This window comes from Streptomyces griseomycini (assembly GCF_014203535.1).
Lineage (GTDB): Bacteria > Actinomycetota > Actinomycetes > Streptomycetales > Streptomycetaceae > Streptomyces > Streptomyces griseomycini.
Map to the genome: position 1 here is coordinate 55,829 of NZ_JACHJI010000001.1, position 912,623 is coordinate 968,451.

805 protein-coding genes, 9 tRNA genes, 1 other RNA gene, 13 pseudogenes and 4 riboswitches (2 of these 832 running past the window's edge) are annotated in these 912,623 nt (G+C 73.2%); of the genes and pseudogenes, 370 read left to right on the forward strand and 458 right to left on the reverse strand.

The genetic code is table 11. From position 1 onward, the window contains the following. A protein-coding gene (locus FHS37_RS00275) for a class II aldolase/adducin family protein (protein ID WP_184816922.1) crosses the window boundary here: on the reverse strand, positions 1-190 show its beginning. The gene continues 548 nt to the left of window position 1, outside the view; the window shows 190 of its 738 coding nt (coding positions 1-190); it begins with the start codon at positions 188-190; its stop codon lies off the left edge, out of view. Positions 191-802: 612 nt separating this feature from the next. Between FHS37_RS00275 and FHS37_RS00280 the strand changes: the two genes are divergently transcribed. The 9 genes from FHS37_RS00280 to cobI all read left to right on the forward strand — a co-directional run bounded on the left by FHS37_RS00280 (position 803) and on the right by cobI (position 13,585). After that, the gene (locus tag FHS37_RS00280) at positions 803-2,035 is read left to right on the forward strand and encodes an inorganic phosphate transporter (protein ID WP_184816923.1); all 1,233 of its coding nucleotides are present in this window, start codon (positions 803-805) and stop codon (positions 2,033-2,035) included. A gap of 31 nt (positions 2,036-2,066) precedes the next feature. Further along, complete coding sequence (locus FHS37_RS00285; protein ID WP_184763609.1) at positions 2,067-2,288, forward strand: hypothetical protein; 222 nt, start codon at positions 2,067-2,069, stop codon at positions 2,286-2,288. Positions 2,289-2,462: 174 nt separating this feature from the next. Further along, positions 2,463-2,603: riboswitch (cobalamin riboswitch) on the forward strand. Positions 2,604-2,722: 119 nt separating this feature from the next. Continuing rightward, a complete protein-coding gene (locus FHS37_RS00290) occupies positions 2,723-3,664 on the forward strand; it encodes a cobalamin biosynthesis protein (RefSeq protein WP_184816924.1) in 942 nt (313 codons plus the stop codon). After that, complete coding sequence (locus tag FHS37_RS00295) at positions 3,661-5,172, forward strand: cobyric acid synthase (protein WP_184816925.1); 1,512 nt, start codon at positions 3,661-3,663, stop codon at positions 5,170-5,172. Before FHS37_RS00290 ends, FHS37_RS00295 begins: the two co-directional genes overlap by 4 nt. Beyond that, positions 5,169-8,822, forward strand: a complete 3,654-nt coding sequence (gene cobN / locus FHS37_RS00300; protein WP_184816926.1) for a cobaltochelatase subunit CobN — start codon at positions 5,169-5,171, stop codon at positions 8,820-8,822. The genes FHS37_RS00295 and cobN overlap by 4 nt, the downstream gene beginning before the upstream one ends. Then, the gene (locus FHS37_RS00305; protein WP_184816927.1) at positions 8,819-10,825 is read left to right on the forward strand and encodes a putative cobaltochelatase; all 2,007 of its coding nucleotides are present in this window, start codon (positions 8,819-8,821) and stop codon (positions 10,823-10,825) included. Before cobN ends, FHS37_RS00305 begins: the two co-directional genes overlap by 4 nt. Further along, complete coding sequence (cobO, locus tag FHS37_RS00310) at positions 10,825-11,424, forward strand: cob(I)yrinic acid a,c-diamide adenosyltransferase (protein ID WP_184816928.1); 600 nt, start codon at positions 10,825-10,827, stop codon at positions 11,422-11,424. The genes FHS37_RS00305 and cobO overlap by 1 nt, the downstream gene beginning before the upstream one ends. Beyond that, positions 11,418-12,857: a cobyrinic acid a,c-diamide synthase CobB gene (locus FHS37_RS00315; protein ID WP_184816929.1), complete on the forward strand. Its 1,440-nt coding sequence runs from the start codon at positions 11,418-11,420 to the stop codon at positions 12,855-12,857. The genes cobO and FHS37_RS00315 overlap by 7 nt, the downstream gene beginning before the upstream one ends. After that, positions 12,854-13,585, forward strand: coding sequence for a precorrin-2 C(20)-methyltransferase (gene cobI, locus FHS37_RS00320; RefSeq protein WP_184816930.1), 732 nt, complete (start codon positions 12,854-12,856; stop codon positions 13,583-13,585). The genes FHS37_RS00315 and cobI overlap by 4 nt, the downstream gene beginning before the upstream one ends. Positions 13,586-13,626: 41 nt before the next feature. Here cobI and FHS37_RS00325 read toward each other — a convergent pair whose 3' ends face one another. Further along, complete coding sequence (locus FHS37_RS00325) at positions 13,627-14,355, reverse strand: ZIP family metal transporter (protein WP_184816931.1); 729 nt, start codon at positions 14,353-14,355, stop codon at positions 13,627-13,629. 121 nt (positions 14,356-14,476) lie between these two features. Between FHS37_RS00325 and cobM the strand changes: the two genes are divergently transcribed. From cobM to cobC, 6 genes are read left to right on the forward strand one after another with little or no spacing between them, the layout of a single operon-like run. Then, complete coding sequence (cobM, locus tag FHS37_RS00330; RefSeq protein ID WP_184816932.1) at positions 14,477-15,295, forward strand: precorrin-4 C(11)-methyltransferase; 819 nt, start codon at positions 14,477-14,479, stop codon at positions 15,293-15,295. Further along, positions 15,292-16,527: a precorrin-6y C5,15-methyltransferase (decarboxylating) subunit CbiE gene (gene cbiE / locus FHS37_RS00335; protein WP_184816933.1), complete on the forward strand. Its 1,236-nt coding sequence runs from the start codon at positions 15,292-15,294 to the stop codon at positions 16,525-16,527. The genes cobM and cbiE overlap by 4 nt, the downstream gene beginning before the upstream one ends. Next, positions 16,524-18,248, forward strand: coding sequence for a precorrin-3B C(17)-methyltransferase (gene cobJ / locus FHS37_RS00340; RefSeq protein WP_184816934.1), 1,725 nt, complete (start codon positions 16,524-16,526; stop codon positions 18,246-18,248). The genes cbiE and cobJ overlap by 4 nt, the downstream gene beginning before the upstream one ends. After that, positions 18,245-18,832: a precorrin-8X methylmutase gene (locus FHS37_RS00345; RefSeq protein WP_184816935.1), complete on the forward strand. Its 588-nt coding sequence runs from the start codon at positions 18,245-18,247 to the stop codon at positions 18,830-18,832. The genes cobJ and FHS37_RS00345 overlap by 4 nt, the downstream gene beginning before the upstream one ends. Continuing rightward, positions 18,829-19,746, forward strand: coding sequence for a sirohydrochlorin chelatase (locus FHS37_RS00350; protein ID WP_184816936.1), 918 nt, complete (start codon positions 18,829-18,831; stop codon positions 19,744-19,746). Before FHS37_RS00345 ends, FHS37_RS00350 begins: the two co-directional genes overlap by 4 nt. Then, positions 19,718-20,803, forward strand: a complete 1,086-nt coding sequence (cobC, locus tag FHS37_RS00355) for an Rv2231c family histidinol phosphate aminotransferase CobC (protein ID WP_184816937.1) — start codon at positions 19,718-19,720, stop codon at positions 20,801-20,803. Before FHS37_RS00350 ends, cobC begins: the two co-directional genes overlap by 29 nt. Before the next feature lie 400 nt (positions 20,804-21,203). Here the strand turns inward: cobC and FHS37_RS00360 are convergent, their stop codons facing one another. Continuing rightward, positions 21,204-22,136 carry an SCO1860 family LAETG-anchored protein gene (locus FHS37_RS00360; protein ID WP_184816938.1) on the reverse strand — a complete coding sequence of 311 codons (933 nt, stop codon included), beginning with the start codon at positions 22,134-22,136 and terminating at the stop codon, positions 21,204-21,206. A gap of 178 nt (positions 22,137-22,314) precedes the next feature. After that, on the reverse strand, positions 22,315-23,406 hold the full coding sequence (locus FHS37_RS00365; RefSeq protein ID WP_184816939.1) for an amidohydrolase family protein: 1,092 nt from the start codon (positions 23,404-23,406) through the stop codon (positions 22,315-22,317). Between the two features lie 143 nt (positions 23,407-23,549). Here FHS37_RS00365 and FHS37_RS00370 point away from each other — a divergent pair, with 143 nt between their 5' ends. The 6 genes from FHS37_RS00370 (at position 23,550) to thpD (ending at position 28,698) form a co-directional block, all read left to right on the forward strand. Then, positions 23,550-24,650: a pyridoxal-phosphate-dependent aminotransferase family protein gene (locus FHS37_RS00370; protein WP_184816940.1), complete on the forward strand. Its 1,101-nt coding sequence runs from the start codon at positions 23,550-23,552 to the stop codon at positions 24,648-24,650. A gap of 108 nt (positions 24,651-24,758) precedes the next feature. Further along, the gene (locus tag FHS37_RS00375; RefSeq protein ID WP_184816941.1) at positions 24,759-25,142 is read left to right on the forward strand and encodes a mycothiol transferase; all 384 of its coding nucleotides are present in this window, start codon (positions 24,759-24,761) and stop codon (positions 25,140-25,142) included. A gap of 330 nt (positions 25,143-25,472) precedes the next feature. Next, the gene (gene ectA, locus FHS37_RS00380; protein ID WP_184816942.1) at positions 25,473-25,979 is read left to right on the forward strand and encodes a diaminobutyrate acetyltransferase; all 507 of its coding nucleotides are present in this window, start codon (positions 25,473-25,475) and stop codon (positions 25,977-25,979) included. A gap of 67 nt (positions 25,980-26,046) precedes the next feature. Continuing rightward, positions 26,047-27,318: a diaminobutyrate--2-oxoglutarate transaminase gene (gene ectB, locus FHS37_RS00385; protein WP_184816943.1), complete on the forward strand. Its 1,272-nt coding sequence runs from the start codon at positions 26,047-26,049 to the stop codon at positions 27,316-27,318. 62 nt (positions 27,319-27,380) lie between these two features. Next, positions 27,381-27,779 carry an ectoine synthase gene (locus FHS37_RS00390; protein ID WP_184816944.1) on the forward strand — a complete coding sequence of 133 codons (399 nt, stop codon included), beginning with the start codon at positions 27,381-27,383 and terminating at the stop codon, positions 27,777-27,779. Positions 27,780-27,786: 7 nt separating this feature from the next. After that, positions 27,787-28,698 carry an ectoine hydroxylase gene (gene thpD, locus FHS37_RS00395; RefSeq protein WP_184816945.1) on the forward strand — a complete coding sequence of 304 codons (912 nt, stop codon included), beginning with the start codon at positions 27,787-27,789 and terminating at the stop codon, positions 28,696-28,698. An 89-nt stretch (positions 28,699-28,787) separates the two neighbouring features. On the opposite strand, the gene FHS37_RS00400 is transcribed toward thpD, so the two are convergent. From FHS37_RS00400 to FHS37_RS00420, 5 genes are all read right to left on the reverse strand, one after another. After that, entirely contained in the window at positions 28,788-29,840 is a 1,053-nt protein-coding gene (locus FHS37_RS00400; protein ID WP_184816946.1) for an aminotransferase class V-fold PLP-dependent enzyme, read from the reverse strand. A gap of 96 nt (positions 29,841-29,936) precedes the next feature. Beyond that, complete coding sequence (locus FHS37_RS00405) at positions 29,937-30,692, reverse strand: DsbA family oxidoreductase (RefSeq protein ID WP_184816947.1); 756 nt, start codon at positions 30,690-30,692, stop codon at positions 29,937-29,939. An 88-nt stretch (positions 30,693-30,780) separates the two neighbouring features. Beyond that, positions 30,781-31,287 carry a GNAT family N-acetyltransferase gene (locus FHS37_RS00410; protein ID WP_229890069.1) on the reverse strand — a complete coding sequence of 169 codons (507 nt, stop codon included), beginning with the start codon at positions 31,285-31,287 and terminating at the stop codon, positions 30,781-30,783. 43 nt (positions 31,288-31,330) lie between these two features. Beyond that, a complete protein-coding gene (locus FHS37_RS00415; protein WP_184816948.1) occupies positions 31,331-31,939 on the reverse strand; it encodes a DUF1349 domain-containing protein in 609 nt (202 codons plus the stop codon). A 92-nt stretch (positions 31,940-32,031) separates the two neighbouring features. Continuing rightward, positions 32,032-33,561 (reverse strand): aldehyde dehydrogenase (NADP(+)), encoded by a 1,530-nt coding sequence (locus tag FHS37_RS00420; RefSeq protein ID WP_184816949.1) that lies wholly within the window; start codon positions 33,559-33,561, stop codon positions 32,032-32,034. 142 nt (positions 33,562-33,703) lie between these two features. On the opposite strand from FHS37_RS00420, the gene FHS37_RS00425 reads away from it, so the two are divergent. From FHS37_RS00425 to FHS37_RS00465, 9 genes are all read left to right on the forward strand, one after another. After that, positions 33,704-34,477, forward strand: a complete 774-nt coding sequence (locus FHS37_RS00425; protein ID WP_184816950.1) for an IclR family transcriptional regulator — start codon at positions 33,704-33,706, stop codon at positions 34,475-34,477. A gap of 29 nt (positions 34,478-34,506) precedes the next feature. Next, entirely contained in the window at positions 34,507-34,980 is a 474-nt protein-coding gene (locus FHS37_RS00430) for a GNAT family N-acetyltransferase (protein WP_184816951.1), read from the forward strand. Positions 34,981-35,063: 83 nt separating this feature from the next. Next, positions 35,064-36,098, forward strand: a complete 1,035-nt coding sequence (locus FHS37_RS00435) for a hypothetical protein (protein WP_184816952.1) — start codon at positions 35,064-35,066, stop codon at positions 36,096-36,098. Continuing rightward, a complete protein-coding gene (locus tag FHS37_RS00440) occupies positions 36,095-37,375 on the forward strand; it encodes a sensor histidine kinase (protein WP_184816953.1) in 1,281 nt (426 codons plus the stop codon). The genes FHS37_RS00435 and FHS37_RS00440 overlap by 4 nt, the downstream gene beginning before the upstream one ends. Continuing rightward, positions 37,372-38,034, forward strand: a complete 663-nt coding sequence (locus FHS37_RS00445; protein ID WP_184816954.1) for a response regulator transcription factor — start codon at positions 37,372-37,374, stop codon at positions 38,032-38,034. The genes FHS37_RS00440 and FHS37_RS00445 overlap by 4 nt, the downstream gene beginning before the upstream one ends. A gap of 89 nt (positions 38,035-38,123) precedes the next feature. Further along, positions 38,124-39,581, forward strand: a complete 1,458-nt coding sequence (locus FHS37_RS00450) for a peptidoglycan D,D-transpeptidase FtsI family protein (RefSeq protein ID WP_184816955.1) — start codon at positions 38,124-38,126, stop codon at positions 39,579-39,581. A 262-nt stretch (positions 39,582-39,843) separates the two neighbouring features. Then, positions 39,844-40,449, forward strand: a complete 606-nt coding sequence (locus FHS37_RS00455) for a SigE family RNA polymerase sigma factor (protein ID WP_184816956.1) — start codon at positions 39,844-39,846, stop codon at positions 40,447-40,449. Beyond that, a complete protein-coding gene (locus FHS37_RS00460; protein WP_184816957.1) occupies positions 40,446-41,333 on the forward strand; it encodes a hypothetical protein in 888 nt (295 codons plus the stop codon). The genes FHS37_RS00455 and FHS37_RS00460 overlap by 4 nt, the downstream gene beginning before the upstream one ends. 84 nt (positions 41,334-41,417) lie before the next feature. After that, positions 41,418-42,248 carry a pectate lyase gene (locus FHS37_RS00465; RefSeq protein WP_184816958.1) on the forward strand — a complete coding sequence of 277 codons (831 nt, stop codon included), beginning with the start codon at positions 41,418-41,420 and terminating at the stop codon, positions 42,246-42,248. 363 nt (positions 42,249-42,611) lie between these two features. Here FHS37_RS00465 and FHS37_RS00470 read toward each other — a convergent pair whose 3' ends face one another. The 17 genes and pseudogenes from FHS37_RS00470 to FHS37_RS00550 form a co-directional block, all read right to left on the reverse strand. Beyond that, complete coding sequence (locus FHS37_RS00470) at positions 42,612-43,676, reverse strand: dienelactone hydrolase family protein (protein ID WP_184816959.1); 1,065 nt, start codon at positions 43,674-43,676, stop codon at positions 42,612-42,614. Continuing rightward, positions 43,660-44,787, reverse strand: a complete 1,128-nt coding sequence (locus FHS37_RS00475) for a pectinesterase family protein (RefSeq protein ID WP_184816960.1) — start codon at positions 44,785-44,787, stop codon at positions 43,660-43,662. Before FHS37_RS00475 ends, FHS37_RS00470 begins: the two co-directional genes overlap by 17 nt. Positions 44,788-44,882: 95 nt before the next feature. After that, on the reverse strand, positions 44,883-46,226 hold the full coding sequence (locus FHS37_RS00480) for a pectate lyase family protein (RefSeq protein WP_184816961.1): 1,344 nt from the start codon (positions 46,224-46,226) through the stop codon (positions 44,883-44,885). Positions 46,227-46,259: 33 nt separating this feature from the next. Then, a complete protein-coding gene (locus tag FHS37_RS00485; protein WP_184816962.1) occupies positions 46,260-47,057 on the reverse strand; it encodes a rhamnogalacturonan acetylesterase in 798 nt (265 codons plus the stop codon). A gap of 144 nt (positions 47,058-47,201) precedes the next feature. Beyond that, positions 47,202-48,563, reverse strand: a complete 1,362-nt coding sequence (locus tag FHS37_RS00490; protein WP_184816963.1) for an ABC transporter substrate-binding protein — start codon at positions 48,561-48,563, stop codon at positions 47,202-47,204. 89 nt (positions 48,564-48,652) lie between these two features. Next, a pseudogene (locus FHS37_RS00495) lies at positions 48,653-49,705 on the reverse strand (pectate lyase family protein); the annotation flags it as partial. A gap of 33 nt (positions 49,706-49,738) precedes the next feature. Further along, a complete protein-coding gene (locus tag FHS37_RS00500; RefSeq protein WP_184816965.1) occupies positions 49,739-51,259 on the reverse strand; it encodes a glycoside hydrolase family 43 protein in 1,521 nt (506 codons plus the stop codon). Next, a complete protein-coding gene (locus FHS37_RS00505) occupies positions 51,256-52,101 on the reverse strand; it encodes a DUF6807 domain-containing protein (RefSeq protein ID WP_184816966.1) in 846 nt (281 codons plus the stop codon). The genes FHS37_RS00500 and FHS37_RS00505 overlap by 4 nt, the downstream gene beginning before the upstream one ends. Then, entirely contained in the window at positions 52,098-53,291 is a 1,194-nt protein-coding gene (locus FHS37_RS00510) for a Gfo/Idh/MocA family protein (protein WP_184816967.1), read from the reverse strand. The genes FHS37_RS00505 and FHS37_RS00510 overlap by 4 nt, the downstream gene beginning before the upstream one ends. After that, positions 53,288-54,187 carry a carbohydrate ABC transporter permease gene (locus FHS37_RS00515; RefSeq protein ID WP_184816968.1) on the reverse strand — a complete coding sequence of 300 codons (900 nt, stop codon included), beginning with the start codon at positions 54,185-54,187 and terminating at the stop codon, positions 53,288-53,290. Before FHS37_RS00515 ends, FHS37_RS00510 begins: the two co-directional genes overlap by 4 nt. Then, positions 54,184-55,116 (reverse strand): carbohydrate ABC transporter permease, encoded by a 933-nt coding sequence (locus FHS37_RS00520; RefSeq protein ID WP_184816969.1) that lies wholly within the window; start codon positions 55,114-55,116, stop codon positions 54,184-54,186. The genes FHS37_RS00515 and FHS37_RS00520 overlap by 4 nt, the downstream gene beginning before the upstream one ends. Positions 55,117-55,212: 96 nt before the next feature. Then, a complete protein-coding gene (gene araD, locus FHS37_RS00525; RefSeq protein WP_184816970.1) occupies positions 55,213-56,952 on the reverse strand; it encodes an L-arabinonate dehydratase in 1,740 nt (579 codons plus the stop codon). Continuing rightward, positions 56,949-57,857: a dihydrodipicolinate synthase family protein gene (locus FHS37_RS00530; protein WP_184816971.1), complete on the reverse strand. Its 909-nt coding sequence runs from the start codon at positions 57,855-57,857 to the stop codon at positions 56,949-56,951. The genes araD and FHS37_RS00530 overlap by 4 nt, the downstream gene beginning before the upstream one ends. After that, positions 57,854-58,558 carry a GntR family transcriptional regulator gene (locus FHS37_RS00535; RefSeq protein ID WP_184816972.1) on the reverse strand — a complete coding sequence of 235 codons (705 nt, stop codon included), beginning with the start codon at positions 58,556-58,558 and terminating at the stop codon, positions 57,854-57,856. Before FHS37_RS00535 ends, FHS37_RS00530 begins: the two co-directional genes overlap by 4 nt. Before the next feature lie 135 nt (positions 58,559-58,693). Next, positions 58,694-59,446 (reverse strand): MBL fold metallo-hydrolase, encoded by a 753-nt coding sequence (locus FHS37_RS00540; RefSeq protein WP_184816973.1) that lies wholly within the window; start codon positions 59,444-59,446, stop codon positions 58,694-58,696. A gap of 83 nt (positions 59,447-59,529) precedes the next feature. Continuing rightward, complete coding sequence (locus FHS37_RS00545; protein WP_184816974.1) at positions 59,530-60,123, reverse strand: TIGR03086 family metal-binding protein; 594 nt, start codon at positions 60,121-60,123, stop codon at positions 59,530-59,532. Between the two features lie 86 nt (positions 60,124-60,209). Beyond that, a complete protein-coding gene (locus tag FHS37_RS00550) occupies positions 60,210-60,644 on the reverse strand; it encodes a VOC family protein (protein WP_184816975.1) in 435 nt (144 codons plus the stop codon). A 175-nt stretch (positions 60,645-60,819) separates the two neighbouring features. Between FHS37_RS00550 and FHS37_RS00555 the strand changes: the two genes are divergently transcribed. After that, entirely contained in the window at positions 60,820-62,046 is a 1,227-nt protein-coding gene (locus FHS37_RS00555; RefSeq protein ID WP_184816976.1) for an MFS transporter, read from the forward strand. A gap of 26 nt (positions 62,047-62,072) precedes the next feature. Here FHS37_RS00555 and FHS37_RS00560 read toward each other — a convergent pair whose 3' ends face one another. Together FHS37_RS00560 and FHS37_RS00565 are read right to left on the reverse strand one after the other, a co-directional pair. Then, the gene (locus tag FHS37_RS00560) at positions 62,073-63,236 is read right to left on the reverse strand and encodes a hypothetical protein (protein ID WP_184816977.1); all 1,164 of its coding nucleotides are present in this window, start codon (positions 63,234-63,236) and stop codon (positions 62,073-62,075) included. After that, positions 63,233-64,174 carry a 5-dehydro-4-deoxyglucarate dehydratase gene (locus FHS37_RS00565; RefSeq protein WP_229890068.1) on the reverse strand — a complete coding sequence of 314 codons (942 nt, stop codon included), beginning with the start codon at positions 64,172-64,174 and terminating at the stop codon, positions 63,233-63,235. The genes FHS37_RS00560 and FHS37_RS00565 overlap by 4 nt, the downstream gene beginning before the upstream one ends. Positions 64,175-64,430: 256 nt before the next feature. Between FHS37_RS00565 and FHS37_RS00570 the strand changes: the two genes are divergently transcribed. From FHS37_RS00570 to FHS37_RS00600, 8 genes and pseudogenes are all read left to right on the forward strand, one after another. After that, complete coding sequence (locus tag FHS37_RS00570; RefSeq protein WP_184816979.1) at positions 64,431-65,240, forward strand: NAD-dependent epimerase/dehydratase family protein; 810 nt, start codon at positions 64,431-64,433, stop codon at positions 65,238-65,240. A 307-nt stretch (positions 65,241-65,547) separates the two neighbouring features. Next, positions 65,548-66,318 (forward strand): DeoR/GlpR family DNA-binding transcription regulator, encoded by a 771-nt coding sequence (locus FHS37_RS00575; RefSeq protein ID WP_184816980.1) that lies wholly within the window; start codon positions 65,548-65,550, stop codon positions 66,316-66,318. Between the two features lie 137 nt (positions 66,319-66,455). Beyond that, on the forward strand, positions 66,456-67,829 hold the full coding sequence (locus tag FHS37_RS00580; RefSeq protein ID WP_184816981.1) for an ABC transporter substrate-binding protein: 1,374 nt from the start codon (positions 66,456-66,458) through the stop codon (positions 67,827-67,829). Further along, positions 67,826-68,767, forward strand: coding sequence for a carbohydrate ABC transporter permease (locus FHS37_RS00585; protein ID WP_184816982.1), 942 nt, complete (start codon positions 67,826-67,828; stop codon positions 68,765-68,767). The genes FHS37_RS00580 and FHS37_RS00585 overlap by 4 nt, the downstream gene beginning before the upstream one ends. Then, positions 68,764-69,615, forward strand: a complete 852-nt coding sequence (locus FHS37_RS00590) for a carbohydrate ABC transporter permease (RefSeq protein WP_184816983.1) — start codon at positions 68,764-68,766, stop codon at positions 69,613-69,615. The genes FHS37_RS00585 and FHS37_RS00590 overlap by 4 nt, the downstream gene beginning before the upstream one ends. Further along, complete coding sequence (locus tag FHS37_RS00595) at positions 69,612-70,601, forward strand: zinc-dependent alcohol dehydrogenase family protein (RefSeq protein WP_184816984.1); 990 nt, start codon at positions 69,612-69,614, stop codon at positions 70,599-70,601. Before FHS37_RS00590 ends, FHS37_RS00595 begins: the two co-directional genes overlap by 4 nt. A 128-nt stretch (positions 70,602-70,729) precedes the next feature. Then, positions 70,730-70,993: pseudogene (locus FHS37_RS40950) on the forward strand (hypothetical protein); the annotation flags it as partial. Between the two features lie 88 nt (positions 70,994-71,081). Continuing rightward, positions 71,082-72,284 carry a TerD family protein gene (locus tag FHS37_RS00600; RefSeq protein ID WP_184817680.1) on the forward strand — a complete coding sequence of 401 codons (1,203 nt, stop codon included), beginning with the start codon at positions 71,082-71,084 and terminating at the stop codon, positions 72,282-72,284. A 49-nt stretch (positions 72,285-72,333) separates the two neighbouring features. Here FHS37_RS00600 and FHS37_RS00605 read toward each other — a convergent pair whose 3' ends face one another. The 3 genes from FHS37_RS00605 to FHS37_RS00615 form a co-directional block, all read right to left on the reverse strand. Continuing rightward, positions 72,334-73,917, reverse strand: coding sequence for a TROVE domain-containing protein (locus tag FHS37_RS00605; protein ID WP_184816985.1), 1,584 nt, complete (start codon positions 73,915-73,917; stop codon positions 72,334-72,336). A 490-nt stretch (positions 73,918-74,407) separates the two neighbouring features. Then, the gene (locus FHS37_RS00610) at positions 74,408-75,865 is read right to left on the reverse strand and encodes an alkaline phosphatase PhoX (RefSeq protein ID WP_184816986.1); all 1,458 of its coding nucleotides are present in this window, start codon (positions 75,863-75,865) and stop codon (positions 74,408-74,410) included. 266 nt (positions 75,866-76,131) lie between these two features. Beyond that, a complete protein-coding gene (locus tag FHS37_RS00615; protein WP_184816987.1) occupies positions 76,132-77,568 on the reverse strand; it encodes a hypothetical protein in 1,437 nt (478 codons plus the stop codon). A 303-nt stretch (positions 77,569-77,871) separates the two neighbouring features. Between FHS37_RS00615 and FHS37_RS00620 the strand changes: the two genes are divergently transcribed. Next, complete coding sequence (locus FHS37_RS00620; protein WP_184816988.1) at positions 77,872-79,701, forward strand: DUF8508 domain-containing protein; 1,830 nt, start codon at positions 77,872-77,874, stop codon at positions 79,699-79,701. Here the strand turns inward: FHS37_RS00620 and FHS37_RS00625 are convergent. From FHS37_RS00625 to FHS37_RS00635, 3 genes are all read right to left on the reverse strand, one after another. Continuing rightward, on the reverse strand, positions 79,698-80,420 hold the full coding sequence (locus FHS37_RS00625) for an antibiotic biosynthesis monooxygenase (protein ID WP_184816989.1): 723 nt from the start codon (positions 80,418-80,420) through the stop codon (positions 79,698-79,700). The two genes, FHS37_RS00620 and FHS37_RS00625, sit on opposite strands and share 4 nt — an antisense overlap. A gap of 88 nt (positions 80,421-80,508) precedes the next feature. Continuing rightward, on the reverse strand, positions 80,509-80,871 hold the full coding sequence (locus FHS37_RS00630; RefSeq protein ID WP_184816990.1) for a DUF3618 domain-containing protein: 363 nt from the start codon (positions 80,869-80,871) through the stop codon (positions 80,509-80,511). Beyond that, positions 80,868-81,287 (reverse strand): phage holin family protein, encoded by a 420-nt coding sequence (locus tag FHS37_RS00635; RefSeq protein ID WP_184816991.1) that lies wholly within the window; start codon positions 81,285-81,287, stop codon positions 80,868-80,870. Before FHS37_RS00635 ends, FHS37_RS00630 begins: the two co-directional genes overlap by 4 nt. Positions 81,288-81,458: 171 nt before the next feature. On the opposite strand from FHS37_RS00635, the gene dapA reads away from it, so the two are divergent. After that, positions 81,459-82,397, forward strand: a complete 939-nt coding sequence (gene dapA, locus FHS37_RS00640) for a 4-hydroxy-tetrahydrodipicolinate synthase (RefSeq protein ID WP_184816992.1) — start codon at positions 81,459-81,461, stop codon at positions 82,395-82,397. Positions 82,398-82,455: 58 nt separating this feature from the next. Here dapA and FHS37_RS00645 read toward each other — a convergent pair whose 3' ends face one another. The 14 genes from FHS37_RS00645 to FHS37_RS00710 all read right to left on the reverse strand — a co-directional run bounded on the left by FHS37_RS00645 (position 82,456) and on the right by FHS37_RS00710 (position 93,368). Beyond that, entirely contained in the window at positions 82,456-83,694 is a 1,239-nt protein-coding gene (locus tag FHS37_RS00645; protein ID WP_184816993.1) for a WD40 repeat domain-containing protein, read from the reverse strand. Beyond that, positions 83,691-84,248, reverse strand: a complete 558-nt coding sequence (locus tag FHS37_RS00650; protein ID WP_184816994.1) for a SigE family RNA polymerase sigma factor — start codon at positions 84,246-84,248, stop codon at positions 83,691-83,693. Before FHS37_RS00650 ends, FHS37_RS00645 begins: the two co-directional genes overlap by 4 nt. Before the next feature lie 196 nt (positions 84,249-84,444). After that, positions 84,445-84,684, reverse strand: a complete 240-nt coding sequence (locus FHS37_RS00655; RefSeq protein ID WP_184816995.1) for a hypothetical protein — start codon at positions 84,682-84,684, stop codon at positions 84,445-84,447. Between the two features lie 135 nt (positions 84,685-84,819). Then, a complete protein-coding gene (gene dapD / locus FHS37_RS00660) occupies positions 84,820-85,809 on the reverse strand; it encodes a 2,3,4,5-tetrahydropyridine-2,6-dicarboxylate N-succinyltransferase (RefSeq protein WP_184816996.1) in 990 nt (329 codons plus the stop codon). Between the two features lie 84 nt (positions 85,810-85,893). Beyond that, positions 85,894-86,436 carry a TetR/AcrR family transcriptional regulator gene (locus tag FHS37_RS00665; RefSeq protein ID WP_184816997.1) on the reverse strand — a complete coding sequence of 181 codons (543 nt, stop codon included), beginning with the start codon at positions 86,434-86,436 and terminating at the stop codon, positions 85,894-85,896. Next, positions 86,436-86,756 carry a DMT family transporter gene (locus FHS37_RS00670; protein ID WP_184816998.1) on the reverse strand — a complete coding sequence of 107 codons (321 nt, stop codon included), beginning with the start codon at positions 86,754-86,756 and terminating at the stop codon, positions 86,436-86,438. Before FHS37_RS00670 ends, FHS37_RS00665 begins: the two co-directional genes overlap by 1 nt. Positions 86,757-86,843: 87 nt before the next feature. Then, positions 86,844-87,176 (reverse strand): metal-sulfur cluster assembly factor, encoded by a 333-nt coding sequence (locus tag FHS37_RS00675; RefSeq protein ID WP_073942328.1) that lies wholly within the window; start codon positions 87,174-87,176, stop codon positions 86,844-86,846. Beyond that, positions 87,173-87,643 carry a Fe-S cluster assembly sulfur transfer protein SufU gene (gene sufU / locus FHS37_RS00680; RefSeq protein ID WP_184816999.1) on the reverse strand — a complete coding sequence of 157 codons (471 nt, stop codon included), beginning with the start codon at positions 87,641-87,643 and terminating at the stop codon, positions 87,173-87,175. Before sufU ends, FHS37_RS00675 begins: the two co-directional genes overlap by 4 nt. Before the next feature lie 11 nt (positions 87,644-87,654). Then, positions 87,655-88,911, reverse strand: coding sequence for a cysteine desulfurase (locus tag FHS37_RS00685; RefSeq protein WP_184817000.1), 1,257 nt, complete (start codon positions 88,909-88,911; stop codon positions 87,655-87,657). Next, the gene (sufC, locus tag FHS37_RS00690) at positions 88,908-89,672 is read right to left on the reverse strand and encodes a Fe-S cluster assembly ATPase SufC (protein ID WP_184817001.1); all 765 of its coding nucleotides are present in this window, start codon (positions 89,670-89,672) and stop codon (positions 88,908-88,910) included. The genes FHS37_RS00685 and sufC overlap by 4 nt, the downstream gene beginning before the upstream one ends. A gap of 7 nt (positions 89,673-89,679) precedes the next feature. Next, complete coding sequence (locus FHS37_RS00695; RefSeq protein ID WP_184817002.1) at positions 89,680-89,997, reverse strand: non-heme iron oxygenase ferredoxin subunit; 318 nt, start codon at positions 89,995-89,997, stop codon at positions 89,680-89,682. Continuing rightward, entirely contained in the window at positions 89,994-91,178 is a 1,185-nt protein-coding gene (gene sufD, locus FHS37_RS00700; RefSeq protein ID WP_184817003.1) for a Fe-S cluster assembly protein SufD, read from the reverse strand. Before sufD ends, FHS37_RS00695 begins: the two co-directional genes overlap by 4 nt. Before the next feature lie 58 nt (positions 91,179-91,236). After that, the gene (gene sufB, locus FHS37_RS00705) at positions 91,237-92,658 is read right to left on the reverse strand and encodes a Fe-S cluster assembly protein SufB (protein ID WP_184817004.1); all 1,422 of its coding nucleotides are present in this window, start codon (positions 92,656-92,658) and stop codon (positions 91,237-91,239) included. Then, entirely contained in the window at positions 92,655-93,368 is a 714-nt protein-coding gene (locus tag FHS37_RS00710; RefSeq protein WP_184817005.1) for a helix-turn-helix transcriptional regulator, read from the reverse strand. The genes sufB and FHS37_RS00710 overlap by 4 nt, the downstream gene beginning before the upstream one ends. 161 nt (positions 93,369-93,529) lie before the next feature. Between FHS37_RS00710 and FHS37_RS00715 the strand changes: the two genes are divergently transcribed. From FHS37_RS00715 to FHS37_RS00730, 4 genes are read left to right on the forward strand one after another with little or no spacing between them, the layout of a single operon-like run. Next, complete coding sequence (locus FHS37_RS00715; RefSeq protein WP_184817006.1) at positions 93,530-94,342, forward strand: AAC(3) family N-acetyltransferase; 813 nt, start codon at positions 93,530-93,532, stop codon at positions 94,340-94,342. 31 nt (positions 94,343-94,373) lie between these two features. Then, the gene (locus FHS37_RS00720) at positions 94,374-95,297 is read left to right on the forward strand and encodes an ABC transporter ATP-binding protein (RefSeq protein WP_184817007.1); all 924 of its coding nucleotides are present in this window, start codon (positions 94,374-94,376) and stop codon (positions 95,295-95,297) included. After that, entirely contained in the window at positions 95,294-96,064 is a 771-nt protein-coding gene (locus FHS37_RS00725; RefSeq protein WP_184817008.1) for an ABC transporter permease, read from the forward strand. The genes FHS37_RS00720 and FHS37_RS00725 overlap by 4 nt, the downstream gene beginning before the upstream one ends. Before the next feature lie 58 nt (positions 96,065-96,122). Next, positions 96,123-97,154: a COX15/CtaA family protein gene (locus tag FHS37_RS00730; RefSeq protein ID WP_375372287.1), complete on the forward strand. Its 1,032-nt coding sequence runs from the start codon at positions 96,123-96,125 to the stop codon at positions 97,152-97,154. Here FHS37_RS00730 and FHS37_RS00735 read toward each other — a convergent pair. From FHS37_RS00735 to FHS37_RS00750, 4 genes are all read right to left on the reverse strand, one after another. Continuing rightward, on the reverse strand, positions 97,109-97,846 hold the full coding sequence (locus FHS37_RS00735; protein WP_184817010.1) for a nucleotidyltransferase domain-containing protein: 738 nt from the start codon (positions 97,844-97,846) through the stop codon (positions 97,109-97,111). The two genes, FHS37_RS00730 and FHS37_RS00735, sit on opposite strands and share 46 nt — an antisense overlap. Positions 97,847-97,864: 18 nt before the next feature. Then, a complete protein-coding gene (locus tag FHS37_RS00740; protein ID WP_184817011.1) occupies positions 97,865-98,971 on the reverse strand; it encodes an amidohydrolase family protein in 1,107 nt (368 codons plus the stop codon). A 79-nt stretch (positions 98,972-99,050) separates the two neighbouring features. Then, positions 99,051-99,383: a hypothetical protein gene (locus FHS37_RS00745; protein ID WP_184817012.1), complete on the reverse strand. Its 333-nt coding sequence runs from the start codon at positions 99,381-99,383 to the stop codon at positions 99,051-99,053. A 93-nt stretch (positions 99,384-99,476) separates the two neighbouring features. Then, entirely contained in the window at positions 99,477-100,394 is a 918-nt protein-coding gene (locus FHS37_RS00750) for a heme o synthase (RefSeq protein WP_184817013.1), read from the reverse strand. A gap of 374 nt (positions 100,395-100,768) precedes the next feature. Between FHS37_RS00750 and tkt the strand changes: the two genes are divergently transcribed. From tkt to pgl, 5 genes are read left to right on the forward strand one after another with little or no spacing between them, the layout of a single operon-like run. After that, the gene (gene tkt, locus FHS37_RS00755) at positions 100,769-102,856 is read left to right on the forward strand and encodes a transketolase (RefSeq protein WP_184817014.1); all 2,088 of its coding nucleotides are present in this window, start codon (positions 100,769-100,771) and stop codon (positions 102,854-102,856) included. Between the two features lie 34 nt (positions 102,857-102,890). Next, the gene (gene tal, locus FHS37_RS00760; protein WP_184817015.1) at positions 102,891-104,009 is read left to right on the forward strand and encodes a transaldolase; all 1,119 of its coding nucleotides are present in this window, start codon (positions 102,891-102,893) and stop codon (positions 104,007-104,009) included. 4 nt (positions 104,010-104,013) lie between these two features. Further along, positions 104,014-105,537 (forward strand): glucose-6-phosphate dehydrogenase, encoded by a 1,524-nt coding sequence (gene zwf, locus FHS37_RS00765; protein WP_184817016.1) that lies wholly within the window; start codon positions 104,014-104,016, stop codon positions 105,535-105,537. Then, positions 105,534-106,631, forward strand: coding sequence for a glucose-6-phosphate dehydrogenase assembly protein OpcA (gene opcA, locus FHS37_RS00770; RefSeq protein ID WP_184817017.1), 1,098 nt, complete (start codon positions 105,534-105,536; stop codon positions 106,629-106,631). Before zwf ends, opcA begins: the two co-directional genes overlap by 4 nt. After that, positions 106,628-107,413: a 6-phosphogluconolactonase gene (gene pgl, locus FHS37_RS00775; protein WP_184817018.1), complete on the forward strand. Its 786-nt coding sequence runs from the start codon at positions 106,628-106,630 to the stop codon at positions 107,411-107,413. Before opcA ends, pgl begins: the two co-directional genes overlap by 4 nt. Positions 107,414-107,480: 67 nt before the next feature. On the opposite strand, the gene FHS37_RS00780 is transcribed toward pgl, so the two are convergent. The 5 genes from FHS37_RS00780 to FHS37_RS00800 all read right to left on the reverse strand — a co-directional run bounded on the left by FHS37_RS00780 (position 107,481) and on the right by FHS37_RS00800 (position 114,178). Further along, positions 107,481-108,320 (reverse strand): carbohydrate ABC transporter permease, encoded by an 840-nt coding sequence (locus FHS37_RS00780; RefSeq protein WP_184817019.1) that lies wholly within the window; start codon positions 108,318-108,320, stop codon positions 107,481-107,483. Further along, complete coding sequence (locus tag FHS37_RS00785) at positions 108,317-109,681, reverse strand: ABC transporter permease (RefSeq protein WP_184817020.1); 1,365 nt, start codon at positions 109,679-109,681, stop codon at positions 108,317-108,319. Before FHS37_RS00785 ends, FHS37_RS00780 begins: the two co-directional genes overlap by 4 nt. Before the next feature lie 5 nt (positions 109,682-109,686). Beyond that, complete coding sequence (locus FHS37_RS00790) at positions 109,687-111,015, reverse strand: ABC transporter substrate-binding protein (protein WP_184817021.1); 1,329 nt, start codon at positions 111,013-111,015, stop codon at positions 109,687-109,689. 53 nt (positions 111,016-111,068) lie between these two features. Next, complete coding sequence (locus tag FHS37_RS00795; RefSeq protein WP_184817681.1) at positions 111,069-112,691, reverse strand: glycoside hydrolase family 13 protein; 1,623 nt, start codon at positions 112,689-112,691, stop codon at positions 111,069-111,071. A gap of 215 nt (positions 112,692-112,906) precedes the next feature. Beyond that, the gene (locus tag FHS37_RS00800) at positions 112,907-114,178 is read right to left on the reverse strand and encodes an ABC transporter substrate-binding protein (protein ID WP_184817022.1); all 1,272 of its coding nucleotides are present in this window, start codon (positions 114,176-114,178) and stop codon (positions 112,907-112,909) included. Between the two features lie 127 nt (positions 114,179-114,305). On the opposite strand from FHS37_RS00800, the gene FHS37_RS00805 reads away from it, so the two are divergent. The 3 genes from FHS37_RS00805 to FHS37_RS00815 are packed head-to-tail and all read left to right on the forward strand — an operon-like array spanning position 114,306 to position 117,895. Then, positions 114,306-114,821 (forward strand): PadR family transcriptional regulator, encoded by a 516-nt coding sequence (locus FHS37_RS00805; protein WP_184817023.1) that lies wholly within the window; start codon positions 114,306-114,308, stop codon positions 114,819-114,821. Then, positions 114,818-115,567, forward strand: coding sequence for an ABC transporter ATP-binding protein (locus tag FHS37_RS00810; RefSeq protein WP_184817024.1), 750 nt, complete (start codon positions 114,818-114,820; stop codon positions 115,565-115,567). The genes FHS37_RS00805 and FHS37_RS00810 overlap by 4 nt, the downstream gene beginning before the upstream one ends. 45 nt (positions 115,568-115,612) lie before the next feature. Beyond that, positions 115,613-117,895 (forward strand): ABC transporter permease, encoded by a 2,283-nt coding sequence (locus FHS37_RS00815; RefSeq protein ID WP_184817025.1) that lies wholly within the window; start codon positions 115,613-115,615, stop codon positions 117,893-117,895. Between the two features lie 12 nt (positions 117,896-117,907). On the opposite strand, the gene FHS37_RS00820 is transcribed toward FHS37_RS00815, so the two are convergent. From FHS37_RS00820 to uvrC, 12 genes are all read right to left on the reverse strand, one after another. Further along, complete coding sequence (locus FHS37_RS00820; protein ID WP_184817026.1) at positions 117,908-118,864, reverse strand: hypothetical protein; 957 nt, start codon at positions 118,862-118,864, stop codon at positions 117,908-117,910. A gap of 89 nt (positions 118,865-118,953) precedes the next feature. Continuing rightward, positions 118,954-120,606: a glucose-6-phosphate isomerase gene (gene pgi / locus FHS37_RS00825; protein WP_184817027.1), complete on the reverse strand. Its 1,653-nt coding sequence runs from the start codon at positions 120,604-120,606 to the stop codon at positions 118,954-118,956. 251 nt (positions 120,607-120,857) lie between these two features. After that, the gene (locus FHS37_RS00830) at positions 120,858-121,145 is read right to left on the reverse strand and encodes an RNA polymerase-binding protein RbpA (RefSeq protein ID WP_206316995.1); all 288 of its coding nucleotides are present in this window, start codon (positions 121,143-121,145) and stop codon (positions 120,858-120,860) included. Between the two features lie 268 nt (positions 121,146-121,413). Further along, entirely contained in the window at positions 121,414-121,644 is a 231-nt protein-coding gene (gene secG, locus FHS37_RS00835; protein WP_016826779.1) for a preprotein translocase subunit SecG, read from the reverse strand. Positions 121,645-121,769: 125 nt separating this feature from the next. Then, a complete protein-coding gene (gene tpiA, locus FHS37_RS00840) occupies positions 121,770-122,546 on the reverse strand; it encodes a triose-phosphate isomerase (RefSeq protein WP_184817028.1) in 777 nt (258 codons plus the stop codon). 5 nt (positions 122,547-122,551) lie between these two features. Beyond that, complete coding sequence (locus FHS37_RS00845; RefSeq protein WP_184817029.1) at positions 122,552-123,763, reverse strand: phosphoglycerate kinase; 1,212 nt, start codon at positions 123,761-123,763, stop codon at positions 122,552-122,554. Between the two features lie 146 nt (positions 123,764-123,909). After that, positions 123,910-124,917, reverse strand: a complete 1,008-nt coding sequence (gene gap / locus FHS37_RS00850) for a type I glyceraldehyde-3-phosphate dehydrogenase (protein ID WP_184817030.1) — start codon at positions 124,915-124,917, stop codon at positions 123,910-123,912. A gap of 229 nt (positions 124,918-125,146) precedes the next feature. Then, positions 125,147-128,101, reverse strand: a complete 2,955-nt coding sequence (locus tag FHS37_RS00855; protein ID WP_184817031.1) for a M14 family metallopeptidase — start codon at positions 128,099-128,101, stop codon at positions 125,147-125,149. Positions 128,102-128,257: 156 nt separating this feature from the next. Next, positions 128,258-129,247 (reverse strand): DNA-binding protein WhiA, encoded by a 990-nt coding sequence (gene whiA / locus FHS37_RS00860; RefSeq protein ID WP_184817032.1) that lies wholly within the window; start codon positions 129,245-129,247, stop codon positions 128,258-128,260. Then, a complete protein-coding gene (locus tag FHS37_RS00865; RefSeq protein ID WP_184817033.1) occupies positions 129,238-130,305 on the reverse strand; it encodes a gluconeogenesis factor YvcK family protein in 1,068 nt (355 codons plus the stop codon). Before FHS37_RS00865 ends, whiA begins: the two co-directional genes overlap by 10 nt. Next, a complete protein-coding gene (gene rapZ / locus FHS37_RS00870) occupies positions 130,302-131,306 on the reverse strand; it encodes an RNase adapter RapZ (RefSeq protein WP_184817034.1) in 1,005 nt (334 codons plus the stop codon). The genes FHS37_RS00865 and rapZ overlap by 4 nt, the downstream gene beginning before the upstream one ends. Continuing rightward, positions 131,303-133,405: an excinuclease ABC subunit UvrC gene (uvrC, locus tag FHS37_RS00875; protein WP_184817035.1), complete on the reverse strand. Its 2,103-nt coding sequence runs from the start codon at positions 133,403-133,405 to the stop codon at positions 131,303-131,305. Before uvrC ends, rapZ begins: the two co-directional genes overlap by 4 nt. Before the next feature lie 321 nt (positions 133,406-133,726). Between uvrC and FHS37_RS00880 the strand changes: the two genes are divergently transcribed. Both FHS37_RS00880 and FHS37_RS00885 read left to right on the forward strand, forming a co-directional pair. Further along, positions 133,727-133,891, forward strand: a complete 165-nt coding sequence (locus tag FHS37_RS00880) for a hypothetical protein (protein ID WP_184817036.1) — start codon at positions 133,727-133,729, stop codon at positions 133,889-133,891. Positions 133,892-134,168: 277 nt separating this feature from the next. After that, entirely contained in the window at positions 134,169-135,116 is a 948-nt protein-coding gene (locus FHS37_RS00885) for a hypothetical protein (protein ID WP_184817037.1), read from the forward strand. Positions 135,117-135,188: 72 nt separating this feature from the next. Here the strand turns inward: FHS37_RS00885 and FHS37_RS00890 are convergent, their stop codons facing one another. Beyond that, on the reverse strand, positions 135,189-135,608 hold the full coding sequence (locus tag FHS37_RS00890) for a Rieske (2Fe-2S) protein (protein WP_184817038.1): 420 nt from the start codon (positions 135,606-135,608) through the stop codon (positions 135,189-135,191). Positions 135,609-135,807: 199 nt separating this feature from the next. On the opposite strand from FHS37_RS00890, the gene FHS37_RS00895 reads away from it, so the two are divergent. Both FHS37_RS00895 and FHS37_RS00900 read left to right on the forward strand, forming a co-directional pair. Continuing rightward, positions 135,808-136,881, forward strand: a complete 1,074-nt coding sequence (locus FHS37_RS00895) for a LacI family DNA-binding transcriptional regulator (protein WP_184817039.1) — start codon at positions 135,808-135,810, stop codon at positions 136,879-136,881. Then, positions 136,862-137,776 (forward strand): carbohydrate kinase family protein, encoded by a 915-nt coding sequence (locus FHS37_RS00900; protein WP_184817040.1) that lies wholly within the window; start codon positions 136,862-136,864, stop codon positions 137,774-137,776. The genes FHS37_RS00895 and FHS37_RS00900 overlap by 20 nt, the downstream gene beginning before the upstream one ends. A gap of 13 nt (positions 137,777-137,789) precedes the next feature. Here FHS37_RS00900 and FHS37_RS00905 read toward each other — a convergent pair whose 3' ends face one another. Further along, positions 137,790-138,668 carry a helix-turn-helix domain-containing protein gene (locus FHS37_RS00905; RefSeq protein WP_184817041.1) on the reverse strand — a complete coding sequence of 293 codons (879 nt, stop codon included), beginning with the start codon at positions 138,666-138,668 and terminating at the stop codon, positions 137,790-137,792. A 101-nt stretch (positions 138,669-138,769) separates the two neighbouring features. Here FHS37_RS00905 and FHS37_RS00910 point away from each other — a divergent pair, with 101 nt between their 5' ends. Then, positions 138,770-139,345 carry a YceI family protein gene (locus FHS37_RS00910; RefSeq protein ID WP_184817042.1) on the forward strand — a complete coding sequence of 192 codons (576 nt, stop codon included), beginning with the start codon at positions 138,770-138,772 and terminating at the stop codon, positions 139,343-139,345. 95 nt (positions 139,346-139,440) lie between these two features. On the opposite strand, the gene uvrA is transcribed toward FHS37_RS00910, so the two are convergent. Next, on the reverse strand, positions 139,441-142,467 hold the full coding sequence (uvrA, locus tag FHS37_RS00915; RefSeq protein ID WP_184817043.1) for an excinuclease ABC subunit UvrA: 3,027 nt from the start codon (positions 142,465-142,467) through the stop codon (positions 139,441-139,443). 223 nt (positions 142,468-142,690) lie between these two features. On the opposite strand from uvrA, the gene FHS37_RS00920 reads away from it, so the two are divergent. Both FHS37_RS00920 and FHS37_RS00925 read left to right on the forward strand, forming a co-directional pair. Continuing rightward, positions 142,691-143,440 carry a maleylpyruvate isomerase family mycothiol-dependent enzyme gene (locus FHS37_RS00920; RefSeq protein WP_184817044.1) on the forward strand — a complete coding sequence of 250 codons (750 nt, stop codon included), beginning with the start codon at positions 142,691-142,693 and terminating at the stop codon, positions 143,438-143,440. A gap of 10 nt (positions 143,441-143,450) precedes the next feature. Continuing rightward, positions 143,451-144,107 (forward strand): MBL fold metallo-hydrolase, encoded by a 657-nt coding sequence (locus FHS37_RS00925; RefSeq protein WP_184817045.1) that lies wholly within the window; start codon positions 143,451-143,453, stop codon positions 144,105-144,107. A gap of 177 nt (positions 144,108-144,284) precedes the next feature. Here the strand turns inward: FHS37_RS00925 and aroQ are convergent, their stop codons facing one another. Continuing rightward, positions 144,285-144,758: a type II 3-dehydroquinate dehydratase gene (gene aroQ / locus FHS37_RS00930; protein WP_184817046.1), complete on the reverse strand. Its 474-nt coding sequence runs from the start codon at positions 144,756-144,758 to the stop codon at positions 144,285-144,287. Positions 144,759-144,863: 105 nt separating this feature from the next. Here aroQ and FHS37_RS00935 point away from each other — a divergent pair, with 105 nt between their 5' ends. Then, positions 144,864-145,910, forward strand: a complete 1,047-nt coding sequence (locus FHS37_RS00935) for a S66 family peptidase (protein WP_184817047.1) — start codon at positions 144,864-144,866, stop codon at positions 145,908-145,910. A gap of 7 nt (positions 145,911-145,917) precedes the next feature. On the opposite strand, the gene FHS37_RS00940 is transcribed toward FHS37_RS00935, so the two are convergent. The 6 genes from FHS37_RS00940 to FHS37_RS00965 form a co-directional block, all read right to left on the reverse strand. Next, on the reverse strand, positions 145,918-147,033 hold the full coding sequence (locus FHS37_RS00940; RefSeq protein WP_184817048.1) for a calcium:cation antiporter: 1,116 nt from the start codon (positions 147,031-147,033) through the stop codon (positions 145,918-145,920). Between the two features lie 292 nt (positions 147,034-147,325). After that, positions 147,326-148,327, reverse strand: a complete 1,002-nt coding sequence (locus tag FHS37_RS00945; protein WP_184817049.1) for a TerC family protein — start codon at positions 148,325-148,327, stop codon at positions 147,326-147,328. A gap of 288 nt (positions 148,328-148,615) precedes the next feature. After that, positions 148,616-150,625, reverse strand: coding sequence for a TerD family protein (locus FHS37_RS00950; protein ID WP_184817050.1), 2,010 nt, complete (start codon positions 150,623-150,625; stop codon positions 148,616-148,618). An 88-nt stretch (positions 150,626-150,713) separates the two neighbouring features. Continuing rightward, positions 150,714-151,292, reverse strand: a complete 579-nt coding sequence (locus FHS37_RS00955; protein WP_159531622.1) for a TerD family protein — start codon at positions 151,290-151,292, stop codon at positions 150,714-150,716. A gap of 194 nt (positions 151,293-151,486) precedes the next feature. After that, positions 151,487-153,628, reverse strand: a complete 2,142-nt coding sequence (gene uvrB, locus FHS37_RS00960; RefSeq protein ID WP_184817051.1) for an excinuclease ABC subunit UvrB — start codon at positions 153,626-153,628, stop codon at positions 151,487-151,489. Positions 153,629-153,668: 40 nt separating this feature from the next. After that, positions 153,669-154,532 (reverse strand): MHYT domain-containing protein, encoded by an 864-nt coding sequence (locus FHS37_RS00965; protein ID WP_184817052.1) that lies wholly within the window; start codon positions 154,530-154,532, stop codon positions 153,669-153,671. 280 nt (positions 154,533-154,812) lie between these two features. Between FHS37_RS00965 and FHS37_RS00970 the strand changes: the two genes are divergently transcribed. Beyond that, positions 154,813-155,685, forward strand: coding sequence for a glycerophosphodiester phosphodiesterase (locus FHS37_RS00970; RefSeq protein ID WP_184817053.1), 873 nt, complete (start codon positions 154,813-154,815; stop codon positions 155,683-155,685). 83 nt (positions 155,686-155,768) lie between these two features. Further along, positions 155,769-156,323, forward strand: coding sequence for a methylated-DNA--[protein]-cysteine S-methyltransferase (locus FHS37_RS00975; protein WP_184817054.1), 555 nt, complete (start codon positions 155,769-155,771; stop codon positions 156,321-156,323). A gap of 26 nt (positions 156,324-156,349) precedes the next feature. Here FHS37_RS00975 and FHS37_RS00980 read toward each other — a convergent pair whose 3' ends face one another. Beyond that, positions 156,350-156,778: a VOC family protein gene (locus FHS37_RS00980; RefSeq protein WP_184817055.1), complete on the reverse strand. Its 429-nt coding sequence runs from the start codon at positions 156,776-156,778 to the stop codon at positions 156,350-156,352. Positions 156,779-156,879: 101 nt separating this feature from the next. On the opposite strand from FHS37_RS00980, the gene FHS37_RS00985 reads away from it, so the two are divergent. The 3 genes from FHS37_RS00985 to FHS37_RS00995 all read left to right on the forward strand — a co-directional run bounded on the left by FHS37_RS00985 (position 156,880) and on the right by FHS37_RS00995 (position 160,165). Continuing rightward, a complete protein-coding gene (locus tag FHS37_RS00985; RefSeq protein ID WP_184817056.1) occupies positions 156,880-157,791 on the forward strand; it encodes a pseudouridine-5'-phosphate glycosidase in 912 nt (303 codons plus the stop codon). Further along, on the forward strand, positions 157,773-158,705 hold the full coding sequence (locus FHS37_RS00990) for a carbohydrate kinase family protein (protein ID WP_184817057.1): 933 nt from the start codon (positions 157,773-157,775) through the stop codon (positions 158,703-158,705). Before FHS37_RS00985 ends, FHS37_RS00990 begins: the two co-directional genes overlap by 19 nt. A gap of 332 nt (positions 158,706-159,037) precedes the next feature. Continuing rightward, complete coding sequence (locus tag FHS37_RS00995) at positions 159,038-160,165, forward strand: magnesium and cobalt transport protein CorA (RefSeq protein ID WP_184817058.1); 1,128 nt, start codon at positions 159,038-159,040, stop codon at positions 160,163-160,165. Between the two features lie 52 nt (positions 160,166-160,217). Here FHS37_RS00995 and FHS37_RS01000 read toward each other — a convergent pair whose 3' ends face one another. Beyond that, positions 160,218-160,646: a CBS domain-containing protein gene (locus FHS37_RS01000; RefSeq protein ID WP_184817059.1), complete on the reverse strand. Its 429-nt coding sequence runs from the start codon at positions 160,644-160,646 to the stop codon at positions 160,218-160,220. Positions 160,647-160,770: 124 nt separating this feature from the next. Next, positions 160,771-161,412: a nucleoside/nucleotide kinase family protein gene (locus tag FHS37_RS01005; RefSeq protein ID WP_184817060.1), complete on the reverse strand. Its 642-nt coding sequence runs from the start codon at positions 161,410-161,412 to the stop codon at positions 160,771-160,773. Between the two features lie 107 nt (positions 161,413-161,519). On the opposite strand from FHS37_RS01005, the gene FHS37_RS01010 reads away from it, so the two are divergent. The 3 genes from FHS37_RS01010 (at position 161,520) to FHS37_RS01020 (ending at position 164,491) form a co-directional block, all read left to right on the forward strand. Then, the gene (locus FHS37_RS01010; protein WP_184817061.1) at positions 161,520-162,218 is read left to right on the forward strand and encodes a DUF2293 domain-containing protein; all 699 of its coding nucleotides are present in this window, start codon (positions 161,520-161,522) and stop codon (positions 162,216-162,218) included. Between the two features lie 168 nt (positions 162,219-162,386). Continuing rightward, entirely contained in the window at positions 162,387-162,866 is a 480-nt protein-coding gene (locus FHS37_RS01015; protein ID WP_184817062.1) for an anthrone oxygenase family protein, read from the forward strand. A gap of 134 nt (positions 162,867-163,000) precedes the next feature. Continuing rightward, a complete protein-coding gene (locus tag FHS37_RS01020; protein WP_184817063.1) occupies positions 163,001-164,491 on the forward strand; it encodes a glutamate synthase subunit beta in 1,491 nt (496 codons plus the stop codon). Between the two features lie 117 nt (positions 164,492-164,608). Here FHS37_RS01020 and FHS37_RS01025 read toward each other — a convergent pair whose 3' ends face one another. From FHS37_RS01025 to FHS37_RS01035, 3 genes are all read right to left on the reverse strand, one after another. Then, complete coding sequence (locus FHS37_RS01025) at positions 164,609-165,412, reverse strand: SAM-dependent methyltransferase (protein ID WP_229889722.1); 804 nt, start codon at positions 165,410-165,412, stop codon at positions 164,609-164,611. A 91-nt stretch (positions 165,413-165,503) separates the two neighbouring features. Next, a complete protein-coding gene (locus FHS37_RS01030) occupies positions 165,504-165,788 on the reverse strand; it encodes a DUF397 domain-containing protein (protein WP_184817064.1) in 285 nt (94 codons plus the stop codon). After that, positions 165,789-166,649, reverse strand: coding sequence for a Sco1979 family transcriptional regulator (locus FHS37_RS01035; RefSeq protein ID WP_184817065.1), 861 nt, complete (start codon positions 166,647-166,649; stop codon positions 165,789-165,791). Positions 166,650-166,874: 225 nt separating this feature from the next. Here FHS37_RS01035 and FHS37_RS01040 point away from each other — a divergent pair, with 225 nt between their 5' ends. The 3 genes and pseudogenes from FHS37_RS01040 to FHS37_RS01050 form a co-directional block, all read left to right on the forward strand. Then, positions 166,875-167,549 carry an ATP-binding protein gene (locus FHS37_RS01040; protein WP_184817066.1) on the forward strand — a complete coding sequence of 225 codons (675 nt, stop codon included), beginning with the start codon at positions 166,875-166,877 and terminating at the stop codon, positions 167,547-167,549. After that, complete coding sequence (locus FHS37_RS01045) at positions 167,546-167,989, forward strand: hypothetical protein (RefSeq protein ID WP_184817067.1); 444 nt, start codon at positions 167,546-167,548, stop codon at positions 167,987-167,989. The genes FHS37_RS01040 and FHS37_RS01045 overlap by 4 nt, the downstream gene beginning before the upstream one ends. Positions 167,990-168,493: 504 nt before the next feature. Next, positions 168,494-168,886, forward strand: a pseudogene (locus FHS37_RS01050) (ATP-binding cassette domain-containing protein); the annotation flags it as partial. 26 nt (positions 168,887-168,912) lie between these two features. Here FHS37_RS01050 and FHS37_RS39045 read toward each other — a convergent pair. The 5 genes and pseudogenes from FHS37_RS39045 to FHS37_RS01070 form a co-directional block, all read right to left on the reverse strand. Beyond that, positions 168,913-169,098: a DUF8839 family protein gene (locus FHS37_RS39045; protein ID WP_229889729.1), complete on the reverse strand. Its 186-nt coding sequence runs from the start codon at positions 169,096-169,098 to the stop codon at positions 168,913-168,915. Positions 169,099-169,254: 156 nt separating this feature from the next. Continuing rightward, positions 169,255-169,944: a DUF899 domain-containing protein gene (locus FHS37_RS01055; RefSeq protein WP_184817068.1), complete on the reverse strand. Its 690-nt coding sequence runs from the start codon at positions 169,942-169,944 to the stop codon at positions 169,255-169,257. A gap of 84 nt (positions 169,945-170,028) precedes the next feature. Continuing rightward, positions 170,029-171,408, reverse strand: a complete 1,380-nt coding sequence (locus FHS37_RS01060; protein ID WP_184817069.1) for an amidohydrolase — start codon at positions 171,406-171,408, stop codon at positions 170,029-170,031. 4 nt (positions 171,409-171,412) lie between these two features. After that, positions 171,413-173,377 (reverse strand): FUSC family protein, encoded by a 1,965-nt coding sequence (locus FHS37_RS01065; protein ID WP_184817070.1) that lies wholly within the window; start codon positions 173,375-173,377, stop codon positions 171,413-171,415. A 259-nt stretch (positions 173,378-173,636) separates the two neighbouring features. Beyond that, positions 173,637-175,152: pseudogene (locus FHS37_RS01070) on the reverse strand (hypothetical protein); the annotation flags it as partial. Positions 175,153-175,364: 212 nt separating this feature from the next. On the opposite strand from FHS37_RS01070, the gene FHS37_RS01075 reads away from it, so the two are divergent. Further along, positions 175,365-176,321: an expansin EXLX1 family cellulose-binding protein gene (locus FHS37_RS01075; protein ID WP_184817071.1), complete on the forward strand. Its 957-nt coding sequence runs from the start codon at positions 175,365-175,367 to the stop codon at positions 176,319-176,321. 76 nt (positions 176,322-176,397) lie between these two features. Here the strand turns inward: FHS37_RS01075 and FHS37_RS01080 are convergent, their stop codons facing one another. Then, positions 176,398-177,183, reverse strand: a complete 786-nt coding sequence (locus tag FHS37_RS01080) for a nucleotidyltransferase domain-containing protein (protein WP_184817072.1) — start codon at positions 177,181-177,183, stop codon at positions 176,398-176,400. A gap of 159 nt (positions 177,184-177,342) precedes the next feature. Here FHS37_RS01080 and FHS37_RS01085 point away from each other — a divergent pair, with 159 nt between their 5' ends. Continuing rightward, the gene (locus FHS37_RS01085; RefSeq protein ID WP_184817683.1) at positions 177,343-177,762 is read left to right on the forward strand and encodes a RidA family protein; all 420 of its coding nucleotides are present in this window, start codon (positions 177,343-177,345) and stop codon (positions 177,760-177,762) included. Continuing rightward, on the forward strand, positions 177,759-178,226 hold the full coding sequence (locus FHS37_RS01090; RefSeq protein ID WP_184817073.1) for a GNAT family N-acetyltransferase: 468 nt from the start codon (positions 177,759-177,761) through the stop codon (positions 178,224-178,226). Before FHS37_RS01085 ends, FHS37_RS01090 begins: the two co-directional genes overlap by 4 nt. Before the next feature lie 58 nt (positions 178,227-178,284). Here the strand turns inward: FHS37_RS01090 and pip are convergent, their stop codons facing one another. After that, entirely contained in the window at positions 178,285-179,250 is a 966-nt protein-coding gene (gene pip / locus FHS37_RS01095) for a prolyl aminopeptidase (protein ID WP_184817074.1), read from the reverse strand. A 36-nt stretch (positions 179,251-179,286) separates the two neighbouring features. Further along, positions 179,287-180,003, reverse strand: a complete 717-nt coding sequence (locus FHS37_RS01100) for a uracil-DNA glycosylase (protein ID WP_184817075.1) — start codon at positions 180,001-180,003, stop codon at positions 179,287-179,289. 68 nt (positions 180,004-180,071) lie between these two features. Here FHS37_RS01100 and FHS37_RS01105 point away from each other — a divergent pair, with 68 nt between their 5' ends. Together FHS37_RS01105 and FHS37_RS01110 are read left to right on the forward strand one after the other, a co-directional pair. Continuing rightward, on the forward strand, positions 180,072-180,686 hold the full coding sequence (locus FHS37_RS01105) for a hypothetical protein (RefSeq protein ID WP_229889721.1): 615 nt from the start codon (positions 180,072-180,074) through the stop codon (positions 180,684-180,686). Positions 180,687-180,696: 10 nt separating this feature from the next. Then, on the forward strand, positions 180,697-181,431 hold the full coding sequence (locus FHS37_RS01110) for an Hsp15 family ribosome-associated heat shock protein (RefSeq protein WP_184817077.1): 735 nt from the start codon (positions 180,697-180,699) through the stop codon (positions 181,429-181,431). 88 nt (positions 181,432-181,519) lie between these two features. On the opposite strand, the gene FHS37_RS01115 is transcribed toward FHS37_RS01110, so the two are convergent. Together FHS37_RS01115 and FHS37_RS01120 are read right to left on the reverse strand one after the other, a co-directional pair. Next, entirely contained in the window at positions 181,520-182,002 is a 483-nt protein-coding gene (locus FHS37_RS01115; RefSeq protein ID WP_184817078.1) for a DoxX family protein, read from the reverse strand. A 93-nt stretch (positions 182,003-182,095) separates the two neighbouring features. Continuing rightward, complete coding sequence (locus FHS37_RS01120) at positions 182,096-182,794, reverse strand: class I SAM-dependent methyltransferase (protein ID WP_184817079.1); 699 nt, start codon at positions 182,792-182,794, stop codon at positions 182,096-182,098. 116 nt (positions 182,795-182,910) lie between these two features. Between FHS37_RS01120 and FHS37_RS01125 the strand changes: the two genes are divergently transcribed. Further along, positions 182,911-183,186: a DUF6343 family protein gene (locus FHS37_RS01125; protein ID WP_184817080.1), complete on the forward strand. Its 276-nt coding sequence runs from the start codon at positions 182,911-182,913 to the stop codon at positions 183,184-183,186. A 42-nt stretch (positions 183,187-183,228) separates the two neighbouring features. On the opposite strand, the gene FHS37_RS01130 is transcribed toward FHS37_RS01125, so the two are convergent. The 4 genes from FHS37_RS01130 to rpsA all read right to left on the reverse strand — a co-directional run bounded on the left by FHS37_RS01130 (position 183,229) and on the right by rpsA (position 187,037). Next, on the reverse strand, positions 183,229-183,609 hold the full coding sequence (locus FHS37_RS01130) for a tetratricopeptide repeat protein (protein ID WP_159531688.1): 381 nt from the start codon (positions 183,607-183,609) through the stop codon (positions 183,229-183,231). 49 nt (positions 183,610-183,658) lie between these two features. After that, a complete protein-coding gene (coaE, locus tag FHS37_RS01135; protein ID WP_184817081.1) occupies positions 183,659-184,279 on the reverse strand; it encodes a dephospho-CoA kinase in 621 nt (206 codons plus the stop codon). A gap of 65 nt (positions 184,280-184,344) precedes the next feature. Then, positions 184,345-185,283, reverse strand: a complete 939-nt coding sequence (locus FHS37_RS01140; protein ID WP_184817082.1) for a PAC2 family protein — start codon at positions 185,281-185,283, stop codon at positions 184,345-184,347. Positions 185,284-185,543: 260 nt separating this feature from the next. Then, a complete protein-coding gene (rpsA, locus tag FHS37_RS01145) occupies positions 185,544-187,037 on the reverse strand; it encodes a 30S ribosomal protein S1 (RefSeq protein WP_184817083.1) in 1,494 nt (497 codons plus the stop codon). 338 nt (positions 187,038-187,375) lie between these two features. On the opposite strand from rpsA, the gene FHS37_RS01150 reads away from it, so the two are divergent. Both FHS37_RS01150 and hrpB read left to right on the forward strand, forming a co-directional pair. Continuing rightward, positions 187,376-188,239 (forward strand): class I SAM-dependent methyltransferase, encoded by an 864-nt coding sequence (locus tag FHS37_RS01150; RefSeq protein WP_229889719.1) that lies wholly within the window; start codon positions 187,376-187,378, stop codon positions 188,237-188,239. Between the two features lie 4 nt (positions 188,240-188,243). After that, entirely contained in the window at positions 188,244-190,826 is a 2,583-nt protein-coding gene (gene hrpB, locus FHS37_RS01155) for an ATP-dependent helicase HrpB (protein ID WP_184817084.1), read from the forward strand. A gap of 100 nt (positions 190,827-190,926) precedes the next feature. On the opposite strand, the gene FHS37_RS01160 is transcribed toward hrpB, so the two are convergent. Further along, entirely contained in the window at positions 190,927-192,708 is a 1,782-nt protein-coding gene (locus FHS37_RS01160) for a lytic transglycosylase domain-containing protein (RefSeq protein WP_184817085.1), read from the reverse strand. A 330-nt stretch (positions 192,709-193,038) separates the two neighbouring features. Here FHS37_RS01160 and FHS37_RS01165 point away from each other — a divergent pair, with 330 nt between their 5' ends. Beyond that, positions 193,039-193,899, forward strand: a complete 861-nt coding sequence (locus tag FHS37_RS01165; RefSeq protein ID WP_184817086.1) for a DUF4184 family protein — start codon at positions 193,039-193,041, stop codon at positions 193,897-193,899. Here the strand turns inward: FHS37_RS01165 and FHS37_RS01170 are convergent. The 3 genes from FHS37_RS01170 to polA form a co-directional block, all read right to left on the reverse strand. Beyond that, positions 193,817-194,281, reverse strand: a complete 465-nt coding sequence (locus tag FHS37_RS01170) for a hypothetical protein (RefSeq protein WP_184817087.1) — start codon at positions 194,279-194,281, stop codon at positions 193,817-193,819. The two genes, FHS37_RS01165 and FHS37_RS01170, sit on opposite strands and share 83 nt — an antisense overlap. Before the next feature lie 114 nt (positions 194,282-194,395). Next, the gene (locus tag FHS37_RS40425) at positions 194,396-194,527 is read right to left on the reverse strand and encodes a hypothetical protein (RefSeq protein ID WP_268254575.1); all 132 of its coding nucleotides are present in this window, start codon (positions 194,525-194,527) and stop codon (positions 194,396-194,398) included. Positions 194,528-194,637: 110 nt separating this feature from the next. Next, a complete protein-coding gene (gene polA / locus FHS37_RS01175) occupies positions 194,638-197,364 on the reverse strand; it encodes a DNA polymerase I (protein WP_184817088.1) in 2,727 nt (908 codons plus the stop codon). Between the two features lie 670 nt (positions 197,365-198,034). Here polA and FHS37_RS01180 point away from each other — a divergent pair. The 9 genes from FHS37_RS01180 (at position 198,035) to FHS37_RS01215 (ending at position 208,021) form a co-directional block, all read left to right on the forward strand. Further along, on the forward strand, positions 198,035-200,314 hold the full coding sequence (locus tag FHS37_RS01180; protein ID WP_184817089.1) for an FdhF/YdeP family oxidoreductase: 2,280 nt from the start codon (positions 198,035-198,037) through the stop codon (positions 200,312-200,314). A gap of 52 nt (positions 200,315-200,366) precedes the next feature. Then, positions 200,367-200,849 carry a PaaI family thioesterase gene (locus FHS37_RS01185; RefSeq protein WP_184817090.1) on the forward strand — a complete coding sequence of 161 codons (483 nt, stop codon included), beginning with the start codon at positions 200,367-200,369 and terminating at the stop codon, positions 200,847-200,849. A 90-nt stretch (positions 200,850-200,939) separates the two neighbouring features. Next, a complete protein-coding gene (locus FHS37_RS01190) occupies positions 200,940-201,374 on the forward strand; it encodes a hypothetical protein (protein WP_184817091.1) in 435 nt (144 codons plus the stop codon). Continuing rightward, a complete protein-coding gene (locus FHS37_RS39050; protein WP_229889718.1) occupies positions 201,371-201,973 on the forward strand; it encodes a Tat pathway signal sequence domain protein in 603 nt (200 codons plus the stop codon). Before FHS37_RS01190 ends, FHS37_RS39050 begins: the two co-directional genes overlap by 4 nt. A 288-nt stretch (positions 201,974-202,261) precedes the next feature. After that, positions 202,262-203,494, forward strand: coding sequence for a branched-chain amino acid ABC transporter substrate-binding protein (locus FHS37_RS01195; protein ID WP_184817092.1), 1,233 nt, complete (start codon positions 202,262-202,264; stop codon positions 203,492-203,494). Between the two features lie 114 nt (positions 203,495-203,608). Continuing rightward, the gene (locus tag FHS37_RS01200) at positions 203,609-204,541 is read left to right on the forward strand and encodes a branched-chain amino acid ABC transporter permease (protein ID WP_184817093.1); all 933 of its coding nucleotides are present in this window, start codon (positions 203,609-203,611) and stop codon (positions 204,539-204,541) included. A gap of 5 nt (positions 204,542-204,546) precedes the next feature. Next, on the forward strand, positions 204,547-206,373 hold the full coding sequence (locus FHS37_RS01205; RefSeq protein WP_184817094.1) for a branched-chain amino acid ABC transporter permease: 1,827 nt from the start codon (positions 204,547-204,549) through the stop codon (positions 206,371-206,373). 5 nt (positions 206,374-206,378) lie between these two features. Beyond that, the gene (locus tag FHS37_RS01210; RefSeq protein WP_184817095.1) at positions 206,379-207,308 is read left to right on the forward strand and encodes an ABC transporter ATP-binding protein; all 930 of its coding nucleotides are present in this window, start codon (positions 206,379-206,381) and stop codon (positions 207,306-207,308) included. Next, complete coding sequence (locus FHS37_RS01215; protein WP_184817096.1) at positions 207,305-208,021, forward strand: ABC transporter ATP-binding protein; 717 nt, start codon at positions 207,305-207,307, stop codon at positions 208,019-208,021. Before FHS37_RS01210 ends, FHS37_RS01215 begins: the two co-directional genes overlap by 4 nt. A 77-nt stretch (positions 208,022-208,098) precedes the next feature. Here FHS37_RS01215 and FHS37_RS01220 read toward each other — a convergent pair whose 3' ends face one another. Then, positions 208,099-208,755 (reverse strand): ANTAR domain-containing response regulator, encoded by a 657-nt coding sequence (locus tag FHS37_RS01220; protein ID WP_184817097.1) that lies wholly within the window; start codon positions 208,753-208,755, stop codon positions 208,099-208,101. A 105-nt stretch (positions 208,756-208,860) separates the two neighbouring features. Here FHS37_RS01220 and FHS37_RS01225 point away from each other — a divergent pair. Continuing rightward, positions 208,861-208,933, forward strand: a tRNA-Leu gene (locus FHS37_RS01225). 83 nt (positions 208,934-209,016) lie between these two features. On the opposite strand, the gene pyk is transcribed toward FHS37_RS01225, so the two are convergent. After that, complete coding sequence (gene pyk / locus FHS37_RS01230) at positions 209,017-210,441, reverse strand: pyruvate kinase (protein WP_184817098.1); 1,425 nt, start codon at positions 210,439-210,441, stop codon at positions 209,017-209,019. A gap of 255 nt (positions 210,442-210,696) precedes the next feature. Here pyk and FHS37_RS01235 point away from each other — a divergent pair, with 255 nt between their 5' ends. Then, positions 210,697-212,499 carry a bifunctional metallophosphatase/5'-nucleotidase gene (locus tag FHS37_RS01235; RefSeq protein ID WP_184817099.1) on the forward strand — a complete coding sequence of 601 codons (1,803 nt, stop codon included), beginning with the start codon at positions 210,697-210,699 and terminating at the stop codon, positions 212,497-212,499. A 45-nt stretch (positions 212,500-212,544) separates the two neighbouring features. On the opposite strand, the gene FHS37_RS01240 is transcribed toward FHS37_RS01235, so the two are convergent. The 5 genes from FHS37_RS01240 to FHS37_RS01260 all read right to left on the reverse strand — a co-directional run bounded on the left by FHS37_RS01240 (position 212,545) and on the right by FHS37_RS01260 (position 219,129). Then, a complete protein-coding gene (locus FHS37_RS01240; RefSeq protein ID WP_184817100.1) occupies positions 212,545-213,960 on the reverse strand; it encodes a lysine N(6)-hydroxylase/L-ornithine N(5)-oxygenase family protein in 1,416 nt (471 codons plus the stop codon). Beyond that, positions 213,957-215,339, reverse strand: a complete 1,383-nt coding sequence (locus FHS37_RS01245; protein WP_184817101.1) for a pyridoxal phosphate-dependent decarboxylase family protein — start codon at positions 215,337-215,339, stop codon at positions 213,957-213,959. Before FHS37_RS01245 ends, FHS37_RS01240 begins: the two co-directional genes overlap by 4 nt. A 202-nt stretch (positions 215,340-215,541) precedes the next feature. After that, a complete protein-coding gene (gene pepN / locus FHS37_RS01250; RefSeq protein WP_184817102.1) occupies positions 215,542-218,046 on the reverse strand; it encodes an aminopeptidase N in 2,505 nt (834 codons plus the stop codon). A 49-nt stretch (positions 218,047-218,095) separates the two neighbouring features. After that, entirely contained in the window at positions 218,096-218,638 is a 543-nt protein-coding gene (locus tag FHS37_RS01255) for a response regulator (RefSeq protein ID WP_184817103.1), read from the reverse strand. A gap of 113 nt (positions 218,639-218,751) precedes the next feature. After that, positions 218,752-219,129 carry a chorismate mutase gene (locus tag FHS37_RS01260; RefSeq protein ID WP_184817104.1) on the reverse strand — a complete coding sequence of 126 codons (378 nt, stop codon included), beginning with the start codon at positions 219,127-219,129 and terminating at the stop codon, positions 218,752-218,754. An 86-nt stretch (positions 219,130-219,215) separates the two neighbouring features. Here FHS37_RS01260 and FHS37_RS01265 point away from each other — a divergent pair, with 86 nt between their 5' ends. Together FHS37_RS01265 and FHS37_RS01270 are read left to right on the forward strand one after the other, a co-directional pair. After that, complete coding sequence (locus FHS37_RS01265; RefSeq protein ID WP_184817105.1) at positions 219,216-220,124, forward strand: hypothetical protein; 909 nt, start codon at positions 219,216-219,218, stop codon at positions 220,122-220,124. Positions 220,125-220,221: 97 nt separating this feature from the next. Then, positions 220,222-220,863, forward strand: coding sequence for an SIMPL domain-containing protein (locus tag FHS37_RS01270; protein ID WP_184817106.1), 642 nt, complete (start codon positions 220,222-220,224; stop codon positions 220,861-220,863). 29 nt (positions 220,864-220,892) lie between these two features. On the opposite strand, the gene FHS37_RS01275 is transcribed toward FHS37_RS01270, so the two are convergent. Next, positions 220,893-221,615: a vWA domain-containing protein gene (locus FHS37_RS01275; protein WP_184817107.1), complete on the reverse strand. Its 723-nt coding sequence runs from the start codon at positions 221,613-221,615 to the stop codon at positions 220,893-220,895. 165 nt (positions 221,616-221,780) lie between these two features. On the opposite strand from FHS37_RS01275, the gene FHS37_RS01280 reads away from it, so the two are divergent. Together FHS37_RS01280 and FHS37_RS01285 are read left to right on the forward strand one after the other, a co-directional pair. After that, complete coding sequence (locus FHS37_RS01280) at positions 221,781-222,710, forward strand: rhomboid family intramembrane serine protease (RefSeq protein ID WP_184817108.1); 930 nt, start codon at positions 221,781-221,783, stop codon at positions 222,708-222,710. Continuing rightward, positions 222,707-223,615, forward strand: a pseudogene (locus FHS37_RS01285) (chitosanase). The gene FHS37_RS01280 and the pseudogene FHS37_RS01285 overlap by 4 nt, the downstream one beginning before the upstream one ends. 112 nt (positions 223,616-223,727) lie before the next feature. On the opposite strand, the gene FHS37_RS01290 reads toward FHS37_RS01285, so the two are convergent. The 3 genes from FHS37_RS01290 to FHS37_RS01300 all read right to left on the reverse strand — a co-directional run bounded on the left by FHS37_RS01290 (position 223,728) and on the right by FHS37_RS01300 (position 230,888). Next, positions 223,728-225,191 carry a glutamate synthase subunit beta gene (locus tag FHS37_RS01290; RefSeq protein ID WP_184817109.1) on the reverse strand — a complete coding sequence of 488 codons (1,464 nt, stop codon included), beginning with the start codon at positions 225,189-225,191 and terminating at the stop codon, positions 223,728-223,730. Beyond that, entirely contained in the window at positions 225,184-229,782 is a 4,599-nt protein-coding gene (gltB, locus tag FHS37_RS01295; RefSeq protein WP_184817110.1) for a glutamate synthase large subunit, read from the reverse strand. Before gltB ends, FHS37_RS01290 begins: the two co-directional genes overlap by 8 nt. Positions 229,783-230,156: 374 nt before the next feature. Then, complete coding sequence (locus FHS37_RS01300) at positions 230,157-230,888, reverse strand: VIT1/CCC1 transporter family protein (RefSeq protein ID WP_184817111.1); 732 nt, start codon at positions 230,886-230,888, stop codon at positions 230,157-230,159. Positions 230,889-231,169: 281 nt separating this feature from the next. Between FHS37_RS01300 and FHS37_RS01305 the strand changes: the two genes are divergently transcribed. From FHS37_RS01305 to FHS37_RS01330, 6 genes are read left to right on the forward strand one after another with little or no spacing between them, the layout of a single operon-like run. Beyond that, on the forward strand, positions 231,170-232,243 hold the full coding sequence (locus tag FHS37_RS01305) for an ADP-ribosylglycohydrolase family protein (RefSeq protein WP_184817112.1): 1,074 nt from the start codon (positions 231,170-231,172) through the stop codon (positions 232,241-232,243). Further along, entirely contained in the window at positions 232,240-233,538 is a 1,299-nt protein-coding gene (locus tag FHS37_RS01310) for an ADP-ribosylglycohydrolase family protein (protein WP_184817113.1), read from the forward strand. The genes FHS37_RS01305 and FHS37_RS01310 overlap by 4 nt, the downstream gene beginning before the upstream one ends. A 7-nt stretch (positions 233,539-233,545) precedes the next feature. Further along, positions 233,546-234,733 carry an ADP-ribosylglycohydrolase family protein gene (locus tag FHS37_RS01315; protein WP_184817114.1) on the forward strand — a complete coding sequence of 396 codons (1,188 nt, stop codon included), beginning with the start codon at positions 233,546-233,548 and terminating at the stop codon, positions 234,731-234,733. After that, complete coding sequence (locus FHS37_RS01320) at positions 234,721-236,088, forward strand: ADP-ribosylglycohydrolase family protein (RefSeq protein WP_184817115.1); 1,368 nt, start codon at positions 234,721-234,723, stop codon at positions 236,086-236,088. Before FHS37_RS01315 ends, FHS37_RS01320 begins: the two co-directional genes overlap by 13 nt. Further along, on the forward strand, positions 236,085-237,320 hold the full coding sequence (locus FHS37_RS01325) for a CaiB/BaiF CoA transferase family protein (protein WP_184817116.1): 1,236 nt from the start codon (positions 236,085-236,087) through the stop codon (positions 237,318-237,320). The genes FHS37_RS01320 and FHS37_RS01325 overlap by 4 nt, the downstream gene beginning before the upstream one ends. Next, complete coding sequence (locus tag FHS37_RS01330; RefSeq protein WP_184817117.1) at positions 237,317-238,147, forward strand: HpcH/HpaI aldolase/citrate lyase family protein; 831 nt, start codon at positions 237,317-237,319, stop codon at positions 238,145-238,147. The genes FHS37_RS01325 and FHS37_RS01330 overlap by 4 nt, the downstream gene beginning before the upstream one ends. Before the next feature lie 70 nt (positions 238,148-238,217). On the opposite strand, the gene lgt is transcribed toward FHS37_RS01330, so the two are convergent. The 11 genes from lgt to hisI all read right to left on the reverse strand — a co-directional run bounded on the left by lgt (position 238,218) and on the right by hisI (position 247,192). Next, the gene (gene lgt / locus FHS37_RS01335; RefSeq protein ID WP_184817118.1) at positions 238,218-239,228 is read right to left on the reverse strand and encodes a prolipoprotein diacylglyceryl transferase; all 1,011 of its coding nucleotides are present in this window, start codon (positions 239,226-239,228) and stop codon (positions 238,218-238,220) included. Between the two features lie 117 nt (positions 239,229-239,345). Continuing rightward, positions 239,346-240,122, reverse strand: a complete 777-nt coding sequence (locus FHS37_RS01340) for a DsbA family protein (protein WP_184817119.1) — start codon at positions 240,120-240,122, stop codon at positions 239,346-239,348. Positions 240,123-240,197: 75 nt separating this feature from the next. Next, the gene (trpA, locus tag FHS37_RS01345; RefSeq protein WP_184817120.1) at positions 240,198-241,067 is read right to left on the reverse strand and encodes a tryptophan synthase subunit alpha; all 870 of its coding nucleotides are present in this window, start codon (positions 241,065-241,067) and stop codon (positions 240,198-240,200) included. Further along, entirely contained in the window at positions 241,064-242,350 is a 1,287-nt protein-coding gene (trpB, locus tag FHS37_RS01350; protein ID WP_184817121.1) for a tryptophan synthase subunit beta, read from the reverse strand. Before trpB ends, trpA begins: the two co-directional genes overlap by 4 nt. 113 nt (positions 242,351-242,463) lie before the next feature. After that, positions 242,464-242,658: a tryptophan biosynthesis modulator TrpM gene (gene trpM, locus FHS37_RS01355; RefSeq protein ID WP_184817122.1), complete on the reverse strand. Its 195-nt coding sequence runs from the start codon at positions 242,656-242,658 to the stop codon at positions 242,464-242,466. A 20-nt stretch (positions 242,659-242,678) separates the two neighbouring features. Then, a complete protein-coding gene (trpC, locus tag FHS37_RS01360) occupies positions 242,679-243,488 on the reverse strand; it encodes an indole-3-glycerol phosphate synthase TrpC (protein ID WP_184817123.1) in 810 nt (269 codons plus the stop codon). 124 nt (positions 243,489-243,612) lie between these two features. After that, positions 243,613-244,062 carry a DUF2752 domain-containing protein gene (locus FHS37_RS01365; protein WP_184817124.1) on the reverse strand — a complete coding sequence of 150 codons (450 nt, stop codon included), beginning with the start codon at positions 244,060-244,062 and terminating at the stop codon, positions 243,613-243,615. A gap of 75 nt (positions 244,063-244,137) precedes the next feature. After that, positions 244,138-244,389, reverse strand: a complete 252-nt coding sequence (locus tag FHS37_RS01370) for an HGxxPAAW family protein (RefSeq protein ID WP_184817125.1) — start codon at positions 244,387-244,389, stop codon at positions 244,138-244,140. 222 nt (positions 244,390-244,611) lie between these two features. Then, the gene (locus FHS37_RS01375) at positions 244,612-245,253 is read right to left on the reverse strand and encodes a TIGR02234 family membrane protein (RefSeq protein ID WP_184817126.1); all 642 of its coding nucleotides are present in this window, start codon (positions 245,251-245,253) and stop codon (positions 244,612-244,614) included. Between the two features lie 41 nt (positions 245,254-245,294). After that, on the reverse strand, positions 245,295-246,788 hold the full coding sequence (locus FHS37_RS01380) for an anthranilate synthase component I (RefSeq protein ID WP_184817127.1): 1,494 nt from the start codon (positions 246,786-246,788) through the stop codon (positions 245,295-245,297). Between the two features lie 11 nt (positions 246,789-246,799). Then, positions 246,800-247,192: a phosphoribosyl-AMP cyclohydrolase gene (hisI, locus tag FHS37_RS01385; RefSeq protein ID WP_184817128.1), complete on the reverse strand. Its 393-nt coding sequence runs from the start codon at positions 247,190-247,192 to the stop codon at positions 246,800-246,802. Positions 247,193-247,275: 83 nt separating this feature from the next. Between hisI and FHS37_RS01390 the strand changes: the two genes are divergently transcribed. Further along, the gene (locus tag FHS37_RS01390) at positions 247,276-247,911 is read left to right on the forward strand and encodes a TIGR03085 family metal-binding protein (protein WP_184817129.1); all 636 of its coding nucleotides are present in this window, start codon (positions 247,276-247,278) and stop codon (positions 247,909-247,911) included. 16 nt (positions 247,912-247,927) lie between these two features. On the opposite strand, the gene hisF is transcribed toward FHS37_RS01390, so the two are convergent. From hisF to hisD, 8 genes are read right to left on the reverse strand one after another with little or no spacing between them, the layout of a single operon-like run. After that, positions 247,928-248,683, reverse strand: coding sequence for an imidazole glycerol phosphate synthase subunit HisF (gene hisF / locus FHS37_RS01395; RefSeq protein ID WP_184817130.1), 756 nt, complete (start codon positions 248,681-248,683; stop codon positions 247,928-247,930). After that, complete coding sequence (locus FHS37_RS01400) at positions 248,680-249,084, reverse strand: Rid family hydrolase (protein ID WP_184817131.1); 405 nt, start codon at positions 249,082-249,084, stop codon at positions 248,680-248,682. Before FHS37_RS01400 ends, hisF begins: the two co-directional genes overlap by 4 nt. Next, complete coding sequence (gene priA / locus FHS37_RS01405) at positions 249,081-249,806, reverse strand: bifunctional 1-(5-phosphoribosyl)-5-((5-phosphoribosylamino)methylideneamino)imidazole-4-carboxamide isomerase/phosphoribosylanthranilate isomerase PriA (protein ID WP_184817132.1); 726 nt, start codon at positions 249,804-249,806, stop codon at positions 249,081-249,083. Before priA ends, FHS37_RS01400 begins: the two co-directional genes overlap by 4 nt. 4 nt (positions 249,807-249,810) lie before the next feature. Next, positions 249,811-250,452 (reverse strand): imidazole glycerol phosphate synthase subunit HisH, encoded by a 642-nt coding sequence (gene hisH / locus FHS37_RS01410; protein ID WP_184817133.1) that lies wholly within the window; start codon positions 250,450-250,452, stop codon positions 249,811-249,813. A 4-nt stretch (positions 250,453-250,456) separates the two neighbouring features. Beyond that, the gene (locus FHS37_RS01415) at positions 250,457-250,615 is read right to left on the reverse strand and encodes a CG2302 family histidine operon protein (protein WP_167530123.1); all 159 of its coding nucleotides are present in this window, start codon (positions 250,613-250,615) and stop codon (positions 250,457-250,459) included. 2 nt (positions 250,616-250,617) lie between these two features. Then, the gene (gene hisB / locus FHS37_RS01420) at positions 250,618-251,211 is read right to left on the reverse strand and encodes an imidazoleglycerol-phosphate dehydratase HisB (RefSeq protein ID WP_184817134.1); all 594 of its coding nucleotides are present in this window, start codon (positions 251,209-251,211) and stop codon (positions 250,618-250,620) included. After that, positions 251,208-252,317, reverse strand: coding sequence for a histidinol-phosphate transaminase (locus FHS37_RS01425; RefSeq protein ID WP_184817135.1), 1,110 nt, complete (start codon positions 252,315-252,317; stop codon positions 251,208-251,210). The genes hisB and FHS37_RS01425 overlap by 4 nt, the downstream gene beginning before the upstream one ends. Next, positions 252,314-253,639 carry a histidinol dehydrogenase gene (gene hisD, locus FHS37_RS01430; RefSeq protein ID WP_184817136.1) on the reverse strand — a complete coding sequence of 442 codons (1,326 nt, stop codon included), beginning with the start codon at positions 253,637-253,639 and terminating at the stop codon, positions 252,314-252,316. Before hisD ends, FHS37_RS01425 begins: the two co-directional genes overlap by 4 nt. Before the next feature lie 191 nt (positions 253,640-253,830). On the opposite strand from hisD, the gene FHS37_RS01435 reads away from it, so the two are divergent. The 4 genes from FHS37_RS01435 (at position 253,831) to ybaK (ending at position 257,915) form a co-directional block, all read left to right on the forward strand. Continuing rightward, the gene (locus FHS37_RS01435; protein ID WP_184817137.1) at positions 253,831-255,408 is read left to right on the forward strand and encodes an oxidoreductase; all 1,578 of its coding nucleotides are present in this window, start codon (positions 253,831-253,833) and stop codon (positions 255,406-255,408) included. A 164-nt stretch (positions 255,409-255,572) separates the two neighbouring features. Next, entirely contained in the window at positions 255,573-256,625 is a 1,053-nt protein-coding gene (locus FHS37_RS01440) for a hypothetical protein (protein WP_184817138.1), read from the forward strand. Between the two features lie 11 nt (positions 256,626-256,636). After that, the gene (locus tag FHS37_RS01445; protein WP_184817139.1) at positions 256,637-257,377 is read left to right on the forward strand and encodes an LON peptidase substrate-binding domain-containing protein; all 741 of its coding nucleotides are present in this window, start codon (positions 256,637-256,639) and stop codon (positions 257,375-257,377) included. 28 nt (positions 257,378-257,405) lie between these two features. After that, on the forward strand, positions 257,406-257,915 hold the full coding sequence (gene ybaK, locus FHS37_RS01450) for a Cys-tRNA(Pro) deacylase (RefSeq protein ID WP_184817140.1): 510 nt from the start codon (positions 257,406-257,408) through the stop codon (positions 257,913-257,915). Positions 257,916-258,293: 378 nt separating this feature from the next. Here the strand turns inward: ybaK and FHS37_RS01455 are convergent, their stop codons facing one another. The 4 genes from FHS37_RS01455 to FHS37_RS01470 form a co-directional block, all read right to left on the reverse strand. Beyond that, positions 258,294-259,019 carry an AAA family ATPase gene (locus tag FHS37_RS01455; RefSeq protein WP_184817141.1) on the reverse strand — a complete coding sequence of 242 codons (726 nt, stop codon included), beginning with the start codon at positions 259,017-259,019 and terminating at the stop codon, positions 258,294-258,296. Between the two features lie 34 nt (positions 259,020-259,053). Beyond that, complete coding sequence (locus FHS37_RS01460; RefSeq protein ID WP_184817142.1) at positions 259,054-259,875, reverse strand: ABC transporter permease; 822 nt, start codon at positions 259,873-259,875, stop codon at positions 259,054-259,056. Positions 259,876-259,961: 86 nt separating this feature from the next. Continuing rightward, entirely contained in the window at positions 259,962-260,936 is a 975-nt protein-coding gene (locus FHS37_RS01465; RefSeq protein ID WP_184817685.1) for an ABC transporter ATP-binding protein, read from the reverse strand. 223 nt (positions 260,937-261,159) lie between these two features. Next, the gene (locus FHS37_RS01470) at positions 261,160-262,368 is read right to left on the reverse strand and encodes an NYN domain-containing protein (RefSeq protein WP_184817143.1); all 1,209 of its coding nucleotides are present in this window, start codon (positions 262,366-262,368) and stop codon (positions 261,160-261,162) included. Positions 262,369-262,590: 222 nt separating this feature from the next. On the opposite strand from FHS37_RS01470, the gene FHS37_RS01475 reads away from it, so the two are divergent. Continuing rightward, a complete protein-coding gene (locus FHS37_RS01475; RefSeq protein ID WP_184817144.1) occupies positions 262,591-262,758 on the forward strand; it encodes a hypothetical protein in 168 nt (55 codons plus the stop codon). Between the two features lie 119 nt (positions 262,759-262,877). Here FHS37_RS01475 and dnaE read toward each other — a convergent pair whose 3' ends face one another. Next, positions 262,878-266,417 (reverse strand): DNA polymerase III subunit alpha, encoded by a 3,540-nt coding sequence (gene dnaE, locus FHS37_RS01480; protein WP_184817145.1) that lies wholly within the window; start codon positions 266,415-266,417, stop codon positions 262,878-262,880. Positions 266,418-266,677: 260 nt separating this feature from the next. On the opposite strand from dnaE, the gene FHS37_RS01485 reads away from it, so the two are divergent. The 5 genes and pseudogenes from FHS37_RS01485 to FHS37_RS01505 all read left to right on the forward strand — a co-directional run. Continuing rightward, the gene (locus FHS37_RS01485; protein WP_184817146.1) at positions 266,678-268,027 is read left to right on the forward strand and encodes a DUF2252 domain-containing protein; all 1,350 of its coding nucleotides are present in this window, start codon (positions 266,678-266,680) and stop codon (positions 268,025-268,027) included. A 67-nt stretch (positions 268,028-268,094) separates the two neighbouring features. Next, entirely contained in the window at positions 268,095-268,805 is a 711-nt protein-coding gene (locus FHS37_RS01490; protein ID WP_184817147.1) for a hypothetical protein, read from the forward strand. Positions 268,806-268,904: 99 nt separating this feature from the next. After that, positions 268,905-269,717 carry a DsbA family protein gene (locus FHS37_RS01495; RefSeq protein ID WP_184817148.1) on the forward strand — a complete coding sequence of 271 codons (813 nt, stop codon included), beginning with the start codon at positions 268,905-268,907 and terminating at the stop codon, positions 269,715-269,717. Positions 269,718-269,807: 90 nt separating this feature from the next. After that, positions 269,808-271,490 carry an alkaline phosphatase D family protein gene (locus FHS37_RS01500; protein ID WP_184817149.1) on the forward strand — a complete coding sequence of 561 codons (1,683 nt, stop codon included), beginning with the start codon at positions 269,808-269,810 and terminating at the stop codon, positions 271,488-271,490. A gap of 149 nt (positions 271,491-271,639) precedes the next feature. Further along, positions 271,640-272,227 (forward strand): annotated as a pseudogene (locus FHS37_RS01505) (SAM-dependent methyltransferase); the annotation flags it as partial. A gap of 109 nt (positions 272,228-272,336) precedes the next feature. Here the strand turns inward: FHS37_RS01505 and FHS37_RS01510 are convergent. After that, on the reverse strand, positions 272,337-272,912 hold the full coding sequence (locus tag FHS37_RS01510; RefSeq protein ID WP_184817150.1) for a dienelactone hydrolase family protein: 576 nt from the start codon (positions 272,910-272,912) through the stop codon (positions 272,337-272,339). Between the two features lie 108 nt (positions 272,913-273,020). Between FHS37_RS01510 and FHS37_RS01515 the strand changes: the two genes are divergently transcribed. Then, positions 273,021-274,136: a mechanosensitive ion channel family protein gene (locus FHS37_RS01515; RefSeq protein ID WP_184817151.1), complete on the forward strand. Its 1,116-nt coding sequence runs from the start codon at positions 273,021-273,023 to the stop codon at positions 274,134-274,136. A gap of 7 nt (positions 274,137-274,143) precedes the next feature. Here the strand turns inward: FHS37_RS01515 and FHS37_RS01520 are convergent, their stop codons facing one another. From FHS37_RS01520 to FHS37_RS01545, 6 genes are all read right to left on the reverse strand, one after another. Then, positions 274,144-274,884, reverse strand: coding sequence for an SDR family NAD(P)-dependent oxidoreductase (locus FHS37_RS01520; protein ID WP_184817152.1), 741 nt, complete (start codon positions 274,882-274,884; stop codon positions 274,144-274,146). Between the two features lie 50 nt (positions 274,885-274,934). Continuing rightward, the gene (locus FHS37_RS01525; RefSeq protein WP_184817153.1) at positions 274,935-276,521 is read right to left on the reverse strand and encodes a Na+/H+ antiporter; all 1,587 of its coding nucleotides are present in this window, start codon (positions 276,519-276,521) and stop codon (positions 274,935-274,937) included. Positions 276,522-276,609: 88 nt separating this feature from the next. Continuing rightward, entirely contained in the window at positions 276,610-277,077 is a 468-nt protein-coding gene (locus tag FHS37_RS01530) for a GNAT family N-acetyltransferase (protein ID WP_184817154.1), read from the reverse strand. Further along, positions 277,074-278,018 (reverse strand): RluA family pseudouridine synthase, encoded by a 945-nt coding sequence (locus tag FHS37_RS01535; protein ID WP_184817155.1) that lies wholly within the window; start codon positions 278,016-278,018, stop codon positions 277,074-277,076. The genes FHS37_RS01530 and FHS37_RS01535 overlap by 4 nt, the downstream gene beginning before the upstream one ends. Before the next feature lie 54 nt (positions 278,019-278,072). After that, on the reverse strand, positions 278,073-278,699 hold the full coding sequence (gene lspA, locus FHS37_RS01540; protein ID WP_184817156.1) for a signal peptidase II: 627 nt from the start codon (positions 278,697-278,699) through the stop codon (positions 278,073-278,075). Between the two features lie 91 nt (positions 278,700-278,790). Further along, positions 278,791-279,717, reverse strand: coding sequence for a TraR/DksA family transcriptional regulator (locus FHS37_RS01545; protein ID WP_375372289.1), 927 nt, complete (start codon positions 279,715-279,717; stop codon positions 278,791-278,793). 1,072 nt (positions 279,718-280,789) lie between these two features. On the opposite strand from FHS37_RS01545, the gene ileS reads away from it, so the two are divergent. Next, positions 280,790-283,933 (forward strand): isoleucine--tRNA ligase, encoded by a 3,144-nt coding sequence (gene ileS / locus FHS37_RS01550; protein WP_184817158.1) that lies wholly within the window; start codon positions 280,790-280,792, stop codon positions 283,931-283,933. Positions 283,934-284,154: 221 nt separating this feature from the next. On the opposite strand, the gene FHS37_RS01555 is transcribed toward ileS, so the two are convergent. From FHS37_RS01555 to rsmH, 16 genes are all read right to left on the reverse strand, one after another. Continuing rightward, entirely contained in the window at positions 284,155-285,306 is a 1,152-nt protein-coding gene (locus FHS37_RS01555) for a DivIVA domain-containing protein (protein ID WP_184817159.1), read from the reverse strand. Between the two features lie 57 nt (positions 285,307-285,363). After that, entirely contained in the window at positions 285,364-285,651 is a 288-nt protein-coding gene (locus FHS37_RS01560; RefSeq protein WP_184817160.1) for a YggT family protein, read from the reverse strand. A 48-nt stretch (positions 285,652-285,699) separates the two neighbouring features. Continuing rightward, positions 285,700-286,341, reverse strand: coding sequence for a cell division protein SepF (locus tag FHS37_RS01565; RefSeq protein WP_184817161.1), 642 nt, complete (start codon positions 286,339-286,341; stop codon positions 285,700-285,702). Between the two features lie 128 nt (positions 286,342-286,469). Beyond that, the gene (locus tag FHS37_RS01570) at positions 286,470-287,189 is read right to left on the reverse strand and encodes a YggS family pyridoxal phosphate-dependent enzyme (RefSeq protein WP_184817162.1); all 720 of its coding nucleotides are present in this window, start codon (positions 287,187-287,189) and stop codon (positions 286,470-286,472) included. A gap of 6 nt (positions 287,190-287,195) precedes the next feature. Then, positions 287,196-287,924 carry a peptidoglycan editing factor PgeF gene (pgeF, locus tag FHS37_RS01575; protein ID WP_184817163.1) on the reverse strand — a complete coding sequence of 243 codons (729 nt, stop codon included), beginning with the start codon at positions 287,922-287,924 and terminating at the stop codon, positions 287,196-287,198. Then, a complete protein-coding gene (ftsZ, locus tag FHS37_RS01580; protein WP_184817164.1) occupies positions 287,921-289,114 on the reverse strand; it encodes a cell division protein FtsZ in 1,194 nt (397 codons plus the stop codon). The genes pgeF and ftsZ overlap by 4 nt, the downstream gene beginning before the upstream one ends. A 278-nt stretch (positions 289,115-289,392) precedes the next feature. Further along, on the reverse strand, positions 289,393-290,187 hold the full coding sequence (locus FHS37_RS01585; RefSeq protein WP_184817165.1) for a cell division protein FtsQ/DivIB: 795 nt from the start codon (positions 290,185-290,187) through the stop codon (positions 289,393-289,395). 20 nt (positions 290,188-290,207) lie between these two features. Then, on the reverse strand, positions 290,208-291,302 hold the full coding sequence (murG, locus tag FHS37_RS01590; protein ID WP_184817166.1) for an undecaprenyldiphospho-muramoylpentapeptide beta-N-acetylglucosaminyltransferase: 1,095 nt from the start codon (positions 291,300-291,302) through the stop codon (positions 290,208-290,210). A gap of 6 nt (positions 291,303-291,308) precedes the next feature. After that, positions 291,309-292,661, reverse strand: coding sequence for a putative lipid II flippase FtsW (gene ftsW / locus FHS37_RS01595; RefSeq protein WP_184817167.1), 1,353 nt, complete (start codon positions 292,659-292,661; stop codon positions 291,309-291,311). Positions 292,662-292,813: 152 nt separating this feature from the next. Then, positions 292,814-294,241 carry a UDP-N-acetylmuramoyl-L-alanine--D-glutamate ligase gene (gene murD / locus FHS37_RS01600; protein WP_184817168.1) on the reverse strand — a complete coding sequence of 476 codons (1,428 nt, stop codon included), beginning with the start codon at positions 294,239-294,241 and terminating at the stop codon, positions 292,814-292,816. After that, positions 294,223-295,296, reverse strand: coding sequence for a phospho-N-acetylmuramoyl-pentapeptide-transferase (mraY, locus tag FHS37_RS01605; RefSeq protein WP_184817169.1), 1,074 nt, complete (start codon positions 295,294-295,296; stop codon positions 294,223-294,225). The genes murD and mraY overlap by 19 nt, the downstream gene beginning before the upstream one ends. After that, a complete protein-coding gene (locus FHS37_RS01610) occupies positions 295,293-296,708 on the reverse strand; it encodes a UDP-N-acetylmuramoyl-tripeptide--D-alanyl-D-alanine ligase (protein WP_184817170.1) in 1,416 nt (471 codons plus the stop codon). Before FHS37_RS01610 ends, mraY begins: the two co-directional genes overlap by 4 nt. A 4-nt stretch (positions 296,709-296,712) precedes the next feature. Next, positions 296,713-298,290 carry a UDP-N-acetylmuramoyl-L-alanyl-D-glutamate--2,6-diaminopimelate ligase gene (locus FHS37_RS01615; RefSeq protein WP_184817171.1) on the reverse strand — a complete coding sequence of 526 codons (1,578 nt, stop codon included), beginning with the start codon at positions 298,288-298,290 and terminating at the stop codon, positions 296,713-296,715. Positions 298,291-298,460: 170 nt separating this feature from the next. Beyond that, on the reverse strand, positions 298,461-300,419 hold the full coding sequence (locus tag FHS37_RS01620; protein ID WP_308439453.1) for a peptidoglycan D,D-transpeptidase FtsI family protein: 1,959 nt from the start codon (positions 300,417-300,419) through the stop codon (positions 298,461-298,463). 5 nt (positions 300,420-300,424) lie between these two features. Further along, entirely contained in the window at positions 300,425-300,904 is a 480-nt protein-coding gene (ftsL, locus tag FHS37_RS01625; RefSeq protein ID WP_184817173.1) for a cell division protein FtsL, read from the reverse strand. A gap of 122 nt (positions 300,905-301,026) precedes the next feature. After that, a complete protein-coding gene (rsmH, locus tag FHS37_RS01630) occupies positions 301,027-301,983 on the reverse strand; it encodes a 16S rRNA (cytosine(1402)-N(4))-methyltransferase RsmH (RefSeq protein ID WP_184817174.1) in 957 nt (318 codons plus the stop codon). A 419-nt stretch (positions 301,984-302,402) separates the two neighbouring features. Here rsmH and FHS37_RS01635 point away from each other — a divergent pair, with 419 nt between their 5' ends. The 4 genes from FHS37_RS01635 to FHS37_RS01650 all read left to right on the forward strand — a co-directional run bounded on the left by FHS37_RS01635 (position 302,403) and on the right by FHS37_RS01650 (position 308,006). Continuing rightward, positions 302,403-302,951: a beta-class carbonic anhydrase gene (locus tag FHS37_RS01635; protein WP_184817175.1), complete on the forward strand. Its 549-nt coding sequence runs from the start codon at positions 302,403-302,405 to the stop codon at positions 302,949-302,951. Between the two features lie 269 nt (positions 302,952-303,220). Beyond that, complete coding sequence (locus tag FHS37_RS01640; protein WP_184817176.1) at positions 303,221-304,258, forward strand: AAA family ATPase; 1,038 nt, start codon at positions 303,221-303,223, stop codon at positions 304,256-304,258. Next, entirely contained in the window at positions 304,258-305,619 is a 1,362-nt protein-coding gene (locus tag FHS37_RS01645; protein ID WP_184817177.1) for a DUF58 domain-containing protein, read from the forward strand. The genes FHS37_RS01640 and FHS37_RS01645 overlap by 1 nt, the downstream gene beginning before the upstream one ends. Before the next feature lie 47 nt (positions 305,620-305,666). Continuing rightward, positions 305,667-308,006, forward strand: a complete 2,340-nt coding sequence (locus FHS37_RS01650) for a transglutaminase TgpA family protein (protein WP_184817686.1) — start codon at positions 305,667-305,669, stop codon at positions 308,004-308,006. 220 nt (positions 308,007-308,226) lie between these two features. Here FHS37_RS01650 and FHS37_RS01655 read toward each other — a convergent pair whose 3' ends face one another. The 3 genes from FHS37_RS01655 to FHS37_RS01665 all read right to left on the reverse strand — a co-directional run bounded on the left by FHS37_RS01655 (position 308,227) and on the right by FHS37_RS01665 (position 310,518). Beyond that, a complete protein-coding gene (locus FHS37_RS01655; protein ID WP_184817178.1) occupies positions 308,227-308,628 on the reverse strand; it encodes an SCO2097 family morphological protein in 402 nt (133 codons plus the stop codon). A 290-nt stretch (positions 308,629-308,918) separates the two neighbouring features. Beyond that, a complete protein-coding gene (locus tag FHS37_RS01660; protein WP_184817179.1) occupies positions 308,919-309,755 on the reverse strand; it encodes a class I SAM-dependent methyltransferase in 837 nt (278 codons plus the stop codon). A gap of 175 nt (positions 309,756-309,930) precedes the next feature. Next, a complete protein-coding gene (locus FHS37_RS01665) occupies positions 309,931-310,518 on the reverse strand; it encodes an SAV_6107 family HEPN domain-containing protein (protein ID WP_184817180.1) in 588 nt (195 codons plus the stop codon). 191 nt (positions 310,519-310,709) lie between these two features. Between FHS37_RS01665 and FHS37_RS01670 the strand changes: the two genes are divergently transcribed. The 4 genes from FHS37_RS01670 to FHS37_RS01685 all read left to right on the forward strand — a co-directional run bounded on the left by FHS37_RS01670 (position 310,710) and on the right by FHS37_RS01685 (position 316,260). Next, positions 310,710-311,522, forward strand: a complete 813-nt coding sequence (locus FHS37_RS01670; RefSeq protein WP_184817181.1) for an ATP-binding cassette domain-containing protein — start codon at positions 310,710-310,712, stop codon at positions 311,520-311,522. After that, positions 311,494-313,650: a YhgE/Pip family protein gene (locus FHS37_RS01675; RefSeq protein WP_184817182.1), complete on the forward strand. Its 2,157-nt coding sequence runs from the start codon at positions 311,494-311,496 to the stop codon at positions 313,648-313,650. Before FHS37_RS01670 ends, FHS37_RS01675 begins: the two co-directional genes overlap by 29 nt. A gap of 35 nt (positions 313,651-313,685) precedes the next feature. Beyond that, entirely contained in the window at positions 313,686-314,315 is a 630-nt protein-coding gene (locus FHS37_RS01680) for a TetR/AcrR family transcriptional regulator (RefSeq protein ID WP_184817183.1), read from the forward strand. 436 nt (positions 314,316-314,751) lie between these two features. Then, complete coding sequence (locus FHS37_RS01685; RefSeq protein ID WP_184817184.1) at positions 314,752-316,260, forward strand: phytoene desaturase family protein; 1,509 nt, start codon at positions 314,752-314,754, stop codon at positions 316,258-316,260. A 6-nt stretch (positions 316,261-316,266) separates the two neighbouring features. Here FHS37_RS01685 and FHS37_RS01690 read toward each other — a convergent pair whose 3' ends face one another. From FHS37_RS01690 to FHS37_RS01715, 6 genes are all read right to left on the reverse strand, one after another. Next, positions 316,267-317,187, reverse strand: a complete 921-nt coding sequence (locus FHS37_RS01690) for an SCO2102 family sporulation regulator (protein ID WP_184817687.1) — start codon at positions 317,185-317,187, stop codon at positions 316,267-316,269. 23 nt (positions 317,188-317,210) lie between these two features. Continuing rightward, on the reverse strand, positions 317,211-318,167 hold the full coding sequence (gene metF / locus FHS37_RS01695) for a methylenetetrahydrofolate reductase [NAD(P)H] (protein WP_184817185.1): 957 nt from the start codon (positions 318,165-318,167) through the stop codon (positions 317,211-317,213). A gap of 107 nt (positions 318,168-318,274) precedes the next feature. Next, positions 318,275-318,949 (reverse strand): thiamine phosphate synthase, encoded by a 675-nt coding sequence (gene thiE / locus FHS37_RS01700; protein WP_184817186.1) that lies wholly within the window; start codon positions 318,947-318,949, stop codon positions 318,275-318,277. 730 nt (positions 318,950-319,679) lie between these two features. Next, entirely contained in the window at positions 319,680-320,045 is a 366-nt protein-coding gene (locus tag FHS37_RS01705; RefSeq protein WP_184817187.1) for an Rv2175c family DNA-binding protein, read from the reverse strand. 74 nt (positions 320,046-320,119) lie between these two features. Next, positions 320,120-321,361, reverse strand: a complete 1,242-nt coding sequence (locus FHS37_RS01710) for an NAD(P)/FAD-dependent oxidoreductase (RefSeq protein WP_184817188.1) — start codon at positions 321,359-321,361, stop codon at positions 320,120-320,122. 43 nt (positions 321,362-321,404) lie between these two features. Next, entirely contained in the window at positions 321,405-321,755 is a 351-nt protein-coding gene (locus tag FHS37_RS01715) for an avidin-fold protein (RefSeq protein ID WP_184817189.1), read from the reverse strand. A gap of 50 nt (positions 321,756-321,805) precedes the next feature. Continuing rightward, positions 321,806-321,917, forward strand: a riboswitch (TPP riboswitch). On the opposite strand from FHS37_RS01715, the gene thiO reads away from it, so the two are divergent. From thiO to FHS37_RS01740, 5 genes are all read left to right on the forward strand, one after another. After that, positions 321,915-323,099, forward strand: coding sequence for a glycine oxidase ThiO (gene thiO / locus FHS37_RS01720; protein WP_184817190.1), 1,185 nt, complete (start codon positions 321,915-321,917; stop codon positions 323,097-323,099). Its footprint overlaps the riboswitch before it by 3 nt. Further along, positions 323,096-323,296, forward strand: a complete 201-nt coding sequence (gene thiS, locus FHS37_RS01725) for a sulfur carrier protein ThiS (protein WP_184817191.1) — start codon at positions 323,096-323,098, stop codon at positions 323,294-323,296. The genes thiO and thiS overlap by 4 nt, the downstream gene beginning before the upstream one ends. A 2-nt stretch (positions 323,297-323,298) precedes the next feature. Continuing rightward, positions 323,299-324,093, forward strand: coding sequence for a thiazole synthase (locus FHS37_RS01730; protein WP_184817192.1), 795 nt, complete (start codon positions 323,299-323,301; stop codon positions 324,091-324,093). A gap of 686 nt (positions 324,094-324,779) precedes the next feature. Beyond that, positions 324,780-326,714 (forward strand): Stk1 family PASTA domain-containing Ser/Thr kinase, encoded by a 1,935-nt coding sequence (gene pknB / locus FHS37_RS01735; protein WP_184817193.1) that lies wholly within the window; start codon positions 324,780-324,782, stop codon positions 326,712-326,714. Between the two features lie 50 nt (positions 326,715-326,764). Further along, positions 326,765-327,643 (forward strand): deoxyribonuclease IV, encoded by an 879-nt coding sequence (locus FHS37_RS01740; protein WP_184817194.1) that lies wholly within the window; start codon positions 326,765-326,767, stop codon positions 327,641-327,643. Between the two features lie 21 nt (positions 327,644-327,664). Here the strand turns inward: FHS37_RS01740 and FHS37_RS01745 are convergent, their stop codons facing one another. Beyond that, positions 327,665-328,312 carry a sulfite oxidase-like oxidoreductase gene (locus FHS37_RS01745; RefSeq protein WP_184817195.1) on the reverse strand — a complete coding sequence of 216 codons (648 nt, stop codon included), beginning with the start codon at positions 328,310-328,312 and terminating at the stop codon, positions 327,665-327,667. A gap of 182 nt (positions 328,313-328,494) precedes the next feature. Here FHS37_RS01745 and bfr point away from each other — a divergent pair, with 182 nt between their 5' ends. Then, entirely contained in the window at positions 328,495-329,013 is a 519-nt protein-coding gene (bfr, locus tag FHS37_RS01750; protein WP_184817196.1) for a bacterioferritin, read from the forward strand. Between the two features lie 36 nt (positions 329,014-329,049). On the opposite strand, the gene FHS37_RS01755 is transcribed toward bfr, so the two are convergent. From FHS37_RS01755 to FHS37_RS01765, 3 genes are all read right to left on the reverse strand, one after another. Further along, a complete protein-coding gene (locus tag FHS37_RS01755) occupies positions 329,050-329,304 on the reverse strand; it encodes a (2Fe-2S)-binding protein (protein WP_184817197.1) in 255 nt (84 codons plus the stop codon). A 151-nt stretch (positions 329,305-329,455) separates the two neighbouring features. Next, on the reverse strand, positions 329,456-330,808 hold the full coding sequence (locus FHS37_RS01760) for a class II 3-deoxy-7-phosphoheptulonate synthase (protein WP_184817198.1): 1,353 nt from the start codon (positions 330,806-330,808) through the stop codon (positions 329,456-329,458). Beyond that, positions 330,805-331,746 (reverse strand): DUF2867 domain-containing protein, encoded by a 942-nt coding sequence (locus FHS37_RS01765; protein WP_184817199.1) that lies wholly within the window; start codon positions 331,744-331,746, stop codon positions 330,805-330,807. The genes FHS37_RS01760 and FHS37_RS01765 overlap by 4 nt, the downstream gene beginning before the upstream one ends. Positions 331,747-331,792: 46 nt before the next feature. Between FHS37_RS01765 and FHS37_RS01770 the strand changes: the two genes are divergently transcribed. The 3 genes from FHS37_RS01770 (at position 331,793) to FHS37_RS01780 (ending at position 334,492) form a co-directional block, all read left to right on the forward strand. Next, a complete protein-coding gene (locus FHS37_RS01770) occupies positions 331,793-332,410 on the forward strand; it encodes a TetR/AcrR family transcriptional regulator (RefSeq protein ID WP_184817200.1) in 618 nt (205 codons plus the stop codon). 10 nt (positions 332,411-332,420) lie between these two features. After that, positions 332,421-332,477: a trp operon leader peptide gene (locus FHS37_RS40955; protein WP_071659820.1), complete on the forward strand. Its 57-nt coding sequence runs from the start codon at positions 332,421-332,423 to the stop codon at positions 332,475-332,477. Positions 332,478-332,593: 116 nt separating this feature from the next. After that, complete coding sequence (locus FHS37_RS01780) at positions 332,594-334,492, forward strand: anthranilate synthase family protein (RefSeq protein WP_184817201.1); 1,899 nt, start codon at positions 332,594-332,596, stop codon at positions 334,490-334,492. Here the strand turns inward: FHS37_RS01780 and FHS37_RS01785 are convergent. From FHS37_RS01785 to FHS37_RS01800, 4 genes are all read right to left on the reverse strand, one after another. Beyond that, positions 334,435-335,439, reverse strand: coding sequence for a 2-hydroxyacid dehydrogenase (locus FHS37_RS01785; protein WP_184817202.1), 1,005 nt, complete (start codon positions 335,437-335,439; stop codon positions 334,435-334,437). The genes FHS37_RS01780 and FHS37_RS01785 overlap by 58 nt on opposite strands. Before the next feature lie 108 nt (positions 335,440-335,547). Then, positions 335,548-336,255: a response regulator gene (locus tag FHS37_RS01790; protein WP_184817203.1), complete on the reverse strand. Its 708-nt coding sequence runs from the start codon at positions 336,253-336,255 to the stop codon at positions 335,548-335,550. Next, positions 336,252-337,496 carry a MacS family sensor histidine kinase gene (gene macS / locus FHS37_RS01795; protein WP_184817204.1) on the reverse strand — a complete coding sequence of 415 codons (1,245 nt, stop codon included), beginning with the start codon at positions 337,494-337,496 and terminating at the stop codon, positions 336,252-336,254. Before macS ends, FHS37_RS01790 begins: the two co-directional genes overlap by 4 nt. Before the next feature lie 27 nt (positions 337,497-337,523). Continuing rightward, positions 337,524-338,345 carry a lysophospholipid acyltransferase family protein gene (locus tag FHS37_RS01800; protein ID WP_184817688.1) on the reverse strand — a complete coding sequence of 274 codons (822 nt, stop codon included), beginning with the start codon at positions 338,343-338,345 and terminating at the stop codon, positions 337,524-337,526. A gap of 197 nt (positions 338,346-338,542) precedes the next feature. Here FHS37_RS01800 and FHS37_RS01805 point away from each other — a divergent pair, with 197 nt between their 5' ends. Continuing rightward, positions 338,543-339,340: an alpha/beta hydrolase gene (locus FHS37_RS01805; protein ID WP_184817205.1), complete on the forward strand. Its 798-nt coding sequence runs from the start codon at positions 338,543-338,545 to the stop codon at positions 339,338-339,340. Then, positions 339,333-339,944, forward strand: a complete 612-nt coding sequence (locus tag FHS37_RS01810) for a hypothetical protein (protein WP_184817206.1) — start codon at positions 339,333-339,335, stop codon at positions 339,942-339,944. Before FHS37_RS01805 ends, FHS37_RS01810 begins: the two co-directional genes overlap by 8 nt. A 10-nt stretch (positions 339,945-339,954) precedes the next feature. Here FHS37_RS01810 and FHS37_RS01815 read toward each other — a convergent pair whose 3' ends face one another. Further along, positions 339,955-340,710, reverse strand: coding sequence for an endonuclease/exonuclease/phosphatase family protein (locus FHS37_RS01815; protein ID WP_184817207.1), 756 nt, complete (start codon positions 340,708-340,710; stop codon positions 339,955-339,957). A 755-nt stretch (positions 340,711-341,465) separates the two neighbouring features. Between FHS37_RS01815 and FHS37_RS01820 the strand changes: the two genes are divergently transcribed. Together FHS37_RS01820 and FHS37_RS01825 are read left to right on the forward strand one after the other, a co-directional pair. Beyond that, positions 341,466-342,233, forward strand: coding sequence for an SDR family oxidoreductase (locus FHS37_RS01820; protein ID WP_184817208.1), 768 nt, complete (start codon positions 341,466-341,468; stop codon positions 342,231-342,233). Between the two features lie 54 nt (positions 342,234-342,287). Continuing rightward, positions 342,288-343,031, forward strand: coding sequence for an SDR family oxidoreductase (locus tag FHS37_RS01825; protein WP_184817209.1), 744 nt, complete (start codon positions 342,288-342,290; stop codon positions 343,029-343,031). On the opposite strand, the gene FHS37_RS01830 is transcribed toward FHS37_RS01825, so the two are convergent. From FHS37_RS01830 to FHS37_RS01855, 6 genes are all read right to left on the reverse strand, one after another. Then, positions 343,016-343,906 carry a LysR family transcriptional regulator gene (locus FHS37_RS01830; RefSeq protein WP_184817210.1) on the reverse strand — a complete coding sequence of 297 codons (891 nt, stop codon included), beginning with the start codon at positions 343,904-343,906 and terminating at the stop codon, positions 343,016-343,018. The two genes, FHS37_RS01825 and FHS37_RS01830, sit on opposite strands and share 16 nt — an antisense overlap. A gap of 157 nt (positions 343,907-344,063) precedes the next feature. After that, positions 344,064-345,017 carry an ROK family glucokinase gene (locus FHS37_RS01835; protein WP_184817211.1) on the reverse strand — a complete coding sequence of 318 codons (954 nt, stop codon included), beginning with the start codon at positions 345,015-345,017 and terminating at the stop codon, positions 344,064-344,066. Positions 345,018-345,141: 124 nt separating this feature from the next. After that, on the reverse strand, positions 345,142-345,648 hold the full coding sequence (locus FHS37_RS01840) for a DUF5304 domain-containing protein (protein ID WP_184817212.1): 507 nt from the start codon (positions 345,646-345,648) through the stop codon (positions 345,142-345,144). A gap of 57 nt (positions 345,649-345,705) precedes the next feature. Further along, a complete protein-coding gene (locus tag FHS37_RS01845) occupies positions 345,706-346,884 on the reverse strand; it encodes an ArsA family ATPase (protein ID WP_184817213.1) in 1,179 nt (392 codons plus the stop codon). A 461-nt stretch (positions 346,885-347,345) separates the two neighbouring features. Beyond that, entirely contained in the window at positions 347,346-347,789 is a 444-nt protein-coding gene (locus FHS37_RS01850; RefSeq protein WP_184817214.1) for an SRPBCC family protein, read from the reverse strand. 145 nt (positions 347,790-347,934) lie between these two features. Further along, entirely contained in the window at positions 347,935-348,732 is a 798-nt protein-coding gene (locus FHS37_RS01855) for a metallophosphoesterase family protein (protein WP_184817215.1), read from the reverse strand. 294 nt (positions 348,733-349,026) lie between these two features. On the opposite strand from FHS37_RS01855, the gene FHS37_RS01860 reads away from it, so the two are divergent. Then, the gene (locus tag FHS37_RS01860) at positions 349,027-350,823 is read left to right on the forward strand and encodes an AMP-dependent synthetase/ligase (RefSeq protein ID WP_184817216.1); all 1,797 of its coding nucleotides are present in this window, start codon (positions 349,027-349,029) and stop codon (positions 350,821-350,823) included. Positions 350,824-350,909: 86 nt separating this feature from the next. On the opposite strand, the gene FHS37_RS01865 is transcribed toward FHS37_RS01860, so the two are convergent. After that, positions 350,910-352,052, reverse strand: a complete 1,143-nt coding sequence (locus FHS37_RS01865; RefSeq protein ID WP_184817217.1) for a glycosyltransferase family 4 protein — start codon at positions 352,050-352,052, stop codon at positions 350,910-350,912. Positions 352,053-352,174: 122 nt separating this feature from the next. On the opposite strand from FHS37_RS01865, the gene FHS37_RS01870 reads away from it, so the two are divergent. Beyond that, the gene (locus FHS37_RS01870; RefSeq protein ID WP_184817218.1) at positions 352,175-353,410 is read left to right on the forward strand and encodes a glycosyltransferase 87 family protein; all 1,236 of its coding nucleotides are present in this window, start codon (positions 352,175-352,177) and stop codon (positions 353,408-353,410) included. Here FHS37_RS01870 and FHS37_RS01875 read toward each other — a convergent pair. Then, complete coding sequence (locus FHS37_RS01875; RefSeq protein WP_184817219.1) at positions 353,371-354,699, reverse strand: MATE family efflux transporter; 1,329 nt, start codon at positions 354,697-354,699, stop codon at positions 353,371-353,373. The genes FHS37_RS01870 and FHS37_RS01875 overlap by 40 nt on opposite strands. Before the next feature lie 105 nt (positions 354,700-354,804). On the opposite strand from FHS37_RS01875, the gene FHS37_RS01880 reads away from it, so the two are divergent. Next, a complete protein-coding gene (locus FHS37_RS01880) occupies positions 354,805-355,335 on the forward strand; it encodes a PadR family transcriptional regulator (RefSeq protein ID WP_184817220.1) in 531 nt (176 codons plus the stop codon). Positions 355,336-355,369: 34 nt separating this feature from the next. Here FHS37_RS01880 and FHS37_RS01885 read toward each other — a convergent pair whose 3' ends face one another. From FHS37_RS01885 to FHS37_RS01905, 5 genes are all read right to left on the reverse strand, one after another. Continuing rightward, positions 355,370-356,560, reverse strand: a complete 1,191-nt coding sequence (locus FHS37_RS01885; protein ID WP_184817221.1) for a hypothetical protein — start codon at positions 356,558-356,560, stop codon at positions 355,370-355,372. A gap of 33 nt (positions 356,561-356,593) precedes the next feature. Next, positions 356,594-357,607 carry a C40 family peptidase gene (locus FHS37_RS01890; protein ID WP_184817222.1) on the reverse strand — a complete coding sequence of 338 codons (1,014 nt, stop codon included), beginning with the start codon at positions 357,605-357,607 and terminating at the stop codon, positions 356,594-356,596. A 205-nt stretch (positions 357,608-357,812) separates the two neighbouring features. Continuing rightward, complete coding sequence (locus FHS37_RS01895) at positions 357,813-358,853, reverse strand: C40 family peptidase (RefSeq protein WP_184817223.1); 1,041 nt, start codon at positions 358,851-358,853, stop codon at positions 357,813-357,815. A 231-nt stretch (positions 358,854-359,084) separates the two neighbouring features. Continuing rightward, positions 359,085-360,428 (reverse strand): NYN domain-containing protein, encoded by a 1,344-nt coding sequence (locus FHS37_RS01900; RefSeq protein ID WP_184817224.1) that lies wholly within the window; start codon positions 360,426-360,428, stop codon positions 359,085-359,087. Between the two features lie 67 nt (positions 360,429-360,495). After that, a complete protein-coding gene (locus FHS37_RS01905) occupies positions 360,496-360,735 on the reverse strand; it encodes a hypothetical protein (RefSeq protein ID WP_184817225.1) in 240 nt (79 codons plus the stop codon). 156 nt (positions 360,736-360,891) lie between these two features. Between FHS37_RS01905 and FHS37_RS01910 the strand changes: the two genes are divergently transcribed. The 7 genes from FHS37_RS01910 (at position 360,892) to FHS37_RS01940 (ending at position 367,118) form a co-directional block, all read left to right on the forward strand. Next, positions 360,892-361,629 (forward strand): rhomboid family intramembrane serine protease, encoded by a 738-nt coding sequence (locus tag FHS37_RS01910; RefSeq protein ID WP_184817226.1) that lies wholly within the window; start codon positions 360,892-360,894, stop codon positions 361,627-361,629. After that, the gene (locus FHS37_RS01915) at positions 361,626-361,907 is read left to right on the forward strand and encodes an Lrp/AsnC family transcriptional regulator (protein ID WP_159531942.1); all 282 of its coding nucleotides are present in this window, start codon (positions 361,626-361,628) and stop codon (positions 361,905-361,907) included. Before FHS37_RS01910 ends, FHS37_RS01915 begins: the two co-directional genes overlap by 4 nt. Before the next feature lie 99 nt (positions 361,908-362,006). Beyond that, a complete protein-coding gene (locus tag FHS37_RS01920; protein ID WP_184817227.1) occupies positions 362,007-362,321 on the forward strand; it encodes a small secreted hydrophilic protein in 315 nt (104 codons plus the stop codon). Further along, entirely contained in the window at positions 362,248-363,747 is a 1,500-nt protein-coding gene (locus FHS37_RS01925; protein WP_184817228.1) for a sensor histidine kinase, read from the forward strand. The genes FHS37_RS01920 and FHS37_RS01925 overlap by 74 nt, the downstream gene beginning before the upstream one ends. Continuing rightward, positions 363,744-364,406 carry a response regulator transcription factor gene (locus tag FHS37_RS01930; RefSeq protein ID WP_184817229.1) on the forward strand — a complete coding sequence of 221 codons (663 nt, stop codon included), beginning with the start codon at positions 363,744-363,746 and terminating at the stop codon, positions 364,404-364,406. The genes FHS37_RS01925 and FHS37_RS01930 overlap by 4 nt, the downstream gene beginning before the upstream one ends. A 57-nt stretch (positions 364,407-364,463) precedes the next feature. Next, positions 364,464-365,879: an SLC13 family permease gene (locus tag FHS37_RS01935; RefSeq protein ID WP_184817230.1), complete on the forward strand. Its 1,416-nt coding sequence runs from the start codon at positions 364,464-364,466 to the stop codon at positions 365,877-365,879. 39 nt (positions 365,880-365,918) lie between these two features. Continuing rightward, a complete protein-coding gene (locus tag FHS37_RS01940) occupies positions 365,919-367,118 on the forward strand; it encodes a glycerate kinase (protein ID WP_184817231.1) in 1,200 nt (399 codons plus the stop codon). Here the strand turns inward: FHS37_RS01940 and FHS37_RS01945 are convergent. The 6 genes from FHS37_RS01945 to ctaE form a co-directional block, all read right to left on the reverse strand. After that, entirely contained in the window at positions 367,073-368,455 is a 1,383-nt protein-coding gene (locus tag FHS37_RS01945; protein WP_184817232.1) for an aminotransferase class V-fold PLP-dependent enzyme, read from the reverse strand. The genes FHS37_RS01940 and FHS37_RS01945 overlap by 46 nt on opposite strands. A gap of 166 nt (positions 368,456-368,621) precedes the next feature. Beyond that, positions 368,622-368,738, reverse strand: a riboswitch (SAM riboswitch). A 79-nt stretch (positions 368,739-368,817) separates the two neighbouring features. Then, complete coding sequence (gene trpD / locus FHS37_RS01950) at positions 368,818-369,882, reverse strand: anthranilate phosphoribosyltransferase (RefSeq protein WP_184817233.1); 1,065 nt, start codon at positions 369,880-369,882, stop codon at positions 368,818-368,820. A gap of 126 nt (positions 369,883-370,008) precedes the next feature. Continuing rightward, the gene (gene qcrB / locus FHS37_RS01955) at positions 370,009-371,646 is read right to left on the reverse strand and encodes a cytochrome bc1 complex cytochrome b subunit (protein WP_184817234.1); all 1,638 of its coding nucleotides are present in this window, start codon (positions 371,644-371,646) and stop codon (positions 370,009-370,011) included. Continuing rightward, positions 371,643-372,701 (reverse strand): cytochrome bc1 complex Rieske iron-sulfur subunit, encoded by a 1,059-nt coding sequence (gene qcrA, locus FHS37_RS01960; protein ID WP_184817235.1) that lies wholly within the window; start codon positions 372,699-372,701, stop codon positions 371,643-371,645. The genes qcrB and qcrA overlap by 4 nt, the downstream gene beginning before the upstream one ends. Then, positions 372,698-373,510 carry a cytochrome bc1 complex diheme cytochrome c subunit gene (gene qcrC / locus FHS37_RS01965; protein WP_184817236.1) on the reverse strand — a complete coding sequence of 271 codons (813 nt, stop codon included), beginning with the start codon at positions 373,508-373,510 and terminating at the stop codon, positions 372,698-372,700. The genes qcrA and qcrC overlap by 4 nt, the downstream gene beginning before the upstream one ends. 80 nt (positions 373,511-373,590) lie before the next feature. Then, positions 373,591-374,211, reverse strand: coding sequence for an aa3-type cytochrome oxidase subunit III (gene ctaE, locus FHS37_RS01970; RefSeq protein WP_184817237.1), 621 nt, complete (start codon positions 374,209-374,211; stop codon positions 373,591-373,593). A 204-nt stretch (positions 374,212-374,415) separates the two neighbouring features. Between ctaE and FHS37_RS01975 the strand changes: the two genes are divergently transcribed. Further along, on the forward strand, positions 374,416-374,817 hold the full coding sequence (locus FHS37_RS01975) for a response regulator (protein ID WP_184817238.1): 402 nt from the start codon (positions 374,416-374,418) through the stop codon (positions 374,815-374,817). 61 nt (positions 374,818-374,878) lie between these two features. Here FHS37_RS01975 and FHS37_RS01980 read toward each other — a convergent pair whose 3' ends face one another. The 4 genes from FHS37_RS01980 to ctaC form a co-directional block, all read right to left on the reverse strand. Further along, positions 374,879-376,165: a L,D-transpeptidase gene (locus tag FHS37_RS01980; protein ID WP_184817239.1), complete on the reverse strand. Its 1,287-nt coding sequence runs from the start codon at positions 376,163-376,165 to the stop codon at positions 374,879-374,881. A 130-nt stretch (positions 376,166-376,295) separates the two neighbouring features. Further along, on the reverse strand, positions 376,296-376,694 hold the full coding sequence (locus tag FHS37_RS01985) for a cytochrome c oxidase subunit 4 (RefSeq protein ID WP_184817240.1): 399 nt from the start codon (positions 376,692-376,694) through the stop codon (positions 376,296-376,298). Then, positions 376,691-378,427 (reverse strand): aa3-type cytochrome oxidase subunit I, encoded by a 1,737-nt coding sequence (gene ctaD, locus FHS37_RS01990; RefSeq protein ID WP_184817241.1) that lies wholly within the window; start codon positions 378,425-378,427, stop codon positions 376,691-376,693. The genes FHS37_RS01985 and ctaD overlap by 4 nt, the downstream gene beginning before the upstream one ends. Continuing rightward, positions 378,424-379,383 carry an aa3-type cytochrome oxidase subunit II gene (gene ctaC / locus FHS37_RS01995; RefSeq protein WP_184817242.1) on the reverse strand — a complete coding sequence of 320 codons (960 nt, stop codon included), beginning with the start codon at positions 379,381-379,383 and terminating at the stop codon, positions 378,424-378,426. Before ctaC ends, ctaD begins: the two co-directional genes overlap by 4 nt. A gap of 283 nt (positions 379,384-379,666) precedes the next feature. Here ctaC and FHS37_RS02000 point away from each other — a divergent pair, with 283 nt between their 5' ends. Further along, positions 379,667-381,058 carry a cysteine desulfurase/sulfurtransferase TusA family protein gene (locus FHS37_RS02000; RefSeq protein ID WP_184817243.1) on the forward strand — a complete coding sequence of 464 codons (1,392 nt, stop codon included), beginning with the start codon at positions 379,667-379,669 and terminating at the stop codon, positions 381,056-381,058. 14 nt (positions 381,059-381,072) lie between these two features. Here the strand turns inward: FHS37_RS02000 and FHS37_RS02005 are convergent, their stop codons facing one another. Further along, a complete protein-coding gene (locus FHS37_RS02005) occupies positions 381,073-382,047 on the reverse strand; it encodes a carbohydrate kinase family protein (protein WP_184817244.1) in 975 nt (324 codons plus the stop codon). A 128-nt stretch (positions 382,048-382,175) separates the two neighbouring features. Between FHS37_RS02005 and FHS37_RS02010 the strand changes: the two genes are divergently transcribed. Next, positions 382,176-382,385: a hypothetical protein gene (locus FHS37_RS02010; protein WP_184817245.1), complete on the forward strand. Its 210-nt coding sequence runs from the start codon at positions 382,176-382,178 to the stop codon at positions 382,383-382,385. Between the two features lie 150 nt (positions 382,386-382,535). Next, positions 382,536-384,215 carry a hypothetical protein gene (locus FHS37_RS02015; protein ID WP_229889713.1) on the forward strand — a complete coding sequence of 560 codons (1,680 nt, stop codon included), beginning with the start codon at positions 382,536-382,538 and terminating at the stop codon, positions 384,213-384,215. A 90-nt stretch (positions 384,216-384,305) separates the two neighbouring features. On the opposite strand, the gene FHS37_RS02020 is transcribed toward FHS37_RS02015, so the two are convergent. Continuing rightward, positions 384,306-384,662, reverse strand: a complete 357-nt coding sequence (locus FHS37_RS02020) for an iron-sulfur cluster assembly accessory protein (RefSeq protein ID WP_030340884.1) — start codon at positions 384,660-384,662, stop codon at positions 384,306-384,308. 337 nt (positions 384,663-384,999) lie between these two features. Here FHS37_RS02020 and nadA point away from each other — a divergent pair, with 337 nt between their 5' ends. Beyond that, positions 385,000-386,184, forward strand: coding sequence for a quinolinate synthase NadA (gene nadA, locus FHS37_RS02025; RefSeq protein ID WP_184817246.1), 1,185 nt, complete (start codon positions 385,000-385,002; stop codon positions 386,182-386,184). A gap of 81 nt (positions 386,185-386,265) precedes the next feature. Here the strand turns inward: nadA and FHS37_RS02030 are convergent, their stop codons facing one another. The 5 genes from FHS37_RS02030 to FHS37_RS02050 form a co-directional block, all read right to left on the reverse strand. After that, complete coding sequence (locus tag FHS37_RS02030) at positions 386,266-389,388, reverse strand: efflux RND transporter permease subunit (RefSeq protein ID WP_184817247.1); 3,123 nt, start codon at positions 389,386-389,388, stop codon at positions 386,266-386,268. A gap of 157 nt (positions 389,389-389,545) precedes the next feature. After that, the gene (locus tag FHS37_RS02035; protein ID WP_184817248.1) at positions 389,546-390,232 is read right to left on the reverse strand and encodes a response regulator; all 687 of its coding nucleotides are present in this window, start codon (positions 390,230-390,232) and stop codon (positions 389,546-389,548) included. 35 nt (positions 390,233-390,267) lie between these two features. Beyond that, positions 390,268-391,497: a sensor histidine kinase gene (locus FHS37_RS02040; RefSeq protein WP_184817249.1), complete on the reverse strand. Its 1,230-nt coding sequence runs from the start codon at positions 391,495-391,497 to the stop codon at positions 390,268-390,270. Between the two features lie 85 nt (positions 391,498-391,582). Continuing rightward, positions 391,583-391,864: a PspA-associated protein PspAA gene (gene pspAA, locus FHS37_RS02045; RefSeq protein ID WP_184817250.1), complete on the reverse strand. Its 282-nt coding sequence runs from the start codon at positions 391,862-391,864 to the stop codon at positions 391,583-391,585. 38 nt (positions 391,865-391,902) lie between these two features. Beyond that, positions 391,903-392,790 carry a PspA/IM30 family protein gene (locus FHS37_RS02050; RefSeq protein WP_373304188.1) on the reverse strand — a complete coding sequence of 296 codons (888 nt, stop codon included), beginning with the start codon at positions 392,788-392,790 and terminating at the stop codon, positions 391,903-391,905. Between the two features lie 159 nt (positions 392,791-392,949). Here FHS37_RS02050 and FHS37_RS02055 point away from each other — a divergent pair, with 159 nt between their 5' ends. After that, positions 392,950-393,627, forward strand: a complete 678-nt coding sequence (locus FHS37_RS02055; protein WP_184817691.1) for a DUF3043 domain-containing protein — start codon at positions 392,950-392,952, stop codon at positions 393,625-393,627. An 83-nt stretch (positions 393,628-393,710) separates the two neighbouring features. Continuing rightward, positions 393,711-394,412 carry a class I SAM-dependent methyltransferase gene (locus tag FHS37_RS02060; RefSeq protein ID WP_184817251.1) on the forward strand — a complete coding sequence of 234 codons (702 nt, stop codon included), beginning with the start codon at positions 393,711-393,713 and terminating at the stop codon, positions 394,410-394,412. Positions 394,413-394,470: 58 nt separating this feature from the next. On the opposite strand, the gene FHS37_RS02065 is transcribed toward FHS37_RS02060, so the two are convergent. Then, positions 394,471-394,683: a hypothetical protein gene (locus FHS37_RS02065; RefSeq protein WP_184817252.1), complete on the reverse strand. Its 213-nt coding sequence runs from the start codon at positions 394,681-394,683 to the stop codon at positions 394,471-394,473. A gap of 116 nt (positions 394,684-394,799) precedes the next feature. Here FHS37_RS02065 and FHS37_RS02070 point away from each other — a divergent pair, with 116 nt between their 5' ends. Continuing rightward, positions 394,800-395,999 carry a bifunctional adenosylcobinamide kinase/adenosylcobinamide-phosphate guanylyltransferase gene (locus tag FHS37_RS02070; protein WP_184817253.1) on the forward strand — a complete coding sequence of 400 codons (1,200 nt, stop codon included), beginning with the start codon at positions 394,800-394,802 and terminating at the stop codon, positions 395,997-395,999. A gap of 47 nt (positions 396,000-396,046) precedes the next feature. Here FHS37_RS02070 and FHS37_RS02075 read toward each other — a convergent pair whose 3' ends face one another. Further along, positions 396,047-397,123: a methyltransferase domain-containing protein gene (locus FHS37_RS02075; protein WP_184817254.1), complete on the reverse strand. Its 1,077-nt coding sequence runs from the start codon at positions 397,121-397,123 to the stop codon at positions 396,047-396,049. Positions 397,124-397,295: 172 nt separating this feature from the next. Between FHS37_RS02075 and cobT the strand changes: the two genes are divergently transcribed. Continuing rightward, positions 397,296-398,390, forward strand: a complete 1,095-nt coding sequence (gene cobT, locus FHS37_RS02080; protein ID WP_184817255.1) for a nicotinate-nucleotide--dimethylbenzimidazole phosphoribosyltransferase — start codon at positions 397,296-397,298, stop codon at positions 398,388-398,390. Positions 398,391-398,434: 44 nt separating this feature from the next. On the opposite strand, the gene FHS37_RS02085 is transcribed toward cobT, so the two are convergent. Then, positions 398,435-399,202, reverse strand: a complete 768-nt coding sequence (locus FHS37_RS02085; protein ID WP_184817256.1) for a hypothetical protein — start codon at positions 399,200-399,202, stop codon at positions 398,435-398,437. Positions 399,203-399,262: 60 nt separating this feature from the next. On the opposite strand from FHS37_RS02085, the gene FHS37_RS02090 reads away from it, so the two are divergent. Next, entirely contained in the window at positions 399,263-400,063 is an 801-nt protein-coding gene (locus FHS37_RS02090) for an adenosylcobinamide-GDP ribazoletransferase (RefSeq protein WP_184817257.1), read from the forward strand. A 296-nt stretch (positions 400,064-400,359) separates the two neighbouring features. Here FHS37_RS02090 and FHS37_RS02095 read toward each other — a convergent pair whose 3' ends face one another. Next, positions 400,360-401,148 (reverse strand): endo alpha-1,4 polygalactosaminidase, encoded by a 789-nt coding sequence (locus FHS37_RS02095; RefSeq protein WP_184817258.1) that lies wholly within the window; start codon positions 401,146-401,148, stop codon positions 400,360-400,362. Positions 401,149-401,458: 310 nt separating this feature from the next. Here FHS37_RS02095 and FHS37_RS02100 point away from each other — a divergent pair, with 310 nt between their 5' ends. From FHS37_RS02100 to sucB, 3 genes are all read left to right on the forward strand, one after another. Next, complete coding sequence (locus FHS37_RS02100; RefSeq protein ID WP_184817259.1) at positions 401,459-403,000, forward strand: leucyl aminopeptidase; 1,542 nt, start codon at positions 401,459-401,461, stop codon at positions 402,998-403,000. Positions 403,001-403,246: 246 nt separating this feature from the next. After that, a complete protein-coding gene (gene lpdA, locus FHS37_RS02105) occupies positions 403,247-404,635 on the forward strand; it encodes a dihydrolipoyl dehydrogenase (protein WP_184817260.1) in 1,389 nt (462 codons plus the stop codon). Between the two features lie 62 nt (positions 404,636-404,697). Next, complete coding sequence (gene sucB, locus FHS37_RS02110) at positions 404,698-406,533, forward strand: 2-oxoglutarate dehydrogenase, E2 component, dihydrolipoamide succinyltransferase (RefSeq protein ID WP_184817261.1); 1,836 nt, start codon at positions 404,698-404,700, stop codon at positions 406,531-406,533. A gap of 93 nt (positions 406,534-406,626) precedes the next feature. Here sucB and FHS37_RS38775 read toward each other — a convergent pair whose 3' ends face one another. After that, positions 406,627-406,935 carry a hypothetical protein gene (locus FHS37_RS38775; RefSeq protein ID WP_221499167.1) on the reverse strand — a complete coding sequence of 103 codons (309 nt, stop codon included), beginning with the start codon at positions 406,933-406,935 and terminating at the stop codon, positions 406,627-406,629. A 607-nt stretch (positions 406,936-407,542) separates the two neighbouring features. Here FHS37_RS38775 and FHS37_RS02120 point away from each other — a divergent pair. The 5 genes from FHS37_RS02120 to FHS37_RS02140 all read left to right on the forward strand — a co-directional run bounded on the left by FHS37_RS02120 (position 407,543) and on the right by FHS37_RS02140 (position 413,930). Further along, a complete protein-coding gene (locus FHS37_RS02120) occupies positions 407,543-408,166 on the forward strand; it encodes a GntR family transcriptional regulator (protein ID WP_184817263.1) in 624 nt (207 codons plus the stop codon). 27 nt (positions 408,167-408,193) lie between these two features. Further along, positions 408,194-409,222 (forward strand): ABC-2 transporter permease, encoded by a 1,029-nt coding sequence (locus FHS37_RS02125; RefSeq protein WP_184817264.1) that lies wholly within the window; start codon positions 408,194-408,196, stop codon positions 409,220-409,222. A 270-nt stretch (positions 409,223-409,492) separates the two neighbouring features. After that, a complete protein-coding gene (gene aceE, locus FHS37_RS02130) occupies positions 409,493-412,195 on the forward strand; it encodes a pyruvate dehydrogenase (acetyl-transferring), homodimeric type (RefSeq protein ID WP_184817265.1) in 2,703 nt (900 codons plus the stop codon). A 60-nt stretch (positions 412,196-412,255) separates the two neighbouring features. Further along, complete coding sequence (locus FHS37_RS02135; protein ID WP_184817266.1) at positions 412,256-413,230, forward strand: helix-turn-helix transcriptional regulator; 975 nt, start codon at positions 412,256-412,258, stop codon at positions 413,228-413,230. Between the two features lie 181 nt (positions 413,231-413,411). Further along, positions 413,412-413,930 carry a DUF4240 domain-containing protein gene (locus FHS37_RS02140; RefSeq protein ID WP_184817692.1) on the forward strand — a complete coding sequence of 173 codons (519 nt, stop codon included), beginning with the start codon at positions 413,412-413,414 and terminating at the stop codon, positions 413,928-413,930. 20 nt (positions 413,931-413,950) lie between these two features. Here FHS37_RS02140 and FHS37_RS02145 read toward each other — a convergent pair whose 3' ends face one another. Further along, a complete protein-coding gene (locus FHS37_RS02145) occupies positions 413,951-414,154 on the reverse strand; it encodes a hypothetical protein (protein WP_184817267.1) in 204 nt (67 codons plus the stop codon). After that, positions 414,151-414,975 carry a peptidoglycan recognition protein family protein gene (locus FHS37_RS02150; RefSeq protein ID WP_229889728.1) on the reverse strand — a complete coding sequence of 275 codons (825 nt, stop codon included), beginning with the start codon at positions 414,973-414,975 and terminating at the stop codon, positions 414,151-414,153. The genes FHS37_RS02145 and FHS37_RS02150 overlap by 4 nt, the downstream gene beginning before the upstream one ends. A 288-nt stretch (positions 414,976-415,263) precedes the next feature. Here FHS37_RS02150 and FHS37_RS02155 point away from each other — a divergent pair, with 288 nt between their 5' ends. Continuing rightward, positions 415,264-416,448, forward strand: a complete 1,185-nt coding sequence (locus FHS37_RS02155) for a MarP family serine protease (protein WP_184817269.1) — start codon at positions 415,264-415,266, stop codon at positions 416,446-416,448. Between the two features lie 26 nt (positions 416,449-416,474). Here FHS37_RS02155 and FHS37_RS02160 read toward each other — a convergent pair. Next, a pseudogene (locus tag FHS37_RS02160) lies at positions 416,475-416,908 on the reverse strand (GNAT family N-acetyltransferase); the annotation flags it as partial. Between the two features lie 119 nt (positions 416,909-417,027). On the opposite strand from FHS37_RS02160, the gene FHS37_RS02165 reads away from it, so the two are divergent. Together FHS37_RS02165 and FHS37_RS02170 are read left to right on the forward strand one after the other, a co-directional pair. After that, entirely contained in the window at positions 417,028-417,930 is a 903-nt protein-coding gene (locus FHS37_RS02165; protein ID WP_184817270.1) for a TIGR01777 family oxidoreductase, read from the forward strand. A 223-nt stretch (positions 417,931-418,153) separates the two neighbouring features. Next, positions 418,154-419,548 (forward strand): NAD(P)/FAD-dependent oxidoreductase, encoded by a 1,395-nt coding sequence (locus tag FHS37_RS02170; RefSeq protein ID WP_184817271.1) that lies wholly within the window; start codon positions 418,154-418,156, stop codon positions 419,546-419,548. 120 nt (positions 419,549-419,668) lie between these two features. On the opposite strand, the gene FHS37_RS02175 is transcribed toward FHS37_RS02170, so the two are convergent. Beyond that, a complete protein-coding gene (locus FHS37_RS02175) occupies positions 419,669-421,132 on the reverse strand; it encodes an NsdA family TPR-like regulatory protein (RefSeq protein WP_184817272.1) in 1,464 nt (487 codons plus the stop codon). Between the two features lie 287 nt (positions 421,133-421,419). Between FHS37_RS02175 and lipB the strand changes: the two genes are divergently transcribed. The 4 genes from lipB (at position 421,420) to FHS37_RS02195 (ending at position 424,576) form a co-directional block, all read left to right on the forward strand. Next, positions 421,420-422,217, forward strand: coding sequence for a lipoyl(octanoyl) transferase LipB (gene lipB, locus FHS37_RS02180; RefSeq protein ID WP_184817273.1), 798 nt, complete (start codon positions 421,420-421,422; stop codon positions 422,215-422,217). Positions 422,218-422,321: 104 nt separating this feature from the next. After that, positions 422,322-423,287: a lipoyl synthase gene (lipA, locus tag FHS37_RS02185; protein WP_184817274.1), complete on the forward strand. Its 966-nt coding sequence runs from the start codon at positions 422,322-422,324 to the stop codon at positions 423,285-423,287. A gap of 268 nt (positions 423,288-423,555) precedes the next feature. After that, entirely contained in the window at positions 423,556-423,771 is a 216-nt protein-coding gene (locus FHS37_RS02190; protein WP_184817275.1) for an SCO2195 family GlnR-regulated protein, read from the forward strand. A gap of 103 nt (positions 423,772-423,874) precedes the next feature. After that, entirely contained in the window at positions 423,875-424,576 is a 702-nt protein-coding gene (locus tag FHS37_RS02195; protein WP_184817276.1) for a DUF4191 domain-containing protein, read from the forward strand. Between the two features lie 78 nt (positions 424,577-424,654). Here FHS37_RS02195 and FHS37_RS02200 read toward each other — a convergent pair whose 3' ends face one another. Further along, entirely contained in the window at positions 424,655-425,122 is a 468-nt protein-coding gene (locus tag FHS37_RS02200; protein WP_184817277.1) for an RDD family protein, read from the reverse strand. A gap of 210 nt (positions 425,123-425,332) precedes the next feature. Between FHS37_RS02200 and glnA the strand changes: the two genes are divergently transcribed. The 3 genes from glnA (at position 425,333) to FHS37_RS02215 (ending at position 429,077) form a co-directional block, all read left to right on the forward strand. Further along, a complete protein-coding gene (gene glnA / locus FHS37_RS02205; RefSeq protein WP_184817278.1) occupies positions 425,333-426,742 on the forward strand; it encodes a type I glutamate--ammonia ligase in 1,410 nt (469 codons plus the stop codon). A 371-nt stretch (positions 426,743-427,113) separates the two neighbouring features. After that, positions 427,114-427,371, forward strand: coding sequence for an SCO2583/SCO2584 N-terminal domain-containing protein (locus FHS37_RS02210; protein ID WP_184817279.1), 258 nt, complete (start codon positions 427,114-427,116; stop codon positions 427,369-427,371). Positions 427,372-427,442: 71 nt separating this feature from the next. Then, a complete protein-coding gene (locus FHS37_RS02215; RefSeq protein ID WP_184817280.1) occupies positions 427,443-429,077 on the forward strand; it encodes a HEAT repeat domain-containing protein in 1,635 nt (544 codons plus the stop codon). Between the two features lie 78 nt (positions 429,078-429,155). Here FHS37_RS02215 and FHS37_RS02220 read toward each other — a convergent pair whose 3' ends face one another. Beyond that, entirely contained in the window at positions 429,156-429,470 is a 315-nt protein-coding gene (locus FHS37_RS02220; RefSeq protein WP_184817281.1) for a hypothetical protein, read from the reverse strand. Between the two features lie 289 nt (positions 429,471-429,759). On the opposite strand from FHS37_RS02220, the gene FHS37_RS02225 reads away from it, so the two are divergent. From FHS37_RS02225 to FHS37_RS02265, 9 genes are all read left to right on the forward strand, one after another. Then, positions 429,760-430,119: an arsenate reductase family protein gene (locus FHS37_RS02225; RefSeq protein ID WP_184817282.1), complete on the forward strand. Its 360-nt coding sequence runs from the start codon at positions 429,760-429,762 to the stop codon at positions 430,117-430,119. Between the two features lie 74 nt (positions 430,120-430,193). After that, on the forward strand, positions 430,194-430,949 hold the full coding sequence (locus FHS37_RS02230) for a hypothetical protein (protein WP_184817283.1): 756 nt from the start codon (positions 430,194-430,196) through the stop codon (positions 430,947-430,949). Positions 430,950-431,073: 124 nt separating this feature from the next. Beyond that, positions 431,074-431,739, forward strand: coding sequence for an SCO2207 family protein (locus tag FHS37_RS02235; RefSeq protein ID WP_184817284.1), 666 nt, complete (start codon positions 431,074-431,076; stop codon positions 431,737-431,739). Positions 431,740-431,978: 239 nt separating this feature from the next. Beyond that, positions 431,979-433,007 carry a glutamine synthetase gene (gene glnII, locus FHS37_RS02240; protein ID WP_184817285.1) on the forward strand — a complete coding sequence of 343 codons (1,029 nt, stop codon included), beginning with the start codon at positions 431,979-431,981 and terminating at the stop codon, positions 433,005-433,007. Between the two features lie 527 nt (positions 433,008-433,534). Beyond that, positions 433,535-434,152 (forward strand): winged helix-turn-helix domain-containing protein, encoded by a 618-nt coding sequence (locus tag FHS37_RS02245; protein WP_184817286.1) that lies wholly within the window; start codon positions 433,535-433,537, stop codon positions 434,150-434,152. A 71-nt stretch (positions 434,153-434,223) separates the two neighbouring features. Beyond that, complete coding sequence (locus FHS37_RS02250; RefSeq protein ID WP_184817287.1) at positions 434,224-435,249, forward strand: SDR family oxidoreductase; 1,026 nt, start codon at positions 434,224-434,226, stop codon at positions 435,247-435,249. Between the two features lie 69 nt (positions 435,250-435,318). Then, the gene (locus FHS37_RS02255; RefSeq protein ID WP_184817288.1) at positions 435,319-436,578 is read left to right on the forward strand and encodes a sensor histidine kinase; all 1,260 of its coding nucleotides are present in this window, start codon (positions 435,319-435,321) and stop codon (positions 436,576-436,578) included. Beyond that, complete coding sequence (locus FHS37_RS02260) at positions 436,563-437,216, forward strand: LuxR C-terminal-related transcriptional regulator (protein ID WP_184817289.1); 654 nt, start codon at positions 436,563-436,565, stop codon at positions 437,214-437,216. Before FHS37_RS02255 ends, FHS37_RS02260 begins: the two co-directional genes overlap by 16 nt. A gap of 218 nt (positions 437,217-437,434) precedes the next feature. Beyond that, the gene (locus FHS37_RS02265; protein WP_184817290.1) at positions 437,435-438,943 is read left to right on the forward strand and encodes a DUF1996 domain-containing protein; all 1,509 of its coding nucleotides are present in this window, start codon (positions 437,435-437,437) and stop codon (positions 438,941-438,943) included. 74 nt (positions 438,944-439,017) lie between these two features. Here the strand turns inward: FHS37_RS02265 and FHS37_RS02270 are convergent, their stop codons facing one another. Beyond that, on the reverse strand, positions 439,018-439,476 hold the full coding sequence (locus FHS37_RS02270) for a hypothetical protein (protein WP_184817291.1): 459 nt from the start codon (positions 439,474-439,476) through the stop codon (positions 439,018-439,020). A gap of 149 nt (positions 439,477-439,625) precedes the next feature. Here FHS37_RS02270 and FHS37_RS02275 point away from each other — a divergent pair, with 149 nt between their 5' ends. From FHS37_RS02275 to FHS37_RS02285, 3 genes are all read left to right on the forward strand, one after another. Then, positions 439,626-440,138 carry a tetratricopeptide repeat protein gene (locus FHS37_RS02275; protein ID WP_184817292.1) on the forward strand — a complete coding sequence of 171 codons (513 nt, stop codon included), beginning with the start codon at positions 439,626-439,628 and terminating at the stop codon, positions 440,136-440,138. A gap of 48 nt (positions 440,139-440,186) precedes the next feature. Beyond that, the gene (locus tag FHS37_RS02280; protein WP_184817293.1) at positions 440,187-442,109 is read left to right on the forward strand and encodes a hypothetical protein; all 1,923 of its coding nucleotides are present in this window, start codon (positions 440,187-440,189) and stop codon (positions 442,107-442,109) included. A gap of 64 nt (positions 442,110-442,173) precedes the next feature. Continuing rightward, positions 442,174-442,866 (forward strand): TetR/AcrR family transcriptional regulator, encoded by a 693-nt coding sequence (locus FHS37_RS02285; protein ID WP_184817294.1) that lies wholly within the window; start codon positions 442,174-442,176, stop codon positions 442,864-442,866. Positions 442,867-442,953: 87 nt separating this feature from the next. Here the strand turns inward: FHS37_RS02285 and FHS37_RS02290 are convergent, their stop codons facing one another. The 7 genes from FHS37_RS02290 to FHS37_RS02320 all read right to left on the reverse strand — a co-directional run bounded on the left by FHS37_RS02290 (position 442,954) and on the right by FHS37_RS02320 (position 455,661). Next, complete coding sequence (locus FHS37_RS02290) at positions 442,954-443,310, reverse strand: 5-carboxymethyl-2-hydroxymuconate Delta-isomerase (RefSeq protein WP_184817295.1); 357 nt, start codon at positions 443,308-443,310, stop codon at positions 442,954-442,956. A gap of 55 nt (positions 443,311-443,365) precedes the next feature. Then, on the reverse strand, positions 443,366-448,777 hold the full coding sequence (pulA, locus tag FHS37_RS02295) for a pullulanase-type alpha-1,6-glucosidase (RefSeq protein ID WP_184817296.1): 5,412 nt from the start codon (positions 448,775-448,777) through the stop codon (positions 443,366-443,368). A 207-nt stretch (positions 448,778-448,984) separates the two neighbouring features. Continuing rightward, the gene (locus tag FHS37_RS02300; RefSeq protein WP_184817297.1) at positions 448,985-450,358 is read right to left on the reverse strand and encodes an alpha-amylase; all 1,374 of its coding nucleotides are present in this window, start codon (positions 450,356-450,358) and stop codon (positions 448,985-448,987) included. A gap of 165 nt (positions 450,359-450,523) precedes the next feature. Continuing rightward, entirely contained in the window at positions 450,524-452,218 is a 1,695-nt protein-coding gene (locus FHS37_RS02305) for a glycoside hydrolase family 13 protein (protein WP_184817298.1), read from the reverse strand. A 144-nt stretch (positions 452,219-452,362) separates the two neighbouring features. Then, the gene (locus FHS37_RS02310; RefSeq protein ID WP_184817299.1) at positions 452,363-453,274 is read right to left on the reverse strand and encodes a sugar ABC transporter permease; all 912 of its coding nucleotides are present in this window, start codon (positions 453,272-453,274) and stop codon (positions 452,363-452,365) included. A 13-nt stretch (positions 453,275-453,287) separates the two neighbouring features. Next, positions 453,288-454,292: a carbohydrate ABC transporter permease gene (locus FHS37_RS02315; RefSeq protein ID WP_184817300.1), complete on the reverse strand. Its 1,005-nt coding sequence runs from the start codon at positions 454,290-454,292 to the stop codon at positions 453,288-453,290. A gap of 97 nt (positions 454,293-454,389) precedes the next feature. Beyond that, positions 454,390-455,661, reverse strand: coding sequence for an extracellular solute-binding protein (locus tag FHS37_RS02320; protein WP_184817301.1), 1,272 nt, complete (start codon positions 455,659-455,661; stop codon positions 454,390-454,392). 419 nt (positions 455,662-456,080) lie between these two features. Here FHS37_RS02320 and FHS37_RS02325 point away from each other — a divergent pair, with 419 nt between their 5' ends. Next, positions 456,081-457,115 carry a LacI family DNA-binding transcriptional regulator gene (locus tag FHS37_RS02325; RefSeq protein ID WP_184817302.1) on the forward strand — a complete coding sequence of 345 codons (1,035 nt, stop codon included), beginning with the start codon at positions 456,081-456,083 and terminating at the stop codon, positions 457,113-457,115. A 132-nt stretch (positions 457,116-457,247) separates the two neighbouring features. Then, positions 457,248-458,129: a phosphatase PAP2 family protein gene (locus FHS37_RS02330; RefSeq protein ID WP_184817303.1), complete on the forward strand. Its 882-nt coding sequence runs from the start codon at positions 457,248-457,250 to the stop codon at positions 458,127-458,129. A 77-nt stretch (positions 458,130-458,206) separates the two neighbouring features. Here the strand turns inward: FHS37_RS02330 and FHS37_RS02335 are convergent, their stop codons facing one another. Then, positions 458,207-461,209 carry a bifunctional [glutamine synthetase] adenylyltransferase/[glutamine synthetase]-adenylyl-L-tyrosine phosphorylase gene (locus FHS37_RS02335; RefSeq protein ID WP_184817304.1) on the reverse strand — a complete coding sequence of 1,001 codons (3,003 nt, stop codon included), beginning with the start codon at positions 461,207-461,209 and terminating at the stop codon, positions 458,207-458,209. 179 nt (positions 461,210-461,388) lie between these two features. Between FHS37_RS02335 and FHS37_RS02340 the strand changes: the two genes are divergently transcribed. The 4 genes from FHS37_RS02340 to FHS37_RS02355 all read left to right on the forward strand — a co-directional run bounded on the left by FHS37_RS02340 (position 461,389) and on the right by FHS37_RS02355 (position 463,883). Continuing rightward, positions 461,389-461,829: a VOC family protein gene (locus tag FHS37_RS02340; RefSeq protein ID WP_184817305.1), complete on the forward strand. Its 441-nt coding sequence runs from the start codon at positions 461,389-461,391 to the stop codon at positions 461,827-461,829. A 269-nt stretch (positions 461,830-462,098) separates the two neighbouring features. Further along, the gene (locus tag FHS37_RS02345) at positions 462,099-462,761 is read left to right on the forward strand and encodes an ATP synthase subunit B family protein (protein WP_184817306.1); all 663 of its coding nucleotides are present in this window, start codon (positions 462,099-462,101) and stop codon (positions 462,759-462,761) included. A 1-nt stretch (position 462,762) separates the two neighbouring features. After that, complete coding sequence (locus FHS37_RS02350; protein WP_184817307.1) at positions 462,763-463,197, forward strand: phage holin family protein; 435 nt, start codon at positions 462,763-462,765, stop codon at positions 463,195-463,197. After that, positions 463,173-463,883, forward strand: a complete 711-nt coding sequence (locus FHS37_RS02355; protein WP_184817308.1) for a DUF3618 domain-containing protein — start codon at positions 463,173-463,175, stop codon at positions 463,881-463,883. The genes FHS37_RS02350 and FHS37_RS02355 overlap by 25 nt, the downstream gene beginning before the upstream one ends. 282 nt (positions 463,884-464,165) lie before the next feature. On the opposite strand, the gene FHS37_RS02360 is transcribed toward FHS37_RS02355, so the two are convergent. Continuing rightward, on the reverse strand, positions 464,166-464,702 hold the full coding sequence (locus FHS37_RS02360; protein ID WP_184817309.1) for a hypothetical protein: 537 nt from the start codon (positions 464,700-464,702) through the stop codon (positions 464,166-464,168). 174 nt (positions 464,703-464,876) lie between these two features. Between FHS37_RS02360 and FHS37_RS02365 the strand changes: the two genes are divergently transcribed. Next, on the forward strand, positions 464,877-465,758 hold the full coding sequence (locus tag FHS37_RS02365; RefSeq protein WP_184817310.1) for a helix-turn-helix domain-containing protein: 882 nt from the start codon (positions 464,877-464,879) through the stop codon (positions 465,756-465,758). After that, the gene (locus FHS37_RS02370; protein ID WP_184817311.1) at positions 465,755-465,973 is read left to right on the forward strand and encodes a DUF397 domain-containing protein; all 219 of its coding nucleotides are present in this window, start codon (positions 465,755-465,757) and stop codon (positions 465,971-465,973) included. The genes FHS37_RS02365 and FHS37_RS02370 overlap by 4 nt, the downstream gene beginning before the upstream one ends. A gap of 43 nt (positions 465,974-466,016) precedes the next feature. Here FHS37_RS02370 and FHS37_RS02375 read toward each other — a convergent pair whose 3' ends face one another. Both FHS37_RS02375 and glnA2 read right to left on the reverse strand, forming a co-directional pair. After that, positions 466,017-467,576, reverse strand: a complete 1,560-nt coding sequence (locus FHS37_RS02375) for a pectate lyase family protein (RefSeq protein ID WP_184817312.1) — start codon at positions 467,574-467,576, stop codon at positions 466,017-466,019. Positions 467,577-467,862: 286 nt separating this feature from the next. Beyond that, positions 467,863-469,224 carry a gamma-glutamylpolyamine synthetase GlnA2 gene (gene glnA2 / locus FHS37_RS02380; RefSeq protein ID WP_184817313.1) on the reverse strand — a complete coding sequence of 454 codons (1,362 nt, stop codon included), beginning with the start codon at positions 469,222-469,224 and terminating at the stop codon, positions 467,863-467,865. Positions 469,225-469,531: 307 nt separating this feature from the next. Here glnA2 and FHS37_RS02385 point away from each other — a divergent pair, with 307 nt between their 5' ends. Continuing rightward, complete coding sequence (locus tag FHS37_RS02385; protein ID WP_184817314.1) at positions 469,532-470,713, forward strand: globin domain-containing protein; 1,182 nt, start codon at positions 469,532-469,534, stop codon at positions 470,711-470,713. 127 nt (positions 470,714-470,840) lie between these two features. Here the strand turns inward: FHS37_RS02385 and FHS37_RS02390 are convergent, their stop codons facing one another. Further along, positions 470,841-471,284, reverse strand: a complete 444-nt coding sequence (locus tag FHS37_RS02390) for an RrF2 family transcriptional regulator (RefSeq protein WP_184817315.1) — start codon at positions 471,282-471,284, stop codon at positions 470,841-470,843. A gap of 171 nt (positions 471,285-471,455) precedes the next feature. On the opposite strand from FHS37_RS02390, the gene FHS37_RS02395 reads away from it, so the two are divergent. The 3 genes from FHS37_RS02395 to FHS37_RS02405 all read left to right on the forward strand — a co-directional run bounded on the left by FHS37_RS02395 (position 471,456) and on the right by FHS37_RS02405 (position 474,583). Beyond that, complete coding sequence (locus FHS37_RS02395) at positions 471,456-472,118, forward strand: thioredoxin-like domain-containing protein (protein ID WP_184817316.1); 663 nt, start codon at positions 471,456-471,458, stop codon at positions 472,116-472,118. Continuing rightward, on the forward strand, positions 472,115-472,741 hold the full coding sequence (locus FHS37_RS02400) for a DUF305 domain-containing protein (RefSeq protein WP_184817317.1): 627 nt from the start codon (positions 472,115-472,117) through the stop codon (positions 472,739-472,741). Before FHS37_RS02395 ends, FHS37_RS02400 begins: the two co-directional genes overlap by 4 nt. A 75-nt stretch (positions 472,742-472,816) precedes the next feature. Continuing rightward, positions 472,817-474,583 (forward strand): NAD+ synthase, encoded by a 1,767-nt coding sequence (locus tag FHS37_RS02405; protein ID WP_184817318.1) that lies wholly within the window; start codon positions 472,817-472,819, stop codon positions 474,581-474,583. A 356-nt stretch (positions 474,584-474,939) separates the two neighbouring features. On the opposite strand, the gene FHS37_RS02410 is transcribed toward FHS37_RS02405, so the two are convergent. From FHS37_RS02410 to FHS37_RS02425, 4 genes are all read right to left on the reverse strand, one after another. Further along, on the reverse strand, positions 474,940-476,169 hold the full coding sequence (locus tag FHS37_RS02410; protein WP_184817319.1) for an MFS transporter: 1,230 nt from the start codon (positions 476,167-476,169) through the stop codon (positions 474,940-474,942). 124 nt (positions 476,170-476,293) lie between these two features. Beyond that, complete coding sequence (locus FHS37_RS02415; protein WP_184817320.1) at positions 476,294-477,346, reverse strand: endonuclease/exonuclease/phosphatase family protein; 1,053 nt, start codon at positions 477,344-477,346, stop codon at positions 476,294-476,296. A 201-nt stretch (positions 477,347-477,547) separates the two neighbouring features. Further along, complete coding sequence (locus FHS37_RS02420) at positions 477,548-478,174, reverse strand: TetR/AcrR family transcriptional regulator (protein ID WP_184817321.1); 627 nt, start codon at positions 478,172-478,174, stop codon at positions 477,548-477,550. 71 nt (positions 478,175-478,245) lie between these two features. Beyond that, positions 478,246-479,838: an MFS transporter gene (locus tag FHS37_RS02425; RefSeq protein WP_184817322.1), complete on the reverse strand. Its 1,593-nt coding sequence runs from the start codon at positions 479,836-479,838 to the stop codon at positions 478,246-478,248. 216 nt (positions 479,839-480,054) lie between these two features. On the opposite strand from FHS37_RS02425, the gene panB reads away from it, so the two are divergent. From panB to FHS37_RS02440, 3 genes are all read left to right on the forward strand, one after another. Then, complete coding sequence (gene panB, locus FHS37_RS02430) at positions 480,055-480,930, forward strand: 3-methyl-2-oxobutanoate hydroxymethyltransferase (RefSeq protein ID WP_184817323.1); 876 nt, start codon at positions 480,055-480,057, stop codon at positions 480,928-480,930. A gap of 174 nt (positions 480,931-481,104) precedes the next feature. Next, complete coding sequence (locus FHS37_RS02435; protein ID WP_184817324.1) at positions 481,105-482,130, forward strand: ATP-binding cassette domain-containing protein; 1,026 nt, start codon at positions 481,105-481,107, stop codon at positions 482,128-482,130. Then, on the forward strand, positions 482,127-482,936 hold the full coding sequence (locus FHS37_RS02440; RefSeq protein ID WP_184817325.1) for an ABC transporter permease: 810 nt from the start codon (positions 482,127-482,129) through the stop codon (positions 482,934-482,936). Before FHS37_RS02435 ends, FHS37_RS02440 begins: the two co-directional genes overlap by 4 nt. An 8-nt stretch (positions 482,937-482,944) precedes the next feature. On the opposite strand, the gene FHS37_RS02445 is transcribed toward FHS37_RS02440, so the two are convergent. Together FHS37_RS02445 and FHS37_RS02450 are read right to left on the reverse strand one after the other, a co-directional pair. Continuing rightward, the gene (locus tag FHS37_RS02445) at positions 482,945-486,292 is read right to left on the reverse strand and encodes an AfsR/SARP family transcriptional regulator (protein ID WP_229889709.1); all 3,348 of its coding nucleotides are present in this window, start codon (positions 486,290-486,292) and stop codon (positions 482,945-482,947) included. A 106-nt stretch (positions 486,293-486,398) separates the two neighbouring features. Beyond that, on the reverse strand, positions 486,399-486,578 hold the full coding sequence (locus FHS37_RS02450; RefSeq protein WP_184817327.1) for a hypothetical protein: 180 nt from the start codon (positions 486,576-486,578) through the stop codon (positions 486,399-486,401). 515 nt (positions 486,579-487,093) lie between these two features. Here FHS37_RS02450 and FHS37_RS02455 point away from each other — a divergent pair. Continuing rightward, a complete protein-coding gene (locus tag FHS37_RS02455) occupies positions 487,094-487,894 on the forward strand; it encodes a site-2 protease family protein (RefSeq protein WP_184817328.1) in 801 nt (266 codons plus the stop codon). Here FHS37_RS02455 and FHS37_RS02460 read toward each other — a convergent pair. Together FHS37_RS02460 and npdG are read right to left on the reverse strand one after the other, a co-directional pair. Continuing rightward, positions 487,884-488,126: a hypothetical protein gene (locus FHS37_RS02460; protein WP_184817329.1), complete on the reverse strand. Its 243-nt coding sequence runs from the start codon at positions 488,124-488,126 to the stop codon at positions 487,884-487,886. The genes FHS37_RS02455 and FHS37_RS02460 overlap by 11 nt on opposite strands. A gap of 4 nt (positions 488,127-488,130) precedes the next feature. Next, complete coding sequence (npdG, locus tag FHS37_RS02465; protein ID WP_184817330.1) at positions 488,131-488,868, reverse strand: NADPH-dependent F420 reductase; 738 nt, start codon at positions 488,866-488,868, stop codon at positions 488,131-488,133. Positions 488,869-489,008: 140 nt separating this feature from the next. On the opposite strand from npdG, the gene FHS37_RS02470 reads away from it, so the two are divergent. Next, positions 489,009-489,611 carry a hypothetical protein gene (locus FHS37_RS02470; protein ID WP_184817331.1) on the forward strand — a complete coding sequence of 201 codons (603 nt, stop codon included), beginning with the start codon at positions 489,009-489,011 and terminating at the stop codon, positions 489,609-489,611. A gap of 479 nt (positions 489,612-490,090) precedes the next feature. On the opposite strand, the gene FHS37_RS02475 is transcribed toward FHS37_RS02470, so the two are convergent. Next, positions 490,091-490,321 carry a hypothetical protein gene (locus FHS37_RS02475; protein ID WP_184817332.1) on the reverse strand — a complete coding sequence of 77 codons (231 nt, stop codon included), beginning with the start codon at positions 490,319-490,321 and terminating at the stop codon, positions 490,091-490,093. Between the two features lie 59 nt (positions 490,322-490,380). On the opposite strand from FHS37_RS02475, the gene map reads away from it, so the two are divergent. Both map and FHS37_RS02485 read left to right on the forward strand, forming a co-directional pair. After that, positions 490,381-491,238, forward strand: a complete 858-nt coding sequence (gene map / locus FHS37_RS02480; protein WP_184817333.1) for a type I methionyl aminopeptidase — start codon at positions 490,381-490,383, stop codon at positions 491,236-491,238. Between the two features lie 131 nt (positions 491,239-491,369). Further along, a complete protein-coding gene (locus FHS37_RS02485; RefSeq protein ID WP_184817334.1) occupies positions 491,370-492,017 on the forward strand; it encodes a biliverdin-producing heme oxygenase in 648 nt (215 codons plus the stop codon). A 52-nt stretch (positions 492,018-492,069) separates the two neighbouring features. Here FHS37_RS02485 and FHS37_RS02490 read toward each other — a convergent pair whose 3' ends face one another. The 5 genes from FHS37_RS02490 to FHS37_RS02510 form a co-directional block, all read right to left on the reverse strand. Then, positions 492,070-492,465, reverse strand: a complete 396-nt coding sequence (locus tag FHS37_RS02490; RefSeq protein WP_221499294.1) for a hypothetical protein — start codon at positions 492,463-492,465, stop codon at positions 492,070-492,072. Between the two features lie 120 nt (positions 492,466-492,585). Next, the gene (locus tag FHS37_RS02495) at positions 492,586-493,230 is read right to left on the reverse strand and encodes a PhzF family phenazine biosynthesis protein (protein ID WP_184817336.1); all 645 of its coding nucleotides are present in this window, start codon (positions 493,228-493,230) and stop codon (positions 492,586-492,588) included. Continuing rightward, positions 493,223-494,092, reverse strand: coding sequence for a hypothetical protein (locus tag FHS37_RS02500; protein WP_229889708.1), 870 nt, complete (start codon positions 494,090-494,092; stop codon positions 493,223-493,225). Before FHS37_RS02500 ends, FHS37_RS02495 begins: the two co-directional genes overlap by 8 nt. A gap of 51 nt (positions 494,093-494,143) precedes the next feature. Beyond that, positions 494,144-495,370, reverse strand: coding sequence for an aromatic ring-hydroxylating oxygenase subunit alpha (locus FHS37_RS02505; protein WP_184817337.1), 1,227 nt, complete (start codon positions 495,368-495,370; stop codon positions 494,144-494,146). A gap of 5 nt (positions 495,371-495,375) precedes the next feature. Beyond that, positions 495,376-496,062: a VC0807 family protein gene (locus FHS37_RS02510; RefSeq protein ID WP_229889707.1), complete on the reverse strand. Its 687-nt coding sequence runs from the start codon at positions 496,060-496,062 to the stop codon at positions 495,376-495,378. Between the two features lie 282 nt (positions 496,063-496,344). Between FHS37_RS02510 and FHS37_RS39055 the strand changes: the two are divergent. Together FHS37_RS39055 and FHS37_RS02515 are read left to right on the forward strand one after the other, a co-directional pair. Next, positions 496,345-496,455, forward strand: a pseudogene (locus FHS37_RS39055) (iron transporter); the annotation flags it as partial. Continuing rightward, the gene (locus tag FHS37_RS02515; protein ID WP_184817338.1) at positions 496,415-497,404 is read left to right on the forward strand and encodes an SCO2278 family lipoprotein; all 990 of its coding nucleotides are present in this window, start codon (positions 496,415-496,417) and stop codon (positions 497,402-497,404) included. The pseudogene FHS37_RS39055 and the gene FHS37_RS02515, both read left to right, overlap by 41 nt. Before the next feature lie 18 nt (positions 497,405-497,422). Here the strand turns inward: FHS37_RS02515 and FHS37_RS02520 are convergent, their stop codons facing one another. Continuing rightward, positions 497,423-498,157: a bifunctional DNA primase/polymerase gene (locus tag FHS37_RS02520; protein ID WP_184817339.1), complete on the reverse strand. Its 735-nt coding sequence runs from the start codon at positions 498,155-498,157 to the stop codon at positions 497,423-497,425. Between the two features lie 228 nt (positions 498,158-498,385). On the opposite strand from FHS37_RS02520, the gene FHS37_RS02525 reads away from it, so the two are divergent. Next, positions 498,386-499,264 carry a glycerophosphodiester phosphodiesterase gene (locus FHS37_RS02525; RefSeq protein ID WP_184817340.1) on the forward strand — a complete coding sequence of 293 codons (879 nt, stop codon included), beginning with the start codon at positions 498,386-498,388 and terminating at the stop codon, positions 499,262-499,264. 4 nt (positions 499,265-499,268) lie between these two features. Here the strand turns inward: FHS37_RS02525 and FHS37_RS02530 are convergent, their stop codons facing one another. Then, positions 499,269-499,901, reverse strand: a complete 633-nt coding sequence (locus tag FHS37_RS02530; protein WP_184817341.1) for a TetR/AcrR family transcriptional regulator — start codon at positions 499,899-499,901, stop codon at positions 499,269-499,271. Between the two features lie 106 nt (positions 499,902-500,007). Between FHS37_RS02530 and FHS37_RS02535 the strand changes: the two genes are divergently transcribed. Then, positions 500,008-500,232: a DUF6243 family protein gene (locus FHS37_RS02535; RefSeq protein ID WP_184817342.1), complete on the forward strand. Its 225-nt coding sequence runs from the start codon at positions 500,008-500,010 to the stop codon at positions 500,230-500,232. A 1-nt stretch (position 500,233) separates the two neighbouring features. On the opposite strand, the gene FHS37_RS02540 is transcribed toward FHS37_RS02535, so the two are convergent. Genes FHS37_RS02540 through FHS37_RS02550 form a run of 3 tightly spaced genes read right to left on the reverse strand, consistent with a single transcriptional unit; the run spans position 500,234 to position 503,752 of the window. Continuing rightward, positions 500,234-501,235, reverse strand: a complete 1,002-nt coding sequence (locus FHS37_RS02540; RefSeq protein ID WP_184817343.1) for a small ribosomal subunit Rsm22 family protein — start codon at positions 501,233-501,235, stop codon at positions 500,234-500,236. 22 nt (positions 501,236-501,257) lie between these two features. Further along, the gene (locus tag FHS37_RS02545) at positions 501,258-502,436 is read right to left on the reverse strand and encodes a serine hydrolase domain-containing protein (protein ID WP_184817344.1); all 1,179 of its coding nucleotides are present in this window, start codon (positions 502,434-502,436) and stop codon (positions 501,258-501,260) included. Further along, positions 502,388-503,752: a multidrug effflux MFS transporter gene (locus FHS37_RS02550; protein WP_184817345.1), complete on the reverse strand. Its 1,365-nt coding sequence runs from the start codon at positions 503,750-503,752 to the stop codon at positions 502,388-502,390. The genes FHS37_RS02545 and FHS37_RS02550 overlap by 49 nt, the downstream gene beginning before the upstream one ends. A gap of 142 nt (positions 503,753-503,894) precedes the next feature. Between FHS37_RS02550 and FHS37_RS02555 the strand changes: the two genes are divergently transcribed. Then, positions 503,895-504,896, forward strand: a complete 1,002-nt coding sequence (locus FHS37_RS02555) for a Gfo/Idh/MocA family protein (RefSeq protein WP_184817346.1) — start codon at positions 503,895-503,897, stop codon at positions 504,894-504,896. A 21-nt stretch (positions 504,897-504,917) separates the two neighbouring features. Here the strand turns inward: FHS37_RS02555 and FHS37_RS02560 are convergent, their stop codons facing one another. Then, on the reverse strand, positions 504,918-506,558 hold the full coding sequence (locus tag FHS37_RS02560; RefSeq protein ID WP_184817347.1) for an alkaline phosphatase D family protein: 1,641 nt from the start codon (positions 506,556-506,558) through the stop codon (positions 504,918-504,920). A 134-nt stretch (positions 506,559-506,692) separates the two neighbouring features. Here FHS37_RS02560 and FHS37_RS02565 point away from each other — a divergent pair, with 134 nt between their 5' ends. Beyond that, a complete protein-coding gene (locus FHS37_RS02565) occupies positions 506,693-507,511 on the forward strand; it encodes an SDR family oxidoreductase (protein ID WP_184817348.1) in 819 nt (272 codons plus the stop codon). Positions 507,512-507,726: 215 nt separating this feature from the next. Here FHS37_RS02565 and FHS37_RS02570 read toward each other — a convergent pair whose 3' ends face one another. Next, complete coding sequence (locus tag FHS37_RS02570; RefSeq protein WP_184817349.1) at positions 507,727-508,713, reverse strand: aldo/keto reductase; 987 nt, start codon at positions 508,711-508,713, stop codon at positions 507,727-507,729. 77 nt (positions 508,714-508,790) lie between these two features. After that, positions 508,791-509,117: a nuclear transport factor 2 family protein gene (locus tag FHS37_RS02575; protein ID WP_184817350.1), complete on the reverse strand. Its 327-nt coding sequence runs from the start codon at positions 509,115-509,117 to the stop codon at positions 508,791-508,793. A gap of 128 nt (positions 509,118-509,245) precedes the next feature. On the opposite strand from FHS37_RS02575, the gene FHS37_RS02580 reads away from it, so the two are divergent. Together FHS37_RS02580 and FHS37_RS02585 are read left to right on the forward strand one after the other, a co-directional pair. After that, complete coding sequence (locus tag FHS37_RS02580) at positions 509,246-509,827, forward strand: DoxX family protein (RefSeq protein ID WP_184817351.1); 582 nt, start codon at positions 509,246-509,248, stop codon at positions 509,825-509,827. 80 nt (positions 509,828-509,907) lie between these two features. Beyond that, positions 509,908-510,255, forward strand: coding sequence for a MazG-like family protein (locus FHS37_RS02585; RefSeq protein WP_184817352.1), 348 nt, complete (start codon positions 509,908-509,910; stop codon positions 510,253-510,255). A 539-nt stretch (positions 510,256-510,794) separates the two neighbouring features. Here FHS37_RS02585 and FHS37_RS02590 read toward each other — a convergent pair. Together FHS37_RS02590 and FHS37_RS02595 are read right to left on the reverse strand one after the other, a co-directional pair. Continuing rightward, positions 510,795-511,523 carry a lytic polysaccharide monooxygenase gene (locus FHS37_RS02590; protein WP_184817353.1) on the reverse strand — a complete coding sequence of 243 codons (729 nt, stop codon included), beginning with the start codon at positions 511,521-511,523 and terminating at the stop codon, positions 510,795-510,797. Positions 511,524-511,760: 237 nt separating this feature from the next. Then, entirely contained in the window at positions 511,761-512,084 is a 324-nt protein-coding gene (locus tag FHS37_RS02595; protein WP_184817354.1) for a hypothetical protein, read from the reverse strand. Positions 512,085-512,441: 357 nt separating this feature from the next. On the opposite strand from FHS37_RS02595, the gene FHS37_RS02600 reads away from it, so the two are divergent. Then, positions 512,442-512,981, forward strand: a complete 540-nt coding sequence (locus FHS37_RS02600; RefSeq protein WP_184817355.1) for a hypothetical protein — start codon at positions 512,442-512,444, stop codon at positions 512,979-512,981. 704 nt (positions 512,982-513,685) lie between these two features. On the opposite strand, the gene FHS37_RS02605 is transcribed toward FHS37_RS02600, so the two are convergent. Further along, entirely contained in the window at positions 513,686-514,594 is a 909-nt protein-coding gene (locus tag FHS37_RS02605) for a DUF3800 domain-containing protein (RefSeq protein WP_184817356.1), read from the reverse strand. A gap of 403 nt (positions 514,595-514,997) precedes the next feature. On the opposite strand from FHS37_RS02605, the gene FHS37_RS02610 reads away from it, so the two are divergent. Further along, positions 514,998-518,690, forward strand: coding sequence for an AAA family ATPase (locus FHS37_RS02610; RefSeq protein WP_229889704.1), 3,693 nt, complete (start codon positions 514,998-515,000; stop codon positions 518,688-518,690). An 83-nt stretch (positions 518,691-518,773) separates the two neighbouring features. On the opposite strand, the gene rnpB is transcribed toward FHS37_RS02610, so the two are convergent. From rnpB to FHS37_RS02630, 4 genes and pseudogenes are all read right to left on the reverse strand, one after another. Next, an RNA gene (gene rnpB, locus FHS37_RS02615) (RNase P RNA component class A) lies at positions 518,774-519,188 on the reverse strand. Between the two features lie 115 nt (positions 519,189-519,303). Continuing rightward, positions 519,304-520,083, reverse strand: a pseudogene (locus FHS37_RS40960) (DMT family transporter); the annotation flags it as partial. 19 nt (positions 520,084-520,102) lie between these two features. Next, positions 520,103-520,936 carry an AraC family transcriptional regulator gene (locus FHS37_RS02625; protein WP_184817358.1) on the reverse strand — a complete coding sequence of 278 codons (834 nt, stop codon included), beginning with the start codon at positions 520,934-520,936 and terminating at the stop codon, positions 520,103-520,105. Positions 520,937-520,958: 22 nt separating this feature from the next. Then, positions 520,959-521,216, reverse strand: a pseudogene (locus tag FHS37_RS02630) (Uma2 family endonuclease); the annotation flags it as partial. Between the two features lie 200 nt (positions 521,217-521,416). Here FHS37_RS02630 and FHS37_RS02635 point away from each other — a divergent pair. The 5 genes from FHS37_RS02635 to eda all read left to right on the forward strand — a co-directional run bounded on the left by FHS37_RS02635 (position 521,417) and on the right by eda (position 525,123). Continuing rightward, complete coding sequence (locus FHS37_RS02635; RefSeq protein WP_184817359.1) at positions 521,417-522,172, forward strand: MerR family transcriptional regulator; 756 nt, start codon at positions 521,417-521,419, stop codon at positions 522,170-522,172. A 68-nt stretch (positions 522,173-522,240) separates the two neighbouring features. Then, the gene (locus tag FHS37_RS02640) at positions 522,241-522,855 is read left to right on the forward strand and encodes a hypothetical protein (protein ID WP_184817695.1); all 615 of its coding nucleotides are present in this window, start codon (positions 522,241-522,243) and stop codon (positions 522,853-522,855) included. Between the two features lie 38 nt (positions 522,856-522,893). Then, positions 522,894-523,571 carry a TetR/AcrR family transcriptional regulator gene (locus FHS37_RS02645; RefSeq protein ID WP_373304192.1) on the forward strand — a complete coding sequence of 226 codons (678 nt, stop codon included), beginning with the start codon at positions 522,894-522,896 and terminating at the stop codon, positions 523,569-523,571. A gap of 26 nt (positions 523,572-523,597) precedes the next feature. Beyond that, positions 523,598-524,380, forward strand: coding sequence for a peroxide stress protein YaaA (yaaA, locus tag FHS37_RS02650; protein ID WP_184817360.1), 783 nt, complete (start codon positions 523,598-523,600; stop codon positions 524,378-524,380). Between the two features lie 77 nt (positions 524,381-524,457). Further along, a complete protein-coding gene (eda, locus tag FHS37_RS02655) occupies positions 524,458-525,123 on the forward strand; it encodes a bifunctional 4-hydroxy-2-oxoglutarate aldolase/2-dehydro-3-deoxy-phosphogluconate aldolase (protein ID WP_184817361.1) in 666 nt (221 codons plus the stop codon). Here eda and FHS37_RS02660 read toward each other — a convergent pair. Genes FHS37_RS02660 through FHS37_RS02670 form a run of 3 tightly spaced genes read right to left on the reverse strand, consistent with a single transcriptional unit; the run spans position 525,098 to position 528,093 of the window. Continuing rightward, positions 525,098-526,477, reverse strand: a complete 1,380-nt coding sequence (locus FHS37_RS02660; RefSeq protein ID WP_184817362.1) for a bifunctional RNase H/acid phosphatase — start codon at positions 526,475-526,477, stop codon at positions 525,098-525,100. The genes eda and FHS37_RS02660 overlap by 26 nt on opposite strands. A gap of 12 nt (positions 526,478-526,489) precedes the next feature. Further along, positions 526,490-527,233, reverse strand: coding sequence for a zinc ribbon domain-containing protein (locus FHS37_RS02665; protein ID WP_184817697.1), 744 nt, complete (start codon positions 527,231-527,233; stop codon positions 526,490-526,492). Beyond that, on the reverse strand, positions 527,230-528,093 hold the full coding sequence (locus FHS37_RS02670; protein WP_184817363.1) for a Nif3-like dinuclear metal center hexameric protein: 864 nt from the start codon (positions 528,091-528,093) through the stop codon (positions 527,230-527,232). The genes FHS37_RS02665 and FHS37_RS02670 overlap by 4 nt, the downstream gene beginning before the upstream one ends. Before the next feature lie 196 nt (positions 528,094-528,289). On the opposite strand from FHS37_RS02670, the gene FHS37_RS02675 reads away from it, so the two are divergent. Both FHS37_RS02675 and FHS37_RS02680 read left to right on the forward strand, forming a co-directional pair. Next, complete coding sequence (locus tag FHS37_RS02675) at positions 528,290-529,621, forward strand: hypothetical protein (RefSeq protein WP_184817364.1); 1,332 nt, start codon at positions 528,290-528,292, stop codon at positions 529,619-529,621. 97 nt (positions 529,622-529,718) lie between these two features. Continuing rightward, positions 529,719-529,886 carry a hypothetical protein gene (locus FHS37_RS02680; RefSeq protein ID WP_184817365.1) on the forward strand — a complete coding sequence of 56 codons (168 nt, stop codon included), beginning with the start codon at positions 529,719-529,721 and terminating at the stop codon, positions 529,884-529,886. A gap of 107 nt (positions 529,887-529,993) precedes the next feature. On the opposite strand, the gene FHS37_RS02685 is transcribed toward FHS37_RS02680, so the two are convergent. Then, positions 529,994-530,854, reverse strand: coding sequence for a MaoC/PaaZ C-terminal domain-containing protein (locus tag FHS37_RS02685; RefSeq protein WP_184817366.1), 861 nt, complete (start codon positions 530,852-530,854; stop codon positions 529,994-529,996). A gap of 914 nt (positions 530,855-531,768) precedes the next feature. After that, entirely contained in the window at positions 531,769-533,199 is a 1,431-nt protein-coding gene (locus FHS37_RS02690) for an MFS transporter (protein WP_184817367.1), read from the reverse strand. Positions 533,200-533,382: 183 nt separating this feature from the next. On the opposite strand from FHS37_RS02690, the gene FHS37_RS02695 reads away from it, so the two are divergent. The 5 genes from FHS37_RS02695 to FHS37_RS02715 all read left to right on the forward strand — a co-directional run bounded on the left by FHS37_RS02695 (position 533,383) and on the right by FHS37_RS02715 (position 536,891). Continuing rightward, complete coding sequence (locus tag FHS37_RS02695; RefSeq protein ID WP_184817368.1) at positions 533,383-533,667, forward strand: WGxxGxxG family protein; 285 nt, start codon at positions 533,383-533,385, stop codon at positions 533,665-533,667. 157 nt (positions 533,668-533,824) lie between these two features. Further along, positions 533,825-534,475, forward strand: a complete 651-nt coding sequence (locus FHS37_RS02700; RefSeq protein ID WP_184817698.1) for a class I SAM-dependent methyltransferase — start codon at positions 533,825-533,827, stop codon at positions 534,473-534,475. A gap of 59 nt (positions 534,476-534,534) precedes the next feature. Further along, on the forward strand, positions 534,535-535,509 hold the full coding sequence (locus tag FHS37_RS02705; protein WP_184817369.1) for an N-acetylmuramoyl-L-alanine amidase: 975 nt from the start codon (positions 534,535-534,537) through the stop codon (positions 535,507-535,509). Positions 535,510-535,667: 158 nt separating this feature from the next. After that, entirely contained in the window at positions 535,668-536,498 is an 831-nt protein-coding gene (locus FHS37_RS02710) for a DUF5336 domain-containing protein (RefSeq protein ID WP_184817370.1), read from the forward strand. A 99-nt stretch (positions 536,499-536,597) separates the two neighbouring features. Next, complete coding sequence (locus tag FHS37_RS02715; protein ID WP_184817371.1) at positions 536,598-536,891, forward strand: hypothetical protein; 294 nt, start codon at positions 536,598-536,600, stop codon at positions 536,889-536,891. Positions 536,892-537,109: 218 nt separating this feature from the next. Here the strand turns inward: FHS37_RS02715 and FHS37_RS02720 are convergent, their stop codons facing one another. The 3 genes from FHS37_RS02720 to FHS37_RS02730 are packed head-to-tail and all read right to left on the reverse strand — an operon-like array spanning position 537,110 to position 540,437. Further along, positions 537,110-538,195, reverse strand: a complete 1,086-nt coding sequence (locus FHS37_RS02720) for a prenyltransferase/squalene oxidase repeat-containing protein (protein WP_184817372.1) — start codon at positions 538,193-538,195, stop codon at positions 537,110-537,112. After that, on the reverse strand, positions 538,192-538,938 hold the full coding sequence (locus tag FHS37_RS02725; RefSeq protein ID WP_184817373.1) for a class I SAM-dependent methyltransferase: 747 nt from the start codon (positions 538,936-538,938) through the stop codon (positions 538,192-538,194). Before FHS37_RS02725 ends, FHS37_RS02720 begins: the two co-directional genes overlap by 4 nt. Then, positions 538,932-540,437, reverse strand: coding sequence for a glycosyltransferase family 4 protein (locus FHS37_RS02730; protein WP_184817374.1), 1,506 nt, complete (start codon positions 540,435-540,437; stop codon positions 538,932-538,934). Before FHS37_RS02730 ends, FHS37_RS02725 begins: the two co-directional genes overlap by 7 nt. 206 nt (positions 540,438-540,643) lie before the next feature. Here FHS37_RS02730 and FHS37_RS02735 point away from each other — a divergent pair, with 206 nt between their 5' ends. From FHS37_RS02735 to FHS37_RS02770, 8 genes are all read left to right on the forward strand, one after another. Then, a complete protein-coding gene (locus FHS37_RS02735) occupies positions 540,644-541,303 on the forward strand; it encodes a TetR family transcriptional regulator (protein ID WP_184817375.1) in 660 nt (219 codons plus the stop codon). A 627-nt stretch (positions 541,304-541,930) separates the two neighbouring features. Further along, positions 541,931-542,003: riboswitch (cobalamin riboswitch) on the forward strand. Positions 542,004-542,134: 131 nt separating this feature from the next. Continuing rightward, positions 542,135-543,355: an SCO2321 family membrane protein gene (locus tag FHS37_RS02740; protein ID WP_184817376.1), complete on the forward strand. Its 1,221-nt coding sequence runs from the start codon at positions 542,135-542,137 to the stop codon at positions 543,353-543,355. Beyond that, positions 543,352-543,999, forward strand: a complete 648-nt coding sequence (locus FHS37_RS02745) for an SCO2322 family protein (RefSeq protein ID WP_184817377.1) — start codon at positions 543,352-543,354, stop codon at positions 543,997-543,999. The genes FHS37_RS02740 and FHS37_RS02745 overlap by 4 nt, the downstream gene beginning before the upstream one ends. Beyond that, entirely contained in the window at positions 543,992-545,155 is a 1,164-nt protein-coding gene (locus FHS37_RS39070; RefSeq protein ID WP_184817378.1) for an energy-coupling factor transporter transmembrane component T, read from the forward strand. The genes FHS37_RS02745 and FHS37_RS39070 overlap by 8 nt, the downstream gene beginning before the upstream one ends. Beyond that, entirely contained in the window at positions 545,152-546,813 is a 1,662-nt protein-coding gene (locus FHS37_RS40430; protein WP_184817379.1) for an ABC transporter ATP-binding protein, read from the forward strand. Before FHS37_RS39070 ends, FHS37_RS40430 begins: the two co-directional genes overlap by 4 nt. Further along, positions 546,810-547,658, forward strand: coding sequence for an ECF transporter S component (locus FHS37_RS02760; protein ID WP_184817380.1), 849 nt, complete (start codon positions 546,810-546,812; stop codon positions 547,656-547,658). The genes FHS37_RS40430 and FHS37_RS02760 overlap by 4 nt, the downstream gene beginning before the upstream one ends. A gap of 338 nt (positions 547,659-547,996) precedes the next feature. After that, positions 547,997-548,413 (forward strand): lytic transglycosylase domain-containing protein, encoded by a 417-nt coding sequence (locus FHS37_RS02765; protein WP_184817381.1) that lies wholly within the window; start codon positions 547,997-547,999, stop codon positions 548,411-548,413. 189 nt (positions 548,414-548,602) lie between these two features. After that, the gene (locus FHS37_RS02770; protein ID WP_184817699.1) at positions 548,603-550,240 is read left to right on the forward strand and encodes a DUF8823 domain-containing protein; all 1,638 of its coding nucleotides are present in this window, start codon (positions 548,603-548,605) and stop codon (positions 550,238-550,240) included. On the opposite strand, the gene FHS37_RS02775 is transcribed toward FHS37_RS02770, so the two are convergent. Next, on the reverse strand, positions 550,194-552,323 hold the full coding sequence (locus FHS37_RS02775) for a bifunctional glycosyltransferase 87/phosphatase PAP2 family protein (protein WP_184817382.1): 2,130 nt from the start codon (positions 552,321-552,323) through the stop codon (positions 550,194-550,196). The two genes, FHS37_RS02770 and FHS37_RS02775, sit on opposite strands and share 47 nt — an antisense overlap. A 389-nt stretch (positions 552,324-552,712) precedes the next feature. Here FHS37_RS02775 and proP point away from each other — a divergent pair, with 389 nt between their 5' ends. Both proP and FHS37_RS02785 read left to right on the forward strand, forming a co-directional pair. Then, positions 552,713-554,116, forward strand: a complete 1,404-nt coding sequence (gene proP / locus FHS37_RS02780; RefSeq protein ID WP_184817383.1) for a glycine betaine/L-proline transporter ProP — start codon at positions 552,713-552,715, stop codon at positions 554,114-554,116. 105 nt (positions 554,117-554,221) lie between these two features. Next, complete coding sequence (locus FHS37_RS02785) at positions 554,222-554,902, forward strand: O-methyltransferase (protein WP_184817384.1); 681 nt, start codon at positions 554,222-554,224, stop codon at positions 554,900-554,902. Positions 554,903-555,082: 180 nt separating this feature from the next. Here the strand turns inward: FHS37_RS02785 and FHS37_RS02790 are convergent, their stop codons facing one another. Further along, the gene (locus FHS37_RS02790; RefSeq protein ID WP_184817385.1) at positions 555,083-555,475 is read right to left on the reverse strand and encodes an FHA domain-containing protein; all 393 of its coding nucleotides are present in this window, start codon (positions 555,473-555,475) and stop codon (positions 555,083-555,085) included. 116 nt (positions 555,476-555,591) lie between these two features. Between FHS37_RS02790 and FHS37_RS02795 the strand changes: the two genes are divergently transcribed. After that, entirely contained in the window at positions 555,592-556,032 is a 441-nt protein-coding gene (locus tag FHS37_RS02795; RefSeq protein ID WP_184817386.1) for a DnaJ family domain-containing protein, read from the forward strand. On the opposite strand, the gene FHS37_RS02800 is transcribed toward FHS37_RS02795, so the two are convergent. Both FHS37_RS02800 and FHS37_RS02805 read right to left on the reverse strand, forming a co-directional pair. After that, entirely contained in the window at positions 556,021-556,689 is a 669-nt protein-coding gene (locus FHS37_RS02800) for a hypothetical protein (protein ID WP_184817387.1), read from the reverse strand. The two genes, FHS37_RS02795 and FHS37_RS02800, sit on opposite strands and share 12 nt — an antisense overlap. A 5-nt stretch (positions 556,690-556,694) precedes the next feature. Next, positions 556,695-557,366: a hypothetical protein gene (locus tag FHS37_RS02805; RefSeq protein ID WP_184817388.1), complete on the reverse strand. Its 672-nt coding sequence runs from the start codon at positions 557,364-557,366 to the stop codon at positions 556,695-556,697. 168 nt (positions 557,367-557,534) lie between these two features. Here FHS37_RS02805 and FHS37_RS02810 point away from each other — a divergent pair, with 168 nt between their 5' ends. Continuing rightward, entirely contained in the window at positions 557,535-558,062 is a 528-nt protein-coding gene (locus FHS37_RS02810) for a GNAT family N-acetyltransferase (protein ID WP_184817389.1), read from the forward strand. Here FHS37_RS02810 and FHS37_RS02815 read toward each other — a convergent pair. Further along, a complete protein-coding gene (locus FHS37_RS02815; protein ID WP_184817390.1) occupies positions 558,046-560,136 on the reverse strand; it encodes an MDR family MFS transporter in 2,091 nt (696 codons plus the stop codon). The two genes, FHS37_RS02810 and FHS37_RS02815, sit on opposite strands and share 17 nt — an antisense overlap. 159 nt (positions 560,137-560,295) lie before the next feature. On the opposite strand from FHS37_RS02815, the gene FHS37_RS02820 reads away from it, so the two are divergent. Beyond that, on the forward strand, positions 560,296-561,456 hold the full coding sequence (locus FHS37_RS02820) for a peptidoglycan-binding protein (protein ID WP_184817391.1): 1,161 nt from the start codon (positions 560,296-560,298) through the stop codon (positions 561,454-561,456). Between the two features lie 71 nt (positions 561,457-561,527). Here the strand turns inward: FHS37_RS02820 and FHS37_RS02825 are convergent, their stop codons facing one another. Both FHS37_RS02825 and FHS37_RS02830 read right to left on the reverse strand, forming a co-directional pair. Beyond that, a complete protein-coding gene (locus FHS37_RS02825) occupies positions 561,528-562,208 on the reverse strand; it encodes an HAD-IA family hydrolase (RefSeq protein ID WP_184817392.1) in 681 nt (226 codons plus the stop codon). Between the two features lie 251 nt (positions 562,209-562,459). Continuing rightward, positions 562,460-563,041, reverse strand: a complete 582-nt coding sequence (locus FHS37_RS02830; protein ID WP_184817393.1) for a TMEM165/GDT1 family protein — start codon at positions 563,039-563,041, stop codon at positions 562,460-562,462. A gap of 399 nt (positions 563,042-563,440) precedes the next feature. Between FHS37_RS02830 and FHS37_RS02835 the strand changes: the two genes are divergently transcribed. From FHS37_RS02835 to FHS37_RS02850, 4 genes are all read left to right on the forward strand, one after another. After that, entirely contained in the window at positions 563,441-564,085 is a 645-nt protein-coding gene (locus tag FHS37_RS02835; RefSeq protein ID WP_184817394.1) for an HNH endonuclease family protein, read from the forward strand. Between the two features lie 127 nt (positions 564,086-564,212). Further along, positions 564,213-565,862 carry an alkaline phosphatase D family protein gene (locus tag FHS37_RS02840; RefSeq protein WP_184817395.1) on the forward strand — a complete coding sequence of 550 codons (1,650 nt, stop codon included), beginning with the start codon at positions 564,213-564,215 and terminating at the stop codon, positions 565,860-565,862. Positions 565,863-566,147: 285 nt separating this feature from the next. Next, positions 566,148-566,600 carry a DoxX family protein gene (locus FHS37_RS02845; RefSeq protein WP_184817396.1) on the forward strand — a complete coding sequence of 151 codons (453 nt, stop codon included), beginning with the start codon at positions 566,148-566,150 and terminating at the stop codon, positions 566,598-566,600. A 274-nt stretch (positions 566,601-566,874) separates the two neighbouring features. Next, complete coding sequence (locus FHS37_RS02850) at positions 566,875-567,477, forward strand: DedA family protein (RefSeq protein ID WP_184817397.1); 603 nt, start codon at positions 566,875-566,877, stop codon at positions 567,475-567,477. A gap of 74 nt (positions 567,478-567,551) precedes the next feature. On the opposite strand, the gene FHS37_RS02855 is transcribed toward FHS37_RS02850, so the two are convergent. Beyond that, positions 567,552-567,791, reverse strand: coding sequence for a DUF2277 domain-containing protein (locus tag FHS37_RS02855; RefSeq protein WP_184817398.1), 240 nt, complete (start codon positions 567,789-567,791; stop codon positions 567,552-567,554). A 110-nt stretch (positions 567,792-567,901) separates the two neighbouring features. On the opposite strand from FHS37_RS02855, the gene FHS37_RS02860 reads away from it, so the two are divergent. After that, entirely contained in the window at positions 567,902-568,801 is a 900-nt protein-coding gene (locus tag FHS37_RS02860) for a ketopantoate reductase family protein (RefSeq protein ID WP_229889703.1), read from the forward strand. Between the two features lie 76 nt (positions 568,802-568,877). Here the strand turns inward: FHS37_RS02860 and FHS37_RS02865 are convergent, their stop codons facing one another. Beyond that, entirely contained in the window at positions 568,878-569,045 is a 168-nt protein-coding gene (locus FHS37_RS02865) for a hypothetical protein (RefSeq protein ID WP_229889702.1), read from the reverse strand. Between the two features lie 288 nt (positions 569,046-569,333). Here FHS37_RS02865 and FHS37_RS02870 point away from each other — a divergent pair, with 288 nt between their 5' ends. After that, positions 569,334-569,693, forward strand: a complete 360-nt coding sequence (locus FHS37_RS02870; RefSeq protein ID WP_184817400.1) for a DUF8825 domain-containing protein — start codon at positions 569,334-569,336, stop codon at positions 569,691-569,693. 155 nt (positions 569,694-569,848) lie between these two features. Here the strand turns inward: FHS37_RS02870 and FHS37_RS02875 are convergent. Then, a tRNA-Val gene (locus FHS37_RS02875) sits at positions 569,849-569,920 on the reverse strand. Positions 569,921-570,137: 217 nt separating this feature from the next. Here FHS37_RS02875 and FHS37_RS02880 point away from each other — a divergent pair. The 3 genes from FHS37_RS02880 to FHS37_RS02890 all read left to right on the forward strand — a co-directional run bounded on the left by FHS37_RS02880 (position 570,138) and on the right by FHS37_RS02890 (position 572,731). Next, entirely contained in the window at positions 570,138-570,971 is an 834-nt protein-coding gene (locus FHS37_RS02880; protein WP_184817401.1) for a DUF4097 family beta strand repeat-containing protein, read from the forward strand. A 74-nt stretch (positions 570,972-571,045) separates the two neighbouring features. Continuing rightward, positions 571,046-572,482: a hypothetical protein gene (locus FHS37_RS02885; protein WP_184817402.1), complete on the forward strand. Its 1,437-nt coding sequence runs from the start codon at positions 571,046-571,048 to the stop codon at positions 572,480-572,482. 27 nt (positions 572,483-572,509) lie between these two features. Beyond that, on the forward strand, positions 572,510-572,731 hold the full coding sequence (locus FHS37_RS02890; protein ID WP_184817403.1) for an FmdB family zinc ribbon protein: 222 nt from the start codon (positions 572,510-572,512) through the stop codon (positions 572,729-572,731). A gap of 25 nt (positions 572,732-572,756) precedes the next feature. Here FHS37_RS02890 and FHS37_RS02895 read toward each other — a convergent pair whose 3' ends face one another. Together FHS37_RS02895 and FHS37_RS02900 are read right to left on the reverse strand one after the other, a co-directional pair. Next, positions 572,757-573,404, reverse strand: coding sequence for a response regulator transcription factor (locus FHS37_RS02895; RefSeq protein WP_184817404.1), 648 nt, complete (start codon positions 573,402-573,404; stop codon positions 572,757-572,759). Then, positions 573,395-574,537: a sensor histidine kinase gene (locus tag FHS37_RS02900; RefSeq protein ID WP_184817405.1), complete on the reverse strand. Its 1,143-nt coding sequence runs from the start codon at positions 574,535-574,537 to the stop codon at positions 573,395-573,397. The genes FHS37_RS02895 and FHS37_RS02900 overlap by 10 nt, the downstream gene beginning before the upstream one ends. A 131-nt stretch (positions 574,538-574,668) precedes the next feature. On the opposite strand from FHS37_RS02900, the gene FHS37_RS02905 reads away from it, so the two are divergent. After that, entirely contained in the window at positions 574,669-575,448 is a 780-nt protein-coding gene (locus FHS37_RS02905; RefSeq protein ID WP_229889701.1) for a DedA family protein, read from the forward strand. Here the strand turns inward: FHS37_RS02905 and FHS37_RS02910 are convergent. From FHS37_RS02910 to FHS37_RS02920, 3 genes are read right to left on the reverse strand one after another with little or no spacing between them, the layout of a single operon-like run. After that, on the reverse strand, positions 575,442-576,260 hold the full coding sequence (locus FHS37_RS02910) for an HAD family hydrolase (protein WP_184817406.1): 819 nt from the start codon (positions 576,258-576,260) through the stop codon (positions 575,442-575,444). The genes FHS37_RS02905 and FHS37_RS02910 overlap by 7 nt on opposite strands. Next, a complete protein-coding gene (locus FHS37_RS02915) occupies positions 576,260-578,797 on the reverse strand; it encodes a phosphoribosyltransferase (protein ID WP_221499175.1) in 2,538 nt (845 codons plus the stop codon). The genes FHS37_RS02910 and FHS37_RS02915 overlap by 1 nt, the downstream gene beginning before the upstream one ends. A 37-nt stretch (positions 578,798-578,834) precedes the next feature. Next, positions 578,835-580,001 (reverse strand): HpcH/HpaI aldolase/citrate lyase family protein, encoded by a 1,167-nt coding sequence (locus FHS37_RS02920; protein ID WP_184817407.1) that lies wholly within the window; start codon positions 579,999-580,001, stop codon positions 578,835-578,837. A 173-nt stretch (positions 580,002-580,174) separates the two neighbouring features. Between FHS37_RS02920 and FHS37_RS02925 the strand changes: the two genes are divergently transcribed. Then, complete coding sequence (locus tag FHS37_RS02925) at positions 580,175-581,122, forward strand: TerD family protein (protein WP_184817408.1); 948 nt, start codon at positions 580,175-580,177, stop codon at positions 581,120-581,122. 72 nt (positions 581,123-581,194) lie between these two features. Here FHS37_RS02925 and FHS37_RS02930 read toward each other — a convergent pair whose 3' ends face one another. From FHS37_RS02930 to FHS37_RS02955, 6 genes are all read right to left on the reverse strand, one after another. Further along, positions 581,195-581,932 (reverse strand): TerD family protein, encoded by a 738-nt coding sequence (locus FHS37_RS02930; RefSeq protein WP_184817409.1) that lies wholly within the window; start codon positions 581,930-581,932, stop codon positions 581,195-581,197. 144 nt (positions 581,933-582,076) lie between these two features. Continuing rightward, positions 582,077-583,216, reverse strand: a complete 1,140-nt coding sequence (locus tag FHS37_RS02935; RefSeq protein WP_184817410.1) for a DUF475 domain-containing protein — start codon at positions 583,214-583,216, stop codon at positions 582,077-582,079. Between the two features lie 50 nt (positions 583,217-583,266). Continuing rightward, on the reverse strand, positions 583,267-583,842 hold the full coding sequence (locus tag FHS37_RS02940; protein ID WP_184817411.1) for a TerD family protein: 576 nt from the start codon (positions 583,840-583,842) through the stop codon (positions 583,267-583,269). Between the two features lie 137 nt (positions 583,843-583,979). Further along, positions 583,980-584,555 (reverse strand): calcium homeostasis/redox stress adaptation protein, encoded by a 576-nt coding sequence (locus tag FHS37_RS02945; RefSeq protein ID WP_184817412.1) that lies wholly within the window; start codon positions 584,553-584,555, stop codon positions 583,980-583,982. Positions 584,556-584,668: 113 nt separating this feature from the next. Beyond that, positions 584,669-585,127 (reverse strand): peroxiredoxin, encoded by a 459-nt coding sequence (locus FHS37_RS02950; protein WP_184817413.1) that lies wholly within the window; start codon positions 585,125-585,127, stop codon positions 584,669-584,671. 114 nt (positions 585,128-585,241) lie between these two features. Further along, on the reverse strand, positions 585,242-585,679 hold the full coding sequence (locus FHS37_RS02955) for a DUF3052 domain-containing protein (protein WP_184817414.1): 438 nt from the start codon (positions 585,677-585,679) through the stop codon (positions 585,242-585,244). A gap of 401 nt (positions 585,680-586,080) precedes the next feature. On the opposite strand from FHS37_RS02955, the gene aceE (FHS37_RS02960) reads away from it, so the two are divergent. Further along, positions 586,081-588,828, forward strand: a complete 2,748-nt coding sequence (gene aceE / locus FHS37_RS02960) for a pyruvate dehydrogenase (acetyl-transferring), homodimeric type (RefSeq protein ID WP_184817415.1) — start codon at positions 586,081-586,083, stop codon at positions 588,826-588,828. A gap of 574 nt (positions 588,829-589,402) precedes the next feature. Here the strand turns inward: aceE (FHS37_RS02960) and FHS37_RS02965 are convergent. Next, positions 589,403-589,708 (reverse strand): small hydrophobic protein, encoded by a 306-nt coding sequence (locus FHS37_RS02965; RefSeq protein ID WP_184817416.1) that lies wholly within the window; start codon positions 589,706-589,708, stop codon positions 589,403-589,405. A 260-nt stretch (positions 589,709-589,968) separates the two neighbouring features. Beyond that, positions 589,969-591,588, reverse strand: coding sequence for an MFS transporter (locus FHS37_RS02970; RefSeq protein WP_184817417.1), 1,620 nt, complete (start codon positions 591,586-591,588; stop codon positions 589,969-589,971). Between the two features lie 111 nt (positions 591,589-591,699). On the opposite strand from FHS37_RS02970, the gene FHS37_RS02975 reads away from it, so the two are divergent. The 3 genes from FHS37_RS02975 to FHS37_RS02985 all read left to right on the forward strand — a co-directional run bounded on the left by FHS37_RS02975 (position 591,700) and on the right by FHS37_RS02985 (position 594,574). Continuing rightward, complete coding sequence (locus FHS37_RS02975) at positions 591,700-592,362, forward strand: TetR family transcriptional regulator (RefSeq protein ID WP_184817418.1); 663 nt, start codon at positions 591,700-591,702, stop codon at positions 592,360-592,362. A gap of 81 nt (positions 592,363-592,443) precedes the next feature. Beyond that, the gene (locus FHS37_RS02980; RefSeq protein ID WP_184817419.1) at positions 592,444-593,661 is read left to right on the forward strand and encodes an alpha/beta hydrolase; all 1,218 of its coding nucleotides are present in this window, start codon (positions 592,444-592,446) and stop codon (positions 593,659-593,661) included. Positions 593,662-593,728: 67 nt separating this feature from the next. Then, the gene (locus FHS37_RS02985) at positions 593,729-594,574 is read left to right on the forward strand and encodes a DUF4429 domain-containing protein (protein ID WP_184817420.1); all 846 of its coding nucleotides are present in this window, start codon (positions 593,729-593,731) and stop codon (positions 594,572-594,574) included. Between the two features lie 7 nt (positions 594,575-594,581). Here FHS37_RS02985 and FHS37_RS02990 read toward each other — a convergent pair whose 3' ends face one another. Continuing rightward, the gene (locus FHS37_RS02990; protein WP_184817421.1) at positions 594,582-595,598 is read right to left on the reverse strand and encodes an aldo/keto reductase; all 1,017 of its coding nucleotides are present in this window, start codon (positions 595,596-595,598) and stop codon (positions 594,582-594,584) included. Then, a complete protein-coding gene (locus FHS37_RS02995; protein WP_184817422.1) occupies positions 595,595-596,065 on the reverse strand; it encodes a MerR family transcriptional regulator in 471 nt (156 codons plus the stop codon). The genes FHS37_RS02990 and FHS37_RS02995 overlap by 4 nt, the downstream gene beginning before the upstream one ends. 62 nt (positions 596,066-596,127) lie before the next feature. Here FHS37_RS02995 and FHS37_RS39085 point away from each other — a divergent pair. The 3 genes and pseudogenes from FHS37_RS39085 to FHS37_RS03005 form a co-directional block, all read left to right on the forward strand. Continuing rightward, positions 596,128-596,620 (forward strand): annotated as a pseudogene (locus FHS37_RS39085) (GNAT family N-acetyltransferase); the annotation flags it as partial. A 30-nt stretch (positions 596,621-596,650) separates the two neighbouring features. After that, the gene (locus FHS37_RS03000) at positions 596,651-597,472 is read left to right on the forward strand and encodes a serine hydrolase domain-containing protein (protein ID WP_184817423.1); all 822 of its coding nucleotides are present in this window, start codon (positions 596,651-596,653) and stop codon (positions 597,470-597,472) included. 185 nt (positions 597,473-597,657) lie between these two features. Then, the gene (locus FHS37_RS03005) at positions 597,658-598,215 is read left to right on the forward strand and encodes a DUF4232 domain-containing protein (RefSeq protein WP_184817424.1); all 558 of its coding nucleotides are present in this window, start codon (positions 597,658-597,660) and stop codon (positions 598,213-598,215) included. On the opposite strand, the gene FHS37_RS03010 is transcribed toward FHS37_RS03005, so the two are convergent. After that, positions 598,127-598,795, reverse strand: a complete 669-nt coding sequence (locus tag FHS37_RS03010; protein WP_184817701.1) for a pirin family protein — start codon at positions 598,793-598,795, stop codon at positions 598,127-598,129. The genes FHS37_RS03005 and FHS37_RS03010 overlap by 89 nt on opposite strands. 74 nt (positions 598,796-598,869) lie before the next feature. Here FHS37_RS03010 and fasR point away from each other — a divergent pair, with 74 nt between their 5' ends. From fasR to fabF, 5 genes are all read left to right on the forward strand, one after another. Next, a complete protein-coding gene (fasR, locus tag FHS37_RS03015) occupies positions 598,870-600,078 on the forward strand; it encodes a fatty acid biosynthesis transcriptional regulator FasR (protein WP_184817425.1) in 1,209 nt (402 codons plus the stop codon). Between the two features lie 89 nt (positions 600,079-600,167). Continuing rightward, positions 600,168-601,115, forward strand: a complete 948-nt coding sequence (locus FHS37_RS03020; RefSeq protein ID WP_184817426.1) for an ACP S-malonyltransferase — start codon at positions 600,168-600,170, stop codon at positions 601,113-601,115. 22 nt (positions 601,116-601,137) lie between these two features. Continuing rightward, entirely contained in the window at positions 601,138-602,139 is a 1,002-nt protein-coding gene (locus tag FHS37_RS03025) for a ketoacyl-ACP synthase III (RefSeq protein WP_184817427.1), read from the forward strand. 102 nt (positions 602,140-602,241) lie between these two features. Next, positions 602,242-602,490 carry an acyl carrier protein gene (locus FHS37_RS03030; RefSeq protein ID WP_004931691.1) on the forward strand — a complete coding sequence of 83 codons (249 nt, stop codon included), beginning with the start codon at positions 602,242-602,244 and terminating at the stop codon, positions 602,488-602,490. Between the two features lie 85 nt (positions 602,491-602,575). Then, complete coding sequence (gene fabF, locus FHS37_RS03035) at positions 602,576-603,847, forward strand: beta-ketoacyl-ACP synthase II (RefSeq protein ID WP_184817428.1); 1,272 nt, start codon at positions 602,576-602,578, stop codon at positions 603,845-603,847. Positions 603,848-603,949: 102 nt separating this feature from the next. Here fabF and FHS37_RS03040 read toward each other — a convergent pair whose 3' ends face one another. After that, positions 603,950-604,444: a DUF3145 domain-containing protein gene (locus FHS37_RS03040; RefSeq protein ID WP_184817429.1), complete on the reverse strand. Its 495-nt coding sequence runs from the start codon at positions 604,442-604,444 to the stop codon at positions 603,950-603,952. A gap of 309 nt (positions 604,445-604,753) precedes the next feature. On the opposite strand from FHS37_RS03040, the gene FHS37_RS03045 reads away from it, so the two are divergent. The 3 genes from FHS37_RS03045 (at position 604,754) to FHS37_RS03055 (ending at position 607,362) form a co-directional block, all read left to right on the forward strand. Continuing rightward, a complete protein-coding gene (locus FHS37_RS03045; RefSeq protein WP_229889700.1) occupies positions 604,754-605,614 on the forward strand; it encodes an SGNH/GDSL hydrolase family protein in 861 nt (286 codons plus the stop codon). A 34-nt stretch (positions 605,615-605,648) separates the two neighbouring features. Next, complete coding sequence (locus tag FHS37_RS03050) at positions 605,649-606,620, forward strand: aldose epimerase family protein (protein ID WP_184817431.1); 972 nt, start codon at positions 605,649-605,651, stop codon at positions 606,618-606,620. A gap of 175 nt (positions 606,621-606,795) precedes the next feature. Then, complete coding sequence (locus FHS37_RS03055; RefSeq protein ID WP_229889699.1) at positions 606,796-607,362, forward strand: LysR substrate-binding domain-containing protein; 567 nt, start codon at positions 606,796-606,798, stop codon at positions 607,360-607,362. On the opposite strand, the gene FHS37_RS03060 is transcribed toward FHS37_RS03055, so the two are convergent. The 4 genes from FHS37_RS03060 to FHS37_RS03075 all read right to left on the reverse strand — a co-directional run bounded on the left by FHS37_RS03060 (position 607,334) and on the right by FHS37_RS03075 (position 610,459). Beyond that, positions 607,334-607,948, reverse strand: a complete 615-nt coding sequence (locus tag FHS37_RS03060) for a LysE family translocator (protein WP_184817432.1) — start codon at positions 607,946-607,948, stop codon at positions 607,334-607,336. The genes FHS37_RS03055 and FHS37_RS03060 overlap by 29 nt on opposite strands. Continuing rightward, entirely contained in the window at positions 607,945-608,739 is a 795-nt protein-coding gene (locus tag FHS37_RS03065; protein WP_184817433.1) for an EI24 domain-containing protein, read from the reverse strand. Before FHS37_RS03065 ends, FHS37_RS03060 begins: the two co-directional genes overlap by 4 nt. Before the next feature lie 165 nt (positions 608,740-608,904). Continuing rightward, complete coding sequence (locus FHS37_RS03070) at positions 608,905-609,324, reverse strand: organic hydroperoxide resistance protein (protein ID WP_184817434.1); 420 nt, start codon at positions 609,322-609,324, stop codon at positions 608,905-608,907. 112 nt (positions 609,325-609,436) lie between these two features. Then, positions 609,437-610,459 carry an NADP-dependent oxidoreductase gene (locus FHS37_RS03075; protein ID WP_184817435.1) on the reverse strand — a complete coding sequence of 341 codons (1,023 nt, stop codon included), beginning with the start codon at positions 610,457-610,459 and terminating at the stop codon, positions 609,437-609,439. A gap of 93 nt (positions 610,460-610,552) precedes the next feature. On the opposite strand from FHS37_RS03075, the gene FHS37_RS03080 reads away from it, so the two are divergent. Continuing rightward, a complete protein-coding gene (locus tag FHS37_RS03080; protein ID WP_184817436.1) occupies positions 610,553-610,993 on the forward strand; it encodes a MarR family winged helix-turn-helix transcriptional regulator in 441 nt (146 codons plus the stop codon). 144 nt (positions 610,994-611,137) lie between these two features. On the opposite strand, the gene FHS37_RS03085 is transcribed toward FHS37_RS03080, so the two are convergent. Next, the gene (locus FHS37_RS03085; RefSeq protein ID WP_184817437.1) at positions 611,138-611,860 is read right to left on the reverse strand and encodes an SCO2400 family protein; all 723 of its coding nucleotides are present in this window, start codon (positions 611,858-611,860) and stop codon (positions 611,138-611,140) included. A gap of 220 nt (positions 611,861-612,080) precedes the next feature. On the opposite strand from FHS37_RS03085, the gene FHS37_RS03090 reads away from it, so the two are divergent. The 8 genes from FHS37_RS03090 (at position 612,081) to FHS37_RS03125 (ending at position 622,518) form a co-directional block, all read left to right on the forward strand. Then, positions 612,081-613,244, forward strand: coding sequence for a mandelate racemase/muconate lactonizing enzyme family protein (locus tag FHS37_RS03090; RefSeq protein WP_184817438.1), 1,164 nt, complete (start codon positions 612,081-612,083; stop codon positions 613,242-613,244). Between the two features lie 37 nt (positions 613,245-613,281). Next, the gene (locus tag FHS37_RS03095; protein WP_184817439.1) at positions 613,282-614,286 is read left to right on the forward strand and encodes a zinc-dependent alcohol dehydrogenase; all 1,005 of its coding nucleotides are present in this window, start codon (positions 613,282-613,284) and stop codon (positions 614,284-614,286) included. A 136-nt stretch (positions 614,287-614,422) separates the two neighbouring features. Continuing rightward, a complete protein-coding gene (locus FHS37_RS03100; protein WP_184817440.1) occupies positions 614,423-615,391 on the forward strand; it encodes a glycosyltransferase family protein in 969 nt (322 codons plus the stop codon). 141 nt (positions 615,392-615,532) lie between these two features. Continuing rightward, positions 615,533-616,645: a multiple monosaccharide ABC transporter substrate-binding protein gene (gene chvE / locus FHS37_RS03105; protein WP_184817441.1), complete on the forward strand. Its 1,113-nt coding sequence runs from the start codon at positions 615,533-615,535 to the stop codon at positions 616,643-616,645. 32 nt (positions 616,646-616,677) lie between these two features. Then, positions 616,678-618,228: a multiple monosaccharide ABC transporter ATP-binding protein gene (gene mmsA, locus FHS37_RS03110; protein ID WP_184817442.1), complete on the forward strand. Its 1,551-nt coding sequence runs from the start codon at positions 616,678-616,680 to the stop codon at positions 618,226-618,228. Next, complete coding sequence (gene mmsB, locus FHS37_RS03115; RefSeq protein ID WP_184817443.1) at positions 618,225-619,469, forward strand: multiple monosaccharide ABC transporter permease; 1,245 nt, start codon at positions 618,225-618,227, stop codon at positions 619,467-619,469. Before mmsA ends, mmsB begins: the two co-directional genes overlap by 4 nt. A gap of 52 nt (positions 619,470-619,521) precedes the next feature. After that, positions 619,522-620,694 carry an aldose epimerase family protein gene (locus FHS37_RS03120; protein ID WP_184817444.1) on the forward strand — a complete coding sequence of 391 codons (1,173 nt, stop codon included), beginning with the start codon at positions 619,522-619,524 and terminating at the stop codon, positions 620,692-620,694. Between the two features lie 138 nt (positions 620,695-620,832). After that, positions 620,833-622,518, forward strand: a complete 1,686-nt coding sequence (locus tag FHS37_RS03125; RefSeq protein ID WP_184817445.1) for a pyridoxal phosphate-dependent aminotransferase — start codon at positions 620,833-620,835, stop codon at positions 622,516-622,518. A 7-nt stretch (positions 622,519-622,525) separates the two neighbouring features. Here FHS37_RS03125 and FHS37_RS03130 read toward each other — a convergent pair whose 3' ends face one another. The 3 genes from FHS37_RS03130 to FHS37_RS03140 all read right to left on the reverse strand — a co-directional run bounded on the left by FHS37_RS03130 (position 622,526) and on the right by FHS37_RS03140 (position 624,763). Next, complete coding sequence (locus tag FHS37_RS03130; RefSeq protein WP_184817446.1) at positions 622,526-623,098, reverse strand: C2 domain-containing protein; 573 nt, start codon at positions 623,096-623,098, stop codon at positions 622,526-622,528. A gap of 128 nt (positions 623,099-623,226) precedes the next feature. Next, positions 623,227-624,204 (reverse strand): arabinan endo-1,5-alpha-L-arabinosidase, encoded by a 978-nt coding sequence (locus FHS37_RS03135; RefSeq protein ID WP_184817447.1) that lies wholly within the window; start codon positions 624,202-624,204, stop codon positions 623,227-623,229. Between the two features lie 94 nt (positions 624,205-624,298). Beyond that, positions 624,299-624,763, reverse strand: a complete 465-nt coding sequence (locus FHS37_RS03140; RefSeq protein WP_184817448.1) for an ATP-binding protein — start codon at positions 624,761-624,763, stop codon at positions 624,299-624,301. Between the two features lie 130 nt (positions 624,764-624,893). Here FHS37_RS03140 and FHS37_RS03145 point away from each other — a divergent pair, with 130 nt between their 5' ends. The 3 genes from FHS37_RS03145 to FHS37_RS03155 are packed head-to-tail and all read left to right on the forward strand — an operon-like array spanning position 624,894 to position 626,435. Then, entirely contained in the window at positions 624,894-625,721 is an 828-nt protein-coding gene (locus tag FHS37_RS03145) for a helix-turn-helix domain-containing protein (RefSeq protein WP_184817449.1), read from the forward strand. Further along, positions 625,718-625,900: a DUF397 domain-containing protein gene (locus FHS37_RS03150; protein WP_184817450.1), complete on the forward strand. Its 183-nt coding sequence runs from the start codon at positions 625,718-625,720 to the stop codon at positions 625,898-625,900. Before FHS37_RS03145 ends, FHS37_RS03150 begins: the two co-directional genes overlap by 4 nt. Before the next feature lie 46 nt (positions 625,901-625,946). Further along, positions 625,947-626,435: a hypothetical protein gene (locus FHS37_RS03155; protein ID WP_229889698.1), complete on the forward strand. Its 489-nt coding sequence runs from the start codon at positions 625,947-625,949 to the stop codon at positions 626,433-626,435. An 89-nt stretch (positions 626,436-626,524) separates the two neighbouring features. Here the strand turns inward: FHS37_RS03155 and FHS37_RS03160 are convergent, their stop codons facing one another. Continuing rightward, a complete protein-coding gene (locus tag FHS37_RS03160) occupies positions 626,525-627,178 on the reverse strand; it encodes a DUF4360 domain-containing protein (protein WP_184817451.1) in 654 nt (217 codons plus the stop codon). Between the two features lie 349 nt (positions 627,179-627,527). Between FHS37_RS03160 and FHS37_RS03165 the strand changes: the two genes are divergently transcribed. Next, on the forward strand, positions 627,528-630,509 hold the full coding sequence (locus tag FHS37_RS03165; RefSeq protein WP_184817452.1) for a glycoside hydrolase family 35 protein: 2,982 nt from the start codon (positions 627,528-627,530) through the stop codon (positions 630,507-630,509). A gap of 44 nt (positions 630,510-630,553) precedes the next feature. Here the strand turns inward: FHS37_RS03165 and arfA are convergent, their stop codons facing one another. The 5 genes from arfA to FHS37_RS03190 are packed head-to-tail and all read right to left on the reverse strand — an operon-like array spanning position 630,554 to position 636,255. Beyond that, positions 630,554-632,059, reverse strand: a complete 1,506-nt coding sequence (gene arfA, locus FHS37_RS03170) for an arabinosylfuranosidase ArfA (RefSeq protein WP_184817453.1) — start codon at positions 632,057-632,059, stop codon at positions 630,554-630,556. A 56-nt stretch (positions 632,060-632,115) separates the two neighbouring features. After that, the gene (locus tag FHS37_RS03175) at positions 632,116-633,084 is read right to left on the reverse strand and encodes an arabinan endo-1,5-alpha-L-arabinosidase (RefSeq protein ID WP_184817454.1); all 969 of its coding nucleotides are present in this window, start codon (positions 633,082-633,084) and stop codon (positions 632,116-632,118) included. Between the two features lie 20 nt (positions 633,085-633,104). Next, positions 633,105-633,971 (reverse strand): carbohydrate ABC transporter permease, encoded by an 867-nt coding sequence (locus tag FHS37_RS03180; RefSeq protein WP_184817455.1) that lies wholly within the window; start codon positions 633,969-633,971, stop codon positions 633,105-633,107. Further along, on the reverse strand, positions 633,968-634,909 hold the full coding sequence (locus FHS37_RS03185) for a carbohydrate ABC transporter permease (protein WP_184817456.1): 942 nt from the start codon (positions 634,907-634,909) through the stop codon (positions 633,968-633,970). Before FHS37_RS03185 ends, FHS37_RS03180 begins: the two co-directional genes overlap by 4 nt. Further along, a complete protein-coding gene (locus FHS37_RS03190; RefSeq protein WP_184817703.1) occupies positions 634,906-636,255 on the reverse strand; it encodes an extracellular solute-binding protein in 1,350 nt (449 codons plus the stop codon). Before FHS37_RS03190 ends, FHS37_RS03185 begins: the two co-directional genes overlap by 4 nt. Positions 636,256-636,494: 239 nt before the next feature. On the opposite strand from FHS37_RS03190, the gene FHS37_RS03195 reads away from it, so the two are divergent. From FHS37_RS03195 to FHS37_RS03215, 5 genes are all read left to right on the forward strand, one after another. Next, positions 636,495-637,730, forward strand: a complete 1,236-nt coding sequence (locus FHS37_RS03195) for an MAB_1171c family putative transporter (RefSeq protein WP_184817704.1) — start codon at positions 636,495-636,497, stop codon at positions 637,728-637,730. A gap of 91 nt (positions 637,731-637,821) precedes the next feature. Continuing rightward, entirely contained in the window at positions 637,822-638,346 is a 525-nt protein-coding gene (locus FHS37_RS03200; protein ID WP_184817457.1) for a toxin, read from the forward strand. Next, entirely contained in the window at positions 638,343-639,530 is a 1,188-nt protein-coding gene (locus FHS37_RS03205; protein WP_229889697.1) for an MAB_1171c family putative transporter, read from the forward strand. The genes FHS37_RS03200 and FHS37_RS03205 overlap by 4 nt, the downstream gene beginning before the upstream one ends. Before the next feature lie 49 nt (positions 639,531-639,579). Then, a complete protein-coding gene (locus FHS37_RS03210) occupies positions 639,580-640,761 on the forward strand; it encodes an MAB_1171c family putative transporter (protein ID WP_184817458.1) in 1,182 nt (393 codons plus the stop codon). Beyond that, positions 640,751-642,151 carry an NAD(P)/FAD-dependent oxidoreductase gene (locus FHS37_RS03215; protein WP_184817459.1) on the forward strand — a complete coding sequence of 467 codons (1,401 nt, stop codon included), beginning with the start codon at positions 640,751-640,753 and terminating at the stop codon, positions 642,149-642,151. Before FHS37_RS03210 ends, FHS37_RS03215 begins: the two co-directional genes overlap by 11 nt. Before the next feature lie 282 nt (positions 642,152-642,433). Here FHS37_RS03215 and FHS37_RS03220 read toward each other — a convergent pair whose 3' ends face one another. The 4 genes from FHS37_RS03220 to FHS37_RS03235 all read right to left on the reverse strand — a co-directional run bounded on the left by FHS37_RS03220 (position 642,434) and on the right by FHS37_RS03235 (position 645,602). After that, positions 642,434-643,288 carry an SMP-30/gluconolactonase/LRE family protein gene (locus FHS37_RS03220; protein ID WP_184817460.1) on the reverse strand — a complete coding sequence of 285 codons (855 nt, stop codon included), beginning with the start codon at positions 643,286-643,288 and terminating at the stop codon, positions 642,434-642,436. After that, on the reverse strand, positions 643,285-644,058 hold the full coding sequence (locus tag FHS37_RS03225; protein ID WP_184817461.1) for an IclR family transcriptional regulator: 774 nt from the start codon (positions 644,056-644,058) through the stop codon (positions 643,285-643,287). Before FHS37_RS03225 ends, FHS37_RS03220 begins: the two co-directional genes overlap by 4 nt. Before the next feature lie 128 nt (positions 644,059-644,186). Further along, positions 644,187-645,446: a PucR family transcriptional regulator gene (locus FHS37_RS03230; protein ID WP_184817462.1), complete on the reverse strand. Its 1,260-nt coding sequence runs from the start codon at positions 645,444-645,446 to the stop codon at positions 644,187-644,189. A 3-nt stretch (positions 645,447-645,449) separates the two neighbouring features. Further along, positions 645,450-645,602, reverse strand: coding sequence for a hypothetical protein (locus FHS37_RS03235; RefSeq protein ID WP_184817463.1), 153 nt, complete (start codon positions 645,600-645,602; stop codon positions 645,450-645,452). A 202-nt stretch (positions 645,603-645,804) separates the two neighbouring features. Here FHS37_RS03235 and pgfA point away from each other — a divergent pair, with 202 nt between their 5' ends. The 10 genes from pgfA to FHS37_RS03285 all read left to right on the forward strand — a co-directional run bounded on the left by pgfA (position 645,805) and on the right by FHS37_RS03285 (position 657,898). Next, positions 645,805-646,791: a cell envelope lipid trafficking protein PgfA gene (gene pgfA / locus FHS37_RS03240; protein ID WP_184817464.1), complete on the forward strand. Its 987-nt coding sequence runs from the start codon at positions 645,805-645,807 to the stop codon at positions 646,789-646,791. A 177-nt stretch (positions 646,792-646,968) separates the two neighbouring features. Then, a complete protein-coding gene (locus FHS37_RS03245; protein ID WP_184817465.1) occupies positions 646,969-648,120 on the forward strand; it encodes a glycosyltransferase family 4 protein in 1,152 nt (383 codons plus the stop codon). Next, positions 648,117-648,893 carry a class I SAM-dependent methyltransferase gene (locus tag FHS37_RS03250; RefSeq protein WP_229889696.1) on the forward strand — a complete coding sequence of 259 codons (777 nt, stop codon included), beginning with the start codon at positions 648,117-648,119 and terminating at the stop codon, positions 648,891-648,893. The genes FHS37_RS03245 and FHS37_RS03250 overlap by 4 nt, the downstream gene beginning before the upstream one ends. Further along, positions 648,890-653,293, forward strand: coding sequence for an alpha-(1->3)-arabinofuranosyltransferase domain-containing protein (locus FHS37_RS03255; RefSeq protein WP_229889725.1), 4,404 nt, complete (start codon positions 648,890-648,892; stop codon positions 653,291-653,293). The genes FHS37_RS03250 and FHS37_RS03255 overlap by 4 nt, the downstream gene beginning before the upstream one ends. Further along, positions 653,290-654,546, forward strand: a complete 1,257-nt coding sequence (locus tag FHS37_RS03260) for a condensation protein (RefSeq protein ID WP_184817466.1) — start codon at positions 653,290-653,292, stop codon at positions 654,544-654,546. The genes FHS37_RS03255 and FHS37_RS03260 overlap by 4 nt, the downstream gene beginning before the upstream one ends. Continuing rightward, complete coding sequence (locus FHS37_RS03265; RefSeq protein ID WP_184817467.1) at positions 654,547-655,284, forward strand: class I SAM-dependent methyltransferase; 738 nt, start codon at positions 654,547-654,549, stop codon at positions 655,282-655,284. Positions 655,285-655,299: 15 nt separating this feature from the next. Then, complete coding sequence (locus tag FHS37_RS03270; protein WP_184817468.1) at positions 655,300-656,316, forward strand: DMT family protein; 1,017 nt, start codon at positions 655,300-655,302, stop codon at positions 656,314-656,316. After that, entirely contained in the window at positions 656,222-656,473 is a 252-nt protein-coding gene (locus FHS37_RS03275) for a Trm112 family protein (protein ID WP_184817469.1), read from the forward strand. Before FHS37_RS03270 ends, FHS37_RS03275 begins: the two co-directional genes overlap by 95 nt. Beyond that, positions 656,470-657,321, forward strand: coding sequence for an FkbM family methyltransferase (locus tag FHS37_RS03280; protein WP_229889695.1), 852 nt, complete (start codon positions 656,470-656,472; stop codon positions 657,319-657,321). The genes FHS37_RS03275 and FHS37_RS03280 overlap by 4 nt, the downstream gene beginning before the upstream one ends. After that, complete coding sequence (locus FHS37_RS03285; protein WP_184817470.1) at positions 657,287-657,898, forward strand: hypothetical protein; 612 nt, start codon at positions 657,287-657,289, stop codon at positions 657,896-657,898. Before FHS37_RS03280 ends, FHS37_RS03285 begins: the two co-directional genes overlap by 35 nt. Here FHS37_RS03285 and FHS37_RS03290 read toward each other — a convergent pair. Continuing rightward, positions 657,876-658,751 (reverse strand): ATP-grasp domain-containing protein, encoded by an 876-nt coding sequence (locus FHS37_RS03290; protein WP_184817471.1) that lies wholly within the window; start codon positions 658,749-658,751, stop codon positions 657,876-657,878. The two genes, FHS37_RS03285 and FHS37_RS03290, sit on opposite strands and share 23 nt — an antisense overlap. A gap of 148 nt (positions 658,752-658,899) precedes the next feature. On the opposite strand from FHS37_RS03290, the gene FHS37_RS03295 reads away from it, so the two are divergent. From FHS37_RS03295 to FHS37_RS03330, 8 genes are all read left to right on the forward strand, one after another. Continuing rightward, the gene (locus FHS37_RS03295; protein ID WP_184817472.1) at positions 658,900-659,973 is read left to right on the forward strand and encodes a MerR family transcriptional regulator; all 1,074 of its coding nucleotides are present in this window, start codon (positions 658,900-658,902) and stop codon (positions 659,971-659,973) included. A gap of 194 nt (positions 659,974-660,167) precedes the next feature. After that, positions 660,168-661,625, forward strand: coding sequence for an acyl-CoA synthetase (locus FHS37_RS03300; protein WP_184817473.1), 1,458 nt, complete (start codon positions 660,168-660,170; stop codon positions 661,623-661,625). Further along, on the forward strand, positions 661,618-662,964 hold the full coding sequence (locus FHS37_RS03305) for a carboxyl transferase domain-containing protein (RefSeq protein ID WP_184817474.1): 1,347 nt from the start codon (positions 661,618-661,620) through the stop codon (positions 662,962-662,964). Before FHS37_RS03300 ends, FHS37_RS03305 begins: the two co-directional genes overlap by 8 nt. A 115-nt stretch (positions 662,965-663,079) precedes the next feature. After that, on the forward strand, positions 663,080-663,484 hold the full coding sequence (locus FHS37_RS03310) for a CU044_2847 family protein (protein ID WP_221499178.1): 405 nt from the start codon (positions 663,080-663,082) through the stop codon (positions 663,482-663,484). Continuing rightward, entirely contained in the window at positions 663,481-665,148 is a 1,668-nt protein-coding gene (locus FHS37_RS03315; RefSeq protein WP_184817475.1) for a VMAP-C domain-containing protein, read from the forward strand. The genes FHS37_RS03310 and FHS37_RS03315 overlap by 4 nt, the downstream gene beginning before the upstream one ends. Before the next feature lie 41 nt (positions 665,149-665,189). Then, complete coding sequence (locus tag FHS37_RS03320; protein ID WP_184817476.1) at positions 665,190-666,221, forward strand: AAA family ATPase; 1,032 nt, start codon at positions 665,190-665,192, stop codon at positions 666,219-666,221. Continuing rightward, the gene (locus FHS37_RS03325) at positions 666,211-669,567 is read left to right on the forward strand and encodes an SAV_2336 N-terminal domain-related protein (RefSeq protein ID WP_184817477.1); all 3,357 of its coding nucleotides are present in this window, start codon (positions 666,211-666,213) and stop codon (positions 669,565-669,567) included. The genes FHS37_RS03320 and FHS37_RS03325 overlap by 11 nt, the downstream gene beginning before the upstream one ends. 129 nt (positions 669,568-669,696) lie before the next feature. Beyond that, a complete protein-coding gene (locus FHS37_RS03330) occupies positions 669,697-670,734 on the forward strand; it encodes a rod shape-determining protein (RefSeq protein WP_184817478.1) in 1,038 nt (345 codons plus the stop codon). A 117-nt stretch (positions 670,735-670,851) separates the two neighbouring features. Here FHS37_RS03330 and FHS37_RS03335 read toward each other — a convergent pair whose 3' ends face one another. The 3 genes from FHS37_RS03335 to FHS37_RS03345 all read right to left on the reverse strand — a co-directional run bounded on the left by FHS37_RS03335 (position 670,852) and on the right by FHS37_RS03345 (position 672,857). Further along, complete coding sequence (locus tag FHS37_RS03335) at positions 670,852-671,058, reverse strand: hypothetical protein (protein ID WP_184817479.1); 207 nt, start codon at positions 671,056-671,058, stop codon at positions 670,852-670,854. A gap of 495 nt (positions 671,059-671,553) precedes the next feature. Continuing rightward, entirely contained in the window at positions 671,554-672,507 is a 954-nt protein-coding gene (locus tag FHS37_RS03340; protein ID WP_184817480.1) for an anti-sigma factor RsbA family regulatory protein, read from the reverse strand. Continuing rightward, on the reverse strand, positions 672,504-672,857 hold the full coding sequence (locus FHS37_RS03345) for an STAS domain-containing protein (RefSeq protein ID WP_308436685.1): 354 nt from the start codon (positions 672,855-672,857) through the stop codon (positions 672,504-672,506). Before FHS37_RS03345 ends, FHS37_RS03340 begins: the two co-directional genes overlap by 4 nt. A gap of 202 nt (positions 672,858-673,059) precedes the next feature. Between FHS37_RS03345 and FHS37_RS03350 the strand changes: the two genes are divergently transcribed. Continuing rightward, a complete protein-coding gene (locus FHS37_RS03350; protein WP_184817481.1) occupies positions 673,060-673,740 on the forward strand; it encodes an ANTAR domain-containing response regulator in 681 nt (226 codons plus the stop codon). Between the two features lie 33 nt (positions 673,741-673,773). On the opposite strand, the gene FHS37_RS03355 is transcribed toward FHS37_RS03350, so the two are convergent. Next, positions 673,774-674,589, reverse strand: a complete 816-nt coding sequence (locus FHS37_RS03355) for an RNA polymerase sigma factor (protein ID WP_184817482.1) — start codon at positions 674,587-674,589, stop codon at positions 673,774-673,776. 202 nt (positions 674,590-674,791) lie between these two features. On the opposite strand from FHS37_RS03355, the gene FHS37_RS03360 reads away from it, so the two are divergent. Further along, positions 674,792-674,998, forward strand: coding sequence for a response regulator transcription factor (locus FHS37_RS03360; protein ID WP_184817483.1), 207 nt, complete (start codon positions 674,792-674,794; stop codon positions 674,996-674,998). Positions 674,999-675,038: 40 nt separating this feature from the next. Here the strand turns inward: FHS37_RS03360 and FHS37_RS03365 are convergent, their stop codons facing one another. Beyond that, positions 675,039-677,489, reverse strand: coding sequence for a SpoIIE family protein phosphatase (locus FHS37_RS03365; protein WP_184817484.1), 2,451 nt, complete (start codon positions 677,487-677,489; stop codon positions 675,039-675,041). 333 nt (positions 677,490-677,822) lie between these two features. Here FHS37_RS03365 and FHS37_RS03370 point away from each other — a divergent pair, with 333 nt between their 5' ends. Next, positions 677,823-678,737 (forward strand): ABC transporter ATP-binding protein, encoded by a 915-nt coding sequence (locus tag FHS37_RS03370; protein ID WP_184817485.1) that lies wholly within the window; start codon positions 677,823-677,825, stop codon positions 678,735-678,737. Between the two features lie 69 nt (positions 678,738-678,806). Here FHS37_RS03370 and FHS37_RS03375 read toward each other — a convergent pair whose 3' ends face one another. From FHS37_RS03375 to FHS37_RS03425, 11 genes are all read right to left on the reverse strand, one after another. Beyond that, complete coding sequence (locus tag FHS37_RS03375) at positions 678,807-680,069, reverse strand: beta-ketoacyl-[acyl-carrier-protein] synthase family protein (protein WP_184817486.1); 1,263 nt, start codon at positions 680,067-680,069, stop codon at positions 678,807-678,809. A gap of 5 nt (positions 680,070-680,074) precedes the next feature. Continuing rightward, positions 680,075-681,370: a beta-ketoacyl-[acyl-carrier-protein] synthase family protein gene (locus tag FHS37_RS03380; protein WP_184817487.1), complete on the reverse strand. Its 1,296-nt coding sequence runs from the start codon at positions 681,368-681,370 to the stop codon at positions 680,075-680,077. 109 nt (positions 681,371-681,479) lie between these two features. Then, complete coding sequence (locus FHS37_RS03385) at positions 681,480-681,935, reverse strand: SRPBCC family protein (RefSeq protein WP_184817488.1); 456 nt, start codon at positions 681,933-681,935, stop codon at positions 681,480-681,482. Beyond that, complete coding sequence (locus FHS37_RS03390) at positions 681,919-685,938, reverse strand: non-ribosomal peptide synthetase (RefSeq protein WP_184817489.1); 4,020 nt, start codon at positions 685,936-685,938, stop codon at positions 681,919-681,921. The genes FHS37_RS03385 and FHS37_RS03390 overlap by 17 nt, the downstream gene beginning before the upstream one ends. Next, complete coding sequence (locus tag FHS37_RS03395; RefSeq protein WP_184817490.1) at positions 685,935-686,228, reverse strand: acyl carrier protein; 294 nt, start codon at positions 686,226-686,228, stop codon at positions 685,935-685,937. Before FHS37_RS03395 ends, FHS37_RS03390 begins: the two co-directional genes overlap by 4 nt. A gap of 44 nt (positions 686,229-686,272) precedes the next feature. Continuing rightward, positions 686,273-688,099, reverse strand: coding sequence for an acyl-CoA dehydrogenase family protein (locus FHS37_RS03400; protein WP_229889693.1), 1,827 nt, complete (start codon positions 688,097-688,099; stop codon positions 686,273-686,275). Positions 688,100-688,786: 687 nt separating this feature from the next. Continuing rightward, positions 688,787-690,388 carry an MFS transporter gene (locus FHS37_RS03405; protein WP_184817492.1) on the reverse strand — a complete coding sequence of 534 codons (1,602 nt, stop codon included), beginning with the start codon at positions 690,386-690,388 and terminating at the stop codon, positions 688,787-688,789. A gap of 165 nt (positions 690,389-690,553) precedes the next feature. Next, on the reverse strand, positions 690,554-691,051 hold the full coding sequence (locus tag FHS37_RS03410) for a MarR family winged helix-turn-helix transcriptional regulator (protein ID WP_184817493.1): 498 nt from the start codon (positions 691,049-691,051) through the stop codon (positions 690,554-690,556). 529 nt (positions 691,052-691,580) lie between these two features. Further along, positions 691,581-691,654 (reverse strand) — tRNA-Ile (locus FHS37_RS03415). A 179-nt stretch (positions 691,655-691,833) separates the two neighbouring features. Beyond that, positions 691,834-691,906, reverse strand: a tRNA-Asn gene (locus FHS37_RS03420). Positions 691,907-691,911: 5 nt separating this feature from the next. Further along, positions 691,912-691,984, reverse strand: a tRNA-Asn gene (locus FHS37_RS03425). Positions 691,985-692,153: 169 nt separating this feature from the next. Between FHS37_RS03425 and FHS37_RS03430 the strand changes: the two genes are divergently transcribed. From FHS37_RS03430 to FHS37_RS03450, 5 genes are all read left to right on the forward strand, one after another. After that, positions 692,154-692,459 (forward strand): YtxH domain-containing protein, encoded by a 306-nt coding sequence (locus tag FHS37_RS03430; RefSeq protein WP_184817494.1) that lies wholly within the window; start codon positions 692,154-692,156, stop codon positions 692,457-692,459. Between the two features lie 50 nt (positions 692,460-692,509). Then, entirely contained in the window at positions 692,510-693,964 is a 1,455-nt protein-coding gene (locus tag FHS37_RS03435) for a xylulokinase (RefSeq protein ID WP_184817495.1), read from the forward strand. Between the two features lie 134 nt (positions 693,965-694,098). Further along, positions 694,099-695,832, forward strand: coding sequence for an ABC transporter ATP-binding protein (locus FHS37_RS03440; RefSeq protein ID WP_184817496.1), 1,734 nt, complete (start codon positions 694,099-694,101; stop codon positions 695,830-695,832). Beyond that, positions 695,832-697,760 carry an ABC transporter ATP-binding protein gene (locus tag FHS37_RS03445; RefSeq protein WP_184817497.1) on the forward strand — a complete coding sequence of 643 codons (1,929 nt, stop codon included), beginning with the start codon at positions 695,832-695,834 and terminating at the stop codon, positions 697,758-697,760. The genes FHS37_RS03440 and FHS37_RS03445 overlap by 1 nt, the downstream gene beginning before the upstream one ends. Before the next feature lie 28 nt (positions 697,761-697,788). Next, positions 697,789-698,028: a hypothetical protein gene (locus FHS37_RS03450; protein WP_221499179.1), complete on the forward strand. Its 240-nt coding sequence runs from the start codon at positions 697,789-697,791 to the stop codon at positions 698,026-698,028. A 3-nt stretch (positions 698,029-698,031) separates the two neighbouring features. On the opposite strand, the gene FHS37_RS03455 is transcribed toward FHS37_RS03450, so the two are convergent. Further along, positions 698,032-699,330, reverse strand: coding sequence for an RNA polymerase sigma factor (locus FHS37_RS03455; protein ID WP_184817498.1), 1,299 nt, complete (start codon positions 699,328-699,330; stop codon positions 698,032-698,034). A 102-nt stretch (positions 699,331-699,432) separates the two neighbouring features. Here FHS37_RS03455 and FHS37_RS03460 point away from each other — a divergent pair, with 102 nt between their 5' ends. Both FHS37_RS03460 and FHS37_RS03465 read left to right on the forward strand, forming a co-directional pair. After that, a complete protein-coding gene (locus tag FHS37_RS03460; RefSeq protein WP_184817709.1) occupies positions 699,433-700,089 on the forward strand; it encodes a hypothetical protein in 657 nt (218 codons plus the stop codon). Beyond that, positions 700,086-701,078 carry a nucleotidyl transferase AbiEii/AbiGii toxin family protein gene (locus tag FHS37_RS03465; protein WP_184817499.1) on the forward strand — a complete coding sequence of 331 codons (993 nt, stop codon included), beginning with the start codon at positions 700,086-700,088 and terminating at the stop codon, positions 701,076-701,078. Before FHS37_RS03460 ends, FHS37_RS03465 begins: the two co-directional genes overlap by 4 nt. A 21-nt stretch (positions 701,079-701,099) precedes the next feature. Here FHS37_RS03465 and dnaG read toward each other — a convergent pair whose 3' ends face one another. The 4 genes from dnaG to FHS37_RS03485 all read right to left on the reverse strand — a co-directional run bounded on the left by dnaG (position 701,100) and on the right by FHS37_RS03485 (position 706,870). After that, positions 701,100-703,028 carry a DNA primase gene (gene dnaG / locus FHS37_RS03470; RefSeq protein WP_184817500.1) on the reverse strand — a complete coding sequence of 643 codons (1,929 nt, stop codon included), beginning with the start codon at positions 703,026-703,028 and terminating at the stop codon, positions 701,100-701,102. A 216-nt stretch (positions 703,029-703,244) separates the two neighbouring features. Further along, complete coding sequence (locus tag FHS37_RS03475) at positions 703,245-704,510, reverse strand: NAD(P)/FAD-dependent oxidoreductase (protein ID WP_184817501.1); 1,266 nt, start codon at positions 704,508-704,510, stop codon at positions 703,245-703,247. Between the two features lie 109 nt (positions 704,511-704,619). Then, entirely contained in the window at positions 704,620-705,981 is a 1,362-nt protein-coding gene (locus FHS37_RS03480; protein WP_184817502.1) for a deoxyguanosinetriphosphate triphosphohydrolase, read from the reverse strand. A gap of 49 nt (positions 705,982-706,030) precedes the next feature. Further along, positions 706,031-706,870 carry a sirohydrochlorin chelatase gene (locus tag FHS37_RS03485; RefSeq protein ID WP_229889691.1) on the reverse strand — a complete coding sequence of 280 codons (840 nt, stop codon included), beginning with the start codon at positions 706,868-706,870 and terminating at the stop codon, positions 706,031-706,033. A gap of 211 nt (positions 706,871-707,081) precedes the next feature. On the opposite strand from FHS37_RS03485, the gene FHS37_RS03490 reads away from it, so the two are divergent. From FHS37_RS03490 to FHS37_RS03500, 3 genes are all read left to right on the forward strand, one after another. Next, the gene (locus tag FHS37_RS03490; RefSeq protein WP_221499181.1) at positions 707,082-707,783 is read left to right on the forward strand and encodes a SanA/YdcF family protein; all 702 of its coding nucleotides are present in this window, start codon (positions 707,082-707,084) and stop codon (positions 707,781-707,783) included. A 108-nt stretch (positions 707,784-707,891) separates the two neighbouring features. After that, positions 707,892-710,096 carry a molybdopterin oxidoreductase family protein gene (locus tag FHS37_RS03495; RefSeq protein ID WP_184817503.1) on the forward strand — a complete coding sequence of 735 codons (2,205 nt, stop codon included), beginning with the start codon at positions 707,892-707,894 and terminating at the stop codon, positions 710,094-710,096. Between the two features lie 78 nt (positions 710,097-710,174). After that, positions 710,175-710,588, forward strand: a complete 414-nt coding sequence (locus FHS37_RS03500; RefSeq protein WP_184817504.1) for a gamma-glutamylcyclotransferase family protein — start codon at positions 710,175-710,177, stop codon at positions 710,586-710,588. Between the two features lie 66 nt (positions 710,589-710,654). Here FHS37_RS03500 and FHS37_RS03505 read toward each other — a convergent pair whose 3' ends face one another. Next, on the reverse strand, positions 710,655-711,239 hold the full coding sequence (locus tag FHS37_RS03505; RefSeq protein ID WP_184817505.1) for an NADPH-dependent FMN reductase: 585 nt from the start codon (positions 711,237-711,239) through the stop codon (positions 710,655-710,657). A gap of 322 nt (positions 711,240-711,561) precedes the next feature. Here FHS37_RS03505 and FHS37_RS03510 point away from each other — a divergent pair, with 322 nt between their 5' ends. Together FHS37_RS03510 and FHS37_RS03515 are read left to right on the forward strand one after the other, a co-directional pair. Further along, positions 711,562-712,083, forward strand: coding sequence for a GVDTG sorting domain-containing protein (locus FHS37_RS03510; protein WP_184817506.1), 522 nt, complete (start codon positions 711,562-711,564; stop codon positions 712,081-712,083). A gap of 116 nt (positions 712,084-712,199) precedes the next feature. Continuing rightward, a complete protein-coding gene (locus FHS37_RS03515; protein ID WP_184817507.1) occupies positions 712,200-712,850 on the forward strand; it encodes a class F sortase in 651 nt (216 codons plus the stop codon). Here the strand turns inward: FHS37_RS03515 and FHS37_RS03520 are convergent. Continuing rightward, positions 712,788-713,201 (reverse strand): winged helix-turn-helix transcriptional regulator, encoded by a 414-nt coding sequence (locus FHS37_RS03520; protein ID WP_184817508.1) that lies wholly within the window; start codon positions 713,199-713,201, stop codon positions 712,788-712,790. The two genes, FHS37_RS03515 and FHS37_RS03520, sit on opposite strands and share 63 nt — an antisense overlap. 108 nt (positions 713,202-713,309) lie before the next feature. Between FHS37_RS03520 and FHS37_RS03525 the strand changes: the two genes are divergently transcribed. Next, positions 713,310-714,221, forward strand: coding sequence for an NAD(P)-dependent oxidoreductase (locus FHS37_RS03525; RefSeq protein WP_184817509.1), 912 nt, complete (start codon positions 713,310-713,312; stop codon positions 714,219-714,221). Here FHS37_RS03525 and FHS37_RS03530 read toward each other — a convergent pair. After that, on the reverse strand, positions 714,211-715,779 hold the full coding sequence (locus FHS37_RS03530) for an outer membrane protein assembly factor BamB family protein (RefSeq protein ID WP_229889690.1): 1,569 nt from the start codon (positions 715,777-715,779) through the stop codon (positions 714,211-714,213). The two genes, FHS37_RS03525 and FHS37_RS03530, sit on opposite strands and share 11 nt — an antisense overlap. A 116-nt stretch (positions 715,780-715,895) precedes the next feature. Continuing rightward, positions 715,896-716,678, reverse strand: coding sequence for a sulfite exporter TauE/SafE family protein (locus FHS37_RS03535; RefSeq protein ID WP_184817510.1), 783 nt, complete (start codon positions 716,676-716,678; stop codon positions 715,896-715,898). A gap of 194 nt (positions 716,679-716,872) precedes the next feature. On the opposite strand from FHS37_RS03535, the gene FHS37_RS03540 reads away from it, so the two are divergent. The 5 genes from FHS37_RS03540 to FHS37_RS03560 all read left to right on the forward strand — a co-directional run bounded on the left by FHS37_RS03540 (position 716,873) and on the right by FHS37_RS03560 (position 722,772). Beyond that, complete coding sequence (locus FHS37_RS03540; RefSeq protein WP_184817511.1) at positions 716,873-718,090, forward strand: NAD(P)/FAD-dependent oxidoreductase; 1,218 nt, start codon at positions 716,873-716,875, stop codon at positions 718,088-718,090. Next, entirely contained in the window at positions 718,090-720,708 is a 2,619-nt protein-coding gene (gene nirB, locus FHS37_RS03545; RefSeq protein WP_184817512.1) for a nitrite reductase large subunit NirB, read from the forward strand. Before FHS37_RS03540 ends, nirB begins: the two co-directional genes overlap by 1 nt. Further along, positions 720,705-721,055 (forward strand): nitrite reductase small subunit NirD, encoded by a 351-nt coding sequence (nirD, locus tag FHS37_RS03550; protein ID WP_184817513.1) that lies wholly within the window; start codon positions 720,705-720,707, stop codon positions 721,053-721,055. Before nirB ends, nirD begins: the two co-directional genes overlap by 4 nt. A 143-nt stretch (positions 721,056-721,198) precedes the next feature. Further along, positions 721,199-722,164, forward strand: a complete 966-nt coding sequence (locus FHS37_RS03555; RefSeq protein ID WP_184817514.1) for an SMP-30/gluconolactonase/LRE family protein — start codon at positions 721,199-721,201, stop codon at positions 722,162-722,164. Between the two features lie 185 nt (positions 722,165-722,349). Continuing rightward, positions 722,350-722,772: an LAETG motif-containing sortase-dependent surface protein gene (locus FHS37_RS03560; protein ID WP_184817515.1), complete on the forward strand. Its 423-nt coding sequence runs from the start codon at positions 722,350-722,352 to the stop codon at positions 722,770-722,772. Between the two features lie 395 nt (positions 722,773-723,167). On the opposite strand, the gene ppdK is transcribed toward FHS37_RS03560, so the two are convergent. Then, complete coding sequence (ppdK, locus tag FHS37_RS03565) at positions 723,168-725,915, reverse strand: pyruvate, phosphate dikinase (RefSeq protein ID WP_373304193.1); 2,748 nt, start codon at positions 725,913-725,915, stop codon at positions 723,168-723,170. Positions 725,916-726,442: 527 nt separating this feature from the next. Between ppdK and FHS37_RS03570 the strand changes: the two genes are divergently transcribed. Next, on the forward strand, positions 726,443-728,110 hold the full coding sequence (locus tag FHS37_RS03570; RefSeq protein ID WP_375372288.1) for an alkaline phosphatase family protein: 1,668 nt from the start codon (positions 726,443-726,445) through the stop codon (positions 728,108-728,110). Here the strand turns inward: FHS37_RS03570 and dusB are convergent, their stop codons facing one another. Next, positions 728,111-729,295 (reverse strand): tRNA dihydrouridine synthase DusB, encoded by a 1,185-nt coding sequence (gene dusB, locus FHS37_RS03575; RefSeq protein ID WP_184817517.1) that lies wholly within the window; start codon positions 729,293-729,295, stop codon positions 728,111-728,113. Between the two features lie 96 nt (positions 729,296-729,391). Here dusB and FHS37_RS03580 point away from each other — a divergent pair. Both FHS37_RS03580 and FHS37_RS03585 read left to right on the forward strand, forming a co-directional pair. Then, positions 729,392-730,165: pseudogene (locus FHS37_RS03580) on the forward strand (MFS transporter); the annotation flags it as partial. A gap of 239 nt (positions 730,166-730,404) precedes the next feature. After that, a complete protein-coding gene (locus tag FHS37_RS03585; RefSeq protein WP_184817518.1) occupies positions 730,405-730,611 on the forward strand; it encodes a hypothetical protein in 207 nt (68 codons plus the stop codon). Positions 730,612-730,733: 122 nt separating this feature from the next. Here FHS37_RS03585 and FHS37_RS03590 read toward each other — a convergent pair whose 3' ends face one another. Together FHS37_RS03590 and FHS37_RS03595 are read right to left on the reverse strand one after the other, a co-directional pair. Further along, complete coding sequence (locus FHS37_RS03590; protein ID WP_184817519.1) at positions 730,734-731,345, reverse strand: LysE family translocator; 612 nt, start codon at positions 731,343-731,345, stop codon at positions 730,734-730,736. Between the two features lie 108 nt (positions 731,346-731,453). Continuing rightward, positions 731,454-732,836 (reverse strand): glycine--tRNA ligase, encoded by a 1,383-nt coding sequence (locus FHS37_RS03595; RefSeq protein WP_184817520.1) that lies wholly within the window; start codon positions 732,834-732,836, stop codon positions 731,454-731,456. 161 nt (positions 732,837-732,997) lie between these two features. Here FHS37_RS03595 and FHS37_RS03600 point away from each other — a divergent pair, with 161 nt between their 5' ends. From FHS37_RS03600 to FHS37_RS03615, 4 genes are all read left to right on the forward strand, one after another. Then, positions 732,998-734,005, forward strand: a complete 1,008-nt coding sequence (locus tag FHS37_RS03600) for a metal ABC transporter substrate-binding protein (RefSeq protein WP_184817521.1) — start codon at positions 732,998-733,000, stop codon at positions 734,003-734,005. Positions 734,006-734,028: 23 nt separating this feature from the next. Continuing rightward, the gene (locus FHS37_RS03605) at positions 734,029-734,796 is read left to right on the forward strand and encodes a metal ABC transporter ATP-binding protein (protein ID WP_184817522.1); all 768 of its coding nucleotides are present in this window, start codon (positions 734,029-734,031) and stop codon (positions 734,794-734,796) included. A 4-nt stretch (positions 734,797-734,800) separates the two neighbouring features. Further along, positions 734,801-735,703, forward strand: a complete 903-nt coding sequence (locus tag FHS37_RS03610; RefSeq protein WP_184817523.1) for a metal ABC transporter permease — start codon at positions 734,801-734,803, stop codon at positions 735,701-735,703. A gap of 61 nt (positions 735,704-735,764) precedes the next feature. Next, positions 735,765-736,184: a Fur family transcriptional regulator gene (locus FHS37_RS03615; RefSeq protein WP_184817524.1), complete on the forward strand. Its 420-nt coding sequence runs from the start codon at positions 735,765-735,767 to the stop codon at positions 736,182-736,184. Between the two features lie 55 nt (positions 736,185-736,239). Here FHS37_RS03615 and FHS37_RS03620 read toward each other — a convergent pair whose 3' ends face one another. The 3 genes from FHS37_RS03620 to FHS37_RS03630 are packed head-to-tail and all read right to left on the reverse strand — an operon-like array spanning position 736,240 to position 738,101. Then, the gene (locus FHS37_RS03620; RefSeq protein WP_184817525.1) at positions 736,240-737,073 is read right to left on the reverse strand and encodes an isoprenyl transferase; all 834 of its coding nucleotides are present in this window, start codon (positions 737,071-737,073) and stop codon (positions 736,240-736,242) included. 44 nt (positions 737,074-737,117) lie between these two features. After that, positions 737,118-737,864, reverse strand: a complete 747-nt coding sequence (recO, locus tag FHS37_RS03625) for a DNA repair protein RecO (protein WP_184817526.1) — start codon at positions 737,862-737,864, stop codon at positions 737,118-737,120. 21 nt (positions 737,865-737,885) lie between these two features. Then, complete coding sequence (locus FHS37_RS03630) at positions 737,886-738,101, reverse strand: hypothetical protein (protein ID WP_184817527.1); 216 nt, start codon at positions 738,099-738,101, stop codon at positions 737,886-737,888. 831 nt (positions 738,102-738,932) lie between these two features. Here FHS37_RS03630 and FHS37_RS03635 point away from each other — a divergent pair. After that, complete coding sequence (locus tag FHS37_RS03635; RefSeq protein ID WP_184817528.1) at positions 738,933-740,171, forward strand: IS701 family transposase; 1,239 nt, start codon at positions 738,933-738,935, stop codon at positions 740,169-740,171. 46 nt (positions 740,172-740,217) lie between these two features. Here the strand turns inward: FHS37_RS03635 and FHS37_RS03640 are convergent, their stop codons facing one another. The 3 genes from FHS37_RS03640 to FHS37_RS03650 form a co-directional block, all read right to left on the reverse strand. Continuing rightward, positions 740,218-740,748 carry a hypothetical protein gene (locus tag FHS37_RS03640; protein WP_184817529.1) on the reverse strand — a complete coding sequence of 177 codons (531 nt, stop codon included), beginning with the start codon at positions 740,746-740,748 and terminating at the stop codon, positions 740,218-740,220. A 277-nt stretch (positions 740,749-741,025) separates the two neighbouring features. Beyond that, positions 741,026-741,223, reverse strand: coding sequence for a hypothetical protein (locus tag FHS37_RS03645; RefSeq protein ID WP_184817530.1), 198 nt, complete (start codon positions 741,221-741,223; stop codon positions 741,026-741,028). Positions 741,224-741,234: 11 nt separating this feature from the next. Beyond that, positions 741,235-741,828: an ArsR/SmtB family transcription factor gene (locus FHS37_RS03650; RefSeq protein ID WP_184817531.1), complete on the reverse strand. Its 594-nt coding sequence runs from the start codon at positions 741,826-741,828 to the stop codon at positions 741,235-741,237. 224 nt (positions 741,829-742,052) lie between these two features. Here FHS37_RS03650 and FHS37_RS03655 point away from each other — a divergent pair, with 224 nt between their 5' ends. The 3 genes from FHS37_RS03655 to FHS37_RS03665 all read left to right on the forward strand — a co-directional run bounded on the left by FHS37_RS03655 (position 742,053) and on the right by FHS37_RS03665 (position 745,435). After that, positions 742,053-743,261 (forward strand): AAA family ATPase, encoded by a 1,209-nt coding sequence (locus tag FHS37_RS03655; protein ID WP_184817532.1) that lies wholly within the window; start codon positions 742,053-742,055, stop codon positions 743,259-743,261. A 26-nt stretch (positions 743,262-743,287) separates the two neighbouring features. Next, entirely contained in the window at positions 743,288-744,925 is a 1,638-nt protein-coding gene (locus tag FHS37_RS03660; protein ID WP_184817533.1) for a vWA domain-containing protein, read from the forward strand. 252 nt (positions 744,926-745,177) lie between these two features. Further along, a complete protein-coding gene (locus FHS37_RS03665) occupies positions 745,178-745,435 on the forward strand; it encodes a hypothetical protein (protein ID WP_184817534.1) in 258 nt (85 codons plus the stop codon). A 24-nt stretch (positions 745,436-745,459) separates the two neighbouring features. Here FHS37_RS03665 and FHS37_RS03670 read toward each other — a convergent pair whose 3' ends face one another. The 9 genes from FHS37_RS03670 to FHS37_RS03710 form a co-directional block, all read right to left on the reverse strand. Beyond that, entirely contained in the window at positions 745,460-746,122 is a 663-nt protein-coding gene (locus FHS37_RS03670; RefSeq protein ID WP_184817535.1) for a response regulator, read from the reverse strand. Then, entirely contained in the window at positions 746,119-747,417 is a 1,299-nt protein-coding gene (locus FHS37_RS03675; protein ID WP_184817536.1) for a sensor histidine kinase, read from the reverse strand. Before FHS37_RS03675 ends, FHS37_RS03670 begins: the two co-directional genes overlap by 4 nt. A gap of 60 nt (positions 747,418-747,477) precedes the next feature. After that, positions 747,478-749,553, reverse strand: coding sequence for an MMPL family transporter (locus FHS37_RS03680; RefSeq protein ID WP_184817537.1), 2,076 nt, complete (start codon positions 749,551-749,553; stop codon positions 747,478-747,480). Positions 749,554-749,731: 178 nt separating this feature from the next. Then, positions 749,732-750,919 (reverse strand): hypothetical protein, encoded by a 1,188-nt coding sequence (locus tag FHS37_RS03685; RefSeq protein ID WP_184817538.1) that lies wholly within the window; start codon positions 750,917-750,919, stop codon positions 749,732-749,734. A 105-nt stretch (positions 750,920-751,024) separates the two neighbouring features. Beyond that, complete coding sequence (locus tag FHS37_RS03690; RefSeq protein ID WP_184817539.1) at positions 751,025-752,032, reverse strand: SCO2521 family protein; 1,008 nt, start codon at positions 752,030-752,032, stop codon at positions 751,025-751,027. A gap of 1 nt (position 752,033) precedes the next feature. Beyond that, on the reverse strand, positions 752,034-752,999 hold the full coding sequence (locus FHS37_RS03695; protein ID WP_184817540.1) for an SCO2522 family protein: 966 nt from the start codon (positions 752,997-752,999) through the stop codon (positions 752,034-752,036). Beyond that, positions 752,996-753,913 (reverse strand): SCO2523 family variant P-loop protein, encoded by a 918-nt coding sequence (locus FHS37_RS03700; protein ID WP_184817541.1) that lies wholly within the window; start codon positions 753,911-753,913, stop codon positions 752,996-752,998. The genes FHS37_RS03695 and FHS37_RS03700 overlap by 4 nt, the downstream gene beginning before the upstream one ends. A 3-nt stretch (positions 753,914-753,916) precedes the next feature. Further along, on the reverse strand, positions 753,917-755,761 hold the full coding sequence (locus FHS37_RS03705) for an SCO2524 family protein (RefSeq protein WP_184817542.1): 1,845 nt from the start codon (positions 755,759-755,761) through the stop codon (positions 753,917-753,919). Between the two features lie 55 nt (positions 755,762-755,816). Further along, complete coding sequence (locus FHS37_RS03710; protein WP_184817543.1) at positions 755,817-756,569, reverse strand: SCO2525 family SAM-dependent methyltransferase; 753 nt, start codon at positions 756,567-756,569, stop codon at positions 755,817-755,819. A gap of 337 nt (positions 756,570-756,906) precedes the next feature. On the opposite strand from FHS37_RS03710, the gene FHS37_RS03715 reads away from it, so the two are divergent. After that, entirely contained in the window at positions 756,907-757,455 is a 549-nt protein-coding gene (locus FHS37_RS03715; protein ID WP_184817544.1) for a GNAT family N-acetyltransferase, read from the forward strand. Between the two features lie 27 nt (positions 757,456-757,482). On the opposite strand, the gene FHS37_RS03720 is transcribed toward FHS37_RS03715, so the two are convergent. Together FHS37_RS03720 and leuA are read right to left on the reverse strand one after the other, a co-directional pair. Continuing rightward, a complete protein-coding gene (locus FHS37_RS03720; protein WP_184817545.1) occupies positions 757,483-758,184 on the reverse strand; it encodes a TerB family tellurite resistance protein in 702 nt (233 codons plus the stop codon). Positions 758,185-758,368: 184 nt separating this feature from the next. After that, complete coding sequence (gene leuA, locus FHS37_RS03725) at positions 758,369-760,090, reverse strand: 2-isopropylmalate synthase (RefSeq protein ID WP_184817546.1); 1,722 nt, start codon at positions 760,088-760,090, stop codon at positions 758,369-758,371. A 333-nt stretch (positions 760,091-760,423) separates the two neighbouring features. Here leuA and FHS37_RS03730 point away from each other — a divergent pair, with 333 nt between their 5' ends. The 4 genes from FHS37_RS03730 (at position 760,424) to FHS37_RS03745 (ending at position 764,650) form a co-directional block, all read left to right on the forward strand. Beyond that, a complete protein-coding gene (locus tag FHS37_RS03730; RefSeq protein WP_184817547.1) occupies positions 760,424-761,494 on the forward strand; it encodes a M4 family metallopeptidase in 1,071 nt (356 codons plus the stop codon). 307 nt (positions 761,495-761,801) lie between these two features. Next, the gene (locus FHS37_RS03735; protein WP_184817548.1) at positions 761,802-762,842 is read left to right on the forward strand and encodes a glycoside hydrolase family 11 protein; all 1,041 of its coding nucleotides are present in this window, start codon (positions 761,802-761,804) and stop codon (positions 762,840-762,842) included. A 120-nt stretch (positions 762,843-762,962) separates the two neighbouring features. After that, positions 762,963-763,229, forward strand: coding sequence for a protealysin inhibitor emfourin (locus FHS37_RS03740; protein WP_184817549.1), 267 nt, complete (start codon positions 762,963-762,965; stop codon positions 763,227-763,229). An 86-nt stretch (positions 763,230-763,315) separates the two neighbouring features. Continuing rightward, positions 763,316-764,650: a GH1 family beta-glucosidase gene (locus tag FHS37_RS03745; protein ID WP_184817714.1), complete on the forward strand. Its 1,335-nt coding sequence runs from the start codon at positions 763,316-763,318 to the stop codon at positions 764,648-764,650. On the opposite strand, the gene era is transcribed toward FHS37_RS03745, so the two are convergent. From era to FHS37_RS03770, 5 genes are all read right to left on the reverse strand, one after another. Then, the gene (gene era, locus FHS37_RS03750; RefSeq protein WP_184817550.1) at positions 764,651-765,604 is read right to left on the reverse strand and encodes a GTPase Era; all 954 of its coding nucleotides are present in this window, start codon (positions 765,602-765,604) and stop codon (positions 764,651-764,653) included. A gap of 100 nt (positions 765,605-765,704) precedes the next feature. Beyond that, positions 765,705-766,184 carry a hypothetical protein gene (locus FHS37_RS03755; RefSeq protein ID WP_184817551.1) on the reverse strand — a complete coding sequence of 160 codons (480 nt, stop codon included), beginning with the start codon at positions 766,182-766,184 and terminating at the stop codon, positions 765,705-765,707. Between the two features lie 195 nt (positions 766,185-766,379). After that, positions 766,380-766,733 carry a cytidine deaminase-like protein gene (locus FHS37_RS03760; RefSeq protein ID WP_184817552.1) on the reverse strand — a complete coding sequence of 118 codons (354 nt, stop codon included), beginning with the start codon at positions 766,731-766,733 and terminating at the stop codon, positions 766,380-766,382. A gap of 56 nt (positions 766,734-766,789) precedes the next feature. Further along, complete coding sequence (locus FHS37_RS03765; RefSeq protein WP_311136960.1) at positions 766,790-767,107, reverse strand: DUF397 domain-containing protein; 318 nt, start codon at positions 767,105-767,107, stop codon at positions 766,790-766,792. 57 nt (positions 767,108-767,164) lie between these two features. Further along, entirely contained in the window at positions 767,165-768,061 is an 897-nt protein-coding gene (locus tag FHS37_RS03770) for a helix-turn-helix domain-containing protein (protein WP_184817554.1), read from the reverse strand. A gap of 430 nt (positions 768,062-768,491) precedes the next feature. Between FHS37_RS03770 and FHS37_RS03775 the strand changes: the two genes are divergently transcribed. After that, on the forward strand, positions 768,492-768,641 hold the full coding sequence (locus tag FHS37_RS03775; protein WP_184817555.1) for a hypothetical protein: 150 nt from the start codon (positions 768,492-768,494) through the stop codon (positions 768,639-768,641). Positions 768,642-768,841: 200 nt separating this feature from the next. Here FHS37_RS03775 and FHS37_RS03780 read toward each other — a convergent pair whose 3' ends face one another. From FHS37_RS03780 to FHS37_RS03810, 7 genes are all read right to left on the reverse strand, one after another. Further along, positions 768,842-769,201 (reverse strand): MmcQ/YjbR family DNA-binding protein, encoded by a 360-nt coding sequence (locus FHS37_RS03780; RefSeq protein ID WP_184817556.1) that lies wholly within the window; start codon positions 769,199-769,201, stop codon positions 768,842-768,844. Beyond that, positions 769,198-770,508, reverse strand: coding sequence for a hemolysin family protein (locus FHS37_RS03785; RefSeq protein ID WP_184817557.1), 1,311 nt, complete (start codon positions 770,506-770,508; stop codon positions 769,198-769,200). Before FHS37_RS03785 ends, FHS37_RS03780 begins: the two co-directional genes overlap by 4 nt. Beyond that, a complete protein-coding gene (gene ybeY / locus FHS37_RS03790) occupies positions 770,505-771,002 on the reverse strand; it encodes an rRNA maturation RNase YbeY (protein WP_184817558.1) in 498 nt (165 codons plus the stop codon). The genes FHS37_RS03785 and ybeY overlap by 4 nt, the downstream gene beginning before the upstream one ends. Before the next feature lie 12 nt (positions 771,003-771,014). Continuing rightward, positions 771,015-772,085, reverse strand: a complete 1,071-nt coding sequence (locus FHS37_RS03795) for a PhoH family protein (protein WP_184817559.1) — start codon at positions 772,083-772,085, stop codon at positions 771,015-771,017. Positions 772,086-772,266: 181 nt separating this feature from the next. Beyond that, positions 772,267-773,442: a carbohydrate kinase family protein gene (locus tag FHS37_RS03800; protein WP_184817560.1), complete on the reverse strand. Its 1,176-nt coding sequence runs from the start codon at positions 773,440-773,442 to the stop codon at positions 772,267-772,269. A 120-nt stretch (positions 773,443-773,562) separates the two neighbouring features. Next, positions 773,563-774,870 carry a glucarate dehydratase family protein gene (locus FHS37_RS03805; RefSeq protein WP_184817561.1) on the reverse strand — a complete coding sequence of 436 codons (1,308 nt, stop codon included), beginning with the start codon at positions 774,868-774,870 and terminating at the stop codon, positions 773,563-773,565. After that, positions 774,867-775,763 (reverse strand): 5-dehydro-4-deoxyglucarate dehydratase, encoded by an 897-nt coding sequence (locus FHS37_RS03810; protein ID WP_229889724.1) that lies wholly within the window; start codon positions 775,761-775,763, stop codon positions 774,867-774,869. The genes FHS37_RS03805 and FHS37_RS03810 overlap by 4 nt, the downstream gene beginning before the upstream one ends. A gap of 176 nt (positions 775,764-775,939) precedes the next feature. Between FHS37_RS03810 and FHS37_RS03815 the strand changes: the two genes are divergently transcribed. After that, positions 775,940-776,734, forward strand: coding sequence for an IclR family transcriptional regulator (locus tag FHS37_RS03815; protein WP_184817562.1), 795 nt, complete (start codon positions 775,940-775,942; stop codon positions 776,732-776,734). A 177-nt stretch (positions 776,735-776,911) separates the two neighbouring features. Continuing rightward, entirely contained in the window at positions 776,912-778,294 is a 1,383-nt protein-coding gene (locus FHS37_RS03820) for an MFS transporter (RefSeq protein ID WP_184817563.1), read from the forward strand. A 150-nt stretch (positions 778,295-778,444) separates the two neighbouring features. On the opposite strand, the gene FHS37_RS03825 is transcribed toward FHS37_RS03820, so the two are convergent. Genes FHS37_RS03825 through FHS37_RS03845 form a run of 5 tightly spaced genes read right to left on the reverse strand, consistent with a single transcriptional unit; the run spans position 778,445 to position 784,617 of the window. Continuing rightward, a complete protein-coding gene (locus tag FHS37_RS03825; protein ID WP_184817564.1) occupies positions 778,445-779,437 on the reverse strand; it encodes an adenosine deaminase in 993 nt (330 codons plus the stop codon). A 20-nt stretch (positions 779,438-779,457) separates the two neighbouring features. Further along, positions 779,458-780,366 (reverse strand): ribonuclease Z, encoded by a 909-nt coding sequence (locus FHS37_RS03830; protein WP_184817565.1) that lies wholly within the window; start codon positions 780,364-780,366, stop codon positions 779,458-779,460. 6 nt (positions 780,367-780,372) lie between these two features. Continuing rightward, positions 780,373-780,726, reverse strand: a complete 354-nt coding sequence (locus FHS37_RS03835) for a histidine triad nucleotide-binding protein (RefSeq protein ID WP_184817566.1) — start codon at positions 780,724-780,726, stop codon at positions 780,373-780,375. 54 nt (positions 780,727-780,780) lie between these two features. Further along, on the reverse strand, positions 780,781-784,026 hold the full coding sequence (locus FHS37_RS03840; protein ID WP_184817567.1) for a S41 family peptidase: 3,246 nt from the start codon (positions 784,024-784,026) through the stop codon (positions 780,781-780,783). Positions 784,027-784,071: 45 nt separating this feature from the next. Beyond that, the gene (locus tag FHS37_RS03845) at positions 784,072-784,617 is read right to left on the reverse strand and encodes a hypothetical protein (RefSeq protein ID WP_184817568.1); all 546 of its coding nucleotides are present in this window, start codon (positions 784,615-784,617) and stop codon (positions 784,072-784,074) included. A 71-nt stretch (positions 784,618-784,688) separates the two neighbouring features. Here FHS37_RS03845 and FHS37_RS03850 point away from each other — a divergent pair, with 71 nt between their 5' ends. Continuing rightward, a complete protein-coding gene (locus tag FHS37_RS03850; RefSeq protein WP_184817569.1) occupies positions 784,689-785,063 on the forward strand; it encodes a hypothetical protein in 375 nt (124 codons plus the stop codon). 9 nt (positions 785,064-785,072) lie between these two features. Here FHS37_RS03850 and FHS37_RS03855 read toward each other — a convergent pair whose 3' ends face one another. The 4 genes from FHS37_RS03855 to hrcA all read right to left on the reverse strand — a co-directional run bounded on the left by FHS37_RS03855 (position 785,073) and on the right by hrcA (position 789,462). Then, entirely contained in the window at positions 785,073-785,813 is a 741-nt protein-coding gene (locus FHS37_RS03855; RefSeq protein ID WP_184817570.1) for a 16S rRNA (uracil(1498)-N(3))-methyltransferase, read from the reverse strand. Continuing rightward, positions 785,810-786,883, reverse strand: a complete 1,074-nt coding sequence (locus tag FHS37_RS03860) for a nitronate monooxygenase (protein WP_184817571.1) — start codon at positions 786,881-786,883, stop codon at positions 785,810-785,812. Before FHS37_RS03860 ends, FHS37_RS03855 begins: the two co-directional genes overlap by 4 nt. Before the next feature lie 425 nt (positions 786,884-787,308). Next, positions 787,309-788,445 (reverse strand): molecular chaperone DnaJ, encoded by a 1,137-nt coding sequence (dnaJ, locus tag FHS37_RS03865; RefSeq protein ID WP_184817572.1) that lies wholly within the window; start codon positions 788,443-788,445, stop codon positions 787,309-787,311. Further along, positions 788,446-789,462, reverse strand: a complete 1,017-nt coding sequence (hrcA, locus tag FHS37_RS03870; RefSeq protein WP_184817573.1) for a heat-inducible transcriptional repressor HrcA — start codon at positions 789,460-789,462, stop codon at positions 788,446-788,448. Positions 789,463-789,624: 162 nt separating this feature from the next. On the opposite strand from hrcA, the gene FHS37_RS03875 reads away from it, so the two are divergent. Then, positions 789,625-790,359: an MBL fold metallo-hydrolase gene (locus FHS37_RS03875; protein WP_184817574.1), complete on the forward strand. Its 735-nt coding sequence runs from the start codon at positions 789,625-789,627 to the stop codon at positions 790,357-790,359. Positions 790,360-790,393: 34 nt separating this feature from the next. Then, positions 790,394-791,203 carry a DUF3097 domain-containing protein gene (locus FHS37_RS03880; protein ID WP_184817575.1) on the forward strand — a complete coding sequence of 270 codons (810 nt, stop codon included), beginning with the start codon at positions 790,394-790,396 and terminating at the stop codon, positions 791,201-791,203. Positions 791,204-791,256: 53 nt separating this feature from the next. Here the strand turns inward: FHS37_RS03880 and hemW are convergent, their stop codons facing one another. The 4 genes from hemW to lepA all read right to left on the reverse strand — a co-directional run bounded on the left by hemW (position 791,257) and on the right by lepA (position 798,958). After that, complete coding sequence (gene hemW, locus FHS37_RS03885) at positions 791,257-792,489, reverse strand: radical SAM family heme chaperone HemW (protein ID WP_184817576.1); 1,233 nt, start codon at positions 792,487-792,489, stop codon at positions 791,257-791,259. Positions 792,490-792,527: 38 nt separating this feature from the next. Beyond that, positions 792,528-794,690 (reverse strand): ATP-binding SpoIIE family protein phosphatase, encoded by a 2,163-nt coding sequence (locus FHS37_RS03890; RefSeq protein ID WP_184817577.1) that lies wholly within the window; start codon positions 794,688-794,690, stop codon positions 792,528-792,530. A gap of 256 nt (positions 794,691-794,946) precedes the next feature. Beyond that, entirely contained in the window at positions 794,947-796,821 is a 1,875-nt protein-coding gene (locus tag FHS37_RS03895) for an AMP-dependent synthetase/ligase (RefSeq protein WP_184817578.1), read from the reverse strand. 268 nt (positions 796,822-797,089) lie between these two features. Continuing rightward, on the reverse strand, positions 797,090-798,958 hold the full coding sequence (gene lepA, locus FHS37_RS03900) for a translation elongation factor 4 (protein WP_184817579.1): 1,869 nt from the start codon (positions 798,956-798,958) through the stop codon (positions 797,090-797,092). 253 nt (positions 798,959-799,211) lie between these two features. Here lepA and rpsT point away from each other — a divergent pair, with 253 nt between their 5' ends. Beyond that, the gene (gene rpsT / locus FHS37_RS39095) at positions 799,212-799,478 is read left to right on the forward strand and encodes a 30S ribosomal protein S20 (RefSeq protein WP_184817580.1); all 267 of its coding nucleotides are present in this window, start codon (positions 799,212-799,214) and stop codon (positions 799,476-799,478) included. A gap of 193 nt (positions 799,479-799,671) precedes the next feature. On the opposite strand, the gene FHS37_RS03910 is transcribed toward rpsT, so the two are convergent. The 4 genes from FHS37_RS03910 to FHS37_RS03925 all read right to left on the reverse strand — a co-directional run bounded on the left by FHS37_RS03910 (position 799,672) and on the right by FHS37_RS03925 (position 802,338). After that, a complete protein-coding gene (locus FHS37_RS03910; RefSeq protein WP_184817581.1) occupies positions 799,672-800,067 on the reverse strand; it encodes a nuclear transport factor 2 family protein in 396 nt (131 codons plus the stop codon). Positions 800,068-800,170: 103 nt separating this feature from the next. Beyond that, positions 800,171-801,160, reverse strand: a complete 990-nt coding sequence (gene holA / locus FHS37_RS03915; protein ID WP_184817582.1) for a DNA polymerase III subunit delta — start codon at positions 801,158-801,160, stop codon at positions 800,171-800,173. Between the two features lie 54 nt (positions 801,161-801,214). Next, a complete protein-coding gene (locus FHS37_RS03920) occupies positions 801,215-801,460 on the reverse strand; it encodes a hypothetical protein (protein WP_184817583.1) in 246 nt (81 codons plus the stop codon). A gap of 38 nt (positions 801,461-801,498) precedes the next feature. Further along, positions 801,499-802,338, reverse strand: a complete 840-nt coding sequence (locus FHS37_RS03925; protein WP_184817584.1) for an arylamine N-acetyltransferase family protein — start codon at positions 802,336-802,338, stop codon at positions 801,499-801,501. Positions 802,339-802,458: 120 nt separating this feature from the next. On the opposite strand from FHS37_RS03925, the gene FHS37_RS03930 reads away from it, so the two are divergent. The 3 genes from FHS37_RS03930 (at position 802,459) to FHS37_RS03940 (ending at position 805,578) form a co-directional block, all read left to right on the forward strand. Next, the gene (locus FHS37_RS03930) at positions 802,459-803,844 is read left to right on the forward strand and encodes an aminotransferase-like domain-containing protein (RefSeq protein WP_184817585.1); all 1,386 of its coding nucleotides are present in this window, start codon (positions 802,459-802,461) and stop codon (positions 803,842-803,844) included. 80 nt (positions 803,845-803,924) lie between these two features. Beyond that, on the forward strand, positions 803,925-804,749 hold the full coding sequence (locus FHS37_RS03935; protein ID WP_184817586.1) for an alpha/beta fold hydrolase: 825 nt from the start codon (positions 803,925-803,927) through the stop codon (positions 804,747-804,749). A gap of 49 nt (positions 804,750-804,798) precedes the next feature. Further along, positions 804,799-805,578 (forward strand): class I SAM-dependent methyltransferase, encoded by a 780-nt coding sequence (locus FHS37_RS03940; RefSeq protein WP_184817587.1) that lies wholly within the window; start codon positions 804,799-804,801, stop codon positions 805,576-805,578. Between the two features lie 44 nt (positions 805,579-805,622). On the opposite strand, the gene FHS37_RS03945 is transcribed toward FHS37_RS03940, so the two are convergent. The 5 genes from FHS37_RS03945 to leuS form a co-directional block, all read right to left on the reverse strand. After that, complete coding sequence (locus FHS37_RS03945; RefSeq protein ID WP_245005402.1) at positions 805,623-808,067, reverse strand: ComEC/Rec2 family competence protein; 2,445 nt, start codon at positions 808,065-808,067, stop codon at positions 805,623-805,625. 176 nt (positions 808,068-808,243) lie between these two features. Beyond that, entirely contained in the window at positions 808,244-809,356 is a 1,113-nt protein-coding gene (locus FHS37_RS03950) for a ComEA family DNA-binding protein (RefSeq protein WP_184817589.1), read from the reverse strand. A 139-nt stretch (positions 809,357-809,495) separates the two neighbouring features. Beyond that, on the reverse strand, positions 809,496-810,341 hold the full coding sequence (locus FHS37_RS03955; RefSeq protein ID WP_184817590.1) for a DegV family protein: 846 nt from the start codon (positions 810,339-810,341) through the stop codon (positions 809,496-809,498). Between the two features lie 83 nt (positions 810,342-810,424). Beyond that, positions 810,425-811,165 (reverse strand): hypothetical protein, encoded by a 741-nt coding sequence (locus tag FHS37_RS03960; protein WP_184817591.1) that lies wholly within the window; start codon positions 811,163-811,165, stop codon positions 810,425-810,427. Positions 811,166-811,305: 140 nt separating this feature from the next. After that, positions 811,306-814,227, reverse strand: coding sequence for a leucine--tRNA ligase (gene leuS, locus FHS37_RS03965; RefSeq protein WP_184817592.1), 2,922 nt, complete (start codon positions 814,225-814,227; stop codon positions 811,306-811,308). 517 nt (positions 814,228-814,744) lie between these two features. Here leuS and FHS37_RS03970 point away from each other — a divergent pair. Both FHS37_RS03970 and FHS37_RS03975 read left to right on the forward strand, forming a co-directional pair. Next, complete coding sequence (locus FHS37_RS03970; RefSeq protein WP_184817593.1) at positions 814,745-815,992, forward strand: cytochrome b/b6 domain-containing protein; 1,248 nt, start codon at positions 814,745-814,747, stop codon at positions 815,990-815,992. After that, the gene (locus tag FHS37_RS03975) at positions 815,989-817,596 is read left to right on the forward strand and encodes an NADH-quinone oxidoreductase subunit NuoF family protein (RefSeq protein ID WP_184817594.1); all 1,608 of its coding nucleotides are present in this window, start codon (positions 815,989-815,991) and stop codon (positions 817,594-817,596) included. The genes FHS37_RS03970 and FHS37_RS03975 overlap by 4 nt, the downstream gene beginning before the upstream one ends. 60 nt (positions 817,597-817,656) lie before the next feature. Here FHS37_RS03975 and FHS37_RS03980 read toward each other — a convergent pair. The 9 genes from FHS37_RS03980 to FHS37_RS04020 all read right to left on the reverse strand — a co-directional run bounded on the left by FHS37_RS03980 (position 817,657) and on the right by FHS37_RS04020 (position 822,578). Then, positions 817,657-817,729, reverse strand: a tRNA-Ala gene (locus tag FHS37_RS03980). 109 nt (positions 817,730-817,838) lie between these two features. Then, positions 817,839-818,072 carry a hypothetical protein gene (locus FHS37_RS03985; RefSeq protein WP_006136074.1) on the reverse strand — a complete coding sequence of 78 codons (234 nt, stop codon included), beginning with the start codon at positions 818,070-818,072 and terminating at the stop codon, positions 817,839-817,841. Between the two features lie 3 nt (positions 818,073-818,075). Next, positions 818,076-818,249, reverse strand: coding sequence for a hypothetical protein (locus FHS37_RS03990; RefSeq protein WP_184817595.1), 174 nt, complete (start codon positions 818,247-818,249; stop codon positions 818,076-818,078). A gap of 201 nt (positions 818,250-818,450) precedes the next feature. Further along, positions 818,451-818,523, reverse strand: a tRNA-Ala gene (locus FHS37_RS03995). 152 nt (positions 818,524-818,675) lie between these two features. Beyond that, complete coding sequence (locus FHS37_RS04000) at positions 818,676-819,344, reverse strand: histidine phosphatase family protein (protein WP_184817596.1); 669 nt, start codon at positions 819,342-819,344, stop codon at positions 818,676-818,678. After that, the gene (gene rsfS, locus FHS37_RS04005) at positions 819,341-819,787 is read right to left on the reverse strand and encodes a ribosome silencing factor (protein WP_184817597.1); all 447 of its coding nucleotides are present in this window, start codon (positions 819,785-819,787) and stop codon (positions 819,341-819,343) included. Before rsfS ends, FHS37_RS04000 begins: the two co-directional genes overlap by 4 nt. A 95-nt stretch (positions 819,788-819,882) precedes the next feature. After that, a complete protein-coding gene (locus FHS37_RS04010) occupies positions 819,883-821,604 on the reverse strand; it encodes a LytR C-terminal domain-containing protein (RefSeq protein ID WP_184817598.1) in 1,722 nt (573 codons plus the stop codon). Positions 821,605-821,620: 16 nt separating this feature from the next. Continuing rightward, on the reverse strand, positions 821,621-822,334 hold the full coding sequence (gene nadD, locus FHS37_RS04015; protein ID WP_184817599.1) for a nicotinate-nucleotide adenylyltransferase: 714 nt from the start codon (positions 822,332-822,334) through the stop codon (positions 821,621-821,623). Between the two features lie 79 nt (positions 822,335-822,413). Beyond that, positions 822,414-822,578: a hypothetical protein gene (locus tag FHS37_RS04020; protein WP_184817600.1), complete on the reverse strand. Its 165-nt coding sequence runs from the start codon at positions 822,576-822,578 to the stop codon at positions 822,414-822,416. A gap of 328 nt (positions 822,579-822,906) precedes the next feature. On the opposite strand from FHS37_RS04020, the gene FHS37_RS04025 reads away from it, so the two are divergent. Next, on the forward strand, positions 822,907-824,031 hold the full coding sequence (locus tag FHS37_RS04025; protein ID WP_184817601.1) for a M48 family metallopeptidase: 1,125 nt from the start codon (positions 822,907-822,909) through the stop codon (positions 824,029-824,031). Positions 824,032-824,122: 91 nt separating this feature from the next. On the opposite strand, the gene FHS37_RS04030 is transcribed toward FHS37_RS04025, so the two are convergent. From FHS37_RS04030 to proB, 5 genes are all read right to left on the reverse strand, one after another. Then, the gene (locus FHS37_RS04030) at positions 824,123-825,193 is read right to left on the reverse strand and encodes an SCO2583 family membrane protein (protein WP_184817602.1); all 1,071 of its coding nucleotides are present in this window, start codon (positions 825,191-825,193) and stop codon (positions 824,123-824,125) included. Between the two features lie 88 nt (positions 825,194-825,281). Further along, a complete protein-coding gene (locus FHS37_RS04035) occupies positions 825,282-825,845 on the reverse strand; it encodes an SCO2584 family spore wall biosynthesis protein (RefSeq protein ID WP_444545127.1) in 564 nt (187 codons plus the stop codon). Positions 825,846-825,953: 108 nt separating this feature from the next. Further along, positions 825,954-827,240, reverse strand: a complete 1,287-nt coding sequence (locus tag FHS37_RS04040; RefSeq protein WP_184817604.1) for a glutamate-5-semialdehyde dehydrogenase — start codon at positions 827,238-827,240, stop codon at positions 825,954-825,956. 67 nt (positions 827,241-827,307) lie between these two features. Next, complete coding sequence (locus FHS37_RS04045) at positions 827,308-827,766, reverse strand: DUF8830 family protein (RefSeq protein ID WP_511256439.1); 459 nt, start codon at positions 827,764-827,766, stop codon at positions 827,308-827,310. Positions 827,767-827,911: 145 nt separating this feature from the next. After that, complete coding sequence (gene proB, locus FHS37_RS04050; RefSeq protein ID WP_184817716.1) at positions 827,912-829,018, reverse strand: glutamate 5-kinase; 1,107 nt, start codon at positions 829,016-829,018, stop codon at positions 827,912-827,914. Positions 829,019-829,725: 707 nt separating this feature from the next. Here proB and FHS37_RS04055 point away from each other — a divergent pair. Further along, positions 829,726-831,723 (forward strand): CDP-glycerol glycerophosphotransferase family protein, encoded by a 1,998-nt coding sequence (locus FHS37_RS04055; protein WP_229889723.1) that lies wholly within the window; start codon positions 829,726-829,728, stop codon positions 831,721-831,723. Here the strand turns inward: FHS37_RS04055 and FHS37_RS04060 are convergent. The 15 genes from FHS37_RS04060 to FHS37_RS04130 all read right to left on the reverse strand — a co-directional run bounded on the left by FHS37_RS04060 (position 831,695) and on the right by FHS37_RS04130 (position 853,996). After that, a complete protein-coding gene (locus FHS37_RS04060; RefSeq protein ID WP_184817606.1) occupies positions 831,695-832,918 on the reverse strand; it encodes a glycosyltransferase family 2 protein in 1,224 nt (407 codons plus the stop codon). The two genes, FHS37_RS04055 and FHS37_RS04060, sit on opposite strands and share 29 nt — an antisense overlap. 203 nt (positions 832,919-833,121) lie before the next feature. Beyond that, positions 833,122-835,221: a hypothetical protein gene (locus FHS37_RS04065; RefSeq protein ID WP_184817718.1), complete on the reverse strand. Its 2,100-nt coding sequence runs from the start codon at positions 835,219-835,221 to the stop codon at positions 833,122-833,124. 183 nt (positions 835,222-835,404) lie between these two features. Continuing rightward, positions 835,405-836,901 carry a bifunctional cytidylyltransferase/SDR family oxidoreductase gene (locus FHS37_RS04070; protein WP_184817607.1) on the reverse strand — a complete coding sequence of 499 codons (1,497 nt, stop codon included), beginning with the start codon at positions 836,899-836,901 and terminating at the stop codon, positions 835,405-835,407. A gap of 490 nt (positions 836,902-837,391) precedes the next feature. Next, on the reverse strand, positions 837,392-838,942 hold the full coding sequence (locus tag FHS37_RS04075) for an alkaline phosphatase D family protein (RefSeq protein ID WP_184817608.1): 1,551 nt from the start codon (positions 838,940-838,942) through the stop codon (positions 837,392-837,394). 195 nt (positions 838,943-839,137) lie between these two features. After that, positions 839,138-840,601 carry a GTPase ObgE gene (gene obgE / locus FHS37_RS04080; protein ID WP_184817609.1) on the reverse strand — a complete coding sequence of 488 codons (1,464 nt, stop codon included), beginning with the start codon at positions 840,599-840,601 and terminating at the stop codon, positions 839,138-839,140. Positions 840,602-840,707: 106 nt separating this feature from the next. After that, positions 840,708-840,962 carry a 50S ribosomal protein L27 gene (rpmA, locus tag FHS37_RS04085; protein ID WP_030051735.1) on the reverse strand — a complete coding sequence of 85 codons (255 nt, stop codon included), beginning with the start codon at positions 840,960-840,962 and terminating at the stop codon, positions 840,708-840,710. 14 nt (positions 840,963-840,976) lie between these two features. After that, complete coding sequence (rplU, locus tag FHS37_RS04090; RefSeq protein WP_004001309.1) at positions 840,977-841,297, reverse strand: 50S ribosomal protein L21; 321 nt, start codon at positions 841,295-841,297, stop codon at positions 840,977-840,979. A 255-nt stretch (positions 841,298-841,552) separates the two neighbouring features. After that, positions 841,553-842,146, reverse strand: a complete 594-nt coding sequence (gene rfbC, locus FHS37_RS04095) for a dTDP-4-dehydrorhamnose 3,5-epimerase (protein WP_184817610.1) — start codon at positions 842,144-842,146, stop codon at positions 841,553-841,555. 11 nt (positions 842,147-842,157) lie between these two features. Then, positions 842,158-844,158: a glycosyltransferase gene (locus tag FHS37_RS04100; RefSeq protein ID WP_184817611.1), complete on the reverse strand. Its 2,001-nt coding sequence runs from the start codon at positions 844,156-844,158 to the stop codon at positions 842,158-842,160. Further along, entirely contained in the window at positions 844,155-845,078 is a 924-nt protein-coding gene (gene rfbD / locus FHS37_RS04105; RefSeq protein WP_184817612.1) for a dTDP-4-dehydrorhamnose reductase, read from the reverse strand. Before rfbD ends, FHS37_RS04100 begins: the two co-directional genes overlap by 4 nt. Before the next feature lie 115 nt (positions 845,079-845,193). Beyond that, on the reverse strand, positions 845,194-846,183 hold the full coding sequence (rfbB, locus tag FHS37_RS04110; protein ID WP_184817613.1) for a dTDP-glucose 4,6-dehydratase: 990 nt from the start codon (positions 846,181-846,183) through the stop codon (positions 845,194-845,196). Then, complete coding sequence (locus FHS37_RS04115; RefSeq protein WP_184817614.1) at positions 846,180-847,247, reverse strand: glucose-1-phosphate thymidylyltransferase; 1,068 nt, start codon at positions 847,245-847,247, stop codon at positions 846,180-846,182. Before FHS37_RS04115 ends, rfbB begins: the two co-directional genes overlap by 4 nt. A gap of 215 nt (positions 847,248-847,462) precedes the next feature. Next, entirely contained in the window at positions 847,463-851,545 is a 4,083-nt protein-coding gene (locus FHS37_RS04120; RefSeq protein WP_184817615.1) for an Rne/Rng family ribonuclease, read from the reverse strand. Between the two features lie 259 nt (positions 851,546-851,804). Then, positions 851,805-852,608: a TIGR03936 family radical SAM-associated protein gene (locus FHS37_RS04125; RefSeq protein ID WP_184817616.1), complete on the reverse strand. Its 804-nt coding sequence runs from the start codon at positions 852,606-852,608 to the stop codon at positions 851,805-851,807. 293 nt (positions 852,609-852,901) lie between these two features. Then, positions 852,902-853,996 (reverse strand): phosphatidylglycerol lysyltransferase domain-containing protein, encoded by a 1,095-nt coding sequence (locus tag FHS37_RS04130; RefSeq protein ID WP_184817617.1) that lies wholly within the window; start codon positions 853,994-853,996, stop codon positions 852,902-852,904. Positions 853,997-854,193: 197 nt separating this feature from the next. On the opposite strand from FHS37_RS04130, the gene FHS37_RS04135 reads away from it, so the two are divergent. Both FHS37_RS04135 and FHS37_RS04140 read left to right on the forward strand, forming a co-directional pair. Then, positions 854,194-854,388, forward strand: coding sequence for a hypothetical protein (locus tag FHS37_RS04135; RefSeq protein WP_184817618.1), 195 nt, complete (start codon positions 854,194-854,196; stop codon positions 854,386-854,388). Next, positions 854,385-855,281, forward strand: a complete 897-nt coding sequence (locus FHS37_RS04140) for a DUF2637 domain-containing protein (RefSeq protein ID WP_184817619.1) — start codon at positions 854,385-854,387, stop codon at positions 855,279-855,281. The genes FHS37_RS04135 and FHS37_RS04140 overlap by 4 nt, the downstream gene beginning before the upstream one ends. A 63-nt stretch (positions 855,282-855,344) precedes the next feature. Here FHS37_RS04140 and FHS37_RS04145 read toward each other — a convergent pair. From FHS37_RS04145 to FHS37_RS04205, 13 genes and pseudogenes are all read right to left on the reverse strand, one after another. Next, positions 855,345-856,014, reverse strand: a pseudogene (locus FHS37_RS04145) (glycosyltransferase); the annotation flags it as partial. A gap of 52 nt (positions 856,015-856,066) precedes the next feature. Next, positions 856,067-858,040: a TIGR03960 family B12-binding radical SAM protein gene (locus tag FHS37_RS04150; protein ID WP_184817620.1), complete on the reverse strand. Its 1,974-nt coding sequence runs from the start codon at positions 858,038-858,040 to the stop codon at positions 856,067-856,069. 92 nt (positions 858,041-858,132) lie between these two features. Continuing rightward, on the reverse strand, positions 858,133-859,710 hold the full coding sequence (locus FHS37_RS04155) for a CYTH and CHAD domain-containing protein (RefSeq protein WP_184817621.1): 1,578 nt from the start codon (positions 859,708-859,710) through the stop codon (positions 858,133-858,135). A gap of 54 nt (positions 859,711-859,764) precedes the next feature. Next, positions 859,765-860,967 carry a rod shape-determining protein RodA gene (gene rodA, locus FHS37_RS04160; RefSeq protein ID WP_184817622.1) on the reverse strand — a complete coding sequence of 401 codons (1,203 nt, stop codon included), beginning with the start codon at positions 860,965-860,967 and terminating at the stop codon, positions 859,765-859,767. Continuing rightward, on the reverse strand, positions 860,964-863,309 hold the full coding sequence (gene mrdA / locus FHS37_RS04165; protein WP_184817623.1) for a penicillin-binding protein 2: 2,346 nt from the start codon (positions 863,307-863,309) through the stop codon (positions 860,964-860,966). Before mrdA ends, rodA begins: the two co-directional genes overlap by 4 nt. A gap of 115 nt (positions 863,310-863,424) precedes the next feature. After that, the gene (gene mreD / locus FHS37_RS04170; RefSeq protein ID WP_184817624.1) at positions 863,425-864,093 is read right to left on the reverse strand and encodes a rod shape-determining protein MreD; all 669 of its coding nucleotides are present in this window, start codon (positions 864,091-864,093) and stop codon (positions 863,425-863,427) included. A gap of 13 nt (positions 864,094-864,106) precedes the next feature. After that, positions 864,107-865,048 (reverse strand): rod shape-determining protein MreC, encoded by a 942-nt coding sequence (mreC, locus tag FHS37_RS04175; protein WP_184817625.1) that lies wholly within the window; start codon positions 865,046-865,048, stop codon positions 864,107-864,109. 150 nt (positions 865,049-865,198) lie between these two features. Continuing rightward, entirely contained in the window at positions 865,199-866,218 is a 1,020-nt protein-coding gene (locus tag FHS37_RS04180; RefSeq protein ID WP_184817719.1) for a rod shape-determining protein, read from the reverse strand. A gap of 330 nt (positions 866,219-866,548) precedes the next feature. Next, the gene (gene ndk, locus FHS37_RS04185; protein WP_184817626.1) at positions 866,549-866,962 is read right to left on the reverse strand and encodes a nucleoside-diphosphate kinase; all 414 of its coding nucleotides are present in this window, start codon (positions 866,960-866,962) and stop codon (positions 866,549-866,551) included. 75 nt (positions 866,963-867,037) lie between these two features. Beyond that, positions 867,038-867,388: a DUF4233 domain-containing protein gene (locus FHS37_RS04190; protein ID WP_184817627.1), complete on the reverse strand. Its 351-nt coding sequence runs from the start codon at positions 867,386-867,388 to the stop codon at positions 867,038-867,040. A gap of 5 nt (positions 867,389-867,393) precedes the next feature. Continuing rightward, complete coding sequence (folC, locus tag FHS37_RS04195) at positions 867,394-868,914, reverse strand: bifunctional tetrahydrofolate synthase/dihydrofolate synthase (RefSeq protein WP_184817628.1); 1,521 nt, start codon at positions 868,912-868,914, stop codon at positions 867,394-867,396. A gap of 55 nt (positions 868,915-868,969) precedes the next feature. Further along, entirely contained in the window at positions 868,970-870,037 is a 1,068-nt protein-coding gene (locus FHS37_RS04200) for an acyltransferase (protein WP_184817629.1), read from the reverse strand. Positions 870,038-870,219: 182 nt separating this feature from the next. Then, entirely contained in the window at positions 870,220-872,844 is a 2,625-nt protein-coding gene (locus tag FHS37_RS04205) for a valine--tRNA ligase (protein WP_184817630.1), read from the reverse strand. 138 nt (positions 872,845-872,982) lie between these two features. Between FHS37_RS04205 and FHS37_RS04210 the strand changes: the two genes are divergently transcribed. Both FHS37_RS04210 and FHS37_RS04215 read left to right on the forward strand, forming a co-directional pair. After that, entirely contained in the window at positions 872,983-873,942 is a 960-nt protein-coding gene (locus FHS37_RS04210) for a hypothetical protein (protein WP_184817631.1), read from the forward strand. Between the two features lie 94 nt (positions 873,943-874,036). Next, the gene (locus tag FHS37_RS04215) at positions 874,037-874,978 is read left to right on the forward strand and encodes a hypothetical protein (RefSeq protein WP_184817632.1); all 942 of its coding nucleotides are present in this window, start codon (positions 874,037-874,039) and stop codon (positions 874,976-874,978) included. Between the two features lie 63 nt (positions 874,979-875,041). Here FHS37_RS04215 and clpX read toward each other — a convergent pair whose 3' ends face one another. The 5 genes from clpX to FHS37_RS04240 form a co-directional block, all read right to left on the reverse strand. Further along, positions 875,042-876,328, reverse strand: coding sequence for an ATP-dependent Clp protease ATP-binding subunit ClpX (gene clpX / locus FHS37_RS04220; RefSeq protein ID WP_184817633.1), 1,287 nt, complete (start codon positions 876,326-876,328; stop codon positions 875,042-875,044). A 188-nt stretch (positions 876,329-876,516) separates the two neighbouring features. Further along, on the reverse strand, positions 876,517-877,197 hold the full coding sequence (locus FHS37_RS04225) for an ATP-dependent Clp protease proteolytic subunit (RefSeq protein ID WP_308436687.1): 681 nt from the start codon (positions 877,195-877,197) through the stop codon (positions 876,517-876,519). 111 nt (positions 877,198-877,308) lie between these two features. Continuing rightward, the gene (locus FHS37_RS04230) at positions 877,309-877,914 is read right to left on the reverse strand and encodes an ATP-dependent Clp protease proteolytic subunit (protein ID WP_184817720.1); all 606 of its coding nucleotides are present in this window, start codon (positions 877,912-877,914) and stop codon (positions 877,309-877,311) included. 420 nt (positions 877,915-878,334) lie between these two features. Then, the gene (gene tig, locus FHS37_RS04235) at positions 878,335-879,726 is read right to left on the reverse strand and encodes a trigger factor (RefSeq protein WP_184817634.1); all 1,392 of its coding nucleotides are present in this window, start codon (positions 879,724-879,726) and stop codon (positions 878,335-878,337) included. A gap of 184 nt (positions 879,727-879,910) precedes the next feature. Beyond that, positions 879,911-879,987, reverse strand: a tRNA-Pro gene (locus FHS37_RS04240). 167 nt (positions 879,988-880,154) lie between these two features. Here FHS37_RS04240 and FHS37_RS04245 point away from each other — a divergent pair. Then, positions 880,155-880,225, forward strand: a tRNA-Gly gene (locus tag FHS37_RS04245). Between the two features lie 445 nt (positions 880,226-880,670). Here FHS37_RS04245 and FHS37_RS04250 read toward each other — a convergent pair. Then, on the reverse strand, positions 880,671-880,865 hold the full coding sequence (locus FHS37_RS04250) for a hypothetical protein (protein WP_184817635.1): 195 nt from the start codon (positions 880,863-880,865) through the stop codon (positions 880,671-880,673). Between the two features lie 623 nt (positions 880,866-881,488). On the opposite strand from FHS37_RS04250, the gene FHS37_RS04255 reads away from it, so the two are divergent. Then, positions 881,489-882,676, forward strand: coding sequence for an acyltransferase family protein (locus tag FHS37_RS04255; protein ID WP_184817636.1), 1,188 nt, complete (start codon positions 881,489-881,491; stop codon positions 882,674-882,676). Between the two features lie 30 nt (positions 882,677-882,706). Here FHS37_RS04255 and FHS37_RS04260 read toward each other — a convergent pair whose 3' ends face one another. After that, positions 882,707-883,189, reverse strand: a complete 483-nt coding sequence (locus FHS37_RS04260; RefSeq protein ID WP_184817637.1) for an HD domain-containing protein — start codon at positions 883,187-883,189, stop codon at positions 882,707-882,709. A 38-nt stretch (positions 883,190-883,227) separates the two neighbouring features. Then, entirely contained in the window at positions 883,228-884,406 is a 1,179-nt protein-coding gene (locus tag FHS37_RS04265) for a PP2C family protein-serine/threonine phosphatase (RefSeq protein WP_184817638.1), read from the reverse strand. 215 nt (positions 884,407-884,621) lie between these two features. Between FHS37_RS04265 and FHS37_RS04270 the strand changes: the two genes are divergently transcribed. Continuing rightward, positions 884,622-885,875 (forward strand): GNAT family N-acetyltransferase, encoded by a 1,254-nt coding sequence (locus FHS37_RS04270; protein WP_229889806.1) that lies wholly within the window; start codon positions 884,622-884,624, stop codon positions 885,873-885,875. 49 nt (positions 885,876-885,924) lie between these two features. On the opposite strand, the gene FHS37_RS04275 is transcribed toward FHS37_RS04270, so the two are convergent. Together FHS37_RS04275 and FHS37_RS04280 are read right to left on the reverse strand one after the other, a co-directional pair. Next, positions 885,925-886,752 carry an Fpg/Nei family DNA glycosylase gene (locus FHS37_RS04275; protein ID WP_184817640.1) on the reverse strand — a complete coding sequence of 276 codons (828 nt, stop codon included), beginning with the start codon at positions 886,750-886,752 and terminating at the stop codon, positions 885,925-885,927. A gap of 46 nt (positions 886,753-886,798) precedes the next feature. Continuing rightward, positions 886,799-887,284: a ribose-5-phosphate isomerase gene (locus tag FHS37_RS04280; protein ID WP_184817641.1), complete on the reverse strand. Its 486-nt coding sequence runs from the start codon at positions 887,282-887,284 to the stop codon at positions 886,799-886,801. A gap of 259 nt (positions 887,285-887,543) precedes the next feature. Between FHS37_RS04280 and FHS37_RS04285 the strand changes: the two genes are divergently transcribed. Next, a complete protein-coding gene (locus tag FHS37_RS04285) occupies positions 887,544-889,019 on the forward strand; it encodes an amino acid permease (protein ID WP_184817642.1) in 1,476 nt (491 codons plus the stop codon). 73 nt (positions 889,020-889,092) lie between these two features. On the opposite strand, the gene FHS37_RS04290 is transcribed toward FHS37_RS04285, so the two are convergent. After that, positions 889,093-889,674, reverse strand: a complete 582-nt coding sequence (locus FHS37_RS04290) for a biotin transporter BioY (RefSeq protein ID WP_184817643.1) — start codon at positions 889,672-889,674, stop codon at positions 889,093-889,095. A 376-nt stretch (positions 889,675-890,050) separates the two neighbouring features. On the opposite strand from FHS37_RS04290, the gene FHS37_RS04295 reads away from it, so the two are divergent. Both FHS37_RS04295 and FHS37_RS04300 read left to right on the forward strand, forming a co-directional pair. Beyond that, positions 890,051-891,430, forward strand: a complete 1,380-nt coding sequence (locus FHS37_RS04295) for an amino acid permease (protein WP_184817644.1) — start codon at positions 890,051-890,053, stop codon at positions 891,428-891,430. Between the two features lie 407 nt (positions 891,431-891,837). Then, positions 891,838-892,056 carry a hypothetical protein gene (locus FHS37_RS04300; RefSeq protein WP_184817724.1) on the forward strand — a complete coding sequence of 73 codons (219 nt, stop codon included), beginning with the start codon at positions 891,838-891,840 and terminating at the stop codon, positions 892,054-892,056. 6 nt (positions 892,057-892,062) lie between these two features. Here FHS37_RS04300 and FHS37_RS04305 read toward each other — a convergent pair whose 3' ends face one another. Then, on the reverse strand, positions 892,063-892,710 hold the full coding sequence (locus FHS37_RS04305; RefSeq protein WP_184817645.1) for a mycothiol-dependent nitroreductase Rv2466c family protein: 648 nt from the start codon (positions 892,708-892,710) through the stop codon (positions 892,063-892,065). 138 nt (positions 892,711-892,848) lie between these two features. Here FHS37_RS04305 and pepN (FHS37_RS04310) point away from each other — a divergent pair, with 138 nt between their 5' ends. Both pepN (FHS37_RS04310) and FHS37_RS04315 read left to right on the forward strand, forming a co-directional pair. Further along, the gene (pepN, locus tag FHS37_RS04310; RefSeq protein WP_184817646.1) at positions 892,849-895,425 is read left to right on the forward strand and encodes an aminopeptidase N; all 2,577 of its coding nucleotides are present in this window, start codon (positions 892,849-892,851) and stop codon (positions 895,423-895,425) included. Between the two features lie 270 nt (positions 895,426-895,695). After that, the gene (locus FHS37_RS04315; RefSeq protein ID WP_184817647.1) at positions 895,696-896,784 is read left to right on the forward strand and encodes a hypothetical protein; all 1,089 of its coding nucleotides are present in this window, start codon (positions 895,696-895,698) and stop codon (positions 896,782-896,784) included. Between the two features lie 89 nt (positions 896,785-896,873). Here FHS37_RS04315 and FHS37_RS04320 read toward each other — a convergent pair whose 3' ends face one another. The 5 genes from FHS37_RS04320 to FHS37_RS04340 form a co-directional block, all read right to left on the reverse strand. Then, entirely contained in the window at positions 896,874-898,043 is a 1,170-nt protein-coding gene (locus tag FHS37_RS04320) for a serine hydrolase domain-containing protein (protein ID WP_184817648.1), read from the reverse strand. Between the two features lie 93 nt (positions 898,044-898,136). Further along, positions 898,137-899,897, reverse strand: coding sequence for a TIGR03767 family metallophosphoesterase (locus tag FHS37_RS04325; RefSeq protein ID WP_184817649.1), 1,761 nt, complete (start codon positions 899,895-899,897; stop codon positions 898,137-898,139). A gap of 229 nt (positions 899,898-900,126) precedes the next feature. Then, positions 900,127-900,585 (reverse strand): NUDIX hydrolase, encoded by a 459-nt coding sequence (locus tag FHS37_RS04330; protein WP_184817650.1) that lies wholly within the window; start codon positions 900,583-900,585, stop codon positions 900,127-900,129. Positions 900,586-900,594: 9 nt separating this feature from the next. Continuing rightward, complete coding sequence (locus FHS37_RS04335; RefSeq protein ID WP_184817651.1) at positions 900,595-901,494, reverse strand: pyridoxamine 5'-phosphate oxidase family protein; 900 nt, start codon at positions 901,492-901,494, stop codon at positions 900,595-900,597. A 2-nt stretch (positions 901,495-901,496) separates the two neighbouring features. Further along, the gene (locus FHS37_RS04340) at positions 901,497-901,940 is read right to left on the reverse strand and encodes a VOC family protein (RefSeq protein ID WP_184817652.1); all 444 of its coding nucleotides are present in this window, start codon (positions 901,938-901,940) and stop codon (positions 901,497-901,499) included. A 127-nt stretch (positions 901,941-902,067) separates the two neighbouring features. On the opposite strand from FHS37_RS04340, the gene FHS37_RS04345 reads away from it, so the two are divergent. Further along, positions 902,068-902,616, forward strand: a complete 549-nt coding sequence (locus FHS37_RS04345) for a CGNR zinc finger domain-containing protein (protein ID WP_184817653.1) — start codon at positions 902,068-902,070, stop codon at positions 902,614-902,616. Between the two features lie 238 nt (positions 902,617-902,854). Continuing rightward, positions 902,855-906,178 (forward strand): S8 family serine peptidase, encoded by a 3,324-nt coding sequence (locus FHS37_RS04350; protein ID WP_184817654.1) that lies wholly within the window; start codon positions 902,855-902,857, stop codon positions 906,176-906,178. Between the two features lie 78 nt (positions 906,179-906,256). On the opposite strand, the gene FHS37_RS04355 is transcribed toward FHS37_RS04350, so the two are convergent. Both FHS37_RS04355 and FHS37_RS04360 read right to left on the reverse strand, forming a co-directional pair. Beyond that, a complete protein-coding gene (locus tag FHS37_RS04355; protein WP_184817655.1) occupies positions 906,257-907,429 on the reverse strand; it encodes a collagen-like domain-containing protein in 1,173 nt (390 codons plus the stop codon). Between the two features lies 1 nt (position 907,430). Beyond that, positions 907,431-907,964, reverse strand: coding sequence for an RNA polymerase sigma factor (locus tag FHS37_RS04360; protein ID WP_184817722.1), 534 nt, complete (start codon positions 907,962-907,964; stop codon positions 907,431-907,433). A gap of 333 nt (positions 907,965-908,297) precedes the next feature. Here FHS37_RS04360 and FHS37_RS04365 point away from each other — a divergent pair, with 333 nt between their 5' ends. Together FHS37_RS04365 and FHS37_RS04370 are read left to right on the forward strand one after the other, a co-directional pair. Continuing rightward, entirely contained in the window at positions 908,298-909,317 is a 1,020-nt protein-coding gene (locus tag FHS37_RS04365; protein ID WP_184817656.1) for an aspartate-semialdehyde dehydrogenase, read from the forward strand. Between the two features lie 145 nt (positions 909,318-909,462). Beyond that, positions 909,463-910,782, forward strand: a complete 1,320-nt coding sequence (locus FHS37_RS04370; RefSeq protein WP_184817657.1) for a TerD family protein — start codon at positions 909,463-909,465, stop codon at positions 910,780-910,782. Between the two features lie 40 nt (positions 910,783-910,822). On the opposite strand, the gene FHS37_RS04375 is transcribed toward FHS37_RS04370, so the two are convergent. Continuing rightward, complete coding sequence (locus FHS37_RS04375) at positions 910,823-911,323, reverse strand: DUF1203 domain-containing protein (protein ID WP_184817658.1); 501 nt, start codon at positions 911,321-911,323, stop codon at positions 910,823-910,825. 171 nt (positions 911,324-911,494) lie between these two features. Between FHS37_RS04375 and pepN (FHS37_RS04380) the strand changes: the two genes are divergently transcribed. Further along, on the forward strand, positions 911,495-912,623 hold the start of the coding sequence (pepN, locus tag FHS37_RS04380) for an aminopeptidase N (RefSeq protein WP_184817659.1). 1,445 nt of this gene lie beyond the right edge of the window; 1,129 of the gene's 2,574 nt are visible here — the first part of the coding sequence; its start codon is at positions 911,495-911,497; its stop codon lies off the right edge, out of view.

Below are 912,623 nucleotides of genomic sequence, written 5' to 3' on the forward strand. Positions count from 1 at the left end.
CCCGCACCGAGACGTTGCCGGAGGTGCCGACGACGAGTCCGTCGGCGACGGTCCGGCGCGCGGTCTCGACGAGTTCCGCCCAGGCGTGCGCCTCCTCGTCGCGCACACGGCGCCCCCGCACCTCCCCCACGTCCCGCGCACGCCCCCCGGCGCCCCCCGTTCCCCGCCCGTCCCACCGCTGCTCAGCCATGCCGCGATCCTGCCAGCCGTCCTCCCGGTGCGCCGCGGGGCCGGGGCGCCGCAGGCCGGAAACCGACCCTCCGCAAGGGCGCACACCGGCCTGCGGCACCCTCCCGCCGTCCCGTCTGCGCCACCGCCGTCCGCTGACGGCGTCCGTGACCGCGCTCGCCCTCGGCGGCGAGCCGCCCGAGGGGGCACGACGTCTCGTCGCGCCAGAGGAACGCGGACCGGCCGTCCGCGAGGGCCGCGGGAGCCCGGTCCGCCCACGTCGAGGCGGCCGAGCCCGCCACCTGCCGCGATCCGCGCTTCGCCCGGCGGCGCGACGGCGCCCGCGAGGCCGGCCTCCTCCGCGGCGCCCGCCGCTTCGCCCTGCCGGACAGGTCCTCCGGCCGGACGCTGCCGCCCGCGCACCCGCGGGTGACCAGAATCTCTTCGCCGGCTCACTCGATCGGCCGAGGAAGCCGTCCGGGGCACCTGACGGCCCAGGGCGGCGGCGCTCCGCCGTCCGGCGGAGCGCCCACCCCCTCTTACGGTCACCACGATGCCTATTCCAGTTCATCTTCCGTTCACCCTGGTTACCTACGTTCGTCCAGCCAATGACCTCGAACGATTGCCTGGGTAAATGGAAAGCTTCTCGCTGATCCTCGCGATTGTGGTGGTGACCGCACTCGCGTTCGATTTCACGAACGGTTTCCACGACACCGCGAACGCGATGGCAACGACCATTTCGACCGGTGCGATGAGGCCCAAGGCGGCAGTGGCCATGTCCGCCGTCCTGAACCTTGTCGGTGCTTTTCTCTCGGTGGAGGTCGCCAACACGATCTCCAAGGGCCTCGTCGACGAGGCCGGCATCCGTCCCGAGGTCATCTTCGCCGCACTGGTCGGCGCGATCCTCTGGAACCTCCTCACCTGGCTGGTCGGCCTGCCGTCCAGTTCCTCGCACGCCCTCATGGGCGGTCTGATCGGCGCCACCGTCGCCTCGGCGGGCCTCGGCGCGGTGCACGGCGACGTGCTGGTCACCAAGGTGCTGATCCCCGCGGTCGCGGCCCCGCTGGTCGCCGGCATCGCCGCGATGTTCGCGACCCGGCTGACCTACCGCCTGGGCCGGAAGGCCGAGACCAACGCCTCCGCGAAGGGCTACCGCGCCGGCCAGATCGCCTCCGCCGGCCTGGTCTCCCTGGCCCACGGCACCAACGACGCCCAGAAGACGATGGGCATCATCACCCTCGCCCTGGTCGCCGGCGGCACCCTCGCCCCCGACTCCGACCCGCCCCTGTGGGTCATCCTCTCCGCGGGCATCGCCATCGCGCTCGGCACCTACCTCGGCGGCTGGCGCATCATCCGCACCATGGGCAAGGGCCTGACCGACCTCCAGCCGCAGCAGGGCTTCGCCGCCCAGACCAGCGCCGCGACGGTCATCCTGGCCTCCTCCCACCTCGGCTTCTCGCTGTCCACCACGCACTCCGTCTCCGGCGCGGTGATGGGCGCGGGCCTGGGCCGCAAGGGCGGTGTCGTCCGCTGGTCGACGGCCACCCGGATGTTCGTCGCCTGGGGCCTGACGCTGCCGGCGGCCGCCCTGGTCGCGGCGCTCGCCGAGTGGGTCTGCGGCTTCGGTGACTGGGGCACCGCCCTCGTGGCCGTCTTCCTGGTCGCCTCCAGCGCCGCGATCTGGAAGATCTCCCGGCGCGAGGTCGTCGACCACACCAACGTCAACGACCACGACGCCCCCGGCGAGGAGGCACCCGGCGTGGTGACCCAGGCGATGGCCGCCGTGACCCCGCCCCCGGCCGGCACCGTGGCCGAGGACCTCTCGGCCACCGTCCCGGCGGCCCCGCCGGCCAAGACGACCGTCTGACCGCGACCCGGTACGAAGGAAGAAGAGCACCATGAAGATCGACTGGGCGGCCCTCGGTTCCGTCTTCGGCGTCAGCCTCGTGGTCACCGTGGCCCTGGTGGGCCTGTTCACCCTCGGCATCACCGGCCTGTCCCGCCGCGAGCGGGCCGCCGCCCAGGGCCAGTCCGCGGCCCTGGCGGTCACCGGCGCCTACGCCTGCTTCGCGGCGTGCGCGGCGGCGGTCGGGTACGGGATCTACCTGATCATGGCCTGATCGCAGGTCGTCTCCGTCCGACGGGCGGTGCGGGAGCTTCGGCCCCGCACCGCCCGCTCGCGTTTCCCGGGCCCCGCCCGCGTCGTGTCCGGGCCCCGCTCGCCGTTCCCCCACCGGCGCCCCTCTGTGGGCCTCAGCACACTTCAGCCTCGCAGGTCAACGGCAAGTTGACGGTTCTTCCGCGACCGTGGTGGACTGCCTCAGCCAATACGGCGGCAGGAGAGGAAGCCGGTGCGAGTCCGGCGCGGTCCCGCCACTGTCACCGGGGTGCACGCCCCGGGAGCCAGGAACTCTCACCGCCGGTCTCGTCGAACCAGGGCGTGGACACCCTGAGTGAGGACATGAAGCCATGCGCGGCTGCCTGTTGAGGTCGATCAGCGACGCTCCGCCCTGCTCCGGGGTCGTTCTCTCCGGATCTGCGACCGGCTGAACCCATGGGTGCCGATCGCGTGTTCGCGTACGGCGCCGCCGCCGGCCTCCTCGGCGACCTGCTGCTCGGCGATCCCCGCCGTGGGCATCCGGTCGCCGCTTTCGGGCGGGCCGCGGCCGCCGTGGAACGGGTGCTGTGGCGGGACGACCGGGGCCGGGGCGCGGTGCACACCGCCGTCTGCGTCGGCGGGGCCGTCGCGCTGGGAAGCCTGGCCGCCCGCTGCGTGCGCTCCTCCCCCGCCGCCTCCGTCGCCCTGACCGGCGTCGCCACCTGGGCCGTCGTCGGGGGCACGTCGCTGGCCCGGGAGGCCCGCACCGTCGGACGGGCCCTCGAGGCCGGGGACGTCGAGGCGGCGCGGGCGCGGCTGCCGCACCTGTGCGGGCGGGACCCGCAGGCGCTGGACGCCGACGGGATCGCCCGCGCGGTGGTGGAGTCCGTCGCCGAGAACACCTCCGACGCCGTCGTCGGCGCCCTGGTGTGGGGTGCCGTCGCCGGGGTGCCCGGCCTGCTCGGCTTCCGGGCCGTCAACACGCTGGACGCCATGGTCGGCCACAAGTCCCCCCGCCACCGCCGTTACGGCTGGGCCTCCGCCCGCCTGGACGACGTCGCCGGGTGGCCGGGGGCGCGGCTGACCGCCGTCCTCGCCGCGCTCGCCGGGCCGGATCCGCGGGGCGCCGTCCGGGCGTGGCGGGCGGACGGCGCGAAGCATCCGAGCCCCAACGCCGGGCCGGTGGAGGCGTCCTTCGCGGGCGCGCTGGGCGTGCGGCTCGGCGGGACGCTGTCCTACGGCGGGCGGGTCGAGCACCGGCCCGTCCTCAACGGCGGCGGCCGTGCGGTGGCCGTGGCCGACATCGACCGGGCGGTACGGCTCTCGCGGCGGGTCGGCTGGCTCGCGCTCGGGGCCGGTGTCCTCGCGCGGAGCGTCATGAAGGGACACAGGTCATGAGCGGTGGGGGTCTGCTGGTCGCCGGGACCACCTCGGACGCCGGCAAGAGCGTGGTGACCGCCGGAATCTGCCGGTGGCTGGTGCGGCGCGGCGTCAAGGTCGCGCCGTTCAAGGCGCAGAACATGTCGCTGAACTCGTTCGTGACGCGCGAGGGCGCCGAGATCGGGCGGGCGCAGGCCATGCAGGCCCAGGCCTGCCGCGTCGAGCCCACCGCGCTGATGAACCCGGTGCTGCTCAAGCCGGGCGGCGAGCGCAGCAGCCAGGTCGTGCTGCTCGGCAAGCCGGTGGGCGAGATGAGCGCCCGCGGCTACCACGGCGGTCGGCAGCAGCGGTTGCTCGGCACCGTGCTGGACTGTCTGGCCGAGCTGCGGGGCACGTACGACGCGGTGATCTGCGAGGGGGCGGGCAGCCCGGCCGAGATCAACCTGCGCCGGACCGACATCGTGAACATGGGGATCGCCCGGGGCGCCGGGCTCCCCGTCCTCGTCGTCGGCGACATCGACCGCGGGGGCGTCTTCGCCTCCTTCTTCGGCACGGTGGCGCTGCTGGCGCCCGAGGACCAGGCGCTGGTCGCCGGGTTCCTCGTCAACAAGTTCCGCGGTGACGTGTCGCTGCTGGAGCCGGGGCTGGAGATGCTGCACGGGCTCACCGGGCGGCGGACGTACGGCGTGCTGCCCTTCCGGCACGGGCTCGGCATCGACGAGGAGGACGGTCTCCGGGTCTCCCTGCGGGGGACCGTGCGGGAGTCGGCCGTCGCGCCGCCGGTCGGCGAGGACGTGCTGCGGGTCGCCGTCTGCGCGGTCCCGCTGATGTCCAACTTCACGGACGTGGACGCGCTGGCCGCCGAACCCGGCGTCGTGGTGCGGTTCGTGGACCGGCCGGAGGAGCTGGCCGACGCGGATCTCGTCGTCGTGCCGGGGACGCGCGGGACGGTCCGGGCGCTGGAGTGGCTGCGGGAGCGGGGGCTCGCGGACGCCATCGCGCGCAGGGTGGCCGAGCGGCGGCCCGTGCTCGGCATCTGCGGCGGTTTCCAGCTGCTCGGCGAGCACATCGAGGACGACGTCGAGTCCCGCGCCGGGCACGTGGACGGGCTCGGCGTCCTGCCCGTGCGGGTGCGGTTCGCCCGCGAGAAGACGCTCACCCGGCCCGTCGGCGAGGCCCTCGGGGAGCCGGTCGAGGGGTACGAGATCCATCACGGGGTCGCCGAGGTCCTCGGGGGCGACCCCTTCCTGGACGGCTGCCGGGTCGGGCAGACCTGGGGCACGCACTGGCACGGCTCGCTGGAGTCGGACGGCTTCCGGCGGGCCTTCCTGCGCGAGGTGGCCGCCGCCGCCGGGCGCCGCTTCGTGCCGGCCCCCGACACCTCGTTCGCCGCGCTGCGCGAGGAGCAGCTCGACCGGCTCGGCGACCTGATCGAACAGCACGCGGACACGGACGCGCTGTGGCGGCTCATCGAGTCCGGCGCGCCGCAAGGACTGCCTTTCATTCCACCGGGAGCGCCCGCATGAGCACTGTGTTGTTGTTGTCGACCGCCGACACGGACCTGCTGGCGGCCCGCGCCTCCGGCGCCTCGTACCGGATCGGCAACCCGACCCGCGTAGACGTGGCGGACGGGCTGCCCGCGCTGCTCGACGGCGCGGACCTCGCCGTCGTACGGCTGCTGGGCGGCAGGCGCGCCTGGGAGGAGGGGCTCGCCGCGCTGAAGGCGTCCGGGATCCCGACGGTGCTGCTCGGCGGGGAGGCCGTACCGGACGCGGAGCTGATGGCCGAGTCCACGGTGCCGGCCGGGGTGGTGGCGGAGGCGCTGCGGTACCTCGTCGAGGGCGGCCCGGACAACCTCACCGAGCTGGCGCGGTTCCTGTCGGACACCGTGCTGCTGACCGGCGAGGGCTTCGAACCGCCGCGGAAGATGCCGGAGTACGGCGTCCACGGCACCCGTGCGGTGGAGCAGGGGCGCCCGACCGTCGGGGTGCTCTTCTACCGGGCCCACGAACTGAGCGGCAACACCGCCTTCGTGGACACGCTGTGCGACGCGATCGAGGCGCACGGCGCCAACGCCCTCCCGGTGTACTGCGGTTCGCTGCGCGGCGCCGACGCGGAGCTCTACGCGCTGCTGTCGCAGGCCGACGCCCTGGTCGCCACCGTGCTGGCGGCCGGCGGCACGCACGCCTCGCAGGCGTCGGCGGGCGGTGACGAGGAGGCCTGGGACGTCGGGGCGCTGGCCGACCTGGACGTGCCGGTGCTCCAGGGGCTCTGCCTGACGTCGTCGCGCGCCGCCTGGGAGGAGTCCGACGCCGCCCTGTCCCCCATGGACGCGGCGATGCAGGTCGCCATCCCGGAGTTCGACGGCCGGCTGATCACGGTGCCGTTCTCCTTCAAGGAGCAGGGCCCCGACGACGTGCCGGTGTACGTCGCCGACCCCGAGCGGGCCTCCCGGGTGGCCGGGATCGCCGTGCGGCACGCACGGCTGAAGCACAAGCCGAACGCCGAGAAGAAGCTCGCGCTGGTCTTCACCGCGTACCCGACGAAGCACTCGCGGGTCGGCAACGCGGTCGGCCTGGACACGCCCGCGTCGGCGGTCCGCGTGCTGGACGCGCTGCGGGACGCCGGATACGCCCTCACCGAGTACCCCGACAACGGCGACGAGCTGATCCACCGGCTCATCGAGGCCGGCGGGCACGACGTGGAGTGGCTGACCGAGGAGCAGCTGGCCGCCGCGCCCGCGCGGGTGCCGCTGGCGGACTACCGGGCGTGGTTCGAGAAGCTCGACCCGGAACTGCGGGACGCCATGCTCCGGGCGTGGGGCGAGCCGCCGGGCTCGCTGTACGTCGACGGGGAGGACATCGTCCTGGCGTCCCTGCGGTTCGGGAACGTCGTCGTGATGATCCAGCCGCCGCGAGGCTTCGGCGAGAACCCGATCGCGATCTACCACGATCCCGACATGCCGCCGTCGCACCACTACATGGCCGCGTACCGGTGGCTGGAGAACAGTTTCGGCGCCGACGCGATCGTGCACATGGGCAAGCACGGCACGATGGAGTGGCTGCCGGGCAAGGGCCTGGGGCTGAGCGCCGGGTGCGCTCCCGACGCCGTGCTGGGCGACCTGCCGCTGGTCTACCCGTTCATCGTGAACGACCCCGGCGAGGGCACCCAGGCCAAGCGGCGCGGGCACGCGACGGTGGTCGACCACCTGGTGCCGCCGATGGCGCGCGCCGACACCTACGGCGACCTCGCCAAGCTGGAGCAACTGCTCGACGAGTACGCGCTGGTCTCCGACCTGGACCCGGCGAAGGCACCGGCGGTGCGGGCGCAGATCTGGACGCTGGTGAAGGCCGCCGAGCTGCACCACGACCTGCACGTCGACGAACAGCCGGACGACGACGCGTTCGACGAGTTCGTCATGCACATCGACGGCTACCTGTGCGAGATCAAGGACGTGCAGATCCGCGACGGGCTGCACGTCCTCGGCGGCGGCCCGGTCGGTGAGCCCCGCGTGAACCTGGTGCTGGCGGTGCTGCGCGCCTCGCAGGTGTGGGGCGGGCGGGCGAACGCCCTGCCGGGTCTGCGGGCCTGCCTGGCCGCGCACTTCGGGCTGGTGGAGAAGGAGCTGCTGGCCGAGCCGGGGGCGCCGGTGAAGGTGCCGGTCGAGCTGACCGGTCTGGTGGACGGCCCGGCGCGTACGGCCGCCGACGCGATCGACCTGCTGGAGCAGCTGTGCCGGCGGATCGCCCAGGGCATGGAGGAGCGCGACTGGGCGGTCGCGGAGGGCGCGGCCCTCGTGCGGGAGGTGCTGGGCGCCGAGCTCCCGGACGCGGTGGCCGTGCTGGAGTTCGCCTGTGCCGAGGTGGTGCCGCGGCTCGCGCGCACGACCGACGAGATCGGGCACATCCTCCGCGCGCTGGACGGCGGTTACGTCCCGGCGGGGCCGTCGGGCTCGCCCACGCGGGGACTGGTCAACGTGCTCCCCACCGGGCGGAACTTCTACTCCGTCGACCCCAAGGCGATTCCGTCGCGGCTGAGCTGGGAGGTCGGGCAGTCGCTGGCGGACTCGCTGGTGCAGCGGTACCTGCAGGACACCGGGGAGTACCCGAAGTCCGTCGGCCTGACGGTGTGGGGCACGTCCGCGATGCGCACCCAGGGCGACGACATCGCCGAGATCCTGGCGCTGCTGGGCTGCCGGCCGGTGTGGGACGACGCCTCGCGCCGGGTGACCGGCTTCGAGGTGGTGCCCCCGGAGGAGCTGGGCCGTCCGCGCATCGACGTCACGGTCCGCATCTCCGGGTTCTTCCGGGACGCGTTCCCGCACGTGGTGGGGCTGATCGACGACGCGGTGCGGGCGGTGGCGGAGCTGGACGAGCCCGCCTCGCAGAACTTCGTCCGCGCTCACGTCGACGAGGACACCGCCGCGCACGGCGACCGGCGCCGGGCCACCGCCCGCATCTTCGGCTCCAAGCCGGGCGCGTACGGTGCCGGCCTGCTCCCGCTGATCGACGCGCGGAACTGGCGCTCCGACGCCGACCTCGCCGAGGTGTACGCGGTGTGGGGCGGCTACGCCTACGGGCGCGGGCTCGACGGGCGGGCGGCGCGCGGGGACATGGAGACGGCGTTCCGGCGGATCGCCGTCGCCGCGAAGAACGTCGACACCCGCGAGCACGACCTCGTCGACGCCGACGACTACTTCCAGTACCACGGCGGCATGGTCGCCATGGTGCGGCACCTGACGGGCGCGAGCCCGGAGGCGTACGTCGGCGACTCGGCCACCCCCGACCAGGTGAAGACCCGCACGCTGGGCGAGGAGACCCACCGCGTCTTCCGCGCCCGCGTGGTCAACCCGCGCTGGATGGCGGCGATGCGGCGGCACGGCTACAAGGGCGCCTTCGAGATGGCGGCCACCGTGGACTACCTCTTCGGCTACGACGCCACCGCGGGGGTCGTGGACGACTGGATGTACGAGAAGCTCAGCGCCGAGTACGTCTTCGCCCCGGAGAACCGGGACTTCATGCGGAAGTCCAACCCGTGGGCGCTGCGCGGCATCACCGAGCGGCTGCTCGAGGCCGCCGACCGGGGACTGTGGGCCGAGCCGGACGCGGACACGCTGGAGCGGTTGCGCGCCACCTACCTGGAGCTCGAAGGCGATCTGGAGGGCGACGACAAGTGACCACCCCCTTTCCGTTCACGGCGGTCGTCGGCCAGGACGACCTGCGGCTCGCGCTGCTGCTGAACGCCGTCTCCCCGGCGGTCGGCGGTGTGCTGGTGCGCGGTGAGAAGGGCACCGCCAAGTCCACGGCGGTGCGTGCGCTTTCGGCGCTGCTGCCGGAGGTCCCCGTCGTGCCCGGCTGCCGTTTCTCCTGCGACCCCGCGGCCCCGGACCCCGGGTGCCCGGACGGCCCGCACGGGAGCGGCGGCGGTGCCGCCCGCCCCGCCCGCATGGTCGAACTGCCCGTCGGCGCCTCCGAGGACCGGCTGGTCGGCGCGCTCGACATCGAGCGGGCGCTGGCCGAGGGCGTGAAGGCGTTCGAGCCGGGGCTGCTCGCCGACGCGCACCGCGGGATCCTCTACGTCGACGAGGTCAACCTGCTCCACGACCACCTGGTCGACCTGCTGCTGGACGCGGCGGCGATGGGTGCCTCGTACGTCGAGCGCGAGGGTGTCTCCGTGCGGCACGCGGCGCGCTTCCTGCTCGTCGGGACCATGAACCCGGAGGAGGGCGAGCTGCGGCCGCAGCTCCTCGACCGGTTCGGGCTGACCGTCGAGGTCGCCGCCTCGCGGGAGCCCGACCAGCGGGTCGAGGTCGTGCGGCGGCGGCTGGCGTACGACGACGACCCGGCCGGCTTCGCCGCGCGCTGGGCCGGCGAGGAGGCCGCCGTACGGGCGCGGATCGCGGCGGCGCGGGAGCTGCTGCCGCAGGTGCGCCTCGGCGACGGGGCGCTGCGGCAGATCGCGGCGACCTGCGCGGCCTTCGAGGTGGACGGCATGCGGGCCGACATCGTGATGGCGCGCACCGCGACCGCGCTGGCGGCGTGGGCCGGGCGGACCGATGTGCTCGCCGAGGACGTGCGGCAGGCGGCGCTGTTGGCGCTGCCGCACCGGCGCAGGCGCAACCCCTTCGACGCGCCCGGACTGGACGAGGACAAGCTCGACGAGACGCTGGAGGAGTTCGGGGGCGACGACGAGGACCCCGATCCCGGCCCCGACGGCCCCGACGGGCCCGGTGGGGGCGGCGGGGAGCCGACTGCGGACAGCGGGCCGCAGGGCGGGGACACCGCGTCCCGACCCGAGGCCGGTGAGGGTGAGCCGGCGCCCGGCGGGGCCGGGGAGCAGTCGGCCGTGCGGGCCTCGGAGCCCTTCCGCACCAAGGTGTTGAGCGTCCCCGGGATCGGCGAGGGGGCCGCCGGACGGCGGTCGCGGGCGCGGACCGAGCAGGGGCGGACCACCGGGGCCCGGCGTCCCCGGGGCGCGCTGACCAAGCTGCACCTGGCGGCGACCGTGCAGGCCGCCGCGCCGCATCAGCGGGCGCGGGGGCGGTCGGGGCCGGGCCTGGTGGTCCGGCGGGACGATCTGCGGCAGGCCACCCGGGAGGGACGTGAGGGGAACCTCGTGCTGTTCGTCGTGGACGCCTCCGGGTCGATGGCGGCGCGGCAGCGGATGGGCGCCGTGAAGGGCGCCGTGCTGTCGCTGCTGCTGGACGCCTACCAGCGGCGGGACAAGGTGGGGCTGGTGACCTTCCGCGGGTCGGCGGCCGACGTGGCGCTGCCGCCGACGTCGTCGGTGGACGCGGCGGCGGCGCGGCTGGAGTCGCTGCCGACCGGTGGGCGGACCCCGCTGGCGGCCGGACTGCTCAAGGCGCACGACGTGCTGCGGGTGGAGCGGCTGCGGGATCCGGCGCGGCGTCCGCTGGTCGTCGTGGTGACCGACGGGCGGGCCACCGGCGGCCCGGAGCCGGTGGCGCTGGCCGGGCGTGCCGCGCGGCTGTTCGCGGCCGAGTCGGTCGCGTCCGTGGTCGTGGACTGCGAGTCGGGGCCGGTGCGGCTGGGGCTCGCCGGGCGGTTGGCCGGTGAGCTGGGCGGTACCGCGGTGACGCTGGACGAGCTGCGGGCCGACTCGATCGCCGGGCTGGTGAGGGACGTACAGGGGACCGGTGCTTCGAGGAGGGCCGCGTAATGCCGAAGGGGCAGCCGAGTGTCGTACCGGACGACGGGCTGACGACCCGCCAGCGGCGCAACCGGCCGCTGGTCGTCGTGCACACGGGCGTGGGGAAGGGCAAGTCCACCGCCGCCTTCGGGCTCGCGCTGCGGGCCTGGAACCAGGGGTGGCCGATCGGGGTGTTCCAGTTCGTCAAGTCGGCGAAGTGGAAGGTCGGCGAGGAGCGGGCGCTGCGCGTGCTCGGGGACTCCGGCGAGGGCGGGAGCGTCACCTGGCACAAGATGGGCGAGGGCTGGTCCTGGGTGCAGCGCGACGCGCAGATGGACAACGAGGAGAAGGCCCGGGAGGGCTGGGAGCAGGTCAAGCGGGACCTGGCCGCCGAGACGTACCGGCTGTACGTGCTCGACGAGTTCGCGTACCCGATGCACTGGGGGTGGGTCGACACCGACGAGGTCGTGTCCGTGCTGCGGGACCGGCCGGGCACCCAGCACGTCGTGATCACCGGGCGGAACGCGCCCGGGGAGCTCGTCGACTTCGCCGACCTCGTGACCGACATGTCCAAGGTCAAGCACCCCATGGACGTCGGGCAGAAGGGGCAGAGGGGCATCGAGTGGTGACCTCCGTACCCCGGTTGGTGATCGCCGCGCCCTCCTCGGGCAGCGGCAAGACCACCGTCGCCACGGGGCTGATGGCCGCGCTCACCGCGCGGGGGCTCGCCGTGTCCCCGCACAAGGTGGGACCGGACTACATCGACCCCGGGTACCACGCGCTCGCCACCGGGCGCGCGGGGCGCAACCTCGACGCCTACCTGTGCGGGCCGGAGCTGGTCGGTCCGCTGTTCGCGCACGGTGCGCGCGGGTGTGACATCGCCGTGGTCGAGGGCGTGATGGGGCTGTACGACGGGGCCGCGGGGGAAGGTGAACTGGCGTCCACCGCGCAGGTGGCGAAGCTGCTGCGGGCACCGGTGGTGCTGGTCGTCGACGCGTCGTCGCAGTCGCGGTCGGTGGCGGCGCTGGTGCACGGGTTCGTGAGCTGGGACCCGGAGGTGCGGGTCGGGGGCGTGATCCTGAACAAGGTCGCCTCGGACCGGCACGAGGCGCTGCTGCGGGAGGCGTTGGAGTCGGCGGGGGTACCGGTCCTCGGGGTGTTGCGGAGAGCGGCTCCGGTGGAGACGCCGTCGCGGCACCTGGGGTTGGTGCCGGTCGCCGAGCGGCAGGCCGCGGCCGTGGACGCCGTCGCGGCGATGGCCGCGCAGGTGGAGGCCGGATGCGATCTGGAGGGGCTCGTCGCGCTGGCGCGGGGTGCGGGTGCGTTGTCGTGCGCGGCGTGGGACGCGGCCGAGGTTCTGGACTCCTCGCCCCCGCCGCCCCTTCCCGTCCCGGCCTCCGGGAGTTCCGCCCCCCGGAGGCCCGTTCGGCCTGAACGGGCCCGTCCCCAGGCGCCGGACCGGCTGACCGTCGCCGTCGCCGGCGGAGCCGCCTTCACCTTCTCCTACGCCGAGAACGCCGAACTGCTCGGCGCCGCCGGCGCCGAGGTCGTCCCCTTCGATCCGCTGCGGGACGAGGAACTGCCCGAGGGAGCCCGCGGTCTGGTCATCGGGGGCGGGTTCCCCGAGGTGTACGCCGCCGAGCTGTCCGCCAACGAGGCACTGCGCAGGGCCGTCTCCGGGTTCGCCCTCGGCGGGGCGCCCGTGGCCGCCGAGTGCGCCGGGCTGCTGTACCTGTGCCGGGAGCTGGACGGCCTGCCCATGTGCGGGGTGCTGGACGCCTCCGCGCGGATGTCCGGGCGGCTGACGCTGGGGTACCGGGACGCCGTGGCCGTGACCGACAGCGCGCTGGCCGTCGCCGGGACGCGGATGCGCGGGCACGAGTTCCACCGGACCGTCGTGGAGCCGGGGGCCGGGGCCGCGCCCGCCTGGGGGATGCGGGCGCCCGAGCGGCGCGTCGAGGGTTTTGTACAGCGCGGTGTGCACGCGAGCTACCTGCACACGCACTGGGCGTCCGAGCCCGGTGTCGCCCGTCGGTTCGTGGAGAGGTGCCGGACGTCATGAGCAGCAGGCTGGTCGGGGTCGGGGTCGGGCCCGGGGACCCGGAGCTGGTGACCGTGAAGGGGGTCAACGCCCTGCGCGCGGCCGAGGTCGTCGTGGTTCCCGTGATGGACACCGGGGAGCGGGGACGGGCCGAGGCGACCGTGCTGCACTACGTGCCCGCCGAGAAGGTCGTCCGGGTGGTGTTCGCGCTGAACGAGCGCACCGACCGGGCGCGGCGCGAGGCCGCCTGGGACGCGGCCGGGGAGCGGGTCGCCGCGCTGCTGCGGGACCGCGGGGCCGTCGCCTTCGCGACCATCGGGGACCCCAACGTGTACTCGACGTTCACGTATCTCGCGCAGACCGTCGTCGCGTCGGTGCCGGGGACGGTCGTGGAGACCGTGCCGGGGATCACCGCCATGCAGGACCTCGCGGCGCGCTCCGGGGCCGTGCTGACCGAGGGGACCGAGCCGCTCACGCTGGTGCCGGTGACCGCCGGGGCCGCCGTGCTCAAGGACGCGCTGGCCGGGCCCGGGACCGTCGTCGCGTACAAGTTCGGGCGGCAGGCGGGCGAGGTCGCCGAGGCGCTGCGGGAGACCGGGCGGATCGACGGTGCCGTGTGGGGGTCGGCGCTGGGGCTGCCGGAGGAGTCCGTGCGGCCGGCCGCCGAGCTGGACGGGGCCCCTCTGCCGTACCTCTCGACGCTGATCGCGCCGCCGCGGCGTGACGGCGGGCGGGGCGGGAAACTGTGAACCGCCCGGACCCGCACGGCCCGCGGTCGGTGCGCGGCCGGTCAGTGCGCGGCGCCCACCACCAGCCAGATGAACAGCACCCCCGCGACCGTGCACAGCAGCGTGGAGCGGGCCGGGTGCGCGTGGTGGGCCTCGGGCAGGATCTCGGCCGCCGCCAGGTACAGCAACGCGCCGCCGAACAGGCCGAGGTAGCCGCCGAGCAGGGGCTCCGGGATGCTGAGGAACAGCGTCGAGGCGGCGCCCGCCACCGGGGCCGCCGCGTCCGCGAGGAGCATCGTCAGGGCTCGGCGACGGGCGTTTCCGTACACGCTGGTGAGCGTGTAGGTGTTGAAGCCGTCCGCGAAGTCGTGCGCGATCACGGCCACCGCGACGGCCGCGCCCATGCCGCCGCCCACCTGGAAGGCGGCGCCGATCGCCACGCCGTCCATGGCGCTGTGGCCGACCATCGCGGCGGCGGCCGTGAGACCCACCTCGGGGGTGCGGCCGTTCGTCTCCTCCGCGCCGTGTGCGGCCTGCCGGTGGGCGAGCAGGCGTTCCACCAGGTGGGCCAGCAGGAAGCCGCCCACGAAGAGCAGCAGGGCCGCCGGCACGCCGTACACCTCGGTGCCGGCCGCCTCCAGGGCCTCCGGCAGGAGCTCGAGGCCGACCACGCCCAGCATCAGCCCGCCGGCCAGGCCCAGCACCAGGTGGCGGCGGTCGGTCACGCGGTGTGCCGTCCAGCCGCCGGCCAGCGTCATCAGGAACGCGCCGAGCGCGACGAAGACCGCCATGTGCTCTTCGTATCCGATCGGCACTCGCTCGCGCACGCGTGACAGCCGGTCACCGCCCACTTCTCGATCCCCGACATCCCTGTCCCCCGACATCCCTGACCGCAGGAGAGGACCGATTCCCATGGCCGATGCCCCCACCGGCAAGGTGACCTTCGTCGGTGCCGGCCCCGGCGCCGCCGATCTGCTGACGTTCCGCGCCGCGCGCGCCATCGCCGAGGCCGACGTCGTGATCTGGGCCGCCAGCCTGGTCCAGGCGGAGGTCCTCGAGCACGCGCGTGAGGGCGCGGAGATCCTGGACTCGGCGACGATGTCCCTGGAGGACGTCGTGGCCGTCTACGAGCGGGCCCGCGCCCAGGGACTGAGGGTCGCGCGGATCCACTCCGGCGACCCGGCGCTGTGGGGCGGCACGCAGGAGCAGCTCGACCGGTGCGCGGAGATCGGGATCGCGACGGAGATCGTGCCGGGCGTCTCGTCGTTCTCCGCCGTCGCCGCGCTCGCGGGGCGCGAGCTGACCGTTCCCGAGGTGGCGCAGTCCGTCGTCCTGACCCGGCTCGGCGGCGGCAAGACGCCGATGCCGCCCGGTGAGGAGGTGCGCGAGTTCGCGCGGCACGGCACCACCATGGCGATCTTCCTGTCGGCCGCCCGCAGCGGGCAGCTGGTGCGGGAGCTGCTGGAGGGCGGCTACCCGACGACCACGCCGGTCGTCGTCGCGTACCAGGCGACCTGGCCGGAGGAGCTGGTCGTGAGGTGCACGGTCGGCACGCTGGAGGAGACGGTCAAGGAGCACAGGCTCTGGAAGCACACCCTGTTCCTGGTCGGCCCGGCCCTCGACGCGCACGGCACCCGCTCGCACCTGTACCACCCGGGGCACTTCCACGGCTACCGCAAGGCCGATCCGCAGGCGCGCAGGGCGTTGCGTTCGCGGGGTGCGAGCACGTGATCACCGTCGTCGGGATGGGGGCGGGGGTGCCGGTCGACCGGCACGCGGCGGCGGGCGCCGAGCTGGTCGTCGGCGGACTGCGGCACCTGGAGGCCGTGCGGCTGCCCGTGGGGGCCGAGCGTGTCGTGCTGGGGCCGCTGGCGCCCGCGCTCGACACCGTGCAGAAGTACGTGGCCGAGGAGCGGCCGGTCGTGGTGCTGGCGTCCGGTGACCCCGGGTTCTTCGGGATCGTGCGGGCGCTGGCCGAGCGGTTCGGGCCGGACCGGCTGGATGTCCGGCCCGGTGTCCCGTCCGTCGCCGCCGCGTTCGCGCGGGTCGGGCTGACCTGGGACGACGCCGTGGTCGTCAGCGCGCACGGGCGGGATCCCCGTACGGCGGTGAACCTGTGCCGGGCGTATCCGAAGGTCGCCGTGCTGACGGGGCCGGGGGCCGGTCCGGCCGAGCTGGGGACCGCGCTGCGCGCCGACGCGCGCGTGCTGGTCGTCGCCTCCGCGCTCGGTTCCGCCGAGGAGCGGGTGGAGCGGGTGACGCCTGCCGAGGCCGCCGTACGCGACTGGGGGACGGCGGTGAACGTGGTGCTGTGCCTGGACGAGGCGCGGGCCCTCGGCCCCGTGCGGACCGTCGCGGGCGGAATCGGGGCACCCGCCGGCTGGGCGCTGGACGAGGCGGAGTTCGACCACCGCGACTCGATGATCACCAAGTTCGAGGTGCGGGCCCTGGCCCTGGCCCGGCTCGGGCCGCGCCCCGGTGAGCTGGTGTGGGACGTCGGCGCGGGGTCGGGGTCCGTGGCCGTGGAGTGCGCGCGGCTGGGGGCCGCCGTCACCGCCGTCGAGAAGACGCCGGACGGGGTGGCGCGGATCCGCGCCAACGCCGCCGCGCACGGGGTCGACGTGCGCGTGGTGCACGGGACGGCCCCGGCCGCGCTGTCCGGCCTGGAGGACGATCCCGACGCCGTGTTCGTCGGCGGCGGGGGGCACGAGCTGCCGGCCGTCGTCACCGCGTGCGCGCGACGGGCGCGGCGCACGGTCGTCGTCGCCCTGGCCGCGCTGGACCGGGTGCCGGCCGCGCGCGAGGCGCTGACCGGGGCCGGTTTCACCTGCGACGGCGTGCTGCTGCAGGCGTCGCGGCTCGCGCCGCTGCCGGGGGACGTGACCCGGCTGGCGGCGACCAATCCCGTTTTCCTGCTGTGGGGCGTCCGGTCCCACGGCCGTACCGAAGGAGTCGACCAGTGATCGGCCTCATCTCCGCCACCGCGGCGGGAGCGGCTGCGCGGGACCGGCTGGCCGCCGCGTGGCCGGACCGCACGCGCGTGTACGAGGGTCCCGTAGCGGACGCCGTGCGGGCCGCGTTCGCGCAGTGCGAGCAGCTCGTGTGCTTCCTCGCCACGGGGGCCGTGGTGCGGCTGGTGGCACCGCTGCTGGAGGACAAGGCGGCCGACCCGGGCGTGGTCTGCGTCGACGAGGGCGGACGGTTCGCGGTGTCGCTGGTGGGCGGGCACGGCGGCGGGGCGAACGACCTCGCCCGTGAGGTCGCCGAGGTGCTGGGCGCCGCGCCCGTGGTGACCACGGCGACCGATGCCGTGGGCCTGGCCGGTCTGGACACGCTGGGTCTGCCCGTGGAGGGCGACGTCGCCGCGGTCTCGCGGGCCCTGCTGGACGGCGAGGCGGTGGCGTTGCGCGCCGAGGTGGCCTGGCCGCTGCCGCCGCTGCCGGTGGCCGACGAGGGGGCGTGCACGATCCGCCTCACGGACCGGCTGGTCGAGCGGGCCGGACGGGAGGTGGTCCTGCGGCCGCCGACGCTCGTCGTCGGGGTCGGCGCCTCGAAGGGCGCCCCCGTCGAGGAGGTGCTCGCCCTGGTCGAGGGCGCCCTGCGGGAGGCCGGGCTGTCGGCCGCGTCGCTCGCCGAGCTGGCCACCGTGGACGCCAAGGCGGACGAGCCCGGCATCGTGGCGGCCGCCGAGCGGCTCGGGGTGCCCGTCGTGACCTACTCCGCCGCCGAGTTGGCCGCCGTCGAGGTCCCCCACCCCTCCGACGCGCCCCTCGCCGCCGTCGGCACCCCTTCCGTCGCCGAGGCCGCCGCCCTCGTACGGGGCGGTGAACTCCTCGTGCCGAAGCGGAAGTCGGAGCGCGCCGACGGGCGGCCGGCGATGGCGACCTGCGCCGTCGTACGGCGTCCGGGGCGCGGACGCCTCGCGGTCGTCGGGCTCGGGCCCGGCGCCCGTGACCTGCTGACGCCGCGCGCGAAGGCGGAGTTGCGGCGGGCGTCCGTGCTCGTCGGCCTCGACCAGTACGTCGACCAGATCCGCGATCTGCTGCGGCCCGGCACCCGGGTCCTCGAGTCGGGGCTCGGCGCCGAGGAGGAGCGGGCGCGGACGGCGGTCGAGGAGGCCCGGAAGGGGCGGGCCGTCGCGCTGATCGGCAGCGGGGACGCGGGCGTGTACGCCATGGCCTCCCCGGCGCTGGCGGAGGCGTCCGACGACATCGACGTGGTCGGTGTGCCGGGCGTGACGGCGGCGCTGGCGGCCGGGGCGATCCTGGGCGCGCCGCTGGGACACGACCACGTGTCGATCAGCCTGTCCGACCTGCACACGCCGTGGGAGGTCATCGAGCGGCGGGTGCGGGCGGCGGCCGAGGCGGACCTCGTGGTGACGTTCTACAACCCGCGCAGCCGGGGCCGCGACTGGCAGTTGCCGAAGGCCCTGGCGATCCTCGCGGAGCACCGGGCGCCGGCGACGCCGGTCGGTGTCGTGCGCAACGCGTCCCGTCCGGACGAGTCGAGCCGGCTGACGACGCTGGCCGCGCTGGATCCGGCGGCGGTCGACATGATGACGGTCGTGACCGTGGGCAACACGGCGACCCGCGAGGTCGCGGGGCGCATGGTCACCCCGCGCGGCTACCGCTGGCAGGCGGCATCGACGAGCGGCTCCGCCGCGGGTCAGGAGGAGTCCCGGTGAACCGTGTCGTCCACCCCATCGAGCAGGAGTCCTTCCGGCGGCTGCGCGCCCGGCTGGACACCTCGCACTTCCCGCCGCTGACCCGGGCGGTCGTGGAGCGGGTCGTCCACTCCTCGGCCGACCTGGACTACGCGTCCGACCTCGTCATGGACGAAGGCGAGTTGGCGAGGGCCCACACCGCGCTGCACGCCGGGGCGCCGGTCGTGGTCGACGTCGAGATGGTCGCGGCCGGGATCACCCGGCGGGAGACCGTCTGCCGGCTGAAGGACGCCGAGTCCGGTCCCGGGCTGACGCGTTCGGCGCACGCGATGCGGCTGGCGTACGAACAGGTCGGGCCCGGCGCCCTGTGGGTGATCGGCTGTGCGCCGACCGCCCTGGAGGAGCTGCTGACCCTGGACGCCTCCCCCGCGCTCGTCATCGGTCTGCCCGTCGGGTTCGTCGGGGCGGCCGAGTCCAAGGCCGCGTTGCGCGAGAGCGGACTGCCCGCCGTGAGCAACGTGTCCGAGAAGGGCGGTTCGGCGGTCGCCGCCGCCGCGCTCAACGCCCTGCTGTACCACACCGTTTCGCCTGAGGAGAACCTGTGACCACCCCGCCCGCCCTGCTCATCGCCGGCCACGGCACCCGGGACGACGCCGGAGCGGAGGCGTTCCGCGACTTCGTGCGGGAGCTGGGCCGCCGCCACCCCGGACTGCCCGTCGCCGGCGGGTTCATCGAGCTGTCCCCGCCGCCGCTGGGCGAGGCGGTCGCCGAGCTGGTGGAGCGCGGTGTGCGCCGGTTCGCGGCCGTGCCGCTGATGCTGGTGTCCGCCGGGCACGCCAAGGGCGACATCCCGGCGGCGCTGGCCCGCGAGAAGGAACGCCACCCGGGGATCTCGTACACCTACGGACGCCCCCTGGGCCCGCACCCCGCCCTGCTGGAGGTGCTCCAGCGGCGGCTGGACGAGGCGGTGGACCCCTCCTGGGACCGCTCCGAGGTGACCGTGCTGCTGGTGGGACGCGGGTCGACGGACCCGGACGCCAACGCCGAGGTGTTCAAGGCGGCGCGGCTGCTGTGGGAGGGCCGCGGTCACGCGGGCGTGGAGACGGCGTTCGTGTCGCTGGCGGCGCCGGACGTGCCGAGCGGGCTGGACCGCTGCGCACGGCTGGGGGCGCGCAGGATCGTCGTCCTGCCGTACTTCCTGTTCACGGGGATCCTGCCGGACCGGGTGCGGCGGCAGACGGAGGAGTGGGCGGCCGCGCACCCGGAGACCGAGGTGCGGTCGGCGGACGTCATCGGTCCCGAGCCGGAGCTGCTGGACCTGGTGATGGAGCGGTACGAGGAGGCCGTGAAGGGCGACCTGAGGATGAACTGCGACTCGTGCGTGTACCGGATCGCGCTGCCGGGCTTCGAGGACAAGGTGGGGCTGCCGCAGCAGCCGCACTTCCACCCCGACGACGACGGCCATCACCACCACGGGCACCATCACGGGCATGGACACGCACACTCCCCCGCGCACTGATCCGGTGGGCGGCGCCCACGACCTGCGCCACCACGGCGACGCCGAGGTCCGCGACGGCGGTTCCGCCCTGGTCGACCTCGCGGTGAACGTCCGCGCGGACACGCCTCCCGCGTGGCTGCGGGAGCACATCGCCGGGTCGCTCTCCGGGCTGGCCGCCTACCCGGACGGGCGGGCCGCGCGGGCCGCGGTGGCGGCGCGGCACGGGCTGCCGGCGGAGCGGGTGCTGCTGACGGCGGGGGCGGCGGAGGCGTTCGTGCTGCTGGCGCGGGCGCTGGAGGCGCGCCGGCCGGTGGTGGTGCATCCCCAGTTCACGGAGCCGGAGGCGGCGCTGCGGGACGCGGGGCACACGGTCGGCCGGGTGCTGCTGCGGGAGGCGGACGGCTTCCGGCTGGATCCGGCGGCGGTGCCCGAGGACGCGGACCTGGTGGTGATCGGCAACCCGACGAACCCGACGTCGGTGCTGCACCCGGCCGCGGCCGTCGCCGGGCTCGCCCGTCCCGGGCGGACGCTGGTGGTGGACGAGGCGTTCATGGACGCGGTGCCGGGCGAGCGGGAGGCGCTGGCCGGGCGGACGGACGTGCCGGGGCTGGTGGTGCTGCGCAGCCTCACCAAGACGTGGGGGCTGGCCGGACTGCGGATCGGCTACGTGCTGGCGGCGCCGGAGGTCGTCGCGGAGCTGGAGCGCGCCCAGCCGTTGTGGCCGGTGTCCACGCCCGCGCTGGCGGCGGCTCGGGCGTGCGTGGGGTCCGCGGCGCTCGCGGAGGCGGCCCGGGCGGCCGACCGCATCGCGGCCGACCGGGCGCACCTGATCGCGGGGCTCCGGGACTTCGCCGCGCACGGACTGCGGGTCGTGGAACCCGCCGAGGGGCCCTTCGTCCTGGTCCGGCTGGAGCACGCGGCGGCCGTACGGGACCGGCTGCGCGCCCTCGGTTACGCGGTGCGCCGCGGGGACACGTTCCCGGGACTGGACGAACGGTGGCTGCGGCTGGCGGTACGGGACCGGGGGACGGTGGACGGCTTCCTGAGCGCACTGGAACGGGCGCTGAAGGCCGACTGAGCGGGGCACCACGCCCCCGGAGCCCCGGTCCGCCCACCGCGGACCCCGTGCCGTCGGGGAGACACCGCCTCCCCGGCCCGGTCCGGACCACGGCAGGCCCCCGCGGACACGGCCCCGGACCGCCCCCGCCCGCCGCGCCGGGCCCGCGCCGCAAAGGGGACCGTCCCCCGCACGGCCCGAGCGGACCGCCCGCCGCGCCCGGCCCCGCGGAGACACCTCCCTCTGAGGCGAGGGACCGGCCGGAACGGAAGGCGGGGCCGCGGACCGGAAGCGCCCGCCCCGTCGGCCCAGGACCACAGCACGAGGCCCCCCCGCACGGCCCGAGCGGACCGCCCGCCGGACCCGGGCCGACGGCGCGGGAGGGCCCGCCCCGCTCAGGAGCGGGGCCCGGGTGGGGGTGTCAGTTCCGTCGGCTCCGGCGGGACAGGGCCACCGCTCCGCCGCCCGCCGCGAGGAGGGCGATCGCGCCGCCCGCGACGTACGGGGTCGTCGAGCCGCCGCCCGTCTCCGCCAGGTCGGCCTCGGCGGGCGCCGCCTGCTCGGCGCGTGCTCCCTGGGGCCGGACGCCGGCGGCCGGGGGCGTGCTCGCGGCGGCCGGCCGCTCGCCCGGGGCGGCGGGGGCCTCGCACGTGGCCTCGGCCAGGGTGAGCGTGCCGTCGACCTCGGCGACGTTCAGGTCGAGCGGGTCGACGGAGACCTTCAGCCGCAGCGCGGTGGCGGCGGCCGTACGGGACGTGGTCTCCGTCTTCGAGAGGTCCAGCCGCACCTCGCCGACACCCGGCACCTTCACCTCGGTCGGTCCGGCGGAGGTCGGCGTGACGCGTTTGCCGAGCACCGTCACCGCGCCGGGCAGGGTCACCGAGGCGAACGGGGTCTGCCCGGCCTCGCAGACCGCCTCGGAGCTGACCTTCTCGAGCTCGACGAGCCCGAGCAGCGGAAGTCCGGGCACGTGGACCCGGGCCTCGGCGAGGGTGGTGGAGGCCTCGGCCCTGTTCCCCTCCACCGTCGCGCTGGCGTCGGCGACCTCCGCGCGCAGCACCGTGAACGGCCTGCCCCCGTCCACGCCGTCCAGCCGGGCGGTCAACGCGGTCTTCCGCGCGCTCCGCGGCGCCCGGACCTCGTTGAGGGAGACGGTGAGCGGCACGTTCACGGTCTTGTCGAGCAGGGACACGTCGAGCCCGGTGCGCAGCACGGCGGCGCCGGCGCCGCCGTGCTCCTCGGTGGCGTGCGCGGAACCGGCGCCGACCAGCGCGGCGGGGCCTGCGGTGAGGGCGGTGGCCGCGGCGACGGCGATCAGACGGCGTGCGGGCATGCGGAAGGCGGCGCTGTTCAAGGTGGTGGGACCCCCGGGAGACATGTGTGGGACCCGGAAAGAATGTCCGCGCGGGGAGCGGGCCGTCAGCGATCCGGCAGCTCTTCACCCCTTCGTGGCGGACTGGCAGATCCTTTCGATTCCCGGGGCACGGCTGTTCCCCGGCGTCACTCTCGCGTGCCCCGCCGGCCGGGCGCCCCTACCCGACCACGCGCCCGTTCAGCACCACCCGGCGCGGATCCCTCAGCACCCGTACGTCCACGCGCGGGTCGGACGCGTAGACCACCAGGTCCGCCGGGGCGCCTTCCTCCAGCCCGGGGCGTCCCAGCCACGCGCGGGCCGCCCAGGTGCCGGCCGCGAGGGCCTCGACGGGCGGGAGGCCGGCCCTGACCAGTTCGGCGACCTCGTCCGCCGCCAGGCCGTGCGGGAGGGTGCCGCCGGCGTCCGTGCCGACGAAGACGGGGATGCCGGCGTCGTGGGCGGAGCGCACGGTGTCGTAGCGGCGCTCGTGGAGCCGGCGCATATGGGCCGACCAGCGCGGGAACTTGGTCTCGCCGCCGTCGGCGAGCGCCGGGAAGGTGGCGATGTTGACGAGCGTGGGGACGATCGCCACGCCCCGTTCGGCGAACAGCGGGATCGTCTCGTCGGTCAGGCCCGTCGCGTGCTCGACGCAGTCGATGCCGGCCTCGACCAGGTCCCGCAGGGAGTCCTCGGCGAAGCAGTGCGCGGTGACGCGGGCGCCCAGCCGGTGGGCCTCCGCGATCGCCGCCTCGACGGCGCCGCGCGGCCAGCAGGCCGACAGGTCGCCCAGGTCGCGGTCGATCCAGTCGCCCACCAGCTTCACCCAGCCGTCGCCGCGCCGGGCCTCCCGGGCGACGTACGCGACGAGGTCGTCCGGCTCGACCTCCCAGGCGTAGTTGCGGATGTAGCGCCGGGTGCGGGCGATGTGCCGGCCGGCCCGGACGATCTTCGGGAGGTCGTCGCGGTCGTCGATCCAGCGGGTGTCGGAGGGCGAGCCCGCGTCCCGCAGCAGCAGGGCGCCGGCGTCGCGGTCGGTGAGCGCCTGCTTCTCGGCGACCTCCTCGGGAACCGCGCCGTGCCGGTCGAGGCCCACGTGGCAGTGGGCGTCGACCAGGCCGGGCAGCACCCAGCCCTCGACCGTCCGGACGTCGCGGGCGCCGCCGGGACGGTCGTAGGAGATCCGGCCGCCGACCACCCACAGCTCGTCGCGGACCTCCTCCGGTCCGACGAGCACCCGCCCCTTCACGTGCAGCACCGCGCGTTCGCTCATGCACGGCACCCTAATGAGGCGCGGTCCGGGCCTGTCCACCCGGTCCGGGGCCCCTGCGGTCGGGCGGGGCCCCCGGAGCCGGTTACGCTCGACTGCGTCGACCCGCGAAGCCGCGAAGTGAAGAGAGCGAAGAGAGCACCGCCGTGACCCACCCCCTCCTCGACCTGGCCCCGCTGAGCGCCGCGCACTTCGCCTCGATCGAGGACCGCGTGGCGCGCCTGCTCCGCACCGAGCAGGACGTCGTCATCACGCAGGGCGAGGCGCTGCTGCCGCTGGAGGGCGCGATCCGCGCGACCGCGGGTCCCGGCACGACCGCCCTGAACGTCATCACCGGCCCCTACGGGCAGACCTTCGGCGACTGGCTGCGGGACTGCGGCGCCACGGTGATCGATCTGCCGGTGCCCTTCCACACGGCGGTGACGGCCGAGCAGGTCCGCGGCGCCTTCGCCGAGCACCCGGAGATCGACTTCGTGTCCCTGGTGCACGCGGAGGCGGCCACCGGGAACACCAACCCGGTCGCGGAGATCGGCGAGGTGGTGCGGGCGCACGGGGCGCTGTTCTACCTGGACGCGGTGGCGTCGATCGGCGCCGAACCGGTGCTGCCGGACGCGTGGGGCGTGGACCTGTGCGTGATCGGCGCGCAGAAGGCGATGGGCGGCCCGGCCGGGGTGTCGGCGGTGTCGGTGAGCGAGCGGGCGTGGGCGCGGATGGCCGCGAACCCGCGGGCGCCGCGCCGTTCCTACCTGTCCCTGCTGGACTGGAAGGAGCGCTGGATCGACGGCGGCCGCAAGGCGCTGCTGCACGCGCCGGCGCAGTTGGAGATGCTGGCGCTCGAGGCGTGCGTGGAGCGCATCGAGGCGGTGGGCCTGGAGGAGGTCATGGCCCGGCACGCGTCGGCCGCGGCGGCCACGCGGGCGGGCGCGCTCGCGCTGGGCGGCGGCCTGGAGCCGTACGTGCGCGAGGCGGCGGACGCCGCCCCGGTGGCCACGACCCTGCGGGTCCCGTCGGGCACGGTGGCCGCGGACCTGGTGGCCCGCGCCCTGGCCGCCGATCCGGCGCTCCCCCTGGCCGCGGGCGGCGGCGCCCTCGCCGAGGAGATGATCCGCGTCAACCACTACGGCCCCGACGCGACGCCGGGCGCGGTGCGGGCGTCCCTGGCGGCCCTGGGCACCGCCCTGGCGGCAGAAGGCCTGACGGTGGACGTGGAGGCGGCCCTGAACGCGGTCGAGAAGGCCTGGCGGTAGCAGAGCGGGCGGGGGTTCCCCGGTCGACGTGCGGTTCCCCGCGTGTCGCCTCGGCCGACGCGTGGTTCCCCCGTGTCGGCCCGTGCGCTCCCGTGTCACGTTCCCCTCATGTCCGCGAACCCGCCCCGGCCCCCGCTCGCCCTTCCCGGCGGCCGGCCGGTCCCCCGGCCGGCCGGTGACGAGCGGTCCCTGCCGGAGGACCGGCCGGACCACCACCGCGGGACGCCGGCGCCGAAGTGCGCGGGGCTGGACGACGCACGGGTGCGGCCGGCCCCGGTGGCGCCGTCGGCGCTGACCCTGCCGGGGCTGGTCCAGCATCCCGCCGAGGTGGAGCGGAACCGGTTCCAGCGGGTCGTCGCCGGCCTCGACGTGCCGATCGCCGGGGCGGAGGTCGGTCTGCGCCGGGTGCTCATCCGTCTGATCGAGTGCGCGCGGCACAACGGCCACGCCGATCTGCTGCGCGAACGCATCGACGGGGTGACCGGGACATGAATTCCGCACACTTCCAGGAATCCCTCGCACACGTCTTCCCGCGATATTCTTTCGCCTATTCGTCAATTACATTCCGGGGCAGTTTCCCCTCTTCTCCTGCCCGCTTCCTCCGGTCCTAAACACAAGGATTCCGGACACCGGTCACGGGAGTTACACAGTTGTGACCGGTTCCACATCGCGCCCGTTTTGCGCCGTACACCCCCCGCGTAACGGGACATTTCACCGAGGCCTCGCGCGGACCCGTACGCCCGCGCGATAACACAGATCAAGCCCGCGCGTAACCCCGTCAGACGATGCAATTTTGAATTTCCCTGGGTAAGTTCAATTCGCATGACTGCCGCACAAGCAGACCTGCAAATCGACCGCCCCACCGTGGCGGACGGAGCCGTGCTGTGGCGGATAGCCAGGGACTCGAAGGTCCTCGACCTGAACTCGTCGTACAGCTATCTGCTGTGGTGCCGTGACTTCGCCGCCACCTCGGCCGTCGCCCGCGACGAGCGCGGGGAGCCGATCGGCTTCGTCACCGGATACCTGCGGCCGGACAGCCCGCGCACCCTGCTCGTCTGGCAGGTCGCGGTGGACGGGACGCACCGGGGGCGCGGCGTCGCCGCCGCCCTGCTCGACGGCCTGGTCGCGCGGACCGCCGCGGAGCACGGGGTGGACACCGTGGAGACCACCGTCACACCGGACAACACCGCGTCCGAGCGCCTCTTCACCGCGTTCGCCGAGCGTCACGGCGCCCTGCTGGACCGCGAGGTGCTGTTCGCGGCCGGCCAGTTCCCCGACGGACCGCACGGCCCCGAGGTCCTGTACCGCATCGGTCCCCTCGCGCACTGACCGCACGGCCCCCGTCCCGATCCCCCGACTCCCTCCGACCTCACACGCCACCGAGGAGCGATTCGTCGTGACCATCACCCAGCCCGACCTGAGCGTCTTCGAGACCCTCGAGTCCGAGGTGCGCAGCTACTGCCGCGGCTGGCCCACCGTCTTCGACCGTGCGCACGGCAGCCGCATGTACGACGAGGACGGCCACGAGTACCTCGACTTCTTCGCCGGAGCCGGTTCACTCAACTACGGGCACAACAACCCCGTCCTGAAACGGGCGTTGATCGACTACCTGGAGCGGGACGGCGTCACGCACGGGCTCGACATGTCGACGACGGCCAAGCGCGCGTTCCTGGAGTCCTTCCAGAACTGGATCCTGCGCCCGCGCGACCTGCCGTACAAGGTCATGTTCCCGGGCCCGACGGGCACCAACGCCGTGGAGTCCGCGCTGAAGCTGGCGCGGAAGGTGAAGGGGCGCGAGGCGATCGTGTCGTTCACCAACGCCTTCCACGGCATGTCGCTGGGCTCGCTCGCCGTGACCGGCAACGCCTTCAAGCGGGCCGGGGCGGGCATCCCGCTGGTGCACGGCACGCCGATGCCGTTCGACAACTACTTCGACGGCACGGTCCCCGACTTCCTGTGGTTCGAGCGGCTCCTGGAGGACCAGGGGTCCGGCCTCAACAAGCCCGCCGCAGTGATCGTCGAGACCGTGCAGGGCGAGGGCGGCATCAACGTCGCCCGGCCCGAGTGGCTGCGCGCCCTGGCCGAGCTGTGCGAGCGCCAGGACATGCTGCTGATCGTCGACGACATCCAGATGGGCTGCGGCCGCACCGGCGCCTTCTTCTCCTTCGAGGAGGCCGGCATCACGCCCGACATCGTCACCGTGTCCAAGTCGATCAGCGGCTACGGGCTGCCCATGGCGCTGACCCTGTTCAAGCCGGAGCTGGACGTCTGGGAACCGGGCGAGCACAACGGCACCTTCCGCGGCAACAACCCCGCCTTCGTCACGGCCACCGCGGCCCTGGAGGCGTACTGGGCCGACGGCTCCGCGATGGAGAAGCAGACCCGTGCGCGCGGCGAGCAGGTCGAGCGGGCGCTGATCGCCGTCGCCGAGGAGAACCCCGCCGACGTGAAGGAGTACCGGGGCCGCGGGCTGGTGTGGGGCGTGGAGTTCCACGACAAGGGCCGCGCGGAGCGGGTCGCCCGGCGCGCCTTCGACCTCGGGCTGCTGATCGAGACGTCCGGCCCCGAGAGCGAGGTCGTCAAGCTGCTCCCGGCCCTGACCGTCACCCCGGACGAGCTGGACGAGGGGCTGACCACACTCGCCCGCGCCGTCCGCGAGACCGCCTGAACCACCGGGCCGACCGCCCGGACACCTGGCAGACACCACCATCTAGGAGGCATCGCAGCACCGTGATTGTCCGTTCCTTCAAGGAGATCGAAGGCACCGACCGGCACGTGAGGTCCGCGTCCGGCACCTGGGAGAGCAAGCGCATCGTCCTCGCCAAGGAGAAGGTCGGCTTCTCCCTGCACGAGACGATCCTGTACGCGGGCACGGAGACGTCGATGTGGTACGCGAACCACATCGAGGCCGTCGTCTGCGTCGAGGGCGAGGCCGAGCTGACCGACCGCGAGACCGGGCGGACGTACACCATCACGCCCGGAACCATGTACCTCCTGGACGGTCACGAGCGGCACACGCTGCGCGTGAAGGAGGACTTCCGCTGCATCTGTGTCTTCAACCCGCCCGTCACCGGACGGGAGGACCACGACGAGAACGGCGTCTACCCGCTGCTCACCGAGGAGGTGTGAGGTTCCCATGACCACCGCGACCACCGCCACCGGCACCCAGGTCCCCGACCTCTACCCGACGCGTGGCACCGCCGAGGTGCTCACCCCGCGACAGGACCCGGTCGTCTGGGGCGCCCCCGACGCGCCCGGCCCGATCACGCCGGCCGACCTGGGAGCCTTCGAGCGCGACGGCTTCCTCGCCGTCGACCAGCTGATCTCCGAGGACGAGGTCGCCGTCTACCGGGACGAGTTGAACCGGCTCGTCACCGATCCGGAGATCCGCGCGGACGAGCGCTCGATCGTCGAGCCGAAGTCCAAGGAGATCCGGTCCGTCTTCGAGGTGCACAGGATCAGCGAGGTGTTCGCGCGCCTGGTGCGCGACGAGCGCGTCGTCGGCCGGGCCCGGCAGATCCTCGGTTCGGACGTCTACGTCCACCAGTCGCGGATCAACGTCAAGCCGGGCTTCGGGGCCAGCGGCTTCTACTGGCACTCGGACTTCGAGACGTGGCACGCCGAGGACGGTCTGCCCCGGATGCGCACGGTGTCGGTCTCGATCGCGCTGACCGAGAACTACGACACCAACGGCGGGCTCATGATCATGCCGGGGTCGCACAGGACGTTCCTCGGGTGTGCGGGGGCCACGCCGAAGGACAACTACAAGAAGTCGCTGCAGATGCAGGACGCGGGCACGCCGTCCGACGAGGCGCTGACGTCGATGGCCTCCGAGCACGGCATCAGGCTGTTCACCGGCAAGGCCGGTTCGGCGACCTGGTTCGACTGCAACTGCATGCACGGCTCCGGCGACAACATCACTCCGTTCCCGCGCAGCAACGTGTTCATCGTGTTCAACAGCGTCGAGAACACGGCGGTCGAGCCGTTCGCGGCGCCGGTGCGGCGGCCGGAGTTCATCGGCGCCCGGGACTTCACCCCGGTGAAGTAGGCGCACGACAGGACTGCGGGCCGGTGCCTCCTCGTGTGGGACGAGGAGGCACCGGCCCGCTGCCGTGCGCCCGGCCGCGGTGCGGGACCTCAGGCGGACAGCGCGTCCAGCAGGCGGTCCACATCGGCAACCGTGTTGTACAGGTGGAAGGACGCCCTCAGGTGGCCCGCGCGGTTCGACACCTGGATGCCGGCCTCCGCCAGCTCCGGCTGGAGGCGGCCGAGTCCGGGCACGGACACGATCGGTGAACCGGGCGAGGGCACGGGCGTGCGGCCCAGGCCCGCGAGCCCCTCGCGGAAGCGGTCGGCGAGGGCCAGGTCGTGGGTGCGGACGGCGTCCACGCCGATCTCCTCGACGAGTTCGAGGGAGGCGCGCAGTCCCGCGTAGGTGAACAGGGCCGGGCTGGAGTCGAACCGCCGGGCGGAGTGGGCGAGTTCGGTGACGGGTCCGTAGCAGCTGTCCCAGGGGTGCTCCCCCGCGACCCAGCTCGCCTGCACCGGCGTCAGGTCGCCGAAGTCCTCGGGCACGACGAGGAAGGCCGCCCCGTGCGGGCCGAGCAGCCACTTGTAGGTGATGGAGACGGAGTAGTCGAACGCGTCGGCCTCCACCGGCAGCCAGCCGGCCGCCTGGGAGAAGTCGACGTAGGTGCGCGCCCCGTGCGCCCGGGCCGCCTCGCGCAGCGCGGGCAGGTCGGCGATCCGGCCGTCGGCGGACTGGGCCGCGCTGACCGCGACCAGCGCGGTGCCCGGCCGGACGGAGTCGGCGAGCCGCTCCAGCGGCACGGCCCGCACCTTGAGGTCGCCGCGCGTGTGGAACGGGTTGAGGACGGAGGTGAAGTCCTCCTCCACGGTGAGGACTTCGGCGCCCGGCTGCAGCGACGCCGCGATCAGCGCGGTGTGCAGGGCGACCGTGGCCCCGGTCGCGACCCGCTCGACGGGGACGCCGACCAGCCGGGCGTAGGCGGCCCGGCAGGCCTCGACGTCGGCGAACAGCGGGTCCACCGAGCGGCCCTCCGCACGGAGCCGCACGGCGTCCCGGAGCGCGGCGACGGTACGGGCCGGCAGGAGGGCGTTGCTCGCGGTGTTCAGGTAGGTGTTCTTCGGGGTGAACTCGGCACGGACGAGGCTCTCGAAGGTCTCCATGGAACCACTCTGGGCCCTCGGGATCTCCCCGTCCACTGCGGGATTCTTCGCGATATCACCAAGGAACGCTTATGAGTACGGTCCGACCTGGGCGTTTCAGTGCTGCGGCACCGCGCACCCGTCCGGACCGCAGACCTCCCCGGCGTCCCCGCCGTCCCGGGTGTCCTGACCGTCCGCCGCACCGGAGCCGCCGTCGACCGGCTTCAGCCGCGGGCGCTCGCCCCAGGCCTGGTCCAGCGCCCGGGCGAAGACCTCGGCGGGCTGGGCGCCGGAGACGCCGTACGCGCGGTCCAGCACGAAGAACGGCACCCCGGTCGCGCCGAGCTGTGCGGCCTCGCGCTCGTCGGCGCGGACCCCGTCGGCGTACGCCTCCGGGTCGGCGAGGACCCGGCGGGCGGCGTCCGCGTCCAGGCCGGCGGCGGCGGCCAGCTCGACGAGCCGTTCGTCGTCGTCGTAGACGGACCGCTCCTCGGCGAAGTTGGCCCGGTACAGCAGGTCGAGCAGCTCCGTCTGGCGGCCCCGCTCACGGGCGAAGTGCAGCAGGCGGTGCATGTCGAAGGTGCTGCCGTGGTCCCGGCCCCGGGTGCGGTAGGGCAGGCCCTCGGCGGCGGCCTGGGCGCCCAGGTTGTCCTCACCGGCCTCGGCCTGCGCCTCGCTCATGCCGTACTTCCGGGTGAGCATCGTGATCACGGGCTGGATGTCGTCCTTGGCGCGGCCCGGGTCCAGTTCGAAGGAGCGGTGCACCACCTCGACCTCGTCGCGGTGCGGGAAGGCGGCCAGCGCCTTCTCGAAGCGGGCCTTTCCGACGTAGCACCAGGGGCAGGCGATGTCGGACCAGATCTCGACGCGCATCGTGTCGGCACTCTCTCCAGGTCGTGCGGGTGCGGAGGCTCCCTCCGCCGACTGCGTGAACGTTCAAGCAGCCTCTTCCATTCCCCTCTCACTCACCGGGCACGGTGAACCGCAGGTGGAGGTGGTGGTCGTCCTCGGCGGGCGGACGCCGCGGGTCCGGGGTCCAGCCCCGGCGGGCGTAGAACGCCTGCGCGCGACGGTTGCCGGGGTGTACCTCGAGGACCGCCTCCCGTCCGCCGTCCGCCCGCCACTGCTCCACGCAGGCGGCGTGCAGGGCGGTGCCGACACCCGAGCGCCAGTGGCCGGGGTCGACGTGGAACTGGAACAGCTCGACGGTCTCGGCGGGGCCGCCCTGCGGGGTGCGGAAGGAGGCGACGCCCACCAGGCGGGCGTCCCGCACCGCGCACAGCACGTGGCCGTCGGGCCGCTCGACGGCCTCCCGCCACCGCGCCCGCCAGTCGGTGCCGTCGTCGGGGAGGCCGTCCGGGCAGTACGTGGACCGGGCGCGCCGGTGCAGCGCGGCGATGTCCGGGGCCTCGACGGCCAGGGCGGTCCTGATCAGCAGGGAGTCGACGGTCCGGTGCGCTCTGATCACGCAACGGAGGACGTCACCGCCCGGCCGGCGGTTCCCGGCCCGCTCAGTCGCCGCTCCTGAGGTCGCGCGGCCAGTTCGGCCGGAACTCGATGCGGTCGTACGTCACCACGCAGCCCTCGCCCACCGGCGACTGGGTCATGAAACCGACCAGGGCGGCTCCCGACTCCTCCTCGTCGCCGAGGGTGAAGAGGCGCACGAAGGTCCAGCGCTCGCCGTCGCGGGAGGCGTGGAAGGCGAAGGCGCGGCCGGTGCGGCTCACCCGGAGCCAGACGGAACTGCCGTCGACGGTGAAGGAGTTGGCGTCGTCGGAGTGGCCCCGGGTGACCACCGTGCAGACGGTGGGCACGTCCGGGGAGTACTCCAGGCAGAGCTTGGCCCAGGCCCGCTCGCCGACGTGGACGTAGAGCACCCCGGCGTCGAAGGCGGCGGCGAAGCCGACCGTGACGCGGGCGATCAGCTGGAAGTCGCCCTCGGGCGCGCCCAGCAGCCGGGGGGCGTCGGCGGCGGGGTCCAGCGCCTCGCCGGTGGGCGGCACGAAGCGGTCCTGGCGGGCGCCCGCCCAGCCGGTCAGCGCGCCGTCCTCGTACGACCAGTGGCCGTCGGGACCGTATGTGCGGAGGGCGAAGGGGAGTTCGGGGAGTTCCACGTCCATCCGACGAGTGTCCCAGGTCCGGTGCGTCGGTCCGGAAGGGGCCGGGGCCCGCCCGGCGGATCGTGCCGGACGGGCCCCGGGACGCCGTCCGGTCAGCGCTCCAGGCGGCCGTTGAAACGACGCGGCAGCCCGAGCGGGTTGTCGTCCCGCAGCTCCTCCGGGAGCAGCGCCTGAGGCGTGTTCTGGTACACGACGGGCCGCAGCCACCGCTCGATGGCCGTGCCGCCCACGGAGGTGGACGTGGAGGTCGTCGCCGGGTAGGGCCCGCCGTGGTGCTGGGCGGGAGCCACGGCGACGCCGGTCGGCCAGCCGTTCACGAGCACGCGGCCGGCCAGGGGCGTCAGCTCCCGCACGAGCTCCGCGCCGCGGCCCGCGCCCGCCGCCTCTTCGGCGGACAGCTGGACGGTCGCGGTGAGGTTGCCCGGCAGCCGCGACAGCACGGCCCGCGCCTCGGCCTCGTCCTCGTAGCGGGCCACCACGGTGACCGGGCCGAAGCACTCCTCGAGGAGCAGGTCGTGCTCGCCCTCCTGAGCCAGCCGGCTCGCCGGGACGGCGAGGAAGCCCGCGCCGACCGCGTGCTCGCCGGCCGCGCCCGGCGTCACCGGGGACTCCACGTCGGGCAGCTGGGCGCGCTCGGCGACCCCGGCGACGAAGTTGTCCCGCATGCGGTGGTCGAGCAGGACGCCCGCGTCGGTGTCGCTGACGGCGTCCGTCAGCGACTTCACCAACCGGTCGCCGGCCGCCCCGGCCGGCGCCAGGACCAGGCCCGGCTTCACGCAGAACTGGCCGACGCCCAGTGTCATCGAGCCCGCCAGGCCCGCGCCGATCTCCTCGGCGCGCTCGGCCGCCGCGGCCTCGGTGACCAGGACCGGGTTCAGGGAGCCCAGCTCGCCGTGGAACGGGATCGGGACCGGGCGGGCCGCGGCCGCGTCGAAGAGGGCGCGGCCGCCGCGCACCGAACCGGTGAAGCCGGCCGCCGAGACCAGCGGGTGCTTGACGAGCTCGACGCCGGCCTCGAAGCCGTGCACCAGGCCGAGCACTCCCTCGGGGACGCCGTGCCGGGCGGCGGCCCGGCGCAGCACCTTGGCGACCAGCTCGGACAGGCCCGGGTGGTCGGGGTGGGCCTTGACGACGACCGGGCAGCCGGCCGCGAGCGCGCTCGCGGTGTCGCCGCCGGGGACGGAGAAGGCGAAGGGGAAGTTGGAGGCCGAGTAGACGGCCACGACGCCCAGCGGGACCTTGTACCGGCGCAGGTCCGGGACGGGCGGGGTCGCGGTGTCGTCGGGGTGGTCGATGACGACGTCGAGGAAGGCGCCCTCCTCGACGATGCCGGCGAAGGCCCGCAGCTGGTAGCAGGTGCGGGCGAGTTCGCCGGTCAGCCGGACCGGGCCGAGCGCGGTCTCCGCGTCGGCGGTCTCGACGAGCACGTCCTTGGCCGCCTCGAGTTCGTCGGCGGCCGTGCGCAGGAAGGCGGCGCGGACGGTGCGGTCGGCCAGCGCGTCCCGCGCGTCGTGCGCGGCCCGGACGGCGGCGTCCACCTCCTGGGCCGTGGCCTCCACCGCAACCTGTTCACGCTGCTTCCCGGTTCGGGGGTCGACACTCCAGACTGGTGCTGCTGCCACCGCGGGTCCCTCCACTTGATTGCCGCATGCCATGCCGCAGGATGTACGCCATCCACCAGGACTGTTCGATATACTGAACGCTGTCTCTGGTGATGAATATGCTGGGGAGACTATTTCCCGGCGAACGAGGGGGTCAAGGGCGATGTCGGCTGGCGAGACGGGCGGCGGTGCGCAGGTCAAGTCCGCGGTACGGACCGTCGAACTCCTCGAGTACTTCGCCGGACGCCCCGGCATGCACTCCCTCGCCGCGGTCCAGGAGGCCGTCGGCTACCCCAAGTCCAGCCTCTACATGCTGCTGCGCACCCTCGTGGACCTCGGCTGGGTGGAGACGGACGCGACGGGCACGCGCTACGGCATCGGTGTGCGGGCGCTGCTGGTCGGCACCTCCTACATCGACGGCGACGAGGTGGTCGCGGCGGCCCGCCCGACCCTGGACCGGCTCTCGGACGACACGACGGAGACCATCCACCTCGCCCGGCTCGACGGCACCAACGTCGTCTACCTGGCCACCCGCCAGTCGCAGCACTACCTGCGCCCCTTCACCCGGGTCGGCCGCCGGCTGCCCGCCCACTCGACCTCGCTGGGCAAGGCGCTGCTGAGCACCCACACGGACGAGCAGGTGCGCAAGATGCTCCCCGAGACGCTGCCCGCCCTGACCGAGAACACCATCACCGACCGGGAGAGGCTCATCGAGGAGCTGCACCAGGTGCGGGAGCAGGGCTTCGCCGTGGACCGCGAGGAGAACACGCTCGGGCTGCGCTGCTTCGGCGTGGCGATCCCCTACCGCACCCCCGCGCGGGACGCGATCAGCTGCTCGGTGCCGGTGGCCCGGCTCACGCCCGCGCACGAGCAGATGGTCAAGGACGCCCTGTTCGACGCGCGTGACCGGCTGACCCTGGCGACCCGGAGGCTCTGAGGCTCTGAGCGAGGAAGGCGACGAACGCGATGGACATCACCCTGCGCGCGGTGCACGACAGCGACCTGCCGGTCTTCTACCGGCAGTCGAACGACCCGGACGCCCTGCGCATGGCGGCCTTCACGCCCCGGGACCCGGCCGACCGGAGCGCCTTCGACGCCCACTGGACCCGCATCCGCAGCTCACCGGACGTCGTCGTGCGCACCGTGCTGGGCGATGGTGACGTGCTCGGCCACGCGGCGGTGTACGGGGAGGCGGGCGAGCGCGAGGTGACGTACTGGGTCGACCGGGCGTACTGGGGCCGGGGCGTCGCCACGGCCGCGCTGCGCGGACTGCTGGCCGAGGTGACCGAACGCCCGCTGTACGCGCGCGTGGCCGCGGACAACGCGGGGTCGCTGCGCGTGCTGGAGCGGTGCGGCTTCGAGGTCCGCGCGCGGGCCACGGCGTACGCGCCCGCGCGGGACGCGGAGATCGACGAGCTCGTGCTGACGCTGGACGCCTGAGATCCGGCTCTCCCCCGCGCGGCGGAGGCGGATCGTCGCCGTGCAGGAGGTGTCCGCGGGCGGCCGCGCGGGAGTCTGAGGGCATGTCGCAGTCACTCGCCCCCGCCGTCGCCGCCGGCGGTGCCCCGCTCCCCCGCTCCCGCAGGCTGCTGCGCGCCGTCGCCGTCGGGGCCTGCCTGCCGTACCTCGCCCTCAAGACCGCCTGGGTGGCCGGCAGCCACGTCGGCGTCCCGGCGGGCAGCGTGCTGCTGGACCACCCCACCGAGACGGCCGTGGCGAACGTCCTCACGATCCTGATGGACGGCGCCGTGATCGTGCTCGCGCTGCTGCTGACCCGGCCGTGGGGCCGCGGGGTGCCCGCGTGGCTGCTCGCGGCGCCGATGTGGGTCGCGACCGGACTGCTGGCGCCGATCATGGCCGGCTACCCGCTCCAGCTGCTGGTGCGGGCGTTCGGGGGCCAGAGCCCCGCGGGCACGGCGACCGGCGCGGACGAACCCTTCCTGCACGCGTGGGTGTTCGCCGTCGTCTACACCGGGTTCATCGTCCAGGGCCTCGCGCTGGGCTCGCTGTTCGTGCTGTACGCCCGGGACCGCTGGGGCCGTCTGTGGCGCGGCCGGATGTGGGACCTGTCCGCCGGGACGACGGGGACGGCACAGCGGGTCGTCGCGGTGGCGGCCGCCGTGCTCGCGCTGTTCCCGCTGGCGCTCCGGGCCCTCTGGGCCTGCGGCGGCACGGCCGGGCTGAGCGCGGGCGTCGTCGCGGGCCGGGGCAGCGACTTCCACGTCCTGGAGTCCCTGTACGTCGTCTTCCTCCTGGCCGCGGTCGGCGGCGGCCTCCTGCTGGCCTTCCGGCGGACTCCGGCACTGCCGGTGCGGGTGCCGCTCGTCCTCGCCGGGGTCGGCTCCGGTGCCGTGGCCTGCTGGGGCGGCTGGATGGCGGCGGCCGCGCTGCTGTCCCCGGGAGATCCCGCCGACCGCCCGACGGGACTGATGCTCCTGGCCTACGCTGGCCAGATGATCGTCGGCCTCCTCGTCGCCACCGTCGGCGCCCGTTTCCTCGTGGCGCGGTCCGTCCTCGGGGCGCGGTCCGCCGGGGCAGTGAAGTCTCCGGTGACGTGAGGGCGTTCGCGCGGCTGCTGTTCGGCCGGCGGGCCCGCCTGCGCTGGATCCACCTGATCCTGGGCGGCGCGCTCGCCATGCCGTACGTCTTCGTCGGCGCGGTCGTCGTCGGGCCGGCGGCCGGCGGCACCGTCGTCTTCACGTCGATCGTCCTCCAGCTCGCCTCCTTCGGCGTCGGCCTGCCGCTCGCCGCCCTCACCTCCCTGTTCCCGCTGACCCGGCCGCTGGAGACCGCCGCCGTACGCTGGCTGTGCGGGGTGGACCCGGACCGGCTCGCCGAGGGGCCCGCCCGGGGCCGGGCGGCCAGGAGCCGGACGGCGGCCTGGTTCACGCTGCACCTGGGGATCGGCGGGATCGTCGCCGGGATGTCGCTGGCGCTGCCGCCGTTCGCCGCCGTGCTGATCGTGCTGCCGCTCGTCGCGGGGCTGCGGGACTCCCGGCTCGGGCTGCCCGAGGTGTTCGAACACCCCTGGGCACTGGCGCTCGCGCCGGTCGCGGGCGTGGCCTCGCTCCTCGCGCTGGCCGGCTGCGCGGCCGGGGCCGGTGCGCTGCTGGCCCGCTGGGCGCCCGCGCTGCTCGGTCCCACCCCCGAGGACCGGCTCGCCGCCGCCGAGGCGCGCGCCGCCGACCTCGCCGTGCGCAACCGGCTGGCGCGCGAGCTGCACGACTCCGTCGGGCACGCGCTGAGCGCGGTGACCCTGCAGGCGAGCGCGGCCCGCCGGGTCCTCGACAGCGATCCGGAGTTCGTCCGTGAGGCGCTCGCCGCGATCGAGGAGACCACCCGGCGCACGGTGGGCGAGCTGGACGCGGTGCTCGGTGTGCTGCGGGACGGCGACGCTCCCGGCACGGCCCCGGCGCCCACGCTCGCCGCCGACCTCGACGGTCTGCTGCGCCGCACCCGGGCGAGCGGGCTGAGGGTGTCGGCCACCGTCGAGGCGGCGCCCGGGTCCCTGCCGCCGGTGCTGTCCCGCGAGGCCTACCGGATCGTGCAGGAAGGGCTGAGCAACGTCCTCAAGCACGCCGGCGAGGGGGTCGCCGTCGCCCTGCGCGTCGAGGTGCGGGACGGCCATCTGGAGATCACCGTCGCCAACCCCCTGGCCGTCGTTCCCGGCCCCCGCCCGGCGCCCCGCCCCGGCGGCGGCCACGGCCTGCGCGGCGTCGAGGACCGCGCCCGGCTGCTGGGCGGCACGGCCCGGGCCGGCCCGGTGGAGGGGACCTGGCGGCTGCACGTACGGCTGCCGGTGCGGACGGCGCCCCGACCGAAAGGACTCCCATGACCCGCCCCTCCCCGATCCGTGTCGTCCTCGCCGACGACGAGCGCATGGTGCGCACCGCGCTGCGGGCGATCCTGGCCGCCGAGCCGGACCTGGAGGTGGTCGGTGAGGCGGCCACCGGTGCGGAGGCGGTGTCCGTCGTGCGGGAGTGCCGGCCCGACGTGGTGCTGATGGACGTCCGGATGCCCGAGATCGACGGCATCCGCGCCACCGAGCAGATCCTCGCCGGGCTCGACGCGCCGCCCCGGATCGTCGTCGTCACCACCTTCGAGAACGACTCCTACGTGTACGACGCGCTGCGCGTCGGAGCCGCCGGGTTCCTGCTCAAGCGGGCGGACGCCGACGCGCTCGTGGGCGCGGTGCGGCTGGTGGCGCGCAGCGACACCCTGCTGTTCCCGGCGGCGGTCCGCACCCTCGCCGCCGAGCACGCGCGCGCGTGCCCCGCCCCGCCGCAGTGGGTGGCGCGGCTCACCGGGCGGGAGAGCGAGGTGCTGCGGCACATGGCGGCCGGACTGACCAACGCGGAGATCGCGCGGCGGATGGAGGTCGGACCCGCCACGGTGAAGACGCACGTGGCGTCGGTGCTGGCGAAGACCGGCGCCCGGGACCGCACCCAGGCCGTCATCGCGGCCTACGAGGCGGGTTTCCTGCGCGACCGGTGAGCGGTCGCCCGGCCGGTTTCATGAACGTCCGATGAGAAATCGGGCGGACGGGAACGATCCGGCCGCTCTCGTCCGTCTGTCCGGACGGAATGAACAAGACGATCAGGCGCGCCTCGGTCTTCACGCTGCTCCTGGTGCTCGCCCTGCTGGTCAGGGCCACCTGGGTGCAGTTCTACGAGGGCCGGGCACTCGCGGACGACAAGGACAACCGGCGCAACGCGATTCTGACGTACGCGGAGCCGCTGGGGAACATCGTCGTGGCCGGTGAGTCGATCACCGGCTCGGCGCGGACGGAAGGAGGCGACCTCGCCTACAAGCGCACGTACGAGAACGGCCCGCTGTACGCGGCGGTGACGGGCTACGCCTCGCAGGCCTACGCGCCGACGCAGCTCGAGGGCATCTACGAGGACCTGCTCAACGGCACGGACCCCCGCCTGAGGACGGTGATGGACACCGTCACGAACCAGCGGGCCGAACCGGGCAGCGTGGTGACGACCATCGACCCCGAGGTGCAGAAGGCGGCGTACGAGGCGCTCGGCGACAAGAAGGGCGCGGCGGTCGCGATCGACCCGGGGACGGGCCGGATCCTCGCGGCCGTGTCGACCCCGTCCTACGATCCCACGTCGCTGACCGACGCCAACACCGCCGGCGAGGCCTGGGAGAGGCTCACCGAGGACCCGGACAAGCCGCTCGTCAACCGGGCGCTGCGCCAGCCGCTGCCGCCGGGTTCGACGTTCAAGCTGGTGGTCGCGGCGGCGGCGCTGGAGGACGGGCTGTACGCGTCGGTGGACGAGCCGACCGAGAGCCCCGACCCGTACACGCTGCCGGGCACGGTCACGGACCTGACCAACGAGAACCCGGACGCGCCCTGTGAGAACGCCACGATCCGGGTGGGGCTCCAGTACTCCTGCAACAACGTCTTCGCGAAGCTGGCCCACGACCTGGGCCAGGACAAGGTGCGGGCGATGGCCGAGAAGTTCGGCTTCAACGACGAGACGCAGGACGTGCCGGTGCGCGCCTACACCAGCGTGTACCCCTCGGACATGGTGCCGTCCCAGACCGCGCTGACCGGTATCGGCCAGTTCGACGTCACCGCGACGCCGCTGCAGGTGGCGATGGTGTCGGCGGCGATAGCCAACGGCGGCGAGCTGGTGTCGCCGCACATGGTCGCGCAGATCACCGACAGCGGCGGCGACGTGCTGAAGGACTACGACGACGAGGCGGACACGAAGGAGGTCGTCAGCTCCTCGACCGCCGAGCAGCTGCGGTCGGCGATGCGGACGGTCGTCGAGGAGGGCACGGGCTCCAACGCGCAGATGCCCGGCGCGACCGTGGGCGGCAAGACGGGCACCGCCCAGCACGGCGAGAACAACAGCAAGGTCCCGTACGCCTGGTTCACCTCGTACGCCGAGTCCGACTCCTCCGGCCGGGAGGTCGCCGTGGCGGTCGTGGTGGAGCAGTCCGACGCGGCCCGCTCGGAGGTCAGCGGCAACGGTCTGGCGGCGCCGGTCGCCAGGGCGGCGATGGAAGCGGCACTCGAGGACTGAACCTCCCGGCCGAGAGGCCGTCCGAACGGACGGGCCGCCCCTTTCCCCCCGGGGGCGGCCCGTCGTCTTGTCCCTCTCCCCGGCACCCCGGTGACGACGGGTCACACGCCGTTCGGCCCTCCGTACGAACTCGTGAACGATCACTGCTACGCTCCGGATCTCGTCCGGCCCACGCCGGATGTTCACATGTCGTCCGGAGGACACGCACAGCCACGCAGGCGCCCCTCGGGCGCCCGAAGCCGCTGCGAGGGGAGGGAGGCCCATGGGCACCGTCGTCGACGACACCGCCTCCGTGGAGTTCCACGCCTTCTTCGAGCGCCACTACGCCGAACTGTCCCGGCTGGCCAACCTGTTGACCGGTGAGGCGGACACCGCCGACGATCTGGCGGCGGACGCGCTGCTGGCGCTGTGGCACCGCTGGGACCGGGTGCGGGCCGCGGACCATCCGGTGGCGTACGCCCGGGGCGTGGTGGCCAATCTGGCCCGCACCCGGATCCGCAGCGCGGTGCGCGAACGGCGCCGGATCGCGCTGTTCTGGTCGCAGCGCGAGGAACGGACCGAGAATCCCGACGTGGCGGGCGTGGTGGACGTGCAGGAGGCGCTGCGCCGGCTGCCGTTCCGCAAGCGGGCGTGCGTGGTGCTGCGGCACGCCTTCGACCTGTCGGAGAAGGACACCGCGCTGGCCCTGGGCGTCTCGGTGGGTACGGTGAAGAGCCAGACCTCGAAGGGGATGGCCGAGCTGCAGCGGCTGCTGGGCACGCGGGAGGTGCCGCAGCGGGTGCACGCGGCGGTGGGGACGGCCGCCCGCGGGGATGCGGCCGAGGGCATGCGGAAACGCTCCGGCAAGGTCGAGGGAAGGGACCGGTGACGATGCGGCGGGACGTGCACGAGGAGCTGCGCGCCCGGCTGCAGGAGGCGGCCGGGGCGCACGAGCCCGACCGGGAACGCATGCTGGCCCGGATCGAGCGCGGCATGGCCGGCCCGGCCCGCCCGGACCACCGCGCCCGGCGTCCGCCGGTGTTCGGCTGGGTCCGGGTGGCGAGCGCGACGGCCGCGGTGGCCGGGGTGCTCGCGGTGGGCGGTTACGCCGTCGCCTCCGCGGTGAAGGGCGACGAGGCCCCGGAGCAGCGGCACGTGGCCGTCTCACCGACGCCCACGCCCACACCCACGCCCTCCCCGGAGGCGACGAGCAGGAAGCCCGCGCCCCCGGTGGAGCCCTCGCCGGACGCCTCGGACCGGCCCCGGGACACCGGCACCGCGCCCGCCGGGACGCCGAGTGCGTCCGGCACCACCCGGCCGCCGGCCGGGGTGGAGGACGGGCCGTTGTGGTCGGACGGCTCGGTGGACCCGCACAGCAACGAGTTCTGGGCGCAGAGCAACGTCACCCTGAAGACCGCCGAGCGGCTGACCGCGCTCACCGTGGAGCTGCGGATCGCGCAGACCGGCGGGGTGTCCTCCACCGGCGCCTGGCGTTCGCTGCCCGAGGACGACTTCGGCCTCACGGTGGAGGAGCGGGACGGCTTCCTCGTCTACACCTGGACGCTCCGGAAGGGCCGTACGGTCCCACCGGGCGAGTGGGTGTTCGCGGGGCAGTACGACCACGAACGCGGCGGCCGGGACGCCGCGGACGACCGCTACGCCGCGACGGCCGCCACCGGCTCGGAACGGCTCGGCGTGGGCGGCGACTTCGCACGCCAGGGCGACGAGGACGCGGCGGACGGCGGGGATTCGGACGGCGACGAGGACGCGTAGAGAAAAATTCCCGGGACGCGGCAACCCTTCCCGCGGCGGTGGCGACCAAGAGGCGCAAAGATCCTCCCCACGCAAGGAATGGGCATGACTGCACGAGCCGAACAGCGCGTCTCCCACCGTCGCCGGACCGCGAGGAAGCGGGCGGTGATCGCCGGAGTCTCCGCGCTCGGCATCACGGGTGCGGCGATCGTCACCACGACGATGCTGTCCACCGCGGGCGCCGCCTCGGCCTGGCCCGCGGACACCGGCGGCAAGCCGGTGTCGAAGACCGTTCCGGTCTCCGGCGTCTACGACGGCGGCATGAAGAAGTTCTACGGCACCGGCGCCCTGGGCGGCGACGGCCAGGACGAGGGCCAGGACCCGATCTTCGAACTGGCCGACGGCGCCACGCTGAAGAACGTGGTCATCGGCACCCCGGCCGCCGACGGCGTGCACTGCAAGGGCAGCTGCACGCTGCAGAACGTGTGGTGGCTGGACGTCGGCGAGGACGCCGCCAGCTTCAAGGGCAAGTCGTCGTCGGCCCAGTACAAGGTGATCGGCGGCGGCGCGAAGAAGGCCGACGACAAGGTGCTGCAGTTCAACGGCGCCGGCACGCTGACCGTGAGCGGCTTCCGGGTCGAGGACTTCGGCAAGCTGGTGCGCTCCTGCGGCAACTGCAAGACGCAGTACAAGCGCACGATCGTGCTGAAGGACATCGACGTGGTCGCGCCCGGCAAGTCGCTCGTCGGCATCAACACCAACTACGGCGACACCGCCACGCTGTCGCAGATCCGCATCCAGGGCGACAGCAAGAAGAAGATCAAGACCTGCACCCGCTTCCAGGGCAACAACTCGGGCAAGGAGCCGAAGGACCTCGGTTCCGGCCCCGACGGGAAGTACTGCAGGTTCTCGGCCTCGGACATCACCTACAAGTGATCCCGCCGAGCCCGTGACCGACTCCGGGCCGCCGTCTCGACGTCCGGCGGCCCGGTCCCGGTGACGCCCGAACCCCCCTCGGGCGGCCGGGCCCCGGCCGGCCGGACCCCCATCCGGACGGCCGTCGGGACGCCCTCGCCGGCCCACACCCGGCGGGGGCGTCCTTCCTGCCCCGGCACTGACGCGGGCCGAACGCGGGCAGGCACGTGCTGACCTCCGCGATCGGCGGGAGGGGCCCGCGCGACCCGTCCTCCGGCTGCCCGCGGCACGGCACCGTCGAACCGGTCGCCGGCACCGGAGCCGGTCCGGCCGGTGCGGCCGGTGCGGCCGGTGCGGCCGGTGCGGCGCCGGGCCGCGCCCGGCTCACAGGACGGCGTCGAGCCAGGCGTACACCTCGTCCTGCATCGCGGTGTCGAAGACGTGGCCGCGCTCCGGCCACGTCTTCAGCCGCAGCCGTTCCCCGGCGCGGCGCGAGCGCCAGACGGCGCGCATCTTCTCGTACGCCACCCGCACCCCGTCGGCGGGGAACAGGGCGTCCCGCCCGCCGTGGAAGAACAGCATCGGCCGGGGCGCGGCGATGCTCGCCACGTCGGGGAGGTCGAGGTGCCGGGAGAGCCCCGGGTGGAGCATGTGGAACGCCGACTGGCCGCGCAGCGTGTTGTTCCCGGGGACCATCATCTCCTTCAGCCCCGTCATCCAGCACACGCTCGCCGCGGCCGCGATGTGGTCGCTGAGGGCGGCGACCTGCCAGGCGCGGTAGCCGCCCATGGAGAACCCGACGGCGGCGACCCGGCGCCCGTCCACCCGGTCCAGGCCCGCCAGGAAGGCGGCGGCCCGCTGGTCCTCGCGGGCGTGGAGGCCGGCGAGCGAGGAGCCCAGGTGGTAGAGGGTGCTCGCCAGCGCCTGCTGCTGTTCGTAGGCGAGGGGGCCGCGGTCGCCCCAGCCGAGGGCGTCCAGGCACAGCACCACGTATCCGCGCCGGGCGAGTTCGTCCCCGACGAAGCGGCCGCCGAAGCACCGGTCGGCCCACTCCAGGGCGGAGGCGAGCCGGGTGTCGTCGTACCAGGGCCGGACGGCCTTCTCCTTGCCGATGTCGAACCGGGAGCCGTGGTCGTGCAGCAGCAGCACGGCCGGGAAGGGCCCGGTGCCCCGCGGGGTGAGCAGGGCACCGCGGACCCGTGCGTAGCGGGTGAGGGAGACGGTCACCAGCTCGCGGGTGAAACCGCCGGCCGCGGACCCGTGCGTGCGTTCCGGCGCGTACGGCACGCCGTCCTGGCGGGGGACGACGAGCAGCTCCTCGACCTTGGCCCGGGCCGCCCGCCGCCACGCCTCGAAGTCCCGGACCGGCGAGGCGCCCCAGGCGAGCGGGAAGGTGAGCTCGTCCTTGAGCGCCGGGTGGAAACCGGGCAGGTCACCGGCGGCGGGCATACGGCCGCCAGTCGCCGAGGTACGCCTCCCGGGTGTGGGACGCGGCCTGCGCGCGGGTGAGCTGGGGCCGGTTCTCGGGGACGGTGATCACGGCGCCCGGTCCGGTGTTGCGGTACTCGGCGAAGCGCTGGTCCTGCCACGGGTAACCGCTCGACATGTCGGTGTACGGGGCGACCGCGTCGATGCCGGCGCCGAGGTGGGTCTCCCGGACGGTGAGCATCGGGCGGGCGGTGCGGTCGGAGCTGGGCACCCAGGGGCGGGCCAGCTTGTAGTAGCCGTCGGGGGCCTCGCTGCTGATCCGGCTCCTGGTGACCAGGTAGCCGCGCGGATTGGCGCCGGCCGTGGAGGGCGCGAAGACGAAGCCGTACGGAGCGCCCGTCAGGTCGGGGCGGACCAGGGTGCGGAAGTGGCAGTGCGCGAAGACGGCGGTGGCCCGGCCGAAGACGAAGTCGACGTCGCCCTCGACGTAGCAGTGGGAGAAGTACTGGCGGGCGAAGGTGTCCAGGGAGAGCGAGTCCGCGTACAGGGTGTCCTGGTGGCCGAGGAACCGGCAGTGGGTGAAGGCGCTGCGGTCGCCCTGCACCTTGAGGGCGACGGCCTGGGTGCCGCTGGTCCCGGGGTGGTCGGCGCGCAGCCAGTCGTTGGCGAAGGTGATCCAGCGGGCGGTGAAGCCGTCGGGGCGCAGGGTGGTGGTGGCCGAGCCGGAGGTGCCGTGGGTGCCGCCGCCGGGCTTGGGGGTGCCGGCCGCGTTGTCGAAGACGACGACCACGTCACGGGGGTCCTCGGAGGCGCCGAGCCAGGTCATGTCGGTGCGGTCGGCGTCGACCGAGACCGTCTCGCGGTAGGTGCCGGGGGCGATGACCAGGGTGTGCCCGGGGCCGGCCGCGGCGGTCACGGCGGCCTGGACGGTGGTGAAGTCACCGGCGCCGCCCGGATGGACGTACAGGGTCTTCGCGGTCAGGCGCGCGGCCGGTGAGCCGTACCGGCCGAACGGGCGGCGCGGCCGGTGGTCGGCCGGTGCGGCCTGCGCGGTGGCGGTGGACAGGGCGAGCGCGCCGCCGGCCGCGGCGCCGGCGAGCAGGAAGTTCCTTCTGGACAGGGGCGGGGTCATGAGGGTGCTCCTTCGGTGACGGGTGCGGGTCCGGGGCGGTCCGCACCCCGCAGTGGGGGTGGGGAGCGGACCGCCCCGGCCGGTTCTCGGGGGCGTCAGCGGATACGGCCCGCGCCCGCGAAGTGCTTGACCAGCGCCGGGACCGCCCACGCCGGGTGGACGGCGGTGCGCAGGGTGGGCGTCCAGCCGGCGCCGGAGCGGAGGGCCTCCGCCGGGATCTCCGCGTTGTGCACGGCGATCAGGTCCACGCGCTCGCCGTTGACCCGGTTGTTCGCGGCGGTGAGCGGCGAGTCGTTCCACCTCTTGAGGATCTTCGCCGGGCTGATGCCCTCGGGCAGGGTGAACGCGTTGTGCTCGGCGACGAGCTGGGACTCCTTGCCGATGCCGAAGCTGTAGGAGTAGCCGGCGTCCGCCACGAAGTGGTTGTTGTACACGTCGACCTGTCCGAAGCGGACGCGCGGCGCGCGCTCGACCAGGTTCGAGAACAGGTTGTGGTGGAAGGTCGCCTTCAGCTTGCCCCGGTCGCCGGCGGCGGTGGACTCGCTGTCGCTGTTGCCGATCAGGATCGTCTTGTCGTGCTCGGTGAAGACGTTCCAGGAGGCGGTGACGTGGTTGGCGCCCTTGACGATGTCCAGTTCGCCGTCGTGCTGCTGGTAGAGCATGCCGAAGTGGGTCGGGGCCTCGCTGTCGGGGTGCTCGCCGTCGGTGAAGGTGTTGTGGTCCAGCCAGACGTGGGTGGAGCCGTGGACGACGGCGGTGTCGTACTCGGAGTTCCAGTTGCCCTTGTCGCCGTCGGTCGGGTCCCACTGGGGGAAGCAGTCGATCGGGCTCTCCAGGGTGAGGTTGCGGACGATGACGTTGTCCACGCCCTTGATCTGCAGGCTGGCGCCCTTGATCCCGGCGTTCCTGCCGACGCCGATGATCGTGGTGTTGGCGGGGATGTCCGCCTTGATGGCCGTGTCCTGGCGGGCGGCCGAGGCCCTGCGCAGTCCTTCCGGGCTGTCGTCGGGCTCGGCGCTCAGATCCTGTTCGAGCCCCCAGGTCCGGGGGGCGTACTTCTCCAGGTAGGCGTCGAAGTCGTACCCGGGCACGGCGAACGCCTCGCAGCCCTCGGAGACCGCGTCGATGGTCCCCTTCACCTTGATGATCTTCGGTGCGTCGCCGCCGTCCGCCAGGGCGGCCTTGAACCCGGCCCAGTCCGTCACGGTGTACACGTGCTCGGCGTCCGCGGCGGCGCCCCCGGTGGTGCCGGTGCCGTAGGAGGCCCAGCCGTCGTTCGGGGCCAGCGTCTGCCGGGCGGGGTCACGGTGGTGGGACGGGCCGTGCGACGGGGAGTGCGCCTGGGCTCCGGTGCCGGTCAGGGCGAGCACGAGGGCGGTGCAGCCGGCCAGCGAGGCGGCTCTCACTGTGGCATGGGCATGCCAGTTCGGTCTGTTCATGGTGCGGCTCTCCTCGATGGGTTTCAGGGGGTGTTACGCGGTGGCCTCCGGCCAGGTGATCCACGCCTCGGGGACCTCCCCGTCCAGCCGGCGCACGTCGCGCGGCGCGAGCACCCGGGTGCGCAGCAGCTCCCGGGCGACCAGCCGGGCCACGGCGATCGCACCCGGCGGGTTGAAGTGCGTGTTGTCCTGCTCGGCGGGCGTCCAGTTGAAGTACTTCTTGGTCTCCTCGGCCCCGAGTTCCTGCCACAGCGCCAGCGACAGGGCCTGGACGTCGAGCAGCGCCACCCGCTCCCGACGCGCCAGCGCCCGCATCGCCGCCGGGTACTCGCCGTGGCTCGGCACGGCGACGCCGGCCGCGTCGAACCGCCGCCGCTCCACGGGAGTGGCCAGCACCGGCCGCGCCCCGCGGGCCCGCGCCCCGTCGACGTACAGCCGCAGGTGCTGCTGGTACGTCGACCAGGGCTCGGTGTAGCGGCTCGGATCGGTGGCCTTCTCGTCGTTGTGCGCGAACTGGATCAGCAGGAGGTCCCCGGGCCGGACGGCGGACAGGATCGTCTCGAGCCGCCCCTCGTCCACGAAGCTCTTGGAACTCCGCCCGTTCACGGCGTGGTTGGCGACCTCCAGGTCCCGGCGGAGGAAGAAGGGCAACGCCATGCCCCACCCGGTCTCGGGAGCGGCGTCGGCGTACTTCTGCGCGGCGGTGGAGTCGCCGGCGATGTAGAGGGTCCGACGGTGGCGACCGCCGGCCCGGGCGGTGCCGGTCGCGGCGAACGCCAGCGGGACGGCGGCGACGGCGGCGGAAGTGACCTGCCTTCGGCTGAGTGACACGCCTGTGCCTTTCGACGGGGCGACGGGGGACTTGCCTGGGGGCGGGGCCGCACCGGTCCGCGGCCCCGCCACGTGGGCGCGGCCGGCAGGGGGCGGCCCACGGCCCCAGAGCACGGGCCGCCCCACGGCCGGACCGCACCGGTCTCAGCCCATCTGCTCGTCCCACTCGGCCTGGGCCTCGTTCAGCTGCTTCGCCAGCGTGTCCAGGAAGTCCTTCGCGCTCATGTCCCCGTTGAGCACCTTCTGGAAGTTCGGCTCGTTCTCGGCCTTGGAGATCGTGTTCCAGTCCGGCAGGTAGTACGGCAGCTGGACGATGGTCGTGGACCCGTCGTTCAGCGCGTCCGCGGCCAGCTTCGTCGGCTCCGCCTTCGCGATCCACCCGTCCTTCGCCGCGTCCGTGTTCGACGGCACCTGCCCGGCCGACTCGTTGAACTTCGAGTTCGCCTCGTGCGAGGTGGCGTACTCGATGAACTTCCAGGCGGCCTCCTTGTTCTCGGAACTCCTGAACAGGCCGAGCCCGTCGACCGGGTTGGAGACCTGGACCCGCTTGCCGCCGGGGCCGGTGGGCTGCGGGATGCCGCGGAACTTCTCGGTGCCGAGCGCCTTCACGTGGTCCTGGTAGGACCCGAGGTTGTGGTTGACCATGCCGATCGTGCCGGAGTCCCACTGCGCGACCATCTTGGTGAAGTCGTTGTTCAGGTCGGCCGCGGGGGTGACCCTCTTGAACAGGCCCGCGTACTTCTCCAGGGCCTCGACGTTCTTCGGGTCGTTGACCGTGGTCTTCTTGCCGGTGGAGTCCCAGAACGTGGTGATGCCGGACTGGCCGTACATCGCGTCCAGGGCCTGGGCGATGGAGCCGGCGCCGCCGCGGATGGTGTAGCCGAACTCGTTCTTGCCCTTGTTCGTGAGCTTCTCGGCGGCCTCGTAGAAGCGGTCCCAGCTCGTCGGCTCCTCCAGACCCGCCTTCTCGAACAGGTCGGTGCGGTAGTACAGCACGCCGTTGTTCGCGGAGGTGGGGATCGAGTAGAGCTTGTCGTCGCCGCCGCCGGCGGCGCGCAGCGACTCGACCATGTCCTTGTTGAGCTTGCCGTTCAGGGACGACTTCTCCAGGCGGTCGTCCAGCGGGTCGAGCGCCTGCTGCGCGGCGAAGCCCGCGAGCATGGCGGCGCCGACGCCGCCGACGTCCGGCAGGCCGCCGCCCTGGATGGCGGTGTCGACCTTGGACTGGTACTCGGTGGAGGCGATGCCGACGTACTCGACGTCGATGTCCGGGTTGGCCTTCTCGAAGTCGGCGATGATCTCCTTCCAGATGTCGGTGCGGACACCGCCGTTGTTGTCCCAGAAGACGATCTTGCCCTTGCCGTCGCCCTCGGCGCCCTTGTCGCCGCCCGCTCCGCTGCCGTCGTCGCCGCAGGCGGTGGCGGTCAGGGCGAGCACGGCCCCCAGGGCGACGGCGGCCGATGCACGGCGTCCGCCGGTGTTGCTTCTGCGATTGCTGATCTTCATTGGTCGGCTCTCTTCTTCTGGATCCAACGGGATGTGGCGTTGTGGGGGAGTCGGTCGTGGTCGTTCCTCGGTGCGCGGACGTGCGGTCAGGTCCCGATCCGCGGCTGCGGGCCGGAGAACCGCTGCACCAGTGCCGGTACGGCGGACGCCGGGTCGAGCCGGTAGGCGTAGAAGTCCCGCGGGTCGAAGGCGTCGCCCCACGCCTCGTGCCGGCCCGTGGTGTTCTTCAGGATCGAACCGCGCTGCACCAGCTCGGCCGTGGCGTCGGCCTGGTAGGGGTGCTGGACGTCCCGGTAGTAGCTGTTCTCGATGACCATGCGGGTCCCGCCGCGTGCCCAGTTCCCGTACGTCCACACGGGGTCACCGGGATCGGCCTGGGCGGTCAGGTAGTTGTTGTAGAGGTGGGCGTAGGCCGCGTTGTCCACGGACGGGTTGCGCTGCTTGGTGTTCGCGAACCAGTTGTGGTCGATGGTGATCTGCGTGCGGACGTCGTCCGTCCAGCCGATCCCGAACGTCTTGTTGTTGTCGGTGAACCGGTTGTAGGAGACGGTCACGTACTCGCTGTCCTTGCGGATGTCGAGCTGTCCGTCGCAGATGTTCGCGAAGCGGTTGTGGTCGATCCAGACGTGGTGGACCGTGTCCATCTGGACGCCGTCGAAATCGGTGCCCTTGCAGTCCCAGTCGCCCTCGACCGCGGAGTCGCGGATCGTCAGGTTGCGGATGATCACGTTGTGCGTGCCGGGCTTCAGGTGGAACTCGCCCTGCACCAGCTCGCCGCCGGTGCCGGCACCGATGATCGTCTTGTGCGACGCGACGGTGATGCCCGCGCCGAACGGCCGGGCGGTGACGGTGCCCGCGACACGGATGACGTAGGGCTCCTCGGCCGCCGCGTACCGTTCCAGCGACGCCTGGTCGGTGACGGTGACGACCTCGCCGCCCGCCCCGCCGGTGGTGCCGCCGGCCAGCGAGGCGAAACCGTGCGGGGTGTCGCTCCACCGGCCGGGCGCCTCGGGTGCGGGGGCCGCCTCGGCGTCCCCGACCGCCCCGAGCCCCAGCGCGGTGACGAGGCCGAGCACGGCGGCGACCACCCTGCCGCGTCCCGGTGCCGGGGCCGGCAAGCGCTTGCTATGGAGATACGTCATTGTGGCTCCCAACAGGCGGACGGATGGAGGCGGTTACGAGGCGCTGATCCTGAACCGCGTGAACGTGGCCGCACCGGCGTGTCCCTGGCCGGCGGGCGCGAGGGCGACCAGGCCGAGCAGGGCGCCGACCCAGCGCCAGGGGGTGGCGGCGAAGACCTGCCCGGAGGGGCGGAAGCCGTCCCCGGTGTCGTACGAGAAGCGGCAGCGCGCCCCGGCCCCGATCTCGACGCGCAGCCGGGCCCGGCCCCCGGGAGCGGGCCGGGGGTGGTCGGCGTCCCGTTCGTGGTCCGCGACCGCCTCGGCGAACCGGTGCACCAGGTGCACCGTGCCGTCCGTGCCCCGCTGGAGCCCGATCCAGCGGTACGCGTCCCCGAGGACCGCGAGACCGGCCCGCGCCCCGGGTTCCTCGCTGTCGAGCCGCAGCTCCACCTCGACGGTGCACGGGGTGCCGGGCAGCCGCTGGGTGAGCACGTTGGGCAGCTTGCGCAGGTCGTGCGCGTCGGCGGAGCGGACGCAGGTCAGCCGCAGTCCGTCGGCGGAGTGCTGGGTGGCCCAGCCGTCCCGGGGGTTGGCGGTCCACTGCCACTGGCGGCCGTGGCGTCCGCCGGGGAAGTCGTCGTCGGTGGCGGGCGCGGCGGGCGGCTGCGGCGGCAGGTCCGGGCGGCGGTGCCGGGTGACGGGGGCGCCGTCGTCCCCGAGCACCGGCCAGCCGTCCGTGTCCCAGCGCATCGGCTGGAGGTGGACCACCCTGCCGTACGCCCCGCGCTGCTGGAAGTGCAGGAACCAGTCCTCGCCGGACGGGGTGCGCACCCAGCCGCCCTGGTGGGGGCCGTTGACGTCGGTGTCCTTCTGCTCCAGGACGACCTTCTCCTCGTACGGCCCGAAGAACTCGCGCGAGCGGAAGGCGCCCTGCCAGCCGGTCTCCACTCCCCCGGCGGGCGCCAGGATCCAGAACCAGCCGTCGTGCTTGTAGAGCTTCGGGCCCTCCAGGGTGAACCAGCCGGGGATGCGGTCCGCGTCGACGATCACCTTGCCCTCGTCGAGGAGTTCGGTGCCGTGCGGGTGCATCCGGTGGCCGGTGAGGCGGTTCTTGGTCCCGGAGCGGGACTTCGCCCAGGCGTGCACGAGGTAGGCCTCGCCGGTCTCCTCGTCCCACAGGGGGCACGGGTCGATCAGGCCCTTGCCGGCCTTCACCAGGTGCGGACGGGTCCAGGGGCCCCGGATCCCGGGGGCGTTGACCTGGAAGACGCCCTGGTCGGGGTCGCCCCAGAAGATCCAGAACCGGTCGTCGTGGTACCTGAGCGACGGCGCCCAGACCCCGCAGTCGTGCCGGGGCGCCGCGAACTCGGCCTCGGGTTCCAGGCGCTGGAGGGCGTGGCCGACGAGGGTCCAGTTGACCAGGTCGCGGGAGTGCAGCAGCGGCAGTCCGGGGACGCGGCCGAAGCTGGAGGCGGTCAGGTAGAAGTCGTCGCCGACGCGGATCACGTCCGGGTCGGACCAGTCGGCGTTCAGGACCGGGTTGCGGTAGGTGGGGTCCGTCTGTTCGGCGCTCACGGGCTCACCGCCTTGCGGGCCAGGGCCGCGGCCTCGTCCCGGCCGAGGCGGCCGTCGGCGACGACGGTGACGATCCGGCGGACCAGCGTCTCGCCGGGCGGGACCGGCAGCCGTGCGTCGTGGGCGAGGGAGGAGCCGACACCCGGGTACTCGGCGGTGCGCACGAACCACGGGTCGCGGCGGGTCGGTCCGGTGGCCCCGGCGAAGACCAGCGTCCAGGCGGAGCCGGCCAGGGCGAGCCAGTCCGCGCGGCGGCCGTGGACCTCGTCCTCCCCCTCGGCGTCGGCGGTGAAGACGTCCGGTGCCGTCTCCTCCTTGCGGGCCCGCCAGAAGAAGCCGCCGTACGCGGCGCCGGGGCGGCCGTTGGTGGCCGGGCTGCCGAGGGAGAGCGGGGCGGAGGTGACGTTGGTGAGGGAGAAGGTGAGGTCCAGCGCCCAGGCGCGGTCGGTGAGGGGGGTGGCCGCGACCGTGCGGCGCTCGCGCAGCAGCTCGCCGGGGGCGGCGACCCAGCGCAGCTCCTGGACGAAGCCGTCGGGGTCGCGCAGCTGGAAGGCGACGTGCCGCTGGGAGCCGTGGTTGTCCAGCTCGGTCGGGCCCCGGTCGCGGACGAAGGTGCGCCCGCCCCAGAAGTTGTGCCCCTCGACGTCGGGAACGGCGACACCGACGCCGAGGTGGTGTGCGTGGTCGGCGGGGCTCAGCTCGGTGACCGCCGTGCCGGCCAGGGTGGTGACGGGGTGCAGGTACGGGCGCGGGGAGAGCCGGGCCGGCAGCTCGGGCCGGATGACGTACCGGCCGACCGGCCGGCCCGCGACGCTCAGGACCGCGGTGTCGTCGCCGCTCATCGGGTGCTCACCTCTTTCGGCAGGTGCTCGGCGGGCCGTGCCCAGGGGGTGCCCAGTTCGGAGTAGAGGGACAGGGTGTCGGCGGCGGCCGCGACGAGGCCGTCGATGCCGGGCACGACCCGGCGGTTCTCGCCGGGGACGCGGTGCCAGGCGCCGGCGGGCAGCGGGGCCGGGTCGGGGGCCTGCCGGATCGCCTCGACGACCTTCATGAAGGCGCCCGTCCGGTCCGGGGTGACCAGCAGGGGGGTGCCGTCGGTGAGGTGGGCGACGAGGTTCTCCAGCAGGTCGGTGCGGCCGAACTCGAACTCCTCCGGGCCGTGGTCCGCGCGCTGGAGCAGCACGCGGTCCTGCTTGTACCAGAAGGTGATGCGGCCGCTGGTGCCGTGCACCAGGACGTACGGCTCGTCGGCCCGCTCGGCGCACAGCGTCGCGGCGACGGTGACCGGCCCGCCCCCCGCGGTGGTGACGCGGACGCAGGAGGTGTCGTCGGACTCGATGTCGTTGGCGCGCAGCAGCTCGGTCTCGATGCCGGTGACGTCCTCGGCGCGGGTGCTGTCGCCGAGCGCGAGGGCGGTGGCGACGGCGTGGGCGAGCGGGTTGGTGAGCGCCCCGTCGACCACGTCGGTGCCGTTCAGCCGCCGCCGGCCCGCCCAGGGGGCCCGCCGGAAGTAGTCCTCGTCGCGCACCCAGGCACCGGCCCCGCCGATCCCGACCGTCCGGCCGATGGCGCCCTGGGCGATCAGTTCGCGGATCGCGGGCACGGCGTGCGAGCCCAGCGACTGGAAGCCGATCTGGCAGGCGACACCGGCCGCGGCGACCCCGTCGGCCATCCGGCGGAACTCGGCGTACGACGGCGCCGGCGGCTTCTCCAGCAGGAGGTGCACGCCCCGCTCGGCCGCCGCCAGGGCCAGGTCGGTGTGGGTCGGGATCGGGGTGCAGACCACCGCGGCCCGGGCGCCGGTGGAGTCCAGCAGGCCGCCGAAGTCGGCGGACTGCTCGGGGAGTTCACCACCGAACTCCTCCTCGGTGAGCGGAGTGAGCTCGCAGATCCCGACGAGCCGTACGAGGCCCTTCCCCTGGAGCCGGCGGATGTTCGCCACGTGCCAGCGGCCGTGGCCGCGGGCGCCGGCGAGGACGACGGGCAGGGGCCCGTCGGCTCCCGGCCGGGAGGGCGTCCGGGAAGCCGTCATCCCTTCACCGCCCCCGCGCTGAACCCGGTGATCAGCCACTTCTGGATGAAGGCGAACACGATCACGACGGGGACGGCCGCGATGATGCCGCCCGCGGCGAGTGCGCCGAGGTCGACGCTGTCCGCGCTCATCAGGGTGTTCAGGCCGACCGGGATGGTCTGCTTCTCCTGGTTGTTGAGGAACATCAGGGCGAACAGGAAGTGGTTCCAGGAGTGGACGAAGGCGAAGGAGCCGACGGCGATCAGACCGGGCCGCAGCAGCGGCAGGACGACCACCAGGAAGGCCCTCATCCGGTTGCATCCGTCGACCCAGGCGGCCTCTTCCAGGGAGTACGGCACGTTCTTGATGAAGTTGCTGATCAGGATCATCGACAGCGGCAGCTGGAAGACCGTCTCGGCGATGATGACGCTGCCGAGGGAGTTGATCATCTGCAGTTCGGCGAAGATCTCGAACAGCGGGACCAGCAGCAGCGCACCGGGCACGAACTGGGAGCACAGCAGGGCGAGCATGAAGCCCCGCTTGATCCTGAAGTCGAACCGGGCGAGGGCGTAGCCGCCGGCCAGCGCCACCAGGGTCGTCATGATCAGGGTGGCGACGCCGACGAGCACGCTGTTGTAGAAGAAGGTGCCGAAGCTGCGGTCCGTCCACACCTTCTCGAAGTGCTCGAAGGTCATCGGCCAGGGCACGAGCGAGGTCGAGCCGGCCGGGCGCAGCGCGAAGAGCAGGATCCAGTAGAAGGGGATGAGGGTGAAGACCAGGTAGACGCCCAGCGGGAGGTAGATCTGCCAGCGGGGTGCCTCGTCCCAGGCCCGGTGCCTCTTCTTCCCCGGGAGGAGCGGTTCGGGGGCGGTGCGCTCGGGGGCGGGGGCGGCCGGAGCGGCCTCTTTGGTGATCACTTCTCGCCTCCGAACTTGCTCAGTCGCAGGTAGACCATCGAGCAGAAGAGCAGAATCACGAACGCGACCGTGGTGAGGGCCGACGCGTAGCCGAAGTCGTGGGCGTCGACGGAGGTGTTGGCGATGTACAGCGGCAGGGTCGTGGTCTCGCCCGCGGGTCCGCCGCCGGTCAGCGTGTAGAGCAGGTCGACGTTGTTGAACTCCCACACCGCGCGCAGCAGCGTGGACAGGATGATGGCGTCCTTCAGGTGCGGCAGCGTGATGTGCCAGAACTGCTTGATGCGGCTGGCCCCGTCGACCTCTGCGGCCTCGTACAGGTCCTTCGAGACGGACTGGAGGTCGGCGAGGATGAGGATCGCGAAGAAGGGGACTCCGCGCCACAGGTCCGCGACGATCGCCGCCGGGAAGACGGTGGAGGTGTCCGACAGCCAGCTGACGCCGTAGTCGCCGATCCCCAGGTCCGCGAGGTACCGGGTGATGCCGGTCTGGGAGTTGTAGAGCAGCACCCAGATCGCGGAGGTCAGCACGCCGGAGACGGCCCACGGGGAGAAGACCAGGGCGCGGCCGAGGCCCCGGCCGACGAAGGTCTGGTTGACGATGAGGGCCAGCGCGAGGCCGAACAGCAGCTGGAGGCCGACCTCGACGAAGACCCACTTGGCGCTGAACACCAGCGTGTCCCAGAACAGCGGGTCCTCGGTGAAGATGTGGACGAAATTGTCGAAGCCCGCGTAGCCGTTCCGCCACGGCTTGGTGGGGTTGTACTCCTGCAGGCTGTAGTAGAAGACGCTGATGACCGGGTAGGCGATGAACCCCAGCATGAGCAGGGCGGCCGGCGCGATCAGCAGGTAGGGGAGCCTGCGGGGCGTGGCGGAGGCACGGCGCCGCCGGGGTGGCGCGGGCGGTTTCGCCACGGCTGCGGCTTGGGCCATGACTGTTCTCCGTTTCTCGGTACGTCGTGCGATGTCGTGCGTGAGCGGGTGAAGCGCTTTCTTCGTATGTGTGTGCGGTCCCTGCGGGACGGCGGTTCAGCCCGCGTACGGGTCCTGCACCGTGCCCGGCCGGGCGAGGAACTCGAAGTCGCAGCCGGTGTCGGCCTGGGTGATCTGGTCCTGGTAGAGCGCTCCGTAACCGCGCTCGTAGCGCACGGGCGGCGGCGTCCACCGCGCCCTGCGGCGCTCCAGCTCCTCGTCGTCGACGTTGAGCCGGAGGGTCCGGTTCTCGACGTCGAGGGTGATCGAGTCCCCGGTGCGCACCAGGGCCAGCGGTCCGCCGACGTACGACTCGGGGGCGACGTGCAGCACGCACGCGCCGTAACTCGTCCCGCTCATGCGGGCGTCGGAGATCCGCACCATGTCCCGCACGCCCTGCTTGAGCAGGTGGTCGGGCAGCGGCAGCATCCCGTACTCGGGCATGCCCGGGCCGCCCTTGGGACCGGCGTTGCGCAGCACCAGCACGTGGTCGGCGGTGATGCCCAGCGCCGGGTCGTTGATGGTGCGCTGCATCTCCTTGTAGTCGTCGAAGACGACGGCGGGACCGGTGTGCTTGAGCAGGTGCGGTTCGGCGGCGATGTGCTTGATGACGGCGCCGTCCGGGCAGAGGTTGCCGCGCAGCACGGCCACCCCGCCCTCGTCCGCGACCGGGTTGTCGCGGGGCCGGATGACGTCGTCGTCGTGCACCTGCGCCCCGGCGATCTGCTCGCGCAGGGTGTCGTGGCAGACGGTGGGCCGCTCCAGGTGGAGCAGGTCCGGGATCCGGGAGAGGAACCCGGGCAGACCGCCGGCGAAGTGGAAGTCCTCCATCAGGTAGGTCTGTCCGCCGGGGCGGACGTTGGCGAGCACCGGGACGGTGCGGGCGATGCGGTCGAAGTCGTCGAGGGTGAGCTTCACGCCCGCGCGGCCGGCCATGGCGATCAGGTGGATCACGGCGTTGGTGGAGCCGCCGAGCCCGAGGACGGTGGTGACCGCGTCCTCGAACGCCTCCGCGGTGAGGATGTCGCTCAGCTTCCGGTCCCTGTGGACCAGGTCGACGATCGTCATGCCCGCCTTCGCGGCCATCCGGTCGTGCCCGGAGTCGACCGCCGGGATGCTGGACGCGCCCGGGACCGTGACGCCGAGGGCCTCGGCGGCGGCGGTCAGCGTGGACGCCGTGCCCATCGTCATGCAGTGGCCGGGCGAACGGGCCAGGCCGCTCTCCAGCTCCTGCATCTCGCAGTCGCCGATGACGCCGGCCCGCTTGTCGTCCCAGTACTTCCACATGTCGGTGCCGGAGCCGAGGGTCTCCCCGCGCCAGTGACCGGGCAGCATGGGCCCGGCCGGCACGAAGACGGTGGGCAGGTCGGCGCTGGCCGCGCCCATGAGCAGCGCGGGCGTGGACTTGTCGCAGCCGCCCATCAGCACGGCCCCGTCGACCGGGTAGGACCGCAGCAGCTCCTCGGTCTCCAGGGCGAGGAGGTTGCGGTAGAGCATCGGGGTCGGCTTCTGGAAGGTCTCGCTGAGGGTGGAGACCGGGAACTCCAGCGGGAAGCCGCCCGCCTGCCAGACGCCCCGCTTGACGGCCTGTGCGCGGTCCCGCAGGTGGACGTGGCAGGGGTTGATGTCGGACCAGGTGTTGAGGATCGCGATGACCGGCTTGCCCAGGTGCTCCTCGGGCAGGTAGCCGAGCTGGCGGGTGCGGGCGCGGTGGCTGAAGGAGCGCAGTCCGTCGGTGCCGTACCACTGGTGGCTGCGCAGCTCCTCCGGCCGCTTGCGCCGGTCCGGGGCGCTCATGCGGACCATCCGGCGGCGATGGCGGCGACCTCGGCGCGCTCGCTCTCGGGCAGGGGCTTGCACGGCGGGCGGACCTCGCGGCGGCACAGGCCGAGGGAGGCGAGGGCCTCCTTGACGACGGTGACGTTGTTGGCGGAGCCGTTGGCGGCGCGCAGCTCCTCGAAGCGGCGGATCTGCTCCCACACCTTCATGGCGGCCGGGTAGTCGCCGGAGCGCAGCGCCTCGATCATGTTCAGCGAGACGGCCGGGGCGACGTTGACCAGCCCGGAGGTGAAGCCGGTGGCGCCCGCCGAGAAGTAGGAGGGCGCGTACGGCTCGGCGAGCCCCGCCACCCACACGAACCGGTCGAGGCCGGCGTCCCGGGCGAAGGCGGCGAACCTCGCCGCGTCCGGCACGGCGTACTTCACGCCGATGACGTTGGGGCAGGCGTCGGCGAGTTCGGCGAGCCGGGCGCCGGTGAGCTGCGCGTTGCGGATGTACGGGACGACGCCCAGCTCGGGCACGGCCTCGGCGATGGCGCGGTGGTAGTCGACCCAGCCGCTCTGCGAGACGTAGGGGTGGACGGGCTGGTGCACCATCACCATCTGCGCGCCGAGTTCGCGGGCGTGCCGCGCGGAGGCGACCGCGGTGGGCACGTCGTGTCCCACGCCGACCAGGATCGCCGCACGCCCGCCGGACTCCTCGACGGTCAGCTCGGTGACCAGGCGGCGCTCTTCGGGGGTGAGGGCGTAGAACTCGCCGGTGTTGCCGTTGGGGGTGAGGGTCGTGATGCCGCCGTCGAGGAGACGACGCAGCAGGGCCCGGTAGGTGCCGGGGTCGACGGAGCCGTCCGCGGCGAACGGGGTCACCGGGATCGCCACCACGTCGGCCAGGGCCGCCCGTTGGGTCTCGAACGTCGTTGTCATGCCTGACCGTCCTCTTTCTGGGCTTCCGGGGCGTTCCGCGTCTGCGTGGTCTCCGGGATCTCGAACCCCGCCTCGGGGAACGCCCGCCGCACGAACGACGCGATGTGCGCGTGCAGGGCGCGCGCCGCGCCGTCGGCGTCCCCATCGAGGGCGAGCCGCAGGATCTCGCGGTGTTCGCTGGCCTCGCGCTCCCAGGAGGGGTCGGCGGCCCAGGCGACGGCGGAGACGAGGGCGGCCTGGTCGCGGACCTCGTCGAGCATCCGGCCGAGCAGCGGGTTGCCGCACGGCAGGTAGAGGGCGCGGTGGAACTCGCGGTTGGCGAGCGACCGTTCGGCGGTGTCGTCGGCCTCGTCGGCCCGGGTCAGCGCGGAGCGGGCGGCGTCGAGGGAGGCGCCGCGCCGCACGGCGCGCTTGAGGGCCTCGGGCTCGAGGAGCAGGCGCACGTCGTAGACCTCGCGCGCCATGTCCGCGTCGACCATGCGCACCGTGACGCCCTTGTACTGGCTCATCACGACCAGACCGGTGCCGGCCAGGGTCTTGAGCGCCTCGCGCACCGGGGTCTTGGACACCCCGAACTGTGCGGCGAGGTCGGTCTCGACCAAGGCCTGACCCGGCGTCAGCAGGCCGGTGAGGATGCGGCGTTTGATCTCCTCCAGCACGTACTGCGTGCGGGAGGGGATCGGGGTGGGCACAGAGGTCATGCGCGCCTCTCGGATCTCGCGTATCGGATCTCGCGTATCGCGTCTCATATATGACGTACGAAGTACGACGCGATGACCGTAGAAGTGGCCCTGTGTTTCGTCAACGGTTCTGACGAAGAAACTTCTTGTTGCCGTTCACGCGCGGTGCGTGCGGCCCTCCCGCGCGGTGGCGGTGGGGCCGCCGAAGGACGCGGCGGCCCGGGCGGTCGCCGCCTCGGGGGTGAGCGTGGGCCCGACGTGCGTGACGAGCAGCTCCCGCACGCCCGCCGCCCGGGCCGTGGCGCCGGCGTCCTCGGGCGTCAGGTGCACCCGTTCGCCGTCGCGATGCCCGTCGACGTCGGCCTCGCAGAGGAACAGGTCGGCGTCGCGGGCGAGTTCCGTGAGGGCGGCGCACGGTCCGCTGTCCCCGGAGTAGGCGAACACCTTCCCCGCGCACGCGGCGCGCAGCCCGTAGGCCTCGACGTCGTGCGCGACGGCGCGGGCGGTGAGGGTCAGGTCGCCGTGGCGGGCGACGTGCCCGTCGTACAGCGGCCGGACGTCGAGGGTCCCGCGCAGGAAGCCGGCGTCCGGGCGGCCGAGGAACCCCGCCAGGCGCTGCGCGCAGCCGTCCGGCGCGTACACCGGGACGGGCTCGGGCGGGGTGAGCCCCCCGTAGGCAAGTCCGTAGAACGCCGCGAGCAGGTCCGCGCTGTGGTCGGCGTGCAGGTGGGAGATCCACACGGCGTCGATCCGCGCCGGATCGGTGTGCCGCTGCAACTCCGCGAACGTCCCGGTCCCGGCGTCCACCCACACCTCGGCGCCCCCGCCGCGCAGCAGGTACCCGGAGCACGGGCGGTCCGGGCCGGGGTGCGGGGAGGCGGTGCCGAGGACGGTGAGGGTGAGGGACATGCGGGGAGGCTACGCGGCGCTCCCCGGTCCCCACCCGTGTTTTTCGCCGCCCCCGCGCGCTTCGCGCGGGCCGCGCGCGTGCCTCACGCGGGCCGCGTCCAGCCCGGGTCCCGGCCGCTCAGCCCGACCGCCCGGTCCAGGAGCGGGGCGTCGGGCGGGACGGGGACGACGGGGCCGAAGATGCCGCCGCCCCGGTCGGAGTCCTCGGCGGCGGCCAGGAGGAGGGCGTGCGCCGCGTCCAGCGCGGCGGGGTCGGGCGCGTACGGCCGGCCGGTGGCGCGGGCCAGGTCCCAGCCGTGGATCACCAGTTCGCCGGCGGCGACGGCACCGGCGGTCGCGCCCGGCAGGTCGATGCCCCCGGCCCGGGTCGTGCCGGTCCAGGCGGCCGGGTCGCGCCAGGCCTCGGCGAGTTCCTCCAGCACGGCGGGCAGTTCCCCGCGCCGGCCGGGGCCGGTGTCCGGCAGGGCGGCGCCCGGGTCGGTGTCGGTGGTGACGCCGAGGTCCTTGCGGCCGGCGTCGCGGAAGGCGACGGCCAGCCCGGCCAGGTGGCCCAGCAGGGCGCGGACCGGGTACTCCGGGCACGGGGTCGGGTCGGTCAGCTGCTCCTCGGTGACGCGCTCGGCGAGGCGCGCCACGATCCGCGCCTGCGGTCCGAGGTCGAGCGGTGTGTCGGTCATCGGCTGCTCCCGGAGGGGGTCGGTGGGCGACGGGGTGGACCGGGCGCGGGCGCGGAACTCATCGGCCGCCGGTGCGCGGCGGCCCGTCAGCGCCGGGTGAGCGGGCTCGGGGCCTCCTGGACCACCCAGCCGTTGCCGTCGGGGTCCCGGAAGGAGAGGTAGGAGTTCCAGGGCTCGGCGCCCCTGCCGTCCGCCCAGCCGGACGGCCCCGCGTGCCGCACCGGGCCGACCTCGACCCCGCGTGCCACGAGCGTGTCCCTGGCCGCGTCGAGGTCGGTGACGCAGAGCTGGAGGCCCTGGAGCGAGCCCGGCGCCATCCGCGGCCGCCCCGGCGACACCGGCGCGCCCGCCTCCAGGACGACGGAACAGCGCGAACCGGGTGGGGTGAGCTGCACGAACCGGGGCCCCTCGAAGAGCGGGGCGTCGATGTCGAGGCGGAAGCCGCACCGGTCCGTGGAGAACTCCTTGGCCCGGTCCACGTCGGAGACCGGGACGACGATCACCTCGAGCGTCCGTTCCACGGCGGCCCCTCTCTCACCTCGCGGCCTCGATCCCGTCTCCACCCCATGGTCCGAACGGCGTGCCGGCCGCGCCCGTCGGCCTCATGCGCCGCGTGCTCCCGCCCGGGCGCCCACCGTCGCCGTAAGGCATCCGCCCGATGCCGACACCCCCGCCTTAGGACCACGATGACCGGGCATGACGACGACTTGGACGGGGGCCCGCGTGCTGCGCGACCGCAACGCGGGCCTGTACCTCGCCGGGGTGGTGGTCTCCGGCTTCGGCACCTCGGCGCTGTGGCTGGCGTCCGGTGTGTGGGTGAAGGACCTCACCGGCTCCGACGGGCTGGCCGCGCTGTGCACGCTCGCCCTGTGGGCGCCGACCCTGGCGGGCCCGGCGCTGGGCACGCTCGCCGACCGCACCCGGCGCAAGCCCCTGCTGGTCACCGTGAACCTGGCGCTCGCCGCCCTCCTGCTCGGCCTCTTCGCCCTCGGCTCCGCGGGCGGCCCGTGGCCGCTGTTCGCGGTCCTGTTCCTGTACGGCGCGGCGGGCGTCGTGCACGACGCGGCCGAGTCGGCGCTCGTCACCGCCGTCGTCGGCACGCGTCTGCTCGGCGACTTCAACGGGCTGCGCACGACCGCCGACGAGGGCATGAAACTGCTCGCCCCGCTGGCGGGGGCCGCCCTCTACGCGGCCTACGGCGGCCCGAGCGTGGCGTTGCTCGACGCGGCGACGTTCGTGCTGGCCACGGGCCTGTACGCCGCTCTCCGGGTGCGCGAGGCGCCGCCGGAGCGGCCGGCGGCGAACTGGCGACGGCGGACGGCCGAGGGCGCCCGGTACCTGTGGGCGCACCCCCGGCTGCGTCCGCTCGTCCGGGCCGGCGGCGTGACGATGCTGTGCGCGGGCGTCAACGGCGCCACGGTCTACGCCGTCGTCGACTCCCTCGGGCGCTCGCCCGCGTACGCCGGCGTGCTGTACGCCGCCCAGGGCGCCGGTTCGGTGGCGGTCGGGCTGCTGGCCGGGCCCGCCCTGCGGCGGCTGGGCGGGCGGCGGTTCGCGGCGGCCGGGACCGCCCTCCTGGCGGTGGCGGTGGCGGCGCGGGCCGTCCCGCACGACCACGTGGCCCTGGTGGCCGGCGCGGCGATCGGCGCGGGGCTGCCCGCGGTGCTGATCGCCGTCCTGACCGCCGTGCAGCGGGAGACGCCGGACGGGCTGCTGGGCCGGGTCACCGCCACGGCCCACTCCCTGGTGTTCACGCCGAACGTGATCGGGCTGGCCGTGGGCGCGGCCCTGGTCGAACTGGCCGACCTCCGGCTGCTGCTGCCCGCCCTCGGGGTGGTGCTGCTGGTGACCTCGGTGCGGCTCGCGCGGTGCCCGGCGGGCGCCGCGGCGCCCGGGTCACCGCCGGACGCCGGCCCGGCGTGAACGCGTCCCCGCCCGGGGCCGCCGGCTCACCTCCCCGCGAGCGCGGAGCGCACCGCGTCCAGGTCGCCGTCGGAAGCCAGTCCGGCGTGGTACAGCCGCAGTTCCGTCGCGCCGAGCTCACGCGCGCGTGCGGCGTCGGCGGCGAGGGTGCCGGGGCTGCCGCCCATGCCGGAGACCACCGTGAAGTTGGCGGCGAGGACGGTGTCCGTCCGGGCCTCCCGCGCGAACGGCGTGAGCAGGCCCGCGCCGCCCGTGCAGGGCACCACCACGCCGTCGGCCACGGCGAGGACGTGCGCGGGGTCGACGCCGGCGTTGGCGCCGCAGTGGTACGACACCGGGTCCGCGTGCAGCAGCACCTGGAAGCCCTCGGGTGCCGCGTCCCGCACCGCCCGGACCGTCGTCTCCTGGAGCGTGCGGGCCGTCTCGTCGCGCCACGCGCGCGTGGCGTCCGCCGTCGCCTCGCCGAGGAGCTTCTCGACCCCCGTCCAGCCCCCGTCGGAGGGCGCCCCCCGCCACACCGGTTCCAGCGCGGTGCGCACGGCGGCGGCGAGCCCGTCGGCGTCCAGGCCCCGGGCCCCGTAGCCCTCCCGGCAGGACGGGCAGAAGCACAGGGACATCAGGTACTGCCCGGCGTCCCCGAGGCCGACGCCGGCGGTCTTGTCGTGGGCGTGCAGATGGGCCAGCCCGTACCAGCCGAGGGACTCCAGTTCGGTGCCGCGCGCCCCGGGCCGGACCGCCGCCTCGGCGGCGAGGTCGGTCAGGTACGCGCGCGTGGCCGGCTGTGCGATGCACGGCGCCCAGGGGTAGCGGTCCCCGTAGGCGTTGACCACCGAGGTGTCCGGGTGCTCGGCGCCGAGGCGGGAGTTGTGCGCGAGGACGACCCAGGTGTGCACCTCCAGGCCCGCGTCCGCGAGCGCGGCGGCGGCCTCGCCGAAGGCGTCGCCGGGGGCCCAGTCGCCCGCCGGGTAGGGGCGCGGGGTGCGGCCGGCCCAGTGCTCGCCGGCCGGGTAGAGCACGGCCGCGTGCTCGGCGGTGACGATGCGGTGGCGCGGGTGGCGCGGGGTCAGCGCGCGCGTGGAGTGGTAGGCGGAGGCGAGCGTGACCTGCGCGGTGCCGAGTGCGGCGAGCCGTGCGGGTGCCTCCGGGTCCCCGTTGACGTCCCAGGGGTAGACGAATGCCGACGCCTTCACATGTCCTCCTCGAGGAGCGCGTGTCCCCGCTCGATCAGCCGGGCGAGCTGCTTGACATGATCCCCGGCCGGCTCGTGCAGCGGCGGCCGCACCTCCCCGACGTCCAGCCCGCGCAGCCGTACGCCGGCCTTGACGAGGGAGACGGCGTAGCCGCTGCCCTGGGCGCGCAGTTCGACGAAGGGCCGGTAGAAGCCGTCCAGCAGGCGGTGGGCGGTGGCCTCGTCGCCGGTGCGGAAGGCCGTGTGGCAGGCGAGGGCGATCTCGGGGGCGAAGCAGAACACCGCGGACGAGTAGAGGGTGACGCCGATGCCGCGGTAGGCGGGCTGGGTCAGTTCGGCGGTGGGCAGCCCGTTGAAGTAGAGGAAGTCGCCCGGGGCCGCGGTGCGCACGGCGCTGACGGTCCGCTGCATGAGGTCGAGGTCGCCGTGGCCGTCCTTGAGGCCGATGATCCCGTCCGTGCGGGCCAGTTCGACGGCGCTGCCGGGGGTGAGGACGGCGTTGTCGCGCTGGTAGACGATCACGGGCAGGGAGGTCGCCGCGGCCAGCTCCCGGTAGTGCCGCAGCAGGCCCTCCTGGGCGGCCCGGACCAGGTACGGCGGCATGGCGAGCAGTCCGTCGGCCCCGGCGCGCTCGGCGAGCCGGGCGTAGCGGACGGCGAGGGCGGTGCCGTAGCCGGCGCCCGCGACGACCGGGACGCGCCCCCCGGCGGCCTCGACGGCGGCCGCCACGCACATCTCGAACTCCTCGGGCGTCAGCGCGTGGAACTCCCCGGTGCCGCAGCAGGCGAACACGGCGGCGGCCCCGGCCTCCACCCCGCGCCGTACGTGGACCCGGTAGGTGTCGAGGTCGACGGCGCCGTCGGCCCCGTACGCGGTGACCGGGAAGAACAGCGGCCCGCTGGGGATACTGAGTCGGGCGGCGAGAGGGGCTGGCGTCACAAGCTCTCCCAGGTCCATGTTCTTGATTGGTGTCTATATTTCTGAACGCGCTCACGCTAAGCCGCCCCCGGGACGCCGGTCAAGCACGACAACCCGTCACGCACCAGCGGATTCTTCCGTTTCACGGCGGGACGCGGGACACTTGACGGGCCGCGCCCCGCCTCCTTAGCGTGTCCACGCATATGAATGCCGTGCGCCCATGTGCACGTTCGCACCTGCTTCGTGCGCACGGCCGGCGACCCAAGGAGACCCGAGGATGCCCGCTCCCCGCACCGTTCTGCTCACCGGCGCCGCCGGCGGACTCGGCACCCTGATGCGGGAACTGCTCCCGGACTACGGCTACGAGCTGCGCCTGCTCGACCTGCGCCCGATCGAGGGCGAACCGGACGCGATCGTCGCGGACCTCGCCGACCGGGAGGCCGTGCGCGAGGCGGTCCGCGGCGTCGACGCGATCATCCACCTCGCGGGCATCTCCCTGGAAGCCTCCTTCGACAAGATCCTCAAGGCGAACATCGAGGGCACCTACCACCTCTACGAGGCGGCCCGCGAGGAGGGCGTCGGACGCGTCGTCTTCGCCTCCTCCAACCACGCCGTCGGCTACACCCCGCACCCGCGGGGCGACGACCCCCTCATCCCCGTCGACGTCCCGCACCGCCCCGACACCTTCTACGGCCTGTCCAAGTGCTTCGGCGAGGACCTCGCCCAGCTGTACTGGGACAAGCACGGCCTGGAGACCGTCTCCGTGCGCATCGGCTCCTGCTTCCCCGAGCCGACCAGCGTGCGCATGCTCTCGGTGTGGATGAGCCCCGCCGACGGCGCCCGCCTCCTCCACGCGGCCCTGACCGCCGAGAACGTCGGCCACACCGTCGTCCACGGCTCCTCCGCCAACACCCGCCTGTGGTGGGACCTCACCTCCGCGCGCGCCCTCGGCTACGACCCGCAGGACGACTCCGAGCCGTACGCCGAGAAGCTCATCGCCGAGCAGGGCGAGCTGGACCCGGACAACCCGGCGCACACCCGTCTCGGCGGCCACTTCGTCACCGACCCGCCGATCTGGCCGTACTGACCCGCGTCCACGCGCGCCCCGGCGGCGCGAAATCGACGCTCACGGCGGCGGGCGGGCACCGAACGGGCCCGCCCGCCGCCGCATGCGGGCACCCGCGCCGCCCGCTCCCACGCCCCGGCCCGCGCTCTCCCAGGTCCGGGGCGGGCACGGTGCGGGCCGAACGGGCACAACCGGGCACGACCGGGCCCGCAGCAGACCTGGTCGGCGCCGCGTCCCCGCTGTAGAACTTCCTGCACGGGCCCCGCCGGGCCCGAACGGGCAGCGGGATGCCGTGAGACGCGGCGAGACCAGGAAGCGGGTGCCGACCATGAGCCACCGGACGGCCGAGGAGCGCCAACGGGAGATCGTGCGGGTGGCGCGCGCCACCGGCTCGGTCGACGTCACCGCGCTCGCCGCCGATCTGGGCGTGGCCAAGGAGACCGTACGACGGGATCTGCGCGCCCTGGAGGACCACGGCCTGGTGCGCCGCACCCACGGCGGCGCCTACCCGGTGGAGAGCGCCGGCTTCGAGACGACGCTCGCCTTCCGCGCCACCAGCCACGTCCCCGAGAAGCGCCGGGTCGCGGCCGCCGCGGCCGGGCTGCTCGGGGACGCCGAGACGGTCTTCGTCGACGAGGGCTTCACCCCGCAGCTCATCGCCGAGGCCCTGCCCCGCGACCGGCCGCTCACCGTGGTCACCGCCTCCCTGCCGGTCGCGGGCGTGCTCGCCGGGACCGGCACCGCCTCCGTCCTGCTGCTCGGCGGCCGGGTCCGCTCCGGCACCCTCGCCACCGTCGACCACTGGACGACGAAGATGCTCTCCGGCTTCGTCATCGACCTGGCGTTCATCGGCGCCAACGGCATCTCCCGCGAACACGGTCTGACCACGCCCGACCCGGCGGTCAGCGAGGTCAAGGCACAGGCGGTCCGGGCCGCCCGCCGGGTGGTGTTCGCGGGCGTCCACACCAAGTTCGGAGCGGTCAGCTTCTGCCGGTTCGCCGAGGTCGGCGCGCTGGAGGCGATCGTGACGAGCACGCTGCTCCCGGCGGCCGAGGCCCACCGCTACTCCCTGCTCGGGCCGCAGGTCGTCCGGGTCTGAGGCACACCGGCGGATCAGCACTCACCGCACCAGCACATCGGTGCATCAGCACACCGTTCCACGTCCCCACGGGGTCGAGCCACGCCGGGCGACGCCCGCTGTCCCCCCGTACGACCGCTTTCGTCGAGGAGTGATCCATGCGAACCCAGAGCCGACGGAGGCCGCCGCGAGCCGCACTCGCCGCGGCCGCCGCAGGGACGCTGCTCGCCCCGCTGCTGTCCGGCTGCTGGGTCGGGGCGGGCGGGGCCGGATCCGGCGGTGACTCCATCAACGTCCTGATGGTCAACAACCCGCAGATGGTCGAGTTGCAGAAGCTGACCGCGGACCACTTCACCAAGGACACCGGCATCGAGGTCAACTTCACCGTGCTGCCGGAGAACGACGTCCGCGACAAGATCAGCCAGGACTTCGCCAACCAGGCCGGCCAGTACGACGTGGCCACCCTGTCCAACTACGAGATCCCCATCTACGCCCGCAACGGCTGGCTGAAGGAGATGGACTCCTACGCCGACGAGGACCCGGGCTACGACCAGCAGGACGTCCTCGAGCCGATGCGCCAGTCCCTCACCGGCGACGACGGCAAGCTCTACGGCCAGCCGTTCTACGGCGAGTCGTCCTTCCTGATGTACCGCAAGGACGTCTTCGCGAAGGAGGGCCTGGAGATGCCCGCCGAGCCGACCTGGCGGCAGGTCGCCGACCTCGCCGCCCGGCTCGACGGGGCCGAACCGGGCATGAAGGGCATCTGCCTGCGCGGACTGCCCGGCTGGGGCGAGGTCATGGCCCCGCTGACCACCGTGGTGAACACCTTCGGCGGCACCTGGTTCGACGAGGACTGGAACGCCGGGCTCGACTCCCCCGAGTGGCAGGAGGCGACGAAGTTCTACGTCGACCTGGTCCGCGAGCACGGCGAGTCCGGCGCCGCCCAGGCCGGTTTCGCCGAGTGCCTGAACAACATGACCCAGGGCAAGGTCGCCATGTGGTACGACGCCACCTCCGCGGCCGGCTCCCTGGAGTCCGCCGACTCCCCCGTCAGGGGCAAGGTCGGCTACGCCCCCGCGCCCGTCGAGAAGACCGAGTCCTCCGGCTGGCTCTACACCTGGGCCTGGGGCATCCAGGACGCCTCCCGCAACCCCGACGACGCCTGGAAGTTCGTCTCCTGGGCCTCCGGCAAGGAGTACGAGCAGCTGGTCGGCGAGGAGATCGGCTGGTCCGACGTGCCGGCCGGCAAGCGCGCCTCCACCTACGCCAACCCCGCCTACCGCGCGGAGGCCGCCGCCTTCCAGGAGATGACCAAGGAGGCCATCGAGCAGGCCCGGCCGAACGACCCCGGCGTGCAGCCGCGCCCCGCGCCCGGCATCCAGTTCGTCGGCATCCCGGAGTTCACCGATCTCGGCACCCGGGTCTCCCAGGAGATCAGCGCGGCCATCGCCGGACGCCAGTCCGTCGAGTCGGCCCTGAGGAAGTCCCAGCAGCTCGCAGAAGAGATCGCCGAGGAGTACGAGGGACGATGACCGCCACGACGACGGCCCCCGTGGCCGCACCGGACCTGCCCGCCGCCGGCCGCCGGCCCTCCGCCCGGCTGCGCGCCTGGGCCACCCGCGCCCCGCTGCTGCCCGCCCTGATCTTCATGATCGTGGTCACCCAGCTGCCCTTCGTGGCGACCCTGGTGATCTCCTTCTTCGACTGGAACTCCCTGTACCCCGACGCCCGCAGCTTCGCCGGCTTCGAGAACTACCGGGAGGTCCTCACCGACGCGGACCTGCGCAAGTCGGTCTGGACGACGATCCTGCTGACCGTCGCGGTCGTCCTGGCCAGCCTGGTCCTCGGGCTGCTCCTCGCCCTGCTGCTGGACCGGAGGTTCCGCGGCCGGGGCGTCGTGCGCACCCTGCTCATCGCCCCGTTCCTGGTGGTCCCGGTGGCGGCGGCCCTGCTGTGGAAGCACGTCCTCTACAACCCCGAGTACGGCCTGCTCAACGGCCTGCTGCACTACGTCGGCGGCCCGCAGCCGGACTGGATCTCGAACACCCCGCTGCTCGCCGTGGAGGCCGCGCTGGTGTGGCAGTGGACCCCGTTCATGATGCTGATCATCCTCGCCGGACTGCAGAGCCGGGACCAGCAGCAGATCGAGGCCGCCCGGGTCGACGGGGCGGGCGACTGGCAGATCTTCGTCCACCTGACCCTGCCCCACCTGCGCCGCTACCTCGAACTGGGGGCCCTGCTCGGCTCGATCTACATCGTGCAGAACTTCGACGCGGTCTTCACCATCACGTCCGGCGGCCTGGGCACCGCCAACCTGCCCTACACCGTCTACCAGACCTTCTACCAGGCCCACGAGAACGGCCTCGCCTCGGCCGCCGGCGTCCTGGTCGTCATCGGCTCGATCGTCATCGCGACCTTCGCCCTGCGCGTGGTGTCGTCCCTGTTCCGCGAGGAGGTGTCCCGCGCATGAGCACCGTCGCCGTACGCGGCCGCGACCGGTTCCGCAAGGGAGCGGGTCTGGGCCTGGTGGCCTGGCTGGCCGGGATCGTCTTCTTCCTGCCCATCGCCTGGATGGCCCTGACGTCCTTCCACTCCGAGGCGGACGCGGCCACCAACCCGCCGTCCTTCACCGCCGCCCTCACCCTGGACGGCTACCGCGAGTTCTTCGGCGCGGGCGGCGGCGCGAGTCCCTGGCCGGCCCTGATCAACTCGACGGTCGCGTCCGTGACCTCGACGCTCCTGGTCCTCCTCCTGGCCCTGCCCGCGGCCTACGCCCTCTCCGTCCGCCCGGTGAGGAAGTGGACGGACGTCCTGTTCTTCTTCCTCTCCACCAAGATGCTGCCGGTCGTCGCGGGCCTGCTGCCGATCTACCTGTTCGCCAAGAACGCCGGGCTGCTCGACAACATCTGGCTGCTGGTCGTCCTCTACACCTCCATGAACCTGCCGATCGCGGTGTGGATGATGCAGTCCTTCCTCGCCGAGGTCCCGGTCGCGGTGATCGAGGCCGCGCAGATCGACGGCGCCCGGCTGCCGACGGTGCTGGCCCGCGTGGTCGCGCCGATCGCCCTGCCCGGCATCGCGGCCACGGCCCTGATCTGCTTCATCTTCAGCTGGAACGAGCTGCTGTTCGCCCGGGTCCTGACGGGCGTGGTCGCCGAGACCGCCCCCGTCTTCCTGACCGGCTTCATCACCAGCCAGGGCCTGTTCCTGGCCAAGGTGTGCGCCGCGTCGCTCGTCATCTCCCTGCCGGTGCTCGCCGCGGGGTTCGCCGCCCAGGACAAACTCGTCCAGGGCCTGTCGTTGGGAGCCGTGAAATGAAGGCCGCCGTCATCGAGTCCGTGGGCAAGGCCGTCGTCACCGAGGTCCCGGACCCGACGCCCGGGCCGCGCGAGGTCGTCGTCGAGGTCGCGGCCTGCGGGCTGTGCGGCACGGACCTGCACATCCTCCAGGGCGAGTTCGCGCCCGAGCTCCCGATCGTGCCGGGGCACGAGTTCGCGGGCGAGGTGGTCGGCGTCGGCTCCCAGGTCACGGAGGTGTCGGTCGGCGACCGGGTCGCGGTGGACCCCTCCCTCTACTGCCACGAGTGCCGCTACTGCCGCACCGGCCACAACAACCTCTGCGAACGCTGGGCCGCGATCGGCGTCACCACGGCGGGCGGCGCGGCCCGGTACGCGGTGGCGCCCGTGGCGAACTGCGTCAGGCTCCCCGAGCACGTCCGCACGCAGGACGCGGCGCTGATCGAGCCCCTGTCCTGCGCGGTGCGCGGCTACGACGTGCTCCGGTCCCGCCTCGGCGCCCACGTCCTGATCTACGGCTCCGGGACCATGGGCCTGATGATGCTGGAGCTGGCGAAGCGGACCGGTGCGGCGAGCGTGGACGTGGTGGACCTGAACCCGGCGCGGCTGGAGACGGCCGTCCGCCTCGGCGTCTCGGCCTCGGCGGCGAACGCCGACGAGCTGGACCGCCCGCAGGGCTGGGACGTCGTCATCGACGCGACGGGCAACGCGGCGGCGATCCAGGACGGCCTGGACCGCGTCGCCAAGGCCGGCACCTTCCTCCAGTTCGGGGTCGCCGACTACGCGACGCGCGTGCGGATCGATCCGTACCGGATCTACAACCAGGAGATCACGATCACCGGGTCGATGGCCGTCCTGCACAGCTACGAGCGGGCGGCGGAACTCTTCGCGGGTGGCGTCCTGGACCCGGACGTCTTCATCAGCGACCGCCTCCCGCTGGACCGGTACCCCCAGGCCCTGGACCAGTTCGCGGCGGGCGTGGGCCGGAAGATCGTGGTCGTGCCCTGAGGTCTCCCGGACGCCGGGCGAACCGTCCTCCGGCCCGCCCCGTGTCCGAGGACGGGTCCGAAGGCCGGCGGAGGTCCCGGGGGCAGTCCCCCCCGGGGGACGGGACGGGGGCGGGGGCGGGGGCGAAAATCCCCGGGCGCTCCGCCCCCGCCCCCGTACCGTCCCCGGCATGCCCAAGACCGAACGGCTTCGCCCACGAGGCCCACGCCGGCAGAACCGTCCGCGTCACCCACCACAACCGCCCCGCGACCGTCCTGCACGGAGACCGGGCCACCCGTTTCCTCACCGGGGTCACCTCCGCTTCCGGCCCCCAGCTCGTCATGGCCCGCTGGACCGGGAACCACGAGCGCGGCAACGAACGCACCGCCCGCGCCCACCCCCGCAACCGGCGCCGAGCCGGGACGGGAGCCGACCGCGTCAAACGGATCCCAGGTAAGGGAACAGTAAAACGGCCTCGCTCGTTCACCCGGCATGACCGCTATGACCCCCGGCTCGAACATCCCCCTCCCCACCGCCCGCGTGACGGTGGACGTCGCCGCGCCCGTGCGGCTCGACGTATCGGGCCTGCTGCTCACCGCCGACGGCAAGGTGCGCTCCGACGACGACTTCATCTTCTACAACCAGCCCGCCGGCCCCGGCGTGACCTACCGCTCCGGCGGCGGCACCGCCCCCGACGCCATCACGGTCGACACCACGGCCGTGCCCCCCGGCATCGAGAAGATCGTCGTCACCGCGAGCCCCGACGCCGCCGGCCAGACCTTCCAGGGCATCGAACCGACGGCCACCGTCCGCAACGCGGACGACAACGCCGTCCTGGCCACCTTCACTCCCCCGCGTCTCGGCACCGAGACCGCCCTGGTCGTGGTCGAGATCTACCTGCGGGGCGGCGTCTGGAAGGTCCGCGCGGTCGGCCAGGGCTACGCCAACGGCCTGGCCGGCATCGCCACCGACTTCGGCGTCACGGTCGAGGAACCGGCCGCTCCGGCCCAGCCGGCCCCCGCACCCCAGCAGCCGGTCGCTCCGCCGGCCCCGCCGGCGGCCGCTCCGCAGGCGCCTCCGGCGCCCGCCGCGCCCCCGGCCCCGCCCGCCGCCGCCCCCGGCACCGGGAAGATCAACCTCGACAAGGGCCGGGTCAGCCTCCAGAAGAACCAGACCGTCTCCCTGATGAAGGGCGGCCGCCCGCTGCTCTCCCAGGTCAAGATGGGCCTCGGCTGGGAGCCGGCGTACCGCGGCAAGGACATCGACCTGGACGCCTCGGTCATCGCCTACGGCCCGCAGCGCAACCACATCGACAGCTGCTACTTCGGCAAGCTCCAGATCGTGAACGGCGCGATCCGCCACTCCGGCGACAACCTCACCGGTGAGGGCGGCGGGGACGACGAGGTGATCACCGTCGACCTCGGCCGGCTCCCCATGGAGGTCACCGGCCTGGTCTTCACGGTCAACTCCTTCTCCGGCCAGAAGTTCACCGAGGTCGCCAAGGCGTACTGCCGACTGCTGGACGCCACCACGGGCGAGGAACTGGTCCGCTTCGACCTCACGGGCGCCGAACCGCAGACGGGCGTGATGATGGCGAAGCTGATCCGCCAGTTCTCCGGCGAGTGGGAGATGACCGCGATGGGCGACTTCGTGAAGTCCCGCACGGTGCGGGGCATGGTGAAGCCCGCCGCCCAGGCGCTGTAGCGACTCGCAGGAAACACCGGGCGCCCGCCAGGGGGCGCCCGGTGTCACCTCAGGCGGTCCACGGCCAGTCGGCGTTCCGACCGGCCTCGAGCAGCGGGACCATGCGGAAAGCGGCGTCCGAGAGGCCCCCGAAGGTGTGCCGGTTCGCCGTGCCCGACGGGCCGTGGCCCGCCCGGTACCCGGCGAGGTTCCAGGTGTAGACGGGCACGTCGGCCGGGACCTGCTCGGTCGGGTCGCCGTACCGGCTGTGGGCGTACTGCTCGTCGGTGACGATCAGCACCCGGTCGTGCCCCTTGTAGTGCCGGCGCACCGCCTCGGTCGTGTCGGTGCCGCCGAGGTCGCCGAAGCGGTCGAGGACCTTCAGCACGGACTCGCCCCGGCGGAACCGCACCGGCTTGCTCGTCGAGCCGAACTCCACGAGGTCCGCCTTCGCCGCCCGCAGCGCGAGCGCGGTGCCGAAGACCGCCGCCGCGTCCGCGCGGGTGAGCTCGGAGCGGTCCGACATCCTCGAGTGGAACATCGAGCCCGAGCGGTCGACGAGCACCAGGGTGCGGCCGGGCAGCGCGGGCACGTTGGCCAGCGAGTGGCCGAGCGCCTGCTCCAGCGGGTACGACCAGCGCAGCGACGGCGCGTGCCGGTACGCGGCGAGGTACCGGAAGGGGAACTGCCGCGACCGCGCGACCTCCGCCGGGTCGGCGATGCGGGCGGCGACCCGCGCCGCCACCTCGTCCGAGACCCCGGCCCCGTCGAAGTTCCGCAGGTTGCGGACGAGGGCCATCGCGCCCATGGACGGGATCACGGCTTCCCAGGCCGCCTTGTCCATCGGTCCCTGCAGCCAGCCCGCCAGCGCCTCCCAGGTGATGCCCGCCGCCGCGAGCCGCTCGGCCCCGTCGGGCGCCGCGACGACCGCGCGCCGCTCCTCGACGGGCAGCGCCATCAGCTCGCGGTGGGCGGTGAGGACATGGTCCGAGGCGGGCGGCACCGCGGTGTCCGGGCGGTGCCGGCGGTCGAGGGCGTACCGGAACAGCTCGCCCTGCCACGGCTTGTCCGGGTCGGGGGCCGCGTGCACCAGGTTGAGGATGTCACCGAAGCGGTAGCCCTTGGAGGCGGTGTCGTACTTCAGCAGCGCCCTGCCGCCGTAGAGCCGGCGCACGGCGTCGGCGACGCCGCGCTTGACGGGCTTGGGGATGTTCCGGCCGTACCGGGCGGTCCAGTACGCGAGGAGTTCGCCGGGCTCGTCGGGCCGCCGCAGCACGGAGTCCACGACCTGGCGGTTGGACGGGCCGTCGGTCGCGCCTGCCTCCAGGCGGGCCTTGACGTACTCGGCGGCGCCCACGATCGAGGCCGTCCGCAGGTTGCCCTCGCCGCGCAGCCAGCCGAGCAGGCCGGCGGTCCAGGAGGGGTCGGTGACGGCGAGTTCGCGGACGAGCTTCGCGAACCGGTCGTCGCGGTCGGCGCCGGTCTCGTAGAAGGTCCGCTGCGTCACGAGGTCGGACACGGCGAGCAGGAAGAGCTCGGAGCGGACCTCCCGCTCCTGTCCGCGGCCGCCCTCGCAGGTCCGCAGCACGCGGCCGGTCGACGTCACCCGCGACGTCGGCTGCGCCCTGGCGGCCCGGGTGTTGAATCGCGCCATGGTGAATTCCCCCGAATTCATGTCCGTTTCGGAGGGAGGCGCGACAGGGGAAGGTGCCCGAGAAACGAGTCGGCGACGGAACAGTCAGGCGCGTCTTCCACTTCCGCCACGTCGACCGGGGGTCGACGACGGGATTCGAACCCGCAGTGAACCCGATCCGAGAAGTATCCGCTGCCTGCGCACCGGGCACCCATCAAGTGCTGCGCCTCCCGAGATCAGATCGGCGGCGGCCTGGATTCGATCACAACGAAGGAGCCGTCGCCCGCGCACCGGGAGGTGCGTGAAGTTGTGGTGTCCAGAGATCGAGGCCGGCGGAACCGACGATGGTGCTCTGACCCCTGAGCTACACCGGCGCGTGGTGCCGGTGGCGGGACTCGAACCCGCGGCCGCCCCATTATGAGTGGAAGTAGGTCCTGCCTTCGCACCTGGACGTGCATCACTCTAGGAGGACGGCCGAGGGCCGGGCCAACGAATTAATCGCGGCGGGATCTCAGCGGCGCTTCTGCCGCTTCCACGGGCCGGTGATGGCGAGCATGATGCCCGGCTCCTGGATGTTGGCGTAGAGGGTCTTTCCGTCGGGCGAGAAGGTGACGCCGGTGAACTCGCTGAACTCCGGCTCCTCCTCGGTGCCGATGTTCACCTCGTTGCGGGCGATGGGGTACGTGCGTCCGCTGTCGGTGGCGCCGAACAGGTGCTGCACGCCCTCGCCGTCCTCGGCGATGATCAGGCCGCCGTACGGGGAGACGGTGATGTTGTCGGGGCCGTCGAAGGCGCCGTCCTCGGCGGGGTTCCGGTTGACGCCGAGCAGGACCTTCAGGGTCAGGGTGCGGCGCCCGGGGTCGTAGAACCAGACCTGGCCGTCGTGCCGGACCGGGCTCTCCTCACGGGCGTACGAGGAGACGAAGTACGCCCCGCCGTCGCCCCACCACATGCCCTCCAGTTTGCGGGCGCGGGTGACCTCGCCGGGTCCGAACTGCTCGCGCACGGCGACCTCGCGGGCGTCGCGGTCGGGCACGTCCACCCAGTCGACGCCGTACACCGTGCCGGTCCTCGTGGCGCGGGAGAGGTCGTCGACGAACCGGCCACCGGAGTCGTAGCACTTGGGCGCCTGGAGGACGCCCGCGTCGTCGGCGAGGGTGCGGAACCTGCCGGGGCCGTGGCGGAAGCCCTCCGGCGGGGTCCAGCGGTAGAACAGGCCGTTGGGCTCGTCGGCGTCCTCGGTGAGGTAGGCGTGGCCGCGCCTGACGTCGATGACGACGGCCTCGTGGTCGTAGCGGCCGAAGAACTTCAGGGGCTTGGGGTCGCGGTTGGCGCGCCGGTCGGCGGGGTCGACCTCGAAGACGTAGCCGTGGTCCTTGGTCATGCCGTTCTCGCCGGCGCGGTCGGAGTTCTCCTCGCAGGTGAGCCAGGTGTCCCAGGGGGTGCTGCCGCCCGCGCAGTTGTTGGCGGTGCCGGCGATGGCGACCCATTCGGCGACGCTGCCGTCGGGGCGCACCTCGACGACGGTGCAGCCGCCGGGCGCGGCCGGGTCGTAGACGAGGCCCTCGGTGAGCGGGACGGGGAACTCCGCCTCGTCGCGCGGGCCGTCCATCTCGTGGTTGTTGACCAGGAGGGTGCTGCCGCGCGGGCCGGGGAAGGCGGCCGTGCCGTCGTGCTCGGCCGGCGTGAACTCGCCCGACTCCAGCCGGGTCTTCCCGGTGTGGGTGAGGACGCGGTAGGTGAAGCCGGCGGGCAGGGCGAGGATGCCGTCCGGGTCCGGCACGAGGGGGCCGTAACCGACTCCGCCGTGCCGGTCCGCCGCGGTCTCGGACCGCTCGTCCGCGCTCTCGGTCTCGGCGGTCGCGAGGGCGTGGGGTGCGGAGGAGAGGGCGCCGACGCTGCCCACCAGTGCGACACCGGCACCGGCGATCGCGGAGTTCCTGGCGAAGTCCCTGCGGGTGAGCGACATGGTGTCTCCTGTGACGGTGGATGTGCCGTGGAGGGTGGCGGACCTCGTGCGCCGTCACGCTCCCGCCCGGGCCTGAACTCCGGTTGAACTCCGGAGGTCACGCCGTGCCCCGCTTGCGTGAACCGCGGGGGACCGCCACCGGGCCCGCGCGGCCGCCGGCGTCCCGGTCCTCCGGCGCCCCGCCGGGGCCGGGGGACACCGCGCGTCCGACCGCGCCCCAGCCCCGTACCGGGACCGGACCTCAGCCCCCGTGCCGGGACCGCGCCTCAGCCCCCGTGCTGGGACCGGGCCTTGAACGCCGCCTTCCGGGCCTCCTTGGCGATCTTCTTGTCCGGGTGCAGCCGGCCCATCGCCTCCAGCACGTCCGCCGTGGCCGGGTGATCCACCCGCCAGGCCGCGGCGAAGAAGCCGCTGTGCTGGCGCGCCAGTCCTTCCACCAGGGCGCGCAGTTCCTCGGAGTTGCCCTCGGCCGCGAGCTGGGCGGCCACCGTGTCGACGGTCAGCCAGAAGATCATGGCCTCGGACGGGGGCGGCACGTCGGCCGCCCCGTGCTCGGTCAGCCACACCCGCGCCAGGCCGCCGAGTTCGGCGTCGTCGAGCACCTCCCGCAGGGCGGGCTCGGCCGGGAGTCCGACCAGCGACAGCGCCTGCTGGCAGCGCAGCCGCCGCAGCGGCGCGCCCCCGTCCGTCCCGCGTGCCGCCGCCAGCAGCTCCCGTGCGGCGGTGAGGGGGTCGCGCCGGGCCAGCCAGTGCTCGGTCTCCGCGTGGGCCGCCGTCGGCGGGAAGGCGGCCGTGCCGTCGAGCAGCGCGTCGGCGCCCTTGTCCGCGAGGTCCCCGACCGCCGGGGCGGCGAACCCGGCCTCCAGCAGCCGGGCGCGCAGTCCGTACAGTCCGAGCGGGGTCAGCCGCACCATGCCGTAGCGGGAGACGTCGGTGTCGTCCACCGACGCCGCCGAATCGTCGCCGGCGTCGTTCAGCAGCGCCTCGTCCACCGGCCGGTACTCCACGAGTCCCACCGGCTCCAGCGTGCGGAACTGGTCGTCCAGCCGCACCATGGCGTCCGACACCTGCTCGAGGACGGCGTCGGTCGGTTCGGCCATGTCGCCGGGGACGAGTACGGAAGCGGCCAGCGCGGGCAGCGGCACCGGCGTTCCGGTGGGCTCGTCCCCGCCGACGGTCAGCAGGTACAGGTTGCCGAGCACGCCGTCGAGGAACTCCGCCTCGGCCTCGGGGTCCCAGTCCAGGGAGTCGAGGTCGAGCGTGCCGGACCCGTCCTCCGCGGCGATGGCGTCGACGAGCCCGCCCAGGTCGGGCACGCTCGCGTCGGCGAGCACCGTCTCCAGGGCGGCGAGCCACACCCCGAGCACGTCCTGCGGCGACCCGCCGGTGAGCAGCGCCAGGCCGGCGCCGGCCGCGACCGTCCCCTCCTCCTCGTCGACCACCTCGACGAGCCCGGCGTCCACCGCGACGCGCCAGGCCTCACTGGCGTCGGCCGCGGCGTCCGGGCCGCTCAGTCCGAGCACCTCGGCGGCCTCCGGCAGCTGCTCGTCGACGAGTCCGCCGCCGGCGTCGACCCTGGTCCCCGGCCCGGCCCAGCGGGCGAGCCGGGCGGCCCGGGACAGCAACGGGGTGGACAGCGCGTCACGCGCCAGCTCCGCTTCGGGGTGCAGCCGCGCCGGCGGCAGGGGGGAGCTGTCTGACATCGGCCGGTTCTCCTAGGGCGCCTGTGATGACTCAGCCGCTCAGCCTAGACGGATTTCCACCCATGCCGCCCACTTCATCTCCCCTTCAGCGCCCGTACATGGCCGAAACCTTGACAAGTGACCTGGCCAGGCAGGAGATTGACGCGCGTAGAAGTCGGCGGACAGTTGTTCACCGGGCCTCTCGGGGCCGGCCCCGCGCCCGTCGGCTCTCCCCGCGCGCCGCGCCGCCACCACCGGTCGCGGCTCCCGCCGTCCACGCTCCACCCTCGTCCCGGCGCTCCACACGTCCCCGGAGGGAATCCGTTGCCGAGCAAGTCGTCCACGCGCCTCGCCGCGCTCACCGTCGCCGCCGTGTGCTCCGCGGCGTCCACCGTCCTGGTCACCTCGCCCGCGCACGCCGACACCGTGCGCATCCACGACATCCAGGGCGACACCCGCATGTCCCCGTACGCCGGTGAGCAGGTCACCGACGTGGCCGGAATCGTCACCGGCATCCGCACCTACGGCTCGTCCCGGGGCTTCTGGATCCAGGACCCGGCCCCGGACGCCGACCCCGCCACCAGCGAGGGCGTGTTCGTCTTCACGGGCTCGACCCCGAAGGGCGTGGCCGTGGGCGACGCCGTCACCGTCTCCGGCACGGTCACGGAGTACGTCCCCGGCGGCACCTCCTCCGGCAACCAGTCCCTGACGGAGATCACGCGCGCCACCTTCACGGTCGTCTCCAGCGGCAACCCGGTCCCGGCCGCCACCGTCGTCGACGCGCGGTCCGTCCCCGCCGCCTACGCCCCGGCCGGCGACCCCGCCGCGAACGGCTCGGTCAACGCCCTCCCGCTGCGCCCCTCCACGTACGCCCTGGACCGCTACGAGTCCCTGGAGGGCATGAACGTCCAGGTCTCCGACGCCCGCGTGGTGGGCGCCACCGACCCGCACACCGAGCTCTGGGTCACGGTGAAGCCGTGGGAGAACCGCAACCGCCGCGGCGGCACGGTCTACGGCTCCTACGACGCCCAGAACACCGGCCGCCTCCAGATCCAGTCCCTGGGCCGCGCCGCGGACTTCCCCGACGCGAACGTCGGCGACACCCTCACCGGCACCACCACGGGCCCCCTGGACTTCAACCAGTACGGCGGGTACACCCTGGTGGCGAACGAGCTCGGCACCCTCGAGGAGGGCGGCCTGGAGCGCGAGACGACCCGCAGGCAGCGCGCGGGCGAACTGGCGGTCGCCACCTACAACGTCGAGAACCTCGACCCCTCCGACGACACCTTCGCCGCGCACGCCGCCGCGATCGTGGACAACCTGAGCTCGCCCGACATCGTGTCCCTGGAGGAGATCCAGGACAACAACGGCGTCACCGACGACGGCACGGTCGCCGCCGACGCGACGATGACGAAGCTGATCGAGGCCATCGAGGCGGCCGGCGGCCCCCGTTACGACTGGCGCTCGGTCGACCCCGTCGACAAGGCCGACGGCGGTCAGCCCGGCGGCAACATCCGCCAGGCGTTCCTGTTCAACCCCGACCGGGTCTCCTTCACCGACCGCGCGGGCGGCGACGCCACGACGGCCGTCGGCGTCACCGAGGTCCGCGGCAGGGCGGCCCTGACGGTCTCCCCCGGCCGCATCGACCCGACGTCCGAGGCCTTCGAGGACAGCCGCAAGCCGCTGGCCGGCGAGTTCGTCTTCCGGGGCCGCACGGTCATCGTGATCGCCAACCACTTCGCCTCCAAGGGCGGTGACCAGGGCCTCACCTCGCAGTACCAGCCGCCGTCCCGCGGCTCGGAGACCCAGCGCCACCTCCAGGCGAAGGCGGTCCACGACTTCACCGCCAAGCTCCTCAAGACGCAGAAGAACGCGGACGTCGTCGTCCTGGGCGACATCAACGACTTCGAGTTCTCGGAGACGACCGAGATCCTCGAGGGCGACGGCACCCTCTGGTCGGCCGTCAAGTCCCTCCCGGAGAGCGAGCGTTACTCCTACGTCTACCAGGGCAACAGCCAGGTCCTGGACCAGATCCTGATCAGCCCGTCGATCCGCCGCGGCTGCACGTTCAGCTACGACAGCGTGCACGTCAACGCCGAGTTCCACGACCAGATCAGCGACCACGACCCGCAGGTCCTGCGCTTCCGCCCCTAGCGGCCGGTCCGTGCCCGGTCCGGCGGCACGAGCCCGAGAGCGTGCTCGTACCGCCGGACGGTGCTGCTCCTCAGCCCCGGCCACCTCTGCACCCGCTCCCACGCGGCGGTCGCCGAGCCCACCCCGGAACCGGGTGCGGCGAGCGCGTCGGCGTGCGCCCGGGCGCTCTCCCACTCCGCGTAGTTGAGCACCCGGGTTCCGTCGGTCCCGAGGTGGAAGTGGGCGGAGATCCCCCCGGGGTGCGGCCGCGGGTCGCTCTCCAGGGCCTCGAGGACGGCGTCGACCCACGCCCGCTGCCGTGCGGCGTCGGGCCCGTCGAACTCGACGTCGACGATCACCACGCACCCCGGAACCGCTCCCGCGTCCTCCCGGGCACCGCTGCGGTAGTGCCGGTAGCGGTGGAGCGCCACCCGCTCGATCCCCGGCACGACCGTGTCGATCTCGTCCACCCGCTCCTGCCGGTGCGTCTTCGCGAACGCCTCGAACGCCTGCTCGCTCGCCCACTGCGAGTAGTGCAGCAGGGTCTCCCCGTCCTCCCCCGTGTAGACGTGGTACCCGAGCAGACCGGAAGCGGGCCAGGCCCGCCGCTCCCAGGTCCGCCCGATCGCCTCGACGGCCTCCTGCTGCCGTTCGGGCGTCCCCACCCGCCAGGTACTGAACAGGGACGCGCCGATCCGGGGATCGGTGAGGTCGGGGTGCCGGGTCGTGCGACGGGTCATGACGGTCTCCACTGCTCGGTGAACGCGACGACCCCACCCTCCGACCTCAACCCGACTTCAGGTCAAGCCGCGCCCGGCACCCGGCCCCTCAGCCGTACTGCCCCGCGTACCGCCGCATCACCGCGCCCGCGACGACGACCACCACCGCCGCCGCCCCGGCGATCAGCACCGGCCTGCGGTACCGCAACCCGGCCTGCCCCGCGTGGGCGACGCTGCTCCGCAGCTGCACGGTCATCGCCCCGGCCTTGTCCCTGAGGTCGTCCGCCCGGGCCCGCGCACGCCCCTTGACGTCCATCTTGCCCGCCAACTGCTCGACGGTGTCGCCGAGTTCGTGCCGCGTCCGCTCGATCTGCCTGCGCAGCTCGTCCGGCCCCTTCGCTCCCTGAGCGGTGGCCGCGCCCTCCGCGCTCGCGTCCACGTGGGAACCCGCGCGCGCCACTTCCTGCGTCATCGGTGCGCCCTTCCCTTGATCTCCGCCACATCGGCCCTCACGCTGCCCATCGTCCGTTCGGGCTTGGGCGGCGTGGCCCCGCGCAGCTGACTGCGACCGGCGACGGCCAGCACGCCCGCGACGGCGAACAGCAGCGCCGTGACGATCAGCGCCGCCGCCCACACGGGCAGCACCAGCGAGAGGGCGGCGACACCCGTACCGGCCAGCGCGAGGAGCCCCGCGTAGGCGAACGCCCCCGCCGCACCCAGCATCCCGCCGCCGCGCCCGGCGCGCCGGCCCTTCTCGGACAGTTCCACCTTGGCGAGGGTCATTTCCTGCCGCACGAGCCGCGAGAGCTGTTCGGTGGCCTGTCCGACGAGCTCGCCCACGCTGTGGTGCCCGTCGTGAACCGGTCGTTGGTCGATGGTCCCGGTCACGGTGTACCGCCTCCTCTCGGTCGGGGACACCCGGGTACCCCTGCCCGTCCCCCGCTACCGCTCCCGGGCCGGAGACGAGGGGCCACTGTCCGCCGTTCGACAGCAACGCTTACCCGTACCGGACAGAAATCATCAGTAGATCTTCACAATGGCACGGCCGACACTACTCCCATGGCACCTCCCACGACCTCCCCCACGACCTCCCCCGCGGCGCGCCCCTTCGGCCGCGTCCTGTGCGCGATGGTCACCCCGTTCACCCCCGACGGCGCGCTCGACCTCGACGGCGCCCAGCGGCTGGCCGACCACCTGGTGGCCCACGGCTGCGACGGCCTGGTCCTCTCCGGCACCACGGGGGAATCCCCGACCACCACGGACGCGGAGAAGTCGTCCCTCATCACGGCGGTACGCGAGGCGGTGGGCGGCCGCGCGTCGATCGTCGCGGGCGTCGGCACCTCCGACACCCTCCACACCGCCGGACTGGCCCGTGCGGCCGAGAAGGCCGGCGCCGACGGCCTCCTGGTGGTCGCGCCGTACTACAGCCGGCCCCCGCAGGACGCGGTCGAGGCGCACTTCCGCGAGATCGCGGACACCACGGGGCTCCCCCTCGCCCTGTACGACATCCCGGCCCGCACCGGCGTCCGCATCGAGCCCGACACCCTGCTCCGCCTCGCCGAGCACCCCCGGATCGTGGCGGTCAAGGACTGCTCGTACGACTTCCTGGCCGCCCAGAAGGTCCTCGCCCGCACGGACCTCGCGTACTACGCGGGCTGCGACGAGCACAACCTGGCCCTGTACGCGGTCGGCGGCGCGGGCTGCGTCAGCACGGTCGCGAACGTCGTCCCGGGCCACGTCCGTGCCGTCCTGGACGCCTTCGACGCGGGCGACACGGCCCGGGCGGCCCGCCTCCAGCAGCGGGCGACCGCCCTCATCGAGGCGATGATGGCCGGCGGCCTCCCCGGCACGGTCACGGCGAAGGCCCTGCTCACGACGCTGGGCCTGCCCGCGGGTCCGGTCCGCCCGCCCCTGAGGCCCGCCGACCGCGGGACGACCGACGGGCTCAGGGCCGTGCACGACCGCCTGACCGGCCCCGGCGGAACCGGCCCCTTCTAGGGTCTTGCGTCTGGATCAGGCCGGATCAGGGAGCGGGGTCTGATCCGAACGAGAGGCCCTAGGCCCGGCGTTCGACGAACACCGGCTGCCACTCCACCGTCTCGAGGTAGTCGTCCGGCTCGCGCACCCCGCTCAGCGGCACGACCTTCTCGCTGCCGATGGTGACCAGGACCAGCCGCGGCCGGTACTCCCCCGGTCCGGGAGCCCGCTCCCAGGCGATCAGCCGCCGGTCGTCCACCCAGGCGAGCAGCTCCGCCCCGCGCACCCGGGCGACCTCCTTGCCCGTGCGCGGGTCGCGGATCTCGGACCAGGACTTGTCCTTGGCCTCGGCCGTCAGCCCGAGCGCGGCGAGACTGCCGTCGGGGGACAGCCGCGCGCCGACGTCGGACCGCAGGTGCCGTTCGTCCGCGGGCGCGGCGACCTCGTTCCCGGCGAGGTCGTAGAACTGCTGCATTCCGTCGCTTCCCCCGATGACCTGCGCGTACAGGAGCCGGCCGTCCCGGGAGAACGCGAAGTCCTGCCGGCCGTTGACGTCCCGGCGCTTCGCGACCGGGCTCCAGGCGCCCTTGCCGTCGGCCACGTCCAGGACGTAGAAGCCGCTGCGGGAGGACTTGCCGCTGAACTGCGGCACCCAGACCTCGTCGGCCGGGAAGCCCTCCTTCTGCCCCGCCTTCATCCGCACCATCAGGTCGGGGTGCTCACCGTACGTCGTGGCGACGAGCCTGCCGCCGTCGCGCGAGAAGGCGAGGCCGCCGACCCCGCGGTCGACGGGGATCCACCGGTCGACGCGGCCCGTGGCCAGGTCGAGGATGCCGATCCGCCGGGCGGGCAGCTCCCGTTCCAGGACGGCCGCGGTGCGCGCGCCGGGCGCGACGGCGACGAACGACCACCGGTCGTCCTTCTCGTACCTCCCGGTCTCCGGGTCGAGCAGCCAGTAGGTGCGGGTGAGTGCGGCCCGGTCGTCCGACCGCACCGCGGGCTCCGCCGTGTAGTAGGCGGCCAGCACCGACCGGCCGGCCGCGATCAGGTCGCGCGGCGGCGACTGGTCCGGGTGCGCGAGGACGCCGTTCCCGTCCAGGACGGCGGCGGGGCGGACCTCCTCCTTCCCGGTGTCCAGCAGCGGCACGCCCACGGCGACCGCGACCACGGCCGTCGTGGCGGCGGCGACGGAGACCAGCCTGCGCGTGCGGCGGCGCCGGCGCACCGCCAGCACGCGGTCGGCGAACCCCGGTCCGGGCGCCGCCAGTTCCGCTGCCTGCTCGCGCAACGCGTCGCGCACGAGTTCGTCGACGTTCATGGCCGTACCTCCACGGGCGAGTAGTCACGGGACGGCTGCTGCTCGGTGCCGGCCGGGCCGAGGGCCCGCAGCTCGGGCGCGAGGGCGCGCAGCCGGGCCAGGGAGCGGTGGGTGGTGGACCGCACGGTGCCGACGGAGCAGCCCAGGATGCGGGCCACCTCGGCCTCGGGCAGGTCCTCGAAGTAGCGCAGCACCAGCACGGTGCGCTGCCGCGCGGTGAGCCGGGCCAGCGCGCCGCGCATCAGCAGGCGCAGCTCGGCGGTGGCCGCTGCCTCCCCGTCCGCGCCGACGTCCGGCGGCTCGGCCACGCTCAGCTCGCGGGCGCGCCACTTCAGACGCCAGCGGCTGATCTGCTGCCGGTAGAGGACCTGCCGGACGTAGGCCTCGGGTTCGTCGATCCGGTGCCAGCGGCCCGCCGCCTTGATCAGCGCGTTCTGGAGCAGGTCCTCGCCCGCGTGCCGGTCACCGCCGCTCAGCAGGACCGCGGTCTTCAGCAGCGCGGACGACCGGTTCGCCACGAATTCCCGGAAACTCTCCTGCGCTTCGACATCCATCGTCGCCTTCTCTTCCCCCGGGAGCGGACCCGGTGTCCGCCCCCTGCGCCCCTATGGACGCGCGCGGACCCCTCCCGCTATGCCACCGCCCACGGGAAAACCACGGAGCGTCCAGACGAACGGGCCGGGGCCGCACCGCGCGCGGAAGCGCGGTGCGGCCCCGGCCCGTCGAGGCGAACGCCCCGTCGAGGAGCCCTCAGCTCCAGGCGTACCCGTCCCCGAACAGCAGGAAGTGCTCCAGCACGTCCTCCGCGGGGTCGTCGACCTGCCCGACGTTGACGTTGAGCAGTCCGATCCGGGGCCCGTTGTGGGAGCCGGTGTTGGTCTCGTCCGCGTACGCGGAATCGGCCAGTGTCCCGCACAGGAGCACCGCGGCCAGAACTCCGACCACCCCCGTCACACGACGGAGTACGCTCCACAGCCGCTCGTTCGTCATCGCCCGTCCCCTTTTCCTGTATGTCAGTCGTCCCGGCGTCTGATCGGACTCTGTGTCCACCTGTTCATCTGCCAAGAAGACCTCGAGGTCACGGGGAGTAACCCGTACGTGAGCGGACGGGCCGCCGGAACGGGGTCAGTTGTGGCTGTGGAGGACCTCGTTCAGGCCGCCCCAGACCGCGTTGTTCGGCCGGGCCTCGACCGTGCCGGTGACGGAGTTGCGGCGGAAGAGGATGTTGGAGGCGCCGGACAGTTCGCGGGCCTTGACGATCTCGCCGTCGGGCATGGTGACGCGGGTGCCGGCGGTGACGTAGAGGCCGGCCTCGACGACGCACTCGTCGCCGAGCGCGATGCCCACGCCCGCCTCGGCGCCGATCAGGCAGCGCTCGCCGATGGAGATGATCACGTTGCCGCCGCCGGAGAGCGTGCCCATGGTGGAGGCCCCGCCGCCGATGTCCGAGCCGTCGCCGATCACGACACCGGCCGAGATGCGGCCCTCGACCATCGACGTGCCGAGCGTGCCGGCGTTGAAGTTGACGAAGCCCTCGTGCATGACGGTGGTGCCCTCGGCGAGGTGGGCGCCGAGGCGGACCCGGTCGGCGTCGGCGATCCGCACGCCCTTGGGGACGACGTAGTCCGTCATGCGCGGGAACTTGTCGATGGAGGTCACCTGCAGGTGCAGGCCCTCGGCGCGGGCGTTGAGCCGCACCTTCTCGATGTCGTCCACGGCGACCGGGCCGAGCGAGGTCCAGGCGACGTTGGCGAGGTGGCCGAAGATGCCGTCCAGGCTCTGGCCGTGCGGCTTGACCAGGCGGTGCGAGAGCAGGTGGAGGCGCAGGTAGACGTCGTGCGCGTCGACCGGCTTCTCGTCCAGCGAGGAGATGACCGTGCGGACCGCGATGACCTCGACGCCCCGGCGGGCGTCCGGCCCGATCGCCGCGGTGGCGCCGCCGCCGAGGAGTTCCGCGGCCTGCTCCGCGGAGAGCCGCTCGGTGCCGGAGGGGCCGGGTTCGGCGACGAGTCCGGGCGCGGGGAACCAGGTGTCGAGGACGGTGCCGTCGGCGGCGACGGTGGCGAGGCCGGCGGCCACGGCGCCGGTGGTGCTCTGAGCAGTCGTGTCGGTCATGAGGGCAACCTAACCGGCGGGGGGCCGGCGATGCGAACCGGTGCGTCGGCGTCTCAGGTGGCGGGCGGCCCGGCACCGCGGCGCTCACCGTCCCGGGATGACCCGGGCCAGCACCTCCCGGGCGTACTCCTCGTCATAGGGCGTGTCGGTCAGCAGGGCCTGGAGGCAGATGCCGTCCAGCAGCGCGACCAGGGCGCGGGCGGTGACCGGGTCCGTGCGGCGGGACAGGCGCTCGGCGACGCCCTCGCACCACTCGGCCGCGACGGGGCGCAGGGCGGGACGGCGCAGGGCCGCCAGGTACAGCTCGTACTCCAGCTCCACGCCGGTACGTTCACCGGCCAGCCACTCGCCCATCAGCGCGGCGAGCTCGGCCGCCAGGTCGGTCTCCGGGTCCTCCAGGCCGCCGCGCGCGGCGACCGTCTCGGCGAAGCCCTCGTTCGCCTGCCGCAGGGCGGCGACCATCAGCTCGTCGAGCGTCGCGAAGTGGTACGTCGTGGAGCCGAGCGGCACATCGGCCTCGGCGGCGACACTGCGGTGGCTGAGCCCGGCGATGCCGCTGCGGCCCACCACCCGGATCGCCGCGTCGATGATCCGCTGCCGCCGCTCGGGGTCGTGGCGCCGGGCCATCAGTGCGCGCCCCCGAGGTTGAGCACGACCACGCCCACGATGATCAGTGCGATGCCGGTGGCCTTGACGACGGTGAGCCCCTCCCCCAGGAACAGGACGCCGATCGTGGCGATGGCGGCGGTGCCCACTCCGGCCCAGATCGCGTACGCCGTGCCGACGGAGACGGTGCGCAGCGTCTGCGCGAGCAGGGTGAAGGAGACCACGTATCCGAACAGCGTCAGCAGCGAGGGCCAGAGCCTGCTGAAACCGTCGCTGTACTTCATCGCGGTGGTGGCGCCCACCTCGGCGGCGATCGCCCCGGCCAGCAGCAGGTATCCCATGTGTACGAGCGTACATAACGGGTGTGCGCCGGACACGGGAACGGCGACGCCCGTGGGGCGTCGCCGTTCTCCTGGGTGCCGTGCGTCTCAGACGTTGAACCCGAGCGCCCGCAGCTGCTCACGGCCGTCGTCCGTGATCTTGTCGGGGCCCCACGGCGGCATCCAGACCCAGTTGATGCGCAGTTCGCTGACCAGGCCGTCCGTGGCGGACTTGGCCTGGTCCTCGATGACGTCCGTCAGCGGGCAGGCCGCGGAGGTCAGGGTCATGTCGACGGTCGCCACGTTGGAGTCGTCGATGTGGATGCCGTAGATCAGGCCGAGGTTGACGACGTCGATGCCCAGCTCGGGGTCGACGACGTCCATCAGGGCCTCTCGGAGCTCCTCCTCCGAGGCCGGCTTCATCTCCACGGTCTCGCTCATGCGGTTGTCCTTTCGGCGTCGGCGCCGGAGCCCAGCGCCTGGGCCGTCGCGTCCTTCCACGCCATCCAGCTGAGGAGGGCGCACTTGACCCGGGCCGGGTACTTGGAGACACCGGCGAACGCGACCGCGTCCTCCAGGATCTCCTCCATCGCGTCGTCGGGCTCGAGCCTTCCCTTGGACTGCATCAGCTCCAGGAAGGTCTCCTGGATCCTCTGCGCCTCGGACAGGTCCTTGCCGACCAGCAGGTCGTTCAGCACCGAGGCGCTGGCCTGGCTGATGGAGCAGCCCTGCCCCTCGTAACTGACGTCGCTGACGGTCGTGCCGTCGTACTTCACGCGCAGCGTGATCTCGTCGCCGCATGTCGGGTTGACGTGGTGCACCTCGGCGTCGCCATCCCGAAGACCCCGCCCGTGCGGGTTCTTGTAGTGGTCCAGGATGACGTCCTGGTACATGGAGTCCAGCTTCACGCCTCAGCCCCTCATCCGAAGAAGTTCCGTACGTGCTCCAGGCCGTCGACCAGTGCGTCGATCTCGGCCGGCGTGGAGTACAGATAGAACGACGCTCGCGTGGTCGCGGGAATTCCGTACCTCAGGCAGACCGGCCGCGCGCAGTGGTGGCCGACCCGGACGGCGATGCCCTGTTCGTCGAGGACCTGGCCCACGTCGTGGGGGTGGATGTCACCGAGCGTGAACGAGATCGCGGCGCCGCGCTCCTCGGCCGTGGCGGGGCCGATGATGCGCAGGTCCGGGACCTCGGCCAGGCGCTTGACCGCGTACTCGGTGATCGCGTGCTCGTGGGCGAGGATCTTGTCCATGCCGATCGACGACAGGTAGTCGATCGCCGCACCGAGGCCGACCGCCTGGGCGATCGGCGGGGTGCCCGCCTCGAACTTGTGCGGGGCCGGGGCGTACGTCGACGAGCTCATCGACACGGTCTCGATCATCTCGCCGCCGCCGAGGAACGGAGGCAGGTCCTCCAGCAGCTCCTGGCGGCCCCAGAGGACGCCGATGCCGGTCGGGCCGCACATCTTGTGGCCGGTGAAGGCCACGAAGTCGGCCTGGAGGGCCTGCACGTCCAGCGGCATGTGCGGCGCGGCCTGGGAGGCGTCGACGCAGACCAGGGCGCCGACCTCCTGGGCGCGGCGCACTATGGCCTCGACCGGGTTGACCGTGCCCAGGATGTTGGACACCAGCACGAAGGAGACGATCTTCGTCTTCTCGGTGATGATCTCGTCGATGTTCGACAGGTCGAGCCGGCCGTCGTCGGTGAGGCCGAACCACTTCAGCTTCGCGCCCGTGCGCTGCGCCAGCAGCTGCCACGGCACGATGTTGGAGTGGTGCTCCATCTCCGTGATGACGATCTCGGTCTCGTGGTCCACCCGGTAGGGCTCGTCGGCCCAGCCGAGCATGTTGGCCACGAGGTTGAGCGACTCGGAGGCGTTCTTGGTGAAGATCACCTCGTCGCGCGAGGGCGCGTTGACGAACTCCGCGACCTTGTCGCGCGCGCCCTCGTACAGCGCCGTGGCCTCCTCGGCGAGCACATGCACACCGCGGTGGACGTTGGCGTTGTAGCGCTCGTAGTACTCGCTCAGGGCGTCCAGCACCTGGCGCGGCTTCTGGCTGGTCGCCGCGTTGTCCAGGTACACGAGCTTCCGCCCGTCGTGGACGACGCGGTCCAGGACGGGGAAGTCCTTGCGGATCGCCTCGGTGTCGAGGAGGCCCGGCAGCTGTGTCACGCGGATGCGCCACCCTTCGTGTATGCCTCGTACCCCTCCGCCTCCAGCTTGTCGGCGAGCTCGGCGCCACCGGACTCGACGATCCTGCCGTTCGCGAAGACGTGGACGTGGTCGGGCTTGATGTAGCGCAGGATGCGCGTGTAGTGCGTGATCAGCAGGGTGCCGACCTCGCCGGTCTCGCGGACTCGGTTGACGCCCTCGGAGACGACGCGCAGCGCGTCGACGTCCAGGCCGGAGTCGGTCTCGTCGAGGATCGCGACCTTCGGCTTGAGCAGCTCGAGCTGGAGGATCTCGTGGCGCTTCTTCTCACCGCCGGAGAAGCCCTCGTTGACGTTGCGCTCGGCGAAGGCGGGGTCCATGTTGAGGCGCTCCATGGCCTCCTTGACCTCCTTCACCCAGGTGCGCAGCTTGGGGGCCTCGCCGCGGATGGCGGTGGCGGAGGTGCGCAGGAAGTTGGAGACGGAGACGCCGGGGACCTCGACCGGGTACTGCATCGCGAGGAACAGGCCGGCGCGGGCGCGCTCGTCGACGGACATCTCCAGGACGTCCTCGCCGTCGAGGGTGACGGTGCCGCCGGTGATCGTGTACTTGGGGTGACCCGCGAGGGAGTAGGCGAGGGTCGACTTGCCCGAGCCGTTGGGGCCCATGATGGCGTGCGTCTCGCCCTGCTTCACGGTGAGGTCGACGCCCTTGAGGATCTCCTTCGTGGCGTTGTCGGCCTCGACGGTGACGTGCAGGTCTCGGATTTCAAGCGTTGCCATGGGTGCCTCAGGACTCCTGGGTGAGGGAGACGAGCACGTCGTCCCCTTCGATCTTTACGGGGTATACGGGGACGGGGCGCGTCGCCGGAAGGGCGTCGGGCTTGCCGGAACGGAGGTCGAAACGCGAGCCGTGCAGCCAGCACTCGATGTGGCAGTCGTCCACCTCGCCCTCCGAGAGGGAGACGTTCGCGTGCGAGCAGATGTCGTGGATCGCGAACACCTCGCCCCCGGTCTGCACGATGGAGACCGGCGTGCCGTCGAGTTCCACCCGCTTCGGGGTGTCCTCCTCCAGCTCGCTCAGCCCGCAGGCGCGTCGGAAGGTCATGCGACCGAAGCCTCCAGCTCCTCCTCGATCCTGCCGATCAGGCGCTCCTCGATGTCGGGGAGGCCGATCTGCTGGACCAGCTCGGCGAAGAAGCCGCGGACCACCAGACGGCGGGCGTCCTTCTCCGGGATGCCGCGGGCCATCAGGTAGAAGAGCTGCTCGTCGTCGAAGCGGCCGGTCGCGGAGGCGTGGCCGGCGCCGACGATCTCACCGGTCTCGATCTCCAGGTTGGGCACGGAGTCGACGCGGGCGCCGTCGGTGAGGACCAGGTTGCGGTTCATCTCGTAGGTGTCGGTGCCCTCGGCCTTGGCCTCGATGAGCACGTCGCCGATCCACACGGCGTGCGCGTCGTCGCCCTGGAGCGCGCCCTTGTAGACGACGTTCGACTTGCAGTGCGGGACGTTGTGGTCGACCAGGAGGCGGTGCTCCTGGTGCTGGCCGGCGTCGGTGAAGTACAGGCCGAACAGCTCGGCCTCCCCGCCGGGGCCGGCGTACCGCACCCGCGGGTGCAGCCGGACCACGTCGCCGCCGAAGGTGACGATGATCGACTTGAGGGAGGCGTCCCGGCCGACGAGGGCGTCGTGCTGGGCGGCGTGCACCGCCTTGTCGTCCCAGTCCTGGACCGAGACGACGGTCAGCTTGGCGCCGTCGCCGATGACGTACTCGACGTTGGCGGCGAGCACCGCGTCACCGGTGTGGTCGATGACCACGACGGCCTCGGCGAAGGCGCCGAGCTCGATCACCTGGTGGGCGTAGGCGGTGCCGCCCTCGCCGTGCACCGCGATGCGGATCGGCTCGGTGAGGACGGTCTCCTTCGGCACGGTCACGACCGAGGCCTGCTCGAAGGCGGAGTACGCCTGGGCGGCGACGCGGTCCACCGGGGTGCCGGCGCGGCCGAGCCGCGCGTCGTCGCGGCCGACGGTCTCGACGGTGACGCCCTCGGGCGCCTCGACGGTGACCTTGACGCCCTCGCCGGTGGCGGTGGCGGTGCCGTCGTGCAGACCGCGCAGCCGCTCCAGCGGGGTGAACCGCCACTCCTCCTCGCGGCCGTGGGGGACGGGGAAGTCCGCCACGTCGAAGGACGGGGGCGCGCTCATACGGGTGGCGACGGTCGACTCGGCGGCGACCGCGATCGAACCCGCGGTGGTGGAGCCCACGGGGATGTTCTGAGCCTCAGCCATGGCTGTCGTAGTGCTCGCTTTCGTGTACGTGAGTGGCTTGACGGAACGGCGCCGGTGCTTAGCCGACCGCGCCTTCCATCTGCAGCTCGATCAGCCGGTTGAGCTCGAGCGCGTACTCCATCGGCAGTTCCTTGGCGATCGGCTCGACGAAGCCGCGCACGATCATCGCCATCGCCTCGTCCTCGGACAGACCGCGGCTCATCAGGTAGAAGAGCTGGTCCTCGGAGACCTTGGAGACGGTCGCCTCGTGGCCCATGGACACGTCGTCCTCGCGGACGTCCACGTAGGGGTAGGTGTCCGAGCGGGAGATCGTGTCGACGAGCAGCGCGTCGCACAGCACGTTGGACTTCGAGCCCGGGGCGCCCTCGCCGATCTCGATCAGACCGCGGTAGGAGGTGCGGCCGCCGCCGCGCGCCACGGACTTGGAGACGATGTTGGAGGACGTGTTCGGGGCCATGTGGACCATCTTGGCGCCCGCGTCCTGGTGCTGGCCCTCGCCGGCGAAGGCGATGGACAGGGTCTCGCCCTTGGCGTGCTCGCCCATCAGGTAGACGGCCGGGTACTTCATCGTCACCTTGGAGCCGATGTTGCCGTCGACCCACTCCATGGTCGCGCCCTCGTAGGCCACGGCGCGCTTGGTGACCAGGTTGTAGACGTTGTTCGACCAGTTCTGGATGGTCGTGTAGCGGCAGCGGGCGTTCTTCTTGACGATGATCTCGACCACGGCGCTGTGCAGCGAGTCCGACTTGTAGATCGGAGCCGTGCAGCCCTCGACGTAGTGCACGTAGGCGCCCTCGTCGACGATGATCAGGGTCCGCTCGAACTGGCCCATGTTCTCGGTGTTGATCCGGAAGTAGGCCTGGAGCGGGATCTCGACGTGCACGCCCTTCGGCACGTAGATGAAGGAGCCGCCGGACCACACGGCGGTGTTCAGCGCGGCGAACTTGTTGTCACCGGCCGGGATGACCGTGCCGAAGTACTCCTTGAAGAGCTCGGGGTGCTCCTTCAGGGCCGTGTCGGTGTCGAGGAAGATGACACCCTGCTCCTCCAGGTCCTCGCGGATCTGGTGGTAGACGACCTCCGACTCGTACTGGGCGGCGACACCGGCGACGAGGCGCTTCTTCTCGGCCTCGGGGATGCCCAGCTTGTCGTAGGTGTTCTTGATGTCCTCGGGCAGGTCCTCCCAGGACTGCGCCTGCTTCTCCGTGGAGCGCACGAAGTACTTGATGTTGTCGAAGTCGATGCCGGAGAGGTCCGAGCCCCAGTTCGGCATGGGCTTCTTCTCGAACAGGCGCAGGCCCTTGAGGCGGAGCTTGGTCATCCACTCCGGCTCGTCCTTCTTCCCGGAGATGTCCCGGACGACGTCCTCGTTCAGGCCACGGCGCGCCGACGCGCCGGCCTCGTCACGGTCGGCCCAGCCGTATTCGTACTTGCCCAGGCCCTCGAGCTCGGGGTGGGCAGTCTCCGTGGGGAGAGTCATGCGGGGTTCCTCCCGGACGTGCTTGCAGATGCGTGGTGGGAAATCTTGGGGATGAACGTCGTGCAGACGCCGTCGCCGTGCGCGATGGTCGCCAGCCGCTGCACATGCGTACCGAGAAGCTCGGCGAAAAATTCCGTCTCGGCCTCGCACAGCTGCGGGAACTTCTCGGCGGCGTGGGCGACCGGGCAGTGGTGCTGGCACAGCTGCTCGCCGACCGGTGCGCTGCGCGCCGTCGCAGCGTACCCGTCCGCGCTCAGGGCCTTGGCCAGGGCTTCCGTCCGCTCCTCGGGGGCCGCGGCCTCGACCGCCCTGCGGTAGGCGTCCGCCTGCGCGGCGATCCTGGCGCGGGCGAAGGCGGCGACCGCCTCGTCCCCGCCCTCGCGCTCGGCGATCCAGCGCATCGCGTCCACCGCGAGCTTGTCGTAGGACTGGTCGAAGGCGTCCCGCCCGCAGTCGGTGAGGGCGAACACCTTCGCCGGGCGGCCGCGCGTGCGCGCGCCGTAGACCCGCCGCTCGCGGGCCTCCACGACGTTGTCCGCGGCCAGCGCGTCCAGGTGCCGGCGGACGGCCGCCTGCGTGAGCCCGAGCCGCTCGGCCAGTTCGGCGACGGTCGACGGGCCGTGGTCCAGGATGGAGCGGGCGACCCGGTTGCGGGTGGACCGCTCTCCGGTCGCCAGTTCCTCGTGGGAAGCCTCGCCAACGTTTTTCACAACGCCATTGTTGCGTAATTCGTCCGAGCCGGGCAAGCCGCGCCCGGACGGCCCCACGGTGCGCTGCGTCACTTAGGCAAACCTAAGGTGACCTGCGGGAACGATCTTCGGTCGATCAATTCGATGGCGCCCTGCGGTGGCGTCCGGGAGACTCACGGACCATGTCCGCAGCCCTTCCCACCGGTCCTCTCGTCACCCGGGACAGCCTCGCCGCGCAGCTGCGCGAGCTCGGCGTGCGGCCGGGCGAGACCCTCCTCGTGCACTCCTCGCTCAGCTCCCTGGGCTGGGTCAACGGCGGCCCGGTCACGGTCGTCGGGGCGCTGCTCGACGCGCTCGGCCCGGACGGCACGCTGGTGGTACCCGCCCAGTCCGGCCACCTCTCCGACCCGGCGCTGTGGCGGGCGCCGGCCGTACCCGAGGAGTGGTGGGGCGCCATCCGGGCCACCATGCCCGCGTACGACCCGCTGACCACGCCCACGCGGGGGGTGGGGGTGGTCCCGGAGACCGTGCGGACCTGGCCGGGCGCCCTGCGCAGCGCGCACCCCCAGACGTCGTTCGCGGCGGTGGGCCCGCGGTCCGCCGAGGTCGTCGCCGGGCACGCGACCGACTGCCGGCTCGGGGAGCGCAGCCCGCTGGCCGTCCTGGAGCGGATCGGCGCGCGGGTGCTGCTGCTCGGGGCCGGATACGACAGCTGCACCGCCTTCCACCTCGCCGAGTACCGCGTCCCCGCCCCGCGCGTCGAGGTGGGCCGGCCCGGTCCCGACGGCTGGGAGACGGTGACCGAGGTGTCGATCTCCTCCGAGCGGTTCGACGAACTCGGGCACGACTTCGAGCGGGACCGTCCCGTGGCGCACGGCCGGGCCGGGGCGGCCGGGGCACGGCTGTTCCCGCTGGCGGACGCGGTGGCGTACGCCGAGCGGTGGCTGGAGCTGCACCGCCCCCGGGCGGAGGAGTTCGAGAACCCCGCGGTCTGAGGCGCCCGCCGCCTCCCTAGACTCGTGACCCATGCGAAGTGAGCCCGTGGTCCAGGTCCAGGCCCTGGTGAAGCGGTACGGAACGAAGACCGCGGTGGACGGCCTCGACCTGGTGGCCCGGCAGGGCGTGACCGCCGTGCTCGGTCCCAACGGGGCGGGCAAGACGACCACGGTCGAGACCTGCGAGGGGTACCGGCGGCCGGACTCCGGCACGGTGCGCGTCCTGGGCCTCGACCCGGTGCGGGACTCGGCGGCGCTGCGGCCCCGCGTCGGCGTGATGCTCCAGTCCGGCGGCGTCTACTCGGGCGCACGGGCGGACGAGATGCTCCGGCACGTGGCGAGGCTGCACGCGCATCCGCTGGACGTGGACGCGCTGATCGAGCGGCTCGGGCTCGGCTCCTGCGGCCGCACGGCGTACCGGCGGCTCTCCGGCGGCCAGCAGCAGCGGCTCGCGCTGGCGATGGCCGTGGTCGGACGTCCCGAGCTGGTGTTCCTGGACGAGCCGACGGCCGGTCTCGACCCGCAGGCCCGCCGCGCCACCTGGGACCTCGTGCGGGACCTGCGCGCCGACGGCGTCTCCGTGATCCTCACCACCCACTACATGGACGAGGCCGAACAGCTCGCCGACGACGTCGCGATCATCGACGCCGGCCGGGTCATCGCCCAGGGCTCCCCCGAGGAGCTGTGCAGGGGCGGCGCCGAGAACACGCTCCGCTTCACCGGCCGTCCCGGTCTGGACGTGGCCTCGCTGCTCAAGGCCCTGCCCGCCGACTCCTCCGCCGACGAACCGGTGCCGGGCTCGTACCGGGTCGTCGGCAAGGTGGACCCGCAGCTGCTCGCCACGGTCACCTCCTGGTGCGCCCAGCACGGGGTGATGCCGGACCGGATCTCGGTGGAGCGGCACACCCTCGAAGACGTCTTCCTGGAGCTGACCGGCAAGGAGCTGCGCTCGTGACGACCACCGGCACCTACTCACCGAAGCCGGGTGCGGCACCGCTCCCCCGCATGATCGCCGCGCAGGCCGTGCTCGAGACGAAGATGCTGCTGCGCAACGGCGAGCAGCTGCTGCTGACGGTGGTCATCCCCACGCTGCTGCTGGTGCTCTTCAGCACCGTGGACGTCGTGGACACCGGCGAGGGCGAGACGGTGGACTTCCTCGCCCCGGGCGTCCTGGCGCTCGCCGTGATGTCGACGGCGTTCACCGGGCAGGCCATCGCGACCGGCTTCGAGCGCCGGTACGGGGTGCTGAAGCGGCTGGCCTCGTCCCCGCTGCCGCGCTGGGGACTGATGACCGCGAAGACGCTGTCCGTGCTGGTCACCGAGGTCCTCCAGGTGGCCCTGGTCACGGTGATCGCCCTCGTGCTCGGCTGGTCGCCGCAGGGCGACCCGTTCACGGTGTTCCTGCTGCTGGTGCTGGGCACGGCCGCCTTCTCCGGGCTCGGCCTGCTGATGGCGGGCACCCTGAAGGCCGAGGCGACGCTCGCCGCCGCCAACCTGGTGTTCCTGCTGCTGCTCGTCGGCGGCGGAGTGGTCGTGCCGCTGGACAGGTTCCCGGACGCGGCCCGGGACGTGCTCGGCCTGCTGCCGATCTCCGCGCTGTCGGAGGGACTGCGGGACGTGCTCCGGCACGGGGCCGGGGTGCCGTGGGACGACCTCGGGATCCTCGCCGTCTGGGCGGTCGCGGGTCTCGCCGCGGCCGGGAAGCTCTTCCGCTGGGAATGAGCACCGGGAAAGCACCGTGAGCGACCCTCGTGAAAGCATGCACAAGCGGCGTCCTACGATGGGACGCGTGCCAAACGTGACCCGCGCCGACGCCCAGGCGGCCGTGCGCAACCCCCTCGCCTTCATCGCCGCACGCTGGACCCCGGCCCCCCGGACGGTCCGGCGGGCGGCCCTCGCCGCGCTCGTCATGTCGGTGGTCATCGTGGTCACCGGCGGTGCCGTACGGCTGACCGGCTCGGGCCTGGGCTGCCCGACCTGGCCCAAGTGCACCGAGGACTCGCTCACCACGACCAGCGAGATGGGCCTGCACGGCGTCATCGAGTTCGGCAACCGCCTGCTGACCTACGTGCTGTGCGCCGCCGTCGGCTGGGCGATCATCGCCGCGCGCTCCCAGAAGCCGTACCGGCGTGACCTCACCCGGCTGGGCTGGGCCCAGTTCTGGATCGTGATGAGCAACGCCGTCCTCGGCGGCATCGTCGTGCTCGTCGGCCTCAACCCGTACACCGTGGCGGCCCACTTCGTGGCGACCGCGGCGCTCATCGCCGTGGCCACCGTGATGTGGCACCGCACCCGGGAGGGCGACGCCGCACCGCGCCCCCTGGCCGGCAGGGCCGTCCGGCAGTTGGTGTGGGTGCTGACCGCCGTCTCCGTGCTGCTCATCCTGGTCGGCACGGTGGTCACCGGCGCCGGCCCGCACGCGGGCGACTCCAGCGAGGTCCCGCGGATGCCGGTCGACTGGGAGACGGTCAGCAAGGTGCACGCCGTGCTGGCGTGGATCGTGGTGACGCTGACCTTCGCCCTGTGGTTCGTCCTCAAGGCGGTCGACGCCCCCGAGGGCCCGCTGAACCGCACCCGCGAGCTGTTCCTGATCCTGCTCGCGCAGGGGGCGATCGGTTACGTGCAGTACTTCACGGACCTCCCCGAGGTCCTGGTCGGCCTGCACATGTTCGGCTCGAGCGTGATGTGGATCTGGGTGATCCGGGTCCTGCTGTCGCTGCGCGAGCGGCCGGAGGCGGACGTGCCCGGCCCGGCGGCGCCCGCGGCTCAGCCGTCCCGCGCGACGAGCGCGTCGATCGCCGCTCCCAGGTAGTCCCGGGTCAGCCGGGCCCGGCGTGCGGTCCACCCCTCGGCCGGCGGCGCGGGATCGCCGTAGCGCCTGCTCCTGACGTCCTCGACGACCTCGACGGGCGCGCCGAGGCCGGGCAGTGCCTCCAGGGCCTCCCGCTTGGAGATCAGCCGGCCCTCGCGCAGGGTGACGGTGGCGCGCGCGAAGGTCAGCAGGCCCAGGTCGACCCACACGTCCCGCTCCCACAGAGCGGCCCGGTCCACCGCCGGCCGCCAGAAGTCGCGCTGGTCGCGCACCACGAACGCGGCGAGTTCGCCGTCCGGCACCGGCGGCAGCACGTCCGCGGGCGGCGCCCCGTGCAGGACGCGCCCGAAGGTGTGCAGCTCGCTCCGGGTGACCGGGGTGACCGGCCGTGCGAACAGCCGCTCGTGCGCCCAGGTGAGGTGGCGCCGCTCGGCGCCCGCCGCGGTGTCCGGCGTCAGGTAGGTGCAGTGCAGCCGGTCGGCGAGCGGCTCGGCCCGCAGCCGGGCGTGCAGCAGCGCCACCCGCCACACCGTCCGGGCCGTGATCGGGTGGTCCAGGACCGCGATCAGGTCCAGGTCGCTGCGGCCCTCCCGGTAGTCGCCGCCGGCCAGTGAGCCGTGCGCCCAGACGGCGACGGGGGCGAGCGGTGCGAGGCCGGTGAGGAAGCGGTCGAGCAGGGTGTCGGTCGGCATACGACCGGTCTTCCCGCCTCACCCCAGCCCGTACACCCTGCCCGCGTTCCCCGCGGCGATCATTCCGCCCACCCGCTGCGCGTCCGCCGGTGCCCACGCGCCCTCCGCCACCCAGGTGCCGAGCACCCGGCCGAGCGCCTCGCGGAACAGCCGGGCCCCGACGACGTGCAGCTCGGGCAGACCCCGGGCGCCGGTGGAGAAGAGGATCTTGCCGAAGGGAGCGAGTTCCAGGAGCTCCGCGAGGACGGTCGCCGCACGGGCGCCGGTGCGTACGAGCGCGGCGCCGGAGTCGGCGTAGACGTGCGGGAAGACGCCCGCGAGGTGGGCGGCGTGGCGGTGGTACGGGTAGCCGTGCAGCAGCACGAGGTCGGTGCCGAGGCCGGCGGTGGCCCGGACGAAGTCGGTCAGCAGCACGGGGTCGGCGCGGTCGACGCGGGCGCCCGGTGCGCCGAGCCCCGCGTGCAGCTGCAGGGGGCGGCCCGAGGCGACCGCGATCCACAGCAGGTGGCGCAGCAGCACCGGGTCGCTCAGCTCGTCCCCGACCCGACGGGCGGCCAGCCAGCGCCCGGCCGCGCCGCGCACCTCCCCCGGCCCGGGCGGTGCGGGGGCGAGGGCCAGCCCGTGCCGCAGGCCGGCGACGGAGGCGAAGGCGACGGCGTGCGCGGCGGCGCCGTGCACGGACTCGGCGAGGTTGGCGAGGAAGGACTCGACGGTGCCGGAGGTGTCGGCGACCTGTTCGGCCAGTTGCTCCAGGCGGACGATCTCGTGGGCGTCGGCGCCGGCGGACGCGGCCAGCTCGGCCGGACCGGTGAGGTCGCCGGGCAGGCCCGTGTCGACCAGGTAGGTGGTGATGCCGCTGCCGCGCAGCAGCCGGCGCCCCGCCTCGACGGCGCCCAGTTCGCGGCGCCGGGCGAGGTACCGCGCGGGCGGGCAGTACGGCTCCAGGCCGAGCAGGGGCGGGCACCAGCGGCGTACGGCGAACCCGGTCTGGGTGTCGAAGAGGGTGGTGCCCGGGGCGGGCGGGCCCTCGGTGCGGACCAGCTGGGCCTCGAAGGTGCCGAGGCCCAGCTCCGTGCGCAGTACGCCGTGGCAGTACTGGTCCACGAGGGACGGCGGGTCGATCATCCGGGGCTCCCCGTGTGGACGCTGTGCTGCCTACAGGTCCTAACGGGTGAACCGGTGAGTAGGTGTTGCGGTCGGCCGGTCAGTCGTTGGACGGGCCGCCCACCTGGATGCCCGCCATGCGGCTCCACTCGTACGGGCCGGTCCTGACCTTGGCCGCGAACTCGCCGTCGAAGTCCTCGTGGACGGTGATGCCCGCCTTCTCGACCGCCTTCTCGGCGATCGCGTAGGAGGGCGCCACCAGGTCGCCCCAGTCGCCGTCCCCGCCGACGAGCACGATCCGGGCGCCGCGCTGGCCGAGGTACGCGACCTGTCCCTCGGCGCCGCCGTGCGCCTCGGCGAAGCTGCTGATCTGCTGGGCGAGCCGGGCCGCCTTCTGCTCGGCCTTCGGGTCCACCTGCTGCGTGTCTGCCATGACCAGGATGCTACCGACGGGTAGATCGAACGGCGACGGGCGGGGTCCGTGGCCTTGGCCACTGGACCCCGCCCGTCGGACGTCTCGGGGTGGTTACCGCAGGAAGGGGTCCACCGCGACCGCCACGAAGAGCAGCGACACATAGGTGATGGACCAGTGGAACAGGCGCATCTCCTTGAGCTTGGCGCCGGTCACCTCGGCCTTCGCCCGGTTCCGCAGCGCGTGCGCCTCCCACAGCCACCAGCCGCCCGCGGCCAGCGCGACCACCGTGTAGAACCAGCCGGTGTAGCCGAGCGGGGTCAGCAGCAGCGAGACCGCGACCATCACCCAGCTGTAGATCACGATCTGCTTGGCGACCGCCTTGTTGCCGGCGATGACCGGCAGCATCGGCACGCCCACGCGCGCGTAGTCGTCCTTCACCTTCATCGACAGCGGCCAGTAGTGCGGCGGCGTCCAGAAGAAGATGACCAGGAAGAGGATGACCGGGGCCCACGCCAGCGAGTTCGTCACCGCCGTCCAGCCGATCAGCACCGGCATGCAGCCCGCGATGCCGCCCCACACGATGTTCTGCGCCGTGCGCCGCTTGAGGATCATCGTGTAGACGACGACGTAGAAGAGGAGCGCGCCGAGGGCGAGCCAGGCCGACAGCCAGTTGACGGTGAGGCCGAACAGCAGCGTCGACACGACCGCCAGGGTGATGCCGAAGGCCAGGCACTCGCGCGGGCTGACCATGCCGGTCACCAGCGGGCGCTGCGAGGTGCGGTCCATCAGCGCGTCGATGTCGCGGTCGATGTACATGTTGAGCGCGTTGGCGCCGCCCGCGGACAGGTAGCCGCCGACGCAGGTCAGCAGCACCAGCCCCAGGTCGGGCACACCCTGCTGCGCCAGGAACATCACCGGGACGGTGGTGATGAGCAGCAGCTCGATGATCCGCGGCTTGGTGAGAGCCACGAACGCCATGACACGCGCCCCGAACGGCCGATGGGCCGGGCTCTGGCTCGTCCCGAGCATTCCCGCTGGACGGGATTCAACGGCCGTCACGCACACCCCTACAGAGATCCCAGCGAGCCTCCGCGTGTGGGACGGCGGTAAGGGCTCGCGCGTACCACGCCACTCTAGACGTTGCCCAGACCCGGACATTCGCGGGGGTCGGGTCGTGTTGGGCGCCCCCCTCCGAGGTGCGCCCGGGAGCTCGATTGAGCACCCGGATGAGCGGCTCCGTATTCATCTGCCGAATGCGTGAACGACCCAGTCAGGAGGCGGATCCACGGGAGTTCCCACAGTCTGGAATGACTCGAAAGAACGCACGTCCCACGGGGGTAGGCTCGACCCCGCCGGCGGGTAGTCGCCGGCATCCGACATGTGGAGAGGAGCCCTGACTCAGGGTGAGCACCAAGCCGACCACCACAGACCTCGAGTGGACCGAGTTGGACCAGCGGGCCGTCGACACCGCCCGCGTCCTGGCCGCCGATGCCGTACAGAAGGTCGGCAACGGCCATCCTGGTACGGCGATGAGCCTGGCGCCCGCCGCCTACACCCTCTTCCAGAAGGTGATGCGGCACGACCCGTCGGACGCCGACTGGGTCGGGCGCGACCGCTTCGTGCTGTCCGCCGGTCACTCGTCCCTGACCCTCTACACCCAGCTGTACCTGGCCGGCTTCGGCCTGGAGCTGGACGACCTGAAGTCCTTCCGCACCTGGGGCTCGAAGACGCCGGGCCACCCGGAGTACGGGCACACCCGGGGCGTGGAGACGACGACCGGCCCCCTGGGCCAGGGTGTCGCCAACGCCGTCGGCATGGCGATGGCCGCCCGCTACGAGCGCGGCCTGTTCGACCCGGAGGCCGCCCCCGGCACCTCCCCGTTCGACCACTTCGTCTACTGCATCGCCGGTGACGGCTGCCTGCAGGAGGGCATCTCCGCCGAGGCGTCCTCGCTGGCCGGCCACCAGAAGCTCGGCAACCTGGTCCTGCTGTGGGACGACAACCACATCTCGATCGAGGGCGACACCGAGACGGCCGTGTCCGAGGACGTCGTCAAGCGGTACGAGGCCTACGGCTGGCACGTGCAGCGGGTGGCCCCGAAGCCGGACGGCGACCTGGACCCGAACGCGATCTACGACGCGATCCAGGAGGCGAAGAAGGTCACGGACAGGCCGTCCTTCATCGCCATGCGGTCGATCATCGCCTGGCCGGCCCCGAACGCGCAGAACACCGAGGCCGCCCACGGCTCGGCGCTGGGCGACGAGGAGGTGGCGGCCACCAAGCGCGTCCTGGGCTTCGACCCGGAGCAGACGTTCGAGGTGTCCGACGAGGTCATCGGCCACACCCGCAAGGCGCTGGAGCGGGGCAGGCAGGCCCGGGCCGAGTGGGAGAAGTCGTTCCAGGAGTGGCGGGACGCCAACCCGGAGCGCGCGGCCGAGTACGACCGCATCGCCGCCGGTGAGCTGCCCAAGGGCTGGGAGGAGAAGATCCCGGTCTTCGAGCCGGGCAAGGGCGTCGCCACCCGTGCCGCCTCCGGCAAGGTGCTCCAGGCGCTCGGCGCGGTGATCCCGGAGCTGTGGGGCGGCTCGGCCGACCTGGCCGGTTCCAACAACACGACGATCGACAAGGCCTCGTCGTTCCTCCCGGCGGACAACCCGCTGCCCGAGGCCGACCCGTACGGCCGCACGATCCACTTCGGCATCCGCGAGCACGCCATGGCCGCGGAGATGAACGGCATCGCGCTGCACGGCAACACCCGGATCTACGGCGGCACCTTCCTGGTGTTCTCCGACTACATGCGCAACGCGGTGCGGCTGTCGGCGCTGATGCACCTGCCGGTGACGTACGTGTGGACGCACGACTCCATCGGTCTGGGCGAGGACGGCCCGACCCACCAGCCGGTCGAGCACCTGGCCTCGCTGCGCGCGATCCCGGGCCTGAACGTCGTCCGTCCGGCGGACGCGAACGAGACCGCGATCGCCTGGCGCGAGGTCCTCAAGCGCTGGACCAAGGAGTTCGGCAAGGGCACCCCGCACGGTCTGGCCCTCACCCGTCAGGGCGTGCCGACGTACGAGCCGAACGAGGACGCGGCCAAGGGCGGCTACGTCATGTTCGAGGCCGACGGCGGTGCGCCGGAGGTCATCCTGATCGCGACCGGTTCCGAGGTGCACGTCGCCGTCGAGGCGCGCGAGCGGCTCCAGGCGGACGGTGTGCCGACGCGCGTGGTGTCCATGCCGTCGGTCGAGTGGTTCGAGGAGCAGGACCAGGGGTACCGGGACAGCGTCCTGCCGCCCTCCGTGAGGGCCCGCGTGGCCGTCGAGGCGGGGATCGGCCTCACCTGGCACAAGTACGTCGGTGACGCCGGTCGCATCGTCTCCCTGGAGCACTTCGGGGCCTCCGCCGACGGCAAGGTGCTGTTCGAGGAGTTCGGCTTCACCGCCGAGAACGTGGCCGCCGTCGCGCGGGAATCGATCGCCGCGGCCCGGCGCTGACGCTCACACACGACACGTAGGAGATGGAATTTCCATGACAGACGCACTCAAGCGCCTTTCCGAGGAAGGCGTCGCGATCTGGCTGGACGACCTGTCGCGCAAGCGGATCACGTCCGGCAACCTCGCCGAGCTGATCGACCAGCAGCACGTCGTGGGCGTCACCACCAACCCGACGATCTTCCAGAAGGCGATCTCCGAGGGCGACGGCTACGACCAGCAGCTCACCGACCTCGCCGCCCGCAAGGTCACCGTCGAAGAGGCCATCCGCATGATCACCACGGCGGACGTCCGCGACGCCGCCGACATCCTGCGCCCGGTCTTCGACGCCACCGACGGCCGGGACGGCCGGGTCTCGATCGAGGTCGACCCGCGTCTGGCGCACGACACCCGCGCGACGGTCGCCGAGGCCAAGCAGCTGGCCTGGCTGGTGGACCGGCCCAACACGCTCATCAAGATCCCGGCGACCGAGGCCGGCATCCCGGCGATCGCCGAGACCATCGGCCTGGGCATCAGCGTCAACGTGACGCTGATCTTCTCCCTGGAGCGCTACCGCAAGGTCATGGACGCGTTCCTGACCGGTCTGGAGAAGGCCAAGGAGCGCGGCCTGGACCTGTCGAAGATCCACTCCGTGGCGTCGTTCTTCGTGTCCCGCGTGGACACCGAGATCGACAAGCGGATCGACGCGCTCGGCACCGACGAGGCCAAGGCGCTGCGCGGCAAGGCCGCCGTCGCCAACGCGCGCCTCGCCTACCAGGCGTACGAGGAGGTCTTCTCCTCGGACCGCTGGAACGCGCTGGAGCGCGAGGGCGCCAACAAGCAGCGTCCGCTGTGGGCGTCCACCGGTGTGAAGGACAAGGCGTACCAGGACACCATGTACGTCACCGACCTGGTCGCGCCCAACACGGTGAACACCATGCCGGAGGCCACCCTGCTGGCCACCGAGGACCACGGCGAGATCACCGGCAACACCGTCGCCGGGACCTACGAGCAGGCCCGCGCCGACCTCGACGCGGTGGAGCGGCTCGGCATCAAGTACGACGACGTGGTGCAGCTCCTGGAGGACGAGGGCGTCGAGAAGTTCGAGGCGTCCTGGAACGACCTCCTGAAGTCGACCGAGGCGGAGCTGCGGCGCCTCGCCCCTTCGGAGGGCTGACGCGTTGTCCAGCAGCAATCCGCTGCGTGACCCGGCGGACCGACGGCTCCCGCGCATCGCGGGGCCGTCGGGCCTGGTCATCTTCGGTGTGACGGGCGACCTGTCCCGCAAGAAGCTGATGCCGGCCGTGTACGACCTCGCCAACCGGGGGCTGCTGCCGCCGGGCTTCTCGCTGGTCGGCTTCGCCCGCCGCGAGTGGGCGAACGAGGACTTCGCCCAGGAGGTCCACGACGCGGTCAAGGAGCACGCCCGCACCCCCTTCCGCGAGGAGGTCTGGCAGCAGCTCATCCAGGGCATGCGGTTCGTGCAGGGCACCTTCGACGACGACGGGTCCTTCGAGCGGCTGCGCGCCACGATCGAGGAGCTGGACAAGGCGCAGGGCACGGGCGGCAACTTCGCCTTCTACCTGTCGGTGCCGCCGCGTTCCTTCCCGGTGGTCATCCAGCAGCTGAAGAAGCACGGACTGGCCGACCAGAAGGACGGCTCCTGGCGCCGCGCGGTCATCGAGAAGCCGTTCGGGCACGACCTGAGGTCGGCCGAGGAGCTGAACGCGATCGTCCACGAGGTGTTCGCCCCGGACCAGGTCTTCCGGATCGACCACTACCTGGGCAAGGAGACCGTCCAGAACATCCTGGCGCTGCGCTTCGCCAACCAGATGTTCGAACCGATCTGGAACCGGTCCTTCGTCGACCACGTGCAGATCACCATGGCCGAGGACATCGGCATCGGCGGCCGGGCCGGCTACTACGACGGCATCGGCGCCGCCCGCGACGTCATCCAGAACCACCTCCTGCAGCTGCTCGCGCTGACCGCGATGGAGGAGCCCGCCTCCTTCGACGCGGACGCGCTGGCCGCGGAGAAGACCAAGGTGCTCGGCGCCGTCCGGCTGCCGAAGGACCTGGGCCGGGACACCGTGCGCGGGCAGTACACGGCCGGCTGGCAGGGCGGCGCGAAGGTCATCGGCTACCTGGAGGAGGAGGGCATCGACGCCTCCTCGAGGACCGACACCTACGCGGCGATCAAGCTGGGCATCGACAACCGCCGCTGGGCGGGCGTCCCCTTCTACCTGCGCACCGGCAAGCGGCTGGGCCGGCGGGTCACCGAGATCGCGGTGGTCTTCCAGCGGGCGCCGCACTCCCCCTTCGACTCCACCGCCACCGAGGAACTGGGCTCCAACGCCATCGTGATCCGCGTCCAGCCGGACGAGGGCGTCACGGTGCGGTTCGGCTCCAAGGTGCCGGGCACGTCGATGGAGATCCGGGACGTGTCGATGGACTTCGCCTACGGCGAGTCGTTCACCGAGTCCAGCCCGGAGGCGTACGAGCGGCTGATCCTCGACGTCCTGCTCGGCGACTCCAACCTCTTCCCGCGCACGGAGGAGGTCGAGCTGTCCTGGAAGATCCTCGACCCGATCGAGGAGTACTGGGACGGCAACGGCAAGCCGGCCCAGTACCCGGCCGGTACGTGGGGACCCGTCGAGGCGGACGAAATGCTCGAGCGAGACGGACGGAGCTGGCGCCGGCCATGAAGATAGACCTCACGGACACCACGGCCAGCAAGATCAACAAGGCACTGGTGCAGGGCCGCCGCGCCATCGGCACCCCGGCCGTCGGCATGGTGCTCACGCTGGTCATCGTGACGGACGAGGAGAACGCCTACGACGCGCTGAAGGCGGCGAACGACGCCTCGCACGAGCACCCCTCGCGCACGCTCGTGGTCATCAGGCGCGTCTCCCGCTCGCCCCGCGACCGCACCCAGTCCCGCCTCGACGCCGAAGTGCGGGTGGGCGCGGACGCGGGCACCGGCGAGACGGTGGTGCTGCGGCTGTACGGCGAGGTCGTCGACCACGCCCAGTCGGTGGTGCTGCCGCTGCTGCTGCCGGACGCCCCGGTGGTGGTCTGGTGGCCGGTCAACGCCCCGCTGGACCCGGCGAAGGACCCGCTGGGCGCGCTGGCCCAGCGCCGGGTGACCGACACCTACGCCTGCGAGGACCCGGTCCGGGAGCTCACGGCCCGCGCCGACGCCTACACCCCGGGCGACACGGACCTGTCCTGGACCCGCATCACGCCGTGGCGTTCGATGCTGGCCGCGGCCCTGGACCAGGTCGCCTGCGAGGTGGTCGGCGTCGAGGTGGAGGGCGAGGAGTTCAACCCGAGCTGCGAGCTGCTGGCGATGTGGCTCGCGGACCGGCTGGACGTCCCCGTGCGGCGCTCGCTGTCGGCCGGGCCGGGGCTCACGGCGGTCCGCCTGGACACCGACTGCGGCCCGATCGTGCTGGACCGGGCCGACGGTTCGCTGGCGACGCTGTCCATCCAGGGGCAGCCGAAGCGTGCGGTGGCGCTCAAGCGCCGGGACACGGCGGAGCTGATCGCGGAGGAGCTGCGGCGCCTGGACCCGGACGACACGTACGCGTCGGCGCTGCGGTACGGCGTGGAGCGGCTGAAGCCGTCGGAGGAGGCGTCCGGCGAACCGTCGGGTGAGCGGCCGGACGGGTCGGGTGAGCGGCCGGCCAAAGGGGAGCCGGAGCGCGAAGCGGTCCCCGCGCCCGTCGAGTCGGTCGCGAAGGGTCCCGCGGACCGGGCGACGGCGCAGGCGCCGGTGAAGAGGGCGGCGGCGAAGTGACCACGACACCGCAGCTCGTCGTGCACCGCGACAAGGAGCTGATGGCCCAGGCCGCGGCGGCCCGGCTGATCACGCGGATCGTGGACGCCCAGGCGTCGCGGGGCTCGGCCTCCGTCGTCCTGACCGGTGGCCGCAACGGCAACGGCCTGCTGGCCGCGCTGGCGGCGGCCCCGGCCCGGGACGCGATCGACTGGGGCCGGCTCGACCTGTGGTGGGGCGACGAGCGGTTCCTGCCGGAGGGCGACCCGGAGCGCAACGTCACCCAGGCCCGCGAGGCGCTGCTCGACGCGGTGCCGCTGGACCCGGAGCGCGTGCACGCCATGCCCGCGTCCGACGGACCGCACGGCGCCGACGCGGACGCGGCGGCCGCCGCCTACGCGGAGGAACTGGCCCGTGCCGCGGGTCCGGAGAACCACGGCCCCGTCCCGGCGTTCGACGTCCTGATGCTGGGCGTCGGCCCGGACACGCACGTGGCCTCCCTCTTCCCGGAGCTCCCGGCCGTCCGGGAGACGGAGCGCACGGTGGTCGGCGTGCACGGCGCGCCCAAACCCCCGCCGACCCGGGTGACCCTCACCCTCCCGGCGATCCGCGCGGCCCGCGAGGTGTGGCTGCTGGCCGCCGGCGAGGACAAGGCCGAGGCGGCGGCGATCGCCCTGTCGGGCGCGGGCGAGATCCAGGCCCCGGCGGCGGGCGCGTACGGCCGTGCCCGCACCCTGTGGCTGCTGGACGCGGCGGCGGCGTCGCAGCTGCCGCGGGCGCTGTATCCGCCGGCGTCGCCGTAGCGCACCCACCGCACGCACGGACCCCCGACTCGTCAGGAGGCGGGGGTCCGTGCGTACTGGGGTCCTCCTACTTCACCGAGCCGGCCATCACCCCCTGCACGAAGTGCCGCTGGAAGGCGAAGAACACCACCACCGGCACCACCAGGGACAGGAACGCCCCGGGCGCGAGCACGTCGATGTTGCTGCCGAACTGCCGGATCTGCGACTGGAGTTCCACCGTCAGCGGCTGCGAGGAGCTGTCCGCGAACAGCAGCGCCACGAGCATGTCGTTCCACACCCACAGGAACTGGAAGATGGCCAGGCTGGCGATCGCGGGACGGCCCACCGGCAGCACCAGCCGGGTGAAGATCCGCCATTCGCTGCCGCCGTCCATCCGGGCGGCCTCCAGCATCTCCTTCGGCATCTCCGCGAAGTAGTTGCGCAGCAGGAACACGGCGAACGGCAGCCCGTACGCCACGTGGAACAGCACGACACCGGGGATGGTGCCGAACAGCCCCAGCTGGCCGAAGAGTTTGGCGACCGGCAGCAGACCGATCTGCACGGGGACGACCAGCAGCGCGACCACGAGCAGGAAGACGGGCTCGCGGCCGGGGAAGTCCAGCCAGGCGAAGGCGTAGCCGGCGAGCGCGGCGACGACCACGACCAGCACGGTGGTCGGCACCGAGATCAGCACGGTGTTCCAGAACGCCTGGGTCATGCCCGAGTTCTTCAGCAGTGCCGTGTAGTTGTCGAAGGACAGCTGCCCGGGGCTGGTGAACACGGTCCACCAGCCGCCCTTGGCGGTGTCCTCGGCGGAGCGCATCGAGGACAGGAACAGCCCGGCCAGCGGCGTCATCCACACCAGGCCGACGAGGACCAGGAAGGCCTGCACCACGGCGCTGCTCAGCCCGCGCCGGATCGCGTTCATCGCTGGCTCCTTCGGAAGCGTCGGACGTTGAAGACCATGGCGGGGATGACGAGCAGCAGCAGGAGCACGCCGAGGGCGCTGCCCAGGCCCTGGTCGTTGCCGCCGCCGAACGAGACCAGCCACATCTGGGTGGCCAGCACGGTCGCGTCCTCCTGCACGGGTCCGGGGGCGATGATGTAGACGAGGTCGAAGACCTTCATCACGTTGATCACCAGGGTGACGAAGACGACGGTGAGCACCGGCGCGAGCAGCGGGACGGTGATCTTCCGGAAGATCTGCCACTCGTTGGCGCCGTCCATCCGGGCCGCCTCCAGCGCGTCCCGGGGCAGGGCGGCGAGGCCCGCGCCGATCAGCACCATCGCGAAGCCGGTCCAGATCCACAGGTAGGCGCCGATGATGGCCGGGGTGACGAGGGTGGGCCCGAGCCAGGAGATGCCCTCGTAGGGCGGCGCGAAGTTGTCGGCGGTCAGCTTCACCGCGTAGGAGCCGCTGTCCAGGCCGGTGAAGCGGAAGGACCCGTCGGCCGCGGTGGTGGTGCTCGCGACCGTCTCCCCGTCGCGGACCGCCTCGACCTCCATCCCGGGCAGTCCGCTCTCCCGGTCGTCGACCACTCCCGGTTCCCCTCCCCCACCGGGGGTGAAGTCGAGGTAGACGACGCCGCGCACCTCGTCGGCGCCGGCCGTGCGGGCGGCCGCCTCCCGGGCGGGTTCGGCGCCGCCCGGCAGGTCCTTGGGGGCGACGCCGACCAGGCCGAGCGCCGCCGTGCCGCCGGGCGAGACGTCCGCGCCGGTGACGTACGAGCCGTCCGGCTGCCGGGTCAGCCCCTCGTCGTCGCGCGGGCGGGCGGTCGGGTAGGAGGAGGTGCCCTCGAAGGCGTCGTGGACGGCGACGGCGGCGGCGTTGAGCACGCCCTTGTCGGGGTCCTCGTCGTAGGCCAGCCGGAAGATGATGCCGGCCGCCAGGAAGGACACCGCCATCGGCATGAACAGCAGCAGCTTGAAGGCGGTGGCCCAGCGGACCTTCTCCACCAGCACCGCCAGGATCAGGCCCAGGCCGGTGAGGAGGGTGGGGGCGACCACGACCCAGATCGCCGTGTTGCGCACGGCGGTGAGGGTGGTCGGGTCGCGGAACATCTCGGCGTAGTTGTCGCCGCCCACGAACTGCGTGCCCGAGGCGTCGAAGAGGCTCCGGCCGATGGAGAACAGCACGGGGTACACGACGAGCGCGCCCAGCAGGAGCAGCGCGGGCAGGACGAACAGCAGGGCGATGACCCGCCCCCGGCGGCGCAGGCGTCGGCCGCGCGCGCCGTCGGGGTGCACAGGTGCCGGAGGGCTCGCCTCTTTCACCACGGTGGCGGTCATGGCGGTCAGTTCCCGTACGCCTTGGCCGCGGCGGCCTCGAGCGCGGCGGCGGTCTTCTGCGGGTCGGACGGGTCGCGCAGGAAGTCCTGGAGGATCTTCCACTCGCCGGCGCCCTTGGTGCCGCCGAAGGCCGCCGGGGCCTGGTCGGACATGTCGAAGCGGACCGAGTCGCCGGCGTCGATCAGGGACTCGGCGGTGGCGCGGGTGACGTCGTCGCCGTAGGAGGCGAGGTCCAGCTCCTTGTTCGGGGAGAGGAAACCCCCGGCCTCGGCCCACACGGCCGCCGCCTCGGGCGTCGCGAGGTACTCCATGAGGGCCATGCCGGCCTCGGCGTTCTTGCCGTCCTTGAGGACCACGGCCGCGTCGCCGCCGCTGACCACGGGCGCCTCGCCGTCGCCGACCGGCGGGAAGGGGAAGAAGTCGGCGTCGGTGCCGATGGTGCGGCCGAACTGGTCCTTGGCCACACCGGCGACGAAGTCGCCCTCGTAGACCATGGCGGCCTCGGCCTCGGGGCCGAAGACCTTCTCGACGGAGCCGGGGAAGTCGGTGTTGAGGGCGCCCTTCTGGCCGCCCTCGACGAGCTGCTTGTCCTTGAACAGCTTGCCGAGGGTGGTGAGTGCCTCGACCACGGTCGGGTCGGTCCACTTGATCTCGTGGGCGGCGAGGGCGTCGTACTTCTCGGGCCCGGCCTGGGAGAGGTAGACGTTCTCGAACCAGTCGGTGAGCGTCCAGCCGTCCTGTCCGGCGACCGAGAAGGCGGCGAGGCCGGAGTCGGAGACGGTGCGGCCGGCCTCCAGCATGGCGTCGTAGGTCTTCGGCGGGGTGACGCCGGCCTGTTCGAGGGCCTCGGGGCTGTACCAGACGGTGGACTTGTGGGCGGCCTTGAAGTAGAGGCCGTACAGGGTGCCGTCGACGGTGCCGTAGTCGCGCCACACCTCGGCGAAGTTGGCCTTCACCGTGGACTCGACGTCCTTGTCCAGCGGCTTGAGCCAGCCCTTCTCGGCGAACTGCTTGAGCACGCCGACCTGCGGGACCATCACGACGTCGGGGGCGTTGCCGCCCTCGATCTTGCTGCCGACGACGGTGGAGACGTTGTCGCCGGTGGACACGAACTGCGTCTCGGCACCGGTCTTCTCGGTGAAGGCGTCCAGCACCTTCTGGAAGTTCTTCTGCTCGCTGCCGGACCAGACACCGGCGACGGTGACGGTCTGGCCGTCGAGCGACTTGTCGCCGCCGCCGGCCGAGACGGGGTCGCCGCTGCCGCAGGCGGTGGCGCCGAGGGCGAGGACGAGGGCGGTGCATCCGGTGATCAGGGTGGTGCGTCGTCGCATCATCGTTGATGTCCCTTCGGGATCCATGGAGACGGGAGAACGGCGGGCGCGGGGGGTCAGGTGCCGCTGATCCACCAGGCGGCGGTGGAGCCGGGCAGCACCCCGGGCGGGCAGGGACCGCTGGCGAGCAGCGGGGTGCCGGGGACCGGGGCGGGTACGGGGGCGGTGCCGAAGTTGACGGCGCAGACCAGGTCGTCGCCGCGGACGAAGGCCAGGACGCCGGGCTGGGCGTCCAGCCAGCGCAGCGTGCCCTCGCCCAGCTGGGGCAGGGCGGCGCGCAGTTGCAGGCCGTCGCGGTACAGGTGCCAGGAGGAGCGGGTGTCGGCGAGGGCCCGGTCGGTGGCGTGCTCGGCGAACCACTCGGGCTGCGGCAGCCACGGCCTGGCCCCCTCGGCGCCGGAGGTGAAGCCGAACGGGGACGCCTGTCCCGACCAGGGCAGCGGCACCCGGCAGCCGTCGCGGATCCGGGCCCGGCTGCCGGTGCGGCGGAAGATCGGGTCGGTGAGCACGTCGTCGGGCAGGTCCACGACCTCGGGCAGGCCCAGTTCCTCGCCCTGGTAGATGTACGCGGCGCCGGGCAGGGCCAGCATCAGCAGCGCGGCGGCGCGGGCGCGGGCGGCGCCGAGGCCGCTGCCGCCGGGGGCGGGTTCGCCGTAGCGGGTGACGGTGCGGACCTGGTCGTGGTTGTTGAGGACCCAGGTGACGGTCGAGCCCGTGCCGGCGATGTCCTGCATGGCCTCGGAGATGACCTTGCGGAAGGCGTCGGCGTCCCAGGGGGCGCCGAGCAGGTCGAAGAAGAAGGCCTGGTGGAGTTCGTCCGGGCGGACGTACCGGGCGTGTTCGCGGGCGGAGGGGACCGAGACCTCGCCGACCAGGAGGCGTTCGCGGCCGTCGCGGGCGGTGTACTCCTCGCACACCGCCCGCCAGTGCCGCCACACCCCGTGCACCTCGGGCTGGTTCCAGGCGAGCGGGTTGACCGAGTCGCGGGTGCGGGCGTCGGCCTCCGGGTCGGGCGAGTCGGGCAGTCCGGGGTGCTTGAACAGGCCGGCGGCGACGTCGATGCGGAAGCCGTCGACGCCCCGGTCCAGCCAGAAGCGGAGTATCCGGTCGAACTCGGCGGCGACCTCGGGCTCGCGCCAGTTCCAGTCCGGCTGCTCGGGCGTGAACATGTGCAGGTACCACTGGCCGGGCCGGCCGTCCGGCTCGGTGACGCGGGTCCAGGCGGGGCCGCCGAACATGGCGTGCCAGTTGTTGGGCGGCTCGGCGCCGTCCGGTCCGCGGCCGTCGGCGAAGTGGAAACGGGCGCGCTCGGGGCTGCCGGGGGGCGCGGCGAGTGCTTCGCGGAACCAGGGGTGCTCGCTGGAGCAGTGGTTGGGGACGATGTCCAGCAGCACCCTGACGCCGAGCCGCCGGGCGGCGTCCACCAGCCGGTCGAACTCGGCGAGGTCGCCGAAGACCGGGTCGACGTCCGTGTAGTCGGCCACGTCGTAGCCGTGGTCGTGCTGCGGCGAGGGGTAGAAGGGGCTCAGCCAGATCCCGTCCACGCCGAGTTTCTTCAGGTAGGGCAGACCCGCCCTGACCCCGGCGAGATCGCCGATGCCGTCACCGGTGCTGTCCAGGAAGCTGCGGACGTACACCTGGTAGATCACTGCGTCGCGCCACCAGCGGTGGGTGTCGATGCGCTTGAGACTCACCCCGTCGACCTGTCTGTGCGTGCGTGCGGTTATGCATGCATGTTAAGTAGGCGTGTCGCGAGGGTGTCAATGAACGTACGGAACCTACCGGGGAGTTGGACGTGACAAATCGGCACTTACCCGGGCATGGATGGCACAGATGAGATGTCCGCGTTACTTAACAAGTAACTAGGGAGGTCTTCGCGAGGGCTGCCGGAGGGCTAGCGGGAGGAGACGGCGGCGAGCTCGGTCGCCAGTCGGCGCACGGCGGCCTCGGGCGTCTGCCGCCCGGTCATCGCGTCGTGCACGACGGCCTGCACCACCAGGCTCACCTGGTCGTAGTGCGGGCTCTTGGGACGCGGGGCGGCGGCGAGCACGCTCTCGCGCAGGGTCGGCAGGTACGGGAACCGCCGGACCAGTTCGGGGTCGTCGTACAGCGCGGCCCGCACCGGCGGCAGCGCGCCGCGCGTGAGGACCTGGCGCTGGACGCGCTCGCCGGTGAGGTACGCGATCAGGCGCGCCGCGGAGTCGGGGTGCCGGGCGTGGCTGCTGACGGCCAGGTTGGAGCCGCCCAGGACGCTGGCCCCCGGGCCGTCCGGCCCGGGCAGCGGCACGGCGCCCACCTCGCCGGCGACCCCGGAGCCCGGGGCGGAGGCGGCGACGTAGGCGTAGGGCCAGTTGCGCAGGAAGAGCAGCCGGCCGTCCTGGAAGGCCTGCTTGGACTCCTCCTCCTTGTACGCCAGCGCCTCCTCCGGGATCCAGCCCTCGCGCACCCCGCGCGCCAGGAAGCCGATGCCCTCCCGGGCCGCCCGGGAGTCCACGGTGACGCGCTCGCCCTCGTCGCCGAGGATGGTGCCGCCCGCCGAGTAGACGGCCTCGGCCGCGTTGACGGTGAGGCCCTCGTAGGGCAGGAACTGGCCCGCGTAGCCGTCGAGGCCGTGCTCCGGGGCGACGGTTTCCGCGGCCCGCTCCAGCTCGGCCCAGGTGCGCGGCGGCTCGATGCCCTCCTCGGCCAGGACGTCCTTGCGGTACAGCAGCAGCCCGGCGTTGGTGACGTACGGGACGGCGTGGAGCCGCCCGCCGTAGGTCGCCGTGTTCACGACCGGGCGCAGGAAGGCGTCGAGGGGGAAGCGGTCGCGGGGCAGCGGGCGGATCCAGCCGGCGGCGGCGAACTCCGAGGTCCAGCTGACGTCGATGTTGAGCACGTCGAACCGGCCGCGCTCGCCGCGGCGCAGGTCGGTGATCATCTGCGCGCGGGTCTCGTCGGCCGAGTCGGGCAGTTCGACGAGGGTGACCTTCTCACCGGGGTGGGTGCGGTTCCAGCCCTCGAGGACGGAGCCCAGGTAGCCGGTGAGGTCGCCGGCGGTGGCCAGGGTGAGCGGTCCGCGCCCGTCCGCGTCGGCCTCCCCGGCCCGCGCTCCGGAGGCGACGTGACCGGTCAGGACGACGATCAGGACGAGAAGGCCCCTACCCGCGGCATGGATCCACCGCATAGGTTCCTCCCTGTACACCGGCTCCCGGGCGCCCTCGTCCGGGAGTCAGAGGCCATGTATACCCGTTAGGTATGCGCGATACTAGGGCCTGCGGCACATTACCCAGGATGCGAGGAGGAGAGCACGAGTGCGGCTGCCCCTCCTGGCCCTGCTCGCGCGCGGCCCGGCCCACGGCTACGAGCTCAAGCAGGACCTTGAGCAACTGCTGGGCTCCGCGTACCCTCAGCCGAACGTCGGCCAGATCTACGTCACCCTCGGCCGCCTCGAGAAGTCGGGGCTGATCGAGGGCGAGGACGTCGAGCAGTCGAGCCGGCCCAACAAGAAGGTCTACCACCTCACCGACGCCGGGCGGGAGGCGCTGCGCGCCTGGTACGAGGAGACGGCGGACGAGCCGCGGGTGCGGGACGAGTTCTTCATGAAGCTGGCCCTGGCCCCGCAGACCGGTCTCGCCGACCAGATCGCCCTGATCAACAAGCAGCGGCGCCAGTACCTCAACACCATGCGGCAGTTGTCGAAGCTGGCCGCCGCCGAAGACCGGGACAACCGCATCGCCCATCTGCTGATCGAGGGCGCGATGCTGCACCTGCAGGCCGACCTCGACTGGCTGGAACGGTGCCAGGAAGAGCTGGAGGAGCTTCAGTGAGCGAGAGCACCGCTGAAGTGCTGCGCGCCGAAGGCCTGGTCAAGACGCACCACGGCGAGGGCGCCCCGGCGCACGCCGTGCGCGGGGTCGATCTGCGCGTGGCGCGCGGCGAGTTCGTGGCGATCACCGGCCCGTCCGGCGCGGGCAAGTCGACGCTGCTGCACCTGCTCGGCGGGCTGCAGCGGCCGGACGCGGGCAGCATCTGGCTGGACGGCGAGTGCACCGACGGCTACGGCGAGGCCCGGTGGGCGGTGGAGCGCAGGAAGCGCATCGGGATCGTCTTCCAGTTCTTCAACCTCGTGTCCGACCTGTCGGTCGCCGACAACGTGGAGCTGCCCGCCCTGCTCGCCGGGGTGCCGCCGAGGAAGGCCCGCGCCGAGCGCGAGGAGCTGCTGGCCGAGCTGGGGCTCGCGGGCAAGGAGCGGAGCATGCCGGGCGAGCTGTCCGGCGGTGAGCAGCAGCGGGTCGCGCTGGCCCGGGCGCTGGTCAACCACCCGCCGCTGCTGCTGGCCGACGAGCCCGCCGGCAGCCTGGACAGCAAGGGCACCCGCGAGGTGATGCGGCTGCTGTCCCGCTTCCACCGGCGCGGCCAGACGATCCTGCTGGTCACCCACGACGCCCGGCTGGCGAGCGCCGCGGACCGGGTGATCAGCTTCTTCGACGGGCGGATCGCCGACGACGCGGAACTCGACGGCGTGCCGCCGCGCGGCAGGGGCATATCCGGGGTCCTGGAGCTGAAGGACTGACATGCGGGCCGTGTACGACCACCGCGCGCCGAGGGGGTGAGGCCCGTGCGAGCCACCCTGCGCTGGGCGCACTCCGATCTGCGCACGCACCGCGGCGAGGCGCTGTTCCTGGTCCTCGCCACCGCGGGCATCGTCGCGTCCCTGCTGCTGGCCACGGCCCTGTTCGGGTACGCGACCAACCCCTGGCAGCGCGTCTTCGCGCAGGCGCGCGGCGCGCACGTGACGCTGCACACCACCGCCTCCGCCGACGCCGGGGAGCTGGCCGGCCTGGACGGCGTGGAGTCCGTCGCCGGCCCCCACCCCACCGCCTCCCTCACCCTCGCCTCGCGCGGCAGCCGCGCCCTGGTCGAACTGCGCGGCACCGCCGAGCGGCCCGACGTGGGCCGTCCGCTGATCACCTCCGGACGCTGGCTGGACCCGGCCGCCCCCGACGGCGTGGTCCTGGAGAGCCGGCTGGCCGACGCGCTGCTGGCGGCTCCCGGAGACACCCTCACCGTGCCCGGCACCGCGCGGAGACTGACCGTCGTCGGCGTCGCCGACAGCGCCGAGCCGCGCTACCGGCCCGGGGAACGGCCGGGCCTGGTGTGGGCCCTGCCGTCGGCCGTGGCGGACCCGGGCGGACAGGTGATCGGTCTCAGGCTGACCGACCCCGGCGACACCGGGTACGCCGTGCAGCGGGCGGTGACCGTGCTGGGCGCCGGGGCGATCGGCGAGGTCGCCACCTGGCAGCAGGCGCGCGGCGAGGCCCAGGGCGACAACCGGCTGCTCGGCCAGGTGCTGGGCCTGTTCGGCCTGGGCGCGCTGGTCGCCGCCGGGTTCGCCGTGCACGGGGCGATCTCCACCCGGATCCGGGGGCATCTGCGGGACATCTCCGTCCTCAAGGCGATCGGTTTCACGCCCGGCCAGGTCGTCCGCGTCTTCCTGGTCCAGCATCTGGTCTACGCCCTGCTGGGCGCCGTGGCCGCCGCCGCGCTCACCGAGGCGCTGGGCAGCGCGGTGCCGGGGCGGCTCGGCGACGCGGTCGGCGTGTGGCAGGGGCTGCCCGGGCACACCGCGGCACTGGTCGCGGTGCCGGTGGGGGCGGTGCTGTTCATCGGCGCGACCACCGGGCTCGCCGCCTGGCGGGCGGGCCGGGTGCCGCCGGTGCCGGTGCCCCGGCCGACGGCTCCCCGGGCCGGCCGGCTGACGGGGGTGGCGCGGCGGGCGCTGGGGTCGCGGGTGCCGCCGGCCCTGGTGCTCGGCTGGCACAGGGCGTTCACGCGCCGCCCGCGTTCCCTGGGCGCGGTGGCCCGGCTGGCGCTGCCGCTGCTGCTGATCGTGGTGGCGATGAGCGCGTGGACCACCCTCGACCGCTTCCACAGCGCTCCCGAGCGGATGGGGATGCCCACCGCCCTCAGCGTCCGCGCGGACCCCGGGCTGGGCGAACGGGAGGTCCGTGCCCTGCTGGAGCGCGATCCCGGGGTCGCCGCCGCCTACCCGGGTGTGGAGGTGGCCGCCCTGGTGCCCGGCCAGACGGCCACCATCGCCCTGCGCGGTCTCGGCACCCACCGGGAGCCGTACCCGTTCACGCTGGCCGAGGGCCGTGCCGCGCGCGGCCCCGACGAGGCGGTGGCCGGACAGGGGCTGCTCGACCTGCTGCACGTCCGGGTCGGTGACTGGGTGCGGATGACCGTCGGCGACCGGCCGCAGATCCTGCACATCGTCGGCCGCAGCATCGAACCGGAGAACGCCGGCCGGACCATCTCCACCTCGCTCGACACCCTCCGCGCCAACGACCCGGCCCTCCGGCCGACCCTCCACCAGCTCCGCCTGGTCCCCGGCGCCGACCCGGAGGCGGTGGCCGACCGGCTGACCGGGGCCGGGCGCGGCCATCTCGACGTGCACACGGTGACCAACCCGGCCGACGGGCTGTCCCCGCTGCGGGCGGTGGTCCTCGGGTTGATCGCGGTCCTCGCGCTGATCGGGCTGATCGAGCTGCTGACGGCGATCGGCGGCACGGTCCGCGAGGGCGAACGCGATCTGCTGGCGCTCAAGGCCATCGGCCTCTCCCCCCGGCAGATCACCGCGATCACGGTCACGGCCGTCTCCGGTACGGCGCTGGCGGCCGTGCTCGTCGCCATGGCCCTGGGGCTGCCGCTGGCGCACTGGCTGATCGACGCCCAGGGCAGGTCGAGCGGCATCGGCGCCGGGATCGCCCAGGGTCCCCCGCCCGTGCTCCTGCTGCTGCTCGGGGCGGCCGCCGTGCTGGGCGCCGCCGCCCTCGCCGCCCTCCCGGCCGCCCGTGCGGCCCGCCGCCGCCTCGCGGACACGCTGAGCGCGGTGGCCTGAGTCCCCGGCGGGTCAGCCGCCGTAGGGGCCCCGGGGGTTCTGCGGAGGGTACGGCGGCTGCGGGGCGTACGGGTTGCCGCCCGCTCCGGGCGCGTACGGCGACTGCGGGTACGGCGCGTACGGGTGGCCGCCCGTCGTGGGCGCGTACGGGTGGCCGTAGGGGTTGCCCTGCGGCGGTACGTGCGGCAGTCCCGTCGGCGGCACCGGCGGGACGGGGCCCGGCAGGGGCGGGAGGCTCGCCGGGTGCGTGCCCAGCCGGATGCGGTAGCGGCGCTTCAGCCGGCCCGTCTCCAGCAGGGCGATGGCCGTGACGGTGACCGGGGCGCCCAGGATGAAGACGACGCCCATGGTGAGGCTGAGCCCGTGCAGGTCGCCGGTGACGAGGTCGGGAATGGCCATCAGCCAGGTCGTCACCGTGGCGAGCAGCGCCGGCAGCGAGCGGTGCACGGCGGCCGTGCCGAAGAAGTTGCCGGAGACCCGGATCGCCCCGGTGACCACGAAGACGAGCAACCACAGCGCCACGAGGGCCAGGAGCAGGAACGCCGGCCCGCCCAGAGCGGACGAGTACTGGAGCAGCACGACCATGACGACGACCGAACCGACGAACAGCAGCAGCAGCTTCAGGCAGTTGAGGAGCTGCCCCCGCAACTGCCGCACGGTGCCGCCGCGCCGCCAGACGAACAGCATCACCCCGACGGTGAGCGGGGTGATGAACAGCAGCACGGCGGAGGCGGTGAGCGCGTTCTCCATCAGTTCGTCGAAGGCGAACCCGCCCTCGATGAAGGTGTAGACCCCGAAGGAGGCGATCGCCCCGACGATGACCCTGAGACGCTTGAGCTGTTCCACGGACGGGTCGAGCGGTTCCGGGATCCAGGCCGGGTGGAACACCACCCACGCCACGTTCCTGGGCTTCAGCAGGGACCGGGCCGTCAGCCTGCCGCCGAGCCAACTCCCGTGAGTTCTGGCCACCTTGCGCTCCCCCGAGCGATCGCCACCATGATCGCCGAGGATTCTACGGGAAGCGGGCGGCACCCCGCCGCCCGCTTCCCGTGCCCTGCTCACCGCCGGCCGCGCAGCTCCCGGTAGGTGGCGACCAGCGCCTGGGTGGAGGCGTCCAGGCCCGGCACGTCGGCGCCCTCGGTGAGGGCGGGCTCGACGCGCTTGGCGAGCACCTTGCCCAGCTCCACGCCCCACTGGTCGAAGGAGTCGATGTTCCAGATCGCGCCCTGGACGAACACCTTGTGCTCGTAGAGGGCGACGAGCTGGCCGAGCACGGACGGCGTCAGCTCACGCGCGAGGATCGTGGTCGTGGGGTGGTTCCCCTTGAACGTCCTGTGCGGCACCAGCTCCTCCGGCACCCCTTCGCCGCGCACCTCGTCCGGGGTCTTGCCGAAGGCCAGCGCCTGGGTCTGGGCGAAGAAGTTGGCCATCAGCAGGTCGTGCTGGGCCTTCAGTTCGTCGCTCAGCTCGTCGACCGGCTCGGCGAAGCCGATGAAGTCCGCCGGGATCAGCTTGGTGCCCTGGTGGATCAACTGGTAGTAGGCGTGCTGCCCGTTGGTGCCGGGCGTGCCCCACACCACCGGTCCCGTCTGCCACTCCACCTCGCGCCCGTCCCGGCCGACGTACTTGCCGTTGGACTCCATGTCGAGCTGCTGGAGGTAGGCGGTGAACTTCGACAGGTAGTGCGAGTACGGCAGCACCGCGTGCGACTGCGCGTCGAGGAAGTTGTTGTACCAGACGCCCAGCAGGCCCAGTAGCAGCGGCACGTTGGCCTCGGCGGGGGCGGTCCGGAAGTGCTCGTCGACGATCCGGAACCCGTCGAGCATCTCCCGGAACCGGTCCGGGCCGATGGCGATCATCAACGACAGGCCGATCGCCGAGTCGTAGGAGTAACGCCCGCCGACCCAGTCCCAGAACTCGAACATGTTCGCCGTGTCGATGCCGAACCCGGCGACCTCCTCGGCGTTCGTCGACAGCGCGACGAAGTGCTTCGCGACCGCCTTCTCGTCCCCGAGGGCGTTCAGCAGCCAGGTCCGCGCGGAGGTGGCGTTGGTGACCGTCTCGACGGTGGTGAACGTCTTGGACGCGACGATGAACAGCGTCTCGGCCGGGTCCAGGTCACGGGTGGCCTCGTGCAGGTCGGCGCCGTCCACGTTGGACACGAAGCGGAAGGTCAGCGAGCGGTCGGTGTAGGCGCGCAGCACTTCGTACGCCATCGCCGGGCCCAGGTCGGAGCCGCCGATGCCGATGTTGACGACGTTGCGGATCCGCTTGCCGGTGTGGCCGGTCCACTCGCCGGAGCGGACCCGGTCGGCGAAGTCGGCCATCCTGTCGAGCACGGCGTGCACGCCCGGGACGACGTTCTCGCCGTCGACCTCGATCACCGCGTCCCGGGGCGCGCGCAGCGCGGTGTGCAGGACGGCCCGGTCCTCGGTGGTGTTGATCCTCTCGCCGCGGAACATGGCGTCGCGCAGCCCGAACACGTCGGTGGCCCCGGCCAGTTCGCGCAGCAGTCGGAGGGTGTCGTCGGTGACCAGGTGCTTGGAGTAGTCGACGTACAGGTCACCGACCCGGAGGGTGTACGCGGTGCCGCGGCCGGGGTCGGCGGCGAACAGCTCGCGCAGGCGCACCTCGCCGAGCTCCTCCCGGTGCTCGGCCAGCGCGCTCCACTCGGGCGTCTGGTTCAGCCTGGTACGACCGTCTGCGTTCATCTCGGACTTCAGCCTTCTTCCTTGCTGCCTGTACTGCGTACCTGCCCCGCTGCCGGTCCCAACCTAATGGAGCGGCGGTGGACACGAGCCGACGCGGCGCCGTCGTCCGGCGCAACAACAGGTACGTCCGGCGGGCCCACCGGTGTCAGCGGCCGGCCCGCGGAAGCGGCGGTCGGCCCGTCGGTACCGGCACGGCGTGCAAGGAAACGGCTGCGGCCAGGCACTCATGGGCGCCCGGCCGGCCTCGACTCCTAGATCTCGCCCCGCAGTTTGGCGAGCGCCTCGGCGAGGATCGCCTCGCCGTCCGCGTCGCTGCGCCGCTCCCGCACGTAGGCGAGGTGCGTCTTGTAGGGCTCGGTGCGCGGTGGGTCCGGGGGATTGTCGCGGTCCTGCCCGGCCGGAAAGCCGCAGCGGGGGCAGTCCCAGGTCTCGGGCACCTGCGCGTCGCTCGCGAAGCTCGGCTGTGTCTCGTGCCCGTTGGAGCACCAGAAGGAGACGCGCAGCCGCGGCGCGGACTCGCCGCGCTCGGCCTCGCCCATCGGCCCCGCCCCGACCCGGCTCCCCCGGATCGCGTTGCCACTTGCCACGGTGTAACTCCCTGCGTGATGGTGCCGCGAAGCGAGTCGGCGTGCCGCTCCGCTGCGAGCGCCTCAGTCTACGTAAGGCCCAACGCGCGTCCAGTGTCCGGAGTTACCACCCCCACGTCCAGACGCAGGCCCCATGATAGGCCGCGCCGTGCCGCGCGTACCGAACATGGGGCCTTGCGTGGGGAATGCGCCGGGGACGGGTGCGGGGTGTCCCCTCGGCTCAGTTGTTCACCTTCATCATGATGCCGAGCACCACGATGCACGCGAACCAGAGCAGACCGACCACCACGGTGATCCGGTCGAGGTTGCGCTCGGCGACCGAGGAGCCGCCGACGGAGGACTGCATGCCACCACCGAACATGTCGGAGAGGCCGCCGCCCTTCCCCTTGTGCATCAGCACCAGCAGCATCAGCAGCAGGCTGAAGACGATCAGGGCGATGGAGAACCCCATAACCACGGCTGGACCAACTTCCTCGGATTCGGATGGACGACGCGGGGCCCAGCACAGGGCTGGACCCCGCAAGGGTACGACGGATCGCCGCTAGCGCATACTCACTGCCTGCCGGTTCGTCCGGCTCACTGGTCGCGGAAGCGGACGATCTTGACGAACTCGTCCGCGTCCAGCGAGGCACCGCCGACCAGCGCGCCGTCGATGTCGGCCTGCGCCATGATCTCGGCGACGTTGCCGGCCTTCACGGAGCCGCCGTACTGGATGCGGACCTTGTCGGCGACCTCCTGCGAGTACAGCTCGGCGATCTTGCCGCGGACGGCGGCGCAGACCTCCTGGGCGTCCTCGGCGCCGCAGACCTTGCCGGTGCCGATGGCCCAGACGGGCTCGTAGGCGATCACGATCGTCTCGGCCTGCTCGGCCGGGATGTCCTTCAGACCGCCCTCGACCTGGGCGAGGGTGTGGGTGACGTGGTTGCCCGCCTCGCGGACCTCCAGCTCCTCGCCGACGCAGAGGATGGGGGTGATGCCGTGCTTGTAGGCGGCCTTCACCTTGGCGTTCACGAGTTCGTCGGTCTCGCCGTGGTACTGGCGGCGCTCGGAGTGGCCGATCGCGACGTAGGTGCACTTCAGCTTGGCCAGCATGGGGCCGGAGATCTCGCCGGTGTAGGCACCGCCGTCGTGCGCCGAGATGTCCTGGGCGCCGTACTTGATCCTCAGCTTGTCCCCGTCGACGAGGGTCTGCACGGACCGCAGGTCGGTGAAGGGCGGCAGGACGGCGACCTCGACGGCCTCGTAGTCCTTGTCGGCCAGGGCGAAGGCGAGCTTCTGGACGTGGGCGATGGCCTCCAGGTGGTTGAGGTTCATCTTCCAGTTGCCCGCCATCAGCGGCGTGCGCGTGCTCATCGAGGTCAGTCCTCCAGTGCGGCGAGGCCGGGGAGCGTCTTGCCCTCGAGGTATTCGAGGGAGGCGCCGCCTCCGGTCGAGATGTGGCCGAATGCCTGCTCGTCGAAGCCCAGGGTACGGACCGCCGCGGCGGAGTCTCCGCCGCCCACCACGGTGAAGCCCGGGGAGTCGATGAGGGCCTGGGCGACCGCCTTGGTGCCCTCGGCGTAGTCGGGGTGCTCGAAGACGCCCATCGGGCCGTTCCAGAAGACGGTGGCGGCGTCGGCGAGCTTCGAGGCGTACAGCTTGCGGGTCTCGGGACCGATGTCCAGACCCTCCTGGTCGGCCGGGATGGCGTCCGCGGCGACGGTGGTGGGGTGGGTGGCGGCCTTGGCCTTCAGGTCGGGGAACTCGGTGGAGACGAGGACGTCGACCGGGAGGACCAGCTCGACGCCGTTCTTCTCCGCGCGCTCCATGTACTCCCGGACCGCCGGGATCTGGTCCTCCTGGAGGAGGGAGATGCCGACCTCGTAGCCCTTGGCCTTGAGGAAGGTGTACGCCATGCCGCCGCCGATGAGGAGCCGGTCGGCCTTGCCGAGCAGCTGGTCGATGACGGCGAGCTTGTCGGAGACCTTGGCACCGCCGAGGGCGACGACGTAGGGCCGCTTGACGTCCTCGGTGAGCTTCCTCAGGACGCCGACCTCGGTGGCGATGAGGTACCCGGCGTAGTGCGGCAGGCGGGCCGGGAGGTCGTACACCGAGGCGTGCCTCCGGTGCACCGCGCCGAAGCCGTCGCCGACGTAGACGTCGGCGAGCTCGGCGAGCCGGTCGGCGAAGGCGCCGCGCTCGGCGTCGTCCTTGCTGGTCTCACCCGCGTTGAAGCGCAGGTTCTCGACGACGGCGACCTGCCCGTCGGCGAGGCCGGCGACGGTGGACGTGGCGGACTCGCCGACGGTGTCCGTCGCGAAGGCCACGTCGGCGCCGAGGAGTTCACCGAGGCGCGCGGCGGCCGGGGCGAGGGAGAAGGCGGGGTCCGGGGCGCCCTTGGGGCGGCCCAGGTGCGAGGCGACGACCACGCGGGCGCCCGCCTCGGCGAGGGCCTTGACGGTGGGCAGCACCGCGCGGATGCGGCCGTCGTCGGTGATGGTGGTGCCGTCCAGCGGCACGTTGAGGTCGGCGCGGACGAAGACCCGCTTGCCCGCGACGCCTTCGGAGAGGAGTTCGTCGATCGTCTTCATGGGGGCTCCCTGGTTAGAGCTCGTGTTCGCTCGTGATCGCTCGTGATCGAAAGAGGGCGACTGTTCCGATACGCGCGTCAGGGCTCGGACAGCGCGTTGCCGCGCCGGCCGAGCCCTGCACTCATATCAGGCCGCCTGCTCCACGATCAGAGCTGGTTGCCCACGAAGACCGTCAGGTCGACGAGGCGGTTGCTGTAGCCCCACTCATTGTCGTACCAGCCGATGACCTTCACGTTCTTGCCCTCCTGGACCATGGTCAGGGAGGAGTCGAAGGTGCAGGACGCCGGGGCGTTGACGATGTCGGAGGAGACGATCGCGTCCTCGGTGTACTCCAGGTAGCCCTTGAGCTCGCCCTCGGCGGCCTTCTGGAAGGCGGCGTTGACCTCTTCCTTGGTGACCTCGCGGGAGAGCTCGACCACCAGGTCGGTGACGGAGCCGGTCGGGACCGGGACGCGCATGGCCATGCCGTCCAGCTTGCCCTTGAGCTGCGGCAGCACCAGGGCGGTGGCCTTCGCGGCACCGGTGGTGGTCGGGATGATGTTCTCGGCGGCGGCACGGGCGCGGCGCAGGTCCTTGTGCGGGAAGTCCAGGATGCGCTGGTCGTTCGTGTACGCGTGCACCGTCGTCATCAGGCCCTTGACGATGCCGAAGTTCTCGTCGAGCACCTTCGCCATCGGCGCCACGCAGTTGGTGGTGCAGGAGGCGTTGGAGATGACGTGGTGGTTCGCCGGGTCGTACGTGTCCTGGTTGACGCCCATGACGATGGTGACGTCTTCGTTCTTCGCCGGGGCGGAGATGATGACCTTCTTGGCGCCGCCGGTGATGTGCTTCTCGGCGTCTTCCTTCTTGGTGAAGATGCCGGTCGACTCGATGACGATGTCGACGCCCAGCTCGCCCCACGGGATGTCGGCGGGGTTGCGCTCGGAGAGCACCTTGATCGTCTTGTCGCCGACCGTGATGGTGTCCTCGGTGTGCGAGACCTCCTGCTTGAGGCGGCCGAGGATGGTGTCGTACTTCAGCAGGTGGGCGGTGGTCGCGGTGTCACCCAGGTCGTTGACAGCCACGATCTCGATGTCCGCGCCCTGCTCCAGCAGCGCGCGGAAGTAGTTGCGACCGATGCGGCCAAAGCCGTTGATGCCTACGCGGATCGTCACGAACCGATCTCCTCGTTGGTACGCCGGCCCGATGTGCCGGCGAGCTGTATTTGGGATGTCCCCGACCACTGTCGACCCTACCTCTCCGAGGCCCCGGCCGTGACATCCAGTTGCCCCCATACCCGGCAGGGCGGTCCGTACCCACCAGTAGGGTACGGACCGCCCGAACCGAAGGAGCTCTTTTCCCTCTTTTTCACTCCGGCGGGTCGGCGCCCGTCGACGCCTTCGGTCACGCGTCGAGGGCGGCGAGCGCCTTCCTCATCAGCGCGGCCCGGTCCGCCGCCGAGGTCAGGTGCTCCAGGCCGAAGCCCAGCAGCACGGTGTCCTCGGTGGTGACCGCTCCGTAGGTCTGGAACAGCGCGCCGGTGCGCGTCCAGTCCTTCAGGACGGCGGGGCTCCCCGCGGGCGGTCCGGAGGCCTTCCAGGCGCCGAGCGAGGTCTCGAAGCCCTCGGTGCCGGTCGCGGCGCCGCCGATGACGAGCGAGGCGTCGTCGACGAGGACGCCGTGGCCGCCGCTGCCCGGGTCGGTGACGTAGCCGATCGAGACCTCGACCGTCTTCCCGGCGTAGGCGCTCAGGTCGAAGTCCACCTGCTGCCAGCCGCCGGAGGAGCCGGTGAGGCTGTTCCAGGAACCGGTGGTGCCGGTCGCGGTGCAGCCGTCCTCGGTCAGGGTCAGGTAGTGCTCCAGCCAGGGGTGCTCGCCGACGTAGAACCCGGCCGCGCACTCGGCGGGCACGGTGGTGCGGGTCGCGCCGCCCGCCTCGGGCAGCGTCGTCCAGTCGTCGGCGCCGGGAGTGTGCGCCTCGACGACGACGTGGTCGTAGCCCGGCTCGGTGTCCCACAGCAGCTGGGCGCGCAGGGTGGGCCGGTCGGCCGCGGCGGCGCCGGTGAGGTCGATGGTGCGGGTGAGGCGTTTGTAGCCGTCATCGGTGTGGACCGCGGCGGCCATGTACGAGCCCGCGTACGGGCCGTACGGGTTGACCGTGCCGGGGAACTTCCCGGCGCCGGCGCTCGCGAACCGCGGGTACTCCTCGGCGGGCAGCTCGTCGGAGGTGACGCCGTAGGTGCCGGCCTTGTCCAGCGGGTTGCCGGGCGCGTCGCCGAGCGGGCCGGAGAAGCCGCCCAGCTTGCCGGAGCCGGTGAATCCGGTGACCCCGGAGGTCGATGTGCGCGTGTAGGCGCCCAGGTAGTACTGGCTGAAGTCGTCGGACAGGGTGCCGCCGCCGAGGTCGACGCTGCCGCCGGCCTGCTCGCCCGCCTCGATCAGCCGGCCGCCCTCGTTGAGGAAGGCGCGCAGCTGGAGCTGGGTGGCGACGCCCGGAGTGCCCGCGCCGGTGTAATGGACGACGGTGTGGAAGTGGCTCAGCACGCCGAGCGCGTCGGGCGCGCCCTGCTCGGCGACGTCCCAGACGGCCGCCCTGTGGCCGTTGGCCCTCAGGGCGTCGACGTACTTCCGGGCCTGGGTGGCCTTCGCCCCCTCCTCGGCGACCACGAGGACGTCCGCGCGGGGCCGCTCGGCGACGGTGTAGGTGAAGTGCTCGCTGGAGACCTTCTTCCCGTGCCGGGTCTCGCCGGTGAACCACACCTCGACCTCGTCGCCCGGCTCGCCGTCCTTGACCTCGGCCCGGTACTCGTCGAAGTGGAGGTTGTCCTCGCCGCCGAACCGCTCGCCGCCCTTCCAGGGCCTGAGCGCCATGTCGTGCGTGCGGCCGCCGTTGACGCGGTACTTGAGCTCCTTGTCGCGCACGGCCCTGCGGACGACGACGGAGACCTCCTGGTCGCCGCCGCGCGCGTACGACGTCGTGAACGTGGCCGGGGTGAAGTCGGCGGCCTCCAGGCCGACCGCGGAGGACGGCCGGTCGGGGTGGGCGGCGCTCTCGGCGACGGACAGCGCGAACGGGACGTTCTTGGCGAACTCCTGCTGGATCAGCGTCTCGTCGTCGGGGAAGGTGAAGATCGAGCGGCAGTCGCCGGGCCGCCACGCGTCGTCCGGGTCGACCTCGGAGGCCGTCTGGCAGGTCGACATCTCGGGCGTGAACATCGCCATGCCGTTGACGTTGGCCGCGTGGCCGTCGGCCTCGCCGTTGGTGGTGTACAGCTCGGAGGAGAGCTGCGGGTGGTAGCCGGGGATCGCGGAGTTCCCGGGCGTGCCGGCGAGGGCCTCGTAGAGCACGTCGTCGGGGGTCGGCGTGGCCACCTGCCAGCCGACCCCGTAGAGCAGGAGTTCGGCGGCGGAGTGGTAGTTGATGCCGTAGGCGAAGCCGATCCGCTTCTGGAAGGCGTCGATCGCCCTGGTCTCGGGCTCGGAGCCGGGGCTCGCGCCGCGGTAGGTCTGGCTGGTGGGGCTGGGGGACGATCCCTCGTCGTCGTAGCCCCACTTGTAGGGGAAGTTGCGGTTGAGGTCGACGCCGTCGCCGGTGCTGATGGCGCCGTCGCCGTTGACGTCGCGCAGGTTCTTGCGCCACAGGCGGTTGTCGTCGCTCTCGAAGGTGTAGTCGTAGCCGTCGGGGTTGGCCGACAGGACGAACCACAGCTCGGTGGTGTCGACGATCTTCTTGACCCGCTTGTCCGTCTTGTACTTGTCCAGGTAGTGGTGCATCAGCCGCCGGGTCATCTCCGGGGTGATCCACTCGCGCGCGTGCTGGTTGGACATGTAGAGGACGGCCGGTTTCGAGCCGTCCCCGCTCTTCCTGGCCTTCTTGGTGAGCTTCAGGGCGAGGATGTCCTGGCCCTTGATCGTCTTTCCGATGGAGACGACCTTGGTGAGGTCGGGGTGGTCCCGGGCGGTGCGGAGGATCTCCTCCCTGAGGCCGCCCTTTCCGCTGTACGGGCGGAAGACGCCCTCGGCGGCGTCCGCGACCCGGTTCTCCGCCCGGGCGGAGAGCGTGTGCTCGGCGAGGTCGACGCCCTGCTTCTCCAGCTGGTCGGCCTGCCGGTCGGTGAGGTAGACCTCGACGGTGGCGGTGCCCTTCTGGGGGACCTGCTCGCCGAGTTCGTGGGCGTCCTGTCCGGCCGCCAGCAGCAGGGGTACCTGCCGGCTGGTGACGTCGGCGCGGAAGACCTTGACCTCCTCCGCCCCGGGCGCCTCGGTGCTTTCCGGTTGTGCCTGGGCGACGGGTGCGACGCTCGCCGATCCGATCAGGAGCGCGCCGACAGCGAGGACCGATCTCGCTCTATGTCTCATGAACCCCAAGACCTCCCCCTAGAGGTGGTCCGCCACAGCAGCGAACAGATGCCAGGCTCATGACACATCATGATCGAGTCAAGGGTGCCTCAGCGACACGCGGAGGCCGGTACCGGTCACCCGACTGGGCTCCGGCACCGGCCTCTTGACGGATCGTCAGCCAACGAGGTTGTCGGCGAGCTCCTCGCTGAGATTGGCCTCCGTGCCCGGGATGCCGAGGTCGGCGGCGCGCTTGTCGGCCATGGCGAGCAGCCGGCGGATGCGGCCGGCCACGGCGTCCTTGGTCAGCGGCGGGTCGGCGAGCGCGCCCAGCTCCTCCAGGGAGGCCTGCTTGTGCTCCATGCGCAGCCGGCCGGCGGCGGCGAGGTGCTCGGGGACGTCCTCGCCGAGGATCTCCAGGGCGCGCTGCACCCGGGCGCCGGCGGCGACGGCCGCGCGGGCGGAGCGGCGCAGGTTGGCGTCGTCGAAGTTGGCCAGCCGGTTCGCCGTGGCCCGCACCTCGCGGCGCATCCGGCGCTCCTCCCAGGCCAGCACCGACTCGTGGGCGCCGAGCCGGGTGAGCAGGGCGCCGATCGCGTCGCCGTCGCGCACGACGACCCGGTCCACGCCGCGCACCTCGCGCGCCTTGGCGCCGATCGACAGGCGACGGGCGGCGCCGACCAGGGCGAGCGCGGCCTCGGGGCCGGGGCAGGTCACCTCCAGGGAGGAGGAGCGGCCCGGTTCGGTGAGCGAGCCGTGCGCCAGGAAGGCCCCGCGCCACGCCGCCTCGGCGTCGCAGGTGGCTCCCGAGACCACCTGCGGGGGCAGGCCGCGGATCGGGCGGCCACGGCCGTCCACCAGACCGGTCTGGCGGGCCAGCTGGTCGCCGCCCGCGACCACGCGCACGACGTAGCGCGAGCCGCGGCGCAGCCCGCCCGGGGCCATCACGATCAGTTCGGAGCTGTGGCCGAAGATCTCCAGGATGTCCCGCTTGAGCCGGCGGGCCGCCATCGCGGTGTCCAGCTCGGCCTCGATCACGATGCGCCCGCTCACCAGGTGGAGGCCGCCGGCGAACCGCAGGACGGCGGAGACCTCCGCCTTTCTGCAGCAGGTCCGGGTGACGGGGAGCCGGGAGATCTCGTCCTTCACCGCTGCCGTCATCGCCATGGGCCGATCCTTCCATGCATCCGAAAAATACGGTCGTACGCGGCGGCCAGCAGCTCCGGGTCGTGCCGGGGGCTTCCGTCGGGCCGGGCCACCGGCGCCAGCTCGACCGCGGCCCCGAACCGCTTGGCGGCGTCGGTCAGGGAGTCGCGGTCGGGCACGGCGGCCTCGTCGGCCAGCACCACGTCCAGGGCGAGTTTAGGGGCGTGTCGTCCCAAAACCTCCAAATGACGCTGCGGGGAGAAGCCCTCGGTTTCTCCCGGCTGCGGGGCGAGGTTCAGGGAGAGTACCCGGCGCGCCTTCGTCTGGACGAGGGCGTCCAGCAGTTCCGGCACGAGCAGGTGCGGGATGACCGAGGAGAACCAGGAGCCGGGGCCGAGCACCACCCAGTCCGCGTCGAGGACCGCCTCGACCGCCTCGGGGACGGCGGGCGGGTCGTGGGGCACGAGGTGCACGGACTGCACCTCGCCGGGGGTGAGGGCGACGGTCGCCTGTCCGCGGACGGTGTCCACGGCCTCCGGGCGCTCGGGGTCGTGCCCCTTGACCAGCGCCTGGAGCTCCAGCGGCACCGCGGACATGGGCAGCACGCGCCCGTGCGCGCCGAGCAGCCGGCCCACCAGGTCCAGGGCCTGGACGTGGTCGCCGAGCTGCTCCCACAGGGCGACGATCAGCAGATTGCCGACCGCGTGCTCGTGCAGGTCGCCCTTGGACTGGAAGCGGTGCTGGATGACCCGGGCCCAGGTCTGGCCCCAGTCGTCGTCGCCGCACAGCGCGGCCAGCGCCTTGCGCAGGTCGCCGGGCGGCAGCACGCCCAGCTCGTCGCGCAGGCGCCCGCTGGAGCCGCCGTCGTCGGCCACGGTGACGACGGCGGTGAGGTCGCCGGTGATCCGGCGCAGCGCGGCGAGCGAGGCGGACAGCCCCATGCCGCCGCCGAGCGCGACGACCTTGGGCTGGGTGCCCCGGCGGCGCGGTCTCGCACCGCGGGTCTCGACCGGCCGGCCGGCGCGCCCCTCGGGGACCGCCCTGCGCAGCCGGCTCAGCCGCGGAGTACGTGGTGTCATTCCCGTCCCATGTCCCGGTGGACGACCACCGTCTCCACGCCCTCGGCGGCGAGCCGGGCGGCGAGCTTCTCCGACATGGCGACCGACCGGTGCTTGCCGCCGGTGCAGCCGACGGCGATGGTCACGTAGCGCTTGCCCTCACGGCGGTAGCCCGCGGCGACCAGCCGCAGCAGCTCGGCGTACCGGTCGAGGAACTCCTTGGCGCCGGGCTGGTGGAAGACGTACGACGCCACCTCCTCGTTGAGGCCGGTGTACGGACGCAGCTCCGGGACCCAGTGCGGGTTGGGCAGGAAGCGCATGTCCACGACCAGGTCGGCGTCGACCGGGAGGCCGTACTTGAAGCCGAAGGACATGACGGTGGCCCGCAGCTCGGGCTCCTCCTCGCCGGCGAACTGGGCGTCCATCTTGGCGCGCAGCTCGTGCACGTTCAGGCTGGAGGTGTCGATCACCAGGTCGGCGTCGCCGCGCAGCTCGCGCAGCAGCTCCCGCTCGGCGGCGATGCCGTCGACGATGCGGCCGTCGCCCTGGAGGGGGTGCGGACGGCGCACGGACTCGAAGCGGCGCACCAGCGCCTCGTCGGAGGACTCCAGGAAGACGATCCGCCGGGTGACGCCCCGGGCGTCGAGGTCGGCCAGGGACTCGCGGAGGTTGTCGAAGAAGCGCCGGCCGCGGACGTCGACCACGACGGCGATCCGCGCCACGTTGCCCTGGGAGCGCGCGCCGAGCTCCACCATGGTGGGGATCAGCGCGGGCGGCAGGTTGTCGACGACGAACCAGCCCAGGTCCTCCAGACACTTCGCGGCCGTCGAGCGGCCGGCCCCGGACATGCCGGAGATGATCACCAGCTCGGGGATGGCCGCCTCGGGCGTCCCGACCTTTTCCTTGCCCGTACTCACCTGTGCTCCGTCGTCCTGGCGCGCGCCGTGGAGGGTGCCGTCCGCGCCGGTCTCCTGTTGCGCCCGCTCCCGCTGCGCCGCGGGCCCTGTCTCGTGCTCGGTCATGTCTCCTGCCCCCGTCGTTCGTCCGGGGTGCCCGCGGGCACGGGCTCCCCGGGAGAACCCGCGGTCTCCCCGGGTTCTTCCACGTCTTCCATGATCTCGCCCGTCGCCGTGTTCACGGCGGGGGCGGCGGGTGCCGCCGCGGCCAGGGTCGCGGCGACCGTCTCGGCCGTCTTACGGCCTATGCCCGGAACCTCACAGATCTGATCGATTGTCGCCGACCGCAGCTTCTTCACCGAACCGAAGTGCTTGATCAGGGCCTGCTTGCGGGTCTCGCCGAGGCCCGGCACGTCGTCCAGGGGGCCGGAGCGGAAGCGCTTGGCGCGCTTGGCGCGCTGATAGGTGATCGCGAAGCGGTGGGCCTCGTCACGGACCCGCTGGAGCAGGTAGAGGCCCTCGCTGGTGCGGGGCAGCACCACCGGGTCGTCGTCGCCCGGCAGCCACACCTCCTCCAGCCGCTTGGCGAGGCCGCAGACGGCGATGTCGTCGATGCCGAGCTCGTCCAGGGCCCGCCGGGCCGCCGCGACCTGCGGCGCGCCGCCGTCGACGACGACGAGCTGGGGCGGGTAGGCGAAGCGCTTGGGGCGGCCGTCGTCCTCGGTGAGGGTGCTCGCGGGCGGTTCGGTGAGGCCGTCGGGGGCCGTGCCGTCGACGGCCGTGCCCTCGCCGCCGTCCTCCCCGTCGGTCCACTCCCCCGTCCGCTCCTTCTCCGCGAGGTAGCGCCGGAAGCGGCGGGTGATCACCTCGTGCAGGGAGCGGACGTCGTCCTGCCCGGCGAAACTCTTGATCTGGAAGCGGCGGTACTCGCTCTTGCGGGCCAGCCCGTCCTCGAAGACGACCATGGAGGCCACCACGTCGTCGCCCTGGAGGTGCGAGACGTCGTAGCACTCGATCCGCAGCGGGGCGCTGTCCAGGTCGAGGGCGTCGGCGATCTCCTCCAGCGCGCGCGAGCGCGTGGTCAGGTCGGAGGCGCGCTTGGTCTTGTGCAGCGCGAGCGCCTGCTGGGCGTTGCGCTGCACGGTCTCCATCAACGCCTTCTTGTCCCCGCGCTGCGGGATGCGCAGGGAGACGCCCGAGCCGCGCCGCTCGGTGAGCCACTGCTGGACCGGCTCCACGGGGTCCGGCAGGGCGGGGACCAGGACCTCCCGGGGGACGGCGTCGCCGCTCTCCTCTCCGTAGAGCTGCTGCAGGGCGTGCTCGACCAGGGCGCCGGTGGTGATCTCCTCCACCTTGTCGGTGACCCAGCCGCGCTGGCCGCGCACGCGTCCGCCGCGGACGTGGAAGATCTGGACGGCCGCCTCCAGCTCGTCCTCGGCGACCGCGACGAGGTCGGCGTCGGTCGCGTCGGTGAGCACGACCGCGTTCTTCTCCATGGCCTTCTTCAGGGCCGCGATGTCGTCCCGCAGGCGGGCCGCCCGCTCGTACTCCATCTCCTCGGCCGCCTGCGTCATCCGCTGCTCCAGGCGGCGCAGGTACGTGCCCGTGCGGCCGGCCATGAAGTCGCAGAACTCCTCGGCGAGCCCCCGGTGGTCCTCGGCGGAGATCCGGTCCACGCAGGGCGCCGAGCACTTGCCGATGTAGCCGAGCAGGCAGGGGCGGCCGGTGCGGGCGGCGTTCCTGAACACGCCGGCCGAGCAGGTGCGCACCGGGAAGACGCGCAGCATCAGGTCCACGGTGTCGCGGATCGCCCACGCGTGCGCGTACGGGCCGAAGTACTTCACGCCCTTCTTCTTCTGCCCGCGCATCACCTGGACGCGCGGGAACTCCTCGTTCATCGTCACCGCGAGGTAGGGGTAGCTCTTGTCGTCGCGGTACTTGACGTTGAACCGGGGGTCGTACTCCTTGATCCAGGAGTACTCCAGCTGGAGCGCCTCGACCTCCGTGGACACCACCGTCCACTCCACGGACGCGGCCGTGGTGACCATGGAGCGGGTGCGCGGGTGGAGGCCCGCCAGGTCCTGGAAGTAGTTCGCCAGGCGCTGGCGCAGGCTCTTCGCCTTTCCGACGTAGATCACCCGGCGGTGCTCGTCGCGGAACCGGTAGACCCCCGGCGAATCGGGGATCTCACCCGGTCTGGGGCGGTAGCTGGAGGGGTCGGCCATGTCTCACACCCTACTGGCGGGGACCGACACTCCGGCGGGCCGTGGGGCCGGGGTCCGGTGGGGGGCCGCCGGTGGGTCCGGTGGGTCCGGTGAGGTCCGACGGGACGGTGGGGTCCGACGGGACGGTGGGACCCGACGGGACGGTGGGACCCGACGGGTCGGTGGGACCCGACGGGTCGGTGGGACCCGACGGGTCGGTGGGACCCGACCGGTCCCGCGGGGCCGGGTGGTCCGGATGGGTTACCACCGGCCTGGAGTGGGAAGGTGGGGATTCCGCCCTCGGACGAGCGGCGGACGGTCACGAGTCGGAGGGCTGGTCGGATGCGACGGACACGGATCGAGAAACCACGACGGCCGGCCCGGTCCCACCGGCACGCGGACGAGGCGGCCGCGTTCACCGAGTCCCTCGACCCGCGCGATCCCGACATCGTGCGTGCCAAGCGGCTGCGCCTCCTCCAGGACCGGGAGGGACCCGACCGCGCGTAGAGCCGCCGCGGCACTCCGGACGAAAACCGCATCCCGGTACGGACCCCAGGGGCCGCACCGGCCCGAGGGCCGGTGCGGCCCCTGGCAGGTGTGCGCCGCTGTCGGGCGTCAGGTGTTGTCGGGGCTTGGTCAACACGCTTCAATGCGGGGGAACTCGGGGCCCTGAAGGACGGCGTACGGATGTGAAGACTCCGCCGCGCCGACGGGGCGGGCCCTGGAGTGCCCCATGCGAAACGGTCTGACCAGCCGTTGTGGACATTCACAGAAAGGCCCCTGCATGCCGCACGCCACACAGCACGCGGACGCCGGCACCGCGGAACTGGACTCGGCCCTGCGCGGCGGCCCCTTCCACGTCGCCCTGCGGGCCGCGATCGCCGCACGCGGACTGCCGCTGCAGCGGGTCCAGCACCATCTGTCCCGCTACGGCGTGAAGGTCGGCGTCACGAGCCTGAGCTACTGGCAGCAGGGCGCCCGCCGCCCGCAGCGCCCGGAGTCGCTGCGGGCCGTGCGGGCGCTGGAGGAGATCCTGCAGTTGCCGGAGGAGTCGTTGATCCGGCTGCTCGCCGAGGCGGACGACCGCGCGGCGGACCGGCGCTCCGGGGTCCGGTCCTACCGCTCCCTGATCGAGGCCGCGGGCGTCCTGGAGCGGCTGCTGGCCGAGCTCGGCGCGGAGCGGGAGAGCGGACTGCACACCCTGGGGCACCACGAGCGGGTCCGGATAGGTGCGTGCCGCGAGCTGGCGGAGCGCGAGTCGCACCACATCGTGCGCGCGTACCGGGACGGCGTCGACCGCTTCGTCGCCGTCCACCACGGCGATCCGGGCTCCGTGCCGGACCGGATGACCGTGCACGCCCTGGAGAACTGCCGCACCGGACGCGTGCGCCGCCACCACGACACCGGCGTGCTCGCGGCCGAGCTGCTCTTCGACACCAGGCTGCGCTCCGGTGACACCTTCCTCTTCCGCTACGCCGTCGAGGACGGCACGGCCGGGGTCTCGCGCGAGTACGTGCACGGGACGGACACCCCGGGAGGCCAGTACGCGCTCCAGGTGTGCTTCGACGCCGGGGCGCTCCCGGTGCGCTGCCACCGGTTCACCCAGCACTCCGCCGCGGCCCCGCGCGGTGGCCGTCAGGAGCTGGCGCTCAGCGGCCGGCACCACTCGGTGCACCTGGTGGAACCGCGCGTGCGGTCGGGGTACGTGGGGATCGCCTGGGACTGGGAGTGACCGGGGGGCGGGACGCCGGGCGGTGGAGCGCCGGACGGCGGAGCGTCCGACGCCTTCCGGCTCGCACCCCGGTCAGGCCTGCGGTTTGGCGATCACCGTGCCGTCCTTCACCTCGACGGTCAGCGGCTTCAGGGGGGCCACGGCCGGCTCGCGCAGCACCTTGCCGGTGGTGGCGTCGAACTCGCTGCCGTGGCAGGGACAGATCAGCCTCGTCCCCTCCAGCTCGTCGGCGGGGCACCCCGCGTGCGTGCAGACGGAGCTGTACGCCGTGAAGGTGCCGTCCTCGCTCCGGCTGACCACGACCCTGTGGTCCCGGTACAGCTTCGCGCCGCCCCTGGCGACCTCGCTCTCGGGACCGAGCTCGACGGGCTCGGTCAGCCCCAGGGGCGTGTCCTCGGCGCCTCCGCAGGCGGTGAGACCCAGTCCGGCGACGGGGGCGAGGGCCGCGCCTCGCAGAACGGTACGGCGGCTCGCGGCGGGACGGGCGGACATGAGGTGCTCCACGGATCGGACAGCGGTACACGGGGACGATACCCGGGGCGATCACGGCGGCCGAGGGCGGGTGTCCACGTGCGCAGACACGCCCAGGCGTTCGCGTAAACGCTTGCGCAAGCGTTTACGCCCGCTGCCGGATGGGATACGTTCCCGACTCGAGAGGTGACGCGCGGGGCGCCCGGGGGGAGAGCGGACGATGACGACGATGGCGGACGTGGCACGGAGCGCCGGTGTCTCGGTCGCGACCGTCTCGCACGTCCTGAACGGCACCCGGCCGGTGCTGCCCCGCACCCGCCAGGCGGTGCTGGACGCCGTCGAAGAGCTCGGCTACACCCCGAACACCCTGGCCCGCTCCCTGGTGACCTCCCGCACCCGGTCGATCGGGCTGGCGGTGTCGGCGATCAGCAACCCGTACTTCACCGAGATCCTCCAGGGCGTCGAGGCCGGGGCCCTGGAACACGGCTACAGCCTGCTCATCGCCGACCCGCACGACGACCCGGAGCACGAGCGCAAGGTCGTCCAGCTGCTGCACGAGCGCAGGGTCGAGGGCATGGTCGTCGCGCCCTCCGCGCAGCCGCGCGAGCTCCTCTCCTACCTCGGGCGGCATCGGGTTCCGGCCGTGTTGCTGGACCGGGTGGTCGACGGCTCCGGGGGCGGCGGCGCACCCTTCGACCAGGTCTGCGCCGAGAACACGGAACCGACGGCCCGGCTGGTCACCCACCTCGCCGAACTCGGTCACCGCAGGATCGCCCTGGTCGCCGGGTTGCCGGGGCTCAGCACCACCGCCGAGCGGATCACCGGCTACCGGCACGGCCTGGCGGCCGCCGGGCTGCCGTACGACGAGCAGCTCCTGGCGCACGGCGACTCCGAGTCGGCCGGCGCCGAACGGGCCACCGCCGCCCTGCTGTCCTCCGGTGCGCGGCCCACCGCTCTGGTCACCGCCAACAACGCCATGACGATCGGCGCGCTGCGTGCCCTGCGGGCGCACGGGTTGTCCGTGCCCGAGGACATCGCGCTGTGCTGCTTCGACGACTTCGCCTGGGCGGACCTGTTCTCACCCCGGCTCACCGCGATCGCGCAGCCCAGCAGGGACATCGGCGCCCGTGCCGTCCAGGTGCTCCTGGACCGCCTCGCCGAACCGGACCGCCCCGCGCGGACGGTGCGGCTCCCGTGCGCCTTCGTGCACCGCACGTCCTGCGGCTGCCCGGACGGGCCGGAGCGGCCCGAACGTCCCGAGAGAGGAGTCCTTCGTGATCGTCGTGGCCGGTGAGGCACTGATCGACCTGGTACCCCGGGGCACGGGTGCGCTCGCGGCGCTGACGCCGGCCCTCGGCGGCGGCCCCTTCAACACGGCGGTGGCGCTCGGACGCCTCGGCTCCCCCGCCGCCTTCTGCTCCCGGGTGTCCCGCGACGCCTTCGGCGAGGCACTGCTGGACCGGCTGCGGGAGACCGGCGTGGACGTGGCGTCGGTGCAGCGCGGTGACGAGCCGACGACGCTCGCCGTCGCCACGGTCGGCACGGACGGCTCGGCGGCGTACACCTTCTACGTGGAGGGGACCGCGGACCGGCTGTTCACGACCCCCCGGGCACTGCCGGCCGGCACCCGTGCGGTGTCCTTCGGGACCTGTTCGCTCGTGCTCGAGCCGGGTGCGAGCGCGTACGAGGAGCTGTTGCGCACCGCGTCCGCCCGGGGTGTGTTCACCGCGCTGGACCCCAACATCCGTCCGGGGCTCATCCCCGACGCCGACGCCTACCGGGCCCGGTTCGAGAGCTGGCTGCCGTCGGTGTCGCTGCTGAAGCTGTCCGCGGAGGACGCCGAGTGGCTCGGCCGGTCCCCCCGGGAGTGGGCGGCCGCCGGTCCGGCTGCGGTCGTGGTCACCCGGGGCGGCGACGGGCTGACCGTGTTCACGCGGGGGGGCGGTGAGCACTCCGTGCCGGGCGAGCGGGTCGAGGTGGTGGACACCATCGGCGCCGGTGACACGGTGAACGCTGCCCTGCTGCACGGCCTCGCGGTCCGCGGTGCGCTCAGTGACGAGGGCGTGGCCGCTCTGGACGCCGACGGCTGGGCGGGACTGCTCGGCTTCGCGGCGCGCGCGGCGGCGGTCACCTGCTCGCGCGCGGGCGCGGAACCGCCGTACGCCCACGAGCTGGAAACGGGCGGCTGAGCCCGCGGCGGGTTCAGCCGGTTTCGCGCACGGGCGTCTCCGGCACGGCGAACAGGGCGCCCGGGCGGCGGCCGTTGAGGCGGTCCAGCGCGGCGGCCGTGGTGTCGTCGGCGGGCAGGTGGACGACCACGCGCTGGCCGTCGTCGGGGAGTGCGAGCGTCTCGTTCAGCAGGCGCAGCGGCCCGGCCTGCGGGTGCCGGATCTCCTGGGAGCCGACGGTGCGCGGTGTCGTGGCCAGGTCGGCGAAGCGGTCGGCGAACTCCGCTCCCGCCGTCACCGTCAACTCGTCGGCCAGCTCGGTGACGGCGGGTTCCCTCAGGGGCGCTCCGTGGCGCAGCCGGGCGACCAGGTCGTCGGCGACCCGGTCCCAGTCGGGGTGGGTCTCGCGCGCCCGCTCGTCGGTGAAGAAGTACCTCAGCAGGTTGGGCCGCTCGTCGTCGAGCAGCCCGAGGGGACCGACGAGCCGCGCGTAGCCCGCGGTGTGGGCGATGACGTCGCCGATCCAGTTGAGCACCGCGGCGGGTGCGGGCTCCAGGCTGTCCAGTACGGCCCGCACGGTGGGGCGCACCGTCCGGCCGAGTGGCGGCGCGGCGGCACAGAGCACGGGGTCGCCGCCGTCGGCCTCCCTGGTCAGCCGGCGCAGCACCATCCGGTCCTTGAGGGACAGGTGCAGGGCGTCGGCGAGGGCGCCGAGCACCTGGGCGGAGGGGTTGCGGTCGCGGCCCTGTTCCAGCCGGGTGAGGTACTCGACGCTGATGCCGGCGAGCATGGCCAGCTCCGCGCGGCGCAGGCCCGGGGTGCGGCGCCGGTGACCGGCGGGCAGCCCCGCCTCGGCCGGGGTGACCGCCTCGCGCCAGGTGCGCAGGTACGTGCCCAACTCGTTGTCGTTCACGGCCCGAACGTACCAACCCCCGCGCGCCGCAGGGTGGCCCTGTCACTACCAGGCTTCGCCCGGTCTCCCTGACGGGTCGCCGGGCGCCCAGGGTGGTGGGCATGACGAACGAATCCACCATCACCGCCGCCTCTGCCACGACTGCCACCGGCCTGCCGCTCGCCCCGGGCGACTGGGCGCTGGATCCGCTGCACTCCGCCGTGAACTTCGCCATCCGCCACCTGGGCATCGCCAAGGTGCGGGGGCGCTTCGAGGGGGTGCGGGCCGGCCTCCACGTCGGGGAGAGGGCCGAGGACGTCCGGGTGTCCGCGACGATCGACCTGGCCTCGATCAACACCGGGAACGCCGACCGGGACGCCCATGTGCGCGCCTCCGACCTGCTCGACGTCGAGAAGCGTCCGACGATGGACTTCCGCTCGACCCGCGTCTCGGGCGAAGGCGAGGACTGGACCATGGAGGGCGAGCTGACGATCGGCGGGGTGACCCGGCCGGTGACGCTCGCCGTGGAGTTCGGCGGGCTGGTGGACGTGCCGATGGACGGCAGCCGGCACGCCGGGTTCGAGGCGACGGGTGAGATCCGGCGCAGCGACTTCGGGCTGGACTTCGCCCCCGGTCTGCTGGGGGACGTGGTGAAGATCCAGATGGACATGCAGTTCGTGGAGCCGAAGGCCTCCTGATCCCGGACCGGGGTCCGGGCACACGCGCGCGCCGTGCCCCACGGGGAGGTCGGCTCCCTCGGGGCACGGCGCGTGACGGTGCGGGCGGCCGGTCGTCAGGCCTTGGACGACCGGGTCGACCGCTTCGCGGCGGCCTTCGTGGTCCCGGTGCTCTTGGCCGTCTTCCCGGTGGTGCCGTCGACCGTCTTGGTGGCGGTCCTCCGCGTGGTGGCACGGGCGGCGACCGTCTTCTTCGCCGCCGCCTTGCCGGGGGCCGGCGCCTGGGCGGCGTCGCTGATCCGGTCCGCGCCGAGGATCTCCCGCAGGAACTTTCCGGTGTGGCTGGCGGGAACGGCCGCGACCTGCTCGGGCGTGCCCTCCGCTACGACCAGGCCACCGCCGGAACCGCCCTCGGGGCCCATGTCGACGATCCAGTCGGCGGTCTTGATCACGTCGAGGTTGTGCTCGATGACGATGACCGTGTTGCCCTTGTCGACCAGGCCGGACAGGACCTTCAGCAGCTTGCTGATGTCCTCGAAGTGCAGGCCGGTGGTCGGCTCGTCCAGGACGTAGACGGTGCGGCCGGTGGAGCGCTTCTGCAGCTCGCTGGCGAGCTTCACGCGCTGCGCCTCACCGCCGGACAGGGTGGTCGCGGACTGGCCGAGCCGGACGTAGCCGAGACCGACGTCGTTGAGCGTCTTCAGGTGGCGGGAGATCGCCGGGACGGCCTCGAAGAAGTGCATGGCCTCTTCGATCGGCATGTTCAGCACGTCGGCGATGGACTTGCCCTTGTAGTGGACCTCCAGGGTCTCCCGGTTGTAGCGGGCGCCGTGGCAGACCTCGCACGGGACGTACACGTCCGGGAGGAAGTTCATCTCGATCTTGATGGTGCCGTCGCCCGCGCAGTTCTCGCAGCGGCCGCCCTTGACGTTGAAGGAGAAGCGGCCGGGCAGGTAGCCGCGGACCTTCGCCTCGGTGGTCTCGGCGAACAGCTTGCGGACGTGGTCGAAGACACCGGTGTACGTCGCCGGGTTGGAGCGCGGGGTGCGGCCGATGGGCGACTGGTCGACGTGGACGACCTTGTCCACGAGGTCGTCGCCGTCCACGCGCGTGTGCCGGCCGGGGACGCTGCGGGCGCCGTTCAGCTCGCGGGCCAGGTGGGTGTACAGGATGTCGTTGACCAGCGTGGACTTTCCGGAGCCGGACACGCCGGTGACGGCGGTGAACACGCCCAGCGGGAAGGACACGTCGATGTCCTGGAGGTTGTTCTCGCGGGCACCGTGCACCGTGAGCCGGCGCGACGGGTCGTGCGGACGGCGGACGTCGGGCAGCGGGATGGACTTCCTGCCGGACAGGTACTGGCCGGTCTGCGACTCGGCGTTGGCGAGCAGCTCCTTGAAGGAGCCGCTGTGCACGACCTTGCCGCCGTGCTCGCCGGCGCCGGGGCCGATGTCGACGATCCAGTCGGCGACCTTGATGGTGTCCTCGTCGTGCTCGACGACGATGAGCGTGTTGCCCATGTCGCGCAGCCGGACCAGGGTCTCGATCAACCGGTGGTTGTCGCGCTGGTGCAGGCCGATGGACGGCTCGTCGAGGACGTAGAGCACGCCGACGAGGCCGGAGCCGATCTGGGTGGCCAGGCGGATGCGCTGGGCCTCGCCGCCGGAGAGGGTGCCGGCCGCGCGGTTGAGCGAGAGGTAGTCCAGGCCGACGTCGACCAGGAAGCGCAGCCGCTCGTTGACCTCCTTCAGCACGCGCTCGGCGATCTTCTTGTCGCGGGCGGTGAGCTTCAGCTCGCCCAGGAAGTCCGCGCAGTCGCTGATGGACATCGCGGAGACCTCGGCGATGGACTTGCCCATGACCGTGACGGCGAGGACGACGGGCTTGAGGCGGGTGCCCTCGCAGGAGGGGCAGGGCACCTCGCGCATGTACCCCTCGAAGCGCTCGCGGCTGGCGTCGCTCTCGGCCTCGCTGTGCCGGCGCTTGACGAAGGGGACGGCGCCCTCGAAGGCCGTGGTGTACCGGCGCTCACGGCCGTATCGGTTGCGGTAGCGGACCTCGACCTGGGTCTTGTGGCCGTGCAGCAGCGCCTTCCTGGCGCGCTGCGGCAGGCCCGCGAAGGGGATGTCCGTGCGGAAGCCCAGCGCGTCCGCGAGGGCGCCGATCAGCCGGCCGAAGTAGTCCTTGGTGTGGCCGTGCGACCAGGGGTGGATGGCGCCCTCGTCGAGGCTCTTGTCCGGGTCGGGGACGATCAGCTCGGGGTCGACCTCCATGCGCGTGCCGATGCCGGTGCACTCGGGGCAGGCGCCGAAGGGCGAGTTGAAGGAGAAGGAACGGGGCTCCAGCTCCTCGAAGGACAGGTCGTCGTACGGGCAGTACAGGTGCTCGGAGTACATGCGCTCGCGCTCGGGGTCGTCCTCGGGGAGGTCGACGAAGTCGAGCACGACCATGCCGCCGGACAGGCCGAGTGCGGTCTCCACGGAGTCGGTGAGGCGGCGCTTGGCGCTCTCCTTCACCGTGAGGCGGTCGACGACCACCTCGATGGTGTGCTTCTCCTGCTTCTTCAGCGTGGGCGGGTTGGAGAGCTGGATCGTCTCGCCGTCCACCCGCGCGCGGGAGTAGCCCTTGGTCTGGAGGTCGGCGAAGAGGTCGACGAACTCGCCCTTGCGCTCGCGCACCAGCGGGGAGAGCACCTGGAAGCGGCTGCCCTCCGGCAGTTCCAGGACCCTGTCGACGATGGCCTGCGGCGACTGGCGGGAGATCGGCCGGGAGCACTCGGGGCAGTGCGGCTTGCCGATGCGCGCGAAGAGCAGACGCAGGTAGTCGTAGACCTCGGTGATGGTGCCGACCGTGGAGCGCGGGTTGCGCGAGGTCGACTTCTGGTCGATGGAGACCGCCGGGGACAGGCCCTCGATGAAGTCGACGTCCGGCTTGTCCATCTGGCCGAGGAACTGCCGGGCGTACGAGGAGAGCGACTCCACGTAGCGCCGCTGTCCCTCGGCGAAGATCGTGTCGAACGCCAGCGAGGACTTGCCCGACCCCGACAGGCCCGTGAAGACGATGAGCGAGTCGCGCGGGAGGTCGAGTGAGACGTTCTTGAGGTTGTGCTCGCGCGCTCCACGGACGATGAGACGGTCGGCCACGCCGGTCCGCACCTTTCTTGAGAGAAGTGACAGGGGCGGGGCCCCCGTGCTTTCTCAGACTAGGGGGAGCCACTGACAACGCCGGTCGGATTCACGGGTTGAGAACAAACCCCGGTCCTCCAGCATGCCCGACGCCGAACACGACCTTATGGCACGCGCATTCGATTTACGGTGCCGCTTCGCCCTCTTCACCCGAAGGTGTGGCGCGGCTAGGGTCAGCACCATGATTGATCACGCTCATGACCTGGCGTCTGTGCAGACCGCGACCGAACGGCTGCTCACCGCGGTCGGCGCACTGGACAACGCGGCTGTGACCCAGTCGTCACGGCTGCCCGGCTGGACCCGCGGTCACGTGCTGACCCACCTCGCCCGCAACGCGGACGCCCTGGTGAACGTCCTCGCGGGGCGCCCCATGTACGCCTCCGGCGAGGCGCGGGACGCCGACATCGAGCAGGGCGCCCCGCGCGCCCTCGACGCGCAGCTCGCCGACGTGCGGGAGAGCGCGGAGCGCTTCCGGCGGGCGGGCGCGGCACCGGCGGACTGGTCGCGCACGGTGGAGCTGCGCAACGGGGTCACGGACCGGGCGGCCGGGGTGCCGTTCCGGCGCTGGGCCGAGGTGGAGCTGCACCACGTGGACCTCGGCATCGGCTACGAGCTGGAGGACCTTCCGGCGGAGTTCACGGAGCGGGAGATCGACTTCCTGGCCCGGCGGTTCGCCGGGCACCGGGACGTGCCCGCGACGAGCCTGACCGCCGACGACGGCCGCTCCTGGAGCACCGGGGGCGGGGCCGAGGGCGGCCCGGTCATGGTCGAGGGTGCGGCCGCCGACCTGCTCGGCTGGCTCGCCGGGCGCCGCGACGGCTCCGGGCTGAGGGTGAAGGGCGGCGCGCTTCCGGTGCTCCCGCCGCTGGAGCGGGAGCGTCGACGCTCCCGCTCCAGCGGCGGGGACGACCGGGCCGGGCTGCCGCTATAGGCTGACCGTCATGACGTACAGCGGTCGGGTGACGGTCGGCGGCCCAGCCGACGTGCACGAACTCAAGGACCTGATGATCACCAAGGTCGCGGTCGGTCCCATGGACAACAACGCCTATCTGCTGCGGTGCCGGGCCACCGACGAGCAACTGCTGATCGACGCGGCCAACGACGCCCAGACCCTGCTGGGCACGATCGGTGACGACGGCATCGCGTCCGTCGTCACCACCCACCGGCACGGCGACCACTGGCAGGCACTGGCCCAGGTGGTGGCCGCCACCGGCGCCCGCACCCACGCCGGCCGGGACGACGCCGAGGGCATCCCGGTGCCGACCGACGTCCTGGTCGACGACGGCGACACCATCCGCGTGGGGCGGGTGGAACTCACCGCCCGCCACCTGGTCGGGCACACGCCCGGATCGATCGCCCTCGTCTACGACGATCCGCACGGGCATCCGCACGTGTTCACCGGGGACTGCCTGTTCCCGGGCGGTGTGGGCAACACCCACAAGGACCCGAAGGCGTTCGCCAGCCTGATCCACGACGTCGAGACCAAGATCTTCGACGTGCTCCCCGACGAGACCTGGGTCTACCCCGGCCACGGCGACGACACCACGCTGGGCGCGGAACGCCCGCACCTGCCGGAGTGGCACGCGCGCGGGTGGTGAGCGGCGGGCCTCCGCCCACGCACCCCGTGTGAATCCTTCGCACGCTCCCGCGTCCCGCGCGCTCCCCGCGCACGCCTTCACGCGGTCCACCGGAGGCGGTCCCGTCCGGGACGACGGCTCCTGGGCGGGCGGCCGCCGGTCCCCGTCCCCGACCGGCGGCCCGGACGGGGGCGGGGCTCATGCCCCGGCCACTCCCGTACCGGCCAGCGCCGCGATCCGCTCCACCGCGAACACGTACCCCTGCACCCCGCACCCCGCGATGACGCCGTCGGCGCGCAGGGAGACGTAGGAGTGGTGCCGGAAGGACTCGCGCCGGTGGATGTTGGAGATGTGGACCTCCACCACGGGCAGGCCGTCACAGGCGTTGAGGGCGTCCAGGAGCGCGACGGAGGTGTGCGAGTAGGCGCCGGGGTTGATGACGATCCCGCAGTGGTTCAGCCGTGCCTCGTGGATCCAGTCCACCAGCTGACCCTCGTGGTTGGACTGCCGCAGGTCCACCGTGCCGTTGTGCGCGGCGGCCGCCTTCGCGCACATCGCCTCCACGTCGGCGAGCGTGTCGGAGCCGTAGATCTCCGGCTGGCGCTGTCCGAGCAGGTTCAGGTTGGGGCCGTTGAGGATCATGATCGGTGCGGTGGCCAGATTACGGGGCACGGTTCCTCCGGTCCGTTCGGGATGGGTGCGGTCCTCGTCGGAACCACTGTCCGGACCCGGTTTATCACGGTGCGCCACGAGGCCGTTGGCCTCTAGCCTCCCGGCATGACCGACATCGTGTACCCGCCCAAGCCCTCACCGGGCGACCGCATCGCCGTGCTCTCGCCCTCCTCCGGCCTCCCGGGGCTCTTCCCGCTCCCCTTCGAACTGGGGCTGGAGCGACTGCGCGCGGAGTACGGACTGAAGCCGGTCGAGTACCCGGCGACGCGCACCATGGGTTCGACACCGCAGCAGCGCGCCGACGACGTCCACGCCGCCTTCGCCGACCCGGAGATCAAGGCGGTCATCGCGTCGATCGGCGGCGACGACCAGATCACCGTCGTGCCGCTGCTGGACCGGGAGCTGATCCGCGCCCACCCGAAGCCGTTCATCGGGATGAGCGACAACACCAACCTGCTCGCCTTCCTCCACGAGACCGGGATCGTCGGGTTCCACGGCGCGAGCGTGATGGTCGAGCTGGGCCGCCCCGGCGCCCTGCACCCGCAGACCGCCGAGTCCCTGCGGGCCGCTCTGTTCACCCCGGGCCCGTACGAGCTGCGCCCCGCCGAGCGGTGGCGCGACGTCGACCGGGACTGGGCGGACCCGGCGACGTTCGAGGCGGAGCCGGAGACCCGGCCGGGGACCGGCTGGACCTGGGTGAACGCCGACCGGGTGGTCGAGGGCCGCACCTGGGGCGGCTGCCTGGAGATCGTCGGCTGGATGCTGATGGCCGGCCGCGGGGTCGCACGGGACCTGTCGGAGTACGACGGCGGTGTGCTGTTCCTGGAGACCTCGGAGGAACTGCCGAGCGCCGAGGAGGTCTTCCGCACCCTGCGGAACATGGGCGAGCGGGGGTTGCTCGGGCGCTTCTCGGCGCTCCTCATGGGCCGCCCGAAGACCTGGTCGTTCGAGCGGCCCCTCAGCCCCGAGGAGGGCGCGGCCTACGCCGCCGCGCAGCGCGACGCGGTCTCGCGGGCGATGCGGGCCTACGCCCCGGACAGTATCGTCGTCTTCGACGTGGACCTCGGACACACCGATCCGCAGCTGGTGATCCCCTACGGCGGCCTGGTTCGGGTCGACGGTCCCGCCCGGCGCATCACCGTCACGTACTGAGGCCGTCCTACGGGTTGATCGCCAGCTCCAGGTAGGCCGCGAGCAGCACCAGGTGCACTCCTCCCTGGAGCGGCGTGGCCCGCCCGGGGACCACGGTCAGCGCGCTCACCACCACGGTCAGGGCGAGCAGCACCATGTGGGTGTTGCCGAGGCCGAGGACGAGCGGGCCGGTGAGCCAGAGGGAGGCCAGCGCGACCGCGGGGATGGTCAGGCCGATACTGGCCATCGCCGAGCCCAGCGCGAGGTTCATGCTGATCTGGACCTGATCGCGGCGTGCGGCGCGCACCGCGGCGATGGTCTCGGGGAGGAGCACCAGCATCGCGATGATCACACCGACGACGGCGTGGGGCAGGCCGGCCGTCTCCACTGCGGACTCGATGGTGGGCGAGACGCCTTTGGCGAGGCCGACCACCCCGATCAGTGCCAGGCCCAGCAGCCCCAGACTGATCAGCGCGGTGCGCGTGGACGGCGCTTCGGCGTGCCCCCCGGTGTACTCGCCGCCGGTGAGCCCCTTGTCCTGCCGGGAGACGGGCAGGAAGTAGTCGCGGTGCCGCACGGTCTGCGTCGTCACGAACAAGCCGTAGAGGATCAGTGAGGAGACCGCCGCGAACGTGAGCTGCACGGTGGAGAACTCCGGACCCGGCTTGCTCGTGGTGAACGTCGGCAGCACCAGGCTGAGGGTCGCCAGCGTCGCGACCGTGGCGAGGGCCGCACCGGTGCCTTCCGGGTTGAAGACCGCCGTGCCGTGGCGCAGCGAGCCGACCAGCAGACTCAGCCCGAGGATGCCGTTGCAGGTGATCATCACGGCCGCGAACACGGTGTCCCTGGCGAGCGTCGCGCTCTTGTCCCCGCCGTCGAGCATGAGGGTCACGATCAGCGCCACCTCGATGACGGTGACGGCGACCGCGAGGACCAGGGAGCCGAAGGGTTCACCGACCCGGTGGGCGACCACCTCGGCGTGGTGCACGGCCGCCAGCACGGCCCCCGCGAGCACCAGGGTGATCGCGACGACGACCATTCCGGGCAGCTCGCGTCCCCAGGTGAGGACCAGCAGGACCACGGCGAGCAGGGGCACCAGGGTCGTCCACTCTGTCGCGAGTCGCCTCCTGAGCCGAGCGCTCATGGGGCGATCGTTCCAGACGTGGGGGGACGCCGCATCTCGTCGATGACCCCTTTCGACCGTATCCCTCCGCTCCGTCGTCCTGATCGTCCCGGGGTCATCATGGTCACGCATGGCCTCCTCGTACGAGTCGCACTCGGTGGGCGCCGGAGGGCGGCGCGGGGTGTTCGCGGTCCTTCGGTGGCGTGCCGTCGCCGGGGTACGCCGCCGACAACACGCGGGCACCGGGAGCGAAGGTCGGCGATGTGCTTCCCTCCGTTCCCGGTGCCGGCTGTTCTTCTGTGCGACGGCGGGATCAGGTGCCGACGCTGTCCTTCTCGTGGCTCTCGCCCGGGCCCTGTGCGGCCTCGGCCTCGGCCGTCTTGCGGGAGGCCCGCAGGCTGGTGATCGTGGTGACGATCAGGACCGCACAGATCACACCCAGTGAGACCGGGATGCTGATCTCGGGGACGTGGACCCCGGACTCGTGCAGCGCGTGCAGCACCAGCTTCACGCCGATGAAGCCGAGGATGATCGACAGACCGTAGGAGAGGTGGACCAGCTTCTTCAGCAGGCCGCCGATGAGGAAGTACAGCTGCCGCAGACCCATCAGGGCGAAGGCGTTCGCGGTGAACACGATGTACGGGTCCTGGGTCAGGCCGAAGATCGCGGGGATCGAGTCGAGCGCGAACAGGACGTCGGTGGTGCCGATGGCGAGCATCACGACCAGCATCGGGGTCATGACCCGCTTGCCGTTCTGCTCGATCCACAGCTTGGTGCCGTGGTACCGGTCGGCCACGCCGAAGCGGCGCTCGGCGGCCTTGAGGAGCTTGTTCTCCTCGTACTCCTCGTCCTCCTCGTCGGCCCGGGCCTCCTGGATGAGCTTCCAGGCGGTCCAGATCAGGAAGGCCCCGAAGAGGTAGAACACCCAGGAGAAGCTGGCGAGGATCGCGGCGCCCGCGGCGATGAAGACCGCGCGCAGCACCAGGGCTATGAGGACACCGATCAGGAGAACCCGCTGCTGGTACTGCGACGGCACCGCGAACTTCGCCATGATCAGGACGAAGACGAAGAGGTTGTCGACGCTCAGCGACTTCTCGGTGATGAAGCCAGCGAAGAACTCGCCGGCGGGCTGGCCGCCGCCGAAGGCCAGCAGGCCGAGCCCGAAGAGCACGGCCAGGACGATCCAGACGACCGTCCAGATTCCGGCTTCCTTGATGGATACGTCGTGCGGCTTGCGGCCGATGAAGAAGTCGACCGCGATCAGGGCGGCGAGGCCCACGATCGTCAGGACCCACAGGGTCATGGAAACTTCCACTGCGCCTCCGGCAGATACGTCACACGGTAGATGTCAGCGTCGTCGCTGCCGGAGGTCTCTTCCACCCGGGCCCAGGCGCAGGGCAGCGCCGGACAGGCCCATGGGCCGACGCCCCGGGATCTGGCCTGATCCGTATTGACGGGGTCGCCGCACAGACAGGGAGTACTCCCCTCCGTGCAAGAGACAGTACCCCATTTTCCAAGGATTGGTAAAGGGCTAGGTAAAGGACGGTATAAAGGCGCAGGTCGGAGTGGGTTTACAGAAGGTTTGCCCAGACCCGCGGGACACTCACCGGTTCCCTGGGCGGCGGGCGGCGGCGACCTGGGTGAGGACCTGGTGGAGGACCTGGCTGCCGGGCGGCACCAGTGGGGGCTCGTACGTCCAGGCGTGTCCGACCCACGGGTCGGCCAGGTGATCGTCGGCCACCGGGGTCAACCGCAGCAGCGAACGCCACAGTGGGTCGAGCAGCGGGCCGTAGCCGGCGGACTCCTCGCGGTCGGCGACCATCATCAGGTGCACGCCGACGGACGGTCCCTCGTCGGCGAGGTAGCGCAGCTGGTTGACGGCCCGGTCGTCGAAACCGTGCGGGAAGTCGTTGACGATCAGCAGCTGCTGGGAGGTGTCGAAGCCGGGGGGCAGCGCGTCGGGTGCGCCTCCGCGCAGCGCCATCTGCACCAGGTCGACCCGCTGGGTGAGTCTGCCCAGCACCTCCGTCACGCCCGCTGCTCCCTGGGCGGGCGGGGCCGCGAGCACACCGGTCTGCGTCAGCGGCGCCAGCGCCTGTGCGCCGGATCCGGCCGGGTCGATGACGTGCACGGTGAACTCGCCCGCCGGGTAGACGGCGAGCAGCCGGGCCGCGTGGGCCACCGCCGTCTCCACGGCGAGGCGCCGCATGTCGTGGGCGTCGGCGAACGATCCGTCGAGCGAGCCGGTCCGTCCGCTGTCGATCCACAGCCCGCGCTCCAGCGGCAGCCGGAGCAGCATGGGGATGCGGATCGGGTCGGCCTCGGGAAGGCGGAGGTCGCCCAGGCGCAGCGCCATGGGTATCTCCATGGGCACCCGGTAGGCGTGCCAGACGGGGTTGTCCCAGCGCGCGAAGGCCGGGGGCAGTGCGGGTTCGACGACCTCGGCCTCGGCGACGAGCTGGGCGAGGTCCCGGTCGAGGGCCTCCCTCGCCTGGTCGACGAGTCGGCCGTGCCGGGCGCGGGCCGCCTCGCGCGCGGCGTCGCCCTGGCCGCCGATCCGGCTGCGCGGGTCGGACAGGGCCTGCTCCAGCTCCTTGTCCATGCGCGACTCGGCGAAGTCGACGGCGCTCCGGTAGGCGGCGGTGGTGCGGGCCAGGTCCTCGAACATGCCCCAGACCTGGTTGTAGAGCCGCTCCTCCATGGACCAGCCGGTGGCGTCCCCCGCGACGGGCTGCGCGGGTTGCCCGGGCGGAGCCGGTGGCGCGGTCGGCGGGGGCGGCGGCGGAGCGGAGGTCTGCCGCCGGGGGTGGCTGTAGTCGATCGGGCCGCCGCCGGTGGCCGGGGACGGGTCCGCCGCGCCGACTCCCCCGTACGCCGGCTGCGGCCCGTCCTGTCCCGGCAGACCGGCCGGCTGCCCGCCGTACGCGGGCGCGACGGGGCCCGGGGCGCCCTGGGGCGCGGTGCCTCCCTGGTCCGGGCCGACGGCCGGTGCGGCGGCCTGACGGGAGCGGTCGCCTTCGGACGGGCGGGGCGGGGGCGCCTGCACGGAGCGGGCGAGGCCCTGCGCGACCGCCTCCCCGATGCCGGCCGCGAGCTGCTGGGCCTGGGGCAGGCCCTGGTCGGTGAAGAGTTCGGCCAGGCCGCCGGCGTACCCCTGGCCGACGGCGCGCACCTTCCAGGCGCCCTGCCGCCGGTAGAGCTCCAGGGCGACGACGGCCGACTCGGCCTCCAGACCGGTGATGGTGTAGCTGGCGACCTCGGTGCCGTCCAGGCCGGTGACGGCGACGAAGGGGGCCGCCACGGCGCCGAACCGGGCGGGTCCCGGACCGCCGCCCGGGGCGGGCAGCGCGAGCAGCACGCTGACCCGGTGGACCGCGTCCGTCATCGCGTCCAGGTCCACCGCGAGACGGTGGTCGGCGGCCGCCTGCCGCGGCACCTCCAGGCCGGGCTGGGCGGGGGCGCCCGGATGGGCCACCCACTCCGTCCCGTGGATCCGGCCGTTCTCGTCGCCGAGCGCGGCCGCGGCCACGATCGGCGTGCCGGCCGAGATCCGGATCTCCAGACGGGACTGGGAGAGCGGGTGGTTCTGCCCCCGCACCAGCTCGGCCGTCATCGCCTTCGTCCCCCTGTGTCGCGTGTGGTGGGTGCGTGTGTCGCCCGCCGGCCGCCTCGACCGGCGCGCTCCGAGTGCCCTCGGGTGCCTAGAGAACCGGCAGGATCGCCGGCATCAGGTCCTGGAAGGTGCGGCCGTTGGCCGGGTTGCCGAGGGCCGTCATCGTCCAGCCCGAGCCCGAGCGGTGCACCTTCGCCATGATCTGGGCCGTGTAGGCGCCGCCGCCGGCCAGCGTGTAGCGGGCGAGCTCCTGGCCGTTGGTCTCGTCGACGAGGCGGCAGAAGGCGTTCTGCACCTCCTGGAAGGTCTGGCCGGTGAAGGAGTTCACGGTGAAGACGATCTGGTCGATGTGGACCGGGACGCGCGACAGGTCGACGAGGATGGCCTCGTCGTCGCCGCCCTGGCCGACACCGCCGACGAGGTTGTCACCGGTGTGCCGCACGGAGCCGTCGTCGCTCACCAGGTGGCGGAAGAAGACGACGTCGACCGGCTGCTTGTCCGCGAACAGGACGGCGGAGGCGTCCAGGTCGATCTCCCGGGTACGCGAGCCGAACAGGCCGCGACGGGGAGCCGCCTGCCAGCCGAGACCCATGCGCACCGCGGTCAGGCTGCCGCCGTCGTTCTTCTGCAGACTGATGGCCTGACCCTTGGTCATGTTGACGGTCACGCGCTGATTCCCCTCTCGAACTTCCCCTGTTGCCGCGGAACCGCGGTTGACCAGAACCCTACGCAGGGGCACTGACAGTGACGCACCCAGGACCGCACTTTGTGTCGGTCTTGCAACACAGTCCGTGCGGAACGGGGGCCGGGGCGCGCCGGAGGCGCCGGTCGCGGACTGCGGACCGGCGCCTTCCGGGGGCGTCAGGACAGACCCGCCTCCCGCATCTGCCGCAGTTCCTTCTTCATCTCGGAGACCTCGTCGCGCAGCCGGGCCGCGACCTCGAACTGCAGGTCCGCGGCGGCGGCCCGCATCCGCGCGGTGAGCTCCTCGATCTGCTCGGCGAGTTCGGCGGCGGGACGGTCGGTCGGCGCCGTCTCGGCGGCCTTGCCCTGGGCGGCCCTGGCGCCCTTGGCCGCCTTGGTGCCGAGGGAGGGCACGGGCGCCTTGGTGCCCCCGCCGTCCTTCCCGGCCTTGCGGTAGCCGGAGCCGAGCAGCTGCTCGGTGTCGACGTCCTCGCGGGCGATCTGGGCGACGATGTCGTTGATCTTCTTGCGGAGCGGCTGGGGATCGATGCCGTTCGCCTGGTTGTAGGCGATCTGCTTCTCCCGGCGGCGGTTGGTCTCGTCGATGGCCTTCTCCATCGCCGGGGTGATCTTGTCGGCGTACATGTGGACCTGGCCGGAGACGTTCCGCGCGGCGCGGCCGATGGTCTGGATCAGGGAGGTGCCGGAGCGCAGGAAGCCCTCCTTGTCGGCGTCGAGGATCGCCACCAGGGACACCTCGGGCAGGTCGAGCCCCTCCCGCAGCAGGTTGATGCCGACGAGGACGTCGAACTCGCCGCTGCGCAGCTCCCGCAGCAGTTCCACCCGGCGCAGGGTGTCGACGTCGCTGTGCAGGTAGCGGACCTGGATGCCGAGCTCCAGGAAGTAGTCGGTGAGGTCCTCGGCCATCTTCTTGGTGAGCGTGGTGACCAGGACGCGTTCGTCCTTCTCCACCCGCGCGCGGATCTCGTGGACCAGGTCGTCGATCTGGCCCTCGGTGGGCTTGACCACGACCTCGGGGTCGACGAGGCCGGTGGGCCGGATGATCTGCTCGACGAAGCCGTCCGACCGGGAGAGCTCGTACGGCCCGGGGGTGGCCGACAGGTAGACGGTCTGACCGGTGCGCTCCTGGAACTCCTCCCACTTCAGCGGCCGGTTGTCCAGGGCGGAGGGCAGCCGGAAGCCGTGGTCGACGAGGGTGCGCTTGCGGGAGGCGTCGCCCTCGTACATGGCGCCGATCTGCGGGACGGTGACGTGCGACTCGTCGATGACGAGGAGGAAGTCGTCCGGGAAGTAGTCCAGCAGGGTGTTCGGCGGCGAGCCGGGCGAGCGGCCGTCGAAGTGCATCGAGTAGTTCTCCACGCCGGAGCAGGTGCCGATCTGGCGGAGCATCTCGATGTCGTACGTGGTGCGCATGCGCAGGCGCTGGGCCTCCAGGAGCTTGCCCTGCTTCTCCAGCTCGGTCAGGCGCTCGCCGAGCTCCTTCTCGATGTCGTTGACCGCGCGCTCCAGCCGCTCGGGGCCGGCGACGTAGTGGGAGGCCGGGAAGACGTACAGCTGCCGGTCGTCGCTGACGATCTCGCCGGTGAGCGGGTGGAGCGTGGACAGCGCCTCGATCTCGTCGCCGAACATCTCGATGCGGACGGCGAGCTCCTCGTAGACCGGGAAGATCTCGATGGTGTCGCCGCGGACCCGGAAGGTGCCGCGGGTGAAGGCCATGTCGTTGCGCGTGTACTGGATGTCCACGAAGCGGCGCAGCAGCTCGTCCCGGTCGATCTCGTCGCCGACGCGGAGCGGGACCATGCGGTCCACGTACTCCTGCGGGGTGCCCAGGCCGTAGATGCAGGAGACGGAGGCGACCACGACGACGTCGCGGCGGGTGAGCAGCGAGTTGGTCGCGGAGTGGCGCAGCCGCTCGACCTCCTCGTTGATCGAGGAGTCCTTCTCGATGTAGGTGTCCGACTGCGGGACGTACGCCTCGGGCTGGTAGTAGTCGTAGTACGAGACGAAGTACTCGACGGCGTTGTTCGGCAGCAGCTCGCGGAACTCGTTGGCCAGCTGCGCGGCCAGCGTCTTGTTCGGCGCCATCACCAGGGTGGGGCGCTGGAGCTTCTCGATCATCCACGCGGTGGTGGCGGACTTGCCGGTACCGGTCGCGCCCAGGAGGACGACGTCCTTCTCACCGGCTTCGATGCGCCGGGCGAGGTCGGCGATGGCCGCGGGCTGGTCGCCGCTGGGCCGGTAGGGACTGACGACCTCGAAGGGCGCCACCGTGCGTTCGATGTGGGAAACGGGCCGCATGCCATCCACCGTACGGCCCCCCACTGACAACCGGTCCGGATCAGCGCCTTTGCGGGGTGCGGGAGCGGTGTTCGACGGGGCCACGCACGCGCAGCCGCCGACGGGCCGGGGAGCGGCGGACCGGGGCGTGGGCGGGGACGCCGGGCTTGTGCTCGGCGGACGCCGCGGCGGGACCACCCACGACCATGAGCGGGTCGAAGATCACCACGATGCCCACGAGGACGAGGAGGGCGAGCGGGCCGACCATCATCGGCCCGAGCAGGGCGGCCGCGGACTCCCCCGTGGCGGGGTCGGAGGTGCCGTGGACGTGCACGTTCAGGGCGGCCATTCCGGTGTAGTGCATGCCGGCGACGGCGAGCCCCATGACGAGGCTCGCGCCCACGCTCCACAGGAAGCCCCCGGCCCGCCCGGCCGCCCACAGGGCGGCGGTGGCGGCGGCCATGGCGATGGCCACGGACACGGCGACGGTGAGGACGTCGTACTCCAGCCGTCCGTCGAGGCTCATGCCGGCCATGCCGAGGTAGTGCATGGAGGCGATGCCGAGACCGGTGACGGTGCCCCCGGTGAACAGGGCCGTTCCGGACGCGCCCCGGTAGCCGACGATGAAGACCCCCGTGCCCACCATGACGACGGCGACGGCGAGGCTCGCGAACGTCATCGCCCGGTCGTAGTGGATCGGTGTCCCCTCGATGGTGAAGCCCATCATCGCGATGAAGTGCATCGTCCATATGCCGGAGCCGATGGCCGCCGTTCCCAGGGCGAGCCAGCCGGGGCGCCAGGAGCGGGTGACCACCATGGCCCTGGTGGTGCAGCGCAGGCCCAGGGCACCGCCGAGACAGGCCATGAGGTAGGCCACCAGCGGTGTGACCAGGCCGTAGCTGAATCCGTCGACCGTGCTCTGCATGCGCGGCTGCCCTTCCCGCCCTGTGCGTCCCGGAATTCCCGATACAAGCCCCCCTCCCAGGACCGCGCCGGCGGCCAGGGTTGACGCAGAGAGTATGACCCCCACCGGAATGGTCGAACGACTTTCCGGCAAAGAAACACGTCCCTGCCCCACATGTGTGCCACCAGTGTGCGCAGTACGGGCAACTCCGTTCAATCCGCGGCCATCCCGCACCCCTCTCGCGTTGACCGTCAGCTGTCACAGTTGGACCGTCAGTGACCGCCCGACGCGAGGAGTACGCATGCACGCACGCACTGTCGCCGCATCGGCCGCCGCGCTCCTGGGGACCGCCGCCCTCCTGCTCCCGCTCTCCCCCGTCCGTGCCGTTGACGGCGGCGCCCGCCCCCTGGTGATCGCCCACCGGGGCGCCTCCGCCTACGCGCCCGAGAACACCCTGGCCGCCGTCGACAGGGCGGCCGCGCTCGGCATCGACTGGGTGGAGAACGACGTCCAGCGCACCAAGGACGGGGAGCTCGTGGTCCTCCACGACGACAGCCTGCAGCGCACCACGGACGTCGAGGAGGTCTTCCCCGGCCGGGCGCCGTGGAAGGTGAGGGACTTCACCGCCGCGGAGATCGCCCGCCTGGACGCGGGCAGCTGGTTCGACCCCGCGTACGCGGGCGCGCGCGTGCCGACGCTGGAGCAGTTCGTGGAGCGTGTCGGGCGGCACCGCCAGAAACTGCTGCTGGAGATCAAGAACCCGCAGCTGTATCCCGGTATCGAGCAGCAGACCCTCAAGGTCCTGGGCAACGAGGGCTGGCTCGACCGCCGGCACGTGAAGCACCGGCTGATCGTGCAGAGCTTCAGCGCGGACAGCGTACGGACCGTCCACGAGCTGAAGCCCGCGGTGAGGACCGGCTTCCTCGGCACGCCGCCCGTGGCGGACCTGCCCGCGTACGCGGCCTTCACCGACCAGATCAACCCCTCGCACGGTTCCCTCTCCCGCGGGTACGTCACCGCCGTGCACGCCTTCGACGGGGCGCACGGCAAACCGCTGGAGGTCCTCACCTGGACCGTGAACGACGCGGCGGCCGCCCGGCGGGTCGCCGGGTTCGGGGTCGACGGGATCATCACCAACGCGCCCGACGTGGTGCGGGACGCGGTGGGCGGCTGAGGCGCCCGCCCGCGCGGCCGCTCCTCGCCTCGTTCCCCCGTCCCGCCCCGACGCTGTCAGTGGCGGGTCGTACGGTGGGGCGCATGGACAGCCATGGGCAGTACGAGCAGCGGGTCGTGTGGGCCGTCGTCGGCACCGACATCGGCCCGCTGCTGCTGGCCGCGACCCGTGAGGGCCTGGTCAACGTCGTGTTCCACGCCACGGACGCGGTGCGCGACAGCGCGCTGGAGCGGCTGGCGTCCCGGCTCGGCACCGAGCCCGTCGAGGATCCCGGCTCCCCTCTGCTGGCCGAGGCGATACGCCAGGTCGAGGCGTACTTCGCGGGTGAGCGGCGGGCTTTCGACCTGCCGCTGGACTGGTCGCTGATCTCGGGCTTCCCCCGCGAGGTCCTGCGGGAGCTGGCCTCCGGTGTGCCGTTCGGCCAGGTCGCCGGGTACGGCGACCTGGCCGAACGGGTCGGGCAGCCCGGTGCCGCCCAGGCCGTGGGCGCGGCGATGGGTGCCAACCCGCTGCCGGTGGTCGTGCCCTGTCACCGGGTCGTGGAGAGCGGCGGCGGCATCGGCGGGTTCGGCGGCGGGCTGGAGACCAAGCGCCGGCTGCTGGCCCTGGAGGGCGTGCTGCCCGAGCCGCTGTTCTGACGGCGCGGTCGCCCGGCGGGGCCCGGTCAGTCGTAGTGGCGCGCCTCGAAGACGTTGCCGTCCGGGTCGAGGAAGTAGAAGCTGCGCTTGGCCAGGCCGCGTGCCCCGAAGGAGTCGTGCGAGAGGTCCGTCACCGGTACGGACTGCTCCCGGAGGCGGCCGCGGAGGGCGTCGAAGTCGTCGGCCGACAGGGACAGGCAGACGTGGTTGACGGGGTGGCCGGAGCTCTCGGCGGCGCCGGGAAGCATCGTCATGCGTGCGGCCTTGGCCAGCGGCATGAGGTCGAGGATGGTCTCCTCGTTGACGCGCACCGACGGGAAGGGCGCCTCGCCGACGGAGAAGTCGGCGAGCCTGACGGGCTCGAGGCCCACCGCCTTCTCGTAGAAGCCGACGGCGGCGACCGGGTCGCGCACCCAGAGGACGATGTGGTCGAGACGCGTCGTGTGATCAGTCATGTGCCCCAGCCTCCGCGATCCCCGCGACCGCGGGCAAGGGGTTTGGCCCGGCCCGCGGCCCGCCAGAGATGAGGGGAGAGCGGGAGACGGGAGGCAGGCGCGTGGTGCTCACGGTGTCCGAAGAGGTGCGGGAGGCGATCGCCGCGAACCGGCCGGTGGTGGCCCTGGAGTCCACGATCATCGCGCACGGGCTGCCCCGGCCGCGCAACCTCCAGGTGGCGCTGGAGCTGGAGGCGGCCGTACGGCGGGAGGGCGCGGTGCCGGCGACGGTCGCCGTGCTGGACGGGCGGCCCCGGGTCGGCCTGGACAAGGAACAGCTGGAACGGGTCGCGGGCGGGGACGGCATCCGCAAGCTGGGCCATCGCGACCTGCCGCTCGCGGTGGCCGGCGGGGAGAGCGGGGCGACCACGGTGTCGGGCACCGCCCTGCTGGCGTCGCTGGCGGGCGTGCGGGTGTTCGCGACCGGGGGGCTCGGCGGGGTGCACCGGGAGTGGACGGTGACCCAGGACGAGTCGGCCGACCTGGGGCTGCTGGCACGTACGCGGATCACCGTGGTGTGCGCGGGGGTGAAGTCGATCCTGGACGTGGCGGCGACGTTGCAACGGCTGGAGACCCTGGGGGTCGCGGTCGCCGGGTACGGCACGGATCGCTTCCCGGGCTTCTACCTCTCGGACTCGGGGCACCCCGTGGACTGGCGGCTGGACACCCCGGGGCAGGTGGCGGACGTCATGCGGGCGCAGGACGCGCTGGGCGGACCCGGGTCGGCGCTGATCGTGGCCAACCCCGTCCCCGGGGACGAGCAGTTGGATCCCGAGGTGCACGCACGCGTGCTCGCCGAGGCGCTGCGCGCGTGCGAGGCGGAGGGGATCACCGGTCAGGCGGTCACCCCGTTCCTGCTGGACCATCTGGTCCGCCGCACCGACGGTGCCTCCCTCGCCGCCAACCTGGCGGCGGTCCGGGGCAACGTGCGCCTGGCGGCACGTGTCGCGGCGGCGTGGGCCGCCGGGGAGTGACGGGGGCGGCGCGGGGCGGGGCGCTGCTGGTCGTCGGTGACGTGATCACCGACGTGGTCGCCCGGCACCGGGGACCGCTCGCCCCGGGGACGGACACCGCGGCGGCGATCCGTACGCTGCCCGGCGGCGCGGGGGCCAACGTGGCCTGCTGGGCGGCGCGCCGGGGCGGCGGCGAGGTGCGGCTGCTCGGCCGGGTGGGGGCGGACGCGGCGGCCTGGCACGAGCGGGAGCTGGTCGCCCGGGGTGTGCGCCCCCTGCTCGTCGTCGACGAGGAAGCAGCGACGGGGACGGTGGTCTGTCTCGTCGACGAGGACGCGGCAGGCGAACGGACCTTCCTCACCGACAGTGGCGCGTCGCTGCGGCTGGAGCCCGGGGACTGGTCGGACGCGTTGCTGGACGGAGTGGCGCGACTGCACCTGTCGGGCTACCTCCTGTTCACCGAGTCGAGCCGTGCCCTCGTCGCGGTGGCCCTGAAGGCGGCACGCGCGCGTGGGGTGCCGGTGAGCCTGGATCCGGCGTCGGCCGGGTTCCTCGTGCGGCTGGGCCCCGACCGGTTCCTGACGCTGGTCGAGGGCGTGGACGTCCTGCTGCCCAGCCGTGACGAGGCGTGCCTGCTCACGGGGGCGTCCGACGCGGCGGACGCGGCGGCGCGGTTGAGCCGGCACGTCCCGCTGGTGGTGGCCAAGCAGGGCGCGGAGGGCGCCCTGCTCGCGCGGTCCGGGGAGGTGTGGGCACGCGTCCCCGCCGTACGGGCGGTCCCCCGGGACACCACGGGCGCCGGCGACGCCTTCACGGGCGCGTTCCTCGCGGCCCTGCTCGCGGGCGCCGACCCGGAGCAGGCGGCGCGGGAGGGGTGCGGGGCGGGGGCACGGGCGGTGGAACGGACGGGGGGCCGTCCGCCCGCGCTCGACTGACGTACGGCGCGCGGCTGCGGCCGGGGGCGACCGGGGAGTACGCGTCGGCCGTGCCGGTCCCGGTCTCCCGGCTCGTCCGAAGCGGCCGGCGTTCCAGGGCCGCGTGTCGCGGGACGCGGCGAACCGCACGGCGGCGGCAGGCGTCGAAGCCCTCGAGGGCCGGGCCGACCGGGCCGGGGCGGGCCGGGCGGACTCCGTTCGTCCACAGCCGGGAACCGAGCGGAACGGTCCGCTTCCACAGGCTCGCACACGGTTCGCGCAGGCCTGGCAGACTGGCGCGCCGAGGCGCGGGAAGCAGGAACGGCGCGGGGGAACCACGCGAGGAGAGCCAGATGTCCATGGCAGGGAATCTGCGGAAGGTCACGGGACTCGGCAGGGTCGGCGGTCTGCGCGGGATGGCCCGGCTGGCCCGGCGGCGCCCCCGCGTGGACCTGAGTCACCCGGCCCGGTCCCCGCTGGGTTCCTCGGTGGTCAACTGCGTGACGTACCAGGACGGTCGCCGCACCTCCGCGCGCGGGGACCTGGTGGACGCCGTGAAGCGGGTGCGCGAGAGCGGGGACGGTTTCCTCTGGCTGGGCCTGCACGAGCCGACGAACCGGGAGTTCGCGGGCATCGCCGAGCTGCTCGACCTGCATCCGCTGGCGGTCGAGGACGCGGTCGAGGCCCACCAGCGCCCCAAACTGGAGCGGTACGGCGAGAGCCTGTTCGCGGTGTTCAAGACGGTCCGCCACATCGGGCACGACGAACTCACCGCCACCGGCGAGGTGGTGGAGACCGGCGAGATCATGGTGTTCGTCGGCGAGGACTTCGTGATCACCGTCCGGCACGGGCGGCACGGTTCGCTGGGGCCCCTGCGCGAGGAGCTGGAATCCGACCCCGAACAGCTCGTCAAGGGGCCGTCCACGGTGCTGCACGCGATCGCGGACCACGTGGTCGACGACTACCTGACCGTCATCGACTCGGTGCAGGAGGACATGGACCAGGTCGAGACGGACGTGTTCGCGGAGCACGGCGCACGGGTCGATCCGGGTCGCATCTACCAGCTCAAGCGCGAACTCCTCGAACTGAAGCGGGCGGTGGTGCCGCTCGGCCGGCCCCTGGAGGAGCTCGCCACGCGGCCGATCCGGGTGGTCGCCCCGGAGATACAGGCGTACTTCCGTGACGTCTCCGACCACCTGCAGCGGGCCAAGGAGCAGATCGCGGCCTTCGACGAACTGCTCAACTCCATCCTCCAGGCGTATCTCGCCCAGGTCACCGTCGCGCAGAACGAGGACATGCGCAGGATCACCGCGTGGGCGGCGATCATCGCGGTGCCGACGATGGTCTGCGGGATGTACGGCATGAACTTCGACCACATGCCGGAGCTGCACTGGCGGTACGGATACGGCATGGTGATCGGCGTGATATCCGTGGCGTGTCTGCTGCTGTACCGGGCGTTCCGGCGCAGCGGCTGGCTCTGACCTCCGCCCGTGCCGCCCCGTGCGGCGGCCCGCCCCGTGCGGCGGCCCGCGGTCAGTCCTCGGCGGTCCTGGCGTAGACGCTCTCGGCCCAGGTGGCGATCTGTTCGTCCGTCAGGTGCCGGGCGAGATCGGCCTCGCTGATCATGCCGACGAGGCGCTTGTCGTCGATGACGGGAAGCCGGCGTATCCGGTGCGTCTGCATCTCCCGGAGGACCTCGCTGACGTCGGCGTCCGCCTCGACCCAGCGCGGTGTTCCCTTGGCCATGTCGCCGGCGGTGACCCGGGCGGGATCGTGCCCCATGGCGACGCAGCCGACGACGATGTCGCGGTCGGTGAGGATGCCGCACAGCCGCTCGTTCTGGTCGCTGATGGGCAGGGCGCCGACGTTCAGGGCACGCATCAGCTGGGCGGCGCGGTCGAGGGTTTCGTGGGCGGGGATCCACTGGGCGCCGCGGTGCATGATGTCTCCGGCGGTGGTCATGGCGTGCCTCCCGGTGCCGGACGGCCGGCGCGGCGCGGGGCGCACCGCGAGTCCCGGCGTCCTTCATTCTCGCCGCCCCGCCCGCCGACGGCACCCGGAGGAAGGGATCCGGGGCCCGGCGGCCTCAGCCGCGCCACGCCGGGTGCCGGGGGTCGTCGGCCCGTACCAGCACGTCCGCCGTTGCGGCCGGGTCCGTCTCCCGTTCGTAGCGCTCGAAGGCGGGGAGGGTCCAGTGCTCGGCCTCGGGGGTGCGGCGGCGCAGGGCGCCCGGGGAGAGGAGGACGTGGACGGTCAGGTCGAAGGGGAACCAGTGGCGCAGGAGGAGCGGGCCGTGCAGCAACAGCACGCCACCGGGAGGGAGTCGGACGTAGGGGCTACGGGTGGCGCGGTCGGCGACGGGGTCCCACAGGTCGGGCAGGACCCGCCCGCTCCCACCGGGTTCGAGGGGACCGAACACCTCGCGCCACAGCGCGCCGATGTCGTACCAGCCGCCGTAGTAGGACTCCACGTCCTGGTGGCCGTACTCGAGGCGGACGGAGGCGGGGCGCAGGAAGCCCTCGGTGCCCACGACGAGGGAGGGGCGGCCGCGTATCCGCAGCGTCTCGGCGACCCGCTCGGCGAGGTCTCCCGGGCGGGCGGCGGGAGCGCCGTCGACGGCGAGCCGCGGCCAGGGACCGCCGTCGGCCGTCTCCAGTCCCAGCAGGCGCTCGGCGAGGAGGTCGCCGAGCCGTTCCCAGGTGATCGCTTCCAGTCGCACACGGCCCATGATGCGTCAGCGGCCGGGCCGGCCGCGCGGGAGGACGGACGCGCACCGGGTGCGGCACACGGCGCCCGGCACGTGGTCCCCGCCGCACCGGAGGGAAGGAAAGACGTATGGCGCCCGGCACAACTCCCCTCCCCCGCTCCGGACTTGTGGTCCACCAGCCGCTCAGGAGACGGCACTGTGCCGGCTGCCGTCGTGGCCCCCTCTCCCTGCTCGTGATGGAGGACGGCGCTCCGCGCTGTCTCGACTGCGCCGACCTGGGCCATCTCGTCTTCCTGCCGCGCGGCGACACGGCGCTCACCCGCAGAGCGCGGGAGGAGAGCGCACTGTCCGCGGTGGTCGTGCGGTTCAACCGGCGCAGGAGCCGGTACGAACGGCAGGGCGTCCTGGTGGAGGAGGAGGCGCTGGCCCGGGCCGAGCAGCGCTGTCTCGCGGACGCCGAGGCACGGCGGCGGCGCCGGGCGCGGGACGCACGGCGGCGGGCGGCCGAGGACGCCCGGTTCACGGAGGCCTTCGCGGCGGAGATACGGCGGCTGTTCCCCGGGTGTCCCGCCGAGCGGGCCCGGGCCGTCGCCGCGCACACCTCGGTCCGGGGCAGCGGACGGGTGGGCCGGAGCGCGGCGGGCCGGGCGTTGTCCGAGGGGGCGGTGATCTCGGCGGTCGCGGCGTCCGTGCGGCATCTGGACACACCGTACGACCGTCTGCTGATGAGCGGGGTGCCCCGGCACGAGGCGCGGCGGCGGATCGCCGCGGCCGTGCGGACGGTGCTGGCGGGGTGGTCCGGGGACCGGCTGGATTCCGCCGGGTGACGGGAGGTGCCGCCGGGTGACGGGACGTGCCGCCTCCCCTGGACGCTCTCGCATGCCGCCGCGCTCCTCGGCCATGGCCGGGCGTGCTCCCCTGCGCCTTCACTGGGGGGACGGCGGAAACGGTGACGGCCGGGCGTGGTCCCGGTCGGCGGGGAGGGAGCGGGCGGCATGAGCGAGGGGCCGTACTTCGTGCTGACGGTGCTGGGCGTGCTCGGGACCGGGCTGGTGGCCGGGGTCTTCTGCGGCTTCTCGGCCTTCGTGATGAAGGGGCTCGCGGCCCTGCCGCCCGCGCAGGGCGTGGCCGCGATGCAGGCGGTCAACGCGGCGGCGGTACGGCCGGCCTTCATGGTGCTGTTCCTCGGCTCGGCGTCGCTGTGCGCGGTGCTCACCGTGGTGACGTTCGTGCGGTGGCCGGACGAGGGGGCGGACGGGGCGCTGACGGGCGGGGCGCTGTACCTGATCGGATCCTTCGGGCTCACCGCGGTCGCGAACGTGCCGCGCAACAACGCGCTGGCCGGGCTCGTCCCGGGGAGCGCGGAGGCGGCCGCGTACTGGCCGGTCTATGTGCGCGGGTGGACGCGGTGGAACCACGTCCGCGCGTTCTCCTCGGCCGGGGCCGCGGTGGCCTACCTGTCGGCGCTCACCTGACGGACCCGTCGTACCAGCCTTCGGGAAAGCGCTGTCCGGCACCCTGCGGACCCGCGCGAGCGGACGTATCGTGACCGGTGGAGGGCCGGAAGACGGCCGGAGGACAGTCAGAAGGCGGCCGAAGGAAGACGGCCATGGCCGATCCCAAGGGTTTCCTGACCACACCCCGCCAGGACTGGCCGCGCAGGCCCGTCGAGGAGCGGGTCCGGGACTGGAACGAGGTCTACGTCCCCGGGGCGCTGCTGCCGATCATCAGCAAGCAGGCCGACCGCTGCATGGACTGCGGCGTCCCCTTCTGCCACGAGGCCTGCCCCCTGGGCAACCTGATCCCCGAGTGGAACGACCTGGTCTCGCGCGAGGACTGGCGGGCCGCGGCGGAGCGGCTGCACGCCACCAACAACTTCCCGGAGTTCACCGGCCGGCTGTGTCCCGCGCCCTGCGAGGCGGGCTGCGTCCTCGCCATCAACCAGCCGGCCGTCACCATCAAGAACGTCGAGTGCGCCATCGCCGACCGGGCCTGGGAGGAGGGCTTCGCGCCGCCGGCCCCGCCGGAGCGGCTCACCGGCCGGACGGTCGCGGTCATCGGCTCGGGGCCCACCGGACTGGCCGCGGCCCAGCAGCTCACCCGGGCCGGTCACACGGTCGCCGTGTACGAGCGGGACGACCGGATCGGCGGACTGATGCGGTACGGCATCCCCGAGTTCAAGATGGAGAAGCGCCATCTTGAACGGCGCATCGAGCAGATGCGGGCCGAGGGGACGAAGTTCCGTACGTCCGTCACGGTCGGGCGCGATGTGGACGCCGCCGAGCTGCGGGCGCGTTACGACGCGATGGTGATCGCCACGGGGGCGACCGCGTGGCGGGAACTCCCCGTACCGGGACGCGAACTAGCCGGGATCCACCAGGCGATGGAATACCTGCCGCTGGCCAACCGGGTGTGCGAGGGGGACCTGGAGTCCTCACCGCTGTCGGCCGCGGGCAGGCACGTCGTCATCGTCGGCGGCGGTGACACGGGCGCCGACTGCCTGGGCACGGCCGTGCGGGAGGGTGCCGCGTCCGTGACCCAGCTCGACATCTACGCCCGGCCGGGCACCGAGCGGGACGACGACGCCGAGCCCTGGCCGACGTACCCCAAGCTCTACCGGCTGTCCGCCGCGCACGAGGAGGCCCGCGACCTGCGCACGGCCCCGGCGGCGGACGCGGACGCGCGCCTGTTCGCGGCGTCCACCCTGCGCTTCACCGGTGACGCGGACGGACACGTGCGTTCCCTGCACCTGGTCGAGGTGGACGCCGGGCGCCGGCCCGTGCCGGGTACCGGACGCGCCCTGCCCGCCGATCTCGTGCTGCTCGCGCTCGGCTTCTCCGGACCGGACCGGGGGGACGGACTCATCGACCGGCTGGGCCTCGCGCTGGAACCGCGCGGCACGATCGCCCGGGACGCCGGATTCGCCACCGGTGTGCCGGGCGTGTTCGCGGCCGGGGACGCGGCTCGCGGGCAGTCGCTCATCGTGTGGGCGATCGCCGAGGGCCGCGCGGTGGCGGCGGCCGTCGACCGCCATCTGTCCGGGGGCACGACACGGCTCCCGGCGCCCATCGGTCCGTACGACCGGCCGATGACGGTCTGACCGGCACCGGGCGCACGCCGTGCCGCCGTCCGGCGCGGTCGGGCCCCGCTCCCGCCGGCGACACGGGGTGCGGCCCGCGGACCCGTACCGGGTCCGCGGGCCGCACCCCGCCGGGGCTCAGGGCTTGCGCCCCACCGCCCCGTAGCCCGGGATCACCCCGTCGTCCTGCCCCGCCACCGGCTCCCCCAGCTCGGGGTGCCAGCGGTGCGGCACCTGGACGCCGGGATCGACCAGGTCGAGGCCGTCGAAGAAGCGGGTGAACTCCTCGCGGGAGCGCAGCGCCAGGGTGACGCCCGCGGCCTTGAGCTTCTCGGTGGCCGCCTTCGACTCCTCGGGGGTGAAGTCGGCCGTCGCGTGGGTGACGACCAGGTGGCTGCCGGAGGGCAGGGCGGCCAGCAGCCGCCCGACCAGGTCGTGCGCCCCGTCCTCGTCGGGGACGAAGTGCAGCAGCGCGATGAGCGACAGCGCGACCGGCTCGGTGAGGTCGAGGATCTTCCGCGCGCCCTCCAGGATGGCGTCCGGATCGCGCACGTCCGCCTGGAGGTACTCGGTCGCCCCCTCGTCCGTGCCGCGCAGCAGGGCCGCCGCGTGGGCCAGCACGATGGGGTCGTTGTCGCAGTACACGACACGCGCGTCGGGTGCGATCCGCTGGGCGACCTGGTGGAGGTTGGGCTCGGTGGGGATGCCGGTGCCGACGTCGAGGAACTGACGTATGCCCCGGCCGGCCAGCCAGCGCGTGGCCCGGTGCATGAACGCGCGGTTCACCCGCGCCATCACCGGCACCCTCGGGTCCAGGGCCAGCATCTGCCGGCCCATGGCCTCGTCGACCGGGTAGTTGTCCTTGCCGCCGAGGTACCAGTCGTACATCCGCGCGGGATGCGGCCTGCTCGTGTCGATCTCGACGGGGTGCTGCCCGGTCATGACGGACTCCATAAGTCTCTGCAATTGTCAGTGGTCAATTCAGTGCCAAGTCACACATCAGAGAAATAAAAACCAGGACGCACAACAGGCCTCAGGACAGCAGGAAATCCGCCTCTCCCGCCTTCGCCCCCTCGATGAAGGCCGTCATCTCAGCGGAGGTGTAGATCAGCGCCGGTCCGTCCGGGTCGGTGGACTGCCGTAGGGCGATCCGGCCGTCGTCGAGCTTCATCGCCTCCAGGCAGTTGCCTCCGTTGCCGCCGCTCCACGGCTTGTGCCAGCCCTCGCTGCCCAGCTCCCGCGCGGGCATGCCGTTGTAGATCCGCTCGGCGCGGACCCGCGGCTGGGGCAGGGGTTTCAGGGGCTCCATGAGTTCCATTCACAGCTCCTTGCGGAGGTCCCGGAGGATCTCCTTCGTGCGATGTGCCGTGGCGGCCTGCGCCGCCATGCGGTCCATGACCTCGAGGTGGGTCGCCACCTCGGCGCGCGCGTCCAGGTAGACGGCGCCGGTCAGGTACTCGCTGTAGACCATGTCCGGCAGTTCGGGCACGGCAAATCGGAACAGCACGAACGGCCCGTACGTGCCGGGGTGCGGTCCGCCGGCGAACGGGGCGACCTGCAGCGTCACGTTGGGCAGTTTCGTGGCCTCGAGCAACTTGTCGATCTGGGCGCGCATCACCTCCGGGCCGCCCACCGGGCGGCGCAGCACGGTCTCGTCCATCACGACCCACAGCCGGGGCGCGTCCTCGCGGGTGAGCAGTTCCTGCCGCTGCATGCGCAGGGCGACGTGGCGCTCGATGTCCTCCGGCTGCGTCTGCCCGACGGCGCCCGAGCGCAGCACCCCGCGCGCGTAGTCCTCGGTCTGGAGCAGCCCGGGGACGAAGTGGGGGTCGTAGCTGCGGATGAGGGAGGCCGCGCCCTCCAGGCTGACGTACATCGAGAACCAGCCGGGCAGGATGTCGTGGAAGCGCTGCCACCAGCCGGGCCGGTTGGCCTCCTCCGCCAGTTGCACGAACGCGTCGGCCTCGTCGTCGCCGACGCCGTACGCCTTCAGCAGGAGCTGGAGGTACGGGATCTTCAGCGCGACCTCGGCCATCTCCATGCGGCGGACGGTGGCGGGGGCAACCCGCAGGATCCGGGCGGCTTCCTCCCGTTTGAGCCCCGCGCGTTCCCGCAGGTCCAGCAGGCGCCGACCGAGGACGACCTGGCCGACCGTCGGCGCGGACCGCGGTTCGCTCACGCTCCACCTCCACGAGAAGAATTGCCTGACAGCCCGGCGGCGCCATGCGGAGATCCACTCCGAGGACCCGTCCGCCCGACCACCGGTTCGAACAGACCTTCGGTGATCCCAACTGGCGCCGTGCGAGGTGCTGTTGCGAGCAGTGTGCCATGGTCGTCCAGACCGTCACACGGCACTCTGCATTTTTCAGAGTGGCACTTGCCAAGTGTTCGCGGCGAGGCGATAGTGGCAAGCGTGATTCCGTCCGCGCCCTTAGGAACAGACGCCGCCGCAGGCCCCCTCGGTCTCGGCGCCGCCTCGGGAGCCGCCCCCGCGGGGGCCGCTGCCGAGCGCCGGTTCCGTTTCGAGCTGGCCGCTCATCCGGGTTCCCCCGCTCAGGCCAGACGTCTGACGAGGGCACGGCTGACCGGCTGGTCGGTGTGCGAGGACACCTGCGACACGGCGGCCCTGGTCGTCTCCGAACTGGTCACCAACGCCATCGTGCACACGGCGAGCAGGCACATAGTCTGCGAGCTGCACGACGGCGACGACCTCGTGCGCATAGCCGTGCGGGACGAGGGCTGCGCACCGGGCCAGCCGCGGGCGAACACCCGGCAGCGGCCGGAGGACGAGCACGGGAGGGGCCTGCTCCTCGTCGACGCCCTGTGCCACGCGTGGGGCGCCCACGAGCACGGTCCCGGGCTGCTGGTCTGGGCCGACCTGCCCCGCAAGGCCGACGCCCCGCGCGACCCCGCGGAACCCCGCAACGACCTGGGCTGGGGCGCCCGTCCGAAGCCCGGACCGCCCCGCGGCTCGGGTGACGGCGACGGCGACGGCGACGAGCCCGACGGAGCGCACCGCGCGGCGGAGGGCCTGGCCGTGCCCCCGCGACAGCACCGCCGGGACAGGGGACTGCCGTGACGGGCACGTCCGGCGCCCGGGTGCTGAGCCTGAACGCGCTGGTCGGCCTCCAGCGCGGACGCCGCACCCCCGGCACACTCCGGCGGCTGCCGGTGCCCGACGGCATGACGGCCCCGATGGGCTGCGACGCGGTGGCGGTGCCCGCCCACTTCGGTCCGCTGGTGATGCCCCGGCTGCCCCGGGTGGGCTGCGTCTACGCCGACGAGGCGCACTGGTGGTGGCTGGTCCCGTCCGATTCGGACCACGCCCTGGAGTGGCCCGCCCCCGCGCGCTACGCCACCGGCGCGGTCCTCCCCGGCGCCCCGGACCTTCCGGACCCGCCCGGCCTGATCCACCGTCCCGACGGCACGCTCCCCTACACACCGCCGATACCGCTCTATCTCGCCCTGTGCCGTCTGACGGGCACCACACCGACCTGGTCCCGCCCGGTCAGCGCGTGACCGGCGGGCCGGCGCCCTTCCACGCCGTCCGGCCGCCCGGACCTCCGGAACGTCTCCCGCACCGCCCCGCGCCCGGCCCAGCGTCCGCGTACCCGGCCCAGCGCACGGCGCCCCGCCCCGGCCGATCCCCCGGGCCGTGCACCCGCGCGCGTCCTCCGCCCCGTCCCGCGCCCTGCCCGGGCGGACCGCGCCCCGCGCTAGCGGCCGTTCGTCGGAATCGGCGATCGGGGGAGGTCAGCAGTGGGAAGCACACAGGAATCCGGTGGTCCGAAGGAACGGTCACGAAAGGCCGGCGGGCGGAGGAAGCCCGGGCGCTCCGCCCGCCGCGGGAAGCGCCCCGAACCCGACGCCCCGCCCCTCTCCGAGTCCGAGCAGCTGCTCCTCGGAGGACCGCTGCGCTACGACATGGGCTGGAACCGGCACGGCGAGGCCTTCCTGGAGCTGAACTTCCGCGCCATGATCACCCGTCTGCCCATCCTGCCGGCCTCCGGCCTCCGGCTCGCCCTGCCGGCCCGGCACTTCAGCGGAGGCCACGAGCTGTCCGGGGGACAGTGGCAGCGGCTGGGGATCGCACGGGCCGCGTACCGGCGCGGGCGCATCCTGATCGTGGACGAGCCGACGGCCGCCCTGGACGCCCGGGCCGAGCTGGAGGTCCTCGACCGGATCCGGGCACTGGCGGACAGCGGCCAGACGGTCGTGCTGATCACGCACCGGCCGGCGTCCGTGCGCCACGCGGACCTGGTGCACGTGCTCGACCAGGGCCGGCTGGTGGAGTCCGGCTCGCCGGACGGGCTGCTGGCCGCGGGCAGCCTCTACGCGGAGCTGTACGCGCTCCAGGCGGAACAGTTCACCGGGACGCCCCCCTCGGCCGGGAAGGTGCCGGCCCCGAAGGCGGGCGAGCCGGCCGCCCGGCCGGCACCGGTTCACGCCGTCGCGTCACCGCCGCCGTCGCCGCTCCGCACGACCACCAGGAACATGTCGGTCGCGAGGTCCATGACAACCTCGGCAGGCAGGCCCTCCAGACGCCGCGCCTGCGCGAACTCCTCCGCCGGCCAGGACCCACGCGGCCCACCTGCGGGAAAGCGTTCGAGCACCGTTCGCCCGTTCACCCTGCCACCTCCATGTAGCGCTGTACTCGTAGAGTTAAACGCCAACCATGGGGCGAACGCCTCGTCCGGTGACGGTACTGAGACGTAGTTGACACCTGTTCACTGCCATGTGTGAGCGGGCTCTCAGCTTTTCGGAGCAATCCGTCGCCGTCCGTGTCAGTCGTCGTACTCGTCGTGATAGCGGACGCGGTCGCTTCCCGCAGGCGTCCCGAGAGCCGACGCGCGCCCCTCGGGTTCCTCCCACTCCTCCTGCCGGCCGAGCGCGGTGAGGTCCAGCAGGCTGGTGGTCGAGCCGATCCCGTCGAGGCCGCGGCCGTACGTCGAGTAGGTGTGGAAGACCCGGTCGCCGTCCCGCAGGAAGCAGCTGAGGCCGGACCGCTCGACGAGTCCGCCCTCGCGTTCGAGGGTCGCCCCGAAGTCCTCGTTGAAGTCGCCGTGGAACGAGGAGTGCCAGGGCAGGGCCCAGCCCATCCGCGCCTTGAACGGCAGGATCCTCGTGTACGGCGCCCGTGAGACGGCCGCGAACGTGGTGCCGCGCGCGTTCAGGTGGGCGAGGTGCCCGATCTGGTCCAGGAAGGCCGAGCAGCCGCGGCACCCGGCGTCCCACTCCGGGGCGAACATGAAGTGGTGGACGACGAGCTGCTGCCGCCCCTCGAACAGATCGAGCAGCGTGGTCCTGCCGTCGCCGCCCTCGAACACGTACTCCCGGTCGATCTCCACCATGGGCAACCGGCGCCGCTCGGCGTTGAGCGCGTCCCGCGCGCGGGTGACGACCTTCTCCTTGACCAGCAGTTCCTCGCGCGCCGCACGCCACGCGGCGCGCGGGACGACCTCCGGAAGCGACATGGATCCTCCTGTGCGACGGTCCCGTTGCAGGGGGTGACCGCCGGGCCGGGCGGAACTCATCGCTCGCTCGCGGAACTCTTCGTCTCAGGTGTCGTAGTCCTGGACGCGCCGGCCGTGGCTCCGGTCGACGAGCGCGGGCAGCCGCTCCCCCAGCTCCCGCACCACCGCCGGGACGTCGATCGTGAGCAGTTCCCGGTCGCGCATCAGGATCCGGCCGTCGACGACGGTCGTGCGGACGTCGGCGGCGCGGGCGCTGTGCACCAGCGTCGCGGCGAGGTCGTGCACCGGCTGGGTGTGCGGGCCGGTGAGGTCGACGAGGACGAGGTCGGCGCGCCGGCCGGGCGCGAGGCTGCCGACGCTGTCGCCGAGGCCGACCGCGCGGGCGCTCTGCAGCGTGGCGTGGTGCAGCGCCTGACGGGAGGTCAGCCACCGGGGGTCGCCCTCCGTCGACTTCTGGACCAGCGAGGTGAGCGCCATCGACTCCCACACGTCGAGGGAGTTGTTGGAGGCGGCGCCGTCCGTGGCGAGTCCGACCGGGACACCGATGGCGCGCAGGGCGCGCACGGGTGTGGTGGTGGGCCAGGCGAACCTGAGGTAGCCGCGGGGCGCGGTCGCCACGGCCGTACGGCCGCCCGCGCGCTCCAGCAGCGGCAGGTCGCCCTCGAGGATGCCGGTGCCGTGGGCGATGAGCACGTCGGTGTCGAGGATCCCGGTGCGCTCCAGGACCTGGACGGGGGTGACGCCGTGCCGGGCGAGGCTGGTGTCGGTCTGGTCGCGGTTCTCGGCGGCGTGCAGGTGCACGGGCAGCGCGTGCTCGTGCGCCAGTTCCGCGGTGGCGGCGAGGTCGGCGTCGTCGACGGTGTAGGGGGCGTGCGGGGCGAGGGCGGTCGTGATGCGGCCGTCGGCCGAGCCGCGGTGCCGCAGCGCGAACTCCAGTGACCTCTCCCGTCCTCGCGGCCCCTGGGAGGAGAAGTACGCCTCCCCCAGCAACGCCCGCATGCCGCACTCGGCGACGACCGCGGCGACCGCGTCCATGGCGAAGTAGTGGTCGGCGAAGCAGGTGACGCCGCCCCGGATCATCTCGGCGCAGGCGAGCCGCGCCCCCAGCTCGACGTCCCGCGCGGTGAGGTTGGACTCCACCGGCCAGATCACGTCGTTGAACCACTCCCCGGTCGGCAGGTCCTCGGCGAGGCCCCGCAGGGCGACCATCGGCGCGTGGGTGTGGCAGTTGATCAGGCCGGGCAGCGCGACCTGCCCCCGGGCGTCGATCCGCTCCCCGGCCGCCAGGCCCCGCACCGCCCCGGCGCTCGTCACCGACTCCACGGTCCCGTCGCGTACGACGATCGCCGCGTCGTGGGCGAACCCGATCCGTTCCCGGTCGTCGTGCGTGAGGACGGAACATCCGCTGATGACGAGATCGGCCGGAGGCTCCGTGGTGGTGGGCGTCGTCGCGGTGGGCGTCATCACGTCACCGTACGGCGCCGTCCCGGTCCGGGTGGGCCGAACCGCGGCTCACCCGTCGCGGGACGGTCGCGAGGGACGGCCGCGGGGCGGGCCGGGCACCCGCCCCGGTCTCCCCGCGAGCCCCGCCCAGCGGCTCCGGCAGGCGCAGCCCCACCCGGTCGCGGCGCCGGGCGAGTTCGTCCCGGAGTCCGGCGAGCCGCTCGGTGTGCCGGGGGTCGATCCGCCCGGTGTCGTCGAGGTGGACGGCGCAGGCGGTGACGGTGTCGACGAACTGTTCGAGGAGGGCGGCGATCTCGTCCGTGCCGTCGGTGTGCCGGGCCAGCGGGGGGAGTTCGGCGGAGGCCAGGGCGATGGCGGTGCGGGCCTCGGCGAGGGTGCGGTAGGCCTCGCGGCGCAGGGCCCAGCGGGCGGCGCGGTCACCGGTCCCGTCGAGCACGTGGGCGAGGTACGCGTGCGCGGCGACGCCCGCTTCGGCGAGCCGGGCGCGGATGCCGTCGCCGCGCTGTCCCGGCACCGGCAGATGTCCGACGACCAGCACGACGACGCAGGCCAGCAGCGTCTCACCGATCCGGACGGCGGAGACCTCGGGTTCGCCGCCGGCCATCACCAGGGCGAGCACGAGCACGGTGACGACGGTGGTCTGCGCGGCGAAGTGCCGGGTGGCGACGGGGATGAGCGCCCCGCTGACCGCCACCAGCGCGACGAGCCCCTCCGGCCGGGGCAGCACGGCGGCGAGTCCCGCGAAGAGGAGCGCCCCGAGCACGGTTCCGGCGGCCCGGCACAGCACCCGGGAGGCGAGCGGCCCGAGGTCGGGTTTGACGAGGAAGACGGCGGTGGCGGGCAGCCAGTACCAGTGCTCGTGCTCCCCGTACCAGCGGGCGTGGTGCAGGGCCTGGGCGATCGCGACGCCGGCGCCGAAGCAGAGGGCGACCCGCATTCCGTACTCCCGCCCCCGGACGCCGAGAACGGTACCGGTGAGGGCGGCGCGGGACCTGCGGCGCGTGTGCAGGTCACCGCCCTCGGCCCGGTCGAACACCGCGGCGGCGTGCAGGAGGGCGTCGTCGAGGGCGCGCAGCGCCGGGGCGGTGCGGGAGGGTGCGGGAAGGCGGCCGGTCCGGGTGCCGTCGCGTACGACGGCGGCGAGGCGCCGGGGGCCCTCGCCGGCGCGGGCGGGCACGGGCTCCCCCGCCCAGGCCAGCGCGGTGGCGGCTTCGGCGAGGGGGAGCGCGGCGGCGTACTGCGCGTGCAGCCGGCGCTCGGCCGCGGAGGAGGCGTACCGCCGCAGCCGGGGCCCGGCCAGCGCGTCCTGCGCGTGGTCGAGGGCGGCGGTGAGCGCGGCGCGCCGCGCGGTGGCCTCCTCCGACCCGGCGGCGTCGAGCAGCGCGGCGACGGCCTCGTACACCCCGGCGACGGCCTCCCGCTCCCCGTCGAACCGGAAGTCCCCGGCGAACGAGCCCGGCGTGGGCAGCGCCAGCCGCAGCAGGAGCAGCCAGCCGGCCCCGGTGAGGAAGGCGAGCGCGCGCTGCCACCCCGGCTCGGGCAACGGCATCCCGGCACCGACGGCGGCCCCGACCAGCACCTGGGTGCCGACGGAGGAGCCGACGGGCCCGAGGGCGCTGATCCCGCCCGCGACCAGGCCGAGGCCGGTCAGCAGGAGCGTGAGCAGGACCGCCGGGGTGTGGTCCCCGGCGTACGTGCCGACGGCCAGCCCGGCCGCACCCGCGAGCGCGGGCCCCCCGATCCGCCCGACCGAGGCCCGTCGGCTGCCGGGCCGGTCGTTGATCCCGGCGAGCATGGCGCCGATGGCGGCGGCGACGCCGAGGGTCGGCCGGCCGGCGAGGACGGCCGCGGCCAGCAGGGGCCCGCCGCCCAGCGCGCCCCGCACGACCGCGCTCCAGGGGACCGGCCCCCGCTGGGTCCGCAGGGCGTGGGCGAGCCAGAGGGGCGGGGCGGGGACGGACCGTGACACGGGGCTCCAGTCGTCGTGTCGGGGCGGGGTGGGCTCGCGGGCGACGGTGACCGGGCCGGGGCGTGGTGTCCACGGTAAGCGGGGTGGTCGGAGAGGAGTGAACAGCCGTGTTTCCGGGATGTGACGATCCGGGCGGAGGGCGCGTTCTTCATGAACGCAACCGGCTGTGTCCCGTCCCCGCCCCACCGGGACCGGGGGAACCCCTGCGGACCGAGGGCGCGAGGGCCCCGCCGGAGGACGGCCCGTCCTGGGCGGGCCGTGCCCGGGGCACCAGGCGGGACATCACCGCGCCCGGCAGCGACGGATTGGCGGCCGCCGCCTCCACGACCTGCCGGTCCCCGTCACCGAGCAGCTCGACGATCGCCTGCTCCGGCAGGGCCGGGTGACCGGCGGCCACCCGCCTGGCCCGTTCGTCCGCGAGGCAGGGCAGCAGGGCCCGGGCCGTCGCGTTCCGGTGCCCGGCGATGTCGCGCAGGGCCCTGCGCACCGCCCGCTCCCGCCGGGCCAGGTCCTCCAGCAGCGCGGACGGGGCGTCCGGATTGGCCGCCACACCGGCGACGACCCGGCCGCCGTGCCGGTCGGCCATGGCGCGCAACCGCGCTTCGGACAGGCCCGGGTGGGGCGCGACCGAGGCGACCACCTTCGCGTCGGGGTCGGCGGCCAGCGCGTCCCGCCTCCCCGGGGGCAGGTCGCGTCGCGCCGCCACGAGCATGCGCACCTCGGGGGCCGGTGACGCCGCCAGGCCCGCGACCTCCTCCGGGGAGGCGCCGGCGATCCGGGGGAGCAGGACCGGGCCGATCCTCGTGGTGCCGGCCAGGTGCGTGAGCACGTCGAGCGGGACGTTCGGGTGGTGTGCCGGCCCGTGCCGCACGTCGTGACCGCCGTCGGCGGCCAGTACGCGCATCAGCGCCTCGTCGATCGCCGGGTTCCCGGCGAGTTCGGCCCGGACGCCGGGGACGGGGTCCTCGGCGAGCCGCCGTCCGACGTGCGGCGGCAGGTCGGGACGGGCGGCGAGCGCGTCGCGCAGCCACGGCGAGGGGTGTGCGGCGAAGCGGAGGACGGCGCCGACCGGTGTGGCCGGATTCCGCGCCGCCCTGTGCCACGTGTCCCGCACGGTGGACTCGTGGGAGCCCGTCGCAGGAGGCGCCCGGAGGCAGGTCGCAGTCGGTCCGCGGGCAGGACGGGTCGTGGACGAACGGCGCCCGCTCCCGGTCGCAGACCGGGCACCGCCGCGCCGGAGGCAGTCCTTCGCCGTCGATCAGTGCGGCCAGCACGGCCGGCGGGGTCCTCTCGTTGGCGGCCACCGCGGACCGGACCCCGGCGTGCGGATGCTCCGCGAGCCGGGCGGCCGTGTCCGGCGTCGTCCACAGGGCGAGCTCCGCCACGACCCGTACCTCCGGGTCGGCGGCGAGCGTCGCCACCACGTCCGGCGGCAGGTCCGGGCAGGCGGCCGGCTTCTCCCGGCGCTCCACGTCCGGGTCCGCCGCGAGCGGACGCGGCCACTCGGGCCGGCCCGCGCCCTCCTCGAGGAGGGCCAGCGCGGCGCGCGGCCGTGTGCGGGGGTCGACGTCACGGGCCGTCAGCCGCCCCTCGTACGCGAGTCGCGCGGCGATCTTGTCGCCGCGCGCCGCCAGCGCGAGCGTCTGCGCCCTGCTGAGGTCGGCGCGCACGGCGAGTTCCGCGGCGAGGTCGTCGTCCGCGGTCCCGATCAGCCGGTCGACGAGGCCGGACGGCAGGGCCGGGTTCGCGGCGAGCCCGCACAGCACAGGATCCACCGGGCCATCATGACCGGGCGGTGCTCGAAGGGCTCGCGGTTTTCCCTCCGTCCGGCACCGGTCCGCCGACCCGGCCCGTCGGCCCCGGCAAGCCCGTGCGGGCGGAACTCCTTCCGGCGCGCCGCTGCCGAACGCCCGGCAACCTTTCCGGCGGCTGCGACCACTGCCGAATCGGAAACGCGTGTCCTCCCGAACCACGTAAGGACTCATCCGTGGCATCCCCCTCCCACCGCCGCCCCCGCCGCGAGCGGCGCGGCGTCCTGGTCCCGGCCGCCGCCGCGGCAGCCGTCGGGCTCCTCGTGTCGCTGGTCGTCGCCCTCGCCCGTGACGGCGGGTCCGGCCCCGTGCGGGCCACGGCCACGCCCGCCACCACCACCGACGCCCGGCCGGGCGTCCCTCCCACGGCGACCGAGACGACCGGGCGGACGCCGGAGGCTGAGCCGTCCACCGCGTCCCCGGCCCCCGAGTCCTCCGCGACGCCGCCGTCGGCCCGGCCGTCACGCGGGGCCACCCCCGCGCCCGCCGCACGCCCGGCGTCCGGCGGGGCGCCGCTGGCGGGACGGATCGAGCCCGGCACCGCCTACAGCGGGGTCGCCACCCACTACGACGCCGGGGACGGCGACGGGGCCTGTCTGTACGGCCCGAGCCCCGACCGCATGACCGCGGCGATGAACACCGCCGACTACGAGACGTCCAAGGCGTGCGGGGCGTACCTCCTCGTCCGCGCGGCCGGCGGCGCCTCCGTGACGGTCCGGATCACCAACGAGTGCCCCTCGCCCTGCGCGCCCGGGCAGCTCGACCTGAGCAGGGAGGCCTTCGGCAAGCTCGCGGGCCTCTCCACCGGGCGGATCCCGATCACGTGGAGCCTGCTCAGTCCCGGCACGTCCGACACCGTCTCGATCCGCTACAAGACCGGCTCCAGCCGCCACTGGTGCGGCGTCCAGGCGATCGGCCACCGCAACCCGCTGGCCCGGCTGGAGGTCGCCACCGGCTCGGGATGGCGGCAACTGACCCGTACCGAGTACAACTACTTCCTCTCCCCCGACGGCACCGGATGCGGCGGCCCCCTGAGACTCACCGACATCTACGGGGAGCGGCTGACCGTCGACGGCATCGCCGTGCGGCCGGACGCCGTCCAGCCGACGCGCGTCCAGTTCGCCCGGCACTGACGCGGCGCCGCCCGCCCGTGGTCCCGGCGGGCCGCGGCCGGCGCGCCCGGACCGGCTCCCGCGAGCCCGCCGGTGCTCAGCCGGACCGCCGCCGGGCCGTCTCCACGGCCCGGCGGAACAGCTCCTCCGCGTCCGTGACCGCCCGGACGAGATGGTCCGGGCGTCCGGTCAGGGTCTCCACCAACGCGTCCACGGCCTTCAGCCCCGCCCGCTCGACCAACCCCTTCTCGTTGGTCACCCACTCCCCCCGCGCCGCCGTGACCGCGTGCGCGGTGTGGGTCGCGGCGACGGCGACGGCCCCCGCGACCTGGGTGAGGGCGCCCCGGGGCGCGTGGCCGGCCTTCGCGTAGGCGAGGGTGGCGGCGGCCGTGCCGTGCCAGCGGGGCGGGGCGGACGCGCGCAGGGCCCGCGGGTAGGCGGCGGGGCGGGGCAGGTCGCCGCGCAGCACCTTGTTGATCGCGAGCTCCGCGACCAGCAGGTAGGTGGGGATGCCGGCGAGGTGGAACATCAGCGGCTCGACGCGGAACCGGCCCTGCTCCGCCTCCGCCAGCTCGTGCTCGACGACGTCGAGGTCGCGGTAGTGGACGTCGACCCGGCGCCCGTCGATCGTCAGCCAGGCGCCGCCGTTGAAGACCCCTCCGCCCCAGCCGCCGATCCCGGAGACCTCGCCCTCCCAGCCGACCGCGCGCAGGTCGTCGGGGTCGAAGGACCCCCGGTAGTAGACCGCCAGGTCCCAGTCGCTGTCCGGCCGTTCGGTGCCCTGGGCGCGCGAGCCGCCGAGGGTGACGGCCCGGACGCCGGGGAGGGCGGCGAGCCGGTCGGCGGTCGCTTCGAGGAAGGGCCGGTCGGGGAGGGAGGGCACGGCTGCGGCTCCTGGCGGACGGAGGGTGTGCTGTGGATCGATGGGAAGGCTACGAGGGGGCCGAGCGGGGGGCGAGCGAAAAAACGGATGCGGTGGCGCGGCGGGACCCTGATGATCGGTGGGTTGTCCGCCATGACTCCCTGGAAGATCGGAGCCCGCGTGATCCGGCGCGTCACCGTCCCCAGTCTCTTCCCTCCGCCCACGTACTCCCACGCCTCCGTCGTCGAGGCGGGCACCAGGCTGGCGTTCCTCGCCGGGTCGGTTCCGCTCGACGCGGAGGGGAAGCTCGTCGGCGAGGGGGACCCGGTGCGGCAGGCCGAGCGGGTGCTGGCCAATCTGGAGGAGCAACTGCGCGCCGTCGGCAGCGATCTGGCGCACGTCGTGTCGACCGACGTGTACGTGGTGGCCGACGACCCCGCCGTGCTCTCCGCCGTGTGGGACGTGGTCGAGGCGTCCGGGCTGAGCACCGGGCCCCACTCGTCGACCCTGCTCGGTGTGGCCTGCCTCGGATACACCGGGCAGCTCGTGGAGATCACGGCGACGGCCGTCGTCCCTGACCCGTCCGCTGCGGCCTCGTGACGTCCGGCAGCCGGACCGTCGCGGTGCGCAGGGCCGTCTCGTCCGCCGACGCCGACGCCGCGGCGGGCGTCTGGCTGCGGTCCTTCGCCGCCGCACTGCCGACCGTGGTCCGGCCCCGCTCCGACGACGAGGTGCACGCCTACTTCCGTCACGTCCTCGTGCCCCTGCGCGAGACGTGGGTCGCCGAGATCCCGGACGGGGACGTCGTCGGCGTCATGGTGCTGGAGGGCGAGGAACTGGCGCAGCTGTACCTCGCCCCCGACTGGCGCGGGCGCGGGCTCGGTGACCGGTTCGTCACGCTCGCCAAGGAGCGCAGCCCCGGCGGTCTCTCCCTGTGGACCTTCCAGGTCAACGCGCCCGCGCACCGCTTCTACGAACGGCACGGCTTCACGGCCGTGGAACGGACGGACGGCGACGGGAACGAGGAGCGGGAGCCGGACGTGCGGTACGTGTGGCGGCCGTAGGGGTCCGCCCGTCCGGCGGCCGTGGGGACCCGCCCACGCGGCCGCCGTGGGGCGACCGTCAGCCGCCGCCCCGCGCGTACGTGTCCGTCGCCGCCACCAGTGCGTCGTCCCCGACGGCGCCGGCGTCGTGGCCGGCCTCGTCCACGATCACCAGCTCGCTGTCCGGCCAGGCGTGGTGGAGCCGCCAGACGATGCCGAGGAGGTTGCCGAAGTCGAGGCTGCCCTGCACCAGGGTGCCGGGGACGCCCCTCAGCAGGTGGGCGTCCCGGAGGACGACGCCCTCGTCGCCGCCCTCGCCGAGGAAGTGGCCGTTGCCCCAGTAGTGCGTGACGGTGCGGGCGAAGCCCATGCGGAACTCCGGGTCCCGGAACCGCGCGACCGAGCCGGGCGGGGCGGGGATCGTCGCCGTCTCCCAGTCGGTCCAGGCCCGTGCGGCCCGCTCCCGCACCTCGGGGTCGGGCGACTCCAGCAGCCGGTTGTACGCGGCGGCCGGGTCGCCGTCGCGCTCGTCGGCGGGCAGCTCGGCGAGGAACCGCTCGTGGGCCTCCGGGAAGATCTTCCCCAGCCCCCGGGTCAGCAGGGCGACCTCCTGGTCGGACCCGGTGGCGACCCCCGTCAGCACCAGCTCGGACACCACCCCGGGGTGCGTCTGCGCGTACCGCAGCCCCAGGACCGATCCCCAGGACACGCCCCACACCAGCCACCGCTCGATCCCCAGGTGGGCGCGCAGCCGCTCCAGGTCCGCCATGAGGTGGGCGGTCGTGTTGACGCTCATGTCGGTGGCGTGGTCGCTCGCGCGGGGTGTCGAGCGTCCGGCACCGCGCTGGTCGAGCAGCACGATCCGGTACGCGGCCGGGTCGAAGTACCGCCGGAGGTTCGGGCTCGTGCGGGAGCCCGGTCCGCCGTGCAGCACCAGTGCGGACTTGCCCTGCGGGTTACCGCTGGTCTCCCAGTACACGCGGTTGCCGTCACCGACGTCGAGCATGCCGTGGTCGTACGGTTCGATCTCCGGATACAGGCTCATCCGGGCACCGTAGCGGCCGTGCGGCGGGCGGGCGGCTCATTTCCGCGTGGGCAGCCCCGCCGCCTCGGCCGCCGTGCGCAGCACCTCCCGGAGCATCCCGGGGGTGAGCCGGCCGGTGAAGGTGTTGCGCTGGCTGACGTGGAAGCAGCCGAAGAGGTGCAGGCCGGGGCCGTCGGCGACGGGCAGCGTGACGTGGGCGCCGTGTGCGAAGGCGGGGCGCGGCCGGGGCACCGTCCAGCCGGCCCCGGCGAAGGCGGGCAGCGCGGCCTGCCAGCCGAAGGCGCCGAGGACGAGCGCGGCCCGCACCGTCGGCCGCAGCAGGTGCAGCTCCTGCACCAGCCAGGGCCGGCAGGTGTCCCGTTCCCCAGGGGTGGGCTTGTTGGCGGGCGGGGCGCAGTGCACGGGCGAGGTGACGCGTACGCCGCGCAGCTCCAGGCCGTCCCCGGCGTGCACGGAGGTCGGCTGCGAGGCGAGCCCCACGTCGTACAGCGCCCGGTACAGCACGTCCCCGGAGCGGTCCCCGGTGAACATGCGTCCCGTGCGGTTGCCGCCGTGCGCGGCGGGCGCCAGCCCTATGATCAGCAGCCGGGCGTCCGGCGGCCCGAAGCCGGGCACCGGCCGCCCCCAGTACGTCCAGTCCGCGAAGGCGGCGCGCTTGGTGCGGGCGACCTCCTCGCGCCAGTCGACCAGCCGGGGGCAGGCACGGCAGCCCGCGATGCGCCGGTCGAGTTCGGTGAGGCCGCCGGGGTCCATGACTCCACGGTAGGGGTCCCCCGGGGGGGACGGGGGAGGCGGTCCGGTCGGCCCGGACAATGTCCCGCATGGACGACGCCTTCACCCTGCTGCGGCGGGCGACCGGACTGCTCCCCCGCGACGCCCGGATCGGCATCGGTGCGACCGTCGACGACGTGCGCGACTTCCAGCACCGGCGGGAGTGGGGGTTCGTGCTCGACCTGCTGATGGAGTTCGGGGACGAGCACCCCGTCCCCGTGGCCTTCTGGTCGCTGCTCGAGACCGCGGCCCGCCAGATGATGCTGGAACGAGCCGCGCAGTGGTGCGGCTGGCGTGAGGGCGAGGTCCGGCACGGCACCTTCCGTGCCGTGCTGAGTCTGCCGTCGGCGCGGGAGGGCCGGCGGCGGACCGCGTTCGCGGGGCAGGGGCAGCTCAGGCCGGTGTGGGACATCGGCCGTGTGACGGCCGACGGCGGGCGTGAGATGTACATCGCCGCGGTGTGGGTGGAGGGCGCGGAGCGCCTGGGGCCGGGCGAGAGCGCCCCGGTGCGGCTGGCTCCGCTCAGTCCCGACCGGTGGCGGCACCTGACGCCCGGCACGGTGATCACGATGCACGAGGGCCGGCCCGTGGCCGGTACGGCGACGATCCTGCAGGTCGTGGCGCCGCTCGAAAAGCAGGTACGGTCCGCCGAGGAGGAGGGCTAAGGTCGGGGACATGGCTTCTGAGGGTGCGGAGTACGACAAGACGCGTGGGGCCGGGGACACGGCGGGGGCGGCGAACGGGGCCGCCGAGGAGGCGGCGACTCCCCCGGACCCGAAGATCGCCGCTGCCGTGGCGGCCGCCGAGGCGGCCGGGCCGCAGCCCGGCGAGACGGTCCGGATCGACAGCTGGATCTGGTCGGTGCGCCTGGTCAAGACGCGTTCCCTCGGCGCCGCCGCCTGCCGGGGCGGGCACGTGCGCGTGAACGGCGAGCGGGTGAAGCCCGCGCACTCCGTCCGCGTCGGTGACGAGGTGCGTCTTCGGGCCGAGACCCGGGAGCGGATCGTCGTCGTCAAGCGGCTGATCCGCAAGCGGGTCGGCGCCCCGGTCGCCGCCCAGTGCTACATCGACAACTCGCCGCCGCCACCGCCCCGCGAGGCCGTCGCCCCGGCCGGGATCCGCGACCGCGGCACGGGCCGCCCCACCAAGCGCGACCGCCGCGAACTGGAGCGCCTGCGCGGCCTGGGCGGACCGGGTCCGTTCGGCGCACCGGGCGGGTTCGGCGCACCGGGCGGGTTCGACGGGCCGGGCGGGACCGGTGACCCTGGCCTCGCACCCGGTGAGCCCGGTGGCCGTCGCGGGTCCACCGGTCGTGGCGGACCCGGCGGCCGCGGTGGGACCACCGGCCGTGGGGCAACCGGTGGCCGCAAGGCTCGCGGCAAGGGCTCCGGCGGTGCGCCCCGGCCGTGAACGCACGGTGTCCGGGAGGGGCGCCCCCGGGCACCGCCCGGTGGAGCCCCGCGCACCACCGAAGGCGATCCGTACGGCGACGGCCACGTCAGCCCTCTCGGCGCACCGACCGCAGCAGCCGCGGCAGCTCCGCGTTGTGGCTCCGCCGCGCCCAGGCGATGAGGGCGAGCGGCACGATCAGGACGAGCGGCGTCACCGCGTGCTGACCGTCGAACACGGTCATCTGCACCACGAACGCGCCCACCATCATCGCGCCCAGCCCGATCGCGGCCACGGACTGCAGCACCGGGACCAACAGGCCGATCGCTCCCGCGAGTTCGAGCACCCCGATGGCGTACATGCCCGTGCTGCCCCAGCCCATCTCCTCGAAGGGCTCGACGGCCGAGGAGTGCGCGATCAGCTTGGGCAGGGCGCTCGCGACCGCGTAGAAGAGGGCGAGCAGCACCTGCAGTCCGCGCAGCGCGATACGGGCGCGCCGCCCGCGTGCGGTCGCGGCCCCGGCGACGACGGCCCCTGGAGAGACGGAGGTCGCGGAAGCGGTCTTCGCGGCGGGAGCGGTGGTCTCGGACATGGGGTCTCCTGTGGGAAGTGGTCCGTGTCGCTGTCACAGGGGTAGACCGCGCTCCGCCCCCGAACTCATCGCCGCCCGCAGGGGATACCGCCCTCAGTCTCCCGTCACCGGCACCGCCCTCACCCACACCCGGTCCGCCGTCAGGTACCGGTCCACCCTGAGGCCCTCCTCCCTCAGCGCCCCCTCGAACTGCTGCCGTGTCAACGGCCGTGCCCGGAAGGTCTGCGTCCAGGTCGCGTCCGGGAACACGTACTCCGCGTGCACCGAGTCGACCCCGTCGCCGACCGGCTCCGACGACACGATCCGCACGGTGAAGCCGGCGGGGTCCACCCGCTCGCGCGGCACGTCGGTGTGGTAGTCCTCGCCCTCCCGCTGGATCAGCACGCACCCTCCCTTCGCCAGGTGTCGCACGCAGGTGCGCAGCATCCCCCGCCGCACCTCGACGTCCCCCACGTGCACCAGGAACGACGCCAGCAGCACCACGTCGAACGTCTCGCCCAGGTCGAGCCTCTCTATGGGGCCGCATATCGTCCGCGCCCCGCGCACGCGCTCCAGCATCTCGGCGGACTCGTCCACCGCCGTGACCGCGAAGCCGCGTTCCAGCAGGGCGTGGGTCATCCGCCCGACGCCGCTGCCCAGCTCCAGAATGCGCGCGCCCGCGGGCACCGCCGCGGCGATGATGTCCGGCTCGTCCCCGACGGGCAGCCGCGAGTAGAGCTCCACCGCGCAGCCGTCCGGGGTGATCGCCCCGGGACCCGTCCCCTCGTACCCCTCACGCATTTTCAGCTCCATGCCCGTCCAACGGTCCGCCTCCGCACGCCCGTTCCCACGCGTCGCGGATTCACCCGATCGAGTCAGCCGGCCTCGGCTCACGGGGAACCCGGAACGGAGGGGAGTCACGGACGGGAGTGGTGATCGTGAAGCGTACGGGGAGTGAACCGGTGACCGCGCGCAGTGCTCTGCGGATGCGGTTCTGGCTGAGCGTCTGGGGCGTGGTCTGGACGGTGTTCGGGACCGCGGCGTTCGCGATCGCGGGGCGCCCCGGCTGGGCGCTCGCCTGCGGGCTGCTGTGGCTGGTCGTCGTGGTCGACCTGGCCGTCGTCGTGCGGCGCATCCGCCAGGGCGCCCACTACCAGCCGGGCCGCGACGTCCCGCCGTACGAGCCGCCGAGCAGCCGGCCGTAGCGGCGGGCGGCCGGGCTCGGGGCGGCGGCGGGTCCGGGCCGCTCACGCCTCGAAGCGCGCCGCCTCGAGGTACTCCGGGTTCGGGTCCAGCGCCGCCGCCAGCCGGAAGTGGCGCTTGGCCGGGCGGGGGCGGTTCTGGCGCTGGTAGGTGCGGGCGAGGGCGAAGTGGGCGAAGGCGTTGTCCGGTTCGCGCTCCAGGACGAGGGAGAACTCCAGCTCGGCGGGGCGCAGCTGGGCCGCGGCGAAGAAGGCACGCGCGCGCAGCAGCCGTGCGGCGGTGTTCTCCGGGTGGACGTCGATGACGCCGTCGAGCAGCTTCACCGCGCCCTGCGGGTCCCGGGAGGCGAGCAGTTGCTCGGCGGCGCGGAAGTCGATGACATGCGTCTCCGGCGTACGTCCGGTCGAACCACTGGTCTCGGGCACGGCTCAATCCTTCCCTCGCTGGAGGGTCCAACGCCTCCGTCCGGGGCCGTTATTCCCGAGGGGCCCGCCGGGACGCCCGTGCTCTGCGGACGAGGTCGGCCCACACGTCCTTCACGCGCCGCTCCAGCGCGTCGAGCGGCACGTCGTTGTCGATGACGATGTCGGCGATCTCCCGGCGCTGCTCGCGGGTCGCCTGGGCGGCCATGCGCGCGCGGGCGTCCTCCTCGGTCATGCCGCGCCGCCGCACGAGCCGGTCGAGCTGGGTCCCGGGGCTCGCGTCGACGACGATCACGAGGTCGTAGAGGGGGGCGAGGCCGTTCTCGGTGAGGAGGGGGACGTCGTGGACGACGACGGAGTCCTCGGCGGCGGCCGCCTCCAGTTCACGGGAGCGGGCGCCCACCAGGGGGTGGACGATCGAGTTGAGGACGGCCAGCTTCTCCGGGTCCGCGAAGACGACGGAGCCCAGCCTGGGCCGGTCCAGGCTGCCGTCCGCGGCGAGCACGTCCTCGCCGAAGGCGTCCACGACCGCCGCGAGACCGGGTGTCCCCGGCGCGACGACCTCCCGCGCGATGCGGTCCGCGTCGATCAGCACCGCCCCGCACTCGACGAGCAGCCGGGACACCTCGCTCTTGCCGGCGCCGATCCCGCCGGTCAGGCCCACCTTCAGCATGAGCGGAAGCTTAGGGCCTGGCACCGCCGGGTCCTCGGGCGGACCCGCCCCACCGCCGGCTCCCGTCAGCCGTCCCCTTCGCGCTCCGCCAGGAACCGCTCGAACTCGCGCCCGATCTCGTCCGCCGACGGGATCTCCACCGGCTCGGCGAGCATGTTGCCCCGGGTCTCGGCGCCCGCGGCGGCGTCGTACTGGTGCTCCAGGCCCTGGATGAGGGCGGTGAGTTCGTCGTCGCCCTCCCGGACCTGACGGTCGATCTCCGTCTGGGTGCGGTGGGCGTCGGTGCGCAGGGCGTGCGCGACGCCGGGCAGGACCAGTCCGGTCGCGGCCGTGATGGCCTCCAGGACGGTGAGCGCCGCGTCCGGGTACGGGGAGCGGGCGACGTAGTGCGGGACGTGCCCGGCGACGCCCAGGACGTCGTGTCCGGCCTGCATGAGCCGGTACTCGACGAGGGCCTCCGCGCTGCCGGGGACCTGCGCCTCGTCGAAGGAGCCGCCGTGGCCCGGGACGAGGTCGGTGCGGTTGCCGTGCGGGGTGAGACCGACGGGGCGGGTGTGCGGGACGCCCATCGGGATGCCGTGGAAGTTCACCGACAGGCGGACGCCGAGCCGTTCCACGATCTGCCGCACGGCCGCGGCGAAGCGCTCCCACTCCACGTCCGGTTCGGGCCCGGAGAGCAGCAGGAAGGGGGCTCCGGTGGTGTCCTGGACGAGGCGCACCTCGAGGGCGGGCACCTCGTAGTCGCTCCAGCGGTCGCGGGTGAAGGTCAGCAGCGGGCGCCGGGCGCGGTAGTCGATCAGCCGGTCGTGGTCGAACCGGGCGACGACCTGGTGGGGCAGCGAGTCGAGCAGCCGGTCGACGATCTGGTCGCCGGTCTCCCCCGCGTCGATGTATCCGTCGAAGTGGTAGAGCATGACAAGTCCGGCCGACTCCTGGGCGAGCGCCATGTCGACGACGGCCAGCCCCTTCGGCTCCCAGGCGTACAAATCCTGCGGATCAAGCACAGTGACCGCTCCTCCTCGTGTCCGTACTGCACAACGTGACACGCGGCACTGACATTCCCCGGTGACGGCAATCCCTCATCAGGGGTGTGGGCGACTCCCTCAGGGCGCGGGGCCGCACCGACACGCGGCTTCCGCCGCGTGGGCGCGACGAGCCGCCGTCGGCCCGCAGCCGACCGCCGGCCCGCCCGGGACGACGCCGAGGGGCCGCACCTCGAAAGGTACGGCCCCTCGGTCAGCCGCTAGGCCTCAGCGGTCAGCGTTCAGCTCTGTCCGCCGGCCAGCTTCTCGCGCAGCGCGGCCAGCGCCTCGTCCGAGGCCAGCGCGCCGGAGCTGTCGCCGCCCTCGGAGGAGTACGAACCGCCGCCGGACGCGGCCGGAGCGGCGGCCTCGCCACCCTCGGCAGCGGCCTGGGCGTCCGCCTCGCGGGACTTGATGACCTGCGCCTGGTGCTGCTCGAAGCGCTGCTGCGCCTCGGCGTACTGGCGCTCCCACTCCTCGCGCTGCTTCTCGTAGCCCGGCAGCCAGTCGTTGGTCTCCGGGTCGAAGCCCTCGGGGTAGATGTAGTTGCCCTGGTCGTCGTAGGACGCGGCCATGCCGTACAGGGTCGGGTCGAACTCGACCGCCGTCGGGTCGGCACCGAAGGACTCGTTGGCCTGCTTCAGCGAGAGGCTGATGCGGCGGCGCTCGAGGTCGATGTCGATGACCTTGACGAAGATCTCGTCGTTGACCTGGACGACCTGCTCCGGGATCTCCACGTGGCGCTCGGCCAGCTCGGAGATGTGGACCAGACCCTCGATGCCCTCGTCCACGCGGACGAACGCACCGAACGGAACCAGCTTCGTGACCTTGCCGGGCACGACCTGGCCGATCTGGTGGGTGCGGGCGAACTGCTGCCACGGGTCTTCCTGGGTCGCCTTCAGCGACAGGGAGACGCGCTCGCGGTCCATGTCGACGTCGAGGACCTCGACGGTGACCTCCTGGCCGACCTCGACGACCTCGGACGGGTGGTCGATGTGCTTCCAGGACAGCTCGGAGACGTGGACCAGACCGTCGACGCCACCCAGGTCCACGAAGGCACCGAAGTTGACGATCGAGGAGACGACACCGGAGCGGACCTGACCCTTCTGGAGGGTCGTGAGGAACGTCTGGCGGACCTCGGACTGGGTCTGCTCCAGCCAGGCACGGCGGGACAGGACCACGTTGTTGCGGTTCTTGTCCAGCTCGATGATCTTCGCCTCGAGCTCCTTGCCCACGTAGGGCTGGAGGTCGCGGACACGGCGCATCTCGACCAGGGACGCCGGCAGGAAGCCGCGGAGGCCGATGTCGAGGATGAGACCACCCTTGACGACCTCGATGACGGTACCGGTGACGATGCCGTCCTCTTCCTTGATCTTCTCGATGGTGCCCCAGGCACGCTCGTACTGGGCGCGCTTCTTCGAGAGGATCAGGCGGCCTTCCTTGTCCTCCTTCTGGAGGACCAGGGCCTCGATCTCGTCGCCGACGGCGACGACCTCGTTCGGGTCGACGTCGTGCTTGATCGAGAGCTCGCGGCTCGGGATGACACCTTCGGTCTTGTAACCGATGTCGAGCAGGACCTCGTCCCGGTCGACCTTCACGATGACGCCGTCGACGATGTCGCCGTCGTTGAAGTACTTGATCGTCTCGTCGATCGCTGCGAGGAATGCTTCCTCGTTACCGATGTCGTTGACCGCTACCTGCGGGGTGGTGGCGGTGGTCTCGGTGCTGCTCGTCATGTGGGAAAGGGCTCCGGTACGGACATTGAAGTCGTAGGTACTGCTACGCCGGAGCCCGTTTCGCTCTGCAGAAGCCGGACAGCCAAGGAAGCGCCTCACCGGTGACAGTGATGGCGCCTCGACAACCGAGGGGACATACAACAGATGCGAGCGCAGCCTGCTACGTCTGAGGTGCGCAGGCCCGCAGCGCAACTTGTAGCATACGGGGGCAGCCGGGCAGGGTCAATGCGCGAAGCCGCCCACCCGGGGCGGATCGCCGCACAACCGGCACAATTCCCTCCCATGGCGGAGCCGCACCACCGGATGCGCCGGGGCCGCGCAGGCCGTGTCGCGCCCCCGTGGCGACACGCCGGGGACGGACTGGACGGAAGAGTACGACGAGGGAGCCCATCATCCAAGAGCCCGAAGCACCCGAACCGGAGGCGACCCGGCGGGAGGCCGGAGTCGCGGAGAGCTCCCGCGCCAACCGGGGCTGGTGGGACCGCAACGCGGACGAGTACCAGGTCGAGCACGGCGCCTTCCTCGGCGACGACCGCTTCGTGTGGGGCCCCGAGGGCCTGGACGAGGTGGAGGCCGAGTTGCTCGGTCCGCCGGAGGACCTGAAGGGCAGGGACGTCCTGGAGCTGGGCGCCGGCGCGGCGCAGTGCTCGCGCTGGCTGGCCGCCCGGGGCGCGCGCCCGGTGGCCCTGGACCTCTCGCACCGGCAGCTGCAGCACGCGCTGCGCATCGGCGGGTCGTTCCCCCTGGTGTGCGCCGACGCGATCGCGCTCCCCTTCGCGGACGGCTCCTTCGACCTGGTCTGCTCGGCGTACGGGGCGCTGCCCTTCGTCGCCGATCCGCGGCTGGTGCTGCGCGAGGTGCACCGGGTGCTGCGGCCCGGCGGCCGGCTGGTCTTCTCGGTCACGCACCCGATCCGCTGGGCGTTCCCGGACGAGCCCGGCCCGGAGGGGCTGAGCGTGTCCGGGTCGTACTTCGACCGCACGCCCTACGTCGAGCAGGACGAGGAGGGCCGCGCGGTGTACGTCGAGCACCACAGGACGCTCGGCGACCGCGTCCGCGACGTCGTCGCCTCGGGCTTCCGCCTGGTGGACCTGGTGGAGCCGGAGTGGCCGGCCTGGAACACCTCCGAGTGGGGCGGCTGGTCCCCGCTGCGCGGCGGCCTGATCCCGGGAACGGCCGTCTTCGTGTGCGTACGGGACTGAGCGCGTGATCCGTCACGACGCCCTGGACGCCCTTCCCGTGCGGGACGCCCTGCCCGGACTGGCCGGCGCCCTCGACGCGCACGGCACCGCCGTGCTGGTGGCGCCGCCCGGGACCGGCAAGACGACCCTGGTGCCGCTCGCGCTGGCGGGGCTGCTCGGTGACGGGCCCGCGCGGCGGGTCGTGGTCGCCGAGCCGCGGCGGATCGCGGCCCGCGCGGCGGCACGGCGGATGGCGTGGCTGCTGGGCGAGCGGGTCGGCGGGTCCGTCGGTTTCACCGTGCGCGGGGAGCGGACGGTCGGCCGGCACACGCGCGTGGAGGTCGTCACGACCGGTGTGCTCCTGCAGCGCCTGCAGCGCGACCAGGAGCTGCCCGGCGTGGACGTGGTGGTGCTCGACGAGTGCCACGAGCGGCACCTGGACGCGGACACGGCGGCTGCGTTCCTGTGGGACGTGCGCGAGACCCTGCGCCCGGAACTGCGTCTGGTGGCCGCGTCGGCGACGACGGACGCCGACGGCTGGGCGCGGCTGCTGGGCGGCGCGCCGGTGGTCGAGGCGCAGGGCGCCGCGTACCCGGTGGAGGTGGTGTGGGCGCCGCCCGCGCGTCCGGTGCGGCCGCCGCACGGCACGCGGGTCGATCCGGCGCTGCTGACGCACGTGGCGTCGGTGGTGCGGCGGGCGCTGGCCGAGCGGGACGGGGACGTGCTGGTGTTCCTGCCCGGGGTGGGCGAGATCGCCCGGGTGGCCGGACAGCTGGGGGATCTCGGCGGTGTCGAGGTGCTCCAGGTGCACGGACGGGCACCGGCCGCCGTGCAGGACGCGGTGCTGTCTCCCGGAGAGCGGCGCCGCGTGGTGCTGGCGACGTCGGTGGCGGAGTCGTCGCTGACGGTGCCCGGGGTGCGGGTGGTCGTGGACGCGGGGCTCGCGCGGGAGCCCCGGGTCGACCACGCGCGCGGGCTGAGCGCGCTGACGACGGTGCGGGCCTCGCAGGCGGCCGGCCGGCAGCGGGCGGGCCGGGCCGGGCGTGAGGCGCCGGGTGCGGTGTACCGCTGCTGGGCGGAGGCGGAGGACGCGCGGCTGCCCCGGTTCCCCTCCCCCGAGATCAAGGTGGCCGACCTGACGGCGTTCGCGCTCCAGGCGGCGTGCTGGGGCGATCCGGACGCCACCGGGCTGGCGCTGCTGGACCCCCCGCCGGGCGGGGCCATGGCGGCGGCCCGGGACGTCCTCGCGGCGATCGGGGCGGTCGGCCCCGGCGGAAGGGCCACGGAGCGGGGCGCGCGGCTCGCACGGCTCGGTCTGCATCCCCGGCTGGGGCGGGCGCTGCTGGACGCGGCCCCGGCCGTGGGCGCCGGGCTCGCGGCCGAGGTGGTCGCGCTGATCGGTGAGGAGCCGCCGCGGGAGTACGGGGACGATCTCGCCGGTGCGCTGCGGGCCGTGCGGCACGGCGGAGACGCGTACGCGGGGCGGTGGCGGGCGGAGGTGCGCAGGCTGCGCTCGCTCGCCTCGGAGGTCTCCGACGCCCCGGGGCCCCCGGAGACCCCGGGGGGCCCGGAGACCCCGGAGGGCCCCGGGCGGTCCGCCCGGGGCCCCGCCTCCCCGCCGGTGCGGTCGGCCGGGGAGGACGCCCGGGTGGGGCTCGTGGCCGCGCTCGCCTTTCCCGAGCGGGTCGCCCGCGCGGACGGCGGCTCGTATCTGATGGTGTCCGGGACCCGTGCCGAGGTCGGCGCGGGAACCGGATTGCGCGGCGCGCCCTGGATCGCGGTCGCCGTGGCCGACCGGCCCGTGGGACGGGGGCACGCGCGGGTGCGGCTCGGCGCGGTCGTCGACGAGGACGTCGCGCGCCGGGCGGCGGGGACGCTGCTGGAGTCGCGCGAGGAGGTCCGCTGGGCCGACGGGGACGTCGTGACGCGGCGGGTCGAGCGGCTGGGGGCGGTGGAGCTGGCCGTGCGCCCGCACACCGACGCCGACCCCTCGCTCGTGCGGGCGGCGCTGCTGGACGGGCTGCGGCGGGAGGGGTTCGGGCTGCTGCGGTGGCCGGCGGGGGCGACCGTGCTGCGGCAGCGGCTGGCGTTCCTGCACGGTCGGTTCGGCGAGCCGTGGCCCGACGTCTCGGACGAGGCACTGCACGCGCGCGTGGCGGAGTGGCTGGAGCCGGAGCTCAGCCGCGCCCGCAGGCGGGCCGATCTCGCGCGGATCGACGCCGGGCAGGCGCTCGCACGGCTGCTGCCCTGGGCCTCCGGGCAGGCCGCTCGGCTCGACGAACTGGCGCCCGAGCGGATCACCGTGCCCAGTGGGTCCGGCATCCGGATCGACTACTCCGACCCGGAGCAGCCGGTGCTCGCCGTGAAGCTCCAGGAGATGTTCGGGCTCCAGGAGTCGCCCCGGGTGGCCGGCGTGCCGCTGCTGGTGCACCTGCTGTCCCCGGCCGGGCGGCCGGCCGCCGTGACCGCCGACCTCGCCTCCTTCTGGAAGGACGGCTACCGCGGCGTGCGGGCGGAGCTGCGCGGGCGGTACCCCAGGCATCCGTGGCCGGAGGACCCGGCCGGCGCCGAGCCGACCCGGCACACCAACGCGCGGCTCGGGCGGTGAGCCGCGCCGGTCCCGTCTCCGGCGTGCGCGGGCGCGGGGGGGGCGCCCCTGCGCCGTGCGCGCGCCGGAGGGGCGCCCCCGTCCGCCGGTGCCGGTCCGGTCAGGCGCCGGAACTCGCCGACGGGTCCGCGGACGGGCTGGCGGACGGGCTCGGTGACGCCGTCCCGGCCGCCGCCACGGTCAGTTCGACCGTGAGGGTGGCCCCGCCCGCGGTGGTGACGCGGAGCAGGAACGTGCCGGTGGTGTCGTCGGCGTACAGCCGCGGCAGCTTCAGCAGGCCGTCCGCGTCCGTCTCCAGGCCGCTGAGGGTGCGGACGGCCTTGCCGTCGGCGTCCTTGAAGTAGGGGCCCTTGTCGTTCGGGGACGGGTCGTCGGCCGACGTGATCAGCGTGGCGGTGGCCGCGACCCCGTCGGCGGCGGCACCGTCGTACGTGGCCCTCACCTCGACCCGGTCCGCGAACTCGCCGCCCGCGGTGCAGGTGAGCGCCCCGTCACCGGTGCGCACGAGGGTGTCGGCGGCGCGCTCGGTGACGGTGGCCCGGTAGTCGAGGCCCGGCACCGTGCGGCCGACGACGGTGGCGCGGACGGTGACGTCGCCCGTCTTCTCGCCCGCCCGCAGCTCGGGCGCCACGGCGACGCCCGAGCTGTCGGTGACGACGGTGGCCACGCTCTCGCCGCCGGTGAAGGTGGTGTCGGTGTCGCCGACGAGGGTGAAGCGGATCCGCACCTTCGCCACGGCCTTGCCGGTGTCCGTCTCGGCGCGGGTGCTGATCCTCTGGGCGAACGCGTCGCCCGCCATCGCGGTGAGCTTCGCGGTGCCGGCGTCCTCCAGGTGGTCCACCGTGTCGGTGGGCGTGGGCGGCGTGCCCGGCGGCGTCGTCGGCGGCGGCGTTGTCGGCGGCGGCGTCGTGGGCGGCTTGCTCGGGGTGCCGGGCGAGGTCGGCGGCTTGGGGCTCGGGCTGCTGCCGGCCGGCTTCTCGGGCCGGGAGCCGGCCCCCGGCGTGGAGGTGCCCGGGGCCGAGGGGGTCGGCCGCACGCGGTCCTGGTCGTCGCTGCGGTCCACGGGCAGCGAGCCGGTGCCGTCCGGGATCTCGTGGGTGCCCTTGCGGTAGTACTCCAGCCACGACAGGACGGTGTTCAGGTAGTCCGTGGAGTTGTTGTAGCTGAGGATCGCCTTGTTGAGATCGCCCTGGTCGGACAGGTCCCAGCCGAAGCGGCACAGGTAGTGGCCGGCCGCGAGCGCGGCGTCGTAGATGTTGTTGGGGTCCTCACGGCCGTCGCCGTTGCCGTCGCGGCCCGCCCACTCCCAGGTGGACGGGATGAACTGCATGGGGCCGACGGCGTTGTCGTAGGCGCTGTTGCCGTCGTAGACGCCGTCGTCGGTGTCCTTGATGAGCGCGAAGCCGTTGCCGTCGAGCTGCGGGCCGATGATCGGGCTGAGGGTGGTGCCGTCGGCGTCGACCCGGCCGCCGCGGGCCTGACCGGACTCCACCTTGCCGATGGCGGCGAGCAGTTGCCAGGGCAGGTTGCAGCCGGGCTTCTTCTCGCGCAGCGCGGCCTCCGCCTTCTTGTAGGCGTCGAGGACGGTCGCGGGTATGCCGGCCTCGGTCTTGCCGGACGCGCTCGGGCCGGTGCTCGCGGACGGTGAGGGGTTGGGGCTGTTGAGCGGCGGCAGGTCCGTGTAGTACGGCGAGTTGCCGGTCGCGCCGACGCCGTCGGCGGTCTCCTCGGGCGCGGGCGTGGCGTCCGTGGCGGTCTGTCTGCCCTGACCGTCGACCGTCACCCCCGGAGCCTGGGACGCGGACAGGGCCGCGACCGCCGCCGCGGCCACGGCGGTGGTTGCCGCTCCCTTGCGCAGCCGCCTGCCGAATTGCGCCGCCATAGAGTGAACCCCTCCCGTGAACGCCGGAGCGTCCGTCGACGTCTGTCGTGTCCGCCCTGTTGTGACGATCCACCCACCCCACCGGTTGCCCTCGGCGGGCGTGGACGTGTTCCGTTGCCCTCCGTCCGCACCCGTTCGTCCTGCGCCCGGGCACGACGGCCCTCGTGACCCTACGACAACTTCCCTTGCTCGGACACCCGTTCCTGCCCGATATTCACCCGTTGGCCACGTTCGTTCGTGACCGGTGGCGGTGCGGGGCGTCCCGCATACTGGGGCTCGCCGATCGCCGGGCCCCGTCGGCCCCGTCAACGTCTGCCACGAGGAGCCGAGTTGCCGTTCACGCTGAGCCACGCGGCGGCGGTGCTGCCCGCCGTGCGCACCGACGGGACCGGCCGGGGCCCGCTGCTTCCGGCCGTGCTCGTCGCGGGCTCCTTCGCTCCCGACATGACCTATTACGCGGCGAGCGCCCTTCCCGGGGCGATGGGGTTCGGGGACGTCACGCATTCCTTCCCGGGCGTGTTCACGGTCGACGTGCTCATCGCCTGGGCGCTGGTGGGACTGTGGCTGCTGGTGCGCGAACCGCTGGTGGCGCTGCTGCCGCGGGCCCGGCAGGGGCGGCCTGCCGTCCTGTCGCGCTGCGGGGCGCCACGCGCGCGCGTGCGGCCGTCCCTGGTGCTGCGCTGGTACGCCTCGGCGGTGCTCGGCGCGCTGACGCACGTGGTGTGGGACGCCTTCACCCACCTCGACCGGTGGGGGATGCGGGTGTTCCCCGTGCTCGGCGAGAAGGTGGCGGGCTCACCCCTGTACTGGTACCTGCAGTACGGCGGCTCGGCGGTGGCCGCGCTCGTGATCGCCGTGTTCGTGGTGCGGGCGCTGCGCCGGACGCCCCGGGCCGCCGCGCCGGTGGGAGTGCCGGTCCTGTCGGTCGCGGACCGGTGGTGGGCCGCCGCGCTGCTCGGCGGCTGCGCGCTGGTGGCGGCGGTGCAGCGGGCCTCGCGGTGGTGGGCCTACTGGGGCTCGGTCGCGAAGCCCTGGGAACTGATCCCGACGGTGTGCTTCGGGGCGGGCGCCGGACTCGTCCTCGCGCTGCCGGTGTACGCGGCGGCCGTCAGGGCGCGGCGTCCGGTCCCGGCCACGCAGGACCCTGGAACCGCCGGTACGCGGCGGCCGGACCGTACGGCCGCACGCTGAGGGTCTCGCCGGCCGCGACGAACACCGTGATCGTGCGGACCGGGCGGGGCCGGGGCAGCAGGGTGAGGGCGAGCGTGAGGTAGCCGCGGGCCAGTTCGGCCCACAGCCGCCAGGGCGGTGGACCGCCGGGCGGCCCGGACGGTGCGCCGGGGCGTACGGGCCCCACGGCGGTGGGGGCGTGGCCGGTGCGCCACCGGCCGGCGGCGATGCGACGGCCGAGGTCCGCCGTGGCCTGCCGCAGCGCGGCCGCGAGGGTGGCGGGGATGCGGGCGGTGCTTGCGGCGGCCGCGAAGACCGGAACCGGCGGAAACGCCTCGAGGGTGGGTCCGTCGGCGTCGGCCCGCGGGGGTGCCGCTCTGCGGTGAAGCATGCGTATACCCATGCCCCGCATCCTGGCGGGCGAGGGTGCGGGGGGCCGCTTCGCAGGGGCCACGCGGGTGAAGGGCGCCGCGGGGCGGGGCGGCACCGGGGGGACGGCGGCGGGCGTCGTCCGTGGTCACCGGCGGCAGTCGGTGACCACGGGTAAGCGGTCCACCGGACCGCGCCGCTGCGGCCAGCCGTCGTCCACGACACACCGGGCCAGACGCAGCCTCCCGGTCGGCGTCAGCGGGGCATTGCGGTGGGACACGAGGGCCTCCTGAACTTCGGTGCAGACGTCGCGATCCACACCGAACCCGGAAGGCCCTCACCCGTTCAAGCACCCAGCACGCGTGTCACCAACGTCCCGGGACAACACACCTAGTGCGCGGCCGACTCCCAGTCCCGGCCCGCGCCCACCGAGACGCCCAGGGGAACGCGGAGCCGGACCGCCTCCGCCATTTCGCGGCGGACCAGTTCCTCCACGGCCGGCCGCTCGCCGGGGGCGACCTCCAGGACGATCTCGTCGTGGACCTGCAGGAGCATCCGGGACGTCAGGCCCGCCTCCCGCAGTGCGCCGTCCACCTTCAGCATGGCGATCTTGACGATGTCCGCGGCCGTGCCCTGGATCGGCGCGTTCAGGGCCATGCGCTCGGCCGCCTCGCGGCGCTGGCGGTTGTCGCTGTTGAGGTCGGGCAGATAGCGGCGGCGGCCGAAGAGCGTCGCCGTGTAGCCGGTCGCCCGCGCCTCGTCCACCACCCGGCGCAGGTAGTCCCGCACCCCGCCGAACCGCTCGAAGTACGCGTCCATCAGCGCGCGCGCCTCGGCCGCCTCGATGTTCAGCTGCTGGGAGAGGCCGAAGGCCGACAGTCCGTACGCCAGGCCGTACGACATCGCCTTGATCTTGCGGCGCATCTCCGCGTCCACCGCGGACCGCTCGACGGAGAACACCTGGGCGGCCGCCGTGGTGTGCAGGTCCTCGCCCGAGGTGAACGCCTCGATCAGGCCGGCGTCCTCGGAGAGGTGGGCCATCACCCGCAGCTCGATCTGGCTGTAGTCGGCGGTCAGCAGGGACTCGAAGCCCTCGCCGACGACGAACCCGCGGCGGATCGCCCGGCCCTCGTCCGTGCGGACCGGGATGTTCTGCAGGTTCGGGTCGGTCGAGGACAGGCGGCCGGTGGCGGCGACCGTCTGGTTGAACGTGGTGTGGATGCGGCCGTCCGCGGCGATCGTCTTGATCAGGCCCTCGACGGTGACGCGCAGCTTCGCCTGCTCACGGTGCCGGAGCATGATCACCGGCAGTTCGTTGTCGGTCTGCGTGGCGAGCCAGGCGAGCGCGTCGGCGTCCGTGGTGTAGCCGGTCTTCGTCCTCTTCGTCTTCGGCAGGGCCAGTTCGCCGAAGAGGACCTCCTGGAGCTGCTTGGGGGAGCCCAGGTTGAACTCGTGCCCCGCCGCCGCGTGCGCCTCCTTCACCGCCTGCTGCACGGCGCCCGCGAACATCTGCTCCATGGCCTCCAGGTGGGCCCGGTCGGCGGCGATGCCGTGCCGCTCCATGCGGGCCAGCAGCGCCGACGTCGGCAGCTCCATGTCACGGAGCAGGTCCGCCGCGCCGACCTCCTCGAGGCGGCCCTCGAAGGCCTCGCCCAGGTCGAGGATCGCGCGGGCCTGCACCATCAGCGCCTCGGCCTCGGCACCGTCGTCCGCGCCGAAGGCGAGCTGCCCGTCGGGTGCGGCGGCGGGCGCCAGCTCGCGGTGCAGGTACTCCAGGGACAGCGCGTCCAGGTCGAAGGAGCGGCGGCCCGGCTTGACCAGGTACGCGGCGAGGGCGGTGTCCATGGTGACGCCCTCGACGCTCCAGCCGTGCTCGGCGAAGACCCGCATCGCGCCCTTGGCGTTGTGGAACACCTTGGGGCGGCCCGCGTCGGCGAGCCAGGCGGCGAACGCCCGCTCGTCGGCCTCGTCCAGCTCGGCCGGGTCGAACCAGGCGGCCGGTCCCGCGGGCGTGGCCAGCGCGACCTCGGCGACCGAGCCGCTGCCCAGCGCCCAGGTGTCGACGGTGGCGACGCCGAGGGGCCCGGCGCCGTGCTCGGTGAGCCAGCCGGTCAGCTCGCCCGTGCCCAGGACGGTGCCGTCCAGCTCCACGCCGTCCGCGACGACCGGGGTGGCCTCGGCCTCCTCGCCGCCGGGGTCGACGGCGAAGAGCCGCTCGCGCAGCGACGGGTTCCTGATCTCCAGGGTGTCCAGGATCATCGCCACGGCCTTGCGGTCGTAGGCGGTCCGCTCCAGGTCGAGAACGCCCTTCGGCAGCTCGACCCGGCGCTCCAGCTCGGTGAGCCGGCGGTTGAGCTTGACCGCTTCCAGGTGGTCGCGCAGGTTCTGCCCGGCCTTGCCCTTGACCTCGTCGACGCGCTCGACCAGCTCGGCGAAGGAGCCGAACTGGTTGATCCACTTCGCGGCCGTCTTCTCGCCGACGCCGGGGATGCCGGGCAGGTTGTCGGAGGGGTCGCCGCGCAGCGCCGCGAAGTCGGGGTACTGCGCGGGCGTCAGTCCGTACTTCTCGACGACCTTCTCCGGGGTGAACCGGGTCAGCTCGGAGACGCCCTTCGTCGGGTACAGCACCGTGGTGTGCTCGGAGACCAGCTGGAAGGAGTCCCGGTCGCCCGTGACGATCAGCACCTCGAAGCCCTCGGCCTCGGCCTGGGTGGCGAGCGTGGCGATGACGTCGTCCGCCTCGTACCCCTCGACGGCGAAGCGCGGGGCGTGCATCGCGTCGAGCAGCTCGCCGATCAGCTCGACCTGGCCCTTGAACTCGTCCGGGGTCTTGGAGCGGTTCGCCTTGTACTCGGTGAACTCCTCGGACCGCCAGGTCTTGCGGGAGACGTCGAAGGCGACCGCGAAGTGCGTGGGCGCCTCGTCGCGCAGCGTGTTGGCCAGCATCGACGCGAAGCCGTAGATCGCGTTCGTCGGCTGGCCCGTCGCGGTGGTGAAGTTCTCCACGGGCAGCGCGAAGAACGCGCGGTAGGCCAGCGAGTGCCCGTCCATGAGCATCAGTCGCGGACGGGTCCCGCCGGAGGTCTGGTCGGTCTTCTTCGATGCTGTCTCTGCCACGTCTCCGATCCTGCCACGCCCCACTGACACCCGGCCCCGCCCCCACACCGCCGAGCCCCGCCTCCGCTCCTCCGGACCTACGTCCGCACCACCGGACCGCCGAGTCCCCGCACCCTGGGCCTCCCGGGCCCGGGCCGCCCACCCGCCGCCCCGTCACCCCCTCGGCCCCGGCACCCGCGCCCCGACCGCCGTGCCCCGGCACCCGCGCCCACATCCGCACCCGCACCCACGCCCGCCGAGCCGGTTCCGCCGGCCCGCCGCTGCGCCCGCGGCGACCCGGCACCGTGACCACGGTCCGGCAGGCCCGCCGTAACCGGCCCGCACGTCCACCGCGCCCGCCCCTCCCGCCCCGCACGGCCGGACCACCGCGTCCCGCCTCCCCGCACCGTCAGGCCGTCCCACCCCGCCGGACCGCCGAACCCCGCCCCGCACCCACCGAGCCCGTTCCGCCGGCCCGTCCGCCGTGGCCGCCCTCCCGCCCTCCCGCCCGCACGCCCTCGGGCCCGTCCGGCCGCGCCCACCGCCCGGTCCCCGCCGGGCCGGTCCGCCCGGCGGCCCGGGTCCCGCGACCTCCGCCTCCGCCGCCGGTCCGCCCGGCCGCGGTCGTCGTCGGCGCCACGTGGGAGGATCGGAGACCTACCTCACACGTGTACGCGAAGGGGAGTGCGCGATGGCCACGAAGCCGCCCAAGGGCGACCCGGTTCAGGACGCGCCGCGGGTCACCGGGCCGAAGCACGCGGCAGCGGGCCTGACGGCGATCGGCCACACCCTGCGTGTGGCCCAGCAGCAGATGGGCGTGAGGCGCACGGCGCTGACGCTGCTCGGCGTCAACCAGAAGGACGGCTTCGACTGTCCGGGCTGCGCCTGGCCGGAGCCTGAGCACCGGCACAAGGCGGAGTTCTGCGAGAACGGCGCGAAGGCCGTGGCCGAGGAGGCCACCCTGCGCCGGGTCACCCCCGAGTTCTTCGCCGCGCACTCCGTCGCCGACCTGGCCGGCCGCAGCGGCTACTGGCTGGGCCAGCAGGGCCGGCTGACCCACCCCGTGTACCTCCCGGAGGGCGGCGACCGCTACGAGCCGGTCACCTGGGAACGCGCCTTCGACATCGTCGCCGAGGAGATCGGTGCCCTCTCCTCCCCCGACGAGGCCGTCTTCTACACCTCGGGGCGCACCAGCAACGAGGCGGCCTTCCTCTACCAGCTGTTCGCGCGCGAGCTCGGCACCAACAACCTGCCCGACTGCTCCAACATGTGCCACGAGTCCTCCGGCTCGGCCCTGTCGGAGACGATCGGCGTCGGCAAGGGCAGCGTCCTGCTCGAGGACCTCCATCAGGCCGACCTGATCATCGTCGCCGGGCAGAACCCCGGCACCAACCATCCGCGCATGCTGTCCGCCCTGGAGAAGGCCAAGGCCGGCGGCGCGCGCATCATCAGCGTCAACCCGCTGCCGGAGGCGGGCCTGGAGCGCTTCAAGAACCCGCAGACCCCCAAGGGGCTGACCACCGGCGCCGCGCTGACCGACCTGTTCCTGCAGATCCGGATCGGCGGCGACCAGGCGCTCTTCCGTCTCCTCAACAGGCTGATCCTCGACACGCCGGGCGCGGTCGACGAGGAGTTCGTCCGCGAACACACCCACGGCTACGAGGAGTTCGCCGCGGCCGCGCGCGCCGCCGACTGGGACGAGACGCTCACCGCGACCGGCCTGGCGCGCGAGGACATCGAGCGGTGCCTGCGGATGGTCCTCGAATCGAAGCGCACCATCGTGTGCTGGGCGATGGGCCTGACCCAGCACAAGCACTCCGTTCCCATGATCCGCGAGGTCGTCAACTTCCTCCTGCTGCGCGGCAACATCGGCCGCCCGGGCGCGGGCGTGTGCCCGGTGCGCGGCCACTCCAACGTGCAGGGCGACCGCACCATGGGCATCTTCGAGCGCCCCGCTCCGGCGTTCCTGGACGCCCTGGAGAGGGAGTTCGGCTTCGCCCCGCCGCGCGAGCACGGCTACGACGTCGTCCGGGCCATCCGCGCGCTGCGCGACGGGAAGGCGAAGGTGTTCTTCGCCATGGGCGGCAACTTCGTCTCCGCCTCCCCCGACACGGAGGTCACCGAGGCGGCGATGCGCCGGGCCCGGCTGACGGTGCACGTGTCGACCAAGCTGAACCGCTCGCACACCGTCACGGGCGCGCGGGCCCTGATCCTGCCGACCCTGGGCCGCACCGAACGCGACCTGCAGGACGGCGGCGAGCAGTTCGTGACGGTCGAGGACTCCATGGGGATGGTGCACGCCTCGCGCGGCCGGCTGGAGCCGGCGAGCCCGCACCTGCTGTCCGAGCCGGCCATCGTGTGCCGGCTGGCCCGCCGGGTCCTCGGCGAGAACAGCACGGTGCCGTGGGAGGAGTTCGAGAAGGACTACGCGACGATCCGCGACCGCATCGCGCGCGTGGTCCCCGGCTTCGAGGACTTCAACGCGCGCGTGGCGCGCCCCGGGGGCTTCGCGCTCCCCCACGCCCCGCGCGACGAGCGCCGCTTCCCCACGGCCACCGGGAAGGCCAACTTCACCGCGGCTCCGGTGGAGTACCCGAAGGTGCCCGAGGGGCGGCTGCTGTTGCAGACGCTGCGCTCGCACGACCAGTACAACACCACGATCTACGGCCTCGACGACCGCTACCGGGGCATCAGGAACGGCCGCCGGGTGGTGCTGGTCAACCCGGAGGACGCGCGGGAACTGCGGCTCGCGGACGGCGCGTACGTCGACCTGGTCGGCGAGTGGAGGGACGGCGTGGAGCGCAGGGCGCCCGGCTTCCGCGTCGTGCACTACCCGACGGCCCGCGGCTGCGCCGCCGCGTACTACCCGGAGACCAACGTCCTGGTGCCGCTGGACGCCACCGCGGACACCAGCAACACCCCGGCCAGCAAGTCCGTCGTGGTGCGTCTGGAACAATCGGCGACCGACTGAGCGTTCGCTCAGCAGACGATCGTACCGACGCACGACGAATGGAGCCGGGCCCATGGGAGAACAGCAGCAGGTGAAGTTCCCGCAGGAGGTCATCGACGAGTACGCCGCGCTCGGTGTGGACCTGCCGGCGCTGTTCTCGGCGGGCCACCTGGGCACGCGGATGGGCGTGCAGATCCTGGAGGCCTCGGCGGAGCGGGTCGTCGGGACGATGCCGGTGGAGGGCAACACCCAGCCGTACGGGCTGCTGCACGGCGGCGCCTCGGCCGTGCTGGCCGAGACGCTGGGGTCGGTGGGCTCGATGCTGCACGGCGGCGTCTCCAAGATCGCGGTCGGCGTCGACCTCAACTGCACGCACCACCGCGGTGTCCGCTCCGGTCTGGTCACCGGGGTCGCCACGCCGGTGCACCGGGGGCGGTCCACGGCGACGTACGAGATCGTCATCACCGACGAGGCGGACAAGCGGGTGTGCACCGCGCGGCTGACCTGTCTGCTGCGGGACGTGAGGCCCGGCGACGGCGAACAGACCGCGAACTGACGGCCGTCGGGGCGCGGGGAGCCCCGCACCCCGCACCCCGCACCCCGGCCACCATTGCCTCCGGCCGACCGGCGTCCTAGCGTTCGGAGCATGCGACGGGGAGGCACCTCTCGGGCGCGGGTGCGGGCCTTCGCCGCGCCCCTCGTGGCCGCGCTTCTGGCGGGCCCGACGGCGACCGGCTGCGGGGCGACGGGTTCCGGCCACGCGGACCGGGCCCCCTCCGCCGGGGCGGACGGCGGGCGCACGACCCCGCCGTCACCGCGGGTCACGTCCGACGAGGACCTGTGCACGAAGCTCGTCGGCCACTGGTCGCGCAAGGTGCTGGACGGCCGCACCTACGGCGACTACCAGTCCATGGGCCTGTCCGGCGGGCAGTACGACATCCTGCGCGAGGTGGTCGATTCCGCGCGGGCCGCCGAGCGTCAAGGGGTCACGGACGTGGGCCGGTTGATCGACCGTGAGGCGCGCGAGGGGTGCGTCGAGTGGTACCGCGCCGGCGGGCCGGGCGAGGGGCCCTGGCGGTGAGCGGGGTCGGCCCGGTGGAGCCGGGCGAGGGCACTCACGTCCGGGACGCCCCCTCCGCGCCCCGCCCCCGACGCGGGCCCCTGGAGCGGTACTTCGAGCAGCACCGCAGGGCCGTGCTGGGGGCGCTCCTCATCTCCGCCGTACTCGCGGGCAGCGGCTATCTCCACGCCACCCGGCCCCGGCCGGAGTCACCGCCGGCCCCGCCGCACCCGAGCCAGGTGACCACCGTCGCATACCTGAATCCGCAGGCCGTGGATGTCGAAACCGACCCGCGGAGCTTTTCCTTCGGCGTGGAGGTGACCGTGGAATCCGACCCTCCGGTCACTGTCACGCGGATATCCCAGCCGTATGCGGGACTGTCCGTGACATCCGACCCGCGGACCCCTTTCCGGACAAAAGCAGGCTCCCCCCGCAAGATCATGATCACCATGCGGGTGACGGAATGCGGAAAAGTGCCACGGAACGTCGGACTCCCTTTCCTGGACGTAACTTTGCGTAATACGCACGCAATCCAGATGCACAGCTTCATCCTCGGGCCACGGTACGCACAGGACCTGTCCCACGCCCTGCAAGTAGCCTGCAGCAACGACTTCAGGTAATCACCAAAACGCTTGATACACCTGAACAGATCCTGCCGGGTCCTGCGGTTTCTCACCATGCGGACAGGGCAAAACGGCGAGAATTCAGCCCTTCCCCCCACTCAGTACCGCTCTGCAATACGTCGTGTCATAACAAGAGCGTCACAGCCTTGACCAGAGTCTCCTCCGCATTCCCCACCCACGCTTAGAGTCACGGCCAGTCACCGCGCCGCCCGATTCACACGTCGGCCCAGCGCTCGACTCGGCCGTTTCCACCGGGAAGTGGCTGTCAGGGGAAAGGACTGGATCGTGCGTCAACGTTCGCTCATCGCCATCACCGCCGCTCTGGCGGCGGGAGCACTCACCCTCACCGCCTGCGGCTCACGCGACGACGACGGCGGCGGCTCGGACTCCGGCAACGGTGGCACCACCGTGGTCATCGGCGTCGACGCGCCACTGACCGGCGACCTGTCCGCGCTGGGCCTCGGCATCAAGAACTCCGTGGACCTCGCGGCGAAGACCGCCAACAAGGAGAAGTACGTCGAGGGCGTCACCTTCAAGATCGAAGCGCTCGACGACCAGGGCCAGGCCTCCGTCGGCCAGCAGAACGCCACCAAGCTCGTCGCCAACGACGACGTCCTCGGCGTGGTCGGCCCGCTGAACTCCTCCGTCGGCGAGGCCATGCAGAAGGTCTTCGACACGGCCAAGCTGGTCGAGGTCTCCCCGGCCAACACCAACCCCGCCCTGACCCAGGGCGTGAACTGGCAGAAGGAGAAGGTCCGGCCGTACAAGTCGTACTTCCGCACCGCGACCACGGACGCCATCCAGGGCCCGTTCGCCGCGCAGTACGTCTACAACGACGCCAAGAAGAAGAAGGTCTTCGTCATCGACGACAAGAAGACCTACGGCGCCGGCCTCGCCGCCACCTTCACCGAGGAGTTCAAGAAGCTCGGCGGCAAGGTCGTCGGCACCGAGCACATCAACCCCGAGAGCAAGGACTTCAGCGCGGTCGCCACCAAGGTCAAGAACTCCGGCGCCGACGTCGTCTACTACGGCGGCGAGTACCCGCAGGCCGGCCCGCTGAGCAAGCAGATCAAGGAAGCCGGCGCCAAGATCCCGCTGGTCGGCGGTGACGGCATCTACAGCGCCGACTTCATCAAGCTGGCCGGCGCCGCGGGCACCGGCGACCTCGCCACCTCCGTCGGCGCGCCCGTCGAGGAACTCCCCTCCGCCAAGGAATTCGTCGCCAACTACAAGGCCGCCGGGTACAAGGAGGCCTACGAGGCGTACGGCGGCTACTCCTACGACTCCGCCTGGGCGATCATCGAGGCCGTCAAGAAGGTCGTCGAGGACAACGACGGAAAGCTCCCCGACGACGCCCGCGCCAAGGTCGTCGACGCCATGCAGAACGTCTCCTTCGACGGAGTGACCGGCAAGGTCTCCTTCGACGAGTTCGGTGACGCCACCAACAAGCAGCTCACCGTGTACTCCGTCAAGGACGGCGCGTGGGGCACCGTGAAGTCCGGCACCTTCACCGGCTGACCACCGCCCGCACCACTCCCACGAGCCGCGCGGGGCGCTGTTCCACTGGCGCCCCGCGCGGACTCGCATCCGGCCCCATCCGTCGAACATTCCGAAAGTCTCGGAGGACATGCGGTGAACGAACTGCCGCAGCAGCTGGTCAACGGCCTGCTACTGGGATCCATGTACGGCCTGGTCGCCATCGGCTACACAATGGTCTACGGCATTGTCCAGCTCATCAACTTCGCCCACGGCGAGATCTTCATGGTCGGCGCCTTCGGCGCCCTCACGGTACATCTGTACCTCTTGCCCGACGGCACCTCCATCTGGGTCGCGCTGCCCCTGATGCTGCTCGGCGCCGTGATCGTCTCGGTCCTGGTCGCCATCGGGGCGGAACGGTTCGCCTACCGCCCCCTGCGCGGCGCGCCCCGCCTGGCCCCGCTCATCACCGCCATCGGACTCTCCCTCGCGCTGCAGCAGGCCGTCTGGGCCTTCTACCCCGAGGCGAAGTCCAAGCTGCCCTTCCCCCAGATCGAAGGCGGCCCCTTCAGCATCGGCGGCGCCACCATCCAGACCGGCGACATCTTCCTTCTCATCGCCGCCCCCGTCAGCATGGCCTTCCTCGCCTACTTCGTGATGCGCACCCGCACCGGGCGTGGCATGCAGGCCACCGCGCAGGACCCGGACACCGCAAAGCTCATGGGCGTCAACACCGACCGCATCATCGTGATCGCCTTCGCCCTCGGCGCCGTCTTCGCCGCCGTCGGAGGTGTCGCCAGCGGCCTCAAGTACGGCCAGATCGACTTCAAGATGGGCTTCATCCTCGGCCTCAAGGCCTTCACCGCGGCGGTCCTCGGCGGCATCGGCAACATCTACGGCGCCATGATCGGCGGTGTGGTCCTCGGCGTCGTCGAAACCCTGGCCACCGCCTACATCGCCGACATCCCCGGCCTGGACAAGTTCGGCAGCCAGTCCTGGGCCGAGGTCTGGGCCTTCATCCTCCTCATCCTCGTGCTGCTGTTCAGGCCACAGGGCCTGCTCGGCGAACGCGTTGCGGACAGGGCGTGACACCGATGACCACACAGACCACCGCTTCCACCACCGCGGCCGCCCCCGCCGCGACCACGCCCACCGGCCTCATCGGCATCCCCCCGCACATCGGCCGCGCCCTCGCCACCGGCGGCAGCGTCCTCGCCGTCATCTCCACGTTCCTCGCGTGGACCTGGACCTCCGCGTTCCCCGGCAACCTCACCGTCTACGGCTACCCCGGCGGCCTCCAGGTCCTCGTCCTCGTGGGCGGCGCGCTCGCCACCCTGTTCGCACTCGCCTCCTACGGCGTCAAGGGACTGGGCTGGCTCACCCCGGCCGGCGCCGACGCGGCCGTCAAGTACGCCACGCTCGGCACCTTCGCCACCGCCTGGTACACCGTCCTCGCGATCAGCTTCGACCTCGGCGGCCTCGTCAACCTGGAACCCGGTGGCTACGTCGTCGCCGCCGCCACGCTGATAGCCCTCCTCGGCGCCCTCGCCCTTCCCTTCGAGCGGCCCGAACCCGACCCGTTCGACCCGGACGACACCGGCTGGGAGCGGTTCAAGCACAACACCGGCCACAACCTGGCCATCCTCCGGGCGGCCTTCGCCGCCGGCAGCCCGCGCCCCGTACGCGCGCTGCCGTCCTACGCCGAGATCCTGATCATCGTCGCCGTCCTCGCCCTCGCCCTGGTCGTCTTCACCTACGGCATCGGCACCGAGTACGACGAACTCTTCGTCGGCTTCCTGATCACCGCCGGGTTCGGATTCAGCGCCCTGCACCGCTCCGGCCTGATCACCCAGGCCTCACAGATCACCGCACGGCACCAGAACATCACCGTCTGCGGCGCCTTCATCGCGGCTGCCTGCTTCCCCTTCACCCAGACCGACGACCAGTACGCCACGCTCGGCGTCTACATCCTCATCTTCGCCACGGTCGCCCTCGGCCTGAACATCGTCGTCGGCCTCGCCGGCCTGCTCGACCTCGGGTACGTCGCCTTCCTCGGCGTCGGCGCCTACGCGGCCGCCCTCGTCTCCGGCTCCCCCAGCTCGCCGTTCGGCGTCCACTTCCCCTTCTGGGCCGCCGTGCTCGTCGGGGCCGTCGCCTCCCTCGTCTTCGGCGTGCTCATCGGCGCCCCGACGCTGCGGCTGCGCGGCGACTACCTCGCCATCGTCACCCTCGGCTTCGGTGAGATCTTCCGCATCGCGGTCAACAACACCGACGGCACCTCGGGTCCGGACCTCACCAACGGCTCCAACGGCATCGCGTCCATCCCGGACCTGAAGATCCTCGGCTTCGACCTCGGGGTCCAGCACGAGATCGCCGGCTTCACCATCGGCCGGTTCGCGAACTACTTCTTCCTGATGCTGCTCATCACGGCCGTCGTCGTCCTGGTCTTCCGGCGCAGCGGCGACTCCCGCATCGGCCGTGCCTGGGTCGCCATCCGCGAGGACGAGACCGCGGCGCTCGCCATGGGCATCAACGGCTTCCGCGTCAAGCTCATCGCCTTCGCCGTCGGCGCCACCCTCGCCGGTCTCGCCGGAACCGTCCAGGCACACGTCACCTACACCGTGACGCCCGAGCAGTACCTGTTCGCCGGCACCACCCCGCCCAACTCCGCCTTCCTGCTCGCCGCGGTCGTGCTCGGCGGCATGGGCACCATCGCCGGACCCCTCATCGGGGCCGCGCTGCTCTTCCTGATCCCCAACAAGCTCCAGTTCCTGGGTGACTTCCAGCTCCTCGCCTTCGGCATCGCGCTCGTCCTGCTGATGCGCTTCCGTCCCGAGGGCCTCATCCCCAACCGGCGCCGCCAACTGGAGTTCCACGAAGAGGACGACGCGCCCGCAGTCCTGAGCAAGACAGGGGCCTGACCACCATGACCACCGACACCACCACCAAGGACACCGCCCCGGGCGCGTCCGCCCCCGGCACCACCGTCCTCGACGCACGCGGCGTCACCATGCGCTTCGGCGGCCTCACCGCCGTCCGCGACGTCGACCTCACCGTCAGCAGCGGCGAGATCGTCGGCCTCATCGGGCCCAACGGCGCCGGCAAGACCACCTTCTTCAACTGCCTCACCGGTCTCTACGTCCCCACCGAGGGCGAGGTCCGCTACAAGGGCAAGGTCCTGCCGCCCAAGTCCTTCAAGGTCACCGCCGCCGGCATCGCCCGGACGTTCCAGAACATCCGGCTGTTCGCCAACATGACCGTCCTCGAGAACGTCCTCGTCGGCCGCCACACCCGCACCAAGGAGGGCTTCTGGTCGGCCGTCCTGCGCGGACCCGGCTTCCACAAGGCCGAGGCGGCCTCCCGCGAACGCGCCACGGAGCTCCTGGAGTTCGTCGGCCTCGCCGCCAAGGCCGACCACCTCGCGCGCAACCTCCCCTACGGCGAACAGCGCAAGCTCGAGATCGCCCGCGCCCTGGCCAGCGAGCCCGGCCTGCTGCTCCTCGACGAGCCCACCGCCGGCATGAACCCCCAGGAGACCCGGGCGGCCGAGGAACTCATCTTCGCCATCCGCGACCAGGGAACCGCCGTCCTCGTGATCGAGCACGACATGCGGTTCATCTTCAACCTCTGCGACCGCGTCGCCGTCCTCGTCCAGGGCCAGAAACTCATCGAGGGCGACCCCGCCACCGTCCAGGGCGACGAACGCGTCATCGCCGCCTACATCGGTGAACCCCTGGAGAACGACCCCGGCGCCGCCGAGGCCGCCGAAGTCGAAGCCGCCGAGGCCGCGGCGGAGGCAGAGGCAGAGGACGAGGCCGCCACGGACGCCGCGCCCGGCAAGGAGAACGACCGATGACCGCACTCCTCGAAGTCGAGGACCTCAAAGTCGCCTACGGCAAGATCCAGGCCGTCAAGGGCATCTCGTTCAGCGTCGACGCCGGCGAAGTGGTCACCCTCATCGGCACCAACGGCGCCGGCAAGACCACCACCCTGCGCACGCTCTCCGGGCTCCTCAAGCCCGTCGGCGGCCAGATCAAGTTCAACGGCAAGTCGCTGAAGAAGGTCCCCGCCCACAAGGTCGTCTCCCTCGGGCTCGCCCACTCCCCCGAGGGGCGGCACATCTTCCCCCGCATGACGATCGAGGACAACCTCCGCCTCGGCGCCTTCCTCCGCAGCGACAAGGCGGGCATCGAGAAGGACATCCAGCGCGCCTACGACCTCTTCCCCATCCTCGGGGAACGCCGCAAGCAGGCCGCCGGAACCCTCTCCGGCGGAGAGCAGCAGATGCTCGCCATGGGCAGGGCCCTCATGTCCCAGCCCAAGCTCCTGATGCTCGACGAACCCTCCATGGGCCTCTCGCCGATCATGATGCAGAAGATCATGGCGACCATCGCCGAGCTGAAGTCCCAGGGCACCACCATCCTGCTCGTCGAGCAGAACGCCCAGGCCGCCCTCTCCCTCGCGGACCACGGCCACGTCATGGAGGTCGGCAACATCGTCCTCTCCGGCACCGGACAGGACCTCCTGCACGACGAGTCCGTCCGCAAGGCCTACCTCGGCGAGGACTGACCCCGCCCCCGCGGACACGACGAGGCCCGCGCCCCCTGCCGTGCAGGGAGCGCGGGCCTTCCGCACACCGACCGGGCCTAGCCCTTCGACGCCTTCTTCTCCTCCGCGTCGTCGATGACCGCCTGCGCCACCTGCTGCATCGACATCCGCCGGTCCATCGACGTCTTCTGGATCCACCGGAACGCCGCCGGCTCCGTCAGCCCGTACTGCGTCTGCAGCACCGACTTCGCCCGGTCCACCAGCTTGCGCGTCTCCAGCCGCTGGCTCAGGTCCGCGACCTCGCGCTCCAGTTCCTTCAGCTCCGTGAACCGGGACACCGCCATCTCGATGGCCGGAACCACGTCGCTCTTGCTGAACGGCTTCACCAGGTACGCCATCGCCCCCGCGTCCCGCGCCCGCTCCACCAGCTCGCGCTGCGAGAACGCGGTCAGCATCAGCACCGGGGCGATGCGCTCCTCGGCGATCTTCTCCGCCGCGGAGATGCCGTCCAGCTTCGGCATCTTCACGTCGAGGATCACCAGGTCGGGCCGGTGCTCGCGGGCCAGCTCGATCGCCTGCTCACCGTCACCGGCCTCACCGACGACGGAGTAGCCCTCCTCCTCCAGCATCTCCTTGAGGTCGAGCCGGATCAGGGCCTCGTCCTCGGCGATCACGACACGGGTCGTCATCGGAGGAACGTGCGACTTGTCGTCATCGGGCACGTCTACGGGCTGGGGCGACTCGGGGGCGCTCACGTGGGCTCCTTGGTGCGGGGCAGGCCGGTACTGCTGACAAGAGCGTACCCAGCTGCGGTAAGGTGGGTGCACGGCGGGTGACTGCCGACCTTCGTTTCGAAGGGCGCCCCGGTAGCCCAGCGGTAGAGGCAATGGTCTCAAACACCATCCAGCGTCGGTTCGAATCCGACCCGGGGTACTTTTCCTCCGTATCCAAGGTCATCACCCGAACAGCGGATCTTCACCTTCTCGTGAGCCCGCCCTCCTCCGGTCCCCTCCGGTCTAGTCCTCCCCGATGCGGTGGACCCGGACGAGGTTCGTCGAGCCGGGGACTCCCGGAGGAGAGCCCGCCGTGATGACGACCGTGTCGCCCCTCTCGCAGCGGCCGTACCTCAGCAGCAGTTCGTCCACCTGGGCGACCATCGCGTCCGTGGAGTCCGCCTGCGGGCCGAGGAAGGTCTCCACGCCCCAGGTGAGGCTGAGTTGGGAGCGGGTCGCCGGCTCCGGGGTGAAGGCCAGCAGCGGGATCGGGGAGCGGTAGCGGGACAGGCGGCGGGCGGTGTCGCCGGACTGGGTGAAGGCGACGAGGAACTTCGCGCCGAGGAAGTCGCCCGTCTCCGCCGCCGCGCGGGCCACCGCGCCGCCCTGGGTGCGGGGCTTGTTGCGTTCGGTCAGGGGCGGGAGGCCCCTGGCGAGGATGTCCTCCTCGGCGGCCTCCACGATGCGCGCCATCGTCCGCACCGTCTCGACGGCGTGCCTGCCGACGCTGGTCTCGCCGGAGAGCATGACCGCGTCGGTGCCGTCGATGACGGCGTTGGCGACGTCGGAGGCCTCCGCGCGGGTGGGGCGGGCGTTGTCGATCATCGAGTCGAGCATCTGGGTGGCGACGATGACCGGTTTGGCGTTGCGCTTGGCGAGCTTGATGGCGCGCTTCTGGACGATGGGGACCTCTTCCAGGGGCATCTCGACGCCGAGGTCCCCGCGGGCGACCATGACGCCGTCGAAGGCGGCGACGATGTCGTCGATGTTCTCGACCGCCTGGGGCTTCTCGACCTTGGCGATGACCGGGAGGCGGCGGCCCTCCTCGTCCATGACGCGGTGGACGTCCTTGATGTCGTGCCCGGTGCGCACGAAGGAGAGGGCGACGACGTCGAAGCCGGTGCGCAGCGCCCAGCGGAGGTCGTCCTCGTCCTTCCCGGAGAGGGCGGGGACGGAGAGGGCGACGCCGGGGAGGTTGAGGCCCTTGTGGTCGGAGACGACGCCGCCCTCGACGACGGTGGTGCGGACGCGGGGGCCGTCGACGGCGGTGACCTCGAGGGTGACCCTGCCGTCGTCGACGAGGATGCGTTCGCCGGGGGTGACGTCGGCGGCGAGGCCGGCGTAGGTGGTGCCGCAGCCGTGACGGTCGCCCCGGGCGCCCTCTTCGACGGTGACGGTGAAGGTGTCGCCGCGTTCGAGGAGTACAGGGCCTTCGGCGAAGCGTCCGAGGCGGATCTTCGGGCCTTGAAGGTCGGCGAGGACACCGACGCTGCGGCCGGTTTCGTCGGCGGCTTTGCGCACACGCCGGTAGCGCTCCTCGTGCTCGGCCCGGGTGCCGTGGCTGAGGTTGAAGCGGGCGACGTCCATTCCGGCGTCGACCAGACCTTTGAGCTGGTCGTACGAGTCGGTGGCGGGACCCAGTGTGCAGACGATCTTCGCTCGGCGCATGATTCGAGCCTAGGGCTTACCGGCGGGTAGCGATTCGGTGGCGCGTGACGACCCAACGGCCTGCCGGTGAAAGCTTGTTGACAAGCCTTGAAGTGCGCGCCGGGCCGCTCCGGCGAACGTGCGGGGAGTGTGCCGGCGTCGGTCACCGGATCGCAACCTGGGAAGTCTGTTCGAGGTCGGCGTGTTCAGGTCAGAATCGTCGCGCGAATCTACGCGCGTTGTTCCTTGTTGTCCGTCGTCCGAGGAGAGCCTGACATGCCGTTGAACCGCCGGAAGTTCCTGACGAGGTCCGCCGTGACGGGGGCGGGGGTGGCGCTGGCGGGTGCGGCGGCTCCCGCGGCCGAGGCCGCCGGGGCGGGGCGGGGGAGGAAGCGTGCGAAGCGGTACGAGCTGACCGTGATGGGGACGACCGACCTGCACGGGCACGTGTTCAACTGGGACTACTTCAAGGACGCGGAGTACTCCGACGCGGCCGGCAACGCACGGGGCCTGGCGCGGATGTCGACGCTGGTGGACCAGGTCCGTGCGGAGAAGGGCCGGCACAACACGCTGCTGCTGGACGCGGGCGACACGATCCAGGGCACGCCGCTGACGTACTACTACGCGAAGGTGGACCCGATCACCGCCGAGGGCGGTCCGGTGCACCCGATGGCGCAGGCGATGAACGCGATCGGGTACGACGCGGTGGCGCTCGGCAACCACGAGTTCAACTACGGCATCGAGACGCTGCGCACGTTCGAGGCGCAGTGCGACTTCCCGCTGCTGGGCGCGAACGCGCTGGACGCGAAGACGCTGAGGCCCGCCTTCCCGCCGTACTTCGTCAAGACCTTCCGGGTGAAGGGCGCCCCGCCGGTGAAGGTGGCGGTGCTGGGCCTGACGAACCCGGGGATCGCGATCTGGGACAAGGCGTACGTGCAGGGGAAGCTGACGTTCCCGGGGCTGGAGGAGCAGGCGGCCAAGTGGGTGCCGAAGCTGCGGTCGATGGGTGCGGACGTGGTCGTGGTGTCGGCGCACTCGGGGTCGTCGGGGACGTCGTCGTACGGTGACCAGTTGCCGTACGTGGAGAACGCGGCGGCGAACGTGGCGCGGCAGGTGCCGGGGATCGACGCGATCCTGGTCGGGCACGCGCACCAGGAGATCGCGGAGCTGAGGGTCACCAACGACGAGACCGGCCGGGACGTCGTGCTGTCGGAGCCGCTGTGCTACGCCGAGCGGCTGACGCTGTTCGACTTCGAGCTGGTCCTCGAGCGGGGCCGGTGGCGGGTGGAGTCGGTGAGGGCGTCGCTGCGGGACGCGGCGACGGTGGAGGACGACCCGCGGATCACCGAGCTGCTGTCGGACGAGCACGCGAAGGTCGTGGCGTACGTCAACCAGGTGGTGGGCACGGCGACCCGGACCCTGACGACGGTGGAGGCGCGCTACAAGGACGCGCCGATCATCGACCTGATCGCCAAGGTGCAGGAGGACGTGGTCAGGGCGGCCCTCGCGGGGACCGAGTACGCCTCGCTGCCGGTGCTGTCGCAGGCGTCGCCGTTCTCGCGGACGTCCCAGATCCCGGCGGGCGAGGTGACGATCCGGGACCTGTCGAGCCTGTACGTGTACGACAACACGCTGGTCGCGAAGCTGATGACGGGGGCGCAGATCCGGGCGTACCTGGAGTACTCGGCGGAGTACTTCGTGCAGACCGCGGCCGGTGCGCCGGTGGACGTGGCGAAGCTGACGAACGCGAACGGGCGTCCGGACTACAACTACGACTACGTCTCGGGGCTCGGCTACGAGATCGACATCGCCCGGCCGGCCGGTTCGCGGATCCAGAACCTCACCTTCGGCGGGGCTCCGCTGGACGACGCGGGACGGTTCGTGTTCGCGGTGAACAACTACCGGGCGAACGGCGGCGGCGCGTTCCCGCACGTGGCGTCGGCGAAGGAGCTGTGGTCGGAGTCGACGGAGATCCGTACGCGGATCGCGGAGTGGGTGACGGCGAAGGGCGTGCTGGACCCGAAGGACTTCGCGTCGGTGGACTGGCGGCTGACCCGGGACGGTGTGCCGGTGTTCTGACCGTTCCCCGTCCGGTGCCCTGACCGTTCCCGTCCGCAGGGGTCCTCAGGTCCCGTCCGCCAGTGGGGTGAGCCGGCCGGCTCGCCGGGCGGACGGGACCTGCGGCGTCCGGGGGTGGAGTCCGAAGGTGGTGAAGGCGGTGCGGGCGGGGAGGCGGTAGGCCTGCCCGCCGGTGAGGTGGTTGAGGATCGTGGCGCTGCGCCAGGCGGCGAGTCCGAGGTCGGGCGCGCCGACTCCGTGGGTGTGCAGTTCGGCGTTCTGGACGTAGACCGTGCCGGTGACCGGGGGGTCCAGGACGAGGCGGAAGTGCTCGTCGATGCGGGGCCGGCCGGCGCGGTCGCGGCGCAGGTGGGGGTCGAGGGCGGCGAGGAGGCGGTCGAGGGGGCGTTGCCGGTGGCCGGTGGCGAGGACGACGGCGTCGGTGACGAGGCGGGTGCGGGTGCCCTGCACGGGGTGTTCGAGGTGGAGCTCGATGCCGCCGGCGGCGAGGCGGCCGGCGGTGCGGACGCGGACGCCGGGGGTGAGGACGGTGTCGGGCCAGCCTCCGTGGAGGGTGCGCCGGTAGAGCTCGTCGTGGACGGCGGCGAGGGTGGCGGCGTCGACGGCCTTGTGGAGTTGCCACTGCGCGGGGACGAGCCGGTCGCGGACGGGTTCGGGGAGGTCGTGGAAGTACCGGGTGTGGTCGGGGGTGAAGTGCTCGAGGCCGAGCTTGGAGTACTCCATGGGGGCGAACGCCTCGGTGCGGCCGATCCAGTGCAGCCGTTCCCGTCCGGCGGGGCGCCGGCGCAGCAGGTCGAGGAAGACCTCCGCGCCGGACTGGCCGGTGCCGACGACGGTGACGTGGCCCGCGGCGAGGAGGGTGTCGCGGTGGGCGAGGTAGTCGGCGGCGTGGAGGACGGGGAGGTCGGGATCCTCGGCGAGGGGCCCGAGGGGTCCGGGGACGTGGGGCTCGCTGCCGATGCCGAGGACGACGTTCCGGGCGTGGGCGCGGCCGGTGGCCTCGGCCCCGCCGTCGGCGGCGGGGCGGGCGAGGTCGATCTCGAAGAGGGCGCGTTCGGGGTTCCAGCGGACGGCGTCGGCCCGGTGGCCGAAGTGGAGCGCGGGGAGGCGGCCGGCGACCCAGCGGCAGTAGGCGTCGTACTCGGTGCGGCGGATGTGGAAGTGCTCGGCGAAGTAGAAGGGGTAGAGGCGTTCGCGGTCCTTGAGGTGGTTGAGGAAGGTCCAGGGGCTGGTGGGGTCGACGAGGGTGACGAGGTCGGCGAGGAAGGGGACCTGGACGGTGGCGTCGTCGAGGAGCAGGCCGGGGTGCCAGGTGAAGTGGGGGCGCTGGTCGTAGAAGGCGGTGCGCAGGCGGGTGAGGGGGTGGGCGAGGGCGGCGAGGGAGAGGTTGGCGGGTCCGATGCCGATGCCGACGAGGTCGTGGGGGGCCGCGGGGTCGTCGGGGTGGGCGGTGGGGGTCATCGGGGTCCTTGTCCTTCGGCGTGGGCGTGGTGCACGAGGGTGAGGAGTGCGGTCAGGTCGTCGGGGCGGGTGGCGGGGTTGAGGAAGGTGGCCTTGAGCCAGAGCCGGCCGTCGGCGCGGGCACGGCCGAGGACGGCGCGTCCGGCGGTGAGGAGGTGGCGCCGGACGGCGGCGACGGCGGTGTCGGCGGCGTGCGCGGGCCGGAAGAGGACCGTGCTGATGACGGGCCGGTCGTGGAGGTCGAAGCGGGGGTCGTCGTGGACCAGGTCGGCGAACTCCCGGGCGTGGGCGCAGACCCGGTCGACGAGGGCGCCGAGGCCGGTGCGGCCGAGGGTCCTGAGCGTGACGGCGAGTTTGAGGACGTCGGGGCGGCGGGTGGTGCGCAGGGAGCGGCCGAGGAGGTCGGGCAGTCCGGCCTCGGTGTCGTCGTCGGCGTTGAGGTAGTCGGCGCGGTGGTGCAGGGCGCTCAGGTCGTGGGCGTCGCGGACGGTGAGGAGACCGGCGGGGACCGGCTGCCAGCCGAGTTTGTGCAGGTCGAGGGTGACGGTGTGGGCGGCGTCGAGTCCGGTGAGCCGGGACCGGTGACGGTCGCTGAAGAGGAGGGGGCCGCCGTAGGCGGCGTCGACGTGGAGGCGGGCGCCGTGGGCGGCGCAGCGGGCGGCGATGTCGGGCAGGGGGTCGATGAGGCCGGCGTCGGTGGTGCCGGCGGTGGCGGCCACGAGGACGCGGCCGCGGGGGCCGGGCAGGCGGGTGAGGGCGTCGTCGAGGGCGACGGGGTCGAGGACGCCGGCGGGTGCGGGGACGGCGACGGGTTCGGGCAGGCCGAGCAGCCAGGCGGCGCGGGGCAGCGAGTGGTGGGCGTTGGCTCCGTGGACGAGCCGTACGGTGCCGCCGTGTGCTTCGCGGGCCAGGAGCACGGCGAGCTGGTTGGCCTCGGTGCCGCCGGTGGTGACGAGGCCGTCGGCGTGGCCGGTCTCGCGGGCGAGGGCCCGGGTGAGGAGGGTCTCCAGGGCGGAGGCGGCCGGAGCCTGGTCCCAGGAGTCGAGGGAGGGGTTGAGCACCGAGGCGGCGAGGTCGGCGGCGGCCGCGACGGCGAGCGGCGGGCAGTGCAGGTGGGCGGCGCACAGGGGGTGCGCGGGGTCGGCGGCGCCCTGGGCGAAGGCGTGCACGAGGGTGCGCAGGGCGTCGGGGTCGCCCTGGTCGGGCAGGACGTCGCCCACGGCGTCGCGGACGGCCGCGGTGACCGCGTCGGGCCCGCCGGCGGGCAGCGGTCCGCCGCGCGCCCGGGCGCCGGTGCGCAGGGCGCCGAGGACGGTGTCGAGCAGCGGCCGCAGGTGGTGCGGGCCTCGGGGACCTGAGGCGAGGGGCGGCGTGCGCATGACTGTCCTCCGGGACGCGGTGCGGGAAGGTTCCGCGGGGAGGATCCAGCTTGTACATGGATGGGGCGCCGCGCCCGAAAAGACCGGTGAACACCCCCGAAGGGGGTACGTCCCCTTTCGAAGGGGTTGCGCCCCCTTTCGGGGAGGGGCGAGATGCCGCGGAGGGTGCCGCCGGGAACGCCGACGACACCCTGACGTGCGGTTACGCCTGCCGGACTCGCAGGGCGCGGGCCAGGTCGTCGAGCTGGTCGACGAGTTTGCGGCGCAGGGCGGGGATCGGGTCGGCCTTGCGCAGGCACTTCTCGCCGAGCTTCAGGTGCTCGGCGTCGACGGCGTGGGCGGGGAAGGCCCAGCGGCCGGTGGCCTCGGCGATGGCGGGCCCGCGGCGGGCGGCGACGGCCACCGCGTCCTTGTAGTAGCGGGCCACGTAGGGGCGTACGAGGTCGGCCTGCTCGGGCTGCCAGAAGCCCTGGGCGGTGGCGGTGAACAGGTAGTTCGACAGGTCGGCCCGGTCGTCGGAGCCGAACATGGCCTCCCACGCGCGGGCCTTGGCGGCCTCGTCGGGCAGGGCGGCGCGGCAGCGGGCGGCGCCCTCGCGGCCGGTGGCGCTGGGGTCGCGTTCGAGTTCGGCGGCGATGCCGTCCTCGTCGACGGCGCCGAGCACGGCGAGGCGGGCGAGGACGCGCCAGCGCAGTTCGGGGTCGAGTTCGGGACCGCCGGGGACGGTGCCCTCGGCGAGCCAGGCGGCGATGGTGTCGGGGTGGGCGACGGTGTCGATGCGGTGGCGTACGGCGATCAGGCGCAGGCCGGGGTGGTCGCCGTCCTCGGTGCGGCGGATGAGGTCGCGGCACAGCTCGGTGAGGGTGGCGAGCGCGGCGGGCCGCTGGTCGGGGGTGAGGTAGCGGTCGGCGATGTGGCCGGTGGCGAAGGCGAGGACGCCCTGGACGAGGGCGAGGTCGGTCTCCTCGGGCAGGTGGGCGGCGGCGGTCGCCAGGTAGTCGGCCGGGGCGAGTTCGCCGTCGCGGACCATGTCGCGCAGCGCGTTCCACACGACGGCGCGGGTGAGCGCGTCGGGGATGCCGGACAGGCCGCGCAGGACGGTCTCCAGGGAGGTGTCGTCGAAGCGGACCTTGGCGTAGGTCAGGTCCAGGTCGTTGGGGACGACGAGGGCGGGGCGGGTGCCGGGGCGCGGCTCGGGGGCTCCCTCCCGGGGGACGTCGGTCTCGTAGCGTTCCCGCAGGACGAGGCTGCGGCCGTCGCTGAGGTCGCGGTCGTACACGCCGACGGTGACCCGGTGGGGGCGGCCGCCGTCGCGGTCGAGGGCGAGGGCCCACTGGCCGGGGCGGGAGTCGACGGACGCGGTGAGGGTGTCGACGCCGGTGGTGCGCAGCCAGGCGTCCGCCCAGGCGTGGACGTCGCGTTCGGTGGCGGCGGCGAGGGAGTCGATGAAGTCGGCGAGGGTGGCGTTGGCGAACCGGTGCCGCTTGAAGTGGACGTTGATGCCGGCGAGGAAGTCCTTCTCGCCGAGCCAGGCGACGAGCTGGCGCAGGGCGGAGGCGCCCTTGGCGTAGGAGATGCCGTCGAAGTTGAGCAGCGCGGAGGCGGTGTCCTCCACCTTCTCGGGGGCGACGGGGTGGGTGGAGGGGCGCTGGTCGGCGTCGTAGCCCCAGGCCTTGCGGGCGACGCCGAAGTCGGTCCACGTGTCGGTGAAGCGGGTCGCCTCGGTGAGGGTCTGGTAGCCCATGTACTCGGCGAAGGACTCGTTCAGCCAGATGTCGTCCCACCACGTGAGGGTGACGAGGTCACCGAACCACATGTGGGCCATCTCGTGGGCGACGACCATCGCGCGGGTCTGGCGCTCGGTGTCGGTGACGGCGGAACGGTAGACGAACTCGTCGCGGAAGGTGACCAGTCCGGGGTTCTCCATGGCGCCCGCGTTGAACTCGGGGACGAAGGCCTGGTCGTAGGAGTCGAAGGGGTAGGGCTCCTCGAACTTCTCGTGGTAGCGGTCGAAGCAGGCGCGGGTGATGTCGAGGAGTTCCTCGGCATCCGTGTCGAGGTACGGGGCCAGCGAGCGGCGGCAGTGGAGGCCGAAGGGCAGGCCGCGGTGCTCGGTGCGCACGGAGTGCCAGGGACCGGCGGCGACGGCGACGAGGTAGGTGGAGACCGGCGGGGTGGGCGCGGCCTTCCACACGCCGCCGCCGGTGTGCTCGGTGACGCCGTTGGCGAGGACGGTCCAGTCCTCGGGGGCGGTGACGGTGAGCTCGAAGACGGCCTTGAGGTCGGGCTGGTCGAAGGCGGCGAAGACGCGCTGCACGTCGTCCAGGAACAGCTGGGTGTAGACGTAGGTCAGGCCGTCGGTGGGGTCGGTGAAGCGGTGCATGCCCTCGCCGGTGCGGGAGTAGCGCATCCGCGCGTCGACGCGCAGTTCGTGCGCGCCGGCGGTGAGGTTCTTCAGCGGCAGCCGGTTGCCGTCGAGGGTCTCGGGGTCCAGGGGCTGTCCGTCGAGGGTGACGGAGCGCAGCTCGGCGGGTTTGACCTCGACGAAGGTGTCCGCGTCCGTGCGTGCGGTGAAACGGATCAGGGTGCGGGAGTCGAAGGTCTCGTCGCCGGTGGTCAGATCGAGGTCGATCGTGTACCGGTGGACGTCGAGGAGCTGTGCTCGGTTCTGCGCTTCGTCGCGCGTCAGTACGGACATGCAGGCCATGCTGCCCGATGCCGCCGGTGAGGCACAGGGGCGGATATCCGTACGCGGCCTATGTCCGGTCTCGTTCGAGCTCCCCGGTGTGCGCCCCCGCGGGCTGTCCGGGCGGTACGCGTGTGTGGGGGTGGGGCAGGGCGGGGGGCCCGGGGTGCGCGGTGTGCTCCTCGAGCCGGGCGCGCAGGGCGCGGATCTCGCGTTCGAGGGCGAGGCGGCGCTGGTGGGCGTCGTAGAGGTGGCGGATCTTGGTGCGCAGGGCCCAGGGGTCGACGGGTTTGGTGACGAGGTCGGCGACGCCGAGGGCGTAGGCGGCGGCACCGAGTTGCCGGTCGCGGGCGAAGCCGGTGAGCAGGACGACGGGGATGTGCCGGGTCCGTTCCAGGCGGCGCATGGAGCGCACGACCTCCAGGCCGCCGGTGCCGGGCATGTGGACGTCGAGGAGCAGCAGGCCGACGTGCCCGCGCAGCAGCTGTTTGAGGGCTTCGTCGCCGCTGGTGGCCCGGCCCAGCAGGTGGCCCAGCGGGGCCAGGGCGTTCTCCAGCGCGTACAGGGTGCCCTCGTGGTCGTCGACGATGAGGATGCGGGCATCCGATGGCATGGCGCACGTCCCTCCTCGCAAGGGACCGGAGGCGAACTGTCCGGGTGCGGCGGGCGGTGCCCGCCGGCTGACAAGGAGCGCACAGCGCAGCATGCCCCGTGCGGGCCGTCGTGTCACTCCCCGGGGGAGGCCGTCGTGGGAGGGTTCGCCGAGGGCGTGGCGCCGTTCACGGCCGCGTCGGCGATGCGCTCGTGGTGGCGGATCACCTCGGCGATGATGAAGTTCAGGAACTTCTCCGCGAAGGCCGGATCGAGCTTGGCGTTCTCGGCGAGGGCGCGCAGCCGGGCGATCTGGCGGGTCTCGCGGGCCGGGTCGGCGGGCGGCAGCCGGTGCTCGGCCTTGAGACGGCCGACCTGCTGGGTGCACTTGAAGCGTTCGGCGAGCATGTGGACGACGGCCGCGTCGATGTTGTCGATGCTGTCGCGCAGCCGGGCGAGTTCCTCGCGGACGGCGGGGTCGACGTCTCCGGTACCGGTGTTGCTGGTGGTCATGGGGGGTCAGCCTACGGGGAGAAGGGGGCGGTGGCCGTGGCGTGCCCGTACAGTGGAATCGGGTTCACGGCGTCCGGGGGTGAGGCGTGGCGAACGACGGGCCGGTCGAGCACGGCTACCCACACCTGGAGACGGTGCGGGCGGCCGTCACCGCGTTGTACAGGCGTCTGTCGTACGACACGATCCGTACGTTCTCGACCAGCGTGGCGCCGGCCGACGTGGCGTTCTGCGACACGGACGACCTTCATCTGGGGGCGCAGCGGGTGGCCCGCGAGCTGGTGCGGCACTACCGGCTGCCGGACGCGCGGCTGATCGTCGGATTCCGGGAGATGCAGCACGCGGCGAACGTCGAACTGGAGGCCGGCCCGGAGTACTTCGTCGAGCTGAACGACCGGTTCCGTACGCACCGGCGGGACATCGGGGCGGCCCTGGCGCACGAGGTGACGCACGTGTACCTGCACCGCCTGGGGCTGTCGTTCCCCGGTACGCGCGACAACGAGATCCTGACGGACACGACGGCGACGTACCTGGGGGCGGGGTGGCTGCTGCTGGACGCGTTCCGCCAGGACGGGGTGTCGTCGCAGAAGCTGGGGTACCTCACGCCGGAGGAGTTCGGGTACGTGCTGGCGAAGCGGTCGCTGGTGTTCGGGGAGGACCCGTCGGTGTGGTTCACCAGCGCGCAGGCGTACACGGCGTACACCGAGGGGATGGCGCTGGCCCGCCGCGACGAGCGGCAGCCGCCGCTGACGGCGGCCGGCTGGGCGGGCCGCCGGCGGTACGCGCGGGACCGCCGCCACGCCCAGGACCACCGCCCCGCCGCCGTCCCGGCGTCCGCCCGGCCGGACGTCCCGTACAGCTTCGCACCGGACGGCCGCGGCCCGCTGCGGGTGTCGTTCCCGTGTCCGACCTGCCACCAGCGGATCCGGGTGCCGGTGCGGGGGCGGGTGCGGGCGCGGTGCGGGTTGTGCCGGACGGTGCTGGAGTGCGACACGTGAGAGGGCGCCCGGAGCGGGCGGGGGCGTGGCGCGGAGGTGACGGATCGGCCTCCGTGTTCACCGGCGCGCCGCGGTCCGGTGGTGCTTCAATGCCCGCATGACGGAGACGATCAAGGAACCCTGGGGAATCGGCGTTTTCGGTGCGGGCAGCGTGCGGGTCGAGCCGCAGTTGGTCCGGGTCAGGCTCGGGGTGGAGGTGCTGGAGCCCGAGCCGGGCCGGGCGTTCACGGAGGCGGGCGCGGCGGTGGCGCGGCTGCGGGAGGTGCTGCGGCGGCACGGGATACCGGACGCGTCGGTGTCCGGCTCGCGGCTCAAGCTGAGCTCGGAGTACGACGGGTACGGCGGCGAGCGGACGTTCCGCGGTTACCGCTGCAGGGCCGCTTACGTCGTCGAGAGCGGGGCGCTGGACGGCCTCCAGCGGTTGATCGTGGAGGCGGTCGAGGCGGGGGCGCACGCCATCGACGGCGTCGAGTTCGACGTGCACGACAAGCCGGCGCTGCGGGACGAGGCGCGCCGCCGGGCCGTGGCCGCGGCCCGGCGCAAGGCGGAGGTGTACGCGGAGGCGGCGGGCGTGCGGCTCGGCACGGTCCTGCACATCCAGGACGTGGACTCCGAGTCGTACGAGTTCCGGCAGTACCGCGGTCACGGCGGCGGGGGCGGCGCCTCGTCCGGGGACCTCGTGCCGGGGATGGTGGAGGTGTCGGCGGGCGTGGTGCTGGGCTTCTCGCTGAAGCAGTAGGTTCCGGGGCGCCGGCTCCCCCGGAACGCTCAGGGCCGCACGATCCCCCGGGCCCGTGCCGCCGCCAGCCACCGGGGGAACTCGCCCACCAGCCGGTCGTACAGTTCGGTGTCCGGTACCTTCCGCGGGTCCGAACCCGCGTGGAAGAAGCCCGCGTTGTCCACGACCCGCTTGTCCGGCACCGCCAACTCGTCGAGTTTCCGCAGGTAGTCGAACTGGCGGCTGTTCGGGTCGCCGAAGCCGACGAACTGCCAGAACAGCGGCAGCCGGGCCGCCTTGCACAGGTACCGCTCGGCGGCGAGCCGGTTGACCGGGCCGCCGTCGGTCTGGAAGACGACCAGGGCGGGGTGGCGCGCACCGCTGTCCAGGTAGTGGTCGATGACCGCGTCCATCGCCAGGTGGTAGCTGGTCCTGCCCATGTGCCCGAGCCCGGCCACGATCCGCTCGACGCGCCCCCGGTGATCGGCGAGGGCGATGTCGGTGACGGCGTCCACGTCGGTGGAGAAGAAGACCACGGGCACGGTGCCGTCGTCGTCGAGGTGCGCGGACAGGCCCAGCACCCGGTCGGCGAGCGCCTGCACGCTGCCGTCCTCGTAGTACGGCTTCATCGAGCCGGAGTAGTCGACGACCAGGTAGACCGCGGCGCGCAGCCCGTCCAGTCCGTGCCCGGCCAGGGACGCCCCGGCGGTCTTGTAGAGGCCGGCCAGCGCGGGCGCGGTCTCCTCGATCTTGCTCAGGCTGATCGCGGCCATGTGCACTCCCCCTCGCCGTCACCGGCTGCTCGGTCGCCGGGACCGGCCTCGAGGGTACGGCACGCTCACCCCTGCCCTCCCTCCGTCCACAGGCGTTCGTTATTTTGTTCGTCGCCGTCCCCACCGGCTCGCTCACGTCCCCGTCCCCCCGCAAGGAGCCGGTCCGTGGATTCCGAGTCCACCGTCACCACCTGCTACCGCCACCCCGAGGTGGAGTGCCACGTCCGCTGCACGCGCTGCGACCGGTACATCTGCCCGGACTGCATGCGCGAGGCGGCCGTGGGCCACCAGTGCCCCGAGTGCGTGAGGGAGGGCGCGCGGTCGGTGCGGCAGGCGCGCACCGTGGTGGGCGGCCGGGTCTCGACGGTGCCCGTGGTGACGTACGCGCTGATCGCGGTCAACGTGCTGGTGTACCTGGCGGAGTCGGTGCGGCCGGAGATCGTGGACCGGTTCGCGATGCTGGGCGCGGGACTGGTCGGACCGGACGGTGTGTCCTACCTGTGGGTCGACGGCTCGCACTCCGGGGACTACCGTCCGGAAGGGCTGGTGGACGGCGAGTGGTACCGGATGCTGACCGGTGCCTTCCTGCACCTGCCGCCCGCCGAGGGGACGTTCGGCGTCCTCCACATCGTGATGAACATGGTGGCGCTGTGGAACCTGGGCCGGCTCGTCGAGCCGATGCTGGGCCGCGTGCACTACCTGGCCCTGTACCTGCTGTCGGCGCTGGGCGGTTCGGTGCTGGTGCTGCTGCTCGCGCCCGGGGACGCGGTGGTCGGGGCGTCCGGGGCGGTCTTCGGGGTGGGGGCCGCGTACTACGTCATGGCGCGGCGGATCGGCGCCGACATGAACACCGTCAACCGGTTCATGGCCGGTCTGCTGCTGTGGCTGGTGGTCTCCGCGGTGGCCACCTCCTGGGAGGGGCACCTCGGCGGGCTGCTGGCGGGCGGTGCGGTGGCGCTGGTCTTCGCGTACGTGCCGCGGGGGCCGCGCAGGGGCCTGGTCCAGGCGGCGGCGTGCGCGGGGCTGGTGGTGCTGGTGGTGGTGCTGGCGGCGGTCAAGGTGTCCGAGCTGACGGGTGGGGGCATCCTCCGGTGAAACGTTCCGGTGCATTGCTCCTCGCGGCCCTTCCCGTGATCGCCACGGGGCTGTACTTCGTCATGCCGACGGACTCGGCCGACGCACCGGCCGCTCCGCCCGCGGCCGACGCCACCGCCCGGTCGGCCCGCGAGGACGCCGGGGACCGGGCCGAGCGGGAGCGGGCGGAGGACGACGCGCTCGTCGCCGGCCTGCCGCCGGGGCTCGCCGCGCCGGAGAAGAAGGAGCTGGCGCAGCGGCTGGTGGCCAGCGCCGAGAACTCCACCCTGGACTGGCGCAGCCTGTACGGCGGCATCGAGGACCTCGGCGACGGCCAGGGCTACACGGCCGGCACCGTCGGCTTCCGCACCGGCACCCACGATCTGCTGACGCTGGTCGAGCGCTACAGCGAGGAGCACCCCGGCAACGGCCTGGAGCGCTATCCGCCCGCCCTGCGGGAGGTCGACGGCACGGACTCGCACGAGGGCCTGGACCCCGGCTTCACGGCGGCCTGACGGGCGGAGGCGGGACTGCCCGCGTTCCGCGAGGCGCAGGAGGAGGAGCGCGACCGCGTCTACTTCGAGCCGTCCGTCCGCCTCGCCAAGCTCGACGGCCTGAACACGCTCGGCCAGTTCGTCTCCTGCGACGCGATGGTCCTCCACGGGCCCGGCACCGGCCCGGAGGGCTTCCACGGCCTGCGGGAGCGCGCGATGAGGAAGGCGCGGAGGCCGGCCCGGGGCGGTTCGCAGGAGGCGTACCCGGACGCCTTCCTCGACGTCCGCCGCGCGGCGATGCTCGCCAGGCGGCCGGACGGCGACACCTCCCGCGTCGACACCGCCCAGCGGCGGTTCCTCCGGGCCGGGAACCTGAAGCTGGAGACGCCGCTGGTCCGGGAGATGTACGGGGAGACGTTCCGGGTGCCGTAGCCGCGGGCGCTCCCGCACGAAGTGACGGCGCCTGCCCGATCGTCCGGTCGGGGACAGGGGCAGGCGCCGTCTGTGTTCCGTACGCCGTTGTACGGGACGTCTCTCGGGCCGGTCAGACCGCCAGCGCGCGGTCCGTCGGCCGGATCGGGGCCGGCAGGTCGCTCGCCCCGGTGAGGAAGCGGTCGCAGCCGCGGGCGGCCGAGCGGCCCTCGGCGATCGCCCACACGATGAGCGACTGGCCGCGGCCGGCGTCACCGGCGACGAACACGCCGGGCACGTTGGTCTGGAAGTCGGCGTCGCGGGCGATGTTACCGCGCTCGTCGAGCTCCAGGCCGAACTGCTCGACCAGGCCGTTCTCGCGGTCGGTGCCGGTGAAGCCCATGGCGAGGGTGACCAGCTGGGCGGGGATCTTCCGTTCGGTGCCGGGCTTCTGGGTCAGCCTGCCGTCCACGAACTCGACCTCGACCAGGTGCAGCCACTGGACGTTGCCGTCCTCGTCGCCCTCGAAGTGGGTGGTGGAGACGGAGTAGACCCGCTCACCGCCCTCCTCGTGGGCGCTGGTGACCTTGTAGAGCATCGGGAAGGTCGGCCACGGCTGGGAGAGGGGGTTCCGCTCCTCGTTCGGGCGGGGCATGATCTCCAGCTGGGTGACGGAGGCGGCGCCCTGGCGGTGGGCGGTGCCCACGCAGTCGGCGCCGGTGTCACCGCCGCCGATCACGACGACGTGCTTGCCCTCGGCGGAGATCGGCGGGGCGACGTAGTCGCCCTCCTGCACCTTGTTGGCCAGCGGCAGGTACTCCATGGCCTGGTGGATGCCCTTGAGGTCGCGGCCCGGCACCGGCAGGTCGCGGGCGGTCGTGGCGCCGACGGCGAGGACCACGGCGTCGTACCGCTTGCGCAGCGCGGTCGCCGGCATGTCGCGGCCGATCTCGACGCCCGTGCGGAACTTGGTGCCCTCCGCGCGCATCTGCTCGATGCGGCGGTTGATGTGCCGCTTCTCCATCTTGAACTCGGGGATGCCGTAGCGGAGGAGGCCGCCGATGCGGTCCGCCCGCTCGTACACCGCGACCGTGTGGCCGGCCCGGGTCAGCTGCTGGGCGGCGGCCAGACCCGCCGGGCCGGAGCCGACCACGGCGACGGTCTTGCCGGACAGGCGCTCGGGGACCCGGGGGGCGACGTCCCCGGTCTCCCACGCCTTGTCGATGATCGAGACCTCGACGTTCTTGATGGTGACCGGCGGCTGGTTGATGCCGAGCACGCACGCCGACTCGCACGGGGCGGGGCACAGGCGGCCCGTGAACTCCGGGAAGTTGTTCGTCGCGTGCAGGCGCTCGCTCGCCGCCGCCCAGTCCTCGCGGTAGGCGTAGTCGTTCCACTCGGGGATGAGGTTCCCCAGCGGGCAGCCGTTGTGGCAGAACGGGATGCCGCAGTCCATGCACCGGCTGGCCTGCTTGCTGATGATCGGCAGCAGGGAGCCGGGGACGTAGACCTCGTTCCAGTCCTTGACCCGCTCCTCGACCGGACGGGACTCGGCGACCTCGCGGCCGTGGTTCAGAAAGCCCTTCGGGTCAGCCATTGATCGCCGCCTCCATCATCTTCTCGGTGATCTCGGTCTCGGACAGACCGGCTCGCTCGGCGGCGTCCTTGGCGGCGAGCACTGCCTTGTACGTGCTGGGGATGATCTTGCTGAAGCGCTCGACGGCCGTGTCCCACTCGGCGAGCAGCTTCTCGGCGACGGTGGAGCCCGTCTCCTCCCGGTGGCGGCGGACCACGTCGTGCAGCCACCGCTTGTCGGCGTCGTCCAGCGCCTCGATCGCGCCGAGGTTGCCGGCGTTGACGTTGTCGCGGTCCAGGTCGACGACGTACGCGACGCCGCCGGACATACCGGCCGCGAAGTTGCGGCCGGTCTCGCCGAGGACGACCGCGTGACCGCCGGTCATGTACTCGCAGCCGTGGTCGCCCACGCCCTCGGAGACGACCAGCGCGCCGGAGTTGCGGACGCAGAACCGCTCGCCGACCTTGCCGCGCAGGAACATCTCGCCGCCGGTGGCGCCGTAGGCGAGGGTGTTGCCCGCGATGACGCTGTACTCGGCGAGGTGGTCGGCGCTCCGGTCCGGGCGGACGACGATCCGGCCGCCGGACAGGCCCTTGCCGACGTAGTCGTTGGCGTCGCCCTCCAGGCGCAGCGTGACGCCGCGCGGGACGAAGGCGCCGAAGGACTGGCCGGCGGAGCCGGTGAACGTGATGTCGATGGTGTCGTCGGGCAGGCCCGCGCCGCCGAACTTCTTGGTCACCTCGTGGCCGAGCATGGTGCCGACCGTGCGGTTGATGTTGCGGATGGCGACCCGGGCGCGCACCGGCTGGGCGTCCTCGGCCCCGGTGGCGGCGAGCGCGTCGGCGGCGAGCTTGATCAGCTCGTTGTCGAGCGCCTTCTCCAGCCCGTGGTCCTGGGCGACGGCCTGGTGGCGGACGGCGCCCTCGGGCAGCTCGGGGACGTGGAACAGCGGCTCCAGCTCCAGGCCCTGCGCCTTCCAGTGGTTCACCGCGCGGGTCACGTCGAGCACCTCGGCGTGGCCGACGGCCTCCTCGACGGAACGGAAGCCCAGCTCGGCGAGGAGCTCGCGGACCTCCTCGGCGATGAACCGGAAGAAGTTCACGACGTACTCGGCCTTGCCGGAGAACCGGTCCCGCAGGACGGGGTTCTGGGTGGCGATGCCGACCGGGCAGGTGTCCAGGTGGCAGACGCGCATCATGACGCAGCCGGAGACGACCAGCGGCGCGGTGGCGAAGCCGAACTCCTCGGCGCCGAGCAGCGCGGCGACGACCACGTCCCGGCCGGTCTTGAGCTGGCCGTCGGTCTGCACCACGATCCGGTCGCGCAGGCCGTTGAGCAGCAGGGTCTGCTGGGTCTCGGCGAGACCGAGCTCCCAGGGACCGCCGGCGTGCTTCAGGGAGGTCAGCGGGGAGGCACCGGTGCCGCCGTCGTGACCGGAGATGAGCACGACGTCCGCGTGCGCCTTGGAGACACCCGCGGCGACGGTGCCGACGCCGACCTCGGAGACCAGCTTGACGTGGATCCGCGCCTGGGGGTTGGCGTTCTTCAGGTCGTGGATCAGCTGGGCGAGGTCCTCGATGGAGTAGATGTCGTGGTGCGGCGGCGGGGAGATGAGCCCCACGCCCGGCGTCGAGTGCCGGGTCTTGGCCACCCACGGGTAGACCTTGTGGCCGGGCAGCTGGCCGCCCTCGCCGGGCTTGGCGCCCTGGGCCATCTTGATCTGGATGTCGTCGGAGTTGACCAGGTACTCGGAGGTCACGCCGAAGCGGCCGGAGGCGACCTGCTTGATGGACGACCGGCGGGCCGGGTCGTACAGGCGCTCCGGGTCCTCGCCGCCCTCGCCGGTGTTGGACTTGCCGCCCAGCTGGTTCATGGCGATGGCGAGGGTCTCGTGCGCCTCCTGGGAGATGGAGCCGTACGACATGGCGCCGGTGGAGAACCGCTTGACGATCTCGGAGACCGGCTCGACCTCCTCGAGGGGGATCGGCTCGCGGTCGCTCTTGAAGCCGAAGAGCCCGCGGAGCGTCATGAGCCGCTCGGACTGCTCGTTCACGCGTTCGGTGTACTTCTTGAAGATGTCGTAGCGGCCGGAGCGCGTGGAGTGCTGGAGGCGGAAGACCGTCTCCGGGTCGAACAGGTGCGGCTCGCCCTCGCGGCGCCACTGGTACTCGCCGCCGATCTCCAGGGTGCGGTGCGCGGGCGCGATGCCCGAGGCGGGGTACGCCTTGGCGTGGCGGGCGGCGACCTCCTTGGCGATGACGTCGATGCCGACGCCGCCGATCTTGGTGGCGGTGCCGTTGAAGTACTTCTCGACGAAGCCCTCCTCGAGGCCGACGGCCTCGAAGACCTGCGCGCCGCGGTAGGAGGCGACCGTGGAGATGCCCATCTTGGACATGACCTTCAGGACGCCCTTGCCGAGGGCGTGGATGAGGTTGCGGATGGCCTTCTCGGACTCGATGCCCGGCAGGAAGGTGCCCGCGCGGACGAGGTCCTCGACGGACTCCATCGCCAGGTAGGGGTTGACGGCGGCGGCGCCGTAGCCGATGAGCAGGGCGACGTGGTGGACCTCGCGGACGTCACCGGCCTCCACCAGCAGGCCCACGTGGGTGCGCTGCTTGGTGCGGATGAGGTGGTGGTGGACGGCCGCGGTGAGCAGCAGCGAGGGGATCGGCGCGTGCTCGGCGTCGGAGTGCCGGTCGGACAGGACGATCAGCCGGGCGCCGTTCTCGATCGCCGCGTCGGCCTCGGCGCAGATGTCCTCGATGCGGGCGGCGAGCGCGTCGCCGCCGCCGGAGACCCGGTACAGGCCGGACAGGGTCGCGGCCTTGAAGCCGGGCATGTCGCCGTCGGCGTTGATGTGGATGAGCTTGGCCAGCTCGTCGTTGTCGATCACCGGGAAGGGCAGGACGACGCTGCGGCAGGAGGCCGCGGTCGGCTCCAGCAGGTTGCCCTGCGGGCCGAGGGAGGAGCGCAGGGAGGTGACCAGCTCCTCGCGGATCGCGTCCAGCGGCGGGTTGGTGACCTGCGCGAACAGCTGGGTGAAGTAGTCGAAGAGCAGCCGCGGACGCTCGCTCAGCGCGGCGATCGGCGAGTCGGTGCCCATCGAGCCGATCGGCTCCGCGCCGGACTTGGCCATCGGCGCGAGGATGACGCGCAGCTCCTCCTCGGTGTAGCCGAAGGTCTGCTGGCGGCGGGTGACCGAGGCGTGGGTGTGCACGATGTGCTCGCGCTCGGGCAGGTCGGACAGCTCGATCTCGCCGGCCTCGAGCCACTCCGCGTACGGGTGCTCGGCGGCGAGCTGGGCCTTGATCTCGTCGTCCTCGATGATGCGGTGCTCGGCGGTGTCCACGAGGAACATGCGGCCGGGCTGCAGCCGGCCCTTGCGGACGACCCTGGAGGGGTCGATGTCGAGGACGCCGACCTCGGAGCCGAGGACGACCAGGCCGTCGTCGGTGACCCAGTAGCGGCCGGGGCGCAGGCCGTTGCGGTCGAGCACGGCGCCGACCTGGGTGCCGTCGGTGAAGGTGACGCAGGCCGGGCCGTCCCAGGGCTCCATCATCGTGGAGTGGTACTGGTAGAAGGCTCGCCGGGCCGGGTCCATGGAGTCGTGGTTCTCCCACGCCTCCGGGATCATCATCAGCACCGAGTGCGGCAGCGAGCGGCCGCCCAGGTGCAGCAGCTCCAGGACCTCGTCGAAGGAGGCGGAGTCGGAGGCGTCGGGGGTGCAGACCGGGAAGATCCGCTCCAGCGCCTTGTCGTCGGAGCCGAACAGGTCCGAGACCAGCTGCGACTCCCGGGCGCGCATCCAGTTGCGGTTGCCCTTGACGGTGTTGATCTCACCGTTGTGCGCGACGAACCGGTACGGGTGCGCCAGCGGCCACGACGGGAAGGTGTTCGTGGAGAACCGGGAGTGCACGAGCGCGATCGCGGAGGCGAAGCGGCGGTCGGACAGGTCCGGGAAGAAGGGCTCGAGCTGGCCGGTGGTCAGCATGCCCTTGTAGACGATGGTCCGCGCGGACAGCGACGGGAAGTAGACGCCGGCCTCGCGCTCGGCGCGCTTGCGCAGCACGAAGGCCCTGCGGTCGAGGTCGATGCCCCGGCTCTCGCCGGCGGCGACGAAGACCTGCCGGAAGACCGGCATCGTGGAGCGGGCGGTGGCGCCGAGCAGTTCGGGCGCGACGGGCACCTCGCGCCAGCCGAGGACGGTCAGGCCCTCGGCGGCGGCGATCCGGTCGATCCGGGCGACGGCGTCCTCGGTGGCGTCCTGCGGTAGGAAGGCGATGCCGACGGCGTAGGCGCCGGCCTCGGGCAGTTCGAATCCGGCCACGTCGCGGAAGAAGGCGTCCGGGACCTGGGAGAGGATGCCGGCGCCGTCACCGGAGTCCGGCTCGGAGCCGGTGGCGCCGCGGTGCTCGAGGTTGCGCAGAACGGTGAGGGCCTGGTCGACCAGGGTGTGGGACGCCTCGCCGGTGAGGGTGGCGACGAAACCGACACCGCAGGCGTCGTGCTCGTTGCGGGGGTCGTACATACCCTGCGCAGCAGGGCGAGCATCCATGAAGGACCAGTTCCGGCCATTCTCGGAATGCTGGGACGGCTGGCGCGGCGTACGCATCGGCTCTCCCGTCGTCGTCATGTGGCATGTGCGAGTGCCGAGGGACGACGTTGGCCCTCTGCGTGAGTGCGAAAGTTGCTGCAGATTACATGATGGAGCGGTTCTCGGGAACCGGGACATTCCGTTCCAGCATGCGGACACCGCGCGGGGCGCGGCGGGGTTCCGCGCCCGGCGGCGCGGGGAGAACACGGGGGGCCTGCCGGACAGATCGGTGCCCGTCGGCCCGATGGCGGGAGCGGGCGTCTTCGTCCGCCCCGCGGGCACGCCGCCGGCCTCATCGCCCACAGCGCTTACGGCTCATGCCCGGCTGTCACGCGGTCGAAACCAGCAAGTAATGACTACTTATGCGACCTGACGCATAAGTGCGAGCCGGGTCATCCTACGGCCGTTCCGAACAGCGTGCCCAGGGCGTACGTCACACCGGCCGCCGCGCCGCCGAGGGCGAGCTGCCGCAGCCCGCTGTACCACCAGGTCCGCGCCGTCACCTTGGCCACCACCGCGCCGCACAGGAAGAGTCCGAGCAGTGCCAGCAGCACGGCGGGCCACAGACTGCTCGCACCGAGGAGGTAGGGCAGCACGGGCAGCAGGGCGCCGAGCGCGAAGGATCCGAAGCTGGAGACGGCGGCGACGGCGGGCGAGGGCAGGTCACCGGGGTCGATGCCGAGTTCCTCGCGGGCGTGGATCTCCAGGGCCTGCTCGGGGTCCCGGGACAGCTGCCGGGCCACTTCACGGGCCAGCGCCGGCTCGACGCCGCGGGCCGCGTAGAGCGCGGCGAGCTCGGCCTCCTCGTCCTGGGGGTGCTTGCGCAGCTCACGGCGCTCGACGTCCAGCTCGGCCTCGACCAGCTCGCGCTGGGAGGCGACGGACGTGTACTCGCCGGCGGCCATGGAGAAGGCCCCGGCGGCCAGACCCGCGAGGCCGCTCAGGACGACGGTCTGCTGGCTGACGGAGCCGCCGGCGACACCGGTCATCAGGGCGAGGTTGGAGACCAGGCCGTCCATCGCGCCGAAGACGGCCGGACGCAGCCAGCCGCCGTTCACGTCCCGGTGCGTGTGGTTGTCGCGGTGCGCCTCGTGCAGCGCCGCCTCGGTCTCGATGATCGCCATGACGCGTCCCCCAGGAAGCTTGGACAGAGCTCTTCCGAGCCCGATCTGGACTGGTTCTACTTTTCGACAACACTCAATGTACGCCGCGAGATTCCCCGCCGCCAGCAAGGAAAGGCTGGGCTAACCTGCGGTTTTGCGTTTTCCGCTCGCTTGTGTAGATGGCCGCTCACATGTCGACCGGGTGACACTGGGGTCCGTGAGGCTGTGCGGGGCAGCGCACCGGGGACAGTTCCGCAAAGGGCCTCGCGCCTCTCGGGGCGCCCCTGAGAGGAGAGCCGCGTATGGCACCGACCGCCCGCATCCCCCCGGTCCCGGCGCCCGGGGACACCGTCGGGCTCCGCGAACGGGCCCGCGGCGCGCTGCTCGGCCTGGCCGTCGGCGACGCGCTCGGCGCCCCGGCCGAGAACATGAAGCCCTCCGACATCCGGGCGACCTGGGGCCGCATCACCGGATACGTGGCGGACCACCCCGCGGGCACGGACGACACCGAGTACGCGATCTTCTCCGGCCTGCTGCTGGCCCGGCACGGCCACGCGCTCACCCCGGCGCACGTCGAGGCGGCCTGGCACGAACTGATCGCCGACCGCGCCGAGGGCCCCTTCCGGGGGGCCGGCTTCAGCGAGCGCGGCACGCTGGAGAACCTGCGCCGGGGCCTGGCCGCGCCCGCCTCCGCCCAGCACCGGCACGCCTGGAGCGACGGGCTGGCGATGCGGGCGGCGCCCTGCGGGGTCTTCGCGGCCGGCCGTCCCGACGAGGCGGCCCGGCTGGCGGCCGTCGACGGCTCGGTCAGCCACGACGGCGAGGGCATCTACGGCGGACAGGCGGTCGCGGCGGGCGTCGCGGCGGCGATGGCCGGGGCGCCGGTGGTCGCGGTCGTGGCCTCCGCCCTGGCGGTGGTCCCGGACGACTCCTGGACCGCCCGCTCGCTGCGCCGCGCCGTCACCGCGGCCCACCTCGGCGAACGCGCGGTCCGCTCGGCGGTCGTGATCGGCGGCTACCCCTGGACCGACCTGGCCCCGGAGGCGGTCGCCCTCGCCTTCGGCGCGTACGCGGCGGCCGACGGCGACTTCGAGCAGGCGGTGCTGACGGCCGTCAACATGGGGCGCGACGCCGACACCACGGCGGCGGTCGCGGGTGCCCTGGCCGGCGCGACGCGGGGCGTCCGCGCGATCCCGGGGTCCTGGGCGGCCGCCATCGGCCCGGCCCGCGGCAGCTGCCTGCCGGCGATGGCGGGACACCACGTCCTGGACGTCGCGGACCTGCTGGCACCGGGCGAGCCGACGCTCCGGGGTGACGAGCCGACGCCGGACGCCTTCGTCCTGGCGGCGGACGACGAGACGGAGAGCTCCGCATGAACCCACCCGGCCCCACGGTCACCGACACGGAGAAGCCCGCGCAGGGCCCCGCGGCCGCCGACGGCGGGAGGACCCCGCAGGGGCCACCCGCACGCGACCGCGGAACCCGCACGGGTGACGCGGGCGGGAACACCCGGGCCGAAGGCGAAGCCGAGGCCGACGCCCCCGCCCCGCCGCCGGAGGCGCACCGCGTCGAGGGCCTCCTCCTCGGCCTCGCCGCCGGGGACGCCGCCGGATGGCCCGCCGCCCGCCACCGCGCCGCCCGGATGCCCGGGTGGACCCGGCGCCTCACCCGCGAGCTGGACACCTTCGCCGAGCAGAACGCGACCACCACCCTCCCCGTGCCGATCGCCCTCAACCAGCCCCCGGAGCCCCTGCGCCTCGGCCCCTCCGACGACGCCGAGTGGGCCGCGTTCGCGGCCGAGGCGGTGCTGCTGGCCGGGGACGACGACGCGCTCGGGGACCTGAGCAGGGAGCGCCGGACGCGCGCCGCCATCGACCTGGTCTGGAACGCCCTCGCCGCCGAGGTCGCCGTGGCCACCGAACGCGCCCCCGAGATCGAGTCGGCGGTCCTCCCCCTGCGCGCCCGCATCTCCGTGCGGGCCGGCCTCGGCAACCTGGCCGCCGGTCTGCGTCCGCCCGCCACCGGCCACGACAACCCGCACTACTTCGACGACGCGGCCTGCGTCCGGGCCTGCGTGCTGGCCGTGGCCCACCCGGGCGACCCCGCGGGCGCCGCCGCCCTCGCCGAGTTCGACGCCCGCTACACCCAGGACGGCGACGGGGTGCACGGCGCCCGCGCGATGGCCGCCGCCGTCTGTCTCGCACTGGCCGGAGCGGACGTGCACGCGTGCGTGGCCGCCGCGCTCGCCGAGCTCCCCGAGGAGACGGAGATCGGCCGCAACGCCCGGCACGCCCTGGGGCTCGCGGCGGACGCCGACAGCGCCTTCGCCCTCGTACCGCCGCTGGAGCACCAGATCGTCGACCACGTCTACAGCTACGGCATCGCCGCCGCCGAGACCGTCCCCGTCGCCCTCGCCCTGGCCACCGCCGCCCGCGGCCGGATCGCGGAGGCGGTCCCCGCGGCGGCCTGTCTGTCGCGGGTCGCGGACTCCGCCCCGGCGCTCGCCGGCGCCCTCACCGGCGCGCTGGGCGGCGGCGCGGCGATCCCCCGGACGTGGCGGGAGAGCTGCCGCCTCCTCCCCGGCTGCGCGCTCCCCCGGCTCACCGGCACGGACCTGGTGGAACTCGCCGGGCTCCTGGAAGCCGCACAACCGGCCCGCACGGGAGGATGATGCGACCATGCAGCACAAAGAGGAAGAAAGCCGTGAAATGGGCGTGCCCCTGGACGAGCGGATCACCGGTGCCCTCGTGGGGGCCGCCGTCGGCGACGCCCTCGGCGGGCCGGTCGAGGGCTACTCCCCCGAGCAGATCGCCGAGCGCCACGGCGGACGCGTGCACGGCGTCGTCGGCCCCTGGCACGGCGACGCCTGGCGCACCGCCCGCCCCCTCGCCCCGTACCACAAGGGCGACGGCCACGTCACCGACGACACCCTGATGACGCACGCGCTGGTCCGGGTGTACGCGACGGTCCGCGACCACCTGGACGCGTACGCGGTCGCCGACCACCTGGTCCCGGACCTGATGACGAACCCGCGCTGGATCCCGGAGCTGGAGGCGGAGGCGATCCTGCTGCGGCGGGTCTTCCTCGCGGAGAAGTGGCTGGTGGCCCGGCTCCACTACGGCCACGTCGACCCGCGCGAGGCGGGCGTCGGCAACATCGTCAACTGCGGTGCCGCGATGTACGTGGCCCCGGTCGGCCTGGTCAACGCGGCCCACCCGGCCGCCGCCTACGCCGAGGCGCTGGACGTCGCGGGCGCCCACCAGTCGTCGTACGGCCGGGAGGCGGCCGGGGTCCTGGCGGCGGCCGTCGCGGCGGCGTGCGCGCCGGGCGCGACGCCGGACTCGGTGGTCGCCGCGTGTCTGTCCCTGGCGAAGGACGGCACGCGGGCGGCGATCGAGCGGGTCTGCGAGGAGGCGTCCCGGCACACGGACTTCGAGTCGGCGCTGCGCCCGCTGCGGGAGGCGGTGGCCCCGTACGACACCGTGGGCCCCGACTACCGCTCCCCCTCCCTGGGCGCCCGCCGCCCGTCCCGGCTGCACTCGATCGAGGAACTGCCCGTGGCGCTGGGCATGGTGGTGGTGGCCGGCGGCGACTTCCGGCACGCGGTGCTGGGCGCGGTGAACTACGGCCGCGACTGCGACTCCATCGCGACGATGGCCGGTGCCGTGACCGGCGCCCTCGGCTCTCCGGTCCCCGAGGACTGGGCCAAGACCGTGGCCGAGGCCAGCCGCCTCGACCTGTGGGAACCCGCGGTCACGCTCACCGGCGTGGCCCGCGAGGTCTTCGAGCGCGACGTACGGCGCCGCCGCGCCCACGAGCGGGCGTTCGCGGAGTTGGCGGGGGGAGCGCCGGAATGCTCCGACTGACGTGGGTGCAGCCGGAGGACCTGATCGGCCACGAGCTGCGCCAGGCGGCCCAGGACGGCCGTGAGCCCTCGGCGATCGCGGCCCGCTGGCGGGCGGCGGGCGGCCCGGAGGCACCGCTGCGCGCGGGCGCGTCCGAGCGGCCGGCCTCCCGCTACCTGCGCCTGCTGGCCACCGACCTGCTGGACGAACTGGCGGATCTGCCCAGTGCACTGGCGGACGACGAGCCGACCGGCCTGGCCGGGATCCGGGCCCTGTGTCCCGACTGGCCGGCCTCGCCCGCGCTTCCCCCGGCTCCGCCGGGTCCCGAACGCCTCGAGGCCGCCTGGCTCGGCCGGGCCGTCGGCTGCCTGCTGGGCAAGCCGGTCGAGAAGCTCCCCCTCGGCGGCATCCGCCTCCTCGCCCGGGCCGCCGGCAACTGGCCCCTGACCACCTACTTCACCGCCCGCGGGGTCCCCGAGGAGCTGCTGGCCCGCTACCCCTGGAACCGCCGCTCGGCGGCCACCTCCCTCGCCGAGAACATCGACGGCATGCCCGAGGACGACGACCTCAACTACCCCCTGCTGGGCCTGCTCGTCCTCCGGCGCCACGGCCGGGCCTTCACCACCGCGGACGTGGCCCGCGTCTGGCTCGACGAACTCCCCGCCGGCCGCACCTTCACCGCCGAGCGCGTCGCCTACCGCAACCTCCTCTGCGGTCTGGAGCCCCCGCTGACCGCCCGGCACCACAACCCCTTCCGCGAGTGGATCGGCGCCCTGATCCGCGCCGACGTGCACGGCTGGACCCATCCCGGCGACCCGGCGGCCGCCGCCGCGCAGGCGCACCGCGACGCGACCCTCACGCACACCGCCAACGGCGTCTACGCGGCGATGTTCACCGCGGCCGTCATCGCCCGAGCCGCCACCGGCGACCACGACGTCCACGCCTGCCTGCGCACCGGCCTCACGGTCGTCCCGCCCCGCTCCCGGCTCGCCCGCGCCGTCCGGCAGGCCGTCCGGCTGGCCCGCGAGCACACCGACTTCGCCGCGGTCGTCGACCGGCTCCACGCCCTGCACGGCGCCACCCACCACTGGGTGCACGCCGTCCCCAACACCGCCCTGATCACCGCCGCCCTCACCCACGCGGACGGCGACTTCACCGGCTCCGTCTGCCGTGCGGTGTCCGGCGGCTGGGACACCGACTCGAACGGCGCGACCGCCGGGAGCATCGCCGGCCTGCTCGCCGGCTCCCCGGCCGCGCTGCCCGACCGCTGGACGGCCCCGCTGAAGAACCGGCTGGCGACCTCCGTCGGCGACTTCCACGGCACCGGCTTCGACGTCCTGGCCCACCTGACCCACCGGGAGGCCTCCCGCCCATGACGCCCTCCGACCCGACCACCGCCCCACCGCCGGCACCCGCCCCCGCCGGTCCCCCGCTGACCGGCCTGCGCGTGCTGGACCTCGCCACCCTCTTCGCCGGTCCGCTGGCCGCGACCCTGCTCGGCGACTTCGGCGCGGAGGTCGTCAAGGTCGAGCACCCGAGGAAACCCGACCCCTCCCGCGGCCACGGCCCGTCCAAGGACGGCGTCGGCCTGTGGTGGAAGGTGCTCGGCCGCAACAAGCGCACCATCACCCTGGACCTGTCCAGGCCCGGCGGCCGGGACACCCTCCTGCGCCTGGCCGGGACCGCCGACGTGGTCATCGAGAACTTCCGCCCCGGCACCCTGGAGAAGTGGGACCTGGGCTGGCCCGAGCTGTCCGCCGTCAACCCCCGCCTGGTCCTGGCCCGGGTCACCGGCTTCGGCCAGTTCGGCCCGTACGCGCACCGCCCGGGCTTCGGCACCCTCGCCGAGGCGATGAGCGGCTTCGCCGCGATCACCGGCGAACCGGACGCCCCGCCGACCCTGCCGCCGTTCGGCCTGGCGGACTCCATCGCGGGCCTGGCCACGGCGTACGCGGTCATGACCGCGCTGGCCGCCCGCGACCGCACGGGGGAGGGCCAGGTCGTCGACATGGCCCTCATCGAACCGATCCTCACCGTGCTCGGCCCCCAGCCGACCTGGTACGACCAGCTCGGCCACGTCCAGCCCCGCACCGGCAACCGCTCCCAGAACAACGCCCCCCGGGGCACCTACCTCACCGCCGACGGCACCTGGGTCGCCGTCTCCACCTCGGCCCAGTCGGTCGCCGAGCGCGTGATGCACCTGGTGGGCAGGCCGGAGCTGATCGACGAACCCTGGTTCGCCACCGGTGCCGACCGGGCCCGGCACGCGGACGTCCTGGACGAGGCGGTCGGCGGCTGGATCGCGCGGCACACCCGCACCGACGTGCTGGCGGCCTTCGAGAAGGCGGAGGCGGCCGTCGCCCCCGTCCAGGACGTGCGGGACGTGATGGCGGACCCGCAGTACCAGGCCCTGGGCACGATCACCACGGTCGACGATCCCGAGCTGGGCCCGCTGCGCATGCAGAACGTCCTCTTCCGGCTCTCCGGCACCCCGGGCGCGATCCGCTGGGCGGGCCGCCCGCACGGCGCGGACACCGAGGAGGTGCTGACCGAGCTGGGCCTCGCCCCGGCCGAGCTCGCGGCGCTGCGCGCGGAGGGCGCCCTGTGACGGACTTCCCGCTGACCTGGCTGTACGCCCCCGGGGACCGCCCCGCCGTGGTGGCGAAGGCGCTCGTCTCCGGGGCCGACGTGGTGGTGGTCGACCTGGAGGACGCGGTCGCCCCCGGCCGCAAGGCCTACGCCCGCGCGGCCACCGCCGAGCTGCTGCGCGACCCCCAGCCGGTCCCGGTCCACGTCCGCGTCAACGCCCTGTGCGGCCCCTGGGCCGAGGCCGACCTCGCGGCCGTCGCCCCGGCCCCGGGCCTGTCCGGGCTGCGGCTGCCCAAGGTGTCCTCCGCGTCCGAGGTCGTGCGCGTCGCCCGGCGCGCCCTGTCCGCGCACGGCGGTGTGCTCCCGCTGTACGCCCTCCTGGAGTCGGCCCTCGCCGTCGAACGGGCCCACGCCGTGGCGGCCGCCCACCCGGCCCTGCGCGGTATCGCGATCGGCGAGACGGACCTGCGGGCCGACCTGGGCGTACGGGACGACGCGGGCCTCGACTGGTCCCGCTCCCGCGTGGTCGTGGCCGCGCGGGCGGCGGGCCTGGCCCCGCCCGCCCAGTCCGTCCATCCGGACATCCGCGACCTGGAGGGCCTCGCCGCCTCCTGCGCCCACGGCCGCGCCCTGGGCTTCCTGGGCCGCGCCGCGATCCACCCCCGCCAGCTGCCGGTCATCGAGCGGGCCTACCTCCCCGGCGAGGAGGAGATCGAGCAGGCGGAGGCGATCGTCAAGGCGGCGGCGACCGAGCAGGGCGCCCAGGCCCTGCCCGACGGCAGGTTCGTCGACGCGGCGGTGGTGGCGGCGGCTCAGCGGACCCTGTCACTGGCCCGGCGGAGATGAGGCCGCCGGCACACGCCGAGGGCGCCCGGAGACGGTTTCCGGGCGCCCTCGGCGTCGTGTGCGGCGGGCGTCAGCGCTTCTTCGCCGGCCCGGCCCCGTCCGCGGACTTCTCCCCGGCTTCCCCCGCCGCGGCGTCCTCCTTCGCGTCCTGGGCGTCCGAGGCGTCCGCCCCGTCCTCGCCCTTGACGCCGCTCCCGTCGTCGGCCCCGGCCTCGCCCTTGACGCCGCTCCCGTCGTCGGCCCCGGTCTCGCCGTCGGCGGCAGCCGCACCCGGTTCCACCACGGCCTCCCGCCCGGGCCGCTTCCTCGCCGACAGCACGATGTACAGCGCCGCGAGCAGGAACACGAGGAGCGCGGTCCAGTTGTTCAGCCGCAGGCCCAGGACGTGGTGGGCCTCGTCGACGCGCATGTACTCGATCCAGAACCGGCCCGCGCAGTACGCGGCGACGTACAGCGCGAACGCCCGCCCGTGCCCGAGCCGGAAGCGGCGGTCGGCCCAGATCACCAGCAGGGCGACGCCGACGCACCACAGCGACTCGTACAGGAACGTCGGGTGGTAGGTGCCCGGAACCCGCCCGTCGGCGGAGGAGGTGATCTCCACCGCCCACGGCAGGTCGGTGGCCCGCCCGTACAGCTCCTGGTTGAACCAGTTGCCCCAGCGTCCGATCGCCTGCGCGAAGGCGATGCCGGGCGCGACGGCGTCGGCGTAGGCCGGCAGCGGGATGCCCCGGCGGCGGCAGCCGATCCACGCGCCCAGCGCGCCGAACGCGATGGCGCCCCAGATGCCGAGGCCGCCCTCCCAGATCTTGAAGGCGTCCACCCAGTCACGGCCCTCGCTGAAGTACAGCTGGTAGTCCGTGATCACGTGGTAGAGCCTGCCGCCGACGAGGCCGAACGGCACGGCCCAGACGGCGATGTCGGCCACCGTGCCGGCCCGCCCGCCCCGGGCGATCCAGCGCTTGTTGCCGAGCCAGACGGCTACGAAGACGCCGATGATGATGCAGAACGCGTAGCCGCGCAGCGGAACGGGGCCGAGGTACAGCACCCCGCTCGACGGGCTGGGAATGTAGGCAAGTTCCATGGCAGGGTCGACGCTACCGTGCCGGACCGGCCGCACGGCGGGCGGCCCGGCTACGGCTCCATAACAGGACCACGGGGAGCAGGCACCCGGGAACGCCCGGGGGCGGTGCGGACGGTGCTACCCCTTGTTGGCCTCCTGCACCATCCGCTTCAGCTTCTCCGGGGTCATCGAGCGGTCCTTGTAGATGTTCTCGCCGTCGAACAGGACGGTCGGCGTGCCCGTGAAACCGCCCTTCTGGAAGGCCTCGTGGGACTTGGCGACCCAGCTGTCGTGCTTGCCGTCCTCGACGCAGGAGCGGAAGGCGGGGGTGACGAGGCCGTCGACCTTGCCGGCCAGGTCGATGAGCCTGTCGTCGGCGGCGAAGGCGTCGTCGCTCTCCATCGGCTGGTTGTCGAACAGCACCTTGTGGTACGCGGCGAACTTCCCGGCGTCCTGGGCGCAGGCGGCGGCGTTGGCCGCGTTGCCGGAGCCGGCGCCGCCCATGCCGTTGTCGATGAGGGTGACCAGGTGGTAGTCCACCTTCAGCTGACCGGACCCGGTCAGCTCCTCGATGGTCGGGCCGTAGGCCTGCTCGAAGGCCTTGCAGGCCGGGCAGCGGAAGTCCTCCCACACCGTGAGCGTGGCCCCGGCGCTCTCCTTGCCGACCTGGATGGCGGTGCCGTCCTCGCCCACCGCGCCCGAGGGCGGCACGACCGGGCCGGCCGAGTCGCTCCCGCCGTCCTTGCCCGAGTTGGCGGCGACGACGCCGATCACCGTCGCGAGCCCCAGGACGCAGACCACGCTCGCGCCCACGATCAGGCCGCGGCGCCGCTTCTCCGCCGTCTTCTGCTTCTCGCGCTCGACCGCCAGCCGCTCCCGGGCGGTGCGCTTTCCCTCACGATTCTTCTCGCTCACACCCCGCAGAACGAACCGGGGAGGCGCACCGCGCCTCCCCGGCCACAGGTCCACCCGTACGAGGGACCCGTATGACTACCTGCGGATATCCGGCCGTTCAGGCCTGCCGGCCGGCCCCACGTCCCCCTGGACCTGTCCGCGCACGCCCCTGGCGAGGTCGCCCGCGAGCGCGCGGACGGCCTCGACGCCGGCGGTGTGGTCGGGGGCGTCCAGCATCCGCTTGACGAAGGCCGAGCCGACGATCACGCCGTCGGCGAAGCCGGCGACCTCGGCGGCCTGGGCGGGGGTGGAGACGCCGAGCCCGACGCAGACCGGCAGCCCGGTGCCGGTGGACCGGGTGCGTTCCACCAGGTCCCGGGCCTGCGAGCCGACCGACTCACGGGTGCCGGTGACGCCCATCAGGGAGGCGGCGTAGACGAAGCCGCTGCCGGCCGCGGTGATCTCGGCGAGCCGCTCGTCCCTGCTGCTGGGCGCGACCACGAAGACCGTGGCCAGCCCGTGCTTCTCGGCGTGCTCCCGCCACAGCGCGGACTCCTGGACGGGCAGGTCGGGCAGGATGCACCCGGCGCCGCCCGCCTCGGCGAGTTCGGCGGTGAACCGCTCGACGCCGTAGCGGTCGATGGGGTTCCAGTACGTCATGACGAGGACCGGCTTCCCGGTGGCCCCGTGGGCCTCGCGGACGGTGCGCATCACGTCGGCGATCCGCACGCCGCCGCGCAGGGCGATGTCGTCGGCGGTCTGGATGACGGGGCCGTCGAGGACGGGGTCGCTGTGCGGCAGGCCCACCTCCACGACGTCGGCGCCGCCGTCGAGGACGGCCTTGACCGCCTCGATGCCGCCGTCCACGGTCGGGAACCCGGCCGGGAGGTAGGCGATCAGCGCCGAGCGCCCCTCGGACCTCGCCCCGGCGAGGGTGTCCGACAACAGCTGGATGTTCCCGCTCACTTGGCGTCCCCCTCGATCTCGGCGGTGGTGCCGGCCTCGTCGGCGGCGACCTCGGCGTCGGTGTCGTACAGCCCGAAGTAGCGGGCGGCGGTGTCCATGTCCTTGTCGCCGCGCCCGGACAGGTTGACGACGATCAGCCCGTCCTCGCCCAGCTCCCTGCCGACCTCCAGGGCGCCGGCCAGCGCGTGGGCGCTCTCGATGGCCGGGATGATGCCCTCGGTGCGCGACAGCAGCCGCAGGGCCTGCATCGCGGCGTCGTCGGTGACCGCGCGGTACTCGCCGCGGCCGGAGTCCTTGAGGTGGGCGTGCTCGGGCCCGATGCCCGGGTAGTCGAGCCCCGCCGAGATGGAGTACGGCTCGGTGATCTGGCCCTCGTCGTCCTGGAGGACGTAGGAGCGCGAGCCGTGCAGGATGCCGGGCTCGCCCGCGGTGAGGGTGGCCGCGTGCTCGCCGGTCTCGACGCCGTGCCCGGCGGGCTCGCAGCCGATGAGGCGGACGGACTCGTCCGGGATGAAGGCGTGGAACAGGCCGATGGCGTTGGAGCCGCCGCCGACGCAGGCGACGGCGGCGTCGGGCAGGCGTCCGGCGCGCTCCAGCAGCTGGCGGCGGGCCTCGACGCCGATGACGCGGTGGAAGTCGCGGACCATCGCCGGGAAGGGGTGGGGCCCGGCGACGGTGCCGAAGAGGTAGTGGGTGTGGTCGACGTTGGCGACCCAGTCGCGGAACGCCTCGTTGATGGCGTCCTTGAGGGTGCGGCTGCCCGACTTCACGGCGATGACCTCGGCGCCGAGCATGCGCATCCGGGCCACGTTGAGGGCCTGGCGCTGCGTGTCGATCTCGCCCATGTAGATGGTGCAGTCGAGGCCGAACAGGGCGCAGGCGGTGGCGGTGGCGACGCCGTGCTGGCCGGCGCCGGTCTCGGCGATGACGCGGGTCTTGCCCATGCGCTTGGTCAGCAGGGCCTGGCCGAGCACGTTGTTGATCTTGTGGGAGCCGGTGTGGTTGAGGTCCTCGCGCTTGAGGAAGACGCGGGCGCCGCCGGCGTGTTCGGCGAACCGGGGCACCTCGGTGAGGGCGCTCGGGCGGCCGGTGTAGTGGACCAGCAGGTCGTCGAGCTCGCGGGCGAACTCGGGGTCGTGCTTGGCCTTGTCGTACTCGACGGCCACCTGGTCGACCGCCGCGACGAGGGCCTCGGGGATGAACTTCCCGCCGAAGGCGCCGAAGTAGCCTGCGGCGTCCGGGGTGTGACCCTCCGGGTCGGGGATGAAGAAGTTGCTGGGCATGCGGAAACCTCACGGTGAGTCTGCGGAATGCACTGATCGCCGTGGAGCGTGGGGTCGTCGAGCGGCTGCCGGCCGCACGTGGCCGGTCGCGTCCGCGCGACGGAGTCGCATGTTCAGATGCGGCCCCGCGCCCCCTGGGTCGACCGCTGCCATCGCATGCCGTTCACCTGCCCGGGCTCGTCACCGATGACGTACCGCACCCTGCGCCCGTGCACGCGGCGCGCGGGCGCACGGCAGCCACGGGGCCGGCAGCCGCGCGCGAGGCGGGCGTACGGGTCCCTGGCCGCAGGGGTGGTCGGAAGCGTCATCGGTGTCAGCCTACCGGGGATCAGCCCCGCCCGTGCCGCAGTGCGGGATGCTCACCCGCCGCCACCAGGTCGGAGACCGCCGTCTTCGGGTCGCGTCCGGTGACGAGGGACTCGCCGACCAGGACGGCGTCGGCGCCGGCGTTGGCGTAGGCGATGAGGTCGTGCGGGCCGCGGACGCCGGACTCGGCGACCTTGACCAGGTGGGCGGGGATCTCGGGGGCGACCCGCTCGAAGGTGCCGCGGTCGACCTCGAGGGTCTTGAGGTTGCGCGCGTTGACGCCGATGACCTTGGCGCCCGCGTCCACCGCCCGCTCGACCTCGTCCTCGTCGTGCACCTCGACGAGCGGGGTGAGCCCGATGGACTCGGCGCGCTCGATCAGCGACTCCAGGGCCGGCTGGTCGAGGGCCGCGACGATCAGCAGCGCGAGGTCGGCGCCGTACGCGCGGGCCTCCCAGAGCTGGTACGAGGTGACGATGAAGTCCTTGCGCAGGACGGGGATGTCCACACGCGCGCGGACCGCCTCCAGGTCGGCCAGCGAGCCGCCGAAGCGGCGCTGTTCGGTGAGGACGGAGATGACGGCCGCGCCGCCCGCCTCGTAGTCGGCGGCGAGTCCGGCCGGGTCGGCGATCGCGGCGAGCGCGCCCTTGGACGGGCTGGAGCGCTTGACCTCGCAGATCACCTTGACCCCGTCGCCGCGCAGGGCGGCCACGCCGTCCTTGGCCGCGGGGGCCTTCGCCGCACGCTCCTTGAGCTCGTCGAGGCTGACGCGTGCCTGCCGCTCCGCGAGGTCGGCACGGACTCCGTCGATGATCTCGTCGAGCACACTCACGCGAGCGGCCCCCTTCCTGCTTCCTGACGGTGGAACCGGTGGTCACTGCGATGGTATCCGCAGCCGGGCGAAGGCCTCGCATCCAGTTGACGCCGGTCCCACTACCTGGACGTTCCGACGATGATCAAGGATGGAGCCAGCCACCGAACGGCAGGTTCCGGACAACCGTGAAGACCAGCGACAACGCTCCCAGGGACCACAGGAGCACCGGCGGGGGGTCGACCCGCAGCGGTTTCCCGCGCACCGCGCGGACCACCCATACGGTCCACAGCACCGCGAAGCCGGCGTAGCCGAGGACGGCCGGCGCGTTGGCCTGGAGGGCCGTGAGGAGGTCGCCGTGGACGACGGCGTGCGCGCTGCGCAGTCCGCCGCAGCCGGGGCAGTACAGGCCGGTGAGGCGCAGCAGCGGGCAGGCGGGGTAGTGGCCGGGCTCGTTGGGGTCCACGGCCCCGACGTAGGCGAAGGCTCCGGCGACGGCGGCGAGCACTCCGGCGGGGACGGCCAGCCGGGCCGCCCTGCCGCGGGGTGCGCCGCCGCGGGTCGCACCGGGGACGGGGGCGTTCACACCGTGCATTGTGCCCGGACACGCGTCAGGGGCGGTCGCGGCACCACCGTGCCGACCGCCCCTGCCGGGAGTGCTCCGCGGCGCTCAGCCCTCGGCGCGGGCCGGCTCGCGGTCGCCGGTGAACTGGTGCACCGGGTGGTTGCTCTTCGGCTGGCCCATGCCCATCATGCGCATGATGCCGCCGACGACACCGCCGAGGATCACGAGGCCCATGCCCGCCCAGAAGCCCACGGGCTGGGCCATCACCATGAACGCGCCCGCGACGCAGAAACCGATGAAGGCGATGATGACACCGGTCCAGGCGGCCGGGGTGTGACCGTGGCTGCTGCCCGCCATTGCTTGCTCCTCGTTGCTGTGTGCGTGTCTGAGCAGGACGCTCGGGCTCATTGTCCCGCACGCACGCGTGCGCGGTGACCGGGGGTGCTCCCGGCGGCACCCCCGACGCGCCGACGGGACGTCCGACGGAGCCCGCCGGGGTCGCTCCCGCGCCCGAGGGCCCGGCCGGCCGCCCCGGACCCCCGGGCGGCCCGGACCTGGCGGGCGGCCGTCGGCGGGCCCTCAGGCGCCGGTCGGGTCCTCGCCGCGGTCGAGGGCCTTCCAGAGGTCCTCGGGACGGTCGGGGTCCACGGCGGGGGCCCTGCGGCGCTCCCGGGGGGCGCCGTTGCGTTCGTAGCGGCCGGACATGGCGGGCCACAGGCGGCCGTAGCGCAGGGCGAGCAGCCCGGCCAGCAGGAGCAGCAGGCCGCCCACGGCCGCGACGTAGGGCCACGCGGTGTGGGTGAGGGCGTCCACCGTGGCGGAGGTGTCGCCGGAGGCCTGAGCGGCCTTCTCGTCGAGCGCGGCGCTGTCCGAGGCCCCGATCAGCGCCGCCGTGACGGTGCCCGCCCCGGCGAGGGTGAGCAGCGCGGCGACGGCGAGGCGTCCGGCGCGGCGGACGGCGAAGACGGCGACGAGCGCGGCCAGCCCCACGACGGCCAGGGCGGCGGGGACGCCGGTGACGTCGCTGCCATTGGCGGTCAGGGGGAAGGCGCCGCCGGCCACGCGCGCGGTGCCCTCCGACCACTGCTGCCGGGTGGCGAGCAGGGCCACGGCCGCGCCCAGGGCGCCGGACAGCAGGGCGGCGGCGAGGCTGAGGCGGCCGGCCCGGACGGAACCGACGGCCTCGGTACGGGGGTGAGGTACAGCAGTCACGTACCCCACTATCGCCCGGACCCCGGGTGAACCGTCACCCGGGGTTCCCCTCAGGACTTCCCCAGCCGGTTCGCCGTGTGAACGGCGCGCAGCACCGCGGCCGCCTTGTTGCGGCACTCGGTGTCCTCGGCGACCGGGTCGGAGTCGGCGACGATCCCGGCGCCGGCCTGCACGTACGCGGTGCCCCCGCGGAGCAGCGCGGTGCGGATGGCGATGGCGGTGTCGGAGTCGCCCGCGAAGTCGAGGTAGCCGACGCAGCCGCCGTACAGTCCGCGCCGGGACGGCTCGAGCTCGTCGATGATCTGCATCGCTCGGGGCTTGGGCGCACCGGACAGCGTGCCGGCCGGGAAGCAGGCGGTGAGCACGTCGAAGGCGGTGCGGTCGGCCGCGACCCGGCCGGTGACCGTGGAGACGATGTGCATGACGTGCGAGTACCGCTCGACGGACATGAAGTCGACGACCTCCACCGAGCCGGGCTCGCAGACCCGTCCGAGGTCGTTGCGGCCGAGGTCGACGAGCATCAGGTGCTCGGCCCGCTCCTTGGGGTCGGCGAGCAGCTCGTCGGCGAGCGCCTGGTCCTCCTGCGGGGTGGCGCCGCGGTGCCGGGTGCCGGCGATGGGGTGCACCATGGCCCGCCCGTCCTCCACCTTCACCAGGGCCTCGGGGGACGATCCGACCACGTCGAAGCCGTCGAAGCGGAACAGGTACATGTACGGGGACGGGTTGGTGGCCCTGAGCACCCGGTAGACGTCGAGCGCGCTCGCCGTGCACGGGGTCTCGAACCGCTGGGAGGGGACGACCTGGAAGGCCTCGCCCGCGCGGATGCGCTCCTTGACGTCCTCCACGGCCCGCTGGAAGTCGGGGCCGCCCCACCGCGCGGTGTACTCGGGCAGCTCGGAGGGCGGCAGCACGGCCGGGGGCTGGGCCACGGCGCGGGCGAGGTCGGCCTCCATGGCGTCGAGGCGGGCCACGGCGTCGGCGTACGCCTCGTCGACGCCGGTCTCCAGGTCGTTGTGGTTGATCGCGTTGGCGATCAGCCAGACGGCGCCCTCCCAGTGGTCCATGACGGCGAGGTCGCTGGTGAGCAGCATGGTCAGCTCGGGCAGCTTCAGGTCGTCGCGCTCGCCGGGGCCGATCTTCTCCAGGCGGCGCACGATGTCGTAGCCGAGGTAGCCGACCATGCCGCCGGTGAAAGGCGGCAGACCGAGGTCGTGGGCGAGGTCGCGCGGGGTGTGCAGGGTCTCGAGGGTGGCGCGCAGCGCGGCGAGCGGGTCGCCGTCCGCGGGGACGCCGACGGGCGGGGTGCCCTGCCAGTGGGCCTGTCCGCCGTGCTCGGTGAGGGTGGCGGAGCTGCGGACGCCGACGAAGGAGTAGCGGGACCAGGAGCGTCCGTTCTCGGCGGACTCGAGCAGGAAGGTGCCGGGGCGCCCGGCGGCGAGCTTGCGGTAGAGCGCGACCGGGGTGTCGCCGTCGGCGAGCAGCTTGCGGGTGACCGGGATGACCCGGCGGTCGGCGGCGAGCTTGCGGAACGTCTCGAGGTCCATGGCGGCCGACCTTACTGATCCGAGGCCGGTACGCCGGAATCGGCGTCCCCGAGCAGCACGTCGGCGTCGAAGCAGGTGCGGGCGCCGGTGTGGCAGGCGGCGCCGACCTGGTCGACCTTGACCAGCACGGTGTCCGCGTCGCAGTCGAGGGCGACCGACCTGACCCACTGGAAGTGGCCGGAGGTGTCCCCCTTGACCCAGTACTCCCGGCGGCTGCGCGACCAGTAGGTGCAGCGGCCGGTGGTCAGCGTGCGGTGCAGTGCCTCGTCGTCCATCCAGCCCAGCATCAGCACCTCTCCGGTGTCGTACTGCTGGGCGATGGCGGGCAGGAGGCCGTCGGGGCTGCGCCTGAGGCGCGCGGCGATCTCCGGGTCGAGGCGGCTGGGCCGGGACGTGCTGGTCATGCCGACCATTGTGCCGCGCGGAGCGATCGCACCCGCGCGTGCGTCCACTGTGCGGACTCCCCGCCCGGCCGTAGGCTGGCGGCATGTCGACCCATGCCAAGCGTGAACGGCTTCTCCTGGCCGATCTGCTGGAGACCACGGGCCCCCAGGCCCCCACCCTGTGCGAGGACTGGACGACCCGTGACCTCGCCGCCCACGTGGTGGTGCGCGAGCGCCGTCCCGACGCCGCCGGCGGCATCCTGGTCAAGCAGCTGGCGCCGCGTCTGGAGCGGGTGATGGCGGAGTTCACCGCGAAGCCGTACGAGGAGCTGATCCAGCTGATCCGCACCGGGCCACCGCGCTTCTCGCCCTTCTCGCTCAAGCAGGTCGACGAGATGTCGAACATCGTCGAGTTCTACGTCCACACGGAGGACGTCCGCCGGGCCCAGCCCGACTGGACGCCGCGTGAACTCGACCCGGTGTTCCAGGACGCCCTGTGGTCCCGGCTGGAGCGCACCGCCCGCCTGGTGGGCCGGGGCGTTCCGACGGGCCTGGTGCTGCGCCGCCCGAACGGCCAGACGGTGGTGGCCCACCGCGGCACCCCGGTGGTCACGGTGACCGGCGAGCCGTCGGAGCTGGTGCTGTTCGCCTACGGGCGGCAGAGCGCGGCGAAGGTCGAGCTGGACGGTGAGGAGAACGCGATCGCGAAGCTGCAGGAGACCAAGCAGCTCGGCATCTGACCGACGGGGGCGGGCCTCACCGCACCGGGTGCCCGGCCTCCCGCAGGGTGTCCTTGACCTGGCCGATGCGCAGGTCGCCGAAGTGGAAGACCGAGGCCGCGAGGACCGCGTCCGCGCCCGCGCCGACGGCCGGCGGGAAGTCGGCCAGCTTGCCGGCGCCGCCCGAGGCGATCACGGGGACGGTGACGTGCTTGCGGACGGCGGCGATCATCTCCAGGTCGTAGCCGTCCTTGGTGCCGTCGGCGTCCATGGAGTTGAGCAGGATCTCGCCGGCGCCCAGTTCGGCGGCGCGGTGCGCCCACTCCACGGCGTCGATGCCGGTGCCGCGGCGGCCGCCGTGCGTGGTGACCTCGAAGGATCCGGAGTCCGTGCGGCGGGCGTCGACCGAGAGGACCAGGACCTGGCGGCCGAAGCGCTCGGCGATCTCCCGGATGAGGTCGGGGCGGGCGATGGCGGCGGTGTTCACGCCCACCTTGTCGGCGCCCGCCCGCAGCAGCCGGTCCACGTCCTCGGCGGTGCGCACGCCGCCGCCGACCGTCAGCGGGATGAACACCTGCTCGGCGGTGCGGCGCACCACGTCGTAGGTGGTCTCGCGGTTGCCCGACGAGGCGGTGATGTCCAGGAACGTCAGCTCGTCGGCGCCCTCGGCGTCGTACACCTTGGCCATCTCGACGGGGTCGCCCGCGTCGCGCAGGTTCTGGAAGTTGACGCCCTTGACGACCCGGCCGTCGTCCACGTCCAGGCAGGGGATGACTCGGACCGCCAGGGTCATGACTTCACGGCTCCTCTGAATGCTTCCAGTTCCACTGAGACCAGGACGCGCGAGTCGACGAAGCCCTCGACCACCAGGAGGGTGGTGACCGGGCGCACCGAGTCGAACAGTTCCTTGTGGGCCCGGCCGGCCGCGTCGACGTCCCGCGCGTGGGCGAGATGGAGGCGCGTGCGGATCACCGACTCGACGCCGAGCCCGAACTCGCCGATCGCCTCCAGCGCGTTGGTGAAGGCCACCTTGGCCTGTTCGTACGGGTCGCCCTCCCCGTACAGCACCTCGCCCCGGAACGCGGTCGTGCCCGCCACCAGGACGCGGTCGCCCGCCGCCACGGCGCGCGCCGAGCCGAGGGTCTCCTCCCAGGGGTTCCCGCTCTGCACGCGCCGTACGGCATCCGTTGTCATCGGGACACAGCCTCCAGTGCCTCTTCCAGGGTGAACGCCTTCGCGTACAGGGCCTTCCCGACGATGGCGCCCTCGACACCGAGCGGCACGAGATCGGCGATGGCGCGCAGGTCGTCCAGCGAGGACACGCCGCCGGAGGCGACCACGGGGCGGTCGGTGGCGGCGCAGACGTTCCTCAGCAGCTCCAGGTTGGGGCCCTGGAGGGTGCCGTCCTTGGCGATGTCGGTGACGACGTAGCGGGCGCAGCCCTCCTTGTCGAGGCGCTCCAGCGTCTCGTAGAGGTCGCCGCCGTCGCGGGTCCAGCCGCGGCCGCGCAGGGTGGTGCCGCGTACGTCGAGGCCGACGGCGATCTTGTCGCCGTGCTCGGCGATGACCCGGGCGACCCACTCGGGGGTCTCCAGGGCGGCGGTGCCGAGGTTGACGCGGGTGCAGCCGGTGGCGAGGGCGGCGGCGAGGGTGTCGTCGTCGCGGATGCCGCCGGACAGCTCCACCTTGATGTCCATCGCCCCGGTGACCTGGGCGATCAGCTCACGGTTGTTCCCGGTGCCGAACGCGGCGTCCAGGTCGACCAGGTGCAGCCACTCGGCGCCGGAGCGCTGCCAGGCGAGGGCGGCCTCGAGGGGGGAGCCGTACGACGTTTCCGTCCCGGACTCGCCGTGCACCAGGCGGACGGCCTGGCCGTCGCGGACGTCGACGGCGGGGAGCAGTTCGAGCTTGGCCATGTCTCTACAGGGTTCCGATCCAGTTGGTGAGGAGCTGGGCACCGGCGTCGCCGGACTTCTCGGGGTGGAACTGGGTGGCCCACAGGGCGCCGTTCTCCACGGCCGCCACGAACGGCTTGCCGTGGGTGGACCAGGTGACCAGCGGGGCGCGCATCGCCGGGTTGGCGGTCTCCAGGGTCCAGTCGTGGACGGCGTAGGAGTGCACGAAGTAGAAGCGGGCGTCCGCGTCGAGGCCGGCGAACAGCTCGGAGCCGTCCGGGGCGTCCACGGTGTTCCAGCCCATGTGGGGCACGACGTCGGCCTGGAGCGGCTCGACGGAGCCGGGCCACTCGTCGAGGCCCTCGCTCTCCACGCCGTGCTCGATGCCCCGCGCGAAGAGGATCTGCATGCCGACGCAGATGCCCATCACCGGGCGCCCGCCGGCCAGCCGGCGGTCGACGATCCAGTCGCCGCGCGCCTCCTTCAGGCCCTTCATGCAGGCGGCGAAGGCGCCGACGCCGGGCACCAGCAGCCCGTCGGCGTTCATCGCCTTGTCGAAGTCGCGGGTGATCTCGACGTCGGCTCCCGTGCGGGCGAGGGCGCGCTCGGCGGAGCGGACGTTGCCGAAGCCGTAGTCGAAGACCACGACCTTCTTGGTGGTGCTCAAGGGGTCACACCTCCAGCCTCAGGACGCCCGCGCCGAGGCACAGCGCGGCGCCGATCGAGAGCAGCACGATCAGGCTCGTGGGCATCTTCTGCTTGACGAAGGAGATGATCCCGCCGACGAAGAACAGGCCGACGACGATCAGGACGGTGGACAGTCCGTTCATGCCTACAGCGCGCCCTTCGTGGAGGGCAGGATGCCGGCCGCGCGCGGGTCGCGCTCGGAGGCGTAGCGCAGGGCCCGGGCGAGCGCCTTGAACTGGCACTCCACGATGTGGTGCGCGTTGCGCCCGTAGGGCACGTGCACGTGCAGCGCGATCTGGGCCTGGGCGACGAAGGACTCCAGGATGTGCCGGGTCATCGTGGTGTCGTACTCGCCGATCATCGGCGCCATCTTCTCGGGCTCGGTGTGCACGAGGTAGGGGCGGCCGGACAGGTCGACGGTGACCTGGGCGAGGGACTCGTCCAGCGGGACCGTGCAGTTGCCGAAGCGGTAGATGCCCACCTTGTCGCCGAGTGCCTGCTTGAAGGCGGCGCCGAGCGCGAGGGCGGTGTCCTCGATGGTGTGGTGGGAGTCGATGTGCAGGTCGCCCTCGGTCTTCACGGTCAGGTCGAACAGACCGTGCCGGCCGAGCTGGTCGAGCATGTGGTCGTAGAAGCCGACGCCGGTGGAGATCTCGGTCCTGCCGGTGCCGTCGAGGTCGATCTCGACGAGGACGGACGTCTCCTTGGTGGTGCGTTCCACGCGTCCTGTGCGGCTCATGCGCTCTGCTCCTTCTTGATGTCACGTACCGCGTCGAGGAACGCGTCGTTCTCGGCCGGGGTGCCCGCGGTGACCCGCAGCCATCCCGGTACGCCGTTGTCCCGGACCAGGACGCCCCGGTCGAGGATCTCGCGCCAGGCGGCGTGGGAGTCCTCGAACCTGCCGAACTGGACGAAGTTCGCGTCGGACTCGGTGACGTCGTAGCCGAGGGCGCGCAGTTCGGCGACCAGCCGGTCCCGCTCGGCCTTCAGCCGCTCGACGTACTTCAGCAGCGTGTCGGTGTGTTCGAGGGCGGCCAGCGCGGTCGCCTGGGTGATCGCCGACAGGTGGTACGGCAACCGGACCAGCTGGACGGCGTCGACGACCGCCGGGTGCGCGGCGAGGTAGCCGAGGCGCAGGCCCGCCGCGCCGAACGCCTTCGACATGGTGCGGGAGACGACGAGGTTCGGGCGTCCGTCGAGCAGCCGGAGCAGCGAGTCGCCGTGACTGAACTCGATGTACGCCTCGTCCACGACCACCATCGACGGCTTGGCCGCCTGGGCGGCCTCGTACAGCGCGAGGACGGTCTCGGGGGGCACCGCGTTGCCGGTGGGGTTGTTCGGGGTGGTGATGAAGACGACGTCGGGCCGGTGCTCGGCGATCGCCTTCTCCGCGGCGGCGAGGTCGATGGTGAAGTCCTCGCCCCGCGGCCCGGAGATCCAGCCGGTGCCGGTGCCGCGCGCGATGAGGCCGTGCATCGAGTACGAGGGTTCGAAGCCGATGGCGGTACGGCCCGGTCCGCCGAAGGTCTGCAGCAGTTGCTGGATGACCTCGTTGGAGCCGTTGGCGGCCCAGACGTTCTCCGCGGCGACCGGGTGTCCGGCCGTCTTCGTCAGGTATTCGGCCAGCCTGGTGCGCAGTTCGACCGCGTCCCGGTCCGGGTAGCGGTTGAGGTGCCGGGCGGCCTGACGGACCCGCTCGGTGATCCGCTCGACCAGCGGCTCGGGCAGCGGGTAGGGGTTCTCGTTGGTGTTCAGCCGTACGGGGACGTCCAACTGGGGCGCGCCGTAGGGGGACTTGCCGCGCAGCTCGTCCCGTACGGGGAGATCGTCGATTCCGAAGCTCACTTGTTCTCAGGCACCTTCCAGCCGAACCTCGCCTTGATCGCCGCGCCGTGCGCGGGCAGGTCCTCCGCCTCCGCCAGCGTGACCACGTGGTGCGCGACCTCGGCCAGCGCGTCCTCGGTGTAGTCGACGATGTGGATGCCGCGCAGGAAGGACTGGACGGACAGGCCCGAGGAGTGGCAGGCGCAGCCGCCGGTGGGCAGGACGTGGTTGGAGCCGGCCGCGTAGTCGCCGAGGGAGACCGGGGACCAGGGGCCGACGAAGATCGCGCCGGCGTTGCGCACCCGGTCGGCGACCGCGGCGGCGTCGGCGGTCTGGATCTCCAGGTGCTCGGCGCCGTAGGCGTCGACGACCCGCAGGCCCTCCTCGATGCCGTCGACCAGGACGATCGCGGACTGGCGGCCGGACAGGGCCGGGGCGATCCGGTCGTCGACGTGCTTGCTGGCCTTGACCTGCGGCTCCAGTTCCTTCTCCACCGCGTCCGCGAGCTCCGCGGAGTCGGTGACGAGGACGGCGGCGGCCAGCGGGTCGTGCTCGGCCTGGCTGATCAGGTCGGCGGCCACGTGCGCCGGGTCGGCCGTGGAGTCCGCGAGGATCGCGATCTCGGTCGGGCCGGCCTCGGCGTCGATGCCGATCTTCCCGGTGAAGTAGCGCTTGGCGGCGGCCACCCAGATGTTGCCGGGGCCGGTGACCATGGGGGCGGGCGGGCAGGACTCGGTGCCGTACGCGAACATCGCGACGGCGGTGGCGCCGCCGGCCGCGTAGACCTCGTCGACGCCGAGCAGGGCGCAGGCGGCGAGGATGGTGGGGTGCGGGAGCCCGCCGAAGTCGGCCTGGGCCGGGGAGGCGAGCGCGAGGGACGGGACGCCGGCCTCCTGGGCGGGCACGACGTTCATGATCACGGAGGACGGGTAGACGGCCCGGCCGCCCGGCGCGTACAGCCCCACGCGGTCGACCGGCACCCACTTCTCGGTGACCGTGCCGCCGGGCACGACCTGGGTGGTGTGGGTGGCGCGGCGCTGCTCCCGGTGGACGAGGCGGGCGCGGCGGACGGACTCCTCCAGGGCGGCGCGCACGGCCGGGTCGAGCCCCTCCAGGGCGTCGGTGAGCGCCTGCACCGGGACCCGGACGGATTCCAGCCGCACGCCGTCGAACCGCTCGGCGAAGTCGATCAGCGCCGCGTCGCCGCGATGATGCACGTCCTCGCAGATCGGGCGCACCTTCTCCAGGGCGGCCGCGACGTCGAAGTCGGCTCGGGGCAGCAGGTCGCGCAGGGCGGGGCCCTCGGGGAGGGCGTCGCCGCGCAGATCGATTCGGGAGATCACGTGCTCAATTCTCTCAGACCCGGGCGGTGGACCGTCCGCCCGTTCCAATGGCTGATACGGGCCCCTCGGTGACGGTGCGCACACACGCCGGAGATCCTCCTCACGTTCCGTGTTCAACCTCTCACGGAAACGGGCATGAACGGTTGTACGAAGGGACGAACCGACGAGTACCCGGGAGGGAGGGGAAAGCCGTGACCGAGGGGGCGGGACCGCACGCCGACGAGGTGCCCGAGGACCTGACCGCCGTGGAGGCCGGGATGTGGCAGGCCTTCCGGAACGGCAGTGTGTACGACCTGAGCAGCGGGGACGCGGTCGTCGACGATCCGCACGGAGGGCATCCGTGGGGTCCCGAGCGGACGGTCCGGGCCCGCGTGGTGTGCTGGCTCCTGCTGGACGGGCCGCCCGCGCTGGCCGGCCGGGTGTCCTCGCTGAAGCTGGTCGGGGTGCGGATCAGCGGCGCCCTGGACCTGGCGGGCGGCACGGTGGTGCCGTACGTGGAGATGCGGGACTGCCGCTTCGAGCGGGACGTGCTGCTGCCGGAGGCCCGCTTCACGACCGTGCGGATGGTGGACTGCTCGATACCGCGCCTGGAGGCGGCCCGGCTGCACACCGAGGGCGATCTGCACCTGCCGCGCTGCCGGTTCCCGGGCGGCGTACGGCTCACCGACGCCCGGATCGGCACGGACCTGCTGCTCAACCAGGCGGTCGTGCACCGGGACCGCAGCGGGCGCTCGATCGCCGGGGACGGCATGACGGTCGGCCAGGACCTCCAGGCCGAGATGCTGGAGTCGCACGGCGAGCTGAGTCTGCGCAGCGCGACGATAGGCGTCTCGCTCAGCCTGCGCGGCGCCCGGCTGCTCAACCCGTACACCCGGCTCGCGCTGAACGCCCCGCAGCTGACCGTGGAGCGTTCGCTGTACCTGACCCCGGCGGGCGTCGGCGCCCAGGCGCGGAGCGGGATGACCCCGGCGCGCGGGACGCGGATCCAGCGGTTCGAGTGCCAGGGCGGGGTGCGGCTGGACGACGGCCGGTTCGGGGACGCGGTCGACTTCGAGGGGGCCAGGTTCGCCTTCACCGACGACCAGGAGCTCTCGCTGCGCCGGGTGCAGACGCCGGAGCTGCGCTTCCTCGGGGAGCGGCCGGCCCGCGGCAGGGTGGTGCTGTCGGGGGCGCGGGTGGTCAACCTGATGGACCGGGCGGAGAGCTGGCCCGGCCCGGGCCGGCTGCACATGGGCGGCTTCGCCTACGAGAACCTGGTGCCGCGCGGCCCGTTCCCGCTGGAGCTGCGGCTGCGGTGGGTGGACGCGGCGAGCGCCGAGTACAACCCGGAGCCGTACGAGCGGCTGGCCGCCGTGCTGCGGGCGGGCGGGGAGGACGAGGAGGCCCGCGAGGTGCTGCTCGCCAAGCAGCGCCGCCGCCGCGAGAGCCTGCCGCTCGCGGCCAAGCTGTGGGGCTACGCGCAGGACTGGACGGTCGCCTACGGGTACCGGCCGGGCCGGGCCGCGGTGTGGATGGCGGTGCTGTGGGCGGGCGGTTCGCTGGCCTTCGCGCACGCGCACCATCCGCCCCTCAAGAGCGGTGAGCACCCCTCGTGGGACCCGGCCCTGTTCGCCCTGGACCTGCTGCTGCCGGTGATCGACCTGGGGCAGGTGGGCTTCTGGCAGCTGAGCGGCGGCTGGCAGTGGCTGGCGACGGCGTTCGTCCTGCTGGGCTGGATCCTGGCGACGACGGTGGCGGCGGGGGCCACGCGGACCCTGCGGCGCACCTAGGGAGCGCCGGTGCCAAGCGTGCTGTGACGCGGGGGGCCCGTGGCGCCCCGCGTCCTCGCGCACGGTGGGGACCGTCGGCTTTTTACCGGTCCTTGACCGGGCCGCGTACAACCTTCCGCGACTTCAGCGTGGACTCTGGCGCGGCTGTGACCTGCGGTCCTTCAATGGTCGGCACCATGGCTCTGCTGCACGGATTCACTCGTACCTCCCGGGGGCGAGGCGGGACGGGTGTCGTACCCGCCGCCACCGTCGTGCTGCCCGCCGACGACGACGTGCTCCTCGACGCACCCGACGACGCGCTGGGTCCGGCGCTGGTCGCGGCGGCCGGCGGCGATCACGCGTCCGCCGCCGGCCTGCTCGCCGCCACCCGGCACCGGGGTGCCTGGGAGCACCGCGACCGCTATGTGCGGCGGCTGGCCGCGTTCGCCCGCTCGCGCCCCGAGTGGCTGGACACCTGGCGCGCCCTCGCCCCGCGCGACCCCGACGGGCTGCTGGTGGAGGCCCAGCGGGCGGTGGACCGCGCCTGGGACTCACCGGCCCGGACCGAGCTGCTGCGCGAGGTGAGCCCGCTGATCACCGCCGCCGCGAAGGGGGACGCCCACGATCCGGTGCCGTGGCGGCTCGCCCTGGACCACGCCCGCGGCGCGCGCGCCGGGCACCGGTACTTCCAGGAGCTGTGGGAGGCGGCGGTCCGCCGCGCCCCGCACCACTACGGCTGCCATGTGGCGGCCCTGCGCTACCTGTCGTCCTCCTGGCACGGTGCGCACCGCGAGTGCTTCGACTTCGCGGACCTGGCCGCCCAGGACGCGCCGGACGACTCGCTCACCCAGGCACTGCCGCTGTGGGCGGCGTTCGGCTACCTGACCGACGGCTGCGGCCCCGAGGTGCCGCGCGCGCGGCTCGAGGCGGCGGCCGACCGCGCCGCCGCCCTGTCCGCCCGGCTGCCGACGGGCCACTCCTGGCCGGCCGAGCCGCGCAACCTCCTGACCTACGTCCTGGTCCGCCTCGAACGCTGGCCGGACGCCCTGGAGCAGCTGCGCCTGACCGGCCCGTACGCCACGTCCTTCCCCTGGGACCGGGACGCGGACGACCCGCTCGGGCGGTTCCTGGAGGTGCGTCAGGGCGTGCGCGCGGCGGTCGCGTCCGGTTCCTCCCCCACGGGTTCCGGCCATCCACGGAGTGAACGGGGCGGACGGGCCCGCTTCGGCGACCATTAGGCTCTTGCGTCGTGACCACCGTCCGGCTCCCGCTCTTCCCCCTGAACACAGTCCTGTTCCCCGGGCTCGTGCTCCCCCTCAGCGTCTTCGAGGAGCGCTACCGCGCCATGATGCGCGAGCTGCTGAAGACCCCGGAGGACGAGCCGCGCCGGTTCGCCGTCGTGGCGATCCGCGACGGCCACGAGGTCGCGCCGAGCGCCCCCGGCATGCCCGACCCGACCGCCGTGCCCGAGCGGGGTCCGGCGGCCGGCTTCGGCACCGACCCGCTCCGGGCCTTCCACAAGGTGGGCTGTGTGGCCGACGCGGCGACGATCCGGGAGCGGGCCGACGGCACCTTCGAGGTGCTGGCGACCGGCACGACCCGGGTGCGGCTGCTGTCGGTCGACGCTTCCGGGCCGTACCTGACGGCCGAACTGGAACCGGTGGCCGAGGAACCCGGCGACGAGGCGGGGACGCTGGCGGAGGGGGTGCTGCGGGCGTTCCGCCAGTACCAGAAGCGGCTGGCGGGGGCCCGGGAGCGGTCGCTGGCGACCGGTGCGGACCTGCCGGACGAGCCGGGCGTCGTCTCCTACCTGGTCGCCGCCGCGATGATGCTGGACACGCCGACGAAGCAGCGTCTGCTCCAGGCGCCGGACACGGCGTCCCGGCTCCGCGACGAGCTGAAACTCCTTCGCACGGAGACGGCGGTCATCCGTAGTCTGCCGTCGTTGCCGGCGTCGGAGCTGACGCGCGGGCCGACGAGTCTCAACTGACGCACGACTGTCTGGGGTACGGGCCGGGATGGCGAAGAAGTCCAAGAAGAAGCAGCAGCAGCAGCCGGGGGGCACCCCTGCGACGGTGGCCCTCACCGCGGCCGGGGTGCCGTTCACGGTCCGCTCCTACGACCACGACCCCTCCCACCCGTCCTACGGCGAGGAGGCCGCCGAGGCGATGGGCGTGCCGCCGGACCGCGTCTTCAAGACGCTGGTGGCGGACGTCGACGGCGCACTGACGGTGGCGGTGGTCCCGGTGGCCGGCCAGCTGGACCTGAAGGCGCTCGCGGCGGCGGTCGGCGGCAAGCGGGCCGTGATGGCCGACCCCGCGCTGGCGGAACGCACCACGGGTTACGTCCGCGGCGGCATCTCGCCGCTGGGCCAGCGCAAGAGGCTGCCGACGGTCCTGGACGAGTCGGCCGCCCTGCACGACACGATCTGCGTCTCGGCCGGCCGCCGCGGCCTGGAGGTCGAGCTCTCCCCCGACGACCTGACCGCGCTGACCTCGGCGACCCTGGCCCCGATCGGACGTGCCTAGTCCCTCGACGGGACCTCCTTCCTCGGCTGACGAGGAAGGCCATGCCGAAGAGGACCCGCACACGCAGGTGGCGCACGAGGAAGGGCCGGGCGAACCACGGACGGCGCCCGGCGTGGCCCGCCGTCCACCGGGGCCGTGCACCGGAGCCGTGGCCCGCTGCCCGCCGGCTCCGGGGCCGGCGCCAGGGTCTTCCGTTCGGATCGGGCCGGATCGGGGAGCGGGGTCCGGTGCCGTGCGTCGCGAGGCGGAGGAGGCCGGCAGGGCGGAGCCCTGCCGGCCGACGACGACGCGGCGGTGGAGGTCCCTCCCGCGCGGGCGAAACCGAGCGTGGGAGTGGTGCCGGGGCCCGCGAGCCCGGCATGACCCGAACGAGAGGCCCTAGGAGCCCGACGCCGCCCCGTGCGGTCCCTGCGGGACGTACGGGTCCGGCGGCGGGAAGTGGTCCGGGTCGCGGGGGCCGAACAGGGCGGTCAGCCCCAGGTGCAGGACCAGCGCCGCGAACGGCCACGCCAGCAGCGCGCCCTTGGCGTTCAGCTTCAGCGGCGCGTCGAAGGTGACCCCCTTGCCCGCGCTCCTCGCCTGGGCGACCACGTCCTGCGCGGGACCGAGCCACACGCCGATCCGCCAGGCCAGCAACGATCCGAGCAGGCCTCCGACCGCCAGCGCCACCACCAGCGGCACGCCCCCGCGCCGCCGCACGAGGAACACGGCGAGCGCGCTCACCACGCCGAAGCCCAGCGCCAGGAGGGAGAACGTCCCGTCCACCCCGACGGCCTGCTCGCCCTCGGTGTCCTTGAGGTAGACGACCCAGTTGCCGCTCACCACGTCGCCCACGAGCGGCACGCGCGGCGCCAGCCACCACCACAGCACCCCGAGGAGCACCCCGCCGAGCGCCACCGCCACCGCGGTCACGGCGGCCTCCCGCATCTCCGTCTTCATCCCGGGGCCGTCCTGTTCGTACCACCGGCCGTGCCGTGGGTACTCGGCGTGCCCGGTCTTCCTCTGCGGGTCCGGGGCGGCCGCGTGCCCGTCGGACGGCGGCTGCCACGCGTCCCGCGCGGAATGTTCGTGCGGAGGCGGTGGTGGTGTCAGAGGTGCGCTCACCCTGCCATCGTGCCAGGCCCGGCTGTGCGGCGCGTCACCGGACGGCGGCCCTGCGGTACGCCCAGGTCGCCACCGCCAGCGAGATCACGCCGACGCCTCCGCACACGGCGAGGTCGCCGAGCACGTGCGCCCAGGCGGGGTGCGGACCGAAGGTCCGTGCGAAGGCCTCGACGCCGTACGTCGACGGCAGCAGGTCCCGCGCCAGGCGCACCGCCTCCGGCATCCGCTCCGCCGGCAGCACGCCCAGCAGCAGCGCCGCCGACATGCCCAGCTGCCCGAGCAGCGTGGCCAGCTCCGGCCGCGGCGCGAGCAGGCCCAGCGCCGCGCCCAGCCCCGCGAGGGCCGCGCCCGCCAGCGGGATCACGGCGGCGAGCACCCACAGGTGGGCCAGGGGCAGCCCGAACAGGACGCACCCGAAGACGGCGGTCACGACGGTCCCCGGCACGGTGAAGGACGCGTACGCGCCGGCCGCGCCCAGCACCACCGCCGCCGGCGGCACGGGAAGGGTGGCGTAGTGGTCGAGGCCGCCGCTGGCCCGCAGCTGCCCGAAGTACTGCGCGAGGAGGTTCAGCGCCACGAAGGCCACGACCAGCACCGACGAACCGGCGACCACGGCCTGCGCCTCGCCGCCGCCGTCCACGACCCCGCGCATCAGGATCATGATCCCGATCGACTGGAAGGTCGCCACGAACAGCAGCGGTATCCTCGCCACCCGCGCCCGGGACAGCTGCGCCCGGTACACGGCCGCCAGCGACGGCCACAGCCGCGCCCGGGGACCGAGCTCGGCCGGTCTCGGTGCGGCCTCCTCCGCGGCCAGGGCGCCGCCCGGCAGGACATCGGCGGGTACGACACTCACGTCGTGCTGCTCCCCTTCGTTCGGAGGTCCGCCCGGATCCGCTCCGGTGGTCGCCCTGTTCCGTACGGATGACGCGGCCCGGGTGCTCATGCCTTCACCAGCCCCTGCCGCACGGCGCCGCCCAGCGCCAGGTACACGTCCTCCAGGCTGGGGGTGGCCAGCGTGAAGTCGTCCAGGGCGGCGAAGGCGGCCCCGCCGGTGACGGTGGCGACGACCGTACGGGCCTCCTCGGGCGCCAGCCGCAGGGTCCAGCGGCGGCCCGACTCGGCGACCCGGTCCCGCAGCGCGGCGACCTCGGGAACGTGCAGCGGCGGCGCCTCGCGCCACACCAGCTCGACCCGGACCTCGCCCGCGACCTGCTCCTTCAGCCCGGCCGGGCTGTCGCAGGCGATGACCCGGCCCCGGTCCAGGACGGCGACCCGGTCGAGGACGGTCTCGGCCTCGATGACGTTGTGGGTGACCAGCAGCACGGTCGTGCCGCGCTCGGCCCGGCGCCGGTCGACGGCGGACCACACCGCGCGCCGCGCCACCGGGTCCATGCCGGTGGTGGGCTCGTCCAGCACGAGCAGGGGCCGCTCCCCCACCAGCGCGGCGGCGAAGCAGGCCAGCCGCCGCTGGCCGCCGGACAGCTTCCGCAGGGGGCGCCCGGCGATCGGGGTGAGCCCCAGCTCCTCCAGGACGGCGTCCCGGTCCGCCCGCGCCTGCCGTACGTCGAGGCCGCGCAGCCGGCCGGTGGTCTCGGCGGCGAGGGACACGGTCAGTTCGTCGAGGGCGGTGGACTCCTGTCCGAGGTAGGCGAGGATGCGTGAGGCCCGCTCGGGGTGGCGCACGATGTCGTGGCCGAGGATCTCCACACTGCCGTGGTCGGGCCGCATCAGCCCGGTCAGCTGGCGTACGAGGGTGGACTTGCCGGCCCCGTTCGGCCCGAGCAGTCCGAAGATCTCACCGCGCCGGATGTCGAGCCGTACGTCGTCGGTGGCCCTGACCTCGGGCGTCGCGGGAACCCCGCGCCGGCCGCGGACCGCCGGATAGGTCTTGGTCAGCCCGCGCACCGCGCACACGACGTCACCACCGTGCCGGAATGCCTGTGCCGCGCGCGTACTCACAAGGGACGAGCCTACGGGGTCGGCCGCCCGGGTCCGCTTCCGGGTCGGCCGGGTGCCGCACGTCCACCGGTACGCCGTGGACCCGCGGCAGGACCGGTCGGCCCCGGCGCCCCGGCACGGACCCGGCGTCAGGGCGCCCCTCGCGCCCCCGGACGACCGGCCCGGCCCGTCTCCCGCCTCACTCGCCGGAGACGGCCCGTTCCGTGCCCGTGCGGACGTCGACCTCCCGCCAGAAGCCCGCCCGGATGGCGTACCGGTCGCGCTCGTCGATCTGGTCGTCCTTGTGGGCGAGCAGCCCGAAGCGGGCCGCGTAGCGCAGCAGTTCGCCGTCGATGCGGTGCGGGATGCGGGGGTACATGGCGGACAGCTTCTGGATGTGGCACTGGTCGCCGAGCCGCTCCACCCAGCGCCGGGCGAAGACCTGCCCCACCTCGAAGGGGTCGCCGCCGACGGTGGTGATGTCCTCCTCGCGGTCGGCCCACCGCTGCTCGGCCGTGGTCAGCTGGGCGAGCGTCGGCATGGAGGCGGCCTCGGCCGGCTCGGCGACGGGCCGGTCGACCCAGCCCTTGTCGGAGGACCAGCGCAGGGTGGCCGACGCCGGCTGCGGGGGGTGCTGGACGCCGGGGCCGCGCAGGGCGGCCAGGTCCTTGGGGGTGGGCACGCCCTTGACCGCGGGCGTCCGTTCCGCGCTGCCGTTCCGCGCGCCGGCGGCCGGGTGCTGCGGCTCCTGCGCGGTCCGCTCGGCCGCCGCGGTGAGCGCGGACTCCGGCAGCGGGGCGGAGAGGATCGCGGCGATCTCGGGTCGCGCCGCGGGCGGCGGGGTGCACACCCCGGTGGACTCCTTGGCCCGTACGGCCCGGGTGATCCACGCGCGGTCCAGCACCCGGCGCTCGTCGGCCTCGGCGACCAGGTCCTCGGACTGGTTGTAGTCGCCGTCGGCGGCCTGCACGGCCCACAGGTGGACGGCGACGCCGTGCTCCTTGGCGGCCATCATGCCGGGCAGCAGGTCGCCGTCACCGGTGACCAGGACGATGTCGGAGCAGGCCCGGTTGCGGGCCAGCTCGGTGAGCTCGGCGTGCATCGCGGCGTCGACACCCTTCTGCGCCCAGCGGCCGTCGCTGCGGGTCAGCGCCCCGAGCCGGACGGTGACCCGGGGCATCACGCGCAGCCTGCGGTGCTCGGGCTGCGGGACGCGGTCGGGGGCGCCGTCGAACCAGTAGATGCGCAACAGGGGCTGCCGCGTGTCGGACTCGGCGCGTTCGCGCAGTCCCTGGATGAGGGCCGCGTGGTCGACGGTGATGCGGGACCGTGAGGGCTCCCCGGCGAGGAGACTGGCGGCGGCCCCCAGCAGATACCCGGCGTCCACCAGGACGATGCAGCGGTCCACGCGATCCACCCTCTTTCCGGGAGGTTTGCTTCGGGCTTGCTTCGAGTCTGCCCGACCACGCCGGGGTTAACGGCTCGAACTCGATCTTCGGCGTGGCGTTTCCACACTTCTTCCTCCGATCACCCCGATCACACACGGTAATTGTCCGGCATGCGCCTGTTGTCGGGCTATGTGAATCTGGTTCCGGCCCTGGCCCCTAGATCCCCCACAGGAGGCATCACCATGGCCAAGAACAAGAACCGTGACCGGAAGCAGCCGCAGGCCGAGCGCGCCCGCCGGGCGGCACAGCCGGCCGCGATGGAGACGCCGGACGAGCAGCGCACCACGGAGGTCGTGCCCGGCGAGGTCGGGCGCGGCAAGGGCCGGCAGAAGCGCTTCGGCCACAACTGACACCTTCATAAAGGGTTGTTGAGACCCAGGCACACGAAGAGGGGCGCACCCGCCGTCGCCAGCGGGTGTGCCCCTCACACGTGTCCGGCGCACGGCGGCGGACACGCGGCGTCGCCCGCTCAGCCCGCCAGGCAGGAGGGTCCGAGGAGGACCTTCAGATCACCGAAGAGGGCCGGGTCCGGCTTGACCCGGTGCCGGTCCAGACGCAGCACCGTCGTCTTCGTCGGCCCCTGGAGCTTGATCCGGACCTCGCTGTCGCCCTTGTGGTGGGTGAGGATCTCGCCGAGCCGGCTGACCATGGGCGGGGTCACGCGCGTCGCCGGGATGGTGAGGACGACGGGCGCGTTGGTGCCCGCGTTGGACAGGTCGGGAACCATCAGCTCCATCGCCACCAGGCGCGGCACGTCCTCCCGCTTGTCGAGCCGGCCCTTGACGAACACCACGGCGTCCTCGACGAGTTGGGTCGACACCAGTTGGTAGGTCGCCGGGAAGAACATGCACTCGATGGAGCCCGCGAGGTCCTCCACCGTCGCGATCGCCCAGGCGTTGCCCTGCTTGGTCATCTTGCGCTGCAGGCCCGAGATGATGCCGCCGATGGTGACCACCGCGCCGTCGCCGAAGTCGCCGCCGGTGAGCTGGGAGATGCCCGCGTCGGCCTTGTCGGACAGCACGTGCTCCAGGCCGAACAGCGGGTGGTCGGAGACGTAGAGGCCGAGCATCTCCCGTTCCTGGGCGAGCAGGTAGGTCTTGTCCCACTCGTCGTCGGTGAAGGTGACGTCGAGGCCGAAGCCGGGCTCGCTGTTCTCCTCCTCGCCCATGCCGCCGAAGAGGTCGAACTGCCCCTCGGCCTCCTTGCGCTTGACCGCGACCACGTTGTCGATCATCGGCTCGTACTGGGCGGTGAGGCCCTTGCGGGTGTGGCCCAGGGAGTCGAAGGCACCCGCCTTGATCAGCGACTCCGTGGTGCGCTTGTTGCAGACGACCGCGTCGACCTTGTCGAGGTAGTCCGGGAAGGACGTGTACTTCCCCTTGGCCTTGCGGCACTTGATGATCGACTCGACGACGTTGGTGCCGACGTTGCGCACCGCCGACAGGCCGAAGAGGATCACGTCGTCGCCCTGCGCGGCGAAGTTGGCCTCGGACTCGTTGACGTTCGGCGGGAGCACCTTGATGCCCATGCGGCGGCACTCGTTGAGGTAGACGGCCGACTTGTCCTTGTCGTCCTTCACCGAGGTGAGCAGCGCGGCCATGTACTCGGCGGGGTGGTTCGCCTTGAGGTAGGCGGTCCAGTACGACACCAGTCCGTACGCGGCCGAGTGCGCCTTGTTGAAGGCGTAGCCGGCGAAGGGCACCAGCACGTCCCACAGCGCCTGGATGGCCTCGTCGCTGTAGCCGTTCTTGCGGGCGCCGGCCTGGAAGATGACGAAGTTCTTCTCCAGCTCCTCCGGCTTCTTCTTGCCCATCACACGGCGGAGGATGTCGGCCTCGCCGAGCGAGTACCCGGCGATGATCTGGGCGGCCTTCTGCACCTGCTCCTGGTAGACGATCAGGCCGTAGGTGACGTCCAGGACCTCCTTGAGCGGCTCCTCCAGCTCGGGGTGGATGGGCGTGATCTCCTGCTGGCCGTTCTTGCGCAGGGCGTAGTTGGTGTGCGAGTTCATGCCCATCGGGCCCGGCCGGTACAGGGCCGACACGGCGGAGATGTCCTCGAAGTTGTCCGGCTTCATCAGCCGGAGCAGGGAGCGCATCGGGCCGCCGTCGAACTGGAACACGCCGAGGGTGTCGCCGCGCTGGAGCAGATCGAAGGTCGTGGGGTCGTCCAGGGGCAGCGACAGCAGGTCGATGTCGACGCCCTTGTTGGCCTTCACCATCTTGACGGCGTCGTCCATGATGGTCAGGTTGCGCAGGCCCAGGAAGTCCATCTTCAGCAGGCCGAGCGACTCGCAGCTCGGGTAGTCCCACTGCGTGATGGTCACGCCGTCGGTGTGCCTGACCCAGACCGGGACGTGCTCGGTGATGGTCTCGCTGGACATGATCACGCCGGCCGCGTGCACGCCCATCTGCCGGACCAGGCCCTCCACGCCGCGCGCGGTGTCGATGACCTTCTTCACGTCCGGCTCGTTCTCGTACATCGACCGGACCTCGCCCGCCTCCGAGTAGCGGGGGTGGTTCGGGTCGGTGATGCCGGACAGCGGGATGCCCTTGCCGAGGACGTCGGCGGGCATGGCCTTGGTGATGCGGTCGCCCATCGCGTACGGGTAGCCCAGCACGCGCGCGGAGTCCTTGATCGCGTTCTTGGCCTTGATGGTGCCGTAGGTGCCGATCATGGCGACCTTGTCGGCGCCGTACTTCTCCGTCACGTACCGGATCACCTCGACGCGCCGGCGCTCGTCGAAGTCGATGTCGACGTCGGGCATGGAGATGCGCTCGGGGTTGAGGAACCGCTCGAAGATCAGGCCGTGCGGGATCGGGTCGAGGTCGGTGATGCCGAGGGCGTAGGCGACGATCGAGCCGGCCGCGGAGCCCCGGCCGGGGCCGACCGCGATGCCCTGCTTCTTCGCCCACATGATGAAGTCGGCGACGACGAGGAAGTAGCCCGGGAAGCCCATCGAGATGATGGTGTCCATCTCGTACTCGACCTGCTTCATGCGGTCGTCCGGGATGCCGTCCGGGAAGCGGCGGTGCATGCCGCGCATGGTCTCCTCGCGGAACCAGCTGACCTCGGTGTACCCCTCCGGGATGTCGAACTTCGGCATCAGGTCGCGCTTGACGAACATGCCCGTGGTGTCGACCATCTCGGCGATCAGCCGGGTGTTGGCACAGCCCTGCTGCCAGGCGTCCGAGGAGTCGATGGCGTACATCTCCTCGGTGGACTTCAGGTAGTAGCCGGTGCCGTCGAACTTGAAGCGGTCGGGGTCGGAGAGGTTCTTGCCGGTCTGGATGCACAGCAGCGCGTCGTGGGCGCCCGCCTCGTGCGCGTACGTGTAGTGCGAGTCGTTGGTGACCAGCGGGGGGATGCCGAGCTTCCGGCCGATCTCCAGCAGTCCGTCGCGGACCCGGTGCTCGATCTCGATGCCGTGGTCCATCAGCTCCAGGAAGTAGCGGTCCTTGCCGAAGATGTCCTGGTAGTCGGCGGCCGCCTTGAGGGCCTCGTCGAAGTGGCCGAGGCGCAGCCGGGTCTGCACCTCGCCGGAGGGGCAGCCGGTGGAGGCCACGATGCCCTCGGACCACTTCGCGATGGTCTCCTTGTCCATCCGGGGCCACTTCTGCAGCCAGCCCTCGGCGTACGCGTCGGAGGAGAGCCGGAAGAGGTTGTGCAGGCCGGTGCTGTTCACCGCCCACATCGTCTTGTGGGTGTAACCGCCGGAACCGGAGACGTCGTCCCGCTTCTGGTGCGGCTGGCCCCACTGGATCTTGCGCTTGTTCCGCCGGGACTCGGGCGCGACGTACGCCTCGATCCCGATGATCGGGGTGACCCCGGCCTTCTGCGCGGAGTGGAAGAAGTCGTACGCCCCGTGCAGGTTGCCGTGGTCGGACATGGCGATGTGCGTCATGCCCATCTCGTTGCAGGCGTTGAACATGTCCTTCAGCCGCGCGGCACCGTCCAGCAGCGAGTACTGGGTGTGGACGTGCAGGTGCGTGAACGGCGGCTTTGACACGGTGCGGCCTCCAAAGGTGAACGCTGTGGCGCGGAGCGCCTCGGTGAGGGGCGGTGGTCGGGTGACGGGAGGGCTGCTGGTGACGGGTGGGTGGGCAGTCTGGTGGTCAGCGTCGAAGTCTATGCCCCGGCACTGACACTCCGGGGGCGTCCCGGCGTACCTTCGGGCGGGGCGCGGGCACTCCCGTGACCCTTCACACGTTAGGCGTCAGGACGGACCAGCCGTCCGACGAGACGTCCCGCACCAGGAGGCACCCAGCGATGCCGGTCCCGCAGCTCGACGACGAGCACCGCGGCGAGGAGATCCTCGCCGTCCTCGACACCGCCTTCGGCGAGCTCCTGGCCGCCGACCCGGCCGCGTTCCGGGTGAAGTTCCGGAAGATGGCGGCCTCGGCGTTCGCGTTCTACCGGGGGACGGCGTGCCTCTTCTACCACGACCTGGACGCCGAGGGCGGCGGACGGGGCGACGGGAGGACGTACAGCGGCCCCTACCTGGACGACCGGACGTCCCGGGTGTGGATCCACGGCGATCTGCACGCGGAGAACTTCGGCACGTACATGGACTCCAACGGCCGCCTGGTGTTCAACGTCAACGACTTCGACGAGGCCTACGTCGGCCCCTTCACCTGGGACCTCAAGCGCTTCGCCGCCTCCGTGGCGCTGATCGGCTACGCGAAGGCGCTCAGCGACGCGCAGATCACCGAGCTGGTGCAGATCTACGCCGCCGCCTACCGGGAGCGCGTCCACGCGCTGGCCACGGGCGCGAAGAGCGACGAGGTGCCGCCGTTCACGCTGGACACCGCCCAGGGCCCGCTGCTCGACGCGCTGCGCGACGCCCGCTCGCTGACCCGGTTCGGGCTGCTGGACTCGATGACCGAGATCCGCGACTTCGAGCGCCGCTTCGCCGCCGGCGGCGGCGCGGTCGAGCTGGACGCCGCCACCCGCTACAAGGTGCTCGCCGCCTTCGACGGCTACCTGGAGACGCTGCCGGACGCCTCCCTGGCCCGCCCGGACTCCTACCGCGTGAAGGACGTCGTGGGCCGTCGCGGCATCGGCATCGGCTCGGCCGGGCTGCCGTCGTACAACATCCTGCTGGAGGGCCACAGCGACGCCCTGGAGAACGACGTCGTGATCTACATCAAGCAGGCCCAGACCCCGGCCGTCTCCCGGCACATCCCCGACCAGGCGATCCGGGACTACTTCCAGCACGAGGGCCACCGCACGGTGATCTCCCAGCGCGCGCTGCAGGCGCACGCCGACCCGTGGCTGGGCTGGACCGAGCTGGACGGCGCGGGCCAGCTGGTCGCCGAGGTCTCGCCGTACGCCGTGGACCTGGACTGGAACGACATCGACGAGCCCGAGGAGATCGCCCAGGTCGTCGCCGACCTCGGCCGGGCCACGGCGACGATGCACGCGGCGGCGGACGACACCTCCGGCGAGTCCCTGGTGCCCTTCTCCACCGAGCGGGCCATCGACGCGGCGATCGCGGCCGACGAGGAGGGCCTCGCCCCGCTGCTGGTCGACTTCGCGCACTCCTACGGCGCACGCGCGCGCGGCGACCACCAGATCTTCCTGGACCTGTTCCGCAACGGCAGGATCCCGGGGTTGTAACCCTCCTCACGCTCACAGGGACCCTTTAGGGTTCCTTTACCGGAGCCCGTGACAGACTTTCCCCGCGATGGACATATCCGGAACCCACTTCAGAGCCGTCCGCGCGGCGCTGTTCACGGCGGTGGTCGTGACGCTCAGCACCGCGTCGCACGTGCTGCTGTCCGGGGCTCCGCTGCCTTTGAACACGGTGGCCGCGATCGCCGCCGCCGTGTTCGCCCTGGCGTACGCCCTGGCGGGGCGGGAGCGGTCCTTCGGGCGGATCGCCGCCCTGCTGATCCCGCTGGAGCTGGCCGCCGACACCGTCTTCACCACCGGCCAGCACGTCTGCTACGGCCGGATGGGCGGCCCGGTCGCGGGCCCGCTGCGCTCCTTCGGCTTCGACGTGCTGTGCGGCGACGGCACCAGCGTGGGCGCACCGCTCGCCCGCGTGACCGGCGCCGCCGCCGAGGGCGGCGACCGGCCGGTGGTCCTGCTCGCCCACGCCGATCCGGCCACCGCCTGGATGCTGCTCGGCGCGCACATCGGCGTCGGCCTGTGCGCCGCCGCCTGGCTGCGCCGCGGCGAGCGGGCGCTGGCCCAGCTGCTCGGCGCGGTGGCGGCGACGGCTTCGACGGCGGTCCGGCCGCTGCTGCTCGCGGTCTCGGCGGTGACGGGCCGCGAGGCCCCGGAGGTCCGCCGGCCCGCTCTCCCGGTCCGCGAGGCCCCCACGGCCCGGACCCGGATCCTCGTGCACTCCCTGGGACGGCGTGGCCCGCCGTGCTCCGCCGCCCTCGTCTGAGGCGATCCCCCGCCCCGGCACCGGCGGCACCCCGAGCACGAGCAGTCCCCCTACCCATCCCGCACACGACCGTGTGCGTCCCCCGTGGAGAACATCACCATGAGCAAGCGGAACAGCCAGGCGGCGAAGACGGCGGCCCGAGAGCGCCTGCGCGCGGAGCGCGAGCGCCAGGCCAAGCGCGAGAAGGTCAAGCGGCAGGTCGTCGTCGCCTGCTCCGTCGTCGGTGTCCTGGCGGTGGCCGGCGGCATCGGCTACGCCGTCGTCCAGGGCAACAAGCCCGGCTACTGGGAGGCCGCGCAGGACGACAAGCTCGTCAAGCCGGCCAACTCCAGCGGTGAGAACGGCACGACCGTCGTCATCGGCGAGTCCGACGCCAAGAAGACCCTGGAGCTGTACGAGGACCCGCGCTGCCCGGTCTGCGCCACGTTCGAGCAGAGCGTCGGCAAGACGATCGAGAAGGACGTCGAGGACGGCAAGTACAAGATCCGCTTCGTCGGCGCCTCGTTCCTCGACCGCGGTCTGGGCGGTGAGGGCTCCAAGAACGCCCTGAGCGCCCTGGGCGCCGCGCTGAACGTCGGCCCCGAGGCGTTCCTCGCCTACAAGTCCGCGCTGTACTCGGCCGAGCACCACCCCGCGGAGAGCGAGGACAAGTTCAAGGACGACTCGTACCTGATCGAGGTCGCGAACACGGTCGACGACCTGAAGGGCAACAAGCAGTTCCAGAAGGACGTCAAGGACGGCACCTTCGACAAGTGGGCGCTGGAGATGTCCGAGACGTTCGACGACAGCGGTGTCGAGGGCACGCCGACGCTGAAGATGGACGGCAAGCAGCTCACCGGTTCCAACGGCAAGAACGCCCCCATGACGGTGGAGGAGTTCAACACGGCCATCGACAAGGCCCTCAAGGGCTGACCCCCGGTCGGTCGACCGCACGCTGAAGAGCGGGCGAACTTTGGCGAGTTCGCCCGCTCTCGCGTGTACCTGTCAGTAATCTGATCGGCTGTGACCAGTCGACACAGATCATCCGAGAGCACCGTCTCCGCCACCGCGGACACCGACTCCCTTTCCCCGCGCCGCCGCACGGTGGTCAAGGCAGCCGCCGCCACCGCGGTGCTGACCGGACCGCTCGCCGCGTCCCTGCCCGCCCGGGCGGCGGCGCAGGCCCCCGCCTTCCTGCACGGCGTGGCCTCCGGCGACCCGCTGCCGGACGGCGTCCTGCTGTGGACCCGCGTGACGCCGACGCCGGAGGCGATACCCGGCTCCGGGCTCGGCCCGGACACCGAGGTGAGCTGGACCGTCGCCCGGGACAGGGCGTTCACCGACGTCGTCGCGAAGGGCTCGACGCTCGCCACCGCCGCCTCCGACCACACCGTCAAGGCGGACATCCGCGGCCTGCGGCCGGCCACCGACTACTGGTTCCGCTTCTCCGCCGGCGGCACCGACTCCCCCGTCGCCCGCACCCGCACCGCCCCGGCCGCCGACGCCGCCGTGACCGGACTGCGCTTCGGCGTGGTCTCCTGCTCCAACTGGGAGGCCGGCCGCTTCTCGGCGTACCGCCACCTCGCGGCACGGGGCGACCTGGACGCCTGGCTGCACCTGGGCGACTACGTCTACGAGTACGGCACCGGCGAGTACGGCGCCCGCGACCGGGTCGTCCGCCCGCACGCACCCGCCCACGAGATCGTCACCCTCGCCGACTACCGCGTCCGGCACGCGCAGTACAAGACGGACCCGGACCTCCAGGCCCTGCACGCCAAGGCGCCGGTCATCGCGATCTGGGACGACCACGAGATCGCCAACGACACCTGGTCGGGCGGCGCCGAGAACCACACCGAGGGCGCCGAGGGCACCTGGGCCGCGCGCCAAGCCGCCGCCAAGCGGGCCTACTTCGAGTGGATGCCGGTGCGTCCCGCGCTCGCCGGCACCACCTACCGCCGGCTGCGCTTCGGCAGGCTCGCCGACCTGTCCCTGCTGGACCTGCGCTCCTTCCGCTCCCCGCAGGTCTCCCTCGGCGACGGAGAGGTCGACGACCCGGACCGCACGCTCACCGGCCGTGCCCAACTGGACTGGCTGAAGGCGGGCCTGACGGCGTCCGACACCACCTGGCGGCTGGTCGGCACCTCGGTGATGATCTCGCCGTTCGCGCTCGGTTCCCTCCCCGCGCACCTCCTGAAGCCGCTCGCCGAGCTGCTCGGCCTGCCGCGGGAGGGCCTCGCCCTCAACACCGACCAGTGGGACGGCTACACCGACGACCGCCGCGAGCTCCTCGCCCACCTGCGTGCGAACGCCGTCCGCAACACGGTCTTCCTCACCGGCGACATCCACATGGCGTGGGCCAACGACGTGCCGGTGAACGCCGCCACCTACCCGCTGTCGCCCTCGGCCGCCACGGAGTTCGTGGTCACCTCGGTCACCTCCGACAACCTGGACGACATCGTCAAGGTCCCCGAGGGCACCGTCTCCGCGATCGCCTCACCGCTGATCAAGGCCGCCAACCGGCACGTCCGCTGGGTGGACACCGACCGCCACGGCTACGGCGTCCTGGACATCACCGCCGAGCGGGCGCAGATGGACTACTACGTCCTGTCCGACCGCACGGACCCGGACGCCACGGCCGAGTGGGCCCGCTCCTACCGCACGCGCAGCGGCACGCAGAAGGTCGAGCGCACCCACGATCCGGTCTGATCCCTGGTCCCTGACCTCTGCCCTCCTGCGCCCCCTGTGGCCGGAAGCGGGCGGTCGACCGGGGCCGTGAGACCCGGGTGTGGGGGTTTCACGGCCGGTCCGCCTACGTCGGGCGCACCGGTCGCCGCCCGCCCACGGGAGGCCCGTCCGTGTCGGAGGACACCACCCAGGACCGTGCCGGGCTCGGGACGCGCGCCCGGATCGATACGACCGAGCCGCACTCGGCGCGCTTCTGGAACCACTTCGTCGGCGGCGAGGACCACTACGAGGTCGACCGGGAGGTGGGGGATCAGATCAAGGACGTCTTCCCCGGGCCGAACGACCCCGTCGTCCTCACCCACGCGGATGCCCTGCTCACCAGCACGCCGGAGGGCGGGACCGCGTACCTGGACGCCGATCCGCACGACCCCGAGGCCGTGCTGCGGGCCGCCGCCGGGACGCCCGGCCCCTCCCGGCCGGTCGCCCTGATGATCCTCTAACACGCTCGGTCACGTACCCGACCGGGAGGCGGCCCGCGACCTGGTGCGCCGGCTCATGGCGGGGCTCCCCCGGGCAGCCATCTGGTGATCAGCGACGGTACGGCCACCAGCGAGGGCGTGATCGCGGCCTCCGAGGCGCACAACGCGAGCGGCGCGGTGCCGTACCACGTGCGCAGCGTCGAGGAGATCACCGGGCTCCTCGAAGGGCTGGAGCTGGTGGGGCCCGGGGCCGTGCGGGTGCCCGAGTGGCGGCCGGAGGCCGGGGAACCGGGCGGGAGCGGCGCGCCCGTGGACGCCTACTGCGGGGTGGCGCGCAAGGCGCAGCCCGGCCGGCGGCTCCCGGCCGTCCGTCACCGTCCCGCCGGGATCAGGCCTCCAGGGAGTCGAGGAAGCCGAGCGCCACCCGCCAGGTGGCCTCGGCGGCCTCCTCGTCCCAGTCCGGCAGGTCGGGATCGGTGTAGAGGTGGCCGGCCCCGGCGTACCGGTACACCTCGACGTCGGCCCCCGCCCGGCCCATCTGCAGGTACCAGGCACTGAGCCAGTCGTCGGTCTCGAACGGGTCCGGCTCCGCGACGTGCAGCTGCACCGGCAGGTCGTCCACCGAGGCGTTCGCCGCGATGTCGGAGGTGCCGTGCAGGAGCAGCAGTCCCCGCGCCCTGTCGTCGCCCAGCGCCAGCGTCTGGGCGACGGAGGCGCCGAAGGAGAACCCGGCGTACACCAGCCCCCGCTCCGAGTAGGGCGCGGCGGCCAGCACGGCCCGCTTCAGCAGTTCCTCCTTGCCGATCTCCTCCTTGTACGCCATGCCCTCCTCGGCCGTGTCGAACGTACGGCCCTCGAAGAGGTCGGGCGTCCAGACCTCGTGTCCGGCCGCGCGCAGCCGGTCCGCGGCCCGGTCCACCGCGGGCCGCAGACCGTAGGTCGAGTGAAAGAGCATGATGTTCATGCGTCCCATCGTGCCAGCCCGGTGTGACGGCGTCGGATCGCGGCAGTACCCACGGGCGTGCGGAAGTCACATGTTCGTCCCCGCCCCGGGCCGGTTAGGTTCGAGGGCATGGATGACGTGCTCCGCCCGCTGACCGTGGTCGGCGGCTCGGTCGTGCTCACGCTGCTGCTCGGCTGGGCCACCGACCTGCTGCTGCGCAAGGCCGACGAACGCCACCACGAGACCCCGCTGTGGGGGCTGCTCCGCCGCGCTCGTGTCCCCTACCAACTGGTGCTCTGCACGGCCCTGCTCAGAGGGTCCTACGTGGAGGCCCGGCTGTTCCCGGACCACCGGGTCGGCATCGGCCGCACGCTGACCCTGGTGCTGATCGGGTCGGCCGCCTGGCTGGTGATCCGGATCGCGGCCGCGGTCGTCGAGACGTCGTACACCCGGTACGCCAACGCCCGTTCCCACCGCGACCCGGCACGGGTCCGCCGGGTGCGCACCCAGGTGACGCTGATCCGGCGGGTGGTCTCGGCGATCGTCGGGGTGGTGGCGGTGGCCGCGATGCTGCTGACCTTCCCCGCGATGCGGGCGGCCGGAGCCTCGCTGCTGGCCTCGGCCGGCATCCTCGGCATCGTCGCCGGCGTCGCCGCCCAGTCCACGCTGGGCAACATGTTCGCCGGGCTGCAGATCGCCTTCGGCGACATGGTGCGCATCGGGGACACGGTCGTGGTGGACGGCGAGTGGGGCACGGTCGAGGAGATCACGCTGACCTTCCTGACCGTCCGCACCTGGGACGAGCGCCGGATCACCATGCCGGTGTCGTACTTCACGTCCAAGCCGTTCGAGAACTGGTCGCGCGGCACGCCGCAGATGACCGGCACCGTCTTCTGGCACCTCGACCACTCGGCCCCGCTGGAGGCGATGCGCGACAGGCTCCGCGACATCCTGCGGGAGTGCCCGGCCTGGGACGGCCGCGCCTACAACCTGACCGTGACGGACAGCACGCCCAGCACCATGGAGGTGCGGGCCCTGGTGACGGCCAAGGACGCCGACGACATATGGACGGTGCGGGTGGAGGTCCGCGAGCGGATGATCCGCTGGCTGGCCGACGAGCACCCGTACGCCCTGCCCCGGGTCAACACGGCGGACGCGGTGCCGCCGCCGGGCCTCGACGGCCACCGCTCCCCCCGCGGGATACCGGCGGCCCGCCGGGTGCACAGCCACCCGAGGGAGCGCTGACCGGCCCTCAGTGACCCCGTTCGGCGCCGCCGTTGACCTGGACGATCTGCGAGGTGATGTGCGCGGCGCCGTGGGACGCGAGCCAGTGCAGGGTCGCGGCCACGTCCCCGGGCGCCCCGGCCCGGCCGGTCGAGGTCTCGGCGACGAGCCGCGCCCGCCGTTCCTCCTCCATCGCGCCGCCGAAGAACCCGGTGTCCTCGACGTAACCGGGTGCGACCGCGTTCACGGTGATCCCGCGCGGCCCCAACTGCCGGGCGAGGTCGTGGACGTACGGGTGCAACGCCGCCTTGGCCGCCGCGTACGCCCCGCTGCCGGACCCCCGGTACGCGGCGATGGAGCTGAGGAAGAGCACCCGCCCGCCCGGTTCGGCGAGCCGCTCCTTCAGCGCCTCGGTGAGCAGCACGGCGGTCAGCGTGTTCAGCCGGAAGTTGACGGTCCAGTCGTGCGCGACGGCTTCGAGCGGATCGCCGCCTCCGGCGGGCGGCTCCAGCATCCCGTTGCCCCCGGCGCTGTGGACCAGCACGTCCACGGTCCCGAACTCCCGCGCCACGAAGCCGGCGACGCCGCGCACCGCCGCCGGATCGCTCAGATCGGCCGCGTACGTCGACGCCCCCGGCACCTCGGCCTTCTCCAGGACCTCGGCCCGCCGCCCGAGCAGCAGCACCCGGTCCCCGTCCCTGGCGAATGCCTGTGCCGCGGCAAGCCCGATCCCCGTACCGCCACCACTGATCACCACGTTGCGAGTCATGGTGAGATCCTACGAACGGAAACCCGCCGACGGCGCCGAACGCGGGGGACTCACCGCAGACTCCGCACGTCCAGGTGGCGCAGCACCCGGTCCACCACCTCGGGATCGGCCCCCGCCTCGCTCCGCGCCGCCAGCACCTCGTGCCGCGCGGCGCTCAGCATCTCCCCCTCGATCCGCCGCACCCGCCTCAGCCGCAGCGCGCGCTGCCGGTACGCCTCCCGCCGCTCGTCCTCGGCCACCTCCGGGCTGATCCGCACCCCGATGTCGAACGACCTGCGCAGCATCTGCTCGGACAGCTCCTCCGGCAGGTCCTCGACCTCCTCGATCTCCCGCAGCCGCCGCTTCGCCGCCTTCGCCGCCCGCACCGCCAGCTGCCGCTCGAGCTCCTTCTCCCGCCCGGCGTCGCCCCGCACCCCCAGCCGGTTCACCAGCCACGGCAGGGTCAGTCCCTGCACCAGCAGTGTCGCCATGACCACGCCGAACGCGATGAAGACGATCTCGCTCCGGGCGGGGAAGGGGTCTCCGGCACCGGTCTCCAGCGGAATGGCGAGGGCCAGCGCGACGGAGGCCACCCCGCGCATCCCCGACCACCACATCACCACGGTCTCGCGCCAGCTCACCGGGATCTCCTCGCCGACGTCCCGCGCGGTGTGCAGCCGCTTCGTCAGCCAGGTCGCCGGCAGCAGCCACGCCAGCCGGACGAGGACGACCACGCCCACGACCGCCGCCGCCCAGACGAGCAGCTCGCCCCAGTGGCCGGCCGCGGTCCGGACCGCGTTGTGCAGTTCGAGACCGACCAGCCCGAAGGCGACACCGGTGACGAGGGTGTCCACGATGTCCCAGAAGGTGTGCCCGGCGAGCCGGGTCATGACGTCGTCGGCGTCGGTGGCGTACTCCACGAGGAACAGCGCGGTGGTGAGCACCGCGAGCACCCCCGAGCCGTGCAGCTCCTCGGCCAGGACGTAGGAGGCGAACGGCACCAGCAGCGTCAGGGCGATCTGCAGGGTCGGGTCGCCGAGCAGTCCCATCAGCTTGTTGGCGCCCCAGCCGAGGGCGAGCCCGACCGCGACCGCCACCACGGCCGACAGCACCAGGTCCAGTCCGGCCCGCCAGGGCGAGAAGGTGCCGCTCACGGCGGCGGCGATCGCCACGTGGTACAGGACGATGGCCGTGACGTCGTTGAACAGCCCCTCGCCCTCCAGGATGGACACCAGCCGGCGCGGCAGCCCCAGCTTCCCGGCGACGGCGGTCGCCGCGACCGGGTCGGGCGGCGCGACCAGGGCGCCGAGGGCGACGGCGGCGGCCAGCGGCAGCCCCGGCACGATCGCGTGGGCGACGACGGCCACGCACAGGGTGGTGACGAAGACCAGCGCCACGGCCAGCAGGAGGATCGGTCTGACGTTCGCCGCGAACTGGCGCCAGGACGTCCGGCGCACGGCCGCGTAGAGCAGGGGCGGCAGCAGCAGCGGCAGGATCAGGTCCGGCGGGACGTCGACGTTCGGGACGAACTCCAGCAGCGCCAGGACGATCCCGAGGACCGTCATCAGCACCGGCGCCGGCAGCCCCAGCCGCTCCCCGACGGGAACGCTCACCACGGCCCCGAGCAGCAGGGCGAACAACAGGGCCAACTGATCCACGGTCAGTGCTCCCGGAGGGTCGACGATCGGCCGGCGGACCTCCAGCCTGCCACGCCGCCGCCCTCACCAGGCCGTTCGCGGCCTCCGGTTACAGGACGCGCCGCATGGCCCGGTGCGGTATCCCCGCGTCCGGGAACTCGGGTCCGTAGGCCGTGTACCCCAGCCGCTCGTAGAAACCCAGGGCGTGGGTCTGCGCGTGCAGGTCGACGGCGGTGAGGCCGCGCGCGCGGGCCGCCTCCTCGACGGCCCGCACCAGCGCCGCCCCGACCCCGAGTCCGCGTGCCCGGCGGGTCACCGCGAGCCGTCCGAGGGCCCCGGTCCCCGGGTCGCCGCCGTTCTTCGCTGCGGCGGCCTCGCCGTGCAGCAGCCGTCCGGTGCCGAGCGGTACGCCGTCCTCCCGGACCGCCAGCACGTGCACGGCGCCGGCGTCGTACGCGTCGTACTCGATGTCCTCCGGGACGCCCTGCTCGGCGACGAAGACCTCCTTGCGCACCGCGAAGCACGCCTCGCGGTCGGCGGGGTCCGCCGCTTCCCTGACCACGTAGGAGAGGCTCATGCGTAGGTCTCCTCCCGGACCCGGTCCAGCGCCTCCTGCAGGTCCTCGGGGTAGTCGCAGGAGAACTCCACCCACCGGCCGTCCCCGGGGTGCTCGAAGCCGAGGCGCACCGCGTGCAGCCACTGGCGGGTGAGGCGGAGCCGCTTGGCGAGCGTGGGGTCGGCGCCGTAGGTCAGGTCGCCGACGCAGGGGTGGCGGTGGGCGGCCATGTGGACGCGGATCTGGTGGGTGCGGCCGGTCTCCAGCTTGACGTCGAGGAGGGAGGCGGCGCGGAAGGCCTCGATGAGGTCGTAGTGCGTGACGGACGGCTTGCCCTCCGCGGTGACCGCCCACTTGTAGTCGTGCTGCGGGTGGCGGCCGATGGGGGCGTCGATGGTGCCGCTGGTGGGGTCGGGGTGGCCCTGGACGAGCGTGTGGTAGCGCTTGTCGACCGTGCGCTCCTTGAACTGGCGCTTCAGCGACGTGTACGCGTACTCCGACTTGGCGACCACCATCAGGCCGGAGGTGCCGACGTCGAGGCGGTGCACGATGCCCTGGCGCTCGGCGGCGCCGGAGGTCGAGATGCGGTACCCGGCGGCGGCGAGGCCGCCGATCACGGTCGGACCGGTCCAGCCCGGCGAGGGGTGGGCGGCGACCCCGACGGGCTTGACGATCACGACCACGTCGTCGTCGTCGTGCACGATCTCCATGCCCTCGACCGGCTCGGCGACGACCTGCACCGGCGCGGGTGCCTGCGGCATCTCGACCTCGAGCCAGGCACCGCCGCTCACCCGCTCCGACTTGCCGACCACCGACCCGTCGACGGTGACCTTCCCCGCGGTGGCGAGCTCGGCCGCCTTGGTGCGGGAGAAGCCGAACATGCGGGAGATGGCGGCGTCGACGCGCTCGCCCTCCAGGCCGTCGGGCACGGGCAGGGTACGGATCTCGGGAATCGTGCTCACCCGTCGAGTATGCCGGACGGGTCCGGCACTCCCGTACGAGAGCCCTCGGGGCCCTCAGTCCTTGTGGACGGTCCCGTCCGGGTCGAGGCCCCGGAACGACAGCAGCACGATCAGGATGCCGCCGCACACGATCGCCGAGTCGGCCAGGTTGAACACGGCGAAGTGCTTGGGCGCGATGAAGTCGACGACCGCCCCCTCGAAGACGCCCGGGGACCGGAAGATCCGGTCGGTGAGGTTGCCGAGGGCGCCGCCGAGCAACAGGCCGAGCGCGATCGCCCAGGGCAGGCTGTAGAGCTTGCGGGCGAGCCGGATGATCACCACGATCACGGCTGCCGCGATCACCGTGAAGATCACGGTGAAGGCCTCGCCGAAGCCGAAGGCCGCGCCCGCGTTGCGGATCGCCTCGAACCTCAGCCAGTCCCCGACGATCTCGATGGGCTCGTGGTGCTCCAGCTTGGCGACCACGATCATCTTGCTGATCAGATCGAGGGCGTAGGCGAAGGCGGCGACGGCGAACAGCACGGCGACGCGCCGCTTGCCGCGGGGCCGCTCGGCCTCCGCCACCGTCCCCTCGGCGCCGGCCCCGGGGGCGCCGCCCGCGTGGGCGTCGTCCCGCTCCTGCCCGTCCCGGTCCGCGTCCGGGGTGTCCGGCGTACCGATGATGCGCTCCGCCTCTGCCACGTGAGTCCCTCAACCTAGGTGCCTGACTGAGGACGAGGGTACGACACGCCCCGCACGGCCTCCGTGCTCAGGAGGCACACGGGGGCGATCGCTAACGGCGTTCCTGCTTCTGCTTGCACTCGACGCACAGGGTGGCCCGGGGGAAGGCCTGCATGCGGGCCTTGCCGATGGGGTTGCCGCAGTTCTCGCACAGGCCGTAGGTGCCGGCGTCCAGGCGCTGCAGGGCCCGCTCGGACTGGGTGAGCATCTCGCGCGCGTTGGCGGCGAGCGCCAGCTCGTGCTCGCGCGTGATGTTCTTGGTGCCGGTGTCGGCGTCGTCGTCGCCCGCGCCGTCGCCGGAGTCCCGCATGAGACCGGCCAGCGACTGCTCGGACGAGCTGATCTCGTCGCGCAGCCGCGTCACCTCGGCCATCAGCCCGGACCGCGCCTCCTCGACCTCTTCCGGCGTCCAGGGATCCTCGCCCGGCCGCACCGCGAGGTCGCCCGGCTCCGCCGCGGCGATCCGTGCCTTGGGCACGGCGGTCTTCGCCGCCGTGGCCGTGCCAGGGGTCTTCTTCGCACCCACCGTCGTCGCTCCCGTCTGCGTCGCGGCCTCGGCCGCACCCGCGTCAGTGGCCGTGTCACGCCCGGCCATGTCCTGTGTGCCCCCGCTGTTCCTGGTGGTGCCCTTGCCCTTTCCCCCCGTGCCCCCCGCGCTCCGGACGGCGGCCCTCTTGCCGCCCCCGCGCCCGCCCCCCTCGTCGGCACCACCGGTCTCCCCGACCGCGGCCCTCCTGCCCGGCGCGGCCCCGACCGCGCCCTTCTCCGTCGCCGCCCTCCGGACCGGCGCCTCCTCCACCGGGACAGCCCCGGCGGACGTCTCCTTCGCCGCGGCCTTCCCGGCCGACGTCCTCCCGGCCGCGGCCCCCTCCGGCGGCGCGGCTCCGGCCGCCGTCCTCCTCGCCGTCTTCCCGGCCGCGCGCTTCTGCGCCGCCGCCTGCCCAGCGGACGCACCACCGGACGGCGCCTTCCCCCTCACCGACCCGGCCTTCCCGGCCGACGCCTCCTTCGCGCGCCTCCCGGCCGACGCAGCCTTCCCGGCCGGCCCCTTCCCCGTCGCCGCAGCCCCGACGGCGGACTTCCCGGCCGCGGACTTCCCGGCCGCGGACTTCCCGGCCGCGGACTTCTGCGGCGGCGCGGCTCCGGGCGTCGTCCTCCTCGTCGCCGGCCTGCCGTCGGCGGGCTCCTTCGCCCCGTTCCCGGCAACCGGCGCCTTCTCCGTGCGCTTCGTGCCGCTCGGGCCGGCCGCGGGCCCCCGCACCCGCTTCGCGGGCTTCGCCGCGCCCCCCACCGCACCCCGGGTGCTCTTCCGCCCGTCCACGCCCTCGACCGCACCGCCGGCGGCCTCCGCACGGGGCGCGCTGCCGCCGGCACGTCCGGGCCCACCGGACGCCGACTGCTGTACGGCGGTCTTCTTCGCCACCATGGTCGCAGCCCCTTCACATATTGTGATCTTGCGCGTGAATCGTGCTGGGACGATAAATCGACTTGAGTCCCGCGGCAACGGGGCACACCGCCCGATTCCCTCGCCCCGCGGACGCCGCGCGGCGAACCTGCATGCGTTGTGCCCAGCTCCCCGCCGGGTATGCCGCCGAGGGCGACGTCCAGGGATCCGAACACGCGCACCACGCCATTCGGTACATGTCAGGCCATACCGGATCACGCGAAGCCCGTACGCGGCCCCCTCCCCCGGTCGCGGGGAAACCGGTCGGCCGCCACCCCCGCCGCGCCGTACACTGGGCGGAGCGAAAAGCGGAGATGGGGACGAGTAGCGGCGTACGCAGCCCAGAGCGACCCGGGGACGGTGTGAGCCCGGGGGCGAGCGCGACGTGAAGATCACCCCGGAGCCGCCGGAAGAAAGCCGCAGCGGCACGGCAGCGGCGAGTAGAACCGGCATCGCGACCCCAATGAGGGGGCTCACCGGCGCACACGATGCACCGGGGGGCCAAGGAGGGTGGTACCGCGGGAGCGCGCCGAAGGCGGCGCAGGGATCGACACGGCTCTCGTCCCTCCGGACGGAAGGCAGCAAGTCCGCCGGAGGAAGCTCGCTGATGACAACGCCGACGTACCGCCAGGTACCCGCCCAGGTCGACCTGCCCGCCCTCGAGCACGCGGTGCTCGACTTCTGGCGCGAGCAGAAGATCTTCGCCAAGAGCCTGGAGCAGTCCGAGGGCCGCCCCGAGTGGGTGTTCTACGAGGGTCCGCCCACCGCCAACGGCATGCCGGGCGCCCACCACATCGAGGCGCGCGTCTTCAAGGACGTCTTCCCCCGCTTCCGCACCATGCGCGGCTACCACGTGGCGCGCAAGGCCGGCTGGGACTGCCACGGCCTGCCCGTGGAGCTGGCGGTGGAGAAGGAGCTGGGCTTCTCCGGCAAGAAGGACATCGAGGCGTACGGCATCGCCGAGTTCAACGCCAAGTGCCGCGAGTCCGTGCTCCGCCACACCGACGCCTTCTCCGAGCTGACCACCCGCATGGGCTACTGGGTCGACCTCGACGAGGCGTACGTGACCATGGAGCCCGAGTACATCGAGTCCGTCTGGTGGTCGCTGAAGGAGATCTTCAACAAGGGCCTGCTGGTCCAGGACCACCGCGTCGCCCCCTGGTGCCCGCGCTGCGGCACCGGCCTGTCCGACCACGAGCTGGCCCAGGGCTACGAGACGGTCGTCGACCCGTCCGTCTACGTCCGCTTCCCGCTCACCTCCGGCCCGCTGGCCGGCGAGGCCGCGCTCCTGGTGTGGACGACCACCCCGTGGACCCTGGTCTCCAACACCGCCGTCGCCGCGCACCCCGAGGTCACCTACGTCGTCGCCACGAACGGCGAGGAGCGGCTCGTCGTCGCCGAGCCACTGGTGGAGAAGGCCCTCGGCGAGGGCTGGGAGACCACCGGCCGGACCTTCACCGGCGCCGAGATGGAGCGCTGGACGTACCGGCGCCCCTTCGAGCTGGTCGAGTTCCCGGAGCCCGCGCACTACGTGGTGAACGCCGAGTACGTCACCACCGAGGACGGCACGGGTCTGGTCCACCAGTCCCCCGCCTTCGGTGAGGACGACCTCAGGGTCTGCCGCTCCTACGGCCTGCCGGTCGTGAACCCGGTCCGCCCCGACGGCACCTTCGCCGAGGACGTCCCGATGGTCGGCGGCGTCTTCTTCAAGAAGGCCGACGAGAAGCTGACCGCGGACCTCGACGAGCGCGGCCTGCTCTTCCGGCACATCCCGTACGAGCACAGCTACCCGCACTGCTGGCGCTGCCACACCGCGCTGCTCTACTACGCGCAGCCGTCCTGGTACATCCGCACCACGGCGATCAAGGACCGCCTCCTGGCGGAGAACGAGAGGACCAACTGGTTCCCGGACACGGTCAAGCACGGCCGGTACGGCGACTGGCTGAACAACAACATCGACTGGGCGCTGTCCCGCAACCGCTACTGGGGCACCCCGCTGCCGATCTGGCGCTGTGAGGACGACCACCTCACGGTCGTCGGTTCCCGCGCGGAGCTGACCGGGCTGACCGGCACCGACCAGTCGGGCCTCGACCCGCACCGCCCGTACATCGACGAGGTCACCTTCGCCTGCCCGCAGGACGGGTGCGGGAAGACGGCCACGCGCGTGCCGGAGGTCATCGACGCCTGGTACGACTCGGGCTCGATGCCGTTCGCGCAGTGGGGCTACCCGTACAAGAACAAGGAACTCTTCGAGTCCCGCTACCCGGCGCAGTTCATCAGCGAGGCCATCGACCAGACCCGCGGCTGGTTCTACACGCTGATGGCGGTCGGCACCCTGGTCTTCGACAGGTCGTCGTACGAGAACGTCGTCTGCCTCGGCCACATCCTCGCCGAGGACGGCCGGAAGATGTCCAAGCACCTGGGCAACATCCTGCAGCCGATCCCGCTGATGGACCAGCACGGCGCCGACGCGGTCCGCTGGTTCATGGCTGCCGGCGGCTCCCCGTGGGCGGCCCGCCGCGTCGGCCACGGCACCATCCAGGAGGTCGTCCGCAAGACGCTCCTCACCTACTGGAACACGGTCGCCTTCCAGGCCCTGTACGCCCGCACCTCCGGCTGGGCCCCGAGCGAGGCCGACCCGGCCCCGGCCGACCGCCCGCTGCTGGACCGCTGGCTGCTGTCCGAGCTGCACGCGCTCACCGACCAGGTCACCCAGGCGCTGGAGGGCTACGACACCCAGCGCGCCGGCAAGCTGCTGTCCGCGTTCGTCGACGACCTCTCCAACTGGTACGTGCGCCGCTCCCGCCGCCGCTTCTGGCAGGGCGACAAGGCCGCGCTGCGCACGCTGCACGAGGTCGTCGAGACGGTCACCAAGCTGATGGCCCCGCTGACCCCGTTCATCACCGAGCGGGTCTGGCAGGACCTGGTCGTCCCGGTCACCCCGGGTGCGCCGGAGTCGGTGCACCTGTCCTCCTGGCCGGAGGCGGACCTGACCGCGATCGACCCGGAGCTGTCGAAGCAGATGGTGCTGGTGCGCCGGCTGGTCGAGCTGGGCCGGGCCACGCGCGCGGAGTCGGGCGTGAAGACGCGCCAGCCGCTGAAGCGGGCGCTGATCGCGGCCGGCGGCTTCGACACGCTCGACCCGGAGCTGCACACGCAGATCACGGAGGAGCTGAACGTCGAGTCGCTGGCGTCGCTCTCGCAGGTCGGCGGCTCGCTGGTGGACACGACGGCCAAGGCCAACTTCCGCGCGCTGGGCAAGCGGTTCGGCAAGCGCGTCCAGGACGTGGCCAAGGCGATCGCGGGCGCGGACGCCGCGGCCCTGTCCCTGGCCCTGCGCGAGGGCACGGCCTCGGTCGAGGTCGACGGTGAGACGATCACCCTCGCCCCGGACGAGGTGATCATCACGGAGACCCCGCGCGAGGGCTGGTCGGTGGCGTCCGACGCCGGTGCCACGGTCGCCCTCGACCTGGAGATCACGGAGGAGCTGCGCCGCGCGGGCCTGGCCCGGGACGCGATCCGGCTGATCCAGGAGGCCCGCAAGAACAGCGGCCTCGACGTGGCCGACCGCATCGCCCTGCGCTGGACGGCCGCGGAGCCCGCGACCGTCGCGGCCCTGACCGAGCACTCCGCACTGATCGCCGACGAGGTCCTCGCCACGGACTTCGCCCAGGGCGAGGCGGACGACACGTACGGGGACGCGTTCACCGACGAGGGCCTGTCCCTGACGTTCCGCCTGCGCAAGGCGTAACGCGCGAGGCCCCGCAGCGAGGGCCCGGGACCGCCGGGAGAAATTCCGGCGGTCCCGGGCCCTCGGCGTTGTGTCCTGCGGACAGACGCTCCCCGCCTCGAACAACCGCCGCGAAGAAGCCCGAACGCGCGTAGCACAAGGGCGGGGCCCCGGGTTGGTGAACCCGGGGCCCCGCCCTGAACGCTGCCGACCACTACGCCGTACTCATGGCCACAGGGCCGTCAGTTGTCGTCCTCGTCGATGAGGAACCCGCGCATCGGCGAGGGCGCCTGCCCCATCGGCGACGGCCCCTGCGGACGCACCGGCGCCATCGGCTGGGTCATCGCCGGCTGCATCTGCTGCTGACCGCCGTACGACGGACCGGACTGGCCGCCGGGGCCGCCGCCCATCGTCTGGTTGCCGCCGTAGGACGGCGCACCGGCACCGGCCGGAGCCATCGAGGGCGCCGGGGACGGCGGCAGCGACGGAGCGGCGCTCGCGGGCTGGCGCGGCGGGGCGAGCGAGTCGTCCGCCTGGGTCTCCAGCTGGCGCAGCTGCGACTCCAGGTAGGACTTCAGCCGCGTGCGGTACTCGCGCTCGAAGCCGCGCAGGTCCTCGACCTTGCGCTCCAGCGTGGCGCGGGCGGACTCCAGGGAGCCCATCGCGACGCGGTGCTTCTCCTGCGCGTCCCGCTCCAGGGCGTCGGCCTTGGCACGGGCGTCCCGCTCGAGACCCTCGGCGCGCGAACGCGCCTCGCCCACGATCTTGTTGGCCTCGGAACGGGCCTCCGCGATCGCCTGGTCGGCGGTCTGCTGGGCCAGCGACAGCACCCGCGCGGCGCTGTCGCCGCCGGGGCCTCCCTGCTGACCGGGAAGTCCGGGAGGACCGCCCATGGGGCCGCCCATCGGGCCACCGGGGCCCATCTGCCCCTGCATCGGGCCACCCTGGCCCATCGGCCCGGGACCCTGGCCCATGGGGCCGGGACCCTGCGGGCCGCCCTGTCCGCCGGGGCCGGCGGGCAGCTGAGGAGCACCGCTCGGCAGCTGGGGCGGACCACCCATGGGGCCACCCATCTGCTGCTGCGGCGGGCCCGATATGCCGGCGGGCACCGGAGCGCCGGGACCTCGCATGCCCTGCTGGGGCATGCCCTGAGGCGGCCCCTGCTGCTGCTGGTCCTGTGGCTCGGGAGGCTTGCGCATGTTCTGCTGGTTCTGGGCAGCGGCGCGCGTGGCCGCGGCCAGCTTGGCGCGCAGGTCCTCGTTCTCGCGGAGCAGGCGCGTCAGTTCGGCTTCGACCTCGTCGAGGAAGGCATCGACCTCGTCCTCGTCATAGCCTTCTCGGAGGCGGACGGTCGTGAACTGCTTGTTCCGCACGTCCTCGGGGGTCAACGGCATCTCTTCACCTCAACGTAGTCATCGGCAGTCGGCAGGCCCATGTCGTCCACAGTCACCTCACAGTGCCCTGCCCACGAGGGAGATCAGAATGTAGACGATGATCATCAGTACGAAGAAGGACAGGTCGAGCGCCACGCCCCCGAGACGCAGCGGCGGGATGAACCGCCGCAGAAGCTTCAGCGGTGGATCGGTGACAGTGTAGGTGGCCTCCAGGACGACCACCATCGCCTTGCCGGGTTGCCACGAGCGGGCGAACTGGAAGACGTAGTCCATGACCAGCCGGAAGATGAGCACGATGAGGAACACCATCAGCGCGATGTAGATCACCTGCGCGAACACGCTCATGGCCTGCTTTTCCCTCTCCCCTGTGCCTTGCTCGATCGGTCCTGCGTCTCAGCTCTGGTTGAAGAACCCGCCCTCTGCGATGCGGGCCTTGTCCTCCGCCGTGACATCGACGTTAGCAGGAGACAGCAGGAACACCTTCTGCGTCACCCGCTCGATACTGCCGTGAAGACCAAACACCAAACCGGCCGCAAAGTCGACAAGTCGCTTCGCGTCTGTGTCGTCCATCTCAGTCAGATTCATGATCACCGGCGTGCCCTCACGGAAGTGTTCCCCGATGGTACGGGCCTCGTTGTAGGTCCGGGGGTGGAGCGTGGTGATCCGGTAAGGCTCTCGTTCCGACACGACCTTGGGCATGATCACCGGTGCGTTCTTCTCCAGGCTTGCGCGTTCTTGTGTGATGGATGCCACGGGCGCGATGCGCGCCGGGCGTGGCGATTCCGCGGGGAGCGAAGCGGCGCGGGCGACCGGTTCGCGGGGCGCGGGCGGCTGCACGACTCGCACCTCTTCGTCCCTCTGGGGCTGGTGTGAACCATGTGACTGGTGCGACATTTCATGCCGCCTGTGGTCACGCTCGGGCTCCGGGTCGAGTTCGGGTTCAAAGTCGTCATCTGGGTCGAATCCGCGGCCGTCGTACCCATCGTCCTCCACGAGGCCGAGGTAGACCGCCATCTTGCGCATCGCGCCGGCCATGCTTCGAGTCCTCCGCTCTGTGGTGGATCCGCTGACGACCGCCAAGTGCCCGCGATCCACGAGGTCCTTATGTCCGCTATTGGCGGCAATGACCATATTTTCTGCTGTGGTCCGACTTCTTGGCGACGTTACCCGAGCCTGGGGCGGACTCCGAGTACCGCACTGCCGACGCGCACATGTGTCGCTCCGGCGGCAACGGCCTGTTCGAGGTCCGCACTCATTCCTGCCGAGACCATGTTCGCAGCCGGATGGGCCCTGCGCAGGTCGGTCGACAAAACCATCAGCCGCTCGAACGCCGCCCGTTGACGTCCGGCGTACTCCCCGGTGAGCGGGGCGACCGTCATCAGACCGTCCAGCCGCAGCCCCTCGGCCCCGGCGACGAGTCCGGCCAACTCCTCGACGCCGCCGGGCGCGACGCCGCCGCGCTCCCCCCGGCCGCTCTCTCCCGCGTCGAGTGCGACCTGGATGAGGCAGCCCACCTCGCGCCCGGCCCGCACGGCCTCCCGGGAGAGTGCCGTCACCAGCCGGGACCGGTCGACGGACTGCACGACGTCGGCATAACCGACCACGGAGCGCACCTTGTTGGTCTGAAGCTGACCGACGAAGTGCCACGAAAGGGACAGATCCGAGCACTGCGCCGCCTTGGGGGCGGCGTCCTGGTCGCGGTTCTCGGCGACATGGCGCACACCGAGTTCCGACAGGATCCGCACATCGCTCGCCGGGAAGGTCTTGGTGACCACGATGAGGGTGACCTCGTCGCGCGCGCGTCCGGCCGCGGCGCACGCGGCGGTGATCCGCTCCTCCACTCTCGCCAGGTTCGCGGCGAGTTCACCCTTACGGTCCGTCATGTCCCATCAGTCCAGCCACACATAGCCCGCGAGCCGCCCGGTGGTGCGGTCGCGTCGGTACGAGAAGTGATCCCCCGACTCCAGCGTGCACACCGGCGCCTGCTCCCGGTCGCACACCCCGAGCCGTTCGAGCTGCGCGTGCACGCCCGCGCCCACGTCGACCGCCGGCGTGCCCCAGCTGGTCTCGGCGTGCGCCGCCGGCTCGACGGCGGCCACCTCGGCGCGCATCGCCTCCGGCACTTCGTAGCACCGGCCGCAGACGGCGGGTCCGGTGCGGGCGACGATCCGCGCCGGGTCGGCGCCGAGTTCCGTCATGGCCCGTACGGCGGCGGGGACCACCCCGGCGACGAGTCCGGGCCGGCCCGCGTGGGCCGCGGCGACGATTCCGGCGACGGGGTCGGCGAGCAGCACCGGCACGCAGTCGGCGGTGAGCACGGCGAGGGCGAGTCCCCGCCGCGCGGTGACGATCGCGTCGACCTCGGGGACCGGACGGTCACCCCAGGGCCCGTCGACCACGACCGCGTCGGCCCCGTGCACCTGGTTCATCCAGACCACCCGGGCCGGATCGACGCCGAGGGACCCGGCGGCCAGTTCGCGGTTGGCGCGTACGGCGTCGGGGGCGTCGCCGACGGCCCCGCCGAGATTGAGCTCCTCATACGGAGCGGCGCTCACCCCGCCCCACCGGTCGGTGAAGGCGAAGTGCGCGCCGCTCACGCTCTCGCGCTGTCCTATCACTTCAGGAAGTCCGGTACGTCCAGCTCCTCGGCCGCGCTGTCGTAGGTCCGCGACGGCTGGACCGGCGGCTGGGCGACCGGGATGTCGTGCACCGGCTCCGGCGCCACCGGAGCCGGGTCCTCCTTCGGCGTGACGCTGCCGAGCGAGCCGAAGGAGGGGCGGCTCTCCGGCTGCCGTGCCGGGGCCGGCTCCTCGCGCTTGGCCGAGGTCGAACCGAGGACGTTCTCCCGCTTGGCGGGCGGCTGACCGCCGTCGAAGCCGGCCGCGATCACCGTGACCCGGACCTCGTCGCCGAGGGCGTCGTCGATCACCGCGCCGAAGATGATGTTGGCCTCGGGGTGGGCGGCCTCGCTCACCAGCTGGGCGGCCTCGTTGATCTCGAACAGGCCGAGGTCGCTGCCGCCGGAGATGGAGAGCAGCACGCCGCGGGCGCCGTCGATGGAGGCCTCCAGCAGCGGGGAGGAGATGGCCATCTCGGCGGCGGCCACCGCGCGGTCGTCGCCGCGGGCCGAGCCGATGCCCATGAGGGCCGAACCGGCCTCCGACATGACCGACTTCACGTCGGCGAAGTCGAGGTTGATCAGGCCGGGCGTGGTGATGAGGTCGGTGATGCCCTGGACACCGGAGAGGAGGACCTGGTCCGCCGACTTGAAGGCGTCGAGGACCGAGACCTGGCGGTCCGAGATGGACAGCAGCCGGTCGTTCGGGATGACGATGAGGGTGTCGACCTCTTCGCGGAGCTCCGCGATCCCGTCCTCGGCCTGGTTCGCGCGGCGCCTCCCCTCGAAGGTGAACGGGCGCGTGACCACACCGATGGTGAGGGCGCCGAGCGAGCGGGCGATGTTGGCCACGACGGGCGCGCCGCCGGTGCCGGTGCCGCCGCCTTCACCGGCCGTCACGAAGACCATGTCGGCCCCCTTGAGGACCTCCTCGATCTCCTCGCGGTGGTCCTCGGCGGCCTTGCGGCCGACGGCCGGGTTGGCTCCGGCGCCGAGTCCGCGGGTGAGTTCACGGCCGACGTCGAGCTTGACGTCGGCGTCGCTCATCAACAGGGCTTGCGCGTCGGTGTTGATGGCGATGAACTCGACGCCCTTGAGACCGACCTCGATCATCCGGTTGATGGCATTGACACCACCGCCGCCGACACCGATGACTTTGATGACTGCGAGGTAGTTCTGCGGTGCTGCCACGTCGAAGGCCTCTCGCCTCGAGTTACGTGTCGCCGTTTCGCGGGTGCCCGCGACCCGGCGACTGATGCCGAATGGGACGGTCCGTAGCGCCGACCCGAACCCTAACGTTGAAGTTTAGGGTTACCAGTGTGTCTGTTCCCTGAAGTCTTCTGAACAGGACACTAAGTCGACAAGCGGCGCCCGTTCAACGAACACGCCGAACCTCCCGTTTTTCTTTTCACCCTATGTGATCAGCCGTAGCGCTGCCCAACCAGGGTGCTGGCCTGCGTCGATGCGCGTCAACTCCTTGATGACGCCGGAGCGGTGGGAACGCTGACGTCGAAGTGCCGCGCACCGGGCGCCGCTTTCATCAGGGCGACGAGGGTACGGGCTTTCGCGGCGCCCTTCTCGCCGCTTCCCCAGTCGACCGTCCTGCCGCCCGTCAACTGCAGCGAGATGTCGTCGTAGGAACGGACCTTGACCTTGCGGGTCGCGCGCGCGACGGAGTCCGGGACGGCACCGGCGGCCCGCACCGCCTCCCGCACCAGCCGGTCCTCGCCGAAGCGGCGCAGACTCGCGGCCGCGGAACCGGTCCGGGAGACGGCCAATTCCAGCAGGGGGACGCCTTGGGGAGCCTGGGAAACCGTGGCGAATCGGACACCTTCATTGTCCACTTCGATGAACTTTCCGCCCTTTTGCACGAGAAGGACCGGAGTGCGTTCCGTCACTTTCAGCTCGATTTCGTCCGGCCAGGAACGGATCACGTCAACCGTGTCAATTCGGGGCAATTCCCGGGCAAGCCGCGCCTCGATCGCCCCGGTGTCCACGGAAATCAACTGCTCCCCGAGAGGAACGTCCGCAGCGTCGCGCACCTGCGCGGGTGACAGGACCCGGGTGCCGGACACGGAGACGCGCTCCACGCGCACCAGGTCCGAGCCGTACAGCAGCCAGAAGGCCCCGCTCCCGAGGAAGACGAGGGCGCCGGCCAGGACGACGAGCATCCGGAGGCGCCGCCGCCGGGACCGCCGGACGGGCGGCGGGCCGGACGACCCCTGTCGGCGTTCACCGCGCTCGGCGGTGGTCGATCCGGCCACGCACGCGCTCCTTTCAGCGGCTAGTTGCGGTGGCGCGAGGCGATGGCCTCGTACACCATGCCGACGAGCAGGTCGTCGGCGTCCCGGCGGCCGAACTCGGCGGCGGCGCGGGACATCTCGTACAGCCGGTGCGGGTCGGCGAGCACGGGCAGGACGTTGTGCTGCACCCACTCCGGGGTCAGCTCCGCGTCGTCGACCAGCAGTCCGCCGCCGGCCTTGACCACCGGCTGGGCGTTGAGCCGCTGTTCGCCGTTGCCGATGGGCAGCGGGACGTAGGCGGCCGGGAGTCCGACGGCGGAGAGCTCGGCGACGGTCATCGCGCCCGCGCGGCAGAGCATCATGTCGGCCGCGGCGTACGCGAGGTCCATCCGGTCCAGGTAACTTACCGGGATGTAGGGGGGCATCCCCGGCATCTGGTGCACCTGCGGCAGTTCGTTCTTCGGGCCGACCGCGTGCAGGATCTGGATCCCGGCCTGCTGCAGCCACGGAGCCACCTGCTGGACGACCTCGTTCAGCCGGCGGGCGCCCTGCGAGCCGCCGGAGACCAGCAGCGTCGGCAGGTTGGGGTCGAGCCCGAACGCGGCGCGGGCCTCGGGCCGCACGGCGGCCCGGTCCAGGGTGGCGATGGAGCGGCGCAGCGGGATCCCGATGTACCGGGCGTTCCGCAGCTTGCTGTCGGGCGTGGAGACGGCGACCTGGGCGGCGTAGCGGGAGCCGATCTTGTTGGCCAGACCGGGCCGGGCGTTGGCCTCGTGGATCACGATCGGCACGCCGAGCCGCTTGGCCGCGAGGTATCCGGGCAGGGCGACGTAGCCGCCGAAGCCGACCACGGCGTCCGCCTTGGTGCGCTCCAGGATCTGCTCGGTCGCCTTGATGGTGCCGCGCAGCCGGCCCGGGACGGTGATCAGTTCGGGGGTCGGCTTGCGTGGCAGCGGCACGGCGGGGATCAGCGCCAGCTCGTACCCGCGCTCGGGTACCAGACGTGTCTCGAGGCCGCGCTCCGTGCCCAGGGCCGTGATGCCCACGGTCGGATCCTGCCTGCGCAGGGCGTCCGCGAGGGCGAGCGCGGGCTCGATGTGGCCCGCGGTTCCTCCGCCGGCGAGTACGACATGCACCGAAATTCACCGCTCTCCGGACGAGCGCGCCGCAGCGGCGCGCCGTCGCATCGTGTTCCATCTCCGGGGCCGCTGAGAACCCCCGTTCCGCTTTTTACCAAAGCGGGGTTGCCGCATCGCAAGCGCCATCCGCGCAGCGGGGTCCTCACGCGCGAAGGCGATCAGCAGCCCGATGGCGAACATGGTCGGCAGCAGGGCGGATCCTCCGTAGGAGAACAGCGGGAGCGGGACGCCGGCGATCGGCAGCAGGCCGAGCACCGCACCGATGTTGATCACGGCCTGGGCCGTGATCCAGGTGGTCACGCCTCCCGCGGCGTACCTCACGAAGGGGTCCTCCGTGCGTCCGGCCACGCGGATGCCCGCATAGCCTAGAGCCGCGAAGAGGGCGAGCACCGACAGCGTCCCCGCCAGACCCAGTTCCTCACCGGTGACGGCGAAGATGAAGTCGGTGTGGGCTTCGGGGAGTTGGCCCCATTTCTCCACACTCGCACCGAGTCCGGAACCGAAGATCCCGCCGGAGGCGAGGGCGTAGATCCCGTGCACGGCCTGCCAGCAGTCGACCGGTCCCGACTGGGGCTCGGTGGCGCCGAGACAGGCGAGCCGGGCCATCCGGTTCGGGCTGGTGCGGATGAGGATCACCCCGATCAGGGCGGCGACGGACAGCACCCCGGCGAACAGCCGCGTGGGCGCCCCCGCCAGCCACAGCAGGCCGAACAGGATCGCCGTCAGGATGATCGCCGTGCCCATGTCGCCGCCGAGCATGATCAGTCCGAGCAGCATGAAGGCGGCCGGCACCAGCGGCACCAGCATGTGCTTCCACTGGGTCAGCAGCCGTCTGTCCTGTTTGCGGGCGAGCAGGTCGGCGCCCCACAGCACCAGCGCCAGCTTGCCGAACTCACTGGGCTGGAGCTGGAAGGAGCCGCCGAGGGCGATCCAGTTCTGGTTTCCGTTGACCGCGACCCCTATCCCCGGCACCTGCACCAGGGCCATCAGGACGACGGCGCCCGCGAGGATGGGGTAGGCCAGCGCCCGGTGCAGCTTCACCGGCATCCGGGAGGCCACGAGCAGCAGCACGGTGCCGATCACGGCGGCCAGGAGCTGCTTGCGGAAGAAGTAGGAGCCCGGCAGGGACATCTGCAGCGCGGTGATCTGGGAGGCCGAGTAGACCATCACCAGGCCGAGCACGGTGATCAGCGCGCTGCCGCCGAGGATCAGGTAGTACGCGGTCAGCGGCCGGTCCCAGGCCTTGCGGGCCCGTGCGTGCAGGGCGCGCACGGGGCTCTCGCGCGGGGGCCGGGGCACGACAGGCCGGCGGGCGGCCCGCTGCACGGGCGGCCCGCCGGTACGGCTACCAGGCATCACGGCCTCCGCCGCACGCCGGGCGGGCGTACGCACCGGCCCCGCCCGGCTCGGCTGCGGGGCGCCGTTGCCCGGAGCCGGCCTGATCCGGAAGACAGGCCCTAGACGGTCCCACTCGTCCCTCCCGAGGTCGCCCGGCGCAGGCGGCCGGGTCAGGCACCGAGTTCGCGCACCGCCTGGGCGAACGCCTCACCGCGCCTGTTGTAGTTGGCGAACATGTCCATCGAGGCGCAGGCCGGGGCCAGCAGTACCGTGTCGCCGGGCCGTGCGAGCCGCTGCGCCTCCTGGACAGCCTGGAGCATCGCCCCAGTGTCGGTCCGCCCGAGGTCGACCACGGGTACTTCCGGGGCGTGTCGCGCGAGGGCTTCGCGGATCAGGGCGCGGTCCCGGCCGATCAGGACGGCGCCGCGCAGCCGCTTCGCCGCTCCCGCGACCAGTTCGTCGAAGGTCGCGCCCTTGGCCAGGCCGCCCGCGATCCACACGACCGACTCGTAGGCCGCCAACGAGGCTTCGGCGGCGTGCGTGTTGGTGGCCTTGGAGTCGTCGACGTAGGCGACGCCGTCCACGTCGGCCACGTGCGCGATGCGGTGGGCGTCCGGGGTGAAGGCCCGCAGGCCGTCCCGCACGGCCGTCGCGGGCACCCCGAAGGCGCGGGCGAGGGCGGCGGCCGCGAGGGCGTTGGCGATGTTGTGCGGGACCGGCGGATCGACGTCGGAGACCTCGGCGAGCTCCTGGGCGTTCTTGTGCCGGTTCTCGACGAAGGCGCGGTCGACCAGGATGCCGTCCACGACGCCGAGTTGGGAGGGACCCGGCGTGCCGAGGGTGAAGCCGATGGCGCGGCAGCCCTCCTCGACGTCGGCCTCGCGGACCAGGTCCTCGGTGGACGGTTTGCCGGTGGCATCGGCGTTGTAGACGCAGGCGACGCGATTGCCCTCGTAGATGCGCCCCTTGTCCCTGGCGTACGCCTCCATGGAGCCGTGCCAGTCGAGGTGGTCGGGGGCGAGGTTCAGCACCGCGGCCGAGTGGGCGCGCAGGGACGGCGCCCAGTGGAGCTGGTAGCTGGACAGCTCCACGGCGAGCACGTCGTACTCCTCCTCGCCGAGCACCGCGTCGAGCAGCGAGACGCCGATGTTGCCGACGGCCGCGGTGCGCAGGCCGGCCGCCTTCAGGATGGAGGCGAGCATCTGGACGGTGGTGGTCTTGCCGTTGGTGCCGGTGACCGCGAGCCAGGGCGCCGCGTCGGGCTTCCTGAGCCGCCAGGCGAGTTCGACGTCGCCCCACACCGGCACCCCGGCCTCGTCCGCCGCCGCGAAGAGCGGCTTGTCCGGACTCCATCCCGGGGCGGTGACGATCAGCTCGGTGCCTTCGGGCAGGGTCGCGCCGTCGCCGAGGCGGACGGTGACGCCGAGCGCCTCCAGTTCGGCGGCCTGCTCACGCGCGCGGGCGTCGTCGCCGTCGTTGACGACGGTGACCCTCGCGCCGAGCCCGTGCAGCACCTTGGCCGCCGGGACGCCGGAGACGCCGAGCCCGGCGACGGTGACGTTCTTCCCCTGCCAGTCGGTCACTTTTCCGCTGCCCATCCCGCGTAGAAGAGGCCCAGTCCGACGATCACACAGATGCCCTGGATGATCCAGAAGCGGACCACCACGAGGACCTCGGACCAGCCCTTGAGTTCGAAGTGATGCTGGAGCGGCGCCATCCGGAAGACCCGCTTCCCGGTGAGCCGGAAGGAGCCGACCTGGATGACCACCGACATGGTGATGAGGACGAACAGGCCGCCGAGGATGGCGAGCAGCAGCTCGGTGCGGGAGCAGATGGCGAGGCCCGCGAGCACGCCGCCGAGCGCCAGCGAACCGGTGTCGCCCATGAAGATCTTGGCCGGCGAGGTGTTCCACCACAGGAAGCCGAGGCAGGAGCCCATCAGTGCGGCGGAGACCACGGCGAGGTCGAGCGGGTCGCGCACCTCGTAGCAGGCGCCCGGGTTGGTCAGTTCCAGGGCGTTGGCGCACGACTCCTGGAACTGCCAGACGCCGATGAACGTGTAGGCGCCGAAGACGAGCACGGAGGCGCCGGTGGCCAGACCGTCCAGACCGTCGGTCAGGTTCACGCCGTTCGACATCGCGAGGATCATGAACAGCGCCCAGATCACGAACAGCACCGGGCCGATGGTCCAGCCGAAGTCCGTGATGAACGACAGCTTCGTGGAGGCCGGGGTGTTGCCGCGGGCGTCCGCGAACTGCAGCGAGAGCACCGCGAAGGCGATGCCGACGATCAGCTGGCCGGCCATCTTCGCCTTGGCCCGCAGACCCAGCGAACGCCGCTTGACGATCTTGATGTAGTCGTCCAGGAAGCCGACCATGCCCATGCCGACCATGAGGCCGAGCACCAGCAGCCCGGAGAAGGTCGGGGGTTTGCCGGTGATCACCTTGGACAGGAAGTAGGCGGCGACCGTCGCCAGGATGAAGGCGATGCCGCCCATGGTCGGCGTACCGCGCTTGCTGGCGTGCTCGCGCGGGCCGTCGTCACGGATGTACTGCCCGTACCCCTTGCGGGCGAGCAGCTTGATCAGCAGCGGGGTGCCGATCAGCGTCAGGAAGAGGCCAATGACTCCTGCGAACAGGATCTGATTCATCATCGGGCGGCGACCTCACCCTCGGCACCGGTCTCGAGCAGCGCCTGCGCCACGCTCTCGAGCCCGACCGAACGGGACGCCTTCACGAGTACGACGTCTCCCGGGCGCAACTCGCTGCGCAACAGGTCGACCGCCGCCTGTGCGTCGGACACGTGCACCGACTCCTCACCCCACGAACCCTCGTTATATGCGCCCAGTTGCAGCCAGGCGGCTTCCCTGCCCCCGACCGCGACGAGCTTGCTGACGTTGAGCCGGACGGCGAGCCGCCCGACCGCGTCGTGCTCGGCGAGCGCCTCGTCCCCGAGCTCGGCCATCTTGCCGAGCACCGCCCACGTACGGCGCCCCTTGCCCATGGCCGCCAGCGCGCGCAGCGCGGCCTTCATGGACTCGGGGTTCGCGTTGTAGGCGTCGTTGACGACCGTCACGCCGTCCGGGCGCTCGGTGACCTCCATCCGCCAGCGGGAGAGGGAGCCCGCCTCGGAGAGCGCGCGGGCGATCTCGTCTGCGGGCATGCCCAACTCGTGGGCGACGGCGGCCGCGGCGAGCGCGTTCGACACGTGATGCTCACCGTACAGGCGCATGGTCACATCAGATGCACCGGAGGGTGTGTGAAGCCTGAAAGAGGGCTGTCCGCTGTCCGTGAGTCGCACGTTCTCGGCCCGAACGTCCGCTTCGTCGGACTCTCCGAAGAGGATCACCTTCGCCTTCGTACGGGAGGCCATGGCCCGGACGAAGGGGTCGTCCGCGTTGAGGATCGCGGCGCCGCCCTCCTCGGCCGGGGGCAGGGCCTCGACCAGCTCGCCCTTCGCCTGCGCGATCTGCTCCCGGCCGCCGAACTCGCCGATGTGGGCGCTGCCGACGTTGAGGACGAGTCCGACCCTCGGGGGCGTCAGACCGGTGAGGTAGCGGATGTGGCCGATTCCGCGGGCGCCCATCTCCAGCACGAGGAACTTCGTCTCCTCGGTGGCCGTGAGGGCGGTGAGCGGCAGCCCGATCTCGTTGTTGAGCGAGCCGGGGGTGAAGACGGTCGGCGCCTTGCGCTGCAGCACCTGTGCGATGAGGTCCTTGGTGCTGGTCTTGCCGGCCGATCCGGTGAGCGCGACGAGGGTGGTGCCGAGCCGTCCGACGACGTGCCGGGCGAGGGCGCCGAGGGCCGCCTGGACGTCCTCGACGACGATCGCGGGCACGCCGACCGGGCGGGAGGCGAGCACGGCCACCGCGCCCGCCTCGACGACCCGGGCCGCGAAGTCGTGGCCGTCGACGCGCTCGCCGACGAAGGCGACGAAGAGGCTGCCCGGCCCCGCCTCCCGTGAGTCCCGGACGACCGGTCCGGTGACCTGGACGGAGGGGTCCGGTATGTCGTGCGTCTGCCCGCCGACGACTTCTGCGATCTCGGCGAGGGAGAGGGCGATCACAAGTTCATCCCTGGGTCTTCTTGATGGCTTCGCGAAGCACTTGGCGGTCGTCGAAGGGACGCACCACCCCGGCGATGTCCTGCCCCTGCTCGTGGCCCTTGCCCGCGACCAGCACGGTGTCACCGGGCTGCGCCCGGGCCACGGCGGCGGCGATCGCGGCGGCCCGGTCCTCGAAGACCTGCACCTCGCCGCGCTCGTGGGCGGGGACGGAGGCCGCGCCCTGGAGCATGGTGGCGAGGATCGCGAGGGGGTCCTCGGAGCGGGGGTTGTCGGAGGTCAGTACGGCGGTGTCGGCGAGCCGCGCCGCGGCGGCGCCCATGGGGGCGCGCTTGGTGGTGTCGCGGTCGCCGCCGCAGCCGAGCACGACGTGCACCTTGCCCTCGGTGACCCTGCGCAGGGCGCGCAGCACCGATTCCACGGCGTCGGTCTTGTGGGCGTAGTCGACCACCGCGAGGTACGGCTGCCCGGCGTCCACGCGCTCCAGCCGGCCCGGCACGCCCGGGACGGCGGCGATGCCGTCGGCGGCGGCCTGCGCGTCGAGGCCGGCTGCGGCCAGCGCGACGATCGCGGCGAGGGTGTTGGCCACGTTGAAGGGGCCCGGCAGCGGCGACCGGGCGGCGATCCGCTCGTCCTCGGGGCCGATCACGGTGAACGTCGAGTCCATGGGGCCGACCTTCACGTCCTCGGCGCGCCAGTCGGCGTCGGGGTGGCCCTCGGCGGAGTAGGTGACGACCGGGACGCCGGCCTCCCTGGCGAGGCGGCGGCCGTACTCGTCGTCGGCGTTGACCACGCCGAGCCTGCTGCGTTCCGGCGTGAACAGCTGCGCCTTGGCCCGGAAGTAGTCCTCCATGTCGGAGTGGAACTCCATGTGCTCCGGGCTGAGGTTGGTGAAGACGGCGATGTCGAAGACGCAGCCGTCGACCCGGCCGAGGACCAGGGCGTGGCTGGAGACCTCCATGGCGACCGCGTCGGTGCCGCGTTCGCGCATGACGGCGAACAGCGCCTGCAGGTCGGTTGCCTCGGGCGTGGTGCGCTCGGACTTGATGCGCTCGTCGCCGATGCGCATCTCGACGGTGCCGATGAGCCCCACCCGTCGCCCACCACCGCCCTCAACCGACGGCGCTGCGCGCCGGCCCCCCTCGTCCGTGCTGCGGACGGCCTTCAGGCCGCCCTCGACGAGGTACGCGGTGGTGGTCTTGCCGGAGGTGCCGGTGATGCCGATCTGGAGCAGATCGCGGCCCGGGTGGCCGTAGATGGTCGCCGCCAGCTCGCCCATCCGCGCGCGGGGGTCGTCGACCACCAGCGCGGGCAGTCCGGCCGCGGCGACGCGCTCGGCGCCGGCCGGGTCGGTCAGCACGGCGACCGCGCCGAGGCCGGCGGCCTGGGTGACGAAGTCGGCGCCGTGGGCGCGGGCGCCGGGGAGGGCGGCGTACAGGTCACCGGGGCGGACGGCGCGCGAGTCATGGGTGATGCCCGTGACCTCGACGGTCCGCTCCGGCGCGGGGGCACCCAGCTGGTCGGCGAGCTCCGCGAGGGGTGTGGCGGAGACCTGCACCGGCCGGGGCGGTCCCGGATATGTCACGGGGTGGCCCTTCTGGGTGGTTTGGGACTGATCAGCGTGTGGCACGGCGGTGAGCGTACCGGGCCCACCGGCCGGGGGGCCAAGCGAGGGGCCGGGGGTGTTCTGGTTCCCGGGGTCGGGGGTGATCGTCGTCACGGGGTGGTTCCTGGTGGCTCGGTGCTCGGTACGGGTCAGGGCTTGAAGGTGACCGGGAGGGCGGCCGGTGCGGCGCCGGTCGGCGGCACCTGGAGCGTCTTCAGGGCGAACTCCATGACCTGCTTGTAGACGGGTCCGCAGATCTGGCCGCCGAAGTAGCTGCCCTCGGTGGCGTTCTGGATGACGCAGTAGACGGTGATCCGGGGCTTGTCGGCGGGGGCGAACCCGGCGAAGGACGAGGTGTACCCGTGGTACTTGCCGGTGGCCGGATCCACGCGGTTGGCCGTACCCGTCTTCCCCGCGACCCGGTACCCCGGGATGCGCGCCTTGGTGCCGGTGCCCTCCTCGTCGTCCACGACCGACTCCAGCATCCGGGCGAGCGTCTTCGCCGTCTTCTCGCTGACGACCCGGGTCTCCTCGGGCTTCGGGGCGGGGGTGAAGCGTCCGTCGGGCCCCTTGGAGCCGCGTACGAGCGTGGGCTCGACACGGACGCCGCCGTTGGCGATGGTCGAGTAGACGGAGGCGGCCTGCATGGCGTTGACGGACACGCCCTGGCCGAAAGGAATCGTGTACTGCTGTGAGGTCGACCAGGTGTCGGGCGGGGCGAGGATGCCCTTCGTCTCGCCGGGGAAGCCGAGCCCGGTGTGGCTGCCGAGGCCGAACGCGCGCAGGTAGTCGTACAGGACCTTGTTGGCCTGGGCCTGGGTCTTGCCGAGCTGGCCGGTGGCGAGGATGGTGCCGATGTTGCTGGACTTGGCGAGCACCCCGTTGAGCGTCAGGTACCAGGTCGGGTGGTCGATGTCGTCCTTGAACAGCCGGTCGCCGCGGTGCAGCCGGTTGGGCACGACGACATGGGTGCCGGGTGTGGCGGCGTTCTCCTCGAGGACCGCCGCCATCGACAGCACCTTGGCGGTGGAGCCGGGTTCGAAGGCGTCCTGGACGGCCGCGTTGCCGAGCGCCGCCGGATCGGCCTCGGAGAGGCTGTTGGGGTCGAACCCGGGCGCGTTGGCCATCGCGAGGACCTCGCCGGTGCGGGTGTCCTGGACGATGACGTAGCCGCGGTCCGCCGCGGACTCCTCCACCTGCTTGCTGATGGCGTTCTGCGCGGCCCACTGGATGTCGCGGTCGATGGTGAGCTCGATGTCGCTGCCGGGCACGGCCGGGGTCTCGGTGGAGCCCACGGTCGGGACGAGCCGGCCGCCGGACTGGGCGTAGCGGATCTTGCCGTCCTTGCCGGCGAGCCGCTTGTCCAGCTGGAGCTCGATGCCGCCGCCGCCCCTGCCCTCGGCGTTGACCCAGCCCAGTATCCCGGCGGCGAGCTCGTTGTTGGGGTACACCCGCTTGCTGGTGGGCACGGAGAAGACACCGGCGAGGACGTTGGCCGCGGACTCGTCGCTCTCCGCCTTCTTCGCCAGCGCCGACTTCAGGTCCTTGATCTGCTTCCAGACCTGCGGGGTCTGGCGGCCGGCCAGTTTGACGTAGCGCAGGGCCTCGTTCTCGGGGCGCAGCTTCTCGACCAGCTCGTCCTGGTCCTGGCCGAGGATCGGGGAGAGGAGGGCCGCGGCCTGTTCGGGGCCGTCGGCGATCTCCAGCTCGTCCGGGGTGAACATCGTGGGGTCGGCCGTGATGTCGTAGGCGTCCTCGCTGGTCGCCAGGGCCACGCCGTTGCGGTCGGTGATCTCGCCGCGTTCGGCGGCCAGCACCTGGCCCACGTAGCGGTTCTGCTCGGCCTTGGCGGCGTACGTGCTCGCGTCGACCGCCTGCACCTGGAACAGGCGTACGACGAAGGCGAGCAGGACCAGGGTCAGGGCCACGCCGACCAGGCGCAGACGGGGGCGCGGGCTGCCCAGCCGGATGGTCTTCGGGGCTCCGGGACGGGGCGGGCCGGGGCGGCGGGCCGGGCGGGCGCCGGGCCCGGGGCGCTGCCCGGTGCCCGGACGGGCGGGCCGGGCGGGTCCGGGCACCCGGCGGCGGGGCGGTTCCCTGTCGGACACTTCCGTCACCTGCCGGGAGTCGCTGAGGGGGCGGGGGCCGGGGGCGCGGCCTCCGGGGCGGGGGGCGGGACCGTCGCGGTGGCCGGTGCCCCGGGGGCGGGGACCGGGGGGACACGGACGGCGGAGGCGGGGCTGGGAACGCCCCTGGTCTTTCCGTCGGGGCCGAGGAAGGCGGGGGCGCCGCCGGGCACCATGCCGAGCTCGCGGGCGCGGCGCTGGAGGGCGTCGGGGGCGGAGTAGGCGTCGATGTCCCGCTGCAGGGCCTGTTCCTCGTCGGTGAGGTTCTTGGTCTCCCGCTGGAGGTCGTCGAGCTGGAAGGCGCCCTCGCTGAGGGCGGAGTTCAGCACCAGGAGGCCGATCAGGCCGCCGCCGAGGAGCAGGACGACGAGGAGGACGAAGGGGGTGCGCGCCGCCTGGGCGCGTCCGGTGGGGAGGAGCTGCGCGAGACGGGCCGCCCTCCCCTTCAGTTCGGGTTTCCTACTCACTCACGCTCCCCTGAGTTCGCTCTTCCCGCCCGCACAGCCGGTCCGTCACCCGCCTCGCTCATGCGCGCCTCACTCCTCACGCGCCCGGGCACCCGCGGGCGCTTCGCGGCGTCCCGTCCGCCTCACTCGAGATCCTCCCGGATCCGCTGGGCGCCGCGCAGCCGCGCGGGGGCCGCACGGCGGTTCTCGGCGATCTCCTCCTCGGTGGGGAGTTCGGCACCGCGCGTGAGCAGCTTGAGCCGGGGCTGGTAGCGCTCGGGGACGACCGGCAGCCCGGGCGGCGCGGTGGTGGCGGCACCCGCCGCGAACACCTGCTTGACCAGCCGGTCCTCCAGGGAGTGGTACGACAGCACGGCGATCCGGCCGTCCACGTCGAGGGCCTTCACGGCGGCCGGGATCGCCCGCTCCAGTACCGAGAGCTCGCCGTTGACCTCGATCCGCAGGGCCTGGAAGGTGCGCTTGGCCGGGTTGCCGCCGGTGCGCTTGGCGGCCTGCGGCAGCGCGTCCCGGATCAGCTCGACCAGGCGGGCGCTGTGTGTGAACGGTTCCTTCTCGCGCTCCCGCACGATCGCGGCCACGATCCGCTTGGCCTGCTTCTCCTCGCCGTAGGCGCGCAGGATGCGGACGAGTTCGCCGGGCGGGTAGGTGTTGAGGACCTCGGCGGCGCTGACGCCGGTCGTCTGGTCCATGCGCATGTCGAGCGGGGCGTCCTGGGCGTAGGCGAAGCCGCGGTCGGCCTCGTCGAGCTGCATGGAGGACACCCCGAGGTCGAACAGGACGCCCTGGACGCGCAGGACGCCGAGCCGGGCGAGGACGTCGGGGAGCTCGTCGTAGACGGCGTGCACCAGGGTGGCCCGCTCGCCGTAGGGGGCGAGCCGCTCACCGGACAGGCGCAGGGCCTCCTTGTCGCGGTCCAGGGCGACGAGCCGCGCCTCGGGGAACCGCCGGAGCAGGGCCTCGCTGTGGCCGCCGAGGCCGAGGGTGCAGTCGACGACCACCGCTCCCGGCCGCTCCAGGGCGGGTGCCAACAGGTCCAGGCACCGCTGGAGCATCACCGGGACGTGTCGACTCTGACTCAAGGGGCCCTCTCAGGTCCGACGCGGCCGCGGCGCACCGCCGGGTCCCCGCCCTCCCCCGGTGAAGGGGCGGCCGACCGGCGCCGGAAGCGTCAGCCGGCCGGAACGGAAGGAGGCCGAGCCGTACGTACGCGCCGCGTACGCGGGGAGACCCGCGAGCTCTCGCCGGGGTCTTGGGAAAACAGTGCAGCGGATGGTCTCGCCTCCCGCTTCGCGTCACTTTAGTCCACGGTGTCGCCCGGTCAATCAACCGGCCTGCGCGTCGCGATCCGCCCCGCGGGTCAAGACGCGCACCGGGTGAAATCACCCGTAGGAGGGGACCCACATCACTCCTGTGGGTTACCTCACACCTGGGTTCGATGACGTTCTTTGTCCCTTCTCACAGCGGGCCCCGTTCCCGTGCGGCCAGTAACGTCATGAGTATGACGACTTCTGCATCGGTCCCCGCCGGCTCCGGTAGCGCCGCCGTCGGCCACGGCACGGTCACCGACCGCCTGGTCGAGGCCAACCAGCGGTACGCCTCCGCGTTCGCCGATCCCGGGATGGACGCCCGGCCGGTGCTGCACGTCGCCGTGGTGGCCTGCATGGACGCCCGGCTCGACCTGCACGCCGCGCTCGGCCTCCAGCTGGGCGACTGCCACACCATCCGCAACGCGGGCGGGGTCGTCACCGACGACGTGATCCGCTCGCTGACCATCAGCCAGCGGGCGCTCGGCACCCGCAGCGTGGTCCTCATCCACCACACCGGCTGCGGCCTGGAGTCCCTCACCGAGGAGTTCCGGCACGACCTGGAGATGGAGGTGGGCCAGCGCCCCGCCTGGGCCGTGGAGGCCTTCCGGGACGTCGACCAGGACGTGCGCCAGTCGATGGCGCGCGTGCGCACCTCGCCGTTCCTGCTGCACACCGACGACGTGCGCGGTTTCGTCTTCGACGTGAAGACCGGTCTGCTGCGCGAGATCGACCCCGCCTGACCCGTCCGGTCCTGCCGCCCGCCCCGACGATCACCCGCGCCCCGGGGTCCGCAAAGGTCGCAGGAACCGACATATCGCCGCCGGTTGTCCACAGGCGAGTGACACGAATCGGTAACGGCGGCAAGAATGCGGGAGTGGTGTCACGCGGAACTTTTCCCGCGCGGCGTCCGTGATTCGGGGTGGGCCGGGCCGCACAGCAAGGCGTCGGCCCGGAACATTTGGGGTTCCCCGCCCTTTTCGGGGCGTGGGGAAAGGCCGAGGAGGGCCGGGTGACGACCTATGACGATCGAGCGAGCCTCACTGATCTGACCGCCGTGGTGGAGCGCGTGCGGGGGTCGGTGGAAGGCGTGATCGAGGGCAAGCCCGAGGTCGTACGGCTCTCGCTGACCGTACTGCTCGCCGAGGGACACCTGCTCATCGAGGACGTCCCGGGCGTCGGCAAGACGATGCTGGCCAAGGCACTGGCGCGGTCCATCGACTGCTCGGTGCGGCGGATCCAGTTCACGCCGGACCTGCTGCCCTCGGACATCACCGGTGTGTCCATCTGGGACCAGCAGCGCCGCGACTTCGAGTTCAAGCCGGGCGCCATCTTCGCGCAGGTGGTGATCGGCGACGAGATCAACCGCGCGTCGCCGAAGACGCAGTCCGCGCTGCTGGAGTCGATGGAGGAGCGCCAGGTCACCATCGACGGCAAGACCTACGAGCTGCCCAGCCCCTTCATGGTGGTGGCGACGCAGAACCCGGTCGAGATGGAGGGCACCTACCCGCTGCCGGAGGCCCAGCGCGACCGTTTCATGGCCCGCGTCTCGGTCGGTTACCCGAGCGCGGAGGCCGAGCTGCAGATGCTGGACGTGCACGGCGGCGTCTCCCCGCTGGAGGACCTCCAGCCGGTGGCGCACGCGCACGAGATCGTGAAGCTGATCGAGGCGGTGCGCGGCGTCCACGTCGCCGAGCCGGTGCGCCGGTACGCGGTGGACCTGGTCGCCGCCACCCGCACGCACCCCGACCTCAGACTCGGCGCCTCCCCGCGCGCGACGCTGCATCTGCTGCGCGCGGCGAAGGCGTCCGCGGCCCTGAGCGGCCGGGAGTACGCACTGCCGGACGACGTGCAGGCGCTCGCCGTGGCCGTGCTCGCCCACCGGCTGCTGCCCACCGCGCAGGCCCAGCTCAACCGCCGTACCGCGGAGCAGGTGGTGCAGGAGATCCTGCAGCGCACCCCGGTGCCCGCGGCGGCCCCGCAGCAGAGCGGCTTCGGCCTGGGCCGCGGCGGCCCGGGCTACGGCCAGCAGCCGCCCCGGAGGCTGTGATGACCGGCGCGGGCGCCGTCCACGACGAGGGCGACCGGGACGGCAGGAGCGGTGTCCGGACGGCTCTGGCCGGACTGACCACCCGCGGGCGCTCCTTCCTGGCCGCCGGCGTGGCCGCCGCGATCTGCGCGTACGTGCTGGGGCAGAGCGATCTGCTGCGGGTCGGGCTGCTGCTGGCGGTGCTGCCGCTGGTGTGCGCGGCCGTGCTGTACCGCACCCGTTACCGGGTCGCCGGCAGCCGCCGTCTCTCCCCCGGGCGGGTGCCGGCCGGCTCCGAGGCACGGGTGCACCTGCGGATGGACAACGTCTCGCGGCTGCCCACGGGCCTGCTGATGCTCCAGGACCGGGTGCCGTACGTGCTCGGCCCGCGTCCCCGGTTCGTGCTGGACCGGGTGGAGGCGGGTGGCCGCCGCGAGGTGTCCTACCGGGTCCGCTCCGATCTGCGCGGCCGCTATCCGCTGGGTCCGTTGCAGCTGCGCCTGTCCGACCCGTTCGGGATGTGCGAGCTGACCCGGTCCTTCTCCACGTACGACACGCTGACGGTGATACCGCGCGTGGAGCCGCTGCCGCCGGTGCGGCTGAGCGGTGAGGCGAAGGGGTACGGCGACGGGCGGCAGCGGTCGCTGGCGCTGGCCGGCGAGGACGACGTGATCCCTCGCGGGTACCGCTACGGCGACGATCTGCGCCGCGTGCACTGGCGCTCCACCGCGCGCTACGGCGAGCTGATGGTGCGCCGCGAGGAGCAGCCGCAGCGCGCCCGCTGCACGGTGCTGCTGGACACCCGTGCCGTCGCCTACGAGGGAGCGGGCCCGGACTCGGCGTTCGAGTGGGCGGTGTCGGGGACGGCCTCCGTGCTGGTGCACATGCTGGAGCGCGGTTTCTCGGTGCGGCTGCTGACCGACACCGGCACCTCGGTGCCCGGCGAGGGTTCCGACGGGTTCGCGGGGGTGAACCAGGAGTCGGCGGACGCGGCCGGGCTGATGATGGACACCCTCGCCGTGGTGGACCATTCCGACGAGGCGGGCCTGTCCCGCGCCTACGACGTGCTGCGCGGCGGGAACGAGGGGCTGCTGGTCGCCTTCCTCGGCGACCTCGACGAGGAGCAGGCCGCGGTCCTCGCCCGGATGCGGCAGCGCAGCGGGGGCGCCCTCGCCTTCCTGCTGGACAGCGGGACCTGGCTGCGGGAACCGGCCGACGTGCCCGGTCCGTTGGACAGGAGCGGGGAGCGGCTGCGGATGCTGCGCGAGGCGGGCTGGACGGCCCTGGCGGTGCCGCGGGGCGCCTCGCTGGACGAGCTGTGGCGGCAGGCGGACCGGGAGCGCTCGGGCCTGGCCGCGACGAGCGGTGGGGAGGGACCGTGATCAGCGGGCGGGCAAGGCTGGCGCTGGCCGCATGGGCGGCCACGCTGATGGCGGCGTGCGCACTGCTGCCGCTGGTCGATCCGCCCCTGTGGATCCTCCAGGCGGCGTTCGTCCTGGCGGTGCAGTCGGGCGTGGGCGCGGCGGCCCGCCGGGTACCGCTGGCACGTGCGCTGACGGTGGCGGCGCAGGCGCTCGTCACCCTGCTGCTGCTGACCCTGCTGTTCGCGCGTGAGCACGCCCTCGCCGGACTGATACCCGGCCCGGACGCCTTCCGGCACTTCGCCGAACTGCTGGAGCGGGGCGGGGACGACGTCAGCCGGTACGCGATCCCGGCGCCGCTGTCCGACGGCATCCGGCTGATGCTGATCGGCGGTGTCCTGGTGATCGGGCTGCTGGTGGACACCCTCGCGGTGACCTTCCGCAGCGCGGCCCCGGCCGGTCTTCCGCTGCTCGCCCTGTACTCCGTGGCCGCGGGGCTGTCCGACGACGGCCTCGCCTGGCTGTGGTTCCTGCTGGCGGCGGCCGGTTATCTGATGCTGCTGCTCGCCGAGGGGCGGGACCGGCTCTCCCAGTGGGGGCGGGTCTTCGCCGGGGCGGCACGCGGCCCGGGCGGGGAACCGGCCGGGGCCGCCGCACCGGTGCGCACCGGCCGGCGGATCGGGGCGGTCGCGCTGGGCATCGCCCTGGTGGTGCCGCTCGGCCTGCCCGCGATGAACGGCGGTCTGCTGGACCCCTCCGGTACGGGCGTCGGCTCGGGCACCGGCTCGGGCGGCACCATCTCGGCGGTGAACCCGCTGGTGTCGCTGCGCGACTCGCTGAACGTGGAGGAGGACCGCCAGGTCATGTCGGTCCGCTCCGAGACGGCGAACGTCTCGGACCTGTACCTGCGGATCGTGTCCCTGGACGACTTCGACGGCACCACCTGGAAGCCGTCCAAGCGTTCCATCACCACCGTGCCCGAGGGCGCGTTCCCGACCCCGACGGGGCTCGGCCCCGACGTCAGGCGCACGGAGGTCGACACGACGATCTCGACCGCCGACTGGTACGGCCAGGACTGGCTGCCGATGCCGTACCCGCCGAGCGGGGTGAGCGTCGGGGGCGAGTGGCGCTACGAGCCGGTCGGCATGACGCTGGTCGGCGACCACGGCCAGAACACGCGCGGTCTGACGTACGAGGTGCGCAGCCTCGACGTGCAGCCCACGCCGGAGCAGTTGGCCGACGCCCCGGAGCCGCCACCCGCCCTGGAGCGCGAGTACACCGAGCTGCCCGATTCGCTGCCGGCCGTGGTGTCCCGGACCGCCCGTGAGGTCACCGCGGGCGCGGACAACGCCTACGACCAGGCGGTCGCGCTCCAGGAGTACTTCACGCTGAACGGCGGTTTCGAGTACGACACCGAGGTGGACGTCGGCAGCGGTTCACAGGCGATCGCCCGCTTCCTGCGGGACAGGCAGGGCTTCTGCGTGCACTTCTCCTTCGCGATGGCGTCGATGGCCCGCTCCCTGGGCATACCGGCGCGGGTCGCCGTGGGCTTCGCGCCCGGCACCCCGCAGCTGGACGGCACGATCACGGTCGGGCTGCGGGACGCGCACGCCTGGCCGGAGCTGTACTTCGAGGGCGTGGGCTGGACCCGCTTCGAGCCGACCCCGTCCCGCGGTTCGGTGCCGCCCTACACCGTTCCGGAGGCCGCGGACAGCACGCTGCCCGACCCGTCCCTGCCGTCCCGGGCCGCGCCCTCGGAGCCGTCCGCCGCTCCTTCGGAGAGCGAGAGCTGCTCGGCGGAGCGGAGGAAGCTGGGGGCGTGCGGGAGCGAGTCGCCGCAGGCGGCGCCCCTCACGGGGGACGACGGACCGAAGTGGTCCGCGCTGCTGGTGTGGACGCTGGCCGGTCTCGCCGTCCTGGTGCTGCCGCTGACGCCGATGCTGTGGCGGATGCGGACCCGGGCGGTGCGCCTGGGTGCGCACGGCCGCTCGGAGGCGGACGCGGCGCCGCACGTCCTGGCCCTCTGGGACGAGCTGAGCGACACGGCGTGGGACCACGGCATCCCGCCGGACGAGTCGCTGACCCCGCGCAAGGCGGCCGCCCGGATCGTGCGGCTCGGACATCTCGACCAGGCCGCGGCGGCCTCGGTGCACCGGGTGGCCGATGCGGTCGAGCAGGTCCTGTACGCGCCGCGGCCGCGGCCGACGGCGGGTCTGACGGACGACGTGCGCCGGGTGATCGACTCCCTGCGGTCCGCGGCCGGCCGGGGCACGCGACTGCGCGCGCTGTTCGCCCCGCGCTCCACCGCGCGCGTGGTGTGGGCGGTGTCGGACCGGTGGTCCGGCATCCGGGAACGGGTCCTCGCGATGCGGCCGACGGGGCGGAAGCCGTCGCGGCAGCAGGGCTGAGCCCGGCCCGCGGGAGGAGGGCGGGACCAGGAGAGCCGACAGGGAAGGACGGGCGAGGGGCGGGACGGCTTCGGCCGGTCCGCCCCTCGCCCGTTCGCGGCCGTGCTCGCGTCAGGCATGCGTCAGGGGTCAGGACATGCGTCAGGGGGGTGACCACCGGATCGGTGGTCACCCCCCTGACGCATGTCCTCAGCCGTCCCCTGGAGGGCGGTGCGGAAGGCTAATGGCCGCCCTGTTCGTCGCGACGGCGCTGCCAGCGCTCCTCTATGCGGTCCATCATGGAGCGCCGCTGCCTGCCCTGACGGCCGGCCTGGGGGGCACCCGGGGCACCGACGGCCTGCTCGCCCGGCTTGGGTGCCTTGCGCCAGCCGGTCACCGCGAGGACCGCGCATCCCAGCATCACGAGGAATCCCACGACGCTGAGCCAGACCTGCTGGGCGACCATACCTGCCATGAGGAGCGCAATACCCACGAGGAAGCCCGCGACCGCCTGGTAGACCCGCCGCCGGGTGTACGTACGCAGCCCGCTTCCCTCAAGCGCCGACGCGAACTTGGGATCTTCGGCGTACAGCGCTCGCTCCATTTGCTCGAGCATGCGCTGCTCGTGCTCCGAGAGCGGCACGGAGTCCTCCTCATCGTGCAGTCGCCGGGGCGACCCGGGGGGTCCCTTCAGGATAGGCAGGGAATCGCCCCCGTGAAACCCGCCCCTCTGCGCCAATTGGCCAACCGGAATCCGCCATGGACGTCCCGGTCCGCTGAGGCATCTCTTTCCCCGGCGGCCGACCCGTCATGCCGGGCGGTCTCCCTCGATCATACGGCGCCAAGCCGCCATTCGGGGGGCCTGTGGCGCACTCCATGCGCCGTCCGGACGCCGGACGCGCCGCTGATCAGCGGCGCGACACCTGCGGCCGCTCAGGCCCCGGACGCCTCAGAGGACCCTTGCGCCTCACCGAGCACATGAAGCTGCGTGGCCACGGAGTGGAAGGCGGTGAGTTCGGCCGCCGCGGCCTCCAGCTCCAGCAGTGCGTCCAGGGCTCCGGGCTCGGTGTCCACGAGCGCGCCGGGGACCAGGTCGGCGAAGACCCGCACGCCGTGCACGGCGCCGACCCTGAGGCCCGCCCCCTCGACGAGCCCGGTGAGCTGGTCGGCGGTGAAGCGGCGCGGCACGGGGTCACCCGTGCCCCATCGGCCGTTCGGGTCGTCGAGCGCCTGCCTGGCCTCCTTGAAGTGACCGGCGAGGGCGCGGGCGAGCACGGCGCCGCCGAGGCCGGCGGCCAGCAGGCTGAGGACGCCTTCGGGGCGCAGGGCGGCCACCGCGTTGCGGATGCCCTCGGCCGGGTCGTCGACGTACTCCAGGACGCCGTGGCACAGCACGGCGTCGTAACCGCCGCGCTCGGCCACCTCGAAGAGGCCGTGCACGTCGCCCTGGACTCCCCGGACCCGGTCGGCGGCGCCGGCCTCGGCCGCGCGGCGCTCCAGGGCGAACAGCGCGTTGGGACTGGGGTCGACGACGGTGACCCGGTGGCCGAGGAGGGCCAGGGGCACCGCGAAGTGGCCGCTTCCGCCGCCGGTGTCGAGGACGTCCAGCGCCTGCCGCCCCGTCGCCTTGGCCCGGCGTTCCAGGGCGTCCTGGAGGACCTCCCAGACCACGGCGGTGCGCAGGGCGGCACGGGGGCGGGAGGGGTCGGAGCGCAGCGGCGTCACTCGAGGGTGGTGGTGGGAGACGGGAGGGCGCATCGGATCCGACACGGCAGTTGACTCCTCGGCGCGGCACCGCCTCATCCTCGGCGGAGCGATCGGGCTCCCTTCCCGTCCCGGAGCGCCGGGGCGGGAAGGGGTTCAGGCGCCCTCCACCCTATTGCCTGCGGTGCGGTACCCGGTCACCTGCCCGTGCCACCGCGAAGGGCTCACCGCGGACGGACGGTCAGCCCGCGTCCGGGACGTCCCGGACCGGGCCCCCGTCCGCACCCCCGCCCGGGTCGCGGCCCTCCGGCCGGTCCGTGTCCCCGTGCGGCTGCGGGAGGACCGGCTGGAGGACGAGCATGCGCTCCACCAGGCGCAGGAACATCGCCACGTCCCGTATCAGGTCGTCGGCGTCCCGCCCGCTCGCCGCGCCCTGGATGCCTGCCTCGGCCCGGGCGCGGCGCCGGGCCCCGGAGGCGAACAGCGCGCTCCACTCGGCGAGCTCGGGCGCGATCTCGGGGAGCACTTCCCAGGCGCTCCTGATCCGGGCCCGGGCCCGGGGTGAGGTCTCGGGCCGGCCGCGCGCGGCGAGCACGGCGGCGGCGGTGCGCAGGGCGGCGAGGTGGGCCGTCGCGTAGCGCTCGTTGGGGGTGTCGAGGACGGTGGCCTCGTCGAGTCCGGCACGGGCCTGGGCGAGCAGGTCGAGGGCGGCGGGCGGGGCCGCGGCGCGGCGCAGCACGGGGTGGACGTCGCTCGCCGGACCGTTCGTCGAGGGGGCAGGGCGGGTTGCGCGGTGCCGACGGGCCGCGGCTGCGGACGAGTTGGCCATGACGAACCTCCTGTCGTCTTCGTGACGGCACGCTCTGCTACGAGGTGCCGTATGTGCTCATCGTGCGGTATGGCACTGACAATCCGTTCTGACCTGGGGCTTTGCCTCGAGCGAGCGTTCGGGCTAGTTTTTGCACTGACCAGTCAGTTCAAAAAGTCCCGCAGGGGTTCGGGAAAGGAAGTGGGGGACGCATGGGGGACGTGGTGAACGATCCGCCCGGACTCGCCGTCTCGGCCCGCGGCTTCGGGCTCGAGGGACCGCGGGGCTGGGCGTTCCGCGGGATCGGCGTCGAAGCGGGGCCCGGCTCGCTGATCGCCGTCGAGGGACCGTCCGGGTCGGGCCGCACCTGCCTGCTGCTCGCGCTCACCGGGCGGATGCGGCCCACGGAGGGCCTGGCCGCCGTGGGCGGGCTCGCGCTGCCCAGGCGCATGGCCGCCGTGCGCCGGATCAGCGCGCTCGCGCACGTCGCCGGCGTGACCGATCTCGACCCGGCCCTGACCGTCGGCGAGCACCTGCGCGAGCGGGCGCTGCTGCAGCGCCGCTTCGGCGGCTCCCTGCGCGGGCTGCTGCGTCCGCGCAGGGAGCGTGCGGCCGGGGAGAGGAGGCGCGTCGACACCGCGCTGGCCACCGCCGGACTGGACCTCGCGACGCTGCCCAAGGGCGCGCGGACCGCCGTACGGGAGCTGGAGCGGGTGGAGGCGCTGCGGCTGTCGCTCGCGCTGGCCCTGCTCGGACGCCCCCGGCTGCTCGGGGTGGACGACGCCGACCTGAAGCTCTCGTCCGCCGAACGGGACGAGGTCTGGGCCCTGCTGAGGTCGGTCACCGAAGCCGGCCCGACGGTGGTGGCGGTGTGCAGCGAGGCACCGCGGGACGTGGTGGTCGTCCGCACGGGAGCCACCGGATCCGACGAGGAGCACACCGCGGAGCACGACGAGGAGCACGACGCGGAGCACGACGAGAGGGAGGAGGCGGCCGATGCGCTCGCCGAGACTGGCCGCTCTTGAGCTGCGGCGCTTCGGCCGCGGCAAGCTGCCGCGCGCGGCCCTGGTCGCCCTGCTGGTGCTGCCCCTGCTGTACGGCGCCCTGTACCTGTGGTCGTTCTGGGACCCCTACAGCCGCCTCGACCGGATCCCCGTGGCGCTCGTGAACGACGACCGGGGGGCGACCGCCGACGGGAAGCGGATCACCGCGGGCGACGACATCGCCGGGGGGCTGCGCGACAGCGGCACCTTCGACTGGCGGGAGGTGAGCGCGGAGGAGGCCCGGCGGGGCGTCGAGGACGGCACCTACTACCTGTCGCTGACCGTGCCCGCCGACTTCAGCCGCCGCGTCGCCTCCAGCTCGGGGGACTCCCCCGAGACCGGCGCCCTGGAGGTGCGGACGAACGACGCCAACAACTACATCGTCGGGCAGATCTCCCGGACGGTCTTCGGCGAGGTGCGCCGGGCCGCGTCCACGAAGACGTCGCGCTCCTTCCTGGACCGGATCTTCGTCTCGTTCTCGGACATCCACGGCGAGACCGTGAGGGCGGCGAAGGGCGCCGACCGGCTCAAGGGCGGCATCGGGAGGGCGGAGAAGGGTTCCGAGGACCTCGCCGACGGCCTGGCGGACGCCCGTAAGGGCAGCGGCAAGCTGTCCAAGGGCCTGAAGGACCTCCACCGGGGCGCGGGCGACCTGGAGGACGGTGCGCGGAAGGTCGCGGACGGGACGCGGACGCTCGCCGACAAGGTGAACGCCGTCGACGCCGAGGTGGGCCCGTTCCTGGAGGACAACGAGAAGACCATCGGCGACACGGCCCGGTTCGTCGCCGACTCGGCGGGCCGGCTCCGCGACGACCTCGACGCGCTGGAGAAGCGGGCGCCGGACGCCGCGAAGGACGCCCGCGCGGCGTCCGGCACCCTGGACGACGTCCACCGCACCCGCTGCGAGGACCCCGCCCGGTCCGGCCCCGCCGGCACCACCGATCCCACCGATCCCACTGGCACCACCGACCCCGCCGGCACCACCGGTTCCGCCGATCCCGCCTGCGCCGATCTGGAGCGGGCCAGGGACGCGACGGCCGCCGCGGCGGCCGTCGCCGAAGACGTCAGCGGCCTGGTCACCGACCACCGCGGCGACCTGAAGAAGCTCGACACCCACCTCGGCACCCTGCAGAAGCAGGCGCGGGCGCTCGCCGACCGCGCCCCGCGCCTCTCCGAGGACCTCGACGACGCCGTCACCCGGATCAACAAGCTGAACGCCGGCGCCGGCAAGGTCGCCGCCGGTGCGAAGAAGCTGCACAAGGGCCTGGGCACCGCCGAGACCGGCGCCCTGGACCTGGACGAGGGCGTCGGCGAGCTCAAGACCGGCGCGGACGACCTGAACGGCGGCATCTTCAAGCTCGTCGACGGCTCCGGCGAGCTCGCCGGCGGACTGCACGAGGGCGCCGGGCGGATCCCCGACTACGACAAGCAGGACCGCGACCTGCGCACCGAGGTGATGGCCGACCCGGTCCGGCTCGTCACCCACGACCTGCACAAGGCGCCCAACTACGGCACCGGCTTCGCTCCGTACTTCATCCCGCTGTCGCTGTGGGTGGGCGCGATGGTGGCGTACATGGTCATCGCGCCGATGAACCGGCGTGCCCTCGCCGCCGGCGCCTCGGCCTGGCGGATCGCGCTGGCGGGCTGGCTGCCGGTGCTGGTGATCGGGGTGCTGCAGACGGTGGCGCTGATGTCGGTGCTGCACTGGGCGCTCGGGCTGCAGACGGCCCGGGCGGCGGGGACGGTGGGCTTCCTGTTCCTGGTGACGGCGTGCTTCGCGGCGATCGTGCAGTGGCTGAACGCGCGCTTCGGAGCGGCCGGCCGGATCCTCGTCCTCGCGCTGCTGATGCTCCAGCTGACGTCGGCGGGCGGCACGTACCCCGTGCAGACCAGTCCCGGCTTCTTCAACGCGCTGCACCCCCTTCTCCCGATGACCCACGTCGTCGAGGCGCTCCGGCGGCTGATCACGGGCGGCGGGCTCGGACCGGTGTGGCAGGCGTGCGCCGTGCTCGCGGCCTTCACCGTGGGCGCCCTCGCGCTGACCGCGCTGTCGGCCCGCCGCCGGCAGGTGTGGACCCTGGACCGGCTGCACCCGGAGCTGAGCCTGTGAACGGACGGACCGGCGTCCCTGTGACAATCGGGGTCATGGAACGCAGCAGCACCACGTCGGGCGGCAGCGCCCGCCGCGAGGCCACCCGGCAGAAGCTCTACGAGGCGGCCGTCACCCTCATCGCCGAACAGGGCTTCTCCGCCACCACGGTGGACGAGATCGCCGAGCGGGCGGGAGTCGCGAAGGGCACGGTCTACTACAACTTCGCGAGCAAGTCGGTCCTCTTCGAGGAGTTGCTGCGGCACGGCGTCGGTCTCCTGACCGCCTCGCTGCGGGAGGCGGCCGAGAAGACGGCCGCCCAGGGCGGCAGCAGGGTCGACGCCCTGGACGCGATGGTCCGCGCGGGCCTGGTCTTCATCGACCGCTATCCGGCCTTCACCCAGCTGTACGTGGCCGAGCTGTGGCGCACCAACCGGGCCTGGCAGTCCACGCTGATGGTGGTGCGGCAGCAGGCCGTGGCGGTGGTCGAGGGCGTGCTGCGCGAGGGCGTGGCCGCCGGGGAGTTCAGCGAGGAGATCGACGTCCCGCTGACGGCGGCGGCGCTGGTCGGCATGGTGCTGGTGGCCGCGCTGGACTGGAAGTCCTTCCAGCCGGAGCGCTCCCTGGACGACGTGCACGCGGCTCTGTCCCGGCTGCTGCAGGGACGGGTCAGCGGTCACCGCTGAGGCCGGGTGACGGCGGGCCGGCGCACGCGAAGGCGCCGGCCCGCCGGTGGCCGCGTCCCCCGCGGGCCACCGTCGGACCGGCGCCTTCCTTGCTCCCCCGTGCGTCCCCCCGCAGAACCCCCGTTCGCGGTCGTCCCCCGGGTTCCCCCGTGCCTCGCTCCCGCCGACGGCGCCGGCGGAAGGAGCGGATCGCGGGCCGCGCCGTTCCGGCGCCCCGTGTCGCCGGTTCCGGAAGCCGTGCCCCTCTCCGTGGTCTCCACTCTCCCGTCCCCGCGGGGCGGGACCCATCCGCGCGCGTACTCATCTCGGCGGCTAGGTACGGATACTCACGCCTGCGCACCCGCCCCCACGACGCGGTGCCGGCGGCTGGTCACCCGCGCGGGGGCGCCGGTACTCGGGGGCCGGTCCGCCGGTGGCGGCGGATAAAGTCCCTGGCATGGCACGGATTGCGGTGATCGGCGCCGGGATGGGCGCGATGGCGGCCGCCGCCCGGCTGGCCGTCGCGGGCCACCGGGTGGCGGTGTACGAACGGACGGAGACGTACGGCGGCGTCCTGCGCCGCCGGGAGCGGGACGGGTTCTCCTTCGACACCGGTCCCGGTCTGTTCACCCTCCCCGCGGTGTACCGCGACCTCTTCGTCAAGACCGGCCGGGAGCCGTTGGAGGAATGCGTCGACCTGGTCCAGGTCGACCCGTCGTCGCGGCACGTGTTCGCGGACGGCACCCGGGTGTCGCTGCCGAACGCCTCGCGCGCGGGCGTCGTCGCGGCCCTGGGCGAGGCGCTCGGGCCGGACGCCGGCCGCCGGTGGGGCGACTTCCTGGTGCGGGCCCGTGAGGCCTGGGACCGGTCGCGCAGGCCGCTGCTGGAGGAGCCGTTGTGGCCGAACTGGCAGGTGCTGGCCGAACGCGAGCCCTACCCGGCGGTCCCCCACAAGCGGCTGCTGCGCACCCGCCGGGCCGGCACGCTCGCCGAGGTCGGCTCCTGGGAGCTGCGGGACCCCCGGCTGGTCGCGCTGCTGGAGAGCCACGCGCTCGCGTACGGCCTGGATCCCCGTGGGACCCCGGCGAGCGCGGCCGTGCTGCCGTACATGGAGCACGCCTTCGGCACCTGGTACGTGCGGGGCGGCATGCGGGAGCTGGCGCGGGCGGTGTACGAGCGGTGCGTGGCCCGTAAGGTCGAGTTCCACTTCGGCGCGGAGGTCTCCGGGGTGCTGGAGGAGGACGGCCGGGTGGCGGGGGTCGAGCTCCGCGACGGCACGGTGGGCGAGGCGGACCACGTGGTCGCGGGCGTGGACCCGCACCGGCTGGAGCTCATGACCGGCCATCCGCTGTACGGCGACGGCGATGTGCGCCCCGACCCCACGGAGCGGCGGCCCGGGCGGTTCACGGTGCTGCTGGCGCTGCGCGGGCCGCGCGAGTCCGGTGCGGCGCACCGCACGGTCGTGCACGCCCCCGACCGCACGGCGGAGCTGGACTTCCTCACCGCCCGCGCCGGCACCCCGGTGCGGCCCACGGTGACGGTGCTGCGGCCGGACGACCCCGCCCTCGCCCCCGACGCGGAGCACGAGTCCGTGGTCCTGTCCGCCACCGTGCCGCAGGGCGCTCAGTGGGACGGGGGCGAGACCGGCGAGCGGTTCGCGGATCTGCTCGTCGAGGCCGCCGAGGCCGCCGTTCCCGGTCTGCGCGGGCGCGTCCTGTGGCGGGAGGTGCACACGCCCGGCGCCTTCGGGGAGGAGACGGGCGCCGGGTTCGGGGGCATCCCCGCTCCCGCCCTCGCCGCCGGGCGGGGCCGCTTCCTCCGCCCGGCCAACACCACCCCGCTCCCGGGCCTGTACCGCGTCGGCGGCTGGTCCCACCCGGGGGGCGGTCTCCCGCACGCCGGGATGTCGGGGGCGCTGGTCGCCGGGCTGATCGTGGAGGGGCCGGAGTTCCGCGGGTCGCAGTGAGCGCGCTCAGAAGCGGTACTGCTCGTCGTACCCGTTCCCCTGCGCCGGTCCGCCGCCCTGGTGCGGGTACGGCTGCTCCGGGGGGAGTTCACCGCCGTACGGGTCGTCGGTGCTGCGCTGCTGCGGGACCCACAGGCCGCCGGGCGGGGTCTCGCCGTAGGCGCCGGCGTACTGGTCCTGGCCGTAGGGCTGCTGGCCGTACTGCTGCGAGTCGGCGTAGCCGGTGTCGTACGAGGCCCCGCCGTAGGTCTGGGTGCCGATGTACGGGTCGGAGTAGGCGGCGTACTGCTGCTGGCCGGTGGTGTCGTAGCCCTGCTGCTGGCCGTAGCCGGAGTAGTCGTAGGCGTAGTTCTGGTCGGCGCCCTGGGCGGTCGTCGCGTACGGAGTCTGCCCCGTGTCGCCGTAGACGCCGTAGGAGCCGGTGTCGTCGGGCACGGGCTGCGGCTCGTAGACGGCGGTGGTCCCGTCGGCCGTCGGCCGGTCGGGGCGCGCGGGGGTGAACACGTCGTCGCGGTCGTAGTCGTCGTCCGTGCCGTACCCGGCGCGGTCACCGCGGTGGCCGGCGCCCTCGTCGTCGTGACCGGCCTCGGACGCCTCCAGGTCGGAGACCTCCAGGGTCGGTTCCCGGCGGCGCCCGCGGTCACCGCGGCGGCCCGTGGCGGCGGCCAGCGCCGGGGCGTTGACCGCCCAGCCGGCCGCGAAGCCGCGGCGGAAGGACAGCGTGACGTAGGTCTGGCCGACCGCGAAGGCGGCGGCGCCCAGCCCGATGACGACGACGGACGGGATCAGCACACCGACCACGACACCGAGGAAGCCGGCGAAGGCGAGCAGCCGCCAGCGCAGGCGCGCCTTGTACTGCAGCAGCACCTCGCCGAGCAGCCACAACGCGACGATGCCGAACGCGATGTAGAGGACCGTCCAGCCCATGTACGCCCCTCTCCCAGTGGTCGTCACGCAGTGTGTCGTACACCGGTGCGACCGGTCCAGGCCTGCGGCGGGTGGTGCAGACCCAGGTTCTCGTAGATTTCCAGGGTCGCCGTGGAGTTGTTGAGCGTGATGAAGTGCAGACCGGGCACTCCCTCGGCCAGCAGCCGGGCGCAGAACTCCGTGGCGAACTCGATACCGATGGAGCGTACCGCCGCCGGATCGTCCTTCGCCGACAGGATCCTCTCTTTGAGGGCGTCCGGGAACGCGGCGTTGCTGAGCTTCGGCAACCTCTCCAGCATCTTCACGCTGGTCACCGGCATCACCTCGGGGATCACCGGGGTCTCGCAGCCGGCCGCGGCGACCCGGTCGCGCAGGCGCAGGTAGGACTCGGGCTGGAAGAACATCTGGGTGATCGCGTAGTCGGCGCCGGCCCGGCACTTGTCGACGAAGTGCGCGACGTCCGTGTCCCAGTCGGCCGACCGCGGGTGCATCTCCGGGAAGGCGGCGACGCCCACGCAGAAGTCGCCCGACTCCTTGATGAGCCGGACGAGTTCGGCGGCGTAGGTCAGGCCCTGCGGGTGCGGCACCCAGTCGCCCATCGGGTCGCCGGGCGGGTCGCCGCGCACGGCGAGCATGTTGCGGATCCCGGCGTCGGCGTACTGGCCGATGATGTTGCGCAGTTCGGCGACGGAGTGGTTGACCGCGGTGAGGTGGGCGACCGGCGTGAGGGTGGTGTCGGCGACGATCTGCTGGGTCTCCTTGACCGTGCCGGCGCGCGTGGAACCGCCCGCGCCGTACGTCACGGAGACGAAGTCGGGCGCGACCGCCTCGACCCTGCGCAGCGCGCTCCACAGGTTCCGCTCGCCCTGGGGGGTTTTCGGCGCCGAGAACTCGAAGGAGTACGTCGTCTTGCCGGCGGCGAGGATGTCACGCACGGTGCGCGCGCGATCAGTCCTGGTGGATGCGGTTCCGAGGGCCATACCGGCAGGTTAGCCAGGGTACGGCGGTCCCCCAACCGAAAGTGGGAGATCTGTCTGATTTGTCGACTTACCGTCCACAGTGTGGACAAACCTGAGACGCGCGGGGGTCATCCGGCGTCCCGAGCGGCGCCCCGCAGCCGCTCCGCGAACTCGGCCGCCGCCGCGCCCGGGTCGTCGGCCTCGGTGAGGGCCCGTACGACGACGACCCGGCGGGCGCCGGCCTCCAGGACCTCGTCGAGGTTGCCGAGGTCGATGCCGCCGATGGCGAACCAGGGGCGGTCGGTGCCGAGGGCGGCGGTGCGACGGACCAGGTCCAGGCCGGGTGCGTGGCGGCCGGGCTTGGTGGGGGTGGGCCAGCAGGGGCCGGTGCAGAAGTAGTCCACGCCGGACTGGACGGCGGCCGCGGCGGCCTCGGACTCGGCGTGCGTGGAGCGGCCGATCAGGACGTCGTCGCCGAGGAGGGCGCGGGCCGCGGGGACGGGCAGGTCGCCCTGGCCCAGGTGGAGGACGTCGGCGCCGGCGGCGTGGGCGACGTCCGCGCGGTCGTTGACCGCGAGCAGCCTGCCGTGCCGGGCGCAGGCCTCGGCGACGACCGCCAGGTGCTCCAGTTCCTCGGCGGCCTCCATGCCCTTGTCCCGCAGCTGCACGATGTCGACCCCGCCGGCCAGGACGGCGTCCAGGAACTCCGGGAGGTCCCCCTGCCGCTTGCGGGCGTCGGTGCAGAGGTAGAGCCGGGCGTCGGCGAGCCGGGCGCGGGCGGTGGTGGCTGCGGTGTCGGACATGCGGGTGTCCCCCAGGGGTCGGTGGCGTCGTGGCGTCCGGGCCCGACGGCCCGGGCGGCCGTCGGCGAGCCGCCCCGGCCGGCCCGGGCCGCGGCGTACGCGCCGCCGGGGCCTGTCCGGCGGATCGGGTCGGAGGATACCAACGGCACCTCGCCGTCCCGGGTGAGCGGGGCGCCCGGGTGCCCCGCTCGAACGAGGCCGGGGACTCCGGGGGGCGGCCGCCTGCACAGCGCCGCCGGGTGCCCCGCTCGAACAGCCCGGAGAGGGCATGCCGGCCCCGCGCCTCCGGCCTGGTCCGCCGGACGGGCCCGGGCCCTTCTCGCCGGTGCCGCGGGAGGCCACGAGACGCCCCGTGCCCGGCGGCACCCGAGGCGGGCGGGGCGGCCGGAACGACGCGCCGCACACCGGGCGGCGGCCCGCGGAGCACCGGAGCACCCGGGCACCGCACCGGAAGCGCCGGCCCGCCGCGCGAGGCGCGTCCGCGCCCCCGGCCGTCGCCCGCAGGGGCCGCGGGTCCGGCCCGCCCCGCCCTGCGGCTGCCCGAGCCGGTCCGCCCGCGAAGCCGCACGGCCACGGCCGGATCCCGCACGGGGCACGCCCGCCCCGGGACCGTGGCCCCGGGGCGGGCCGCGGCCCCGGGGCGGGCGGTCGGTGCGGTTCGAGCCCGGCGTCGCGCTTCACGGGCGCCGGGCGGTCGTCCGGGTCGGGTCCCGGGCGGTCAGGTACCGGGTCAGACCGCGAGCGCCTGGGCGCGGCGCTTCACCTCCGTGCCGCGGTTCTCGCTCAGCGCCTGCACGGGCGTGCCCGGCAGCGTGGGGTCGGGAGTGAACAGCCACTCCAGCATCTCTTCGACCGTGAAGCCGTCGTCCCGCAGGAGCGTCAGGGTTCCGGTCAGGCCCTTGACGACCTTGTCCCCGTCGATGAAGGCGGCGGGGACGTGCAGCGCGCGGTTCTCACCCCGGCGCACGGCGATGAGCTGGCCCTCCTTGACCAGCTGCCGGACGCGCGTCACCTCGACGCCGAGCTTCTCGGCGATGTCGGGGAGGGTGAGCCAGGCGGGGACGAGAGCATCGATCTTTGCGTCAATCTCGGTCACGGAACAAGCCTGCCATCTGCCACTGACAGCCGGAAGTCAGCCCCGCCCGCCCGGGCGGACGCGTCCGGCGGCCGTCACGCGGCCGCCGACTTCAGCGGCCGCGCCGGGTCCGCCAGCAGCTCCGGGTCCATCGCCGCGCCCGCCTCGATCAGCCGCCGCCCCTGGGCCAGGTCCCGGGGCCGCCCCACCGCCAGCAGCGCGACCAGGCGCGCCTGACGGAGCCAGCACACGGTCCACGCCGGGTCGGCCGGGTCCCCGCGCCACACGGTCCGGTCGGCGTCCACGTGGTGTCCCGCGTACTGGACGAAGCGCCCGAACTGCTCCGACCAGAAGTACGGCACCGGGTCGTACACCTCCGGCGCCCGGCCGGTGGCCGCGCCGAGGATGTTCACGGCGACCGTGCGCGGACCCTGGAGGGCGTTGTCCCAGTGGTGGACCAGCAGGCGTTCGCCGTACCGCCCCGAGGGGAAGGAGGCGCAGTCGCCGACCGCGTAGACGTCCGGCACGGAGGTCGTCAGGTGGCGGTCGGCGACGATCTCGCCGTGCGTCCCGAGCGCGATCCCGGAGCCGGCCAGCCAGTCCGTGGCGGGCCGGGCCCCGATGCCCACGACCACGGCTCCCGCGGGCAGCCGCGTGCCGTCGTCGAGGACCACGGCACCGGGCTCGACGCGCTCCACGCGCGCGTGCGTGCGCAGGTCGACGCCGGCGTCGGCGTACCAGGCGGCCATCGGGGCGGCCACCTCGGCGGGCAGCGTCTCGGCGAGCGGCCGTTCGGCGGCCTCCACGACGGTGACCGCGCAGCCCGCCTCGCGCGCGGCCGTGGCGAACTCCGCGCCGATCCAGCCGGCGCCGACCACCACGATGTCGTGCTGCCGCGCGAGGACCGGCCGCAGCCGTTCGGCATCGTCCAGGGTGCGCAGCAGATGCACCCCGGCGACGCCCTCCGCACCCGGCAGCCGGACCGGTTCCGCGCCGGTGGCGACCACCAGGACGTCGTAGGGGACGGGCCCGGCCTCCGTGTCCAGCTCGTGGTCCGAGGGGCGCAGGCCGAGCACCTCGCAGCCGAGCCGCAGTTCGACGCCGAGCGACTCGAAGTCGACGTCGAAGGCGGAGTCCTCGGCCTTCCCGAGCAGCACCGCCTTGGACAGGGGGGGCCGGTCGTAGGGCTGGTGGGGCTCCGCGCCGATCAGGGTCACGGTGCCGGTGAAGCCCTGCTCCCGCAGGGCCACCGCGGTCTGCACGCCGGCCACGCCCGCGCCCGCCACCACCACCCGCCGTGGCTCGGACGGCCCCGGCTCCTGCGTCTGCTCGCTCACCCGATCACCTTAGACACCCGAAGACGGCTGACGGGGCATCGGTTCAGCCCCCGTCCGCCGCGAGCTCCTCCACGACGCTCGTCCCGCTGCCCGGCTGCGACTCCCACTCCCAGGTCTCCTCCAGCCGCACCCGCCCGTCGGGCAGCTCCACGACCGCCGACACGCAGTGCCCCGACGCCGTCGTGCCGTCCCGCTTGAGCTGCACGTACCGGAAGTCCAGCCGGTCGCCCTCCCGGGTGCCCACCAGGTGCCCGCGCACGACGTCGCCGCCCGCGTACTCGGCCCAGATCTCGCCGTCCCGCTCGTGGTAGGCGAACCGGGTGCGGGTGCCGACCTGTCCCGGGGCCTGGTCGGCCACGGGGGCGAGGACGAGACCGTCGAGCGAACGGGCCATGGCCGGGCTCCCTTACGAGTGCGATGCGCTGCGGGCTAGGGTGGCCAACGTAAAGCACTCGCGGGAGCCCGGACGCACCGGGCTGAGAGGGAGGCTTGCGGCCTCCGACCGTACGAACCTGATCCGGGTCATGCCGGCGAAGGGAGGGGCTGGACGCCCATGTCGCCCACGCGCACCCCAGACGTCCTCGTCGTCGGGGGTGGAATCATCGGTCTGGTCACGGCCTGGCGGGCCGCGCAGCGCGGTCTCGCCACGGCCCTGGTGGACCCCGAGCCGGGCGGCGGCGCCGCCCAGGTGGCCGCCGGGATGCTGGCCGCCGTCACGGAACTGCACTACGGCGAGCAGACCCTGCTCGGCCTGAACCTCGCCTCCGCGCGCCGCTACCCGGACTTCGCGGCCGAGCTGACCGAGCTCACCGGGCACGACCTCGGCTACCGCCGGTGCGGCACCCTCGCGGTGGCGCTGGACGCCGACGACCGTGCCCACCTGCGGGAGCTGCACGCGCTGCAGCAGCGGTCGGGGCTGGACTCGCAGTGGCTGTCCGGGCGGGAGTGCCGGCGCCTGGAGCCGATGCTCGCGCCGGGCGTGCGCGGCGGTCTGCGGGTCGACGGCGACCACCAGATCGACCCGCGACGGCTGGCGGCGGCGCTGGTGACCGCGTGCGAGCGGACCGGTGTGGTCGTGCACCGCGCGTGGGCCGAGCGGCTCACCGTCGTACGGGACCGGGCGACGGGCGTCGTCACGGCCGACGGCACCGAGCTGGGCGCCGGTCAGGTGGTGCTCGCCGCGGGCAGCCTCAGCGGGCGGCTCGCGGGCATCCCGGAGGACGTGCTGCCGCCCGTGCGTCCCGTGAAGGGGCAGGTGGTGCGGCTGACCATGCCGGGACACACGGCGCACACGGCGCGCTCGACGCCGTTCCTGAGCCGGACCGTGCGGGCCGTGGTGCGCGGCAGCCACGTCTACCTGGTGCCGCGCGAGAGCGGTGAGCTGGTCGTCGGGGCGACCAGCGAGGAGATGGGCTGGGACACGACCGTCACCGCGGGCGGGGTGTACGAGCTGCTGCGCGACGCCCACGAGCTGGTCCCCGGGATCACCGAGCTGCCGTTCACCGAGATCCGGGCCGGGCTGCGCCCCGGCTCCCCCGACAACGCGCCGCTGCTCGGCCCGACCGCGTTGGAGGGGCTGGTGCTGGCCACCGGCCACTACCGCAACGGCGTCCTGCTCACGCCGGTCACCGGCGACGCCCTGGCGCACGTCCTGGCCACCGGGGAGCTCCCGGAGGAGGCCCGTCCCTTCACCCCCCGGCGCTTCACCGCCGCAGCACTCACGGAGCAGCCCGCATGAACATCTCGGTCAACGGGGAACCCCGGGAGGTCGAGCCCGGCACGGCCCTCGACGTCGTCGTGCGCGCGCTCACCGCGGCGCCCTCGGGAGTGGCCGCCGCCCTGAACGAAACCGTCGTCCCGCGCGCGCAGTGGCCCGCCACCGCCCTCTCGGAGGGTGACCGCGTGGAAGTCCTCACCGCCGTCCAAGGAGGCTGACCATGGCCGACGATCCGTTCCTCCTGGGCGGTACGTCCTTCACGTCCCGTCTGATCATGGGCACCGGCGGGGCGCCCAGCCTCGACGTGCTGGAGCGGGCGCTGGTGGCGTCCGGGACGGAGCTGACGACCGTGGCGATGCGGCGGGTGGACCCGTCGGTGCACGGGTCCGTCCTGTCGGTGCTGGAGAAGCTGGGGATCCGGGTGCTGCCGAACACGGCGGGCTGCTTCACCGCCGGGGAGGCCGTGCTCACCGCGCGCCTCGCGCGGGAGGCGCTCGGCACCGGGATGGTCAAGCTGGAGGTCATCGCCGACGAGCGCACGCTGCTGCCGGACCCGGTGGAACTGCTGGAGGCGGCGGAGACGCTGGTCGACGACGGGTTCACGGTGCTGCCGTACACGAACGACGATCCGGTGCTGGCGCGGAAGCTGGAGGACGTCGGCTGTGCGGCGATCATGCCGCTGGGGTCGCCGATCGGGTCCGGGCTCGGGATCCGGAACCCGCACAACTTCCAGCTGATCGTGGAGCACGCGCGCGTGCCGGTGATCCTGGACGCGGGGGCGGGCACGGCGTCGGACGCGGCGCTGGCGATGGAGCTGGGGTGTGCGGGGGTGATGCTGGCGTCGGCGGTGACGCGGGCGCAGGAGCCGGTGCTGATGGCCGCCGCCATGCGGCACGCGGTGGAGGCGGGGCGGTTGGCCCGGCTGGCGGGGCGGATTCCGCGGCGGCACTTCGCCGAGGCGTCGTCTCCTGCGGAGGGCTTGGCCGTGCTGGACCCGGAGCGGCCTGCGTTCTGAACCGGCGGTGCGGTGGCCCGGTCCTCCCTCCCGCCCACGCACCACCCGTTCCCGGTCGGCCGAGAGGTGGACGTCCCCCGCGGGAACCGTACGCCCCCGGCGGCTGCGGGTCCGTACGCCGTCGAGGACTCGGCCGGGCACCCGGTCGGCGACCGGTCCGCCTCCGGCCGGCCGGGGGCTCCCGACGGCGTCCGCCCCGGAACGCCCCGCGGCAGCCGGGCACGCGCCCCGCCACCGGCTGCTCCCGCGCCGTGCGGCGCCGGCCGGACCGGGAAGACTCGGCGGCGGAGGGGTCCGGAGCGGCCGTCGAACGGCCTGGACAGGACGGTCACCACGTGACGCCGCCCGGCTCGACCACCACGCGGCGCCGGGCGGGACGGGCGGTGGGACCACGGGCACGAGCGGCCGGCCGCCGCACGGCACCGGCCGCGCGACGCCGGAGAGGGCGGGCGGTGGGACCGTGGGCACGGGCGGGCGGTCGCCCCACGTGGCACCGGTCCGAGTCGGCCGCCGTACGGCACCGGGCGGGGCGGGTGGCGAGGCCGGGGAACGAGTGGGCGGTGCGTGACGCCGGTCGGCACGCGGCGGCGGGCGGGGCGTGCGTTGCGTCACAGGTCGGCTGCGGTCGCGCTCCGAACGGGGTCGAAGCGGTCGGGGCCGTCGCGTCGGCTCGTAAACTCGCCTGCGTGGACACGACCCTTCAGGACCCTCTGGTCGGGCAGATGCTCGACGGCCGGTATCGCGTCGAGGCGCGGATCGCGGTCGGCGGGATGGCCACGGTCTACCGGGCCGTGGACACCCGTCTCGACCGCGTCCTCGCGCTCAAGGTGATGCACCCCTCCCTCGCCACCGACGGCTCGTTCGTCGAGCGGTTCATCCGCGAGGCGAAGTCGGTGGCCCGGCTGGACCACCCGAACGTGGTGCAGGTCTTCGACCAGGGCACCGACGGGGCGTACGTCTACCTGGCGATGGAGTACATCGCCGGCTGCACCCTGCGGGACGTGCTGCGCGAGCGCGGCGCGCTGCAGCCGCGGGCCGCGCTGGACATCCTGGAGCCGGTGCTGGCCGCGCTCGGCGCCGCGCACCGGGCCGGGTTCGTGCACCGGGACATGAAGCCCGAGAACGTGCTGATCGGGGACGACGGCCGGGTCAAGGTCGCCGACTTCGGGCTGGTCCGGGCCGTGGACACGGTGACGAACACCACCGGGACCGTGCTGGGCACGGTCTCCTACCTCGCGCCGGAGCAGATCGAGAGCGGCACCGCCGACCCCCGCGTGGACGTCTACGCCTGCGGCATCCTGCTGTACGAGATGCTGACCGGCGAGAAGCCGCACGACGGCGACTCCCCCGCGACCGTGCTCTACAAGCACCTGCACGAGGACGTGCCGCCGCCGTCGGCCGTCGTGCCGGGGATGGCGTACGAGCTGGACGAGCTGGTCGCGTCGGCGACCGCGCGCACCCCGGACGTCCGCCCGCACGACGCGGTGGCGCTGCTCGCGCAGGTCCGCGGGGCGCGCGGCGGGCTCGGCGAGGAGCAGCTGGACGCGGTGCCGCCGCAGGCGCTGTCGGCGGAGCACGACAACGCCGAGGACCGCACGAGCGTCATCCCGCGCGCGCTGACGTCCCGGCCGCTCCCGGTCGACGAGGACGGCGGCGCCGGAGGCGGCGCGGACTCCTTCCACCACACCAGCCGGCTCCCGTCCCCGCCCCCGCCGCCGCCCCGGCACCGCCCGGCGCTGCGGCGCGGCCCGATGGCGATCGTCGTGGCCGTGCTTCTGGTCCTCGGGGTCGGCACGGGCGTGTGGTACATCAACTCCGGCCAGTTCACCAAGGTCCCGCCGCTGCTGGCGAAGACCGAGAAGGAGGCCCGGGACCGGCTGGCGGACGCCGGGCTGGACGCCGGCGAGGTGACGGAGGCGTACAGCGACACCGTGGAGCGGGGCACCGTGATCAGCACGGACCCGAGGGTCGGCGCCCGCATCCGCGGCAACGACTCGGTGTCGTTCGTGATCTCCAAGGGCCCGCGGACCGTGCGGGTGCCCGACGTGGACGGCTACCGGCTGGACAGGGCGCGCTCGGTACTGAAGGACGAGGGCCTGGAGCCGGGCATGGTCACCCGGGCGTTCAGCGAGGGCGTGCCCAGGGGCTTCGTGATCTCCACCGAGCCGGGGAAGGGCACGAAGGTCCGCGCGGAGTCCGCGGTGGCGCTCACCGTGAGCAAGGGCCGCCCGGTGGACGTTCCCGACGTGACCGGCGACGACCTCCAGGACGCCCGCGCCGAGCTGGAGGAGGCCGGTCTCGAGGTGAAGATCGCCGCCGAGCGGGTCAACTCCGAGCACGACGCCGGCCAGGTGGCCCGGCAGACCCCGGAGCCGGGCCGCCGGGCCGCCGAGGGCGACACCGTGACGCTGACGCCGTCCAAGGGCCCGGAGATGGTCGAGGTGCCGGACGTCGTCGGCGACAGCGTGGACGAGGCCAAGGAGAAGCTGGAGGGGGCCGGGTTCCAGGTGGACGAGGACCGCGGGCTGCTCGGCCTGTTCGGCGACACCGTCGAGGGCCAGTCCGTGGACGGCGGGGACACCGCGCCCAAGGGCTCGACGATCATCATCGAGATCCGCTGACGGGACGGGGTCCCGGTCGGGCACCCGGGGGATCATGACACCCTTGACGGGTGAAGAGTCACCCGTCCGGCCCCGCCCGCAACCCCGTCGGAAGCCACGTCCCCGTGGCCGGGGGCCTGCACTCCGTCGGCCTGTCCTACGCCCGTGACCTGCGCGCCGAGGCCGTGCAGGTCTTCGTCGCCAACCCGCGCGGCTGGGCCACACCGGCCGGCAACCCGAAGCAGGACGAGGCGTTCCGCGCGGCCTGCGCGGCCGGGTCGATCCCGGCCTACGTGCACGCCCCCTACCTGATCAACTTCGGGTCCCACACCGGGGCGACCGTCGAGCGGTCCGTCGAGTCGCTGCGGCACTCCCTGCGGCGCGGCCGGGAGATCGGCGCGCTGGGCGTGGTGGTGCACACCGGCAGCGCGACCGGCGGGCGGGAGCGGCCGGTGGCGCTGCGGCAGGTGCGGGAGCACATGCTGCCGCTGCTCGACGAGCTCACCCGGGACGACGACCCGTTCCTGCTGCTGGAGTCGACGGCGGGCCAGGGCGCCTCGCTCTGCTCGCGGACCTGGGACTTCGGGCCGTACTTCGAGGCGCTGGACGCCCATCCGAAGCTGGGCGTCTGCCTGGACACCTGCCACGTCTTCGCGGCGGGCCACGACCTGGCCGGGCCCGGCGGGATGCGTCAGACGCTGGACCTGCTGGTGGACACGGTCGGTGAGGGACGGCTGAAGCTGATCCACGCCAACGACTCCAAGGACGTGGTCGGAGCGCACAAGGACCGGCACGCGAACATCGGGGCCGGTCACATCGGCGAGGACCCGTTCCGGGCGCTGATGGCCCACCCCGCGACGGAGGGCGTACCGCTGGTCATCGAGACCCCGGGCGGCAAGGAGGGGCACGCGGCGGACGTGGAGCGGCTGAAGAAGCTCCGGGACTCCTGAGGCGTCGGTGCGCCGCCGGGGTCAGAGCTCGGGGCCGTCCCCCGGCTCCTCCTGGTAGGAGTAGCGCTGCTCCCTCCAGGGGTCGCCGACGTTGTGGTAGCCGCGCTCCTCCCAGAAGCCCCGGCGGTCGGCGGTCATGTACTCGATGCCGCGGACCCACTTGGGTCCCTTCCAGGCGTACAGGTGGGGGACGATCAGGCGCAGCGGGAAGCCGTGCTCGGCGGTCAGCAGCTCGCCGTCCTTGTGGGTGGCGAACAGGGTGCGCTCGGAGGCGAAGTCGGCCAGCCGGAGGTTGGAGCTGAACCCGTACTCCGCCCACACCATCACATGGGTGACGTCGGGCGCGGGCGGGGCGATCTCCAGGACGGTCCGGGCCGGGACGCCGCCCCATTCGGCGCCGACCATGCTGAACTTCGTGACGCAGTGCAGATCGGCCACCACGGTGACGTACGGCAGGGCCGTGAACTCCTCGTGGTTCCAGCCGTGCTTCTCGCCGTCGGCGGTGGCGCCGAAGACCCGGAACTCCCAGCGCTCGGGCCGGAACTTGGGGACCGGCCCGTAGTGCGTGACCGGCCAGCCCCGTTGCAGTCGCTGTCCCGGCGGGAGCTCGAACCGCGCCGCTCCCCCTGATGCGCGCTCCCCCGATTCGCGTTCCGCCGGCTGACCCATGCCTCCATCCTGACAGACCCGGGGCAATGCCTCCGAACGGGCCCCGACAGAGTCGGACAATCAGTGACACGACGGGCTAAGTGTGGACTTACTTACTAAGTGAAGACTTACTGGACGATCTTCTCCGCCGGTGCAATCATGCGGCGCAACCCGCCATTTTCCGCGCGGAAGGAACCCACGCGATGCAGAGCGACCCCGAGGTCATCGAATTCCTGAACGAGCAGTTGACCGCCGAGCTCACGGCGATCAACCAGTACTTCCTGCACTCGAAGCTGCAGGACCACAAGGGCTGGACGAAACTCGCCCGGTACACGCGCGCCGAGTCCTTCGACGAGATGCGGCACGCCGAGTTGCTCACCGACCGCATCCTGCTGCTCGACGGCCTGCCGAACTACCAGCGGCTGTTCCACGTGCGGGTGGGGCAGACGGTGACCGAGATGTTCCAGGCCGACCGGGAGATCGAGCTCGAGGCGATCGACCGGCTGCGCCGCGGGGTGGACGTCATGCGCACCAAGGGCGACATCACGTCGGCCAACGTCTTCGAGGCGATCCTGGCCGACGAGGAGCACCACATCGACTACCTGGACACCCAGCTGGACCTGATCGAGAAGCTGGGCGAGTCGCTGTACCTGTCGACGGTCGTCGAGCAGTCCCAGCCCGACCCGTCGGGTCCGGGGACGGGCGGGTTCTCGACGCACTAGGCGTGACCCTCGGGGTACCCCCGCCGGGGGCGGGCGCTAGGCCGCTTCGGGCAGCTTCGCTGTGAGCGGCTGCTCCCCCTGGTCGATCAGCTGGCGACGAGGGCAGGCGCCGCGGCCGAGCAGCGCCTGGATGCGCCGCACGCAGCCGCCGCAGTCGGTGCCGGCCTTGCAGGCGGAGGCGATCTGCCGGGGCGTGCACGCGCCGGCCTCCGCGTGACTCCTCACCTGTTCCTCGGTCACACCGAAGCAGCTGCAGACGAACACGCGGTTCACCTCCCGAGCGGGGTCCATGGTCGTGCCGTACCGACTGACCGGAGGCCCGACTGATCGGTGAGGCAAACCTAACCTTACCCGGCGCTCAGAGGCCGCAAAAGTGGGGTGGGGCGCGGATCCCGTGTGATCCGCGCCCCACCCCTGCCGGTGCCGTCACCGGCACCGTCGGTCACTGGTCGCGGTACATCTCGGCGACGAGGAACGCCAGGTCGAGGGACTGGCTGCGGTTGAGCCGCGGGTCGCAGGCCGTCTCGTAGCGCTGGTGCAGGTCGTCGACGAAGATCTCGTCGCCGCCGCCCACGCACTCGGTGACGTCGTCACCGGTGAGCTCCACGTGGATGCCGCCCGGGTGGGTGCCGAGCGCCTTGTGGACCTCGAAGAAGCCCTTGACCTCGTCGAGCACGTCGTCGAAGCGGCGGGTCTTGTGGCCGGAGGCCGCCTCGAAGGTGTTGCCGTGCATCGGGTCGGTCACCCAGGCCACGGTGGCTCCCGAGGCGGTGACCTTCTCGACCAGCTCGGGGAGCTTGTCCCGGATCTTGTCGGCGCCCATGCGGACGATGAAGGTCAGCCGGCCCGGCTCGCGCTCCGGGTCCAGGCGCTCGATGTACTGCAGCGCCTCCTCGGCCGTCGTCGTCGGGCCGAGCTTGATGCCGATCGGGTTGCGGATCCTCGAGGCGAACTCGATGTGCGCGTGGTCCAGCTGGCGGGTGCGCTCGCCGATCCACACCATGTGCGCGGAGACGTCGTACAGCCGGCCGGTGCGCGAGTCCACGCGGGTGAGGGCCGACTCGTAGTCGAGCAGCAGCGCCTCGTGCGAGGAGTAGAACTCGACCGTCTTGAACTCCTCCGGGTCCGCGCCGCACGCCCGCATGAAGTGCAGCGCGTTGTCGATCTCCCGGGCGAGCTGCTCGTAGCGCTGGCCGGAGGGGGACGACTTCACGAAGTCCTGGTTCCAGGCGTGCACCTGGCGCAGGTCGGCGTAGCCGCCGGTGGTGAAGGCGCGCACCAGGTTCAGCGTGGAGGCGGAGGCGTGGTACATCCGCTTCAGCCGCTCGGGGTCCGGGACGCGGGCCTCTTCGGTGAAGTCGAAGCCGTTGACGGAGTCGCCGCGGTAGGTCGGCAGCGTCACCCCGTCGCGGGTCTCGGTCGGCTTGGAGCGCGGCTTGGAGTACTGGCCGGCGATCCGGCCCACCTTCACCACGGGCACGGAGGCGGCGTACGTCAGCACGGCGCCCATCTGGAGCAGGGTCTTGAGCTTGTTGCGGATGTGGTCGGCGGACACCGCGTCGAAGGCCTCGGCGCAGTCGCCGCCCTGGAGGAGGAACGCCTCTCCCTTGGCGACGGCCGCCATCCGGGCGCGCAGCTGGTCGCACTCGCCCGCGAAGACGAGCGGCGGATACGACTCGAGGTCCGCGATCACTGCGCGCAGAGCCTCGGCGTCGGGGTACTCGGGCTGCTGCGCCGCGGGCAGGTTTCGCCAGGTGTTGCCAGCGCTCGCGCTGGTCTTAGCGTTCACGGTCACGACATCAACACTACGGGGTCGGAACCGGCGTCCACCCCGTCGCTCACCAAGTGAGACGCGTGCCGCTCCCCCGCACGGAGCGCCGCGAGGGCGAGGCGGCGGTGGGCGCGGCGGAGCAGCAGACGGGCGGCGACGGGGTGGGCGCGGCGCACCAGCGCCCAGTGGAGGCGTCCCCACCGGTCGTGCGGCCGGACCCTCGAACTCATCGTCACCCGCCGGGCCGACTCGTCCACCAGGACCGACACCCGGTAGGTCAGGTGCTTTCCGTCCTCGCCGTACAGGCCCTCGGCCCCGTCGTACTCGACGACGGACGGGTCGCCGGGCAGGACGTTCCAGGCCTCCGGGTCGGCCGGCATGCCGGGACGCCACTCCACGGCGAAGGCGTCCTGGTGGTCGGCGACGGGCAGCGCCGCGTGCAGCAGCCCGGCGGCCTCGGGCACGTCGGTCGCGGCCGGGCGGTCCCAGGTGAGCCGCTGGACCAGGCGCACGTACCGGCCGCGGCGGGCGGGGCGGGCGGTGGCGCCGGTGAGGGCCAGCTCGGCGTTGTCGAGCAGCTCCTCCACGACCGTGCCGTGCACCGCGCGGACGGCCAGCAGCCAGGCCAGGCGCTCCGTGCCGCGCTGGTCCTGCTCCAGGACGTGGCGCAGCAGGCAGCGGCCGGGGCCGAGCGGTTCGACCGAGAGTTCGTGGAAGCCGTTGCCGGGCGGGTCGAAGGCGAAGCGGACCCGGCGGCCGGGCTCGTACTCCGCGACCGTGTAGCGGACCGGTCCGTGCCCGCCGGCGGCGCCGACCGCCAGGGGCCGGTCGAAGCGGACCGGGGCCCAGGCGGGGCTCGGGAAGAGCGGGTCGTCCGCCCCGGCGATGCGGTCCAGGAGGGCGCCGGCGCGGTCGGCCGGCGCGGGGAGCGTACGGATGTGGACGTTGCGTACCGTGCCCATCGGAGCACCTCCATACGGTGGCGTATGGTAAACCGTACGGTACCGTATGGTCATGGTGCAACGTTCCGGGGACGACCCCCCTCCCCCGCGCCCGAAGTCCGGCAGGCCCCGGCTGAGCGCCCGGGACTGGGCGGACGCCGCGCTCGCCGCGATGCGCGAGGGCGGGCTCGCGGCCGTCGCCGTGGAGCCGCTGGCCGCCCGGCTCGGCACCACCAAGGGGAGCTTCTACTGGCACTTCACGGGCCGGGACGCGCTGATCGAGGCGGCGCTGGAGCGCTGGGCGGAGACCGAGACCGAGACGCCCATCGCCGACCTGGAGGAGGAGACCGGTTCCGATCCCGAGCTGCGGCTGCGGCGGCTGTTCGCCGAGGCGGTGCGGTCGGCCGCCGAGGACCCGCTGGAGGTCGCGCTGCTGGCCACCGCCGACGACCCGCGCGTCGCGGCCGTGCTCGAACGGGTCACGGAACGCCGGATCGCCTACGTGGCACGCCAGTTCGAGCTGGCCGGCTTCCCCGGGCCCGAGGCGCGGCGGCGCGGGCTGCTCGCGTACAGCGTCTACCTGGGCCACACCCAGCTCGGCCACGCCGTCCCGGCCTCGCTGCCCGGGGGCGCGGAACTGGACCACTATCTGGACCGGGCCCTCGATCTGCTGCTGATGCGCTAGGGTCGGGGGCATGTTCGCGCACTCGACCCAGAACTGGTGGTGGACCGCTTCTCCGGCGGCCCACTGACTGCGCGTACGCACAGACTCCGCGAAGGCCGCCCGAGGGGCGGCCTTCGGTGTTTCCGGGGCCGTTCCTCCCCGCTCGTCCGTGACGAGCGTCCGTGACGAAAAGAGGAACGTCCCATGGACCTGGCACAGCTCCCCCACGACGACCGCCCCTTCGCCCTGCTGCGCCGCCGCACGCCGGGTCGCCCCAGCGACGACGGCGCCGTGGTCGAGCTGCTGATCGGCCCGGTCACCACCCGCGAGCGCCTGGCCGAGCTGCCCGACTCGTGCCTGGCGCTCGTCCCCTTCCGGCAGATCCGCGAGCGCGGCTTCGACGTCCGCGACGACGGCACCCCGCTGCTGGTGCTGACCCCCGAGGAGCGGTACGAGATCCCGCTCGCGGACGCCCTGTCCCGGCTGCCGTCGCACGCCGTGCGGGTGGAGGGCGGCGGTTTCGACGTGGCCGACGAGGAGTACGGCGAGATCGTCGGCCGCGTGCTGCGGGAGGAGATCGGGCGGGGCGAGGGCGCCAACTTCGTGATCCGGCGGACGTACGAGGGCGAGATCCCCGGCTTCGGGCGGGCCGACGCCCTCGCCCTCTTCCGGCGGCTCCTCGAGGGCGAGCGGGGCGCGTACTGGACGTTCGTGGTCCACACCGGGGACAGGACGCTGGTCGGGGCGAGCCCCGAGGTGCACGTGCGGGCGTCCGGCGGGACGGTCGTGATGAACCCGATCAGCGGGACCTACCGCTATCCCGCCGGCGGGCCGACCCCCGAGCACCTGCTGGACTTCCTCGCCGACGGCAAGGAGATCGAGGAGCTGTCGATGGTCGTCGACGAGGAGCTCAAGATGATGTGCACCGTCGGCGACATGGGCGGGGTCGTGGTCGGCCCCCGGCTGAAGGAGATGGCGCACCTCGCGCACACCGAGTACGAGCTGCGCGGCCGGTCCTCGCTGGACGTGCGGGAGGTGCTGAAGGAGACCATGTTCGCCGCCACCGTCACCGGGTCGCCGGTGCAGAACGCCTGCCGGGTGATCGAGCGGCACGAGGTCGGCGGGCGGCGCTACTACGCGGGCGCCCTCGCCCTCCTCGGCCGCGACGAGGGCGGCGCCCAGACGCTGGACTCCCCCATCCTCATCCGCACCGCCGACATCGACGCGTCCGGGCGGCTGCGGGTGCCGGTCGGGGCCACGCTGGTGCGCGGCTCGGACCCGGCGGGCGAGGTCGCGGAGACCCACGCCAAGGCGGCCGGGGTGCTGGCCGCGCTGGGGGTGCGCCCGGGACGGCCGCGCGCGGGGTCCGCACGGCCGAAGCTGGCCGACGACCCCCGGGTGCGGGCGGCGCTGGACGGGCGCCGGGCCGCGCTGGCGCCGTTCTGGCTGCGGATGCAGGAGCGGTCCGACGCCCTCACGGGCCACGCCCTGGTGGTCGACGGGGAGGACACCTTCACCGCGATGCTGGCGCACGTGCTGCGCGCGAGCGGGCTGGAGGTGACGGTGCGGCGGTACGACGAGCCGGGACTGCGGGAGACGGTGCTCGGGCACGAGGGGCCGCTGGTGCTGGGCCCCGGCCCGGGCGACCCGTCCGACACGGCCGACCCGAAGATGCGGTTCCTGCGCGCGCTGACCGCCGAGGTCGTCGGGGAGAACCGGCACGGCGTCCTCGGCGTCTGCCTCGGCCACGAGCTGATCGCGGCCGAGCTGGGGCTGGAGATCGTGCGGAAGGAGGTGCCGTACCAGGGGGCGCAGACGGAGATCGACCTGTTCGGGAGGCCGGAGACGGTCGGCTTCTACAACAGCTTCGTGGCGCACTGCGACGACGAGGCCGCGGCCGAACTGGCCGCGCACGGCGTCGAGGTGAGCCGCGCGGCGAGCGGCGAGGTGCACGCGCTGCGCGGGCCCGGCTTCGCCGGGGTCCAGTTCCACCCGGAGTCGGTGCTGACCCTGAACGGCGCGGCGGTCGTCCGGGAGCTGGTGGGTCAGCTGCGGGGCGTGCGGGGCACCAGCACGTTCTCCGAGCGGCGGCCGGCGGTGTAGTCGAGGACGTTGTCCACCGTGGTCCCGATGATCTGTCCGACGGCGTCCACGGTGTAGTACGCCTGATGGGACGTCACCAGGACGTTCGGGAACGTGACGAGGCGGGCCAGGGTGTCGTCGTCGACGGCCTCCAGGGACTTGTCGAGGAAGAACAGCCCCGCCTCCGCCTCGTACACGTCCAGGCCGACGCCCGTGAAGCGGCCCTCGCGCAGCTCGTCGACGAGGGCCGCGGTGTCGACGAGGCCGCCCCGGCTGGAGTTGATCAGGATGGCGTCGTCCCGCATCGTCTTCAGGGCGGCGGCGTCGATGAGGTGCTGGGTCTCGGGCAGCAGCGGGACGTGCAGGGTGACCAGGTCGGACTCGGCGAGCAGCCGCTCCTTGGGGACGTAGGTCATGCCGAGCTCGAGGCAGGCGGGGTTCTCGGCGACGTCCCAGCCGAGCAGCCGCATGCCGAAGCCGTGGGCGATCCGGGCGAACGCCTCGCCGATCTTGCCGGTGCCGAGGATCCCGGCGGTGCGGCCGTGCAGGTCGCGGCCCATCAGCCCGTCGAGCCGGAAGTCGAAGTCGCGGGTGCGGGTGGAGGCGCGCACGATGCGGCGGTTGACCGCCATGGCGAGGGTCCAGGCGAACTCGGCGACCGAGTACGGCGAGTAGGACGACACGCGGGCGACCGTCAGGCCGAGCCGTTCGGCGACCTCGAGGTCGATGTTGTTGAAGCCGGTGGAGCGCTGGGCGACCATCCGGGTGCCGCCGGCCGCGAGGCCCGCCAGGACCTCGGCGCCGAGGTCGCAGTTGACGCTGGTGGAGATCACCTCGTGACCGGCGGCGATGGGGGCGGTGTCCGCGTTGAGGAAGACGTCCAGTCCGCGCACCTGGTGGTGGCCCTCGAAGGCCCGCTCGATCAGGGGCCTCTCGTCGGACTGCACGCCGAACGCCAGGATCTCCACGGGTTCCCTCCGGGGGTCGTGCCGGGATCGTTGCCGTGTGCGTGAATATACGGTCCCGGCGGCGGGCGCGCCGGGACCTTGCGGGGTGCGGAGGCCGGGCGAGAGGCCCTAGTCGTCGAGACCGCGTTCGATGGCGTAGCGGACGAGCTCGACGCGGTTGTGCAGCTGGAGCTTGCCGAGGGTGTTCTGCACGTGGTTCTGCACCGTGCGGTGCGAGATGACGAGCCGTTCGGCGATCTGCTTGTAGCTCAGGCCCTTGGCGACCAGGCGCAGCACCTCGGTCTCGCGCTCGGTCAGCCGGGGCGCCTCGGGGTCGGCCCCGCCGGGGGCGGGGCCGGCCGGTTCGGAGGCGAGGCGGCGGTACTCGCCGAGGACCAGTCCGGCCAGCCCCGGGGTGAACACCGGGTCGCCCGCGGCGGTGCGGCGCACCGCGTCCTGGAGCTCCTCGGTGGAGGCCGACTTGAGCAGGTAGCCGGTCGCGCCGGACTTCACCGCCTCCAGCACGTCGGCGTGCTCGCCGCTCGCCGACAGCACCAGGACGCGCAGGGCGGGCTGCGCGGCGACGACCTCCTTGCAGACCTGGACCCCGGGTTTGCCCGGCAGGTTCAGGTCGAGGACGAGCACGTCCGGGGCGGCGGCCCTGGCACGGCGCACCGCCTGGTCGCCGTCGCCCGCGGTGGCGACGACCTCGAAGCCGGACTCGGACAGGTCGCGGGCGACGGCGTCGCGCCACATGGGGTGGTCGTCGACCACCATCACCCTGACCGGGTCCCGGCCGGCCTCCCGTCCGTCTCGTTCGGCTGCGGTGTCCGTCATCGCTGCTCCGCCTTCCCCCGGACGTCCGTCCCGTCGTTCCCTGCCTTCGGCACCTTCAACTCGACCTCCGTGCCCTGCCCCGGTACCGAGATCAGCCCGGCGCTGCCGCCGAGGTCGCGCAGCCGCCCCCGGATGGACAGGGCCACGCCGAGCCGGCCCTCGCCCTCGGCCTGGGCGAGCCGGCCCTCGGGGATGCCGGGGCCGTCGTCGCGGACGGTGACGATCACCTCGTCCGGTTCGTCCTCGACCAGGATCCACGCCCGGGCCTGCTCCCCGGCGTGCTCGCGGACGTTGTCCAGGGCGGCGCCGACGGCCGCGGCCACCTCCCGCGCGGCGGCCGGTGCGAGCCGCACCGGCGCTCCGGGCTCGGCGAGGCTGACCCGGGCGCCCGCGTAGGGGGCGAGCAGCGCGCGCAGGTCGACCGGGCCGCCGCCCCCGTCCGGTTCCCCGGCCTCGCCGACGACCCGTACGACGGCGCCCTCGGCGGCGTCCTCCGGCACGCGGGGGGCCGGTACGAGTCCGCCGGAGACCAGCGTGCGCAGGGCGACCTCCTGCTCCCCGGCCAGCCGGCCCAGCTCGGCCGCCTCGCCGCCGATGACGGCGCCGCGCCGCTGCACCATCGCGAGCACCTGGAGCACGCTGTCGTGGATGTCCCGCGCGAGCCGCTCCCGCTCCCTGGTCGCGGCCTCGATCTCCAGGGCGCGGGCGAGGGTGCGCTCGGAGGCGCGGGCGACCTCGACGACGTAGCCGATGGCGATGGAGGCGACCCAGACGAGGATCACGTTGTGCACGGTGTCACGGGCGGGGCTGCCGCGTTCGACCAGGTTGGCGACGGCGACGAGGGTGGAGGCGAGGGCCGCCCAGCGCCAGCCGCCCTTGATGGCGAACGCCAGCACCGCACCGGCGGTCCAGATGGACGGCAGGGTCGGGCCGCCCGCCTGGACGCGTTCGTGCGCGTCCGCCACGGGGGTGAGCAGGACGCCGGCGAGGGCGATGGTCAGGTCGGCGGCGAGGAAGCCCTTGGTGCAGGCGGCGGCGTTCGCGACCCTGGGCAGGGTGGCCAGGGTCCACACGACGAGGAGGGCGAAGTAGGCGACGGCGAGCCAGGGACGGGTGAACTCCTCGTGGGCCGAGGCGAACAGACCGACCGCGTACACCGTGGCGAGCACCCGGTAGCCGGCGAGCGCGCGCCACAGCGGCAGCTCGACCGACATCCTCATGACTCTCTCGCGTCCCGGCATGTCCCCCCACTTCCGTCCCGGCCCCGTCTAGGGGCCGGACCGCCGCTGCTCGGGCCGGTCCCGCTCGGCCTGCTCCTTGTCGGCCCGCTCCATGGCGGCCCTCAGTTTCCCGGCGTGTTCCTTCTCCGCGCGCGTGAGTGCGGCCTTCGCCGCCTTCCCGGCCTCCTTCTCGGCCCTGGCCGCCTCCGCGAGCTGCCGCTTCATGGCGGTCGCGTACACGTCGACGTACTCCTGGCCGGAGAGCTTCATGATCTCGTACATGACCTCGTCGGTCACCGCGCGCAGGACGAAACGATCGTGCTCCATGCCCTGGTAACGGCGGAAGTCCAGCGGCCGGCCGATCCGGATGCCGGGACGCATCAGCTTCGGCACGACCTTCCCGGGCGGCTGGATCTTCTCCGTGTCGATCATGGCGACCGGGATCACGGGCGCGCCGGTGGCCAGTGCCACGCGCGCGAGGCCGCCGGGCTTGCCGCGGTAGAGGCGGCCGTCGGGCGAGCGGGTGCCCTCCGGATAGATGCCGAACAGCTCGCCGCGCTCGAGGACCCCGATGCCGCTCCTGATCGCCGCCTCACCCGCGCCGCGCGCGCCGGAGCGGTCCACCGGGAGCTGGCCCACGCCCTTGAAGAAGGCGGCCGTCAGCCGGCCCTTCACCCCCGGCGTGGTGAAGTACTCGGCCTTGGCGATGAAGGTGACCTTCCGGTCCAGCACGGCCGGCAGGAAGAAGGAGTCGGAGAACGACAGGTGGTTGCTGGCCAGGATGGCCGGGCCCTCGGCGGGGACGTTCTCCAGGCCCTCCACCCAGGGCCTGAAGGCGAGCTTCAGCGGCCCTCCGATGGTGACCTTCATCGCGCCGTACAACAACCGAGTGCCTCCTGTGTGTGTCGGTCAGACAATATCCCGGAGCGCCGCCGAAGGGCCCGACGGCCCTGGTCGGTGTCAGTGCGGTCGCGTACGGTGAAGGTCCTGCAATCCGTGTGCGCCCCGCCCCGGCCGTCATGACGCGCCGGCCCCTTCCACGAGTTCCCATGAACAGGAGGCCGAAGGTGCCGCTCCTGACCGGAGCCGAGCCGTTCCGTCACGAGGGCGGGGAGACCGCCGTCCTCCTCTGCCACGGCTTCACCGGTTCACCGCAGTCGCTGCGCCCCTGGGCGGAGCACCTCGCCGGGCACGGCCTGACCGTGTCGCTGCCGCTGCTGCCCGGGCACGGCACGCACTGGAAGGACCTGCGGGTCACCGGGTGGCAGGACTGGTACGCGGAGGTGGACCGCGAGCTGCGGCTGCTGCGGGACCGCAGCGCGCGGGTCTTCGTGGCCGGGCTGTCGATGGGCGGCGCGCTGGCGCTGCGGCTGGCCGCGCTCCACGGCGACGCGGTGAGCGGGGTCGTGGTCGTCAACCCGGCGAACAAGGTGCACGGGGTGGCCGCGCACGCCCTCCCGGTGCTCCGCCACCTCGTCCCCGCGACGAAGGGCATCGCGAGCGACATCGCGAAGCCGTCGACCACCGAGCTGGGGTACGACCGGGTGCCGCTGCACGCGGCGCACTCCCTGCGGAACTTCTTCCGGCTCGTCGACGGCGAGCTGCCCCGGGTCACCCAGCCGCTGCTGCTGCTGCGCAGCCCGCAGGACCACGTGGTGCCGCCCGCGGACTCGGCGCGGATCCTCGGCCGGGTCTCGTCGGTGGACGTGACGGAGATCCTGCTGGAACAGAGCTACCACGTGGCGACGTTGGACCACGACGCGGAGCGGATCTTCCGGGAGAGCTCCGCGTTCATCGGCCGGCTCGCACCCGGCGCCGTCAAGGAGCCCGCTCTCGGCGAGGAAGGGACGACCGCAGGTGGCTGAGCACGACTCGGACCGCGAGGACCGCGAGGACCGCGAGGGCCGTGAGCGCCGGGAGAGCCCCGAGGGCCGCGCGCCGGAGGAGAAGGGCGTGCCCTTCGACGAGGACGCCGCGTGGGCGGCGATCGTCGCCGGGTACGGCGAGGAGCCGCCGGACCCGCCGGGGGCCAAGCCGTTCAAGTCGGTCGAGGACCTGGCGCTGCTGGAGTCCGGGACCAACGACGAGGAGGCGGGGGCCGAGGCGCCGCGCAAAGCCGAGGACAAGCCGGCCAAGCCGCTGGGCGGCTCCGTCTCCTTCGCGCCCGGGGTCGGCCCCCGTGACTACAGCCCGTCCGAGCCCTCCGACGACGAGAGCGACGAGGGCCACTTCGTCCCGCCGGAGCCCCCGCCGCTGCCGGAGGCCGACGCCACCGCCAAGTTCGCCTGGCTCGGGGTGCTGGGCGGTCCGCTGCTGCTCCTGCTGGCGGTCCTGCTCGGCTGGGAGATGACCTGGTGGCTGACCACGCTCTCCATCGGCGGCTTCCTGGGCGGCTTCGCCACGCTGGTGATGCGCATGCGCACGGACGACGAGGACGACGAGGACCCGGGCCGGGGCGCGGTGGTCTGAGGCGCCCCGCCTACGCGGCCGGGACCCTGAGGGCGGCCAGGACCGGGAGGTGGTCGGTGGCCGCCCTCAGGTCGGTCCCGGTCACCCCGGGGTGGCCGAGGGGGACGCCGCAGCCCAGGACCTCGACGCCCCCGGTGACGAAGAGCGCGTCGATGCGCTTGCGCGGCTCGGCGGGCGTCGAGGTGTGCTCACCGCCCCAGGGCGCAGCGGCCCAGCAGTCCGTCAGGCTCCCGGCCAGGCGCCGGAAGGTGCGGCCGTCCGGGCTGTCGTTCAGGTCCCCGCCCGCGACCGCGTGCTCCACGCCCATCCCGGCGAGCCGGTCCAGCAGCATGCCGCCCTGCTCGTACCGCTCGTCCTTCTGCAGCGACAGGTGGCAGCTCAGCACGCCCAGCCGGGCGCCGCCGAACCGTACGACGGCGGTGGCGAAGCCGCGCCGGTGCAGTCCCGGGGTGAGCGGCAGCAGCACGTCCTCGGTGCGTTCGACGGTCGCCCGCAGGGAGCACAGGAGCGCCGGGCCGGCGGCCGTGGCGCCCCCGGAGAGGGTGACGAGGCCCGCTTCCGAGGCGAGCCGGGCCAGCTTCTTGCGCCAGCGGAAGAACCGCGGCGCCTCCTGGAGCAGGACGAGGTCGGGCGCGCAGGCGCTGATCACCCGCGCGAGGGCGCCGGTGTCGTCCCGCATCGAACGGATGTTGTAGCTGAGCACCCGGATGACGGCCGAACCGTCGGACTCGGTCCGGGAGTCGGGCAGCAGCGGAGTCGTCGCCATGCGGATCAAGATACGTCGACCGGCACGACGTGGTGCGGGTCAGCGCTCCACGCGCCCCGGGAAGTCACGCCACGCGGCCGAGGGGACGGCCGATCGGCTCCCGGGTGACGTCCTCGCCGTCCGTGTGCCGCGGCGGCACCGGCTCCTCGACGACGAAGCCGAACGCGATCGTCGGCCCGCGCCTGAGCAGTTCCTGCCGCGCCGGCCGGGCGGCGAGCCGTGGTCCGTGACCGGACGGCGTCGCCGCGCCATCGGGCCAGGTGACCCGTGGTCTGCCCCGGCGTAGCGCCGAGGCACGGGGCGCATCACCGCGCCGGCCGCGGGGAACTCCGCGCCGCACTACCGCGAACCGGCCCGGGTGGCAGCGCTGTCGCAGGACGACGGCGGCCACAGCGCCGCGGGTGCCGGCCTGCTGCGGACCGTCCCGGTCTCCCTCCAGACCGTGTCCGTGCCGGCCGTGCCGGCGCTGCCGGGTGAGGGCCGGAGCATGCGCCGGCGGCGGCCGAAGGCCGAGGCGCACCGGAACGGCGGATGCCGGTGTCTCCCGTCGGACGGCTCGCACCCGTCGCTCGGCGTTCGGTCGCTCACGGACGGCGGAGGGTGCCGGGGTGCCATAGGAATCCCCTATAGGGCCTGCTCATATTTCGTCTTTGCCTCTCGTTGTTTCCCGGACCTACCGTGAAACAGCCCGACGCGGAGATCACCGCTTTTCATCCCGTCGGGCGGACGAACGCGCGAGGGAGAGGGACGGCGGGATGGCCGCGATCGAAAACGGATCGGGAATTCGGGAACTCACGGGAAAGCGGGCCCTGGTCACGGGAGGCTCCCGCGGAATCGGAGCCGCCGTCGTGCGCCGGCTCCTGGACGCGGGAGCCGATGTGCTCACGACCGCCCGGTCGGCGACGAGCACCGTACCCGAGGGCGCCCGCTTCGTGGCGTCCGACGTACGGACCCGGGCGGGGATCGAAGCGCTCGCCGCGACCGCGCAGGAGGTCCTGGGCGGGGTCGACATCCTGGTCGACAACGCGGGCGGGGCGCGACCGCACGAGGGCGCCACGGCCATTCCCGACGAGGAGTGGCGCAACGCGCTCGACCTGAACCTCCTGGCGGCGGTGCGGCTGGACTCCCTGCTGGTACCGGGGATGCGCGAACGCCGCTCGGGGGTGATCGTGCACGTCTCCTCGGCCGCGGTGTCCACCCCGGGCCCCCTGTTCCTGCACTACACGGCGGCCAAGGCGGCGCTGGAGAACTACAGCCGGGGACTGGCGGCGGAACTGGCCCCCTCCGGGGTCCGGGTCAACACCGTGGCTCCCGGCAGGACCGCCACCCCCGGCGGCGAGGCGACGCGGGAGCGGTGGGCGCGCCTGAACGGGGATGCCGGCGCCACCGGCACCACGCCGCTGGGGCGCGACGGCCGGCCCGACGACATCGCCCACGCGGTGCTGTTCCTCGTGTCCGACCGGGCGAGCTGGCTGACCGGAAGCAACGTCGTCGTGGACGGCGGCGAATTCCCCCGGGGATGACGTCGGCGGAATTCCGGAACCGATTTCCGACAGAGGGAACGAAGGGATCCTGAAATGAGCAGATACAGCGGCAAGAACGCGGTGATCACGGGCGGCGGCAGCGGAATCGGGTTCGCGACGGCGAGACTGCTGGTGGACGGCGGAGCGCGCGTGGCGATCACCGGTCGTTCCCGGGACGCGCTCGACGCCGCGCGGGAGCGGCTCGGCGAGAACGCGGTGGCCGTCCGGGCCGACGTGGCCTCACTGTCCGACCTGGACGCTCTGGCCGACCGCGTGAAGGGCGAACTCGGCACGGTGGACGCCCTGTTCGTCAACGCCGGCGTCACGCTCCCGACGCCCTTCGGGTCGACGACCGAGGAGGACTACGACGAGCTGTTCGCGGTCAACGTCAAGGGCGCCTTCTTCACCGTGCAGAAGCTCGCCCCGCTGCTGGGCCCGGGCGCCGGCGTCGTCCTCACCACCTCGGCCGCGAACGTCCTGGGCCTGCCGGAGACCAGTGTCTACGCGGCCGGCAAGGCGGCCCTGCGCTCGATGGCCCGCACCCTCTCCCGCGACCTGCTGTCACGCGGGATCCGTGTCAACGCGGTCAGTCCCGGTCCCGTGGACACGGGAATCCTGGAGAGGACGATGACGGCGGAGGCCGCCGAGCAGTTCAAGGCGGAGCGGGTCGCGGACAATCCCATGCGGCGTTTCGGCACGCCCGAGGAGATCGCCGTGGCGGCCGCGTTCCTCGCCTTCGACGCCACGTACACCGCCGGCGCCGAGCTCGCCGTGGACGGGGGCTACACCCAGCTCTGAGCGGCCCCGGACCAGGTCTCCTGCCGCAGGAGTCCGAGCAGGGCCGTCTCCGCCGGTCCCGCACCCCGCCGGACCACGGCGATGACGGGCTGGGACACGGCCGGGGACACCGGACGGGCGAGGTGCTCGTGACCGGGGGGCACCGCGGAGGCCGGGACCAGCGCCACCCCCAGTCCCTGGGCGGCCCAGCGCGCGGCCGTCGCCGTCTGGGAGACGCGGGCGGCCGTGGTCGGGGGCAGGTCGTTGTCCCGCAGCACGTGCAGGAGCACGCCGTCGAGCGCGCTGTCGCGGTCGAACCTCACCCACGGCTCCCCCGCCAGTGCGCGCAGCTCGACCCGGTCCGCGGCGAGCTGCCGGTGCCCGTCGCCCAGCATGACGACGAAGTCCTCGTCACCGAGGTGGTGGGCGTCGGCGGGGCTCCGCTCGCACGCCGCCATCAGGGCGAGGTCCAGCACGCCCCGGCGGCACAGCCGGTCCAGCTCGGCGGAGCTGGGCTCCTCGAAGACGGTGACCTCCAGCCTCGGGAAGCGGCGGCGCAGCGCGCCCAGCGCGCCCGGCAGCTGCCGCGTGCCGAAGCCCATCTGCGCCGCGACCACCAGCTCGCCCACCAGATCGTCGGCACCGGCTCGCGCCGTCGCCCTCGCCCGCCGCGACGCGCTCACCGCGACCTCCGCCTCCCGCAGGAAGGCGCGGCCGATCACGGTGGGCACCAGTCCGGTCGGTGTGCGGGCGAACAGTTCCACGCCGAGTTCCCGCTCCAGGCCGCGGATCTGCTGGGACACCGACGGCTGGGCGACGTGCAGCAGCTCCGCCGCCGCGGTCACCGAGCCCGCCTCGGCGACGGCCAAGGCGTACTCGTACTGGCGAAGACTCATCGGTTCCGGTCCCCCTCCCCGCGGTGGACCGCGGTCCACCCTGTCGTCACAACAGGCAACCCGGTTCCGTCGGCGGGGATTCCCGTGCCGGCGGACACGGCAGCGCCCGCCGTCCCCGGAAGGGGCCGGGCGGGCGCTGCCGTGCACGTGGAGGCGGTCACATGACCGGGTCGGGCTCCCGGGCCAGGTCGGCCGCGCCCACCAGGCCGGCCTTGTTGCCGAGCCGGGCGGCGAGGACGTCGGCGACGGGGCGCCAGTTGCCGCCCACCAGCCAGCGCTTGTAGGACTTGCGGATCGGGTCGAGGACCAGCTCGCCCTCGTCGGAGAGGCCGCCGCCGATGATGAACGCGGAGGGGTCGAAGAGGGAGGCCAGGTCGGCGAGGCCGGCGCCGACCCAGCGGGCCAGCTCGCGGTAGGAGTCGACGGCCACCCGGTCGCCCTGGCGGGCGGCCACGGAGACGTGCTTGCCCTCGATGCCGTCGGGGGTGCCGTCACCGAGGGCGAGCAGCGTCTCGGCGTTCTCGGGGGTGGCGTTGGCGCGCTGCCTGGCGTACCGGACGAGGGCGCGGCCGGAGGCGTACTGCTCCCAGCAGCCCTGCGAGCCGCAGCCGCACAGCAGGCCGTCCGGCACCATGCGGATGTGCCCGAACTCGGCGGCCACGCCGAAGTGACCGCGGCGCAGCTTGTTGCCGATGATGATGCCGCCGCCCAGGCCGGTGCCGAGCGTGATGCAGATGACGTTGCGGTGGCCCTTGCCGCCGCCGAACCTGTACTCGCCCCAGGCCGCGGCGTTGGCGTCGTTCTCCACGACGACCGGGAGACCCGTGCGGGCCTCGACCTTCTCCTTGAGCGGCTCGTTGCGCCAGTGGATGTTGGGCGCGAAGTACACCGTCGAGCGCTGGCGGTTGACGTACCCGGCCGCACCGATGCCCACGCCGACGATGTCGTGCCCGGCGCGCGCGCCCTCCACCGCGGAGGCGATGGCGTCCACGATGCCCTCGGGCGTGCCCGGGGTCGGCACCTTGTGGGTCGAGAGGATGTTGCCTTCCTCGTCGACCACGCCGGCCGCGATCTTCGTGCCGCCGATGTCGACGCCGATGGTGAGTCCCATGAATCCCTCAGTTTCGGTCGAGCCCCGCTACCGCCAACGGTACCCGAGGCCCTGCCGTCGGGTTTCCGGCGTCCGCACGGTGGGCGGGTCCGGCGGGGACATGGGACACCCGCCGGCCGGACCGTCAGTCCAGGTCGATGCGCTCGCCCGGACCCCCCTCGTCGCCCTTGTCGTCCCGGTCGCGGCGCTCGTCCAGGTCGCGGGGGTCGGTGTCGCGGGCCGTCCAGCGGCGCTCCTGGTCCTGGACCGCGGAGCGGTAGGCGGCGAGGAGTTCGCTGCCGGCGGCGGCGAGGTGGTCGAGGACGTCCGGGTTGCGCTCGATGACGGGTTCCACGGCGGCCCTGGCCTGCTGCACGACCTGCCGCACCACCTGCTGCGCCGCGGGCCCGGCGACCGCGTCGAACAGCGGGGACCGCAGGCCGGAGAGCTTGTCGGCGACCGCGTCGACGAGCTTCTTCAGTTCCTCGGCGGCGGAACCGGGGGGCGGTCCGTACCGGGCGCGGCGGCGGGCCTTCTCCGCCTCGAGGTCCTCGGCGCAGGCGGTCGCCCAGGCGTCGGCGTCGCCCGTGGCCCGCACCTCGTCCACGGCCTCGTCCCGTGCGTCGTCGGACGGGGGGAGCTGTTCGCTCATGACGGACTCCTGACTACGGGTGGCCCCTTCGACGTTACCCGAACGCCCGTCCCGGCCTCAGCGGGTGCGCGGCCACAGCCGCGGATCCGGCCGGAACCGGATGCGCAGCTCGCCCTCGCGCAGGGCGGCGCCGTCGACGGTGCAGCGGCGCAGCGCGGAGGGCAGCGGGACGATCCGGTGGAACGGCCCGGCGGTGACGACGAGTTCGTCGCCGCGCCGGATCAGGTCCAGTTCCCCGCGCCGGGCGCCGGGCAGCGGGATGTGCCAGACCAGCACGCCGTCGTCGGCGAGGGAGTCGGTGACGGGCCACTCGACGGTGGAGGGTCCCGCGTTGACGCCGGACGCACCGGGCACGGCGAGCGCGGCGAGGTCGTCGGCGCCGCGCGGGTCGCGCCCGAGGTGGGCGACGGGGTGGACGGCGTACGTCTCCCGCCACTCCTCCAGGGTCTTGCGCTGCTGGGCGACCGGGCCGGCGAGCCAGCTGTCCTCGACGCCCTCCGGCAGCACGCGGGTCGCGACCAGGGCGTCGGTGCGCAGTCCGCGCAGGGCCAGGCCGAGGGCCGTGGTGCGGACGGCGTCGGCGCCGGCGGGTCCCGGCTCGGCGACCAGGCGCACGGCGGTGTCGCGGTCGGCGAGCACGGCCTCGACGGCGGCCAGTTGCAGGTCCAGCCGGGCGGCGGTCTCGTACAGCCACTCGGCGGGCAGCGGGACGCCGGCGAGGCGGCCGAGCACGGGGCGCAGGGCGCGGGCGGCCTGCCGCTCGGGCGGGAGCAGGCGGCGCAGGTGGCGGCGGAGCTCCTCGGGCAGCGCGAGCAGGGCGAGGGCCCGCGGGGCGGGCGGCAGGTCGACGACGAGGAGGTCGTACGCCCCCGGCAGGGCCGCGTCCCGCAGGGCGCGCAGCAGGGCGAGCTCCTCGGCGCCGGGCAGCGGGGTGAGCTCCTCGGGGTCGAACCGGGAGGCGCCGAGCAGGTCCAGCAGGGAGGAGGCGCGGTCCTGCAGGGCGACCAGGTCGGCGCGGAAGCCCGCGTCGGCGTCGAGCCGCCGCGCGGTGAGGCCGGGGGCGGCCTCGACCGGCTCGGACCCGACGGGCACCCCCAGGACCGCGCCCAGTGTGTCCGTCCGGTCGGTGCCGAGGAGGAGGGTGCGGGTGCCCTCACGGGCGGCGGCGCACGCGGTGGCGGCCGCGACGGTGGTACGCCCGCTGCCGCCGGGGCCCGTGATCAGGAGGGTACGCATGAGGGTGAACGGTACCGGTGCGTCCGGCGGGGACCGCGTGACGCCCTGCCGGGCCGGGACCGGAGGCGGGGACGGGGGCCGGGCCCTCGGCGGGGAACGGGCGCCGTGGCGGACCCGGCGGTCGCGGGGGCACGGGTGCGCCGGCCGTGTGACTTCCCGGGAACGGGCGACGACCACGGCCGGTGCGCCCGGGACCACCGGAACGGACTCGCGGGGCCGGGCCGGCCGCCGCCGTCCGGGCCGGACGGGCCGGGCCGGCCGGGTGGGTGGGGCCGGATCGGGCCGGGCGGCGACTGCCCGGATCGGGGAGGGACGGACGCGCGCACAGAGGACCACGGGCCCACCGCCCGCCGGACCGGACCGCCCGCACCGCGCCCCCGGAGCCGGGACGCACGCCCCACGCGCCGGCCGGCGAGCGCCCGCGCGGTGGCGCGCCCCGCGCGTCCGCGCCCCGCGGAACGCTACTTCGCCCCCGACTCCACGCGCTTCTTCAGCCCCGCCAGGGCCCGGTCGATGATGACCTTCTCGGCCTTGCGCTTGATCATGCCGAGCATCGGGATCTTGACGTCGACGGTCAGCCGGTAGGTGACCTCGGTCGTGCCCGGGCCGGCCGGCCGGAGGAGGTAGGAGCCGTCCAGGGAGCGGAGCATCTGGGACTTCACCAGGGTCCAGGAGACCTCGTGCTCACCGGTCCAGGTGTAGGCGAGGGTCTGGTCGTCCTTGATCGCGCCGGCGTCCATGACGAGGCGCACCTGCTCGGCGCGGCCCTGCCCGTCGGTCTTGAGGACCTCGGCCTCCTTCACCTCACCGGTCCAGTCCGGGTAGCGGGCGAAGTCGGCGATCACCCCCATGACATCGGCCGGTGCGGCCTCGATCGTGATGCTCGAGCTGGTGTGTTCCGCCATCGCCGTGGCTCCTCCGGATGCGCGCCGGTCGTCGGATCGCCGTGCGCGGGTGCAGCGCACGTCTGTGCAGTCTGTGCAGCGGAAGGCTACCGCGCACCGGACCGGCGCAACTCACCCCACCTGGGACATCCGCACCGTTCCGGCCTCACCACTCGAGCGCGAAGGGCCGCCCGCTGCCCGCGAAGTGCCCCACGTTCACGCACTCGGTGGCACCGATCCGCATCCGCCGCACCAGCGGCTGGTGCACGTGTCCGAACAGCGCGTAGCGGGGCCGGGTGCGGCGTATGGCGTCCAGCAGCGCCCGGCTGCCGCGCTCGAAACGGCGCGCGACGGTGTCGTAGACCAGTTCCGGGACCTCCGGCGGGATGTGGGTGCACAGCACGTCGACCTCGCCCACGGCCTCGATCTTCGCCGCGTACTCCTCGTCGCTGATCTCGTAGGGGGTGCGCATGGGCGTGCGCAGGCCGCCGCCGACGAAGCCGAAGGTCCGGCCGCCGATCTCCACCCGTTCCCCGTCGAGGACGGTCGTGCCGGGCCGGGCGTACTCCCGCCACAGGGGCGGCATGTCGACGTTGCCGTAGGTGGCGTACGTCGGAGTGGGGAAGGCGGCGAACAGCTCGGCGTACTGCTTGCGCACCGCCTTCTCGATCAGCGTGGCCCGGTCCTCGTCGAGCCCCGCCCACAGCCGGGCGCCGAACGCGCGCGCCTCCTCGAAGCGGCGGGCGGTGCGCAGCTCCACGATGCGGTCGGCGTTCTCGGTGCCGAACAGGTCGGGGAAGATGCCGCGCGAGTGGTCGGCGTAGTCGAGGAAGAGCACCAGGTCGCCCAGGCAGACCAGGGCGTCGGCGCCGTCGCCGGCCCGGGCCAGGTCACGGGCGTTGCCGTGCACGTCGCTGACCACGTGGACGCGCGTGCGGTGACTGCCGCCGGGTGTGGGTGCCATGGCGATCAAGGGTAAGCGCGTGCGACGGCCCGGACAACGGCGGCCGGACCTGCGGTTACTGGCTCGTCGGCGACGGGGTGGACTACTGTGCGCGATGAAACACCCATCTGTGTGACGCAGCGAACATCTCGCCGGGACCCCCTGTCGTAGAGGCCATACCGGCGGGTAACGTCCGGGCAGTCCAGACGTGCTCGGGATTTCAACATGTGAATTCGCGAGCATCCGCCCAGCCTTGGACCGCACCGTCGCATCGCACAACGTCGTGGCGCCGGCGCCCTAAGAGGAGCAGCAGTCTTGCGCGAGTTCAGCCTTCCGGCTTTGTACGAGGTCCCCGCGGACGGAAACCTGACCGACATCGTCCGCAGAAACGCCGCGCAGCACCCCGACGTCGCCGTCATCGCCCGCAAGGTCGGCGGTGCCTGGCAGGACGTGACGGCCACCGTCTTCCTCGCGGAGGTCCGGGCGGCCGCCAAAGGACTGATCGCCGCCGGGGTCCAGCCCGGCGACCGGGTCGGCCTGATGTCCCGCACCCGCTACGAGTGGACGCTGCTGGACTTCGCGATCTGGAGCGCCGGCGCGATCACCGTGCCGGTGTACGAGACCAGCTCGCCGGAGCAGGTGGCGTGGATCCTCGGCGACTCCGGCGCCACCGCCTGTTTCGTGGAGCTCGACGCGCACGCGGCGGCCGTGGAGTCGGTGCGCGACCGGCTGCCCGCGCTGAAGAACGTGTGGCAGATCGACGCGGGCGGCGTCGGGGAACTGGGCCGCCTCGGCCAGGACGTCACCGACCGGGCGGTCGAGGAGCGCAGCTCGATCGCGAAGGCCGACGACCCGGCGACGATCGTCTACACCTCCGGTACGACCGGCCGCCCCAAGGGCTGTGTGCTCACCCACCGCAGCTTCTTCGCCGAGTGCGGCAACATCGTGGAGCGGCTGCGTCCGCTGTTCCGCACCGGCGAGTGCTCCGTCCTGCTCTTCCTGCCGCTCGCGCACGTCTTCGGGCGGCTGGTGCAGATCGCGCCCATGATGGCGCCGATCAAGCTGGGCTGCGTGCCGGACATCAAGAACCTCACCGACGAGCTGGCCGCGTTCCGCCCGACGCTGATCCTGGGCGTGCCGCGGGTGTTCGAGAAGGTCTACAACTCGGCGCGCGCCAAGGCGCAGGCCGACGGCAAGGGCGGGATCTTCGACAAGGCGGCGGCCACGGCGATCGCGTACAGCCGGGCGCTGGACACCCCGTCGGGCCCGTCGCTGGGCCTGCGGATCAAGCACAAGGTGTTCGACAAGCTCGTCTACGGCAAGCTGCGCGCGGTGCTGGGCGGGCGCGGCGAGTACGCCATCTCCGGCGGCGCCCCGCTGGGCGAGCGCCTGGGCCACTTCTTCCGCGGCATCGGCTTCAGCGTCCTGGAGGGCTACGGCCTGACCGAGTCCTGTGCGGCCACCGCGTTCAACCCGTGGGACCGGCAGAAGATCGGCACGGTCGGCCAGCCGCTGCCCGGCTCGGTGGTCCGGATCGCGGACGACGGCGAGGTGCTGCTGCACGGCGACCACCTGTTCAAGGAGTACTGGAACAACCCGGGCGCGACGGCCGAGGCGCTGGCCGACGGCTGGTTCCACACCGGGGACATCGGCACCCTGGACGAGGACGGCTACCTGCGGATCACCGGCCGCAAGAAGGAGATCCTGGTCACGGCGGGCGGCAAGAACGTCGCCCCGGCGGTGATAGAGGACCGGATCCGCGCGCACGCGCTGGTCGCGGAGTGCATGGTGGTGGGCGACGGGCGGCCGTTCGTGGGCGCGCTGGTCACCATCGACGAGGAGTTCCTGGGCCGTTGGTGCGCCGAGCACGGCAAGCCGGCGGGCTCCACCGCGGCGTCCCTGAGCGAGGACCCGGACCTGCTCGCGGCGATCCAGGCGGCGGTCGACGACGGCAACACGGCGGTGTCGAAGGCGGAGTCGGTCCGCAAGTTCCGCATCCTCCCCGCCCAGTTCACGGAGGAGTCGGGGCACCTGACCCCGTCCCTGAAGCTGAAGCGGAACGTGGTGGCGAAGGACTACGCCCACGAGATCGAGGCGATCTACGCGAAGTAGGACGCGCGAGGCCGAACGCGCGACGGCGCGGAGCCCGGATGCGGGCTGCCGCGCCGTCGCGCGTTCCGGAGGTCCTGCGACAGCTCCTACAGCAGCTTCTTCAGTTCCTCCGCCAGCAGGTCCCAGCGCCACTTCTCCTCGACCCAGCGGCGGCCCCGCTCGCCCATCCCGCGGCGCAGCTCCGCATCGCCGAGGAGGGTGACGACGCGGTCGGCGGTCTGCTCGGGGGAGCCTCCGGGGACGACCCAGCCGGTCTCGCCGTCGAGCACCGCGTCGGGGGCGCCGCCGGAGTCGCCGGCGACGACGGGCAGCCCGGTCGCGGAGGCCTCCAGGTAGACGATCCCGAGCCCCTCGACGTCCAGTCCGCCGCGCCGGGTCCGGCAGGGCATCGCGAAGACGTCGCCGGCACCGTAGTGGGCGGGCAGTTCCGCCCAGGGGACGGAGCCGGTGAAGCGGACGGAGCCGGCGACCCCGGTGTCGCGCGCGAGCGCGCGCAGGTCCTTCTCGTACGGGCCGCCGCCGACGATCAGCAGCACGGCGTCCGGCTCGGCCGCCAGGATCGCGGGCATGGCCTCGATCAGCGTGTCCTGTCCCTTGCGCGGCACCAGCCGCGAGACGCACACGACCACCGGGCGGTCGGTCAGTCCGAGCCGCGCCCGGACCTCGTCGCCGCCCGAGCCGGGGTGGAAGGTCTTCTCGTCGACCCCGGGCGGCAGCTGCACCATCCGGGAGGCGGCCGCGGGGGTCAGCGCGGCGGCGATCCGCGAGCGCGTGTACTCGCCGAGGTAGGTGATCGTGTCCGTGGACTCACCGATCCGGCGCAGCAGTCGCCGCGCGGCGGGCAGCTGGGCCCATCCGGCCTCGTGGCCGTGGGTGGTGGCCACGATCCGCTCGGCGCCGGCCCGGCGCAGCGCCGGCGCCATCAGCCCGAGCGGCGCCGCCGCCCCGAACCACACCGAGGTGCACCCGTGCTCGCGCAGCAGCCCGACGGCCCGCCGGGTGACCCGCGGGGTGGGCAGCAGCATCGTCGTGCGGTCGCGCACGACGGTGAAGGGCTGCTCGGCGTCGAAGGCGGCCGTCGCCTCGACGCCTTCCCGGGTGCGCTTCCAGGTGGAGGCGTAGACGACGAGCCGCTCGGGGTCGAGCCGCAGCGCCATGTTGTGCAGGAACGCCTGGATACCGCCGGGCCGGGGCGGGAAGTCGTTGGTCACGATCAGGGTCTTGTGCATCGCCGCAGACCCTATCGAACGCCGTTGCACGACCGGTCACGGCGGCGCTCGGTGGCCCGTACACGGGTGCCCGGTGACATCATGGCCCCCTGGGGACCGCACACCGGACGGGCAGGGATCGCATGAGGACGACGGCCGCACGAGGGTCCCTCACGGGGCTGCTGCTCCTGTGGGGGCTGACGCGGGCCGCCCTGCTGCTGTGCGTCCTGAAGGTGATCGTCTTTCCCGGTCCGGACGTCACCAGCGACGTGTCGGTGATCTACCGGGGCTGGTACGAGGTCCTGCTCACCGGAACGTTTCCGCTGGACGACGTCACCTGGCAGTACCCGCCCGCCGCGGCCCTGGCGGTCCTCTCCCCCGGCCTGCTGCCCTTCCTGGAGTACGCCACCGCGTTCTTCGTCCTGGCCCTCCTCGCCGACCTGGCCGTCCTGGCCCTCCTGGTGCACGCGGGCCGGCGGCCCGGCCGGTCGCCGCGCGGCGCCTGGGTGTGGGTGGCGGGGCTGCCGCTGCTCGGGCCGACGGTGTACGCCCGCTACGACGTGATGGTGACCGCGGTGGCGGTGGCCGCGCTGCTGGCCGGCGTCCGGCACCCCCGGCTGATGGGGGCGCTCGCGGGGTTCGGGGCGCTGCTGAAGGTGTGGCCGGCGATGCTGCTCCTCGGGGTCCGCCGGCGTGCCGCCTGGGCCTCGGCCGCCGCGACCGGCGCCGGCGTGGCCGCCCTGTTCGCGGTGACGGTGCCCGGCGCGTTCGCCTTCCTGACCTTCCAGCGCGACCGGGGCACGGAGGTCGAGTCGCTGGGCGCCCTCGTCTTCCACGTCGCCCGGCACCACGGCTGGGACGGCGAGGTGCTGCTCAACTACGGCTCGGTCGAGTTCCTCGGCCCGTACGTGACCTGGGTGAGCACCGGCGCGCTGTTCCTGACCGGGGCGGCCTTCGCCTGGCTGGTGCTGTGGCGGCTGCTGGCCACCCGCTTCGAGGCGCACACCGCCGTCGACGCCGCGTTCACGGCGGTGCTGATGTTCACCGTCACCAGCCGGGTGATCAGCCCGCAGTACATGGTGTGGCTGGTCGGGCTCGCCGCGGTGTGCCTGTGCTTCCGGGAGAGCCGGATGCGGCTGCCGGTCGCCCTGGTGCTGGCCGCGTCCGTCGTGACCGTGCTGGAGTTCCCGGTCTGGTTCCACCACGTGGTGGCCAGCGACCCGCTCGGGATCGCCCTCCTGGCCGTCCGCAACGGCCTGCTGGTGGCCGCGGCCCTGCTCGCGGCCCGCGCCCTGTGGCGCGCGACCGTCCCCGGCCGGCGCCCGCTCCCCACGGTCCCTCAGCCGGCCCGCGCCACCGAGGCCCCGGTCTCCTCCTGATCCCGGGCCCTGCGGAGCGGCACCGGCAGCACCGCGCACTGCACCGCCATGGCGAGCGCCAGGGCGAGGGCCACGCCGGGCAGGCCGAGCCCGGTCAGCGCGTACGCGAGCGGCAGCTGGACCGCCGTGCCGAGCACGGTCACGCGCAGCACCGCCGAGGCGCCGCCGCTGCCCTCGAAGACGCCGCCGAGCGCGATGAAGCAGGCCATCAGCAGCAGGTGGGGGCCGATGCAGCGGAGGAACACCGCTCCCTCCCGGGCGACGTCGGGTCCGGCGCCGAAGGCGGCCATGATCCAGGGTGCGGTGGCGCCCAGCAGGACCGCGGCCACGGCGGCCGCCGTCCCGGAGACCAGCACGGCCTGCCGTCCGATCGCCCGCCGCTCGTCCCGGCCGGCTCCCCGCTCGTGGGCCGTGTGGATCGCGGCGGCCTGGCGCACGGCGTAGCAGGCCATGGTGGCGACGTACAGGACCTTGTACGCGATCGCGTACGCGGCCACCGCCGTCACCCCGAGCCGCGCCACGATCGCGACCAGCGCCAGGGCGCCGGTCTGCCGCACGGTGAAGTCGGCGGACACGGGCAGCCCGGTGGCCAGGGTCCGGCGCAGTGAGACGGTGACGGGTTCGCCGGGGTCCGCCCCGCGCGCCGCGCGCAGCAGCCCGTCGCGCCGCAGCGCGACCAGTCCGGCGCCCAGGGCCACCAGCCGGCACAGCATCGTCGAGACGGCGGCGCCCAGGACCCCGTACCGGTGGATCAGCAGCGGGTCGCACACCAGGATCAGCCCGTTGGCCAGCAGCGCGAGCCGCATCGGGGTGCGGGTGTCGCCGGCGCCCTTGAGGATGCCGTCGACGAGGGTCTGGGCGAAGAAGACGGCCGTGCCCGGCAGGGAGACGGCGAAGTAGGCCACGGCGAGCCGTGGTGCGGCGCCCCCGCCCTCCGCCCCGCCCAGCACCAGCCGGGCCAGCGGCTCGCGCGCCGCCAGACCGCCGACGACGACCACCGGCGTCACGACCGCGCACAGCGCCCAGCCGCCGCGCACCGCCGCCCGCACCGCGCCCGGGTCCCGCGCGCCCCTGGCGTGCGCGACCAGCACGGTCGTGCCGGAGCCGAAGACCAGGGCGACGCCGAGCAGCACGTTCTCGGTGCTGGTCGCCACCGCCACGGCGGCCACGGCGGGACCGCCCAGCCGGGAGACCCAGACGGTGTTGATGATCCCGGCGGCGACCGGGGCCAGCAGCGAGAAGTAGACGGGGTGGGCGAGCGACACGAGCTGCCTGCGGTGGGCGTTCACTTCGGCTCCCTCTTCAAGTATCCCGGTCCGAGGTATATCGATCCGAGGTATCTCGGAAAGAGGTAGCATGGCCCGCACACCCCCCGCAAGGAGGAACCCGTCCGCATGCTGGAGCTGTCGATCCTGGGCTTCCTGGCCGAAGAGCCGCTGCACGGCTACGAGTTGAAGGAGCGCATCAAGGCGCTGAGCGGCCACGTCCGCCCGGTCAGCGACGGGGCCCTGTACCCCGCGATCACCCGGCTCGTCGCGGCGGGCCTGCTCGAGCAGCACACGGGACCGGGCGCGAGCGCCGCCCCGCGCCGCGTCCTCTCCCTCACCGACGCCGGCCGCGCGAGCCTGCTGGAGCGGCTGCGCCGGCCGAAGCAGGTGGAGATCACCGACCAGGTGCGCTTCAACACCGTGCTGGCGTTCCTGCGCCACCTGCCCGACCGCCGGGAACAGGCCGCGGTGCTGCGGCGCCGGCTCGAGTTCCTCGAGACACCGGCGAGCCTCTTCTACCGGGACGGCGATCCCGTGCGCGCGGAGGAGGCCGACGACCTGTTCCGGCGAGGGGTGCTGCGGGTCGCCCGGGCCACGGGCGAGGCGGAGCGCGCGTGGCTGCGGGAGGCCGTCGCGGAGCTGGAACAGCCGGGCTGAGCGCTCACCCAGCGGCGGGGGGGCCGGAGCCGGGTCAGCCGAGCCGGTCCCGTACGTGGTCCCGCCACCGCGCGGTGAACTCCTCCGGGGTGGTGTCCAGCACCCGGGCCATCGCGTCCTCGACCGCCCCCTCCCGCTGCCGGTGCGCGCCCACGGCCCGGTAGAACGCGCCCAGGCGTTCCTCGCCCCAGCGGTCGGCGATGAGCCGGCAGGCCGTCCAGCCGCTCTCGTAGGCCCGGGCCAGCCGGTCGGCGTCACCGGAGAAGCCGAAGTCCGCGTCGTCCGGCAGCGCCGCGGGCACCTCCCCCCGGCGCACCGCGTGGGCGAGTTCCGGCGCGATCTCGGCCGGGGCGCGCCCCCCGCCGCGGTAGCCGACCCAGTCGGCGAAGCCCTCGGACAGCCACAGCGGGGTCGCGGCGGAGGTGTGGGCGCGGGTGGCGACATGGGTGGTCTCGTGGGTGAGCACGACCTGCCGGCCCGGGGCGCCCAGCAGTCCGAAGGCGTCCGGGTTGACGATGATCCGGTCCGCGGGCGCCCGTTCCCCCGTACCGGTCTCGCCGGTGGTGACCGCCGCGATCCCCCGGTAGGAGGAGGCGGGCGAACCCAGCAGCCCCGCCATGCCCTCCAGGGACTCCGGCACCAGCACGACGACGCGGCGGGTCCAGTCCGGCCCCCACGCGTCCGACACCGCGGGCACCGCGCGGTCGGCCAGCCCGGCGTAGTCGCGCAGCTCCGCCTCGGACTGCCCGACGCCGAGCACCAGGGCCCGTTCGCCCCGGACCGCCCGGACCGGGCCCTGGTCCCACAGCTGCTGGCCGGACTTCCGCGCGGGCCGGTCGGAGTCGACGGTCCAGCGGCCGTCCGCGTCCCGGCTCAGGCGCAGGGTGCGGGCGGTGGTGACCGGCGACCGGTCGTGGCCCTCGACGCGGTAGCTCAGGTCGGCGGAGGCGGTGGCGGTGTCGCCGGTGCGGTCGAGGGCGGTCACGCGGTAGGACCAGTCCGCCAGCGGTACGGCGCGCAGGTTGTCGAAACCGGCCCGGGTGCCGGTGCGGGCGTAGCCGGCGGCGTCGCGGTCGAGGACCGCCCCGGCCCGCCGGTCGAGGAGCGACTGCACCTCGGCGCGGACGCCGTCGGCGACCGGCCCCCCGCCGCACGCGACCAGGGAGACGAGCAGCAGACACAGCGCCACCACCGGCGCCCCCGGAACCCGCCTTCGACCAGCCATCCTTCCGAGGGTACGGGCGCCGGGCCGCTTCGGTCAGACCCTGGTGACCGAGGAGACCGGCATCATCCCGACCGGGTCGTGGCGCACGGGGGCGCCGGGGTAGGGCGCGTGGATCACCCGGCCGTCGCCCACGTACATCCCGACGTGGCTGGCGTCGGACCGGTAGAGCACCAGGTCGCCGGGGCGCGCCTCGGAGAGCGGGACCCGCCGGCCGGCGTACCGCTGGGCCTGCGAGGTGCGCGGCAGGGACACCCCGGCCTGCGCGTAAGCCCACTGCGTCAGGCCCGAACAGTCGAAGGAGCCGGGCCCGTTGGCGCCCCAGGCGTAGGGCCTGCCGAGGGCGGAGCGGGCGGCGGCCACGGCGGCGGCCGCGCGGGCCGAGGCCGGTGCGGCCGCCGGGCCGGTCAGGTCCGCGCGGCCGGAGCGGGCGGCGCGGTCGTAGGCGGCGCGTTCGCCGGCCGGGAGGGAGTCGAGCAGCCGGCGGGCCTCGGCGAGCTTGTCCTCGACGGTCTTCTTGTGGGCCGCGACGGCCCTGCGGCTCCTCTCCAGCGCGCCCAGCGTGCGGGCCGCCTCCGCGCGGTCCTGGGCGAGGGAGCGCAGGGCGCCCCGGAGTCTCCTCAGCTCACCGGCCTGGCGGACGGTGATCCGGTCGAGGACGGAGGCCTTCTCGAGGTACTCCTCCGGGTCGTCGGAGAGCAGCAGGACGAGGGAGGGGTCGAGGCCGCCGGAGCGGTACTGGGCGCCGGCGAGCGAACCGAGCGACTCCCGCAGGGTGTTGACCCGCTCCTGCTGCCGGGCGATCCCGTCCTGTGCGGTGCGGACCTGCCGGCGCAGGCCGTCGGCGCGCTCGTCGGCCGCGTTGTACGCCTCGGTGGCCTTCTCGGCCTCCGTGTAGAGGCGGTCCACCTCGGACCGGGTGTCGTCGTACGGCGTGGCCGCGGCCGGGACCGCGCCCAGGGCGGCGGCCGTGACGGACAGCAGACCGACGGCGGCCACGGCGCCCCGGTCGGGTCCGGAGGACGGTGCAAGACGGCGATGGGACCCCACGGGAAGCCGCGCTCCTTCCGCTGGCGGACGGGAAACGCGGCAGACAGTAGCGCCGGCGGCGGCGGGCGGACCAACGCCCGCGGCGGCCGCGCACGGCGACGCCCCGCCTTTCGACGCAGGTCACAGGCGGGGCGTGGGGCCGGTCGGCACCGGTGCGATTCCCCCGTTCGGGGGCACCGGGCCGGTCTCGCGGAGGGGCGGGAAGCTAGACGCGGACGCCGAACATGAACGGGCCGCCGATGGTGTTCATCGACTCGTAGCGCACGACGGTGCCGGTGCGCGGGGCGTGGATGATCTGGCCGTTGCCCGCGTACAGGCCCACGTGGTGCAGGTCGTTGAAGAAGAAGACCAGGTCGCCGACCTTGAGCTGGCTCACCGAGTAGATCCTGGTGCCCGCACCGGTCTGTGCCTCGGAGGTGCGCGGGATGCCGACGCCGGCCTGCGCGTAGGCCCAGGAGGTCAGGCCGGAGCAGTCGAAGGAGGACGGGCCGGTGGCGCCGTAGACGTAGGGGGTGCCGAGCTTGCTCTGGGCGGCGGCGAAGGCGGCGGCGGCGCGGCCGGAGCCGGCCGGGACGTTCGCGGAGAGGGCCTCGCGCTCGCTGGTGCGGGTGGCGCGGTTCTGCTCCTCGGCGAGCTGGGCCTTCTCCTCGGCGGTCAGGCTGTTGAGCAGCTTCTGCGCGGCGGCCAGCTTGCCCTGGACTTCCTTCTTCTTCTTGCCCAGTTCGGTGCGGGTGGAGGCGAGGTCCTTGAGCTTCTCGGACGCCTCGGAGCGCTGCTGGGCGAGCTCGCGCTGCTTCTCCTGGATCTCCTTCAGCGCGTCGACCTGCTGGGTGCTCAACTGGTCGAGGGTGGACGCCTTGTCGAGGTAGTCGTCCGGGTCGGAGGAGAGGAAGAGCTGGACCGAGGGGTCGATGCCGCCGCTGCGGTACTGGGCGCTGGCCATCGAACCGAGGCCGTCGCGCAGCTCGTTGAGCTCCTGCTGGCCGCGGGCGACGTCGTCCTGGATGGTGGAGATCTCCTTCTGGAGCTTCTCCTGCTTCTCCTTGGCCCCGTTGTACTTCTCGGTGGCCTGCTCGGCCTGCTGGTAGAGCTTGTCGACCTTGGCCTTCACCTCGTCCTTGCTCGGCTTCTCGCTCGGAGCGGCGTTGGCCGCCTGCGAGCTCAGGGCGACGGCAGCTGCGGCAGCGGTGGTGAGCACGGTCACGCGTGCGCGGCTCGGCTGCTTGGGACGACGGTGGGACGCCACGGAGACGAGCTCCTTCTCGAGAGTGATCGCGCGGGCGAGGGTTCGGAGCCGACCCTAGTGATTCTCTTGTGATCAGTTCAAATCCCCAGTCACAAAATCTTCGTTACGGCGGGTTTATTCGCCCTCAACTCACCTGCAGTGATGCCCGGCTGACGCTACGTTGCGTGACGGTTCCGTCAATTCGGGCATAAATCCCGTACGTTGCAGGGGTGACGGAAGTCGGCCAAGGGGCTAGGAAAGCCTCTTGAGGAGCACCGCCGACGCGACCGGGCGGGCGCCCGCGCGGGCCACCCCGTCGGCCACCTCGCGGTCGGTGGAGGCGACGATGACGGGCCGGCCGGGCGGCTCGGCGCGCACCAGCTGGCGGATCAGCTCGTCGGCGGTGACGCCCGGCTTGGAGAACAGCACCCGCACCCCGCGTGGCGGCGCCAGCAGCACCGGCGCGGCCAGCTCGGCGCCGTCGAAGACGCACGTCACCTCGGCGCCGGTCTGGGCGGCGAGCTGGGCGAGCTGGCCGAGGAGCCTGAGCCGCTGCTTCTCCAGGGGCATCTGGGGATAGCCGGTCTTGGTGACGTTGTAGCCGTCGACGACGAGGTGCGCCTGCGGCAGCGCCAGCAGCTGGTCGAGGACGGCGGGGTCGTCCTCGGACAGCGCGCGGGCGGCGATGTCCTTCGGGGTCATGCGGCCGGGCTCGACGGCGTCCACGGTCTCGGCGGGCCGCACGGACACCGGGGGCAGCGCGAGCTCGCGCCGCAGCCCCTGGGCGGCGTCCAGCACGGTGTCCAGCAGCAGCCGCACCCGCATGTCCTCGACGCTGCGGCCCTCCCGGGCCGCCCGGCGCGCGGCCTCCAGCGCGGCCTCGGTCTCCCCCAGCCGCGCCTTGAGGCGCCGGCTCTCGCTCTCGGCGGCCGACACCTGGGCGTGGCCCTCGGCGCGGACCGCCTCCATCTCGCTCCGCAGCTTGCGCAGGGCGGCCTCGCCCCGCTTGACGTCGCTGAGCGCGGAGCGCAGCTTGCGGTGCAGCGAGTCGGCTTCCTTCTTCGCCGCTTCCAGCTCGGTGCGCAGCCGCTCGGTCTCGGACCTGGTGTGCTCGCGGGCCCGGGCGAGTTCCGCCCGCAGCCGCTCCAGCTCGGCCCGGTTCTCCTCGTCGGCGCGCTCGGCGTCGGCGCGCTGCGCCTCCTCGCCGGCCGCGGTCACCAGCTTGACCCAGCCCGCCGGGCGGAGCACGTAGGCCGCGGCCGCCACGTCGAGCGGGTCCGCGGCCGGGGGCGGGGAGCCGGAGTCGAGGGCGCCGGCCAGTTCCGGCTGGGCCTCTCTGAGCCGTTCCCCGATGCGCTGCCGGAACAGCGGATCGCTCTCCAGCGCCGCGGCCATGGCGTTGCCCGCGAACTTGGCGCGGCGGCTGGGGGTGAACCGGGCGTACTGCCGCAGCGGGGCGGGCAGCTCGGTGACCGTCAGCCCGCCGAAGCCGTCGGCGGCGATCTGGACGACCCGGCGGCGCACTCCGTCGGGCAGCGGACGGTCGAGCACCTCGGCGGCGCCGTCCTCCGGCCCCCCGCCTGTGGTCTCCACCATCCGTCACACCCCAATGCCTGTGTGCGACCCCCTGTGCGGGGTCGCCGTCAGCGGGGCCCGCCCCCGTTCAGGAGCCGGCACCCGGCCTGTCCACGAGTTCCACCTGGTCCACGGCGTTGCACCAGCGGCACCGCACCGACTCGATCGTCTCATCGAGCACCTCGCGCTCCTCGACCCTGGGTTCTCCGGCCAGATCGAGGTGGACGTACTCCACGACCCTCGACGAGCGGGTCACGTCGAACCGCGTGAGGTTGCCGCAGAGGGTGCAGCGCCACCGCGTCGAGTCGGTCGGCAGAGGAACCGTCATCGTGGCTGTTCGCCTTCCTTCCAGTGTCCGTGACGCACCGGCTCCCCGGTACGTGTGGCTCGTAACCCTACGGCCTGGCGGGTCCCGGCCGCCCGCCCGTCCACGGCGGCGAGGCGGTCTGTGCGGTTGCGTCCGGTTACGTCATGCTCTGTGTTCATGATCCGCAACTGGAGCGCGTCGGCCGCCGGGGCGCTGCGGGGCTCGCCGGCCCCGGTGACCCGCACCCTCATCGTCCTGTGCTGCCTGGTCTTCCTGGTCGGGCCGGCCTCGGGCCTGAACCCGGCCCACGGCTCCGGGGAGGAGCTGCTCGCCGCGCAGCGGGCCTGCTTCCGGCGCTGGGGCGTGATCCCCGCAGACCTGTTCGAAGGATTCCCCGGGGCCGTCCTCACCCCCGCCACGGCGCTCTTCGTCCACGGCGGCTGGGTGCACCTGCTCGGCAACATGCTCTTCCTCCACGTCTTCGGGGCGATGACCGAGGCGCGGATGGGGCGGGTGCGGTTCACCGTGTGCTACGTGGGCTGCGGCTACCTCGCCCTGCTGGGGTACGCCGCCGCCCACGCGGACTCCGGGCAGCCCCTGGTCGGGGCCTCCGGGGCGATCTCGGCGGTGCTCGGCGCGTTCCTCTTCCTGTTCCCCCGGGCCCGGGTGACCAGTCTCCTGCCGTTCCTGTTCTTCCTGCCGGTGCGCTTCCCGGCGTGGGTGGTGCTGCCGTTCTGGGCGGCGCTGCAGTGGGCGGCGGCGGGGCGGGCGGACGGCGGCGGCCCGGGGGTGGCGTACCTGGCGCACCTGGTGGGGTTCGGTCTGGGCTTCGGTTACGCGTGGGTCCGCTTCGGGCGGGCGACTACAGTGAAGGCCACCCCTGCTCCAGTCCCCGAGGGAGAGAACCAGCCGTGATCACCGCGATCGTCCTCATCAAGACCAGCGTGGACCGGATCCCCGAGATCGCGGAGCAGATCGCCGCGCTGGACAGCGTCAGCGAGGTCTTCTCCGTCACCGGTACCTACGACCTGATCGCCATGGTCCGGGTCCGGCAGCACGAGGACCTGGCGGAGGTCATCCCGGGCCGGATCAGCAAGATCCCCGGCGTGGAGGGGACCGACACGCACGTGGCGTTCCGCACGTACTCGCAGCACGACCTGGAGGCGGCGTTCGCCATCGGCCTGGACAGCTGAGGACGGCGCCGCGGCGGAGCCCGGCCGACGGCCCGGGATGAAGAGTTCTTCATCTCCGGCTCATCCGCGCCGTCCGGTTCCCGCCGCAGGATCGGGGGCATGGTCTTCACTCGCCGGATGGCGGCCCTGGCCGCCGTCGTCCTGATCCCCCTGGGCGTGGCCGCCACGAGCTTCGCCCTCGCCGACGGCCCCGAACCGCCCAAGGTCCCGCCCCGGGTGGAGCTGGACAGCGGCTCCCCCGCTCCGACGCCCACGGCCCCGTCCGCGCGGCCCGAACCGACGCCGAGCGACGAGGTCGTCTCCCGGCCTCCGGTGACCGACAGCCCAGCGGGTGATGACGATGACGACGACCGCGGCCGGGACTCCTCGGACGACGGCCCCGGCGAGGACGACGGACCGGGCGACGACGGCTGACCCCGCGCGCCGGCGGATCTCCGCCCGCGTCCGCATCCTGCTCTGGCTGCTGTTCGTCATGGCCGTCGCGCTCGCCTCGGTGGCCACGACCACCCGCTCCTTCCTGCTGCGGGACGTCGACGACCGGATCAACGGGCTGCTCGCCCAGGAGGCCGGCGAGTTCGCCAACTTCAAGGAGCGCGGCTTCGACCCGGAGACCGGCCGGCCCTTCACCGAGCCGGACCGGCTGCTGAAGGTCTTCCTGGAACGGCAGTACGCCGACCCGGACGAGGAGCTGATCGGCCTGGTGGCCCGGCCCAGCGGCGGACCCGCGCAGCTCACCCAGCCGCGCGACCTGCCCGTCGCCCTGCCCCTGCACCGGGACCCCGACGCCCGGCGCCGCGTCTTCGACTCGCCCGACGCCTCCGGGGTGCTGCACCGGCCCGAGGGCGAGATCCGCTGGACCAAGGTGGCCGTGGCCCGGGCCGGCGGCGACGCCCCCGAGGCCGCGTTCGTCGTCGCCTTCCACCCCGAGCGGGAAGTGGCGCGCGTGGACGAGGTGTTCCGCGTGCTGCTCGCCATCTCCGGGGTCGCCCTGCTGCTGACCACCGGCATCGGCTGGGCGGTCGCCGGGCGGATCCTGCAGCCCGTGCGCCTGGTGCGCACCGCCGCCGCGCAGCTCACCGAGCAGGACCTCACCCGCCGCATCCCGGTGCGCGGCCACGACGACATCGCCGCCCTCGCCGAGACGTTCAACGCGATGCTCGACCGGCTGGAGCGGGCCTTCGCCGCGCAGCGCCAGTTCGTCGACGACGCCGGCCACGAGCTGCGCACCCCGATCACCATCGTGCGCGGCCACCTGGAGCTGATGGGCGACGACCCCGCCGAGCGCGAGGAGACCGTCCGCCTGGTCACCGACGAACTGGACCGGATGAGCCGCATCGTGGAGGACCTGCTGCTGCTCGCCAAGGCCGAACGCCCCGACTTCGTCACCCCGGAGCCGGTGCAGCTCGCCGAACTCACCGCCGACGTCTACGTCAAGGCCCGCACCCTGGGCGAACGCGACTGGCAGCTCACCGACATAGCCGACCGGGAGGTGGAGCTGGACCCCCAGCGGATCACCCAGGCGATGGTGCAGCTGGCGCAGAACGCGGTGCAGCACACCACCACCGGGCAGACCATCCGCATCGGCTCCCGCGCCGAGGGCCCGCGGATCGAGCTGTACGTCGCCGACTCCGGTCCCGGTGTCCAGCCGCAGGACCGGGAGCTGGTCTTCGAACGCTTCCGGCGCGGCACCTCGCGGCGCGGCGCGCGCGGTTCGGGCGCCGGACTCGGCCTGTCGATCGTCAGGGCGATCGCCGAGGGCCACGGCGGCCGGGTCCGCCTGCACGACACCGAGGGCGGCGGCGCCACCTTCGTACTGACGCTGGAAGAGGCACACAGGTGAACCGGATCCTGATCGTCGAGGACGAGGAGCGCATCGCCTCCTTCGTGGAGAAGGGCCTGCGCGCCAACGGCTTCACCACCACCGTCGTCCCCGACGGCGAGGCCGGCTACGAGTACGCGCTGACCGGTGGTTTCGACCTGGTCGTCCTGGACATCGGGCTGCCCGGCCGGGACGGTTTCACGGTCCTGCGCGAGCTGCGCGAGTCCCGGGTGACGACCCCGGTGATCGTGCTGACCGCACGGGACTCGGTCCGGGACACGGTGGCCGGCCTGGAGGGCGGCGCCGACGACTGGATGACCAAGCCGTTCCGCTTCGAGGAACTGCTCGCCCGGGTACGGCTGCGGCTGCGCACGGCGGCCCGCGCGCCGGAGGTGACGGTGCTGCGGTCCGGCTCGCTGAGCCTCGACCTGCGCACCCGCCGCGCCCGGTCCGGGGAGCGCACCGTCGACCTGACGGCCCGTGAGTTCGTGCTGCTGGAACTGTTCCTGAGGCACCCCGGGCAGGTACTCTCCCGCGAACAGATCCTGTCCCACGTGTGGGGCTACGACTTCGACCCCGGCTCCAACATCGTGGACGTCTACGTGCGGGCGCTGCGCAAGAAGCTCGGCGCGGAGAAGGTGGAGACGGTCCGCGGGATGGGCTACCGCCTCCCCGCGTGAAGCTCCCTTCATCTTCGGCTCATCGACGGCTCACGGTCCGGGTGAATCGTCGATGACGTGACGCTGAACCCCCGACTGACCGCCGCCCTGTGCGTGGCCCTGTCGCTGTGCGCGCTGCTCGCGGTGCCCGGCAACTTCCCCGGCATGAGCGGGGACGCGCGCCTCACCCTCGCCGTGTTCGCGCTGGCGACCTGCGCCTGGGTCGGTACGCCGATCGACGACACGTACATCGCGCTGGGCGCCGGACTCGCACTGACGGTGACCGGGGTGATCAGCAACGACACCCTCTTCGGCACCCTGGGCGACTCGACGGTGTGGCTGCTGATCTGCGCGTTCGTGCTGGCGGCCGCGGTGACCCGGACCGGGCTCGCGGGACGGGCGGCGGCGTTCCTGGTCGGCGGGGCGCGCACGGTACGGCAGTTGACGCACCTGACCACGGCCTCGCTGGTCGTCACGGCGTTCGCGGTGCCCGCCACCTCGGGCCGGGCCGCGCTCGCCCTGCCGGTGTTCCTCGCGCTGGCCAAGGCCCTCGCCGACCGCGGACGGCTGGTCGTGATGCTGGCGCTGCTGTTCCCGACCGTGATCCTGCTGTCGGCGGTGGCGACCCTGATCGGCGCGGGCGCGCACCTGATCACCGTGTCGGTGCTGTGGGAGGCCGCCGGGGAGCGGGTCGGCTTCACGCAATGGCTGGTGCTGGGACTGCCGCTGGCCGTGGTCTCCTCCCACCTCGCCGCGGAGGCGGTGCTGTTGACCACCACCCGGCGCGCGGACCGCAAGGGCCCGGTGCACATCACCGCCGAGGAGATCCAGCGGCACAGCGACCGCCCCGTCACCGGCCCCTGGACGCAGGCCGAGAAGCGCTGCGCGGCGCTGCTCGCCACGGTCGTCGCCCTGTGGTGCAGCGAGCCGCTGCACCGGGTGTCGCCGGCCGTGGTCGCGCTGATCGGCGCGGTCGTCGCCGCCTCGCCCGTCCTGGGCACCGTACGGCTGAAGGACGCCCTGAGGACGGTGCCCTGGTCGCTGCTGCTGTTCATGGCGGCGACGATGGCGATGGGCGTGGCGCTCGCCGAGTCGGGGGCGGCGAAGTGGCTGGTCGGCGGGTTGCCCGACGGGGTCACCCCGGTGGTGTTCCTGGTGGTCGTGATCGCGGTCAGCACGGCCGCCCACCTGATCCTGCAGTCCCGCTCCGCCCGCAGTTCGGTGCTGGTGCCGCTGGTGGTCGCGGCGGCGGTGGGCGCCGGGGTGAACCCGGTCGCGGCGGCGCTGGCCTCCACCGCCGCCGCCGGCTTCTGCCACACGCTGCCCGCCTCCGCCAAGCCGGTCACGCTCTTCGCGGAGGTCCCCGGCACCCCCACCTACACCCCGCGCGACCTGCTGCGGCTGTCCGCCGTGCTGGCGCCGCTGACCGCCGCCCTGGTCCTGCTGTTCGCCGTCGCGGTGTGGCCGCTGCTCGGCGTTCCCGTGACCCGCTAGGCCGCCCGAACCCGGTACTGACCAGCTAGGAGTGTTCCCATGCTCACCCGTGTCGTCGTAGCCCCCAGCGGCTTCAAGGAGTCGCTGTCCGCCGAGGCCGCCGCCGACGCCATCGCGGCGGGCGTCCGCCGGGTCCTGCCGGACGCGGAGATCGACCGGATCCCGCTGGTGGACGGCGGCGAGGGCACGGCCCCGGCGCTGGCCGCCGCGACCGGCGGGCGGCTGGTCGCCCTGGCCGCCACCGGCCCGGTCGGCGAACCGGTCGGCACGCACTTCGCCCTCCTCGGCTCCCGGGACACCGCGGTGGTGGAGATGGCGGCGGTCGCGGGCCTGTCCCTGGTCCCGCGCACCCGGCGCGATCCCGGTGCCACGACCACGTACGGCGTCGGCGAGCTGATCCGCGCGGCGCTCGACCAGGGCGTGCGGCGCGTCCTGGTCGGCTGCGGCGACTCGGGCACCTCGGACGGCGGCGCGGGCGCGCTCCAGGCCCTCGGCGCCCGGCTGCTGGACCCGGACGGGTTCGAACTGCCCAGGGGAGGGCGTGAGTTGACGCGGCTGGCGCGCATCGACCCGACCGGCCTCGATCCCCGGCTGCGGGACGTGGAACTCCTCGTCGCCTGCAACCCCTTCAACGTGCTGTGCGGCGAGCGGGGCGTGGCCCGGGTGTTCGGTCCGCAGAAGGGGGCGACCCCGGCGCAGGTCGAGGAGCTGTCGGCGGGACTGGAGAACTGGGCGCGCGTCCTCACCCGCGATCTCGGCGTCACCGGTACCGATCTGCGCCAGGGCCCCGGCACGGGCGCCTCCGGCGGGCTCGGCGCCGGGCTCGCCGCCCTCGGTGCGCGGCTCCTCCCCCGCTTCGACGTCCTGCTGGACCACCTCGACCTGGACGCCCGGCTGGCCCGCGCCGACCTGGTCGTCACCGCCGAGGGCGCCCTGGACCACCAGACACCGCGCGGCAAGGTGCCCGCCGAGGTGGCCCGGCGCGCCAAGCTGTACGGGCGGCCGGTGCTCGCCCTGGCGGGGACGCTCGGCGAGGGCGCGCACCAGGTGCCGGGCGTGGACGCCTGTCACGGCATCCTGCCCGCCCCGATGGCCCTCGCGGAGGCCCTGGTCCGCGGCGCCGAACTCCTCACCGACGCCACGGAACGCGCCCTGCGGATGATCCTGCTGGGCGCCCGGCTACCGGCCCCGGCTCACGCGGACGTGTCGGGCACGCACCGCCCGTCCTCCGTGCGGTAGCTCCACTTCGCCCCGTCCCGCACGAGCTCCTTCACCGCCCGCACGAACCGCTCCACGTGCTCGTCCGGCGTCCCCGCCCCGAAGCTGACCCGGACGGCGTTGAGGGACTTCTCCCCGGGCGCCGCCTCGGGGGCGCCGCACTCGCCCTGGCTCCGCGGGTCGCCGCCGAGCAGCCTGCGCACCAGCGGGTGGGCGCAGAACAGTCCGTCGCGCACGCCGATGCCGTACTCGGCGGACAGCGCGGCGGCGAAGTGGGAGCTGTTCCAGCCCTCGACGACGAAGGAGAGCACACCGACGCGCGGCGCGTCGTCCCCGAACAGGGACAGGAACCGCACCTCGGGGACGTCCGCGAGTCCTTCGCGCACCGTGCGGATCAGGTGCTCCTCGCGGGCGACCAGCGTGTCGAACCCGGCCTCGGTGAGCGCCTTGCAGGCCGACGCGACGGCGTGGGCGCCGATGACGTTGGGCGAGCCGGCCTCGTGGCGGGCGGCGCCGTCGTGCCACTCCACGTCCAGTCCCCCGTCCGCGCGCCGGGTGACCCTGCGGCTGGCGCCGCCGCCCGCGAGATACGGCTCGGCCTCCCGCAGCCAGTCGGCCCGGCCGGCCAGGACACCGGAGCCGAAGGGGGCGTACAGCTTGTGCCCGGAGAAGGCGACCCAGTCGACGTCCAGGTCGCGGACGCTCACCGGGTGGTGCGGGGCGAGCTGGGCGGCGTCCAGGACGATCCGGGCGCCGTGCGCGTGGGCGGCGGCGGCCAGTTCCCGCACGGGCCACAGCTCACCGGTGACGTTGGAGGCGCCGGTGACGCAGACCAGGGCGGGGCCGTGGCCCCCGTGAACGGATGCGGTGCGGTCGGCGAGGGCGCGCTCCAGGGTGTCCACGGCCTGCCGCGGGCTGCTCGGGGCGTCGAGGCAGGTGACGCGCGCGTTCCTCCAGGGCAGCAGGGAGGCGTGGTGCTCGGTCTCGAAGACGAAGACCTCGCAGCCGTCCGGGAGCGCGGCGGCGAGCAGGTTGAGGGAGTCGGTGGTGGAGCGGGTGAAGACCACCTGGTCCGTGTCACGGCAGTCGAGGAAGGCGGCGACGGTCCGGCGGGCGTTCTCGAACAGGTCGGTGGAGAGCTGGGAGAGGTATCCGGCGCCGCGGTGGACGCTGCCGTAGCAGGGCGCGTACGCGGCGACGTCGTCCCAGACGCGCTGGAGCGCGGGGGCGCTGGCGGCGTAGTCGAGCGCGGCGTAGGCGACCTCGCCGCCGGTGACGAGCGGGACGGTGACGTCCCGGCCCAGAACCGGCAGAGGCGCACAGAGGGACGGGGCGGCGGCAAGGGTGGGGACGGACATGGCGGAGCTCCCGGAGAGACGGGCGGAACCTCCGTGCGAGCGCGCATCGCTCCAGCACGGAAGGTGAAGGGGAAGGGAATGTGCGGAGGCGGGGCTCTGCGGCCCTAGCGCATTCGCTTGCTCAACGGAAGGCTCCTCGACGACCAGGACCCCTGGTTGCACGAGGGGTCCGCGCTTGCCGTGGGCCTTGCTGCTCACGGCCTGGTCCTCACCCGGGGCACCCCGCCACGGACGGAGGGTTGCCGGACAGCCGGCCGGGGCCTCATGGCTGTCGCTCATGACCTGGACAGGAACGTACGCGAGGGGAGCGACGTCCCGCAACCCGCGTCCGGATCGCGGGACCTCGCTCCCCGCTCGGAGCGCTACGCGTTGCTGACGGCCACCCAGCGTTCCAGGACCCGCTTGGCGGCCCCCGAGTCGAGGGACTCGGCGGCCCGGTCCATGCCGGCCCGGATCTGCTCGGTGAGGGTGCCGCCGCCCGGCTCCAGCGCCACCAGCGCCGCCGCGGAGTTCAGCAGCACCGCGTCCCGCACCGGACCCTTCTCGCCGTCCAGCAGCCGGCGGGCGACCTCGGCGTTGTACGAGGCGTCGGCGCCCCGCAGGGCCTCGACCGGCACGAGCTCGATCCCGACGTCCCGCGGGTCGAAGGCCTCCTCGGTCACCTCGCCGTCCCGGACCACCCACACCCGGGAGGTGGCGGTGGTGGTCAGCTCGTCCAGGCCGTCGTCGCCGCGGAACACCAGGGAGGAGTGCCCGCGTCCGGCGAAGACGCCCGCCATGATCGGAGCCATCCGCGGGTCTGCGACCCCGACCGCCTGGGCCGTGACCCGCGCCGGGTTGGCCAGCGGACCGAGGAAGTTGAACACCGTGCGGATGCCCAGCTGCCCGCGGGCGGCGGCCACGTGGCGCAGCGCCGGGTGGAACTTCACCGCGAAGCAGAAGGTGATCCCGGCCTCCTCGGCGACCTCGGCCACCCGCTGCGGGGTCAGCTCCAGATTGACGCCGAGCTTCTCCAGGACGTCGGAGGCCCCGGACGCGGAGGAGGCGGCCCGGTTGCCGTGCTTGACGACCTTCACGCCGGTGCCGGCCACGACGATCGAGGACATCGTGGAGATGTTCACCGTCCTGGCCCCGTCCCCGCCGGTGCCCACGATGTCGACGGTCGCTCCCGGCACCTCGATCACCTTGGCGTGGTCGTACATCGCCCGCACGCAGCCGGTGATCTCCTCCACCGTCTCGCCCTTGGCCCGCAGGGACACCGCGAAGCCGGCGATCTGCGCGTCGGTCGCCTCGCCGCGCATGATGAGGTCCATCGCCCAGGCGGTGTCGTCGGCGGACAGGTCCCGGCCGTCCAGCAGTCCGTTCAGCAGGGCGGGCCAGGAGCGGCCCGCCGCGGTGTCGCCTCCAGCGGGGGTCACAGCGCTCATCAGCCGCTCCTGATCATCGGGGGGAGAAGTCCTTACGCCACCACCCTATCCAGCCCCGGGCACGGCGAAGGGCCCCGTCCGAACACCGGACGGGGCCCTTCGACCGTGGCGTGGCGAGCGCAGCGATCAGTGGTGGCCGTGGCCGCTCGTGATCTCCTTGTACTCCTCGACGGTGGGCTTCGGGATCTGGGACTCCTCGCCGTAGTACGCCTCGCTGAGCTTGGCGCGCAGCTTCTCGGAGCCCTTCACCTTGCGCTTGACGCCGTTCTCGTCGACCTCGGGGCCGATCTCGGCCGGCTTGTACTGCTCGTGCGCCGTGAGGGTGTACATCTGCTCCTGGCTGAGCGGCTCGTGCACCTCGATGAACTCACCGTGCGGCAGGCGCTTGATGATGCCCGACTCGCGGCCGTGCAGCACCTTGTCCTTGTCCCGGCGCTGCAGGCCGAGGCAGATCCGCTTGGTGACGACGAACGCGACGACCGGACCCACGAAGAACCCGATGCGGACGAACCAGGTGACCGCGTTGATCGAGAGGTTGAAGTGCGTGGCGACGATGTCGTTGCCACCACCGATCAGCATGATCATGTACGCCGTGACCCAGGCGACGCCGAAGGCCGTACGGGTCGGGGCGTTGCGCGGCCGGTCCAGGATGTGGTGCTCGCGCTTGTCCCCGGTGATCCAGGACTCGATGAACGGGTAGAGCGCGAGGATCGCGAGGAAGAGGCCGAACAGCACCAGCGGGATGAAGACGCCCAGGACCAGGGTGTGGCCCCAGAAGTTGATCTCCCAGCCGGGCATGGCGCGGACCAGACCCTCGGCGAAGCCCATGTACCAGTCGGGCTGGGCGCCCGTGGAGACCATGTCCGGACGGTACGGACCCAGGTTCCAGATCGGGTTGATGGACGCGATGCCGGCGATCAGGGCGGTGAAGCCGAAGACCAGGAAGAAGAAGCCTCCCGCCTTGCCCATGTAGACCGGCAGCAGCGGCATGCCCACGACGTTCTTGTTGGTCCGTCCGGCACCCGCGAACTGCGTGTGCTTGTGGTAGAAGACCAGGATCAGGTGGGCGACCACGAGACCGAGCATGATGCCCGGCAGCAGCAGGATGTGGATCGAGTAGAACCGCGCGACGAAGTCGGTGCCGGGGAACTCTCCGCCGAACAGGAACATCGAGATGTACGTGCCGACGATCGGCACGGACAGGATCGCGCCCTGGGTGAAGCGGACACCGGTTCCGGAGAGCAGGTCGTCCGGCAGCGAGTAACCGGTGAAACCGGTGAACATGCCGAGGACGAACAGCAGGAAGCCGAACAGCCAGTTGATCTCACGCGGCTTGCGGAACGCGCCGGTGAAGAAGACGCGCATCATGTGCACGAACATGCCGGCCAGGAAGATGACCGCCGCCCAGTGGTGGATCTGCCGGATGAGCAGACCGCCGCGCACGTCGAAGCTGATCTCCAGGGTGGAGGCGTACGCCTCCGACATCAGCTGCCCCTGCATCGGGATGTAGCTGCCGTGGTACTCCACCTCGTTCATCGACGGGTGGAAGAACAGCGTCAGGTACACACCCGTGAGGATGATGATGATGAAGCTGTAGAGGCAGATCTCGCCCAGCATGAAGGACCAGTGGTCCGGGAAGATCTTGCGCATGTTGGCCTTGGCCAGGGAGTAGATCCCGAGCCGGCCGTCGGCCCAGTCGGCGACGCGCTCGCCGGCCGGGGCCTTCCCGCGAGAGCGGGGCTCAGTGCTCGTGTTGGTGCTCATCCGCGCTCCCAGAATGCAGGACCGACGGGCTCCTCGAAGTCACTCAGTGCTTCGAGGTAACCATCGTCGTTCACACCGATGCGCAGCTGCGGCAGCGCGTGACCGGCGGGACCGAAGATGACCTTGGCACCGTCGGAGAGGTCGAAGGTGGACTGGTGGCAGGGGCACAGGACGTGGTGCGTCTGCTGCTCGTACAGGGAGATCGGGCAGCCGACGTGGGTGCAGATCTTCGAGTACGCGAGGATGCCCTCGTGCGACCACTCGAGCGCCTGCTTGTCCTTGATGTCGTCCGGCTGGATGCGGACGATCATCAGGGCGGCCTTGGCGATCTCGTTGTTGAAGTCGTGGTCGTGCTCGTCCAGGCCCTCGGGCTTGGCGAACGTGAGCGAGCCGGTCACGATGTCGGAGGGACGCATCGGCTCGTTGGTGTTCTGGTTGATGAGCCGCTTGCCCTTCGACCAGGCGGTGTGGCGCAGCTTCTCCTCGGGCAGCGGGCCGAGGTCGCGCAGCAGCACGACGCCGGAGAGCGGCACCAGGGTGAGCGCGCCGAACATGGTGTTGCGGATCAGCTTGCGACGGCCGAGCGCCGACTCCTTGGCACCCTGCCGGAAGTCGTCCATGACCTTGGCCCGGACCTCGGGCGGGGCCTCGATCGGGTGCCGCTCGTCGGTCAGCTCCTCGTCGGACATCAGGGTGCGGGCCCAGTGGACCGCGCCCGCGCCGATCGCGAACAGCGCGGTGCCGAGCGTCACGCCGAGCGCGAGGTTCAGGGCGCTGACGTGTCCCAGCGGGAAGACGTAGACGATCTTGTCGACCGGGATCGCCACGAACGCGGCGATGAAGCCGATGGTGGCCAGCATCGACAGCGTGAACAGCAGGGCGACCGTGCGCTCGGAGCGCTTGGCGGCCCGCTCGTCGATGTCCTGGATCCGGTGCTCGTGGGGCGGCAGCCCCGGGTCGGCGAACGGGTTCTTCTCGTCCGCGACGCCCAGCGCACCGTGGGTGGTGTCCCGCTCTGCGGGCAGCTTCTCTTCGGGAATGTCTTGGCTACTCATGACTTCTTGGCCTTTGCGGTCCGAGCGGCGACCCACACGGCGACGGCGATCAGTCCGCCGAGACCGAAGATCCAGCCGAACAGGCCCTCGCTGACCGGGCCCAGCCCGCCCAGCTCCATGCCGCCCGGGCTCTCGGACTTGTCGGTGTTGACCTCGCCCAGGTACGCGATGATGTCCTTCTTGTTCTGCTCCGACATCGTGCTGTCGGGGAAGGAAGGCATGTTCTGCGGGCCGGTGAGCATGGCCTCGTAGATGTGCTTCGGGTCGACGTCCTCGAGGCTCGGCGCGTACTTGCCGTGCGTCAGTGCGCCGCCCTTGCCGGTGAAGTTGTGGCACTGGGCGCAGTTGTTGCGGAACAGCTCACCGCCCTTGGCGATGTCGGCGCCCTCGGGGCCGTACTGCTCCTCGGTCGGGATGGCCGGGCCGGCGCCCAGGGAGGCGACGTACGCCGCCAGCTGGTCGATCTGGGCCTGGGTGTAGATGACCTTCTTGTCCGGGAGCTGGGCGGCCTGCGAGGTGGCGGCCGGCATGCGGCCGGTGCCCACCTGGAAGTCCACGGCCGCCGCGCCCACGCCCACCAGGCTCGGGCCGTCGGAGGTGCCCTGACCACCGGTGCCGTGGCAGCTGGCGCAGCCGACCGTATAGAGCTTCTTGCCCTCCTCGATGGTGAGGGACTGGGCGGTTTCGTCGGCCTGCGCCTTGTCCGCGGGTGCGAACACGGCGTACAGCCCCCCGGTGCATGCCAGAGCGAGGAGTAGGACGACGAGCGCCGCCAACGGATGGCGTCGTCGTGCGGAGAGCTTTTTCACGGATTACCCCGGTGTCAGGATCTTCTGCGTCGATGCTTCTGGTGGGTGCGCTTCGAGAGCGCGCGCGGATGCGGGCCCGGCTACTTGATCATGTAGATCGTGGCGAAGAGGCCGATCCAGACGACATCGACGAAGTGCCAGTAGTAGGACACGACGATGGCCGCGGTCGCCTGCTCGTGGGTGAACCTCCGAGCCGCGTAGGTCCGGCCGAGGACCAGCAGGAAGGCGATGAGACCGCCCGTCACGTGCAGGCCGTGGAAGCCGGTGGTCAGGTAGAACACCGAGCCGTACGGGTCGGAGGAGAGGGACAGGCCCTCGTGCTTGACCAGCTCGGTGTACTCGAAGACCTGGCCGCCGATGAAGACGGCCCCCATGATGAAGGTGACGATGAACCACATCCGGAGCTTCTTCACGTCACCGCGCTCGGCGGCGAACACGCCGAGCTGGCAGGTGAGGGAGGAGAGCACCAGGATCGTGGTGTTCGTCGCCGAGAACGGGAAGTTCAGGGCGTCGGCCTTCTCCGTCCAGAACTCCGGTCCGGTCACCGATCGCAGGGTGAAGTACATCGCGAAGAGGGCCGCGAAGAACATCAGCTCGGAACTCAGCCAGATGATGGTTCCGACGCTGGTGAGGTTCGGTCGGTTGACCGACGGGTGCGCGTGCCCGGTATCTACTGTCGTTGCTGTCGCCACGACCGACATTATGTCGGTCGCTTATCCCGCCCTCACTCCGGGGGGTGCCGTTCGGTGTGTTCGCCCCTCCTGTACTGCCCGGATGGCCCAGGGAACGGCCCCTCGAAGGCGTGTCCGGACCAGTGTTGACAAGCGGCCGGAAGGGGTAGCATCCGCGCCATCGGTACCCGAAGTTCCCGACAGTGCTGCCCCCTCTCAGAGCGTGGAGGAACAATGCAGGCGACCGCCACGGTGCTGGTCTACAGCGACGACGCCAACACCCGGGAGCAGGTGCGGCTCGCCACCGGCCGACGGCCGGCTCCGGACGTCCCCGTCGTGGAGTTCGTGGAGTGCGCGACCGTACCGGCGGTCCTCGCGGAGCTGGACAAGGGCGGCATCGACGTCTGCGTCCTGGACGGCGAGGCCGTGCCCATGGGCGGCATGGGGGTGTGCCGCCAGATCAAGGACGAGATCTTCGACTGTCCGCCGGTGCTGCTGCTGATCGGACGGCCCCAGGACGCCTGGCTGGCCACCTGGAGCCGCGCGGAGGCGGCTGTGGCGCTTCCGGTGGAGCCGGTGGAGTTCGCCTCGGCCCTGGCCTCCCTGCTGCGCCGGAAGAGCGCCCTGAGCGCCTGAGCCCCCTCCCCGGGGGTCGCTCCTTCGGGGGATCCGGCCGGGGCGTGCCGGGGACGCGCCCTCACACCGGCTGGGGGCGCAGCCGCGCCCTCTCCTCGGGGCGGGGGCCGCCCTGGGCGTCGCCCGTCAGCGCGCTGCCCGCGCGCCACTCGGCCCAGGTGAGGTTCCAGTCGCCGAAGCCGTTGCCGAAGGGCTCCATGGAGGCGCCGTTCGAGTTCACCACCTGGACGAGGTCACCCTCACGGACGGTGGCGAAGAACCACGCGGCGTTCGCGTCGTTCATGCCGACGCAGCCGTGGCTGACGTTGGCGTAGCCCTGGGAGCCGACGGACCACGGGGCGGCGTGCACGTACTCTCCGCTCCAGGTCACCCGGGTGGCGAACTCGACGTTCAGGTCGTACGACTCGGCCGATCCCTCGGCTATGCCGACGGTGCTGCTGAGCATGCGTACGAAGCGTTCCTTGCCGAGCACGACCTTGACGCCGTTGCGGGTCTCGAAGCCGGGCTTGCCGGTGGTGACGGGTATCTGCTTGATCTCCTCCCCGTTCTTGTGGACCGTCAGCCGGTGTGCGGCGGCGTCGGTGACGGCTATGACCCGGTCACCGGTGCGGATCGTCAGGGGCTCGGACGGGCCGCCCCGGAGCCGGTCGTTGACCCTGACGCCCTCCAGGGCGCTGCGCACCCGGATCGTGGCGTGGGCCGGCCAGTAGTCCTCCGGGCGGTAGTGCAGCTTCTTGTCGTCCACCCAGTGCCAGGCGCCGGTCACCGCGGGCGTGGAGTCCACGCTCAGGGCGCGTTCCACGACGGCGCGCTGGGCCCGGTCCCTGACGGGCGCGCTCAGCTCGGCGGTGAGGGGCTGGCCGACGCCGTAGGTGCCGGCCTTCGGTCCGAAGGCGACGGTCAGGCTCCCGGTGGTGGCGGGCCTGCCGGTGGTGAGGGCGAGGACCTTGCGGCCCGGTCTGCCGTCCTCGTCCTCGGTGCTCACCCGGACCGTGTACCGGGTGCCGGCGGCGAGCGGCGAGGTGCTGTGCCAGCGGCTGCCGTCGGCGGCGAGCTCGCCGGCCACGTGGCGGCCCGAGGCGTCCACGGCGCTGACGTCCGTGATGCGCCCGTCGGAGTCCTCGGCGACGATCTCCAGGGGCCGGTCGGGGTCGGTCGTCCTCCCCTCGCCGACGGATCCGTTGAAGGAGATCTGCTCCGTCGCGTCGTACGGCTCGGCGGACAGCGGGTGGTCGTCGGCGCCACAGCCCGTGACGCCCGCGCCGAGGGCCATCACCAGCAGGGTGCAGCCTGCGGCGGTGCGGCCGCGGCCGGTTCCCCCGCCGCGGAGGGACTCTGTCTGTCTCATGGCCTCACGCTAGGGAGCCGCGCCGGATCCGGCGCACCGGGCGGCCCGAACGTGTGACGTCCGGTGCGGCAAAAGAGGGGCCCGGACGCTCCTGACGGAGTGTCCGGGCCCCGAAGTGCCGTGCCGCGTGTTACTGGGTGCGGTTCTCACCGCGGTAGTACTCGAAGACCCAGCCCCAGATGCTGGCCAGGATCAGCGGCAGCGAGAAGTACATCAGCCACCAGCCGATGGCGACGGCCAGGAAGGCGAAGGCGCCACCGATGGCCAGGAAGAGCGGCTGCCAGCTGTGCGGGCTGAAGAACCCGACCTCGCCGGCGTCGTCCGCGACGTCCGCCTCCTTGTTGTCCTGCGCGCCCGCGTCCACCCGCTTGGCCGTGAAGCCCAGGTAGAAGCCGATCATGATGGCCAGACCGAAGGCCAGGAAAAGGGCGGTGGTGCCGACCGGTTCCTTCGACCACACGCCGTAGACCACGGCCATGATGAGAAGGAAGACGCTCAGCCACATGAACATCTTGCCCTGGATCTTCACTTGCCGGCCTCCTTGCCGCCAGCGAGGGCCTTCTCGCCATGACCGACGTTCTCGAGCTGGTCGAGCGCGGCGATCTCCGGGTGGTGCAGGTCGAACGCCGGGGATTCACTGCGGATCTTCGGCAGGGTGAGGAAGTTGTGCCGCGGGGGCGGGCAGGAGGTCGCCCACTCCAGCGAACGGCCGTAGCCCCACGGGTCGTCCACGCCGACCGGCTTGCCGTACTTGGCCGTCTTCCAGATGTTGTAGAAGAACGGCAGGATCGACAGGCCGAGCAGGAACGAGGCGATCGTGGAGATCGTGTTCAGCGCGGTGAAGCCGTCGGCCGCCAGGTAGTCGGCGTAGCGGCGCGGCATGCCCTCGGCGCCCAGCCAGTGCTGGACCAGGAAGGTGCCGTGGAAGCCGATGAACAGCGTCCAGAAGGTGACCTTGCCGATGCGCTCGTCGAGCATCTTGCCGGTGAACTTCGGCCACCAGAAGTGGAAGCCGGCGAACATCGCGAACACCACGGTGCCGAACACCACGTAGTGGAAGTGGGCCACCACGAAGTACGAGTCGGACACGTGGAAGTCCAGCGGCGGCGAGGCCAGGATGACGCCGGTCAGACCACCGAAGGTGAAGGTGATCAGGAAGCCCAGCGACCACAGCATCGGCGTCTCGAAGGACAGCGAGCCCTTCCACATGGTGCCGATCCAGTTGAAGAACTTCACACCGGTCGGGACCGCGATCAGGAAGGTCATGAAGGAGAAGAACGGCAGCAGCACACCGCCGGTCACGTACATGTGGTGCGCCCACACCGTCACCGAGAGGCCGGCGATGGCGATGGTCGCGCCGATCAGACCCATGTAGCCGAACATCGGCTTGCGGGAGAAGACCGGGATGACCTCACTGATGATGCCGAAGAACGGCAGCGCGATGATGTACACCTCGGGGTGGCCGAAGAACCAGAAGAGGTGCTGCCACAGCAGCGCTCCGCCGTTGGCCGAGTCGAAGATGTGGCTGCCGAACTTGCGGTCCGCCTCCAGCGCGAAGAGCGCGGCGGCCAGCACCGGGAAGGCGAGCAGGACCAGCACACCGGTCAGCAGCACGTTCCAGGTGAAGATCGGCATGCGGAACATCGTCATGCCGGGCGCGCGCATGCAGATGATCGTGGTGATGAAGTTGACCGAGCCGAGGATGGTGCCGAAGCCGGAGAAGGCCAGGCCCATGATCCACATGTCGGCGCCGATGCCCGGCGAGCGGACCGCGTCCGACAGCGGGGAGTAGGCGAACCAGCCGAAGTCGGCCGCGCCGTCCGGGGTGAGGAAGCCCCCGACCGCGATCAGCGAGCCGAACAGGTAGAGCCAGTAGGCGAACATGTTCAGCCGCGGGAAGGCGACGTCCGGCGCGCCGATCTGCAGCGGCATGATCCAGTTCGCGAAGCCGGCGAACAGCGGCGTCGCGAACATCAGCAGCATGATCGTGCCGTGCATCGTGAACGCCTGGTTGAACTGCTCGTTCGACATGATCTGCAGGCCCGGCCGGGCCAGCTCGGCGCGCATGACGAGCGCCATCACGCCGCCGATCACGAAGAACGCGAACGACGTCACCAGGTACAGCGTGCCGATCGTCTTGTGGTCCGTGGTCGTCAGCCACTTGACCACGACACTGCCGCGGTTCTGGCGCCGGACCGGCAGTTCGTCCGCGTGGTGGGACCCTGCCGCCTCGGCACCCTGGGGTTGGTTGAGGATGCTCACAGGATGTTCGCCTCCCGGTTCTTCTCGTACTCGCCCTGCTTGATGCCGGCGGGCACGTAACCGGTCTGCCCCTTCTTCACGAGGTCCTTCAGGTGCTGCTCGTAACGCTCGGGGGAGACGACCTTGACGTTGAACAGCATCCGGGAGTGGTCCACGCCGCAGAGCTCGGCGCACTTGCCGAGGAAGGTGCCCTCACGGTTGGGGGTCACCTCGAAGGCGTTGGTGTGGCCCGGGATGACGTCCTGCTTCATCAGGAACGGCACCACCCAGAAGGAGTGGATGACGTCACGCGAGGTCAGCACGAAGCGGACCCGCTTGCCCTCGGGCAGCCACAGGGTGGGGCCCGGGTTGTTGGTCTGCGGGTTCCGGGTGCCGGGGACACCGCAGTCGTAGACACCGCCGGCGTCGGCCGGGAAGGCCTCCTTGTAGCGGTTCGGAATCGCGTCCAGTTCCTTGGCCTTCTTGGCGTCACCCGTGGAACCGTCGACGTTCTCGACGTAGTTGAAGCACCAGCTCCACTGGAAGCCGACCACGTTGATCGTGACGTCGGGCTTCTTCTCGAGCCTCATGAGCTCGGATTCGTCGCGGGCGGTGAAGTAGAAGAGCACCGAGACGATGAGGAGCGGAACGACCGTGTACAGCGCCTCGATGGGCATGTTGTACCGGGTCTGCGGAGGAACCTCCACCTTGGTGCGGCTGCGCCGGTGGAAGAAAGCACTCCACAGGATCAGACCCCACACCAGCACGCCGACGGCGAGCGCGGCGGCCCAGGACCCCTGCCACAGGGAGAGGATCCGCGGAGCCTCTTCCGTGGTGGGGGTGGGCATGCCAAGGCGGGGGAAGTCCTCCCATGTGCAACCGGTGGCGGTCGCCAGGACCAGGCCCGCGGTCAGTGCCTGCAGCAGCTTCCGCCGCATCGGGCGCCGCGGCGAGCGGTCGGAGCCGTTGGGACTCACGTAGCGCCTTCCCGAGAGTCTCGCCCGCGCTGTACGGCTGCGGCCTGGCCTTCTCGCTGGTCGGTCGCCGCCCTGCGTCGGGCAGGGGTTTGGATGTTTATGCGGACCAAACCCTAGCCGACGCCCTTCGAGGGTTCGCGGGGAGGGGTGCCTAGTGGTTCGGGTGGTTCGCTGGTTTGGCGGGTGGGGGTTGTTCGCGGTCGGTCGCGCGCGGCGGGGCCGCGCGTCGAAACAGTCCGGCGCCCCTGACGGAGCCGCCCTCCCCCGGGTTTAGCGTTGAGGCGTGTCCTACTTCGATGCCGCTTCCGCCGTCCCCCTCCACCCTGTGGCCCGCCAGGCGCTGTGGGCCTCGCTCGACGAGGGGTGGGCGGATCCCGCCCGGTTGTACCGGGAGGGACGGCGGGCCCGGATGCTGCTGGACGCCGCGCGGGAGGCGGCCGCCGAGGCGGTGGGGTGCCGGCCGGACGAGCTGGTGTTCACCCCGTCCGGTACGCGGGCGGTGCACACGGGGATCGCGGGGGCGCTGGCGGGACGGCGGCGGGTGGGGCGCCACCTGATCGTGTCCGCGGTCGAACACTCTTCGGTACTCCATGCGGGGGAAGTTCACCGGGCCGGCGGAGGCTCGGTCACCGAGGTGGCGGTGAACCGCGAGGGGGCGGTGGTTCCTTCGGGTTACGCCGAGGCGCTGCGGCCGGACACCGCGCTGGCCTGCCTGCAGTCGGCCAACCACGAAGTGGGGACCGAGCAGCCGGTGGCCGAGGTGGCCGAGGCCTGCCGGGCGGCGGGGGTGCCGCTGCTGGTGGACGCGGCCCAGTCGCTGGGCTGGGCGCCGGTGGAGGGCGACTGGTCACTGCTCACGGCGAGCGCCCACAAGTGGGGCGGGCCGTCGGGGGTCGGGCTGCTCGTCGTGCGCAAGGGGGTGCGGTTCGCGCCCCAGGGACCGGTGGACGAGCGGGAGTCGGGGCGGGTGGCCGGGTTCGAGAACCTCCCGGCGATCGTGGCCGCGGCGGCGTCGCTGCGGGCGGTGCGGGCCGAGGCGGCCGAGGAGGCGGCGCGGCTGCGGGAACTGACGGAGCGGATCCGGGCGCGGGTGCCCCGGCTGGTGCCGGACGCGGAGGTGGTCGGCGACCCGCGGCGGAGGCTGCCGGGCATCGTCACCTTCTCCTGTCTCTACGTCGACGGGGAGACGCTGCTGCACGAACTGGACCGCGCCGGTTTCTCCGTCTCCTCCGGCTCGTCCTGCACCAGCAGCACGCTGACGCCCAGCCACGTGCTGCGGGCGATGGGGGTGCTGAGCGAGGGCAACGTCCGGGTCTCGCTGCCGCCGGGGACGGCCCAGGAGGACGTCGAGCGGTTCCTGTCCGTCCTGCCCGGGGTGGTGGCGGGGGTGCGGGAGAAGCTGGGCGCGCCGGTGTCCGCCGCCGGCGCCGCCGGGGTGGACGGGGGGGACGGCGTCCTGGTCGTGGACGCGGTGGGGCGGCGCTGCCCGATCCCGGTGATCGAGCTGGCCAAGGTGATCGGCGACGTGCCGGTGGGCGGCCTGGTGCGGGTCCTCGCGGACGACGAGGCGGCCCGGCTGGACATCCCCGCGTGGTGCGAGATGCGCGGACAGGAGTACGTGGGTGAGGAACCGGCGGACCGTGGCTCGGCCTATCTGGTCCGCCGGGTCTCGTAGCCGGGCGGGGCCGGTCAGACCAGGTGCTTCTGCACCTCGGCCGCGGCCTCGTCGCCGTAGGCCTTGGTGAAGCGCTCCATGAAGTGGGCGCGGCGCAGCTGGTACTCCTGGGTGCCGACGGTCTCGATGACCAGCGTGGCGAGCATGCAGCCGACCTGTGCGGCGCGCTCCAGGGAAACGCCCCAGGCGAGGCCCGACAGGAAGCCGGCGCGGAAGGCGTCGCCGACGCCGGTCGGGTCGGCCTTGCGCTCCTCGTCGGGGCAGCCGACCTCGATCGGGTCCTCGCCGGCGCGCTCGATGCGCACGCCGCGCGAACCGAGGGTGGTGACGCGGTGGCCGACGCGGGTGAGGATCTCGGCGTCGGTCCAGCCCGTCTTGGTCTCGATGAGCCCCTTCTCGTACTCGTTGGAGAAGAGGTAGGTCGCCCCGTCCAGCAGGATCCGGATCTCCTCGCCGTCCATCCGGGCGATCTGCTGGGAGAAGTCGGCGGCGAACGGGATGCCCCGGGAGCGGCACTCCTCGGTGTGGCGGAGCATCGCCTCCGGGTCGTCGGCGCCGATGGAGACCAGGTCGAGGCCGCCCACGCGGTCGGCGACGGTCTTCAGCTCGATCAGCCGGGCCTCGCTCATCGCGCCCGTGTAGAAGGAGCCGATCTGGTTGTGGTCGGCGTCCGTGGTGCACACGAAGCGGGCGGTGTGCAGGGTGTCGGAGATGCGGACCGAGGCGGTGTCGACGCCGTGCCGGTCCAGCCAGGCCCGGTACTCGTCGAAGTCGAAGCCCGCGGCGCCGACCAGGATCGGCCGGGTGCCGAGCTGCCCCATCCCGAAGGCGATGTTCGCGCCGACGCCGCCCCGGCGTACGTCGAGGTTGTCGACCAGGAAGGACAGCGAGACCGTGTGCAGCTGGTCCGCGACGAACTGGTCGGCGAAGCGCCCGGGGAAGGTCATGAGGTGGTCGGTGGCGATGGAGCCGGTGACTGCGATGCGCACGGCGTGGATTCTCCTGGGGGAGGCGGTTTGACACTTCACGCTACCGGGTGGGAACCGCCTGTAGAAGCAGGAGAAACTACCCGATAGTAGACCTTTCTTCGTGACCTTCGCGTGCGTACGGTGCCGACATGACGAACCTCAAGGCCCACGCCCCCTCCCCGGCCGATCTCGAAGGCGACCTGGCGTCGTTGCGCGGTGACTGCGCCCGGATGGCTCCCCACTGGACGGTCCCGGACCGGGGCGCCGCCCGGCCCGTCCCCCCGTCCCTGATCCACGGCGTGACCGTGCCGCCGGCGTCGGCCCGGCTGCTGGACGCGATGTCGGAGTACGGCGACTGAGCCGAACCGCGCTCCCGGGGAACCGTGCGCTCCCCCGCTGCGTCCCATCGCTGTCCCCCGTAAAGGGGATGCGGGATACGACCCACCAGCGGTCCCGGTACGACCGGGCAGGGTCTTCCGGGACAGCTGTGCAGCCGAAGGAGCGATGCGGTGAACACCGAGCGACCCGACCACGACGACGCCGAGGCCGTCCCCCCCGGCGGTGCGCGACACCCCGGGGACGCTTCCGGCGAGGGTGGGACGGAGAGCGCTCCGGAGGAGCGGGGGCGCCGGGAGCGGGGAGCCGCCGACGGTGCCGAGCCGGCCTCCGCGCGCGGGGAGCGCGAAGAGCGTGAGAAGCACGGGGACCCCGAGGTCGGGGAGGTTCGTGCCGCGCACGGCACCGACGACGCCCCGGCTCCCCGGCGGCGCTCCCCCGCGCTGATCGCCTCCGTGGCCGCCGCCGTACTGCTGGTCGGCGGCGGTGGGGCCTGGCTCGCCGGCGCCGCCGGGGACTCCGGCGGTCGCACGGCGCCCGGGGCCAACGGGGACGCCACCCCGCCCCCGCTGGCGCTCGACGGCCACTCCGAGGGCGGTTCGCCCGGCATCGCACCGGGCGAGCCCAACCCCTACGGCGCCACCTACCGCGCCGACGGCACGCTCCCGGACGGTCCCGGCTCGGCGCCGGTCTACCGCGCCGGGGGGCAGATCACCCGGGAGCAGGTGGCCGCGCTGGCGAAGGCGCTGGGGATCGACGGCAGGCCGGTGGCGGAGGGCGGGTCCTGGCGGATCGGCGGCCGGGACGGTTCCGGGCCCGGTCTGCGGGTGGACCGGCAGGCCCCCGGCACCTGGACGTTCAGCCGGTACGCCCCGGGCACCGACAACTGCAAGGGCGCGACGTGCAAGGCGCCTTCCGCCGGCGGCCCGGCGGTGAGCGAGGAGGCCGCGAAGAAGGCCGCCGCGCCCGTCCTGAAGGCGGTGGGCCAGGACGACGCGAAGCTCGACGCGGGACAGGTCACGGGCGGCGGACGGGTGGTGAACGCCGACCCCGAGATCGGCGGGCTGCCCACGCACGGCTGGACGACCGGGGTGGTCGTCGGCGCCACGGGCGAGGTGGTCGGCGGCAGCGGCCGGCTCTCGAAGCCGGTGAAGGGGGACACGTACCCCGTGGTGAGCGCCGAGGAGGCGCTGGACCTGATGAACGCGGCGCCGGGCGCCGGCCGGCGCGCGGGCACCGGCGGCTGCGCCACTCCCGTCCCGCTGGAGGAACAGGGGCGGCAGGAGCCGTGCGGTGCGGTGACGACCCCGCCCGGGAAGGGCGCGCTCACCGTCGAGAAGGCGGTGTTCGGGCTGGCCGCGCACGCCGTGGACGGCCGGCCGGCCCTCGTGCCGTCCTGGCTGTTCGAGGCGCGTCCGGAGGGTGCGAAGGACGCCCTCACGGTGACGTACCCGGCGGTGGACCCGGAGTACCTCGCCCCGCGGGACCGCTCGGGGAGGCCCAGCCCCGAGCCGACCGTCCCGGGCGACGGGCCGACCGGGACGCCCGCCACCCGGAACGTCGCCGTCGAGGGCTACACCGCCGAGGGCACCGAGCTGACCGTGGGCTTCACCGGCGGGGTGTGCGCCGCCTACGGGACGACGGTGAGCGAGAGCGCGGACCGGGTGACGGTCACCGTGACCGAGACGCAGCGGACGGACAAGGTCTGCATCCTGATCGCCAAGCAGTACCGGCAGACGGTGCAGCTGGAGGAGCCGCTGGGCGACCGCGAGGTCGTGGGCGCCGACGGCGAGCCGATCCCGCTGCTGAAGGAGGGCGCACGGCTGCCGGCGCCGTCCTCCGGGGCACGGTAGGCCCGGCGAGGAGACTGCGGACGCGCCGAAGGCGGCGGCCCCCCGCAGGGGACCGCCGCCTTCGTCAGGTGCGCGCCGGAAGGGTCCGGTTCAGCTGAAGGAGTCGCCGCAGGCGCAGGAGCCGGTGGCGTTCGGGTTGTCGATCGTGAAGCCCTGCTTCTCGATGGTGTCGACGAAGTCGACGGTGGCGCCGCCCAGGTACGGAGCGCTCATGCGGTCGGTGACGACCTTCACACCGCCGAAGTCCTTCACCACGTCGCCGTCGAGGGAGCGCTCGTCGAAGAAGAGCTGGTAGCGCAGGCCGGAGCAGCCGCCGGGCTGGACGGCGACACGCAGCGCGAGGTCGTCACGGCCTTCCTGGTCGAGCAGGGCCTTGACCTTGGCCGCGGCGGCGTCGGTCAGGATGATGCCGTCGGTGACGGTGGTGGTCTCGTCCGATACGGACATCTACATCTCTCCCGGGTTGTACGGAGACTGCTTGCCGACGGTTCCAACCGGCGGGGCCGCGGATTCATTCCGGGCCGGGCACTTGTTCTCTTCGGCTCTTCCTCATGCTCGCACACACCGTGCGGAGCGGAAAACGGCTCCTTCGGGGCCCGCCGGGAATGAAAGGCCGGGCTCCGGGATTCACGTCACATGGACGCTATGGCCATCGTCAACGTGACGTGAACCGGTTATGATAGATAGCGTCAATCCGACGAAAAGTCGAAAAGATGTCCCGCATGTCCCGCCGGGTCCGGCCCAGACCGGCCCGGCGAGCCGCAGAACAGAAAGGGTGCGTGTCGTGACCACCGCCCAGACCCAGGAGCTCGACGTACAGCCGACGCCCCTCGCCCTGCTGCTCCTCGGCCGTGAGGCCGACCCCAGGAGCGAGCGCGGTGTGGAGTGTCCCGGCGACCTGCCCTCGCCGTCCGACCCGGACCTGGTCGAGCGCGCCCGCGCGGCCAAGGAGAAGCTCGGGGACAAGGTCTTCGTGCTCGGTCACCACTACCAGCGCGACGAGGTCATCCAGTTCGCCGACGTCACGGGCGACTCCTTCAAGCTGGCCCGGGACGCCGCCGCGCGCCCGGAGGCCGAGTACATCGTGTTCTGCGGCGTCCACTTCATGGCGGAGTCCGCGGACATCCTGACGTCCGACGACCAGAAGGTGGTCCTGCCCGACCTCGCGGCCGGCTGCTCCATGGCCGACATGGCCACCGCCGAGCAGGTCGCCGAGTGCTGGGACGTGCTGACCGAGGCCGGCGTGGCCGAGCAGGTCGTGCCGGTGTCGTACATGAACTCCTCCGCCGACATCAAGGCCTTCACGGGCAAGCACGGCGGCACGATCTGCACCTCCTCCAACGCCGAGCGCGCGCTGGAGTGGGCCTTCCGGCAGGGCGAGAAGGTGCTCTTCCTGCCCGACCAGCACCTGGGCCGCAACACCGCGGTGCGGGACATGGGGATGTCCCTGGAGGACTGCGTCGTCTACAACCCGCACAAGCCGAACGGCGGGCTGACCGCGGACGAGCTGCGCGCCGCGAAGATGATCCTGTGGCGCGGCCACTGCTCGGTGCACGGCCGCTTCAGCCTCGACTCGGTCAACGACGTGCGCGAGCGGATCCCGGACGTGAACGTCCTGGTGCACCCCGAGTGCCGGCACGAGGTCGTGGCCGCCGCGGACTACGTCGGCTCGACCGAGTACATCATCAAGACGCTGGAGGCGGCCCCGGCGGGCTCCAAGTGGGCCATCGGCACGGAGCTGAACCTGGTGCGCCGACTGGCGAACCGTTTCGCGCCCGAGGGCAAGGAGATCGTGTTCCTCGACAAGACGGTCTGCTTCTGCTCCACCATGAACCGCATCGACCTCCCCCACCTGGTCTGGGCCCTGGAGTCCCTCGCCGAGGGCAACCTGGTCAACCGCATCGAGGTGGACGAGGAGACCGAGGCGTTCGCGAAGCTGGCGCTGGAGCGGATGCTCGCACTGCCGTAGCCGTGCGGCCCGTGGCCGCCCGCGACGAAGGCCCACCCGGAACCTCGGTGCCGGGTGGGCCCTCCTCTGTGTGCGGGCCGGTCAGGCCTGCGCCGGCTCCGCCTCGTCCGCGGACGCGGCGGCCTCCGGGGCGGCCTTCCCCTTCTTCAGCGCCTTCTTCTTCGCGCGCCGCTCCTTGCGGAGCTCCAGCATCGCGTAGAGCGTCGGCACCAGCAGCAGGGTGAGCAGCGTCGACGTGATCAGACCGCCGATCACCACCACGGCCAGCGGCTGGGCGATGAAGCCGCCCTCGCCGGTGATGCCCAGCGCCATCGGGAGCAGCGCGAAGATCGTCGCCAGGGCCGTCATCAGGATCGGCCGCAGACGGTGGCGGCCGCCCTCCAGCACGGCCTCGACCACGCCGTGGCCCCGGCTGCGGTACTGGTTGATCAGGTCGATCAGCACGATCGCGTTGGTGACCACGATGCCGATCAGCATCAGCATGCCGATCATCGCCGGGACGCCCATCGGGGTGCCCGTGACCAGCAGCAGACCGATCGCGCCCGTCGCCGCGAACGGGACGGACACCAGCAGGATCAGCGGCTGGGCGAGCGAGCGGAAGGTGCCGACCAGCAGCATGAAGACGATCGCGATCGCGGCCAGCATCGCCAGCCCCAGGTTGGCGAACGCCTCGTCCTGGTCCTCGGACACGCCGCCGATCTCCGCCGTCGCGCCGGCCGGCAGCGTCAGCGCGTCGATCTTCGTCTGGAGGTCCATGCTCACCGCGCCCGTGTTGTCACCGGTCGGCCTGGCCGTGACGGTGGCCGCGCGCTGACCGTCGATCCGGGTCATGGACACCGGGCCGTCCACCACCTCGACGGTGGCGACGTCACCCAGCCTCACCGCACCCAGGCGCAGGTTCTTCAACTGCTCCAGGGTGGTGGCCGGCTTGGCCGAGCGGATGACGACGTCGCGCTCGGCGTCGTCCAGGACCGCCTTGGCGGCCGGGGTGCCGCGCACCGCCTGGGCGACGGCGGCGCCGAGGGTCTGGTCGTCGAACCCGGCCGCGGCGGCCTTGTCGTTGGCCTTCACGGAGATGCGGGGCACGCTCTGCGCCAGGTCGCTGGTGACGTCCGTGACGTCGTCCAGGGACGCCACCGCGTCCTGGACCTGGTCGGCCGCCTTGCGCAGCACCTGCGCGTCGGACGCCTTGACGACCACGCTCAGGTCCTGGCTGCCGAAGCCGTCACCGACCGCGATGGTGGTCGTGCCGATGCCGTCGAGCTCGCCGAGGCCCTTCTCGAGGCTCTCCTGCACGTCCTCGGAGGACGCGGAGTCCTCCAGCATCACCTGGTACGTCGCCTGGTTGGTGTCCGTACCGCCGCCGAAGGCCGCCATCCAGCCGGACGAGCCGACCGTCACCTGGTAGTCCTTGACGCCCTCGGTGTCGCCGAGCAGCTTCTCGACCTTCCTCGCCCGGGCGTCGGTCGCGCTCAGGCTGGTGCCGGGCTCCAGCTCCTGCCGGACGGTGAGGACCTTCTGCTCGCCCGGGTCGAAGAAGTTGGTCTTCAGCAGCGGCGCCATGGCGAAGGTGGCGATCAGCACGACGACCGCGATGGCCACGCTGGTCAGCCTGCGCCGGGTGGCGAAGCGCAGCACGGGGACGTAGAGGCGCTGCAGGCGGCTCCTCGCCTCCTTCTCCTCCGCGAGCCGGCGCGCCTCCTCGGCGTCCTCCGGGGTGCCCTTGGGAGCGCGCAGGAACCAGTACGACAGCACCGGGACGACCGTCAGCGACACCAGCAGGGACGCCAGCAGCGCGGCCGTGACGGTGAGGCTGAAGGAGCCGAACAGCTCGCCCACCATGCCGCCGACCAGGCCGATCGGCAGGAAGACGGCGACCGTGGTGAGTGTCGAGGACGTCACCGCGCCCGCGACCTCGCGCACCGCGGTCAGGATCGCCGACCGGCGCTCCTCGCCGTAGCCGAGGTGCCGCTTGATGTTCTCCAGGACCACGATGGAGTCGTCCACGACCCGGCCGATGGCGATGGTCAGCGCGCCCAGCGTCAGCATGTTCAGCGACAGGTCGCGCGTCCACAGCACGATCAGGGCGAGGACCACGGACAGCGGGATGGACACCGCGGTGACCAGGGTCGAGCGGACCGACGCCAGGAAGACCAGGATCACCAGGACCGCGAAGACCAGACCGAGCGCGCCCTCGGTGGTCAGGCCCTCGATGGCCTTGGACACGGCCGGGCCCTGGTCGCTGACGACGGTGAGCGTGGCGCCGGAGCCGAGGTCCTCGCGCAGGTCGGGGAGCATCTCCTCGACGGCCTCGGAGATCGCGACCGCGCTGCCGTCGCGGTCCATGGTCGCCATCACGGCGAGGCTGGGCTCGCCGTTCGTCCGGGTGAGGGAGGAGACCCGTGCTTCCTCCTGCTTCACCGTGGCGACGTCACCGAGACGGACCGGATCGCCCTTGCCGGGCCCGCCGGTGACCATCAGGTCCTCGATCTGCTGCAGCGAGGTGAAGCCGCCGCCCACCTGGACGGTGCGGTTGGCGCCGTCCTCGTCGAAGGAGCCGGCCGGGACGGTCGCGCCGCCGGCCTGGAGGGCCTGGGCCAGCGACTGCGGGGTGAGCCCCGCCTTCGTCAGCTTCGCGGTGTCGGGGGTGACGGTGACCTGGAGGTCCCGTACGCCGTCCACCGTGACCTGGCCGACGCCGTCGATGTCCTCCAGGGCGGGCACCACGGTCCGGTCGAGCTGGTCGGCGAGCGCCTGCTGGTCCTTGTCGGAGGTGACGGCGAGGACCACGGTCGGCATGTCGTCCGTGGAACCGGCGACGACCTGCGGGTCCACGTCGTCCGGGAGCTGGGCGCCGGCCCGGTTGACGGCCTGCTGGACGTCGGCGACGAGCTGCTGGGTGTCGTTGCCGTAGTCGAAGGACGCCATGATCACGGCGTTGCCCTCGCTCGCCGTCGAGGTGACCCCGGTGAGGCCGTCGACGGCCTCCAGGTTGTTCTCGATGGGCTCGACGACCTGCTTCTCGACCACGTCCGGGGAGGCGCCCTGGTACGGCGCCACCACGGAGACCACAGGCAGTTCGATGGTGGGCAGCAGCTGCTGCTTGAGCTGGGGTATCGCGATCGCCCCGAAGACGAGCGCGATGATCGACATCAGTCCGATCAGCGCCCGTTGCGCGAGGCTGAATCTGGACAGCCAGGACATGGGTTACGGGTCTCTCTTCTGTGAGCGGCAGAAGTGCACGGTCGGGCGCAGCCGTGCGCCCGGTCTACACACTGGGCCATCGGAGGGGGCCGATCCGTAGGCCCGAGGTCCATTTCTCCCACGGCGCGTACTCCCGCCGCAGTACGCCCGTCGGCGCTCAGTCCACCTTCGGACGTACCAGGCCCGATTCGTAGGCGATGACCACCAGCTGGGCCCGGTCCCGGGCGCCCAGCTTGGCCATGGCCCGGTTGACGTGCGTCTTCACGGTCAGCGGGCTGACGTCGAGGCGTTCGGCGATCTCGTCGTTGGAGTGGCCGCCGGCGACCTGGACGAGCACCTCGCGCTCGCGGACGGTGAGCGAGTCGAGGCGTTCGGCGCGGGCGGGGTCGCGGTCGGCCCCGCCGGCCGAGTCCTCCTGGGCGAGGAAGCGGGCGATCAGGCCCTTGGTGGCGGCCGGGGAGAGCAGGGCCTCGCCCTCGGCGGCGATCCGGATGGCGTTCAGCAACTCCTCGGGCTCGGAGCCCTTGCCGAGGAAGCCGGAGGCGCCGGCGCGCAGCGACTGCACCACGTAGTCGTCGACCTCGAAGGTCGTCAGGATCACCACCCGGACCGCGGCGAGCGCGGGGTCCGCGCTGATCATGCGGGTGGCGGCGAGGCCGTCGGTGCCGGGCATCCGGATGTCCATGAGGACGACGTCGGCCCGCTGCTCGCGGGCCAGCCGGACCGCCTCCGCGCCGTCGGACGCCTCGCCCACCACCTCCATGTCCGGCTCGGAGTCGACGAGCACCCGGAAGGCGCTGCGCAGCAGTGCCTGGTCGTCGGCGAGCAGGACACGGATCGTCATGCGGGCTCCCCCGGTGCGCTGGTCACGGTCCGCCGTCACGGGCCGTCCTGGGCGGCGGACGTACGGCTCTTGACGGGCAGGATCGCATGGACGCGGAAACCGCCGCCGTAGCGGGGACCGGTGGTGAGGGTGCCGCGCAGGGCGGTGACGCGCTCGCGCATGCCGAGCAGTCCGTGCCCGCCGCCGGGTCCGCCGGGAACGTGGTCCTGGTGGTCGCCGGTGCCGTCGTCGAGGACGGTGATCTCGATGTGGGGTCCCACGCGGACGACGCTGACCTCCGCCTTCGCGTTGTTGCCGGCGTGCTTCTGCACGTTGGTGAGGGCCTCCTGGATGACCCGGTAGGCGGCCAGGTCGACGGCGGCGGGCAGGGTGGTGCCCTGGTCGGCCCGGGCGACCTCGACGCGCAGTCCGGCGCTGCGGAAGGTGCCGACGAGTTCGTCGAGGCGGTCCAGGCCGGGCGCCGGCTCGGTGGGCGCCTCGGGATCGCCGGACTGGCGCAGCAGGCCGACGGTGGCCCGCAGTTCGTTCAGCGCGGAGCGGCTGGCCTCGCGGACGTGGGCCAAGGCCTCCTTGGCCTGGTCGGGCCGCTTGTCCATGACGTGGGCGGCGACCCCGGCCTGGACGTTGACCAGGGCGATGTGGTGGGCGACCACGTCGTGCAGGTCGCGGGCGATGCGCAGCCGCTCCTCGGCGACGCGGCGGCGGGCCTCCTCCTCGCGGGTGCGCTCGGCCCGCTCGGCGCGCTCGCGGATGGCCCGGACGAAGGCGCGGCGGCTGCGGACGGCGTCCCCGGCGGTGGCGCCGATGCCGGTCCAGGCGAAGATCGCCAGGTTCTCCTGGGCGTACCAGGGCAGGGGGCCGGCGGCCATGGCGGTGCCGGTGAGGACCGTCATGGTGAGCAGGCCGATGCGCCAGGTGGTGGGGCGGTCGGTGGCCGAGGCGACGGTGTAGAGCGCGATCACGGCGCACATGGCGACGGGGGCGCGGGGGTCGCCGGTGACGGACTCCACCACGGAGACGCCGCCGGCGAGGGCGAGCACGGTGCGGGGAGCGCGGCGCCGGAAGACGAGCGCGGCGGCGCCGAGGGCCATGAGGACCAGGCTGAACGGGTCGGGGGTGCGCACGCCCCAGGTGACGCCGTCCGGTCCGTGCGGCTCGACGAAGGATCCGGCCACCATGCACACCAGGACGCCCGCGGCCAGGGCCGCGTCCAAGGCGAAGGGGTGGGCCCGCAGGCGGCACCGGGCGCGTGTCAGGGTGCTCACGGCTGTTCACCGTACGGTGTCGTCGCGGCGCCCGGGACGGGGGCCGGTGCCGGACCGCCTGTGCGGGGGCGGACCGTCCCGGGGCTCACGCTCCCGGGATCAGACCGTCGTCGCTGAGCAGTTCCCTGACCTCGTCCAGGGTGGCGTCCGGGGACGGGAGGATGAGGTCGGAGGGCTCCAGGGAGTCGTCCGGCAGCGGCTCGCCGAGTTCGCGCACCTTGGCCAGCAGCGCCTGGAGGGTCGCGCGGAAGCCCGGCCCGTCGCCGTTCTCCATCTCGGCGAGCAGTTCCTCGTCCAGCCGGTCCAGCTCGGCGAGCCGGCTCTCGGCCAGCGTCACCTGCCCCTCCCCCATGATCCGTACGATCACGTCGCCCTCCTAGGCGTGGGCCCCTGCCGCCGTCGTGGTCACTGCTTGTCGAAGCGCGGGGCGTCCTGCGGCTGCTGCTGGGACTGCGCCTGGTCCTGGGCCTGGCCGGTGCCGCCCTCGATGGCCTGCTGCCCGCCGGTGGTGCCCCCGGCCAGCTCGGCCTTCATGCGCTGCAGTTCCAGCTCTACATCCGTACCACCGGAGAGCCGGTCCAGCTCGGCCTGGATGTCGTCCTTGTGCATGCCGGAGGGGTCGTCCAGGGCGCCGGAGGCGAGCAGTTCGTCGATCGCGCCGGCCCGCGCCTGGAGCTGGGCGGTCTTGTCCTCGGCCCGCTGGATCGCCAGCCCGACGTCGCCCATCTCCTCGGAGATGCCGGAGAAGGCCTCGCCGATCCGGGTCTGCGCCTGGGCGGCGGTGTAGGTGGCCTTGATGGTCTCCTTCTTCGTGCGGAAGGCGTCCACCTTGGCCTGGAGCCGCTGGGCCGCGAGGGTGAGCTTCTCCTCCTCGCCCTGGAGCGTCGCGTGCTGTGTCTCCAGGTCGGTCACCTGCTGCTGGAGGGCGGCGCGACGGGAGAGCGCCTCGCGGGCCAGGTCCTCGCGGCCCAGCGCGAGCGCCTTGCGGCCCTGGTCCTCCAGCTTGGACGACTGGGACTGGAGCTGGTTGAGCTGGAGTTCCAGGCGCTTGCGGCTGGTCGCCACGTCGGCGACACCGCGGCGGACCTTCTGGAGCAGCTCCAGCTGCTTCTGATACGAGTAATCGAGGGTCTCGCGCGGGTCCTCGGCCCGGTCAAGGGCCTTGTTCGCCTTCGCGCGGAAGATCATCCCCATACGCTTCATGACACCGCTCATGGGCTTCGCGCGCCCCCTTCTGACGGACTCCGGCTCACAGCTCTGCGACAGAACCCACAGTACGGGCCCTGCTTCCATTACCGCACTGTTCGGGGACGGATGTGCTCATCCCCAAGGACGAATGACCACCCTCCCGATCCGGCGTAAGGAGTAGGTGGTCCCCGGGGGCGGCCGGCCTGCCGGCCCGGAGATCACACCACGTCCCCTGGTCCTTCTGGAAACGTCTCCTCTGTCCTCCTGAAGACGACCGGTGTTGCCGGATCGTTCCCCCCGGGGCTGGGGTCCAACCCCGGGCACCCCGTACCCTTGGGTTTTGTGTTCCGTAGCCGTGCCAAGGAAGAGAAGGCATCGGTCGCCACCAAGGCGACGGTGACCGACTCCAAGCAGCCCCGTCACCCGGAGGCCCCCAAGGGCCGCCCCACGCCCAAGCGCAGCGTGGCCCAGTCCCAGCGTCGCAGCGTGGCCAACACGTCGATGACGCGCAAGGAGGCCGCCAAGCGGCAGCGTGAGGAGCGCCGTGCCGCGCTGGAGCGCCAGCGCCAGGCACTGGCCAGCGGCGACGAGCGCTACCTGCCCGCCCGCGACAAGGGGCCGGTGCGCCGGTTCGCGCGTGACTTCGTCGACTCGCGGTTCAACATCGCCGAGTACTTCCTGCCGATGGCCGTGATCATCCTCGTGATGAGCATGGTCCAGGTGCCCGCCCTGCAGAACGCCTCATTGCTGCTGTGGCTCGTGGTGATCGTGATGATCGTGCTGGACTCGATCGTCACCGGCTTCCGGCTGAAGAAGCAGCTGGCCGAGCGCTTCCCGGACGACAACCGCCGCGGCGCGGTCGCCTACGCGCTGATGCGCTCGCTCCAGATGCGCCGGCTGCGGCTGCCCAAGCCCCAGGTCAAGCGCGGGGAGCGGCCCTGAGCACCACGCCGTTCGCCGACGGCGCCGCGCAGGCCCGGCCGGACAGGCCCGGTGGGCTGCGGGACGTCGTCCGGCAGGAGCTGGTGGCCCGCCAGCTGGAGGAGCAGATAGTCGGGCGCTTCCCGGTCGGCCGGCGGCTGCGCGTGCTCGACGTCGGCATGGGCCGGGGCGCGCAGGCACTGCGGCTGGCCCGGGCCGGCCACCAGGTGACCGGTCTCGAACGGGACGCGACGATGATCGCCACCGCGCGGGAGGCCCTGGCCGGGGAACCGGAGGGCATCCGGGAACGGATGCGGATCATCGAGGGCGACGGCCGGGACACCGGGGTGCACTTCCTGCCGGGCAGCTTCGACGTGGTGCTGTGCCACGGCGTGCTCATGTACGTCGAGGAGCCGGACGCGCTCCTGGCGGGGCTGGCCCGGGTGCTCGCGCCCGGCGGGCTGCTGTCGCTGCTGGTGCGCAACGGCGACGCGCTGGCCATGCGACCGGGCCTGTCCGGCGACTGGGCCGGGGCGCTGGCCGGCTTCGAGACGGTGGCCTGCCAGAACCGCCTCGGCCTGGATGTCCGCGCCGACCGGCTGAAGACGCTGACGGCGACGCTCGCGGGGATCGGGGCGCCGCTGCACACCTGGTACGGCGTGCGGGTCTTCACGGACACGGCGGTCGACGGCACGGACGTCCCGGGCGACCTGGAGGCGCTCCTCGCGGCCGAGGAACGGGCCGGCCGCACGGACCCCTACCGCGGGGTGGCGGCGCTGCTGCACCTGTGCGGCGTACGGGGCTGAACCCCCCGGGAGGCGGGACCACGGTGGGCGAGGGCCCGGTCGGCCCCCGCCCGTGGGCTCACGCCTGCTCGGCGTGGAGGCTCATCGGTCCGTAGATCTCCGTGGTGTCCTCCAGCAGCCGCACCTGATCGGCGCCCCCCTCCAGCAGGTCCTTCCAGTTCTCCCCGATCCAGGACTCGGCGTCCCCCTGCGTGGGGAACTCCTCCGGCGGCACCGCGGGCTCGACCTGCGTCCCGTCGGCCTTCTCGAACCGCCACGTCCATGCCGCCATGTACGCCTCCCAAAGGTGTGAGCACCCTGCACAGCGGAAGCCGGATCCCGGTCCGGCTCCTGTCCAAGAGCCTAGTCGGACGGGCAGCCGCCGTGGGGACGGGCGAAAATCGGGGCGTGGAACTGACTCTGCTCGGCACCGGCGCCCCCGCGGGACTGCCCCGCCCCGACTGTCCCTGCGCCGCGTGCGCGTCCTCGCTCGGTCCGGACGCGCGGGCGGCCACCGCGCTGCTGGTGGACGGGGCGCTGCTGCTGGACCTCATGCCCGGCCTGGCGTTCGCGGCGGCCCGCGCGGGGCACGCGCTGGGCGGCGTGCGCCAGGTGCTGCTGTCGCACCCGCACGACGGCCCCGCCCTCGAGGTGCCGGCCGGTCTGCCGCAGCCCGGACGGGTGCCGGACGGACGGGAGTTGGCCCTGCTGACGGGCCATCGGGTGCGCGCGGTGGCGCTGGACGCGCCCGGCACCGGGTACGCGGTCACCGGTCCGGACGGGCAGCGGCTGCTGTACCTGCCGCCGGGCGGTGCGCCGGCCGGCCTGGAGGAGCCGGCCGAGCCGTACGCCATGGTGCTGCTGGACGTCGTGGGGCGCCCGGACGCGCTGGCGCGGCTGCGGGCGGTCGGCGCGGTGGGGCCGGCCACGGACGTCGTCGCCGTCCACCTGGACCACGACGTGCCGCCGGGCGCGGAGCTGCGGCGCCGGCTCGCGGCGGCCGGGGCGCGCACCGTGCCGGACGGGACCGTGCTGGAGGTGGGCGCCTACGAGGACGTGCCCGACGTGCCCCGGCGGACGCTGGTGCTCGGCGGGGCGCGCTCGGGCAAGTCGGTGGAGGCCGAACGGCGGCTGGAGTCCTTCCCCGAGGTGCTGTACGCGGCGACCGGCGGTTCGCGCAACGGGGACACCGAGTGGGCGGCGCGGGTGTCGGCGCACCAGGAGCGGCGGCCGGGGTCGTGGCGGACCGTGGAGACCTGCGACCTGGTGCCGCTGCTGAAGGACGACGGGCCGCCGCTGCTCGTGGACTGCCTGTCGCTGTGGCTGACGGACGCGATGGACGCCGTGGGGGCGTGGGACGACGCGGAGTGGGCGAACGGCGGGGAGCGGGCCCTGCGGGACCGGGTGCGGGAGCTGACCCGGGCGGTGCGCGGGACCCGGCGGACGGTGGTCGCCGTCTCCAACGAGGTGGGCTCGGGCATCGTGCCCGCCACCGCGTCCGGCCGCCGGTACCGGGACGAACTCGGGCGGCTGAACGCGGCGTTCGCGCAGGAGTGCGAGCAGGTGCTGCTGGTGGTGGCGGGGCAGGCGGTCGTCCTGCGGGGGTGAGGGGGCCGGGCGTCCTGCGGGGGCGGGGGCGAGCGGGCCGGGCCCGGTCAGCGTCTCGCCGGCTTCGGCTTGCGCGCGATGATCCGGTAGGCGTTGGCGAACGGGGTGTGGCGCACCACGGGCGCGAGGGCGAGGTCCGCCAGCGCCGCGGCGACCACCAGCGGGGTGCCCGCGCGCAGCAGGACCGTGCGCAGGTGCCGCTGGAACGGGGTCGGCGGGACGGCGCGCCAGGGGGCGTCCGGGGCGGGCAGGGCGTGGGAGAGGGCCAGGGCGGCCACCCCGGCCAGGTCGTGCGGGACGTGCGCGGCGCGGTGCCCCGCGGCGACGATCGCGCAGCCGCGGGCCCCCAGTTCCGCGCGGAGGTTGCGCGGGGGCAGCAGGTGCAGGCGGCGGGGCTGGTCGTAGGGCAGCCACCAGCGGCCGAACAGGGCGGCGAACGCGCAGCGCGGGTCCAGGGTCTCGATGAGCAGGTGGCCGCCGGGGCGCAGGGCGTCGAGGGCCGCGTGGAGCTCCGCGCGGGGGTCGGTGGTGTGTTCCAGGTGGTGCAGCAGGCTGACCACGTCGTAGCGGGCGGCCAGCCGGGCGGCGACCCGCGGGTCCGTCAGCGACCCGACGTGGGCCTCCTCGACGCGGCCGAGCGCGCGGGCCCGTTCGACGCGCGCGGTGAGGTCGGTGCCGTCGAAGGAGGTGTACGGGAAGAACTCCCGCGCGGCCAGCGGGAAGCGGGCGAGTCCGGTGCCGACGTCCAGCCAGCTCTCCGGTTCGCCGAAGCGCAGCATCGCGCGGGCGGCGCCGCGGTGGCGCTGCGGGGCGGCGTGCAGGGCGAGGACGCGCTCGGTGGCGGGGTCCCGGGGGGCTCCGCGCACGGTCCGCCGGTGGAAGGCGAGGCCCTCGGCGGTGAGGCGGGGGTTCTGGAAGGTGTGGCCGCAGTCCCGGCATGCGTCGACGGTGAACAGGCCCGGCCGGTGCCGGCGCAGATCACCGGTGCGCAGCCGGTTGCGCAGCCGCGTGGAGCCGCACCAGGGGCAGTCCTCGCGGCGCGGCTCGTGCACCCGGGCGGAGCCGTGGGGAACGGGGCCCGCCGCGGCCGAGGCGTGCGCGGCGGACGGGGTGGGTGCGGACATGGGCGGCTCCCGGCGAGAGGGCGTACGGCACGGCAATCCACTGCAAAACGTTACGTAGGGGACGACTCCCCGGAGCGCATCGACGCGGTGGTGGCGTGGTGCGGGCGGAGCCCCGGGCGCGGGGGCGGCCGGTGCGCCGCCGTGTTCGATCCGGGCCGGTACTGTTCGGCGAATGAGCTCGCTTAATCTCGACGACTTCACCGATCTGATCGAGCGTCCGGACGGCGGGGTGCGCCGCGACGCGGAGGCGCGCCGGGAGCGCCAGGTCGTGCCGCCCGGATCGCTGGGCCGCCTCGACGACCTGGGTGAGTGGCTGGCCGCGGCGCAGTCCGCGGTGCCGGTGCGGCCGGTCGAGCGGCCGCGGGTGGTGCTCTTCGCCGGTGATCACAAGATCGCCGAGCTGGGTGTCTCGGCGCGGGCCGCGGGCAGCGCCGTGGACCTGGTGCGGGAGGTGCTGGAGGGCGGCCGTCCGGTGTCCGTGCTGGCCCGGCGGCTCGGGGTGCCGGTGCGGGTGGTCGACATGGCCCTGGACTGCGCTCCCGAGTCACTGCCCGAGGACGTCGTGCGGCACCGGGTGCGGCGCGGCAGCGGGCGCATCGACGTCGAGGACGCGCTGAGCCCCGAGGAGGCCGAGGCGGCGTTCCGGGCCGGGATGGCCGTGGCCGACGAGGAGGCCGACTCCGGTACGGACCTGGTGGTGCTCGGCGACCTGAGCGTGGGCGGGACCACCGCGGCGGGCGTGCTGGTGGCCGCGCTGTGCGGGACGGACGCGTCCGTGGTGACCGGGCGCGGCGGGCTGGCGATCGACGACCTGGCGTGGATGCGCAAGTGCGCGGCGATCCGTGACGCGCTGCGCCGGGCGCGGCCCGTGCTCGGCGACCAGTTGCAGCTGCTGGCCACGGTGGGCGGCGCCGATCTCACCGCGATGACGGGGTTCCTGCTCCAGGCCGCGGTGCGCAAGCTGCCGGTCGTGCTCGACGGGGTGGTGGCGGCGGCGTGCGCGCTGGTGGGCCAGCGGGTCGCGTTCCGGGCGCCGGACTGGTGGCTGGCCGCGCACGACAGCGGTGAGCCGGCCCAGGCGAAGGCCCTGGACCGGATGGCCCTGGAGCCCCTCGTCTCCCACGGCGTCACCGTCGGGGAGGGCACCGGCGGCCTGCTGGCCCTGCCCCTGGTCCAGGCGGCCGCCGCCCTGGCGGCGGAGCTCCCGGAGCACCCGAAGGAGTCGGAGGAGCCGACGCCGGAGGAGCCGGGGCGGGACCAGGACTGAGCCGACGGGCCCGACGGCTCGGCCCGGCCGTCCGGCCGGACGGGTCAGCGGGGTTCCAGCGGGCGGGTCGGCTTCGGGTCCGGTTTGCCGCCGATCCAGTCCTGGACGGCGCGGCGGGGGCCGGACCAGCGGCGGTCGTGGCGGTAGGCGCGCAGGATCGCCCGGGCCCGCGCGCGGGGCCGGCGCCGGTAGAAGCGCCTGGCCCACAGAGAGCCGGGGCGGGCCAGGCGCAGGGAGCCGATGACGGCGACGACGGGCACGATCAGGCCGAACACCGCGGTCCGCGCCTTGCCCTTGCTCAGCGCGATCAGCGAGAAGAGGAAGTTCACGCCGACGCTCGCGGCGACGCCCGCGCGGTTCTGGAGCTCCTCCTCGGAGAGGTCGTTGACGCCGAACGGCACGAAACCGGCCAGCAGCAGGCCGACCAGGGCGGCGGTGAGGACGACCATCTCGACGCTCTTGCGGCCGGCCTCGGTCCAGTAGACGTCGTCGAGGTGCAGGATCAGGGCGAACTCGTCCAGGACGAGGCCCGCGCCGACGCCGAAGACGATCGCGCCGAGCGCCGCGCCGAAGCCGTGCCGCCCGGCCGCCGCCACCACGCCGAAGCCGCCGGCGACCGTGAGGACGACGCCGGGCACCACGTGGTGGACGTGCACGCCACCGGCCGAGATGTTGCCGAAGGGGCCCTTGCCGGCCCGGATCAGGCGGGTGATGACCCGGGTGATCACGAAGGTGAGGACGAAGGCGGCGAGGGCGAGGAGCAGCGGCAGTTTGCCCGGCTCGACGATGTTCCGCTCCCACAGCTGTCCCATATGTGAACTTTAACCACCGCCGCCGGAGGTGCCCCGGTGACCGCCGGGTAGTCTGCGCCGGTGCCCGTGCCCTCCCCGGTCTCCCCCGCCTCCCCCGCCGACGGCCTCCGCTTCGCCTTCGGCACCCTCACCGTGCTCCCGGTCCGGGTGACCCGCTGGGACCGCCCGGCCGCGCGCGCCGGGATGCTGTGCGCCCCGCTGGCCGGACTGGTGGTCGGCGCCGCGGCCGCCGCCGTCGGACTGCTGCTGCTGTCCCTCGGCGCGGGCGCGCCGCTCGCCGCCGTCGCCACGGTCGCCGTACCGGCCGCCCTGACCCGGGGGCTGCACCTCGACGGGCTCGCCGACACCGCGGACGGGCTCGGCAGCGCCAAGCCCGCCGAGGACGCGTTGCGGATCATGAAGCAGTCGGACATCGGGCCGTTCGGGGTGCTCACGCTCGTCCTCGTCCTGCTGGCCCAGGTGGCCGCGCTGGCGCAGGCGTACGGCGACTCCTGGGCCCGGGGCGCGCTCGCCGCCGTCGTCGCGGCGGCCGTGGCCCGCCTCGCCCTCACCCTGGCCGCCCGCACGGGGGTGCCGCCCGCCCGTCCGGAGGGGCTGGGCGCGGCGGTCGCGGGGGCGGTGCCGGTGGCGGGCGCGGTGCCGGTCGCCCTCGCGGTGACCGGGGCGGCCGCGGCCGGGGGCGCGCTCCTCGGGGGGTACGACGCCGTCCGCGCCGTCCTCGCGGTGGTGCTGGCCGTCGCCGTCGCCGAACTCCTGCTGCGGCACTGCGTCCGTCGCTTCGGCGGGGTCACCGGTGACGTGTTCGGCGGGCTCGCGGAGACGGCGGCGACGACCGCGCTCGTCGTGTCCTCACTGGGCTGAGGCGACCGCCTCGGGACCGGTCCCGGGCCGTCGTCCCCGGGTGAGGACCGCGACGACCGCCGTGCCCGCGCCGCTCGCCACGCCCACGACCGCCGGGGCGGCAACTCGTACTCGTCCTCATGCGCCTCCGCGTCGGACGAGCCCGCTGTGCTCTTGTCCGCCGCTGCCCCGCTCCTCGCCACGGGCTCGGGACGGGTCCCCGGAGAAGGGCGTCGCGCATACGGCCGACCGCCCCGGGCACCCACCCGATCGGCCCAACGCGGCGTGGTGCGCCGTCGGGGTGACCGGTTCCGGGCTCAGCAGGCCCGGCGCCAGGCCCCCAGTTCGTACTCCTTCAGCAGCGAACTCAGCCCCAGCCGCCGGGACTCGGCGCAGAAGCGGTCGGTGGGCAGTTCGTACTCGGCGTGGAAGACGGCCTTGTCCGCCTCGACGAACGGCGTCAGCCGCGCGCACTCGCCGTACTGGGCGCACTGTTCGTTGACCGCGAAGTCGAAGTCGCCGACCAGCTGCGGGATCTGGTCGAGGTCGTTCTTCAGGCCGACGGCCAGTCCGCGCTCGTGGGCGAGCCGGGCGATGAGCCGGTTGTAGACGAGCTGGTCGCGCGCGGTGAGCGGGAATCCGGTGCGGTTGCGGTAGCCGTCCATGTTGTCCGGCTCGACCGCGTCGAAGCCCTTGTCGCGGCACATGTCGAGGCGTTCCGCCATGATCGGCTCCAGGACGTCGGTGCGGCGGACGTCGAGCCACCGCTCGCCCTCCCAGCCGTTGCCGCGGCCGATCACCGACTCCGGGAAGTCGCCCGCGTCCGGACGGAAGTCCTCCCAGGCGCCGGTGGAGAGGTAGCAGATGACCTTGCGGCCGTCGCGGTGCAGCCTCGCGACCGTCTCCCGGGAGTGGTCGAAGCCGTCGATGTCGTAGACCGGCACGTCGACGGAGGTGTCGAGCCGCCCGCTGAGCTGCCACTGCCAGTCGGTGCCGGGGCGGGGTCGCCAGCGGGGGCCGTCCGCCCCCGCGTCGGGCGCGGGCGCGGTCGTACAGGCCGCGAGCAGCAGGGCGAGCAGCAGGACAAGCGGGAACGGTCGTCTCACCGGCGGTCTCCAGGAAGGGGCGGCGGCGCGGCGGCCCCGGAAGCGGGCACGTGGACCTCAAGGATGGACGCCGCCGTCCGGCGGCCCGGCGGCGGGGCCCAAAACATGACCGCCGCGCCACCGGAAGGTGAACACCCGCAGGAATGAGCGCACGCACGTACGCGCGTAGTCTCGTCCCGAGGGTCCGCCGCACCGGGGAACGCCCCGCCGAGACCGCACCCGCACGCCGCCGCTAGGGTCGGCTGCCGGGCCGGTCGACCCACACCGTTCGGCCACAGCAACTTCACATCGGAAGCGAGAATTCACCACCGTGACTGCTCTCACTCTCAGCACCGCCGCGGCGCCCGGCCTGCGGGTCGACGCGATCGTGATCGGTGTCGCCAAGAGCTCTGCGTCAAAGGCCTCGGGCCCGGTCGTCGCACCGGGCGCCGAGGCCCTGGACCAGGCGTACGACGGCAGGCTCGCCGCCGTCCTGGAGACTCTCGGCGCGTCCGGTGCCGAGGGCGAGGTGACGAAGCTCCCCGCGCCGGCCGGCTTCAAGACGCCGCTCGTGGTGGCGGTGGGACTGGGCGCCGAGCCCGAGAAGGACGCCGCCTACGACGCCGAGGCCCTGCGCAAGGCCGCCGGCGTGGCCGCCCGCGCCCTCGCCGGGTCCAAGAAGGCCGCGTTCGCCCTGCCGTTGACGGACGCCGCCGACGCCGGCGCGGTCGCCGAGGGCGTGCTGCTCGGCGCCTACTCCTTCGACGCCTACAAGGGCAACGGCAACGGCGCCAAGGACGAGAAGAACGGCAAGGCGCCGCTGGCCGAGGCCGCGCTGCTCGGCGGCAAGCCCCGCGACAAGGCGTACAAGGCCGCGATCGAGCGGGCCACCGCCGTCTGCGAGGAACTGAACCGCGCCCGCGACCTGATCAACATGCCGCCGAACGACCTCGACCCCGAGGCGTTCGCGGGGATCGCGCAGGCCGCCGCCAAGGAGCACGGCATCAAGGTGCAGGTGCTCGACGAGAAGGCCCTGACCAAGGGCGGCTACGGCGGCATCCTCGGCGTCGGCTCCGGCTCGGCGTCGGGCCCCCGCCTGGTGAAGCTGTCGTACACCTCGTCCAAGGCGAAGAAGCACCTCGCCTTCGTCGGCAAGGGCATCACCTACGACTCGGGCGGCATCTCGCTGAAGCCGGCCGGCCACAACGAGACGATGAAGTGCGACATGAGCGGTGCCGCCGCCGTGTTCGCCGCGGTCGTCGCCGCCGCCCGCCTCGGCCTGGAGGTCAACGTCACCGGCTGGCTGGCGCTGGCCGAGAACATGCCCTCCGGTTCCGCCACCCGTCCGGGCGACGTGCTGCGCATGTACAGCGGCAAGACCGTGGAGGTGCTCAACACCGACGCCGAGGGCCGTCTCGTCCTCGCCGACGCGCTGTGGGCCGCCTCCCAGGAGAAGCCGGACGCGATCGTGGACGTCGCGACCCTGACCGGCGCGATGATGCTGGCGCTGGGCAGCCGCACGTTCGGGGTCATGGCGAACGACGACGCGTTCCGCACCGCGGTGCACGAGGCCGCCGAGCAGGTCGGCGAGCCGTCGTGGCCGATGCCGCTGCCGGAGCACCTGCGCAAGGGGATGGACTCGGCCACGGCCGACATCGCCAACATGGGCGAGCGGATGGGCGGCGGGCTGGTCGCCGGCCTGTTCCTGCGCGAGTTCGTCGGCGAGGGCATCACCTGGGCGCACCTGGACATCGCCGGTCCGGCCTTCAACGAGGGCGGGCCCTTCGGGTACACGCCCAAGGGCGGCACGGGGTCGGCGGTGCGGACGCTGGTCCGCCTCGCGGAGCTGGCCTCGGCCGACGAGCTGGGCTGAGCCCCCGATGACGGGGCCGCGCCCGCGGGCAGGGCGAGGCCCCGTCATCGCCCACGGCCGCGTTCCCGGCCGGACGTGGGGTGTCTCACACCCCGGCCCCGCGTCTCGTCCGGTCTCGACAAGTGCGAAGATGGGGCTCGGCAGGACAGGGCCCCCACCGAAGGGCCGAAGGCAACAAGCGGCCGCACACCAGCCGCCGACCGGTCACTGGAGACCGGCGTGGCGCACATGCATGGAGGACGTGACGTGGCGAACGACGCCAGCACCGTTTTCGACCTAGTGATCCTCGGCGGCGGCAGCGGTGGTTACGCCGCGGCCCTGCGCGGGGCACAGCTGGGCCTGGACGTCGCCCTGATCGAGAAGGACAAGGTCGGCGGCACCTGCCTGCACCGGGGATGCATCCCCACCAAGGCCCTGCTGCACGCGGGCGAGATCGCCGACCAGGCCCGCGAGAGCGAGCAGTTCGGCGTGAAGGCCAGCTTCGAGGGCATCGACGTCCCCGCCGTCCACAAGTACAAGGACGACGTCATCTCCGGGCTCTACAAGGGCCTGCAGGGTCTGATCGCCTCCCGCAAGGTGACCTACATCGAGGGTGAGGGCCGGCTGTCCTCCCCGACCTCCGTCGACGTCAACGGCCAGCGGATCCAGGGCCGCCACGTCCTGCTGGCGACCGGCTCCGTGCCGAAGTCGCTGCCGGGCCTGGAGATCGACGGCAACCGCATCATCTCCTCCGACCACGCCCTCGTCCTGGACCGCGTGCCGAAGTCCGCGATCGTCCTGGGCGGCGGTGTCATCGGCGTCGAGTTCGCCTCCGCGTGGAAGTCCTTCGGCACGGACGTCACGATCATCGAGGGCATGAAGCACCTCGTCCCGGTCGAGGACGAGAACTCCTCCAAGCTGCTGGAGCGCGCCTTCCGCAAGCGCGGCATCAAGTTCAACCTGGGCACCTTCTTCCAGAAGGCCGAGTACACCCAGGACGGCGTGAAGGTCACCCTGGCGGACGGCAAGGAGTTCGAGGCCGAGGTCCTGCTCGTCGCCGTCGGCCGCGGCCCGGTCTCCCAGGGCCTGGGCTACGAGGAGGCCGGGGTCGCCATGGACCGCGGCTACGTCCTGGTCGACGAGTACATGCGCACCAACGTCCCGACCGTCTCCGCCGTCGGTGACCTGGTCCCGACCCTCCAGCTCGCGCACGTCGGCTTCGCCGAGGGCATCCTGGTGGCGGAGCGTCTGGCCGGTCTGAAGGTCGTCCCGATCGACTACGACGGTGTCCCGCGGGTGACGTACTGCCACCCGGAGGTCGCCTCCGTCGGCATCACCGAGGCCAAGGCCAAGGAGATCTACGGCGCGGACAAGGTCGTCGCCCTGAAGTACAACCTGGCGGGCAACGGCAGGAGCAAGATCCTGAAGACCGCGGGCGAGATCAAGCTCGTCCAGGTCAAGGACGGTGCCGTCGTCGGCGTCCACATGGTCGGCGACCGCATGGGCGAGCAGGTCGGCGAGGCCCAGCTGATCTACAACTGGGAGGCGCTGCCGGCCGAGGTGGCCCAGCTCATCCACGCCCACCCGACGCAGAACGAGGCGCTCGGCGAGGCGCACCTGGCCCTGGCCGGCAAGCCCCTGCACTCCCACGACTGACACCTTCGGTCACCGGGCGCGACGACACAGACTTCCGCACTTTTAAAGGAGCAACCGAAACCATGGCGGTTTCCGTAACCCTTCCGGCGCTCGGCGAGAGCGTCACCGAGGGCACTGTCACCCGCTGGCTGAAGGCCGAGGGCGAGCGCGTCGAGGCCGACGAGCCGCTGCTCGAGGTCTCCACCGACAAGGTCGACACCGAGATCCCGGCCCCCGCCTCCGGCGTGCTGTCCTCCATCAAGGTCGCCGAGGACGAGACGGTCGAGGTCGGCGCCGAGCTGGCCCTGATCGACGACGGCTCCGGCGCGCCCGCGGCCGCCCCGGCCCCGGCCGCCGAGCAGGCCGCACCGCCGGCTCCCGAGCCCCAGCCGCAGGCCCAGCCGTCCACCGAGCAGGCCGCCCCCGCCCCGGCGCCCACCGCCGAGGCCGCGGCCGGCGGCGGCGGCGCCCAGGGCACGGACGTGGTCCTGCCCGCGCTGGGCGAGTCCGTCACCGAGGGCACCGTCACCCGCTGGCTGAAGTCGGTCGGCGACACCGTCGAGGCCGACGAGCCGCTGCTGGAGGTGTCGACGGACAAGGTCGACACCGAGATCCCCGCCCCCGCCTCCGGCACCCTGCTGGAGATCGTGGTCGGCGAGGACGAGACCGCCGAGGTCGGCGCCAAGCTCGCCGTCATCGGCGAGGCCGGTGCCGCTCCGGCCGCCGCCCCGGCCCCGGCCGCCCCCGAGGCCCCGGCGCAGCCCGCGCCCGCCCCGGCTGCCGCTCCGGCCGCCCCGGCCGCTCCGGCTCCGGCCCCGCAGCAGGCCGCCCCGGCCGCCCCGGCCCCGGCGCCCGCCCCGGCCCCGGCCCCGGCGCCTGCTCCGGCCGCCCCGGCTCCGGCCCCGCAGCAGGCCGCCCCGGCTCCGGCTCCGGCGCCCGCCCCGGCTGCCGCTCCGGCCGCTCCGGCCGCCGCCCAGCCGACGGACGAGGGCGCCTACGTGACCCCGCTGGTGCGCAAGCTCGCCGCCGAGAACGGCGTCGACCTGTCCACCGTCAAGGGCACCGGCGTCGGCGGCCGCATCCGCAAGCAGGACGTCCTCACCGCCGCCGAGGCCGCGAAGGCCGCGGCCGCCGCGCCGGCTCCGGCCGCCGCCGCCCCGGCCGCCGCGAAGAAGGCCCCCGTCCTGGAGGCCTCCCCGCTGCGCGGCCAGACCGTGAAGATGCCGCGGATCCGCAAGGTCATCGGCGACAACATGGTCAAGGCCCTGCACGAGCAGGCCCAGCTGTCCTCGGTGGTCGAGGTCGACGTCACCCGCCTGATGAAGCTGCGCGCCCGGGCCAAGGACGCGTTCGCGGCGCGCGAGGGCGTCAAGCTCTCCCCGATGCCGTTCTTCGTCAAGGCCGCGGCCCAGGCGCTGAAGGCCCACCCGGTCATCAACGCCAAGATCAACGAGGCCGAGGGGACCATCACCTACTTCGACACCGAGAACATCGGTATCGCGGTGGACTCCGAGAAGGGCCTGATGACCCCGGTCATCAAGAACGCCGGCGGTCTCAACATCGCCGGCATCGCCAAGGCCACGGCGGAGCTGGCGGGCAAGGTCCGCGGCAACAAGATCACTCCGGACGAGCTGTCCGGTGCGACCTTCACCATCTCCAACACCGGTTCGCGCGGCGCGCTGTTCGACACGATCATCGTGCCCCCGGGCCAGGTCGCGATCCTCGGCATCGGCGCCACGGTCAAGCGCCCGGCCGTCATCGAGACCGAGGAGGGCACGGTCATCGGCGTCCGCGACATGACCTACCTGACCCTCTCCTACGACCACCGCCTGGTGGACGGCGCCGACGCGGCCCGTTACCTGACGGCGGTCAAGGCGATCCTGGAGGCGGGCGAGTTCGAGGTCGAGCTCGGCCTGTAAGCGCCTTCGACGCACACGCCGGTGCCCCCACCCGGAGTCTCCGGGTGGGGGCACCGGCGTGCGGGGGCGCGGGACCCTGCCGGCCGGCGGGGGTCACGCCGGCGGCTGCGGGGTGACCGCCGTCCACGGGGACGCGCACACGAGCTGGTTCCCGGGGACGCTGCAGAACGTCTCGACCACCGCGCCGGTGGTGGTGATCACCTGGACGTTCAGCGTGTTCCCCTGCTCGCTCACCGTGACGGTGCAGCCGTTCGTCGGGGCGTTCTGGTTGTCCGACAGGTTCGACCACGTGTAGGCGCCCGGGTTCGGCTGCAGGCTCCGCGTGCCGACCGAGATCTCCCGGTCGGGGTCGACGACGCCGGTGTACTGCTGCGAGCCGCGGTTGTAGCTGTCGATGCTCACGCACGGACCGGCGGGTCCGGCCGGTCCCCGGGGACCTTCGGGCCCTTGCGGCCCGGCAGGACCTTCGGGCCCTTCGGGGCCTCGCGGTCCGGCGGGGCCCCGGGGACCCTGCGGGCCTTGGGGTCCGGGAGGCCCGGGCGGGCCGGGAGGCCCAGGGGGGCCCTGTTCGCCCTTGCAGAGGCGGTGCTGGCCGTGGTCGCACTTGCCGGGGTCGGGGCCGTCCCAGCCGAGGCCGGGGGCCGCCGCGACCCCGGCCGGCGAGACGCCGACCAGTGCGGTGGCGAGGAGCATCGCGCCACCCAGGTGAAGACCGTGGCGTCGGGCGAAGGCCCGGGGGCGCAGGGGTCCGCGCCGTTCGACTCGCATCATCGTCGCTCGTGTCCCGTCTGGCTCAAGGGAAATTGCACGATCATCTTCGGCACGGGCGATCCACTGGGAGCGCACAACACGCAGCACGTGGTCAGAAAATCACACAAATGCACGCGTCCGGCGCAGAGAGGACGGTGTGTAAGTCTCGTCTCACCTGCGCGAAAGCGCCCCCGAGCGCCCCTCGAGCACGGCGGACCGGCCTTATTGTCTAAGCGTCAAACGCCCCTAAGGAGCCCTCATGACCGCGCCCGTCGTCCATTCGCTGCGCGAACAGATCCGCGAGCACATCCTCGAGGGGATCATCAGCGGACGCTGGCAGCCGGGCGAGCGGATCGTGGAGCGGCGGATCGCGACCGAGCTGGAGGTCAGCCAGACACCGGTGCGGGAGGCGCTGCGCGAGCTGGAGTCGCTGCGGCTGATCGAGTCGGCGCCGAACAAGGGCGTGCGGGTGCGGAACCTGACGGCCGCGGACCTGGAGGAGAGCTACCCGGTCCGGGCCGGCCTGGAGGCGATCGCGGCGGAGCTGGCGGCGGGACGGCTGGCGGAGGACTGCTCGGCGTTGGAGCCGCACGTCGCCGCCCTGTACGAGGCCGACCGGATGGCCGACGGCACGGGCCAGGTGCGGCACACGGTCGCCTTCCACCGCGAACTGGTCCGCGCGGCCGGCAACTCGGTGCTGCTGCACACCTGGGAGGGCCTGGGCATCGAGGTCTTCACCGCGCTGTCCATCCGCTGGCTGGGCACGGTCCAGCAGTCGTACGCCGAGGAGCACGAGGAACTGGTCGCCGCGTTCCGCCGCCGGGACCCGCGCATCGCCGAGATCGTGAAGGCCCACGTCCTGGGTTGCGCCCCCCGCGCCTGAACCGCCGCATGACCTAGTCTGACCGGCATGCCCGAAATGCCGCAGTGGTGGACGCGCTTCAAGGAGTCGCCGTTCCTGCCGGCGACGGTACTGCTGTTGATCCTCGGTGCGGCCGCGGGCCTGTTCGCCTGGTCGTACACGTACGCCATGGCGAATCCGACACCGCGCTCCATCCCCGCGGCGGTGGTCGGCCCGTACCAGCAGGCGCGCGGCCAGGCCTTCCTGGACGGCCTGGAGAAGGCGCTGAACGCCTCGGTGAGGGTGCACCCCTACGACGGTCCCGCCGAGGCCCGCCGCGCGGTCGAGGAGCAGGAGGTCTTCGGCGTCTTCGAGGTGCGCGACGACGGCCGGGCCGTCACCCTCGACGTCTCGGGCGCGTCCGGCGCGTCCGTGGCCGAGGTGCTCTCCCGGGCGGCGCTGGACGTCGGCGAGGAGACCGGGGTGTCGGTCACCGTCCGGGACGTCAAGCCCCTGCAGCCGGGCGATCCGCGCGGGCTCGCGCTCTTCTACGTCTCCCTGGCGGCCGTGATCATCGGTTTCGTCGGGGCGATCCAGCTGAGCGTGCACGCGCGGGCGCTCAACCCCTGGGAGCGGATCGCGTTCACGGCGGCGTACGCGCTGCTGGGCGGGTTCGCGATCGCCGCGGCGGTGGACTGGCTGCTCGGGACGCTGGACCTGCCGTTCGTGGAGTCGTGGCTGATCCTGGCGCTGACGATGTTCACCAGCGGCATGGTCTTCACCATGTTCAACACGCTGATCGGCCGCTGGGCGATGCTGCCGACCTGGGGCCTGATGGTGCTGGTGGGCAACCCGTCCTCGGGCGGGGCGGTGTCCTGGCCGCTGCTGCCCTCCGTGCTGGGCGCGATCGGCCGCTGGCTGCCGCCGGGCGCCTCGGTGAACGCCCAGCACACGGCGGTGTACTTCCCCGGGCACCAGCACGCCTTCCCGTTCCTGGTGCTGTCCGGCTGGTCGCTGCTGTCCTGCGGGGTGTTCCTGAACTGGTCGCACCGCCATCCCGGCGGCCGGGAGAAGCGGCCCGTGTCCGCGGACGAGTGAGCGGGGCACCACTCAAACGCACCGCTCAGACGCGCCGCGACCTGCGAAAACACACGAAAAACGCGTCACCCGGTGCCACTTTCGAAGGCACCGGGTGCCTACTTCCTCGTCATCAAGAGATTTTGCCCCTCAACCCTTTGATCGATCATCGATCAGGGGGTTACAGTCGCCAGCGGGCTTCCACCATGAGCCCAGCCCTGTCCTGCCAAAGACCAAGGGCACCCCCGAACCCTTATGAGGGAACCCCCTTCGACTGAGGAAGGCGGCGACATGACCGACCCCAACGCCATCCAGCCGAGCGAGCTCGACCAGCTCCCGGACCGCGACCCCGAGGAGACCGCCGAGTGGCAGGCCTCCCTGGACGCCGTCACCAAGGCGGCCGGGCCGCACCGTGCCGCGTACCTGATGCGCCGCACGCTGGAGCGCGCCGAGGGCGCCGGCATCGCGCTGCCGAAGCTCCTCGAGACCGACTACGTCAACACCATCCCCACCGCCGCCGAGCCCGCCGTGGACGGCGACGAGGCGATGGAGGCCCGGATCACCGCGTGGAACCGCTGGAACGCGGCCGCGATGGTGACCCGCGGCAGCAAGTACGGCGTCGGCGGCCACATCGCCACCTTCGCCTCCGCGGCCTGGCTGTACGAGACCGGCTTCAACCACTTCTTCCGCGGCAAGGAGGGTGACGGCTCCGGCGACCAGCTCTACATCCAGGGCCACGCCTCCCCCGGCATCTACGCCCGCGCCTTCCTCGACGGCCGGATCAACGAGCAGCACCTGGACAACTTCCGCCGCGAGGCCGGCGGCAACGGCCTGCCGTCGTACCCGCACCCGCGCCGCCTGCCCTGGCTGTGGGAGTTCCCGACGGTGTCGATGGGCCTCGGCCCGATCTCCGCGATCTACCAGGCGCGCTTCAACCGCTACCTGACCAGCCGCGGCATCAAGGACGTCTCCGACTCCCACGTCTGGGCGTTCCTCGGCGACGGCGAGATGGACGAGCCCGAGTCGACGACCGCGCTCACCCTCGCCTCCCGCGAGCAGCTGGACAACCTGACCTTCGTCATCAACTGCAACCTGCAGCGCCTGGACGGCCCGGTCCGCGCCAACTTCAAGATCGTGCAGGAGCTGGAGGCCCAGTTCCGCGGCGCCGGCTGGAACGTGATCAAGACCCTGTGGGGCACCGCCTGGGACGAGCTGTTCCGGCTCGACACCACCGGCGCGCTGGTACGCCGGCTGCGCGAGGTACCGGACGCGCAGGTGCAGACGTACCAGACGCGCGACGCCGCCTACATCCGCGAGGACTTCTTCGGCAAGGACCCGGCGCTCGTCGAGATGGCGAAGCTGCTGAGCGACGACAAGATCCTCGAGTGCTTCCACCTCTCCCGCGGCGGCCACGAGTCCCGCAAGGTCTACGCCGCGTACAAGGCCGCGCTCGCCCACAAGGGCGCGCCGACCGTGATCCTGGCGCAGACCGTCAAGGGCCACACCCTCGGTGAGGGCTTCGCCTCGAAGAACGCCAACCACCAGATGAAGAAGCTGACGGTGGACGAGTTCAAGGCGATGCGCGACCGGCTGGAGCTGCCGATCTCGGACTCCCAGTTCGTCGACGGCCAGGTCCCCTACGGCCACCCGGGCGCCGACTCCCCCGAGGTCCGCTACCTCCAGGAGCGCCGCGCCGCCCTCGGCGGTCCGGCCCCGGCCCGCCGCGTGCACCCGGTCGCGCCGCTGCCCCAGCCCGCCGACAAGGCGTTCGCCGCCTTCGACAAGGGCTCCGGCTCGCAGAACGTGGCCACCACCATGGCGTTCGTCCGCCTGGTCAAGGACCTGGTCCGCGACAAGGAGACCGGCAGGCGCTGGGTGCCGATCGTGCCCGACGAGGCGCGCACCTTCGGCATGGAGAGCCTCTTCCCGTCCCTCGGCATCTACTCGCCGATGGGCCAGACGTACGAGCCGGTCGACCGCGACCAGCTCATGTACTACAAGGAAGCCAAGAACGGCCAGATCTTCAACGAGGGGATCACCGAGGCCGGCGCCATGGCCGAGTTCATCGCCGCCTCGACGTCGTACGCGACGCACGGCGAGACGATGATCCCGTTCTACATCTACTACTCGATGTTCGGCTGGCAGCGCACCGGCGACCAGATGTGGCAGCTCGGCGACCAGCTCGGCCGCGGCTTCCTGGTCGGCGCCACGGCCGGTCGCACGACGCTGACGGGCGAGGGCCTGCAGCACGCCGACGGCCACTCGCCGGTCATCGCGGCGACCAACCCGGCGGCGCTGACGTACGACCCGGCGTTCGCCTACGAGATCGGCGTCATCGTCAAGGAGGGTCTGCGCCGGATGTTCGGCGAGGCCAAGCCGGGCGAGGACCAGAACGTCTTCTACTACCTGACGGTCTACAACGAGCCGCTGCCGCAGCCCGCCAAGCCGTCGGCCGCCGACGTCGACGAGGGCATCGTCAAGGGCCTGTACCGCTTCAACACGGCGGAGTCCGCGGGCCTGACCCCGGCGGCGAACGCCCCGCGGATCCAGCTGCTCGGCTCCGGCACGGCGATCCACTGGGCGCTGCGGGCGCAGCGGATGCTCGCCGAGGAGTGGGGCGTGGCCGCCGACGTCTGGTCCGCCACCTCGTGGACCGAGCTGCGCCGGGACGCCATGGAGGCGGACGAGGCGCTGCTGCGCGGCGAGGAGCGGGTGCCGTTCGTCCGGCAGGCGCTCCAGGGCGCCGAGGGCCCGGTGCTGGCGGTCTCCGACTACATGCGCCAGGTCCCGGACCAGATCGCGCAGTGGGTCGAGCAGGACTACACGTCGCTGGGCGCCGACGGCTTCGGCCTGTCGGACACCCGTGAGGCGGCCCGCCGCCACTTCGGCGTCGACGCCGAGTCCATCGTCGTCGCGGCCCTGGCCCAGCTCGCCCGGCGCGGCGAGGTCCAGGCGACGGCCGTGAAGGAGGCGCGCGAGCGCTACGGCCTGTAGGGACCGGTCGATGCCCAGGAGGCCCCCGCCGCGGCGGGGGCCTCCTGCATGATGGGGCCCATGCGTGCTGCCCGACTGATCAAGATGGTGCTGCTGCTGCAGTCCCGGCCCTCCATGACCGCCGCCGAACTGGCGCGGGAGCTGGAGGTGTCGGAGCGGACGGTCACCCGGGACGCGCAGGCCCTGTCGGAGGCCGGGGTGCCGGTGTACGCGGACCGGGGCCGCATCGGGGGGTACCGGCTGGTCGGCGGGTACCGGACGCGGTTGACGGGGCTGGCGCGCAGCGAGGCGGAGGCGCTGTTCCTGTCCGGGGTGCCGGGGGCGCTGCGCGAGATGGGGCTGGAGGACGCGGCCTCGGCGGCCCGGCTGAAGGTGTCGGCGGCGCTGCTGCCGTCCCTGCGGGACGCGTCGCGGACGGCGGCGCAGCGGTTCCACCTGGACGCGCCGAACTGGTTCCGCGAGCCGGAGACGCCCGCGCTGCTGCCGGCCGTCGCGGACGCGGTGTGGGACGACCGGCGGATCACCACGCGCTACCGGCGCGGGGAGGGCGAGGTCGTACGGGAGCTGGAGCCGTACGGGCTCGTGCTCAAGGCGGGCGTCTGGTACCTGTGCGCGCGGGTGGCCGGGGACGGGGCCTTCCGGGTGTACCGGATCGACCGGTTCACGGCGGTGGACGCGGGCGAGGAGCGCTTCGCGCGCGACGAGGGGTTCGAGCTGCCCGCGTTCTGGGAGGAGCGGGCCGAGCAGTTCGCGCGCTCGATCCTGCGGGCCGAGGTCGTGGTGCGGCTGTCGCCGGAGGGGGTGCGCCTGCTGCCGCACGCCGTGGGCGCGCTGTCCGCCGGGGAGGCGCTGGCCGGGGCGGACGGGCCGGACGCGGACGGGTGGGTGACGCTGACCCTGCCGGTGGAGTCCGAGGAGGTCGCCCGCACGCAGCTGACGGCACTGGGGGCGGAGGTGGAGGTGCTGGCGCCGGCGGGTCTGCGGGAGCGGTTCGCGGCGGAGGCCGCGCGGCTGGCGGAGCTGTACGGGCGGTGAGGCGGACTGCCCCGCGCGCCCGGGTTTCTTCGCCCCCACCGCCCCTTCCCGACCCCGGGGGCTTCGCCCCGGGCCCCTTCTGCGCCCACGCGGCGGAGCCGCGCGTCGACACGGCCCCGCACCCCTTTCCCCCCGCACTCCGGGTGCGTCCCCGGGCCCCAGGGCCGATGCTTGACGCGTGATGGACGAGACGGAGTTCTGGGAGCTGGTGGACACCGCCAGGGAGGACGCCGGGGGCGACCCGGAGGAGCAGGCCGACCTGCTCGTGGAGCGGCTCGCGCGGAAGGACCCGGAGTCGGTCCTGGACTTCGCCCGTCACTTCGAGTCCCGCTACCACCGCGCCTACCACTGGGACCTGTGGGGCGCCGCCTGGGTGCTGCTGGACGGGGCGAGCGACGACGCCTTCGACTTCTTCCGGTGCTGGCTGATCGGCCAGGGCCGCGAGGTCTTCGAGGGCGCCCTGCACGACCCGGACGCGCTCGCCGCCCTGCTGGACGACTTCGACGAGGAGGTCGACGGCGACGGCGAGGACCTCGGCTACGCGGCGGACGAGGCGTACGAGCGGCTCACCGGCGCGGTGGCCCCCGACCTGGACCTGCCCCCGGCGCCCGCGGAACCCGAGGGCGCCCCGCTCGACTTCGAGAACGAGGCCCTGCTCGCCGAACGCTATCCCCGGCTCTGGGAGCGTTTCCGGGGGTGAACCCGCCCGGCCGGGTCCGCTCAGTGGGCCGGGCCGCGGCCCCGGGGCAGCACCCGGTGCAGCGGTGCCGCATTCGCCCGGACGAGGGTGGACTCGGTGTGGGCCGCCGGGCCCAGGACGACGGCCGCGGCGGCGCACAGGGCCGTCCAGGAACCGCGCACGGCGTCCGCCCAGACGCTTCTCCGGTCCCGGCGGCACGGGCCGCCGTCGCCGTCCGCGCTCACCGGTCCCGCCTCCGGTCGGCCGCCGCGCCGGACGGCGGGACGGCCGCCCCCTCGATCCCGGCGGTCCGGCCGGGCTCCCGGGGCGCGTCCCGGCCCTGGAGGCGGGCCGCGAGTTCCCGGATGTCCGGCAGGCGGGCGTACAGGGCGGCGCCCGGACAGCTGGTCATGTAGCCGTCGCTGTGGCCCGCGACGGCGGGCAGCACGGCGGTGGTGCCCGCCGCGTACCGGCTGCCGCCGTTGCTGGAGACCAGCCGGACGTCGCCGCGCGGGTCGGTGCCGGACGTACCGAGCTTCCAGGCGGTCAGCGCGGCGATCGAGCGCAGCATCTCGGGCGGCACGAAGACGCCCTCGGTGAAGGTGCCGAGCGCGGCGATGCCCGTGGTGCGGTGGTTGAAGCCCTGGGCGTGGGCGCCGGTGACGGGACGGTCGGCGCCGCCCGCGCGGCCCTCGTAGACGGTGCCGCAGCGGTCGACGACGAAGTTGTAGCCGAGGTCGTCCCAGTCGCGGCCGAGGGTCTGGCCCTGGTACAGGCCCCGGATGATGCCGGGCGCGTCGGCGCAGTCGTAGTCGTTGGGCGAGTCGGTGTGGTGGACGAAGACGGCGACGACCTCGTCGTCGTAGCGCGGGGGCGGCTGTTCGCGGGCGGCGTCGCCGAGCCAGACCGAGCGCGGCACGATGGCCGGCCGGGGCGCGGAGCGGGTGGGCGGCGTGGTGCGCGCGGCGGCGGTGCCGGCGGTGGACTCGGCGGCCTTCTCGACGCCGTGGGCGCACAGCACCAGGGCGACGGCGGCGGCGAGGCCCGGCAGACAGCCGAGCGGCACCACGACGGCTCTGGGCAGGCCCGCGGTGCGGGGGCTGCCTCCGGGTATCCGGCGGGGACGGCGCTTCCGCGCCCCCCGCGTTCTTCTGGGGACACGCATGATCCCACTGTGGGTCCGGTCCGTTCCGTCCGCGATATGTGGTGTGCCACCCGGTGGAACCATCGTCCGGGTGCGCGGCGTTCTCCCGGGTACACGCGTGCGTGGCCGCTTTCCCGCGGCCGTCCGGGCGCGGGGCTGATCACCGGGCCCCTCCCCCACGTACAGGGGTCCGAGAGAAAGGCGGCGTGCGTGGACCTGCTCGACATCCTGCTGTTGCTGGTCGTCCTGGCCTACGCGGCGTCCGGTTACCGGCGCGGACTGCTGGCGGGCTGCGTGTCGCTGGCCGGTTTCGTGGGCGGTGCGGTCGTCGGCGTGTGGCTCCTGCCCTGGGTGATGGACCTGGTGACGCCGGGGACGACCCGGGCGACGGTGGCGGCCGTGTTCACGGTGCTGCTGCCGGCGGTGGCGGGCCACGAGCTGGCGGGGCGGCTGGCGCTCAGGCTGCGGGGTGAGCTGGACCGGGGGCCGCTGCGGGTGGCGGACGGGATCGGCGGGGCGGCGGCCAACTCGGTGGCCGTGCTGATCGTGGCGTGGGTGGCCGCGAGCGTGCTGGGCGCCTCCTCGTCCCCGCTGGTCACGTCGGCGATCCGGGACTCGCGGCTGCTCGGCACGGTGCAGGGGGTGATGCCGGACACCACTCCGGGGTGGTTCTCGCGGGCCACCTCGGCGCTGACGGAGGCGGGTTTCCCGCAGGTCTTCAACCCCTTCGAGAACGAGTCGGCCGCCGAGGTCGCCGAGCCCTCCGGCGACAGCGTCACGGCGGCCGCGACCCGGGCCGCCCAGCGCAGCACGGTGAAGGTGGAGGGCGTCGCGGGCACCCAGGGCCGCGAGGGCAGCGGGTTCGTGTACGCGCGCGAGCGCGTGATGACCAACGCCCACGTGGTGGCCGGCATCGACGAGCCGACCGTGCGGGTCGGCGGGGTCGGGCGGACGTACGAGGCGCGGGTGGTGCTGTTCGATCCGCGGAAGGACGTGGCCGTGCTGTACGTGCCCGAGCTGCGGGCGCCCGTCCTGCGCTTCGACGACGCCGCCGAGCGCGGCGACTCGGCGGTCGTCGCGGGCTATCCGCAGGACGGCGACCTGAACCTGCAGGCGGCCACGGTGGCGAGCCGGGTGCAGGCCAGGGGGCAGAACATCTACGGCGACCGCACGGTCACCCGCGAGATCTACTCGATCCGCTCGACCGTCCGCCCCGGCAACTCCGGCGGGCCGCTGCTGGCCACCGACGGCCGGGTGTTCGGCGTGGTGTTCGCCCGCTCCACCTCGGACGCCGGGACCGGCTACGTGCTGACGGCGGACGAGGTGGCCGGCGACGCCGAGCGCGCGGCGGACGCGACGGCGCCGGTGGACACGGGGGACCCGGTCACCTCGTAGGCGCCGGGAGGCGACGCGGCCCGGGGCAGCGACGGTCCCATCAGGACGTCGTCCACGTACGCCCCGTCGAGGTGGAACTCCTCCGGCCGCACGCCCTCCACGACGAAGCCCTCGGACGCGTACAGCGCGCGGGCGGCGGTGTTGTGGCCGAGGACGCGCAGGGTGATGCGGCGGGCGCCCCGCCGGCGGGCCTCCGCCACGGCGGCCCGCACCAGGGCCCGGCCGGCCCCCGTGCCGCGCGCCTCCCCGTCGACGACGAGGCCGTGGATCCGCCGGACGTGCGCGTTGGACGCGACCGGTGCGGCGAAGCCGAGGCGGACGTAGCCGACGGGACGGCCCCGTACTCGGCGACGAGGTGCTCGTCCGGTCCGTAGCGCTCGCGGAGGAAGGGCTCGTGCGGCTCCGGCGGCGGCGTGACCGCGAGCAGGTGGGACCGGTTCTCGCGGTCGAGGCGGGCCAGGTCCGCCTCGTCGCCGGGGCGGGCGGTGCGTACGGACGGCTCGGGCGTGCACGCGACCGTACGGCCGACGGGCGCCGCGGCGCCCGTGGTTTCCGGGCGGTCGGGGGGAGGATGGGGCCATGGAACGTTCACGGATCGCAGTGGCCGGCGCGTCCGGTCTCATCGGCGGCGCGCTGGTCCGGTCCCTGACCGCGGACGGGCACGAGGTCCGCCGTCTGGTGCGGGGCGCGCCCCGGGCGGCGGACGAGGTCCGGTGGGACCCGGAGCGGGGTTCCGTGGACGCCGCCGGGATCGCCGGGTGCGACGCCGTGGTCAACCTCGCGGGGGCCGGGGTCGGCGACCGGCGCTGGACGCCGGAGTACAAGGCGCGGATCCGCGTGAGCCGGGTGCGGGGCACGGCCGCGCTCGCCGAGGCCGTCGCGGGGCTGGACGAGGACGTACGCCCCCGGGTGTTCGTGAACGGCAGCGCGATCGGCTACTACGGCGAGACCGGCGACCGGGCGGTCGACGAGGGCGCGCCGGCCGGGGAGGGCTTCCTGCCGTCCCTGTGCGTGGCGTGGGAGGCCGCCGCGGCACCGGCGCGGGAGTCCGGCGTGCGGACGGTGTTCGCGCGGACCGGGCTGGTGGTGGCGCGCGGGGGCGGGGCGTGGGGCAGGCTCTTCCCGCTGTTCCGGGCCGGGCTGGGCGGGCGGCTGGGCGACGGGCGCCAGTACTGGTCGTTCATCGCGCTGCACGACGAGGTGGCCGCGCTGCGCCACCTCCTGGACACCGACGGGCTGTCCGGGCCGTTCAACCTGACCTCCCCGCATCCGCTGACCAACCGTGAGATCACGGAGGCGATGGCCCGCGTGCTGCGTCGGCCGGCGGTGTTCGCGGTGCCCGCGCCGGTGCTGCGGACGGTGCTCGGCGAGATGGCCGGGGACGTGCTGGGCAGCGCCCGGGTGCTGCCCACGCGCCTGCTGGAGTCGGGCTTCCGGTTCGCGTTCCCGGAGATCGAGGAGGCGGTCAGGGCCGTGCTGTGAGCGCGCACGAGCACGCACGACCGCGATGCGCACGGAACCGATCCCCCTGCGACCACATCGTGCCCATCTGACGCGTGTATGCGACCGTCGTGCGCCCGTGCTCTGCCGATGCGCGACTGACCACGACCGATCACGGCCTTAACCTCGAGCCGAACTCGGGTATCCCTGGGGCCTGTTGAGGGCATGACGTCTCCAGCGCCCGCGCAACCTCGAGGAGGGGCACGTGCTTGAGCCCACGTACCAGGCGGACGTCGTCGTCGTGGGAGCCGGGATCGCCGGACTCTCCGCGGCGCGACGACTGACCAGCGCAGGAGTCACCACCCTGGTCCTGGAGGCCGCCCACGAGGTGGGCGGCCGCATGGCGACCGAGAAGGTCGACGGCTTCCGGCTCGACAGGATCGGGCCGTTGCTGTCCACCGCATACCCCGAACTGCGGCTGACGCCGGGCCTCGGCGGACTCGTCCTGCACTCCTTCGCGCCCGGCGTCCTGCTGCACAGCGACGGACGTCACCACCGCGCGGGCGTGCAGGCCGGCGCGCGAGGCACAAGGGGCGCACTCCATGCGGTGCGCGCCTTGGCGAGCGCCCCACGGGCGGGGGCCGCGCCACGGAGGCCGGCGGCCGTACCGGGGCGTCAGGTGTCCGTGCCCCGGAACCGGACCGGCGCCCCGCTGGGCACGGCGGTGGACCAGGCGCGTCTCGGTGCCGCGTTCTCGCGGCTCGCGGGCACACCGGTCGAACGGCTGCTGGCCCGCCCGGAGGTGACCGCCGCCGAGGCGCTGACGGCCCGGGGTCTGCCCGGCCGCACCGTCGACGGTTTCCTGCGCCCGCTGCTCGCCGCCTTGCTGTGCGACCCGGACCTCACGACCTCCAGCCGGTGCGCGGATCTCGCGCTGCGCGCCTTCGCCCGCGGACGGCTGTGCGTGCCGGAGGGGGGCACCGAGTCCCTGCCGGAGCTGCTGCTGCGCGCGCTCCCGCCGGGCACGGTGCACACCGGAGTCCGGGTCACCTCCGTCTCGACGACCTCGGTGACGACCGCCGAGCACGGGGAGTTCCGCTGCCGCGCGGTGCTGATCGCGACCGGCGCGCGGGCCGCCGCGGAGCTGCTGCCCGGTCTGCGGGTGCCGGACTTCCGTCCGGTGACGGTGGTGCACCACACCACGGACACGCCCCCGGCGACCGGCGCCTCGCTGCTGCTCGACGCCGACCGGGGCGGTCCGGTGGCGCACACGGCGGCGGTCAGCCGGGTCGACCCGTCCCGCGCACCGGCCGGCCGCACGCTGGTGACGTCGACGGTCCTCGGTGCGCCCCCGGACCAGGTCGACACCGCCGTGCGCATGCACCTCGCCCGGCTCTACGGCACCTCGACCGCGCGCTGGGAGACGCTCGCCGTGCACCACACCGCCGAGGCGGTGCCCGCCATGCGCCCGCCGCACGATCCGCGCCGCCCGGTGCGGCTGCTGGCGGGCCTGTACGTGTGCGGCGACCACCGGGACACCGGCGTGGTGCAGGGGGCGTTGCACTCGGCGCACCGGGCCGCGACCGCGATCCTGGCGGACCTGGGCGCGGGCCGCCCGATGCACACGGCGGACCCCCTGTCCACGGCCAGGGCGGCGTAGCTCACGGCGCGTCCGGCGGCGGGCCGTCCGGGCCCGGGCACGGCACGGCGGCGGCCGGTTCCGTCCGCGCGTTCCCCCGGGTGGCGGGGCGGCCGAGGGGGGCGGACCGGCCCTCCCCGGTCAGCCGTAGGCCGCCACCTTGTCGCGGTAGGTCCGGACGGGGGCCGCGTCGCGGTAGGGCTCCAGCCGGCGCTCGAAGTCCCGGACGTACTCCACCGCCCGCACCGAGCGCATCTCCGCCGCCTGTCCGGCCGCCTCGGCGGCGAGCTGGCAGGCCTGGTCGAGTTCGCCGAGGCCGAGCCGGGCGGTGGCCAGCACCACCCGGCACAGCAGGCGGCTGCGGGCGTGGCCGGGGGCGCGCAGCTGCAGGGAGCGCTCCGCGTGCTGGGCGGCGGCGCGGAACTGCTGGAGGTCCCGGTGGCAGTGGCCGAACTCGTCGGCGAGCTGCGCCTCGTCGAAGCGGCGCGCCCAGTGCGGCACCTCGTCGCCGGTCCGCGCGCCCTCCAGCGCGCGCTCGGCGCGCACCAGCGCGGCGGTGCAGGCCCGCACCTCGCCGAGCACCCCGTGCCCGCGCGCCTCGGCGGCGTGCAGCAGCGCCTGGACCACGGGGGGCGCGGAGCCCCCCGCGCCCTGCTGGGCGACCCGCGCGAGCTGGACGGCCTCCCGTCCGTGGCCGAGGTAGACGGCCTGTCGGCTCATGGTGACGAGCACGTACGCGCCGTAGGCCCGGTCCCCGGCCGCCTGCGCGAGCCGGAGCGCCTGCACGAAGTAGCGCTGGGCGAGTCCGTGCGCGGCGATGTCGTACGACGTCCAGCCGGCCAGCCGGGTCAGCTCGGCGGCGGCCGCGAACAGGCGCCGGCCGGTCTGCTCGCCGTAGGTGCCGCGCAGCATCGGCTCGCACTCGTGCTCCAGGTAGCGCACGAGTGCCTGGCGGGCGTGACCGCCGCCGTAGGCGTCGTCGAGGGTGCGGAACAGCTCCCCGACCGAGCGCAGCGCCGCGATGTCGCCGTCGGTGACCCGCTGGCCGGGGCCGCGCTCGGCCGTGCCGCGCCGGCGGGTCCCGAGCTCGGACGGGCCCGGGGTGCGGGCGGACGAGCGCCCCTGGGCGGGGACACGGGCCGGCGGCTCGGCGCGGGCCACCTTCTCGTCCGCGCGGCCGATGAGCCAGTCCCGGCTGGGGACGACCAGCCCCGCGGAGGTGAAGGCGATCTTGCGCAGCTCGGCGTGGCTCCCGGAGTCCTTGCGCCACAGCCCGCTGACGATGTCGACGGCCTCCTCGGGGGTGGCGGCGAACTCCAGGCCCGCGTACACCGGGGCGCAGGCGTCCAGGCCGAGGTCCTGCGCGGTCAGGCGCCGGCCGAGGCGCCGGGTGAAGACCTCGGCGATGAGCGCCGGGGTGGTGCCCCGCGGCTGCTGTCCGCGCAGCCAGCGGGTGACGGACGTCTTGTCGTATCTCAGGTCGAGCCCGTGTTCGAGACCGAGCTGGTCCACGCGACGGGCGAGTCCCGCGTTGGAGAACCCCGCTTCTGCGATGAGCGCGGCGAGCTGTCGGTTGGGGGTGCGCTGCGCGGGTCGTTCCGTCATCTGCGGTGCGGTCTCCTGCCTTCCGGCTCACGATGTGCCCGGACTACCCGTGAGCAGCCCTTATGACCTCATGGACGGCGCGAATGTAGCGGAGAGTGAGCACCCGATCGCACACGCCGAGAGGTATTCATCCGATCGTGTGAGGATTGATCCGGAAGCTGACGGGCGGGGCCCGCCCGCCGAGCCGCCCCGGCACCCCCACGGCCGCCTCTCCCCGGCCGGTCGTACGGTCGTACAGTGGCGTGGGCGCGTTTCGCGCCTGACGACCTTCTAGGGAGGCGCTTGCCGTGAGTGAGTTGCGGTTCGTCCGGATGGGCTTCGGGGCCGAGGCCGTGGACTATCGGGTGGCCTGGGACGAGCAGCGCCGGGTGCACGCGGCGCGGTTCGCCGACGAGGTCCCCGACACCGTGATCCTCCTGGAGCACCCCCCGGTCTACACGGCCGGCCGACGCACCGAGGAGAGCGAACGCCCCCTGGACGGCACCCCGGTCATCGACGTGGACCGCGGCGGCAAGATCACCTGGCACGGTCCCGGCCAGCTGGTGGGCTACCCGATCCAGAAGCTGCCCCGCCCGGTGGACGTGGTCGCGCACGTCCGGCGCCTGGAGGAGGCACTGATCCGCACCTGTGCGGAGTTCGGCCTTCGGACCACCCGGGTCGAGGGCCGCAGCGGGGTGTGGGTCCTGGGCGACCCGGTCGAGCGGCGCCCCGCGCTCGGCGGACTCTCCCTGGACTTCGACCCCCGGCTGAACGACGAGGAGTTCGACCCCCGCCTCAACGGCCCGGAGTACGCGCCGTCCAACGCCGGGCAGCGGCGCGAGGACCGCAAGATCGCCGCGATCGGCATCCGCGTGGCCAAGGGCGTCACCATGCACGGTTTCGCGCTCAACGTGAACCCCGACAACCAGTGGTTCGACCGGATCATCCCGTGCGGCATCCGCGACGCGGGCGTCACCTCGCTGGCGCACGAGCTGGGCCGCGACGTCACCGTCGAAGAGGTGCTGCCGGTCGTGGAGCGGCACCTGCGGGACGTCCTGGAGAACGCGGAGCCGAAGCCGCGGGAGATCGAGCGGGCGACCGCCTGACCGGGCGGGAGGGCCCCGCCTCCCGGAGGTCGGCCTCGCGGCCGGGCCCGGCAAACACGGGCGTACCCTGGTGTACGCCGAAGAATCGAAGCTAGGGAGCCGACGTGTCCGCAGTCGCACCCGACGGACGCAAGTTGCTGCGCCTGGAGGTCCGCAACAGCCAGACCCCCATCGAGCGCAAGCCCGAGTGGATCAAGACCCGGGCGAAAATGGGTCCCGAGTACTCCAAGATGCAGAGCCTGGTCAAGAGCGAGGGCCTGCACACGGTCTGCCAGGAAGCCGGCTGTCCGAACATCTACGAGTGCTGGGAGGACCGCGAGGCGACCTTCCTCATCGGCGGCGACCAGTGCACCCGGCGCTGCGACTTCTGCCAGATCGACACCGGCAAGCCGGAGGCCCTCGACCGGGACGAGCCGCGCCGCGTGGGCGAGTCCGTGGTCACCATGGACCTGAACTACGCCACCATCACCGGCGTCGCCCGCGACGACCTGGAGGACGGCGGAGCCTGGCTGTACGCGGAGACCGTGCGCCAGATCCACGCCCAGACCGCCGGCCGCGAGGCGGGCCGCACCAAGGTCGAGCTGCTCGCCCCCGACTTCAACGCGGTCCCCGAGCAGCTCGAGGAGGTCTTCTCCTCCCGCCCCGAGGTCTTCGCGCACAACGTCGAGACGGTGCCGAGGATCTTCAAGCGGATCCGCCCCGGCTTCCGCTACGAGCGCTCCCTGAAGGTCATCACCGCCGCCCGGGACCACGGCCTGGTCACCAAGTCGAACCTGATCCTCGGCATGGGCGAGACCCGCGAGGAGGTCAGCGAGGCGCTGGAGCAGCTGCACGACGCCGGCTGCGAGCTGGTCACCATCACGCAGTACCTGCGCCCGTCGGTGCGCCACCACCCCGTCGAGCGCTGGGTGAAGCCGCAGGAGTTCGTGGAGCTGAAGGAGGAGGCCGAGCAGATCGGCTTCTCCGGTGTGATGTCCGGCCCGCTGGTCCGCTCCTCGTACCGGGCCGGCCGCCTCTACCAGATGGCGGTGGAGAAGCGGGGCGCGTACGTGGCGTCCCAGGCCGTCTGACGGGTCGTCAGCCACCCCGTCCCGCACCGGGCGGTGCGGCGTGTGAAGTCACACACAAGGACCTACCCGCAGGTAATGGCCGAGAGTACGCGGTCCCGACCGTCCTCGCAGATGAGGGCAGCGGTCGGGGCCGCGTCGGCGTTCCGGCCCCGCCCACCGAGCCTTCATGCCTGTTTGACCGGCCGGTCACGCCCTGGTAACACCAATCAGTGACCCTGGAATCACGCCACGTACACCCGTACCCGGAGCACCGAGGGGAATCTCCGCCATGCAGGCCGCTCCCGTCCGCGCCACCGCCATCCCGTCCTTCACCACCGCGCTGCGCGCCGTCGAGGCGCTGCTCATGAACGGCGGCCAGCGCACCGCCCGCCGCAACGCCTGGACGTCGGTGCTGGAGGACCGCCGCCGTGCCAAGGACCGGGTCGAGGCGCAGCGCGTCCTCGAGCAGACGACCCCGGTCCCGCCCCTGACCACCCGCCCCTGACCGCCCCTCCCCGACCACCCGCTCCCGGCCCCGTCCCTTCCCGCTTCCGCTCCCGCGGGCACTGCCGTCGTCGGCGCTCCCGGGGCCACGTAGACTTCGTGGCATGGCGAGGAAGGAAACCGCAGCGGACGCTGCGAACCCCGGGCGACTGAAGCAGATCGCCCTGACCTACAAGATGACCCGCAGGGCCGACAAGAAGATCGGTCTTGTGCTCGCGGCTGTCGGAATCGTCACCTTCGGTGTCTTCCTCGCGATCGGTTTCTTGATCGGTCACCCCATCTATCTCGGCATCCTGGGCTTCCTGCTCGCCTTCCTCGCGACGGCGATCGTGTTCGGGCGCCGGGCCGAGCGGGCGGCCTTCGGGCAGATGGAGGGACAGCCGGGCGCCGCCGCGGCCGTGCTCGACAACATCGGCCGGGGCTGGACGACCACCCCCGCGGTGGCGATGAACCGCAACCAGGACGTGGTGCACCGCGCGGTCGGCAAGGCCGGCATCGTGCTGGTCGCCGAGGGCAACCCGAACCGGGTGAAGAGCCTGCTCGCCGCCGAGAAGAAGCGGATGAACCGCATCGTCGCGGACGTCCCGGTGCACGACCTGATCGTGGGCACGGGCGAGGGCCAGGTCGAGCTGAAGAAGCTGCGCACGACCATGCTCAAGCTCCCCCGCGTCCTCAGCGGCCCGCAGGTCACCGTGACCAACGACCGGCTGCGCGCGCTGGGCGACCTGATGAGCAACATGCCGCTGCCCAAGGGGCCGATGCCCAAGGGCATGAAGCTGCCGAAGGGCGGCCCGAGGGGCCGCTGAGAGCCGCGACCGACGGCACACGTCGATGGGGGCGCCCGGAGTGATCCCGGGCGCCCCCATCGACGTGTGCGGCGGGTGTCAGACCCGCACCTCGACCGTGCGGGCGAGCCGGTCGTGCAGGCCGCGGCCGTCGCGGTCCCAGATCAGGGCGGGCACGGCGAGACAGAGCAGGACCGAGCGCAGCAGACCGCGACCCGGGTGGGCCTGGCCGCCGTCGAGGGCGATCACGCGCAGGCCGAACAGGCGCTTGCCGGGGGTGAAGCCGATCGTGCCGACGGTGAGGACGCTCATCACGAAGAACACCAGCAGCGCCCAGTTGCTCGTCGCCTGACCGTAGCCGTCGGTGATGAGACCGTATGCGATCAGGAGACACAGGGACCAGTCCACGACGAGGGCGCCGATCCTGCGGCCCGGTCCGGCGATCGAGCCCGGTCCCTCCTCCGGCAGTCCCAGCTGCTCACCCCGGTACCCGAACCCGGCACCGGCGTCCTCCATGGCCGCGCGCGGCCCGGACAGCCATGATCCGATTGCTTGCCTCTTGTCCACCCGTCCACGGTACTGCGCCCGTGGACGACCGGGGGACGGAGGGCCGTGTCGGGGCTACCGTGGAGGAGGGGCCGGTTAACGCGTGTGAAACAAATGGGTCACGCCCGAGAAATGACCCGTCCCTAGGGTCGAGTGCAGCGTGTGCCACCCGCACTGGCCGCACGAACGATCTACCACCCCGGCGGGACGGTCGGGAGTAGGAGGAGCCGGATGTTCCAGAACGCCGACGAGGCCAAGAAGTTCATCGCGGACGAGGACGTCAAGTTCGTCGACGTCCGCTTCTGCGACCTCCCGGGTGTGATGCAGCACGTCACGATCCCTGCCGAGGCGTTCGACCCCGACGAGGAGCTGGCCTTCGACGGATCCTCGATCCGTGGCTTCCAGGCCATCCACGAGTCCGACATGGCGCTGCACGCGGACCTGTCGACCGCCCGGGTCGACCCGTTCCGCCGCGACAAGACGCTGAACATCAACTTCTTCATCCACGACCCGATCACGGGCGAGCAGTACTCCCGCGACCCGCGCAACGTGGCCAAGAAGGCGGAGGCCTACCTCGCCTCGACCGGCATCGCGGACACCGCGTACTTCGGTCCGGAGGCCGAGTTCTACGTCTTCGACAGCGTGCGCTTCAAGACGTCCGAGAACGAGTCCTTCTACCACATCGACTCCGAGGCGGGCGCCTGGAACACCGGTGCGCTGGAGGACAACCGCGGCTACAAGGTCCGCTACAAGGGCGGCTACTTCCCGGTCCCGCCGGTCGACCACTTCGCCGACCTGCGTGCCGAGATGTCCCTGGAGCTGGCCCGGGTCGGCCTGAAGGTCGAGCGCCAGCACCACGAGGTGGGCACCGCCGGCCAGGCCGAGATCAACTACAGGTTCAACACGCTGCTCGCGGCCGCCGACGACCTGCAGCTCTTCAAGTACATCGTCAAGAACGTCGCCTGGCGCAACGGCAAGACCGCGACCTTCATGCCGAAGCCGATCTTCGGTGACAACGGCTCCGGCATGCACGTCCACCAGTCGCTGTGGGCGGGCGGCGAGCCGCTGTTCTACGACGAGCAGGGCTACGCCGGACTGTCGGACACGGCCCGCTACTACATCGGCGGCATCCTCAAGCACGCCCCGTCGCTGCTGGCCTTCACCAACCCGACGGTGAACTCCTACCACCGCCTGGTGCCGGGCTTCGAGGCCCCGGTGAACCTGGTGTACTCGCAGCGCAACCGCTCCGCCGCGATGCGCATCCCGATCACCGGCTCGAACCCGAAGGCCAAGCGCGTCGAGTTCCGCGCCCCGGACGCCTCCGGCAACCCGTACCTGGCCTTCTCGGCCCTGCTGCTCGCGGGTCTGGACGGCATCAAGAACAAGATCGAGCCGGCCGAGCCGATCGACAAGGACCTCTACGAGCTGGCCCCCGAGGAGCACGCCGGCGTGGCCCAGGTCCCGACCTCCCTCGGCGCCGTCCTCGACCGCCTCGAGGCCGACCACGAGTTCCTGCTCCAGGGCGACGTGTTCACCCCGGACCTGATCGAGACGTGGATCGACTTCAAGCGCACGAACGAGATCGCCCCGCTGCAGCTGCGCCCGCACCCGCACGAGTTCGAGCTGTACTTCGACGTCTGATCGACGCCGTCGAGGGCCTCCGGGGGCCGCCGTCCGCGAGGACGGCGGCCCCCGCCACGTCTGTCATCGGGCGGCGGTCCCGGGGATGCGCCGCACGGTCCGGAACCGCTCGGCCCCGGGGGCCCGGCGGGCCCACGGGGCCGGTCTGCTCGATCAGGCACCCGAAGACCATGGGATGCGCGTCCTCCGGGCCTCGTCCCAGGTGTCAGGGCCACGACCACCCCTGCGGTCCGCCGTCCCGTCCGCGCGCACGGCACGGACCGGCCGGGTGAAGCACGGACCGACCGGCTCGGGGCGGAACGCACTTCACAGGACGGGCACGGTCGCGGGATCCTTGCTCCCGACACTGTTGTTCGAGGAAGGTCACGGGGATGTCCGAGAAGGACGACGAGGAGCGGGAGTTCGACCTCAAGTGGGCGGACGGCGCGGAGCACAAGGAGCCGTCCGCCCGGGCCCGGATGCTCGCCGCGCGCTGGAAGGACAACCCGCCCGGGCCGGTCCCGTTCCGCCCCGACCCGGAGCACACCGCGTCGTCCGGCCGGTCGTCCTGGGTGTCGACGGTGGTGGTGCTCGGCTGCGTGGTGGCGGTGATCCTGTTCCTCGGGTACGTCGACTTCCGCCCGTACTGATTGCCGCGACCGTCCGCTCCGTCGGCCTCTACGATCATCGGAACGGCAGGTCGGCAGGGGGGCGGACAGACATGGGCGACGACATCCGGAGCGGGGAGGCGGCGGCGACGCGCCTGGTCCGGGGAACACCCCTCACCGAGGCCTTGGACATCACCGACCCGGGCGCCTGGACGGCGCTGGACGCGGGCGTACGGGCGATCGCCCGGTACCGGTCCTCGCTGCTGCCGGGCGGGTACGGGGCCGGGACGCCCGGGGACGGCACGGCCGGCGGCGCACCGCAGTCGGCGGCGGCGCCCGGGCGCCCGACGGCCGGCCTCGGCCGTCTCCGCCTCGGCCTCCGTCCCCCGGCCCGTCCCCGGTCGGCCGACCGGGGTGCGGGCTCCCGCCGCCGGGCCGGAGCCCCGGGGGCGCCCGCCCCGGAGCCGGTCGCCGGTGCGGGGCGCCCCGGCCCGCCGGACGAGAGCGCCGGGCTGCCCGTCCGGTCGCGGCTCGCGCTCGCGCTGTGCCATCCGGACGGACGGGTGCGCGAGGCCGCGCTGGACGGGGTCGCGGAGCATCCCGTCCTGCTGCCCCTGCTCGTCGTACGCGCCGGCGACTGGGCCGCGCCCGTGCGGGAGCGGGCCCGGCGGCTGCTGGGCGGGATGCTCGACGTGGAGACCGCGGTCGCCCTCGCGCCGCTGATCCTGCGGGTCGGGAGGCGCGAGCGGGGTGCCTTCGGGGTCGAGCTGCTCGACGGCGTGCTCCGCCGGGCACCGCGCGAGCGGCTGCTGCCCCTGCACACCCACACCGACCGCGCCGTACGCCGGTTCGCCTTCCGGTCGGCCGTCGAGGAGGGGCTCCTCTCCCCCGGCGAGCTGGCCCGCCGCGCCTCCTGGGACGACGACCCGGTCATCCAGACGCTGTGCGCCGACGCCGCCGTGGCCGCCGTGACGGACGAGGGCGGCGACAGCGGCTGGGACGACGTGCTGGAACCGCTGCTGGGCGCGCGCAGCCCCCGGGCGCGGTCGGCCGGGGTCACCGCGCTGCGGCGGGCCGGACGGCCCGGGCGGGCGGTGGAGTTCCTCGCCGACCGGGCCGCGGTGGTACGGGCCTGTGCGCGGTACGTCGTACGGCGGCACGGGACGGATCCGCTGCCCTGGTACCGGGAGCGGTGCGCGGACCCGGCCGACCCGGCGGTCCCGCCGGGCGCGGTGATCGGGCTGGCGGAGTGCGGGGAGCGCGCGGACGCGGAGCTGCTGTGGCCGCTGCTCGCCCACCCGGCGCCGACGGTGCGGGCGCGGGCGGTGGCCGGGCTGCGGGCGCTGGACGTGACCGACGTGGCGCGGCTGCTGCCGCTGCTCGAGGACCCGGCGCCCGGTGTGGTGCGGGAGGCGTCCACCGCGCTGCTCCCCTCCGCCGGGACGCTGCCCGACGACTGGTTGACGGGGTTCCTCACGGCCGACCGGCCCCGGCACGCCCGGGTCGCCGCCTTCCGTCTGCTGGACGCGCGCGGGGGGCTCGTCGGGCTGCGGGCGGCGGTCGCCCTGCTGGACGACCGGGACGAGAGGCTGCGGGCGTGGGCCGGGCAGTCCGTGCAGCGGTGGCGTCCCGGGGCGGACACGCCGCGCGGGGAGGCGGAGGTGGGCGAGCTGCTGGACCGGGCCCGGCACCTCTTCAGCGACTACGTGCTCCGGCGCCGCAAGTGGGAGGCGGGACTGCGCGGCTGACGCGGCTTCGGGTGGTGACGCGCACCGGGGCGGTGCCGGGCGCCCCGTGGCCCGGGGCGTCCGGCGCCGCGCCCCGGCTCAGCGGCTGTAGCGCATGAACGCGCGCACCATGTGGCACGTGGTGTCCGACGGCGGGTGCACGCCGATCAGCTCCGCCGTGCTCCGGATCGTCTCGTCGCGCGCCTGGTCGGGCAGGTAGACGCCGGAGTCGAGCAGGGCGATGGCGAGCCGCATCGCCTTGAGCCGGCGGTTGTGCGTGACGTACCACTCCCGCGGGCGGCCCGCGGGCAGCGGCCGCTTCGCCACCGGCGCGCAGGGCGTTTCGAGCCGGACGGGACGCTTCGCGGTGGACTGGGTGGGCAGGGGCTTCGGCTTGAGTGCGGCAGCGGGCACGGGCATCCTCCTGTCGCGGTCGGGGCGGCCCGCCGAAGCCCACGACGACTCCGGCACCACCCTCGAACACTGCCTCCAGTTTACTGCCCGGCACTGACAACCGGACAGCCCGCCGGACCGGGCAAATACCCTGCTGAGCAGGGAAGTTACCGCCCTGCCACACCAGTTCCGCGAGGTGCGCGTGAGGCGGCGGGAATTCGAACAGGGCACGCCGTGACGCCGGCCGGACACGGCCCGGGGACCCCGCTCGGCCGGAAGGTCCCGCACCTCCCGGCGTACCGTGTGCGCCATGGAGATCTGGATCAACCCGGCCTGTTCCAAGTGCCGCAGCGCCGTCAGCCTGCTCGACGCCGAGGGCGCCGACTACACCGTCCGCCGCTACCTGGAGGACGTGCCGAGCGAGGACGAGATCCGCGCGGTGCTGGACCGCCTCGGCCTGGAGCCGTGGGACATCACCCGCACCCGGGAGGCCGCCGCGAAGGAGCTCGGGCTCGGGGAGTGGGCGCGGGACGCCGGTGCGCGGGACCGCTGGATCACGGCGCTCGCCGAGCACCCCGGGCTGATCCAGCGTCCGATCATCACCGCGGACGACGGCACGGCGGTCGTGGCCCGCACGGAGGAGGCGGTACGGGACGCCCTGTCCCGTTAGCCCCCGCCGGTGCCTTCGTCCCGCTTGTCCGGCGGCGGGAGTCGGGGGTGCCCCTTGCTGTACCCTCCGCCGCCATGACCTTCGATGATCAAGGAAGACGCGGACCGCGGTCCGTGATCGGTGGCGCGGCGGCGGTCGTGCTGATCGGGGCGGTCGCGGCGGGCGCGGTGCTGTACACGAACGGGGACGACGGCGGGGGGCGGGCCGCGCCCCTCTCCGCCCCCGCCCCGTCCTCCACCGCCGCCGAGCCGGTGCCCTCCGCCACCGCCTCCCTGCCCTCCGACGCCCCGGCCGCCCTCCCCTCACTGCTCGCGCGGCCGGTCATCCGGCCGGAGCGGGCGTTCCCGGAGAAGAGCGTGCGCCTGAAGGACGGCTCCCGGTACCAGCGGGTCGACCTGGCGACCACCACCAGCTGCGCCCGGGGCATGTCCGCGGGGCTGGCGGCGCTCGTCGACCAGGGCGAGGGATGCCTGCGGCTGACCTCGGCGCTGTTCACGGACGCCGAGCGGCGCTCGCAGATCACCGTCACCGTGGCCAGCTTCCGGCGGGTCGAGGACGCCTCGACGGTGTTCGCGATGGCCTCGATGGATCCGGTGACCTACCAGGTCGTCTCGCTCGACCCGCCGCCGGAGGCGGGGCTGCCGACGGTGCCGCCCGGTTCGGCGGGCCTCTTCGAGCGGCTGATGACCGTGCGGTCCGTGGTCTTCGCCAACGGACAGTGGGGGGACGGCGCCGAGACGGGGGAGGCCGCGCTCACGCGGCAGACGCAGGGGCTGCTCCAGTACGTCAACGACCACGTGGTGGCGTACGAGCAGGGCGGGCGCGGCTGACCCGCGGCAGCTCGACGACCGTGTGACGCAGGTTACTGCGGCCACTTGTCCCGACCGCTGAGTAACCCCGTTCGGCATCTCGTACATAGCGGCGTACGCTCCCCTACCTCTTCAGGAGGCGCGCATGTCGCGCAGGAGAACTCTCGGCCCCAAGAAGAAGCTCGCCCTGCTGGTGAGCGCCGCGACGGTGGCGGGAGGCGGTGCCTTCGTCATGGCGAACACCTCGAACGCCGCGCAGACGCCCACCACCAGGGCGGCCGCGGACTCGTCCGTCTGCCAGGGGCTCGCCACCGCGCTCGGCAACAACCAGAAGTTCATCGAGGGCCAGCGGGCCGACCCCGACGCGCAGTCCGAGGCGCGGATCGCCAACCGCGAGGCGGTCATCGAGGAGATCAAGCGCAAGCAGGAGGCGTCCGGGTGCGCGGTGGGGGAGTCGGCTCAGGGCTCCCAGGCCGCGCCGCCCGCGCAGCCGGCGCCCTCGGAACCGGCTCAGGGTGAGCAGGCCGGCGGCGGACAGGCCGGCGGCGACGCCGCCGCCACCGGTGGGCAGGTGTGCAACGGGTCCACCGTCACCCTCTCCGGTGAGGGCGGCGCGCCGGCCGCGTCCAGCAACCAGTTCCCGGCCGGCACGAAGCTGAAGGTCACCAACCTGGACAACGGCAAGTCCACGACGGTGGAGGTCACCTCGGTGTCCGGCAGCTGCGTCCTGCTCAACAACGCGGCCTTCGAGCAGGTCCGTGAGCCCGGCAAGTTCCTGATCCGCCGGGCCGTGATCGAGAAGGTGGGGTGACGCCCGGGTCCGTCGGGGATTCCCAGGGCCCGCCGCTCCCGGCCGGGAGCGGCGGGCCCCTCCGCGCGCTCACGCCATGCGGCGGGACACGGCAGGGTCAGGTAACACGGGGTTCACACACGGGCAATGGCCGGGAAATCGCCTGTTGACACGCTGCATGACATCGACGGCGGCGCCCCAGTGCCGCAGCGCCGCAGCACCCGCGCAAGCGCCCAGACCCACCCCGAAGGATGTGGACCGTGAGCTTCAAGGCCGAGTACATCTGGATCGACGGCACCGAGCCGACCGCCAAGCTGCGTTCCAAGACGAAGATCCTCGCGGACGACGCCAAGGGCGCCGAGCTGCCGATCTGGGGTTTCGACGGGTCCTCCACCAACCAGGCCAAGGGGCACGCCTCGGACTGCGTGCTCAAGCCGGTCTTCGTCTGCCCCGACCCGATCCGCGGCGGTGACGACGTCCTGGTGCTGTGCGAGGTCCTCAACACGGACATGACGCCGCACGAGTCCAACACCCGTGCCGCGCTGGCCGAGGTCGCCGAGCGGTTCGCCGCACAGGAGCCGGTCTTCGGCATCGAGCAGGAGTACACCTTCTTCAAGGACGCCTACCCGCTCGGCTTCCCCAAGGGCGGCTTCCCCGCCCCGCAGGGCGGCTACTACTGCGGTGTCGGCTCCGACGAGATCTTCGGCCGTGACGTCGTCGAGGCGCACCTGGACAACTGCCTGAAGGCGGGCCTGGGCATCTCCGGCATCAACGCCGAGGTCATGCCCGGCCAGTGGGAGTTCCAGGTCGGCCCGCTGGCCCCGCTGGAGGTCGCCGACCAGCTGTGGGTGGCCCGCTGGCTGCTCTACCGCACCGCCGAGGACTTCGACGTCGCCGCCACCCTCGACCCGAAGCCGGTCAAGGGCGACTGGAACGGCGCCGGCGCGCACACCAACTTCTCCACCAGGGCGATGCGCGAGGGCTACGACGCCATCATCACCGCGTGCGAGGCGCTGGGCGAGGGCTCCAAGCCGCTGGACCACGTCAAGAACTACGGCGCCGGCATCGACGACCGCCTCACCGGCCTGCACGAGACCGCCCCGTGGGACAAGTACTCCTACGGCGTGTCCGACCGCGGCGCCTCGGTGCGCATCCCGTGGCAGGTCGAGAAGGACGGCAAGGGCTACATCGAGGACCGCCGTCCGAACGCCAACGTCGACCCGTACGTGGTGACCCGCCTGCTCGTCGACACCTGCTGCACGGCGCTGGAGAAGGCCGGCCAGGTCTGATCCGTCCCGCAGTCGCTCCCGGGGGCGCCCACTGTCACGGGTGGGCGCCCCCTCGCGTCGTCGGCGGCGTCCGTCACCGTGGGGCCCGGAGATCGACGGGGCCTGGCCGTCAGGGACTGGACCGGGTACGGGGAGCCGCTCCGGCGGCCGTCCGCGAAGCGGCTGCGGGAGCCGGTGCACCGCGTCGGGGAGGCGGGCGACCGCTGGACCGGCGCGGGCGGCTGGAGGGATGACGGCCCGCCGGCAGCGGTCTCACGCCGCCGCGGGCGTCCGCGCAGTGAGAAGAGGCTGCTGCCGGTGACCGGGGTCTGCTTCAATGGGGTCATGGCCGGTCTTCGGAAGCACCTCGCGACGGGTCGCCACGACCTCGAGCCCTTCTGGCCTTCCCGTCAGCACGACGACTTCGACCGGGTGTGTTGCCGCGCGACGAACGCGCCGGCCCTCTGACGCCGTACACCCCGGTCTTCCGCCGGCGCGAACCGCGTACGTCCCCCGACGAACCCTTCGCGCGAAAGAGCTGACCTCCCATGGCGACCACCCGTTCCCTGTCCTCCGCTCCCCTCACCCCCCTCGCCCCTCCCGCGGCCTCCGCCCCGCTCACCGCGCACGGCCATCCCCGGCACGGGCTGCGTGCCGTCGACCGTGACGAAGTGGTCACCGTCGCGGACCTCCTGCCGCCCGGTGCCACCTGGCTGCCCGCGCCGCAGCACGCGCTGCCCGTCCTGCCCGGCCGTCCCCCGATGGTCGGCTACCTGGTGCTGGTCCCCGCCGACCGGCAGCCGCCGTTCCCGGTCGCGGTGCCGGAGCCGGCCGGCTCCCCCGCCACCGGAACCGCCGCCGAACCCGGTGGCGACCCGCTGGTCCGCATCGACGCCGCGCGGCGCACCGCCGAGGTGGCCGGACGGCAACTCGAGCTCACCTACCTGGAGTTCGAGCTGCTGGCCCATCTCGTGGCGCATCCGGGCCGGGTGCACACGCGCGAGCACCTGGTCGGCACGGTGTGGGGCTACGGCCACGTGGGCGACGGGCGCACCGTCGACGTGCACGTCGCCCGGCTGCGCCGCAAGCTCGGCACCGAGCACCGGGACGCGATCCGCACGGTGCGCCGGGTCGGTTACCAGTACCTGCCGCCGGCCGGGCGCTGAGGCCGGCCGGTCCGTCTGCCGACAGCAGATTCGCGTTCCCCCGCGCCGCCGGACCGGGCAGAGTCACCGGCATGAGACTTCTGACGCTGGGTGGTACGGAGTTCGTGGGCCGGGCCGTCGTCGAGGCGGCCCTCGCCCGGGGCTGGGAGGTGACCGTCTTCCACCGGGGGCGGCACGCGGCGCCGCCGGGCGTGCGGACGCTGCTGGGCGACCGCACCGCGCCCGACGGCCTGGCCGCGCTCGACGAGGACCCGGGCGAGTGGGACGTCGTCGTCGACACCTGGTCGGCCGCCCCGCGCGCGGTGCGGGACTCGGCGCGGCTGCTGCGGGGCCGCGCCGGGCGGTACGCGTACGTGTCGAGCTGCTCGGTGTACGCGTGGGCCCCGCCCGCCGGGTACACCGAGCGGGCTCCCGTGGTGGAGGGCGCCTCCGCCGACGCCGACCACACGGCGTACGCGCAGGACAAGCGGGGCGCCGAGCTCGCCGTCCTGGACTCCTTCGGCGCGGACCGCTCGGTGCTGGCGCGGGCCGGCCTGATCCTCGGACCGTACGAGAACGTGGGCCGGCTGCCCTGGTGGCTCAACCGGATGGCGCGCGGCGGCCCGGTGCTCGCCCCGGGGCCGCACGACCTGCCGCTCCAGTACATCGACGTCCGCGACCTCGCCGAGTGGGTCCTCGACGCGGCCGGTCAGGAGCTGAGCGGACCGTACAACCTGATCTCCCCGCAGGGGCACGCCACGATGGGCGAACTGCTCCGGGCGTGCGCCGAGGTGACCGGTGGGACGGCCGAACTGCGGTGGACCGAGCCCGAGGTGATCCTCGAGGCGGGCATCGAGCCGTGGACGCAGCTGCCGGTGTGGGTGCCCCCGGACAGCGACCTGCACGACGCGCTGCACTCCGCGGACGTCTCCCGGGCGGTCGCGGCCGGGCTGCTCTGCCGCCCGGTCGCCGAGACCGTGGCCGACACCTGGCGCTGGCTGGAGGACATCGGCGGCACCGCGCCCCAGCGCCCGGACCGGACGGAGAAGGGACTCGATCCGGAGGTGGAGGCGAAGGTGCTGGCGGGCACCGGGGGCGTCGAGGCGCCGGGGGTGTAGGTAACACCACCCCCGGACCGGGGGGTCCGGCCCAGTGCCCCGCGCATCCCGCTCCGCCAGACTTGCGCCATGACCACCGACATGAAGAGCCGCGACGGGCGTACGAGGGGCATGGCCAAGGGGGCGGCGCGGGGGCTGGGACTGGCACTGGTGTCGCTGCCCTGCGCGGTGCTGTGCTTCACGCTGTCCCTGGTGTCCATCGCGCTGATCCCGATCGGCATCGGCATCGTCACCACTCCGTACGTGCTGACGGGGGTGCGGACGTTCGCGAACCGGCGGCGGGTGCTGGCGGCCGAGTGGGGCGGGGTGCGGATCCCGCCCGCCTACCGGCCGATCCCGAAGGACGCCAACCCGTGGGCGCGCACCTTCGGGATGCTGCGCGACCCGGCGACCTGGCGGGACCTGGGGTGGCTGCCGGTCGACATGACGGCGGGCTTCACCACCGCGCTGCTGCCGGCCGTGCTGCTGCTCTACCCGCTGGAGGGGTTCGCCCTGGCGGTCGGGCTGTGGCGGGTGATGCCCGACGGGTACTGGTACGGCTTCGTGCCGGTCAGCGACCAGACGTCCGCGCTCGGCGCCGGTGTGCTCGCCCTCGCCCTGCTGTTCCTGGCCCACTTCGCCGCCCCGCGGGTGCTGGACGCGCACTACCGGCTCACCCGGGCCGTCCTCGGCTCGAACCAGGGGGAACTGGCCGAGCGGGTGCGGGTGCTGACCGAGACCCGGCGGGACGCCGTGGACACCTCCGCCGCCGAGCTGCGGCGCATCGAGCGGGACCTGCACGACGGGGCGCAGGCGCGGCTGGTCGCGGTGGGCATGGACCTCGGGACCATCGAGGCGTTGCTCGACAAGGACCCGGCGAAGGCGAAGGAGCTGATCGCACAGGCCCGCCGGTCCTCCGTGGAGGCGCTGTCGGAGCTGCGCGAGCTGGTGCGCGGCATCCATCCGCCGGTGCTGGCCGAGCGCGGGCTGGGGGACGCGGTGCGGGCGCTGGCGCTCCGGCTGCCGGTGGCCACCGAGGTGAGCGTGGAGCTGCCCGGGCGGGCGGAGGCCCCCGTGGAGTCGGCCGCGTACTTCGCGGTGAGCGAGGTGCTCACCAACGCGGTGAAGCACTCCGGCGCGGACCGGATCTGGGTCGACCTGCATCACGCCGAGGGGCATCTGCGGGCGACCGTCACCGACAACGGCAAGGGCGGCGCGGTGATCGGGGCCGGCTCGGGACTGACCGGGGTCGAGCGGCGACTGGGTACATTCGACGGCGTCCTGGCCGTCAGCAGCCCTGCGGGCGGTCCCACCATGGTCACCGTGGAGATCCCTTGCGCGTTGTCCTAGCCGAAGACCTGTTCCTGCTGCGCGACGGACTCGTCCGGCTCCTCGAGGCGCACGACTTCGAGATCGCGGCGGCCGTGGAGTCCGGGCCCGAACTGGCCCGGGCGCTGGCCGAACTGGAGCCGGACGTCGCCGTCGTCGACGTGCGCCTGCCGCCGACGCACACCGACGAGGGGCTGCAGTGCGCGCTCCAGGCCCGCCGCGAGCGGCCCGGGCTGCCGGTGCTGGTGCTCTCGCAGCACGTGGAGCAGCTGTACGCACGGGAGTTGCTGGCCGACGGCAGCGGCGGGGTGGGGTACCTGCTGAAGGACCGGGTGTTCGACGCGGAGCAGTTCGTGGACGCCGTACGGCGGGTGGCGGCGGGCGGCACGGCGATGGACCCGCAGGTGATCCAGCAGCTGCTGGCGCGGCGGTCGGGCGACGACCGGCCGCTGGCGCGGCTGACGCCCCGCGAGCTGGAGGTGATGGAGCTGATGGCGCAGGGGCGGTCCAACGCGGCGATCGCGGCCAAGCTGGTGGTGACGGAACGGGCGATCGCGAAGCACACCGCGAACATCTTCGCCAAACTGGGGCTGGAGGTCTCGGACGACGACAACCGGCGCGTGCTGGCGGTTCTCGCGTATCTCGACCACGGCCGGTGAAACCGGACCGCTCCCCTCACCTCCTGCGGTCGATCGACAACTCCCGGTGCCCCAGGGGCTGTTGAAACCCCTGCGGCCGTACGGACTCCTCATCGATTTCCGGGACGGGTGAACACTCCCGGGGCGGCTCCCGTACTCAAGGGAGCCGCTTCACTCCTGTCGGGCCGCTCGATGCCCCGCAATGGGATGCCCCCGTAAGGAAGGTCAAGAGGAGTTCCATGGGACGCAACACAAGAAAACGCCGTACGCCGCTGGCCACCAAGGCCGTAGCCGGGGCGGCGGCCCTGGCGCTCGGTGGGGGCGGGCTGGTCTGGGCGAACTTCTACGCCTCGGCGCACGAGGAGAACGCGCCGGACAACCGGACGAGGTCCGGCGCGGCGCGGATCGCGACCATCAACTGCCCGGACGTCGGCCAGAAGCTGACCAAGGTGCCGAGGAAGGCGCGCAAGGGCGTCGCCAGGGAGCTGGCGCTGCTCGACCGGCAGATCACGGACGCCTACACGCGCCTCGCGGAGACGCGCCAGGCCCAGGCCGGAGACGCCGGCTACGTCGACAACGCCATCCTCGGACCGCTGAAGTCCAAGCGGGCGGCCGCCCTGGAGCGGATCGGCATCAGCATCAACCGTGCGGGCGGCCAGGCGCCGCGGAACCTCGGAAGGTTCGCCCGGTGCCAGGGCGTCCCGGCGGAGCAGCCGGAGGTCGACGGCGGCGGCCAGGACCAGAACGACGGCGGCCAGGACCAGGGCGGCGGCGGCCAGGACCAGGGCGGCGGCCAGGGCGGCAACGGCGGCCAGGCCGGCAACGGCCCCGTGGCGGACGACTTCATCAGGATCGAGGACGTCCGGCCCGGCTCCCGCAACCTGCCGAACGGTCTGGCCGCGAACGGCGACAGCGGTTCGACGGGCAGCTTCACCACCGAGTGCGGCACCAACGAGAACGCGCTGCGCAACTCGGACAACGTGATCGTCGCTCCCGGCGTCAGCAACGGCGCCCAGCACCAGCACGACTACGTCGGCAACCAGGCCAACACCGCCTTCGCGAGCGACGAGGACCTGGCGAACGGCGACACGTCCTGCCAGAACCAGGGCGACAGGTCGTCGTACTTCTGGCCGGTCCTGCGCATCCAGGACGGCACGCAGGACATCGACCAGGACCAGCCGGGCGGCGGCCAGGACGGCAACGTCGGCAGGATCGTCGCGCCCACCGACGTGGAGCTGAAGTTCGTCGGCAACCGGACGAGCGACGTCGTCGCGATGCCCAGGGCGCTGCGCATCATCACCGGTGACGCGAAGGCCTTCACCAACGGCCTGAACAACGCCAACACCGCCTGGAGCTGCACCGGCTTCGAGGATCGTCAGGTGACGGACAAGTACCCGATCTGCCCCGAGGGCAGCAGCGTGGTCCGGACGTCCGCCTTCCAGAGCTGCTGGGACGGCCAGAACATCGACAGCGCCAACCACCGCACGCACGTCGACTTCGTCGAGGCGGACGGCACCTGCTCGAACGGCTTCCAGGCCATCCCCCAGCTCCAGGTCCGCCTGGTCTACGACAACATCCCGGCCCCCCAGATCAACGACGGGCAGCTCGTGAACCCGTACGCGGTGGACTCCTTCCCGGAGCAGCTGCACAAGCCGATCACCGACCACAACGACTTCATCAACTTCTTCGACGAGGACCTGATGAACGAGATGGTCGACTGCATCAACAGCGGCCGGGACTGCCAGTAGTCCCGGACCGGTGAGCGGGAAGCCGGCGGTGGGAACCTCCCACCGCCGGCTTCCCCGTGTGCCCGGCGCCGGGATCAGCCGTGGTGTCCGCCGCCGCCGTGGTCGCCCCTGTTGTGGCTGCCACCGGGGTTCATGTGCTCGGACCCCTCCTCCAGCGTGCCGCCGAGCGTGGACCGCAGCTGCGCGACCGTGCTCTCCTGCCCGACGGCGACCCACTTGCGGCCCACGAGGTAGTAGCCGCCGTAGTCCTTCGCCCCGTTCAGCCACTCGCGCTGGCCGCGGTCGGTGGCGAACGTGGCGAGGACGAACCTGCCGTCGCTGTTGTCGCAGACGGCCTGCCGGATCTCGTCGGCGTCCGTCTGCATGTTCGGCTCGCACCTCACCTCGGCGGCCAGGTGCTCGAGGCTGCCGGTCGCGGTGGCCGGCACGCCCTGGTCCCCGTCGCCCTTCCCGTCACCGCCGGATCCGCAGCCGGTCAGCGCCAGTACCGCCACCGCGCCGGCCAGCGCGGGCATCGGTCGGGTCAGCCTCATGTGTTCCTCCGGTCTTCGACGGCGACATCGTGGCGGCGGCACGCCGCACGGAGCCCCGGCGCGGGGCCCTCGCCCTTCGATACGGCCGCGGCGCCCGCAGCGCTCACATTCCGGTGCGGCTCCGGGTACGGGCGTGCGAGGGTGGTCCGGTGAACAGTGACTGGGAGGACCGTGTGGCCGCCGCCTGGGCCCGCTTCGACGACCACGCCGAGGAGGACGCGCCGGCCTTCCGCGCGGTGATCGACGCGCTCGTGGCCGAGCTGCCCGGGGACAGCCCGCTGGGTCCCTTCGAGCAGGCCTGCGCCTGGGACTCCACGGGGCACTCCGACAAGGCGGTGCCGCTCTACCGGCGTGCGCTGGACGGCGGGCTCGAGGAGGAGAGCCGGTACAAGGCGCGGCGGGCGAGGATCCAGCTGGCGAGTTCACTGCGCAACACCGGCCGGGCGGAGGAGGGCGTACGGCTGCTGACGCCCGAACTCGACGCTCCGTCCGACGAGTTGGACGACGCCGTACGAGCGTGCCTGGCGCTGTGCCTGTCCAGCCTGGGTCGTGACCGCGAGGGGCTGTCGCTGGTCCTCGGCGCCCTCGCTCCGCACCTCCCGCGCTACCGGCGGTCGATGGCCGCCTACGCCCGCCTGCTGGTCGAACCCGCCGGGGAGTGACGGTTCACCGCCAGGTGACCAACCGCCGATTCGCTCGTTCAGCTGAACGTGCAGTCACAGGATGTCGCCCGCCGCCCCGCACCCTCCTCCCCGGCCGGACCGGTCGTGGAGGTCGAGCAGGCCGAGGCCGCACTCGTCGAGCACTACCCGCGGCTCGTCCGGATCGCCTACCTGGTGCTGCCGTCCCGGATGGGCCGCTGCAGGCGGGTCCTGACCGCGCACTCCCTCACCCAGCGCGCCCTGCCCCGTGCCCGCACCCCGGCCCCGGCGATCCCCTCCCGGCCGGCCGGCCGCGACGGTGACCCCGGGTACGCGCTGGTCCGCCTCCAGGTGGTGCGCACGGCGCTGGAGGCCGGCCTGCCGCTCAGGCGCAGAGCGTGGCCCAAGCGGGCGCAACTGCCGTCGCCACTGCCCCAGGTGTGGGGCCTGAAGCTGTTCCCGCGCTCGGGCGGCGCCGACGAACTCGCCCTGGACCAGCGGCTGTCCGCGCTCTCCGGCCCGGCTCGCGCCGCCTGTGTGCTGCGCGGTCTGGAGCGGCTCCCGGACGGGGACGTGCGCGAGGTGCTCACGGCCGCGGGCGTCGCCGACGCGGACGCCGCGCTGGCCGAGGCCGACCGCGGCGGCGCCGAGCACCGGCTGCTCGACTCCGCCGAGTTCGACCCCTGCTCGCTCCAGGCCCGGCCGACCGACCTGCTGCGCCGCCGCCGTCGCCTGAACGCCACGCTGGTGGCCGGGGCCGCGCTCGCCGTCTGCGGGGCGCTGCTCGGGCCGCCGGGTGACGGCTGGGGCCCCGACGGCGCCGCCGCGCCCCCGTACGCCCGGAACCCGGCCGCGCAGGCGGCGCTGGACCCGGGGAGGCTGACCCGGGTCTCCCCCACCGCGTGGAGGACCTCCGCGCGCGTCGACTTCTCGGTGTGGCCCGCACGCGGTGACCTCACCGACGACACGGCCCTGCTGCGCCGCGCCCTCGCCGTCTGGGCCCGGCCGGGCGGGAGCGTCCAGGTGTCGGCGACCCCCGGCACCCCCTCCGGCGGCCCCGCCGGACCGCCCCAGCTGCTGTACGCCGGGACGGTCGACAACGCCCGCGTGGTGATCCTCCACGACGGTCTGCGCATCGCCCGGTACGCCGAGCCGGCCGACGGCACGCGCGGTGCGGCGCTCGACTTCGCCCGGGTCGACGGGGCCGGCCGGGCCGGGTCGAGCGCGGTGGTGCTGGGCCGGACCGACGGCAACGTCCGCTACCTGACGGCGCCCTGGGTGCGCGGGGCGGGCGAGCGGGACCTGCGCGAGCCCGGGGCCGCCGCGACCGACATCGCCCTCACCGGCGGTGTGACCCCGCCCCTGCCCAGCCCGGCCCTGACATCCGGACCGTGCACCTCGTGGAACGTGCTGCAGCTGACCGACGGCACCGGCACCCGGCTGGTGACCGACCTCGGCGAGCTGGTCCCGGCCGGGCTGACCGCGGGGCGGCCCGGCGCCGCCGAAGCCGCCGCCGGCGCCGAGGCGCTGCGCACCTGGGCGCCGTTCGCGTGCTCGCTGAGAGCGGTGCGCTCCGCGGGCGTGCGGAGTGTGAACGCCTGGGCGTTCGCCGAACAGCCGCTGCCCGACGCGGGCGGGTCGGCGGCGTGGGTGTGCACGCGCGCCGAGACCTGGCGGGGCGGCGGGGCCCGGGTGCTGGCGCAGTTCCACACGCCGGGCGGGCGGTTCGGGGCGGTGACGGCGAGGGCCGAGGACGTGCCGGCGTGCGGGGCGCGCGAGCCGCGGGTGCTCGCCGGGGTGCTGTGGAAGTCCGGGGCGGGCACCTGGTACCTGCTGGCCGCCGGCAGCCGCGACACGGTGTCCGTCAGGGCGACGGGCGGGGTCGAGGGATCGGCCCGGGGGCGTCTGCTGACCGTCCGCGCCGAACAGGGCGCCCGGGCCGACCTCAAGGGCACACTGGAGGACGGACGGACGGTGAGCGGGCTGCGGTAGCCGGACGAACACCGTCGACCGGTCCGGACCGTTCGAGGCCGAATACGATCGGTAAGGTGTTCGCATGACTACCGGGGTACGCCGCAGAATGGGAGTCGAGGAGCGGCGGCAGCAGTTGATCGGCGTCGCCCTCGAACTGTTCAGCCGCCGTTCGCCCGACGACGTCTCCATCGACGAGATAGCGTCGGCGGCGGGCATCTCCCGCCCGCTGGTCTACCACTACTTCCCCGGCAAACTCAGCCTGTACGAGGCCGCGTTGAAGCGTGCCGCCGACGACCTGGCGTCCCGGTTCGACGAGCCGCACGAGGGCCCGCTGGGGGCGCGGCTGCTGCGGGTGATGGGCCGGTTCTTCGACTTCGTCGACGACCACGGCCCCGGTTTCTCCGCCCTGATGCGCGGCGGCCCGGCGGTCGGCTCCTCGACCACCAACGCGCTGATCGACTCCGTGCGGCAGGCCGCGTACGACCAGATGCTGTCGCACCTGGGCGTGGCGGGTCAGGCGCCGGCGCGGCTGGAACTGGTCGTCCGTTCCTGGATCTCGCTCGTCGAGTCGACGGCGCTGATCTGGCTGGACGGGCGGCGCATCCCGCGCGCCGATCTGGAGGTGCAGCTGGTGCACGACTTCGCCGCGCTCGCCGCCGTCGCCGCCGCCCACGACGGGGAACTGGCCGCGCTGCTGCGCGGGCTGCTCGAGAAGGAGCCGGGCGACGGGCCGTTCACCGACCTCGCCGCCCGGCTGATCGCACTGGCTTCCTAGGGCCCCTCGTTCGGATCACGCCGGGCTCGCGGGCCCTGGCACCGCTCCCTGATCCGGCCCGATCCGAACGAGGGGCCCCGGCCGCCGCTACTCCTCGAACTTCCGGTACGACGGGTCGAGGTCGCGCACCTCGGCGGAGGCGTGCAGCACCAGCCCCTCGGCCGGCTTCACGTACTGCCGCAGCAGCTCCAGCACGGCCTCGGTGAGCCGGGCCTTGGTCTCGTCCGTGCGTCCGGCCAGCAGGGCGATGTGGACGTGGACGAGGGCGTGCCCGTCGGTGTCGGGGCCGACCACGACGTCCTCGGTGCGCCGGAACCGCGTCTTGCACGCCGGCGGCTTGGCGGCCGCGATGTCCACCACGGCGGTGTGCAGGTCCCGCGCGAAGGCGGGCCGGTCGAAGCCGTCCGCCAGTCGCTCGGAGTAGTCGACGGTGATCTGCGGCATGAGCCCTCCTGTTCCTGGTCAGGAGGGCTCACACTAGCCGCAGCTCCTTGCCGGGTCAGCCGGCCGTGGTGAACACGGCGACCGTGCGCGCCGGGACGGTGAAGGTGCCCGTCCCCTCGTCGTAGGACGAGGTCTTCACGACCGCGTCCCCGCCCGCCGCCTGCACCGGGTGCAGGCGGTGGCCCGTCCCGGCGAGCGCGGCGACGCGCTGTTCCTGCTGCTCGGGCGTGGCGTTGAAGACCACGACCAGGTCACCCAGCTTCATGGTGATCACGCCGGGCGTCTCGTCCTTCCCGGACAGCGGGAAGGACAGCCGGGACTGCACCTGCTCGGCCGTGTCGAGGGAGAAGACCTTCTCCGTCGTCCGGATCCTCAGCAGGTCCCGGTACGCCGCCGAGGCGCCCTGGATCTGCGGGCAGCCGACCTTCACCGCGCCGAGCAGCGGCCCTGCGTACGGCCACTTGTCCTTGTTGTCGGCGGCCGGCGGGAGTCCGCGGCCGAAGCCGTTGCCGTCGGCGCAGTTCCAGTGGATGGCGTTGAACCAGTCGCCGCTGTCGTAGGAGTTGCGGTCCAGGGACTTGGAGCGCAGCAGGTCGGTGCCCGCCTGGGAGAGGGCCGGGCCCTGCGAGAGGGTGGCCGTCGCCATGGCGAGGACCTGCATGCGCGCCCGGTCCGCGGCCGGGGTGTCCTTCGGCAGCTTGAAGGCGAGCGCGTCGAACAGCGTCTCGTTGTCGTGCGCGTCGGCGTAGGCGAGGGCGTCGCCGGGGGCGTCCGCGTAGCCGGCGGGCGAGCCGTTGTAGTCGACCTGGGAGCCCTTGACCTCCTTGCCGCTGGTGTCGGTGAAGGCGTAGTCGGCGAGGTTGCCGCTCAGGCCCACCTTGATCAGGTCCTGGTAGTGCAGCAGGCGGGCCCTCTGCTCGGCCTCGGTGCCGTTGCTCTTCGAGGAGTTGGGGGCGGTGTAGAGGCCGGAGGCGAAGCCCTGCACGCCGGGGTCCTCGTCGAAGGGACCGCCGCCGCGCACGGCGTCACGGGCCCGGTCGGAGAAGGTGGCGATGCCGGTGCCGGCCATGTTCTCCTGCGTGGCCTGCTCGAAGCGGGCGTCGTCGGCGATCTCGCCGAAGTTCCAGCCCTCGCCGTACAGGATGATCTTCTTGCCATCGACGCCGTCCTTCTCGGGGGTGAGCGCGTCGAGGGCCTCGCGGACGGCGAGCATGTTCGCCTTGGGGTGGTGGCCCATGAGGTCGAAGCGGAAGCCGTCGACCTTGTACTCCTTGGCCCAGGTGACGACCGAGTCGACGACGAGCTTGCCCATCATGGCGTTCTCGGGGGCCGTGTTGGCGCAGCAGGTGCTGTCGGCGACCGAGCCGTCGGCCAGCAGCCGCTGGTAGTAGCCGGGCACGATCCGGTCCAGGACGGACGTCTCGGCCTGGCCGCTCGCGGCGGTGTGGTTGTAGACGACGTCCATCACGACCCGCAGGCCGTCCTCGTTGAGCGCCTTGACCATCTCGCGGAACTCGACCGTGCGGGCGGTGCCGTCCGGGTCGGTGGCGTAGGAGCCCTCGGGGACCGTGTAGTGGTACGGGTCGTAGCCCCAGTTGTAGGCGTCCTTCGCGGCGGTCCTCCCGACGCACTCCTGCTGCTTGTCGGAGTCGGCCGGGTAGGAGGCGAGGTCGCAGCCGACGGTCGCCTGCTCGGACTTCTCCTCGGGGATGGTGGCGATGTCGAAGGCGGGCAGCAGGTGCACGTACGAGGTGCCGGCCTTCGCCAGCTCCCGCAGGTGCTTGCTGCCGTCGCTGTCCTCGTCGGTGAAGGCGAGGTAGGTGCCCCGGTCCTCCGCCGTGCGGTCCTCGACGGAGAAGTCGCGGATGTGCAGCTCCTGGATCTGGGCGTCCTTCAGCGGCACGGCCTTCGGCTTGTCGTACGTCGACCAGCCGCGCGGCTTCAGGGACCGGTCGGCCAGGTCGACGACGAGGCTGCGCTCGGAGTCGGTGGTCAGGGCGACCGAGTAGGGATCGGTGACCGTGTTGGTGGTGATCTCCTGGGTGCTGGGCGCCCACACCTTGACCTTGTACCGGTACTCCTCGCCCTTCCAGGAGCGCGGGCCGGTGACGGACCAGACGCCGGTGTCGTCGTCGCGGCGCATGCGGACCGTGCGGTCGCCGATCTCCAGGGAGACGTCCTGCGCGGTCGGCGCCCACACGGACAGGGTGGGGCGGCCGTGGCGGAACACCGGGCCGAGGTCCGCCTTCGTGGCACGGTCGGCGTACAGGTCGTCCAGGACGCCGGCGATCTGCACGCCGGTCGCCGCGAGCACGGCGCCGTTCGCGGCGCGCTGGGAGGCGACGACCTGGCCGCGCAGGGCCGCGCGCACGCCGTCCCGGTCACGGGGGTCGACGGACCAGGCGGCGACGTCCTCCAGGTGCGGGAACCTCGCCTTCTGGGCGTCGGTGAGGCTGGTCCTGGTCAGGCGCAGCCAGCGCGCGTCGGCACCCGTCAGCGTGCCGTCCTGCACCTTGATCGAGCCGGTGCGGGAGGCGAGCAGCTGGGTGGAGGCGGCGCCGTCGGAGCCGTTCCAGACCACGGTGTCCCGGTCGATCCAGATCGCCTTGGAGGTGGCCGGGTCGAGCGCGGCCGACGACCCCGCGGGCTGCGGCAGCAGGTACTTCTCCTGCCCGTTCAACAGCCAGACCTCGTGCCCGTGGGTCGTGAGGTCGAGGGCCTGGTCGGTGGGCAGGTCCTTCTCGTCGCCCTTGTGGATGATGTAGCTGAGGCCGGTGGCACCCTCGGCGAGGGGAACCTCGAAGACCGCTCCATAGGAGTCAGTCTTCACCGGCTCTAGGGGGTTCGCCCAGTCGGTGGGGTGCGCGGCGCCGGACCACACGTGCAGGCCCCAGCCGTCGTAGTTCCCGTCCGTGCGCTTGTAGTGGAGCACGGCCTTGGTCCTGTCCTGCGCGGGGTAGTCGGGCCGCTCGGTGGTGACGGCCTCCTTGCCCTGCTCGATCCAGATCTCGCCGGTCTCGGTGACGTCGATGGTGCGGTCGGCGGAGACGTCCTTGTCGCCGTCCTCGTCGATCACCAGGAAGCCGACGTTGGAGGCGCCGGGCCTGAGCTTGACGTAGGCGAAGGCGCCGTAGGCGTCACGGCCGGTGAAGGGGTGGCTGTTCGGCCACTCGGTGGCCTCGCCGTCGGCGAGGTCGCCCCAGGCGTACAGGCCCCAGTCGTCGTAGTTCCCGTCCGCGCGCTTGTAGTGGACGACCGCGTAGTCGCGGGAGGAGGCGGTGGGCGGTTCCTCGGCCGGCGGGGTGCCGGTGGTGGAGGCGGCCACGGCGCTGTCCGTGCGACCGGCCGAGTCGATCACCACGGCCTTGTAGCGCAGGGCGGTGCCGGCGGGCACGTCCTCGCCGATGGTGTGGGTGACCTTGTACGGGGCGTGGTCGGCGGAGCCGAGCGTCTGCCACTTCCCGTTGCCGGTCTGGGCGGCGAAGACGACCCGGTTCAGCTGTCCTCCGTCGACGTCGGCGGTGAGCTCGACGGTGCCGGTGGCTCCGGCCTCGGGGGCCTCGAGGGTGACCGTGGGCTTCGTGGCGGGCCCGGCGAGCGGGCCGGCCGCCTTCAGGACGATCGCCGAGCCGGCCGGGACGGTGACGGTGATCTCCTTGTCGGCGTCGCTGGTGACCGTGGCGTCGGTGCCGTGGATGCCGCGGAAGGCCATGCGGGCGGAGCCGGTGGCGAAGGTGGCCTCCTTCGCCTCGTCGGCGTTGTTGAAGGCGACGACGTACTCGGTGGTGTCCTTGCCGGTGCCGGTGCGGGAGAAGGCGTAGACGCCGGGGCCGTCGGCGGCGTAGCGCTCCTGCTGGACGCCGTCGGCGAGCGCCGGGTGGGCCTTGCGGAGCTTGGCGAGCGCGCTGATCTGCCGGTAGAGCGGCGACCGCGTGTCGTAGGTGTCCTCGGCGTGGGTGCGGTCGGTGCCGATCAGGTCGTCGTCGAGGTAGTCGGCGGTCCGCGAGGCGAAGAGGGTCTGGCGGGCGTCCTTGTCGCCGCCGGCGCCGGTGAAGCCCTGCTCGTCGCCGTAGTAGACGACCGGGTTGCCGCGGCTGAGGAACATCAGCTCGTTGGCGAGCACGGCCTTCTTCAGCAGCTCCGCGTCGGACGCCTTCGGGTCGTCCTGCTTGAGGAACGTGCCGATGCGGCCCATGTCGTGGTTGCCGAGGAAGGTGACCTGCTCGTAGGCGTTGGCCCTGCCGGACGTGTACTTGTAGTCGTCGCCGAAGACCGACGCGAGCTTCTCGGCGCTGCCGCCCTGGGAGGCGTACGCGCGGGCCGCGTCCTGGAAGGGGAAGTCGAGCGTGGAGTCCAGGCGGCCCTCGGTGACGTACGGGGACGTGACGTCGGTGTCGGCGGAGTACACCTCGCCGAACATGAAGAAGTCGTCCCGGCCCTTCTTGGCCGCGTAGGCGTCCAGGGCGGTGGCCCACTGGGTCCAGAACTCCATGTTGACGTGCTTCACGGTGTCGATCCGGAAGCCGTCGATGTCGAAGTCCCTCACCCAGCGCTGGTAGATCTTCTCCATGCCCTCGACGACCTCGGGACGCTCGGTCCACAGGTCGTCCAGGCCGGAGAAGTCGCCGTAGGTGGTGGACTCGCCGGCCCAGGTGGAGTCGCCGCGGTTGTGGTACATCGTCGGGTCGTTGAGCCAGGACGGGACCTTGAGGTTCTTCCTGGCCGCCGGGACGACGGGCGTGCGCGGGAAGGAACCGGCGTCGGTGCGCGGGAACCTCCGCTCGCCGTCGGCGTAGTCGGCGTCGTCGAAGGGCTCGCCGTCCTTCGTCAGGTACGGGAAGGCGCCCTTGGAGAGGTAGCCGTAGGACTTCTCCTCGTAGTCGACGACGTCGGCGGTGTGGTTGGTGATGACGTCGAAGAAGACCTTCATGCCCTTGGCGTGGGCCTTGTCGATGAGGGTCTCGAGGTCCTCGTTGGTGCCGAAGTGCGGGTCGACCTGGGTGAAGTCGGTGATCCAGTACCCGTGGTAGCCGGCGGAGGCGTCCTTGCCGGTGCCCTGCACGGGCTGGTTCTTGAAGATCGGGGCCATCCAGATGGCGGTGGTGCCGAGCCCCTTGATGTAGTCGAGCTTCTCGGTGAGGCCCTTGAGGTCGCCGCCCTGGTAGAAGCCCTTGTCGGTGGGGTCGTAGCCGTGGGTGAGCCGGGACCCGGTCAGTCCGCCGCGGTCGTTCTTCGCGTCGCCGTTGGCGAAGCGGTCCGGCAGGACGAAGTAGAACTGCTCGCGCGTGAGATCGTGCCGCGCGGGCGCCTTCGCCAGCTTCGCGTCCGAGGGCGGCGCGGGCGCGGTGGCGGCCCCGGCGGCGAGCGGTTGTACGAGGGTGGCGGCGAGCGCGGCCACGGTGACCGCGGCGACGCGTCCGCCCCGCGCGGTGCGGCGCCCCGGGGGCGCGGGCCATCTGGGTATCAAGGCGTGAACTCCTTGCGCTTACGGCTCATTGGGTCCGACCCCACACCACGGCGACGGCTTGTTCCGGCCACGTCACCGGGCTCCGGGCGTGACGCTATCGCCGTTGAAAGCTTTACAGCAAGGGTTGTGAAAGTAACGGTAAGGACTTACACCCGTGCCGCGGGCCGCGCCGCCGCCCCCGTGAACGGCGGCGCGGCCCGCGCCCGTTCAGCAGCTCGACTTGCCCGCGTACACCGCGAGGGCCGTGTTGCCGCCCAGTGTGGCGGTCAGCCGGCCCGAACCGTCCACCGTCACCGGCGTGTTGTTCTGGACGTTGCAGTACGTGCCCGCCGGCAGGGAGGTCTGGTAGGTGCGGGTCAGCGGGCCGGATTCGTGGTTGATGGCCACGAAGCCCTTGCCGCCCCGGCCGAAGGCGATCGCGTCGCCGCCGTTGTCCCACCAGTTGGTGACCGCCTGGCCCCGGGTCGCGTTGCGGAAGCCGACCATGGACTTGATCTCCGGCCAGGCGTGCTGGCACTTCCAGCCGCTCTGCCAGCAGGCGTCGACCCGGCCGCCGTTCGGCGGGCCCGCGTCGTGGTCGGTGAACTCGTAGCCGGAATTGATGTCCGGGGCGCCGTAGGGCCAGGCCAGCATGAAGACGTTGGCCAGCGTGTAGGTGGCGTTGTCCTTGTAGGACAGCGTGGAGCCGTTGCGCTCGGTGTCGTGGTTGTCGACGAAGACGCCGGAGACGGAGCTGTTCATGTAGCCCCAGCCCTCGCCGTAGTTCTTCAGGTAGGCGAGGTTCTCGTTGTGGAAGACCCGCTTGAGGTCGTAGGCGTAGCGGAACTCCTGGACGTCGCCGTTCCCGGTGTACTCGGTGGGCCGGACGGCCTCGCCGGCGCCGAAGATGACCTCCTGCTTCCAGTACACGGAGGGGTTGTTCAGGCGGGACTTGATGTCGGCCAGGTCGGCGGCCGGCATGTGCTTGGCCGCGTCGATGCGGAAGCCGTCCACACCGAGGGAGAGCAGGTCGTTCATGTACCGGGCGATGGCTCCGCGGACGTAGTCCTCGCCGGTGTCGAGGTCGGCGAGGCCGACCAGTTCGCAGTTCTGGACGTTCCCGCGGTTGCCGTAGTCGGTGATCTGCGAGGTGCAGTTGTCGAAGTCGGGCGCGGAGTACAGGCCGGGGTAGTTGTACTTCGTGTACGACGAGCCGCCGGTGCCGGTGCCGCTGCCGGCGGACATGTGGTTGATGACCGTGTCGGCGACGACCTTCACGCCGGCCGCGTGACACGTGTCGACCATGTTCTTGAACGCGGTCCGGTCACCGAGCCGGCCGGCGATCCTGTAGCTGACGGGCTGGTACGACGTCCACCACTGCGGGCCCTGTATGTGCTCGGCGGGCGGGGAGACCTGGACGTACCCGTATCCTGCGGGGCCGAGGGTGTCGGTGCACTCGCGGGCGACGGAGGCGAAGTTCCACTCGAACAGGACGGCGGTCACGTCCCTGGTGCCGGGCGGGGAGGCCTCCGCGCCGGTCGGGGCCATGACAACCGAGGCGGCCGCGAGGGCGACGGCCGCGGAGAGGGTTCTGCGTGCCATGTGGGGTTCCTTCTTCATCGAAGGGTGTGGGGATGCCGCCGGAGTTGGTTGAAGTTCCTTGCAGAAATCTTCAGCAACATTGCGGCAACGCAGATGTTAGAGGCCCGCCACCCGAAAGGGCAGCGGGCCGTACCGACTTGAACGAAAAAAGTTGCGGGACGGACGTCAGCCCGTGGTCCACCACACGGTGGTGTCGGCCGGGACCTTCACCTCGCCGTCCGCCTCGACCACCTCACCGCTGGCGAGCAGCACCCGCCCGTACGCCGGGGCGGTCACCGACTCCCCCGTGGTGTTCGCGACGCAGACGAACTCCCCGCGCCGGAAGGCGAGCACGCCCTCGGGCGCCCGCAGCCACTCCACCGCGTCGCCCGCGCCCAGGTCGGGCTGGTCCCGGCGCACGGCGAGCGCGGCCCGGTACAGCTCCAGCGTCGAACCGGGCACGCCGGTCTGCGCCTCCACGCTCAGCTCGCCCCAGCCCGCCGGCTGCGGCAGCCAGCTGCCGCCGTCGCCGAAGCCGTACGACGAGCCCTCGCGCGTCCACGGGATCGGGACGCGGCAGCCGTCGCGGTAGCCGTCCTGGCCCGCGCCCCGGAAGTAGGCCGGGTCCTGGCGGACCTCGTCCGGCAGGTCCACGACGTCCGGCAGGCCGAGTTCCTCGCCCTGGTAGACGTACGCCGAACCGGGCAGCGCCAGCATCAGCAGCGTCGCCGCGCGGGCCCGGCGCAGGCCCAGCTCGCGGTCGCCGGCCAGCCGGATCTGGGTGCCGAGGCCGGGCGGGTTGGCGAACCGGGTGGCGTGCCGGGTGACGTCGTGGTTGGACAGCACCCAGGTGGCGGGGGCGCCGACCGGGCGCATCGCCTCCAGGGTGCGGTCGATCACCTCGCGCAGCTCCTCGGCGTCCCAGTGGGTGCCCAGGTACTGGAAGTTGAACGCCTGGTGCAACTCGTCGGGGCGGACGTAGTTGGCGGTGCGCTCGACGGTCGGGGTCCAGGCCTCCGCGACGAAGATGCGCTCGCCCGAGTACTCGTCGAGGATCAGCCGCCACTGGCGGTAGATGTCGTGCACGCCGTCCTGGTCGAAGAACGGCATGACATCGTTGCCCAGCAGCTTCAGCTGTTCGTGGGATCCGAGGTCGGGCAGGCCCTCGGCCTTCACCATGCCGTGGGCGACGTCGATGCGGAAGCCGTCCACGCCCATGTCCAGCCAGAAGCGCAGGATGGAGCGGAACTCGTCGCCGACCGCCGGGTGCTCCCAGTTGAAGTCGGGCTGCTCGGGCGCGAAGAGGTGCAGGTACCACTCGCCGGGCGTGCCGTCGGGCTCGGTCACCCGGGTCCAGGCCGGGCCGCCGAAGATCGACTCCCAGTCGTTGGGCGGCAGCTCGCCGTTCTCGCCCTTGCCGGGCCGGAAGTGGTAGCGGTCCCGCAGCGGCGAGCCGGGGCCCTCGGCGAGGGCCCGCTTGAACCACTCGTGCTGGTCGGAGGAGTGGTTGGGCACGAGGTCGACGATGATCCTGAGGCCCAGTGCGTGGGCGTCCCGGATCAGCGCGTCCGCGTCGAGCAGGGTGCCGAACATGGGATCGACGGCGCGGTAGTCGGCGACGTCGTAGCCGGCGTCGGCCTGCGGCGAGGCGTAGAAGGGGCTGAGCCACACGGCGTCCACGCCGAGGTCGCGCAGGTACGGCAGGCGGGAGCGGATGCCCTCCAGGTCGCCCATGCCGTCGCCGTTGCTGTCGGCGAAGCTGCGCGGGTACACCTGGTAGATCACCGCGTCCCGCCACCAGTCGCGGCGCCGGGCGACGGTGGCGACGGCCGCGTCGGTCGTGGGGGTCGGGGCCGGGGCGGCGGAGTGCTGCTGGCTCATGTCGTCCTTGATACGAGTGCGGTCAGGGAGGCGAGTGGGGGTGGCGGCGGGAGACGAGGCGGCCGCGGTGACAGCGGGGTCGGATGGACACCGCGGCCGCCTACCCGCGCGGTCAGGCGCGCGGGAGTCGTTGCCCGAAGGGGGTCAGCCCTTCGTGCCGCCTGCGGTGAGGCCGGCCACCAGGTTCTTCTGCACCAGGTAGAAGAACGCGGAGACGGGTATCGCGATCAGGACCGCGGTGGCGGCCATGAGGTTGCGCTGCGCGTCGTGCTCGCTGACGAAGCTCTGCAGACCGACGGCGAGCGTGTACTTCTCGTCGTCGAGCATGAACGTCGTGGCGAAGGCGACCTCGCCGAACGCGGTGATGAAGCTGTAGAACGCGGCGACCGCCAGCCCCGGCTTGGCGAGCGGCAGGATCAGCCGCAGGAACGTGCCGATGGGGTTCAGCCCGTCGACCCGTCCCGCCTCGTCGATCTCGAACGGGATGGTGTCGAAGTAGCCCTTCATCAGCCAGGCGCAGTACGGCACCGCCGTCGTGCAGTAGACGAGGATGAGTCCAAGGTAGCTGTCGACGAGCTGCAGGTCCGAGAGGATCTGGTACATCGGGACCATCAGGACGGCCACCGGGAACATCTGGGTGACCAGGAGCACCCACATGAACTTCTTGTACCCCGGGAACCGCATGCGGGACACGGCGTAGCCGGTGGTGGCGGCGACCAGGACGCCGATGACCGTGGTGCCGAGCGAGACGATCAGCGAGCTCTTCAGCCAGTCGAAGAAGTTCGTGTTCTGCAGGACGAACGTGTAGTTGTCCAGCGTCATCTTGCCCCAGATGCCGCCGGGGCGCAGGTAGTCGTCCTTGTCCGGGCCGAGGGACAGGAAGACCAGCCAGGCGACCGGGAACAGCGCGATCAGGCTGGCGACGACCAGGACGCCGTGGGAGGTGAGGCGCGCCAGGGGGCTGCCCTCGCCGCGCCGGCGCACCTTGCGGGGCGGGGGCGGGTCGTCGGCAGGCCGGTCCGCCGGAGCAGTGGTGGTGACGGTCGAGGTGCTCATGGGGACTCCTGCCTCAGATCGCGAGCTGCTGCTCGTTGCGGTTCAGCCAGCGGCGGTAGAAGGAGGTGAAGACGATCAGGACGGCCAGCAGCAGCATGCCGTAGGCCGCGGACTCGGCGAACTCGCGCGGCTGCTGTCCGAAGCCCAGCTGGTAGGCCCAGGTGACGAGGATCTGGGCCTCCGGGGCGGTGTTGCCGAACAGCAGGAAGATGATGGCGAACTGGTTGAAGGTCCAGATGACGCCGAGCAGCACCACGGTGGAGCTGACCGAGCGCAGGCCGGGCAGGGTGACGTGGCGGAACCGCTGCCAGGCGTTCGCGCCGTCCATCTCGGCCGCCTCGTACAGGCTGGCGTCGATGGACTGCAGTCCGCCGAGCAGGGAGACCATCATGAACGGCACACCGCACCAGGTGTTCACCATGATCGCGGCGACCCGCTGCCAGAAGGTGTCCTCCAGCCACGCCGGGGTCGGCAGGCCGAGGAAGTCGAGGCCCGAGTTGATGATGCCGGCGTCGGCGAGCATGAAGCGCCAGCCGAAGACGGTGACGAAGGTGGGCACGGCCCACGGGAGGATGAGGACCAGCCGGTAGAGGGTGCGGCCGCGCAGCTTCTGGTTGAGCAGCAGGGCGAGGCCCAGGCCGATGCCGTAGTGCAGGGCGACGCAGGCGGCCGTCCACACGATCGTCCAGAGGAACTTGGACCAGAAGCGGTCGTAGGCCGTCTCGCCCCACAGGATGTCGGCGTAGTTGTCGATGCCGATGAACTTGTAGGTGGCCTCGATCTCGTTGACGCCGATGGTGCGCGCCGAGTTGAGGCTGTCCGCGTCGGTGAGCGTGAGGTAGAAGCCGTAGGCCAGGGGGTACAGCACGATGACGCCGAGCACGAGGGCCACCGGCGCGATCATGGCGTAGGCGTACCAGTGCTTCTGGTACCCGTGCTTCAGGCGCTGGCCCAGCCCGGGGCGGGGCGCGCGGTCACCGCGTCGCTTGCCGGTCGCGCGGTCGATGGCGACTGTCATGGTTCGGCACCTTCTGGATGATCAAGGAGTACGGCACACAGGCCTGCGACCGCCGGACCCTCCCCTCCTGGAAGCGGGTCCGGCGGCCACGCGGGCATTACTTGCTGAAGTCCGGCACCAGCTTGGCGATCGCGGTCTCCGCGTCGCCCAGCCCCTTGTCCAGGGACTCCTTGCCGCTCGCGATCTGCGGGAGCTCGTCGTCCAGCGGACCCCACAGCGAGCTGTACTCGGGCAGGGCCGGGCGCGGCTGGGCGGCGGAGAGGACCGTCTGGTAGCCGGCGATGCCCGGGTCGGCCTTGACCTTGTCGGTGTAGGCGTCGTCACGCGTGGGCAGCGTGGAGTTCTCCAGCGCGATGGTCTCCTGCGCCTTGGCCGAGGTCATGAAGTTCACGAACTTCAGCGCGGCCTCCTGCTTCTCCTTGGTGGAGCCGGCGTAGACCGAGAGGTTGTGGCCGCCGGTCGGGGCGCCCGCCTTGCCGGTGGAGCCGGCCGGGACGGTGGCGATGCCGAGGTTGTTCTTGTCCTTGAAGGCGGAGCCCTTGTAGAAGTTGGTGATCTCCCACGGGCCCTGGATGATCGAGGCGACCTTGCCGTTGACGAACGCGTCCTGGATGTGGGCGTAGGCGTCGGCGGTGACGTCGGCCTTGTGCAGGCCCTTGCCGTCGAAGAGGTCCAGCCAGGTGCCGTAGGCCTTCTTGGCCTCGGCCGACTTCACGGTGACCTTCTCGGCGTCGGCGTCGACCATGTCGGTGCCCTCGCCGTACAGGAACGGCTGGGCGTAGTAGCCCGCGGTGGAGCCCCAGTAGCCGTCGACGCCGGTCTTCTCCTTGACGGTGGCGGCGGCCTTCTTCAGGTCGTCCCAGGTCTTGGGGACCTCGACGCCGGCCTTCTCGAAGAGTTCCTTGTTGTAGACGAAGGCCAGGGTGTCCGTGGTGAACGGCACGCCGTAGGTCTTGCCCTCGTACTTGGCCTGCTCGATCAGGTTGGACTTGAACTTGTCCTGCTCGGCGAGGGCCTCGGTGCCGTCCAGCGGCAGGAAGAAGCCCTTCTTGGCGAAGGCGGGGGTCCAGCCGACCTCGGAGCGCAGCACGTCGGGGGCGCCCTTGGAACCGGCGGCGGTGTCGAACTTGTTCTGCGCCTGGTCGAAGGGGACGTTGACGTACTCGACCTTGATGTCCTTGTTGGCGGCCTCGAACTCCTTGACCAGGGCCTGGTACGTCGGCGCCTCGTTGGTCGCGTTGGAGGTGTCCCACCAGGTGATGGTGACCGGGCCGCCGGCCTTGTCGCCGCTGTCGCTGTCGCCGCCGCAGGCCGTCGCCGCGAGGGCGAGGGACGCCACCAGCGCGGTGGCCGCTATGCCACGCCGCATGAGTTCTCCTTGAGGGTTAAGCCCGTGTGTGCAGGTGCGGCCCCGTCTGCCGTCCTGCGAACTTGCCGACCGCGCCGTTGCCGCCGCCGGGCGACGAGAACGTAACAGCCGTGCAATCGATCCGAAAGACCTTGCTGAAAAATTTTGCAAGCGAGTCGGAGAGTTATGCCGCCGTGACCTCCCCTCAACCACCGCGCGACACGTGTTTCCGGGCGTACGGCGGGGGTTCGCACGGGTGTGCAAGACTCTGCAAGCACTTGCCATCCGTTTCCGCCGGGGGAATCATCCGTTGCGGAACGGTCGCCGACCACGACGTGAGGACCGCGATGACCCAGCAGCCCACAGCGGGCCGTCCGACGGCGCGCGGCAGGCGTGCGCTCGGTGTGCAAGGGCGGAAACGGCCGCTACAGTCCGGTTCTGTGACCACACGACTTGCCGACATCGCCGCCCAGGCGGGGGTGAGCGAGGCGACCGTCAGCCGCGTCCTCAACGGCAAGCCGGGCGTCGCCGCCACCACCCGCCAGTCCGTGCTCGCCGCCCTCGACGTGCTGGGCTACGAGCGTCCGGTGCGGCTGCGGCAGCGCAGCGAGGGCCTGGTGGGCCTGATCACCCCCGAGCTGGAGAACCCGATCTTCCCGGCCCTGGCCCAGGTCATCGGGCAGGCGCTGACCCGCCAGGGGTACACCCCGGTGCTCGCCACCCAGACCCCCGGCGGATCGACGGAGGACGAGCTGACGGAGATGCTCGTGGACCGCGGGGTGGCCGGCATCATCTACGTCTCCGGACTGCACGCGGACACCACCGCCGACATGCAGCGCTACGAGCGACTGCGCGCGCAGGGCGTGCCGTTCGTGCTCGTGGACGGCTTCTCGCCGAAGGTGCAGGCGCCGTTCATCTCCCCCGACGACCGGGCGGCGACGGCGCTCGCGGTCACCCACCTCGTCTCCCTCGGCCACACCCGCATCGGCCTGGCGCTCGGGCCGAAGCGGTTCGTGCCGGTGCAGCGCAAGATCGAGGGGTTCGTGCGCACCGTGCAGGACCAACTCGGGCTGAGTGCCGAGACGGTGGAGAACGAGCTGGTCCAGCACTCCCTCTACACCCTGGAGGGCGGCCAGGCGGCCGCCACGGCGCTCATGGAACGCGACTGCACGGCGGTGGTGTGCGCGAGCGACATGATGGCGCTGGGCGCGATACGGGCGGCCCGGCAGCGCGGTCTGGACGTGCCGAAGGACATCTCGGTGGTCGGCTTCGACGACTCCCCGCTGATCGCCTTCACCGACCCGCCGCTCACCACCGTGCGCAAGCCGGTCCCGGCGATGGGCCAGGCCGCGGTGCGCACGCTGCTGGAGGAGATCGGCGGGACGCCCGCACCGCACAGCGAGTTCGTGTTCATGCCGGAGCTGGTGGTGCGCGGTTCGACCGCTTCGGCTCCTGGGGACCGGAATCGTCCCTAGGGTGGAGAGAACGACCTTTCGGGCACTGCCGCGGGAGGAGTTCGCGGACCTCCGCCCGTACGGGACCGCGCGGGACGGAACCGACCGGGGGATGATCCGCGCGGGAGGGGCCGTCTGGCAGACTCTGTGCCCATGGGTGACACGACCGTGACAACGCTGGAAGGCCGCGAGCAGGCCGTTCCGCATCCCGTCGCGGACCCGGCGGACGGGGTGGAGCGGGGCCGCCTGCGTCGTCTGCGTGCCCCCCGCCGGCCCCGGCTGTGGTTCGAGATCCTGCTGATCGCGGTGAGCTACTGGACGTACTCGCTCATCCGCAACGCCGTGCCCGAGCAGAAGGCCGAGGCGCTGCGCAACGCCGACCGGATCTGGGAGCTGGAGCAGCGGTTCGGCATCGCCGTCGAGCAGGCCGTGAACCACGCCGTGAACTCGGTGACCTGGCTCGTCGTCGGCATGAACTACTACTACGCCACCCTGCACTTCGTGGTGACGCTGGGTGTCCTGGTGTGGCTCTACCGCAGTCACCCCGGCCGCTACGCGGCCACCCGGCTGGTCCTGTTCACGACCACGGGCATCGCCCTGGTCGGCTACTACCTCTATCCGCTCGCCCCGCCGCGGCTGATGAGCGGCCAGGACTTCGTCGACACCGTCATGGTCCACCAGACCTGGGGCTCGATGGCCTCCGGGGACCTGAAGAACATGTCCAACCAGTACGCCGCGATGCCGTCGATGCACATCGGCTGGTCGGTGTGGTGCGGGCTGACGATCTTCGCGCTGACCACCGTCCCGTGGGTGCGCGTCCTGGGCCTGGTGTACCCGGCGGGCACGCTCGTGGTGATCGTCGCGACCGCCAACCACTTCTGGCTGGACGCGGTGGGCGGCGTGCTCTGCCTCGCCTTCGGCTACGGGGTGGCCCTGCTCTGGTACGGGAGCCCGCCGCACGCCCTGCCCCGGCTGGTGCCGGACGGCGGCGGGAGCCCGCTACCGGTGCACCGGCCCCGGCCGGCCCGCGACTGACCCGGTCCGTCCGGCCGGGCGGGCGGGCGGGCGGGCGGGCGGACCGGACCCCCGTCCCGCCGGGCGGGCCCGGCGGGTCAGGCACCTCCGTAGAACAGCTCCTCCACCACGCCCCGCGCCCTGCGCGCCGTGCGCCGGTACGCGTCGAGCATGTCGCCGACGTGGCCGGGGCCGTAGCCCAGGTAGCGGCCGACGGCGGCCAGGTCGCGGGGCTGGGTGGGGAAGGTGTCCCCGGCCCGCCCGCGCACCAGCATCACCGCGTTGCGCACCCGGGTGGCCAGCACCCACGCCTCGTCGAGGATCGCGGCGTGCTCCTCCGAGACCAGCCCGGCCGCGCGGGCGGCGGCCAGGGCCTGGCGGGTACGGGTCGTGCGCAGCCCCGGCTCCCGTGCGCCGTGCCGCAGCTGCAGCAGCTGCACCGTCCACTCCACGTCGGACAGCCCGCCCGGGCCCAGCTTGGCGTGCAGCTTGGGGTCGGCGCCGCGCGGCAGCCGCTCGGACTCCATCCGGGCCTTCAGCCGCCGGATCTCCCGGACCGCCTCCTCGTCGAGCCCGTCGGCCGGGTAGCGCAGCGGGTCGACCAGCTCGGTGAAGCGGCGGCCGAGGTCCTCGTCCCCGGCGACGGGCTCGGCGCGCAGCAGCGCGTGCCGCTCCCACACCAGCGCCCAGCGCCGGTAGTACGCCTCGTACGACTTCAGGGTGCGCACCAGCGGGCCGGACCTGCCCTCCGGGCGCAGGTCGGCGTCGACGAGCAGGGGCGGGTCGGCGCTGGGGACCTGGAGCAGGCGGCGCATCTCGGCGACGACCTTGTTCGCGGCCTGCGCCGCCTCCCGCTCGTCCACGCCGTCGCGCGGTTCGTGGACGAACAGGACGTCCGCGTCGGAGCCGTAGCCCAGCTCGTGCCCGCCGAAACGGCCCATGCCGATGACCGTGAACCGGGTGGGGAGCGTGTCCCCCCAGCCCTCCCGGACGACCGCGCGGAGCGTGCCCGCGAGGGTGGCGGCGGTCAGGTCGGACACCGCGCCGCCCACCAGGTCCACCAGGGCGCCCTGGTCGGCCTCGGCGGGCTGGGACTCGGTGCCGTAGGAGCCGACGATGTCGGCGGCGGACGTGCGGAACAGCTCGCGGCGGCGCACGCCGCGGGCGGCCGTGACACCCTGCACCGCGTTGTCGGCGCGGCGGACGGCGGCGATGACCTCCTGCTCCAGGTGGGCGCGGGGGCGGGGGGTGAGCCCCCCGCCGTCCCCGTCGCCGAGCAGGGCCACCGCCTCGGGGGCGCGCATCAGCAGGTCCGGGGCGAGCCGCCCGGCGGACAGCACGCGGGCCAGGTTCTCGGCGGCGGCGCCCTCGTCGCGCAGCAGCCGCAGGTACCAGGGGGTCTTGCCGAGCGCGTCGGAGACCTTGCGGAAGTTGAGCAGACCGGCGTCCGGGTCGGCGGAGTCCGCGAACCAGCCGAGCAGCACGGGCAGCAGGGTGCGCTGGATGGCGGCCTTGCGGCTCACGCCGGACGCCAGCGCCTCCAGGTGGCGCAGGGCGGCGGCCGGGTCGGCGTACCCGAGGGCGACCAGCCGCTCCCGGGCCGCCTCCGCGCTGAGCCGGGCCTCACCGGGGGCGAGCGCGGCGACGGCGTCGAGCAGCGGCCGGTAGAACAGCTTCTCGTGCAGCCGCCGTACGACGGAGGCGTGCCGCCGCCACTCGCGGGTCAGGGTGGCGACCGGTTCGGTGCGCAGTCCCAGGGAGCGGCCCAGGCGGCGCAGGTCGGCCTCGTCCTCGGGGACGAGGTGGGTGCGGCGCAGCCGGTACAGCTGGATGCGGTGCTCCAGGGAGCGCAGGAAGCGGTAGGCGTCGTCGAGCTGGGCGGCGTCCGCGCGGCCGACGTAGCCGCCGGCGGCGAGGGCCTCCAGCGCGTCGAGGGTGGTGCCGCTGCGCAGGGAGGCGTCGGCGCGGCCGTGCACCAGCTGCAGCAGCTGCACGGCGAACTCGACGTCCCGCAGGCCGCCGGGGCCGAGCTTGAGCTGGCGGTCGACCTCGGCGACGGGGATGTTCGCCACGACCCGGCGGCGCATCTCCTGCACGTCGGCGACGAAGTTCTCCCGCTCGGCGGCCTGCCACACCAGCGGCTGCAGCGCGGCGACGTACTCCTCGCCGAGCGCGAGGTCGCCGGCCACCGGGCGGGCCTTGAGCAGCGCCTGGAACTCCCAGGTCTTGGCCCAGCGCTGGTAGTAGGCGAGGTGGGAGGCGAGGGTGCGCACGAGCGGCCCGTTGCGGCCCTCCGGCCGCAGGTTGGCGTCCACGGGCCAGATGGAGCCCTCGACGGTGGTCTCGGAGCAGATCCGCATCAGGTGCGAGGCGAGCCGGGTCGCGGCGCGCAGCGCCTTGTCCTCGTCGGCCCCGTTCGCGGCCTCGGCCACGAAGATGACGTCGACGTCGGACACGTAGTTGAGCTCGTGTCCCCCGCACTTGCCCATCGCGATCACCGCGAGCCGGCACAGCGCGGCGTCCTCGGGCGCGGCGGCCCCGGCGAGGGCGAGGGCGGCGCGCAGGGTGGCGGTGGCGAGGTCGGCGAGCTCGGCGGCGGTCTGGGCGACCTCGGTGGTGCCGCACACGTCCCGGGCGGCGATGGACAGCAGACAGCGCCGGTAGGCGACGCGGAGCGAGACCGGGTCGTCGGCGCCGGCCAGACCGCGTTCGAACTCCTCGACGCCCGGGTGCAGGTCGCGGGGCTCGTAGGTGACGAGGGCCTGCCAGTCGCTCGGGTGCCGGACGAGGTGCTCGGCGAGGGCGGCGGAGGCGCCGAGCACGCCGAGCAGCCGGTCCCGCAGCGGCTTGGCGGCGATGACCGTGTCCAGCAGCTCCTGGCGGGCGGTGGCCCCCGGCTGCGCCTCCAGCAGCCGCGCGAGCCCGAGCAGCGCGAGGTCGGGGTCGGCGGTGGCGCCGAGGGCCTCCAGCAGTACGGGGTCGGTGCGCACGGCCGCCAGCTCGGGGCCGTCCAGCAGCCGCTCGGCGGCGGAGGGGTCGGTGAAGCCGTGCCGCAGCAGTCGGGTGAAGGTACTGCTCCTGCGCCCCGGCGCCGACGTCATCCCCGGCCTCCCTCGTGCCTCGGATCAGGGTCGTACGGCCATGAGCCTAGCCGGAGTGCCGGCCCGTGGCCCCGGGACGGCCCGCGATGGGTCCCGCGCGCGTGCGGGGTCCGTCGCGGGGAGGGACCATGCGGCTGATCCGGCACCGCCGTTCACCGCCCACCGAAGGAGACGCGCTCATGGACATGACCCTCGAAGTGATCCCGCTCCCCGTCAGCGACATCGACCGGGCCAGGGACTTCTACCGGGACGGGGTCGGCTTCCACGTCGACATCGACCAGGAGGTCGTGCCGGGCATGCGCATCGTCCAGCTGACCCCGCCCGGCTCCGGCTGCTCGATCGCGCTCGGCGACACCGTCTGGGACACCATGGCCGGCCCCCGCCCCGCCCCCGGCTCCTACCAGGGCCTCCAGCTCTGCGTCACCGACATCGAGGCGGCCCGCGCGGAGCTGACCGCGCGCGGCGTGGAGGTCTCCGAGCCGGTCCGGTACGCCCCGGACGACGGCGCCACGTTCATGTACTTCAAGGACCCGGACGGCAACGGCTGGGCGGTCCAGGAGTACCGGCGCCGGGCCGCGGAACCCCTGCACAGCCTGCTGGCGAAGCAGGCTGAGGCGTGACCGGTCATGGTCCGCGGGCCGCCGGGAGGGATCCGGGGGCAGGAGCGGCCGCCGTCCGCCGGGCGCGCTTCGGGCCCCTCCCGGCGCACGGGCCCGTCGGCCGGTCTTGTGCCACACATACCTCTGCAGAGCGTGTCAAACGATGACAAATGGCCACTCGGGGTGGGACGGACGGTCCCGTGCGGTGTTCCGGCGCACTGCTCCGGCACGCGCCGGGTCACCGGGGACACGGGCCGCACGCAGGACATCCGGATGAGGAGAAGTCGCCGATGAGTGAGTCCGTACGGACCGGATCCGGGAGCACCGGAGAGAAGGTCAAGGCAGAGACCTCCGCGACGGCCGGTCAGGCCAGGCAGGCCGCGACCCAGGTCGCGGGGACCGCGGCGGAGCAGGCCCGGACCGTGGTGGATGAGGCGCGGCAGCAGGCCGGCACGGTCATCGACGACCTGCGCAGCCGCGCGATGGACGAGGCGGAGGGGCAGACCAGGCGCGCCGCCGAGACGCTGCGGCAGTGGGCGGGCGACCTTTCCAACCTGGCCGCCCACGCCGAGAAGGACTCGCCCGCCCGCAGTCTGGCGGCTCAGGCGGGCGACAAGGGGCAGCGGGCGGCCGACTACCTGGAGCGGCAGGGCCTGGAAGGCCTCGTCACCGACCTCCAGGGCTTCGCCCGGCGCCGCCCCGGCGCCTTCCTGGGCGGCGCGCTGCTGGCCGGACTGGCCGTCGGCCGCCTGGCGAAGGTGGCACAGACCGCCTCCCGGACCGACGGGCACGGGCAGGAACGGGTGACCCCGGCACCGGGTGAGGGCGCGCTGGCGCCGCCGGTGGCGCCGGCCTCCCAGGCACTGCCGACCGCTCCCCCGCCGGGGACCGCGCCGCCGACCCCGTCGACCCCGCCGACCGGGACGCCGGGACGCCCGTTCCCGGAGGTGTGAGATGGCCGCGCTGTCACCCCTGTCCCGGGCCCGCGCGGCCGAGCCGCGGCCCCAGGGGCCGGACAGGTCCGTGGGCGAGCTGCTGTCCAGGGTGGCCTCGGACCTGCAGGTCCTCTTCCGCCAGGAGCTCGAGCTGGCCAAGGCCGAGGTCAGAGAGGAGGGCACCAAGGCGGGCAAGGCCGCCGGGATGTACGGCGGCGCCGGTTTCGCCGGCTACATGGTGCTGCTGTTCCTGTCGCTGGCGGCCATGTACGGCCTGGGCAACGTGATGGACGGGGGCTGGGCCGCCCTGATCGTCGCCGTGCCGTGGGCCGTCGCCGCGGCCGTGCTGTACCAGAAGGGCCGCGCACGGATGCGCACCGTCTCCCCGAAGCCCGAGCGAACCGTCGAGACCTTGAAGGAGGACGCGGAATGGGCACGTCACCCGACCAAATGAGGGCCGAGATAGCGGCCACCCGGAACCAGCTGACCGCGGACGTGGACCAGCTGGCCGACCGGACCAGCCCGCGCCGCATGGCCCGCCGCCGCAAGGCGCGGATGCGCCGCACCGTTTCGGGCGTCCGTGACCGCGTCATGGGCACCGCCTCGTACACCGCGCACGGGGTGGCCGACACCGCGCGGTCGGCGGCCGGCTCGGTGCAGTCGGCGGCCGGTTCCGCGGCCGGCTCGGTGCAGGAGGGCGCCGGACGGGCCGCCGAGTCGGCGCGCGAGGTCGCCGGTCAGGCGGGGCAGGCCGTCCAGCAGACGCCCGAGATGGCCCGCCGCCAGACCCAGGGCAACCCGCTGGCCGCCGGCCTGGTCGCCTTCGGTGTCGGCCTGCTGGCCTCCTCGCTGCTGCCCGCCTCCCGGGCCGAGCAGCAGAAGGCCACCGAGCTGATGGAGCGCGGCGGCGAGGCGCTGGAGCCGGTGAAGCAGGCCGCCGCCGAGTCCGCGCAGCACCTGAAGGAAGGCGCCAAGGAGGTCACGCAGAGCGCGGCCGCGGAGGTGAAGGACACCGCGCAACAGGCCGCCCGCACCACGCAGGACGAGGCCCGCGGCCAGGCCGGCCAGGTCGCCGACCAGGCGCGCGACTCCGGCCGCCACCTCAAGGACGAGACCGGGGACCGCTTCGGGCCCGCGTGAGGCCGGCCGCCGACGGCGTCGGCGGTACGGACCGCGAGGAGGGCCCCGTCCCGGGCCGCGCACGGCCCGGGACGGGGCCCTGCCGTGCCGCCCGGCGGGCGGCCGTCGTGGACCCGGGGGTCAGCGGGTGAAGATCAGGAGCAGGATGACGGTCGCCACCGCGCTGATGATCAGCGAGCCGATGCAACCGACCCGGTTGCTGAAGAAGAAGAACATGCCCCCCGGGTACCCCGCCCCGTCCCGCCCACCGTGCAGCACGCCGCGCCGTCCGGGCCGGGTGCCTCAGGACCGCTCGGCGGCGTGTTCCCCGAGGAAGGCCCCCGCGTGGGCCGCCGCCTCCTCCTTCGTCGCGTACGAGGTGTCGCCGTCGGACGCACCGCGCGTTCCGTCGGCCCCCTCCCCCGTCCACCTCCAGCCGCCGGACGAGGGGTCCCGCGCCAGTTCGGCCGTCCCGCCGCACAGTTCGAGCACGGCCCCCGGGTGCGCCGCGGCGGCCGCCGGGCGGCTGACGGCACCGGGCCACTTCTTGCGGGCGCCCTGCCGGGTGATGCCCCAGACGGCCCCCATCTGCTCGTAGCTCGCACCGTAGGAGCCGGCGGTTCCCGCCGCGATCGCCGTCAGCCGTTTGACCTCGGTGTCCACCGCCTTCCAGGCGGCGAGGACGGACAGCGCCACCTCGACGGGGTCCGCCTCCCACATGCGGTCCTCCGGGAGCCCCGACGCACGGGAACGCAGGGCCGACGCAAGCGGGTTGAGGGCGGCGTGGAGGGCCTTGTGGAGCTCCGTCCGCTCTTCCGGGGTGATCTCACAGGAGGTCATGTGACAACTCTAGTTGTCATCGCTGGAAAATGTAAACGGAAGTTTCCAGTTGTGCGCACAACCGGGCCGAGTCACCCGTTGGCGTGCCGCGAGGTCCGTTCACGTCACTCGGCGTCACCGGCCCGCCTACCGTGAGCCGCATCGCGGGACGGCTCGTACGGCGGAGGGGTGCGGATGTCGGTGGACGGCGGGGCGGTGCGGCTCGGGGACGGGGTGCGGGCGGACGAACCGGGGTGGGAGGTCGACCCGGACGACGAGTGGGGGGTGGCCGTCGTCGCCACGGTGGGGCGGCAGTTGAAGCTGCGGCGGGAGGCCGTGGGGATGCGGGCCGCGGAGTTCGCGGCGGCGGTGGGATACGGGGAGGACCTCGTCTACAAGGTCGAGGGCGGCAAGCGGATCCCCCGGCCCGAGTACCTGGAGAGGGCGGACGAGGTGCTGGGGGCGGGCGGACTGCTCGCCGCGATGAAGGAGGACGTGGCGAAGGTCCGGTACCCGAAGAAGGTGCGGGACCTGGCGAAGCTGGAGTCCCAGGCGGTCGAGATCCTTTCCTACGGGAGTCACAATCTGCACGGGCTTCTGCAGACCGAGGAGTACGCCCACGCACTGCTGAGCACGCGGCGGCCGGCGCTGTCGGAGGACGAGCTGGAGAGGGCGGTCGCCGCGCGGATGGCCCGCAGGGCCGTCTTCGAGCGCAGGCCCGCTCCGGAACTGAGCTTCGTGCAGGAGGAGGTGACCCTCCAGCGCCCCGTCGGGGGCCCCGCGGTCCTGCGCAGGCAGCTGGAACACCTGTTGGAGCTGGCGCAGTTGCGGCAAGTCGACATTCAGGTGATGCCGACGGCCCGTGGGGACCACCCCGGTACGGGAGGGCGGATTCAAGTCCTCAAGTTCGGGGACGGCACAGCGGTGGGCCGGGCCGACGACGAGTTCGGCAGCCGCCCCGTCACCGATCCCCGCCACCTACGGATCCTCGAACTGCGCTATGGCATCATCCGAGCCGAGGCGCTGACCGCACGGGAATCACTGGCCTTCATCGAACAAGCGCTGGGGGAGACATGAACCGCAAGGGCTCAGGCGGGAACGACACCGATCTGATCTGGTTCAGGAGCAGCTACAGCGACAGCAGCAACCCCAACGACTGCGTCGAGGTCGCCCTGGCCCCCGGCGCGGTCCGCGTCCGGGACTCCAAGGCCCCCGACGGTCCCCTCCTCACCGTCACGCCGGCCGCGTGGAGCCGCTTCGTGACGGGTGCGGGCGGGGCGGTCGCCCCCTGACGGACGAGGGAGGGGGCCGCCGCGAGGGCGGCCCCCGGGCCGGCTAGCCGGCGTAGGTCTCGAACTCGGCGACCTTCGGGGTGCCGCTGGAGCTCGTGATCTCGAGGGTGATCTTCTTGAGCGAGGTCGAGGGGAAGCTGACGGCGCCCGCCCCGCCGCCGGAGGCCAGGACGGCGCCGGTGTCGTGGTTGACGAGCCGCCAGGAGCGGATGGCGCCCTCGGAACCCGCCGCCTCACGGATGTCGGCCTTGGACACGGTGGTGGCGGAGCCCCACTTGACCGAGACGGAACCGGTCGAGCCGGCCGGCGACCAGTGGGTGCTCATGTTCCCGTCCCGCACGTTGCCGTAGCTGGTCCCGCTCGCCTTGCTGGAGCCGTCGGCGCCGGCGCCGAGGCTCAGGTTGGTCCCGGTGGGCGGCGTCGGGTCGGTGGGGTCCGGGGTCGGGTCGGTCGGGTCCGGCGTGGGGTCGGTCGGGGTCGGGTCCGGGGTCTGCGGCGTGCAGCTGCCGTCCGACACCTTCAGGCCCTTGCCCGCGCCCGCCGTCTGGCTGACGACGCTCGGCACGCAGGAGGCCGCGTCGAGGCTGTAGGAGTAGGGGACGCTGACGCTGGTGTTGGACTGCGGGTTCGGGCCGGCCGGGTTGTTGTCCTCGCCGCGGCCGGACCAGGTCACGTTGTCGAAGATGTTGCCGTTGACCTGCCAGTAGCCGGCCGCGTCGGTGTAGAAGGTGCCGAGGACGTCCTTGGAGTCCTCGAAGTAGTTGTTGTCCACCCTGGCCCGGGCGCCGGCGCGGGAGTTGATGCCGGACTCGTTGAGGCTCTTGTAGTGGTTGTTGTAGATGTGGGCGACGCCGCCGCGCAGCAGGGGCGCGCGGGAGTCGATGTTCTCGTACAGGTTGTGGTGGAACGTCACGTACCCGTTCGAGGTGTCGCTCTCGCTGGAGCCGATGAGGCCGCCGCGGCCCGAGTTGCGCAGGGTGCTGTAGGACAGGGTCACGTACTGGGTGTTGTCCTTCATGTCGAAGAGGCCGTCGAAGCCCTCCGACTCCCCGCCCGACGCCTCCAGGGTGACGTGGTCGACCCAGACGTTGCGGACGTCGCTCTCCATGCCGATGGCGTCGCCGCCGTTGGACGTGGGCGAGCCCGACTTCTTGACGTTCCGGACGGTCACGTTCTGGATGATGATGTTGCTGGACTCCCGGATGTGGATGCCCAGCTGGTCGAAGACGGCTCCGCCGCCGACCCCGACGATCGTGACGTTGCTGATCTGCTTGAGCTCGATCCTGTCGGCGGCGGTGCTGCAGCTGCCGCCCGACACCTTGGTGGTGTTGCCGTGGTTGATGGTCCCCTCGACCTGGATGGTGATCGGGGTGCTGCTGCCGGCCCGGTTGCACAGGGCCTGGTGGATGGCGGTTCCCGTGGTGGCGCGCACCGTCTGCCCGCCCGCGCCGCCGGTGGTCCCGCCGTTCTGGGTCGCGTAGCCGGTGGCGCCGCCGCTCACGGCGGCCGACGCCTCGGGCGTCGACAGCGCCACGCCGGTCACGGTCGCCAGAGCGCCCGTGGCCAGTGCGGCGGAGAGTCGCAGTGCGACTGATCGTCTCATCCTCGCCTCGCCTTTCGTCTTCGCACGCCGGGCACGCCCTTGTTCATGTCATGGGCATGACAGTAGAACGGCCGGAGGGTGGCCGCACGACCCGGCTCATCTGTTGGGAAAGCGCTTTCTTTCGGCGACAGTAGAGCGACACCCGAGGGACTGGCAAGGTTCCGCACAGTTACGGAATGCAGCACTCCGAAACTCGTGGGAGCGCGCCCACGCACAACGGGAAAGAGGCCGACGGTCCGTGACCGTCGGCCTCCGTGCCTCGGCGGGCCGGGGCCCCGCCGTCGTCTCAGAGCACCGGCAGGTTCTTCCGCAGCTCGAAGGCCGTGACCTCGGAGCGGTACTCCTCCCACTCCGACTTCTTGTTGCGCAGGAAGAAGTCGAAGACGTGCTCGCCGAGCGTCTCGGCGACCAGGTCGCTGCGCTCCATCAGGGTCAGGGCCTCGCCCAGGTTCTGGGGCAGGGGCTCGATGCCCAGGGCGCGGCGCTCGGCGTCCGAGAGGGCCCAGACGTCGTCCTCGGCGCCCGGCGGGAGTTCGTAGCCCTCCTCGATGCCCTTGAGGCCGGCGGCCAGCAGGACGGCGTAGGCCAGGTACGGGTTGGTGCCGGAGTCCAGGGAGCGGACCTCCACGCGGGCCGAGCCGGTCTTGCCGGGCTTGTACATCGGGACGCGGACCAGGGCCGAGCGGTTGTTGTGGCCCCAGCAGATGTAGGAGGGGGCCTCGCCGCCCGCGCCGGCCGTGCGCTCCGTGCCGCCCCAGATGCGCTTGTAGGAGTTGACCCACTGGTTGGTGACCGCGGAGATCTCCGCCGCGTGCCGCAGCAGGCCCGCGATGAAGGAGCGGCCGACCTTGGAGAGCTGGTACTCGGCGCCGGACTCGTAGAAGGCGTTCCGGTCGCCCTCGAAGAGCGAGAGGTGGGTGTGCATGCCGGAGCCGGGGTGCTCGGAGAAGGGCTTCGGCATGAACGTCGCCTGCACGCCCTGCTCCAGCGCCACCTGCTTCATCACCAGGCGGAACGTCATGATGTTGTCGGCCGTGGAGAGCGCGTCGGCGTAGCGGAGGTCGATCTCCTGCTGGCCGGGGGCGCCCTCGTGGTGCGAGAACTCCACCGAGATGCCCATCGACTCCAGCATGGTGATCGCCTGGCGGCGGAAGTCCATGCCGACGTTCTGCGGCGTGTGGTCGAAGTAGCCGGAGTTGTCCGCGGGGGTCGGGCGGGTGCCGTCGACGGGCTTGTCCTTCAGCAGGAAGAACTCGATCTCCGGGTGGGTGTAGAAGGTGAAGCCCAGGTCGGAGGTGCGGGCCAGCGCGCGCTTGAGGACGTAGCGCGGGTCGGCGAAGGACGGGGAGCCGTCCGGCATGAGGATGTCGCAGAACATGCGGGCCGTGCCGGGGGCCTCCGCGCGCCAGGGGAGGATCTGGAAGGTCGACGGGTCCGGCTTGGCGATCATGTCGGACTCGTACACCCGGGCGAAGCCCTCGATGGCGGAGCCGTCGAAGCCGATGCCCTCGTCGAACGCCTGCTCCAGCTCGGCCGGGGCGACGGCCACGGACTTCAGGAAGCCCAGCACGTCGGTGAACCACAGGCGCACGAACCGGATGTCGCGCTCCTCCAACGTCCGGAGCACGAACTCCTGCTGCTTGTCCATCTTCCGCTTCCCCATCCTTGCCGGTCGGGCCGCCCGCTCCTCCCGGACCCCGGGAGACGGTCGGGCACTCGAGCATCCCACCACACCAGCGTTTCATACGCGTTGCCGACCTCGATCGGCCGACCGGCCGCGGCCTGAACGCCTCGCGCACGACAGGTGTACCGCTCTGCCGCCCATCTTGCCCGCTCGGACCGGCATCGGTGACAGCGGCCGGTCCTGTGCGCTTCGTCACCCGCCCCCGCCTTAATTGGAGTATCAGATGCAAGTTTTAATGAGGGCGCAGGCATCCGAGCGACGAGGAGACCCGATGCTGTCCGAGCAGTCCGCCGCCACCGTCCGCGCCACCCTTCCCGCCGTCGGCGCGTCCCTCGACGAGATCACCGAGCGCTTCTACGCCGGGATGTTCGCCGCCCGCCCCGAACTGCTGCGCGACCTGTTCAACCGCGGCAACCAGGCCGCCGGCACCCAGCGCCGGGCCCTCGCGGGATCCATCGCCGCCTTCGCCACGCACCTGCTGGACCACCCGGACCAGCGGCCCGACGCGATGCTGGAGCGCATCGCCCACAAGCACGCCTCCCTCGGCATCGCCCCGGACCAGTACGCGATCGTCCACGAGCACCTGTTCGCCGCCGTCGCCGGCGTCCTGGGCGAGGCCGTCACCCCCGAGGTCGCCGCCGCCTGGGACGAGGTCTACTGGCTGATGGCGAACGCCCTGATCGCCGTCGAGAAGCGGCTGTACGAGGAGCGCGGCGGGCGCGAGTGGCGGTCCTGGGAGGTCGTCGAGCGGATCACCGAGACCGCCGACGTGGTGACCTTCCGGCTGCGCCCGGTCGACGGCGGCCCGGTGCGCGGCTTCCGCGCGGGGCAGTACGTCTCCGTCCGCGTCGCCCTCGAGGACGGCGCCCGGCAGATACGGCAGTACAGCCTCTCCGGGGCGCCCGGCCCGGACGTGCGGCAGTTCAGCGTCAAGCGGGTGCGGGACGACTCGGCGCCCGAGGGCGAGGTGTCCGGCCACCTGCACGCGCGCGTGCGGGTCGGTGACGTCCTGGAACTGTCCGAGGCCTACGGCGACCTGGTCGTCGACGCCGACGCGGACACCCCCCTGCTGCTGGCCTCCGCCGGGATCGGCGTGACCCCGATCATCGCGATGCTGGCGGACCTCGCCGACGCCGGGCACCGCGCCCCGGTCACCGTCGTGCACGGCGACCGCTCCCCCGCCGACCACGCCCTGCGCGCGGACCACGAGGCGTACGCGGCCAAGCTGCCGGACCCGACCGTGCGCTTCTGGTACGAGCAGGACGCCCCCGAGGGCGCCGGCACCGGCTACGTCGACCTCACGGACGTGCCGGTCGCACCGGGCACGCACGCGTACCTGTGCGGCCCGCTGCCGTTCATGCGGACGGTGCGCGAGCAGCTGATCGGCAAGGGCGTGGCGCCGGCCGACATCCACTACGAGGTGTTCGGTCCCGACCTGTGGCTGGCCAAGTGAGCGGAAGGGCGGCGCCGGGAGCCGCGGGCGGCCGCCGACGGGCGGCGCGGGGCCGGGCCGGGCCGGGCGGACGGGGGGCGTCCGCCGGGCCGGGCAGGACCGGGCCGCATCCGGGCAGGGCCGGGCGCTAGCGGATGCGCGGGATGCCGAGCAGGAGCGGGCCCGTCGGGTCCGCGGCGATGTCCGCCACCGTGATCGGGTCCAGCGAGGCGAAGAACGCCTCCTGGGCCCGGCGCAGGGCGCCGCGCAGGCGGCAGTCCGAGCGCAGGGGGCAGGGGGCGGTGGTGGAGCCGCCCTCGCAGTCGACGACGTCGTCCTCGCCCTCGAAGGCGCGGACCAGGCCGCCCACGGAGGCCCCCCGCCCCTTCTCCGTGAGGGCCAGGCCGCCGCCACGGCCGCGCCGGGCGGTGAGCAGCCCCCTGTGCTGGAGTTCGGCGACGACCTTCGCGGCGTGGGTGTACGGCACGTCCATGGCCGCCGCGACGTCACGCGTCGTGGGGTTGGTGCCACCGGCCACGGCGAGGCGCATGAGGACCCGCAGGGCCAGGTCGGTGGAGCGCAGCAGCCGCATACCGGGCAGCGTAGGTAATCGGCATCCTGGCTTCAAATTATCCGGCCGGACCTTCACGGAGTCCGGCCGGATCCACATCCGGTCATTCCCGTCGTCCCCTACGACTCGCCCCGTCTCCCCCATTACGATCAGCTCACCCGTTCGTCCCACCATCCCCGAAGGGCACTCCCCATGGGCTCCGCCAAGAAGAGCAGCGCGGCACGCACGGCGCGCATAGAGGAGATGCGGCGCGCAGAGCAGGCTCGCGAGCGCCGCAACCGGATCCTCGTCATCGCCGCCAGCGTGGTGGTCGTCGCCGGGCTCGTCGGCGGCGGTGTGGTCCTGGTCCGGTCGCAGTCGGACGACGGCGGCGGCACGGCGGGCGACGCGAAGACCGCCGGCCGCTTCGTCACGGACAAGGACGGCGTGCGGAAGTGGGAGGGGGAGCTGGGCCGCAACCACGTCACCAAGTCGGTGAAGTACCCGGTCGCGCCCCCGGTCGGCGGTGACCACAACCCGGTCTGGATGAACTGCAACGGGGACGTCTACACCGACGAGATCGACCACACCAACGCCGTCCACTCGCTGGAGCACGGCGCGGTGTGGGTGACGTACAACGACCGGGCCGACGAGGCGGAGGTCGACGCGCTCGCGGCGAAGGTGAAGAAGACGCCGTACACCCTGATGAGCCCGGTCGACGGCCAGAAGGACCCGATCATGCTCACGGCCTGGGGCCACCAGCGCACGGTGACCGGCGCGGACGACCCCGCCGTCGACGCGTTCCTCGAGAAGTTCGTCCAGGGCGAGCAGACGCCCGAACCGGGCGCCGCCTGCACCAACGGGCTGAGCGGGTGAGGCAGGCCGGGCTGATCGCGGGGGCCGCGGCGCTGGTGCTCGCCGCGGCCGGTGCGATCAGCTACGCGGTCGCCGGGGACGAGTCGGCGGACCGGACCCCCTCCGCCGACTCCGCGGACGCCGGGTTCGCCCGGGACATGGCCGTGCACCACCAGCAGGCCGTCGAGATGTCGTACATCGTCCGGGACCGGACGGACGACGAGGAGGTCCGGCGGCTCGCCTACGACATCGCCCAGACGCAGGCCAACCAGCGGGGCATGATGCTGGGCTGGCTCGACCTGTGGGAGCTGCCGAAGGTGTCCGCCGATCCCCCGATGACGTGGATGGGCATGGGGGACGCGGCCTCCGGCAAGGACCGGGACGGGGCGTTGATGCCGGGGATGGCCACCAACGCCGAGATGGAGCGGCTGGGGAGCCTGAGCGGGAAGCAGGCGGAGGTCTTCTACCTCCAGCTCATGACGGACCACCACGAGGGCGGGGTCCACATGGCGCAGGGGTGTGTCAGCAGGTGCGAGGTCCGGGTGGAGAAGCGGCTCGCCCGGGGCATGGTGGAGGCGCAGCAGTCGGAGATCGAGCTGATGGCGGGGATGCTGAGGGAGCGGGGGGCGGCGCCCCGTCCCTAGGCCCGTCCGGGGCTCCTCCCGGGGTCCCTCCGGGGCTCCAGGACATCGTGTCGCTTTGACGATTACACTGGGCCCGTGCCTCAACTTCGCCTCGCCCTGAATCAGATCGACTCGCGCGTCGGTGACCTCGCCGGCAACGCCGAAACGATCGTCCGCTGGACCCGGCACTCCGCCGAGCAGGGAGCCCATCTGGTGGCGTTCCCGGAGATGGTGCTGACCGGGTACCCCGTCGAGGACCTCGCCCTCAGGTCGTCCTTCGTGGAGGCCTCCCGCGCGACCCTGCGCTCGCTCGCCTCTCGGCTCGCCGAGGAGGGCTTCGGGGAGCTTCCGGTGGTCGTCGGCTACCTCGACCGCAGCGCGACCGCCCAGCCGAAGTACGGACAGCCCGCGGGAGCGCCGCAGAACGCCGCCGCCGTGCTGTACGGCGGCGAGGTCGCGCTGAGCTTCGCCAAGCACCACCTGCCGAACTACGGGGTCTTCGACGAGTACCGGTACTTCGTGCCGGGCGACACCATGCCGGTGGTGCGGGTGCACGGGGTCGACGTCGCCCTCGCCATCTGCGAGGACCTGTGGCAGGACGGGGGGCGGGTGCCCGCGGCCCGGTCCGCCGGGGCCGGGCTGCTGCTGTCGGTCAACGCCTCGCCGTACGAGCGCGAGAAGGACGACACCCGGCTGGAACTCGTGCGCAAGCGGGCGCAGGAGGCCGGGTGCACGACCGCCTACCTCGCGATGACGGGCGGGCAGGACGACCTCGTCTTCGACGGGGACTCGATCGTCGTCGACCGCGACGGCGAGGTCGTGACGCGTGCGCCGCAGTTCACCGAGGGGTGCGTCGTGGTCGACCTCGACCTGCCCGCGGCGGCCGCGGACGCGCCGACGGGGGTCGTCGACGACGGGTTGCGGATCGACCGGGTCGTGCTGTCCGAGACGCCGCTGCCCGCGTACGAGCCGGAGCTGGGCGGCGGGTACGCGGAGCGGCTCGACGACGACGAGGAGGTGTACTCCGCGCTGGTCGTCGGGCTCCGGGCGTACGTCACCAAGAACGGGTTCCGGTCCGTGCTGATCGGGCTGTCCGGGGGCATCGACTCGGCGCTGGTGGCCGCGATCGCGTGTGACGCGGTGGGGGCGGAGAACGTGTACGGCGTGTCGATGCCGTCGAAGTACTCCTCCGAGCACTCGAGGGACGACGCGGCGGAGCTGGCGCGGCGGACGGGACTGAACTACCGGACGGTGGCCATCGAGCCGATGTTCGACGCGTACATGGGGGCGCTGGGGCTGACGGGGCTCGCGGAGGAGAACCTGCAGTCCCGGCTGCGGGGGACGCTGCTGATGGCGATCTCCAACCAGGAGGGCCACATCGTGCTGGCGCCGGGGAACAAGTCGGAGCTGGCGGTGGGGTACTCGACGCTGTACGGGGACTCCGTGGGGGCGTACGGGCCCATCAAGGACGTGTACAAGACGTCGGTGTTCCGGCTCGCGAAGTGGCGGAACCGGGCGGCGGTGGAGCGGGGGCAGACGCCGCCGATCCCGGAGAACTCGATCAGCAAGCCGCCGAGCGCCGAGCTGCGGCCGGGGCAGGTCGACACGGACTCGCTGCCGGACTACCCGGTGCTGGACGCGATCCTGGAGCTGTACGTGGACCGGGACCGGGGGGCGGACGAGATCGTCGCGGCCGGGTTCGACCGGGAGCTCGTGACGAGGACGCTGCGGATGGTGGACCGGGCGGAGTACAAGCGGCGGCAGTATCCGCCGGGGACGAAGATCTCGCCGAAGGGGTTCGGGAAGGACCGGCGGCTGCCGATCACCAACGGGTGGCGGGAGCAGGCGCCCGCGGCGGGCTGAGCGGGTGCGGTTGCGTGCGCCCGCGGCGGGCTGAGCGGGTGCGGTCCCGGTGGGGGCGCGCGTCCGAGGCCTGCGGCGCAGCCGCGGCCCCGGTGGGGGGTGCCCGCGGCGCCTGTGGTGCGTCGTGGGTCGGGGCCGCGTCGGGGGTGTCCGTCCCCGGTCCGGCGCGGGATCGGTGACTCGGCGGGGGTGCCGGTGCCGACGCGCCGGCCGCTGCGGGCGGACACCCCCGCCCCGTCCCCTTCCCGCCGCGGGCGGCCGGCCCGCGCCCACGGCCGCCTTCACGTGCTGACGGCGCGCGGCCGCCGCTCACCGCGGGCCGGGCCCCGGCTCGAGGAGCTCGGAAGGGGCACCGGTCAGGCGCCGCCCACCCCGTCCAGCGCCTCCGCCTGCCGGGGCACGCCGCCCGCGACGACCCGTTCGCGGGCGCTCCCCGCTCCCGTCCGGCGGTCCACCGCGTAGGCGACCGACGCCACCCCGATGCCGAACGCCGAGAGCAGCGCCCCCGCGGCGGCGGGGGACGTCGTGCCGAAGCCGGCGGACAGGGCCAGGCCGCCGATCCACGCGCCGCCGGCGTTCGCCAGGTTGAAGGCCGCCTGGTTGGCCGAGGAGGCCAGGGAGGGGGCCGCCGCGGCCTTCTCCATGACCATCAGCTGGAGGGGCGAGCCGGTGACGAAGGCCGCCGTGCCGAGCAGGATCACCGCCAGCGCCGCGGTGGGCTCCGTGCGCATCAGGACGGGGAAGAGGGCCAGGATCGCCGTCAGCGAGACCAGGCCGCCGAAGAGGGTGGCGCGCAGGGAGTGGTCGGCCAGCCGGCCGCCCAGGAGGTTGCCGATCGTCGCGCCCACCCCGAACAGGGCCAGCAGCAGCGTCACGCTCGCGTCGGCGTAACCGGCGGAGTCCGTCAGCATCGGCGTGATGTAGCTGTACGCCGCGAAGAGCGCGCCGAAGCCCGCGACCGTCGTGCCGAGGGCCAGCCAGACGTGGAGGGAGCGCAGGGCGGCCAGCTCACCGCGCAGGGCGGACCGCGGGGCGGCGGTGCCGGTCCTCGGGATCAGCAGCGCCAGGGACACGATCGCCGCCACGCCGATGGCGCTGACCGCCAGGAACGTCGCCCGCCAGCCGAAGTTCTGGCCCATCAGGGTGGCCGCGGGGACACCCGCCACGTTCGCCGTGGTCAGGCCGAGGAACATCAGGGAGACCGAGCGGGCCCTGCGCTCCGGGGTCGCCATGGTCGTGGCCACCACCGCTCCCACGCCGAAGAAGGCGCCGTGCGGGAGGCCGCTGAGGAAGCGGGCGGCCAGCAGCCAGGTGTGGTCGGGTGCGAGGGCCGAGAGGGCGTTGCCCACGACGAACAGGGCCATCAGGGCGATCAGCACCGTGCGGCGGGGCAGGCGTGCGGTGGCCGCGGCGAGCAGGGGGGCGCCGACGACCACGCCCAGGGCGTAGGCGGAGACCAGGTGGCCCGCGCTGGGGACGGAGACGCCCAGGTCGTCCGCGACGTCGGGGAGCAGCCCCATCATCACGAACTCGGTGGTACCGATGCCGAAGGCACCCACGGCAAGGGCGAGCAGGGCCAGGGGCATGAAGGAGCGGACCTTTCGGGAGACTCGTTATGTTCACAGGCGGAACAAAGTCTCTCAGGCTCGGTATTCCGTTGGGTGACACGCGGGTTGCCGGGAGTGGTTCGACAGGCGTTGACCTGGGGTTTCAGCCCTCCGGTGTGGTGACCTTCACACGGGCCGCGATGGGGAGGTGGTCGCTGGCCGTCGCCGGGAGGGTCCACGAGCTCTCCGGCTCGGCGCCCTTGACCATGATCTGGTCGATCCGCGCCATCGGGAACGAGGCCGGCCAGCTGAAGCCGAACCCGCTGCCCACGGCGCCCTGCGTGGAGCGCATCTGGGAGGTGACGGCGTTCAGGGCGCGGTCGTTCATCGTGCCGTTCAGGTCGCCGAGCAGGACGACGTTCTCCAGGGGTTCCGCGGCGATGGCCTCGCCCAGGGCGTTCGCGCTCTTGTCGCGCTGGCGGGCCGTGAAGCCGGCCTCCAGCTTCACCCGGACCGAGGGGAGGTGGGCGACGTAGACCGCGACCTGTCCCGCGGGGGCCGTCACCGTGGCGCGCATCGCGCGCTTCCAGCCGAGGCGGATGTCGACCGCCTCCACGTCGCTCAGCGGGTACTTGCTCCACAGGCCGACCGTGCCGACCACCGCGTGGTACTTGTACGTCGGCGCCAGCGCCTTCTCGTACGTGGGGACCTCCGAGGCCCTCAGCTCCTCCAGGGCCAGGACGTCAGCGCCCGAGGCGGCCACGTCGCGGGCGGTGCCGGACGGGTCCGGGTTCTGGGCGTTGACGTTGTGCGTGGCCACCGTGAGGTCGCCGCCGGCGGCGGTCTTGTCGGTGAGCAGTCCGCCGAAGAGGTTCAGCCAGACCACCGCGGGCAGGACCACCGCGATCAGTGCCGTCGCCGACCTGCGGAGCAGGGCCAGCAGGAGGAGGAGCGGGACGAACAGGCCCAGCCAGGGCAGGAACGTCTCGACCAGGCTGCCCAGGTTGCCCACCCGGTTCGGGATGTGGGCGTGGGCCACCATGACCAGGGACAGCAGGGCCGCGCACGCGGCCAGGACCAGGCCCCGGCGCCAGATGCGGCGGTCGCCGCGCCAGCCCCTGGCCAGACGGTCGATCAGGCGCTGAAGCCGGGTCGGCCGGCGCTCGGGCCCCGGGCCGCCGGTGTCCGTCTCCGTCATGTACGCCTGCTGCGCCATACCGTCGCCTCACAACCTGCCGTGCACACCGTCTCCCCGTGTCCGTACGACCCTAGGGGATGATCGGTCCCTTTCCTGCCGCCCGTCGGCGGCCGTACGGGGGCGAGGACGTGCGGGGTCGCCCGCGGAGTTCCGGGCCGGGGTGCGGAAAGCGCCCTCTGTGACGAAACGCGCACATCGGGGCGGCCGCCGATCCCGGTCTCACGCGTGCCGGCTGACGGGGCGTAGGCCCTGGAGGAGGGTGTCGACGACCTGTTCGGCGAGGCCCTCCGGCAGGTCGGCGTCGGGGCGCAGCACGGTGCGGACGAGGAGGGGGCCGACGATGATGTCGTTGAGCAGTTCCATGTCGACGTCGGCGCGCAGTTCGCCGTTCTCCCGGCCCCGGCGCAGTACCTCCAGGCCGAGTCTGCGGCGCGGCAGGACGACGGTGTCGTGGTAGGCGGCCCAGATCCTCGGGCTGCTCTTCATCTGGGCGTGCACGTTGTGCAGGATCGCCGACGCCCTGTTGGCCAGGCCGCGCCGGCGCAGGGACTCCAGCAGGACGACCAGGTCGTCGCGCAGGGAGGTGCCGGGGAGTTCGGGGTCCGGGGGCTCGGCGGCGCGCACCACGTCGACGAAGAGTTCCTCCTTGCCGCTCCAGCGGCGGTAGATGGTGGCCTTGCCGACGCCGACGGTGCGGGCGATGCGCTCGATGGAGAGCTCCGCGAGGGGCACGCCGTCCTCCAGGAGCTCCATCACGCCCTCGACGACGGCGCGTTCGACGGCCTCGCTGCGGGGGCGGCCCCGCGCGGGGCCGCCCTGCCGGGGACCGGTGCCGGCCGGGCTCACGTCACCGCCTCCCTTCGCGGACCGGGGTGTTCCTCCCCGGTGCGCGGTGCGGGCGGCCCACCGGGGAGGGGTCACCGGTCCGCTGCCCGCACCAGTTCCCGGTCCCGCTCCTTCCCGTCGGCCGCCGGGGTGCGGCCCGGCAGGAACAGGGCGGTGACGACCGCGCCGACGACCGCGATGCCCGCTCCGCACAGGGCCGTGACGTGCATCGCGTGCAGGAACGCGGCGTCGGCCGCGGTGACCAGGGCCTCGCCGCGCGCGCCCAGCCGGTCCGCCGCGGCCAGGGTGGCCTCGATGGACTCGCCGGCGGCGTGGCGTGCGCCGGCCGGCAGCGGAGCGAGCTCGTCCTCGACGTCGGTGCGGTAGGCGGCGGACAGCACCGAGCCGAGCACGGCGACCCCGAGGGCGCCGCCGACCTGGCGGAAGGTGTTGCTGAGCGCGGAGGCCGAGCCGGCCTTCTCGCGGGGCAGGGTCTGCATGACGACGACGTTGACCGGGGTCATGACGTGGGTCGTGCCGACGCCCATCAGGAAGAGGACGAGGGCGAAGAACCACAGCGGCGTGTCCGCGTCCAGCAGGGCGAACGCGGCCAGGGTCGCCGCGAGCAGCACCAGGCCCCCGGTGGTGGTGGCGCGGTGGCCGAAGCGGTCCACCAGCAGCCGGGTCCGCGGGGCGAAGATCATCTGGGCGGCGGCCATCGGCAGCAGCAGCAGACCGGTCTGCAGCGGCGCGTGGCCGCGCACGCTCTGGAGGTAGAAGACGGAGAAGAACGTCACGCCCATCAGGGCGAAGAAGACCAGTGCGGTCGCGGCGATCGCGGCGGAGAAGACCCTGTTCCCGAAGTACGTGACGTCGACGGACGGGTGGTCGCTGCGCTTCTCGACCACGACGAAGACGGCGAGCACGACGAGGCCGGCGCCGATGGCCGCCAGCGCCGTGGGGTCGGTGAAGTCGGCGAGCCGGCCGGCCCTGATGACGCCGTAGACCAGCAGGACCAGTCCGGTCACGGACAGGACGACGCCGGCGGGGTCGATCCGGCCGGGGGCCGGGTCGCGGGAGTCGGGCACCAGCCACAGCAGCAGGGCGACGACGAGCAGCACGACGGGCACGTTGACGAGGAAGACCGAGCCCCACCAGAAGTGCTCCAGCAGCGCGCCGCCGGTGATCGGGCCGAGGGCGATGGCGACCCCCACGCCGCCGGTCCAGATGCCGATGGCCTTGGGCTGCTCGTCGCGTTCGAAGACGTTCATCAGGACGGCCAGGGTGGCCGGCATGACGAACGCGGCGCCCAGGCCCATCACCGCGCGGTAGCCGATCAGCTCGGCCGGGGAGCCGGAGAACGCGGCGAGCGCCGAGCCGGCGCCGAACACGGCGAGACCGCCGATCAGCACCTTCTTGCGGCCGAGCCGGTCACCCAGCAGGCCCGCGGTGAACAGCAGGCCGGCGAAGACGAGCGTGTAGGCGTTGACCGCCCACTCCAGCTCGCTCTGCGTGGCACCCAGGCCGGTGGGGGCGGGGGTGGAGATCGTCTTGAGGGCGATGTTCAGGATCGAGTTGTCCAGGACGACGACCAGCAGGCTCGTCATCAGGACGCCGAGGATCGCCCAGCGACGCCGGTGCACGGCGTCCGGGACCCGGCGGGCGGGGGCGGCAGGAGTGGTCATGCGGACCAGCCTGTGATTTCCGATACGGGACCGTCTCGTATTGTTACTCCCTTTGCCGGGATCTTCCCCCGTGCGCGGTGACCGTGCCGTCCGCCTCCGGTGAGGGGTGGAACTCACAGGGGGTGCTCTGGTCCCCGCCGGGCCGGGGTGCCACCATGGACGTGGTCCGGGGACGCCGTCAGGGCGCCTCGAGATGACGTGTTAGGAGCCGTTGCAATGACGCAGCTTTCGGCTGCCCCGACTGCGAAGTCGACCCCCTCCGACGGCAGCAAGGCGCTGTACGGGGGCAAGGGCACCCGCCGCATCACCGTCCGCGACATCGCCGCCGCCAAGGAGCGCGGCGAGAAGTGGCCCATGCTCACCGCCTACGACGCGATGACCGCGTCGGTCTTCGACGAGGCCGGCATCCCGGTGATGCTCGTCGGCGACTCGGCGGGCAACTGTCACCTCGGGTACGACACCACCGTGCCCGTCACGCTCGACCAGATGACCCTGCTGGCCGCCGCGGTGGTCCGCGGCACCAGCCGCGCCCTGATCGTGGGCGACCTGCCCTTCGGCTCGTACCAGGAGGGCCCGGTGCAGGCGCTGCGCTCGGCGACCCGGCTGGTGAAGGAGGCCGGGGTCGGCGCCGTCAAGCTGGAGGGCGGCGAGCGCTCGCACCGGCAGATCGAGCTGCTGGTGGAGTCCGGGATCCCGGTGATGGCGCACATCGGGCTGACCCCGCAGTCGGTGAACGCCATGGGCTACCGGGTGCAGGGGCGCGGCGAGGAGGCGGCCCAGCAGCTGCTGCGGGACGCCAAGGCCGTGCAGGACGCGGGCGCCTTCGCGGTGGTCCTGGAGCTGGTGCCGGCCGAGCTGGCCGCCGAGGTGACCCGGACGCTGCACATCCCGACCGTCGGCATCGGCGCGGGTCCGGGGACGGACGCCCAGGTGCTGGTGTGGACCGACATGCTGGGTCTGACCGGCGGCCGGGTGCCGAAGTTCGTCAAGCAGTACGCGAACCTGCGTGAGGTCATGAGCGGCGCGGCGAAGGCCTTCGCCGAGGACGTCGTCGGCGGAACGTTCCCGCAGGAGGAGCACTCCGTCCACTGAGCCATCCCGGTACGACACCGGCCCCGCCGATCCTCCCCCGTCGGCGGGGCCGGTCGTTCTCCGCGGGCTTCTCCCCGCCGGCCCGGGGTCCCCGTCGGCGGGATGTCGGTGGTGCCGGGCGGCTGTCGGCGGGATGTCGGTGGTCTGTCGGCGGGGGCTGACAACGTCGTCGGCATGAAGCGAATCGACGGAACCCCCCCGGCCGCGGGCAGCGCGGTCACCGTGCGGGGGCTGGTCAAGCACTACGGCGAGACCAAGGCACTGGACGGCGTCGACCTCGACGTGCGCGAGGGCACCGTGAGGGGTGTGCTCGGGCCGAACGGCGCCGGCAAGACCACCCTCGTCCGCATCCTGTCCACCCTCGTCACGCCCGACTCCGGCCGGGCGCACGTCGCCGGCTACGACGTCGTGCGGCAGCCGCGGCAGCTGCGGCGGGCGATCGGTCTCACCGGGCAGTACGCGTCCGTGGACGAGAAGCTCCCCGGCTGGGAGAACCTCTACCTGATCGGCCGGCTGCTCGACCTGTCCCGCCGGGACGCCCGCGCCCGGGCCGACGAACTGCTGGAGCGGTTCTCGCTCACCGAGGCCGCCAAGCGGCCCGCGGCCACCTACTCGGGCGGCATGCGGCGCCGCCTCGACCTGGCCGCCTCCATGATCGGGCACCCGGCCGTGCTGTACCTGGACGAGCCCACCACCGGTCTGGACCCGCGCACCCGCAACGAGGTGTGGGACGAGGTCAAGCGCATGGTCGGCGACGGCGTCACCGTGCTGCTCACCACCCAGTACATGGAGGAGGCCGAGCAACTGGCCTCCGAGCTGACCGTCGTGGACCGCGGCAAGGTCATCGCGAACGGCGGCATCGAGGAACTGAAGGCCAGGGTCGGGGGCCGGACCCTGCGCGTCCGCCCGGCCGACCCGCTGCAGCTGCGCCCGCTCGCCTCCCACCTGGACGAGCTGGGCATCACCGGGCTCGCGAACTCCACCGTGGACGCGGAGCGCGGTGCCGTCCTGGTGCCGATCCTCAGCGACGAGCAGCTGACCGCCGTGGTCGGCGCGGTCGCCGCGCGCGGCATCACCGTCGCCTCCGTCACCACCGAACTGCCCAGCCTGGACGAGGTCTTCCTGTCCCTCACCGGCCACCGCGCCGGTGCCCCGCAGGACCCCGTGCCCGCCGACGCCCGCGAGGAGGTCGCCGTATGAGCGCCACCACCGCTCCCGCTCCCGACGCCCGGATCCCGCTGCGCGGGCACCTGCGGCACACCGGCGCCCTGGTCCGCCGCAACCTGCTGTGGATCCGGCAGGACCCGGAGTCGATGTTCGACGCGCTGCTGATGCCGGTCGTCTTCACCCTGCTGTTCGTGTACGTCTTCGGCGGGTCGATCGGCCAGGCCCTGGGCGGCGGCCAGGACGGCTACGTGCAGTACGTGATCCCCGGCATGATCGCGATGATGAGCATGACGCTCTCCCAGGGCGTCGGCACCGGATTCAGCCAGGACTTCAACTCCGGGGTCATGGACCGCTTCCGGTCCCTGCCGATCGGGCGCGGCTCGGTGCTCCTCGCGAAGATCGCGGTGGAGATGGCGCGGATGCTGTTCGCCACCACGGTGCTGATGATCGTCGCCGTCCTGGTCGGCTTCGACATCGAGCACTGGGGCGGTCTGTTCGCGGCGGTGGGCCTGTCCGCGGTGTTCGCCTCGTCGATCATGTGGGTGTTCCTCACCCTGGGCGTGGTCCTGAAGAACGCGCAGTCCGTGCAGGCGATGGGCTTCATCGTGCTGTTCCCGCTGCAGTTCGGCTCGTCGATCTTCGCGCCGACGCAGTCGATGCCGGGCTGGCTGCAGGCCTTCACCGACTACAACCCGCTGTCCACGCTCGCCGACGCGGCGCGCGGGCTGATGGTGGGCGGCCCGGTCGCGCACGACCTGTGGATCACGCTGGGCTGGTCGGTGGCGATCACGGCGGTGATGGCGCCGGTCGCCGTCCACAGGTTCCGCACCAAGACCTGACCGCGCGGTCAGACGAGGGCGCCGGCCTCCTCCACGGAGAGGCCGGCGCCCTCGGCGTACGCGGCCTCGTACGCCTCCTCGTCGAGCACCTCGCGGACCCGCGCGGCGGCCCGTTCCCGGCAGTCCCGCTCCATGGCCGTCGTGACGTGACTGGCCGGCATCATCGCGACGGCGGCGCCGAGGCACCGGGCGGCGTCCCCGGCCCGGCGTCCGCCGTCGACGCGGGCCAGCGCCATCGCGGCGATGGTCAGGTAGGCGGAGCCCATGTGCGGGGCGATGGCCGTGGACAGCGGGTCCTCGGCCCGGGCCAGCGCCTGGCGGATCTTCACCAGGGACTCCTCGTGGTGGCCCTCCAGCGTGGCCACCCAGCTCTCCGAGGCGAGGATGAAGGCGTCGAAGACGACGAAATGGGAGAGGGAGAAGTCCTCCCGCAGCAGCCTCAGCTGCTCGCGCGCCTCGGCGATCCGGCCGGTCATGCCGAGCCGGCCGGCGAGGAAGAGCCGGGCGCCGGGCAGGGCGCCGTTGTGCGCGGCCCCGGCCTGCTCCTCGATCACCCCGCGCAGGATGCGCTCGCCGCGTTCGGCCGCGTCCGGGTCGCCGGAGTCCACCAGCGCGCTGCCGAGCCGGGCGCCGAGCACCCCGACCTGGGCACGGGCGCCGAGGCGTTCGGCGTGCTCCGCGGCGGCCTCGTAGTCGGCGGCGGCGAGCAGGTGGGCCCCCCGGCGCTCATGGGCCTCGGCGCGGGCGGACAGCGCCTCGGCGGTGCCCCAGGCGTCGCCGAGGCGCCGGTAGATCTCCAGCGCCTCGTCGGCGTCGTGGGCCGCGTCGCCCGCCCAGTCGCTGCGGTTGGCGAGGAAGTTGGCGCGCATCTGGAGGCCGCCGGCCAGCTCCCACTCGTACCCCGGGGTCGCGCGGCAGGTGCGCACGGTGGCGTCCATGATGTCGCGCAGCCGCTCCATGTCGCCGGTGAGCATCACGGCGTAGAACCAGAGGATGCCCGGGGAGCGGCAGGTCTGCGGCATGCCCGGCTCGTAGGTGGCGGCGATGGTCCGCAGCTTGGCCTGCGCCGCCGGGGTCTGCCAGGCCTCCAGCTCGGTGTCCATGCACGCCAGGTGGGCCAGGTGCACCCCCCGCCGGGCCTCGGCGAGCACCTCGCCGGTCATCGGCGGCGGCGCGGCCGTGCACCGCTCCCACACCGGGGCGGCGGGCCGGACCGGCTCGGTGAACGGGTCCGGGCCCAGGGCCATGACCTCGCTGCACCAGGTGCGGGCCTCGATGCGCAGGTCCCGCATCTGCCAGTACCAGGCCAGCGACAGCACCAGGCACAGCGCCTCCTGCTCGTCGCGCTCGGCGATGGCGTGCCGCAGGGCGGTGCGCAGGTTCTCGTACTCCCGCTCCAGCCGCCCGATGGCGGCGAGCTGGTCCGGGCCGCGCAGCAACGGATCGGTGGTTCGGGCGAGTTCGCGGTAGTGCGTCAGGTGGGCCCGCTCGGCCTCGAACCGTCCGCCGGCCTCGTCGAGCCGCTCGCGCGCGTACTCGGCGACGGTCTCCAGGAGGCGGTAGCGCATCTCGCCGTCGGCCGACGGCGCGGCCACCACCAGGGACTTGTCGACGAGCGAGCCGAGCGCCTCCAGGGCGGCGGGCCCGCACACGGCCTCGGCGGCGGCGAGGTCGCAGCCGCCCGCGAAGACGGACAGGCGCCGCAGCACGTCCCGTTCCCCCTCGTCGAGCAGGTCCCAGGACCAGTCGACGACCGCGCGCAGGGTCTGCTGGCGGGGCAGCACGGTGCGGCTGCCGGAGGTGAGCAGGCGGAAGCGGTCGTCGAGGCGGTCGGCGATCTGACGCGGGGTGAGCATGCGGAGCCGGGCGGCGGCCAGTTCGATGGCCAGCGGCAGGCCGTCGAGGCGGCGGCAGATCTCGGCGCAGGCGGCCGCGGTCTCCTCGTCGGCGTCGGTGCGGAAGCCGGGGCGGGCGGCGGCGCCCCGGTCGGCGAGCAGCCGCAGCGCCGCCGGCTCGGGCAGCGGCTCCACCGGGCGCAGCAACTCCCCCGGTACGCCGAGGGGTTCGCGGCTGGTGGCGAGGACGGTCAGGTTCGGGCAGCGGGCGAGCAGTTCCTCGGCGAGGCGGGCGGCGGCGTCGACGACGTGCTCGCAGTTGTCGAGGACGATCAGCATGCGGCGCCGTCCGCAGTGCTCGACGAGGCGCTCGACGGCGGTGGCCTGCCGGTCGGCGGCGGCGACGGCCCGCATCTCCTCGGCGCCGGCGCCGTACAGCACCGTCTCGCGGGCGCCGAGGGCGGTCAGCACGGCCTCCGGTACGGCGCCGGGGTCGTCGACGGGGGCGAGCTCGGCCAGCCACGCGCCGTCCCGCGCCGGGTCCCCGGCACCCTCGGCGGCCTCCAGCGACAGCCGGGTCTTTCCGGCGCCGCCGGGCCCGAGCAGGGTGACCAGACGCGCGGTCGCCAGGTCGGCGCGCAGGGCCTCCAGGTCGGTGTCCCGGCCGACGAAGGAGGTGAGCCGGGCGCGGAGGTTGCCGCGGGGGCGGGAGGCGGACGGAGCGGCGGGGGTCCCGCGGGTGTCGGGCGCCGCGGGAGCGGCGGGCGTCGCAGGAGGCGTGGGGGTCGTGCGGGCGGGCGTCGCGGGGTCGAGCAACTGACGGTGCAGGGAGCGCAGTCCGGGTCCCGGATCGGTGCCGAGCCGGTCCGCGAGCAGCCGTCGTACGTCCTCGTAGGCGGCCAGCGCCTCGGCGGTGCGGCCGGTGTCGCGCAGGGCGCGCAGCCGCAGGACCTGCAAGGGCTCGTCCAGGGGGTGGCCGTCGCACAGCGCGGTCAGCTCGGGCAGGGAGTGCTCGGCCCGTCCGAGGTCCAGGGCGGCGGCGTGGCGGGCGCGCAGGACGTCCAGGTGCCGGGTCTCCCAGCGGGCCGCCTCGGCGGTGCGGTCGGGCAGGTCCGCGAGGGCGGGGGCACGCCACAGGCCGAGGGCGTCGTCGAGCACGACGGCCGCCTTGGCGGGGTCGCCGTCGGCGAGGGCGCGGGTGCCCTCGCCGGCCAGCCGGTCGAAGCGGTGCAGGTCGATGTCGTCGGGGGCGGCGGTGAGCCGGTAGCCTCCGTCGGCCGAGGCGACCGCGTCCGCGCCGAGCGTCCGGCGCAGCCGCCCGACCAGCGCCTGCAGCGCACCCGGCGCGTCGGCGGGCAGGTCGCCGCCCCACACCTCCTCCACCAGCAGCCCCGCGGGCACGGCGCGGCCGGCCCTGAGGGCGAGCACGGTCAGCAGCGCGCGCAGCCGCGCCCCGCCGACCGGGACGGCCGTGCCGTCGGGGCGGAGTACCTGCGTGGTGCCGAGGATGCGGTAGCGCACGGAGCCATTGTCCTCGCTGCCGTCGGAACCGGTCACGGGGTTCTGACGGCGAGGCGCGGGGGGGCCGCGGAACGAGGCCCGCGGTCCCGGCGCCGCTCCCCGGCCCTCACGGCCGCTCCCGCACCGGCGGCACCGTGCTCAGCGTCTCCGGCAGGGCCGCCGGTCCGCCGGCCGTCATCCCCTGCGTCTCCGCGCCCGGCACCGCTCCCCGCCGCGGGATGCCGCGGGCCCCGCGGACGGCGCACGACGGCCAGGAGTCCGTCTCCGGCACCTCCAGGGTGACCACGGCACCGGCGTCCGTCCGCCGCCGTCCCCGTCCCCGGTCCCGTCCCCCGCGGCACGGTCGGTGAACCGCTTCGGGCAGCGCCGCACCGACCGCGGCCACCGCTCGTCCGCCACCGTCTCCGCGGCCCGCGGCCCCGGGGAGGACTCGGCGAACCCCTGGGCGAGGACCTGGCCCGACCGCACGTGCCCGCGGACCCGGGGCCACTCGGCACCGTGGCGCCCGACCGAGAGCGTCCCGACCGCCCGCACCCGGCCGCCGGCCGCCGCCGAGCAGGTCGCCGGAGCCGAGGAGGAGCGGCGGCCGGCCCACCTCGTCGCCCACCGGGAACGGTGTGCCGCGGCACTCCATCTGCCGGTCCGCGTGGAACACGTGCCAAGGCCCCATAGGTCCGCCCTCTCCGGAACCTCCCCCCGCCCGCGAGACGTTCTCCCGGTGCGCCCGGTACGGTCGGGCAGTCCCGCCGGTCCCGGCCGGCGGCGCCGCAGGCCCCACGCGTCCGAGAACCAGGGAGTCCCATGACCACCGCCACCGCCCGCCCCAGTGACCGGCGGATCAGTCCCGTGTTCCTCGGGATCCTGGCCGTCGCCGCGGTCACGGGCTGGGCCACCTGGACGGGGTTCGCCGCGCAGCCGGGCGTGGCCGTGTTCCTGTTCGTGACGGCCGCCTGGATCGTCTCCCTGTGCCTGCACGAGTACGCGCACGCGCGCACCGCGCTGCACGGCGGCGACATCTCGGTCGGCGCGAAGGGCTACCTCACGCTGAACCCGATGAAGTACACGCACGCCCTGCTGAGCATCGTGCTCCCGGTGCTGTTCGTGATCATGGGCGGGATCGGCCTGCCCGGCGGCGCCGTCTTCATCGAGCGCGGCCGGATCCGGGGGCGGTGGCGGCACAGTCTGATCTCGGCGGCCGGCCCGCTGACGAACGTCCTGTTCGCCGTCGTGTGCACGGCGCCGTTCTGGCTGGACGCGCTGGACGGCGTGCCGGCCGACTTCCGGTTCGCGCTGGCGTTCCTCGCGCTGCTGCAGGTCACGGCGGCGATCCTGAACTTCCTGCCGGTGCCGGGGCTGGACGGCTACGGCGTGCTCGAGCCCTGGCTGTCGTACCGGGTCCGGCGGCAGGTGGAGCCGTTCGCGCCGTTCGGGCTGCTGTTCGTGTTCGCGCTGCTGTGGCTGCCGGCGGTGAACGGCGCGTTCTTCGACGTGGTCGACTCGCTGCTGGACGCCCTGGGCGTCCCCGAGTTCGACACCTACTGCGGCTACGAGCTGTTCCGCTTCTGGCGGGACACGGCCGGGTACTGCTCGGTCAGCCCGTGACGGGGCCGTCCTGCGCCGCCGCCCGGCCGCGCTTGAGGTAGTACCAGGTCATGTTGGACGACAGCCCCGCCAGCAGCACCCAGACGACGCCGACGAACACACCGCCGCGCACGAAGGAGACGACGGCCGCGGCGACGGCGAGGAGGCAGACGACGAGGGCGTAGAGGGCGAGGCGGGGCATGGCTGCGGGCTCCTGTCGGGGGACACTGCTACGCCGTCCAGTGTCCCCCATCGCCTCATACGTCCGTGACCCGGAGCCCGGCGTGCGCCCGGTAGCGGCGGTTGACCGAGATCAGGTTGGCGACCAGCGCCTCCACCTGGTGGGCGTTGCGCAGCCGCCCGGCGAAGACGCCGCGCATGCCGGGGATGCGGCCGGCCAGCGCCTGGACGATCTCCACGTCGGCGCGGACCTCGCCGAGCACCATCACGTCGGTGTCGATCGCGTCGATCTCCGGGTCCTGGAGCAGGACGGCCGACAGGTGGTGGAAGGCGGCGGTGACCCGGGAGTCCGGCAGCAGGGCCGCGGCCTGCTCGGCGGCGCTGCCCTCCTCGGGCTTGAGCGCGTAGGCGCCCTTCTTGTCGAAGCCGAGCGGGTTGACGCAGTCGACGACGAGCTTGCCGGCCAGCTCCTCGCGCAGGGACTCCAGCGTCGCGGCGTGGCCGTCCCAGGGCACGGCGACGATCACGATGTCACTGCGGCGGGCGGTCTCGGCGTTGTCGGCGCCCTCGACGCCGTGCCCCAGTTCCCCGGCGGCGGCCCGGGCGCGCTCGGCCGCGCGGGAGCCGATGATCACCTTCTGGCCGGCCTTGGCGAGCCGGTGGGCCAGGCCCTTGCCCTGCGGACCGGTGCCGCCGAGCACGCCGACGACGAGCCCGGAGACGTCGGGCAGGTCCCAGGGGTCCTTGGCGGGGGCCTTGGCGGTGCCCTTCGCGGTGTCCTCGGCGGGCTGCTGTGCGCTGTCGGTAGAGGTCATGGCCCGACTCTACGTCCGCCGCGGTGCCGTGCCCGGCCGGCGTGAGCCCCGTCACGGGACCGTCCGCCGTGTCCCCGGGTCGGGCGAATCCGGCGCGAACACCGGTCCGTCGGCGCGGGATTGGGGCAGGATGCGGCCCCATGGACGCCGTACGGGTCGCGTTGCTGCGGGAAGTGCTCGCCGGGACGGAGTGGCTGGGCGCCACCCGGCGCTTCGCGGGGACCCTGCGCGGGTCGGTGGTGTCGCACGGGGGCGGGCTGCTGCTGGTGGGCACGCGGGACCACGAGCCGTGGCACCTGGCGGCGCACCTGGTGGACGAGGCCGCCTGGTCGGGCACGCCGGAGCTGGCCCCGACGCTGGTGCGGCACGACGCGCGCCCCTCGGACCCGGCCCACCTGGCGGTGGGCCTGGGACGGCTGGAGGCGGCACGGCGGGGCGAGACCCTGCTGGTGGTGGCGCCCGGGGAGCCGACCGCCCCGCTGCTCGAGCGGATCTCCGACGCCCGCCGGGCCGGGGTGACGCTGCTGTCCCTCGGTCCCGGCGACGGCGAGCTCCCGGCGATGGCGCACGAGTCGCTGCCCGTCCCCGACGGCTGCGAGCTGGACCTGGACACCGTGCAGCACCTGGTGAGCGCGGCGGCCGGCGAGAACGCCCTGCCGGCCCGACGGGGGCCCCGCCGCTTCCGGGACCGCCTGTCGCGGCTGGCCGACCTGCTGACGGCGCCCCCGCCGACGCGCTGGTAGGGCGGACCGGCCCGGACGGAGGGGTCCAGGACCGCCGGGCGGGGTGCCGGGAGGGCCTCGGCGTGGCCGTGGCCGCCACGGCGTGGACCGGGTGCGGTGCGACGTCCGCGGGCCGGTCCCCGGCGGACCACCGACGCGGGTCGGTCACGCCGAGGACGGTCATCGGGCCGTTCCCCACGGGCATCGCCGACGTCCACGCCGCCGCCGGGGTGCCGGCGCCGCCGCGGGGCCGGCCGGTGGCGCCGACCGCGCCAGCACGCCGTCCGCGGTGACGCCGGCGGCCGAGCCCAGCAGCGCGCCCGGAGCGGACCTGCGGGCCTCTGCTGCTCGCCGTCGCCGGGGACCCGGGCGCCGGGGAGGTCGGCGGCGCGGTCGACGACCCGTTCGGGGAAGAGCTCGCGGGGCGGCCGCGGAGCGGCATGTCCGGGTGGGTCGCCGCGTTGAGCGCCGTGGTGCCGGCGGCGCCGGCGGCGGGACGATCAGCCGTCGTCCCGTTCGCCCGCGGGGGCGTCGTGCCACCTGGGGTCGTTCTCCCACTGGAGGTTGCGCTCGCGGGCCGTCTGCATGGCGCTTTCGGCCTCGGTGCGGCTCGCGTACGGGCCGAAGCGGTCCTTGCCGGGGCAGTCCGGGCCCTCCTCGACCTTCTTGTGCTCCAGGCAGTAGTACCACTCGCCCGGTTTTCCGACCGTCCGCTTCTTGAACAGGGGCATGACCGGCTCCTCTCACCACGAAGATGGTCCCCCGTCGCCGCTGAATTAGACTCGCCGGCATGTCTGGCCAGTCGCTGCTCGTACCGGGGGAGCTGTCCCCCACCCGTTCCGTGCCCGGAAACATCCGCCGCCCCGAGTACGTGGGCAAGCCCGCCCCGACGCCGTACACCGGACCGGAGGTGCAGACGCCCGAGACGATCGAGGCGATGCGGACCGCCGGGCGGATCGCGGCGCAGGCGATGGCGGAGGCGGCGAAGCTCATCGCCCCCGGGGTGACCACCGACGAGCTGGACCGGGTGGCGCACGAGTTCATGTGCGACCACGGCGCCTACCCCTCGACGCTCGGCTACCGCGGTTTCCCCAAGTCGCTGTGCGCCTCGGTCAACGAGGTGATCTGCCACGGCATCCCGGACTCGACGGTGCTGCGCGACGGTGACATCGTCAACCTGGACGTGACGGCGTACATCGGCGGGGTGCACGGCGACAACAACGCCACGTACCTGGTGGGCGACGTGGACGAGGAGAGCCGGCTGCTGGTGGAGCGCACGCGGGAGTCGCTGAACCGCGCGATCAAGGCGGTCAAGCCGGGCCGGCAGATCAACGTCATCGGCCGGGTCATCGAGTCGTACGCCAAGCGCTTCGGCTACGGCGTGGTGCGGGACTTCACCGGGCACGGCATCAACAGCTCGTTCCACTCGGGCCTGATCATCCCGCACTACGACAGCCCGCACGCGACGACGGTGATGCAGCCGGGGATGACCTTCACCATCGAGCCGATGCTGACGCTGGGGACCCACGAGTACGACATGTGGGACGACGGCTGGACGGTCGTGACGAAGGACCGCAAGCGCACGGCCCAGTTCGAGCACACGCTGGTCGTGACGGACACGGGCGCGGACATCCTGACCCTGCCGTAGCCCGTTCCTTCCCCCCGGCCCGCTCTCCCCGGAGGGCGGGCTTCGTCGTGCCGTGGCAGGGTGGGAAGTTGCCGACGACCCGTCGGCAAGAGATTGACTTAGGTAAGGCTAACCATAGAAGATCTCGACTCATGGACTCCTTCTCGACCCTCATCCGCACCGCCTCGCACGAGCAGCACGTGGAGGCGGAGACCTCGACGTTCATGAGCGACCTGCTGGGCGGCCGGCTGGGGGTGGACGCGTACGCGCGCTACACCGAGCAGCTGTGGTTCGTGTACGAGGCGCTGGAGTCGGGCGCGCAGGAGCTGGCGCCGGATCCGGTGGCGGGCCCGTTCGTCCGGCCGGAGCTGTTCCGGCTGGCCCCGCTGGAGCGGGACCTGGCGCACCTGCGCGGCCCCGGCTGGCGCTCGACCCTGACCGCGCTGCCCGCCACGCGCGCGTACGCCGGGCGGATCGCCGCGTGCGCACGGGACTGGCCGTCCGGCTACGTCGCCCACCACTACACCCGCTACCTGGGCGACCTGTCCGGCGGGCAGATCATCCGCGACAAGGCGGAGAGGACCTGGGGCTTCGCGAGGAAGGGCGACGGGGTCCGCTTCTACGTCTTCGAGGAGATCCCCAACCCGGCCGCCTTCAAGCGCGGTTACCGCGAGCTGCTGGACGCGGTCCCGGTGGACGACCTGGAGAAGCAGCGGATCGTGGCCGAGTGCAGGCGGGCGTTCGCCCTGAACACGGACGTCTTCCGGGCGCTGGGCGAGGAGTTCCCCCTGTCGGCGTGACTCCCGCGGGCGCCGGCCCGCCCGTGCGCGTGGCGGGCCCGGCACGCGAGGTCTACGGCGCGGTCGCCCTGGTGAGCACCAGGGACGGCGGTCCGTCCGGATCGGCGTGGAACTCCAGCGTCGACCGGCCGTCCGGGTAGAGCTGGACGCCGCCGATCCTGCCGAGTCCGCCGTCCTCGACCGCCAGGTAGACGAAGTCGTCGGACGTCGGGGAGTCGACGAACTCCCACCGGCCGCTGAAGTCGGCGGGGTCGGAGGACCCGTCCGTCGACACGTCGGTGGCGGAGAACGTGCCGTCGGAATCGAGCAGGATCTCGCCGCCGGTCGCGTCGTCGCGGTACACGCCGGGCAGCTGGTCGGGGTCGACCGGGGCCGTGCACCCTGAGGCGAGCACCGCGGAGGCGCTCAGGGCGGCGACGAGCCACCGTCCCCCCGCCCTCGTGTTCATCACGGCCTCAGCGTAACGCCGGACTCGACGACCGGGACCTCGGGGTGGCCGCGGACGCCGGACTCCGCGGACGGCTCAGCGCGCTCGCCGTGGCGTCGGCGCCCTCACGCCGGACGGCGGTCAGCGCTCCAGGTACACCCGCCCGCCGACCTCCGTCCACCCCTCCGGCTGCGGTGCCGTCAGGATCTGGGAGCCCGTCCCCTGGGTGATGTTCAGGGCGCGGCCCAGGCGGTCGGTGAGCAGCAGGGCCGCGGCGCCCGTCGCCTCGTCCTCGTCGATGCCGTCGTCGCGGCCGGGGAAGGCGCGGGCGCGGATCCGGCCCGCCGACTCGTCCAGCCAGGCCCAGGCGTAGATCCACTCCCCCTTCGGCGGCACGGGCAGGTCGTCCACCTCGGCGGCGGTGGCGTACTGGCGCAGGGTGCGCGGCGGCACCCACTCCGCCCGGGCCTCGATCCAGCAGAACTCCCCGTCCTGCCGGGCGCCCACCACCCCGGCGGGGACCACCAGTTCGGGCACGTCGAGCAGCCAGGCCGTGCCGACGCAGGGGTGGCCGGCGAAGGGCAGGCGCAGGGTGGGGGTGTAGATGTCGATCACCCCGCGCTCGGGGTCGTCGACGAACACGGTCTCGCTGAAGCCGAGCTTCGCGGCGAGCGCCTGGCGGTCGTCCCGCTCGGGCAGCACCGAGCCGTTGCGGACGACACCGAGTTCGTTGCCGTATCCGCCACGGGGGCCGCAGAAGACCCGCAGCACGTCGTAGTCAGTCACGGGGGCATTCAAACACCGCGCGGGCGGCGAGGTCGTCCCGGGCCGCGGGGCCGCCGGCCAGGGTCCGGGCGAGGGTGGGGGCGCCGTCGTACGGCGGGGAGGCCACCGTGCCGGCGTACCGCCGTTCCAGGGCCGCCCGTCCGCGCTCGTCCACCGGGTGCGGCAGGCGTTCCGTCCGCCGCCGGTACGCCTCGGTCACCTCGCCGGCGGTGCGCCGCCGCTCCTCGCCGCCGGTCAGGCGGGCCGGCTCCGCGCACGGCGGGTCCCCGCCCTCCGCCGGTGCGGCGACGGCACGGTCGTGGCCGTCGAGGACCAGACGGCCGTGGAGGAAGGACACCCACCACAGCGGGACGGGTGCCGGGGCGCCCTCGCGGGCGTGCCTGCGGTACGCCTTCACGCGCGGGGCGTCGGGCGGTGACCGCCGGCGCAGGGGCAGGACGCCGTGCCGGCCACCGCCGCAGTACGGCTCCCGGCTGCCGCCCGGCCAGGCGCGCACGAGGTCCTCGGTCCGGACGCCCGGGGCGAAGACGGACCGCGGGGACAGGTGCCGGCGTCCGTCGTGCACCGGGACGCCGGGTGATTCCTCCAGCCGGCGGGCGTACCGGTGCGGCCGGTCGACGGGCGGGCGTCGGGCCGTGGACCGCAGGGGAGGCAGCGGGGAGCGGTAGGGGGCGAGGAGGCGGAGGGAGAGGTCGCGGCAGCGGCCGTCGGTGTCCGCGCGGCCCAGCAGCAGCGGCCGGTCCTGCTGCCGCAGCAGCATCCGGCCCCCGTCCGCCGTCTCGAAGCGCGGCGGGGGCGGACGGGCGGAAACGGTTTCCGGGCGGGCGCTGCGGCCCCCGGCCTCGCGGGACGGGAGCCCCACCCGCCGGAGTCCTGCCCGCCACGCGGGTCACCGCCGGCCCCGGCGGCGCGGTCACAGCAGTCGCTGCGCGAGGTAGCGCTGGAACTGCCACAGCGGACGTTCCAGGGGGGAGAACCGGCCGTTGGACGGAGCCGGGTGGGAGGCCAGGCCGCGCTGGACGCCGCGGACGGCCACCAGGTCCTCCTCCTGGATCCGGGCGAGCTGAGCGCGCATGCCGGTCAACTGCTCCGCGAAACCGGGTGTGTCCGGCACTCCGGGCGGGACCATGGCCGTGATCCGCGTGTCGTGGGTGGCGGGACCGGTGGGCAGCCAGCGGATGCCGACCGCGCTGTCGGGCAGGACCGCCAGGACGAACTGCGGGAAGACACCGGCGATGAGCATTCCCGGCCGCGGTTCCCGACCGGACCGCGCGCGCCTCCCCGGGCCCGTGCCGCTCCGCTCGGGGCCCGACAGCGGCGTGAACATGGTGAACCAGCGGCCGTCGCACTCGTCGACCTCGGTGTCCCGGCCCGGCAGCACCGGATCCAGGGTCGCCGCGTGCGTGCCCATGTGGTGGTAGTTCTCCGAGCCGTTCTCCACCGCCACCTTCCAGTTGGCGGGCACTCCCTCCCAGACCTGGGTGTGGACGCTCACCCAGTCCTCGATGCCGTAGCCGCTCAACCGAAGGTCCAGCCCGTGCAGTTCGGGCGCCGCCGGTGCCGCGTCGGGGTCGAGGTTGAGCATGACGAAGCCGTTCCAGACCTCGACGCGGTACGCCGGGAGCCGGCAGCCCGCCCGGTCGAAGTCGACCCGCCGCATCAGGGGCGCACCGGCGAGCTGCCCCGCGTACTGACCGTTCAGCCGGTAGGTCCAGGTGTGGTACGGGCAGGTCAGCCGTTCCAGGCGGCCGTGCTCGGGTGCGGTCTCCGGCGGCAGGAGGTCCATGAACCGGTGGCGGCACACCCGGGACAGGGCGTGCAGCTCGCCCTCATCGTCCCGGGTGATCACCAGCGGTGTGCCGAGGACGTCCAGCCGGAGGTAACTCCCCGGCCGGGGGACCTCCTCGGCCCGTGCCACGCACAGCCACTCCCGCCGGAAGATCCGTTCGACCTCCCACGCGTACAGCTCGGGAGAAGTGTACGCGCGGGGTGGCAGCGTCCGGCCGCGTCCGAGCGGGAGCGCGGCCAGCCGCCGCAGCTCCGCGAGCGTCCCGCGCAGCGCCTCGGGAGCGGGGGGCGCGGGGGTCGTGGGGGGCGTGGAAGCTGCGGGCTCCTCGGCCCCGGTCCGGTGGGGGGTCATGGTGATCAGCCTTCCCTTCTGGTGGTCAGGGGCGCCGGGCCGAAGAGGGACAGGGCGTGCCGCCGTCCGTAGCGGCGGCTGTAGAGGACGGTGGCGAGGACGACGGCGCACAGCAGCGCCAGTCCCTTCGCGCGGTTGAGGGCCGGAACCGCCTCCACCGGAAGCAGCAGGGCGACGAGCACTCCGGCACCGCAGTCCAGCAGTTGGGCGCAGCCCCACAGGGCCGTCAGCCGGGCCAGTCCGCAGCGCAGCGCCGGAGAGTCGTTCCAGGCCGCTTCCCGGGCGTGCGCGGCGGTGGGCCCGAGCCAGTACTGGCCGACCTGGAAGGCGAAGGGTCTCGCCACGAGGAGCGAGCCCAGGATCCAGAGCCCGGCGGCCGCCGCGAGTCCGGCGTCCTTGACGAGGACGGCCCGTGGGCTGCCGGTGAACAGCGACGTCACGATGCGCACCGCCAGCATGCCGATCATGAACGCCTCGAAGCTGTCCACACGGCGCCGCGTGGCGGCCTCGACGGCCATGCGCACCGCCGGGACCGCCCCGCTGAGCGTCAGCGCCGGCCACTGCCCGACCCCCTGCGACCGCAGACCGTAGAACACGGCCAGCGGAAGAACCACGACGAACAGGACCGGAGCGGCCGCCGTCCGCCAGGCCGGCATGTCTTGTGTCTCGGTCCGACCGTTCGGTGATGCCATACGGAAAACCGTAGGAACCGGCGGAGATCACTTGATCGACACGAGGAAGGATAAGCGCGGTACGTCCTTCGATGTACCGGTTCGACCCGATGGTCGCTGGTGGGCGGCGGAGAAGGGGCGCCCTCGGTGAGGGGCGCCCCTTCTCGCGTTCCCGCGGCCCACTCGATCGTCGGGTGCCGGTGCTCCCGGACCGCGGCGGGCCGGCCTCCGTCCGACGGGCCTCCGTCCGACGGGCCTCCGTCCGACGGGCGCGCCGCGTCACGGTGTGGCCGCGGTGTTCCGGTCCCGGCGCTCGCACGTGTGCTCGCCCCGGTAGGGTTCGCCTCCGGGAAGGGGAAGGTGAAGAAACCGGATGAGCAGGGATCTCGGCCTTCGAAGGCTCCGCAGGCTTGACCGGAGCATACTGATGGCGGCCTCGGTGACCGCTTTGTCGTTGACGGCGAGCGGATGCGTGGTGGTGCACGGCGAGCGCGAGGTGCTCCCCGCCACCACCCGCGCCGAAGCCGCCGAGGCGCTCCGGGAGTTCACCGCCGCCTACAACGCGGCGGACAAGGCGTACGACGCTTCCCTGGACGCCGACCACACCACCGGTGCGCTCGCCGCCATCGACGCCGCGCGGCTGAAGGCCGGGAAGGTCAACAGCCCGGAGGGCAACGCCGGGCACACGCCGCTGGAGCTGACGGACGCGAAGTTCACCATTCCCGAGAAGGCCGGCTGGCCGCGCTGGTTCCTCGCCGACGCGGCCGGCAACAAGGGCGGCAGCGTGCGCTGGCTGCTGGTGTTCACCCGGGGCGGGCTGGACGAGACGTGGGAAGTGGCGTACCTGACGCTGGTCGCCCCGGACGACGTACCGGAGTTCAGGACGGACCGGGACGGCTGGGCCGAGGCCGTGCCCGCGGACACCGGCGGCCTGGCCGTGGAGCCGGGCGAGCTGAGCGAGGAGTACGCGGCGTACCTGGAGACCGGAGGGGACGCGTTCGCCGAGGGGCCGCACACCAGCGCGTGGCGGGCGCTGCGCGAGAAGAAGTCGTCGCGGCCGGGTCTGGCCACGCAGTACATCGACGAGCCGCTGACGAACGGCGACCACGCACCGCTGGCGCTGCGCACGAAGGACGGCGGGGCGCTGGTCTTCTTCGCCACGCGGCACTTCGAGAAGCAGACCGCCGCGGCCGGGGCGTCGGTGCCGACGCCGAACAAGGACGTGCTGGCGCTGACGACCGGCGAGATCCGGCAGTCCCTGACGATGGAGTTCGTCTCCAACGAGGTCGCCCTGGATCCGGCCGAGGGCGCGGTGGAGATCCTGGGGCGGGTCCAGGGGCTGACGGCCGCGAAGGGCGAGTAGCTCCCCGGCCCGAAGCCCTCAGTGGCGCAGCGGCCAGGCCGTGCCCGCGGGGTCGGACTGCGTGCCGGCGTGACGGGCGCAGGAGTCGGTGAGGACCTCCAGCAGGCTCAGCGGGTCCGGCAGCGGGTGCTCCGGACCGCGCACCCAGTGCACCGACGGGTCGTCGTCGCCGAGGAGGCGGGCCGGCGGTACGAGGACGTAGGAGCCGCGGCAGTGCCAGCGCAGGCCGGGGTGCTCGTCCATGGTCTCCGGGTGGCAGTCCAGCTCGCACGGCCACCACTCGTCCTCGTCCTCGGGGGTGCCGCGGGTGAGGGTGAAGAACAGCATCCGGCCGTCGTCGCTCTCGGCGACGGGGCCGACCTCGGTCCCGGCCTCGAGCAGGCGGTCGAGCGCCTCGCGGCCGGCGTCCAGGGGGACGTCGAGGACGTCGTGCACCATGCCGGTCGCGGTGATGAAGTTCGCCTGCGGCTGGTGGCGGGCCCAGCGCTCGATCTGGGCGCGGTCGGTGGTGGACTGGGTCTGCCAGGCGAACGACACGGGGTGCCGGGCGGGGGTGGGGCAGCCGACGCGGTCGCAGGAGCACCGGTATCCGGCGGGGTGGGCGGCGGGCGCCAGCGGCAGTCCCGCGTCGGCGGCGGCGAGCAGCAGGGCTTCCCGGCCGCCCTCGTCGGCGGCCTGCTTCGGGCGGCGTTTTCGCAGCCACTGGGAGAGTCTGCCCTGCCGGCCGCTCCGGCCGCCGAACTCCGCGCTCATCTATCTCCTCGCCTCGCCGTCGTGCGGACCAGCATGCCCTATGGTCCCACGATCCTGCGCATCGGGGGGCCGGAGCCCACAATCGGTGCAGGTGGGACGAGGGTGCCCGGACGGGACGAGGGGCACCTCGCAGGGCGAAGGGTGCGCACGCGGGGGCCGGGGGCGCGGCACGGCGGACCAGGTGTCGCTGCACGCCGCGTCGCGAGGTGCGCACCTACCGTGGTCGCCATGGTCACAAGGATCGCGCAGACGGGCCTGGCCGCCGTGGCTTCCGCGGTCTCGCTGGCCCTCACGGGCCACGGCGGCGGTCCGGCGGCCCCGCTGGAGTGGGGCGGCGGGCCGCTGACGGTGGACTCGCTGCCCCGCGTCACCTACGTCGCCCACCGCGGCGGGGCCCGCGAGGTCCCCGAGAACAGCATGTCGGGCCTGATGGCGGCGTACCGGCGCGGTACGGCGCAGGTGCTGGACTTCGACACGCGGGTGCTGCGCGACGGCACGCCGGTCGTCTTCCACGACGCGACCCTGAACCGCACCACCTACCTGGGCGGTGCGGTGAGCGGCCTGGACGCCCGGGAGTGGCGGGGCGTCCGGCTGCGGCCGCGCGCCTCGCTGCCGGGGAGCTGGCGCTCGGAGCGGCCGCCGACGGTGGCCGAGGTGCTGGACCGTCTCGGCGGGCGGATCGTGCTGATGCTGGAGGTGAAGGACCCGCGCGGCCTGGACCGGCTGGCCGCGCTGGTCCGCGCCCGCGGCCTGACCCGCTCGGTCCTCGTGAACACCAACGACCCCGAGGTCGCCCGCCGCGTCCACCGCCTGGGCCTGCTGACGCAGCTGTGGCGCTCGGCCCGCCAGCTGCGCACGGACCGCCCCGGACGCTGGCGGTCCTACGTCGACGTGCTCGACGTCGACGTCAAGGCCCGGGACGTGGACCTGATGCGCGCGGCGCGCTCCGGCATCCCCCGGGTGTGGGCCCACACGGTCGTCACCCCCGCCCAGCGGGACCGGGCGCTGGCCCTCGGCTGCAACGGGATCATCACGGACGCCCCGGGGCGGCTGGCCCGGCACCCGGGACGCGTCATCGGGACGGCGAGCAGCGTGCTGGGGCGGTGAGGGGTCAGCGGGGCGCCAGGCCGTTCAGGGCGTAGTCGACGAGGGTGTCGGTGTACTCGTAGGAGATCGGACCCGTGTACTGGAGCCAGCGCTGGGCGAGCGGGGAGACGAAGAGTTCCAGGGCGATGCGCGGGTCGATGTCCGCGCGGACGTCCCCCGCCGCCTGCGCGGAGCGCAGCCGGTCGACGTACAGCTGGAGCGACGGCTCCAGCAGCTTGGCCACGAACCTGCGGCCGAGCTCCTCGTTGACGACGCCCTCAGCGGCCAGCGCGCGCGACGGCGCCTCGAAGGCCGGGTCGTGCAGCTCGTCGACCGTGGCGCGCAGCACGAGCTTGAGGTCGGCGGCGAGGTCGCCGGTGTCCGGGAGGGCGTACGACTCCTGCCCCGCGGCCCGGGCGGCCTCGGCGGCCTGCTCGCTCAGGTCGAGGAACGCCTCCATGACGACGTCGGCCTTCGACGACCACCACCGGTAGATCGTCTGCTTGCCGACGCCGGCGCGGGCGGCGATGCCCTCGATCGTCGTCTTCGGGTAGCCGACCTCCCCGACCAGGGCGAGGGCGGCGTCGTAGATGGCCCGCCGGGAGCGCTCGCTGCGGCGGGTGGGGTCGGGGGCGGGGTCGGACTGTCTGTGGGCCATGGGGCGAATTTATCAGGTTGACAAGACGTTGCGTCTCGCCTGATGGTGGTGAGCGTTCGATACGAGACGTTTCGTCTTGTCAACCTGATCGGAGAAGGAGATCACCATGGCCCGAGGCGGAGCCGGAAACATGCTGGGCGTCGGCGGCACCCGACGGCACCTCGGCCGCGAGGCCCTGCGCGGCGGCGGACGCGCCGGACACGCCGGGGGCGGCGAGGACCCCCGGGCCCGGAAGCGGGAGCTGCTGCGCAGGCTGCAGGAGGCGCGACAGGAGCGGCAGGAACGGCGGGACGAGGGAGAGGACGGGCGGGCGGCCCCGCTCGACCGGTGACCTAGCGCCCGGCCGGGGGCGGCCAGGCGTCGCCCCAGTCGGTGTCCCGGGCCGCCCGGTACAGGTCGCCGTGGCGCTTGGTGACGGTGGTCCGGTGCAGGGACGGCTCCGTCTCGCACAGGTCGAGGAGGACCTGGCCCTTGCGGATCTGCGGCTTGCGGACGACGCGGGCGGGGGCGGGGCTCACCGGGAGGCGGGTGGCGGCGACGTAGCTGAACTTCTCGTCCTCGTAGGCGAGGGAGCCGCCCTTGACCTGGCGGTGCAGCGAGGAACGGCTGACCCGGACCGAGAAGTGGCACCAGTCGGTGCCGGGGGCGATGGGGCAGGCGGCGCTGTGCGGGCAGGGGGCGGCGACCCGGAAGCCGGCCGAGACCAGCCGGTCGCGGGCCTCGAGGACGCGGGCGTAGCCGTCGGGGGTGCCGGGTTCGACGATCACGACGGCCCGCGCGGCCCCGGCGGCGGCGTCGACGAGGGCGGCGCGGTCGGGGGCGGTCAGCTCGTTGAGGACGTAGGAGACCGTGACGAGGTCCGTGCTCCCGAGGGTGAGCGCCGACCCGATGCGGGCGCGCTGCCAGCGGGTGTCCTCCAGGGCGGGGTGGGCGGCGGCGATCTCCCGGCCGAGGGCGAGCGCGGGCTCGGCCCAGTCCAGGACCGTCACGGGCCGCTTCCCGTCCCAGGTCGCGCTCACCGCCCAGGCCGCCGCGCCGGTGCCGCCGCCCACGTCCACGTGGTCGGCGGGCGTCCACCCGGGCACCGCGCGGGCGAACGCCGCCAGCGCCGAGCGCACCGCCTCGAACGTCGCGGGCATGCGGTACGCGGCGTACGCGGCCACGTCGGCCCGGTCCCGCAGGATGGGGGCCCCGGTGGGGGTGGCGCCCCGGTAGGCGGCGATCAGCCGCTCGACGGCCTGCGCGGCCTGCCGCGGCGGAAGCCCGTCGAGCAGCCCGGCGAGGGTGCTGCGCAGGGTCTCGGCGGGAGTGAGGGAGGCGGCGGGGGCGTTCACCTCACGATTCTCTCAGGTTCCCTCAGGTCCGCCGGACCGCCCGGGCCATCCGGGTCCCCGCGTCCGCCCGGGGCGCGTTGTCCGGGGCCGGGCGGCGGCGGGGGTGGACGGTGTTGGCGAGGAGGACCAGGTAGGTGTCCGTGGCCCGGTCCAGGACCAGCGACGTCCCCGTGAAACCGGTGTGCCCCGCCGCTCCGCGCCCCGCCAGTTCGCCCATGAACCAGGGCTGGTCCAGGGCGAAGCCCAGCCCGGGCGGGGTGAACAGCAGGTCCACGAAGTCGGGGCCGAGGATGCGGGCGGGACCGTACGCGCCGCCGGCCAGCAGCGTGCGGCAGAACACCGCCAGGTCCCGTCCCGTGGAGAACAGGCCGGCGTGGCCCGCGACCCCGCCCAGCGCCCAGGCGTTCTCGTCGTGCACCTCGCCCCGCAGCATCCCCCGGTCCGCCTTGGCCCACGGCCGCCGCTGGTCCTCGGTGGCCGCCGCGCCCGGGCACGGTCCGAAGCCGGTCGCCGTCATGCCGAGCGGGCGGGTGATGCCGTCCCGGATCAGCGTGTCGAGCGTGCGGCCGGTGAGGCGCTCCAGGACGTGCTGGAGCAGCAGCATGTTGAGGTCGGAGTAGCAGTACGTGCCGGGCACGCCGACGGGCGGCTCGGCGCGCAGCAGCGCCAGGCGCTCCGCGTCGTCGGCGCAGTCGTGCAGCGGGAGTTCGGGGCGCAGCCCGGAGGTGTGGGTGAGCAGCTGACGGACCGTGATGCCGTGCCGCGCCGCCGCCGTGAAGTCCGGCAGGTACGCGCCCACGCGCGCGTCGATGCCGAGCGTGCCCCGCTCGATCTGCTGCACGGCGGCCACCGAGGTGAACAGCTTGGTGAGGGACGCCAGGTCGAAGGGGGTGTCCACGGTCATCGGCACGCGTTCGGCCGGCGGCAGTTCCACCGCGGTGTCCGTCTCCGCGTCGTACGCCGCGTACCGCACGGCCCAGCCCGCCGCCTCCTGCACGGCGAGCACCGGGCCGCGGCCGGCGACCACGACGGCGCCGGCCGCCCAGGGGCGCTCACCGGTGGTGCGGGCGTGGACCTCCCGCACCAGCCGGCGCACTTCCCCCGGGTCGAGCCCGGCCCGTTCCGGAGTGCCGTGACGCAGTCTCGGGGCGCTCAGAAGTCCTCTCCCCCCGTGCTCGCACGTCCCTTCCCGGGACGGCACATCCCCGCGAAGCAGGCCAGCGCCACCAGCGCGCAGGCCAGTTGGACGACGGCCATCGGGACGGCGGTGTCCTCCCCGGCGATCCCGACCAGCGGGGTGGCGACCGCGCCGACGAGGAAGGACGTCGTGCCGAGCAGGGCCGACGCGGCGCCGGCGGCCTGCCGGGTGCGCATCAGGGCGAGGGTCTGGGTGTTGGGCAGGGTGACGCCCATCGCGGACATCAGCACGAACAGCGCGGCGGCCACGGGCGCCAGCCCGGTCTCGCCGAACACGCCCAGCGCCATCAGCAGCAGCGCCGCCGCGGCGACGACCACGACGGCGAGCCCGATGCCGAGCACCCGGTCCAGCCGGACCCGGCCGACCAGCACCTTGCCGTTGAGCTGCCCCATGGCCACCAGCCCGATCGAGTTGAGCCCGAACAGCAGGCTGAACGTCTGCGGGGAGGCGCCGTAGATCTCCTGGACGACGAACGGGGAGGCCGCGACGTAGGCGAAGAGGGAGGCGAAGGCGAAGGAGCCGGTGAGCATGTAGCCGGTGAAGGGCCGGTCGGCGAGCAGCCGGCGCATCGAGCCGAGGGCCGCGCCGACGCCGCCGCCGTGGCGGTCGGCGGGGGCCAGCGTCTCCGGCAGCTTCGCCCAGACCAGGACCGCCAGCAGCGCCCCGACGACGGTGAGGACGACGAACACGCCCCGCCAGTCCGTCACCCGCAGGATCTGCCCGCCGACGAGCGGCGCCACGATCGGCGCGACGCCGGAGATCAGCATGAGGGTCGAGAAGAAGCGGGCCATGGCCACGCCGTCGTACAGGTCGCGGACCACCGCCCGCGCGATGACGATGCCGGCCGCGCCCGCGAGGCCCTGCGCCACCCGGAAGGCGACGAGGAGTTCGACGGTCGGCGCGAACGCGCACAGCGCGGTGGCGACGACGTAGACCGCGAGGCCGACGAGCAGCGGACGGCGGCGCCCCCACCGGTCGCTCATCGGGCCGACCGCCAGCTGCCCGAGCGCCATGCCGGCCAGGCAGGCGGTGAGCGTGAGCTGGACGGTGGCGGCGGGCGCGTGCAGCGACCGGGTGACCTCCGGAAGGGCGGGGAGGTACATGTCCATCGCCAGCGGGGGCGTGGCGGTCAGGCCGCCCAGGAGGAACGTGACCAGCAGGCTGGTGCGGCCGGCGGTCGCGCGGAGCGCCGGTGCCGCGCTCGCCGCCGGGCCCTCCACCGGATCCGCCACCGGGCTTGTCGCCGGATTCGTCACCGGGTTCGTCTTTGTCGTCGAGTTCGTCGTGGGGTTCGGTATGGACGGCCCGCCCTCGGGCATGTGGCCCCTCCCTCTCTGGTTCATCGGCTCTCTATGCTCTCAGCTCGTACGGAGTGCTCGGGGCGTCGACGGCGATGTCGTGGGAGCGCTTCCATCGACGTTTGCGGCCGAGGTGCCGACGACACGGGCAGGGGTGGAACGAATGACGGAGCAGAACGTTCGCTGGGGGATCCTCGCGACCGGCGGTATCGCCGCGACGTTCACGGCGGACCTGGTGGACCTGCCGGACGCGGAGGTCGTGGCGGTGGCGTCGCGGTCGCCGGAGTCGGCGAAGGCGTTCGCCGAACGGTTCGGGATACCGCGGGCGTACGGCGACTGGGAGTCGCTGGCGCGGGACGAGGAGGTCGACGTCGTCTACGTCGCCACGCCCCACTCGGCGCACCGCGCGGCGGCCGGGCTGATGCTGGAGGCCGGGCGGAACGTGCTGTGCGAGAAGCCGTTCACGCTGAACGCGCGCGAGGCGGCGGAACTGGTCGCGCTGGCGCGGGGGAACGGGCGCTTCCTGATGGAGGCGATGTGGATGTACTGCAACCCCATGGTGCGGCGGCTCAAGGCGCTGGTCGACGACGGCGCGATCGGCGAAGTGCGCAGTGTGCAGGCGGACTTCGGGCTCGCGGGCCCCTTCCCTCCCTCGCACCGGCTGCGGGACCCGGCGCTCGGCGGGGGCGCGCTGCTGGACCTCGGGGTGTACCCGGTGTCGTTCACGCAGCTGCTGCTCGGGGAGCCGTCGGACGTCGTGGCGCGGGCGACGCTCTCGGAGGAGGGCGTCGACCTCCAGACGGGGGCGCTGCTCTCCTGGGACGACGGCGCGCTCGCCTCGGTGCACTGCTCCATCGTCGGCGGCACGGCGACCTCCGCCTCGGTCACCGGCTCGCAGGGCCGGATCGACATCCCGTACGGCTTCTTCTTCCCGGACCGGTTCGTGCTGCACCGGGACGGCCGTGACGCCGAGGAGTTCACGGCCGACCCGGCGGACGGTCCGCGCAACAGCCTCAGGCACGAGGCGGCGGAGGCGATGCGGGCGCTGCGGGCCGGCGAGACCGAGTCGCCGCTCGTCCCGCTCGACGGCACCCTCGCCGTGATGCGGACGCTCGACGCGATCCGCGACCGCGTCGGCGTCCGCTACCCGGGCGAGGTCCGCTGAACGGCCGCCGGGTGCCGGGGCTCAGGCCGGCCTGAGCCCCGGCTCCCCCGCCTCCGTGACGAAGGACGCCGCCGTCGTGACCGGTGCCCCCGGCCTGGTCACGTACGGCACCGTCCGGAAGTCGGCGCGCGCCGCCTCCCGGCCCAGCTCGACGGTCACGTAGCCGCGCCGGCCGTCGTAGAACCGCAGGTGGGGGTTGGCGGTCATGTAGGTGTCCCAGTTCGCGGGCCGCTCGGCGCCGTCCTTGCCGCTGGCGATCGAGGTGGCCACGACCTCGGTGCCGACGGTCCGGGAGTCCGGGTCGTCGAAGTCGTCCTTGATGTCGAAGGCGTAGCCGACGTGGACGTCGCCGGTGAGCACCATCAGGTTCTCGATCCCGGCGGCCTTCGCCCCGTCGAGGACCCGGCGGCGGGAGGCGCGGTAGCCGTCCCAGGCGTCCATGGAGACCCGCGAGGGGGCGGTCAGGTCGAAGTTCCGCTGGGAGAAGACGACCTGCTGCGGCACGACGTTCCACAGCGCCCGCGAGGAGCGCCAGCCGTCGAGCAGCCAGCGTTCCTGGGCCGCGCCGGTCATGGTGCGCGCCGGGTCGTCGCTCTCCGGGCCGGGGACGTGGGCGCGGTCGCCGTAGGCCTGGTCGGAACGGTACTGCCGGGTGTCGAGCACGTCGAACTGGGCGAGCCGGCCCCAGTGCAGGCGCCGGTACAGCCGCATGTCGGGGCCCTCGGGGAGCTGGGGGCGGCGCAGGGGCTGGTTCTCCCAGTAGGCGCGGTAGGCGGAGGCGCGGCGCAGCAGGAACTCCTCCGGCGGGACGCTGTTCTCGGGGGTGCCGTCCGCGTAGTTGTTCTCGGTCTCGTGGTCGTCCCAGGTGACGACGAAGGGGTGGGCGGCGTGCGCGGCGCGCAGGTCGGGGTCGGTGCGGTAGAGGGCGTAGCGCAGCCGGTAGTCCTCCAGGGTCACGGTCTCCCGGGCGAACAGGGCGGGCAGGGTCCGGTCGGTGTAGTTGCGGGCGCCGCCCGCGGAGTCGACGGCGTACTCGTAGAGGTAGTCGCCGAGGTGGAAGACCACGTCGACGTCGTCGGCGGCGAGGTGGGCGTACGGGGTGAAGTACCCGTCGTGGTACGCCTGGCAGGAGACGGCGGCGAGGGTGAGGGAGCGGGTGCGGCTGTCCGGCGCGGGGGCGGTGCGGGTGCGGCCGGTCGGGCTGACCCAGCGGCCCGCGCGGAAGCGGTAGTAGAACACGCGGTCGGCGGCGAGGTGGGAGACCTCGGCGTGCACCGTGTGGTGGAACTCGGGGTGGGCGGTCGCGGTGCCGCGTCTGGCGATGCGGCGGAACCTCTCGTCGTGCGCCACCTCCCAGTGGACGGTGACGCGTTCGGCGGGCAGGCCGCCGTCGGGCTGGAAGGGGGCGGGGGCGAGCCGGGTCCACAGGAGCACGGAGCCGGGCAGGGGGTCACCGGAGGCGACGCCGAGCGTGAAGGGGTCGTCGGTGATCCGCGCGGCGTCGAGCTCGGCGGCGGCCGCGGTGCCCGCGGTGGGCACGTCGACCGCGAAGGCGAGCGCGGCGGCGGCTCCGGTGACGGTCAGGAAGCGGCGGCGGCCGATGTGCCGGGCGGCCGCGCGGAGTTCGGGGGCGTGCTGTGACTGGCGGGCCTCGGGTGTCATCCGGTCCTCCCCTGGTGTGTGGGTGCGGGAGGAATTGGAGTGGCCGGGGACGACCTCGCATTGACGCGTACACGGCGTCCGGATGACGGTCGCATGAGGTCCGCATGGCGGACCCTCCCGTACGCTGCGGGCCCATGAACGCCAAGCGAACGGACGGACGGACGAAACGCACGGAGATCGCCGTGGTGACCGGGGCGGGCTCCGGCATCGGGCGCGCGGTGGCGGTGGAACTGCTGCGCGCGGGCTGGTCGGTGGCGCTGGCGGGACGGCGCGCCGAGGCCCTGGAGGAGACCGCGGCGCTCGCCGCCGAAGGGGCCCGGGGTGAGGAACCCCGGAGTGAGGCGGCCGGGGGCGAGGCGCTCGCGGTACGGACGGACGTGTCACGTCCGGAGGACGTGAGCGCCCTGTTCGCGGCCGCCGTCGGGCGCTTCGGCCGGGTCGACCTGCTGTTCAACAACGCGGGGACGTTCGGGCCGGGCGGGGTGCCGGTGGAGGAACTGCCCTACGACGCCTGGCGGCACGTGGTGGACACCAACCTCAACGGGGCGTTCCTGTGCGCGCAGGCGGCGTACCGGCAGATGAAGGAGCAGGACCCGCGGGGCGGCCGGATCATCAACAACGGCTCGATCTCCGCGCACACGCCCCGCCCGCACTCGGTCGCCTACACCGCGACCAAGCACGCGCTGACGGGCCTGACGAAGTCGCTGTCGCTGGACGGCCGTCCGTACCGGATCGCGGTGGGCCAGATCGACATCGGCAACGCGGCGACCGACATGACCAGGGGCATGCAGACCGGCGCCCTGCAGGCCGACGGGAGGACCGCCCCGGAGCCGGTGATGGACGTCGCCGACGTGGCCCGCACGGTGCGGCACATGGCGGAACTGCCCCTGGAGGCGAACGTGCAGTTCGCGACCGTCCTGGCGACGACGATGCCGTACGTGGGCCGCGGCTGACGGTCCCCACGAGCGGAATTCAACAGTCCACCCCGCTGCGGCCGGTGGTGGACGCATGCCCGACCCCCCTCCACCGAAGCTTCACACTTGGAGGAGGGACCTTCCGCGGTCCGCTTCCAGGGGGAGGCGGCAGTCGTTCCACGCCACCGGGTGGGTGGACCCGCGCGGGACCACGGGTACGCACCGGTGCGCGGAACGGCTGCCGCGTGCGGCCCCTACCGGGCGAGGACCCGCTCGACCTCGGCCATCTGTTCGCCGGTGAGCGGCCCCTTCGCGAGCGCCCCCGCGTTCTCCTCCGCCTGGGCGACCGACCGGAAACCGGGGATCGGCACGGTGCGCGGGCTGCGCCCCCACAGCCAGGCGAGGGCGCCCTGGGCGAGCGTGCGGCCCCCGCTGGTGAGGACGTCCCGGAGCGCGTCGACGCGCGCCAGCCACTCCGGGTCGGCGCCCGTCCCCGCGCCGAAGCCCCGCAGCCAGGCGGGCGGCCTGCTGCGGATGTCCCCGGGCTCCAGCGGTCGCCGGCCGGCGTGCTTGCCGGTGAGCAGGCCCATGGCGAGCGGGCTGCGGTTGACGGAGGCGAGGTCCGCCTCCTCGCACAGCCGGATCATCTCGGGCGCGTCGGTGAGGACGTTGAGCGCGTGCTGCACGGCGGTGCAGTGCGGCCCCTCCGCGAACACGGCGGCGCGGGCCGGGTCGTCGGTGCTCCACGCGTAGGCCCGGATCAGTCCCTCGGCCACCAGTTCCTCGCACGCGTCGCGGAGTGCGGCGGCCCGTTCGGGGTCGGCGTCGGCGAGGTGGAGCTGGTACAGGTCGACGTGGCCGGTGCCGAGGCGGCGCAGGGAGGCGGTGAGGGCGCGGCGGAGGTGGTCCGGCGAGTCGTCGCCGCCGGTGAGGGTGCGGGTCTCCGCGTCGAAGACGTTGCCCCACTTGGTGGCGACGACGACCTCGTCCCGGCGCCGGCCGAGGGCCCGGCCCAGCACCTCCTCGCTGTGCCCCGTGCCGTACACGTCCGCCGTGTCGAAGAAGGTGACGCCCAGGTCGAGGGCGCGCCGGATCGCCCGGACCGACTCCTCGTCGTCGACCCTGCCCCAGCCCAGGGGCCGCCCGTCCGGGTCCTGCCACTCGCCGCCGATCGCCCAGCAGCCGAACCCGACGGCGCTGACCTCGATGCCGCTGCGTCCCAGTGTCCGTGTGGTGTCCATGCCCGGGGACGCTAGGGCTTCGAGCGCACGCGAGGGCAAGCCCGCGCGCGGACGTCCCGGCGGACGCCCGGGGGCGCTCAGGCCTGGCCGGTCTCGAAGCGGGAGATCCGGCCGTCGTCGTCGACGGTGAAGGTCCAGCGGGTGCGCATCTCGCCCCAGGTGTCGTTGCGGTAGCGGGCGACGATGCTGCGGCCGCCGTCGGACTCCCTGTCGACCTCCAGGTGGCCGTGGGAGGAGAAGATCTCCCGGTCGGTCCAGTCGGCGAGGTCACGGTCGCTGCCGTCGTCCGCCATGGTCGCGCCGGGCGCGAGGAGGGCCATGAAGCCCTCGCGGTCGTGGTTGTTGACGGCGGTGACGAAGGCCCGCACGGCCGGGTCGCTGAGGCGAGTGGTCTGGATCGTCATGCCTGCCAGGGTCGTACCGGCCACCGGGCCCCGCCACCCGCGCCACCCGAACGGCGTCCGGCGGCGGGCCGCACCGGCGGTGGGGGTGCGACGGTGGGCACGACGACGCGACTGCTCCGGGAGACGACGTGACCCGTTACACGACCCGTGGAGGCCGGACCTGTTACGACCGGCGTGATCTGGGCCTGCTGCTGCTCCGGCTGGGGACGGGCGGGGTGCTGGCGGCGCACGGCGCGCAGAAGCTGTTCGGCTGGTTCGGCGGGGGCGGGATCGAGGGCACCGGCCGGTTCATGGAGAGCGTCGGGTACGCCCCGGGGAAGGCCAGCGCGACCGCGGCGGGCCTCGCGGAGGCCGGCGGCGGCGTCCTGCTGGCGCTCGGCCTCGCCACCCCGGCGGCGGGCGCCGCGGCGGCCGGTGCGATGGCGGGCGCGGCCGCCGTGCACGCGCCCAGCGGCTTCTTCGCCCAGGAGGGCGGCTACGAGTACGCGGCGACCCTCGGCCTGACGGCCGCGGGCCTCGCCGTCGCGGGCCCCGGCCGGCTCTCCCTCGACCACGCCCTCGGCCACGCGGTCAACCGGGGCTGGATGACCCCGGCGGCCTTCGCGGCGGTCGCGGCGGCCACGGTGGTGGTCGTGGGCGCGCGCAACCGGCGGCTGCGGAAGGCGGAGGAGGGCGAGCAGGAAGCCCTGTTCGAGGAAGTGGAGGAGTAGGGGGCCGGGAGACGCCGGCCGGAGGGACGTGAGCGGGCGCGCGCCGGGTGCTGTCAGTGCCCTGTGCCAGGCTCTGCGGCATGAGCGATCACCTTTCTCCTCCCCCGGCTCCGGCCGCCGACCTCTGGGACTCCGTCGACGCCCTGTGCGGCTGGCTGGACGCCGAGCGCCCGGTCGACGGCCGGGAGGGCCTGCTGCTGCGGATCCTCAAACTGTCGGAGGAGGTCGGCGAGGTCGCCCAGGCCGTGATCGGCGCGACCGGCCAGAACCCGCGCAAGGGCACCACGCACACCTGGGACGACGTCCGGTCGGAACTGTGCGACGTCGCCGTGACGGCCCTGATCGCCCTGCGCACGCTCACCCCCGACGCCCGCGAGGTCTTCACCCGGCACCTGGCGGACGTCAGGGAACGCTCGCTCGGCGCCTAGTGCGCCGTCCGCGGAGGGGGTGGTGTCACCGGTCCGCGCGGTGCGTCGCCGTGGGCCGGGCGCGCACCGGGGCAGGCGACCGGGATCGCCCTCGGCGGGACTCCGGGCCGCGGTCCCCCGGGTCCGTCCGCGCAGTCCTCCGGCACCGCCCGGAACGTGGTGCTCAGCCGCGGGGGCCCGGGGGACGCGGACGGATCGACCGCTCCGGGGGAGGCGGGCGGCGGGCGGCGCGGAGGGCACCGGGACCGGCCGGCGTCCGGACGTGCGCGGCGCCCGGCCGGGGGAGGACCGGGCGCCGCGGGAGGGGTGAGGGACGGCGCTCCGGGCGGGCGCGGTGAACGGGGGATGTCACCACGCCGCCCGGAGACCGGCCCGGCTCCCGGAGCCGCCCGTCGCACTCGGCAGCCGGTTCCCTCACGCCTTCAGGGAACCGCCCCACCCTCGAGCCCCGCTCGCGCCCGGCTCGTACGGCACCGGGTGGCGGCGGCGGTGCGGGCCGGGCGGCGCGCACCGCCCGGCCGTCCTCACCCGGGCCGCGCTCACCCGGCCGTGCAGGCTCCGAGGTCCTCCCAGACGCCCCACTCCCCGGTGGTGCCGGGCTCCTCGCCCGTCACCCACCACTTGGCACGCCAGGTGCGCCCGTCGTGGGAGACGGTGTCACCGCCGCGGTAGACGCTTCCGGCGTTCCAGACCGGCGCGGTGCAGTCACCCGGCTCACCGTCGCCCCCGCCGTCGCCCCCGCCGTCACCGCCGCCACCGATGTTGACGTCGATGCAGGCGTAGAAGGCGTTGGCGGTGTCCGCCACGTTCCAGACGGCGAGGACCTTCTGCCGGCCGGTGAAGCCGCCGAAGTCGATCCGATGGCTGACGTCGGCGGGGGGCTGCGCACCGTGACCGTCGAACTCGGCGATCTTCGTGTTGCCGATGAAGTACTGCCAGGTGTCGGTGGCGTGCCGTGCCGTGTGGTGCCAGTTGAAGGTGTGCGTGCTGCCGACCGGCGTGACCCGCCAGCCCTTGCCGTCGTCGTCGAGCTCGGCGAACTGCTCGTTCCCGCCGCTGCAGCTGCGCAGGCCCTTCGGCCCCTCGACGCTCTGCGGCTCGTACGTGATCTGACCGCAGTCGACGACGCCCTCGGCGCACTGGTCCTGCCGGCTGCCGGGGTCGGTCACCCAGCCGTGGGCGCCGGCCGTGCCCGCCGGGAGGCTGACGGCGAGCAGGGGGGCGACCAGCACCCCGATGGCGACGGCCACTCGTCTTTTCGTGTTCATGTCATATCCCTTTCCTTCGGCGTGCGTCGTCGCGCACCTCGCCGGGTCGGCGCCGTGACCGGGGCGGAGGCGAGTAAAGGTCTAGACCTAATCATCTTCAGGTCTAGACCATACCGGTGGATCGGGTGCGGTCAAGAGGGTGCGCGAAGTGAACCGGCGGGCAGGGGTGTCGACTTCGGGTGCGCGCGGGGTCCGCGAGGAAGGCGCCGGAGCGCACGGCCGCGGCGAGCGCCGCCCTCAGCGCACGCTCGGGCCGAGGCCCTCGAGCGCGTCCGCGCACTCCTCCGGGACCACCATGTCCCAGACGTCCGCGTTCCGGTGCGCCGGAGCCGTGGACGAGTCGAGCGCCTCCTTCCGCTCACGCTCGACCTCGGCGCGGACCCGTTCGACGTGGTCGGCGATCTCCCGGCAGTCGACGGCGTACGGGCCGGTCGGCGACGGCTCCCCGGCAGGGGCCTCCGCCGTTCCCGCGGACGGCTCGGCCCGGAGGGCGGCGGTGGCCGCGAGCCCGCCCAGGCACAGCACGGCCCACCCCGCCACGATCCGCCGGCGGACGCTCACGCGGCGCCGCCCCTTCCGATCCGCACGAAACCCGCAGCCATGCGGTCAGCGTACGTGCCCCGGACGGTCAAGACGCCGCCCGGGGCGTGCAGTTGCAGGTCCGCCCCTCCCCTCGTCCGGCCCCGACCGAGCGCGCGCCGCCCCCGGCCGCCGGTGACGTTCCGGAGCGGCACCGGCACCGTGCGCACGGCGGGTGTCCCGGGCATGCCTGCAGGACGGACGGGGGGATGTCAAGGCCCGTAATCACGTGGCTGTCCCCCGCCCGCCCTTCTCACGGATGGTCGAGTCAGTCGATTCGGCGGCCCTCCCGGTCTCGCGGGAACAGCGGGACGAGGGCCCAAGGGAAGGAAAAGGAAGATGAACACGTACAAGCGTTTTCGCAGGACGGCGATGGCGACCGTGCTGGCCGGGGGTGCCGTCCTCGGGGGATTCACGGCGACGGGCGCGGCCCACGCCTCCGAGGACACCGGCGTCGTCGACGGCAGCGGCAACACCCACGACGACTGGGGCGACGAGGGAACGCTCAAGAAGGGCGACGAGGGCAGCACGGTCGCCCTGTGGCAGACCGTCCTGATGGCCGACGGCGCCTACTGGAAGGACAGCGAGGGCACCCTGCAGCAGTTCACCGAGGACGACATCAGCGGAGAATACGACTCGCGCACCGCGTCGGCCACCAAGTACTGGCAGATGGGCAAGGGGCTGGACCAGACCGGCAAGGCGAATCCCGACTGCTTCTCGTACGCGGACGACAACCTCGGCACCGTGAACAAGAAGGGCAAGATCGTCTACGAGGGCGCCGTCGACGACGTGACCTTCAAGCGGAAGACCGTGGCCGGCTACGACGAGCAGGTCTACTACGTCGACTACGACGACTCGTACGTCCCGGCCACGTACTGATCACCGTCACGGGCCCGTCGCCGTCGGTGCGTCCGGGCGAGGCCGCGGAAGGACCCGGTCCGGCCGTGCCGTCGGTGCCGGACGTGGCGGGGCCCGGGAGTCGTATCCAGCTCCCGGGCCCCTGGGGGTGCCACCCAATTGCGCACGCCGGCGGCGTTTGAGAGGACGGATCAGTCATCATGCCGTCGTGTTCTTCCGTTGAACTACCGCACCAGGCAAAAGGTGCAGACGAGAGTCGAACTCGCATCCGACGGCGTTCGTCCGTCCCCGGTCGAACCGGCGATCGGCGGCGATGCTGAGACTGGAGCGAGAGTCTGAGATTGAGCGCGGCCCGTTCGGCGGGCCGCTTCTTCAGGCTGGACTTCAGTGTCAGCTTGCGCTCCTCACGCGAACCGGTCCTCAATTCCGGCCCGCGCTGTCGCGCACCCCCGCGCTCGCACGCGGGGGCGATCGTGGACGCCACCTGCGGCCGGCTCGTCGGACGGCATCAGACGGCGCACGTGATCGAGCGCGTCCTGCTCCCATGGGAAGGGGGAAGGACGCTCCTGGAACCACTGCTGAGCCGGCCGCGGCGGTCCGGGCCTGGGCACCGGACGCGAACCTGCTGCCGTCACCGTCCGGCCTCCCCTGTCCGCCTCACGCCTTCATGTGGGAAAACCCCTGGCCGCCCCTATCGCCCCCGGCCGACGGGCCGGATCCCGCTCTCACGAATCGTTCGGGGCAGGGGCGGCGGGCTGCTGCTGGGCGGGAATGAAAGCCGTCGACACGGGGGCCGGTACGGCAACGCGGAACAACTCCGCCGCCGACCGTCCTCGCCGACGGTCCGACACCACGACCCCACCGGTCCACTTGCCCGTCACCGTCCGGTACCGGTGCTGCAGCTCACCCACGCGAGGGCAGTGGCGTTCCCTTATGGCCGCGTAGGCGGGATGACAGTGGGTGTTCCAGGTCAGGTCCTCGGCATAGGTGGCGCAGGCCGCCGGGAAGAGCACGGCGGAGACGAGCAGATCGGCGATCTGCAGTCCGATGTGCGAGTCGCTGTGGCCGAAGACGGGGGACTCGGCGACGTGCGGCATCAGATCGCCGCCCGCCCGGAACTTCCGGGTCGTGACGCAGTGCACGTTGTCGACGTTCTTGCTCTTCGTACGGCTGTCGAGGATCACCACGCCGCGATCTTCACGCGCCGCGAGGAAGTGTTCGAAGTGGGCACACAGGGAGGCGACCGAAGCGCCGTACATCGCGTCCTCCGCGTTGGCGACGCCGTCCTGCTTGACGCAGATCTTGGCCAGCACCCGGCAGCCGTGGCGTTCCAGCATCGTCAGCAGCTTGTCGATCAGACCGTGTGCCAGACGGACCTGGTTGCGGTTGCCGTTGCGCAGGTGGGCCCGGATGTCCGAGCCCTTGATCTCGGTACGGATGACCTCGCTCAGCTTGACGGCGTTCCGTAACGTGGGGCGGAACTGCTTCTTCAGAGCGATGAAGTCCCAGGTGAGGGCGCGCAGTGCGGACTCCTCGACGACGATGCCGCCGATCACCATGACCGGCGGTGCTTCCGGTGCGGAGGGATGAACCGTCTGGCCGTCGCCGGACTCGTCGACGTAGCACAGGTACAAGCTTTCCTCCGCCGGAAACAACTATGGCCGCCCCAGAATCCTGAAGGGCAGCCATAGGGGTTGCTGCGCTGGGCGCAGCCTTGTTTTGGTTCTGCTCCCAGCCTATGGCACCTTCCCGTAACCACACAACTACACTTCGTCATCCCGGCGCGGGAGCAGTGCCGACGGCCACGGCCTGCCAGTTGTCACCCTCGAGGCCGGAGCGTGCTGCCGCTCCACGGACTGCGACTTCTCGTCCATCACGGACAGGTGTCAGTGGCTGACCCTAAAGTGACGGTCGAATGCCAGGAGTGCAGGAGGGGACACAGTGGTGTACACGCAGCATCTTTCGGTCCGGGTGCCCTGGCACGACCGAGGCTGGGACGGCCGGGTCTGTGATGATCCACTCGGCAACGCCTCCTGCGTGCTCTTGGAGAACATCGGGCGACGGCGGAACGACGAACTCGAAGTGCAGCACGCCGGGAACGCGTTCGAAACGCTTCCGGAGGGACTGCCCCCGTGCGCCGGGGAGCGTGGCGGGTTCCTGAGCGGCCAGGACCGGGTGCTGCACACCACTCATCCCTACGCCCACAGCCCGGCGCTCAGGACGCTCCGCAGCGCATCCGTGCCCCTGCCCGCGTGGTCGGTTCACAGCATCCCGTTCCGCTGGCTCAACCGGGAGCTCCTCCACGACGTCATGGACCAGCAGCCGGTGGACGGTTACAGCTCGGAGGCGGAGGAACGCGCCATCGCGCAACTGGGCTTCGATCCTCCTTGGGTGGTCCACGGGGACAACCAGAGGGCGGTCATCGACACGTTCTTCCGTGATGTCGTCGACGGGCAGTCGCTGATCTTCTTCTATCTCAAGCACGCTCCGTTCGAGAACCATCCCCGGCGCATGCTCGTCGGAGCAGCCCTGACGGCCTCGGTCACGCTACCCGGACGGTGGCCGTCCGACGGTCCCACCCCGTTCGCCAACCACATGTGGGAGACGGTGGTGCGGCACACGCTGCGACCGGACGGCAGCGGTGGCATCCTGCTGCCGATGCAGGCGCTGGCCCGGCTCGCGGCCGACGGCACCGATGTCACGGAGGCCTTGGCCGAAGCACCGGAAAGGCGCTGGGAGTTCTCCTACGGTACCGAGCACGTGCCGGCGGACACGGCGGTGGCCGCACTCCTGGAGCTGAAGCGGGCCGCCGAGGCGGCGGTGTCTCTCGGCTGCGGTCTGCCGGAGCGCTCCTTCGACTGGCTCGACGAGCAGTTGCGTCACGCCTGGCGACGGCGTGGCACCGCCCCCGGCCTTCCCGCGGTGCTGAGTCTCCTCCAGGTGCCGCATCCCACGTTCGCGGCACGCGAGGTGGTGAGTTCCGTCGACGAGGGAGAGGACCCCTGGCCTCTCCTGGAGCGGGCGTTGGGCGGGCACGGTGGTCCTGCCGCGGTCACCTCGCTGGCCACGCCGACGCGCCGGAGGGTGTGGGCGTCACTCGGCCAGCGGAACCGTCAAGCCATGCGGCTGATGGCTCGTTTCGATCTGACCCCCGAACAGGTACGAAGTGTGTATCACGAGGAAACCGGCATTCCCTTGACGGTCCCCGAACTGCTCCAGGACCCCTACACGTTGGTGACCTGCACCATCGACGATGCAGACCCCGTTCCTTTCGAAGCCGTCGACCGGGGGTGTTTTCCTGACCGGCAATTGACGGAACGGCATCCGCTCCCCGTCTCGGAGCCGCTCACCGAGCCCGACGACCGCCGGCGTCTTGAGGCCGCCATGGCGACCGTGCTACTGCGTGCCCAACGTCAAGGGCACACGCTGCTGCCGCTCGAAGAGATGCTGGAAGGGCTGGAAGGGCTCAGCTCCGTCAAACCGATGCGACCGAGCGACGTGGTTCTGGCGGCCCACAAGCTGCGAGCCGAGGACCTGGACGACAATCTCGACTACAACTGGCCGCAGTTGTGCAGGACGCAGGTCGCCGACGGCACCGCCGCATACAAACTGCGCTCCGCCCTGTGGCGCAGGCACACCATCCGAGAGGTCGTCGACCAGCTGCGCTCCGCAGCACGGCACACGGCGCCCAGGGATCTCGAGGCCACCCTGGACGCCGTGCTCGGTATGCGGGGCGGGGCGGCCGACGAAGCCGACGAAGCCGAGGCACGAGCCCGGCAGGAAAAGACCGCAGCATTGCGGGAGATGTACGAGAGCCGGTTCACCGTGCTCAACGGGCCGGCGGGCACCGGCAAGACCACGCTGGTCAAGGCGTTGGTGCAGCGACCCGAGGTGATGGCGGACGGTGTACTGCTGCTCGCTCCGACCGGTAAGGCACGAGTCCAGTTGCAGGACAAGGTGGATCACCCGGCACAGACTCTCGCCCAGTTCCTGAGCAAGTCGGACCGCTATGACGCCGACAGCGCCCGGTACCTGATCACTGGCCGACAACCACGCGACCGGCAGTACGGCACCGTGGTCGTCGACGAGGCCTCGATGCTCACCGAGGACATGCTCGCCGCGCTCCTGGACGCCATCGAGCCGCGGCAGCGGCTGATCCTCGTGGGGGACCCCCGCCAGCTTCCGCCCATCGGGGCGGGCCGGCCCTTCGTCGACCTGGAGCGTGCGGCCAGGCAGCGCCACAGCGGCTCGTGGCCGCGGGTCGCCATGGGCTGGGCGGAGCTGACGGTATTGCGTCGCCAACGGGAACGGGGGCACGCACGCCATGACCTGATGCTTGCCCGCTGGTACAGCGGTGACGAACGCGGACCCGACAGCGACGAGATCTGGCAGCGGCTGCGCCAGGGGCAGGACATGCCGACGCTCCGCGCGGTCCCCTGGAACGGCCGCACGGCGGCGCAGGTGGTCGACGACGTATTGCGGGAAGAGTTCGGAGTGGTGGAAGACGCCTACGGTCTGAGTTTCGCCACCTCGTACGGCGCCGGAACGACTCGCCGCGGGACAGCTGTCTATCCGGACTTCTTCGACGCGCCCGCACGCTGCGGAGCGTGGCAGATCCTCAGCCCCGTGCGCGGTACGGCACACGGAACCGTGGAACTCAACCGTCACCTCAAACGGCGCTACCGAGGCGGCTCTCTGGAGAACGCGCTCAAGGGATCCCGGTACCGCAAGGTGCCCAAGCCGCTGGGCGCGGAACAGATCGTTCTCGGCGACAAGGTCGTCCACACGCGCAACGGGATGCTGCGCGCGTGGTCCCGGACCGAGGGCCGGGTCGTGAAGGGCTACGTCGCCAACGGCGAGCTCGGCGTGGTGACAGGTGAGCTGAGGGCCCAGCACATGAAGAGGGCACCTCGGAGCACCGAAGTGGAGTTCTCCTCCCAGCCCGGACGGCGCTACAAGTACCAGAGTGCGGGCGGTGAGGACGACGTGACCCTGGAACTGGCGTGGGCTCTCACCGTGCACAAGAGTCAGGGCAGTGAGTTCGACACCGTGATCGTGGTCCTGCCGGCCGGAGCTCGCGGCACCTCGCGCGAGCTTCTGTACACCGCGCTCACCCGGCAGACCAAGAGGGTGGTCCTCTGCCACGAAGGCCCGCTCGACGACCTCCTCGAACTGACCCGTGCTACCGGATCCGACACCGCCCGGCGGTTCACCGACCTCGTGGTGACACCGGACCCGCGCACGGTGAAGACGCCCAGCGGGGCAAGCGGCGGGCGGGTCGACGCGCGACTCGTCCATGTGGCGGTCAATGGGGTGATGGTGCGCAGCAAGAACGAGGTCATCGTCGCCGGCATCCTCGAGCAGCTCGCCCCCGACGCGTGGTCGTACGAGGAACCGTTCAAGGGACGGGACGGCCGCACGGTGCTGCCGGACTTCACCATCACTCCCCTTTCCGGCCCTCCCATCTTCTGGGAGCACCTCGGCATGCTCGACAACCCGGAGTACGCCAACAGGTGGCAGCAGCGCCTGAAGTGGTACGCCGAACAGGGGGTGCTGCCTGAGAAGGACGGTGGTGGTCCCCACGGCATCCTGGTCTGGACGAGTGACGAGCACGGGGTGAACGAACCGGAGTGGCGGGCACTTGCTCAGCGTGTCGTCGGCGCCGCGTCCATCCGTCGTGCCAGGCCCGCGCCCGTGAAGAAGACAGCTGCGCCTCCCCATCGCCCGTAGCACGAGGGTCGACGCCGGGCGCCCCCTGTTTCCCCGCTCCGCACCAGGAGCCGCCCTTCTCCTGTCGGAGCGGAAGAGGGCGGCAGACGAGTCGGGCTGTACGCCGGGTTCTGTTCCCGGGGTTCCTCGCGGAGCCCCGGGCGACGGCCATCCATCTAGGACCGGTGTTGCCACCGGCCTCGTGCGGTCTACCCGCGGACTCGGGCGGGCAGCCCTCGAACGTCCGCGCAGAGACGCCTTCTCTTCCGAGGAGGCGTCTCCTCTTGACCTTGCTCCGGGTGGGGTTTACCTAGCCGCCTGAGTCACCTCAGGCGCTGGTGGTCTCTTACACCACCGTTTCACCCTTACCGGGGGCCGGAGCCCCCGGCGGTCTGCTTTCTGTGGCACTGTCCCGCGGGTCACCCCGGGTGGCTGTTGGCCACCACCCTGCCCTGTGGAGCCCGGACGTTCCTCGGGAAGCCCCCTAGGGGGACTCCACGCGGCCGTCCGCCCGGCTCGTCTGCCGTGCCGACCATGCTACCCGGCGCGGGCGGGGCTCCGGCGCGGCGGCCGTGGCGAGGACCGAGCCGGTCAGGATCAGGGCGAAGGCGGCCAGCACCGTCCCGGTCAGGCGCTCGTCCAGGAGGACGGCCCCCGCCGCCACCGCGACCGCCGGGTTGACGTACGTGATCACCGACGCGCGGGTCGGGCCGACCTCCTTGATCAGTTCCAGGAAGGCCACGAAGGCGATCGCCGTGCAGACGACGCCGAGGACGGCCAGGGCGGCCAGCGTCCCGGTCGCCGGGAGGCCCGCCGGGCGGGTCGCGATCGCCGCGGGGGCGTAGACCAGGGCGGCCAGGGCCAGGCAGGGCGTGATGAGGTGCAGGGTCGGGACGTCCTGGAGGTGGCGGCCGGCGATCAGGGGGGCCGTGGCGTAGCCGACGGCCGTCAGCAGGACCTCCGCCAGGGAGAGGGCGTTGCCGCCGGTCAGGTGGGGGACGGTGAGGACGCCGACGCCGCCGAGGCCCAGCGCGAGGCCCGTGATCCGGCGGGTGCCCAGTGACTCGGCCGCGCCGAAGAAGCGGGACAGCAGGACGGCGATGATCGGCACGCCCGCGATCAGCAGGCCCGCCGTGGAGCTGGACAGGTGGCGCTCGGCGTCGGTCAGGGTGTACCAGGGGCCGACGATCTCGATGACCGCGAACGCCAGCATCGGCTTCCAGTGCCCGCGCACGTTCCGGGCCAGGCCCGGTTGGCGCAGGGCGAAGGGGAGCAGGAGGGCGGCGCCCAGCGCGCACCGCGCGAACACCACCGCCGACGGGGACAGCTCGTCCACCGCCACCTTGATCAGCAGATAGGGGACGCCCCAGACGACTCCCATCAGGGAGAACAGGAACCAGCCGCGTGCAGTCATGCGGTGAGTGTCGGCCCGGTCAGCGGGCGCCGTCTTGAACGCTGTTGCGGTACGCCGCCGGGGTCACCCCGAGGACGCGGCGGAACCAGCGGGTGAGGTGGGCCTGGTCGGCGAAGCCGACGAGGCCGGCCACCTCGGCGGGGCGCAGCCCGGCCTCCAGCAGGGCGCGGGCCCGGGTCACCCGGTACTGGGCGAGCCAGGCGTACGGCGGCACGCCCATCGTCGTGCGGAAGGCGCGCAGCAGCTGGTAGCGGGACAGGCCCAGGTCGGCGGCGAGGGCGGCGAGGGAGGGCGGGGCGAGCAGTTCGTCGGCGAGGCGGTCGCGGACGGCGAGGGCGATGCGCCCGGCGCCGGGGACGGTGTCGTCGCTCGCGCGGGACGTGGAGTGGCGGCGGGCGAGGGCGGTGAGCAGCCAGGGCAGGCGGGACTCCGCCTCCAGGGGGTCGGGGCGGGCGCTGAGGTCGGTGTGGGCGCGGCGCAGGGCGCCGGCCAGCTCGGGGTCGTCGAGGACGGGCTCGCGGAAGTGCGGGAGGCCGCCGCCGAGGGTGCCGTCGGTGAGGAGGACGGGGGCGGCGTAGAGGGCGCGGTAGGAGTAGCCCTCGGGGGCGGCGGGGCCGCCGGTGTGCATCTCGCCGGGTTCGAGGACGACGATCGAGCCGGGGCCGGACACGATGCGCCCGCCGCGGTAGGCGATGGCCTCCAGGCCGCCGACGGTGACGCCGACCGTGAACTCGTCGTGGGCGTGGGGGGCGTACTCGTGCCGGTCGAAGCGGGCGGTGAGCAGGTCGAGCGGGGGCCCGCAGCGGCCCAGCCGCGCCCTGGTCCAGCGGGCCTGCTCCCGTCCGTTCGTCACCTCGCCCCCCGCCTACAGGAGATCAGAGGAAGTCGGCGGTGTCCAGGTTGAATCCGAAGGGGGCGGGGAGGGTGATCGGTTTGCCGAAGGGGCGGGTGCACTGCTCGCGGTACTCGTCCTTCTCCGGGTCGCTGAACAGCGTGATCGAAGAGGCTTCGCGGTCGACGAGGAGGTAGAGGGGGATGCCTCCGCGAGCGTAGCAGCGGCGCTTGGCCTCACGGTCCGCCTGGGGCTTGCTGGATGTCACCTCCACCACCATGGCGACGCCGTCGCAGGACATCCGCCTGTGAGAGCGGCTCATGGGCCATGGCAGTCATGTCACGCCCCTCCTTCTGTCGCCCGCCGGACTCGGACATCGGATGATCACCTGTCCGTGAGATCGGGAACCGTTCCCTCGATCGTGGCACAGCATCGCGACCGCCGTCAGGCGGCGCGGCACGCGCTTGACCCTGTCGCGACGTCAAGGTCTCTACTGGTCCCATGCGGATCGGAGAACTCGCCGCCGTCGTCGGCGTCACCACGCGGACCGTGCGGCACTACCACCACCTGGGGCTGCTGCCGGAACCGGAGCGGCGGGCCAACGGCTACCGGGACTACACCCTGCGGCACGCCGTCGTCCTCGCGCGGATCAGGCGGCTGACCGAGCTGGGGCTGGGGCTCGCCGAGGTGCGGGACGTGCTCGCGGACGACGCCGGGAAGGACCTCGTCGAGGTGCTGACGGAGCTGGACGAGGACCTGGCGCGGCAGGAGGAGGCGATCCGGGACCGGCGGGCACGGCTGCGGACCCTGCTGGAGACGGAGGGCGGGCCGACCGCCGAGGGGCCGGTCTCGCCGGAGCTGGCCGCGCTGTTCCGGGACGTGGGGCACGTGCCGGACTCCCCCATGGCCGCCAAGGACCGGGAGGTGCTCGCGCTCATCGAGACGGCGGCGCCGCCGGAGGAGCGGGAGCGGCTGATGGGTCTGCTCGGCGGGGCCGTGGGCGCGCCGGGCGGGGCGGAGCGGGCGCTGGAGGTGTACGGACTGCTCGACGCGCTCGCCGACGCCGCCCCGGACGACCCGCGGGTGGACGAGGCGGCCCGGGCCCTCGCCGCGTGCGTACCCGCCGGGCTGGTCCCGGAGGGGGCCGGTGTCGACGAGGGCCACGGCTTCCTGCGGGCCCTCTACGCCGACCTCGCCCCGGCCCAGGCGGAGGTGATCCGCCGGGCGCTGCGGAGCGTCGCGGAGGGGCGGTCGTGAAGGGAGAGGCGCCCATGAGCGGAGGGGCGGTCGTGAAGGGAGAGGCGGCCATGAGGGGAGGGGTGGTCATGAGGGGCGTGCGCACCGGCTGGGTCCTCGCCCGGCACGAGCTGCGGCTGATGGCGTGCCTCGGGCTGTGGGTGGCGCGGCGCACCGACGGGGTCCGCGACGGGGCGGCGTTCGGGTACGCGCGCGGACAGGCGGCCCTGATGTTCGGGTTCGCGTTCGTGTGCGTGGTCGAGACGGTGGCGATGTCCGTGCTGCTGGGCGACTGGCCGGCCGTGCACGCGGTGGTGCTGTTCCTGGACGTGTACACCGTCGTCTTCGTCGTCGCCCTGCACGCCGCGTCCGTCGTGCGCCCACACGTCCTGGACGGCGGTGCGTTGCGGGTCCGTCGGGCCGTCCACGTCGACCTGCGGATACCGCTGGAGCGGATCGCCTCCGTCCGGCGTGAGCTGCGCATGACCCACGAGAGGGCCGACGGCGAGCTCGACGTCGCCGTCGGCTCGCAGACGACCGTCACGCTCGAGCTCACCGAACCGGTCACGCACGTCACCTTCCTCGGCCGCCGCCACGAGGTCCGCGTGGTCCGCCTCCACGCGGACGACGCCGACGGGCTCGTGCGCGCCCTGGCCGGGAGCGCGCACCCCCCTCAGGACCGCTGCAAGCCCTCTCTCCGGTGATAACGTCTCACCGGACGACGACCGGAGGGACACGGCACGTGGTGGCCAAGGACGGGCAGACGCCCCGCGAGCGGTACCGGGCCCAGGTGCGCGCGGAGATCAAGGAGCACGCCTGGGAGCAGATCGCCGCCTCGGGGGCGCCGGGGATGTCCCTGAACGCCATCGCCAAGCGGATGGGCATGAGCGGGCCCGCGCTCTACCGGTACTTCGCCGGCCGCGACGAGCTGATCACCGAGCTGATCCGGGACGCCTACGGCAGCCTCGCCGACGCCTTCCGCGCCGCCGCCGCGTCCGGCGCGGACCTGCGCGGACTGGGAAGCGCCCTGCGCGCGTGGGCGCTCGCCGACCCCCAGCGCTACTTCCTCGTCTACGGCACCCCCGTCCCCGGCTACCACGCCCCCGACGACGTCACCGCGATCGCGCGCGAGATCATGACGACGCTCCTCGACGCCGCCCGGCCCGCCGAGGGCCCCACGGACGGTCCCGCGGAGGGCCCCGACGGGGCCGACCCCCTCGAGTCCCACCTCGCGCAGCACCGCCAGTGGGCGGCCGGCCACCCCGCGGACCCGGCCGCCCTGCGTCGCGCCCTGTCCTTCTGGGCGCGCCTGCACGGCGTGCTGTCCCTGGAACTGGCGGGCCACTTCACGGGGATGGGGTTCGACCCGGCCGTGCTCTACGACGCCGAACTGGACCGACTGGCACACGCCGTACCCTGACCCGGAGCTCTACCGAAGGAGTACGTGTGCTTGTCCTGCTGCCGCCGTCCGAAGGCAAGGCCGCTTCCGGCCGCGGTGCCGCGCTGGAACTCGAGTCGTTGTCGCTGCCCGGGCTGACCGCCGCCCGGGAGGCCGTTCTCACCGAGCTGGTGGACCTGTGCGCCGGCGACGAGGACAAGGCGCGCGAGGTGCTCGGGCTGAGCGAGGGACTGCGGGGCGAGGTCGCGAAGAACGCGGAGCTGCGGACGGCCGGCGCGCGGCCCGCCGGGGAGGTCTACACCGGGGTGCTGTACGACGCCCTGGGCCTGGCCTCCCTCGGCGCGGCGGCGGAGCGGCGGGCCGCGTCGTCCCTGCTGGTCTTCTCCGGGCTGTGGGGCGCCGTCCGGATCACCGACCGGATCCCCTCCTACCGCTGCTCGATGGGCGTGAAGCTGCCCGGGCTCGGCGCGCTGAGCGCGCACTGGCGCGCGGCGACGGCCTCCGTGCTGCCCGAGGCGGCCGGCGACGGGCTGGTGCTGGACCTGCGGTCGGCGGCGTACGCGGCGGCCTGGAAGCCGAAGGGCGAGGTGGCGGCGCGGACGGCGACCGTGCGGGTGCTGCACGCGCCGACGCGGAAGGTGGTCAGCCACTTCAACAAGGCGACCAAGGGGCGGATCGTGCGGAGCCTGCTGACCGCCGGGGCCGCCCCGGAGGATCCCGCCGGGCTGGTGGAGGCGCTGCGGGACCTCGGGTACGAGGTGGAGGCGGCGGCACCGGTCAGGGCGGGGACGGCCTGGTCGTTGGACGTGCTGGTGGACGAGGTGCACTGAACACCTCACCCGCACCTTCGTTGCAGCATGCGCAATGTGCTTTGCACAGGGCGCTTCGATGCGGGCAGGATGACGCCATGAGCTCTCCCCTGCCCTCCTCCGCCTCCCTCCCCTCCTCCGTCCTCGACCTCGCCCCCGTCGTGCCCGTCGTCGTCCTCGAGGACGCCGCCGACGCCGTACCGCTGGCGCGTGCGCTGGTGGCCGGCGGGCTGCCCGCGATCGAGGTGACCCTGCGGACGCCCGCCGCGCTCGACGCGATCCGGGCGATCGCCGGTGCGGTGCCGGAGGCCGTGGTCGGGGCCGGGACGGTGATCACGCCGGGGCAGGTGGACGAGGCGGTGGGCGCCGGGGCGCGGTTCCTGGTCAGCCCGGGGTGGACGGACGCCCTGCTGGAGGCGATGCGGGCGTCCGGGGTGCCGTTCCTGCCGGGGGTGTCCACTGCTTCCGAAGTGGTGGCGCTCCTTGAGCGCGGGGTGCGGGAGATGAAGTTCTTCCCGGCGCAGGCCGCGGGCGGGACGGCGTACCTGAGGTCGCTCGCCGGGCCGCTCCCCCGGGCCCGCTTCTGCCCGACCGGGGGGATCGGGGCGGAGTCAGCGCCGGACTACCTCGCGCTGCCCAACGTCGGGTGCGTGGGCGGGAGCTGGATGCTCCCGGCGGACGCGGTGGCGGCCCGGGACTGGGACCGGATCGAGCGGCTGGCCCGCGCGGCGGCGGGGCTCAGCGCAGGTGCGAGGTGTCGTTGAACAGGCGGACGCTGGCGTTGCCGTCGGCGTAGTACGCCACCGCCGAGAGCGAGGCCGCCGACAGTTCCATGCGGAACAGGGCCTCGGGCGGGGCGCCCAGGGCGAGGCGTATCAGCGTCTTGATCGGCGTCACGTGGGTGACGAGCAGGACCGTGCGGCCCGCGTACGCCGCGCTCAGCTTGTCCCGGGCGGCGGCGACCCGGGTGGCGGTGGCCGCGAAGCTCTCGCCGCCGCCGGTGGGTTCGGCGTCCGGGGAGGACAGCCAGGCGTTCAGGTCGTCGGGGTGGCGTTCGCGGACCTCGGCGAAGGTGAGGCCCTCCCAGGCGCCGAAGTCGGTCTCGCGCAGCCCCTCGTCCACGGTCACCTCGAGGCCGAGGCGGGCGGCGACGATGCCGGCGGTCTCGCGGGTGCGGGCGAGGGGGGAGGCGACGATCGCCTGGACGGTGCCGCGCCGGGCCAGGGCGGCGGCGACCTTCTCGGCCTGTTCCCGGCCGACGCCGGAGAGGGAGGGGTCGCTGCCCCCGCTGCCCGAGAAGCGCTTCTGCGGGGTCAGCGGGGTCTCGCCGTGCCGGAGCAGGACGAAGGTGGCGGGCGGCCCCATGTCGGCGGGCGCCCACCCGGAGCTGGGCGTGGCCACGGTGCGTGCGGCACGGACGTCGGCGTCGGTCCTGTCGGCCTCGGCACCGGGAGCCGGCGGGGACGCCTGTGCGCCCGGCACCGCCGCCCGGCCCGCCCGCTCGTCCGTCCGGGCCGTCCCGGCCGCGGGCTCCGCCGCGCCGGTGCGGACGGAGCCGGCGGGAGCCGGGGGACCGGCGGAAGCCGGGGCCGACGCGGCGCGGACCCGTGCCGCGCCCGCGGCCGCGTCCCCGGGCGGGCCCGACGGCCCGGGCGCCGCGGGCCGCGCGTCCGGCGTGTCCGGCGAGGCCGACGCCTGCCACCGTTCCCCCCGCTCGCCGGCGTCCATCGCCTCGTTGGCCAGACGGTCGGCGTGCTTGTTCCGCTCGCGGGGGATCCACTCGTAGGTCACCCGCTCCGGCGGGAAGACCCGCGCGGCCTGGGCGGCGAGCGGCTTCATGCCGGGGTGCTTGATCTTCCAGCGGCCGGTCATCTGCTCGACGACGAGCTTGGAGTCCATCCGGACGTGGACCGCGGCCTCGGGGTCCAGTTCGCGGGCGGCGCGCAGGCCGGCCAGCAGTCCCTGGTACTCGGCGACGTTGTTGGTGGCGACGCCGATGTACTCGGCCGTCTCCCTCAGGGTCTCCCCCGTCGCCGCGTCGCTCACCACGGCCCCGTAGCCCGCGGGCCCCGGGTTGCCCCGTGACCCGCCGTCCGCCTCGACGATGAACTCCCGCACCGCTGGACGCCCTTACAGACCCGACTCGGGGGTGCGCACCAGGATGCGGCGGCAGTTCTCGCAGCGCACCACCGTGTCGGGCGCGGCCCGGCGGATCTCGTTCAGCTCGGTGATGGCGAGCTCCTGGCGGCAGCCCTGGCAGGTGCGGGCGTACAGCTTCGCCGCGCCGATGCCGCCCTGCTGCCCGCGCAGCTTGTCGTACAGCTTGAGCAGGTCGGCGGGCACGGAGGCGGCGACGACCTCGCGCTCCTTGGTGACCGAGGCGACCTCGCCGTCGATCTCCTCGAGGGCCGCGTCCCGGCGCGCGGTGGCGTCGTCGATCTTCGACTGGACGGAGGCGACGCGGTCGGTCAGTTCGGCGACCCGCTCCTGCGCGGACTCGCGGCGCTCCATGACCTCCAGGACGACGTCCTCGAGGTCGCCCTGCCGCTTGGCGAGGGAGACGATCTCGTGCTGGAGGTTCTCCAGGTCCTTGGGCGAGGAGACGGCACCGGAGTCGAGGCGCTTCTGGTCGCGGGCGGCGCGCTGGCGCACCTGGTCCACGTCCTGTTCGGCCTTGGTCTGCTCGCGGGCGCAGTCGCTCTCCTCGGTCTGCGCGGCGACGAGCAGGTCGCGCAGCTGGGTGTGGTCCTTCGTCAGCGACTCGATCTCGGCGTGCTCGGGGAGCGACTTCCGCTTGTGCGCGAGCTGCTGGAGGCGGACGTCGAGGTCCTGGACGTCGAGGAGTCGGATCTGGTCGGCGGGCGCGGCGTTCAGTTGGGGGCTCCAGAGATGTCGGTGGCGGAGGACGCCGCGTGGGCGGTCCAGGGGTCGGTGACCGTCTTCGAGACGTGGACCCGAAGGCCCCATCCGTGGCGGTCGGAGATCTCGTCGAGCTGGGCTGCGGCCAGCTCGCACCAGGGCCACTCGGTGGCCCAGTGCGCCGCGTCGAGCAGCGCGAGGGGACTGTGGGCCCGGGCCGCCATGAATTCTGACGCCGGGTGGTGGCGCAGGTCCGCGGTGAGGAAGGCGTCCACGCCGGCGGCGCGGACCTGGTCGAAGAGGCTGTCGCCGGAGCCGCCGCTGACGGCGACCGTGCGGACGAGCGCCTCGGGGTCGCCGGCGACGCGGATGCCCTGCGCGGTGGCGGGCAGGCGCCCGGCGGCGCGGGCGGCGAGCTCGCGGACGGTCAGCGGGTGGTCCAGTTCGCACACGCGGCCCAGGCCCCGGCGGCCCTCGGGATCGGTGGGGTCCGGCACGAGGGGCCGCACGACCCTGAGGTCCAGGGCGCCGGCGAGGGCGTCGGAGACGCCCGGGTCGGCGGTGTCGGCGTTGGTGTGGGCGACGTGCAGCGCGACGTCGTTCTTGATGAGCGTGTGCACCACGCGGCCCTTGAAGGTGGAGGCCGCGACGGTGGTCGTCCCGCGCAGGTAGAGCGGGTGGTGGGTGACGAGCAGGTCGGCGCCCAGCTTCACCGCCTCGTCGACGGTCTCCTGGACCGGGTCCACGGCGAACAGGACCCGCGTGACCTCCTGGTCGGGCTCGCCCACGACGGTGCCGACCGCGTCCCAGGACTCGGCCCGCTCGGCGGGCCACAGGGTCTCCAGCACGGCGATGACTTCAGACAGACGGGGCACGAGTGCAAGGCTACCTGGCCGTTTCGCGCCGCAGTACCGGCGCGGGCGCACGGCACGGCACCCGGCCCCGTCAGCACACTCGCCCCCCTCCCCTCAGGAGAATCGTTCCTGGAGCACCCTTATGTGTGAAGTGCGGCGCCGTCGGCCCCCGCCCGTGCGTGCGATAACTACGGTCGTCGCCGGAGGTGACCGAACGATGACGGTCTGTACCTTTTCCGGGCCCGGGGCCTCGCTCGAGCCCGGGGGATCCCCGTCACCCGCGACGGGACACGAGGACGGAGCCGGGCGGGCGGGCTGCGCCATCACCGCGGACGGTTCCTACGCCGCGCGCCTCGCCCTGGCCGGCGACTCCCTCTTCCCGGAGCGCTGGACCCTGGACGGCCCCGAGCCCTACGCGGTGCCGCTGCCCGGCAACCAGCCCGAGGAGCCCGGCACCGAGGTGCAGCCCCTGAGCGACGGGCGGGTCCTCATCCACCGGCTGGTGGACGGCCGGCACGCCTTCTCCCTGCTGTACCCGACCGGACCCGGCACCGGCGAGCTGCCGCTGGGCACGGTCGAGTGTCCCGAGGAGGGCACCCGGCTGCGGCTGCTGCCGCCCGCCCCGGGCGGGGAGCGGGCGTACGCCCTGGCCGTGGGCCGGCGGTCGACGGCGGTGTGGCTGGTCGCGGGCGGCGGGTTCGGGCCCGAGCACCTCGCCGAGGTGCCCGGCCGTTGTTCGGGCGGGGTGTGGCTGGACCGCGCGGGACGGCTGCTGGCCCTGGACCGGGAGACCGGCGGGCGCACCAAGGCGGTGGTGGTGGACCTGGGGCGCGGCGGCGAGATGTCCCCGCTGCTCCAGATCGCCGACGGGAGCGACGACCGGGTGCTGCTGGCCGACCCGGACAGCGGGCTGCTGCTGGTCCGCTCGGACGCGCCCTCGCCGGGGCGGCCCCGGCTGGGCTGGGGGGTGCTGGGCAGCACGCTGCCGGTGCGCTTCCCGGAGTGCCTGCGGACGACGGACTGCGCCGTCACCCCGTTCGCGATCCAGCCGGGGCAGATGCTGACGCCGGAGAGCTGCGCGGTGGCGCTGCGCGTCGACGGCGCGCTCGGCAGCTGGGTCGGGGTGTGGCGGCCGGCGGAGCGGCGGGTGCACCACCTGCCCGCGCCCGAAGGGTGGTTGACCGGCAGCGGGCTGTGGACGGCGGACGGGGTGCTGCGGCTGCCGTACGCCACCCGTGCGGTGCCGTGCGGGGTGGCCCGGCTGCCCGCGCCCGGGCGGCCGGAACGGCCGGAGGGCCTGGGCCTGCGGCCGTCGACGGGGCCGGGCGCCGCGGTCCCCGGCCTGCCCGTGGCCCTCGGCCCGTTCACGATTCCCGGTGCGCTCCCGGCCCCCGGCGGATCCCGCGCGGCCACCGGGACCCCCGCGGCCACCGGCGAACCGCCCTCGGCCCCCGACGGGCCCCCGGCCCCTTTCGGCCCCGACTCCCCCTCCGCCCCCCGTCCCGTACCCCTCCAACAGGCGCCTCTGGGAGGGCTTGTAACGAAGTAGTGGCAGTCGGCGTGGTCGCCTGGATCCGGGGTGTGGTGTGCCGGTTACACTCGCCCGGCTGTAGGAAAGATCATGTTTACGGGGTGAATTCCTTCCGATGAACGACGCCAGCACGAACCAGCCGCAGACCGCCGAAGGCGGACAGGCCGCTGCCGGGCACGGAAAGCACCGGGGGCCGGTCTCCACGCAGGACACCGACACGGCCCCGCGTGGCCGTCACCGTCGGCCGGTGGAGGAGAACGAGCACGCGGAGGCGGCCGCCTGACGGCGCGTCAGGATCCGCTCGGCAACCGGCCCCGCCCGTCGCACGACGGGCGGGGCCGCACCGTGTCCGGCCCGGTCCGGCCCGGTGCGGTCCGGTGCGGTGCGGGCTCAGGAGTGCTCGACGGCGGTGTCGTCGAGCACGGGCGCGTCCCCCCCCCGCTCGACGGCGCTCACGGCCACGCGCGCCTCGCCGTCCCCGCGCCACATCCGGACCCGCAGCGTCTCGCCCGGGTACACGACCCCGGCGAACCGGGCGGCGTAGGCGCGGACACGGGTGACGTCACCGCCGAGCAGCGTGTCGACGACCGCCTTGAGCGTCATGCCGTAGGTGCACAGCCCGTGCAGGACGGGGCGTTCGAACCCGGCGCGCTCGGCGAACCCGGGGTCGGCGTGCAGCGGGTTCCGGTCGCCGGAGAGGCGGTAGAGGAGGGCCTGGTCCTCCCGGACGGTCAGCTCCAGGGTCCGGTCCGGCTCCCCGGCGGGGGCCTCGCGCCGCGCGGACGGACCGCGGTCGCCGCCCCAGCCGCCCTCGCCGCGCACGTGGATCCGCGCGTCGGCGGTCCACAGCGGGCCGTCGGCGTCGGCCGCCCCGGTGCGCATCACGAGGACGGCCGCCTCGCCCCTGTCGTACACGGCGGTGACGCGGTCGGTGACGGTGGCGGTGCCCTCGGCCGGAACAGGACGGTGCAGGGTGAGCGACTGTCCGGCGTGCAGGACGCGGGCCAGGTCGACCTCGACGCCGGGCACGGACAGCGCACGGATCACCCCCGGTGCCCCGGCACCCGCGACGGTGGCGAAGCTCGGCAGGACGTGCAGCCGGGACTCCAGGGTGTAGCGCAGCTCGCCGGGGTCGGTGGCGGGGGTCCCCGCGCCGATGCCGAGGTGGTAGAGCAGGACGTCCTCGGCGGTCCAGGAGATCTCGCCGGTCCGGGGCGCGGCGGCGAGCGCCTTGGCTGCGTCGATGGGCACGGGGTCTCCTGATCCGATCGCCGGAAGCATCGCCCAGGGTGGCACAGGACCACGAGGACCCGCCGGTCCCCCGACGCGTTCCGGCACGGCGGCCCCGCCCCGCTCACGGCCCGATCCCGCTCCTCCCGCCGGAACAGTGCCGTCCGGAGGAAGTCCTCCCCGAAGTGCGGCGCGTCCTCGGGCAGGTGGCGCATCCGGCACAGCTCGGCCTCCGACCCGTCCGCGGGGATCCGGCGCGACGACGCGTCCGTGTGGGCGAGTCCGCCCCGCGGCCCGCTCCCGCGGCAGAACCCCGCGTCGGACGGCTCCGGGCCCGCCGCGCCGGCCGCGAAGCAGGTCGGCGCGAAGGCGCCGCCCGGCGCGAGGACCCGCTCGAGCAGCGCGAGGCGGCTGATCCGCCGGTGCGGCGGCGGGTGGTGGAGGCGGCCGGAGCCGTGGACGGGGTCGTACGGCCCCGTCAGCTCCGCGGCGGTGGGGGCGAAGGCGTCCCCGCAGTGGAAGCGGGCGCCCCGCGCTGCCGGGTACGGCGCGTTGCGCCCGGGGCCGCGGCCCGGGTAGAGCGCCCGGCCGCCGGTGACCGGGCCCCGTTCGACGTAGGACACCGGGTTCTCGTCCGGCTCGGCCGCGAAGAACGGCACCGGCCGGGAGCGGTCGGCGTGGAAGTCGTCCCACCAGCCGGCGCCCCGGTCCGTCCGGCCCCCTTCCGCGTCCGGCGACCGTGGTCCCGTACGGGCACGGGGTTCCGGGTCGCAGGCGTGCGCCGGGGCGCCCGCGAGGTGCCGGGCGGTCCTCTGCACGGGCCGCGCGACCGTCGGCGGCAGGGCACCCCGGATCCGGGAGGAAAACCGCTGCCGGTCCCCCGCCGGAGGCCGTCAGGGGGTCTCCGCGGCCCTCGCTGTTCCTCCGGCCCCGGCTCAGGGGGCGGCGGCCGCCCGCCGCGGCAGCCACAGCCACATCAGCACCACCCCGACGGCCAGGACGACCGCACCCGTACGGAACGCCAGCGCGTACCCCTCCGTCAGCGCCTGCGGGGTCCGGTCGCCGGCCGTGCGGGCCGCCGCGATCGTCGACATGACCGCGAGCCCCAGCGAACCGCCCATCGTGCGGGAGGTGTTGACCAGTCCGGCGACGACGCCGGCCTCCTGCGGCGGTGCGCCGGACGTGGCGAGCGCGGCGAGCGGGGTCCCGGCGAGGCCCGCGCCCAGCATCATCAGGACGCCGGGGAACATGATCGTGGTCAGGTACGTCCCGTCGGCGGTCATCGTCGACTGCCAGCCGAAGCCGGCCACCGCGACCAGCGTGCCGAGCACGGCCACGGCGCGCGGGCCCGCGGTGCGCATCAGCCGGGGCGCGACCTTGGAGCCGATGACCACGGCGAGCGAGCTGGGCACCAGGGCGAGCCCGGCCTCCAGCGGGGTGTAGCCGAGCACGTTCTGCGCGTACAGGGTCATGAAGAACCACATGCAGAACATCGCGGAACCGCTCAGGAACATCGCCGCGTTCGCCGACGACACCGACCGCAGCCGCAGCAGTCCGAGCGGCATCAGCGGGGCCTTCGCCCGTGCCTCGACGAGGAGGAAGAGCACGATGAGGACGAGCCCGGCGCACAGCGGCACCAGGGTGGCCGCCGCCGTCCACCCCTCGGCCTCGGTCTGCGAGATGCCGTACGCCAGCGCGGCGAGACCGGCCGTCACCAGCAGCGCGCCGGGCAGGTCGAGCCGCCGTCCGTCCCCGGCGCGGCCCTCCGCCAGCCACCGGGCGGCCCCGGCCAGCACCACCGCGCCGACCGGTACGTTGATCAGCAGCACCCAGCGCCACGACAGCGCGTCCACCAGCACCCCGCCGACGAACCCGCCGGCCGCGCCGCCGCCCGCCCCGACGGCCGTCCAGGTCGCTATGGCCCGGGCGCGGGCCGCTCCCTCCGGCACCGCGGAGGTGACGATGGTGAGCGTGGAGGGAGCCAGGACGGCCGCCCCGAGTCCCTGCACGGCCCGCGCCAGCAGCAGCTGCCAGCCCTCCTGGGCCAGCCCGCCGGCCAGCGAGGCCAGCGTGAACAGCCCGAGGCCGACGAGGAACATGCGCTTGCGCCCGTAGAGGTCACCGGCCCGTCCGCCGAGCAGCATGAAGCCGGCGAAGGCGATGGCGTACGCGTTGACCACCCACTGAAGACCCTGCTCGTCGAGGCCCAGCCCGGTGCGCATGGACGGCAGCGCCACGTTCACCACGGAGATGTCGAGCACGACGAGGAACTGCCCGGCACACGCGAGCGCCACCACCAGCCAGGTGGGGGGAGCGCCGCGACCGGACAGACGGGTGGTGTCGGTGGTTTCGAGCATGTGCGCCATGTTCTCAACCGGTCCGCGCTCCGTGCATCGGCATTTCGCCCTGCACCGGCTCGGCCCTCCGGCGTACTGGTTGAAACAGAAAACAAGAATTTCGAGTCGATGGACGCGAACATGTCTGTTTCGGGAGAAAAGGGGCACTACGGACGGTGCGAAAGCGACTGCTGAGACCATCGGGAGACAGCAATGCGCAAATTCGTGGGAACCACCCTCATCGCCGCCCTCCTCGCCGTCGCGCCGGCCGGCGCGGCCCTCGGCCAGACCGCCGAGCAGCCGGCCCAGCCGACCACCGTCACGGCCGTCCAGGCCCAGGACGACACGGCCGTCCAGGCCCAGGACGAGAAGGACGACGACGGCGGCGGCAACGCCGGGCTGTGGGGTCTCCTCGGCCTCCTCGGACTGGCCGGCCTGATCCCCCGGAAGGGCAAGCGCGAGCACCAGACCCACACCACGGGCAGCTCGCGCATGTGACCCCTCAGTGAAGGATCCGTCCGCCCCCGCGTCGCGTCGCCGCCTCGGGGGCGGACGGATTCCCGTCGCCCGGCGGCACCCCTGTCGGCCGGCCCGCCGGCGGGTACGGCAGCATGAGCCCGTGCACACACGTACGACCCCGGGAAAGGCACGCGCCATGCCGATGGCTCCCCCGCCGGAGATCCTGGCCGCGTTCGAGGCGGCGAAGGGCTTCATGCCCGCGGACGAGGGCCTGGCCCTGTACGCGGCGGCGACCGAGGTCGGCCGCCTGGGCCTGCCCCTGCTGGAGGTCGGCACCTACTGCGGCCGTTCCACGGTCCTGCTCGCCGACGCCGCCCGCGGGGCCGGTGTCACCGTGCTCACCGTGGACCACCACCGCGGCAGCGAGGAGCAGCAGCCCGGCTGGGACTACCACGACCCGGAGACGGTCGACCCGGAACTCGGCCTGATGGACACCCTCCCCACCTTCCGCCGCACCCTGCACCGGGCGGGCCTGGAGGACCACGTGGTGGCCCTGGTGGGCCGCTCCCCGCAGATCGCGGCCCTCTGGAACTCCCCCCTCGCCCTGGTCTTCGTCGACGGCGGCCACACCGACGAGCACGCCACGGCCGACTACGAGGGCTGGGCCCCCCACGTCGCCGAGGGCGGCCTCCTCGTCATCCACGACGTCTTCCCCGACCCGGTGGACGAGTTCACCGGCCAGGCGCCGTACCGCGTGCACCTCCGCGCCCTGGAGTCCGGCGCCTTCACGGAGGTCTCGGCCACCGGCTCCCTGCGGGTGCTGCGCCGCACGGGCCCGGGGATCTGAGACCGGCGCACGGGACCGTCGAGCCGGTGGAGGTCCGGCCGGGCCGCTAGGGTGGCTGCGTGTCGTACACAGGTCCCGGCTTCGATCCTCCCCGGCCCCGGCGGTCCCGACGCGGGCCGCTGACCGTGGCGCTCGCCGCGCTCGTGCCGGGGGCGTTGCTCGGGTGGGCGGTGTACGCGGCCGTGGACGGGCCGGGGGACGGCGGGGGTCCCGCGAAGGCGTCCGCTTCCGTGTCCGCCTCGTCCGGGGCGCCGTCCCCGGCCACCGCCTCGCCGTCCGGCGACTCCGGCGACAGGAAGCCCGGCGCCTCCCCCACGGCCACGGCCGCGTCCCCCTCCGCCTCCGCGCCCGCCGCGTCCGGGCCGCTCGGGGGAAAGGTCGTCGTCATCGACCCGGGGCACAACCCGGGCAACTTCGAGCACACCGCCGAGATCAACCGCCAGGTGGACATCGGGACCAACCGGAAGGCGTGCGACACCACCGGCACGGCCACCGACGACGGTTACGCCGAGGCCGAGTTCACCCTCGACGTCGCCCACCGCATGCGCGCGCTCCTCGAGGAGCAGGGCGCCACCGTGAAGTTGACGCAGGACGCCGACCGGCCGTTCGGGCCGTGCGTGGACGAACGGGCCCGGATCGGCAACGAGGCGAGGGCCGACGCCGTCGTCTCCCTGCACGCCGACGGCTCCGGCGCCGGCAACCGCGGTTTCCACGTGATCCTCCCCGGCACCGTCGACGCCGGCGCCGCCGACACCCGGGCCATCGTCGGGCCCTCCCGCGACCTCGGTGAGCGCATCGCCGGCAACTTCGTCCGCGTCACCGGCAGCGCGCCCTCCAACTACGTCGGCGGCGGCACCGGTCTCGTCACGCGCAAGGACCTGGGCGGTCTCAATCTGTCAACGGTTCCCAAGGTGTTCATCGAGTGCGGCAACATGCGCGATAGCAAGGACGCGGCGCTGCTGACCAGCGGCGCCTGGCGGCAGAAGGCGGCGCAGGGGATTTCCGACGGAATCGTGAGCTTCCTGCGCGGGTAGGGATCAGCGCGCTGATCCCGGCGGACAGCTCGATCGTACGGACGGTAGTGTCATCCGGACGATGAGGGGCCACCCCCGCGCTTCGCACCGGGGCCTCCGGGCGACTTGGTGACAGCGACGCCTCTTCCGACGACGAGACGACCTACGAAGGACCTGAAGTGAATATCCGCTCCCTCACTCGAGGCGACGGCGTGGTGATCGGAGCAGCGGTGTTGCTGTTCATCGCGTCGTTCCTCGCCACGTTCGACGGCGACGGTGATGACATCCCCAACGCCTGGGACAACCTCGGCCTGGTGATGAGCATGTACGTCGCCGGCATCGCCGGTGCGGCTCTCATCGTCCTGGCCCGCGCGCTCCCCCGGCCGCCCAAGGCCGCCGGTCTCGACCTCGGTCAGCTCGGGGTGGCCCTGACGCTCTTCTCCGCGTGGACGGCGTTCTGGACGATCATCGACCCGATGGGGGCGTTCGACGACATCTTCTCCGGTCTCGGCGGCGACGAGCCCGACACCGGCGCCGGCCTCATCCTCGGTCTGATCGCCGCACTGCTGCTGGCCGCCGCCGCCGTCGCCACCCCCCTGGTCCCGGCCCTCAAGGGCACCCTCGTCCCGGCCGCCCGTCCCGCCGCCCCGCAGCCCTACGGCGCCCAGCCGCCCGGCGGTTACGGCTACCCCGGCGCGCAGCAGCAGGCCTCCTTCGGCGGACAGCCGCAGCCGGGCCAGCCCGGTCAGCCGGGTCAGCAGCCCTTCCCGGGCCAGCCGCAGCAGGGGCAGCCCGCCCCGGCGCCCGCCGGTGACTTCTCGCCGTTCTGGTTCGCCGTGCCGGTGCCCCGGCCGCTGTTCCCGGAGGACGGCTCGCCCACGCCGATCGCCGAACTGGCGCCCGGCACCTGGTACCTGGCGGTGGAGCAGCGCGGTCCGGCCCTCGTCGCCCAGACGCAGGACGGCCGTCGCGGCGTGCTCCAGGACACCTCGGGGATCCAGCGCGGCTGAGCCCCGGCCCCCCTCCGCACGGCCCCTCGCCCTTCCGGGCGGGGGGCCGTCGTCACGGCATCCGGGTTTCGACCGGGGTTCCGGGGCCAGACGGAAAGCATGTCCCCTCGATATCGCACTGGTTCCAACTCGGCAGGGACGGTCGTCGCGGTGATCGCGGACATCATGGCCGTCATCCTCGGACTGTGGATCCTGATGTACCTGCTGGACGCCAACCGGGGCAACGACCTGGTGCGGTTCGTCCACGACGCGGCCGACTGGCTGGCCGGCTGGTCGCGTGACCTGTTCACCTTCGACGAGGCGTGGGCCCGGGTGGTCGCCGGGTACGGACTCGCCGCGGTCGTCTACCTGTTCGTCGGCCACGCCGTCGCGAACCGGCTGCGCCGCCACTGACCCGCGCCCGGCCGGCGCCCCCGCTCCCCGGCCCGGACGGCCGGTCACGTGACCAGGAGGTCTGGGGGCGCCCCCGGAGAACACGGCACCTCCGGCGAGGCGTGGGCCCGGGTGGCCGCCGGGCACGGACCCGCCGCGGTCGTCCACCTGTCCGTCGGCCACGCCGTCGCGAACCGGCCGCGCCGCCACTGACCCGCGCCCGGCCGGCGCCCCGCGCCTCAGGCCTCGGCGCAGCAGTCCGGGTCGAGGCCCCGGGGCAGGTGGTCGCCGCCGAACACCGCGCAGGTGGCCTCGTGGCCGCCGAGCGCGGCGACGGCGAGCAGCAGGGAGCCGGCCGTCCAGGTGGTCAGCTCGCGCGGCCAGATCGCGTCGTCGTCGAAGACGTAGCCCGTCCAGTACAGGCCGGTCTCCGGATCGCGCAGGTGCTGGATCGACTGGAGCACCTCCAGCGCGCGGTCGGACTCGCCCATCGCCCACAGGGCCAGGGCGAGTTCGGCCGACTCGCCGCCGGTCACCCACGGGTTGGGCACCACGCAGCGCACCCCGAGCCCGGGCACGACGAAGCGGTCCCAGCCCTCCTCGATGCGGGCCTTGGCCTCGGCGCCGGTGAGCGCGCCGCCGAGCACCGGGTAGTACCAGTCCATCGAGTAGCGGTCCTTGTCCAGGAACCGCTCCGGGTGGCGCCGGATCGCGTGCCGCAGCGCGCCCACCGCCAACTCCCAGCCGGGCTGCGGCTCTTCGCGCTGCTCGGCGACGGCCAGCGCGCAGCGCAGCGCGTGGTGGACGGAGGAGGAGCCGGTGAGCAGCGCGTCCGCGGCGGGCGTGCCGTCGTCGTCGCGCCGCCAGCCGACCTGCCCGCCGGGCTGCTGCAGCCGCAGCACGAACTCCACCGCCGCGTACACGGTGGGCCACATGCGGTCCAGGAACGTGTCGTCGCCGGTGGAGAGGTAGTGGTGCCAGACGCCGACCGCGACGTAGGCGACGAAGTTGGTCTCCCGGCCCCGGTCGGTGACGTCGCGCGGGTCGCCGTCGGCGTAGGCCGCGTACCAGGAGCCGTCCTCCAACTGGTGCCGGGCCAGCCACAGGTAGGCCCGTTCGGCGGCCTCGTGCTCGCCCGCCGTGTCCAGCGCCATCGCGGCCTCGACGTGGTCCCAGGGGTCCAGGTGGTGTCCGCGGAACCACGGGATCGCGCCGTCCTCCCGCTGCACCGCGAGGATGCCCGCGACGGTCGCGGCGGCCTGCCCGGCGGTGAGGACCCCGGGCAGGACGAGGTGTTCCGTCCGGGGGGTCCGGGGGGTGGTCACGCGGCGTCCGCCTCGGCCTCGGCGCGCGGCAGGTGCGGCTTGGTCGCGTACGCCACGAAGCTCTTGCCGATCACCGGGTTCAGCGCCCGCTCGGCGACCCGGGTGGCCAGCGGCTTCTTCATGATGTCCCAGACCAGCAGCTTGTGGTACACCCGCACCGGCAGCGCCTTGTCGTTGTCCACGCCGAACGCGCACTTCAGCCACCAGTACGGCGAGTGCAGCGCGTGCGCGTGGTGGGTGCCGTAGGGGCGCAGGCCGGCCTCGCGGATCTTCGCCAGCAGTTCGTCCGCCTTGTAGATGCGGATGTGGCCGCCCTCGACCTCGTGGTAGGCGTCGGACAGCGTCCAGCACACCTTCTCCGGGCCGTAGCGCGGCACGGTGATCGCGATCCGGCCGCCGGGCTTGAGCACGCGCACCATCTCCGCGAGGACGCCCTTGTCGTCCGGGATGTGCTCCATCACCTCGGAGATGATCACGACGTCGAAGGACTCGTCGGGGAAGGGCAGCGCGAGGGCGTCGCCCTCCATGGCGGTGGCGGTGGCCCCGGCGGGCGCCTCCCCGGCCTCCTCCATGGCGGCGAACCACTTGGCGACCTCGCGGATCTCCTCGCCGTTCCGGTCCAGCGCCACGACCCGCGCACCGCGCCGGTAGCACTCGAACGCGTGCCGGCCGGCCCCGCAGCCGAGGTCCAGGACACGGTCGCCCGGGGCGAGCGGGAACCGGGAGAAGTCGACGGTCAGCACGTGGCCCTGCTTTCGCGGTCTGAGGTTTCGGCTGTGGTCACGGATGCGGCGCCCGTGTCCGTGGGGGTGCCGGGGGCGGTGTCCGTGTCTGTGGGGGCCGTGGGACGGCCGGGGGACGTGGTCGCGGGGCGGTCGGCGGGCTGCGCCGCGGAGCGGGTGGCGGACTGCGCCGCGGGGCGGGCGTCGGCGGTGTCACGGCCCGCGCGGGCGATCGCCTCGCGGTAGCGGGCCACCGTGCCCTCCGCCGCCCGCGCCCACGTGAAGTGCCGGAGCACCCGCTCCCGGCCGGCCGCCCCGAGCCGTGCGCGCAGCTCCGCGTCGCCCAGCAGCCTGGTCAGTCCGGCGGCCAGCGCCCCCGCGTCACCGGGCGGCACGGCGAGGCAGGTCTCCCCGTCGCGGCCGGCGACCTCGGGGATCGCGCCGCCGGTCGTGGCGAGCAGCGGGGTCCCCGTGGCCATCGCCTCGGCGGCCGGGAGCGAGAAGCCCTCGTAGAGCGACGGCACGCACGCGACCTGGGCCGAGCGCACGAGGTCGACGAGTTCCGCGTCCGAGATGCCCTTGACGAACTCGACGGCGCCCTCGAGCCCGTACCGCTCCATCGCCTGCGCGACGGGTCCCTCCGCGGGCCGCTTGCCGACGACGACGAGGTGCGCCTCGGGCTGTTCGACCCGCACCTTCGCCAGCGCCTCGACGAGGAAGACCAGGCCCTTGAGCGGCACGTCCGCGCTGGACGTGGTCACGATCCGGCCCGGCACCACCGGCACCGACGGGTCGGGCGCGAACAGGTCGGTGTCGGCGCCGATGTGGACGACGTGGATCCGGTCCTGCCGCACGCCGAGGTGGTCGACGATCTCCTGGCGGGAGGTGCCGGAGACGGTGAGCACGGACGGCAGGCGGCGCGCCACCCGCTTCTGCATCCGCGTGAAGGCGTACCAGCGGCGCACCGAGTAGCGGCGCTGCCAGGTCCCGGCGGCGTCCAGCTCCAGCTGCCGGTCGACGGTGATGGGGTGGTGGATGGTGGTCACCAGGGGCGCGCCGAGGTCGCCGAGCAGGCCGTAGCCGAGCGTCTGGTTGTCGTGGACGACGTCGAACTCGCCGCGGCGGGCGCGCAGATGGCGGCGGGCGCGCAGGGAGAACGTCAGCGGTTCGGGGAAGCCGCCGGTCCACATCGTGCCGACCTCGAGCGCGTCGATCCAGTCGCGGTACTCGTCGCGCTTCGGGGTGCGGAAGGGGTCCGGCTGGCGGTAGAGGTCGAGGCTGGGCAGCTCGGTGAGGCCCAGCCCGTCGTACCCCTCGTCGAGGACGGGGTAGGGCTGGGCGCCGATGACCTCGACGCGGTGCCCGAGGCGGGCGAGTTCGCGCGAGAGGTGGCGCACGTAGACGCCCTGCCCGCCGCAGAACGGGTTTCCCTTGTAGGTGAGGAGCGCGATGCGGAGCGGTCGCAAGCCGTCGGATGCGGGCCCTTCCGAGGGCCCGGCCTGACTGGCCTCAGCGGTCACTCTGGGCCCCCTTCTCCCTGCACTGTCCCGCGAGACTACGCCGGGACGCCGACCTAGAACAAGTTTCAGAGTTGATCGTTCGGAGGCTCCGAATCTACCGGCAGGTAGGGGGGCTGGGAGCAGTTGATCAGGTGATTCACGCCACGACGGGCGGCGTGCCATGCTGTCTGATCATCCACCCTCACCGACTGTCACGGACGGGACCCATGCCCGCGGAAGCCAACAGGGACAAGGCGGCGAAGACGGAAGCCGACGCCCCGCGCACCACCCCGGCCTCACCGCTCACCGAGCGGCAGGAGGCACGCCGGCGCCGCATCCTGCGCGCGAGCGCGCAGCTGGCCGTCCGGGGCGGCTTCGACGCGGTGCAGATGCGCGAGGTCGCGGAGTCCTCCCAGGTGGCGCTCGGCACGCTGTACCGCTACTTCCCGTCCAAGATCCACCTGCTGGTCGCCATGATGCAGGACCAGCTGGAGCGCCTGCACGGCACCCTGCGGAGGAAGCCGCCGACCGGCGAGACCGCGGCCGAGCGGACCGCCGAGACCCTGATGCGGGCCTTCCGCGCGCTCCAGCGCGAGCCGCACCTGGCCGAGGCCATGGTGCGCGCCCTGACCTTCGCGGACCGCAGCGTGAGCCCGGAGGTCGACCAGGTCTCCCGGCAGACCACGGCGATCATCCTGGACGCCGTGGGCCTCACCGGCCCCACGCCCGACCAGCTCGCCGCGGTCCGCGTCATCGAGCACACCTGGCACGCGACCCTGATCGCCTGGCTCTCGGGCCGTGCCTCCCTCGACCAGGTGAAGACCGACATCGAGACGGTGTGCCGCCTGATGGACCTGACGGCCCCGAAGGAGACCGACACCCCCTGACGAAGGTTCCGACGACCTTCCGTCGGCACGCACCCCCTCTGACCGGCACCGGCCGGCCCGCGCCCCCGCCGGCGGGTGCGGGCCGGTCCCCGCGACACCGGGCCCGCCCCCGTCAGGCCCACGACGCCGGGGCGGCGCCACCCCACCGCCGCGAGTCCGCTCCGCCCCCGCCCGGCCGGCGCCTCCCCGGCCCACCGCTCCGCAGCCGCCGCGCCTCTCCCTCCGGCAGTTCGGTCCCGAAGCCGCTCCGGGCGTCACGGGCGACGGCCCGGTCGCGCCGGGCCGTGGCGACGATGCCCGGGTCCCCGTACGCGGGATCGCCCTCGCCGCGCGGGGCACGGGACGGGCGGCGGCCTCACGCCCCGGCTCGTACGCCTCGCCCCGGTTCCGCGGGAACTCGCGGGAGGGCGCGGCGTCGCACCCCCGCCCCGCCCTCGGTCCCGCGTCCGGGAAGTGCGCGAGCACCTGCTCGCGGTCCCGCGGAATCCGCGGGAGGGTGTCCCGGCCCACCGACGGCCGCCCCGGCGCGTCCCCGCGGCCGCGTGACTCCGGTCACCCCAGGAAGCCGCCCCTGGCCCCTTCCCTACGGGCGGGTAAAGTGGCGGCGTCGTCATCACACCCGTACGGGGGGAAGCCGGTGCAATTCCGGCGCTGACCCGCAACCGTGAGCCGTCCGCCGGGACGGTGAGCCGGAACGCCCCGGACGGATCGTGACCGGCTCGCGTGCCCGGCGCTCCGCCGGTGCACGGCACCGTCGAGGTATACGGAGCCGAGCCGCCGGGGTGTCCCGCGCTGCCCGGTTCCCCCCACAGGGAGAGGCACCCGCCGATCATGAACGTCCGCCGCAGCGCAGCGGTCCTGGCCGCCGTCGCCGTGATCGGCGCCGCCGCACCGGCCGCAGCCGACTCGTCCCCGTCGCCGTCCCGGGCGCTCCCCTCCGCCCTGTACGGCGACGGCGACCCCCAGTACGACGGCGTCTGGCGCCAGTCGCTCGCCCTGCTCGCGCAGCACACGGCGGGCGTCGAGCCGCCGAAGGCCGCCGTGGACTGGCTGACCGGTCAGCAGTGCGCCGACGGCTCCTTCGCCCCGTACCGCGCCGACACCGCGAAAGCGTGCGACGCTAAGACGGCCGTCGACACCAACCAGACCGCCGCCGCCGTCCAGGCCCTCGCCGCGCTCGGCGGCCACGACGACGTGACGGACAAGGCCGTCGGCTGGCTGAAGTCCGTGCAGAACGAGGACGGCGGCTGGGGCTACACGGCGGGCGGCGCCAGCGACACCAACTCCACCTCCGTCGTCATCGGCGCGCTGACCGCCGTCGGCGAGAAGCCGGCCGACGTGACGAAGGACGGCAAGTCCCCCTACGACGCCCTGCTGACGCTGGCGCTCCCGTGCGACGCCGACGGCGCGGGCGCCTTCGCCTTCCAGCCGGACAAGGAGGGCGAGCTGGTCGCCAACGCGGACGCGACGGCGGCGGGCGTGCTCGGCTCGCTCGGCAAGGGCCTGGTGACCGGGCCCGGCGAGGGCGCGAAGGCGAAGGCCGGCTGCGAGAAGGCCGACACCCCCGAGCAGGCCGCCGCCAACGGCGCCGCCCACCTCACGGACGCCCTCGCGAAGGACGGCCACCTCACCTCCGCCCTCGCCGGCGCCGAGGACCAGCCCGACTACGGCAACACCGCCGACGCGGTCGTCGCGCTCGCAGCGCAGGGCGCCACCGAGCCGGCCGGGAAGTCCCTGGCCTGGCTGGAGGAGAACGCCGCCGACTGGGCCGCCCGGAGCGGTCCCGCCGCCTACGCCCAGCTGATCCTCGCGGCCCACGCGACCGGCGCGGACCCGCGCGACTTCGGCGGCACGGACCTGGTGGAGCAGCTGACGGCCACCGGCCCGACGCCCTCCGAGGAGACCACCCGGGCGACGAACGACGAGGAGGACGAGAAGAAGGACGAGTCGGACTCCGGTTTCGGCGTCTGGTGGTTCGTCGGCGTCTGCCTGGTCGCCGGTATCGGCATCGGCTTCCTGATCAGCGGCCGCGCGAAGCGGCGGCAGCCGTGACACGCCGCACCGTCGTCCTGTTCCTGGCCGCGCTCCTGCCGCTGCTGGCGGGCGCGGGCCAGGCGCGGGCCACCGGCTACCGCTACTGGTCCTTCTGGGAGCGCGACGGCGGGACGTGGACGTACGCCACCCAGGGCCCGTCCCTCGTCCGTCCCGCCGACGGCGCCGTCCAGGGCTTCCGCTTCTCCGTCAGCGAGGACTCCGCCGACGCCGCGAAGCCCCGCGGCAGCGCCGACTTCGCCGCGGTCTGCGCCGGGACCCCGCCGCGGGACGGCACGAAGCGCGTGGCCCTGGTCCTCGACTTCGGCACGCCCGCCGACGCCCCCTCCGGCGAGACCCCGCCCGCGGGCCGCACGGCCTGCGCGCAGGTCTCCCCGGACGCGACGACGGCCGAGGCCCTGGCCGCCGTCGCCGAGCCCCTGCGCTACGACGCGGGCGCCCTGCTGTGCGCGATCGCGGGGTACCCGGAGAAGGGCTGCGGGGAGCAGGTGTCGGGGGACGAGAGGTCCGCGCCCGCGGAGAAGGAGAAGGAGCAGCCGAGCGAACCGGCCGACGACGGCCCGTCCCTGGGCCTGGCGGCCGGGATCGCGGTGGTGGTGTGCCTGGGCGCGGCGGCGGTCTGGCAGGTACGCCGTCGTGGCTAGCGACGCCCGTCCGCGGGGGCGCACCGGCACCGCCGGCCCGGTGCAGCCGGACGCCCCCGCCCCCCGCCGTCCCCACGGCGACCCGCTCCACCCCGGCGCCTGGTGGCTGTGGGCCCTCGCCCTCGGCACCGCCGCCACCCGCACCACCAACCCCCTCCTCCTCGCCCTGCTCGTCACCGTCTCCGCGTACGTCGTGGCGACCCGCCGCCCGGACGCGCCCTGGGCCCGCTCCTACGGCGCGTTCGTCAAGCTCGCCCTCGCCGTGCTGGTCGTCCGCCTCCTCTTCGCGGTCGTCCTCGGCTCCCCCGTCCCCGGCACGCACGTGATCGTCCACCTTCCCGAAGTGCCGCTCCCCGACTGGGCGCAGGGCATCCGCCTCGGCGGCCGGGTCACCGCCGAGGCCCTCGTGTTCGCCCTGTACGACGGCCTGAAACTCGCCGCGCTGCTCATCTGCGTCGGCGCCGCGAACGCCCTCGCCAACCCCTCCCGCCTCCTGAAGTCCCTCCCCGGCGCCCTGTACGAGACGGGCGTGGCCGTCGTCGTGGCGCTGACCTTCGCCCCGAACCTCATCGCCGACGTCCAGCGGCTGCGCGCCGCCCGCCGGCTGCGCGGCCGCCCCGACAAGGGCGTACGCGGCCTCCTGCACGTCGGACTCCCGGTCCTGGAGGGCGCGCTGGAGCGTTCCGTCGCCCTCGCCGCCGCGATGGACGCCCGCGGCTACGGCCGCACCGCCGAGGTCCCGCCGGCCGTCCGCCGCACCACCGCCGCCCTCATCCTCGGCGGTCTGCTCGGCGTCTGCGCCGGAACGTACGGACTGCTCACCGCCGAGGGCGGCACCTACGGCGTCCCCGTCCTCCTCGGCGGTCTCGCCGCCGCCCTCGCGGGCCTGTGGCTGGGCGGCCGGCGCTCTCTGCGCACCCGTTACCGCCCCGACCGCTGGGGCGTCCGCGCCTGGCTGGTCACCGGTTCGGGCGCGGCGGTCGCGGCGCTGCTGGCCCTCGCCGCCGACCGCGACCCGGCGGCCCTGCACCCCGGCGTGGTCCCGCTCGTCGCGCCCGCGCTCCCCCTGTGGCCCGCGGCGGCCGTCCTGATCGGCCTGCTCCCCGCCTTCGTCACCCCCGCCCCCGAGGGCGCCACCCGCAAGGAGCCGTCGTGATCCGCTTCGAGAACGTGTCGGTGACGTACGACGGCGCCGACGAACCCGCCGTCCGCGCGGTGGACTTCGAGGTGCCCGAGGGCGAACTGGCCCTCCTCGTCGGCCCGTCCGGCGTCGGCAAGTCCACCGTGCTGGGCGCGGTCAGCGGTCTGGTCCCGCACTTCACCGGCGGCACCCTGCACGGCAGGGTCACGGTCGCCGGCCGCGACACCCGCACCCACAAACCGCGCGAACTGGCCGACGTCGTCGGCACGGTGGGCCAGGACCCCCTCTCCCACTTCGTGACGGACACCGTCGAGGACGAGCTCGCCTACGGCATGGAGTCGCTGGGCCTGGCCCCGGACGTGATGCGCCGCCGCGTCGAGGAGACCCTCGACCTGCTGGGCCTGGCCGACCTGCGCGACCGCCCCGTCTCCGCCCTCTCCGGCGGCCAGCGGCAGCGGGTCGCCATCGGCTCGGTCCTCACCCCGCACCCCCGGGTGCTGGTCCTGGACGAACCGACCTCCGCGCTCGACCCGGCGGCGGCCGAGGAGGTCCTCGCGGTCCTCCAGCGCCTGGTCCACGACCTGGGCACCACGGTCCTCATGGCCGAACACCGCCTGGAGCGCGTCGTCCAGTACGCCGACCGGGTGGTCCTGCTGCCGGGTCCCGGCGAGCGCCCGCTCCTCGGCGCCCCGGCGGAGGTGATGGCGGTGTCGCCCGTCTTCCCGCCGGTGGTGGACCTGGGCCGCCTCGCCGGCTGGTCCCCCTTGCCCCTCACGGTCCGGGACGCGCGCCGCAGGGCGGCCCCGCTGCGGGAACGCCTGGCCGACCTGGAGCCCCGGCGGGAGGCGGCCCCGGCGCCCGCGCCGCCCCCGGCCGGCCGGCGCCTGTTCGGGCGCGCGAAGCCGGACGCCCCGTCCCCCGCGCACGTCGCCGAGGTCCGCTCCCTCGCCGTCCGCCGCGACCGCGTCCAGGCCCTGCGCCACGTCGACCTGACCGTCGCCCCCGGCGAGGCCGTCGCCCTCATGGGCCGCAACGGCGCCGGGAAGTCGACGCTGCTCGGCGCGCTCGTCGGCCTGGTCGCGCCGTCCTCCGGCTCGGTCCGCACCGGCGACGCGGTCCCCCACCGCACCCGCCCCCGCGACCTGGTCCGCCGCGTCGGCCTGGTCCCGCAGGAGCCGCGCGACCTGCTCTACGCCGACACGGTCGCCGCGGAGTGCGCGGCCGCCGACCAGGACGCGGGCGCGGAGCCGGGCACGTGCCGCGCCCTGCTGTCGGAACTGCTCCCCGGCGTGTCCGACGACACCCACCCCCGCGACCTGTCCGAGGGCCAGCGCCTGACCCTCGCCCTGGCGGTGGTCCTGACCGCCCGGCCGCCCCTGATCCTCCTGGACGAGCCGACCCGCGGCCTGGACTACGCGGCGAAGGCCCGCCTGGTGACGCTCCTGCGCGCGCTGGCCGCCGAGGGCCACGCGATCGTCCTGGCCACCCACGACGTGGAGCTGGCGGCGGAACTCGCCCACCGGGTGGTCCTGCTCGCCGAGGGCGAGGTGATCGCGGACGGCCCGGCGGCGGAGGTGGTCGTGGCGTCACCGTCCTTCGCCCCGCAGGTGGCGAAGGTCCTGGCCCCGCAGCACTGGCTCACGGTCGCCCAGGTCCGGGAGGCGCTGTCATGAGGGCCACGGGGAGCACCGCGGGGGGCGCGGAGCGCCAGGCGAAGGCCGTCCGCCTGGGCCCGCGCTCGCTCGCGGCCCTGTTCCTGGTGAGCGCGGTGGGCGTGGCCGGCTTCGGCTGGCCCTTCCTCGCCCCGCCCGCCTCCACCCTCAACGCCCACGCCCAGGACGCGCCGTGGCTCTTCGCGGGCCTCCTGGTCCTGCTGGTGGCGGTCGTGGCGGCGACGATCTCGGAGTCCGGCCTCGGCCCGAAGGCGGTGGCGATGCTCGGCGTCCTGGCGGCGACGGGCGCGGCGCTGCGCCCCATCGGCGCCGGAACGGCCGGTCTGGAGCCCATGTTCTTCCTCGTGGTCCTCAGCGGCCGGGTCCTCGGTCCGGGCTTCGGCTTCGTCCTCGGCTCGGTGACGATGTTCGCGTCCGCCCTGCTCACGGGCGGGGTCGGCCCGTGGCTGCCGTTCCAGATGCTGGCGATGGGCTGGTTCACGATGGGGGCGGGCCTGCTGCCGGGCCCGCACCGTCTGCGCGGCCGCGCGGAGGTGTGGCTGCTCGCCGTCTACGGCTTCCTGGCGGCCTTCGCCTACGGCACGGTGATGAACATGGCGGGCTGGCCCTTCATGTCCGCGCTCGCCTCGAACATCTCCTTCGACCCGGACGCGCCGGTTCCCGCGAACCTGGCCCGCTTCCTGGCCTACTGCCTGGCCACCTCCCTCGGCTGGGACCTGGGCCGGGCGCTGGTCACCGCCGCGCTGACCCTGGCGCTGGGTGCCCCGGTCCTGCGCGCCCTGCGCCGCGCCACCCGGAGGGCGGCCTTCGAGGCGCCGGTCACATTCGACGCCTCCCCTCGGTGATGGCCCGGACGCGGTCCGTGACCGGGACGGTGAACCACCCCACATGACGCGGGTCACGTACGAAGCGGGGCCGTAGCCGCGGCACGACGGCGGACCCCGCCCCCGCCGCGCCGGCCCGGGCCCCGCACCCCCGCCCCGCCCGAGCGCGATGTCCGAAATGCGACCGCGGTTAGTAAAAGGGAGCTTTGCGGGCAAACCACGGATTTGTTTCTGTGGAGCGGTCGCCAGGCGCCGACGTGCCCCCCACGGGCCGCGGCGCCGACGCATGCCCCGCCGCCCACCCCGCGGCGTCCGGCACGCACACCGCGACCCCCCTGCTCCCGACCGAAAGGCCGCCTGTGTCCGCCGCTTCCCTCCTCCGCACCCTCGCCACCCCGAAGAAGGCCGTCGCCGGTGCCGCCCTCGCCGCCGCCACCTGCGGCACGCTGATCGCCGCCGCACCCGCGCAGGCCGCGCCGACGGCGGCCGCCTCGGCCCAGGCGACCGCGAAGAAGATGATCGGCAACTCGGCGCAGTACCAGTGCTTCTCGAAGATCGTCCAGCACGAGAGCAACTGGAACCCCACCGCCACCAACGCCTCCAGCGGCGCCTACGGCCTGGTCCAGGCCCTGCCGGCCTCCAAGATGGCCTCGGCCGGCTCCGACTGGAAGACCAACCCCGCCACCCAGATCGAGTGGGGCCTGAACTACATGAACGACCGCTACGGCAGCCCCTGCGCCGCCTGGGACTTCTGGCAGACCAACCACTGGTACTGATCCCGGCCCCCCACCCCCACATACCGAAGGCGGCGACCCCCTGATCCCCGGGGCCGCCGCCTTCGCCGTCCCCTGCGTGAGTGACGTGACCGTGGGCCGTCCGCTCCTCGGCCGGTGTCGCGCTTCCGCGCCCCGCCCCGGGAGCGCCCCGCAGTGAACGCCCCCGTCCCGTTCCACGTCTTCGCAACCGTGCCCCCTGCCGAACTCGCCCCGACCCAGCAAGAAGCGGACACGGCCCTCCAGCGGAACCACTCACTCCGCACCCTGTGCCGACGCCACCGCGTCCCCCTCCTCGCGACCCTCCCCGCCCTCCCCCTCTACGCCCTCTGGTGGGGCTGTCTCGCCACCGGCGGCGGGGACCTCGCCGCCCAGGACGCCTGGGCCCACTTCGCCGCCCGGCACGGGGACTCCGCGTACAACCTCTTCTGGTACGGCGGGACGCACACCGCCAACTACAGCATCGTCTCGCCGTACCTCATGGCCGCCCTCGGTGTCCGCGCCCTCACCGTCGTCTCCGGGGTCACCGCCACCTGGCTGGCCGCCGCGCTGATCCGGCGCGCGCGGCTCCGAAGACCCCTCGCCCCCGCTCTCCTCGCCTCCCTCGCCCTGTGGTGCAACGTCGCCTCCGGACGCACCACCTTCGCCCTCGGTGTCGCCTTCGGGCTCGCCGCCTGTCTCCTCCTCACCCGGCAGAAACGTCTCGCCCCGGCCGGCGTCCACGCCGCCCTCGCCACCATGGCGTCCCCGGTCGCCGGGTTGTTCCTCGCCGTCGTCGGCGCCGGGTTCCTGCTCGGCCGGCGGCCGGCGCCCGCCACGGCCCTGCTCCTCCCGCCCGCCCTCGTCGTCGGGACGACCGGCCTGCTCTTCCCCTTCGCCGGCGAGCAGCCCATGCCCGCCTCCCGAATATGGCCCCCCGTCCTCCTCGGTCTCGCCGTCGCCGCGCTCGCCCCGCCCGCCTGGCGGGTGGCCCGCTGGAGCGGGGTCGTCTACGCGGCCGGGACCGTGCTCGTGTACCTCGTCCCCTCCCCCGTCGGCACGAACGTGGAGCGGTTCGCCGAGTACGCCGCGCCGGTCGTCCTCCTCGCCGCCCTCCTCGCCCAGCCGGGGGCACGCGCCCTGCGCCGCAACCTGCTCGTCGCCGTCCTCGTCTTCTCCGTCGGCTGGCTCGGGAAGAAGACCGCCGACGACCTGAGGGAGTACACCGTCGTCCCGGCCTGGGCCGTGCACACCCACGGTGTCGTACGGGCCCTCGAAGGGCTCGGCGCCGACCGGTCCCGGGTCGAGGTCGTGCCCGCGCGCGACCACCGGGAGGCGGCCGCCCTCGCGCCGTACGTCCACCTCGCGCGCGGCTGGAACCGTCAGCTCGACGTGGAGCGGGCCCGGCTCTTCTACGACGGTTCCTTCTCCGCCGCCGCCTACCGGGAGTGGCTGGACCGGTGGGCGGTCGGGTTCGTCGTGCTGCCGCGCGCCGAGCCCGACGGGCCCGCCGAGGAGGAGGCCCGGCTCCTGCGCGACGACCGCACCCGGCCCGACTGGCTCCTGCCCGTCTGGCACGACGCCCACTGGCAGGTGTTCCGCGTGCGGGACGCCGTGCCGCTCGTCTCCGCGCCCGGAGCGGTCGTGCGGACCTCCGGCGCGGACCTCGTGCTGCGCGTGTCCCGGCCGGGGCCGGTGACCGTGCGGATCGCGTACTCGCCCTGGCTGCGCAGCGACGGCGGGTGCCTGAGCCGCCAGGGCGAGTTCACGCGGCTCACGGTGTCCGCGCCGGGCGAGTACCGGATCAGCTCGGAGTACGGTCCCTCTCCGGCTCCGTCGACTCGCTGCTGACCTCGCGGCCGGCCTCGTCCCCGGCCGCGCCGCGGGCCTCACCGCCGGCCTCGACGGCGGTCCCGGCCGTGCGCTCGGTCTCGGCCGCGGCCGGCACCGTCCGGGCGCGCGGCCCCTGGAGCAGGTACGTCAGCCCGAAGCCGGCGCCGACGACGATCGCCCCGCCGACCGCGTCCAGGATCCAGTGGTTGCCGGTGGCGACGATCGCGGCGGCCGTGAACAGCGGGTGGAGCAGGCCGAGCGCCTTCATCCACACCCTGGGCGCGATGACCGCGATCACCAGTCCGCACCACAGGGACCAGCCGAAGTGCAGCGACGGCATCGCCGCGTACTGGTTGGTGAGGGCGGTGAGCGTGCCGTAGTCGGGCTGGGAGAAGTCCTGCACGCCGTGGACCGTGTCGATGATCCCGAGGTGCGGCATCAGGCGCGGCGGGGCCAGCGGGTAGAGCCAGAAGCCGACCAGGGCGAGGAGGGTGGCGAAGCCGAGGCTCGTCCGCGCCCAGCGGTAGTCGACGGGGCGGCGCCAGTACAGCAGGCCGAGAACGGTGAGCGGGACGGCGAAGTGGAACGACGTGTAGTAGAAGTCGAAGAAGTTCCGCAGCCAGCCGATCTTCACGACGGCGTGGTTGACCGCGTACTCGATGTCCAGGTGGAGCACGCGCTCGAGGTCGAGGATCTGCTGTCCGTGTTCCTCGGCGCGGGCGCGGCCGGCCGAGTTGCTGCCGCCGGTCGCGGCGAGCCGGACCTTGGCGTACGCGGCGTACGTGACGCGGATCAGCAGGAGCTCGAGCAGGAGGTTCGGGCGGGTGAGCACCCGGCGCAGGAACGGCAGCAGCGGGACGGACCGGAGGCGGGCCGGGACCGGATCGGCGTACCGGGTCGGCACGGGCGACCGGAAGTACGGCGAGGTGCGGGACAGGAACGGGACGGCGGTGGCGGCGGCCAGGGCGGCGATCAGGACGACGTTGTCGCGCAACGGGTGGAGCACGGCCATGTTCGGCAGCATCATCCTGGCGGGCAGCGTCATCACCAGGACGACGGCGACGGGCCACACCGGCCGGTCGGAGGCGCGCCCGCCGACCCGGCCGACGACCGTGAGGAGCACCCAGAGCAGCTGGTGCTGCCAGGCGGTCGGGGAGACGACGACGACGGCGCAGCCGGTGACGGCGACGGCGAGCAGCAGCTGGCCGTCGCGGGCGTAACGGACGGCGCGGCGCAGGGCGACGGCCACGACCGCCGCGCCGAGCAGCAGGAAGAGGCCGATCTCGAGGGGGCCTTCGAGGCCGAGGCGGAGCAGGGCGCCGTGCAGGGACTGGTTGGCGAGGTCGTCGGCGGGACCGCCGAGGCCGACGCCCGCCATGTGGTGCACCCAGTAGGTGTGGGAGTCCTGCGGCATCGCGGCCCAGGCGAGCGCGGTGGCCGCGGCGAAGGTGAGGCCCGTGGCGGCGGCGGCCCGGCGGCGGCCGGTGAACCACAGCAGCGGCGCGAAGAGCAGCAGGGTGGGCTGGAGGGCCGCCGCGACGCCGATCAGGGCGCCGCCGGCCCGCTGACCGTGCGCGACGAAGCAGCCCAGCAGGACGAGGAGGACCGGGATGATGCTGGTCTGGCCGAGCCACAGGGTGGTGCGCACCGGCAGGGACAGCATGAGCAGGCTGACGGCGACCGGGGCGGCGAGCAGCGCGGTGCGCCGGCCGACCGGCCGGGGCAGGGCGCGGGCGGCGATCGCGCCGAGGGCGACGACCAGCAGCAGCGTGCCGAAGGTCCAGCCCCAGCCGAGGGCCTGCTCCGCCGACCGGGTGAGGGGCTTGAGGACGAGCCCGCCGAAGGGGGTGCCGGTGAAGCGGGTGGAGTCGTAGAGGGAGCCGCTGACGTGCAGCACGCCCTCGGGGCCCACCCAGGTCTCCAGGTCCGTCAGCCGCTCCCCGCGCGGGGTGGTCAGGACGGCGGCCACCTGTCGCACGACGAGGACGGCCGCGAGTAACCACAGTCCGAGGCGGGCCGCCCGCAGCCGTGCCCGGGGGCCGCCGACGGCCGCCGTCCCCAACCCCTCCGCCGGTCGCCCGCTGTGCTCCGCATTCGCCACGCCTCGTCGGCCTCCCCGCCCCGATCGCCCACGTCCTGTGCGTGGGGGTTCACCCTGCGCACCCTATGAGGCTCGCACCGCCCCTGGGCAGAGACGCGGGCGACCCCCACTTCGCCTGACACCCCTCCCGCTTTTGTCCGGATGACGACGGAGCACGGGGGGACCGGGACGTCCTCCGGGGGCGCGAGATGAGTCACAGCGGGAGGCCGGCGGGGGCGCCGCGGGGAGGGCTGCGCTCCTGCGTACGCCACATTTAGATGCTGTATGCAGCTAAGCGCGTACCGCCCGTAGGGGGACCAACTCCGCCTATCGTCGTTTTTTCGGCCCGCCCGACAGCGCCGCCGCGCGGACCCGTCCCTGTCCCCGTCGAAAGGTAGGCGAGCGTAGCTTTGTCGACTGCCTCAGTCGCCGCTCCCCCGTCCTCGTACACGTCGCGGAAGACCGGCACCGCGCAGACGCACGGCCCCACCGCCCCCACCGTCACCGACCCCGCGCTCATCCGGCGCGCCGTGAAGGCGGCGGCGCTCGGCAACGCGATGGAATGGTTCGACTTCGGTGTCTACAGCTACATCGCGGTCACGCTGGGCAAGGTCTTCTTCCCCTCGGGCAACCCCACCGCCCAGCTGCTGTCCACGTTCGGCGCCTTCGCCGCGGCCTTCCTGGTCCGCCCGCTCGGCGGCATGGTCTTCGGCCCGCTCGGCGACCGCGTGGGGCGGCAGAAGGTCCTCGCCCTCACGATGATCATGATGGCGGCGGGCACCTTCGCCATCGGCCTCATCCCGTCCTACGCCGCGATCGGCGTGGGCGCCCCGATCCTGTTGCTGGCCGCCCGCCTGGTGCAGGGCTTCTCCACCGGCGGCGAGTACGCCGGCGCGTCCACCTTCATCGCCGAGTACGCCCCCGACAAGCGGCGCGGCTTCCTCGGCAGCTGGCTGGAGTTCGGCACGCTCGCCGGGTACATCGGCGGTGCGGGCCTGGTCACCCTGATGACCGCGCTGCTCTCCTCGGAGGACCTGCTGTCCTGGGGCTGGCGCATCCCGTTCCTGATCGCGGGCCCGATGGGCATCATCGGCCTCTACCTGCGCATGCGCCTGGAGGAGACGCCGGCGTTCGCGGCCGAGGTCGAGAAGGCGGAGAGCAGCCGCCCGAAGGTGCCGCTGCGCGAGACGGTGGCCGGCCAGTGGCGCGCGCTGCTGCTGTGCGTGGCCCTGGTGCTGGTCTTCAACGTCACCGACTACATGCTGCTGTCGTACATGCCGAGCTACCTCACCAGCGAGCTGGGCTACGACGCGACGCACGGTCTGCTCGTGGTCCTCGGCGTGATGGTGCTGATGATGATCGTCCAGCCGTTCGCCGGCGCGCTGACCGACCGGATCGGCCGCCGCCCGGTGATCGCGGCCGGGTGCGCCGGATTCCTGGTCCTGTCCGTCCCGGCGCTGCTGCTGATCCGCGACGGCGGCCTGCTCGCGGTCGCCGCCGGCATGGGCGCCCTCGGCCTGCTGCTGGTGTGCTTCACCGCGGCCATGCCGTCCGCGCTCCCCGCGCTGTTCCCGACCCGCGTGCGCTACGGCTCGCTGTCGATCGGCTTCAACGTCTCGGTGTCCCTGTTCGGCGGCACGACCCCGCTGGTGGTCACGGCCCTGATCGGCGCGACCGGCGACATGATGATGCCCGCCTACTACATGATGGCGGCGGCCGTGATCGGCGGGTTCGCGGTGTGGCGCATGGCGGAGTCGGCGGGACGCCCGCTGCCGGGTTCGGCGCCGTCGCTGGAGGCGGCCGGGACACGCTGAGGGCACCGGCCGGGAGGAATTCCCCGACGGGGAACCCGTGCACCACTATCTTCGTCAGCGTCACTAGTTAGACAAGCTAACTAGCCGTACGGAAGGTACAGGTGCATGAGCGAGTCGCGGCTCTGGCACGAAGTGGACGCCTACCTCACCGCCCGCCTCCTGCCCGACGCCCTCGAGGACGAGGCGCTGGCGGCCGCCCTGCGCGACAGCGAGGCCGCCGGCCTCCCGCCCATCGCCGTGTCGCCCGCCCAGGGCAAGCTGCTCCAGCTCCTCGCCCAGGTGCAGGGCGCCCGGCACATCCTGGAGATCGGCACGCTCGGCGGCTACAGCACCATCTGGCTGGGCCGCGCCCTCCCGGCCGACGGGCGGCTGATCTCCCTGGAGTACGACCCCCGGCACGCCGAGGTCGCCGTCCGCAACATCGCCCGCGCGGGACTCGACCGGCAGGTCGAGGTGCGGGTGGGCCCGGCGCTGGAGTCGCTGCCCGAGCTGGCCGACGAGAACCCGCCCCCGTTCGACCTCGTCTTCATCGACGCGGACAAGGTCAACAACCCGCACTACGTGGAGTGGGCCCTGAAGCTCACCAGCACGGGCAGCCTGATCGTCCTGGACAACGTCGTACGGGGCGGCCGGGTGGCCGACCCCGGCGACACCGACCCGGACGTGCTCGGCACCCGTGCCGCGCTCGACCTGATCGGAAGCCACCCGAGGCTGAGCGGCACGGCGGTCCAGACGGTCGGCGCCAAGGAGTACGACGGCTTCGCGCTGGTCCGGGTGCTCGCCTAGGGCCTCTCGTCTGGATCAGGCCGGGCTCGCGGGTTCTGGTGCCGTGCCTCGCCGCGTTGTCGTCGGTCGGCGGGGCTCCGCCCTGCCGCCCTCCTCCGCCTCGCGATGCACGGCACCAGAACCCGCTCCCTGATCCAGACGAAAGACCCCAGTGGCGCCGGCAGTGCTTCGGCCGGTGCCTCACACCTCGTGGTAGAAGCCCACGTTGACGCTGCGCGGGGCGGTGCGGTCCTGGATGACGACCTCGCCGCTGCCGCCCCGGGGCAGCGCCACGGTGCCGCCGTAGGCGACCGGGTGGGCGTACTCCCCGACGGTCAGCCGGACCTCGGAGGACGGCTCGGGCAGCGATCCGCGCAGCCAGGTCAGCTGCCAGGTGCCGTCCTGCAGGCACTGGAACTCCAGGTGGACCCGGGAGACGAACAGCCAGTCGTCCGGCGTGGAGAGCCGGCACACCGACTTGTCCCGGCCCACCCGCAGCACGGTGCCCGGCTCGCTGGGCGCGTCGGCCATGAGCATTCCGGCCGTGGCTCCCGCTTCCGCCTCGGCCACGGCGGCCATGGTGAGTTCGAGCACGTGCGCTCCTCCTGAGACGGGACGTCCTTGACCGGAACGGCCCGGCACGGCGGCCGGACCGGCTTGCCGCCGCATGATAAATCGCCCGGCCGTGTGGCGTCCGGCACAATGATCCCATGACCGAGCGGAAGCCACCCGGCGTCGACTTCGAGTCCTGGGCCGACAAGCAGATCCGTGACGCGGAGGCACGCGGGGAGTTCGAACGGCTGCCGGGGGCGGGTCGGCCGCTCCCGCGCGACGTGGAGGCCACGTACGACGAACTGTGGTGGGTCAAGCGGAAGATGGCCCGCGAGGGCTTCTCCGTGCTCCCGCCGGCGCTGGCCCTGCGCAAGGAGGCCGAGGACGCGCTGCAGGCGGCCCTCGCGGCCCCCTCGGAGCGGATCGTGCGGAAGATCCTCGCGGAGATCAACGACAGGATCCGCGAGATGATGTTCAAGCCGCCGCCCGGGCCCCCGCTGGGCAAGAAGCCGTACGACGTCGAGGACGTCGTACGGCAGTGGCGGGAGCGCCGGGCCGCGGCGGGCGGGGCGGACGGGCCTGGCGGGTCAGACGCGTAGCAGTCGCTCCGCCAGTGCGCGGTAGTCCCGCAGGGCGAGGCGCAACTGCTCGGTGTCGGTCGCCGCGGCGCTCCCGCCGTCCTCGGCGTCGGCGGCCTGCCAGGACCGCCGCAGGGTGCGGCGCCGCTCGGTCACCGCGTCCGTGACGCGCGCGGTGAGTTCCTGCAGGACGCGGTCGGCCTCCTCGACGGCGTCCCGGGGCGCGTCGACGAACCCGGCCACGGCGTGCCGCAGCCGCGCGCTGATCCGGTCGCCGTCGTCGTGCGGGAGGAGCCGGGGACGGGCGCCCTCGGTCCCTTCGCCGTCGTGGCCCGGGCCGTGGTGTGCGGGGTCGCCGCCCGGGGCGGTGCCGGTACCCGGGGTGGTGCCGGCACCCAGACCGGTGCCGGCGCCCGGGGCGGTACCGGCACCCGAGGCGGTGCCGACGCCCGGAGCGGTACCGGCGCCCGGGGTGGTACCGGCGCCCAGACCGGTGCCGGTTCCCGGGGCGGTACCGGCACCCGGGGCGGTGCGGGCGTCCGGGGCGGTGCCGGCGCCCGGGGCGGTGCGGGCGTCCGGGGCGGTGCCGGCGCCCGGGGCGGTGCGGGCGTCCGGGGCGGTGCGGGTGTCGTCGGGGAGCAGCGGGTCGTCTCCGGGGCGTCGGGTCGCGTCGGACATCTCGCTCAGCTCTCCTTCGCCTGGTGTCGGTGGAACATCGACGGCACGCGGTGGCCGCGGCCGGCCGGGGACCTGCGCGCGACGTCCGCGTCGGCCCGGTGGCGTCCGCGGTCGTGGGCGGACGGCCGGACCAGTTCGTCGAACAGGGCGCGGGCCTCGACCAGGGCCTCGCGCATCTCCTCGGTGCCCGCGCCGCCGTCGTGCGCGCCCCTCGCGCGCGCCTGGGCCACCCGGTGCACGCGCCGGTAGCCCTCGACGTGGCGGGCGTGGTGCACGGACAGCGCGGCGAGCTGGTCCTCGTAGTGCCCGCCGTCCGGGAAGCCCTTGGCGCCGGCCAGCTCGGCGAGCAGCCGGTCCGCCTCGGCGACCGCGTCGCCCGGCGCGTCGACGAACCGCTCCTGCGCGGCCGTCCAGCGCGCCACGTACCGATCCCGCTCGGCGGGCTCCAGCGGCCGCTCCCGCAGGCCGCCGTGGCGCTCCACGCGCTCGGCGAGCTCCCGCTCGGCGGCCCTGGCGTCCCCGTCGTGCCGGGCGACGGCCCGGTCGTACTCGGGCCCGAAGCGCCGCTTCAGCTGCGTGCCGTGCAGCGGGCCGCGGGCGCGCAGGGTCACGACGGCCACGGCGGCGACGACGAGCGCGACAATCACGATCAGAGCAATGATCAGGCCAGTGGACATGAATGCCTTCCGGATTCTCGGCCAGGCCGGCACTCCTCTCGAGCCGGTTCGTCTACCGGGTTGCCCGAAGGTTCACCCGCAAACAGTTGCCGGACGCCACCGGTCCCGCGCGGCGCGGGCGGCATATCCGCTTGCGCGCCCGCCGGAGGGGCCGCCGAGAATGCGGTCATGTCCTGGACCATCGCCCCGGAACCGCCCGACTCCCCCGTCGCCGCCGCGCTCTGGCGGGCGTACTACACGGAGGTCAGCGACCGCTGGTACCTGCTGCACGAGGGACGCCGGACCGATCCCGGGGAACTGGAGCGCGGGATCGCGGCGCAGTCGGGCGGTGACCTCGTGCCGCCGAGGGGCCTGCTGCTGGTCGCGCGGTACGCGGGGGAGCCGGCCGGCAGCGCGGGCGTCCGGCTGCTGGACGACTCGACCGCCGAACTCACCCGGGTGTTCCTCCACGAGGGGATGCGGGGCAGGGGCGGGGCGGCACTGCTGGTGCGGGCCGCCGAGGACGCGGCCCGCGCGTCCGGTGCCGCCCGGATGATCCTCGACACGCGCGGGGACCTCGTCGAGGCGCGGGCCCTGTACGCCCGGCTCGGCTATGCGGAGACCGAGCCGCACAACGCCGATCCGTACGCCGAGCACTGGTTCGCCAAGGAACTCGGCCGGCCGGCGGCACGGCGCCGCCTCACCCGACCCGCGTGAGCGGGCGCTCGCGGTCCGGGCGCTCCCCCTGCGCGCCGCACAGCTCGTCGGACAGCTCGTGCACCAGCTGCACCAGGTCGGTCGGGCGGTCCGGCCCCCACCAGTCGCCGAGCAGTTCGGCCAGGGAGTCCTCCCGGGCACGCGCCAGCCGCTCGGCCACCTCGCGCCCCTCGTCGGTCGGGACGAGGTCGAGTCCCCGGCGCACGGCGAGGTGCCGGACCTCGAGCTGGCGGGCGGCCTCGATGACGACGCCCAGCGGGACGGGGCCGCGCTCGGCGAGCCGGGCCGGTTCCACCGTGCCGTACTTCCTGATCCGCAGCAGCAGCCAGCTCGCCGCGGGCAGCAGGTCGTAGCCCGCGCGCGCGGTGATCCTCCGGTAGGCCTCGCGCCGTCCCTCCCGGGTGCCGAGCAGCGACAGCGCGCGGTACACCTCGTCGTACGACGACCGCTCCACGGGGTTGCTGGCCAGCGTCTCGGTGGCGTCGGGCGCGGTGACCGAGGCGCGCAGCCGGTCCTCCTTGAGGAACCAGGCCAGCAGGAAGCCGAGGAGGGCCACGGGAGCGGCGTACAGGAAGACGTCGGTGATGGCGGTGGCGTAGGAGTCGACGGCCGGGCCGCGCAGCGCGGGCGGCAGGGCGGCGATGCCGCGCGGGTCGGCCTCCAGCGAGCCGGCGGAGACGCCGGGCGGCAGTCGCGCGCCGCGGAGGGCGGCCGTGAGTTCGTCGCCGAGGCGGCCGGCGAAGATCGTGCCGAAGACGGCGACGCCGAAGGAGGCGCCGATGGACCGGAAGAAGGTCGCGCCGGAGGTGGCGACGCCGAGGTCCTCGTAGGGGACGGCGTTCTGCACGATCAGCACCAGGACCTGCATCACCAGGCCGAGCCCGGAGCCGAGGACGAAGAAGGAGAGGCTCGTCACGGCGGTGGAGCTGTGCGCGTCGAGCTGGTGGAGCAGCAGCAGTCCGAGGGTGGTGACGGCGGTGCCCGCGAGGGGGAAGACCTTCCAGCGGCCGGTGCGGCTGACGATCTGTCCGGAGCCGGTCGAGGCCAGCAGCATGCCGGCCACCATCGGCAGCATGTGCACGCCGGACATGGTGGGGGTGACGCCCTGCACCACCTGGAGGTAGGTCGGCAGGTAGGTCAGCGCGCCGAACATGGCGAAGCCGACGATGAAGCTGATCACGGCGGAGAGCGTGAAGGTCCGCACGCGGAACAGCTTGAGCGGCAGCACCGGTTCGGCGGCCCGCCGCTCGACGGCCACGAAGACGACGGCGAGGACGACGCCCAGCACCGCGAGCCCGACGATCTGCGGCGAGCCCCAGCTCCAGGTGGTGCCGCCGAGGGAGGCGACCAGGACCAGGGAGGTGGCGACGGAGGCGATGAGGAGGGTGCCGAGGTAGTCGATGACGTGCTTCGTCGCCCTGCGCGGGATGTGCAGCACCGCCGCGATCACGGCGAGCGCGACGACCCCGACGGGCAGGTTGACGTAGAACACCCAGCGCCAGCTCAGGTGTTCGGTGAACAGCCCGCCGAGCAGCGGCCCGAGGACACTCGTCGTGCCGAAGACCGCCCCGAACAGGCCCTGGTAGCGGCCGCGTTCGCGCGGCGGGACGAGGTCCCCGACGATCGCCATCGACAGCACGATCAGTCCGCCGCCGCCCAGTCCCTGGAGCGCGCGGAACGCGATCAGCTGGGACATGTCCTGTGCCGCGCCGCACAGCGCCGAGCCCACCAGGAAGATCACGATGGCGGCCTGGAAGAGCTTCTTGCGCCCGTACTGGTCGCCGAGCTTGCCCCACAGCGGGGTCGCGGCGGTGGAGGCCAGCAGATAGGCGGTGACCACCCAGGACAGGTGCTCCAGGCCGCCCAGCTCGCTGACGATGGTGGGCAGTGCGGTGGCCACGATGGTCTGGTCGAGGGCGGCGAGCAGCAGGCCGAGCAGCAGCGCGCCGATCGAGACGAGGACGTTGCCGGACACCTGTTCCCCGGCGCCGGCGCCACGGGCGGGCGGTCCGGCGCCGGGTGAGGGCTGCGCGTCGCCCGCCTTCGGCGTCGTTCCGTGTGCGTCCCGGGCCATGAAGACCTCCCCAGGTTCTCGTTTTCCCCTCCATCGTGATCGGTGTGACCCGTTATGGCCTGTTGAGTCCTGACGGAACTCCGCGTTCCGGGGGCGCGCGAACCGAGCTGTGAAGAAGATCTGCATAATCTCTGGAGTTCGCGAGGGGAGGGACGACACGTGGAACAGCCGAACGGGAACCCGTGCCCGGAGTGCGGTGCGCCCAGGCACAGGGACAACACGCCGTCCTGTGCCTGCACCCTCCGCGCGTCCGACGCCCTGCGCGACGCCCGCACGGCCCAGGCGGCCGCGGCGGAGGACTTCGACCCGCTGCGCATCCGGCCGTACGTCGAGCTGGACGGCGGGACGGCGGGGAGCGCGGCGGACGCGCCGGGCCGTGCACCGGGCGACGGCACGCAGGACGCGCCGGACGGCGGACGGGGAACCGGGCAGGCGCCGAGCGCACCGGACGCGCCGGACGTCCCCGCGGGGTCCGGGGCACCGCAGGCGGCCGACGCGACCATGCCGTTGCGCACCGTCACCCCGGACGCGTCCCCCGTCCCGGGCGCACCGGACGCCGGGGCCCCCACGTCCGTGCTCCCCACCCCGCTCGCGCCGCCCGCCACCGAGCCGAGCGCCGCGGACCTGCACCTGTTCGAGACCGGGCACCCGCGCCCGTCCGAGGCCGCCCCGGCCGTGGACGACGCCACCGGCCAGGACGCCGCTCCCCCGCGCCGGCGCCGCCGCACCGCCCTGCTCGCGGCCGCCGGGGCCGTCGTGGCCGTGGTGGGCGCGGCCGGGTGGGCGAGCGGGCTGTTCTCCTACGAGACGCCGTCCCGGGACGGCGCGCTGCCGGAGGACGTCAGGGTGGGCGTGCCGGACCCCTCGTCCGCCTCGCCGTCCGCGGAGCCGACGCCGAGCGCGCCCTCCGCCGCGCCGACCTCCGCCTCCCCGTCGGCCTCGGCGACCGCGAGCGCGAGCCCGTCGGCCTCCCCCTCGCCCTCGGCGTCCAGTGCCTCGCCGAGCCCGTCGCAGTCGGCCGAACCGTCCGTGACCCCGACGAGCAGCGCGCCCGTCGACTCCCTCGAGGAGGGTGACGAGGACGACCGCGGCCCCACCGGTCCCGTCCTGAGGCGCGGCGACCGGGGCCCGGAGGTCACCGAACTCCAGCTGCGCCTGCGCCAGTTGTACTTGTACAACGACGACATCAACGGCCAGTTCACCCGCCGCGTGGAGGAGGCCCTGCGCAACTACCAGTGGTCCCGCGGCCTCCAGGACGAGCTGAGCGTGTACGGCCCCAGGACCCGTGCCCTGCTGGAGACGGAGACCCGGGAGCCGTAGGCCTTCGTCCGGACCGGATCGGACCGGACCGGATCCGGTTGGACCGGACCGGACCGAGCCGGGGAACGGGGTCACGCCCCCGCGCGCCCGGATTCCGTCACGTGCAGCCGGACGGTGCCGTCGGACCCGGCCTCCACGCGCACCTGGGTCAGGTCCCGTACGACCACGTCCGGGTCGTGGAAGCCGGCCCGCGGGCCGACGCCCACGACCCGCATCCCCGCGGCGCGCCCCGCGGCGATGCCGGCGCCGGAGTCCTCGAAGACCACGCAGTCGGCGGGGTCGACGCCCAGTTCCGCCGCGCCCTTCAGGAAGCCCTCGGGGTCCGGCTTGCTCGCGCCGACGGACTCCGCGGTCACCCGCACCGCGGGCAGGTCCAGCCCGGCGGCGGCCATCCGGGCGGTGGACAGGGCGACGTCGGCGGAGGTCACGAGCGCGTGCGGCAGTCCGCGCAGCGAGGCGAGGAACGCGCGGGCGCCCGGGATCTCGACGACGCCCTCGGTGTCCGCCGTCTCCTCGGCGAGCATGCGCGCGTTGTCCGCGTGGTTCTGCTTCATCGGCCGGTCCGGCAGCAGCAGCGCCATCGACGCGTACCCCTGGCGCCCGTGCACGACCTTCATGACCTCGTCCCCGTCGAGCCCGTGCCGGTCGGCCCAGCGGCGCCAGACGCGTTCGACCGAGGCGTCGGAGTTGACGAGGGTGCCGTCCATGTCCAGCAGGAGGGCGCGGGCGGTGAGTACGGCGGTGGCCGTCATCGGCAGCTCCAAGACGCGGAGGAAGGGGCCCGGGCGGGGACCCGAGGGGCTGTCGGGCGCGGTGCCCGAGGGGTCCCGGGCGCGGTGCCCGGGGGTGCAAGGCGGCCCCGCCCGCCGGTCAGGGAAAACGGGCGGGGACCACTTTGTTCATCCACGGTACAAAACAAACCCGGCATCCCGCCACCGCCTTCGCCGACCGTTCACCGAGACTTCGGCTCCCCGTCGCCCCCGCGGGCCCGTGCGGAGGGCCGTCACCCGGCGACCGCCTCCCACAGGCTCCACACGCCGAGGCCCAGCATCAACAGCGCCGCGATCTGCGTGATCAGCCGCAGCGGGACCCGCTTCATCAGCGCCTTTCCGCCGACGATGCCGAGCCCGGCCACCGCCCACAGCGCGAGCACCGCACCCAGGCCGACGGAGAGCGGGTCGTCGTAGCGGGCGGCGAGGTTGGCCGTCATGATCTGGGTCAGATCGCCGAACTCGGCGACGAGGATCAACATGAAGCCCGCCCCGGAGACCTTCCAGAAACTCTGGTCCTCCGGCTTGCGGACCTCCTCCTCCCCCTCGTCCTTCTTCATCAGCAGCATCGCCGCGCCGCCCAGGAAGAGCACACCCGTGAGCGCGTGCACGAGCTGCTGGGGCAGCAGGGTGAGCACGCTCCCGGCCGCCACCGCCAGCGCGACGTGCAGGGCGAAGGCCGCGGCGACGCCGGCGAAGACGTAGGAGGCCCGGTAGCGGGTGCCGAGGACGAGGCCGGCGAGGGCGGTCTTGTCCGGAAGTTCGGCGAGGAAGACGACGCCGAAGACGACGGCCGTCACGGTCAGGCTGATCAACGGTTCCTCAATCGGTCGGGGCTGCCCCGCCGAGAGTGCTGCGCGATTTCGCGGGACACCTCGGCACGGCAGCGCACACGGCGCCCGTGCCGTACGGCACGGGCGTGCACTGCTTGCCGAAGGTCTCGCTGGCCGACCTCGCACGAGGTCCGCCTCCGGGCGCCGGCTCAGGCGTGCTGAGCAGTGTGTCGACGGTCCGGCGAAGAGCTACTCCCCTTCTGCACCGCCCATGGTACGCGAGGCCCTCGCCGACCTCGGGCGCGGAAGTTTCACACCTGAACCATAGACGTGACATGACCGCGTCACTAACTTCTCACCGGACGCACCCCTCCCCGCAACGCGGAGCGGCGAGCATTCCCCTGCTCGCGCTCCGACACCCCCAGACCACAAGGAGTTCGCATGCCCAGGTTCTACGCGCGTCGACGACTCGGCACGGTCGCGGCGCTCACCGGGCTCATAGCCTTCGCCGGGCTGCTCAACGGCCCGACCGCCTCCGCCGCCCTGCCCACCCCGATCAGCGCCTCCACCGCCCGCGGCTACCTCGCCACCCTCACCGTGGCCACCGAGGACCGCACCGGCTACGACCGCGACCTGTTCCCCCACTGGATCACCGTCAGCGGCTCCTGCAACACCCGCGAGACCGTCCTCAAGCGCGACGGCTCCAACGTGCGGACCGACTCCTCCTGCTACGCCACCAGCGGCAGCTGGTACTCCCCGTACGACGGCGCGACCTGGTCCGCCGCCTCCGACGTCGACATCGACCACCTCGTGCCGCTCGCCGAGGCCTGGGACTCCGGCGCCGACTCCTGGTCCACCTCGCGCCGCCAGGCCTTCGCCAACGACCTGACCCGCCCGCAGCTCCTCGCCGTCACCGACAACGTCAACCAGGCCAAGGGCGACCAGGACCCGGCCACCTGGATGCCCTCGCGCACCGCCTACCGCTGCACCTACGTCCGTGCCTGGGTCCAGGTGAAGTACTACTACGGCCTGTCGGTCGACCCCGCCGAGAAGTCCGCCCTGCAGAGCCACCTCGCGAACTGCTGAGCCGTCCGGCGGACCGCTGAGCCGTCCGGCGGACCTCTGACCCGCCCCGCGAACCGCTGGGCCCCGGGATCTCCCCTCCGGCCTCCGTCGCTGCGTACCGTACGAAGCGACGGAGGAAGGGGTCACCATGGCCGGACTGCGGCTCGGACCACTGTTGAGGTACGTCGACGGCACGTCCGCGACCGTCTGGGTCGAGACGAGCCGCCCGGGCACCGCCGAGGTGCGCTGCGCGGACGGGGCCGGCGGGACGGCCGGCACCTTCCAGGTCGCCGGGCACCACTACGCGCTCGTCCGGGTGACCGGTCTGACCCCGGGCACGACCACGCCGTACGAGGTGTTCCTGGACGGCACCCGGGTGTGGCCGCCGGCCGAGGACCCCTTCCCGTCCCTGCCGCCCTCCGCCATCCCCGCCCCGGGCCCCGACGACGACCGCGTGCGCGTCGCCTTCGGCTCCTGCCGCTGGGCCTCCCCGCCCACCGGCGAGCACGACCCGGTCGGCCCCGACGCCCTGGACACCCTGGCCGGACGCATCGCCGCCGACCCGGACGGCGAGCGGCCCGACGTCCTGCTCCTCCTGGGCGACCAGGTGTACGCCGACGAGACCTCCGACGCCACCCGCGCCTGGCTCGCCACCCGCCGCGACCTGAGCGACCCCCCGGGCGGCCAGGTGGCGGACTACGAGGAGTACACCCACCTCTACTACGAGTCCTGGCTCGACCCGCAGGTGCGCTGGCTGCTGTCCACCGTCCCCACCTGCATGATCTTCGACGACCACGACGTGATCGACGACTGGAACACCTCCGCCTCCTGGGTCGAGGACATGCGCGCCACGTCGTGGTGGCGCGAGCGGATCCTCAGCGGTCTGATGTCGTACTGGGTGTACCAGCACCTGGGCAACCTCTCCCCCGCCGAGCTGGCGGCGGACCCGCTGTACGCGGCCGTGCGCGAGAGCGCCGACGGCACGGACGAGCTGCGCGCCTTCGCCGCGCGGGCCGAGGCGGACGCGACCACCGTGCGCTGGAGCTACCGGCGCGACTTCGGGCGGGTGCGGCTGGTGATGGTGGACAGCCGTGCGGCCCGCTTCCTGACGGAGGGCGAGCGCTCCATGCTCGACGCGGGCGAGGCGGCCTGGGTGCGCGAACAGGTCCTCGACGGGCGCGGCTCCTACGACCACCTCCTCATCGGCACCTCCCTGCCCTGGCTGCTGCCGCACCTGGTGCACGACGTCGAGGGGTGGAGCTCCGTGCTGTGCCGGGGCGACAAGGGAGCCCGCTGGGCGTGGTTCGGGGAGAAGCTGCGGCGCGCGGCGGACCTGGAGCACTGGGCGGCCTTCCCGAAGTCCTTCGCCGACCTGGCGGAACTGATCGACGAGGCCGGGACCGGACCCGAGGCGCCGGCGACGGTGTGCGTGCTCTCCGGTGACGTCCACCACGCCTATGTCGCCGAGCCCCGCTGGCCGGGGCGGGCCGGGCCCGACGCCCGGGTGGTGCAGCTGACCTGCTCCCCCGTCCACAACTCCATCCCCCTGTCGATGAGGCTCGGCTTCCGCTTCGGCTGGAGCGCCGTCGCCCGGCGGCTCGGCGGCGTCTTCGTGCGGCACGCCGGTCTCGCCCGGCCGCCGGTCACGTGGCGCAGGACGGGCGGGCCGTGGTTCGGCAACCAGCTCATGACGCTGACGACCCGGGGGCGCTCGGCGGTGCTGCGGCTGGAGCACACGCAGGAGCAGGCGGCCGGGGCGCGCCTCAGGACGGTGATGGAGACCCGGCTGAGCCGGTGACCCGACTCCGCTGGTGACCCGCCGGAAAGACGGTCGTCGGGGAACCTGTGCCCCACCTGTGCGGTGAGGTGTGCATTCGGCCACGCCGTTGAGCGTGATGACGGGGTGGCGACCGTACTCACGTGCGACGGCGGACGCGCGATCGCCGCAAGCCGAGTCGGATCCATGGCCAGATGTTGAACTTGCAAGTAATACTTAGGGGCCCCTAACGTTGAGGACGACTCGGTTCCGCCCCCACCGGACCGGCCCCGTCCCAGGGTCGGCCTGACCGAAGGAGACCCCCGCATGACCGGTCGCCTCAACGGCGCCCAGCCGTACGCCCTGGGCCTGTTCCGCATAGTCGTCGGCCTGCTGTTCGCCTGCCACGGCGCCGTCTCCCTGCTCGGCGTGCTCGGCGGTGTGGACGGCAACGGCGGCACCGTCGAGACCGGCGCCTGGCCCGGCTGGTACGCGGCCCTGATCGAGCTCGTCTGCGGCAGCCTGGTCCTGCTCGGCCTCGGCACCCGCGCCGCCGCGTTCCTGTCGTCCGGCGCGATGGCGTACGCGTACTTCAAGGTCCACCAGCCCGAGGCCCTGTGGCCGATCGAGAACAGCGGCGAGGGCGCGGCCCTGTACTGCTGGGCCATGTTCCTGCTGGTGTTCACCGGCTCCGGGGCCTTCGGCCTGGACCGGCTGTTCGCCAGGCGCTCGTCGGCGGAAGGGAAGCAGACCGCGGATCAGACCCCGGTGGCGGCCTGACCCGTACCCGAGGGTGCCCTCCCCGGCTCGGGGAGGGCACCCTCCGTCGTTCGCCGGAGCGGCGAACTCCGGGCATTCGCCGGAACGTTGCCCTCCGGGCGCCTACCGGAAGACGGCGGACTCCCGGCACCGACCGCACGAACCCCCCGTGATCCTTCCGTCACACATCACGCGTACGCTGGGTGGCTGTCAACGGCCACTCCTGCCACTCCTGCCGCTCCCCCCGCGACAGCGCGGCGCGGGGCGGCCCACGGGGGAGCCACGGGGAGTTCGGGTGGAGAGTTTCGGGTCGCTGGTCGGCAGTCCATGGATCTACGCGGTGGTGGCCCTCTCGGTTCTGCTCGACGTGTTCCTGCCGGTCCTGCCCAGCGGGGTCCTGGTGATCACCGCGGCCACGGCGGCGGCCGCGGGCACGGCGGCCGACGTGCCCGACATCCTGGTGCTGACGCTCTGCGCCGCCACCGCCTCCGTCCTGGGCGACCTGGTCGCCTACCGCCTCGCCTGGCGCGGCGGTCCCCGTCTGGACCGGGCGATCGCCCGCTCCCGGCGGCTGACCCGCGCGCAGGAACGTCTCGGCGCGGCACTGGCCCGGGGCGGCGGCGCCCTCGTCGTCCTCGCCCGCTTCGCCCCGGCCGGCCGCTCGGTCGTCTCCCTCGGCGCCGGCGCCGCACGCCGCCGGGCCCGTGAGTTCCTCCCCTGGTCGGCCCTGGCGGGCCTGTCCTGGGCCGCGTACAGCGTGGCCCTCGGCTACTTCGGCGCCCACTGGCTCGGCGCGACCTGGCTGGCGACGGTGGTGTCGGTGGGCGCGCTGTTCGGGGCGGGGGCGGGAGCGGCGTTCCTGATGCGGAGGCGGCCCCGGCCCTCGGAGGCCTCGTAGGGGTTCTAGGGGTTCTAGGGGTAGCAGGGACCTCAGGGGTCATAGGGGACGTGGGGGCCCGTACGACGGATCCCTCACCCCGCCCGCTCCCCCTGCCGGGCCGGCGTGCCCCGTACCTCCAGGCCGTCCAGCAGTTCCGCGGTGGCCTCGGCGATCGCGTCCACGGCCCGGTCGAAGACCTCGCGGTTGTGGGCGGCGGGTGCCCGGAAGCCGGACACCTTTCTCACGTACTGCAGGGCGGCGGCCCGGATGTCCTCCTCCGTGGCCTCCTCGGGCAGCGCGGGCGGACGCAGGGTCTTGATACTCCGGCACATGCCCCCAGTCTGGCTTCCCCGGGGCCGTGCCGGCCACGGAACCGGCGACTGCGATGATCCCGGCAGGCGGCCACCGTCCAGGGGCCGACCGACGAGAGGAGTTCCTCACCGTGGCGAACCGACTCACCGTGGCCGTCCTCGGCCCCGGCGGCGTGGGCGGACTGCTCGCCGCGCTGCTGGCCCGCGCCGGTCACCGGGTGATCTGCCTGGCCGGCGACGAGACGGCGAAGACCCTGCGCGAGGAAGGCCTGAGGGTCCGCAGCGGACAGTTCGGCGACTTCACGGCCCGCGTCGAGGCGGACACCGTACTGCGCGAACCGGTCGACGCCTGCCTGATCACCGTGAAGCACACCGCCCTCGGCGCCTCGCTGGCCCGCGTCCCGGCCCCGGTCCTCGGCGACGGCCTCGTCGTCCCGTTCCTCAACGGCGTCGAGCACCCGGCCGCCCTGCGCGCCCGCTACCGCCCCGACCGTGTCGCCCCCGCCGTGATCCGCGTGGAGTCGACCCGGGTCGCGCCGGGCGTCGTCGAGCACGGCAGCCCGTTCGCCGAGACCGACCTCGCCGGCGACCTCGTGCCCCGCGCCCGCCTCGACGCCCTGGCCGAGGCCCTGGGCGACGCCGGGCCGACCGCCCGGGTCCTGGACGACGAGACGGCGGCGCTGTGGGCCAAGATGTCGTTCCTGGCCCCGCTCGCCCTGCTGACCACGAGGTACGGCCTCCCGCTGGGTGGCGTGCGCACCGCTCACCGCGAGGAACTGACGGCCCTGGTGGAGGAGACGGCCGCGATCAGTCACGCGTGCGGCGGCCCGGCGGACCCGGTGCGGGCACTCGCCCGCTACGACGCGTTCCCGGCGGGGACGAAGTCGTCGATGCAGCGCGACGCGGAGGCCGGCCGCCCCCTGGAACTGGACGCCATCGGCGGCGCGTTGCTCCGCGCGGCGCAGCGGCACGGCGTACCGGCGCCCGTGACCGCCCGCGTGGTGCGGGAGTTGACCCGCACCACGCCGTGACGTAGCCGTCCCCACTCCGCGTTCGGGTCCGTCCGCCGGTCGTCGAGCCTCACGACCGCCTGTGCGGCGCGTCCGGTCACGTGCCGTCGATGCGGTCGAGCAGCGCCCGGGCCTCCACGGTGCGGCGGTGGTCCGGGCCGAAGGCGGCCAGGCAGGCGTCGTGGGCGGACACGGCCCGGGCGCGGGCCCCGGCCTCCGCATCGGCATGACGCTCCGCCCGGTACAGGGTCATGGCCTGGGCCAACGGGGATCCCGCCGTCCGCAGGGCGTCGTTCCGGCCGCGCGGCCGAAAGAGCCTCGTGGCCAGAACGTACGGACACCGCGCACCCGCACCCGCACCCGCACCCGCACCCGCACCCGCAGCGGAACGCGAGGCGCCGAACAGCGAGTTGGACGTCGGACCGGTCGGCCGGGGGACACTGTGGTCGGCCCGGAGACGCAGTGGTCGGCCGGTTCACCCGGTCGCATGAACTCCGGGGCGGACCCCCTGGGCAACTCGCCCCTCAAAATCGAACAGGCGTATCATCGGGCCGTGGCTGCGACCTATGACTTTCCGAGTGACCTCCTCGCCGGTCAGGAGGAACTGCATCAGGTCCGGGCCGAGCTGTCGGCCCTGCTGAAGCGGCTCCCCTGGTCGGTCGAACCCCTCGACGGCTTCAGCGACGACAACGGCTGGCGCAGGATCGAGCGCCCCGCCTCGCCCGGCTGGACCGAGGACGAACAGGCCGAGGTGGAGAAGCTCCGGAGGCGGGAGCACGAGCTCGCGGTGTTCGTCAGCACCCACCGCTACTGGACCGAACTCACCGGCGCCGACCGGGTGCACGCCCGCTCCCGGCTCAAGCACGCGGCGGGCGGGGACGTTCCGCCGGACCGCGCGGAGGACTCCCCGTAGGGCGCGCGGCGCACAGGAGCCCGCGAAGACGGGAAAGACAGGAAGGGCGGGAAGGGCGGGAAGGGCGGGAAGGGCGGGAAGACGGACGAGGGCCTCCGGAGCGTGTCCGGAGGCCCTGTGCGGTGACGCGGGCCGGCGTTCGCCGGCGAGCACGGTGGGCGCGGACGGTTTCGAACCGCCGACATCCTGCTTGTAAGGCAGGCGCTCTACCCCTGAGCTACGCACCCGAGGCCCGGGTTGCGCACCCGGGTCGAATGGAAAGACTACATGGCCCGGGGTGCGGTCCGGAAAACCTCCACCGGGGGTTATCCCCACCTCCGGTCCGGTAGCGGCCCGGATCCCCCACCGGGCCGCGGATCCATACGGTCGAAGAGTGCTGAAGAGCACGGAAGAGCGCCGCGGAACACCGGAGAGCGCCGCCGTCCGTCCCAGGGGGAGACCGTCATGACCCGCACGCCCCGTACCGCCGGCACCCGCCGAACCGCCGGCTCCGCACACCTCGGCGGTCCCGGCCGCAGCGCGCGGACGCGCGCCCTCGTCCTCACCGGGGCGGCCGTGGTGCTCGTCGCCGGCCTGAGTGCCTGCGGGGCGTCGGCCGGGGACGACGACGATCCCGACCGCCGGTCCTTCGACCTGTCCGGCTCCACCCTCACCGTCGACTCCGACGACTCCGCCCTCGAGATCGTCGCCGCGGACGGACACCCGTCGGGCGAGGTCCGGGTCACCCGCTGGTTCCGGGGCACCGTCGCCCTCGGCAAGGAACCGGAGGTCACCTGGTCCATGGACGGCGACCGGCTGGTGCTGCGGGAGAAGTGCTCGGGCGTCGTCGCCGACTGCTCCACCAAGCACCGCATCGAAGTGCCCCGCGGGGTCGCCATCAAGGTCGAGGAGAAGGACGGCAGCGTGCGGGCACGGGGCTTCCGCGACGCACTGAGCATCCGCACGACGGACGGCTCGGTCCACGTCACGGACTCCACGGGCCCCCTCGAGCTGCGCACCGGCGACGGGTCCGTGCGCGCGGAGGTCGCCTCCCGCACGGTGCGCGCCCGCACCGGCGACGGCTCGGTCCGCCTCCAACTCGAGGCCGTGCCCGGCCGGGTGGAGGCCCGCAGCGGCGACGGCTCCCTGACCGTCGACCTGCCCCGGGCCGCCTACCGCGTGACCACCGGGACCGGTGACGGCGCCGAGGAGGTGTCCGTGCCCCGTGACGACTCCAGCCCCCACGTGGTGACCGCCCGCACCGGCGACGGCAAACTCACCGTCCGCACGGCGAACTGACCGGCCCGTGTGTTCGTCCCTTACCGGTGGGAGAATGACACCGGGCAGGGCGAACGACAGTACGGGAGAGGGATGTGACGGCGACACCAGCGCAGCCGTACTCGCCGTCGGTGCCGCGCGTGCCCCGCACGCGCCGTCCTCTGCTCCCTCCCCCTCGGCCACGTCTCCGCCGGGGCCGCGCGGCACCCGGTCCGCTCCGGGACGCGCTCGCCCTCGTGGGGCTGCCGCTGGTCGCCGCGCTGGCGCTGCCCGCCGCGTTCGCCGGCGGCGGCACCCGGCGCTGGTTCGGCGGGCGGGCCGAGAACCAGCGGGCCGAGGCCCAGGCCGCCAAGGACGCGGCGGCGGCCGCTTTCTACGAGCTCGACACCGCCCAGCGCGACCTGCGGATCTCCATCGAGGCGATCACCGCCGTCGACGACTCCCCCGCCGCCCGTCGTGCCGTCGCCGACTTCGAGGCGCTCGGCCGGCGCATCGACGAGGTCAGCCACCGCTACATCGGCGCCGTCGACGCCCACGACCTCGACCGCGACGACCTGGAGGCCTCGGCCGCCTCCCGAGCCCGTGCCGAGCTGACCGCCGCCAAGGACGAGCTCGGGCGGGTCAAACAGGAACTGGACCGCTTCGCCGAGGGTCTCGGCCCGCTCCTCGGCAAGGCCGAGAACCAGCTGGCCCGGCTCGCCCCCGCCGTCGAACGCGCCCGGCAGGCGCTGCTCGCCGCCTCGAACGCCCTCGACGCCGCGCGCGGGTCGGGACTGAGGGCCGACGACCTCGCCGCCCGGCTCGCCGCCCTCTCCCCGGAACTGACCAAGCTGAACCAGGGCGCCGGACAGCACGGCGTACCGCAGACCCTGGAGCGGGCCGAACGCGTCACCCGCGAGGCCGAGGCCGTTCGCGTCGAAGCCGAACGGCTGCCGGAACGGGCCGCCGAGATCGACCACCGGCTGGTCTCCCTGCGCACCCGCGCCCAGGCCCTCACCACCCGCTCGGAGCAGGTCGAACCGGTGCTGAGCGAACTGCGCCGCCGCTTCACCGCCGCCTGCTGGCAGGACCTGCAGCGCGTCCCCGACGTGGCCACGGAGAACGTGCGCCAGGCCGAGGCCAGGCTCGCCGAGGCCAGGGCCGCCCGCGAGGAGCAGCGCTGGGCGGACGCGACCGCCCTGCTGTCGACCGCACGGGCGCTGCTGAACACGACCGACGAGGCCGTGTCCGCCGCCGGTGACCGTCTGCGGCGCCTGAACGCCGTGCAGAAGGACCCGGAGCAGGAGATCGAACGCACCCGCTTCGCCATCCGCGACGCCCAGCGCCTGGCCATGGCCGGCCGCAACACCCCCGACCCGCGCCATGCCCGTCCCCTGGACGACGCCGTGGCCCGCCTGGAACGGGCCGTCGCCGGGCTGGAGGGCCGCCACCCCGACTACTGGCACTTCCTGACGGAGACGGAGGCGGTCCGCGCGACGGTGAGCCGCGTGGTGGGCCTCATCCGGGAGGAACGGGGCGCGGGCGCCCACTGACCGCCACCAGCCGGTTAACCTGTGCCCATGCCTCGTTACGAGTACCGCTGCCGGACCTGCGGCGACACCTTCGAACTGAGTCGCCCCATGGCCGAGTCCTCCGCCCCCGCGGCCTGCCCGGCGGGCCACGACGACACGGTGAAGCTCCTGTCCACGGTCGCGGTGGCCGGCACCGGCTCCGCCCCGGCCCCGGCGCCCCGCGCGAGCGGCGGTGGCGGCGGCTGCTGCGGCGGGGGCTGCTGCGGCTGACGTCCGGGCCGCCGGGCCCGGCGGGTCAGCTCCCCAGGTAGCGCAGCACCGCCAGCACTCTGCGGGAGTAGCCCTCACCTCCTCCTGCCAGCCCGAGCTTGTCGAAGATCGCATTGGTGTGCTTCTCCACCGCGCTCTGCGAGATGTGCAGCCGCCGTGCGATGGCCGCGTTGGTGTGTCCCTGCGCCATCTCGGCCAGGACCGCGTGCTCCCGTGCGGTGAGACGGGCGAGCGGGTCGGTGTGGGTCGTACGGCCGAGCAGTTGCCGGACGACCTCCGGGTCGAAGGCGGCGCGCCCGCCGGCCACGCGCTCCAGTGCGTCCAGGAACTCGTCGACCTGGACGACACGGTCCTTGAGCAGATAGCCCACCCCTTCCGACTCACCGGTCAGCAGCTCCGTCGCGTACCGCTTCTCCACGTACTGGGAGAGCACCAGCACCCCCACCTCCGGCCGGCGACGGCGGATCTCCAGGGCCGCGCGCAGTCCTTCGTCGGTGTGGGTGGGCGGCATCCGCACATCGGCGACCACCACGTCCGGCGGGTCCTCGGCGACCGCCTTCAGCAGCAGTTCCGCGTTGCCGACGGCGGCGAGCACCTCGTGCCCCTCCTCCGCCAGCAGCCGCACCAGGCCCTCTCTCAGCAGGATGGAGTCCTCGGCCAGGATCACGCGCACGGCAGCTCCGCGGTCACCAGGGTCGGTCCGCCCGGCGGACTGCGCACCTCCAGGCGTCCGTCGAGGGCGGCGACCCGCCGGGCGAGCCCGAACAACCCGCTGCCCGACGCGTTCGCCCCGCCCCGGCCGTCGTCCTCCACCCTCACGTGCAACGCTCCTTCCTCCGAGCCGACCGCGACGACTATCCGGGTCGGCGCCGCGTGTTTCACCGCGTTGGTGACGGCCTCGCAGACGACGAAGTAGGCGACGGTCGCCACGGCCCGCTCCGGCTCCCCGGTGAGCCCGTACTCCACCCGCACCGGGACGGAGGCCCGCTCGGCGACCGTCTCCAGTGCCGCCCGCAGTCCCGCCTCGTCCAGGGTGGTGGGGTAGATCCGCCACGCCACTTCCCGCAGGTCGTCCAGGGCCTGCCGGCTCTCCTCGTGGGCCTGGCGCAGCAGCCGGTCCGCGCGGTCGGGGTCCTCGCTGCGCAGGGCGCGGCCGAGCAGCATGCCGAGCGCGACCAGGCGTTGCTGCACCCCGTCGTGCAGGTCCCGCTCGATGCGGCGCCGTTCGTCGTTCACCGCGTCGACCACGGCCGCGCGGCTGGCGGACAGCTCGGCGATGCGCCGCTCCAGCTCCTCCTGGTGGCGGGGGCCGAGCAGGCGGCGGGCCAGCTTCCCCTCCAGCTCGGCCACGCCGAGTATCCCCTGCAGGGTGAGGAAGAGCAGGAAGAGTCCCGCGAGGGACGTGTAGACGACCGCTGCGGTGTTCCTCACGTCGTCGACCAGCAGCCAGAGGTACGTCCAGGACGTGCCGTACCCGAGGCCGACCGCCGCCGAGAGCATCACCACCGCGCCCAGCACGCCCAGGGCCCAGCGACAGGCCAGGTACCCGAGGGCCTGCGTGTCCTCGTACACGGGCGAGGTGTGCACCCCCAGCCAGATCCGCAGCCGGGCGCGCTCCAGCTCCGTCAGTCCTCGCGCACCCGCGAGGACCGGGCGGAGCACGGCACGGCGGCCGCGCGGCCAGGCCACGACGAGCAGGAGGAGCAGGCCGGCCAGAACGGTGCAGAGCAGCTCGACGACGGCCGCGGCGGCCCCCCACATCAGGCCCACCGCGCACCGCACCACGCGCCGCACCATGTCTCGCATGATCGCGAGACTAGCCGGGCGCGGCATCGGCGCACACTGCGGAAAACCGCAATTTCGGCTGCGGAGGACCGCAGTGCATCGTGCGGCTTTCCTCAGGGTCCCTTCAGCTCCGGTTTTCTAGCGTGGTCGGCATGACAGCCATCGCAGCGCACACGATCACAGCGGCCGCGGACGGAAGCGCCGGACCGCAGTGGGTCAACGACCTCATGGACGCCATGGGCGCCCCCGGGGCCGGCCTCGCCATCGCGCTGGAGAACCTCTTCCCTCCCCTGCCCAGCGAGGTGATCCTGCCGCTGGCGGGTTTCGCCGCGAGCAGCGGGCGGATGAGTCTGCTCGCCGTGCTGCTGTGGACCACGGCCGGGTCGGTGATCGGCGCGCTCGCGCTGTACGGGGTGGGCGCGCTGCTCGGCCGGGAGCGGACGGTGGCGATCGCGGGACGGCTGCCGCTGGTGAAGGTCGCGGACATCGAGAAGACGGAGGCCTGGTTCCTGCGGCACGGGACCAAGGCGGTGTTCTTCGGCCGGATGATCCCGATCTTCCGCAGTCTCATATCGGTGCCGGCCGGTGTGGAGCGCATGCGGCTGCCGGTCTTCCTCGGTCTGACCACGCTGGGCAGCGCCATCTGGAACACCGCGTTCGTGCTGGCGGGCTACGTCCTGGGCGACAACTGGGAGCGGGTCACGGACGTCGTCTCGGCGTACTCGAAGGTGGTCCTCGTCGCGGCCGCGCTGGCGGTGCTGGTGTTCGTGGTCCTGCGGCTGCGGCGCCCGGGGGCCGGACGCCGGCGGCGCGACGGGCGGGAGACCCCGGAGGGGACACGTCCGTCGGACTTCCCCGTAGAGGATCACCCCACCCGCCGGCTCCGCGTCACGGACCCGCACGAGTTCACCGACCAGGGGCGGAGTCACTGAGAGCGGGCCGAGCGCACCGTCCGCAGGAACTCGCGCAGGATCCGCTCACCGGCCAGGACGCCGCGTTCGGGCAGTGCACTGATCGCGGGGGCCGTCCAGTCGGCGTCGGCCAGCTCGCCGTGGCCGGGGCGCCAGCCCTGGTCCGCGGCGAGGAGCAGGTCGGCGTCCAGGAGGGAGTCGCCGGCGGCGAGGGTGAGGTCGGCGCCGGTGCGGCGGGCGACCTCGCGCACGGCCGCGCTCTTGGTGAGCGGCTTGGGCACGGCGTAGATCTTGCGGCCCTGCAGGGACACCGTCCAGCCGCGGTTCTCCGCCCACACCGCGAGTTCCTTCACCCATTCCTCGCGCAGCAGTTCCCGTTCGACGACGAGGTAGGCGAAGAGGTCCTCGGCGACGCGGTGCTTGCGCACCCAGACCGGGTCGGCGGTCCGCAGCAGGTGTTCCTGCACCTCGGACAGCGGGGCGCACTCGTCGGCCAGGCGGGCGAGCACCCTCGCGTGCCAGTCCCGGTCGGACACGCCGTCGACGAGGAGGTGGCCGCCGTTGGCGCAGATCGCGTAGGTCGGCGGCGGGCCGGGGAGGTTGATGCGCTGGTACTGCTTGCGGGTGCGGGTCGTCGTGGGGACGAAGACGGCCGTGTCGCCGAGGTCGGTGAGGAGCTGGGCCGCCGTCTCCGTCATGTAGGACAGGGGCTTGCTCTCGTGGACCTCCACGCACAGCAGCCGGGGCGCCCGTGCGTCCGGCATGGTCAGGGCGAGGGCGGCGGCGGAGTAGATGAGCGTGCGGTCGAGGTCGCTGGCGACGAGGACGGGCATCAGGACGTCACCGCCTTGCCGTCGGCGCCGGTCGCGCCCCGGGTGAACCGGGGGTGGATCAGTCCGACGCAGGTGTAGGGCAGCTCGGCGACCTCCTCGACGGGGACGCCCCGCTGCTCGGCGAGGAGGCGTACGTGGTCGAGGTCGCTGCCGGCGCCGGCCCGTGCCAGCACCTTCCAGGGCACGCGGCGCAGCAGCACCCGGGTGGTCTCGCCGACGCCGGGCTTGACGAGGTTCACGTCGTGGATGCCGTACTCCTCGCTGATGCGTTCGACCGCGGCCCAGCCCTCCCAGGTGGGGGTGCGGTCGGTGGCCAGCAGTTCCTTGGCCTGGGCGCAGGCCGCGTCCGCGACCTCGGGGAAGCGGGCGGAGACGGCGTCCAGGAAGGCCACCGAGACGTCCGCGCCGGCGAGTTCGCGGTAGAACTTGGCGCCGTGGTAGTCGTGCGGGCCGACCAGGTCGGCGCGGAGCACGGTGCGCGAGATCAGCCCGGAGACCGTCGAGTTGAGGCAGGCGGAGGGGATCAGGTAGTCCTCGCGGGTGCCGTAGGTGCGTACGCAGGATCCCGGGTCGGCCAGGACCGCGATCTCCGGGTCGAAGCCGGTGATGCCCTCGGCCTTCTCGAACTCGGCGACGGCCTGGGCGAGTTCGCGGGTGATGGCGCCCTTGCCGGTCCAGCCGTCGACGAAGACGACGTCCCGGGGGTCGTGGTGGTCGGCCAGCCAGCGCAGCGCGTTGGCGTCGATGCCCCGGCCGCGGACGATGGAGACGGCGTAGTGGGGGAGGTCGAGGCCGTGCCGGTACTGGGCCCAGCGGCGCATCAGGACGCCGACGGGGGTGCCCGCGCGGGCCAGGGAGACGAGCACCGGGTGGGGGGACCGCTCGGTGAGCACCGTCTCGGTCACCACGCCCACCGCGTGGGCGAGGCGGGCCGCCGAGGCGTCCAGGGCCGCGTGGAACAGCTCCTGGTACTGCTCGCTCGGCTGGTACTCCACGGGCAGCGACTCCGCGTAGTGGGCGCCGCCGCTCTGGATGGCCTCCTCGCGCTCCTCGGTCGGTGCCTCCAGCGTCACGTCCGAGAGGTCCTGGAGCAGCCAGCCGACCTCTTCGGGCGGGTACGAGGAGAAGGCGGGGCCTCTGAGGGGATCGGGCAGCATGGTGGCGGGCCTTTCGGGGGCGCTCGGTGCGTCTGGGGCGTCCGGGGGCGCGGGCACGTACGACGGTATGACCGCGAGGAGAACCTGGGGGGTGTGTGCGGCGAGCCGGGCGAGCAGGCCGTCGGGCGCGTGCAGCGCGGGGGTGTCGGCGGCCGAGTCGACGACGGCGACGACGGTGTCGAAGCCGGCGCCGGCGACGTTGTAGGCGTAGCGCTCGCCGGGGCCGTCGGCGGGGTCGTCGTGGGCCGGGAAGACCAGCCGGGTGCGTATCGCGTAGCCGGGGTCGTCCACGGCGAGGACGGGCGAGCGGGTGGTGGTGGAGAAGCGCACCTCGGCCCCGGTCACCAGCTCCAGCTCGCGGGCGAGCCGGAGCGGCGCGTACATCAGCTCCTCGAAGCCGAGGACGAGCACCCGGCGGGCACCGTCGGGCAGCGCCTCGGCGAGCCGGGCGGCCATGGCGGGCAGGACGCTCTCCAGGCGGGCGCGGTGGGCGGGCGTGAATCCGTGCCGCCCGCCGTCGGGCAGTCCGCGGGGCCAGCCCAGCCCGACCCGCGTGACCCGCCCGGCCCCGGCGGCAGCGGCGGCGGGTCCGGCCGCCTCGGCGCCGGCCCGCGCCTCGTGCCGGGCCACCAGTTCCTGCCCCTTCTCCAGGACGCCCTCCGGCAGCCGGACCGTGCCCGAGGCGGTCGTCACCAGGTCGACGCGGGCGCCGATCTCGCGGGCGAAGTCCCGCAGGCGGCCGGCGTCGGCGGGCGAGCGCATGTCGACCAGGGCGACCACGACGTAGCGGCGTCGCGGATAGCGGACGTGCAGGTCACGGATGGTGTTCAGCACGGTGTTGCCGGTGGAGAACTCGTCGTCGACCAGGACCAGCGGGCCGTCCCCGGCCAGCAGCTCCGGGTCCTGGGGCAGCAGCAGGTGGGAGGTCGCGTGGGAGTGGGACTCCTCGAAACCGCCCGCGGTGGCGACCCCGGGGACCGGGCGGCGGGTGGAGTGCAGGTAGGGGGCGAGGCCCAGGCCGTCGGCGACCGAGTGGCCGAGGCCGGTCGCGGTCTCCGCGTAGCCGAGGACGACCGCCCGGCCCGCCTCGTCGCCCAGCAGCTCGCGCACCCGGCGGCCGAGCGCCAAGCCGTGGCCGTACACGACGGACGGCGACTGGGGGACGTGCTTGCCGAGGACGTGGGACACCAGCAGGTGCGCCCGCTTCGGGTTGCGGCGCAGCGCCAGCCCCAGCAGCTCGGTGAGCCGGTCGTCCCCGACCAGTTCGACCCCGAGCCGCTCGGCGACCCAGCTGCCGGACCAGGCGTCACCGCCGGTCCGTGCCGCCCCGTCGCGCACCGCTCGCCGCGCCCCCTCGTCCTCGTTCACTGCCTTCTCCATGGATTCCCTGCGGTCGGTCCGGTTCGTACGGTCGTGCTCATTCCGTCAGGCCCGCCGCGAGCAGCTCCACGAAGCCGATGTCCTCGTTCGCCACGCCGAAGACCTCGGCGCGCAGCAGGGTCCGCTCGGCCCAGGCACGGTGCGGCTTCACCTCGTTCATCTTGTTCGTGTAGGCCGACCTCAGTACACCCCCACCGCCGCGTTCCGGCCGCAGGATGTCCTGGGCGTCGCTGAACTCCTCGTGGCTGACGACGGACAGCGCGTGCACCGGCAGTACGTGCGAGGGGTGGATGCAGGTCTTGCCCAGCAGGCCGTTGGCCTGGTCGAGGGAGATCTCGCGCAGCAGGCCGTCCATGGCGTGCTCGATGAGCTTCTCGCGCAGCGGCACGGCCTGCACCTCCAGGAACGGGCTCTGCCGCAGCAGCGGCTTGAACATGCGCTCCTGGACCCGGAAGTACTCCCAGACCGGCCCGGTCACGGTGAATCCGGTGCCGTCGGCCCGGCCGAGCATGTTCACCACGTCGGCGATCACGGAGGCGACGACCTGGATGTCGTACGCCGTCATGTCGGGACCCCTGCGCAGCCCGTAGGAGGAGCAGAAGTCGGTCACGCCGAGGCGCAGCGCGAGGACCCGGTCGCGGTACTTGTCGACCGCGCGGTAGATGCCCTCCAGGGTCGCCACGCGCGACTCGCGGTAGAGCAGGTCGGGCGACTCCAGCACCGGCATGGCGAAGAGCCGGTGGCCGCTGCCGGCCTCGGCGGTGGTCAGCGCCTCCAGGAAGGGCAGGCCGCGTTCCGCGGTGAACTTCGGCAGGACGAATCCGGACAGCAGCCGGACGGCGGGACCGAGGCGCCGGACGAGGTCGGGGATCTGCTCGGGGACGCGGACCCGGATGAACAGCAGCGGCAGGTCCGCGCCGGCCCGTCCGGCCAGGTCCGTGAACTGGCGCACGAGGTTCTCCTCGCCGGCGCCCACGTCCGCGTCGTCGATGGAGTCCTCCAGGCACAGCACCATCGAGACCACGCCGCGTCCGCCCTGCTTGACGACGTCGTCGGCCAGCCGGGGCCGGGTCGCGGGGCTGTAGAGGGTGGCGCCGAGGGCCGCGGAGAGCAGCCGGGCCGGGGAGTCCTGCGTGAACACGCCCGGCTCCCGGTAGAAGAGACGTTTCCGCACCGCAGGGGCGATATGCCCGAAATGACGCATTGAACTCCCCCGTGCCCTCTGGGTGATTCGTGAAATGGAAAAGGTGGCCGGTAATAGTACGTAGAGATCGATGGCGGAGGTTCCCACCGGCTGTGAACATCAGGTAACCCTGCTGTGTCGGCCCCACACCCCCCGCATTGTCGTGATCAGGACGGAGAAGGCAGGATGACCGTATGACGCACGCGATGCTGAAGGGGTCGAACGTCCCTCTGGAAGCCACCACGGTACGTGCCGTGCTGCGCTGGTCGCCCGGGCAGGGGGTGCCGGACGTCGACGCCTCCGCGCTGCTCCTCGGCCCCGACGATCGCGTGCGCTCCGACGAGGACTTCGTCTTCTACAACCAGCCCCGGCACCCTTCCGGGAAGGTGTGGCGGCTCGGCAAGAAGCGCGTCACCGAGGGCCTGACCGACACGATCCAGACAGATCTCGCCGGTGTCGAGTCCGGCGTGGGACGGATTCTCCTGGTCGCGTCGGCGGACGGTGTCACGTTCGACCGCGTACGGGCGCTGCGCATTCTGCTGTACGACGCGCAGGCGGCCGACGGGGACGCACTGGCGTACTTCGACGTCAAGCCGGAGACGGGCCAGGAGACCGCGCTGATCTGCGGTGAGCTGTACCGGCGCGGGGAGGGCTGGAAGTTCCGGGCGCTCGGCGAGGGCTACTCGAACGGGCTGAAGGGCCTGGCGACCGACTTCGGCATCTCGGTGGACGAGTCGGAGGCCGCGCAGGAACCCGAGCCCGCCGACGCCGCCCAGCAGCCGCCCGCGACGGCGCAGACGCAGGTCCAGGCTCCGGACCGGACCCCTCCGGAGGCGCCGACCCAGCCGCACGCCCCGGTCGTGCCGCCGGCCCCCGAGGTGTCCCGGCCGCTGCCGCCCGAGCAGCCGGCGGGGGTGCCCGCACAGCCCGCGTACGGCTACCCGCCGCAGCAGCCCGCGGCGGCCCGGCCGGCCTACGGCTATCCGCATCCGACCGGTCAGCCCGCCTACGGCTATCCGTCGGCGCCGGCCGCGGCCGCCGCGGGCGCGCCGTCCGGGTACGGCTTCCCGCCGCCGGCCGCCCCCGCCCCGGACCCCGATTTCCGGCTCCCGCCGCAGGGTCCGCAGTTCATCGGGCGGTAGCGGGCCCGTCCCACCGGACGGCGGCGGGCCCGTCCCGTCCGGGATCCGGACCGACGGACGGCCGGGCGCTCCTCATCGCTCGGCCTTCGTCTTGTAGCCCCTGCCCCACTGCAGCCCCCATCCGTACAGCCGGTCCAGCTCCGCCTGGAACCCGTACACGAACCTCACCTCGCGGCGGACGATGATCTCGTTCTTGACGTTCTCGATCATCACCACCGCGCAGGAGCGGGCCTGCGGATGGCGTTCGTCGAGGCCGATCTCGATCCGCGGGCCGCTGCTGGGGTAGAGCGTGACCATGGCCTGGGTGCGGTCGAACGCGGGCGTCTGGTCGTAGATGTAGGCGAAGACCAGCAGGCGCTTGATGTTCTCGCGGTGGTCCAGGTTGACGTAGATCGTCTCCCCGGTGCCCGAGCCGAACCGGTCGTCGCCGCTGAGCTTGACGTACGGCGGCGCGTTGACGTCGCCGAGGAAGCCGCCGAGGGGCTGGACGACGCCCTTGGTGCCGTCCTGGAGCTCGTACAGGCAGCCGAGGTCGAGGTCGACGTTGACCATGGACTGGCTGTGGCCGACGACCTCCGGGGGCTTGAGCGCCTTGAGGGGGTGGCGCAGCAGGCTCTCCCGCTGGGAGCCGCCCAGGTCGGAGGTGCGCATCCGCCAGCTCAGGTTGATCCGCAGGTGGCCGCTGGCCGCCCCCTGCTTGGTCAGGGACACCTGTGTGTGCCGTTTGGTCAGCTCGATGGCGTTGGTGGCCGCGTTGCCCGAGTCGAAGGCGCTCTCGCGGCCGCGCCACAGTCCGTCCAGGAAACCCATTCCCGCCCCAAGTCCAGTCGTCGAACCCCGCACGCCCCCGCTCCGGCCGACGGGACCCACCGGTCCCGGACGGCCGACGAGGCGGCCCCGAGGAGTGGTCCTCGGTGGCCGCCCCGTCGAGAGCGTTCCTCACCCGGGGGGCTGTCACACCCCGGAGGAGACCTCGGTCTTCGTGCCCGCGCCTCCCTCGGCCTCCGCCAGCCGCTTGTTGCGGCGCACGGAGGACCAGAAGGAGGCGCCGATCAGGATGACGCCGATGGAGCCGGTGATGAGCTCGTTGATCTCGTACCGGATGGTGACGAGCAGGATCATCGCCAGGGCGCCGATGGCGTAGTGCGCGCCGTGCTCGAGGTAGACGTACTCGTCCAGGGTGCCCTGGCGGACCAGGTAGACGGTGAGCGACCGGACGTACATGGCGCCGATGCCCAGGCCCAGGGCCATCAGGACGATGTCGTTGGTGATGGCGAAGGCGCCGATCACGCCGTCGAAGGAGAAGGACGCGTCCAGCACCTCGAGGTAGAGGAACATGAAGAACGCGGCCTTGCCGGCCAGGGCGACCGCCGACTTCGGCTTGCCCTCGCGTGCGGCCTTCTCCTCCTCCTCGTGCTCGCGCTCCTCCTCCTCTTCGAGCTTGTCCTCGAAGAAGCCGGACAGGCCGCCCACGATCAGGTAGGTGATCAGGCCGGCGACGCCCGCGAGCAGGACCGTGGAGGACTTGTCGACGTGCGCGCCGCCGTGCTGGTGGGCGTGGGTGGCGAAGGCCATGGCGGAGATCATCAGGAAGATCAGCGCGATGCAGACCGACAGCATGTCGACCTTGCCGAGCTTGGCCAGCGGGCGCTCCAGCCAGCCGAGCCACTTGATGTCCCGGTCCTCGAAGATGAAGTCCAGGAAGATCATCAGCAGGAACATGCCACCGAACGCGGCGATCGCCGGGTGGGCGTCGGTGACGAGTTCCTGGTAGCGGTCCTTGTCGCTGAGCGCGAGGTCGACGGCCTCGATCGGACCGAGCTGGGCGCTGACGGCGACGATGACGACGGGGAAGACCAGCCGCATGCCGAAGACGGCGATCAGAATGCCGATGGTGAGGAAGATCTTCTGCCAGAAGGCATTCATCTTCTTCAGGATCCCGGCATTGACCACCGCGTTGTCGAAGGACAGCGAGATCTCGAGGATCGAGAGGATCGCCACGATTCCGAAGGCGGTCCACCCCCCGAAGAGGATCGCTGCGACCAGGCCGAGCGCGGTGACCGCGAACGACCAGCCGAAGGTTTTCAGAACCACTGGCTACCCCATGGTGTGTGTACGGGTCTCCCCCGCTGCCGTGATCGGCTTTACGAAACGTTGACTCCGAAGTCTAGAGCGATGCCCCGGAGTCCTGACGCGTACCCCTGCCCCACCGCCCGGAACTTCCATTCGCCCTGGTAGCGGTAGAGCTCACCGAAGATCATCGCGGTTTCGGTGGAGGCGTCCTCGCTGAGGTCGTACCGGGCCAGTTCCTGGCCGTCCGCCTGGTTGACCACGCGGATGAAGGCATTGCTGACCTGGCCGAAGGCCTGGCCGCGCTCGTCGGCCATGTGGATGGAGACCGGAAAGATGATCTTGTCGCACTGGGCCGGCACCTTGGAGAGGTCGACCAGCAGGGACTCGTCGTCGCCGTCGCCCTCGCCGGTGAGGTTGTCACCGGTGTGCTCCACCGAGCCGTCCGGGCTCTTGAGCTGGTTGTAGAAGACGAACCACTCGTCGCCCATGACCCGGCCGCCGCTGCACATCAGCGCGCTGGCGTCGAGGTCGAAGGGGGCTCCGGTGGTGGAGCGCGCGTCCCAGCCGAGCCCGACCATCACCTGCGTGAGGTTCGGCGCGGCCTTGGACAGGGAGACGTTGCCTCCCTTGGCGAGCGTGACGCCCATGATGCTGGTCCCTCCCCGGTCGGTGTTCCTCAGGTGGTCCTGCACGTCCGGCGCCGCACGTAAACCGTGCGGCGCCGGGCGGTTGCGGCCGTGCGGGGCGGCCGGACCCGGGCGTGCCCGCCCGGGGCGTGGCCGTCTCAGACGTTCACGCCGAAGTCCTGCGCGATGCCGCGCAGGCCGGAGGCGTAGCCCTGGCCGATGGCGCGGAACTTCCACTCCGCGCCGTGCCGGTACAGCTCGCCGAAGACCATGGCGGTCTCGGTGGACGCGTCCTCCGAGAGGTCGTAGCGCGCGATCTCGGCGCCGCCGGCCTGGTTGACGACGCGGATGAACGCGTTGCGCACCTGGCCGAAGGACTGCTGGCGGTTCTCGGCGTCGTAGATCGAGACCGGGAAGACGATCTTCTCGACGTCGGCCGGGACGGTCGCGAGGTCGACCTTGATCTGCTCGTCGTCGCCCTCGCCCTCACCGGTGAGGTTGTCACCGGTGTGCTCGACCGAGCCGTCCGGGCTCTTGAGGTTGTTGAAGAAGATGAAGTGCTGGTCGCTGGCGACCTTGCCCGCGTTGTTCAGCAGCAGCGCGCTGGCGTCCAGGTCGAAGTCGGTGCCGGTCGTGGTGCGGACGTCCCACCCCAGTCCGATGATGACCGCGGTCAGGCCCGGCGCCTCCTTGGTCAGCGATACGTTGCCGCCCTTGCTGAGGCTGACTCCCACGAGTCCTCCATTGGTGTCCGGGGGCGGGAAGCCCCGTAGTGCGTTGGATGTCGGATCAACGATTCGATCCTAGTGACGGGTTCCCGGTGCCCGCAGGCCCCGGAGGGGAACAATCACAGGGTGTCGAGCGCCTTCACGTACTCGTTCAGGTCACGGGCGTCCGGCAGGGCGTTGACGACGGTCCAGCGCACGACGCCCTCCTTGTCGATGATGAAGGTCCCGCGCACGGCGCACCCCTTGTCCTCGTCGAAGACGCCGTACGCGCGCGAGACCTCGCCGTGCGGCCAGAAGTCGCTGAGCAGCGGGTACTCCAGGCCCTCCTGCTCGGCGAAGACGCGCAGGGTGTGGATGGAGTCGTTGGAGACGGCGAGCACCTGGGTGTCGCGGCCGGAGAACTGCGGCAGGTTGTCGCGGACCTCGCACAGCTCGCCGGTGCACACGCCGGTGAAGGCGAACGGGTAGAAGAGCACCACGACGTTCTTCTCGCCGCGGAAGTCGGACAGCCGCACGGTGGCGCCGTGGTTGTCCTTGAGCTCGAAGTCGGGGGCCTTGTCGCCGACCTGGATCGCCATCGTCGTGTTCGTCCCTTCGGGGGGGGTGGATCGCTCACCCCAACCCTACGCAGGGAGCACGGCAGGCCGGCGGACGGGCCGACGCGGACACGGTCGGCCCGTCCGGGATGTGATCTACCGCTTGGACTTGGCGGCCTTGGGCGTCGCCAGGCGGCTGCCGCTCCAGTCCTTGCCCACGCTGACGCTCTTGGACGCCGTCAGCCCTGCCGTGGTGGCGGCTTCCGAGATGTCGCTCGGCTCCACGTACCCCGCACGGCCGGTCTTCGGCGTGAACAGCAGGATCGCGCCGCCCTCTTCGATGTACGTGGTGGCATCCACCAGCGCATCCGTCAGGTCGCCGTCGTCGTCGCGGAACCACAGCACAACGGCGTCAGCCACGTCGTCGTAGTCCTCGTCGACCAGGTCGCTCTCGATGACGCCTTCGATGGCCTCGCGGAGCTCCTGGTCGACGTCGTCGTCGTAGCCGATCTCCTGGACCACCTGCCCGGGCTGGAACCCCAGCCTGGCGGCAGGGTTCGTCCGCTCCTCCGCGTGGTCCGCGGTCGCGCTCACGGGTTGCCTCCTGATCATGTCTTGGGAATAACTCAGCCACGCGCGTGCGCGAAGCATTGGCCGTAGTCCACACGGGCGGGACGGATCGCGCAAGTACCCGGCCGTCCAGACCGCCGAAACGGTGACGATCCCGGCCGGGTCACCGCAACTCCAGGCACACCATCATGGTCCACAGTGACGCACCCCACACCTTTGTGCCCCCTTTGGGCGTTTGGGAACCGTCTTCGGGAACGAGAGTCGTATGTACGTCCACGGGTACGGGATCCGGGGGAGACCTCCGGGTTACCTCTCGGTAGAGATGACGTTTACGGTCCCGAGGTGGACCATGGGGAACGGCGCAGACCCGGCTGCATCAGCGACACAGCGGCCCTCCCACGGCCCTCTGACAGGTAAGGAACAGCGTGGCTTCCGCATCCGATCGCAACCCGATCATCATTGGCGGCCTTCCGAGTCAGGTTCCTGACTTCGACCCCGAGGAAACCCAGGAGTGGCTCGACTCCCTCGACGCCGCCGTCGACGAGCGCGGCAGGGAGCGGGCCCGCTATCTGATGCTGCGGCTGATCGAACGGGCCCGCGCCAAGCGCGTGGCCGTGCCCGAGATGCGCAGCACGGACTACGTCAACACGATCCCCACGCGCGCGGAACCGTTCTTCCCGGGCAACGAGGAGATCGAGCGCAGGATCCTCAACGCGACCCGCTGGAACGCCGCGGTGATGGTCTCGCGCGCGCAGCGGCCCGGCATCGGGGTCGGCGGCCACATCGCCACCTTCGCGTCCTCCGCGTCGCTGTACGACGTGGGCTTCAACCACTTCTTCCGCGGCAAGGACGAGGGCGACGGCGGCGACCAGGTCTTCTTCCAGGGGCACGCCTCCCCGGGCATCTACGCCCGCGCGTTCCTGCTGGACCGGCTGGGCGAGCGGCACCTGGACGGCTTCCGCCAGGAGAAGTCGAAGGCGCCGTACGCCCTGTCGTCGTACCCGCACCCGCGGTCGATGCCGGACTTCTGGGAGTTCCCGACGGTGTCGATGGGCCTCGGCCCGATCGGCGCGATCTACCAGGCGCGGATGAACCGCTACATGCACGCGCGCGGCATCGCGGACACCTCGAGGTCGCACGTGTGGGCGTTCCTCGGCGACGGCGAGATGGACGAGCCGGAGTCGCTGGGCCAGCTGTCCATCGCCGCCCGCGAGGGCCTGGACAACCTCACCTTCGTCGTCAACTGCAACCTGCAGCGCCTGGACGGCCCGGTGCGCGGCAACGGCAAGATCATCCAGGAGCTGGAGTCGATCTTCCGGGGCGCCGGCTGGAACGTCATCAAGCTGATCTGGGACCGCACCTGGGACCCGCTGCTCGCCCAGGACCGGGACGGCGTGCTGGTCAACCGGATGAACACCACGCCGGACGGCCAGTTCCAGACGTACGCCACCGAGTCCGGCGCCTACATCCGCAACCACTTCTTCGGCGACGACCACCGGCTGCGCGCGATGGTCGAGAACATGACCGACCACCAGATCCTCATGCTGGGCCGCGGCGGTCACGACCACCGCAAGATCTACGCGGCGTACAAGGCGGCCGTCGAGCACAAGGGCCAGCCGACGGTCATCCTCGCGAAGACGGTCAAGGGCTGGACGCTGGGCCCCAACTTCGAGGGCCGCAACGCCACGCACCAGATGAAGAAGCTGACGGTCGACGACCTCAAGCGCTTCCGGGACCGGCTGCACCTGCCGATCTCCGACAAGGACCTCGAGTCCGGACTGCCGCCGTACTACCACCCGGGCCGCGACTCGGAGGAGATCCAGTACATGCACGACCGCCGCAAGTCGCTCGGCGGGTACGTGCCGACGCGCGTGGTGCGGTCGAAGCCGCTCGCCCTGCCGGACGACAAGGCGTACGCCACCGTGAAGAAGGGCTCGGGCCAGCAGTCCATCGCGACGACCATGGCCTTCGTCCGGCTCCTCAAGGACCTCATGCGGGACAAGGAGATCGGCAAGCGGTTCGTGCTGATCGCGCCGGACGAGTACCGCACGTTCGGCATGGACTCGTTCTTCCCGAGCGCGAAGATCTACAACCCGCTGGGCCAGCAGTACGAGGCGGTGGACCGGGACCTGCTGCTCGCCTACAAGGAGGCCCCGAACGGGCAGATGCTGCACGACGGCATCTCCGAGGCCGGCTGCACCGCGTCCCTGATCGCCGCCGGCTCGGCGTACGCCACGCACGGCGAGCCGCTCATCCCGGTGTACGTCTTCTACTCGATGTTCGGTTTCCAGCGCACCGGCGACCAGTTCTGGCAGATGGCCGACCAGCTGGCGCGCGGCTTCGTGCTGGGAGCGACCGCGGGGCGCACGACGCTGACCGGTGAGGGTCTCCAGCACGCGGACGGCCACTCGCAGCTGCTGGCGTCCACCAACCCCGCCTGCGTCGCGTACGACCCGGCCTTCGGGTACGAGATCGCGCACATCGTCAAGGACGGCATGCGCCGGATGTACGGCGGTGACGACGAGCACCCGCACGGCGAGGACGTCTTCTACTACCTGACCGTCTACAACGAGCCCATCCAGCACCCGGCGGAACCGGAGAACGTGGACGCCGAGGGCATCGTCAAGGGCCTCTACCGCTTCAGCGAGGGCACGGGCGGCTCCCTCCCGGCGCAGATCATGGCCTCCGGCGTCGCGCTGCCGTGGGCGATCGAGGCGCAGAGGATCCTCGCCGCGGAGTGGGACGTCAAGGCCGACGTGTGGTCGGCGACCTCCTGGAACGAGCTGCGGCGCGAGGCGGTGGCCTGCGAGGAGCACAACCTGCTGCACCCGGAGGAGGAGCAGCGCGTGCCGTACGTGACGCGGAAGCTCGCCGGGGCGCAGGGACCGGTGGTGGCGGTGTCGGACTGGATGCGGTCGGTGCCGGACCAGATCGCGCGCTGGGTGCCGGGGACGTACCAGTCGCTCGGCGCCGACGGCTTCGGCTTCGCGGACACGCGCGGGGCGGCCCGGCGGTTCTTCCACATCGACGCGCAGTCGATCGTGGTGGCGGTGCTGACGGAGCTGGCCCGGGAGGGCAAGGTCGACCGGTCCGTGCTGAAGCAGGCCATCGACCGCTACCAGCTGCTCGACGCCTCCGCGGCCGACCCGGGCGTGGCGGGCGGCGACGCGTGAGGCGTCACGGGCCGTAGGGCCCCACCGCTCACGGACCGACGGCGGACGGCGGCCCCACGGGGCCGCCGTCCGGCGTTTCCCGTCCTGCCCCAGGGCCGGACCCGCTCACCGGCCCGCCGGGAGCGGCGCACCCGGGGCTCCCGACCAGGCCGGCCGCGCCGGAGGTGGGGCGGGCGAGCCGGGGGCGTCCGTCCGCGCGTCGGGGGACGCGGCGGGGCGGGCGTTCACGCCGACGACCACCGCGGGGCACGGCGGCACGGCACCGACCACCGGGCCGGGGCGGACGCCCGCGATCGGGCCGACGCTCCGCGGGACCGCGCTGCCCGGTGTCGTCGCCGCGCACGTCGCGGCCCGGTCCGTCGCGCGGTTCGGGAGGGACGAGGAGGAGGGGCGCCGGCGGACGGCGGCCGTCGAGGCGCTGCCGGAGGAGGCCGGGCCCTGCGGGGAGAGAGATCGCGGCGCCGGGGCGGCCGACGGCGGGCCGGGTCACGGAGCGGACCGGCCGAGCGCCGCGCGGACCGGCAGGAGCGAGGGCCTCCGGCGCCCCACCGGAGGCCCTCGCTCGTTCCCCGGGTCAGAACATGCCGTACCCGGGGGTCGCTCCGGCCAGCCAGATGACGGCCAGGAGCGTGTCGATGGCACCCAGGACGAGGGCGACCACGGCCGTCACCGGGCGGGAGCCCGCCCAGCTGCGGCCCATGGCGAGCCAGCCGCAGACGATCGCCGCGGGGCCGAGGACGATCCCCAGTACGAAGAACCCGGCGACCGCGCAGATGACTCCGATGATCCCGAGCGTCGCGCGATCCGGCCCGGTCCGTGACCACGTCCGGCCACGTGAGCGGGGGTGCCTGCGCGTTCCGTGTCCGAAGCTCGCCATCATCAACTCCCTTGGTCCCTTGCTCTGTTGGGACCTTCTCGGGTTCGTTGTCATGGCGGGTACCCCCGCTTCGGCCGTGAATTCACGCGGTGCGGACGGCAGTAGGCGCGCCGCCCCCCTCCGGCAGCGCGCCCCGGCCGCTGTCCTCCAGGCCCTGCGGAGGACGTGACCCACTGTGACCTGCGGCGCCCTCCCAGGGGGAGGGGTCACCGCGTGGGTTCACCCTGATGAGCGAACCCGGTCCCGTGCGACCGTGCGTGGCGTCAGATGTGGCCGACACCCGCGCCGGCCTCGGCGTTCTCACCGCGCTTGGTGAGGAACGCGACCAGCACCGCCACGACGGCGACTCCGGCGGCGACCAGGGACGCCAGGCTCATGCCGGAGATGAAGGTCTCGTGCGCGACGTCGGTGATCTTCGCGGCGATCTCCCCGGGCGTGCCCTCGGCCACCGGTGCCACACCGACCTGGACGGCCTCGGCGGCCCGGTCGGCCTGGTCCGGGGGCAGCGGCGGAAGCCCGGCGTCCGCCCAGTTGCCCTCGAGGTCGCTGTCGACCTTCGAGGCCATCACCGCGCCCAGCACCGCCGTACCGAGGCTGCCGCCGATCTGCATGGCGGCCTGCTGGAGACCGCCGGCGACGCCGGACAGCTCCAACGGCGCGTTGCCCACGATGACCTCGGTGGCGCCGACCATGACGGGCGCGAGGCCGAGGCCCAGCAGGGCGAACCAGAGCGACATCACACCGCTGCCGGTGTCCTTCTCCAGCGTCGACATGCCGTACATGGCGAGCGCGGTGAGGGCCATGCCGCCGGCCAGCGGGATGCGGGGACCGGCCTTGGTGATCACCGCGCCCGCGAGCGGCGAGCCGACGATCATCATGCCGGTGAGCGGCAGCAGGTGCAGGCCGGCGTCGATCGGGCTCATGCCGTGCACGTGCTGCAGGTAGAAGGTGACGAAGAACAGGCCGCCCATGAAGGCGATGGCCATCAGGACCATCAGCACGACACCCGCGGACAGCGGGACGGAGCGGAACAGGGCGAGCGGGATCAGCGGCTCCCTCACCTTCGTCTCCCAGAGGGCGAAGAGCGCGAAGCCGACGACCGAGCCGACGATGAACGACCAGGTCTCGAGGTCGCCCCAGCCCCACTCCGGAGCCTTGATCAGGGCCCAGACGAGGCAGAACGTCGCGGCGGACAGCAGGGCGATGCCGGGGACGTCGAAGGAGCGCGGCGCGTTCTCCGCACGGTGGTCCAGCAGGATCCACACGCCGAGGGCGACGGCGAGGACGCCGACCGGCACGTTGATGAAGAACACCGACTGCCAGTTGACGTGCTCGACGAGCACGCCGCCGAGGATCGGGCCGCCCGCGGTGGAGGCACCGATGACCATGCCCCAGATGCCGATGGCCATGTTGAGCTTCTCGGCCGGGAAGGTGGCCCGCAGCAGGCCGAGCGCGGCCGGCATCAGCAGCGCGCCGAACAGGCCCTGGAACACGCGGAAGACGACGACCATCGCGATGCTGCCGGACAGCCCGATGGCGGCGGAGGAGACGGCGAAGCCCGCCACGCCGATGAGGAAGGTCTGCCGGTGGCCGAACCGGTCACCGAGCTTGCCCGCGGTGATCAGGGAGACCGCGAGGGCGAGGAAGTAGGCGTTGGTGATCCACTGGAGCTCCGACAGGGAGGCGCCCAGATCGTCGCCGATGGCCGGGTTCGCGATGGCCACGATGGTGCCGTCCAGGGCCACCATCATGACCCCCACGGCGACGGTGATCAGGGTGAACCAGGGATGCCCCCGCAGCCCTGCGCCCGGCGTCGCGTCCGGCGGGGCCCCCGGCTCCCGGTCCCCCGGCCCCGCCTTGTCGATGGTGGTCTGACTAGTCATGTTTTCGAGGCTAGTGACAGCCACTGACACTTGACAAACCAATTCACCAGTCAGTAACTGACACGACATGCACCTATAGCCTGAGCAGGAGGAACGGTTCGAGGAGGAGCGATGGAAACGGCCGGGACCGTCGTGGACGCGGTACCGCGACCGGGCCTGCGGGAGCGCAAGAAGCAACGCACCCGGGACGCGCTGGTCCGGGCCGCCCTGGAGCTGTTCGCCACGCGCGGGTACGAGGGGACGACCGTCGACGACATCGCCGCGGCCGTCGACGTCTCGCAGCGCACCTTCTTCCGTTACTTCGCCAGCAAGGAGGAGGTGGCGTTCTTCGTCCCGCGGCTCGCCGAGTCGCACGTCGTCGAGGCCGCGCTCGGGCGCCCGCCGGGCGAGGCGCCGCTGGAGACGCTGCGCCAGGCCGTCCTGGACAGCTGGGACGGCATCAACGAGGCCGTCGAGCGGCTCGTGCCCCTCGAACTGCACCTGCGGGTCTACCGGATGATCGAGTCGACCCCGGCGCTGCTCGCCGCCCACCTGCGGCGCGCGACGGAGCTGGAGGAGGAACTGGCGCGCATCATCGCCGAGCGCGAGGGGCTCGACGTGGACGCCGACCCCCGGCCGCGGATCCTGGTGGCCGCCTTCGGCGGGGTGATCCGGGTGACGGAACGGCTGTGGTCGGCCGGGGACGACCTCGGCGTCGACGCCATGCGCGACCTGATGGCGACTCACCTGGACCAGCTGGGACCGGCGCTCGCGGGGAACTGGCGTACGGGTTGATCCCCGAATCGGCCCATCGAAACGTGATCCCGATCACTTGGGTCACGCGAGACCCTCCCGTTCTCCTAGTGTGTCCTTCCAGTGACTTCCTTCGACACCTCCCCGCAACCGGCCGTCCGGCGCGCGCTGCTCGCGCTCGTCGTCGTCTTCGTGATGCTGGCGACCACCGGCTGGACGGCGCTGCGCAACCAGCGGGAGGCCACCCCCCTCCAGGCTTCGCTCAGCGCCTGGGAGAAGGGCCGCATAGCCGGTCACCGGCTGCCGGACCCGCGGTCGGCGCCCGAGCGGCTGGCCCGTTTCTTCGCCTCCCTCAGCGAGGGGCAGCGGACGGCCCTGGCCCGCCGCTACCCGCTCGCGGTCGGCAACATGAACGGCGCGCCGGTCTCCCTGCGCTACCGCGCCAACCGCATCGCGCTGGGGAAGGCCCTCGGGATCGAGCGCGAACGCGTGCACGACAGCCGCCTCACGCCCGCGGGACAGCGGCAGGCGGCCCGCCGGACGGACCGCTTCGAGGCGCTGTTGCGCCCGGGCCGGCACATCCTCGCCTTCGACCCGTCGGGCCCGGGCCGGGTCGCCGAGGTCCTCGGCGACCTGCGCACGGCCGAACGGGTCTCGGTCGTCGTGCCCGGTGCCGACACGGACCTGCTCACCTTCCAGCGCACGCACCGCCGGTACGCGGCGCCCGTCGGCATGGCCAGGTCCCTGTACGCGGCCGAACGCGAGGCCGACCCCACGACCCGCACCGCCGTGATCGCCTGGGCCGACTACACCGCCCCCAGCGGACTCGGCATGGACGCGGCCACGGCGATGCGCGCCGAGGACGGGGCGGTGCGGCTGAACGCGATGCTGCGCGGGCTGCCCGGGAACGCGCCGGTCTCGCTGTTCTGCCACAGCTACGGCTCCGTGGTGTGCGGGCTCGCCGCGCCCGCGCTGCCGGACCGGGTGACCGACATAGCGGTGGCCGGCAGCCCCGGGATGCGGGTCGAGAAGGCGTCCCAACTGGACACCTCCGCCCGGGTGTGGGCGATGCGGGACGCCGACGACTGGATCGAGGACGTGCCGTACCTGGAGTTCGGCGGCCTGGGGCACGGGGCCGACCCGGTGGCCGCGGGCTTCGGGGCGCGGGTGCTGTCGGCGCGGGAGGCCGAGGGGCACAGCGGGTATTTCGTACCGGGCACGGACAGCCTGCGGAACTTCGCCGAGATCGGTGTCGGCGCGTACCGCGCGGTGTCCTGTGCCCGCGAGGACGACGCCTGCCGGGCGGGTTTGTCCGGCACGGCGGCCACCGGACGCGCGTAGAGGGCGGAGAAACTGCGGTATGCGCGGGGAGAGGACGAAGAAGCTCGTGCCGCATACGATGAGCCGCATGGGTGACGTACTGGCCGGATTTCATGCCGCCTGGGAGTTCGAGTCCGACTCCGTGCTCATCCGTTACGAACGGGGGATTCGAACACCCAAGCTGTTCCAGGCGCTCGGGGAACGACGCATACCCCTCGAGGCGATCGAGGGGGTGACCCTGACCCCCGGCAGGCGCGGCACCGTGGTCCTGCGCATCGAGCCGCGGCCCGGGGCCGATCCGCTCATGGAGGCGGCCGCCGGGCAGTTGAAGGAGAGCAGCGACCCGTACCGGCTGGTGCTGCCCGCCGAACGCGAGACGCTCGCCGAGTACTACGCCGACGAACTGCGCGCCCTGCTCACCGAGTCCGGGCCGTCCGAACGTCATCTGGTGGCGCCGCCCGAGACACCGCGCCAGTTCAAGGCGTACGACGGGAAGGCGTCCTTCGACGGGACGTCGGTGTCCTTCCGCTGGTTCTGGACGGGAGCCTCGTCGGCCAAGTGGAAGGCCGGCGACCAGCGCTTCCCCGTCGGCGAGTTGAGCGGCGTGGAGTGGCGGTCGCCTGAGGTGTTCGAGGGGCACCTGCGGCTGCTGCACCGGGACGCGGGGGCCTCTCCCGCGCAGGCCGACCAGGATCCGGCGGCCGTGGTGTTCGGCCTCGGCTACGGACCGGTGCACGAGTCGCTGCCGTTCGCCGCCGCCGTGCTGGCGGCGGTGCGCACCTGCGAGCCGGTGCCCGCGGTGGCCGCGGCCCCGCGCCGCGACCCCGCGGACATCGCCGAACGCATCCGTCACCTGGGGGAACTCCACCAGGCGGGACTGGTGACGGACGAGGAGTTCTCCTCCAAGAAGGCGGAACTGCTCGCGGAACTGTGAGGCGGCGTCACTCCCGTCCGGCGGACGTGAACGCCATGTCCGCGTAGCGGGTGCCGGCCACCTTGCCCGCGATGGGCTCCAGCAGGGCCAGCTCCTCCTCGGTCAGGGTGATGCGGGTCGCCGCCGTGTTCTCCTCCACCCGGGCCGGCTTGCGGGTGCCGGGGATCGGGACGACCGGGAGGCCGTGGACGGCGGCCTGCTGGTGGACCCAGGCCAGGGCGACCTGGCCGAGGGAGGCGCCGTGGGCCTCGGCGACCGTGCGGACCGGGTCCAGCAGGGCCGCGTTGGCCGCCGCGTTCTCACCGGTGAAGCGGGGCATCCGACGGCGGAAGTCGTCGGCCGTGAGGTCCTGGTCGGCATCGGCGAAGGAGCCGGTCAGGAAGCCCCGCCCGAGCGGCGAGTACGGCACGAGCGTCACGCCCAGCTCGCGGGCGGCGGGCACCACCTTCGCCTCGATGTCCCGGCTGAACAGCGACCACTCCGACTGCACGGCGGCGATCGGGTGCACGGCGTGCGCGGCGCGCAGCTCGTCGGCCGTGACCTCGCTCAGGCCCAGCTGCTTGACCTTGCCCTCGCGGACCAGCTCGGCCATGGTGCCGACGGTCTCCTCGATCGGCACGTTCACGTCGCGCCGGTGCATGTAGTAGAGGTCGATCACGTCGACGCCCAGGCGCTTCAGGCTCGCCTCGACCGCCTCGCGGACGTACGGCGCGTCGTTGCGGATGATCCGCCGGGTCGGGTCGTCCGGCGGGATCGTCAGGGCGAACTTGGTGGCGATGACCACCTCGTCCCGGTGCGCCGTGAGGAAGGGGGACAGGAACCGCTCGTTCTCCCCCGCCCCGTACGCGTCCGCCGTGTCGTAGAGCGTGACGCCGAGTTCCAGCGCCCGTTCCAGGGTCGCCCGGGAGGCGTCCGCGTCGGCGGGGCCGTAGGCGAAGCTCATCCCCATGCAGCCCAGGCCCTGCACGCCCACCTCGGGGCCGCCCCCGCCCAGGGCCGCCGTCGCGATCCTGTCGTTCGTCATCGTGTCCTCTCCGACGCCAGGGCGCGCCCGGCGTCCGCGTAGAAGCTGATCTTCCGGTCGAGTACGGCGAGGGTGCCCTGGAGCTCGGCGATCCGGGCCAGTACGTCCTCGCGGGTCTCCTTGAGCAGTTCGAAGCGCTCGGTGTACGTGTGGTCGCCGGCGCGGACCAGCTCCGCGTACCGCACCATGTCCGCGACCGGCATCCCGGTCAGGCGGAGCTTGCCGACGAGGGCGAGCCAGTCGAGGTCGCGGTTGCTGTAGCGGCGCTGACCGGTGTGGGACCGGTCGATGTGCGGCATCAGCCCGATGCGCTCGTACCAGCGCAGGGTGTGGGCCGTCAGCCCGGTGAGGGCGGCGACCTCGCTGATCGTGTACCTGTCCGCGCCGTCCGGCCGCCGGTTCCCCTGCGGCGGCCCGGCACAGATGTCGGCGCTGGTGTCCGTGGTCTCCGTCTCCGTCACCGTCATGGCCCCACGCTAGGACCCTGGAGTGCACTCCAAGCAAGCACGCGCGGCGGGAAAACGGCGGAATGGCGTGCCCCTGGCCGAATAGCGCGCCGGGCACGACCCTCGTACGCCGTGCGCTGCCCGAGGACGCGGAGGAGGTGCCGCGTCCGCGTCGGGTGACGATCGGCTCCACGGGTCGGGCCGGCTCCTCCACGGCGTGGCACACCGTCTCCCCGCCCGTGCCGCGCACGGAACCGGCCGAGCCGGACGGCGCCCTCGCCGCGTTCGTCGTGGACCACCCGGAGCGGCCGGGCGCGCCGGCGTCCCCGGTGGCCGGCACGGTCGACCACCGCACCGGCGGCGCGCTCGCCCCCGCACGGCGGGGACGGCTACGTCTTCAGCGTCGCCACCGACCCGGACGCGCGCCGCCGCGGATGCGCGCGCGCCTGCGGGGAGGCGCTGCCGGAGCGGTTCCGCGGGCGCGGTGCCCGGCGGGGCCGCCTCACCGCGCCCGCGCAGGCCGGGCCGCTGTACGTCTCGATGGGCTTCAGGCCCCGGCCGGACCCCTTGCCGGAGCCGGCGCTCCGAGCGCTTAGGCTCGACGGCATGTCGCTGAAGAGCCTCGCGCTGATCGAGAACTGGCCGGTCCCCACCGCCGCGGCGGGTGTCGTACGGGCGGACGGCACCGTCCTCGGCGCCCACGGGCCGACCGGCCACCGCTTCCCGCTGGCCTCGGTCACCAAGCCGCTCGCCGCCTACGCGGTGCTGGTGGCGTACGAGGAGGGCGCGATCGAGCTGGACGAGCCGGCGGGCCCCGAGGGCTCCACCGTCCGGCACCTGCTCGCGCACACCTCGGGGCTGGCCTTCGACGAGCACCGGGTGACCTCGGCGCCCGGGGAGCGGCGGCTGTACTCGAACGCCGGGTTCGAGCAGCTGGGGGACCACGTCACGAAGGCGACGGAGATCCCGTTCGCGGAGTACCTGCGGCAGGCGGTGCTGGAGCCGCTGGGCATGACGTCGACGTCGCTGGAGGGCTCCCCCGCCAAGGACGGCGTGTCCACGGTGGACGACCTGCTGCGCTTCGCCGCCGAGGTCCAGGCCCCGCGCCTGCTGGACCCCCGCACGGTCGCCGGGGCGATGACCGTCCAGTACCCGGGCACCAAGGGCGTCCTGCCGGGCTACGGCCACCAGAACCCCAACGACTGGGGCCTCGGCTTCGAGATCCGGGGCGGCAAGTCGCCGCACTGGACGGGCGGTTCGTCCTCGCCGCGCACCTTCGGCCACTTCGGCCAGTCGGGCACGTTCCTGTGGGTCGACCCGGACGCGGGCGTCGCCTGCGCGGCCCTCGCCGACCGCGCCTTCGGCCCCTGGGCGGTCGAGGCGTGGCCGCCGTTCACCGACGCGGTGCTGGCGGAGCTGCGCGGCTGAGGCACTCGGACCCCACCGGGCCGGAGCAGGAAACGGAAATGCGGCGGCCCCGTCCGCATGCCGTCACCGTCACGCGCGACACCGTCACCGTCACGCGCGGACGGGAGCGTCGACGGTCTTCCTGCCGCACCCTCGGCTCAACTGGTCGGGCATCCGGACCGGACGACCGCACCCGGGGGATCGCCGTGCGCACTGCCCACAGGAACCGGAAGACCCGCGCCCCGGGAGCCGCGGTGCTCACCGCCCTCCTCTCCGTCACGGCCTGCGGGCCGGGCGGCACGGACGACGGCGCGGACACCGTCCCGTCCGCCGCCCCGAGCACGACCGTCTCCACCCGGCCCGGCGGGGGCGCGGGCGGCGGCCCGCGGGACCCGGGCGACGGCTCGGACAAGGCCGACGGGTCGGGCGGCACCGGTGGCGGTGACGCCGCCACCGCCTCCTGCGCCGACGCGGACGTCCCGATCGCCGCGGAGGTCCACCCGCGCGACGAGGCCCGGCACCTCCTCCTCACGGCCACCAGCACCGGCGACGAGGAATGCGCCCTCCACCGCTACCCGGTCGTCCGCTTCGACGACGGCCCGGAGGACCGGGTCGGCCCGATGGAGTCCGGGACGAGGGACGTCACGGTCGGGCCGGGCGGGAAGGCCTACGCCGTCAGGTCCGCGTCGCGTCCCGCATCTCCCACAGCAGCAGTTCCGCCGTCGGGCTCACGGCGGCCGCCTCCCCGCCCTTCGCGCCGGTGATCCGGGCCGCGTCGCCGGCGGCCAGGGTCTCGCCGTCCAGGGTCACCTCGCCGCGCACCACGTGGACGTACACGTACGCGGCGTCGGGGACGGCGGTCCGCTCGCCCGCCGTCAGGCGGCGGACGTGGAGCGTCGCGCCCGCCTCCGGGAGGGCGTACGGGGTGGAGTCGGCCACGCCGCGGACGACCTCGTAGCGGGGGTCGCCGCCGGGGATCAGCGGGGTCAGCCACATCTGGAGGAAGGTCAGGGGCTCGTCGCCGTCGTTGCGCTCCACGTGCCGGACTCCGGAGGCGGCGCTCAGGCGCTGCACGTCGCCGGGGCGGACCACCGTCTCCCGGCCCGTGGAGTCCCGGTGGGTCAGCTCGCCCGCCACCACCCACGTGACGATCTCGGTGTGGCTGTGCGGGTGCTCGTCGAAGCCGGCGCCGGGGGCCAGGTGCTCCTCGTTGCAGGCGACGACCGCGCCGAAGCGGAGGTTGTCGGGGTCGTAGTGGGGGCCGAAGGAGAAGGCGTGCCGCGTCTCGATCCCGGCCGCCGGATCACCGCCCTGGTAGCGCTCGTGCGCGCGCCGTACGTCCATCACGGCGCCCACCGTAGACCGCACCACGGACCCGGCGGACCACCCTCCCGTCCGTATGAGGCAGTCTTGTCCCCGTGCCCGAACCCGAAACCAGCAGCACCCACGCCGCCGCGCGCCGCCCCGCCCACCCGCATGCCGCGACGCTGAAGCGGTTGGAGAAGTCCTCCGGCAGCCTCGCCGCACAGGCCATCGCGCGGATGGACGAGACGTTGCCCTGGTACCGGGCCATGCCACCGGAGAACCGTTCCTGGATCGGTCTGGTCGCCCAGGCGGGCATCGCCGCCTTCACCGAGTGGTTCCGGCACCCCGACGCCCCGCAGGCCATCTCCACCGACGTCTTCGGCACCGCGCCGCGCGAGCTGACCCGGGCCATCACGCTGCGGCAGACCGTGGAGATGGTGCGCACCACCATCGAGGTCATGGAGACGGCCATCGACGAGGTGGCGGCGCCGGGCGACGAGTCGATCCTGCGCGAGGCCCTCCTCGTCTACGCCCGGGAGATCGCCTTCGCCACCGCCCAGGTGTACGCGCAGGCGGCCGAGGCACGGGGTGCCTGGGACGCGCGCCTGGAGTCGCTGGTGGTGAACGCCGTGCTGAGCGGTGAGGCCGACGAGGGGGCCGTGTCCCGGGCCGCCGCCCTCGGCTGGAACTCGCCCGAGCACGTGTGCGTGGTGCTGGGCACCGCGCCCGACGGCGACTCCGAGCTGACCGTGGAGGCGATCCGGCGTGCCGCCCGGCACGCCAAGCTCCAGGTGCTGACCGGGGTGCTCGGGGACCGGCTCGTGGTGATCGCGGGCGGCAGCGACAATCCGCTGGCCGTCGCCAGGTCGCTGATCGGTCCGTACGCGCCGGGACCGGTCGTGGCCGGTCCGGTGGTGCCGGACCTGCTGGCCGCGACCCGGTCCGCGCAGGCCGCCGCGGCGGGGCTCAAGGCGTGTTCCGCCTGGCAGGACGCACCGCGCCCGGTCCTGGCGGACGATCTGCTTCCGGAGCGGGCGATCGCCGGGGACCCCTCGGCCCGCGAGCAGTTGGTGGAGGAGATCTACAGACCGCTGGAGGAGGCCGGGGCCGCACTGCTGGAAACGCTCAGTGTCTATCTCGAGCAGGCGAGCAGTCTCGAGGGCGCGGCGCGGATGCTGTTCGTTCATCCCAACACCGTTCGTTACCGGCTCCGACGTGTGACTGACGTCACCGGGTGGTCACCCTCCGATGTACGCTCGGCGTTCACGCTGCGGATCGCGCTGATCCTGGGACGTCTGGTCGATGGTGATCTTCAGCCCTAGTGTTTTGTCGGGGCCCCACAAAAGGCCCTCGTGTTCTTCGTCCCTGTCATCACGGGCGGTCGCGGCCGTCCCCAAGAGAGAGTGTGAGAGTGCTCGTACTCGTCGCTCCCGGCCAGGGCGCCCAGACGCCCGGCTTCCTGACTGAATGGCTCGAACTCCCCGGTGCCGCGGACCGTGTCGCCGCCTGGTCCGACGCCATCGGACTCGACCTCGCCCACTACGGCACGCGGGCCGACGCGGACGCGATCCGCGACACGGCCGTCGCGCAGCCGCTGCTGGTCGCGGCCGGGCTGCTGTCCGCCTCGGCACTCGGTACCGGCTCGTCCGCCGCTGACGCGGCGGTGACGGACATCGCGCCCGGCGCGGTCGCCGGTCACAGCGTCGGCGAGATCACCGCCGCCGCCTTCGCGGGCGTCCTCGACGACACCGCCGCGCTGACGCTGGTCCGCAAGCGGGGCCTGGCCATGGCCGACGCCGCCGCGATCACCGAGACCGGCATGGCGGCGCTGCTCGGCGGCGACCCCGAGACGACCCTGGCGCACCTGGAGAAGCTGGGCCTGACCCCGGCGAACATCAACGGCGCGGGCCAGATCGTGGCGGCCGGCACCAAGGAGCAGCTCGCCGCGCTGGAGGCGGACAAGCCCGAGGGCGTGCGCAAGGTCGTCGCGCTCAAGGTGGCCGGCGCCTTCCACACCCACCACATGGCCCCCGCGGTCGACACGCTGGCGAAGGCCGCCGCGGACCTGGCGCCGGGCGACCCGAAGGTCACCTACGTGTCGAACAAGGACGGCGCGGCCGTCGCGACCGGTGCCGAGGTCCTCCAGCGCCTGGTCGGCCAGGTCGCGAACCCGGTCCGCTGGGACCTGTGCATGGAGACCTTCAAGGAGCTCGGCGTGACCGCCCTGCTGGAGGTCTGCCCCGGCGGCACCCTGACCGGCCTGGCCAAGCGCGCGCTGCCCGGCGTCAAGACGCTGGCCCTGAAGACCCCCGCCGACCTCGACGCGGCCCGCGAGCTCGTCGCCGAGCACGCCGCCTGAGCGCCTTAAGGAGCCCACCCGCATGGCGAAGATCAAGCCCAGCAAGGGCGCCCCGTACGCGCGCATCCTCGGCGTGGGCGGTTACCGGCCCACCCGGGTCGTGCCGAACGAGGTGATCCTCGAGACGATCGACTCGTCCGACGAGTGGATCCGCTCGCGTTCCGGCATCGAGACCCGGCACTGGGCGTCGCCGGAGGAGACCGTCGCGGCGATGTCGCTCGAGGCGTCCGGCAAGGCGATCGCGGACGCCGGGATCGACGCCGCGCAGATCGGCGCCGTGGTGGTCTCGACCGTCTCGCACTTCAGCCAGACCCCGGCCGTCGCCACCGAGATCGCCGACAAGCTGGGCACGGACAGGGCCGCCGCCTTCGACATCTCGGCCGGCTGCGCGGGCTTCGGCTACGGCCTCACCCTCGCCAAGGGCATGGTCGTCGAGGGTTCCGCGGAGTACGTCCTGGTCATCGGCGTGGAGCGGCTGAGCGACCTGACCGACCTGGAGGACCGGGCGACCGCCTTCCTGTTCGGCGACGGCGCCGGCGCGGTGGTCGTCGGTCCGTCCCAGGAGCCCGCGATCGGCCCGACCGTGTGGGGCTCGGAGGGCGACAAGTCCGAGACCATCAAGCAGACCGTGCCGTGGACGGACTACCGCGACGGGACGGTCGAGAAGTTCCCCGCGATCACGCAGGAGGGCCAGGCGGTGTTCCGCTGGGCCGTGTTCGAGATGGCGAAGGTCGCCCAGCAGGCGCTGGACGCGGCCGGGATCACCCCGGACGACCTGGACGTCTTCATCCCGCACCAGGCCAACGTGCGGATCATCGACTCGATGGTGAAGACCCTCAAACTGCCGGAGCACGTCACGGTCGCCCGTGACATCCGCACCACCGGCAACACCTCGGCCGCCTCGATCCCGCTCGCGATGGAGCGGCTCCTGGCGACCGGCGAGGCGAAGAGCGGCGACACCGCGCTCGTCATCGGCTTCGGGGCGGGTCTCGTCTACGCCGCCACGGTCGTTACCCTCCCCTAGGCACTCCGTGCCGGATCATGGGGTCCGGCACGGAAACCGCAACACCTGCCGCTGACGCGGCGGGCGCCACACCCTCTGGAATCACAACGAAGGAGCGCCACCATGGCCGCCACTCAGGAAGAGATCGTCGCCGGTCTCGCGGAGATCGTGAACGAGATCGCCGGCATCCCGGTTGAGGACGTCCAGCTGGACAAGTCCTTCACCGACGACCTGGACGTCGACTCGCTGTCCATGGTCGAGGTCGTCGTCGCCGCCGAAGAGCGCTTCGACGTCAAGATCCCGGACGACGACGTCAAGAACCTCAAGACCGTCGGCGACGCGACCGACTACATCCTCAAGCACCAGGCCTGAGCCCTGCTCGGGCCGGGAGCGCCCGGCCCCGCCACCCGGCGGTGGCGCCGTACGAATCCTCGTATCCGTTGGAGAAAGAATTCCCGTGAGCTCGACCAATCGCACCGTGGTCGTCACCGGTATCGGCGCAACCACACCGCTGGGTGGCGACGCAGCCTCTACCTGGGAGGGCCTGGTCGCCGGACGTTCCGGCGTCAAGCCCCTTACGCAGGAGTGGGCCGCCGAGCAGGCGGTCCGCATCGCGGCCCCCGTGGCCGTGGAGCCCACCGAGGTCATCCCCCGGCCGCAGGCCCGCCGACTGGACCGCTCGGCGCAGTTCGCGCTGGTCGCGGCCAAGGAGGCGTGGGCCGACGCCGGCTTCGAGGGCAAGGCCGGTGAGGACCCGAGCATCGACCCGGACCGGCTCGGCGCGGTCATCGCCTCCGGCATCGGCGGCGTGACGACCCTGCTGGACCAGTACGACGTGCTGAAGGAGAAGGGCGTCCGCCGCGTCTCCCCGCACACCGTCCCCATGCTGATGCCGAACGGCCCCTCGGCGAACGTGGGCCTGGCCGTGGGCGCCCGCGCGGGCGTGCACACCCCGGTCTCGGCCTGCGCCTCGGGCGCGGAGGCCATCGGCTACGCCATCGAGATGATCCGCACCGGCCGTGCCGACGTCGTCGTCGCGGGCGGCACGGAGGCGGCGATCCACCCGCTGCCGATCGCCGCGTTCGGCAACATGATGGCGATGTCCAAGAACAACGACGACCCCGAGGGCGCCTCGCGCCCCTACGACGTGGCCCGTGACGGCTTCGTCATGGGCGAGGGCGCGGGCGTGATCGTCCTGGAGTCCGCCGAGCACGCCGCGGCGCGCGGTGCCCGCGTCTACGCGGAGGCGGTCGGCCAGGGCGTCTCGGCCGACTCCCACGACATCGTGCAGCCGGAGCCGGAGGGCCGCGGCATCTCGCACGCCCTGCAGCACCTGCTGGACCGCACCGACCTGGACCCGGCCGAGATCGTGCACGTCAACGCGCACGCCACCTCGACGCCGGCCGGTGACATCGCCGAACTGAAGGCGCTGCGCAAGGTCTTCGGCGACGACGCCGACCACATCGCGGTCTCCGCCACCAAGTCGATGACCGGTCACCTGCTCGGTGGCGCCGGCGGTGTGGAGTCGGTGGCGACGGTGCTCGCGCTGTACCACCGGGTGGCCCCGCCGACCATCAACGTCGAGAACCTGGACCCGGAGGCCGAGGCGAACGCGGACGTGGTCCGCGGCGAGGCGCGCAAGCTGCCCGTCGAGGGCAGGATCGCCGCGCTGAACGACTCGTTCGGGTTCGGCGGCCACAACGTGGTGCTGGCGTTCCGGACGGTCTGACCGGCACCCCTGCGGACGCGAGAGGGCCCCCACCGTGGTGGTGGGGGCCCTCTCGCGTCCGCAGGGCGCGGGTCCTCGCGCGTCACCGGGCGGGGAGCCCGGTCAGACGACCTGGTGCAGCCAGCGCACCGGGGCGCCCTCGCCCGCGTAGCGGAACGGCTCCAGTTCGTCGTCCCAGGGCTTGCCCAGGAGCTTGGCGATCTCCGCCTCCAGGTCGGTCTCGCCGCTCCGGGAGCGGACCAGGGCGGCGCGCAGCCGGTCCTCGGGGATCAGGATGTCGCCGTGCATGCCGGTGACGGCGTGGAAGATGCCGAGGTCGGGGGTGCAGCTGTAGCGCTCGCCCTCGGCGGTGGGGCAGGGCTCCGCGGTGACCTCGAAGCGCAGCATCTGCCAGCCGCGCAGCGCGGAGGCGAGTTTGGAGGCGGTGCCGGCCTGACCCTGCCAGGAGAACTCCGAGCGCCAGGTGCCCGGGGCGGCCGGCTGGCGGATCCAGTCCAGGCTGACGCGCGTGCCGAGCACCCCGGCGACGGCCCACTCGACGTGCGGGCACAGCGCGCGCGGCGCGGAGTGCACGTACAGAACTCCACGAGTCGTCACCGGAACCTCCGGGCAGAGCGGGACATCTTGGAACGGGTGGAACGGCCGCGGCCCGGCGAGCCGCGTTGATGGCGAGGCTACCGTGCGACGGCGCAAGGAGTGTGACGTACCGTCGGTCCCGGTGCCGGGAAACGTCCACCATTCACCCGGCAGGACGCTTGTACGGGTGGGGGGTGTTCCCGTCGCCGGGCGGGAACTCCCGTGCGTTGTTATGGGTTGGGGGACGGTGACACCACGACGCGCGGGGAGGCGACGGAATTGGACCAGGCGACGCGGAGGCGGCGGCGACGCTCACGGGCCGTTCTCGCCGTGGTGACGGCCGCCGCCCTCGGTGCGGCCGGCTGCGACGCCGTCGGCGGTGACGCGTCCGCCCCGTCCGGTGCGGGCGCGAAGGAGGGCCGGCCGTCCCCGAGGCCCACGCCCGTGTGGGACACCAGTCCCTCCTCCGTGGCGGCCGTCGGCGACTCCATCACCACCGGCTTCGACGCCTGCTCGGTGCTGGCGGACTGCCCCGAGGTGTCGTGGGCGACGGGCAGCAGCGAGGAGGTCGACAGTCTCGCGGTGCGGTTGCTGGGGAGGGCCGGGGCGGCCGAGCGGAGCTGGAACCACGCGGTGACCGGGGCCCGGATGGCGGATCTGCCGGGCCAGATGGCGCGGGCGGTGCGGCGCGCCCCGCAGCTGGTGACGGTGCTGGCCGGGGCGAACGACGCCTGCCGGGACACGGTGTCGGCGATGACGCCGGTGGCCGACTTCCGCGCCGACTTCCAGGAGGCGATGAACACCCTGCGCGAGGCGCTGCCCGAGACCCAGGTGTACGTGGCGAGCGTGCCGAACCTGAAGCGGCTGTGGTCGCAGGGACGGACCAACGCGCTGGGCAAGCAGGTCTGGAAGCTGGGCATCTGCCCGTCGATGCTGGGCGACGCGGACGCGCTGGACGAGGCGGCGACGCTGCGGCGCGAGACGGTGCAGAAGCGGGTGGAGGACTACAACGAGGTGCTGGAGGAGGTCTGCGCCGCGGACCGCCGGTGCCGCTACGACGGCGGCGCGGTGCACGACTACCGCTTCGGCACCGAGCAGTTGAGCCGCTGGGACTGGTTCCACCCCAGTGTCGACGGGCAGGCCAGGCTGGCGGAGATCGCCTACCGGACGGTCACGGCGGAGCGGCCGTGACCCGTCGGGAAGGCCGTGACCTATTGTTTCGCACATGAACGAACTCTTCGGCACGCTCCCCGACAGCACCCCGGTGCACCGCTGGACGCTGCGGCGGGCGGGCGTGCGGGTGCGGATCCTGTCCTACGGCGGGATCGTGCAGAGCGTGGAGGTGCCGGACCGGGCCGGCACGCTCGGGAACGTGGTGCTGGGGTTCCCCGACCTGGACGGCTACGTCAAGCACCCGGAGCCCTTCCTGGGCGCCCTGATCGGCCGGTACGCCAACCGGATCGCGGGCGCCCGCTTCCCGCTGGACGGGGTCACGTACGCGCTCGCCCCGAACAACGGGCCGAACTCGCTGCACGGCGGGGAGCGGGGCTTCGACAAGCGGGTGTGGGACGTGACGCCGGTCGAGCACGGCCTGCGCCTCACCCGGGTCAGCCCGCACGGCGAGGAGGGCTTCCCGGGCCGTCTGGAGGTCTCGGTGACGTACGCGCTGGACGAGCGGGGGGCGCTGGGCATCGCCTACGAGGCGGTGACGGACGCGCCGACCCCGGTGAACCTGACGAACCACTCGTACTGGAACCTGGCGGGCTCCGGCAGCGCGGCCGGGCACGAACTGCGGCTCGCGGCCTCCCGGTTCACTCCGGTCGACGCGGACCTGATCCCGACGGGCGAGCTCGCCGACGCGACCGGCACCCGCTTCGACTTCCGCACGGCGCGCAGGGTCGGCACCGGGTACGACCACAACCTGGTGCTCGACAAGGGCGTGACGCCGGCGCCCGTGGAGGTCGCCGAGCTGTACGACCCGGCGTCGGGCCGGGTGCTGACGGTGGCGACCACCGAGCCCGGGATGCAGCTGTACACCGCGGACCACATCGGCGAGCCCTTCGCGCCCGGCGACGGCGTCGCGCTGGAGACCCAGCACTTCCCCGACTCCCCGAACCGTCCGGAGTTCCCGGGCACCGTGCTGCGGCCGGGCGAGGTGTTCCGCTCGGAGACGGTGTACGGCTTCTCCGTGCGGTAGACCGGACGGACCGCCCGCACGGCGGGCGGCCGCGGCCCTGAGCCCCGGCCCGGGGTCAGGGTCCCGGGCCGGGGCTGCTCATACGGGTACCGCCCGGATCAGACGTTAATCGCCGCGTCGGTCCGGCGGTCCGTGATCGAGCACTCGGCCGGGATCCCGTACGAACCTTTCACAAGTGGTCGGCCGGCGTGCCCGTACCGCGGACGCGGCCCCGGTGCCGCACGCCCTGTCCGCCTTCCGCGCCCGCCGTCCCGGCGTCCGCGTCGTGCGCGAGGAGGGTCTCACCCCCGCCCTGCCGGACCGGCCGGCCGCCGGTCACCCGGACCTCGCGGTGGTGTCGGCCACGGGCCGCGCACCGCTGGAGGCGTACGCGCTCCACCACCTCCTCGACGAACCGCTGTACGTCGCCGTGCCCGACGGCCACCCCCTGGCCGGCCACGACGGCCCGGTGCCGCTCGCCCGGTTCGCCGGCAGCCCCCGCCCCGAGGGGACCCTGCTGGGCGCGGCCCTGCGGCGGGGTTTCCGGCCCCGCGTGGCGCACGTCGTCGCCGAGTGGACCGCCGGGCGGGGGTACGTGGCCGCCGGGCTCGGCGTGGCCCTGGTGCCGGGCCCTCGCCGCCGCGTCCGTCCGCCCCGACGCCACCCTGCTGCGGGTGCTCGGCGAGGGCGTCCCGGCGCGCTGCGCGAGGCGGCGTCGCGGACGTGCGGGGCGCTCAGTGCGACGGAGCGAACGCGAGGCTGACGCCGAGGCCGGCCAGGACGGATCCGATGACCTTGTTGAGGACCTTCTGGCCGCGCAGCATCAGGGTGCGCATGCGGCTCTGCGAGAAGAACACCGCGACGACGCCGAACCACAGCAGGTGGGCCAGCGACATGAACAGCCCGTACCCCACCTGCTGGACCACCGGTGTGCCGGGGCCGACGACCTGGGCGAAGGTGGAGACCACGAAGAGGGTCGTCTTCGGGTTGAGGACGTTGGTCAGGAAGCCGGTGCGCAGGGCCGCGAACGGGGTGAGGCCCGTCCTGTGGTCCAGGTCGACGGTGACCTCGGTGCGGGTGCGGAAGGTGCGGACGCCGATGTAGACGAGGTAGGCGGCGCCGACCAGCTTGATGACCGTGAACAGGAAGGCGGAGGAGGCGATCAGCAGTCCGACGCCGAGCATCGTGTAGGTGACGTGCACGAGGACGCCGGCGGCGACACCGACCGCGCCGAGCAGTCCGGTGCGGCGGCCGTGGAGGTAGCTGTTGCGGACCACCATGGCGAAGTCGGCGCCCGGGGCGATCACGGCCAGGACGGTGATGACGGCGACGGCGAGCACCTCGGTCACGACGTGACGCCCTCCTCCTCGGACTCCCCGGCACCGTCCCCGGCGGTCTCCTCACCGAGCAGGTCGCGCGCCATGAGGGTGGCGCCGGCCACCGCGCCCGGCATCAGGAACACCGCGACGAACGGCACGAGGAAGGCCAGCCCCAGCGGCGTGCCGAAGCCCCAGACGAGCATCCTGCGGGACCGCAGCAGGCCGAGCCGCTCGCGCAGTTCGACCCCGCGGCGCTGGAGCGCGACGGCGGTGAGCTCCTCGGTGAGGAAGAACCCGGTGACGAAGAAGCCGATCACCGGTACGACGGTCTGTCCGAGGACCGGGACGAAACCGAGCGCGAAGAGCAGCACGGCCCAGACGAGGGCCCGCACGACGATCCGGAGGCTGTCCCGGCCGGAGATCCACAGCTCCCGCCACAGCGGCAGGTCCGACTCGGGCGCGGTGCCGTCGGGGGACACGTCCCGGTCGACCTTCTCGGAGAGGCTCTCGTAGAAGGGCTGCCCGATGAGCAGGGTCACCGCGGTGAAGGTGAGCACGGACAGCAGCAGGCCGAGCGCGAACAGGACGGCGGTGAGGAACCCGCGGAACAGTCCGGACCAGGGGCTCGACCAGTCGTCGGCGAACGGCGTCGCCCAGGCGACGAAGTCCTCCCCCCACACCGCCAGCGCGACGAGCGTCGCCGCGTACAGCACGAGGGTGATCAGCCCCGGCAGCAGCCCGAACCCGAACTGCTTGCCGTGCCGGACCACCCACCGCTGGCCCTTCAGGAGATACCGGAAACCCACCCCGAGATCGCGCATGGGGAAGACTGTAGCGAGGGCGGCCGGGTGGCCTCACCCCCGGATCGGCCGAGGGGGAGGGCATGACCGGCATCCGGTTCCGGCTCACGCGCACCGGCCCCGCTCGCGGACGAGGGCCGCACCCCACGTCCAAGGGTGCGGCCCTCACCGTACGCAACGACCGTGTCAGGCCAGCGTCACGGTGATGTCGCCGCGGGTCGCCTTCGAGTACGGGCACACCTGGTGGGCCTTCTCGACGAGCGAGCGCGCGGTGCCGGCGTCCACGTTCGGGATGTCCGCCGCGATCTCGACGATGATGCCGAAGCCGTCCTCGTTCCTGCCGAGGCCGACCTTCGCGGTGACCGTCGAGCCGGAGATGTCGGCGCCCTCCTGGCGGGCGACCACGCCGAGGGCGCCCTGGAAGCAGGCGCTGTAGCCGGCGGCGAACAGCTGTTCCGGGTTGGTGCCGGTGCCGCTGCCGCCCATCTCCTTGGGCGGGTTGACGACCAGGTCGAGCGTGCCGTCATCGGTGGCCACCCGCCCGTCGCGGCCGTTCTCGGCGGTGGCGACGGCGGTGTACAGGACGTCGGTCTGCTGGATGGGCATGCGGTGCGTTCCTCCTCGGTCCGCCGTGACTCGCGCCCACGATCACAGCGGTTTCGGAAAGAAGCTACCGCATGCCGGAAATCCAGTGAAGCCGTCGGGGGCTCGGAGCGCCTCAGAGCTTGACGATCATCTTCCCGGTGTTGTCGCCGCGCAGGACCCCGAGGAACGCCTCGAGGTTGTTCTCGATGCCCTCGACGACGGTCTCCCGGTACTTGAGCTCGCCGGACCGCACCCAGGGCCCGACCTCCTGGACGAACTGCGGCTGGAGGTCGTAGTGGTCGCCGACCAGGAAGCCCTCGATCCGCCCGCGGGTCTGGATCAGGCGGGCCAGGTTGCGCGGGCCGGGCGCGGGCTCGGTGTTGTTGTAGACCGAGATCATGCCGCAGACGGCGATCCGGCCGTCCCGGTTGAGCGAGCCGATGGCCGCCTCCAGGTGGTCGCCGCCCACGTTGTCGAAGTAGACGTCGATCCCGTCCGGGGCGGCGGCGCGCAGCTGCTCGCTCACGGGGCCGTCCTTGTAGTTGAAGGCGGCGTCGAAGCCGTACTCCTCGACCAGCAGCTCGACCTTCTCGTCGGACCCGGCGGAGCCGATCACCCGCGAGGCCCCCTTGAGCTTCGCGATCTGCCCGACCTGGCTGCCGACGGCGCCCGCGGCGCCGGACACGAAGACGGAGTCGCCCTCCTTGAAGGCGGCGGTGCGCAGCAGGCCCGCGTAGGCGGTGAGCCCGGTCATCCCCAGCACGCCGAGGTACGCCGAGAGGGGCGCCGCCTCCGGGTCCACCCTGACGGCGTTCTTCGCGTCCACGACGGCGTACTCGCGCCAGCCGAAGAAGTGCAGGACGTGGTCGCCGACGGCGATCCCCTCGGCGTTGGAGGCGATCACCTCGCCGACGGCACCGCCCTGCATGACCTTGCCGAGCTCGAACGGGGCGACGTAGGACTTGGCGGCACTCATCCGGCCGCGCATGTACGGGTCGACGGAGAGGTACTCGTTGCGTACCAGCACCTGGCCCTCACCGGGCGCGGCGACCTCGGCCTCGACGAGGGCGAAGTCCTCGGGCTTCGGCCAGCCGACGGGCCGGCTCAGCAGATGCCACTCGCGGCCGGCGGTGGGGAGCGTGGGGGCGTCGGACATGACCTGGCACCTTTCCTCGAAATACTTCACTACCTGAAACAACCATGCTCCTGAATATTTCAGGATGTCAAGCAAGTGGGTACCCTGGAGGACATGGCCGCACCCCGTACCGCCCGCCGCCCCGACGCCCTGACCCTGGAGGTCGTCGAGCTCATCGGCGCGGTCGTGGCCCGCTACCACGAGGAGTACGAGGAGGCTGCCGCCGGTCACGCGCTGACGGGCGCGCAGGCGAGGCTGCTGAGCCTGCTGTCGCTGGAGCCGCTGCCCATGCGGAAGCTGGCGCAGCGGCTGAAGTGCGAGCCGTCGAACGTCACCGGCATCGTCGACCGTCTGGAGTCCCGGGGCCTGGTGGAACGCCGCCCGGACCCGGCGGACCGCCGGGTGAAGCTGGCCGCGGCGACGCCCGAGGGGCGGCGGGTGGTCCGGAGCCTGCAGGACTCCCTGCGGTTCGCGCGCGAACCGCTGGCGGGGCTGTCGGAGGAGGAGCGGGTGGCCCTGCGGGACGCCCTGCGGAGGATGCTGCGGGAGGACTGAGCGGGGACCGCGCACGTCGCCGGACCGCACCGGCCGGCCGCCCCCCGCACCGGACCGCACGGCCGGGCGGCCGCCTCCCGCACCGGGAGACCGGACCGCACCGGGCCGGACCTGGTTTGGCCGGGCGCCTTCCGTGTCAGGGGATCAGGTGCACCACCACAGGAACCGGTCGCAGGTCTCGGTGGGTTCCGGTTCCGGTTCCGGTTCGGGTTTCTTCGTGGTCGGGTCCGGCTCCGGGGTCTCCGATTCGGACGGGGGCGTCGGCGGTGGAGCCTTCGTCGGCTGGGTCTGCGGCGCGTCGGCGGGCGCGGACGACGCGTCCGTCCCCTCCTCGTCCCGGGCTTCCTCCGACTCCTCGGCCTCCGGGGACTCCGAAGCCGACGGGGAGTCAGACGCCTCCGGTGACGCGGACCTCGCGGGAGGTACCGCCCCCGTGGTGCCGCCCGGCGACTGCGTCGGCTCCAGCTCCGTCGCGCCGCCGTCGGTCGTCTCCTCGCCCGCCGCCGCCGGCTTCGGCGTCGCTCCCGGCGCGTCCATGCCGAGTTCGGCCAGGCTCAGTCCGCCGGCGGCCAGCGCGAAGCCCGCCGCGATCAGCAGCGACCGGCGCCGTCGCCGCCGGTGCGCCGCGGCCTTGCGGTCACGCCGACTGCCTCCGCCCCTCCGGCCCCCGTCCGGCTCCGCCTCCTCGCCGTCGTCGTCGTACGGGCCGGCGGCGTCCGCCACCGCCGGCTCCCCCTCGTACTCCGAAGGCCCCGCGGGCTCGGCGGGTTCCGCCGCGTAGGCGCGGAGCGTCTCGACGGGGGTGCCGCACCCGGGGCAGGCGAGCGCCCCGTTGAGGTGCCGTCGGCACGGGTGGCAATAGTCCATGACGCGGGAAGACTAGGTTCCGCTCGGGCCGGGTTCCTAGACCCGGCTGTGAAGGTTTGGTAGGGACCAAGTCCCATAGGTTTCGAAACTGCCGAAACCGTTGTCCGCGCGACCCATTGACACTCCCGCCATGCCCTCCTTACTGTCACGCCAGCATTTCGAACGTGTGTCGAAATATCGAACGCGTCGAACTGAACCGATAACACGAGGGGCGACTGCCGTGCGCATCACCGGAATCAGCACACACGTGGTCGGGACGCCGTGGCGCAACCTGACCTACGTCCAGGTGCACACCGACGAGGGGATCACCGGAGTCGGCGAGACCCGGATGCTGGGCCACACCGACGCACTCCTGGGCTACCTGAAGGAAGCCGAGGTCAACCACATTCTCGGCTCCGACCCGTTCGCTGTCGAGGACCTCGTCCGCCGCATGAAGTACGGCGACTACGGCCGCGCCGGCGAGATCGTGATGTCCGGCATCGCCGTCGTCGAGATGGCCTGCTGGGACATCAAGGGCAAGGCCCTCGGCGTCCCCGTCTGGCAGCTGCTCGGCGGCAAGGTCACCGACAAGGTGAAGGCGTACGCCAACGGCTGGTACACCACCGAGCGCACCCCGGAGGCGTACCACAAGGCCGCGCAGGCGGTGATGGAGCGCGGCTACCGGGCGCTCAAGATCGACCCCTTCGGCACCGGCCACTTCGAGTTCGACCACCAGCAGACCCTGTACGCCGTCTCGCTCATCGAGGCCGTGCGGGACGCCATCGGGCCGGACGCCGAGCTGATGCTGGAGATGCACGGCCGCTTCTCCCCCGCCACCGCCGTCCGCCTGGCCAAGGAGCTCGCGCCCTTCAAGCCGGCCTGGCTGGAGGAGCCGGTCCCGCCGGAGAACCTCAAGGCGCTGGAGAAGGTCGCCGCCAAGGTCGACATGCCGGTGGCCACCGGTGAGCGCATCCACGACCGCATCGAGTTCCGCGAGCTGTTCGAGAGCCAGGCGGTCGACATCCTGCAGCCGGACGTCGGCCACATCGGCGGCATCTGGGAGACCCGCAAGCTCGCCGCGACCGCCGAGACCCACTACATGCTGGTCGCCCCGCACAACGTCGGCGGCCCCGTGCTGACCGCCGCCTCCCTCCAGGTCGGCTTCACCTCGCCGAACTTCAAGATCCTGGAGCACTTCAACGACTTCGCGGACGCGGAGATCAAGAAGGTCGTCAAGGGCGCGCCCCAGGTGAACCCGGAGGACGGCTGCTTCCACCTGTCCGACGCCCCCGGCCTCGGCGTGGAGCTGGACGTCGACGCGGCGGCCGAGTTCCCGCAGCAGCAGGCCCGGTTCGACCTGTGGGCCGAGGGCTGGGAACAGCGCAAGCCGAAGGCCACGAAGTGACCGCGCCGCACCGCCCCCACCGTCCTGGAGAGGCCCGATGAGCAGCGCCGTCGTCATCGAGGGACCCGGCGAGCACCGCCTCGTCCCGCACGAGCCGCGCGAGCCCGGCCCCGGCGAGGCCCTGGTCCGGGTGCACGCCGCCGGCATCTGCGGCAGCGACCGCGAGGTGTACCAGGGCAACCGGCCCGAAGGGTACGTGCGTTACCCGCTCACGCCGGGCCACGAGTGGTCCGGGACCGTGCAGGAGGTGGGCGCGGGCGTGCCCGCCTCGCTCGTCGGCCGCAAGGTGGTCGGTGAGGGCTTCCGCAACTGCCAGGTCTGCGACCGCTGCCACGCCGGCGAGACGACGCTGTGCTCGGCGGGTTACGAGGAGACCGGGTTCACCCAGCCGGGCGCCATGGCCGCCACGCTGACCCTTCCGGCCCGGCTGCTGCACGTGCTGCCGGACGACGCCGACCTCGGCGCCGCCGCGCTGCTGGAGCCGGCCGCCTGCATCGCCGCCGCCGCGCTCAGGGCGAACGCCCTGCCCGGCGAGCGGGTGGCCGTGGTCGGCACCGGCACCCTCGGCATGTTCGCCGTGCAGTTCCTGAGGGCGAACTCCCCGGCCGAGCTGCTGGTCGTCGGCACCCGGGGCGACCGGGAGGCGCTGGCGCGGCAGTACGGCGCGACCGACTTCCGCACCAAGGACCGGGAACTCCCGGACGACTTCGACGTCGTGATCGAGACCGCCGGGTCCGCCGACGCGGCCCGTACGGCGGCCGCGCTGCTCCGGCGCGGCGGGCGGCTGGTCCTGACCGGCATCCCGGCCCCGGGGGCCGACGGGCTCGACCCGACGGATCTGGTCGTACGGCAGCTGGAGGTGCACACCGTCTTCGGGGCGCCGCCGGACGCCTGGGCGCACACGGTGCGGGTGTTCGCCGCCGGGCTCCTCGACCCGCTGCCGCTGGTGACGCACGAGCTGCCGCTGGCCGAGTTCCCGCACGCCATCGAGCTGGTGGGCTCCGGTGACCCGAAGGTGGGCAAGGTCCTGCTGCGCCCCTAGGGCGCGGTCCCCGTCGTACGCCGGTACGGGGGCGACCTGACGGTTCCCGTGCCGGCGTACCCCCGGCCCCGCCCTCCCCCGATCCGCACCCAGATCCGCGAACCTCGTCCGACATATCGAACACGAAGGACACCTTGTGACCGACGCTTCCGCCAAGGCACCCCGCAGGCCCGGGGAACAGGCGCTCGCCGCCCTCGGTCTGGGCGCGCCCGCCCTCGACCCCGCCGACGCCTCGCCGCACTCCTTCCCCGGCGGCGGCCGCTGGCGCACCGAGATCCCCTCCTGCGAGGGACCGGAGGCGCTGGCGGTGGTGCTGAAGGAGGCCTCGCGCCTCGACGTGCCGATCCACCGGATCAGCCAGGGCAGCGGCGTGTGGATGCTGACCGACGCCGAGATCACCGAGATGGTCGAGGCCACCGCCGAACGGGACATCGAGCTGTGCCTGTTCACCGGCCCGCGCGGCACCTGGGACATCGGCGGTTCGACCCGCACCGACTCGCGCGGCGCCGGACTGCGCGCCCGCGGCCACGACGCGGTCGCCGGGTGCGTCGAGGACGCCGTGCGGGCCACGGAGCTGGGCGTCAAGTGCCTGCTCGTCGCCGACGAGGGCGTGCTGTGGACGCTGCACCGGGCGCGGGCGGCCGGCATCCTCCCGGCCGACACCACGCTGAAGGTCTCGGCGCTCATCGGACCGGTCAACCCGGCCTCGTACGCGGTGTACGAGCGGCTCGGCGCCGACTCGATCAACGTGCCGAGCGACCTGACGCCCGCTCACCTCACCGAGATACGGCGAGTTTCGGCCACCCCGATGGACATGTACATCGAGGCCCCCGACGACCTCGGCGGCTACGTGCGGATGTACGAGGTCGCCGAGCTCATCCGGCGCGGCGCACCGCTGTACCTGAAGTTCGGCCTGTCCAAGGCGCCCGGCATCTACCCGTACGGCCACCACCTCCGGGAGCTCACCCTGGCGACCGCCAAGGAGCGGGTGCGGCGCGGCCGGCTCGCGCTGGACCTGCTGGCGCGCCACGGCGCGGACGGTGACATGGCACCGCTCGGTTCGCGGCTTCCGGGCGATCTGATCCGGTTCGAAATCTCGTCATAACGTTCCGGAAACTCGGCTTCACAGAAGTAGACACAGCCGCGCACAATCCCACACAACCATTCTCGGTCCCTCCTGGCCCCCACTCCCGGAAGCGACTTCGCACCGTCCGCACCGACCCCGCACACATCAAGGATGATGACCATGCGTAACCGCAGAGCCGCACTCGCCGCCGTCGCCACAGCCGCCTCCCTCGCCCTCACCCTGACCGCCTGCGGCCAGAACAGCGAGGGCGGCAGCGAGGAGGACAAGGGGGGATCCGAGGGCGCCACCGTCGGCATCGCGATGCCGACCAAGTCCTCCGAGCGCTGGATCGCCGACGGCGACAACGTCGTCAAGGACCTGGAGTCCAAGGGCTACAAGACCAAGCTGGTCTTCGGCGAGGACGACCCGGACCAGCAGGTCTCCCAGATCGAGAACCTGATCACGCAGGGCGTGGACGCCCTGATCGTCGCGGCCATCGACAACAAGTCGATGAACAACGTCCTGCAGCAGGCCAAGGACGCCGACATCCCGGTGATCTCCTACGACCGCCTCATCCTCGGCACGGAGAACGTCGACTACTACGCCTCCTTCGACAACGAGAAGGTCGGCGAGCTCCAGGGCACCTACATCGTCGAGAAGCTCGGCCTGAAGGACGGCAGCGAGAAGGGTCCCTTCAACATCGAGCTGTTCGCCGGCTCCAACGACGACAACAACACCCGCTACTTCTTCCAGGGCGCGATGAACGTCCTCAAGCCCTACATCGACAAGAAGCAGCTCGTCGTCAAGTCCAAGCAGACCGAGCTGAACCAGGTCACCACCCTGCGCTGGGACGGCGGCACCGCGCAGAAGCGCATGGACGACATCCTGACCTCGGCCTACCGCAGCGACCGGGTGGACGCCGTGCTCTCGCCGTACGACGGCATCTCCATCGGCATCCTGTCCTCCCTCAAGTCGGACGGCTACGGCACCAAGAGCAAGCCGCTGCCGGTCGTCACCGGCCAGGACGCCGAGGTCGCCTCGGTGAAGTCGATCATCGCCGACGAGCAGTCCATGACCGTCTACAAGGACACCCGCGAACTCGCCAAGGTGGCCTCCAACATGGTCGACGCCCTGCTCAACGACAAGAAGCCCGAGGTCAACGACACCAAGACCTACGACAACGGGGCGAAGGTCGTGCCGGCCTACCTGCTCGAGCCGGTCGCCGTGGACAAGGAGAACTACCAGGAGGCCGTCGTCGACTCCGGCTACATCAAGGAAAGCGACCTCAAGTAACCGCCCGCTGACACGGATTGGAAGGCACGACCATGGCGGGACCCGTCCTGGAGATGCGCTCGATCGTCAAGACCTTTCCCGGCGTCAAGGCGCTGTCGGACGTCACGCTGACCGTCCGGCAGGGCGAGGTCCACGCCATCTGCGGTGAGAACGGCGCCGGCAAGTCGACCCTGATGAAGGTCCTCTCCGGCGTCCACCCGCACGGCACCTACGAGGGGGAGATCCTCTTCGAGGGGGAGGCCTGCCGGTTCAAGGACATCCGGGCCAGCGAGCAGCACGGCATCGTCATCATCCACCAGGAGCTGGCCCTGGTGCCCTACCTCTCCATCGCGGAGAACATCTTCCTCGGCAACGAGCACGCCACCCGGGGGTTCATCGACTGGAACGAGACCCTGCGGCACGCCGCCGAGCTGCTGCGCCGGGTCGGGCTCGCCGAGCACCCGGAGACCCGGGTCGCCGACATCGGCGTGGGCAAGCAGCAGCTGGTGGAGATCGCCAAGGCGCTCTCGAAGAAGGTGAAGCTGCTCATCCTCGACGAGCCGACCGCGGCGCTCAACGACGAGGACAGCGGCAAGCTCCTCGACCTGATCCTGCAGTTGAAGGACCAGGGCATCACCTCGATCATCATCTCCCACAAGCTGAACGAGATCCGCCGGGTCGCCGACTCGGTGACCATCCTGCGGGACGGGCGGACCATCGAGACGCTGGACGTGAAGGACCCCCGGACCACCGAGGACCGGATCATCAGCGGGATGGTCGGCCGCGACCTGGAGCACCGCTTCCCGGAACGGACCCCGCACCGGCCGGAGGAGGGCGCCGCCCCGGCGCTCGAGATCCGCAACTGGACCGTGCACCACCCGATCGACCAGCAGCGCAAGGTCGTCGACGACGTGTCGCTGGAGGTGCGGCGCGGCGAGATCGTCGGCATCGCGGGCCTGATGGGCGCCGGCCGCACCGAGCTCGCGATGAGCGTCTTCGGCCGCACCTACGGCCGGTACGCGGACGGCACGGTCCTCAAGGACGGCAGGGAGATCCGCACGAAGACCGTCCCGGAGGCGGTCGCGCACGGGATCGCGTACGTCACCGAGGACCGCAAGCACTACGGCCTGAACCTCATCGACACCATCAACCGCAACATCTCCCTCAGCGCCCTGCGGAAGGTCGCCAGGCGCGGTGTGGTGGACGAGCACGAGGAGCGGCAGGTCGCCGAGGGCTTCCGGAAGTCCATGAACATCAAGGCGCCGACGGTCTTCGAACCGGTGGGCAAGCTGTCCGGCGGCAACCAGCAGAAGGTCGTCCTCAGCAAGTGGATCTTCGCGGGTCCCGACGTGCTGATCCTCGACGAGCCGACGCGTGGCATCGACGTCGGGGCCAAGTACGAGATCTACACGGTCATCGACCAACTGGCCGCCCAGGGCAAGGCGGTCGTCTTCATCTCCTCCGAGCTGCCCGAGCTGCTCGGCATGTGCGACCGCATCTACACGATGGCCGCCGGACGGCTGACCGGTGAGTTCTCGCGGGCCGAGGCCTCCCAGGAATCGCTGATGCGCCAGATGACGAAGGACAAAGAGGTAACCCGATGAGCACGGAAGTCACCGACAAGACCCCGGCCGCCGCGCCGCCGGGCGGGAACGGGACGGGCACGGGTGACGGCCTGCTCCAGCTGATGCTGGACGGCATGCGCCGCAACATGCGGCAGTACGGCATGCTGATCGCCCTGGGCCTGATCGTGGCCCTGTTCGCGGTGTGGACCGACGGCGACCTGCTGCTGCCGCGCAACGTCTCCAACCTGGTGCTGCAGAACAGCTACATCCTGATCCTCGCGATCGGCATGATGCTGGTCATCATCGCGGGCCACATCGACCTGTCGGTCGGCTCCCTGACGGCGTTCGTCGGCTCCATGGCCGCCGTCTTCATGGTCCGCAACGACATGCCGTGGCCGCTCGCGGTGGTGCTGTGCCTGGCCGTGGGCGCCATCGCCGGCGCGGTACAGGGGTTCTTCATCGCCTACGGCGGCATACCGTCGTTCATCGTGACCCTCGCGGGCATGCTGACCTTCCGCGGTCTGACCGAGATCTTCCTGGAGGGCCAGACCCTCGGCCCGTTCCCCAAGGGGCTGCAGAAGCTCGCCAACGGCTTCATGCCCGAGGTCGGCCCGGAGACCAACTACCACAACCTCACCCTGCTCCTCGGCTTCGGGCTGATCGCGCTGGTGGTGCTCCAGGAGGTCCGTGACCGCCGGCGCCAGCAGGAGTTCGCCCTCGACGTCCTGCCCGCCAAGCTGTTCCTGCTGAAGCTGGTCGCGCTCGCCGCCGCCGTCCTCACCGTCACGCTGCTGCTGGCCAGCTACAAGGGCGCCCCGATCGTGCTGCTGATCCTCGGCGCGCTGCTCGTCGGCTTCGGCTACGTGATGCGCAACGCCGTCATCGGCCGCCACATCTACGCCATCGGCGGCAACCTGCCCGCGGCGAAGCTGTCGGGCGTGCGGGACAAGAAGGTCACCTTCCTGGTCTTCCTGAACATGGGCATGCTCGCGGCCCTGGCGGGTCTGGTGTTCGCCGCCCGCTTCAACGCGGCCTCTCCCAAGGCCGGCCTCAACTTCGAACTGGAGGCGATCGCGGCCGCGTTCATCGGCGGCGCGTCGATGAGCGGCGGTGTCGGCACCGTGCTCGGCGCGATCATCGGCGGCCTGGTCCTGGGCGTGCTGAACAACGGCATGAACCTCGTCGGCATCGGCACCGACTGGCAGCAGGTCATCAAGGGCCTGGTGCTGCTGGCGGCGGTCGGGTTCGACGTGTGGAACAAGCGCAAGGTCGGTTCGTAGGTCAGCTCGGGCCCCGCCGGACGGCGGGGCCCCTCCATCACGGGAGCCGCACATGGAACTGAACAGACGCACGGTCATCGCAGGAGCCGCCGCGGCCGGCATCGCCGCCGCCACGACGGCCGGCGGAACGGCACAGGCCGCGGGAGGCGGGGGAAGCACGGGAGGCAGGGGAAAGCCGGTGAAGACGCTCTTCGGCAGGCTGGCGGACGGCACCAAGGTCCACAGCTGGTCGCTGGAGAACGGCGGGACCCGGATGAAGGTCCTGTCCTACGGCGGCATCGTCCAGTCCCTGGAGGTCCCCGACCGCCGCGGCCGGTACGCCAACGTCTCCCTGGGCTTCGACACCCTCGAGGAGTACGTCGCCTCCAGCCCCTACTTCGGCGCCCTGATCGGCCGCTACGGCAACCGCATCGACAAGGGCCGCTTCACCCTCGACGGCACGGCGTACCAGCTCTCCGTCAACGACGGCGAGAACAGCCTGCACGGCGGCGCGCAGGGCTTCGACAAGCGCGTCTGGGACGTCGAGCCGTTCACCCGGGGCTCCGACGTCGGCCTGCACCTGCACCACACCAGCGTCGACGGCGAGATGGGCTACCCGGGCACCCTGCGGACGAAGGTCACCTACACCCTCACCCGGGACGGCGACTGGCGCATCGACTACGAGGCCACCACCGACAGGGCGACGGTCGTCAACCTCACCAGCCACGTCTACTGGAACCTCGCCGGCGAGAGCAGCGGCTCGATCCACGACCACGAGCTGTCCATCGCCGCCTCCCGCTACACGCCCGTCGACTCGGGGCTGATCCCCACGGGCGAGCTGGCGAAGGTCGCGGGCACCCCCTTCGACTTCCGCCGGGCCAAGCCGATCGGCCGGGACATCCGCACCGCCCACCAGCAGGTGCTGTACGGGCAGGGCTTCGACCACAACTGGGCGCTCGACAAGGGCGTCACCGCCCGCCCCGAGCACGCCGCGACCCTGCGCGACCCGTCCTCCGGCCGCACCCTGCGGATCGCCACCAACGAGCCGGGCCTGCAGTTCTACTCCGGCAACTTCCTCGACGGCACCCTCGTCGGCACCGGCGGCCGCGTCTACCGGCAGGGCGACGGACTGTGCCTGGAGACCCAGCACTTCCCGGACTCGCCGAACCAGCCGTCGTTCCCGTCGACCGTGCTGCGGCCGGGCGAGACGTACCGGACGACGACGATCCACTCGTTCGGCGCCTGAACACATTTCTCTCACAGGGGTTGAACGACCCTCCGGCCCCCTCCGTATCCATCGGTGGCCCGTGCTCCCCCGCGCGGGCCACCCACGCACGACGGGCCCGCTACGTCCCCGGCGGGCCCGCCGCACACGGAGGTTCCCTTGGCCGGCAACGTCACCTCGCTGTTCCGCAGCACCGCGGCGCACAGTCCGTCGATGGCGGCGCTGACGCGGGAGGGCGACGGGGCCGGCCCGGTGGACTTCTGCATCCCCTGCAACCCGTACTTCCCCACCCCCGCCATGTTCGAGGAGATGGCGGCCCGGCTGCGCGACATCATCACGTACTACCCGAGCAGCGCCGACACCATCACCGCCGAGCTGTGCAGCCTGCTCCGACTGCCGCCGCAGTGCGTGGCGATGGGCAACGGCTCGACGGAACTCATCACCTGGATCGACCACTTGCTGGTCCGCGAGTCGCTCGCCGTCCCCGTCCCCACCTTCGGCCGCTGGACCGACCAGCCCATGGAGACCGGCAAGCGGGTCGACATGTTCCCGCTCCAGGAGTCCGGCGGCTTCGCCCTCGACCTCGCGCAGTACGCGGAGTTCGTCCGGGCGCGGGGCACCCGGGTGGCGGTGATCTGCAACCCGAACAACCCCGACGGCGGCTTCCTCCACAAGCACGCGGTCGTGCAGTTCATGGACGCGATGGCCGACCTCGACCTGGTGGTGGTCGACGAGTCGTTCCTGGAGTTCGCCGACGCGGAGGCGGAACCGAGCGTGGTGCAGGAGGCGATGCTGCGGCCGAACGTCATCGTGCTGCGCAGCCTCGGCAAGAACTTCGGCCTGCACGGCATCCGCTTCGGCTACCTGGTCGCCAACCCGGCGCTCGCGGGGCGGATCCGCTCGATGCTCCCCAAGTGGAACCTCAACTCCTTCGCCGAACACGTGGTGTTCATGCTGAAGGAGCACGGCGCCGAGTACGCCCAGAGCCTGCACCAGGTGCGCCGCGACCGCATGGACATGTCCGGCCAGCTCTCCTCGCTGCCCGGGCTCACGGTCTACCCCTCCCAGGGCAACTTCCTCTTCGTGCGCCTCCCCGTGGGCGCCGAGGGCACCGTCGTCCGGGACCGGATGCTCACCGAGCACCGGATCCTGGTCCGCGAGTGCGGCAACAAGATCGGTTCCTCCAGCCGCTTCCTGCGTCTCGTGGTGCGCCCCCAGGTGGACGTGCGTCGCCTGGTGTCCGGCCTGGAACAGGTGCTCTACGGGACGTCCAGGAGGGGAGCCGCCGTGCCCGAGCCGGCCACAGGGGCCGGCTACAGCTCGGGCACGGCGGCGGTGGACCGCCTGGTGAGCCAGACCAACGGGGCGGGCGTCCGGGGCCTCGCCGCTCAAGCCGCCGGTGCCGGCGGTGTCCCGGGGCCCGCCGCCGCTCCGGCCGCCGTCGGCACCGGCGTGCCGCTCCCCGCCGCCGCGTCCGCCCCGGCGGTGGGCGCGGGCGGCGGGATGCCGATGCCGGCGGCGGCGTCGACGGGACCGGTACCGGTCCCGGTACCGATGCCCGAACCCGTCACCGTTCCCGTGCCCCAGTCCCTTCCCCAGCCGGTACCGGAGCCGGTTCCGCAGCCTCTGGCGCCCGCGGCCCAGGCGCCGATGCCCGCGGCGGCCTTCCCGGCACCGGACCGGATGCCGCCGCCGGTCGGCCCCACCCCGCCCGGCGTCCCCGCCCGCGGCGGCCTGACGGCCGCCCAGGTCAGGGGCACCGACGGCCTCTCCACGGCCCCGGCGACGGGCTGGCCGGGACCGCAGAACTGGCCGAACGCGGCGGGCATGGGCCAGGCGGGCTGAGCCGCCCTCAAGGAGCGGCGGGACACCGCTTTGCCATCCGGCGGCAGTGCTCCCGCGCCTCGTCGATCCCGTCACCGTCCGGCAGGAGTTCCCCGGCGGTGACGAGGGCGGCCCAGTAGGCGGAGGGGCTGCCGTCCGCCCTGGCCTCCCGCCGCGCGAGCTGGAGATAGGCACGGGCGAGCTCGCCGGCACGCAACCACCGCCACAGACTGACGGCGAGCCCGCTCGGAAGGCCCGCCCCGTACGCCGTGACCGCCGTGCCCAGCAGGTCCCGGATCCGCTGCTCGTGCGCGTCGAGCCGCCGGTCGACGACGAAGGCGCCCCCGGCCTGGAGCACGAGGGCGAGGGCCTCCTCGTCGCCGGGCCCCAGCTCGGCGAAGGCGGCGGCCGCCTCCTGGGTCGCCAGCCGCCGCTCGGCCTCGGCCCGCGGGACCCCCAGAGCCAGGCAGGTGGCGAGTGCGGCGGCGCGCGGGTCGCCGGTGTCCCGGGCGAGGCCGGCACACACGTCGGCCTCCTCCCCGCCCGCGTGCAGGGCGTCCCGTGCCCTGTCGACCAGCGCGTCCGCATCGGTCCGCCCCACTCGTCCTCCTCCCGCCCCGCCTGCACGGGATCGAGCCGCCGCTGCCGGCACCCATTGTCCAGCCAGGTCCGCTGCCGTACGTCGGCCGCCTGCCCGGGAGGGGGCGGGCAGCAGCGCGGCTGGCGGGGTCAGTGGGCGACGGGCCATCCGCTGCTCCAGTTCAGGAGGTTGATGCCGAGCTTGGGCGTGCCGTTGTCGTCGGCGTCGTAGTAGTGGTAGACGATCAGGTCCCCGTCGACGTCGTTCATGATCGACTGCCCGCCCGGACCGATGACGCTGCCGTGCGACTCGAGCACGGGCGTGCCGCCGTTGTTCATCAGCGAGACGCCGTTCCGGTCGCGGTACGGCCCGGTGACGCTGGTGGCGCGGCCGACCTTGACCCTGTAGGTCGAGCCGGTGCCGGCGCAGCAGGTGTCGTAGGAGGCGAAGAGGTAGTAGTAGCCGCCCCGCTTGACGATGAACGGCGCCTCGACGGCCTTGGTCCCGGTGGGGCGGGAGGCGAGGGAGTAGCGGGTGGTGTGGGAGGAGAGCTGCTTGCCGGTGGAGGGGTCGATCCGGATCATCTTGATCCCGGTCCACCAACTGCCGAAGGAGAGCCACCACTTGCCGTCGTCGTCGACGAAGAGGTTGGGGTCGATGGCGTTGTGGTCGCTGGAGGAGTTCGACGCGTGGACGATGCCGTGGTCGGTCCAGCTGCCCGGCTGCCCGGTCGTCGAGCCGGCCAGCCCGATGGCCGAGGTGTTCGAGCCGAACCTCGAGACGGAGTAGTACATCAGGTACTTGCCGCCGTGGTACGAGATGTCGGGCGCCCAGGCCTCCGGCACGCTGGAGTAGTTCCGCCACCAGCTCGGGCGGGACGAGAACGCGTCGGCGCCGGCGGAGAAGGCGGTGCGGTCGCCGGAGGTCTTGCCGGCGATGCCCCCGCCGGTGGCGTAGAGCAGGTACTGGCCGGAGGACGTCCGGATCATCGTCGGGTCGTGCGTGACGACGGACCCGGTGACCCGGCCGGGGTTCGGGTACGCCGACGCCGTGGTCGGCACGAGGGCGAGGAGCGCGGCGGTGGGGAGGGCGAGCAGGGCGGTGCGCTGGCGGAGGGTGCGGCTCATGCGGGTTCTCCTTGCGGTGGGGGTCTCGGATTGTTCGTCATATCGAACAACGATCGCAAGTTCGAACGGAACGTAGGATCGAACCACGTGCGCGTCAATGGTCCGCGCAGCCCCGATCGACATCGACCTCCGCGCGGACGGTCTTGGCGGGCGGCTCCCCGTCCACCACCTCCCACCGGTCGGCGAGCGCGTCGACGAGCAGGAGGCCGCGGCCGTGCTCGTCGAGGGGGTGCGGGGCGCGCACGTCGTCCGGAGCGGGAGGACGCGGGGGCCCGCTGCGGGTGTCGGTCACCTCGACGCGGACGGTGCCGGCGAGGCGGGTGAGCCGGAGTTCGAAGTCCCGCCCCGGCACGCGGCCGTGGGTCACGGCGTTGGCGGCGAGTTCGGCGACGATCAGCGCGACGGCGTCGGAGGCGTCGGTGCCGTACGGGACGCCCCAGGCGTGGAGTCGGCGCACGGCGAGGTGCCGGGCGAGGCGGGCGCCGCGCGGGGTGGAGCTGAACCGTTGCGTGAACACACGTACGGTAACCGGGTTTCGGGGGGTCGACTGTGCGGTCATGCGCCCAATCTGGCGGGCGGGAGGGGCACTTCTCCAGGTGAGGGCCGCGTACGCTGCGGCGGCGTACGCGGTGACGGAATGGACAGTACCGGTGACCTGCCGTGACCATGACGGCGGGAGGTGACCGACAGTGGTCGATGGTGCGGGTGGCGAACCGGAGTCGTCGGACAGCCTGCGGACGTTCGGGGCGGTGGTCCAGGGGCTGCGGGAGCACGCGGGGCTGAGCAGGGAGCAGTTCGGCGAACTGGTGCGGTACTCCAAGCACACGGTGGCGTCCGTGGAGTTGGGCAGGCGCATGCCGGACGCCGCGTTCGTGGAGCGCGCGGAGGAGGCCCTGGGCAACACGGGTGCGCTGCGGAGGGCGGCGGGGTGCCTGGCGCGACAGCCGGGGCTGGCGGCTTGGTTCCGGCGGTGGGCGCGGCTGGAGCAGGTGGCGGTCAACCTGTACACGTACGAGTGCCGGATGGTGCCCGGGTTGTTGCAGACGGAGGCGTACGCTCGGGCTCTGGCCGCCGATCAGCTGCCGCCGCTGGACGACGCGCAGATCGAGGAGCGGTGGGCCGCTCGGGCCGAGAGGCAGAGAGTGCTTCGGGAGCGGCCGAACACCGCGTTCAGCTTCATCCTGGAAGAGCACCTGCTCTTGCGCCGCACGGGTGGGCCCCGGGTGACGCGCGGAATCATCGATCACCTGCTGGAGGTTGCCCAGTTACGGAATGTCGAACTCCAAGTGATGCCACTCGTAAGCGAGGCGCATGCCGGCCTGCAGGGCCCCATCCGGCTGGCGGAGACACCGGAGAACCAGTGGTTCGCCTACAACGAAGGGCAGGAGAGCGGCCTGTTGATCACCGACCGGAAAGTGACGAGTGTGCTCCAGAGCCGGTATGCCAGGATGCGTTCGCAGGCTCTACCCATCCAGGACTCCACGTGCCTGCTGCAGCGGATGCGAGGGAACTTATGAGCAGCACTGAACTGGTCTGGTTCAAGAGCACGTACAGCAGCGCATCTGGAGACGACTGCGTCGAGGTCGCGCACCGCCCCGGCACCGTCCACGTCCGTGACTCCAAGGACAGGGAAGGCGCCCGGCTCGCCCTCTCCCCCACCGCCTGGGCCGGCTTCCTCACGCACCTCGCGAAGTGACCGACGGGGCCGTTCGCCTCCTCGCCGGTGCGGGGAGAATCCCGGCATGGGATCTTGGGGAACCTTGGGGCCGGCGCTGTTGTCCCTCGTCGGTGTCGCGCTCGGCGCGGCCGGGTCGCTGTTCGGCCAGTACCTCGTGTCGCGGGCGAGCACCCGACAGCTCGAGGTGCAGGAATCGGCCGCGCACCGCGCGGAGCTCAAGGACACGGTGCTGAAGTTCCTGGGCATCGCCGCGCAGGTGGAGAAGGCGGCGTTCACGCGCCCGGACCGCGGTGGCGCCCCGGTCGACGACGAGCTGGACCGGCTCGTCGACGACCTCTGGCTCGCGCAGGCGGAGATCGACCTGGCGGCCGGGAGCGAGCCCCTGCGGGGCGCCGCCTACCGCTACGCGTTCCGCCTCGCCGAAGCGGCCCGGGGCGAGGTGGCCGACGCGTCCGCGCTGCGCGGGCCGCAGGTCCGTTTCATGGACGCCGCGTACGACGACATGTGGCCCGGCCGGCGGCGGGCGGCCGGGGATCCCGCCGCCCTTCGCTGAGACGGCCCCGCGGCGGCCGGCGGTGACGCCGGGGCGCGGCCCGTACGCCCGTCCGAGGCCGTGCGGGCCGCACCGGTCGGGTCACCGGGTCACGACTTCTCCGGGCACTCCTTCCACGCCAGGTGGTACACCGTGCTGATGTCCCCGTCCGTGGAGTCCATCGTCATGAAGCTGACCTCTTCCGGGGCCGTGGTGCCCGCGTTGACCCTCAGCTCCGTGTTGATGTTGAAGTTGCGCTGGACCCCGCAGGGCGCCCAGACCAGCTGGGCCCAGTCGGTCGTGTCCGTGGCCTGCCAGTTGTCGTCGAGGGGGCCGGTGAAGGGGTGGCTGCGGTACTGCGTGTCCGGGGAGCCCTGGAAGTAGTACGAGGCCCTCTGCGTGCCCTTCGCGCCGGGCCGGAGCGAGGCGAAGCCCCGGTAGTCGGCGCTGGCGACGGCGTAGGTGAAGCCCTGGGGGACGTGGACGACGAGGCTGAGCTGGCAGTTCTTGCGGAATGCCGTGGGGTCGGAGTCGCCGCCCGCCTGGGCGAGGTAGTCGCTGTAGGTCACGGTGAACGCGGTGTTGTCCTCGGAGACGGCGACCGCCGTCGTGCCCTGGGGACAGCCCGAGCCGTTCACCGTGGCGACCTTGATGACGATCTTGTCCGGGGGCGGGTCCTCGAACCCGGCGGACGGGTTGTGCGCGGGTGTCGCGGCGGTGAGGAGCGTGGCCACCGCCGCGCTCAGGAGCAGGCCACCAGCCATGGTTCTCCATCCGTTCCGTTGCGTGGGGGGTGATGTCTCGCCTCGGTCGAGCCTCGGTCGAGCCTTGGTTGAAGCGTCATGTACATGCCAATTCGACAGGTGCACGAGCCCCGGCCCCGTGAAGGAGGCATGGAGGTGCGGTGAAGGCCGGGAGCGCTGGCATCGTATGGAGTGCGGCGACCGGCGGACAGGGTGAACTCCGGCCATTCACATCCGCCGCCCCGCAACGGGACAGACCGCCGCATACCGGCACCCCCTGTGAACGGGAGGGGGCCGGTCCGTGGACAATGGCCCACCACGCACCCTCACGCGCGCACAGCACAGCACAGGCACCACAGGAGGCGCTCCCTTGGAGCTCAGCAGGCGTACCTTCACCGCCCTGGCCGGCACGGCGGCGCTCGGTCTCGCGCTGGCCGGCAGCGGCGGGGCGGCGACCGGCCCGCGCGTGGCGCGCGCCGTGCCGACGGGGCCGCCGCCCCCTCCGCCGCGCGCGGACGGCAGACGCCACCGGGTCGGCTTCGACCGGTACTCGATGCTGGTCGACGGCCGGCGCCTGGTGCTGTGGTCCGGCGAGATGCACCCCTTCCGGCTGCCGAGCCCGTCCCTGTGGCGGGACGTGCTGCAGAAGCTGCGCGCCCACGGGCACAACGCGGTCAGCGTCCGCGTCCCGTGGAACCACCACTCCCCCGCACCCGGGAAGTACGACTTCACCGGGGTGCGGGACCTGGACCTGTTCCTGCGCACGGCCGCCGAGGAGCGGCTGTACGTGATCCTGCGCCCGGGGCCGTACAGCGGTGCCGCCGATGTGGACGCCGACGGCTTCCCGGGGTGGCTGACGGTCGCCGAGGGCACGGCCCGCACCGCCGATCCGGCGTACCTGCTCCACGTCGACGAGTGGCTGAGCGCGGTCAACGCCATCGCCGTCCGCCACCTGTACACCAGGGGCGGCGGCACCGTGCTGCTGTACCAGATCGAGGACGGGTACGACGCCTCCGCCGACGGTCCGGCCGGGCGCGCCTACCTGACCCACCTGTACGAGAAGGTGCGCGCCGACCGCATCGACGTACCGCTGTTCTACGCGGGCGACGGGGCGGACGGGAACCGGGGACCGGGGGCCTTCGGCGCCGGCCGGGAGAAGGGGCACTGGCTGTACGGGGTCGACGTGGCCACCGCGCCCGGTGAGGTGCCGCCGGACCTCGGGCACTTCGGGAAGCGGGGGACCGGTGCCGGTCCGCGCACGCCCGGTTTCGTGGCCGGGGCGGCCGGCGGGGCGGCCGATCCGTGGGGCGGGGTGGCGTCCGGCGGCAAGGGGTACGCGGAGGTGCGCCGTGCCTACGACGCGGCGTACGGGCGGCGCGGTTACCTCACCCACCTCGCCAACGGGGCCACGGTGCACAACGTGCGGATGGTGTTCGGCGGGACCTCGTGGGGCTGGCTGCCCTCGCCGGGCGTCTACACCTCGTACGACTACGGGGCGGCGCTCGACGAGGGACGCCGGCAGACCCCGAAGCTGGCCCCGCTGCACCAGCTCGGGCACCTGGTGCGGACGGTGCCCGACCTCGCGCGGCTGGACCCGGCCGGGGAGGTGCGGGCCGAGGACGAGCGGCTCACGGTGTACCACCTGGCCAACCCCGACACCGACGCCCGGGTGTACGTCCTGCGCAACGACTCCGCCGAGCAGGTCACCTCGATGCTGCCGGGGACCGGCGTCGACCTGCCCGTCACCGTGGCGGCGCGGGACGCCAAGCTGCTGGTCGCCGGGTTGCGGCTGGGGCGGCGGAGGCTGGCGTACGCCACCGCGCAGCCCATGCTGAGCATGCCCGTCGGGCGGCAGGACGTCGCGGTGTTCACGGGCCGGAACCGCGAGGTGGCGCAGGTCGCGCTGGACTGCGACACCCCGCCGGTCCCCAGCCGGCTGGACCCCGAGCCCGCGTGGGCCTACGACCGGGGCAGGCTGAACGTGGTGGTCCCGTTCGGGGTGGGCGGGCTGAGCCGCGTGTTGCTCGAGGGCGGGGACTCCGAGACGCCCATGGTGCTGCTGTTCGCCGACGACGCGACCGCGCTGCGGCTGTGGCCGTACGAGACGCCGTCCGGTTCGCTGCTGGTCTACGGCCCGGCGCTGCTGCGCTCGGCCACCGTGCGCGGCCACACCGTCCACCTCACCGGCGACCTCGTCGGTGAGACCGGCCTCGAGGTGTGGGCGCCGCGCGGGGTCACCGCGGTGACCTGGAACGGCCGGCCGGTGCGCACGCGGCTCAGCCGGGCCGGGAGCCTGCTGATGGAGGGGCTGATGCCGGGGGTCCCGGAGGTGGGACTGCCGGCGCTGGGCGGCTGGCGGCGGCGCGGGGAGAACCCGGAGTCGGAGCCGGACTTCGACGACTCGGCGTGGCCGGCCGCCGACCGCACGGCGTCCCGCGGCACCACGCCCGTGCCCGAGGGGCGGCCCGTCCTCTTCGCGGACGACTACGGCTTCCACTACGGCGACGTCTGGTACCGGGGGCGGTTCGAGGACACGCGCGACATCGAGAAGGTGTCGCTGTCCTACCGCACCGGCACCCAGGGGCTGCTGATGGCCTGGCTGGACGGGCGTCCGCTGGGCACGCACCGCATGCCGGTGCCGGACGAGGACACGGCGGACCGGGGCACGTGGGCGGCCACGGCCGTCTTCGCGGTGCCCGAGGAGCTGCGCGGGCGGGGCCGGCACGTGCTGTCCGTGCTCGTGCGGCCGATGCAGCGCGCCGGGGCCGGGCGGGCGGGGCGGGGCGAGCGGGCGGAGGACGCGTACAAGGCCGCGCGCGGGCTGGTGTCCGTCGGCTTCGAGGGCGGCTCCCGGGACGTGGCCTGGCGCATCCGGGGCGCCGTGGAGCCGGACCGGGTGCGCGGGCCGCTGAACAACGGCGGGCTGTACGGGGAGCGGAAGGGCTGGCACCTGCCGGGCCACGACGACCGGGGCTGGGAGGCCGTGGACGACCTCGTGCGCGAGGAGCGGCGGCAGGGGGTGACCTGGTACCGGACGGGCTTCCGGCTGGCCGTCGATCCGGACGTGGACGCCTCGATCGGGCTCACGCTCGAGGACGACCCGGAGCGCGCCTACCGCGTCCAGATCTTCCTGAACGGCTGGAACATGGGGCAGTACGTCAACGACGTGGGCCCGCAGCACACCTTCGTCCTGCCGAACGGCATCCTCCGCACCCGGGGGTCCAACACCCTGGCGCTGGCGGTGCTGTCCGACGGCACCACGCCCGCGGGCCCGCGCGACGTCCGGCTGACGCTGCTGGGCGCGGCGGCGGGCGGGGTGCCGGTGGAGGAGGTGGACTCACCGGGGCGGTGAGTCCACCGCCCCGGTGGGTCCGCCTCGAGCGACGGCGGTCCCGCTCACGCCAGGCGGATCACGTTCCAGGACAGCGGCTCCAGCACGGCGGTCAGCCGGCCGCCCTCCAGGGCCGTGCCCCCGGCCGCGTGCGGGACGACCCGCTCGGGGTCGGCGAGGGTGTTGCGGGCGTCGGGGTCGGCGTCCGCGAGGACGCTGTGCTCGACGACCGAGGTGAGGCCGAGGCCGCTGAGCGCGACCTCCAGCGGCAGCGCCTCGGTGCGGCTGCGGTTGACGGCGAAGACGGTGACCGTGCCGTCCCCGGCGCGCACGGCGGTGGCGTGCAGCAGGTCGGCCTCGCCGTACTTCTTCGTCTCGTACGTCGGCGAGTCCACGCGGACGTCGAGGACCTCGCCGCGGCCGTACTTCGAGGCCTGGGCGAACGGGAAGAAGGTCGTCTGCCGCCAGGCCGGGCCGCCCGGCTCGGTCATGATCGGGGCGATCACGTTGACGAGCTGGGCGAGGCAGGCGACGGTGACCCGGTCGGCGTGCCGGAGCAGGGCGATGAGGAGCGAGCCGAAGACGACCGCGTCGGTGACGCTGTAGCTGTCCTCCAGCAGGCGCGGGGCCTCCGGCCAGTCGAGGGCGCTCACCTGGGCCTCGGTGCGGGACATGTACCAGACGTTCCACTCGTCGAAGGAGAGGTTGATCTTCTTCTTCGACTTCAGCCGGGCGCCGACGTGGTCGCAGGTGGCGACCACGTTCTCGATGAAGGACTCCATGTCGACGGCCGAGGCGAGGAAGGAGTCGACGTCGCCGTCGAGCGGCTCGTAGTAGGCGTGCAGGGAGATGTAGTCGACCAGGTCGTACGTCTCCGCCAGGACCTTCGCCTCCCATTCGGCGAAGGTGGGCATGGACTGGCCCGAGGAGCCGCAGGCGACGAGTTCCACCGACGGGTCGATCTGGCGCATGGCGCGGGCCGTCTCCGCGGCGATGCGGCCGTACTCCTCCGCCGTCTTGTGGCCGGTCTGCCAGGGGCCGTCCATCTCGTTGCCCAGGCACCACAGCTTGATGCCGAAGGGGTCCTTGTCGCCGTGGGAGACGCGGAGGTCGGAGAGTTCCGTGCCCGACGGGTGGTTGGCGTACTCCTGGAGCTCGATGGCCTCGGCGACGCCGCGCGTGCCGAGGTTGACCGCCATCATCGGCTCGGCCTGCGGGCCGACCTTCTTCAGGAACGCGATGTACTCGGAGAGGCCGAAGCGGTTGGACTCCGTGGTGCGCCAGGCCAGGTCGAGGCGGCGCGGGCGCTGCTCGACGGGGCCGACCGAGTCCTCCCACTTGTAGCCGGAGACGAAGTTGCCGCCGGGGTAGCGGATGGCGGTGACGCCGAGTTCCCTGACCAGGTCCAGGACGTCCCGGCGGAGGCCGGCGTCGTCCGCGGTGGGGTGGTCGGGTTCGAAGACGCCGGTGTAGACGCAGCGGCCGAGGTGCTCCACGAAGGATCCGAAGAGACGGGGGTTGACCTCGGCGACGGTGAAGGCCGGGTCGAGGGTGAAACGGGCGGTGCGCACTGTTTTCCTTTCGGGGGTTCGGTTTCGTCTGCGGGCGGCGGGAGCCGGTCGCGCCCCTAGCGGACGACCGGCCAGCCGTCCTTCTTCCAGGTCAGGCGGTTCAGCCCCAGCTTGGGCGTGCCGTCGTCCGCCGCGTCGTAGTAGTGGTACGCCAGGACGTCCCGGCCCCTGTCCCTGAAGGTCGACTGGCCGCCCGTGCCGATGAAGCGGCCGTGTCCCTCCAGGAGCAGGTCGCCGCCGCCCTCCAGCATCGGCCTGCCCGTGCTGTCGACGTAGGGACCGGTGATGTCCGTGGAGCGGCCGACCTTGATCTTGTAGGTGGAGTCCACGCCGGAGCAGCAGGCGTCGTAGGAGGCGAAGAGGTAGTAGTGGCGGCCGTGCTTGACGATCTCCGGACCCTCGACGGCGTACGGGGCGTCGGGGCGGGTCGCCAGGTGGTGGACGGTGGCGCCCCGGGCGGCCTTTCCGGTGGTCCCGTCGAGTTCGACCATGCGGATGCCCGTCCAGTACGAGCCGAACGCCATCCACAGCCTGCCGTCCGCCTCGATCAGGGCGGGGTCGATGGCGTTCCAGTGGTCGGTGGTCTCGGAGGAGAAGACCTTGCCGTGGTCGGTCCAGGTGCCGGGCAGGCCGGTGCGGGAGGTGGCGACGCCGATCGCGGAGTGGTTGGTGCCCCAGGAGGAGACGGCGTAGTAGAGCCAGTAGCGGCCGGCGCGGTAGGAGATGTCCGGCGCCCAGGGGTCGCCGGTGTCGTTGTACTCGTACCACCAGCTCGGAGGCTCGGCGAAGGCGTTGCCCGCGTCCTTCCAGTGGACGCGGTCCTCCGAGGTGCGGGCGCCGATGACGCCGCCGGTGGAGTAGGCGACGTAGCCGCCGGACTTCAGGCGGATGACGGTCGGGTCGTGGATGACCTCCTGGCCGGTGACGGGCTGCGGGTCGGGGTAGGCGACGTCGGCCCGGGCGGTGCCCGGGAGCAGGGCGACGGCGGCCGCGGCGAGCGGTGCCGCGAGTCTGAGGCGCTTCAACTCGGGAACTCCTCGGTGGGTCACTGGCCGGCCAGGCCCGTGTGGGCGACGCCCGCCACGATCTGGCGCTGGAAGAAGACGAAGACGATGATCAGCGGCAGTCCCGCCATGAGGCCGCCGGCCATGAGCTGGGCCCACTGGATGCCGTAGGAGTTCATGACGGTGGCGATGCCGTTCGGCATGGTCATCAGGTCGGGGTTGTTGGTGACCATGTAGGGCCACAGGAAGTTGTTCCACGAGCTGATGAAGGTGAAGATGCCGACCGCCGCGAGCGAGGGGCGCGACAGCGGCAGGATGATCGTGAAGAAGATCCGCCAGCGGCCGGCGCCGTCGATGAAGGCGGCCTCCTCCAGTTCGCGCGGGATGCCCTGGAAGAACTTGTAGAGGATGTAGACCATCGCGGCGGGCGCGCACTGCGGCAGGATCATGCCCCAGTAGGTGTCGACCATCCCCATCTGCTGGACGGTGGTGAACAGGGGGACGCCGAGGACGGCCGGGGAGATCATCAGGCCCGCCATGACGACGCCCATGAGGACGGACTTGCCCCTGAACTCGGTGCGGGCGAAGCCGTATCCGGCGAGCGCGCTCACCACCAGCACGACGGCCGTGACGCAGACGGAGACGACGAGCGAGTTCACGAACCAGCTGGTGACGTTGCCGGTCTCGAAGAGCGCCTCCCAGGCCTGGCCCGTCCAGGCCTCCGGCAGCCAGTGCGGCGGGATCTCGGCGGCCTCCGCCTCGGACTTGAACGAGGTGAGCAGGGCCGCGGCGATCGGCGCCAGGAAGACGGCGGAGACGGCGGTGCCGAGCAGGGTGAGGACGATCTGGCTGGGCGTCCAGCGCTTGCGGGGTCCGGTGCGTGTCGGCGTGGTTGCGGCGGTGGTCATCGGCCGCCCTCCTCACGGTTGCGCAGCAGCCACATCCGCGCCAGGGCGACGGCTGCGATGATCACGAAGAAGATGACGGACATCGCGGAGGCGTAGCCCACGCGGTAGCTGGTGAAGCCCTGTTCGAGGGTGTACTGGACGAAGGAGCGGGTGCTGAGCTCCGGTCCGGGGCCGAAGTCCATCATCACGACGGCCTGGTCGAACAGTTGCAGCGAGGCGAGGATCTGGAGCGCGATCACCAGGCCGGTGATGTGGCGCAGCATCGGCAGGGTGATGTGGACCGCGCGGTGCCAGGCGTTCGCCCCGTCCAGCCTGGCCGCCTCGTACAGGTGGCCGGGGATGCCCTGGAGGGCGGCGAGGTACAGCAGGAAGCTGAACCCGACCGTCCACCACAGGGTCTGGATCACGATGGCGAGCATGGCGTACGACTTGTCGGTCAGCCAGGGCGTGTCGATCCCGAGGGTGTGGTTGAACAGGCCGATGCCCTGGGTGAACAGCCACTGCCACATGTTGGCCGCGACCGTCGACGGCAGCAGGAACGGGACGAAGAAGCACAGCCGCCACAGCCACTTGCCGCGTTCGATGTGGTGGGCGAGCATCGCGAGGAGGAAGGCCATGACGGTGATGCAGGGCACGACCAGGAGCGTGAAGTACGCGCTGTGGCCGAGCGCGTCCCACATCGCCGGGTCGTTCAGCGCCTCGCGGTAGTTGTCGAGGCCGACGAAGCTCGCGCCCTCGCCGGAGATGTTGGCGTCCGTGAAGCTGAGGTAGACGCCGCGCAGCAGCGGCCAGACGACGAACAGCACGAAGAGCGCCAGGAAGGGGGCGACGAACCAGCCCCCGTGCTGGAAGCCCTGCTTGCGGCGGACGGTGGCGCCGGCGGCGGCGGTCTTCGCGCGTGCCGGGCGGATGACGGTCTCTGCGCTGGTCGTCGTCATGCGACCGCACCTCCCTGCGCGGCGGTCCTGCCGTCCATCGGGTTCTTCGAGGCGAGGAGCGTGGCGAGCCGGCCCTTCATCCGCCGTGCGACGGCGTCCGGCTTGGCGGAGCCCATCGTCGAGGAGACGACGACCGGGCCGAGGTCCTGGGCGAGGACGCCGGTGGAGCCCGCGAACCACACCTTCGGCTCGGTGGCCTGGTGGTCCATGGCCGAGACGTACTCGTTCTGCGGCTCGAGCTTCTGGTACGCGTCCGTGGACAGGGTCGGCGTGTGGGCGGGGATGTGCCCGCCGGCGGCCCACTGCTGGGCGTGCCGGACGACGTACGCGGCGAGCCGGTGGGCGGCCTCGTTGGCGGCACCGCCGCGGTCGGCCTGGTGCGGCAGGACGAACGCGTGGGACTCGGCGTGGGTGGCCCGTTCGCCGAAGACGGGCGGCAGCGGGGTGGCGCCGTAGTCCAGCTCCGCGCCGGAGAAGACCGGCACCGACCAGTTGCCCTCCCAGGTGAACGGGGCGCCGTTGACGAACTGCTCGCCGGTCGGCGCGCCCGGGACGACGTACCCGTCGGTGACGTGCCGGCGGAGGAACTCCAGGACCTCGGTGGCCTTGTCGGTGTCGAAGGTGACCTCGGTGCCGGCGTCGTCGAACCAGGTGCCGCCGAGCTGGGTGTAGAAGGTGACGAAGAACCACCACTGGAAGTTCTGGTCGTTGGTCCACAGGCCGATGGTCTGCAGGCCCTTCTTCTGCACCTTCCTGGCCTTCTTCAGGACGTCGAACCACTCGGTGGTGGAGGTCACCGGGATCATCCGGCCGTCGTCGCCGAGCAGGTCCGCCTTCTTCAGCACGTCCTTGCGGTAGAAGCAGAGCTGGACGTGGATGTCGAGCGGCAGGGCGTAGAGCCTGCCGTCGATGACGCCGCGGTTCCACAGCGCGGGGTTGTAGTCCTCCTCGCGCACGCCGTACTCGGCGAGGAGGTCCACGTCCCAGGCGTCCAGGAGCCGCCCCGGCGAGAAGCCGGTGACCCGGCCCAGGTGCATGACCCCGAGGTCGGGGGCGCGGTTGCCCGCGGCCGCCATGGCGAGCTTGGTGTAGAAGGGGTTGCCCCACTGGAGGGTGGAGTCCTTCACGTCGATGCCGGGGTTCGCCTCGCGGAAGGCGTCCAGCATCGCGATCATGTTGTAGCCGTCGCCGCCGCTGAAGAGGTTCCAGTAGCGCACCCGGGTGTCCGCGCCGGACGCGAGCGCGTCGGCGCCGGTGCCGAGGGCCGCGAAGCCGAAGCTGCCCGCGACCGCGAGGCCTCCGGCGGCGGTCAGGAGGTGCCTGCGATTCAGGCCAGGTCGTCCCATGCCCTGCCCCATCTGCTCGAAGGTGATACCCACACAGATTGTTCGAAATACCGAATGTCGCTCGTAACTTCGAACGGGACCGTAGGTGTAGAGCGCTTTCACGTCAATGCTCCGGACAAGAAGTCGGGCGGGACTTTCCGCGTGCGTCCCTCGCATGACGCGGACGCGTGTGGCCGCGTAGGCTCGAACGGCCTTGAACACGGCGGCGGATGAGCGACGGACGGGAACGGGGGGACGCGATGGGCGGCGCGGGCGCGGCCATGGGTCCGGCCTCGTTCCTCAGCGAGTTCTACACGTCCTTCTGGTGGGTCCCGGCCGCCGTCCTGGCCGCCGCCCTGGCGATCAAACTGCCGACGATCATCCGGTTCTGGAGCGATCCGCTGCTGCGCGCGGTCGGCGGTCTGCTGCTGCTCGCCTGCGCGGTCTTCGTGTTCGTCGCGCCCTCGACCATCGCCTGGGTCAACCGGGTCACCGGCGTGCCGAACATCTCGGCGCCCTGGGTGTACTCGCTGCTCACCGCGTTCTGCGGCTCCTGCCTGGTGCTGATCATCGCCTGGCGCGACGGCCTGTCCGAGCGCTCCGCCGCCAGCCGCCGGGCCACCCGCCGGGTCCTCTCCGCCTACGGCGGCGTGATCGTCGCCCTGTGGGTGCTGTTCGCCCTCGCGGACGTGCCCGTGGAGCGGACCCGGGACCTGGACACCTACTACGCGACGACCCCGTTCATGCGCGAGGAGATCCTGCTGTACCTCCTCGCGCACACCACCGCCGTCCTCATCACCTCGAAGCTGATCTGGAACTGGATCCGCACCGACGGACTCGACGCCTGGCTGCGCTGGGGGCTGAAGTTCCTGGGTATCGGCTACGCGCTGAACCTGGCCTTCGACGCCGCCAAACTCACCGCCGTCGCGGCCCGTTGGACCGGCAACGACCTGGACTGGCTCAGTCTGGACGTGGCCCCCGCCCTGGCCTGTCTGTCCGCCGTGTCGATCGCGGTGGGCTTCATCCTGCCGCACGCCGGCCAGTACCTGCACGAGCGCTGGCGGCTGCGCCTCGCCCACCACCGGCTGCGGCCCCTGTACCGGCTGATGAGGAGCGTGCACGGCTCCGGCGTGCCGTTCGTGCTGCGTGCCAGCCCCGAACTGCGCCTGACCCGCCGTGAGACCTTCATCCGCGACGTGCTGCTGCCGCTGGCCCGGCGCACCGACGAGCGGCTGCGCGAGCGCGCGCACGCCGCCGCCCTCGGCCTCGGGTTCCCCCCGGAGCGGGCGAAGGCGCTCGCCGCGGCCGTGGCGATCCTCGACGCCGTCGACGCCGGGCCCGACGCGGACGGCGGCGACGGCGCCCCCGGCCCCGACACCACGGACCTGCTCCGCGAGATCGGGGCCGTCTCGCGCGCCCTGCGCCACCCCGAGGACGTCCGGGAGGTCCGCGTCCGCGCCGCGGCACCCGGGGACACCGTGGCGGTCACCGAGTGACCGTGCCGCACGCGGAACTGGCCGGGACGGCACCCGTCTTGGCATATTGCACAGGTGACCGAGCGACGACCGGGGGAACAGGGAGACAGCGGTGCGTACCAGGAAGGAGATGCGTCGTCTCGCTGACGCCCTCATCGACCCCATCCGGGTGGCGGTCCCGGCGGACCCCGAGGTCCTGTTCGAGGCGCTGGTCGCCTCCGTCAGCGCCTGGCGGGGGCGTGAGGTCGTCGTCCACCGCGCGGCGTTCCCGCCGCACACCGCCAGCGGGCTGTGGCTGGAGCGCGAGCACCACGACGACGTGGTGGTGGACGAGCGGGCCGCCGTCTGGCACCAGATCGTGATCTTCTGCCACGAGGTGTGGCACATGAACCGCCGGCAGACGGAGGAGGCGCCCGACGGGGAGGTGCCCCGGCCGGTCGCCGCGCGCACCGACTTCAGCCTGGCCGAGGAGCAGGAGGCGGACCGCTTTGGCATGCTGATGGGGCGTCGGCTGCGCACCTGGCTGGAGGCCTCCACCGACTCGGTGTTCGCCGCGGAGGGCGGCGACCCGGAGGACCCCCAGGACCTCGCCGGACGCATCGGGGCCGCGCTCAACTACCGCGGGACGAAGAGATGAGCGGCCTGATCAACTACACCAGCTGCGGGGTGCTGTGGCTCGGCCTGGTGATCAAGTCCCCCGACCTGCTGCGGCACCGCCGCGATCCGTACCTGCGGTCCATCTGCGCGGTGCTGGGACTGGCCGGGCTCTGCTTCTTCCTCGGGGCGCCGCCGACGGTCGGCGCGGTCAACCGGCTCGGCGGTGTGCCGAACCTCGCCGCGCCGCTGACGTACGCGGCGATCACCGGGTACTGCGCCGCCTCCCAGGTCCTCATCGTCCACTGGCGCGGCGGGCCCCGGGTGCACCGCACCGCCCGGCGCTGGGTCCTCGCCTACGCCGGTGTCCTGCTCGGCATCGCCGTGACCTTCGCCCTCGGGGAGGCACCGGTGGAGCGCCGCACCGACCTGGACACCTACTACGCGACGACCCCGTTCATCGCCCAGATGATCGTGCTGTACCTGGTCGCGCACCTCACCGCGGTGACCGTCACCACGGTGTCGTCGCTGCGCTGGGCGCGCCGGGTGCGGGGCGGGCTGCGGGTGGGGCTGACGCTGCTCGGGATCGGCTCGCTGTGCGGCGCCGGGTACAGCGTGGCCAAGCTCGTCGCGGTGGGCGCCCGCTGGTCCGGGCGGGACTGGTCGGCGCTCGGCACCACCGTCTCCCCGGCCGCCGCCGGTCTCGGCGCCCTGCTGACGGTCGTCGGGGTGCTCGTCCCGCTGGTGGCGCCCCGGGCGGCGGAGTGGCGGCGGGCCCGGCGGACGTACGACCGCCTCGCACCGCTGGAGCGGGCGCTGGACGACCTGCTCACCCGCCGGACGCTGCGGCTGCCCCGGCCCCGCCTCGCCTCCCCCACCACCCGGCTGGTGTGGCGCCAGACCAGCATCCACAACGCGCTGAGCCACCTGGACGCGTACTTCGACCCGGAGGTGTACGACCGGACCCGCGCCGGTGTGCTGGGGGCGACGGGTGATCCGGAACGGGCCGAGGCCGCCGCCTGGGCCGCGGTGATCACCGCGGCGGTGCGGCACGAGGCGGACCCGGAACGGGGGGTCCCGGCGGCGGACGGCGGCGGACGGCTCCTCGACCGGGTGCCGGGACCGGCCGGCCTGGCCCGGATCGCCGACGCGCTGGCCGACGACGGCGCCCCGGTGCCGCCGGCCCCCGCCGTGCCCGGCGACCGGACCGCGGCGGGGGCGGCGTGAACCGGGAGGGCCGCGGCGGCCGGGGGCCGGCCGAGGGGGGCCGTCCGGCATGAGCCTCGTCGTGTACCTGGCGGCCTTCGTCTTCGGGATGTCCTCGGTGCTGCTGCTGCGCCGCCCGCGCACGGCCGTGCGGAACCCGCTGGCCCTGTCCACCTGCGTGGCGATCGCCCTCGGCGCCCTGGTCTTCGTCTGCGCCGCGCCGGCCACCCTGTCCGCCGTCAACGAGCTCACCGGCGTCCCCAACTTCGGTGCGCCGCTGACCTACGGCATGCTCTCCGCGTACAGCTGCGCGGTGCTCGTGCTGCTGATCAACTGGCGGGGCGGTCCCCGCGCGCGGGTGCGGCGCATGGTGCTGCGCAGCATCGCCGCGTACGGGGTGCTGGTGGTGGCCATCGTCGTGCTGTTCGCGCTCGCCGAGGCGGACGCCGAGCGGCTGACGGACCTGGACACGTACTACGCCACCACCCCGTTCATGCGGGAGATGATCCTGCTGTACCTGGTCGGGCACAGCGCGGCGATGCTGGTGATGTGCGTGGTGTGCGTCAAGTGGAGTCGTGAGGTCACCGGCCTGCTGCGGATCGGGCTGCGGCTGATCCTGTGGGGGACGCTGCTGGACGTGCTGGGGTTCCAGCTGGCCAAGTACACGGCGGTCGTGGCGCGTTGGTCGGGCCACGACCTCGACTTCCTGTCCACCACGCTCGCCCCGCCGATGGCCTCGCTGGCCGCGCTGCTGTGCGCGGTGGGGTTCGTGCTGCCGAGGCTGCTGCCGCCGGCCCTCGCCCAGTGGCGGGGGCTGGGCGACTACCGGCGGCTGGCTCCGCTGTGGTCCCTGGTGAAGTCGGCGTCCACCGCCCCCAGGCCCCCCGTCGCCTGGTGGCAGCTCCCCCGGGACCGGCTCCAGTGGCGCGAGGTGTCCATCCACGACGCCCTGCTCGCGCTGGCGCCGTACTTCGACCACCGGGTCCGCGAGCGGGTGCGGGACAGCGCCCTGCGTGCGGGCCGCTCCCCCCACGAGGCCCGTCTCGCGGCGGAGGCCGCCATGCTCGCCGACGCGGCGCGCCGGGCCGCCGTCCGCGAGGAACCGCCCGAGACCGCGGGCACGTACCGTCTGCACGCCACCGAGGTGTCCGGCACCGGCGGGCTGGTGGAGCTGGCCCAGGCACTGGACCGGTCGCCCGCCGAGGCCGCGCCGCCGTCCACGAGCGAACCCGAGGAGCCCCATGTCGCGTAGAGCTGTCGTCATCGGTGCCGGCCTGGCCGGCATGCTGGCCGCGGCCGTCCTGTCCACCGCGGGAGCGGACGAGGTGGTCGTGCTGGACCGCGACGACCTGCCCGGGGGACCCGAGCACCGCAAGGGGCTGCCGCAGGGACGCCACGCGCACCTGCTCATGGCCGGGGGGCTGGCCGCCATGGAGGACCTCGTGCCGGGCGCGGGTCTGCGCAAGCGGCTGCTCGCCGCCGGGGCCCACGAGATATCCCTCAGTTCGGGGATGCTGGCCCTCACCCCCGAGGGCTGGCTCCGGCGGTGGCGGCGCGAGGGTCCCGTCATGCTCACCTGCAGCCGGGCCCTGCTGGACTGGGAGGTGCGGGCCGCGGTGCTGGAGCACTGCCCGGTCGAGGTCCGCAGGGCCGCCGTGGTGGGGCTGACGGGTTCCCCGGCGCGGGTGCGGGGGGTGCGCGTCGCCGCTCCCGGAGGGGACACGGACCTCGAGGCGGACTTCGTCGTCGACGCGAGCGGCCGCGGCACCCGGGTCGTCACCTGGCTGACCGGGCTCGGGCTGACCGGGATCGAGGAGCGGACCGTGGACTCCGGACTGGTGAACGCGACGCGCGTCTACCGGGTGCCCGAGGGGGCGGAGCGGTTCCCGCTGACGGTCGTGCAGCCCGACCCGTACGGGGGCCGGGCGGGGCGCAGCGGGATGGTGCTGCCGATCGAGGGCGGCCGGTGGATGGTGAGCCTCGGCGGCACCCGGGGCGGTGAACCGCCGGCGGACCCGGAGGGCTTCCTGCGGTACACGCTCGCGCTGCCGGACCCCATCGTGGGGCGGCTGATCTCCGGGGCCGAACCGCTCACCGACGTGCACCTGAGCCGGTCCACCAGCAATGTGCGGCGGTACCTGGAGAAGTCCGCGCGGTGGCCCGACGGCTTCGTCGTCCTCGGGGACGCGCTGGGCACGTTCAACCCGGTGTACGGACAGGGCATGACGGTGGCCGCGTTCGGTGCGCGGGTGCTCGACCGGGAGCTGGGCCGCTCCGGCCTCACCGCGCCCGGTCTCGCCCGGCGGGTGCTGCGCGGGGCGGCGCGGTCGGTGGACGCCGCGTGGTCCATGGCCGTCAGCCAGGACGTGCGCTACCCGGAGGTGCGCGGCGGCCGGACGGGCGTCGCCGACCGCGTCGTCACGGCGTACTCGCGGCGCATGATGAAGGCGGCCACGGGCTCCTACGCGGCGGCCTCCGCGGTCTGGGACGTCACCAGCATGCGCACGCCCCCGACCCGCATGTTCCACCCGGCGGCGGTCCTGGCCGCCCTCACCGGCTCCCCGCTGCCGCCGTTGGCGGGGGCCCCGTTGACCCCGGGCGAGCGGAAGGTCCTCCGGGACCTCGACCGCACGGGCGCCTGAGCACGCCGGGCGCCTGCCGGCGCGGCAGCGGGGGCGGCCGGGGTCCGGCGGCCGTACCCGCCCGGGGCCGGCCGGGAACCGGACCGGCCGCGCATGCCCCGGGTACGCGCTCCCGGGCCGCCCCGGCCGCGAGCCCCCGAGCGTCCGCCGACGCCCGGGACGGACCTGCCGGCCGACCGGCGACGACCGGGTGCCGGGGCGGACACCGGAGCCGGGACCCGGTGCCGGTCGTCGGGCACCGGCGTCGGGGGGCACGGCCGGGCGCGGGGGCCGGTCGCCGGTTCAGCCCCGGAACGCCGGTTGGGCGAGACCCTCGCCCGCGTCCGGGATCACCAGGAGCGAGCCCGCCAGGGGGTGGGGGGACGCGAGGCCCACGCGGGCCGTGGTGACGTACAGGTCGGTCAGGGCGGCGCCGCCGAAGGCGCAGGCCGTGACGCGGGGGACCGGGAACGGGATCACCCGGTCCAGGTCACCGGCCGGCGTGTAGCGGCGCACCGCGGCGCCGTCCCACAGGGCGACCCAGACGCAGCCGTCGGCGTCGACGGTGAGGCCGTCGGGGAATCCGGCGCCCTCCTCGATCTCGGCCAGGAGGCGGCGGCCCGTGATCCGGCCGGTCGCCGCGTCGTGGTCGAAGACGTCGATGCGGCGGGTGGGGGTGTCGACGTAGTACATGAGGCGGCCGTCGGGGCTCCAGCCGGTGCCGTTGCTCACCGTCACGTCGTCGAGGACGGTCTCGGCCGTGCCGTCCCCGGTGATCCGGGAGAGCGTGCCGCCGCCGGTGGCCTCGTCGTAGCGCATGGTGCCGGCCCACAGCGTGCCGTCGGGAGCGACGGCGGCGTCGTTGGCGCGGCGGCCGGGGACGGCCTCCCGGTGCAGCCAGCGGAAGGTGTCGTCGGGGTCGAGCAGGCCGACGCCGTCGCGCAGGTTGAGGACGAGGCCGCCGCCCGCGCGGGGCTTGACGGCGCCCACGTGCTGCTCGGTGCGGCGCAGCGTGCGCCGGCCGGTGGCCGGGTCGTAGGTGTGGACGCGGGAGGCGAGGACGTCGATCCACATCAGGCGGCCGGCGGCGGGGTCCCAGGTGGGGCCCTCGCCCAGGGTCGCCTCCGCGCGGACGGCCACGTCGAAGGTGTTCGTCATGCCGCGCTCCGGTGGCCCAGGCGCTCGGACAGTTCGGCGGCGCCCTTGGCGGCCAGCTGCTCCAGCTCGGCCAGCCTCTCCTCGCTCCAGCGGATCATCGGTACGGAGATGGACAGCGCGGCCACCACCTGTCCCGTGCGGTCGCGCACCGGCGCGGCGACGCAGGAGACGTCCGGGTTGGACTCGCGGCTCTCCACCGCCACGCCCCGCGCGCGGATCTCCGCGAGGGCCTCGCGCAGGGCGGCCGGGTCGGTGATGCTGTTGGGGGTCATCGCGACCAGCTCGGCGTCGTCGGGGATGCGCGCGGCGAGCTCGCGTTCGGGAAGGGAGGCCAGCAGCATCTTGCCGACGGAGGTGCAGTGGGCGGGCAGTCTGCGGCCGGCCGCCGACACCATCCGCACCGCGTGCGTGGAGTCCACCTTGGCGATGTAGATGACGTCGGTGTCCTCCAGGATCGCCACGTGCACCGTCTCGTCGCAGGTCTCGGCGACGGAGCGGGCGACCTGCTGGCCCTCGGCGGCGAGGTCGAGGTGTTCGGCGTAGCGGGCGCCGAGCTGGTACGGGCGTACGCCGAGCCGGTAGCGTCCGGGCTGGCCGGCCACCGGGACGAGGTACTTCCGGGCGGCGAGCGTGGTCACCAGTTCGTGGACGGTGGTGCGCGGCAGTTGCAGCCTGCGCACGATGTCGGGGGCGGAGAGCGTGCCGTCCCCGTCGAGGAAGAGCTCGAGAATGTCGAGAGCCCGGGTCACGGCTGGTACGAGGCGTCCCACGACCGGCCCCCTCCCTATGTGTCTCAGGCGCCTGCGTTCGTTCGAGATTTCAACAGGCGATCGGAATGGCGAACACACAGGCTAGTCATCCGGGTCGCCCCGGGCAATGGCGCGGGTCCGGGGCGCCGTCACCGCGTGCGCGGGTCCCCCAGCGCGCCGCGGAGCCGCTGGGCCCTGAGCACCAGTTCCAGTTCGAAGCGGCGGTCCGGGTCGTCGATCCCGTCGCCCCACAACTCGCGGATCTGCCGCAGCCGGTAGCGGACGGTCTGGGGGTGGACGCCGAGCCGTGCCGCCACCTCCGGCGCCCCGCCCCGGGTCTCCAGCCACGCCAGTAACGTCTCCGCGAGCCGCCGCCCGTGGGTGGGACCGCAGTGCGCCAGCGGGGCGAGGCAGCGCAGCGCGAGGTCGTCGATCAGTTCCTCCGGCTGGAGCAGCACCAGCGCCTCGGTGTGCTCGGTGCAGTGCAGCACCTCGCCGGACGGCAGCAGCTTCCGCTCCATCAGGCGCAACGCGGCCTCCGCCCAGCGCAGCGACTTCGCCGCGTCGGCGACCGCCACCGGCGGCCCGATCGCCCCGGACCAGCCGGCGAGCGCACGGTGCAGCAGTTCGTGGCGGCCGGCCGCGTCCGGTTCGGGGATGACCATGCGGGGCTGCTCGTACTCCATGTCGAGCAGCACCCCCTGTCCCACCGCGGGCGCCACCGCCTCCCGCGCCGGGCGCAGCAGCACGCCGACGGCGACCTTCCCGGGCAGCGGCCAGCCGATCCGCGCGGCCCGCTCGGCCAGCGCGTCGGCGGGGTCGCCCCGGTGCTGCTCGGTGAACAGCAGTTCCATCAGCCGGCGTTGCAGCCGCAGCAGTTCACCGGCCTGGCGGGCGGCGGCCTCGGCGTATCCGCGCACGGACTGGTCGACCAGGCCGTCGAGGTACTCGTAGCCCGCGTCGACCAGTTCGTACATGGCGGGCGGGGGGATGTCGACGCGCTGGCCGATGTCGGCGAAGCAGCGCCAGGCCAGGCGGACGCCCAGGCGGTAGATCGCCTGGAGGGAGTCCAACGAGCGTCCGTGCAGGCCCTCGCCGCGGCCGAACTCCTGGAAGACGCCGGGCGGTACGGTCGGCCGCCCCGCCGAGTAGTCCGCGTGCGCCACGTGCTGGACGAAGACCTCGATGGCGCGGCGGATCCCGACGAGGGCCATGGGATCGCCGGAGTCGTCGAGGACGACGGGCAGGTGGGGGTACTCGCGCCGGATCTCGCTCATGATGTGCTCGGCGAGCGCGGGCGCCTCGGCCATGGCGATCTCGGCGAACCGGCGCACCTGGTGGCGCGGTACGTCGTGCCAGGCGGAGCGGGCCGTGGCGGTCCGGGGGGCGACGGTCCGGGGGGTGGTCACGGCTCAGCCCTCCCGGCCGGCCTGCTCATAGGTGATCATGGGCGTGTTCGGCTGGTCGGGCCTGGCCTCGAGCAGGGCGACCACACCGAGGGCGGCGCCGACGGCGAGGGCCGCGGCGAGCGCGACCGTCAGCGTCGCGGCGAGCAGTCTGGACATCGCAGGGTCAGCCTCTCTGTCGGGAGGTTCCCCACCCCCGCACCGTGACCGACCACCCCTGGCTGTCGTGCCCCAGTGTCGGCATGGCGTTGACACCCCGTCAAGAGGGGGCCTACGGTTCCCGGCCCATACGTCCCGCGCACATTCCTCCACGGTCCCGACCGTTCCACGTCGAGCCGTCCCGAGCCTCTGGAGCGCCCGGATGCGCCGTACAACTTCCCCGTTCTCCCTGGTCCTGCTGGGTGCCGGCACCTTCCTGCTGGTGCTGGCGCCCCTGCTGGCGTGGTACGTGCACCCCCGTGCCGCGGTGAACCCCGTCGACATCGACACCACCGCCGTCTACACCGGCCGGGGCAGCGTCTTCGACACCGACCGGATCGAGACGGTGCCCGACCGGAAGATCACCATCACCCAGCGGGTGCGCGGCGACGTCGAGGACAGCGAACGCAGCGGACACGCCGTGTGGGACGTGATCACCACGGTCGACACGGACAAGTCCCTGCCGGCCGCCGATCCGCACGACGCGCTGGCCTTCACCCCGCACCGCTGGGTGATGGACCGGAGGACCACCGAGCCCGTGCACTGCTGCGAGGAGACGCGGCGCATCGAGGGCGAGGCGTACCTGAAGTTCCCCTTCGACGTGCAGAAACGCTCCTACCAGTGGTGGGACAACACCCTCGGCGACACGGTCGTCATGCGCTACCGGGGCACCGCGGAGGTCCAGGGCTACACCGGGTACCGGTTCACCGCCTCGGTGCCGCCGACGAAGTCCGGCACCCGGCTGGTGCCGGGCAGCATCGTCGGCCGGCCGGAGAGCCCGCAGGTGCTGGCCGAGGAGTGGTACTCCAACCACGGCATCGAACTGGTCGTCGACCAGCGCACGGGCCGGGTGCTCCGCGCGCAGACCGGCCCGAGGCAGACCCTGCGGGCGCCGGACTCGGACGAGGACGCGGCCGTCCTGCTGGACGCCGAGAAGATCACGTTCACCGAACGGACCCAGCAGGAGGCCGTGCGCCAGGCCGAGCGCGACAGCGGGCGGTTGCGCCTGCTGGGCGAGACGCTGCCGGTCGGCGCGGCCGTGGCGGGAGGCCTCCTCGCGGCGGCCGGAGGAGTTCTGGTGGCGCGTGGGCGGAAGGAAGAGGAACGCCCCGATGAGTCCGGTATGCCGCAGTCCACGCTCACGAAGTGACACGGCGCGGGCTTCAACAAAGCCGGAAATTGTCACGTTCGTGAGTAGCCGTGACGAACGGCTGGGCGAAAACTGTGCAACCCCACCCAAGCACCGTCCGGCCACCCCCGGCCCCGAACCCCACGGCGCCCCAGCGTGCGCTGAACTCCCCACACCCTCAGACGAGTTGGAGCAACGATGCCCCAGCACGTACCGTCCTCCCCGCGCATCGCGCTCCCCGGCGCGCCGCAGCACCCTCCGGCGCTCCCCGCCCATCCCCGCCGGATCGTCTTCCTCGCCCACCGCGACCTGGGCAACCCGTCCGCCGGCGGCTCCGAGCTGCTCGTCGACCGGCTCGCCGACGGCCTGACCCGCCTCGGTCACCAGGTCACCCTGCTGTGCGGGGGTCCCGCGTCCTTCAGGGACTACCGGGTCGTGTCGGCGGGCGGCACGTACGACCACTACCTCCGCGCCCGCTCCGCCTTCGCCCGCCAGGTCGGCGACTGCGACCTGCTGGTCGAGGTGTGCAACGGCATGCCGTACCTGGCCCCGCTGTGGCACCACGGGCCCACCCTGTGCCTGGTCAACCACGTGCACACCGACCTGTGGCCGATGCGCTTCGGCGGGCCGCTGGCCCCGGCCGCGCGGATCGGGCGGAGGCTGGAGCACTGGGCCCTGACCGGTGCGCGCCGGCGCGGGCTGCTGGTCGCCGTCTCCCCGTCGACCGCGCGGGCGCTGCGCGGGATCGGCGTGGCGCGGGAGCGGATCCGGATCGTGCACAACGGCGTGGAGGAACCGGGCCCGCGCACCGCGCGCTCCCCCGAACCGCTGTTCGTGGCCGTGGGCCGGCTCGTCGAGTACAAGCGCGTCGACCTGCTCCTGCGGCTGTGGGAGCGGGTGCGGCCGGTCACCGGCGGCCGGCTGGTGATCGTCGGCGACGGCCCGGAGCGGGACCGGCTGGAGCGCCTGGCCGGTCCGGACGTCGAGTTCACCGGGCACGTGTCCGAGGCGGAGAAGCACCGCCTGCTGTGCGCGGCCTGGCTGCTGCTGCACCCTTCCGCGGTCGAGGGATGGGGCCTGGTCGTCACCGAGGCGGCCGTCCGCCGGACCCCGGCGGTCGCGTTCGACGTCCCCGGTCTGCGGGACTCCGTGGTGGACGGCGTGACCGGTGTGCTGGCGCGGGGCGAGTCCTCGTTCGCGGCGGCCTGGTGCACCCTCGCGCTGTCCGCGCACCGCCGGGAGCGGATGGGCGAGGCGGCCCGCGACCACGCCGCCCGCTTCCGCTGGGACCGCACGGTGCGGCAGTTCCGGGCGGTGGCGGCCGAGGCCGTGAGGGGCCGGCAGCCGTGAGCGCCGGCGGTCTCCCCGGCCGGGCGGGGCCGAGAGCCGGGCGGGGACCGAAGGACCCGTCCCTGCGCAGGTCCCTCGCCCTCTTCCGGGCCTTCCTGCACGAGCGGGACGACCCCGACGCCTGTTACACGCTGCTCGCCCGGGACGCCGCCGACCAGGTCGAGGCGTACGACGGCCCGGTGGCCGGCCGGGTCGTGGTGGACGTCGGCGGCGGCAGCGGCCACTTCACCGAGGAGTTCCGCGCCCGCGGCGCGGACGCCTACCTGTTCGAGCCCGACGTGCGGGAGCTCGCCGAGAAGCCGCCCGAGGGGACGGTGGTCGCGGACGGCTACCTGCTGCCGCTGGCCGACGGGGCCGCGGACGTCACGTTCTCCTCCAACGTCCTGGAGCACGTGGCCGATCCGCAGACCTTCCTCAGCGAGCTGGTCCGGGTGACCCGGCCGGGCGGGCTGATCTACGTGTCGTTCACCAACTGGCTGTCCCCCTGGGGCGGCCACGAGTGGGCCCCGTGGCACTACTTCGGGGCCGAGCGGGCCCGCGCCCGCTACCGGCGCCGCACCGGCGGGCCGGCCAAGCACACGCTCGGCGAGAACCTCTTCCCCGTGCACGTCGGCACCACCCTGCGGCACGTGCGCGCCCGCGACGACGTGCGGATCGTCTCGGCGCGCTCCCGCTACTGGCCGTTCCTCACCGAGGCCGTGGTCAGGGTGCCCGGCCTGCGCGAGTTCGCCACCTGGAACCTCCTCCTCATCCTCCGGCGGTGTCCCGTATGACGACCATGGTCCAGGCTCCTCCTCCGGCAGCCGTCCCGCGCACCGCGCGCTCCGCGGGCCCTCCCGGGGGCCCGCGGTCGCGGCGCTGGCTGCTCGGCTTCTGGGCCGTGGCGCTCGTGCTGTTCCTCGCGGTGCAGCCGGGCCGGCAGACCTTCGACACCAAGCTCGGCGTCACCGTCGACCCCGGCCGGTTCCTCGCCGACCTGGGCCAGTTGTGGCACGACCGGGGGTCGTTCGGCGGGATCTCCGACCAGTACGTCGGCTACCTGTGGCCGATGCTGCCGTTCTACTGGCTGGCCGACCTGGTGCGGCTCCCGGTGTGGCTGGCGGAGCGGCTGTGGATGTCGCTGATCGTGTCGGTCGCGTTCTGGGGCGCGCTGCGCCTGGCGGAGCGGCTGCGCGTGGGCGACGGGGCGTCCCGGCTGCTCGCGGCGGCGGCGTACGCGCTGTGGCCGGTGTTCACGACGGTCGTCGGTTCCACGTCGGCCGCCGCGCTGCCGGGCGCGTTCCTGCCCTGGGTGCTGCTGCCGCTGACGGACGAGCGGTACGCGGCCCGGGTCGCGGCGCTGCGTTCGGCGCTGCTCGTGCCGTTCATGGGCGGGGTCAACGCGGCCTCGACGCTGGCGTCCCTGCTGCCCGTCGGCCTGTACCTGCTCTCCCGCCCGCCGGGGCCCCGGCGGCGCAGGCTGATCGCCTGGTGGACGCCCGCGGTGATCGTGGCGACGGCCTGGTGGTGGATCCCGCTGCTGCTGCTCGGGGCCCACGGCGAGAACTTCCTCCCCTACATCGAGACCGCGCGGACCACGACCGACACCATGGCGGCGACGGAGGCGCTGCGCGGCGCCGGGAACTGGGTGGCGTACCTGCACTTCGGCGAGGCGTGGCTGCCGGCCGGGTGGGCGGTGGCGTCCTCGGTGGTCGTGATCGTCTGCTCGGCGCTCGCGGCCGGACTCGGTCTCGCCGGGATCGCCCGGCGGGACGTGCCGGAGCGGCGCTGGCTGGTGCTGACCGTGCTGGTGACGGCACTGGTGCTGCTCGCCGGGTACGGCGGCGCGTTCGGGGCCCCGTTCCACTCGGTGGTGCAGGACTGGCTGGACGGCTGGGCGGCGCCGTTCCGCAACGTCTACAAGTTCCAGACGGGACTGGCGCTGGCGCTCGTGCTGGGCCTGGCGCACCTCGTGGCGGCGGCCGCCGGGTCGCGCGGAACCGGCCGGGCCCGGGGCCGGCGGTCCGCCCCGCTGATCGCCGCGGTCCTCGTCCTGCCGGGTCTGGTGTGGCCGTACCTCAACGGCTCGCTCCTCGCCCCGGGTTCGTTCCGGGAGATCCCCGAGTACTGGCGGGCCACGGCCGACTGGCTGGAGAAGTACTCCCCCGACGCGCGCGCCCTGGTCGTGCCGGCCACCGCGCACGGCATCCACACCTGGGGCTCGACCATCGACCAGCCGCTGGACGTGGTCGCCGACTCGCGCTGGGCGCAGCGCGACTACGTGCCCTTCGGCACCCCCGGCAACCGGCGCGCCATGGACGCGGTCGAGCAGGCCCTGCTGACCGGCGCCGAGGTGCCGGGCCTCGCCGACTACCTGAGCCGTGCGGGCCTCTTCTACGTGGTCGTCCGCAACGATCTCGACCCGGACCGGATAGGGCACGTGCCGACCACGACGGTCAAGCGCACCCTGGAGCAGTCCGGGTACGAGCGGGTCACCGGTCTCGGCCCGGTGACGACCGGCGGCGTGATCGCGGACGACACCCCGCTCCAGGTCGAGGGCCTGTACCCGCGGCAGCGGGCGGTGGAGATCTACCGTCCGGCCGGCGCGGGCGTGCCGCGGCCCGGACAGGCGGGACTGCTGCCGGTCGCCGACACCGCCGTGGTCTCCGGCGGCCCCGAGGCGCTGCTGCCGCTCGCGGACGGGCTGCGCGGCCGGCCGGCCGTGCTGACCGGCGACGACCACCCCGGGCTCGGCACCCCGCCGGTGCAGGTGACCGGCGACGGGATGCGGCGCGCGGACACCCGGTTCGGCCTGGTCAACGCGAACACCTCGTACACGTACACGCGCGACGAGCGCAACGCGCCGGACGCCGCGCAGGACGCGGGCGAGCCGCCGCACCAGATCCTGCCGGTCGAGGGGCGGGAGCACCAGACGGTGGCCGAGCTGCGCGGCGCCCGCTCGGTGACGGCGTCCTCCTACGGCAACTGGCTTTTCCACCTGCCGCAGTTCGACCCGGTGAACGCCTTCGACGGCGACCCGGGCACCGCGTGGGCGGAGGGATCGGCCGACTCGCCGGACGGGCAGTGGCTGCGCATCGCCTTCGACGGCACCTACGACATGCCGGACTCCCTCGGCGTCACCCCGCTGCCGCAGGACGGCGTGCGGGCGGCGGCGACCCGGGTGCGGGTGGAGACGGAGAACGGGTCCGAGACCGCCTTCCTCCGGGCCAACGGCACCAAGCAGCGGATCGAGGCGCCCGCGGGCCCGACGGGCTGGATGAAGCTGACGATCGTCGACTCGACGGCCGAGCGCGCCGGTCTGGCCGGCGCGGGCTTCTCCGAGATCGACCTGCCCGACGTGCGGGTGACCCGGCTGCTGCGGCTGCCCGCCGACGCGGAGCGGACCACCGCCGCCGCCGAGATCGTCTCCCTGCACCGCGCCGCCGACCCCACGGGCCTGTCCGCCGTGGGCACCGAGGCGGGCCTGCACCGCCGGTTCACCACCGGCTCGGCGGGGACGTACGAGGTGACGGCGAACGCGGTGGCGGTGCCGGGCGAGGCCCTGGACCGGCTGCTGTACGAGGTGGCGCCCGGGCAGCGGAGCCGGATCGTCGCCACCGCCGACTCCACCGCCCGCCTGGGCGCCGGCCTGTCGGCGCGCAACCTCACCGACGGCGACCTGACCACGGCGTGGATCGCGGGCGACCGGCCGACCGTCCACCTGAGCTGGGAGGGCGAGCATCCGGTCGGCGAACTGGTGCTGGCGCCCGCCGGGGGCCTGTCCGCCCGGGCCACCGAGGTGCACATCAGCTCCCCGGACGGCGCGACGATCGCCGGCGTGGACGAGAACGGCTGGGTCCGCTTCCCGCCGATCACCACCGACCGGCTCGACATCACGGTCACCGAGACCGCCCCGCTCACCCTGCACAACCCGGTCGTCGACGAGGACCTGCAGCTGCCGGTGGGCCTCACCGAGGCGTACGTCCCGGCGCTCGACCCGTACCGCACCCCGCAGCCGTCCGGCACCCGGGAGGTCTCGCTGGAGTGCGGGAAGGGACCGGTGCTGGCGGTGGACGGCACGCTGTACGAGACGAGCGTGCGGGGCACGGTACGGGACCTGGTGGAGCGGCGTCCGCTCGAGGTGACGCCCTGCCAGGAGGGCGAGGACGACCGTCGGCTGGAGCTGTCCGCCGGCGACCACCGGGTCGAGGGCGGTGACGCGGGCCCGCTGGCGCTGACCGGCGTGACCCTGACCCGCGGGACCGTGCCGGAGGCGGCGGCCACCGGGCGCCAGCTGAAGGTCCGGGACTGGCTCGGCGACCACCGCGAGGTCACCGTCGGCTCGGGCGCGGCCTCGTACCTGACGACGTACGAGAACCACAACGACGGCTGGAAGGCCACCCTGAACGGCGAGGAGCTCACGCCGCTGCGGCTGGACGGCTGGCAGCAGGGCTGGCGGATCCCGGCGGGCGCGGGCGGCACGGTCGAGCTGTCCTACGGGCCGGCCACGACGTACGACGCCGGACTGATCGGCAGCGGGGCCGGGATCGCGGTGCTGGTCGGGCTGGCGCTGTGGCGCCGGAACGCCGGGAACCCCGACGGTCCGCAGCCGGTTCCGGCACCGCCCGGTCCGTGGCTCGGCACGGTGGCGCTGACGCTGGCCGGCGTGGTGATCGCGGGCTGGTGGGCGCTGCTGGTCCCGGCGCTGGCGCTGGTGGCGTCGCGGCGGCGGACGCTGCTGGTTCCGGTCGCGTTCGGGGCCCTCGCGGGGGCGGGCGTCGCGGCGGCGTCCGGGGCCGGGGAGCCGGTGGGCGCCGGGGCGGGGGCGTACGGGCACGTGGCCCAGCTCCTCGCGCTGCTCGGGTTGTTCGCCGCACTGGTGGGCCTCGGTGCGCGGCGCGAGCGGACGGGGCCGGCTCGGGAGCCGGGCGGGCGTGCGGACGGGCCGGGCGGGCACGGGGACGGGCCGGGCGGGCACGGGGACGGGCCGGGGGCGGCGGTGCCGCCCCCGGTGCCCGCAGCCGCCGGCGGTCCCCACCCGCCGGGGCTGTCGTCCGCCCCCCGCACGCACACCGCACCGCCGCCGCCCGCCTCGGTGCCTCCTCCCGCCCCGCAGCCGCCCCCCGCCTCCGGCCCGTCCGCGCGGCGGTCGCCCAGGACACCGGGTGATCCCGGGAAGGGCGGCCCCGCATGACCGCTCCCCCGCGCATCCCCTTCCCCGTCGTCGACGAGGTGTCCCGGCACTGCCGGCAGGACGCGGAGCCGGAGACCGTCCACATCGAGGCGCACCTGACCGGGCACCTCGACCCCGCCCGTCTGCGCAAGGCGTTCACGGAGGCCCTGCGCCGGCACCCGCGCGTCCTCATGCGCGAGGCCCCGGGCCCCTGGTACCGGCGCCGCTACGAATGGGAGCTGACCGACGAGCCGGACGTGGAGGTGGTGAGCTTCCCGCCCCCGGGGAGGGACGCCCTGGAAGGCGCCCGGACCCGGGCACTGGCCCAGGCGCCCCCGCTCACCGCGTCCCCGCCGGTCCGGCTGGAGGTGGTGGACGGCGGACGGGGGACGGTCCTGGTCCTCACCCTCGACCACACCGCCCTCGACGGCCCCGCCTGCCTCCGTGTCCTGGCCACCGCCGCCGAGATCTACGGCGGCCGGGACAACGCCCCCGCCGCCCCGCCCGTACGCCCGCCCGAGGCTCCGCAGCGCCCGCCGGCCGTGCCCTCCCCCTGGGCGCCGCCCGCCCGGGTGGCCCGCGGCACGCCCGGCGCCCCGGCCGGCAACGACATGCTCGTCGTCGAACTCCCGCTGCCGCACCGGCCGAAGGGCTCCCCCTACACCGTGAACGACCAGCTCATGGTCGCCACGGCCCTGACCGTCGCCCACTGGAACCGGGAGCGCGGCGCCGCCCGCCGGCCCCTGCGCATCACCATGCCGGTGGACGACCGCCCCCGGGACGCGACCATGCCGATCGGCAACGGCACCCGGCTGGTCGAGGTGCCCTTCGCCGCGGACGAGCTGGACACCGCCGACCTGCCCGGGCTGCTGCGCCGCACCGCCCTGCGCACCCGGGCCCTGAAGTCCCTCCCCCGGCCCCAGCTCGGTCACGGCGCCGCCCTGCTCACCGCGCCCTGGGCGCCGGTCGCCTGCCGCGCCGCCCTCACCCGCGCCCTGCGCCGGGCGGCGGCGCCCTGGACGTCGACCACCCTGCTCAGCAACATCGGACGGATCCCGTACCCGCTGGACTTCGGCGAGGAGGCGGGGCGGGCGCACGCCGTGTGGTTCTCGGCGCCGGCCCGGATGCCCCGCGGCCTCACCTTCACCACCGCCTCCACCGCGGGCCGGCTCCACCTCGCCCTGCGCTGGTCCCGCGCGCTGCTCGGCCCCGGCGACGGCGCGCACCTGCGCGACCTCTTCGCGCACCACCTGCACACCACGGAGGTGAGCTGAGTGACGGCCACCGCGCCCCCGCCCCGCGACCTGCGCGACTTCTACGAGAACCCCGCCGTCCCGGTGGCCTCCGGCGCCGCCCGCGGCCGCCGCCAGGCCCGCATGCTGGCCCGGGCGCTCGGCCCGGCCGGCGCCCGGGGCCCGCGGACGGTCCTCGACGTCGGCTGCGGCGACGGCTCCGCCGCGGCCACCGCCGCGCCCTTCCTGCGCGGCCACCGCCTCGTCGGCGTCGACTGGTCCCAGGACGCCCTCGCCCGCGCCCGCACCCGGCTGCCGTACGCGGTGCGCGGCGAACTCACCGGCGGCGGGCTGCCGTTCGCCTCCGCGTCGGCCGACGCGGTCCTCTTCAGCGAGGTCGTCGAGCACCTCGTCGACCCGGACGCGGCGCTCGACGAGATCCGCCGCGTCCTGCGCCCCGGCGGCCACCTGATGCTGTCCACCCCGAACCTGGCCGCCTGGTACAACCGCGTACTGCTGGCGGCCGGGGTGCAGCCGGTGTTCTCCGAGGTCAGTCTGCGCGGCATCCACGGCCGGCCGGGCAGGGAGGTCGTCGGCCACCTGCGGCTGTACACGGCCCGCGCGCTGCGGGAGTTCGTCGCCGCGTCCGGTTTCACCGTCGTACGCCTCGAGGGCGCCCCCTTCCACGGGGTGCCGCGCCCGCTGCGGCCGCTGGACCGGCTGGCCTGCGCCGCCCCCTCCCTCGCGTCGATCCTGCTGCTGCACGCACGGAAGACGTGAGGGGGGACGGGGGGCATGTGGTGGGGAGTGGCCGCCGCCCTGTCGGCGAACGTCCTCTACAGCGGCGGGTTCGTCCTGGAGAAGCGGGCACTCGCCGCCCTGCCCGAGGTGACGGCGCGCCGGCCCGCGCGGCTGCTGCGGCTGGTGCTCGGCAGCCCGCTGTGGATCGGCGGCGCACTGGCGCTCGCGGCCGGGTTCGCCGCCCAGCTGGTGGTGTACCGCACGCTGCCGATCGCCGCCGCGCAGGGCCTCTTCGTCTCCGGCCTGGTGCTCCTCGTCCTGCTGTCGGCCCGGCTGCTCGGCGAGGAGACCAGCGGCCGCGAGCGGTACGCGCTGGGCGCCATCCTGCTCGCGCTGCTGATGGTGGTGCTGTCGCTGCGCGAGGGCGGCCCGGGCGCCGACACCGTGGGCCGCGCGGCGCCGTACCCGCTGATCCTGCTGGTGTGCGTGCCGTCGCTGGCGACCGGGGTGTGGCTGTACGCGTCCGCCGAGCGCCGGGCCCGCCGCCGCCACCGGATGCCGACGGCGGGCGTCGAGTACGGCGTGGCCGTCGGCCTGCTCTACGGCGTCAGCTCGCTCGCCGTCAAGGGGGTGTCGGGCCTCCTGACCACCGGGGGCGCCGACGGCGCGGTGCCGGCCCTGCTGCGCTCCCCGTACCCGTACCTGCTGCTGTTCACCGGCGCGTTCGGCCTGGTGATGTCGCAGGCGGCGCTCCAGCGCTGCCGGGCCTCGCTGATCGTGCCGGTGTGCACGACCGTCTCCTGTCTGCACGCGGCGGTGCTCGGCACGCCGGCGTTCGGCGAGGAACTCCCCGACGAGCCGCTGCGGCTGGCGCTGCGCGTCGCGGGCACGGTGCTCGCGGTCGCCGTGCTGCTGGCCATGCCGAAGCACGACACCGCCCGCGGACCGGACACCCCACCGAAGGAGTTGACGTCCCGTGAAACCCGACGACCCGCTGCTGCGGATCCTGGCCTGCCCGCTCGACAAGGGCCCGCTGCACCTGCTGGCCCCCGCCCCCGGCGCGGACCCTGAGGAGGCCCTGTACAACCCGCGCCTGCGCCGCCGCTACCCGATCGTCGACGGCGTCCCGCAACTGCTGCCGTCGTCCGGGGAGCAGGTCCCGGAGGAGGAGCACGAGGAGCTGCTGGCCCGCATGTCCCCCGCCTCCTCACCGGGGACGGCGCCGTGACGCCTCCCGCGCGCCCGGCGCCCCGGACCCTGGCCGCCCGCGCGGCGTCCTTCCTGCCCACCCGCGCGGTGGCCGTCGCGGCCCGGGCGGTCTACCCCCGCTTCGAGCCCGAACTGGCCCGGCTCGCCGACCTGTGCCCGCCGGACTGCGACACGGCGGTGGACGTCGGCGGCTGGTACGGCCCGTGGACGCACCGGCTGGCCCGGCGCGCCCGGCACGTGGTGACCGTCGAACCGGTCCCCCACCTGGCGCGGCTGCTCACCGCCACCGCCCCGCCGAACGTCCGGGTGATCCGCGCGGCGGCCTCCGACCGCTCCGGCACGGCCCCGTTGTGGCTGCCGCCGGACGACGACGGCGACCGGGGCGTGTCGTCCCTGGTCCGCCGGGACGTCCACGGCCACGCCCTGGACGTCACCTGCGTCACGCTGGACGGACTCGGCCTGAGGAACGTCGGCTTCGTCAAGATCGACGTGGACGGCAACGAGCCGGCGGTGCTGCGCGGGGCGGCCGGCGTCCTGGCCCGCGACCGCCCGGCCCTGTTCGTGGAGCTGGAGTCCCGCATCCGGCCCGTCGCCCCCGTGGTGACGTACCTGTCCCGCCTCGGCTACGACGGCTGGGTCCTGCCCGCCGACACCTGGGTCCCGCTGTCCCGCTTCCCCCTGGAGGCCCACCAGGCCCGCACCTCCCACGTCGCCGCGCACGGCCTGCTCCGCCGGGTGCTGCCCTCCGGCCGGCTGCGGGGCCCGCGCTACGTCAACTCGGTGCTGTTCCTCCCGGACGGCCGCCGCCCCGGTGGGGCGCGGGTGGACGACGATGGTTCCCATGCCCTCCGCGAAACCCCCCGCTAGTCCGTTCACCGCGCTCGACCTCCAGCTGGTCCTGCTGCGCCGCATGGCCGACTTCAACCCCGGTCCGGTGGAGGACGCCCGGCGCGCGCTGGGCGCCTCCCCCGCCCGGATGCGCGAGGCCAACAAGCGCTGGCAGGCGATGGTCCGCTCCCCGCGCTCCCGCCCGGCCCTGTCCCGGTACCGCTCCGTCCTCGGCGAGCCGGAGTCCCGGGCCCCGCGCCGGGTCGGCGACCTCGACTGCGAGGCGTGGCAGTGGCCGGTCCCGCTCTGGCCCGACCTGCGCTTCGAGGTCCTGACCGGTCCCGGGGGCGCCGTCTGGAACGAGTGGCTGGTCCGCGCGCCGGGTGCCGCGCCCCCCGCCCTGCGCACGCTGGAGGACCTGACGCCCTGGTCCTGCACGGTCGACGAGGCCGCCCGCGCCTTCCCCCCGGCCCGCCCCCTGGAGGGCACGGCCCCCACGCGCCGGGGCCTCGCCCTCACCGCGCCGGACGCCCGCGGCGCGCGTCATGAGGTGGTCGCGGAGTTCACCTGGGGACTGCTGCAGCGGACGGCGGTCAGCGGGCCGCCGCGGCCCTGAGGACCTCCTCCACCACGCGCTCCACGGACCCCGGGTGCAGCGACAGGAACAGGTTCGGCTCGACCAGCTCCAGCTCCATCACCCGCGGCCGGCCGTCCTCGCCGTCCACCAGGTCGACGCGCGCGTAGAGCAGCTCGGGCGCCCCCGGGACGGCGTCCAGCGCCCGCTCGGCGACGGCGAGTTCGGCGGCGCTCGGCGTCCAGGGGGTCAGTCCGGGGTGGGCCGCCTTGCGCTCGTCGTAGGGCGTGCCGGGCATGAGCACCGCCTGTTTGCGGCTGGCGTGCAGCAGGCGCCCGCCGAAGAACTGCAGCGCCCGCTCACCGGCGGTGTCGACGGCGCCCATGTACGGCTGCACCATCGCCGTGAGCCCCTCGGCGTGCATCCGCCGCAGGTGCCGTACGGCCGTGTCGTGCTCCCCGGGCGTGTAGCGGGCGGCGTACCGGGCGCCGGCTCCGGAGGCCGGCTTGACGACGTACTCGTGGTCGGCCGGGAGGTCGGCCGGGTCCCCCGGGGCCAGGTAGCGGGTGGGGACGACCGGCACACCGGCCGCCGCGAGGTCCCCGAGGTAGCGCTTGTCGGTGTTCCAGCGCACCACGTCCGCCGGGTTGGCCAGCCGCGTGGCCTTGCCGCACCGCTCGGCCCACGCGGTGAACTCGGCGGCCCGCCAGCTGTAGTCCCAGGTCGAGCGGATCACGGCGAGGTCGAAGCCGCTCCAGTCGGCCTCCCCGTGGTCCCACGCCACGGCGGACGCCTCGGCCCCGGCCTCCCGGAGCGCCCGCACCAGGACCGGCAGGTCCCGGTCCTCGGCCACCTCGGGTCCGGGCCGGCAGGTGACGAGCGCGATGCGGGGCACGGCGGGCTCCTCCACGTACGGGCAAGTGATCGACCGGCAGGCTAGCAACCGTCCCGGGAACCGGGACAGCCCGCTTGACCTTCACCTTCGGTGAAGCCCCAGCATCGGTGGCGGAACGCGGGGCGACCACGAGGCGTACGGGGGATCCATGGAGATGCTGACGATCGGCGCGTTCGCGAGGGCGTGCCGGCTGTCCCCGAAGGCGCTGCGCCTGTACGACGAGCTGGGCCTGCTGCGGCCCGCCCGGGTGGACCCGGACACCGGCTACCGCTACTACGCGGCCGGGCAGCTGGAGCGGGCCCGGCTGGTGGCGTGGCTGCGGCGGCTGGGCATGCCGCTGGCGGAGATCCGCCGCGTCTGCGCCCTCGGGTCCGGGGCCGCAGCCGGGGAGATCCGGGCGTACTGGGCCCGGGTGGAGGCGGAGACGGCCGTGCGCCGGGACCTCGCCGCGTTCCTGGTCGACCACCTGACGCAAGAGCCGAGAAGGGACACCACCGTGAACACGCTGGAGCTGCGCCACCACGCCCACTCCGACCGGGGCCGCGTCCGCCCCGCCAACCAGGACACGGCCTACGCGGGCGGCCGGCTGCTGGCCGTGGCCGACGGCTTCGGCCCGGCGGGCGCGCCGGCGAGCACCGCGGCGGTGGAGGCGCTGCGGTTCCTGGACACGCGGGAGACACCGGCGGGCGGTGTCCTCAACCTGCTGGAGGACGCGGTCCGGGGCGCGGCGCAGGCGGTGCGCGACGCGGCGGACGGCACGGAGGAGGCGGGCACCACGCTGACCGCCCTCGTGTGGACGGGATCCCGCCTGGCGCTCGTCCACATCGGCGACTCGCGGGCGTACCTCCTGCGCGACGGCGAGCTGTTCCGCATCACCCACGACCACACCGTGGTCCAGTCGATGCTCGACGAGGGCCGCCTGACCCCGGAGGAGGCCGTCTCCCACCCCCAGCGCACCCTCCTCCTGAAGGCCCTCACCGGCGCCGCGGCGACGCCCGCGTCCCCCGACCTCCGCCTGCACGACGCCCACCCCGGCGACCGCTACCTGCTCTGCTCCGACGGCCTCCCGGCCGTCGTCCCCGACGACACGATCCGGCGCCTGCTCGCCACCGCCCCGGCCCCGGACGCGGCGGTCCACACCCTGATCGCCGCGGCCAACGGGGCGGGCGGCCCGGACAACGTCAGCTGCGTGGTGGCCGACGTGGTGGAGACGGCGGCCTGATCCGCGGCGGGACCGGCGCCGTGCCGCTGAACGGACGCGGCCGGGGGGCGCTCGGGAAGGGTCCGGCCACGCCCGTGGGGACCCGCCGTCCCGGCGGTGGTGTGGACGGTGACGGCCGGGAGGGGCTTGGGTAGGACATCCAGGCACCGACCACACCACCCCTCACCGGCCACGACACCCAAGGAGTACGCCCCGTGCCCTCCCTCTTCCCGGCCCTGACCGACGGCCCGGCCGCCGACCGGCCCGCCCTGCGGTTCGGCGAGCGCTCACTGACCTACGGGGAGCTCGCCGCGGCGGCCGGCGCGGTGGCCGCCGGGCTCGGGCGGGCGCGCCGGGTCGCCGTGTGGGCCGCGCCGGCGCCGGAGACCGCGGTCGCGGTCACCGCGGCGCTGCTCGCCGGAGTGGCCGTCGTGCCGCTCAACCCCGGGTCGGGCGGGAAGGAGCTCGGCCACATCCTGTCCGACAGCGCCCCGGACCTCGTCCTCGCCGGGCCCGGCGAGGAGCTGCCCGCCCCGCTGGGGGCCCTGCCCCGCCTCGACGTGGATCCGGCGGCCGGGGCCCCGGGGGCGCTCCCCGACGACCGCGCGCGGGACGAGGGCGATCCGGCGCTGATCGTCTACACCTCCGGCACCACCGGCCCGCCCAAGGGCGCCGTCCTCCCTCGCCGCGCCCTCGCCGCGACGCTGGACGCGCTCGCCGACGCCTGGGGGTGGACCGGCGAGGACGTCCTGGTGCACGGGCTGCCGCTGTTCCACGTGCACGGGCTCGTCCTCGGCACGCTCGGCCCGCTGCGCCGCGGCGGATCGGTGCGTCACCTCGGCCGGTTCACCACCGGGGGCGTGGCGCGCGAGCTGAACGACGGGGCGACCATGCTGTTCGGCGTGCCGACGATGTACCACCGGATCGCGGAGGCGCTGCCCGCCGATCCGGAGCTGGTCAGGGCGCTGGCCGGGGCGCGGCTGCTGGTGTCGGGTTCCGCCGCGCTGCCGGTGCACGACCACGAGCGGATCACGGCGGCGACCGGGCGCCGCGTCGTCGAGCGGTACGGCATGACGGAGACGCTGATGAACACCAGTGTCCGCGCGGACGGCGAGGCCCGCCCGGGCACGGTGGGCGTGCCGCTGCCGGGCGTGGAGCTGCGGCTGGTGGAGGAGGACGGTTCCCCGGTGGCGGCGTACGACGGCGAGACCGTCGGCGAGATCCAGGTGCGCGGGCCGAACCTGTTCACCGCGTACCTGAACCGGCCGGACGCCACGGCCGCGGCGTTCACCGCCGACGGCTGGTTCCGCACCGGCGACATGGCGGTGCGCGATCCCGACGGCCACGTCCGGATCGTCGGCCGCAAGGCCACCGACCTGATCAAGAGCGGGGGTTACAAGATCGGCGCGGGGGAGGTCGAGAACGCGCTGCTGGAGCATCCGGGCGTGCGGGAGGCCGCGGTCACCGGGGAGCCGGACGCCGACCTCGGCGAGCGGATCGTGGCGTGGGTGGTTCCGGCGGATCCGCAGGCCCCGCCCGGCCTGGAGGAGTTGGCCGGGCACGTCGCCCGCCGTCTCGCCCCGCACAAGCGGCCGCGCGTCGTGCACCACCTCGACGCCCTCCCCCGCAACGACATGGGCAAGATCATGAAGCGGGCGCTGCGCCGTGGCTGACCCGGCCGGGCGCCTCTCCGCCCGCGAGGCCGTCGCCCTGGTCGCCGACGACTTCGACGAACTCACCCACCGGGGGCGGGAATCGGCCCCGGACGGCCCCCTCGCCTGGCCCGGTTACGGCGCCGCCCGCGCCCGCGCCGCCGAGCGCACCGGCGAGCAGGAGTCCGTGGTCTGCGGCACCGCCCGCGTCGGGGGCACCCGGGCCGTGCTCGTCGCGTTCGAGTTCGGCTTCCTCGGCGGCTCGCTCGGCGTGCGCACCGGTGACCGTCTGGAGGCGGCGTACGCCTACGCCCGCGAGCACCGCCTGCCGGTCGTCCCGCTGGTCGCCACCGGCGGCAGCCGGATGCAGGAGGGCATGCTCGCCCTGACCCAGCTCCAGCGCGTGGCCCGCGCGTCGGCGCTCACCCGGCGGGCGGGGCTGCCGCAGGTCGCGGTGGTGCGGGATCCGACGACCGGCGGCGGCTGGGCCACCCTGGGCGCGGGCGCCGACGTGGTCCTCGCCCTGCCCGGGGCCCAGGTCGGCTTCGCCGGCTCCCGGGTGCGGCCGGCGGACGCGGACCCGGCGGCGTACACGGCCGAGGCGCAGGTGGCGGCGGGGGCGGCGGACGCGGTGGTGCGGCCGGAGGCGCTGCGGGAGACCCTGGGGCGCTGGCTGCGGCTGCTGACCCGCCCGTCGACCGCGCCGGCCCCGCCGCCCGGGCCGCTGGGCGCCCGCGACCTGCCGGCCACCGGCTGGGACGCCGTCCGGCGCGCCCGGTCACCGCAGCGCCTCCGCGCCGGCGCCTACCTGGACGCCTACTTCGCCCACCGCGTGGCGATCGGCGGCGACCGCTGCGGCGGCACCGACCCCGACGGCATGCTCTGCGGCTTCGGCGAGCGCGAGGGCCGTACGGTCGCCTACGCGGCGCAGACCGGGGCGGCGACCCGTCCCGCCGGGTACCGCACCGCCGCCCGGCTGGTCCGGCTCGCGGACCGGCTCGGCATCCCGGTGCTGACCCTGGTGGACACGCCGGGCGCGGCCAACGACGCGGAGGCGGAGCGGCAGGGGGCGGGAGCGGCGATCGCCGATCTGTTCGACGCGGTGGCCGCCGCCCGCACCCCGGTCACCACGCTCGTGATCGGCGAGGGCGGTTCGGGCGGCGCGCTGGCCCTGGCGGCTCCCGGCAACACCTGGGCCACCGCGGACAGTTACTTCTCGGTCATCGCACCGGAGCTCGCGGCGGCGATCCTCAAGCGCTCCCCGGCGGAGGTGGAGGCCACGGCCGACCGACTCCGCGTGCGTCCGCAGGACCTGGTGGAGCTGGGGGTCGTCCGGGGCGTCGTCGGGTCCGGAACCTGATCCGGACAGGGGAGCACGCGTTCCACGACTCATGCGTCGGGTCAAGCACCTTACGTAACATAGGAGTTCACCGGGTTCACGCCCAGAGTCACACAGCGGGGGAGCGCGCGGCACCATGGACGGGTTGATGCGGTTCAGGACCGAGGACGGCGCCACGGTCGTCGTGGAGGGTGTGGAGGACGAGTCCGGTGCCCGGCTCGTCTCGCGCGGCGACGGCCCGGCCCGGGCGGCGCGCACCTTCGAGGGCTCCCTGGAGGGCGTGCGGGCGGCGGCCGAGTCCGCGCTGCGGGTCTTCCGGGACGGCACGCTCCGGCCGGACGCGGTGGAGCTGGAGTTCGGGGTGAAGCTGACCGCGGAGGCCGGGGCGGTCATCGCCAAGGGCTCGGCGGAGGGGCACCTGATCGTCAAGCTCAGCTGGTCGCCGGAGCAGGCCGGAACGGACGGGGCGGCCCGGACGGACGGGGACGCCCCGACCGGCGGGGCGTCCGGGACCGGCGGGGCGGCCGTCGGCCGGTCATGAGCACGGCTGCCTGGCACGCCCGGATCGCGTGCGGCGCCGAGGTCGGGGCGGGCTTCCTGGTCTCCGCGCGGCAGGTGCTCACCTGTGCCCACGTCGTCCGGCGCAGCGCCACCGCGGACGTCCGGGTGAGCTTCCCGAACCGCGCCGAACTCGGCGAGCTCACCGCCACGGTGGCCGTCCACGGCGGCTGGCGGGGCGGCGCCGCCGACACCGGCGACCTGGCCGTGCTGGAGCTGGAGCGCGAGGTGCCGCTCGCCCCGGCGGTCTTCGCACCCCCCGGCGCCGAGTGCGGCACCCCCTCCCCCGAGCTGGTCGCCTACGGCTTCCCCCGGGGGTACGAGGAGGGCACCCTCGCCCTGTACCGGGCGCTGCCCGGCCCGCTCGTCGCCGGGGAGTGGAGGCAGCTGGAGGCCGTCTCCGGGCACGGGCAGCCGCTGGCCGAGGGGTTCAGCGGGGCCGCGGTGACGCTCGCCGACGGTTCGGTGGTCGGGATGGTCACGTCGGTCGCGGGCGGCCGGGACGTGCGCGCGGGCCGGATGCTGCCCACGGAGGTCATGGCCCGCCACTGGAGCGGCCTGGGCGAGCTCGTCCCCACCCCCGGTCACGGCGCGGAGGAGCTCAGGGCGCTGTACGCCCTGGTGCGGCGGGCCGAGCGGACGGGACCGCGCTGCGATCCGGACCGGCTGTACGTGGACGCCGTCGGCCCCTTCGGCCCGCCCCTGCCGGACGGGGGCTTCACCTCGCTGGCGTCGGCGGCGGCGTACGTGCAGTGGGAGGTCCCGGAGCCGGAGGCGGTGACCCGGTTCGCCGACCGGCTGCGGGAGCTGCTGGACGGACCCCCCGCGCGCCCCTCGGCCTGGTCGCCGGTCGTCGTCGAGATCGAGCACAGCGGCGCCGGCCCCGACCAGGTCACCGTCGAGGTGTCCGCGTGCCGCGACGGCCGGCGCCACCCCGTGGGCGCGCGGCGGCTGCCGCGCGCCGCCGTGCGGTCCTACGTCCAGGAGCGCATCGACGAGGCGGTCGCCCGGCTCGCCCCGGGCGCCGACGAGCTGCTCGCCTTCGTCCTGCCGCGCGAGTGGCTCAACGAGCCCGTGGCCCACTGGGAGTGCGGCGCGGACGATCCCACCCCGCTGGGCTGCGCCTATCCGCTGGTCGTCGCCGACCGGTCCCGGCAGCGCAGCGGCCGGCTGCGCCACCAGCTGCACAAGAAGTGGCAGAAGCTGGACGCCGGTCCGGGCGCGGCCGTGCACCGCGTCGAGTGCGGCACCCGGGAGCGTCCGCCCCGGCTGCGCAAGCGGCTGTGGGACGACGGCGCCGAGCTGGTCGGCCTCGCCGCTCCGCCCACCGTGGCGCGGCAGTACTTCGAGGTCGGCCTGAACGTCCCGGTTCCCGTGCTGCTGTGGTCCCGCACCGGCTGTACCGGGGACGACCACGGGGCCGGCCACGGGGGCGCCTGCTCCGGCGACGCGTTCCTCGACGAGCTCACCGCGTCCGTCGCCGGTGTCCCGCCCGCCGAACTCCCGCGCCACTTCCTGGAGCTGCGCCTGGCCGCGGACGCCGCCGACGAGCCGGACCGGCACTGGGCGAGGGACGTGCAGCTGCTGTGGGACGACCCGCGCTGCTTCCCCGGGACCGCCGCGAGCCTGCACTCCCCCGTCGCCTGACCGCCCGGCCACCGCACACCGACCCCACGGAGAAGAGCCCCATGCCCCTGTGGCCCGTCTACACCGGCACGAAGGAACCGCACGACGGCGTCGACCGGCTGCCGCCGCCCCCGCCCTGGCGGGCCTTCGACGGAGGACCGGTGCTGGACCCGCCGGACGAGGCCGCCGACACCGCCGCCCTCTCCCCGGACCGCACCCACCGCGCCGCGACGTACCAGGCGACGCCGCAGACGGTCCAGCTGGTCAACGCGGCCCTGTACCTGCGCCGTCCGCTGCTGGTCACCGGCCCGCCCGGTACGGGCAAGTCCTCGCTCGCCTACGCGGTCGCCCGCGAGCTGCGCCTCGGCCCGGTGCTGCGCTGGAACATCACCAGCCGCAGCACGCTGCACGACGGCCTCTACCAGTACGACCCGCTCTCCCGCCTGTACGCGGCGCGGCAGTCGGCGGACCGGCCGGGCGAGGCGGGCGGGGTGGACGGGGCGGGCATCGAGCACCACCTGCGGCTCGGCCCGCTGGGCACGGCCCTGCTGCCCTACGCCCGTCCCCGCGCCCTGCTCATCGACGAGATCGACAAGAGCGACCTCGACCTGCCCAACGACCTGCTGAACGTCCTGGAGGAGGGCCAGTACGAGATCCCCGAACTGGTGCGCTCCGCCCGGCACCTGCCGGACGGGCGGGCCGAGGTGATGGCCGACGGCACCGACGAGCGGGTCCCGGTGGTGCGCGGCCGGGTCCGCTGCCGCTCCTTCCCCTTCGTCGTCCTCACCAGCAACGGCGAGCGCGAGTTCCCGCCCGCCTTCCTGCGCCGCTGTGTCACGCTGCGCCTGCGCCAGCCGGACGACCGCCACCTCGCCGAGATCGTCCGCGCCCACCTGGGCGAGCCGGACGCGTACGCCCGGAGCCTGATCGACCGCTTCCTGTCCCGGGTGGGCGCCGGCGACCTGGCCACCGACCAGCTCCTCAACGCGATCTACCTGGCCCGCTCCTCCGAGCTCGCCGCCGACTCGCTCGACGAGCTGGCGGAGCGGCTGATGCCGTACCTGGGCCAGGCGTCCCCCGCCGATGGCTTCTGACCACCCGGGCGCTCCGGAACCGCTGGCCCGCCTGGCCGACGTACTGGCCGGGGCGGCGGGCGGCCGGCGCCCGGCCCCGCTGGAGCTGGCCGAACTGCTGTGGCTGGCCCGGCACATGGACACCGGTGCCGAGGACCCCGCGCCCCCGGAACCGCGGGACGGTCCACCGCCCGACCGCCCCGCTCCCGTGCCCCGGGAGCGGGAGTCCGCGCCCCGGCCCGCCCCCCGGCCCGAGGAGCACGGCGTCCCGCGGGCCCCGCTCCACCTGCCGTCCCCGGCCCGGTCCGGCGACGGACCCGGTGGCGCGGGGGCCGAGCCCCACGCCGCCCTCCTGGCCCCGGCGCCGCCCATGCTGCGCCGCCCCCTGGCGCTGCAGCGCGCCCTGCGCCCGCTCAAGCGCCGGGTGGAGTCGCCCCGCGGCCGGGAGCTGGACGAGCACGCGACCGCCGACCGGCTCGCCCGCCTGGACGCCGCCCCCGACTCCTGGCTGCCGGTCATGCGCCCCGCCCGGGAGCGGTGGCTGCGCCTGAACCTGGTGCACGACGCCGGCCCCACGATGCCCGTCTGGCGGCCCCTGGTCCGTGAACTGCACGCGGTGCTGGCCCGGTCGGGCGTCTTCCGCACGGTGAACCTGCTGCGCGCCGACCCCGACGGCACGGTGCACGGCCCCGGCGCGCACGTCCCGGCCGACGGCCGCGTCGCCACCCTCGTCCTCAGCGACTGCATGGGCCCGCAGTGGAGGCACGGCCCGGCCGGCGCCCTCTGGTACGGCACCCTGCACCGCTGGGCCCGCAGCGCGCCCCTGGCCGTCGTCCAGCCCCTGCCCGAGCACCTGTGGCGCGACACGGCGCTGCCCGCGGTGCCCGGCCTGCTGTCGGCCCCGTACCCGGCCGCCCCCACCGCGGCCCTCGCCTTCACCCCCTACGAGGGCACGCACCCGGACGGCACGCCCACGCCGTGGAGCACCCTCCCGATCCCCGTCCTGGAGCCGGGCCCGGACTGGCTGGCGAACTGGGCGTCGCTCCTCGCCTCCCCGGGCGGCACCGGGGTCCCGGCCGCGGTGGCGGCGTCGGACCGGCCGCCGGTGGACCGCGACGACCGTACGGACGTCGGCCGGCTCACCCCCGAGGAACTCGTGCTGCGGTTCCGGGCGGCCGCCTCCCCGGAGGCGTTCCGGCTGGCCGGCCACCTGGCCCTGGGCCGTCCCGACCTGCCCGTCATGCGCCTGGTGCAGGCCGCCACCTCCCCGGACCCGCGGCCCCAGCACCTCGCCGAGGTCATCCTCAGCGGCATGCTCACCGCCGTCCCCGGCCCGCCCGGCTCCTACGCCTTCCGCCCCGGTGTGCGGGACCTGCTGCTGCGCGGCCTCCCGCGCACGGCCCGCAACCGCACCGCGGAGCTGCTGGACCGGGTGGGCGGTCTGATCGACGAGGGCGCGGGCCGCGTGCCCGGCGACTTCCTCGCGTCGACCCCGTCCCGCTCCGGAACGCTCACCGGCCCCGCCGACGGCGAGGCGTTCGCGACGGTCAGTCCGCAGAGCGCGCGCCGGCTGTCCGGGGCCGCCGAACCCTCCCCGCCCCGCGCCGCGTCCCCGCCGGGCTCCGCGTCCCGGGCGGGGTCCGCGGGGGCGGCGCCGCGGGACCACGCGACGGTCACCTTCCGGGCCGACGGCCTGTCCGGCCGCCCGGAGGCGCGCATCACCCTCGAGTACGCCGTCCACCAGGTCCTCTCCCGGAGCTCCCTGACCCCGCTCCAGTACGAGGTGCGGGTCCTGCCCGACGGGTACGACGTGCGCACCGAACCCGGCGCGTACCTGCTGCCCCTCCTGGTCGCGATCCTGCGCGGGCTCCCCCAGGCGCTCGCCGGGCTGCCGGATCCGCCGCGCCTGGAGGTGCTGCTCTGGGACGCGCCGACCGCGCCCCCCGAGCCGCCCGCACCGCACGGGCGGGCCGGTGTCGTGGTCGTCGTCCCGCCCGGCCTGTACGAGCAGTTCGCCGCCAGTTCCGCCGCCCGCGGGCCCGCGCGCTTCCGGCCCGTGTACGACGCCGGCGCGCCGTCCGCCCCGCCGGTCGCCTGGTACTGCCCGCTGGGCGCCGCGGACGCCGAACCCCCGGCGCGCGACCTGGTGCGGGGGCCGTTCATCACCCACGACCTGCGCGAGCTGGGGGCGCCCGCGCCGGGCCGCACGGCGGTCGTCCACACGCGGCCCGACGGCACGCTCGCCCTGCTCAACCCCGTCCAGCCGTACGGCACCCGCCGGCCCCACCCGGCGACCTACTACCTGGTCGACCTCACCTCGCAGCAGGCCTCGCGCACCGTCACCCTGCCCGGTGCGCGGGGGGGCTCCTTCACCGCGGCGGTCGCCCTGGCCTGGCACGTGACGGACCCCGTCGCCTTCGTCCGCGCCGAGGTCACCGGCGTGGCCGAGCGGCTGCTCGCCCACCTGCTGGACGCCACGGCCCGCGTCACCCGCCGCCATCCGGTGCGCCGGGCGGGTGCGGCCCAGCGCGAGGTCGCCGCCGGGCCGGCCACGTGGCCGGTGCCGGGCGTGGCGGTGTCCTGCTCCGTGCGGCTGGCCCGCGGGGGCGCGCCGCTGCCCGGGCCGCCGCGGGGGCCGGAGCCCCCGGGTCTCCGGCCGGCCGACGTCCTGGCCGGCGCGGACACCGTGCTGATCGGCTTCGACGGGCCGCTCGCCCGGCTGTTCTCGTCGCGCACCGCGCGCGAGGCCGCCCTGGAGCTGCTGGCCGTCGTCGCCGAGCACCGCCCGCCGCACGACGCCCTGGGGGGCCGCCCGCCCGCCCCCGGTGACGTGCCGCAGGACGCGCTCGTGCACCCCCTGGAGGTGCTGCGCGCCTTCGCCCACGACCGGCTCGGCCCGGTGCTGTGCGAACGCCTCGACGCCATCGAACTGCGGGCCGCGCCCGACGCGCCCATGACCTACCGTTCGGCCGCCCTCGTGCGCGCCCTGCACGCGTCCGGCCGGCGGGTCGTCGTCGTCGGTGACGTGGGCGAGCGGGCCGTCCGGCGCTGTCTGCGGCCCCACCGGCTGCCGCTGGCCGGCGTCCACGGCCGCAGCCGCGACCCCGCCCTGCTCATGCCCCACCCGGACTGCCTGGGGCGGGCCCTGAGCGCGTCCGGCGCGTCCGCCGCCCCGGCCGGTGTGCTGATCGGCTCGTCGGTCGCCGAGTTCACCGCCGCGCAGCAGGCGGGGCTGCCCTTCGTCGGCTACGCCTACACCTCCGCCGTCCGCCGCAGCCTGCGCGAGGCGGGCTGCGAGCTCACCGTCGACTCGATGGCCCCCCTCCTGGAGGCCGCCCGCTCGCTGCCCCGCCCGCGCGGTTCCTGACGCCCGCCCCCCGTTCAGCGGCCCCCCGCCCGGCCCCCCAGGAAAGGCGCCCGCCCCGGCACCCGCGGACGATGGCGGGGAGGTCCGTCGCCCGGCGGGCCGCTGGGTCCGCACTCGGGAGGATCTGCCGTGACCGCCACTCTGGAGCAGTTGCGCCGCTGCCACTTCGCCGTCGACCTCGGGGCGGCCCGCACCCGGGTGTACGTCAAGGGCGCCGGTCTCGTCGTCGACCAGCCGTCCGTCGCCGCCGTGAACACCCGCACCGGCGCGCTGATCGCGGTCGGTGAGTTCGCGGAGAAGATGACGGGCCGCACGCCGGACTACATCCGCGTCGTGCGGCCCGTCTCCGGCGGCACGGTCGTCGACATCGAGATGGCGCAGCGCATGCTGCGGCAGCTGCTCGGCGACAAGACCCGCCGCACGCTGCGCCGCAAGCCCTTGCTGCGGGCCGCGGCCTGCACTCCGCACGACGCCGATCCGCTCGCCCAGCGCGCCGCGATCGAGACCCTGGTCGGTCTCGGCGCCCGCCGGGTGGAACTGGTCGACACGCTGATCGCCGCCGCCGTCGGCTGCGGTCTGCCCGTGGAGCGCCCCGAGGCGGCCATGATCATGGTGTGCGGGGCGGCGGCCACCCAGGTGGCGGTGCTCTCCCTGGGGGCGATCGTGACGGCGGAGCGCATCCCCGTCGGCGGTGAGGCCGTGGACCACGCGATCGTGCAGCACCTGCGCCACCGGCACGAGCTGGTGCTGCCGAGCCAGTCCGTACGGCCGCTGCAGCTGGCGCTGTCCGGCAACGGGCTCACCCCCCGGGGCCCGGAGTCGACGGAGATCCACGGGCGGGACGTCGCCACCGGTCTGGCCCGTTCCGTGACGGTCGACACGGCCGCCGTCCGGGAGGCCATCCAGACGCCGCTGACCGCCGTCCTCGACGGCATCGGCAAGGTGCTTCGGGAGTGCCCGCCCGATCTGGTCGCCGACCTCGCCGACCGCGGGATCATGATGGTCGGCGGGAGCGCCCTGCTGCCGGGGCTGGACCAGATGCTGCGCGAGGCGACGGGCATGCCCGTGCACATCGCCGAACGGCCCGACGTGTGCGCCGTGCAGGGACTGGGCGCCATGCTGGAGGGCAGGATCGCACCGATGGTGCTGGACCCGCTGAAGGCTTAGGCCCCCCGTTCCCGGCGGGGCCGGAGCGGTCCGGACCGCCTCGGCGCGCAGCCCTCCGCCGGTGCGCTCGTGCGCCTCCACCGCCTCGGCCCGGAGCCGACGACGGCGCCCGCCCTCTCAGTGGAAGGCCAGCCAGCCGATGCCCAGGGCGCAGGTGAGGCCGGCGGCGGCCACGGCGGCGGGCCGGTTGCGGTGCAGTGCGAACCAGAGCAGCGCGGCGGTCACCAGCACGGCGCCCGTGCCGATCGCGGCGCGCGACGGCCCGTCGCCGTAGCCGTACTCACCGAAGTGCCTCGCCAGCCAGGCGAACCAGGCGATCCTCATCGTGCTCCCCGTGACTCTCTCCTCGAGGTGGCGACCAGGCCCCGCCGGGCGGGTACGCGGTCCGTCCCGTCCTCCACCGGACGGCGCGGCACCCCGCGCTCCCGGACGGCCGGACGCGCCGGCGTCGCCACGTCGCCGGAGACGTCGGACGGCCGGGTCTCCGCGACCGCGGTCACCTCGGTTCTCCCCCTGCTCACTTGTCCCTGCCAGCCCGGAAAGCGGCACGGCAGGACGAGCCGGTCGCGCTTTCGGCGGGCGGTGGTCAGCCGCCGCACCGGTGTCCCACCCGGCTCGTTCCCTCACCCGCAGTTTAGTGGCGGGGCCCGTACGGAAGCCGGGCGAGGTGACCTGAACGGCGGTCAACCGCCTTGCTCCACCCGGGGGATGCGGCCCGTACGCGTCCACCGCGCGCCGGACCACCGGCCCCGGAGGGGTCCGGCCTCCTCGGGGACCGTTCCCCCGGGAGCACACGGGACCCGTCCGGCCGGGGAGCGGTCACCGGGCGAACCAGCACCGCACCGTCGTGCCCTCGTCGCCGGTGTGCGTCCGCACCAGGTCGGCGATCAGGTTGACCAGCAGCAGTCCGCGCCCGCCGGGCCGCTCGCGGGCCGGGGGCCGGCGGCCGGCGAGCGGGTCGGTGAGCCGGCCCCGGTCGCGCACCTCGCACAGCACGTGGCCGCCCTCGCCCCAGACCCGCAGCACCCCCGAACCGCCGCCGTGCACCACGCTGTTCGTGGTCAGCTCGGTCGCGGCGAGGGCCAGGTCCTCCAGGGTGACGCCGGTGAGACCGAGCCGCCGCCCCTCGTCGGTGGCGAGGTGCCGGGCCCGGGTCAGCGACTCGGCGGCGAAGGGGAAGGTCATCGCGTCCGGCACGGGCGGCAGCGGCTCGTTGTAGCGGGCGACGACGGCGTCGGGGGCGTAGGCCGCGCTGCCGTGCGCCGGAGCGGAGCCGGCCGGGATGACGACGGGGTGGGTGGCGTGGGCGTCGGCGAGGACCGGTTCGGACAGGCTCCCGGCGTCGTAGGGGCACAGGATGGTCACCGCACGGCCCCGGAAGGCGGTGTTGATCAGCGCCTCGTGCTGGGCGCAGGCGGGGTACTCGGCCGCGGAGCGGCCGGCCCAGATCGGTTCGCCGACGATCCGCACCCGCCGCCCGGCCGGCTGGGCGTCGGCGAAGGCGCGCAGCACACCGGGGATGATCCGGCCGGGGTTGCGTCCGGCCTCCCGCATGTCCAGGAGCCGGACGGTCCGCGCGTCGTCGCCGAGCGCGTCCCGGATCAGCCGCAGCCGGTCACCGGGCACGGCGACCGCCACCGGCTCGCCGGCCGCCAGTCCCTCGCGCACGAACGGGACGGTGCCGTCCAGGTACTCCCGCTCGTCCCGGTAGAAGAGGGCGGGGTGGACGAAGGGGTCCGGGGCGGTCCCCACGGGTTCGGCCGCGGCACTCATGACATCGACACCTCGATCGTCGGAAGGTCGGGCCAGAACATCTCCAGCACCCGTCGCAGGGTCGGCGGCGGACGGCGCACCACGAACCACCGGCCGTCCCCGAGGCGCTCGGCGGCGGCCGCGAGGGCACCGGCGCCCGCGACGTCGGCGAACGTCACCCCGGACAGCTCCAGGTGGTACACGCCCCCGCCCTCGCGCACCGCCTGTTCCAGTACGCGTTCCCAGACCGGGTGCGTGGCGAGGACGATCTCCCCGGCCGCGCGGACGCCGTGGCACCCGTCCAGCGGGCGCACCGTCAGGACCGGCACCGGGTCCCCGGTTCCGTGCGGCGTCCGAGGTCGAGTGTCCACCACCGTCTCCCCACGTTCGGACCGGCGTCTACCCCGTCGGTTCCCGGCCACTCCCCGGCCCGGTGTGTAGTACGCCGCAGGCGGGGCAGGCGCACTCGCAGCGCAGCCGGGACCGTACGCAGCCTACCGCCCCCGGTTCCGACGGCGGACGGACTCCCGCGGACGCCCGGCGACCACCCACGAGCACCGACAAGGCGGTGACATGACCTCCGCGGCACCACTCCCCTTCCCGGGAAGGACGAACACCTTGGTCATCGGCGGGCGCATGGACGCGGACCGGGCGCTGCTCGCACCACGCGGCGAGCTCGTCCAAGGGTGCGCGGACGCCCTGGCCGAGAAGCTGGCGCAGCTGCCGGCCCGCACGGCGCGGGTGGATCTGGACATGAGCGGCGTGCACTTCATGGACACCGCGGGGCTGAAGTTCCTCGACGTCCTGCGCGACCACGGCCACCGGCGGTCGGTGCCGGTCACGGCCACCCGCTGGAACGGCCAGCCGCGGCGCATCCTGGAACTCGCCGGCCTCGACACCACGGACCCGCTGCGCTCCCCGGCCCCGCAGGACGCGCCGGCGCGGGCCGCCTCGGCGGTGGCCCTGGAGCGGGCGGAACGGCTGGACATGCTCCAGGCGGAGGTCGAGCAGCTCCGGCAGGCGATCGCCTCCCGCCCGGTCATAGACCAGGCGCGCGGCGTCCTGATGGCCACGTACGGCTGCACCTCGGACGAGGCCTGGCACATCCTCCGGGAGGCCTCCCAGCTGTCCAACACCAAGCTCCGGACGGTCGCCGCGGCCCTGACGGCCTGCGCGGCGGCGGAGGACACTCCCCCGCTGCCGGAGGAGGTGCGGGACGCCCTGGCCAGGGCCCTCGCCCGCCGCCGGTCCTGAAGGCCGGGCCGCGGCCCGCGCCGGGAAGCCGTCCTACGGGGACCGCTTCCTGCCGTGCGTCTCCGGCCGGCGGTCCGCGGTGGTCCCGGTGAAGGCGGTTCCGGGAGCCCCGGCGCGGAACGCCGAGGAGGGAGGGAGGGCGCCGGGAACGGCGTGGGTCACGTCCGAGGCGCGGACGTCCCGCCGCTTGCGCCTGCCGCAGACGTCGCACTGCCCGACGTGGCGGGTGATGCGCTTGCGCACCAGCACCGTCATCACGCCGTCCCAGCCGTCGAGCATCCGGCCCAGTTCGGCGCAGTCCTCCCGTCCGCTGCGGGCCAGGACCACCGCCGCCACGGCGTTCTCGAACTGCTGCCGTGCCCGGGACAGCAGCGCGTGCGCGTGGTTGCGCGGCATCCCCAGCGCCGCGGCCACCTCGGCACCGTCCAGGTCCCGGCGCACCAGCAGCTCCAGCACCTCGCGATCACGGGAGTTGAGCCCTTCGAAGGCGTCCCACACCAGGGTGCGGATCTCCTCGTCGCGCAGGCGCGCACCGAGGTCGCGCGCCTCGTCGGCCACCTCGCCGGCCTCCTCGAGCCCGGTGGTGCGGCCCGTGGCGCGCAGCTGGCGCCGGCATTCGTTGCGGGCGATCGCGTAGAGCCACGGACGCAGCCGCCGGGGGTCCCGCAGCTGGTCGATGCACTCGTTGGCGAGGACGAACGTGTCGTGCAGGGCGTCGGCGGCGGCGTCGCCGCTGCGCAGAACCGAACGGCAGTAGCCGTAGATCTCACCCGCGTAGGCGTCGTACGCCGCCGCCAGCCCCTCGGGGTCCGCGGCCCGTATGGCGGCCACCATTTCATGATCGTCCATATAGGAAACACTAGATTAAAACGGACATGGTTTGAACCCCCTCCCGCACACTGCGACAGACCCGGCACACGCTCGCCCCGCCCGTCGGACGGGAGGGAGGAAAAGGAAAAAAAGGACTTCGGAAAGTCGTTGTTCCGACCCGCCCTCGTGGCTCTTGTAAGGGAGCGGGACACAGGGTCCCGCCCCCCCCGAAGGAGCCAGCATGCACACGTCGTCCCGCGTCGCCCTGTCTCCCCGCGAGCAGCAGATCCTGCGGCACATGACGGAGGGGTGCACCTACGCCGGAACGGCGCGCCGGATCGGTATCTCCGTGCACACCGTCGACGGCTACCTGCGCCGGATCCGGGCCAAGACCGGCATCCACACCCAGGCGGAGCTGGTCCGCCTGGCGGTGACCCTCGGGATGTGACCGCCGGGCCCCGGGCTCGCGTTCCGTCCGCGCGGCGGTCTCACACGCCGACGGCCAGGAACTGTTCGGCCCAGATGGTCTTGCCGACCGGGCCGTGACGGGTGCCCCAGCGCTGGGCGAGCTGGGCGACCAGCAGCAGGCCCCGCCCCCCTTCGTCGAACAGCCGTGCGCGCCGCAGGTGCGGTGCGGTGTTGCTCGAGTCGAAGACCTCGCTGATCAGGACGTTGTCCCCGTGGATCAGCCGCAGCTGGATGGGCGGCAGGCCGTAGCGTATGGCGTTGGTGACCAGTTCGCTGACGATCAGTTCGGTGATCAGGGCGGCGTCGTCCAGCCCCCAGTCGGACAGCTGGCCGGTGGCCCGGCGGCGGGCCTCGGCGACGATCGCGGGGTCGTCGCCCAGGTCCCAGACGGCGACCCGGTCGGCGTGCAGGGCCCGGGTGGAGGCGACGAGCAGGGCGACGTCGTCGTCCGGGGGGTGGGTCAGCGCGGCCGCGAGGACCCTGTCGCAGACCGTCTCCACGTGCGTGGCGGGGCGGGCCAGAGCGGTGAACAGCTTGTCCAGGCCTTCGTCGATGTCGTGGTCGCGGGGCTGGAGCAGACCGTCGGTGTACAGGGCGAGGAGACTTCCCTCGGGCAGTTCGGTCTCGAAGGTCTCGAAGGGCAGGCCGCCCAGGCCCAGCGGCGGGCCGGCCGGGACGTCGAGGAAGTACACCGTGCCGTCGGGGGTGGCCACGGCGGGCGGCGGGTGGCCGGCCCGGGCGAGGGTGCAGTGGCGTGAGACCGGGTCGTAGACCGCGTACAGGCAGGTGGTGCCGATGCCCCCGGCGGTCTCGGGGGCGCTCTTCCCGCCCCCCTCCTCGGCGGACAGGTGCAGGACGAGGTCGTCGAGGTGCGTGAGCAGTTCGTCGGGCGGCAGGTCGACGTCGGCCAGGGTGCGCACCGCGGTGCGCAGCCGGCCCATGGTGGCCGAGGCGCGGATGCCGTGGCCGACGACGTCGCCGACGACGAGGGCCACGCGTGCGCCGGACAGCGGGATCACGTCGAACCAGTCGCCCCCCATACCGGCGCTGGTCGCGGCGGGCAGGTAGCGGGAGGCGACCTCGAGGGCCGCCTGGTCGGGCAGCGTCTGCGGCAGCAGGCTGCTCTGCAGCGTCATGGTCGTGGTGCGCGCGCGGGACTGCCGGCGGGTCTCGTGGATGCCGACGGCCGCCTGGGCGGTGAGCTTCTCGGCCAGCAGCAGGTCGTCCGGCCCGAAGGGCTCGGGGCGCCGGTGACGGCCGAAGAACGCCATGCCGATGACGGTGCCGTGCGCCCGCATCGGCACCACGAGCACCGCGTGCGCCCCCTCCCGGCCGATCCACGCGGCCGCCGGGTCCTGCCGCGCCCACTGGACGAGGTCGGCGTCGGCCGTGCCGTACAGGGCGCCACGGCCCCGGGTCAGACACCTCACCGGGGGAGACAGCGCCGGGTAGGTGACCGTCTCGGTCCGCGCGCTCGAGGGCCCGGGGCCGTCCTCGCGGACCGAGCGCACCGCGACGCGGCGCGCGGTCACCGGCTCCGACGGCGGGAGAGGGGGGTCCTCCACGCGGTGAACGCCCTCCAGCAGGTCGACGGCGGCGAAGTCCGCCAGCCGGGGCACGGCGGCGTCGGCCAGCTCCTGCGCGGTACGGGGGGTGTCCCCGGCGGTGCCGGTGCGGGAACCGGCGGCGCCCGGGGGGAGCGTCCGCTCCTGGGTGAGGCGCTCCCGCACCTCGTGGTGCGCCACCAGGCACACGGCGCGCACCCGGCCCTCCGGGTCCTTCAGCGGGGCCAGCGTGACCGGCCGGCCGTGCTCCGCGCCGGCGCCCGCGGGACGGAGACGGGGTTCCGCCCGCTGCGGTTCACCGGTGTCCGCCACCAACCGCATCCTCTCCTCGGTCTCCTCGTTCGCCGGACCCGGTGCGATCTCCGGCAGGCGCAGCCCGACCATCCGGCTCTCCGGCACGGACAGCACGTCCTCCATGGCCGCGTTCGCCCGCTCGAGCCGCCCGTCGGTGCCGAAGACCGCGAGGACGCAGGGGACTTGGCTGAACGCCCACTCCGTCAGCGCCTCGCCCCGGTCCCGTGACGCACGCGCCGCCGGGTCCGCCGCCGCGCACACCACGAGCCACTCGCCCGTACCGTCGCTCCTGCGCCGGTGGTGCGCGAGCAGCCCCAGCCGCAGCGGGTGGCCGTCGTGGTGCCTCAGCGCCACCGTTCCGCTGAGGCGTTCCTGCCCGCCCGCCGCCCGCCGCGCCGGCTCGTCCGCGTCGTCGGCGTCGTCGGCGAGCAGCCGGGCGGCCGGAAGCCCCACCACCTGCGCGGGCGCGTACCCCAGCAGCCGTCGGGCCTCCTCGCTCCACCCGGTCACGAAGCCCCGTTCGTCGATGGTGGCCGTGGCCGTCCGCACCGGCTCTCCGGTGTCCCGTGTCTCGTCCCGCCGTTCACCGGGAGGGCTGGAAAGTCGCTCCATCACCGCTCACCTCACGCCTGCTGATGCCCGGTCCCGCTCCCCACCGGGACCCGCACGGCCACCGCCCTCCCCACCAGCATCGACCCGCGGTCCACCGAGTACCAGCGCAGCACGTCAGGAGCGGCGGGGACGGAGGCGACGAGGAGGGGGATGTCAAGCCCCGAAGCCTCGGGACTGCCCCCTGCCGCCCGCCGGCCGCGAGGATGGGGTCGGATGTTCCGCCGCACGGCCGGGGCCCGCCGAGGGCCCCGGAGGACGACGGCGGAAGCGGAACCCACCGTCTCCACCAGGTGCAAGGCTGTGCGCGAGGCAGCCGTGAAGAGGTGAAAGAAGTTGACGGCTGCCATCTCGTTCTCCGGGCTGACCAAACGCTACGGCGCCCGTACCGCGATCGAGGACGTGACCTTCTCCGTACCGTTCGGCGAGGTCACCGGATTCTTCGGGCCGGACGGCGCCGGGAAGACGACCTGCCTGCGGATACTGGCCGGCCTGGTGGCACCGGACCGCGGCACCGCGACCGTCCTGGGGAGGCCCTTCGCGGAACTCCCCGGTCCGGCCCGGCAGGTGGGAGTGGCCCTCGACGGTGCCGGCGCGCACCCCGGACACACGGGCCGCCAGCACCTGCTGATGGCCGCCGCCGAGGCGGACATCCCGGCCCGGCGGGTGGACGAGGTCCTGGCGGTGACCGACATCGAGGGCGTCGCGGAGCGGAAGGTCGGGACCTACTCCCCGTGCACCCGCCGGCGCCTGGGACTCGCCACCGCGCTGCTCGGTGACCCGCGCGTCCTCGTTCTCGACGAGCCCGCGGGCGGCCTGGACCCGCAGGGCGTCCGCCGGCTGCGGACCCTCCTGCGGCGCCTGGCCGACCAGGGACGCGCCGTGCTGCTGTCGAGCCGTGCCCTGACCGAGGTGGAGCGGACCTCGGACCGCCTGATCGTGCTGCGCAGGCGGGTCCTCTTCACCGGCTCCGTCGAGGTGCTGCGCCACCGTCCCCGCTCCGCCGGGGGCGCGCTGCGGGTGCGCACCTCCGACGACGCCCGCATGGCCGCCGGGCTCGCCTCCTTCGGGAGCGACATCCGGTCGGAGACGGCGCACGGCGTGCTCGTCCAGGGGGCGGACGCCAAGACGATCCTCGCCACGGCCACGGCCGTCGGTGTCGAGGTGCACGAACTGGCCGAGCCGGTCGTGGACCTGGAGGAGGAGTTCCGCCGGCTCCTCGGCGACACCGCTCCCGGAAGTCTCCGGTGAGCGTCCCGCCCGCCCGGCGGCAGGGGGCGCTCCCCCGCCGCCGGGCGGCCGGCCGCGTGCCGGGGCCGGTCACACCGTGCGGAACGCCAGCACCACGTTGTGCCCGCCGAACCCGAAGGAGTTGTTGAGGGCGGCGACACGCCCCTCGGGCAGGGCCCGGGGTTCACCGCGCACGATGTCGGCGTCCACCTCGGGGTCGACGGTGTCGAGGTTGATGGTCGCGGGGGCGAGCCGGTCCCGCAGCGCGAGGACCGCGGCGACGGACTCCACCCCGCCGGCCCCGCCGAGCAGGTGCCCCGTCATGGACTTGGTGGCGGACACCGCGAAGTGGTCGGTGTCGTCGCCGAACACCGTGCGCAGCGCGAGGATCTCGGCCACGTCGCCCATCGGTGTCGAGGTGGCGTGCGCGTTGACGTGCACGATCTCGGAGGGCTTCAGGTCGTTGGACTCCAGCAGGTCGGTCAGCGCGGCACGGATGCCGCGGCCCGTCGGTTCGGGCTGGGTGATGTGGTGGCTGTCGGCGGAGAGGCCCTGGCCGACGGCCTCGGCGTACACCCGCGCGCCGCGCCGGGCCGCGTGCTCGGCCGCCTCGAGCACGAGGACGCCCGCGCCCTCGCCCATGACGAAGCCGTCCCGGTCCACGTCGTACGGGCGGGAGGCCGCCGTCGGGTCGTCGTTGCGCTTGGACATCGCCATCATGTTGCCGAAGGCGGCCATGTTCAGCGAGCAGATGGCCGCCTCGGTGCCGCCCGCCAGGACGATGTCGGCCCGGTTCGTGCGGATCATCTCGACGGCGTAGCCGATGGCCTCGGCGCCGGTGGCGCAGGCGCTGACCGGGCTGTGCACCCCGGCGCGCGCGCCCACGTCCCGGCCGACCGTGACCGAGGGGGTGCTGGCCATCATCATCTGCAGGGCGTACGGGGAGATCCCGCGGGGCCCCTGCTGCTTGAGCATCTCGTACTGGTCGAGCAGCGAGGTCATGCCGCCGATGGCGGAGGCGACGACCACGCCGAGCCGGTCCGGGTCCACCGCGGCGTCCGTGCCGGCCCGGCCGGTGAGCCCCGCGTCGGACCACGCCTCGCGCGCCGCGACGAGGGCGAACTGGGCCGCGCGGTCGAGCTTGCCCGTCTCGGACTCGGGCAGCACCTCCCTCGGCTCCACGGCGGCCTCGGCGGCGATGCGCACCTGTACCTCGTCGGCCCAGTCGTGCCGCAGGGGCCGGACCCCGGAGCGGCCGGCCAGCAGCGCCCGCCAGGTCGAGGCGGCGTCGCCGCCGAGCGGGGTGGTGGCACCGAGGCCGGTGACGACCACGGTGCGGTCGATCGCTGTCACAGGAATCACTCCACGTCCGGATCGGTGAGGGGCTGGGCGGGAACGCCCCGGAAGGTCAGGGCCACGTTGTGCCCGCCGAACCCGGCGGAGTTCTTCACCGCGACGTTCTGTTCGCTCCCGAGCTTGAGCGGGCCGCCGTGCACCACGTCGACCGAGAGGCCGTCGTCGAGGCGGGTGAAGTTGCGGGTCGGCGGCACGATGCCGTGGTGGAGGGAGAGGACCGTGGTGATCGACTCGATCGCCCCGGCCGCGCCGAGGCTGTGCCCGGTCATCGACTTGTTCGCCGAGACCGCCGGTCCCCGGCCGGCGTCCCCGAACACGGCCCGGATGCCGTGCGCCTCGGCCGCGTCACCGGGCAGCGTCGCCGTGCCGTTGGCGTTCAGGTGCGCCACCTCCCCGGGCAGGACGCCCGCGTCGGCGAGCGAGGCGCGGATGGCCCTGGCGGTTCCGGCGCCGGACGGGTCGGGCTGCACCATGTCGTGCGCGTCCGAGGAGACGCCCACGCCGGCGAGCTCGGCGTAGATCCGCGCGCCGCGCTCCCGGGCGTGCTCCTCGGACTCCAGGACGAGGATGCCCGCCCCCTCGCCGAGCACCATCCCGTCGCGCTCCGCGTCGTACGGCCGGGAGGCGGAGGCGGGGTCGTCCACCCGCTTCGACAGGGCGCGCATGGCGCCGAAGGACGCGAGGACGAGGGGGTGCAGCGGTGCTTCGGTGCCCCCGGCCACCACGACGTCCGCCTCGCCGCGGCGGATCAGCTCGGCCGCCGTGACCAGGGCCTGCGTTCCGGACGAGCAGGCGTTCACCGTGGCGTGCACCCCGGCCCGCGCGTTCACCAGCAGGGCGACGGCGGCAGCGGAGCCGTTGCCCATGGACATCGGCACGGTGAGCGGGGGGACCCGGTTCCACCCCCGGCTCTTCAGCGCCTCCCAGCCGTTGATCATCGCGTTCATGTCGCCCAGGGCGGCGGACACGACCACGGCCACCCGCCGGGGGCGGGCGGCGGTGTCGAGGCCGGCGTCGTTCCAGGCCTCCGCCGCGGCGGTCACGGCGAGCTGGGCGGAGCGGCTCAGGCGCCGGCGCTGCCGGTGCTCGAGCCCGGGCCCGGGCTCGACCTTCACGCGCCCGCCGATCGCCGGGGGCATCTCCCGCGTCCAGGGCTCGTCGTCCAGCAGGCGGATGCCGTTGTCACCGCGCACCATCGCTTCCCAGGTGCCGGCGACGTCGCCGCCGAGTGCGGTGGTCTCCCCGAGGCCGGTGACGACGACCTTCGTACGCTCGTGCTGAGGAATGGTCCCCGGCATGGCTTCTCCTTCTCAGATCCCGTTCGGGTCGTTGACGCAGGGGGGCACGGCGGCCGGCCGTGCCGGTGTGCGCCCGCCGGAGGCCGCTCCGCCTCCGGCGGGCGGGCGGTCAGGACCGGTGGTGGGCCGGCTGCGCGAGCCGTTCGGCGAGCTTGCCGGAGTCCTTCTTGACCTGGCTGACGAGCACCTTCTTCAGCAGGGACTTCGGCATGATCCCGAAGAAGTCCCCGGGCTCCACGTCGAACGTCCAGTGCACGCCGGTGGTGCCGTCCGCGCGCTCGGTGTAGTCGTAGGTGCCGGTGTAGCCGAACGGCCCGTCCACCACGTGGAACCTGGACCGGCGGCCCGGCTCGAACTCGGTGATCTCGACGGTGAAGGTCATCTTCTTGCCGATCAGCTGGAAGGTGATCTCGTACCGGCAGCCCGGTCGCGCGGCGCCGTTCAGCAGCCGCGTGTCCACGCAGGCGGACTGCCACTCGGGGTCGCGGGCGGGGTCCGACAGCCAGGCGAACGCCTCCTTCGGCGCCACCGGAAGGTCGAACGCGTACTCAGCCCTGAGCGTCATCGGTGTGTGCTCCCATGTGCGGTGCGATCGCCTGTGCGGCGACGGCGGCGTGCGGCGGATACATGACGGAGTTGTGGTCGCCGGAGACGTCGACGACCTGGAGCGATCCCTTGATCAGCGCCTCCCAGCCGAGCTTCGGGCCGTAGTCGACCTGCTCGTCCACCGCGCGCAGCAGCAGCAGGTCGAGGTCGTTCGGCTCGGGCAGGTAGGTCTGCAGGGCGATGCCGTTGGCGAGGTACGCCTCGAAGTAGCGCAGGATCTGGGCGCGGTCGGCGTCCTCGGCGAGGACGCCGAGGGCGGCGGCCCGCTGCAGGATGTGGTCGAACGCGGCGTCGCCGCCGAGCGCCCGCAGGTCCTCCGCGGGGATGTCGAGGGTCTTTCCGTAGGGCACCGCGAGGTCCCGGGCGAACCACGACAGGATCGTCGCGTCGTCCGCGGTCTCCGGGATGTTCTCCTCGATCGGGGCGCGGCTGTCGATGGCGGCGAGCAGCTCGATCTCCTCGCCGGCCGCCCGGAGTTGCCCGGCCACCTCGTAGGCGATCACGCCGCCGAAGCACCATCCGCCGAGGGCGTAGGGCCCGGTGGGCTGGATCTCCCTGAGGTACTCGATGTACCGGGTGGCCATGCCCTCCACGCTGACCTCGGCCTCGCCCACGTTCTCGATGCCGGGGGCCTCGACGGCCAGGACCGCCCGGCCGGCGGGCAGGTGCCGGGTCAGTTCGACGTAGCAGAAGACGGTGCCGCCGAAGGGGTGGAACAGGAACAGCGGCCTGCTGTCCGGCTCCCCCTCGCGCAGGGTGACGACCGGGGTGCGGGAGGTCTCCTGGCCGCCGCGCCGGACGAGGGTGGCGAGTTCGGCGATGGTGCCCTGCCGCAGCAGTTCGGAGATCGGGATCTCCACGCCCCACTCCTCGCGGACGGCGGCGCTGAGCCGGACGGCGAGCAGGGAGTGGCCGCCCACGTCGAAGAAGTTGTCGTGGACGCCGACCTCGGGGATGCCGAGGATCTCGGTCCACATGCGCGCCAGGGTGATCTCCGTGGCGTCGCGCGGCTTCTCGAAGGTGGCGTCCGAGGTGACGGCGGGCGCCGGCAGCCGGTTGCGGTCGATCTTCTTGTTGGCGGTCAGCGGCAGTTCGTCCAGGAGGACGACGATGCCCGGGACCATGTACTGCGGCAGCGAGACGGCCGCCGCCGACTTGATCTCCGCCGTCCTGAGCTCGGCGCCCGGCTCCGGCACGACGTAGCCGACGAGCCGGTCGTCGCGGACCACGACGACGGCCGCGGACACCCCGTCCACCGCCTGCAGCACGGCCTCGACCTCGGCGAGTTCGATGCGGTAGCCGCGCAGCTTGACCTGGTTGTCGAGACGGCCGTGGTGCAGCAGCCGCCCGTCGCTGGTCCAGCGGGCCCGGTCGCCGGTGCGGTACAGCCGCTGCCGGGGCGCGGCGGGCAGCCCCGTGACGAACCGCTCCGCGGTCAGTTCCGGCCGGTCCCAGTACCCGATGGCCAGCCCTTCGCCGCCGATCCACAGCTCACCGGGGAACCCGGGCTCGACACTGCGCCCCTGCGGATCCAGCACGTACAGCTGCGTGTTGGCCAGCGGCCGGCCGATGTCGATGCCCCGCGCGGGGTCGACGCGGCCCTCGGTGGACCAGATGGTCGTCTCGGTCGGACCGTACACGTTGTGCAGGGCGGCCACCCGGCCGGTGAGGAACTCGGCCAGGTCCAGCGGGAGTTCCTCGCCGCCGCACAGGACGTTCAGCCGCGGGCAGCCGTCCCACCCGGCGTCGCGCAGCATGCGCCAGGAGGTCGGGGTGGCCTGCATCCAGGTCGCCCCGGAGTCCTCGATGCGGGCCGCGAGCCGCGCGCCGTCGGCGGCCGTCTCGCTGTCGCACACGATGACCCGCCCGCCGGCCACCAGGGGCATGAACAGCTCGAGCCCGGCGATGTCGAACGAGACGGTGGTGACGGCGAGCAGGCTGTCCGAGGCGGAGAAACCGGTGTTCTCCCGCATCGACAGCAGCAGGTTCACCAGGGCGCGGTGCGGAATCGCCACGCCCTTGGGGCGGCCGGTGGAGCCGGAGGTGTAGAGGATGTACGCCAGGTCCGACGGAGTCGGCGCCGCCGGTTCCGCGCCCTCGCCGGCCCCGGGCTCCCGCGCGACGGTGCCGATGACACCGGTCTCCAGGTCGTCGAGGTTCAGCACGGGCAGCCCGGCCGGCCGGTTCTCCTCCAGGCTCCGCTCGCCGAGCAGCAGCCGGGCGCGGGAGTCCTCGGCCATGTAGGCCAGCCGTTCCACGGGGAGCTTGGGGTCCAGCGGCACGTAGGCGGCGTCGGCCTCCAGGACGCCGAGCAGGGCCGCCACCAGCGGGGCGCCGCGTTCCGCCATCACCGCGACCCGGTCCCCGCGGGCGATGCCGGCCGTGCGCAGGGCGGCGGCGACCCGTTCGGTCTCCGCCAGCAGACGGCGGTAGCTCCACTCCTCGCCGTCGGCGACGAGGGCGGTCGCCTCGGGTGTGCGCCCCGCCTGCTCCCGGAACAGCTCCGGCAGCCTGTCCGGGGGCAGTTCGCGCACCGGGCCGGAACCCTGTGCGGCGAGCTGCGCCACCTGCCGCTCGTCGCCCCGGGCGAGCCGGTGCAGCGGCTCGTCCGGGTGCTGGACCAGGGTCTGGACCGTCGTGACGAAGGTGGCGGCCAGTTCGCGGGCCGTGCCCGGCTCGAAGATGTCGGTGTTGTAGCGCAGGACGCCCGCGAAGGCGCCGTCCCGCTCACCGCCCATCTCGATCCACAGGTCCGTCTGGCCCTCCTGCTGCGGCAGCGGATACGGCCGCAGGGTGGCCCCCGCGACGTCCAGTCGGGCGCCGGGGCCCGGGTCCAGCAGGAAGAAGGCGTCCATGTCGGTCAGGAACGGCAGCCGGTCCCAGGCGAAGCCGGCCTGGTACAGCGGCGTCCGGCTCGGGTCCCGCGGCGGGGCGAGCTCCCGCACCAGCCAGGGGAAGGGCAGCTCCTGCGCCCGCATCGCCTCGAGCGTCCGGGCCCGGGTGGAGGCGAGCACCTCGCGGTACGTCGCGTTCTCGTCGACCTCGCCCCGTACGACGACGGTGTTGACGAAGTTGCCGAGGGCGTCGCGGAACTGCCGCTGCAGCCGGCCCGAGGTCGGGGTGCCGACCAGGACGTCCGACTGGCCGCTCAGCCGGCTCAGCAGCACGAAGTAGGCGGACAGCAGCACCATGTACGGCGTCGCCGACGCCTCGCGCGCCAGGTCCCGCACCGCCTCGGTCGCGGCGGCCGACAGGGCGAACGGCACCGATCCGCCGTCGTACGTCGGTGCCGGCGGCCGGGGCAGGTCACCGTAGAGGTCCAGGCCGGGCGGTGCGTCCGCCAGCCGGGTGGCTTCGCCGTCGACCAGCGCGCGGGCCTTGTCGGTGGCCAGGAAGCGTTGCTGCTGCTCGGCGTACGCCGCGAAGGCGGTGCCGTCGAGGGTGAACCGGTTGGGCACGCCCTCGAGCCGGCTGCGCACCTCGGAGAGCAGCAGCGCCAGCGACCAGAAGTCGGCCGCGACGTGGTGCATCACCACGGCGAACACCCAGGTGCGTTCCGCGGTGCGGTACAGGTGGACGCGCCACAGCGGCGGCCGGGACAGGTCGAACGGGATCCGGGTGTCGGTCCTGACGCGGTCCCGCAGCGCCTGGGGGTCCAGGCCCCGGGCGTCGGTGTGCCGGATGTCGAGCGGCACGGATTCCGGCACCCACTGCGTCGGCCCGTCCTCGCCGGGCCGGAAGCAGACGCGCAGGGCGTCGTGCTCGCTCATCAGGTCGTCCAGGATCTCCCGGACCCGGACGCCCAGTTCCGGGTCGGCGGTGACCTCCGCGCCGAACACGATGTGGTAGGCGGAGCACTGCGGATCGGTCTCGTGGATGAACCAGAGGCCGACCTGCTGCGCGTTGACGAAGGGCAGCGGGGCTGCCGGGGAATCGATGGTCGTCGGTGTCCGGTCCGTCATCGCTGACCGTCCGCGGCGGCCGGCACGGGCTCGGCGTTCATCAGCTTCCAGAGCGCCTCGGCCAGGGTGTCCACGGTCGGGTGGTCCCACAGCAGGTCCACCGGCAGGTCGGACAGGCCGCAGGCGTCCTCGACCTCCATCCCCACGGAGAGCGCCGCCATGGAGTCGAGGCCGTAGGAGGTGAAGGGCTGGTCGGTGGCCAGTTCCCCGGCGGGTATCCCGGCCTCGGCGGCCACCGCCTCGGTGAGTACGTTCTTCACGTCGTCGAGCGTCATGTTCCTGGTGTTCATCTCGGGTCGAGACCTTCCGGTGTTCCGATGAGCGAGTGGGTCGTTCACTGGGTGGCGGGTGACAGGTCGTCGAGGTCCGCCTCGCGCGCACCCGGGGCGGCCTGGCGCACCGTCCGGATGGAGAAGAACTCGTCGTTCTCGCGCTGGGAGTTCATGCGGTCGAAGAGCGCCCGGGCGGTCGCCGGGTCGAGGTCGCCGGTCCGGTACTCGTGGACCTGCTCGCGGACCAGGGCGGCCTGCAGCCACGCGCCGTCGGCGAAGAACGCGTCGAGGTGGTCCCGGTTGTGGAGCCAGACGCCGAGGGCGGCCACCCTGGCGTGCAGGTCGCACAGCTCCTCCGCCAGCCGCAGCAGCTGCGGCGAGGTGGTCTTGGCGGACGTCGTCGGCCGGTCCGTCCGCTGCGCCGGCGACCGCCGCGTCTCGTGGAACCGCCGGTACAGCGCGTCGAGCCGCTGCCGCACCTCCTCGGCGCCGGCCCGCAGCGCGGTGAGCCGCTCCTCGTCGCAGCCGGCGGACGGGGTGAGCCGCGCGAGCCGGTCGAGCAGCGCGGGGAGGCTGGCGAGGACCGCGTCCCTGCCGCGGCCGAAGACGCTCACCCGGGCGGGCCGGAAGGGGGGAAGCGGGGCCCGCAGGTCGTACAGCGTGCTCCAGTCCTCGTCCCGGGGCCGTTCGTGGGACTTGGCCAGGGCGGCGAGCTGCAGGCTGATGCTGTCCAGGCAGACCGGTTCGCTGCCGTCGAAGACGGACACGACGGCACCGTCGCGGAGCATCTTCTGGAAGATGCCCGCGTGCTCCGGGGCCCGCATGTAGTACCGGGCGCCCAGCGTGCGGGCCAGCGCCTTGCCGCCGAAGTCGACGAGGCGGGCCACCTGCACCTTGGCCGCGTTCCCCCAGACGCTGAACTCCTCGGTGTACAGATGCAGTCCGCGCATCGCCACCAGGCTCTCGCACTCCGCGACCAGCAGGCTCAGGTAGGCGTTCGCGAGGGATTCCGAGACGTACGGGATCTCGCTCGCCGGGCCGTCGTACAGCGTCCGGCCGGAGAGGAACCCGCTCACCGTCCGCAGCATGGTGTCGCCCGTGCCGAGGGACAGTCCGGTGCACAGGGTCCGGGTGATCAGCAGGCCCCGCAGGGAGAGTTCGAGCCCTTCCCCCTCGGCGCCCAGCCGGGCGCCGGCGTCCACCCGGGCGTCCTGGAAGGCGACTCCGCTGATGTCGCAGCCCCGCAGGCCGTAGGTGGGGACGCGGGGCACGCCGGTCACCTCGCCGGAGACGACCTGCGACCTGTCCACGAGGAACATGGACTGCCTGCGCTTGGCCGGTACGTCGTCGTCCCCGGTGGTGCCGAGCAGCACCACGTGGGTCGAGGTCCGGCCCCGGTTGATGGGCCACTTCTCGCCGGTCAGGACGTACTGCCCGCCGTCCGGGACGGCCGCGAGGTCGTTGGCCGCGAGGTCGGCGCCGTGTCCGGGCTCCGAGTAGGCCAGGCAGGGGATGACCCCTCCGCGCAGCACGGTGGCCGCCCACTTCTCCCGCTGCTCGGCGTCGCCGCCGATCCAGGCGAGCATCATCCACACCTGTGTGCTCTCGCTCACGGCCACGTTCATGTCGCGGCGCGCGATGACGCGCGTGAGCATCAGCAGTTCCTCGGTGGACCGGAGATCGCCGCCGAGCCATTCGGGAACGAAATACCGGTTGAACCCGAAGGCGCGTACCTGCCGGATGCCGTCGGCGGGCAGTTCCTCACGCTCGTCGAGCTCCAGGGCCCGGACGAAGGACGTGGAGTTGCTCTCCGCACGGGGATCGCCCAGCCACTCCTCCAATGCCTCGGCCAGAGCGACGGCGTCCGTCGGACGCCCGGTCTCCTCCACGGCCGCGGTATCCGCAAGTAGATTTTCAGCCTCTAATGATCGCATCGAAACCCCATTTCAGCGCATGACAAAGTCCGAAATCGACACTGGTCAACAATTGCCGACGGTGAAATACTCAGACGAGAACGGCACACGGCACGACTCTGTGCCGGGGCGGAGATGGGTCAGGAATGACGTCGCGCACCGGGCCGAAGACCGAGCAAGAGGCATGGGACCAGGGATGATCGCATGCCGACGACGCCGACTCAGGCGTTATCCGGAACGCCGGCCGAGCAGAATGAGAATCACTTACACGTCCCCCGTGACGCATACATGCAGGCTCTCGTTCACTGACGAACAGAGCCTTGATTTACGGACCTCGTCGAGGCCCCTTCCCCGTTGTGGGCGCCTGCGCGGCGCCCCGCCCCCCGCCGGGGGGGGGCTCCCTCTACGCCGGGACTCTAACACCCCTACGCCGTGACCACTTGTGACCCGGGTCACCATTTTGTAATCCCTTTGCGTGAATGTTCGATTCCCCCGGAAAGTTGAATTCCGTTGCATACAGAATGACGGACTTTCAAATTCCGGATCGGCGGCGAAACCAATTACGGATTCGGAGACTCCGCTCCACGCGGAAGCGCCCGGCCGGGAAACCCCGGCCGGGCGCCTGTGTCTGCTGTGCGGTCGTGTCCGCCGTGCGGTCGTGGATCAGGAGGGCGCGCCCACCGGCACGTCCGACCGGAGCTCGCCGTCCTCGTCGAGGTCCGGCGGGATCGTCGACAGCGCACTGGCGTGGAGGTCCTTGGTCCGGATCAGGAGGAAGCCGATCAGCGCGGCGACGAACCCGAGGATCGCGCACAGGGTCATGGCGCCGTGGAAGGCGGTCATGAACGCGTCGCGGCCGGCGGCCACCACCTGCTCCTGCAGCGGACCCGCGTTCGCGGCGACGGCGTCGAAGGCACCGGCGCTGATGCCGTGCCCGGCCTCCTCCGCGGCCTTCTCACCCATCTGCTGCCCGACCGCCGAGGCGGCGAACTCGTCGGCGACCCGGTTCTGGAAGAAGGCGCCCACAGCGGCGATACCGACCGCGACACCGACCTGCTGGAAGGTCTCGTTGATGCCGGAGGCCACACCGGACTTGGCGGGCTCCGCGACGCCGATGGCCAGCGCCGCCCGGGTCGGGTTGAAGGCACCCATGCCGAAGCCGGCGATGACCAGGCTCGGGATGAGCACGGTCCAGGCCGAGTCGACCTCCGCCATGTTCAGGAACAGCAGGCCGACGGCCATGACGAGGGTGGAGCCGCCGAGCAGCACCCGGAAGGGGACCTTGCCGATGAGACCGCCGGCGATCGCGCCGGCCACGAACATCGCACCGGTCAGCGGCAGGAACCGCAGACCCGCGTCCCAGGCGTCCATGCCGAGCATGTTCTGCAGGTAGCTGGTCTCGAAGAAGACCGACGGCAGGGCACCGGCGTTGCCGATCATGGCGACGAGGGAGATGCCGATGAAGGTGGGGTTGCGGAAGAACGCCAGGTCGATCATGGCGCGCTCGCCGAGGCGCCGCTCGATGACCAGGAACACCGCCAGGAAGACCGCGCTGGCCGCGTACAGGCCGAGCGTGGTGGCGCTGGTCCAGCCCTCCTCGGGCGCCCGGATGGTGGCGAACACCAGGGCCGCGAGCGCGATGCTGAAGGTGACGAGGCCGGCCCAGTCGGTGGGATGGGCCCGCTTGTTGAGCGACTCGCGCACCCGCAGCGCACCGATGAGGATGGCGATGATGCCGACCGGCACGTTGATGTAGAAGATCCAGCGCCAGGACAGCGAGCTGGTCAGCGAGCCGCCGATGAGCGGGCCGGTGGCGACGGCGAGACCGACGGCGGCGCCGAAGACGGTGAAGGCGGTCCCGCGCTCCTTGCCGTGGAACTCGTGGCCGAGCATGGCCGGGCCGACCGCGAACATGATCGCGGCACCCACGCCCTGGACGGCGCGGTAGAGGCTGAGCGCCGTGGCGTCACCGGCCAGGCCGCAGGCCAGTGAGGCGATGGTGAAGATGGCGAAGCCCACCTGGAAGAGCCGCTTGCGGCCGAGACGGTCGGCGAGCGAGCCCGCCGCCACCAGGAAGATCGCGAGGGTGAGGGCGTAGGCGTCGAACACCCACTGCAGGTCGGCGAAGCTGCTGTCCAGGGACTCGTGGATCTGCGGCAGTGCGACGGCCACCACGCTCAGGTCGAGCATCAGCATGAACGTGCCCAGCGCGACGATCCCCAGTGTCCACCACCTCGTGGGCGATGGTGCGCGTTCTGCGGACATGCGGGGACTCTCCTATCAACTGGATTCACCGATGATGGAAAAATAGATGATTGGAAAGTCCGGGTCAACCTCCGTCACGATCCGTAGCGCCCGTCCGTCCGGCGTCCGGGCAAAAGAAGAGGGCGGACCCCAGGGGGTCCGCCCTCCACTGCCGTTGACGCCGGGTCAGTCGGTGCACACGGACGCGGGCCAGCGGCCCGCCAGCATCCGGTCGAGCATCTTGCGGAGCACCAGGCGCTCCTCCTCGGCGAGCATGCCGAAGAAGGCCGACTCGACCTCGGTGACCACGGCGTCCGCCTCCGCCAGCGCCTCCCGGCCGGAGTCGGTGAGGATCAGGTTGTAGCGCCGCCGGTCGACGGGGTTGCGCCTGCGCTCCACGTGCCGGTTGCGCTCCATCTCGTCGATGACCGTCACGACCGTGGTCGGATCGAGGTTGAGCAGCCGGCTCAGGTCCTGCTGGGAGAGCTCGGGCCCGCCGGCCAGCGAGGCCAGCACGAAGAAGTACCGGCTGCGCATGCCGACCGTCCCCAGCGCCTTCTCCACGTCCTCGACCAGCAGCAGTGCCGCCTTGTGCAGGAGGTACCCGGGACGTTCGGCGATCAGGAAGTCCCCGCGGGGCCGCAGGCCCGCCCCGTCCCGCTCGGCGTTGCCACTGCGCGCCATGAGCCGACTCCCTTCAACCATATGGAACGTCCACCATCGAAGATACCAACGTCTCCGAGGCGCGGAACATGCCCGGCCCCGGACGATCGGGAGGGGAGCCGCGTTCCGGGCGGCCGAGCGGGACGACGGGACCGGCCCGGGACTCGCCGCCCCGTGCGGCACCACCGAACCGGTGGTCCTTCGCTCAGCACGCCCGGCGGCGGACCGGGAGCACCCGAGGCGCACGCCGCACCCGGTGTTTGTCTGACGGCGTCCACCGCCGCGCACGCGCTGTCCGGGAGCCGCCCACCGCCGAGGGCCGGCATCGCGGTGCCGGACCCACCCGCCCTCACGGCCCGCACCGGTCGAGCACACCCATCGGCTCGCGCCGGCGTCTCGGCTCCGTCCGCGTACCGGGCACACACCCGGTCGACCGGACGACTGCCGAAGTGACGTCCCGCGGGGGCCACTTCGTCGGGCCGGGATTCCGGATCCGGCGGCCCGGCAGGAGGTCTCCACAGGCCGGATCGCTCCTCTGACCTGCGTTCGGTGGGGCGGGTGGGACTCGAACCCACGGCCGACGGATTATGAGTCCGCTGCTCTAACCGGCTGAGCTACCGCCCCATAAGCGGCGTGTCGCGTACACGTGTGCGCGCCGTCTGCCGCAGCATAGCCGCTCATACGATCTCCTGCCTCGGCTGGTCGGCTGTGCACGGCCTCCGTGACCTTGGAGACTGCCCCCGGCCCCGTACGGTTCCGGCGGACATGAAAAAGGACCCCGAAGGGGGTCCTCGTTCAGCATGCTCCCCCGACTGGACTCGAACCAGTAACCTGCCGGTTAACAGCCGGCTGCTCTGCCAATTGAGCTACGGAGGACCGAGCTCCCCCGACTGGACTCGAACCAGTAACCTGCCGGTTAACAGCCGGCTGCTCTGCCAATTGAGCTACGGAGGAATGCCTCGTTGCATCGAACGTACCTCCCTGGGTATTCGCCAGGGGGCGCGCGCTCGCTGCGACACATACATTAGCGCAAGCAGGGGGGTGCTCCGCCAATCGGTACTCCCCGGCGTCGGCGCCGCGCCGGATACCTACGCAGACCTGAGCAGAGGGAAGGGTGGCCGCCATGCGTTACCGGCTCACGTTCGTCGCCGGAGTCGTCCTGGGTTACGTGCTGGGCACGAGGGCCGGGCGCGAACGGTACGAGCAGCTGAAGAGGTCCGCGCAGCAGCTCGCGCAGAACCCCGCCGTCCGCAACACCGCGGAGACGGCGGCGCAGCAGGGCCGTGAGTTCGCCGGCAAGGCCTACCACGTGGTCAGCGACAAGGTCGGGGACCGGATGCCCGACTCGGTGGCCCACCGGGTGCGCACCCTGCGCGAACGCACCGCGCAGGGCGCCGGCGAGGACGACTGGGGCACGAGCAACACCTAGGCCCACCGGCCCGGCGCGACGAGGTCCCGGGGTGCGGCAGAATTTCGGTCATGGGGATAGTCGCCGGGTTGGACAGTGCGCCCGATTTCACTCGCATCGTCGTCTGTGACACGGACACCGGGGCCGTGCTCAGGCAGGGATATGCCCCGCACCCGGTGGAGAGCCCCGCGGGCGGGGGCCGCCCCTCCGACGTCGATCCGCAGGCCTGGCTGCTGTCGCTGGGCGAGGCGGCGGGCGGCGGACTGCTGGAGGGGGTGCAGGCCATCGGGGTCTCCGCGCAGCAGAACGCGCTGGTGCCGCTGGACTCGCAGGGCAACACGGTGCGGCCCGCCCTGGTCGGCGGCGACAAGCGGGCGCAGGTCGCGGCGGCCGATCTGATCGACGCGCTCGGCGGCCGCGAGGCGTGGGCGCAGGCGGTGGGGTGCGTGCCGCAGGCCGCGCAGCCGGTGACCAAGCTGCGCTGGCTGGCCCGCACCGAGCCGGAGAACGCCGCGCGCACGGCGGTGCTGCTGCAGGCGCACGACTGGCTGGTGTGGCAGCTGCTGGGCCGGCCGGTGCGCCGGACCACCGACCGGGGCGGCGCCTCCGGCACCGGCTACTGGGCGGCGGCCACCGGCGGCTACCGTCCCGACCTGGTCGAACTGGCGCTCGGGCACCAGGCGATGCTGCCCGAGGTGATCGGCCCGGCGGACGCGGCCGGCACGACGCCGGAGGGGCTGCTGATCTCCGCCGGGACCGGCGAGACGATGGCGGCGGCCTTCGGGCTGGGGATAGGGCTGGGCGACGCGGTGGTGTCGCTGGGGGCGTCCGGGTCGGTGATGGCCGTGCACCCCGAGGCGCTGTACGACCCGAGCGGGACGATCACCGCCCTCGCCGACGCGACCGGCATGCACCTGCCCGTCGTCACCACGCTGAACGCCGTGCGGACCCTGCGCGGCACGGCGGAACTGCTCGGGGTGCCCGACCTGGAGAGCCTGTCCGACCTGGCGATGAAGTCGACGCCGGGGGCGCACGGGCTGGTGCTGCTGCCGTACCTGGAGGGCGAGCGGACGCCGAACCTGCCGCACACCGCCGGGACGCTGGCGGGGCTCAGGCGCGAGTCGATGAAGCCGGAGCACCTGGCGCGGGCCGCGTTCGAGGGGATGCTCTGCGGGCTGGCGGACGCGCTGGACGTGCTGCGCGGCCGGGGCGTGGAGGTGCGGCGGGTCTTCCTGCTGGGGTCGGCCGCGGAACTGCCCGCCGTGCAGGCGGCGGCGCCGTCGCTGTTCGGGGCGCAGGTGATGGTGCCGCAGCCCGCGGACTACGGCGCGATCGGCGCGGCCCGGCAGGCGGCCTGGGCGCTCGGTGTGTCCCAGGGCACCCTCGACCCGCGCACCCCGCCGGTCTGGCAGGGCGCGGTGGCGCAGGTGCTGGACCCGGGCGAGGAGCTGGCGGTGGGTCAGGCGGTGCGCCAGCAGTTCGTGTCGGTGCGCGAGCAGACCCATCCGGGGGCGTTCCGGCTGTGACGCCGGGGCGCGACCCGGCGCGCCGGGGATACCGCCCGATGGATTAAATGGGTTGAGGTAACGCTGGTGGAGTGTTCGACGATGGGGGCCACGGGCAACCGATCGCCCTCGTCGACCACTCCGAGAGAAGCAGCGTGCTCATACGACTTCTGCGTGCCCATCTCAGGCCCTACACCAGACCCATCGCCCTGCTGGTGCTGCTGCAGTTCCTGCAGACCTGCGCCACGCTCTACCTGCCCACGCTGAACGCCGACATCATCGACGACGGTGTCGTCCAGGGGGACACCGGCTACATCCTGGGCTACGGCGCCCTGATGCTCGGCGTCTCGCTGGCACAGGTCGTGTGCAACGTCGGCGCCGTGTACTACGGCGCCCGGACCGCGTCGGCACTGGGGCGGGACGTGCGCGCCGCCGTGTTCGACCGCGTGCAGTCGTTCTCCGCGCGTGAGCTCGGTCACTTCGGCGCGCCCTCGCTGATCACCCGCACCACGAACGACGTCCAGCAGGTGCAGACGCTGGTGCTGATGACGTTCACCCTGATGGTGTCGGCGCCGATCATGTGTGTGGGCGGCGTCGTGATGGCGCTCGGGCTGGACGTCCCGCTGTCCGGGGTGCTGGTCGCGGTGGTGCCGGTGCTGGGGATCTGCGTGACGCTGATCGTGCGGCGGCTGCGTCCGCTGTTCCGGACCATGCAGGAGCGGCTCGACACGGTGAACCGGGTGCTGCGCGAGCAGATCACCGGCAACCGGGTGATCCGGGCGTTCGTGCGGGACGCGTACGAGCAGCGGCGGTTCGGGAGGGCCAACACCGAGCTGACCGACGTGTCGCTGCGCACGGGCAACCTGCTCGCGCTGATGTTCCCGGTGGTCATGACGGTGGTGAACCTGTCGTCGATCGCGGTGGTGTGGTTCGGCGCGCACCGCATCGACGGCGGCGGGATGCAGATCGGCGACCTGACGGCGTTCCTCGCCTACCTGATGCAGATCGTGATGTCCGTGATGATGGCCACCTTCATGTTCATGATGGTGCCGCGCGCCGAGGTGTGCGCCGAACGCATCCAGGAGGTGCTGGACACCTCCTCGAGCGTCGTGCCGCCCGCCGCGCCCGTCACCGAGCTGCGCCGGCACGGCCATCTGGAGCTGCGGGGCGCGGGCTTCCGCTACCCGGGCGCCGAGGAGCCGGTGCTGAGGAACGTCGACCTGGTGGCGCGGCCGGGTGAGGTCACCGCCGTGATCGGCTCCACCGGCAGCGGCAAGTCCACGCTGCTCGGGCTGGTCCCCCGGCTGTTCGACGCGACCGACGGCGAGGTGCTGGTGGACGGCGTGCCCGTGGCCGACGTCGACCCGGCGCTGCTGGCCCGGACGGTCTCCCTGGTGCCGCAGAAGCCCTACCTGTTCGCGGGGACGGTGGCGACGAACCTGCGGTACGGCAACCCGGACGCCACCGACGAGGAGCTGTGGCACGCGCTGGAGGTGGCGCAGGCCAAGGAGTTCGTGGAGCGGCTGGAGGGCGGGCTCGACGCGCCGGTCGCCCAGGGCGGGACGAACGTCTCCGGCGGTCAGCGCCAGCGCCTCGCGATCGCGCGGACGCTGGTGCAGCGCCCGGAGATCTACCTCTTCGACGACTCCTTCTCCGCGCTCGACTACGCCACCGACGCGGCCCTGCGGGCGGCCCTCGCGCGGGAGACCGCCGAGGCGACCGTGGTGATCGTCGCCCAGCGGGTGGCGACCATCCGGGACGCCGACCGGATCGTGGTGCTGGACGAGGGCCGGGTGGTCGGCACCGGCCGGCACCACGAGCTGATGGCGGACAACGAGACCTACCGGGAGATCGTGCTCTCCCAGCTGACGGAAGCGGAGGCTGCCTGATGGCGGGGCCTGTGGCGCGGGTGACGGCCGGGGGCGGCCCCGACCAGCGCACGATGGACTTCAAGGGGTCGGGCAGACGGCTCGTCGCCCGGTTCGGGCCGGAGCGGCTGACGATCTACGGGCTGCTGGTCTGCGTGGTGCTGAGCGTGGGACTCAGCGTGATCGGGCCGAAGATCCTCGGCCGGGCGACCGACCTGGTCTTCGCGGGCATCGTCGGGCGCGAGATGCCCGGGGGCGCCACCAAGGAGCAGGTGCTCGACTCGATGCGCGAGCGCGGCGACGGCGATGTCGCCGACATGCTCCGCAGCACCGACTTCACCCCCGGCGAGGGCATCGACTTCACGGCGGTGGGCGACGTCCTGCTGCTCGCCCTGGCGGTGTTCACGGTCGCCGGTCTGCTGATGGCGGTGGCGACGCGGCTGGTGAACCGGGCCGTGAACCGCACCGTGTACCGGATGCGGGAGGACGTGCAGACGAAGCTGTCGCGGCTGCCGCTGTTGTACTTCGACAAGCGGCAGCGCGGTGAGGTGCTCAGCCGGGCGACGAACGACATCGACAACATCGGGCAGACGCTGCAGCAGTCGATGGGCCAGCTGATCAACTCGCTGCTGACCGTCATCGGCGTGCTGGCGATGATGTTCTACGTCTCGTGGATCCTCGCGCTGGTCGCGCTGGTGACCGTGCCGCTGTCGTTCGTGGTCGCCACGCGCGTGGGCAAGCGGTCGCAGCCGCACTTCGTGCAGCAGTGGCGCTCGACCGGCACGCTCAACGCGCACATCGAGGAGATGTACACCGGGCACACCCTGGTGAAGGTGTTCGGGCGGCAGGAGGAGTCGGCGCGGAAGTTCGCCGAGGAGAACGAGGCACTGTACGAGGCCGGGTTCCGGGCGCAGTTCAACAGCGGCGTCATGCAGCCGCTGATGTTCTTCGTGTCGAACATCAACTACGTGCTGGTCGCGGTCGTCGGCGGCCTGCGGGTCGCGTCGGGCTCACTGTCCATCGGTGACGTGCAGGCCTTCATCCAGTACTCGCGGCAGTTCTCGATGCCGCTGACACAGGTCGCCTCGATGGCGAACCTGGTGCAGTCGGGCGTCGCGTCGGCCGAGCGGGTCTTCGAGCTGCTGGACGCCGAGGAGCAGGAGGCCGACCCGGTGCCGGCCGAGAGGCCGGCCGAGCTGCGCGGGCGGGTGGCGCTGGAGCAGGTGTCGTTCCGGTACGACCCCGAGAAGCCGCTGATCGAGGACCTGTCGCTGAAGGTCGAGCCGGGGCACACGGTCGCCATCGTCGGCCCGACCGGCGCGGGCAAGACCACGCTGGTGAACCTGCTGATGCGGTTCTACGAGGTCTCCGGCGGGCGCATCACCCTCGACGGGGTGGACATCGCGCGGATGTCCCGGGACGAGCTGCGCTCCGGGATCGGCATGGTGCTGCAGGACACCTGGCTGTTCGGCGGCACCATCGCGGAGAACATCGCCTACGGCGCCGCCCGCGAGGTCACCCGGGAGGAGATCGAGGAGGCGGCCCGGGCGGCCCACGCCGACCGGTTCGTCCGCACCCTGCCCGACGGGTACGACACGGTGATCGACGACGAGGGCAGCGGGGTCAGCGCCGGCGAGAAGCAGCTCATCACCATCGCGCGGGCGTTCCTGTCCGACCCGGTGATCCTGGTGCTGGACGAGGCGACGAGCTCGGTGGACACCCGGACCGAGGTGCTGATCCAGAAGGCGATGGCGAAACTGGCGCACGGGCGGACGTCGTTCGTGATCGCGCACCGGCTGTCGACGATCCGGGACGCGGACTCGATCTTGGTGATGGAGAATGGCGCGATCGTCGAACAGGGCTCGCACGAGGAGCTGCTGGCGGCGGAGGGGTCCTACGCCCGCCTGTACGCGGCGCAGTTCGCGCAGGCGCTGGCGGAGGCGGACTGACGGCGTCGGAAACGGGGAGGACCGGGACATGGCCGACAAGGGCGAGGGCACGGACGCGAACGCGGGCGGGGCGGAACCGGCCGAGCAGCGCCGGGCGCCCGGCATGGCGTTGTGGATGCCGATCGGCCTGGCCCTGGGCATCAGCTTCGGTCAGCTGACCGACAACCTGGGCCTGGGCATCGCCCTGGGCACCGCTGTGGGCGCGGCGGTGGGCTCCTCCGTCGACGCGGCCCGGCGGCGTGAGGAGGGCGGGGGGAACGGCTCGTGACGCTCAGTCCAGGTAACCCCTCAACTGGTCGGCGAAGGCGTGGTCGCGGAGCTTGTTGAGGGTCTTGGACTCGATCTGGCGGATGCGTTCCCGTGTCACGCCGAAGATGCGGCCTATCTCCTCCAGGGTGCGGGGGCGGCCGTCGACCAGGCCGTAGCGGAGCTGGACGACCTTGCGTTCGCGTTCGCCGAGGGTGGAGAGGACCGCCTCCAGGTGCTCCCTGAGCAGCAGGAACGCGGCCGACTCGACGGGGCTCGCGGCGTCGCCGTCCTCGATGAGGTCGCCGAGGGCCACGTCGTCCTCCTCCCCCACCGGGGCGTGCAGGGAGACCGGTTCCTGGGCGAGCCGCAGGACCTCGCCGACCCGCTCGGGCGGCAGGTCGAGGTGGGCGGCGACCTCGTCCGGGGTCGGCTCGTAGCCGCGCTCCTGGAGCATGCGGCGCTGGACGCGGACGACGCGGTTGATGAGTTCGACGACGTGGACGGGGACGCGGATGGTGCGGGCCTGGTCGGCCAGCGCGCGGGACATGGCCTGGCGGATCCACCAGGTGGCGTAGGTGGAGAACTTGTAGCCGCGGGCGTAGTCGAACTTCTCCACCGCCCGGATCAGGCCGAGGTTGCCCTCCTGCACCAGGTCGAGCATGGTCAGTCCGCGGCCCACGTACCGCTTGGCGACGGACACGACGAGCCGCAGGTTCGCCTCGATGAGGCGGCGCTTGGCCATCCGGCCCATGACGACGAGCCGGTCCAGGTCGAGGGCGAGCCGGCTGTCCAGGTCGGGCGTGAGCCGCAGTTTCTCCTCGGCGAACAGCCCGGCCTCCACGCGGCGGGCGAGTTCGACCTCCTCGGCCGCGGTGAGCAGGGGGATGCGGCCGATCTCGCGCAGGTACTGGCGGAACAGGTCCGAGGAGGGGCCGCCGGTCTCGGGGCGCGGGGGCGGGGGCCCGACGGGCTCGGCCGGGGCCGGCTCCAGCGCGTCCGCGGGCGGTTCGGCCGGCTCGGGCGGGAACCCGGGGTCCGTTCCGGTCCCGGGGTGGTGCACGACGCGGCTCTGCACGGGCACCGCCACGAGGACGTCCGCGTCCGGCTGCGCGCCGACCGCACTCGTGTCGGTCTGGGTGAGGGTCTGGGTCTGCACGGGGGCGACCTCCAGGATGATCGCCGCCGCCGAGGCGGGCGGCAGCGGTACTTCGGGGGCGGAGTCGGCGGCCTCGCCGCTGTCCGTCCCGTACGCGATGAGCGGAACCGCGGGTGTCCGGGACCCGTCCGGGACGGGTCGGCCGCGCTCCGAGGACTCAGGCACCGCACCCCAGTGTGGGGTACGACACATCGTCCCCACGAGGGGCGTGCGATGACTTTTTGCGTCCGGTCCGTGACCGGGCGGATACCCCGCACCGAAACCCGGATGCCGGGCGCGCCCCCGGTCTGGGACGATCCACGGGTGTCCGATTCCCTGTACGAAACCCATGTGACGGTCCGCTGTTCCGGCCCCGGGGAGGCGGAGGAACTGCGTCGGTGGGCCGCCGCGGCCGGTCTCAAGCTGACGCACATCGTGCTGGCCCGGGGCCGGATGCGCGACCAGCCCATGCTCACCCTGGCCGGCTCCCGCACCTACGCCGAGGAGTCGGCGCGGGCGCGTGAGGTGGCGGCGCGGCTGAGGGCGGACGGGTTCGAGCCCGTGCGCGTGAAGACCGAGTCGTCGCCGTGGGCCCCGGAGGTGCCGGACGGGCCGTGCGCGGACGGGCGGTACTTCGAGCACCACGTGAAGCTGCTGCTCGCCGCGGGGACGGACCTGGACGCCCTGGCGGCCCGGGTCGTGCCGCACGGCGCCCACCTGTCGTGGAACGCCCGGCGGGTGCGCGCCGGGGCACGGCACGAGCGGTTCGTCACCCAGCGCTGTCACGGGGTGGACGCCGAGGGCGCCGGACGGGCCCTGGACCGGCTGCTGGCGGATCTGGACGGGTACGACGTGCTGGGCGTGGAGCGGGAGTTCGTGCTCCACGACAGCGACGTGTCGGTGGACGAGGGATGGCTCACGGAGCCGGTGGGGGTGCGGACATGAGCGGCACGAGGTGGCGGAACTTCGGCTGGCGGAGCGAGGAGATCCCCCGCGAGCCGCTGGACGAGGGCACCCGCAGGGCGGTCGACCTGCCGCGGACGCTGCAGTGGGTGCCGGGGGACGACGTGGTGCAGCGCCCCGTGTTCGACCCGGCCCTGAAGCACCACCAGAACGCCTACCGCGCGACCGACCCCCGCTTCACCGACCCGACCCGGGGCGAGGCGTGGCGGGCGGCGCGGCGCCGGGCGCTGGACCTGGTGCTGGAGGCGATCGCGGACTCGCCGTGGGTGGACGCGCTGGTGCTGCGCGGCAGCGTGCTGATGTCGGCGTGGTTCGGCGACGCCGCCCGCGAGCCGGGCGACCTGGACTTCGTCGTCGTGCCGCACACCTGGCGGATCGACGACGGGCGGACGGAGCGGATGCTGGCCGGGATCGCCGGGGCCGCGCAGGCGCTGGCCGACGCGCGCGGGCGGGAGGTCGGGATCTCGGCCCGGGGCGCGGTGGTCGAGGACATCTGGACCTACGACCGGGTGCCGGGGCGGCGCATGGTGCTGCCGTGGGGGTCGCCGGGGCTGCCCGGCGGCCATGTGCAGCTCGACTTCGTGTTCGACGAGAGGCTGCCCGAGGACCCCGAGCCGGTGGAGCTGCCGGGCGGCGCGATCGTGCAGGCGGCGACGCCGGAGCTGTCCCTGGCGTGGAAGCTGATGTGGCTGATCAACGACATGCACGGGCAGGGCAAGGACCTGTACGACGCCGTGCTGCTGGCCGAGCGGCACCCGCTGCGCCGCGAGCTGCTGCACGAGGTGTTCCGGCTGTCGGGCGAGTGGCCGCACCCGTACCGCGAGGAGATCCTGCTGGAGGACGTGGTGGAGGCGGTCGGGTACGTCGAGTGGGACCACTTCGTCACGGAGTACCCGCGCTTCGAGGACGCCGGGCGGGAGTTCGCCGACCGGCTGGTGCGGGCGGTGACGCCGACGTTCGCGGGGACCTGACCCGGTCCTCCGCGGCGTCCCCTACAGCGCCGCCGCGCCGTGTTCGCGCAGGGCCTGGTCGTACTGCTGGAGCACCCACAACTCGTTCTGCACGGAGGCCAGTTCGGCCGGGTCGCCGTGGGTGCCGAGGCGGGTGAGGCGGCTGGTGATGTCGCGGATGCGGCGCTCGACGGCGCGGCGGCGGACGGTGACCAGCTGGGCGCCCGCGTAGGTCTCGTCGACCTCCTTGACTCCCCGGTGCAGCATGATCGCCTCGACGGCGAGTTCGGTGACCGTGGCGCGGACGGTGTCGTCGGGGGCGGCGTCGCGGACCCGGATCAGGTACTCCTGCGGGTCCCGCACGCCGTGCTCCGCGCCGCCCGCGTCCAGGATCGCCTGGCGCACGGCCGCGTACGGCGGGGCGGTGAACTCGTCGACGCCGTACGCGTCGAAGGCCGGGGAGACCAGTTCCGGGCGCTGCAGGGCGAGCTTGAGCAGCTCGCGTTCGGTGGCGAAGACCGGGTTGCGGAGGTTGAGGGCGGGACCGCGCGGGGCGGCCCGGTCCTGGGCGGGGGCGGCGTACTGCTGCGGGCCGCCGCGCTGCTGCCGGTCGGGGGCGGGGCCCTTGCCGCCGCGCTCGCGGGCCCAGCGGGCCAGTTGGGCGACCCGCTTGACGACGAACTGGGTGTCGAGGATGCCGAGCATGCCGGCGAGCTGGACGGCGACCTCGTGCTGGGCGCCGCTGTTCTTGATGCGGGCGACGACGGGGGCGGCCTCGTCGAGGGCGGCGGCGCGGCCGGCCGGGGTGTCCAGGTCGTAGCGGCCGACGATCTGGCGGAGGGCGAACTCGAACAGCGGGGTGCGGGGCTCGACCAGGTCGGCGACGGCCTCGTCGCCCTTGGCCAGGCGCAGGTCGCAGGGGTCCATGCCGTCGGGGGCGATGGCGATGTAGGTCTCGGCGGCGAACTTCTGGTCGTCCTCGAAGGCGCGCAGGGCCGCCTTCTGGCCGGCCGCGTCGCCGTCGAAGGTGAAGATCACGCGGGCGCTGCCGTTGTCCATGAGCAGCCGGCGCAGGATCTTGATGTGGTCGCCGCCGAAGGCGGTGCCGCAGGTGGCGACGGCGGTGGTGACGCCGGCCAGGTGGCAGGCCATGACGTCGGTGTAGCCCTCGACGACGACCGCGCGGGAGGACTTCGCGATGTCCTTCTTCGCCAGGTCGATGCCGTAGAGGACCTGGGACTTCTTGTAGATCGCGGTCTCGGGGGTGTTGAGGTACTTGGGGCCGTTGTCCGCCTCGTAGAGCTTGCGGGCGCCGAAGCCGACGACGTCGCCGCCGATGTCGCGGATGGGCCACATCAGCCGGCCGCGGAAGCGGTCGATGGGGCCGCGGCGGCCCTCCTGGGAGAGGCCGGAGAGGATCAGCTCCTTGTCGCTGAAGCCCTTGCCGCGCAGGAAGCGGGTGAGGTGGTCCCAGCCCTGGGGGCTGTAGCCGACGCCGAAGTGGACGGCGGCGGCCTGGTCGAAGCCGCGCTCGGCGAGGAAGACCCGGCCGGTCTCCGCCTCGGGGGAGGCCGCGAGCTGCTCCGCGTACCACTCGGCGGCGATCTTGTGGGCCTCGACCAGGCGGATGCGCTCGCCGCGCTGGTGGGCGGGGTTGTACCCGCCCTCCTCGTAGCGCAGGGTGATGCCGGCCTGGGCGGCCAGGCGCTCGACCGCCTCGGAGAAGGAGAGGTGGTCGACCTTCATCACGAACGTGATGGTGTCGCCGCCCTCCTGGCAGCCGAAGCAGTGGAAGAGCCCCTTGCTCGGGCTGACCTGGAAGGACGGCGACTTCTCGTCGTGGAAGGGGCACAGGCCCTTGAGGTTGCCGCCGCCCGCGTTCCGCAGCTGGAGGTACTCGGACACCACGGCGTCGATCGGGACCGCGTCCCGTACCGCCTTCACGTCCTCGTCGTTGATCCGTCCTGCCACGCGTGAATTCTACGGGGACGGTCGGACACTCCCGGGGCACGGGGAGCGCGCCACGGCCGGGGGCCCGGGGGTCGCCCCCGGGAATCACAGCACGGGGACGGTCGGACACTCCCGGGGCACGGGGAGCGCGCCACGGCCGGGGGTCCGGGGGTCGCCCCCGGGAATCACAGCACGGGGACGGTCGGACACTCCCGGGGCACGGGGACGGCCGGGCGCTCAGGGCGCGAGGCTCTCGAGCGGTACGCGGGGGTCCGCCAGCGCCTCCGTGTCCACCGCGGTCCGGGAGCGGATCAGCCGCTGGACCGGGTCCGTGACGTCCCACACGTTGACGTTCATCCCCGCCAGCACCCGGCCCTCCCTCACCCAGAACGCGATGAACTCGCGCTTGCCCGCGTCGCCCCGGATCACCACCTGGTCGTAGGAGCCCGGGGGCGCCCAGCCGGAGTACTCCATGCCCAGGTCGTACTGGTCGGTGAAGAAGTACGGCATCCGGTCGTACGTCACCTCCCGGCCGAGCATCGCGCGGGCCGCCGCCGGGCCGCCGTTGAGGGCGTTGGCCCAGTGCTCCACGCGCAGCCGGGTGCCGAAGAGGGCGTGCGGGAAGCAGGCGACGTCGCCGGCCGCGTGGATGTCGGGGTCGGAGGTGCGCAGCCGTTCGTCGACGAGGACGCCGCCGCCGTCCGCGCGGTCGGCGAGCGCCAGGCCCGCCGCCTCGGCGAGGGAGGTGCGCGGGGCGGCGCCGATCGCGGCGAGGACGGCGTGCGCGGGGTGTTCCTCGCCGTCGTCGGTGCGGGCCGCGAGGACCATGCCGTCCTGTCCGGTGATCTCGGTGAGCGTGGCGCCGAAGTGGAAGCGGACGCCGCGCTCGCTGTGCAGTTCGGCGAAGAGCTGGCCGAGCTCGGGGCCGAGGACCGAGTGCAGCGGGGTCGGGCCCCGGTGGACGACGGTGACCTCCGCGCCGTACTGGCGGGCCGCCGCCGCGACCTCCAGGCCGATCCAGCCGGCCCCGGCGATCACCAGGTGCCCGTTGTCGCGGCCGAGGGAGGTCAGGACGCCCTTGAGGCGGTCGGCGTGGGCGAGGCGGCGCAGGTGGTGGACGCCGGCCAGGTCCGTGCCCGGGATGTCGAGGCGGCGGGGCTCGGCGCCGGTGGCCAGCAGCAGCTTGTCGTAGCGGACGGTGGTGCCGTCGTCGCCGAAGCGGACGGTCTTCGCGGCGCGGTCGACGACGTCGACGGTCTGGCCGAGGTGCAGCTCGACGTCGTGGCGGGCGTACCAGGCGGGCTCGTGCACGAGGGCGCCGTCGCGTTCGTCCTTGCCGAGGAGGTAGCCCTTGGACAGGGGCGGCCGCTCGTACGGGTGGTCGCGTTCGTCGCAGATCAGTATCACGCGGCCGGTGAAGCCCTCCGTGCGCAGTGTCTCGGCCGCCTTCGCACCGGCCAGGCCGCCTCCGACGATGACGAATGTCTGATCCGCGTCGACCACTTGTTGCCTCCTCGTCCGTGTGCCGCCACCTGCGAGCGTCCCGCACACAGCGTGATGCGGGAAGGGGTGGTGACCCGATCAGGCCACGCAGGGTCACCTTCGGGCGAGCTCACGTCACCCGTGTCCCACCGGTCCCGTCTCGTCCCTGCCCCGTGAGACGGGCGTGAAGCGAGCGGGCCGAGGCGTCGGTGAGGGACGCGATCTGGTCGACGATCACCCGCTTGCGGGCGCGGTCGTCCGGGGCCCGGTCGAACAGGGTGCGGAACTGCGGGTCCAGTCCGTCGGGGGCGCGGGCGGTGAGCGCCTCGGCCAGTTCCAGGACGACGATCCGCTGGTCGGCGCGGAGCCGCTCCTGCTCGGCGCGCTGCATGACGTACCGGTCGGCGACCGCCTTGAGGACGGCGCACTCCATGCGGGTGCTGCGCGGGACGACCAGCTCGGCGCCGTACCTGGTGAGGCGGCCACCGCCGTAGGCCTGCCGGGTGGCGCCCTCGGCGGCGAGGCAGAAGCGGCCGATGAGCTGGCTGGTGGCGTCCTTCAGGCGGGCCTGGGCGACGGCGGTGCCGTCGTAGCCGTGCGGCCACCACTCCTGGGCGAGGAGGCGGTCGAGGGCCTCGGCCAGTTCGGCCGGATCGGTGCCGGCGGGGACGTACCGGCCCACGGCGACGGCGAAGACGGCCTCCCGTTCGGGGCCGGCGTGCAGGAGGCCGGGGTCGATGTGGCCGGCGTGCAGGCCGTCCTCCACGTCGTGCACGGAGTACGCCACGTCGTCGGACCAGTCCATGACCTGGGCCTCGAAGCAGACGCGGGTGCCGGGGGCGTCCTTGCGGACCCAGTCGAAGACGGGGCGGTCGTCCTCGTGGACGCCGAACTTCGGGGAGGCCGGGTCGGTGGGGTGGGCGCCGCGGGGCCAGGGGTACTTGGTGGCGGCGTCGAGGGCGGCGCGGGTGAGGTTGAGGCCGACGCTGGTGAGGTCGCCGGTGGCCGGGTCGGTGACGAACCGCTTGGGCTCGATGCGGGTGAGCAGGCGCAGCGACTGGGCGTTGCCCTCGAAGCCGCCGCAGTCCTCGGCGAACTCGTTCAGCGCCTGTTCGCCGTTGTGCCCGAAGGGCGGGTGGCCGAGGTCGTGCGAGAGGCAGGCGGCCTCCACCAGGTCGGGGTCGCAGCCGAGGGCGGCGCCGAGCTCGCGGCCGACCTGGGCGCACTCGAGGGAGTGGGTGAGGCGGGTCCGGGGGCTGGCGTCCCCCGTCTGACCGAGCTCCCCCGGGGTGACGACCTGCGTCTTGCCGGCGAGGCGGCGCAGGGCGGCGGAGTGCAGGATGCGCGCGCGGTCGCGCTGGAAGGCGGTGCGGCCGGGGCGCTTGTCGGGTTCGACGGCCCACCGCTCGACGGCGAGGGTGTCGTACCCGGCGGGCGGGACGTGGTTCTCGAACGGCGGCGTCAGGGGTGTGCCGGATGTGATGCCTTCCATGCACCGACAGTAGACGCAGCCATCGGCACACGGGACGTCGACGGCCGTTTCACGCCGGTGCGAGGGCCGTCCGCGGGGGCGCCGGTGCGGTGAGCGCCCGGTCGTAGCGGTGCAGGAGGAGGCGGGCCATCGCGGGGTGGGTGCCCAGGGGGGCGGACGCGGTCCCGGGCGCCGCCGCCGCGCACTCCGTGGCGAAACGGCCGGGGGCCGTGAAGCAGGAGGCGACGGCGACGGGGGACCTGCCCCGGGCCGTCAGCGCGCGCACCGCCTCCGGCACCGTGGGGCCGGCGGCGGAGGCGTAGGCGGGGACGACCGGGACGCCGAGGCGGCCGGCGAGGAGGGCGGCGGTGCGGCCCGTGTCGGCGCGGGACTCCGGGTCGCGCGAGCCCGCGGCGGCGAGCACGACGGCGCCCTCCCGGGGGGCGTGCGCCGGCCAGCCGGCCTCGGTGAGCCGGGCGTGCAGGGCGTCCACCAGCAGGGGGTGGGGGCCGAGCGGAGCGGCCACGCGCGTGTGCAGCCGGGCCTCGGCGGCCATCTCGGGGATGTCCCGCTTGACGTGGTGGCCGCGGCTGAGCAGCAGCGGCACCAGGACGGCGGCCCCGGTGGCCCGCGCGTCCAGCTCGGCGAGCGTGTCGGGCAGCAGGGGGGCGTTGAGCTCGATGTGGCCGAGGTGCACCGGCAGGCCGGGACGGAGCGCGCGGACTCGGTCGAGGAGCGCCCGTACGGTGATCAGCGCGCGCGGGTCGCGGCTGCCGTGCGCCACGACGACGAGGGCGGGCGGGACCGGGCGCCGCCGCCCGTCCGGCCGGACGAGGCCGAGCTGTCCCACGAGTCTGGTGCCGATCCGGTTCATGAGGTCCGCCGTGCTGTCGAGGTGCGTCGCCGTCATGCACCGATGGTGGCCGCGGCGCGTTGCCTGGCCGTTGCGCGCCGGTGACAGGCGTTTTCCGGCGGTTCACGATGCGGACCACGGGCGGTGTGAGGCCGTTCGGCCTGCGGGTTCGCCTCCCCGCGTGAAGCTCGTCACAGGGCGGGGCGCGAACCGGGGGGCGCGGGGGGACGTCCTTCACAGCCGGGGACCGACCGGGGAGGGCCGTCCGATGCGTCATGTGGTGCGCCGCGTGAGAGGGACGAGACCGCGCCTGCCGCGCACCCGTGCCGGACGGAGGCGGCTGACGCAGGCGGTGATGGCGGCGTGCGTGCTGGCGCTGCTGCCGGCGACGTGGCTGCGCCTGGCGGCGGACGGCCGGCTGCGCACGACCGCCGACGTGCCGCGCACCGAGGTCGCCGTCGTCTTCGGGGCCGGTCTGTGGGACGGGGAGCCGTCGCCGTACCTCGCGCACCGGCTGGACGCGGCGGCCGAGCTGTACCGGGCGGGCCGGATCGAGGTGGTCCTGGTCACCGGCGACAACAGCCGCGAGGACTACGACGAGCCGGACGCGATGCGCGCCTACCTCACCCGGCACGGCGTGCCCGACGCGCGGATCGTCAGCGACTACGCGGGCTTCGACACCTGGGACTCCTGCGTCCGCGCGAAGAAGATCTTCGGCGTGGACCGGGCGGTGCTCATCAGCCAGGACTTCCACGTCCGGCGGGCGGTGGCGCTGTGCGAGGCGGCCGGGGTCTCCTCGCACGGCGTGGGGGTCGCCGAACGGCGCGACGCCACCTGGTACTACGGGGGCGTCCGGGAGGTCCTCGCGGCGGGCAAGGCCGCCGCGGACGCGGTGTTCCGCCCGGATCCGCGGTTCCTGGGGCCGAGGGAGCCGGGGGTGGAGCGGGCGCTGGCGGACGCGGCCGGGTGACCGCGGCGGCCGCCTCACGGTGGTCCCCCGGGTGCGGGGAGGTCGCCGTACCGGTGGCGTAACAGGGGCCGGTGCGACGCGTAACACCGGCGGCGCAGGCTGGACCGCATGCAGAAGACCGTGACGCCCACGCACTGCCCCTACTGCGCCCTGCAGTGCGGGATGAATCTGACGCCCGCGCCGGACGGGACCGTCGAGGTGGGCGAGCGCACGGACTTCCCGGTGAACCGGGGCGCGCTGTGCGGCAAGGGGCGTACGGCGCCCGCCCTGCTCTCCTCCCGGGTGCGGCTGACCTCCCCGCTGGTGCGGTCCGGGGACGGCGCGCTGGTGCCGGCCCCCTGGGACGAGGCGCTGGACCGGATCGCGGACGGACTGCGCCGGACGCGCGCGGAGCACGGTGCGGACGCGGTCGGGGTGTTCGGCGGGGGCGGGCTGACCAACGAGAAGGCGTACGGCCTCGGCAAGTTCGCGCGGGTGGTGCTGGGCACCTCCCAGATCGACTACAACGGCAGGTTCTGCATGTCGTCGGCCGCGGCGGCCGGCACGAAGGCCTTCGGGCTGGACCGGGGGCTGCCGTTCCCGCTGGAGGACGTCCCGAGGACCGGCTGCGTGATCCTGGTGGGGTCCAACCCGGCGGAGACCATGCCGCCGTCGCTGCGCTACTTCACCGAACTCAAGGAGAACGGCGGCACGCTGATCGTCGTCGACCCGCGCCGCACGAGGACCGCCGAGCAGGCCGATCTGCACCTGGCGCCCCGCCCCGGCACCGATCTCGCGCTGGCCCTCGGGCTGCTGCACCTGATCGTCGCCGAGGGCCGCACCGACGAGGCCTACATCCGGGAGCGCACCGTCGGCTGGGAGGAGGCCCGGGCCGCGGCGATGGCGCACTGGCCGGAGTACGTGGAGCGGATCACGGGGGTGTCCGTTCCTCAACTCCGGGAGGCAGTACGGCTGTTCTGCGAGCCGGAGGCGGCGATGGTGCTCACCGCCCGCGGTCCCGAGCAGCAGTCCAAGGGCACCGACACGGTGGGCGCGTGGATCAACCTGTGCCTGGCGACGGGGCGGGCGGGCCGGCCGCTGTCCGGGTACGGGTGCCTGACCGGGCAGGGCAACGGGCAGGGCGGGCGCGAACACGGCCAGAAGGCCGACCAGTTGCCCGGCTACCGCAAGCTGACCGACCCGGCGGCGCGCCGGCACGTGGCCGAGGTGTGGGGCGTGGCCCCGGACAGCCTGCCCGGGCCGGGACGCAGCGCCTACGAGCTGCTGGACGCGCTGGGCACGGACATCCGCTCGCTGCTGCTGATGGGCTCCAACCCGGTGGTGTCGGCCCCCCGCGCGGCGCACGTGGAGGAACGCGTCCGCGCGCTGGACTTCCTGGCGGTGTGCGACGTCGTGCTGTCGGAGACGGCCGCGCTCGCCGACGTCGTCCTGCCGGTGACGCAGTGGGCCGAGGAGACGGGCACGACGACGAACCTCGAGGGCCGGGTGCTGCTGCGCCGCCGCGCGGTGGACCCGCCGGAGGGCGTCCGCAGCGATCTGGAGGTGCTGCACGAGCTGGCGGCCCGGCTGGGCGGCGACCGGGGCCTGGAGAAGGGCTTCCCGACCGATCCCGAGGAGGTCTTCGAGGAACTGCGCCGGGCCAGCGCGGGCGGGCCCGCGGACTACTCGGGGATCACCTACCGCAGGCTGGCGGAGGAGAACGGCGTGTTCTGGCCGTGCCCGGCCCCGGCGGACGGCCCGCCGCACACCGCCGGCGCCGGGGACGTCGGCGACCCCGAGGACGCCGCGCTCGACGCCCTGCCCGACGACCCGGCGCGGGCCGAGGACCCCCGCCCCGGCCCCGGCGCCCACCCGGGTACGCCCCGGCTCTTCCTCGACCGGTTCGCCACCGAGGACGGCCGGGCCCGGTTCGCGCCCGTCTCGCACCGTGCGATCGCCGAGGAGCCGGACGACGAGTACCCCGTGCTCCTGACCACGGGACGGGTCGTGGCGCAGTACCAGTCCGGCGCCCAGACCCGGCGCGTGGACGAGCTGAACGCCGCCGCGCCCGGCCCGTTCGTGGAGCTGCACCCGCGGCTCGCGGAGCGGCTCGGTGCGGCCGAGGGCGACCCGGTGGCCGTCGTGTCCCGGCGGGGCCGGGCCGTGGCGCCGGCGCGGATCACCACCGCGATCCGCCCCGACACCGTCTTCATGCCGTTCCACTGGGCGGGCGAGGGACGGGCCAACACCCTCACCAACCCGGCCCTCGACCCGACCTCGCGGATGCCGGAGTTCAAGGCGTGCGCGGTGCGGCTGGAGGCGGTGCGGACGTAGGTCCCGGCCGGCGGGCCGGACCGGCCCCGTACGCTCGGGCCGGGGACGGGAACCGTTCCCGTGAGGAGGTGAACGGGCGTGACTCTCCCCTTCTTCGTCTACGGCACCCTCCGCCCCGGCGAGGCCAACCACGACCTCTTCCTGCGCGGCCGCACGCGCGACGAGGAACCCGGCCGGCTGCGGGGCGCGGTGCTGTACGACGGGCCCGGCTACCCGTACGCCGTCGAGGAACCGGGCGGAGTGGTGAGCGGGGAGCTGGTGACCGCGCTGCCGGAGGAGTACGCGGGGCTGCTGGCCGAGCTGGACCGGCTGGAGGAGTACGTGCCGGGCGATCCGCGCAACCTGTACGAGCGGGTGGCGCGGGAGGTGGTCCGGGCCGCCGACGGCACGCCCGTCCGGGCCTGGGTGTACGTCGCCGCGCCGCCCGTCGCCGCCCGGCTGCGGACCGGGGGGAAGCCGATCGGGAGCGGGGAATGGCGGGGGCGGGGCTGAAGGGGACGCGGGGGCGGGCGCGGCCCGTCCCCGGCCGGGCTCGGCCCCCTCCTCCCCCGACCGGGCTCAGCCCTCGTACGGCCGCTTCTCCCGCGCCTCCCGCAACGCCGTCGCCCACCACACGAGCTGGTCCAGCATCGTCTTCGCCGCCGCGTTCGGCCGGGCGGGGTCCCTCGGGCGGCCCTCGTCGTCGAAGGCCGCCGCCGCGCCGTGGAAGGAGACGGTGTCGCGGACGGTGACGGCGTGCAGCTCGGCGAAGACCTGGCGCAGGTGCTCGGCGGCCCGGAGCCCGCCGGCGAGTCCGCCGTAGGTGACCAGGGCGACGGGCTTGGCCCGCCACTCGCCGTAGTGCCAGTCGATGAGGTTCTTCAGACCCGCCGGGAACGAGTGGTTGTACTCGGGGGTGAGGACGACGAAGGCGTCCGCGCGGGCCAGCTTCGGGGTGACGTCGGCGAGTGCGGCGGCGGCCCGTGCGGTGGGCTCCATGGTGGTGGGCAGGTCGATGTCGGCGACGTCCACGACGTCGACGGCCAGGTCGGCGCGGTCGCGGAGGCGGTCCAGGAGCCAGCCGGCGACGACCGGACCGAAGCGGCCGTGCCGGTTGCTGCCGACGACGACGGTGACGTGGAGGGCATCGGTCGCTGTCTTCATGCGACAGAGCCTGGTACCTCGACTTAACTTGAGGTCAAGTCGCGCGCCCCGCCCGCCCCGGTCACCCGTTCACAGGCGCACCGCGCACTCTTCGGGCGCTTTTCCGCGACCGGACCGGCGTGGCGCCTGTGACCTGCTGAAACGCGACCCGTCCGGCACCCCTCCGGGCCGCCGCGACACCCGTTCGGACCGCTTCCTGACGCTTCCTCAGGAAGCGGTCCGGGCCCGGTGGCACTTACCTCGGAGAAGCAGGGACGCGTCCGACGGCGGCACATGGGGGTGCCGCGGGCCGTGGCCCCTCCGTGAGCTCGAGGGAGCATCGATGCGACGTACCGCCCGGCTGCTGACCGGCACCGCGCTCGCCGCGGCCGCCGCGGGGGCGCTCGCCGCGCCCGCGCACGGTGTGCCGGCCGGGAGCCTGGAGGTGTACCCGTCCTCGGTCGCACCGGGCGCGCAGGTCACGGTGAACACCGCGGCGTGCGGGGACGAGGGGACGGCGGACGGTGACGCCACCGCCGTGGGCGCGGGCCGCTTCGCCCTCGCGCCGAGCACGCACGAGCGAGAGGAGATCGGGCAGTTCCGGGTACCGCCGAGCGCGCAGCCGGGGACGTACGAGATCGTCGCGACGTGCGCCGAGAGCGGTCGGCGGGTCACGGGCGACCTGGTGGTCACGCTGACGTCCGGGTCGCAGCAGGTGTACCCCCGAGGAAGTGTGAAGACGGGGATCGGCGGCGCACTGGGCCCCGATCCCGTGCAGACCGCGGCCGGTGTGGCGGCTCTCGCCGTCGCCGCCGCGGGCGGTACCTGGCTCCTGCATCGCCGGGCGAGAGGCGACGGGATCTGACGGGCACCCTCCGCTGCCCGTCCGCCAGTACCGCAGGTCCCCTCCCCCTCCGGGTCCGACGCCCCTCGCGGCCCGGAGGGGGCACGGGGACCGATTCGAGGAGAGGTCACTCCGCCATGCGCCGCAGATTCCGCCGGACCTGCAGTCCGGGCAACGCGGTCATAGCCGCCGTCACCGTGTGCGCCCTGTGCTCGGGGCTGTGGCTGCTGCGCGACGGGGCCGGGACGCACGCCCCGCCGCAACCGTCCGCCGCCCAGGCGCACGCCGGCGCCGACGGCCGCGGCGGCGGCCGGGCCGCGACACCCGCGCTGCCGCCCTCCCCGCCGGACCGCGTCCGCATCCCCGCGATCGGCGTGGACGCGCCCCTGACGGGCCTCGGCCTGACGAAGACCGGCAGCCTCGACGTCCCGCCCGCCGACCGGAAGAACCTCGCCGGCTGGTACGAGGCAGGCACCACCCCCGGCGAGACCGGCACCGCGATCATCGCGGGCCACGTCGACAACGCCGACGGCCCCGCCGTCTTCTACTCCCTCGGCGCGCTGCGCAAGGGCAGCACCGTCGAGGTGGACCGGCGCGACGGCGGCGTCGCCGTGTTCACGGTGGACGCCGTCGAGGTCTACGCCGCGAAGGACTTCCCCGACGCGAAGGTCTACGGCGCGGCGCCCCGCCCCGAGCTGCGGGTCATCACCTGCGGCGGGGGCTGGTCACGGACGACCGGGTACCAGGGGAACGTCGTCGTCTACGCGCACCTGACGGACAGCCGCTGAGTCCTCCCGCGCCCCGCGGTACGCGTCCCCGAGCACGTTCTCCCGCCCCCAGGCCCCGAGCGGCTCCAGCGCCGCGTTGAGGGACACCCCCTTGGGCGTCAGCGAGTACTCGACGCGGGGCGGCACCTCGTCGTACTCCTCGCGGTGCACGACGCCGTCGGCCTCCAGCTCCCGCAGGTGCGAGGCGAGCACCTTCTCGGTGATCCCGGGCAGCTCCCGGCGCAGCTCGCCGAAGCGGTGCGGCCGTTCGCCCAGCGCCCAGAGGACGAGCACCTTCCACTTGCCGCCGACCACGTCCATCGCCGCGTCGATCCCGCACACGTACCCGCCCGGCCGCCGTACCGTCGCCATGCCCGCCACTCCGTCCGCTCGCTCTGCCTGCACCCTTTCCCCGGGGTGAGCACCCACTTCGAAGTGCGTACTTGAGCAGGCCCTTCCCCCGCGGCGAGTCTGGTCGCCATGACCGACAACACCCTTTCCCCCGCCCCTGCTTCCCGCACTCCCCTGACCCTCCTCGGCACCGGCGCCATGGGCACCGCGCTGGCCCGGGCCTGGCTCGCCGCCGGGCACCGCGTGACCGTCTGGAACCGCACCCCCGCCCGCGCCGAGGCCCTGTCCGCCGAGGGCGCCGTGGTCGCCGCGAGCGCCGCCGAGGCGGTGGCCGCGAGCCGGCTGGTGGTCGCCTGCCTGCTCGACGACGCCTCCGTCGGCGCGGCGCTCGAGGACGCCGACCTGACCGGACGGGACCTGGTGAACCTCACCACCGGGACCCCGGAAGAGGGCCGTTCCCGCGCCGCCTGGGCCGAGGCGCGCGGCGCCCGTTTCCTGGACGGCGGGATCATGGCCGTACCGCCGATGATCGGGGACGCGGAGTCCGGCGGCTACGTCTTCTACAGCGGCTCGGGCGCCCTGTTCGACGAGCACCGCGACACGCTCGCCGTCCCGGCCGGCACCCGGTACGTCGGGGAGGACCCGGGCTTCGCCGCGCTGCACGACGTGGCGCTGCTGAGCGCGATGAGCGGACTGTTCGCCGGCGTCACGCACGCCTTCGCGCTGATCCGCCGGGAGGACATCGCCCCCAAGGACTTCGCGCCGCTGCTCGCCTCCTGGCTCACGGCGATGACGCCGTCCGTGCACCTGACCGCCGAGCGGCTGGAGAGCGGCGACTACACCGAGGGGGTCGTGTCCAACCTCGCGATGCAGTCCGCGGGCAACGCGACGCTGCTGCGCACGGCCGGGGAACAGGGTGTCAGCGCGGAGCTGCTGACGCCGTACATGGACCTGATGGCCCGCCGCGTCGCCGACGGGCACGGCGACGAGGACGGGGCGGGGATGGTCGACCTGCTGACGCGGGAAGCCCCTAAGGACTGACCCCGAGCACGGGGGGATAGGTGTCGCCGTCGGCGTTGACGAGCACCCAGCCGTCGCCCGCCCGGACCAGTTGCGGGCCGCTGTCGAGCTTCAGGGAGACGTCGCGCACCGTGATGCCGTCCTCCTCGCCCACCCGGGTGCCGTCATCGGTGGTGAGCGTCCACAGGCGCTGGGAATCGCCGAGCACGGCCACCCGGTCCGGGCCCACGGGGGCGAGGGCGGCGACCCCGGTGCCCAGGTCCGCGTGCCAGCGGCGCCGGCCGTCGTCGAGCGAGTAGGCCGCGACCCGCTCGGGAGAGTCCGAGCCGGGCTTCGCGGCGGCCACGATCAGGTTCCCGTCGGCGACCACGGTCCGGAACACCGGCCGGGCGGCGAACCTGGGGGCGAACCCGGTGACGGCCAGGTCCTCCTCGTCGGCGGTGAGCGGGATCGTCACCGGCTCCCGCTTCGGGTCGTCCGGGGCGCCGTAGGCCAGGACGGCGGCGAGGCCGCGCTCGTCCGACTCCTGCACCAGCAGGGTGAACGGCTCGGCGGAGAGCACCGCGGCCGAGCTCAGGTGGCTCTCGACCGGCAGCTCCCGCCGGCCCAGCTCCTTGCCCGCGGCGGTGTCGAGGGAGAGGAGGTACGCCGAGTGGAAGCCGTCGTAGCCGGCGCAGGACACGACGACCGTGGTGGTGCCGCCGGCCGTGGCGGCCGTCACCGGCTCGCACTCGACGTCGTCATCGGCCCCGGTCCCGGCGGGGACGGGCTTCGCGGTCCAGCGCACCGCGCCGTCGGTGAGCCCGTACCCGTGGACCGCGTGCTCGCCCAGCGCCACGGCCACGCCCGCGTCGGCGGAGAGCAGCCCGCCGCCGCCCTGGTGGGGCCCCGGTGTCACACCGGTGATGTTCCGTTCCCACACCTTGCGCCCGCTGCGTACGTCGACGCCCCACACGGCGTCGCACGGCTTCTCGTTCCGCGCGAAGGCGACCAGGCCGATGCCGTCGACGATCCGCTCGCTCATCGCGCACACCGACTCGCGCACGGGCGCCCGCAGGACCCACCCGCGGTCCCCGGTGCCGGAGTCGTACGCGACCAGCGCGTCGGTCCGGGCGCGTACGACCGTCTCCGCGTCCTCGCCCACCGCCCAGGCCCCGACGCCGCGCACGCTCGCGGGCCGGTCCGCTCCGGCCTGCCAGGCGCGGTCGAGCACCGGCCCGCGCATCCAGAGGTAGGCCTGCCAGCCGGGCCACAGCGCGATCAGCACGCCCGCCGCGGCGAGCGCGCCGGGCACGGCCCTGCCCGGACGGATCCGGTGGAACGCGGCGACGGCGGCGACGAGCCCGACGGCACCGGCGAAGGTGAACAGGAACGCCAGTATGAGGGTCGGCGTCGTGCCCTCCGGGCAGGGCCGGTAGCGGCCGCCGCAGCTGTTGCCGGGGAAGGACGTCCACCCCAGCCAGTGGAACTCCACCGCGAGCCCGGCCAGCGCACCCGCCCCGACCACCAGCCCGGCCCGCACCAGCGGCCGCGACCACACCCCGGACGCTCTGCCGTCCTCGGCCATCGTGTCCCCCACCCGTGTTCCGTTCCGCGGCGCTCCCCGGCACCGGCCGCTCGCGCCGTGGAGCGGCGCTGGAGCCTAACCCGCACGGGTGGATCACGTCAGCCGGATGTGATCACCGGGTGTGTCGCTCAGGCCAGCCACTGCTCGTACGCCAGGTTCGCCACCAGGGCGAAGACGACCGTCAGCAGGACGACGCGGACGAAGCCGCTGCCCTTCTTCAGGGCCGTGCGGGCGCCGAGCGTGCCGCCCGCCAGGTTGAACACGGCCATCAGGGCCGCCAGCTGCCACAGCACCGCCCCCTGCCAGGCGAACGTCGCGAGGGCGCCGGCGTTGGTGCAGCAGTTGACGATCTTGGCGGTGGCGGAGGCGGTGACGAGGTCGAGGTGGAGCACGGCGGTGAGCGCCAGGACGAGGAACGTGCCCGTGCCGGGGCCTATGAGGCCGTCGTAGAAGCCGATGCCCAGGCCGGCCAGGCCGATCGCGGCGAGGATCTGGCGGCGGGTGGCCGGGCCGGGGGCGGGGGCCGTGCCGAAGGCGGGGCGCAGGATCACGAAGGCGGCCACACCGAGCAGCACCACCATGATCACCGGTTTGAGGACCTCCGTGCTCATCCCGGCCGCGAAGAACGCCCCGCCCGACGATCCGGCGAGGGCGGCCAGTCCGATGCGCACGGCCGTCCCCACGTCGACCGGTGCCTTGCGGGCGTAGGTCACCGCCGCGCCCGTGGTGCCGACGATGGCGACCGCCTTGTTGGTGCCCAGCGCGTGCGCGGCCGGGGTGCCGGCGGGGAGCCCCAGCAGCAGGGCCGGCAGGAGCAGCAGCCCGCCGCCGCCGACCACGGCGTCGATCCAGCCGGCGGCGAGGGCCGCGAGGCAGAGCAGGACGACCACGGTCAGCGAGATGTCGGGCATGGCCGCGACCCTACGGAGCCGGTAGTTGCTGTGTCCATCAAGATGAGCTTTTCCTGAGGTTGGCCTCCTCACGGCCCCCGTGAGGAGGGGGTCCGCACCCTCACACCCGCCCCGCGCCCCCGCTGAGGGCAGCGTTCCGCGCGGGAAACAGAAGGGATGCCACCGGGTAACACCCGCACCGCACGCTCGGGGGCATGACCTCGAACGAGCACGTGGTGGTGATCGGCTCCGGCCTCGCGGGCGTACGACTCGCCCGGCGGCTCGGCGAGCTCGGCACGCCCGTGACGCTGATCGGCGAGGAGGAGCACCGCCCGTACAACCGGGTGCTGCTCGCCGAGGTGCTGGCCGGACGCTACAGCCCCGAGGTGATCGCCCTGCCGGCGCCCGCCGGGCTGGTCCGCGCCCGGGTCACCGGCATCGACCGCGCCGCGCGGACCGTCGGCTGCGCGGACGGTTCGGTGATCGCGTACGACCGCCTCGTCCTCGCCACCGGTTCCAACCCCGTGCTGCCGCCGCTGCGCGGCCTGTTCACCGCGGACCGCGAACTGCCGGAGGGCGTGCACGCCTTCCGCACCATGGACGACTGCCTGGGCCTGGCCAAGGCGGTGCGGCCCGGGGCGCGGGCGGTCGTCATCGGCGGCGGGCTGCTCGGGGTCTCCGCGGCCCGCGCCCTCGCGGTGCGCGGCGCCCAGGTCGTCCTCGCCCAGCAGTCCGAGCGGCTCATGGAGCGCCAGCTCGACCCGGCCGCGTCGGAACTCGTCCGGCTCCACCTGACCGGCCTCGGCGTCGAGGTGCACACCGAGTGCCGGGTGCGGGACGTGCGCTGCGTCGCCGGCGCCGTCCGCTCGGTGGAGATGGCCGACGGGTACGCGCTCGACGCCGACCTCGTGGTGCTGGCCTGCGGGGTCCACCCGCGCACCGGGCTCGCGCAGGCGGCCGGGCTCGAGGTCCGCAAGGGCGTCGTCGTCGACGACGAGCTGCGCACCTCCGACCCGTCCGTCCACGCCGTCGGCGACTGCGTCCAGCACGCCGGCACGGTGTACGGGCTGGCCGCCCCGGCGCTGGAGCAGGCCGACGCGCTCGCCGCGCTGCTCGCCGGGGACACCGGCGCCCGCTACACCGGCACCCGCTCCCTCACCCGGCTGACCCTCACCGGGCCCGACAGCCCCTTCGACCTGGCCGCGTTCGGCGAGACCGAGGCGCTGCCGGGCGACGACGTCGTCCAGCTCACCGACGCCACCCGGGGCACCTACCGCAAGGTCGTCGTCCGCGACGACCGCCTGGTCGGCGGGGTCCTGGTCGGCGAACTCGGCACCGTCGGCGCCCTCGCGCGCGCCTGGGAGGGAGCAGAGCCGCTCCCGTCCGACGGCGGGCCCCTGCTCCACCTGCTCACCAACGATGGAGGCTCCTGATGACCGCCACCCCGGGGGCATCCCCCACGATCGTGCTCGTCGGCCACGGCATGGTCGGCCAGCGCTTCCTCGAGGCGCTCGCCGAGCGCGGCCTGACCGCCACGCACCGCGTGGTCGTGCTGTGCGAGGAGCCGCGCCCGGCCTACGACCGCGTCCAGCTCACCTCGTACTTCTCGGGGAAGACCCCCGAGGACCTGTCCCTGACGGACACGGCGTTCATCGAGCAGCACGGCATCGAGCTGCACGTCGGCGACCCGGCGGAGTCGGTCGACCGTGCGGCGCGCACGGTGACCGCCCGCTCGGGACTGGTCGTCGGCTACGACGTCCTCGTCCTGGCCACCGGCTCCTACCCGTTCGTGCCGCCCGTGCCGAACAAGGACGCCGAGGGCTGCTTCGTCTACCGCACGATCGAGGACCTGCTCGCGATCGAGGAGTACGCGGGGACGAGGGCGACCGTCGGCGCGGTGGTCGGCGGCGGGCTGCTCGGGCTCGAGGCCGCGGGCGCCCTCAAGGGCCTCGGACTCACCTCGCACATCGTGGAGTTCGCGCCCCGGCTGATGCCCGTGCAGGTCGACGAGGGCGGCGGCGCGGCGCTGCTGCGCACCATCGAGGAGATGGGCCTGACCGTGCACACCGGCGTGGGCACGCAGGAGATCGTCGTCGGCGAGGACGGCGCGGTCACCGGGATGAAGCTGTCCGACGGCTCCGAACTCGCCACCGACATGGTGGTGTTCTCCGCCGGCGTCCGCCCCCGCGACCAGCTGGCCCGGGACTGCGGCCTGGCGGTCGGCGAGCGCGGCGGCATCACGGTCGACGAACGGTGCCGCACGGTCACCGACCCGCGCGTCTTCGCGATCGGCGAGTGCGCGCTGGCCGCCGACGGCCGGGTGTACGGCCTGGTCGCCCCCGGCTACGAGCAGGCCGAGACGGCCGCCGCGGCCATCGCCGCCGACGGGGGCGGGGAGAAGTCGTTCACCGGCGCCGACCTGTCCACCAAGCTGAAGCTGCTCGGCGTGGACGTGGCGTCCTTCGGCGACGCGCACGGCACCACCGAGGACTGCCTGGACGTCGTCTACTCCGACTCCCGCGCCGGCCTGTACAAGAAGCTGGTCATCGGCCGCGACGGCACGCTGCTCGGCGGCATCCTGGTCGGCGACGCGGAGGCGTACGGCACGCTGCGCGCCTTCACCGGCTCGGTGCCGCCCGTCTCCCCCGAGGCGCTGGTGCTGCCCGCCGGGGCCGGGGCCCCGGCCCAGCTCGGCCCGTCCGCGCTGCCCGACGACGCGGTGATCTGCTCCTGCCACAACGTCACCAAGGGCACGATCCGCGGCGCGGTCACCGAGCACCGGTGCACCACCGTGCCCGAGGTGAAGAAGTGCACCAAGGCCGGTACCGGCTGCGGCAGTTGCGTCAAGGTGCTGGGCCAGCTGGTCAACGCCGAGCTGGAGGCGAGCGGCGTCGAGGTCGACAAGGGCCTGTGCGGCTGCTTCGCGCAGACCCGCGAGGAGCTGTACGAGATCGTCCTCGCCCTGCGCATCACGTCGTACCGGGACCTGCTCGACCGGCACGGCCGCGAGGCCGCCCGGGGCGGCGACGGCTGCGAGGTCTGCAAGCCGGCCGTCGGCTCGATCATCGCCTCCCTCGCCCCGGCGATCGGCGCCAGCAACTACGTCCTGGACGGCGAACAGGCGGCCCTGCAGGACACCAACGACCACTTCCTGGCCAACCTGCAGAAGAACGGCTCGTACTCGGTCGTGCCCCGCATCCCCGGCGGTGAGATCGCCCCGGAGAAGCTGATCGTGATCGGCGAGATCGCCCGCGACTTCGGGCTCTACACGAAGATCACCGGCGGCCAGCGGATCGACATGTTCGGGGCGCGGGTCGAGCAACTGCCGCTGATCTGGGCCCGGCTGGTGGACGCCGGCTTCGAGTCCGGCCACGCGTACGGCAAGTCGCTGCGCACCGTGAAGTCCTGCGTGGGGCAGACCTGGTGCCGCTACGGCGTCCAGGACTCCGTGCGGATGGCGATCGACCTGGAGCTGCGCTACCGGGGGCTCAGGTCGCCGCACAAGCTGAAGTCGGCGGTCTCCGGCTGCCAGCGCGAGTGCGCGGAGGCCCGGTCGAAGGACTTCGGCGTGATCGCCACGGCCAACGGCTGGAACCTCTACGTCGGCGGCAACGGCGGCGCCACCCCGCGCCACGCGGACCTGCTCGCGCAGGACCTGTCGGACGCCGAACTGGTCCGCCTGATCGACCGGTTCCTGATGTTCTACATCCGCACCGCCGACCGCCTGGAGCGCACCTCCACCTGGCTGGAGCGGATCCCCGGCGGCCTGGACCACGTACGGGACGTCGTCGTCCACGACTCGCTCGGCATCTGCGACGAGCTGGAGGCGCTGATGGCCGCCCATGTCTCGCACTACCGCGACGAGTGGGCCGAGACCATCAACGACCCGGAGCGGCTGGCCCGCTTCGTGTCCTTCGTGAACGCGCCCGACACCCCCGACCCGGTGGTCGCCTTCGTCCCCGAGCGCGACCAGATCAAGCCCGACCTGCCGCTGCTGGACATCGGCCGGCGACCGGCCGACGAGATCCTGGAAGGAAGCGCCACGCGATGACCCTGGCACTGGAGACCACCGATCTGAAGGTCCGGCTCCGCCTGGACGACGGCTGGTTCACGGTCTGCGACCTCAGCACGCTGATCCCCGGCCGCGGGGTGGCGGCGCTGCTCCCCGACGGCCGCCAGGTCGCCGTCTTCGCCGACCGCGCCGGCCGCCTCCACGCCATCGACAACCGCGACCCCTTCACCGGCGCGGCCGTCCTCTCCCGCGGCCTGACCGGCACCCACCAGGGCCGCCCCTTCGTCGCCTCCCCGCTGCTCAAGCAGCGCTTCGACCTGGAGTCGGGCCGGTGCCTGGACGACGAGACGGTACGGGTGACGGCGTACGAGGTGGAGGCGGCGTAGCCGCCCGGAGTCTGTCAGGTTCCTGTCGGGTGCGTGTCTTCCCTCCGGTCGGGCGGGTTCATCGGGTTTCATCGGTCCCGGGTTCCATCGATCCCGTTCCACTCGTTTCGAGCACCGTCCCGTCCGCCACGGAGGCCCGAACCATGACCCGGAAGAACCCGCAGCACCCGCAGCACCCCCGGCCCTCCCGGCGTGCCGTGCTCGGCGGTGCCGCCGTCGCCGCGTTCGCGGTGGCGGCCGGCACCGGCACCGCACGGGCCGCCGGCCGCCGGGCCGCCTGGCCGACCGGGTTCCCGCTGCCCGACGGCTGGCTGCCCGAGGGCATCACCATCGGCAGCGCGCCCTTCGCCTACATGGGCTCACGCGCCGACGGCGCGATCTACCGCACCGACCTGCGCACCGGAGAGGGCCGGGTGCTCCACGAGGGCGCCCCCGGCCGCGCGGCCATCGGTCTCGAGCTGGGCCACGACGGCCTGCTGTACGTCTCCGGCGGCGCCGACGGCACCGCGCGGCTCGTGGACGCCCGCACCGGCGAGCCGCGCGGGACGTACGAACTCACCGCCGCCACCGGGCACTTCGTCAACGACGTCGTCCTGTTCCGGGACCGCGCCTGGTTCACCGACTCCTACGACGCGGTCCTGTACGGCGTCCCGCGCGGCCGGGGCGGCCGGGTCCGCACGCTGCCGCTCACCGGGGACTGGGAGCAGCTGCCCGGCGCCATCAACGCCAACGGCGTCGTGAGCACGCCCGACGGCCGCGACGTGATCGTCGTCAAGAGCACGCCGGGCGAGCTGTACCGGGTGTGCCTGAGGACCGGCCGCGCCACCAGGGTCACGCTCGTCGGCGCGGACGACGTCGTCAACGGCGACGGCCTGGTCCGCGTCGGCCGCACCCTGTACGTGGTGCAGAACCGGCTGAACGTGGTGACCGTGTTCGACCTGGACGCCGGGGCCACGACGGCCACCCTGCGCCGCTCGATCACCGACCCGCGCTTCGACGTGCCCGCCACCGCCGCCCGCTTCCGCGACCGCCTCTACCTGGTCAACGCGCGCTTCACCAGCCCGCAGACGCCGGAGACGACGTTCACGGCGGTGGCGGTCCCGTTGTAGCGCCGGGGCCACGGCCCGCACAGCCGGTGCGGGCCGTCCCGGTCACGGCGGAGAGTTACCCTCCGGTCACGTCACGTTCGCATCACGGGTCTTCCGTATCCCCGACACACCACGGGCCCCCCAGTAGCTTCGTGGCTCTCGAACCGAGCACACGCGTCACGCAACCGAGCTGGGGGGCTCCGCCCATGAACCCGATCCGTACGTCCACCGCCGCGGTCCTCGCCGCCCTCGCCCTGGCCGCCGTACCGGCCACCGCCGTCGCGCACGACGGCGGCCACCCGTTCAAGAACTGCACCGAGGCGTACGACAACGGGTACAGCGACATCCCCGAGGGCGACGAGCACTACGGCGAGCACCTGGACCGCGACGACGACGGCGTCGGCTGCGACCGGCCGCCCGCGGACTTCGTCCCGCACGAGGAGACCGCCGGCGACACCGGAGCGGAGGCCGAGGGGACCGGCACCCGGGAGCAGAGCGGCGGCGGCACCGACCTCGCCGAGACCGGCGGCAGCGGCACCACCCCGTACATCGCGGCCGGCGGCGCGGCCGTCGTGCTGCTGGGCGGCGGACTGGTGATCGCGGCCCGCAAGCGGCGCGAGAACCGCTGAGCACGCCCCGGGAGCCGACCGTTCGGCTCCCGGGGCTCGGGGGACAGCAGCGGGGAGCCGGACTCGCCCTCCCGGCGGCGCACGTGCCCGCGCCGGCCCGTCCGAAGAGCGCCACCGCGCCCGCGCGCCGCGACGACCGCCACGGGCCGACGGCTTGCCCGCCCGGGCCGCTCAGCGGCCCGGCGGTGCTCCCGCGCGTACGGAAGGGCGCTGCGTCCCCCGCGTCCTCCGCGCTGTGGCGGATCCGCTCCCGCACCGGCACCGGAGCCCGCACGGGCGGGAGGGCGGCACCCCCGCACGGGTGCCGCCCTCCTCTCCGTGATCCGGAGCCGTCGCCGATCGGTGAGGGTGGTCGGGTGACAGACGACGGCTCCGGGGCCATGCGCCCCGAAGGGCTAGCGGTGGTCGCTCCCCGTCGACGTGACCGCCGCGCGGCCGGCCTCCAGGCGGGCCACCGGGATGCGGAACGGGGAGCAGGAGACGTAGTCCAGGCCGACCTCGTGGAAGAAGTGGACCGACTCCGGGTCGCCGCCGTGCTCGCCGCAGACACCGAGCTTCAGGTCGGGGCGGGTCTCGCGGCCGGCCTTGGCGGCCAGCTTCACCAGCGAGCCCACGCCGTCCTTGTCGATCGTCTCGAACGGCGACACCCCGAAGATGCCCTTCTCCAGGTAGGCCGTGAAGAAGCTGGCCTCCACGTCGTCCCGGGAGAAGCCCCACACCGTCTGGGTGAGGTCGTTGGTGCCGAAGGAGAAGAACTCCGCCGCCTCGGCGATCTGGCCGGCGGTCAGCGCGGCGCGCGGCAGCTCGATCATCGTGCCGATGGCGAGCTTCAGCTCGGTGCCGGTGGCCTCCTGGACCTCGGCGATGACCTTGTCGGCCTCCTCGCGGACGATCTCCAGCTCCTGGACCGTGCCGACCAGCGGGATCATGATCTCCGCGCGCGGGTCGCCCTTGGCGCCCCTGCGCTCGGCCGCCGCCTCGGCGATGGCCCGCACCTGCATGGTGAACAGGCCGGGGATGACCAGGCCGAGACGGACGCCGCGCAGGCCCAGCATCGGGTTCTGCTCGTGCAGCCGGTGCACCGCCTGGAGCAGGCGCAGGTCGTTCTCGTGCGGCTCCTGCCGGGACTCGGCGAGCGCGACCCGGACCGACAGCTCGGTGATGTCGGGCAGGAACTCGTGCAGCGGCGGGTCGAGCAGGCGGATGGTGACCGGGAGGCCGTCCATCGCCTCGAACAGCTCGACGAAGTCCTTCTTCTGCAGCGGGAGCAGCGCCTTGAGGGACTCCTCGCGCTCGACCTCGGTGTCGGCCAGGATCAGCCGCTCCACCAGCTCGCGCCGGTCGCCGAGGAACATGTGCTCGGTGCGGCACAGGCCGATGCCCTGGGCGCCGAAGCGGCGGGCGCGCAGCGCGTCCTCGGCGTTGTCGGCGTTGGCGCGCACGCGCAGCCGGCGCTTGCGGTCGGCGAAGGCCATCATCCGGTGCACGGCCTCGACCAGCTCGTCGGCGTCGTCGGCGCCCGGGTGCATCCGGCCCTCGAAGTACTCCACGACCGGGGACGGGACGACCGGGACCTCACCGAGGTAGACCTTGCCCGTGGAGCCGTCGATGGAGATGAGGTCGCCCTCCTCCACGACGTGCCCGCCGGGGACCGTCATCCGGCGGCGCTTGGTGTCGACCTCCAGCTCCTCCGCGCCGCACACACAGGTCTTGCCCATGCCGCGCGCGACCACGGCCGCGTGGGAGGTCTTGCCGCCGCGCGAGGTGAGGATGCCCTCGGCCGCGATCATGCCGTCGAGGTCGTCGGGGTTGGTCTCGCGGCGGATCAGGATGACCTTCTCACCGGAGCGGGACCACTTGACGGCGGTGTAGGAGTCGAAGACCGCCTTGCCGACCGCCGCGCCCGGGGAGGCCGCGATGCCCCGGCCGACCTGCTCGACCTTCGCGCTCTCGTCGAAGCGCGGGAACATCAGCTGGGCGAGCTGGGCGCCGTTGACCCGGGTGAGCGCCTCGGCCTCGTCGATCAGGCCCTGGTCCACCAGCTGGGTGGCGATGCGGAAGGCCGCCCCGGCCGTCCGCTTGCCGACGCGGGTCTGGAGCATCCACAGCTGGCCGCGCTCGATGGTGAACTCGATGTCGCAGAGGTCCTTGTAGTGGTTCTCCAGCGTCTCCATGATCTGCATCAGCTGGTCGTACGACTTCTTGTCGATCGACTCCAGCTCCGCGAGCGGCACGGTGTTGCGGATGCCCGCGACCACGTCCTCGCCCTGCGCGTTCTGCAGGTAGTCGCCGTAGACGCCCTGGTGGCCGGAGGCGGGGTCGCGGGTGAAGGCGACGCCGGTGCCGGAGTCCGGGCCGAGGTTGCCGAAGACCATGGAGCAGACGTTGACGGCGGTGCCCAGGTCGTGCGGGATGCGCTCCTGGCGGCGGTACAGCTTGGCGCGGTCGCCGTTCCAGGAGTCGAAGACCGCCTTGATGGCGAGGTCCATCTGCTCGCGCGGGTCCTGCGGGAAGTCCCGGCCGGCCTCGGTCTTGACGATCTTCTTGAACCTGGTGACGAGCTTCTTGAGGTCGGCGGCCTCCAGCTCGGTGTCGACGGTGACCTTCTTGGCCGCCTTCGCCGCGTCCAGCGCCTCCTCGAAGAGCTCGCCGTCGACGCCGAGGACGGTCTTGCCGAACATCTGGATGAGGCGCCGGTAGGAGTCCCACGCGAACCGGTCGTCGCCGGCCTGCTTGGCGAGGCCCTGGACGGACTTGTCGGAGAGGCCGATGTTGAGGACGGTGTCCATCATGCCCGGCATGGAGAACTTGGCTCCGGAGCGGACCGACACGAGGAGGGGGTCGTCGGCCTGGCCGAGCTTCTTGCCCATCGTCTCCTCGAGGGCGACGAGGTGCGCACTCACCTCGTCACGCAGCGCCGCCGGCTCCTCGCCGCTCTCCAGGTAGACCTTGCAGGCCTCCGTGGTGATGGTGAAGCCGGGCGGGACGGGAAGGCCCAGGTTGGTCATCTCGGCGAGGTTGGCACCCTTGCCGCCGAGCAGGTCCTTGAGGTCCTTGTTGCCCTCGGTGAAGTCGTAGACGAACTTCACGCCCTCAACGCTGGTTCCGGGCTCAGCTACGTGGGGATCTTTGTTTTCCGACACGGGTCTCGACTCCTCGAGGACGCGGTGGCTGCCCTGACGGCGAGGAACATACCCAGATCGAAGGCGTCTGGGTACGTCCACACGTGCGTCATGCGCCCGTAACCCGCCGTCCGCCAGCGGATCGAAAGTCACAGCTCGGCAAGCCCATGCGGCCGAATGTTTTCACTTCTTGAAGGCAAGAAGCCCCGCCAAGCCCTCCGAGTGCTCATGTGAGCGGCAATCCGCACCTCTGATTTCGGTCGGTGAACGATCAAGGGGTGGCACTGAGTGCCAGACTTTGAGAAGTGCAGCCGCCCTTGATTCGCTCATCTGAGCGCAACCCTTATCAAGGGTGGCGAGAATCACGCTGCCACAGCGGGCCGGATTCCACCATGCGGACGTCCGCCGGGACGGCCGGGACCCACCCGGGACACCCGCGTGCTGAACGCACCGGCCGGCGTACCCGTACGGAACTGCGGCGGACCCGGACCCCCACGCCGGGTCCGCCTCCTCGACCGAGTTCCGCACGGGTACGGAAGGATCTCCGGGTGCCTGTCTCCCCACGTCTGCGCGACGCGCACCCGGCCGCCGCGCGCGCCGTCCGCCGGGGCGTCCACGCGCTCGCCGCCGCCCTCGTCCTCGGTGCCCTGCTGCTGCCCGACACCCTCGCCGGACTCCGCCCGGACCGGTTCGCGCGGATACCCGCCGAGGCCGTCGTCGGCGCCGTGCTGCTGCTCTCCCTGCCGCGGCGGCCGCGGATCGTCGCGGCCGCGCTGTGCGGGGCGGGCACCGGCGTCCTGACCGTGCTCAACCTGCTGGACATGGGGTTCACCGAGTACCTGGGCCGGAGCTTCGACGTCGTCCTCGACTGGGGGCTGCTCGACGACGCCCACGCGTACGCCGGGGACGCGATGGGCGGCACGGCCGCCGACGCCGCCGCGGTCGGTGCGGTCCTCCTCGTCCTGCTCCTGGTGACCGGTCTGGCGCTGGCCACCGTCCGGCTGGGCGAGCTGCTGGCCCGGCACCGCTCCCGCGCCGCCCCGGGCGCGCTCGTCGCGGGGACCGTGTGGATCACCTGCACCGCCCTCGGCCTCCAGGTCTCCGGCGTGCCGGTCGCCTCCGACCGGGCCGCCGGCGCCGTGCAGGCGCAGGCCCGGCGGGTGGTGGAGACCCTGCGCGACGAGGCGGCGTTCGCCCGGGAGGCGCGGGCGGACGCCTTCGGGGCCACACCGCCCGACCGGCTCGTCCCGGACCTGCGCGGCAAGGACGTCGTCTTCGCCTTCGTCGAGAGCTACGGCCGCACCGCCGTCGAGGACCCCCTGATCGCCCCCGGCGTCACCCGCACCCTCGACGCGCGCACCGAGGTGCTCGCGCGGGCCGGCTACCGCGCCCGCAGCGGCTGGCTCACCTCGGCGACCTTCGGCGGCAGCAGCTGGCTCGGCCACTCGACGGCCCTGTCCGGCCTGTGGATCGACAACCAGCAGCGCTACCGCACCGTCACCGCCGGCGACCACCTCACCCTCACCAAGGCGTTCGAGAGGACCGGCGCCTGGGACACCGTCGGCGTCATGCCCGGCGTGCAGAAGGCCTGGCCGGAGGCCGGGTGGTACGGCCTGGACAAGGTCTACGACGCCTTCGACCTGGGCTACGAGGGCCCGAAGTTCAGCTGGTCGACCATGCCGGACCAGTACGCCCTGGAGGCCTTCCAGCGCCTGGAGCACGGCCGTGAGCGCGACCGGCCGCTGATGGCGGAGATCATCCTGACCTCCAGCCACCAGCCCTGGGCGCCGGTCCCGGAACTGGTCGACTGGGACGAGCTCGGCGACGGTTCGGTCTTCGACGCCGTCCGGCGGGCCGGGAAGAGGCCCGCCGACGTCGTCGCCGACTCCGCCGGGTCCCGGCGGGAGTACGGCAGGTCGATCCGGTACTCGGTCACCAGCCTCACCCAGTGGCTGGAGCGCTACGGCACCGACGACACCGTCCTGGTCTTCCTCGGCGACCACCAGCCCATCGCCCGGGTCAGCGGTCCGGACGCGAGCCGTGACGTGCCGGTGTCGATCGTCGCCAAGGACCCGGAGGTGCTGGAGAAGATCGACGGCTGGAACTGGACGGAGGGGCTCAGGCCCGCGAAGGACGCGCCGGTCTGGAAGATGAGCGCCTTCCGCGACCGCTTCCTGACGGCGTACGGCTCCACCCCGCACCCCACCGGGGGCTGATCAGCCGCCGGAGGTGTCGAGCTCCGCCTCCTCGCCGACGCCCGCGCAGTCGTACGGGTCCTTCAGCCAGCCGTCCGGCAGCACCACCCGGTTGTTGCCCGAGGTACGGCCGCGGGGGCCGTCGGCGCCCACCGGCCAGGGCTGGTCGAGGTCCAGCTCGTCCAGCCCGGCCCGCAGCTCCTCCAGCGAGGAGGTGATCGCGAGCCGCTTGCGCATCTCGGAGCCGACCGCGAAGCCCTTCAGGTACCAGGCGACGTGCTTGCGGAAGTCGATCACGCCGCGGGACTCGTCGCCGATCCACTCGCCGAGCAGCGTGGCGTGCCGGACCATGACCTCGGCGACCTCGCGCAGGGTGGGCCGCACGTAGGCGTCGGTGCGTCCCTCGAAGGCCGCCACCAGGTCGGCGAACAGCCACGGCCGCCCGAGACAGCCGCGCCCCACGACCACGCCGTCGCAGCCCGTCTCGCGCACCATCCTGAGCGCGTCCCCGGCCGACCAGATGTCGCCGTTGCCGAGCACCGGGATCTCCGGGACGTGCTCCTTCAGCCGGGCGATGGCGTCCCAGTCGGCGGTGCCGCCGTAGTGCTGGGCGGCGGTGCGGCCGTGCAGCGCGACGGCGGTCACGCCCTCCTCGACGGCGATCCGCCCGGCGTCCAGGTAGGTCAGGTGGTCGTCGTCGATGCCCTTGCGCATCTTCATCGTGACCGGCAGGTCCCCGGCGCCGCTCACGGCCTCGCGCAGGATCGACCGCAGCAGGTTCCGCTTGTACGGGAGGGCCGAACCGCCGCCCTTGCGGGTGACCTTGGGGACCGGGCAGCCGAAGTTGAGGTCGATGTGGTCGGCGAGGTCCTCCTCCGCGATCATGCGGACGGCCTTGCCGACGGTCACCGGGTCGACGCCGTACAGCTGGATGGAGCGCGGTTTCTCGCTCGCGTCGAAACGGATCAGCTGCATGGTCTTGTCGTTGCGTTCGACCAGCGCCCGGGTGGTGATCATCTCGCTGACGAACAGCCCCTTGCCGCCGCTGAACTCCCGGCACAGGGTGCGGAAGGGCGCGTTGGTGATCCCGGCCATGGGGGCGAGCACGACGGGCGGCCGGACCGCGTGCGGGCCGATCCGCAGGGTCGGGTTCGTCGGGGTCGGGTTCGTCAGGGCCGGGTCCGGCGTGGGTGTGGGCGTGGGCATTCCCCCATTGTCCCGCACGCCGGGGACCGCCCGTCACGGTGATCGTGCATCTGTCATCAGTCAACCGCACTGTCGAAACGCACTACGACGGGGACCGTGCCCGAGCTCAGCCACGGCCGGCGCGTGCCGGTGCTCGCGATCCGCTGCATGAGCCTGCTGATCGTGAGCCTGGACAACACCGTCCTGAACGTCGCCCCGCCCTCCCCGCAGCGGGACCTGCACGCCACCACCTCGGGCCCGCAGTGGGCCGTCGACGCCCGCGCCCTCGTCCTCGCCTCGCCTCGCTGCTGATGCTCGCCGGCTCCACCGCCGGCCGGATCGGCCGCAGGCGGGTCTTCACGGCGGGCCCGGTGACCTTCGCCCTCGGCTCGCTGCCGTGCTCGCTCGCCCCGGACCTCGAGGCGCTGGTCGTCTTCCGCACGGTGCAGGCGGTGGGTGGGGGACGGGGGCACCTCCCAGGCCCTTGAGGCACTGGGGGAGCTCGGCCCGGTCGCCATGTCGATCATCACCCACACCTTCACCGACCCGCGTGAGCGGGCCCGCGCGATCGGCGCGTGGGGCGCGGTCGTCGGCATCCCGATGGCCGCCGGTCCGCTGGCCGGCGGTCCGCTGGCCGGCGGTCCGCTGGTGGAGTCGGTCGGCTGGCGCTCGATCTTCTGGACCAACCTGCCGGTGGGCCTCGCCGCCCTCCTGCTCACCCTGCGCTTCGTCCCGGAGTCCCGCACGCCCCGGGCCCGCCGCCCCGACCCGGTCGGCCGGCTCCCGGACATCGTCCTGTCCGGCTCCCTGACGTACGCGATCACCGAGGCCCCGCACGCCGGCCTGCCGACGGCCGCGCCCTTCGCCGGCCTCGCGCTCGCGGCCCTGGTGGTGGGTGCGGCGACCTCGGGCCGCTGGGCCCGCGGGACGGCGGAGCGGACGGCCGAGCGGCTGGAGCCGGCGGAGCCCCACCGGCCCGCGGGAGTGGGCGCGCAGCGCTGACGCGGTGCCGGATCCCCGCCCGGACGCCCCCCGTCGATCCCGTTCCTGCCGCACACTCCTTGTCGTCGCCGAACAGGGGCACAAGAACGGCGACACCGTGACACGGATGCCGGAAGGCCGGAGGGGCCATGTCGCAGATCGACAGGAGCAAGGTCAGCCGCTGGGATCTCCACGGCCGCGAGCACGTCGTGCGGGTGCGGCGCAGCGGCGCGCGGCGCACGCTCAGATGCGACACGTGCGGCTGGCGCAGGGTCGCCCCGTTCCTGCCCTGGCTCAGGGCGCAGGAGCACCTGGCCGACGCGCACCAGGCGACGGTGAACCCGGCGGCCGCGTGACCCCCGGGCCCGCCCCCGGGTCCGCGGCCCTCGCACCACGGGGTCCACGCCCCTCCCGGAGCCGGTGTCCGCGCAGGGGGTCTCCCGCGCGCGGGCGTGGACGGGCCGGGGGACGGTGACGTTCACCGCGCGGTGAACGCGAGCTTCGCCCCCAGCGCCACGAACGACCCCGCGAAGCTCCGCCGCAGCCACGCCATCACCCGCGGCCGGGAGATGACGTGGCTGCGCACGGAGGCCGCGAGGATCCCGTACGCGGCGAAGACGACGAAGGTCACCAGCATGAAGACGCCGCCGAGCGCGAGCATGCGCGGCACCGAGTGCGGTTCCCCGGCGCCGACGAACTGCGGCAGGAAGGCGAAGAAGAACAGCGTCAGCTTCGGGTTGAGGATGTTGATCAGCACGCCGCGCACGATCACCCGGCCCGTCGGGACGGGCGCGGCCGGCTCGTCCACCGTGATCGGCTCCTTGTCCCGGATCGTGGCCCACGCCATGTACAGCAGGTAGGCGACACCGGCGTACTTGAGGACCTGGAAGGCGGTGGCGCTGGCGTGCAGCAGCGCGGCGACGCCGGTGACCGTGGCCAGCATGTGCGGGACGGTCCCGAGCGTGCAGCCGAACGCCGCGACGACGCTCGCCCGGCGCCCGCGCGAGAGGGCGGCGGCGAGGGTGTAGACGACCCCGGTGCCGGGGGTGGCGACGACCACGAGGGTGGTCAGCAGGAACGCGATGCTCATGACACCCACCCTGGACGCACGACGGCCCCCGGCACAGGGCCACTTCGGTGCCTGTGTCGGGGACCGATCGGCGTCGGTCGTCGAGGAGCGCCTCGGTCGGGAAGTGCCTCAGCAGCCGATCAGACGCGCGGCCAGGTAGCCCTCGATCTGGTCCAGCGAGACGCGCTCCTGCTTCATGGAGTCGCGCTCGCGCACGGTCACCGCGTTGTCGTCCAGCGTGTCGAAGTCGACGGTCACGCAGAACGGCGTACCGATCTCGTCCTGGCGGCGGTAGCGGCGGCCGATCGCGCCGGCGTCGTCGAACTCGACGTTCCAGTGCTGCCGCAGCGCCTGCGCCAGGCCCTTCGCCTTCGGCGACAGCTCGGGGTTGCGGGACAGCGGGAGCACCGCGGCCTTCACCGGGGCCAGGCGGTGGTCGAGCCGCAGCACGGTCCGCTTCTCCATCTTGCCCTTGGCGTTGGGCGCCTCGTCCTCGACGTAGGCGTCGAGCAGGAAGGCGAGCATCGCCCGGCCGACACCGGCCGCCGGCTCGATGACGTACGGCGTCCAGTGCTCGCCGGCCTCCTGGTCGAAGTAGGCGAGGTCCTGGCCGGAGGCCTTGGAGTGGGCGGAGAGGTCGTAGTCGGTGCGGTTGGCGACGCCCTCGAGCTCGCCCCACTCGCTGCCGCCGAACTGGAAGCGGTACTCGATGTCAGCGGTGCGCTTGGAGTAGTGGGAGAGCTTCTCCTGCGGGTGCTCGTACCACCGCATGTTCTCCTCGCGCAGGCCGAGACCGGTGTACCAGTTCCAGCGCTGCTCCATCCAGTACTCCTGCCACTTCTCGTCCTCGCCCGGCTTGACGAAGAACTCCATCTCCATCTGCTCGAACTCGCGGGTGCGGAAGATGAAGTTGCCGGGCGTGATCTCGTTGCGGAAGGACTTGCCCATCTGGGCGATGCCGAACGGCGGCTTCTTGCGCGAAGCGACCTGCACCAGGGCGAAGTTGGTGAAGATGCCCTGGGCGGTCTCGGGGCGCAGGTAGGCGATGGAGCCGGAGTCCTGCGTCGGGCCGAGGTGGGTGGAGAGCAGGCCCGAGAACTGCTTGGGCTCGGTGAAGGTGCCCTTGTTGCCGCAGTTGGGGCAGTTGAGGTCGGCGAGGCCGTTCTCCGGGGCGTGCCCCTTCTTCTCCTCGTACGCCTCCTCCAGGTGGTCCGCGCGGAACCGCTTGTGGCAGGAGGTGCATTCGGTCAGGGGGTCCGTGAAGGTCGCGACGTGGCCGGAGGCGACCCACACGTCCGGGGCCAGGATCACGGAGGAGTCGATACCGACCACGTCCTCGCGCGAGGTGACCATGTAGCGCCACCACTGGCGCTTGAGGTTCTCCTTGAGCTCGACACCCAGCGGCCCGTAGTCCCAGGCGGCACGCTGGCCGCCGTAGATCTCACTGCAGGGGAATACGAAGCCACGGCGCTTGCTCAGGCTGACGATGGTGTCGATCTTGTCGGCGGCCACGGTGCTCTCTTCATTACGACGACGGGCGACGAAGCGAGATGCTTCCAGCGAATGACTCAGGTTACCGGCGGGGACGGTCCCACGACCAAATCGGTCCCCCCGTGCGGACCTCCTACCTGGTTTGTTGACAACGGTTTCCATATTTGTTGAAAATGACTGTCATGAACGTACGACGACGCCCCATATCCGCGGCCGCCGTGGCCGCGGTCACCGCCCTCGGTCTCGGCACCCTGTCCGCCTGCTCCTCCGACAGCGCCGCCGCGGGCAACACCGACAAGTTCGACGTCGTCGCGTCGTTCTACCCGATGGCGTTCCTCGCCGAGCAGATCGGCGGCGAGCACGTCGACGTCACCAGCCTCACCGAGCCCGGGCAGGAGCCGCACGACCTGGAGATCAGTGCCAAGCAGACCGCGCAGCTCCAGGAGTCCGACGCGGCGCTCTACCTCAAGGGCCTGCAGCCCTCCGTCGACGAGGCCATCGGTCAGTCCGGGATCGGGACGAAGATCGACGCGGCCGGCCTGACCTCCCTGGAGGAGCACGCCGACGAGCACGGCCACGAGGGCGAGGGGGAGCACGCCCACGAGGACGAACACGCCCACGAGGACGAACACGCCCACGAGGACGAGCACGGCCACGAGCACGAGGGCGGCAAGGACCCCCACGTCTGGCTCGACCCGGTCAAGTACGCCGAGGTCGCCGAGGGCGTCGGCAAGGCCTTCGAGAAGGCCGACCCGGACCACGCCGCCGACTACCGGAAGAACACCGAGGCGCTGGTCGAGAAGCTGAACGGCCTGGACGCGAAGTTCGAGACCGGCCTGAAGGACAAGAAGACCGACGTCTTCATCACCACGCACGCCGCCTTCGGCTACCTCGCCGAGCGCTACGGCCTGACCGAGGAGGCCATCAACGGCCTCGACCCCGAGTCCGAGCCCAGCGGCGCCCGCGTGAAGGAACTCGCGGAGACGGCCGAGGCCGACGGCGTCACCACCGTCTTCTACGAGACGCTCGTCAGCGACGAGACCGCGAAGACCCTCGCCACCGACGCCGGGCTGAAGACGGACGTCCTCGACCCGATCGAGGGCATCACCGACGAGTCCCGCGGCGACGACTACTTCCAGGTCATGGAGTCCAACCTCAAGGCCCTGCAGACGGCTCTGGGCGCCAAGTGATCGATCCATCGGAGGACGGCGGCATGACCGAACCCGTCATATCCCTGCGCGGCGTCCGCGCCGAACTCGGCTCGCGCCCCGTCCTGCGCGGCATCGACCTCACCGTGCGCCGCGGTGAGGTCGTCGCCCTGCTCGGCGCGAACGGCTCCGGCAAGTCGACGGCCGTGCGCAGCGTCATCGGCCAGGTGCCGGTCAGCGCCGGCGAGGTCGAGCTGTTCGGCACCCCCCGGCGCCGGTTCCGCGACTGGGCGCGCGTGGGCTACGTCCCGCAGCGCACCACCGCCGCGGGCGGGGTGCCGGCGACGGTGACCGAGGTCGTCTCCTCGGGCCGCCTGGCGCGCTCCCGCTTCGGCGTCTTCCGCAAGGCCGACCGCGAGGCGGTGCGCCGCGCCCTGGACCTGGTCGGCATGGCGGACCGGGCCAAGGACTCCGTCGACGCGCTCTCCGGCGGCCAGCACCAGCGGGTGCTGATCGCCCGCGCGCTCGCCGCCGGACCGGAACTGCTGATCATGGACGAGCCGATGGCGGGCGTGGACCTGGCCAGCCAGGAGGTCCTCGCCGAGACCCTGCGGCACCAGGTCGCCGAGGGCGCCACCGTCCTGCTCGTCCTGCACGAACTGGGCCCGCTGGAGCCCCTGATCGACCGGGCGGTCGTGCTGCGCGACGGCTGCGTCCTGCACGACGGCCCGCCCCCGAAGGCCGTCGGCCAGCACGCGCTGCCCGGCCACGACCACGTCCACCCGCACGCACCGGCGGGCGCTGAACCGATCCGCACGGGACTGCTGAGCTGATCCGATGGAAATCCTGAACTACGCCTTCATGCAGCGGGCGCTGCTCGCCGCCGTCCTGGTCGGCATCACCGCCCCCGCCGTCGGCGTCTACCTCGTGCAGCGCCGCCAGGCCCTGATGGGCGACGGCATCGGCCACGTCGCCATGACCGGCGTCGGCCTCGGCTTCCTGCTCAGCTGGTCCCCGGTGTGGATGGCCACGCTCGTCTCCGTGCTCGGCGCCGTCCTGATGGAGCTGATCCGCTGGTACGGGAAGACCCGCGGCGACATCGCCCTCGCGATGCTCTTCTACGGGGGCATGGCGGGCGGCGTCATGTTCATCAACCTCGCGCCGACCGGCTCCAACGCGAACCTCACCTCCTACCTGTTCGGCTCCCTGTCGACGGTCTCCGAGTCCGACGTGACGGCCATCTGCGTCCTGGCCGCGTTCGTCGTCCTGGTCACGGTCGGTCTGCGCCGGCAGCTGTTCGCGGTCAGCCAGGACGAGGAGTTCGCGCGGGTCACGGGCCTGCCGGTGCGCGCGCTGAACCTGCTGACGGCGATCACGGCGGCGGTCACGGTCACGGTCGCGATGCGCGTGGTCGGCCTGCTGCTGGTGTCCGCGCTCATGGTGGTCCCGGTCGCCGCCGCCCAGCAGCTCAGCCGCAGCTTCGCCGCCACCTTCGCCGTCGCCGTCGCGATCGGCGTGAGCGTGACCATCGGCGGCACGGTCACCTCGTACTACCAGGACGTGCCGCCCGGCGCGACGATCGTGCTGCTGACGATCGCCGCGTTCGTCGCGCTGACCGCGCTGGCCACTCCGCTGGCCCGCCGCCGCGCCCGGGCGCTGGCCGCCGCACAACCCGGCGGCGATCCCGCGGAGTGCGTGATTCCGGCCAGCCGCAAGGCCGGCGACGAGGTCGGCGCCTGACTCGCCTCCGCCCGGGCTGGCACAATGGCCCGGGCAGAGGCAGACGTGAGGAGGCAATCCGGTGACGACCGCAGGACCGCCCGTGAAGGGCCGCGCCACCCGGCAGCGTGCCGCTGTGGCGGCTGCGCTCCAGGAGGTCGACGAGTTCCGCAGCGCGCAGGAACTCCACGACATGCTCAAGCACAAGGGCGACTCGGTCGGGCTCACCACGGTCTACCGCACCCTGCAGTCCCTCGCCGACGCCGGCGAGGTCGACGTCCTGCGCACCGCCGACGGCGAGTCCGTGTACCGCCGTTGCTCCACCGGCGACCATCACCACCACCTGGTCTGCCGCGGCTGCGGCAAGGCGGTCGAGGTCGAGGGCCCGGCCGTGGAGAAGTGGGCCGAGGCCATCGCCGCCGAGCACGGCTACGTCAACGTGGCGCACACGGTCGAGATCTTCGGCACGTGCGCGGAGTGCGCGGCGGCCTGCGACGCCTGAACCCGACGGACCCGAAAGGGGCGCGGAGGTGATCTCCGCGCCCCTTTTCCGTCGCCTACTGCTGCTCGCCCTCCATGGCCAGCAGCTCCTCGTTCGGGATCGCGCCGCCGAACCGCCGGTCGCGGGAGGCGAATTCGAGGCAGGCGCGCCACAGGTCACGGCGGTCGAAGTCCGGCCACAGGACGTCCTGGAAGACCATCTCGGCGTAGGCGCTCTGCCACAGCAGGTAGTTGGACGTGCGCTGCTCGCCGCTCGGCCGCAGGAACAGGTCCACGTCCGGCATGTCCGGGTAGTAGAGGTACCTGGCGAAGGTCTTCTCGTTCACCTTCGAGGGGTCGAGCCGTCCGGCCCGCACGTCCTCCGCGAGCGCCTGCGCGGCGTCGGCGATCTCCGCGCGCCCGCCGTAGTTCATGCAGAAGTACAGCGTCAGCCGGTCGTTGTCCTTCGTCTGCTCCTGGGCGATCTGGAGTTCCCTGGCCACCGACTTCCACAGTCTGGGCATCCGCCCCACCCAGCGCACCCGCACGCCGAGCTCGTCCAGCTGGTCCCTGGTCCTGCGGATGAAGTCGCGGTTGAAGTTCATCAGGAAGCGCACCTCGTCCGGCGAGCGCTTCCAGTTCTCGGTGGAGAAGGCGTACAGGGAGATGGCGCCGACGCCCATCTCGATCGCGCCCTGGAGCACGTCCAGCACCCGCTCGGCCCCGACCTTGTGCCCCTCGGTGCGCGGCAGGCCCCGTTCCTTGGCCCAGCGCCCGTTGCCGTCCATGACGATCGCCACATGGTTCGGGACCAGCTCCCCGGGGAGCTTCGGGGGCCGTGCGCCGGAAGGGTGCGGTTCCGGCGTCCTGTACTCCCGGCGCTGGCGCCCCAGGAACCCGCGTACGGCCATGTGTCTCTCGTCTCCTCGTGCCGACGTTGCGTACTTGCCTGTGCTCACTTCTCGACGTACCGGAGCGAACGCAGCCCGCGCTCCAGATGCCAGTGCAGGTAGGCGGACACCAGTCCGCTCCCCTCCCGGACGTACCGCGACTCGCACGCGTCCGCGGTCTCCCAGTCCCCCGTGAGCAGCGCCCCGAGCAGTTCCAGCGCCTGCGGCGAGGGTACGACGCTGCCGGGCACCCGGCAGTCGACGCAGACGGAGCCGCCGGACGCGACCGAGAAGAACCGGTTCGGGCCGGGCATCCCGCACTTCGCGCAGTCGCCGAAGCTGGGCGCGTAGCCGTTGACGGCGAGGGAGCGCAGCAGGAACGCGTCGAGGACGAGGTGCGGCGCGTGCTCGCCCCGGGCGAGCGTCCGCAGGCCCCCGACCAGCAGCAGGTACTGCTGCACCGCCGGCTCGCCCTCGTGGTCGGTGAACCGCTCGGCGGTCTCCAGCATCGCCGTGCCGGCGGTGTAGCGGGCGTAGTCGGTGACGATCCCGCCGCCGTACGGCGCGATCGTCTCGCTCTGCGTGCACAGCGGCAGGCCGCGTCCGACCAGCTCGCTCCCCTTCGAGAAGAACTGCACGTCCACGTGCGAGAACGGTTCGAGGCGCGCACCGAACTTCGACTTCGTCCGGCGCACGCCCCGCGCCACGGCGCGTACGCGCCCGTGACCGCGCGTGAGCAACGTGATGATCCGGTCCGCCTCACCCAGCTTCTGGGTGCGCAGCACGATGCCGTCGTCGCGGAACAGACTCATGGCAACCATTGTCGCCCATGCTCAAGGCACCTCACCGCGGCTGCGGGCATTGGCGTACGCCGTCGCCGCGCGCAGCCGCTCCGCCGAGGTCGCCTGCCGCACGGCGCCGGGATCGGCGTCCCACTCCCTGCCGCCGCCGTACGGTCTCAGCTGGACGTAGGGCCCCTCGTACCCCATGACGATGCCGATCCGCTCGGTCCGGGTGTCCACGACGTACGCGCCGACGGGCGGCTTCACCGCACCACCGCCGTCGCCGCGGTCCGCCGCGCGGTCCCGAGGGGGCGCCGCCCCGGTACGACGGGCGGGCAGGGCGTCTCCCACGCAAGACTCGCCGGGGCCGGCCCCGGTGACGGCAGGGTGATTCCGGCCTTCGCGAGTTCCGCCCGCAATTCTTTCACCACTTCCTCCGCTTCTCCGACGCAGAGCGCCGAGTGCTGTGCCTTCACCTTGATCCCCTTCCTTTTCGGCTTTCACTCTTCGCGCCTCAAGGGGGTCGTCACGCACTTACACTCGGAAGGATTTCGCGCCTGGCAAATGCGGGGCGACACAAAGGGGTTGAGCAATGGCCAACGGTTCGCGTCGGGAGGTTATGCCGAACGGTTCGAACAGGTTATCCGGAAACCCCGGACGGACACCGCGCAGAGGGCTGACGAGGCACTTCGCGCACGCGGACGCCGTTCCCCGCGGGCTGCCGCGAGCGAGATGAGGCGGCTCACGGAGTTCGCGGGAACGGTCGGGGCCGGGCCGCCCGTACCGTCGACGAATTCTTCCGGACGGGGTGTCGCATCCCGCCTGTCGTGCGTCCGCGCGGCCTTTCCGCGGGCCATTCCGTCCTGTCGGTCCGAACCCGCTCCGCGCGGTGGTGCTCGTCGTCCGGTTCTTGGCGAACGGGACGCGTACTGCCGCTAGTACTCCAGCTGTAGATCGTGATCTTGCTGGTCGGGAGCCGGTGTGGAGACCGGGTGCGGCCACCGTTGATCATCGTGAGTTGTGTGGACTTACGAAGAGACGGTGGCCGCAGGTCACAGCGTAGATCCCGGCCGTTGGCGGGAGGCGTTCGAGGGGGCCATGGGCCGCATCGCGGGCCGGTTTGCTCGGGTCGAGCCCCGGCTGCGGGCCGGGCGGTTGGTTCTGGGGCTGCTGTCGGACCTGCCGCGCAAGAACTGCTGGACGATCGCGGAGTGGGCCGGGGAGAAGACTCCGCACGGCATGCAGCACCTGCTGTGCCGGGCGTCCTGGGACGCCGATGCGGTGCGTAACGATGTGCGCGAGTATGTCGTCGAGCATCTCCACGACGAGGCGGCGGTACTGGTCGTGGACGAGACTGGCGACGTGAAGAAGGGCACCCGGACCGTCGGGGTCCAGCGTCAGTACACCGGCACCGCCGGCCGGGTCGAAAACTCCCAGGTCGCCGTGTATCTCGTCCATGCAGGCGAGCGCGGGCACGCGGCGGTGGACCGGGAGTTGTACGTCCCTCGCTCGTGGACCTCGGACCCGGATCGCTACCGGGCGGCGGGGCTGGGCGAGGGTACCGACTTCGCGACCAAGCCGGAGCTGGCCCGCACGATGATCGAGCGGTTTCTGGACGCCGGGCACCGCATTGGCTGGGTGACCGGCGACGAGGTCTACGGCGGCAACCCGAAACTGCGGGCGGCCCTGGAGAAACGTGGTCTGGGCTATGTCCTCGCGGTGGCCTGCTCGGCTGATGTGACCACCGGCGCAGGAAAGTTCCGCGCCGACGCGCTGGCCAGGAAACTCCCGCAGCGGGCCTGGCAGAAACTGTCCGCCGGACGCGGCGCGAAGGGGCACCGCTACTACGACTGGGCCGTCATCGACCTCACCGACCCGGCACCAGGCCACCGTCAGCTGTTGATCCGACGCAACCGAACCACCGGCGAACTCGCCTACTACCGCTGCCATTCCACCGTGCGGGTCCCGTTGCGCACCCTGGTCAGGACTGCCGGATCCAGGTGGCGGGTGGAGGAGACCTTCCAGACCGAGAAGGGCCTGGCCGGACTCGATGAACACCAGGTCCGCCGCTACCCGTCCTGGAGCCGCTGGGTCACCCTCGCCATGCTCGCTCATGCCTTCCTCGCCGTCGTCCGTGCAGACGGACGCAGGCGTTGCACCGGATCGGACGACCTGGCCCCGCTGACCTGCAACGAGATCCAGCACCTGTTCCTCGCCGTCACCGTCCGGCCGCTGACCGACCTCTCCCACCGGCTCGGCTGGTCCGACTGGAGACGCCGCCACCAGGCCCTAGCCCAGGCCAGCCATTACCGGCGGCAAGCTGCAATTCAGGCATGAATGATCTCTCGCTGCGAAGGTTGAGCGTTCTCACCGAAGACTGGGATCAGGTCCGGCGGCGTCGGTAGTACGCATACGTGAGGACCAGAAGCAGTGGACCCCACAGGTTCATCAGCCCGCTCATCGCCATCGCGAGGACATCCCAGCCCTCGTCGTACGGCCAGGCCGCCGTGCCGGCGGTAACGGCTTCGTACAGCCAGTGGATGCAGAGCGCGGTGAAGAAGAGGCCGCCCAAGGTTGCGGGGATGATCGCGGCGGCCGGCGGGATGCGTCGCCCGCCCAGCCTCGGCACCCAGTGAGGAACGACCTCGCCCCAGCGGCGGACCAATCCGAAGCTGAGCAGCGCGAGGATTTCGGTGAGGATCGTCAGCCCGATGACGTAAGGGGCGTTGTACCAGGCAGGGGGCATGGGCTCTCCGCCCATGCCGTACCCGAAGCCAATCGGTAATCGCCAGATGCCGACGGGCAGTACGACCAGAGGGATGGCGTGCGCGACGCGCTCTGCCCAGGCGGGCACGCTGTGCTGTGCGGGGTCCGTCGCTTCGGAGTCCGGGTGGGAGTGCTGCGTCGTCGTCATGCATCCACCCTGCCGTGAGGCACGGCGACGCGGATCAACTCGGAGGCTGGCCTTGTCCCGCCCCGCGTCCGCCCCGCGGTGGAGCAAGGTCAGCCTCCGAGATGATGAGGGTGAAGTTTCGCGGCTTGGGTCGCGACGAACCTGCACACCAGCCAGCCCACTTCGTGGGCGTCGAAGAGTCGATCGCTCAAAACTTGAAGGCTCTGCCCAACCTTCGATGGAGTGCTCAAACTTCGCTGCGGCAGGTCAATGAAGATCACGATCTACGGCTGGAGTACTAGGACACGGCGGCCGGCGGCCTGGGGGCGGTGGCCAGGCGCAGGCCGACTTCGACCAGGGTCCAGCCGAGGCGGGCGCGGAGGAGCCGAGGGCGCCGAGGGGTCCGGGCGGCCGCGGCGAGGCGGTGCGCGTCGGCCTCCGCGCGGAGGCCGACGGCACGGGAGTGGTGCAGGGCGAGGTGGATCTCCGGGTGCATCGGGCGGCCTCTCAGTCCGTGCGGACGGGGATGACGTGGGTGTGGACGCGCACCTGCTCGACGTCCGGGGTGCCGTCGTCGAGGGCCCGTGCGCGGTAGCCCTCCACGAGGGCGTGCATCCGGTGGACGAGTTCCTCGGCGAGCTCGGGGGTGAGGCGCAGCGTCCAGTCGCTCATGTCCGAGGCGCGGCGCCACTCCTCGGACCAGTCGTCGCCGGTGCCGAGCCAGGTCGCGAGCTCCTGGGTGTGCTGGTTCGCGACCTCGTGCAGGAACAGGTCGGCGGCGCCGCGCACGACGGGGTCGCGGTCCCTGAGCAGGGCGTCGTCGAAGCGCACGCCCTGGTGGACCGCCTTCCACCACCGCTCCCTCCCCTTGCCGCGCTCCGGCGCGTCCTCCACGAACCCGTGGGCGGCGAGCTGGCGCAGGTGGTAGCTGGTGGCCCCGCTGGACTCCCCCAGTTTCGCGGCCAGTTGGGAGGCGGTGGCCGGACCGCCGCGTCGCAGCGCGTTCAGCAGCTGCATGCGCAGGGGATGCGCGAGGCCGCGCAGCGAGCGGGCGTCGAGGCTGCGGACCTGCGGGTCCCGGGGCTCCTGGGGCTCGTCCATGGGCACAAAGATAACCTTGCAAAGGAAGCGTTGCAACGCTTCCTTTGCAACGAGTTCTCCGCATCGGGCGTCGCCCGGCGGGGGTCGATCCGGCTCCGCGCGAGGACGTATGTTTGGGAACCGCTCGAAGATCGGTGGGGGGGCATCGCGGCCCGCTTGTGATCCTGCTCCGGCACAGGACCGTCCCGTCAGCCCGACAGGGCGTCGCAGGCAAGGAGTCGAACGTGGACGCACAGGACGCGCACGACGCGCAGGGCACGGCCGGGAGACTGCGGGCGATCAGCGACGAGTTGTCGGATCGTTTCTACGAGCGTGCCGACGTGGTGCGGACGCTGGTGGTGACGCTGCTGGCCGGGCAGCACTCGCTGGTGCTCGGCCCGCCCGGAACGGCGAAGTCCGAGATGGCCCGGGAGCTCACGGGCCGGATCGAGGGGGCGGCCTACTGGGAGATCCTGCTGTCGAAGTTCACCGCGCCGACGCGGATGTTCGGCCCCGTCGACGTCGCCGCGCTGGCCCGGGGCGAGTACCGCCAGGTCTACGAGGGCCGCGCCACGACCGCGCACGTCGCGTTCATCGACGAGATCTTCAAGTGCTCCACGGCGGCGCTGAACGAGACGCTCGGCTACCTCAACGAGCGGATCTACCATCCCGAGAACGGCGGCGAACCGATCCGCTGCCCCCTGATCGGGGCCATCACGGCGAGCAACGAACTGCCCGGCGGGGAGGACTCGGCCGCGATCTACGACCGGCTGCTGGTGCGGATCGAGGTCGGGTACCTGGAGGACCCCTCGAACTTCGCCGCGCTGGTCCGCTCCGCCGTCCACCGCCCGGTCGCCCCGGCCCGGACGACCGTCGGGCTGGCCGCGCTGCAGCACGCCGTGACCGAAGCCGTCCCGGCCGTGGACGTCCCCGACGCGATCGTGGACGCGGTGTGCACCCTGCGGGCCGCCCTGCGCCGCAAGGAACTCGTCGCCTCCGACCGCCGCTGGCGGCAGGCGGTGGGGCTGCTCCAGGCGTCCGCGTACCTCGACGGCCGTCCGGCGGTCGCCGAGAAGGACCTGTCGGTCCTGACCCACGTGCTGTGGGACTCCCCCGCCCAGCGCCCGACCGTCGAGCGCGAGGTGCTGCAGCTGGTCAACCCCGACGCCAGGGAGGCGCTCGACCTGGCCGACGTCATCGAGGAACTGGAGGCCCAGCTCGACGCCATGGCCGGGCAGTCCCGCGAGGCGCTGAGCGAGTGGGTCATCAAGAAGGCCCACCACCGGCTCGCCACGGCGGGGAAGCGACTGGAGCGGCTGCGCGAGGAGGCGGTGGGCGCCGGCCGTTCCACCACCGCCATCGACCGGGTCACCAACCGCCAGCGCGCCGTCCGCGCCCGCGTCCTCACCGAGGCCCTCGGCGTGGACGCGAGCATGGTGAAGGCCCAGCTCTGAGCACCGGGCACGGGGGCACCGGGAGCATGGGGACCACGGGCGGAACACCGCACCGGCCCGACGGGTCGGCGGGCCGGGCCGGGACTTGGCCGAGCCCGTCCGCCGCCGTTCCCGGACGGCACACCGCGGCCGTGGCCGCGGACCCGTTCGACCGGATCGCGTGGCGCGACACCTACGAGCAGGCGGCCGGGCTGCGCGAGCTGGCCGAGGAGCTCGGCCGGCACCACGCCCGCGCCTCCGACCTCCTGGCCGACGTGTTCCTGGCCGCCTACACGGCCGACCCTCGGTTGCGCGGGCGCGCGGAGATGGACCCCTCCCGGCTGGTCGACCACCTGGTCGTCACCTCGCTGGTGGAGTCACCGGACTTCGCCGAGCTGCGCCGGGAGACGGTCGGCGACCCCTACGCCGCCGCCATGGCCGTGCTCGCCCAGGCCACCGCGCTGCGCGGGCTGCTCGAACGCTCCCGGGACGCCCGGGAGCGGGCCGAACGGGCGGAGCGGGCCCGGCAGGACGCCGAGGACGCGGCGGCCGCCGTGGACGGGGCGCTCCGGCAGGCCGCCGGCGGGGCGGAGCGGTCCGATGGGGACGGCACCGTGCCGGCCCGGGCCGCCGACGCCGTCCGGGAGGCGGGCGAGGCCGCCGAAGCCGCCGCGGTCGCCGCGCGACGGGCCGCCCAGGAGGCCGCGCAGGCCCTCGCGGCTGCGGTTCCCGGTGTCCGGACCGCCGCGCGGAACGCGGTGGCGAAGGCCGCCCGGACCGTGCGGGAGGAGGCCGCGCTGATGCGGGCGTGGGGCGTCGGCCCCGGAGAGCTGGAGCGGATGCCGTTCGAGCAGCGCGCCCGGCTCGCCGAGCGGCTGCGCACCGGCCGTCTCGCCCGGTGGGCCGAGCTGATCGGCCGGTTCCGGCAGATGGCCGACGGCGAGCGCGCCCGCAAGGTGGAGAACGCCACCGGGGAGCTGGTCGGCGTCACGCTCGGCGACGACCTGTCCCGCGTGATCCCCTCCGAGCTGGCGGGCCTCGGCCTGCCCGAGCTGCGCGCGGTGTTCGCCGCGCGCTACGCCGCCGGGGAGCTGATGCTCTACGACAGCCGGGGAGAGCGGGCCACCGGCAAGGGCGCCGTCATCGCGTGCGTGGACACCTCGCACTCCATGTACGCGGAGGGGCCCGGCGGGATCACCCGGGAGGCGTGGTCCAAGGCCTGTGCCCTGGCACTGCTGGACCAGGCCCGCCACGCCGGGCGCGACTTCGTCGGCATCCTGTTCTCCGCCGCCGGCAGGCTGCGGGTCTTCCGCTTCCCGGCCGGCGAGGACGCCGGCGTCGACCGGGTCGTCGACTTCGCGGAGACCTTCCTCGGCGGCGGCACCAGCTTCCAGACGCCGCTGTCGGCGGCCGGTGAGCTGCTGGCGGAGGAGTTCGACGACGCCGGCCGCATGCGCGGCGACATCGTGCTGATCACCGACGAGGAGTGCGGCGTCACCGAGGAGTGGATGCGCGGCTGGAACGACGCCAAGCACCGGCTGGGCTTCCGGGTCTTCGGCGTGGCCGTCGGCGTCCCGCGCGCCGACGGGGCCGGCTCGGCCCTGGAGGCCCTGTGCGACAACCTCCGCTCCGTCGCGGACCTCACCGACGTCCACGCCGCCGCCGACCTCTTCCGCGTGATCTGACGGCGCCGGCCCGGCCGCTTCGCGCACCGCCCCGTTCCCCGGGGCGTCCGAGGACGCGCGGTTCGTCGCGGACGCCGGCCCGCGGCGCGGCGTCGGGGCACGTGCCGGCGGAACCTTCCGGGCCGCTCGTCCGACCGGACGACGAACTGCCGATGACGCCGTTGGCGTGACGTTTCGCCCCGGCCGCAACCGGGGCGGGCGCGGCCGGCCTCCTGTCCCGCAGAACCGACACCCCTGGGTGAGGAGACCGACATGACCGCCACCGCTTTCGAGTACGGCCCGCACCACGCCGCCTGCGACCGCGACTACCTGCTGGCCCCTCCGAACCCGGCCCACCGTCTCGACGTCACCATCGCCCCGCGCGACCGCCGGCGGCTGGAACTCCAGGCCGCCCTCACCGCGGCCGGCATCCCGCCGCGCCCCGAGGACCGCGAGGCCATCGACAGCCTCAGCGCCCTGTCCGCCGGCATCAACACCACCATCCAGCGCTGGCTGCACCACACGCTCTGACGGGCGCGGGCCCTCCCCCGCGTGTCACCGGCTCCCCGGTGCCACCAGCCCCGACTCGTACGCCACGATCACCAGCTGGGCCCGGTCCCGTGCCCCCAGCTTGCCCATGATCCGGCTGACGTGGGTCTTCGCCGTGAGCGGGCTCAGCCCCAACGACTCGGCGATCTCGGTGTTGTTGAGCCCGCGCGCGACCAGCGTGAGCACCTCCCGCTCGCGGTCCGACAGGCACTCGGGGCCGGCGGTCGCCGGCGGGGACGGGCTGCGCAGGAACCGCTCGACCAGCCGTGCCGTGGGGCCCGGCGAGAGCAGGGCCTCGCCGGCCGCGACCGTGCGGACGCCGTCCAGGAGTTCGGCGGGCCTGGTGTCCTTGACCAGGAAGCCGGAGGCGCCGGCGCGCAGCGCGTCCACGATGTTCTCGTCGGTGTCGTAGGTGGTGAGGACGAGGACCTTCACCCCGGCGAGGTCGTCGTCGGCCGCGATGCGGCGGGTGGCCTCGATGCCGTCGAGGTCGGGCATGCGGATGTCCATGACGACGAGGTCGGCGCGCTCGCTGCGGGCCAGCTCCACCGCCTGGCGGCCGGTGGCCGCCTGGCCGACGACCTCCATGTCGGGCGCCGACTCGACGAGCATCGCGAACGCCTCGCGCACGAGGGTCTGGTCGTCGGCGAGCAGCACTCGGATGGTCATCCGCTTCCCTCCGCGGTCGTGACGGAACCGGTCGGGGTCGAAGGAGGGGTCGAAGGTGTCAGCGGCAGGGTCGCCCGCACGTGGAAACCGCCCCCCGCGCGCGCCCCGGCGTCGAGTGTGCCACCCACGCTGCGCGCCCGTTCCCGCATGCCGACCAGCCCGAACCCGGGGGTGCCGCCGGGCACGGGACCGGTGCCGTCGTCGGTGACGGACAGGTGCAGGGCGCCGTCCTCCTCGCGCAGGTCGATGCGGACGGACGGTTCGGGGCCGGCGTGGCGGACGGCGTTGGTCAGCGCCTCCTGCAGGATGCGGTAGGCGGCGGCGCCGACGGCGGGCGGGACCGCGCCGAACCGGACGGTCCGCTCGACGCGGGCGCCCGCGAGGCGCGCGGCCTCCACCAGGTCGGGTACGCCGTCGAGGCCGGGCAGCGGGCCGCGGGCGTCCCCGGAGCCGTGGTCCCGGAGCACCTCCAGCGTCGTACGGAGTTCGCCGCGCGCCGTCCGGCACGTCTCGGCGATGTCGTCGAGGGCCTTGGCGACGGTCTCCCGGTCGAGCCGCTCGGGGTCGGCGGCCAGGACGTGCGCGGCGACGGAGGTCTGCACGCCGATGAGCGTGATGCTGTGGGCGAGCAGGTCGTGCAGGTCGCGGGCGATGCGCAGGCGTTCCTCGGCGACCCGGCGGCGGGCCTCCTCCTCGCGGGTGCGTTCGGCGCGCACGGCGCGTTCGACGATCGCGGCGACGTACTGGCGGTAGAAGCGGACGTCGACGCCCAGGAAGAGCACGGCGATGACCCAGCCGGTGATGCGCAGCAGTTCCACGAACCCGTCGGGGTTGGTGAGCGCGTTCAGGGTCAGGGTCACGCCGATGACGCCGGAGCCGACGAGCAGCGTGCGGCGCGGCGTGCCGGTCGCCGCGACGGTGTACAGGGCCACCATGGAACCGGCGACGGGTGCGGCGTGGTTGTGGTCGAGCGCGTGGTAGGGCGCGATGCAGGCCAGGGCGAGCAGCAGCACGGTCAGCGGCCGGCGGCGTCGCCACGCCAGCGGCACGTGGCCGGCGAGCAGCAGCGCCCAGCCGGGCGCGTCGGGTCTGCCGCCGTGGTCGACGAGCAGCGCGACCGCGACGGCGGTGACGGCGAGGAAGGCCGCCAGCAGCGCGTCGTTGCGGACGGCGTGCGGGGCGGTCAGGGGGTCGCGGTTGACCGCCGCCATGACCCGCTCGCCGATGCCGGGCCGTCCGGGCGTCGCGGTCGGTGGCGGGCGGTCCGCCGTCGTCGTTGCCTGCACGGGGTTCATCCTCCTGGAGGAGGGCGTCCCTCCGGGAGGGAGGGACGCCCCTTCGTCGTCACACCGGTGCTACACCGGCTCCGGCTGCCGCTCCCGCCGTACCGGTTCGGGGGCCCGGGAGAGCCGGCCCGGCCACCACACCCGGCGCCGCAGGGCGACGCTCGCGCTGGTGACGAGGTAGGTGCGGACGAGGAAGGTGTCCAGCAGGACGCCGACCGCGATGACGAAGCCCAGTTCGACGAGCTGCACCATCGGCATGTTGGTGAGCACCGCGAAGGTGGCCGCGAGGACGAGCCCGGCGGAGGCGACGACCCCGCCGGTGGTGCGCAGCGCGGTGAGCGCGGCCTCGGCGGGTTCGGTGCCCTTCAGGGACTCCTCGCGCATGCGGTGCATGAGGAAGATGCCGTAGTCGACGCCCAGCGCCACCAGGAAGACGAAGGACAGCAGCCCCAGACCCGGGTCCGTGCCCTCGAAGCCGAGGAGCGGCCCGAAGACGAGCCCGCCGATGCCGAGGGCGGCGCCCCACACGGCGACGACGGCGGCGACCAGGAGCAGCGGCGCGACCAGGGACCGCAGCAGGGCGACGAGGACGAGCAGCACGGACAGCAGCACGATCGGCACGACGATCGTCGTGTCGCGGGCGTTGGTGTCCTTCAGGTCGATCTGCTCGGCGCTGGGGCCGCCGACGTAGGAGCCGTCGAGGTTCTCGCGCAGGGCCTCGATGGTGGCGGTCTCCCCGGCCGACTGGGGCGGGGCGGCGGCGATGACCGTGATCTCGGTCCAGCCCCCGCCGCTGCGGCCCCGCTCGGCGCTCTCCACGCCCCGGGTGTCGCGTGCGGCGGCGAGGGCGGCGTCGGCGCGGTCGGTGGGGGCGATGACGCTGATGGGCTGGGTGCCGCGTTCCGGGTAGGCGGCGGCGAGGGTCTCCATCGCGGCGACCGCCTCGGGCCTGGAGGTGAAGGAGTCCTCCTGCTTGAGGGCTCCGGGCAGGTTCAGCGCGCCCAGGGCGAGCGCGCCGAGCAGGACGGCACCGCCCGCGAGGACGGCGAGGGGCCGGCGCCCGGCGGAGCCGCCCATGGCGGTGAACAGGGAGCGGCGGGCCCTGGGGGTGCTGCCGTAGCGGGGGACGAGCGGCCAGAAGACGCGGCGGCCGAGCAGGACGAGGATCGCCGGCAGCAGGGTCAGCATGGCGGCCAGCGCGCACAGCACGCCGACGGTGCCGAGCGGGCCCATGCCCCGGCTGGAGTTGAGGTCGGCGGCGAGCAGGCACAGCAGTCCGGCGGCGACGGTGCCGGAGGAGGCGAGCACGGCGGGGCCGCAGCCGCGCAGCGCGGCGGCCATGGCGTCGTACGGCCGCTCGACGCGACGCAGTTCCTCGCGGTAGCGGGAGACGAGCAGCAGCGCGTAGTCGGTGCCCGCGCCGAAGACGAGGATCGTCATGATGCCGGAGGACTGGCCGGACACCGGGGTGCCGAACCACTGGTTGAGGCCGTAGGCGACGCCCATCGACAGGTAGTCGGCCAGCCCCGCGACGGCGAGCGGGACGAGCCACAGGAACGGGCTGCGGTAGATCAGGATCAGCAGCAGGGCGACGACGGCGGCGGTGGTGTAGAGCAGCGGTCCGTCGAGGGAGTCGTAGACCTCGGCGGCGTCGGTGGCGAGCGCGCCCGCCCCGCCGACCTCGACGCTCAGCCCGTCGCCGCCCCGGGCGACGTCCCGCACGGCGTTCACGAGCGCGTCGCGGGCCTCCTCGTCCTGGCCGGGCTCGGTGCTGGCCACCGGGTACATCAGGGTGGTGCCGTCCTCGGACGGCACGGCGGCCGGCCGGCCGGTGAGCGTGTGGGCGCCGGCGATCTCGGCGATCTGGTCGGCGGCGGTGGCCCTGTCGGCGGCGGTCAGGCCGCCGTCGCGGTGGTAGACGACGACCATCTCGGTGGCCTCGCCGCCGGGCAGCCGGTCCTGGATCTTCGCGACCTGGGTGGAGTCGGCGCTCGCCGGCAGGTAGTCGACGGCCCGGTCGCGTTGTACGTCCGACAGCTTCGAGGCGAACGGCGAGGCGAGCGCCAGTACGGCGACCCACAGCCCGAGCACCAGCCAGGGCACGGCTCGCCGTCGCCCCGGACTCCTTGTCCCTGCGGCCCCCATGAGACGGGTCTCCCTCCGGTCGGATGTCTGGGTCGGTCTCCAGACTCCCGGCGCCGAGGGGGCGGCACGTCGGGCGTGAGGGCGAGTTGCGGGGTACTGCGCGGGGCGGTGCGGGGGGCTGGGTTGCTCCCGGGGGAGTAAGCGGGATCGCTCCGGGGAACGACCCCGCCCGCTCCGCTCAGCCCCTGTCGACCATCCAGGTGCCGTCCTCCTCGTCGTCGACCCGCACCTCCAGTTCGCGCAGGCTCATGCCGGCCTCCCAGAGTTCCCTGAAGCGCTTCATCCGGTCCTGGACGTGGTCCGGGCGGGCGATGAGCCGGGTCCTGATGTTGACGTCGCGCAGGTCCTGGTCGATCTCGAAGGACACCGCCTCGTCGTAGACGATGAAGTCGTTGGTGGTGCCGCGCAGCAGGTGCGGCGGCAGTTCCGGCAGGACCGCCACGCGCACCTCGATGTGCAGCACCTCCTGCTCCTCGCACAGCCGCAGCAGCCGGTCGTCCAGTTCCCGCGCGCTCTCCAGCAGGAACAGCCGCCGTACCGGCACCCCGTGCTCGACGATCGCCTCGTGCTGGGCGTGGAGGTAGCGGCTGGCGGGCTCGCTGTTCCAGAACCCCCGGTCGACGGAGGTGCTGGTGGCGCAGATGGACTCCTCCGCGGCGCGGGTGAGGGTGAGCATCCAGTCGTGGTTCTCTCCGGGGCACTCCGCGGTCAGGGTGGTGAGGTCCGTCATGTACCCGATCACCCGCTGCATCTCCAGGCGGACGAAGGTGGACAGGATCGGGGGGCCGGGCGCCAGGACCTCGGCGAAGTTGGTGGCCAGGTCGGGCACCGCGTCGATGCGGACCCGGTCCAGCACCGGGCGGGGTTCGGCGGGCCGGGCCGTCTCGGCGAGGCGGTTCTCGACGAACCGCTTCACGTCCTCGGCGTGCCGGGCCAGGTCGCTCCGCAGGTCGTCGTGGCGCCGCAGCCCGTCCCGTACGGTGGCGGCGGTCTCGGCCAGCAGGCGCTCCGTCCGCCGGGTCCGTTCCTCCGCCGTCCGGTCCGGTGCGAGGAGGTGCTGGACGGCCACCGCGGCGGCGGCGCAGAGTCCGGCGGCGGCGAGCTGCCGCGCCGGTCCGTCCTCCGGGCTCAGCAGCGCGGCGGCGCCCCAGGCGAGGAGGCCGAGGACGAGGCCGACCAGCAGTCGGCGCGGCCACGGGGCCGGGGCGGCGTCCCGGTCCGGCCCCGTGGCCGCGAGGGCTGCCGGCGGCCGGTCCGGGGCGGGTGCCGTGCGGGACGGGTCCTGCGGACCGGGGATCGTCCGGTCGCCCGCGCGGTCGGGCGGGCCCGCCGTGTCTTCGGGCTGGGGTGACTGTGCCGTGCTCATCTCGCTTCTCCCCCCGTTGGGATGCGCGTCGGTTCGGGGTGCGGGGATGTGCGTGGGGTCGGGCCGGGTCCGCTCGGGGCCGGTGGGCCGCTGGGGAGTGTCGGGTCAGGGAACCGGCTCCACCTCCCGGTACGGCGAGGGGATCGCGTGCAGGGTGAGCTGGTCGCGGATGCGCTGCACCAGCGTCTGCCACTGCCGGGTGAATCCGGGCCGTTCCTCCAGCGCGTCCCACAGCGGGGCGAGTTCCTTCGCCACCCGGGCCCGTGGCATCCACAGGTGCAGCAGGTGGTCGACGGCGGGCCGCAGCGCCCTGACGACGGGGGGAAGACCGTCCCCCGTCGGCGGCCGCGGCCGGGCCGGCGGCGGCGCGGATCCCAGGCGGATGCCGTCCAGGATGCGGACCACGGTGGTGAGCAGCCAGTCGTGCAGGGCGAGGTCGTCGCAGAGTCCGGCGATCTCGGCGCTGCGGACGCCCTCGGGGACCCGCAGCCGCAGGGTGCGCAGTTCGTCCTCGGCGAGGGTGAACCGCTCGATCGACGGGCCGTCGCCGGGGTCCGCGGGCAGGGCCACCCAACGGAGCCGGGTGGGGCGGGACTTGAGGGGCGGCCGCTGGTCGAGCAGGGGGTGGCGCAGCAGTCGTGTGAGCAGGCCGTCGGCGATCAGGCCGACGTCGAGTTCGCCGTGCCGTCCACCGCCGAGCAGTCCTTGGGCGACCGCCTCGCGGGGCAGTCTCCCGAGCGGCTCGACCACGCCGGGCCGCACCAGGTAGTGGCCCCAGGGCCGTCGGTGGTCGGGGCCGGCGGCGGGGACGCGGAAGTACGCGGAGCTCTGCAGGACGCGCCCTTCGGTGAGCGAGGCCCGTGCGGCGACCGTGCCGACCGCGCGGACCCGGGAGCCGTTGGCGCTGGGCAGGGGGCAGTCGACGCCGGTGAGGGTGTCGGGGGAACGCCCGTAGAGGTTGGGGCGTTCGGAGAGCAGGACCCGCTCGTCGGCGCGCAGTCCGAGGAGTTGGGCGGCGGCCCGGCTGTCGAGCGCCTGCCGGGCGGGCAGCAGGCAGGTGCGGACCTCGCCGCAGGCGAGCACGGCGCGCGGTGCGCTCTCCCCCGGCCGCACGTCACGCCCCCGCGTAGAAGACGTAGGAGATGCGCTCGGCCACCGAGTCGGGGACGGCCACGGCCTCGTGGGCGGACCGTTCGGCGACCTGGTGCAGCGCCTCGGGGTCCACCTCGGTCTGGTCGAGGATCACCCGGACGGCGTGCTCGACGGGTAAGAACCGGTTGGGCACCACCGAGCAGGTCCGGTAGGCGGCGAACGGGTCCGCCCGCGGGTTGAGCCGGATCAGCGGGGGCAGTTCGTCCCAGTCCTCCGGGAAGCCGGAGGCGGTGTGCGGCTGGGGCACGAGGACGGCCTCGCCCTGGTTGCGCAGCAGCCCGAGCCGGACGAGCTGCCACACCGCCGCGAGGAAGGGGCAGGACCAGGTGCGGTGCCCGTCGGGGGTGTCGCTCCAGAGTTCGACGTCCAGGAAGACCGAGTGGCGGCGGGCCGCGGTCTCCCTGGGCGGCTGCCAGGCGGTGGCCTTCCGCATCGCCTGCGGGGTGCGCGCGACGGGGCTGCGCCGGCCGTTGGCCAGCCAGCCGGCCTGGGCGGCCGGCGGGCGCAGGCCGTAGCTGCCGGGCGGCGGTTCCTCGACGAGGCGGCCGGCCACCGCCTCGGCGACCGGCACCTTGCCGGCGTCCGCGCAGGCGGACTCGCGGGCCAGGTAGTCGACGGTCACCCCGGCCCGCTCGGCCTCCGCCAGCAGCAGCGGGACGAGTTCGGCGGGGCTGGAGAACCGGGTGAAGTAGTCGTCGATCAGGAAGCAGGTGCTGATCCGGGGGCGTTTGCCGCCGGCCTGGACGGCCGCTGCGGCGCGTGCCGCCTCCGCCCAGGGGCGCACCCGGTCGAAGTGGCGCCGCAGGTGCCCGGGGCCCTCCTCGAAGTCCTCCATGTAGAAGTGGCCCAGCTCCAGGGAGAGGTGGGACAGCGGCACCGCCTGGGTCCGTGGTTCGGCGGTGGTCTCGCGGAACACCGCGTCCGTCATGGCCGCCCCCAGTGGGATTCGTCGGTCAGGCGCCGGGCGATCTCCTCCAGCGCCTCCAGGGTCTCCTTGTTGGCGATCTGGGTGGCGAGCACGTCCTCCTCGGTGATCAGCTGCTCGCGCCACTGCAGGATGGGTTCCAGCGGCACGATGCCGAGGACGACGCTGTCGCCGATGCGGTGCTCTGCGGCGAGCCGGCGCAGGGTCTCGTCGCAGGACTGCATCCAGGCGGCCTGGGCGGGCGATCCCTGGGCCCACAGCGGCGACTCGGGATCGGGCACGGCGGCCCGGACGAAGCGGATGCTGCCCTGCAGCGTCTCCTCGTCGTGCCCGCGGTCGACACCGCTCCTGAGGATGCCGTTCTCCTTGTGGACGAGTCCGGAGGCGGCGATCACGTGCTGCCGGGTCCAGCGGTGGAAGACGAGCCAGCGGAAGGGGACGTAGCGCATCCGGGGGTGGGCCGTCGCCGCCAGGACCATGTCCACGGCGTAGCTGCGGCCGGCGCTCAGGTCCACCACGATGAGGTCGAACTCGCCGTTGAGCCGCAGCAGGAGGTCGACGCACCGCTCCAGGGCGTCCTCACCGGTGGCGAACTCGCCGCCGCCGGCGTCGCCGGGGAAGAGGACCAGGCGGCCGGACTGGTTGGGTCGGGCGCGCAGCAGGGGGTGCTCGGTCTGCCGCCAGACGTCGATCCTGGCCGGTTCGGTGACGTCGCCCTCGAGGTAGGAGTGCAGGCCCCGCTCCTCGGTGCCGCGCATCGCGCCGGGCACGTCGAAGACGGCGGCGGCGGTCGGCGAGCCGAAGTCGAAGTCGACGTACGCCACGTGATCGCCGGTGAGGGCCCGCTGGTAGGCCAGGTTGGCGCTGGTCACCGAGCGGCCCGTGCCTCCCTTGTCGGAGGCGGCGAAGACGAGCACGGCTCACACCTCCTGGGTGGCGGCGCCCCGGGCCTGGGCCAGGGTGTCGAGCTCCCGGAGCACGGGCAGGGCCAGGGCGAAGGCGGTGGCGGGCCGGTCGTCGACCAGGCTGCGGGCGTGCTCCAGGCGGCTTTCTATGCTCCGCATGGCGCGTCCCCGGCTTCCGTCGGCGGTGACGGAGGCCTCCATCTGTTCCTTGCCGAACAGGTGGGTGGCCTCGCTGAGCAGTTCCCGGGCCAGCTGGGCGAGTTCGGGACTGCGGATCGGTTGCTGCTCGTACAGGTTGCGGGCGGCGACCAGGCACTCGGTGACGCGTTCGGTGATGCTCCAGGACAGGCGCTGGTCGAGGTCGCGCGCGTCCGGGTAGACGGCGCGCGCGTTGTCCCAGAGGCCGGTGCCCGCGCCCTCCTCGATCCGCCGTTCCCACAGGTGCTCGAACGTCTGCTCGGCGAGGCGCAGCAGGCGGTCCTGCGCCTCGATGTTCCGGGAGAGTTCGGCGAGCTGGATGCTCCGCTTGAGCAGCTGGGCCGAGAAGTCGGTCATCCGCCACTGCAGGAGCGTTCCGGAGCGCTCGGAACCGGCGAGCGGCATGAGGACGCCCGGGTCGTGCAGTCGGACGGCGGGGTCGTTCCGCGTCATCCGGCTGGTGATCCGACCGCGGTCGGCGAGGCGTTCCATGACGGCGACGGTGCGGGTGAGGTCGTCGTCGGTGGCCTTCCGGCGGACCAGGTCGTGGACGAGGATGGCCGCGACGGTCAGGGAGAAGTACTCCGACTCCAGCCGCAGGCCGGTGGTCTGCCAGGGGAGGTCCTCCAGGGGCCAGCGCTCGCCGCCGAAGCGGGCGACGGCCGACCAGTACTGCTGGCTGAGTTCCCAGCGCAGGCGTAACGCCTCGGCGAGTTTCTGCTGGTCGGCGTCCAGCAGGCCCAGGGTGAGGGTGCGGTCGGAGAAGAGGTCCTGGATGCCGTCCAGGGCGACCACGGTGAAGTACACGTACGGCAGCCGGTCGGCGATGCCGTCGGGCTGGCCGGGGATCCGGCCGTCCAGGTCGGTGATCTTCGGGGCGTCCTTCACCACGCCCCAGGCCCAGCCGCACTCGAAGAGCTGGCTCTCGTCCCGGATGCTCTCCTCGACCTCGATGCCGCGGCTGAGGCTCTCGATGATCGTGGCGCGCAGCGGGCGGAACCGGCGGGAGAACTGCTGGAGCACCGCCCGGTCGGACTGTCTGTTCTGCCCGATGACCTGGATCAGCCGCCGGCCCTGTTCGGACTCGGCGTCGAAGACGTTGACGGTGAAGGAGCGCAGCAGGCTGATCATCGCGGAGGTCAGGCGCGTGTTGGTGGCCTCCCTCAGCTCACCGATCGCCTTGCGCACTTCGGGGCGGGTGGTGCTGCCCTCGTAGACCTTGAGGAACCCGAGGGTGGCGAGGCAGAGCGTGACGGACATGGAGTAGGAGTCGACCACCCCCAACTTGCCCTGCTCGTAGGTGAGTTCCTCGCTGGGGTCGGCCGGTTTGAAGTACGGCCCGCCGGCGAAGGTGGGGCTGTCGTCCGGCCCCGTGTAGGTGCGCATGAACTGGGTCAGCGCGGTGATCAGGTTGGGAGGGATCTCCAGCCGGCTGCCGACCCGCTCCAGCGCACGCAGCACGTCCCGCTCGGTGGTGTCCGGCTGGTCGAGGCGGAACGCGGGCACCTCGGTGGCGGGGTACAGCAGACAGAGCAGCCGCTCGGCGTCCGCGACGCTGCTCAGCCCGTCGGTGTCCCCCCAGACGAGTTTCCCGTCGTCGAACATCTGGCGGGCCGCGGCCCGCCAGACGTCCAGCAGGTGCTGGCGTGGCTTGATCTGCATCCCCGTACCCCTCGTACAGATCCGGTTGCCCTGTGTTCAGACATGGTCCCCGTTCCTACGGAGCGGCAATCGCCGCGTTCCGCCGCCCCAGCGCGAGGATCATCCCCTCGTGTCCCGGCCGCACCATGTGGTGCAGGTCGTGGATCTCCAGCTCGGCGGCGAACTCCTCCAGGTTGCCGCGGACCCCGTCCTCGTTCACCCGGTAGGCCGGATACCGGTGGTCGCCGACCTGGTAGCCGACCGACTCCTTCATGAAGGCGGCGGCGAACGGGGCCCCCTCGTTCAGCGCGTCCATGAAGCACCGCACGCCCCGCCGGAACTCCTCGGGGCACTCGGACATGGAGTCGGCGACGAAGAACATCGTCCCGATGTCCCAGCGCCGCTGCCCGTCGAGGTCGAGCAGGTTGGCCCGCTCCACGCGGACGATCTCGCCGAACCGGCCCCTCGGTTCGACGTCGCGGTAGGCGGGGGCCTCGCGCAGCACCTCCCAGAAGGCGTCCCAGGCCGCGTCGTAGCCCTCGGGGGACGCCTGCCGCTCCAGGTACTCGACGTTCGGGCGCGCGTACTCGAGCAGCAGGATCTTCTCGCACCAGGGGAGCATGGACAGGGCGGGATAGAGGTTCGCGCCGGCGCCGACGTCGACGCCGCGCACCGAGTCCGGGACGCCCCGGGCGAAGCAGCGGCTGAAGTGGTCGCGCATCAACCGCACGATCAGCAGGTCGACCTCGAGCGGGGTCCGGTAGTTGAGGTCGACGTACACCTCTGGATCGAACTTCGACCACGGTGCGTCGGCGTTGCGATCCATCATCACCCTGCCGTATTCCATCGAGCGTCGGACAAGACCGTGTGCCCTGTCTGCGCGCCTTCGTGGACGCGGCAGGTGAAGCGGCATCTCCGGTGCTCGCACCGTAGGCCGATACGACACGCGGAGACAGCCAGGAACACGCCAGTCCTCATGGAGCGGGCGCACACCAGGCGCACGTCAGCATATCCCCGCATACGCTAACTCGCCCTTGCACACGGCAAGTTGGGCGCTCACTCTGGCCAGGAGCAGTCACCGGCCACCACCGGCGGAGCCTCACTCTCCCGGGGGAACGGGCCGGTGCCTGCCGCGTTGACGTCCGCACGTCCCGACTGGGGGTGGCATGACCGCCGAACCGCTGGAGCGCGCCCTGGACCGCCACGAGCACCTCACGGGGACGGCGCCGTTCCCGGGCCCACGGCACCTGGTCCTACGGACGGCACGGGAGTCCGACCTGCCCGAACTGCGGCGGCTCGACGTGGAGGTCTTCCGGGAGGTCGCCTATCCGGCGTTCCTGCTGCGCCAGCTCTACGACATGTACGCCGAGCACTTCCTGGTCCTCGACGACGGCGAGGGCTCCCTGCGCGGCTACGTCCTGGCCGCCACCACGGCGCTCAGCCGCGACAGCTGGATCCTCGGCCTGTGCGTGACCGAGGACCGCCGCCGGCACGGGCTGGGCCGGGAGCTGATGGTGGAGGTCCTGACCCGGCTGCGCCGCAGCGGGATCGAACAGGTCCGGCTGACCGTGGAACCCGCCAACCGCGCCGCGATCCTGCTCTACCACTCCCTGGGCTTCCGCCCCGAGCAGCCGGACGCGGGCCTGCGCCGGGACTACTTCGGCCCCGGCGAGGACCGCCGGATCATGCACCTGGAGCTCTCCCGGCTGCCCTGAACCGCCGCTCCGCCCGCCGCCGGGGCGTCAGGACGGGGTGCGCGCCGCCGCCAGCAGGCGGGTCACGTCGTCCGAGCAGATGGTGAGGGCCGCGCCCACGGTGGCCAGGGCGTCGCGCTCGGCGGGGGTGTAGGGGCCGTCGGCGAGGGCGATGCGGGCGCCCTGGAGGAGGATCGACTCACGGCCGGGGGCGGCGAGGTGCGGGGCCAGCGGGTCCAGCGCCTCGTGCAGCTCGATGGCGAGGCCGGCCGCGCAGGGTCCCCCGGTGAACCGGCCGGTGTCCGCCTCCAGCGCCTCGACGAGCGCGGCCAGCTGTTCCTCCGTGCAGTCGTCGAAGCCGGCCGCGCGCACGGCGGCCGCGGCCGTCTCCAGCGACGCGCGCGAGCAGGTGCCGCCGGCGGCCAGCACCGCGAGGGCGACGGTGTGCACGGCGTCGCGGAGCATCGCGGAGAAGCGGGTGGTGGTGGGGTGGTCCAGGACGTCGGTGCCGAAGTGGTGGCGGCAGGCCGCGCACTCGACGACCGGGCCGGTCGCTCCGCGCGGCAGCACGGGCACGCCGAGGAGGGCGAAGCGGCGCTGTCCGCTCAGCCGTTGGTAGTTGCGGTCGCCGCCGCAGCCGGGGCAGAAGAACTCGCCGTCGCCGACGGGCGTCCAGGTGGTCCGGGTGCCCATCAGGCGCGACAGTCTGGCGGCAGCGGCACGGCCGTTGGGTCCCCGTCCTGGCAGCACGTCGCACCTCCGTAACGCCGCAGCGCCATCGCCACGCACGCGTGATGTTAGCCACATTCGTGAGGCGGAGTCAGTACCCGGGACGAGACCTTTCCGTGACCTCCACAGCATTTGGCCGGTATGCGACGGGGCCCCGCCCGCCGGAAAAGGCGGACGGAGCCCTCGAACTCCGCGAACCGGCTGCTCAGCGCGTTGCGCGGTTGACGGCCGAGACGACCGCCTTCAGCGAGGCGCGGGTGGTGTTCGCGTCGATTCCGATGCCCCACAGGACCTTGTCGCCGATGGCGCACTCGATGTAGGAGGCGGCCTGCGCGGAGGCGCCCTCGCTCATCGTGTGCTCCTGGTAGTCCAGCAGGCGTACGTCGATGCCGATGCCCTGCAGCGCGTGGAAGAACGCCGAGATCGGACCGTTGCCGGTGCCGACCAGGGTGGTCTCCACGCCGTCGACCGAGGCCTCGACGGTGAGGGTGTCCACGCCGTCGCGGTCCGTCGTGGTCTGGCCGTTCGCGACCTGGATGCGGCCCCAGGGGTTCTCCGGGTTGGGCAGGTACTCGTCCTGGAAGATCGCCCAGATGTCCTTCGGGGTGACCTCGCCGCCCTCGGCGTCCGTCTTCGCCTGGATGATCTTCGAGAACTCGATCTGCATCCGGCGCGGCAGCTCCAGCTTGTGGTCGTTCTTCAGGACGTAGGCGATGCCGCCCTTGCCGGACTGCGAGTTGACGCGGATGACGGCCTCGTAGGAGCGGCCGACGTCCTTGGGGTCGATGGGCAGGTAGGGCACGGCCCACTCGATGTCGTCGACGGTGACGCCCTTGGCCTTCGCGTCGGCCTCCATGGCGTCGAAGCCCTTCTTGATGGCGTCCTGGTGGGAGCCGGAGAAGGACGTGTAGACCAGGTCGCCCACGTACGGGTGGCGCGGGTGGACCTCCATCTGGTTGCAGTACTCCCACGTGCGGCGGATCTCGTCGATGTCGGAGAAGTCGATCTGCGGGTCGACGCCCTGGGAGAACAGGTTCATGCCCAGGGTGACCAGGTCGACGTTGCCGGTGCGCTCGCCCTGCCCGAACAGGCAGCCCTCGACGCGGTCGGCGCCGGCCATCAGGGCCAGCTCGGCCGCCGCCACCGCCGTGCCGCGGTCGTTGTGCGGGTGGACCGACAGGCAGACGTACTCGCGGCGGGAGAGGTTGCGGCCCATCCACTCGAAGCGGTCGGCGTGCGTGGACGGGGTGGAGCGCTCGACGGTGGCGGGCAGGTTGAGGATGATCTCGCGGCCCGGACCCGGCTGGTGGACGTCCATGACCGCCTCGCAGACCTCGAGGGCGAAGTCCAGCTCGGTGTCGGTGAAGATCTCGGGGCTGTACTGGTAGCCGAACTCCGTCTCCGGGCCGAGCAGCTTCTCGGCGTACTCCATCACCAGGCGGGTGCCGTCGACGGCGATCTGCTTGATGTCGTCCCTGGAGCCGCGGAAGACGACCCGGCGGAAGACCGGGGCGGTGGCGTTGTACAGGTGGACGGTGGCGCGCTTGGCGCCCTTCAGGGACTCGACCGTCCGCTCGATCAGGTCCTCGCGGGCCTGGGTCAGGACGGAGATCGTCACGTCGTCCGGGATGGCGCCGGGCTCTTCGATGATCGAGCGGACGAAGTCGTAGTCGGTCTGGCCGGAGGCCGGGAAGCCGACCTCGATCTCCTTGTAGCCCATCTTGACCAGCAGGTCGAACATCGCGCGCTTGCGGGCGGGCGACATGGGGTCGATCAGGGCCTGGTTGCCGTCGCGCAGGTCGGTGGAGAGCCAGCGGGGGGCGGTGGTGATCCGGTTGCCCGGCCAGGTGCGGTCGGGGATGTCGACCTGCTCGTAGCGGCCGTACTTGTGGATCGGCATGGGGCTGGGCTGCTGGCGGTTCGCCATGGTGCGTGGGCTCCTCGATGGTCCGCGGGATGTCCTTGTGACGGGACGGCCGACGGCGCAGCGCCAAACTCCGCGGGGAGGGGGTCGGCCTCTACTGCAGACCCTCACCGCGGCAGCTAAGGAGAAGCAGCCCGAAACGCATGATGCTCCGCAGCTTAACCGAGGCGTGCTGGGTGCGGGGGTCCGTATCAGTATGCGGGACCACGGGGAGGAACGGGACAAAAAGTGCCGTATACCACTCCACGGGGGCCCGAGGGGCGGAGTGACGGCGGATTTCACCGATCACGGTTGCGAGGCGTGACAGTTCCGTGACGCAGTGCGATGGTTCCGGGCATGACCGCGAACAGGGGCTTCGAGCCCGTCTTCTGCACCATCGTCCCGCCGCACGTCCTGGACCGGCTCGCCCAGGCCGAGGACCCCGTGGTCCACGGACCCGCGCGCCGCACCCTCCGGCGCGACGCCTACGAGCGCACGCAGCGCCGGCTGACCACGGTGGTCGGCGCACCGGCCGTCGCCGCGCCCGCCGAGGCCGAGCCCGGCAAGCCGCGGCGCACCGTGTACGACGCCCGGCACCGCACCGCCCTGCCGGGGACGAAGGTGCGCGGCGAGGGCGACGCGCCCGGCCGGGACGCCACCGTCAACCGCGCCTACGCCGGGCTCGGCGCCACGTTCGAGCTGTTCCTGAAGGCGTACTCCCGCGACTCGATCGACGGCCACGGGCTGCCGATGGACGCGACCGTGCACTACGACGAGGACTACAACAACGCCTTCTGGAACGGCGAGCAGATGGTGTTCGGCGACGGGGACGGGGAGATCTTCCTCGACTTCACCATCCCCGTCGACGTCATCGGCCACGAACTCGCCCACGGCGTCACGCAGTACACCGCGAATCTGGACTACTTCGGCCAGTCCGGCGCGCTCAACGAGTCGGTGTCGGACGTCTTCGGCGCGCTCATCAAGCAGTACACGCTCGGCCAGACCGCCGAGGAGGCCGACTGGCTGATCGGGGCCGGACTGCTCGCCCCGCGCGTCACGGGCAAGGCGCTGCGCTCCATGAAGGAGCCGGGCACGGCGTACGACGACGACGTCCTCGGCAAGGACCCGCAGCCCGCGACGATGGACGACTACGTCCGCACCGGCCGCGACAACGGCGGTGTGCACATCAACTCCGGCATCCCGAACCACGCCTTCTACCTGGCGGCCACCACTCTGGGCGGGCACGCCTGGGAGCGCGCCGGGCAGGTCTGGTACGACGTGCTGACGGGCGGCGAGCTCGGGCAGGACGCGCAGTTCACGGACTTCGCGACCCTGACGGTGGAGGCGGCGCGCGCCCGGTTCGGCGAGGGCGAGGAACTCCGGGCGGTGACGAAGGCCTGGGAGCGGGTGGGAGTGCGCACGCTGTAGACCGGCCCTGCTCCAAGGGTTCGAAAATTTCGAACGCCGGACCGGCGAAACCTTGCGACCCTCCACCGGACGGCACTCACCGCACCGGTCTCACCCCAGTGCAGCAACGGTCCACGGCATCGAATAGTTTCGCAGGAATTACGAAACTATTGACAACCCCCTTGCCGCGAAACACTGTTGTGTCGCTCCCCGGTCCTGCGTCACGGGTGCAGGACCGGGCCTCTGTCGCCTCGCCGGTGAACGGCGAGGCGTTGCTCGGCATGTCCCCCTGTCACCGACGGTGCCCTTCACGAGGAGGAACAGCCCCATGAGCGAAACCCCCCGGAATTCCGGCAGACCGGTCAGCAGAAGGTTCGTCCTCGGCGGTGCGGGGGCGCTGGTGGCAGCGGCGGGGTCCGGACTGCTGCTGCCCGGCACGGCACGTGCCGACCAGGTCCTCACCAGCAACTCGACCGGCACGTACAACGGGTACTACTACTCCTTCTGGACCGACGCCCCGGGCACCGTCACCATGACGCTGGGGGCCGCCGGGCAGTACAGCAGCCGGTGGAACAACACCAACAACTGGGTCGGCGGCCTCGGCTGGAGCAACGGCAGCCGCCGGACCGTCACCTACTCCGGCACGTTCGACCCGGGCAGCAACGGCTACCTGGCGCTGTACGGGTGGACCTCCAACCCGTTGGTGGAGTACTACATCGTCGAGAACCACGGCCCGTACAACCCCGGGTCGGCCGGCCAGCGGCGCGGCACGGTCAACGCCGACGGCGGCACGTACACGATCTACGAGTCCACGCGGACCAACGCGCCGTCGGTGGAGGGCACCAGGACCTTCCAGCAGTACTGGAGCGTCCGGAACAGCAAGCGGTCCAGCGGCACCATCGACACCGGCACCCACTTCGACGCCTGGGAAGCGGCCGGGATGCCGCTGGGGGCCTTCAACTACTACATGATCATGGCCACCGAGGGCTACCAGAGCAGCGGCAGCTCCAACATCACCCTCGGCGGCGGGGGCACCCCCGGTGAGGGCGGACCCACGACACCGCCGCCGGGCGCCTGCAGCGCCACGTACCGCACCACCAACGCGTGGAACAACGGCTTCAACGGTGAGGTGACCATCACGGCGGGCAGCGGCGGCGTCACCAACTGGAGCGTGCCGGTGACGCTGGCCTCCCACCAGACGCTCGTCTCGATCTGGAACGGCACCGCCACCAGGAACGGCAACGTGGTGACGGTGACCCCGGCCGGCCACAACCGCACCCTGAGCGCGGGTCAGTCCACGTCGTTCGGCTTCACCGTCAACGGACCCTCCAGCCCGGCGCCGTCGGTCGGCAGCTGCGGCGCGGGCTGATCCGACGCCCCGCCCCACGCCTCGGCGCGGTGCCCCTCGGCACCGCGCCGTCCCCGCCCGGCGGACGCACCGGGGAGCGGCGGGGGTGCGCGGGCCGTGGTTCCGTACTAGACACGGACCATGCGCATTCAGGTGAGACGCACCGGCGGATTCGCGGGCATCGAACGGCAGGCCGAGGTGGACACCTCGGGACGCGCCGACGCATCCGAGTGGCACGCCCTGGCCGAGCGGGCCGTGGCCGCGGGCCGGGGCACGCCGCCGGTCGGGGTGCCGGACGGCTTCAGCTACCGGATCACGGTGGACGGGAGGACCGTGTACTGCGCGGATCCCCGGCTGACGGACGAGCAGCGCAAGCTGATCAGCCGCGTCCTGAAGGAAGGAGCCTGACGATCCCCGGGAGCCCCTGACGATCCCCGGGGCCTCTGAACGGCCCTCGGTTGCCGGGGCGTTGACTTCCTTCGCCGCGGGTGCGGATGATCCGGGCCATGGCGACGACGAACCCGGTCCCCCGCTTCCCGGCCGGCTTCCAGTGGGGCGTGTCCACCTCGGCCCACCAGATCGAGGGCGCGGTCCGGCTGCGCGAGCCGTCCGTGTGGGACGCGTTCACGGACCGGCCGGGACGGGTGAAGGACGGCTCGACGGCGGCGGTGGCCTGCGACCACTACCACCGCTACCGCGAGGACGTGGCCCTGCTGGCGGGGCTGGGCGTGGACGCGTACCGCTTCTCGGTCTCCTGGCCGCGGGTGCTGCGCACGGGCGGCCTGGACTTCTACGACCGGCTGGTGGACGAGCTGTGCGCGGCGGGCGTCCGTCCGGTGCCGACGCTGTTCCACTGGGACCTGCCGCTGGCCCTGCACGAGGCGGGCGGCTGGCTGGAGCGGGACACGGCGGCCCGGTTCGCCGAGTACGTGTCGCTCGTCGCCGGCCGTCTGGGCGACCGGGTCCGGCAGTGGATCACCCTCAACGAGCCCGCCGAGCACACCCTGCTGGGCCACGCCCTGGGCACGCACGCGCCGGGTGAGCGGCTGATGTTCGACGCGCTGCCGGTGGCCCACCATCAGCTCCTGGCGCACGGCCTGGCGGTACGGGCCCTGCGCGCGGCCGGGGCCGCGGAGGTCGGCATCACCAACTCCCACGGGCCGACCTGGCCGGCGTCACCGGAGCCGGCGGACGTGGAGGCGGCGGACTTCTACGACGTCCTGCTGAACCGCCTGTTCGCGGACCCGGTGCTGCTGGGCGCCTACCCGGAGGGCATCGGCGAGATGATGCCGGGTGAGGTGGGGTCCGACCTGGAGGTCATCGCGGAACCGCTCGACTTCTACGGCGTCAACTACTACGCCCCGACGAGGGTGGGAGCCCCGCAGGGCGAGGAGATCGACTTCGGCGGGGTGCGGATGCCGGCCGAACTCCCCTTCTCGGTGCGGGAGGTCGAGGGCCACCCGGTGACGGACTTCGGCTGGCCGGTGGTACCGCAGGCGCTGACGGAACTCCTCACGGGCCTGGGCGCCCGCTACGGCGACCGCCTCCCGCCGGTGGTCATCACCGAGAACGGCTGCTCCTACGAGGGCCTGGACGACCAGGACCGCATCGCCTACCTGGACGGCCACGTCCGCGCCCTGCACCGGGCGCTGGAGGCGGGCGTGGACGTCCGCGGCTACTTCGTCTGGTCCCTCATGGACAACTTCGAGTGGGCGGAGGGCCACGCCCGCCGCTTCGGCCTGGTCCACGTGGACTTCGGGACGCTGGAGCGGACCCCGAAGGCGTCGTACGGCTGGTTCAGGGAGCTGCTGCGCGAGCAGCGCCGGTGATCAGAAGCCCAGCCGGCGCAGCTGCTTCGGGTCGCGCTGCCAGTCCTTGGCGACCTTCACGTGCAGGTCGAGGAAGACAGGGGTTCCGAGCAGCGCCTCGATCTGCCTGCGGGACTTGATGCCGACCTCCTTCAGGCGCTTGCCCTTGGGGCCGATGACGATGCCCTTCTGGCTGGGGCGCTCGATGAACAGGTTGGCGTGGATGTCGAGGAGGGGCTTGTCGGCCGGGCGGTCCTCGCGCGGGAGCATCTCCTCGACGACCACGGCGATGGAGTGCGGGAGCTCGTCGCGGACGCCCTCCAGGGCCGCCTCGCGGATCAGTTCCGCGACCATGACCTGCTCGGGCTCGTCGGTGAGGTCGCCCTCGGGGTAGAGGGCCGGGCCCTCCGGCAGCAGCGGGATCAGCAGGTCCGCCAGCAGGTCCACCTGCTTGTTCGCGGTCGCCGACACCGGGATGATCTCCGCCCAGGTGATCCCCAGCTCCTTGCCCAGCTGGTCCACGGCGATCAGCTGCTCGGCCAGCGCCTTGGAGTCCACCAGGTCGGTCTTGGTGACGATCGCGACCTTCGGGGTCTTCTTGATCCCGGCCAGCTCCTTGGCGATGAAGCGGTCGCCGGGGCCGATCTTCTGGTCCGCGGGGAGGCAGAAGCCGATCGCGTCGACCTCCGCCCAGGTGGTGCGGACCACGTCGTTCAGCCGTTCGCCGAGCAGGGTGCGCGGCTTGTGCAGCCCGGGGGTGTCCACCAGGATCAGCTGCGCGTCCGGGCGGTGCACGATCCCGCGCACGGTGTGCCGGGTGGTCTGCGGCCGGTTGGAGGTGATCGCCACCTTCTGCCCGACCAGAGCGTTCGTGAGGGTGGACTTGCCCGCGTTGGGGCGGCCCACGAAGCAGGCGAAGCCGGCCCGGTGGACAGCGTCGGCCGGCTGCTCGGATGACTGGGTACGAACACTCATGGCGTCCATTCTCCCTGATCCCCGGAGCCCCGCCGTACCACCGCCCGGAACGACGGGCCCCGGCCGGGCCCGTCGTTCCGGGCGGTGCCGGTCGCCGGTGTCAGTCGAAGACGAACGGGCCCGGTGACTGCGGTCCGGTCGCCGTGCAGGTGATGGTGATGAAACCGAACGCGGTCACCTTCAGCGAGCCGCCGTACGCCTCCAGGCTGTCGCCGGAGGCCACGGTCCCGGTGAGCGGGCCGACCTCGAGCGGGTCGCCGGCCGCCATGGCCGGGTTCTCGGTGCCGCTGAAGACGACGGTGCCGCCGTCGGCCTTCACCAGGGTGAGCTTCGCGGCCAGTGAGTCCTCGCCGATCGCGACGGGCGCGGTGACCGCGGAGGTGTTGACGGTGAGGGTGGCGGACGTGCCGCTCTGGGTGGCCGTGAGGGTGGCGGCGCCACCGCCCCAGCTTCCGCAGTCGGCGTTGACGGTCGCCGTCCCGGGGGCGACGGCGGCGGCGGTGGGGGCGAGGGCGAGCCCGCAGACCGCGAGAGCACCTGCCACCAGGGACGCGCCTGTTCCGATGCGCTTGCCTCTCATAGGATTCCGGCTCCCTTTCCGTGTGGGGGGAATTCCGTGGGGGAACTGCTCGGCAGAGGGGGTCCGGACCCGCCGCACCGCGCCGGACTGACGTCCCGTCAGCCCGGCGTCTCCATTGATGCGCGGGAGGCAGCGTGCCACAAGGTGGGAATCCGGCCTATTTACCGCCGGTAACAGCAGGGGGCGGTCCCCGCGTCAGCCCGCGGTGACCGTCTCCCGGACCGTCCCGTCCGGGCCGGCCACCAGCACCGGGGCCCCGGGGCCGCCGAGGTCACGTACGGCCGCGCGGTCCTCGGCCGACGCCGACCCGGCCTCCGTCACCACGGCCGCCGCCTCCAGCGACTTCGCGCCGGACGCCACGGCCATCGCGACCGCCGTCTGCAGGGCGCTCAGCTTCAGGGAGTCCAGGTCGACGGTCCCGGCGACGTACGTACGGCCGGTCTCGTCGCGTACGGCGGCGCCCTCGGGGACGCCGTTGCGGGCCCGGGCGGAACGGGCCAGGGTGACGATCTTGCGGTCCTCGGGGGCGAGGTCGGGGGTCTCGGTCATGGAGTGAGCATAAGGAAGGACGGCGGAGATCATCAGGCGGCGGGGGCGGCCACCGCTCACGACCCCGTACGGCGAGCGGGCGACGGATCGGCGAGGGACCGGAGGAAGGAGTCCCAGGCGGCAGGGGTGACAGCGACGGTGTCGCCGCGTCGGCGCTTCGAGTCACGGACGCGGATCTCGACCCCGGTGCAGGTGACCTCGACGCAGTCGTCAGTGGCCTTGGACGCACTGCTCCTGCGCCATGCCCATGACTTGATCACCCTCGACCTCCACCCCGGTTGTGGACCGCCCGGACCGGGGCGCCCCCCGTAGAGCCGCCGTGGGCCACACGGCAGGGCTCTCATGGTACGTGCAGAATCCATGCACACGGGCATGACAATTCGCGCCAACTTACCGGCGGGCACGGCAGGTCGGCGACGGCGTCCGACCAGTCAGTCGGAGTCCTGCTGCAGCAGCCCCTCCAGTTCATCCCCTCCCTCCGCGATGCGTTCCGCGAGACGTCGCAGCACCACATCGACCCCTTCCTTCAGCGCCAGGTCCTCCAGCTCCCAGAACCGCTCCAGATACTGCCTGGTCTCCTCGGCGGAGGTCGAGGCGGTGGTCACCCCCCGGGAGTCCTCGAGGAAGAGGGCGTCCTCCATCCCCTCCGCCTGGAACTCGAACAACGTGAACGGCCCCTCGATGCCGGGGTGAGAGCCGATGCTGAACGGCAGGATCTGGATCGTGACGTGCGGACGCTCGGACAGCTCGGCCAGGTGCTCCAGCTGCGCCCGCATCACGCCCCGCCCCCCGGTCACGCGGCGCAGCACGGATTCGTCCAGCACGAAGGAGAACTCGTGCCCCTCCTCCTCCAGCACCTCCTGACGGGCCAGACGCGATTCGACGATGCGGTCGGTGCGCTCCTCGGGCATGTTCTTGCCGAACGCGCGCATCACGGCCCGCATGTACTCCTCGGTCTGGAGCAGGCCCGGAAGGACCAGCGATCCGAACTGACGGTGAACGGACGCCGCCGCCTCCAGGGCGAGGCGCTGCATGAAGTCCTTGCTGTACAGGTCCCGGTACTCGGTGAACGGCATGCGCCGGCTGCCCCGGGCCATGTCCAGCAGCTCTTCGAGTTTGCGCCGGTCCGTGATCCCGTAGGCGGCGGCGAGCGGACGCAGGTCGTTGACCGAGATGCCGACCTCCCCCGCCTCGATCCGGATGAGCTTGGAGGGGCTCCACTCCATCCGGTCGGCGACCTCACGCTGTGTCAGGCCGGCGGCCACGCGAGCCTTGCGGAGTTCGGTGCGCAGCCGCAGGCGCAGCAACGCCGCACTCGTCACAGTCATGATTGCTCCACCCCCCACCGGATCCAGCACTGTGCAAGGTAGCAGATGTGCATATTACTCATCGAGACCTTTCGGAGGGATGGATCAGGCCGGGGAACCGCACGTCGACCCAGGGAGAGGACTATCACAGCGCACGCGCGTCCGCATTTCGACTTCCCGCAATCTGCGACATCGCACATCGGATGGACCCCTTCAGACCCTTCGCATAGCGGACTTCCAACAGGCACTGTCCAATGCGCACCCCTCAGGGTTACGCTGTCCAGCGTACGCCCGACGAACAGCCCGCTTCACCAAGGGGGTTGATCAGCCATCAGAACGCCCAGCGGACACAGTGAGTGCACGTCAAGGCCACCGGCCCCACCCCTGACACCGCCCGTTCGCGGCTCGCCGAGACACGGCGACGAACGGAGCCGAGAGGAGCCGATCGCCGATGCCGGACCGACAGGAACAGGAAGGAGAGCGCCGCCCCGAGCGAGTCAAGCGCACGTGGGGAGAGCGGGTGGCCCTGGCCCTCCCGCTGATCAACCTCCTCGTCGCGATCCACAAGATCGTCGACGAGTGGGTTCTGCCTTTCGTGTGACAGCAGTCAGCCCCGACCTGAAAGGCCGGGGCCGAGAGCGGCGGACGCCGTAGGAAGACGCTTCCGCTCCGAGTTTCCCTGGCAGGCGGCCCGGAGCGGTGGCGTCGTAGCGCACCGTAAGCCCATTCTGCCGCCGCGCCACGGCATTGGCGAGGGGCAGTCAGGCCAATTCGGCGTGCGCCGGAGCGCGCACGCGTGCGTCACGCCCGGTCGAGCCGCAGCCGTTCGGCGCGCGGCAGGCCGGCCACGACCAGGTCGTAGGAGTCCTCGACCAGTTCCCGGACCAGGCGGTCCGGGAGGTCGCCGTCCGCCGTCACCGTGTTCCAGTGGCGCTTGTTCATGTGCCAGCCGGGGACGATCAGGTCCGGGTGGTCGGCGCGGAGCCGGATCGCGTCCTCGGGGTCGCACTTGAGGTTGACCTTCAGGGGCCGCGCGTCCAGGTTCGTCAGCGCGAAGAGCTTGCCCCGCACCTTGAAGACCGAAATCTCCGGGCCGAAGGGGAAGTCCTCCACCGCCGCGTCGAAGGAGAGGCAGAGGGCGCGCAGTTCCTCGGGGGTCACTCCGGCTCCGCCTCCTCCTCGGCGGGCGGGTCCTCCGGGGCCACCGGCTCCACCAGCACGGTGACGATCTTGTTCCGGCGTCCGGCCGCGGCCTCCGCGGTCAGGCGCAGGGCACGGGCGTCGGGAAGTTCGACCACGGACGACGCGCCGGCGATCGGCACCCGGCCGAGCTGCTTGGCGAGCAGTCCGCCGACGGTCTCCACGTCCTCGTCGTCGAACGCCTCCAGGCCGTACAGCTCGCCGAGGTCGCCGATGTCGAGGCGGGCGGTGACCCGGTAGCGGTCCTCGCCCAGCTTCTCCACCGGCGGCAGTTCGCGGTCGTACTCGTCGGTGATCTCGCCGACGATCTCCTCGAGGATGTCCTCGATGGTGACGATGCCGGCGGTGCCGCCGTACTCGTCGACGGCGACGGCGACGTGGTTGCGCTGCTTCTGCATCTCGCGCAGCAGGTCGCCCGCGTTCTTGGTGTCGGGCACGAAGAACGCGGGCCGCATCGCCGTGGACACCAGCTCGCTCTCGGCGTCCCGGCTGATGTGCGTCTTGCGGGCCAGGTCCTTGAGGTAGACGATCCCGACGATGTCGTCCTCGCTCTCGCCGGTCACCGGTATCCGGGAGAAACCGGAGCGCAGGGCGAGGGTGAGTGCCTGGCGGATGGTCTTGTACCGCTCGATCACCACCAGGTCGGTGCGCGGGACCATGACCTCGCGGACGAGGGTGTCGCCCAGCTCGAAGACCGAGTGCACCATGCGGCGCTCCTCGTCCTCGATCAGCGACTCCGCCTCCGCGAGGTCGACCAGCGCGCGCAGTTCCGCCTCGGAGGCGAAGGGGCCGTGCCGGAAGCCCTTGCCGGGGGTGAGCGCGTTGCCGATGAGGATGAGCAGCGACGGGATCGGGCCCATGATCCTCGCCAGCGGCACCAGGACGTACGCGGCGGCCGTGGCCGTGTTCAGCGGGTGCTGACGGCCGATGGTGCGCGGCGAGACGCCGACGGCGACGTACGAGACGAGGACCATGACCGCGATGGCGATCAGCAGCGCCTCGGCGGTCCCGTCGAACTCGCGCAGGCAGCCGTGGACGACCAGCGCGGCGGCGGCCATCTCGCAGGCGACGCGGACCAGCAGCGCCACGTTGAGGTAGCGGGTCGGGTCGGCGGAGATCTGCGCGAGCCGGGCGCCGCCCCGGCGGCCGGAGCGCACGGCCTCCTCGGCGCGGAAGCTGGACACGCGGGCGATGCCCGCCTCCGCGCAGGCGGCGAGCCAGGCGACGACGACCAGGGCGATCGCGCCGAGGACGAGCCCGGGGCTCATGAGACGGTCGGGGCCGGGGACGGGCCGGTCAGGCCCCTCTCCGCGCGCCAGCCGTCCACGATGGCGGCCTGAAGGCCGAACATCTCGGCCTTCTCGTCCGGTTCCTCGTGGTCGTAGCCCAGCAGGTGCAGCACACCGTGAACGGTGAGCAGCTGGAGCTCCTCGTCCATGGTGTGCTGCGTCGGGGCCTCCCTGCCCTGCTTGGCGGCGACCTCGGGGCAGAGCACGATGTCGCCGAGCAGCCCCTGCGGCGGTTCGTCGTCGTCCTTGGACGGCGGTCGCAGCTCGTCCATCGGGAACGACATGACGTCCGTCGGCCCGGGCAGGTCCATCCACTGGATGTGCAGCTGCTCCATGGCGCCGGCGTCCACGACGATCACCGAGAGCTCGGAGAGCGGGTGGATGCGCATGCGCGCGAGCGCGTAGCGGGCGATGTCGAGGATCGCCTGCTCGTCGACCTCGGTGCCGGACTCGTTGTTGACGTCGATCGACATCTGGTGCTCGGTCTACTTCCCCTTGTGCCCGGCCTTGCCCCGGCCGCCCTTGTGGGTGCCGTTCTGGGTGCCGTGCTCGCTGTCGTACTGCTCGTACGCGTCGACGATACGGCCCACCAGCTTGTGCCGGACGACATCGTGGGACGACAGCCGGGAGAAGTGGACGTCCTCGACTCCCTCGAGGATGTCCTGCACCTGCCGCAGGCCGCTCTTCGTGCCCTCGGGGAGGTCGACCTGGGTCACGTCACCGGTGATGACGATCTTCGAGTCGAAGCCGAGGCGGGTGAGGAACATCTTCATCTGCTCGGGGCTGGTGTTCTGTGCCTCGTCCAGGATGATGAAGGCGTCGTTCAGCGTGCGTCCGCGCATGTACGCGAGCGGGGCGACCTCGATCGTGCCCGCCGCCATCAGGCGGGGGATGGAGTCGGGGTCGAGCATGTCGTGCAGCGCGTCGTAGAGCGGGCGCAGGTACGGGTCGATCTTCTCGTAGAGCGTGCCGGGCAGGAAGCCCAGCCGCTCGCCGGCCTCGACCGCGGGGCGGGTCAGGATGATGCGGTTGACCTGCTTGGACTGCAGGGCCTGCACCGCCTTGGCCATGGCGAGGTACGTCTTGCCGGTGCCCGCCGGGCCGATGCCGAAGACGATGGTGTGCTTGTCGATCGCGTCCACGTAGCGCTTCTGGTTGAGCGTCTTGGGGCGGATCGTGCGACCGCGCGAGGACAGGATGTTCTGCGTGAGCACCTGGGCCGGGGTCTCCTGGCCGTCGCTCTCCCCGTTCTCGCTCGCCTTGAGCATGGCGATCGAGCGTTCCACTGCGTCCTCCGTCATCGGCTGCCCGGTGCGGAGCACCAGCATCATCTCGTCGAACACGCGCGAAATGAGGGCGACTTCCGTGGCGTCGCCGACCGCGCTGATCTCATTGCCCCGGACATGGATGTCGGCCCCCGGGAAGGCCTTCTCGATCACGCGCAGGAGGGAGTCGCCGGAACCCAGCACGGTCACCATGGGGTGCTGGGCGGGGACGGTGAGCTGCACTCTCGCCTGCCCCTGCGCGGGGGTGTGAGCTGTGGGTGTCTGAGTCATGGGCCGGCGCTTAAGGCCTGCGGTTCCTCCTCGTCACGGCCGCGCAGCTGAGGGCGGCCTCGCGATTCCCAGGGTACGACGCATGGGTGACAAGCCCGTAGGACTTTTCACGGTGACGCCCCGGCCGACCCCGCCGGGGCCCGGGCGACCCCCGGCGGGGGCACGGGGGCGGAGCCCTCGTTCAGGCCGACCGGCGGAAGCCGATCGTCGGGACCGCCCGCCGCAGCGGCCAGGGCCGCACCAGCCCCTCCGGCACCAGGTCCGCCAGGAACCCGTACCGCCGCAGCGCCGCCGGGTCCTGCTCCTCGACCGACTGCACCCTGCGCCACCACGCCGCCACCTCGGTCCACCCCGGGGCCGACAGCGAGCCGCCGAACTCCTGGACGGAGAGCGCGGCGGTGAGGCCGGCGAAGGCGAGGCGGTCGGCCAGCGGCCAGCCGGCCAGGCTCCCGGTGACGAACCCGGCGACGAACACGTCCCCGGCGCCGGTCGGGTCGAGCGCCTCGACGTCGATGGCCGGCACCTCGGCGCTCTCCCCGGTGCGCCGGTCCACCGCGTACGCGCCCTCCGCGCCGAGGGTGACGACCGCCACCGGAACGTACTCGGTGAGGGCGTGCGCGGCGGCGCGGGGGCAGTCGGTGCCGGTGTAGCGCATGGCCTCCTCGGCGTTCGGCAGGAACGCCTCGCAGTGGCGCAGGTCGGGCAGCGCGGCCAGGTCCCACGCGCCGGTGTCGTCCCAGCCGACGTCGCCGAAGACACGGGTGCCCTGGCGCGCGGCCTGGGTGATCCAGGGGGCGCTGCGGCCCGGAGTGAGGGAGGCGACGGCGGCACGCGCGCGCGGGGGGCAGTCGGGCGCGGGCTCCTCGGGGGGCGGTTCGTGGCCGTGGGAGACCATCGTCCGCTCGCCGTCGTAGGCCATGGAGACGGTGACCGGCGAGTGCCAGCCGGGCACGGTGCGCGACGGGGAGAGGTCGATGCCCTCGCCCTTTTCCAGGGCGTCCCAGCAGTACTCGCCGTAGTGGTCGTCGCCGAAGGCCGCCGCGAGGGAGGTGCGCAGGCCGAGGCGGGCCAGGGCGGTGGCCATGTTGGCGACGCCGCCGGGGCTCGACCCCATCCCGCGCGCCCAGGACTCGGTCCCGCGCACCGGGGCGGAGTCGAGCCCGGTGAAGACGATGTCGAGGAAGACGGTCCCGGTGAGGTAGACGTCCCAGGGAGGGTCGTGCGGTGTGCGCAGCACGGCCAGGGGGTCGACCTGGGCCGGGTGGTGCGATCCCTCGGTGAACGCCTTCCCGCCGGACCCGGCGGAGACGGTGGACGCGGTGGACGCGGTGGACGCGGTGGACGCGGTGGACGCCATCACGATGCGCTCCCTGACGTGGTGCGGATCAGGCCAGTGTGCCCTACGCCACCGACAATGTGACCCTTGTCACGTCAGGGCCGCGTCCCGCCCCGCGCCGGCCGCCCTCCCGCCGGGAGGTCACCAGCGCGGCACGGCCGGGGTGACCCACCCCGGGTCGGTGACGCGCATGGCCGCCGCGTCGTCGCGGTCCCGGAGGGAACCGTCGTCGTCGAGCCACCGCCGGTGCAGGGCCGCGAGCCGGTCGCGGTCGAGGGTGACGCCGAGGCCGGGGGCGTCGGGGACCCGCACGGTGCCGCCCTCGAAGGCGAGGCGCTCGGTGAGGACGTCCTCCGACTGCCAGGGGTAGTGGGAGTCGCAGGCGTGGTGGAGGTCGGGGACGGTGGCCGCCACGTGGGTCATCGCGGCGAGGCTGATCCCGAGGTGGGTGTTGGAGTGCATGGAGACGCCCACGCCGAAGGTGCGGCAGACGGCGGCGAGGTGCTGGGTGTTGCGCAGCCCGCCCCAGTAGTGGTGGTCGGAGAGGACGACCTGGACGGCGTTCCGGGTGAAGGCCTCCTTGATCTCGGCGAACGTCGTCACGCACATGTTGGTGGCGAGCGGCACGGAGGTCCGGGCGGCGACCTCGGCCATGGCGGGGGTGCCGAGGGCGGGGTCCTCCAGGTACTCGAGGACGTCCCCGAGCTCCCCGGCCACCTCCAGTGACGTCTCCACGGACCAGGCGCCGTTGGGGTCGAGGCGCAGGGGGTGCCCGGGGAACGCGGCGGCGAGGGCGCGGACGGCCGCGATCTCCTCGTCCGGCGGGAAGACGCCGCCCTTGAGCTTGAAGGAGGTGAAGCCGTACCGCTCCTGGAAGGTCCGGGCCTGCGCGACGATGCCCGCCGGGTCGAGGGCGGCGCCCCAGTCGTCCCGCTCCGCCGCCACGCCGTCGGGGTGGGCGGCGTACTTGTAGAAGAGGTAGGCGCTGTACTCGACGGCGTCGCGCACCTTGCCGCCGAGCAGGGCGTGCACGGGCAGGCCGAGGGACTTGCCGAGGGCGTCCAGGCAGGCGACCTCGAGGGCGGAGAGCACGGACAGGCGCAGCTTGTCGGCCGTCTGCACGCCGCGCAGCCCGCCGACGTCGACCTGGCCAAGGACGCGGGAGGCGTCGACGGCGACCCGGTCCGCGTCGGTGAACAGGCGGTTCAGGTCGCCGACCGGGCGGCCGACCAGGGTGTCCGCGAGGGGGCGGGCCAGTTCCAGGTACTTGGTGTCGCCGTAGGTCTCGCCCAGTCCGGTGGTGCCGTCGGCGGTCACCACCTCGACGATCAGGCGGGGGGTGTAGGGCTGGTGGACGCCCTGGGTGTTGAGCAGGGGCGGGTCGGCGACGAGGACCGGCGTCAGCCGGACCTCCGTCACGGTCAGGTCGCGGGACGTCGGTGCGGTCACAGGGCGGCTCCCACGAGGTCGAGTCCGGCGGCGAGCACGGCTCTCAGGTCGGCCAGGTCGGCGGCCGAGGGGTCGGTGAGCGGGGCGCGCACGGGACCGACGGGGTGTCCGCGCAGCCGGGCCGCCGCCTTCACCAGCGACACCGCGTACCCGGGGACGCGGTCGCGCAGTTCGACGAACGGGACGTAGAAGCCGCGCAGCAGCTTGTCGACGGTGCCCGCGTCGCCGTCGCGCAGGGCGGCGAAGAAGGCGTTCGCGATCTCGGGCGCGAAGGCGTGGACGGCGGAGGAGTAGGCGGGGACGCCGACGGTGGCGTAGGCGCGGGCCTGGATCTCGGCGGTGGCGGCGCCGTTGAAGAAGAGGAAGTCGTCGGGCGCGGCGAGGGTGAGGCGCTGCAGGCGGTCGAGGTCGCCGTGGCCGTCCTTGAGGCCGATGACGTTCGGCAGGGCGGCCACGCGCCGGAGGGAGTCGGCGGTGTAGGCGACCTGGCCGCGCTGGTAGGTGATCAGCGGGAGCCGGGTGCGGGCGGCGATGCGCTCCAGCTGGGCGACGAGACCGTCCTGCGGGGCGGCGACGAGGTAGTGCGGCAGGACGAGCAGGGCGTCGGCGCCGGCGTCCTCCGCGATGCGCGCGAACCGGGCGGCCTGTGCCCAGCCGTAGCCGGTGCCGGCGACGACGGGCACCCGGCCCGCGCTCCCCTCGACGGCGACGGTGACGACCTGCCGGTACTCGTCCTCGTCCAGCGAGAAGAACTCGCCGGTGCCGCAGGCGGGGAAGACGGCGCCCGGGGCGGCGGCGAGCCGGCCGGCGACGTGGGCGCGGCAGCCGTCCGGGTCGAGGGAGCCGTCGTCGTGGAAGGCGGTGAGGGGGAAGGACAGCACCCCGTTCGCCATCCCGTCCTCCAGGCGCCGTGCCACGGCGGCCGTACCGCTCGGGTCCGTATCGGGACTCACCCTTGCTCATCTCCCCATGTAGACGACATCCATGTATGAGGATGGAGGTTAGATACGCGAACGGGAGCCGTCAATGGCCCGGCCTCCGCCTCCCCGCGCCGGACTACGATCGGCGCATGCCGGAGACAGGAGGCCCGACAGGCGGCGTACGCGAGGTGAAGTCGGCGGCGCGGACGGTGGAGCTGCTGGAACTGCTCGCCGCGCGCGGTGACCGCCCGGCCCGCCTCCAGGAGCTGGCGGACGAGCTCGGCGTGCCGCGCAGCTCGATGTACGCGCTGCTGCAGACCCTGATCTCGCGCGGCTGGGTCCGCACCGACGTCACCGGCTCGCTGTACGGCATCGGCATCCACGCCCTGCTCACCGGCACCGGCTACCTCGACTCCGATCCGCGGGTGCGGGCCGTGCGCCCGTACCTCGACGAGGCGTCCGAGGCGCTGGGCGAGACGATCCACATGGGGCGGCTGGACGGCCACGACGTGGCGTACCTGGCGACGCGCGAGTCGCACGAGTACCTGCGGACCCTCAGCCGCGTGGGACGGCGGCTGCCGGCGCACGCGGGCGCGCTCGGCAAGGCGCTGCTGGCCGAGCGCCCGGACGGGGAGCTGCCCGAGGGCCCGTACGAGGCGCTGACCCCGAACACCCACACCTCACGGGAGTCGCTGGCGGCCGATCTGGCCCGGGTGCGGGCGCGCGGCTACTCGGTGGACCGGGAGGAGGGGGTGACCGGGATCGTCGGCTTCGGCTTCGCCCTGCGGTACGACACCCCCGCGCAGGACGCCATCAGCTGCTCGGTGCCGGTGGGCCGGCTGACGCCGGAGCACGAGGAGCGGATCGTCGCCGTGATGCGGGAGATCCGGACGAAGGCGGAGACGACGGTTCCCGCAGGTGGCGGGGCGGTTCACTGGCGGTAGCGCATGCGGCTACCCAGCCTTCGAAGGACGCAAACACAAGAGTGATCCAGATCACACCTGGCGCCCTCCCGCATTTCTCCCCCCGCTTGATACAAATTGCCCGCGCGTTCCTGTCCGTCGACGGTCGTCGCTCCCCCTCTTCTCGCACCGTCCCTTCCGCACGCCCCGGGAACGCCCGTGTTCGCCCCTCGCACCACTCCCTGGCCCCTCGTCGCCCTTTTCACGGCCGGGTACCTCGCCCCGTACCTGCTGCCGACCACCGTCGGCCGGCTGGAACGCGGCCTCGGTCTCTCGGCGACCCAGGCGGGAGCCGTCGGCAGCGCGCTGCTGCTGAGCTCGGCGACCGCCGGGTTCCTGCTGGCCTCCCGGGTGGAACGGGCGGGGGCGCGGCCCCTGGCCCGGCTCGGGCTCGTGCTGGCCGTCCTCGGCTACGGCACCGCCGCGCTCACCACCGCCGTGCCGGCCGTCGTCGCCGGTGCGGTGGTCGGCGGCCTCGGCTCGGGTACGGCCACGACCGTCGCCGCCACCCGGATCGCCGCGTTGGGGGCGCCCCCCGCTCGAGCGGAGCCGAGAGCTTGGGGGAGTGATCCGCACCGCGCCTCCACGCTCGGCCTGCTCAGCGTCTCCGCACTGGCGGGCGTGGTGTACCTGACGGTCCCGCGCCTTCCGGGGCACGGCCTCACCCTGGCCGCCGTCGCCCTCACGGCGCTGGCCGTGTGGCCGCTGACCTCCCGCCTGCCCGCCGGCACCCCCGGACCGCGGCGCGCGGACACCGGTACGGACGCCGGCACCGGCACGGCCCGTCTCCCGCACCGGCGTTCGGGGCTCGTCCTGGCCGGCGCCATGGTGTTCTGGTCGCTCGCCCAGAACGCGCTGTGGGGTGTGAGCGGCCGGATCGGCGTCACGCAGGCGCACCTCACCGAGCCGACCGTCGGCGTCGTCTTCGCCGTGGCGCTGGGCGCCGGGCTGCTGGGCGTGGTGGCGGCGGGCGCACTGGGGTCGCGGCTGGGACGGGCGCTGCCCATCGGCGGCGGCACCGTCCTCATCGCCGGCTGCATCGCGCTCAGCGCCTCCGCGACCGGGCTGGGGAGCTTCGCGGCCGGGGAGATCGCCTGGAACACGGTCTACCCGGTGGTGCTGTCGTACCTGATCGGGCTCGCGGCCTCGCTGGACCCGCGCGGGCGCTGGGCCGTGCTGGTCGGGTCGGCGTCCTCGCTGGGCACCGCCGCCGGGCCGCTGACCGGCAGTGTGCTCTCCGCGCAGGCCGGGTTCCCCGTCATGGGCGCGGTGCTGGGCGCCGGGCTGCTGCTGGTCGCGCTGCCGATGACGGCCGTCGCCCTGCACACCGGCGGACGTCCGCTGCTGCCGGGCGCGGTCCGGCGCCGCGGCGGCCACCCGGCCGCCGTGGTCGCCGCCGCCCCGGGCACGCCGACGGGCACGGTGCCCGAGGTCGGCGCCCCGGAGCAGCCGGTCGTGGAGATCCCGGTGGACGGCACCCCCGTCCCCGCCCGGCGCGCCTACGACACGGCGGCGGCGACCCGGGCACCGGGAACGCGCTGAGCCCGCGCGGCCGACGGCCCGCAGCCGGTACGGCGCGCCGGCGGACGACGGCCCGCTGCCCGGCACCGGAGGCGCGCCGGACGGCGGACCCGGGTGAGGCGGCCGGTTGCCGCCCCGGCCGGGGACCGACGGCCCTCCGGGGTCCGGGGGCTAGCCGAAGTCGTACGCCTCCACCTCGGCCAGGTACCGCGCCCGCCGCTCCTCGTCGTCGTCCAGGAAGGAGGCGAGGAAGGAGTTGCGGGCCAGTTCGCGCAGGCGTTCCGGGCCGAGGCCCAGCGTCTCGCGCACCGCGTCGAAGTTGTCGCCGGCGTAGCCGCCGAAGTAGGCCGGGTCGTCGGAGTTGACCGTGCACAGCAGGCCGGCGTCGAGCATCGCGGGCAGCGGGTGGTCGGCGAGGGTGTCCACCGTGCGCAGCCGGACGTTCGACAGGGGGCACAGGGTCAGCGGGACGCGCTCGCGCACCAGCCGCTCCACCAGCGCCGGGTCCTCCACGCAGCGCAGCCCGTGGTCGACCCGCTCGACGCCGAGGACGTCCAGGGCCTCGGTGACGTACTCCGGCGGCCCCTCCTCCCCGGCGTGCGCCACGCGCCGCAGGCCCAGCGCGGCGGCCGCCTCGTACACCTCGCGGAACTTCGCCGGCGGGTGCCCGACCTCGGCGGAGTCGAGGCCGACGCCGGTGATGCGGTCCAGGTGGGGCTTGGCGGCGTCCAGGGCGGCCATCGCCGACTCGGCGGACTCGTCGCGCAGGAAGCACATGATCAGCCGGGTGGAGACGCCGTGCTTCTCCTCGCTCCTGCCCAGCGCCCGCCACAGTCCCTCGACCACCGTCCCCATGCCGACGCCGCGCGCCAGGTGCGCCTGCGGGTCGAAGAAGACCTCCGCGTGCCGCACGCCCTGCGCGGCGGCGCGGGCGAGGTAGGCGTCGGCGAGGTCCTCGAAGTCCCGCTCGGTGCGCAGCACCGTCATCAGCTCGTAGTACAGGTTCAGGAAGGACTGCAGGTCCTGGAACCGGTAGGCCTCGCGGAGCGCGTCGGTGTCGGCGTAGGGAAGCTCCACGCCGTTGCGCGCTGCGAGGGCGAAGGCGAGCTCGGGCTCGAGGGTACCTTCGATATGAAGGTGCAGTTCGGCTTTCGGTATGGGCATCGAAATATCGTACGGCCGTTTCACCGACGCTTCGGAAGCGGCACCCTCAGCAGGTCGTGCGCCACGGTCAGGTCCCCGTCGTACCCGGCGGCGCGTGCCTGCCGCTCGAACTCCCCGGGGTCGGAGTAGCGCTGGCTGAAGTGGGTGAGGACGAGGTGCCGCACGCCCGCGTCGCGCGCCACCCGGGCCGCCTGGCCCGCCGTCAGGTGGCCGTACTCGACGGCGATCTCCTCGTCCTCGTCGAGGAAGGTCGACTCGATGACCAGCATGTCGCAGCCCTCGGCGAGCGCGTACACGCCCTCGCAGAGCCGGGTGTCCATGACGAACCCGAACCGCTGCCCGCGCCGCACCTCGCTGACGTCCTCCAGCGCGACGCCGCCGAGCGCGCCCTCGCGCTGGATGCGGCCGACGTCCGGGCCCTTGATGCCGTGCGCGGCGAGCCGGTCGGGCAGCATGCGCCGGCCGTCGGGTTCGGCCAACCGGTAGCCGAACGACTCGACGGGGTGCGACAGCCTGCGCGCCTCCAGCGTGCAGCCCCCCGCCGTCCGGGCGAGCGGGCCGTCCGCGTCGACCGGGGCCTCGGTGAGGGCGACGGTCTCGCGGTAGGCGGTGGCGTACCGCAGCCGGTCGAAGAAGCGCTGCCCGGAGCGCGGGTAGTGGGCGGTGACCTCGTGCGGGACCTTGTCGAGGTTGATGCGCTGGATCACCCCGGCGAGGCCGAGCGAGTGGTCGCCGTGGAAGTGGGTGACGCAGATGCGGTTCAGGTCGTGCGCGGCGACCCCGGCGCGCAGCATCTGGCGCTGTGTGCCCTCGCCGGGGTCGAACAGGATGCCCTCGCCGTCCCAGCGCAGCAGGTAGCCGTTGTGGTTGCGGTGCCGGGTGGGGACCTGGCTGGCGGTGCCGAGCACCACCAGTTCACGGACGGACAAGGCGGCTTACCCCGGGGGCCACTCGAGGCCGCGGCCGCCCAGGACGTGGGCGTGCGCGTGCCAGACGGTCTGGCCGGCACCGCTGCCGGTGTTGAAGACGATGCGGTAGCTCTCCAGCTTCTCCTCGTCCGCGACGGCCTGCGTCTCGCGCAGCACGTCCGCGGCGAGCCCGGGCGCGGCGGCGGCGAGGGCCGCCGCGTCCTCGTGGTGCGCCTTCGGGATCACCAGGACGTGGGTGGGCGCCTGGGGGTTGATGTCGCGGAACGCGACGGTCGTCTCCGTCTCCCGGACGATCGTCGCCGGGATGGTCCCCGCGACGATCTTGCAGAACAGGCAGTCGTCCTGCGGTTCCCCTGCCATGCGTGTGCCTCCTCACGCAGGTGATCTCTTTACCCGGGCATCGTATCGGGACGGTCAGTCCAGCGCGGGCGGTGTCTTCGCCGGCGTCTCCTCCAGCGCGGCCAGCGCCAGCCGGACCGCCTCGTCCAGCTGCACGTCCCTCCCCGCCGCGTGGTCCTGCGGCCGCTGCACCACCTCCACGTCGGGGTCGACGCCGTGGTTCTCCACGCCCCAGCCGTGCCCCTCCAGCCAGAAGGCGTACTTCGGCTGGGTGACGAGCGTGCCGTCGACCAGGCGGTAGCGGCTGTCGATGCCGATCACGCCGCCCCAGGTGCGGGTGCCGACCACCGGCCCGATGCCGAGCGCCCGGATCGCCGCGTTGACGATGTCGCCGTCGGAGCCGGAGAACTCGTTGGCGACGGCGACGACGGGACCGCGGGGCGCGTCCCGGGGGTAGCTCTCCGCCCGCATGCCGCGCGGCTGGTCCCAGCCGACGATCCGCCGGGCCAGCTTCTCCACGACGAGCTGGGAGGTGTGTCCGCCGCGGTTCTCCCGCACGTCCACGATCAGGCCCTCGCGGAGCACCTCGACGCGCAGGTCGCGGTGGATCTGCGCCCAGCCGGGGGCCTGCATGTCGGGGACGTGGATGTAGCCGAGGCGGCCGCCGGACATCTCGTGGACGTGGGCGCGCCGGTCGGTGACCCAGGCGTGGTAGCGCAGCGGCTCCTCGTCGGCGACGGGGACGACGACCGCGTGGCGCGGGTCGCCGCCGCCGGCCGGGGAGACGGTCAGCTCGACCGGCTTGCCGGCCGTGCCGACCAGCAGCGGTGCCGGTCCGGTCACCGGGTCGACCGGCTGCCCGGCGACGGCGACGATCGCGTCGCCGGGGCGGATCGCGACGCCGGGTGCGGCGAGCGGGGAGCGGGCGTCGGGGTCGGAGGTCTCGGAGGGCAGGATGCGGTCGACGCGCCAGGTGCCGTCCTCGTGGCGGGAGACGTCCGCGCCGAGCAGACCCTGCCGGGCACCGCCGCCGTATCCGCCGCGCGGAACGACGTAGGCGTGCGAGGTGCCGAGTTCGCCGTGCACCTCCCAGAGCAGGTCGACGAGGTCGTCGTGGGTGGCGAGGCGGTCGAGGACGGGGCGGTAGCGGTCGAGGACGCCGTCCCAGTCGACGCCGTTCAGGTCCGCCCGCCAGAAGTTGTCCCGCATGATGCGGCCGGTCTCGTCGAACATCTGCCGCCACTCGGCGGCCGGGTCGACGAACTGGCGCACGCGGTCGAGGTCGACGGTGATGTTGGTGTCGCTGTCCTCGTCGTTCGACGCGCGCCGGTCGCTGGGGACGACCTTCAGCCGTCCGTCGGTCCACAGCAGCACCCGCTTGCCGTCGCCGCTGACCTCGAAGTGGTCGGCGTCCACGGCCAGGTGCTCGATGCGCTGCTGGGCCAGGTCGTAGCGCTCCAGGTCGGTCTTGGGGTCGGGGTCGTCGGGGGTGGCCCGGGAGGCGCCGAGCACCCCGCGCACCGGGTGCCGCAGCCACAGCACCCCGTCCTTGGCGGCGCGCAGGTTGGTGTAGCGGGCGGCCTCGACCGGGAACGGCACGATCCGGTCGGCGAGGCCCTCCAGGTCGATCCGGGTGGTGGGGGTGCCCTCGCTGTCGGGGGTCTCCTCCCGGTCCGGCGTCTCGAAGGGGCGGCCGTGCCGCTGCGGGCCGAACGGGGACGGGGTGGTCGCCGCGAGGGTGATCAGGTGCGGGCGGACGCCCTCGACGAAGGCGAGGTCGAAGACGTGCTCGTCGTAGACCGGGTCGAAGGAGCGGGACGACAGGAACGCGAGGTGCTTGCCGTCGAGGGTGAAGGCGGGCGCGTAGTCCTGGAAGCGCAGCGGGGTCGCCTCGGTGACCGACAGGTCGGTGGTGTGGGCGAGCCGGATCTGGCTGAGCGGGCGCGGGCCGGGGTGGGACCAGGCGAGCCAGCCGGAGTCGGGCGAGAAGGCCAGCCCGGAGACGTCACCGTCCTCGCTGCGGTCGACCTCCCGGACGTCGCCGGTCTCGCGCTCGACGAGCAGGACGCGGCCGTCGTGCGAGGCGACGGCGGCTCGGCTGCCGTCGGGGGCCATGGCGAGTTCCACGACCCGGCCCAGCCGCCCGGCGGCGATGCGGCGCGGGGTCGCGCCCGGGGCGAGGCCGGTGGCGGGGGCGAACTCCAGGGCGTCGTCGCCCTCGGCGTCCGTCACCCACACCACCCATTCCTCGCCGTCCGCGCGGAAGGTGCGGGGCCGCCGGGCCCGTACGCCCGGGGTAGCGGCGAGCGCGCGGGCGGGGCCGGAGCGGTGGGTGACCCAGTGGACGGTGCCGCGCACGCAGACGGCGCTGCCGCGGGCGGTGTGGTCGGGGGAGGCGGAGCCGAACCAGCGGGCGGCGTTCACCGGGAACGGCTGGAGGTCGACGCGCTGTCCGCCGAGCCGGACGTCGAGCCGGCGCGGCTCGGCCCCGTCGAGGTCGTCCAGCAGCCACAGTTCGCCGGCGCTGGAGTAGACGACCCGGGTGCCGTCGGTGGCGGCGTGCCGGGCGTAGAAACCCCCGAGGGGGGTGTGCCGGCGCAGGTCGGATCCGTCGGCGAGGGAGGAGTACAGGGCGCCGGTGCCCTCGTGGTCGGAGAGGAAGGCGATCCTCCCCCAAGTTCTCGGCTCCGCTCGAACAGGGGGGACCCCCATCCCCACCCACAGCGGGTACTCGATGTTGCCGTCGAGGCCCTCGTGCAGGCGGACGAACTCGCCCTCGTCCTCGGTGTCGATCCACAGCTTGCCCGCCGTGCCGCCCCGGTAGCGCTTCCACCAGGCGGCCTCGCGGCCCATCGGCGCGGACAGCAGCACGGTGCGCGGCCCGAGGACCACGTCGCCGACGGGGCCGTAGGGCAGGGTGGCGGCCGGGCCGCCGTCGAGGGGGACGGCGCGCGCCCAGGTGCGGCGCAGGCTGGGCTGGCCGTGGGTGCTGAGCGCCAGCACCCGTCCGTCCGGGGTCCAGCCGCGCACCTGGGTCTTCCCGCTCCCCCAGTGCGTGAGGCGCTTGGCGGGGCCGCCGGCGACCGGCGCGACGTGCACCTCGGGGGCGCCGTCGCGGGTGGAGGTCCAGGCGACGGTGGTGCCGTCGGGCGAGATGCGGGGGTGGTTCACCGGCACGTTGTCGGCGCTGACCCGCCAGGCCCGGCCGCCGTCGAGCGGCGCGAGCCACACGTCGTCCTCGGCGGTGAAGGCGACCAACTCGCCGTGCAGATGCGGGAACCGGAGATACGCGGCGGATGCGACCGATGCAGGCTGTGTCACCCGATCACCCTACGCAAGCCCCCGCGGCGGGGACAGGGGTTTGGATCACTTGCCCTCGACCGGGCGACACGAGGGGTAGTGGTCGCACCACACCGTCGTCGTGACGGTCACGGTGGCGGTGGGACCGGGTCCGCCCTTCGGGGGCTCGCCCACCGGTGGCGGGCTGGTGGCGTCGCAGTCGCCGAGACCGTCGACCCGGAACCACTGCTTGCCGTCCACCTTCGCCGTGAGGTCCCCGCGCACGCAGGCGCCGTTCACGGCGTGCGTGACCTTCCCGGTGACGGTGATCTCCTTGCCGTCCTCGGTCTCCCCCCGGCAGTCGACGGAGGCGACGGTGTCCTCGCCCCCGGAGGGCGACGGGCCCTCCTCGTCGCCGAAGGACGCGGTGCAGCTGAGCCACCGGACCCCGGCCTTCTGCCGGTTGAGCTCCTCGGTCACGGTCTCGTCGGTCGTGTACGCGACCGCCGCGGAGCTCAGTCCGCCCGGCTCGCACGCCACGACCCCGCCCACGGCCGCCACCGCGAAGCCGGCGACCACCACCGTCCGCCGCCATCGCGCCCCGCGCCGCACCCTGTTCGCCAACACCCCCATGGACGGCAGCCTGCCACCACCGCCACCGAGGCGGTAGGGCGCATACGGCCACTCCGCACTACCCTGGCCCGATGCGCAGTGAACGCCGGATCAGGAGGCTCGTCGTGGACGGAGCCACCACGGGCGAAGCGGTCGCCTACCTGTGGTCGGTGCGCCATCGGCACAGCACCGGGGGGCCCTGCCGGGAGGTGCTCGCACTGACCCGGGACGGGGTGACGACCCGCCTGGTGTTCCAGGGCGGCGAGGGGCGCCTCGTTCCCGACGGCTTCCTGCCCTCGGGAGCCGTGGCCCTCGGCAAGGGCGCGGCGCTCAACCTGCACGAGCCCGGTGTCGTACGGGCCTTCGTCGACGAGGCGGCCCGGCGCGGGCTGCTCACCGGGTCCGCGGAGCTGGACGGCTGGGACCTGTTCCCGGCGGTCGCCGCCCGCCGGGCGGCGGGCGGCTGACCGGGGCCGTCAGGACCAGCGGCCCGTACGGGCCAGGAGCACGGCCGTCGCCGCGGTGCCGGCGGTGGACGTGCGCAGGACGCTGCGGCCCAGGCGGTAGGGCTTGGCGCCGGCCTGCGCGAAGAGCTCCAACTCCTCCGGCGAGACCCCGCCTTCGGGACCGACGACCAGCACGATGTCGCCGGAGGCGGGGAGTTCGGCGGTCGCGAGGGGTTCGGTGCCGCTCTCGTGGAGGACGGCGGCGAAGTCGGCTTCGGCCAGAAGTGAGGCAACCCGCTTGGTCGTCGCCGCGTCCGCGACCTCGGGGAAGCGCACCCGGCGGGACTGCTTGCCGGCCTCGCGGGCCGTCGCCCGCCACTTGGCGAGGGACTTCAGCCCCCGTTCGCCCTTCCACTGCGTGATGCAGCGCGCCGCCGACCACGGCACGATCGCGTCGACGCCGACCTCGGTCATCGTCTCCACGGCCAGCTCGCCCCGGTCGCCCTTGGGCAGCGCCTGGACGACGGTCAGGCGGGGGGACTCGGCGGGCTCCTCGGTGACCCGGCCGAGGGCCACGATCAGACGGTCCTTGCCCTCCGTGCCGTCCACCTCGCCCTCGGCCCAGCGGCCCGCGCCGTCGGTGAGGACGACGGCCTCCCCGGCCCGCAGCCGCTTCACGGAGACGGCGTGCCGGCCCTCGGGGCCGTCGAGCACGTAACGGCCGGCGCCGTCCGTGTCGAAGTGGTCGACGACGAACACCGGCGCGGTCACCGGGCACCTCCCGCCGACAACGCGGTGCGGGCGGAGGCGAGTTCGGCGGCCAGCACCTCCACCAGCTGCCCGGCGGGCAGCTCCCGGGCCATCCGGTGGCCCTGTCCCGCCCACAGCGCCATGCCCTGCGCGTCCCCGGCCTCGGCGGCGGCCCTGCGCAGCGGTGCGGTGAGGTGGTGGACGTCCGGGTAGGCGGCGGGCGCGTACGGGCCGTGCTCGCGCAGGAAGCGGTTGACCAGGCCGCGGGCCGGGCGGCCGGAGAAGGCCCGGGTCAGCTCGGTGCGGACGTACAGGGGGTTGGTCAGGGCCTGCTTGTGCAGGGCGTGCGCGCCGGACTCGTGGGCGGCGAGGAAGGCGGTGCCGAGCTGGGCCGCGGTGGCGCCGGCCGCGAGCACCGCGGCGATCTGGCCGCCGCGCATGAGGCCGCCGGCGGCGACGACCGGGATGCCGACGGACTCCCGGACCTGGGCGACGAGGGACAGCAGCCCGAGGCCGGAGCCGTCCGCCTCCGGGACGTCCCGGTGGGTGCCCTGGTGGCCGCCGGCCTCGACGCCCTGTGCGATCACCGCGTCCGCGCCGGCCCGCTCGACGGCCCGGGCCTCCTCCGCGGTGGTGGCGGTGACCAGGGTGAACGTGCCGACGCGGCGGAGGAAGTCCAGGACCTCGCGGGGCGGTACCCCGAAGTGGAACGACACCACCGGCACCGGGTCGTCCAGGAGGACGGCGAGCTTGGCGTCGAAGCCGTCGTCGCGGCCGCAGTCGGGGTCACCGAGCTCGGTCTCGTACCAGGCGGCCTCCCCGGCCAGCTGGTGGGCGTAGACGCCGACGGCGGCGGGGTCGGCCGTCTCCGGCTGGGGCAGGAAGAGGTTGACGCCGAAGGGCCGGCCGGTCAGTCCCCGCAGCTGCTTGATGTCCTGGTACATCCCGTCCGCGGTCTTGTACCCGGCGGCGAGGAAACCGAGCCCGCCCGCCTCGGACACGGCGGCGGCCAGCGGCGGCACGGAGACACCGCCCGCCATGGGGGCCTGCACGATCGGGTGCAGGAGGAGATCGGTCAGCGCGGAGGACATGACGGCATGTTGTCACGTCCCCCGAACAAACCCGAATCGGCCCTTCCCCTTGGCATGAGCCACTTTTCGCACGGCCGCCGGAGCCGCGCACGGCCCCGGCGGCCAAGAGACTCAGCGCCCGTTGAACGCGTCCTTCAGCCGGGAGAACAGCCCCTGCTGACCGGGCTGACCCCACCCCCCGGGGAACGACCCCCGGACCCCCGGCAGCACCCGACCACCCGGCACCACCCAGCGACCCGAGACCCCGGCGGCCAAGAGACTCAGCGCCCGTTGAACGCGTCCTTCAGCCGGGAGAACAGCCCCTGCTGACCGGGCTGACCCCACCCCCCGGGGAGCGACCCCCGGACCCCCGGCAGCACCCGACCACCCGGCACCACCCAGCGACCCGAGACCCCAGCGACCCGAGACCCCGGCGGCCAAGAGACTCAGCGCCCGTTGAACGCGTCCTTCAGCCGGGAGAACAGCCCCTGCTGACCGGGCTGGAACTGGCCCTGCGGGCGTTCCTCGCCGCGGAGCTTGGCCAGCTCCCGGAGCAGGCGTTCCTGCTCGGGGTCGAGCTTGGTCGGGGTCTGGACCTCGACGTGGACGACGAGGTCGCCCCGGCCGCCGCCGCGCAGGTGCGTGACGCCCCGGCCGTGCAGCGGGATCGACTGGCCGGACTGGGTGCCGGGCCGGATGTCGACCTCCTCCATGCCGTCCAGCGTCTCCAGCGGCACCTTGGTGCCGAGGGCCGCCGCGGTCATCGGGATGGTGACCGTGCAGTGCAGGTCGTCGCCGCGCCGCTGGAAGGTGGGGTGCGGCAGCTCGTGGATCTCGACGTACAGGTCGCCGGCGGGGCCGCCGCCCGGTCCGACCTCTCCCTCGCCGGCGAGCTGGATCCGGGTGCCGTTGTCGACACCGGCCGGGATCTTCACCGTCAGGGTGCGGCGGGAGCGGATGCGGCCGTCGCCCGCGCACTCCGGGCACGGCGTGGGGACCACGGTGCCGAAGCCCTGGCACTGCGGGCAGGGGCGCGAGGTCATGACCTGGCCCAGGAAGGACCGCGTGACCTGCGAGACCTCACCGCGGCCGCGGCACATGTCGCAGGTCTGCGCGCTGGTGCCGGGCGCGGCGCCCTCGCCGCTGCAGGTGGTGCAGACGATCGCCGTGTCGACCTGGATGTCCTTGGTCGTGCCGAACGCGGCCTCGTCGAGCTCGACCTCGATGCGGATCATCGCGTCCTGGCCCCGGCGGGTGCGCGAGCGCGGTCCGCGCTGCGACGCCGTGCCGAAGAACGCGTCCATGATGTCGGAGAAGTTCCCGAAGCCGCCCGCGCCGAAGCCGCCGGCGCCCGCGCCGCCGCTCTGCGAGAGCGGGTCGCCGCCGAGGTCGTAGACCTGCTTCTTCTGCGGGTCCGACAGCACCTCGTAGGCGGCGTTGATCTCCTTGAACCGCTCCTGGGTCTTCGGGTCCGGGTTGACGTCCGGATGCAGCTCGCGGGCGAGCCGCCGGAAGGCCTTCTTGATCTCTTCCTGCGACGCGTCGCGGCGCACGCCGAGTACGGCGTAGTAGTCCGTGGCCACCTACGACTCCGCCAGGATCTGTCCGACGTACCGTGCCACTGCGCGTACCGCTCCCATCGTTCCGGGGTAGTCCATGCGGGTCGGTCCGACCACGCCGAGCTTGGCGACAGCCTCGCCGCCCGAACCGTAGCCGACCGACACGACGGACGTGGAGTTGAGTCCTTCGTGGGCGTTCTCGTGACCGATACGGACGGTCACGCCCGGATCCTTCGCCTCGCCGAGCAGCTTGAGGAGCACGACCTGCTCCTCGAGCGCCTCCAGGACGGGCCGGATCGTGAGGGGGAAGTCATGTCCGAAGCGGGTGAGATTGGCGGTGCCGCCGATCATCAGCCGCTCCTCGTTCTCCTCGACGAGCGTCTCCAGGAGGGTGGAGAGCACCGTCGAGACGGTACCGCGGTCCTCGGCCTCGAAGGCCTCCGGGAGGTCCTCCACCAGGCTCGGCACGTCGGTGAACCGGCGGCCCGCGACCCGGCTGTTGAGCCGTGCCCGCAGATCCGCCAGGGACGTCTCGCCGAACGGCGCCGGGCAGTCGACCATGCGCTGCTCGACCCGGCCGGTGTCCGTGATCAGCACCAGCATCAGGCGTGCGGGCGCGAGGGACAGCAGTTCCACGTGCCGCACCGTCGAACGGGTCAGCGACGGGTACTGCACGACGGCGACCTGCCGGGTCAGCTGCGCGAGCAGCCGCACCGTCCGGGCCACCACGTCGTCGAGGTCGACGGCGCCCTCGAGGAAGTTCTGGATGGCGCGTCGCTCCGGCGGGCTCATCGGCTTGACGCCGGCGAGCTTGTCGACGAACAGCCGGTAGCCCTTGTCGGTGGGGATGCGCCCGGCGCTGGTGTGCGGCTGGGCGATGTAGCCCTCCTCCTCCAGCGCCGCCATGTCGTTGCGCACGGTGGCCGGGGAGACACCGAGCTTGTGCCGCTCGGTGAGCGCCTTGGAGCCGACGGGCTCCTCGGTGCCGACGTAGTCCTGGACGATGGCGCGCAGCACCTGGAGCCTGCGTTCACTGAGCATCGCGCACACCTCCAGTGGTCTTCCGCCCGGTAACGTCCCTGGCACTCTTCGCACGCGAGTGCCAGACTTCCCCGGCCCAGTGTACGGCCGGGTAGTACGCCCCCGGCAAGGCCGGTCCCGTCCCGTCGCGCCGGGCGGGGTCGTCCCGGATAGCGTCCCGGTATGACCGTGACTTGGGAAGAGTCGGGATGGGAGCAAGTGGCGCCCGGGGTGGGACGGTGCAGGCTGCCGGTGTGGGACTGCACGGCGGGGCTCGTCGTCGGGACGGACGCCGTGCTGCTCGTCGACGCGGGCTCGAGCCTCGCCGAGGGCGCACGGTTGCGGGCCGAGGCGCAGGAGCTCACCGGCCGCCGTGTGACGCATCTCGCGCTCACCCACCTCCACTTCGACCACGTCCTCGGGGCGGCGGCGTTCGCGGGCGCGGAGGTGTTCGGCGCGGTGGGGACGGACACGGCGCTGGCGGGCCGCGGGCGTGAGGAGCTGCGCGCGGACGCGGTGCGCCACGGGCTGGACGCGCGGGCGGCGGAGGAGGCCGTGGACGCGCTGGTCCGCCCGCGCCACACGGTGTGCGGCGAGCGGACGCTCGACCTCGACCTGGGCGGCGGCCGGCAGGTGCTGCTGGCGAACGTGGGCCCGGGGCACACCGCCCACGACCTCGCGGTGCTGGTCCCCGGCGACCCGGAGGTGGTCTTCTGCGGCGACCTGGTGGAGGAGTCGGGTGAACCGCAGGCGGGCCCCGACGCCGTGCCCTCCCACTGGCCGGCCGCGCTGGACCGGCTGCTGGAACTGGGCGGCGAGGACGCGCGGTACGTCCCCGGGCACGGGGCGGTGGTGGACGCGGCGTTCGTCCGGGCCCAACGCGACGCCCTGGCGGCCCGTTTCGGCGTGTCGCGCTGACCGCGGCGGGCCGGTTCCTCCTATCGTCATCGGAATGCGCCAGTACTCCGCCGACCTCACCCCTCCGTGGAAGAAGCCGCAGCCTGTTCCGGAGGTCGCGGCCGAGCCCGGCCTGGTGGTGGAGGAGCCCGGCAGCGGCTTCTGCGGCGCGGTGATCCGCTGCGAGGCGGGCACGGTGACCCTGGAGGACCGCTTCGGCAAGCACCGCGTGTTCCCGCTGGAGCCGAGGGGCTTCCTGCTGGAGGGCCGCGTGGTGACCCTGGTGAGGCCCGCCGCCGGCCCGGTACGGCCCACCCGCACGGCATCGGGTTCGGTGGCCGTCCCCGGCGCCCGCGCGCGGGTGGCCCGGGCGGGCCGCATCTACGTCGAGGGCCGGCACGACGCCGAGCTGGTCGAGAAGGTGTGGGGCGACGACCTGCGCGTCGAGGGCGTGGTCGTGGAGTACCTGGAGGGCGTCGACGACCTGCCGTCGATCGTCGCGGACTTCGCTCCGGGCCCGGACGCCCGGCTGGGCGTCCTGGTGGACCACCTGGTCCCGGGCTCGAAGGAGTGGCGCATCGCCGAGTCGGTGACGAGCGAGCACGCCCTGGTGGTGGGCCATCCGTACATCGACGTCTGGGAGGCGGTGAAGCCGGCTTCGGTCGGCATCGGGGCGTGGCCCCGGGTACCGCGGGGGCAGGACTGGAAGACGGGCGTGTGCCGGGCGCTCGGGTGGCCGGAGAACACGGGGGCGGCCTGGCGGCACATCCTGGGACGGGTGCGGTCCTACAGGGACCTGGAGCCGGCGCTCCTGGGCCGTGTGGAGGAACTGATCGACTTCGTCACGGAAAGCGGTGGGGTCTGACGCCCGGGAGGGTGCCGAACCCGCGTTCCGCGGTGATGCGCTCCGCCGGGTGATCAGTCGACCAGGTCCCGCACCACCGCGTCCGCCAGCAGCCGGCCGCGCAGGGTGAGGGCCGCGCGGCCCTCCTCGTAGGGGTCCTGCCGGAGCAGGCCGTCCGCCAGGGCGCGGCGGGCCGCCACGAGGCCCGCCGGGCGCAGGAGGGAGAGGGGGACGCCCTCCTCGAGCCGGAGCTCCAGCAGGATCCGCTCCACCCGCCGGTCCTCGTCCGTCAGGACCTCCCGCCCGGCCCCCGGCGACCGCCCCGCCGCCAGCGCCGCCGCGTACGCCCCGGGGTGCTTCACGTTCCACCAGCGCACGCCGCCGACGTGGCTGTGGGCGCCGGGGCCCGCGCCCCACCAGTCGGCGCCTCGCCAGTACAGCTCGTTGTGCAGGCAGCGGGCCGCCTCGGAGGTGGCCCAGTTCGACACCTCGTACCAGGCGAAGCCCGCCGCCGAGAGGGTCTCCTCGGCGATGAGGTAGCGGTCGGCGTGGACGTCGTCGTCGGTCGTCGGCACCTCGCCGCGCCGGATGCGGCGGGCGAGCTGCGTGCCCTCCTCGACGATCAGCGCGTACGCCGAGACGTGGTCGGGCCCGGCGCCGATCGCCGCGTCCAGGGACGCCCGCCAGTCGTCGTCGGACTCGCCGGGGGTGCCGTAGATCAGGTCGAGGTTGACGTGCTCGAAGCCCGCCGCGCGGGCCTCGGCGACGCACGCCTCGGGGCGGCCGGGGGTGTGGGTGCGGTCGAGGACCCGCAGCACGTGCCGCCGGGCGCTCTGCATGCCGAAGGAGATCCGGTTGAAGCCGCCGGCCCGCAGGGTCGCCAGGTAGGCCGGGTCGACCGACTCCGGGTTCGCCTCCGTGGTGATCTCGGCGTCCGCCGCCAGCCCGAACTCGTCGCGGATCGCGCCCAGCATCCGCACCAGGTCGTCGGCGGCCAGCAGGGTGGGGGTGCCGCCGCCGACGAACACCGTGCGGACCTCGCGCGGGTCGTCCCCCAGCACCTTGCGGGCCAGGCGGATCTCGTCGGTCAGGGTCTCGGCGTAGTTGTCGCGGGAGGCCAGCACTCCGCCGGTGCCGCGCAGCTCGGTGGCGGTGTAGGTGTTGAAGTCGCAGTAGCCGCAGCGGGTCGCGCAGTACGGGACGTGCAGGTAGAACCCGAGGGGGCGGTCGGCGGCCCCGGCGAGCGCGGACGCGGGCAGCGCGCCGTCGGCGGGGACGGGCTCGCCGTCGGGGAGTGCGGAAGGCATGTGCTCCATTGTCCCGCACCCGTTCCGTGGCCTGCGTCTCACTCCGCCTGGAGCACCAGCAGCGCGAGGTCGTCCGCCGGCGGGCGCGCGCCGAACTCGTGGACCAGGCGCTGGATGCGTTCCGCTATCAGCTCGGCGTCCAGCCCCGCGCAGCCCGCCAGGGCCGTCGCCAGTCCGTCGCCGTCGTCGAACTGACGGGAGCCGGAGCGCCGCTCGGTGACGCCGTCGGTGACGCAGAGCAGGGTGTCGCCGGAGCGCAGCTCGAAGGTCTCGCCGGTGTAGGCGGCGTCCTCGACGACCCCGAGCAGGGTCTGCGGCTGGGCGACGGTGCGGACCGTGCCGTCGGGGGCGAGCAGCAGCGGCAGGGGGTGCCCGGCGGAGGCGAGGGTGCAGCGGACGCCGCCGTCGAAGGGGACGAGCTCGCCGTAGAGGAGGGAGAGGAAGCGGGTCTGCGGGCCGTCACCGGGGGCGGTGGGCCGGGCGCCGGCGGCGACGAGGGCGCGGGCGGCGGCGTCGGCGGCCTCGGTGGCGTCGTCGAGGAGGAGCTGGTTGAGCCGGTCGAGGACGTCGGCGACGCGGTAGCCCTCGCGGGCGAGCAGCCGCAGCCAGGGCCGGGCCAGCCCGATGACGACGGCGGCCTCCGGACCCTTGCCCTGGACGTCGCCGACGGCGAAGCACCAGCGGCCGCGGCCGGCCGGGAAGAGGTCGTAGAAGTCGCCGCTGGGTCCGCCCTTGTCGCAGGGCTCGTAGACGAGGGCGCTGCGCGCGCCCGGGATCTCGGCGACGGCGCCGGGCAGCAGTCCGCGCTGGAGCACCGCGCTGATGGTGGCCTGGCGGGCGTACTGCCGGGCGGCGCCGATGGCGAGGGCGACGCGTCGGCCGAGGTCCTCCACCAGCCCGGTGATCTCGTCGGGGAACCGGTCGATCCCGGCCCGCCCGATGACCAGGGTGCCCAGCGGCCGGCCACCGGCGACGAGGCGGTAGGCGAGGGCCGTACCGGGGGCGCGGTCCGCGCGGTCGGCGGCGTCCTCGGTCTCGGGCTCGGGCTCGGGCTCGGCGTCGTCCTCCGGCCAGGGGTAGGGGACCGGGCCCGGGCGTAACGGGTCGCGGGGCTGCGGCGGAGTGCGGTCCAGGGCCCGGCGCAGGCCCTCGACCCGGCTCTCGCTGGCGTGCCAGACCCGGGCCGGCCGGGCACCGTCGTCCCGTGTCCCGTCGCCGCCCCAGCCGCCGTGGCCGGTGGTCTCGTCCTCCAGCCACACCGCGCACCAGTCCGCCAGCCGCGGGACGATCAGCTGCCCGGTGAGCGCGGCGACCAGGTCCTCGTCCAGCTGGCCGGCGAGCAGGTCGGAGGCCTCGGCGAGGAAGGACAGGGCCCCGCGCCCCAGCCAGGCCCCGTCGCGCCCGTGACGCCGTGCGAGCCAGTCGTCCCCGTACGAGCCGCCCCGACGGGCGTCACGGCCGCCGGCGCCCTCCCGGCGGCCGGGCGAGTCCCGCACGCCCTGGGCGAACAGGGGGTCCCACGGGGCGGGCGGGCCCGAGGGGCCGACCGGGTCCGGCGGGACCACGGGACCGGGCGGGCTCGTGGCACCCGACGGGTCGAGCGGGCCGTGCGCGCCCTGCTCCGCGCGGGGCGGCTCGGACGCGAGGATCTCCGCCACCCCCGGCTCCCGCGCCGGCGCCTGCTCCCCGGCGTACGCCTCGGTCCGGTCGTCCGCCGCGCACCCCCCGGCGGGCAGCCGCGCCCACACCGTCTTGGTGCCCGGGCGGTACGTGATCCCCCAGGCCTCGGAGAGCGCGGCGACGAGCGGCAGGCCGCGCCCGTACTCCGCGGCGTCGTGCGGCGACGCCTCCGGCTCGGTGCCGCGCGGGGCGCGGGTGGGGTGCCGGTCGGAGACCTCGACGACGAGCGCACCGGTCTCCTCCTCCAGCCGGCACGTCAGGTGCACGTCCGTCCCGGCGTGCACGACGGCGTTGGTGACGAGTTCGCTGGCGATCAGCGTGGCGTCGTCACCGACGCGGCCGGTGAGGTGCTCGGCGCCGGGCAGTGCGAGTCCCGCCCACTCGGTGAGCGCCTTGCGCAGCAGGGCCCGCGCGGAACCCGGCGCGAGCGGGCCCCCGGGCAGGGTCGTGTCCACCCGCGGGCACTCCCGCGCCTCGGAGGCACGCGAGGCGGTCTCCCGTTGCGTCGGAATGGCCCCCATGGGCAGCTCCCCGGCCGGTTCGTACGAGTACTCCTCGATAGCTGCCGACAGGGTGACAGACGGAGGCCGCCCATAAGCGCCGAGTTACCGAAGTGGGCCGTCAGGGGTGAGGACAGCGCTTCGCGTGCGGTCAGGAACGGACAGAAACCCGGCCCGTTCCGGACAGCGGGCGAACCGGAGGACGAAAGACGGGGGCGGGGCCCCGGGCCGGTCCGGCCCGGGGCCCCGCCCCCGCCCGCTCGTCGCACAGTGACGGTCAGGCCTCGCGCGCGCCCTCGTACATCTCGTCGATGAGGTGCTTGTACTCGCGCTCCACCACCGGCCGCTTCAGCTTCAGGCTCGGGGTGATCTCGCCGTGCTCGACGTCGAGGTCGCGCGGCAGCAGGCGGAACTTCTTGATGGTCTGCCAGCGCTGCAGTCCCTCGTTGAGCTGCTTGACGTAGCCGTCGACCATCTCGACCGTGGCGGGCGCGGCGACGATGTCCGCGTACGGCTTGCCGCCCAGGCCGTTCTCGGCCGCCCAGGCCGTGATCGCGGCCTCGTCGAGGGCGATGAGGGCGGTGCAGTAGTTGCGGTCGGCGCCGTGCACCAGGATGTTCGACACGTACGGGCAGACGGCCTTGAACTGGCCCTCGACCTCGGCGGGCGCGATGTACTTGCCGCCGGAGGTCTTGATCAGGTCCTTCTTGCGGTCGGTGATGCGCAGGTAGCCGTCGGGCGAGAGCTCGCCGATGTCGCCGGTGTGGAACCAGCCGTCGGCCTCCAGCACCTCGGCGGTCTTCTCGGGCAGGTTGTGGTAGCCCTCCATGATGCCGGGGCCGCGCAGCAGGATCTCGCCGTCGTCGGCGATGCGCACCTCGGTGCCGGGCAGCGGCTTGCCGACCGTGCCGGTGCGGTACGCCTCGCCGGGGTTGACGAAGGAGGCCGCGGAGGACTCGGTGAGGCCGTAGCCCTCGAGGATGTGGATGCCGGCGCCGGAGAAGAAGTAGCCGATCTCGGGGGCGAGGGCCGCGGAGCCGGAGACGCAGGCGCGCAGGTTGCCGCCGAAGGCCTCACGGATCTTGGCGTAGACGAGCTTGTCGGCGATGCCGTGCTTGGCCCTCAGGCCGAAGGGGGCGCTCGCGGTGCCGGTGCGGCGGAAGTTGTCCTGGGTGACCTTGGCGTACTCGCGGGCGACGCCGGCCGCCCACTGGAAGATCTTGTACTTGGCGCCGCCGCCGGCCTTCGCCTTGGCCGCGACCCCGTTGTAGACCTTCTCGAAGATGCGCGGCACGGCCGCCATGTACGTCGGCTGGACGACCGGCAGGTTCTCGATGATCTTGTCGACCCGGCCGTCGACGGCGGTGACGTGACCCACCTCGATCTGGCCGGAGGTGAGCACCTTGCCGAAGACGTGCGCGAGCGGCAGCCACAGGTACTGCACGTCGTCGCCGCTGACCAGCCCGGTCGCGGCGATCGCCTTCGCCATGTACGACCAGTTGTCGTGCGGGAGGCGGACGCCCTTGGGACGGCCGGTGGTGCCGGAGGTGTAGATGAGGGTGGCGAGCTGGTCCTTGGTGAGCGCGGCGACCCGCTCCTTGATCAGCTCCGGCTCCTCCTGCAGCCGGGCCGCGCCGCGGCTCTCCAGGTCGGCGAGGCTGATCACGAAGTCGTCGGTCTCGACGCCGGCCGCGTCGACGACCACGACGTGGGTGAGCTCCGGCAGCTCGGCGCGCTTCTCGACGGCCTTGGCCGCCTGCTCGGCGTCCTCCGCGATGAGCACCCTGCTCTGCGAGTCCGACAGGATGTAGGCGGACTCGTCGGCGTTGGTCTGCGGGTAGATCGTGGTGGTGGCGGCGCCCGCGCACAGGATGCCGAGGTCGGCGAGGATCCACTCGACGCGGGTCGCGGAGGCCAGCGCCACCCGCTCCTCCGGCCGCACGCCCAGCTCGATCAGGCCGGCCGCGATCGCGTGGACGCGCTCGGCGGCCTGCGCCCAGGTGAGCGACTTCCAGTCGTCCGGGCCCTCCCCGGAGGCGGAGGGGACCGGATAGCGGTAGGCCTCGGCGTCCGGCGTGGCCGCCACACGCTCCAGGAAGAGAGTCGCCACGCTCGGCGGACGGTTCTCGATCAGTGTCTGTGTGTCGCTCACGACATCCTCCGGGGCCCGCGACGGTGCGGCTGGCTCAGTGGGGCTGGTTACACTCGCGAGCCGTTGTTTAACTCGCGAGTAACTATCGAGCACGGACAGAGTAAGGCGCGACCGGCCACCGCGTAAGGGGGTGCGGCCTGCCATTTCACACGGAGAGCTACCCGCTGGACGCACGGGAGCCCGCCGTGCTGTCGCACGACGGGCCCCTTTTCCGCCCGGTTCGCGGAGTAACCCGGAGTAACCCCGATGACCGCCGGTCACCTTCCGGCTACTTCTTGCCCTTGCTCGATCCCGCGCTGTCGTCGCTGGAGAGGACGGCGATGAAGGCCTCCTGCGGCACCTCCACGGACCCCACCATCTTCATCCGCTTCTTGCCCTCCTTCTGCTTCTCCAGCAGCTTGCGCTTGCGGGAGATGTCGCCGCCGTAGCACTTGGCGAGGACGTCCTTGCGGATGGCGCGGATGGTCTCGCGGGCGATCACCCGCGAACCGATGGCGGCCTGGACCGGCACCTCGAAGGCCTGCCGCGGGATCAGCTCCTTGAGCTTGGCGACGAGCCGCACGCCGTACGCGTACGCCTGGTCCCTGTGGGTGATCGCGGAGAACGCGTCCACCTTGTCGCCGTGCAGCAGGATGTCCACCTTGACCAGGCTGGAGGTCTGCTCGCCGGTGGGCTCGTAGTCGAGGGAGGCGTACCCGCGGGTCTTGGACTTCAGCTGGTCGAAGAAGTCGAAGACGATCTCCGCGAGCGGCAGGGTGTAGCGGATCTCCACCCGGTCCTCGGAGAGGTAGTCCATGCCGAGCAGGACGCCGCGCCGGGTCTGGCACAGCTCCATGATCGAGCCGATGAACTCGCTGGGCGCCAGGATGGTGGCGCGCACGACCGGCTCGTAGACCTCGCCGATCTTCCCCTCGGGGAACTCGCTCGGGTTGGTGACGGTGTGCTCGCTGCCGTCCTCCATGACCACGCGGTAGACCACGTTCGGCGCGGTGGCGATCAGGTCGAGCCCGAACTCGCGCTCCAGCCGCTCGCGGATCACGTCGAGGTGGAGCAGGCCGAGGAAGCCGACGCGGAAGCCGAAGCCGAGGGCGGCGGAGGTCTCCGGCTCGTAGACCAGGGCGGCGTCGTTGAGCTGGAGCTTGTCCAGCGCCTCGCGCAGCTCGGGGTAGTCGGAGCCGTCCAGCGGGTACAGGCCCGAGAACACCATGGGCTTGGGGTCCTTGTAGCCGCCCAGCGCCTCCTCGGCGCCCTTGTGCTGACTGGTGACGGTGTCGCCGACCTTGGACTGGCGGACGTCCTTCACACCGGTGATCAGGTAGCCCACCTCGCCGACGCCGAGGCCGTCGGCGGGCAGCATCTCCGGCGAGTTGGTGCCGATCTCCAGCAGCTCGTGGGTCGCGCCGGTGGACATCATCCGGATCCGCTCGCGCTTGTTGAGCTGGCCGTCGATGACACGGACGTACGTCACGACACCGCGGTAGGAGTCGTACACCGAGTCGAAGATCATCGCGCGGGCCGGGGCGTCCTTGACGCCGACCGGGGCCGGGATCTCGGCGACCACCTTGTCCAGCAGCGCCTCGACGCCCAGACCGGTCTTCGCGGACACCTTGAGCACGTCGTCGGGGTCGCAGCCGACCAGGTTCGCCAGCTCCTCGGCGAACTTCTCCGGCTGTGCGGCCGGCAGGTCGATCTTGTTCAGCACCGGGATGATCGTGAGGTCGTTCTCCATCGCCAGGTACAGGTTGGCGAGGGTCTGCGCCTCGATGCCCTGGGCGGCGTCCACCAGCAGGATCGTGCCCTCGCAGGCGGCGAGCGACCGCGAGACCTCGTAGGTGAAGTCGACGTGCCCGGGGGTGTCGATCATGTTGAGGATGTGCGTGTTGCCCTGGTCGTGGGTCGGGGCCCACGGCAGACGCACCGCCTGGGACTTGATCGTGATGCCGCGCTCGCGCTCGATGTCCATGCGGTCGAGGTACTGAGCGCGCATCTGCCGCTGCTCGACCACACCGGTCAGCTGGAGCATCCGGTCGGCGAGCGTGGACTTGCCGTGGTCGATGTGCGCGATGATGCAGAAGTTGCGGATCAGAGCCGGGTCGGTACGGCTCGGCTCGGGCACATGGCTAGGGATCGCGGGCACGCAGGGTCCTGATTCTTGAGGCGTCCGCATACGTGTGCTTGTGCGTCTGCGGTCTCGGGTCGGATCGATACGTAGCTTCCATGGTCCCACGGGTGGGGACCGGGCACGGGTTTGGGCCGCCGAACGGCCCGCTGGTAGTGTGGGGGGCTGTGTCTCATGCCCTCTCAGCGCGAGGCACGCCCAAGAAATCACCCGGTGCGGGAACCGTGCGACCTCGCGCGGCCTCCGTGCCAGAACCTGTAGAGGCTCATTCGTGGCGAACATCAAGTCCCAGATCAAGCGGAACAAGACCAACGAGAAGGCCCGGCTGCGCAACAAGGCCGTCAAGTCCTCTCTGAAGACCGCGATCCGCAAGGCTCGCGAGGCCGTTGCCGCGGGCGACGCCGAGAAGGCCACCGAGTACCAGCGCGCCGCCGCGCGCCAGCTCGACAAGGCCGTCTCCAAGGGCGTCATCCACAAGAACCAGGCCGCCAACAAGAAGTCGGCGCTGGCTCAGAAGGTCGCGTCCCTCAAGGGCTGATCACCTCCCGATCTGATCTGATCGCCGGAAGGACCCGGGCGGGCCCTCTCTCATCCGCCCCCGACCGGCACCCCGAGCTCGTACGCGGCCTGCGTTCGCCACGCGGGTACGGGCTCACACGCTTCACCCGAGGACCCCGCCTCCCCCCTTCCCCGGGGTGGAGGCGGGGTCCTCGCGTCTCCGGCCCCCGGCGCTACGACCAGAAGTCGTTCATCGCGTCGAGGTCCGCGACGCATTCGTCGAGGTCGGTGATCTTGTCCCCGACGATCCGGAAGACGATGCCTCCGTCCAGGTCCAGGTGCCTGCCCCGCCGGTCCCCCGTGATGTGGTGCAGGGACACCGCGTGGCCCCGGCCGTCGACGAGGACCTGGCGCAATTCGGCACCGAACGTCCCGTCGGTCTCCTCGCCGAGCCGCCGGTACAGGTCGATGACCGCGTCCTGCCCCTTGTAGTCGCCCGAGAGGGTCCCGGTCCCGGGCACGTGATGCGTGGCGTCCGCCGCCATCAGTCCGCGCAGGGTGTCCATGTCCCCGTTCGTGAAGGCCTCGTAGCCCTTGCGGACGAGCTGCGCGTTCGGGTGTTCAGCCATGTCACTCGCCACCTCTCCTCACCTGGGCGACCTGCGGCTGACACCTCCGATTCTCCTCTCCGGGGAGCGGAGGTCGACTCGATCACGGGCCACGCGCCGGGTGCTACGCCCGCCCCCTCGACCGCGCCGCGCGCGCGATGGTGACGACCGCCTTCTCCAGCGCGTACTCGGGGTCGTCCCCGCCGCCCTTGACCCCCGCGTCGGCCTCGGCGACCGCCCGCAGCGCCACGGCCACGCCGTCCGGGGTCCAGCCGCGCATCTGCTGCCGCACCCGGTCGATCTTCCACGGCGGCATGCCCAGCTCGCGGGCCAGGTCGGCCGGCCGGCCGCCGCGCGCCGACTGCAGCTTCCCGATGGCCCGCACGCCCTGGGCCAGCGCGCTGGTGATCAGCACCGGCGCCACCCCGGTCGCCAGGGACCAGCGCAGGGCCTCCAGCGCCTCCGCCGCGCGTCCCTCGACCGCCCGGTCGGCGACCGTGAAGCTCGACGCCTCGGCCCGCCCGGTGTAGTACCGCCCGACGACCACCTCGTCGATCGTCCCCTCGACGTCCGCGACCAGCTGGGACACCGCCGAGGCCAGCTCCCGCAGGTCGCTGCCGATGGCGTCGACCAGCGCCTGGCACGCCTCCGGCGTGGCCGACCTGCCGGCGGTGCGGAACTCGCCCCGCACGAAGGCCAGCCGGTCCGCCGGCTTCGTCATCTTCGGGCACGCCACCTCCCGTGCCCCCGCCTTGCGCGCCGCGTCGAGCAGCCCCTTGCCCTTGGCGCCGCCCGCGTGCAGCAGCACCAGCGTGATCTCCTCGGCGGGCGCCCCGAGATACGCCTTCACGTCCTTGACCGTGTCGGCCGACAGGTCCTGCGCGTTGCGCACGACCACGACCTTGCGCTCCGCGAAGAGCGACGGGCTCGTCAGCTCGGCGAGGGTGCCGGGCTGGAGCTGGTCCGGGGTCAGGTCACGGACGTCCGTGTCGGCGTCGGCGGCCTTCGCGGCGGCCACCACCTCCCGCACGGCGCGGTCGAGCAGCAGGTCCTCCTGGCCCACGGCGAGCGTCACGGGGGCGAGGGGGTCGTCAGAAGCGGTCTTCCTGGCCATCGCGACAAGCATCCCACGCGCCGCCGACAACGCCCCCGGACGGCTCCGGCGCCGCTACGGCTCCTCCCGCCAGCCCTCCCACTCCGCCGCGAACTCGTCCAGCTCCCGGGGGTCCAGCCGCTCCGCCTCGTCCCGCAGGACGACGAGCCACTGCGCGTCCTCCGCGTCGTCCTCGCCGGCCAGCGCGTCCCGCACCAACCGCGGCTCCTCCTCCACGCCGAACCGTTCCCCGAGGGCCTCGGCCACCTCCTCGGCGGTCTCGCGGTCGGGCAGCACCAGCACATGTCGCACATCGCTCACGTGCGCCATTGTCCGGCACCGGGTCCGGGGTCCGGGGTTCAGGCCCCGCCTCCGGCGCCCCGCACGGCCGGCACCGCGTCCAGCCCGATCCCGAACCGGTCCCGGTACACCGCGAGCACCTCCTCGTCCGGCCCCAGCTCCCGCTCCTCGCGCGTCCCGTCCGGCGCGGTGACCTTGAACCGCCCGCCGCTGAGCGTGATCCTCCCCCCGTCCTCGGTGATCCGCGAGCACACGAGCGACCGCGAGAAGTGCGAGGCCGGTGACGTGCTGTGCCACCACGCCCCGGTCGTGAAGTCGCCGAGCACCCGCGGCCGCGCCTCCAGGCGGTACACCGGCCGTCCGTCGTGGATCACGTCCAGGTCCGCGGCCTCCGCCGCCTCGTGCCCGCCGCGCGCCCCGGCCGCGTCGGCCCCCGCCGCGGCGATCCGGAACGTGCCCCCGGGATCCTCCTGCTCCCCGCACTCCCCGAACGCCAGCGGCAGGTGGCAGTGCGCCCCGAAGCCGACGTCGGCCAGCCAGTCGCCCCGGTCCACCGTCCGCACCCGCAGCGCGAGGTGGTCGTACGGGATGCCGAGCCGGCCCTCGTCCCCGTACACCCGCGCCGCGAGCAGCGTGACCTCGAAACCGAGCGCGGCGAGCAACGCCCCGAAGGCGCCGTTGAGTTCGTAGCAGAACCCGCCCCGCCGCGCTCCCACCACCTTGTCCAGCAGCCGCTTCTCGTCCAGCACGATCTCCTCGCCGAGGTGGACGGAGAGGTTCTCGAACGGCACGGTCCGCAGATGCCGCAGGTGCAGCTCGCGCAGCACCTCCGTCGTGGGCGAGACGGGGCGTTCGGCGCCCAGGCGGCGCAAGTAGGCATCGATCCTCGGTGCATCCATGCCCCCAGTCTGCCGCGAGCCGCAACTCCCCGCCGGGGATCCCCTCTTCGGGCGGCCCCGGCTACGGCGGCTGCGGCTGCGGGGTACGCTCCGGTCCCCGAGTGGCGGAGGAACCAGCTCGTGCACGACTACCAGCGGATCGCCGACCGGATCGCCGCCGACATCCTCGGTGGCCGGCTCAGGCCCGGGCACCGGCTGCCCCCGCAGCGGTCCTTCGCCCGCCGTCACGGGATCGCCGCGTCGACGGCCGGCCGCGTCTACGCCGAACTCGTCCGGCGCGGGCTCGTGGTCGGCGAGGTCGGCCGCGGCACGTTCGTGCGCGCCGCGCCGGTGCCGTCCGGCCGGGCGCTCGCCGAGCCCGCCACCACCGCACCGGTCAACCTGGAGCTCAACTACCCGACGGCGCCGGGCCAGGCCGGCCTCCTCACGCCCGCCCTGGCGCCCCTGCTGCGCCCGGACGTGCTGGCCGAGGCGACCCGCACCGCCCCGGCCACGGGCACGCCGGCCGCTCGCGAGGCGGCTGCCGGGCTGCTGGCGACGGCCGGGTGGCGGCCCGCCGCCGACCAGGTCCTCTTCAGCGGAAACGCCCGCCAGGCGATCGCCGGCGCGCTGGCCACACTGGTCCGGCCGGGCGGCCGGGTGGGGATCGACGCCTTGACCTATCCCCTGGTCAAGGAGATGGCGGCCCGGCTCGGCGTGACCTTGGTCCCCCTCGCCGGTGACGCCGACGGCATCCGTCCCGACTCCGTCGCCGCGGCCCACCGCGCGGCGCCGCTCTCCGCGCTGTACCTGCAGCCGACCCTGCACAACCCGACGTCGGCGACCATGCCGGAGACCCGCCGCCGACGACTGGCCGCGGAACTGCGTCAGTGGGGGCTGCCGGTCGTCGAGGACCGCATCTGGTCCTTCCTCGCGGACGGCACCGAACCCTTCGCGGCCTTCGCCCCCGAACTCACGTACGTGGTCGACGGGCTGTCCAAACGGGTCGCGCCGGGCCTCACCGTCGGCTTCCTCGTCGTGCCCCCGGGACGGGCCGAACAGGCGGGCGGCGCACTGCGCTCGGGCGGGTGGACGGCGGGCCGCTTCGCGCTCGAAGCGGCCCTGCGGTGGATGGCGGACGGAACCGTCGCCGCGTTGGTGACGGCCAAGCGCGCCGACGCCGCACGGCGCCAGCGGCTGGTCACCGAGCACCTGCGGGACTTCGCCGTCCGCACCGACCCGCGGTCGTACTACGCCTGGTGGCACCTGCCCGCGCCGTGGCGGGCGGACACCTTCACCGCCGCCGCGGCCGCCCTCGGCATCGCGGTGACCCCCGGACCGTCCTTCGCGGTGCCGTCCGCGGGGCCGGCGCCGGACCGGTCGCCGGGCGCCGCCGCGTCCGGTGCCGCCGACTGCGTCAGGCTCGGGCTGGCATCGGCACCGTCCGAGGCGCTCGGACAGGCCCTGCGGACACTCGCGTCCCTCGCGCACGGCACACCGCACGGGACCGACGGCCTCCCGTCCTGATGCCTCCCCGTCGCCCCACATTGCACCGAGAGCAATGTTTTGATTGCACTGAGGAGCGGCGCGCTCCTAGGGTCGGTCGCATGACACCCCGTCTCGCGCACCGGGACGAGGGCGACGCCGACGCCTCCGCGCTGCCCCTCGTCCTCGTCCACGGCCACCCCTTCGACCACACCATGTGGGCGCCGCAGATCGCCGCCTTCTCGCCCCGGCGCCGGGTGATAGCCCCCGACCTGCGCGGTTACGGCGCGTCGCCCGTCACCCCGGGCGTCACGGCGCTGTCCGTGTTCGCGGACGACATCGAGGAGCTGCTCGACGCCCTGGACGTGGCCCAGTGCGTCCTCGGCGGGCTGTCGATGGGCGGGCAGATCGCCATGGAGTGCTACGCCCGGTTCCCCGAGCGCATCCGCGGTCTGCTGCTCGCCGACACCTTCGCCGCACCCGAGTCCCCGGAAGGACGCAGGGCCCGCAACGACATGGCGGACCGGCTGCTGCGCGAGGGCATGCGGGGCTACGCCGACGAGGTGCTGTACAAGATGGTCGCGCCCCACGCGCCCCCGGCCGTCGCGGCGCACGTCCACCGCATGATGACGCGCACCGACCCGCGGGGCGCCGCGGCGGCCCTGCGCGGCCGCGCCGAACGGCCCGACTACCGTCCGCTGCTGACCCGGGTCACGGTGCCCGCGCTGGTCGTCGTCGGCGCCGAGGACGAGTACACGCCCGTCGGCGATGCCGAGTCGATGCACGGCCTCCTCCCCGACTCCGCCCTCGTCGTCATCGACGGGGCGGCCCACCTGCCCAACCTGGAACGCGCCGACGCGTTCGACGCGGCGCTGGCGGACTTCCTGCGACGACTCGACACCGCGGCCGGCCTGCCGTCGACCGGCACGAGCGCGTCGGCCGGCTGAGCGTCTCGCTCCTCCGCCGGAACGACCGGACGGAAAGGGACCCACACCCATGACCACCGCCTCCGACCACTACGACCGGCTGCTCGCCGAGCACTACACCTGGATGCTGGGAGGCGACCTCGCCGCTCTCGCCTCCGAACAGGCCCGTTCACTGGACGGATGGGGGATACGGCCGGGCCCCGCCGGGACCCGCGCCGTCGATCTCGGCTGCGGTCCGGGACCGCAGAGCCTGGCTCTGGCCGAACTGGGCTTCTCCCCGGTCCTGGCGGTCGACGCCAGCAGGGCCCTCCTGGACGAGCTGTCGCGCCACGCACCGGACGCCGTCCGTCCGCTGCACGCCGACATCCGCGGAGTGCTGCCCGAGCACACCCACCCCGGCAGCCTGGGCGCGGTGGTGTGCATGGGCGACACGCTTACCCACCTGCCCCGTGCCCAGGACGTGACCGAGCTGATCGGGGACGCCGCCGTCGGCCTCGCCGAGGGTGGCCGGCTCGTCCTCGCCCACCGCGACCTGACCGCACCGCTCACCGGAGAGGCCCGGTTCCTGCCCGTACGCGCCACCCGGGACCGGATCATGACCTGCTTCCTGGAATACGGCGAGGAGACGGTCACGGTCCACGACCTCGTCCACACCCGTACCGGTGACACCTGGCAGCTGCGCACCGGCAGCTACCCGAAACTGCGCCTCGGCTCCGCCTGGGTCGCCGCACAGTGCCGGGCCGCCGGTCTGCGCGTCACGCACGACGCCCCGGGACCGCGCGGACTCCACGTGATCATCGCGGTCAAGGAGGCCGGGCCGACCGCTCCGCGCCCCCGGGCCGATCCGTGACGGCCCGCCCCGCCCAGGTGGGCGAGGAAGCGCGGGCGGGGACGTCAGTGCCGCGCCACCGACAGCTCGCCGTCCCCCTCCTCCCCGCCGACCACCGCCAGGGCCCCGTCCCGGTCCGTCCGCAGCACCGTCGCGCCCCGGGCCCGCAGCGCGGCGAGCGTGCTCGGGGCGGGGTGTCCGTACGGGTTGTCCTCCCCCGCGCTGACGAGCGCCAGCCGCGGGGCCGTCCGGCGCATCAGGTCCGGGTCCTGGTAGGCCGAGCCGTGGTGGGCGACCTTCAGCACGTCCACGTCCGCCAGCGCCTCCCCCGCCGGTGACCTCGCCAGGGCCCGCTGGGCCGGGGGTTCCAGGTCCCCGAGCAGCAGCAGGCGCAGGCCTCCGGTCCGAACGAGCATGGCCACGCTGGCGTCGTTGGGGCCTTCCGGAGCAGGCGGCGACGGGGACGGGCGCGTACCCGGCACGGTCGGTGGCGCCGTCGGCGGCGGCCACACCACCTCCCAGGACAGCTCCCCCGTGCGCCGCCGCTCCCCGGCGACGGCACGCGTCACCGGAACGCGCCCGGCCGCCGCGAGCCTCCGCACGAACGCGGCCTGGTCGGCGGGTTCCTCGAGGCCCGTCGTCTCGATCGCGCCCACCGAGCGTCCGCGCAGCACGCCGGGCAGGCCCGCCACGTGGTCGGCGTGGAAGTGGGTCAGGACGACGAGGGGGACCGCGGTGACGCCCAGGGAGTGCAGGCAGCGGTCCACGAGGGCCGGGTCGGGCCCGGCGTCCACGACCACGCCGGTGCCCCCGCCCGCCGCCAGCACCATCGCGTCGCCCTGGCCCACGTCGCACATCACCATCCGCCAGCCCGGCGGGGGCCAGCCCGTGATGACGCGGGTCAGCGGCGGCGGCTGCACCACGGCCACGACCAGCAGCAGCGCACAGGCACCGCACCACCAGGGGTGTCGCAGCAGCCGCCGTCCGACGAACAGCGCGGCCAGGATGACCCCGCCGAGCGCCGCCGCCCCGGCCCAGCCGCCGGGCCAGTCCACTCCGGCGCCGGGCAGCGCAGCCCCGGCCCGGGCGACCCGGGCGATCCACTCCACCGGCCAACCCGCGCACCAGGCCAGCGCCTTCGCGGCCGGCATCGCGAACGGTGCCGTGGCCAGCGCCAGGAAGCCCAGCACCGTGGCCGGGGCGAGCGCGAACTCCGCGAGCAGATTGCACGGCACCGCCACCAGACTCACCCGCGCCGCGAGCACGGAGACCACCGGCGCGCACAGCGCCTGGGCGGCGCCCGCGGCGGCCAGCGCCTCCGCGAGCCGGGGCGGCACCCCGCGCCGTCGCAGTCCCGCGCTCCAGCGCGGCGCGAGCGTGAGCAGGGCGCCGGTGGCCAGCACGGAGAGCAGGAAGCCGTAACTGCGGGCCAGCCAGGGGTCGTGGAGCACCAGGAGCAGGACGGCCGCCGCCAGGGCCGGGATCAGTGATCTGCGGCGGCCGGTGGCGAGCGCGAGCAGCGCGATCGACCCGCAGGCGGCGGCCCGCAGCACGCTGGGGTCCGGCCGGCACACGACGACGAAGCCGAGGGACAGCGCCCCGCCCAGCAGCGCCGTCGCCCGCAGGGAGATGCCGAGCCGGGGCGCGAGACCGCGCCGCTCCGCGCGCTGTGCCAGGCCGGGCGGGCCGAGGAGCAGGGCGAGGAGGATGGTGAAGTTGGCGCCGGAGACGGCGAGCGTGTGCGTGAGGTCGGTCTCCCGGAACGCCTCGTCCAGCTCCGGTGTGACCCGGGAGGTGTCGCCCACGACCAGCCCCGGCAGCAGCGCCCGCGCGTCCGCGGACAGTCCGTCGGTCGCCTCCCGCAGTCCGGTCCGCAGGCGTCCCGCCAGCCGCTGCGGTCCCGACGGCCGCCCCACGACCTCCGGTCCGTCCCGGCCCTTCACGCGCAGTACGGCCGCGAACCGGTCGCCGCCCGCCGCCGCGGGGGCGAGCCGCGCCTCGGCCCGCAGCCGGGTGGAGGGCAGGAGCCCGAGCCACGGGGAGCGCTCCGTGCCGTGTCCGCCCGGGGGAGTTCGCGGGGCCGGGCGCGCGTCGACGATCACCAGCACCGGCGTCCGGGTCACCACCGCCACCGCGTCGGGCCGCTCCACGCGCCGCACGTCGGCCTCGATCAGCACGGCCGTCGGTGCCGTGCGGGGGCCGCCGGCCCGGGGCCGGGTGAGCCGGGGATCGGCGGTGATCTCGAGTTCGGCGGTCACCCGGGCGTACTCCCGGGCCAGCGCCGGCACGGGGCCGCGCCGCAGGTCCGCGCCGTGCAGGCCCGCGGAGCCGGCGGCAGCGGCGACGCAGAGCAGCACGGCGGCCCCGGACGTCAGGGACCAGGAGCGGGCGGTGGCCCGTCGCCGCCCCGTCCGGCGGCGCCGTCCGCGCCCCGCCGCGAGGAGGACACCGGTCGCCACCAGGGAGACGGCCACCGTGCCCGCCACCCCGCCGGGCGGGGCGTGCAGCATCACCGCCGCCGTGGCCCAGGCCGCCAGCGCGGGCGGCACGAGCCGGAGGTCCGTCGGGGCCTCCTGGCGCGGGTGCGCGGCTCCGAGCCGCTTTCCGGACGCGGCGTGGACGGGCTGCCGGGCGGCGGGGTCCACCGGCGGGGAGGCCGTCGGCGGTACCGGGTCCGTGCCGTCCGTCACGGCCGCACCAGGTCGCGCAGGTCCGCGAAGCGGCGGTCGCCGATGCCGTTGACCTCGCGCAGTTCGTCCACCGAGCGGAAACCGCCGTGCCGGGTGCGGTAGTCGATGATGTGCCGGGCCAGCACGGGGCCGACTCCGGGCAGGGCGTCGAGCTGGTCCGGCGTGGCGGTGTTGAGGGACACCGGTGCCGCGGGCCCGGTGCCCGTCGACGCACCGGCCGCGGGGCCGGAAGCCCCGGTGCCCGCTCCCGGCCCCGCGGCCGGTGCCGGACCTCCGACGACCACCTGCTCCCCGTCCACCAGGAACCGGGCGCGGTTGAGGCCGTCGGTCTTCGTTCCGGGCCGCACCCCGCCCGCCGCCCGCAGCGCGTCCTCGACCCGTGAACCGGCCGGCAGACGGTGGATCCCGGGGTCGCGCACCCTGCCGCTGACGTCGACCACGATCTCGGGCCCGGCCGAGCCGCCGGCCTCCACCGTCCCGGCCGACGCGCCCGGTCCGCCGCTCCCCTCCCGGACGGCTTCGTCCTTCCCCCGCTCCCCGTGGGGCGCGGCCGCCCGCACCACCTCCGGCGGCCGCACCGGCTGGGTCCGCCCGGACCAGAAGTGCTGCACGGCGAACCCCACGGCGACCACGAGCAGCACCGACAGCGCGACCACGCTCCGCCGTTCCAGCCCGCACCGCGTCTGGACCCACAGCGGCAACCGCTCCCGCAGCGCGAGCCCGAACCGCTCCCGGAGCCGGCCCTGCCCCCTCGCCGGACGCACCGGACCCGCGGGACCGTCCGCCGCTCCCTCCGCCGCGACCGCGCCCCCGCGGGGCCGCGCGGGCGGAAGGTCCGCCGCCGCCCGGTCCACGGCCCAGCCCGGGACGCGCCTGGGCCCGCCGCCGCCCCGGGAGCCGTCGCCGCCGCCGGCGGCGAACAGCGCCTCCGCCCGGCGCCGGAGTTCCTCCGCCGACGCGTGGCGGTCCCGGTGTCCGTGCGGGTGTCCCGGGCGTGCCCGTCCCCGGGGCGAGGGCGGCCGGCGATGACGTGCGCGCCCGTCGGACGCGGGGCCACGGCCCGGGCCGCTGGTCGCCGTCGCTGTGCGTGAACGTGATCGAAGTGCCATGCGAGGAGGATCGGGCAATCCGCCGCACCCTCGATGATCTTGCTCGGTTTCCGGGGATCACCGGCCGGTTGTGGACAACTCCGTCACCCGCACGGGCGCACCGGCCACGCGACCGGCCGCCCCGTCCCGGTCCCGCCCCTCACCGCGCCGAGACCACGACCCCCAGCAACCCGGGCCCCGTGTGCGCCCCGATCACCGCCCCCACCTCGCTGACGTGCAGGTCGGCCAGGGCCGGCACCCGGGCCCGCAGCCGGTCCGCGAGGGCCGCCGCGCGGTCCGGGGCGGCGAGGTGGTGGACGGCGATGTCGACCTCGGCGCCGCCCGCCCGTTCCGCCGCGATCTCCTCCAGGCGGGCGATCGCCTTGGAGGCGGTGCGCACCTTCTCCAGGGGCTCGATACGGCCGTCCGCCAGCTGCAGCAGCGGCTTCACCGCGAGCGCCGAGCCCAGCAGGGCCTGCGCGGCGCCGATGCGGCCGCCACGGCGCAGGTAGTCCAGGGTGTCGACGTAGAAGTAGGCGGAGGTGTCCGCCGCCCGCTTCTCGGCGGCGGTGACCGCCTCGTCCACCGTGCCGCCCGCCTCCGCGGTCTCGGCCGCCGCCAGCGCGCAGAACCCGAGGGCCATCGCGATCATGCCGGTGTCCACCACCCGCACCGGCACCGGCGCCCGGCGCGCCGCGACGACCGCCGCGTCGTAGGTGCCGGAGAGTTCGGCGGAGAGGTGGAGGGAGACGATGCCGGCGGCACCCGACTCGGCGACCTTGCGGTAGGTCTCGGCGAAGACCTCGGGGCCGGGCCGCGAGGTCGTGACCGGGCGCCGCTTCTGCAGGGCCTGGGCGAGGGAGCGGGTGGAGATCTCGGTGCCCTCTTCGAGCGCGCGGTCACCGAGGACCACGGTCAGCGGTACCGCCGTGATGCCGTGCCGCTCCATCGTCCGGGCCGGCAGGTAGGCCGTTGAATCGGTGACGATCGCGACATGGCGGGACATGAGCTGGAGGTTACCTGGCGTAGTGCCCGCGCGGCAGCCCGGCCCGGCGGGCCGGTTGCGGTCGTGGCCGGATCAGACGGTGCTCAAGTGGTGCTCTCGGGGCGGGGCTTCTTCTGCCAGGGGTAGGTGGGACGCGGGCCGGGGGGTGTGATGGCGGGCCGCACCGGCTCGGGCGACGTGGCCGACCGCGGCGTTCCCGGCCTGGTGGGACGGGCCGTCGGGGTGTCGGCGGCGGGCGCCTCGGGCCAGGGCGCGGGCCCGGGCCCGGACTGCTGCTCGGTGGTGGTCCAGTGCCGCAGGGCACCGGCCTCCAGGTCGATCTGCGCGCTCAGCGTGTCCAGGTCGTCGTCCGCGAAGCGGCGGGCGCGGTCGCGGGCCGCCCAGCGCAGGGAGTCCGCCGACTGTGTGATGCGCTCGGTGCGCTCGCGCAGCTCGGGCAGCCGCTCGGCGAGCGTGGCGCGGTCCGGTTCGGACTCCAGGCGCCTGAGTTCGCCGTCCAGCTCGTGTCCGTGCGCGCTGAGGCGCTGGAAGAGGCCGAGGGACTCCTTGAGGGACTCGTCCTCGGCGACGGCCGCCTCCAGCGCGTCCTGGGTGGCGCGCATGGAGGTGCGCAGCGCGAGGCGGAGCTGGGCGACCTCGCCGGCCGGACCGGGCCGGCCGAGGGCCTTGGCCTTCAGGGTGTGGTCCTCGACCGTGCGGCGGGCCTGGGTGATGTGGCGGTCGGCACTGCGCTTGGCCGCGCCGACGACCTTCACCGTGGCGTACGCGCCGAGCACGACGAAGAGCACGAAGAGCAGGGCGACCACTGCGAACACCGCTTCCACGAAGCTCCTCCTCCGGGCCCTTCTCGCTTGTCCCGGCGCACTTCGCGCCGCTCTTCAACGGTAAACGCAACGGGCAGGTCCGGAGTTCCTGCACCACCCCGAACCTGCCCGTAGGGGATCACCCGGACCCCGCGCTCACCTCACGCCGGGACGATGTTCACCAGCTTGGGCGCCCGCACGATCACCTTGCGGATGCCGGCCCCGTCCAGCGCGGCGACGACCTTCTCGTCGGCCAGCGCGATCTTCTCCAGCTCGTCCTCGGAGATGCCCGGCGAGACCTCCAGCCGCGCCTTGACCTTGCCCTTGATCTGGACGACGCAGGTCACGGTCTCGTCGACCACGTACGCCGGGTCGGCGACCGGGAAGTCCCGGTGGACGACCGAGTCGGTGTGGCCCAGCCTGCGCCACAGCTCCTCGGCGATGTGCGGGGCCAGCGGCGCGACCATCAGCACCAGCGGCTCGGCGACGGAGCGCGGCACCGCCCCGCCCGCCCGTCGCCCGCCGCCACCCTCGGCCGAGGGGCCTGCGGCCCCGCCCCCGTAGGCCTTGGTCAGGTGGTTGTTCAGCTCGGTGATCTTGGCGATGGCGGTGTTGAAGCGCATGCCCTCCAGGTCACCGCGCACGCCGTCGATCGCCTTGTGCAGGGCGCGCAGGGTGTCCTCGTCGGGCTCGGCGTCCACCACCGTCACGTCACCGGTCGCCTCGTCGACGATGTTGCGCCACAGCCGCTGCAGCAGCCGGAACTGGCCGACCACCGCGCGGGTGTCCCACGGCCGGGACACGTCCAGCGGGCCCATGGCCATCTCGTACAGGCGCAGGGTGTCGGCGCCGTACTCGGCGCAGATCTCGTCCGGGGTGACCGCGTTCTTCAGGGACTTGCCCATCTTGCCCAGCAGCCGGGAGACCTTCTCGCCCTGGTACCAGTAGGCGCCGTCGCGCTCCTCCACCTCGGCGGCCGGCACGGCGATGCCCCGGCTGTCGCGGTAGACGTAGGCCTGGATCATGCCCTGGTTGAACAGCTTGTGGAACGGCTCGGCGGACGAGACGTGCCCCAGGTCGTACAGCACCTTGGACCAGAAGCGCGCGTACAGCAGGTGCAGCACGGCGTGCTCGGCGCCGCCGACGTACAGGTCGACGCCGCCGTGCGGCATGCCCTCGCGCGGGCCCATCCAGTACTGCTCGACGGCCGGGTCGACCAGCCGCTCGGAGTTGTGCGGGTCCAGGTAGCGCAGCTCGTACCAGCAGGAACCGGCCCAGTTGGGCATGGTGTTGGTCTCGCGGCGGTACTTCTTCGGCCCGTCGCCCAGGTCCAGGGTGACGTTGACCCAGTCCTCGTTGCGCGACAGCGGCGTCTCGGGCTGGGTGTCGGCGTCGTCCGGGTCGAAGGTGCGCGGGCTGTAGTCCTCGACCTCGGGCAGCTCCAGCGGCAGCATCGACTCGGGCAGGGCGTGGGCGACGCCGTCCTCGTCGTAGACGATCGGGAAGGGCTCGCCCCAGTAGCGCTGCCGGCTGAACAGCCAGTCGCGCAGCCGGAAGTTGACGGTGCCCTCGCCGTGGCCGGTGCGCTCCAGCCACTCGATGATGCGCGCCTTGGCCTCGGCGACGCCCAGGCCGTCCAGGGAGACCTCGTCGTTCGACGAGTTGATGATCCTCGCGTCGTGCGAGGCGAAGGCGTTCTCCCAGGTCGAGGTGTCCGTCCCGCGGCCGTCGGTCGGCTCGACGATGCAGTGGATCGGCAGCTCGAAGGCGCGCGCGAACTCGAAGTCGCGCTGGTCGCCCGCCGGGACGGCCATGATCGCGCCGGTGCCGTAGCCCATCAGGACGTAGTCGGCGATGAAGACGGGCACCTGCTCGCCGTTGACCGGGTTGGTGGCGTAGGCGCCGATGAAGACGCCGGTCTTGTCCTTGGCCTCGGCCTGCCGCTCGACGTCGGACTTCGAGGCGGCCTGCGCGCGGTACGCGGCGACGGCCTCGGCCGGGGTGGCGTGGCCGCCGGTCCACACCTCGTGGGTGCCCTCGGGCCAGGCGGCCGGGGTGAACTTCTCGACCAGCGGATGCTCGGGCGCCAGCACCATGTAGGTGGCGCCGAACAGGGTGTCGGGGCGCGTGGTGAAGACGGTGATGCGCTCGCCGTCGATGGGGAAGTCGACGCGGGCGCCCTCGGAGCGGCCGATCCAGTTGCGCTGCTGCAGCTTGATGGCCTCGGGCCAGTCCAGCGCGTCCAGGTCCTCCAGCAGCCGGTCGGCGTAGGCCGTGATCCGCATGTTCCACTGGCGCAGCTTGGCCTTGAAGACGGGGAAGTTGCCGCGCTCGGAACGGCCCTCGGCGGTGACCTCCTCGTTGGCCAGCACGGTGCCCAGGCCGGGGCACCAGTTGACGGGCGCGTCGGAGGCGTAGGCCAGGCGGAACTCGCCCAGGACCTCGGCGCGCTCGGCCGCGCTCAGCTCGCTCCACGCGCGCGCGTGGCCCGGCACGGGGCGCTCACCGGACTCGAACTGCTCGACCAGCTCGGCGATCGGACGGGCCTTCTTCGCGTCCTCGTCGTACCAGGAGTTGAAGATCTGCAGGAAGATCCACTGGGTCCACTTGTAGTAGTCCGGGTCGATCGTGGCGAACGACCGGCGCTTGTCGTGGCCCAGGCCCAGCCGGCGCAGCTGGGCCTTCATGTTCTCCATGTTGGCCTCGGTCGACACGCGCGGGTGCGTGCCGGTCTGCACGGCGTACTGCTCGGCGGGCAGGCCGAAGGCGTCGAAGCCCAGGGTGTGCAGGACGTTGTGCCCGGTCATGCGCTGGAAGCGGGCGAAGACGTCGGTGGCGATGTAGCCCAGCGGGTGACCGACGTGCAGCCCCGCACCGGAGGGGTACGGGAACATGTCCATGATGAACTTCTTGGGCCTGGCGGCCGTCTCCGGGTCGCCCGCCAGGTCGCCGCTCGGATTGGGGGCGGCGTAGGTGCCCTCGGCGTCCCAGAAGTCCTGCCAGCGTGCCTCGATCTCGGCGGCCAGGGCGGCCGTGTAGCGGTGCGGCGCGGCCTCCGCGGCTGCGGGGTTCGTCTCGCTCATGATCCTCAAAGCTCCATCGATCGTCTCTGCCGACTGCTGCGACTTCCCGGAAATGAAAAATCCCCTCGCACAGGAGGGGACGCCGCGCCGATTCCGACCGTCCGGTCACCGGCGGTCGGGACTGATCAGCGCGGCTCGCTAAGCAGGAGGCGTACGGCACGCATGGCGCAAGGGTACCGCAGGCCCCGAGCGGGCCGCGACGCTCTTCCCGGGACGCACGGGCCCGCCGGGCCGCTCCCGCCGGGCCGACGGGACTGAACTCCGGTCAAACATTACTCCGCGTAACAGCCGCTAAGGGACATCACAACGACCGCATTGTCTTTTGATAACAGCGCAATAACTCAAACCTCGTACTCATCGGTATGACCGGGCCTAGAGTGCGGCGCGGGACCGCTTTACCGAAACCTCGGAGTTGCCCCATGAACCGTCGCCCAGACAGCAGCCCACCCCCCGCACGGGGCCGGTCGGCTGCGGCTCCGTCGTGCCCGCTCCGAGTCGTGACGCGGGGAGGTGGGTCGTGAGGCCGGACGACAGCACGGCGGACGACTGGTTCGCCGAGTTCCTCAACTTCGGCGTGGGTGTCCTGTCGCTCGTCTGCCTCAGCTGCTCGGTGATCTGGGGACTCGTCGCCCAGGACCGGATCCTGCTCGGCCCCCGCCAGCGGATCCTGGCGCAGGCGGTGCACCGGACGACCGCGGTCGCCTCGATCGCCTTCCTGCTGGTGCACATCGGCATCAAGCTGGCCCTGGACCACACCACCTGGATCGCCGCGGTGATCCCCTTCGGGCTGGCCCTCACCGACGACGAGGTCGTCACCGGCAGGGCCTTCCTCGTCGGGCTCGGCACCCTCGCCGGCCTGCTGATGATCTTCGTGGGCATCACCGGTGTGCTGCGCAACCGCTTCGCCTCCCCGGCCCCGGTCGCGGCCCGCTGGCGGGCGGTGCACATGCTGGCCTACCCGGCCTGGTGCGCCGCGCTCGTGCACGGCCTCTACGCGGGTCGCGCGGCGAAGCCGGTCTTCCTGATCCTCTACGGGCTGTCCGTGCTCGGCGTCATGGCGGCCCTCGTCGTGCGCGCCTCCCCGCCCCGGGTCAAGCGCAGAATCACCGAGCGGATCACCGCGCTGCTCGGCACCGACCAGCAGCGGGACCGCGAGGAGCAGCTGGAGGAGAGCAGGGCCCGGGCGGCCGGGTCGCCCCTTCCCGGCTACGGCGGACGCGGTTCCGCGCGGGACGGCCGTCGTCCGCGCGGCGAGCGCCCGCTGTACGAGACCGCCGAGCGGGCTCCCGCCCCGGAACCGGCGAACGGCTTCGCGGCCGCCTACCGCGCGGTGTCGGCACCCGGCCGGCCACCGGCCGGCCGGCCGCCGCTCGCCGACGCGACCGCCCGCACGGAGCTGCCGCCGGACCTGCAGCCCACGGAGGCCGTCCCGCGCGTGGACGGCCCCTCCAGCACCTCGGGCAACTGGCCGATCCCGTCCCCGCCGCCGGTCGGCGAGGCCCCGCCGTCGGCCTACGACCCGCTCAACGACACCGGCTACAACATCCCGGCCTATGACAATTCGGTCGGCTCCGGGTACGGCTCGAGTGATGTGTACGACACCGGTGAGACGAACACCCTCTACGGCACGTACAACCCGAGTGACACGTACAACAGCGGTCCCGCCACTGAAACACTCCCCGGTGCGTCGCCCTCGTCGTCCTACGACTTCGGCGCACCGGGTTCGGGCGAACCTTGGAACACGCCGTCCGGAGGCTACAAGTGAACGAGGCTCTGCCCGACGTACCCGAAGTCCGCGTGGTCGGTCTTCCCCAGCTCACGTCGGGTTTCGACCTTGTCGACCGGCTCGACCTGCCCATGCACCTGAAGGTGCACGGGCCGCTCGAGCCCCTGGGCGGCGAGCAGCTCGCGCAGCTCGCCGAACGCATCAACCTCAGGGGCCGCGGCGGCGCGGGCTTCCCCTTCCACAAGAAGCTGCGCTCGGTCGCCGAGTCGGCGATCAAGCGCGGCGTGCGGCCGGTCGTCGTCGTCAACGGCAGTGAGGACGAACCGGCCTGCCGCAAGGACACGGTGCTGATCAACCGTGCCCCGCACCTCATCCTGGACGGCGCGCTGCTGTGCGCCGAGGCCATGGGCGCCCGCACGCTCGTGGTGGGGGTCACCCGGGAGTCCACCCAGCGCTCCATGGAGGCCGCACTCGCCGAACGCGGCCTGAGCAACGGGCGCCGCTCCGCGCTGCGCGCCCGGGTGCAGCGCAACCCGGTCCGCATGGTCACCGGCGCCGCCGCCTCCCTGATCCGCTCCATCGACGGCGGCCCGGCGATCCCGCCGGGCCGCAAGACCAGCGCCTCGAAGAGCGGCGTCGGCGGCGCGCCCACGCTGCTGTCCAACGCCGAGACCTTCGCCCAGCTCGCCATCGCCGCCCGCATCGGCCCGGAGCGCTACGGCAACACCGGCCTGTACGACGAGCCGGGCACCGTGATGCTCACGGTGTCCGGGGCGGTGGCCCGCCCCATGGTGATCGAGGTCCCGACGGGTGTGCCGCTGCGCTACGTGCTCCAGCTCGCCGGCGCGCCGCCGGTGCCGCAGGGGGTGCTGACGGGCGGCTACCACGGCAAGTGGATCGACGCGGCGACCGTCAACGAGGCGATCGTCTCCCGCAACTCCCTGGACGCGGTGGGTGGTTCACTGGGCGCGGGAGCCATCCTGCCGATCAGTCAGGACACCTGCCCGCTGGGCGAGTCGCTGCGGGTGGCGCAGTGGCTGGCGGAGGAGAGCGCCGGCCAGTGCGGCCCCTGCTACCTGGGCCTGCCGGCCGCCGCGCGCGGCATGGAGGACATCCTCAACGGCGGTGGCCCGGCCGCGCTGGAGGCGCTCAAGCAGGTCGCCAGGAACGTGAAGCGGCGCGGCGCGTGTTCGCACCCGGACGGCTCCGCGATGTTCCTGGAGTCGACCGTCAAGGCGTTCACCGACGACCTCGCCGCGCACGTCCTCGGCAACGGCTGCGGACGGCCCGTGGCGGGCGTCCTGCCGCTCTTCGAGGGGGGCAGGGCCCCCACCGGCATCCCGGGCGGCCAGTCCGAGGAGAACGGCCCCAGCCGCCAGAAGATCTACGTCGACTGGACGCTGTGCCGGGGCCACGGCCTGTGCGCGGACATCCTCCCGGAGGTCTTCCAGCTCGGCGCGGACGGCTTCCCGACGGTGGCTCAGGCCCAGGTGCCGCGCTACGCCGAGGCCAAGGCCCTGCGCGCGGTGCGCCGCTGCCCGGCCCTGGCCCTGCGCATCGAGGAGGAGGCCCAGGCGAAGGCACCCTCCCGGAACCTGCCGGTGCTCTCCCAGGGGCGCGGGCGCCGCGCCCTGGGCCGCTGAGCGGAACGGCCCGCAATACGAAAGATCCCCCGGTCCTTCAGGACCGGGGGATCTTTTCCGTGGAGCTAAGGAGAATTGAACTCCTGACCTCCTGCATGCCATGCAGGCGCTCTACCAACTGAGCTATAGCCCCTTGCCGCTTCCCGGGGTTCCCCCCGGCGACGACGCCAACATTACACGGTCACCCCGGCCCCACACCAAATCGTTTCCGCTTCGTCCGATTTGAGGCGTACATCCGTGGGTCACGCCGTGACGAACGAGTAGAACCTCTTGAGCGTGCAGTGCTCTTCGAGCAGCCGGCCGTAGATCGGCTCGCCCTCGAGTTCCCGGTACGTCTCGATGGGGTCGCCTTTTATGATCAGCGCCCGCGCGCACTCCTCGCACCAGTACTGGTAGTCGGGGTTGATCGGCTCCATGTCGCGGACGATCGGCGTCCCGCTGCCGCACCAGTCGCACTTCCGCCTGTGTGCACCCATCGGTCAGCTCCAGCTGTGGCCGCAGGCCGTGCACACGTAGGAGACCCCGCCGTTGTCGCCGAGCACCTGGGCGACGTGCGCGGAACCGCAGGAAGGGCAGCTGAGACGGGTCGAGGTCCGTGGCGTCGACACCGCCCCGAGAAGGTGTTCGACCTCCTCGAGGATGCTCGCAGGCATCACAACTCCCTCCCGTCGGGCCGCGCCCCCTTCCGGCCGTTTGATTCTGCCACGACCGGGCCAATACGGTCAGCGACGCCGGGGTACCGGTCGGGACACGGCTCGGCGCCTCGTAGAGGTATACGCCTGTGGGCGCCGTCCTGCTCAAGGGTGAACGACGAAAAATCCCGCCCCCCTGTGGGGGACGGGATCTTCGCGGTGTGGAGCTAAGGAGAATTGAACTCCTGACCTCCTGCATGCCATGCAGGCGCTCTACCAACTGAGCTATAGCCCCTGGTGCCACGCGGCGGAGCCGCTTGGTGTTCCGCTCCGCTCGGCGGGGCGAACAAGAAGAACTCTAGCCTGTGACCTGCCGGAAAGTGAAATCCGGGTCCCCCGACCGGTGCGGGCCGGTCCCGGGCCGGTTCCGCACCGGCCCCGGGGCGCTCAGTCGTCGTCGCCGAGCACCGGCTCCGGCAGGGTGCCGGCGTTGTGCTCGAGCAGGCGCCAGCCGCGGGCGCCCTCGCCGAGGACGGACCAGCAGCAGTTGGTGAGGCCGCCGAGGCTCTCCCAGTCGTGCGGCTCCAGCCCGAGCAGCCGGCCGATGGTGGTGCGGATGGTGCCGCCGTGGCTGACCACGACGAGCGTGCCGTCCTCGGAGAGCTTCTCGACGTGCCTCAGCACCACGGGGGCTGCGCGGTCGGCGACCTCGGTCTCCAGTTCGCCACCGCCCCGGCGCACCGGCTCGCCGCGTTTCCACGCGGCGTACTCCTCGCCGTACCGGGCGATGATCTCGTCGTGCGTCAGGCCCTGCCAGACGCCCGCGTAGGTCTCGCGCAGGCCCTCGTCGAGGGTGACCTCCAGGCCGGTGAGCGCGGCGAGTTCCGCGGCGGTGTCCGCGGCCCGCTTCAGGTCGGAGGCGACGATCGCGTCCGGCTTGAGGCCCGCGAGCAGACGGGCGGCCCGGCGGGCCTGCGAGACGCCGGCCGCGGTGAGCTCCACGTCCGTGGAGCCCTGGAAGCGGCGCTCCACGTTCCAGGAGGTCTGGCCGTGCCGCCACAGGATGACGCGGCGGCCCCGGCGCGCGGACCCGCCCACCTCACCGGTGGCGCTCACCGCCACTCACCACCCGGCTCCACCGCCGCCTCGGCCTCCTGTTGCTTGGCGTGCTCGGCGGCCTTGCCGCGGCTGGCCTGGGCGTCGGCGGGCAGCTCCAGCTCGGGGCAGTCCTTCCACAGCCGCTCCAGGGCGTAGAAGACGCGCTCCTCGCTGTGCTGGACGTGGACGACGATGTCGACGTAGTCGAGCAGCACCCAGCGGGCCTCGCGGTCGCCCTCGCGGCGGACCGGCTTGGCGCCGAGCTCCTTGTTCAGCCGCTCCTCGATCTCGTCGACGATCGACTTGACCTGGCGGTCGTTGGGCGCGGAGGCCAGCAGGAAGGCGTCGGTGATGGACAGCACGTCACTGACGTCGTAGGCGACGATGTCGTGCGCGAGCTTGTCGGCGGCCGCCTGGGCGGCGGTGGTGACGAGCTCCAGGGAACGGTCGGTTGCGGTCACTACAAGGCTTTCGATCGACGGTCACTTGCCCTCCAGGGTCTCACGGACCGCCGGGCGCGCCCCACGCATTACGGGGCACGCCCTCGCCCCGCCGGTTACGACCCGGGGTCGTAGTCCTGCCCGAGGACGACCGAGACGCGCGCGTTCGCGGAGGTCTTCCCCTTGGCGACGGAGTCGGTGGACAGCCCCAGGGTCTTGGCGACCTCGGTGGCGTTCTCCTTGTCGGCGGCGTTCGCGTAGACGACCTTCGAGGCCGCCTCCGGGGCGGTGGCGGTGCCGGCCTCCAGGAAGGTGAAGCCGCCGTTGAGGAGGACCACGCGGGCCTGCTCGGTGTGGCCCTTCACCCCGGTGGCGTTGCGCACGGACACGCTGACGGCGGCGTCCGGGTCGGGGCTCTTGGCGGTGCCGCCGAGGACGTCCTCGACCACGCTGTCGCTCGCCTGCGCGGTGAGCGTGCCGTCCTCCTGCACGGGCAGCAGCGCGGTCCTGTGGTCGCCGCCCTTGGCGAGGTCGGAGAGCCGGGCGAGGAAGGCGCCGAGGTCCTTGTCGGTCAGCGGCGGCTCGATGATCTGGCCGAGGGTCTGGACGGTGGTCGTCGCGGCGTCCGGGTCGGAGGTCATCTTGCGCAGGACGCCGTGCATGACCTGCCCGAACCGCTCCAGCTGGGCGTTCTGGGACTCGCCCGGGGCGCGGTGGGTGGCGTAGGCGACGGCCATCTTGCCGCTGAGGGTCTGGTTCTCGCCCTTCCGCACCAGGGGCGTCTCGCCCTTCTTCCCGGCGTCCGGGTCGGGCACGTCGGTGTCGGTGTCGACCTCGATGTTGCCGACGAGGTCGACGAGGGTGAGCAGGAACGGGGTGTCCAGCCGCCAGGTGCCCTCGATGTCGGTGCCGAGGACGGTGTCGAGCGCGGTCCGGGTGCCCTCGGAGCCGTCGTCCTCGACGGACTTGGCGAGCGTGGTGGTGGTGCCGTCGTCGGCGGTGAGGGCGAGGGAGTTGGGCAGCAGGACGGTGGTGCCCTGCTCGGTGGTGGTGTTGTCGACGAGCAGGGCGGTCGCGGTGCCGCCCTTCCTGGTGTCGTGCAGGTGGACGACGATCACGTCGCGCTTCTGGGCGCCCGCCGCCGTGGCGGTGCCCGTGCCGGAGCCGGAGTCGGACAGGCCGGGCAGCTTCCCGGCGTACCAGAGGTAGCCGACGCCGCCGACGGCGACCAGGGCGAGGACCACGACCAGGGCGATGATCCGGCTGCGCGCGCGGCGCCGGGCCTCCTCGCGGCGCTCGGTGCGGTTCTCGGTGAACTTGAGCCAGTCGATGACGTCCTCGGAGTCGTCGTCGGGCTCCTCGACGAACGCGAACTGCTCGGTGCGGTACTCCGGCGCGGGCTCGGCGGGGGCCGTCCCGTCGTCGGCCGGGCCGGCCTGCTGCGGGATGTGCGCGGTCTGCTCGGTGACCCGGGGCTGCTGACCGGTGCCGGCGTGCGCGGTCTGGCCGTGCGCGGTCTGGCCGTAAGGGTCGTACGGGGCGGTCGCCGGGTCGTCCTGGTACGCGCCGGTCGTGTCGGTCGCGTAGGGGTCGTAGGAGCCGTAGGAGGAGGCCTGCGGCTGCTGGGCGGTCCCGTAGGGGTCGTACGACGGCGCGGGCTGCTGCGGCCCGCCCGCGGCGTACGGGTCGTACCCGTAGCCCTGCTGCCGGTACGGGTCGTACGGCTGCTGCCGGTCCGTCGCCTGGTGGTAGACGGGCCGGCCGTACTCGTCGTAGCCGACGAGCTCGTACGGGGCGGACCCGTCGGTCCCGTGCCCCGCGTCGTATCGGTCGTTCACCGGTGCCCCTCTCGGCTCACTCGCCGCGGTACAGCTCACGCTTGGCGATGTAGCGCACGACTCCGTCCGGCACCAGATACCAGACGGGCTCTCCCTTGGCGACTCTCGCACGGCAGTCCGTCGAGGAGATCGCCAGGGCGGGGACCTCGACGAGGGAGACACCGCCCTCGGGGAGGCCCGCGTCGGTCAGGTGGTGGCCGGGCCGGGTCACGCCGATGAAGTGCGCCAGGGAGAACAGCTCCTCGCTGTCGCGCCAGGTGAGGATCTGGGCGAGGGCGTCGGCGCCGGTGATGAAGAACAGGTCCGTGTCGGGGTTGAGCGCGCGCAGGTCGCGCAGGGTGTCCACGGTGTAGGTGGGACCGCCGCGGTCGATGTCGATGCGGCTCACCGAGAACTGCGGGTTCTCGGCGGTCGCGATGACCGTCATCAGGTAGCGGTCCTCGGCCGCGGAGACCGCGCGGTGGCTCTTCTGCCACGGCTGGCCGGTGGGGACGAAGACCACCTCGTCGAGGTGGAACTGCGCGGCGACCTCGCTGGCCGCCACCAGGTGCCCGTGGTGGATCGGGTCGAAGGTGCCGCCCATGACGCCGAGGCGGCGCTTGCCCGGCCGCGACGGGCCGCTGCCGGGGCCGCCGGCCGTCCGGCCGGGCGCCGGGCGGCGCTCGGTGCCGCTCGCCGTCCCCCCGGCCGTCTCCCGTGCCGGACCGGTGGGCATGTCCTGCTCTTCCATGCGTGCAGACCCTACCGGCCCGGCCTGTGGACCCCGGCCGCCGGATGGGCCCCGGATCCCCGGACGGTCCGTGACGGGCTCAGCGGTCGCGGTTGAAGCGGGTGGTGATCCACAGCAGGAGCAGCAGGATGAACAGGGCGGCGCCGCCGGTCAGGTAGGGGCTGAGGCTCTGGTGGTTGCCGCCGTGCTCTCCGCCCTCGGCGGCGAGGGTGACCAACTGGGCAGCGGTGCTGGGGAAGCTCATCTTCGGCAGGACCTATCGCGTGTGGGCGGGATAAAGACGTCGGCTCATCGTAAGCGGGGGCGTCCGCGTCGATCACGCCGACTCCGCCGTTGCGGGCGGCGGCGCCCGTGGAGGTGCGGGCGACGGGCAACCTTCCCGGTGCCTCCGGTCGTCCTTCTGCCTGGAACCCGTCCTTCTGCCCCGCACCGCGCAGGCGGCGCACCGCGCGGTGCCGTGTCCTCCCGGACTGCCCGTCCGCGGCGTCTGCGCCTAGGCTGGGCCTCGCCCCGGGAGGACGAAGGGCCGCACAAGGGACCGCAAGGGTCACTCAGACGCACATGGGGGAAACATGTCCGACGGCCATCAGCACAACGGGCACGAGAGCGTGCCGAGCAGGCAGCGCAGGCGCTTCCCCGGAATCTCCTCGCGTGCGTACGAGCACCCGGCCGACCGCTCCGCGCTGGTGGCGCTGCGCAGGCTGAGCGGTTTCGACACGGTCTTCAAGGCCCTGAGCGGTCTGCTGCCCGAGCGGAGCCTCAGGCTGCTGTTCCTGTCCGACTCGGTGCGCGTCTCGGACCGGCAGTTCGCGCACCTCAACGACATGCTGCGGGACGCCTGCTACATCCTGGACCTGGAGAAGGTCCCGCCGATGTACGTCAACCAGGACCCGGTGCCGAACGCGATGTGCATCGGCCTGGACGAGCCGATCATCGTGGTCACCACGGGGCTGGTCGAGCTGCTCGACGAGGAGGAGATGCGGGCGGTCGTCGGGCACGAGGTCGGGCACGCGCTGTCCGGGCACTCGGTGTACCGGACGATCCTGCTGTTCCTGACCTCGCTCGCGGTCCGGGTCGCCTGGATCCCGCTCGGCAACGTCGCGATCATGGCGATCGTGACGGCGCTGCGCGAGTGGTTCCGCAAGTCGGAGCTGTCCGCGGACCGCGCGGGGCTGCTGGTCGGCCAGGACCTCCAGGCCTCGATGCGCGGCCTGATGAAGCTCGCGGGCGGCAACCACCTGCACGAGATGAACGTGGACGCGTTCCTGGAGCAGGCCGACGAGTACGAGGCCGGGGGCGACCTGCGCGACTCCGTGCTGAAGATCCTCAACGTGCTGCCCCGCTCCCACCCCTTCGCCACCGTGCGGGCGGCCGAGCTGAAGAAGTGGGCGGCCACGCGGGAGTACCAGCGGATCGTGGACGGCCACTACCCGCGCCGCGACGAGGACAAGGACGCCTCGGTGCGGGACTCGTGGCGGGAGTCGGCGAGCAGCTACGCCGACGAGGTGAGGAACTCCAAGGATCCGCTGATGAAGCTGGTCAGCGACATCGCGGGCGGCGCCGGGGACCTGGGCGGCCGGGTCCGCCGCGGTTTCGGGGGCTTCACGTCCTCGGCGCCCCGGCCGCCGCGGGACGCCGAGGGGCCGGACACGTCGCCGGGACCGGAGGACGACGGCCCGTCGCGCGACGGCGCCTGAGCCGCGACGGTGCTCGCGCCCCGGGGCCGCGCGGGCCGCGGGGGTGGTGGCCGCCCCCGCGGCCCGGGCGGCCTCGCCGGTGCCGGCCGGCTCACGGCTTCGGTTGTGCCTGAGTCGCCAGGGAGCCGCACAGCGCCGGGGTGCCGCCCGGGGCGTAGGGGTCGGTGCCGGCGGGACCGCCCTCCCGGGCGGTCTGGCCGGCGAGGAGGGGACGCAGTCGGGCGGCGGAGTCCTCGGCGCAGGACAGGGGGCCGGCCTGGACCTCGGAGAGGACCAGCTGGGCCTGGTGCAGGCGCAGGTCGTCGTGGTCGAAGCGGAAGAGCAGCTCGCGCCGGACCGTGAACAGGGAGACCTCGGCGTCCCGGTCCGCGCCGGCCGGCCGCACCGCGTACGCGAACGTGTGGTCCGTGCTGACCTCGAGGGTGGAGGCGTCGGTCTCGGCGGCCTGCATCGTGCCCCGCACCCGGACCGTGTGGTCGGCCAGCTCCACCCGGGAGGGGTCGAAGCGGACCAGCCACCCGGTGGGCGCGTGCCGTCCGTCGGCGGCGGGCCGGGCGAAGCTCCGGTCGAACTGCTCCAGCTGGTCGGGGTCGAGCAGCACCCGCACGGCACGCGTCTCGCCGCCGGTGAGCACCGCGGGGTCGAGGGAGGACCGCACGAGGTAGTCCTTCGTGGTGATCAGCGCGCTCATGACCTGGCTGTCCGAGAAGTGCGCGGTGCGTCTGGCCCCCGGGAGCGTCACCCCCTCCGCGCCGACGCGGAACTGCGCCGCCGGACTGCTCGCGTACAGCCGTTCGAGGTCGGAGGTGCCGGGCACCTCGCCCCGGGGGGCGAGCGGGACGACGGTCGTCCGCAGGGACTCGGCCGGCTCCTCGACGGCGGGCCTCTGGTAGGGGTGGCGTACGCCCATGTAGAGCGCGGTGCCGAAGGCCACGACGATCAGGAAGAACAGGACCAGGGCCTGCCGGGACAGGCCCCGGCGCAGGGGCGGGCGGCGGCGCACGGCGGGCGCGTGGTCGGTGATGCGCTCCTGTGCGGAGTACTCCTGGAGCCGGGCAGCGCGGACGAAGGACTCGTCGAAGACGACGGACCTGTACTCGTCCTCTCCGCCTCCGGGGGCTCCCTCGGGCGTCCCCTCGGGCGGGTCCGAAGGCCCTCCCATACCTTCAGGGTAGGTCCCGGGGAGTCCGGGTAAACGCCCTGCCGCGCGCCGGGTCCCGACGGGTTCGCACCAGAGCGGACGCCCGGTCTCAGGGGCTGCTCGGGATCACCGGGACGGTCGGCTGGGAGTAGTCGGCGGAGGCGGACGGGGCCGCCCCGCCGCCCTGCTCCAGGCCGGTGGAGGCGGGGGGCGGGACCTGGTCCTGGCGGTTGGAGGAGGCGCCCCGGTAGACGGCCGAGAAGGCGAGCGCGACCATGCCGATGCCCATCACCAGGGCGAGCATCCAGGCGACGGGGCGGTGCCAGCGCACCTGCCTGCCGTACGGGCCCGGGGAGCCGCGGCCGTCCTCCAGGACGTCGGGGTCGTCGTCCGGGTCGTCGAAGCCGGGGGCGCCCCGGTAGCCGCCGTACCCGTCGTCGTACCGCTCGCCGCGCGGACGGGCCCGGCGGGCCTCGGCCTCGGAGGCCTCGGCCCTGGCCTGCGCGGCCGCCAGGAGGCGCTCGACGGCGGTCGGCTCGTGCACCTCGGCCGCGCGTACGAAGGCCTCGTCGAAGACCACGGAGGCGAACTCTTCGTCCGACGCTCCGCGGTCGTGGTCGTCGTCGGGCTCCCAGCCGTCAGGGAACGGCGTGCCCCCCACGTCCTCCGGCACGGATCCAGAGTAGACCTGGGGGGTCAATTTGGGCAGACGGTATGGAAATTCATCCGTCTGCCGAGACGGTCCCGCCGCCCGTACCGCCGCTTCCGCGGCGCGCCCGGTTCAGCGCCGTACGTGGCCGTCGCCGGTGACGATGTACTTCGTGCTGGTCAGCTCGGGCAGGCCCATCGGCCCCCGGGCGTGCAGCTTCTGCGTCGAGATGCCGATCTCGGCGCCGAAGCCGAACTGGCCGCCGTCGGTGAACCGGGTGGAGGCGTTCACCGCGACCGTGGTGGAGTCCACCAACTGGGTGAAGCGGCGGGCGGCCTGCTGCGAGGTGGTGACGATGGCCTCGGTGTGGCCGGAGGTCCACAGCCGGATGTGCTCGACGGCCTTGTCGAGGGAGTCGACGACGGCGGCGGCGATGTCGTACGAGAGGTACTCGGTCTCCCAGTCCTCCGCCGTGGCCTCCACGACCGTCGCCCGGGTGTCCTTGGCGTGGGCCAGCACGCGCTCGTCGGCGTGCACGGTGACCCCGGCGTCGGCCAGGGCGTCCAGGGCGCGGGGCAGGAACTCGGCGGCGATGTCCTGGTGGACCAGCAGCGTCTCGGCGGCGTTGCAGACGCCGACCCGCTGGGCCTTGGAGTTGATGAGGATCTCCACGGCCGTGTCGAGGTCGGCCGCCGCGTCGACGTAGACGTGGCAGTTGCCGGTGCCGGTCTCGATGACCGGGACGACCGACTCCTGGACGACCGTGTTGATCAGGGAGGCGCCGCCGCGCGGGATGAGCACGTCGACCAGGCCGCGGGCGCGCATCAGCTCGCGCACGCTCTCGCGGCTCTCGCCGGGCACCAGCTGCACGGCGTCGGCGGGCAGTCCGGCCCCGCCCACGGCGTCCCGCACCACGCGCACCAGCGCGGTGTTCGACCGGTACGCGGAGGACGAGCCGCGCAGCAGGACCGCGTTGCCGGACTTCAGGCACAGGGCGGCGGCGTCGACCGTCACGTTCGGGCGGCCCTCGTAGATGATCCCGACGACGCCGAGCGGCACCCGGACCTGGCGCAGGTCGATGCCGTTGGGCAGCGTGGAGCCGCGGACGACCTCGCCGACCGGGTCGGGCAGCGCGGCCACGTCCCGCACGTCGGAGGCGATGGCGCGCACCCGCTCCGGGGTGAGCGTGAGCCGGTCGATCATGCCGTCGCTGGTGCCGGCCTCGCGCGCCCTGGCCACGTCCTGGGCGTTGGCCTCGACGATCTCGCTCGCCCGGACCTCCAGCGCGTCCGCGACGGCGAGCAGCGCGTCGTCCTTCGCCGCGCGCGGCAGCGGCGCGAGGGTGGCGGCGGCGGCCTTGGCCCGGTAGGCGGCCTGGTTGACCGGGGACATCGAGTCGTACGGCGAGAGCGTGGTCATGGGGGAAGGGTAGTGCGCCGGGCGCCGCCGTCCGGCCGTCGTCCCACCTCCCGAGACGTCCCGGCGCTCAGAACGGGTGCACCCCGACCGGCGTCGCCAGGGCCGGTCCGTGGCCCGCGGCCACGCGCTGGTGGTAGGTGACCCGGTCGATGACCTCCAGGCCGACGATCTCCCAGGGCGGCAGTCCCGCGGTCTGCCGGTGCTCGCCCCACAGGCGCAGCGCCATGGCGGCCGCGTCGTGCAGGTCGCGGGCCTCCTCCCAGTAGCGGACCTCCGCGTGGTCGGCGGCGTAGCGGCTGGTCAGCAGGAAGGGGTGGTCGTGGGCGAGCCGTTCCAAGGCCCGCCGCACCTCGGCGATCGGGGACCGCTCGCCGGAGACGCTGAGGGTGACGTGCCACAGGCGCGGGAGCTCGCGCGGCTCGCCGCCCGGCGACCGGTCCCCGGCCGCGACGCCGGTCAGGGCGCGCTCGCCGTCGGCCGTACGGGGACCCGCACCACCGCGGGACGCCGTCGTCCCAGGGCGCACTCGTCTCACGACGGCCTCCTTGCTCGCGCGGACCGGCCGTGGGGGCCGGGCGGATGTGTCCCTGGGACAGAAGTTGAGCAGGCCGCCGGGGATCGCGGGGCGGTTTTGCGGAACGTCCACCACCGAGGGCGGACGATTCGGCGCATTACGGATGCAGGACCACCAGATCGTCCCTGTGTACGACCTCGCGTTCGTACTCCGGCCCGAGGTCCCGGGCGAGTTCCCGGGTCGAGCGGCCGATCAGGAGGGGGATCTCCTTGGCGTCGAAGTTGACGAGCCCGCGCGCCACCGCCCGCCCCGCGCCGTCCCGCAGCTCGACCGGGTCGCCCGCGCTGAACTCGCCCTCGACGCCGGCGATGCCGGCCGGCAGCAGCGACTTGCGGCGCTGCACGACCGCGCGCACCGCGCCGTCGTCCAGGACGAGCGAGCCCTGCGGGGTGGACGCGTGCTGCAGCCACAGCAGCCGGTCGGCGGAACGCTTGCCGGTGGGGTGGAAGTAGGTGCCGGTGTCGCCGCCGGCGAGGGCGTCGGCCGCGTGGACCGCGCTGGTCAGCACCACGGGGATCCCGGCGGCGGCGGCGATCCGGGCGGCCTCGACCTTGGTGACCATGCCGCCCGTTCCGACGCCCGCCTTGCCGGCGCTGCCGATCTCGACGTGGGCGAGGTCCTCGGGGCCGCGCACCTCGGCCACCCGGGAGGTGCCGGGCCTGCCGGGGTCACCGTCGTACACGCCGTCCACGTCGGACAGCAGCACCAGCAGGTCGGCGTGGACCAGATGGGCGACGAGGGCGGCGAGGCGGTCGTTGTCGCCGAAGCGGATCTCGTCGGTGGCGACGGTGTCGTTCTCGTTGACGATCGGGAAGGCGCCCATCGCCAGCAGCTTGTCGAGGGTGCGGGAGGCGTTGCGGTGGTGGGCGCGGCGGCTCATGTCGTCGCTGGTCAGCAGCACCTGACCGACCCGGACGCCGTAGCGGGCGAAGGAGGCGGTGTAGCGGGCGACCAGCAGGCCCTGGCCGACGCTGGCGGCGGCCTGCTGGCGGGCGAGGTCCTCGGGCCGGCGGCGCAGGCCCAGCGGGGCGAGGCCGGCGGCGATGGCGCCGGAGGAGACGAGGACGATCTCGCGCTCCCCGCCGCTGCGCACTTTGGCCAGCACGTCGACGAGGGCGTCCACGCGGTCGGCGTCCAGACCGCCCGCCGCGGTGGTCAGCGACGAGGACCCGACCTTGACGACGATCCTGCGGGCCTCGCCCACGGCCTGCCTTGCCCCTGCCACCTTGTCGCCCGTCCCCTCGCGTAGACCGCCTCACTCGCCAGGCAATCTACGTGAAAGGGATGGGGGGCGCGCCACCGGTCCACGCTGCGGACAGCGCCGGACCGCCCTCGGGAAGGCGCCGCGACGGCGAGCGCGCCCTCGGGCCCCGGCGGCGGACGTCGCACGGACCGCCCCTTCCGGTCGGAGCGCCGTCGGCGCGCGGCGACGACCCGTCCGGCGGGTGCGGACCGGTGAGGGTCCGCCCGGCGTCCTCGTGCCCGGTGCGGGTGGGACCGGATGACGGCGACGCTCCCGGTCCGGTCGGGGCCGGTGCGCACGAACGGCGCAGAACCGGACGCGGACATTCCTCGCGCACGCGCACGAGCAGGCGCCGGGCGCGGGTCCGGGCCCGGCGGCGGCCGCTCCACACGCCCGGTACACCCGCGTGTCGTCGAGCGGCCGCCACGCGTTAACCCATTGCCCGTCTTACTGACGATCATGGAGTGACCGCCGTGCCCGTATCCTTGTTCCGTCGGCGCTTCCCAGCGAGCAGCGCGCACCGACAGGCCGTCGGCGGCGCCGAGCGGTCCCCCGGGGCACGCCGTCCCGCCCGGCCGTCCGCAGAACGCACGCGCCGGCTGCCGCACCCGTTCTCCGCGCTGCGCTCCGCCCGCCCCGGGGCCGTCCTCAAGGCGCTGGTCACCGCCGTGTTCGCCGTCGTCCTCGCCGTCCAGGCCGCGGCAGCCCTGCTCCCGAACGCCCCGCTGCTCTTCGCCGGCACCGCGGCCGCGTTGGCCGTCGAGGCCGTCCTGTACCGGTGGCAGCCCGGCGTGCTGACCCTGTTCGCCAAGGCGCACGCGGACATCACCGTCCGCCACGTGCTGCGGGACCTGCTGCTGGTGGTGGGCCTGCTGCGGCTCGGCGCACAGGACCGGGAGACGCAGTACGCGCCGCTCGTCGCCGGGCTGCTCGCCTTCTACGCCCTGCACTGCGCGGTCCAGGCGGTGTCCGTGCTGGTGCGCCGCACCCGCACGCTGCCCGTGCTGACCCGGAACGTCGACGCCTCCGCACTGCGCCTGTCCCCCGCCCCGTCCACGCTGCTGCGCCGCCCCGGCCCCCGGCTGCTGGTGTTCGGCCTGCCCGCGACGGCCGGGCTGACGGTGACGGCGGTGACCGACGAGCCCCGGTGCGCGGCGGCCGGTGTCGCCCTGTCGCTGGCACTGGCGCTGGCGGGCCTGTGCGCACTGTCGCTGCGGCTGCTGCCCGGCCGGCGTCCGGCGGACGAGCAGGAGGTGCTCGACTGGTTCGACGCGTGGCTGGCCGACTACCGGCCTACGGTCGGCCTGTACTTCTCCGGCGGCCCCTCCTCCGCCTACCAGGCCAACATGTGGCTGGAACCGCTGGCGAAGCTCGACGCCCGGCCGGTGATCGTCCTGCGCGAGCGGTTCATGGTGCCGAGGATCGCGGCGACCGACGTCCCGATCGTGTGCCTGCCGAAGGTGTCCACGCTGATGCGGCTCGAGCGGTCCACGCTCCAGGTCCTCATCCACCCGTCGAACTCCGGCAAGACCTCCCAGGTGCTGCGCATTCCCACGATCAAGCACACCTTCGTCAACCACGGCGAGAGCGACAAGCTGTCGTCCTGCAACCCGTACGCGAAGGCGTACGACGAGGTGTGGGTGGCCGGCCCGGCGGCGCGTGAGCGGTACGCGCTGGCCGAGGTCGGGGTCGAGGACAAGGACGTGGTGGAGATCGGCCGCCCGCAGCTGGACGCCGTACGGCCGTACGCGGGCCCGCCGACCGGGCCGTACACGACGGTGCTGTACGCGCCGACCTGGGAGGGCTGGGACGGTGACCCGGGCAACACGTCGGTGATCGCGGCCGGCGAGAACCTCGTGCGGGCGCTGCTCGCCGACCCGGGGGTGCGGCTGCTGTACAAGCCGCACCCGCTGACCGGGTCGGTGGACCCCCGGGCGGGCGCCGCCGACCGGCGCATCCGTGAGCTGATCCAGGCGGCCAACCGGGGGCGGTCCGGGTCGCGCCCCGCACCGTCGGCGGAACTGGGCCGGCTCACCGCGGAGCTGGACCGGCTCACCACGACCGCGTTCCGGGCGGGCGCCGACCAGGTCGAGCGGATGCTCCTGCAGTCCGCCCCGGAACCGGGTCGGGCCGACGCGGTGGCGCGGGCGACGGCGGCCTGGGAAGAGGCGTACTGGGCGTCGCTGCCGGACGGGGAGCACCAGGTCGTCGTGGACGCCCGCCCCTCGCTGTACGCCTGCTTCAACGTCGCCGACCTGCTGATCAGCGACGTCTCGAGCGTGGTCAGCGACTTCCTGGCGAGCGGGAAGCCGTATGCCGTGGCGAACACCGGCGGGTTGTCCGAGGAGGAGTTCCGCGCGACGTTCCCGACCGTGGCGGCGGCGACCGTGCTCACCCCCGACGCCGCCGGGGTTCCGGCGCTGCTGGAGTCGGTCCGGCACCCGGAGAAGGACGAGCTGGCCGGGGCACGGGCGGAGCTGAAGCTGCGGCTGCTGGGCCCCGCCGAGCCGTCGTCCCAGGAGCGCTTCGGCGCGGCCGTGGACGCCCTGTGCGCGGCCGCCGAGAAGCACAGGGCCCGGATGACGCGCCGTCCGACGGAGGTGCCCCCTCCGCGCCGCGGGGAGGACACCGCCGTGGTCATGCCGCAGCCGTCCCGCCGGGGCTGACCTCCCCGGAGGAGGTCAGCGTGCGCCGGACCCTGCGGGCGACCCGGCGCAGGACGGAGCCCGCGCCGCCCTCGCGGTACCCGGGGCAGGCGCGGGCCTCGCGGGGGGAGGCGAGGTAGACGGAGTCGGGGATGCCCGCCGCGCGGTCGCGGAAGTGCGGGTAGGCGAGGTAGACGCGGCGGCCCCGCTTCTCCAGCAGGACCGGCGCCCGCTCCTTCGCCCGTACGAACTCCAGGACGTCCAAGAGGAGTTCGAGCCGCTGCTCGGCCACCAGGTGCAGCCGCAGCCGCTCCTCGACCTTCAGCCGCTCGGCCACGCCCTCGGTCCAGTGGACGTCCATCAGCGGCCGTGCCAGCTCCAGTTTGCGCCGCCGGACGTCGTCGCCGTCCTTGAGGAACCGGGGGCCGAACTGCGGCAGCAGCGTGACGGTGAAGGGCCGCACCATGAGCTGGTCGCGCCGGGGGCCCTCGGGGACGAGGTCGGCGATCAGGTTCATCAGGGCGCGGGCGGAGTCGAAGCGCAGGGCGTAACCGCCGCTCCTGGTCACGTGCTTGCCGTCGTCCCGGCCCACCAGGTAGTAGCAGGTGTGGTCGGCGATCACGGAGACGCCGTCCGCCCGCAGGTACGCCTCCATGGTGAACAGCGCGTCCTCACCGGTGAACAGGGTCTCGTCGAACCGCATGCCGTGCCGGTCCAGTAAGGCGCGGCGGAACAGCTTCTGCGCGCTGAGCGTGAACTTGATGTTGGAGGAGAAGACGTCGGTGCGCTCCAGCGTCCTGCCCCACATGGACTTCGGCGCGCCGCGGTTGACGCCCTCGACCCGGCCCAGGACGACGTCGGTGCCGGCGCGGTCGGCCATGGCGACCATCCGCTCGAGGGCCTCGGGGCCCAGCCGGTCGTCGGCGTCCAGGAAGAAGACGTAGCGCCCGGTCGCCCTGCCGAGGCCCACGTTGCGCGGGCCGCTGGGGCCGCCCGAGTTCTCCTGCCGGATCACGGTGACCGGCATGGGGGCGCGGTCCGCGAACTCCTCCAGGTGCTCCCCCGTGCCGTCGGTCGAGCCGTCGTCGACCGCGATGACCTCGATGCGCTCCGGGTCGATGGTCTGTGCCTCCACGGAGGCGAGGCACTCGACCAGGTACGGCATCGCTTCGTACGCCCCGATGACCACGGTGACGTCAGGCTGCGTCACGGTCACGTTTCCCCTCGGCATGGGATATTTCCCCCGTATCGGCTCATTCGCTACTCGTTAGACGAGTGTTCGAGACGAGTGGTTGCCCCACCTCGCTGCTTCAGTGGTTCACGTCACAGGGCGCCGTGCCGCTCGTCCGGGGACGCGACAGGGCCCGGCCCCCGGGGAATCGATCCTCGGGGGCCGGGCCCTGTCGGGGTGCGGAACGGTCAGCCCGCGGGGACGCCGTCCGCGTCGCCGGTCGCCGACGCGTGCTGGCCGGGCAGTGCGTCCGCCAGCTCCACGTCCGGGCCGCCGACCGCGGTCCGCGCCTCCTGGCCGAGGTTGCGGGTCTCGGACTTCAGCGCGAGCTGCGCGACCGCGGCGTTGAACCGGTCGATGGACTTCGGCTCGTCGGGGCCCAGCAGGTAGCGCTTGAGCTCCCGCCGGTCCTCGGCCAGCGGGTCGGCGGCCGGGTCGCGGACCGCGTCGAGCAGCCCGCCCAGCTCGGTCGCGCCGTTGGACAGGATCACCGCGGCGCGCACCGCCGTGTTCTGCCGCCTGAACTCCTCCGCGCCCAGCCCGGCGGAGTCCGTGACCGCGTACGGCTTGCCGCTGGCGATGAAGTCGGACACCACGCTGGAGATGTCGGAGACCATCGCGTCGGAGACGTTGAAGCAGTCGTACAGGTGCGGTTCGGCACCCGTGATGACCCGGTGCTCCCAGTCGGGGAAGGAGCGCCAGTACGCGGCGTTCCACTCGGCGCGCAGCCGGGCGATCTCCTCGTGCCGGGCCACGTCGACCAGCCCGTCGCGGGTGGCCTCGGCCTCGTCGCCCTTCTCGGTGCCGCCGGCCAGCTCGGCCAGCCGGGCCTCGATGCGGGCCAGTTCGGCCTCGGCCTGCGTCCGGGCGGCGGTGTCGGCGGTGAAGCGCGGGTCGGCGGCGCGCTCGGCGGCGGCCTTCTCGACCAGTGCGGTGATCCGCCGGTGCGCGGCGCCGGCCTCCTTGCTGACGGTGCCGGTGAAGGGGTGCGGCTTGTACAGGACGCGCACCGGCGGATCGGCCTGCACCAGCTTCTTCACGATGTTCTCGCCGGCGAGCACGATCGAGGTGTTGCCGGGGTTGCCGTCCCAGCCCTCCCAGGTCGGCGCGTAGAGGACCGTCGGGCAGCGTCCGTCAGCGGCCTCGCCGCGGGGCCCCCCGGGGACACCGCTCCAGCCCTGGATCGGGGCCAGCTGCGGGCGGCCGACCTCGACGATGTCGTCGTCGCGGACACCGACGTCGGCGATGGCGTAGCGGTCGCGGCCCGCGCGGCCGGCGGTCCACACCTCGTCGTAGACCTTGCTGAACGGGTTGACGCTGGCGAGCTTGTCGCTGTCGCCGTGGCCGATGAAGACGTGCTTCATGGTGGGCACGCGCAGCAGGTGGATGTTCTTGCCGACGTTCGCCGCGTACAGCGCGACGCGCACCGTGGACAGGTCCATGTTCATCAGGTGCACCCCTCCGGGCACGCAGACGACGGGGACCGTGGTGGGCGCCAGCTTCTCCAGGATGACCCGCTCGCGCAGGATGATCAGCGGCCGGCTGTCCAGCTGCTCCATGGTCTCCAGCCACATGTTGACCTGGTAGGCGGAGTCCTTGGAGCCGGAGAAGTACAGCACGGTCTCCGGGCGGTACTCGCGCAGCCAGTCGTCGACGGCGTCCAGCACCCTCTCGGCGTTCGGCGGGGTCCTCCGGCCGCGCACGTAGGGCACCAGGGCGAGGACGTACAGGGTGCTCAGGACCAGCGTGACGCCGATGCCGGCGTAGCCGACGGCGGCCGACTCCAGGGCGGCGCCGGCGAGTATGCCGGTGACCGCGGCGAGGTCGAGGTGGAGCATCTTCTCCGCGGCGCGGTGCAGCAGCGCGCGCGGCGGGGCGTCCGGGATGCGGATGCGGGAGGCCAGGTCGACGTTGCGGGTGGCGACCGGCATCCGGCGGCGGTTCCGGATCAGCGTGGTGAGCGCGCCGTGCGGAGCCTGGAGGCCGTAGAAGGCGATGAAGCAGGCGATGGCCCCGTAGTAGATCAGGTTGTCCGCGAGGGACAGGCGGGCCAGCAGCAGGATCAGCAGCAGCTGCCGGATCAGGAAGCGGATCGACAGGCCCGCCCGCACCTTGCTGAGGCGGCTGACCAGGTAGCTGCCCTTGCGGTGCAGATAGTGGTCCGCCAGGTACGTCACAGCGGCCGCGGCGGCGAAGGCGGGGACGCTCGGGACGAGCGCGGCCAGCATGAGGCAGGGGAAGCCCAGCATCATGAGGACCGCCGCGGCCAGTTCGGCCGCGCTGCCCACCCGGGCGACGCGAATAGCGGTGGATATCACGGAGAAACCTGCTCTGGGAGGGGAGTGCCGGTTTGTGCCTGTGGGTATTTCAGAGGGCTACGGATTCAGGCCCCCGCGAAGACCCGTTCGACGAACTTCGTTAACGGGCGACCGCAGAGGCCTGAATTACCGGAGTCTATTTGGTCTTGATTATTACACGCCGTCCTGGCGGTCCAGCACCGAGGCCAGCGCCTGCTCGAAACCGGAGGCGCGTGCCGCACCGGCGGTCGGGTCCTGCTGGCGCACGTCGATGACGTGGCCGGTGAGCTCCGACAGCAGCACGTCCAGCGAGGTGCGGGCCACCGCCTCGGAGGAGAGCAGGCTGCCCGCGGGCTCCTGGCCGAAGGCCTTGGTGCGCATCGGCGTGGCGGTGCGCTCCGGGTTGATGCAGTTGACGCGGACGCCGTCGCCGGCCCACTCGTCGGACAGGGCCTGGGTGAGGTTCACCATCGCGGCCTTGGTCGAGGAGTACAGGCTGTACTCGGCGCGCCCGCGGGTGTAGCTGCTGGAGGTGTACAGCAGCAGCTGGCCGTTGGTCTCGGCCAGGTACTTGTAGGCGGAGCGGGCGATCTGGACCGGGGCCAGGTAGTTGACCTTCAGCGCCTCCTCGATGGTGGCGTTGTCGGTCTCGGCGAGCTTGCCTATGCGCAGCACGCCCGCGGTGTTGACGACGTAGTCGATGCGGCCGGTCTCGGCGTACGCCTTGGACAGCGCGTCGTCGACCTCCTCCGGGTTCTCCACGTGGGTGCCGGTGGTGGAGCGGCCGAGCGCGTAGACGGTGGCGCCGTAGGACTCGGCGAGCTCGGCGATGTCCTTGCCGATGCCGTACGAACCGCCGAAGACGACCAGGGTCCTGCCGGTGAGCAGCTCGCGGTAGGCCTCCTCGCCGTTCTGCTCGGGCGCGGCGGTGGAGGCGAGCTGGAAGAGCTTGTCGGCGATGAAGACGTCGACGGGCTGGGTGACCTTCATGTTGTACTCGTCGCCCGCGACCACGTGGATCGGCACGTCCGGCAGGTACTTGAGCACGACCGAGCAGTCGTCCGTGGCCTGGAAGTTCGGGTCGCCGGCGGCGACCTCGTAGGCGCGGCGGATGGTGGACAGCTTGAAGGCCTGCGGGGTCTGGCCGCGGCGCAGCCGGGAGCGGTCCGGGATCTCGGTGATGAACTCGCCGTCCTCGCCGTGGGTGCGCGTGACGATGATGGTGTCCGCGGACGGGATGGCCACGTCGACGGCCTGGTAGCGCTCCAGCGCGGTCACGCAGTCGTCGATGACGCGCTGCGACAGCAGCGGGCGGACGGCGTCGTGGAAGAGGACGTTGAGGTCCTCGCCCTCGGCCAGGCCCTCGCCGAGGGCGGCGATGGCGCGCTCGGTGGTCTCGTTGCGGGTGGCGCCGCCCTCGATGATCTTCTTGACCTTCGTGAACCCCGCCTTGGCGACGATCTTCTCGACGTCGGGCACGTAGCCCTGCGCCATCAGCACGATGACGTCGTCGATGGAGTCGGCCTTCTCGAAGGTGGTCAGGGTGTGCTCGATGACTGCCTTGCCGGCGATCTTCAGCAGCTGCTTGGGGATCGACAGACCCACCCGCTGACCGGTACCGCCGGCCAGGATCACTGCGGTGGTACGGGGCTTGGCTATGTGCTGGGACACAGGTGACCTACCTTGGGGCGACAGAGAACTTCGAAATGGTCCCACTTGTGGTTACCGCAGTGCAAGGTGAGCGACCTCGGCGGCAAATGTGCGCGCAACCCGCCATTCACCTACGACTCCTGGTGCCCGGCAGGGGTTCCCAGGAGGGCCCGTGAATTGCTGTGAGTAACTCCACAGAAGTCGTGTCATTGCGGTACGTGACGGGACGGGGCCCGGTGGCGGCACGGGCGGTCACGCCGCCGCGGCGGGGCCCGGAGCGGCCCGGCGCACCGATCTTCACGTCCTGCGGCGCGGGACTGCACGAATTCTCCATGGCCGGGGCGGCGGAATTCCCTTAACGGGATTCCGCGCCGTTTCGCTCCCGACGCGGGGACAGCGACGCCCGCCCCCGGCCCACGACGGCACGGGAGGAGCCCGGCACGCGCCGCAAGCGCGTCCCGGGCTCCCGAAAGGCTGGGTCCTGAAAGGCGGGCTCCTGAAAGGCGGGGTCCTACGCGAGGTGGACGCCGGGGCGGCCCGCTTCCACCCGCAGCGCGGCCAGCGTGCGCGCCGTGGCCCGCGGCTCGACCACGGTGTCGACGATCCGCACGCGCGCGTCGATGCGGTCGCGGCGGATGTCGAACAGGTGGTAGCCGCGGTGGGCGTCGAGCAGCTTCCAGTGCGGGTTGTCCGCGCGCCGCGGGTCCCACTGCGCGCGGAAGGCGGCCTGGTCCTGGTCGCCGTTGCTGGAGATGGACGTGCCGACGAACTCGGCGCCCACGACCGCGGAGCGCGGGTCGGCGAAGTCCGCCTTGAGGTCGCTGACCATCGTCAGGTGGCGGTCACCGGTGAGGACGACGGGGTTGCGCACCCGCCGGAACTCCTGGAGCAGGGCGTTGCGTTCGGCCTGGTAGCCGTCCCAGGCGTCGTAGAACCAGAGCTTGCCGGGGCCGACCTGGAGGTCCGTCTCGGCCATCATGATCTGGGAGGCGATCAGGTTCCAGCGGGCGGGCGAGTGGCGCAGCCCGTCGACCAGCCACCGCTTCTGCGCGGCGCCGAGCATGGTCAGCGACGGGTCCTGGGCGCCTTCCTGGCTGGTGGCCTGGTCGCTGCGGTACTGCCGGGTGTCCAACACGTTGAGCCGGGCGAGCCGGCCGAACTCCAGCCGGCGGTACATCCGGATGTGCGGGCCGTTCGGGACGGCGGTGGCGCGCACCGGCATGTGCTCGTAGTACGCCTGGTAGGCGGCCGTCAGCCGGGCGGTGAACGCGTCGTGCGGCTGCTTGGCGGGGTCCTGCGGGACCTCGCCGGCGAAGTCGTTGTCGACCTCGTGGTCGTCGAAGGTGACCACGAAGGGGGCGTTCGCGTGCATCGCCGCGAGGTCCGGGTCGGAACGGTACTGGGCGTACCGGTTGCGGTACTGGGTCAGGCTGTACGGCTCCCCCGCGCCCTCGTGACGCCGTACGCCGGTCGCCGACGGGACGGACTCGTAGATGTAGTCGCCGACGAACACCACGACGTCCGGGTCCTGGTCCAGCATGTCGGCGTACGGCGTGAAGTAGCCGTGCTGCCAGTTCTGGCAGGAGGCGAGCGCGACCCGCAGCCGGCCGCCGGAGCTGTGCGGGGCGGGCGCGGTGCGGGTGCGGCCGGTGCGTGAGAGCTGCCCGCCGGCGCGGAAGCGGAACCAGTACGCCGTGTCCGGCCGCAGCCCGCGCACGTCGACGTGGACGCTGTGCCCGTACGCGGGCCGGGCCAGGGCGGTGCCGCGGCGGACGACCCTCCTGAAGCGGGCGTCGGTGGCGAGCTGCCACTCCACCGGCACGGGGCGGTCGGGCATGCCGCCGCCGTTCAGCGGGTCGGGGGCGAGCCGGGTCCACAGCACGATCCCGTCCGGCAGCGGGTCGCCGGAGGCGACGCCGAGGCTGAACACCCCGTCGGGCAGCGGCCCCTCGGCCGCCCGGGCGGCGGCCGGCAGCCACAGCTGGGTGGAGGCCGCGGCGCCGAGCACGGCGGCGCCGGCGGTCAGGACGCGGCGGCGGTCGGGCGGAACTGCTCCGGTCATCGGCGAACTCCCTTGCCTGGCAAACCTCGTGGACAAGGGGGAAGCTCGCCGTCCGGGCGGTCCACGCGCTGAACACACCGGTGCGCGTTCATGACAAGCAGGAGGACAACAGGAAACCCGCCGCGGCACGGGAACGTCCCGTTGCCACGGCGGGTCAGGGAGATGAGCCCCGGGCGACGCCCGGGGCCGGAAGGGTCAGAAGGGCCAGAAGGGGCAGAAGGGTTCGAAGTCGCCGTACTCCTGCTCGGCCTCGTCCCGTTCGGCCTGCCGGTCGCGTCGCCGCTGGGCGGCCGGGCGGGGCGCCTCGAAGCGGTGGTCCTCGCCGCGCCGGCCGAGCATCTCCGCGCCGGCCGTCACGGACGGCTCCCAGTCGAAGACGACCGCGTTCTCCTCGGGGCCGATGGCGACGCCGTCGCCGGAGCGGGCGCCGGCCTTCATCAACTCGTCCTCGACGCCGAGGCGGTTGAGCCGGTCGGCGAGGTAGCCGACGGCCTCGTCGTTGTTGAAGTCGGTCTGGCGCACCCAGCGTTCGGGCTTCTCGCCGCGCACACGGAACAGCGGCTCGCCGCCGACCTCCTCGCGGGTGACGGTGAAGCCCGCGTCGTCCACGGCCTTGGGCCGGATGACGATCCGCGTCGCCTCCTCCTTCGGCCTGGCGGCCCGGGCCCGGGCGACGAGCTCGGCGAGCGCGTACGACAGCTCCTTGAGCCCGGTGTGCGCCACGGCCGACACCTCGAAGACGCGGTAGCCGCGCGCCTCCAGGTCGGGCCGCACCATCTCGGCGAGGTCCTTGCCGTCCGGCACGTCGATCTTGTTGAGGACGACGAGGCGGGGACGGTCGTCGAGACCGCCGTACTGCCGCAGCTCCTCCTCGATGACGTCGAGGTCGGAGAGGGGGTCGCGGTCGGACTCCAGCGTGGCGGTGTCCAGCACGTGCACCAGCACGCTGCACCGCTCCACGTGCCGCAGGAACTCGAGCCCGAGCCCCTTACCCTGGCTGGCCCCCGGGATCAGTCCCGGCACGTCGGCGATGGTGTAGACGGTGGACCCGGCGGTGACGACGCCGAGGTTCGGGACGAGGGTGGTGAAGGGGTAGTCGGCGATCTTCGGCTTGGCGGCGCTGAGCACGGAGATCAGCGACGACTTGCCGGCGCTCGGGTAGCCGACCAGCGCCACGTCGGCGACGGTCTTCAGCTCCAGGACGACGTCCCGCAGGTCCCCCGGCTCGCCGAGCAGCGCGAACCCGGGCGCCTTGCGCCGCGCGGAGGCGAGGGCGGCGTTGCCGAGCCCGCCGCGTCCGCCCTGGGCGGCGACGTAGGACGTCCCGTGTCCGACCAGGTCGGCGAGGACGTTGCCCGCCTTGTCGAGGACGACGGTCCCGTCCGGCACGGGGAGGACGAGGTCCTGCCCGTCCTTGCCGCTGCGGTTGCCGCCCTCGCCCGGCTTGCCGTTGGTGGCCTTGCGGTGCGGGGAGTGGTGGTAGTCGAGCAGCGTGGTCACGGACTGGTCGACGGTGAGGACGACGTCGCCGCCGCGCCCGCCGTTCCCGCCGTCGGGCCCGCCCAGCGGCTTGAACTTCTCACGGTGGACGGAGGCACAGCCGTGGCCTCCGTTACCCGCGGCGACGTGCAGTTCGACGCGGTCCACGAAGGTGGTCATGGTGGGGTGCCTCCAGAGACGTGTCAGGGATTTCTTGTCTTAACGCGCGAAAGGCGGACCCGCCTTCCCGACCGGGAAGTGAGGTCCGCCTCGCGCAAGCCTCCGGTCAGGCGACCGGAACGATGTTCACGACCTTGCGGCCACGGCTGGTGCCGAACTCCACCGCACCGGCCTGCAGCGCGAACAGCGTGTCGTCGCCGCCCCGGCCGACGCCGGCGCCCGGGTGGAAGTGGGTGCCGCGCTGGCGGACGAGGATCTCACCCGCGTTCACGACCTGACCGCCGAAGCGCTTCACGCCGAGACGCTGGGCGTTCGAGTCGCGGCCGTTCCGGGTGGACGATGCGCCCTTCTTGTGTGCCATCTCTCCTCAGTCCCTTACTTCGCAGCCGTGGGGATCTCAGTGACCTTGATCGCCGTGTACTGCTGGCGGTGGCCCTGACGACGGCGGTAGCCGGTCTTGTTCTTGTAGCGCAGAATGTCGATCTTCTGGCCCTTGTGGTGGTCCACGACCTCGGCCTGGACCTTGATGCCGGCCAGCACCCACGGGTCGCTGGTCACGGAGTCGCCGTCGACGACGAGCAGGGTCGAGAGCTCGACCGTGTCGCCCACCTTGGCGGTGGAAATCTTGTCAACCTCAACGATGTCGCCGACCGCAACCTTGTGCTGGCGACCACCGCTGCGCACGATAGCGTACACGCGGATCTCTCTTTCGCTCGAAGAACGGCACCCCCGCAGGCCAGCCGCCCTGCGCCGGACGCGGACGACCTCTCCCGGCCACGGCCCGTGCGGGCCGTCCCGGGAGGAAGAGGTTTACGGGGATGTGGCGGTCCCGATGGACACGCCGACGGTCAAGATTACGGGGCCCGGCTTGAGGGGTCAAACCGGGCCCGAAGGGAAGGGCCCGGGACGCTGCCGGAGCAGCGGCCCGGGGGCGGGTCCGGCCCGGGCGGTTCAGCCGCCGAGGCTCTCCCGGTAGGCCACGCACGCCTCGTAGGAGGGCAGCAGGCCCTGCTCGCGGGCCTCGGCCAGGGTGGGCGCCTGCTCGTCCTTGGCGGAGAGCAGCGGGGTGAGGTCCGCGGGCCAGTCGATGCCCAGGGCCGGGTCGAGCGGGTGGATGCCGTGCTCGCGCTCGGGGGCGTACCCCTCGGAGCAGAGGTAGACCACGGTGGCGTCCTCGGTGAGCGCCATGAAGCCGTGGCCGAGGCCCTCGGAGAGGTAGACCGCGTGGTGGTCCCGGTCGTCGAGGCGGACCGCCTCCCACTGGCCGAAGGTGGGCGAGCCGGTCCGGATGTCCACGATCACGTCGAGGACCGCGCCGCGCACGCACTTGACGTACTTGGCCTGGCCGGGCGGCACGTCGGCGAAGTGGATGCCGCGCAGGGTGCCCCGGCTGGAGACGGACATGTTGGCCTGGGCCAGCGTGAGCGGGTGGCCGGCCGCCTCGGTGAAGACCGGGGCCTTGAACCACTCGTGGAAGCTGCCCCGGCCGTCGGGGAAGATCTTCGGTTCGTGCACCCATGCGCCGGAAATCGAAAGAGGTCGCATCTCGTGGGTCCTCAGCTCTTCTTCTGCTGGTTGGTCAGGGCGCGCTTGACGCGCCCGGCGGCCCGGCGCCACAGGGGGCGGGGCTGGGCGGGCTTCTTCGGGACCGACTTCCGCGCGGCGGGCTTGGCCGGCGGGGTGTGCCGGTCGATCACCCGGGCGGTGCCGTCGGCGGCGACCGCCACGTCGACCGGGAGCCGGGTCCACTTCGCCTCGCCGCGGCCGGCGGACGGCACGCCGATCCGGACGGCCCAGCGCTTCCCGGTGAGCTTCTCCAGCGGCAGCGTGGCGCTCACGGTACGCCCGTCCACCACCGCGTCGGCCGGGAACTTGCCCACGTTCTTGCGCTCGAAGCGGAGCTGCACCGGGTCCCCGGCGGCGGCCGCGACGTGCAGCGGCAGCGGAAGCCGTACGGTCGAGCCGTCGACCACGGCCTCGGCCGGGTCCATCAAGGCCACCGCCTCGCGCTCCAGCTTGTTCGTGTGCTGGTCGACGTCGAGGGAGAGGTTGCCCGGCCCGTCGGTCCAGTACGGCAGGACCATCCGCCTCGGCTCACCGGTGAGCGCGGCCAGCCGCCCGGCCTCCGCGTCCTCGCCGCGCACCGCGCCGAGCCGGGTCTCCTTGCTCCAGCCACAGGACTTGATGCGCAGGTGCAGGTCCCAGATGCCCTTGTCCAGGGGCTTGCCCGCGGCCGCGGTCTCCGGGTCGAGGACGGCGCGCGCGGTGATCCGCTGGCGGAAGGAACCGTCCCCCGCGTCCAGGCGGTGCAGTGCGCACTCGACCGGGAGGTAGTACTGCGTGGCGTCCTCGCGGCGGCGGACCACCAGGTCCACGTCGCTCTTGCCGACCGGGGCGTCCAGGGTGATGCCCTGGTCGGCCAGCGCCTCGAGCGCCTCGTCGGACAGCGGCAGGCCGAGCAGGTCGCGCTCGCCCTCCCGGCGGAAGGTCATCGGCTCGCCGTCGACCTGGTACTCGGAGGTGAAGCCGATGTTCAGGACGCCGTCCTCCCACGCCAGGGAGTCCAGGGTGCCGGTGGGCTTGATCCCGGCCTCCCAGTGGGCGAGGGCGCGGACGTCCTGGTAGTGGTCGGCGGCGATCAGGCCGGCCACCACCCGCTGGGTGGGGGCGACCCTGGCGAACACGCCCGGCCCGAAGCGCTCGGTGATCACACCGCGGATCTCGCGGTACAGCTCCTCGGCGTAGTCCTCGGGGAGCTTGAGCAGCCGGTTGCCGCGCAGCCGCTCGACCATCTCGTTGCGCAGCCAGCGGCTGAACAGCTTGTCGCGCAGCGGGCCGGGCTCGGTGAGCTCCTCGACCACGTCGAGGGCCTCGCGGAGGTTGTTGAAGTAGCCGACCGGGTCGAAGCGCTGGAAGCCGGCGTTGGAGCCGTCGTCACGGGTGATGTGGTAGTAGCACAGGTAGTCGCCGAGGACGGCGACGCTCCTGGCCCGCAGGTAGGCCTCGACGACGAAGACGTGGTCCTCCAGCCGGCGGCGGCCCTCCTTGAAGCGCATGTTGTGCTGCTCGAGGAACTCCCGCCGGAACATCTTGTGCGGGGTGAGGCTGTCGATCAGCGGCGCGTTCTCCACCGTGGCGCGCGGCCGGTTGACCCGGAACAGCTCCTGCGGGACCGGGCGGCCGATGCCCGCCATCTTGCCCACGACCACGTCGGCGTCGTTCGCCTTGCCGTAGTCGTACATCCGCTCGAGGGCCTCGTCGCCGAGCCAGTCGTCGTGGTCGACGAACATGACGTACTCGCCCCGGGCGGCGTCGATGCCGGTGTTGCGGGGCTTGCCGGACCAGCCGGAGGACTCCTGGTGGATGACGTGGAAGTGGGGGTGCTCGGCCGCCAGCTGGTCCAGCCGGGCGGGGGTCTCGTCGGTGGAGCCGTCGTCGACGAAGAAGACCTCGAACTCGTCCGGGGTGAGGCTCTGCCGGAGCAGACCGTTGACGCAGTCCTCGACGTACTTGCCCGGGTTGTAGACCGCGATGACGACGCTGACCTTGATTGTCACGCCGGGTTCTCCTTCTCGTGGATCCGGTGGATCTCCGGGAACGCCTCGGTGAGGGCCGCGCGCCAGTCGCGCAGCGGCTCGATGCCGGCCGCGGCGAAGCGCTCGTGGCCGAGCACGCTGTAGGCCGGGCGGGGAGCGGGGCGGACGAACGCCTCGCTGGTGGTGGGGCGGACCCGGTCCGGGTCGGTGCCGAGCAGGCGGAAGATCTCCCGGGTGAAGCCGTACCAGGTGGTCTCGCCGGAACTGGTGCCGTGGTAGACGCCCGCCGGGGCGGTACCGGCCAGGGCACCGCGCCCCAGGTCGTACAGGAGCCCGGCGAGGTCGGCGCTCCAGGTGGGCTGGCCGCGCTGGTCGTCCACGACGTCCAGGGTCTCACGCTGACCGGCCAGGCGGATCATGGTGCGGACGAAGTTGGGGCCGCCCGCGCCGTACAGCCAGGCGGTGCGGACGACGTAGCCGCGGTCCGGGAGGGTCCTCAGGACGGCCTGCTCACCGGCCAGCTTGGTGCGGCCGTAGGCGCTGCGCGGGGCGGTGGGGGCCTCCTCGGCGTACGGCGTGGTGGCGTCACCGGCGAAGACGTAGTCGGTGGAGACGTGGAGCAGGACGGCGCCGGTGCGGGCACAGGCGTCGGCGAGGTGGGCCGGGCCGTCACCGTTGATCGCGAGCGCCTCGGCCTCGCGGGTCTCGGCGTCGTCCACGGCGGTCCAGGCCGCACAGTTGACGACCACGGCGGGCCGGTGGCGCTGGAGCGCCCGCCGTACGGCGTCGGCGTCCGTGAGGTCCAGCGCCGCCCGGTCCAGGGCGGTGACCTGCTCGTCCGCCGCGGCCAGTCGGGCCAGCACGTCCTGGCCGAGCATCCCGCCCGCCCCGGTGACCAGCCAGCCGACCGGGGCGTTTGCCTGTTCCTTGATCGGGTTCATCCCTCTTCTTGTCCTCTGTGCCGGATGGCGCGGGCCGCCGCCGGGGTCCGGGGCGCGCGGGGAACGCCTGAGCGGGCCCGGGACGGTCCCGGGCCCGCAGGAGGTGGGTGGCGTGTCAGTTCAGCGCCGCGCGCTCCTTCAGCGGCTCCCACCAGGCGCGGTTGTCGCGGTACCACTGGACGGTCTCGGCGAGGCCCTGCTCGAAGCTCTTGCGGGGCTCGTAGCCGAGCTCCTCACGGATCTTCGTGCAGTCGACGGAGTAGCGGCGGTCGTGGCCCTTGCGGTCCTCGACGTACTCCACGCTGGTCTCCCAGTCGGCGCCGCACGCCTCCAGCAGCAGCCCGGTGAGCTCCTTGTTGGAGAGCTCGGTGCCGCCGCCGATGTTGTAGATCTCGCCCGCGCGGCCCTTGGTGCGGACCAGCTCGATGCCCTGGACGTGGTCGTCGATGTGCAGCCAGTCGCGGACGTTGCCGCCGTCGCCGTACAGCGGGACCTTCTTGCCGTCGAGGAGGTTGGTGACGAAGAGCGGGATGACCTTCTCGGGGAAGTGGTGGTGCCCGTAGTTGTTGGAGCAGCGGGTGACGCGGACGTCCAGGCCGTGGGTGCGGTGGTAGGACAGCGCGATCAGGTCGCTGGAGGCCTTCGCCGAGGAGTACGGCGAGTTCGGCTGCAGGGGGTGGGTCTCGGGCCAGGAGCCCTCGTCGATCGAGCCGTAGACCTCGTCGGTGGAGATGTGCACGAAGGTCTCGACGCCGGCCCGGTGCGCCGCGTCGACGAGCGTGTGGGTGCCGACCACGTTCGTGCGGACGAACTCCGCGCCGCCGTCGATGGAGCGGTCGACGTGCGACTCGGCGGCGAAGTGCACGACCTGGTCGTGCTCGGCCATCAGCTTGCCGACCAGCTCCGGGTCGCAGATGTCGCCCTGCACGAAGGCGAATCCGGGGTGCTCGCGCACCTCGTCGAGGTTGGCCGGGTTGCCCGCGTACGTCAGCTTGTCCAGGACGGTGATCGCGACGTCACCGGGACCCTCGGGGCCGAGCAGCGTACGGACGTAGTGCGAGCCGATGAAGCCGGCACCGCCGGTCACCAGGATCCTGGTAGTCATGAGGAGATCTGCACCTTGCTGTGATCACCGAGCACGAGCCGGTGGGCCTTGGGGTTACGAGGGGCGGGCGTGACCTCGACGTCGCGCCCGATGAGCGAGGCCTCCACCCGGCGCACGCCGGTCACGGACGAACCCCGCAGGACGATGGAGTACTCGATTTCGCTGTCCTCGATCCGGCAGTCCTCGGAGACCGAGGTGAAGGGACCGATGTACGCGTCGTTGACCACCGTACCGGCGCCGATGACCGCGGGTCCGACGATCCGGCTGCCGCTGACGCGGGCGCCCTCCTCGATGCGCACCCGGCCGATGATCTCGCTGGTCTCGTCCACCGCGCCCGCGTTGCGGGGCTCCAGGGTCTCCAGGACGGACCGGTTGACCTCCAGCATGTCGGTGACGTTGCCGGTGTCCTTCCAGTACCCGGAGATCGTGGTGGAGCGGACGTCCTTCTTCTCGTCGATCAGCCACTGGATGGCGTGCGTGATCTCCAGCTCGCCGCGCCAGGAGGGCTCGATGGAACGGACGGCCTCGTGTATGGCCGGGGTGAACAGGTAGACGCCGACGAGCGCCAGGTCGCTCTTCGGCTGCTTCGGCTTCTCCTCCAGGCCCACCACCCGGCCGTCGCCGTCGAGTTCGGCGACACCGAAGGCGGTGGGGTTGGGGACCTTGGTGAGCAGGATCTGCGCGTCGGGCCGCTCGGTCCGGAACTCCTCCACCAGGCCGGTGATGCCGCCGACGATGAAGTTGTCGCCGAGGTACATGACGAAGTCGTCGTCGCCGAGGAAGTCCTGGGCGATGAGCACGGCGTGGGCGAGGCCCAGGGGCGCTTCCTGCGGGATGTAGGTGACCTCGATCCCGAAGCGGGAGCCGTCCCCCACCGCCTCGCGGATCTCGTCCGCGGTGTCGCCGACGATGATGCCGACCTCACTGATCCCGGCTTCGGCGATCGCTTCCAGGCCGTAGAAGAGCACGGGCTTGTTGGCGACCGGCACGAGCTGTTTGGCCGAGGTGTGAGTGATCGGACGGAGGCGGGTCCCCGCTCCCCCTGAGAGCACGAGAGCCTTCACGTGTGGTGCCCCAATACTGTGCCTGGAAAGGGATGAAAATCCCTGTTTGTCTGAATTTGAAGTCAATCTTGAGCCACATCATAACCCCGGCCCAGGAACATCGATTCACCCCCCATTCACACATTCGATTCCTGTGTGACGGCCGACGGCGGGAGAAAAGTGATCCGCCCCCGGCGGAACCGGGGGCGGATCGCGATCTCCGTACGGGCTCGGCGTCAGCCCTCGTCGGCGGCGGTCGACACGGACCGGGGAGCCTGCCGTTCGGCCGCCGCGGTCTTCTTCGACGCCGCCTTCTTCGCGGTCGTCTTGGCGGCGGTCGTCTTGGCGGCGGTCGCCTTGGTGGTCTTCGCCGCCTTCTTGGCCGTCGTCTTCTTGGCGGCGGTCTTCTTGGCCGTCGTCTTCTTCGTGGCGGCCTTCTTCGCCGTGGCCTTCTTGGCCGCCTTGCGGGCGGTCTTCTTGGCCGGAGCGGCCTCGGCGGCCTCCTCGGTACCGGCCTCCCCGGGCTCCCGGACGGGCTCCTCGGCAGGTGCCGCTTCCTCCGCCGGGGCCTCCGCCGGGGCCGACGGGACGACCACGACGGCCGCCTCCTCGGACGCGGTGGGCGTGGTGGGCTTGCGCACCGCGCGGCGGCGCGGACGGGCCGGGGCCGCGGTCTCGGCGGGAGCCTCGGCCGGGGCGGCCGGTACCTCCTCCGCGAGCTGCGGCTCGGGCGCTTCGGCGGCCGGGGACACGGGCTCGGTCACCGTCACCACCGCGGCCTCCGCACCCACCGGCGAACCGGCCGGCGCGGACACCTTGCGGGTCGCGCGGCGACGCGTACGGCCCTTGGGCGCGGCCTCCTCGACGGCCGGGGCCTCGGCCTCCCGGTCCCCCGTCGCCGGCTCGGGGACCACCGCGTCCTCGACGGCCGCGGGCTCGGCCAGCGCCTCGGCGGCCGATTCCGGCTGCACCGGACGCGCGGCCTCCTGCTCCGCCGTCACGTCCTGGGCCGTCGGCACCTCGGCCTTCGGCTCCTCGCGCTTCGGCGCACCCGCCGGTGCCGACACCCGCCGGCTCGCCCGGCGGCGCGTGCGTCCGCGGGTGGCCGCGGCCTCCGCCTCGGCGGCGCTGCTGTACAGCTCCTCGTCCGGCGTGAACTCGGGCGCGGGGAGCGCGACCGGCTCGGCGACCTCGGCGGCGACCTCGGCCGCCGTCTCCGTCTCCGACTCCGCCTCCTGCTCGGCCGTCTCGACGCCCGCGACGGCCTCGTGCTCGTGCGGCTGGTCCGCAGCACCGGCCCGCGCCCGCTTCCGGCGCTTGCCGCCGCCACCGGCGGCGGTGGGCTGGTCCAGGTGGACGATGACCCCGCGGCCGTTGCAGTGGACGCAGGTCTCCGAGAACGACTCCAGCAGGCCCTGGCCGACCCGCTTGCGGGTCATCTGGACCAGGCCCAGCGAGGTCACCTCGGCGACCTGGTGCTTCGTACGGTCGCGGCCCAGGCACTCCAGCAGGCGCCGCAGCACCAGGTCCCGGTTGGACTCCAGCACCATGTCGATGAAGTCGATGACGATGATGCCGCCGAGGTCGCGCAGCCGCAGCTGACGCACGATCTCCTCGGCCGCCTCCAGGTTGTTCCTGGTGACCGTCTCCTCGAGGTTGCCGCCCTGACCGGTGAACTTGCCGGTGTTGACGTCGATGACGACCATCGCCTCGGTCCGGTCGATCACCAGCGAACCGCCGCTGGGCAGCCAGACCTTGCGGTCCAGCGCCTTGGCGAGCTGCTCGTCGATCCGGTACGTGGCGAAGACGTCGACCTCGCTGGTCCACTTCTGCAGCCGGTCGGCGAGGTCGGGCGCGACGTGCGACACGTAGCCGTGGATGGTCTCCCAGGCGTCCTGGCCGCTGACGACGACCTTGGAGAAGTCCTCGTTGAAGATGTCCCGCACGACCCGGACGGTCATGTCCGGCTCGCCGTACAGCAGCGTCGGGGCGTTGCCGTTCTTGGACTTCTTCTGGATGTCCTCCCACTGCGCCTGCAGCCGCTCGACGTCCCGGCGCAGCTCGTCCTCGCTCGCGCCCTCGGCGGCGGTGCGCACGATGACGCCCGCGTCCTCGGGGACGATCTTCTTGAGGATGGTCTTCAGCCGGGCCCGCTCGGTGTCGGGCAGCTTGCGGCTGATGCCGGTCATCGAGCCCTCGGGGACGTACACGAGGTAGCGGCCCGGGAGGGAGACCTGGCTGGTGAGGCGGGCGCCCTTGTGCCCGATCGGGTCCTTCGTCACCTGGACGAGGACCGACTGGCCCGACTTCAGCGCGGACTCGATGCGGCGCGGGCCGTTGGCCATGCCCAGCGCCTCGAAGTTGACCTCGCCGGCGTAGAGCACGGCGTTGCGGCCCTTGCCGATGTCGATGAAGGCGGCCTCCATCGACGGCAGGACGTTCTGCACCTTGCCGAGGTAGACGTTGCCGACGTACGAGGTCGCCTGCTCCTTGTTGACGTAGTGCTCGACGAGCACGCCGTCCTCCAGGACGCCGATCTGCGTGCGGTCGCCGTGCTGGCGGACCACCATCACGCGCTCGACGGCCTCGCGGCGGGCCAGGAACTCGGCCTCGGTGATGATCGGCACCCGGCGGCGGCCCTGCTCGCGGCCCTCACGGCGGCGCTGCTTCTTCGCCTCCAGACGCGTGGAGCCCTTGATGGACTGCACCTCGTCCGACGGCTCGGCCGCCTTGCGCGGTTCGCGGACCTTGACGACGGTGCGCTCGGGGTCGTCGGCGGCGGGCTCGGTCTCGCCGCCGCTGTCACCGGCCCGGCGACGGCGCCGACGACGACGCCGGCTGCCGGCGGAGCCGCCCGCCTCGTCGCGGTCCCCGGCCGACTCGGCCTCTTCCGCGGCGCTCTCGGCGTCCTCCTCGACCTGCTCGGCGGTGTCCTCGGCGTCCTGGGCGGCCTGCTCGACGGAGATCCGGTCGGTCTCGGCGTCCGCGGACTCGTCGCCCTCGGCGTCGCCCTCGGCGGACTCGCCGCGCCTGCGGCGACGGCCACCGCGGCGACGGCGACGGCGCGAACCGGAGCCCTCGCCCTCGTCCTCACCCTCGGCGTGGTCCTCGGCCGACTCGTCGGCCTCCTCCGCCTCGTCCTCGGTACGGGTCGCGGGAGCGGCCTCGGCGGCCGGCGCGGCCTCGGCCTCGTCGCCCGCGCCCCGGCGCCGGCGACGGCGCCGCGAGGCGGCGGGCTGCTCCTCGGACCACTCGTCGGTCTCCTCGGGCTCCACCGGTTCGGCCACCTCGGCGGCCGCTTCGGCGGCGGCCCGCTCGGGGGTCTGGAAGCGGGGCTCGGTGAACACGGGCGGCTGGAACACGGCGACGGCCGGGCGCGCGGGGCGTCGCGGCGCGTCCTCCGCCTCGTCCTCGGCGGGACGCGCGGGCTCGGCGAACCCTGCGGCGGGCTTGCGGACCACCCGGCGGCGACGCCGCGGCGCGGCGTCCTCCGGAGCGGCCCCGGCGCCCTCGGGTGCGGCCTGCCCGGTTTCGGTCGCCTTCACGGCGGGCGCTTCGGTGGCCTCCGCGGAGGCCGCGCTCACCGGGATCTCCCCGGCTGCCTCGGAGGTGCCGGAGGAGACGACGGCCCGCGCGGGCTCGGCGGGGGCGGAGGCACGGCGCGTGGCGCGGCGCCGGGTACGACGCGGCGCCGCGTCCTCGGCGGACTCGGCGGACTCGGCGGCCGCGGGCGTCTCGGGGACCTCGGCGGTGGCCGGTGCGGCCTCGGCGGTCCGTGCCTGCTCCGGCGCCCCGGCGCTCTCCGCCTTCCCGGCGGTGGGCTCCGTCGGCGAGGTCACGCTGCGCGTCGCACGGCGGCGGGTGCGCCGGGGAGCTGCGTCCTCGGAGGCTTCGGGGGCCGCGGGGGTTCCGGGGGTCCCGGAGGCTCCGGTGGCCTCGGACGGGTCCGGGGCCGCCGTCACGGTCGCCGGTACGACGGTCTCGGCGGTCTCCGCCGACGCCGGTGACCCGGCGGGTGCGGCCGCACGGCGGACGACACGGCGACGCCGCGGCGCGGCGGGCGCGGCCTCGGCCGCTTCCCGGGTTTCCTTCCCGGTCCCGGCGGTCCCGGTCCCGGCGCTCTCCTGCTCCGCGGGCTCAGGAGCCCCGGTGGATTCAGCGGCCGGTATGGCCGGCGTGGCGGTCTCGGCCGTCGCCCCGGCCGTCGCGGCGGGCGGGCCGGCCGGGCGGGACGCGGCACGGCGACGCCGGCGCGGCGGCAGGGTGTCGCTGGGGGTGTTCGGTTCGGAGCCCTCGGTGGGCTCGATCGGTTCGAGCATGCGGGCGTTTCTCCCGTCAGGCTCCCGGGCGCCGCGCCTGGTCCGGCGATGCCGGTGACGTCCGCGGCTCGCGCGGTGCGCGGGTGCCGCCGTCCGGGGCGCGGGCGCCGCTCGGGAGCTCTCTGTGTCCTGTCTCGCCGGTTCCGTACGCCGAATGCGCACGGCCTGGCGAAAGTCTTCTGGTCGGTGCGCTGCCCGACCCAGGTGGCTCCCGAGTTCGAGGGCGGCGCTACGACGTCCGTCCTACGCGGGACCTTCCTTACGCCGGCGCCGTCGCGGCGGCAGTGGCGCCGGCCGGATGCGGCTCGGTCGCTGCTGCCTCGCGGTCGGGCGCGAGCGGGTCGGTCACCGTGCCGGTCTCTTCATCGAACAGCCCCTGCGCCAGCCTGGTCACCGCTGCGGGGACCGGCGGCGCCAGGTCGGCCACGGCGGTGAGACCGGACAGGACGTCGTCGGGTCGTACGGCAGGCGTCACGTGCCGAACAACCAGCCGCAGTATCGCACAGGGGTGGTCGGTCGGCCTATCAGCCTGCGGAGAGTGCGTCTCCGCGCTCTCCGGGTTCTTCGGGTTCTCCACGCTCTCCAGGTCCACGACCGCGGCGCGGGCGTCGAAGGTGCGGACGCCGTTCTTGGTCCGGCGCTGCACCTCGACGGTCCCGGCCGCGGTGAAGGCGTCCACCGCGCGGCGGGCGTCCTCGGGTGCGACACCGTCCAGCCGGAGCTCCCACACGGAGGCCGTGAGCCGGTCGGCGAGCCCCGGCGTACGGGCCTCGACCGCCTCGATGACGTCGAGCCCCGCGGGCAGCGACTCGTCGAGGAGGGCCCGGAGCCGCTCGGGATCACGCGGCTCGGTGAGCGCGATCTCCAGGTACTCCGCCTCGCTGCCCGTGCCGGTGGGTGCGGCATTGGCGTACGACACCTTCGGGTGCGGCGTGAACCCCGCCGAGTACGCCATCGGCACCTCGGCACGGCGCAGCGCACGCTCGAAGGCGCGCTGGAAGTCACGGTGGCTGGTGAACCGGAGGCGGCCGCGCTTGGTGTAGCGCAGTCGGATGCGCTGCACCGCGGGTGCGGGCGGCGGGCCTTCGGGCTGTCGCTTGCCCAGTGGATCTTCTCCTCGTTGCAAGGGGGCGCGGGCGCGCCTCACCTTCTAGCGTACGGCCGTACGACGGCGACCCCGGCGGTCCGGCCCCGGTCGGGCACCGCGCCGGAGACGGTCGTCGTCCTACCCAGAGTACGTGCAAGGCGGGCCGCGGGTTCCCGGCGGCCGTCCACGCCGACCGTCGCCGGGGTCCGGGCGGCCGGCGCGCCGCCTGCGCGGGCGCGGGCCGGAACGCACCGGCCGGAACGCGCCGTTCAGCTCTTCGTGAGCGCGTCCGCCCCCCGGCTCGCGTTCCGCGACCCGCGGACCTCCCGCGCCTTCGGACGTCCGCCGGACCGGTCCCCCTCCGGCTCCCCGAGGAGCATCCGCCGGACGTCGGCGCGGGCCTGCCGGACCGTCGTGCGGACGGAGGCGAGGGCCTGCCGTGCGGCACGTCCCGCACGGCGCGCGGCCCCGGCGGCGGGCCGCAGCACGGCGTCGCGCACGACGTGCCCCACCGGTGTCAGCACGCTCCGGTACACCCACCGCACCGGCTCCACGAAGATCCACCGGAAGAGGGTCCCCAGGAACCGCCCGACGGCGAGCGAGACGCGTCCGGCGACGCGCCAGGCGTGCCCGAGGGCCTCCCCGGCCTCCCGTGCCACGACGGCGAGGACACGGCCGACGGGCACGAGGATCCAGCGCCACACGGCGAGCGCGGGCAGCACGAACAGGATCCGGACGATCCGGTACAGCACGGTGCCGACACCGGTGACGGCCGTGGTCACCAGCCGCACGATCCCCTTCGCGCACCAGGCGACGGCACGCCCGACCGGCGCGAGGACCCGGGTGTGGAGCCACACCGCGGGCACGACGACGAGGTACCGCGTCAGCCGGGCCAGGCCCGCGTACACGCCGGCCCCGAGCGCGGCGAGCACGGCGCCCACTCCCCCGAGCAGCCATACGACCGCGTGCCCGACGGGCGTCAGGACGCGCGCGTACACCCACAGGAGGGCATGGCCGAGGGGAGTCAGCACATGGCGGTACGACCACACGGAGGGAAGGACGACCAGCACCTTCGCGAGCCAGGCCAGCACCTTGCCGAGGGGCACGAGGACGTACCGCCACAGACCCACGAACGGCCGCACGAGCACCGCCCGCCCCACCCACAGCGACGCCCGCCCCAGCGGCCGGAACACGGCCTCGTGCAGGAACCGCCCGGCGACGACGAGCGCGTCCCACACCATCCGCACCGGCACGACCAGGACGAGCACCACGATCCGCACGGGCATGCGGACCGCCACGACCAGCCACCCCTCGCCCCGGGACGTGTCCCCCCGTGCCGCGGGAGCCGACTTCTCCAGATCCATACCGGCACAGACGCAGCAGCGACCGGTTCGGATCCCACGCCCACAGGCTCGTGCGGTTCATATGCTGAAAAGCCGATCGAAAAAATGAATACCGGGAATCCGAAAAGATCAACCAGCCTTATGTAAAACAATTTTCCCTACGGCCGTTCACTCATTTGCCGCGCATCCAAGTGAAAAGACCCGCCGTTAGTCGCTATATGACGAAGGCAAGCATGCCCGGGCCGCTCGCGCCCGACGGGGGGCCGAGCGGCCCGACTGCCGCCCACGAGCTGTCCGTGGGCCCCTCTTTCCTCGCCGTGGTTCAGCAGTTGGAGTCCGACCTGGCCGGCCTCCGGGTCGAACCGGCCGACGCCCGTCCCGCACGCCGGCCCGACGAGTCCATTGCCACATGAATGACGAACACTTCGACCACCTCTGGCACACCCCCGACTTCCCGTCCCAGAACGAGGGACCGGCCACCGGCCGGCACCGGGCCTCGGCCGTCTACGCCGAGCCCGTGGAACCGGCGGTCCCGCCCTGGGACCCGGCCGAGGAACTCGCCTACCTGCTCCAGGAAGCCCGCGGCGACGAATACGCCAGGGACCAACACGGCAGAACCGTGCCGCACCCCCGCGAGGAAACGCCGGTCACCGCTCCCCCCGCCGGCGGCCCCCTGGGCAACCTGCAGGAGATCACCGCCGAACTGCCGCCCCTGCGCGCCGCCCCCCGCGGCCACCGGAAGCTCGCCCCGCGCCGGCGCCCCGACGCCGTACGGCTCGCCAGCTGCGTCATCGCCGCCCTGGCCGCGGTCACCGTGTCGATGGTGAGCGTCTTCAGCGGTGTGGTCACCTACGAACCGCTGCTCCTCGTCACCACGGCGCACAGCAGCGGCAGTTCATCGGCCTGGTGGCCCGTGCTCGTGTACGGCCCCTGGCTGGCGGGGTCCCTGTCCGTCCTCCGCGCGGCACTGCACCAACGGCGCGCCCTGCACTCGTGGTTCGTCGTCCTGCTGTTCTCGTCCGTCGCGGTCCTGCTCTGCGTCGCCCAGGCGCCCCGCACGATCACCGACACCGCCGCCGCCGCGCTGCCGGGAGTCGCCGCGCTGGCGTGCTTCCAGCAGCTCGTCCGCCAGATCACCCTGACCCGGCCGCCCCGCCGGGCCACCCCCCGCCACCGGTTGCGCCCCTCCGCCGAGCACTCCGCGCCGCTCAGCGCTCCCGGCCGCCGGGAGCGCTTCCGGGACCCGGCCCACCCCTACCGGCGTGAGACGCCGCCCGACCGGCACCCCGGGCAGCGCACCCCGTAGGCCCCGCCCCGGCTGCCGGCGGCACGTCGTGCCGTCGGCAGCGGTCGCGGGCACGACCGGACGTCACTCCCCGGTCAGCCGCTGGACGGCCCTGAGCACCCGGCCCGCTCCGTCCTCGCTCCTCATGCGGTGCGCCGCTCCCGCGGCGGCTCGGGTGTACGCCCCCCCGCCTCACTACCTGGCCGAGCGAGTCGGCGAGCCGCTCGGCGGTGAGGGACCGGAAGGGGATCGGGCCGGTGGCGGCGCCGAGGGCGGCCAGCCGTCCCGCCCAGAAGGGCTGGTCGGCCGTCACCGGCACGGTGACCGCGGGCACGCCGGCGCGCAGCGCGGCGGCCGAGGTGCCGGCCCCGGCGTGGTGCACCAGCGCCGCCAGCCGCGGGAACAGCAGGGCGTGCGGTACGTCCCCGACGGTGAGGACGTCGTCGCCGTCGGCCGCGAGCCCGGCGCTGCCGGCCTGGAGGACGCCGCGCAGCCCCGCGCGGCGCAGGGCCCGCACGGCGATCTCACTCAGCCGTTCCCCGTCACCGGCCGCCATGCTGCCGAAGCCGATGAGGACGGGCCGGGGCCCGGCCCCGAGGAAGTCCTCCAGGTCCGTGGGCAGCCGTTCGGCCGCCCCGTGACGGGGCCACCAGTTGCCCACCACCTCCAGCCCGGAACGCCAGTCGGAGGGGCGCGGCACCAGTGCCGTGCTGAAGCCGTGCAGGACGGGCCAGTCCGCCCGCTCCCCGGACCGGCCGTTCCCGTTCCACCGACCGCCCGCTCACCCGGAGGGGCGGTCATCCGCCTCAGTGCGTGTGACCGCCCGGGGCCGGCGCGGAGTTCTTGACCGTGAGCGGCAGCAGCTTCTTCCCGGTCGGGCCGATCTGGATGGCGGTGTCCATCTGCGGGCACACCCCGCAGTCGAAGCACGGCGTCCAGCGGCAGTCCTCGACCTCCGTCTCGTCGAGGGCGTCCTGCCAGTCCTCCCAGAGCCAGTCCTTGTCGAGGCCGGAGTCGAGGTGGTCCCAGGGCAGGACCTCCTCGTAGGTGCGCTCGCGGGTGGTGTACCAGTCGACGTCCACGCCGAACTGCGCGAGGGCCTTGTCGGCGCAGTCCATCCAGCGGTCGTAGGAGAAGTGCTCGCGCCAGCCGTCGAAGCGGCCGCCGTCCTCGTAGACCGCGCGGATGACCGCGCCGACGCGGCGGTCGCCGCGGGAGAGCAGGCCCTCGACGATGCCGGGCTTGCCGTCGTGGTAACGGAAGCCGATGGAGCGGCCGTACTTCTTGTCGCCGCGGATCTTGTCCCGGAGCTTGGCGAGGCGCTCGTCCGTCTCCTCGGCCGACAGCTGCGGGGCCCACTGGAAGGGGGTGTGCGGCTTGGGGACGAAACCGCCGATGGAGACCGTGCAGCGGATGTCGTTGGAGCCGGAGACCTCGCGGCCCTTGGCGATCACCCGGGTGGCCATGTCGGCGATCTGGAGGACGTCGTCGTCGGTCTCGGTGGGCAGGCCGCACATGAAGTACAGCTTCACCTGGCGCCAGCCGTTGCCGTAGGCGGTGGCGACCGTGCGGATCAGGTCGTCCTCCGAGACCATCTTGTTGATGACCTTGCGGATGCGCTCGGAGCCGCCCTCCGGGGCGAAGGTCAGGCCCGAGCGGCGGCCGTTGCGGGTCAGCTCGTTCGCCAGGTCGATGTTGAAGGCGTCGACGCGGGTGGAGGGGAGCGAGAGGCCGATCTTGTCGTCCTCGTAGCGGTCGGCGAGGCCCTTGGCGATGTCGCCGATCTCCGAGTGGTCGGCGGAGGACAGGGAGAGGAGGCCGACCTCCTCGAAGCCGGTCGCCTTCAGGCCCTTGTCGACCATCTCGCCGATGCCGGTGATCGAGCGCTCGCGCACCGGGCGGGTGATCATGCCGGCCTGGCAGAAGCGGCAGCCGCGGGTGCAGCCGCGGAAGATCTCCACCGACATGCGCTCGTGGACCGTCTCGGCGAGCGGGACGAGGGGCTGCTTGGGGTAGGGCCACTCGTCGAGGTCCATCACCGTGTGCTTCGACACGCGCCACGGGACGCCCGAGCGGTTCGGTACGACACGGGCGATGCGGCCGTCGGGGAGGTACTCGACGTCGTAGAAGCCGGGGACGTACACCCCGCCGGTCCTCGCCAGGCGGAAGAGGAGTTCCTCGCGGCCGCCGGGGCGGCCCTCCTCCTTCCAGGCGCGGATGATCCGGGTGACCTCGAGGACCGCCTGCTCGCCGTCGCCGATGACCGCGCAGTCGATGAAGTCGGCGATCGGCTCGGGGTTGAAGGCGGCGTGGCCGCCGGCCATGACGATCGGGTCGTCGGGGCCGCGGTCCTTGGCCTCCAGCGGGATGCCGGACAGGTCCAGGGCGGTGAGCATGTTGGTGTAGCCGAGCTCGGTGGAGAAGCTCAGGCCGAGCACGTCGAAGGCCTTCACCGGGCGGTGGCTGTCGACCGTGAACTGCGGGACGCCGTGCTCCCGCATCAGCGCCTCGAGGTCCGGCCAGACGCTGTAGGTGCGCTCGGCGAGGACGCCGTCCTGTTCGTTGAGGACCTCGTAGAGGATCATGACGCCCTGGTTGGGCAGTCCGACCTCGTAGGCGTCGGGGTACATGAGCGCCCAGCGGACGTCGCAGCTGTCCCACGGTTTGACCGTGGAGTTGAGCTCTCCGCCGACGTACTGGATCGGCTTCTGCACATGCGGGAGCAGAGCTTCGAGCTGCGGAAACACAGACTTCACAGACTCGGCGGCTTCGGCAGGCATCTCGCGAACCTTCGTGTGCTGACTGGGGGTCCCCCCAGCCGGAGGCTGGGGGCGGGTGACCATTCAGCGTAACGCGGCCGGAGGGTTCACCCCTACGTCGTCCAGGGACGGAGGTCCTCGCCGATCGACGTCCAGGCCTCCGGGAGCGCCGCTTCGGCGATCTCGGCCCGGCGTTCCTCGCGGCCGTGGAGCAGGCCGTAGGTGAAGGTGTCCTCCCCCGCCGCGTGGGCCACGGCGGCCAGCTCGCGCAGGGTCCGGCGGGCCATGACGCTGTCCTGGTGGTCGCCGAGCAGGCCCTGGAGCGACTTCATGGACGCGGTCAGGGCCTTCGCCGGGCCGCCGAGCGCGGGGGTGGCGGCCTCGGCCGCGTACCGGGTGCGCTTGGTCTTCTTGCGGGCCTCGTGCAGGGCGGTGTCGCGGTCGTCGCCGGGCGGGAGGTCGAGGGCCGTGGTGACGAGGCCGGACAGCTTGTCGATGTCCTTGCGCACGGCCTTGGCGAGCACCTTGTCCGGCTTGGCGGCGGCCTTCTCGCGCAGCGGCGGGTCGGCCAGCAGGGCGTCCAGGGTGTCGAGCAGGGCGAGGTGGCGGCGGGAGTCGAGGATGCCGGTGAGGCGGCCGTGGGCTCCGCTGTGGCGGGCCTCGGACCAGGCGGCCAGCCGGTCGCCGACCGGGCCGTGGACGAGGGGGGCGGGCAGGTCGTCCAGGGCCGCTCTCAGGCGTGCGGCGAGCACTTCCTGGTCGCGGTCCAGGCCCAGCTCGCCGGCGAGCCACTTCAGGTCGGCGGCGATCGGGTCGGTGACCTCGCGGTCGAGGACGGCGCGGAAGGTGCGGAAGGTGCTGCGCAGGCGGCGGGTGGCGACCCTCATGCGGTGGACGGAGTCGGGCACGTCCTGGCGTACGGCGGGGTCGAGCTCGACGAGTGCGTCGCGCTGGGCGCGGACGTAGGCGAGGACGTGGTCGCCCGCGGTGACGGGGCTGCCCGCCGGCCGGGGCCGGCGCTTCTGCCGGGGTGCCGCCGCCGGTGCCGTGGCCGGCGGCGGCCGCGTCCCCTCGGGCCGGGCGGCCGCCGTGTCCGGTGCCGTCTCCGCCAGGGCCCTGGCCAGCTTCGACGCGGACTCCGAGGGCCGTGCGCCCGCCTTGCGGAGCTTCTTCTCCACCTTGTCGAGGAAGGCCGGGTCGCCGTCGTCGGCGAGTTCGACCTCGATCTCGGTCCACCGGGCCGTGCCGCCGCCGTCGGTGAGGCGTTCGGCGTGCACGGTGTCGACGCTGACCTCGGCGAGGAGCCGGCCGGCGCGGTCGAGGAGGTGGCGTACGTCGCGGTCGGAGCGCAGTCGGACGACGGGGAGCAGGGCGCGCTCGCGGACGCGGGAGCGGACGAGGCGGGCGAGGCTCTCCGGGAGGTCGTCGGAGAGCGGGGCGCGGATCTCGTCCCGCACTCCGGGGGCGACGGGGAACTTGAGGTGCCAGCCGGCGTCGGATCCGCCGGTGCGGCGGCGCAGGGTGAGGGAGGCGGCGGCCAGACGTGTGTCGGCGGTGTCGTAGTAGGTGGCGTCGAGGTGGGCGACGCCCTTGTCCCGGACGGAGGCGACGCCGGGGACGCCGGTCAGGTCGGGCAGCGCGGTGCCCTCGGACTCGTACTTCCGCTCGATCTCGCGCTTGGTGTCCGCCATGACCTGAATCTAGTCGGCCCGGGTGCGGAGCGGCAGGGGGCCGCTCCGTACCGGTTACGCGGACAGGGGGCGCTGGAGCCGGATGGACTGCAGCAGGCCGACCGCCAGCCACACGGCGAACATCGACGAGCCGCCGTAGGACACGAACGGCAGGGGGAGGCCGGTGACGGGCATGATGCCGAGCGTCATGCCGATGTTCTCGAAGGACTGGAAGGCGAACCAGGCGACGATGCCGGCGGCGACGACGGTGCCGTAGAGGTCGGTGGTGTCGCGGGCGATGCGGCAGGCGCGCCAGAGGATGACCCCGAGCAGGGCGATGATCAGTGCGCCGCCGACGAAGCCGAGTTCCTCGCCGGCGACGGTGAAGACGAAGTCGGTCTGCTGCTCGGGGACGAACTGGCCGGTGGTCTGCGAGCCCTGGAAGAGGCCGGAGCCGGTGAGGCCGCCGGAGCCGATGGCGATGCGGGCCTGGTTGGTGTTGTAGCCGACGCCGGCGGGGTCGAGCTCGGGGTTGGCGAAGGCGGCGAAGCGGTTGATCTGGTACTCGTCGAGCACGCCGAGCTGCCAGACGGTGACCGCGCCGATCGCCCCGGCGCCGAGGAGGCCGAAGACCCACCGGTTGGAGGCGCCGGAGGCGAGGAGCACGCCGAGCACGATGATGACCATGACCATGACCGAGCCGAGGTCGGGCATGAGCATCACGATCAGCATGGGGACGACGGCCAGCCCGAGCGCCTGGAGGACCGTGCGGTGGTCGGGGTAGGGCTTGTCGCCCGCGTCGACCCGGGCGGCGAGCAGCATCGCCATGCCCAGGATGATCGTGATCTTCACGAACTCGGAGGGCTGGAGGGAGAAGCCGCCGGGGAGCTTGATCCAGGAGTGGGCGCCGTTGATCGTGGAGCCCAGCGGGGTGAGCACGAGCAGGATCAGGAAGACCGAGGCGCCGTACAGCAGGGGCACGGCCGTGCGCAGGGCGCGGTGGCCGAGCCAGACGGCGCCGATCATCAGGGCCAGCCCGATGCCGGTGTTGAGCCAGTGGCGGACCAGGAAGTAGTACGGGTCGCCCTGGTTGAGCTCGGTGCGGTTGCGGGTGGCCGAGTAGACCAGGAGCGAGCCGAGCAGGGACAGCACGAGCGCCGACAGCAGTATCGGCCAGTCGAGGCGCCGGGCGAGGGAGTCACGGGCGAAGACCCGGGTCCAGCCCGCCTTCTCGGGGCCGTACCCGGAGACGTGGAAGCTGTTCACGCCGCCGCTCATGCCGCCGTCCTCCGGGTTCCGGTTCCGCCTCGTCCGTGGTGTGCGCGGCGGCGGGGGCGTCCGTCACCCCGGCGTGGCCCGCCGCCCCGTCGTCGCTCGCGGCGCCGGGTGTCGCGGTTCCCGATCTCCGGTGAGGGGACGGTGGCCGCCTGCTGCTGGTCGGCGGTGCCGTCCTGGCCGTCCTGCGGGGTGGTGGCCTGCGCGTCGGGCGAGGGCGAGGTGGTCGCGCGGTCCTTGGCGGGGTCCTTGGAGATCTTCGGGGACTTGATGGTGCCGTCCGTCGTGACCTTCGGGAGGGTCTTCTGGGGCGTGGGCAGCAGCGCCTTCTTCTTGTCGATCTCGCCGTCCTCGGAGACGCCGTACAGCGCGTTGTAGATGTTGCGCACGGCGGGGCCCGAGGCGCCGGACCCGGTACCGCCCTGGGAGATCGTCATGACGATCGAGTAGTCCTCGGTGTACGTGGCGAACCAGGAGGTGGTCTGCTTGCCGTGGACCTCGGCGGTACCGGTCTTGGCGTGCATCGGGATCTCGTCCTGCGGCCAGCCCCCGAACCGCCACGCGGCCGTGCCGCGGGTGGCGACTCCCTCGAGGGCCGCGTCTATCTGGCCGAGGGTCTTCTTCGACATCGGCAGCTTGCCCTGCGCCCGGGGCTCGATCTCCGTGACCGTCTTTCCGTCGGGGCTGATGACGGCCTTGCCTACGGTGGGGTCGTAGAGGGTGCCGCCGTTGGAGAGGGCCGCGTAGATGGTCGCCATCTGGATGGGGGTGACGAGGGTGTCGCCCTGGCCGATGGAGTAGTTGACGGAGTCACCGGCGCGCAGCCGGTTGCCTTCGAGGCAGTTCTCGTAGGCGATGCGCTCGACGTAGCTGCCGTCCTTCTTGCCGGTCTTGCACCAGGCGTCCTTGTTGGCCTCCCAGTAGTCCAGCTTCCACTGGCGGTCGGGGACGCGGCCGGAGACCTCGTTGGGCAGGTCGATGCCGGTCTCCTCGCCGAGGCCGAACTGGTGGGCGGTCTTGTAGAACCAGTCGTCGGGGTTCTTCTTCGGCTTGTTGCCGCCGTCGCGCTTCCACTCCTCGTGGGAGAGGCGGTAGAAGACGGTGTCGCAGGAGACCTCCAGGGCGCGGCCGAGGCTGATCGGGCCGTGGTTCTGGGACTCGAAGTTCTTGAAGACCTGGCCGCCGATGGAGTACGAGCTGGAGCAGTTGTAGGGGCCCTCGAAGGAGTAGCCCGCGTTGATCGCGGCGGCCGTCGGGATGACCTTGAAGATGGAGCCGGGTGCCGACTGGCCCTGGATGGCGCGGTTGAGCAGCGGGTAGTTGGACTTCTTGCCGGTGAGGGCGGCGTAGTCCTTGGCGGAGATGCCGCCGACCCAGGCGTTGGGGTCGTACGTCGGGTTGGAGGCCATGGCGACGACGCGCCCGGTCTTGGCCTCCATGACGATGACGGCTCCGGAGTCGGCCTCGTAGTTGCGGTTGGTGTTGTGGTCGTGCACCTTGCGCGCGGCCTTCATCGCCTCGTTCAGCTCGTACTCGGCGATGCGCTGGACGCGGGCGTCGATGCTGGTGACGAGGTTGGCGCCGGGCTGGGCGGGGTCGGACTGGGCCTTGCCGATGACGCGGCCGAGGTTGTCGACCTCGTAGCGGGTGACGCCGGCCTTGCCGCGCAGCTGCTTGTCGTACTGGCGCTCCAGGCCGGAGCGGCCGACCATGTCGGAGCGCAGGTAGGGCGAGCTGGTGTCCTGCGCCTTCTGGATCTCCTCGTCGGTGACGGGCGAGAGGTAGCCGAGGACCTGGGCGGTGTTGGCCTTGCCGGGGCTCGGGTAGCGGCGCAGGGCCTGGGGTTCGGCGGTGATGCCGGGGAAGTCCTCGGCGCGTTCGCGGATCTGCAGGGCCTGCTTGGGGGTGGCCTCGTCGGTGATGGGGATGGGCTGGTACGGCGAGCCGTTCCAGCAGGGCTGGGGGGTTTCGGCGTCGCAGAGCCGGACCTTCGCCATGACCTCCTCGGAGGTCATGCCGAGGACGTCGGCGAGTTTGGTGAGGACCGCCTTGCCGTCGTCCTTCATCTTCAGGAGGTCGGTGCGGGAGGCCGAGACGACCAGGCGGGTCTCGTTGTCGGCGAGGGGGACGCCGCGCGCGTCCAGGATGGAGCCGCGGACCGCGGGCTGGACGACCTGCTGGACGTGGTTGCCGGAGGCCTCCTTGGCGTACTGGTCGCCCTCGCGGATCTGGAGGTACCACAGGCGTCCGCCGAGGGTGCCGAGGAGGGAGAGGACGAGGACCTGGATGACGACGAGCCGGATCTGGACCCGTGGACTGCGGCCGGTCTCGGGGATGTTGGTCACGCGGCTCGCTCCTCCTCTCCGTGCGTGCACGTGTGTGCGGGTACGAGTGATGAACGGCCGCCCCGCGCCGCGGGGTTCCGTCGTCGCTCGCCCGTTCGAGTGAAGTTCGGCGAGGTCACAGGCGCTTGACCCCCTTGATGCGTCCGGCGCGCGCCACCCGCGCCCGGGCCGCCTTCACCCGCAGGCCGCTGCGCTGTCCGCCGATGCGCAGTCCGGTGCCGCCGGAGAGCCAGCCGGAGGAGACGTCACCGGCCTTGGTGGTGTTGGTCTCGGCGAGCGGGTCGTTCTCGGCGCGCCGGGCCAGGGCCATGACGCCGGGGACGACGAACGGGGCGAGCAGCAGGTCGTACAGCGCGGCGGTGAACAGCAGTCCGCCGAGGCCGACGTGGCGGGCGGCGGTGTCGCCGACGAGGGCGCCGACGCCGGCGTAGAGCAGGGTGGAGCCGAGCGCGGCGGCGACGACCACGACCATGGGGCCGGTGGCCGATTTCACCTGGCCGCTCTCGGGTTTGACGAGCCCGGCGAGGTAGCCGATGACGCACAGCACGAGGGCGTAGCGGCCGGCGGCGTGGTCGGCGGGCGGGGCGAGGTCGGCGAGCAGTCCGGCGGCGAAGCCGACGAGGGCGCCGCCGACGTGGCCGTAGACCAGGGCGAGGCCGAGGACGGTGAGCAGCAGCAGGTCGGGGACGGCGCCCGGGAGGTGGAGCCGGGCGAGGACGCTCACCTGGAGCACCAGGGCGACGACGATCAGCGAGCTGGAGAGCAGGATCCGGTTGACGCGCATGGGGTGACAGCTCCTACTGCTCTTGCTGGTACTGGCCGTCGGCGGGGGCGGAGGGCGTGACGGTCACCGTCACGGTCGGCGTGGGCTTCGGCTCGGACTTCTCGGGCAGCACCGTGTCGCGCGGGTCCTTCTCGGGGGCCTTCACGACGACGCCGACGACGTCGAGCTTGCTGAAACTGACGAACGGGGTGACCGAGAGGGTGCGGGTGAGGCCGCCGCCGGAGGGGTCGACGCGGGAGACGACGCCGACGGGGACGCCGGGCACGAACGGCTTGTCGGCCTGCGACCCGAAGGTGACCAGGCGGTCGCCCTTCTCGACCTCGGCCTTGCCGTTGAGGAGTTCGACGCGCAGCGGGCGGTCGCCCTGGCCGGAGGCGAAGCCGAGTTCGTCGGTGGCCTCCATGCGGGTGCCGACGGTGAAGTCGGGGTCGCTGGCGAGCAGCACGGTGGCGGTGTTCGGCCCCACGGTGGTGACGCGGCCGACGAGTCCGTCGCCGTTGAGGACGGTCATGTCGCGCTCGATGCCGTCGTTGGCGCCGACGTCGATGGTGATGGTCCAGGAGAAGCCCTGGGCGGCTCCTATGGCGATGACCTGGGCGCCCTTGATGCCGTACTGGCCCTGTCCGGCGATCTTCAGCATCCTGTCGAGCTGCCGCAGCCGGCTGTGGTTGCGGTCGTCGCTGCCGAGTTCGGCCTTGAGCGCGGCGTTCTCCCGCTCGAGTTCGGCGAGCCGGTCGTGCCGGTCGCCGGACTCGCGGATCGCGGAGACCGCGTTGCCGATCGGGTCGACCGCGCCCGACACCCCGTTCTCGATGGGGCCGAAGACCGTCGCCGCGGCCTGCCGGGCACCGTCGACCGGTGAGTCCTCCCCGCCGCGGATGTCCACCGTGATCAGCGCGAACGCGATGGCGATCAGCAGCACCAGGAGCAGCCGGCTCTCTCGTGTGTCCCTCACGTGCGGCGGCCGTGCCTTCCTCGTCGAGAACGGGTATGGGATGTCGTTTTGTTCAGATGTGCGGGGGCGTCAGACGGGAACTCGTGCCTCTATATCAGCGATCCGCCGTACGGAATGAATCGTCCCGTACGGCGGAATCGAGGAGTCGTGTCATCTGCGCGGCTGGGCGTCCAGCACCTGCTGGAGCGCCTCGAACTCCTCGACGCACTTGCCGGAGCCGAGCGCCACGCTGTCCAGCGGGTCCTCGGCGATGTGGATCGGCATGCCCGTCTCCCGGCGCAGCCGCTCGTCCAGACCGCGCAGCAGCGCTCCGCCGCCGGTGAGGACGATGCCCCGGTCCATGATGTCGCCGGACAGCTCCGGCGGGCACTTGTCGAGGGTCGTCTTGACGGCGTCGACGATGGCGTTGACGGGTTCCTCGATCGCCTTGCGCACCTCCGCGGCGGAGATGACCACCGTCTTGGGCAGTCCGGAGACGAGGTCCCGGCCACGGATCTCGGTGTGCTCGTCGGTGTCCAGGTCGTACGCCGAACCGATCGTGATCTTGATCTGTTCGGCCGTCCGCTCGCCCAGCAGGAGGGAGTACTCCTTCTTGATGTGCTGGATGATCGCGTTGTCCAGCTCGTCGCCCGCGACGCGGATGGACTGGGCGGTGACGATGCCGCCGAGGGAGATGACCGCGACCTCCGTGGTGCCGCCGCCGATGTCCACCACCATGTTGCCGGTGGCCTCGTGGACCGGCAGGCCGGAGCCGATGGCGGCGGCCATGGGCTCCTCGATGATGTGCACCTGGCGGGCACCGGCCTGGGACGACGCCTCGATGACGGCGCGGCGCTCGACGCCGGTGATGCCCGAGGGCACACAGACGACGACCCGCGGACGGGCCAGGTACCTCCGCTTGTGGATCTTCAGGATGAAGTAGCGGAGCATCCGCTCGGTGATCTCGAAGTCGGCGATGACGCCGTCCTTCAGCGGACGCACGGCGACGATGTTGCCGGGCGTGCGCCCGATCATCTTCTTCGCCTCGGAGCCGACCGCGAGGATCCCCCCGGTGTTGGTGTTGATCGCGACCACGGACGGCTCGTTGAGCACGATCCCACGACCCCTGACGTACACCAGCGTGTTGGCGGTCCCGAGGTCGACAGCCATGTCACGGCCGATGAACGACATTGAGTTCCCCATCAGGATTCGTCTGGCCTCCCCACGAGCTTTTGAGGGCTTTTCAGGTCGGCGAGGTGGGTGCGGTGACGTGAAGGCTTCCATCGTAGACGCGCCTTCGCGAACACTGCGCGAGGGTCTTCGCCATTGTCATCCGATGGCGCACCCCCCTGCTTGTGGAGACGGGCCATCGGGGGCATCCGTTCCCCCGAACGCCGTGCATATGCCAAAAAAGGGTCCGGGGGCAAAACCCCCAGACCCACCGACAGGCCGCCAAGGCGGACCGAGGAGGCCGTGCGCGGCCGCGACGCGATCGTTATGCGCCGCCGTCGCGCCCCGCCGTCACGCGCGGCCCGGGAAGAAGATCTTCACCTCGCGCTCGGCGGACTCCTCGGAGTCGGAGGCGTGGATCAGGTTCTCCCGGACGATCACGCCGTAGTCCCCGCGGATCGAACCCGGGGCCGCGGCGATCGGGTCGGTGGGACCGGCCAGTTGGCGCAGCCCCTCGATGACCCGCTCACCCTCGACGATCATCGCCACGACCGGCCCGGAGGCCATGAACTCCACCAGCGGCTCGTAGAACGGCTTGCCCTTGTGCTCGCCGTAGTGCTGCTCCAGCGTGTCCTGGTCCAGGGTGCGCAGCTCCAGCGCGGTGATCCGCCAGCCGGCCTTGCGCTCGATACGGCTGATGATCTCGCCGGTCAGGCCGCGCCGGACGGCGTCGGGCTTGAGGAGGACGAGGGTGCGCTGGGTCACGACGGAGCTCCTTGTGCGTCAAGGTGTGTCAAGTTGTGCGGGGTGATGAGGTTACCGGGCGTGTCGGGGCATCCGTCACGCAGTGTCAGGCCGGCCGGCCTGAGCGGCGAACCGGGCCTTCGCCTCGTCCACCTTCCGCCCGAAATGCACCGAGGCCCACCACAGGCCCGCGAACACCGCGCCCAGGAAGAACATCATCGGGACGAAGAAGCCGGAGGCGACGAGGACGATCTGCAGCGCCCAGCCGAGGGCCACGCCACCGGGCCGGGTGACCATCCCGCACAGGGCCACGCACAGGAACATGGCGATGCCGCACACGGTCCACACGGTGCCCGTGGACAGGTCCGGGTCCTTCATCGCGACCAGTCCGGCGAAGCCGACGATGAAGAACTCGCCGATCAGGGTCGAAGCGCAGAGCGTACGCACGTTTCTCAGCCCCTCCCCAGGAGCAGTCGGGCCTCGCCGACGGTGATGACGGAACCGGTGACGAGCACACCGCCGCCCGCGAACTCGCCCTCCTCCTCGGCCAGCGTGATCGCGGCCTCCAGGGCGTCGGGCAGCCGGGGCTCGACCTGGACGCGGTCCTCGCCGAACACCTCGACGGCGATTCCCGCCAACTCGTCGACGTCCATCGCGCGGTGGCTGGAGTTCTGGGTGACGACGACCTCGGCGAAGACCGGTTCGAACGCCTCGAGCAGCCCGCGCACGTTCTTGTCGCCGCTCGCGCCGACGACGCCGACGAGCCGGCTGAACTGGAACGCCTCCCCGATCGCCTCGGCCGTCACCTGCGCGCCCGCCGGGTTGTGGGCGGCGTCCAGCACGACGGTCGGCGACCGGCGCACGACCTCGAGCCGGCCCGGTGAGGCGACGGCGGCGAAGGCCTTGCGCACGGTGTCGAGGTCGAGCGGTTCGGCCCGCTGGGCGCCGACGCCGAAGAACGCCTCCACGGCGGCGAGCGCCACGGCCGCGTTGTGCGCCTGGTGGGCGCCGTGCAGCGGCAGGTACACCTCGGGGTACTCGCCGCCCAGTCCGCGCAGGGTGACCAGCTGGCCGCCGACGGCGACCTGCCGGTCGACGACGCCGAACTCCAGCCCCTCCCGGGCCACGGTCGCGTCCGCCTCGACGGCCTTCTTCAGCAGCACCTGCGCCGCGTCCACCGGCTGCTGGGCCATGATCACCGTGGCGTCGCGCTTGATGATGCCGGCCTTCTCGCCGGCGATCTCGGCGGGCGTGGTGCCGAGCCGGTCGGTGTGGTCGAGGGAGATGGGCGTCACCACGGCGACGCTCCCGTCGATCACGTTCGTCGCGTCCCAGCTGCCCCCCATGCCGACCTCGACGACCGCCACGTCCACGGGCGCGTCGGCGAAGGCGGCGTACGCCATGCCGGTGAGCACCTCGAAGAACGACAGCCGGTACTCCTGCTGCGCGTCGACCATCTCGACGTACGGCGCGATGTCCCGGTACGTCTCGATGAACCGCTCGGCGGAGATCGGCGCCCCGTCGAGACTGATCCGCTCGGTGACCGACTGGACGTGCGGCGAGGTGTACCGCCCGGTGCGCAGCTCGAAGGCGCCGAGCAGGGCCTCGATCATGCGGGCGGTGGAGGTCTTGCCGTTGGTGCCGGTGATGTGGATGGAGGGGTACGAGCGCTGCGGCTCGCCCAGCACGTCCATCAGCGCGGAGATGCGGCTGACCGACGGCTCCAGCTTGGTCTCGCCCCAGCGGGTGGCGAGCTCCGCCTCGACCTCGCGCAGGGCCCTGTCGACCTCGGGGTCCTCCGGCCGCGCGGGCACGTCGGCCTGCGGCGGCCCGCCCTGCGTGCGCAGGGTGCGGCTGCCGGCCTCGATCACCGCGAGGTCGGGGTCGCGGCGGGTCTCCTCCTCGACGAGCTCCGCGAACTCGTCAAAGGTGTCGTCCGGGTCGGGACCTGCTGATTCTGGGCGCTCGCTCACGGTCCCCAGTCTACGGAGCGGCCCGGACGGTGCCCGGCAGACCCCGGGTCCCGCGTCAGCCGAGCCATCTGCGCATCCCCAGCCGGCCCCACAGGACGCTGGCGGCGAAGGACAGCGCGGCGGCGGCCGCCGCCGTCACGGCGAGCGCCACGGGCGCCCAGGACCCGTGCGGCAGTCCCTGCGCCACGGGCCTGACCAGCAGCACCACGAACAGCAGGTGCACCAGGTACGTCCCGAACGACGCGTCCGACAGCCGCCCCAGCACCGTCCGCGCCCCCTCCGGCACCCGCACCCTGCCCACCGCACCGAGCGCGCAGAAGGTCAGCGCGGCCACCACCGCGCTCCCGTACGCGGCGGGGTGCCGCACGGTGAGCTGGTACAGGGCGAGGGCGACGAGCGCGCCCGCCGCGCCCGCGAGCCACAGCGGGCGCGGACCGAGCCGCCGGGCGGTGAGCAGGGCGGCGCCCGCCACCGCGTAGCCCAGCGAGGACAGCGACACGCTCCAGTCCCAGGCGGGCAGCGGCAGCCCGGTGAGGGTCCGCGCGTCCCCGGTGACCGCCGGCGCGGCGGCGAACGCGGCGAGCAGCAGCAGCGACCAGCGGGGCATGGCGCGCTGCTTGAGGACGAGCACGGCGACGCCGAGGAGCAGCAGGAGCGGTACGTAGGTGTAGAGGTACCAGAGGTGGAAGGCGGCCTCCACGGAGCCGAAGAGGGCCCGCAGCGCCTCCCCGGCCCCGCCGTCCGGGGGCGGCCCGGACACGTGCTGCCAGAGGAGGTAGACCGCCGTCCACACCGCCATCGGACGCAGGATCCGGCCGAGCCGGGCGAGGAGCCGGCCCTCGTCGCGCACCGGTGAGCCGACGAGGGCGGCCCAGCCGGCCATCGCGAAGAACGCGGGCACGGCGAACCGGCCGGCCGAGTCGCCGAGGACCCCGGTCGTGCGGTGGCCCGCGTCGAGGAACTCGGCGGAGGCGTGCACCAGCACGACGGCGGCGGTGCAGACGACGCGCAGGAGGTCGATGTCGTACCGCCGGTCCCGGCCGGGTCCGCCCCGCGCGGTCGGTCCGCCCCGCGCGGTCGGTTCGGCGGGCAGCACGGCGACGGGGGGCGCGGTTCGGGGCATCGTGGGGGGTGCTCCTGACGGCGTGGGGCTGTTCGGTCCGGTGATGGGCGAAGCCGCAGGCTCTCGTCGGCGGGTTACGGGACGTCCACCACGACGTGAACGGCCCCCTGCCGGAGTCGGGAGGACTCCGGCAGGGGGCCGCGGACGGTCCGTGTCGGCCGCCAGGCGCCGGGCAGGCGGTGTCAGGCGCCGGGCAGGCGGTCCAGCTGGGTCTGGACGCGGGTGATGTCCTCCTCCGCCTTCGCCAGCCGCGTGCGGATCTTCTCCACCACGTGGTCCGGCGCCTTCGCCAGGAACGCCTCGTTGCCGAGCTTGGCCGTGGCCTGGGCCTTCTCCTTCTCGGCGGCGGCGAGGTCCTTGGCGAGCCGCTTGCGCTCGGCGGCCACGTCGATCACGCCGGACAGGTCCAGCGCGACCTCGACCCCGGCGACCGGCAGGGTCGCCGTCGCGGTGAAGGAGTCGCCCTCCGGCTGGAGGCGCAGCAGCTGCCGGATGGCGGGCTCGTGCGCGGCGAGCGCCGTGCCGTCGAGGGTCAGCCGGGCCGGGACCCGCTGGCCGGGCTGCAGCCCCTGGTCGGCGCGGAACCGGCGGACCTCGGTGATGACCGACCGGAGCGTCTCGATCTCCCGCTCGGCGTCGGCGTCCCGGAAGCCGCCGTCCTTCGGCCACTCCGCGATGACGACCGACTCGCCGCCCGTGAGCGTCGTCCACAGCGTCTCGGTGACGAAGGGGACGACCGGGTGGAGGAGCCTGAGCGTGACGTCGAGGACCTCGCCGAGGACGCGCTTGCTGACCTCGGCCGGCTCGCCGCCCGCCTGGAAGGTGGTCTTGGACAGCTCGACGTACCAGTCGAAGACCTCGTCCCAGGCGAAGTGGAACAGCGCGTCCGACAGCTTGGCGAACTGGAAGTCGTCGTAGTACGCGTCGACTTCGGCGACCACCGAGTTCAGCCGGGACAGGATCCAGCGGTCGGTCGGCGACATCCTCGACGCGTCCGGCAGCGGGCCCTCGACCGTGGCGCCGTTCATCAGAGCGAAGCGGGTCGCGTTCCAGATCTTGTTGGCGAAGTTGCGCGAGCCCTGGACCCAGTCCTCGCCGATCGGCACGTCGACGCCCGGGTTGGCACCGCGCGCGAGGGTGAAGCGCAGGGCGTCGGAGCCGTACTTGTCCATCCAGTCCAGCGGGTTGACCGCGTTGCCGAAGGACTTCGACATCTTCTTGCCGAACTGGTCGCGGACCATGCCGTGCAGGGCGATGGTGTGGAACGGCGGGGTGCCGTCCATCGCGTACAGGCCGAACATCATCATCCGGGCGACCCAGAAGAAGAGGATGTCGTAGCCGGTGACCAGGACGGAGTTCGGGTAGAACTTCGCGAGCGACTCGGTCCGTTCGGGCCAGCCGAGGGTCGAGAACGGCCACAGGCCGGAGGAGAACCAGGTGTCGAGGACGTCCGTGTCCTGGTGCCAGCCCTCGCCGCTCGGCGGCTCCTCGTCCGGACCGACGCAGACGACCTCGCCGTTCGGTCCGTACCAGACCGGGATGCGGTGGCCCCACCACAGCTGGCGCGAGATGCACCAGTCGTGGAGGTTGTCGACCCAGTCGAAGTACCGCTTCTCCATCTCCTGCGGGTGGATCTTGACCCGGCCGTCGCGGACCGCGTCACCGGCGGCCTCGGCGAGCGGGCCGACCTTGACCCACCACTGCATGGACAGGCGCGGCTCGATGGTGGTCTTGCAGCGCGAGCAGTGGCCCACGCTGTGGACGTAGGGCCGCTTCTCGGCGACGATCCGGCCCTCGGCGCGCAGCGCGGCGACGATGGCGGAACGGGCCTCCAGCCGGTCCAGGCCCTGGAAGGGGCCGTGCGCGGTGATGACGGCGTGCTCGTCCATCACGGCGATGGCGGGCAGGCCGTGCCGCTGGCCGATCTCGAAGTCGTTCGGGTCGTGGGCGGGCGTCACCTTGACGGCGCCGGTGCCGAACTCGGGGTCGACGTGCTCGTCCGCGACGACCGGGATCGACCGGTCGGTCAGCGGCAGCTTGATGAGCTTGCCGACGAGGTGCCGGTAGCGCTCGTCGTCCGGGTGGACGGCGACCGCCGTGTCACCGAGCATCGTCTCGGCGCGGGTGGTGGCGACGACGATGGTGTCGTCCCCGTCGCCGTACTTCATGGAGACGAGCTCGCCGTCGTCCTCCTGGTACTCGACCTCGATGTCGGAGATGGCGGTCAGGCACCGGGGGCACCAGTTGATGATGCGCTCGGCGCGGTAGATCAGCTCGTCGTCGTAGAGCCGCTTGAAGATGGTCTGGACGGCCTGGGACAGGCCCTCGTCCATCGTGAAGCGCTCGCGCGACCAGGCGACGCCGTCGCCGAGGCGGCGCATCTGCCCGCTGATCTGCCCGCCGGACTCGCCCTTCCACCGCCAGACGCGCTCGACGAACGCCTCACGGCCGAGGTCGTGCCGGGACTTGCCCTCCTTGGCGAGCTCCCGCTCGACGACGTTCTGGGTGGCGATGCCGGCGTGGTCCATGCCCGGCTGCCACAGCGTCTCGAAGCCCTGCATGCGCTTGCGGCGCGTGAGCGCGTCGATGAGCGTGTGCTCGAAGGCGTGCCCGAGGTGCAGGCTGCCGGTGACGTTCGGCGGCGGGATGACGATGGTGTAGGGCGGCTTGTCGCTCTTCTCGTCCGCCTCGAAGTAACCGCGCTCTACCCAGCGCTCGTACAGCGGCCCCTCTACGTCGGCCGGCGCGTACTGGGTCGGCAGTTCGGTCGTGGGCGCTGGTTGCGGCTGCTGAGTGTTCTCGGTCACGAGGGTCAGTTTAGAGGTGTCACGACCCAGTCCCGAAACGCGATTCCTTTGTAACGGTGCGGCCCCCGATGGCCTGGACACATCCCTCCTGAGTCAGGATGTCAGCAGCGGATAAGCATCTGGAGGGGGAACCCAGCGATGAGCCACAACCAGCCGGGCCCGTACGGCGGGCAGCCCCAGCAGCCCGGGCCGTACGGCCAGCCGGGTCCTCACGGCCAGCCCGGGCCGTACGGCCAGCCGCCGCAGGCTCCGCAGCCCGGCTACGGCTACCCCCAGCAGGCTCCCCCGCCCGGCCAGCCCGGCTACGGCTACCCGCAGCAGCCCGGCCAGCCCGGCGTCCCGCCCCAGCAGCCCCCCTACGGCCAGGCCCCGTACGGCATGCCGCCCCAGCCCCCGGCACCGGGCGGCGGTGGCGGCAAGAAGGCCGGGATCATCGTCGGCGCGGTGGCCGTCGTGGCGGCCATCGGCGTGGGCGCCTACTTCGTCCTCGGCGGGGGCGGCGGCGCGGGCGGCCTGGAGGACGACGGGCCGCACAAGCTGTCGGCGCCGGAGAAGGTGCTGGACGAGTACACGCGGGTCGGCGAGGGCGGTGAGGACTCGAGCTCGAGCACCGTGGAGGACCTGGCGGAGGGCGGCATCAAGAACGGCAAGTCCGTCGGTGCCTCCTACTCGACGGCCGACTTCGGCGACTACGACCCGCAGGACCCCTCCACGCTCCCCGACCAGGCCGAGCTCCTGCAGGCCAAGGGCGTCACGTTCTTCGGTGCCTACGGGGAGATCGAGGACCCCGAGGCGGCGGTGGACAAGATCTTCGCGTCCCTCAAGAAGGAGACCGGCAAGGGCTCGGGCGACGGGCTCATGAGCGAGCTGGTCGGCGAGCCGGAGCCGGTCGACCTCGACGGCGCGGTGATGAAGTGCCAGTCGGGCAAGGGCACCAACGACCTCACCCAGAAGCCGACCACCAACTGGTTCTGCGTCTGGGGGGACTACAGCACCATCGCCGTCGTCTCCCCCGGTGACAACACCAAGGACATCACCAAGGACGCCGCGGCGGACATCACCACGAAGCTCCGCGAGCAGGTCCGCGTCGAGGCATGACGCCGGCGCGCACGACGACACCCCGATGTTCCGCGCCCGGCGTCGCCGGGACAGGATGTCGGCACCACATCAGTATCCGGAGGGGAACCCAGTAATGAGCTACAACCAGCCGGGCCCGTACGGCGGGCAGCCCCAGCAGCCCGGGCCGTACGGCCAGCCGGGTCCTTACGGCCAGCCGCCGCAGGCTCCGCAGCCCGGCTACGGCTACCCCCAGCAGGCTCCCCCGCCCGGCCAGCCCGGCTACGGCTACCCGCAGCAGCCCGGCCAGCCCGGCGTCCCGCCCCAGCAGCCCCCCTACGGCCAGGCCCCGTACGGCATGCCGCCCCAGCCCCCGGCACCGGGCGGCGGTGGCGGCAAGAAGGCCGGCATCGTCATCGGCGCGGTGGCCGTCGTGGCGGCCATCGGCGTGGGCGCCTACTTCGTCCTCGGCGGGGGCGGCGGCGCGGGCGGCCTGGAGGACGACGGGCCGCACAAGCTGACGACCCCGGCGACCGTGCTCGGCGGCGAGTACAAGAAGGGCGAGGGCGCGGACGGCGGCGGATTCAACCAGGACGACATCAAGGAAGCCGAGAAGCACGGCGTCAAGAACGCCAAGGACGTCAGCGCGGCCTACCAGTCCGGGGACGAGAGCAACCCGTTCGCCATGAAGATGGTCAACTTCATGGGTGTCTACGGCGAGATCGACGACCCGGAGAAGACCGTCGACGCCATGTTCGCGGTGATGAAGAAGGAGGCCTCCGGGGACGAGGAGGCCGAGCTCGTCGGCAGCCCGAAGGGCTTCGAGCCGAGCTCCCTGGACGGCGCCGTCCTGAAGTGCCAGGAGATCAAGGGCAAGAACAGCGGCGCCACCCCGGGCGACCCGGCCTCCGGGCCCGCGGAGATCAGCATGCCGGTGTGCATCTGGGGCGACCACAGCACGCTGGCCGTCGTCATGAACACCGACCTGGCCGACGCCATGGCCGGCAAGCCCGCCGACCTGGAGAAGGCCGCCGAGCTCACCGCCAAGTTCCGCAAGGACGTCCGCGTCAAGATCTGACGCCGGCGGCGACAGCCGAAGGGGCCCCGGTCACTCGGCCGGGGCCCCTTCGTACGTCTGCCGTTACGCCGTCTTCTGCTCGCCCGGGCCCCGGCCGCGCGCGTCGCGCGGGATCAGGGTCGGGTTGACGTTGGACAGGACCACGTCCGCCGTGATGACCACGCGGGCGACGTCCTTGCGGGACGGGACCTCGTACATCACGCCCTGGAGGACCTCCTCCATGATGGCGCGCAGGCCGCGCGCGCCGGTCTGGCGGAGGATGGCCTGGTCGGCGATGGCCTCCAGCGCCTCGCGCTCGAAGTCCAGTTCCACGCCGTCGAGTTCGAACAGGCGCTGGTACTGCTTCACCAGGGCGTTGCGCGGCTCGACGAGGATCTTCAGCAGGGCCTCGCGGTCGAGGTTGTGGACCGAGGTGATGACCGGGAGACGGCCGATGAACTCGGGGATCATGCCGAACTTGACCAGGTCCTCCGGCATGACCTCCTCGAACTGGTCCTTGGACTCCAGCTCCCGCTTGGAGCGGATCTGCGCGCCGAAGCCGATGCCCTTGGCGCCCGCCCGGCCCTCGATGATCTTCTCCAGGCCCGCGAAGGCGCCGCCCACGATGAACAGCACGTTCGTCGTGTCGATCTGGATGAACTCCTGGTGCGGGTGCTTGCGGCCGCCCTGCGGCGGGACCGAGGCCGTGGTGCCCTCGAGGATCTTCAGCAGGGCCTGCTGGACACCCTCGCCGCTGACGTCGCGGGTGATCGACGGGTTCTCGCTCTTGCGGGCGACCTTGTCGATCTCGTCGATGTAGATGATCCCGGTCTCGGCCTTCTTGACGTCGTAGTCGGCCGCCTGGATCAGCTTCAGCAGGATGTTCTCGACGTCCTCGCCGACGTACCCCGCCTCCGTGAGCGCCGTCGCGTCGGCGATCGCGAACGGGACGTTCAGCATGCGGGCCAGGGTCTGGGCCAGCAGCGTCTTGCCGGAGCCCGTGGGGCCCAGCAGGAGGATGTTGGACTTCGCCAGCTCGATGGCGTCCTCGCGGCCCTGTGCGCCGCCGTTCTCGCCGGCCTGGACGCGCTTGTAGTGGTTGTACACCGCGACGGAGAGTGCCTTCTTGGCCGACTCCTGGCCGACCACGTACCCCTCGAGGAACTCGTAGATCTCGCGGGGCTTGGGCAGTTCCTCCCAGCGGACCTCGCTGGTCTCGGCGAGTTCTTCCTCGATGATCTCGTTGCAGAGATCGATGCACTCGTCGCAGATGTACACACCGGGCCCTGCGATGAGCTTCTTGACCTGCTTCTGGCTCTTGCCGCAGAACGAGCACTTGAGCAGATCGCCGCCGTCACCGATGCGTGCCACGGTGTGCTTCCCCTTCGCCTGGGAGACGCGGACGTCAACGCCCGGCGGCTCCTGGTGCTGCCTTATGTCCGACGGTACCTTGCCGAGCCCCCCGTTCGGGCCCCCCTTGGCACGGTTCGCCTTGACGTGAACCGTGCCAAACCGTGCCAAGGGGCGGCAGACGATACAGCCTCCCGAAGACTCCCGCGTCAGCGCAGGCTGGCGTTGTCCATCTTCCGGGTGGTGATGATCTGGTCGATCAGTCCGTACTGCAGTGCGTCCTCGGCCGTGAGGATCTTGTCGCGCTCGATGTCCTCGCGGATCTTGTCGATCGGCCGGGTGGAGTGCTTGGCCAGCATCTCCTCCAGCTGCGTCCGCATCCGCAGGATCTCGTTCGCGGCGATCTCCAGGTCGGAGACCTGGCCGCGGCCGGTCTCGCTGTACGGCTGGTGGATCAGCACGCGCGCGTTCGGCAGCGCCATGCGCTTGCCGGGGGTGCCGGCGGCCAGCAGGACGGCGGCGGCGGAGGCCGCCTGGCCCATGCAGACCGTCTGGATGTCCGGCTTCACGTACTGCATCGTGTCGTAGATCGCGGTGAGCGCCGTGAAGGAGCCGCCGGGGCTGTTGATGTAGACCGAGATGTCCCGGTCGGGGTCCATCGACTCCAGGCACAGCAGCTGCGCCATGACGTCGTTGGCGGAGGCGTCGTCGATCTGGACGCCGAGGAAGATCACGCGCTCCTCGAAGAGCTTCGCGTACGGGTCGTACTCGCGGATGCCCTGCGAGGTGCGCTCGACGAAACGCGGGATGACGTAGCGGGACTCGGCCGCGGGGCCGGTGTACTCGGCGCGCGTGCGGCCGTACAGGCCGCTGCCGGGGAAGTCGTTCACGGTGTCTCCTGAAAGGGGCTGAGGCGGTCGGCTGGGGCTGCTGGGGCTGTCGCCGGGCCCCTGGGGGCCCGGTTCGGGGTCCACGGGGCCGCGAGGGCTCCGTGGGGCCGCTCAGGCCCCGGTGCCGCCGCCGCCCGGCATGCCGGCGGCCGTGGCGATCACGTCGTCGATGAGGCCGTACTCCTTGGCCTCGAAGGCGTCGAACCAGCGGTCACGGTCGGAGTCGCGGGTGATCTGCTCGACCGTCTGGCCGGTGTGCTGGGCCGTGAGCTCGGCCATGCGCTTCTTGGTGTGCAGCAGCCGCTCGGCGTGGATCTTGATGTCCGAGGCCGAGCCGGCCAGGCCGGCGGAGGGCTGGTGGATCAGGATCTCGGCGTTGGGCAGCGCGAAGCGCTTGCCGGGGGTGCCGGCGCTCAGCAGGAACTGACCCATGGAGGCCGCCAGGCCCATGGCGATCGTCACCACGTCGTTCTTGATGTACTGCATGGTGTCGTAGATCGCCATGCCGGCCGTGATGGAACCGCCGGGGCTGTTGATGTACAGGTAGATGTCCTTCTCCGGGTCGGAGGCAAGGAGCAGCAGCTGTGCGGTGATCTTGTTCGCGATGTCGTCGTCGACCGGCTGGCCGAGGAAGATGATCCGCTCGTTGAGCAGCCGGTTGTAGACCTGGTCGCCGAGGCCACCACCGATGGAAGGCTCGCCGGCGGCGGAGGGCATCAGATTCGTCACGTATCCACCTGCTCGTCTTACGACGGCGCCGGGCCGTCTCACGTGTTCTGCCGGGGCTGGGGCCGTCCGGCGGTGCTCGGGGACTCCCCTGCCCTCGTATTCATGGACCCTAACGCGCGGGTCCCTTCGGGGAATCCCGCAGCGGGGGGTGTTCGCCGGGGGCGTAGCGCGGTGCCCTCCGCCGGGGGGTTCGGTGCGCCTTCTCGCCGCGGGGCCACCGCGGCGCGGGCGGCCGCGGGCCCGGCGCGGCTCGTCGCGCCCACCCTCCGGGGTCGCGCATCGACACGCGCCGGGATCGCACACCGGCACGGGGCCCGCGCCCGCGGGGTGCCGCCCCGCCGTACGGCCGACGGGCCCCGGCATGATCGCTCGGGGCCCGTCGTGCGCCAGTCGGGGATGACGCGGAGGTCAGCCCTCGTTCTTCTCCTCGGCGGGAGCCTCGGCGGCCTCGGCCTCGGTCTCCTCGGCCTCGGTCTCGGTCTCCTCGGCCTCGTCCTCGAGGTCGACGATCTCGCCGTTGGTGTCCTTGACGGTGGCCTTCTCGACCACGGTGGCCAGGGCCTTGCCGCGGGCGACCTCGCCGACCAGGAGCGGAACCTGGCCGCCCTCGACGACCGCCTGGGCGAACTGGTCGGGGGACATGCCGGAGGAGGCCGCGCGCCGCATGAGGTGCTCGGTGAGCTCCTCCTGGTTGACGTTGAGCTTCTCCTGCTTGACGAGCTCGTCGAGCACGAACTGGGTCTTGATGCCCTTGATCGCGGCCTCGCGGGTCTCGGTCTCGAACTCCTCGGCGGTCTTGCCCTGGATCTCCAGGTACTTGTCGAGGGTGAGGCCCATCTGGCCGAGCTGGTGGTGCTCGAGGTTGTGCTTGCGGGTGTTGATCTCGTCCTCGAGCAGCTTCTCGGGGACCGGGACCTCGACCAGCTCGAGCAGCTTCTCCAGGACGCGCTCCTGGGCCTGCGTGGCCTGGTCGTACTGCTTCATGTTCTCCAGGCGCTTGCGGCTGTCCGCCTTCAGCTCCTCGAGGGTGTCGAACTCGGAGGCGAGCTGTGCGAACTCGTCGTCCAGCTCGGGCAGCTCGCGCTTGGCGACCTGGGTGACCTTGACGGTGACCTCGGCCTCCTTGCCGGCCGCGGAGCCGCCCTTGAGCTCGGAGGTGAAGGTGGCCTCGCCACCGGCCTCCAGGCCCTTCACGGCGTCGTCGATGCCGTCCAGCAGCTCACCGGAGCCGATGGTGTAGGAGACACCGTTGGCGATGCCGTCCTCGAGGACCTCGCCCTCGACCTTGGCCTCCAGGTCGATGGTGACCACGTCGCCGTCCTCGGCGGCGCGCTCCACCGGGGAGGTGGAGGCGAAGCGCTCGCGGAGCTGCTCGACCGACTTGTCGACGTCCTCGTCGGTGACCTCGACGGCGTCGACCTCGACCTCGATGCCGGAGTAGTCCGGGATCTCGATGGCCGGGCGGATGTCGACCTCGGCGGTGAAGTTCAGCGTCTCGCCGTCCTTCAGCTCCGTGATGTCGACCTCGGGCTGGCCCAGCGGGCTCAGCTCGGCCTCGTTGACGGCGTCGGTGTAGAACTTCGGGAGGGCGTCGTTGACGGCCTCCTCCAGCACCGCACCGCGGCCGAACCGCTGGTCGATGACCCGGGCCGGGACCTTGCCCTTGCGGAAGCCCTTCACCGTGACCTGCTGGTTGATCTTCTTGTACGCCGCGTCGAGGCTGTCCTTGAGCTCCTCGAAGGGCACCTCGACAGTGAGCCGAACCCGGGTCGGGTTCAGGGTCTCCACGGCGCTCTTCACGGTTCGGTCTCCTTGTGGCTGACTTCTCGGTTCCCGCCGGTACCAGAACGGACCGGCCGATGCGCCGCCCGGAGCACTTCATCAGACGTTGAGAGACACGGGCGTGCAGTTTGAATAGTAACGGCAGCGACTACGGCGCCCAAAGGCGATCATCGGCGCGCGGTCCGGCACGGGACCCGGTGACTGGTCGGGGTGGCGGGATTTGAACCCACGGCCTTCCGCTCCCAAAGCGGACGCGCTACCAAGCTGCGCCACACCCCGTCTGGTGCGACACGTAGGGTACATGTCGCCGGGCGGTCCTTCCGCCGCATTTCCCGGGCCGCGGTGCGACGCCGGCGGTACGGCGGGAACGGGGTGTGCGGCGAGGGGGCACCACCCGCTACGATGCCTGTCAGTGCCGCGGTCACCCGACCTGCGGCGCGTGCTGTGCGGGCGTAGCTCAATGGTAGAGCCCCAGTCTTCCAAACTGGCTACGCGGGTTCGATTCCCGTCGCCCGCTCTTCTCGGCCCGGGGCCGGCCGGAGGATCCTCCCTCCGGCCGGCCCCGAGTGCTGTGCGGGCCCTCGGCCCTCGCGCGTCACTCCGCGATCGTTCGCGCCGGAGCAGCCCGATTCGCGCCGGAGCAGCCCGAGCGAAGGGCCCGCGCCCCTCCGCGTCCGGCCGTCCGACCTGGAGGCGGGTTCCCGCAGGGGGCGCCCGGAGGCCGGGCGGGGCGGACCACGCCCGTGCCGTCGGAGCCGGGGCGCGCCCCGCCGGCGCGGCGGCCATCCGCCTCCGCCGGGTCCGGGTCCTGGTCCGGGTCCGGGTCCGGGTCCGGGTCCGGGTCCGGCGGCAGCGTCCCGTACGTCCCCCGGTACACGGCGTCCCGGCCGCCGGGGACGGGGAGCGGCCGCGTCCGGTGCCCGGGGACGCGGGCGGGGGCCGGGCGGGGAGCGGGGGCGGGCCTAGAACTGGATGGAGTTGATCGTCTCGGCTATCGAGTTCAGGAACCGCTGGATGTCGTCGGCCATGCCGGTCGAGGCGAGGAAGAAGCCGAAGAGGACCGCGACGATCGCCGGCCCGGGCTTGATGGACCCGCCTCTCAGCAGCACCACCAGGATGATCGCCAACAGCAGCACCACGGACAGTGAAATGGCCACAACTGATCACACCCTCGGTCGGTTCCGCTTGCCCGGCCCGGGCGACGCGACCCCGCGCACCCCGCCAGAACCATCGTGCCACCAACCGGGCTCCCCTATGCGGCGGCTGACGCAACGTCCGGTCGGCGGCGGCCGGACTCCCCGCGCACACCCGGCCCCGCGGACCAACGGTGCGATGTCGCACGGCAATTCGAGCGCCCACCCGCACCGGGAATTCGACTAGATCGTTTCCATCTCCACACAACGCGTTCGCCACTAATTCGAATTGACCCCCGCGGATGTCCCGACGAGTGCGCGGACACGACCAGCGAAGGGGGTGAACCGGTACATTCCACCGGAGTCCGCTGCCGGACCCATGCATGGTTCAGTTCGGAACAGTCATGACAAGTGAGGTGCGAACGGCGCAGTTCCCTTGTCCGAACGGTGTGCCGGCCGTCACGCCGGCGACACCGCGCACTTTCCCGAATCCGGGGCACCCGAGATGAATAACCAGGAAAGACGTCGGGCGTTTTACGAATAGCCACGGAGAACGCTAGGGTGCCTCAGATGTTCCACGCTGCCTCGTCCCCCGCAAGCGCAGCGAGCTCACCGATCCCCTCCCCGATTCCCCGCCGGGAGGGCCGGTGACGAACTCGCTGCGACCGTACGGCAACCGCAGAACGCCGCTCCCCCCGGCCCAGTCACCGGCGCCCGGAGTGCCGAGCCCGCGCACGAAGACACAGCAGGACGACCGGCCGTCCCCCTCCGGCAAGCGGCGCGACGCGTTCTTCGACAACGCCAAGTACCTGGCGATCGTGCTGGTGGCCGTCGGTCACGCCTGGGAGCCCCTCAAGGGCGACAGCCGGACCCTCGAAGCCGCGTACACGGTCGTGTACGCGTTCCACATGCCGGCCTTCATCATCGTCTCCGGCTTCTTCTCGCGCAGTTTCGACATGCGCCCCGACCGGCTGCGGCGGCTGATCACCGGCGTCGCCGTGCCGTACATCGTCTTCGAGACCGCCTATCCCCTCTTCAAGCGCCTCGTCGACGACGATCCGCACCAGGAGATCAGCCTCCTCGACCCCTGGTACCTCACCTGGTTCCTGGCCGCGCTGTTCGTGTGGCGGCTGACCACGCCGATCTGGAAGGCGGTGCGGCACCCGCTGCCGCTGGCGCTCGGCATCGCCATGCTGGCCAGCGCCACCCCCGGGATCGGTGACGACCTGGACCTGCAGCGCGTCCTGCAGTTCCTGCCGTACTTCGTGCTCGGCCTGTGCGTGAGGCCCGAGCACTTCCACCTGGTGCGCCGCCGCTCGGTGCGGATCGCGGCGGTGCCGGTGTTCGCGGCGGCGCTGGCCGTCGGCTGGTGGGCGGTGCCGCGGATGAACACCGCGTGGTTCTACCACCGCGACGCCGCGCAGGAGCTGGGCGCGCCGTGGTGGGCCGGTCCGGTCATGGTGCTCGCGATGTTCGGCTGCTCGCTGCTGCTGACCGCCTGCTTCTTCGCCTGGGTGCCGGGCCGCCGCACGTGGTTCACCGCGCTCGGCGCGGGCACGCTCTACGGCTACCTGCTGCACGGCTTCGTGGTGAAGGCCGGCGACTACCAGGGCTGGTTCGAGCACTCCGTGCTGCACCGGCCGGTCGGTGAGATCGCCGTGAGCGTCCTCGCGGCCGCCATGGTGACGCTGCTGTGCACCGGGCCGGTGCAGCGGGTCTTCCGGTGCGTGATGGAGCCGAGGATGGAGTGGGCGTTCAAGCGGGACGCCGCCGAACTGGCCCGCGAACGCGAGCGGCGGGAGAAGCGGGAGACCCGCGAGAAGGTGTCCGCCTAGACCTTGCCGGGCCCTGCCGGGCCCCGGGGCTCACGGGGCGCCTCGCCGCCCCCCCGGCACGAGACCGAGGAGTGCGCGCATCCGCGCGTACTTCTCGGTCAGTCGTGTGCGGGTCGCCTCGTCCAGTACGGCGAGACGCACCGGGTCGGCGTTGTGCGCCAGGTCCGCCTCCTTCACCAGCAGCGCGCCGGGGGTGGCGAGGACGCGGCCCGCGTACGCCTCGGGCGGCTCCCCGGGCCGTCTGGTGACCGCGAGGACGATGTCCTTGGTGCGCCGGGTCAGCGCGGCCCCCTCGAGCCACTGCTCGGACAGCCTGTCGTCCTCGACGGCGTCGTGCAGCCAGGCGGCCGCGATCTGCTCCTCGTCCCCGCCGCGCCGCCGTACGCCCTCGGCGACGGCGTGCAGGTGCTCGGCGTACGGCCGGCCCGCCTTGTCGGTCTGGCCGGCGTGCGCGGCGCGGGCGACGGCCTCGACCTCGGCCGGGGTCAGCGGGGTGCGCGGTGTCTCGGTCACCCGCCCATTGTGGCCCGCGGGCGGGGGGCCGGCCGCGGTCAGCGGGACGCGGCCGCCGTGGGGCCCTCGCGGCAGATCAGCAGCAGGGCGCGGTCGTCGTTGACGTCCTTGGCCACCGCCTCGATGAGGTGCCAGGCGGCTCCGTGGAAGCCGCCGGCGACATAGCGGTCGGCCTCGCCGGTGAGCCGGTCGATGCCCTCGACGATGTCCCGGTCGGAGGTCTCCACCAGGCCGTCCGTGAACAGCATCAGCACGTCCCCGGGGCGCAGCGTGCCCTTCACCGGGTCGAACTGGGCGCCGTCGTACACGCCCAGCAGCGGGCCGTCGGCCGCCTTCTCCTCCCAGCGGCCGGTGCCCGCGCTGAGCTGGAGGCCCGGCGGGTGGCCCGCGGAGTACAGCTCGTAGTCGCCGGAGTCGAGGTCGAGGACCAGGTGGATGGAGGTGGCGAAGCCCTCCTCCCAGTCCTGGCGGAGCAGGTAGCCGTTGGCGGCCGGCAGGAAGCCGTGCGGGGGCAGGCTGCCGAGCAGGCCGCCGAAGGCGCCCGACAGCAGCAGGGCGCGCGAACCGGCGTCCATGCCCTTGCCGGACACGTCCGTCAGCACGACCTCCAGGGTGCGCCCGCCGTTCGTCCGGGCCGCGACCACGAAGTCGCCCGAGAACGACTGCCCGCCCGCCGGACGCAGGGCCATCTCCCGGTGCCAGCCGTCCGGCAGCTTGGGCAGCTTGCTCTGCACCCGGATGCGTTCGCGCAGGTCGAACAGCATGGTGCCGCCGCGCCGCCAGGGCACGCCCACCCGGCTGCGGAACTGGGCGACGAGCAGCCCGAAGAACCCGCAGGCCGCGACGGTGAGGACCACGCCCGGCGTGACCCGGGCCGCGCCCTCGGTGTAGGGGCCGAGCTGCACGGACTCCACGATCAGCGCGGTCGCCGCGGCCGCGTACAGGCCGAGCAGGCTCGCCGGGCGCAGCAGCAGGCCGCCCGCGACGATCGGGACGACCAGCGCGGACGGCGCGCACCACACGGAGTCGGCGAGCGTCCCGGCCGCGATCAGCGGAACGGTCAGGAGCAGTCCGGCGAGCGCGACCCAGTCCGAGCCGTCCCCGCGGAAGTAGTCGACGGCGGCCCGACGCACGCCGACGCGGGCCCGGTGCCACTGCTTCTTCAACCGGGCCGTGAACGTCTCGGCTTCCGCGCGCCGCCCTCGTCCTGCTGCCATCAGTTCGGGACCCTATCCATCGGACCGGCCGCTTGGCACGGGAGGTCCTGGTTGTCCCCCGTCCGGGGACCGACTTCACAGTGAACTTCACCGGACGCCGTCGTGGGGCCGCCCGGGAGAAAATTCCTTCGCCCGTCCCGCAATGCCCTGGTAGGCATGGGTTCATGGCGAACGAGCACGCGACCGGGACAAGCGGGACGAGCAGGGAGAGCGATGTGACCGACGGCTCAACGGACTTCGGGACCGCGCTCCGGAAACTGGAACCGGACGAGTGGGACAAGTGGTACGACACGCTGCTCCGTGCCTTCGGCGGGGTCCAGGAGGCCGCCGAGGAGCGGGAGCTGTGGAACGCGCTGTCCGAGCACGGCCGCTTCCTGGCCGCCTGGGAGGGTGACGCGTGCGTGGGGACGGCGGGCGCGTTCTCGTTCCGGCTGACCGTGCCCGGGGGCGCGTCCGTGCCCGCCGCGGGTGTCACCGGGGTCGGCGTGGCCGCCACGCACCGGCGGCGCGGGGTGCTGACGTCGATGATGCGGCGGCAGTTGGACGACGTGCGGTCCTGGGGCGAGCCGCTGGCGGTGCTCACGGCGTCCGAGCCGGCGATCTACGGCCGGTTCGGGTACGGGGCGGCCTCGTTCCAGCTGAACGCCGAGATCGACACGAGCCGGGTGCGGCTGTCGGTCCCGCCCGGCACCGACGACGTACGGCTGCGGTACGCGGCGCCGGCCGACGTGCTCGACGCCTGCGAGGCGGTCTACGGCCGGCTGGTGCCGCGGCGGCCGGGGATGCTCGCGCGCCGGCCCGGCTGGGAGCGGCTGGGGCTGCTCGACCCGGAGAGCGAGCGGGACGGGGCGTCGCCGCTGCAGTGCGTCGTCGCCGAGCGGGACGGCGAGACGGTCGGGTACGCGCGGTTCCGCGTGAAGCCGGGCTGGGGACCGGCCGGGGCCGACGGCACGGTGGTCCTGAGCGCCCTGGACGCGCTGGACCCGGCGGCGGACGCGGCGCTGTGGAGGTTCCTGTTCGACATCGACCTGACGTCGACGCTGGTGGCGCGGGGGCGGCCGGTCGACGAGGGCTGGCAGCACCTGGTGTCGGACATCCGGCGGTGCCGGCCGTCCCTGCGGGACGCGCTGTACGTACGGCTGGTCGACGTCGGGGCGGCGCTCGCGGCGCGGACGTACCAGGCGCCGGTGGACGTGGTGTTCGAGGTGGAGGACGCCTTCTGCCCCTGGAACGCGGGGCGTTGGCGGCTGAGCGGGGACGCGAAGGGGGCGTCCTGCGAGCGCACCGGGGACGCTGCGGACCTCGCCCTGTCCGTACGGGAGCTGGGCGCCGCGTATCTCGGCGGGGTGGGCCTGGGGGCGCTGGCCGCGGCCGGCCGGGTGCGCGAGGTGCGGGAGGGGGCGCTGGCGGAGGCGGCCCTGGCGTTCGGCAGCGACGGTGCGGCGCCCTGGCTGCCGCACGGGTTCTGAGCGCCGGGCGGTGACCTGACCCGGGCGTCCCGGCCCCGGCGTCCCGGGCTCAGGCCTTCTGGCAGGTGGGGCACCAGAAGAGGTTGCGGGCGGCGAGACCGGCGGTGCGGATCTCGCCGCCACAGATGTGGCAGGGCAGGTGGGCCCTGCGGTAGACGTACACCTCGCCGCCGTGGTCGTCGACGCGCGGCGGGCGGCCCATCGCCTCCGGGGTGTGCTCCGGGCGGACGGTGTCGATGCGGTTGTTGCGGACACCCTCGCGCATGAGCCCGACCAGGTCGGTCCAGATCGCCTCCCACTCGGCCGGGGTGATGTCCCGGCCCGCGCGGTACGGGTCGATCCGGTGCCGGAAGAGGACCTCGGCCCGGTAGACGTTCCCCACGCCGGCGATGACCTTCTGGTCCATGAGGAGGGCGGCGATCGTCGTACGGCTGCGGCTGATCCTGCGGTAGGCGGGGGCCGGGTCCGCGTCCGGGCGCAGGGGGTCGGGGCCGAGGCGGTCGTGTATCGCCCGCTTCTCGGCGTCCGTGATCAGGGCGCAGGTGGTGGGGCCGCGCAGATCGACGTACGAGGTGCCGTCGGCGAGGCGGAGGCGGACGGTGTCCGTGGGCGGCGGCGCGGGGGCCGGGCCGAAGGTGACCTTGCCGAAGAGGCCGAGGTGGATGTGGACCCACTCGGTGTGCTCGGGGGCCGGGTCGCGGAAACCGAGGAAGAGGTGCTTGCCGTGGGCCTCGGTGGTGTGCAGGGGCGTGCGGTCGAGGAGGGCGGCGGCGTCGGCGAACTTGCCCTGGGGACTGGTGACGCGGAGGGGGGCGCGGTGCGCGAAGGCGGCGGCGCAGTCCTCGGCCAGCCGGTGAACGGTGTGTCCTTCGGGCACGGGTCGGTCCCCCCTCCTCGCTCGCTCTCTTCCTCCGCTCCGGGGGCTACTGCTGGGGGTGGTGGGGCGGGATCGGGGGGAGGTCGCCGGTGGTCTCGTAGGCGGTGAGCATGTCGATGCGGCGGATGTGGCGCTCGTCACCCGAGAACGGGGTGTCCAGGAAGGTCTCCACGAACTTGGTCGCCTCGTCCTGCGTGTGCATGCGCGCACCCACCGCGACCACGTTGGCGTTGTTGTGCTGGCGGCCCAGAGCCGCCGTCTCCTCGCTCCACGCCAGGGCCGCCCGCACGCCCTTCACCTTGTTCGCGGCGATCTGCTCGCCGTTGCCGGAACCGCCGATCACGATGCCGAGGGCGTCGGGGTCGGCGGCGGTCCGCTCGGCGGCGCGGAGGCAGAAGGGCGGGTAGTCGTCCTGGGCGTCGTAGACGTGGGGCCCGCAGTCGACGGGCTCGTGGCCCGCGCCCTTGAGCCACTCGACGAGGTGGTTCTTGAGTTCGTAGCCGGCATGGTCGGAACCGAGGTACACGCGCATGGTCCGAGTGTGACACGCGGGTTCCCGGGCAGGTGCGCGGGGTGTCGTGACGGAAACCGTGACGAGGATTACAGAACCTCAGGAAAACCTCAAGTAACAATACGGATTCGAAGGTTCCCGAATTCATTCGCCTCGGATTCACTGGACCGATCCGAAAACCGGTCGCATCAGGCGCCTGCGCCGGAGTGCGGCCGCACACCCCCACACACCTCGGTTCACCCGGAAAACGGCCCCCCACGGCGCAAAGGAAAACCGCTCCATGACTTCGCAGCCGACCCTCAGGACGACCGGCGACAGCCCCGGAGACCCCACAGGAACCACGCCCTCCGGCGGTGCCGGTGCTCCCGGAGGGCACGGGTCCGGCCTGCAGGCCGGACTCAAGAACCGTCACCTGTCGATGATCGCCATCGGCGGTGTCATCGGCGCCGGCCTGTTCGTCGGCTCCAGCTCGGGCATCGCGGCCGCCGGTCCCGGCATCCTCCTCTCCTACGCCCTCGTCGGCACGCTCGTGGTGCTGGTGATGCGCATGCTCGGTGAGATGTCGGCGGCCAACCCGACCTCCGGCTCCTTCTCCGCGCACGCCGACCGCGCGCTCGGCCCCTGGGCCGGTTTCTCCATCGGCTGGCTCTACTGGTTCTTCTGGGTCGTGGTGCTGGCGGTGGAGGCGACCGCCGGTGCCGCGATCCTCGAGGGGTGGATACCGGCCGTTCCCCAGTGGGGCTGGGCGCTCATCGTGATGGTGGTGCTGACCGCCACCAACCTCGCGTCCGTCGGGTCCTACGGCGAGTTCGAGTTCTGGTTCGCCGGGATCAAGGTCGTCGCCATCGCCGCGTTCATCGTCGTCGGCGGGCTGGCCGTCTTCGGCCTGCTGCCCGGCGCCGACACCGACCAGGCCGGGCTCGCCAACCTCACCGAACACGGCGGCTTCCTGCCCAACGGCGCCGGTGCCATCCTCACCGGCATCCTGCTCGTCGTCTTCTCCTTCATGGGCAGCGAGATCGCGACCCTGGCCGCCGGCGAGTCGGAGGACCCGCAGCGGGCCGTCACCAAGGCGACCAACAGCATCATCTGGCGCATCGGCGTCTTCTACCTCGGGTCGATCTTCGTCGTCGTCTGCCTGCTGCCGTGGGACAGCAAGGCGATCGCCGAGGACGGCTCCTACGTCGCCGCCCTGGACTCCCTCGGCATCGCGCACGCCGGTCAGATCATGAACTTCATCGTGCTGACGTCCGTGCTGTCCTGCCTCAACTCCGGGCTGTACACGGCCTCCCGCATGGCCTTCTCGCTCGGTCAGCGCGGGGACGCGCCGAAGGCGTTCGCCCGGACCACCGACCGGGGCGTGCCGCGGACCGCGATCATCGCGTCGGTCGTCTTCGGTTTCGTCGCCGTCTTCTTCAACTACAAGTACCCGGACTCGGTCTTCCTCTTCCTGGTCAACTCCTCCGGCGCGGTCGCGCTGTTCGTCTGGCTGGTGATCTGCTTCTCGCAGCTGCGCATGCGGCGGATCATCCAGGCCGAGGCGCCGGAGAAGCTGGTCGTGCGGATGTGGCTCTACCCGTATCTGACCTGGGCCAGCGCGGCGCTGATCGTGTTCGTGCTCGGCTACATGCTGACCGACACCGAGCACAACGGGCGGACCACGGTGCTGCTGTCGCTGCTGGTCGCCGCGGTCGTGCTCGCCATCGCCTTCGTGAAGCAGCGCCTGGCGGGGCGCGGTGGGGCCGAGAAGGCGTAGGACGCGGAACGGCAAGGGGCTCGGCGGGCGCCGTACGGCGCCCGCCGAGCCCCTTGCCGCGCGGGACCGGACGTCACCGCCTGCCGACGAACTTCCAGGCGGTCGGCAGCACGCCCATCGCCAGGGCCGCCTTCAGGGCGTCGCCGACGAGGAAGGGGGTGAGGCCGGCCGCGACCGCGGCGGAGGCGGACATGCCGGTGGACAGGGCCAGGTAGGGCACGCCGACGGCGTAGATGACCGCCGAGCCGAGCACCATGGTGCCCGCCGTCCGCCAGGCGGAGCGGTCGGTGCCGCGGCGGGCCAGGGCGCCCACGACGGCGGCGGCCAGCAGCATGCCGAGGATGTAGCCGAAGGACGGGGCGATCCCGTGGGAGCCGTTCGCGAACCACGGCACCCCGGCGAGGCCCGCCAGCGCGTACACCGCGAGGGAGGCGAGCCCGCGGCCCGCGCCGAGGGCGGTGCCGACGAGCAGCGCGGCGAAGGTCTGGCCGGTCACCGGCACCGGCGAGCCCGGGACGGGCACGGCGATCTGTGCGGCGAGGCCGGTCAGGGCGGCGCCGCCGAGCACGAGCGCGGCGTCGCGGACGCGGGAGGCCGGAAGCAGGTCGGCGAGGACCAGGCCGGTGCGGGTGGAGGGGGCGGCAGCGGTGCTCATGGGGACTCCGCGAGGGTGAGGACAGTCGGGGACACGGCGACGCTATACCGGCGCCCTCGTGCTGATCACCGTCAGCGCTCGACAAAGGGCCGAACGCGGACTTGGTGGGCTCCGGACAAAGAAGTGCGCCGACCACCGGTGCGGCGTGACACCGGTCACTGAGGTGAAGTGGTGTCGCCTACAGGAGCCGCCGGAAGGGCCACTGTGGGATCCCGCCAATCACACCCGTCCGCCCTGCATCCCGGACGGCCGCCGGGTAACCGGATCGTCACCCTCCGCACGGCGCGTGTCCGCATATCGGGCAGCCTCTTCTCGGGGGCGGGCGGGCCGCCCAGACTGGGCACGTTTTGGCCCCCACACAGTGAACGAGCCGCGCATGCCCAGCACCACCGTCGAGACGCCCCCCGCGGCGGACGACACCTCCCTCTCGCACGGCCTGAAGCAGCGTCACCTGTCGATGATCGCCCTCGGCGGGGTCATCGGCGCCGGCCTGTTCGTCGGGTCCGGCGCGGGGATCGCCGCCGCCGGACCCTCGATCGTCCTCGCCTACACCCTCTCCGGCCTCCTGGTGATGCTGGTGATGCGGATGCTGGGCGAGATGTCGGCCGCGCACCCCTCGTCGGGGTCCTTCTCGGCGCACGCCGAGCGGGCGATCGGCCCCTGGGCGGGCTTCACCGCCGGCTGGTCGTTCTGGGTGCTGCTGTGCACGGCGGTCGGGCTGGAGGCCATCGGCGCCGCGAAGATCGTCACCGGCTGGCTGCCGGGCACGCCCGAGTGGGCGTGGGTGGCGCTGTTCATGGTGGTGTTCTGCGGGACCAACCTCGCGGCGGTGAAGAACTTCGGCGAGTTCGAGTTCTGGTTCGCGGCCCTGAAGGTCGGCGCGATCACGCTGTTCCTGGCGCTCGGCGTGCTGGCCGTCGCCGGGGTGCTGCCGGGCACGGACTCCCCGGGCGCCTCCCACCTCACCGACTTCCTCCCCAACGGCGGCGAGGGCCTGGTGATCGGCCTGCTCGCGTCCGTCTTCGCGTACGGCGGCCTGGAGACGGTGACCATCGCGGCGGCCGAGTCGGAGGACCCGGTCAAGGGCGTGGCGAGCGCGGTCCGCACGGCGATGTGGCGGATCGCGCTGTTCTACATCGGCTCGATGGCGGTCATCGTCACCCTGGTGCCGTGGGACTCCCCGGCGGTGGTCGAGGACGGCCCCTACGTCGCCGCCCTGGACCGCCTCGGCATCCCGGGCGCCGGCCAGCTCATGAACGTCGTGGTGCTGGTGGCGCTGCTGTCCGCGATGAACGCCAACATCTACGGCGCCTCGCGCATCGGCTACTCGCTGGTGGAGCGGGGTCAAGGACCGAAGGCCCTCGGCCGGGTGTCGGGCGGGGTGCCGCGGACCGCCGTGCTGGCCTCCTCCGTCTTCGGCTTCCTGTGCGTGCTGCTGAGCTACTGGCGGCCCGACGACGTCTTCTCCTGGCTGCTGAACATGATCGGCGCGGTGATCCTGGTCGTCTGGATCTTCATCGCCGTCTCCCAGCTGCGGCTGCGCCGCCGGCTGGAGCGCGAGGCGCCCGAGAAGCTGGTCGTGCGGATGTGGGCGTTCCCGTGGCTGACGTGGGTGGCGCTGGCCGGCATGGCGGCGGTCTTCGTCCTGATGGCCCGGGAGCCGGACACGCGCGTGCAGCTGTACTCGACGGGCGGGATGACGCTGGCCCTGGCGGCGGTGGGGTACGCCTGGCAGCGGACGCGCGCCCGGAACTGACCCCTTCCCCCTGCGGCGACGGCCCCCGTGTGGACGCGCGGGGGCCATTTCGCGCGTTCCGGACCTGCGCGCGTCCGCTCTTGCTGCTAGCGTGCAGTTGCAAGATAGTTGCAACAAGGGGTTCGGCCCTCGGCGCGAGGACACCCCGTTCCGTCCCGGGCCGCGCCTCGCCCCGTGAAGCGCCCTGCCTCGTGATCGCCTTCTCACCGTCCACCCGGCAGGCGGAAGGAAGGAGCGCCCCCGCGAGGACGTACCCCGCGGGGGCGCTCCGCACGAGGCGCGGCCCGAGGCGGAACGGACCGCCCGGCAGGACCGGTTCCGGACTGCCGAGCGCGCCGCCACCCCCCTGCGCTCCCCGTTCCGGCAAACTTCGCAAAGAGGTCCGACGGCCGGCGCGGGAGGCCCGTATGTCCGACTACATCCACTGCCCCAACTGCGACGACAGGCTGCACCCCTTCGGCAAGGTGAACCAGGCGGAGGCGGCGCACATCAACGAAGAGCTCGAGGTGCGGGACGGCCACGGCTGGTGGCGGTGCGAGAACCGGACCCCCGAGGGGCGGTGCCTGTGGGTCCAGCCCCGCTGGCACCAGGCCAAGGGCTTCAGCCTGCCGGAGTCGTTCCGGTGACGCCCGTCACAGGTTGCTGAAGTCCGGTCCCTTCGTCCGCGTGCGCTTGATCTCGTAGAAGCCGGGGACGGAGGCCACCGCGAGGGTGCCGTCCCACAGGCGGGCGGCCTCCTCGCCCTTGGGGGCGGGGGTGACGACCGGGCCGAAGAAGGCGATCTGCCCGCCGTCGGCGCCGGGGACCGCGATGACCGGGGTGCCGACGTCCTGGCCGACCTTGTCGATGCCCTCCTTGTGGGAGGCGCGCAGCTCGGCCTCGTACGGGGTGGAGTCCCAGTGGTCCATGAGGGACTCGGGCAGGCCGACGTCCTTCAGCGCGGCGGCGACGGTCTCCTTCTCCGGGCCCTCGCCCCGGTTGTGGATGCGGGTGCCGAGCGCGGTGTACAGGTCGCCGAGCACCTCGGCGCCGTGCTCCTGCCGGGCCGCGATGACCACCCGGACCGGCCCCCAGGCCTTGGTCTCGAGCATCTCGCGGTACTCCTCGGGGAGCTCGTCGAGCTTGTCCTCGTTGAGGACGGCGAGGCTCATCACGTGCCAGCGGACCTCGACGTCCCGCACCTTCTCCACCTCCAGCATCCAGCGGGAGGTCATCCAGGCCCAGGGGCACAGCGGGTCGAACCAGAAGTCGACGGGCGTGGCGGGAGACTTGTCCGACATGTCGCTCCTCGTGACGGAAGGGTTTCTCCGTGGGAACGCCGCGCCTCCTTCCGGTCATTCCCGGCTGCCCCGCGTCAGGGGCGCATGGCAGGATCGGTCCTGATCTTCCCTGTCGACGACGCCTGAGGAGTGCCGCCCGTGCCCGGTGAGAATCTGACCCGCGACGAGGCCCGGGAGCGGGCCGCCCTGCTGTCCGTCGACGGGTACGAGGTGTCCCTCGACCTGCGTTCGGCGGTCGGCGAGGACCACGGTGACGGTCCCCGCACCTTCCGCTCCGTCACCACGGTCCGGTTCCGCTGCGCCGAGCCGGGGGCGAGCAGCTTCGCGGACCTGATCGCGCCGAGCGTGACGGCCGTGTCCCTCAACGGGCGGGACCTCGACCCCGGTGAGGTCTTCGACGGCACCCGGATCCTGCTGGAGGACCTCGCCGCCGACAACGAACTCGTCGTCGACGCCCGGTGCGCCTACTCCCGCACCGGCGAGGGCATGCACCGCTTCGTCGACCCCGAGGACGGCGAGGTGTACCTGTACACCCAGTACGAGCCGGCCGACTCCCGTCGGGTCTTCGCCAATTTCGAGCAGCCCGACCTCAAGGCCCCGTTCCGCTTCGAGGTGCGGGCGCCCGAGGGCTGGACGGTGTGGAGCAACGGCGCGGGTGAACTCACCGACGGCGTCTGGCGGTTCGCGGAGACCAAGCCGATCTCGACGTACATCACGTGTGTGGTGGCGGGCCCGTACCACTACGTGACGGACACCTACGAGCGGGTCCTCGAGGACGGCACCCGCCTCGAGATCCCGCTCGGCGCGATGTGCCGCAAGGGACTCGCCCCGCACTTCGACGCCGACGACGTGTTCCTGGTGACCAAGCAGGGCCTGGACTTCTTCCACGACCACGTCGACTACCCGTACCCCTTCGGGAAGTACGACCAGGCGTTCGTGCCCGAGTACAACCTGGGCGCGATGGAGAACCCGGGGCTGGTGACCTTCCGCGAGGAGTTCATCTTCCGGGGCAAGGTGACGCGGGCGTCCTACGAGGGCCGCGCCAACGTGATCCTGCACGAGATGGCGCACATGTGGTTCGGCGACCTGGTCACCATGGAGTGGTGGGACGACCTGTGGCTCAAGGAGTCCTTCGCCGACTTCATGGGCGCCTTCTCGCTGGTCGGCGCGACCCGCTTCACCGACGGCTGGATCACCTTCGCCAACCGCCGCAAGGCCTGGGCCTACCGCGCGGACCAGCTGCCCTCCACGCACCCGGTCACCGCGGACATCCGCGACCTGCAGGACGCCAAGCTGAACTTCGACGGCATCACCTACGCCAAGGGCGCCTCGGTGCTCAAGCAGCTGGTGGCGTACGTCGGCCAGGACGCGTTCCTGGAGGGCGCCCGGCGCTACTTCAAGCGCCACGCGTACGGCAACACCCGCCTCGGTGACCTGCTGTCGGTGCTGGAGGAGACCAGCGGCCGGGACATGGGCGCATGGGCGCGTTCCTGGCTGCAGACGGCGGGCGTCAACTCCCTCACCCCGCAGGTGCTGCTGGCCGCCGACGGCCGGATCGACGAGCTGGCGGTGGTGCAGGAGGCCGCCGAGTCGCACCCCGAGCTGCGCCCGCACCGGGTGGCGGTGGGCCTGTACCGGCGCACGGACACCGGCGCGCTGGAGCGGTACGCGCGGGCCGAGACGGACGTCGAGGGGGCACGTACGGTCGTGACGGAGCTGGCGGGCGCGGACGCGCCGGAGCTGGTGCTGGTCAACGACGACGACCTGACGTACTGCAAGACCCGCTTCGACGAGACCTCGCTGGCCACGCTGCGCGAGCACCTGGGCGCGCTGACCGACCCGCTCGCCCGCGCCCTGTGCTGGTCGGCGCTGTGGAACACGACCCGCGACGCGCTGTTGCCCGCGCGGGACTTCGTGGACCTGGTGCTGCGGTTCGCCGGACGCGAGTCCGACATCGGCGTGCTCCAGATGCTGCACGCCTGGGCCGATTCGGCGCTGGTGCACTACGCGGCGCCCGCCTGGCGGGAGACCGGCGGGGCCCTGCTCGCCGAGGGTGCCCGGCGCGAGCTGGAGGGGGCCGAGCCGGGCAGCGAGCAGCAACTGGCGTGGGCGCGCTTCTTCGCCCGGGTGGCCTCCGCTCCGGGCGACCTCCAGCTGCTCCAGGACCTGCTGTCCGGCACGGCGGCGGTCGAGGGGCTCGACGTCGACCAGGAGCTGCGCTGGGCGTTCCTGGAGCCGCTGGCCGCGCACGGGGTCGCGGACGAGAAGGCGCTGGCCGAGGAGCTGGTCCGGGACGACACCGCCTCCGGCAGGCGGCACCAGGTCCGCTGTCTGGCCGCCCGCCCGTCGGCGGAGGTCAAGGCGCGGTGCTGGGCGCAGGTCGTGGAGTCGGACGCGTTGTCCAACGCGCTGGTGGAGGCGACGATCGCGGGCTTCGCCCAGGCCTCGCAGCGGGAGCTGGTCGCGCCGTACGCGGAGAAGTACTTCGCGGCGATCGAGCGGGTGTGGACCGAGCGGTCGATCCAGATCGGCATGGACGTGGTGCGGGGCCTGTTCCCCGCGCTGCAGGACTCGCAGGCGACGCTGGACGCGACGGACGCGTGGCTCACGGCCCACGAGGACGCGGCCCCGGCGCTGCGCCGGCTGGTCCTGGAGGCCCGGGACGACCTGGCGCGGGCCCTGCGCGGACAGGCGTGCGACGCGGCGGCGGGCTGACCGGCTCGCGGCCCGTCCCGGGCCGCCCTCCCGTCACGGGGGCGGCCCCGGGTCCTCCCCCGCCGCGGGCGCGGCTCCGCTCCCCGTGACGGGGTCGTCCGCAACCGTTACGGAACGCGGGCACGACGGCCGTGACCCCTGGTCCTCATCCGAACGGGCCAGGGGTTTTCGGTACCCGAACACACGTCCTTTAGTGCTGTCTTGTCCTTGTTTGTCGACGGATGTGTAACAGGGGTTCGGAGAGGCGCCGGAGGCGGGAAGTTGCCGGACATGAACCACAACACCCCGCTCTCCCCCCGCCCCCTGCACCACCTCGCCGACGGCGGCCGCCGCGTGCTGACCACCGCACAGCTCCGCGCGCACGGCGTGTCGGCCGCGGAGACCAGCGAGCAGTGCCGCCCCGGCGGCCCCTGGCAGCAGCTCCTGCCCGGGGTCGTCCTGCTCCACCCCGGCCCGCCGACCAGCGAGGAGCGGCTGCACGCGGTGCTGATGTACACGGCGCGGGAGCGGACCGCGGGCGTCCCCGTCCAGCCCGGCGCGGACGAGCCGCCCGCGCCCTCCTACGGGGAGGCGATGATCACCGGGCTGGCCGCGCTGACCCTGCACGGCTTCTCCTCCGCTCCCCCGCTGCCGTCGCTGGACGCCTTCGACGTCCTGGTCCCGCGCCTGCGCCGGCTGCGCTCGACGGGCTGCGCCCGCATCGTGCGCACCCCCGACCTGCCCGTGCCGGTGCGGGTCGCGGTCCCCCAGGCCCTCGACTCCGTCCGAGCAGGGGGTTCCCCCGTCCCCGTGGCGCCGGTCCCGCGCGCGCTGGCCGACGCGGTGGCGGGCCTGAAGGACGCGGACACCGTGCGCCGGCTGCTGACGGAGGCGGTGCGGGGCGGCCACTGCGAACCGACCGCGGTGGTGCGGGAGCTGACCCGGGCGCGGCTGCTGAACCGGCCGCACGTGGTGGACGCGGTGGACTCGCTGCTGGCCGAGGGCCGGGCGATGGCGGAGTCCCGGCTGTACCGGATGGTGCGCGAGCACGGCCTGCCGGACCCGGTGTGGAACGTCGACCTGCGCCTGCCGGGCGGCCCCCACCTCGGCGGCCTGGACGCGTACTGGCCGGAGCACGCGGTGGCGCTGGAACTGGACACCCGGGCGCCGCGCCCGGGCGGGCGGCCCGACGACGACGCCCAGGGGTCGGAGTACTCCCGCAAGCGCGAGCACCTGGAACGCCTCGGCATCACGGTCGTCCGCCTCGGCCCGCGGGGACTCCGGGACGCGATGGAGCAACAGGCGGCGGTGGTCCGCACGGCCCTGATGGCCTCGGCCGACCGCGATCCGGCGGCGTACGTCGTGGTGCTGCCCCGGTAGTGCGGCACCGCGGCGCGCCGGGAGGGGGCGGAGGGACCGCCGGGAGCCACGGCCCGGCGGTCCCTCCGCGTGTGCGCGGGGTGCGGGCGTCAGTCGCCGCAGAACTCCGCCTCGATCACCGCCCCGGTGTCCCCCGCCCAGTCACCGTTGAAGTTGAACGCCAGGGAGTGCCGGCCGTTCTCCGTCGTGACGGCCTCGGACAGCGAGCCGTGGATGCCGCCGCCGTGGCCCCAGACGGTCACGCCGCAGCTCAGCTCGGACTTCATCAGGCCCAGGCCGTAGCCCTGGCCGGAGCCCACGGGCACCGTGGTGGTCATCGCGTTCAGCTGCTCCCGGGGGAGCAGCCGGCCCGTCAGCAGGGCGCGGTAGAAGCGGTTGAGGTCCTTGGAGTCGGAGATCATCTCGCCCGCCGAGTGGGCGAGGGACGGGTTGAGGCGCGTGACGTCGTACGTGGGGCCGGCCCCGTCCTGCGTCAGCTTGGAGTAGGCGCGGCTGCTGGGGCCGGGCACGGCGGCACGGGTGCCGGGGACCGAGGTGGCGGTCAGGTGCAGGGGGTCGACGATGCGCCGGCGGACCTCCTCGCCGTAGGGGCGGCCGGTGGCCTTCTCGATCACCATGCCGGCCAGGACGTAGTTGGTGTTGGAGTAGTTCCAGTCGGTGCCGGGCTCGAAGTCCGGCTCGTGGGCCAGGGCGACCCGCACCAGGTCCTCCGGGGCCAGGGTGTCGTAGCGGTGCTCGAAGAAGCCGTCCTTCAGGAAGTACGTGCGGCCGAAGTCCTCGTCCGCCGTGTAGTTGAAGACGCCGCTGGTGTGGTTCAGCAGTTGCCTGAGGGTGATCCGGGTGCCGTCGTGGCCGTTGCCGGTCACCAGGCCGGGCAGCCAGGTGTCGACGGTGTCGTCCAGGGACAGCTTCCCCTCGGCCTCCAGCTGCAGCAGCACCGTCGCCACGAAGGTCTTGGTGATGCTGCCGATCCGGTAGCGGTCGTGCGGGGAACGCTTCCGCTCCGTGCGGAGGTCGCCCACCCCGGCGGTCGCCGCCCAGGTGCCCCGCCGGTCCTTCGCCGTCGCCGTCACACCGGGCACGCCGGCGGCGACCGCGGCCCGCATCGCCCGGTGGGCCGCCCGGTGGTCGCCGGTGTCGGCGCCGGTGACGTCCCCCGTTCCGGCTCCGGATCCCCCGGGTGCCGCCACGGCGGGGGCCGCCAGGACCGCCGAGAGGGCCACCGCCACCGCCGCCACCGCCGTCGTCCGCATCCGCATGTTCGTGTCTCCCCTGCTCATCGGGCGTGGTCGCGGGGAGGGACCGCGGAGGGGCCGGCGGGGTTGCCGCCGGCCGCGGTGGTTGATCCGGTTTCAGCCCTTCTCGAGCAGCAGCTCCGTGTTGCGGTCCGCCGGGGCGCCGGCCAGGTCCGTGCGGGCGCCCGGGGCGTTGAGGGAGAGCTCGCGGTAGAGGGCGGCGAGGCCGGTCTGGGAGAGGTCGGTGAAGTCGGTGCGGGACGGGGCGGCGGACTCGACGAGGGTGGTGAACAGGGAGAGCGTGCCGTCCTTGTTGTCCACCAGCTCGACGACCCGGGCGAGCTGCGGGAAGTCGACGTGGGAGGCGGTGGAGATCTCCCAGAAGGAGCCGCCGGGTCCGGTGTGCGGGGTGACGGCGTTGCGGTGGATGTGGCCGTTGACCCAGGCCACCACGTTGCGGTGGCGGCCGAGGAGGGCGGCGACCTCCTCGCCGCCGTGGCGCCGTTCGTCGGGGCGGGCCGGGTCGCGGTGGGTGTTGGTCATCGACGTGCTGGTGTGGTGACTGAAGACGATCGCGTAGGAGTCCTCGTGGGTCCGCAGGGTGCGCTCCAGCCAGCGCAGTTGGGCGGTGCCGAGGGAGCCCGCGTAGTGGCCGCCCGGGTCGGTGGTGTCGAGGCTGACGCCGACGACGTCGTCGGTGATGCGGAAGGCGTAGTACTGGGTGCCCGCGTCGAGGTTGGCGGCGGTGTAGCCGTGGCCGACCGGGCCGGGGCCCCGGTGCGCCGGGTCGAGGTGGGCCCGGAGGTACTCGTCGGGGGTGAAGGGGGCGCGCCGGTCGTCGGGGGTGACGGGGCGCGCGGCGCGGGCGTGGGCCGCCAGGAACTCGCCGTACCGCACGCCCCTGGGGTCGGTGGCCTTCCTGATGGCCCGCTGGAGTCTGCGCGCCTCGGCCGCCGGTACGTCCATCAGCTTCCGTCCGCCCACCGCCAGGTCGGTGAGGCGGGGGTCGCCGTGGGAGGCGTAGCAGCCGAGCGGCATCGTGTCGTGGTTGCCGACGGTGGAGTACCAGGGGAGGTCGAGGCCGGGGCTGTTCACCTCGCGGACGGCCGCCGCGAGGAAGCCGTCCAGGTGCGGGAAACCGAGCCGCTTGTCGGCGTCGCGGACGGCGTCGTCCGGGTGCCAGTACTGCCGCAGGCCGCTGTTCTGGACGCCCTCGTAGTGGCGCGGGTCACCCGTGTTGGGGGTGACGCGGCCGCCGCTCATCACCGTCAGGAACCACTCCAGCTCGGAGCGGGTGTTGTTGTCGGTGTTGTCGCCGGTGGTCATCGCGAAGTGCAGCGGTGAGCCGGTGGCGGGGGCGCCGCGCAGCGCGTTGACCCGCTCCACCAGGGCGACCGCGCCCTGGACGGTGAGCGCCTCCTGGGGCCGCCAGGCGTGCACGTCGGCCGAGCGGAGGTACTCCAGCCGCAGCGGGTGCTGGGCGTCGATCAGGTGCAGGTCGGTGAGCTGGACGAACGCGGTGAGCGGGGTGCGGCGGCCGGCCCGGCCGGAGCGGGGCTCGGCGAGCTCACCGCGCACCACCCGGCCCCAGCCCGGGCCGTCGCCGAGCCGGCGGTAGCCCGCGGCCCCGCGCGGGGCCGCCGTGCCGGCGAGGGTGGTGCCGCGGGTGTAGGGGACGAGCGGGGCGGCCGGCGCCTGCCGCGAGGAGGCGAGCACGGCCCGGCCGTCCCCGGCGGCGGGGTCCGCGGCGGCGGCCCGGCCGTCACCGGGCCGCAGGGCGTAGCCGGCGCCGGCGGAGAGGGCCACCGCTCCGGTGGCGGCGAGGAGGGAACGGCGGTGGAGTCCGGTGGAGCCGGCGACTGAGCGTAGGCGCGACATGCGCGTGTCCCCCCGTGTGCGAACGCGTCGGCAGTGGTCGCGGGGCGCCCGTCGGCCGGACGCTCCGCTCGTACTGGATGCTCGGCACCGGGAATGACCCGCGTGTGAACGGGACGGCAACGCGCAGCGCCGATCGCCGTACGTGGATCTCGGACCGCCGAAGGCGTCGACGACCGCTCCCGAACCGGCCCGGAAGCGGTCACGCCGTGTTCACCCCACGGAGGCCGGGCTAGCCTTCCGCGGGTTCCACCCGCCCCACCGCGGGCCGCTCCCGCCACAGGCGCAGTGCGATGTCGACCATGCGGACCCGGACCAGCCCCGGGACGGCGTCCAGGGGCTGCCAGGCGGCCAGGTCGGTGGAGCCGCCGACCTCGTTGCGCAGTTCGCCGCCGGTGATCCGGCCCTCGTAGACCAGCCGTACGCCGTGGTGGTCGACGGCGCGTCCGAGGCGGGCGGGGAAGGTGCGGCGGGTGGAGTTCACGCCGAGCAGTCCGGTGACCTCGATGCGGTAACCGGTCTCCTCCTCCACCTCCCGCCGGACGGTGTCGTAGGGGTCCTCGCCGTGCTCCGTGCCGCCGCCCGGCAGCACCCACTCGGGGACGCCTCCGGGACCCGGTGACCGGGCGAGCAGGAGCTGTCCGTCACGCACCACCACGGCGTAGGCCGCCACCCTCAGCTTCCGTCGCATCCGGGGACGTTAACCCGGTGGTGACGGATTGGCAGGCGAATACGCGGGGGCGGACCAGCGCAGCGGCACGGCGCCCGGGGTGTCCAGGACCTCCGCGACGGTGAAGCGGACCCGGCGCTCCCCGTCGGGGGTGAACTCCGTGCGGGCCTCGCCGGTGAGCCGGAGGGCCGCTCCCGTCGTCCAGTCCAGGAGGAGCAGGCCCGCCCGGGGGTCCGCGGCCAGGTTGCCGAGGGTGAGGAACATGGCGTTGCCCGGGTAGTCGCGCCAGGTCAGTTCGGTCGGTGACGTGGTCCGGACGAAGCCGGGGTTGCCGCCCCGGTGACTGGCGTCGGCGCCGGTCCCGTGGACGGTGGCGACGAAGAAGGTGTCGGCCGCCTCCACGAACGCCCGCTGGGGGGCCGTGAGCCGGCGGGTGCGGCGGGTCTCGCCCGGTTCACGGCCGGCGACCGTCTCGTAGGAGTCCCGTTTCTGCAGGTACTTGGGGCAGTTGGCGAACACCCGGTCCGCCTCGACGGCGAAGCCGTGGGGGGTGGGGTGGAGCCGGCCGCCCAGACGCATGCGGCGGCGGGTGCGCGGGTCCAGGGCGAGGGTGCCGACGGCGGTCCCCTCGGTGGCGAGTGCCGCCGCCAGCGGGTCGTCCGGGTGCGGTCCGCCGGTGACCGACATCCGTCGCGGGCCCGTGGCGCGCACGAAGCCGGGGGTGCCGGTGAGCGGCGAGGCCCACACCCTGCCGGTCTCCGGGGCGGCGGCGCCCACCACCAGCAGCGGCTGGAGTTCCAGGAAGGCCGCCGCGACCGGTTTGATGGCGCGCCCGACGGACCGGCCGACGTGGTCGGCGGCCCCGCGGACGCCCACGCGGTCCTGCACGGCGCGCGATCCCGCGTGGTACACGTCCGTGATCGTCTCCACGGCTAGAAGAAACCGCAGGTCGGGGCGGACGCGTGGGGGGCGGGGGCGCCGGCCGCGCCGGTCGGCGCCGAGATCTCCAGGCGCGTCCCGTCCGGGTCGTGGAAGAAGATGCCGCCGGAGGCCGCGCCCTCGGCGTGGGCGACCACGCCGTCGTGGGCGAAGTCGGTGCCGTGGGCGCGCAGGGCCGCCTCGTACTCCCTGACCCGCTCGATCGATTCCGCCTCGAAGGCGAGGTGGTGCAGTCCGGCGCGTCCGCCGTCGTACGGCTCCCCCGCCTGCTGCCAGAGCGTCAGCACGAGGTTCCCGTCCTGGCCGAGGAAGGCGTAGCGCCTGCCCTCCTCCTTGCCCTCGCCGATCAGGGCGAAGCCCAGGACGTCGCGGTAGAAGGCCAGCGAGCGGTCGAGGTCGGTGACGTTCAGGCCGACGTGGCCGGTGCGCAGGGGCATGGGTTTCCCTTCGTCGAGCCCTGCGGAGGGACACAGGGCTAACCGTTGAAATAGACGTTAGAGGTTAGACATGGAGCGCGTCAACCGGTCACGTACCCTTGACCGGTTAGCACGGAAGGGAGAACCCATGTCCGACCGGGACCGCCGCGACCCGCGCCCGCTCACCGGTGAGCCGCTCGCGCTCGACCTGCTCAACACGCGGTGGGTCCACGAGGGCGCCCCGCAGGACCTGCTCACCGGCACCGACGGGCTCGCGGTGTGGCTCGGCGCCAACGGCCTGGACGACCGCTTCGCCGCCGACGCGGCGACCCTGCGGCACACCCTCCGGGCGCGGGACGCGCTGCGGGAGGCCGTGGACGGAGCGGCGGGCGAGGGCGCGGAGGCCGTCGACGCCGTGCTCGCGCACGGCCGGATCCGGGCCACGCTCACGGCGGACGGACCGGGCGAGCGCCCCGAGTTCGACGACGCCTCCTGGGGACCGGCCTGGCTCGCCGCCCGCGACTACCTCCGGCTGCTCACCCTCGCGCCCGACCGGATCCGCCGCTGCGCCCACGAGGCGTGCGTCCTGCACTTCTTCGACACCTCGCGCAACGGCACCCGCCGCTGGTGCTCCATGGCGGTCTGCGGCAACCGCGCGAAGGCGTCGCGCCACTACGCGCGCACGAAGGAGGGCTGACGCCCGGGCCGGCGACACCCCGGACGGTCCGGGCGACTTGTCGCCTTCGGGAGCTCATCTCCCAAAAGCGCATCGGGGGTTTTCCCCATACATCCATTTCGATTCGGTCAACCCTCCCCAAACGCCAGTCCCTTGCGTAAGGCTCGGCGATCGTCCGGGATCACGTTCCGGACCGTCGCGACCGGAGTCGATCGGCTCCGGCCGCTCCGCGATCGTTCCTTACCTCCAAGGGATGCCGATGACCCACACCCCCCAGCGCGACCCGATATCGGGCACGAGACGCGTGGCCCGCATCGCCGTGGCCGCCGGTCTCGTCGCCGCGCTCTCCGCGGCCGGGCCGATACCCCTGGCCCTCGCCGTCGACGCGCCGCCCGCCGCGCCCGTCGACGGGGACATCAAGTCCGCGCACGACAAGCTCGGTGCGAAGGACGCGGACCTGCTCGCCGAGGCCAAGGCCGACGGCGCCAAGCACGTCACGATGATGATCGCCACCGCGCCCGGGAAGACCGAGCAGGTCGCCGGGCAGCTGGACGCGGTCAAGGGCGGTTCGGTCGGCCGGACGCACGACGAGCTCGGCTACGTCCGCGCCACCGTCCCCACCGCCAAGGCGGACTCGGCCATCGCCGCCGCCGCCAAGCTCTCCTCCGTGCACGGCATCGACCTGCGCGAGGAGATCCCGCTGGACGACCCGACGCCGAGCGCGGACACCGCGAAGCGGGCCGGGGGCAAGGACCGGGGGCACGGCGGGCACACCTACCGGGGCCCCGACGAGCGGACCCCGGCGAAGAACCCGTACAACCCGTCCTTCGAGACCGGCGCCGTGGAGTTCGTCGAGGACAACCCGAAGGCGGACGGCCGCGGCGTCACCATCGGCATCCTCGACTCGGGCGTGGACCTCGCCCACCCGGCGCTGCAGAGGACCACCACCGGCGAGCGCAAGATCGTCGACTGGGTGACGGCGACCGACCCGATCGTGGACGGCGACCGGACCTGGCGCCCGATGTCCTCCTCCGTCTCCGGGCCGACCTTCACCTACAGCGGCAGGACCTGGCAGGCCCCGGCGGGCGACTACCGGATCAGCACCTTCCTGGAGTCGTACACCACCGGCGGCGACGCGGGCGGCGACGCCAACCGCGACGGCGACACCACCGACTCCTGGGGCGTGCTCTACGACGCCGCGGCCGGCACGGTCCGCGTCGACCTGAACAACAACTTCGACTTCGGCGACGACGCCCCGATGAAGCCGTACAAGGACGGCTTCCAGGTCGGGTACTTCGGCACCGACGACCCGAAGACCGACGTCGCCGAGCGCCAGCCGTTCGTCGTGGAGATCCGCAAGGACGTCCCGATGGACCCCTACGGCGGCGACTGGGTCGGCAAGAAGCTCGACTTCGTCAACATCGGTGTCATCGAGGGCTCGCACGGCTCCCACGTCGCCGGCATCACCGCCGCCAACGGCCTGTTCGGCGGCCGGATGGACGGTGCCGCCCCCGGCGCGAAGCTCGTCTCGTCCCGCGCCTGCACCTGGTCCGGCGGCTGCACCAACGTCGCGCTCACCGAGGGCATGATCGACCTCGTCGCCGACCGCGGCGTCGACATCGTCAACATGTCCATCGGCGGCCTGCCGGCGCTGAACGACGGCAACAACGCCCGCGCCGAGCTCTACACCCGCCTGATCGACACCTACGGCGTCCAGCTGGTGATCTCCGCGGGCAACTCCGGCCCCGGTGCCAACACCATCGGCGACCCGGCGCTCGCCGACAAGGTCATCTCGGTCGGCGCCTCCGTCTCCAAGGAGACCTGGGCCGCCAACTACGGCTCCGTGGTGGAGAAGAAGTACGCCATGATGCCGTTCTCCTCGCGCGGTCCGCGTGAGGACGGCGGCTTCACGCCGACGCTGGTCGCGCCCGGCGCCGCGATCAACACCATCCAGACCTGGTCGCCGGGCGCCCCGGTCGCCGAGGCGGGCTACGACCTCCCGGCCGGTTACGGCATGCTCCAGGGCACCTCGATGGCCTCCCCGCAGGCCGCCGGTGCCGCCGCGCTGCTGCTGTCGGCCGCGAAGCAGAAGGGCATCGACCTCCCGCCCGCGAAGCTGCGCACCGCCCTCACCTCCACCGCCGAGCACATCAGCGGCGTGCAGGCCTACGAGGAGGGCGCCGGCCTCATCGACGTCGAGGACGCCTGGGACGAGATCCGCGACGGCGCCACCGCGCACTCGTACACGGTGAAGGCGCCGGTCGACACCGCGATCGACCAGTTCCTGAAGACCCCGGGCTCCGGCACCGGCCTCTACGACCGCGAGGGCGGCCTGAAGGCCGGCCAGAAGAAGACGTACGACATCACCATCACCCGTACGTCCGGCCCCGACCGCGCGCTCCGGCACGAGCTCGAGCTCGAGAACAACGCCGGCCGCACCTTCCGCATCCTCGGCGACGACGACGTCCGGCTGCCGCTGAACGAGCCGGTCACCGTCAAGGTCCAGGCCGCGCCCGGCTCGGCCGGCATCAAGAGCGCGATCCTGGAGGTCGACGACCCGCGCACCGAGGGCGTTGACAAGCAGGTCCTGAACACCGTGGTCGTCTCCGCGCCGCTGAAGCACACCTTCTCCGCCTCGGGGTCGGTGCAGCGCAACAGCCACACCTCCCACTTCGTCACCGTGCCCGAGGGCGCGAAGACGCTGGAGATCGCGCTGAGCGGGCTGAAGGACAAGAGCCAGACCCGGTTCGTCGCCATCCACCCGTACGGCGTCCCGGCCGACCCGACGTCGACGATCAACTGCTACCCGAACTACACCAACCCGGCCAACACCTGCCGCCCCGACCTGCGGTCGTACGAGAACCCGCAGCCGGGCGTCTGGGAGATCGAGGTCGAGTCGCGCCGCACCTCGCCGCTGCTCGACAACCCGTACGAGCTGGACGTCGCCGTCCTCGGCGCGGCCTTCGACCCGGAGACCGTGACCGTGCCCGAGGCGAAAGTCGGCACCCCGGCCGCCGTCTCCTGGAAGGTGACGAACGAGTTCGCCGCCCTGGACGGCAAGCTGGTGGGCGGCCCGCTCGGCTCGTCCAAGACCGACCGGCCGGCCATCAGGACGGGTGAGACGCACACCACCACGGTCGAGGTGCCCGAGGGCGCCGAGTCGCTCGACGTGGCCATCGGCAACGTCTCCGACGCCTCCGCCGACCTGGACCTGACGGTCTACGACCAGGACGGCAACCAGGTCGCCCAGTCCGCCGACGGCGACTCGGAGGAGTCGGTGTCCATCGCCGGGCCGGCCGCCGGTACGTACACGGTGGAGGTCGTGGGCTACTCCGTCCCGGCCGGCTCCACCGACTACGACTACCGGGACGTGTTCTTCTCCGCCTCGCTCGGTGAGGTCACCGTCGACGGCTCCGCGCCGGTGAAGCTCGGCACGGGCGACTCGGCCACCGTCTCCGGCCAGGTCACCGCCGCCGCGGCGGCTCCCGAGGGCCGTGCGTTCTTCGGCCGGGTCCAGCTGGTCAACGCGCGCGGCACGGTCGCGGGCGTCGGCAGCGTGGCGATCGGGACGGTCGTTCCGTAAGGGAGCGGCAGTTCCGCGAGGGACCGCCGTGCACGAGGGGCGGGCGTCCGTACGGGCGCCCGCCCCTCCGTCGTTTCCTCAGCCGCAGGTCAGGGTGCGCGACTCGGGGAGCGAGGCGGTGATCCGGGCCCGCTCGGGGGCGATGTCCTCCTCCCCGACGACCACCGTGTCCGGGTGGTCGCCCTCGAGGGGCACGCCGATCATCACCCGGTCGCCCTCGCGCAGGCGGGGCTGCCCGGCCGCGTCCAGCACGAAGGTCACCCGGTGGCCGTCCTCCGTCCCCTTGTGGGCGCGGGACACCCGAAGCGTGATGCGTTCCCGCCCGGCACCCGGCAGCGGTTCCACGGCCACGACGGCGCCCTCGGCGACGAGGCGGGCGCAGGCGAGGTAGCGGGGGCTGCCGAAGGCGACACCGCCCTGCTTGCCGGCCGCGGAGTCCGCCGCGGCCTCGCTGCTGCCGCTCGCCGCGTCGGACCCTCCCCCGCCCTGCACCACGAGCCAGCCCATCCCGGCGACCACGGTGGCGGCGGCCGCCGCGGCGAGGGCGCCGAAGGCGACCCCCAGGGGACGACGGACACGACGCGGCCCACGCGGCCCCCGGGAACCACCGGGCCGGACGGGGCCGCTGGGGCCGGAGGAGCCGGTGGTCCCGGCGGGTCCCGCGGGCGTGACGGACGCGGTGGGCACCGCAGGCCGCGGGGACGCAGCGGGACCGGCGTCCCCGGTGGACCCCGTCGGCCCTGTGGGTACCGCATGCCCCGTCGACCCGGAGGATCCGGGCCTCGCCCGGGTCCCGGTGACGACCGGCCGGTCCCCGGGCCCGCTCCCCGGGGCGGCCGACCGGTTCCCGGTCCCGTTCCGGGGGGCCGGGTCGCCCGGTGGCCGTGCCCGGACGCCCTGCCCCGTCCCGTCGTCTGGCTCCGGCCGCTTCCCCCCGGGCCGAGCGGCCCCGCCCCGCCCCGCCGGGACGTCGTCCTCCCCACCGGCGGGGGCGGCCTCGGCCGGGGCGGCGAGCGCGTCCCCGATCAGCGCCAGCTGCTCCCGCAGGACCGCGAGGTCGGCGACGGCGGCACCGTGCGCCGCCAGGAACGCCGGGTCCCGACGGCCCCGCGCGGGCAGCGGCTCGTCCAGGATCGCGGCCATCAGGGCGTCCGTGCCGTCGTACGCGATGTCGTCGTACGCGGTGCCGTCGTGCGCGCCGTGTCCGGCGTTCCCCTGCCCGGGGGCCCGGTCGTCGTCGTGGGCGGTCACGTCACACCACCTCGTCCTCGTGCAGGCGGGCGCGCAGGGCCCGTACCGCCGTGTGCAGCCTGCTCTTGACCGTGCCCTCCGGAACGCCGAGCTGTTCGGCGATGGAGCGCACCGGCAGGTCGGCGTAGAAGCGCAGCACGACGACCTGGCGCTGGGCGTCGGGCAGCTCGTCCAGGCCGCGGGCGACGGCGAGGGAGAGCAGGCTGGTCTCCTCGCCGGAGGGGAGCTCCGCCGGGCGCAGCGCGGCGAGGCGCTCGCCCAGCCGCTCCTGGCGGCGCTTGGCCCGGTGCCAGTCCATGGCGAGGTTGGAGGCGACCACCGCCGCCCACGCCGAGACGTCCCGCGGCGCCTCCCGGCCGCTCGCGGCGCGTTCCAGCAGCCGCAGGCGGACCTGCTGCACCCCGTCCGGCAGGTCCGCCTGCGGTACCCCGCCCAGCGCGAGCACCGCCCGCACCCGGCGTTCCTGCGCCGCGTCCAGCGGGTCGCCGCCGGCGGCGTACGACCCCCGGCCGCGCCGGGCCCTTCCGCGCAGCACTGGCCACCCCCTCACGCTGTTTCCCCTACGACGCCGCTGCCGCCCGGAACGTTCGTCCGGGTCCTCCGGAGCCCACCGAGGCGTACGTCACATCTCCGTGTGGCCGGGACCGGACCGGGCAGGGGACCTTGCGGTCCGCGGCCTCCTGGGACTGAATTTCTGCAGCTCAGAGGGGTGGCGGCCGAAGGTCCGCAACCGGTGGTCACCGCCGGTGTGTCCCACTTCGCGAGCAGAACCCGCAAAGAATTGGACAGGCGGGCCGTGGTCGGCCGCATGATGGAAGAGCCTCGGCCAGGCATTCAGGAACAAACCAGGACGCAGTAGGGAGTCGCCGTGAGGGTCGGAATCGTCGGAGCCACCGGTCAGGTGGGCACGGTCATGCGCAGGATCCTCAAGGAGCGGAACTTCCCGGTCACCGAGCTGCGCCTGTTCGCCTCGGCCCGCTCTGCGGGGACGGAGCTGGACGGCGTGACGGTGGAGGACGCGTCGACCGCGGACTACACCGGGCTGGACATCGTGCTGTTCTCCGCGGGCGGCGCGACCTCGAAGGCGCTGGCCGAGAAGGTCGCCGCGCAGGGCGCCGTCGTGATCGACAACTCCTCCGCCTGGCGCAGGGACCCCGAGGTCCCCCTCGTCGTCTCCGAGGTGAACCCGCACGCGATCGCGAACCGCCCCAAGGGCATCATCGCCAACCCGAACTGCACGACGATGGCCGCGATGCCGGTGCTGCGCCCGCTGCATGCGGAGGCCGGTCTGGAGGCGCTGGTCGTCGCGACGTACCAGGCGGTGTCCGGCTCCGGTCTCGCGGGCGTCGCGGAGCTGCACGACCAGACCCGGAAGGTGGTCGACGGGGCCGACAAGCTGACCCACGACGGCGCGGCGGTCGACTTCCCGGAGCCCGGCGTCTACAAGCGCCCCATCGCCTTCAACGTGCTGCCCTTCGCCGGCAACCTCGTCGACGACGGTCTGAACGAGACCGACGAGGAGCAGAAGCTGCGGAACGAGTCCCGGAAGATCCTGGAGATCCCCGAGCTCAAGGTCTCCGGCACCTGTGTGCGCGTGCCGGTCTTCTCCGGCCACTCCCTCCAGGTCAACGCCCGGTTCGCCCGTCCGATCAGCGCCGAGCGCGCGACCGAGCTGCTGGCGGACGCCCCCGGTGTCGTCCTCACCGACATCCCCACCCCGCTGCAGGCCGCCGGCCAGGACCCGTCCTACGTCGGCCGCATCCGCCGCGACGAGACGGTGGACAACGGCCTCGCGCTGTTCATCTCCAACGACAACCTCCGCAAGGGCGCGGCGCTGAACGCCGTGCAGATCGCGGAGCTGGTGGCGGCGGAGCTCACCGCCGCGTAGGGCACCCCGCGCAGGACCCCGCCCCGGGGCGGTCACCCGGTACGGAGTGACCGCCCCGTCCCGTTCCGTGCCCCTCGTCGGGGCCCTCGTTGCGGAGTGCGGCAATCCGCCCCGCCGCCCGTGTCGCTCATGTGAAGATCGCGCCATGACCCAGATGGTGAAGGGCGGCAACCTGCCCGTTCCCGCAGCCGCCCTCCAGGTGGCGGTGACCTGGCGGCAGGGCCCCGGAGTACCGGACGTGGACGTCTCGGCCCTGCTGCTCGACGCGACGGGCCGGGTCCGCTCGGACGCCGACCTCGTCTTCTACAACCAGCCGGCCCACCCCTCGGGAACCGTGCGCCACCTGGGCAAGGGCCAGGGGGCCGACGGCACGGGCGCCGACTGGCTGTGGCTGGACCTCGCGGCCGTGGAACCCGGTGTGGACCGGGTCGTGGTGGCCGCCTCCGCCGACGGGGGAGCGTTCGGGCAGGTGCCGCTGCTGGACGTCCGGCTCGGCCTGCCGGACGGGCAGCCGGTCGCGTCCTTCGCGATCGGGGACGCCTCGGCGGAGACCGCCTTCGTCTTCGGCGAGTTCTACCGCAGGAACGGCGGCTGGAAGTTCCGCGCGGTGGGGCAGGGCTACGCCTCGGGGCTGGCCGGGCTCGCGACGGACTTCGGGATCACGGTCGCCGAGGCCCCGCAGCCGGTGCCCGCGGCCGCACCCGCGCCCCCGCCTCTCCCCGCCGCTCCGGTCCCTCCTCCCCCGCCTCCCGGCACCGCCGCGGCCCCTTACGCCGTTCCTGCTCCCCACGGCGCTCCGGCCCCTTACGCCGCTCCGGCCGCCCCGGCCGCCCCGGCCGCCCCGGCCGCCCCGGCCGCCCCGTCCTCTCCGGTCCCGCCCACCGACCGGCTGGCGTCCGAGCTGGCGCTCTCCTTCCCCCCGTTCGTGCACCGGGCCTCGGGCAAGCAGCGCGTCACCTGCCCGCCGAACCTGCCGCCCGGCGCCCGCGTGGTCGTCGAGATCGAGTGCCGGGACAGCATCTCGGTGCACATCGACTCCTGTGACGCGTACGGCCGCGCCGACCGGGACCTGCTGTCGGCGTACGAGGACGAGGTCCACGGGCGTACGTTCGCCACCGTCCCGGAGGACCGCCCGCTGTGCCTGCTGGTGCGCGCCGACACGCCCTGGACGCTGCGGGTGCTGCCGCTCGCCCACGCCCGGCGCCTGGTGCACGACCTCAACGGCAGGGGGCCGGACCTGCTGGTGTACGAGGGCCCCGCGGGCGTGCTGTCCTTCGTGCACCAGGGCGAGAGCAACTTCGCCGTCTGGCACCACTTCACCTCGCCCGACCCCGAGTGGCCGGGGGACGACGAGGACCTCCTCGTCAACGAGGTCGGCCGCCTCGACGTACTGGCCCCCGTCCGGGCACCCGGCCTGCTGCGGATCGAGGCCGACGGCCCGTGGCGCGCCGGGGTGGGCGGCTGAGGCAGCCGGCCTCTCCCGGGCCCGCGCGGGGCCCGGGAGCTCAGTCCCTGCGGATCTCGTACAGGAAGCACCCGTACTCCACCGCCCGCACGTGCACCAGGGCCACCCGCGGGTCGGCGAACGCCTCCGCGACGGCGGGGCGGAAGTCCTCCGGTGCCCCGACCAGCCGTCCGCCCAGGATGCGCCCGTCGGCGGAGTAGCGGCGGACGACGCGATGGGCCCCGGTGAAGGGCAGGCCGTCGTCCTCCGGCCCCGCGCACTCCCCGGCGTGGAGGAAGACCGGCCCCTGCTCGTCGTACGCGCCCGGATCGGCGCCGGTCTCCGCCGCCCAGCGGCGCAGCGGCGCGTAGGAGACGAGGGCGATCAGCTCGCCCGGGCGGCTGCGCCGCAGGCAGCAGCGCAGCGGGGCGCCGCCCTCGTCGTCGGTGACGGGGACGGCCGGGCGCCCCGCGTCGTCGGCGGTCAGCAGTTCCTTCAGGACGGACGGCGGGACGGGACGCGGGGTGTGGCCTCCGGTGCGGCCCGCGGTGTGGATCGTCATGCCCCCAGACTCGCGTCCGCCGGCCCCGGACACCGGCGGGATCCCGACGTCGCGTTCCCCCCTGCGGCCGGTCCGACACAGGGGTATCCCCATGGTCCGGCTCCGTCGTCGCCCGATCCGGATGTCGCGTGGAAGGATGACACGACGCACACATATCGAGGAGATGACCGCGTGCCTGGCACAAACCTGACCCGCGAAGAGGCGCAGCAGCGGGCGAAGCTGCTGACCGTTGACTCGTACGAGATCGACCTCGATCTCTCCGGCGCGCAGGAGGGCGGCACCTACCGGTCCGTGACCACGGTGCGCTTCGACGTCGCCGAGGACGGCGCGGAGTCGTTCATCGACCTGGTGGCCCCCGCCGTGCACGAGGTGACCCTCAACGGGGACTCGCTCGACCCCGCCGAAGTCTTCAAGGACTCCCGCATCGCCCTGCCCGGCCTGCTGAAGGGCCGCAACGTCCTGAGGGTGAACGCCGACTGCGCGTACACCAATACGGGTGAAGGCCTGCACCGGTTCGTCGACCCGGTCGACGACCAGGCGTACCTGTACACCCAGTTCGAGGTGCCGGACGCCCGCCGCGTCTTCGCGAGCTTCGAGCAGCCGGACCTGAAGGCTACGTTCCAGTTCACCGTGAAGGCGCCGCAGGGCTGGACCGTCATCTCCAACTCGCCGACGCCCGAGCCCCGGGAGAACGTCTGGACGTTCGAGCCGACGCCGCGCATCTCGACGTACATCACGGCGCTGATCGTCGGCCCGTACCACAGCGTCCACAGCGTGTACGAGAAGGACGGCCAGTCCGTCCCGCTCGGCATCTACTGCCGCCCCTCGCTGGCCGAGCACCTCGACGCGGACGCGATCTTCGAGGTCACCCGGCAGGGCTTCGAGTGGTTCCAGGAGAAGTTCGACTACGCGTACCCCTTCGAGAAGTACGACCAGCTGTTCGTGCCGGAGTTCAACGCGGGCGCGATGGAGAACGCGGGCGCGGTGACCATCCGCGACCAGTACGTCTTCCGCTCGAAGGTGACGGACGCGGCGTACGAGGTGCGCGCGGAGACCATCCTGCACGAGCTGGCCCACATGTGGTTCGGCGACCTGGTCACCATGGAGTGGTGGAACGACCTGTGGCTGAACGAGTCGTTCGCCACGTACACGTCGATCGCCTGCCAGGCCGCCGCCCCCGGCTCGCGCTGGCCGCACTCGTGGACGACCTTCGCGAACTCGATGAAGACCTGGGCCTACCGCCAGGACCAGCTACCGTCCACGCACCCGATCATGGCGGACATCCGCGACCTGGACGACG

Bases quoted from the DNA above. Each gene is read 5' to 3' on its own strand.
- FHS37_RS00400 (WP_184816946.1), bottom strand. From the start codon at position 29,840: ATGGAGACCTTCGAGAGCCTCGTCCGTGCCGAGTTCACCCCGAAGAAC.
- FHS37_RS03850 (WP_184817569.1), top strand. From the start codon at position 784,689: ATGCGCAGTGAACGCCGGATCAGGAGGCTCGTCGTGGACGGAGCCACC.
- bfr (WP_184817196.1), top strand. From the start codon at position 328,495: ATGCAGAGCGACCCCGAGGTCATCGAATTCCTGAACGAGCAGTTGACC.
- FHS37_RS00575 (WP_184816980.1), top strand. From the start codon at position 65,548: ATGAGCCACCGGACGGCCGAGGAGCGCCAACGGGAGATCGTGCGGGTG.
- FHS37_RS03880 (WP_184817575.1), top strand. From the start codon at position 790,394: ATGCGCCAGTACTCCGCCGACCTCACCCCTCCGTGGAAGAAGCCGCAG.
- FHS37_RS00415 (WP_184816948.1), bottom strand. From the start codon at position 31,939: ATGGACGTGGAACTCCCCGAACTCCCCTTCGCCCTCCGCACATACGGT.
- FHS37_RS02525 (WP_184817340.1), top strand. From the start codon at position 498,386: ATGGTCACAAGGATCGCGCAGACGGGCCTGGCCGCCGTGGCTTCCGCG.
- FHS37_RS04320 (WP_184817648.1), bottom strand. From the start codon at position 898,043: ATGCGGATGCGGACGACGGCGGTGGCGGCGGTGGCGGTGGCCCTCTCG.
- FHS37_RS01845 (WP_184817213.1), bottom strand. From the start codon at position 346,884: ATGCGTACCCTCCTGATCACGGGCCCCGGCGGCAGCGGGCGTACCACC.
- FHS37_RS01100 (WP_184817075.1), bottom strand. From the start codon at position 180,003: ATGGACCCCGGCGGCCTCACCGAACTCGACCGGCGCATCGCGGGCTGC.
- FHS37_RS04215 (WP_184817632.1), top strand. From the start codon at position 874,037: ATGAGCTACAACCAGCCGGGCCCGTACGGCGGGCAGCCCCAGCAGCCC.
- FHS37_RS02740 (WP_184817376.1), top strand. From the start codon at position 542,135: ATGAACGTCCGCCGCAGCGCAGCGGTCCTGGCCGCCGTCGCCGTGATC.
- FHS37_RS03845 (WP_184817568.1), bottom strand. From the start codon at position 784,617: ATGGGGGTGTTGGCGAACAGGGTGCGGCGCGGGGCGCGATGGCGGCGG.
- FHS37_RS02505 (WP_184817337.1), bottom strand. From the start codon at position 495,370: ATGACCCCCCACCGGACCGGGGCCGAGGAGCCCGCAGCTTCCACGCCC.
- FHS37_RS01650 (WP_184817686.1), top strand. From the start codon at position 305,667: ATGGCGGCGTGCGCACTGCTGCCGCTGGTCGATCCGCCCCTGTGGATC.
- FHS37_RS02490 (WP_221499294.1), bottom strand. From the start codon at position 492,465: ATGAACACGAGGGCGGGGGGACGGTGGCTCGTCGCCGCCCTGAGCGCC.
- cobN (WP_184816926.1), top strand. From the start codon at position 5,169: ATGAGCACTGTGTTGTTGTTGTCGACCGCCGACACGGACCTGCTGGCG.
- FHS37_RS01390 (WP_184817129.1), top strand. From the start codon at position 247,276: ATGTCGACCCATGCCAAGCGTGAACGGCTTCTCCTGGCCGATCTGCTG.
- FHS37_RS04265 (WP_184817638.1), bottom strand. From the start codon at position 884,406: ATGGCAGCAGGACGAGGGCGGCGCGCGGAAGCCGAGACGTTCACGGCC.
- FHS37_RS02125 (WP_184817264.1), top strand. From the start codon at position 408,194: ATGCCCGAAATGCCGCAGTGGTGGACGCGCTTCAAGGAGTCGCCGTTC.
- hemW (WP_184817576.1), bottom strand. From the start codon at position 792,489: ATGCCTTCCGCACTCCCCGACGGCGAGCCCGTCCCCGCCGACGGCGCG.
- FHS37_RS01210 (WP_184817095.1), top strand. From the start codon at position 206,379: ATGACCACCGACACCACCACCAAGGACACCGCCCCGGGCGCGTCCGCC.
- FHS37_RS01315 (WP_184817114.1), top strand. From the start codon at position 233,546: ATGCAGCACAAAGAGGAAGAAAGCCGTGAAATGGGCGTGCCCCTGGAC.
- FHS37_RS01570 (WP_184817162.1), bottom strand. From the start codon at position 287,189: ATGACGGACCGTAAGGGTGAACTCGCCGCGAACCTGGCGAGAGTGGAG.
- FHS37_RS01715 (WP_184817189.1), bottom strand. From the start codon at position 321,755: ATGGCCCGTTCGCTCGACGGTCTCGTCCTCGCCCCCGTGGCCGACCAG.
- FHS37_RS02425 (WP_184817322.1), bottom strand. From the start codon at position 479,838: ATGACCACTCCTGCCGCCCCCGCCCGCCGGGTCCCGGACGCCGTGCAC.
- FHS37_RS02930 (WP_184817409.1), bottom strand. From the start codon at position 581,932: ATGGGTTTCCTGGACGGACTGTGGCGCGGCCGCGAGAGCGCCTTCGAC.
- FHS37_RS02085 (WP_184817256.1), bottom strand. From the start codon at position 399,202: ATGGGACAGCTGTGGGAGCGGAACATCGTCGAGCCGGGCAAACTGCCG.
- FHS37_RS02530 (WP_184817341.1), bottom strand. From the start codon at position 499,901: ATGGCCCACAGACAGTCCGACCCCGCCCCCGACCCCACCCGCCGCAGC.
- FHS37_RS00730 (WP_375372287.1), top strand. From the start codon at position 96,123: ATGGGACGCGTGCCAAACGTGACCCGCGCCGACGCCCAGGCGGCCGTG.
- FHS37_RS03695 (WP_184817540.1), bottom strand. From the start codon at position 752,999: ATGACGGACGCGGTGTTCCGCGAGACCACCGCCGAACCACGGACCCAG.
- eda (WP_184817361.1), top strand. From the start codon at position 524,458: ATGAGCTCTCCCCTGCCCTCCTCCGCCTCCCTCCCCTCCTCCGTCCTC.
- FHS37_RS00615 (WP_184816987.1), bottom strand. From the start codon at position 77,568: ATGTCAGACAGCTCCCCCCTGCCGCCGGCGCGGCTGCACCCCGAAGCG.
- FHS37_RS00925 (WP_184817045.1), top strand. From the start codon at position 143,451: ATGACGTACAGCGGTCGGGTGACGGTCGGCGGCCCAGCCGACGTGCAC.
- lgt (WP_184817118.1), bottom strand. From the start codon at position 239,228: ATGGAACTTGCCTACATTCCCAGCCCGTCGAGCGGGGTGCTGTACCTC.
- FHS37_RS01530 (WP_184817154.1), bottom strand. From the start codon at position 277,077: ATGAGCCTCTCCTACGTGGTCAGGGAAGCGGCGGACCCCGCCGACCGC.
- FHS37_RS01235 (WP_184817099.1), top strand. From the start codon at position 210,697: ATGCCGTTGAACCGCCGGAAGTTCCTGACGAGGTCCGCCGTGACGGGG.
- FHS37_RS03245 (WP_184817465.1), top strand. From the start codon at position 646,969: ATGCCCCAGCACGTACCGTCCTCCCCGCGCATCGCGCTCCCCGGCGCG.
- FHS37_RS01765 (WP_184817199.1), bottom strand. From the start codon at position 331,746: ATGGGCACGGTACGCAACGTCCACATCCGTACGCTCCCCGCGCCGGCC.
- FHS37_RS02410 (WP_184817319.1), bottom strand. From the start codon at position 476,169: ATGCCCCTGGCCCTGCTCGCCCTTGCCGTGGGTGCCTTCGGCATCGGT.
- FHS37_RS00655 (WP_184816995.1), bottom strand. From the start codon at position 84,684: ATGACGAACGAGCGGCTGTGGAGCGTACTCCGTCGTGTGACGGGGGTG.
- hisB (WP_184817134.1), bottom strand. From the start codon at position 251,211: ATGAGCCGCACAGGACGCGTGGAACGCACCACCAAGGAGACGTCCGTC.
- FHS37_RS03485 (WP_229889691.1), bottom strand. From the start codon at position 706,870: ATGACGGCGACGCACCTCGACAGCACGGCGGACCTCATGAACCGGATC.
- FHS37_RS00975 (WP_184817054.1), top strand. From the start codon at position 155,769: ATGGACAGCCATGGGCAGTACGAGCAGCGGGTCGTGTGGGCCGTCGTC.
- FHS37_RS01260 (WP_184817104.1), bottom strand. From the start codon at position 219,129: ATGACCACCAGCAACACCGGTACCGGAGACGTCGACCCCGCCGTCCGC.
- FHS37_RS00590 (WP_184816983.1), top strand. From the start codon at position 68,764: ATGAGCACCGTCGCCGTACGCGGCCGCGACCGGTTCCGCAAGGGAGCG.
- FHS37_RS02920 (WP_184817407.1), bottom strand. From the start codon at position 580,001: ATGCGTCATTTCGGGCATATCGCCCCTGCGGTGCGGAAACGTCTCTTC.
- FHS37_RS03605 (WP_184817522.1), top strand. From the start codon at position 734,029: ATGACCGAACCCGTCATATCCCTGCGCGGCGTCCGCGCCGAACTCGGC.
- FHS37_RS02510 (WP_229889707.1), bottom strand. From the start codon at position 496,062: ATGGCATCACCGAACGGTCGGACCGAGACACAAGACATGCCGGCCTGG.
- FHS37_RS01825 (WP_184817209.1), top strand. From the start codon at position 342,288: ATGAGCAGATACAGCGGCAAGAACGCGGTGATCACGGGCGGCGGCAGC.
- FHS37_RS03360 (WP_184817483.1), top strand. From the start codon at position 674,792: ATGCACACGTCGTCCCGCGTCGCCCTGTCTCCCCGCGAGCAGCAGATC.
- FHS37_RS03775 (WP_184817555.1), top strand. From the start codon at position 768,492: ATGCCGGACCGACAGGAACAGGAAGGAGAGCGCCGCCCCGAGCGAGTC.
- FHS37_RS02300 (WP_184817297.1), bottom strand. From the start codon at position 450,358: ATGGCACGCAGAACCCTCTCCGCGGCCGTCGCCCTCGCGGCCGCCTCG.
- hisF (WP_184817130.1), bottom strand. From the start codon at position 248,683: ATGACCCTGGCGGTCCGAGTCATCCCCTGCCTGGACGTGGACGACGGC.
- FHS37_RS03600 (WP_184817521.1), top strand. From the start codon at position 732,998: ATGAACGTACGACGACGCCCCATATCCGCGGCCGCCGTGGCCGCGGTC.
- FHS37_RS00375 (WP_184816941.1), top strand. From the start codon at position 24,759: ATGTCCGCGAACCCGCCCCGGCCCCCGCTCGCCCTTCCCGGCGGCCGG.
- FHS37_RS03355 (WP_184817482.1), bottom strand. From the start codon at position 674,589: ATGGACGATCATGAAATGGTGGCCGCCATACGGGCCGCGGACCCCGAG.
- mmsA (WP_184817442.1), top strand. From the start codon at position 616,678: ATGGCGGGACCCGTCCTGGAGATGCGCTCGATCGTCAAGACCTTTCCC.
- FHS37_RS02010 (WP_184817245.1), top strand. From the start codon at position 382,176: ATGACGAACCTCAAGGCCCACGCCCCCTCCCCGGCCGATCTCGAAGGC.
- FHS37_RS02330 (WP_184817303.1), top strand. From the start codon at position 457,248: ATGGGTGACACGACCGTGACAACGCTGGAAGGCCGCGAGCAGGCCGTT.
- FHS37_RS04345 (WP_184817653.1), top strand. From the start codon at position 902,068: ATGTCCGACCGGGACCGCCGCGACCCGCGCCCGCTCACCGGTGAGCCG.
- FHS37_RS02795 (WP_184817386.1), top strand. From the start codon at position 555,592: ATGACCGAGCGGAAGCCACCCGGCGTCGACTTCGAGTCCTGGGCCGAC.
- FHS37_RS01555 (WP_184817159.1), bottom strand. From the start codon at position 285,306: ATGCCGTTGACCCCCGAGGACGTGCGGAACAAGCAGTTCACGACCGTC.
- FHS37_RS03390 (WP_184817489.1), bottom strand. From the start codon at position 685,938: ATGACGGACCGGACACCGACGACCATCGATTCCCCGGCAGCCCCGCTG.
- FHS37_RS03430 (WP_184817494.1), top strand. From the start codon at position 692,154: ATGCGTTACCGGCTCACGTTCGTCGCCGGAGTCGTCCTGGGTTACGTG.
- FHS37_RS02845 (WP_184817396.1), top strand. From the start codon at position 566,148: ATGACCGGTCGCCTCAACGGCGCCCAGCCGTACGCCCTGGGCCTGTTC.
- FHS37_RS01370 (WP_184817125.1), bottom strand. From the start codon at position 244,389: ATGGCGGGCAGCAGCCACGGTCACACCCCGGCCGCCTGGACCGGTGTC.
- trpB (WP_184817121.1), bottom strand. From the start codon at position 242,350: ATGCCCAGCAACTTCTTCATCCCCGACCCGGAGGGTCACACCCCGGAC.
- FHS37_RS00830 (WP_206316995.1), bottom strand. From the start codon at position 121,145: ATGGGCGAGGCCGAGCGCGGCGAGTCCGCGCCGCGGCTGCGCGTCTCC.
- pip (WP_184817074.1), bottom strand. From the start codon at position 179,250: ATGAGCCTGTATCCGGAGATCGAACCGTACGACCACGGCATGCTCGAC.
- FHS37_RS03640 (WP_184817529.1), bottom strand. From the start codon at position 740,748: ATGACGACGACGCAGCACTCCCACCCGGACTCCGAAGCGACGGACCCC.
- FHS37_RS03140 (WP_184817448.1), bottom strand. From the start codon at position 624,763: ATGACCGCACAGTCGACCCCCCGAAACCCGGTTACCGTACGTGTGTTC.
- FHS37_RS02385 (WP_184817314.1), top strand. From the start codon at position 469,532: ATGCTGTCCGAGCAGTCCGCCGCCACCGTCCGCGCCACCCTTCCCGCC.
- FHS37_RS00740 (WP_184817011.1), bottom strand. From the start codon at position 98,971: ATGATCGACCCGCCGTCCCTCGTGGACCAGTACTGCCACGGCGTACTG.
- FHS37_RS02470 (WP_184817331.1), top strand. From the start codon at position 489,009: ATGGACGCCGTACGGGTCGCGTTGCTGCGGGAAGTGCTCGCCGGGACG.
- FHS37_RS03335 (WP_184817479.1), bottom strand. From the start codon at position 671,058: ATGAGGATCGCCTGGTTCGCCTGGCTGGCGAGGCACTTCGGTGAGTAC.
- FHS37_RS01690 (WP_184817687.1), bottom strand. From the start codon at position 317,187: ATGGGCTGGACGGTCCTCTACATCGCGTTCGGCATCGTCGCGTTGTGG.
- FHS37_RS04300 (WP_184817724.1), top strand. From the start codon at position 891,838: ATGTCCGACTACATCCACTGCCCCAACTGCGACGACAGGCTGCACCCC.
- FHS37_RS02910 (WP_184817406.1), bottom strand. From the start codon at position 576,260: ATGCCCGTCCTCGTCGCCAGCGACCTCGACCGCACGCTCATCTACTCC.
- dapD (WP_184816996.1), bottom strand. From the start codon at position 85,809: ATGACCGACACGACTGCTCAGAGCACCACCGGCGCCGTGGCCGCCGGC.
- FHS37_RS02255 (WP_184817288.1), top strand. From the start codon at position 435,319: ATGACCACCGACATGAAGAGCCGCGACGGGCGTACGAGGGGCATGGCC.
- FHS37_RS00980 (WP_184817055.1), bottom strand. From the start codon at position 156,778: ATGACTGATCACACGACGCGTCTCGACCACATCGTCCTCTGGGTGCGC.
- FHS37_RS00430 (WP_184816951.1), top strand. From the start codon at position 34,507: ATGGACATCACCCTGCGCGCGGTGCACGACAGCGACCTGCCGGTCTTC.
- FHS37_RS03540 (WP_184817511.1), top strand. From the start codon at position 716,873: ATGACCTCGAACGAGCACGTGGTGGTGATCGGCTCCGGCCTCGCGGGC.
- FHS37_RS04350 (WP_184817654.1), top strand. From the start codon at position 902,855: ATGACCCACACCCCCCAGCGCGACCCGATATCGGGCACGAGACGCGTG.
- FHS37_RS03825 (WP_184817564.1), bottom strand. From the start codon at position 779,437: ATGCCCATACCGAAAGCCGAACTGCACCTTCATATCGAAGGTACCCTC.
- FHS37_RS02235 (WP_184817284.1), top strand. From the start codon at position 431,074: ATGTCGCGCAGGAGAACTCTCGGCCCCAAGAAGAAGCTCGCCCTGCTG.
- FHS37_RS02735 (WP_184817375.1), top strand. From the start codon at position 540,644: ATGCCCGCGGAAGCCAACAGGGACAAGGCGGCGAAGACGGAAGCCGAC.
- FHS37_RS03480 (WP_184817502.1), bottom strand. From the start codon at position 705,981: ATGGAAGGCATCACATCCGGCACACCCCTGACGCCGCCGTTCGAGAAC.
- FHS37_RS01850 (WP_184817214.1), bottom strand. From the start codon at position 347,789: ATGGCGGAACACACCAGCTCGAGCATCACGATCGAGGCCGCACCGGCC.
- FHS37_RS01290 (WP_184817109.1), bottom strand. From the start codon at position 225,191: ATGGCTGACCCGAAGGGCTTTCTGAACCACGGCCGCGAGGTCGCCGAG.
- FHS37_RS00950 (WP_184817050.1), bottom strand. From the start codon at position 150,625: ATGACGGCCGAGCTGGTGCGGGGGCAGAACCACCCGCTCTCCCAGTCC.
- FHS37_RS02805 (WP_184817388.1), bottom strand. From the start codon at position 557,366: ATGTCCACTGGCCTGATCATTGCTCTGATCGTGATTGTCGCGCTCGTC.
- trpD (WP_184817233.1), bottom strand. From the start codon at position 369,882: ATGAGCGCTGTGACCCCCGCTGGAGGCGACACCGCGGCGGGCCGCTCC.
- FHS37_RS03025 (WP_184817427.1), top strand. From the start codon at position 601,138: ATGGCGAAGATCAAGCCCAGCAAGGGCGCCCCGTACGCGCGCATCCTC.
- cobC (WP_184816937.1), top strand. From the start codon at position 19,718: ATGGACACGCACACTCCCCCGCGCACTGATCCGGTGGGCGGCGCCCAC.
- FHS37_RS03665 (WP_184817534.1), top strand. From the start codon at position 745,178: ATGACCGCCACCGCTTTCGAGTACGGCCCGCACCACGCCGCCTGCGAC.
- FHS37_RS01215 (WP_184817096.1), top strand. From the start codon at position 207,305: ATGACCGCACTCCTCGAAGTCGAGGACCTCAAAGTCGCCTACGGCAAG.
- FHS37_RS03310 (WP_221499178.1), top strand. From the start codon at position 663,080: ATGGACGGGTTGATGCGGTTCAGGACCGAGGACGGCGCCACGGTCGTC.
- FHS37_RS04375 (WP_184817658.1), bottom strand. From the start codon at position 911,323: ATGACGATCCACACCGCGGGCCGCACCGGAGGCCACACCCCGCGTCCC.
- FHS37_RS03635 (WP_184817528.1), top strand. From the start codon at position 738,933: ATGGGCCGCATCGCGGGCCGGTTTGCTCGGGTCGAGCCCCGGCTGCGG.
- FHS37_RS02515 (WP_184817338.1), top strand. From the start codon at position 496,415: ATGAGCAGGGATCTCGGCCTTCGAAGGCTCCGCAGGCTTGACCGGAGC.
- FHS37_RS01495 (WP_184817148.1), top strand. From the start codon at position 268,905: ATGAGCAAGCGGAACAGCCAGGCGGCGAAGACGGCGGCCCGAGAGCGC.
- FHS37_RS03070 (WP_184817434.1), bottom strand. From the start codon at position 609,324: ATGCCCATCCAGCAGACCGACGTCCTGTACACCGCCGTCGCCACCGCC.
- FHS37_RS02285 (WP_184817294.1), top strand. From the start codon at position 442,174: ATGACTACCGGGGTACGCCGCAGAATGGGAGTCGAGGAGCGGCGGCAG.
- map (WP_184817333.1), top strand. From the start codon at position 490,381: ATGTCTGGCCAGTCGCTGCTCGTACCGGGGGAGCTGTCCCCCACCCGT.
- priA (WP_184817132.1), bottom strand. From the start codon at position 249,806: ATGGCCAAGCTCGAACTGCTCCCCGCCGTCGACGTCCGCGACGGCCAG.
- FHS37_RS00445 (WP_184816954.1), top strand. From the start codon at position 37,372: ATGACCCGCCCCTCCCCGATCCGTGTCGTCCTCGCCGACGACGAGCGC.
- FHS37_RS02340 (WP_184817305.1), top strand. From the start codon at position 461,389: ATGGACATGACCCTCGAAGTGATCCCGCTCCCCGTCAGCGACATCGAC.
- FHS37_RS02335 (WP_184817304.1), bottom strand. From the start codon at position 461,209: ATGACGTCGGCGCCGGGGCGCAGGAGCAGTACCTTCACCCGACTGCTG.
- FHS37_RS03910 (WP_184817581.1), bottom strand. From the start codon at position 800,067: ATGGCTGAACACCCGAACGCGCAGCTCGTCCGCAAGGGCTACGAGGCC.
- FHS37_RS02680 (WP_184817365.1), top strand. From the start codon at position 529,719: ATGAACGACGCCAGCACGAACCAGCCGCAGACCGCCGAAGGCGGACAG.
- FHS37_RS01510 (WP_184817150.1), bottom strand. From the start codon at position 272,912: ATGAACATCATGCTCTTTCACTCGACCTACGGTCTGCGGCCCGCGGTG.
- rodA (WP_184817622.1), bottom strand. From the start codon at position 860,967: ATGAGCGGCGGCGTGAACAGCTTCCACGTCTCCGGGTACGGCCCCGAG.
- FHS37_RS01320 (WP_184817115.1), top strand. From the start codon at position 234,721: ATGCTCCGACTGACGTGGGTGCAGCCGGAGGACCTGATCGGCCACGAG.
- FHS37_RS01730 (WP_184817192.1), top strand. From the start codon at position 323,299: ATGGCCGACGATCCGTTCCTCCTGGGCGGTACGTCCTTCACGTCCCGT.
- ileS (WP_184817158.1), top strand. From the start codon at position 280,790: ATGACAACGCCGACGTACCGCCAGGTACCCGCCCAGGTCGACCTGCCC.
- FHS37_RS00480 (WP_184816961.1), bottom strand. From the start codon at position 46,226: ATGAACAGACCGAACTGGCATGCCCATGCCACAGTGAGAGCCGCCTCG.
- FHS37_RS00715 (WP_184817006.1), top strand. From the start codon at position 93,530: ATGTCCGCAGCCCTTCCCACCGGTCCTCTCGTCACCCGGGACAGCCTC.
- FHS37_RS04370 (WP_184817657.1), top strand. From the start codon at position 909,463: ATGACCCAGATGGTGAAGGGCGGCAACCTGCCCGTTCCCGCAGCCGCC.
- FHS37_RS00535 (WP_184816972.1), bottom strand. From the start codon at position 58,558: ATGACCTCTGTGCCCACCCCGATCCCCTCCCGCACGCAGTACGTGCTG.
- pepN (WP_184817102.1), bottom strand. From the start codon at position 218,046: ATGGCCTGCATGTCCGTACTGACGCGCGACGAAGCGCAGAACCGAGCA.
- rpmA (WP_030051735.1), bottom strand. From the start codon at position 840,962: ATGGCACACAAGAAGGGCGCATCGTCCACCCGGAACGGCCGCGACTCG.
- FHS37_RS03620 (WP_184817525.1), bottom strand. From the start codon at position 737,073: ATGGCCGTACGCGGGTTCCTGGGGCGCCAGCGCCGGGAGTACAGGACG.
- FHS37_RS01910 (WP_184817226.1), top strand. From the start codon at position 360,892: ATGATCCGCAACTGGAGCGCGTCGGCCGCCGGGGCGCTGCGGGGCTCG.
- FHS37_RS03560 (WP_184817515.1), top strand. From the start codon at position 722,350: ATGAACCCGATCCGTACGTCCACCGCCGCGGTCCTCGCCGCCCTCGCC.
- rfbD (WP_184817612.1), bottom strand. From the start codon at position 845,078: ATGAACCCGATCAAGGAACAGGCAAACGCCCCGGTCGGCTGGCTGGTC.
- FHS37_RS04040 (WP_184817604.1), bottom strand. From the start codon at position 827,240: ATGACCACGCTCTCGCCGTACGACTCGATGTCCCCGGTCAACCAGGCC.
- FHS37_RS03815 (WP_184817562.1), top strand. From the start codon at position 775,940: ATGCCGGAGACAGGAGGCCCGACAGGCGGCGTACGCGAGGTGAAGTCG.
- FHS37_RS00890 (WP_184817038.1), bottom strand. From the start codon at position 135,608: ATGTCCGCCCGTCCCGCCGCGAGCCGCCGTACCGTTCTGCGAGGCGCG.
- dapA (WP_184816992.1), top strand. From the start codon at position 81,459: ATGGCACCTCCCACGACCTCCCCCACGACCTCCCCCGCGGCGCGCCCC.
- FHS37_RS04135 (WP_184817618.1), top strand. From the start codon at position 854,194: ATGACGAAGGCAAGCATGCCCGGGCCGCTCGCGCCCGACGGGGGGCCG.
- FHS37_RS04150 (WP_184817620.1), bottom strand. From the start codon at position 858,040: ATGCCTGCCGAAGCCGCCGAGTCTGTGAAGTCTGTGTTTCCGCAGCTC.
- FHS37_RS01520 (WP_184817152.1), bottom strand. From the start codon at position 274,884: ATGACTCGCAACGTGGTGATCAGTGGTGGCGGTACGGGGATCGGGCTT.
- FHS37_RS00670 (WP_184816998.1), bottom strand. From the start codon at position 86,756: ATGGGATACCTGCTGCTGGCCGGGGCGATCGCCGCCGAGGTGGGCGCC.
- FHS37_RS03520 (WP_184817508.1), bottom strand. From the start codon at position 713,201: ATGGCGACGGTACGGCGGCCGGGCGGGTACGTGTGCGGGATCGACGCG.
- FHS37_RS04140 (WP_184817619.1), top strand. From the start codon at position 854,385: ATGAATGACGAACACTTCGACCACCTCTGGCACACCCCCGACTTCCCG.
- uvrC (WP_184817035.1), bottom strand. From the start codon at position 133,405: ATGGCCGACCCCTCCAGCTACCGCCCCAGACCGGGTGAGATCCCCGAT.
- FHS37_RS00555 (WP_184816976.1), top strand. From the start codon at position 60,820: ATGACGACGACTTGGACGGGGGCCCGCGTGCTGCGCGACCGCAACGCG.
- FHS37_RS03715 (WP_184817544.1), top strand. From the start codon at position 756,907: ATGACCGCCGAACCGCTGGAGCGCGCCCTGGACCGCCACGAGCACCTC.
- FHS37_RS01170 (WP_184817087.1), bottom strand. From the start codon at position 194,281: ATGGGTATACGCATGCTTCACCGCAGAGCGGCACCCCCGCGGGCCGAC.
- FHS37_RS01400 (WP_184817131.1), bottom strand. From the start codon at position 249,084: ATGACAACGGATGCCGTACGGCGCGTGCAGAGCGGGAACCCCTGGGAG.
- FHS37_RS02035 (WP_184817248.1), bottom strand. From the start codon at position 390,232: ATGACGATCCGTGTCCTGCTCGCCGACGACCAGGCACTGCTGCGCAGC.
- FHS37_RS02230 (WP_184817283.1), top strand. From the start codon at position 430,194: ATGACCTTCGATGATCAAGGAAGACGCGGACCGCGGTCCGTGATCGGT.
- FHS37_RS02760 (WP_184817380.1), top strand. From the start codon at position 546,810: ATGAGGGCCACGGGGAGCACCGCGGGGGGCGCGGAGCGCCAGGCGAAG.
- FHS37_RS03340 (WP_184817480.1), bottom strand. From the start codon at position 672,507: ATGAGTGCCGCGGCCGAACCCGTGGGGACCGCCCCGGACCCCTTCGTC.
- FHS37_RS03235 (WP_184817463.1), bottom strand. From the start codon at position 645,602: ATGTCCAGACTGCTCGCCGCGACGCTGACGGTCGCGCTCGCCGCGGCC.
- FHS37_RS00675 (WP_073942328.1), bottom strand. From the start codon at position 87,176: ATGAGCGAGACCGTGGAGATGAAGCCGGCCTCGGAGGAGGAGCTCCGA.
- FHS37_RS00545 (WP_184816974.1), bottom strand. From the start codon at position 60,123: ATGACCGACACACCGCTCGACCTCGGACCGCAGGCGCGGATCGTGGCG.
- FHS37_RS02635 (WP_184817359.1), top strand. From the start codon at position 521,417: ATGCGGATCGGAGAACTCGCCGCCGTCGTCGGCGTCACCACGCGGACC.
- FHS37_RS03650 (WP_184817531.1), bottom strand. From the start codon at position 741,828: ATGGACGAGCCCCAGGAGCCCCGGGACCCGCAGGTCCGCAGCCTCGAC.
- FHS37_RS02395 (WP_184817316.1), top strand. From the start codon at position 471,456: ATGGGCTCCGCCAAGAAGAGCAGCGCGGCACGCACGGCGCGCATAGAG.
- FHS37_RS02360 (WP_184817309.1), bottom strand. From the start codon at position 464,702: ATGACCTCCTGTGAGATCACCCCGGAAGAGCGGACGGAGCTCCACAAG.
- FHS37_RS03760 (WP_184817552.1), bottom strand. From the start codon at position 766,733: ATGACCGAGACCCCCGACCTCGCCCCCGAGGACCGCAAGATCGTCACC.
- FHS37_RS02375 (WP_184817312.1), bottom strand. From the start codon at position 467,576: ATGAGACGATCAGTCGCACTGCGACTCTCCGCCGCACTGGCCACGGGC.
- FHS37_RS01560 (WP_184817160.1), bottom strand. From the start codon at position 285,651: ATGAGCGTGTTCGCGCAGGTGATCTACATCGCGCTGATGGTGTTCCTC.
- FHS37_RS02020 (WP_030340884.1), bottom strand. From the start codon at position 384,662: ATGTCCGTATCGGACGAGACCACCACCGTCACCGACGGCATCATCCTG.
- FHS37_RS03380 (WP_184817487.1), bottom strand. From the start codon at position 681,370: ATGCCGGGGACCATTCCTCAGCACGAGCGTACGAAGGTCGTCGTCACC.
- FHS37_RS01780 (WP_184817201.1), top strand. From the start codon at position 332,594: ATGGACCTGGCACAGCTCCCCCACGACGACCGCCCCTTCGCCCTGCTG.
- FHS37_RS03495 (WP_184817503.1), top strand. From the start codon at position 707,892: ATGCAGAAGACCGTGACGCCCACGCACTGCCCCTACTGCGCCCTGCAG.
- FHS37_RS04230 (WP_184817720.1), bottom strand. From the start codon at position 877,914: ATGCCCTCCGCCGCCGGCGAGCCTTCCATCGGTGGTGGCCTCGGCGAC.
- FHS37_RS01305 (WP_184817112.1), top strand. From the start codon at position 231,170: ATGGCACCGACCGCCCGCATCCCCCCGGTCCCGGCGCCCGGGGACACC.
- FHS37_RS03065 (WP_184817433.1), bottom strand. From the start codon at position 608,739: ATGCGCGATCTCGGGGTGGGTTTCCGGTATCTCCTGAAGGGCCAGCGG.
- FHS37_RS00630 (WP_184816990.1), bottom strand. From the start codon at position 80,871: ATGACGCAGGAAGTGGCGCGCGCGGGTTCCCACGTGGACGCGAGCGCG.
- FHS37_RS03770 (WP_184817554.1), bottom strand. From the start codon at position 768,061: ATGACTGTGACGAGTGCGGCGTTGCTGCGCCTGCGGCTGCGCACCGAA.
- FHS37_RS04200 (WP_184817629.1), bottom strand. From the start codon at position 870,037: ATGCCCCGAACCGCGCCCCCCGTCGCCGTGCTGCCCGCCGAACCGACC.
- FHS37_RS03810 (WP_229889724.1), bottom strand. From the start codon at position 775,763: ATGGCGAACGGGGTGCTGTCCTTCCCCCTCACCGCCTTCCACGACGAC.
- FHS37_RS03800 (WP_184817560.1), bottom strand. From the start codon at position 773,442: ATGGCGTCCACCGCGTCCACCGCGTCCACCGCGTCCACCGCGTCCACC.
- FHS37_RS01755 (WP_184817197.1), bottom strand. From the start codon at position 329,304: ATGGACCCCGCTCGGGAGGTGAACCGCGTGTTCGTCTGCAGCTGCTTC.
- glnA2 (WP_184817313.1), bottom strand. From the start codon at position 469,224: ATGGACAAGCAGCAGGAGTTCGTGCTCCGGACGTTGGAGGAGCGCGAC.
- FHS37_RS04020 (WP_184817600.1), bottom strand. From the start codon at position 822,578: ATGAGCTTCCCCAGCACCGCTGCCCAGTTGGTCACCCTCGCCGCCGAG.
- FHS37_RS03660 (WP_184817533.1), top strand. From the start codon at position 743,288: ATGGGGACCACGGGCGGAACACCGCACCGGCCCGACGGGTCGGCGGGC.
- mraY (WP_184817169.1), bottom strand. From the start codon at position 295,296: ATGATGAATCAGATCCTGTTCGCAGGAGTCATTGGCCTCTTCCTGACG.
- FHS37_RS01945 (WP_184817232.1), bottom strand. From the start codon at position 368,455: ATGTCCGTCCCCACCCTTGCCGCCGCCCCGTCCCTCTGTGCGCCTCTG.
- FHS37_RS03205 (WP_229889697.1), top strand. From the start codon at position 638,343: ATGAGCGGCCTGATCAACTACACCAGCTGCGGGGTGCTGTGGCTCGGC.
- FHS37_RS00465 (WP_184816958.1), top strand. From the start codon at position 41,418: ATGACTGCACGAGCCGAACAGCGCGTCTCCCACCGTCGCCGGACCGCG.
- ectA (WP_184816942.1), top strand. From the start codon at position 25,473: ATGACTGCCGCACAAGCAGACCTGCAAATCGACCGCCCCACCGTGGCG.
- FHS37_RS03610 (WP_184817523.1), top strand. From the start codon at position 734,801: ATGGAAATCCTGAACTACGCCTTCATGCAGCGGGCGCTGCTCGCCGCC.
- holA (WP_184817582.1), bottom strand. From the start codon at position 801,160: ATGGCCAGGAAGACCGCTTCTGACGACCCCCTCGCCCCCGTGACGCTC.
- cobI (WP_184816930.1), top strand. From the start codon at position 12,854: ATGAGCAGCAGGCTGGTCGGGGTCGGGGTCGGGCCCGGGGACCCGGAG.
- FHS37_RS00450 (WP_184816955.1), top strand. From the start codon at position 38,124: ATGAACAAGACGATCAGGCGCGCCTCGGTCTTCACGCTGCTCCTGGTG.
- FHS37_RS03085 (WP_184817437.1), bottom strand. From the start codon at position 611,860: ATGGACTATTGCCACCCGTGCCGACGGCACCTCAACGGGGCGCTCGCC.
- FHS37_RS00865 (WP_184817033.1), bottom strand. From the start codon at position 130,305: ATGACACCACGTACTCCGCGGCTGAGCCGGCTGCGCAGGGCGGTCCCC.
- FHS37_RS00435 (WP_184816952.1), top strand. From the start codon at position 35,064: ATGTCGCAGTCACTCGCCCCCGCCGTCGCCGCCGGCGGTGCCCCGCTC.
- FHS37_RS02940 (WP_184817411.1), bottom strand. From the start codon at position 583,842: ATGGGCGTCACGCTCGCCAAGGGAGGCAACGTCTCCCTGTCCAAGGCC.
- FHS37_RS01010 (WP_184817061.1), top strand. From the start codon at position 161,520: ATGGCGCCCGGCACAACTCCCCTCCCCCGCTCCGGACTTGTGGTCCAC.
- FHS37_RS01015 (WP_184817062.1), top strand. From the start codon at position 162,387: ATGAGCGAGGGGCCGTACTTCGTGCTGACGGTGCTGGGCGTGCTCGGG.
- leuA (WP_184817546.1), bottom strand. From the start codon at position 760,090: ATGGCGAACCGCCAGCAGCCCAGCCCCATGCCGATCCACAAGTACGGC.
- FHS37_RS03050 (WP_184817431.1), top strand. From the start codon at position 605,649: ATGAACGAACTCTTCGGCACGCTCCCCGACAGCACCCCGGTGCACCGC.
- FHS37_RS03990 (WP_184817595.1), bottom strand. From the start codon at position 818,249: ATGCCTGCGAGCATCCTCGAGGAGGTCGAACACCTTCTCGGGGCGGTG.
- macS (WP_184817204.1), bottom strand. From the start codon at position 337,496: ATGCCGGGACGCGAGAGAGTCATGAGGATGTCGGTCGAGCTGCCGCTG.
- FHS37_RS01840 (WP_184817212.1), bottom strand. From the start codon at position 345,648: ATGAGCGAACAGCTCCCCCCGTCCGACGACGCACGGGACGAGGCCGTG.
- FHS37_RS03925 (WP_184817584.1), bottom strand. From the start codon at position 802,338: ATGGATGCACCGAGGATCGATGCCTACTTGCGCCGCCTGGGCGCCGAA.
- FHS37_RS03860 (WP_184817571.1), bottom strand. From the start codon at position 786,883: ATGTCCTCCGCGCTGACCGATCTCCTCCTGCACCCGATCGTGCAGGCC.
- FHS37_RS02700 (WP_184817698.1), top strand. From the start codon at position 533,825: ATGCCGATGGCTCCCCCGCCGGAGATCCTGGCCGCGTTCGAGGCGGCG.
- FHS37_RS01920 (WP_184817227.1), top strand. From the start codon at position 362,007: ATGGTCTTCACTCGCCGGATGGCGGCCCTGGCCGCCGTCGTCCTGATC.
- FHS37_RS02815 (WP_184817390.1), bottom strand. From the start codon at position 560,136: ATGGCCCGGGACGCACACGGAACGACGCCGAAGGCGGGCGACGCGCAG.
- metF (WP_184817185.1), bottom strand. From the start codon at position 318,167: ATGGCCCTCGGAACCGCATCCACCAGGACTGATCGCGCGCGCACCGTG.
- FHS37_RS03755 (WP_184817551.1), bottom strand. From the start codon at position 766,184: ATGAGAGGCAAGCGCATCGGAACAGGCGCGTCCCTGGTGGCAGGTGCT.
- FHS37_RS01190 (WP_184817091.1), top strand. From the start codon at position 200,940: ATGCGACGGGGAGGCACCTCTCGGGCGCGGGTGCGGGCCTTCGCCGCG.
- FHS37_RS02675 (WP_184817364.1), top strand. From the start codon at position 528,290: ATGACGGTCTGTACCTTTTCCGGGCCCGGGGCCTCGCTCGAGCCCGGG.
- whiA (WP_184817032.1), bottom strand. From the start codon at position 129,247: ATGGCGATGACGGCAGCGGTGAAGGACGAGATCTCCCGGCTCCCCGTC.
- FHS37_RS00280 (WP_184816923.1), top strand. From the start codon at position 803: ATGGAAAGCTTCTCGCTGATCCTCGCGATTGTGGTGGTGACCGCACTC.
- FHS37_RS03680 (WP_184817537.1), bottom strand. From the start codon at position 749,553: ATGGGGGCCGCAGGGACAAGGAGTCCGGGGCGACGGCGAGCCGTGCCC.
- FHS37_RS02855 (WP_184817398.1), bottom strand. From the start codon at position 567,791: ATGTGCCGGAGTATCAAGACCCTGCGTCCGCCCGCGCTGCCCGAGGAG.
- FHS37_RS00720 (WP_184817007.1), top strand. From the start codon at position 94,374: ATGCGAAGTGAGCCCGTGGTCCAGGTCCAGGCCCTGGTGAAGCGGTAC.
- FHS37_RS00965 (WP_184817052.1), bottom strand. From the start codon at position 154,532: ATGCAGAGCACGGTCGACGGATTCAGCTACGGCCTGGTCACACCGCTG.
- FHS37_RS04290 (WP_184817643.1), bottom strand. From the start codon at position 889,674: ATGAGCACCGCTGCCGCCCCCTCCACCCGCACCGGCCTGGTCCTCGCC.
- FHS37_RS02415 (WP_184817320.1), bottom strand. From the start codon at position 477,346: ATGGCGCAGCAGGCGTACATGACGGAGACGGACACCGGCGGCCCGGGG.
- qcrA (WP_184817235.1), bottom strand. From the start codon at position 372,701: ATGAGTAGCCAAGACATTCCCGAAGAGAAGCTGCCCGCAGAGCGGGAC.
- FHS37_RS02190 (WP_184817275.1), top strand. From the start codon at position 423,556: ATGCAGGCCGCTCCCGTCCGCGCCACCGCCATCCCGTCCTTCACCACC.
- FHS37_RS03670 (WP_184817535.1), bottom strand. From the start codon at position 746,122: ATGACCATCCGAGTGCTGCTCGCCGACGACCAGACCCTCGTGCGCGAG.
- FHS37_RS00580 (WP_184816981.1), top strand. From the start codon at position 66,456: ATGCGAACCCAGAGCCGACGGAGGCCGCCGCGAGCCGCACTCGCCGCG.
- hisI (WP_184817128.1), bottom strand. From the start codon at position 247,192: ATGACCAGCACGTCCCGGCCCAGCCGCCTCGACCCGGAGATCGCCGCG.
- pgfA (WP_184817464.1), top strand. From the start codon at position 645,805: ATGCGCCGTACAACTTCCCCGTTCTCCCTGGTCCTGCTGGGTGCCGGC.
- araD (WP_184816970.1), bottom strand. From the start codon at position 56,952: ATGAGCGCCCCGGACCGGCGCAAGCGGCCGGAGGAGCTGCGCAGCCAC.
- FHS37_RS02970 (WP_184817417.1), bottom strand. From the start codon at position 591,588: ATGACTAGTCAGACCACCATCGACAAGGCGGGGCCGGGGGACCGGGAG.
- FHS37_RS01855 (WP_184817215.1), bottom strand. From the start codon at position 348,732: ATGGCACCCACACCCGGCGGCAGTCACCGCACGCGCGTCCACGTGGTC.
- FHS37_RS02455 (WP_184817328.1), top strand. From the start codon at position 487,094: ATGACCACCGCCACCGCCCGCCCCAGTGACCGGCGGATCAGTCCCGTG.
- cobT (WP_184817255.1), top strand. From the start codon at position 397,296: ATGAGCTCGCTTAATCTCGACGACTTCACCGATCTGATCGAGCGTCCG.
- FHS37_RS02305 (WP_184817298.1), bottom strand. From the start codon at position 452,218: ATGAGCCAGCAGCACTCCGCCGCCCCGGCCCCGACCCCCACGACCGAC.
- FHS37_RS00940 (WP_184817048.1), bottom strand. From the start codon at position 147,033: ATGAGCGCTCGGCTCAGGAGGCGACTCGCGACAGAGTGGACGACCCTG.
- FHS37_RS00785 (WP_184817020.1), bottom strand. From the start codon at position 109,681: ATGACCGCCACCGTGGTGAAAGAGGCGAGCCCTCCGGCACCTGTGCAC.
- FHS37_RS01675 (WP_184817182.1), top strand. From the start codon at position 311,494: ATGCGCTCGCCGAGACTGGCCGCTCTTGAGCTGCGGCGCTTCGGCCGC.
- FHS37_RS03320 (WP_184817476.1), top strand. From the start codon at position 665,190: ATGCCCCTGTGGCCCGTCTACACCGGCACGAAGGAACCGCACGACGGC.
- pgi (WP_184817027.1), bottom strand. From the start codon at position 120,606: ATGAACGCAGACGGTCGTACCAGGCTGAACCAGACGCCCGAGTGGAGC.
- FHS37_RS01115 (WP_184817078.1), bottom strand. From the start codon at position 182,002: ATGTCCGAGACCACCGCTCCCGCCGCGAAGACCGCTTCCGCGACCTCC.
- FHS37_RS03135 (WP_184817447.1), bottom strand. From the start codon at position 624,204: ATGAGCCGCACCCTCCGCCAGCGCACCGCCCTGCTCGCCCTCCCCACC.
- FHS37_RS02535 (WP_184817342.1), top strand. From the start codon at position 500,008: ATGGCCCGAGGCGGAGCCGGAAACATGCTGGGCGTCGGCGGCACCCGA.
- FHS37_RS01685 (WP_184817184.1), top strand. From the start codon at position 314,752: ATGGCACGGATTGCGGTGATCGGCGCCGGGATGGGCGCGATGGCGGCC.
- FHS37_RS04285 (WP_184817642.1), top strand. From the start codon at position 887,544: ATGACTTCGCAGCCGACCCTCAGGACGACCGGCGACAGCCCCGGAGAC.
- chvE (WP_184817441.1), top strand. From the start codon at position 615,533: ATGCGTAACCGCAGAGCCGCACTCGCCGCCGTCGCCACAGCCGCCTCC.
- FHS37_RS04180 (WP_184817719.1), bottom strand. From the start codon at position 866,218: ATGTCGTTCATCGGCCGTGACATGGCTGTCGACCTCGGGACCGCCAAC.
- recO (WP_184817526.1), bottom strand. From the start codon at position 737,864: ATGAGTCTGTTCCGCGACGACGGCATCGTGCTGCGCACCCAGAAGCTG.
- FHS37_RS00520 (WP_184816969.1), bottom strand. From the start codon at position 55,116: ATGGCCCAAGCCGCAGCCGTGGCGAAACCGCCCGCGCCACCCCGGCGG.
- FHS37_RS02245 (WP_184817286.1), top strand. From the start codon at position 433,535: ATGGCGACCACCCGTTCCCTGTCCTCCGCTCCCCTCACCCCCCTCGCC.
- FHS37_RS04155 (WP_184817621.1), bottom strand. From the start codon at position 859,710: ATGGCGGACACCAAGCGCGAGATCGAGCGGAAGTACGAGTCCGAGGGC.
- FHS37_RS00295 (WP_184816925.1), top strand. From the start codon at position 3,661: ATGAGCGGTGGGGGTCTGCTGGTCGCCGGGACCACCTCGGACGCCGGC.
- sucB (WP_184817261.1), top strand. From the start codon at position 404,698: ATGGCGGTTTCCGTAACCCTTCCGGCGCTCGGCGAGAGCGTCACCGAG.
- FHS37_RS01440 (WP_184817138.1), top strand. From the start codon at position 255,573: ATGGTCGGCACCATGGCTCTGCTGCACGGATTCACTCGTACCTCCCGG.
- FHS37_RS00455 (WP_184816956.1), top strand. From the start codon at position 39,844: ATGGGCACCGTCGTCGACGACACCGCCTCCGTGGAGTTCCACGCCTTC.
- FHS37_RS01105 (WP_229889721.1), top strand. From the start codon at position 180,072: ATGGACGACGCCTTCACCCTGCTGCGGCGGGCGACCGGACTGCTCCCC.
- FHS37_RS01490 (WP_184817147.1), top strand. From the start codon at position 268,095: ATGGACATATCCGGAACCCACTTCAGAGCCGTCCGCGCGGCGCTGTTC.
- FHS37_RS03450 (WP_221499179.1), top strand. From the start codon at position 697,789: ATGGCCGACAAGGGCGAGGGCACGGACGCGAACGCGGGCGGGGCGGAA.
- panB (WP_184817323.1), top strand. From the start codon at position 480,055: ATGACGCAGCTTTCGGCTGCCCCGACTGCGAAGTCGACCCCCTCCGAC.
- FHS37_RS01240 (WP_184817100.1), bottom strand. From the start codon at position 213,960: ATGACCCCCACCGCCCACCCCGACGACCCCGCGGCCCCCCACGACCTC.
- FHS37_RS00645 (WP_184816993.1), bottom strand. From the start codon at position 83,694: ATGAACGTCGACGAACTCGTGCGCGACGCGTTGCGCGAGCAGGCAGCG.
- FHS37_RS01670 (WP_184817181.1), top strand. From the start codon at position 310,710: ATGGGGGACGTGGTGAACGATCCGCCCGGACTCGCCGTCTCGGCCCGC.
- FHS37_RS02905 (WP_229889701.1), top strand. From the start codon at position 574,669: ATGACAGCCATCGCAGCGCACACGATCACAGCGGCCGCGGACGGAAGC.
- FHS37_RS03180 (WP_184817455.1), bottom strand. From the start codon at position 633,971: ATGACCACCGCCGCAACCACGCCGACACGCACCGGACCCCGCAAGCGC.
- FHS37_RS01415 (WP_167530123.1), bottom strand. From the start codon at position 250,615: ATGAACGGACTGTCCACCGTCCTGATCGTCGTCGGCCTGTTCTTCGTC.
- obgE (WP_184817609.1), bottom strand. From the start codon at position 840,601: ATGACCACCTTCGTGGACCGCGTCGAACTGCACGTCGCCGCGGGTAAC.
- FHS37_RS02310 (WP_184817299.1), bottom strand. From the start codon at position 453,274: ATGAGCACCTCGACCGTCACCACCACTGCTCCGGCGGACCGGCCTGCC.
- FHS37_RS03490 (WP_221499181.1), top strand. From the start codon at position 707,082: ATGCGTCATGTGGTGCGCCGCGTGAGAGGGACGAGACCGCGCCTGCCG.
- FHS37_RS01865 (WP_184817217.1), bottom strand. From the start codon at position 352,052: ATGCACAAGACCCTGATCGTGACCAACGACTTCCCGCCCCGGCCCGGC.
- FHS37_RS03935 (WP_184817586.1), top strand. From the start codon at position 803,925: ATGACACCCCGTCTCGCGCACCGGGACGAGGGCGACGCCGACGCCTCC.
- FHS37_RS03745 (WP_184817714.1), top strand. From the start codon at position 763,316: ATGATCCGGGCCATGGCGACGACGAACCCGGTCCCCCGCTTCCCGGCC.
- FHS37_RS01830 (WP_184817210.1), bottom strand. From the start codon at position 343,906: ATGAGTCTTCGCCAGTACGAGTACGCCTTGGCCGTCGCCGAGGCGGGC.
- FHS37_RS03510 (WP_184817506.1), top strand. From the start codon at position 711,562: ATGCGACGTACCGCCCGGCTGCTGACCGGCACCGCGCTCGCCGCGGCC.
- FHS37_RS03030 (WP_004931691.1), top strand. From the start codon at position 602,242: ATGGCCGCCACTCAGGAAGAGATCGTCGCCGGTCTCGCGGAGATCGTG.
- coaE (WP_184817081.1), bottom strand. From the start codon at position 184,279: ATGCTGAAGGTGGGCCTGACCGGCGGGATCGGCGCCGGCAAGAGCGAG.
- FHS37_RS03590 (WP_184817519.1), bottom strand. From the start codon at position 731,345: ATGAGCATCGCGTTCCTGCTGACCACCCTCGTGGTCGTCGCCACCCCC.
- FHS37_RS03215 (WP_184817459.1), top strand. From the start codon at position 640,751: ATGTCGCGTAGAGCTGTCGTCATCGGTGCCGGCCTGGCCGGCATGCTG.
- FHS37_RS02995 (WP_184817422.1), bottom strand. From the start codon at position 596,065: ATGACGGTGACGGAGACGGAGACCACGGACACCAGCGCCGACATCTGT.
- FHS37_RS00895 (WP_184817039.1), top strand. From the start codon at position 135,808: ATGACGACGATGGCGGACGTGGCACGGAGCGCCGGTGTCTCGGTCGCG.
- FHS37_RS01515 (WP_184817151.1), top strand. From the start codon at position 273,021: ATGGATGACGTGCTCCGCCCGCTGACCGTGGTCGGCGGCTCGGTCGTG.
- FHS37_RS04325 (WP_184817649.1), bottom strand. From the start codon at position 899,897: ATGTCGCGCCTACGCTCAGTCGCCGGCTCCACCGGACTCCACCGCCGT.
- FHS37_RS01160 (WP_184817085.1), bottom strand. From the start codon at position 192,708: ATGGCGGCGCAATTCGGCAGGCGGCTGCGCAAGGGAGCGGCAACCACC.
- FHS37_RS02990 (WP_184817421.1), bottom strand. From the start codon at position 595,598: ATGACGAACGACAGGATCGCGACGGCGGCCCTGGGCGGGGGCGGCCCC.
- FHS37_RS02880 (WP_184817401.1), top strand. From the start codon at position 570,138: ATGACCCGCACGCCCCGTACCGCCGGCACCCGCCGAACCGCCGGCTCC.
- FHS37_RS03350 (WP_184817481.1), top strand. From the start codon at position 673,060: ATGACCTCCGCGGCACCACTCCCCTTCCCGGGAAGGACGAACACCTTG.
- FHS37_RS03185 (WP_184817456.1), bottom strand. From the start codon at position 634,909: ATGACGACGACCAGCGCAGAGACCGTCATCCGCCCGGCACGCGCGAAG.
- FHS37_RS04075 (WP_184817608.1), bottom strand. From the start codon at position 838,942: ATGACCGGAGCAGTTCCGCCCGACCGCCGCCGCGTCCTGACCGCCGGC.
- FHS37_RS03955 (WP_184817590.1), bottom strand. From the start codon at position 810,341: ATGTCCCGCCATGTCGCGATCGTCACCGATTCAACGGCCTACCTGCCG.
- FHS37_RS02785 (WP_184817384.1), top strand. From the start codon at position 554,222: ATGAGCGAGTCGCGGCTCTGGCACGAAGTGGACGCCTACCTCACCGCC.
- FHS37_RS02225 (WP_184817282.1), top strand. From the start codon at position 429,760: ATGGAGATCTGGATCAACCCGGCCTGTTCCAAGTGCCGCAGCGCCGTC.
- FHS37_RS02965 (WP_184817416.1), bottom strand. From the start codon at position 589,708: ATGATGGCGAGCTTCGGACACGGAACGCGCAGGCACCCCCGCTCACGT.
- FHS37_RS03405 (WP_184817492.1), bottom strand. From the start codon at position 690,388: ATGTCCGCAGAACGCGCACCATCGCCCACGAGGTGGTGGACACTGGGG.
- pyk (WP_184817098.1), bottom strand. From the start codon at position 210,441: ATGCGCCGAGCGAAGATCGTCTGCACACTGGGTCCCGCCACCGACTCG.
- FHS37_RS03095 (WP_184817439.1), top strand. From the start codon at position 613,282: ATGAGCAGCGCCGTCGTCATCGAGGGACCCGGCGAGCACCGCCTCGTC.
- FHS37_RS02065 (WP_184817252.1), bottom strand. From the start codon at position 394,683: ATGGCGGCATGGACGTGGCGGTTCGAGAAGGCCGACGGGACGCAGGTC.
- FHS37_RS04130 (WP_184817617.1), bottom strand. From the start codon at position 853,996: ATGGATCTGGAGAAGTCGGCTCCCGCGGCACGGGGGGACACGTCCCGG.
- nirD (WP_184817513.1), top strand. From the start codon at position 720,705: ATGACCCTGGCACTGGAGACCACCGATCTGAAGGTCCGGCTCCGCCTG.
- FHS37_RS03645 (WP_184817530.1), bottom strand. From the start codon at position 741,223: ATGCACCCGGAGATCCACCTCGCCCTGCACCACTCCCGTGCCGTCGGC.
- FHS37_RS01020 (WP_184817063.1), top strand. From the start codon at position 163,001: ATGGCCGATCCCAAGGGTTTCCTGACCACACCCCGCCAGGACTGGCCG.
- FHS37_RS02355 (WP_184817308.1), top strand. From the start codon at position 463,173: ATGGGCACGTCACCCGACCAAATGAGGGCCGAGATAGCGGCCACCCGG.
- sufD (WP_184817003.1), bottom strand. From the start codon at position 91,178: ATGGCTGAGGCTCAGAACATCCCCGTGGGCTCCACCACCGCGGGTTCG.
- FHS37_RS02975 (WP_184817418.1), top strand. From the start codon at position 591,700: ATGGAAACGGCCGGGACCGTCGTGGACGCGGTACCGCGACCGGGCCTG.
- FHS37_RS01030 (WP_184817064.1), bottom strand. From the start codon at position 165,788: ATGGAACTCATGGAGCCCCTGAAACCCCTGCCCCAGCCGCGGGTCCGC.
- FHS37_RS00490 (WP_184816963.1), bottom strand. From the start codon at position 48,563: ATGAAGATCAGCAATCGCAGAAGCAACACCGGCGGACGCCGTGCATCG.
- FHS37_RS02485 (WP_184817334.1), top strand. From the start codon at position 491,370: ATGGACTCCTTCTCGACCCTCATCCGCACCGCCTCGCACGAGCAGCAC.
- FHS37_RS00425 (WP_184816950.1), top strand. From the start codon at position 33,704: ATGTCGGCTGGCGAGACGGGCGGCGGTGCGCAGGTCAAGTCCGCGGTA.
- FHS37_RS02365 (WP_184817310.1), top strand. From the start codon at position 464,877: ATGTCGGTGGACGGCGGGGCGGTGCGGCTCGGGGACGGGGTGCGGGCG.
- FHS37_RS03010 (WP_184817701.1), bottom strand. From the start codon at position 598,795: ATGGACGTACGGCGCGCGCACGAGCGCTACCAGGGCGGTGATCCGGCG.
- FHS37_RS03120 (WP_184817444.1), top strand. From the start codon at position 619,522: ATGGAACTGAACAGACGCACGGTCATCGCAGGAGCCGCCGCGGCCGGC.
- FHS37_RS02460 (WP_184817329.1), bottom strand. From the start codon at position 488,126: ATGGGGGACACTGGACGGCGTAGCAGTGTCCCCCGACAGGAGCCCGCA.
- FHS37_RS00605 (WP_184816985.1), bottom strand. From the start codon at position 73,917: ATGGCGCGATTCAACACCCGGGCCGCCAGGGCGCAGCCGACGTCGCGG.
- FHS37_RS00845 (WP_184817029.1), bottom strand. From the start codon at position 123,763: ATGAAGACGATCGACGAACTCCTCTCCGAAGGCGTCGCGGGCAAGCGG.
- uvrB (WP_184817051.1), bottom strand. From the start codon at position 153,628: ATGCGGCCCGTTTCCCACATCGAACGCACGGTGGCGCCCTTCGAGGTC.
- FHS37_RS02890 (WP_184817403.1), top strand. From the start codon at position 572,510: ATGCCTCGTTACGAGTACCGCTGCCGGACCTGCGGCGACACCTTCGAA.
- FHS37_RS01300 (WP_184817111.1), bottom strand. From the start codon at position 230,888: ATGGCGATCATCGAGACCGAGGCGGCGCTGCACGAGGCGCACCGCGAC.
- FHS37_RS00735 (WP_184817010.1), bottom strand. From the start codon at position 97,846: ATGCCGACCGACACCCTGCTCGACCGCTTCCTCACCGGCCTCGCACCG.
- FHS37_RS03985 (WP_006136074.1), bottom strand. From the start codon at position 818,072: ATGGGTGCACACAGGCGGAAGTGCGACTGGTGCGGCAGCGGGACGCCG.
- FHS37_RS03410 (WP_184817493.1), bottom strand. From the start codon at position 691,051: ATGGCGCGCAGTGGCAACGCCGAGCGGGACGGGGCGGGCCTGCGGCCC.
- thpD (WP_184816945.1), top strand. From the start codon at position 27,787: ATGACCACCGCGACCACCGCCACCGGCACCCAGGTCCCCGACCTCTAC.
- FHS37_RS03075 (WP_184817435.1), bottom strand. From the start codon at position 610,459: ATGTCCGACGCCCCCACGCTCCCCACCGCCGGCCGCGAGTGGCATCTG.
- FHS37_RS01120 (WP_184817079.1), bottom strand. From the start codon at position 182,794: ATGGAGCTGAAAATGCGTGAGGGGTACGAGGGGACGGGTCCCGGGGCG.
- FHS37_RS01110 (WP_184817077.1), top strand. From the start codon at position 180,697: ATGGCTTCTGAGGGTGCGGAGTACGACAAGACGCGTGGGGCCGGGGAC.
- FHS37_RS04280 (WP_184817641.1), bottom strand. From the start codon at position 887,284: ATGCGCGTGTACCTCGGTTCCGACCATGCCGGCTACGAACTCAAGAAC.
- cobM (WP_184816932.1), top strand. From the start codon at position 14,477: ATGGCCGATGCCCCCACCGGCAAGGTGACCTTCGTCGGTGCCGGCCCC.
- FHS37_RS03710 (WP_184817543.1), bottom strand. From the start codon at position 756,569: ATGATGGATCGCAACGCCGACGCACCGTGGTCGAAGTTCGATCCAGAG.
- FHS37_RS03445 (WP_184817497.1), top strand. From the start codon at position 695,832: ATGGCGGGGCCTGTGGCGCGGGTGACGGCCGGGGGCGGCCCCGACCAG.
- FHS37_RS03875 (WP_184817574.1), top strand. From the start codon at position 789,625: ATGACCGTGACTTGGGAAGAGTCGGGATGGGAGCAAGTGGCGCCCGGG.
- FHS37_RS00935 (WP_184817047.1), top strand. From the start codon at position 144,864: ATGACCGACATCGTGTACCCGCCCAAGCCCTCACCGGGCGACCGCATC.
- FHS37_RS00570 (WP_184816979.1), top strand. From the start codon at position 64,431: ATGCCCGCTCCCCGCACCGTTCTGCTCACCGGCGCCGCCGGCGGACTC.
- FHS37_RS02915 (WP_221499175.1), bottom strand. From the start codon at position 578,797: ATGGAGAAGGCAGTGAACGAGGACGAGGGGGCGCGGCGAGCGGTGCGC.
- thiE (WP_184817186.1), bottom strand. From the start codon at position 318,949: ATGTCCGACACCGCAGCCACCACCGCCCGCGCCCGGCTCGCCGACGCC.
- FHS37_RS00365 (WP_184816939.1), bottom strand. From the start codon at position 23,406: ATGAGCGAACGCGCGGTGCTGCACGTGAAGGGGCGGGTGCTCGTCGGA.
- FHS37_RS00910 (WP_184817042.1), top strand. From the start codon at position 138,770: ATGACGAACGAATCCACCATCACCGCCGCCTCTGCCACGACTGCCACC.
- FHS37_RS02210 (WP_184817279.1), top strand. From the start codon at position 427,114: ATGTCCGAGAAGGACGACGAGGAGCGGGAGTTCGACCTCAAGTGGGCG.
- FHS37_RS03940 (WP_184817587.1), top strand. From the start codon at position 804,799: ATGACCACCGCCTCCGACCACTACGACCGGCTGCTCGCCGAGCACTAC.
- FHS37_RS00880 (WP_184817036.1), top strand. From the start codon at position 133,727: ATGCGACGGACACGGATCGAGAAACCACGACGGCCGGCCCGGTCCCAC.
- FHS37_RS03950 (WP_184817589.1), bottom strand. From the start codon at position 809,356: ATGGCACTTCGATCACGTTCACGCACAGCGACGGCGACCAGCGGCCCG.
- FHS37_RS01485 (WP_184817146.1), top strand. From the start codon at position 266,678: ATGCCGGTCCCGCAGCTCGACGACGAGCACCGCGGCGAGGAGATCCTC.
- FHS37_RS03365 (WP_184817484.1), bottom strand. From the start codon at position 677,489: ATGGAGCGACTTTCCAGCCCTCCCGGTGAACGGCGGGACGAGACACGG.
- FHS37_RS03465 (WP_184817499.1), top strand. From the start codon at position 700,086: ATGAGCGGCACGAGGTGGCGGAACTTCGGCTGGCGGAGCGAGGAGATC.
- FHS37_RS01565 (WP_184817161.1), bottom strand. From the start codon at position 286,341: ATGGCCGGCGCGATGCGCAAGATGGCGGTCTACCTCGGCCTCGTGGAG.
- nadD (WP_184817599.1), bottom strand. From the start codon at position 822,334: ATGGAAGAGCAGGACATGCCCACCGGTCCGGCACGGGAGACGGCCGGG.
- FHS37_RS01770 (WP_184817200.1), top strand. From the start codon at position 331,793: ATGGTCATGGTGCAACGTTCCGGGGACGACCCCCCTCCCCCGCGCCCG.
- FHS37_RS01005 (WP_184817060.1), bottom strand. From the start codon at position 161,412: ATGGGCCGTGTGCGACTGGAAGCGATCACCTGGGAACGGCTCGGCGAC.
- FHS37_RS03385 (WP_184817488.1), bottom strand. From the start codon at position 681,935: ATGACGCTCAGGGCTGAGTACGCGTTCGACCTTCCGGTGGCGCCGAAG.
- aceE (WP_184817265.1), top strand. From the start codon at position 409,493: ATGACCGACCCCAACGCCATCCAGCCGAGCGAGCTCGACCAGCTCCCG.
- FHS37_RS03325 (WP_184817477.1), top strand. From the start codon at position 666,211: ATGGCTTCTGACCACCCGGGCGCTCCGGAACCGCTGGCCCGCCTGGCC.
- FHS37_RS03705 (WP_184817542.1), bottom strand. From the start codon at position 755,761: ATGCAGATCAAGCCACGCCAGCACCTGCTGGACGTCTGGCGGGCCGCG.
- FHS37_RS03785 (WP_184817557.1), bottom strand. From the start codon at position 770,508: ATGAGCCCCGGGCTCGTCCTCGGCGCGATCGCCCTGGTCGTCGTCGCC.
- FHS37_RS02520 (WP_184817339.1), bottom strand. From the start codon at position 498,157: ATGAGCGCGGAGTTCGGCGGCCGGAGCGGCCGGCAGGGCAGACTCTCC.
- FHS37_RS03555 (WP_184817514.1), top strand. From the start codon at position 721,199: ATGACCCGGAAGAACCCGCAGCACCCGCAGCACCCCCGGCCCTCCCGG.
- FHS37_RS00510 (WP_184816967.1), bottom strand. From the start codon at position 53,291: ATGACGGCTTCCCGGACGCCCTCCCGGCCGGGAGCCGACGGGCCCCTG.
- FHS37_RS01790 (WP_184817203.1), bottom strand. From the start codon at position 336,255: ATGACGGACACCGCAGCCGAACGAGACGGACGGGAGGCCGGCCGGGAC.
- FHS37_RS02590 (WP_184817353.1), bottom strand. From the start codon at position 511,523: ATGAACACGAAAAGACGAGTGGCCGTCGCCATCGGGGTGCTGGTCGCC.
- FHS37_RS01365 (WP_184817124.1), bottom strand. From the start codon at position 244,062: ATGCACGGTGTGAACGCCCCCGTCCCCGGTGCGACCCGCGGCGGCGCA.
- mmsB (WP_184817443.1), top strand. From the start codon at position 618,225: ATGAGCACGGAAGTCACCGACAAGACCCCGGCCGCCGCGCCGCCGGGC.
- secG (WP_016826779.1), bottom strand. From the start codon at position 121,644: ATGGGGTTCTCCATCGCCCTGATCGTCTTCAGCCTGCTGCTGATGCTG.
- FHS37_RS02475 (WP_184817332.1), bottom strand. From the start codon at position 490,321: ATGCCCCTGTTCAAGAAGCGGACGGTCGGAAAACCGGGCGAGTGGTAC.
- FHS37_RS03795 (WP_184817559.1), bottom strand. From the start codon at position 772,085: ATGACTCAGACACCCACAGCTCACACCCCCGCGCAGGGGCAGGCGAGA.
- FHS37_RS00665 (WP_184816997.1), bottom strand. From the start codon at position 86,436: ATGGCCCGGCGCCACGACCCCGAGCGGCGGCAGCGGATCATCGACGCG.
- FHS37_RS02290 (WP_184817295.1), bottom strand. From the start codon at position 443,310: ATGCCGCAGATCACCGTCGACTACTCCGAGCGACTGGCGGACGGCTTC.
- FHS37_RS02030 (WP_184817247.1), bottom strand. From the start codon at position 389,388: ATGTCCTGGCTGTCCAGATTCAGCCTCGCGCAACGGGCGCTGATCGGA.
- FHS37_RS00610 (WP_184816986.1), bottom strand. From the start codon at position 75,865: ATGTCGCTCACCCGCAGGGACTTCGCCAGGAACTCCGCGATCGCCGGT.
- FHS37_RS01205 (WP_184817094.1), top strand. From the start codon at position 204,547: ATGACCACACAGACCACCGCTTCCACCACCGCGGCCGCCCCCGCCGCG.
- FHS37_RS03535 (WP_184817510.1), bottom strand. From the start codon at position 716,678: ATGCCCGACATCTCGCTGACCGTGGTCGTCCTGCTCTGCCTCGCGGCC.
- FHS37_RS03260 (WP_184817466.1), top strand. From the start codon at position 653,290: ATGACCGCTCCCCCGCGCATCCCCTTCCCCGTCGTCGACGAGGTGTCC.
- FHS37_RS03160 (WP_184817451.1), bottom strand. From the start codon at position 627,178: ATGGCTGGTGGCCTGCTCCTGAGCGCGGCGGTGGCCACGCTCCTCACC.
- FHS37_RS02050 (WP_373304188.1), bottom strand. From the start codon at position 392,790: ATGGAAGCAGGGCCCGTACTGTGGGTTCTGTCGCAGAGCTGTGAGCCG.
- era (WP_184817550.1), bottom strand. From the start codon at position 765,604: ATGAGTGTTCGTACCCAGTCATCCGAGCAGCCGGCCGACGCTGTCCAC.
- FHS37_RS04120 (WP_184817615.1), bottom strand. From the start codon at position 851,545: ATGCTCGAACCGATCGAGCCCACCGAGGGCTCCGAACCGAACACCCCC.
- FHS37_RS01275 (WP_184817107.1), bottom strand. From the start codon at position 221,615: ATGGCCGCGATCAGCCTGAGCAAGATCGAGGAGACCGCGCCCGCGCTG.
- nirB (WP_184817512.1), top strand. From the start codon at position 718,090: ATGACCGCCACCCCGGGGGCATCCCCCACGATCGTGCTCGTCGGCCAC.
- FHS37_RS02075 (WP_184817254.1), bottom strand. From the start codon at position 397,123: ATGTCCGCACCCACCCCGTCCGCCGCGCACGCCTCGGCCGCGGCGGGC.
- FHS37_RS03000 (WP_184817423.1), top strand. From the start codon at position 596,651: ATGTCGCTGAAGAGCCTCGCGCTGATCGAGAACTGGCCGGTCCCCACC.
- FHS37_RS03505 (WP_184817505.1), bottom strand. From the start codon at position 711,239: ATGAAGACAGCGACCGATGCCCTCCACGTCACCGTCGTCGTCGGCAGC.
- FHS37_RS03155 (WP_229889698.1), top strand. From the start codon at position 625,947: ATGGGATCTTGGGGAACCTTGGGGCCGGCGCTGTTGTCCCTCGTCGGT.
- npdG (WP_184817330.1), bottom strand. From the start codon at position 488,868: ATGACCTCTACCGACAGCGCACAGCAGCCCGCCGAGGACACCGCGAAG.
- FHS37_RS01055 (WP_184817068.1), bottom strand. From the start codon at position 169,944: ATGTCGCTTCCGGAGGTCGTCCCGCGCGCCGCGTGGCGTGCGGCGCGC.
- FHS37_RS00540 (WP_184816973.1), bottom strand. From the start codon at position 59,446: ATGTCCCTCACCCTCACCGTCCTCGGCACCGCCTCCCCGCACCCCGGC.
- FHS37_RS01905 (WP_184817225.1), bottom strand. From the start codon at position 360,735: ATGACGGTTCCTCTGCCGACCGACTCGACGCGGTGGCGCTGCACCCTC.
- FHS37_RS02175 (WP_184817272.1), bottom strand. From the start codon at position 421,132: ATGACGGAACGACCCGCGCAGCGCACCCCCAACCGACAGCTCGCCGCG.
- FHS37_RS02715 (WP_184817371.1), top strand. From the start codon at position 536,598: ATGTCCCCTCGATATCGCACTGGTTCCAACTCGGCAGGGACGGTCGTC.
- FHS37_RS03285 (WP_184817470.1), top strand. From the start codon at position 657,287: ATGGTTCCCATGCCCTCCGCGAAACCCCCCGCTAGTCCGTTCACCGCG.
- FHS37_RS03210 (WP_184817458.1), top strand. From the start codon at position 639,580: ATGAGCCTCGTCGTGTACCTGGCGGCCTTCGTCTTCGGGATGTCCTCG.
- FHS37_RS03460 (WP_184817709.1), top strand. From the start codon at position 699,433: ATGCCGGGCGCGCCCCCGGTCTGGGACGATCCACGGGTGTCCGATTCC.
- FHS37_RS00650 (WP_184816994.1), bottom strand. From the start codon at position 84,248: ATGGATGTCGAAGCGCAGGAGAGTTTCCGGGAATTCGTGGCGAACCGG.
- FHS37_RS03735 (WP_184817548.1), top strand. From the start codon at position 761,802: ATGAGCGAAACCCCCCGGAATTCCGGCAGACCGGTCAGCAGAAGGTTC.
- FHS37_RS00475 (WP_184816960.1), bottom strand. From the start codon at position 44,787: ATGACCCCGCCCCTGTCCAGAAGGAACTTCCTGCTCGCCGGCGCCGCG.
- tpiA (WP_184817028.1), bottom strand. From the start codon at position 122,546: ATGAGCACGCGCACGCCGCTGATGGCGGGCAACTGGAAGATGAACCTC.
- FHS37_RS02215 (WP_184817280.1), top strand. From the start codon at position 427,443: ATGGGCGACGACATCCGGAGCGGGGAGGCGGCGGCGACGCGCCTGGTC.
- FHS37_RS03765 (WP_311136960.1), bottom strand. From the start codon at position 767,107: ATGCCCGTGTGCATGGATTCTGCACGTACCATGAGAGCCCTGCCGTGT.
- opcA (WP_184817017.1), top strand. From the start codon at position 105,534: ATGAAGATAGACCTCACGGACACCACGGCCAGCAAGATCAACAAGGCA.
- FHS37_RS01475 (WP_184817144.1), top strand. From the start codon at position 262,591: ATGGCCAAGAACAAGAACCGTGACCGGAAGCAGCCGCAGGCCGAGCGC.
- FHS37_RS01800 (WP_184817688.1), bottom strand. From the start codon at position 338,345: ATGAAGGTCACCATCGGAGGGCCGCTGAAGCTCGCCTTCAGGCCCTGG.
- FHS37_RS01060 (WP_184817069.1), bottom strand. From the start codon at position 171,408: ATGACGCCCACCGCGACGACGCCCACCACCACGGAGCCTCCGGCCGAT.
- FHS37_RS02435 (WP_184817324.1), top strand. From the start codon at position 481,105: ATGAAGCGAATCGACGGAACCCCCCCGGCCGCGGGCAGCGCGGTCACC.
- FHS37_RS03730 (WP_184817547.1), top strand. From the start codon at position 760,424: ATGACCGCGAACAGGGGCTTCGAGCCCGTCTTCTGCACCATCGTCCCG.
- FHS37_RS00585 (WP_184816982.1), top strand. From the start codon at position 67,826: ATGACCGCCACGACGACGGCCCCCGTGGCCGCACCGGACCTGCCCGCC.
- FHS37_RS02925 (WP_184817408.1), top strand. From the start codon at position 580,175: ATGACGCACGCGATGCTGAAGGGGTCGAACGTCCCTCTGGAAGCCACC.
- FHS37_RS01820 (WP_184817208.1), top strand. From the start codon at position 341,466: ATGGCCGCGATCGAAAACGGATCGGGAATTCGGGAACTCACGGGAAAG.
- FHS37_RS00745 (WP_184817012.1), bottom strand. From the start codon at position 99,383: ATGGCAGACACGCAGCAGGTGGACCCGAAGGCCGAGCAGAAGGCGGCC.
- FHS37_RS04210 (WP_184817631.1), top strand. From the start codon at position 872,983: ATGAGCCACAACCAGCCGGGCCCGTACGGCGGGCAGCCCCAGCAGCCC.
- leuS (WP_184817592.1), bottom strand. From the start codon at position 814,227: ATGAGCGAGACGAACCCCGCAGCCGCGGAGGCCGCGCCGCACCGCTAC.
- sufC (WP_184817001.1), bottom strand. From the start codon at position 89,672: ATGGCAACGCTTGAAATCCGAGACCTGCACGTCACCGTCGAGGCCGAC.
- FHS37_RS00290 (WP_184816924.1), top strand. From the start codon at position 2,723: ATGGGTGCCGATCGCGTGTTCGCGTACGGCGCCGCCGCCGGCCTCCTC.
- FHS37_RS02950 (WP_184817413.1), bottom strand. From the start codon at position 585,127: ATGGCGATCCAGGTCGGCGACAAGGCCCCCGACTTCGAGCTCAAGGAC.
- FHS37_RS01380 (WP_184817127.1), bottom strand. From the start codon at position 246,788: ATGGACCTCGAGACGTTCCGCAAGCTCGCCGCCGACCGCCGGGTCATC.
- FHS37_RS02835 (WP_184817394.1), top strand. From the start codon at position 563,441: ATGCCCAGGTTCTACGCGCGTCGACGACTCGGCACGGTCGCGGCGCTC.
- FHS37_RS01900 (WP_184817224.1), bottom strand. From the start codon at position 360,428: ATGGTGGAGACCACAGGCGGGGGGCCGGAGGACGGCGCCGCCGAGGTG.
- FHS37_RS02135 (WP_184817266.1), top strand. From the start codon at position 412,256: ATGCGTGCTGCCCGACTGATCAAGATGGTGCTGCTGCTGCAGTCCCGG.
- FHS37_RS02315 (WP_184817300.1), bottom strand. From the start codon at position 454,292: ATGACAGTCGCCATCGACCGCGCGACCGGCAAGCGACGCGGTGACCGC.
- FHS37_RS00505 (WP_184816966.1), bottom strand. From the start codon at position 52,101: ATGAGCGGCGACGACACCGCGGTCCTGAGCGTCGCGGGCCGGCCGGTC.
- FHS37_RS04340 (WP_184817652.1), bottom strand. From the start codon at position 901,940: ATGCCCCTGCGCACCGGCCACGTCGGCCTGAACGTCACCGACCTCGAC.
- FHS37_RS00855 (WP_184817031.1), bottom strand. From the start codon at position 128,101: ATGAGACATAGAGCGAGATCGGTCCTCGCTGTCGGCGCGCTCCTGATC.
- FHS37_RS03255 (WP_229889725.1), top strand. From the start codon at position 648,890: ATGACGACCATGGTCCAGGCTCCTCCTCCGGCAGCCGTCCCGCGCACC.
- FHS37_RS00325 (WP_184816931.1), bottom strand. From the start codon at position 14,355: ATGGCGGTCTTCGTCGCGCTCGGCGCGTTCCTGATGACGCTGGCCGGC.
- FHS37_RS01940 (WP_184817231.1), top strand. From the start codon at position 365,919: ATGCTCACCCGTGTCGTCGTAGCCCCCAGCGGCTTCAAGGAGTCGCTG.
- FHS37_RS00625 (WP_184816989.1), bottom strand. From the start codon at position 80,420: ATGACCCGTCGCACGACCCGGCACCCCGACCTCACCGATCCCCGGATC.
- FHS37_RS02810 (WP_184817389.1), top strand. From the start codon at position 557,535: ATGTCCTGGACCATCGCCCCGGAACCGCCCGACTCCCCCGTCGCCGCC.
- FHS37_RS02165 (WP_184817270.1), top strand. From the start codon at position 417,028: ATGGAACGTTCACGGATCGCAGTGGCCGGCGCGTCCGGTCTCATCGGC.
- FHS37_RS02120 (WP_184817263.1), top strand. From the start codon at position 407,543: ATGACCGCGCCCGTCGTCCATTCGCTGCGCGAACAGATCCGCGAGCAC.
- FHS37_RS02585 (WP_184817352.1), top strand. From the start codon at position 509,908: ATGAGCGATCACCTTTCTCCTCCCCCGGCTCCGGCCGCCGACCTCTGG.
- ybeY (WP_184817558.1), bottom strand. From the start codon at position 771,002: ATGTCGATCGACGTCAACAACGAGTCCGGCACCGAGGTCGACGAGCAG.
- FHS37_RS03525 (WP_184817509.1), top strand. From the start codon at position 713,310: ATGACCGACAACACCCTTTCCCCCGCCCCTGCTTCCCGCACTCCCCTG.
- qcrB (WP_184817234.1), bottom strand. From the start codon at position 371,646: ATGAGCACCAACACGAGCACTGAGCCCCGCTCTCGCGGGAAGGCCCCG.
- gltB (WP_184817110.1), bottom strand. From the start codon at position 229,782: ATGCGTACGCCGCGCCAGCCGTCCCAGCATTCCGAGAATGGCCGGAAC.
- FHS37_RS00285 (WP_184763609.1), top strand. From the start codon at position 2,067: ATGAAGATCGACTGGGCGGCCCTCGGTTCCGTCTTCGGCGTCAGCCTC.
- FHS37_RS03585 (WP_184817518.1), top strand. From the start codon at position 730,405: ATGTCGCAGATCGACAGGAGCAAGGTCAGCCGCTGGGATCTCCACGGC.
- FHS37_RS03315 (WP_184817475.1), top strand. From the start codon at position 663,481: ATGAGCACGGCTGCCTGGCACGCCCGGATCGCGTGCGGCGCCGAGGTC.
- FHS37_RS00790 (WP_184817021.1), bottom strand. From the start codon at position 111,015: ATGATGCGACGACGCACCACCCTGATCACCGGATGCACCGCCCTCGTC.
- FHS37_RS01680 (WP_184817183.1), top strand. From the start codon at position 313,686: ATGGAACGCAGCAGCACCACGTCGGGCGGCAGCGCCCGCCGCGAGGCC.
- FHS37_RS02250 (WP_184817287.1), top strand. From the start codon at position 434,224: ATGAGACTTCTGACGCTGGGTGGTACGGAGTTCGTGGGCCGGGCCGTC.
- FHS37_RS01310 (WP_184817113.1), top strand. From the start codon at position 232,240: ATGAACCCACCCGGCCCCACGGTCACCGACACGGAGAAGCCCGCGCAG.
- FHS37_RS02600 (WP_184817355.1), top strand. From the start codon at position 512,442: ATGAACACGTACAAGCGTTTTCGCAGGACGGCGATGGCGACCGTGCTG.
- FHS37_RS02690 (WP_184817367.1), bottom strand. From the start codon at position 533,199: ATGGCGCACATGCTCGAAACCACCGACACCACCCGTCTGTCCGGTCGC.
- FHS37_RS03515 (WP_184817507.1), top strand. From the start codon at position 712,200: ATGCGCCGCAGATTCCGCCGGACCTGCAGTCCGGGCAACGCGGTCATA.
- FHS37_RS03890 (WP_184817577.1), bottom strand. From the start codon at position 794,690: ATGGGGGCCATTCCGACGCAACGGGAGACCGCCTCGCGTGCCTCCGAG.
- sufB (WP_184817004.1), bottom strand. From the start codon at position 92,658: ATGACTCTCCCCACGGAGACTGCCCACCCCGAGCTCGAGGGCCTGGGC.
- murD (WP_184817168.1), bottom strand. From the start codon at position 294,241: ATGGGCAGCGGAAAAGTGACCGACTGGCAGGGGAAGAACGTCACCGTC.
- FHS37_RS01635 (WP_184817175.1), top strand. From the start codon at position 302,403: ATGACGACTTCTGCATCGGTCCCCGCCGGCTCCGGTAGCGCCGCCGTC.
- rapZ (WP_184817034.1), bottom strand. From the start codon at position 131,306: ATGACCGAGCACGAGACAGGGCCCGCGGCGCAGCGGGAGCGGGCGCAA.
- FHS37_RS02825 (WP_184817392.1), bottom strand. From the start codon at position 562,208: ATGACGGCCACCGCCGTACTCACCGCCCGCGCCCTCCTGCTGGACATG.
- FHS37_RS03150 (WP_184817450.1), top strand. From the start codon at position 625,718: ATGAGCAGCACTGAACTGGTCTGGTTCAAGAGCACGTACAGCAGCGCA.
- FHS37_RS02800 (WP_184817387.1), bottom strand. From the start codon at position 556,689: ATGTCCGACGCGACCCGACGCCCCGGAGACGACCCGCTGCTCCCCGAC.
- FHS37_RS03435 (WP_184817495.1), top strand. From the start codon at position 692,510: ATGGGGATAGTCGCCGGGTTGGACAGTGCGCCCGATTTCACTCGCATC.
- FHS37_RS01925 (WP_184817228.1), top strand. From the start codon at position 362,248: ATGACGACGACCGCGGCCGGGACTCCTCGGACGACGGCCCCGGCGAGG.
- FHS37_RS02575 (WP_184817350.1), bottom strand. From the start codon at position 509,117: ATGACGATCCAGACCACTCGCCTCAGCGACCCGGCCGTGCGGGCCTTC.
- FHS37_RS01245 (WP_184817101.1), bottom strand. From the start codon at position 215,339: ATGCGCACGCCGCCCCTCGCCTCAGGTCCCCGAGGCCCGCACCACCTG.
- FHS37_RS01025 (WP_229889722.1), bottom strand. From the start codon at position 165,412: ATGACCGGGCAGCACCCCGTCGAGATCGACACGAGCAGGCCGCATCCC.
- FHS37_RS02265 (WP_184817290.1), top strand. From the start codon at position 437,435: ATGGGACGCAACACAAGAAAACGCCGTACGCCGCTGGCCACCAAGGCC.
- FHS37_RS01870 (WP_184817218.1), top strand. From the start codon at position 352,175: ATGAGGACGACGGCCGCACGAGGGTCCCTCACGGGGCTGCTGCTCCTG.
- FHS37_RS01185 (WP_184817090.1), top strand. From the start codon at position 200,367: ATGGGAGAACAGCAGCAGGTGAAGTTCCCGCAGGAGGTCATCGACGAG.
- FHS37_RS03685 (WP_184817538.1), bottom strand. From the start codon at position 750,919: ATGAGCACGGCACAGTCACCCCAGCCCGAAGACACGGCGGGCCCGCCC.
- FHS37_RS02565 (WP_184817348.1), top strand. From the start codon at position 506,693: ATGAACGCCAAGCGAACGGACGGACGGACGAAACGCACGGAGATCGCC.
- dusB (WP_184817517.1), bottom strand. From the start codon at position 729,295: ATGCCCACGCCCACACCCACGCCGGACCCGGCCCTGACGAACCCGACC.
- FHS37_RS01975 (WP_184817238.1), top strand. From the start codon at position 374,416: ATGCAGGCGACCGCCACGGTGCTGGTCTACAGCGACGACGCCAACACC.
- FHS37_RS00970 (WP_184817053.1), top strand. From the start codon at position 154,813: ATGCACGCACGCACTGTCGCCGCATCGGCCGCCGCGCTCCTGGGGACC.
- FHS37_RS04330 (WP_184817650.1), bottom strand. From the start codon at position 900,585: ATGCGACGGAAGCTGAGGGTGGCGGCCTACGCCGTGGTGGTGCGTGAC.
- FHS37_RS00885 (WP_184817037.1), top strand. From the start codon at position 134,169: ATGCCGCACGCCACACAGCACGCGGACGCCGGCACCGCGGAACTGGAC.
- FHS37_RS01180 (WP_184817089.1), top strand. From the start codon at position 198,035: ATGGCCACGAAGCCGCCCAAGGGCGACCCGGTTCAGGACGCGCCGCGG.
- FHS37_RS02550 (WP_184817345.1), bottom strand. From the start codon at position 503,752: ATGCCCGAGGGCGGGCCGTCCATACCGAACCCCACGACGAACTCGACG.
- FHS37_RS02640 (WP_184817695.1), top strand. From the start codon at position 522,241: ATGAGGGGCGTGCGCACCGGCTGGGTCCTCGCCCGGCACGAGCTGCGG.
- thiO (WP_184817190.1), top strand. From the start codon at position 321,915: ATGTCGCCCACGCGCACCCCAGACGTCCTCGTCGTCGGGGGTGGAATC.
- FHS37_RS01745 (WP_184817195.1), bottom strand. From the start codon at position 328,312: ATGGGTCAGCCGGCGGAACGCGAATCGGGGGAGCGCGCATCAGGGGGA.
- FHS37_RS00920 (WP_184817044.1), top strand. From the start codon at position 142,691: ATGATTGATCACGCTCATGACCTGGCGTCTGTGCAGACCGCGACCGAA.
- FHS37_RS01270 (WP_184817106.1), top strand. From the start codon at position 220,222: ATGACGGAGACGATCAAGGAACCCTGGGGAATCGGCGTTTTCGGTGCG.
- FHS37_RS02370 (WP_184817311.1), top strand. From the start codon at position 465,755: ATGAACCGCAAGGGCTCAGGCGGGAACGACACCGATCTGATCTGGTTC.
- FHS37_RS01880 (WP_184817220.1), top strand. From the start codon at position 354,805: ATGCTGGAGCTGTCGATCCTGGGCTTCCTGGCCGAAGAGCCGCTGCAC.
- FHS37_RS04025 (WP_184817601.1), top strand. From the start codon at position 822,907: ATGTCCGACGGCCATCAGCACAACGGGCACGAGAGCGTGCCGAGCAGG.
- FHS37_RS02900 (WP_184817405.1), bottom strand. From the start codon at position 574,537: ATGCGAGACATGGTGCGGCGCGTGGTGCGGTGCGCGGTGGGCCTGATG.
- tal (WP_184817015.1), top strand. From the start codon at position 102,891: ATGACAGACGCACTCAAGCGCCTTTCCGAGGAAGGCGTCGCGATCTGG.
- FHS37_RS02140 (WP_184817692.1), top strand. From the start codon at position 413,412: ATGGACGAGACGGAGTTCTGGGAGCTGGTGGACACCGCCAGGGAGGAC.
- FHS37_RS00600 (WP_184817680.1), top strand. From the start codon at position 71,082: ATGACCCCCGGCTCGAACATCCCCCTCCCCACCGCCCGCGTGACGGTG.
- FHS37_RS03270 (WP_184817468.1), top strand. From the start codon at position 655,300: ATGTGGTGGGGAGTGGCCGCCGCCCTGTCGGCGAACGTCCTCTACAGC.
- FHS37_RS01000 (WP_184817059.1), bottom strand. From the start codon at position 160,646: ATGACCACCGCCGGAGACATCATGCACCGCGGCGCCCAGTGGATCCCC.
- FHS37_RS00530 (WP_184816971.1), bottom strand. From the start codon at position 57,857: ATGACAACGACGTTCGAGACCCAACGGGCGGCCCTGGCCGACGTGGTG.
- ybaK (WP_184817140.1), top strand. From the start codon at position 257,406: ATGGCGAAGAAGTCCAAGAAGAAGCAGCAGCAGCAGCCGGGGGGCACC.
- FHS37_RS03190 (WP_184817703.1), bottom strand. From the start codon at position 636,255: ATGGGACGACCTGGCCTGAATCGCAGGCACCTCCTGACCGCCGCCGGA.
- FHS37_RS03835 (WP_184817566.1), bottom strand. From the start codon at position 780,726: ATGGCAGGGGAACCGCAGGACGACTGCCTGTTCTGCAAGATCGTCGCG.
- FHS37_RS02570 (WP_184817349.1), bottom strand. From the start codon at position 508,713: ATGGACACCACACGGACACTGGGACGCAGCGGCATCGAGGTCAGCGCC.
- rfbB (WP_184817613.1), bottom strand. From the start codon at position 846,183: ATGACTACCAGGATCCTGGTGACCGGCGGTGCCGGCTTCATCGGCTCG.
- FHS37_RS04305 (WP_184817645.1), bottom strand. From the start codon at position 892,710: ATGTCGGACAAGTCTCCCGCCACGCCCGTCGACTTCTGGTTCGACCCG.
- FHS37_RS02195 (WP_184817276.1), top strand. From the start codon at position 423,875: ATGGCGAGGAAGGAAACCGCAGCGGACGCTGCGAACCCCGGGCGACTG.
- glnA (WP_184817278.1), top strand. From the start codon at position 425,333: ATGTTCCAGAACGCCGACGAGGCCAAGAAGTTCATCGCGGACGAGGAC.
- FHS37_RS03945 (WP_245005402.1), bottom strand. From the start codon at position 808,067: ATGCTGCACGCCCCGCCCGGCGGGGTGGCGGGCACGGTGGCCGTCTCC.
- rfbC (WP_184817610.1), bottom strand. From the start codon at position 842,146: ATGCGACCTCTTTCGATTTCCGGCGCATGGGTGCACGAACCGAAGATC.
- FHS37_RS02270 (WP_184817291.1), bottom strand. From the start codon at position 439,476: ATGAGGCTGACCCGACCGATGCCCGCGCTGGCCGGCGCGGTGGCGGTA.
- FHS37_RS00750 (WP_184817013.1), bottom strand. From the start codon at position 100,394: ATGCTCGGGACGAGCCAGAGCCCGGCCCATCGGCCGTTCGGGGCGCGT.
- FHS37_RS01885 (WP_184817221.1), bottom strand. From the start codon at position 356,560: ATGGCTGGTCGAAGGCGGGTTCCGGGGGCGCCGGTGGTGGCGCTGTGT.
- hrcA (WP_184817573.1), bottom strand. From the start codon at position 789,462: ATGCTCAGTGAACGCAGGCTCCAGGTGCTGCGCGCCATCGTCCAGGAC.
- FHS37_RS00695 (WP_184817002.1), bottom strand. From the start codon at position 89,997: ATGACCTTCCGACGCGCCTGCGGGCTGAGCGAGCTGGAGGAGGACACC.
- FHS37_RS00995 (WP_184817058.1), top strand. From the start codon at position 159,038: ATGTCCATGGCAGGGAATCTGCGGAAGGTCACGGGACTCGGCAGGGTC.
- FHS37_RS04030 (WP_184817602.1), bottom strand. From the start codon at position 825,193: ATGGGAGGGCCTTCGGACCCGCCCGAGGGGACGCCCGAGGGAGCCCCC.
- FHS37_RS03195 (WP_184817704.1), top strand. From the start codon at position 636,495: ATGGGCGGCGCGGGCGCGGCCATGGGTCCGGCCTCGTTCCTCAGCGAG.
- trpM (WP_184817122.1), bottom strand. From the start codon at position 242,658: ATGACGCTTCCGACCACCCCTGCGGCCAGGGACCCGTACGCCCGCCTC.
- thiS (WP_184817191.1), top strand. From the start codon at position 323,096: ATGAACATCTCGGTCAACGGGGAACCCCGGGAGGTCGAGCCCGGCACG.
- mreD (WP_184817624.1), bottom strand. From the start codon at position 864,093: ATGCGCGTCAACCGGATCCTGCTCTCCAGCTCGCTGATCGTCGTCGCC.
- FHS37_RS04315 (WP_184817647.1), top strand. From the start codon at position 895,696: ATGAACCACAACACCCCGCTCTCCCCCCGCCCCCTGCACCACCTCGCC.
- FHS37_RS00595 (WP_184816984.1), top strand. From the start codon at position 69,612: ATGAAGGCCGCCGTCATCGAGTCCGTGGGCAAGGCCGTCGTCACCGAG.
- FHS37_RS01325 (WP_184817116.1), top strand. From the start codon at position 236,085: ATGACGCCCTCCGACCCGACCACCGCCCCACCGCCGGCACCCGCCCCC.
- ftsW (WP_184817167.1), bottom strand. From the start codon at position 292,661: ATGCCTGGTAGCCGTACCGGCGGGCCGCCCGTGCAGCGGGCCGCCCGC.
- FHS37_RS03740 (WP_184817549.1), top strand. From the start codon at position 762,963: ATGCGCATTCAGGTGAGACGCACCGGCGGATTCGCGGGCATCGAACGG.
- FHS37_RS02560 (WP_184817347.1), bottom strand. From the start codon at position 506,558: ATGACACCCGAGGCCCGCCAGTCACAGCACGCCCCCGAACTCCGCGCG.
- FHS37_RS02440 (WP_184817325.1), top strand. From the start codon at position 482,127: ATGAGCGCCACCACCGCTCCCGCTCCCGACGCCCGGATCCCGCTGCGC.
- FHS37_RS02350 (WP_184817307.1), top strand. From the start codon at position 462,763: ATGGCCGCGCTGTCACCCCTGTCCCGGGCCCGCGCGGCCGAGCCGCGG.
- FHS37_RS02695 (WP_184817368.1), top strand. From the start codon at position 533,383: ATGCGCAAATTCGTGGGAACCACCCTCATCGCCGCCCTCCTCGCCGTC.
- FHS37_RS03220 (WP_184817460.1), bottom strand. From the start codon at position 643,288: ATGACGAACACCTTCGACGTGGCCGTCCGCGCGGAGGCGACCCTGGGC.
- FHS37_RS00780 (WP_184817019.1), bottom strand. From the start codon at position 108,320: ATGAACGCGATCCGGCGCGGGCTGAGCAGCGCCGTGGTGCAGGCCTTC.
- FHS37_RS00470 (WP_184816959.1), bottom strand. From the start codon at position 43,676: ATGCCCGCCGCCGGTGACCTGCCCGGTTTCCACCCGGCGCTCAAGGAC.
- ctaE (WP_184817237.1), bottom strand. From the start codon at position 374,211: ATGTCGGTCGTGGCGACAGCAACGACAGTAGATACCGGGCACGCGCAC.
- FHS37_RS01255 (WP_184817103.1), bottom strand. From the start codon at position 218,638: ATGCCATCGGATGCCCGCATCCTCATCGTCGACGACCACGAGGGCACC.
- FHS37_RS02345 (WP_184817306.1), top strand. From the start codon at position 462,099: ATGAGTGAGTCCGTACGGACCGGATCCGGGAGCACCGGAGAGAAGGTC.
- FHS37_RS00800 (WP_184817022.1), bottom strand. From the start codon at position 114,178: ATGCGGTGGATCCATGCCGCGGGTAGGGGCCTTCTCGTCCTGATCGTC.
- FHS37_RS01835 (WP_184817211.1), bottom strand. From the start codon at position 345,017: ATGGGACTCACCATCGGCGTCGACATCGGCGGCACGAAGATCGCGGCC.
- FHS37_RS01815 (WP_184817207.1), bottom strand. From the start codon at position 340,710: ATGGCGACGACTCCGCTGCTGCCCGACTCCCGGACCGAGTCCGACGGT.
- FHS37_RS03080 (WP_184817436.1), top strand. From the start codon at position 610,553: ATGGCCGCACCCCGTACCGCCCGCCGCCCCGACGCCCTGACCCTGGAG.
- cobO (WP_184816928.1), top strand. From the start codon at position 10,825: ATGCCGAAGGGGCAGCCGAGTGTCGTACCGGACGACGGGCTGACGACC.
- FHS37_RS04295 (WP_184817644.1), top strand. From the start codon at position 890,051: ATGCCCAGCACCACCGTCGAGACGCCCCCCGCGGCGGACGACACCTCC.
- FHS37_RS03675 (WP_184817536.1), bottom strand. From the start codon at position 747,417: ATGAACCCCGTGCAGGCAACGACGACGGCGGACCGCCCGCCACCGACC.
- FHS37_RS03295 (WP_184817472.1), top strand. From the start codon at position 658,900: ATGGAGATGCTGACGATCGGCGCGTTCGCGAGGGCGTGCCGGCTGTCC.
- FHS37_RS00405 (WP_184816947.1), bottom strand. From the start codon at position 30,692: ATGCGCGTCGAGATCTGGTCCGACATCGCCTGCCCCTGGTGCTACGTC.
- FHS37_RS02320 (WP_184817301.1), bottom strand. From the start codon at position 455,661: ATGCGGCGTGGCATAGCGGCCACCGCGCTGGTGGCGTCCCTCGCCCTC.
- FHS37_RS02390 (WP_184817315.1), bottom strand. From the start codon at position 471,284: ATGCGGCTGCTGCGCTCCACCGACCTGGCCCTGCGGGTCCTCATGCGC.
- FHS37_RS01645 (WP_184817177.1), top strand. From the start codon at position 304,258: ATGACCGGCGCGGGCGCCGTCCACGACGAGGGCGACCGGGACGGCAGG.
- FHS37_RS03395 (WP_184817490.1), bottom strand. From the start codon at position 686,228: ATGAACACCAGGAACATGACGCTCGACGACGTGAAGAACGTACTCACC.
- FHS37_RS01980 (WP_184817239.1), bottom strand. From the start codon at position 376,165: ATGAGACAGACAGAGTCCCTCCGCGGCGGGGGAACCGGCCGCGGCCGC.
- FHS37_RS02840 (WP_184817395.1), top strand. From the start codon at position 564,213: ATGGCCGGACTGCGGCTCGGACCACTGTTGAGGTACGTCGACGGCACG.
- FHS37_RS02985 (WP_184817420.1), top strand. From the start codon at position 593,729: ATGGGTGACGTACTGGCCGGATTTCATGCCGCCTGGGAGTTCGAGTCC.
- FHS37_RS02555 (WP_184817346.1), top strand. From the start codon at position 503,895: ATGACGGAGCAGAACGTTCGCTGGGGGATCCTCGCGACCGGCGGTATC.
- FHS37_RS01665 (WP_184817180.1), bottom strand. From the start codon at position 310,518: ATGGCCAACTCGTCCGCAGCCGCGGCCCGTCGGCACCGCGCAACCCGC.
- rpsA (WP_184817083.1), bottom strand. From the start codon at position 187,037: ATGACGAGCAGCACCGAGACCACCGCCACCACCCCGCAGGTAGCGGTC.